This is a genomic window from Streptomyces sp. NBC_01450, from assembly GCF_036227505.1.
Lineage (GTDB): Bacteria > Actinomycetota > Actinomycetes > Streptomycetales > Streptomycetaceae > Streptomyces.
The window spans coordinates 1,652,316-2,351,338 of the sequence record NZ_CP109481.1 but is presented as its reverse complement, the minus strand read 5'-3'; the positions used below and the strand labels follow the sequence as shown (position 1 = coordinate 2,351,338).

The 699,023-nt window shown below is 69.6% G+C and carries 558 protein-coding genes, 1 tRNA gene and 65 pseudogenes (1 of these 624 only partly in view); 308 read left to right on the top strand and 316 right to left on the bottom strand.

The genetic code is table 11. The features are described 5' to 3' along the window. Window positions 1-447 precede the first annotated feature (447 nt). The 19 genes from OG568_RS59415 to OG568_RS59325 all read left to right on the top strand — a co-directional run bounded on the left by OG568_RS59415 (window position 448) and on the right by OG568_RS59325 (window position 23,834). Window positions 448-1,011: a hypothetical protein gene (locus OG568_RS59415; protein ID WP_329536221.1), complete on the top strand. Its 564-nt coding sequence runs from the start codon at window positions 448-450 to the stop codon at window positions 1,009-1,011. Further along, window positions 1,008-3,662: a DEAD/DEAH box helicase gene (locus OG568_RS59410; protein WP_329536220.1), complete on the top strand. Its 2,655-nt coding sequence runs from the start codon at window positions 1,008-1,010 to the stop codon at window positions 3,660-3,662. Before OG568_RS59415 ends, OG568_RS59410 begins: the two co-directional genes overlap by 4 nt. 231 nt (window positions 3,663-3,893) lie before the next feature. Continuing rightward, window positions 3,894-4,550, top strand: coding sequence for a TnsA-like heteromeric transposase endonuclease subunit (locus OG568_RS59405; RefSeq protein WP_329536219.1), 657 nt, complete (start codon window positions 3,894-3,896; stop codon window positions 4,548-4,550). Between the two features lie 29 nt (window positions 4,551-4,579). Next, window positions 4,580-5,695 carry a hypothetical protein gene (locus tag OG568_RS59400; RefSeq protein ID WP_329536218.1) on the top strand — a complete coding sequence of 372 codons (1,116 nt, stop codon included), beginning with the start codon at window positions 4,580-4,582 and terminating at the stop codon, window positions 5,693-5,695. A 53-nt stretch (window positions 5,696-5,748) separates the two neighbouring features. Next, window positions 5,749-6,923, top strand: a protein-coding gene (locus OG568_RS59395; protein WP_266421100.1) for an IS3 family transposase whose coding sequence is annotated in 2 segments (ribosomal slippage) — window positions 5,749-6,016 and window positions 6,016-6,923 — 1,176 coding nt in all. Because the reading frame shifts where the segments join, the coding sequence is not laid out codon by codon here. Window positions 6,924-7,240: 317 nt separating this feature from the next. Beyond that, window positions 7,241-8,011, top strand: a complete 771-nt coding sequence (locus OG568_RS59390) for an SDR family NAD(P)-dependent oxidoreductase (protein WP_329538324.1) — start codon at window positions 7,241-7,243, stop codon at window positions 8,009-8,011. 1,843 nt (window positions 8,012-9,854) lie between these two features. Continuing rightward, window positions 9,855-10,553: a nuclear transport factor 2 family protein gene (locus OG568_RS59385; RefSeq protein ID WP_329538228.1), complete on the top strand. Its 699-nt coding sequence runs from the start codon at window positions 9,855-9,857 to the stop codon at window positions 10,551-10,553. Between the two features lies 1 nt (window position 10,554). Then, window positions 10,555-11,286, top strand: coding sequence for a nuclear transport factor 2 family protein (locus OG568_RS59380; RefSeq protein WP_329538227.1), 732 nt, complete (start codon window positions 10,555-10,557; stop codon window positions 11,284-11,286). An 11-nt stretch (window positions 11,287-11,297) separates the two neighbouring features. Further along, on the top strand, window positions 11,298-11,975 hold the full coding sequence (locus tag OG568_RS59375; protein WP_329538226.1) for a nuclear transport factor 2 family protein: 678 nt from the start codon (window positions 11,298-11,300) through the stop codon (window positions 11,973-11,975). 26 nt (window positions 11,976-12,001) lie between these two features. Then, window positions 12,002-12,724, top strand: coding sequence for a nuclear transport factor 2 family protein (locus tag OG568_RS59370; RefSeq protein WP_329538225.1), 723 nt, complete (start codon window positions 12,002-12,004; stop codon window positions 12,722-12,724). 426 nt (window positions 12,725-13,150) lie between these two features. Continuing rightward, a complete protein-coding gene (locus OG568_RS59365; RefSeq protein ID WP_329538224.1) occupies window positions 13,151-15,034 on the top strand; it encodes a 2-oxoacid:acceptor oxidoreductase subunit alpha in 1,884 nt (627 codons plus the stop codon). Further along, window positions 15,031-16,125, top strand: coding sequence for a 2-oxoacid:ferredoxin oxidoreductase subunit beta (locus tag OG568_RS59360; RefSeq protein WP_329538223.1), 1,095 nt, complete (start codon window positions 15,031-15,033; stop codon window positions 16,123-16,125). The genes OG568_RS59365 and OG568_RS59360 overlap by 4 nt, the downstream gene beginning before the upstream one ends. After that, window positions 16,122-16,442 carry a ferredoxin gene (gene fdxA / locus OG568_RS59355; RefSeq protein ID WP_329538222.1) on the top strand — a complete coding sequence of 107 codons (321 nt, stop codon included), beginning with the start codon at window positions 16,122-16,124 and terminating at the stop codon, window positions 16,440-16,442. The genes OG568_RS59360 and fdxA overlap by 4 nt, the downstream gene beginning before the upstream one ends. A gap of 464 nt (window positions 16,443-16,906) precedes the next feature. Next, window positions 16,907-18,295: an ABC transporter substrate-binding protein gene (locus tag OG568_RS59350; protein ID WP_329538221.1), complete on the top strand. Its 1,389-nt coding sequence runs from the start codon at window positions 16,907-16,909 to the stop codon at window positions 18,293-18,295. A 2-nt stretch (window positions 18,296-18,297) separates the two neighbouring features. Continuing rightward, complete coding sequence (locus OG568_RS59345; RefSeq protein ID WP_329538323.1) at window positions 18,298-19,239, top strand: ABC transporter permease; 942 nt, start codon at window positions 18,298-18,300, stop codon at window positions 19,237-19,239. Then, on the top strand, window positions 19,236-20,978 hold the full coding sequence (locus OG568_RS59340; RefSeq protein ID WP_329538220.1) for a dipeptide/oligopeptide/nickel ABC transporter permease/ATP-binding protein: 1,743 nt from the start codon (window positions 19,236-19,238) through the stop codon (window positions 20,976-20,978). The genes OG568_RS59345 and OG568_RS59340 overlap by 4 nt, the downstream gene beginning before the upstream one ends. After that, on the top strand, window positions 20,975-21,976 hold the full coding sequence (locus OG568_RS59335) for an ABC transporter ATP-binding protein (RefSeq protein ID WP_329538219.1): 1,002 nt from the start codon (window positions 20,975-20,977) through the stop codon (window positions 21,974-21,976). Before OG568_RS59340 ends, OG568_RS59335 begins: the two co-directional genes overlap by 4 nt. After that, on the top strand, window positions 21,973-22,377 hold the full coding sequence (locus OG568_RS59330) for a hypothetical protein (protein ID WP_329538218.1): 405 nt from the start codon (window positions 21,973-21,975) through the stop codon (window positions 22,375-22,377). Before OG568_RS59335 ends, OG568_RS59330 begins: the two co-directional genes overlap by 4 nt. Further along, a complete protein-coding gene (locus OG568_RS59325; RefSeq protein ID WP_329538217.1) occupies window positions 22,374-23,834 on the top strand; it encodes an FAD-dependent oxidoreductase in 1,461 nt (486 codons plus the stop codon). The genes OG568_RS59330 and OG568_RS59325 overlap by 4 nt, the downstream gene beginning before the upstream one ends. A 345-nt stretch (window positions 23,835-24,179) precedes the next feature. Here the strand turns inward: OG568_RS59325 and OG568_RS59320 are convergent, their stop codons facing one another. From OG568_RS59320 to OG568_RS59300, 5 genes are all read right to left on the bottom strand, one after another. After that, window positions 24,180-24,629, bottom strand: a complete 450-nt coding sequence (locus tag OG568_RS59320; RefSeq protein WP_329538216.1) for a hypothetical protein — start codon at window positions 24,627-24,629, stop codon at window positions 24,180-24,182. Further along, window positions 24,613-26,058, bottom strand: coding sequence for a hypothetical protein (locus OG568_RS59315; protein ID WP_329538215.1), 1,446 nt, complete (start codon window positions 26,056-26,058; stop codon window positions 24,613-24,615). The genes OG568_RS59320 and OG568_RS59315 overlap by 17 nt, the downstream gene beginning before the upstream one ends. Before the next feature lie 685 nt (window positions 26,059-26,743). Next, window positions 26,744-28,495, bottom strand: a complete 1,752-nt coding sequence (locus tag OG568_RS59310; RefSeq protein WP_329538214.1) for a hypothetical protein — start codon at window positions 28,493-28,495, stop codon at window positions 26,744-26,746. Continuing rightward, window positions 28,495-29,055, bottom strand: a complete 561-nt coding sequence (locus tag OG568_RS59305) for a hypothetical protein (RefSeq protein WP_329538213.1) — start codon at window positions 29,053-29,055, stop codon at window positions 28,495-28,497. Before OG568_RS59305 ends, OG568_RS59310 begins: the two co-directional genes overlap by 1 nt. Further along, window positions 29,006-29,923: a hypothetical protein gene (locus tag OG568_RS59300; RefSeq protein ID WP_329538212.1), complete on the bottom strand. Its 918-nt coding sequence runs from the start codon at window positions 29,921-29,923 to the stop codon at window positions 29,006-29,008. Before OG568_RS59300 ends, OG568_RS59305 begins: the two co-directional genes overlap by 50 nt. 109 nt (window positions 29,924-30,032) lie before the next feature. Between OG568_RS59300 and OG568_RS59295 the strand changes: the two are divergent. The 7 genes and pseudogenes from OG568_RS59295 to OG568_RS59265 form a co-directional block, all read left to right on the top strand. Continuing rightward, window positions 30,033-30,767: pseudogene (locus OG568_RS59295) on the top strand (helix-hairpin-helix domain-containing protein); the annotation flags it as partial. A 235-nt stretch (window positions 30,768-31,002) separates the two neighbouring features. Next, on the top strand, window positions 31,003-32,073 hold the full coding sequence (locus tag OG568_RS59290) for an integrase (protein WP_329538211.1): 1,071 nt from the start codon (window positions 31,003-31,005) through the stop codon (window positions 32,071-32,073). 242 nt (window positions 32,074-32,315) lie between these two features. Continuing rightward, a pseudogene (locus tag OG568_RS59285) lies at window positions 32,316-34,082 on the top strand (tyrosine-type recombinase/integrase); the annotation flags it as partial. Between the two features lie 589 nt (window positions 34,083-34,671). After that, on the top strand, window positions 34,672-35,238 hold the full coding sequence (locus OG568_RS59280; RefSeq protein WP_329538210.1) for a DUF6262 family protein: 567 nt from the start codon (window positions 34,672-34,674) through the stop codon (window positions 35,236-35,238). A 104-nt stretch (window positions 35,239-35,342) separates the two neighbouring features. After that, window positions 35,343-35,732, top strand: a complete 390-nt coding sequence (locus OG568_RS59275; RefSeq protein WP_328349752.1) for a VOC family protein — start codon at window positions 35,343-35,345, stop codon at window positions 35,730-35,732. 48 nt (window positions 35,733-35,780) lie between these two features. Further along, window positions 35,781-36,068: pseudogene (locus tag OG568_RS59270) on the top strand (DNA polymerase III subunit alpha); the annotation flags it as partial. Between the two features lie 5 nt (window positions 36,069-36,073). Continuing rightward, entirely contained in the window at window positions 36,074-37,135 is a 1,062-nt protein-coding gene (locus OG568_RS59265; protein WP_329538209.1) for a DNA polymerase Y family protein, read from the top strand. Between the two features lie 225 nt (window positions 37,136-37,360). Here the strand turns inward: OG568_RS59265 and OG568_RS59260 are convergent, their stop codons facing one another. The 5 genes from OG568_RS59260 to OG568_RS59240 all read right to left on the bottom strand — a co-directional run bounded on the left by OG568_RS59260 (window position 37,361) and on the right by OG568_RS59240 (window position 40,997). Next, complete coding sequence (locus OG568_RS59260; protein ID WP_329538208.1) at window positions 37,361-37,537, bottom strand: hypothetical protein; 177 nt, start codon at window positions 37,535-37,537, stop codon at window positions 37,361-37,363. A gap of 158 nt (window positions 37,538-37,695) precedes the next feature. Beyond that, window positions 37,696-38,577, bottom strand: coding sequence for a recombinase family protein (locus tag OG568_RS59255; protein WP_329538207.1), 882 nt, complete (start codon window positions 38,575-38,577; stop codon window positions 37,696-37,698). Between the two features lie 421 nt (window positions 38,578-38,998). Then, window positions 38,999-39,439 (bottom strand): SRPBCC domain-containing protein, encoded by a 441-nt coding sequence (locus tag OG568_RS59250; RefSeq protein ID WP_329538206.1) that lies wholly within the window; start codon window positions 39,437-39,439, stop codon window positions 38,999-39,001. 117 nt (window positions 39,440-39,556) lie between these two features. Then, complete coding sequence (locus OG568_RS59245) at window positions 39,557-40,168, bottom strand: TetR-like C-terminal domain-containing protein (protein ID WP_329538205.1); 612 nt, start codon at window positions 40,166-40,168, stop codon at window positions 39,557-39,559. Further along, the gene (locus OG568_RS59240; RefSeq protein WP_329538204.1) at window positions 40,161-40,997 is read right to left on the bottom strand and encodes an alpha/beta fold hydrolase; all 837 of its coding nucleotides are present in this window, start codon (window positions 40,995-40,997) and stop codon (window positions 40,161-40,163) included. The genes OG568_RS59245 and OG568_RS59240 overlap by 8 nt, the downstream gene beginning before the upstream one ends. 358 nt (window positions 40,998-41,355) lie before the next feature. Between OG568_RS59240 and OG568_RS59235 the strand changes: the two genes are divergently transcribed. From OG568_RS59235 to OG568_RS59220, 4 genes and pseudogenes are all read left to right on the top strand, one after another. Continuing rightward, complete coding sequence (locus tag OG568_RS59235; protein ID WP_329538203.1) at window positions 41,356-41,535, top strand: hypothetical protein; 180 nt, start codon at window positions 41,356-41,358, stop codon at window positions 41,533-41,535. A 47-nt stretch (window positions 41,536-41,582) separates the two neighbouring features. After that, window positions 41,583-41,870 (top strand): annotated as a pseudogene (locus OG568_RS59230) (transposase); the annotation flags it as partial. A 649-nt stretch (window positions 41,871-42,519) separates the two neighbouring features. Continuing rightward, window positions 42,520-43,956, top strand: a complete 1,437-nt coding sequence (ltrA, locus tag OG568_RS59225) for a group II intron reverse transcriptase/maturase (protein ID WP_329531056.1) — start codon at window positions 42,520-42,522, stop codon at window positions 43,954-43,956. A gap of 30 nt (window positions 43,957-43,986) precedes the next feature. Beyond that, a complete protein-coding gene (locus OG568_RS59220) occupies window positions 43,987-45,042 on the top strand; it encodes an IS3 family transposase (protein WP_329538202.1) in 1,056 nt (351 codons plus the stop codon). 35 nt (window positions 45,043-45,077) lie between these two features. On the opposite strand, the gene OG568_RS59215 is transcribed toward OG568_RS59220, so the two are convergent. Beyond that, window positions 45,078-46,451: an IS701 family transposase gene (locus tag OG568_RS59215; protein ID WP_329538201.1), complete on the bottom strand. Its 1,374-nt coding sequence runs from the start codon at window positions 46,449-46,451 to the stop codon at window positions 45,078-45,080. A 205-nt stretch (window positions 46,452-46,656) separates the two neighbouring features. Beyond that, entirely contained in the window at window positions 46,657-48,309 is a 1,653-nt protein-coding gene (locus OG568_RS59210) for an IS1182 family transposase (RefSeq protein WP_329534780.1), read from the bottom strand. 349 nt (window positions 48,310-48,658) lie between these two features. Between OG568_RS59210 and OG568_RS59205 the strand changes: the two genes are divergently transcribed. The 5 genes from OG568_RS59205 (at window position 48,659) to OG568_RS59185 (ending at window position 53,669) form a co-directional block, all read left to right on the top strand. Further along, window positions 48,659-49,549, top strand: coding sequence for a glycoside hydrolase family 125 protein (locus OG568_RS59205; RefSeq protein ID WP_329538322.1), 891 nt, complete (start codon window positions 48,659-48,661; stop codon window positions 49,547-49,549). A gap of 46 nt (window positions 49,550-49,595) precedes the next feature. Then, a complete protein-coding gene (locus OG568_RS59200; protein ID WP_266637142.1) occupies window positions 49,596-50,366 on the top strand; it encodes a response regulator transcription factor in 771 nt (256 codons plus the stop codon). Next, complete coding sequence (locus OG568_RS59195) at window positions 50,353-52,428, top strand: sensor histidine kinase (protein WP_329538200.1); 2,076 nt, start codon at window positions 50,353-50,355, stop codon at window positions 52,426-52,428. Before OG568_RS59200 ends, OG568_RS59195 begins: the two co-directional genes overlap by 14 nt. 123 nt (window positions 52,429-52,551) lie before the next feature. After that, window positions 52,552-52,944, top strand: coding sequence for a hypothetical protein (locus OG568_RS59190; protein ID WP_266592076.1), 393 nt, complete (start codon window positions 52,552-52,554; stop codon window positions 52,942-52,944). Between the two features lie 101 nt (window positions 52,945-53,045). Then, window positions 53,046-53,669 (top strand): class F sortase, encoded by a 624-nt coding sequence (locus OG568_RS59185; protein WP_079072870.1) that lies wholly within the window; start codon window positions 53,046-53,048, stop codon window positions 53,667-53,669. A 96-nt stretch (window positions 53,670-53,765) separates the two neighbouring features. Here the strand turns inward: OG568_RS59185 and OG568_RS59180 are convergent, their stop codons facing one another. Next, the gene (locus tag OG568_RS59180; RefSeq protein ID WP_329538321.1) at window positions 53,766-54,602 is read right to left on the bottom strand and encodes a hypothetical protein; all 837 of its coding nucleotides are present in this window, start codon (window positions 54,600-54,602) and stop codon (window positions 53,766-53,768) included. A 26-nt stretch (window positions 54,603-54,628) separates the two neighbouring features. Between OG568_RS59180 and OG568_RS59175 the strand changes: the two genes are divergently transcribed. Then, window positions 54,629-54,871 carry an ArsR/SmtB family transcription factor gene (locus OG568_RS59175; RefSeq protein WP_329538320.1) on the top strand — a complete coding sequence of 81 codons (243 nt, stop codon included), beginning with the start codon at window positions 54,629-54,631 and terminating at the stop codon, window positions 54,869-54,871. A 432-nt stretch (window positions 54,872-55,303) separates the two neighbouring features. Here the strand turns inward: OG568_RS59175 and OG568_RS59170 are convergent, their stop codons facing one another. Next, window positions 55,304-56,026, bottom strand: a complete 723-nt coding sequence (locus OG568_RS59170) for an IS6 family transposase (RefSeq protein ID WP_329538276.1) — start codon at window positions 56,024-56,026, stop codon at window positions 55,304-55,306. Between the two features lie 169 nt (window positions 56,027-56,195). Here OG568_RS59170 and OG568_RS59165 point away from each other — a divergent pair, with 169 nt between their 5' ends. Together OG568_RS59165 and OG568_RS59160 are read left to right on the top strand one after the other, a co-directional pair. Then, window positions 56,196-56,420, top strand: a complete 225-nt coding sequence (locus tag OG568_RS59165; protein ID WP_329538199.1) for a hypothetical protein — start codon at window positions 56,196-56,198, stop codon at window positions 56,418-56,420. 239 nt (window positions 56,421-56,659) lie between these two features. Then, window positions 56,660-56,842: pseudogene (locus OG568_RS59160) on the top strand (transposase); the annotation flags it as partial. A gap of 179 nt (window positions 56,843-57,021) precedes the next feature. Here the strand turns inward: OG568_RS59160 and OG568_RS59155 are convergent. Then, window positions 57,022-57,387: a YybH family protein gene (locus OG568_RS59155; RefSeq protein WP_329538198.1), complete on the bottom strand. Its 366-nt coding sequence runs from the start codon at window positions 57,385-57,387 to the stop codon at window positions 57,022-57,024. 99 nt (window positions 57,388-57,486) lie between these two features. On the opposite strand from OG568_RS59155, the gene OG568_RS59150 reads away from it, so the two are divergent. Then, a complete protein-coding gene (locus OG568_RS59150) occupies window positions 57,487-58,377 on the top strand; it encodes a LysR family transcriptional regulator (RefSeq protein ID WP_329538197.1) in 891 nt (296 codons plus the stop codon). Between the two features lie 86 nt (window positions 58,378-58,463). Here the strand turns inward: OG568_RS59150 and OG568_RS59145 are convergent, their stop codons facing one another. After that, window positions 58,464-58,994 carry a DUF6262 family protein gene (locus tag OG568_RS59145; RefSeq protein WP_329538196.1) on the bottom strand — a complete coding sequence of 177 codons (531 nt, stop codon included), beginning with the start codon at window positions 58,992-58,994 and terminating at the stop codon, window positions 58,464-58,466. A gap of 403 nt (window positions 58,995-59,397) precedes the next feature. On the opposite strand from OG568_RS59145, the gene OG568_RS59140 reads away from it, so the two are divergent. Continuing rightward, the gene (locus tag OG568_RS59140) at window positions 59,398-59,568 is read left to right on the top strand and encodes a hypothetical protein (protein WP_329538345.1); all 171 of its coding nucleotides are present in this window, start codon (window positions 59,398-59,400) and stop codon (window positions 59,566-59,568) included. Window positions 59,569-59,739: 171 nt separating this feature from the next. On the opposite strand, the pseudogene OG568_RS59135 reads toward OG568_RS59140, so the two are convergent. Beyond that, window positions 59,740-60,366: pseudogene (locus OG568_RS59135) on the bottom strand (IclR family transcriptional regulator); the annotation flags it as partial. A gap of 136 nt (window positions 60,367-60,502) precedes the next feature. Here OG568_RS59135 and OG568_RS59130 point away from each other — a divergent pair. Then, window positions 60,503-61,696 carry an FAD-dependent monooxygenase gene (locus tag OG568_RS59130; protein WP_329538195.1) on the top strand — a complete coding sequence of 398 codons (1,194 nt, stop codon included), beginning with the start codon at window positions 60,503-60,505 and terminating at the stop codon, window positions 61,694-61,696. Between the two features lie 32 nt (window positions 61,697-61,728). On the opposite strand, the pseudogene OG568_RS59125 reads toward OG568_RS59130, so the two are convergent. The 4 genes and pseudogenes from OG568_RS59125 to OG568_RS59110 form a co-directional block, all read right to left on the bottom strand. Further along, a pseudogene (locus tag OG568_RS59125) lies at window positions 61,729-62,559 on the bottom strand (RNA-guided endonuclease InsQ/TnpB family protein); the annotation flags it as partial. A gap of 62 nt (window positions 62,560-62,621) precedes the next feature. After that, window positions 62,622-62,909, bottom strand: coding sequence for a hypothetical protein (locus tag OG568_RS59120; RefSeq protein ID WP_329538194.1), 288 nt, complete (start codon window positions 62,907-62,909; stop codon window positions 62,622-62,624). Next, the gene (locus OG568_RS59115) at window positions 62,910-64,157 is read right to left on the bottom strand and encodes a DUF3500 domain-containing protein (RefSeq protein WP_329538193.1); all 1,248 of its coding nucleotides are present in this window, start codon (window positions 64,155-64,157) and stop codon (window positions 62,910-62,912) included. A 22-nt stretch (window positions 64,158-64,179) separates the two neighbouring features. Beyond that, window positions 64,180-64,875, bottom strand: a complete 696-nt coding sequence (locus OG568_RS59110) for a FadR/GntR family transcriptional regulator (protein WP_329538192.1) — start codon at window positions 64,873-64,875, stop codon at window positions 64,180-64,182. Window positions 64,876-64,956: 81 nt separating this feature from the next. Here OG568_RS59110 and OG568_RS59105 point away from each other — a divergent pair, with 81 nt between their 5' ends. Then, window positions 64,957-65,844 (top strand): fumarylacetoacetate hydrolase family protein, encoded by an 888-nt coding sequence (locus OG568_RS59105; protein ID WP_329538191.1) that lies wholly within the window; start codon window positions 64,957-64,959, stop codon window positions 65,842-65,844. A gap of 21 nt (window positions 65,845-65,865) precedes the next feature. After that, window positions 65,866-66,603: a TetR/AcrR family transcriptional regulator gene (locus OG568_RS59100; RefSeq protein WP_329538190.1), complete on the top strand. Its 738-nt coding sequence runs from the start codon at window positions 65,866-65,868 to the stop codon at window positions 66,601-66,603. A 37-nt stretch (window positions 66,604-66,640) separates the two neighbouring features. On the opposite strand, the gene OG568_RS59095 is transcribed toward OG568_RS59100, so the two are convergent. The 3 genes from OG568_RS59095 to OG568_RS59085 are packed head-to-tail and all read right to left on the bottom strand — an operon-like array spanning window position 66,641 to window position 69,316. Next, window positions 66,641-67,066 carry a nuclear transport factor 2 family protein gene (locus OG568_RS59095; RefSeq protein ID WP_329538189.1) on the bottom strand — a complete coding sequence of 142 codons (426 nt, stop codon included), beginning with the start codon at window positions 67,064-67,066 and terminating at the stop codon, window positions 66,641-66,643. Further along, window positions 67,063-68,025, bottom strand: a complete 963-nt coding sequence (locus OG568_RS59090; RefSeq protein WP_329538188.1) for a PDR/VanB family oxidoreductase — start codon at window positions 68,023-68,025, stop codon at window positions 67,063-67,065. The genes OG568_RS59095 and OG568_RS59090 overlap by 4 nt, the downstream gene beginning before the upstream one ends. Window positions 68,026-68,032: 7 nt before the next feature. After that, the gene (locus tag OG568_RS59085; RefSeq protein WP_329538187.1) at window positions 68,033-69,316 is read right to left on the bottom strand and encodes a Rieske 2Fe-2S domain-containing protein; all 1,284 of its coding nucleotides are present in this window, start codon (window positions 69,314-69,316) and stop codon (window positions 68,033-68,035) included. A gap of 455 nt (window positions 69,317-69,771) precedes the next feature. Between OG568_RS59085 and OG568_RS59080 the strand changes: the two genes are divergently transcribed. The 8 genes from OG568_RS59080 (at window position 69,772) to OG568_RS59045 (ending at window position 76,964) form a co-directional block, all read left to right on the top strand. Beyond that, window positions 69,772-71,442 (top strand): GMC family oxidoreductase, encoded by a 1,671-nt coding sequence (locus OG568_RS59080; RefSeq protein WP_329538186.1) that lies wholly within the window; start codon window positions 69,772-69,774, stop codon window positions 71,440-71,442. Then, entirely contained in the window at window positions 71,439-71,861 is a 423-nt protein-coding gene (locus tag OG568_RS59075) for a GlcG/HbpS family heme-binding protein (protein ID WP_329538185.1), read from the top strand. The genes OG568_RS59080 and OG568_RS59075 overlap by 4 nt, the downstream gene beginning before the upstream one ends. 41 nt (window positions 71,862-71,902) lie before the next feature. Next, a complete protein-coding gene (locus OG568_RS59070) occupies window positions 71,903-72,982 on the top strand; it encodes an amidohydrolase family protein (RefSeq protein ID WP_329538184.1) in 1,080 nt (359 codons plus the stop codon). Then, window positions 72,979-73,386 (top strand): metal-sulfur cluster assembly factor, encoded by a 408-nt coding sequence (locus tag OG568_RS59065; RefSeq protein WP_329538183.1) that lies wholly within the window; start codon window positions 72,979-72,981, stop codon window positions 73,384-73,386. The genes OG568_RS59070 and OG568_RS59065 overlap by 4 nt, the downstream gene beginning before the upstream one ends. Continuing rightward, on the top strand, window positions 73,376-74,401 hold the full coding sequence (locus OG568_RS59060) for an alpha/beta hydrolase (RefSeq protein ID WP_329538182.1): 1,026 nt from the start codon (window positions 73,376-73,378) through the stop codon (window positions 74,399-74,401). The genes OG568_RS59065 and OG568_RS59060 overlap by 11 nt, the downstream gene beginning before the upstream one ends. Continuing rightward, on the top strand, window positions 74,394-74,840 hold the full coding sequence (locus OG568_RS59055) for a DoxX family membrane protein (RefSeq protein WP_329538181.1): 447 nt from the start codon (window positions 74,394-74,396) through the stop codon (window positions 74,838-74,840). The genes OG568_RS59060 and OG568_RS59055 overlap by 8 nt, the downstream gene beginning before the upstream one ends. A gap of 82 nt (window positions 74,841-74,922) precedes the next feature. After that, window positions 74,923-75,822 carry a dioxygenase family protein gene (locus tag OG568_RS59050; RefSeq protein ID WP_329538180.1) on the top strand — a complete coding sequence of 300 codons (900 nt, stop codon included), beginning with the start codon at window positions 74,923-74,925 and terminating at the stop codon, window positions 75,820-75,822. 65 nt (window positions 75,823-75,887) lie between these two features. Then, a complete protein-coding gene (locus tag OG568_RS59045; RefSeq protein WP_329538179.1) occupies window positions 75,888-76,964 on the top strand; it encodes a maleylacetate reductase in 1,077 nt (358 codons plus the stop codon). A 266-nt stretch (window positions 76,965-77,230) separates the two neighbouring features. Here the strand turns inward: OG568_RS59045 and OG568_RS59040 are convergent, their stop codons facing one another. From OG568_RS59040 to OG568_RS59020, 5 genes are all read right to left on the bottom strand, one after another. Further along, complete coding sequence (locus OG568_RS59040) at window positions 77,231-77,863, bottom strand: MBL fold metallo-hydrolase (RefSeq protein ID WP_329538178.1); 633 nt, start codon at window positions 77,861-77,863, stop codon at window positions 77,231-77,233. Then, window positions 77,860-78,945, bottom strand: coding sequence for an S-(hydroxymethyl)mycothiol dehydrogenase (locus OG568_RS59035; protein WP_329538177.1), 1,086 nt, complete (start codon window positions 78,943-78,945; stop codon window positions 77,860-77,862). Before OG568_RS59035 ends, OG568_RS59040 begins: the two co-directional genes overlap by 4 nt. Before the next feature lie 53 nt (window positions 78,946-78,998). Then, window positions 78,999-80,213: a cytochrome P450 gene (locus tag OG568_RS59030; protein WP_329538176.1), complete on the bottom strand. Its 1,215-nt coding sequence runs from the start codon at window positions 80,211-80,213 to the stop codon at window positions 78,999-79,001. Window positions 80,214-80,260: 47 nt separating this feature from the next. Next, window positions 80,261-81,187, bottom strand: a complete 927-nt coding sequence (locus OG568_RS59025; RefSeq protein ID WP_443077990.1) for a PDR/VanB family oxidoreductase — start codon at window positions 81,185-81,187, stop codon at window positions 80,261-80,263. 217 nt (window positions 81,188-81,404) lie between these two features. Beyond that, window positions 81,405-82,211, bottom strand: coding sequence for an IclR family transcriptional regulator (locus OG568_RS59020; RefSeq protein WP_329538174.1), 807 nt, complete (start codon window positions 82,209-82,211; stop codon window positions 81,405-81,407). A 192-nt stretch (window positions 82,212-82,403) separates the two neighbouring features. On the opposite strand from OG568_RS59020, the pseudogene OG568_RS59015 reads away from it, so the two are divergent. Next, a pseudogene (locus tag OG568_RS59015) lies at window positions 82,404-82,693 on the top strand (DDE-type integrase/transposase/recombinase); the annotation flags it as partial. Between the two features lie 266 nt (window positions 82,694-82,959). Here OG568_RS59015 and OG568_RS59010 read toward each other — a convergent pair. Further along, window positions 82,960-83,544 (bottom strand): PadR family transcriptional regulator, encoded by a 585-nt coding sequence (locus OG568_RS59010; RefSeq protein ID WP_329538173.1) that lies wholly within the window; start codon window positions 83,542-83,544, stop codon window positions 82,960-82,962. Between the two features lie 69 nt (window positions 83,545-83,613). Here OG568_RS59010 and OG568_RS59005 point away from each other — a divergent pair, with 69 nt between their 5' ends. Both OG568_RS59005 and OG568_RS59000 read left to right on the top strand, forming a co-directional pair. Next, complete coding sequence (locus OG568_RS59005) at window positions 83,614-84,312, top strand: ABC transporter ATP-binding protein (protein ID WP_329538172.1); 699 nt, start codon at window positions 83,614-83,616, stop codon at window positions 84,310-84,312. Window positions 84,313-84,317: 5 nt separating this feature from the next. Continuing rightward, entirely contained in the window at window positions 84,318-87,131 is a 2,814-nt protein-coding gene (locus OG568_RS59000) for an FtsX-like permease family protein (RefSeq protein WP_329538319.1), read from the top strand. A gap of 111 nt (window positions 87,132-87,242) precedes the next feature. Here OG568_RS59000 and OG568_RS58995 read toward each other — a convergent pair. Then, window positions 87,243-87,724, bottom strand: a pseudogene (locus tag OG568_RS58995) (transposase); the annotation flags it as partial. 472 nt (window positions 87,725-88,196) lie between these two features. Further along, window positions 88,197-88,319 (bottom strand): hypothetical protein, encoded by a 123-nt coding sequence (locus OG568_RS58990; RefSeq protein WP_329538171.1) that lies wholly within the window; start codon window positions 88,317-88,319, stop codon window positions 88,197-88,199. A 464-nt stretch (window positions 88,320-88,783) separates the two neighbouring features. On the opposite strand from OG568_RS58990, the gene OG568_RS58985 reads away from it, so the two are divergent. The 3 genes from OG568_RS58985 to OG568_RS58975 are packed head-to-tail and all read left to right on the top strand — an operon-like array spanning window position 88,784 to window position 92,957. Beyond that, the gene (locus OG568_RS58985) at window positions 88,784-89,242 is read left to right on the top strand and encodes a DUF2690 domain-containing protein (RefSeq protein ID WP_329538170.1); all 459 of its coding nucleotides are present in this window, start codon (window positions 88,784-88,786) and stop codon (window positions 89,240-89,242) included. Window positions 89,243-89,250: 8 nt separating this feature from the next. Beyond that, window positions 89,251-92,274, top strand: coding sequence for a hypothetical protein (locus tag OG568_RS58980; RefSeq protein ID WP_329538169.1), 3,024 nt, complete (start codon window positions 89,251-89,253; stop codon window positions 92,272-92,274). Continuing rightward, window positions 92,247-92,957, top strand: a complete 711-nt coding sequence (locus OG568_RS58975) for a hypothetical protein (protein ID WP_329538167.1) — start codon at window positions 92,247-92,249, stop codon at window positions 92,955-92,957. The genes OG568_RS58980 and OG568_RS58975 overlap by 28 nt, the downstream gene beginning before the upstream one ends. A 337-nt stretch (window positions 92,958-93,294) precedes the next feature. On the opposite strand, the pseudogene OG568_RS58970 reads toward OG568_RS58975, so the two are convergent. Both OG568_RS58970 and OG568_RS58965 read right to left on the bottom strand, forming a co-directional pair. Then, window positions 93,295-93,957: pseudogene (locus tag OG568_RS58970) on the bottom strand (IS110 family transposase); the annotation flags it as partial. Between the two features lie 223 nt (window positions 93,958-94,180). After that, window positions 94,181-95,488, bottom strand: coding sequence for an alpha/beta hydrolase (locus OG568_RS58965; RefSeq protein WP_329538165.1), 1,308 nt, complete (start codon window positions 95,486-95,488; stop codon window positions 94,181-94,183). A gap of 53 nt (window positions 95,489-95,541) precedes the next feature. Here OG568_RS58965 and OG568_RS58960 point away from each other — a divergent pair, with 53 nt between their 5' ends. The 5 genes and pseudogenes from OG568_RS58960 to OG568_RS58940 all read left to right on the top strand — a co-directional run. Further along, the gene (locus tag OG568_RS58960; RefSeq protein ID WP_329538164.1) at window positions 95,542-96,090 is read left to right on the top strand and encodes a helix-turn-helix domain-containing protein; all 549 of its coding nucleotides are present in this window, start codon (window positions 95,542-95,544) and stop codon (window positions 96,088-96,090) included. Between the two features lie 80 nt (window positions 96,091-96,170). After that, window positions 96,171-96,394 (top strand): annotated as a pseudogene (locus tag OG568_RS58955) (aminoglycoside phosphotransferase); the annotation flags it as partial. Between the two features lie 142 nt (window positions 96,395-96,536). After that, complete coding sequence (locus tag OG568_RS58950; RefSeq protein WP_329538163.1) at window positions 96,537-96,953, top strand: hypothetical protein; 417 nt, start codon at window positions 96,537-96,539, stop codon at window positions 96,951-96,953. 59 nt (window positions 96,954-97,012) lie between these two features. After that, on the top strand, window positions 97,013-97,501 hold the full coding sequence (locus OG568_RS58945; RefSeq protein WP_329538162.1) for a hypothetical protein: 489 nt from the start codon (window positions 97,013-97,015) through the stop codon (window positions 97,499-97,501). 21 nt (window positions 97,502-97,522) lie between these two features. After that, window positions 97,523-98,124, top strand: a pseudogene (locus OG568_RS58940) (IS5 family transposase); the annotation flags it as partial. Between the two features lie 143 nt (window positions 98,125-98,267). Here the strand turns inward: OG568_RS58940 and OG568_RS58935 are convergent. Further along, window positions 98,268-98,660, bottom strand: coding sequence for a GntR family transcriptional regulator (locus OG568_RS58935; protein WP_266592301.1), 393 nt, complete (start codon window positions 98,658-98,660; stop codon window positions 98,268-98,270). Window positions 98,661-98,662: 2 nt separating this feature from the next. After that, a complete protein-coding gene (locus OG568_RS58930; protein ID WP_329538161.1) occupies window positions 98,663-99,607 on the bottom strand; it encodes a DUF1648 domain-containing protein in 945 nt (314 codons plus the stop codon). A gap of 312 nt (window positions 99,608-99,919) precedes the next feature. On the opposite strand from OG568_RS58930, the gene OG568_RS58925 reads away from it, so the two are divergent. Further along, window positions 99,920-100,069, top strand: coding sequence for a hypothetical protein (locus tag OG568_RS58925; RefSeq protein WP_329538344.1), 150 nt, complete (start codon window positions 99,920-99,922; stop codon window positions 100,067-100,069). Window positions 100,070-100,091: 22 nt separating this feature from the next. On the opposite strand, the gene OG568_RS58920 is transcribed toward OG568_RS58925, so the two are convergent. Next, complete coding sequence (locus OG568_RS58920; protein ID WP_329538160.1) at window positions 100,092-101,027, bottom strand: LysR family transcriptional regulator; 936 nt, start codon at window positions 101,025-101,027, stop codon at window positions 100,092-100,094. A 140-nt stretch (window positions 101,028-101,167) separates the two neighbouring features. Here OG568_RS58920 and OG568_RS58915 point away from each other — a divergent pair, with 140 nt between their 5' ends. The 3 genes from OG568_RS58915 to OG568_RS58905 all read left to right on the top strand — a co-directional run bounded on the left by OG568_RS58915 (window position 101,168) and on the right by OG568_RS58905 (window position 104,171). Further along, window positions 101,168-102,412, top strand: coding sequence for an MFS transporter (locus OG568_RS58915; protein WP_329538159.1), 1,245 nt, complete (start codon window positions 101,168-101,170; stop codon window positions 102,410-102,412). 100 nt (window positions 102,413-102,512) lie between these two features. Continuing rightward, the gene (locus OG568_RS58910) at window positions 102,513-103,112 is read left to right on the top strand and encodes a cysteine hydrolase family protein (RefSeq protein WP_329538158.1); all 600 of its coding nucleotides are present in this window, start codon (window positions 102,513-102,515) and stop codon (window positions 103,110-103,112) included. A gap of 651 nt (window positions 103,113-103,763) precedes the next feature. Beyond that, window positions 103,764-104,171 (top strand): hypothetical protein, encoded by a 408-nt coding sequence (locus OG568_RS58905; protein WP_329536432.1) that lies wholly within the window; start codon window positions 103,764-103,766, stop codon window positions 104,169-104,171. Window positions 104,172-104,198: 27 nt separating this feature from the next. Here OG568_RS58905 and OG568_RS58900 read toward each other — a convergent pair whose 3' ends face one another. Together OG568_RS58900 and OG568_RS58895 are read right to left on the bottom strand one after the other, a co-directional pair. Then, window positions 104,199-105,410 carry an IS110 family transposase gene (locus OG568_RS58900; RefSeq protein ID WP_329533076.1) on the bottom strand — a complete coding sequence of 404 codons (1,212 nt, stop codon included), beginning with the start codon at window positions 105,408-105,410 and terminating at the stop codon, window positions 104,199-104,201. Window positions 105,411-106,344: 934 nt separating this feature from the next. After that, window positions 106,345-106,881: a 2'-5' RNA ligase family protein gene (locus tag OG568_RS58895; RefSeq protein WP_329538157.1), complete on the bottom strand. Its 537-nt coding sequence runs from the start codon at window positions 106,879-106,881 to the stop codon at window positions 106,345-106,347. Between the two features lie 128 nt (window positions 106,882-107,009). Here OG568_RS58895 and OG568_RS58890 point away from each other — a divergent pair, with 128 nt between their 5' ends. The 3 genes from OG568_RS58890 to OG568_RS58880 all read left to right on the top strand — a co-directional run bounded on the left by OG568_RS58890 (window position 107,010) and on the right by OG568_RS58880 (window position 109,223). Beyond that, a complete protein-coding gene (locus OG568_RS58890) occupies window positions 107,010-107,453 on the top strand; it encodes a YrdB family protein (protein WP_329538156.1) in 444 nt (147 codons plus the stop codon). 395 nt (window positions 107,454-107,848) lie between these two features. Beyond that, on the top strand, window positions 107,849-108,271 hold the full coding sequence (locus tag OG568_RS58885; RefSeq protein WP_329538155.1) for a hypothetical protein: 423 nt from the start codon (window positions 107,849-107,851) through the stop codon (window positions 108,269-108,271). A gap of 466 nt (window positions 108,272-108,737) precedes the next feature. Continuing rightward, window positions 108,738-109,223, top strand: a complete 486-nt coding sequence (locus OG568_RS58880) for a hypothetical protein (protein ID WP_329538154.1) — start codon at window positions 108,738-108,740, stop codon at window positions 109,221-109,223. A gap of 132 nt (window positions 109,224-109,355) precedes the next feature. Here OG568_RS58880 and OG568_RS58875 read toward each other — a convergent pair whose 3' ends face one another. Further along, a complete protein-coding gene (locus OG568_RS58875) occupies window positions 109,356-110,441 on the bottom strand; it encodes a helix-turn-helix domain-containing protein (RefSeq protein ID WP_329538153.1) in 1,086 nt (361 codons plus the stop codon). A 99-nt stretch (window positions 110,442-110,540) separates the two neighbouring features. Here OG568_RS58875 and OG568_RS58870 point away from each other — a divergent pair, with 99 nt between their 5' ends. Beyond that, window positions 110,541-111,782, top strand: a complete 1,242-nt coding sequence (locus OG568_RS58870; RefSeq protein ID WP_329538152.1) for an MFS transporter — start codon at window positions 110,541-110,543, stop codon at window positions 111,780-111,782. Here OG568_RS58870 and OG568_RS58865 read toward each other — a convergent pair. Continuing rightward, a pseudogene (locus tag OG568_RS58865) lies at window positions 111,748-112,428 on the bottom strand (site-specific integrase); the annotation flags it as partial. The gene OG568_RS58870 and the pseudogene OG568_RS58865 overlap by 35 nt on opposite strands. Before the next feature lie 555 nt (window positions 112,429-112,983). Here OG568_RS58865 and OG568_RS58860 point away from each other — a divergent pair. From OG568_RS58860 to OG568_RS58850, 3 genes are all read left to right on the top strand, one after another. After that, window positions 112,984-113,502: a hypothetical protein gene (locus OG568_RS58860; protein ID WP_329538151.1), complete on the top strand. Its 519-nt coding sequence runs from the start codon at window positions 112,984-112,986 to the stop codon at window positions 113,500-113,502. A 507-nt stretch (window positions 113,503-114,009) separates the two neighbouring features. Beyond that, window positions 114,010-114,531, top strand: coding sequence for a MarR family winged helix-turn-helix transcriptional regulator (locus OG568_RS58855; protein ID WP_329538150.1), 522 nt, complete (start codon window positions 114,010-114,012; stop codon window positions 114,529-114,531). 151 nt (window positions 114,532-114,682) lie between these two features. Beyond that, a complete protein-coding gene (locus OG568_RS58850) occupies window positions 114,683-115,501 on the top strand; it encodes an SDR family NAD(P)-dependent oxidoreductase (RefSeq protein ID WP_329538149.1) in 819 nt (272 codons plus the stop codon). A 307-nt stretch (window positions 115,502-115,808) separates the two neighbouring features. Here the strand turns inward: OG568_RS58850 and OG568_RS62035 are convergent. The 3 genes and pseudogenes from OG568_RS62035 to OG568_RS58835 all read right to left on the bottom strand — a co-directional run. Further along, window positions 115,809-116,003, bottom strand: a pseudogene (locus tag OG568_RS62035) (aldo/keto reductase); the annotation flags it as partial. An 81-nt stretch (window positions 116,004-116,084) separates the two neighbouring features. Continuing rightward, the gene (locus tag OG568_RS58840; protein ID WP_329538317.1) at window positions 116,085-116,813 is read right to left on the bottom strand and encodes an MBL fold metallo-hydrolase; all 729 of its coding nucleotides are present in this window, start codon (window positions 116,811-116,813) and stop codon (window positions 116,085-116,087) included. Window positions 116,814-116,976: 163 nt separating this feature from the next. After that, window positions 116,977-118,152, bottom strand: a pseudogene (locus OG568_RS58835) (carboxylesterase family protein). A gap of 307 nt (window positions 118,153-118,459) precedes the next feature. Between OG568_RS58835 and OG568_RS58830 the strand changes: the two are divergent. The 5 genes and pseudogenes from OG568_RS58830 to OG568_RS58810 all read left to right on the top strand — a co-directional run bounded on the left by OG568_RS58830 (window position 118,460) and on the right by OG568_RS58810 (window position 121,508). Continuing rightward, a complete protein-coding gene (locus tag OG568_RS58830) occupies window positions 118,460-119,086 on the top strand; it encodes a TetR/AcrR family transcriptional regulator (protein ID WP_443077962.1) in 627 nt (208 codons plus the stop codon). A gap of 24 nt (window positions 119,087-119,110) precedes the next feature. After that, window positions 119,111-119,782 carry an enoyl-CoA hydratase-related protein gene (locus OG568_RS58825; protein ID WP_329538147.1) on the top strand — a complete coding sequence of 224 codons (672 nt, stop codon included), beginning with the start codon at window positions 119,111-119,113 and terminating at the stop codon, window positions 119,780-119,782. Window positions 119,783-119,932: 150 nt separating this feature from the next. After that, a pseudogene (locus OG568_RS58820) lies at window positions 119,933-120,065 on the top strand (PaaI family thioesterase); the annotation flags it as partial. A 110-nt stretch (window positions 120,066-120,175) separates the two neighbouring features. Then, window positions 120,176-121,189: a zinc-dependent alcohol dehydrogenase gene (locus tag OG568_RS58815; protein WP_329538146.1), complete on the top strand. Its 1,014-nt coding sequence runs from the start codon at window positions 120,176-120,178 to the stop codon at window positions 121,187-121,189. Window positions 121,190-121,208: 19 nt separating this feature from the next. Continuing rightward, window positions 121,209-121,508: an EthD family reductase gene (locus OG568_RS58810; protein ID WP_329538145.1), complete on the top strand. Its 300-nt coding sequence runs from the start codon at window positions 121,209-121,211 to the stop codon at window positions 121,506-121,508. Between the two features lie 181 nt (window positions 121,509-121,689). Here OG568_RS58810 and OG568_RS58805 read toward each other — a convergent pair whose 3' ends face one another. Next, on the bottom strand, window positions 121,690-122,061 hold the full coding sequence (locus OG568_RS58805) for a hypothetical protein (RefSeq protein WP_329538144.1): 372 nt from the start codon (window positions 122,059-122,061) through the stop codon (window positions 121,690-121,692). 100 nt (window positions 122,062-122,161) lie between these two features. On the opposite strand from OG568_RS58805, the gene OG568_RS58800 reads away from it, so the two are divergent. The 4 genes and pseudogenes from OG568_RS58800 to OG568_RS58785 all read left to right on the top strand — a co-directional run bounded on the left by OG568_RS58800 (window position 122,162) and on the right by OG568_RS58785 (window position 128,771). Further along, window positions 122,162-123,886: an aldehyde dehydrogenase family protein gene (locus OG568_RS58800; protein WP_329538142.1), complete on the top strand. Its 1,725-nt coding sequence runs from the start codon at window positions 122,162-122,164 to the stop codon at window positions 123,884-123,886. A 35-nt stretch (window positions 123,887-123,921) separates the two neighbouring features. Next, window positions 123,922-125,508, top strand: a complete 1,587-nt coding sequence (locus OG568_RS58795) for an AMP-binding protein (RefSeq protein WP_329538141.1) — start codon at window positions 123,922-123,924, stop codon at window positions 125,506-125,508. Between the two features lie 492 nt (window positions 125,509-126,000). Next, window positions 126,001-126,611: pseudogene (locus OG568_RS58790) on the top strand (CbrC family protein). Between the two features lie 342 nt (window positions 126,612-126,953). Next, a complete protein-coding gene (locus OG568_RS58785; protein WP_329538140.1) occupies window positions 126,954-128,771 on the top strand; it encodes an OmpL47-type beta-barrel domain-containing protein in 1,818 nt (605 codons plus the stop codon). Between the two features lie 535 nt (window positions 128,772-129,306). Here the strand turns inward: OG568_RS58785 and OG568_RS58775 are convergent. The 3 genes and pseudogenes from OG568_RS58775 to OG568_RS58765 form a co-directional block, all read right to left on the bottom strand. Next, a pseudogene (locus OG568_RS58775) lies at window positions 129,307-129,747 on the bottom strand (transposase family protein); the annotation flags it as partial. A 53-nt stretch (window positions 129,748-129,800) separates the two neighbouring features. Further along, window positions 129,801-130,817, bottom strand: a complete 1,017-nt coding sequence (locus OG568_RS58770) for a hypothetical protein (RefSeq protein WP_329538139.1) — start codon at window positions 130,815-130,817, stop codon at window positions 129,801-129,803. 35 nt (window positions 130,818-130,852) lie between these two features. Then, entirely contained in the window at window positions 130,853-131,689 is an 837-nt protein-coding gene (locus tag OG568_RS58765; protein WP_329538138.1) for an oxidoreductase, read from the bottom strand. A gap of 146 nt (window positions 131,690-131,835) precedes the next feature. Here OG568_RS58765 and OG568_RS58760 point away from each other — a divergent pair, with 146 nt between their 5' ends. Continuing rightward, entirely contained in the window at window positions 131,836-132,507 is a 672-nt protein-coding gene (locus OG568_RS58760; RefSeq protein ID WP_329538136.1) for a TetR/AcrR family transcriptional regulator, read from the top strand. An 81-nt stretch (window positions 132,508-132,588) separates the two neighbouring features. Here OG568_RS58760 and OG568_RS58755 read toward each other — a convergent pair whose 3' ends face one another. From OG568_RS58755 to OG568_RS58735, 5 genes are all read right to left on the bottom strand, one after another. Beyond that, entirely contained in the window at window positions 132,589-133,023 is a 435-nt protein-coding gene (locus OG568_RS58755; protein WP_329538134.1) for a hypothetical protein, read from the bottom strand. Window positions 133,024-133,025: 2 nt separating this feature from the next. Then, the gene (locus OG568_RS58750) at window positions 133,026-133,586 is read right to left on the bottom strand and encodes a hypothetical protein (protein WP_329538133.1); all 561 of its coding nucleotides are present in this window, start codon (window positions 133,584-133,586) and stop codon (window positions 133,026-133,028) included. Continuing rightward, window positions 133,583-133,762, bottom strand: a complete 180-nt coding sequence (locus tag OG568_RS58745; RefSeq protein ID WP_329538132.1) for a hypothetical protein — start codon at window positions 133,760-133,762, stop codon at window positions 133,583-133,585. The genes OG568_RS58750 and OG568_RS58745 overlap by 4 nt, the downstream gene beginning before the upstream one ends. A gap of 102 nt (window positions 133,763-133,864) precedes the next feature. Then, a complete protein-coding gene (locus OG568_RS58740) occupies window positions 133,865-134,161 on the bottom strand; it encodes a hypothetical protein (RefSeq protein ID WP_329538131.1) in 297 nt (98 codons plus the stop codon). Between the two features lie 339 nt (window positions 134,162-134,500). Beyond that, window positions 134,501-135,382 carry a serine/threonine-protein kinase gene (locus OG568_RS58735; RefSeq protein WP_329538130.1) on the bottom strand — a complete coding sequence of 294 codons (882 nt, stop codon included), beginning with the start codon at window positions 135,380-135,382 and terminating at the stop codon, window positions 134,501-134,503. Between the two features lie 164 nt (window positions 135,383-135,546). Between OG568_RS58735 and OG568_RS58730 the strand changes: the two genes are divergently transcribed. Together OG568_RS58730 and OG568_RS58725 are read left to right on the top strand one after the other, a co-directional pair. After that, window positions 135,547-135,885 carry a thioredoxin family protein gene (locus OG568_RS58730; protein ID WP_329538129.1) on the top strand — a complete coding sequence of 113 codons (339 nt, stop codon included), beginning with the start codon at window positions 135,547-135,549 and terminating at the stop codon, window positions 135,883-135,885. A gap of 47 nt (window positions 135,886-135,932) precedes the next feature. Continuing rightward, window positions 135,933-136,262 carry a hypothetical protein gene (locus OG568_RS58725; RefSeq protein ID WP_329538128.1) on the top strand — a complete coding sequence of 110 codons (330 nt, stop codon included), beginning with the start codon at window positions 135,933-135,935 and terminating at the stop codon, window positions 136,260-136,262. Here the strand turns inward: OG568_RS58725 and OG568_RS58720 are convergent. The 4 genes from OG568_RS58720 to OG568_RS58705 all read right to left on the bottom strand — a co-directional run bounded on the left by OG568_RS58720 (window position 136,187) and on the right by OG568_RS58705 (window position 140,129). Continuing rightward, a complete protein-coding gene (locus tag OG568_RS58720; RefSeq protein WP_329538127.1) occupies window positions 136,187-137,035 on the bottom strand; it encodes a class I SAM-dependent methyltransferase in 849 nt (282 codons plus the stop codon). The genes OG568_RS58725 and OG568_RS58720 overlap by 76 nt on opposite strands. A gap of 168 nt (window positions 137,036-137,203) precedes the next feature. Further along, window positions 137,204-137,401: a hypothetical protein gene (locus OG568_RS58715; protein ID WP_329538126.1), complete on the bottom strand. Its 198-nt coding sequence runs from the start codon at window positions 137,399-137,401 to the stop codon at window positions 137,204-137,206. A gap of 270 nt (window positions 137,402-137,671) precedes the next feature. Continuing rightward, window positions 137,672-138,127 (bottom strand): hypothetical protein, encoded by a 456-nt coding sequence (locus tag OG568_RS58710; protein ID WP_329538125.1) that lies wholly within the window; start codon window positions 138,125-138,127, stop codon window positions 137,672-137,674. A gap of 1,654 nt (window positions 138,128-139,781) precedes the next feature. Beyond that, complete coding sequence (locus OG568_RS58705; RefSeq protein WP_329538123.1) at window positions 139,782-140,129, bottom strand: hypothetical protein; 348 nt, start codon at window positions 140,127-140,129, stop codon at window positions 139,782-139,784. 287 nt (window positions 140,130-140,416) lie between these two features. On the opposite strand from OG568_RS58705, the pseudogene OG568_RS62030 reads away from it, so the two are divergent. Continuing rightward, window positions 140,417-141,218 (top strand): annotated as a pseudogene (locus tag OG568_RS62030) (IS5 family transposase). A gap of 587 nt (window positions 141,219-141,805) precedes the next feature. After that, window positions 141,806-143,563, top strand: coding sequence for a group II intron reverse transcriptase/maturase (gene ltrA, locus OG568_RS58690; RefSeq protein ID WP_329538122.1), 1,758 nt, complete (start codon window positions 141,806-141,808; stop codon window positions 143,561-143,563). Window positions 143,564-143,741: 178 nt separating this feature from the next. On the opposite strand, the gene OG568_RS58685 is transcribed toward ltrA (OG568_RS58690), so the two are convergent. Next, window positions 143,742-144,443, bottom strand: coding sequence for an alpha/beta hydrolase (locus OG568_RS58685; protein ID WP_329538121.1), 702 nt, complete (start codon window positions 144,441-144,443; stop codon window positions 143,742-143,744). A 136-nt stretch (window positions 144,444-144,579) separates the two neighbouring features. Continuing rightward, on the bottom strand, window positions 144,580-144,942 hold the full coding sequence (locus OG568_RS58680; protein WP_329538120.1) for a winged helix-turn-helix transcriptional regulator: 363 nt from the start codon (window positions 144,940-144,942) through the stop codon (window positions 144,580-144,582). 96 nt (window positions 144,943-145,038) lie between these two features. On the opposite strand from OG568_RS58680, the gene OG568_RS58675 reads away from it, so the two are divergent. Together OG568_RS58675 and OG568_RS58670 are read left to right on the top strand one after the other, a co-directional pair. Beyond that, on the top strand, window positions 145,039-145,920 hold the full coding sequence (locus OG568_RS58675) for an NAD(P)-dependent oxidoreductase (protein WP_329538118.1): 882 nt from the start codon (window positions 145,039-145,041) through the stop codon (window positions 145,918-145,920). 365 nt (window positions 145,921-146,285) lie between these two features. After that, window positions 146,286-146,843: a GNAT family N-acetyltransferase gene (locus tag OG568_RS58670; RefSeq protein ID WP_329538117.1), complete on the top strand. Its 558-nt coding sequence runs from the start codon at window positions 146,286-146,288 to the stop codon at window positions 146,841-146,843. 500 nt (window positions 146,844-147,343) lie between these two features. Here the strand turns inward: OG568_RS58670 and OG568_RS58665 are convergent, their stop codons facing one another. From OG568_RS58665 to OG568_RS58645, 5 genes and pseudogenes are all read right to left on the bottom strand, one after another. Beyond that, window positions 147,344-148,120 (bottom strand): G1 family glutamic endopeptidase, encoded by a 777-nt coding sequence (locus OG568_RS58665; RefSeq protein WP_329538115.1) that lies wholly within the window; start codon window positions 148,118-148,120, stop codon window positions 147,344-147,346. Between the two features lie 700 nt (window positions 148,121-148,820). Beyond that, window positions 148,821-148,976: a hypothetical protein gene (locus OG568_RS58660; RefSeq protein WP_329538114.1), complete on the bottom strand. Its 156-nt coding sequence runs from the start codon at window positions 148,974-148,976 to the stop codon at window positions 148,821-148,823. Next, a complete protein-coding gene (locus tag OG568_RS58655) occupies window positions 148,973-149,140 on the bottom strand; it encodes a hypothetical protein (RefSeq protein WP_329538113.1) in 168 nt (55 codons plus the stop codon). The genes OG568_RS58660 and OG568_RS58655 overlap by 4 nt, the downstream gene beginning before the upstream one ends. 164 nt (window positions 149,141-149,304) lie before the next feature. Continuing rightward, window positions 149,305-150,310 (bottom strand): annotated as a pseudogene (locus tag OG568_RS58650) (IS481 family transposase). 71 nt (window positions 150,311-150,381) lie between these two features. Continuing rightward, complete coding sequence (locus tag OG568_RS58645) at window positions 150,382-150,747, bottom strand: VOC family protein (protein WP_329538112.1); 366 nt, start codon at window positions 150,745-150,747, stop codon at window positions 150,382-150,384. Window positions 150,748-150,839: 92 nt separating this feature from the next. Between OG568_RS58645 and OG568_RS58640 the strand changes: the two genes are divergently transcribed. From OG568_RS58640 to OG568_RS58590, 10 genes and pseudogenes are all read left to right on the top strand, one after another. Then, window positions 150,840-151,604 carry a helix-turn-helix transcriptional regulator gene (locus OG568_RS58640; RefSeq protein ID WP_329538111.1) on the top strand — a complete coding sequence of 255 codons (765 nt, stop codon included), beginning with the start codon at window positions 150,840-150,842 and terminating at the stop codon, window positions 151,602-151,604. Window positions 151,605-151,684: 80 nt separating this feature from the next. Further along, complete coding sequence (gene istA / locus OG568_RS58635) at window positions 151,685-152,965, top strand: IS21 family transposase (RefSeq protein ID WP_329533422.1); 1,281 nt, start codon at window positions 151,685-151,687, stop codon at window positions 152,963-152,965. Beyond that, window positions 152,965-153,783 carry an IS21-like element helper ATPase IstB gene (gene istB, locus OG568_RS58630; RefSeq protein ID WP_329533421.1) on the top strand — a complete coding sequence of 273 codons (819 nt, stop codon included), beginning with the start codon at window positions 152,965-152,967 and terminating at the stop codon, window positions 153,781-153,783. Before istA ends, istB begins: the two co-directional genes overlap by 1 nt. Window positions 153,784-154,193: 410 nt before the next feature. Further along, window positions 154,194-154,643 (top strand): transposase family protein, encoded by a 450-nt coding sequence (locus tag OG568_RS58625; protein ID WP_443077989.1) that lies wholly within the window; start codon window positions 154,194-154,196, stop codon window positions 154,641-154,643. After that, window positions 154,574-155,338: an ISAs1 family transposase gene (locus tag OG568_RS58620; RefSeq protein ID WP_329538314.1), complete on the top strand. Its 765-nt coding sequence runs from the start codon at window positions 154,574-154,576 to the stop codon at window positions 155,336-155,338. Before OG568_RS58625 ends, OG568_RS58620 begins: the two co-directional genes overlap by 70 nt. 184 nt (window positions 155,339-155,522) lie before the next feature. After that, on the top strand, window positions 155,523-156,026 hold the full coding sequence (locus tag OG568_RS58615; RefSeq protein ID WP_329538109.1) for a hypothetical protein: 504 nt from the start codon (window positions 155,523-155,525) through the stop codon (window positions 156,024-156,026). A gap of 1,106 nt (window positions 156,027-157,132) precedes the next feature. Then, a complete protein-coding gene (locus tag OG568_RS58605) occupies window positions 157,133-157,897 on the top strand; it encodes a transposase family protein (RefSeq protein WP_329538108.1) in 765 nt (254 codons plus the stop codon). Window positions 157,898-157,966: 69 nt separating this feature from the next. After that, window positions 157,967-158,212, top strand: a complete 246-nt coding sequence (locus tag OG568_RS58600; RefSeq protein WP_329538107.1) for a DUF2283 domain-containing protein — start codon at window positions 157,967-157,969, stop codon at window positions 158,210-158,212. A gap of 89 nt (window positions 158,213-158,301) precedes the next feature. Continuing rightward, a tRNA-Met gene (locus tag OG568_RS58595) sits at window positions 158,302-158,375 on the top strand. A gap of 366 nt (window positions 158,376-158,741) precedes the next feature. Next, window positions 158,742-158,978: pseudogene (locus OG568_RS58590) on the top strand (sigma factor); the annotation flags it as partial. Window positions 158,979-159,010: 32 nt separating this feature from the next. On the opposite strand, the gene OG568_RS58585 reads toward OG568_RS58590, so the two are convergent. The 3 genes from OG568_RS58585 to OG568_RS58575 all read right to left on the bottom strand — a co-directional run bounded on the left by OG568_RS58585 (window position 159,011) and on the right by OG568_RS58575 (window position 160,698). Further along, on the bottom strand, window positions 159,011-159,181 hold the full coding sequence (locus tag OG568_RS58585; protein WP_329538343.1) for a hypothetical protein: 171 nt from the start codon (window positions 159,179-159,181) through the stop codon (window positions 159,011-159,013). A gap of 62 nt (window positions 159,182-159,243) precedes the next feature. After that, window positions 159,244-159,990, bottom strand: coding sequence for a phosphotransferase family protein (locus OG568_RS58580; protein ID WP_329538106.1), 747 nt, complete (start codon window positions 159,988-159,990; stop codon window positions 159,244-159,246). A 255-nt stretch (window positions 159,991-160,245) separates the two neighbouring features. Beyond that, window positions 160,246-160,698: a MarR family winged helix-turn-helix transcriptional regulator gene (locus OG568_RS58575; RefSeq protein ID WP_329538105.1), complete on the bottom strand. Its 453-nt coding sequence runs from the start codon at window positions 160,696-160,698 to the stop codon at window positions 160,246-160,248. Between the two features lie 61 nt (window positions 160,699-160,759). Here OG568_RS58575 and OG568_RS58570 point away from each other — a divergent pair, with 61 nt between their 5' ends. From OG568_RS58570 to OG568_RS58560, 3 genes and pseudogenes are all read left to right on the top strand, one after another. Further along, on the top strand, window positions 160,760-161,128 hold the full coding sequence (locus OG568_RS58570) for a VOC family protein (RefSeq protein WP_329538104.1): 369 nt from the start codon (window positions 160,760-160,762) through the stop codon (window positions 161,126-161,128). A gap of 60 nt (window positions 161,129-161,188) precedes the next feature. Beyond that, window positions 161,189-161,599, top strand: a pseudogene (locus tag OG568_RS58565) (ISL3 family transposase); the annotation flags it as partial. A 68-nt stretch (window positions 161,600-161,667) separates the two neighbouring features. Further along, a protein-coding gene (locus tag OG568_RS58560) for an IS3 family transposase (RefSeq protein WP_266421100.1) occupies window positions 161,668-162,842 on the top strand; the annotation gives its coding sequence in 2 pieces (ribosomal slippage) (window positions 161,668-161,935 and window positions 161,935-162,842; 1,176 coding nt in all). 715 nt (window positions 162,843-163,557) lie between these two features. Here OG568_RS58560 and OG568_RS58555 read toward each other — a convergent pair. Continuing rightward, window positions 163,558-163,788, bottom strand: a pseudogene (locus tag OG568_RS58555) (hypothetical protein); the annotation flags it as partial. A gap of 14 nt (window positions 163,789-163,802) precedes the next feature. Then, the gene (locus OG568_RS58550; RefSeq protein WP_329374810.1) at window positions 163,803-164,120 is read right to left on the bottom strand and encodes a PadR family transcriptional regulator; all 318 of its coding nucleotides are present in this window, start codon (window positions 164,118-164,120) and stop codon (window positions 163,803-163,805) included. Window positions 164,121-164,452: 332 nt separating this feature from the next. Here OG568_RS58550 and OG568_RS58545 point away from each other — a divergent pair, with 332 nt between their 5' ends. Continuing rightward, window positions 164,453-165,076 (top strand): histidine phosphatase family protein, encoded by a 624-nt coding sequence (locus OG568_RS58545; protein WP_329538103.1) that lies wholly within the window; start codon window positions 164,453-164,455, stop codon window positions 165,074-165,076. A 209-nt stretch (window positions 165,077-165,285) separates the two neighbouring features. Then, window positions 165,286-165,891 (top strand): annotated as a pseudogene (locus OG568_RS58540) (recombinase family protein); the annotation flags it as partial. Between the two features lie 118 nt (window positions 165,892-166,009). Here the strand turns inward: OG568_RS58540 and OG568_RS58535 are convergent. The 4 genes from OG568_RS58535 to OG568_RS58520 form a co-directional block, all read right to left on the bottom strand. Beyond that, window positions 166,010-166,903 (bottom strand): IS982 family transposase, encoded by an 894-nt coding sequence (locus OG568_RS58535; protein ID WP_329532835.1) that lies wholly within the window; start codon window positions 166,901-166,903, stop codon window positions 166,010-166,012. A 63-nt stretch (window positions 166,904-166,966) separates the two neighbouring features. Next, a complete protein-coding gene (locus tag OG568_RS58530) occupies window positions 166,967-167,797 on the bottom strand; it encodes an oxidoreductase (RefSeq protein ID WP_329538102.1) in 831 nt (276 codons plus the stop codon). A gap of 15 nt (window positions 167,798-167,812) precedes the next feature. Then, entirely contained in the window at window positions 167,813-168,688 is an 876-nt protein-coding gene (locus tag OG568_RS58525; RefSeq protein ID WP_329538101.1) for an NmrA family NAD(P)-binding protein, read from the bottom strand. A 158-nt stretch (window positions 168,689-168,846) separates the two neighbouring features. Then, window positions 168,847-170,268, bottom strand: coding sequence for an MFS transporter (locus OG568_RS58520; protein WP_329538100.1), 1,422 nt, complete (start codon window positions 170,266-170,268; stop codon window positions 168,847-168,849). 109 nt (window positions 170,269-170,377) lie between these two features. Between OG568_RS58520 and OG568_RS58515 the strand changes: the two genes are divergently transcribed. Further along, a complete protein-coding gene (locus OG568_RS58515) occupies window positions 170,378-171,004 on the top strand; it encodes a TetR/AcrR family transcriptional regulator (RefSeq protein ID WP_266592373.1) in 627 nt (208 codons plus the stop codon). Window positions 171,005-171,041: 37 nt separating this feature from the next. Here OG568_RS58515 and OG568_RS58510 read toward each other — a convergent pair whose 3' ends face one another. After that, complete coding sequence (locus tag OG568_RS58510; RefSeq protein WP_329538099.1) at window positions 171,042-171,683, bottom strand: TetR/AcrR family transcriptional regulator; 642 nt, start codon at window positions 171,681-171,683, stop codon at window positions 171,042-171,044. 127 nt (window positions 171,684-171,810) lie between these two features. On the opposite strand from OG568_RS58510, the gene OG568_RS58505 reads away from it, so the two are divergent. Continuing rightward, window positions 171,811-173,436 carry a succinic semialdehyde dehydrogenase gene (locus OG568_RS58505; RefSeq protein WP_329538098.1) on the top strand — a complete coding sequence of 542 codons (1,626 nt, stop codon included), beginning with the start codon at window positions 171,811-171,813 and terminating at the stop codon, window positions 173,434-173,436. Further along, a complete protein-coding gene (locus tag OG568_RS58500; protein WP_329538097.1) occupies window positions 173,436-173,999 on the top strand; it encodes a hypothetical protein in 564 nt (187 codons plus the stop codon). The genes OG568_RS58505 and OG568_RS58500 overlap by 1 nt, the downstream gene beginning before the upstream one ends. 28 nt (window positions 174,000-174,027) lie before the next feature. On the opposite strand, the gene OG568_RS58495 is transcribed toward OG568_RS58500, so the two are convergent. Together OG568_RS58495 and OG568_RS58490 are read right to left on the bottom strand one after the other, a co-directional pair. After that, window positions 174,028-174,624, bottom strand: coding sequence for a carbonic anhydrase (locus OG568_RS58495; RefSeq protein ID WP_266592381.1), 597 nt, complete (start codon window positions 174,622-174,624; stop codon window positions 174,028-174,030). A gap of 103 nt (window positions 174,625-174,727) precedes the next feature. Next, window positions 174,728-175,396, bottom strand: a complete 669-nt coding sequence (locus OG568_RS58490; protein WP_329538096.1) for an HD domain-containing protein — start codon at window positions 175,394-175,396, stop codon at window positions 174,728-174,730. Window positions 175,397-175,469: 73 nt separating this feature from the next. On the opposite strand from OG568_RS58490, the gene OG568_RS58485 reads away from it, so the two are divergent. From OG568_RS58485 to OG568_RS58465, 5 genes are all read left to right on the top strand, one after another. Further along, on the top strand, window positions 175,470-176,426 hold the full coding sequence (locus OG568_RS58485; protein ID WP_329538095.1) for a GlxA family transcriptional regulator: 957 nt from the start codon (window positions 175,470-175,472) through the stop codon (window positions 176,424-176,426). A 265-nt stretch (window positions 176,427-176,691) separates the two neighbouring features. Continuing rightward, on the top strand, window positions 176,692-178,029 hold the full coding sequence (locus OG568_RS58480) for an MFS transporter (protein WP_266592387.1): 1,338 nt from the start codon (window positions 176,692-176,694) through the stop codon (window positions 178,027-178,029). After that, a complete protein-coding gene (locus tag OG568_RS58475; protein ID WP_329538094.1) occupies window positions 178,026-179,591 on the top strand; it encodes an MFS transporter in 1,566 nt (521 codons plus the stop codon). The genes OG568_RS58480 and OG568_RS58475 overlap by 4 nt, the downstream gene beginning before the upstream one ends. A 247-nt stretch (window positions 179,592-179,838) precedes the next feature. Next, window positions 179,839-180,324, top strand: a complete 486-nt coding sequence (locus OG568_RS58470; RefSeq protein ID WP_329538093.1) for a DUF2269 family protein — start codon at window positions 179,839-179,841, stop codon at window positions 180,322-180,324. 477 nt (window positions 180,325-180,801) lie between these two features. Further along, window positions 180,802-181,269 (top strand): nuclear transport factor 2 family protein, encoded by a 468-nt coding sequence (locus OG568_RS58465; RefSeq protein WP_266435134.1) that lies wholly within the window; start codon window positions 180,802-180,804, stop codon window positions 181,267-181,269. Between the two features lie 90 nt (window positions 181,270-181,359). Here OG568_RS58465 and pdxR read toward each other — a convergent pair whose 3' ends face one another. Continuing rightward, window positions 181,360-182,817 carry a MocR-like pyridoxine biosynthesis transcription factor PdxR gene (gene pdxR / locus OG568_RS58460; RefSeq protein WP_329538092.1) on the bottom strand — a complete coding sequence of 486 codons (1,458 nt, stop codon included), beginning with the start codon at window positions 182,815-182,817 and terminating at the stop codon, window positions 181,360-181,362. Between the two features lie 49 nt (window positions 182,818-182,866). Here pdxR and OG568_RS58455 point away from each other — a divergent pair, with 49 nt between their 5' ends. Further along, on the top strand, window positions 182,867-183,805 hold the full coding sequence (locus OG568_RS58455; RefSeq protein ID WP_443077988.1) for an aldo/keto reductase: 939 nt from the start codon (window positions 182,867-182,869) through the stop codon (window positions 183,803-183,805). A gap of 324 nt (window positions 183,806-184,129) precedes the next feature. Here the strand turns inward: OG568_RS58455 and OG568_RS58450 are convergent, their stop codons facing one another. Together OG568_RS58450 and OG568_RS58445 are read right to left on the bottom strand one after the other, a co-directional pair. Next, window positions 184,130-184,363, bottom strand: a complete 234-nt coding sequence (locus tag OG568_RS58450) for a hypothetical protein (RefSeq protein WP_266592403.1) — start codon at window positions 184,361-184,363, stop codon at window positions 184,130-184,132. Between the two features lie 61 nt (window positions 184,364-184,424). Further along, complete coding sequence (locus tag OG568_RS58445) at window positions 184,425-185,579, bottom strand: inorganic phosphate transporter (RefSeq protein WP_329538090.1); 1,155 nt, start codon at window positions 185,577-185,579, stop codon at window positions 184,425-184,427. Window positions 185,580-185,832: 253 nt separating this feature from the next. Here OG568_RS58445 and OG568_RS58440 point away from each other — a divergent pair. After that, a pseudogene (locus OG568_RS58440) lies at window positions 185,833-185,946 on the top strand (NUDIX hydrolase); the annotation flags it as partial. Here the strand turns inward: OG568_RS58440 and OG568_RS58435 are convergent. Then, window positions 185,918-186,925, bottom strand: coding sequence for a LysR family transcriptional regulator (locus OG568_RS58435; protein WP_329538089.1), 1,008 nt, complete (start codon window positions 186,923-186,925; stop codon window positions 185,918-185,920). The pseudogene OG568_RS58440 and the gene OG568_RS58435 sit on opposite strands and share 29 nt — an antisense overlap. 95 nt (window positions 186,926-187,020) lie before the next feature. On the opposite strand from OG568_RS58435, the gene OG568_RS58430 reads away from it, so the two are divergent. Further along, complete coding sequence (locus OG568_RS58430; protein WP_329538088.1) at window positions 187,021-188,190, top strand: nuclear transport factor 2 family protein; 1,170 nt, start codon at window positions 187,021-187,023, stop codon at window positions 188,188-188,190. A gap of 90 nt (window positions 188,191-188,280) precedes the next feature. Here OG568_RS58430 and OG568_RS58425 read toward each other — a convergent pair whose 3' ends face one another. Together OG568_RS58425 and OG568_RS58420 are read right to left on the bottom strand one after the other, a co-directional pair. Next, a complete protein-coding gene (locus OG568_RS58425) occupies window positions 188,281-188,850 on the bottom strand; it encodes an SUKH-4 family immunity protein (RefSeq protein WP_329538087.1) in 570 nt (189 codons plus the stop codon). Between the two features lie 80 nt (window positions 188,851-188,930). Further along, the gene (locus tag OG568_RS58420) at window positions 188,931-189,182 is read right to left on the bottom strand and encodes a hypothetical protein (protein WP_329538086.1); all 252 of its coding nucleotides are present in this window, start codon (window positions 189,180-189,182) and stop codon (window positions 188,931-188,933) included. A 143-nt stretch (window positions 189,183-189,325) separates the two neighbouring features. Here OG568_RS58420 and OG568_RS58415 point away from each other — a divergent pair, with 143 nt between their 5' ends. Further along, the gene (locus tag OG568_RS58415; protein WP_329538085.1) at window positions 189,326-189,556 is read left to right on the top strand and encodes an e9imm peptide; all 231 of its coding nucleotides are present in this window, start codon (window positions 189,326-189,328) and stop codon (window positions 189,554-189,556) included. A gap of 124 nt (window positions 189,557-189,680) precedes the next feature. Here OG568_RS58415 and OG568_RS58410 read toward each other — a convergent pair whose 3' ends face one another. The 3 genes and pseudogenes from OG568_RS58410 to OG568_RS58395 form a co-directional block, all read right to left on the bottom strand. Then, window positions 189,681-189,923 (bottom strand): hypothetical protein, encoded by a 243-nt coding sequence (locus OG568_RS58410; protein ID WP_329538342.1) that lies wholly within the window; start codon window positions 189,921-189,923, stop codon window positions 189,681-189,683. A 67-nt stretch (window positions 189,924-189,990) separates the two neighbouring features. Then, a pseudogene (locus OG568_RS58405) lies at window positions 189,991-190,383 on the bottom strand (LacI family DNA-binding transcriptional regulator); the annotation flags it as partial. A 534-nt stretch (window positions 190,384-190,917) separates the two neighbouring features. Beyond that, complete coding sequence (locus OG568_RS58395) at window positions 190,918-191,496, bottom strand: TetR/AcrR family transcriptional regulator (RefSeq protein ID WP_329538084.1); 579 nt, start codon at window positions 191,494-191,496, stop codon at window positions 190,918-190,920. A gap of 206 nt (window positions 191,497-191,702) precedes the next feature. On the opposite strand from OG568_RS58395, the gene OG568_RS58390 reads away from it, so the two are divergent. Then, window positions 191,703-192,662, top strand: a complete 960-nt coding sequence (locus tag OG568_RS58390) for an NAD(P)H-quinone oxidoreductase (RefSeq protein WP_329538082.1) — start codon at window positions 191,703-191,705, stop codon at window positions 192,660-192,662. 193 nt (window positions 192,663-192,855) lie between these two features. On the opposite strand, the gene OG568_RS58385 is transcribed toward OG568_RS58390, so the two are convergent. Beyond that, window positions 192,856-193,494 (bottom strand): LysE family translocator, encoded by a 639-nt coding sequence (locus tag OG568_RS58385; protein WP_329538081.1) that lies wholly within the window; start codon window positions 193,492-193,494, stop codon window positions 192,856-192,858. A 432-nt stretch (window positions 193,495-193,926) separates the two neighbouring features. After that, window positions 193,927-194,367 carry a VOC family protein gene (locus OG568_RS58380; RefSeq protein WP_329538080.1) on the bottom strand — a complete coding sequence of 147 codons (441 nt, stop codon included), beginning with the start codon at window positions 194,365-194,367 and terminating at the stop codon, window positions 193,927-193,929. An 82-nt stretch (window positions 194,368-194,449) separates the two neighbouring features. Here OG568_RS58380 and OG568_RS62025 point away from each other — a divergent pair, with 82 nt between their 5' ends. Further along, on the top strand, window positions 194,450-195,070 hold the full coding sequence (locus tag OG568_RS62025; RefSeq protein ID WP_443077961.1) for a transposase family protein: 621 nt from the start codon (window positions 194,450-194,452) through the stop codon (window positions 195,068-195,070). A gap of 141 nt (window positions 195,071-195,211) precedes the next feature. Here OG568_RS62025 and OG568_RS58370 read toward each other — a convergent pair whose 3' ends face one another. The 4 genes from OG568_RS58370 to OG568_RS58355 all read right to left on the bottom strand — a co-directional run bounded on the left by OG568_RS58370 (window position 195,212) and on the right by OG568_RS58355 (window position 198,252). Continuing rightward, entirely contained in the window at window positions 195,212-196,198 is a 987-nt protein-coding gene (locus OG568_RS58370; RefSeq protein ID WP_329538079.1) for an aldo/keto reductase, read from the bottom strand. After that, window positions 196,195-197,028, bottom strand: a complete 834-nt coding sequence (locus tag OG568_RS58365; RefSeq protein ID WP_329538078.1) for an amidohydrolase family protein — start codon at window positions 197,026-197,028, stop codon at window positions 196,195-196,197. Before OG568_RS58365 ends, OG568_RS58370 begins: the two co-directional genes overlap by 4 nt. Before the next feature lie 142 nt (window positions 197,029-197,170). Further along, entirely contained in the window at window positions 197,171-197,500 is a 330-nt protein-coding gene (locus OG568_RS58360; protein ID WP_266435048.1) for an L-rhamnose mutarotase, read from the bottom strand. Beyond that, window positions 197,500-198,252, bottom strand: coding sequence for an SDR family NAD(P)-dependent oxidoreductase (locus OG568_RS58355; RefSeq protein ID WP_329538077.1), 753 nt, complete (start codon window positions 198,250-198,252; stop codon window positions 197,500-197,502). The genes OG568_RS58360 and OG568_RS58355 overlap by 1 nt, the downstream gene beginning before the upstream one ends. 410 nt (window positions 198,253-198,662) lie before the next feature. Between OG568_RS58355 and OG568_RS58350 the strand changes: the two genes are divergently transcribed. The 11 genes from OG568_RS58350 (at window position 198,663) to OG568_RS58300 (ending at window position 213,712) form a co-directional block, all read left to right on the top strand. Continuing rightward, window positions 198,663-199,511: a FadR/GntR family transcriptional regulator gene (locus OG568_RS58350; protein WP_329538076.1), complete on the top strand. Its 849-nt coding sequence runs from the start codon at window positions 198,663-198,665 to the stop codon at window positions 199,509-199,511. A 385-nt stretch (window positions 199,512-199,896) separates the two neighbouring features. Next, window positions 199,897-202,914: a discoidin domain-containing protein gene (locus OG568_RS58345; RefSeq protein WP_329538313.1), complete on the top strand. Its 3,018-nt coding sequence runs from the start codon at window positions 199,897-199,899 to the stop codon at window positions 202,912-202,914. A gap of 49 nt (window positions 202,915-202,963) precedes the next feature. After that, window positions 202,964-204,061, top strand: a complete 1,098-nt coding sequence (locus OG568_RS58340) for an enolase C-terminal domain-like protein (protein WP_329538075.1) — start codon at window positions 202,964-202,966, stop codon at window positions 204,059-204,061. Window positions 204,062-204,077: 16 nt separating this feature from the next. Next, window positions 204,078-205,463, top strand: a complete 1,386-nt coding sequence (locus OG568_RS58335) for an ABC transporter substrate-binding protein (protein ID WP_329538074.1) — start codon at window positions 204,078-204,080, stop codon at window positions 205,461-205,463. Beyond that, entirely contained in the window at window positions 205,460-206,392 is a 933-nt protein-coding gene (locus OG568_RS58330) for a carbohydrate ABC transporter permease (protein ID WP_266592457.1), read from the top strand. The genes OG568_RS58335 and OG568_RS58330 overlap by 4 nt, the downstream gene beginning before the upstream one ends. Next, window positions 206,389-207,303, top strand: a complete 915-nt coding sequence (locus tag OG568_RS58325; RefSeq protein ID WP_329538073.1) for a carbohydrate ABC transporter permease — start codon at window positions 206,389-206,391, stop codon at window positions 207,301-207,303. Before OG568_RS58330 ends, OG568_RS58325 begins: the two co-directional genes overlap by 4 nt. Before the next feature lie 55 nt (window positions 207,304-207,358). Beyond that, window positions 207,359-209,053, top strand: coding sequence for a class I mannose-6-phosphate isomerase (locus tag OG568_RS58320; RefSeq protein WP_329538072.1), 1,695 nt, complete (start codon window positions 207,359-207,361; stop codon window positions 209,051-209,053). Further along, window positions 209,050-210,018 carry an ROK family protein gene (locus OG568_RS58315; RefSeq protein ID WP_329538070.1) on the top strand — a complete coding sequence of 323 codons (969 nt, stop codon included), beginning with the start codon at window positions 209,050-209,052 and terminating at the stop codon, window positions 210,016-210,018. Before OG568_RS58320 ends, OG568_RS58315 begins: the two co-directional genes overlap by 4 nt. Window positions 210,019-210,097: 79 nt before the next feature. Continuing rightward, window positions 210,098-210,685, top strand: a complete 588-nt coding sequence (locus OG568_RS58310; RefSeq protein ID WP_329538069.1) for a hemerythrin domain-containing protein — start codon at window positions 210,098-210,100, stop codon at window positions 210,683-210,685. A gap of 463 nt (window positions 210,686-211,148) precedes the next feature. Beyond that, the gene (locus OG568_RS58305) at window positions 211,149-212,315 is read left to right on the top strand and encodes an alanine--tRNA ligase-related protein (RefSeq protein WP_329538068.1); all 1,167 of its coding nucleotides are present in this window, start codon (window positions 211,149-211,151) and stop codon (window positions 212,313-212,315) included. Between the two features lie 50 nt (window positions 212,316-212,365). Next, window positions 212,366-213,712 (top strand): endonuclease domain-containing protein, encoded by a 1,347-nt coding sequence (locus tag OG568_RS58300; RefSeq protein WP_329538067.1) that lies wholly within the window; start codon window positions 212,366-212,368, stop codon window positions 213,710-213,712. Between the two features lie 840 nt (window positions 213,713-214,552). Here OG568_RS58300 and OG568_RS58295 read toward each other — a convergent pair. After that, the gene (locus OG568_RS58295) at window positions 214,553-214,981 is read right to left on the bottom strand and encodes a BP74-related protein (RefSeq protein WP_329538066.1); all 429 of its coding nucleotides are present in this window, start codon (window positions 214,979-214,981) and stop codon (window positions 214,553-214,555) included. 477 nt (window positions 214,982-215,458) lie between these two features. Here OG568_RS58295 and OG568_RS58290 point away from each other — a divergent pair, with 477 nt between their 5' ends. Together OG568_RS58290 and OG568_RS58285 are read left to right on the top strand one after the other, a co-directional pair. Beyond that, entirely contained in the window at window positions 215,459-215,836 is a 378-nt protein-coding gene (locus OG568_RS58290) for a VOC family protein (RefSeq protein ID WP_329538065.1), read from the top strand. A gap of 470 nt (window positions 215,837-216,306) precedes the next feature. After that, a complete protein-coding gene (locus OG568_RS58285; RefSeq protein ID WP_329538064.1) occupies window positions 216,307-217,218 on the top strand; it encodes a glutamate ABC transporter substrate-binding protein in 912 nt (303 codons plus the stop codon). Window positions 217,219-217,303: 85 nt separating this feature from the next. Here OG568_RS58285 and OG568_RS58280 read toward each other — a convergent pair whose 3' ends face one another. The 7 genes from OG568_RS58280 to OG568_RS58255 all read right to left on the bottom strand — a co-directional run bounded on the left by OG568_RS58280 (window position 217,304) and on the right by OG568_RS58255 (window position 232,857). Continuing rightward, a complete protein-coding gene (locus tag OG568_RS58280; protein ID WP_329538063.1) occupies window positions 217,304-218,512 on the bottom strand; it encodes a hypothetical protein in 1,209 nt (402 codons plus the stop codon). Window positions 218,513-218,660: 148 nt separating this feature from the next. Next, window positions 218,661-218,900 (bottom strand): hypothetical protein, encoded by a 240-nt coding sequence (locus tag OG568_RS58275; protein WP_329538062.1) that lies wholly within the window; start codon window positions 218,898-218,900, stop codon window positions 218,661-218,663. A gap of 406 nt (window positions 218,901-219,306) precedes the next feature. Then, a complete protein-coding gene (locus OG568_RS62020) occupies window positions 219,307-219,990 on the bottom strand; it encodes an ACT domain-containing protein (RefSeq protein ID WP_443077987.1) in 684 nt (227 codons plus the stop codon). A gap of 162 nt (window positions 219,991-220,152) precedes the next feature. Beyond that, window positions 220,153-223,227: a non-ribosomal peptide synthetase gene (locus tag OG568_RS58270; protein ID WP_329538061.1), complete on the bottom strand. Its 3,075-nt coding sequence runs from the start codon at window positions 223,225-223,227 to the stop codon at window positions 220,153-220,155. A gap of 255 nt (window positions 223,228-223,482) precedes the next feature. Further along, on the bottom strand, window positions 223,483-224,778 hold the full coding sequence (locus tag OG568_RS58265) for a HAMP domain-containing sensor histidine kinase (RefSeq protein WP_329538060.1): 1,296 nt from the start codon (window positions 224,776-224,778) through the stop codon (window positions 223,483-223,485). Window position 224,779: 1 nt separating this feature from the next. After that, window positions 224,780-225,466: a response regulator transcription factor gene (locus OG568_RS58260; protein WP_329374854.1), complete on the bottom strand. Its 687-nt coding sequence runs from the start codon at window positions 225,464-225,466 to the stop codon at window positions 224,780-224,782. A 467-nt stretch (window positions 225,467-225,933) separates the two neighbouring features. After that, window positions 225,934-232,857 (bottom strand): NHL domain-containing protein, encoded by a 6,924-nt coding sequence (locus OG568_RS58255; RefSeq protein ID WP_329538059.1) that lies wholly within the window; start codon window positions 232,855-232,857, stop codon window positions 225,934-225,936. 783 nt (window positions 232,858-233,640) lie between these two features. Here OG568_RS58255 and OG568_RS58250 point away from each other — a divergent pair. The 6 genes and pseudogenes from OG568_RS58250 to OG568_RS58225 form a co-directional block, all read left to right on the top strand. Then, complete coding sequence (locus OG568_RS58250; protein WP_329538058.1) at window positions 233,641-234,063, top strand: hypothetical protein; 423 nt, start codon at window positions 233,641-233,643, stop codon at window positions 234,061-234,063. 68 nt (window positions 234,064-234,131) lie between these two features. Then, window positions 234,132-234,960: pseudogene (locus OG568_RS58245) on the top strand (Mu transposase C-terminal domain-containing protein). Between the two features lie 30 nt (window positions 234,961-234,990). Beyond that, window positions 234,991-235,799: pseudogene (locus OG568_RS58240) on the top strand (ExeA family protein). 55 nt (window positions 235,800-235,854) lie between these two features. After that, on the top strand, window positions 235,855-236,505 hold the full coding sequence (locus tag OG568_RS58235) for an SMI1/KNR4 family protein (protein ID WP_329538057.1): 651 nt from the start codon (window positions 235,855-235,857) through the stop codon (window positions 236,503-236,505). An 87-nt stretch (window positions 236,506-236,592) separates the two neighbouring features. Beyond that, window positions 236,593-237,522, top strand: a complete 930-nt coding sequence (locus tag OG568_RS58230) for an LLM class flavin-dependent oxidoreductase (protein ID WP_329538312.1) — start codon at window positions 236,593-236,595, stop codon at window positions 237,520-237,522. 190 nt (window positions 237,523-237,712) lie between these two features. Continuing rightward, window positions 237,713-237,975: pseudogene (locus OG568_RS58225) on the top strand (NF041680 family putative transposase); the annotation flags it as partial. Between the two features lie 23 nt (window positions 237,976-237,998). Here the strand turns inward: OG568_RS58225 and OG568_RS58220 are convergent. Then, window positions 237,999-238,505 (bottom strand): hypothetical protein, encoded by a 507-nt coding sequence (locus tag OG568_RS58220; RefSeq protein ID WP_329538056.1) that lies wholly within the window; start codon window positions 238,503-238,505, stop codon window positions 237,999-238,001. Window positions 238,506-239,187: 682 nt separating this feature from the next. On the opposite strand from OG568_RS58220, the gene OG568_RS58215 reads away from it, so the two are divergent. Beyond that, window positions 239,188-239,460, top strand: coding sequence for a hypothetical protein (locus OG568_RS58215; RefSeq protein ID WP_329538055.1), 273 nt, complete (start codon window positions 239,188-239,190; stop codon window positions 239,458-239,460). A gap of 81 nt (window positions 239,461-239,541) precedes the next feature. Here OG568_RS58215 and OG568_RS58210 read toward each other — a convergent pair whose 3' ends face one another. Beyond that, the gene (locus OG568_RS58210; protein WP_329538054.1) at window positions 239,542-240,252 is read right to left on the bottom strand and encodes a transposase; all 711 of its coding nucleotides are present in this window, start codon (window positions 240,250-240,252) and stop codon (window positions 239,542-239,544) included. Between the two features lie 170 nt (window positions 240,253-240,422). On the opposite strand from OG568_RS58210, the gene OG568_RS58205 reads away from it, so the two are divergent. Further along, entirely contained in the window at window positions 240,423-240,842 is a 420-nt protein-coding gene (locus tag OG568_RS58205) for a ribosomal maturation YjgA family protein (RefSeq protein WP_329538053.1), read from the top strand. 28 nt (window positions 240,843-240,870) lie between these two features. Further along, window positions 240,871-241,128: a hypothetical protein gene (locus tag OG568_RS58200; RefSeq protein ID WP_329538052.1), complete on the top strand. Its 258-nt coding sequence runs from the start codon at window positions 240,871-240,873 to the stop codon at window positions 241,126-241,128. A gap of 50 nt (window positions 241,129-241,178) precedes the next feature. Here the strand turns inward: OG568_RS58200 and OG568_RS58195 are convergent, their stop codons facing one another. Both OG568_RS58195 and OG568_RS58190 read right to left on the bottom strand, forming a co-directional pair. Next, window positions 241,179-241,748 (bottom strand): TIGR03086 family metal-binding protein, encoded by a 570-nt coding sequence (locus tag OG568_RS58195; protein WP_329538051.1) that lies wholly within the window; start codon window positions 241,746-241,748, stop codon window positions 241,179-241,181. 421 nt (window positions 241,749-242,169) lie between these two features. After that, entirely contained in the window at window positions 242,170-242,571 is a 402-nt protein-coding gene (locus OG568_RS58190) for a hypothetical protein (protein ID WP_329538049.1), read from the bottom strand. Here OG568_RS58190 and OG568_RS58185 point away from each other — a divergent pair, their 5' ends adjacent. Further along, on the top strand, window positions 242,572-242,970 hold the full coding sequence (locus OG568_RS58185; protein ID WP_329538048.1) for a hypothetical protein: 399 nt from the start codon (window positions 242,572-242,574) through the stop codon (window positions 242,968-242,970). Window positions 242,971-243,272: 302 nt separating this feature from the next. Here OG568_RS58185 and OG568_RS58180 read toward each other — a convergent pair whose 3' ends face one another. From OG568_RS58180 to OG568_RS58140, 9 genes and pseudogenes are all read right to left on the bottom strand, one after another. After that, on the bottom strand, window positions 243,273-244,280 hold the full coding sequence (locus OG568_RS58180; protein ID WP_329538047.1) for a terpene synthase family protein: 1,008 nt from the start codon (window positions 244,278-244,280) through the stop codon (window positions 243,273-243,275). Window positions 244,281-244,505: 225 nt separating this feature from the next. Next, complete coding sequence (locus OG568_RS58175; protein WP_329538046.1) at window positions 244,506-244,640, bottom strand: hypothetical protein; 135 nt, start codon at window positions 244,638-244,640, stop codon at window positions 244,506-244,508. A 460-nt stretch (window positions 244,641-245,100) separates the two neighbouring features. Continuing rightward, a pseudogene (locus tag OG568_RS58170) lies at window positions 245,101-245,328 on the bottom strand (DDE-type integrase/transposase/recombinase); the annotation flags it as partial. Window positions 245,329-245,401: 73 nt separating this feature from the next. Further along, complete coding sequence (locus tag OG568_RS58165; protein ID WP_329538045.1) at window positions 245,402-246,175, bottom strand: hypothetical protein; 774 nt, start codon at window positions 246,173-246,175, stop codon at window positions 245,402-245,404. Between the two features lie 43 nt (window positions 246,176-246,218). Next, window positions 246,219-247,325, bottom strand: a complete 1,107-nt coding sequence (locus OG568_RS58160) for a hypothetical protein (protein WP_329538044.1) — start codon at window positions 247,323-247,325, stop codon at window positions 246,219-246,221. Window positions 247,326-247,633: 308 nt separating this feature from the next. After that, window positions 247,634-248,050 (bottom strand): hypothetical protein, encoded by a 417-nt coding sequence (locus tag OG568_RS58155; protein ID WP_443077960.1) that lies wholly within the window; start codon window positions 248,048-248,050, stop codon window positions 247,634-247,636. A 7-nt stretch (window positions 248,051-248,057) separates the two neighbouring features. After that, complete coding sequence (locus OG568_RS58150; RefSeq protein WP_329538043.1) at window positions 248,058-248,447, bottom strand: hypothetical protein; 390 nt, start codon at window positions 248,445-248,447, stop codon at window positions 248,058-248,060. Window positions 248,448-248,620: 173 nt separating this feature from the next. Further along, window positions 248,621-251,956, bottom strand: coding sequence for a hypothetical protein (locus OG568_RS58145; RefSeq protein ID WP_329538042.1), 3,336 nt, complete (start codon window positions 251,954-251,956; stop codon window positions 248,621-248,623). A gap of 129 nt (window positions 251,957-252,085) precedes the next feature. After that, window positions 252,086-254,308, bottom strand: coding sequence for a trypsin-like serine protease (locus OG568_RS58140; RefSeq protein WP_329538041.1), 2,223 nt, complete (start codon window positions 254,306-254,308; stop codon window positions 252,086-252,088). Window positions 254,309-254,499: 191 nt separating this feature from the next. On the opposite strand from OG568_RS58140, the gene OG568_RS58135 reads away from it, so the two are divergent. Then, window positions 254,500-254,991: a hypothetical protein gene (locus tag OG568_RS58135; RefSeq protein WP_329538341.1), complete on the top strand. Its 492-nt coding sequence runs from the start codon at window positions 254,500-254,502 to the stop codon at window positions 254,989-254,991. Window positions 254,992-255,076: 85 nt separating this feature from the next. Here the strand turns inward: OG568_RS58135 and OG568_RS58130 are convergent, their stop codons facing one another. The 8 genes from OG568_RS58130 to OG568_RS58095 form a co-directional block, all read right to left on the bottom strand. Continuing rightward, window positions 255,077-256,696: a carbamoyltransferase C-terminal domain-containing protein gene (locus OG568_RS58130; protein WP_266592494.1), complete on the bottom strand. Its 1,620-nt coding sequence runs from the start codon at window positions 256,694-256,696 to the stop codon at window positions 255,077-255,079. A gap of 300 nt (window positions 256,697-256,996) precedes the next feature. Then, window positions 256,997-258,286: an ATP-grasp domain-containing protein gene (locus tag OG568_RS58125; RefSeq protein WP_329538040.1), complete on the bottom strand. Its 1,290-nt coding sequence runs from the start codon at window positions 258,284-258,286 to the stop codon at window positions 256,997-256,999. Then, the gene (locus OG568_RS58120; RefSeq protein WP_266592497.1) at window positions 258,283-258,822 is read right to left on the bottom strand and encodes a flavin reductase family protein; all 540 of its coding nucleotides are present in this window, start codon (window positions 258,820-258,822) and stop codon (window positions 258,283-258,285) included. Before OG568_RS58120 ends, OG568_RS58125 begins: the two co-directional genes overlap by 4 nt. Then, complete coding sequence (locus OG568_RS58115; protein ID WP_329538039.1) at window positions 258,819-259,586, bottom strand: thioesterase II family protein; 768 nt, start codon at window positions 259,584-259,586, stop codon at window positions 258,819-258,821. Before OG568_RS58115 ends, OG568_RS58120 begins: the two co-directional genes overlap by 4 nt. Continuing rightward, window positions 259,583-280,921 (bottom strand): SDR family NAD(P)-dependent oxidoreductase, encoded by a 21,339-nt coding sequence (locus OG568_RS58110; RefSeq protein ID WP_329538038.1) that lies wholly within the window; start codon window positions 280,919-280,921, stop codon window positions 259,583-259,585. The genes OG568_RS58115 and OG568_RS58110 overlap by 4 nt, the downstream gene beginning before the upstream one ends. Beyond that, complete coding sequence (asnB, locus tag OG568_RS58105) at window positions 280,918-282,909, bottom strand: asparagine synthase (glutamine-hydrolyzing) (protein ID WP_329538036.1); 1,992 nt, start codon at window positions 282,907-282,909, stop codon at window positions 280,918-280,920. Before asnB ends, OG568_RS58110 begins: the two co-directional genes overlap by 4 nt. Window positions 282,910-282,924: 15 nt before the next feature. Beyond that, entirely contained in the window at window positions 282,925-283,176 is a 252-nt protein-coding gene (locus OG568_RS58100; RefSeq protein ID WP_266592503.1) for an acyl carrier protein, read from the bottom strand. Window positions 283,177-283,179: 3 nt separating this feature from the next. Then, on the bottom strand, window positions 283,180-284,058 hold the full coding sequence (locus tag OG568_RS58095; protein ID WP_329538035.1) for an acyltransferase domain-containing protein: 879 nt from the start codon (window positions 284,056-284,058) through the stop codon (window positions 283,180-283,182). A gap of 1,110 nt (window positions 284,059-285,168) precedes the next feature. Here OG568_RS58095 and OG568_RS58090 point away from each other — a divergent pair. The 4 genes from OG568_RS58090 to OG568_RS58075 all read left to right on the top strand — a co-directional run bounded on the left by OG568_RS58090 (window position 285,169) and on the right by OG568_RS58075 (window position 289,081). Next, entirely contained in the window at window positions 285,169-285,747 is a 579-nt protein-coding gene (locus OG568_RS58090) for a carbamoyltransferase N-terminal domain-containing protein (protein WP_329538034.1), read from the top strand. 2 nt (window positions 285,748-285,749) lie between these two features. Continuing rightward, complete coding sequence (locus OG568_RS58085; protein ID WP_443077959.1) at window positions 285,750-287,081, top strand: MFS transporter; 1,332 nt, start codon at window positions 285,750-285,752, stop codon at window positions 287,079-287,081. A 90-nt stretch (window positions 287,082-287,171) separates the two neighbouring features. Further along, a complete protein-coding gene (locus OG568_RS58080; protein ID WP_266592511.1) occupies window positions 287,172-288,305 on the top strand; it encodes an LLM class flavin-dependent oxidoreductase in 1,134 nt (377 codons plus the stop codon). After that, window positions 288,302-289,081 carry a 4'-phosphopantetheinyl transferase family protein gene (locus OG568_RS58075; RefSeq protein WP_329538032.1) on the top strand — a complete coding sequence of 260 codons (780 nt, stop codon included), beginning with the start codon at window positions 288,302-288,304 and terminating at the stop codon, window positions 289,079-289,081. Before OG568_RS58080 ends, OG568_RS58075 begins: the two co-directional genes overlap by 4 nt. Before the next feature lie 240 nt (window positions 289,082-289,321). Here the strand turns inward: OG568_RS58075 and OG568_RS58070 are convergent, their stop codons facing one another. Further along, a complete protein-coding gene (locus OG568_RS58070) occupies window positions 289,322-292,999 on the bottom strand; it encodes a S8 family serine peptidase (protein ID WP_329538031.1) in 3,678 nt (1,225 codons plus the stop codon). Window positions 293,000-293,518: 519 nt separating this feature from the next. Between OG568_RS58070 and OG568_RS62015 the strand changes: the two are divergent. Then, window positions 293,519-293,632: pseudogene (locus tag OG568_RS62015) on the top strand (IS630 family transposase); the annotation flags it as partial. Window positions 293,633-293,714: 82 nt separating this feature from the next. Beyond that, a pseudogene (locus OG568_RS62010) lies at window positions 293,715-293,849 on the top strand (IS110 family transposase); the annotation flags it as partial. Window positions 293,850-293,985: 136 nt separating this feature from the next. Here the strand turns inward: OG568_RS62010 and OG568_RS58065 are convergent. Beyond that, window positions 293,986-295,716, bottom strand: a complete 1,731-nt coding sequence (locus OG568_RS58065; protein WP_329538030.1) for an FAD-binding protein — start codon at window positions 295,714-295,716, stop codon at window positions 293,986-293,988. 312 nt (window positions 295,717-296,028) lie between these two features. Between OG568_RS58065 and OG568_RS58060 the strand changes: the two genes are divergently transcribed. Both OG568_RS58060 and OG568_RS58055 read left to right on the top strand, forming a co-directional pair. Then, entirely contained in the window at window positions 296,029-298,836 is a 2,808-nt protein-coding gene (locus OG568_RS58060) for a helix-turn-helix transcriptional regulator (RefSeq protein ID WP_329538029.1), read from the top strand. Window positions 298,837-298,992: 156 nt separating this feature from the next. Further along, entirely contained in the window at window positions 298,993-299,685 is a 693-nt protein-coding gene (locus OG568_RS58055) for a sigma factor (RefSeq protein ID WP_329538028.1), read from the top strand. Window positions 299,686-299,941: 256 nt separating this feature from the next. On the opposite strand, the gene OG568_RS58050 is transcribed toward OG568_RS58055, so the two are convergent. Next, window positions 299,942-300,292 (bottom strand): hypothetical protein, encoded by a 351-nt coding sequence (locus OG568_RS58050; protein WP_329538027.1) that lies wholly within the window; start codon window positions 300,290-300,292, stop codon window positions 299,942-299,944. Between the two features lie 584 nt (window positions 300,293-300,876). Here OG568_RS58050 and OG568_RS58045 point away from each other — a divergent pair. After that, entirely contained in the window at window positions 300,877-301,425 is a 549-nt protein-coding gene (locus OG568_RS58045) for a GNAT family N-acetyltransferase (protein ID WP_329538026.1), read from the top strand. Here the strand turns inward: OG568_RS58045 and OG568_RS58040 are convergent. The 5 genes from OG568_RS58040 to OG568_RS58020 form a co-directional block, all read right to left on the bottom strand. Continuing rightward, the gene (locus tag OG568_RS58040) at window positions 301,371-301,769 is read right to left on the bottom strand and encodes a hypothetical protein (protein ID WP_329538025.1); all 399 of its coding nucleotides are present in this window, start codon (window positions 301,767-301,769) and stop codon (window positions 301,371-301,373) included. The two genes, OG568_RS58045 and OG568_RS58040, sit on opposite strands and share 55 nt — an antisense overlap. A gap of 289 nt (window positions 301,770-302,058) precedes the next feature. Further along, window positions 302,059-303,048 carry a GNAT family N-acetyltransferase gene (locus OG568_RS58035; RefSeq protein WP_329538024.1) on the bottom strand — a complete coding sequence of 330 codons (990 nt, stop codon included), beginning with the start codon at window positions 303,046-303,048 and terminating at the stop codon, window positions 302,059-302,061. Window positions 303,049-303,369: 321 nt separating this feature from the next. Next, window positions 303,370-303,996: a hypothetical protein gene (locus OG568_RS58030; protein WP_329538023.1), complete on the bottom strand. Its 627-nt coding sequence runs from the start codon at window positions 303,994-303,996 to the stop codon at window positions 303,370-303,372. Then, window positions 303,966-304,244 carry a hypothetical protein gene (locus tag OG568_RS58025; RefSeq protein WP_329538022.1) on the bottom strand — a complete coding sequence of 93 codons (279 nt, stop codon included), beginning with the start codon at window positions 304,242-304,244 and terminating at the stop codon, window positions 303,966-303,968. Before OG568_RS58025 ends, OG568_RS58030 begins: the two co-directional genes overlap by 31 nt. Before the next feature lie 35 nt (window positions 304,245-304,279). Continuing rightward, entirely contained in the window at window positions 304,280-304,489 is a 210-nt protein-coding gene (locus OG568_RS58020; RefSeq protein ID WP_329538021.1) for a hypothetical protein, read from the bottom strand. Between the two features lie 58 nt (window positions 304,490-304,547). On the opposite strand from OG568_RS58020, the gene OG568_RS58015 reads away from it, so the two are divergent. Continuing rightward, a complete protein-coding gene (locus OG568_RS58015) occupies window positions 304,548-305,102 on the top strand; it encodes a hypothetical protein (RefSeq protein WP_329538020.1) in 555 nt (184 codons plus the stop codon). A 105-nt stretch (window positions 305,103-305,207) separates the two neighbouring features. Then, window positions 305,208-305,621, top strand: a complete 414-nt coding sequence (locus tag OG568_RS58010) for a VOC family protein (RefSeq protein WP_329538019.1) — start codon at window positions 305,208-305,210, stop codon at window positions 305,619-305,621. Between the two features lie 153 nt (window positions 305,622-305,774). Here OG568_RS58010 and OG568_RS58005 read toward each other — a convergent pair whose 3' ends face one another. After that, window positions 305,775-306,224 (bottom strand): carboxymuconolactone decarboxylase family protein, encoded by a 450-nt coding sequence (locus OG568_RS58005; protein ID WP_329538018.1) that lies wholly within the window; start codon window positions 306,222-306,224, stop codon window positions 305,775-305,777. A 94-nt stretch (window positions 306,225-306,318) separates the two neighbouring features. Here OG568_RS58005 and OG568_RS58000 point away from each other — a divergent pair, with 94 nt between their 5' ends. Continuing rightward, window positions 306,319-307,197 carry a sigma-70 family RNA polymerase sigma factor gene (locus tag OG568_RS58000; protein WP_329538017.1) on the top strand — a complete coding sequence of 293 codons (879 nt, stop codon included), beginning with the start codon at window positions 306,319-306,321 and terminating at the stop codon, window positions 307,195-307,197. Window positions 307,198-307,258: 61 nt separating this feature from the next. Here the strand turns inward: OG568_RS58000 and OG568_RS57995 are convergent. Next, window positions 307,259-307,514 (bottom strand): annotated as a pseudogene (locus OG568_RS57995) (transposase); the annotation flags it as partial. A gap of 347 nt (window positions 307,515-307,861) precedes the next feature. Here OG568_RS57995 and OG568_RS57990 point away from each other — a divergent pair. Next, window positions 307,862-309,349: an oxidoreductase gene (locus OG568_RS57990; RefSeq protein ID WP_329538016.1), complete on the top strand. Its 1,488-nt coding sequence runs from the start codon at window positions 307,862-307,864 to the stop codon at window positions 309,347-309,349. 137 nt (window positions 309,350-309,486) lie between these two features. Beyond that, on the top strand, window positions 309,487-309,951 hold the full coding sequence (locus OG568_RS57985; RefSeq protein ID WP_329538015.1) for a hypothetical protein: 465 nt from the start codon (window positions 309,487-309,489) through the stop codon (window positions 309,949-309,951). 84 nt (window positions 309,952-310,035) lie between these two features. Here the strand turns inward: OG568_RS57985 and OG568_RS57980 are convergent, their stop codons facing one another. From OG568_RS57980 to OG568_RS57970, 3 genes are all read right to left on the bottom strand, one after another. After that, window positions 310,036-310,284, bottom strand: coding sequence for a DUF6461 domain-containing protein (locus tag OG568_RS57980; protein WP_329538014.1), 249 nt, complete (start codon window positions 310,282-310,284; stop codon window positions 310,036-310,038). 301 nt (window positions 310,285-310,585) lie between these two features. Further along, a complete protein-coding gene (locus OG568_RS57975) occupies window positions 310,586-311,464 on the bottom strand; it encodes a carotenoid biosynthesis protein (protein ID WP_329538013.1) in 879 nt (292 codons plus the stop codon). Window positions 311,465-311,683: 219 nt separating this feature from the next. Next, entirely contained in the window at window positions 311,684-311,875 is a 192-nt protein-coding gene (locus OG568_RS57970; RefSeq protein WP_329538011.1) for a hypothetical protein, read from the bottom strand. Window positions 311,876-313,169: 1,294 nt separating this feature from the next. On the opposite strand from OG568_RS57970, the pseudogene OG568_RS57965 reads away from it, so the two are divergent. After that, a pseudogene (locus OG568_RS57965) lies at window positions 313,170-313,455 on the top strand (transposase); the annotation flags it as partial. A gap of 27 nt (window positions 313,456-313,482) precedes the next feature. Here the strand turns inward: OG568_RS57965 and OG568_RS57960 are convergent. Next, window positions 313,483-314,352, bottom strand: a complete 870-nt coding sequence (locus OG568_RS57960; RefSeq protein WP_329538010.1) for an NmrA/HSCARG family protein — start codon at window positions 314,350-314,352, stop codon at window positions 313,483-313,485. Between the two features lie 55 nt (window positions 314,353-314,407). On the opposite strand from OG568_RS57960, the gene OG568_RS57955 reads away from it, so the two are divergent. Further along, a complete protein-coding gene (locus OG568_RS57955; protein WP_329538009.1) occupies window positions 314,408-314,857 on the top strand; it encodes a MarR family winged helix-turn-helix transcriptional regulator in 450 nt (149 codons plus the stop codon). Window positions 314,858-315,535: 678 nt separating this feature from the next. Here OG568_RS57955 and OG568_RS57950 read toward each other — a convergent pair. Then, a complete protein-coding gene (locus OG568_RS57950) occupies window positions 315,536-316,423 on the bottom strand; it encodes a TetR/AcrR family transcriptional regulator (RefSeq protein ID WP_329538008.1) in 888 nt (295 codons plus the stop codon). 29 nt (window positions 316,424-316,452) lie between these two features. Then, on the bottom strand, window positions 316,453-317,280 hold the full coding sequence (locus tag OG568_RS57945; protein ID WP_329538007.1) for a flavin monoamine oxidase family protein: 828 nt from the start codon (window positions 317,278-317,280) through the stop codon (window positions 316,453-316,455). A 68-nt stretch (window positions 317,281-317,348) separates the two neighbouring features. On the opposite strand from OG568_RS57945, the gene OG568_RS57940 reads away from it, so the two are divergent. Then, complete coding sequence (locus tag OG568_RS57940; protein WP_329538006.1) at window positions 317,349-318,329, top strand: threonine ammonia-lyase; 981 nt, start codon at window positions 317,349-317,351, stop codon at window positions 318,327-318,329. A gap of 81 nt (window positions 318,330-318,410) precedes the next feature. Further along, window positions 318,411-318,977 (top strand): hypothetical protein, encoded by a 567-nt coding sequence (locus OG568_RS57935; protein ID WP_329538005.1) that lies wholly within the window; start codon window positions 318,411-318,413, stop codon window positions 318,975-318,977. On the opposite strand, the pseudogene OG568_RS57930 reads toward OG568_RS57935, so the two are convergent. After that, window positions 318,978-319,358: pseudogene (locus OG568_RS57930) on the bottom strand (transposase); the annotation flags it as partial. A 122-nt stretch (window positions 319,359-319,480) separates the two neighbouring features. Here OG568_RS57930 and OG568_RS57925 point away from each other — a divergent pair. Beyond that, complete coding sequence (locus tag OG568_RS57925; protein WP_329529911.1) at window positions 319,481-321,118, top strand: transposase domain-containing protein; 1,638 nt, start codon at window positions 319,481-319,483, stop codon at window positions 321,116-321,118. A 60-nt stretch (window positions 321,119-321,178) separates the two neighbouring features. Here the strand turns inward: OG568_RS57925 and OG568_RS57920 are convergent. Together OG568_RS57920 and OG568_RS57915 are read right to left on the bottom strand one after the other, a co-directional pair. Beyond that, window positions 321,179-322,395, bottom strand: a protein-coding gene (locus tag OG568_RS57920; protein ID WP_329536675.1) for an IS3 family transposase whose coding sequence is annotated in 2 segments (ribosomal slippage) — window positions 321,179-322,080 and window positions 322,080-322,395 — 1,218 coding nt in all. Because the reading frame shifts where the segments join, the coding sequence is not laid out codon by codon here. A 70-nt stretch (window positions 322,396-322,465) separates the two neighbouring features. Beyond that, a pseudogene (locus OG568_RS57915) lies at window positions 322,466-322,911 on the bottom strand (IS5 family transposase); the annotation flags it as partial. Between OG568_RS57915 and OG568_RS57910 the strand changes: the two are divergent. From OG568_RS57910 to OG568_RS57895, 4 genes and pseudogenes are all read left to right on the top strand, one after another. Continuing rightward, window positions 322,902-323,306, top strand: a pseudogene (locus OG568_RS57910) (transposase); the annotation flags it as partial. The pseudogenes OG568_RS57915 and OG568_RS57910 overlap by 10 nt on opposite strands. A 1-nt stretch (window position 323,307) precedes the next feature. Beyond that, window positions 323,308-323,454, top strand: a pseudogene (locus OG568_RS57905) (GNAT family N-acetyltransferase); the annotation flags it as partial. Between the two features lie 431 nt (window positions 323,455-323,885). Further along, window positions 323,886-325,232, top strand: coding sequence for a HEAT repeat domain-containing protein (locus OG568_RS57900; protein WP_329538004.1), 1,347 nt, complete (start codon window positions 323,886-323,888; stop codon window positions 325,230-325,232). Between the two features lie 122 nt (window positions 325,233-325,354). Then, window positions 325,355-326,875, top strand: a complete 1,521-nt coding sequence (locus tag OG568_RS57895; RefSeq protein ID WP_329538003.1) for a hypothetical protein — start codon at window positions 325,355-325,357, stop codon at window positions 326,873-326,875. A gap of 110 nt (window positions 326,876-326,985) precedes the next feature. Here the strand turns inward: OG568_RS57895 and OG568_RS57890 are convergent, their stop codons facing one another. Continuing rightward, window positions 326,986-327,174 carry a hypothetical protein gene (locus tag OG568_RS57890; RefSeq protein ID WP_329538002.1) on the bottom strand — a complete coding sequence of 63 codons (189 nt, stop codon included), beginning with the start codon at window positions 327,172-327,174 and terminating at the stop codon, window positions 326,986-326,988. A 24-nt stretch (window positions 327,175-327,198) separates the two neighbouring features. Further along, window positions 327,199-327,542 (bottom strand): annotated as a pseudogene (locus OG568_RS57885) (transposase); the annotation flags it as partial. 138 nt (window positions 327,543-327,680) lie between these two features. On the opposite strand from OG568_RS57885, the gene OG568_RS57880 reads away from it, so the two are divergent. Further along, the gene (locus tag OG568_RS57880; RefSeq protein WP_329538001.1) at window positions 327,681-327,974 is read left to right on the top strand and encodes a hypothetical protein; all 294 of its coding nucleotides are present in this window, start codon (window positions 327,681-327,683) and stop codon (window positions 327,972-327,974) included. Between the two features lie 40 nt (window positions 327,975-328,014). On the opposite strand, the pseudogene OG568_RS57875 reads toward OG568_RS57880, so the two are convergent. The 6 genes and pseudogenes from OG568_RS57875 to OG568_RS57850 all read right to left on the bottom strand — a co-directional run. Next, window positions 328,015-328,149: pseudogene (locus OG568_RS57875) on the bottom strand (IS701 family transposase); the annotation flags it as partial. A gap of 35 nt (window positions 328,150-328,184) precedes the next feature. Next, the gene (locus OG568_RS57870) at window positions 328,185-328,685 is read right to left on the bottom strand and encodes a GNAT family N-acetyltransferase (protein ID WP_329538000.1); all 501 of its coding nucleotides are present in this window, start codon (window positions 328,683-328,685) and stop codon (window positions 328,185-328,187) included. A gap of 181 nt (window positions 328,686-328,866) precedes the next feature. After that, window positions 328,867-329,235 (bottom strand): hypothetical protein, encoded by a 369-nt coding sequence (locus OG568_RS57865; protein WP_329537999.1) that lies wholly within the window; start codon window positions 329,233-329,235, stop codon window positions 328,867-328,869. 228 nt (window positions 329,236-329,463) lie between these two features. Beyond that, entirely contained in the window at window positions 329,464-331,236 is a 1,773-nt protein-coding gene (locus OG568_RS57860) for a reverse transcriptase/maturase family protein (protein WP_329536214.1), read from the bottom strand. Window positions 331,237-331,688: 452 nt separating this feature from the next. Then, window positions 331,689-333,473: a reverse transcriptase/maturase family protein gene (locus tag OG568_RS57855; protein WP_329536215.1), complete on the bottom strand. Its 1,785-nt coding sequence runs from the start codon at window positions 333,471-333,473 to the stop codon at window positions 331,689-331,691. A gap of 1,086 nt (window positions 333,474-334,559) precedes the next feature. Next, window positions 334,560-337,820, bottom strand: a complete 3,261-nt coding sequence (locus OG568_RS57850; RefSeq protein ID WP_329537998.1) for a Tat pathway signal protein — start codon at window positions 337,818-337,820, stop codon at window positions 334,560-334,562. Window positions 337,821-338,346: 526 nt separating this feature from the next. Here OG568_RS57850 and OG568_RS57845 point away from each other — a divergent pair. The 4 genes from OG568_RS57845 to OG568_RS57830 all read left to right on the top strand — a co-directional run bounded on the left by OG568_RS57845 (window position 338,347) and on the right by OG568_RS57830 (window position 345,878). After that, entirely contained in the window at window positions 338,347-339,312 is a 966-nt protein-coding gene (locus tag OG568_RS57845) for a hypothetical protein (protein ID WP_329537997.1), read from the top strand. Between the two features lie 245 nt (window positions 339,313-339,557). Beyond that, window positions 339,558-341,393: a hypothetical protein gene (locus OG568_RS57840; RefSeq protein WP_329537996.1), complete on the top strand. Its 1,836-nt coding sequence runs from the start codon at window positions 339,558-339,560 to the stop codon at window positions 341,391-341,393. Next, window positions 341,390-342,376, top strand: a complete 987-nt coding sequence (locus OG568_RS57835) for an AAA family ATPase (protein ID WP_329537995.1) — start codon at window positions 341,390-341,392, stop codon at window positions 342,374-342,376. Before OG568_RS57840 ends, OG568_RS57835 begins: the two co-directional genes overlap by 4 nt. Next, complete coding sequence (locus OG568_RS57830; protein WP_329537994.1) at window positions 342,369-345,878, top strand: SAV_2336 N-terminal domain-related protein; 3,510 nt, start codon at window positions 342,369-342,371, stop codon at window positions 345,876-345,878. The genes OG568_RS57835 and OG568_RS57830 overlap by 8 nt, the downstream gene beginning before the upstream one ends. Window positions 345,879-346,005: 127 nt before the next feature. On the opposite strand, the gene OG568_RS57825 is transcribed toward OG568_RS57830, so the two are convergent. Next, complete coding sequence (locus tag OG568_RS57825; protein WP_266592592.1) at window positions 346,006-346,710, bottom strand: response regulator; 705 nt, start codon at window positions 346,708-346,710, stop codon at window positions 346,006-346,008. Next, complete coding sequence (locus OG568_RS57820; RefSeq protein WP_329537993.1) at window positions 346,707-347,999, bottom strand: sensor histidine kinase; 1,293 nt, start codon at window positions 347,997-347,999, stop codon at window positions 346,707-346,709. The genes OG568_RS57825 and OG568_RS57820 overlap by 4 nt, the downstream gene beginning before the upstream one ends. Before the next feature lie 132 nt (window positions 348,000-348,131). On the opposite strand from OG568_RS57820, the gene OG568_RS57815 reads away from it, so the two are divergent. Together OG568_RS57815 and OG568_RS57810 are read left to right on the top strand one after the other, a co-directional pair. Continuing rightward, complete coding sequence (locus OG568_RS57815) at window positions 348,132-348,698, top strand: class I SAM-dependent methyltransferase (RefSeq protein WP_329537992.1); 567 nt, start codon at window positions 348,132-348,134, stop codon at window positions 348,696-348,698. 212 nt (window positions 348,699-348,910) lie between these two features. Continuing rightward, window positions 348,911-349,165: a hypothetical protein gene (locus OG568_RS57810; RefSeq protein WP_329537991.1), complete on the top strand. Its 255-nt coding sequence runs from the start codon at window positions 348,911-348,913 to the stop codon at window positions 349,163-349,165. Here the strand turns inward: OG568_RS57810 and OG568_RS57805 are convergent. Then, window positions 349,147-349,599: a hypothetical protein gene (locus OG568_RS57805; protein WP_329537990.1), complete on the bottom strand. Its 453-nt coding sequence runs from the start codon at window positions 349,597-349,599 to the stop codon at window positions 349,147-349,149. The two genes, OG568_RS57810 and OG568_RS57805, sit on opposite strands and share 19 nt — an antisense overlap. Window positions 349,600-349,633: 34 nt before the next feature. On the opposite strand from OG568_RS57805, the gene OG568_RS57800 reads away from it, so the two are divergent. From OG568_RS57800 to OG568_RS57780, 5 genes are all read left to right on the top strand, one after another. Next, window positions 349,634-349,828, top strand: a complete 195-nt coding sequence (locus OG568_RS57800; protein WP_329537989.1) for a hypothetical protein — start codon at window positions 349,634-349,636, stop codon at window positions 349,826-349,828. A gap of 109 nt (window positions 349,829-349,937) precedes the next feature. Then, window positions 349,938-350,276: a hypothetical protein gene (locus OG568_RS57795; RefSeq protein ID WP_329537988.1), complete on the top strand. Its 339-nt coding sequence runs from the start codon at window positions 349,938-349,940 to the stop codon at window positions 350,274-350,276. 33 nt (window positions 350,277-350,309) lie between these two features. Beyond that, window positions 350,310-350,708, top strand: coding sequence for a DUF6153 family protein (locus OG568_RS57790; RefSeq protein ID WP_329537987.1), 399 nt, complete (start codon window positions 350,310-350,312; stop codon window positions 350,706-350,708). An 85-nt stretch (window positions 350,709-350,793) separates the two neighbouring features. After that, window positions 350,794-351,447 (top strand): DUF305 domain-containing protein, encoded by a 654-nt coding sequence (locus OG568_RS57785; protein ID WP_329537986.1) that lies wholly within the window; start codon window positions 350,794-350,796, stop codon window positions 351,445-351,447. Between the two features lie 46 nt (window positions 351,448-351,493). Further along, the gene (locus tag OG568_RS57780) at window positions 351,494-351,940 is read left to right on the top strand and encodes a class I SAM-dependent methyltransferase (RefSeq protein WP_329538311.1); all 447 of its coding nucleotides are present in this window, start codon (window positions 351,494-351,496) and stop codon (window positions 351,938-351,940) included. On the opposite strand, the gene OG568_RS57775 is transcribed toward OG568_RS57780, so the two are convergent. Next, entirely contained in the window at window positions 351,855-353,282 is a 1,428-nt protein-coding gene (locus tag OG568_RS57775; RefSeq protein ID WP_329537985.1) for a DHA2 family efflux MFS transporter permease subunit, read from the bottom strand. The two genes, OG568_RS57780 and OG568_RS57775, sit on opposite strands and share 86 nt — an antisense overlap. Before the next feature lie 274 nt (window positions 353,283-353,556). Here OG568_RS57775 and OG568_RS57770 point away from each other — a divergent pair, with 274 nt between their 5' ends. Continuing rightward, window positions 353,557-354,219 carry a TetR/AcrR family transcriptional regulator gene (locus OG568_RS57770; protein WP_329537984.1) on the top strand — a complete coding sequence of 221 codons (663 nt, stop codon included), beginning with the start codon at window positions 353,557-353,559 and terminating at the stop codon, window positions 354,217-354,219. A gap of 214 nt (window positions 354,220-354,433) precedes the next feature. Here OG568_RS57770 and OG568_RS57765 read toward each other — a convergent pair whose 3' ends face one another. Continuing rightward, window positions 354,434-355,084 carry a class I SAM-dependent DNA methyltransferase gene (locus tag OG568_RS57765; protein WP_329537983.1) on the bottom strand — a complete coding sequence of 217 codons (651 nt, stop codon included), beginning with the start codon at window positions 355,082-355,084 and terminating at the stop codon, window positions 354,434-354,436. A 336-nt stretch (window positions 355,085-355,420) separates the two neighbouring features. Next, window positions 355,421-355,858: a cupin domain-containing protein gene (locus OG568_RS57760; protein ID WP_329537982.1), complete on the bottom strand. Its 438-nt coding sequence runs from the start codon at window positions 355,856-355,858 to the stop codon at window positions 355,421-355,423. Between the two features lie 378 nt (window positions 355,859-356,236). On the opposite strand from OG568_RS57760, the pseudogene OG568_RS57755 reads away from it, so the two are divergent. Further along, window positions 356,237-356,419: pseudogene (locus OG568_RS57755) on the top strand (IS630 family transposase); the annotation flags it as partial. Window positions 356,420-357,025: 606 nt separating this feature from the next. Here the strand turns inward: OG568_RS57755 and OG568_RS57750 are convergent. After that, window positions 357,026-357,850 (bottom strand): alpha/beta fold hydrolase, encoded by an 825-nt coding sequence (locus tag OG568_RS57750; RefSeq protein ID WP_329537981.1) that lies wholly within the window; start codon window positions 357,848-357,850, stop codon window positions 357,026-357,028. 89 nt (window positions 357,851-357,939) lie between these two features. Beyond that, window positions 357,940-358,605, bottom strand: a complete 666-nt coding sequence (locus OG568_RS57745) for a DUF4097 family beta strand repeat-containing protein (protein WP_329538310.1) — start codon at window positions 358,603-358,605, stop codon at window positions 357,940-357,942. A 238-nt stretch (window positions 358,606-358,843) separates the two neighbouring features. On the opposite strand from OG568_RS57745, the gene OG568_RS57740 reads away from it, so the two are divergent. Next, window positions 358,844-359,599 carry a GbsR/MarR family transcriptional regulator gene (locus tag OG568_RS57740; protein ID WP_329537980.1) on the top strand — a complete coding sequence of 252 codons (756 nt, stop codon included), beginning with the start codon at window positions 358,844-358,846 and terminating at the stop codon, window positions 359,597-359,599. Between the two features lie 122 nt (window positions 359,600-359,721). Here the strand turns inward: OG568_RS57740 and OG568_RS57735 are convergent, their stop codons facing one another. From OG568_RS57735 to OG568_RS57715, 5 genes are all read right to left on the bottom strand, one after another. Further along, window positions 359,722-359,847 carry a hypothetical protein gene (locus OG568_RS57735; RefSeq protein ID WP_329537979.1) on the bottom strand — a complete coding sequence of 42 codons (126 nt, stop codon included), beginning with the start codon at window positions 359,845-359,847 and terminating at the stop codon, window positions 359,722-359,724. Between the two features lie 312 nt (window positions 359,848-360,159). Then, window positions 360,160-360,531, bottom strand: coding sequence for a toxin Doc (locus OG568_RS57730; RefSeq protein WP_443077958.1), 372 nt, complete (start codon window positions 360,529-360,531; stop codon window positions 360,160-360,162). A gap of 2 nt (window positions 360,532-360,533) precedes the next feature. Then, a complete protein-coding gene (locus OG568_RS57725; protein WP_329537978.1) occupies window positions 360,534-360,785 on the bottom strand; it encodes a YlcI/YnfO family protein in 252 nt (83 codons plus the stop codon). Between the two features lie 585 nt (window positions 360,786-361,370). Next, on the bottom strand, window positions 361,371-361,799 hold the full coding sequence (locus OG568_RS57720; RefSeq protein WP_329537977.1) for a VOC family protein: 429 nt from the start codon (window positions 361,797-361,799) through the stop codon (window positions 361,371-361,373). 312 nt (window positions 361,800-362,111) lie between these two features. Then, window positions 362,112-362,522, bottom strand: a complete 411-nt coding sequence (locus OG568_RS57715; protein ID WP_329537976.1) for a hypothetical protein — start codon at window positions 362,520-362,522, stop codon at window positions 362,112-362,114. 152 nt (window positions 362,523-362,674) lie between these two features. Here OG568_RS57715 and OG568_RS57710 point away from each other — a divergent pair, with 152 nt between their 5' ends. The 5 genes and pseudogenes from OG568_RS57710 (at window position 362,675) to OG568_RS57685 (ending at window position 365,192) form a co-directional block, all read left to right on the top strand. Continuing rightward, entirely contained in the window at window positions 362,675-362,809 is a 135-nt protein-coding gene (locus OG568_RS57710; RefSeq protein ID WP_329537975.1) for a hypothetical protein, read from the top strand. A gap of 119 nt (window positions 362,810-362,928) precedes the next feature. Continuing rightward, a complete protein-coding gene (locus OG568_RS57705; RefSeq protein WP_329537974.1) occupies window positions 362,929-363,330 on the top strand; it encodes a hypothetical protein in 402 nt (133 codons plus the stop codon). A gap of 49 nt (window positions 363,331-363,379) precedes the next feature. After that, window positions 363,380-363,493: pseudogene (locus OG568_RS57700) on the top strand (IS630 family transposase); the annotation flags it as partial. 300 nt (window positions 363,494-363,793) lie between these two features. Further along, window positions 363,794-364,429, top strand: a complete 636-nt coding sequence (locus OG568_RS57695) for a hypothetical protein (RefSeq protein WP_329537973.1) — start codon at window positions 363,794-363,796, stop codon at window positions 364,427-364,429. A gap of 298 nt (window positions 364,430-364,727) precedes the next feature. Further along, a complete protein-coding gene (locus OG568_RS57685) occupies window positions 364,728-365,192 on the top strand; it encodes a hypothetical protein (protein WP_329537972.1) in 465 nt (154 codons plus the stop codon). A 648-nt stretch (window positions 365,193-365,840) separates the two neighbouring features. Here the strand turns inward: OG568_RS57685 and OG568_RS57680 are convergent. The 9 genes and pseudogenes from OG568_RS57680 to OG568_RS57640 form a co-directional block, all read right to left on the bottom strand. Beyond that, the gene (locus OG568_RS57680) at window positions 365,841-366,509 is read right to left on the bottom strand and encodes a dihydrofolate reductase family protein (RefSeq protein WP_329537971.1); all 669 of its coding nucleotides are present in this window, start codon (window positions 366,507-366,509) and stop codon (window positions 365,841-365,843) included. After that, window positions 366,509-367,015: an SRPBCC family protein gene (locus OG568_RS57675; RefSeq protein ID WP_329537970.1), complete on the bottom strand. Its 507-nt coding sequence runs from the start codon at window positions 367,013-367,015 to the stop codon at window positions 366,509-366,511. The genes OG568_RS57680 and OG568_RS57675 overlap by 1 nt, the downstream gene beginning before the upstream one ends. A 3-nt stretch (window positions 367,016-367,018) precedes the next feature. Next, entirely contained in the window at window positions 367,019-367,360 is a 342-nt protein-coding gene (locus OG568_RS57670; RefSeq protein ID WP_329537969.1) for an ArsR/SmtB family transcription factor, read from the bottom strand. Window positions 367,361-367,549: 189 nt separating this feature from the next. After that, window positions 367,550-367,777, bottom strand: a pseudogene (locus tag OG568_RS57665) (IS30 family transposase); the annotation flags it as partial. A gap of 84 nt (window positions 367,778-367,861) precedes the next feature. After that, window positions 367,862-368,272: a GNAT family N-acetyltransferase gene (locus OG568_RS57660; RefSeq protein WP_329537968.1), complete on the bottom strand. Its 411-nt coding sequence runs from the start codon at window positions 368,270-368,272 to the stop codon at window positions 367,862-367,864. A gap of 43 nt (window positions 368,273-368,315) precedes the next feature. Next, window positions 368,316-369,173, bottom strand: a complete 858-nt coding sequence (locus OG568_RS57655; RefSeq protein WP_329537967.1) for an LPXTG cell wall anchor domain-containing protein — start codon at window positions 369,171-369,173, stop codon at window positions 368,316-368,318. A 1,104-nt stretch (window positions 369,174-370,277) separates the two neighbouring features. Continuing rightward, window positions 370,278-370,502, bottom strand: coding sequence for a hypothetical protein (locus tag OG568_RS57650; RefSeq protein ID WP_329537966.1), 225 nt, complete (start codon window positions 370,500-370,502; stop codon window positions 370,278-370,280). A gap of 806 nt (window positions 370,503-371,308) precedes the next feature. Next, window positions 371,309-371,830, bottom strand: coding sequence for a hypothetical protein (locus tag OG568_RS57645; RefSeq protein ID WP_329537965.1), 522 nt, complete (start codon window positions 371,828-371,830; stop codon window positions 371,309-371,311). Between the two features lie 36 nt (window positions 371,831-371,866). Beyond that, window positions 371,867-372,022, bottom strand: coding sequence for a hypothetical protein (locus tag OG568_RS57640; RefSeq protein ID WP_329537964.1), 156 nt, complete (start codon window positions 372,020-372,022; stop codon window positions 371,867-371,869). A gap of 263 nt (window positions 372,023-372,285) precedes the next feature. On the opposite strand from OG568_RS57640, the gene OG568_RS57635 reads away from it, so the two are divergent. The 3 genes and pseudogenes from OG568_RS57635 (at window position 372,286) to OG568_RS57625 (ending at window position 374,639) form a co-directional block, all read left to right on the top strand. After that, window positions 372,286-372,456 (top strand): hypothetical protein, encoded by a 171-nt coding sequence (locus OG568_RS57635; RefSeq protein ID WP_329537963.1) that lies wholly within the window; start codon window positions 372,286-372,288, stop codon window positions 372,454-372,456. 285 nt (window positions 372,457-372,741) lie between these two features. Continuing rightward, entirely contained in the window at window positions 372,742-373,089 is a 348-nt protein-coding gene (locus OG568_RS57630) for a hypothetical protein (protein ID WP_329537962.1), read from the top strand. 141 nt (window positions 373,090-373,230) lie between these two features. Continuing rightward, window positions 373,231-374,639, top strand: a pseudogene (locus OG568_RS57625) (IS701 family transposase). 154 nt (window positions 374,640-374,793) lie between these two features. On the opposite strand, the gene OG568_RS57620 reads toward OG568_RS57625, so the two are convergent. After that, complete coding sequence (locus OG568_RS57620; protein WP_329537960.1) at window positions 374,794-375,459, bottom strand: hypothetical protein; 666 nt, start codon at window positions 375,457-375,459, stop codon at window positions 374,794-374,796. Between the two features lie 213 nt (window positions 375,460-375,672). Beyond that, window positions 375,673-376,224, bottom strand: coding sequence for a polymorphic toxin-type HINT domain-containing protein (locus OG568_RS57615; protein WP_329537959.1), 552 nt, complete (start codon window positions 376,222-376,224; stop codon window positions 375,673-375,675). A 22-nt stretch (window positions 376,225-376,246) separates the two neighbouring features. Here OG568_RS57615 and OG568_RS57610 point away from each other — a divergent pair. Together OG568_RS57610 and OG568_RS57605 are read left to right on the top strand one after the other, a co-directional pair. Beyond that, window positions 376,247-376,444: pseudogene (locus OG568_RS57610) on the top strand (IS5 family transposase); the annotation flags it as partial. A 59-nt stretch (window positions 376,445-376,503) separates the two neighbouring features. Continuing rightward, window positions 376,504-376,848, top strand: a complete 345-nt coding sequence (locus OG568_RS57605; RefSeq protein ID WP_266436001.1) for a hypothetical protein — start codon at window positions 376,504-376,506, stop codon at window positions 376,846-376,848. A gap of 10 nt (window positions 376,849-376,858) precedes the next feature. Here OG568_RS57605 and OG568_RS57600 read toward each other — a convergent pair whose 3' ends face one another. From OG568_RS57600 to OG568_RS57585, 3 genes and pseudogenes are all read right to left on the bottom strand, one after another. Then, a complete protein-coding gene (locus tag OG568_RS57600; protein ID WP_329537958.1) occupies window positions 376,859-377,404 on the bottom strand; it encodes a hypothetical protein in 546 nt (181 codons plus the stop codon). Between the two features lie 924 nt (window positions 377,405-378,328). Then, window positions 378,329-378,475: pseudogene (locus OG568_RS57590) on the bottom strand (group II intron reverse transcriptase/maturase); the annotation flags it as partial. Window positions 378,476-378,747: 272 nt separating this feature from the next. Then, window positions 378,748-379,026 carry a hypothetical protein gene (locus OG568_RS57585; RefSeq protein WP_329537956.1) on the bottom strand — a complete coding sequence of 93 codons (279 nt, stop codon included), beginning with the start codon at window positions 379,024-379,026 and terminating at the stop codon, window positions 378,748-378,750. Window positions 379,027-379,402: 376 nt separating this feature from the next. On the opposite strand from OG568_RS57585, the gene OG568_RS57580 reads away from it, so the two are divergent. Further along, window positions 379,403-383,158, top strand: a complete 3,756-nt coding sequence (locus OG568_RS57580) for an nSTAND1 domain-containing NTPase (protein ID WP_329537955.1) — start codon at window positions 379,403-379,405, stop codon at window positions 383,156-383,158. A gap of 108 nt (window positions 383,159-383,266) precedes the next feature. Further along, window positions 383,267-383,459 (top strand): annotated as a pseudogene (locus OG568_RS62005) (IS701 family transposase); the annotation flags it as partial. 32 nt (window positions 383,460-383,491) lie between these two features. Here OG568_RS62005 and dnaE read toward each other — a convergent pair. The 4 genes from dnaE to OG568_RS57560 form a co-directional block, all read right to left on the bottom strand. After that, the gene (gene dnaE, locus OG568_RS57575) at window positions 383,492-387,085 is read right to left on the bottom strand and encodes a DNA polymerase III subunit alpha (RefSeq protein WP_329537954.1); all 3,594 of its coding nucleotides are present in this window, start codon (window positions 387,083-387,085) and stop codon (window positions 383,492-383,494) included. A 575-nt stretch (window positions 387,086-387,660) separates the two neighbouring features. Beyond that, window positions 387,661-388,218: a telomere-protecting terminal protein Tpg gene (gene tpg / locus OG568_RS57570; protein WP_329537953.1), complete on the bottom strand. Its 558-nt coding sequence runs from the start codon at window positions 388,216-388,218 to the stop codon at window positions 387,661-387,663. A 6-nt stretch (window positions 388,219-388,224) separates the two neighbouring features. Beyond that, on the bottom strand, window positions 388,225-390,504 hold the full coding sequence (gene tap / locus OG568_RS57565) for a telomere-associated protein Tap (RefSeq protein ID WP_329537952.1): 2,280 nt from the start codon (window positions 390,502-390,504) through the stop codon (window positions 388,225-388,227). A gap of 206 nt (window positions 390,505-390,710) precedes the next feature. Continuing rightward, window positions 390,711-392,216, bottom strand: a complete 1,506-nt coding sequence (locus OG568_RS57560) for an MFS transporter (protein WP_329537950.1) — start codon at window positions 392,214-392,216, stop codon at window positions 390,711-390,713. Between the two features lie 222 nt (window positions 392,217-392,438). Here OG568_RS57560 and OG568_RS57555 point away from each other — a divergent pair, with 222 nt between their 5' ends. Genes OG568_RS57555 through OG568_RS57515 form a run of 9 tightly spaced genes read left to right on the top strand, consistent with a single transcriptional unit; the run spans window position 392,439 to window position 409,838 of the window. Continuing rightward, entirely contained in the window at window positions 392,439-399,551 is a 7,113-nt protein-coding gene (locus tag OG568_RS57555; protein ID WP_329537948.1) for a non-ribosomal peptide synthetase, read from the top strand. After that, the gene (locus OG568_RS57550) at window positions 399,548-401,248 is read left to right on the top strand and encodes a thioester reductase domain-containing protein (protein ID WP_329537947.1); all 1,701 of its coding nucleotides are present in this window, start codon (window positions 399,548-399,550) and stop codon (window positions 401,246-401,248) included. Before OG568_RS57555 ends, OG568_RS57550 begins: the two co-directional genes overlap by 4 nt. Further along, window positions 401,245-403,002, top strand: a complete 1,758-nt coding sequence (locus tag OG568_RS57545; protein ID WP_329537946.1) for a fatty acyl-AMP ligase — start codon at window positions 401,245-401,247, stop codon at window positions 403,000-403,002. The genes OG568_RS57550 and OG568_RS57545 overlap by 4 nt, the downstream gene beginning before the upstream one ends. Continuing rightward, a complete protein-coding gene (locus tag OG568_RS57540) occupies window positions 402,999-404,705 on the top strand; it encodes an acyl-CoA dehydrogenase (RefSeq protein WP_329537945.1) in 1,707 nt (568 codons plus the stop codon). The genes OG568_RS57545 and OG568_RS57540 overlap by 4 nt, the downstream gene beginning before the upstream one ends. After that, a complete protein-coding gene (locus OG568_RS57535) occupies window positions 404,702-406,435 on the top strand; it encodes an acyl-CoA dehydrogenase (protein ID WP_329537944.1) in 1,734 nt (577 codons plus the stop codon). Before OG568_RS57540 ends, OG568_RS57535 begins: the two co-directional genes overlap by 4 nt. Before the next feature lie 60 nt (window positions 406,436-406,495). Beyond that, a complete protein-coding gene (locus OG568_RS57530) occupies window positions 406,496-406,771 on the top strand; it encodes an acyl carrier protein (RefSeq protein ID WP_329537943.1) in 276 nt (91 codons plus the stop codon). 12 nt (window positions 406,772-406,783) lie between these two features. Beyond that, the gene (locus OG568_RS57525) at window positions 406,784-407,971 is read left to right on the top strand and encodes a cytochrome P450 (RefSeq protein ID WP_329537942.1); all 1,188 of its coding nucleotides are present in this window, start codon (window positions 406,784-406,786) and stop codon (window positions 407,969-407,971) included. A 59-nt stretch (window positions 407,972-408,030) separates the two neighbouring features. Beyond that, window positions 408,031-409,284, top strand: a complete 1,254-nt coding sequence (locus tag OG568_RS57520; RefSeq protein WP_329537941.1) for a cytochrome P450 family protein — start codon at window positions 408,031-408,033, stop codon at window positions 409,282-409,284. Window positions 409,285-409,295: 11 nt separating this feature from the next. Further along, window positions 409,296-409,838: an NADPH-dependent FMN reductase gene (locus OG568_RS57515; RefSeq protein WP_266592683.1), complete on the top strand. Its 543-nt coding sequence runs from the start codon at window positions 409,296-409,298 to the stop codon at window positions 409,836-409,838. A gap of 21 nt (window positions 409,839-409,859) precedes the next feature. On the opposite strand, the gene OG568_RS57510 is transcribed toward OG568_RS57515, so the two are convergent. Beyond that, window positions 409,860-413,768: an amino acid adenylation domain-containing protein gene (locus OG568_RS57510; protein WP_329537940.1), complete on the bottom strand. Its 3,909-nt coding sequence runs from the start codon at window positions 413,766-413,768 to the stop codon at window positions 409,860-409,862. A gap of 238 nt (window positions 413,769-414,006) precedes the next feature. Here OG568_RS57510 and OG568_RS57505 point away from each other — a divergent pair, with 238 nt between their 5' ends. From OG568_RS57505 to OG568_RS57485, 5 genes are read left to right on the top strand one after another with little or no spacing between them, the layout of a single operon-like run. Then, window positions 414,007-414,957 (top strand): PLP-dependent cysteine synthase family protein, encoded by a 951-nt coding sequence (locus OG568_RS57505; protein ID WP_329537939.1) that lies wholly within the window; start codon window positions 414,007-414,009, stop codon window positions 414,955-414,957. 5 nt (window positions 414,958-414,962) lie between these two features. Beyond that, window positions 414,963-416,279: an ATP-grasp domain-containing protein gene (locus OG568_RS57500; protein WP_329537938.1), complete on the top strand. Its 1,317-nt coding sequence runs from the start codon at window positions 414,963-414,965 to the stop codon at window positions 416,277-416,279. After that, window positions 416,276-417,568, top strand: coding sequence for an ATP-grasp domain-containing protein (locus OG568_RS57495; RefSeq protein WP_329537937.1), 1,293 nt, complete (start codon window positions 416,276-416,278; stop codon window positions 417,566-417,568). The genes OG568_RS57500 and OG568_RS57495 overlap by 4 nt, the downstream gene beginning before the upstream one ends. Continuing rightward, on the top strand, window positions 417,565-418,860 hold the full coding sequence (locus OG568_RS57490) for an MFS transporter (protein ID WP_329537936.1): 1,296 nt from the start codon (window positions 417,565-417,567) through the stop codon (window positions 418,858-418,860). Before OG568_RS57495 ends, OG568_RS57490 begins: the two co-directional genes overlap by 4 nt. Window positions 418,861-418,898: 38 nt before the next feature. Continuing rightward, on the top strand, window positions 418,899-419,567 hold the full coding sequence (locus OG568_RS57485) for a TRM11 family SAM-dependent methyltransferase (RefSeq protein WP_329537934.1): 669 nt from the start codon (window positions 418,899-418,901) through the stop codon (window positions 419,565-419,567). Window positions 419,568-419,581: 14 nt separating this feature from the next. Here the strand turns inward: OG568_RS57485 and OG568_RS57480 are convergent, their stop codons facing one another. Both OG568_RS57480 and OG568_RS57475 read right to left on the bottom strand, forming a co-directional pair. Next, window positions 419,582-421,048, bottom strand: coding sequence for a multicopper oxidase domain-containing protein (locus OG568_RS57480; RefSeq protein ID WP_329537933.1), 1,467 nt, complete (start codon window positions 421,046-421,048; stop codon window positions 419,582-419,584). Between the two features lie 44 nt (window positions 421,049-421,092). Further along, entirely contained in the window at window positions 421,093-421,581 is a 489-nt protein-coding gene (locus OG568_RS57475; RefSeq protein WP_329537932.1) for a PhzA/PhzB family protein, read from the bottom strand. Between the two features lie 238 nt (window positions 421,582-421,819). Between OG568_RS57475 and OG568_RS57470 the strand changes: the two genes are divergently transcribed. Then, the gene (locus OG568_RS57470) at window positions 421,820-422,869 is read left to right on the top strand and encodes a methyltransferase (RefSeq protein ID WP_329537931.1); all 1,050 of its coding nucleotides are present in this window, start codon (window positions 421,820-421,822) and stop codon (window positions 422,867-422,869) included. Between the two features lie 9 nt (window positions 422,870-422,878). Here OG568_RS57470 and phzG read toward each other — a convergent pair whose 3' ends face one another. The 28 genes from phzG to OG568_RS57330 form a co-directional block, all read right to left on the bottom strand. Next, window positions 422,879-423,565 (bottom strand): phenazine biosynthesis FMN-dependent oxidase PhzG, encoded by a 687-nt coding sequence (gene phzG, locus OG568_RS57465; RefSeq protein WP_329537930.1) that lies wholly within the window; start codon window positions 423,563-423,565, stop codon window positions 422,879-422,881. Then, window positions 423,558-424,397: a PhzF family phenazine biosynthesis isomerase gene (locus tag OG568_RS57460; RefSeq protein WP_329537929.1), complete on the bottom strand. Its 840-nt coding sequence runs from the start codon at window positions 424,395-424,397 to the stop codon at window positions 423,558-423,560. Before OG568_RS57460 ends, phzG begins: the two co-directional genes overlap by 8 nt. 184 nt (window positions 424,398-424,581) lie before the next feature. After that, window positions 424,582-426,480: an anthranilate synthase family protein gene (locus tag OG568_RS57455; RefSeq protein WP_329537928.1), complete on the bottom strand. Its 1,899-nt coding sequence runs from the start codon at window positions 426,478-426,480 to the stop codon at window positions 424,582-424,584. Next, window positions 426,477-427,100 (bottom strand): isochorismatase family protein, encoded by a 624-nt coding sequence (locus tag OG568_RS57450; RefSeq protein ID WP_329537927.1) that lies wholly within the window; start codon window positions 427,098-427,100, stop codon window positions 426,477-426,479. Before OG568_RS57450 ends, OG568_RS57455 begins: the two co-directional genes overlap by 4 nt. A 59-nt stretch (window positions 427,101-427,159) precedes the next feature. Continuing rightward, window positions 427,160-428,335: a 3-deoxy-7-phosphoheptulonate synthase gene (locus OG568_RS57445; RefSeq protein ID WP_329537926.1), complete on the bottom strand. Its 1,176-nt coding sequence runs from the start codon at window positions 428,333-428,335 to the stop codon at window positions 427,160-427,162. Between the two features lie 7 nt (window positions 428,336-428,342). Next, a complete protein-coding gene (locus OG568_RS57440; RefSeq protein ID WP_329537925.1) occupies window positions 428,343-429,494 on the bottom strand; it encodes a ScyD/ScyE family protein in 1,152 nt (383 codons plus the stop codon). A gap of 36 nt (window positions 429,495-429,530) precedes the next feature. Then, a complete protein-coding gene (locus tag OG568_RS57435; protein WP_329537924.1) occupies window positions 429,531-430,220 on the bottom strand; it encodes a sigma factor-like helix-turn-helix DNA-binding protein in 690 nt (229 codons plus the stop codon). A gap of 30 nt (window positions 430,221-430,250) precedes the next feature. After that, window positions 430,251-430,535: a hypothetical protein gene (locus OG568_RS57430; protein WP_329537923.1), complete on the bottom strand. Its 285-nt coding sequence runs from the start codon at window positions 430,533-430,535 to the stop codon at window positions 430,251-430,253. A gap of 38 nt (window positions 430,536-430,573) precedes the next feature. After that, entirely contained in the window at window positions 430,574-431,857 is a 1,284-nt protein-coding gene (locus OG568_RS57425) for a cytochrome P450 (RefSeq protein ID WP_329537921.1), read from the bottom strand. Between the two features lie 13 nt (window positions 431,858-431,870). Continuing rightward, the gene (locus OG568_RS57420) at window positions 431,871-432,788 is read right to left on the bottom strand and encodes an aromatic prenyltransferase (protein ID WP_329537920.1); all 918 of its coding nucleotides are present in this window, start codon (window positions 432,786-432,788) and stop codon (window positions 431,871-431,873) included. Window positions 432,789-432,856: 68 nt separating this feature from the next. Further along, window positions 432,857-434,254 carry an adenosylhomocysteinase gene (ahcY, locus tag OG568_RS57415; protein ID WP_329537919.1) on the bottom strand — a complete coding sequence of 466 codons (1,398 nt, stop codon included), beginning with the start codon at window positions 434,252-434,254 and terminating at the stop codon, window positions 432,857-432,859. Further along, complete coding sequence (gene metF / locus OG568_RS57410; protein ID WP_329537918.1) at window positions 434,244-435,110, bottom strand: methylenetetrahydrofolate reductase [NAD(P)H]; 867 nt, start codon at window positions 435,108-435,110, stop codon at window positions 434,244-434,246. The genes ahcY and metF overlap by 11 nt, the downstream gene beginning before the upstream one ends. Further along, window positions 435,107-438,571, bottom strand: coding sequence for a methionine synthase (metH, locus tag OG568_RS57405; RefSeq protein ID WP_329537917.1), 3,465 nt, complete (start codon window positions 438,569-438,571; stop codon window positions 435,107-435,109). The genes metF and metH overlap by 4 nt, the downstream gene beginning before the upstream one ends. Continuing rightward, on the bottom strand, window positions 438,568-439,551 hold the full coding sequence (locus OG568_RS57400; protein ID WP_329537916.1) for a carbohydrate kinase family protein: 984 nt from the start codon (window positions 439,549-439,551) through the stop codon (window positions 438,568-438,570). The genes metH and OG568_RS57400 overlap by 4 nt, the downstream gene beginning before the upstream one ends. Before the next feature lie 172 nt (window positions 439,552-439,723). Then, entirely contained in the window at window positions 439,724-440,950 is a 1,227-nt protein-coding gene (gene metK, locus OG568_RS57395) for a methionine adenosyltransferase (protein WP_329537915.1), read from the bottom strand. Between the two features lie 51 nt (window positions 440,951-441,001). Beyond that, on the bottom strand, window positions 441,002-442,075 hold the full coding sequence (locus OG568_RS57390) for a methyltransferase (RefSeq protein WP_329537914.1): 1,074 nt from the start codon (window positions 442,073-442,075) through the stop codon (window positions 441,002-441,004). Between the two features lie 54 nt (window positions 442,076-442,129). Next, window positions 442,130-443,707: a class I adenylate-forming enzyme family protein gene (locus tag OG568_RS57385; protein ID WP_329537913.1), complete on the bottom strand. Its 1,578-nt coding sequence runs from the start codon at window positions 443,705-443,707 to the stop codon at window positions 442,130-442,132. Between the two features lie 20 nt (window positions 443,708-443,727). Continuing rightward, window positions 443,728-444,102 (bottom strand): DoxX family protein, encoded by a 375-nt coding sequence (locus tag OG568_RS57380; RefSeq protein WP_329537912.1) that lies wholly within the window; start codon window positions 444,100-444,102, stop codon window positions 443,728-443,730. A gap of 123 nt (window positions 444,103-444,225) precedes the next feature. Next, complete coding sequence (gene wrbA / locus OG568_RS57375) at window positions 444,226-444,837, bottom strand: NAD(P)H:quinone oxidoreductase (RefSeq protein ID WP_266592711.1); 612 nt, start codon at window positions 444,835-444,837, stop codon at window positions 444,226-444,228. 39 nt (window positions 444,838-444,876) lie between these two features. Continuing rightward, complete coding sequence (locus OG568_RS57370; RefSeq protein WP_329537911.1) at window positions 444,877-445,779, bottom strand: aromatic prenyltransferase; 903 nt, start codon at window positions 445,777-445,779, stop codon at window positions 444,877-444,879. Window positions 445,780-445,830: 51 nt separating this feature from the next. Further along, window positions 445,831-447,306 carry an FAD-dependent monooxygenase gene (locus OG568_RS57365; protein WP_329537910.1) on the bottom strand — a complete coding sequence of 492 codons (1,476 nt, stop codon included), beginning with the start codon at window positions 447,304-447,306 and terminating at the stop codon, window positions 445,831-445,833. Between the two features lie 106 nt (window positions 447,307-447,412). Further along, a complete protein-coding gene (locus tag OG568_RS57360; protein WP_329537909.1) occupies window positions 447,413-448,618 on the bottom strand; it encodes an acyltransferase family protein in 1,206 nt (401 codons plus the stop codon). Window positions 448,619-448,805: 187 nt separating this feature from the next. Beyond that, complete coding sequence (locus OG568_RS57355) at window positions 448,806-449,285, bottom strand: TetR/AcrR family transcriptional regulator (protein WP_329537907.1); 480 nt, start codon at window positions 449,283-449,285, stop codon at window positions 448,806-448,808. Between the two features lie 134 nt (window positions 449,286-449,419). Then, window positions 449,420-450,334: an aromatic prenyltransferase gene (locus OG568_RS57350; RefSeq protein WP_329537906.1), complete on the bottom strand. Its 915-nt coding sequence runs from the start codon at window positions 450,332-450,334 to the stop codon at window positions 449,420-449,422. A 53-nt stretch (window positions 450,335-450,387) separates the two neighbouring features. After that, window positions 450,388-451,383: a class I SAM-dependent methyltransferase gene (locus tag OG568_RS57345; RefSeq protein ID WP_329537905.1), complete on the bottom strand. Its 996-nt coding sequence runs from the start codon at window positions 451,381-451,383 to the stop codon at window positions 450,388-450,390. Further along, window positions 451,380-452,540 (bottom strand): DegT/DnrJ/EryC1/StrS family aminotransferase, encoded by a 1,161-nt coding sequence (locus OG568_RS57340; RefSeq protein WP_329537904.1) that lies wholly within the window; start codon window positions 452,538-452,540, stop codon window positions 451,380-451,382. Before OG568_RS57340 ends, OG568_RS57345 begins: the two co-directional genes overlap by 4 nt. Before the next feature lie 2 nt (window positions 452,541-452,542). Continuing rightward, window positions 452,543-453,109, bottom strand: a complete 567-nt coding sequence (locus tag OG568_RS57335; protein ID WP_329537903.1) for a cupin domain-containing protein — start codon at window positions 453,107-453,109, stop codon at window positions 452,543-452,545. Between the two features lie 40 nt (window positions 453,110-453,149). Next, window positions 453,150-454,166 carry a type III polyketide synthase gene (locus OG568_RS57330; RefSeq protein WP_323187047.1) on the bottom strand — a complete coding sequence of 339 codons (1,017 nt, stop codon included), beginning with the start codon at window positions 454,164-454,166 and terminating at the stop codon, window positions 453,150-453,152. Window positions 454,167-454,728: 562 nt separating this feature from the next. Between OG568_RS57330 and OG568_RS57325 the strand changes: the two genes are divergently transcribed. Next, complete coding sequence (locus tag OG568_RS57325) at window positions 454,729-456,048, top strand: multidrug effflux MFS transporter (RefSeq protein WP_329537902.1); 1,320 nt, start codon at window positions 454,729-454,731, stop codon at window positions 456,046-456,048. Between the two features lie 277 nt (window positions 456,049-456,325). Here OG568_RS57325 and pcaB read toward each other — a convergent pair whose 3' ends face one another. Together pcaB and OG568_RS57315 are read right to left on the bottom strand one after the other, a co-directional pair. Further along, window positions 456,326-457,792: a 3-carboxy-cis,cis-muconate cycloisomerase gene (pcaB, locus tag OG568_RS57320; protein WP_329537901.1), complete on the bottom strand. Its 1,467-nt coding sequence runs from the start codon at window positions 457,790-457,792 to the stop codon at window positions 456,326-456,328. Then, window positions 457,789-459,828 (bottom strand): FAD/NAD(P)-binding protein, encoded by a 2,040-nt coding sequence (locus OG568_RS57315; RefSeq protein ID WP_329538308.1) that lies wholly within the window; start codon window positions 459,826-459,828, stop codon window positions 457,789-457,791. Before OG568_RS57315 ends, pcaB begins: the two co-directional genes overlap by 4 nt. A gap of 335 nt (window positions 459,829-460,163) precedes the next feature. Between OG568_RS57315 and OG568_RS57310 the strand changes: the two genes are divergently transcribed. The 9 genes from OG568_RS57310 to OG568_RS57270 all read left to right on the top strand — a co-directional run bounded on the left by OG568_RS57310 (window position 460,164) and on the right by OG568_RS57270 (window position 468,718). Continuing rightward, window positions 460,164-460,799, top strand: a complete 636-nt coding sequence (locus OG568_RS57310; RefSeq protein WP_329537900.1) for a hypothetical protein — start codon at window positions 460,164-460,166, stop codon at window positions 460,797-460,799. After that, on the top strand, window positions 460,796-460,981 hold the full coding sequence (locus OG568_RS57305; RefSeq protein ID WP_266592726.1) for a hypothetical protein: 186 nt from the start codon (window positions 460,796-460,798) through the stop codon (window positions 460,979-460,981). The genes OG568_RS57310 and OG568_RS57305 overlap by 4 nt, the downstream gene beginning before the upstream one ends. 102 nt (window positions 460,982-461,083) lie before the next feature. Further along, entirely contained in the window at window positions 461,084-462,112 is a 1,029-nt protein-coding gene (gene mvk, locus OG568_RS57300; protein ID WP_329537898.1) for a mevalonate kinase, read from the top strand. Further along, window positions 462,109-463,161 (top strand): diphosphomevalonate decarboxylase, encoded by a 1,053-nt coding sequence (gene mvaD, locus OG568_RS57295; RefSeq protein WP_329537897.1) that lies wholly within the window; start codon window positions 462,109-462,111, stop codon window positions 463,159-463,161. The genes mvk and mvaD overlap by 4 nt, the downstream gene beginning before the upstream one ends. Then, complete coding sequence (locus OG568_RS57290) at window positions 463,161-464,285, top strand: phosphomevalonate kinase (protein ID WP_329537896.1); 1,125 nt, start codon at window positions 463,161-463,163, stop codon at window positions 464,283-464,285. Before mvaD ends, OG568_RS57290 begins: the two co-directional genes overlap by 1 nt. Further along, window positions 464,282-465,373: a type 2 isopentenyl-diphosphate Delta-isomerase gene (fni, locus tag OG568_RS57285; protein ID WP_329537895.1), complete on the top strand. Its 1,092-nt coding sequence runs from the start codon at window positions 464,282-464,284 to the stop codon at window positions 465,371-465,373. The genes OG568_RS57290 and fni overlap by 4 nt, the downstream gene beginning before the upstream one ends. Continuing rightward, complete coding sequence (locus OG568_RS57280) at window positions 465,370-466,431, top strand: hydroxymethylglutaryl-CoA reductase (protein WP_266592736.1); 1,062 nt, start codon at window positions 465,370-465,372, stop codon at window positions 466,429-466,431. The genes fni and OG568_RS57280 overlap by 4 nt, the downstream gene beginning before the upstream one ends. Window positions 466,432-466,434: 3 nt before the next feature. Next, window positions 466,435-467,604: a hydroxymethylglutaryl-CoA synthase gene (locus OG568_RS57275; protein WP_329537894.1), complete on the top strand. Its 1,170-nt coding sequence runs from the start codon at window positions 466,435-466,437 to the stop codon at window positions 467,602-467,604. 136 nt (window positions 467,605-467,740) lie between these two features. After that, complete coding sequence (locus tag OG568_RS57270) at window positions 467,741-468,718, top strand: 3-oxoacyl-ACP synthase III family protein (protein ID WP_329537893.1); 978 nt, start codon at window positions 467,741-467,743, stop codon at window positions 468,716-468,718. A gap of 18 nt (window positions 468,719-468,736) precedes the next feature. Here the strand turns inward: OG568_RS57270 and OG568_RS57265 are convergent, their stop codons facing one another. The 11 genes from OG568_RS57265 to OG568_RS57215 form a co-directional block, all read right to left on the bottom strand. Next, window positions 468,737-469,048 carry a DUF6059 family protein gene (locus OG568_RS57265; RefSeq protein WP_329537892.1) on the bottom strand — a complete coding sequence of 104 codons (312 nt, stop codon included), beginning with the start codon at window positions 469,046-469,048 and terminating at the stop codon, window positions 468,737-468,739. Between the two features lie 113 nt (window positions 469,049-469,161). Further along, complete coding sequence (locus OG568_RS57260) at window positions 469,162-472,491, bottom strand: condensation domain-containing protein (RefSeq protein WP_329537891.1); 3,330 nt, start codon at window positions 472,489-472,491, stop codon at window positions 469,162-469,164. A gap of 238 nt (window positions 472,492-472,729) precedes the next feature. Further along, window positions 472,730-473,683, bottom strand: a complete 954-nt coding sequence (locus OG568_RS57255) for an aromatase/cyclase (protein WP_329537890.1) — start codon at window positions 473,681-473,683, stop codon at window positions 472,730-472,732. A gap of 83 nt (window positions 473,684-473,766) precedes the next feature. Continuing rightward, window positions 473,767-474,420, bottom strand: a complete 654-nt coding sequence (locus tag OG568_RS57250) for a thioesterase II family protein (RefSeq protein WP_329537889.1) — start codon at window positions 474,418-474,420, stop codon at window positions 473,767-473,769. Between the two features lie 97 nt (window positions 474,421-474,517). Next, window positions 474,518-475,339, bottom strand: a complete 822-nt coding sequence (locus OG568_RS57245; protein ID WP_266592745.1) for an AfsR/SARP family transcriptional regulator — start codon at window positions 475,337-475,339, stop codon at window positions 474,518-474,520. Window positions 475,340-475,595: 256 nt separating this feature from the next. Next, entirely contained in the window at window positions 475,596-476,432 is an 837-nt protein-coding gene (locus OG568_RS57240) for an AfsR/SARP family transcriptional regulator (RefSeq protein ID WP_329537888.1), read from the bottom strand. Between the two features lie 310 nt (window positions 476,433-476,742). Further along, the gene (locus OG568_RS57235; RefSeq protein ID WP_329537887.1) at window positions 476,743-477,375 is read right to left on the bottom strand and encodes a ScbR family autoregulator-binding transcription factor; all 633 of its coding nucleotides are present in this window, start codon (window positions 477,373-477,375) and stop codon (window positions 476,743-476,745) included. A 73-nt stretch (window positions 477,376-477,448) separates the two neighbouring features. After that, window positions 477,449-479,041 (bottom strand): acyl-CoA carboxylase subunit beta, encoded by a 1,593-nt coding sequence (locus OG568_RS57230; RefSeq protein WP_329537886.1) that lies wholly within the window; start codon window positions 479,039-479,041, stop codon window positions 477,449-477,451. A gap of 142 nt (window positions 479,042-479,183) precedes the next feature. Continuing rightward, window positions 479,184-479,387 carry an acyl-CoA carboxylase epsilon subunit gene (locus tag OG568_RS57225; protein ID WP_266592753.1) on the bottom strand — a complete coding sequence of 68 codons (204 nt, stop codon included), beginning with the start codon at window positions 479,385-479,387 and terminating at the stop codon, window positions 479,184-479,186. Between the two features lie 137 nt (window positions 479,388-479,524). Then, window positions 479,525-480,748 carry a cytochrome P450 family protein gene (locus OG568_RS57220; RefSeq protein ID WP_329537885.1) on the bottom strand — a complete coding sequence of 408 codons (1,224 nt, stop codon included), beginning with the start codon at window positions 480,746-480,748 and terminating at the stop codon, window positions 479,525-479,527. A 109-nt stretch (window positions 480,749-480,857) separates the two neighbouring features. Continuing rightward, complete coding sequence (locus OG568_RS57215; protein ID WP_266592757.1) at window positions 480,858-481,550, bottom strand: ScbR family autoregulator-binding transcription factor; 693 nt, start codon at window positions 481,548-481,550, stop codon at window positions 480,858-480,860. A 378-nt stretch (window positions 481,551-481,928) separates the two neighbouring features. Here OG568_RS57215 and OG568_RS57210 point away from each other — a divergent pair, with 378 nt between their 5' ends. Beyond that, on the top strand, window positions 481,929-483,884 hold the full coding sequence (locus tag OG568_RS57210) for an acyl-CoA dehydrogenase family protein (protein WP_329537884.1): 1,956 nt from the start codon (window positions 481,929-481,931) through the stop codon (window positions 483,882-483,884). Between the two features lie 331 nt (window positions 483,885-484,215). On the opposite strand, the gene OG568_RS57205 is transcribed toward OG568_RS57210, so the two are convergent. The 3 genes from OG568_RS57205 to OG568_RS57195 all read right to left on the bottom strand — a co-directional run bounded on the left by OG568_RS57205 (window position 484,216) and on the right by OG568_RS57195 (window position 486,362). After that, window positions 484,216-484,410, bottom strand: coding sequence for a ferredoxin (locus OG568_RS57205; RefSeq protein ID WP_266592761.1), 195 nt, complete (start codon window positions 484,408-484,410; stop codon window positions 484,216-484,218). 9 nt (window positions 484,411-484,419) lie between these two features. After that, window positions 484,420-485,628, bottom strand: coding sequence for a cytochrome P450 (locus tag OG568_RS57200; protein ID WP_329537883.1), 1,209 nt, complete (start codon window positions 485,626-485,628; stop codon window positions 484,420-484,422). A gap of 257 nt (window positions 485,629-485,885) precedes the next feature. Continuing rightward, window positions 485,886-486,362, bottom strand: a complete 477-nt coding sequence (locus tag OG568_RS57195) for a carboxymuconolactone decarboxylase family protein (protein ID WP_329537882.1) — start codon at window positions 486,360-486,362, stop codon at window positions 485,886-485,888. 225 nt (window positions 486,363-486,587) lie between these two features. On the opposite strand from OG568_RS57195, the gene OG568_RS57190 reads away from it, so the two are divergent. The 8 genes and pseudogenes from OG568_RS57190 to OG568_RS57155 all read left to right on the top strand — a co-directional run bounded on the left by OG568_RS57190 (window position 486,588) and on the right by OG568_RS57155 (window position 494,635). After that, a complete protein-coding gene (locus OG568_RS57190) occupies window positions 486,588-487,622 on the top strand; it encodes a ParB/RepB/Spo0J family partition protein (RefSeq protein ID WP_329537881.1) in 1,035 nt (344 codons plus the stop codon). Between the two features lie 54 nt (window positions 487,623-487,676). Then, window positions 487,677-488,831 carry an inositol-3-phosphate synthase gene (locus OG568_RS57185; RefSeq protein ID WP_329537880.1) on the top strand — a complete coding sequence of 385 codons (1,155 nt, stop codon included), beginning with the start codon at window positions 487,677-487,679 and terminating at the stop codon, window positions 488,829-488,831. Next, window positions 488,828-489,727, top strand: a complete 900-nt coding sequence (locus OG568_RS57180) for an SCO3242 family prenyltransferase (RefSeq protein WP_329537879.1) — start codon at window positions 488,828-488,830, stop codon at window positions 489,725-489,727. Before OG568_RS57185 ends, OG568_RS57180 begins: the two co-directional genes overlap by 4 nt. Beyond that, window positions 489,724-490,560, top strand: a pseudogene (locus tag OG568_RS57175) (sugar phosphate isomerase/epimerase family protein); the annotation flags it as partial. The gene OG568_RS57180 and the pseudogene OG568_RS57175, both read left to right, overlap by 4 nt. Next, window positions 490,534-491,235: an EboA domain-containing protein gene (locus OG568_RS57170; protein WP_329538307.1), complete on the top strand. Its 702-nt coding sequence runs from the start codon at window positions 490,534-490,536 to the stop codon at window positions 491,233-491,235. The pseudogene OG568_RS57175 and the gene OG568_RS57170, both read left to right, overlap by 27 nt. Beyond that, complete coding sequence (locus OG568_RS57165; RefSeq protein WP_266592773.1) at window positions 491,235-492,083, top strand: TatD family hydrolase; 849 nt, start codon at window positions 491,235-491,237, stop codon at window positions 492,081-492,083. The genes OG568_RS57170 and OG568_RS57165 overlap by 1 nt, the downstream gene beginning before the upstream one ends. Window positions 492,084-492,086: 3 nt before the next feature. After that, complete coding sequence (gene eboE, locus OG568_RS57160) at window positions 492,087-493,256, top strand: metabolite traffic protein EboE (protein WP_329537878.1); 1,170 nt, start codon at window positions 492,087-492,089, stop codon at window positions 493,254-493,256. Beyond that, on the top strand, window positions 493,253-494,635 hold the full coding sequence (locus tag OG568_RS57155; protein WP_329537877.1) for a nucleotide pyrophosphatase/phosphodiesterase family protein: 1,383 nt from the start codon (window positions 493,253-493,255) through the stop codon (window positions 494,633-494,635). Before eboE ends, OG568_RS57155 begins: the two co-directional genes overlap by 4 nt. On the opposite strand, the gene OG568_RS57150 is transcribed toward OG568_RS57155, so the two are convergent. The 4 genes from OG568_RS57150 to OG568_RS57135 all read right to left on the bottom strand — a co-directional run bounded on the left by OG568_RS57150 (window position 494,628) and on the right by OG568_RS57135 (window position 497,961). Then, window positions 494,628-495,152 carry a nuclear transport factor 2 family protein gene (locus OG568_RS57150; protein ID WP_329537876.1) on the bottom strand — a complete coding sequence of 175 codons (525 nt, stop codon included), beginning with the start codon at window positions 495,150-495,152 and terminating at the stop codon, window positions 494,628-494,630. The two genes, OG568_RS57155 and OG568_RS57150, sit on opposite strands and share 8 nt — an antisense overlap. 129 nt (window positions 495,153-495,281) lie before the next feature. Continuing rightward, complete coding sequence (locus OG568_RS57145) at window positions 495,282-496,148, bottom strand: RNA polymerase sigma-70 factor (RefSeq protein ID WP_266592781.1); 867 nt, start codon at window positions 496,146-496,148, stop codon at window positions 495,282-495,284. Window positions 496,149-496,176: 28 nt separating this feature from the next. Then, window positions 496,177-496,746, bottom strand: a complete 570-nt coding sequence (locus OG568_RS57140; RefSeq protein ID WP_329537875.1) for a carboxymuconolactone decarboxylase family protein — start codon at window positions 496,744-496,746, stop codon at window positions 496,177-496,179. A 144-nt stretch (window positions 496,747-496,890) separates the two neighbouring features. Continuing rightward, window positions 496,891-497,961 carry a ScyD/ScyE family protein gene (locus OG568_RS57135; RefSeq protein ID WP_329537874.1) on the bottom strand — a complete coding sequence of 357 codons (1,071 nt, stop codon included), beginning with the start codon at window positions 497,959-497,961 and terminating at the stop codon, window positions 496,891-496,893. A 678-nt stretch (window positions 497,962-498,639) separates the two neighbouring features. On the opposite strand from OG568_RS57135, the gene OG568_RS57130 reads away from it, so the two are divergent. The 6 genes from OG568_RS57130 to OG568_RS57105 are packed head-to-tail and all read left to right on the top strand — an operon-like array spanning window position 498,640 to window position 507,533. After that, window positions 498,640-499,494 carry a 3-hydroxyacyl-CoA dehydrogenase family protein gene (locus OG568_RS57130; protein ID WP_266592787.1) on the top strand — a complete coding sequence of 285 codons (855 nt, stop codon included), beginning with the start codon at window positions 498,640-498,642 and terminating at the stop codon, window positions 499,492-499,494. Next, window positions 499,491-499,760: an acyl carrier protein gene (locus OG568_RS57125; protein ID WP_266592789.1), complete on the top strand. Its 270-nt coding sequence runs from the start codon at window positions 499,491-499,493 to the stop codon at window positions 499,758-499,760. The genes OG568_RS57130 and OG568_RS57125 overlap by 4 nt, the downstream gene beginning before the upstream one ends. Continuing rightward, on the top strand, window positions 499,753-500,871 hold the full coding sequence (locus tag OG568_RS57120) for an acyl-CoA dehydrogenase family protein (protein WP_329537872.1): 1,119 nt from the start codon (window positions 499,753-499,755) through the stop codon (window positions 500,869-500,871). Before OG568_RS57125 ends, OG568_RS57120 begins: the two co-directional genes overlap by 8 nt. Next, window positions 500,868-501,944 (top strand): HAD-IIIC family phosphatase, encoded by a 1,077-nt coding sequence (locus OG568_RS57115; RefSeq protein ID WP_329537871.1) that lies wholly within the window; start codon window positions 500,868-500,870, stop codon window positions 501,942-501,944. The genes OG568_RS57120 and OG568_RS57115 overlap by 4 nt, the downstream gene beginning before the upstream one ends. A 1-nt stretch (window position 501,945) precedes the next feature. Continuing rightward, window positions 501,946-502,644 carry an O-methyltransferase gene (locus OG568_RS57110; protein WP_329537870.1) on the top strand — a complete coding sequence of 233 codons (699 nt, stop codon included), beginning with the start codon at window positions 501,946-501,948 and terminating at the stop codon, window positions 502,642-502,644. Continuing rightward, window positions 502,641-507,533, top strand: coding sequence for a type I polyketide synthase (locus OG568_RS57105; protein ID WP_329537869.1), 4,893 nt, complete (start codon window positions 502,641-502,643; stop codon window positions 507,531-507,533). The genes OG568_RS57110 and OG568_RS57105 overlap by 4 nt, the downstream gene beginning before the upstream one ends. An 88-nt stretch (window positions 507,534-507,621) precedes the next feature. On the opposite strand, the gene OG568_RS57100 is transcribed toward OG568_RS57105, so the two are convergent. After that, entirely contained in the window at window positions 507,622-509,130 is a 1,509-nt protein-coding gene (locus OG568_RS57100) for an MFS transporter (RefSeq protein ID WP_329537868.1), read from the bottom strand. A 187-nt stretch (window positions 509,131-509,317) separates the two neighbouring features. Here OG568_RS57100 and OG568_RS57095 point away from each other — a divergent pair, with 187 nt between their 5' ends. Further along, a complete protein-coding gene (locus tag OG568_RS57095) occupies window positions 509,318-509,980 on the top strand; it encodes a TetR/AcrR family transcriptional regulator (protein WP_329537867.1) in 663 nt (220 codons plus the stop codon). Here the strand turns inward: OG568_RS57095 and OG568_RS57090 are convergent. Genes OG568_RS57090 through OG568_RS57060 form a run of 7 tightly spaced genes read right to left on the bottom strand, consistent with a single transcriptional unit; the run spans window position 509,894 to window position 546,876 of the window. Continuing rightward, the gene (locus tag OG568_RS57090) at window positions 509,894-510,643 is read right to left on the bottom strand and encodes a thioesterase II family protein (protein WP_329537866.1); all 750 of its coding nucleotides are present in this window, start codon (window positions 510,641-510,643) and stop codon (window positions 509,894-509,896) included. The two genes, OG568_RS57095 and OG568_RS57090, sit on opposite strands and share 87 nt — an antisense overlap. A gap of 13 nt (window positions 510,644-510,656) precedes the next feature. Continuing rightward, on the bottom strand, window positions 510,657-513,914 hold the full coding sequence (locus OG568_RS57085) for a type I polyketide synthase (protein ID WP_329537864.1): 3,258 nt from the start codon (window positions 513,912-513,914) through the stop codon (window positions 510,657-510,659). A 34-nt stretch (window positions 513,915-513,948) separates the two neighbouring features. Beyond that, complete coding sequence (locus tag OG568_RS57080; protein WP_329537863.1) at window positions 513,949-519,438, bottom strand: type I polyketide synthase; 5,490 nt, start codon at window positions 519,436-519,438, stop codon at window positions 513,949-513,951. 43 nt (window positions 519,439-519,481) lie between these two features. After that, on the bottom strand, window positions 519,482-525,871 hold the full coding sequence (locus OG568_RS57075) for a type I polyketide synthase (protein ID WP_329537862.1): 6,390 nt from the start codon (window positions 525,869-525,871) through the stop codon (window positions 519,482-519,484). A 30-nt stretch (window positions 525,872-525,901) separates the two neighbouring features. Continuing rightward, window positions 525,902-536,521: a type I polyketide synthase gene (locus OG568_RS57070; protein ID WP_329537861.1), complete on the bottom strand. Its 10,620-nt coding sequence runs from the start codon at window positions 536,519-536,521 to the stop codon at window positions 525,902-525,904. Window positions 536,522-536,551: 30 nt separating this feature from the next. Beyond that, a complete protein-coding gene (locus OG568_RS57065; RefSeq protein WP_329537860.1) occupies window positions 536,552-546,025 on the bottom strand; it encodes a type I polyketide synthase in 9,474 nt (3,157 codons plus the stop codon). A gap of 20 nt (window positions 546,026-546,045) precedes the next feature. Beyond that, window positions 546,046-546,876: a hypothetical protein gene (locus OG568_RS57060; RefSeq protein WP_329537858.1), complete on the bottom strand. Its 831-nt coding sequence runs from the start codon at window positions 546,874-546,876 to the stop codon at window positions 546,046-546,048. Window positions 546,877-547,098: 222 nt separating this feature from the next. Between OG568_RS57060 and OG568_RS57055 the strand changes: the two genes are divergently transcribed. The 3 genes from OG568_RS57055 to OG568_RS57045 all read left to right on the top strand — a co-directional run bounded on the left by OG568_RS57055 (window position 547,099) and on the right by OG568_RS57045 (window position 554,200). Continuing rightward, window positions 547,099-550,254: a non-ribosomal peptide synthetase gene (locus OG568_RS57055; RefSeq protein WP_329537857.1), complete on the top strand. Its 3,156-nt coding sequence runs from the start codon at window positions 547,099-547,101 to the stop codon at window positions 550,252-550,254. Between the two features lie 37 nt (window positions 550,255-550,291). Next, complete coding sequence (locus OG568_RS57050; RefSeq protein WP_329537856.1) at window positions 550,292-551,173, top strand: FG-GAP repeat domain-containing protein; 882 nt, start codon at window positions 550,292-550,294, stop codon at window positions 551,171-551,173. Between the two features lie 180 nt (window positions 551,174-551,353). After that, window positions 551,354-554,200 carry a helix-turn-helix transcriptional regulator gene (locus OG568_RS57045; RefSeq protein WP_329537855.1) on the top strand — a complete coding sequence of 949 codons (2,847 nt, stop codon included), beginning with the start codon at window positions 551,354-551,356 and terminating at the stop codon, window positions 554,198-554,200. A gap of 25 nt (window positions 554,201-554,225) precedes the next feature. On the opposite strand, the gene OG568_RS57040 is transcribed toward OG568_RS57045, so the two are convergent. The 9 genes from OG568_RS57040 to OG568_RS57000 form a co-directional block, all read right to left on the bottom strand. Next, the gene (locus tag OG568_RS57040; protein ID WP_329537854.1) at window positions 554,226-554,876 is read right to left on the bottom strand and encodes a 4'-phosphopantetheinyl transferase family protein; all 651 of its coding nucleotides are present in this window, start codon (window positions 554,874-554,876) and stop codon (window positions 554,226-554,228) included. Next, on the bottom strand, window positions 554,870-555,739 hold the full coding sequence (locus OG568_RS57035) for a metallophosphoesterase family protein (protein WP_329537853.1): 870 nt from the start codon (window positions 555,737-555,739) through the stop codon (window positions 554,870-554,872). Before OG568_RS57035 ends, OG568_RS57040 begins: the two co-directional genes overlap by 7 nt. Before the next feature lie 223 nt (window positions 555,740-555,962). Continuing rightward, on the bottom strand, window positions 555,963-556,364 hold the full coding sequence (locus OG568_RS57030) for a DUF6009 family protein (protein WP_329537852.1): 402 nt from the start codon (window positions 556,362-556,364) through the stop codon (window positions 555,963-555,965). Continuing rightward, window positions 556,361-557,860: a DNA primase family protein gene (locus tag OG568_RS57025; RefSeq protein ID WP_329537851.1), complete on the bottom strand. Its 1,500-nt coding sequence runs from the start codon at window positions 557,858-557,860 to the stop codon at window positions 556,361-556,363. The genes OG568_RS57030 and OG568_RS57025 overlap by 4 nt, the downstream gene beginning before the upstream one ends. After that, complete coding sequence (locus OG568_RS57020) at window positions 557,857-558,969, bottom strand: bifunctional DNA primase/polymerase (RefSeq protein ID WP_329537850.1); 1,113 nt, start codon at window positions 558,967-558,969, stop codon at window positions 557,857-557,859. The genes OG568_RS57025 and OG568_RS57020 overlap by 4 nt, the downstream gene beginning before the upstream one ends. A gap of 650 nt (window positions 558,970-559,619) precedes the next feature. Continuing rightward, window positions 559,620-560,003, bottom strand: a complete 384-nt coding sequence (locus tag OG568_RS57015) for a DUF6009 family protein (RefSeq protein WP_266434275.1) — start codon at window positions 560,001-560,003, stop codon at window positions 559,620-559,622. Between the two features lie 187 nt (window positions 560,004-560,190). Further along, a complete protein-coding gene (locus tag OG568_RS57010; protein ID WP_266592823.1) occupies window positions 560,191-561,720 on the bottom strand; it encodes a DNA primase family protein in 1,530 nt (509 codons plus the stop codon). Then, window positions 561,717-562,736: a bifunctional DNA primase/polymerase gene (locus tag OG568_RS57005; RefSeq protein ID WP_329537849.1), complete on the bottom strand. Its 1,020-nt coding sequence runs from the start codon at window positions 562,734-562,736 to the stop codon at window positions 561,717-561,719. The genes OG568_RS57010 and OG568_RS57005 overlap by 4 nt, the downstream gene beginning before the upstream one ends. A gap of 835 nt (window positions 562,737-563,571) precedes the next feature. Then, window positions 563,572-563,706, bottom strand: coding sequence for a hypothetical protein (locus OG568_RS57000; RefSeq protein ID WP_256258606.1), 135 nt, complete (start codon window positions 563,704-563,706; stop codon window positions 563,572-563,574). Window positions 563,707-563,847: 141 nt separating this feature from the next. Between OG568_RS57000 and OG568_RS56995 the strand changes: the two genes are divergently transcribed. The 3 genes from OG568_RS56995 to OG568_RS56985 all read left to right on the top strand — a co-directional run bounded on the left by OG568_RS56995 (window position 563,848) and on the right by OG568_RS56985 (window position 566,173). Continuing rightward, complete coding sequence (locus tag OG568_RS56995) at window positions 563,848-564,426, top strand: RNA polymerase sigma factor (RefSeq protein WP_266434286.1); 579 nt, start codon at window positions 563,848-563,850, stop codon at window positions 564,424-564,426. Between the two features lie 128 nt (window positions 564,427-564,554). Beyond that, window positions 564,555-564,773: a hypothetical protein gene (locus OG568_RS56990; protein ID WP_329537848.1), complete on the top strand. Its 219-nt coding sequence runs from the start codon at window positions 564,555-564,557 to the stop codon at window positions 564,771-564,773. Between the two features lie 590 nt (window positions 564,774-565,363). Continuing rightward, the gene (locus OG568_RS56985) at window positions 565,364-566,173 is read left to right on the top strand and encodes a hypothetical protein (protein WP_329537847.1); all 810 of its coding nucleotides are present in this window, start codon (window positions 565,364-565,366) and stop codon (window positions 566,171-566,173) included. A 105-nt stretch (window positions 566,174-566,278) separates the two neighbouring features. Here OG568_RS56985 and OG568_RS56980 read toward each other — a convergent pair whose 3' ends face one another. Further along, window positions 566,279-567,463 (bottom strand): serine hydrolase domain-containing protein, encoded by a 1,185-nt coding sequence (locus OG568_RS56980; RefSeq protein ID WP_329537846.1) that lies wholly within the window; start codon window positions 567,461-567,463, stop codon window positions 566,279-566,281. Window positions 567,464-568,084: 621 nt separating this feature from the next. Between OG568_RS56980 and OG568_RS56975 the strand changes: the two genes are divergently transcribed. From OG568_RS56975 to OG568_RS56960, 4 genes are all read left to right on the top strand, one after another. Continuing rightward, window positions 568,085-568,288: a hypothetical protein gene (locus OG568_RS56975; protein WP_329537845.1), complete on the top strand. Its 204-nt coding sequence runs from the start codon at window positions 568,085-568,087 to the stop codon at window positions 568,286-568,288. A 248-nt stretch (window positions 568,289-568,536) separates the two neighbouring features. Further along, window positions 568,537-568,752 carry a DUF6183 family protein gene (locus tag OG568_RS56970; protein WP_329537844.1) on the top strand — a complete coding sequence of 72 codons (216 nt, stop codon included), beginning with the start codon at window positions 568,537-568,539 and terminating at the stop codon, window positions 568,750-568,752. A 357-nt stretch (window positions 568,753-569,109) separates the two neighbouring features. Beyond that, a complete protein-coding gene (locus OG568_RS56965; RefSeq protein WP_329537843.1) occupies window positions 569,110-570,348 on the top strand; it encodes a ParA family protein in 1,239 nt (412 codons plus the stop codon). After that, window positions 570,345-571,457 carry a ParB/RepB/Spo0J family partition protein gene (locus OG568_RS56960; protein ID WP_329537842.1) on the top strand — a complete coding sequence of 371 codons (1,113 nt, stop codon included), beginning with the start codon at window positions 570,345-570,347 and terminating at the stop codon, window positions 571,455-571,457. The genes OG568_RS56965 and OG568_RS56960 overlap by 4 nt, the downstream gene beginning before the upstream one ends. Before the next feature lie 195 nt (window positions 571,458-571,652). Here OG568_RS56960 and OG568_RS56955 read toward each other — a convergent pair whose 3' ends face one another. Next, window positions 571,653-572,726: an alkene reductase gene (locus OG568_RS56955; protein ID WP_329537841.1), complete on the bottom strand. Its 1,074-nt coding sequence runs from the start codon at window positions 572,724-572,726 to the stop codon at window positions 571,653-571,655. Between the two features lie 117 nt (window positions 572,727-572,843). Between OG568_RS56955 and OG568_RS56950 the strand changes: the two genes are divergently transcribed. The 5 genes from OG568_RS56950 (at window position 572,844) to OG568_RS56930 (ending at window position 577,188) form a co-directional block, all read left to right on the top strand. Continuing rightward, window positions 572,844-573,221 carry a MerR family transcriptional regulator gene (locus OG568_RS56950; protein WP_329537840.1) on the top strand — a complete coding sequence of 126 codons (378 nt, stop codon included), beginning with the start codon at window positions 572,844-572,846 and terminating at the stop codon, window positions 573,219-573,221. A 521-nt stretch (window positions 573,222-573,742) separates the two neighbouring features. Next, the gene (locus tag OG568_RS56945) at window positions 573,743-574,816 is read left to right on the top strand and encodes a sodium-dependent transporter (protein ID WP_329537839.1); all 1,074 of its coding nucleotides are present in this window, start codon (window positions 573,743-573,745) and stop codon (window positions 574,814-574,816) included. A 260-nt stretch (window positions 574,817-575,076) separates the two neighbouring features. After that, window positions 575,077-575,355 (top strand): hypothetical protein, encoded by a 279-nt coding sequence (locus tag OG568_RS56940; RefSeq protein WP_329537838.1) that lies wholly within the window; start codon window positions 575,077-575,079, stop codon window positions 575,353-575,355. Window positions 575,356-576,033: 678 nt separating this feature from the next. After that, the gene (locus OG568_RS56935) at window positions 576,034-576,723 is read left to right on the top strand and encodes a hypothetical protein (RefSeq protein WP_329537837.1); all 690 of its coding nucleotides are present in this window, start codon (window positions 576,034-576,036) and stop codon (window positions 576,721-576,723) included. Between the two features lie 48 nt (window positions 576,724-576,771). Next, the gene (locus OG568_RS56930) at window positions 576,772-577,188 is read left to right on the top strand and encodes a hypothetical protein (RefSeq protein WP_266434308.1); all 417 of its coding nucleotides are present in this window, start codon (window positions 576,772-576,774) and stop codon (window positions 577,186-577,188) included. 1,128 nt (window positions 577,189-578,316) lie between these two features. Here OG568_RS56930 and OG568_RS56925 read toward each other — a convergent pair. Continuing rightward, the gene (locus OG568_RS56925; RefSeq protein WP_329537836.1) at window positions 578,317-578,904 is read right to left on the bottom strand and encodes a TetR/AcrR family transcriptional regulator; all 588 of its coding nucleotides are present in this window, start codon (window positions 578,902-578,904) and stop codon (window positions 578,317-578,319) included. 664 nt (window positions 578,905-579,568) lie between these two features. Between OG568_RS56925 and OG568_RS56920 the strand changes: the two genes are divergently transcribed. The 4 genes from OG568_RS56920 to OG568_RS56905 are packed head-to-tail and all read left to right on the top strand — an operon-like array spanning window position 579,569 to window position 583,751. Then, entirely contained in the window at window positions 579,569-580,084 is a 516-nt protein-coding gene (locus OG568_RS56920; protein ID WP_266434711.1) for a (2Fe-2S)-binding protein, read from the top strand. Further along, on the top strand, window positions 580,071-581,063 hold the full coding sequence (locus OG568_RS56915) for an FAD binding domain-containing protein (protein ID WP_329537835.1): 993 nt from the start codon (window positions 580,071-580,073) through the stop codon (window positions 581,061-581,063). The genes OG568_RS56920 and OG568_RS56915 overlap by 14 nt, the downstream gene beginning before the upstream one ends. Further along, complete coding sequence (locus OG568_RS56910) at window positions 581,060-583,270, top strand: xanthine dehydrogenase family protein molybdopterin-binding subunit (protein WP_329537834.1); 2,211 nt, start codon at window positions 581,060-581,062, stop codon at window positions 583,268-583,270. The genes OG568_RS56915 and OG568_RS56910 overlap by 4 nt, the downstream gene beginning before the upstream one ends. Before the next feature lie 25 nt (window positions 583,271-583,295). Further along, entirely contained in the window at window positions 583,296-583,751 is a 456-nt protein-coding gene (locus OG568_RS56905; RefSeq protein ID WP_329537833.1) for a lipocalin-like domain-containing protein, read from the top strand. A gap of 1,108 nt (window positions 583,752-584,859) precedes the next feature. On the opposite strand, the gene OG568_RS56900 is transcribed toward OG568_RS56905, so the two are convergent. Next, window positions 584,860-585,450, bottom strand: coding sequence for a hypothetical protein (locus tag OG568_RS56900; protein WP_329537832.1), 591 nt, complete (start codon window positions 585,448-585,450; stop codon window positions 584,860-584,862). 659 nt (window positions 585,451-586,109) lie between these two features. Then, a complete protein-coding gene (locus OG568_RS56895) occupies window positions 586,110-586,667 on the bottom strand; it encodes a TetR/AcrR family transcriptional regulator (protein WP_329537831.1) in 558 nt (185 codons plus the stop codon). Between the two features lie 443 nt (window positions 586,668-587,110). On the opposite strand from OG568_RS56895, the gene OG568_RS56890 reads away from it, so the two are divergent. Further along, on the top strand, window positions 587,111-588,928 hold the full coding sequence (locus tag OG568_RS56890; RefSeq protein ID WP_329537830.1) for a PIG-L family deacetylase: 1,818 nt from the start codon (window positions 587,111-587,113) through the stop codon (window positions 588,926-588,928). 228 nt (window positions 588,929-589,156) lie between these two features. Here OG568_RS56890 and OG568_RS56885 read toward each other — a convergent pair whose 3' ends face one another. Genes OG568_RS56885 through OG568_RS56875 form a run of 3 tightly spaced genes read right to left on the bottom strand, consistent with a single transcriptional unit; the run spans window position 589,157 to window position 591,957 of the window. Beyond that, window positions 589,157-589,873: an NADPH-dependent F420 reductase gene (locus tag OG568_RS56885; protein ID WP_329537829.1), complete on the bottom strand. Its 717-nt coding sequence runs from the start codon at window positions 589,871-589,873 to the stop codon at window positions 589,157-589,159. A 19-nt stretch (window positions 589,874-589,892) separates the two neighbouring features. Further along, window positions 589,893-590,924 carry an LLM class flavin-dependent oxidoreductase gene (locus OG568_RS56880; RefSeq protein ID WP_329537828.1) on the bottom strand — a complete coding sequence of 344 codons (1,032 nt, stop codon included), beginning with the start codon at window positions 590,922-590,924 and terminating at the stop codon, window positions 589,893-589,895. Continuing rightward, on the bottom strand, window positions 590,917-591,957 hold the full coding sequence (locus OG568_RS56875; protein ID WP_329537827.1) for an LLM class flavin-dependent oxidoreductase: 1,041 nt from the start codon (window positions 591,955-591,957) through the stop codon (window positions 590,917-590,919). The genes OG568_RS56880 and OG568_RS56875 overlap by 8 nt, the downstream gene beginning before the upstream one ends. A gap of 191 nt (window positions 591,958-592,148) precedes the next feature. Between OG568_RS56875 and OG568_RS56870 the strand changes: the two genes are divergently transcribed. Next, window positions 592,149-592,781: a hypothetical protein gene (locus OG568_RS56870; RefSeq protein ID WP_329537826.1), complete on the top strand. Its 633-nt coding sequence runs from the start codon at window positions 592,149-592,151 to the stop codon at window positions 592,779-592,781. 84 nt (window positions 592,782-592,865) lie between these two features. After that, a complete protein-coding gene (locus OG568_RS56865) occupies window positions 592,866-593,549 on the top strand; it encodes a DedA family protein (RefSeq protein WP_329537825.1) in 684 nt (227 codons plus the stop codon). A gap of 138 nt (window positions 593,550-593,687) precedes the next feature. Here OG568_RS56865 and OG568_RS56860 read toward each other — a convergent pair whose 3' ends face one another. From OG568_RS56860 to OG568_RS56825, 8 genes are all read right to left on the bottom strand, one after another. Beyond that, window positions 593,688-595,139, bottom strand: coding sequence for a dihydrolipoyl dehydrogenase family protein (locus OG568_RS56860; RefSeq protein WP_329537824.1), 1,452 nt, complete (start codon window positions 595,137-595,139; stop codon window positions 593,688-593,690). Window positions 595,140-595,236: 97 nt separating this feature from the next. Next, window positions 595,237-595,680 (bottom strand): VOC family protein, encoded by a 444-nt coding sequence (locus OG568_RS56855; protein WP_266434739.1) that lies wholly within the window; start codon window positions 595,678-595,680, stop codon window positions 595,237-595,239. A 338-nt stretch (window positions 595,681-596,018) separates the two neighbouring features. Further along, window positions 596,019-596,399 carry a hypothetical protein gene (locus tag OG568_RS56850; protein ID WP_329537823.1) on the bottom strand — a complete coding sequence of 127 codons (381 nt, stop codon included), beginning with the start codon at window positions 596,397-596,399 and terminating at the stop codon, window positions 596,019-596,021. 106 nt (window positions 596,400-596,505) lie between these two features. Further along, complete coding sequence (locus tag OG568_RS56845) at window positions 596,506-597,102, bottom strand: TetR/AcrR family transcriptional regulator (RefSeq protein WP_266593241.1); 597 nt, start codon at window positions 597,100-597,102, stop codon at window positions 596,506-596,508. Between the two features lie 50 nt (window positions 597,103-597,152). Then, entirely contained in the window at window positions 597,153-598,508 is a 1,356-nt protein-coding gene (locus tag OG568_RS56840; RefSeq protein WP_329537822.1) for an MFS transporter, read from the bottom strand. Window positions 598,509-598,768: 260 nt separating this feature from the next. After that, entirely contained in the window at window positions 598,769-599,383 is a 615-nt protein-coding gene (locus OG568_RS56835) for an FMN reductase (RefSeq protein WP_329537821.1), read from the bottom strand. Next, window positions 599,380-600,486 (bottom strand): CE1758 family FMN-dependent luciferase-like monooxygenase, encoded by a 1,107-nt coding sequence (locus OG568_RS56830; RefSeq protein ID WP_329537820.1) that lies wholly within the window; start codon window positions 600,484-600,486, stop codon window positions 599,380-599,382. The genes OG568_RS56835 and OG568_RS56830 overlap by 4 nt, the downstream gene beginning before the upstream one ends. A gap of 631 nt (window positions 600,487-601,117) precedes the next feature. Next, window positions 601,118-601,585, bottom strand: coding sequence for a MarR family winged helix-turn-helix transcriptional regulator (locus OG568_RS56825; RefSeq protein WP_266434753.1), 468 nt, complete (start codon window positions 601,583-601,585; stop codon window positions 601,118-601,120). A gap of 173 nt (window positions 601,586-601,758) precedes the next feature. Between OG568_RS56825 and OG568_RS56820 the strand changes: the two genes are divergently transcribed. From OG568_RS56820 to OG568_RS56800, 5 genes are all read left to right on the top strand, one after another. After that, window positions 601,759-602,319 (top strand): NADPH-dependent FMN reductase, encoded by a 561-nt coding sequence (locus OG568_RS56820; RefSeq protein WP_266434755.1) that lies wholly within the window; start codon window positions 601,759-601,761, stop codon window positions 602,317-602,319. A 194-nt stretch (window positions 602,320-602,513) separates the two neighbouring features. Beyond that, the gene (locus OG568_RS56815) at window positions 602,514-602,906 is read left to right on the top strand and encodes a MarR family winged helix-turn-helix transcriptional regulator (protein ID WP_329537819.1); all 393 of its coding nucleotides are present in this window, start codon (window positions 602,514-602,516) and stop codon (window positions 602,904-602,906) included. A 4-nt stretch (window positions 602,907-602,910) separates the two neighbouring features. Beyond that, window positions 602,911-603,084 (top strand): DoxX family protein, encoded by a 174-nt coding sequence (locus tag OG568_RS56810; RefSeq protein ID WP_329537818.1) that lies wholly within the window; start codon window positions 602,911-602,913, stop codon window positions 603,082-603,084. 1 nt (window position 603,085) lies between these two features. After that, window positions 603,086-603,577, top strand: a complete 492-nt coding sequence (locus OG568_RS56805) for an alpha/beta fold hydrolase (RefSeq protein WP_329537817.1) — start codon at window positions 603,086-603,088, stop codon at window positions 603,575-603,577. Between the two features lie 312 nt (window positions 603,578-603,889). Continuing rightward, window positions 603,890-604,528, top strand: coding sequence for an isochorismatase family cysteine hydrolase (locus OG568_RS56800; protein WP_329538306.1), 639 nt, complete (start codon window positions 603,890-603,892; stop codon window positions 604,526-604,528). A gap of 373 nt (window positions 604,529-604,901) precedes the next feature. Here the strand turns inward: OG568_RS56800 and OG568_RS56795 are convergent. From OG568_RS56795 to OG568_RS56765, 7 genes and pseudogenes are all read right to left on the bottom strand, one after another. Next, window positions 604,902-606,644, bottom strand: a pseudogene (locus OG568_RS56795) (dolichyl-phosphate-mannose--protein mannosyltransferase). Next, window positions 606,616-607,437 (bottom strand): membrane protein YczE, encoded by an 822-nt coding sequence (yczE, locus tag OG568_RS56790; RefSeq protein ID WP_329537816.1) that lies wholly within the window; start codon window positions 607,435-607,437, stop codon window positions 606,616-606,618. Before yczE ends, OG568_RS56795 begins: the two are co-directional and overlap by 29 nt. A gap of 32 nt (window positions 607,438-607,469) precedes the next feature. Next, window positions 607,470-607,736 (bottom strand): annotated as a pseudogene (locus tag OG568_RS56785) (MFS transporter); the annotation flags it as partial. A 156-nt stretch (window positions 607,737-607,892) separates the two neighbouring features. Continuing rightward, a complete protein-coding gene (locus OG568_RS56780) occupies window positions 607,893-608,255 on the bottom strand; it encodes an NUDIX hydrolase (RefSeq protein WP_329537815.1) in 363 nt (120 codons plus the stop codon). A gap of 48 nt (window positions 608,256-608,303) precedes the next feature. Then, window positions 608,304-608,933 carry an HAD-IA family hydrolase gene (locus OG568_RS56775; protein WP_329537814.1) on the bottom strand — a complete coding sequence of 210 codons (630 nt, stop codon included), beginning with the start codon at window positions 608,931-608,933 and terminating at the stop codon, window positions 608,304-608,306. 201 nt (window positions 608,934-609,134) lie between these two features. After that, window positions 609,135-609,524: a hypothetical protein gene (locus OG568_RS56770; protein ID WP_329537813.1), complete on the bottom strand. Its 390-nt coding sequence runs from the start codon at window positions 609,522-609,524 to the stop codon at window positions 609,135-609,137. 136 nt (window positions 609,525-609,660) lie between these two features. Next, window positions 609,661-610,209, bottom strand: coding sequence for an ester cyclase (locus OG568_RS56765; RefSeq protein ID WP_329537812.1), 549 nt, complete (start codon window positions 610,207-610,209; stop codon window positions 609,661-609,663). A 168-nt stretch (window positions 610,210-610,377) separates the two neighbouring features. Here OG568_RS56765 and OG568_RS56760 point away from each other — a divergent pair, with 168 nt between their 5' ends. Further along, entirely contained in the window at window positions 610,378-610,989 is a 612-nt protein-coding gene (locus tag OG568_RS56760) for a TetR/AcrR family transcriptional regulator (RefSeq protein WP_329537811.1), read from the top strand. 127 nt (window positions 610,990-611,116) lie between these two features. Here OG568_RS56760 and OG568_RS56755 read toward each other — a convergent pair whose 3' ends face one another. Further along, window positions 611,117-611,704 (bottom strand): TetR/AcrR family transcriptional regulator, encoded by a 588-nt coding sequence (locus OG568_RS56755; RefSeq protein ID WP_329537810.1) that lies wholly within the window; start codon window positions 611,702-611,704, stop codon window positions 611,117-611,119. A gap of 174 nt (window positions 611,705-611,878) precedes the next feature. Between OG568_RS56755 and OG568_RS56750 the strand changes: the two genes are divergently transcribed. The 4 genes from OG568_RS56750 (at window position 611,879) to OG568_RS56735 (ending at window position 616,043) form a co-directional block, all read left to right on the top strand. Further along, entirely contained in the window at window positions 611,879-612,508 is a 630-nt protein-coding gene (locus OG568_RS56750; protein ID WP_329537809.1) for an isochorismatase family cysteine hydrolase, read from the top strand. After that, a complete protein-coding gene (locus OG568_RS56745) occupies window positions 612,505-614,088 on the top strand; it encodes an aldehyde dehydrogenase (NADP(+)) (RefSeq protein ID WP_329537808.1) in 1,584 nt (527 codons plus the stop codon). Before OG568_RS56750 ends, OG568_RS56745 begins: the two co-directional genes overlap by 4 nt. A gap of 109 nt (window positions 614,089-614,197) precedes the next feature. Continuing rightward, window positions 614,198-614,683 carry a lipocalin-like domain-containing protein gene (locus OG568_RS56740; protein WP_329537807.1) on the top strand — a complete coding sequence of 162 codons (486 nt, stop codon included), beginning with the start codon at window positions 614,198-614,200 and terminating at the stop codon, window positions 614,681-614,683. Window positions 614,684-614,828: 145 nt separating this feature from the next. Then, window positions 614,829-616,043 (top strand): MFS transporter, encoded by a 1,215-nt coding sequence (locus tag OG568_RS56735; RefSeq protein ID WP_329537805.1) that lies wholly within the window; start codon window positions 614,829-614,831, stop codon window positions 616,041-616,043. Between the two features lie 326 nt (window positions 616,044-616,369). On the opposite strand, the gene OG568_RS56730 is transcribed toward OG568_RS56735, so the two are convergent. After that, entirely contained in the window at window positions 616,370-616,663 is a 294-nt protein-coding gene (locus OG568_RS56730; RefSeq protein ID WP_266593281.1) for a muconolactone Delta-isomerase family protein, read from the bottom strand. Window positions 616,664-617,011: 348 nt separating this feature from the next. Continuing rightward, entirely contained in the window at window positions 617,012-617,623 is a 612-nt protein-coding gene (wrbA, locus tag OG568_RS56725; RefSeq protein WP_329537804.1) for an NAD(P)H:quinone oxidoreductase, read from the bottom strand. Window positions 617,624-617,746: 123 nt separating this feature from the next. Here wrbA (OG568_RS56725) and OG568_RS56720 point away from each other — a divergent pair, with 123 nt between their 5' ends. Continuing rightward, window positions 617,747-617,869 carry a hypothetical protein gene (locus OG568_RS56720; protein ID WP_329537802.1) on the top strand — a complete coding sequence of 41 codons (123 nt, stop codon included), beginning with the start codon at window positions 617,747-617,749 and terminating at the stop codon, window positions 617,867-617,869. An 18-nt stretch (window positions 617,870-617,887) separates the two neighbouring features. On the opposite strand, the gene OG568_RS56715 is transcribed toward OG568_RS56720, so the two are convergent. The 4 genes and pseudogenes from OG568_RS56715 to OG568_RS56700 all read right to left on the bottom strand — a co-directional run. Next, complete coding sequence (locus OG568_RS56715) at window positions 617,888-618,343, bottom strand: MarR family winged helix-turn-helix transcriptional regulator (RefSeq protein ID WP_266434795.1); 456 nt, start codon at window positions 618,341-618,343, stop codon at window positions 617,888-617,890. A 235-nt stretch (window positions 618,344-618,578) separates the two neighbouring features. Beyond that, window positions 618,579-619,130, bottom strand: coding sequence for a hypothetical protein (locus OG568_RS56710; RefSeq protein ID WP_329537801.1), 552 nt, complete (start codon window positions 619,128-619,130; stop codon window positions 618,579-618,581). A 598-nt stretch (window positions 619,131-619,728) separates the two neighbouring features. Further along, a complete protein-coding gene (locus OG568_RS56705) occupies window positions 619,729-620,745 on the bottom strand; it encodes an alcohol dehydrogenase catalytic domain-containing protein (RefSeq protein ID WP_329537800.1) in 1,017 nt (338 codons plus the stop codon). 163 nt (window positions 620,746-620,908) lie between these two features. After that, a pseudogene (locus OG568_RS56700) lies at window positions 620,909-621,267 on the bottom strand (NAD(P)-dependent oxidoreductase); the annotation flags it as partial. Between the two features lie 200 nt (window positions 621,268-621,467). On the opposite strand from OG568_RS56700, the gene OG568_RS56695 reads away from it, so the two are divergent. Further along, entirely contained in the window at window positions 621,468-622,046 is a 579-nt protein-coding gene (locus tag OG568_RS56695) for a TetR/AcrR family transcriptional regulator (RefSeq protein WP_329537799.1), read from the top strand. Window positions 622,047-622,344: 298 nt separating this feature from the next. On the opposite strand, the pseudogene OG568_RS56690 reads toward OG568_RS56695, so the two are convergent. Beyond that, a pseudogene (locus tag OG568_RS56690) lies at window positions 622,345-622,971 on the bottom strand (Bax inhibitor-1/YccA family protein); the annotation flags it as partial. Then, a pseudogene (locus OG568_RS56685) lies at window positions 622,965-623,689 on the bottom strand (ISAzo13-like element transposase-related protein); the annotation flags it as partial. The pseudogenes OG568_RS56690 and OG568_RS56685, both read right to left, overlap by 7 nt. Before the next feature lie 584 nt (window positions 623,690-624,273). Here OG568_RS56685 and ltrA (OG568_RS56680) point away from each other — a divergent pair. Beyond that, window positions 624,274-625,536, top strand: a complete 1,263-nt coding sequence (gene ltrA, locus OG568_RS56680; protein WP_329537798.1) for a group II intron reverse transcriptase/maturase — start codon at window positions 624,274-624,276, stop codon at window positions 625,534-625,536. Between the two features lie 86 nt (window positions 625,537-625,622). On the opposite strand, the pseudogene OG568_RS56675 reads toward ltrA (OG568_RS56680), so the two are convergent. Then, window positions 625,623-626,588, bottom strand: a pseudogene (locus OG568_RS56675) (ISAzo13 family transposase); the annotation flags it as partial. Continuing rightward, a complete protein-coding gene (locus OG568_RS56670) occupies window positions 626,585-626,851 on the bottom strand; it encodes a hypothetical protein (protein ID WP_329537797.1) in 267 nt (88 codons plus the stop codon). The pseudogene OG568_RS56675 and the gene OG568_RS56670, both read right to left, overlap by 4 nt. Before the next feature lie 1,807 nt (window positions 626,852-628,658). On the opposite strand from OG568_RS56670, the gene OG568_RS56665 reads away from it, so the two are divergent. After that, window positions 628,659-630,611, top strand: a complete 1,953-nt coding sequence (locus OG568_RS56665) for a LamG-like jellyroll fold domain-containing protein (protein ID WP_329537796.1) — start codon at window positions 628,659-628,661, stop codon at window positions 630,609-630,611. 91 nt (window positions 630,612-630,702) lie between these two features. Here the strand turns inward: OG568_RS56665 and OG568_RS56660 are convergent, their stop codons facing one another. From OG568_RS56660 to OG568_RS56655, 3 genes and pseudogenes are all read right to left on the bottom strand, one after another. Next, window positions 630,703-632,025 carry an epoxide hydrolase family protein gene (locus OG568_RS56660; protein WP_329537795.1) on the bottom strand — a complete coding sequence of 441 codons (1,323 nt, stop codon included), beginning with the start codon at window positions 632,023-632,025 and terminating at the stop codon, window positions 630,703-630,705. Window positions 632,026-632,741: 716 nt separating this feature from the next. Further along, a pseudogene (locus tag OG568_RS62000) lies at window positions 632,742-632,855 on the bottom strand (IS630 family transposase); the annotation flags it as partial. 37 nt (window positions 632,856-632,892) lie between these two features. Next, window positions 632,893-633,312, bottom strand: a pseudogene (locus OG568_RS56655) (lysophospholipid acyltransferase family protein); the annotation flags it as partial. A 368-nt stretch (window positions 633,313-633,680) separates the two neighbouring features. Here OG568_RS56655 and OG568_RS56650 point away from each other — a divergent pair. After that, entirely contained in the window at window positions 633,681-634,661 is a 981-nt protein-coding gene (locus OG568_RS56650) for a D-cysteine desulfhydrase family protein (protein WP_329537794.1), read from the top strand. Between the two features lie 206 nt (window positions 634,662-634,867). Here OG568_RS56650 and OG568_RS56645 read toward each other — a convergent pair whose 3' ends face one another. Next, the gene (locus tag OG568_RS56645; protein WP_329538305.1) at window positions 634,868-635,182 is read right to left on the bottom strand and encodes a GDSL-type esterase/lipase family protein; all 315 of its coding nucleotides are present in this window, start codon (window positions 635,180-635,182) and stop codon (window positions 634,868-634,870) included. A 42-nt stretch (window positions 635,183-635,224) separates the two neighbouring features. Here OG568_RS56645 and OG568_RS56640 point away from each other — a divergent pair. After that, window positions 635,225-636,141 (top strand): annotated as a pseudogene (locus tag OG568_RS56640) (sensor histidine kinase); the annotation flags it as partial. A gap of 222 nt (window positions 636,142-636,363) precedes the next feature. Here OG568_RS56640 and OG568_RS56635 read toward each other — a convergent pair. Beyond that, window positions 636,364-637,383, bottom strand: coding sequence for an aldo/keto reductase (locus OG568_RS56635; RefSeq protein WP_329537793.1), 1,020 nt, complete (start codon window positions 637,381-637,383; stop codon window positions 636,364-636,366). A gap of 82 nt (window positions 637,384-637,465) precedes the next feature. Continuing rightward, window positions 637,466-638,362, bottom strand: coding sequence for a helix-turn-helix transcriptional regulator (locus tag OG568_RS56630; RefSeq protein ID WP_329537792.1), 897 nt, complete (start codon window positions 638,360-638,362; stop codon window positions 637,466-637,468). 351 nt (window positions 638,363-638,713) lie between these two features. Between OG568_RS56630 and OG568_RS56625 the strand changes: the two genes are divergently transcribed. The 4 genes from OG568_RS56625 to OG568_RS56610 all read left to right on the top strand — a co-directional run bounded on the left by OG568_RS56625 (window position 638,714) and on the right by OG568_RS56610 (window position 642,928). Next, window positions 638,714-640,087, top strand: coding sequence for an MFS transporter (locus tag OG568_RS56625; RefSeq protein WP_443077986.1), 1,374 nt, complete (start codon window positions 638,714-638,716; stop codon window positions 640,085-640,087). After that, window positions 640,087-640,971: an aldo/keto reductase gene (locus tag OG568_RS56620; protein ID WP_329537790.1), complete on the top strand. Its 885-nt coding sequence runs from the start codon at window positions 640,087-640,089 to the stop codon at window positions 640,969-640,971. Before OG568_RS56625 ends, OG568_RS56620 begins: the two co-directional genes overlap by 1 nt. A 30-nt stretch (window positions 640,972-641,001) precedes the next feature. Beyond that, on the top strand, window positions 641,002-642,072 hold the full coding sequence (locus tag OG568_RS56615; RefSeq protein ID WP_329537789.1) for an NAD(P)-dependent alcohol dehydrogenase: 1,071 nt from the start codon (window positions 641,002-641,004) through the stop codon (window positions 642,070-642,072). Between the two features lie 67 nt (window positions 642,073-642,139). Further along, on the top strand, window positions 642,140-642,928 hold the full coding sequence (locus OG568_RS56610) for an SDR family oxidoreductase (RefSeq protein WP_329537788.1): 789 nt from the start codon (window positions 642,140-642,142) through the stop codon (window positions 642,926-642,928). Window positions 642,929-643,084: 156 nt separating this feature from the next. On the opposite strand, the gene OG568_RS56605 is transcribed toward OG568_RS56610, so the two are convergent. Beyond that, complete coding sequence (locus tag OG568_RS56605) at window positions 643,085-644,968, bottom strand: hypothetical protein (protein ID WP_329537787.1); 1,884 nt, start codon at window positions 644,966-644,968, stop codon at window positions 643,085-643,087. Between the two features lie 343 nt (window positions 644,969-645,311). On the opposite strand from OG568_RS56605, the gene OG568_RS56600 reads away from it, so the two are divergent. After that, window positions 645,312-645,875 carry an HIT family protein gene (locus OG568_RS56600; RefSeq protein WP_329537786.1) on the top strand — a complete coding sequence of 188 codons (564 nt, stop codon included), beginning with the start codon at window positions 645,312-645,314 and terminating at the stop codon, window positions 645,873-645,875. Window positions 645,876-646,035: 160 nt separating this feature from the next. After that, entirely contained in the window at window positions 646,036-647,142 is a 1,107-nt protein-coding gene (locus tag OG568_RS56595) for a hypothetical protein (RefSeq protein WP_329537785.1), read from the top strand. 53 nt (window positions 647,143-647,195) lie between these two features. Here OG568_RS56595 and OG568_RS56590 read toward each other — a convergent pair whose 3' ends face one another. Next, window positions 647,196-647,633, bottom strand: coding sequence for a hypothetical protein (locus tag OG568_RS56590; protein ID WP_329537784.1), 438 nt, complete (start codon window positions 647,631-647,633; stop codon window positions 647,196-647,198). Between the two features lie 295 nt (window positions 647,634-647,928). After that, window positions 647,929-648,762, bottom strand: coding sequence for a hypothetical protein (locus tag OG568_RS56585; RefSeq protein ID WP_329537782.1), 834 nt, complete (start codon window positions 648,760-648,762; stop codon window positions 647,929-647,931). 165 nt (window positions 648,763-648,927) lie between these two features. Here OG568_RS56585 and OG568_RS56580 point away from each other — a divergent pair, with 165 nt between their 5' ends. Continuing rightward, the gene (locus OG568_RS56580; RefSeq protein WP_329537781.1) at window positions 648,928-649,071 is read left to right on the top strand and encodes a hypothetical protein; all 144 of its coding nucleotides are present in this window, start codon (window positions 648,928-648,930) and stop codon (window positions 649,069-649,071) included. Here the strand turns inward: OG568_RS56580 and OG568_RS56575 are convergent. After that, window positions 649,045-649,353, bottom strand: a complete 309-nt coding sequence (locus tag OG568_RS56575) for a hypothetical protein (protein WP_329537780.1) — start codon at window positions 649,351-649,353, stop codon at window positions 649,045-649,047. The genes OG568_RS56580 and OG568_RS56575 overlap by 27 nt on opposite strands. A gap of 81 nt (window positions 649,354-649,434) precedes the next feature. Between OG568_RS56575 and OG568_RS61995 the strand changes: the two are divergent. The 4 genes and pseudogenes from OG568_RS61995 to OG568_RS56560 form a co-directional block, all read left to right on the top strand. After that, window positions 649,435-649,623, top strand: a pseudogene (locus tag OG568_RS61995) (hypothetical protein); the annotation flags it as partial. Between the two features lie 181 nt (window positions 649,624-649,804). Next, window positions 649,805-651,493: pseudogene (gene murJ / locus OG568_RS56570) on the top strand (murein biosynthesis integral membrane protein MurJ). 487 nt (window positions 651,494-651,980) lie between these two features. Next, window positions 651,981-652,130 carry a hypothetical protein gene (locus tag OG568_RS56565; RefSeq protein WP_329537779.1) on the top strand — a complete coding sequence of 50 codons (150 nt, stop codon included), beginning with the start codon at window positions 651,981-651,983 and terminating at the stop codon, window positions 652,128-652,130. Window positions 652,131-652,575: 445 nt separating this feature from the next. Continuing rightward, window positions 652,576-653,268, top strand: a complete 693-nt coding sequence (locus tag OG568_RS56560; RefSeq protein WP_329537778.1) for a DUF4232 domain-containing protein — start codon at window positions 652,576-652,578, stop codon at window positions 653,266-653,268. A gap of 21 nt (window positions 653,269-653,289) precedes the next feature. Here the strand turns inward: OG568_RS56560 and OG568_RS56555 are convergent, their stop codons facing one another. Further along, a complete protein-coding gene (locus OG568_RS56555; protein WP_329537777.1) occupies window positions 653,290-653,676 on the bottom strand; it encodes a hypothetical protein in 387 nt (128 codons plus the stop codon). 101 nt (window positions 653,677-653,777) lie between these two features. On the opposite strand from OG568_RS56555, the gene OG568_RS56550 reads away from it, so the two are divergent. From OG568_RS56550 to OG568_RS56530, 5 genes are all read left to right on the top strand, one after another. Further along, window positions 653,778-654,074 carry a hypothetical protein gene (locus OG568_RS56550; protein ID WP_266593335.1) on the top strand — a complete coding sequence of 99 codons (297 nt, stop codon included), beginning with the start codon at window positions 653,778-653,780 and terminating at the stop codon, window positions 654,072-654,074. A gap of 337 nt (window positions 654,075-654,411) precedes the next feature. Further along, the gene (locus tag OG568_RS56545; protein WP_329538304.1) at window positions 654,412-654,954 is read left to right on the top strand and encodes a PadR family transcriptional regulator; all 543 of its coding nucleotides are present in this window, start codon (window positions 654,412-654,414) and stop codon (window positions 654,952-654,954) included. Then, a complete protein-coding gene (locus OG568_RS56540; protein ID WP_329537776.1) occupies window positions 654,951-655,793 on the top strand; it encodes an ABC transporter ATP-binding protein in 843 nt (280 codons plus the stop codon). The genes OG568_RS56545 and OG568_RS56540 overlap by 4 nt, the downstream gene beginning before the upstream one ends. A 2-nt stretch (window positions 655,794-655,795) precedes the next feature. Continuing rightward, on the top strand, window positions 655,796-657,568 hold the full coding sequence (locus tag OG568_RS56535) for an FtsX-like permease family protein (protein ID WP_329537775.1): 1,773 nt from the start codon (window positions 655,796-655,798) through the stop codon (window positions 657,566-657,568). 87 nt (window positions 657,569-657,655) lie between these two features. Then, window positions 657,656-658,501 carry an inositol monophosphatase family protein gene (locus OG568_RS56530; RefSeq protein WP_329537774.1) on the top strand — a complete coding sequence of 282 codons (846 nt, stop codon included), beginning with the start codon at window positions 657,656-657,658 and terminating at the stop codon, window positions 658,499-658,501. A gap of 234 nt (window positions 658,502-658,735) precedes the next feature. On the opposite strand, the gene OG568_RS56525 is transcribed toward OG568_RS56530, so the two are convergent. Then, a complete protein-coding gene (locus OG568_RS56525; RefSeq protein WP_329537773.1) occupies window positions 658,736-659,191 on the bottom strand; it encodes a MarR family winged helix-turn-helix transcriptional regulator in 456 nt (151 codons plus the stop codon). Window positions 659,192-659,316: 125 nt separating this feature from the next. Between OG568_RS56525 and OG568_RS56520 the strand changes: the two genes are divergently transcribed. Further along, window positions 659,317-660,180 carry an NAD(P)H-binding protein gene (locus OG568_RS56520; RefSeq protein WP_329537772.1) on the top strand — a complete coding sequence of 288 codons (864 nt, stop codon included), beginning with the start codon at window positions 659,317-659,319 and terminating at the stop codon, window positions 660,178-660,180. A gap of 703 nt (window positions 660,181-660,883) precedes the next feature. Then, window positions 660,884-661,867, top strand: a complete 984-nt coding sequence (locus OG568_RS56515; RefSeq protein ID WP_329537771.1) for a hypothetical protein — start codon at window positions 660,884-660,886, stop codon at window positions 661,865-661,867. A gap of 416 nt (window positions 661,868-662,283) precedes the next feature. Here the strand turns inward: OG568_RS56515 and OG568_RS56510 are convergent, their stop codons facing one another. The 3 genes from OG568_RS56510 to OG568_RS56500 form a co-directional block, all read right to left on the bottom strand. Then, the gene (locus OG568_RS56510) at window positions 662,284-663,729 is read right to left on the bottom strand and encodes a hypothetical protein (RefSeq protein ID WP_329537770.1); all 1,446 of its coding nucleotides are present in this window, start codon (window positions 663,727-663,729) and stop codon (window positions 662,284-662,286) included. Between the two features lie 309 nt (window positions 663,730-664,038). Then, window positions 664,039-664,668 (bottom strand): MurR/RpiR family transcriptional regulator, encoded by a 630-nt coding sequence (locus OG568_RS56505; RefSeq protein ID WP_329537769.1) that lies wholly within the window; start codon window positions 664,666-664,668, stop codon window positions 664,039-664,041. Window positions 664,669-664,863: 195 nt separating this feature from the next. After that, window positions 664,864-665,559, bottom strand: coding sequence for a TetR/AcrR family transcriptional regulator (locus OG568_RS56500; RefSeq protein WP_329537768.1), 696 nt, complete (start codon window positions 665,557-665,559; stop codon window positions 664,864-664,866). Between the two features lie 262 nt (window positions 665,560-665,821). On the opposite strand from OG568_RS56500, the gene OG568_RS56495 reads away from it, so the two are divergent. Together OG568_RS56495 and OG568_RS56490 are read left to right on the top strand one after the other, a co-directional pair. Next, window positions 665,822-666,205 (top strand): hypothetical protein, encoded by a 384-nt coding sequence (locus OG568_RS56495; protein WP_329537767.1) that lies wholly within the window; start codon window positions 665,822-665,824, stop codon window positions 666,203-666,205. 156 nt (window positions 666,206-666,361) lie between these two features. Next, window positions 666,362-666,931, top strand: a complete 570-nt coding sequence (locus tag OG568_RS56490; protein WP_329537766.1) for a HEAT repeat domain-containing protein — start codon at window positions 666,362-666,364, stop codon at window positions 666,929-666,931. 98 nt (window positions 666,932-667,029) lie between these two features. On the opposite strand, the gene OG568_RS56485 is transcribed toward OG568_RS56490, so the two are convergent. The 3 genes from OG568_RS56485 to OG568_RS56475 all read right to left on the bottom strand — a co-directional run bounded on the left by OG568_RS56485 (window position 667,030) and on the right by OG568_RS56475 (window position 668,249). Next, a complete protein-coding gene (locus tag OG568_RS56485; protein ID WP_329537765.1) occupies window positions 667,030-667,269 on the bottom strand; it encodes a hypothetical protein in 240 nt (79 codons plus the stop codon). 265 nt (window positions 667,270-667,534) lie between these two features. Continuing rightward, on the bottom strand, window positions 667,535-667,765 hold the full coding sequence (locus OG568_RS56480; RefSeq protein WP_329537763.1) for a hypothetical protein: 231 nt from the start codon (window positions 667,763-667,765) through the stop codon (window positions 667,535-667,537). A gap of 223 nt (window positions 667,766-667,988) precedes the next feature. After that, the gene (locus tag OG568_RS56475) at window positions 667,989-668,249 is read right to left on the bottom strand and encodes a hypothetical protein (RefSeq protein WP_329537762.1); all 261 of its coding nucleotides are present in this window, start codon (window positions 668,247-668,249) and stop codon (window positions 667,989-667,991) included. Between the two features lie 73 nt (window positions 668,250-668,322). On the opposite strand from OG568_RS56475, the pseudogene OG568_RS56470 reads away from it, so the two are divergent. Next, a pseudogene (locus tag OG568_RS56470) lies at window positions 668,323-669,004 on the top strand (tectonin domain-containing protein). 571 nt (window positions 669,005-669,575) lie between these two features. Here the strand turns inward: OG568_RS56470 and OG568_RS56465 are convergent. Next, on the bottom strand, window positions 669,576-670,499 hold the full coding sequence (locus tag OG568_RS56465; protein WP_329537761.1) for an RNA polymerase sigma-70 factor: 924 nt from the start codon (window positions 670,497-670,499) through the stop codon (window positions 669,576-669,578). Window positions 670,500-670,676: 177 nt separating this feature from the next. After that, on the bottom strand, window positions 670,677-671,150 hold the full coding sequence (locus tag OG568_RS56460) for a carboxymuconolactone decarboxylase family protein (RefSeq protein WP_329537760.1): 474 nt from the start codon (window positions 671,148-671,150) through the stop codon (window positions 670,677-670,679). Between the two features lie 171 nt (window positions 671,151-671,321). On the opposite strand from OG568_RS56460, the gene OG568_RS56455 reads away from it, so the two are divergent. Both OG568_RS56455 and OG568_RS56450 read left to right on the top strand, forming a co-directional pair. Beyond that, window positions 671,322-671,705: a DoxX family protein gene (locus OG568_RS56455; RefSeq protein WP_329537759.1), complete on the top strand. Its 384-nt coding sequence runs from the start codon at window positions 671,322-671,324 to the stop codon at window positions 671,703-671,705. Window positions 671,706-671,844: 139 nt separating this feature from the next. Continuing rightward, window positions 671,845-672,147: pseudogene (locus tag OG568_RS56450) on the top strand (DDE-type integrase/transposase/recombinase); the annotation flags it as partial. A 127-nt stretch (window positions 672,148-672,274) separates the two neighbouring features. Here the strand turns inward: OG568_RS56450 and OG568_RS56445 are convergent. Continuing rightward, window positions 672,275-672,838, bottom strand: a complete 564-nt coding sequence (locus tag OG568_RS56445; RefSeq protein WP_329537758.1) for a hypothetical protein — start codon at window positions 672,836-672,838, stop codon at window positions 672,275-672,277. 456 nt (window positions 672,839-673,294) lie between these two features. Here OG568_RS56445 and OG568_RS56435 point away from each other — a divergent pair. Beyond that, window positions 673,295-673,514, top strand: a pseudogene (locus OG568_RS56435) (hypothetical protein); the annotation flags it as partial. Window positions 673,515-673,547: 33 nt separating this feature from the next. On the opposite strand, the gene OG568_RS56430 reads toward OG568_RS56435, so the two are convergent. Further along, entirely contained in the window at window positions 673,548-673,898 is a 351-nt protein-coding gene (locus OG568_RS56430; protein ID WP_329537757.1) for a hypothetical protein, read from the bottom strand. 261 nt (window positions 673,899-674,159) lie between these two features. Continuing rightward, window positions 674,160-674,570 (bottom strand): RidA family protein, encoded by a 411-nt coding sequence (locus tag OG568_RS56425; protein ID WP_329537756.1) that lies wholly within the window; start codon window positions 674,568-674,570, stop codon window positions 674,160-674,162. A 184-nt stretch (window positions 674,571-674,754) separates the two neighbouring features. On the opposite strand from OG568_RS56425, the pseudogene OG568_RS56420 reads away from it, so the two are divergent. From OG568_RS56420 to OG568_RS56410, 3 genes and pseudogenes are all read left to right on the top strand, one after another. After that, window positions 674,755-674,991 (top strand): annotated as a pseudogene (locus tag OG568_RS56420) (IS982 family transposase); the annotation flags it as partial. Window positions 674,992-675,191: 200 nt separating this feature from the next. Continuing rightward, window positions 675,192-676,049 (top strand): acyl-CoA thioester hydrolase/BAAT C-terminal domain-containing protein, encoded by an 858-nt coding sequence (locus OG568_RS56415; RefSeq protein ID WP_329537755.1) that lies wholly within the window; start codon window positions 675,192-675,194, stop codon window positions 676,047-676,049. A 215-nt stretch (window positions 676,050-676,264) separates the two neighbouring features. Next, window positions 676,265-676,771, top strand: a complete 507-nt coding sequence (locus tag OG568_RS56410; RefSeq protein WP_329537754.1) for a hypothetical protein — start codon at window positions 676,265-676,267, stop codon at window positions 676,769-676,771. A 153-nt stretch (window positions 676,772-676,924) separates the two neighbouring features. Here OG568_RS56410 and OG568_RS56405 read toward each other — a convergent pair whose 3' ends face one another. Beyond that, complete coding sequence (locus OG568_RS56405; RefSeq protein WP_329537753.1) at window positions 676,925-677,257, bottom strand: hypothetical protein; 333 nt, start codon at window positions 677,255-677,257, stop codon at window positions 676,925-676,927. A gap of 350 nt (window positions 677,258-677,607) precedes the next feature. Further along, window positions 677,608-678,333: a dienelactone hydrolase gene (locus OG568_RS56400; protein WP_329537752.1), complete on the bottom strand. Its 726-nt coding sequence runs from the start codon at window positions 678,331-678,333 to the stop codon at window positions 677,608-677,610. Here OG568_RS56400 and OG568_RS56395 point away from each other — a divergent pair. Next, a complete protein-coding gene (locus tag OG568_RS56395) occupies window positions 678,298-678,798 on the top strand; it encodes a helix-turn-helix domain-containing protein (RefSeq protein ID WP_329537751.1) in 501 nt (166 codons plus the stop codon). The genes OG568_RS56400 and OG568_RS56395 overlap by 36 nt on opposite strands. A gap of 137 nt (window positions 678,799-678,935) precedes the next feature. Next, a pseudogene (locus OG568_RS56390) lies at window positions 678,936-679,115 on the top strand (IS110 family transposase); the annotation flags it as partial. Between the two features lie 67 nt (window positions 679,116-679,182). Here OG568_RS56390 and OG568_RS56385 read toward each other — a convergent pair. The 3 genes and pseudogenes from OG568_RS56385 to OG568_RS61990 all read right to left on the bottom strand — a co-directional run. Next, window positions 679,183-680,076: a dihydrodipicolinate synthase family protein gene (locus tag OG568_RS56385; protein ID WP_329537750.1), complete on the bottom strand. Its 894-nt coding sequence runs from the start codon at window positions 680,074-680,076 to the stop codon at window positions 679,183-679,185. A gap of 35 nt (window positions 680,077-680,111) precedes the next feature. Beyond that, window positions 680,112-681,431 (bottom strand): aminotransferase class I/II-fold pyridoxal phosphate-dependent enzyme, encoded by a 1,320-nt coding sequence (locus OG568_RS56380; RefSeq protein WP_329537749.1) that lies wholly within the window; start codon window positions 681,429-681,431, stop codon window positions 680,112-680,114. A 122-nt stretch (window positions 681,432-681,553) separates the two neighbouring features. Next, window positions 681,554-682,066, bottom strand: a pseudogene (locus tag OG568_RS61990) (SDR family NAD(P)-dependent oxidoreductase); the annotation flags it as partial. Between the two features lie 109 nt (window positions 682,067-682,175). Here OG568_RS61990 and OG568_RS56370 point away from each other — a divergent pair. Beyond that, complete coding sequence (locus tag OG568_RS56370; RefSeq protein WP_329537747.1) at window positions 682,176-682,589, top strand: winged helix-turn-helix transcriptional regulator; 414 nt, start codon at window positions 682,176-682,178, stop codon at window positions 682,587-682,589. Between the two features lie 350 nt (window positions 682,590-682,939). Here the strand turns inward: OG568_RS56370 and OG568_RS56365 are convergent, their stop codons facing one another. After that, entirely contained in the window at window positions 682,940-684,286 is a 1,347-nt protein-coding gene (locus tag OG568_RS56365) for a sialidase family protein (RefSeq protein WP_329537746.1), read from the bottom strand. Window positions 684,287-684,872: 586 nt separating this feature from the next. Between OG568_RS56365 and OG568_RS56360 the strand changes: the two genes are divergently transcribed. The 3 genes from OG568_RS56360 (at window position 684,873) to OG568_RS56350 (ending at window position 689,087) form a co-directional block, all read left to right on the top strand. Further along, on the top strand, window positions 684,873-687,083 hold the full coding sequence (locus OG568_RS56360) for an MMPL family transporter (RefSeq protein WP_329537745.1): 2,211 nt from the start codon (window positions 684,873-684,875) through the stop codon (window positions 687,081-687,083). Between the two features lie 110 nt (window positions 687,084-687,193). Then, window positions 687,194-688,375 (top strand): sensor histidine kinase, encoded by a 1,182-nt coding sequence (locus tag OG568_RS56355; RefSeq protein WP_329537744.1) that lies wholly within the window; start codon window positions 687,194-687,196, stop codon window positions 688,373-688,375. A gap of 52 nt (window positions 688,376-688,427) precedes the next feature. Then, window positions 688,428-689,087, top strand: a complete 660-nt coding sequence (locus OG568_RS56350; protein WP_329537743.1) for a response regulator transcription factor — start codon at window positions 688,428-688,430, stop codon at window positions 689,085-689,087. A gap of 44 nt (window positions 689,088-689,131) precedes the next feature. Here OG568_RS56350 and OG568_RS56345 read toward each other — a convergent pair whose 3' ends face one another. Further along, on the bottom strand, window positions 689,132-689,527 hold the full coding sequence (locus OG568_RS56345) for a carboxymuconolactone decarboxylase family protein (RefSeq protein ID WP_329537742.1): 396 nt from the start codon (window positions 689,525-689,527) through the stop codon (window positions 689,132-689,134). Window positions 689,528-689,703: 176 nt separating this feature from the next. Between OG568_RS56345 and OG568_RS56340 the strand changes: the two genes are divergently transcribed. Beyond that, on the top strand, window positions 689,704-690,606 hold the full coding sequence (locus OG568_RS56340) for an NAD(P)-dependent oxidoreductase (protein WP_329537741.1): 903 nt from the start codon (window positions 689,704-689,706) through the stop codon (window positions 690,604-690,606). A 346-nt stretch (window positions 690,607-690,952) separates the two neighbouring features. Continuing rightward, window positions 690,953-691,486 (top strand): DinB/UmuC family translesion DNA polymerase, encoded by a 534-nt coding sequence (locus OG568_RS61985; protein WP_443077985.1) that lies wholly within the window; start codon window positions 690,953-690,955, stop codon window positions 691,484-691,486. Window positions 691,487-691,548: 62 nt separating this feature from the next. Here the strand turns inward: OG568_RS61985 and OG568_RS56335 are convergent, their stop codons facing one another. After that, a complete protein-coding gene (locus tag OG568_RS56335; protein ID WP_329537740.1) occupies window positions 691,549-691,989 on the bottom strand; it encodes a nuclear transport factor 2 family protein in 441 nt (146 codons plus the stop codon). Window positions 691,990-691,991: 2 nt separating this feature from the next. Next, window positions 691,992-692,846 carry an NmrA family NAD(P)-binding protein gene (locus tag OG568_RS56330; protein WP_329537739.1) on the bottom strand — a complete coding sequence of 285 codons (855 nt, stop codon included), beginning with the start codon at window positions 692,844-692,846 and terminating at the stop codon, window positions 691,992-691,994. Between the two features lie 112 nt (window positions 692,847-692,958). On the opposite strand from OG568_RS56330, the gene OG568_RS56325 reads away from it, so the two are divergent. Next, entirely contained in the window at window positions 692,959-693,903 is a 945-nt protein-coding gene (locus OG568_RS56325; protein ID WP_329537738.1) for an AraC family transcriptional regulator, read from the top strand. Window positions 693,904-694,044: 141 nt separating this feature from the next. On the opposite strand, the gene OG568_RS56320 is transcribed toward OG568_RS56325, so the two are convergent. The 3 genes from OG568_RS56320 to OG568_RS56305 form a co-directional block, all read right to left on the bottom strand. Then, window positions 694,045-694,359, bottom strand: a complete 315-nt coding sequence (locus OG568_RS56320; protein WP_329537737.1) for a hypothetical protein — start codon at window positions 694,357-694,359, stop codon at window positions 694,045-694,047. Further along, window positions 694,347-694,745: a hypothetical protein gene (locus OG568_RS56315; RefSeq protein ID WP_329537735.1), complete on the bottom strand. Its 399-nt coding sequence runs from the start codon at window positions 694,743-694,745 to the stop codon at window positions 694,347-694,349. The genes OG568_RS56320 and OG568_RS56315 overlap by 13 nt, the downstream gene beginning before the upstream one ends. 462 nt (window positions 694,746-695,207) lie before the next feature. After that, complete coding sequence (locus OG568_RS56305) at window positions 695,208-695,900, bottom strand: TetR/AcrR family transcriptional regulator (RefSeq protein WP_329537734.1); 693 nt, start codon at window positions 695,898-695,900, stop codon at window positions 695,208-695,210. A 53-nt stretch (window positions 695,901-695,953) separates the two neighbouring features. Here OG568_RS56305 and OG568_RS56300 point away from each other — a divergent pair, with 53 nt between their 5' ends. Next, window positions 695,954-697,072, top strand: coding sequence for an FAD-dependent oxidoreductase (locus OG568_RS56300; protein ID WP_329537733.1), 1,119 nt, complete (start codon window positions 695,954-695,956; stop codon window positions 697,070-697,072). 195 nt (window positions 697,073-697,267) lie between these two features. Here OG568_RS56300 and OG568_RS56295 read toward each other — a convergent pair whose 3' ends face one another. Beyond that, window positions 697,268-699,023, bottom strand: the 3' end of a protein-coding gene (locus tag OG568_RS56295; protein WP_329537732.1) for an nSTAND1 domain-containing NTPase. Its footprint extends 1,922 nt past the window's final position; only the last 1,756 of its 3,678 coding nucleotides appear in the window; its start codon lies off the right edge, out of view; its stop codon occupies window positions 697,268-697,270.

Below are 699,023 nucleotides of genomic sequence, written 5' to 3'. Positions count from 1 at the left end.
TACCACATCGCTGCGCGATGTGCAAGCGAAGGCACCCGCTTCGCGAGTGCCGGCGGTTCGCTTCGCTCACCGCGCCCGGCTTCGCCGGGGTAACTCCCTCCGCTTCGCTTCGGGAGTTGAGGGAGGCCGGCCGCTTCGCGTCCGGCGGGCCGCGCTGCGCGCTGCCCGAGATTGACGGTGTGCCAGGTGCGACTATTCGCGTTTCCGTATGGGAGTTGGGGAGTGCTTCGCACTCCTGGGGCGGGTCCGCTGCGCTCCCCCGCCCTGGCGGCTCTTCAGGCTGCGCCTTACGGGCCGTTAGCCCGCTGCCGCGGGCTGGGCTGGCTACCGGGGTGGTGGGTCGCTCGTTCGTGTTCTGGTTTCCGTGTAACACATCATCGATGTGATGCAGCATGTAGAGTTGGTGGAAACAAGAGACACACTCTGGCAGCGAGGGGAGCCGGGCTCATGTCGGTCTACGAATATCTTCCGGCTGAAATAGCCCGGCTCGGTGTGACGAGAAAGGCCGCCGGGCTCGTCCTCGGCCAGGTGCACACGCATGCGTGGCTCTCCCGGGAGCGCGAGGAACGTGCACGCGAAGGACCGGCAGAGATCCTCAACTTGAGTGAGCTGCTGATCGCCATGTGGGAGCGCGTTGAATGGGAGCGGATCGCCCACGTGATGACGGAGCAGCAGATGCCTGTCTACGTACCGGGGCAGGATCCGCGTGTAGGCCGTCGTGAGGAGCAGCGGATGCAGCGTGTGGCCCTTGACGTGGCCGCTGCAGAGCAACACGGCGGGGCACCGGCCGAGATGCTGCGTCATCGGGTCTACCGGATCGTCGCCCAGCGGGCCGACCCTCCGGGCGGAGGCGAACCACGGCTCACCGTCCACATGATGGCCTCTTCCCTCAGTGAAGCCGCCCACCGGGCCTGGACCGTCTATGGACGGCCGGGCCGCCTCTACCAGCAGGGCACATACCGGATTGCCTCGGTCGAGCAGGTCCTTCCCGAACCCGGAGAATTGCTGTGATCCAGCTTCGAGAACACCAGATGGACGCGAATACGCGTATCCGCAAGTGGGTGGGATTCCCTGCAAGACCATCTATTCCCTCGGAGGAATCGCGCGCCACGGTTGTGTCCGCCACCGGCTCCGGGAAGACGATCACTGCCGCTACGGCCGCGCTGGAATGCTTCCGGGGCGGGCGGGTCCTCGTCATGGTCCCCACCCTGGATCTTCTGGTGCAGACCGCGCAGGCGTGGCGCCGGGTCGGCCACAACTCGCCCATGGTCGCCGTGTGCTCGCTGGAAAAGGACGACGTCCTGGAGCAGCTCGGGGTCCGTACGACCACGAACGCAATCCAGCTCGCCCTGTGGGCGGGGAACGGGCCGGTGGTCGTGTTCGCCACGTACGCCTCCCTCGTGGACCGTGAGGACATCGACGCACCGATGGGCCAGCGGAAGGTGCGCGGGCCGCTGGAGGCCGCCCTGGCGGGCGGGGAGCGGTTGTACGGACAGTCGATGGACGGCTTCGACCTCGCCGTCCTGGACGAAGCCCACGGACTCGCCGGGGACACCGGCCGGCCCTGGGCAGCCATCCACGACAACACCCGGATCCCCGCAGACTTCCGGCTCTACCTCACCGCCACCCCGCGCATCCTCGCCTCCCCCCGCCCGCAGAAGGGCGCGGACGGCCAGGAGTTGGAGATCGCCTCCATGGCCAGCGACCCGGACGGGACGTACGGCGAGTGGATCTACGAGCTCGGGCTGTCCGAGGCGATCGAGCGGAGCATCCTCGCCGGCTTCGAGATCGACGTGCTGGAGATCCGCGACCCCTCTCCCGTGCGGGGGCTGTCGGAGGAGGCGCTGCGGGGCCGGCGCCTGGCACTGCTGCAGACCGCCCTCCTCGAGCACGCCGCACGCCACAACCTGCGTACGGTCATGACGTTCCACCAGCGGGTGGAGGAGGCCGCCGCGTTCGCGGAGAAACTACCGGAGACGGCCGCAGAGCTGTACGTGACCGAGACGTCCGACAAGGCCCTGGCCGACGCAGACGCGCTGCCGAAGTCGTCGATCGACGCGGAGCTCTACGAACTCGAGGCCGGCCGCCACGTACCCCCGGACCGGGTATGGTCGGCGTGGCTGTGCGGCGACCACCTCGTCGCCGAACGGCGCGAGGTGCTACGGCAGTTCGCAGGCGGCATCGACGCGGCGGGCCGGCGAGTACACCGCGCCTTCCTCGCCAGCGTTCGCGTTCTCGGTGAAGGCGTCGACATCGTCGGCGAGCGGGGAGTCGAGGCCATCTGCTTCGCCGACACCCGCGGCTCCCAGGTCGAGATCGTCCAGAACATCGGCCGCGCTCTGCGGCCGAACCCGGACGGCACGACCAAGGTGGCCCGCATCATCGTGCCCGTCTTCCTGGAACCCGGCGAGGACCCCGACGACATGGTCGCGTCCTCCTCGTTCCGCCCTCTTGTAGCCGTCCTCCAGGGCCTGCGCTCACACTCGGAACGCCTCGTCGAGCAGCTCGCCTCGCGGGCACTGACCAGGCAGCCGCGGACCAAGCTGCACCACCTCATCCGTGACGAGGACGGGCAGATCATCAGCGCCGGCGGGACAGGCAGCAAGGACCAGGAGCAGGACGACACCCAGGGCGCGGTGGAGTCCGCACTGCTGCACTTCTCCGCCCCCCGCGACGCGGCGACCATCGCCGCCTTCCTACGCACACGGGTGTACCGGCCCGAATCACTGGTCTGGCTCGAGGGCTACCAAGCCCTCCTCCGCTGGCGGAAGAAACACCACATCACCGGCCTGCACGCCGTTCCCTACGACACCCAGACCGAAGTCGGCGTCACAAAATCCTTTCCACTGGGACGCTGGATCCACCAACAGCGGAAAGCCCTCCGCGCCGGCGAACTCGACGACCACCGCAAAGAACTCCTCGACGCCGAAGAGGCCGGCATGGTGTGGGAACCCGGCGACGAAGCCTGGGAAAACAAACTCGCCGCGCTGCGCAGCTACCACCGCGCTCACGGCCATCTCGCCCCGAGGCAGGACGCCGTGTGGGGCGAGAGCGACACCGAAGGCCTCGTACCCGTCGGCCAGCACATCGCCAACCTCCGCCGCAAAAGCGGCCTCGGGAAGGATCCCGAGCGCGCCGCGGCGCGGGCCGCGCAGCTGACCGCCATCGACCCCGACTGGGACTGCCCGTGGCCGCTCGACTGGCAACGCCACTACCGCGTCCTCGCCGACCTCGCCGCGGACGAGCCCGGCGGGGCCCTGCCCGCCATCGAGCCGGGCGTGCTGTTCGAGGGCGACGACCTGGGGCGGTGGATCCAGCGGCAGGCGAGTTCCTGGGCAGAGCTGTCGCAGGAGCAGCAGCGGAGACTGTCCGCGCTAGGCATGATGCCCGCCGAACGGCCCACATCGGGCCCGGCCGCCAAGGGCGCGGCGAAGGCGTCAGCAGCCTTCCAACTCGGCCTAACCGCCCTCGCGCAGTACATCACTCGCGAAGGAAGAACCGTCGTGGGAAGAGCACATGTTGAAGAGCTTCCGGACGGCACGATGATCAAGCTGGGTGTGTTTCTGAGCAATCAGAAGGCCAGGCGTGACCGGCTTGATGCGGAACAACGGGCCGCCCTCGCCGAGCTGGGCTACGCCTGGGCTGCAGAGCCCCAGGTGTAGATGACGGTTCGTCCGCGGTTTGGGGCGTCTGACAGCACCGGCTGGGAGCCTGGTGCTCTGGCAGCTTTTGTTGATCGGCCACGTTACGCCCGATACCGGATGGGCCGATAAGCCGTTTAGTTCTGTGTGCACGGTGCGGGGTGGGACGGAGCGAGGGCGGGGTGGCCCGATGTCGAGTCGGTGGATGTGCTGTTCCAGGCTGTGGGCAGGACAGCGGAGTGTTCCAGGTGGTTGGCGGCCGCCTCCGAGGTGGTCTTCGAACGCTGTCCGTCGCTGAAGCCGTTCCCAGTCCGCAAAGGCAAGCGGCTGGCGCCGGGATGGTGGTGGTCGGCCACCACCGGACGGCTGGTGCACTACGGGTCCGCAGCGATGCGGCTGCACGTGATGCTGCTCGACCGTGACCCGCGCGTGGGCGGCCTGGCCGCCCGGCCGCTGGAACTGCGGTGGCGTGAGCCGGGTGGGGTGCGTGCGCATGCTCCTCAGCTCATGCTCCGGCTGGCCGATGGCCAGGGGGTGCTGGCCGACTGCACGGCCAGGCCTGAGCTTTCGCAGCGTCAGCGCTCCCTCGCGGCGGTGGTAGGAGAGATCTGTGCGGCGGCGGGCTGGCGCTACTGGGTGCTCGGGCCAGTCGACCCGGTGTACCGCCGCAACGTGGCCTGGCTGGCCGGGTACCGGCATCCGCGGAACCACGGTGGACCGCAGCTGGCCGCCGCGCTGCAGGAGGCGTTCGCCGAGCCGGCGCCGCTGCGGGAGGGCGTACGCGGGATCGGGGACCCGATGCTGGTGCTTCCCTCGCTGTTCCATGCCTTGTGGGCGGGACGGCTTACGGCGGAACTCGGTGCGGCGATGCATGAGCGGACGCTGGTGTGGGCGCAGGCGGCAAAGTGAGGGCAAGCAGCGGGGTGCATGGCGGGCCGGTGGTGGAGCTGGGGTGCCGGGTGCGGTTCGAGGGGCGTACCTGGACGGTGGCGGCCATTACTGGCGGTCAGGTACGGCTGGCTGCCGAGGACGGTGAAGTAGCGGCGCTGCTGTTCGCCGATGCGGGGTTCGAAGTCCTGGATGCGCCAGGGGTGTCCAGGGTGCCGCCGCTGGGTCTGCTGGAGTCGTTGCCCGATGCAGTGCGGGAGCGGGCGCTGGCGTGGGAGCGGCATGTGCAGGAGGTGGAAACGGGGCGGCCGGGTGGATGCAGCGCGGCGGGCCCGCCGCGGGCGGAGTACGACCCGCAGGCGCGGACGTTGGCGCAGCGGGAGGAGGCGAAGGCGGCCGAGCTTTCGGCGGCGGGGATGCCGACCAGCGCGGTCACGGTACGGCGGATGCGGGCCCGTTACCGCCGGGAGGGGGTGTGGGGTCTGGTGGACCACCGGGCCTCACGGCCGCGGACGGCGCTGGGGCGTGCGGATGAGCGGGTGGTGGCTGCCATGCAGGAGGTGCTGGAGGCCGGGCGGGAGCGCTCCAGCGGGACGCTGGGGCGGCTGCGGGTGTACACCGAGCGGCTGCTGGCCGAGCGGTACGGGGAAGGGGTGGTACCGCTGCCCTCGAGCGCGACGTTCAACCGGCTGGTGCACGCCCTCGCCGACGGGCGGCGACTGCTGGGCAGTGCGCGGGAGCGCCGGTGGCGTTCGGCCCGGCCGGCTCCCCCGTTCGTGCCGACGACGGTGATGATGCCGGGGGAGCTGGTGATGATGGACAGCACCCTGCTGGATGCCTTCGTGGTACTGGACGACGGGGTCGTGGAACGTCCCGAGCTGACCATCGCGCTGGATGTGGCCACCCGCACCATCTGCGCGGCCGTGCTGCGCCCGAAGGGAACCCGCAGTGTCGATGCGACACAGTTGCTGGCGCAGATGATGGTGCCGGCGCCAATGCGGCCCGGCTGGCCCGAGGCGCTGGCGATGGAAGCGTCGGTGATTCCCTACGAGCGGCTGCTGAGCGTGGACGCCCGGTTGGAAGGGGCCGCGGCGCGGCCGGTGATCACCCCGCAGACCGTCGTGGTCGACCAGGGCAAGGTGTTCGTCTCGGGCGTTACCCCTTGACCGTGGACACCCTGATCATTGGATCGTGAAGATCCGAAGGACAGGAGTTCCCGTTGGGGACGTCGAAGTACTCGCCTGAGTTCCGGGCCGATGCCGTCGCGTTGTACCGCTCCAGCCCGGGCCGGACGTACGCGTCGGTGGCCAAGGATCTTGGGGTGAACCACGAGACGCTCCGCACCTGGGTGCGGGATGCCGAGCAGGCCGCCGTGCCCGGCGCGGTGGAGGCCAGCGAGTTGGAGAAGGAGAACAAGCGGCTGCGGGCCCAGGTGAAGGAGCTCGAGCTGGAACGCGAGATCCTGCGGAGGGCCGCGAAGTATTTTGCGGGCGAGACCAGCTGGTGAGCCGTTTCCAGTTCGTTGCCGACCACCATGACGCCTTCGGCGTGAAGCGGCTGTGCCGGATCCTGGGGCTCTCCCGTTCCGGGTTTTACCGGCACCTGGCCGGCTTGGATGCGCGGGCCGGGCGGGCGCGTGCGGACGCCGAACTTGCCGGGCGGATCACGTCGATCCACACCGAGTCCGACGGCACCTACGGGGCTCCGCGCGTCACCGCCGAGCTCCAGGGCGCCGGGCTGCGGATCAATCACAAGCGGGTGGAACGCGTCATGCGGAAGTTCGGCATCGTCGGGCTGCACCTGCGCAAGAAGGTCCGCACCACGGTCCCCGCAGCCGACGCCATCCCGGTGCCGGACCTGATCCAGCGGGACTTCACCGCCTCTGGGCCGAACAAGAAGTACGTCGGCGACATAACCTACCTCCCGGTCGGCGACGGCCAATTTCTTTATCTGGCAACGGTGTTGGACCTGCACTCCAAGCGTCTGGTGGGCTGGTCGATCGCCGACCACATGCGGACCGAACTGGTCACCGACGCCCTCAAGGCCGCCGCCGGCGCGCGGGGAGGGAACCTGCGCGGAGCGATCTTCCACAGCGACAACGGAGCCCAGTACGCCTCCAAGGAGTTCGCCCAGGTCTGCAAGGACCTCGGCGTGATCCGATCACGCGGGGCCGTCGGCACCAGCGCGGACAACGCCGCCGCGGAGTCGTTCAACGCCAGCATGAAAAGGGAGACTCTCAAGGGCGCGAAACGCTGGCCCGGAGCTCGCGCCGCCCGCCTTGCGGTCTTCCGCTGGGTCACCCGCTACAACACCTGGCGACGGCACTCAGCCCTCGGTCAGCAGAGCCCGATCAACTACGAACAGCGATCAACTACGCTGACCACCGCCGCATAACAACCGGTGTCCACGATCAAGGGTGAAGGCCCGTGCCGCCGGAACTCTATCCTGTGCAGACATGACATGTCGTTCTTGGAGGGAGAGCGGGTAGCGGCGGTGCACGCACGAAATTGCTGTTCTTCCGTCTCCAGTTGTGGGCCTGTTCGTTGAGGCAGAGGGGTTGCGGCCCAGACGGCGGGACGGCTGCCGCGGTCATACCAGCCATCTGAAGGGGCGATGTCCCTCGACGGCACGGATCCTTGTTCTCGCCAATGCAGCGTACCTACGCTTCGAGTACCGCACTCCGGCGGCATGGAACAAGGGATCTGGCAATCATGGGTCGACTGTCCGGAAAAATCGCCTTCATCAGCGGAACAGGGGCCGGAATTGGGCGGGCTGCTGCCCAGGTATTTGCCGCGGAAGGGGCATCCGTATTCGGCTGTGACATCGATGCCGATGCTGCGGCGGAAACGCTTGAACTGGTGGAGAAGGCCGAGGGAGTAATGAAGTCTCTCGCCCCCGTCGACCTGTCGACCGAGGACGGTGCCCGGGAGTGGATCGAGGCCGGCATAGCGGCCTTCGGCGGTATCGACATCCTTTACAACAATGCCTCCGCGCTGCGGAACGGGCCGTTCGAGACGATGCCCGCCGAGGACTGGTACTTCACCATCAAGAACGAGCTCGACATCCCCTACTTCTGTACGCAGGCGGCCTGGCCGCACCTGATCGCCCGGGGCGGCGGTGCCGTCCTCAACGTCGCGTCGGTCGCCGCCGTGCGCGGCGCTCCGTTCATGCCGATGGTGCCGCACGGTGCCGCCAAGGGCGGGGTGTTGGCGATGAGCAAGCACCTGTGCGCGGCCGGCGCCCCGCACCACATCCGCGTCAACACCGTCGCACCCGGCATGATCCACACCTCCGCGACCGCGCCCTTCCTCGATGACCCGAACGGGCCGAAGGCTCAACTGGAGGCGCGTATCCCGGTGGGTCGGGTGGGACAGCCGGAGGACATCGCGAGGGTCGCAGCCTTCCTCTGCTCCGACGAGGCGGCGTTCATCAACGGCGCCAACCTCATGGTCGACGGCGGCGACAGCGCGATGGCCGGCTGACCGGCGGCATGCCCCGTCGAACGCCGCGAGTGCGCGCTGATCACGCCGGAGTCAACGGCCGCGATCAGCGCGCACGGGATTCGCTGATCGCCGCCCTCACCAAGGAATTCGGCGGGCGGCACGCGCGGCGCAGACAGGCGTGACGGCTTCGGCGAACCATCTTCGTAGGGTGGCTGGCAGGCTGACGCGCGCCAGAACGTTGGCAAGGAACTGCCGGTCGCCGTTGCTCTTTGCGGGGAGCAGGGGCTGGGGGCGGCGCTGTACCGGCGGGCATCGAAGCCGACCCGACCCTTGAGCCGGGTCAGGTCAGCGGCCAGGTCGGCCCCCCGCCGACCACGATCACGCTGGTACCGGCCGCGTTGCACACCGGGTGAGCACGAACCAGTCCGGGTGCCGACCGACCGCAGCGGGCCGCACGCCGCGTGTCGACACTGTCCGCGCCGTCAGGAGCGAAGGGACGGCGCCGTAGGTCGCGAGCACGGCACCGATCGAGGCCATGGTCGCCAGGCACCCGGTGCCGCCTCACTGGCAGTGCGCCCGTCCGGGGCGACGCGAAGCGCCCGAACTCGCCGAACGGTTCGTACATGTTGCGGTGCAACGAGTCGCCTCCACCAGCCCGTCGCCAGTGGTGTGCGACAGCCGCAGGCACAGCACATCCTGACGGTCGGCTGCCGCGTTCCCCGCCGGTTCGGCGAGCGCGGCACGCAGGGCGGTGCCCGCCTGGCAGCACCGACCGCGAAAGGCTTGCGCAGCAGTCAGGGCAGCCGGTCGCGGCACCGTGCGCACACGTGCCCGACGCCTCGTTCCCCGGGTAGGCGAGCGGCGCTTACGCGCCACGTTGACAATGAGTTCCGCGCGCCATGCCGGAGTCGTGTCGGAGGGCTGCTGTGATACCGCTTGCCACACGGCTTGCGGGCGGTCAACGTGTTTGTCGACAGGGTAGAGGATCAGGAGATCCGGCTGAGTGCCGTCGCGCGGACTCACCTCGAAGCCGACGCAGAGTCGCCACGGGGTCGGGTCATGAGTGCGGTCCTGCCCCATTCCCGCAGGTCGCACAAGGGGTCGTACGGCACATATTCATGTCGCATGCCATCCATGTTGCGACGCGATTTCCGATCGCTTCCGGCCACGCACGGCGCTCGCTATTGTGAGGACCCCGGAGCCGCCTATGCCGCCCCGCTCGCACCGGCCTCGCTGCCGGTTCCGTGAGCGGGGTCCCCAGAGCTGAAGGAACACCGCATGACCACCATCACGTCCGAGCTGGGCCGCTGCGGCGGCATGCTCGCTGTGGGGTGCGTGCCGGTCCGGTCCGATGGCATGCGGCGGCCCGTTTCCTTGCCCCACGGTCGCCGCCATGACACGGGACCGTCCATGAGCGCTCTCGGCGGCTCGATGCCCACGCCGACTGGCTGCAAGAAGGCTTCCACGGTGATGCACACGGGCCGGCCGTGCCGCCCGGCCCACGCGGCGCCCAGCGCCCGTACGTTGCTGAGAAACGGATCCCGCCCGGGGCCGCTCCGCGGCTTCGTGCGTCACGCCTGACACGGCATCACCGCACCGTTCACCGCCGTCACCCCGGCACCGCCTTCTCCGGCGACGATTCGCGGCACCCGCGCATCCGCCGAGACACGTGTTCCGGCTGTTTCCCGCCGGTGAGCGGGGCTGGGGCGGCACCGGTGACCGGGCTGGTGACAAGCCGTCGGCGAGCTGCCCCGCGATACCCATCAACACCCGTCCCGAGCAGTGCTGTGCGCCCGCCTCCCCAGGGCGCTCACTTCCCACCACCACAGCTGCGACCACGACGGTTCCGACCACGACCTCCGACCACAAGGGATGAGCAGAGTTGGACGACCACGACACCGTCACACCCGATCTGGAGAGGCAACTCCAGCGACTGGAGGACGTCCAGGCGATTCACAACCTCATGGGCCGACGCGCGTACCTGCACTCGGCCGGCCTCAACGACCGCGAACTCCTGGAGTGCTGGGCGACGGACGCCCCCGGCGTCTCCTTCGAGGCCGAGGACTGGGGTGTGTGGGACGGCTGGGACCACATCTGGAACGCCTACGTGGAGAAGAACCCCTTCCCCGCCGGCACCCCTGGCCTGCTCATCGAGCACGCCCTGACGACGCCCGTCATCGAGGTGGCCGGTGACGGCCTGACCGCGAAAGGGGTTTGGATCTCCCCGGGGCACGAGACCTTCCCGCTGCCGGACAGCCTTCCCGCCGCCCACTGGTCATGGGGCCGCTACGGCGTCGACTTCCTCAAGGAGGGCGGCGTCTGGCGGATCTGGCACCTGCACGTCTACACCACCTTCCGCACGCCGTACGACCAGGACTGGGTCGACTCATCGGTCAACCGCCCCGCCCATTTCCCGAAAGAGGGAGAGGTCGTTCCCGGCATGCCGGTGGTGGACCGGGCGGTGACCTTCAACCAGCCGTACACGCTCGGCGCGGTCCCCGCCCTGCAGCCCCCGCCGCCCGAACCGTACGGGACCTGGCAGGAGACCACCCGCTACACCGACCCGCCGAAGGAGGCTTGAGGTGACGACGTCGACCGGAACCCCGACGACCCTGACCAGGGCACAGCGACTGCACCGGATCAGGGCAGTGCACGAGATCCACAACCTCATCGGCCGCCACGCCTTCTTCAACGCGGCCGGCCACTACGACGACCTCATCGACACCTTCGCCCGCCATACCCCCGGCGTGTCGGTCGAGCTGGCCGACTGGGGCGTGTACGAGGGGCTGGACGGCGCCCGCGCCGCGCTGGTCGGGCCGCTGCTGGAGATGGCCCGCCGCAACGGGAAGGGCATGCGAGCCCAGTACCCGGAGCTGGACATCCAGGATGACCGCGCGGGGATGCTGCTGGAGAGCGCGTTCACGACCCCGGTCATCCAGGTCGCCGAGGACGGCGGCTCGGCCCGCGGCGTGTGGATGGTGATGGCCGCGCAGACGGGCTTCAACCCCGACGCGGGAGGGCCCGAGGCCGGCTGGGCGTGGGTGCACTACGCCGTCGACTTCGTCTACGAGGAGGACGGGGAGGACGGCGCCTGGCGGATCCTGCGTCTGCGGGTCGTGCCGCGCTTCCGTACCGCCTACGGCGTCAGCTGGGTCGAGAGCTCGCTGCGCGAGCAGGCGCCGCCACCGCTGACCACGACGTCCGACCGGCCGCCCACCGCCACCCTCAACGACTACTCCGTCACCCGCATGGCGACGTACGACCCCGTCCCCCCGGAGCCGTACCGCACCCTCGACGACCTCCCGCCCCTGTAAAGGACCGCCACATGGCACAGGACCAGGACGACTTCGACAGGCGACTGCGACGCCTGGAGGACATCCACGAAATCAACAACCTCATGGGCATGCACGAGTACCTGCACGCCGCGGGGCGCAACGGCGAGGAGTTCGAGAAGCTCTTCGCCAAGGACGCACCCGGACTGACCTTCGAGCCCGAGGACTGGGGCGTCTTCGAGGGCGCGGAGACCGTCAAGGGCTGCTACGTCGACGGCGCCCCGCCGGAGATGCCGGGGCTCATGACCGAGCACGCCGCTACCACCCCCGTGATCGAGATCGCCGAGGACGGCCTGACCGCCAAGGGCGTGTGGATCTCACCCGGACACGAGACCTTCCCCAGGCCGGACGGCCCGCCCATCGCCCACTGGTCGTGGGGCCGCTACGGCATCGACTTCGTCAAGGAGGGCGGCGCGTGGAAGTTCTGGCACTTCCACATCTACACCACCTTCCGTACCCCCTACGACCAGGACTGGGTCGAGTCCTCGGTCCACCGGCCGCCCTACTTCCCCGAACCCGGGCAGCTCATGGAGGGCATGACGCCCCCGTCGCGTCCGGTCACCTTCAATCAGCCCTACCAGGTCGACACGGCCCAGGAGATGGCGCCGGTCCCGCCCGTGCCGTACCGGACGTTCGACGAGACCTGGTCCTACACCGATCAGCCCGCCTGACCCTTCGCCTCGACGAGGAGCCGTACATGAGCGACACCGCGGAACCGACCACCGAGCAGAAGCTCCAGAAGGTCCTGGACATCCACGAGGTCCAGAACGTGATGAGCCGGCACGCCTACTACCACGGGCTCGGCAAGAACGCCGAGGAGCTGGAGGCGATCTGGGTCAAGGAGACCCCGGATCCCACCTTCGCGCAGAACCAGGGCTACTTCGTCGGATACGAGTCCATCAACTACTACTACGGCGAGTTGTGTCGCTTGATGCAGCGGGCCAACCTCAAGCTGCTCCGCCAGCACTACCCCGAGCTTGACGACTCGGACGACAACCTGGGCGCCGGAACTCTGATCATGCACCCGCTGACCACGTCGATCATCGAGATCGCCGACGACGGGAAGACGGCCAAGGGCATGTGGTACTCCCCGGGCCAGGTCACCGAGATCATGCCGCCCGACCACAGGCCCGTCGCGCACTGGATCTGGGAGAGGTACGGCGTCGACTTCGTCCGCGAGAACGGCGTCTGGAAGATCTGGCACATGCACGTCTACACGGACTTCTTCACGCCGGTCGGCGAGAGCTGGGCGGACCTGACCGCTGACGCGCCGATGGGCGTCGGCGGCCCCCCGGTCGAAATGCCGCGCCCGGACATCGAGGAAGAGACCTACAAGGTCTACAGCCACACCCAGCTGCCGCAGGACCTGCCGCGTATGCCCGAGCCCTACCAGACCTTCAGCGAGACCTTCAGCTACTGACAGCACGCCAGGCGCCGGCACCAACCGATTGACAACGAACTGAGATGTAGCCATGCCTCATCCGGAATTCCTGCGACTTCAACCGACCTCATTTCGCAAAACGGGAAGTGGAGGGTCTGGCGCCCGAATGTCGTCGGAATCCCCGACGAACGCGGGCCGGTCCGCCACCGGCACGCCGGTGGTTGCACGCCTGACCGGTTCTGCTTCAACGAGCCGGCGCCGCGGGACCCACATCGCACCTTCGATGAGGTGTCCGGCGCCTGCTGACCGCCCGCCGCCCCGGACGCTGCGTCTTGGACGGCCGTCCACAGGACGGCATTCCGTCCTGCCCCCTGTTCCCGAGCCCTGGAGGGCTTTCGTGTCCCATCTGCTTGCTACGCGGAACCGGCGTGCCCCGCTCGCCTGCAGCGGGCCAGGAGGACAGCTATGACCTCGCGCATCACCTCCGAAACCGTCCCGCGGCCGCCCGTGCCCTTGGAGCGCGTTGTCATCCGCTTCGCCGGCGACTCCGGTGACGGCATGCAACTCGCGGGTGACCGACTGTCCGCTGACAGCGCCGCATTCGGCAACGACCTGGCGACCCGCCCGGACTTCCCTGCCGAGATCCGCGCCCCTCAGGGCACGGTGCCGGGTGTCTCCTCGTTCCAGGTGCACTTCGCCGACTACGACATCCTCACCCCCGGCGACCGCCCCGACGTGCTCGTCGCGATGAACCCGGCGGCCCTCAAGGCCAACGCCGCCGACCTGCCGCCGGGCGCGACCGTGATCGTCAACACCGACGAGTTCACCCGCCGCAACCTGCAGCGCGCGAACTATGCGACGTCACCGCTGGAGGATGCAACCCTGAGCGGGCACGTCGTCCACCAGGTGCCCATGAGCAGCCTGACGCGTGCCGCGCTCGCCGACAGCGGCTTGTCCCGCAAGGACGCGGAGCGGGCGAAGAACATGTTCGCCCTCGGCCTGATCGCCTGGATGTACGGCCGCCCCACCGCCGGCACGGAGACCTTCCTGCGACGGAAGTTCGCCGACCGCCCGGAGGTGGCCGAGGCCAACGTCACCGCCTTCCGGACGGGCTGGAACTACGGCGAGACCACGGAGGCGTTCGCCACCACGTACGAGATCGCCCCCGCCAATCTGCCGCCCGGCACGTATCGGCAGATCACCGGCAACACCGCGCTCGCCATCGGACTGACTGCTGCCGGGCAGCGCGCGGGCCTTCCCGTGCTGCTCGGCAGCTACCCGATCACCCCCGCCTCCGACATCCTCCACGAACTCGCCCGCCACAAGGAGTTCGGCGTCCTCACCCTCCAGGCGGAGGACGAGATCGCCGGGATCGGCGCCGCCCTCGGCGCGGCCTTCGGCGGGGCGCTAGGGGTCACCTCCACCTCCGGGCCGGGTCTCGCCCTGAAGAGCGAGATCCTCGGTCTGGCGGTGATGACCGAGCTGCCGCTGATCGTGATCGACGTCCAGCGCGGCGGCCCGTCCACGGGGCTGCCCACCAAGACCGAGCAGTCCGACCTGTTGCAGGCCATGCACGGCCGCAATGGTGAGGCCCCGCTGCCGGTCATCGCTCCGCGCTCGCCCGGTGACTGCTTCGACGCCGCCCTGGAGGCGGCCCGGATCTCGCTCACCTACCGCACCCCGGTCCTGCTCCTGTCGGACGGAGCGCTGGCGAACGGCTCCGAACCGTGGCTGATCCCGGAGCCCGACGATCTGCCGGACCTGCGCGTGGAATTCGCGACCGGGCCCAACGCCCCGGACGGTTCGGAGGCGTTCTGGCCGTATCTGCGCGATCAGACCACCCTCGCCCGACCGTGGGCGATCCCGGGCACGCCAGGACTGGAGCATCGCATCGGCGGCCTGGAGAAGTCCGACGGTCCGGGAACGATCTCCTACGACTCGGCCAACCACGAGCGCATGGTCCACCTGCGTCAGGCGAAGGTCGACGGCATAGATGTGCCCGACGTCGAGGTCGAGGACCCCGACGGGCGGGCGGACGTGCTGGTGCTCGGCTGGGGTTCGACATACGGGCCGATCGGTGCGGCCTGCCGCCGGGTGAGGGCCCGCGGACTGCCCGTGGCCCAGACCCATCTGCGGCATCTGCGGCCCTTCCCGGGCAATCTCGGCGCGGTTCTGCGTGCCTACCGGCAGGTGGTGGTGCCCGAGATGAACCTCGGCCAACTCGCCGGGCTCCTGCGCGCCGCGTACGGAGTGGACGTGGTCAGCCGTTCGAAGGTCACCGGCCAGCCCTTCGGAGCCGAGGAGCTCGCCGATGTCTTCGTATCCGTGATCAAAGGAGAATCGGCATGACCACGAAGGAGCTCGGCATGCCCGGCATGCCCGGCATGCACGGTCTGGACGGCGTGCCCCTGGCCGACGGGCCGCAGTCAGCCAAGGACTACCGTTCGGACCAGGAAGTCCGGTGGTGCCCCGGCTGCGGGGACTATGCCGTCCTGGCTGCGGTCCAGTCCTTCCTGCCCGATCTCGGACTGCGCCGGGAGAACATCGTCTTCATCTCGGGCATCGGTTGCTCGTCCCGCTTCCCGTATTACCTCGACACCTACGGAATCCACTCCGTGCACGGACGCGCCCCCACACTCGCCACCGGCCTCGCCGTCACCCGCCCGGATCTCAGTGTTTGGGTGGTCACCGGTGACGGTGACGCGCTGTCCATCGGGGGAAACCACCTCATCCACGCCCTGCGGCGCAACGTCAACCTGAAGATCCTGCTCTTCAACAACCGGATCTACGGACTGACCAAGGGTCAGTACTCTCCCACCTCGGAACCCGGGAAGGTCACCAAGTCGACCCCACTGGGCTCGGTTGACCACCCTTTCAACCCGGTCTCGCTCGCGCTCGGCGCGGAGGCGACCTTCGTGGCCCGAGCCCTGGACTCCGACCGCGCTCAGCTCACCGAGGTGCTAAGTGCGGCGGCCGAGCACAGAGGGACGGCCTTGGTCGAGATCTACCAGAACTGCCCGGTCTTCAACGACGGCGCCTTCGAGGCTGTGAAGGATCCCGGGGAGCGCGTCCAACGGGTCATCCCACTCCGCGACGGGGAGCCGGTGCGCTTCGGGGCCGCGGGAGAGTACGGCGTCACGCGCGACCTCCGCACCGGCGGACTGCGTGTGGCCCCGGTCGCCGAGACGGGCGAGGACGCTTTGGTCGTGCACGACGCTGCGGCCGGCGACCCCACGCAGGCGTTCGCCCTGTCCCGGCTGGACAGCGGAGACCACGGCCCGGTCGTGCCCGTCGGGGTATTCCGGGCGGCTCAGCGACCCACTTACGACGACCTGGTACGGCAGCAGGCAGTTAGGAGCGGAGGCGGCGGCACTCTGCGGGACCTGCTGCGAGGCCGCGATGCCTGGACCGTGGAACCGAATCGGAGGAATGCCCCATGACGTACGTCATCGCACAACCCTGCGTGGACGTGAAGGACCGGGCGTGCGTGGAGGAATGCCCCGTAGATTGCATCTACGAGGGTGAGCGCATGCTCTACATCCACCCGGACGAATGCGTCGACTGCGGCGCCTGCGAACCAGTGTGCCCGGTCGAGGCGATCTTCTATGCCGAGGACGTGCCGCCGGAGTGGGCGGCCTTCACCGACGCCGGCGAGGCCTTCTTCACTGCCCTCGGCTCCCCCGGAGGCGCCTCCGCGGCCGGTCCGATATCGGCGGACGCTCCGCTCGTCGCCGAGTTTCCAGCGGCCGCCCATTGACCGTCAGTGAATCCCGTTTCTCCGAGAATCCAGAAGCACGGGCATCACATTAGGCGATCAATTCATGATCAATTCCCTTGGGCTGCTCGCTCGGGAAACGGAGAGACGGACCGGTAAGCACATCAATTAGAAGGCGGGGTGACCTACGGAGGTCCGGGATTCTCGCGTGATGGTTTTTCCCGGAGGTCGAACGGTCGCTGCCCATCGTCTCCATGAATGGCAGCCATCAATACGAAGCCGATGCGGGTGTGTTCTCACCGTGTCGCACGGAGTGTTGAATTCGAGGCCACCACATATCTCATTCAGTCAGCGTCGACGTTGAGGAGTACAGGGTGTTGAGGCGTACAGCGTTGTCACTTATCGGGTCATCCGTCCTGGTGGCCGCCACCGGCTGTGCCGGATCGGGCACGGCGAAGTCCGGACAGAAGACCTTCACGATGTCCGCGTTTCCGACCGGAAACTCGATGGACCCATGGAAGACGCAGCTGAGCCAGTACGTGGCAGCCGCAACGTACGACACGCTCACCCATATCGACGCCGACGGCACCGTGGTCCCGTGGCTCGCCACCTCATGGGATTATAGCGACGCCACGACCTTGGTGATGGAGCTGCGTACCGATGTGGTCTTCACCGATGGCACGAGCTTCGACGCGGCGGCTGTCAAGGCCAATATCGAGTACGCCAAGTCGGCCACCCCGTCGAACGTGGCGGCGCAGCCCTACCTCTCATACATCCAGTCGGTCGACGTGGTGTCCAAGAGCAAGGTGCGCTTCAACCTGAGGGCTCCCCAGCCCGACCTGCCCTACGGGTTCTCCCAGCAGGCCGGCTGGATGCTGAGTCCCACCGCGCTCAAGAACCCCAAGACGCTCGCCGACACACCGGTCGGGTCCGGTCCCTACGTCCTCGACAAGAGCGGCACGACGACGAACAAGACCTACGCGTTCACCCGGAACAAGAGCTACTGGGCGGCGGCCAAGTGGTCGCGCTTCGACAAGCTGGTGGTGCAGTTGATCACCGACCCCACCGCATCCAACAACGCGGCGCGCAGCGGCCAGCTCGACTACACGATCGTGTCGGCGGGAACGGAAATCAACGGGTGGAAGATCGCCCAGGGCTCCGCATCCGCCTTCTTCGGCTTCACGATCTTCGACACCTCCGGCGAGATCAGCAAGCCGCTGGGTGATGCGCGCGTCCGGCAGGCCATGAACTACGCGGTCGACAGAAATGCGATCCTCAAGTCAGTGCTCGACGGTCAAGGGGTCACCAACGCCTCGACGCCGTTCGGCCCGGACAGCCTCGGCTACAGCCGGAACATCGACAGCTACTACACCTACGACGTCGCCAAGGCCAAGCGGCTCCTGCGCCAGGCCGGCTACCCGAACGGGTTCTCGGTCAAGGTGCTGAACAACCCGCAGTGGGACCAGATGGCCCAGGCTCTCGCCGGCTATCTCCGCAAGGTCGGCATCGACGTGCAGCTCAGCAACCACGGTGACGACTTCGTGCAGCAGGTCAACTCCGGCAAGTGGGCGATGGCCACGGGTCTCCTGTCGGTGACCGGGCTCCCCTACAGCGACTTCACCTTCACGATGACGAAGAGTTCCTCGATGAACCCGCTCGGCAACAGCAACCCGAAGGTGAGTGCCATGCTGGCCAAGGCCGTGGCAGCCAGTGGAGCCGAGCAGAAGCAGTTGTATGCACAGCTGGCCGAGTACGCCGCGGAGCAGGCGTGGTACGTGATCCCGGCGCTGAGCAGCCAGTTGCACGCCTACAACCCGCAAGTCGTCAAGGTGGTCGAGCCCGCCAGGGCCGGTGCACCGATGCTGTACCACCTGCGGCCGGTCGGAGCTGAGTGACCATGCTCCGACTGTGCTTGCGGCGGCTGGCGTCTGTGGTGCCCATCATGGCGATCGTCGCTACGTTGACGTTTCTGCTGGTTCAGCTCGTTCCTGGGGACCCGGCGTCGTTCCTGCTCGGTTCGGGTGCCACGGCGGACGAGGTGGCCCGGCTCAGGTCCTCGATGGGGCTGGACCGGCCGGCACTCGTCCAGTACGGCGACTGGCTCGGCGGCCTGTTCCACGGCGACCTGGGCGTGTCGCTGGTGTCGAATCAGAAGGTGGCCGCCTCCCTGGGCAGCGCGGTGCCGGTAACGGTGTCGGTCGCCCTGCTCGCCACGGTGTTCACTCTTCTGATCGGCGTCACCCTCGGGACGGTCGCGGCCGTGCGGGGCGGCCTGGTGGACCGTGCGGTCATGTGGGGGGCCAGCATCGGCATGGCGGTTCCGAGCTTCTGGCTCGCGGGCCTGCTCGTGTTCGTCTTCGCCATCCGGCTTCCGGTGCTTCCAGCCACCGGGTACGTGGCTTTCACCGTCTCACCGGGGCAATGGCTGTCGCATCTGATCCTGCCGATGGTCGCCGTGGGGCTGGCGGGGGTGGGACCGGTGGCGTTCCAGACGCGCGTGGGCGTTGTCGAGCAGCTCTCACGCGACTACGTTCGCACGCTTGCGGCCAATGGGCTGTCCCGCAGAAGGATCGTGTGCAGGCACGTGCTGCGCAACGCCAGCGGCCCGGTGGCGACCGTGGCCAGTCTCGGATTCGTGTTCGCGCTCGGCGGGGTCATGGTGATCGAGGCGATCTTCAACCTGCCCGGCGTGGGCACGCTGATGCTCAGCGCGATCCGCCAGCATGATCTTCCGATCGTGCAGGGCGCGGTGTTGGCGTTCAGCCTCATCATCGTCGCCGTCAACCTGCTGTCCGATGTGGTGGCCGCGGCCCTCAACCCAAGGATCCGGTTCTCATGACCTCGTCCATCACAGCCCTGCGCAGGGCGCTCGCCCGCCCGGCGGTCTGGGTGAGCCTTATCTGGCTGATCGGGATCAGTGTGGCGTGCGCGATGGCATCGGTGCTCGCGCCCATCGACCCACTGGAGCAGGACCTGTCCAACAGCTTCAGCGGGCCCGGCGCGCGGCACTGGCTGGGCTCGGACGAGCTCGGTCGCGACATCTTCTCGCGGCTGCTGCACGGCGGAGGCGGACTGCTGCTGACCGCGCTCATCCCGGTGGGTGTCTCCTTGCTGCTCGCCGTACCCGGCGGGCTGCTCGCGGGCTATCTGTCGGGGTGGGTCGACACCGCCTCCACCTTCGTCGTCGACATCCTGTTCGCGCTGCCGGGTCTGGTGGTGGTGCTGGCCATCGCCGCGGTGACCGACAACAACCTGATCGTGATGGCCATCTCCTTCGGTGTGTTGACCAGCGGCGCCGTCTTCCGGGTGGTGCGCACCTCAACGGCCGCCGCACGCGAACTGCCGTACGTCGACGCCGCGCTGGTCTCCCGGCTGTCACGTCCGCGGATCCTGGCCCGGCACATCCTGCCCAACGTCACCGGTCCCCTCATCGCCCAGGCGGTCGTGCAGTACAGCGGCACGTTCCTGTTTCTCACCTCCCTGTCCTTCCTCGGCCTCGGCTTTTCACCGGAGACCCCGAGCTGGGGTCAGATGACCCTGGACGCCGCAAACAACCTGGATCAGCACCCGTGGCTGATGGTGCCGGTCGGCTTCGCCCTGACCGCGACCGTGCTGGCCCTCAATCTGGTCGGCAACGCCCTGCTGGAGGCGGTGAGCGGACACCGGCGTCCCTCGCAACTGCCTGACCCGCGACGGCCGGTGCCGGATGTGCCCGCGGACGGGGTGGCCCCGCCCGGGCCGGCGTCGGCGTCGGCGTCGGACGCGGTGCTGACGGTCGATCGGCTTCACGTGTGCTACCCGGGACAGGACGGCAGCGAGCGAGCCGTGGTCCGGGACGTCAGCTTCCAGCTGCAGCGCGGAGAGGTGTTCGGCCTGGTCGGCGAGTCCGGATCCGGAAAGACAACGACCGCGCTGTCCATCCTCGGGCTGGTGTCACAGCCCGGGCGGGTCACCTCCGGCCGCGTGCTGCTCCAGGGTGAGGACCTGCTCCGACTGAACGAGGCGCAACTGCGCAAGGTCCGCGGATCCCGGATCGGCCTTGTCGCCCAGGAGCCCATGGCCGCGCTCGACCCGTCCTTCACCGTCGGCTCGCAACTGGACGAGATGATCTGCCTGCATCGGCGCGTCCGTCGGCGGGAGGCCCGGCAGATCGCGCTGGATCTGCTGGCCCGCGTCGGCATGCCCGATCCGGCCGCGGTCGCCGGCCGCTATCCGCACCAGCTCTCCGGGGGCATCGCACAGCGCGTGGCGATCGCGCTCGCCCTCAGCGGCGAGCCCGACGTCCTGGTCGCCGACGAACCCACCGCGGCGCTCGACGTCACCGTCCAGGCAGAAATCATCGATCTCCTGCTGCACCTGCGGGAGGAGTCCTCACTGACGCTTCTGTTGGTCACACACGATCTGGGTGTGGTCGCCGACATCTGCGACCGGGTCGCGGTCATGTCGGACGGACGTCTGATCGAGGAGGGCACCACGGAGGCGGTGCTGCTGTCGCCCGCCCAGGAATACACCCGCACGCTGGTCGCGGCAACACCCCGGCTTCCGGTCGAGGCAGGCCAGGAAAGGAGCTGGGGATGAGTACACCCCTGCTGGACGTCAAGGATCTCGGTGTGGAGTACAGGAGCGGGTGGCGCTCCAGTCCCACCAAGGCGGTCGACGACGTGAGCCTCACGGTCGGCCACGGGGAAATCGTGGGCCTGGTGGGCGAGTCGGGCTCGGGCAAGTCGACGGTGGGCAGGGCGATTCTCGGCCTGATGGCCCCGGCGCGGGGCACCATCCACCTGGGCGGCCAGGACATCACCCACCAGCGGGCCGCCGAACGGCGGGATCTGTCCACCGGGCTCCAGGTCGTCTTCCAGGACCCCTACGCCTCGCTCAATCCGGCACGCACCATCGGCAGGACGCTGAGTGAACCCCTCGAAGTCCACGGCAAGTTCAGTGCCGCGGACGCCCGAACGCGGATCGGGGAACTGCTGAACCGGGTCGGCCTGCCCGCCGACGCGATCGACCGCTACCCGAGCGCGTTCTCCGGCGGCCAGCGTCAGCGCATCGCCATCGCCAGGGCGATCTCCACCGACCCGGCGCTTGTCATCTGCGACGAACCGACCAGCGCCCTCGACGTGATCACCCAGGCACGGATGCTCGACCTGATGAGCGACCTCAGCCGCGAGCGGGGGACAGCGATGTTGTTCATCGCGCACAACCTCGCGGTGGTCGCAGCCATCGCCCAACGAGTGGTTGTGCTCTACCGCGGGCGCGTCATGGAGACCGGAACCACACAGGACGTCCTGTGCCGGCCGTTGCACCCCTACACCCAGGCGTTGATCGCCAGCTCTCCCGTGGCCGACCCGCTCCGCCAACGCAAACGGCGGGCAGCCCGCCAGCAGGCCGATCCGGTCGCCGGCGGTGAGGGGACAGGAACCGCACCACAAGGCTGTCCCTTCGCACCACGCTGCCCGCACGCCACGTCAACGTGCCGGATCCAGCGTCCGGCCGTCACCCTCGTCGACGGTCGGTCGGTCGCCTGCCACCTCTTCACGGCTGACACCCCCACACCTGAGGGAGCGACCGCATGAGCGATATGACCATGGAACGCCGCGTCCAGCGGTTGGCGGACATCCTGGCCGTCACCAAGCCGATGAGCCGCGTGGCGTACCCGCATTCCGCGGGCATGACCGCCCGTGAGATCGAGGAGTCCTGGGTGAAGGTGACGCCGGGCATCACCTTCGAGGCCGAGAACCGGGTCGAGTCGTCGATCGATCGCCTGGGCCATTTCCTGAAACTCGGCGAGACGGCGCCGGGTGTGCACCGTCCGGATCGCGAGGTGACCTTCAGTCAGTCCTACGCAGTGAGCGTGGCGCCCGCACTGCAACCCGAGCCGCCGAAACCGTACGACAGCTTCTATGAGTCGACCAGCTACCCCGACAAGCCCGCGCGCGTGGAGCGCGTGGTCAACAACGAGAGTGAGGACCAGTGAGCGAGCTCAGCGGCGCACTGACGGCGGACCTGGTGGTGATCGGGGCCGGTGGTGCCGGCCTGCCGGCAGCGATCACCGCACAGGAGCATGGTCTGGAACGGGTCGTGGTGCTGGAAAAGCGCCCGCTCGTGGGCGGCAACGCCGGTATGTCCGGCGGGTTCCTGTTCTCGGTGCAGAGCAGGTCCCAGCGTGAGGCCGGCCTCGGGAACTCGCCCGACGCCGTCTTCCGGGACACGATGGCGTACCACCATTACGACGGCGTGGATCCCCGGCTTGTCCGGCTGTGGGTGGACGAGGCCGACGAGACGGTGAACTGGCTGGAGGACCGCGGTATCGGCTACCGGCCCATGACGGGAGTCGACCTGGGCGTGGAGCCCAGCGGATGGTCCAACCACCCTGGCAGCTTCCAGCGGGTGATGGAGGAGCTCAGCCAGCGCTTCACCGCCAAGGGCGGCCAGATTCTCACCAGGGCCGCAGCGGCCGAGATCATCGGCTCGCCGGAGATCGGGGTGAGCGCGGTGGTGGCCGACACCAAGGACGGCAGGATCACGATCGAGACCCCGCGGGTCGTGCTCGCCACCGGGGGCTTCACCGGAAACGTCGACCTGCTGCACGAGAAATTCCCCGGTGTCTACGACGAGGACGTCTACTGGACCGACACCAAGCGATTGGCCGGTGACGGAATCGCCCTCGCCGGCGCGGTCGGGGCCGACACAGGCGGCCGTTCGTTCCTCATCAAGGAGAACTGCTACAGCTTCAAGACCAAGAAGAACAAGCCGAACCGCGCGGGCATGGAGCCTCGTTGCCTGTGGGTGAACGCACACGGCGACCGGTTCCTCGACGAATCGAGCGGCAGGGTCAACGCCACCACCAACGCGCTGATCGTCCAGCCCGGCATGGCAGGGTTCGCACTGTTCGACGACGACTTGGTGCAGTACGTCATCGACCAGCCGGACCCGTTCGCCGGAGAGGCGCGTCCCGGCGAGGAAGATCCGGGCACCTGGATCGCCGGGGGCTACCGCACCACGCTGCGTGACACTCTGGCCGATCCGGCCAACAAGGAGTGGTGCGTCTCGGCCGATGACTGGTCGGAGATCGCGCGCTGGATCGGTGCCGACCCGGAGGTGCTGAGCGCCACCGTGCAGGAATACAACGGCTATTGCGACGCCGGGCGTGACGCGCTGTGGGCAAAAGCCCCCGAGCACCTGGTCCCGCTGCGCAAGCCGCCGTTCTACGCACTGCGGTTCCGGCCACTCATGATCGACACCGCCGGGCCGCTGCGCATCGACCAGAACCTGCGGGTGCTCGACCCGCAATCCCGCCCCATCCCCGGACTGTACGGGGCCGGCTCGGTCGTCGGCGGCTGGATCGGCTTGGACGAGCACCGGTTCGGCACTCCGCTGTCCTGGGCGATCAGTTCGGGTCGTATCGCCGGGATTCACGCCGCCACGGGGTGACGGGGAGCAGACCTGTCTACTTCTTCGTAGATCCCGGTTCAAGTTCGTGGCCTCCAGGGCCGGTAGAACTCTTCGCCGGCGTTGATCCGCCTCCCCCCTGACTTCCAGTTGGTCGGCAGGGGGAGTGTCGGAAATGAGGCTTGAGCGAGGGAAACGTCGAGAACGCGGCCGGGGGTGCGGGGTGCCCACGCGGCCGCGTTGTGGCTGGTCATGACGGGTTTGCGGCGGTGATCCTCGGCGGCGGCGTGATGCCGCAGTCGCGGTAGGAGGTGGCCTGCTCGCTGTTGAGCGGGGTGGTCGGCGACGACTGGGCACGAGTCTGCCGATCGACGTGCTGACCACGCACTACCCGGTTGGTTCGGGGGACGGCTGCGGGCTGCGGAGGTGCGTGATCTCTTCGTGCTGGGCGGCGAGCCGGGATAGCGCGAGCTTCTTGAACGCGGTCAGCTCTTCGATGGCCTTATCCCTGTCGGCGACGCGGTCCTTCAGCTCGGCGTTCTGGTCCTTCAGACGCTCGATCTGTGCGTCTCTGGGGTCTGGCACCTCCCCGGCCTCCCGGAGAGCCTTCAGGCGGCGTACGAACTCGTCGCCGAGGTGCTGGTAGGGCCCTTCCCGAACGCTGCCGTCACGGTCCTTCTTCGGGTAGAAGCCGGTGCGGGTCACTCCGGCCTCTGCTGCGAGGGTCTTGAGGTCGCATCGGCCGCCGGGTGGGAGTTCGCCGCGAAGGAGCCGGTCCATGGCGGCCCGGATCGCTTCCTCGTTGCGGGTCCGGTCGGTGTCACTGATCCTGCCCATGCGCTCCTCCAGGAGTGGTGGCCAGGGCCGCGTCGATGGCGGCGACGACGTGGTCGGCCCGCTCGGCCTCGGCCGTGAGTCGCGACTTCTCGGCCTTCTGGGACCGGCCGATCTTGGCGATGAAGACCCTGCTGCTGGCTGCGGCCGACGCCCAGACGGGCCGGTGACAGGGGTGGTGGGTGGCCTGCGGACATCGGGCGGAGTCACACATCCCGGCCAGAGGACGGCTGCGGTCTTTGGTCTGGCCGAGCTTGAGGCAGAGGGCCTTGTCCGGGTCGATGAACCAGCAGTAATTCGCGATGCCCAGGTGCAGGGTGCCGGCTCGCTGGGACAGCAGGTTGATCACTTCCTGGTCGCTGTGCTTGATCTGCGGGGCGATGGTGTCCTGGAGGAGTTCGTTCTCGACGGACTTGAAGAAGCTCACGAGGTCACGGGCACCCGGGCCGGCTGGCTGGCGGCCTGCCTGGAAGTCGCGGAAGGCCTGCAGGGTCAGGGTGAGGTTGCGGTTGTGTTCTGACTCGCCGACCTCGGCGAGGAACTTGGCCTGTGCTCCGCCGGGCCGATTCGCGTAACCCTCGGTGGTGACCACGGACAGGTGCTTGAGCTGGATCTTCGCGGCCAGCAGCCCGCCGCGGCGGTGGGCGATCTCGACGGCCAGGGTGCGTCGCAGGATTCGCAGGTTGAGCGGATCATGCGGAATTGGAGCGAGGCCGAGACGGGCCCCTTCTTCGCCGTTGACCCACTCCCGGAACCGTTCGTAGCGGCCATGGAAGACGAGGGTTTGTGGAAACAGGTGGGACGCATCGGGACCGGTGAGTTGCCGGGCGACGCCGGCCGCCTCGTATGCCTCGGCGGCGACGACCCATTCGTCCCAGACACCCCCGAGCTTCTTTCCCTTGATCAGCTTGCTCTTGAGGCGGTGCCGGACCCGGCGGGGCCCGATCTTGTCGGGCGGCTGTTGGCAGTCCTGGGGCAGTTCGACGAGTTCGCTGTGACGCATACCGCTGAGCGCCGAGATGGCGATCATGCAAGCTGTGCGGACGATCCCGATCAGCGCCTTCACGTCCGCGGCGAACAGCGGCAGAGTCCAGGGGACCTGCCCGTCGCCGTCCGCGCGGTCGATGACAGCGGCGTGACGCCCCCAGAGGGGGGCCACCCCGACCTGGGCGAGGGTCTGCTCGAGCAGGGAGAGGATGGGCTCCCAGCGTCCGCCGGGTTCCACCCAGTGACGGCGGGGATCCGATCCGCCCGTCCGGCTCTCCCTGACCAGGGCCTTGAGGCTGACGCGGAACAACCGGTCGGCCGGGTCCCACCCCTTTGTGATCTTGTAGTCCAAGGTGTCTGGAGCCGTCTGGACCAGGGGTTCACCGGTCCTCGCGTGCTGCTGCAGCTTCTCGACCAGGGCTGCTTCCCGCTCGGCCAGTGGCATCGCCGGAACCTTGGGGCTGGCCCGGTGCCGGTCGACGTCAGCTCGGCCCGGGCCGGCTGGGTCTTGTTCTCTGTGTTCCCTTCGGTCCGGACCGCCGTCGTCGCGCGGGGACGAAAGCCGTCCCGATAGCGGTCGATGCTGAACAGCTCGCCGTAGTAGGCAAGTTCGCGCGGGACGAGTTCGGCCATCATGCGGGTGTCGTCACTCGCGTCCCGCAGGAAACTCCCGTCCCGGTCGTAGATCGTTGAGCGGTGCTGCAGGAACCGGCCACAGTGTCTCTGGGTCACCTCGCTCAGGGAGGTGACGCCCTGCTTGGTGAGCCAGTTCATCCAGCTGGTCAGCCATCCCAGCCGCTGATGGCAGGTGGTCAGGGTCTTGGGCAGGCGAGAGGCGTCCGGAAGGACACGGACCTGTTCGTGTTCCGGCGCCATCAGCGCCAGCACGTACTCCTTCGCGACCGTCCACCACCGCGGGTTGCGGATCTTGGTGAAGTCCAGGATCCGCCGGGACGGGCTGAAAAACCGGGGAATCCCGTCCACCACGGTCAGGTCCCAGACATTCTGCTCGAAGACGGGGCTGTGACAGCCGAGCCGGACGGGAAGACGGATCACTTCGCAGACGGCCGCGCCGGCGAACACTGACCCGCCAGGCCGACCGGCCCTCTCGGCTCGTTCAGCGAGAACGGTCACTGGGTCAACTCCTCTGGTCGGAGTGGGAGTTCGCTGTCCGTGTCGGCGACCTGACCTGCGGCATCCTGCAGTGCCGCCGCGGTGAAGTACTTGGACTGCGGGCTGAGGAGGTCGTCCAGACGCTGGGCATAAGGACCGAAGATCGCCATGAAGGCCGCGGCGGGAGTCTGCTGCCACTGCCGGGCGAAGAACGCCCTCAGCCGCATGAGGTTGGACAGGTGACGTGGGGCGAACAGGGCCAAGGGGCAGATCAGACAGACCCATGGCCTCGCCGGGCAGGGCTTTCCCGGTGGCCCGTGCAGCCCCGACAGCTGATCGCCGCAAGCGGCAGCGAACACGTCGCGCTCGCCGCCGATCAGCTCGGTCAGGGCAGCGTCGTCGAGGCCGAGCCGGGCCGCCTCGGCCGGGAACCCTTCGAGGAAGGCGGCCAGATCGTCATCGTCTTTGATCACCAGCGGGTTCTGGCTCCGGCGGATCAGGTCGCTCTGCGCGGACTCGATGATCGACTCGGTGGCCGCCTTCTGCGTCGGTGTCTGGTGGGCCACGTAGTGGGACCCCTCGACCGCCGGGGTGTGGTTCGGGTCGATCGTCGCGCGGGAGGTGCTCTGCCAGATGCGCCGGTCCTTCGATGCCTCGAAGGTGGTGCGGATGCGCGGGCTGTGGACCAGGAACGGCTTGCCTTCGGCGTCGACCAGGCCGTTGCGTTCGTACCAGTTCGACTCGTCGGGCTTCGGGAACCGGCCCGCCGACCACTTGTAGGTGCCGGTCGGGTTGAACCGCAGCCAGAGGCGGCCCTTCAGATCGGCGGGGGCGAACTGCCGCAGCACCGAGGAGTGTTCGAGCCAGCGTTCCAGCAGGCGAACCGCCGAGCGGGACAGCGTCAGGCTCTCCTTGGCGGTGCGGCCCTTGATGTAGTCGACCAGGGCCGTCTTGTCTCCGGCCCAGTCGATGTCACCGAGTCCCAGGCCGGCGATGCCGTCGGCCACGATGCCCGTGCGGGTGCCGAACAGGATGCGGTAGGCGAAGACGATGCCCGGCCTGGGGAAGAGCGCGGCCACCGCCTCGTTGCCGGCACCGGGATAGATCTTCGTGAGCTGGCGGACTGCGGCGTACTGGCCGCGGACCCGCCGCGGCAGGGTGCCCTCCGGTCCGCGATGCCGAAGCATCCACTGGATGTTCTCCCGGCTCCAGCCCCCAACCGCGACGTCCTGGCCCCGCTCGGCTTCCTTCAGGGCGGCCCTGAACGCTGTGTAGGCCCTGCCTGTGATCCCCTCGCAGACCGAGATCAGATTCGCCCACTCCCGTTCGCTGTAGGGCACCAGGGGGCGGCGGTCCTCCGCGGTGCGGGCATGGAAGTTGCGGCCGTCCACAAAGCGGCGGACGTCCGCCGGGAACACGCCCTCCAGGTCGTCCAGCCGCCGAAGCAGGAGGCGGATGGGCGACTCGTGACGCCCCTGCTTCAAGGCCACCAGGGCCCTGGCCAGCAAGGGCCGTGACAGGTCCTCGGCCGTCCCGGCGAACCCGTATTCGTCCAGATCCCTCAGGAAGAACCGGATGCTGACCAGGTAGCCCCGCACTGAGTCCGGCGAGTCCAGATCACCGTGCGGCTTGACCAGGTCAGCCAGGGCCCTCATCAGCTGGCTCGCCAGCTGGGGCAGCCGGGCTTCGTTCAAGAAGCACTCTGCCCGCCGGGCATCCATGAACACGCAGGACACCCCGAGCGGCTCGGCGATCACGCTGCCCGGCATCAGACCAGCACCCCGGCGTCCTCGTCCTCGAACTCGGCGTCTGCCTCCCGCTGTGCCGCCTCCTGATCCAGCAGGCCCCAGCGGCGTCCGGTGTCCTCGTAGATCTCGCGGAAGATCCGCATCATGTCCAGTCGCCGGAGATATTTTTCCGTGGTCAGAGACGAGGAATGTCCGAGCAAATCTCGCAGGACCAGCAGCGGCTCCGTCGTCGTCAGGTAGTGGGCCAGGGCATCATCCGCGTCCCTACCCGCCGCCGACAGCCGTGCGGCCTGCTCGTAGTAGCCGGCCACCAGCCTTTCCATGGTGGCCATGGCCATCGTGTGCCGGCATCGGTGCGGATGAACATGCGGAAACCGCGGCTCGTAGCGTTCGGCGATCCGGCGGCTGGTCCGCTCGAACACACTCGACCAGGCGGTGAACGGGCCGCCGTCGGACCGGACGGCCAGCAGCATCGACCCGCCGTCCGGTGCCACCAGGCGTCGCCGCTGGGCCGACTTCAGCGAACTCCACTTAATCCACTTGCCGTTGACCCGGCCGCCCTGACCGTCCGTCTCGGTCACGAACAGCGGCTCGCCCCACCGCCTCGGCGGCCGCCATGCAGATCCCTCGCAGGCCAGCATCCGCTCCAGAGAGATGTAGGCGTGAACGCGGGCCAGCGAGGTGTAGCTCACCCACGTCACCCGGAACTTGCTGCCCTTGGTGATCGACTCCGGGACGGGGAACGGGATCGGCATGAGCCTGGAGGCGAGTTCCTGAGGACAGCACCATGTCGACCACTGAGGAGTTGCGGGCCACGTTCCGCCCGCGGAACCGCTTCGGGCTGTCGTCCTCGCTGCCGTCCGGCCTCAGCCCGGCCAGGGCGTTCACGAACATGGAGGCGAACTCGTCCTCCAGGTACTTGATGGTGACGTGGGCATGCGGGATCCGCCGCCTCGCCTGGTTCACCATGATCTGGCGGACGGTCTCCGCGTAGACCACCGCCGCCTGCTGATAGGTGAAGGGCACGGACGTGGCGTACGACTCGTCGACCGCCCACCGGTAGAACATTCCCAGCACGCTCATGTGCTGGTTCCAGGTGACCGCCCCGAGTCGCTGCTTGAGATCTCCGCTGGAGCGGTCCACCGCGTACGTGCTGAGCAGGGCCTTCAGCCGGTCTCGAGTGTCGAAGATCTCCACCCCATGCAGTTGGGCGGAGACGAACCAGTCCCGCAGGATCCGCGCGTACGTACCCCATGACGAGGGTGCCGGGCAGTTCTCCGTCGGCCGCAGGCGAAGCCACTCGTTCGCAGCCGCGGTCGCCCGCAGCCCGTTCTCATCCTCGAAGAGCAGGTCGTCATCGACGAGGAAGGCCATCCCTTCGGGGATCACCGGCTTCGTCGGCAGTCCCCAGGACTCCCAGCCTTCACTTGAGTAGAACGCGACCTCCATGCCCACCGACCGTACGGACGGGACACAGCGCGGACTACCCGACAAGTGCGTTCGAAGGGTCGCTCGATCCGCCTTACGAGACACGACAGTTAAGCGTGAACAACCCAGCCGGGTCATCGTCGCCGACGCCCGCCGCCACGGCGTTCCCATCCTGCCCGTCGACGTCAACCGCTCCCGGCCCGGGCACAGCGTCGAACAGACCCCACAAGGATGGGGCGTCCGGCTCGCCTTCGCCACCATCAAGGACATCACCGCGGCCGAGACCGCCCGCCTCGCGGCCGGCCAGCCCTACACGAACCTGCAGGACCTGTGGCAGCGGGCCCGACCCTCGCTGCCGCTCGCGCAGCGCCTAATCCGCATCGGCGCCCTCGACGAGCTCGCGGCAGAATTGACCCGCCGCGACCTGCTGCTGCAGGCAGCCGAACTACACCGGCAGTACCGCAACCGCGCCGCCACCGACGGGCAGCTGCCGCTGGGCGGAGAGCTCGTGACCGCCGGGCCGAGCGGTCTGCCGGAGATGACCAGCCGCGACAAACTCAGCGCCGAACTCGACACCCTCTCCATCGACGTGAGCCAGCATCTGATGGAGCACCACCACCGGCTGCTGCGCGAGCTCGGCGCCACCGACGCCGCCCACCTCCGCAGCATGATCCCCGGGCAGCCGGTCCTGGTCGCTGGAGTACGGGCCTCCACCCAGACCCCGCCGATCCCGTCCGGAAAGCGGGTCATCTTCGTGACGCTGGAGGACGACTCAGGCCTGGTCGACATCGCCTTCTTCGAAGACTCCCACGAGGCCTGCGCGCACACCGTGTTCCACAGCGGGCTGCTGCTGGTGCGCTTTACCGACCACTTCTCTCTTGCCCGGGTCACTCGTTGGAGGGGTCTTCGGGGCCCTCGTGTTCCTGTTTACCGGTCGAGGAAAGCCTCTTCGCGATGTGCGTATGAGGGGGGAGTGGCCGGTGCGAACTGGGTTGGTCCTGGGAGACATTCGCGTCCAGGCGATGAAGCGGGCGGGCGGCGGCTTGTCGTACACGATCGTCTGGCCGGACTGCTCAGTCGATCAGGAAGCGGACGGCTATTTGCGTACGCACGAGGGCAGCGGATCGCAGAAGACGTACGCGTACTACCTCGTTGATCACCTGCGATGGCGGGTCCGCGAGGGACTCACCACAGAGACGATCAAGCTGCTCGATCTGCACCGGTACATGGGGGCGGTGGGCGCCCAGGTCCCGATGCCCTGGGGGCAGCCGTGGAGGCTGCCCCCGAAGAATCCGTATGGCTCCTCCGCTCTCGGGACTGCGGCCGCCTGCCTGAAGGGCTTCTACCTCCATCAATGCGTCACCAGGGATGTGAATCCCGAGCTGCGGGACGCGCTGGCGGCCCAGAGGCTGCCGACCCAGGCCGATCGCAGCCGGGCCTTCTTGGGGCACGTGAAGACCGCGATGCCGGCGAACCCGTTGGCCCCGAAGCGGGGCACCAGGCGGCGACACCCGAAGATGCTGCCCGAAGGCGCTAGGCCGGAGCTGCTGGACGTGGTGAACACCGCCCGGGACGAGATGGTGGTGACCTGGCTGTCCGACACGAGCCTGCGCATCGGCGGGCTGACCGGCCTGCACCTGGTGGATCTGCACCTGCGAGACGACGCTCCCTGCGGCGACTGCAAGAGCCCTCACCTGCACGTCTGCCATCGATGGGGCAATCCCAACCGGGCAGCCGCGAAGATCAAACCAGACTGGAAGCTCGTCGACGGAGTCATCACCGAGGGCGAGATCTACCGGGTCAGCCCGGCCATGATCAGCAGCTACTTCAAGTACATGACGACGGAGTACGCGAAGTACGCCGGCGGACACGGCATGCTCCTCATCCAGCTGGCCGGACCGAACCGCGGCGAGCCGTGGACGACGGACGCCGCTCGGGGGATGCTGCGCCGGGCCGGGCGCCGGGCCCAGCTGGCGGGCCGCATCACACCCAAGGCGTTTCGCCACCAGTTCACCAACGACATCATGGACGTCACCGGCGGCGATCCCCTGGTGGCGAAGGCGGCCGGGAACTGGGCCTCAGCCAAGATGGTCGACGAGGTCTACGGCCATCCCGACCTCCACTCACCCGAGTTCGAGGGCGCCCTGCAGGCCGTCTGGGGTGAGGAATGACGACGCCCGCCCGGCTGCTGCCGGTGGTCGTCACCGGGGCGTCCTCAACCCGCACGGTCTCCGACCGGCTCGAGATCCTCCAGGCCCTGATCGCGGCACCGTCGTTCTAGCCCCTCTTTCGCGAGGACGTCATCCAGATCCCACCGGATCATCCGGTCTGGGGCTGGAGATGCCGCGTCACCGACTGCGCCCGCGGCCGCGAGAGCTGGGGGGACTTCTGCGACACCCACCACGACGAGTGGATGGCCTGGCGGCGAGACGGGGGCGACGCCGTCCGCTTTCTGGAACAGGCGCGTCCACTGCCGTCGCGGGGATGGCGGCGACCCCCGCAGTGCCTCATCTGCCCCCATCTTCCGGGCCGCTGCGGCACTCAGCTGTGTTTCATGCACAACGACCGCTGGTTCAGCTGGCGCGAACAGCGGCGCAAGAGAGGACTGCCCGCCGAGTTCGACGCCTACCTGGCCACACAGGAGCCGTTTCCCGACTTCGGTGTCTGCAGCGTCGTCGCCTGCCCGGACGCGGCGGATCATCCGGTGGGCCTCTGCACACCTCACCGCTCTCTCTACCGGCGAGAAGGCCGTCCCGGAGATGCGCAGACGCCGCGGAAGTACGGACGCTATCTGGCGATGAACCCACCGGTCATCCCGGTGACCTATCAGGACGAGAAGGGATTTCGCCGCTGGTGCCGCGAGACCGACCCACTGGTCCGCATGGACGGCAAGCTGACCCTGCTCGGCCTGCGCCCGTTGGTGAAGGCCGAGATCAAGTGGGCGATGGTCCACCACCACCGGGACATCGTCGAGGGAGGGCACTGGCCTATCAACGCGCTCCAGCACCTGGCCACCAAGTGCCGTCACCAAGCGGTGAACTCCCTGGCCGACCTCGCTGTCGGCAACGATCCCAGGAACCGCCTGCGGCAGATCACCCACCAGATGCTGCGGCACCTGAGGCTCGTCTACTTCAGCCGGCGGGACACCAAGGACGCCGGATTCCTCGAGACCGATCACTACGGCATCCGCCTGACCAACTACGGCAGCCACTTCGATCTCTCCGGTGTCTCCCAGCGGTGGCTCCGCGATCTGCTCTGGGACTGGATGGACGCCCGGCTTACGACCGATCCGCCCCGCAGCCACACACCGCTCGTGGTCAGTCGCAAGGGCTGCGTCGAGCTCAGCGCCTACCTCGAAGCGGCGGCCCCCGAGGGTGGCCACGACCCGACCCTGCTGACGTCGGACCACATGGTCGACTTCGTGGCCGACCAACGGCGCAGAGCCCGGCACGGACTGCCCTCCCTGGGCGGTCACACGTCCTCCCGGGCCGGCCCGCCGGAGCCTGCCACCGTCACCAAGGGCACCGTCACCGACACGTTCAACGGGGCCCGCAGGGTCCTGCGAGCCGCGATGGACCGCGGCACGACCCACGACATTGGCTTGGACCGGGCCTTCATCGTCGTTCTGCCCTACGGCCGCGGCAGCAGCGGCCGCCGCCGCCCGTTCCCCGACTCGGTGGCCCGCGCTCTGGCGAACGAGCAGAACCTGCAAGGCCCCGCCGAGTCCGATGCCGACGACCGCGGGCTCCGGGGCATCTGGGAAGCACTCGTCTTCACGGGACGCCGTTGCGGCGAAGTCCTCAACGCCCGACTGGAGTGCATTGACCGCCTCAACAAGATCCCGCTGTTCTGGCACGACCAGACCAAGGTCGGCAATCTCGACGAGGCCATCCGCATCCCCGAGCGTCTCTACCAGGTCATCGAACGCCGCCAGCAGACGACGATCGCTCGATTCACCCAGCGGCATGGACGCCCGCCAACCGACCGTGAACGCCGGGAAATCGCCCTGTTCCCCCGGCGAACCGCCAACCGCGCCTTCCTGAAGGGAGTCAGCTACACCTGGTTCCACCAGGCATTCCGCTCCTGGCTGACCGGCCTCGACATCGGTCATGCCGTCCCGCACCAGACCCGGCACACTCTGGCCACCAACCTGCTCAAGCACGGCGCGAACCTCACCCACGTCAAGCGCTACTTGGGCCAGGTCTCCGAGAAGATGGCCGAGCACTACACCCACATCGCCAACACCGACCCGCGGATGAACGACGCCCTCAACGCCGTCTGGGTCCACGGCCCTGGCTCGCCCGAACCGGGCCTCCCCCTCTCCACCGGCAAGCCGATGACCCGCGCAGAGGCAGAGGCCCTGGCCATCGACCTCAGCCGCCGATCGACTCCGGCCGAAGGCGGCTTCTGCACCTACCAGCCCGTCGTCAACGGCGACAACTGCCCCTACAACCTCGACTGCCACAACTGCGACAGTTCGTCCTCTCCGGCGCCGACCTCGTCTACTGGCACCGCAAGCGCGAACAGTGGCATGCCCGAGCAGAACGCGCCCCCGACAGCGCCACCGCCGACTACCTTCACGACCTCTTCGAACCCACTGCCAGAGCCATCGCGGGCCTCGAGAAGGCCCTGGAAGCCGTCGGCCTCCTCGAGGAGGCCCTCGCCCTCGACCTGCGTCGGCCCCAGGACTACTTCGGCCGCGTCTGGTCCACCGCATTCCGAGCCCAGGAACTGGCCCACCGCGAAGAAGAACAAGACGGGGAGGCCGCATGAAACCCTCCGCACCCGCGGCCGCGATCGCGGCCCGCAAGCGGCAGGCCGAGCAGAAGCTCGCCCAGATCCAGAAGGCCATCGGCCAGCTCCGCCGAGAACGCGGGCGGCTGACCGTCCGGTCGATCGCCGAACGCGCCGGAGTGTCCGCCACCTTCTGCTACGAGAACTTCGACGCCCGAAGCCTCGTGAAGAGCGCCATCGCCGACAGCCGCAGTCGCCACGACCAGGCGGCGGCCGACGAGCACGAACGGATCGAAGCCACTTGGCGTGAGCGAGCCCTGAACGCCGAGGCCGAACTGAGCCGAGCTCAGAAGGAAATCCTCACGCAGCGTCAGCACATCGGCGAACTCATGGGCCAGATCCGCGACTGCGGTCAGATGGTCTCCGGCGAGTCCGTCCAGGTGCTCGTCACAGAGAAGAGCACTCTCCAACGGCGAGTCCAGCAGCTCACCCAAGAGCACCGCAAACTCCAGGAACGACTCGAAGGAGCCCGATCCAACCTCCGCTTCGCCGACAAGCGCATCGCCGATCTTGAAGCACAAATTCTCGAGCATGACCGGTGATGACCTTCGAACCAGGGGTTTCAGAGGATGCCTGAGCCTGAGTTCTCGTCAGGTCCTGCAGAAAATGGATCGTCAAGGGGAGCCCAGCCTCCTACCGTTCCGCCATGCAGATCGTTGTGACGCTGGACTGTGTCGATATCGAGGCCCAAGCGAACTTCTGGCTCGGCGCGCTCGCCCCGCTGGACTACTGCCGCGGTTTCCACGGACCTCCCTACCTGAGCCTGGTCGGGCCCGCTCCTGCACCAACCCTTCTCCTGCAGCACGTCCCCGAACCAAAGCAAGGCAAGAACCGCATGCATCTTGACCTCGACTTTGGCACCGCAGACCTGACGTCCGAGGTCAACCGCCTCGAACAGCTAGGCGCTGCGAGGCTCTCTGAAGAACTCAACGAACACGGCTTCCGCTGGATCGTCGTTGCCGACCCGGAGGGCAACGAGTTCTGCGTATTCAATCCCCCGAAATCGCTTCGTCACGGACGCCTACGCAACACATAACTCCAGGTCAGAACCAATACGGACACTTCGAGGCTCGGTAAACTGGACGGCACCGTCGAGGCCCGCGGACCGCGCCGCACCGTCGTCGGCGCAATGGCCTGGGACCTGGAAGAAGTCGCCGCGGCCCGCCGCGACCTGGGCCCGCAGGCCGCGCTGGACCTGCTCGGCCGCACCGCCCCCGCTCCGACCCCGGCGCAGCCCGCCGCGCCGCAGCGGACTCTGGCCGACGGCACCGCCGGGGCACGCCTCCACCCGTATGCAGACCTCCAGCCCGCCGGCACCCGCTCGGCGGACCTGAGCCGTCTAGGCCACCGCAGTCAGGGAAGCGCAGGGTGACCACCATGGGTCAACAGACCGTCCTCCACATCCGGTTCGACCTACCGCCCGGCCACGACCCCGCACTCCTGGAGCGGCTGCGCCGCCTCCTTGAAGACTTCACGCCGTGCGTGCAGATGCTGGAGCCGGACAGCGCCGTGCTGGACCTCACCGGAAGCTTGCGGTTCTGGCAGCGGGACGCCCGCGGCATCACCGAACTCATTCAGTTGCGCGCGCTCGCCCTGTACGGGGTGCGCAGCGGGGCGGGGGCCGCCCCTAACCGGATGCTCGCCGCTATGGCCTGCGCGCTCACCCCGCCTGGCCGGCGCACCGTCATCGACGACTCCCCCGAGGCGATCACCGCGTTCCTGCGACCGCGTCCGGTCCGGCAGTTGCCCGGGGTGGGCGCGAAGGCGGCCGCGACGCTCGCGGAGTACGGCCTCCACACTGTTGGGGACGTCGCCGACGTCCCCCAGCTCACGCTGCAGCGCCTGCTCGGTGCCCGTGCCGGACGGACCCTTCACGAGCGAGCCCAGGGCCGCGACACCACGATCGTCGACCCCACTCCGACGCCGGCGAGTATCAGCACCGAGCACCGCTTCGCCCGGGATGAACTCGACCCGGCCCAGCACCGGCGTGCCCTGCTCGCCCTGGCCGACGATCTCGGTGCCCGCCTCCGTGGCTCCGGCCAGGTCGCGACAGGTTTGACCTGCACCGTCCACTACGCCGACTCCAGTGCCACCCGCCGCAGCCGCACTCTGCCCGAAGCCACCCTCCGCACAGTGCTCCTGGCCCGCACGGCGTACGCGGTGTACGACTCCCTCGGTCTCCAGCGCGCCCGGGTCCGCAGCATCGCGCTGCGCGCCGACGCCCTTCAGCCCGCCGACCGGGCCACCCGGCAGCTCACCCTCGACGCGAGCGACGACAAACCCCTCGAGATCGAAGCCGTCGCGGACCGCGCCCGGGCCCGGTACGGGCACCAGGTGATCTACCCCGCCGCTCTCGCCATCAGCTCACCTCCCCCGTCAGCCCGACAGTGGAACCGCGGCGGTCGTCCAGAGGATGCGCACGGACGTCGCGCGACATGAGCGCTACAGCGGCAGGCGACGGTGGGCACCCCTGCCGAGGAGCGCTGATGATTCAGGACGGATATCGGGACCTGCGCGTCCCGGACGACGGCGGACGGCCGGCACGCGAGGAAGTAGCCCGGCTGATCTGTCTCTGCGACGCGATCACGGACGGCCGCCGCACCGCGCGGACTACCTCCCGGGTCGCCGGCAACGTGCTCGAAGCCCTCACCCGGCGCGGGCTCCTCAGGACAGCGGCAACTGACCGAGTGGCCGGCCGCGGTCGGCCTGCGCCTCCAGCAGAGCTGCCACGTCCGGCTCCCTCGTGAAGACGGGGCCGTCCCAGTACGCCGGGACCACCACGGGCGTGAGGCACACCTCGGTGCCGTGGGCGCGCGCGGTGTCGAAGAGGGTCTGCAGCATCTGCAGTCCCGCCAGGTCGAGTGCCCCGCGGCGGGCATGCCACGTCTGGGTCTCAGGGACGTACGAGGCGATCGGGCGGAGCCTGCCGAGTTGCTCCTGCCATTGAGGGGTCCCAGTAGTTCTCGCCGAAAAAACAACGCTAAGGACTGAGTCGCAGGTCAGGCTGTGGGCTCCAGAGGGGCCGTGGCTGTCTGCTCGTCATGTTCGTGCAGCATGCGCATGACGGTGGCGGGTGAGGGGTGTTGTCCCTTCTTCGTGCCTGTGGTGATGACGAGCCGCTTGGCGATGTCGCGCAGGCTCATCTCCTTCTCGTCGCGCAAGTGGAGGGCCATGGAGAGCATGTCGGGGTCGGTGACGCCGGCGCCTCCGATGGTCTTGCCGCGTTTGCGGGCGGATTCGTGGCCTTCGAGAGTGCGGTCGCGGATGTACTCGCGCTCCATACCGGACATGGCGGCCAGCACGGTGAAGACGATGCCGGAGGGGTCGTGCGAGCCCTTCAGCTCTCCGGTGAGGAACTCCAGGCCGACGTCGCCGGCCTTCAGTTCCTCGGCGAGCATGGCGAGTTCGATGCCGCGGCCGAGCCGTTTGTGTTCGTGGACGACGAGGGTGACGGCGACGCCGGAGGATCGGATCTCCCCGGCGAGCCTGACAGCGGCCTCCAGCTCGGGGCGCCGGGTGGCGCGGGTGGAGATCTTCTCCGAGAAGACCCGGGTGACCCCGGTCTCGGCGAGGGAGTCGAGCTGTGCGTCCAGGGACTGCCGGGCCGTCGAGGCGCGGGCGTACCCGAGTCGGACGTGTCCGATGGGCTCGGCGCCGGCGCTCGCGGGCCGGGGCAGCTCGGTCCAGACCGAGCCCGGTTTGCGTACGGCGGGTGTCGGCACACCGAGCACCTTCGCGAGTTGGGGCACGAGGCGGAAGCGGGCGGTGTGGTACTGGATGGCCACCTTGCCCTTGCCGGTCCGGCACGGCGAGCCCGCCGGGGCGGCGCAGGTGGACATCGGGCAGGCGTGCGATTCCACGCGCTTGAAGTCGTCGTTCACGGTCCCGACCGTTTCATGGGGTCGTTTCAGACGTCCAGTCGTTTGCAACAACTCATGAAACGCGATCGCCCCAGGTGGACCGCCGGGTGTCGGGGTGTTTCACGAGCGGTCACCTATGAAACAACCGCAGTGTCTGGGTTGTCGTCTCTTCGAGTCGGCGGACGTCCTCGCCACCGCCTACGACACCGGTTCGCGCCTGTGACGTACTGGCCGCTGGTGTGTGGCACGTTTCACTCGTATTCCGGTCCCACCCCCAGCACGGTCACCGAATCCGGGACCACGTTCAGTTGAGCCCTTGAGCGAGTCACCCGCCTGGGCGGTGTGGCGGGCCGGTTTCACCGCAGAGATCAGCAGGATGAGCGCTGGGGCAGGGAATCGCGGCGGCCATCCCGACCCCGCGACCACCCTGGCCACCGGCACCTCACGCACCCGGCCCGAGCTCGGTGCGGACTTCCACCCGCTGCTTGAGGCCGGTGTTGAACGCGGCGTACCCGTCTTTTTTGGGTGTTCTGAGGAAGGGCCGGATCAGGGTGACCAGGGCTCCGGAGAATTCCTCGTGGTTGGTCAGGCGGGTGGTGCCGTCGTGGTTGAGGGAAAGGACGAAGGAGTGCTGGCCGTGGAACAGCTGCTTGATGCCGAGCGTGCCGACCCACCGCAGTTCCTGGCCGGGTGTCGCGACGGTGACCGTGGGCCTGAAGGTCATGCCCGGCATGCGCATCGTGAGCCGGCTTCCCACTTGAGCGGTTCCCTCGGCTGCGGAGAAGGTGCTCCACTCTCCGTAGGCGGCGAAGTCGGTGAGGACGTCCCACACCGCTTGCGGGGTGGCGTCGATGTCAATAACGGCGGTGAGGACTGGCTTCATGGTGGTTTCCACTTCTGGCTGGTGCGGGACGGAGGGGCGGGGGTTCGGCGAGCGGGTCTACCGGTGGCCGGTGGGGCCGGGGACTGGCGTGGAGCGCAGTCCACGGCGGTCAGAGCGTCACGCCGGCGCGGCCCTGCGGGAGAGGGCGCTGTTGGTGCTGGTGGCCGTGGTCTCCTGCAGGCCGTGGTCGATGAAGTCGATCATCCAGGTGAAGCTGTCGTCGATGTCGGTGGCGAACTGGAACCCGCCGGCTGCTTCCAGGGATGCGTATCCGTGCAGGACGGTGCGCAGCATCCGCAGCGCGTGGATCTGCTGGTCGGGGTCGATCCGGTAGCCGTGCAGCATGGCCGCCCAGGAGTCGACCACCCGGTTGAGGGCGTCGATGAGGGGGTCGTCGGGTCCGGTCGGGCGGGCTGCGTTGGCTGCGGCGTATCGGCCGTGGTGGTCCTTGACGAACGTCCGCATCGCCTGTGCGCCGCGGGCCAGGGCTTCGGTGCCGGCCCGGCCCTGGATGGCGTCGCGGATGGCGTCGGCGCACTGGTTCATGGCCAGGATGGCGATCCGGTGGGCGAGGTCGGTCTGGCCGGTGACGTGCTTGTACAGCGAGGGGGTCCTGACCCCGAGCCGTTCGGCGACCAGGCCCATGCCGAGCTGGTCGAACCCGACCTCGTCGACCAAGGCGGCGGCGGCTTCGGTGACCGTCGCGGCGGTGAGTCCAGCCCTAGGCACCGGCAGCCGCCTTGGCCAGGAATGGCAGGGCCAGCGCGAGGACCTGGTCGGGGGTCTGGGCGTGCGGGTAGTGGCCGGCGCCGTCGATCACGGCCAGCTCGCCGCGGCCGGCGGGCAGGTCGGCGATGATCTTCGCTCCTTCGGCGCGGGGGTCGGCCCAGTCGGGGTCCAGGCTGCCTTCGACGATCAGGACCGGGCAGGTGACGTGGGCGAGCTGGGTGCCGGCGTCGGTGGGCTTGGACTTGCACATGTCCTGCAGGGCCTTCATCCGGCCGGGCTCACTCAGCGTGGCCTCAATGCGGGCCAGTTCGCTGTTCCAGTCGGCGGGCTTGGCCGGGTAGGCCACGTCGAGGTACTTCTTCCAGTCCGCCAGGCGTCCCCGGACGATGACCTGCGCCATCCGCGTGTACCCGGTCCGGAAGCGCTTGACCCGAATCAGCCCGCCCAGGTCGACTGGCTGCGCACGGGTGAACGGAGCCAGCTCGATCACTCCGCTGATCACGTCGGGCGCAGTGGCGGCCGCGATGGTCGCGGCGCCGCCGCTGATCGACTGCCCGATGATCACGGCCGGGCCGCCGAGGTGACGCACGACGGCGACCAGATCTCCGGCGATGTCGGTGCGGCTGTAACCGTCCCAGCCGAGGCTGGACTCACCGCACCCGCGGATGTCGACGTTCGCGACCCGGTAACCGGCGGCCACCAGGCCGGGAACGAGGAAGCGGTAGGAGTGCCGGCTGTCGCCGATACCGTGCGCCAGCACGACCAGGGGACCTTCCCCGGTCACGTCGAAGGCGATGGTGTTCCTGCCGATTCTCAGGTGCTCAGGCATGCCGTCCTCCACCGAAATAGCTAATGTGATTAGCCATAGGCTAGCTATATTAGCTACGAAGGTCAACACCACACCCCGCCTCGCTCGATCGGGGGCCGGGCATCGGGAACGAAGAGTCCCCGCCGAACGCCTTCGGGCCTGGCTTCCCAGCGGGACTGCTGGTTCCCCTCTCCAGCCGACGTGGTGGTCGGTCCGCCAGCCCTGGCTCTGCACTCCTCGCTATGTGACACAGAATTCGTATTGCCTGTCACGCTGGCCTCCGGGACTGGGAAGACGCCCAGCTCGCCGCCTTGCCGGGCCGGACCCGGCTCGGCAACGTTGTGTGCCACATCAGCGCGGGAGGCTCCTCACGACGGTCGTGCCGTTCCCCATCCCGCCCGCCGAGACCACTGGCGGCGAGACCGTCGAGGCCGCCGTCGACCGCTACCTCGACTCCGTCCAGACCAAGACCACCCGCGACAGCTACGGCGAGACTCTCGCCCGGCTGACCACGCTCGCCGGGGACCGGCCCGCAGCCGCGCTGGTGCCTGAGGACTGAAGCGCCCCGGTTCGAATGGAGACTCGATTTCGTGAAAGGATCGAGTCATGGCACGACCTTCCCGTTACCCGCTTGAGCTCCGCCGTCGTGCGGTGCGCATGGTCGCCGAGGTAGGCGACGACTACCCGAACGAGACGGCCGCCCTGCAGGCGGTGGCCGAGAAGCTCGGCATCGGCTCGCGCGAGACGCTGCGGAACTGGGTGAAGCAGCACGCGATCGACGCGGGGACACGTCCGGGGACGACGACGGAGGAGTCCGCCCAGCTCAAGGCGTTGAAGAAGGAGAACGCCGAACTGAAGCGGGCCAACGAGATCCTGAAGGCCGCGGCGAGTTTCTTCGCGGCCGAGCTGTGCGCCACGAGGCGCGATGTTGATCGAGAGGTGGTGAAAGGCCACTTCCGTCAGGTCGTCGTAGCGGCCTGATCGAAGCTTGGGGGCAGCCTGATCCGGGGAACGCCGGTGAGGGTGGCAAGCGGCCCCGACGAAGGCGGGACGTGCCGGAACTACCAGACGGTGCGGGTCTGTTCAGCGAGGTCAGAAGGTGTAGCGAGAGCGAACCAGTGGTTGAAGCTCCGTAACAGCGAAGCCGGGTCAAATCTGGTGGATATGGGCCGGTGTGCAGTGCGTGGAACTCTGCTTTGCGGCGGGGGCCCAACTCCGAAGCCGTGTAGCTCTGACGGTGGGGAGGCCACGTTGAAGGTCTGCGGCGTAAGCGTGGCGATGCTGCCGGAGTAGAGCTGGGCGCCTCCCTGACCGATCGATCACATGGTGAACGTGGGAACCATCCGCGGTCGCCCTCCCGCCGGGCAGCCGGTCCGGTGGTGGGCAGGTCCGTTGCCGATTGAGGGCCGTGGGATGGGGCGGAGGCCCCGTAGTAGTCGCGGGCGTGACGACCCGCCGTGGAGGCCGTGAAAGACGGCCGCAGGGCGAAGGGGGCCAGCAAGTCAGCAGTTGAGGTTGCTGGAAGGCCGGGAGGTTTTCGCTGGTGAATACCGACGAACTGGAGCGCGCCTTATTTATGGCGGAGCGACGGGTACTGAATATCCAGACCAAGCTGCACCGTTGGGCCCGTGATGATTCTCATCGCAGGTTCGACGACCTCTACAACCTTGTTGCCGATCCCGGTTTCCTTCTGGTGGCCTGGGATCGGGTGCGGGGTAACAAGGGTGCCCGCACGGCCGGAGTGGACGGTCGCACGGCCCGTTCCGTCGAGGCCGGGCAGGGCGTCGAGGAGTTTCTCGACGAACTGCGGTCGCATGTGAAGGACCGTAGTTTCCGCCCGCTTCCAGTGCTGGAACGCATGATCCCGAAGGCCGGCGGGAAACTGCGCCGCTTGGGGATCGCGACCATCACCGACCGGGTGGTCCAGGCATCCTTGAAGCTGGTGTTGGAGCCAATTTTCGAGGCGGATTTCCTCTCGTGCTCCTACGGGTTTCGCCCGAATCGCCGGGCTCATGACGCGGTAGCCGAGGTGCACTATCTAGCTTCGCGGCCACGCAACTATGAGTGGATCGTGGAGGGTGACATCACGGCCTGCTTCGACGAAATTTCACATTCGGCCCTGATGGACCGGGTGCGGCGTCGAGTCGGAGACAAACGCGTCCTGGATCTGGTTAAGGCTTTCCTCAAGGCGGGCATCCTCGGTGAGGATCGTCTGCTGCGGGAGACGACTGCCGGAACCCCACAAGGGTCGATTCTCTCGCCCTTGCTCAGCAATGTGGCTCTTTCAGTCCTGGACGAGTACATCGCTCAGGCGCCGGGAGGCCCTGCTGCTGGGCAGCGGGAACGGAACAGACGGCACCGTCACGGTCTTCCCACCTATCGCCTTGTGCGGTATGCGGACGACTGGTGCCTGATGGTGTTCGGCTCCCGAACGGATGCCGAAGTTCTGCGTGAGGAGATCACAGAGGTCTTGTCCTTGATGGGCTTGCGCCTGTCTCCGGAGAAGACCCTGATCACCCATATCGAGGAAGGGCTGGATTTTCTCGGGTGGCACCTCCAGCGCCACCGCAAGAGAGGCACCAGCCAGCGCTACGTCTATACCTATCCCGCGAAGAGGGCCGTTCAGGCTGTGAAGCGGAAGGTCAAGATGCTGTGCCGAGAGGTCGAAGTGAACCAGCCGCTGGACGACCTGCTGCGTCGGATGAATATGGCGTTGCGGGGCTGGTGTGCTTACTTCCGGCCCGGGGTGTCCTCCGCGACTTTCGCCTATCTGAGCTACTACACGTGGCAGACGGTATGGCGATGGATGCGGCGCAAACATCGCCGGTCCACCTGGAAGGATCTCCGCAACCGCTATTGCGGCGGCGGATGGTGGCCCGCCAGTGAGAACAGAGAGCTGTTCGACCCCGAGAAGGTAGGAACGACCCGCTACCGATATCGAGGTTCTATTATTCCAGCTCCCTGGCCCATCGCGGGATGAGGATGTCCAACACGCGGTCCATTTCGGGGCTTGTGGAGAGCCCGGTGCATTGAGAGGTGCCCGCCGGGTTCGGGAAGCGGTCCGGGGAAACGGTCCGGTCGAAAGGCCGGAACCGCGCCCCGGGCCGACTTTCACCGACCGGCCACACACACGCTCGTAGCGTTCATCGACGAGCACCGGGACCGCTTCGGCGGCGTCGAGCCGATCTGCAGGACGCTCACCGAGCACGACTGCAAGATCGCCCCTTCCACCTACTACGCCCACCACAAACGTCGGAGCACGCCGTCGGCCAGGACCGTGCGGGATGCCGAACTGAAGAAACAGATCAGCGAGGTCTTCGAGGCCAACTACCACGTCTACGGGGCGAGGAAGATCTGGCGTGAGCTGAACCGGCAGGGCCGCCGCGTGGCCCGCTGCACCGTCGAACGCCTGATGCGCGAACTCGGCATCGCTGGGGCGGTCCGTGGTAAACGCGTGATCACCACGCTGCCCGGCGGGCAGGCCGAACGGGCGCCGGACCTGCTGGACCGCGACTTCGTCGCTGCCGCCCCGAACCGCTGCCGGGTCGCGGACTTCACCCACGTGAAGACCTGGGCCGGTGTCGTCTACGTCGCCTTCGTCGTGGACACGTTCTCCCGCCGGATCGTCGGCTGGTCCGCGGCCACCGTGAAGGAAACGGTCTTCGTCCTGGACGCCCTTGAGATGGCCGTGTGGCAACGTGACCGCGACCAACACCCAGTTCAGCCAGGCGAGTTGATCCACCACTCGGATGCCGGGTCGCAATATACGAGTTTCCGGCTCGCCGAGCATCTGGACGCCGCCGGCATCGCCGCCTCGATCGGATCGGTCGGCGACGCCTACGACAATGCCCTGATGGAGAGCACGATCGGCCTGTACAAGACCGAGCTGATCAAGCCCCAACGGCCCTGGAAGTCGCTCTCCCAGGTCGAGTTGGCCACCGCAGAGTGGGTCGACTGGTACAACCACCGCCGACTCCACGGTGAGATAGGGCACGTTCCGCCCGTCGAGTACGAAGCCAACCACTACATGGAATCCACGAAACCCCAGGTCACAACCATAATCTGAGATCTCTATCGAACCCGGGGCGATTCAGTTGTAGTTCAGGGCGAGTTCGCGAGCCCGGCGTCTGCGATGATGCCCGTTGGCGTCGGCCTGGTGATGTCGTCGCCAGCGTGACCACCACAGTCCGTGGGCGGCCCGACCGTGCTCGGGTGGGGGCGGCGGGTGGATGAGCGTAAGGAGCTTGCGGATCTCGGCGGCGGTGTAGGGGATGAGCTGTTCGGGGCTGATGATGTCCTCGTGCTCCCCCCTTTGGGCTCCTCATCAGGCTCGTCACCGCTGAGGGCTTCCCGGAGCGGTGCGGGGGCGTCGGCGTCGTCTGTGGCGGCCTGTACCGCCAGGAATGCGGCGGCCAGCATCGACAGGGTGATGTGCCGGTACCAGCCGTGCCAGTGGCGCACCTCGTAGTCGGCCAGCCCGCACTGATGCTTGCCGAGTTTGATCGCGTCTTCCACCCGCCAGCGCGCGCCGGCGACGTGGGCCAGGTGTTCCGGCGGGGTGCCGGACGGGCCCCAAGCCAGGTAGTAGTCGAGGTCGTCGGGCGTTTCGGGGCGGCGTCGGGCGATCATCCATCGGCTCGGCCAGGGCTGCCCCCGCACCGCGCTGCCCACGGGCTCCTCCGGGTCGGCGATCCGGCGGACCCACCACTGCCACCAGCGGGAGCCGGTCTGGCTCGGGCCGGCTTCGATCAGCTGCCACTCGCTGTCGTCCGCGGCGGCGGCCAGTTTGTCGATACGCCGCCAGCCCGGTCGGGGCAGCACTGTTTGGGCGCTGGAGACGTTGACCACGTACGGCAGTTGGCGGCTCTCGGCGAAGGAGCGGAAGCCGCCGTCACGGCCGTAGACCTCGTCGGCGGCCAGCCAGGTGTTCTCCGCAAGCTCGGGGAGAATCCGGTCGATCATCTTCTCGGCGAGGCGGGGTTTGGTGGCGAAGCCGACGGTCTCGGGCACCTGCGCAGCCGCGCACCGCTCGCGATCGCCTGTCCAGACTTGCGGCAGGTAGATCTCCCGGTCGACCAGGGTTGCCCCGCGGGTGGTGGCCCAGGCGGCGAACACCCCGATCTGGCAAGGAAAGACGCCGCCGAGTGAGCCGGTGAACTGCCGGGCCACGCCGACGGAAGTCTTGCCCTTCTTGGCGAACCCGGTCTCATCGATGACCAGCACCCCGCCCGCGCTGTCGGCCAGCCCGTCCAGCGCATACCGGCGGACGCCGTCGCGCAGCTCATCGACGTCCCACTTCGCCCGGTCCAGTAAGTGCTGCTGCCCGTCGGGGCGCCGCCAGCCGGCGTACTCGGCCAGCTGCCAGCCATTCTTGCGGGAGACCGGGCCCAACAGCCCGCGCACACACGCCTTCGCCCGCCGCCGCAGATCCGCCCGGGGAAAGACGTCGCCGACCTGCTGCAGCAACTCCTCCAACTCAGCATCACACTCGGCTACTTGTGCCACATCGCCGGACCAGTCGTCCATAACAGGGAGTTACCCTGTGAACCTGATCGCCGAACTACAACTGAAGGGCTAGCCTGTACGCAGCGGCCACGAACGGCCTACACGAACGGCTGAGGGCCCCGCCCCCGTACGGGATGCTGTTGGTTAATTCGGGCCTGGTTGCTTCGCCCCGTCGTTATGCGGCGGGGCGGAGTGCTGTCAGGGGGCTGGTGCGGGTGCGGGCTCTTGGTGTGCCGGTGAGCCAGGCATTGATGCGGATGAGGTTGACGGCGGCGCCGGTGAGCTGGTGCTGGAGACTGGTCTTCGCCAGGCCGCGGTAGCGGGTTCTGCGCAGGCCGCAGGCGTTCACTGCTTGGGAGATGGTGCCTTCAACGCCGGCACGGATCTTATAGCGGTCCTTCCACCCGTCGGTCGCCTGGAGCTTTCGCGCCTGCTGGAGTGCTTCATATTCGTCGCGGGGTCGGAGGTTGATCTCCCGCCGCCGAGGCTTGGCGGAGTTGACGCATTCCCGCAGCTGGGGACAGGTGCCGCAGTCGGCCGGAGAGAACCGGACCCGGATGGTCGGCAGTCCCTCCTCGGAGTTGCGCTGGGCCCATTGCGTACTGACAACGCCGTTCGGGCAGGTCACGTGCTGGTTGTCCCAGTCGATGGTGAACGCGTCCTGGCCGAAGGCGGCATCGCCGCGGGCGTGCGGCACGGTCACCGCTTTCAGCGGTCCGTGCAGGTCGACCCGATGGTCACGGCCGGCCGTCACCAAGGCGCCACCGTTGGCATAGCCGGTATCCACCCAGTGCTCGCCCGGCAGCAGATCCCGCCGGGCGAGTTCTGCGTGGACCGGGGCGGCCATCCGGTCGTCAGAGACACTGCCCAGGGTGGTCACCACGCCCGTGACCAGATGCGGGGTGTCGTCCTCACACGTCTCGGTGAGGTGGACCTTGTAACCGTCCCAGTTGATGTCGCGCTTTCCGCCGGTGCGAACTTCCAGGTCATAGGGGGTCACCAGGCGCATCAGGCCCGGTGGCCGGTCTTTTGGGTCCCGGCGGGCCACCTCCCCGTCAACCAGGTGGAAGTACTGCACCCACACCTGCCGCAGCACCTCGACTTCCGGCAGTTCCCGCAGGCCCGGTGGCGCGTCCTGGGCCCAGACGTTCCGCAGCAGGTGCATGCCGTCGTCGCCGACCCGCCGATACGTCTGGTCCCGGCGAGACCGGTCCTTGGGGAAACGGGAGTCCTCGGCCCGGGTGGCGTAGTGCTTGAACCATTCCGGCCGGGCGCACGCGCTCAGCCGGCCCGGCTCGGCCAGAGCTACGGCATTCAGCGCGGAGCGCAGGGTTTCCGCGACCAGTTCCAGCTGGTTCAGCTCGCGCACCGCGGACAGCACGTGGGTGGAGTCGGTCCGTGCCCGGCCCCGGGCGGTGATCAGTCCCTGTCGCCGGGCGGCCGCCAGGACCGTGTCCAGGATCTCCCGGCCGCCGTCGGCTCCGACGAGCCGGTCCCGGAACTCCGAGAGCACCGAGTAGTCGAATCCGGCATCGGCCAACTCCAGCCCGAGCGCGTACTTCCAGTCGATACGAGCCCTCACCGCCTCCGCGGCCTGCCGGTCGGTCAGCGCCTCCACGAACTGCAACACCAGCACCATCGCCAGTCGCCCCGGTGACCAAGCCGGTTTCCCCCGCGCAGGAAACAGGCCGGCGAACTGCTCGTCGCTGAACAACGACCCCAGTTCGTCCCGCACCCGGATCGCCAGGCTCCCTTTTGGGAACGCGGCCCGCGCCACCCGCACCGTCTCCGCCGGGATCTCCCCAGACCCCTTCGGCTGCATCGACATCCGCACCCACCCCATACGACAACGTCGGCCTTCAAGACCACAACCGGGTCTTGAAGGCCGACGTCACGCACAGGCCCGAATTAACCAACAGCATCCCCCTGACGGGGGCGGGGCCTTTGCCATCCCCAAAGGGTCTGCGGTGCTCACCACTTCGACGCCCGCGGCTGGGCTCGGCCGTCTCCCCTACCCTCGTTCCCAGGCCCTCATGGAGGCCCTCATGGGAACGCCATGGGAACGGAAGGCCATGTAAGGATGAGGAAGGACCAGACAGGGCGGGAAGGCCGAACTTCGCTGACCAGTAGGAACAGTGAATCCCGGGGAGGATCAACACAGACAGGGACAGTAAGGCATCTGGCGGGCCACCGGCAGCCTCGGCCATCTCACCGCCGACGACCGCTTCGTCCGCGCCGCCCGCCGCATCATCGCCCTGTGGCGGGTCGAGCAGGACCACGAGAACCGCTCACCGTACGAGTTCCGGCGCCTCGGCGACGACGCGTTCGACTCGCTGCCGCGCGGCGGCCGGGGCGCGCCGGTCGCGCCCACCGGCATGACCTGGTCCGGCTTCCGCCCCAGCGACGACCGCTGCCACCACGGCTACCTGGTCCCGTCCAACGCCATGGCGGCCGTCGCGCTGAGCGGTCTCGCCGAGCTGGCGACGGCGATCGGTGACCCCGGCCTCGCCGCCGACGCCACGGCCCTCTCGGCCGAGATCGCCACCGGGGTGCGTACGCACGGGGTGACCGCAGGGGCAGACCCGACGGTGTACGCGTACGAAGTCGACGGTCTCGGCGTGCAGTTGCTGATGGACGACGCCAACATCCCGAGCCTCCTCTCGCTGCCCTACCTGGGCTGGTGCGACCCGGGCGAACAGCTCTACCTGCGCACCCGCGAGTTCGTCCTCAGCGACGCCAACCCCTACTACTACGCGGGCAGTTCGGCGTCCGGCATCGGCAGCCCGCACACCCCGCCCGACCACATCTGGCCGCTCTCCCTGACCATGCAGGCGCTGACCAGCGACGACGAGGCCGAGCGGACCCGCCTCGCGGAGCTGCTGCTGCGCACCGACGGGGGCACCGGCTCCATGCACGAGAGCTTCCACGTCGACGACTCCGCGACCTTCACCCGCCCCTGGTTCGGGTGGGGCGACGCCCTCTTCGCCGAGCTGCTCCTCGACCTCACGGGACGCTCGACGGCAGCCCTGCACCCTCGCCTGTCCACCACCGAACCGCCCTCACGGTAAGGACACTTCCGACCTCCCGGCGCCGGCGGTCGCTACGATCTGCGGCGTGTGCGCAAACATTGTGGTCGCCGAAGACGACGCGAAGCAGGCCGAACTGGTGCGCCGCTACCTGGAGCACGAGGGTCACGCCGTCACGGTCGTCGAGGACGGCCGGACGGCTCTCGAGACGGTCCGGCACCAGGAACCCGACCTGGTCGTCCTCGACGTGATGATGCCCGGGGCCGACGGTCTCGACGTCGTACGGATCCTGCGCGCCGAACGCCGGGAGGTGCCGGTGCTGATGCTGACGGCCCGCAGCACCGAAGACGATCTGCTGCTCGGCCTCGACCTCGGCGCCGACGACTACATGACCAAGCCGTTCAGTCCGCGTGAACTCACCGCCCGGGTAAGGACGTTGCTTCGCCGCAACCGGCGCGGCCCCGACCCGGCTCCGGCGACCGTACCCGCCCCCGCTCCCGCCTCGGAGCCCGAAGCGGCCCCGGACGACGAAGTGTTGACGGTCGGCGCGCTCAGGGTCGATCCCTCGCGGCACGAGGTGTCGGTCGCCGGGACGCCCGTCGAGTGCACGCCCGGTGAGTTCCGTATCCTCGCGGCGATGGCGGCCGAGCCCGGCCGGGTCTTCACCAGGGCACGGCTCCTGGACGAGCTGCACGGCTTCGACAAGTACATCAGCGGCCGGACCATCGACGTGCACGTCATGAACCTGCGCAAGAAGATCGAGCGCGCCCCACGACGGCCGGCCCGCCTCATCACCGTCTTCGGCGTCGGCTACAAACTCACGGACCCCGCGAAGAACGTGCGCCATGCGTCGTCCTGACAGGGGAGGTGCGGCGGGGGCCGCCCGGCTGCCGCTGCGCAAGAGCCTGGCGGGGCGGCTGTTGACCGTGACGGCGCTGGTGGCCTCGTGCTCGGTCGCCGCGACCGCCTGGCTGGCCGTGCAGACGACCTCCGTCGCGATCCGCCAGGAGCAGGGGCAGAACCTCAAGTCCGACGCGAAGATCTACAACACCCTCCTCGGCTACGCGGCCACCCACCCCGACTGGGACGGCGTCGACACCACCGTGCGAGATCTGGCCCTGGAGTCCGGGCGCCGGATCGTGCTCACCACGCCGGGCCGACGCCCGTTGGTGGACTCGGCCGACTCGCGCTCAGCGGGCGGCGGTTCGTCCGACGATCTGCTCGCTCAGCAGGCCTCGGCGGTCGTGGATCCACGCTCCGTCGACACCGTGCTGGTGCCCGACGCGGCCAAGGCCGGCGCCGACCGCGTCGATCCACGGGCCGTGGGGCCCTTCCGGCTGCCCGCGAAGGAACACGACGCACTGCGGAAGGCCGCCGCCGGGAGGGTGGAGTGCCTCAGCCAGATGGGTATCGCCGCCGACGTCGTCGAGAGCCCGGGCGGACGGCCCCGCGTCCAGTTCGTGAGCGACGAGACCGAGGGGGGGACCGACAGCGTCACCGACCGTGACATGGAGGCCAAGTGCTTTGCGTCCTACCCGGTCGGTCCCACCGCGACCGAGCGGAAGGCCCTGAGCGCCCTCAACCAACTGGCTGACGCCTGTCTGAAACGACAGGGTCGCACCGCCGTGAAACTGAACCTGGACCTGTCCTGGGACCGGAGTTACGCATACGGGCGGGACGACGCGGTCTCCGGCGCCGAGGACGGCCTCAGCGATCGGGAGGCAAAGGCCCTGGCCGCCAAGAAGGCGGAGGACGCCGCGACGGCCGAACGCAAAGCGGCTTCCGGCGGCGCACTCGACTACGCCCCCGCCGAGATCCGCGACAGCGCGTACGACCGGGCCGTGGCCAACTGTGTCGAAAGCGCCCGCCGGGAACAGCTCACGGGCTATGTCGCCGAGCCCGCACTCCTGTTCATCGACGGCCCCGGTGCCGCCGGCGTGCCTGGCTTCGACCTCTCCCGCGCCAACACCGCACGCATCGCCGGTGTCACCGCCCTGGTCCTCGCCCTCACCGTCGGCGCCTCGGTGCTCGCCGGAGCCAGGCTCGTACGCCCGTTGCACGCGCTCACCGGCGCCGCCCAGCGCATGCGGGAGGGCCTGGACGCGACGCCGGTGCCCGTGCCCGTCGTCTCCGACAATGAGATCGGACGGCTGACGGCGGCCTTCAACGACATGGCCGCGCACCGGGCCCGCCTGGAGGAGCAGCGCAAGGTGATGGTCAGCGATGTCGCCCATGAGCTGCGAACGCCGCTGAGCAACATCCGGGGCTGGCTGGAGGCGGCCCACGACGGACTGGCCGTGCCGGACCCCGCGTTCGTCTCCTCGCTCCTGGAGGAGGCGGTGCAGCTCCAGCACCTCATCAACGACCTCCAGGACCTGGGCGCGGCCGACGCGGGCGCCCTGCGGCTGCACCGGAAGCCGGTACGGATCGACGAGCTGCTCGGCCAGGTCGCCGCCGCGCACCAGGGGTTGGCCGAGACGGCGGGCGTCACCCTCACGGTCCTGACACCGCCGCCGGGCACCCCTCACCCACCGCTCCTCGACGCCGACCCCGTACGGCTGCGGCAGACCGTCAGCAACCTGCTCTCCAACGCGGTGCGCCACACCCCGGCCGGCGGCACGGTGACCCTGCGCCGGTACGTCACCGACCCGGGGGACGAGCTCGCCGTGGAGGTGTCCGACACCGGCAGTGGCATTCCGGCGCGCGACCTCCCGTACGTGTTCGACCGTTTCTGGCGGGCGGAGAAGTCCCGCAATCGCAGCACCGGCGGCAGCGGCCTCGGCCTGGCGATCGTCCTCAAGCTCGCCGAGGCCCACGGCGGCACGGTGGACGTGGCGAGCACGGAGGGGGAGGGGGCCACCTTCACCCTGCGGCTGCCGACAGCCGAGTCACGGAAGCCGGAGGGCCCCGGTCGACCCTGATGGGATGACGACAGCGCTCTGACAGTTTCATCACAAGTGGCCGTCAGGGTGAAGCCATGCCCGGAACCTGGTGCGGATCGGCAACCAGGAACGACCAAGCCGGGCTGGAACTGGAGCCCTCACATGTCCCGCCGTCTCACCCTGCGCCCGCTGCGTATCGCTGTCCTGACCGGCGTCGCGGCCGGCGCGCTGCTCGTCCCGGCCACCGCGGCCTTCGCCACCGGCCCGACTCCGACGCCGGGCGCGACCGCCTCGACCCCGGCCGACAAGGAGGCCCTGGCGAAGAAGAAGGCCGAGGACGCCAGGACGCTCAAGGAGGCCGAGGCCCGGAAGGCCGCCGAAGCCCAGAAGGCCGGAGGCAAGGACTACCCGCGTGGCGGTGTCGCCGCGGGCGAGGCCCCCGCCCAGGACGACAACACCGGCACGCTCATCGGTTCGGCCACCGGCGCGCTGCTGCTCGCGGGCGCCGGCACCTACGTACTGCGCCGCCGCACCACCGCCCGCCGCGAAGGCTGACCCGGCAGCACGACCTCTCGTACGAAACGGTGGCGCCGCCCTTCACCAGGCGGCGCCCTGTGCGTTCCGGCGAACCCTCGCACCCTGTTCTGGAGCCCGAGTTGCCCCCTGCACACCGTCCGGCCCTGTCCCGGGCCCGCCTCGCGACCCTCACCCTGTTGACCCTCGTCACCCTGCTCACCGGCTGTTCGTCCGGCCCCGACCCGACGGTCCGGGTCGCCCCCACCGCCCCCGCCGCCGCGTCGGGCGCTCCGAAGTCCGAGCGGCCTGCGGCCGACGCTCCGGCGGCCCCTGCCGAGGTGGCCGTTCCCTCCGTGGGGATCACCAGTTCGCTGATGGAGTTGGGCCTCAACACGGACCGGACGGTCCAGGTCCCGCCGGCCGAGGAGGGGATGACCGCGGGCTGGTACACGGGCGGTGCGGTGCCCGGTGAGATCGGCGCGGCCGTCATCATCGGCCACAACGACACCCGCTTCGGCGAGGCCGTCTTCCACGACCTGAAGAAGATCAAGGAGGGTGCGGACATCACCGTCACCGACAAGACGGGAAAAGCCCTCCACTTCACCGTCACGGCCACGGAGAGCGTCGCCAAGAACGCCTTCCCGACGGAGAAGGTCTACGGGCCGACCCAGGAACGTGCTCTACGGCTCATCACGTGCGACGGCGACTTCGACGCGCAGGGGCACCCTGTCGACAACCTCATCGTGTACGCGACAGCGAGCTGAGGGCCGTACCTGACAGCCTCATAGCGCACCCTGTTCACCAGGGGAAACGGGGTGTGTGGCTCATAGCAGGAGTCGGGGTGAGGTAAGCGGCGGCGGTCAGAGGACGGTGCCGTGCAGGGCGCGGCGGTCCCCGGACATCGCGTAGCGGCGGGCGGCGAGGCCGTGTTCGAGGGGCTCGCCGATCTGCTCGCACAGCAGCGCCATGACGCCGGTCGCCGCCTCGGTGTCGGACAGGTAGGCCGGCGCGACTTCGAGCATCAGCTCGCCGATCGCGTGCGCGCTGGCGGAGAGGTCGTCGGTGAGCTGGCGCCCCGCGGCGACTACGGGATCCGCCGATGGATCGACGGGTGGCGGAGGCGGGGCGATGCGGACGTCGCGGACGGCCTGGCGGACCACCGCGCGCACCGTCGGCTCATCGAGGGCCTGGAGGCCGCTGTGGGCGAGCGCGGCGAGGCGCCGGGTGATCAGCTCCGCGACGACGTCCGTGCGGCCGGAGACGGCGATCAGGGCGCGCTGGGACAGTCCGTAGTCGAGCGCAGCCGCGGCCGGGTCGGTGTCTCGCGTGCGAAACGTCTCGGTGCCGGCGGCGACGGTCCCGTGAATCGCGGCCAGGGCGCGGGCGACGTCCAGGAGCCGGTACGCCTGCGCGCGACTGATGCCGAACTCCGTCTCGCAGTACGCCTCCCAGCTCGGGTGACCGAGGGGTGTCCAGACGCGGGCGGCGTGCGCGTCCCGGACCCGGATGGCGAGCACCGCCACGGAGCGCCGGACGTCGTCCATCGCCTCGCGCAGCCCGGCCGTCACCTCCCGGGCCTGCGCGGCGTTGAGCGGCGGCCGCGCCGGTTCGGCGACGTCGCCCTGGTCGTGGTCGTGCTCGCCCATGCCTCCATCGTCCTGCGCGCCGGCGGGCCGGTCCAGGGCGTACGGATCCATCACCTAGCCAATGCTGCTCCTTATACCTGACAGCCTCTCTGACCGCGCTGCTGGGCCGGACGCGCGCCGCAGTCCTCCATGCCATCGCCACGCATCCCGGATGCAACACGGCCGAACTCGCTGCTGTTCTGGGCATCGGCCCCTCCGGCGCCAGCCAGCACGCCACCGTCCTACGACAGGCCGGACTGGTCACCACTCTCCGGCACCGCAACAGCGCGGTGCACACCCCCACCAGCACCGGGCTCAGCCTCCTCATGCTGCACAATTGAAGACCGCCGCAGGCCCCAACAAGAGGGTGCCACCCTGCGAAGGTGGCGGCAGAAGCACCCCGACGCAACTTTCGCAGGACAGCGCGGCAGCATGCCTGGACAGCGCAGCTGGGATCGAAAACACGCTCTAACAACTCGACTGCTGCGAGCGGGAGTTGAAGCATCCATGGGCTCGGTCGGGGACAGCTACGAGGTGAGTCGGCGGCGGGAATCTCACCCACCGCCGCTCTCAGAACCGTGCGTGAACCTCGCGACTCACACGGCTCCCATTGTTGAACCAGTAGGCAACGCGCCGTGCTTCCAGTGAGCAAACATGCCCGGGAATGCTGAGGCGATCTCAGCCAACCTCCTCCGGGGCGTTGTCACGTTGTTGGGTATGTGGGTGCCTGATGGCGTGTCGGGGCGTGGTGGGGCCCGGGTGCCGGCCTGTGGTCAGGCCATGGTGGGCCGGCTGGCAGCGCCGGTGATCTGGTCCCAGATGGCGAAGCGGATGGTCATTTCGGCTCGGTGTTGGGATGCGGTCATCAGGTGGCGGTGGGGTCGGAAGTGGGGTGAGATGCCGCTGAATGCGGACAGGAACTGCTGAGCCGCGCCGACGGAGCGGAAGCCCTTCATCGCGCGTTCGCGTTGCCTGGTGGGCTGGTGGGAGTTCTCGGCCCGGTTGTTCAGTCCCTTATGGGAGCGGTGCTCCACCGAGTGCATGACCTCGCGGTGGGCCGCGCCGTAGGAACGCAGCTTGTCGGTGACGATCACCCTCGGCACCGCCCGGGTCTTCTTCATCAGACGACGGAAGAACCGTCTGGCCGCCGCCTTGTCCCGCCGGTTCTGTACGAGGATGTCGAGCACGTTGCCGTCCTGGTCGACGGCCCGCCACAGGTACTTTCGTACCCCGTTGATCTTGATGAACACCTCGTCCAGATGCCACTTGTCGCCGGGCCGGGTACGGCGGCGGCGCAGTCCGTTCGCGTAGGCCTGGCCGAACTTGGCGCACCAGCGGCGGATCGTTTCGTGGGAGACGATCACGCCGCGCTGGAGCATCAGCTCCTCGACCTCGCGGTAGGACAGAGGGAAGCGGAAATACAGCCACACGCAGTGGGAGATCACCTCGACCGGGTACCGGTGACCCTTGTACGCCGACGGCACAGGCGACACCAGCGATCCCCTCCCAGCATGATCAACACAGAGATCATCCCACCCAGTCAGCCAACGTGACAGTGCCTGCCTCAGTGCACAGCTCTTCGCCCACCATGACCGACCACTACCGTCCCTAACCCATGGGGGACTACGGGCCGGGGCCGCCCCGACCAACAGCACCACGGTCACCGTGCACGACACCCTCACCTGCACCCGTAGCGAGGTCTTCCCCGCCGGGAGCAGCTACCCTCCCATCACTCTGAAGGTCGACGTCTCCTGCAGGGCCCACGCCCAGGTGACGAACACCGCAACGGCCACCGGGGGCGGCGACACCACCACCCGCACCGCCACCGACCCCACCAAGATCAAGCGCCACGAGCACGACGAGCGCTGCGAGCGTCACGACCACTGGTAACCCAACCGGACTGTGCCAACGGCGGGGCGCGTCCACCAGGACAGCCCTGCCGTCAAGCACGCGCTGCTGATCAGTAGCGGGAGCTCCGCGAGCGCCAAGGCCGACAGTGGTAGGAAACAGTCACACAGATCGTCCACCGGTCGGCCCACCAACCAAGACCACTACAGCCCTGGACGGGCGGACCGGTTCGGAAACAGGCACGCCTGGGCGCACTCGGCTCGGGACGGTATGCCCAGGTCATGATCGAGCGACGTCCGTATCCGAGTGATCTGTCCGATGCCCGCTGGGAGTTGATCGAGCCGGTTCTGAGGGCCTGGCGCTTCGAGCGTCGCGGCCGGGCCCTGGACTTCGGACGTCCGCCCGGGCATGAACTGCGCGAGATCATGAACGCGATCCTCTATGTGGACCGCACCGGGGTGCAGTAGCGCTACCTGCCGCACGATTTCCCGCACTGGGAGACGCCGACCGCAGGAGCTTGGAAACCGGCTGTGAACTGCGACGATTCATAGGCTACTTGTCCGTGACGGTGTGTTGGGGCCCTGTGGCAGCTCGTCCGGGTGGTCTCGTGGGACGGCCCCTCCGCCGGGACGGTGGACGGGGTTCAGCGGGTGGGTGGGACGAATTCAGGCTGGTCGAGCAGGCGCAACCAGCTTCCGTCAGGCTGGCGCCGGACGACCTGCGCCCGGGCGCCAGCCCCGTCCTTCGGCGGGGTCGAGGTGAGGGCGATATCGCCGCTGACCAGCGTCGGCAGCGGTTGTTCCGGTTCGAAGCGGGGGCGATTGGCCAGCACCTTCTCCCAGAGCACACGGATCGCCTCTCGGCCCAGCGTCTGGTCGCCGGGCGGGTAGGCCATCACCGCATCCTCTTCGTAGAGGGCGGCGACCCCGGCCGCGTCACCGGCGTTGGATCGTTCGATGAACAAGCGGGTGATGTCTTCGGGCCGCATGGCCTTCTCATATCCCGGCATGAGTTCCTCCTGACGTCGGGCTTCAGTGCTTTCCCAGCGTGGTCGCCCACCGATCAGAAGTCCAACAGATGGATCTACTGAGAACTAGAATCTGTAGTCATGGATCTGAGGCAGCTGGAATATTTCGTCGCAGTCGCGGAAGAGCAGAACTTCACTCGTGCAGCCGAGCGGGTGCACATCAGCCAGTCCGGCGTCAGCGCCCAGATCCGCCAGCTGGAACGTGAACTGGGTGCCGAGCTGTTTGACCGGTCAGCGCGCGCCGTCACCCTTACTGTTGCGGGAAAAGCCGCGCTCGAACACGCCCGCGCCACGCTCGCCGCGGCTGGGGCGGTCGGCCAGGCAGTGAGTGAGGTGACCGACCTGATCAAGGGTCGGCTCGCGGTCGGGATGGTCATCGGCTGTACCGTCACACCGTTGTTCGACGCTCTCGCCGCATTCCATCGGGCGCATCCTGGTGTGGAGATCTCGCTGCTGGAGGACAACTCCGACCGGCTTGTCGAGCGGGCGCGGGCCGGCACCATCGACCTGGCTCTCGTCGGGACCGCGACGGCCACTCCCGATGGGCTGGACGCGATGACGATCATCAGCGAGCGACTCGTCGTAGGAGTTCCCGCTGGACACCCCTTGGCGAAACTGCGGCGGGTCACCCTGCGCGACGTTGTCGCCCACCCGATCGTGTGCATGCCACCTGGCACGGGTCTGCGCACAGTATTCGACCATGCCTGCGCCGCACAGGGCCTCCAACCCACGATCGCGCTGCAAGCCGGCGCAGCGGAGGCCATTGCCCACCTCGCTGCCCGCGGACTCGCCGTCGCTGTCCTCAGCGACTCAATGGCCGCGAGCCATCGCGACTTGCTCACCGCCCGCGTCATCGACGATGTCGAGGCACCCGCCGTGCTGGCCCTGATCTGGAAGAGCACGCACAGCCCCGCGGTGCGTGAGTTGCTCGTGCACTGTCGGCAGGCATTCATCAAACGCGACCCCGGGTAGCAGGAAAGCCCTTCAGCATCCGATGCGGGTTTGGCTTACTTGGGCTGCGCCGGCAGACGGGCTGTGGAGTGGTCAGCGGGACAGGATCACATGGTTGATCCCGGATCTGCGATTCGGCCTTCGAGGTCGGCGACGCCGCGGTCTTGGAAGCGGAGGTTGGAGCGGGCGGCCTCGAGCCGCTCGTCGAAAGTGCGGTCGTCGGCCGTGAGCTGACGGACTCGCTGCTTGAAGGTGGTGTTCTCAGTGGTGATCCGCAGGATGGCCTCCTCGGTCCACTCGACTTCCAAGTCACGGAACTGGCACAGGAGTTCCCGGATGCGGGCGCGCTGAGTGAGGATCTCGGCATGGGCGGCCTCGAGGGCGTCCTCGGCGTTCAGTGCGCGCTCGCGCCACGCCGCTTCACGTTCGCTGTCCTGCTCGGCGAGCGTCTGGGTGCGGCGTTCGCCGGCCTCAGCCATGGCGGTGGTGACAGCCGCTCTCACCTCGGGGTTGTCGTAAAGGAAGGTGCGCGAGACGTCCGCCCGGCGGGGTACCGCCGCAACGGTGACCTGTGCCTTCTCCCGCCGAAGGCGACCAATGCTCTCGTGAATCCGCCCTCCGGTGAAAGGTGCCTCCACGTCGCGTTGATGGCACGAAGTACGCGAAGGGGGTCCCGGCGATCGAGTTCATGGGCGGCAGGACGTACCAGAACCACGGGGCTCCAGGACGCTGAGGTGATGGGCTGGTGACGGACAACGCAGCGGCCACGATGGGTACCGCGCTCCCTGGCACGCGCTGGCGGGGACGGCGCCGTGCCGAGGCCATAGAAGGAAAGATCGTGGGGGCGATGCTGCGGTGGATGCAACGCGGCATCGCTCTGAGGGCGATGAGCAGGGAGGCGATCGGCGGGGAGGCGATCCGCGGGGAGGCCGGTGTCAGCAAAGCCACTCCCTGTCGGCGTTGGCCCAGCAAGGATGCGTTGCTGCTGCACCTACTGGAACGCCTTGGGGCTGAGACCGAGGAAGGGACGGATCTCACCAAGTGCCGCCGCGGGACGGTCTGTTCCGCGTCCTGGAGAGCATCCGGCACACCTACCTCAGCGAACACTCCGACACCAACCTCGGCGTCCTGACCGCGGAGATCCGCACGCTGCCCGAGCTCAACGCCGTTTTCCTCCGTGCGGTCATCGGCCCACGCCGACCACCAGCCTGAATATCCAGGCCTCAGGGAAGCCGGCCTATCGGACTCCGGCCGAGGGATGCCAGCCCAGCCTGCGAGACACGGCCAGACCGGAGCGATGACCGCCGGCCGTATAGCCCGGAGATCGACCGACCCGGCGCCCACAACGACCGACAGGGCTGCGACCACCTCACCATCGGCGTTCAGGATCCGGGTGGCCACCGAGTCAACCCCAAGCGTCGTCTCCTCACGGACGACAGCCACACCGGTCTCGCGGCACTCCGCCAGCATCGTCCACAGCCGCGCCGGATCGGTGACGGTGCGCTCGGTGTACGCCGGCAGGCCCTGCGCAACGACCTGCTCCACCAACTCGGGGCCGGCGTGCGCGAGCAGCACCTTGCCCACGCCGGAGCAGTGCAGCGGCAGCCTCCCGCCGAGCCTCGACATCACGTCGACCGCCTTGCCCGCCGACAGCCGCTCGACGAGAACCGCTTCGGTGCCCTCCAGTACCGCGAGCTGTACGTGCTGGCGCAGTGCGGTGTGCAGGTCGTCCATGAACGGGAGTGCGGCGGTGCGCAGCGGGACACTCAGCGGTGCCAGCGTGCCCAGCTGCCACAGCTGGATGCCCACGGTGAACCCGCCGTCCGGTGCCCGGTCCAGCAGCCCGGCCTCGACGAGTTCCAGCGCCAGTCGGCGCACTGTGGCATGGGGCAACCCGGTCTCTCGGGTCAGGTCGGCAAGGGTGAGCCGGGACCGGCCGGGCCGGAACGCGAAGAGAACGTCGAACAGCCGTGAACTCACGCTGCGACCGGGCTGACCGGAACGGGGCATCAGACCTCAGCTCCTCGTGGCGGCCGCCGAAAGAGGGTGTCCATTGAATGAACATAGACGTTCTCGGCGGTCATGGAGGCCGGTGAGAATCGAGTTCTTACCAGGACGTTCGCCTTCGAGGCAGAGGAGTGGCTCCATGCCCGACCTTGTGCACGGCCCGCGGATCGCCATCATCGGGGGTGGCATCGGAGGTCTGGCCGCCGGCGCCTTCCTGCGCCGCGCGGGGCTGACCGCCACCGTCTACGAGCAGGCTCCCGCACTCGCCGAGGTCGGCGCCGGACTCGTCGTGGCCCCCAATGCCGTACGGCTGCTGCGTCGGCTCGATGTCATCGAGCGGTTCCTGCGCCGGGCGGTGCCGCTGGACTGGGGCTGGGAGTTCCGTCGCTGGGCGGACGGGGGCGTGCTCTCGGTGGAGAGGCTGAGCGGTGTGTGCGAGCGGCTCTACGGCGAGCGCACTTATGCCGTTCACCGGGCGGATCTGCTTGGCACCGTCAGGAGTGCCGTGCCCCATGAATGGATACGGCTGGGCGCACGGTGCACGTCGGTCGAGCCGCGCCCGGACGGCGCGCTGCTGCGCTTCGCCGACGGCAGCCAGGTCGAGGCCGATGTCGTCATCGGCGCCGACGGCGTGCACTCCGTCGTGCGTGGCGCGGTGGCCGAACCCGCCCCGCCGGAGTACTCCGGCATCTGTGCCTTCCGCACCGTCGTGCCCACCCATGCCGCGCCCGAGTTCGCGCTTCGCCCTGCTCAGACCCTCTGGCTGGGGCCCGGACGGCACTTCGTTCACTATCCGATCGCCGACGGGAGCGCCGTCAACATCGTGGCCTTCGCGCCCGCCGGGGACTTCACCGACGAGTCCTGGAGCACGACGGCCACGATCGAGGAGTTCCATGCCGAGTTCGCCGGCTGGGATCCGCGGGTGACGGACCTCATCACCTCCGGCGGGGTTCCCGGCCGCTGGGCACTGCTGGACCGGGCACCCCTACGGCACTGGAGCCGGGGCCGGATCACGCTGCTCGGGGACGCCGCGCACCCCATGTTCCCCTTCTTCGCCCAGGGTGCGGCCCAGTCCATCGAGGACGCGGCCGTGCTCGCTCACTGTCTGGCCGCGTCCGCGGACGACCCCGAACAGGCGCTGAAGCGGTACGAGTCGGCACGCATCGAACGCACCACACGCCTTCAGCAGGTCAGCCGCGCCCGCCGGGACATCAACCACCTGCCCGACGGACCCGACCAGCAGGCCCGGGACGCGACACTCGCCGCAGCCGACCCCCTGGTGAGCAACGGCTGGATCTACGGCTACGACGCCGAGGAAGCACTCACCTCTTGAATCCTCCCCCTCGTGAACGAGAGGGATTTGGCTCAGGCCGCATCCCGGAGCAGCGCTCCGGGAGGTCTTGTGCCTTCGGCACCAGCCGGGTTGAGACCAGCCCGGACGAGCATCACGCGGGCGGAGTTCTTGTCCCTGGGGGAAACGGCTTGGCACGCGGTGCAGGTGTAGGTACGTTCCGACAGCGGGAGTGCGTGCTTGGTTCTCGCTCCGCACTGTGCGCAGTCCATGGTGGTGTGCGCGGGATGCACCAGGCGGACGTCCCGCCCGTGCTGACGTCCCATCTCGGTCAGGGCCTTCTTGGTGGCGCCGATCGCGGCGTCGGCCGCCTTGCGCGCCATGCTGGTCTTGGCCAGGAACTTCGGGCGGAAGTCCTCCACCGCGATCGCGTCATGGTCGCGGACGACCTTCTTCGCCCACTTGCGGCCGGTGTCCTGCCGCTGCCGGGCGGTCTTCTTGTACGTCTTCGCGCGCGGCTTCTTGGCCTCGCGGTAGCCGTTCGAGCCGGGCTGCCCCTTGGCGGGTCCGCGGCGGGCCATCATCCGGTCGTACCGCGACAGTTTCGCCTGGGCTTTGCGGCCGTGCTCGGCGTGGGGCAGGTCGTGGGCGTCGCTCGCGGTGGTGAGGGTCTCCTTCACGCCCCAGTCGACACCGATCACCGCACCCGTCTCGGGCAACGGCTGGATTTCGGCAGGGACGACGAACGAGGCGTACCAGTGACCGACGCTGTCCCGGTACACCCGCACCGAGGAGGGATCGGCGGGCAGGTCGCGGGACCACACGACCCTCAGCACGATGTCGCCCGCGAGGTACAGGAGACCGTCTTTCAGCCGGAAGCCGCGCTTGGTGTAGTTCAGACTCGGGTCGGCGCCCGGCACCACCTCCTCGCGGGCTTCGACGGTCGCCACGCGTTTCGTGCCGCCGCTCATGCCGACCGCCGTGTCATCGCGGTGCGCTCCAGGCGGGCCAGGAGCAGGGGGACACGGCGGGCGAGGATGTCCTCGCGCCGCTTCTCGTACGACGCCCGGGCGTCTTCGTGGAACCGTGCGTGCGTCTCCAGTTGGGCACGCGCCGCCTCCGGACTCGCCCATTCGAAGGAGGCCGCCTTGAGACGCTGGGGGTCCCGCTCGCGCCGTGGTTCCTCGACCTCGTCCACCCGGGACCGAAGCCGATCCCGGCCGGTCAACGCCTGCGCCGAGCGTGGATCCTGCATTCAGACGGACCGGTGTTCCTGCCAGGCGCGTACGTAGGCGCGGCCGTAGTCGTTCCCGTGAGGAGTCCGCAGCACGGTGTGGATGTGGAACGGTTTCGGGGTGTCGTAGTCGAGGAAGACGCCGCAGTGGTGGTCGAGTTCGGCGATGAGCACCGGCGACTGGACCCGGTAGTAGAAGACGTCGTCGGACCCGTGCCCGCCGATCCAGCTGAACCAGGTCTCGTCGAGGTGGTCGCGGACCTCGCGCATCCGGGCCGCGCGGGGGCCGTCGGGCAACAGTGACACGAACGACTCGGCCATCTCCAGGAGGATCGCCCGGCCCTGCTCGGGCATGTCCGCGGCTCGCAAGCCCTCGACCGGGATCACCCGATTGTCCTGGAAGGCGCCGGCGAGGTGCCGCTCGTCTCCGGGGTGGACACGGCCAGGAGGCATCTCGGGATCGACCATGCGCCGGTACACGGTGGCGGTGGCCCGTAGATCCGCCGGCAGCGCGGCCATCAGGTCCGTGCCGAGCCGGATCCGATCGGTGAACGCCGGCGTGCCCGCGCGGGGGCCCTCGTCGATCTCGTTGGGTTCGGCACCGAGGAAGACAGGACTGAGAACCATGCGCCCCTCGACGACGAGGCAGTTGACCGCGCAGTGGTGGCCGAACAACTGCCAGCCCCACGGCGCCACGAGGTCGGGGCTCCCGTAGAGCGCGACGTTGTAGCTGAACTCGTTGAGAATGCTCTCCAGGCCGACGACCTTGCCGAGGAAGCCGTTGATCAGCATCATGTCGTGCACCAGGCGGAAGCCGTCGGGGCTCAGCGACGCCTCGACCAGTGCAAGGGCCTTCCGTCGGACCTCGGGTGGCTGGAACTCCAGGCGGATGCCGGTGTCGAACTGGAGGAACTCCGGATTGGACCAGGTCTGCCACTCGCTCGCGTCCACCGGGTGGCTCAGCTCGGCGCGGCCGTCCTCGTCGAGCGCAGCCATCAGTTCCCGCGCCGCGGCGACCATGCCGGCGACGGGAGCCTCCTCGCCGGGGCGGGCGGGCTCCCAGGTATGCACCTCGGGCCGCGGCGCGCCGTCCTCGGTCACTCCACGGAACTCGGCGAGCTGCAAGGGTTTCCAGCCGCGGATCAGTCCGCCGGTGAAGGGGTCCGCCTTGGCCGCCTCACGGTACTCGTAGGCGTCCAGACCCCTGATCGCGGCGAGACGCGGCGAGTTCTGCGGGTAGAGGTACTTGCGGTACTCGGCCGGCGGCATGGCGGCTCCCGTGTCCGTGCGTTCAGTCGGTGTGGTTGTGGCGTGCGACGGCGGCGCGGACGGCGGCCTCGTCCCCGGCGGCGATCGCCTCGACCAGGTCGACGTGGATCCGCAGCCGCCTCGCGCGGTAGGCGTCGGCGTCCCGGTCGGCGGTGCGCGCGGTGGATGCCGTGAGGTGGCCGAGCGTGCCGAGATAGACCGCGCGGGCCATCACGTTCGGACACAACTGCGCGATGCGCTCGTGCAGCGCCCAGTTGGCCCGCATGAAGGCGTCCCAGTCCGGCGCGGCCGCCATGTCGTCGAGGCATGCCCGTAGGGCCGGGATGTCATCCTCGCCCGCGCACCGGGCGGCGCCGACATCGATCAGCTCCTCCAGGTGGTTGCGCAGCTCGATGGCGTCCGCGACCGTGCCGGGTTCTCCCCCGACGCTGAGCAGGGTGTGGCGCAGCCGGACCACGGGGGTCTGGTCAGCGACGAACAGTCCGCCGCCGCGGCCCGGGCGAATCACGAGCACGCCGCGGTCACGCAGGAGCCGGATGGCCTCGCTGACGGTGGCGCGCGCCAGGCCGGACTCCTGCCGGATCTCCTCGATGGTGCCGACCGGCGAGCCGGGGCTCAGTCCGCGCATGCGCCCCTCAAGGGCTGCGGCGAGTTGCTCGGCTCGCGTGGTGCCAGGGGCGTTCAGGCCGGCCAGCAGGGCTCTTCTCTCAGCGACCATGACATCATTCAACCATAAAGGTTGTAACGTTTATAGTGGTTGCCCTCGTACAAGGTGTCGTCTCTGAGCTGAGGAGTCCGGATGCGGATCGTGGGAGTGGAGTACGACGGCGAGGTGCACGTGGCGAACCTGTCCCCCGACGGCACGGGTGTCACGGTGGTGGCCGGACTGCGGGAGTTCTGGAACGACCCCGAAGGATCTCTGGCCCGCCCCCCGGCCGGCGGGACGCTGCCGGTGGGTGAGGCGCGCCTGGTTCCGCCTGTGCTGCCGGAGGCGCAGGTGCTGTGCGTCGGGCTGAACTACATCGAACACGCCGCCGAAGGGTCCTACCGGGACCAGGAACTGCCCGAGCACCCCACGCTGTTCGCACGGTGGACGCGGTCGCTGACAGTCGGCGGCGCCGACATACCCGTGCCCTCCACCGAAGACGGTCTGGACTGGGAGGGCGAGATCGTGGCCTGGGTGGGCCGGACGCTGGTGGACGCCGATCCCGGCGAGGCGCTCGCGGCGGTGGTCGGCTACTCGACGTTCAACGACGTCACCGCGCGACGCGCGCAGAAGCTGACCTCGCAGTGGACCCTCGGGAAGAACGCCGACGGTTCCGGCCCGCTCGGCCCCATGGTGCCGACCGCCGAGGTCGGAGACCTGCGCGACGGGCTACGGGTCCGGACCCGGGTCAACGGCGTGACCGTCCAGGACGGCTCCACCAGCGACATGGTCCACCACGTGGGAGAGACGTTGGCCCATGTCTCGCGCACCCTCACGTTGCACCCCGGTGACCTGCTGGCAACCGGCACCCCCGCCGGTGTCGGCTATGCCCGTACACCGCCCTGGCTGCTGCGGCCCGGCGACGTGGTGGAGGTCGAGGTCGAGCGTCTCGGGGTTCTGCGCAACACCGTCGTCGGGAACGAGCACCGACGGAGTCCCCTTTCCCGGACTGCGGAGAGGGTTGTTGGCCGAGCCAACTAGCCCGCCGGTAAGGTCGTTCCTGTGGCAGCGGAGGAGACGACATCAGGGAAGTCGGCAGCACCGTCCGGCAAGCAGCAGCGCCGGAGGCGCCCCGACGATCCCGGTCGTCGACGGGATCCGGTGGGCACCCGACGAGCCATCCTCGCCGCGGCCGGCGAGGAGTTCGGCGCCCACGGGTTCGACGGGGCGCGGGTGGTCCGTATCGCGGAGGCGGCCGGTGTCAGCCATCAGCTGATCACCTACTACTTCGGGGGCAAGCGCGGGCTTTACGAGGCGTTGAGCGAGCGGTGGCTGGGGACGGCCCTGCCGGTCAGTCAGGACCCGACCTTTGCCGCGGCCGTACGGCGCTATGTCCACATGGCCCATGAGGACCCTGGCTGGGTCCGCACGTTGACACGCGAAGAGCCCGGCTCACGCCCGCCCGCCGAGGACGAGCGGGCTGCCGAGCTGTTCAAGAGCATCGAGGAACTCCGCGAGCGGCAGGCACGGGGAGAGTTCCGCGCCGACCTCGATGTCGGCGCGGTGTCCCTCGCCTTCTTCGCCGCCTCGATCGCCCCGGTGGCCCTGCCCTGGATCGCGCGCGAGTTCACCCGCCAGGACCCCTTGTCGCAGGAGTTCATCGACCACTACGCCGAGCAGGTGGCCCGGATCATCTCCGCACTCGCCGAAGCCACGGCGGACGGGGCGACGGTGGACGACACATCGGGGGACAGCGCACCAGCGGACGACGCATCAGAGGACGGCGAGCCCGAGGAATGACGGCGTCCGTGCTCCCGCATGCCGGAAGCACGGACGCTCAGCCCGGCGGGAGTCGCCGGGCCAGCTGCATGTGCGCCAGCTGCCAGCCGCCCGAAGCGGCCTCCACCCAGACCCGGCTGACGGCGGCCTGGATGACGAAGGGGGTCAGCTCGGGCACGAAGGCGACGCGCATCTCCTGCAGGCAGCTGACCACGGCCGAGCCGCCGAATTCCTGGACCGTCACGTCGTAGGTGTCCACCTGACTGGTCCGGCCCAGGCGTCCGGCGTACCGCAGCCAGTCGTCCGCGCCGTGGATGTGGCCGACCGCCGAGTGCACGACGACGCAGTCGGGGTGCAGCAGCGCGCGAATGGCCTGCTCCGGGTCGGGGAGTGTCTGTGCCGCGAGCCAGGCGGTCTCGGCCTCCTCGACCGTGGCCGGGGCGGGGGCGGGGCGGGCTGTCGCCGCCGTGGATGAGGTGGTCACAGTTCCAGCTCCAGGAGGGGGGACCGGGACCGCGACGAGCACGGGGTGAACAGGCCCTCCGCGCGCTCGTCGTCGGTCAGGACGTCGTCTCGGTGATCGGGTTCGCCGGCGCGCACCCGTACGACGCACTCACCGCAGATGCCCTGTCCGCAGGAGTTGGGTGCGTCGACTCCGTTCGCCAGCAGGACGTCGAGGACGCTCTGCTTCTCGGGGACGTGGTACTCCGCTCCTGTCGAGGACAGCCGTACCGTGAACGCGTCGTCTCCTCCGCCGTCGGGCTCGGTGGCGGGCGCCGAGGCGCTGAAGCGCTCTTTGTGCAGAGCGGACGCGGGCCATCCCAGCTCGGCCGCCCGCCCGAGCACGTGGTCCATGAACCCGCCCGGGCCGCAGACGTACACCGCGGCGTCGGGCTCGGCTTCCCCCACGTCGCGCCCGAGGTCGAGGCGTTGCTCCGGGGCCTGGTCGTCGAAGTAGAGGGTGACCCGCGGATGGCGCTCCAGTTCGGGGACGAACGCGGCATCCGTCCGGCTGCGGGCGCAGTAGTGCAGGTGGTAGTCGCCGCCGGTGGCGTCGAGCGTCTGTGCCATCGACAGCAACGGGGTGATGCCGATGCCGCCCGCGAGGAGCACGTACCGACGCGCGGGCGTCAGGCCGAAGCGGTTGCGCGGCGCGGCGATGCGGAGCGTGTCGCCCTCGGCGAGGGCGTGCATCGCTCGGGAACCGCCGCGCGAGGCGGGATCGTGCAGAACCGCGAGCCGGTACTGCTTGCGGATGCCCGGAGGTCCGCACAGGGAGTACTGCCGGATCAGTCCCGCCTCGCCGATCTGTACGTCGATGTGGGAGCCGGCCTCGTACTCCCACAGCTCGTCTCCGTCGGCCCGGGCGAGGTCGAAGACCGCGATTCTCGGCGTGGCGTCGTGCCGGGCCACGACGACCGCGTCCGTCCAGGTGGTGCTCACGCCTTGGTCACGCCCCTGCCGGACTCGGGGTGTCGTCCCCCGGCTCCCGCCGGATGACGGCGCCGGATTCGACGTGTCGCACCGGTTCTCCGGGCGCGCCGACGCCGAGCGGGTTCCGGCCGGCCTCGACGTCGTCGATCATCGTGCGCAGCATGCGCCGGAGCATGACGACGCCACGGTCGGACGGGGCCAGGGTCTCCTCCGAGTGCTGGGTGATGTCGCCCTGCGAGCTCTGGGCCTCGTAGTCGCCGGGGAAGCGCCGGCGCTCCTCGTCGCTGAGGAGCCAGCCGTCCTTGCCGTTCTGCTTGATGCCGAAGACGAAGGACTTGAGCCGCTCGGGGTCGGCGGAGCGGATCGAGAAGACCAGCCGGTGGTGCGTGTCGTCGGCCGGGACGACCCAGATGAGCATGTCGTGCCGGGCGTCGGGGGTCACCCGGACGAAGTCGGGGAGGCAGATGATGTTCGGCAGCTGGAGCTCCACCGACCAGTCGATGTCCACCAGTTCCCCGTCGGGACCCTTCTTGTCCTGGTAGCGCTGGAGGTACTTCACGCCGTGGTCGGTCCGGTGATAGGTGATGCGCTCCGCGACGGTGGAGGCGTCATAGAAGTTCTCGGGGAAGCCAGTGGTGCCGGTCCCCTGGAACTGGAACCCGCTGTGCGTGGAGTGGAGCCACGACGCGTGCACCGGGTCGACCGCGTTCTCGAACAGCTGGAGCCAGTTGAAGTCCTGCTCCAGGCCGATGACCTCGGCGCCGGGTACCAGCCAGCTGCTGAAGTAGGTCTCCCCCTCTTCCAGGGGCTCCAGGCTGTCGAAGCGCGGCAGCGGGGGCTTGAGCTCGGGCGGGCCCATGTAGACGAAGACCAGGCCGTACCGCTCCTCCACCGGATACCACGGCTGGCGCGCGAGGTGGCGGCGGCCTCCACCGCCGACCTCACAGGCCTGTTCCAGACAGTGACCCCGCACGTCGAACTTCCACCCGTGGTAGCAACAGCGGATGCCGTCCTCCTCGATGCGGCCGTAGAAGAGGCTGCTGCCGCGGTGCGCGCATCGCTCGAAGACGACGCCGGGGCGGCCCTGACCGTCCCGGAAGACGATCAGGTTCTCGCCCAGGAGGCGGGCGCGGTGCGGAACGTCGCTGGTGAGGGCGGTGGAGCTGGCGATCGGCTGCCAATAGCGCCGCAACGCCTCGCCCATGGGCGTGCCCGGCCCGACCTCGGTCAGGCGGGCGTCGTGAGAGGAGGGCTTACGCCCGTAGCCGGTTCCCGTGTCGGTCACGGTGGTGTCGGTCATGCTGAACCATCTCCTCGGCATTGAGGCAGTGGGGACGCGTGGATGAGTGCCACCGGGGGTTCGGATGGCCGCGCGAGCCTGTGACGAGGCTCCGTCGTGCTCCCGTCCGGCGGGCACGCACGAGCGTGCGGCGGTCCTTCTTCCACGGCTCTGGCAGACGCCGCAGGCGGTGCGGCCCACGTGGCGCTTCTAGCCGTTTTACGGCTCTGATGAAAAACTGTCAACGCCACTGACCTGCTTTGATGAAATACTTGCAGAAGTCTGTCGCATCGACGAGAGCCCTGTTACGTTGTGCCTGCGCCGAGGCGACGAGCCGCTCAGGGACGTTCTGCCGCCTCGCGATCACATCTGAGAACGCGCCGCGAGCGACCGCCTTCCCGCGCCTCCCCGCGCCCCGCCTGCCCCGCGCGTTCGTTCAAGGCCTCGAAGGAGACGATGATGTCTGGACCTTCCGCATGAGCGCCGGGCACGGCACCGAGTACGACTACGTCGTCGTCGGTGCCGGTACGGCCGGCTGCGTCCTCGCCGCGCGCCTGTCCGCCGACACCGGGACACGCGTGCTGCTGATCGAGGCCGGCCCGCCCACCGATCGCAGCCTGCTCGTGCGGCTGCCCCTCGGTGTCGGGCTGCTGTCGGGCCGCAAGGACATCAGCTGGGGATACGAGACGGAGCCCGAGCCGGGACTCAACGGCAGGCGCATCCCGGTCCCCCGTGGCCGACTGGTCGGCGGGACCGGTTCGATCAACGGCTCGACCCACGTCCGCGCGCACCGCCTCGACTACGACGACTGGATCAAGTCCGGTGCCACCGGCTGGGGTTGGGACGACCTGCTGCCGTACTTCCGACGCTCGGAGAACAGCTGGCGCGGAGACACCGAGCACCACGGCGGGTACGGACCCGTCACCGTGTCGACCGTTACCGGAAGAGGTCCGTTCGGCAGGAGTCTGGACCGTGCCGCCCGCTCACTGGGCATCGAGTTTCCCGACGACACCCAGAGCGGCGACCCCACCGGCGCCGGCCAGAACGAGACCGCGATCCGCCGTGGCCGACGCCACAGCACCGCGGCCGCCTACCTGCGCCCCGCGATGCGGCGACGGCCGAATCTCACTCTGCTCACCGGGGTGCTGGTGGACACGCTCGTGATGGATCGGGGACACGCGACCGGTGTTCGTGTCGTGGAAAGCGGACGGAGCCGCGTGATCCGGGCGGCCCGCGAGGTCGTGGTCTGTGGCGGCACGTACAACTCGCCGCAGCTGCTGATGCGTTCGGGCATCGGCCCGGCTGACCACCTGCGTGAGCACGGCATCGACACAGTGGCGGACCTGCCCGGAGTCGGCGCCAACCTGCAGGAGCATCCGGCGGCGCCCGTGCTCTTCGACGTCAAGGATCCGGTGACCTTCCACGAGCACCTGCGCGCCGACCGTGCGGCGCTCGGCGCGATCCGCTGGTTCTTCACCGGCACCGGTCCGCTGGCCCAGATGCCGGAGTTCCTGTCCGCCTACGTCCGTACCCGCACCGACCTTGACCGTCCCGACGGGTTCCTCGGCATCCTGGCCGGCGGTTTCGGCGCCCGGCCCTGGTTCCCCGGCGTGCGACCGCTGAAGGACCGCCACTGCGTGGCCCTCAACGCCGTCGCGACCCCCCGCAGCCGCGGCGAGGTCCGGCTGGGTTCCGCCGACCCGACCGCCGCTCCGCGCATCAGGTTCAACCTCCTCACCGAGCCGGAGGACGTCGCCGCCCTGCGGGAGACCGTGCGCACCACGCTGGCCATCCTGCGCAGTCCCGAGGTCGCCCCGATGATCGGGGCGGAACTCGCGCCGGGTCCCGACGTGCGCACCGACCAGGACTTCGAGCGCTATCTGCGGGAGAGCGGCTACTCCGCCAACCACGCCTGCGGCACCTGTGCCATCGGCACTTCCGAGAACGCCGTCGTCGACCCCGACCTGCGGGTGCGCGGCATCACCGGACTGCGCGTCGTCGACGCCTCAGTGCTGCCGAGCGTGCCCGGAGCGAACATCAACGCCACCGTCATCGCCGTCGCCGAGAAGGCGTCGGACCTGATCCGCGGGGTCCCGGCCGGCTCCGGTGCCACCGTCACCCCGCTCCATGAGAGGAACGCAGGATGAGGGAGCCCCTGACCTACGCCATCGCGCACGGGGCGGCCGAGGCCACGCTGGAGGCGGCCCGGGCCGAGGGCGTGCGCATCTGCGTAGTGGTCGTCAACCGCAGCGGCATCACCAAGGTGTTGCTCAGCGACGACGGGGTCGGCCCCATCGGGGTCGAGACCGCGCGCCGCAAGGCCTACACCGCCGCCGTCTCCGGCATGCCGACCTCGACGTTCGCCGCCTTCGCCGCATCCCCCGCGATGGCCCTCGCGCCGGTGCACCTGGTCGACGCCCACCTCCTCCCGGTACCAGGAGGAGTGCCCCTCACCGTGGACGACGGTGAGGTCATCGGCGCCGTCGGCGTCGGCGGAGCCGACGGCGAGACCGACGAACGGCTCGCGTCCCACGCCCTGGAGGCACTGAAGGACCTGCTCGCCTGAGAGCGCCCGGCACCACCCGTGACATTCAAAGGAGAACGACAGTGATCGAGGACTTCCTCGTCGTCGAGGGCGTGGCCCACAACTACAACTTCCGGCCCGAAAACTGCGTCAACCCGCACATCGGCGCGGCCATCGGCGAGCACCTCTATGCCCTTCACAAGCGGGTCGGCGGACCCGAGTACACCCTCGAACGCTCCACCTACATGCAGGGGGCGGGCGCGGACATCATCGGCCGGTCCCTGCTGGCGGAGAGCCAGACCGACGTGATCGCCTACCACGAGACCCCCATCTACGGGCACTTCCGTGACGGCGGCTCGGCGCTGAGCTACGGCCTGGAGATGCGCGAGAAGTGGCCGGAGCGCGTGCTGATCTACGGTGCGGTGTCCCCGCTGCGTCCCGGGGCGCTGGACCGGGTGGACGAGTTGGTGGAGAAGCACCGGGTCAACGCCCTCAAGCTGTATCCGATCGACGTCGTCGAGGGCCGGGCGACCGCGCTGGACATGGGTGACCCGGAGATCTGCTTCCCGCTGTTCGAGCGGGCCCGGCAGCGCGGTCTGAAAGTCGTGGCCATCCACAAGGCCCTCCCGGTCGGGCCCGGCCCGACCTCCGCCCTCGGGCTGGCCGACGTCGAGGCCGCCGCGCTGGCCTTCCCCGATCTCACCTTCGAGGTCGTCCACGGCGGCATGGCCTTCGTCGAGGAGACGGCCCTCCAGCTGGAGTCCTTCCGCAACATCTGGGTCAACCTGGAGGCGACGTCGTTCCTCGCGGTCTACGCGCCGCGGCGCTTCGCCCAGGCGATGGGCGCCTTCCTCGCGGCCGGTGGCGGCGACCGGATCGTCTGGGCGACCGGGTGCGACGCCGTTCACCCCCGGCCGGCGATCGAGGCGTTCTGGAACTTCGAGATGCCCCGTGACCTGGTCGAGGAGTACGGACTGCCGGAGCTCACCAAGGAGGTCAAGGCCGACATCCTCGGGCGCAACTTCCTGCGGATGCACGACATCGACGAGCAGGACCTCCGCGACCGCATCCGCGGCGACGAGTTCGACACCACCGAACTGCGGCAGCCGTGGGGCGGGCGCGTCGCCCCGGTGGAGGACGACACACTGGCGGGTGCCCGATGACGATCACGGAAGCCACGGTCCGCGCGACGCTGAACGAGATCCTCGATCCGTGCAGCATCACCGCGGGAGTGCCCGCCGGTCTCGACGACATGGGGCTCCTCACCGACATCCGCATCCAGGACGACATCGAAGTCGACGGCGGCGGCCGACGCGTCGCGGTCACCGTCGGGGTGACCGAGCCCAGCTGTGTGCTGATCGGCTCCTTCGCGAACGAAGCCCACACCCGGCTCGCGGCTCTGCCCGGGGTGTCAGCGGTCGACGTGACACTGGCCGACGACTTCGACTGGACCCCGGACCGGCTCGCACCGCACTATCAGCGGCGGCTCGCCGAGCACCGCGCACAGGTGCGTCGCGCTCTCCCTCTCCTGGCCGTGACCGCGACGGGACCAGCCCGTGAACGGTGAGACCGCACAGCAGCCGGACACCTCCGACCTCACGGCCGTGCTGGCGAACAACGCCGACGTCATGGGCCGCTTCATGGAAGGGCTCAGCCAGGCACCGCGCCCGCCCGAGAGGCTCGACCCGGCTCCCGTCCGGGTGATGCGCGATCTCGTGTTCAGCAGGCCGTCGGACGGCGCGACCGACCAGGCGGACCTGCGCATGGACCTGTACCTGCCGCAGTCCGGACCGGCTCCGGCACCCGTGATCGTATGGCTTCCGGGAGGCGGCTGGCGTACCCAACAACGAGGCCATGGACCACAGTTGACCCGCCTCTTCGCCGAACGCGGTTACGCCATTGCCGACATCGAGTACCGGTCCTCCGAGGTCTCTCCCTGGCCGGCCCAACTCCACGACGTCCTCGCGGCGTTGCACTACCTGCGCGGCATCGCGGACACCTCTGGCCTGGACCCGGCGTCGATCGGGTTGTGGGGCAGCTCCGCCGGAGCGCACCTGGCACTGCTCGCGGCCTTCGCGGCCGACACCGACGGCTCCCCCGCGGCGCCCGGTGTACGAGCCGTGGTGGCGGGCTATCCCCCCACGGATCTGCTGACCCTCACCGACGACGCCCTGCCCGGTGGAGTACTGGGCGTGGATCCCACCGATCCTGCCTGGGGCCTCCTGGGCGGGCGCCCGTCGGACCGGGCCGCCACCGCCGTCGAGGCCAGCCCGGCCCGGCAGGCCCACCCGCGCGTTCCGCCCGTGCTCCTGCTGCACGGCGACGCCGACCTCCTCATCGGCCCGGCGCAGAGCCGTCGGCTCCACGACGCCCTGGTCACGGTGGGCGCCGAGTCCCATCTGCTGCTGGTCCACGGCGCCGACCACGGCTTCCTCAACACCGGCGACTGGGAACTGCACCCCATGACAGCCACGGTGCTGTCCTCCCGCACCCCGGACGTCGAACGTTCCCTGCTGCTGACCCCCGCACTGATCGAGCGCTTCTTCGACCGCCATCTGCGAACGGATCCATGGCATGCCTGACACACCACCGCGCTTGGACGACGTGGGCCGGGCCCTCTCCCGCCTCGCGCTGGCCGCCGTCTTCGTCTCCGGGGGCCGCCACGTCTGGCAGCACCCGGACGGCCCCGCGCAGGGAGCGGAGACCTTCCTCGAGCGGTGCCGGCGTTCGGTACCCCTCCTGGACCGGTTCACGGACCGCCAATTGGTCCGCGTCAACGCAGCCGTCCACGTCACCGCCGGAGCCGGGCTGGCGGCCGGCCTCGCCCCCGCGGCCTGCGCGACGGCGCTCGCCGGCTCGCTGGTGCCCACGACACTCGCCGCCTTCCCCTTCTGGACCCAGCCCGACGGCCCGCAACGCCTCCGCCAGCAGGGCGACTTCCTCAAGAACCTCGCCCTCGCCGGGGGGCTGCTCGCGGTCATCGTCAACGACGGGCGACGAACCGGGCGCACCTCCAGGTAGCCGGCCCCGCCTCCCGGACCCCATGACGTCCTCACGCCAGGAACAGCGCACCCACCATGCCGACAACAGGAGGAATCTCAGCATGGCAACCACCACACCCGCAGTGTCGGACCCGCAGCACCAGATCGAGGACGAGTTGGTCCAGACGGTGCTCGCCTCGTTCAAGGACACGCCGGACCCCCGGCTCAAGGAACTGATGCGGTCCCTGGTGCGACACCTGCACGCATTCATCCGTGAGGTCCGACTGACCGAAGCGGAATGGCAACAGGCCATCGACTTCCTGACCGCGGCCGGCCATATCACCACCGACCGCCGCCAGGAGTTCGTGCTGCTGTCCGACGTCCTCGGCGCGTCCATGCAGACGATCAACGTCAACCACGAGGCCACCGCGGGCGCCACCGAGGCGACGGTGGTCGGCCCGTTCTTCGTGGAGGACTCCCCCGAGATCCCCCTGGGCGGCGACATGGCCGCAGGCGCCCCGGGGGAACCCTGCTGGGTCGAGGGCACCGTCACCGACACCGAAGGCAACCCCGCTCCCGGCGCACGCCTCGAAGTGTGGGAAGCCGGCGAGGACGGCCTCTACGACGTGCAGTACGACGACGGCCACCTGGCCGGCCGGGCGCACCTGTACACCGACGACCAGGGCGGCTACGCCTTCTGGGGCCTCACCCCCACGCCGTACCCCATCCCCCATGACGGACCGGTGGGAGCCCTGCTCGACAAGACCGGCCGCTCGCCCCTGCGCGCCTCCCATCTGCACTTCATGGCCACCGCACCCGGCCTGCACACCCTGATCACCCACATCTTCGTCGAGGGCGACAGCCTGCTGAGCTCCGACGCCGTGTTCGGCGTCAAAGATTCCCTCGTCAAGCGATTCGAACGGCAGCCGGCCGGCACGCCGACCCCGGACGGGCGCGGCCTGTCCGGACAGAGCTGGTCCCGCGTACGGTTCGACATCATGCTTCCCCCGCAGCGGATATGAGACGGCTTCCTTCCATGCCCGGCGGTTCCCCTCACGAACAGCACGAACAGAAGGACAGGACTCACATGCGATTCGAGCATGAAACCCTGGCGCAGCGCGTCTGTTTCACACCCGGCGAAGCACCGGCGACGGTGCGCGCCGAGGTGCAGCGGCTGGGCGGCTCACGGGTGATGGTGATCGCGGCGGCAACCGAGGCCGATCTGGCCGAGAGGGTCACCGCCGAGGTGCCGGTCGTTCTCCGCCACGACGAGGTGGTGATGCACGTCCCGGTCGAGTCGGCCGAGCGGGCGCGCGCCGCGGCGGCCGCGCACGAGGTGGATCTCCTGGTCAGTGTCGGCGGGGGCTCGACGACCGGCCTCGCGAAGGCGATCGCGCTGACCAGCGCGATCCCCATCGTGGCCGTCCCCACGACGTACGCGGGGTCGGAGGCCACCAGCGTCTGGGGGCTGACCGAGGGAGCACACAAGACCACGGGAGTGGACGCGCGCGTCCTGCCCCGTTCGGTGGTGTACGACGCCACGCTGACGCTGTCGTTGCCGGTGGCGATGAGTGTCGCGTCGGGACTGAACGCACTCGCCCACTGTGTGGACTCCATGTGGGCACCGCGCACCGATCCCGTCGACCAGGCGCTGGCCGGAGAGGGCATCCGCGCGTTGGCGGCCGGACTGCCGGCCGTGGTGGCCGACCCGGCCGGACTCGACGGCCGCGAGCGGGTGCTGTACGGGGCTTACCTGTCGGCAGTGGCGTTCTCTTCAGCGGGTTCGGGGCTGCATCACAAGATCTGTCATGTACTGGGGGGCACGTACGACCTACCGCACGCCCAGACGCATGCGGTCGTGTTGCCGTATGTGCTGGCATTCAACGCCCCCGCCGCACCGGATGCCGAGCGCCGCATCGCGGAGGCGTTCGGCTCCGCGTCTGCGGTTGAGGGCCTGCAAGGTCTGCGGGATGCGGTGAATGCGCCGAGGGCGCTGCGCGACCACGGGTTCGACGAGGCCGACATCGACGATGCCGTGGACGCGATCCTCGAAGTGGTTCCGGCGAACAACCCGCGCCCGGTGACCTCCCACGGCCTGCGGGGGCTGCTGCGAGCCGCGTGGCAGGGTACGGACCCGCTGACGACGGTCGGCGAGGAGCGCTGAGGAACAGGCGGCGCCGTGCTGACGCGGGCGGCGCAACTGGTGGCGCACACAATGCGTCTGACCGCTTTCATGCCGGTCTCGGACATCCCAGCCATCTCCTGCGTGGAGATGCCCGAGATCGCGGGCGAACCGGTCACGCCGCCCGTTCGGGACAGCACCGCCTCGTGGACTTCATGACAACACCCTGGTGGCCCTGAGCCATGCTCAAAGCCTCACTGAACTGCGAGGGTCTCGCCGTCCGGGTAAGGCCGAGGGTTCCGCCGGCCTCAGTAGCCCCGGTCGATCCACTCTTCGAGATGCGGAGCCTCGGTGCCGATGGTGGTCGACTCTCCGTGGCCGGTGCGGACCACCGTCTCGGGCGGCAGGACCAGCAGACGGTCGCGGATGGAACGGACGATGGTCGGGAAGTGGGAGTACGACCGGCCCGTGGCCCCCGGCCCACCGGCGAACAAGGTGTCACCGGTGAAGACGGTGCCCAGTTCCGGGGCGTGCAGGGAGATCGCTCCCGGCGTGTGGCCAGGGGTGTGCAGCGCGGTCAGTTCGACACCGGCCACGCTGATCCGGCGCAGGTCGGACAGGTAGCCGTCGGGGTTCCGGTCCGGGTGGGTGTGCTTCCACAACAGCCGGTCGTCGAGGTGGATCAGGATCGGTGCGCCGGTCGCGTCGGCCAGCGCGGGAGCGGCGTCTATATGGTCGTCGTGGCCGTGGGTGCACACGATGGCCACGAGTCGGCGGTCGCCGACGGCAGCGTCGATGGCCTCGGCGTCGTGAGCGGCGTCGATGACGATCACCTCCTCGTCGTCGCCCACGATCCACACGTTGTTCTCGACGTCCCAGGTGCCGCCGTCGAGACTGAAGGTGCCGGACGTGACCAGGTGCTCGATGCGGGCGGCCGTCACAGGATGACCACGGAGCGGAGCACGTCGCCCTTGTGCATCCGGGCGAAGGCGTCCTCGATCCCGTCCAGGGCAATCGTCTCGCTGACGAACGCGTCGAGGTCCAGACGGCCCTGGAGGTACAGGTCGATCAGCAGGGGGAAGTCGCGCGAGGGCAGGCAGTCGCCGTACCAGGACGACTTCAGCGCGCCACCGCGGCCGAAGACGTCCAGCAGCGGCAGTTCGAACTTCATCTCCGGCGTGGGCACGCCGACGAGGACGACCGTCCCGGCCAGGTCGCGGGCGTAGAAGGCCTGCCGGTAGGTCTCGGGGCGACCGATGGCCTCGATGACGACGTCGGCGCCGAAGCCGCCGGTCAGCTCGCGGATCGCCTCGACGGGGTCGGTCTCACGGGAGTTGACCGTGTGCGTGGCACCCAGCGATGCGGCCGTGGCGAGCTTGCGGTCGTCGATGTCCACGGCGATGATCTTCGCCGCTCCGGCCAGATGGGACCCGGCGATGGCAGCGTCGCCGACACCGCCGCAGCCGATGACGGCGACCGAGTCGCCGCGGCCGACGTTGCCGGTGTTGATGGCGGCGCCGATGCCGGCCATCACGCCACAGCCCAGCAGCCCCGCGGCGGCCGGTGACGCGGCCGGGTCGACCTTGGTGCACTGCCCGGCCGCGACCAAGGTTTTCTCGGCGAAGGCGCCGATACCCAAGGCAGGGGACAGCTCGGTCCCGTCGGTGAGGGCCATCTTCTGCCGCGCGTTGTGGGTGTTGAAGCAGTACCAGGGTCGGCCGCGCAGACAGGCCCGGCACTGCCCGCACACGGCACGCCAGTTGAGGATCACGAAGTCGCCGGGCGCCACGTCCGTGACACCGTCGCCGACCGACTCCACGACCCCGGACGCCTCATGGCCGAGCAGGAAGGGGAACTCGTCGTTGATACCGCCCTCACGGTAGTGAAGGTCGGTGTGACACACCCCGCATGCCTGGATCCGCACCACCGCCTCCCCCGGGCCGGGGTCGGGGATGACGATCGTCTCGATGCCGACCGGTTCGCCCTTGGCCCGCGCGACGACGCCTCGTACCTGCTGGGACATGGCTGGGTTCCCTCACTTTCCGCAGAGATGGGCAGAGATGATGCGACGGCTGATCACGCAGCCGGCTGGACGCGCAGGGGCAGGGACGCCCACGAGCGCAGGGTGTTGTTGGGGTGGCGGTGCGGTGTGCCGGCGAGTTCGATCCGCTCGACGCGGCGGGCCAGGGCGGTCAGCAGCGCCTCGGCCTCCAGACGGGCCACGTGCTGGCCGATGCACTGGTGCAGGCCCATGCCGAAGCCGACGTGGCCGGAGGGGTCGCGGGTGAGGTCGAAGCGGTCGGGGTCGCTCCACCGGTCCGGGTCTCGGTTGGCGGCGCCGAGGAACATGAGGATCTTCGTGCCCTTGGGGATGATCGTGCCCGCGATGGTGACGTCGGTGGTGGCGGTACGGAAGAAGGTCTGCACCGGTGACTGCCAGCGGACCGCCTCGTCGAACGCGGCACGCGCCAACTCCGGTCGCACCCTCAGCCGTTGCCACTCCTCGGGGTGGGTGGCGAAGGCGTACAGGCAGGCCGCCAGGCCGTGCACGGTGGTGTCGACACCGGCGGTGAGCAGGGAACGCACCACCAAAGGCGCCTGTTCGTACGTCAGATCGCCACGGTCGGCGGCGGCCCAGATCTGCGCGCCGAAGCCGTCCTCGCTCAGCGCCTCCCGGGTGCACTGGGCGTTCACCCATGCCGACAGCTCGGCCACCCGATGCGTGTCTGCCGCGACGAGGTCGTTGCGCGGGCCGAAGGCGTTGAAGGCCATGTTGCCGTAGGGCAGGAGGTTCTCCCGGCCGTCGGAGCCAAGACCCACCGCGTCCGGGAAGGCCCGCAGCGGGAACGCCTCCGCCACCGCCGTGAAGGCATCGAACTCGGCCCCGTCGGCGAGGACTTGGCCGACGAGTTCCTCGGCCACCGCGGCCCACGTCGTGCGCAGGCGGCGCAGGGCGGGCGGGGCAAGGATCTCGCGCAGGATCCGGCGCGGGGCGTCGTGGCGGGGCGGGTCGGCCTCCAGCAGCAGGCTCGGCGGGCGCCAGGGCGTCTCGTGGCGGAAGTTGGCCAGGCCCACACCCGCGCCCGACTCGAAGTGCTGCCAGTCCACCAGAGCGGCGTGCACCTGCTCGTAACGGGCCAGCGCGTGGACGTCGTAGCGCGGCAGGTACACGACCGGACCGGCCTCGCGCAGGGCCTGGTGCAGCGGTTCGGGGTCCAGGAGGACCTCGTGGGCGAACGGGTCGGCGTCACTGACGGGCGGCTCGACAGCACGCTCCAGTGCCTCGGTCATCGCGGCTCCTTGGGGAAGTGAAGAGGTGCTCGGAGATCGAAGAAGTTTCAGAGGTCGAGGACGAGGCGGTCGCCGCAGGAGCGGGACACGCACAGGAACATGCAGTCGTTCGCCGCGCGTTCGTGGTCGGCCAGCACCGAGTCGCGATGGTCCGGCTGCCCCTCCAGTACCGGCGTCAGACAGGTTCCGCAGGTGCCCTGTTCGCAGGAGGACAGCACATCCGCGCCGACGCGGCGCACCGCCTCCAGCACCGAGACCTCCGGGGTGACGGTGACGGTGCGTCCCATGCGCCGCAGCTCGACCTCGAAGGGCTCCTCCCGTGTCGGCGCGGTCCGCGCGGCGGCGGTGAAGCGCTCGACCCGCAGGACGTACGGCGGCCAGGCGGCGCACGCGGCTTCGACGGCGGCGAGCAGCGGGGCGGGGCCGCAGCAGTACACCTTGGTGTCGGGTCGCGGTGTGCCCAGCCAGGCCGCGAGGTCCAGCAGCCCGAGTTCGTCCTGCGGGACGACGTGCACCCGTTCCCCGTGGGCCTCCGTCAGTTCCTCGTGGAAGGCCATCGACGCCCGGGTCCGGCCGCCGTACAGCAACTGCCAGTCGACGCCGAGCAGTTCGGCCTGGTGGACCATGGGCAGCAGGGGGGTGATGCCGATGCCGCCCGCGATGAAGAGGTACTTCTCCGAGGGCACGAGGGGGAAGTGGTTTCGCGGGCCGCCGACCCCGACTCGGTCTCCCGGCCGCAGCCGGTCGTGCACCTGGGCGGATCCTCCCCCACTCTCGGATTCGCTCGAGCGGGGGGACCCCCATCGGCCCGCGGGCTCCCTCAGCACGGCGACCCGGTAGGTGTGCGCGTCCCATCGGTCGCCGCACAGCGAGTACTGCCGAGTCGTCCCGTCCGGCAGTACCAGGTCGATGTGGGAACCCGGCGTCCAGTCCGGCAGCCGGGCACCGTCCGGGTGCGCGAGGGTGAGTGACATGACGCCCTCGGCCACCGGCTCCTTGGCGGTGACCGTCAGGGTCGCCGCGTTCCTCTGCGCCAACTGTCCCGTCCCGACACCGGACTTGGTGTCCACAACCGCGCTGGTTCCGACCACGTCGTCGCCTCCCGTCCTTGGGTTGAAGGCAGGATGCGCGGTGACGACGGACGGTCGCGACGGCATTCTCAATCAGTGAGAGACGAAGTTCCGACGACTGTCATCGGGCCGTCGCACTGCCGTCCCGTGATCCACCCGGACTCCGAGGATGTGTCGGGGCGTCCGGTGCCCCCAGCGCACGGGAGACACCGCGTGCCGCGGTCCGCACCACCGGCACGACGGACATGGCCCCGGCCTCGTTGGGGACGATCACCGCCAGCGCGGCCACCACCTCACCATGTGCGTCGCGCACCGGTGCCGCGATCCCCAGGGCGTCCGGGTGGACGTACCCCGGGCAGTACGCGTATCCCCGCAGGCGCACCTCTGCCAGCACGGCCCGCAGCCGCGCGGGGGTGGCGGGAGTGTCTGGGGTGTAGCGCTGCAGGGGCGCGTCGAGTACCCGCCGACGCAGCTCGGCGGGGCCGTGGGCGAGGAGGAGCAGACCGCTGGAGGAGGCGTGCAGGGGAAGGCGGCCCGCGATGCGGGTGTAGTTGATGACGCCCCCGGGTGCCGTGAGCCGCTCCAGGAACAGCACCTCGTCACCGTCGAGCACGCCGAGCTGCACGTGATGACCGACGACGTCGTGGACGCCCTCCATGAACGGCATGGCCGCGTCCCGCAGCGACAGCGTGGGCGATGCTCGTGTCGCCAGCTCCCACATGCGCATGCCGACACGGACGCGGCGGTCGGCGTCCCGCGTCAGGAACCCGTACGAGACCAGCTCGGCCACCAGCCGCGACGCGGTCGCCACGTGCAGCCCCGTACGGCGGGAGATCTCCGAGACGGTCAGGGCCGACTCCTCCGGCGTGAACGCCTCGAAGATCCGTACCACTCTCGCCAGAACCGACTCACCGTGCTGTGTCCTCACCTCGCCATCATCGGATTCCTTTCAGCCACGTCAAGCCCACAATCACCCTGGTGGCGGGCCCCGTGCACGCCCTGTACGCCCTGGAGCAGTCCGACGGGCGGTCGCGGACCTGGGTGAAGCCCGGCGGGCCGCTGACGTACGCGAGGGAACGGTGGCGGCGTCGACGAGGTGGCGTACGGCCGGCGCGGAAGGGTGCCGAGGGTGGTCGTCACCGACAAGCTGCGCTCCTGCGGCGCGGCCCACCGCGAGGGCATACCCTCGGTGGAGTACCGCTCCCACAAAGGGGCTGAACAACCGGGCCGAACAGTCATCAGCCCACGCGGCAGCGTGAACGCGCGATGAAGGGCTTCCGCAGTACCGGCGGGGCCCAGCGGTTCCTGTCCGCATTCAGCGGCATCTCACCCCGCTTCCGGCCCCGCCGCCACCTGATGACCGCCCCCGATCATCGAGCCGAAATGACCGTCCGCTTCACGATCCGATAGCACATCACCAGCGCCGCCGGCCAGACCACCACAGGCTGAGCAGCGGGTCGGAACCTGGCCGCACCACGCCTCGACGCACCGTCAGACATCCACACACCTGACAACGTGACAACGCCACGAGCGGCGCCCAGCCACCTGCCCGGCCGGACACACCGTCAACCTCCGTCGGCCACAGCCCAACGGCGTCACCGCCTGAGGCCGGGGTGTACTCACCCCGAAACCCACCGATGACCGGGCAAGGTTTTCCGTGATGTGATCTCCTAACCTCAACCGAGTTGCTCAGCCGCCTGATCGGGCACGTCGGCCCGTGTCGCCGCGCGGGCGCTCCCCTCGCCGAGCGGAGCGAGCCGCTCGGCCGCACCCTCGACCAGTTGCAGATCGGCCTTGGTGTGGGCGATGGCCGCGTCGATCAGGAGGGCCACCAGGGGGGCGCCGGTGTGGGAACGTCGCAGCCGGGTCAGGCCGGCGAGTTCGGCCAGGTAGGACCGGCTTTGCGCCGCGATGAAGGCGTCCAGGGCGTCGGGGCCGAGGGACGAGGCGCCGACCAGCTTGAGGAACAACTCGTCGCGGAACCCGCCCGTGCGCACCCACGCGCTGGTCGCCCATTCCTGCAACTCGTCCTGTCCGGACGCCGTGAGGCTGTACAGCGTCTTGTCGGGCCGGTCCGACTGTGCCACCTGTGATCTGGTGACGAAGCTGTCCCGGACCAGTCGGTCCAGAATCTGGTAGAGGTGGCCGATGTTGAGCCCGCCCCACTGTGGGCCGATGGTCTCCTCGAAGCGCCCTTTGAGCTCGTACCCGTGGCTGGGTCCCTCGGTCAGCAACGCGAGCACGGCGTGATGCAGTGGCATTTTGCACCTCCCCTGGATTGTGACAATGTACCGCTGCATTGCCACAATGTAGGAAAGGCGGAAGGCGCTATGGGTGTACGACTGCGGGGGGTGACCCGCCGGTATCCGGGCCTGACCGCCCTGGACGCCGTCGACTTGGAGATAGCGGACGGGGAAGCCGTCGCGGTCACCGGCCCGTCGGGCTCGGGGAAGTCCACCGTGCTGCACCTGCTCGGCGGCATGGACCGGCCGGACGAGGGCGTGGTGGAGGTCGACGGCAAAGAGCTGACGTCGCGTCAGTTAGATGCGCACCGCCGCCGGGTGGGGTTCGTCTTCCAGCGTTTTCACCTGCTGCCCGCACTGACCGTGCTGGACAACGTGCTCGCGCCGGTGCTGCCCCGCCGGGTGGACTTCGACCGGCGCGCCCGCGCACTGGAGCTGCTGGAGGCGGTCGGCCTCGCGGCACGCGCCGACGCGCTGCCCTCCGAGCTCTCCGGCGGTCAACAGCAACGAGTGGCGATCTCCCGGGCGTTGATCAACCGGCCGGGGCTGCTGCTGGCGGACGAACCGACCGGCAACCTCGACAGCGCGACCGGGCGGGAGATCATCGATCTGCTGCTGTCGCTGCGCGAGCGGTACGGGATGACGATGCTGCTCACCACCCATGATCCGGAGGTCGCGGTGGCCTGTGACCGGATCGTACGGCTGCACGACGGCCGGATCGTGTCCGACGAGCAAGTGGCGCCCGCCTCCGACGTGTTCGACCGGCTCGGAGGCCTGCGTCCGTGATCGCCATGATCTTCTCCCAGCTGTGGCGGCGTCGTTCGCGTGCGCTCGCCCTCGCCGCGGGCATCCTCGTCGCCGCCACCAGCTTCACCCTGCTCACCTCGACCGTGACCACCAGCCAGGCGCGGACCACCGGGATCGTCGAGGACAGCTCCCGTTCCGCCTACGACATCCTGGTCCGCCCGGCCGGCAGCCAGACTGCCGTCGAGCGGGACCGCGGTCTGGTCGAGCCCAACTTCCTGTCGGGGATCTTCGGCGGCATCACCCTCGGCCAGTACCGGCACATCAAGTCCCTCGCCGGTATCGAGACCGCCGCTCCGGTCGCCAACATCGGCTATCTGATGGTCGAGGGCACGGTCCCGGTCGATGTGTCGGCGTTCCGGGACAGCAAGGTCCCCCGCCAACTCCTGCGCCTCACCCCGAAGGTGAAAGCCGGGCTGGGCAGCTACCCGGCCGCCGACCAGTACGTCTACCTGACCCGCGAGCCGATCGTCACGGACGCGACATGGGGAGACGACAACCCCTGGCCGGACCTGCAGCAGGAGAAGGTGAACGGCCGGAGGTACTCGGTCTGCTGGTTCTACAACATGGACAAGAGCGGGTTGAAGACCGACTTCCTGGGCGAGAAGCTGCCCCAGCCCATGTTCGACTGGAACGACGACCCGAAGTCGGTGTTCTCCCTCGACCCCCGCTCGAACATGACCTGCGTACCGGGGGACGGGAAGGCCACGGCCGAGGTACCGGTCAAGTTCCCGGTGCTGCTGTCGGCGATCGACCCGGCGGCGGAGGACGAACTCGTGGGCCTGAGCGACACGGTCACCTCGGGCCGGACGCTCACCGCACGGGACCGGCCCGTCTGGGCCCCGGACCCATGGGAGGACCCGAAGTCGGAGGAATCGGAGCGGGGCCACCATTACCAGGTCCCGGTCGTGCTCAGCAGCCGCGCCCTGACCGCCGGCACCCTGAGTGCCACCGTCAAGCGCCTGGACGTCGGCGATCCGGGGGCGCTGCCTGCCAAGTTGAGCAGCCCAAAAGCCCACGACTTCGTCAACGGCCTGCAGGGCACCACCGTCGGCACCGTGACCGCCGACCTCGCAACCGGTTTCCGGTCCATCACCGACGCCGGCGCCTGGTTCGAAACGTTGAACTACTGGACGGTCGGCCCGGTCCGCTACCGCAGCACCGAGGACGGCCTGGCCGTGCGGACCCGGCCCGCCCAGCCACCCGGCATCTGGCAGTACAACAGCAACACGCCGGACATGTACGTCCCCGAAGAAAACGCGGGCACCCAGTTCCGGACGGTCACCGGGCATGCCGCCACCGTGTGCGGTTCGTTCAAGATCTGCGACCGTCAGGACTCCGGACGCGCCCCGGACCCGCTGGTCCGCGTCGTCGGCCGCTACGACCCCACCAAGCTGCGCGGCTTCTCCGCACTCTCCCGAGTCCCGCTGGAGACCTACCAGCCGCCGCAGGTCACCGGCGCGGACGCGGCCGGCCGGGCCGCCCTCAACGACCGGCCGCTGCGGCCCGACCGTAACCTCGGCGGCTACCTCAGCCCGCCGCCCACCATGCTCACCACGATCGACTCGATCTCGGCACTCACCCACAGCCGCAGAAAGCCCACGGCGCAGGACACGGCACCGGTCAGTGCCATCCGCATCCGCGTCGAGGGCGTCACCGGCGTCGACCCCACCTCCCGGGCCCGGGTCAACTCCGTCGCCGGCCAGATCCGCGCCGCCTACCCGAAGCTGCAGGTCGACGTCACCGTCGGCAGTTCACCCGCGCCGCAGACCATCGTGCTGCCCTCGGACATCAAGGTCACCGAACGCTGGGTCGCCAAGGGCGTGGCCCTGCGGATCCTGCGGGCCGTGGACACCAAGAGTGCGGTGCTGTTCGTCCTGGTCCTGGTGGTCTGCGGACTCTTCCTCGGGCAGGCCGCCCTGGCCTCCGTACGATCGCGCCGCACCGAGATCGGCGCACTGCGCTGCATGGGGTGGAGCACACCGGAGGTCCTGCGTCTGATACTCGGCGAACTGGCAGTGATCGGCCTCGGCGCGGGTGCGCTGGGCGCCCTCATCGCCTACGGGCTGGGCGCCCTGCTCGGGCTGCCCGGATCGGCGGAGAAGGCTGCCCTGGTCCTGCCCGTCGCGCTGCTGCTCGCGCTGACCGCGGGCCTGCTGCCCGCCTGGCGGGCGACCCGGCTGGGGCCGTTGGACGCGGTCACCCCGCCGGTGACACCCGCCCGGCGGGCGGTTGCCGTCCGCTCGGTCACCGGCCTCGCGCTGCGCAACCTGCTGCGCACTCCCGGCCGCACCGTGCTCGGCGCGGCCGGCCTGGCACTCGGGGTGGCTGCCTTCACCGTGCTGCTGTGCCTCACCCTCGCCTTCCGCGGCGAGGTGGCCGGCTCACTCCTGGGCAACGCCGTCGTCGCGCAGGCACGCACCGCCGACTATGTGAGCGTCGCCCTGTCACTGCTGCTCGGCGCGGCCGGGGCGGTGGACGTCCTGGTCCTGTCGCAACGCGAGCGAGCGGCCGACCTCGCCGTGCTGAACGCCACCGGCTGGTCGCACCGCGAGATCGCCCGGCTCACCCTCTACGAGGGTGCCGGCCTCGCCCTTCTGGGCGGCCTGGCCGGCGCCGTCGTCGGCCTGACCACGGTCCTGGCGATCGGTCAGGGAATCCTGGCAGGACGGCTGTCGACGGTCATCGGCGCCGCACTGCTGGCAACCCTCGCCGCGGTCGGCCTGGTGTGCGGGGTCCTCTCCGTACCGATCCGGGCCATGTCCCGCATCGCCCCGGCCCACCTGCTGGCGAGGGACTGAGGCAGCCCCCGGAACGGGACGCGGACGCGTCGCCGCTGCACGTCCCGTTCCGGGCAGCCGTTCTGTCTCTGCGCACCCTCATGGCAGCACGTGGCCCGGCGGGGCCCCGAACAAGTTGCGCCGGACGGCTGCGTGCCAGTCACCGCGTTCGTCACGGCGGCGGCGGTAGTGGGCCTTGGCGCCGGGTGACCCGTTCGTAGCCGCGAAGGCCCACAGGTATCCGGCGTGGTCAAACCGGTCGTTCTTCACCCAGCGGCGCGTAGCACTCGCCTTCTTGCCGGAGGCGCGCGTGATGGGCGAGGAGCCGACGTACGCCTTCAGTCCGCGGGCGTCGGCGAAGCGGGTGCGGTCGTCTCCGATCTCGGCCAGGACCCGGGCGGCAAGCTGGATGCCGAGGCCGGGGAAGCTCAGCAGGATCTCGGCATCCGGGTCTGAGGGAACGCTTCTTCCACCGCTTCGGCGAGCTGGTCGGCTGCGGTGCAGGCGGCCTCCGGCCGGGGCAGGAGAGCGAGCGTCTGCTTCCCGAACGCTTCCTCGACAAGAGGCGGCTGGTGGGCCTGGTCGGCGCGCAGGATGCCGCGGGAGGTCTCGATCGCGACCGGAATCGGGTGCTCCTCGCTGTCGCCGTGCTCGGCGAGCAGTTCCGGCAGCAGCCGGTAGCCAGTGCTTTCCGCCCGGTCGATTCCGCAATAGATCAAGGGGATTCGTTCCCAGTCCTCGGTGTTTGTACTGCTCACGAGCACATGCGGGCCACGCGTCGCACTAATCCCAGGCATCGACCGCTGCGCGGCGAACACCCCAGGCACCAGGAGGGTGCTCGGAGCGTCCCTAACAGGGGATTAGTTCCTCAGGTGCGCGAAGCCGTGCTCGACCGGGGGCGCACGGCGTCAGCAGGGAGCTGTCCGCGTCCGTAGCGGGCGGACTGAGGAGCCGAGGATGACGCGGCGACCTGCACCACAAGGACCGCCCGGTCGTCACCGCGGTCGACCGAGCGCGCCCGCACGCGACCCAACGCCTCGGTGATCTCCCGGTCGGAGGACTGGTCCTGAGAGTCCTGACCGGGCGTCAGGGATCGGCGGTGCTGCCGCTGCTCGCGGCCGAGGCCGGGCCGTCGCTCAGCAGGGCGGCGATCGTGGTCGCTGCCGCCACCGGGCAGAGGGATCTTCGTGCTCCACGTCTCGTTCTCACGGATTCTCCACGCCTTGATGGGACAACCGAGTTTCTGCCAGCAAAGCCGAGCGATGTGCACTTCTGTCGCAAATCCACCCGATCCCCTCGGTGGGTCCGTGCTGGCCAACTGTCGCCCTGTTCAGCGGTGTTGGCCGATGAGAAAAGTGACCACCGGGTTCCATGCTGAAGTGAGGCTTGACGACCTCTTGGGTGAATCTTGGTTGGTGTTGTTGAATCTTGAGGGTAATTCTGTGACGGTCGCGTGATCGATGCACCGGTCCACGACAGCGAGACGGTGGGGGCGTCGCGCACCGCATGGCCTTGCGGTGAATCCGCCTCCCCTGCACGGAGTTTGCCCGTATTCACCTTTGAAAAGGACGGTCATGCCTCGCTTGCTCCCGAAAACTCCTCGGCTCTCGAAAAGAAGACGTTGGGCAGGCGGCGCGACAGCCGCACTTCTCTTAGCCGGTGCTCTCCAGGGGGTGTCCGCCCCGCAGGCATCGGCCGCCCCGAGCTGCTGGCGTGACACCTGCTCGGGTCTCGACCCCGTCGACGCGGGCTGCGACGCGGACGCCGAGATCCTCCAGCAGGTGGACGAGCCGGACGACTCTGTCGAGGTGAAACTCGTCTGGTCTCCGGACTGCCAGGCCGTGTGGATGAAGGTCTCCTACGACCCTCAGGCCTCCGTCAAGGACGTGTACGGATCGTTGTGGACCACTGACCAGTTCACCGGCGGCATCGAATGGGCCAGTACGACCGGCCTGGTCACGAGCACTCGACTGAGCGCCTACACGCCCATGCGCAACTGGAAGGACACCACCACCAAGGCCTGCTGGAACGACCAGGGCGACCGCTTCGACCCGTTCCCGCTCCACTACGAGCAGAACGGCAACGACGCGAGCCTCGGGCCCCTGCACGGTCTCTGCACGGATTGGATGTGAGGGCACCCATGTACCGATCGCGGTTGTTCCGCTCGCGGATCAGAAGACCCCGCCTGTCCGGCCCGGTCCTGGCCCTGGGCGTCCTCGCCGGCTCCCTCGCCGCAGTCCCCGCGGCGACGACCATCACCCCCGCGCAGGCCGCGCCCGCCTCCGGCAAGCTCTTCTCCGATCCCGGCAAGGCCCTCGGCTCCCACTACACGGACTCCACTGACATCGATGTCCAGGCCACGGGCGACTCCGGCGGACTGCACATCCTCACGGCCAAGGAGAGCGACGGCTTCACGTTCCGGGAGATCGCCCGCCTGGGCAACGGAGAGCTGTCCGACGTAGGACCGTGGACCGGCTACGTCTGCACCACCGGCTCCGGCCGGTACGCGGCCGCCGTATACGCGCCCTCCGCATGGACCAACGAACCCGGCGCCACCGCCCGCGGCGCCTTCGCCGCCGTCATCCGCCTCTCCGACGGCAAGGTCACCGAGGTCGCCGACGGCGTGCAGCTCGCCTACTTCAGCCCCGGCTGCGGAGACGGCGACCGCGTGATGTTCACCTCCAGCTCCGCCACGGACACCGATCTCGGCGACACGACCCTCATCGAGGCCGACGCCGCCACGGGCCAGGTCAGCAGCGAGCGGAAGATCGCGGGCCAGCTCACCCACGTCGTGCCGACCGTCCACGGCGACTACGGTGTCCTGGGCGGCAAGGTGGTCACGCTGACCGGCAGCGGCAAGAAGCTGAAGGCCACGGTCAAGGCGAAGGTACCGGGCCCTCTGTTCGCGCTTACGGCGTCGGCGAACGGAGCCGTCGACATCGGGACCGTCCAGAACGGCAAGAGCGTCGTGACCCGCTGGCAGGGCGGGGCACTGACCCGACTCGGCGCCGGCACGGAGGGCGAGGTCAAGCTCTTCCCGGCGAAGGGCGGTGACATCGTCGCGGGTGACGTGGCGGGCATCGACACCACGCACGCCCCCGGCCTCGTCCGCCGCGCCTTCGACGGCCGCCCCACGGGCGTCTCCCGAGAGGGCCACCTGGTGACCACCTCGGTGTTCTCGGAGCAGATGAAGGGCGTCACCAGCAAGCTGGGCTCCCCCTCGGACGAGGGCGCCGGCCTGATCACGGTGAAGGCGACCGCGGCCGAGACGGGCACGGCAGCCACGACCGCGGTGGACGCGAGTCAGCAGCTACCCACGGGTGCGGACACGACCTCGCTGGAACCGGCCGCGTACACCGCGGCGGTCACCACTACAGGCGACGACGTGGACCCGCTCACCTGCGGCGAAAGCGGCGCGGAATCCCAGTGCCTGACCTCCGGCGGAGCCGACGTGTACGGGCCTGTCCTCTCCATGGAGACGCCCTGCACAGTCGAGCGCAACGACCCCGAGCGCCAAGCCCTCCAGCCCAGCGCGAACATGGTCGAGTGGGCCGTGGACCAGGCCGTGCACGGTGACCTCACCACCACCCGCCCGGCGAACTGGCACGACACGGGCCTGCCCGCCTTCAGCCCCCAGGGCCTGTTCCCCAAGGCGGGCCTGACCGACGGCGACAGCGTCCCCGCCCAGGTCATGCTCGGCATCCTCGCCCAGGAGTCCAACTTCAAGCAGGCGTCCTGGCATTCGATCTACGGCGACTCGGGCAACGTCCTGCAGGCCGACTGGTTCGGCAACGGCGCGAGCATCCACTACTACCCGGACCGCAGCAAGGCCGACTGTGGATACGGCATCGGTCAGGTGACCACCGGCATGTCAGAGACCAAGCCCGACCCGTACGACACCCTTCACGCCGGCGCGATCGCCACCGACTACGCCTCCAACATCTCGGCCGGACTCCGCATCCTCACCGAGAAGTGGAACCAGCTGAAGGCCCTCGGGATGAACGTCAACAATGGCAACTCCAAGTACATCGAGAACTGGTACATGGCCCTGTGGGGCTACAACTCCGGTGTCTACACGGATCCGGCGGAGAAGACCGGCCTCGGCTTCCTCAACAACCCGGCCAACTCCGTCTACCCGGCCGACCGCGCCGCCTTCCTCCGCTTCGACTACGCCGACGCCTCCCACCCGGCCGACTGGCCGTACCAGGAGAAGGTCCTGGGCTGGGCCGAGGTACCGCAACAGACGTGGAACGCCGAACCGTCGTACTCGAAGCCCAACATGCCCCTGGCCAACGTCATGCTCAACACCCCCACCAGCTACGACCTGTTCTGCGACCCGAGCGTCAACGCCTGCACCCCCGGCGCGGCCGCCCCCTGCCCGACCTTGGACGAGCAGTGCCGCTGGACCCAGAGCGTCACCTGGATCACCGGCCAGCAGGACGGCAACTCATCGACGGAGAACCTGGCTTACAGCCTGGGCTCGGGTGAACCGGCACTGGAGAGCAAATACGACCACGGACCGTGCATCGACTACCCGAACGACGACGAGACAGCCCTCATCGTCGACGACCTGGGCGAGCACGAGAACACCTACGGCTGCCAGGACATCGTGGGCGCCGCCGACGGCAAGTTCACGCTCCAGACCGGCGACAACATCACCATGCAGCGCGACGACGCGACCTGGCGTGCCACCCCGTACATCGCACAGATCGACATCCACCAGCTCGGCGCCGGCTACGACAACCACATCTACTTCACCCACAGTTACCCCGCGGGCGACATCTTCCACAAGGCCACCGGCCGCTGGGAACTCAACCAGGCCCGCCTGCCCGCCGGCGACCAGCCCGGCAAGCGGTACGACGTGTTCGCCCACCTGCCCAGCCACGGCGGCGAAGCGATCGTGAGGTACAACTTCATCCCCGGCGACAACACCGAGGGGGCCGAGGCAGACTACTGCCGCATCAACCAAGGAACCCGCAGCAACGGCAGCGACACCTGGTTCGATTTCGGCACCTTCACCTTCTGGAAGGGCGGCCGCATCGAGGCCGACAACCTACACGACCCGGGAACCGGAGACGCCGACGTCGCCTTCGACGCGATCGCCTTCGTCCCGCACAACAGCAAGGTCACCACGGCATGCGCACTGAACGACAGCGGTACGTGAGGGGAAGGGGCAAGGGGGTGGTGCTGGTGCTGACTGCGTTGGTGACGGCCCTGACGCTCACCGCCTGCACCAAGCACGATCGGCAGGATCCCCCGGTGGTCGTGGGCGCCGAGGACAAACCGTCCCCGACGAAGCCGAGCCCCACCCCCTCCTTCACACCACCGTCGGCTGCCACCTTGCCCACCCACGCGATCCCGGCCGACGAGATGCCGAGGTTGGGCGAGGCGACGGCCATGGCCAAGGGCTATACGGGCAAGGCGTTCCTGGACGACCTCTCGAAGGCATGGGGCATCACCCTCGGAGACCCGAAGGAGGAAGAGTTCCCCGGCGGCCGCAAGAAGACAGTGATCACAGGCGACAACGGCAAGGGCCTGTCCCTGCTCCTGACGGTCACCAAGGCCGACGAGCTCGTTCTCCTGGACTGCATCGCCGAGAACGGCAACACCCACACCACCACCTTCCTCCGCGCCTGCGCCACGGTCGACGCCCCGGGCACCGACCCGGACAAGGCGACCACTTGGTTCGACCAGGCCAAGAAGGAGACCGACACCCTGTACGCGAAGAAGAAGGAGGCCACCGTCAGCGGCATCCTCACCACCGGAAAACTCGTCATGTTCGTGAACAGACTGACCGACTCCGAGCACCTGAAGATCTTCGGCGGCGGAACCGCGGATAACTCCTGACCCGCCCCGCCCCCGGCCCCCGTCCGCATCAGCGGCCGGGGGCCGACCCCCACCGATGAGCACTGTTCATCGTGAAGTTGCAGGTCACGGAGGAGTCAGGGGTCGGTTCCGGGCGGCCTTGTAACCGGTGATCGCCGCCGGATCGGTGTCCGGGCCGCTGTCGTCGAGGCCGACGAACCCCAGGTCGGCAATCGCACCGAGGCCAGCCGCCCGCAGGTGGGCGGTGAGCTTGTCGTGATGCCCCTATTGCTGGATTCCTCAAAGGAAGTACACATAGCGGCGGCGTAAACGCCTGGTGGGCGGTGCGGGTCTGCCCCAGATCCAGGGTCGGGCGCCGACCGGTGAACGCCTCCTCCAGCTCGGCGAGTTTGGCGCGCAGGCGGCGGGCGCACTGGGCCAGCGCCTTGGGGTCGCGCTCGCCGGCGATCAGCGCGGCGAGCATGTTCCGCCCGGAGGGGCCGAAGATGTCGGTGGCCACCGCGGTGACCTTGATCTGGGCGTCCTCCAGAAGCTTCTCCACGCGCTGCTTCTCGCTGGTGCGTGCGGCCACCAGGTCGGTGCGGTAGTGGGTCAGGTCCCGCAGCGCGCGGATCTCGCGTGGCAGGACGAAGCTGGGGCGGATCATCTGCCGTTCAGCGATCTTGGCCAGCCGGACCGCGTCGAGCTTGTCCGTCTTGGGCCTGCCCGGCAGATGCTTGACGTCCCTGGCGTTGACCAGCCATACCTCGAAGCCGACGGCCTCCAGGAGGTAGAACGCGGGCCGCCAGTAGTCGGACGTGGCATCCATGACCACCCGGGTCACCCCCAGACAGCGCAGGTGGCCGCACGTGCCCAGCAGGGAACGGGTCATGGTCGGGTAGGCCGCGACGTCCTGCATGCGTCGCCCCGGGGACCCTTCACGGGGCACCCGGGTGCAGCACACGACCTCGGCCTTGCCGATGTCCAGCGCGGCAACCCGCTCGATGATCTCCTCGGTGTCCTGCGTCTCTTCCAGCACCACTGCCCTCCCTCAACTCCCGGGCGGCTGCCGCCTGTGGGAGCCAAAGGGCTGGTGGAGGAATCTCATCCGCGTGCTCGAAGCGACACTGAAGGCGCCCGATGACTGGCTCCCCGCGCCCGGCTCGGTTACGACCTCGAAGGTCACAGACAAGACGGCGTCGACAGGCAGCAACCACACCCGTTTTCCGCCCGGAACGGGCGTCGCCGCAGGGGATCCGACGGGCTCAGGTGATCTGGTTCGCCTGGGGCGTTTCCGCCCGCTTGCTGGGTTCGCGCTGAAGCTGGCCGTCCAGCCATGCGGCGACATCCGTGATGACCGCCGCGTCGACGTGCTGAGGTGCCGTGTACCCGGCGGGCGTCGACGGTCCGGTCCCTGGGAAGAAGAGGTGGTCGTCGGTTTCGTGGATCTGGATGGTGACGTCCGGACGCCCGGTCAGTCCCTCTCGCCAGAGGGACAAGTCGTGCTCGACGGTGACCTGATAGTCGCGGCCGCCCTGGAGGATCAGCAGCGGCTTGTCCAGGCGGGCGGCGGTGGCGACCGGGTCATAGGAGCGCAGGTCCAGCCAGTACGAGGCAGGAAGGCCGAAGGGCAGTTCCTCCCGGGGTGTACGGGGTGACAGGGCGGTCTCGACGGTCGCGGCCTGTCGGGTGATCTCCGCAAGGACCGCCTCGGAGTGCGGGCCGGGGTCGAGGGCGGCGAGGTGGCCCACGACCCGGACGGCCGCCCGGTGCATGGGCTCGGCGTCACCCGCCAGGACCACGACGCCCGCGACGGACGGCTCGGTCTCGGCGACCCGTGGGGCGACCTTGCCCCCCATGCTGTGCCCGGCGACGAACACCCGGCTGGAATCGACGCACGCCTCCTCCTGGAGCAGACGCACGGCGGCGACGGCATAGGGCAGGTACTCGCGTGTCATCGTGAAATCGTCCGCGGCAGCCACCTCCGCCGCGTGTGTGAAGGTCACCTTGTCGTAGCGCAGCACCGCCACGCCGCGGCTGGCCAGACCCCAGGCGATGTCCTTCAGGGGCTTGTTGGAACCGCTGGTCGCGTCCCGGTCGAAGGGACCTCCGCCGCTCAGAAGCACGACCCCGGGCCATGGGCCGTCGCCGCGCGGAACGGTGACGGTGCCGGCCACTGAGAGAGCGCCGACTCCGACCGTGACGTCGTGCTCCTCGAAGGTATCCGGATCCGCGTAGGAAGGCACCGTCCACGGTTCGCAGACAGGGGGCGCGAGGCGCAGCCCGTTCAGCAGGCCGGCGGAGTCGACCGACATCACGGCGGTGAACTGTCCCCGCTCGCAGACCACGGGAACGCTGACACGGATCAGGTCCGGCCGCAGGCTCTCGCTCAACGGTTCACCGAGGCCCGTGACCGGACCGGTTCCCGCGGTCTCGGCGAGCCAGGCTGCCTGAAGGGTCTGGGCGCTCAGCGCAGCACGCAACGGCGGGGCGAACAGTGCGGCGATCTCCCTGAATCGGCCATCGCGGGCCCACTCGACCACCAGCACGGCGGTTTCCTCCGCAGTCTGCATCCCCCCACCTTTCTTAGATTTGAGAAAGGTAGCATGCGTGAGAAAGTGGGGTGATGGACACCTTGGAACTCCTGGCGCATCCTGTCCGCCTCCGCGTGGTCCACGCACTGCGCGGCGGGCGAGCCCTGACCACCGGCCAGTTGTGCGCTCTGATCCCGGACGTGTCCAAGGCGACCGTCTACCGGCACGTCGACCTTCTCGCAGCGGGCGGCATCCTCGACATCGCCGACGAACGGCGAGTGCGGGGCGCCGTCGAACGCCGCTACCGGCTACGGCAGGAACGCGCGGGCGTCGACACGGAAACCGCGCGCGCACTCACCCCGCAGCACCACGAACGGGCATTCGCTGCCGCCATGGCCGCCTTGGTCGCGGAGTTCGGCGCTTACCTGGAGCGCGAAGGCAGTGACCCCGTGGACGACCTCGTCGGCTATCGGCAGCACGCGATCTGGCTCAACAAGGACGAGCTCGTAGCACTGATCAGCGCGATGCAAGCCGCCATCGCGCCCCTCCTCGCCAACGAACCCTCGCGGGAACGCACCCGCTACCTCCTCAGCCCCATTCTCTTCCCCGCCGAACAGGCCGAACAGCAGGACCCGCTGTAGCCGACACCCCCCGCTCAGCGGCTCACCCCAACCGCCCGCCAAGGAGGGACACCACCGCTCGCGGTGAACCAGATCTTAGGACGCTCTCTGGCGTGATCGACTTCGGTGCCCTGTTCGCCGGCGATCCGGCGTGGGACCTCGCGGCCGCGTGGGTCATCCTTCCTGCGGGCTGGCTGCTCTGAAAAGCCTGTTCCTCATGTTGATGGGCCAGAACGGAGATCGGGGCCTTCCTGGCTGCAAGCCGACATGGGGACCCGTCGGCCGGGCAGCGCTTGATCGTGTTCTGATAGGCGGTTTGGTGTAGGCACGGAGCGACGATCCTCCTCCGACAATCTCGGCGCGCAGCTGGACAACAGCGGCCTTCAGACAGCGGGCCGTCGTCGTACGCCTGGCTGACCTACACCCATCTCTCAGGCCGCGACCGCGCAGAGAAACTGAACCAGGGAATGCAGCAGATCCATTCCCGCGAGGCGGTCGCCTCCGGTGCCGCCGCCGGCGGCGAGCCCTGGCAGTACTACGACCTCGGCCACGCCTGGTGCACCTACACCTTCTTCGAACAGTGCCAGCACCGAATGGCCTGCGCGCGCTGCGACTTCTACAACCCGAAGGAATCCAGCAAGGGCCGACTGCCGGAGGCGAAAGACAACCTGCAGAAGATGCTGGCCAATATCCCGCTCACCGACGATGAACGCGCCGCCGTCGACAACGGGCAGACCGCCCTCGACAAGCTCCTCGACCAACTCGCCGACAGTCCTACCCCCGCAGGGCCGTCGCCCAGCCAGATCGGCGCCCCCGCGACACTGCTGCCGGTCATCGACCTCACCACCCGCACCCGATCGTGCCGACCTGGGGAGCCGTGCTGAGGACCCCTCGAACATTATCCAGATGTGGGACAGCACGAGAAGATGCCAGAGTCACCGTCGTGACCTTGATGAACGTGCTCGTCGACTTCGCCCGGACCGGCCGTATCGGCCCGCTTCACTGCGGCATGCCCCTGACCCAGGCCGAGGATCTCCTGGGGCCAGGACGCCCGCACCCCGCCATCCGGATGAGACCAGACATCGACGGCTACCCCTACTCCTGGAACGGCCTGGAGCTGTCCATCACCCAGCGCCTTGTAAGCGGAATCTCGATCAGTCTCCGGCCGGGATCGACAACCAAGTTGCCGCCCCTGGTCTTGCCAGACTCAGAGTCCTACCCGTCCACAGTGCTCCGAGAAGACCTGATCGCCGGCCTTGACGCAGTCGACTGCCGCCACGACATCAACGGCCGCCTCACGTTCGGAGAGCAGTCCAGCATCATTTCCCAACCCGCCAACGTCTGCGCGGTGTTCTTCACACCTGGCCGTAACGACCACGTGCCCCATCGTGGACGCCTCTACCTCGGCGTGATCCACAAGCACACCGCTTGACGTCTCTGATTCCACAGAACGCCCCGGTGCACCTGCTACGGCTTCATGGCCCGCTGGGTCGCCGCCGGTGTGATCGGCCAGATCCGCGACCAGCTCCGCAAGCGCATCCGACGCGAGATGGGCCGGGCCCCGGGCGCGGTCGCCACCGTCATCGACTCCCAGTCGGTGAAGGCCGCGGAGACGGTCGGTAAGGACTCACGCGGCTACGACGGCGCGAAGAAAATCAACGGCCGCAAGCGCCACCTGGTCGTGGACACCAAGGGCCTGCCGTTGTTCGTCATGGTCACCCCGGCCGATATGACCGACCGCGACGCGGCCGAGGAAGTCCTGTTCCGGCCGCGCTGACGTACCCGGAAACTACCGTCGTCTGGGCCGACTCCAGCTATGCCGGACAGCTCGTAACCTGGGCGAAGAAGCACCTGAACCTGACCCTCAAGACCGTCAGCCGGCCGCCGAACACACCAGGATTCGTCATCCTGCCCCGCCGCTGGGTGGTCGAGCGGTCGCTCGCTTGGATCATGCACGCCCGCCGCCATGCCCGCGACAACGAACGACTCGTCCAGCACTCGGAGTCACTGCTCACTTGGGCCGCGATCACGCTCGTGACCTGGCGCATCACCCGCAGGCAGTCCCGCCGGACAGGGCAGCCCACATTCTGCGAGGGCGACAGGTACTGACGGTCGCCCGGACCACCGACACCCAGCTCTCACAGCGTTCCCGGCCCCTCGACTCTCCAACGGGAGGCAGAAACCCAAGCCGGAGGCGTTCAGTCTCCAGGGGCCGGTGGCGTGGTGACGAGTTCGCTGGCCAGGCAGTTGTTGACCATGGCCAGGAGCTCCTGGTCCGTGAGACCGAGCTCGCGCGCCTGGGTAATGAGGCCGTGCACGGCCTCGGTGAGCCGGGCCTGGTCCGCGACGCCGGGCGCCGCGGTGATCACCGCGCCCCGGCCACGGCGTAGCTCGATCAAGCCCTCGTCACGCAGTCGCTGGTAACCGCGCAGAACCGTGTGCACGTTGACGCCCAGCGACTCGGCGACCTGGCGGGCAGGCGGCAGTCGCTCACCGGGGGCCGCCGTGCCGTTGGCGATTGCCCCCCGTACACAGGCGGCGATCTGCTCGCCCAGCGGCACGGGAGAGCCGGAAAGCACCCGAAACAGCATCCCTACTCACGCTCCACGTGACGATTGACCAAGCCGTTGAGCAGCGCGGCCGCGGTAGTCGAGTCGTCGACGGTGACGACGTATTCGCGTTTCCCCACCGTGCGGACCGAGAGCGCCTCCCCCGAACGCAACACCACGCCCCGTCGGTTCGGGCGTATCCGATAGCCCCAGCCGCCGAAGTCCCCCATGGCGTTGACCTGGATGCTGCTGGCACTGACGATGCTGCCGAGCGGCAGGGCCAGCCGGGGCCTGGGCAAGACCGTCGAGGCAACCATGAGTCCGCGCCGGTCGACGGTAACCCGGACACCGGCGAACAGTGCGCAGGTCATGCCAAGGACGAGCGACAGCAGTCCTGCCTGCCACGGACCGAACGCCACGAAGAACAGCCCGCTGAGCGTGACGGCGCCGGCCGGTAACAGCAGTGCGCGGGAGATCATGGTGCGGCTCCAGACCGCGGCCTCGCCCTCGGCCAGCGGCAGCGAGGGGGTCGGTGGCGCGGGCGCGGGGCGCGGCCCGGCGCTCATCAACCACCAGGCCAGCGCGCCGGTAGCCACGCCCGCGAGCAGCAGCACGGCCACATGCCACATCGGCAGTTGCACATCAGCCGGGTCCTGGACGTCCGTGTTGACAAGGACGGTGAGGATCAGCGCATAGCCGAGCGTGACGGCAGTGCCAGCGCCGACCGCCACGGTCAGCCTCGACCCCGAACTCTCCTTGGAGACCAGGGTCAGGACGGTGAACAGCAGTCCAAGACCAAGGAGCAGACCACCGCCGAACCACAGTGCGGCGGTCCGGCTCATGAAGCCGTCAGCCCCGCCATCCCCCGAGAAATGGGTGGCGATCCTCCCGGGCAGCCGGTCGTAGCTTGCCAGAAAGATACCGATGTAGGCGGCAGTAGCGATGCCGAACGGAACGGCCGTCAGGGCGCACCTGCGGGTGGCGGTCATCTGACTCCCTCACATCATTGTTCTCATTCAAGTAGAACAATGACACTCTACCTTCAACAGAGAGTTCGGAAACAGGCGCCGAGAGGTCGTTTTCACCTTCGTTGCTCTGGTATCGGCTACCTTGCGAGTCGTGGGGATTCGATGCCGGTGAGGCGGTCGGTGCGGTGGAGGCCCGAGAGTTGGACGGTGTGACGCCTGGGGTGGGATGCGGCTTGCGCCTGTCTCATTCCTGGACGCCCTGGTCCAGGCCGTGCTTCCACGACTGAAGACGCACGCCTGGGCGCACTCGGCTCGGCACGGTATGCCCAGGTCATGACCGAGAGACGTCCGTATCCGAGTGATCCGTCCGATGCCCGCTGGGACTTGATCGAGCCGGCCCTGAGGGCCTGGCGCCTCACCGGCGAAGCCACCATCTCCTGGCGCGACCCGACATCACCGGATCAAATCCGCATCACGGGATGAAGCAACGGGAGACAACGACCTCTCAGCGCGGAATCACCCAGCCCGGCCTCCAGGTCCCGGCGGCATCGTGGTCAGCCGCTGTGGCGGCGAGGTGGGCGCGGAGGGTGGCCAGCGCCGGGTGGGGGTTGTCGCGGTGCCAGAGGAGCGCGTGCGGGTAGACGGGTGTTGGGTCGGTCACCGGGATGCGGCGCAGGCCGTGGCCGGCGGGCCAGACCAGGCGGGTCTGCGCGGTCGTGAAGGTGGCCAGGGTCGGGGTGTCGGCGACGGTGTCGAGGAGCGCGTCGGAGCCGAAGTTGGGGCCGGTTGCCTCGATGGTGAGGCCGAACTCGGCGACGAGGGCGTCGTAGTAGGCGGCCCACTCGGTTCCGGGAACGATGCCAGGCATCCAGATCCGGTGGCCTGCGAGCTGGGCGACGGTCACCGACCGGGCGCGGGCCAGCGCGTGGGCGGGTCCAGTGAGGAGCTGGTGCGGCTCGTCGAGCACCCGGACGGACTCGATGTCCTCGGGGAGGGGCCGGCCGGGCATGGCGACGGCACGGAAGGAGGCGTCGATCGCACCGGACCGGATGGCGGCGACGGCCGTCTCGACGTCGAACAGCATCACCACGTCGAGGTCGATCTCGGGGTGCGCGTGGTGGAAGGCGCGCATCAAGCCCGATGGCGCGACGCGCGAGGCGATCACGTCGACGCGCAGCGGACGGCGGCCGGTGCGCACGGAGGCGACCGCGCGTTCCTCGACGCGCAGCAGCTCGCGCGCGTGGGGCAGGAACGCCTGCCCGTCGATGGTCGGCTCGGCACCGCGCGGCGTGCGGGTGAACAGCCGCACGCCGAGATCGCGCTCCAGCCCAGCCATGCGCTTGGAGACAGCCTGCTGGGTGATCGACAGGTCGGCGGCGGCTTTCTGGAACTGGCCCGCTTCCGCGACGGCGACGAAGGTACGTACTGCTTCGAGATCCACGCCGACCCACCTTAGTGAACAACGGATGGTTGTGGATATCTTGCATGACAGTTGTTTGACCTGCTGTTCTCCAGCCCGCTTAGCTCTCACAGATCAACGTCGGTTTGTTCTTGTGGTTCGCCAAGGGGAGCGCGCTGAGCATGATGGGCAGGAGACCGTTGGGCCGGCAGTTCGGCTGGCTGTGGGCGGCATACGCGGTGAGCGCGTACGGGTCCGGGCTGGGATTCGGGGCATTGCCGCTGATCGCCGTGCTGGTGTTGCATGCCGGCCCCGCTGAGGTGTCCGCGCTGTCCGCGGTGGGGCCTGCGGCGGGCGCGCTGATCGCGGTGCCACTCGCGCCGTGGGTGGAGTTCAGGCGCAAGCGCCCAGTCATGATCATGATGGACCTGACCCGGTTTGCGGCCATGGCGACGATCCCGGTCGCCTACGCCTTCGGTCGGCTGAGTTTCGTCCAGCTGCTTGTGATCTCGGCCGTGGTCGCCGCAGCCAAGATCGCGTTCAACGCGGCCAGCGGCGCCTACCTCAAGGCCCTCGTCCGGCCGGATGACCTGCTCGTCGCCAACGCGCGGTTCGAGTCCACGAACTGGAGCTCCATCGCGGTCGGGCCACCGCTGGGCGGGGCGGCGATCGGTCTGTTCGGGCCGGTCACCACCGTGGTGGCCGACGCGCTCAGCTACCTGTTCTCCGCGCTGGGCATCACCGCGATTCGCGGCCGAGAAGAAGCGCCGCGAACAACCGATAAGAGCTCGGTCCGGGCGGGCGCAGTGCTTGACGGCTGGCGACACATCCGGCGCCATCCCGGTTTGCGGGCGCTCTACCTCAACCAAATGCTCGTCGGCGGTCTGATCATGGCCACCGAGCCACTGCTGGCCGTGCTACTCCTGCGCCAGCTCGGGTTCCCACCTTGGCAGTACGGCCTCGCCTTCGCCGCCCCCTGCGTCGGCGGCCTCATCGGCTCCCGGCTGGCCCGCCGTGTCGTGGCCCGCTTCGGCCGGCACTGGGTCTTCCGGACCGTCGGCACCCTGCGCGCCATCTGGCTGATCGGCCTGGCCTTCGTCCGTCCCGGCATCGTCGGCCTCGTCACCGTGATGGCCGTCGAACTGGCGATCATCATCAACATGAGCCTGTACACCCCGGTGCTCGCCACCTACCGGCTCGAACACACCCCCAAACATCTCGTCGCACGCACCCTGTCGGCCTGGTCGATCGGCCAGCAGGCATCCATCGCCATCCTCACCGCGCTCGCCGGGCTGCTCGCCGACGTCACCAGCCCACGCACCGCTCTCACCGTCGCGGGACTGCTCATCCTGACCACCCCGCTCCTGCTTCCCCGCGACGACCACACGCCGCAGCACGAGCCGGAACTGGCTCGTAGCCACTCATGACACACCGCAACTCGCCGCTGAAGCCCCGCAGGCCGCAGCTGGTCCGCCGATACGCGTCCGCCTCGACCGGGCGCACACCACCAGCCAGGAGAACACTCACGTGAGCGCTGCCCCCGCACTTGACCCCGCGCACACCGCACTTCTCGTCATGGACTACCAACCCGCGATCCTGGCCGTTCTGCCCGAAGACGGAAACCGCGAAGCCCTGCTCGATCGCATGGAAGGGGCCATCGCCGACGTTCGCACAAACGGCGGCACCATCGCCTACGTACGCGTCGGCTTCACCGACGCCGACTGGGATGCGATCCCGGCCGCCAACAAGTCCTTCGCCCCGCTGGCCCAACACCGCGTCATGCACCGCGAGGACCCTGCCACCGCCATCCACGAGCGCCTGGCTCCCCAGGACGGCGACATCACCGTGCGCAAAATCCGCTACGGCGGTATGTCCACCACCGACCTCGACCAGCAACTGCGCGAGCGCGGCATCACCACTTTGGTCGTCTCCGGCATCAGCACCAGCGGCGCCGTCCTGTCCACCGTCATCGACGCGGCTGACCGCGACTACCAGCTCTACGTCCTGTCCGACGGCGTCGCCGACCCGGACACCGAAGTCCACAACGTCCTGCTCCACAAAGTCTTCCCCTCACGGGCCCACATCATCGACACCGCTGAGCTGCACGCCCTGCTCCGGACTGACTGACCCGAACCACGAGCCGATCCCACCTGCGGTCGCCGCACCCACCCGTGCGGCGGCCCACCCGCACCCCCGTGCCGGACCAGCAGCAGCCCGGAGCTCCCACCAGCCGCCTACCGCACCCACCGCCACGCTCTCCGCCGGCGTGCTGACTCCCGGCACCCTACGAGCCGGTGCCCAGTGCAAACGTCACCGCACGGCTCAGCGGCGACGGGCTGCCCTGGAGTCCGCGTTCACCGCCCTCCAACTGACCACACCGTTCACGCTGTGTCCGTCGACCACCGACACCTATCAGCCGGGCATGCGGGGGTAGCTGAAGTGCAAGCCGTACGAGACGACCGAAACCATCGTCGGCGCGGTCACCGGAAGTATGGCCGCACCCCGTGCTCTGGTGCTGGGCAGGTACGACACCGACGGGCGCCTACAGTACATGGGGCGCACCGCTACCCTGAGCGCGCCGGCCGGGGTCTCACTCGCTCTCCTGCTCTCCCGGCCGGGACCGAACACCCCTGGACCGGCTGGACGTTCTCCGCCGGACCCGTCAGATCGACGACATGCTGGGGGGGTGCCTCTATGTTCTTCGTCAAGCGTCTGGGCAGCCTCTGCCCGGGGTTCGATCTTCTCTGTGGGGCGTGAGACTGTCTGGTCGTGCCAGAGATGACGAGTGGGTTGGAGGCAGCCTTGGCTGAGGCGTCGTCTCCTTCGTGGACCCAGCGTGTTCGTGCCGGGCGTGACCTTGCTTCCTTCGCTGATGTTTCTGAGGCTGCGGAAGCGTTGGTGGGGCTGCTGCTGGACGTCGAGGACACGGCGGTGACCCGGCAGACGGCAGAGGCTTTGACCCGGGTGGGGACGGTGGCCGCCATAAGGCTTATCGCTCTCGCGGTTGCCGAGGCTGACGACAACCAGGCCGAGTGGCTGCAGACCGGGGTGCATGACGCGCTCGTGGGACCGGGCGGTGTGCCGGACGTCGCAGCGGCCTGCGGGAAGCTCGCCCGGGACCCGGAAGAAGCTGTCCGTCGGGGGGCCGCAGATATCTCGGCATGGGCAGACGACCCATGGTGTTGATCTGCGTCAGCCTTCCTGTGGACTGGTTCATGCAGCCGTCGCCTGGGGGACGCGGGGTTCGTAGAAGGTGCCGTCGCGGAGCATGGCGAACAGGACGCTGATGCGTTGGCGGGCGAGGCGGAGGAGGGCTTGGGTGTGGGTCTTTCCGCGGGCCCGGCATCGGTCGTAGTAGGTGCGGGAGGCGGGATCGGCGTTCATGCAGGCGAAGGCGGAGAGGAACATGGCGCGTTTGAGCTGCCGGTTTCCGCCTCGTGGTGCGTGTTCGCCGTGGATCGAGGTGCCCGACGACTTCGTGGTCGGGGCAAGTCCGGCGTAGGAGGCGAGGTGGGCTGCGGTGGGGAAGCTGGTGCCGTCGCCGACGGTGACCAGCAGGACGGCGGCGGTCCTGACGCCGACGCCGGGCATCGATGTCAGGACCGGGGAAAGAGGGTGTGCCTCCAGCAGGGCGTTGATCTGGGCTTCCAGGGCCCGGCGTTGTTCGTGGACCGCGGCGAGCGAGCGGGCCAGGGAGGGCACGACGATGTCGAGGGTGCCGGTCCCCGGGACCACGACGGTCTGTTCGTCCAACGCGTCGAAGACGTCGTCGATCAGCCGGGCGGCCATGCGCGGGGCCTTGGGCCGGATGAGCTCGACGAGCCTGCGGCGGCCGGCTTTGCGCAGGGCGGTCGGGGAGCCGTAGCGCTCCAGCAGCCAGGTGACGGCCTGGTGGTCCAGACGCGGGCCCAGGACGCGTTCCAGCGACGGGTGGAACTGGGTGAGCAGGCCGCGTATCCGGTTGGAAGTGCGGGTGGCCTCGGCGGCAAGGTCCTGGTCGAAGCCCACGAGCACGGTCAGTTCGGCGGTGATCTCGTCGGTGAGTTCCAGCGAGCGCAGGGTGTGCGGCAGGGTGCGGGCGGCGTCCGCGATGACCGCGGCATCCTTCGCGTCGGTCTTGGCCTCGCCCGGGTAGAGGTCGGCGATCCGGCGCATGGCCAGTCCGGGCAGGTAGGCGACCTTGCAGCCCGCGTCCCGGGCCACGGTGAGCGGGAGGGCGCCGATGGAGGCGGGCTGGTCCACGATCACCAGGACGGTGCCGAACTTGGCCTTGAGCTTGTCGAAGACGGCCCGCAGCTTCGGCTCGCTGTTGGGCAGCTGCTTGTCGAGGACCTTCTTCCCGGCCGGGGTGAGCCCGTGGCCGTGATGAGCACTCTTGCCGACGTCCAGGCCGAGGAACACGCCCACGTCTTCGGGGTCGAACATCGCGCCCTTCCCAGGGTGTTGAACGTGCCGGCCTCGGCGGTGGTGTCGTACGCGCGCATCCACGTTATGCAGACCTGCCGCCCGCGAGCTGTCCGGCATTGCGCCGGACCGGGCGGTGGCCGGACCTCTCATCAGCGTCTCCGACGGCACCTCCCAGGCCCGGCGACACCACCCCCCAGGTCATGCCTTCGACAGGGGGCAAAAGTCATACCGGGCCCGGAGGCCAGCGGCCCTCTTGCAGGACCGCGAAAAACATAACGGGGGTGAACGGCAGCGTGAGGAGCGAGCGAGAGCCGCTGCGTGGAGAGCTGCAACGGGAGAGGCCCGAGGCGTGGACTGTCCGTTACGCCCCGTCCCTGGCCGACGCCTTGATCGTGAAGCTCGACGAGGACCTCGCCATCAGAACTCCTCTCCGAGAAGACGCGGGCTGAGACGCACACGCCCAGGCGCCGTCGTGTCGGTCTGGCATGTGTTTCATGAGACACATCAAAGTCTGGAGAACGACGGCCACAGGACCGTGCTGTGGCGGACCGAGGACGGTGTCCGGCTGCAGTCCCGTACCGGCCGCGACGTCACCGCGCTCTGGATGGACCTGGCCGTGGCCGCCATGCGCCTGCCTCCCGGCGTGATCCTGGACGGCGTGGCGGTCGTGTATCTCGCCGACGACGACGGCAGCGCGCAAATCAGCTTCGAGGCGGCGCAGTTCCGCGCGTTCTCCGGGCCGTGCCGGGCCCGGGAGCTCGCCGCTCGGCACCCCGCGACGTACGTGGCCTTCGACGCCCTGGCCCCACCCTGCGGCGGACTTCCCCGACCTTCGCCCGCGCCCGTACGTGGAGCGCCGCCAAGCCTTCCTGGACGTGCTCGCCCGCGTCGGCCCGCCGATCGAGCCAGTGTGGTCGACCACCTACCAAGGCCCAGCAGACCAACAGAGGGATCACCGGAGCGCGAACGACGCTCGCTGCTGCCACCTTGTTCCGTCGTGAACCATCAGATCGACCGACGACACACGGCCAGTGACGGGAAGCCGGCTACGAAGGTCGGCCTCGGCCTCCTCCAGCACGGCATCGTCTTGCCCCTGGGCGATGGTCAGATGCGGGACGACCTCGTCGAACTGCCCGCCGAACGGCGGGGTCTCCGGCCACCGGTCCGCGATCGCCTCGGTGAGCCGACGGAACGGGATGTCCGGTTCGGGGACGAGATACAAGATCCCCGGGAATCGCCCGCAGTGCTCGAACCGGGCCTCGAAGGACCGGTGACGCCCGATCACTTCTCCGATGGCAGCGCAAGCACCGTCGTCGATGCGGCTCTCGTCGAGAAACGGGAAGAGGACGGTGACATGGGCCGGAACACCCGCACGGGCTGAGGGGTCCAGCCGGTCACGCCACGCTCGAACAGCAGGTTCCGCCTCGGGGACCCTCACGATGAGTCCCGACCGCCCTGCCTGAAACTCACCGGAGTCATCGCCTGCCATCGCACATATGTATCAGCAGGCCCAGAGCGACAGCGACCCGATCACGATCGAGTGATGGCGCGCGTTGAAAGCTCAGGGCTCTGTCCGCAGTTCCGTGATTGCCGCGCCTACGCTCTGACCGCGGTGTCATGCTGGGACACGGAGCAGCGGGAGGGAACATCGCGGAGGGCAGTGGTGGTGCAGCCGGGCTCGATGCGCGGCCCTGGTATGCCGCGAATGAAGCCGTGGCGTTCCTGCTGGAACTTGCCGCGCTGGGCTTTCTGGGCTGGTGGGGATTCGGTGCGGGGCATGAGGGTGCCCTCCGGATCCTGCTCGGCGTGGGCACACCCCTGTCAGCCGTCGTGGTCTGGGGGCTGTTCGCGGCACCCCGGGCGCGGTGGCGACCGCGGCTCGTGCTCGTCCTGGTGGTGAAGGCGCTGGTGCTCGGCGGTGGCGCCGCCGCTCTGTACGGAGTGGGGCACCCCGTCGTGGCAGGCGCCATGGCGGTCATGACGGCCGCCAATATCACGGTCGCCGAGACTTTCCGCATCCCCCTGTCGACCGGCACCGAATCGACTGCACAGACCGGGTAGGCGCGACTGACAACCAGGACCGGTTCACGCAACTGCGGCCAGAACCTTGAAGCGATTACCCCCCTGCTCGGGGGGACCCCACCCCTGCTCGGTGAATCTCCCCACCCGAAGTGCGCCCAACCTGCGGACGGATGCCCCACGGGAAACCCCGCCCAACAGCCGGCCAGGCCCAGGGGTGGACTGCTGGTCCGGGATGGCCGAAGCCAACGCGCGGCATCGCCGCAGGCGCGCCCTTGATCGGTCGGCGGAGTCCGCGCACTCCATGAGGCGTGACGGCTTCGCCGGGTACGGGCAGACTGAGGTCAACACAGGGAGGATGCATAGATTCCGAAGAGCCGATGTACCGGTTCCGGCGCGATGTCACGCGGCCGGGAGGACCCCCGAGCCATCTGGACGTGACAGGGGTGAACGTTCTGGCCCAGGCCGCCGGCATAGCGAGCTGGTGGATCCGCAAGGGCATCGCCGACCGCGTCGAGGTACTCCACGGGCAACGCCTGGTCCTTGCCCTCTCACGGTTCGACGTCCAGGTGCTCGATGATCCACGCGGGCCGAACACCTACCAGGTCCGAACGGTGGACCATCAGCACACGTTGATGGGTCTCGGTCATGCGGCCCAGCTGCGGGACGCGTTGATCGTCGCCGACGAGCAGTTGCTGTCCCGGAGTACGTCGGCTGCGGTGGAGATTCGCAGAGGCCGGTCCACCGTTGCGCTTGTGACCCGGGCGGACCTGGGCCGGGTGTTCGTCAAGCCTTCGCCCGGACTCCGCCCCCGCAAACGTGTGGGGGACGCCGACGCTGGATCAGCAGCTCCTCCGTGACCGTCACGACTTGCACGCCCCAACCCAGAGACTTCCCACTCAGTTGAACGCCGGAGCGAGTTGGCTCTATCGGTGAGTGCTGACACCGGTTGTCGATCGCTGGTGACACCGCCTGGCCCTCGGCGTCTGCGCACGCGACTTCGGCACCCCCTGCGTCCACGAACACGCCTGCATCCGCTGCCCCGTCCTGCGACCCGATCCCGAGCAGCTGCCCCGGCTGGAGGAGATCCACGCGAACCTGCTCGACCGGCTCCGGGAGGCCGAGGAACAGGGCCGGCTCGGCGAGGTCGCCGTAATCGAGGCCGGCCTCGCCGCCGAGCAGAAACTCGCCGCCATGCGCGACATCCCGGCCCGGCACCCTACCGTTCACCTCGGCGTGCCCGATTTCCGTGGCGTCGTCGCGCGCATCGACTCCGAGCAGCGAAACGAGGATGCGAAGCAGCAGCCCTGAGGACTACAACAAAGCATGACCGTCTTCCTCTGTTCCAAGTGCGGCACCGCGATCACGCCGGAGTTGGCCGAGCTTGCTGCCGTCCCTGACGTCTTCGACGACGAGCGTGACCGGGACAAGGAGTCACGCCGGGCACCTTCCACCGTTCCGCGGGGCGGCTACGTGATCGATCCCGAGCCCTGGGGACCTCCCTACGTCGTGCAGGACGATCAGGAGGACCCGAAGCCGGCTCAGTCGCGCGGACCTGTGGTCTGCCGGGAAGAAGGCTTCGTCATCTCGACGGGCAGCCGACAGACAGTGCTGCTGCACCCCGCCGACGCCGTCGGCCTTCAGCCACTGCCCAACTGGGAGAACAGCAACGGGTGCTGCGGACCGACAGGCGACGAGGGGCTCAACCGGGCCTGCCCCTGCGGTGCCCCAGTCGCGACCCTCGTGGCCGACTGCTTCGGGCCCTACGAACTGCACCTCGACCCCGTCCAGACCTACGCGTTCTCCCAGTAGGACCGCGAAGCGCACGGGGACGACGCGACCGACACGCCTGGCCCGCACGGCCGGACACGATGCCCCTGAGGGTATGGGTCGGACGATGTTGCGAAGGCGGCGGTCGCCCGTGTTCTGGCAGACCGAAGCTACTCAGCGCAGTACGGCCGCCAGCAGGTCGGCCCCCAGCGCCGTCAGATCGGGCAGATTGAGGGTGTAACGGACGTAACGACCGTGCCGCCGGGCCGTGAGCAGGCCCGCGCGGCGCAGGACAGCGAGGTGGCGGGAAACCTCCGGGGGTGAGAGTTCCCAGGCGTGGGCCAGCTCACCGGTGGTGTGCGGGCCGCGGGCCAGGGTGCGCAGCAGCCGCAGCCGTACCGGATGCGCGAGTGCCTCCAGCCGTAGCGTGACCGTTTCCAGCGATACCGGCTCCGATGGACTCGCCTCGGCCACGGGGTACTGCACCACCGGCTGCCATCCGGGCGCATAGACCGCCACCAGGTGCGGGCGGCCGAAGACGCTGGGGAGGAAGGTGACCCCGGTACCGCGCGCGGCGGTCGCATTGTCCTGCAACTTGTCCACGATGATGCAGTCGCCGTCCGGCGCCAGGGTCACGGCGCCGGAGACCGACGCGAGCGCCGCCCCGATGCCCTGGCGCTTCAGCAGGTCGTTCTTCAGGCGCAGGTCGGTGGCGAGTTGCACGGCGACGCCCGTCCAGGCGGCGTCGAAGAAGGCCTCGGCGCACTGTTCGAGGGTGTCACGCACCCGTGCCCGCACGGCGGCCGGGTCCGAGAGCAGCCGTTCCGCGAAGGCCTCTTGGAGCGCGCCGCGGGCCTGGGCCCGGTCCAGGGCCCGTTCGCGCGCCGTCGCGTCGGCGAGCGGCGACGGCGCGGCGAAGTGGACCCGGTTGCTGCCGCACGTGGTGATGAGCGCGGCGGTCACATAGGTTTCGTCGTCGATCCGGTCTACATCGTCCAACTCCTCGGCGAGGGTCGGCCGGGGACGAGCGGGGACCAGGAAGTCGGCTCGTGAGGAACGCCAGAGGAACTCCGCTTCCCTGAGCCGCTCGGCCAGCTCCGGCCGCAGCCCAGCCCAGACGTCCCCGGCCCAGCCGGCGAGCTGCGGGTGATGCGCGGGTTCGGCCAGCACGTGCAGCATCGCGGTCAGTTCGGCCAGCGGGGAGGCAGCGAACCGCAGTCGCCCGGACGGCAGGCCGTCGATGTCGATCCTCAACGTCATCCCCTCATCATCGCTGGTCGGATGGCCGACGAACGCGTCGATTGACGGTGTCCGTCAACCGACATGGTCGGCCCGGTGGCCGAACGCACCGTTGACGCCATGGCAACCACCACCAAGCTCCAGCCGCGCGCCCTCGTCCGTGCCTCCGGAGGCCCCCGCTATGCCGTCGCCCTGGCCGTGGACGCGCTCGGCACCGGCCTGCTGCGGCCCTTTCTGCTGCTCTACGGGATGACCGTGCTGAGGCTGTCCGCGTCGGTCACCGGCATCGCCATGACGGTCGGCGTCGTCGTGGGTCTGGTGTGCATGCCCGCTGTCGGCCGATGGCTGGACCGGGGCGCACGCAGCACGGTCGTGGCAGCGTCGATGCTCGTGCGGGTGCTGGGCGTGGCGCTGCTGCTGGCCGCCCCGGCGGGGCACGTCTGGCTGTTCGCGACGGCGGCACTCTTCCTCGGCATCGGCAACCAGGCATGGCCGGCCGCCCATGCAGCCCTCGTGGCCACGGTCGCCCACGGCCGCGAACGCGACGCCGCTCTCGCGGCAGGCCGCGCCCTGCGCAACGCCGGCCTGGGCGCGGGTGCCCTCCTCGCCACCGCGTGCCTGGCGGGCGGCACCACCGCATTGCAGGCGCTGGCAGCCGTCACCGGGCTCGCCTATCTCGCTGCGGCGGCCTTGGCATGGTCGGTCCACCTGCACACGCATCCGGCCGCTACCCCGGCCATGGACAGGGCCGACTGGCCCGCACCTCGGATGCGCGCGCTGCTGGCCGCCAACGTGGTCTACGCCTTCTGCCTCAACATCACCGAAATCGCGCTCCCCCTGGTCCTGGTGACACAGTTGCACGTATCCCCGGTGTGGTCGTCAGCCATCTTCGTGGCGAACACGGTGCTGGTGGTCACCCTCCAGGTGCCAGTCACCGTCCTGATGTCCCGCTTCTCCCGGCGGACCGTGCTGGCTCTTGCCGGCGTGGTAGTCGCCGCGTCCTACCTCGGCTTCCTCGCGGCCACCTCACTGGGACACGGCTGGAGTGCCCCGGCCGTCGCCACGGTGTCCGTGGTCTGCACCATCGGCGAGATCATCTATGCCGGCAGCGCCACCGCGCTCGTCACCACCCTCGCCCCGGCCCCTGTCCTGGGACGCGCCCTCGCCCGCTTCCAGCTCTCCACGGGCTTCGGCCTCGCCGTCTCCCCGGCGGTCGTCACCGCTCTCGCCTCCCACGGCTCGGCCGCCCTCTGGGGCAGCCTCGCCGCTGCGACGCTCCTCTCCGCCACCGCCGTTGCCACCGAGAAGGATCAAGGAACGCTGCCCAGCGGTCGCTGCCGCCCGGCACGAGCAGGCTCGTGAGCTCGGCGATCGCCTCGGGGGACGGCTTGAAGTAGCGGCGGACGTTCTCCGGCTTCTTGTGGCGGGACTTCGCCATCAGCATCAACAGCGAGGCGCCCAGTTCGCCGAGTTGGGGCAGGGCGGAGTGGCGGTACTCGTGCAGGTCCCAGCCCGTGCCCGGTCCGCGCAGGGCCGTGTGCTCGTCGAGCAGGGCGCGGGCCTGCCCGTAGGAGAGACGAGCCAGGCCGGTGACCGGGCACACGTCGCGGGGGCTGACGACCTTGCCCGGCCCCGGGCGGCGGTGGGTGACGAACACCGGCCCGCGGGTGCGGCCTTTCAGCAGACGGGGCAGCGGCCGAGCGGTACCGGCATCCCAGTACACGGGCTCCAGCACGTAGTCCTCGCGAGCCCGGCCCCGGCGGCGGGCTTTGGTCGGGGCGCCCTTCGCCTCGACCGGGCAACGGCGCCCGGCGAAGTCCAGATCCTCGATGGTGACGCCGAGGATTTCCTCCGCCCGCCCGGCTGTCTCATACAGCATCCGCCACAGCGTCTTCTCCCGTAGGTGCACCTCGCGCCGCGCGATCAGCCGGTCGATCGCCATCTTCGAGCGGGCCGGGGTCTCGGAGCCCGGCACAGCCAGCCGCTTCGCCCAGGCCGGGACCGTCGGCCGCCGCCCGCACGGTCAACGCCTTCCCGGTCGGCAACTGCGCGACGGTGGGCGCCTCTTCCCCCTTGCCGCAGATAACAGGGCCGCTTTACGTAGCGGTCGGAGGACGTCACCGCAGGTGACGGATCAAGCTACCGCAGGTATTGGGGTGTTATCCGTGGGAGGGCTTCAGACGGGTCCGCCCGCCGACGACAGAAGTGTTCCCTGCGTGTTCCCCTTCGGGTCAGTCGCACTGACCGGCTTGGCGTGCGGGTGGTGGGTTGAGCTGGAGTTGCTCCGGTCACTTTGCTCGTCCGGACCCACCCCGAAGCAGTGCAGTTTCCATGACCACATAGGCTTCACGCTTCGTACCGGTTCCTCCGCTACTTCTTCACACCTCTCAGGAGAACGATCTCCGTGTCCCACCGGAAACACGTCGCCGCACTCAGCATGGCTGTCACGGCCGCGACTCTCGGTGCCTGCAGCAGCACCGGCTCCACGCCCGCGGCTGCAAAACCCGCCGCTGCGCACAGCTCGGCGGCTTCCAGTCCGGTATCCGCCTCCCCGACTCCGCGGATGGCGCTCCTCACGAAGCCGCTGCTCACGTCCGCTCTGCTGCCCCTGTCGCAGATGCCGGCCGGATGGTCAACCGATAACAGCAGCACCAGCAGCGGCGACAAAACCTTCTGCGACTACCGCCAGCCGCACAAAGCGCAGGTGCAGGTCTTCCGAACCTTCCAGAAGGGCGGCGGGCTCACCGCCACGGTGGCCTCCGTGGGCCTTCGGCAGTACGCGAGCGCGAGCGATGCCGCCGAGTCGTTCGCCGCGATGGAGAAGGCACTCGAGTCCTGCCACAAAGAGACCTACCAGGGATCAGTGCTGAAGTACTCGCCGATGAGCGTGGACAAGCTCGGGGACAGTTCCCTGGGCGTGCGCATCGACAGCGACGGCACCACGGCACTGCAGCAGTTCACCCTCGACGGCCCCACCCTCATCAACGTGGGCACTGGCGGGCTGGCGGACGCAGAAGCCGACACGGCCATCAAGCTTCTGCGCGATCAAGTTGACCGGTACGAGGCCGCGGCCCGCCAGTAAGGCGGCCACGCAACTCGCCATCCGGACACTACTGCGACACAGCGTGTCGCCGCACGACGGCCTCCGATAACCGCTGGCCGACACACCCGGACCAACGACCGACTGATCCAAACGAAACCGCCTAGCTGTTCTACCCACGGAACCTTGTCCCCGCCGCGCCGCAACGGGGACCAGGCACTGGAAGGGGTGCGGGCCGAAGCGGCCCAGGTGACGGTGGCCGCCGCTGCCGGCAGGACGACGTTGATGGTGATCATCTGGAACTCCTTGCGGCGCCCATGGGTGATGGCCGCACCGGCCGTCAGAGCCGCGAGTCCGGTTGCAGCCATCGGGACCAGGATCCCGCGACGCCGACGAGCGGTGGGGGGATCAGCCCGAAAGCGGCGAGGACTTCGACTGCGCCGATGAGCCTGGCAGGTTCGGCACCGAAGTCCATGTGGCGCTCAATCACTTCAAGCTAAGAGTAAATTGCTTGCCCATCTTACTTCAAGCTTGGAGTATGCTGGGGGCGTGGAAGAGGAACGGGAGACCGCTGATCCGCGCTGGCTCGATGCCGACCACCAGCAGCAGTGGTACGCATTCGCCTATGTACTGACCCAGCTGCCGGCCGCACTGGAGGCGCGGATGCAGCGGGACGCGGGCATCGCACAGTTCGACTACGTGGTGATGTCCTCGCTGTCGATGGCGCCGGAACGCACCCTGCGGATGAGCGATCTGGCCCAGTACGCCGGAAGCACGCTCTCCCGGCTGTCCAACGTGGTGATCCGGCTGGAGAAGCGCGGCTGGATGCGGCGACACCCCGACCCCGCGGACGGTCGCGCCACCCTGGCCACCCTCACCGACGACGGCATGGACAAGGTTGTCGCCGCAGCCCCCGGCCATGTCGACGCGGTGCGTCAGCTGATCTTCGACCCGCTGACCAAAGCGCAGCAGCGTCAGCTCGGTGCCATCTCCCAGCGCATGCTCGCCGCCCTCCAAGCACCGTGGCCCGCCGACTGGCCCGGCACCACCCCGTCGGCCGACCGGGACTGACCCCCACATACCTGGGCCCTGCACACCAGTCGCGACCAGGCCGAGCACTTCATCGGCGCCTGACCTCAGCGCACCGAGGACGGGAGGCCCACAGCCGCGATGCCACCGGCCGACGGCCGCCCGTCTTCTCCCTCTTCTCTCCCGGAGCATCATGAAGACCGTCCTCATCGCCGGCGGCAACAGCGGCATCGGCCTCCAGGCCGCCCGCAGCCTCCTGGCCCACGGCCACCGGCTCGTCCTGCTGGGCCGTGACTCTCGCAAGGGCGAGGCCGCTCTCGCCTCCTTCGGCACCGCCGCCGACCGGGCCTCCTTCCTCGCCGCCGACCTGTCCACCCACGGCGGTGTCCGCGACGCCGCCCATCGCGTCCTCGCCCAGCACGACCGCATCGACGTCCTCGTCCACACCACCGGCGTGTTCACCTTCGAGGAGAGCCGCACGGCCGACGGGCTCCACCCGTTCTTCGCGGTCAACTACCTCAGCCGCTACCACCTCACCCAGCTCCTCCTGCCCGCCCTGCGCCAGGCCGGACGGCCGGTCGTACTCATGATGACCGCCGCGATCCCACCGACCGACGAGACCGACTTCGCCCGGTTCCCCGAGTTCACCCCCTTCGCCTTCAGCCGCGACCGCAAGCCGATCCAGCTCGCCAACCACCACTACGCCGCCCATCTCACCCGCGCTGAACCCGGCCTCGCCGCCGGCGTCATCAACGCGGGCTCCGCCAAGACCGACATCATGCGCATCGCCCCCTGGTACATGCGGGCCGGCATGAAGATCCTCGGACCGCTCGTCCTCGACTCCGTCGACACCTCCGCACACAACGTCGTCGAAGCCGTCCAGCACGACGACTGGCACACCCCCGACTACTGGGCCAAGCCGGGCCGCTTCGAACAGCGCACCCCGATCGCCCTGGACGCCATGACCACCCAGCACCTCATGGACGCCTCCCGCAATCTCACCGGCGCCTGACGCCTCACCCTCAAGCCCGAACTCTCGCGCTCACGGCTCTCAACAGGCCGATCCGCGCGCAGATCCAAGCGGCGAAGACATATCGGTCCGTACTCCTTGACGGCTCCGCCGCCGAGACTCTCCTCCGGCACCGTCATGATGTCGCTTCGAAGTGAAAGTCTCACTTTCCCGGGACTACTCCCAAGACGAAATGGACCCCCGACGTCTTATCTTCGCCGGGGGTCCATCTCATTTACCGACGAGGACAATCCGGTCGTCTGCTCCCTCTTCCAAGTCCGCCGGCGGCGACGGGTGCCCAGGAGATGACGTCGATGCGGTGGAGCTGGAAGAGGTCGATGTGGTCCAGGCCGAGGCGTCGCAGGCTCATCTCTGCCTGCTGGCACAGGTATTCGGGGCGGCCCTACGGGGGCCATGCCTTCATGCCGAGCTGGACCGGGCCCCCTCGTTCACCGCGGACCGTGTCAGATCCGTTGCGGGTCAGGCCGGGCTTGGTGGCGATCATTGTCCGGCTGCGTGGGCCGTCGGCGCGGTCATGGTGCGGGGTCCTTCCTGAGGGGTGCTGCGGATGTGTATGCGTGGCTGGTCAGGACAGGCCGAACATCAACCACGCCTGCTTGGCGGCGAAGTCGGGGTAGAGGGTGTGCATGGCGTCGAACAACTCACGGTCGGTGGACGCCTTTTCCTGGAGGCTCCCGAAGTCGGTGAGGTAGCGCCTCGTCGTCTCGATGCACTCGGAGGTGTCCGGGGCGCCGGGCTTCTTGTGACCGGCCACGGCCGTCTTCGGGTTCAGCGCCGCCAGCCGGTCCAGCGCCGCGATCCAGTTCTCGCGGATCTTGGGGGTGGTCTCGGCGACGTACGCGTGGCACTGGTTGTACAAGACGTCACCACCGACCACGAGGTCGATCGACGGGACGTACAAGGAGGTGCTGTTCTTGCCGTCGGTGTGGCCCTGCTCGATGATCCGCAGCTCGTGGCCCTCCAAGGTGAAGGTCTCGTCCTCGTAGGGCTCCGGCAGCGTGAGCGTGGTCGGCATCTGCCCCGGGAACCACTTACGGAAGGCCGGCAGCGCCTTTTCGTGCTCTCGTGCCAGCTCGACCGAGCCCGGTGTCGCGATGGCGCGGGCCTCGGGGTAGCGCCGGAGCAGCACGCTGAGGCCGCCGAAGTGGTCGAGGTGGCCATGGGTGATGTAGATCGTGGTCAGGTTGCGGTGGTGCAGGGCGACCCAGTCGGCCAGTGCCTCGGCCTCGGGGACGATGGTGAGCGGGTCGACCAGGACGGCATCGCGCTCGCCGTAGATCAGGGTCGAGGTCATCGGATCCCAGGCCGTCGGCGCTCCGAAGGGCCGGGGCCGTTCTGCCACCAGTGGCTTCTCCGGGGCGGTGAAGACGTTGACGTTGAGCTGAGTGGGCATGTGACTCGGTTGCTCTCTGTCGTACGGATGTAGGTGATCTGTGGATGGGAGGTGGTCGGGGCCGTCAGCCCGGCAGCGGCAGTGGCGGGAGACCGTGGCCCGGCCACAATTCCCTCGACACCTCTTCCGGGCACTGCCTGACCCCGGCTTCGCGTCGAGTTCCTGCACCGGCCGCCGTCGTGTGTCGTACGCCGGCCGGCCCGGGTCTCCCGTCCTCGCGAACGCCGTCCACGCCGTACGGAAGCGGGACGACAGCTCCGTCGCCTCGGGCGTGACCGCCGCGTCGGCGAGCGCCAGGCGCCCGAAGTCGGCCTCGAACGTGCCGAACAGCAGCGGGACGTCCAGGCCGTGGCAGGCGCCGAAGACTCCGCCCTTCCCGGGCCCCGGCCAGGTCGGCTCGTGGACGAACGCCCGGCCGCCGCCCTGAACTTCTGCCTCGGCCAGGTGCAGGGACGGCATGCGCAACAGCCAGTCCGAGGAGACGCGTTCGATCAGCTCGTCCGGTCCGGCGTCGGGGTATGCCGCGCGACAGGCGAGCTTCCCCGCCCCGCCGGGGGGAGCTCTGCGCGATCGTCCGGTGGAACAGGCCCCGCGCGCTCGGCATCGCCGGCAGGGCCGCCACCGATCCCGCGCCCGCCGACTCGCCGAACACGGTGACCGTGCTTGGGTCGCCGCCGAACGCTGCGATGTTGTCCCGTACCCACTCCAGCGCGGCCACCTGGTCGAGCGGACCCCGGTTGGCGGGCGCGCCCTCGATGCGGGTGAACCCCTCTGTACCCGCGCGGTAGTTGAAGGTGACCATGACTCCATCGCCGTCGCGGGCGATGTGCTGTGCGTCGTAGCCAGGGCTGTCGGCCTGGCCGAGCTTATACGCGCCGCCGTAGATCCACACCATCAGCGGGCGCCCGGCGGCCGGATCCGGATCGGGAGTCCAGACGTTCACCGTGAGCCAGTCGTCGCCCGTCGCCGCGTCCGGGACGTCGAAGATGCCTCTGAATCCGAACTCCTGCGGAGGCGGCGGCCCGAGGCGTAAGCGTCGCGGACGCCTTCCCATGGCTCGGGCGCGCGAGGTGCCTGGAAGCGGGCGTCCCCCACCGGCGGCGCGGTGAACCGTATGCCGCGGAACAGCCAGGCGGTGCTCCAGGCGGCCACGCACGGCACCAGCAGTGGTGCGCACCACGAGCCGCCGCTCTCTGGCGCCCGTCGAGCCCGGGGTCTCGGCGGGATCGGCTGTGGTCATCGTTCACTCCTCTGCGGCCCGTACGGGAGGACTCCTCTGCGTACCGAGTCGCATGGGCGGGGATCGGAAGGCTTCGCTGCCGACTTCGCGGCGGGCCCCGGCTGTTCCGGCACAGACGCCGGACCAGGAGGAGCGCACGAACCCCCTTGCATGTTCTATGTCATTCACCATAGATTAGCTTCGGCGAGTCCGCCTACGTGGGCAGCCCCCCATCTCCACGGCGAGGAAGACGGACCAGCATGGACGAACGTTGGATATCCGCGGCCGGTCCCATCTCCGGCTACGCGGGGCGTACTGAGGTGGTGTCATGAGCCCTCGTAAGAGCGACAGTCGCGAGCGGATGGTCAGCAGTACCGCGGCCCTGCTGCGCGAGTACGGCGCGAGCGCGACCAGCATCGACCGGGTGCTGGCCCACAGCGGCGCCCCGCGCGGCTCGGTCTACCACCACTTCCCCGGCGGGCGGACGCAGCTGGTCGAAGAGGCGGTGGAGCTGGCCGGCGACTTCATGGCCGGCGTGATCGAGGCCGCCATGCAGGCCGACGATCCGGTGGCAGCCATCGACACGTTCTTCACCATGTGGCGCGACCAACTCGTGAAGAGCCGCTTCCGGGCCGGCTGCCCGATCGTGGCGGTGGCCGTGGAGACCAACGACGAAGCCCCCCACCTCGCCCGCTCCGCAGGCGCGGTCTTCGCCGGCTGGCAGGAGGCGTTGACGGCCATGTTGCGGCGTCACGGCCTGACCGAGGACCGAAGCCGCCGGCTTGCCGCCCTCGTCGTCGCCGCGGAGGAAGGAGCGGTGGTCATGTGCCGGGCCCAGCAGAGCAGCGCCCCGATCGAGGCGGTCGCCACCGAGATCCACGACCTGCTGGTCCATGCACTGAGCAACCGCCCCGATGCCGACCCCGCTCCCAGCCGTACGACCCACATCCACTGACGCGTATCGCCTCAAGGAGCCGCCATGCCCACCCTCGACCGCCAGGACAACGTCTTCGTCCTCGACCTCGGCGACGGCGAGAACCGCTTCCACCCCGACTGGATCACTTCCGTAGGCGCTGCCCTGGACGAGGTGGAGAAGAGCGACAGCCCACGGGCACTCGTCACCGCCGCCACGGGCAAGTTCTACTCCAACGGCCTGGACCTGGAATGGCTGTCCGGACACGCCGACCAGTGGCAGGACTACGTCGTCTCCGTCCAGCAGCTCTACGCGCGCCTGCTGTCCCTGCCGGTGATCACCGTGGCCGCAGTGCAGGGCCACGCCTTCGCGGCCGGGGCGATGCTCTCCCTCGCACACGACTTCCGGGTGATGCGTGCCGACCGCGGCTTCTGGTGCCTGCCCGAAGTGGACATCAACATCCCCTTCACCCCCGGCATGGCCGCCCTGGTCCAGGCACGCCTTGCGCCGCAGACCGCTCACGAGGCCATGCTCACCGGCCGCCGTTACGGCGGCGCCGACGCCGAGGCCGTCGGCATCATTGACCGCGCGGTCACCGAGGACGCCGTCCGCGCCACGGCCGCGGAGATCGCCCAGGCGCAGGCGGCCAAGGCCGGCGACACCCTCGGCACCATCAAGGCCCGCATGTACGCCCAAGTCCTGATCACCCTGCGCGGCACCACCAACCCGCTGGGTTGACCAGGCAGTTGGCAGAGCGGGCCCGTGGCTTCGAAGGGCTCCGCCCCGTACGGCCTTCAGCCCTCATTTGCGCCCGCTGACCTGACGACGCCCGCCGTCGAAGCGGCTTGACTGGTGCGCGCCAGCAGCTATACGCACACGGTCCCGATGTCCGGGAACAGGCTGACGGCCGTTGGGAAGATCATCCACGCTGGTCGCCGCACCGCGACCGCAGGGAGAAGTACGCGACGAGCAGGGCCGGCTTGTCGCTCATGGCACGACAACCTGCCTGATGCATCGATGAGCGTTGGCATCAACCCCGCGGAGACAGGCCTTCGTTCACCAACCCGGGGCCCCGGACCGACATGCGTCGGTTCCCAGTCCCGCCTGACCGAGTCCTGAGGAGGGCTACCCATGCAGAGATTCGAGTTCGTCAAAAAGCGCGAGCTGCGATACGTCGACGTTCCGATGCCGGTGCTTGAGTCCGACGACGACGCGATCGTCCAGCCGGTCGTCTCGACGACCTGCGACCTGGACCGCTTCATGATCGCGGGTCTGGCCCCGTTCGAGGGCCCGTTCGCCCTCGGACACGAGACCGTGGCCAAGGTCCTCGAGGTCGGCGACAACGTCTCGCATGTGAAGCCCGGTCAACTGGTCGTCCCCGCCTGGCATGTCGCGTGCGGCACCTGCGCCTCGTGTGCATCCGCTCGCCCCACCGGTTGTACGAACGTTCCGCGGAACGCGATGTTCGGCCTGCCCACCGGCGGTGACTACGGCGGCTTCTTCTCCGAAGCGGTCCGCATCCCCTTTGCCGGCTACGCATTGGCGCCGCTGCCCGAGGGTGTCAGCGCGCGTGCGGCGGCGTCGGTGGGCGACAACCTCTCCGACACCTACGGCGCGGTCGCCCCGGCGCTGCGCAATGCGCCGGGCGCCGACGTCCTGGTCATCGGAGGAACCGGCTCGGTCGGAGTCTTCGCTGTCACCTTCGCCAAGGCACTCGGTGCGTCCTCGGTCTCCTACGTCGACGCCTTCGACCCCGAGTGCGTTGAACTTGCCCGCCGACTGGGCGCCGAGATCCTCGACGAAGCGCCCCGTGGCCGCGAGTTCCAAGTGACGTTCGACGCGTCCGGCCGTCCCGACGGGCTACATGCAGCCCTCAACGCGGTCGCCCCGAACGGCACTTGTCACAGTTTCGGCATCTACTGGCAGGACGTCGCCGTGCCCGCGCTCTCGATGTACATGCAGGGCGTGACGTTCACGACGGGCCGGCCCAACGTCGGTCCGAACATCCCCGACGTACTCGCCCTCATCGCCGACGGCACCGTTGACCCTCTCCCGGTGTTCTCCGACGTCGTGAGCTTCGACGACGCCCCGACCGCCCTGGCCCAAGGCCTGCGCAAGCCCCTCGTCGTCCGCGACGGCTACTAAACCGAACAAGGAGAAACCCATGAACCGCATCGTCGTCGAGTACTTCGGCCCCGCCGACCCCGACGCCTTCGACGCCCGCTACCGCGACGAGCACGTCGCGCTGGTGAGGGCCATCCCTGGCCTCGTCGACTTCCACCTCTCCCACCCACACGGGCTCAGCGGCGTGACGCCGTATCTGGTGGCCGAGATGTCGTTCGCCGACGAGGACGCCGTGGCTACCGCACTGCAGTCCGCTGAGTTGGCGGAGGCCGGAAAGCACGCGGCAGGGTTCGAGGTCGCTTCGACCGCCCTGTACACCTCCTCTCCACGGCAGCCCTGAAACCGGCCGACAGCCGGGGTGGACGGTCAGCGCGGACCACCACGTGCCTCCGCATCCATCCCGGCGGCATCCGCTTCGAAAAGGCCCCAGACCCACGGATCGAGAAGCCCGCGGATGCGATCGTGCGGGTCGTCCGGTCCTGCATCCGCGGTTCTGACCCGTGGCCCTATCGCGGAATCGATCAGCCCGCCACCGGCTCGACCATCGGCACAAGTGCGTCGGAGAAGCGTCGGCTGCCACCCTCTGGGTTGCCGCCATGTCCGCGTAGACGCTGTTCCACGACCACTGCATCGAGTTCATTCCGGCGACGGTCTCGGGCATCGCCGCGCGCCGCAATTGCTGTCGCCTGCGCGGCAATGCCCGCGCCGCTCGTCATCTTCGTCGCCGACAAGGACACCGGCGTCGCCAACTCGATCAGCAGCATCATGCGAACCATGGGCGGAGCGGTTGGCACAGCCATCGTCATCACGATCCTCGCGGGCTCGGCGCAGATCGCCTTCTTGCCGGCGGCGTTCCTCGCATCGATGGCTTCCGGGGTATTCGGGCGACGCACGAAGTCAGCCCGCCCAGACCAGACAGGTCGGCCATTGCCACGCCAACCAGCCTCCGATTTGTCAACGCCGCCGCGTCAACGCGACCAAGGAGAATCAGAGATGAGCACGACCCAGACGCACCCTGTCGACGACGAGATCACCAAGGAAGTTCGGGCGAACCTCGACAGAGCGATCGCGGACCTCACCGTGGGAGCAGACTCCTGGTCGAGGCTCGGCCTGGACCAACGGGCCACCCTGATCACGGAAACACAGGCGTCGATCGCGCGGCACGCGAACGACTGGGTCGCGGCCGCGATCGCGGCCAAGGGAACCCACGAGGGCTCGATGGAGGGGGAGGAGTGGATCTCCGGGCCGTACGCGTCGCTGGCCGGCTTCGGTCGCGTCGCACACAGCCTGACCCTGATGGCAAAGGGCGAGTCGCCGCTGAGCGGCGTGAAGGCCCAGTCGGCACCCGGCGGCCGGATCCGGTTCAAAGTGCTGCCGTCGAGCCTGCTCGAATACACCCTCTTCCACGGCTTCACAGGCGAGGTCTGGCTCAAGCCGGGCGTTCCGGAGGATCAGGCACGAGGAGAGGCCGGTCTCGGAGCGCTGCGCGTCGGAGAGAACGGTGGCGTCGGGCTGGTGCTCGGCGCCGGCAACATCGCCTCGATCGGGCCGCTGGACGTGCTCTACGAACTCGTCGCCTTCAACCGGGCATCCGTGCTCAAACTGAACCCGACGTTCGCAGGACTCACCGAGGCCTACAGCGCGGCGTTCAAGCCGCTGATCGACGCGAACCTGCTGCGGATCGTCAACGGCGCGGCGAAGGTGGGCGGTTATCTCACCCAGCACCCCGGCATCGCGCATGTGCACATCACCGGTTCGGCCGTGACCCACGACGCGATCGTGTGGGGTACCGGCGCCACCGCCTCGGCGAACCGCGAAGCCGGCACACCCGTCCTGGACAAGCCGATCAGCTCCGAGCTCGGGGGCGTCTCGCCGACGATCATCATCCCCGGCAAATGGAGCAAGGCCGACCTCAAGTTCCAGGCCGAGCAGATCGCCACCCAGCGACTGCAGAACTCCGGCCACAACTGCATCGCGACCCAGACGCTGATCCTGTCCGCGGAGTGGAAGCAGAAGGAAGAGTTCCTCGCCGAGCTGCGCCGCGTCTTCGACCGCCTGCCCCGACGCGAGCCGTGGTACCCCGGCTCCGACCGCAAGATGGACGCCGCCCGCAGTTCCTACCCCCAAGCCGAGGACCACTCCGGCCGCCTGCTGATCGAGGTGTCCGAAGCCACGAGCAGAGACCTCTTCGCGACCGAGTACTTCTCACCCGTGCTCGGCCACACCGCTCTCGCCGGCACGGGCGCGGAGTTCTTCCAGGCCGCGGTGGAGTTCGCCAACACCGAACTGGACGGCACCCTCGGCGCGAGCATCGCCGTAGCCCCGAAGGACAAGCGCGCGATCAAGGACTTCGACGAAATCCTCGCCGGACTCCGCTACGGCTCCATCGGAGTCAACGCGTGGAGCGCGGTGGCGTTCCTGGGCGCCCCCTTCACCTGGGGCGCGTTCCCCGGCAACACCTTGGAGCAGGTGGGCTCCGGCATCGGGGTCGTCCACAACGCTCACCTCATCGACAACACCGAACGCTCGGTCATCTACGGCCCCTTCCGCACCTTCCCGCGCTCGGTTCTGCACGGCGAGAACTCGTTGTTCCCGCGACCGCCGTGGTTCGTGACGGCCAGGACAGCCCACCGCAGTGGAGCCAAGTTGTCCGCGTTCGCGGCGAAGCCCAGCTGGCTCAAGCTTCCCGGAATCTTCGCCGACGCATTCCGCGGCTGACTCTCTGCATCCCACAACCTGCGAAGGAGCACTCCGTGACCAGCATCAAGAGCACGTATCCCGACGTGGCGATTCCGGCGACCAGCGTCTATGACTACATATTCGGCTCGCTGAGCGAGACCGATCTCGGTCGGGTGGCGGTCGTCTACGGTGACCGCACGCTGACCTACGGCGAGCTCAGACAGGCGGTGGACCGGTTCGCGGGCGCTCTCGCCGCTCGCGGGGTCGCGCCGGGCGACGTCGTGGCACTGCACGCGCCGAACAGTTCCGGTTTCGCGATCGCCTTTCACGGGATCCTGCGCGCCGGGGCCACCGCGACGGCGCTCAACGCGATGTACGCCCCGCACGAGATCGCGGGCCAGCTGCGCGATTCCGGCGCGTCGACGTACGTCACGGTCTCGTCGCTCCTGCCGGGCGCGCTCGCGGGCGCCCAGGAGGCGGGTCTCGGCCAGGACGCGTTCATCGTGCTGGACCCGACCGAGGGCTACCCGTCGTTGCCCGACCTGCTCGGCCAGGACGCGGCCGCACCCGACATCGCCGTCGACCCGGCCACCCACCTCGCGGTGCTGCCGTACTCGTCGGGCACGACCGGCCTGGCCAAGGGCGTCATGCTCACCCACACCAACCTCGTCGCCAACATCGCTCAGTGCGAGCCGATGCTGGAGGTGACCGAGCGCGACACGGTGCTCGCGGTGCTGCCGTTCTTCCACATCTACGGCATGAACGTCCTGCTGAACCTGACCCTCAGAGCACGCGGCACGCTGGTCACCATGTCCCGGTTCGACTTGGCGGAATTCCTGACCCAGATCGAGGAAAACCGCTGCACCTTCCTCTATATCGCCCCGCCGGTAGCGGTTGCCCTGGCCAAGCACCCGATGGTCGATCAGTACGACCTGTCGAGCCTTCGGATGGTGGTCAGCGGCGCCGCACCGCTGGATGAGGCACTTGGCAACCGTCTGATGACGCGACTGGGCGTCCGACTGATGCAGGGCTTCGGCATGACCGAACTCAGCCCCGTCTCGCATCTCACCCCACTCGACGATCCGGACATGTCCGTCGGCTCGATCGGTGTGGCCGTCCCCAACCTCGAGTTCAAGGCCGTCGACCCGGCGACCGGCCAGGACGTCGCCTGGACACCAGGTCGGCGCAGCTCCGCCGGCGAGATGCTCGTGCGCGGCCCGAACGTCATGCAGGGCTACCTCGGCAACCCCGAAGCAACCGCGGCCACCATCGATCCGGACGGGTTCCTGCACACCGGGGACATCATCGAGATCGGTGCCAAGGGCGAGGTCTACGTGGTCGACCGGCTCAAGGAACTCATCAAGTACAAGGGCTACCAAGTCCCGCCGGCCGAACTCGAAGCTGTGCTGCTGACCCATCCCTCGATCGCGGACGTGGCGGTCGTGGCGCATCCCGACGAGGAAGGCGGCGAAATTCCCCGTGCGTTTGTCGTCCTCCAGGACGGCGCCGGCCCGACCGCAAACGAGATCATGTCGTACGTCGCCGAACGGGTTGCCCCGCACAAGAAGGTCCGGATCGTCGATTTCATCGACGCCATCCCGAAATCGGTGTCAGGAAAGATCCTTCGCAAGGACCTCAAGGGACGCCCGGCAACCGCCTGAGACGCCCCTCGATCGTGTGCGGCCGCCGCTGATAGTGACAGCGGTCCGGGCAAGCCTCCCGGCGTGATCGACGAGCGTGCAGTTGAGTCGGAAGGCCGCACAGCCGGACTCGCCGAGCGGCAGCACGGCCCTGCTTTTCCTCAAATCGGGCGAGCCACGCGCCAAAGGAAAAGCAGGGCACCCACCCTGCCGAGCGATCCACCGGGCTGACCCGCCCCAGAGGTCACCAGCAAAGAGGCCCTGAACCTGAACACAAAGACTTGACAGGGAACACGCCTGTGCCATCGTGCTGACCTTCCGGAGGCACAGTGGCGATCCGCCCGTAGCGGGCGATCGCGTCGCCCAGCGGGGTCGCCCGCCCGTCCCGCGACAGCATCCGGATCACGTCGTACGCGCGCACCGCGCCGGTGTGTACGGGCGAGGACCAAGCGGGCGGCGTGGCAGCGGCGTTCACGTATCCGCCCGACCAGCTTCCTGGGCCCCCTAGGGTCGGTGTGCCCTTGGAGACCACCGGGGCCCGGCATCGTCTGTGGGTGGGTCAGCGATCCTGCGAGGCGTACGAGTGTGGAGTGCCGCCTTGTTCCAACGTGTTGTGACGGCCTGCCGGCCGCTGCGCATTGCGCCGTTCCGGCGGCGCGTCACCGCGCGAGTTCCGAGACGTGCGCGTGCTGCAACCGCAGCACAGGATGGATCTACACCGCGACCTTCTACACGACCCAAGATGTCAGCGGGAGTTTGTGCCCCTGGTGCATCGCCGACGGCAGCGCCGCTGAACAATTCGAAGGCGAATTCACCGACGCATACGGGCTCGACGACTCAGCGAGGAGACCCTCGAGCAGGTCACCCGCCGCACCCCTGGCTTCCACGCCTGGCAGGATCCGTACTGGCTTGTCCACTGCAATGACGCGGCCGCCTTCATCGGCGAGGTCGGATCCACCGGACTGGCGGCCCACCCCGAGGCACTCGACCCGCTCCGACTCGACCTGCGTATGGCAGGGAGCCAGGGCCATCCAGTTCAAAGGCGAGTACGAGATGGTGTGAGGACCACTTCCGTGCGCGTAGCGCTGGCCCCCTCCGGGTCGGCCGGCTCATGGCATGCCTGATGCCAGCCCTGACCGGTAAGGGAACCGCGCGGGCCGTATGATTTCGCCTCGCTCATCCGCCCCTCACACGAACGCTCGGGGAGGAGGAGGGAGGCCACCTCCGACCGCTGAGGCCCAGCGGGACGCGACGACGTGACGGGCTGCAACATCCGGGGGGATCATTGCCGGAGACCGGCAATGCACGGACGGCCAGCGGAGTGACACCGCGTCGCGTCACGCGAGGCAGACACTGAGCGTTACCCTACCGTCGCCGCCATGAACACACAGCGTCATGTCGATGCTGCCGGGAGACGAGCCGGCAGCACAGGCCTGTCTCGCCCCGGCAGGCTCACGATCCTGGGCATGCTGACCCTGGTACTGGTCACTCTGGCGGCAGCCGGCACACCGGCCGCTGCCGCGCTGCGCTCGGGTTCCCTGTTGACCGTGCGGTTCACCAACAACAGCGACCGCGATCTGACCCTGGGCCCGTTCCGCTACAACGGGTGCCCCACCACCCTGCCGGAACGCATCAACGCGGGCACCACCGTCAGTTGGACCCTCGACGCGTGCAACGATCCTCGCGGCAACGTGGGGACCGTGGCTTTCAACATCTACCGGGAGTCCGGGCAGGTGAACATCGGGTGGGACTCCCCCCTGCTCGGTTCGGCCGGGTACACCGCGTCCGTACCGTCCGGCTATGTGATCAGTCACAGCGGCGGTCAGGGCTTCGACCCGACCGTCGACTTCACCTTCGACTGCAACTCCAAGACCTGCGACGGGATCCCCGACAGCTGGAAGCAGAACGGCATCTACATCAACCCGGCCGACGGCAGCGCCCACACCCAGCCCGGGCCCGGCCGGAAGTTCATCAACCTGCCGGCGATGGGGGCCAGCGTCGACAAGCCGGACGTCTTCGTCCAGGTCGACTGGATGGCGGACAAGGACCACAGCCACGCCCTCTCGCCCGAGGCGATCAAGCGGGTGGTCGACGCCTTCGCGAACTCGCCCTACAACCGCCACTCGCCCAGCACCGGCATCAACCTGCACGTGGACGCAGGACCGGACAGCATCCTCGACTTCGCGGCCGAAACGAAGTGGGGAGACCTGAGCACGGCCCGGAAACTCACGGAGACGAAGAACCTGGGAACCTCGGTCAACGGTCTCTACCAGTGGGATGCGTTCAACAAGATCAAGACGGAGACCGGAGGCTTCAAGAGCACCGGTCGGGCGCCGATCTTCCACTACGCCATCTCGGCACACAACCTGGAGTCCGGCAGCGCCTCCAGCGGCATCGCCCCCACCCCGGGAAGTGACCTCATCGTCAGCCTGGGCAGCTTCGCCAATCAGGTGGGCACCGTCTCCGAGCAGGCCGGCACGTTCATGCACGAGTTGGGCCACAATCTCAACCTGGAGCACGGCGGGAACAACAACGTCAACCACAAGCCGCAGTACTTCAGCGTGATGAACTACGCGTACCAGATGGGCCTCACCTCCGGGTCCACCACGGGAAGCATGGATCTCTCCCACCAGAACACCGCACTCGACGAGAACAGCCTCTACGAAACGTCCTATCCGACCAGCAGCGGGAACCACGACCTGAAGCACTACTGCGCGAACCCGGGAGGAGGCGGCGCCTACGTCACCGTTCCCTCGGCGGACGAGCAGGTCGACTGGAACTGCGACGGCCAGATCAGCCAAAGGCCGGTCAGCTACGACGTCAACGGCGACGGCCAGCGCACTCCGCTCACCGGCTGGGACGACTGGAGCAACCTGCTGCTGCGCGTCGGCTCCATCGGTACCAACGCCTCGGGCAGCATGCCGGCGCCGACGGTGGAGAGCGAGATGACCCCGGCCGACGAGGCGATGAACGAACCGCTGGACACCACGCCACCGGTCACCAAGGCCACGACGACCCCGCGCCCCGACAGGCACGGCGTCCACCACTCGAATGTCACCGTCACCCTGACCGCCACGGACGACCTGTCCGGTGTGGCGAGGACCGAGTACAACCTCGACGGCAGGGGCTGGAAGCAGTACTCCTCACGGATCAAGGTGCGCGGCGACGGCAAGCACCGACTGCTGTTCCGCTCGATCGACCACGCGCAGAACCATGAGCGCGCGAAGTCCCTCAGCATCCGTATCAAGGGCGGCTCGCACGGGCACAGGGACGGGGACTCCTGACTCTGAAATCCGACTCCTGATCCGAAACACCGTGACGGCCCCCGGTTCGCCCGGCGGGCCGTTCGGCTTTCGTCGGCCGGATCCCTTGAGGAGCCCTTACAGGAACGAGTTGATCTCGTCCGTCTCGTCCTGGTGTGGCCGGGACATGGATTTCACCGGAGCCGCCCTCGACGGCGGAGATTTCAGCGACGCATGGTTCGCCGGCGGTACGGTCACCTTCGACAACGCGACGTTCTCCCATGGACACCCTGGCAATGGATCTTGATGGTCCAGGGGAGGGATGTCCAGGTGGGATGAAGGTCTCCGTATCCGGAGGAGTTCAGGAAGGACTCGGTCGCGCTCTGTCGCGCCGCGGGCGGCAAGCGCACATACGCGGCGGTGGTGGCAGACCTCGGCATCACCACCGAGTCGCTGCGGACGTGGTCCGCAAGGAAATCGCGCCCCAGGCACTGCCCGAGCGCCGCGAGTCCGGCGGGAGTCCGGCTGGGGAACTGGCCCGGTTGCGGGCGGAGAAGGAGTGGCAGCCGGAGCGTGAGAGGTTGCGCGGGAGCCGCCAGGACTTGAGGGGGGCGATGGCCTGTTCGACCAGTGCCCGGATCTTCGCGTGGGACCGGTTGACGGCCTGCTGACCGGCGGAGAGATTGTCCCCTCGGCCGCGGTGAGGAAGACGGACCGTGCCGCCTGCGCCCTGGTAGCCCTTGTCTGCCCGGCAGTTGATGCCGACCTCGGTGAAGGCGTCGATGATGCCGTGCTCACGTGCGGCCCGGACGTCATGGACGGCGCCGGCCAGCGCCGGTGAGACCCAGCGGAGACGGCCCTTCGGGCCGGCTATCACCCGCACGTTCATGCCGTGCCTCTTGTGTTTGCCGGAGCAGAAGGGGCGGTTGGCGACGATCCGGTCGATCGGCAGCGGGGTTCCGTCCAGGATCAGGTACGCCTTCGTCGATGCGGCCAGTGCTGCTGCGGCGAGTGTGGGGCGAGGGCGGCCGGGAGTTCGACGGTGGCGTGAGGGAGGCCGGCCCGGCGGGGTCATGTGGTGTGGGTTCGCCGTGTGATCCGCACGAGGTGTTCGGTCTGGGCGTCGACGGACTGGGGTCCGTTGCCGGTCAGCAGATTGTGCTCGTTGTCCCAGACGACTTTGACGGCGGCGGGGTTCAGGGTGAGGCCGACGTCGTACCCGGCCGCGTCCAGGGCGACGTCGACATAGTAGGGCAGGCGGGTGGCTTCGCCGGGCACCTTGGGGTACTGCATTTCCAGCATCATTCGCTCGCCGTAGCGGGGGACCGTGGTGATCCGTGCACCCTTGAACAGGTGCTGTTCATCGGTGGTGACGGCGCCTTCGTCATCGACGCGGTAGCGGGCGGAGGTCAGCGCGACGGGTGCGTGACAGATGAGGGAGATCGGCACGGCACTCTCCCGGAGGGTGTGCAACAGCTCGCCCATCCACGGGTTGTCGTGGAAGTCGACCATCGGCGCGTGTCCGCCGGGCATGTGGACGAACGCGAGGCCGTCGAGGGAGAAGTCGTTGGCCGGGTCGCGGTGCCGGCGGATCAGTTCGGGGATCGAGTGGTAGCGGCGCTGTGGCAGGGATTCGAAGCTCGCGACGACGTCGTCCCTGATGGAGGCGGCCTCACGGTCGGTTCTGGGCAGGGCCTGGGAGACCGGGATACGTCCGAGGTGCCGCCGCGCAAGGGCCAGTTCGGCGTTACGGCGTTCCAGCAGGGCGGGGTTCTTGGCGCGCATCGACTGGGGGCTGGAGTGCTTCGCCGCGCTCTGGATGGTGGTGCGAGCGGTGGCACTGCCCAGGTTGCCGGCCGCGTGGAAGTTGAGGGCGAGGCCGTTGATGTCGAGCTGGGGCGGGTTGCCGTCGGGAGTGGCGAGGATGAAGTCGTAGTCGTTCTCGAACGCGGCCATGACCGCGGCGAGTTCGACCAGGAAGAAGCCGGTGGGGATCCCTGGGTGGCCGGCCGGTCTGCTCAGCGGCAGAGTCCGGGCGGAGGACAGGACGAACAGGGCTTGGGGGCGGGGCTCGACGGGACTGGACACCAGAGGGCCTTTCCTTGTGCTGACGGGGCTGGGAGTCAGGCCGGTACGCCGGAGCCGCGCTTGATGAGGGCGTCGAAGGCACGGGCGGGCAGGAGCCGGCTGAGCAGGATCAGCGGGCCGGCGCCGAAGCCGACGCGGTAGCGGATGCGCGGGCGGCGGGCCGTGGCGGCCTTGGTCACCGCGTCCGCGATCACGGAAGGGGGAGAGGTCATCCGGGCCCCCTCCCGGGAGCTGCTTTCCAGGGACTTCGCCATGGCCCCGGCCTGCTCGGCGTAGGGGCCGTGACCGGAGACGGCGCGCAGCTTGTCGGCCGCGATGGCGCCCCACTCGGTGTGGATCGAGCCGGGCTCGATGAGGACGACATTGACGTCGAACCGCTTCAGTTCGAGCCGGAGCGCGTCGCTGAGTCCTTCCACGGCGAACTTGCTGGCGTGGTACCAGACCCCCATCGGGGTGGCGAAGCGCCCGCCCATGGAGCTGATGTTGACGATCGTGCCGCTGCGCCGGCTGCGCATGTGGGGCAGTACGAGCTGGGTGAGGTGGGCCAGGCCGAAGAGGTTGACGTCGATCTGGGCACGGGCCTCGTCCAGGGGTACGTCCTCCAGAGCTCCGTAGGAGCCGTAGCCGGCGTTGTTGACCAGGACGTCGATACGCCCCTCGTCCTCGATGATCCTGTCGATCGCGGACTTCGCCGAGGTGCTGTCGGTGACGTCCAGGGGCAGTGTGCGCACGCCCGCGGCGGTGAGCGCGTCCATGCGGTCGACCCGCCGCGCGGCGCCGTAGACGATGAATCCCGCCTTCAGTAACCGGAGTGCGGTGGACTCACCGATACCGGAGGAGGCCCCTGTGACCAGTGCGACCTTGTTCGACATGAGAGTTCCTTCGTTCGTGGCAGGCCCGGTGTGCGGGCCGTCGGCCGGGTGGGCTTCGCGTTGCCACAAACATAAGAGACCGGCGGTCTGAACACAAGAGGACGGCGGTCTCTAATCAAGAGACTGCCAGTCTGTAGACTTCGGACATGACCACGTTCCAGCGGGCGAGGAGTGAGGAACAGCGCCTGGCGCGAAGGCAGACCATCCTGCAGACCGCCGCGGCGATGCTCGCCGAGATGCCGGTCTCCGCGATGAGCCTCAATGAGCTGAGCCGCCGTGTCGGGCTCGCCAAGTCCAACGTGCTGCGCTACTTCGAAACACGTGAAGCCGTGCTGCTCGACCTGCTCGACCAGAGCGCCCGTGACTTCCTGACAGAAGCGGGCGAACAACTTCGCTCACTGGTGGACGCGCGCGACCCTCTGGACGTCAGGACCGAAGCCGTGGCATCCGGGCTGGCCGCGTCCTTCGCTGCCCGGCCGATGCTGTGTGAACTGCTCAGTGCGCAGGCCGGCGTACTGGAGCACAACATCTCCATCGAGGTCGCGACCCGATACAAGGAAGGCGCCCGCGACAGCCTTCTCGGACTGGCCGAGCTGCTGCGGCGCCTCTTTCCCGAGCTCGACCAACAGCGTTCCGAACAGGGCGCCAACCTGATCATCGTCTTGATCTGCGGCCTGTGGACCCACACACACCCCGCGCCCGCGGTGCGCGCCGTCTATGACGCCGACCCGAGCTTCGCGTTCATGGACTCGAACTTCCCGGACGCCCTGCATCAGGCGTTGTACATACTGCTCACGGGTCTCCTCGTCCGTAGCTGACACACTCCGCCCCGTCCGGTGTCCGCTCGCGCCGACTTGCCCGACCTGGACGCCGGCAAGAGCGGCTTACGCAGGGCGCTGTCACGTTGACTGACCGGGTGGGATGATCTTCGGGTTGATCACGCTGGGAGGGGTCGTCGGTGGGGAGCACGTTGCCGTCGTACAGGGGGACCGGTAACGCGAACGGACTGCGCCGCCGCCGGCCCCGCCGCGGCTGCGGTCGTACTCGCCGGCGTGCTGTCGACCCCGGGAGCCGCGGCTGTTGCACAAGAACTCCGTGACAACGGGGCGGGCGCCGTCACGGTCACGGAGTTCGTCGTGGCCGAACCGGAAGACTTCGTATCCACAGAACTTCAGGTCGCGGTCGCCAGCCATCGCGGTCGCGTACTTCGCGCTGTCGGGTTCAGCCTCGGCATTACGGGTGTAGTGCTGCATGCCGTCGACCTCCAGCACGACACGTCGGTTTCCGGGCAGCAGCACGAGAAAGTCCATGCGCAGGTTCTGCAGAGCGCGCACGCCTAGTTGTTGTGGTAGAGCCAGAACAGGTTCTTCTGTCCCTCGGACTTGGCCGGCAGGGAGGCTCGCATGCGGCCGTAGAGGGACCGGTTCGCCTGCTCGGGATCGCTGCTCTCCCGGGTCTCCTGCCACCAGGTGAGCAGGTCACACCGGAGCAGGCCGTTCTTGCCGACCGGGCGGTCGTAGATCAGGACCTGGTCGGCGCGTTCCGCGATCTCGATGTCGTTGTCGAGGGCACTGGTGAAGCGGATGTCGGGCTTGCCCAAGGTGGCGAAGGTGAGATTCCGAGGCCGCCGGCGCGCCCCGCGACCAACCTGGACGAGCTGGACGAGCTGGAACAGGGGGTAGCCGTCGTCTTCCCCTTCCAGACGCAGCTGCGCGTCGACGGGCTGCAGATGTCGGTTGGCCGGCTCGACGAATCGGTGCTGGGCCTGCTCGTCAGGAAGGGCGGCGGGGGACGCCAGGCCCTCGAGAAAGTGCCCGAAGCGGGAGTCCGGGGCTTCGAACGCGCGGAGCTGTTCGACGAGGTACTTGGTAGTCCAGTCCTCCTGGAACCTGATCACGTGGCGTGCGATGTCGTCTCGCAGGGTTCGAGCAGCAGGGTCCCAGGCGCTGCGCAGGTCGTCGCCCAGGTCCATACCCTGTCCAGCAGTGCCAGGAAGCGGTCCGGGTAGTTGAGGTGATCGGACAGGTCGAATTCCTTGGCCAGTTCACGCCGCGCACGGCCGGGATTCCTCACCTGAGGCCGTGCTGCCCACAGCACGTCCTGCAGCGGGTTGCGCTCCCCCCGTTACCTTCTTCGTGGTCCTGCAATGGGGTCTCCGGCCTTCGGGACGGTGTGTCAGTAGACGGTGCCGCACTGGTAGCCGGGGGCGTTCATCAGCAGCACGGCGTCACGCGAGGTGCCGTTGCCGCTGCCGCTGCCGGTCCAGGCCACGCAGTACAGGACACCTGGGTCTCCGCCGGTGGACGGCTCGGAGATGATGTTGATCGTCTGCAGGGTGGGCGGGCCGCCGCACAGGCTGTCAATGTCCTTGACGTAGGACGCGGATCCGACGGCGCAGATGTCCTTCTTGGGCTCGCAGCCCGCCGGGCCCTTGGGCATTTTGTAGGTGCCCGGCAGGCACGTGGCGGACACGGGCGCCGCCGGGGTCTTCTCCTCTTGGCCGGCTTCCGGGGTGCCTGTTGGCCGGCTTCCGGGGTGCCTGCTGCCGGGGAGGCGGTCACCGCTCCCGAACGTTCGCCGGGGGAGGCCGTGGCGGAGGCCGTCGTGGCCGCCCCGGCCCGCGTGCTGCCCCGCTGCCCGTCTTGGTTCTGTTCCACGATCAGGTAGGCGCCGGCGGCGGCCACGACGAACCCGGTGACGGCGGCCGCGGCAACGAGCCAGGTGCGGCGGCGGGCGACCCGGCGCCGGGCCAGGGTCCAGGTCGGGTCGTCCTCGGCGGCCGGCAGGCCTTCCCATCCGGCCATCACCAAGTCACCCACCAGGGTCGGCGCCTCGGCCCCCGGCTGCAGGACCTGGGTGGTCTGGGCGGCGAGAAGCACCGTGCACCGCCCGGCCAGCGGGGCGGCCGTGGGCCGCTCCTGCGGTGTCTTGGCCAGCGCGGACGTCACCAGGGTCAGGAGGTCGTCGGGGATCCCGGCAATGTCGGGGTCGCCGGACATCACCCGAACCGCGACCGCGTCCGGTGCGCCGGTGCGCCGGTGCGCCGGTGCCGAAGGGCAGCCGTCCGGTGGCGGCGTAGGCGACCAGTGCTCCCCAAGCGAAGACGTCCCCGGTCGGCCCCACAGCGCCGGTGCGGTAGCCCTCGGGGCTGATCCAGCCCGCGGTGCCGGTCATCACGCCGGTCCGGGTAACCGAGGTGCCGTCCAGGGCGTGGGCGATGCCGAAGTCCAGTACCCGCGGCCCGTCCGGCGCCAGGATGACGTTCCCCGGCTTCACATCGCGGTGCACCACCCCGGCTGCGTGGACGGCCGCCAGCGCGGCCGCGGTGCCGACCGCCAGCGCGTACAGCCGGGCCCCGGACAGCGGGCCGTGCGCGGCGATGTGCGCGCCGAGCGTGAGGCCGGGCACGTACGGGGTGGCCAGCCAGGGAACGGCCGTGCCGGGGTCCGCAGCGAGCAGCGCCACCAGACAGGGCCCCGTGACCCGCCGGGACACCTCGACTTCCCGCTTGAACCGGGCCCGGAACTCCTCGTCGCCGGCCTGCGCCGGGTGGACGACCTTGACCGCCACCCGCCGCCCGCCGGGATCCAGGGCCGCATGGACCGTTCCCATGCCGCCCGAACCCAGTCGGCCGATGAGCCGGTAGGGGCCGGTCCGGCCCGGATCACCAGGCCGCGCAGGATGAACACGCATGGACAACAACGCCCCCCACAGGCCGAACACCCCAACCGCGCAGGTCGGAACCGCAACTCTCTCACGCGCCCATCAATCAGCCAGACGACCGACCGGACTCAGCCTGCCCCACCGCGCGGGGGAAGATGGGGATGCAATGACGGAACGCGAGGACTGGAGCTTCCATGGCGAAGCGGGTTCACCAACCCCGTGAGGACGCGGAGTTCGATTTCATCCTCGGGATGAGCGGAGTCCCGGTCCTCGCATACTTCACCGGGACATGGCCCAAGGCAATCGAGCCCTGCCGGGCGATGGACCTCGTCGTGGGTGACATCGCAGACGAGTACACGGGCCGCCTGACGGCCGTCCGCACCGACATGACGCGCTGTCCGTCCGCGACCAAGCGATACGGGATCACCGGAGCCCCGTCCTACGTCCTGCTGAAGGAGGGAGAGGTGGTGGCCCACGGCACGGGGCCTATGACCATCGCCGACGTACGGGAGTTCCTGGACGGCCACCTCTGAGCGGTCGCCACGGCACTGCGGCCGCCGCGTCCCTCACGCAAGCCGTAGTGCGCGGGCTGCGGGCGTCGGTGGTGGAGCAGACGCGCGCGGCCGGGCTCACGGTGGAGTACATCGACGAGCGGCCGGACCAACCGGCGTTCGCCGACGTCGGCAGCGACGTCACGATCCACGCCCGACGGCCTGAGGTCGTCGCCGAGACCAACGTCCGGCACCAGAACGCCCGGTACCTGCCCGACGTCGTCTTGCCCGACATCGTCTTGCCCGACCGGCTCCGCGCGACAGTAGACCCGGTCGAGACGCTCTACCGGCGGACCGCCGAGATCAGTCCGCCGGGCCGCTCCTCGCTCTGCGGCGGGGTGCTGATCGGGCGGCCGTAGGCAGCAGCGCGCTCGCGCAGGGTGTGGCTGCCGGCCTCCCAGCCGTGCCCGGCCAGCCAGCCCACCGGGTCGTCGGGCATCTCCGAAACCCACATGGACGCCGCCGATCCCGGCACGGCGTCCGCGCCGAAGCGCTCGATCACGCCGCGCGAGCCCAATGTCAGCCCCATCCGACTGCCTGCCGCCGACTGCGCGCTGATCCGGGCCAGCAGCAGCTCCACCGCGTCCTCGGGCAGATAGATCAGCAGTCCTTCGGCGATCCACACGGTCGGCACCGCCGGGTCGTGCCCTGCGGCGGCCAGCGCGCCTGGCCAGTCCTCACGCAGATCCACCGCGACGGTGATCCGCTCACAGCGTGCGACGGCCCGCTCCTGGCGCAGCACCGAAGCCTTGAAGTCCAGTGGCGCGGCGGTGTCGACCTCGAACAGGCGGGTGCCCTCGGGCCAGTCCATCCGGAAGGCCCGGCTGTCCATGCCGGCGCCGAGCAGCACGACCTGTCGGACCCCGGACGCGGAGGCCTGCCGCAACAGGTCATCGAGGAACTTCGTCCTGATGACGATGGAGAACGCCACGCCCAGTCGGCGGCGTCGCGCGGCCTCGTCACCGGGCGGCGGCGAGGAGGGCCACAGGCCGCCGGCGGTGGCGAAGGCCTGTGCCAGTGGGTCGCGGAACAGCGCGTTCTCCCGCTCGGTCTCCAGCGCCCGCACCCTGGCCACCCCCACCGCCGTGGCCCACACTCCCGACGGCTGCACCCGCTCCTGCTCATCAGTCACCACGCCAGCCTAGAGGATCGATTCCAAGGGGCCGATGAGTGGAGCCAGGTTCAAAGGAGATCGGACACGCGGCGCCGGACACTTGCAACTGCCTCTGCGTGCACGGTGATCAGCGGTAACGCGGGCTCTTCAGGGCTGGTGCTCACACGCGGCTTCCCATCTGGTGTGTCACCTGAGTTCAACGGAGTAGCTGCTGCCAGAGAATTCCCATCCGTCTGTGCCTTCGCCGATGTCGGCGACGATGACGTCGTCGATGAAGTGGTCCTCGAAGTCTTCGTCGCGCAGGTCACCGGCCAGCCAGAGCGCTTCGATGTCGCTCCAGTCGCCGCGGCTTCCGTCGATCCGCAGGGGGGATCCGACAGCCACTTGAAGAGGGTGTCGAGTTTGACGTCGAGCCCGGCGCTCTCGGGGGCCTCGTAGCCGCGTCTGGTGCCGGTGAACCGGCTGAGCTGGGTGTGCCAGTGCTTGGCGCTGTAGGAGGACAGCCGGTGGACGATCTGTGTGACCGTTTCCTTCCGCTGATGAACCACTGTCGGCTTTGGCGCTCGCGGAGCTCCCGCTACTGATCAGCAGCGCGTGCTTGACGGCAGGGCTGTCGTGGTGGACGCGCCCCGCCGTTGGCACAGTCCGGTTGGGTTACCAGTGGTCGTGACGCTCGCAGCGCTCGTCGTGCTCGTGGCGCTTGATCTTGGTGAGGTCGGTGGCGGTGCGGGTGGTGGTGTCGCCGCCCCCGGTGGCCGTTGCGGTGTTCGTCACCTGGGCGTGGGCCCTGCAGGAGACGTCGACCTTCAGAGTGATGGGAGGGTAGCTGCTCCCGGCGGGGAGGACGTCGCTACGGGTGCAGGTGAGGGTGTTCAGGGTGCAGTTCCATCCCGTGCCGAGGATGCTGTCGGCGCTGAGCCAGGCGGGGAGGGCGTCGTGCACGGTGACCGTGGTGTTGTTGGTCGGGGCGGCCCCGGCCGCGTTGCCCACGGTGATGGTGTAGGTGCCATCCCACCCCTGGGTGAAGTGCCTGGTGTGGGTCTTGGTGATGGTCAAAGACGGGACCGTGTAGGAGATGATCACCTGGCCGTTGTGGTTCGCCGTCCCCATCGTCGAAAGCGCATAGGACGTGCCGGTACCCGTGGGGGTGGCGAAGCTGCTGCCCCCACCACCACCGCCCCCGCCCCCGCCCGCCGAGGTGCCCCTGTTGTTGACGGCGCCGCTGCCGCCGCCCCCGCCGGCGAAGTACCCACCCCCACCGCCCCCACCGGACCCGGTTCTGGTGGCGGCGCAGCCACCGCCGATGCTGCCCCCGGTGCCGCCGGTACCGACCGTGGCACCGGCGAACCCGCCCCCCGGCCCACCGTTCGTGACGCCACAAGACAAGACGGTACAGGCGGCCCCGCTGGCACCCCCGGTACTGGTGCTGGTGCTGCCACCGCCCCCACCCTGCCCCGACGAAGCCCCAGGGCCGGTGGCACTTCCCGCGGTACCGCCGGTGCCATCCGCCGTCGTGCCGTTGCCCCCGTTCCCCCCGTCGAGCCGGCTCCGGTGCCGCCGGCAGCGCCGCCGCCCCCGGCGACCACCAGCAAGGAGCCGCCCGCACTGACGCTGGACGTCCCACCCCCACCCGGACCCTCCGCCTGAGAACCACTGACCACGACGCCCCCGCCTGGGGCACCGCCGTTGAACCCGCCGGCACCCCCCGCCCCGGTGCCATTGCAGCCTTTGCCGCCGGTCCCGCCGACGTTGATGGTGAACGTTGTCGGGGCGGTGGTTTGCGGGAGGGTGGTCACCACCCGCGCCCCCGACCCGCCCGTCCCCGTGACGGAACAGGGGGTACCTGTGCTGTCGGCGCCGCCGGCTCCGTCCGCGGTGATCGTCACCACCGCCGCCGCCGGAACCGTCAAGGTCTGCGGAGCGCCGGTGAAGGTGAAGGTCTGCGACGGATCAGCCCTCTGCGTCCGCGCTGGTACGGCCCCCACCGGCGCGGCGGCCACTGGTGGAGCCGTGGCCGCCAGCAGCGCCATACCGGACAGCAGCGCGCATCCCACCGATACCACCCCCGCGCCGCGCTCCCCACGCCGTCCACCCGAGCCGACAGGATCGGACGCAACGACGGCACGAACCGGGGTCGTCCCACCGACCAGGACCCTGTTGAACACGGCCACGGGCCGCTGACAGCTGACCGATACCACGGCAGATCGCCCTGTCCACGAGTATGAGCGCTCATTCGCGGGTTCGCCTCTCCTCATATCAAAGCGCCCCGCACCCCCCGAGCGACAAGACACAAGCGCCACAGGACACCTGACAGAAAATCATGACAAACCACATTAAATATCCCGATCAGATCGCTTCGCGGTAGCGAGGTAATGAGAAACCTCGTGTCTCGCAGCGCCCTGCGCGACCTGGTGAGAAGGATGATTCGCATCATCGGCCGGTCTCCGCCGTGCATGGGCGAATGCCTGACGAACCAGGTGTGGGCGTGGGAAAACTGAGGCGGCAGACCATTTCCTGGGTCTCGCCCGGTGGAGCGGAGGGCCATCCCGCCGACGGACGGAATGTCGTACAGCTGCCGTCCGACTGGCCGCCGAAGCCGGGGGCACCTGGGGCCGATATCCCCCGGCGACCGCACACGGTACATCAGCCCCACCATCACCGCGGCTTCTGCACCGGCAGGGGCCCGGCGGACCCTGTCCGAGGGGACGGCCCCGGGCTGCCCGGACCGTATGCGCCGGGACCACGCTGCCCTGTGTTTCTTGTTTCAGAACAAACTTGCACGAGACAATACGAAATGGCGGAGCGTCAGCGACTTGGCTGCGGGCGCGTAAGAGCGAGGGAGGACCGGCATGTCGCAGGGGCGGAAGATCACGGTCATCCTGCTGGCGGCGATCGGCGTCGTCTCCACACCATTGATCTGGCTGCTGGACAGCCCCGACACGGGACAGCTGGCCGGAGCTTCTATCCAGGCCGCCGTCGGCATCGCCACACTTTGGAAAACGCCGCCCTCCCACTCGCTTTCTGGCGAGGTATGGCTGGAGATCCCGCCACAGCTGCCAACGAACTGGAACTGGTCATCGAGGACATGCTTCGAGTCCTCGGCCCTGCCCACCCGGACACCCTCCAAGCTCGACAAGACCTCCTCCGCTGGAGGGAAGAGGCGGGAGAGGACGGTTCGGCCGTCGGGTAACCATCGTTCGCGAAATGCAAAAATCAACACGGCGTTCTACCGGCGGCCGCCGCGGGGTGCTGGTAGGCGCGCAGTCCGGGGGCGCCGGGTGGCGCGGGCTTGCGCGTCGGGATGCCAGTGGCCGGTGAGTGCGGCGAGGAACTCCGCGGTGGTGTCGCCACGGCCACAACGGCCATTGCTGACCGGCAGGAACGGCTCAAGCCACTCCCATTCCGCATCCGTCAGATCGCCTCGCCCCATACCCCGAACAACGACAGCTGATCGACGGCATACGCTTCCGGGTCCGCACCGGCCTCCCGTGGCGCGGCATGCCCGAGGAGTACGGGCCATGGGGCCGGGCGTACGACCTGTTGCGCCGCCGGCAGCGCAATGGCACCTGGCAGCGCATCTTCACCCAGCTCCAGGCTCAGGCCGAGGCGGAAGACCTGATCGCCTGGGACCTCAACATCGACTCCACCATCTGCCGGGCCCACCAGCACGCCCCCGGAGCGCGGAAAAGGGGGACCTGCAGAAGGAGCCGTCCGGCGGCGTCGCCACCGAGCCCGACGACCACGGCATCGGGCGCCCGCGCGGCGGCCTGACCACCAAGCTGCACCTGGCCGTCGAGCAGGGACAGAAGCCCATGTCCATCGTGATCACCGCCGGACAACGCCGGCGCCTCATCGCAGTTCGAGGTCGTCCTGACGCGTCAGGGTGCCCCAGCCGGGACCGGGCAGACCGCGTACCAGGCCAAGGCGGGTGCGCTCCGACAAGGCGTACGCCTCCCGAAAGTACCGCACCTACTTGCGCAGACGTGGGATTCGCCGCACGATCCCGGACAAGGCCGAGCAGGCCCGAAACCGCAGGAAACGCGGCTCCCGCGGGGGCCGTCCACCAAAGTTCGACCCGGAGGACTACAAGGCTCGGCACGCGGTCGAGTGCGGCATCAACCGCCTAAAGGTGCGACACGAAGTCGCACACGTTAAGTGGGAAAGCCACGAAGGGAGCGAAAGCGTGCTGACCCCAGATTAGTGTCTGCAATCCGTTCCCGCGCTCACATGCGTCGCTGGTAACAGCGAGGTGTGAAGCTGAGTGTTCAAGCCCAAGGGTTCCCTGGCCATCGGGGAACAACAGGCGAGGGAAAGGCTGGACGGGTGAACAGTGTGAACCCCTGCTGATGTCTCGTAAGGTTGAAGCCGCCCGATGGTTCGTAATCAGCGGCTACAGAACCCGGCGTTGGAACACGCCAGGCGACTCCCGAGGACTTTAGATCGGGAGGAGGACACCGCCGGTTCCGGGATAGAGGGGGCACCCACCCCAGCTGCAACTTACGTGTGTGGAACGTGGAAACCCCGTTGGAGTCCGGGCTCTGGCCCGGTAAGCCAACCGCAAGGAAGGCCCAACTCTCCAGCGGGAACAGGATGGCCCAAGAAGCGAACGCCGGTCGACCGAAAGGTCGGAGGAAAACCCTGGAGTCCTTCAACCCAGGCTATAACTCGCCGGATACAGGTCTGAATGACCTGACCCGAAAGGGTGCCCACGTGGGCCGGGTGAGCCTTTGAACCATCCCGAGTAACGACGCCAGAACCTTCCGGACAAGTTAGATGCAAAGGAGGAACATGCGACAGACAGCCCCTGCTGCCGGCCGCACCTCCGGAGTGAACGGACCGCAGGGCGACCCACTGGACTGGCACAGCATCGACTGGGCCAGCACTGAGGGAAACGTACGGCGCCTGAGACAACGGATCTTCAAGGCGACACAGGAAGGGGACCTCAAGAAGGTCCGCAATCTGCAAAAGCTCATGTTGCGGAGCCGCAGTAACACGCTCGTGAGTGTGAAACGAGTGACACAGCAGAGCAAGGGCCGCAAGACGGCAGGCATCGACAGGGAACGGGCACTCACCCCCCAGGCGCGTGCCCGCATGGCGGTCGATATTGGCCAGCAAACCCAACCCTGGAGAGCCAAGCCCGTCAAGCGGGTCTATATCCCGAAGAGCAATGGAAAGCAACGCCCGCTCGGTATCCCGGTCATGCGCGACCGAGTAATCCAGGCACGCGTGAAGAATGCGCTGGAACCTGAGTGGGAAGCCCGGTTCGAATCACGCTCCTACGGATTCCGGCCAGGCCGCGGATGCCACGACGCCATCCAGGCGATCTTCAGCACCGCGAAGGGCAAGGCGGCCAAGCGTCAGTGGGTACTCGACGCCGACCTGGCCGCAGCGTTCGACCGCATCGACCACGACCACCTGCTCGACGGTGTCGGCGGCTTCCCCGCCAGGGAACTCGTCCGCCAGTGGCTGAAGGCGGGAGTGGTCGACAACGGACGCTTCACTCGCACCGACGAGGGAACACCTCAAGGCGGAGTGATCAGCCCCCTGTTGCTCAACATTGCACTCCACGGAATGGAGGAATCCGCAGACGTCCGGTTCGCAACCCGCAAAGGAAAGGTGATGTGGGCCGCGAAAGGGACGCCCATTCTGGTGCGTTACGCCGACGACTTTGCCGTGTTCTGCACGAGCAAGGAAGAGGCTGAGACGGTCAAGTCGCGACTGGGCATCTGGCTTGAACCCCGAGGGCTTCGCTTCAACGAAGAGAAGACACGAATCCTCCATCTATCGGAAGGATTCGACTTCCTCGGCTTCAATGTCCGCCGCCATGGCGACAGCCTGATCATTACGCCCAGCAAGGATGCGGTGAAGAGAATCCGGAATCGACTGCGCTCCGAGATGCAGGCTCTCCTCGGGCAGAACATCACAGTCGTACTGCGCAGACTTTCCCCTATCGTCAGGGGCTGGTCTGGGTACTACCGGACGGTGGTATCCAGCAAGACGTTCTCAGCGCTGGATAGTTACGTTTGGACGCTCACCTACAAATGGGCCAAACGCACCCACCCGAAGAAGTCGAAGCACTGGATCGTCAGCAAGTACTTCGGCAGACTCAACCGGTCCAAGAACAACAACTGGGTCTTCGGTGACCGCACCACAGGTGCACACCTTCCCAAGTTCGCCTGGACCAACATCAGACGGCACCAGCTTGTCAAGGGAAAGTCCTCACCTGACGATCCCACGCTCGGTGACTACTGGAGCCAACGCCGCAAGACGCGCACACCCCCACCGATGGACAGAATCAGCCTGACTCTGGCAGCCCGCCAGAAAGGACTTTGTCCGCTCTGTGGTCAGGCGCTCATCGTCGGCGCGGAATATGAGCCAGAAAGCCCACGCGAGTGGATTGACTGGTTCGACGCGATGAAGAAGCGGTTGCACAAACACCACTTCACCTACCGGCGAGACGGTGGATCTGATGAAGTCAAGAATCTTCGACTCGTGCACTCCGAATGCCATCAGCAACTTCATGCACGCGATGGCACCACCAAATAGCAGATCCTGTGAAGCGTTTGGGCTTGCTTGAGCCGTGGTGCTTGGAAACAGGCATGCCCGGTTCTGAGGGGGCCGGGTCATGGCAACATGACCCGGCTACCCGACCGCCACCGCGTCGTGGCCACGAGATACGACAACCTCGCGGTCCGCTACGAGGCGACCGTCCTCATCGCCGCCATCAACGAGTCGATGTGATGCCCCCGATAGCCCCGTCCGGTGTGTTGGAGGCATCGAGAAGCTTCTGCACCAAGTCGATGACCAGCTCCGGTCGTCCGACAAACGGAGAATGACCTGTCTGCCATTCCTGCACGGAGCCGCAGCGCGCGGCCATGATCCGTTGGAGACCCGGGTCGATAGCTCGATCCTCCGCGCAGACGACGTAGGCGGAAGGAATATGTTTCCAGCTTTGTCGTTCCGGGACGCCCCGCCCGCAGCCAGCCCCCTGGGCCCGTAGCAGTCCCGCTGCCCAAGCGGCCAGGTGCTCAGGGCAGTCTGCGTACAGCGCGTCCACGGCCCGGCTTGGCTGAAGCCGCGTAGAGCCATCCGACTGCGACTCGATCGCGGACTGCAACTGGGGCGACGAGCCGCCCAAACTCGCCGCACTCTCATGCGCATCCGGTACGAAGGCCGCCAGATACACCAGACGCCCGACTCCGCGCAGACCGGTGATTACCGATCCCCCGTAGGAGTGGCCCAGAACCAGGGGAGGCTCCGCCAGCGCGTCAACCGCGGCCTGCACTGCCGCCGTGTCCGCAGTCAAGGAGCCCCGATGCAGTTCGGGAGTAACCACGTCCACACCTGCCGTTCGCAGGCCCTCAGCAACCTGGATGAAGTGCTCAGGTTGGTGATACAGGCCGTGAACCAAAACCGCGCTCGCCACTTGGTCCGCCTCCCCAGGTCGACCGCCGAGGGTGCGATCCTGGACCGCTGAGCCTTGCCGGTGATCCACTTCCGATACACGCTGGACCAGGTGTCAGCACCCCGCCAACATCACCACCAGAGTCACGGTATTGACCCTAGTCCGCCTTCTCCTCTAGCCGTCGAATGGTCGGCCGCTCGCGGCCCCAGGCGGCCAGCGGCTGGAGTGCGTCATTGAGGCGCATGCCGTCCTCGGTCAGCGAGTACTCGACGCGGGGCGGCACCTCGTCGTAGGAGACGCGGTGCACGACGCCGTCCGCTTCCAGCTCACGTAGGTGAGAGGCCAGCACCTTCTCGGTGATCCCCGGAAGCAGTCGACGCAGCTCGCCGAAGCGACGGTGGGGATGCTCGTGGAGCGCCCAGAGGATCAGCACCTTCCACTTGCCGCCGATCACCTCCATCGCGGTGTCGATCCCGCAGACGTGTCCGTCTGGTGTGCCCGGCCGGTTAAGCGTCGTCATGCCCCACCCTTCTGACGTGTTCGCTCACCCCGAGGTAACCACCCACTACCAAGTGCGTACTTGATCACCTCCGGACCTGCGACCAGCCTAATCGGCATGGCACAGAACCCTCTTGAGAAGACTCCCGTCACGATGCTGGGCCTCGGCGCGATGGGCACCGCGCTGACCCGCACCTGGCTTGCCGCCGGCCACCCACTCACCGTCTGGAACCGCACCCCAACCCGCGCCGCAGCGCTCGCCACCGAGGGCGCATGGGTCGCGGACACCGCCGCTGAGGCGGTCGCAGCGAACACCCTGATCGTCCTTTGTCTGTTGGACGACACCTCGGTCGATGAGGTGCTGGCCGGCACCGACCTGGCCGACAGGGACCTGGTCAACCTGACCACCACCACCCCCGCCCAGGCCCGCGCCCGCGCCGAGTGGGCCGGCGAGCGCGGCGCCCGCTACCTGGACGGCGGGATCATGGCCGTCCCTCCGATGATCGGCGTCCCGGAAACCGGCGGTTACGTCTTCTACAGCGGCTCGCGGGAGCTGTTCGAGCGGCACCAGGAGACCCTGAGCATCCCGGCCGGCACTACCTACGTCGGCGAGGACGCGGGCTTCGCGGCCCTGCACGACGTGGCCCTTCTCAGCGCCATGTACGGGATGTTCGCCGGGGCCGCACACGCCTTCGCCCTGATCCGCAAGGAGGACATAGACCCCGCGGCGCTCGCCCCGCTGCTCGCCGACTGGCTCGTCGCGATGGCCCCGGCAGTTCACCAGACCGCCGATCAGTTGCGGAGCGGCGACTACACCAAGGGCGTCGTCTCCAACCTCGCCATGCAGGTGGCTGGCACGCCTACTTTCCTGAGCACCGCCGAGCAGCAGGGTGTCAGCCCGGAACTGCTCAGCCCGTACTTCGAGCTGTTGCGCCGCCGCCTGGCCGAGGGCAGCGGTGAAGAGGACCTGACGGGAGTGATCGACCTGCTGGTGAACTGACCAGCCACTTGCCGCCACAGAAGCGACCCTGCTGATCACAGTCCTCAACGAGAGGCTGTGACCAGCACTTTCACAGCACGCCCTAGTTGGCCATCGGCAGTGCCAGTAGGCCATCCGCGCGCCATTCGGACAATCGGACACTGCGGCTTGGTTTCGGCTTCCCCACTTTCCTTTCCCCTCGCCGGCGGCCTCTGCCGCTGCGCTGTGGGGCTCCGTCCCGCCCTGTTCCGGAGCGCAGGCTGGTGGGGGCGAGACGACTGGCCACCAGACCTGTCTCGGCAAAGGTGAACCACGGCATGGCTGTACCCTGCGGCCGCGGCGAAACCCGGTGGAGTTTCCCAGTCGGTGTCACCGAGGATCGCGTCATGCGTGTCTTCCTGGAAACTGACCGGCTCGTGCTGCGGCCGTTCACCCGCGACGATGTCGACCGCCTCCTCGCGCTCGACAATGACCCCGACGTCATGCGCTTCATCGACGGCGGTCGGCCCACGAGCCGCGAAGCGATCCTCGAACGGATCCTGCCGCGACTTCTGCACAACCACCCGTGCTTCGGAACCCGCGGATACCGGGCAGCCCAGGAGAAGGACACCGAGGTGTTCCTGGGCTGGTTCGAATTCCGGCCGCTGAACGAAGACAAGCCGGCCGTGGTCGAACTCGGCTACCGGCTCAACAAGGCCGCCTGGGGCCGCGGCTATGCCACGGAGGGAGCACGCGCCCTCATCGACAAGGGCTTCACACAGTTCGGGGTGGAGCGGGTGACCGCGAACACCATGGCGGTCAACCGGGCGTCACGACGCGTGATGGAGAAGTCCGGACTGTCCTTCCTCCGGAACTACACCGGGGACTGGCCGGAGGTGATTCCTGGTTCCGAACACGGCGAGGTCGAGTACGAACTCACTCGGGCGGAGTGGGAGCGGCGCTGAACGAGACAGATCAGCGCATGGCCAAGGTGGACTGAGTAGGTCGCCGCGATGCTGGTGCCGCCGCAGCCGCCCGCGGGCTCGATCGGCGTTTCGAGGACCACCTCAAAAGCTCGAGCGCCATTTCCGGGCGAGCCGCCCTCTCAGAACTCGCCGGCAATCTCTCGTGGACGGGCAGTGGCGCGGTAGCCGTTGCACTGCGTCGGCGGTGGATCGTCCAGACCAGGCCGCCCCTCGTCGCCTGATGGTGTGGGTGCGGGGCGGAATCCGCCGATCCGCGGCCGGTGGTCTGCTGGTGTGGCGGGGCGAGGGAACTCGGTCAGGAGGCCTCGGGCGGTGCGACCGCTCCGTGCCGTCGCACCAGCCGGTGCCGGAAGCCCTTCGGCAGTGTGCCCAAGTAACCTGCCGTACGCGCACACCCCCCCCCGTGTACGCGTCGGAGTCCATGGCGCCGACCGCGTTCGGTAGATGAACATCCTCAGGTGAGAGCGGGCTGGGCAAGGTCAGTACCGAGGTGCGTACAGGTTGCCCGACTGCGGGTACGGGCTGCCCGACTGCGGGTACGGGCTGCCCGACTGCGGGTACGGGTTACCCGACTGCGGGTACGGGTTACCCGACTGCGGGTACGGGTTACCCGACTGCGGGTACGGGTTACCCGACTGCGGGTACGGGTTACCCGACTGCGGGTACGAGCTGCCCGACTGTATGGTGAACGAGCCGTTGAGCAGCGGCCCCGGCGTATAGCCGCCACTGGGCAGCGCCTGCGGCGCCATGGCATCCATGGACCCTCCGTCCACGGTGACTTGGGTGAAACGCACGCTGTCGAATTCCGGATAGGCCTGGTTGGGCGACTCGATCACCGCCTCCGCGCTGACATTTTTTGCTTGAAGCGTCTTTTTGACGTGCTCGGTCCAACCCTTGGTGTTGTTGGTCAGGGCCAGCGAGTAGCCACCCGCGCCATCGGAGGTGACCGACGCGGTCATGCTGTCCCCCTCGGAGACCGGATCCTGCCAGTACACCGGTGGGGCCGGATACATCTCGTACCAAGCGGTTCTCACCGGAGAGCCGCTGGAGCAGTCGGTCTGCACCCCAGCTTGCTCCACCGTGTGTGAGCCCCAGCCGTCCAGCCCGACCCAGGGGGCGAACATGTCGTTCTTGGAATGGCAGACGACATGCGGCTCCGTCCACGAGCCGGTGACTTTGGTGAAGCTGCCCTGGGTCACGTAGCCGGCCCAGTTCGAGCCGCCTGACTGCTGCTGGGCCGTGGGGTCGAACCGCACAGTCGGCATCGCGGTGGCTGCGGAGGCCGCCGGGGAAAGAGCTGTCGCGGCGAGAACCAGCCCTGCTGCCGCGAATGCGGCCGGGGTGCGCCGTGTGGTGCCTGCGCTGCCTATTCGCATAACGATGACCGGTCTCCTTGCGAGATGTGGAACTCAAGTCGGGTGAGAGGGGACCGTCCCTGCGGACGGTCTACGGGCACTGGTGGTGGCAATGCCGTCCGGAAGACGTCGTGCTGCGGACCTACGTGACACGAACACGCCGCAGGGGCGACGAGTTGCCGACGATCCCTTGGCTCGTCGCGCGGCGTCGTGGGCTCCGGCCCGGCGACGACTTGCTCGGATATTTCATCCCACTGGTAGCGATGACAAGTGTTTTGTGATGGTCGTCACCACGTCGCTTCGTCACAATGCCGACGGAGAGTCGGAGGGCGTTTTGGGAGATTTAGCACCGTTTCAATACGTTGCGACCACCCGCAAAAGCCGTCATTTCGGACATCAAGGCTGGCAAGTCCGGACCCTTAATGCCCAGAGCGCCACTTGCAGTCGCGCCGGGCAATACCTGCAGGTCGACCGCACCTCCACATGCCCCAATCGCAGTAAATATGCAGGAAAACTCTTAACTAGCTCTCTTGGGATAGTTAGCCTGCTAATGCCCGCTTTAGGGTGATTCTCGGGGCAGGGGTGCTGGCCGCGGCGCCGACTACTGCTTCCTGGCGAAGTTGCCGGTGTCGGCTTCGGTGAGGATGCCGAGTTTGACCAGGCGCTTCAGCTTGGCCCAGGCGCCTTCGGTGAGCTTCGGCAGCAGGTCGTGGCCGAAGGCCTGGCTGACGTCCTTGGCTCGCAGGGGGCCGGTCACCTCGTTGAAGACAGCGAAGATGCGCGGGTAGTCCGGGTGTACTCGGGCAGCTCCGGCGGGGATGCGGGGAGCCGGTCGGCGAGGCCGATGACGGTCTTGTGGGTGATCGCGAGGTGCTCGAGGTGTGTCCCGGCCTCACGCAGCCGGGTCTGCAGGCCGTCCATCCGCGCGCGACGATCATCGGCCAGTGGACGCGAGAAACGGACGAGGTGGTGCGGTGCTCGTAGTCACGGGCCAGGCGCCGGTGCAGTATCAGGATCCCGTACGCCTGCTCAGCCCTCCGCCGGTTCGGTTGCGGCAGGAATCCCCGGTGCCCAGGGTGCGTGGCCTAGGTGTATGAGGGCTCGACGTTGGTGACGCTCTCGCGGAGGCGTGCTGCTGGCGGCTTTCCGGCGGCAGCACTATGCGGCCGGTGGTAGTTGTAGTGGATGTTCCACACTGTGATCGCGGCTGACCGGGCGTCCTGGCTGGTGAACTCGCGGGCGTAGAGGACTTCCTCGGCCATGATGCGCTGGTAGCGCTCCACCTTCCCGTTGTGCCGAGGTGTGTATGGTTTGGTTCTCTGATGCCGGGTGCCTTGCCCGACGATGCGGGCGAAGTCGCCGGAGCGGTAGCAAGCGCCATTGTCGGTGACGACCCGGTGGATGTGGTTTATGCCGTGGGCGGCGAACCAGACCTTCGCCCGGGCGAGGAAAACAAGCAGCCGTCACGCCCTTCTCATCGCCCAGCGGTTGTGTGTAGGCGAGCCGTGAGAAACCATCGACGACGGAGTGCGGGTAGACGTAGCCACGCTTCGCCCCGGCCGACTTCGCCCGACTAGCGACCTTGGCCTGATCGCTGTCCTGGCCGTGGATCCGCCACCCGCCGCCATCAGGGATCCGGCCGACCTTCTTCACATCCAGGTGCACCATGTGTCCGGGCCAGCGGGCGATGGTCTTCCCCAGCTTCCGGTTGTTCTCACCGCCTGGGTCGATGAAGCGGCGTTCGCCGAGGCCGAGCCGGGTCAGGTGTCGGCTGACAGTTCGCCGGTTGATCACAAAACCGATACTCACAAGTTCGTCGGAGATCCGTTGCGCGGACCACTTGTGCTCGCGGCGCCAGGACTCGATCTGCTCGATGACCCATGCTGGAGTCGCGTTCGGACTCCGGTGCGGACTCGACGGCCGGTCTTGCAATCCCGCATCACCGTGTAGCCGCCAGCGATTTACCCACTTGCCGGCGCATGCGCGAGAGATGCCCATCTCAGCGGCGACGTGGGCGATGGGACGTGTCTGGCACCGCTTCACGAGCTGCCTACGGCCCTCGACGCTCAGGGGCGCATTCGCGTGGGGCACTCGTCGTCCTCTCGAAGTCAGACGACGGCAGGCGCGACACCCATCGTGCGCGCCTGCCGCATTGCGGCCTTTCAGTCCTGCGGTGCGACGCGGATACGGTTCCCGTCAGGATCGGCTGCGAGGAAGGTCAGCCCGAACCCCGCATCATGAGGCTCGCGCAGGATCGTGACCCCCTTGGAATTCCACTGCTTAAAGGTCGCGTTGAGCTCGTCGGGTCCACCGTCGATGGCCAGGCAAACCTCACTGGTGCGCGGGACGTCCGGTGACAGATCCTCGAACTGGCCAGACCACAGAGCGAGGTCAGCGCCTGGCCCGAGGTCGAATGTGATGTATCCCGAAGTCTCGAACGAGGGGCTCATGCCGAGGAGGTCGCCGTAGAAACGAGCTGCGGCGGGCGCGTCGTTCACGTAGACGATGGACACGACGGATGTGGTCATGGTTGTTCCTTCTCACAGGTCGTAGGTACGCATCCACCAGCCTGACCGGGATATGCGCCGCATCGTGTCGCAATTCCTGAAAAAATTGGTGTGTGACCCCAGATCGCTTCTTCACCCTGATGCTGCTCCTCAAATCGAGGGATGCCGTGACCACACAGGAACTTGCCTCAGCGCTCGGAGTGTCCCTTCGAACCATCACCCGAGACCTGAACTGGCTCCGCGACGCCGGTCTGCCGGTGACCGCACACCGGGGCCGCCTCGGAGGCGTGACCATGCTGCCCGGGTCCGGGCTCGACCTCACGCGACTCACACCGGGCGAGCGTGATCATCTGTCGCTCACCGGGCTGGATGAGAAGCAACGTGCGGAGCTCAACGCATCGGTCGAAAGCCAGCGCGCGCTCTCCAAGATCGTCGCTACACAGCCACGTCGAGTTCATGAGCTCTTGCCGCTCACCGACGTAGTGCACGTGGACAGCCGTCCCTGGCGTCAGGCACGAGCTTCCGGCACGACTCCGGCTTCGCTGATCGGCGCAGTGCGGCGAGGTCGCCGGCTACGGATCGAGTACGACAGCCCACGCGAGTCATGCCCACGCGACCTGGTCGTGGATCCCTACGGGCTGTTCGCCAAGGCCGGCATCTGGTACCTCGTCGCCGACTGTGCCCGAGTGCCACGGATGTACCGACTCGAACGGATCACGACGTGGAAAGAAGTCGATCAGCCACGACGGATCCGCGAGAGCCAGACCCTGGCCACCGTCGCTGCAGCGCTCATTGATCAGTGGGAGCACAACCACGCGATAGAGGTCAGCGCCACCATCGACCAGACCCAGATCGTGTCGGCGACGGGTGAATCGTGACCCTCTGACGGCGGATCAAAACTGACCCACTTCGTGGTCTTCTGACCAACCTGATCTTGATCGAAGGTCAGGAGAAGAGGGTGATTTCCGTGGAGGACTGGGCAGAGATCCGCAGGCTGCACCGGGCCGAGCAGATGCCGATCCGGGCGATCGCCCGGCAGCTGGGCATCTCGAAGAACACCGTGAAGCGGGCCCTGGCCACCAACCGGCCACCGCTCTACTCCCGGCCGGCGAAGGGTTCGGCGGTCGACACGGTCGAGCCGCAGATCCGGGAGCTTTTGAAGCAGACTCCGACGATGCCCGCGACGGTGATCGCCGAGCGGATCGGCTGGGACCGTGGCATGACCGTCCTCAAGGAACGCGTACGCGAGCTGCGGCCCGCCTATCTGCCCGTCGATCCGGTCTCACGCACCACCTATCAGCCCGGCGAGCTGGCCCAGTGCGACCTGTGGTTCCCACCCGTCGACATCCCGCTCGGATACGGGCAGTCCGGCCGTCCTCCAGTGCTCGTGATGGTCTCGGGATACTCGCGGATCATCGCCGCACGGATGCTGCCCACCCGCACCACCGGCGACCTGATCGACGGCCACTGGAAGCTGCTGACCGGCTGGAACGCGGTCCCGCGGATGCTGGTCTGGGACAACGAGGCCGGCATCGGCCGCGGCAAGGTGACCGGCGACTTCGCCGCATTCGCGGGCCTGCTCGCCACCCGGATCTACCTCTGCCGGCCCCGTGATCCAGAAGCGAAAGGGCTGGTGGAGCGGGCCAACGGTTACCTGGAGACGAGCTTCCTGCCGGGCCGCACCTTCACCGGGCCCGACGACTTCACCACCCAGCTGACCGCCTGGCTGGCCATCGCCAACCGGCGCCAGCACCGCACCCTGGGCGCCCGCCCCGTCGACCGGTGGGAAGCCGACCGGGCCCAGATGCTCACGCTGCCGCCGGTCGACCCGCCGCGCTGGTGGCGTTTCGCCACCCGCATCGGCCGCGACCACTACATCCGCGTCGACACCTGCGACTACTCCGTGCACCCCCTGGCCATCGGCAAGAAAGTCCAGGTCCGCACCGACACCGACGAGGTCGTCGTGACCCTCGCCCCCGGCGGGGCGGAAGTCGCCCGCCATCCACGGTGCTGGGCCAAGCAGCAGACCATCACCGACCCGGTCCATGCCCGCGCCGCCGCCGTTCTGCGCGGCGACTACCGCCACCACCAAGCCTCCCAGGCCCAGGCCGCCCGCCGGCACAACGCCGCCACCGCCAGTGATCTCGTCGAGGTCGAACAACGCCAACTCGACTCCTATGACCGCATGTTCACCCTCATCGAGGGCGGCGGCCAAGCCGATGATCCGGAGGTCTCCTGATGCCCACCACCAAGACCGCCGCCGCGGCGGCGGGGCCCAGGACCGGCCGTCAGACCGCCGCCGACCTGTCCTTCCTGGCCCGGGCGATGAAGGCCCCGGCCCTGCTGGACGCCGCCGAACGCCTGGCCGAACGCGCCCTGAAGGAGACCTGGACCCACACCGAGTTCCTCGTCGCCTGCCTCCAGCGGGAGGTCTCCGCCCGCGAGTCCCACGGCGGCGAGGCCCGCATCCGCACCGCCCGCTTCCCCGCGATCAAGACGATCGAGGAACTCGACATCACCCATCTGCGCGGCATAACGCGCCAACAGCTCGCCCATCTGGGCACGTTGGACTTCATCGCCGCGAAGGACAACGCTGTTTTTCTGGGACCGCCGGGAACCGGGAAGACACACCTGGCGATCGGACTCGCGGTCCGCGCCTGCCAGGCCGGCCACCGGGTCGCGTTCGCCACCGCCGCCGAATGGGTCGACCGCCTGGCCGCCGCCCACCACGCCGGACACCTCCAGACCGAGCTCACCAAACTGTCCCGCTATCCGCTGATCGTGGTCGACGAGGTCGGCTACATCCCCTTCGAAGCCGAGGCCGCGAACCTGTTCTTCCAGCTGGTCTCGAACCGATACGAGAGAGCGAGTGTGATCGTCACGAGCAACAAACCCTTCGGACGCTGGGGCGAGGTCTTCGGCGACGAGACCGTGGCCGCCGCCATGATCGACCGCCTCGTCCACCACGCCGAGGTCCACTCCCTCAAAGGCGACTCCTACCGCATGCGAGGACGCCAACTCGGACGCGTCCCCACCGCCACACACGACACCGACTGAACACCGGCAACCAGACCCGGTGGGTCAGAACTCGACCGCCCACACCGGGTCAGGATTCAGCCGCCGCCGACAGATCGAGCGAGCGCAACGGATCTTTGGCCTACGACTCGTCCCGGACGACCATGAAGAATCCGCCACTGGCCGCAAGGTAACGATCCGCTTCCTGCATCTGGAGGACGTGCGAGCACTACTGCCGTTCGGGAGCGCCATCACTGTGCACGGCCCCACCGAAGCCAGGGCTCACCTCCGCGACCTGGCCACCAATCTTGCCCACCACTATGCGCCGTCACCAACGTCCTGACCCGCAACACCTAGGCCCCACTCTGCCTCGCCAGGCGTCGGGCCGACGGCCTCTTCGCCATGCTCCGCGACGGCACCTTCTACGAACCCCAGCCACCCACCACAATCACCTGACCGGCAGCTCAGCGAAGAGCACGACTCGATCAGTCTCGACATCGAAGCCAAGCACCGGATGCCCGCGGTCGCCCGAGAGGCTGGCCACGCTGGCCGATCCGCGGTGCCGGCGCGGGAAGCGTCACCCCTTCGTGGCAGTACTGCTGACTGCCTGTTCCGCCGTGGTATGGGGGGCGAAGAGCTTCGCGGCGATCAGCGAGTGGGCGGCTAACGCGCCGCAGGACGTCCTGGCTCGACTCGGCGCCCGTACCGCGACTCCCCTGGCCGTACGCGTCCCGCCCAGTGGCGCGACTGTCCGCCGGGTCATCAACAACACCTGCCCCGGCGGCCTGGCTGACCTCCTCGGACACGACCCGGCCGGCGCCGCCCCCTCGCCCTGGACGGCAAGAGCGTCCGCGGCTCCCGCCGGGGCACCACCCCGGCCGCGCACCTGCTGGCCGCGATGACCGACACCGGGATGACCGTCACCCAACTCCGGGCCCCACAGAAGACCAACGAAATCACCTGCTTCGCCGCTCTACTGGACCCCTTTGACCTGGCGGGTGTCACAGTGACCGGCGATGCACTGCACACCCAGCGAGGCCATGCCCGTTTCCTCGTCGAGACCAAGAAGGCGCACTACGCCTTCACCGTGAAGCGGAACCAGAAGAACCTCCACGGGCAGATGCGAAGCCTGCCCTGGCCGCAGACGACTGCGAAGTACTACGACCGCACCGAGGGGCACGGCCGCAAGGAGACCAGGGTCGTGCAGGTGCTGACTGCCACCGGCCTCGGCATCGACTTCCCCCACGCCGCCCAGGTCGTCCGCCACCGCACCGACACCCGGACCGGCAGGCAGAGCCGGGAAACGGTTTACGTGGTCACCGACCTGACCAGCCGCCAGGCGTCCCCGGAACGCCTCGCGACGATCTTGAGGGCGCACTGGGTGATCGAAAACAGGCTTCACTTCGTTCGTGACACCGCCTTCCGTGAAGACGCCTCCAAGCTCCGCATCGGACACGGGCCGGAGAACATGGCCACCCTCCGCAGCTTCGCCCTGAACCGGCTCCGCGCGGTCGGCCACGCCAACGTCGCCGCCGGACTCCGTACGACGGCCGTCCGCCCCTACGAACGACCGCTGGCCCTCCTCGGCCTCAACTGACCTGCACCGAACCATGATCAAGAGACTTCGCAATCACCCTGCGCGGCAAAACCGTCGAAAAGTGCGTCGACGGATTCCATTTTTGACTCATTCCTTACGAACTCCGGGCTGCCAGTGCCCTGGTTGCGGCGGAATCGGGGCAGTACTGTCCGTATCCCAAGGAGGGGACCACATAGGGGGATTCATGTCTTTTCCGACCGACGAAACGCAGGACCCTCGCGAACAAGAATTGGTCGACGGTCATTCCGTCATGGCGAAGGAAGCGCTCCGCTCTCTGACCGCCAGGACCCTGGAGATCGCCCAGAAAGCCGACCCGGAGAACGTGCCCGAGCAGGTCAAGGAGTCTCTCGCGGCGAAGGAGCAGTCCGAGTATCCCGTCTGGATAGGGATGGGCGGGATCTTCGAGGTCACTCTTGACGCCAATTTCACGGACCTGCCCTATACCTTCCACGGAGTCTCCGGAGGTATAGCCCTGGGTGGGGGCTTCACCTGGGGAACCGCATGGTTCAACTACCCGATCGACCGCATCATCGGGTGGGACGCGCGATTCCAGGCGAGTTTCATGCCCGGGGTGGCGACGATCAACTACTGGGGCATGCGCGGTGAAGTCATCGGCTCGATGATCGCCGGCGGACTCACCATCGGCGTCGGCGTCGTAGGCGGCCAGGGTACTTTCCTCCGGCGATAGACGACAGCGATCCGCCGCACGACCCGGGCGGCCGCGGCGTACGGCACCCCCGCCACCGCGGCCGCCCTCGCGACTGCGGCACAGCATCCGCAGGGCCGCGCTGGCCCTCCTCGGCCTCAACTGACCTGGCCACCCCGCACGGCACTCCGGCCGCCGGTACCGCCACGTCCAGCAGGCGGGCGCCCAGGATCGTCTGAAAGGTCCACTCGCGCCGGTACTCGCCGCGAACCTGCGCACAGCGGGCCAGGGCCTGCTCGTCGGAGAACGCGAGGATGAAGCGGATGCCGCCCAAGTCCGCGGTCAGGAGGCCGCGTTCGCCGTCCGGGCCGGGCCCGTCCTCGAGCGGTACCAGGACCGCCGTACGCCGGAACTCACCCAGCAGTGCCTCGAACTCACGCCGACGCGCGGCCACTTCAGGGTCATCGAGAGTGGGCTCCGGAGCGCTCAACCCGCTTACCATCTGGCGCGGGCTCCGGCGTGGCCGGCTCCAGATGCTCTTGCGAAGACCCCCGCACCGGCGCCGATTCGCCGGGCTGGTCCGTCATCATCTCTGCGTAGTCCGCAAGGCGTGACCTTGGAATCTGCTGCGGCTCGTCTGCCGCACCCCCGTGCTCAGGCATGCGGTCCATCATCACAACTGCACATGGCGTGCCACCACAGCACGCGTATCACCCCTGTGACAGCGGGACGTGTGCCCGGCCGCCCGCCAGCGCTCGTACAGCACCTCCAGCACCGACAACGCCCTCTCCCAACTCCTCATCCCACTCCCCCGCGTTGTGTGCCGCGCCCGTACACGTTCGCCGACCGTGGACGTCAATGCCGGCCTGGGCAGGCCAAGGCGAGGAAGGCCAGCCCATCAGGGGAATCCGTCCGCCGCTCGGCGCGCTCTCGGTAAGGCGACGGAATCACGGCCTAGCGGCCAGTGAGGGGGCCGGAGGAAGTGGCAGCCGCGACCGCCGACACCTCGCGGCGGGCAGGCAATCATGGAGGCTTTTCCAACCTGATTGTGTAGTACGTCGGTTGGCTGAGGGCGGCGTTGAGGAAATGGTGAAGCTCCTGGTAGATGGGTTGTCGACCAAGATCAACCTGTCCGCCCGGAGCTTCACGTGCTTGTCTACCCATCGGGGATCGATCTGTCCAACCCGACCCTGCGTTACCTGTCCGACCTGCTGAGAGCCCGGCGTCGTGAGCGCGGCACGCGCTGGCGCCGCCTGACCGCGGGCCGACAGGCTCTGCTCGCGCGGGCCCATCTGCGCTGCGGGCACACGTACACCCAGCTCGCGGCTGGCATCGGGATCGGGCTGGCCACCGTCTACCGGTACATCGCCGAGGCGGTTGAGGTCCTGGCCGCCCTCGCCCCCACCCTCCAGCAGGCCATGACCGTCGCCGCCAACAAGGCATTCGTGATCCTGGACGGCACCCTGCCGCACACAGACCGCATTGCCGCCGATCGCCCCCACTACTCTGGCGAGCACAAGTGCCACGGCACGAACGTCCAGGTCATCGCCGACGCGTTCGGGCGCCTGCTCTGGGCCTCACCTGCCCTGCCGGGTGCCGTCCACGACATCAAGGCCGCACGCACCCACGGCATCATCGAAGCGCTCACCCAAGCCGGCATCCGGACGTGGGCAGACAAGGGATATCAGGGAGCTCGGGGGACGATCCGGGTGCCTTACCGGGGCTGCTGGAGCACGCTCCCAGCCGGGAAGCGGGCGGTGAACTCCTCCCACGCCAGGATCCGAGCCGTCGGAGAGCAGGCCGACGCCACCTTGAAGAGTTGGCGGCTCCTGCGCAAACTCCGTTGCAGCACCACCCGCATCACCGACATCGTCAAGGCCGTCCCGGCCTTGCACCTTGCCACGGCAGCCTGAGGTCGCTGTGGCCGGAAGCATGGACAAGGACAGCGCCACCATCAACGACAGCAAGGGAGACCGCTCACCGTGACAGACGTCAGAGTCACCTACGACAAGACCGTGAACGCAGCGTACGTATACCTCACCGAACCGCAGGCCCACGTGAAGTCCGCGCGCATGTATCCCTGCGATCCAGTGGACGTCGACGGCATGATCAACCTCGACTTCGACGAGCAGGGCCGCCTCATCGGCATCGAGGTATTGGCGGCCAGTTCAAAACTGCCCGAGTACCTGCTCCAGTCCGCGGAGCGACTGGACACCGAAGGTGCATGACCAGTCGAGCACCACGCTCGCGGCGAGCAGGTTGGAAAAGGCTCATGGTCTCGAGGCCCGAATAATTGGCGTAGGGTAGAGGAATCCGACGCGGGGTGGAGCAGCTCGGTAGCTCGCTGGGCTCATAACCCAGAGGTCGCAGGTTCAAATCCTGTCCCCGCTACTGAAACCTGAGGGGCCAGCACATGGTGCTGGCCCCTCAGGCGTGTCCAGCCCCGCGGAGAGCTGACGACGCTGCCGTCAATTTGCCAGCGCTACCGGCGCCGGGGTCGGATGCCCTCGGCGTCCAAGACGGCGGCGATTTCGCGGTAGGACAGTTCGTCCTCGTCCCGGAGCTGGCGGGCGCGGGTCGTACCGGCTTGCACCGTCTCCTCCTCGGTCAGTTCGTTCTTGTGGGCCTGCCAGCCGTACGGCGGGGTGCCGTAGACGTATCGGCCCTTCTCCTTTTATGTGACGCAGGTCTCAAAGAAGTGGTGCAGCAGAAAGGGCCACTCCACGCTTAAAGGGGGGACAGGCAGGGAGGAGCAGTGTGGCTCTGGCAGCCAAATGGAATTCACTGCTTTCCGAGGCGAGTCGAACCAGCCGACCCAGCCGGCATGGCAGGTCCGATTCGACGTCGGCCGGACTGGACCCAGGGGAGGATTTCCAGTCCTTCGTCACGGCCCACTCGGGGGCGTTGTTCCGAGGGGCCCTGGCCCTGACCGGAAGCCGCGAGGCCGCCGAGGATCTGGTCCAGGAAACCCTGGAGCGCACCTTCCGCCGTTGGCGCACCATCGCCGACATGGACGCTCCGGACGCTTATGTGCGGCGGGCCAGGCGGACCGCACCGTCATGCTTGTCCACCAGGACCAGAGCCAGGGCCGCCAGGAAACGGCCTTTGTCGTGCAGGGTGGTGTCGTCGGCGAGGCGGGCCAGGTGGGCCGCACCGTCACGCTGGTAATTCCGGACCAGATCGCGGGCCGCCCGCACGCGGACGGGATGGCCTGCTCGATGCGTCAGGACGCATTCGTAGCAGTCGGGCCCGCGCAGCCTCACATCCGGGATCTCAGCACGTCGACCTCGCAGCCCGGCGCGAACGGGTCGAAGCCGTGCTCGCTCAGCCAGCGAACCACCAGCAGGCTTCGCAACGACCACCACGCGTGGATCACGTCGAGGTCGATGTCGGTGCCATAGCCGGCGATGACGTCGTCGAGGTGCTCCTCGTGTCCGAGCGTGAAGGTGGCGAGGTCGTACAGGGCATCACCCTGGCCCGCCTCGGACCAGTCGATGATGCCGGTGACCTCGTCGCCGTCGACGAAGACGTGCGCGATCTGCAGGTCGCCGTGCGTGAACGCCGGAGTCCACGGCCGGAGAGCGGCCTCGGCGACCTGGCGGTTGCGGGTGACCAGGTCAGCGGGCAGGACACCGTTCGTCACGAGCAACTCGCACTCGTCGTCGAGTTCCGCCGCCAGCGCGACGATACTCCGGCCGGCCCGGCCCGGCAGGGGCGGCAGAGGCGCTTCGTGCAGCTCCCGGATGGCGGCGCCCGCCGCGGCCCACGCCGCCGGCGACCCGGTCGACGGCCCGCCGAGGCGCCCAAGCGTCGTCCCCGGGAGCGCGGCCATCGCGAGCACCGGCGGCTTGCGCCACAGGACCTCCGGGGTCGGCACCGGCGCGAGGGACATCGCCTCGACCTCGACGTCGATGCGCGCCTGATCGGCGTCCACCTTCAGGAACACGTCGCCGACGCGCAGAGTTGCGCGCTCGGAATGGGCGACGACGACTTCGACCTCATCCATGGGCGACCAGTATCCCGGGGATGATTGCCGACGTCGCCGGGTTCATCGCGTGCGATTACGCGGCTGACCGCGTCCCGCTACCCGGCGGCCTCGTGCACGACACCGACCTCTGACCAGGTCAAGCCCACCACTTTTGTGGCTCATCGCAGAAGAGGGTGTAGTCGAGGTCTGTCGGTTTTCGAGGTCGTCGGCACGGATTTTCACGCTCGGCTGCACTCCTGTCCGGGCGCGACAAGACGTGCGCCGGGGAACGAGCTATGCACCGTCATTGCCATCGCGCAGGGAATGGATCATGCTCTGCAGGATCCGGAACGCGCCTGACTGCTCGCTCTCGGTCATACCGGCCAGCATTCTGACCTCGACGGACCGGACCGCTACGGTCGCCTTCTCGAGGCTCTGTCGGCCGCGAGGCGTGAGCTGCGCGGGAAGAACCTTACCGACGGGTGCCTCTGCAGGCCTGGTCACGTAGCCCTCGCGTTCCAGGGCCTGGAGCAGCACGTTCATCGACTGCCGTGTCACGAACGCGCCCCGCGCCAGCTCGGAGTTCGACAAGCCCGGTCGTTGAGCCAGCAGCTCGAGGCAGGAGTAGTGCGTCACGCTCATCCCGAGCGGCCGCAGCACCTCCTCCATGGCTACGCGCAGGACGCTCGACGCCTCTTTCAGCAGATAGCCCAGTGACGTCTCCAGGTCGACACCGTCTTGATTCATGTCAGCATTCTGACATAGGTTGCCTGTGTCAGAAAGCTGACACGAAAGAAGGAGCATCACCATGCCCGCCATCGGCCCCGACTTCATCTCGCTCCAAGCGCGCGACCTCGACGCTTCGCAGGCGTTCTACGAGCGGTACCTCGGCCTCGTCCGCTCGCAGGCCGGACCTCCGCACGCCGTCGTCTTCGAGACGAAGCCGATCGCGTTCGCACTCCGCGACGTCGTTCCCGGCACCGATCTCGCATCCGTTGCCCAGCCCGGCATCGGTGCCGCGATCTGGCTCCACGCCACAGACGTCCAGGCCATTCACGATGCTCTCGTCGCCGACGGTCACACCATCGTCTCCGCACCGATCGACGGCCCCTTCGGTCGGACATTCACCTTCGCCGACCCCGACGGCTACCAGGTCACTCTCCACGACCGCGCCTGATCGGCCAAACGCCACCGGACGATCACCGATCCCCGAAGACCGTGGTTGCGCCCTGGGCTCGTGCGTGACGCTACCTTCCGCCCTGCTGACCTGACGACGTCCTGCCGGCTAGACCTCTGCTTGGAAGTGGTCGGCCAACAGCTGCATCCCGACCACGCGTTGTTGCACTGTCGAGTGGTCGATCCTGATGACTGGTGCCATGCCTGCGGCTGTCTTGGGGTGCCGCGCGACAGCGTGCTGCGCCGACTGGCGCACGTCCCGCTCGGCTGGCGGGCAACGATCCTGCAGGTCCACATCCGCCGCTCCCGCTGTTCGGGCTGCGGGCAGGTCTGGCGCCAAGACACGACCGCGGCCGCCGCGCCGAGGGCGAAACTCTCGACACAGGCGGTGATGTGGGCGTTGAAGAGTGTCGTCATCGACCGGATGTCGATCGCCCGGATCGCCGCCGGGCTCGGAGTGTCCTGGCACACGGGCGTTACCCCTTGACCGTGGACACCCTGATCATTGGATCGTGAAGATCCGAAGGACAGGAGTTCCCGTTGGGGACGTCGAAGTACTCGCCTGAGTTCCGGGCCGATGCCGTCGCGTTGTACCGCTCCAGCCCGGGCCGGACGTACGCGTCGGTGGCCAAGGATCTTGGGGTGAACCACGAGACGCTCCGCACCTGGGTGCGGGATGCCGAGCAGGCCGCCGTGCCCGGCGCGGTGGAGGCCAGCGAGTTGGAGAAGGAGAACAAGCGGCTGCGGGCCCAGGTGAAGGAGCTCGAGCTGGAACGCGAGATCCTGCGGAGGGCCGCGAAGTATTTTGCGGGCGAGACCAGCTGGTGAGCCGTTTCCAGTTCGTTGCCGACCACCATGACGCCTTCGGCGTGAAGCGGCTGTGCCGGATCCTGGGGCTCTCCCGTTCCGGGTTTTACCGGCACCTGGCCGGCTTGGATGCGCGGGCCGGGCGGGCGCGTGCGGACGCCGAACTTGCCGGGCGGATCACGTCGATCCACACCGAGTCCGACGGCACCTACGGGGCTCCGCGCGTCACCGCCGAGCTCCAGGGCGCCGGGCTGCGGATCAATCACAAGCGGGTGGAACGCGTCATGCGGAAGTTCGGCATCGTCGGGCTGCACCTGCGCAAGAAGGTCCGCACCACGGTCCCCGCAGCCGACGCCATCCCGGTGCCGGACCTGATCCAGCGGGACTTCACCGCCTCTGGGCCGAACAAGAAGTACGTCGGCGACATAACCTACCTCCCGGTCGGCGACGGCCAATTTCTTTATCTGGCAACGGTGTTGGACCTGCACTCCAAGCGTCTGGTGGGCTGGTCGATCGCCGACCACATGCGGACCGAACTGGTCACCGACGCCCTCAAGGCCGCCGCCGGCGCGCGGGGAGGGAACCTGCGCGGAGCGATCTTCCACAGCGACAACGGAGCCCAGTACGCCTCCAAGGAGTTCGCCCAGGTCTGCAAGGACCTCGGCGTGATCCGATCACGCGGGGCCGTCGGCACCAGCGCGGACAACGCCGCCGCGGAGTCGTTCAACGCCAGCATGAAAAGGGAGACTCTCAAGGGCGCGAAACGCTGGCCCGGAGCTCGCGCCGCCCGCCTTGCGGTCTTCCGCTGGGTCACCCGCTACAACACCTGGCGACGGCACTCAGCCCTCGGTCAGCAGAGCCCGATCAACTACGAACAGCGATCAACTACGCTGACCACCGCCGCATAACAACCGGTGTCCACGATCAAGGGTGAAGGCCCCACCGTCAACGACGCCGTCCTGGCGACCGGCCACCAGCTGCCGATCGCCGACCCGACCCGCTTCGACGGTGTCCAAGTCCTGGGCGTGGATGAGCACGTGTGGCGCCACACCACACGGGCTCTGACCAGGCCGGATAAGGTTATCGGCAAGGGCAGGTCTGCCGCTTCACGGCGAATTGCTAGCGGTTTGTGGAGTCGCCGCGCGTCGAGGCGAGTTCGATGCCGCGAATTCTGCGGAGCCAGCTGACAAACAGCTTGAGCGCGATTCCGCACCCGGCACACCAGCCCCACCCCTCGGTCAGGAGGGCGTGCACACCGTCCTCGTACTGGATGTACACCACCTGCGCGCCGACCGCCAGCGCGATGGACCCGTGCGTGCGCGACTCCGTCGACAACAGCCAGTCCACAGGCATCCACAGTGGAGCAGCGACGTCGTGGAGGCGCATCCGCAGCGCCGCCCAGAGGAAGCCGAAGGCGTAGCGCGTCCTGCGGCGCGAAGAGAGGACGATGCCGTTCCCAGGATCGCCGGCAAGGACCGCGGCCCACTCCTCACGGAGGTTTGCCCTACGACCTCCGGCAACAAAGGAGGCGAGATCCAGAGTCCGATGGGCAGCCCTGCCGCCTGAGTGAACCGTTCTCCCCGGGTTCTCACGCTCCTCTCGCTCGCGCAGCGCCCGCGAGCCATGGCGCACGGCGGTGAACAGCAGACCGGTCGCGGCGAGCAGGATCGTGACCGCCGTTACCGCGCCAAACACCCAGCCGGTGGTGAGGAGGGTCTGGGCGAACGCCGGCTCGGGGGTGAGTATCTTCAGGAAGAAGCCGACGAGCAGCAAAATCGCTGCCAGTGTGCCGGACAGTACCGGCGCCAGCACGGCGACAACAGCCAGCGCCCCGGCGCCGGAGCCCTCAGCGCGCCGCTCATCTGTGGTCACGCCGTGCCCCTTTCGGATGCTGGTCGCAGTCCGAAAAGACGAGGCTTCCGCTCCCTGGCCCGGTGGGCTGCCTGCTGGCCGGCAGCAGTGAGTTCGTAGTAGTACCGCTTCGGCCTACCCGGGTGCTCACCGGTCTCCTCATACCGGGACGCCCACCCAGCGTCGACCAGGCGCTCAAGGATGGGATAAACAGTCCCGGACCCGAGATCGGCTTCCTCGCAGATCTTCAGCCCCCAGGCGGGATCGTCGGCAGTGGACGCCAGCAACACCTTGATCACCTCAAGCGTCGGGCGCGTAAGACGAATTGATGCCATGTCACGAGTGAAGCACCGCGCCGACCATATGTCGAGTACGACATTCGGTTGGCTCGGGCTCCCCCGGACGCCATGCTGTGTGCGGACAGGCCAGTGATGGCGCGTACCGCATCGAGCCCGTGCTTGTTGAGGAGCTCAAAAAGGCCCTCGCCATTGCCGACGCCCCACCTGACCCGCTTCGTCGGCAGGAAACAGCCGACGGGGGTTAGGAGTTGCCTTCAAGTGTCACGCCCACATCTTGAAGCCCGACCCCAGCCGCTCGTGGAACCGGCCCGCGCCGGTCGGCGTCCCTCCATGAGTCCGTAAGATCGACTTCACCGAAGGACGCGTCCATGACCGGTATGGCTGCCCGCTACCTGTATCTCACCCGCCATGGCGAGGCATCGTCGGACGAAAGTGAACTGACGGATGCGGGCCGCCACCAGGCCGCCTTACTGGGGGAACGGCTCCGTGGGGTTCCGCTGGCGGCAATCCACCACGGGCCTCTCGCCCGTGCTGAACAGACCGCCCGGCTGATCGCTGAACGGCTCGACGGCGTTCCCCACCGTCGCTCCGAAGCTGCTGGCGACTACCTCCCCTACCTGCCGACACGCGAAGAGCTGCCGCCGGAGGCAGCCGACACCTGGCTCAAGTTCCTGGACCAGTTCACGGCTGAGGAACGCGAGCAGGGCCCCGGGCTCGCGGCGGCGGCGCTCGCAGACTTCACCGGACCTGTCGTCGGCGACGAACCGCGCCACGAGCTTGTCGTCACCCACAACTTCCTCGTCGGCTGGCTCGTTCGAGCCGCCCTCGACGCGCCGAAGTGGCGCTGGCTGGGCATTAACCATGCCAACGCGGCCCTGACCGTCATCCGCTACGCACCCGACCGCCCCCCGGCGGTCCTCCTCTTCAACGACACCGGCCACCTCCCCACCGAGCTGCGCTGGACCGGCTTCCCGCCAGAGCTCCACGTCTGAGGCCCGTGGGCGAGATCGATGTTGATCCATCGGAGGGAGCAGCTGATCCTGTCGGCAAACGCGTTTGCCGACAGGAGCTGCATGCATCCAATGAACCCGGACTATCCAGGGCGCCGGGGCGACGCCGATCCAATCAGATCCGATGGTGATTGATGACAGGGTTTGGCGACAGATAGGGTCCGACCCCTCCGCATGGAACGGGCCCTTCGGTGGCGAACCTGGTCTACAAACGGATCTCGACCGACCAGCAGTCGACTGCCCGGCAGAACCTCGTCCTGGCCGTGGCCGGGATCGAGGACCCAGTCGTCTTCGAGGAGCAGGCCGGCACCTCCAGCCGCCTCCACCCGCTCCAGCGCCCGAAGTTCAGCGAGCTGCTGACATACGCACGGCCGGGCGACACCGCGCACATCTGCGAGATGTTCCGCCTCGTGCGCGGCACCCAGCACATCCTCGACGTGCTCGACGTCCTGCATCGCGATCGTCTCGCCCGACGCATCCGCGACGGCGCGTTCTCCGCGATGGACCTCACCGCCCGCCACCCGCACATCGGAGAGCTGTTGTCCACCATGAAGTTCATGGTGCAGACCCTCGCCGCCACCGGCGAACTCCAGCGCGACCTTCAGCGCGAGCTGACCTACGACGGGCTGCGGGCCGCCGAGGCCAAGGGCAGCAAGGGCGGCCGCCGCCCTGCCATCCCACCCGGGAACACCGACGCCGTCCGCACGGCGTACCCGGACGGTCGGTCCATCGCCGCCCTGGCCCGCGAACACGGCGTCAGCCGCGGCGCCATCCGCACGGCCGTCGCCGACCTCATGAACGTCCTTCGGGTCATGGGTGGTCGAAGTGCGGCCGAAGTTCCTGAGTGGTTTCGGACCGTGGTGGCGAAGAAGGTTGATTCAGAGGCGTTGTTCTAGACGAGTCATTCCGATGTGGTCAGTGGTCATAAGCGATCAAGGATCGTATGACGGGCTGGCCGGTCTTGTGGTTGTGCCAGATCGCGGCGGCCATCGCGAGGATGCGTTGGGCGACGCGGACGGCGACACCTTCGAAGGTCCGTCCACCGTGCCGTTCCAGGTCGAGCTGGCCTTTGAGGGTGTCGTTGACCGACTCGATCAGCTGCCGCACCGACTTCAGGAGGCTCTCGCCCCTGCGCTTCTTCTCGCGCTTGAAAGAAGGACGCAGCAACTCCGCGCCCCGGAAGGCCAGATCGGCCTCGAACTCCTTGGAGGCGAAGCCTTTGTCTGCGATCACCAGCAGGCTCGGCCGGTCCGTGGACAGGTGCGGTTCGCGGTCCAGCATCGCCGACAGCACCTCCCGCTCATCCAGTTTCGGGTTCGCCAGTGCCCACAGGATGGGCATCCCGGTCGGGGTGCATACCAGGAACAGGCGCAGGCCCCAGAAGAACCGGGAGTGCGAGGCGCAGTACCCGTATCCGGCCCAGCCGGCCATGTCCGACCGCTTCACCGTCGGACGCGAGCGGCCGCACTCCACCGGTGTGGAGTCGATGATCCAGTGGTTGTCGAACCAGAAGTCCGTATCGACGGCCAGCAGTCGTATTGCCCTCTTGACCAGTGGCAACGCTGCCCGCAGCCGCTTGTTCCAGCCCGGCTGCCTGGGCACGTACGGGAACATCGCTCCCAGTCGGGAGTCCACGAACCGCAGCCAGCGCGACTCCGAGGTGTAGCCCAGCAGCGCCTGGGCGACGGCAAGGGTGACCAGCTCAGAATCCGTCAGCTGCGGCGGTCGGCCAAGCCATCGGCTACCTCCGATCTCGTCGTCGATCTTCACGTACAGTGCGGTCAGCAGGGCGTCTAGGTTGTTCGTCACACAACGATCTTGGACGCCCTGTCTGCGTTCCCAGACACACCGTCAGCATTCGGAATGACTCGTCTAGTCGTGATCGGTGGCGAGGGCGACGTGCCGCCAGGCGTCCATCTCTTTGCGGAAGGTGTCCAGTTTGGCGTCGAAGGCTTGCAGGGTGTCGGCTCCGAGCGGGAGGCGCAGGGGCGGCTCGGGGGCGGCGGCGATCTCGATGATGGCGCGCGCGGCCTTGGCGGGGTCGCCGGGCTGGGCGTGGTTCAGGCTCGCGGCGGCCGCACGCATCGCGCCGACGGTGGGCGCGTAGTCTTCGATGATGTCGGGGCCGGTGTGCAGGTTGGCGGGGTCGAGGAAGCCGGTGCGGAAGAAGCCCGGTTCCACCAGCGTCACGTGGATGCCCAGGGGGGCCAGTTCGATGCGGAGGGTCTCGGTGAAGCCTTCGACGGCGAACTTCGTGGAGGCGTAGATGCCCCAGCCCGGCGCGGTGGCGAAGCCCACGATGGAGCTGATGTTGATCACGTGCCCGGCGCGCTGGCGGCGCAGTACCGGCAGTGCGGCGCGCTGGACGGCGAGCGGGCCGAACACGTTGGTCTCGTACACCGCGCGGACCGCGGCGTCGTCGGACTCTTCGACGGCGGCGAGCAGCCCGGTGCCGGCGTTGTTGACCAGGACGTCGATCCGGTCGAACCGCTCGACCGCCGCGTCGACGGCCGCCTGGATGCTCTGCGGGTCGGTCACGTCCAGCGCTACGGTGAGCAGCGCGTCGCCGGCGTCGGGGAACTGCGCGCGGACGGTTTGGGTGTTCCTGGCCGTCGCGACCACCTGGTGGCCTGCTGCGAGGGCGGCTCGGGTGATCTCCAGGCCGAAGCCCCGGGACGATCCCGTGATGAACCAAACGCTCATTGTCTTCTCCAGTGTTCAGACGGTGCGCAGGTCGAAGGCCGCGCGGTTTTGGGAGATGAAACCCTCGACGTCGAGGGGGTCGCTGCCGCCGATCGTCTTCACGAGGTCGTTGGTGCCGGCGAAGACGCCGTTGCGGTAGTCGACGGCCACGGCGAGCAGGTGCTGGATCAGGTGGTCCGGCGCGCCGCGTCCGCGCAGGATGGCGGCGAATTCGTCGAGTTCGATGGGAACGTAGGTGACTTCGCGGTCCAGCGCCCGCGACATCTTCTCGGCGATCTCGTAGTGGTTGAGTTCCTCGGCTCCGTACAGCGGGTAGATCTGGCCGGCGTGCGGGGCGGGGTTTTCCAGGATGGCCGCGATCACCTTCGCCTGGTCGCTTTCCGCGATGGGGGCGTGGCGTCCGTCGGCGAACGGCAGGCGCAGTTCGCCGGTTCCGTCGGCCCAGGTGTCGATCAGCCACTGGGCGAAGAAGGTCGGGCGGATGTGGGTGACGGGGACCGGGGCGTGGTCCAGGACGCGTTCGGCGACCCAGTGGTGGCGTGCCGCGTTGCTGGCGGTGTTGCGGCGGGCGGAGATCTGCGACATGTTCACGATCGCCTGGACCCCGTTCTCCTCCGCGGCCTGGGCCACGTTCACGGTGGCGTCCATCAGGCCGGGGCGGATCGGATAGGTGAAGTACAGGGCGTCGATCCCCTTGGTCGCCGCGGCCAACGAGTCCAGGTCGAGGACGTCGCCTTCCACGACGTCCGCTCCGAGGGAGGCGAGCCGCTCGGCGCGCCCGTCGAGGCCGCGGACGAGTGCGCGGACGTGGTGCCCGCGCTGGAGCAGGAGTTCGGTGGTGTGGCCGCCGGTCTTGCCGGTGGCTCCGATCACGAGGAGGTTGCGTTCCATGACGGTGATCTCCGTTTCTTGAGAGGGCGCTGGTGAGACTTCCAGCGTCGGTCCTTCGAGCGGGTGCCGCTGAAGATGAGTGAGGCGGTGCGATGCCCGTCCAACAGGAGGCTGTGACTGTTTGCGGGCTCGGTCGCCGAGTGGCTGCGGCGGTGTGGTCAGGGTGTGTGGCGGGGCCGGAGGGCGAGCAGCGCGGTGGCCGCGGCGATTGCGGCGCCGGCCTGGACGGACCAGGCATGGTTGAAGGCAGTGGTGGTGGCCTGGGGGGTGAGGGCGACGAGGAGGGCCACGCCCACGGCGCTGCCGATCTGTCGGCTCATGTTCAGTACGGCGCTGCCGGTGGTGGCGCGTTCGGGTGCGAGGGTGCCGGCGGCGGCGAACAGCGGCGCCTGGGACAGACCGCCGGCCAGGCCGACCAGGATCAGGCCCGGGAACATGCCGCCCCAGTAGTCGGGGGTGGTGTGCACGGTCGCGATCCAGTAGGCGGCGGCGAGTGCCATGGCCAGCGTGCCGGTCACGGCGGGGGCGGTGCGTCCGAAGCGGCTCTGGATGGGTCCGGCGTTCATGGCGAAGGCGATCGAGGCCAGGGGCGCCGGGGCGATGCAGACCCCTGCGCGCAGTGGGCTGAAGTGCCAGACCTCCTGCATGAACAGGGCGGTGCTGAGCAGGACGATGGCGAAGCCGGCGGAGAACAGGAACAGGGCCACAGTGGCGGCGGTGAACTGCCTGCCGGCGAAGAGCTGCTTCTCGATCACCGGTGCCTTGGCGCGCAGGGTGCGTTCGACGGTCGCGGCAGCGGCCAGGGCGGCTGCGGCGAACAGGGCCACGGTGCGCAGGTCCGTCCAGCCCCACCCTGGCCCCTGGACGGTGGCGAGCACCAGCAGGCTCACGGTCAGCAGCAGTGCGAGGGCGGAAGCGGCGTCCGGTACAGCGGCACCCTTGGGCCGGCGCACCTCGGGCAGCAGCAACGCGCCGACGACGAGGGTGGCGATGCCGACGGGAACGTTGATCAGGAAGATCCACCGCCAGTCGAGGGTGACGAGCAGTCCGCCGACGGGCGGGCCCGCCGAGGCCGCGATCGCGCCCACGCCCGCCCACAGACCCACCACCAGGGTGTGCTGGCGCTTGGGGAAGCTCGGGTAGAGCAGACCCAGCGAGGTCGGCACGATCATCGCCGCGCCGACGGCCTGGACGGCCCGGGTACCGACCAGCACCCCGAGGCTCGGCGCGGCGGCCGCGACGGCGGAGGTGAGGGTGAAGAGAGCCACTCCGGACAGCAGCATCTTCTTACGTCCCCAGTGGTCCGCGATCCGGCCCGCGGGCACGAGCACGGCGGCGAAGACGATCGCATAGGCCGACAGCACCCACGACACGCTCGCGATACCCGGGCCCGGGAACGACTGCCCGATCCCGTCGAGAGCGACGTTGACGACGAAGAAGTCGAGCTGCGCCATGAAGGCGACGGCACCGAGCACCGCCATGATGCTCCAGCGGCGCGGGTGCCCTGCCTCGCCGACGGCCGGAGCGGGGCCGGTGTGCGACGGCGTAGCGACCGCCTGCGGTGCAGCCTGTGTGGACATCCCGTCCGCCTCTCTTGAGAATGGGCTTGGCAACCCTTTTTCGACCTGCCTCCAGGAGACATCTCAGAGAATGGGTTGTCAAGCCCCTTTTTGCAGTAAGGTGGTCGGCATGACCACCACCAGCGAAGCGTCGGGTCAGAAGCTGACCGCCAAGGGGCTGGCCACCCGTGAACGCATCGTCAGGGCGGCCGCCGAGCTGATCTACGAACATGGCGCGCAGAACACCAGCAACGAGCAGGTCCGGGAGGCCGCCGGGGTCAGCGGCTCGCAACTGACACGCCACTTCCCCACCAAGGAATCCCTGGTGCGCGCGGTGCTCGCCTGGCAGGCCGACAGCATCGTCGCCCGCCACCAGGCACCCGAGCTGGGCGAGCTGGACAGCTTCGCCGCCCTGCACCGGTGGGCCGACTCCTACATCGCCTCGCAGGACATGCTGCGCGGCGGGTGCACGTTCGGCTCCCTGGCCGCCGAGGTCGTCAAGAACGAGCCCTCCCACCGGGACGCGGTGGCCGACGGCTTCGAACGATGGCAGGAACTGTTCAGGCGCGGCCTGAGCAAGATGCGCGAGCGCGGCGAACTGCGGCCGGAGGCCGACCCGGCCGCGCTCGCCCACCTGCTCACCGCCGCGTTCCAGGGCGGAGCACTGCTGGACCAGGCGGCCGGCGAGTCGACACCCCTGCGTGATGCGCTGTACGGGGCTCTCGGCTACATCGAGTCATTCGCCGCGGAACGCTGACCGCACCGCGCAGCGCGGACCTTCGAGCGAGCAGCGCTCAGGAAGCGCCTGAGGCGGCTGGGCGGGGTGTCCGCTGGGACCGGGCTCGTGCCGTGAGGGGGAGTCCCGCGAAAGCTTGATCGCCGACGCGCTCCAGCGCGGCCGTGTCGAGCCCGCCCCTGGCCAGCACCTCCATGCCCCGGTTGATCGCCATGAGCAGCTGGCTGACTTCGTGGGCGTCCGCCTCGATGTCGAGGTCGCCATGCCGCTGCGCGGCCTGAACACACTCGATCAGGGAACCCTCGATTTTCCCGAGGGCTTGCTTGACGCGGGCGGTGGCCTGCGGATCGTGGTCGGCTCCCTCGACGACGAAGCCGGTCACCATGCAGCCGAGCCCGTCGGGGTCGTCGTGCACGAATCGCGCCGACTTGACGAGGTATGCGCGCAGCCGTTCCAGCGCGGTGTCATCGGGGCCGTCGAGTACGGCCGCCCAGGCGGTCTCGGTGCGGTCGCAGTACGCCTCCAGCGTCCGCAGGTACAGCTGGCTCTTGTCGCCGAAGGCGGCGTAGAGGCTGCCGCGGCCCAGCCCGCCGGCCTTGGCGATGTCGTCCACGCTGGTACCGGCGTATCCGGTACGGCGGAACTGTCGCTCGACGGCCTGTACGACCTTGTCCTTGTCGAATCCTGGTGGGCGCCCCATGGCCGCCAGCCTACAGGCAGCACAACCATTCTTGACATTCCGTTCCACAAGTTCATACGGTTCCTGACGGAGCGGTCCAGAATCCTGGGGTCGTTGTCCGCGGCATCCCGCGAATCCCGCAGAACGGATGAGACGTATGTCCTTGCACGGCGGAATCAACGACCTCGCTACCGGTGACGGCAACCCCGTTGCGGCACGAAGCAGCCGGACGGCGACCGACGTAGTCACCTCTGACCTGGTGCTTCGCCTCACGCGAGGGGTGGAGGGCAGCGGCCGTACCGTGAGTTGCACCCCCATGACGGGCGAGATCGTCGCGGAACTGCCCGAGTCGACACCCCACGATGTGGAGGTGGCGTTCAGCAGGGCCCGGAAGGCCCAGCGGGAATGGGCGTCGCTTTCGGTGCGAAGGCGTGCGGCGGTACTGCTCCGGTTTCACGACATCCTCCTGGACAAACAGGCCGAGGCGATGGACCTGATCCAGGTGGAGACAGGAAAGGCCCGGCTGCACGCACACGAGGAAGTGCAGGGAGTAGCCGTGGTGGCCCGGCACTACGGGCGCAAGGCCCCCGCGTACCTCCGGCCGCGGCGCCACCTCGGCGCGTATCCCCTGCTCACGAAAGTCACCGAGTGGCACCACCCGCGAGGCGTGGTCGGGCAGATCGTCCCCTGGAACTACCCCCTCGAACTCTCCCTGGCGGACGCGCTGCCCGCGCTCGTCGCCGGCAACGCCGTGGTGACGAAACCGGACACGCAGAGCGCCCTGACACCGCTGTGGGCGCGCCGACAGCTCATCGAGGCAGGGCTGCCGGCCGACGTCTGGCAGATCGTCATCGGCGACGGCCGGGGCGTCGGATCCGCCGTAGTGGATCAGGCCGACTACGTCTCGTTCACCGGCTCTGTTCGCACCGGCCGGGAAGTCGCGACCCGCGCGGCGACCCGTCTGGTCGGCGCCTCACTCGAACTGGGCGGCAAGAACGCCCTGCTCGTGCTGGCCGACGCGGACCTGGACAAGGCGGCCGACGGCGCGGTGCGCACGAGCTTCACCTCGGCCGGCCAGTTGTGCCTGTCGACCGAGCGGATCTTCGTCCACTCCTCGGTCGCACCCGCGTTCTTGGAGCGATTCGTCCAACGCACCAAAGCACTCACCCTCGGCACATCGCTGAGCTACGGGGTCGGCATGGGTTCACTGGCGGGCCGACGCCAACTGGAAACAGTGTCCCGGCATGTCGATCAAGCCGTCGCCGAGGGGGCCACCGTCCTCACCGGGGGCAAGCCGCGCCCTGACATCGGCCCCTTCTTCTATGAGCCCACCGTTCTGGACGGCGTGGAGCCCACGATGGCCGTCCATGCGGAGGAGACGTTCGGACCGGTCGTATCGGTGTACCGATTCACCGACGAGGACGAGGCGATCGAGCGAGTGAACGCCACGCCGTACGGCCTCAACTCCAGTGTGTGGACGAAAAACACACGGCGCGGCGAACGCATCGCGGCCCGTCTGCAGAGCGGCACCGTGAACATCAACGAGGGCTACACATCCGCCCATGGCAGCGTCCGGTCCCCGATGGGCGGCATGAAGGACTCCGGACTCGGCCGTCGGCACGGCCTCGAAGGCATCCTCAGCTATACGGAGTCGCAGACCGTCGCCACGCAGCGGATACTTCCGCTGGCCCCGTCGATGGGCATGGACGATCAGCAGTACGCGGCTTTCATCAGCATGAGCCTCCGTGTCATGAAGGCACTGAGGCTCCGCTGATGACCGAACCGAGCCGCGCGGAGGCGCTCGCGCGCCGTCATCGGCACGCCTGGCTGCTCGCCACCCTCACCGAACTGATCGGCGACTGCGCACAGGCCGCGGGTGAGGTGTACAGGCCGGTCGCCGAGGCCCCTCCCCCACAGACCGACGTCCCCGTGAACCTCGGGCCGCTTGTCGGTCTCCGCCGGTCCGCCGGTACCCGGGTGGATGCGGCACGTGCTCAGGACGCCGCGCGATGCGCCACAGCCGAGACGGAAGGGGTATCGGCCCGGGCGGACGGCGTGCCGGCGGACGTCGGCGCCGACTTCCTCACCGACCTGCTGGACGATCCGGCACAGGCCGTAAAGCGGGCCCGGAAACTGGCGAATACAGGCCGGTTCACCGTGGATCAGATCCTTGACGAGGCAACCGATTCGGCCGTGCTGTCCGGACTGCTCTCGCTCCACGAAGCACAGCGGCAGTCCGACCCGAGCACGGCGGCGGCCAGGTGCCTGGCCGCCGCCGGGCACTTCGCCTTGGCCGTCTCCGTGGTCTTGGTCCACGTACCGGCGGCCACGCCCTGAGGAAGTGAAGCGACTCGGGTACGGCGGACTATCGCGCAACCTCGGCGGGAACGTCGCGGACGATCTCCGTCAGCTCGCCGGAATCGATGTCGTAGAAGAGGCCGTAGATCTCAACGTGCTCCGGGGTTCCCGGGCTGTTGCGGATCAGGCTCACGTCGTAGTTGAGCGACTTCTCGAAGTCGGTGATGGCGATGCCGTCCCAGTCGTACAACGACGAGATGTCGGAGTGCTGCTCATCTTTCCACGCAGCGGTGATTCCCTCCGCCGTGAAGGAGGTGGCTCCGCAGAAGGAGTGGTGTACGACGACGACTCGCTCGAGTCCGAAAAGGTGTTGGGAGACCGTGATCGAGCGAAGAGCGTCCGCGGCGCGACCGCCCCCGACGATCAGGGGGAACACCGTCGCTGTGGAGCCGATCCTCCTGCCGGTCTCGTCGAGGAGAAGTGCGCCGGGGTAGACCTCGTCGCCGAAGTGGTCGGCCACCGCTTGCGCGGCCCCGGCTGCCCGGGGGTCGAAGCAGTACATGACGATCGTCCTGACGGGAATCGAACCGGTGACGATCTCCCGAGCCAGCGCTTCATCGAAACCCGGCTGCGCTCGGAACGTGAACTCCGCAAAATCGGACACTGCTTGACTCCGCTTCTCATGGTTGACTCCCCGGCTTTCTCGGGAAGCCAGGAACGTTTCAGACAAGGAATGGGGATGTGGCACCGGCGGTGAGGGCTCTTCGCTACTCCCCCCACGGTCCGCCGGCCACGCCCCGCTCCATGGTGGTGATGCCGTCGGCTGCCCGCTCCTGCGCGAGGTGGAAGGCGAGCGCGTAGGGAGGCGCCGCTGTCTCGGAGCGGGCACCGTGGGCAAGGACTTCCTCGGCCAGATGGTGGGCCATCCGAAGCCGCGGATACGCGGCATGGATCTGACTCTGCTCCGCGGCCACGAGGTCGGCGTTCTTGCCGAAGTCGACCCAGATGCCTTCGTAGGTCAGGTGGGTCAGCAGCCCCATGCGTTCGGGGATCTGCGGAGTGGTGTGCAGAGCGATGGCCTCCCAGACCTTGTCGACATCCCCCGCCGGGGCGCCGAGACCGGTCAGCAGAGCGGCGGCGAGATCGGCGCTCTCGATCTCGAACCGGTGCAGGCCCGGTGCGTCCGGCCCGGTGCCCAGGTCGTGCAACACGTTGGCGGCGAAGAGGAGTTCCTCGTTGTAGTCCGCGTCGTTCAGAACCCCCTGGTGGGCGGCGAACAGGCGGGACCAGTAGAAGCCCCGGACGCAGTGGTTCAGCACGGACGGATGCACCGCGGCGCGGGCTGCGGCGAGGCTCGCCTCGACCAGCGGCCCGGAAGGGAGAGCGAGTACACCCTCGTGCAGCCTGGTCGAGAGGGTGGGGGGTGTGTTGGTCATGATGTGACGCTACGAGAGCGGATCGCGTGCGAAAAGTGGCACGGGTGCCATGCAGCGCTACTGTCGTGCCACTATGACGAACAGACATCATGTCGCCGTGCTCGTGCTGCCCGGTGTGCTCGCGCTCGAATTCGGCGCGGCGACGCAGATCTTCTCGACGGACCCGTACTACGAGCTGACCGTGTGCGCCGACAACGGGCCCGGACCCGTGCCTGTGTCCGGCTTCGTGATCACTGTCGCAGCCGGCCTCGAAGCACTGGAAGGCGCCGACACGGTGATCGTCCCGGGTTACGACGACATCGACACGATCCATTCACCGGGACTCCTGACGGCGCTGCGGGCGGCTCACGCCCGGGGCGCCCGGCTCGTCTCCATCTGCACCGGGGTCTTCGCCCTCGCCGCGGCCGGACTGCTCGACGGGCGCCCCGCCACCACGCATTGGCGGCATGCCGAGCAACTGCGGCGGCGCTACCCGCACGTCGATGTGCTGCCCAACCAGCTCTACGTCGACGACGGCGACATCCTCACGTCCGCCGGCGTGACGGCGGGGATCGACCTGTGTCTGCACCTGATCCGCACCGACCTGGGTGCGGCGGCGGCGAACACGCGCGCCCGAGACCTCGTCGCGCCGCCACGGCGACGGGGAGGCCAGGCCCAGTTCATCGAACAGTTCCGCCCCGAAGCCAGCGGAGACGAGCTCGCCCCCCTGCGGGAGTGGATGCTCGACAACCTCGCGGCCACGTTCACCGTGGACGACCTCGCGGAGCACGCCCATATGTCGCGGCGGACCTTCATCCGCCGCTTCCGTGAGGAAACCGGCACCACGCCGATGGCCTGGCTGACCGACGCACGCATCGACCGGGCACGCGAACTGCTGGAGGCGGGCTCCTTGCCCGTCGAGCAGGTCGGCCGCCTCACCGGCTTCGGCGCCCCCGCTTCCCTGCGGGCCGCCTTCCACCGGCATCTCGGCACCTCCCCCCAGGAGTACCGGACCCTGTTCCGCCACAAGGAGGAGCCGCCGCAGACCTGATGGTGCGCCCGCCAGTGCCCGGCGGGCCCCCATGGGCCGGTTCGAAGGCCACCCGAGCATTCTTGACATGTCGTTCCAGAACTCCATAGGGTTCTTGACAAGGCGGTCCAGAACTCCGCCGCCAGTCGCTCTCGACACCCCTCGAAGCCCACGGAACGGAAAGAGACGCATGTCTTCGCAAGATCAGATGGCCCCTCCGCTAGCACAGAGGGGAGGCGAAGGATCCTCAAACACCCGTCCGGCTCTCATCCTTGCTGTGCTGGCCATGGCGAGTTTCCTCGGCCAACTCGACGTATGGATCACCAACGTCGGCCTGCCGAACATCGGGCAGGGCCTGGGCTCGACCTCTCTGTCGGACCTGAGCTGGGTGCTGAATGGCTACGCAATCGTCTTCGCCGCCCTTCTCGTCCCTGCCGGACGGCTCGCCGACCGCTTCGGACGCAAGAACGGCTTCCTTCTCGGCATGGCTGTCTTCGTAGCAGCGAGCCTCGGGGCCGCTCTGGCCGACGACGTATGGGTGCTGGTCGTCTTCCGCGCCGTCCAGGCGGTGGGCGCCGCCCTGCTGACCCCCGCCAGCCTCGGCCTGGTCCTGACGAGCGCCCCCGCCGACAAGGTGGAGCGGTACGTCAAGATCTGGTTCACCGCAGGCTCACTGTCCGGGGTATGCGGACCGATCTTCGGCGGACTGCTGGTCCAGATCTCCTGGCGGTGGCTGTTCCTGGTGAACATTCCCGTCGGGCTGCTCGCCATCGTGATGGCCGCCCGGCTCGTGGCCAACGCCAAGCACGAACAAGACGCCCGCATCCCCGACATGCTCGGCGGCGTCCTGCTGATCGTCATGGTCGGCGCCCTGGCTCTCGGCGTGGTCAAGGCGCCCGACTGGGGCTGGTCGGACACCCGCGTCATCATGTCTCTGGTGGTGGCAGTGGTCGGGCTTGCCGCGTTCCTGCTCCGCTCGTCACGCCACCAGGTGCCCGTGGTCGACCTTTCCCTCTTCCGTGACCGGATCTTCGCCTCGGGGAACCTCGCCGGCATGCTGCAAGTGGCCGCGTTCGGCAGCCTCCTGCTGTCGACGATCCTCTGGCTGCAGACGCACTGGCACTACTCCGCCATCAAGACCGGATGCGCCAGCCTTCCCGGCCCGATCGGCTTCGCGGTGGCCGCCACTGCCAGTGAAACCCTCCAGCGCCGGTTCCGGATCCCGGCCGGTGTCATCGCGGCGGTCGGCAGTGCGATCGCCTCTGCCGGCATCCTTCTCTTCGCCGTTCTGCTGCACAACGACCCGAACTACGCTTCCGGAGTCCTCCCGTGCTGGCTGCTCTTCGGGTTCGGCGCCGGGCTGGCGCTCCCGACCGTCGTCTCTTCCGCGACGGTCGGCCTGCGCCCCGAGCAGGCCGCTACCGGCAGCGCCGTCGTGACCATGTCGACCCAGATCGGATCGGTCGTCGGCATCAGCATCCTGGTCGCCATGCTCGGCACCGCCTCCGGTGGGGCCTCTCTGGACACCTACCGTCACGCATGGCTGGTCACGATGGCCCTCATGGCCGCCGCGGCCGTGGTGTCGCTGGGCGTCTCGCAGAAAAGGCCGGTGGCAGTGCGATGACGGCGTCCGTTCCGGCCCAGGCTTCCCGCGCCGCGGACTCCACCGGCGGGCGGGCCCGCTGGCTCGGCCTCCTGGTGGTCTGCCTCGGCGTCATGATGGCCTTCGTCGACGTCACCTCCACCATCTCGGCCCTGGGCGACATACAGAGCGACCTGCACGTCACCGCGAGCACGCTGGTATGGATCACCAGCGCGTACAGCCTCGCTGTCGTGAGTTTCGTGATGTCCGCCGGGACCTTCGGCGACCTCGTGGGGCGTCGGCGCGTGTTCAGCCTGGGTGCCGCCGTCTTCCTGACCGGCAGCGTGGTCGCTGTCTTCGCCGACAGCGCCGGCATGCTCATCACCGCACAGGCGATCGCGGGCCTCGGCGGGGCAGCCGTGCTGCCGACGAGCCTCGCGATCGTCAGTGCCACTTTCACCGACCCGCACGAGCGCACCGCCGCGATCGGCATCTGGGCCGCGTGCTCCGGAGTGGGCCTGGCCGTCGGCCCGATCCTCGCCGGAGCCCTGCTCGAACACTTCTCCTGGCACGCCGTCTACATCGCCAACATCGTCATCGCAGGCGCGGCCCTCCTCCTGGCCCCGGTCTTCGTGGCCGAGTCCAAGCACCCGACGCGCAAGTCCGATCTCGCGGGCCTTGTCCTGGGCACGGTGATGACGGCCTCGGCCACTTACGCGATCATTCAGGGCGGGTCCACGGGATACACCAAGGCGCCGATCATCACCATGTACGTGGTCTTCGCGGTATCCCTGTTCCTGTTCGTGCGGGTGGAACTCCGTCACCCCGACCCCATGCTGGACCTGAGGCTCTTTCGGAGCGCCTCCTTCTCGGCCGTGATGGGCGTGGCCGCTGTCAGCGTCTTCGGACTGGTCGGTGTCGCCCTGCTCAGCGTGCTCTACATGGAACGCGTGGGACAGACCAGCCCCGTCGACGTCGGCGTACGCCTGCTACCACTGTTCGGAACGTTCCTCCTGGTCACCGTGGTATCCGCCCGGGTGCTGGTGCACCGGGTCGGCCTCACCCCCTTGATCACCGCGGGTCTGGTCCTCATCGGAGCCGGTTCCCTTGCGCTGTCCGCGACCGATACGTCGGGAGGTTACGGAGCGATGTGGCCCGGGCTGCTCATCGCGGGCATCGGCGCGGGCCTGCTGACGGCGCCTTCGACGGCTGCCGCGGTCAACAGTGTCCCGCCTCAGCAGCAGGGCATGGCGGCGGCAGCGGTGAACATGGCTCGTCAGCTGGGAACCGTGCTCGGCCCCAGTGTGCTGGGAACGATCGTCACCAGCCGCTTCCCCCGGAACCTGCACGACCGTCTCGTCGAGGCGGACATCCCCTCGCCGCGGGCGGACAAGATCGTGGAGGGTGTGTCACACGGCAGCGGCGCGACACACCTCCCCGCATCCCTCGCTCGCGTGGTGGGAACGGAGGTACCGAGGGCGTTCACCGACGCCGTGCACCTGGGCAACGTCATAGGCGGAGTCGTACTGATCGTCATGGCCGTGCCTGCGGCGCTGTTCGTCCGCCAGAAGGTTCACAGTCCCCCGACATCCACCGAAGCGTGAGCGATACGTCGACGGGACGGTGTGCGGCGCCCACCGGGCTTCTGGCCGCACAACGTCCCCTCGGGTAGCCGGTGTTGACCGCTGAGCATAGCCATCGACACCGGCACCGCCCACGAGCCGAGCACCGGTCGAAAGGACGGCCGGACCTCCGGGCGACGCCGCGATCAGCCGTCGGTCCGGTTCGAGTCAGACTGAAACCGCGCGCCTGACCCCCGCGTCAGCGCGCGCGTGAAAGAGAGAAACCGGCATGGCCAAATTCCTGCTCAGCGTCCACGTGCTGGGGGCGATCCTGCTCATCGGACCGGTCACCATTGCGGCGAGCTTGTTCCCGCGCTTTGCGCGCCAGGCACTGGGCGACGGACCCGAGCAGGAATCGGCCGAGGGCCCGGTCCGGCTGCTGCACCGGATCTGCCGGGTCTACGCCGTGGCCGGCGTCTCCGTCCCGGCCTTCGGTGTCGGCACCGCTCAGGTGATGGGTGTGATGGGCAGTGCCTGGCTCATAGCCTCCATGGCTCTGACCGTGGTAGCCGCAATCCTGCTCGGCATCGCGGTACTCGGCACCCAGGACGACGTGGTCACCCACCTCGACAAACCCGAACGGACTCCGGCCTCCGCGGAGTCCCTCATCGCCCGGCTGCCCCGCCTGTCGATGATCACCGGCCTGTTCGCCCTCGCGTGGTTGATCGTGGTGGTCCTGATGATCGTCCGCCCCGGCTCGACGACAGGCGCATGACGGCTCACTGAAGAAACTCCGCCAGCAGGACTTCACCGGGCTGGTCCAGCCGCGCACCGACGTCGGCCCTCTGGTCTCGAGCACGGCGAGCCCGACCACGCTTCCTATGGTTGCCGCGCACGGTTCGTGCAAAGCCCGATCTGGTAGACCATGACGACGCGCATCTCGGCCCCCGTGACCGGCGAGATCACCTTGGCCGTCGCCGTCAGTATGCAGTCGCCGCACCATTTGGGGCCCGGTCGCAGGGCTCTTTCAGATCCCGGGTCCTGGGTCAGTGGGCCAGTGCCCGGATCCGCGTGTGCGTATGTCGATTCCGCCGACAAAGTCAGCATCCAGAACCGACGTGTCCTCCCAAGCCAGTGTGGTAAACGGCCTCTAACCTTAAAGGAGGTAGCGGTCTGGCCGATAACACATGCCTGGCCCGCGCTATGCCTTTCATGGGCGACCCGCAGATCCCATCATCCGGGAGGAACAGTCATGACCACACGTCCACCCGTGCCACCGTTCACGCGGGAGACGGCGATCGAGAAGGTCCGGCTGGCAGAGGACGCCTGGAACTCACGCGATCCTGAGAAGGTGTCGCTGGGCTACTCGGTGGATTCGCGCTGGCGCAACCGCGCGGAGTTTGTCAACGGACGCGAAGAGATCGTCGCCTTCCTGACCCGCAAGTGGCACCGCGAGCTGGACTACCGACTCATCAAGGAGTTGTGGGCGTACACCGATAACCGGATCGCGGTGAGGTTCGCCTACGAATGCCACGACGACTCCGGCCAGTGGTACCGCTCTTACGGCAACGAGAATTGGGACTTCGGCGAGGACGGCCTGATGAAGGTCCGTCTCGCCTGCATCAACGATCTCCCGATCGCCGAATCCGACCGTAAATACCACTGGCCGCTAGGCAGGCGTCCCGACGACCACCCCGGCCTGAGCGATCTCGGGTTCTGACATCCCGCATCCTCGCCCTCCCCGAGGAGCGGTCGCACCGTCTCTTCCTACAGGACCTGGGACAGCTCGATGCCGGGCATGAACCCCGCGTCAGCGATCGTCATGACTCAGCTGTGCTGTACGTGTTGGTGGCGAGGCCGTCGGTGAACGCAACGCTTCGCGCAGGAGCGCGACGGCCGGAGGGATCTCCGTGTCGCTGATGTTGCCGTACCCGAGGACGAGCGCGGGTTTCGCCGACCGATGCGCGCGATAGTCGTCGAGGTCCGCCAGGCGTAGCCCGGCGGCGGCCGCGGCCTGGACCGCCCCGCGGGTGTCGGTGCCGTCCGGTAGGTGGAGCAGGATGTGCAGCCCGGCGGCGGTGCCGGCGACCCGGCCCTCCGGTACCTGGGCGCCGAGCGTCCGGACCAGCAGGTCGCGGCGGGATCGGAACCGCCGCCGCGCCGCGCGCAGATGGGCGTCGTACCATCCGCGGTCGATGAAGGTGGCGAGCGCGAGTTGGTCCAGCACCGGTGGCGCGGCGGCGACGAGGTTCGCTGCCCGGAGCACCGGGGCCATCGCGACAGGCGCGACCAGCCAGCCCAGGCCGAGGGCCGGCGAGAGCGTCTTGCTGACCGAGCCGAGGAGGAAGACCCGGCTCGGATCCATCCCCTGCATGACGGCGACCGGGTGGTGGTCGTAGCGGAACTCGGCGTCGTAGTCGTCTTCGATGACGAAACCGTCCACCTCGCGGGCCCAGCGCACCAGACGTGCCCGGCGTGCCGCGGACAGCACCGTGCCGGTGGGAAACTGGTGTGCCGCGCCGACGACGACGGCGCGGGCCGGCGTACGCGCGAGGTCGTCGACGTGGAGGCCCTCGTGGTCCACGGGCACCGGGTGCACGCGTAGGCCGGCGCTCGTTGCGGCGTCCCGCAGCCGCCCCCAGCCCGGGTGTTCCACGGCCAGGTCGGCAATCCCCTCGGCGCGCAGCGCCCGGCACGTGCGGACCAGACCGTCGGTGACACCCGCGCACACGGACACGGACACGGCGTGCGCGTCCGCGCCGCGCGAGCGCCGCAGGTACTGCGCGACGGTGGTACGCAGCACCGCGTGCCCGGCGGGGTCGGGCAGGCCGAGGTCGTAGTGGACGGCCGAGCCGGTGACCGCCCGGACGGCGTCCGCCCAGCGGCGGCGGGGAAACGCCCGCAGGTCGGGCAGACCGGGCGCGAGGTCGTACCGGATCGGTGGCCGTGCCGGTGCGGGGTGCGCGCGAGGCCGCGGCGGTGCGGTGTCCGGTGACCACGAGACACGTGTGGCGGAACCCACCCGGGCGGAGAGGTAACCCTCCGCGATGAGTTGCCCGTACGCCTCCGTCACGACCCAACGGGAGCAGCCGAGTTCCTCCGCGAGCGCTCGGCTCGGTGGCACGGCTGCGCCCTCCGCCAGCCGGCCGTCCCGGATCGCGGTGCGCAGCGCGTGAGCCAGGCGATCGTGCAGGCGACGCCCTCCGCCATCCGGAGGACCGACATCCAGCAGCGTCGCCCATGCGAGATTGGTCTGGGAAACAGCCACGGGATTGGAGCGTACCGCCGATCCGAATCCGCCTAGCGTGAGGGACATGATGGAGAACCTGGCCCTTGGGGCCATGCTGTTCGGCACGGCTCAGGACGAGCGCCGATCCTTCGAGCTCCTGGACCGTTTCGTGGACGCCGGAGGCGTCTGGATCGACACCGCGAACTGCTACGCGTTCTGGGACGATCCGACCGGCTTCGGCGGGCAGAGCGAGACGTTGCTGGGGCGCTGGCTGGCAAGCCGCCCGGGCGTCCGTGACCGCGTCAGGATCAGCACCAAGGTGGGCTGCGAGCCGACCGTGGCCGGACGATTCCCGGAGACGGCCGAGGGCCTCTCGGCCGGGGCCGTGAAGAGCGGGATCAAGGGCAGTCTGCGACGACTGGGTACGGACCACGTCGAGCTGTACTGGGCCCACAAACCCGATCCGGCCACACCGCTGGACGAGACGGTCGTCGCCTTCGACGAGCTCGTGTCCGCGGGTACGGTCGGCCGCATCGGCTGCTCCAACTACCCCGTCTGGCAGATCGAGCGGGCACGGCAGATCGCGCGGGCCCACGGCAGTGCCGGCTTCACCGCGGTGCAGCAGCACCACACGTACCTGCAACCGCGCCCCGCGACCCGGCCTACCGTGGTGCACCGGTTCGGTGCGGTCACCGACGAGGTGTTCCACTACCTGGAGCACCACCCGGACATGGCTCTGTGGGCGTACACGCCGCTGCTGAGCGGCCGCTACACCCGCGCGGACAAGCCTCTGCCCGTGGAGTACGACCACCCCGGCACCGCCCGCCGCCTCGCGGTGCTCGACAAGATCGCCGCCGAGACCGGTACGAACCGCAACCGGGTGGTCTTGGCGTGGCTGACCGGAGGGAACCCGGCTGCGACGCCGATCGTCGGCGTCAGCACGGTCGAGCAGCTGGATGAGGCGGTCGCGGGAGTGTCACTGGCGTTGACCGCCGATCAGCGCGAACGCCTGGACTCCGCGGTGTGACCTGCGAGACGAGTTGATGCGAGGAACTGTTGTGACGGTTCTGGTGACCGGTGGGCGTGGGCATGTCGCGCGGGCGGTGGCTGACTGGCTGCTGGCTGTCGGGCAGTAGGTGCGGGTGGCGAGTCGCAGGCCGGGGGAGGCGGTGCTGCCGGCCGGGGTGGGGTCCTAGCGATGCGCGGATCCCGGACGTTGGGACAGGGCCTGGTGGGCAGGGCTTCGGCGTAGTCGTGTGAGGCCCGGTTCGTGGTGATCCGCTGGCTCCGCGGCGCTCCCGGAACGCGGCCGCGTCCGCAGGCGGGTCTCATCCCCGCTGTCGCGTCGGGATCACCGATGGAATTGGGGAACGATGAGGTAGATCCCGTAGAGCACCGCGGCGGCACACGCCACGAAGCACGTTCCGGCAGCCGCGAGCGGGGCTCTTCCGGCCTCGCCGTGCTCGCGTGCGGTGTCCCGCTGGGACAGCGCGACCACACCGAAAGCAAAGACAACGACGACAGCAAGTGCTGCCCCCGCTCCCACTACGACCACCTGGCCGAGTGCGCTCCAATGCAGGTTCATCCCGACCCGCCTTCCTCTCGCTGACAGCTCTGCGCTGTACCGGTTCGGCGCTGCCGACAGGTCACCGCCCGGTGCTCCCGCCCGTCTGCACCGCGAGACCGGCCGGCACCGTCTTGGCCTCGTTGACGTTGCGTGCGGTGACCGGATTGCGTTGGGCCAGTACGACGATGACCGCGGCGACGGCGAGTGCGCACAGGGACACCACGGCGATGCCGAGGTTCCCGCCCTGCGTGACCCCCACGGCGGCGACCGCGCCGACAAGACCCGCCGACGGCAGGGTGACCAGCCAGGCGACCGCCATACGCCCGGCCGTTCCCCACCGCACCTTGGCCAGCCGCTTGCCGACCCCGGCCCCGATGATGGCGCCCGAGCACACCTGGGTGGTGGACAGGGCGAAGCCGAAGTGCGCCGAGGCGAGGATGACGGTGGCCGAGGATGTCTCGGCAGCGAAGCCCTGAGGGGATTCGATGTCGGTCAGACCCTTACCCATCGTCCGGATGATCCGCCAGCCGCCCAGATAGGTGCCCAGGCCGATCGCGACCCCGGCAGTGATGATCACCCACAGCGGCGGCCCGGAGCCGGAAGAAAGAGCGCCGGCGGAGATCAGGGTGAGGGTGATCACTCCCATCGTCTTCTGCGCGTCGTTCGTACCGTGCGCGAGGGAAACCAGCGAAGCCGAGGCCGTCTGACCGAGCCGGAAACCGCGCGTCACCCTGCCCTTGCGTGCGCGCGTGGTGATCCGGTAGGCCGCGTAGGTGGCCATCAGCGCGGCCGTACCGGCGACGAACGGCGACACGAACGCAGGAATGATGATCTTCTCGATCACTTCGGAAAAGTTGATGGCGGAGCCCCCCGCCCCGACCCACACGGCACCGATCAATCCCCCGAACAGGGCGTGCGAAGACGAAGAGGGCAGACCGACCAGCCAGGTCAGCAGGTTCCACAGGATGGCGCCCACCAGACCCGCGAAGATCATGGATGGCGTCACCAGAGCGTCGTTCACGATGCCGTTCGAGATGGTCCTCGCCACTTCAGTGGACAGGAATGCACCGGCGATGTTCAGCACGGCACTGATCAGGACCGCGACCTTGGGCCGCAGTGCCTTGGTCGCGATGGACGTGGCCATCGCGTTCGCCGTGTCGTGAAAGCCATTCGTGAAGTCGAATGCCAACGCCGCAACGATGACTGCCACCACAATGAACGAGATGTGGTCCATACGCCTGAGTTAAACAGGAGAGCTCACTACGAGCGACCTGGCCCACCAGCCCCGCGCGTCCCGGCGCACCAAGGTGTCCCGACCGACCGTAAGCATTGTCGACGCCGCAGCTCTGGTCGCTCCACCCCGCTGGAGTGCCGCGGCTGTCTGGACAGGGCAATCACGTTCCCGAGTCACGGCTGAGCCGGCAGATCAGCACGAACCAGACGCTCCCCGACTACGCCGAAGCCCTGGCCCGGTGGGGAGGTGGGGGATGAGTTTCCGGCTGACGGCGTACGCCGTGTGCAGCAAGGACGGGCGGGTGCTGCTCGCGCGTCACGTACCACCGAAGGGCGAGACTAAATGGACTCTTCCGGGCGGCAGAGTTTGTCGTGGGGTGTTTCCGTGATGCCGTCGTGAAGTGCCGGCGCAGCAGCGTGGGCGCCCGTCTCGGTCGGCGGGTGAGCGGCTTGGGCCGGACGGACCGAGGCGAAGGCTGTGGCGAGCTGGTCGAGCAGGGACGCTGCGGAGGGATGGGGGTCCCGGCGTGGTGTGATCGTGTAGACGCCGCGGGTCGGGGGATCGACGAGGCCCACTGTGGTGACGTCGGTCCGCAGCGCGCACGTCAGCACCCCGGGTATCAGCGCGATGGCGTGGCCGGTTGCGACCAGGGCCAGCTTGCCGAGCAGATCGGCCGCGGTCAGGTCGATGCGGGCGCTGAATCCGGCACGGGCAGCGTGCTGGCGCAGGAGTGCCGCCGAGCCGTCGTTGTCCTCGGCCCAGATCTGGTGGGCCAGCGTCTGCATGTGTACCGGGCCGCGTCCGGCCTGCGGATGGTCGACGGGCAGTACGACGACCATGTGGTCGATGCCGAGGAACCGTCGGTCGATCCGCGGGTCATGGGGCAGCCCTGGTGGTGCGTCGGTGACGACAGCGATGTCGAGATCGCCGGCGATCACGCGGTTGTGCAGTTGTTCGCTCAGGCCGGGCAGCAGGCTCCACCGGAGGGATCCGACTCGCTCCAGCAGGCTCCGGATGGCTTCGGGGACGATCCCTGCGGCCAGAGAGGGTGTCGCACCGACCGCCAGCGGCCGATCGAACGCCCCGTCACGAACGTCTCGCGCGGCGCGAACGGCGCGGTCGGCCTCGTTGAGCGTGGCCAGGGCGTGGCGCCTGAACACCTCGCCGGCAGGCGTCGGACGCACACCGCGCGCATGGCGCTCCATCAGAGCCACTCCGAGCTGCCGCTCCAGCCCCGCTATCTGCCGGGAGACGGCCGACTGCGTGTGATTGAGCTCCGCGGCCGCCGCCGACAGTGACCCGAGTCGGCACACGGTCACGAAGGTTTGCCACACGGTCAGTTCCATGGCGCCAGTATGACCAGCCGGTATGCGAGTACCGCAGGGCTGTCCTGCGAAATCTGCGCTTGTCGCAGCCATCGCTGTGCACCAATCTGGCGCGCATGACCACACCGCACACGATCGCTGTCCTCGGCTTGGGGCGCATGGGCGACGCCCTCGCGACACGGCTCGTTGCCCAGGACTGGGACGTCGTCGGCTGGACACGCTCCGGGCGCACATCAGGCGCCGTCAAGACGACCGGCGATCCGAACGACGCTGTGGCGCAGGCCGACCTCGTGCTCCTGGCGTTGTTCGACGGCCCGGCCTGCCAGCAGGTCCTCGACGACGTCCGTGACTCGCTGCGAACGGACACGATCGTGCTGAACACCAGCACCATCGCCCCCGCCGAAGCGTCGAAGCTGGCCCGGCAACTCGGCCCGTCCTACATCCACGCGCCCGTACTCGGCTCCGTGCCGGCCGCCGCCGTCGGCGCCCTGCAGATTCTTGCCGCCGCCGACCAAGACACGCTCGATCGAGCGCGACCGGCTCTGGAGACGCTGGGCACCGTGCGGCGCGTCGACGACGCCTCCACCGCCGCCGCGCTCAAGCTGATCGCCAACAACAGCCTCGCCGGCGCCGTCCTCGCGCTGCGCGACTCACTGCGGCAAGCCGACGCCCTCGGCCTGCCCCGTGCCCAGGTGCTTGACGTCCTCGAACTCGGCCAGCTCGGCGGGCTCGTGACCCGCAAACGACCCTTCCTCGCCGGCCGGCCGGCCGCTGTCACGGCCGAATTCACGATCGGCGCACTGGCCAAGGACATGGCTCTGCTGGCCGCCGCGTCGAACACCCCCCTGCGCAGCGCAGCCAACCTGGCCGACACCCCTGCCGCCCCTGAGGCCGACATCGCCGTTGCCGCCACGGCCCCCGCCGTGGAGGACGCCGTGCTCGAACCGCTCCGCGCCTACATCCGCGGACACGCCACCAGCGACCCCACCCACTTCCGCGACGCGTTCCTGCCCACCGCCCACATCGAGGGAATCCGGGACGGCGCATTCGTCTCGTGGCCCCTGGACGAGTACTGCGCTCTCTTCCACGGCCGGCCGGCTCCGGACGAACCGACCCGCTCCCGCCGCATCGACGCTATCGACGTCCACGGCACCGTCGCGACCGCGACCATGACGCTCTGGCACGGCGCGGACACATTCACCGACATCTTCCTGCTGGTCCGCGTCGACGACAGTTGGCGCATCGCCAACAAGGCTTATCACCGGCACTCCTCAGTGGACCGGTAGGCCCGCATGTTGAGGTGTCGCGTATGGCTCGGGTGCCGCTGCTCGGTATCGCTGTGAGTGACGAGGACAGGCCCACCGATGGTGATCTGTCTAGTAAAGCCAGCGGTCGAGGAGCTCAGGCCAGATGAATCCGGTGTAGCCGTCGAAGGCAGCTGGATCGATCTTCTTCAGCTCCTCGGCAAGGCGGGCAAGCTCAGCGAGAGTTCTCTCTTCGTCCTCTTCGGACAAGTACTCCTCCTCGGGCCCGCCCGGCTCGCTGAGGAGCTCTGACTTGGTGACGTGTCGGCCGTAGTGGTGCAGTGTGCGTAGCCACAGTTCGATGGACGAATTGGCGAACCATGCATCCCCAGGAGGCATGACGTAGTAGACGGCCCCGGTCTCTGGAGCGACGCCGAACGATGACGGCTGTTCGGTCGGCATGCCGCCGCCGTAGTCGAAGGTGAGGCGGTAGAGATTGCTGCCAGAGGCGGTCTCGAGGACCGGTTCCGTCTCGCCCTGACACACGACATGTTTGATCAAAGGCGCGACGGCAGGAACGCCGACTTCGACCAGGAGCACCTTCGTCTTTTCGGGTATCCGCCAGCCGGAGACGACCTCGGGGTCTGCTCTGGTGACATTCTCCGTCCCGGCCCATGCGACAAGCTGGTCAAAGGTCACCATCGAGAGTTCTCCTCCTCAGTCGGTCTGTGACGGACCTTATCGGGCCAGTTGACAGCTGGTTGGCGCTGCGCAAGGGCCCCTCAGCGGTCGCCCGGGGCGTATCGGTTCCAGGCGCCGCCAGCTTTGGTGACCAGGCGGGTGGTGGTCTTGTCGTGATAGCCGAGTGCCTTCGCGATGACGGGGGCCGGGGCTTGGAGGACGAGCCGGCGGACTGCGGAGGTCCTGCCGCGCTGTGGAGGGAGGCCGTTCTCGCGCAGATGCCATCTCCCCCACCCGGTCCTCGGCAAGTGGCATTGCTCGATACGGAGATGGATGACCTCTGCGGGCTGCAAGTACCCCTTCTCAACAGCGGTGTTGAGAGCCTCGTTGAACGCAGCCCTCTTGCGCCGTGCTGCCTTTGCCGCAGACGCCTTGTCGTCCAGGAGCTGTCCGGGCGCTCACGCGTCCCGCTAGGGTGACTCGGTGGAGGGACTCGATGAGTGCTGTGGAGATGAGCCGCGCGGAGGCGGTCGCGCTCGTGCAGCGGATCATGCAAGCGGACTACGCCTCGGACGACGAGGTAGACGGCTGGCTGGACAGGCTCGACAGAGCCCTGGCATGCCCGTCCGGTCATGTCAGCGATTTGATCTTCTGGCCGCCGGAGCGGGAGCTTTCGGCTGATGAAGTAGTCGATCAGGCCCTGGCGTATCGGCCGATCGCTTTGTGAGGTCGGACTCAACTCCGAAGCCAGATAAGCAGAGCCGCGATGGTTGCAGTGCTGAGGAAGATGTAGCCGCGCTTGTCATGGCGGGTGGCCACGGCCCGGGACTGGTCGGTCTGTTGGTCGTTCGTTAGACGGTGTCGCGCTTCTTGTACCGCTCTTCGTCGAAGCCGGGTGGCCTTCCGCCGCGTGAGCCTTCGCGTAGCCGGGCGGCCTGGCTGTCGGTCTTCTCCGGGATCGTGTGCCGGATGCCTCGGCGCGGCGGGCATTCGCGGCACGGGCCGTTGCTGTATCCCTTGTCGGCCGCGATGCTGTCGGGCTTCGTACGGGGCCGGCCGGGACCGACCAGCGGAACGCGGATCTTTGGCGGCACCGTCTGGAACTGGGTGCAGTCCGCCCGCTGCCCCAGCGTGACGACCAGGGACAGTGGGCGACACCGTGGCGCCGTCGACGTGGCCGCCGCCCAGGAAGTTTCCGACGCGCGGATAGTCGTCCGGCTCCTCGATGAACAGAAGCACCGGCTGCGCTCCTTGTTGGACGAGTTCGTGCCGGATGCCTCGCAGGTGGCAGTCGAAGTACGGGTCCACGAAGAGCCGGTTCTGCGGTTCGGTGACCACGACGGCGACGGCGTTGTTGCGGCGGGTGACCAGGCTTCGGGCGGCTTGGTTGGGTACGTAGCCGAGTTCGGCCACGGCCTGTCGGATGCGTTCGGCGACCGCGGCCCGCACTCTGGGCTCGCCATTGATCACACGAGACACCGTGGACTTCGACACCCCTGCCCGGCGCGCTACGTCCTCGGGTGTGGGGCGCTGTCCGTTCGACCGTTCCGTCAACGCCTTCTCCGATTCGCGCAGTTCCTCGGGCGCTGGACACGTTAGCCGTCGACCGCCGGCATCAGCAGGTGAATTCGGCCCGGTGCCAGTCCTGTTCGGCCAAGCCGGCCCGGGTGCCCGATGCAGAGAGGACAGTGCCGTTCTCTGCGTCGGCCTCGCAGACCGACCGGTGCACGCTCGTCGACGAGTCCTGAATCGTGCAGGTCGACCCGGAGCTGCTCGGGGATGCCGGCTTGGCGGATGAGCCGGCAACAGCGGGGCCACTGGCGAACACCGCCTAGCACGATCACATCATCGCGGACCCGCAGCAGGCCGAGGCGTTCTCGCTCAGAGCAGGCGAACTTGGCGACCGCCACCTTGCCGCTCCACTCGAGGGCCTGGGCCAAAGAGCTTGTACGGCTTCGCCGCGCCTACAGCGGTGGCGGCCATGCCTTCACGCGACCCTCCTTCCGGGGTCGCTGGCGTCTTCCGAGGTGGTCACCCGGGCCGTCGCGTGCCGCCGTGGTCGTTGTCGGTCGCGGTGTTCGCAGTGGCCTACGGGCGGCACATGCTGGTGACCGCGCCCCGTACCAGTTCGTCGATCTGCTGGAGATCGCCGTCGCGGGGAAGCTTCCCGTACAGAACCAGCGAAGCGAGGCCATGGACCAGCGACCACCACCCTGCCACGCGTGCTTCAGAGGGCTCCTGGGGGACGTCTGCGCCGACCCGGTGGGAGATGACGGCATAGGCCGCGTCCCCAGCGGCCCTCACCTCTGGGTGGGAGGGGGTGCAAGGTCTGCAGAACATGAGCCGGAACAGGGCGGGGTGGTCCAGGGCGTAGCGTACGTACGCCTGGGCCAGGGCAACGATTTCCTGCCCTGCGGTCGCTGCCTGTTCCGCGGTGAGGAGGCTTCTGCGCAGTTCGTGGAAGCCGTGCGCCGCGAGGGCTGCGAGCAGGGCTTCCTTGTCCGGGTAGTGCCGGTACGGCGCATTGGATGACACGCCGGCGCGACGGGCGACTGCGCGCAGCGAAACGGCGGCCTCATCGCTCTCCTCCAGCAAGTCCAGGGCAGCACGCAGGCACGCAGCCCGCAGATCACCGTGGTGGTAGCGGCCACTGCTCAATGTTGACACTGCGCACTTCTGTCCTCTAGTGTGTGCAGCGTACACATTTGGGCTTTCTGGCGAGCCATTCCAAGGCCGAATCTCAGCCCTCGCGCTCTGACGTCACTGTGTGGCGCGAGCGTCCAGCCTGCCGAACTATTGGCAAGGGCACGTTGCCAACACATTCCTCGGGCGCGGGCGGGAGCCCATCATCTCAGCCGTGTGAACGGAGTGTCATGAAGGCAATATCGATCAAGGAACCGGGTGGTCCTGAGGTTCTGGAATGGATCGAGGCCGAGGACCCGTTGCCCGCGGCCGGCGAAGTCGTCGTCGATGTGGCGGCCAGCGCGGTGAACCGGGCGGACGTCGCGCAGCGGATGGGCCGGTACCCGGTGCCGCCAGGGGCGTCGCCGCATCCGGGGCTGGAGGTCTCGGGCCGCATCAGCGCCGTCGGCGAGGGCGTGACCGGCTGGCAGGTAGGCGACGAGGTCTGCGCGCTGCTGGCGGGAGGCGGCTATGCACAGAAGGTCGCTGTCCCCGCAGGACAGTTGCTCACGGTACCCAAGGGGATCGGCCTGGTCGAGGCGGCCGCCTTGCCCGAAGCAGTCACCACGGTCTGGTCCAACATCGTCATGACCGGGAAGCTGAAAGAGGGCGAGACGTTTCTCATGCACGGCGGAGCCGGAGGCGTCGGCACCATGGCGATCCAGATCGCCAAGGCAATCGGCGCTCGCGTCGTCACCACCGTCGGAGGCCCCGAGAAGGCCGCCCGAGCACGTGAATTGGGCGCCGACCTGGCGATCGACCACCGTAAACAAGACTTCACCGAGCACGGCCCCTACGACGTGATCCTCGATGTCATCGGCGGCCAGTACCTTGAACGAAACGTCCGGTCTCTGGCTACCGACGGACGCCTGGTTGTCATCGGCCTGCAGGACGGCCTGGAAGGGCAACTCAACCTCGGCGAGCTGGTATTCAAGCGGGCATCAATACACGGCACCACCTTGCGCGCCCGTCCCGTGACGCAGAAGGCCGCCATCGTGGCCGAAGTGCAGAAAGAGGTCTGGCCGCTGATCGAGAACGGCGCCGTGCAACTGGTCATCGACCAGATCGTGCCGATGGCCGAGGCCGCCGAAGCACATCGACTCCTGGACCTTGGCCAGCACATCGGCAAGATCTTGCTGGTGAACGGGTAGTGCCGGCGTCCGGTATCGGCGCTCGTGTCGCTGGGGCGTGGGAGGGGGGGGCAGAGGGGTCGAAATGTCGAGACACCGCAGTCGGCGAAGCCGAGGCGTCCAGGTCCTCGCCAGTGACGGCCCTGAACTCTGCGCCGGGCTTGCGCATCGCCGGGTACCGTCGGGACGTCGTCAGCCAGCTTGAGCTGCGTTGTCACACGTCATTCCCGGTGAGAGCCAGACGGACGCCGAGGCCGACCATCACCGTCCCGGACACTGCGCCCACCGCGGACAGGCGGCGGGGCGACCCGCGGAACCAGTCACGCGCTGTCCCGGCGAGGAGCCCCCAGACCGAGTCCGAAACCAGAGCGACAGCGGCGCAGACGATGCCGAGGAGCAGGAGTTGCAGCGTCACGTGCCCTGCCGAGCGGTCGACGAACTGGGGCAGCACGGCCGAGAAGATCAGGAAGCCCTTCGGATTGCTCACTCCGACAACGAAACCCTGCCGAACGATGCGCCGCACGTTCGTGGGTGGCCGCTGCTGCGCGTCCGTGACGGCCAGTTCCCCGCGATGCCGCCACGTCTGGACGCCGAGATAGACCAGATACAGCGCGCCTGCGAACTTCAGCACCGAGAACACCACGATCGACCGCGCGACCACGGATCCCAACCCGAAGGCCACCAACACGGCCTGGACCAGCACCCCGCCGTTGTTGCCCACCGCCGTGGCCAGCGCCGCCCGACGCCCCAGCGCCACCCCGCGCCCGACCACGAACACCACGCTCGGCCCCGGAACAGCGATCAGCACAGCGACCACGGCGAGGAAAGCCCAGAAGTGCCCGATACCCAACATGCCGTCAGTCTAGGAGCGTGGGTGACGACTCGGTAGGCGGTAGCGCGGGATCGGCCGTGACATGACTACGGCCGCGCAGATTGAGTGGATTGAGACGTCCTCCTCGGCCCGCGCGGCCTTCGGGTTGAGAAGGCCCGGCTGTCAGGGCCGACGCCTCGTCGCCCGACCCCGTACGACACGACGAGCGGCGCCCCGCGGCCGCGGTTCCGGCCGGCGTCCTGGGCCCGGGCCGTGCGCCTGCGTTGTCGGGCGCCCTCGTCGACGCCGGGGCTGGACCCACGCCAACGCAGTCGCTCGCCGCGCGAGCCACTCGTCCAGCTCACACGGCCGCCCGCGGAATCCCCAGGCTCGTACAGCAGCCTGCACCGCCCCTATCGCGGATGCGTCATCGCGATGCTGACCCGTCGACATGCTCCGCGCGGCAGGCCCCCGTCAGCCGATCTGTTCGGCTAGGGCGACGATGACGCCTGCGGGGCCGCGGAGGTTGCAGAGCCGGTAGATGTTCTCGTACTGCGCTACCTCGCCGAGGAGTTCGGCGCCATGGGCGCGCAGGCGGGCGATGGTGTCGTCGATGTCGTCGACGGCGAACATGACGCGATGCAGGCCCAGCGTGTTGGGCGGAGGGTTCCGCGGCTCGGCGTCGGATACCGCGGGGGCGTGGTACTTGGTCAGCTCCAGCTTGCTGTGGCCGTCCGGGGTCCGCATCATCGCGATGTCGCTCCGGACGCCGTCGAGTCCGACGGTGCGGTCCGCATAAAGGCCTTCGATCTGCGCCTTGCCTTCCAGCTCCATGCCGAGCTCGGTGAAGAAGGCGACAGCCGCGTCCAGATCGTCGACGACGATGGCGACGTTGTCCATCCGCAGAATAGTCATGTCTCTGAGCCTAATGACTCGATACGCGGTAGCGCGGGGTCGGCCGTGACATGACGACGGCCGCACAGGTTGAGTCGACCGGGTGCTGATCACCCTGGTCTGCCTGCGGCCGCAGTTGCCGCACGCGGCGCTGGCCGAGCTGTACGGAGTGACCCGGCCCACCGTTACCCGTGCAATCCACGAGATCTCTCCTCTGCTGGCCGGGCGTGGCTTTGCCGTCCCGCAGCGGCCCGGTGCGCGGCTGCATACCCTGGCCGACGTCTTCGCCTGTGCCGAGGCCGAGGGAGTCGACCTGCGCGTCGACGGAACCGAAGTGCAAGTCCGCCGTCCCCGGGCCGACCGGCCGGGCCGCATGCACGACCGGACCGCCGTGCGCACCGAGGGCATCGCCGAGCAGCTCCGCCTGCACCCGAAGGTGAAAGCCGAGGCCGACGAGGGCTACCGAGGACTGGCCTACGAGTCCTTCGACCAGGTCAGCGCGGTGCCGGCCGGGGCCCGTTCCTACCTGGCCATCGGCCAGTGGGCACGCACCGCCCGGCAGGATGCCCTCACCCGCCTGGGCATTCACCCCCGCGGCCCGCTCGGCATCCGGCGCCCGCCTCGCCGCCCCTCGCCCTCGTACCGTGCGACGACGGACAGATCATCGGCGATCGCGGCAGTCACGACCGCACGCAGCGCGGCGGTCGCCTCCTCCCACCTCTGAAGGCATCCGCGTAGGCATACGTTTCTCCTGTCTCGGCCACATCGGGCACCTCACCGTAACGGGCGACCGCCGACGACGGGGAGAGGGGATATCTCCATGCGCGGCGTCACATGTGTGCGGGTCATGGTGTGTCAGCCGCTGTTACGAGGGCGGGTCTTCTGCCGCCTGTGCGGCCGCCGTGTCGAGGTCCAGCCATGCTTCCTCGGTCAGATCGGTGACGGCCCAGCGGGCAGCGGACACGACCTCCTCAGGGGTACGGAAACCTGCGACCACGCAGGCCACGCTGGGGTCGCGCAGCGGAAACCGCAGGGCGGCGTGAGGGAGTGCGGTGCCGTGTCGACCGGACACCCCGGCAAGGAGCCGAGCACGACGCAGTGCCGATTCCGAGGCGGGGCCGTAGTCGAACGTGGCGTCACTCGCGGGGTGAGGACGGCTGAGCAGACCGGAGTTGAACGGGGCGGCGGCCACCACCGCGACCCCACGTTCGGCGCACGCGTCCAGCAAGGGGCGAGCGGTGCGGTCGAGAAGGGTCCACCGCCCGGCCACCATCACGGCGTCGACCTCCGCCTCCGCGACGATGCGCAGCAGCGGGGCGACCGCGTTCATGCCGACACCGACGGCACCGACGACACCTTGGTCGCGCAGAGCCATCAGCGTGGGCAGGGCATGGTCGAGGGCAGCGTCCAGGTGATCGTCGGGATCATGGACGTAGACGATGTCCACATGGTCCAGTCGCAGGCGATTCAGGCTGCCTTCCAGACTTCGCAGTACACCGTCCCGTGAGTAGTCGGGGCGGCGGACCAGCGTGTCGGGTACGGCGAAGCCTCCTGCCGTCAGGTCGGATCCGGTGGGTGCCGGGTGGGGTTCCAGCAGTCGGCCGACCTTGGTGGAGAGGGTGAACTCCGACCGTGGACGGTGAGCGAGGGCATCGCCGAGCCGCCGTTCGGACAGTCCGAGGCCGTAGTGCGGGGCGGTGTCGTAGTAGCGCACTCCCACGTTCCAGGCGGCCTCGAGGGTGGCCTGTGCCTGGCGGTCGTCGATCGGGCTGTAGAGATTGCCGATAGGGGCGGCACCGAATCCCAGCGTGCTGACACGGACGCTCGTACGACCGAGCGGGCGGGCCTTCACGAGGGGATTCCATACCAGCGCGCGGCCGTTGTCCCGAAGACCGCCCCCCGTTCGTCGGCGCTGAGCTCCTCGGTGAGTGATTCGGCGACAGCCACCACCTCGTCGTACTCGGCGGCGAGCAGGCAGACCGGCCAGTCCGAACCGTACATGAGGCGGTCCGGTCCCATCGTCGCGAACAGTACGTCCGCGTAGGGGCGCAGAGCCGCGGCCGGGGCCCCGCCGGTCCGGGTGACCAGGCCGGACAGCTTCACCGCCACATTCGGGCACTCGGCCAGATCGGTCAGCTGCGCGGTCCAGGAGACGAGTCCGTCCGGGCTCACGACTGGATTGCCTGCGTGATCCAGCACGAACCGGACGTCGGGCAACTCGCGCACGGCCCGCACCGCGGAGGGCAATTGGTCGGGGCGGACGAGAAGGTCGTAGACGAGGCCCGCTGCCGCGACCGACGTGATGCCGCGGCGGACCTCGGGGCGCGCCGGCCACTGTGGGTCGGCCTCGTCCTGGATGCCGTGCCGGATACCGACGAGCGCGGATCCGCCGGGTTGCTCCCGCAGTTCCGCGAGGCGGTCGGCGACGCCGGGTTCGGTCAGGTCGGTCCAGCCCACGACCGCCCGCACCTGCGGGTCCGTACACGTCAGGGCCAGCAGTTCCGGTGTCTCCTCCGGCACGGCGATGGTCTGTACGACGACGGTGGCGTCGATCGCGTTCCGCTCGAGCGCCGGCCTCAGTTCAGCGGCGGTGAAGGTCCGGCGCAGCGCAGGCACGTCGCTGGTCCACGGCTGATCGCGAACTGACAGATCCCACAGGTGGTGATGAGCATCGATACGCACGGTTCGGTCCTTGAGCGTCGAGAAGGACTGGCGAGGGAAAGGCGCACGCACCCGCTGTGAGGAGCGCGGCGCGGGAGCGCCCTCCTCGCAGCGGCTGGAGCGTGAGGTGCGGCCCGCGGACGGCTACGGCGTACGTGGGCTCTCAGTCAAGGTGGAAGATCTCCTCCGCGGGGGCCCACCACTGTCCCTCGGCCGCGGTGTCCAGGGGCCGTTGGCACGGGTCCGTCAGCGCCCACCACTCGCGCGAGACCGGGTCGGCGGCGATCGCCGCGGTGTCAGCGGCGTAGTCGGTGCCCGTGTACTCGAGGTAGCTGAACAGCAGGCCGTCCCGCAGGAAAATGGAGTAGTTACCGATGTTGGCACGCCTGAGGGCTGCCAGGACGTCCGGCCACGCGGCGGAGTGGAGTGCGCGGTACTCCGCCTCCTTCTCCGGACGCAGCCGAATCACGGTAGCGAAGCGCTGTACTTTCATCAGCCCTCCTTCCGCAGCCGCAAGCCGTCCATACCGCCGTCCACGGCCAGGGCGGTGCCCGTGGTGGATGCGGCGCCGGGCGAAGCCAGATAGGCGACCGCTGCGGCGACCTCGTCAGCACTGACCAGACGGCCGTGCGGCTGCCGGGCGGCCAGCGCCGCGTGCTCCGCCGCCGGGTCGTCCGCCCGGTCGAGGATCCGGTTGACCCACGGTGTGTCGGCGGTGCCGGGACTGACGGCGTTGACCCGGATTCCCTCGGGAAGCAGGTCGGCGGCCATCGCCCGGGTCAGGGAGAGCACCGCGCCCTTGCTGGCCGAGTACAGCGCGCGCTGCGGCAGGCCGGCTGCCGCAGCGATCGAGCTGATGTTGACGATCGCCGCGTGGGCCGATGCGCGCAGTGACGGCAGTGCGGCCCGGGTGACCCGCACAAGCCCGAGGACGTTGATGTCCAGAACCTGGTGCCATTCGTCGTCGGTGTTGTCCTCGATACCGCCCTGCGCACCGATCCCGGCACTGTTGACCAGGACGTCCAGCCCGCCGAGGGCTGAGACGGCCTGCTCCACGGCTGTCACGACCGAGGGATCGTCGCCGATGTCGGCCCGGACGTGGACGGCGAAGCCCTCAGGCGCGGCTTCGGCCCGATCGAGCACGGCGACGCGCGCTCCCTGCGCGGCGAGCAGCCGGGCGCTGGCCAGGCCGATGCCCGAGGCGCCGCCGGTGACCAGGGCAGTGAGTCCGTCGAACGTACCCATGTCAGGCCTGCCCGGATGTCTGGCGCTGGTGGCCGCCGTCGCCGATTCCCACTTCCACGATGTCTCCTTCGTACAGGTAGCGTTCATCGGTCAGCCAAGTACCGGATCAGTCGTGCACCCCGATCGTCCGGTCAGAGGTGCCCTTGTCCCACTGGGCGTCGCGTGCGGGGGCCGCCCGGCATCGCGTACCGCATGAGGAAGGATCTGCTTCATCTGGCAGGCAGGACCTTAAGGATGGGATCCATTCTGCGCAACACCCTGACAGGCGTGCGTAGTTTCTGCCATTTTGATGGGGGCTCAGCAGGCCTTCCACCTAAGATCCGTCCGATCACTTCCCAACGCGCGGCGGCAGTGTCATATTGGCGCGTCAATGAATCAGATTAATCCGTGGTGCAAGAGGGGGGTTCGCCTTGGGCGACTCAACGCAGGCTTCCGACAAGCCAGATGATGCGACGTCACATCCCTACCGTCCGGGGTATGAACTGGTTGCGGAACAACTGCTGAACTACATCGCCCAGGAGAACCTGCGCCCCGGCGACCGCCTCCCCACCGAACAGGGCCTGGCCCAGATCCTGGGAGCATCCCGCAACGTCACCCGGGAGGCCGTGAAGGTCTTGGCCGCCATCGGCCGGCTCAATGTGCGGCGAGGCGCCGGTATCTTCGTCGCCGCCTCGGTCGGCGGGCTGCTGGACGACGAACTCTCGCACTTCCGGCCGACCAGCATGGAAGACGTCCGCATGCTCCTGGACTACCGCAAGGTGATCGAGTCGGAGACAGCACGCCGTGCCGCCTCCCTCGCCACCCCGATCGAGGTCCGGGCCATACGGGAGAGCGCGGAAAGCACCCTCACAGCGGCCACGCTGAACGACGTGGACACCTTCGCCAAGGCTGATGCGGCCTTCCACGACGCGGTGGGCGCCGCCTCGCACAACGTGTTCCTGAGGTCGAGTGTGGCCGGTGTGAGGCGCTTGGCATCCCAGTCCGACGTGCTGCTCTTCCACGGTGACGTGCCCGGATCGCTGGAAGTCGCCGCGAATCAGCATGTGGCCATAGCGGAGGCGGTCGCCGCGGGGGCGGCCGATCTCGCCGAGCGGCTGATGGTGGAACACATCGCCACCACGCAGAGCCAGTTCGAGAAGAAGATTCGCGACCGGCTGTTCAGTCCCGGCGCTCACGCGGCCGCTGAGGCACCTCCGGGGCCTTCGAGGAGCGGCAGCACCGGGACTCCACCGCCGTCCGCGGAGGCACCAGCCTCGTAAACCGGCCGGCCCCACATGTGCCGCAGCACAGCGGTCGAGCCGCCCAACGCCCTGGAAGTCCCGGTGGACGACCGGTACTCCCAGGTATCAACCTCCCTCAGGCGATTGGATACGTGTGTCTCATCCGTCTGCGCGCAGGGGCGCCTTCGCGCCGCTGCGAAGAAGTTTCACGGCCGCCTTCTCGGTGGCCGCGGTGGCAGCCCTGCTGACTGCCGTGCCGGCCCAGGCAGCTCCCCGGTCGCCGGACCTCGATGTCTATGTCTCTCCAACCGGCCGGGACGTGGGCTCAGGTAGTGCCGCACACCCTTTCAGGACGTTCGAACACGCGCGGGACTACGTACGCGACGTCAAGCAGAACGCCAAAGGCGACATCCATGTCCGGCTCATGTCCGGTACCTACCGGCTCAGCCGTACGTTCGCCCTGACCGCCCGGGACTCCGGCCGCGACGGACACGAGATCGTCTACGAGGCCGCCCCCGGCGCACAGCCGGTGATCAGCGGAGGCGAGCGGATCACCGGCTGGGTTCCGGCCGACGGAGCAGGACGGGTCTACAAAGCCAAGGTGGGCGACATCGACACCCGCCAACTCTATGTGGACGGCGAATTGGAGACCCGGGCGCGCAGCGCCAAGAACCCCTCCGGCTTCAGCAAGACGTCCACCGGCTACGCCTTCACCGACCCCGGCCTCAACACCTACAAGCGTCCCTCGGACCTGGAGGTCGTCAGCTCCTGGGGCTGGAAGCTGATGCGCTGCCCCGTGCAGTCGATCGCCGACAACAAGATGACCATGCAGCAGCCCTGCTGGCACAACGCCCATCTCCAGCAGGGCCAGGAGATCCAGAACCCGACCTGGCTGGAGAACGCCCGCGAACTGCTGGACACGCCCGGTGAGTGGTACCTGGACAAGGGCGAGGGCGAGATCTACTACATGCCCAAAGCCGACCAGAACCTGTCCACCGCGACCGTCACCGTGCCGCTCGTGCAGGACCTGGTGGACATCAACGGCACCAGGACCGACCCGGTCAGCGACGTGTCCTTCCGCGGCATCACCTTCTCCTACTCCACCTGGCTCGCGCCCAGTTCCTCCGAGGGCCTCATCGAGGGCCAGGCCGGGTTCCGGATGGTCGGCAACGACCCCGACTTCGACGCGACCCGCCTGAAGTGGCAGAAGACGCCCGGCACCGTCAACGTCAACTACGGCCACGGCATCGGCTTCGAGGGCAACACCTTCACCCATCTCGGCGCGGTCGGGCTCAACCTGAACACCGGTACCCAGGGCTCCGACATCACGGGCAACGTCTTCCGCCAGATCGCCGCCACCGGCATCCAGATCGGCGGGGTCGCGGTGATCGACGCTCACCCCGACGACCCCCGGGACATCACCAAGGACACCACGGTCGACAACAACGTGGTCACCAAGGTCGCCGACCAGTACAACGGCTCCATCGGCATCCTGGCCGGCTACACCGACCACACCGTGATCACCCACAACAAGGTCTACGACCTGCCCTACACCGGCATCTCCGTCGGCTGGGGCTGGGGCCTCACCGACCAGGGCGGCAACAGCAACTACCCGGGAAATCTGGGCGTACCGGTCTGGGACACCCCCACGACCAGCCGCGACACCAAGGTCACGGACAACGAGATCTACGACATCATGAAGTCGCAGGCCGACGGCGGTGCCATCTACACACTCAGCACCGACCCCGGCGGCGTGGTGTCCGGCAACTACATCCACGGCATACCGTCGCCCGCCTACGGCGCGATCTACCACGACGAAGGCAGCCGGTACTGGACGAACACCGGCAACGCCCTGTGCGACGTCGCCTACCAGTGGCTGTTCCTCAACCACGGCATGGACATCGACGCCACCGGCAACTTCACCACCCAGCCCGCCTACTCCGCCCAGGCCAACAGCACGGGCAGCACCATCAGCGGCAACACCACCGTGGGCTCCTGCGGCCAACTGCCGGCTTCCGTGGTCAACAACGCAGGCCTCCAGCCGAGTTACCGCCACCTCGACCCGGGCCCCGACGTCTCGGACCACCAGGCGCCCAGCACGCCCGGCACTCCGACCGCGGTCGCCGCTTTCCCGACGGTGGCAGACCTCACCTGGACGGCAGCCACCGACGACACCGCGGTCACGGGCTACTCCGTCTACCGCGACGGCACGCTGATCAGCGCCACCGGCAAGACCTCGGTGCGCCTTTCGGGCCTGACCGCCGGGAAGACGTACACCTTCCAGATCACCGCACGTGACGCCGCCGGCAACGAGTCCGAGCCCAGCCAGGCGCTGAAGGTCACCATGCCCTCCGGCACGGACCTCGCCCTCAAGAAGCCCCTCACCGCCTCGTCGTACTCGGAGGACAACACCCCCCAGAAGGCGGTGGACGGTGACCTGTCCACGCGCTGGGCACAGGGCCTCGGCCTGCCCGACCCGTCCTGGATCCAGGTCGACCTCGGCGCCTCGTACGACGTGAACGGCGCGATCACGACCTTCGAGAAGGCCAGCGGCTACAAGTACCGCATCGAGGTGTCACCCGACGAGGTCCACTGGAAGACACTCGCGGACCACACCGCCGCGAACACCACGGCGGCGACCGACTACGCCCACACCGACGATCCGGTCGCCGGCCGCTTCGTCCGGCTGACCGTCACCGGATCCAGCTGGAACGGCGGCAGCATCTACGACTTCCAGGTCTACGGCACTCCCCGGACCGTCACGGACCACACGGCCCCCACGGCACCCGGACAGCCCACGGTCAAGCCGCTGCTGCCCGGCCTCGTGGACGTCAGCTGGCCCGCGGCCACCGATGACACCGGCGTGACCAGCTACGTCGTCTACCAGGACGGCAAGCGGATCGGTGTCACCGACGCCACCACCCTGCGGGTCTCCGGCCTGACCGCCGACACGGAATACTCCTTCACCGTCGTGGCACGCGACGAGGCGCTCAACGCCTCCGACCCCAGCGAGGCGGCTGTCGTCACCACGCCGGCCGACCACGACCTGGCCCTGAACAAGCAGGTCACCGCCTCGTCGACGTACTCCAACGACTACGCGCCCGAGAAGGCGGTGGACGGGGATCTCGCCACCCGCTGGGCACAGGGCTCGGGCCTGCCCGACCCGTCCTGGATCCAGGTCGACCTCGGCAAGGACACCGGCGTCTCCAGCGTGGTGACCACCTTCGAGAAGTCCGGCGGCTACAAGTACCGCCTGGAGTACTCCACCGACGGCACGACCTGGTCGATGTTCGAGGACCACACCTCCGCCGCCACCTCGTCGTCGGCCGTCTACTCCTTCGCCGACAAACCCGTCACCGCACGCTACCTGCGCCTGACCGTCACCGGTTCCAGCGGGAACGGCGGCAGCGTCTACGCGCTCCAGGCGTACGGCGGCTTCTGAGCACTCCGCCTCCGAGCCGACACCTTTCCCACAGAAAACGAAAGCCAGGATGAAAATCACCCATGTCGAAGTACACCGGATCGATGTTCCGGCAGCCAGTCCGCCCTTCCGCTGGCGCGACGGGCTGAGCGGAAGCGCTCCGGCGGGCGACGGCGCAGTCCTGCACATCGGGACGGACGAGGGAGCCGAGGGAGTGGCGGTGTTCGCGCGTCCGGGCGCCTACGCCACCCTTCGGGACCTGGTGGACCTGGTCTTTCGTGCGGAGTTGGTCGGAGCCGACCCGTTCCAGCGGGAATGGTTGTGGCACCGGGTGTGGGAGCTGGACCGTATCCACGAACTCCCGCTCCCCACCTTGGGCCTCATCGACATCGCCCTGTGGGACCTGGCCGGCCGCTACCACGGCCAGCCGGTCTGGCGCCTGCTCGGCGGCTTCCGGGAAGCCATCCCCGCCTACGCCTCCACCTCGACGTTCTCCAGCGTCGCGGAGTTCCTCGACGTGGCGGACCAGTGCCTGGCCCTGGGATATCGCGGTATCAAACTGCACGCCTGGGGCGACGCCCGCCGTGACGCGGAACTGTGCCTGGCGCTGCGCGACCACGTCGGTCCCGACGTCCCTCTCATGTACGACGGATCAGCGGGCTTCGACCTGCCCGACGCGATCCGGCTGGGGCGGGCACTCTCCGAGGCCGACTATCTCTGGTACGAGGAGCCGATCCGCGAATTCAGCATCTCGGCCTATCAGAAGCTCGCCGAGACCGTGGACGTACCGCTTCTGGTGGCCGAGACCTCCGACGGTGCGCACATGAACGCGGCGGACTTCATCCGGGCCGGTGCCGCCACCTTCGGTGTTCGGGCCGGCACCACTCTCCGGGGCGGTATCACCGGCGCCATGCGCACCGCGCATCTCGCCGACGCCTACCGTCTGCGGGCCGAGGTGCACGGTTCGGACATCCCCAACCACCACCTGTGCATGGCCATCTCCAACACCACCTACTACGAGTCCCTGGTGACCTCGGTGAACGTTGTCCGTGAGCGCCACGTGGACGACCAGGGCCTGGTGCACGCCCCCACGGGGCCCGGCATAGCCCTTCCTCTCGATTTCGGCTACGGCAACGAGCTCCTGCCGTTCGTCGAGCAGCAGCACTGAACAGAAAGGCAAGACAATGGGGTCTTCCAGATCTCCGAGAACCGGCCGACGTCACTCCCTGCTCCGCACGGCGGCCGTCACGCTGTCACTGGCCACCACGGCCGCCCTGGCAGGCTGTGCCAGCGCCGACACCTCCACCCATTCCTCCTCCGGGCAGTCGGCGTTCAAGCCGGCCGCGCAGAAGGAGGGTTCACAGATAACGGTGTGGGCCGACTCGACCAGACTGCCGTCGGTGCAGGCGTACCAGAAGTCGCACCCCGACGCGAAGATGAAGATCGTCACGTACGACGGCGGAGCCGACGGATCGGCGTATCTGCAGTCGAAGGTGCAGCTGTTCGACCGGACCGGCAGCGGGTGGCCGGACGTGGTGTTCGGCACGCCGACCGACGTGACCTGGGCGTCGAAGGCCACCAAGCCCGGCGCGCAGCCGTTCGCCGCACCCCTGGACGAGAAGCTCGTACCGAAGAGCACCCTGGACGGGTTCGCCAAGGGATCGCTGACGCCCTGTCAATTCAACGGCCACACCTACTGCATGCGCAATGACATCGCGCAAGTCCTCCTGTGGTACAACAAGCCCCTCATGGACAAGTGGGGATACAAGGTTCCCACCACCTGGCAGGAGTACGAAGCCCTCGGCAAGCAGGTCGCCAAGGACCATCCGGGCTATCTGGTCGGCTCGGTCGGCGACACCAACTCCCATGAGTCGTACTTCTGGTCGGGGCAGTGCCCCGCGTTCAGCCTGGTGAAGCCCGACACGCTGCGCACCGACCTGCAGGACCCGAAGTGCACCCGGATGGCGAAGCTGCTGGACAACCTGATCAGCGCCAAGGCCATCGCCACGCAGGGCTTCTTCAGCCAGGGATTCGCCAAGACCAGCGGCAGCAAGGTCCTGATGGCCTACGGCCCTTCCTGGTACGGCCAGTACCTCTTCAAGGCCGGCTTCAAGACCCCGGCCAAGCAGATCGCCGCGGCGCCCCCTCTGACATGGAAGGGAGAGAGCACGACCGCCACGGGCAACGTCGGCGGCGGCGTGTGGATGGTGTCCTCGCACAGCGCCAACCTCAAGGCGTCCACGGACCTGGTCACCTGGCTGACCACCTCCGACGAGAACCAGGCCACCGCGCCCACCTATCCGGCCTACACCCAGGCCGCGAAGGCCTGGCTGGCCAACCCGGCCAACAGGAACTACTTCGCCAATGATGTGAGCGAGCCGTTCGAGCAGGCCGCGAACGAGGTGTGGACCGGCTGGTCGAACACCAAGTTCTCGGACTCCACCGCCTGGTCCAGCGTCGTCCTGCCGGCTCTGACCTCCGGAAAGAGCCTGACCGACACGCTGCCGGCCTGGCAGCAGGAGATCGCCAACGAGGCCAAGACCCAGGGCTACAAGGTGGTCGATCAGTGACCTTGCTGGAGACCGAGCGCGTCGCCGTCTCCCCCTTGCGCCGCGGCACCACGCCGCGGCGCAAGGGCCGCGGTCGCGCGGGATACTTCTTCGTCGCCGGCTACGCGCTGCTGCTGCTCGCGTTCGGCGTCTTCCCCACCGGGTACGCGTTCTACCTCGCGTTCACCAATGACCGAGGCCAGTTCACCGGGCTCAACCAGTTCGTGAAGGTCATCCAGGACTACCGCTTCGCCCCGGCCTTCACCCACATGCTGATCTACCTGGTCATGTGGCTGGTGACCCTCGTCGTCCTGGTCGTACTGACCGCTGTGGTGCTGCGCAGCCGCGTGCGCCCGGGCACATCGGCGCTCTTCCGCTTCCTCTACTACATCCCTGGCGCCCTCGCCGGAGTGGCGAGCGTGCTGGTCTGGCTGTTCATGCTGGACCCCGCCCTCAGCCCGGTGTCCTGGCTGCTCACCAGCATGGGGTTGAAGACGTTCGCCGCCGTCCTGGCGCCCGGCAACCTGCCGCTGATCCTCATGTTGATCGCCTTCTGGACCGGTGCCGGAGGCTGGATGGTCGTGATGTACGGGGCTTTGAACAACATCCCCGACGAGGTGCTGGAAGCGGCCCGCATGGACGGCGCGGGCCCGTGGCGCACCGCCTGGCACATCCAGATCCCGATGATCCGGCAGTGGATCGTCTACATGACGATCATGGCTTTCGCGACGGGCACCCAGTTGTTCGTGGAGCCCCAGCTTCTCCAGACCGCCAGCCTCGGCCGGGTGAGTCCCACCTGGTCGCCGAACCAGCTCGCCTACGTCTACGCCTTTCAGCAGGGCGACTTCAACGGCGCCGCCGCCATCTCCGTCGTCCTCCTTGCCGTGGGCCTCCTCGCCGCCGGGCTGCTGGTCGCTCGCTCGAACCTGTTCAAGTTGGATGAGAAATGACACAGACCGCTCTCTTCCTGACGGCCGTGAGGCGGCGTATCCGTCCTTCCAGGACCCTCCCCTTCCTGGTCGTAGGACTCCTCCTGGCCTTCCTGCTGGTGTTCTTCGTACTGCCGGTGATCTGGCTGCTGCTGGCCCCGTCGAAGACCGCCGGCGAAGTGGTGCGGGACAACCCCCTGTCCTTCGGCTCGTTCCATCAGATCGGCACGGCCTGGCGGCACCTGTTCGCCTTCCAGGACGGCGCCATGGTGAGGTGGCTGCGTAACTCGGCCGTCTACTCGGGCGGTTCGCTGATCCTGACGCTGGCCGTCAGTGTTCCGGCCGGCTACGCGCTGGCGCTGACGAACTTCCGGGGACGCAAGACGCTCCTCGTGATCACCCTGGTCACCATGATCATGCCGCAGGCCACCCTGGTGCTGCCGGTCTTCCTGGAACTCAACCGCTTCCACCTGATCGGCACCGTCTGGTCGGTGATACTCCCGTTCTCCTTCTACCCGTTCGGCGTGTACCTGGTGTACATCTACTTCGGGAGCAGCCTCCCCAGGGACCTGCTGTCCGCCGCGCGGATCGACGGCTGCACGGAGTGGCAGCTCTTCTCCCGCATCGCGCTCCCGCTCGCCAAGCCCGTGATCGGACTGGTCGCGTTCTTCAGCTTCGTCGGCAACTGGAACAACTTCTTCCTGCCGTATCTCGTCCTGCCGAACAGCGAGCAGTTCCCCGTCCAGGTGGGCCTGAACCAACTGCTGACCTCGACGCCGTCCTTCAACCCCGTCGCCGGCGCCGGACTGAACGTCACCATCCCCGAACTCGCCCTGGCCATCATCATCGCCATCCTGCCCGTGCTGGTGCTCTTCGTCTTCTCGCAGCGCACTCTGGTGTCCGGGATGCTCGCCGGAGCGAGCAAGGAATGAGCGCCTCCGTGACGCCTTCCCTCTTCACCCACCCCCTGTCCGCAAAGGAGACCGTGTGTACCGGCTCGATCCGCGCTACGCCCCCGCCCCGCAGGCCGTCCTCCACACGGGATGGCAGGCAGTGGCCTCCCAACTCCCCGACGGCCCCGCGGTGGTGGCCATCGACGGGCCCCCGTCCGTCGACTGGTCCCTCCTCGTCGATCGCCTCGCACATGAGCTGACCGGGCGCGGTACCCCCGTCACCCTGCTCGACATACGGAGCCACTACGCACGGCCGGCGCTCGTCAGGAGCCGCACCGAACGGCCGGCAGACGCCGACGACCCCTACTTCCGCGGGCTCGCCGACAATCCCCTCAACGACCTCTTCGAGACCCTCCCGGTATCCGCACCGCCGAAGGAAGGGCTGCTCCTCGTCCACGGGCCCGGCGCCGCCCTCGTGGAGCACGACCTGCTCTGGTACGCCGATGTGCCCAAGCGATACGCGGAGGCCGCCGTCGGCGCGGGCGAGCCGGGCGCCAACCTCGGTCTGCCGGGCGAGAAGCCCGACTTCAGACGGCTGTTCTACGTCGACTGGCCGATGATCGACCAGCACCGGGACTCGCTCGCACGCCGCCTCGACGCCTGGCTCGACATGCAGAGCCCCGACCACCCGGCGTGGCTCGACGGAGCAGGCCTGCGCGCCACGTACGCCGCTCTGGCCCGCCAGCCCGTCCGCACCCGCCCGTACTTCAACTCCACGCCCTGGGGCGGCCATTGGGCACAGCGCGAGCTCGGCTTCAACCCCGACGCCGACAACACCGCGCTCGGCTACGAACTGATCGCGCCCGAGGCCGGCATCCTCATCGGCACCGGACCTCAGGCCCAGGCCGAGGTGCCGTTCCAACTCATGTGCGTGCTGGAACCGGACGACGTGTTGGGGGCACAGGTGCATGCCCGCTTCGGCACGTCCTTCCCGATCCGCTTCGACTACCTGGACACCGTCGGCGGCGGCAGCCTCTCCGTGCACTGCCACCCGAAGGAGTCGTACATGCGGGAACGTTTCGGCTGGGACTACACCCAGCACGAGACGTACTACCTGACCCTCGGCAGCACCGACACCAAGGTGTTCCTCGGCCTGCGCGAGGATGCCGACGTCGACGTCTTCCGCAAGGAGGTGGAGCGGGCCGTCACCGACGGAGTCCCCATGGACCCCGAGGACCACGTCCTGGCCTTCCCCGCCGAGCAGGGCCGGCTGTTCATGATCCCGGCGGGCACCCCGCACGCCAGCGGCGCGGGCAACCTCGTGCTGGAGATCAGCGCCACCCCCTACCTGTACAGCCTGAGGTTCTACGACTGGCTGCGACCCGGTGCCGACGGCAATCCGCGCCCTCTGCCCTACGAGCACGGGTTCGCCAACCTGGAGACCGGACGACGCGGTGCGGCCGTCGCCCGCGACCTGGTGCAAGAGCCCCGCACCCTGCGCGAGGGCACCGGTTGGCGGGAGGAGGTCATCGGCGCGCTGGCCGAGATGTTCTATGAGGTCAGGAGGTTCGTGCTCGACGCCGACGCCGAGGCGGCCGACGACACGCAAGGACGGTTCCACATCCTGAACGTGGTGGAAGGGGAAGGCGTCACGGTGCACACGGCGGCCGGAGACCGGCACGAACTCGCCTACGCGGAGACGCTCACCGTGCCGGCCGCGGTCGGCCGCTACACCCTGCGAGCGGCCGCTGGCGGCCCGGTGCGTGTCGTGAAGGCGTTGGTCCGTTGATTCCGGTCCTGGAGATCGGCGGCACCCATGTCACCGCGGCGCTCGTCGACCTGCGCGACGGGCGTATCACCAGCCGTACGCGCAAGCCGCTCGACGCGGACGGCGCTGCCGACGACATCCTCGGCTGCGTACGACACTGCGCCGACGGGCTGTCGGTACCTCCAGGTGCGCGGTGGGGCGTGGCGGTGCCCGGGCCGTTCGACTACGCACGGGGGGTCGCCCTCTTCAAGGGCGTGGGCAAGTTCGACGCCCTGTACGGGATGGACGTGCGAGCAGCACTCCTCGACGGACTGCGACAGCGTCCCGGCGACGTCGTGTTCCTCAATGACGCCCACGCCTTCCTGACCGGCGAGTGGTCCGCGGGTACCGTCCGCGGGCACCGCCGCGCCGTGGGCATCACGCTCGGCACCGGTGTCGGCTCGGCGTTTCTCGCCGACGGCCACATCTGCGACAACGGTCCCGGCGTACCACCCGAGGGGCGGATGGACCTCACCGAGATCGGTGGCCGGCCGCTGGAGGACACCGTCTCACGCCGGGCGATCCTCTCCCGCTACGGCGACCCCACCGCCGATGTGCACGACATCGCCGGACGAGCCAGGGCGGGGGAGGAACGGGCCCAGCGGGTGCTGGACGACGTCTTCACCGCACTGGGCGTCGTGCTGGGCCCGCGCCTGGTGGACTTCGGCGCGACCGCCCTGGTCGTCGGAGGCTCCATAGCCCGCTCCTGGGACCTCGTCGCCCCCGCTTTGTCCACCGGTCTCGTGACCGGAGGCTGGACGCCGGACGACCCACATGCCGACGCGGATTCACCAGCTCCCGGAGCCCCGAAGTGCTCCGTAGGAGACGCGCTACCTGGTCCGGGTCACTCCTTGGCGGGCGGCGCACGGCGTACTCGTGCGATGAAGCCTGCCGGCCCCGCGGGGGACGCCGCACTGGTGGGCGCGGCCCGCGCGACGGTGGCGTGAGACCGACGAAGCTGACGCATTTCCACTTCGCCGAGGCCGCGATGAAGTCTCCTCGGCGGAACCCCGAAGACTGGGTGTCATGACTTCGAGCAACACTTCCGGCTCCACCATCCACCCCTACACCCGTGAGATGGCGATGATCCACCAGGTGTTCCGCCGAGAGTCGCGCCTGCTGGTCGAACTCGTCCAGGACGTGCGCCCCGCCGACACCGCCCGATCCCGGATCCTCGCCGAACACTGGCGGCTGTACTCCATCGGCCTGCACGCCCACCACACCGGCGAGGACGAGATGCTGTGGCCGGTGTTGCTGCCCCACCTGGACCTCGATGCCGAGCAAGTCCTGGCGATGGAGGCGCAGCACCGCGAGCTCACCGAGGGGATCGCCGAGGTCCAGGGGCTCATGGACCGGTGGCAGGCACAGGCCCTGCCCGGGTGCTGTGGAAGCTTCTCGGACAGCGGCAGTACCGCCGCGAGACCGACCGGATCCGCGGTCGGCGCACGACCGCTTGACGTGCCCTCACTGTCCGGCCGCCCGCCCCCCGCTTCTTCGACGCCCAGACCGCCGGCGCCACCGACGAACAGCTCCAGGCCGTCGTCGGCGAAGGCCTGCAGGAGATCTACTTCCGTGACCGCGGACGACGCGCCGACGGTCCACACGTCGAGTTGACCGGCATCGACAACATCGAACTCGGCTTCGAACGAGGGTGGAGAGATGGCTCCATCGCGCATCAAGTGTGGCTGAGCGCTCGAGTTGGCACCTGATCGCTTCAGTTGGCGCTTCTGAGCATCAGAGGTGGCGAGGCGGCTTGAGCCGCCGTCGCGTTCCCGGCCGCGCCTGCCTGGCGGGACCCGCCACGGGCCAGGACGTTCTGGCGGAAAATTCGTGTGCAGCGAAGGCCTGGGCGCGTTAGGGTCGCCCGTATGAACGTCACCGGCCGAAGCATCATCGCGACCGCGCGAGCGACCAGCTCGCCGGTTGCCGCCGCCTGACCTTCCCCCTTTCCCACCGGCGACCGGAAACGGCCCGTCGGTGGTTCCGTGGCGTTCTTGGCTTCTTGCCCCGGATGTGACGACCAGCGCGGTCCCGTTATCCGGTGCCTCCCCCGCTGTGACGCGAAGGAGCCACCCTCATGAACACAGAGAAGATTGTCCGCACGTTCGTCGAGTACTTCGAGGAGCGTGATCACCGCCGGATCACCGGCTCGACGCTGCTGCCACCCCCTGGCGACTCGGTGCTGTTCACCACCTCCGGCATGCATCCGCTCACCCCGTATCTGGAGGGGCGCCCCCATCCACTGGGCCGGCGGCTGGTCAATGTGCAGCGCTGTCTGCGCACCACGGACCTGGAGGAGGTCGGCGATGCCACCCATCTGACTGTCTTCGAGATGCTCGGCACCTGGTCGCTGGGCGACTACGAGGGCTCGCTGAGTCTCGACTGGGGGTACAGACTGCTCACAGATGGACTGGGTGTCGATCCGGGCCTGCTGCATGCCACCGTCTACGGCGGTGACGACCAGACCGGGCCAGACACTGCTTCCCTGCAGTTGTGGCAGGACCGCGGCGTTCCCGTGGAGCTCACCGTGGAGGACAACTGGTGGTCCAACGGACCGGTCGGCCCGTGCGGCCCCGACTCAGAGATCTTTCTGTGGAGCGGTGATACCCCACCCCAGTCGACGCCCACCCGCGACGACCGCTGGGTGGAGGTGTGGAACCACGTGATGATGCGCCATCGTCGACTCGAGGACGGCTCCCTCGTACCGCTCCCCCAACGCAACATCGACACTGGGCTCGGCCTGGAGCGGCTGGCCTCTCTGCTGCAGGGCAAGTCGTCAGTGTTCGAGTGCGACGTCTTCGACCCCTGGCGCCGTCTCGTGCCGGCCCTGTGGCCACTGGACGAACCGTCGCTGCGCCTGGTCTACGACCACCTGCGCTCAGCCATCGTGGTACTCGGCGACGGGGTGCGCCCGGCCAACACTGGACGAGGTTACGTGCTCCGCCGCCTGGTGCGACGGGTGCTCACCGTTCTGTGGCGGGACGATCCGTCGCGCGGTCTCGGAGACCTGCCGGACGAGTTGGTCTCGCATACCCTGGACCGCTTCCGGCAGGAAGTGGATCCCAGCGACGTGCGCCGACTGCTGCTCGATGAGGAGCGCCGGTTCAGTCGGCTCCTGGAACGCGGTCGGCAGGTGCTTGCCCGATCCCGGTTCCAAGGCCCGCTGAGGGATGAGGACTTCCACTACCTCCACGACACCCACGGTCTGCCTCGTGATCTGGTCATGAGCCTGCGGCAAGAGTGATGGCGGGGGGAAGGACTCTGTTGCTCGATGCAGGCCGTTAGCCTGTCGGTATGTCAGAGCGTGTCATGCCCGGTCGCACGGACGGCCTGATCACCCTGGGTGCCGCGGACGCTCTGTGGGTCGACTTGACGGCCGACAGTGCTGTGCCGACGGCTTCTGGGGCATTCACCTGCTCTCCTGCCCATGCCCGGATGGGGTACGTCCTGCTCGGCGGCCATGTCGTGGCGACGGTGAGGGCGAGCGGCGGTCAGTGGAGTGTTCCGGAGGCTCGGGTGCGCCGGGCGGCCGCGGAACTGAACGCGGTGGGAATGGACCGGCAGGACCTGGTCCGCATCGGTCCGTTTCGTGGGGCGCCGACGCAGGAGTACGACGAGGAGACGCCGCTGCGTTGGCGCCGGCGCATCACGTGGGAACTGCAGGAGCCGGGCGGCCCCGCGCGGGAGGCAGCACGACGTGAAGTCGGCCGGCCGTACCATCTGGCGGGGATCGACTGGCGACAGATACTCGTGGAGCAGACCCGCGACGGGACGCAGCGGACGTGGTGGCTGCCGCGCGCTGTGGTCAGGCTGCTGGATGCGGCCGAGCACACCGAAACGCAGTGGGTGCAAGCCGCACGGACCCGCCAGGCAGGCGCAGCCGTCACCGAGCCGCCCTCCTCCCCCCGGCAGGCCCGAGACGCCGACGGTCGGCAGCCGACGAGCCCCGAGGGCCCCACCGCCTCACTGCGCCCGTACAACGCAGAGCTGCAAGGCCAACTGTACTCGGTGCTCAGCAGGAAGCCCGGTACCTCCCGCCGGGTGGCTGCGTGGGCGTGCGCCGTCTGCCGCACTGCGCCCGCCACAGTCCTCGACCACTGCCACGAACACGGCTACGTCCGCGCCCCCCTCTGCCAGTCCTGCAACACACTGGAACGCCCCGACCACCTCTACAGCAACGACATCCGCGTGGCGAACCGCTACACACGCCTCTTCCACACCGACACCGACGACTGGCTCCGCCACTGGCACCGCTGCCCCGGCTGCCGCGCACGCACCACCCTGCCCCTGCCGCACCTCGCCGCATGGACCGCCCACACAGCCTGCCGATCACTGCGCCCGACCCACCGCGCTCCCCGCGGGCGCAAGCCCTGCGGTGTCCTGCGCGTGTCCTGGACGGGCAGTCACCAGGCGCCCCGTTCCTGCCTGTTCACGGTCGCCGTCGACTTCTGCCCCTCCGGCGAGCACCGTGTCCTGGCGCGAGTCCCCTACCGTGAAGCCGCCGAGCGGTTTCGCATCTGGCTGGCCGAGACGGCCCCCGCCGTGGCCGCCGCGGCCGGTCCTGACCGCTTGGACGACCTCCCTGCCCAGTTCCGGCCAGTCATCGTGGACACCAGCGGCGAGGGCCCCGCACTGTTCTGAGCGAGCACCGGGAGACCTGACACCCCCACGTCACCTCGCAGCTGCCGGCCCCGACACGGTCACCCCGCACGCCCCAGCGAAATGCCCGGCAGAGTTACCCCGGACCCTGCTGCGCCATTGCAGGACGTGGCCGGTGATGCGACGGGAGGCGCTCCTTGAGGCCCAGGCGCCCGGTCGCGCGGGCCGGATTCCGGCACCCGCTTTGATCGGCTGAAGAACGGCGCAGCAGAGTCGAACGAACTCGGCCCCACGCCGAAGCTGGACTCCCAACCACACGCGAGTACCGCTCTGTTCAGGTCCAGGAAGCCGCGAACCCACGCGCTTCCAACCGATCCAAAGCCGACAAGGACCCCAGCGACTCGATGCCCCCTATGCCGGCTACTGGTGTCAGTGCCTCACCGACTGGGTCGCCGACAAAACCCGCTACCACCTCACCGTCGACCCCACCGAACAAACCGCCCTCGCCGAAGGCCTGGCCCACTGCCCCGACCAGCCCATCCACGTCACCCTCGCCCGCTAGCCTCCCGGGCCAGGCTGCACAGCGGCCAGGCGCCGCCTTGGCGTGGCCGCCCGGCAGGAGGTCATCCTGCTCAGCCCGGGACGGTTTGTGAAGGGCGCCGTATTCACGGGCGAAGCGGTTGGACGGGCGCCCCTCCCATGTGGCGCCCGTCCGCAGGCCGGCGCCATACAGGAGGGGCCACCCCATTGCCCGCCAACATCAGGGTCGTGGCGTTCGCCAGGAAGTCCACCCGGACAAGGGAGCCGGCCGACCGGCGGTTGAGCGTCGGATCAAGCCCCCCTGACAGCATTACCGTTCGCAGCTGGGGGTGTGGAACGGGGTTAGCGAGGGGTGACTTCTGCGGTGAGGCGGCCGGTCCAGGGGCACCAGTAGAGGCCGGGGAGGAAGGCGCCGCCGGCTTCGTCCAGGTGGTCCTCGACGTAGGGGATGGTGGCGTCGCAGACCTCGATGGCCGCGTCGGCGAAGCTGATGGTGTCCGGGTTGTAGTGGAAGTCCCACTGGGGGTTGTAGCTGGCCGCGTGCTTGATGATGCGGCCGATGACGACCTTGGGTTCCCCGCTCCTGACGATGTCACGGGCTTCCTTGATGACTTCTGACCTGGTGATCTCGATGACGAAGTTGTGGCCGGTGATGTCCCGCATGTTGAAGTACGCGGCGTCGCCGGCGGCTCCGGCCTGTCCGCTCTGCCCCATGGTCAGAGCGAGCAGGGTGACCGCGAAGGCACCGATCCGGGTGGTGATACGTCGCATGAGGGCAGCTCCGTGCCTGGGGGGTCGTGACACTCACGACCATGCAATAACGCAACGTAGTCGAATGCATACGTCAAGTAAACGATCACGCTCGAAGCCCGCCTTTCAAGATCCTCGACAGCATCGGCACTCACCGAGGTTCCCCGCTCGCTTGAGGACTTGATCAAGTGAGGCGAGGAGCAGCCCCGGTCGTTTTCAAGGCTCTGTCCGCGGTTCTCTGAACTGGCCTGGCCGTCAAGATCTGAGTGGTCGTACGGGCCAGGGATGTCCATCTGGTGAGCTGCCGTCGCGAGTCGCGACGAAACGGCCGAACTCCTCTTCCTCCTCGTCAGTGTCAAAGGGAGGGAACTCGACCAGGTCGAAGAACGTCTCGTGACCCGCCGGCAGATCATGTAAGTGGTCGGTTTCTCGCTCAGCCGTAGGCAGCCGTCTCTAGGGTGTGCATCAGGGAAGTCCACTGATCGTCCCGGAGGCGTCATGCCCTTGCAGATGAAGTTGAGCGCGATAACCCTCGACTGCCCTGATCTACTGGCTTTGGCGGCGTTTTATCAGAAGGCCACCGGTCTGGAACTCCATCCCAAGTCGAACGCCGACTTCGCCGGTCTCGACTGTGAGGACGAGGTCTTCATCGGCTTTCAACGGGTCGATGGCTACAGGGCTCCGCGCTGGCCTGAACAGACCGTTCCTCAGCAGCTTCACATGTGCTTCAAGGTCGAGCAGGACTTGGATCAGGTCGAAGCCCAGTTGCTGGAGCTGGGTGCGAGCAAACCGGATCACCAGCCTCATGGGGCCAGGGCACGCGTTCTCACCGATCCGGTTGGGCACCCCTTTTGCATCGTCGAGAAGGCTGATTGAGGAGTTCACGACGCCTGTGGGCCCAAGTCATGCATGCCTACGGTAGGGCGGGACTACATGTCGCGAGGACAGCCAGTTGGCCGCGCATACCTGGTGTTCTGCGCGACGGAGGGAACCGCGAGTCGTCGTGAACGCGTCACCGCCGACGAGTACGTGCGGGGCCAGGGCGCCGGACGGCGTCTTCGGATGGGTTCCCAGGGCTGCGGGGCAGTGTGAAGGAACTTCGGGGAAGTGGAGAAGAGGGACAGCTGCCCGGCGGGGCATCGGCGGCGGACACCGAGCAGGACGCCGGAGCGTCGGCCGCAGGGCCCTCGGGGATGTCGTCGGATGCCGCGGGGACCGGGTGTCCACCACCGCCCGCTGCTCGGCGGTGTGGGGGTGCACGCGGGCAAGGGGTGCCTGGCCGGGCCCCGTTCCGCCACCGGCTCCTTCCCGCGGTCGTGGCGTCGCTGGCCGCGATGACGCTGACGGTGTCCTGCACAGACTCGTCCACCCCGCACCGTCGTTCACCCGCCGGGCAGCACGCGCCTGCCGACAGCGCGTCCGCGGGCACACGAGCCGGGACCGGCGAGGACTGCGATCGGCTGCGGTCACTGAAGCCCCCGGACGGCATGCCGGAACCGGGCGGCCGGATGCCGAGCGGTACGGCGATGGAGCGGATCGTCGCACGCGGTCGGCTGATCGTGGGAGTGGACCAGAACACCTATCTCTTCGGCTATCGCGACTCCGTCACCGGACAGCTGAACGGGCTCGACATCGACCTGGTGCGGGAGATCTCCCGCGCCTTGTTCGGGCGGCCGGACCGGGTGCAGTTCAAGACCGTGCCGTCCTCGCGGCGCATCGAGATACTGGAACGCGGCGAGGTCGACCTGGTCGCCCACTCCATGACGATCACCTGCGAGCGCATGGAGCGGGTGCTGTTCAGCAGCGACTACCTCGATTCCGGCCAGCGCGTCCTCGTCCCCGACACCTCCCCGGTGAAGAACCTGGCTGATCTCGCCGGGCAGAAGGTGTGCACGGCCCAGGGCACCACCTCACTGGACGAGTTGCGCCGCGCCCGCCCGAAAGTGCGGCCGGTGACCGTCGCCGACTGGACCGACTGCCTCGTACTGCTGCAACAGGGCGCCGTGGCCGCCGTGTCGACCACCGACAACGTCCTCGCCGGACTGAGCGCCCAGGACCCCACCACCCGCATCACCGGCCCCCGGTTCACCTACGAGCCGCACGGAATCGCCCTCGCGAAGAAGACGCCGGAGCTCGTCCGCTTCGTCAACGGCGTGCTCGCTCGCCTGCGCGCCTCGGGCAAGCTCCGCGCCCTGCACGAACGGTGGTTGGGCAGGTACGGGGATTTCTACCCGCCTGCGCCCCGCTACCGCGAGTGACACCGCCCGAGGCCGCCGCGGCAGGTCGACAGCCGTCTCCCAAGGCGGCCGGCGGCCGACAGCGATCACACGCGGTCGTCAGCGGTCAGAGGTCCCTGATGCCGTCGTCACCTTTGCCGGCTCCGCGCCGGCCGCCGGTCCCGACCCGGATCCGCCAGCCGCGCCCGTCACGGGGCGCGTCGATCACCACCAGCATTCCGGGAAGCAGTTCCAGCCTCTCGCGTCGGAGTCGGCCCGGCAGGCCGCCCATGGCGAGGACCCATTTCTGCCAGAAGAGCTTGGGGGTCAGGGTGCGGACCGAGACCATGCCGGACCACTTGTGCCACGACCGGCTGACGACCCGTGCGGTGGCGGGCGGCCCCGTGTAGCGGAGCACCTCCCCGGCCGTGCCGCTGATCTCCTGGTCGAAGGTGCGCAGTTCGTCGAGTGGGGTGACGTGCAGTTCCCAGCCCCCGTCACCCGTGGTCTGGAGCAGCGTAGGCCCGGGGCCGATTCCGATGATGCCACCGCCCTCGGACGGGCTGCCGGAATCGGCGAACAAGGTCACCTTGTATTCGCGTGACTCGATGCGGAGATCCACCCTGGAGTGGTGCTCCGCATCCTGCGCGCGCCGCAGCGTGAGCGCGCCCGGCACCCCCGTATGGACGAGGACTTCCGCGCCGGTCCCGGTCGTGGTGGTCTCCACCGGGCGAGCCGCGGACAGTGGCAGTATCCGCAGCAGCCACTCGCAGTTGTCGGCCTTGCTGACCTCGACCCGGCCGGTCGCCGACCAGATGGGTGGCGTGTCGTGGTCGAACAGGAACCTGGCACGGTCGATGTCGCCCACGGACCAGTGGACCTGGTCGCCGACGTCCGTGCGCAGCCTGAGGTACGGGCGAGCGGGGCGAACGCAGACGATCTTGGTGAACTCAAGGATCGCTGCTCCCCGCGGGTCCGGCCTGGCGATCTCGACCGTCTGGTTCCCGATCCCCCGGCGGCAGAAGACTCCCCCGTCCTCGACCTCGTCCTGCTCCAGCGGGGTGACGGAGATCGACCACCGCTCGGCCTCGTCGATGCGCAATCGCTGCGGTCCCGACAGGCCCACCTGGTACTCCCAGGTCCGCATCTCCGCCGTACGGCAGTGCTCGGCCTCGAAGTCCCGGACCAGTGGGGTGTCGTCGGCACCGACCAGGGTGAACCTTCGCCAGTGGGCGCGGTGGACCACGGTGGCCCAGCCCTGCGGTCCCCGGTAGTCGAGTACCGATGGTCCCGTGCCCTCGGCGGCCTCGGTGAACGTGCGCACGTCGGCTGTCATCGCATCGCTCTCCCCGATGTGTCGTACCGCAGGCTAACCGGCGACCACCTTGATCTGAACATGGCGTCGGTGGTCGTGCCGCGGACATCGGCCGACCGGACGGGCCTGACCCGATCCCCTGGCAGGGGCCGACAGGACGCCGACGGAACTACGTGCCAGCGATGAGCAGGCGGTATCCGTAGTCCATGCTCTGCTGACCCAGCAGGTCGAAGTGGCGGTGATGCCAGGCGCCGAAGTCGAGGTCGGCGCGGAGCCGCGCGATCGCCGCATCAACGGCAGAGGGCGGTTGCTGGGCGAAGGTGGAGCCGACCTGCGGGAGTACTACCGGCCCGACGACCGTTTCGCTCCGGACACCAACTCGGCCCGGATCGCTCTGGCCCAAGACCATGCGGCCGAACAGCTTCCTGCTGACGCGCGTGGTTGAGGTCGCCGTGCACGTCGCCTCCTTGGCCGAGTGGGCTCGGACCGTCCTGGCCGACCCGGACACGGTCGTTCTCGACACCGAGACGACAGGCCTGGATCGGAGGCCCGCATCGTCGACCTTGGCATCCAGAAGGTTTCCGGCGCGACGACCACGTCCGTGACGCGCCGTCCTGCGGGGACGTCCTCCCGCAGCGTTCACTCGGGCCTGTGGGGCTGGTACTGGGCTACTTCCCGGAGGGCTGCGAACCGGCCCGCGCCGCAGCCGATCCAGCTCCGAGATCCACGCATCGGGCACCCTCAGGAACCTGCTTTCGAACAAACCAGAAGGGTTCCTGACCCCTCGTGGTGGCAGAGCAGCTCCGTGTTCCTGGTCATGACCGCAGGGCCAGTCGGCTGCTGCGTCGCGGGACCGCTGGTTCCGGCGTGTGGGTGAGGAACGCCTTGTGCAGCGCGCGAACGGTGTCGGCAAGGAGAGCGTGATGGCATACGACGGTGATCCGCGTGTCCGCCACCGTCAGGAGGATGAAGGGGATCCCGGCGCGTTCCATGGCTCTGCGCAGTGTCGCGACAGTTTCAGGGTGGGCGCGCAGACCGGACCCCACGAGTGATGCGGTGGCGGTGCACCCGTCATGGGCCCGATGGTGATCTTCGGCTCCGCCGCGGCACTGGTGGAATACGCCGCCTGGCGGTACGGCTTCAGGTGGGCCCTGGTGGCAGCGGCAGTGGCCGGTCCGCTGGTTCCCCTGGCCACCTGCCTCTTCGCCCTCGTGGTCAAACGCGCCGTGATGCCCGCGGCGCGCGCCGGGATCCACCCGGAATACAGCGCCTTCGGGGTGCGCAAGTGGATCAGCGACGGACTGATGCTCATCAGCCTGACCATGACCCAGGCCCTGTACTCCACCCTCTATCTCGTGCCGTTCCTGCGGGCGATGGGCGCACGGACGGGCCGGTGGGCCGAGGTCGCCACCGTGAACTTCGTCGACCCCGACATGCTCATGGTCGGGGAGGGCAGCTTCCTGGCCGACATCAGTGTCGTCGGCCCAGCGGTCTTCCATCGGGGCCGTATCGCCCTGGCTCCGGCGCAGATCGGGCGGCAGAGCTTCGTCGGCAACGGGGCGCTGGTGCCCGGCTCCTGCCGGCTCGGCGACAAGAGCCTCCTCGGGGTGCACTCACTCGCGCCGACCAGGCCCATGGACCCGGAGACGACCTGGCTCGGTTCACCGGCGATCTTCCTGCCTCGCCGCGAGGTCAGTCGGACCTTCCCCGCGAGACTGACCTACGCACCGAGTCGCGGCCTTGTCGCGGCGCGTCTGGCCATCGAATACTTCCGCGTCACCCTGCCGGCGACGGTGAGCACCCTGGGCGTCCTCGGCGTCCTGTTCGCCGCACTGCGCCTGGTGGGTTCCCTTCCGCCCGCGGTGGTGGCGCTGCTCGGCCCCGCCCTGCTGCTGGGCGCCGGCCTCGGCTGCACACTGGCCGCCGTCGCGGTCAAGTGGGCGGTCGTGGGCCGGTACCGGCCGCGCGTGGAGCCGCTGTGGAGCGTCTGGGTGCGCCGTACGGAACTGGTCACCGGCCTGTACGAGAACCTCGTCGTGCCTGTCATGGTGAGCCTGCTCACGGGCACGCCAGGGTGTGTCGTCGGCCCGGGCTTCCAGGTCCCGCAGCAGAACCGGCGCGGTGTCCTGCCGGGTGGCGGGGGAGCCTGCCCAGTGCTCTCCGGGCGGCACGACGCAGTCCTCCGGCACGAGCGACTGCTCGCCCACACTGGCGCCGTCGCCGATCACTGCTCCCGGCAGCACCACGCTGTTGGCTCCTACGAAGCACCCCGCCCCGATCCGGACCGTCCCCAGGCGAAGCCGGCCGGCTTCGACGGTGTACGTCTGCAGCCGGGCCCCGTAGCCGATGCTCGTCCCCGCCCCGATGCGCAGCAGTGACGGCGGCGCCAGTATCGCCTGCAGGTGGCAGTGGCCACCGATGCGTGCGCCGAGCAGACGCAGGCAGGGGGCGAGCAGCGGAGAACCTGCCAGCAGACGCAGCGGGGTGAGCGCGAGAAGCTTGCTCTGCATCCAGAACCGCCAGTAGGTCACGCCCCAGAGCGGGTACAGCCCCGGGCGTGCTCCGGCCATCAGCAGCCGGGCGGCCGGCAGCGGCAGTACCAGCAGGGTGATCACGAGCCATCCGAGCTCCAGCACCGTGAACGCCGGCACGGGCAACCGGACGAGGTGGTCGAGGACTCCGGCCGTGGACTGCGGCATCCGGAGGTGCCCGGAACGGAACAGCCGGTAGAACAGGACGGTCATGGCGAGTCCGGGCAGAAGCAGCCACGCGTACAGCCCGGCGAGCTGTGCCGCGCCGCAGGCCATCACCCGGGCGGTGGAGTGGTGCAGAGGTGCCAAAGGCGCGTCGGCGGCGGTCGGCGGTCCGGCCTGCGGCTGCGTGGCGCGGGTCTCGATGAAGGCTGCCAGGCCTCTGAGGGTGGAATGGGCGTACAAGTCGCTCATGGCCACGTCCCGCAGAAGGGGATCCTGCCTCATCCGCGAGACCACGCGGGCAGCGGTCATGGAGTGTCCGCCCAGGTCGCAGAAGAAGTCCTCCTCCGCCGAGATCCCGTCGCAGCCGAGCGCGTCGGCCCACCATGTGGCCAGCCGCCGTTCCAGCGGTGTCGCAGGGGCGACGTGCGGTCGCGAGCGCCGGGCCAGCGGGGGCGAGACCGGGGCGGGGAGCGCGGCGCGGTCGACCTTGTCCGCGGCCAGCAGGGGGAATGAGGGAAGTACTTCCACGTGCGCGGGCACCATGTAACCCGGCAGTCTGCCCTGCAACCGGACCCGTAGGCGCTCCCGCAGGTCCTCCGGCGAGAGAGCGTCCGCTGCTGTGGCGAGGGTGATGTAGCCGACGAGGTCCTGAGCGGACCCGCCGCGCTCCAGTGGCGTGACGACCGCGTTCTCCACCGCCTCGTCCTCGCGCAGCATTTCCTCGATCTCCGCCAGTTCGATGCGATAGCCGCGGATCTTCACCTGCGTGTCGACCCGGCCCAGGTACTCGATCTCGTCCGTCGTGGTGCGTCGTCCGCGATCCCCGGTGCGATAGACCCGTGGGGCGGCCGCGCGGTCGCGGGCTACCGGGTTGGGGATGAACCGCTCCGCGGTCAGGTCGGGCCGGTTGACGTATCCGATCGCCACGCCCGGGCCTCCGATGCAGATTTCCCCGGGCTCCCCTGCCGGAACGGTGCGCAACGACTCGTCCAGGATGTAGAGGCGGTACGTGGGCAGCGGGGTGCCGATGGTGACCGGCCGGTCCGGCACCGGTTCGCTGCAGGTGGCCGTCACCGTCGTCTCGGTCGGGCCGTACGCGTTGAGGATCCGCACCCCCGGGCGCCACCAACGGCGCACCAGGTCGGCGGGGCAGGCCTCGCCGCTCAGGAGCAGAGTGCGCAGCCGGGGCAGCTCCGGCTCAAGGGTGGCCAACAGCGTGGGCACGCAGCACAGCACGGTGACCTCGCGCTCCGCCAGGAACGCGGTGAGGTCGGGCCCCGCGATCCGCGCTCCCGACGGGCCCGCGACCAGCGTCGCCCCCGCGATCCATGCCGGCCAGATCTCCTCCAGCGCGAAGTCGAACGCGATCGACAGACCCTGAAAGACCCTGTCCTCACCGGTCACGCGGTAGACCGGCGTCGCCACCCGCAGGAAGTTCACGATGCTCGCGTGTGAGACCGCCACTCCCTTGGGCCGTCCGGTGGTGCCGGAGGTGTAGATGACGTAGCAGGGAGAAGAGGGTGCGATCTCGACACCGGGCCGGCCCTCCGGCAGTGCGGCCAGCCGATCCCCCAGGCGGTCCATCTCCAGCACCGCACACGGCAGGCCCAGGGTTCGACCGGACATCGATGAGGACGTGACGAAGTCGCGCAGCCCCGCGTCCTCGGCGATGAACTCCAGCCGGTCGGCCGGGAACGACGGATCCAGGGGCACATAGCTCGCCCCCGACTTGATCACTCCGAGCAGCGCCGCATAGGCGTCGAGCGACCGGTCGAGCAGAATGCCGACATGATCGCGCGGCCCCACCCCCCGCGCCATGAGCAACCAGGCCAACCGGTTCGCCTGCCGATCGAGTGCGACGTAGGAGAGGCGGTCCGCGCCGCACTCCACGGCGGTGCGCTCCGGGTTCATGTCGCACGCGCGCTCGAAGCACTCGTTCAGGAGCCTCGCATCGGGCCGGATACGCCTACTTGCCTCTGATGGCTCTTCCGATGCGGCACAGCCCTCGTCGAGCAGTGGCCGCTTCGTCCGCCCTGTCATCGCCACCGTCTCCCTCTGCGCCGGAATCGGGCCCCGGTCGGTGTCCGGCAGGACCGCGCCCCGGCGATCCGTGATCCCGGGACTCACTCCGGCGACACCCATCACGCTAGGGAGCACGTGGTTAGCGTCTGCTGCGGGGAAGGTTAGGCCGCGGTTAAAGCCTGGGTATTCGACCGTCGGCACGTCGATATCGGCGAGGTCGCAATGACCGACAGGCGCCGCCGCCCCTGCGGAAGTGCCTCCGGTGAGCTCAGGTCAGACCCTGGGCTCCGCGGGTTCGGCTGGGGGGACGAGCCAGGTGAAGCAGGGACACGGGGCCCGGCGGGAGACGAACAGCCGCCCCCCTTCAGCCTCCACCAGAGACCGGGCGAGGGTCAGCCCGATGCCGTGCTCCTCGCCCGCGGGGCGCCGGGCGAACACGTCCTGGGCTTCGGGCAGCCCCGGGCCCTGGTCCTCGACATCGACGGCCAGAACCTCGCCGGCGTCTCTGGCTCGCACCGTTACCTCTCCCCGGCCGTGAGCCGCGGCGTTGGCGATCAGGACGTCGAGCACCTGAGAGGCGGCTTGCCGGGAACCCACGGCAGGCGGCAGGTCGTCCTCGACCACCACCCGCAGCAGACGGCCCGCCGCCGCGAGATCGTCCTGCCATCGCCCTCGGGCTTCGGCGAGAAGAGCTGTCACATCGAGCGACGTACGCTCCGGCACGTCGCGTGCCAGGGCCAGCAGGTCATCCACCGTCGTCGCCATATGGTCCAGCGACTCCAGCGCCGCGCGCATCGCCGCGTACGGGTCGGAGGGCGGCCAGACAGCGAGCTCGCTCTCCAACTCCAGGCGCGTTCGGGCCACCGCGGTGCGCAGCTGGTGGGATGCGTCGGCGCTGAAGGCCCGCTCCCGCTGCAGCGTACGGTCAAGCCGCTCGGCGGCACGGTTCAAGGCGGTGGCGACCTCGTCGGCCTCCGACAGCCCGCTGGGGGCGGCCCGTGCGGTGAGATCGCCGCCCTCCAGTCGCCGCGCGGTCCCCGCCAACGACTCGAACGGCTGCGCCAGTCTCTTGCTGGACCGAAAGGACACCAGGGCCGCAGCGCCGACAGCCAGGGTCCCAAGTACCCCCATCGCCAGCCAGGTGAACGCCGCCCGACGCCACGCCCACGCGCCACTGCGACTGACCCGCACCGCACCGCGCACGCGCTCGGCGGACCCCACCGGGACCGTCACGACCAGGTCCCCGCCGACCTGGAGGGACTGCGCGGAGCCCGCCAGGGCGGCCCGTACCACGGCATCACCGCTCATCGGCCCCGAACCGGTCACCAGACGCGCCCTGGTGTCGTACACCGCCAACCGCGTGCCGGGCCGCAGCCGTGGCAACTCCCGCGGGTCGAACCGCGACACCACCGTGGGCAGCGTCAGCGCGGCGCGGTCGGCAGCCCGTTCCAGCTCACGGATCTCGTCCTGGCGGTACAGACGCAGCACAGCCACGGCCAGCGGCACGGCGAACAGCAGCAGCGCGCACAGGACGGCGACGACCGTGGCCCGCAGGATGCGGCGACGCACCTCAGACGTCCGGTGGGGGTTCGAGCCGGTACCCGAAGTGCCGCAGCGTGGTGATGTCCACGAAGTCGCCCAGCTTGCGACGCAGCGCCGCGACGTGCACGTCCAGGGTCTTGGTCGAGCCGAACCAGTTCTCGTCCCACACCCGGCTCATCAACTCCTCCCTGCTCACCGCCTGCCCCGGCACCGCCGCCAGTACAGCCAGCAGGTCGAACTCCTTCGGCCGAAGCTCCACCTCGCCCACGGGCGTCAGACACCGCCGCGCCGCACGGTCGATCACCAGTCGCCCGTGTCCGAGAGGTGCCGTGCCCGCGGTGTCGCCTCCGTCCGCCGCCCGCCGCAGATGCGCCGTCACCCGTGCCAGGAGCTCAGCGAGCCGGAACGGCTTGGTCAGGTAATCGTCCGCGCCTGACTCCAGTGCCTGGATGACATCAAGTTCTCCGGTACGGGCCGTCAGCACCACCAGCACCGCGCCGGGCAGCCGGTCCCGCAGCCGCTGGCACAGCTCGAAGCCGTCCACGTCCGGAAGCCCCAGGTCCAGCAACACCAGGTCGACACCGCCGGCGGCGGCCCTCGCCAGAGCGGCCGCGCCGTCATGGCACCAGTCGGGGTCATGACCGACGTTGCGCAGCGAGGCCGCGAGCTTGGGTCCGATGGAGGCGTCGTCCTCCACGATCACGATCCGCGCCACACCATGAACGCTAACCACCCGGTCAGCCATCGACCACTTGCGACTCGCGTTTGCCGACATCGCGAACCCCAGAGAGACCGCGCCCAAGCCGCCGACCATTTCCACGCGGGTGTGACGCCGGCTGATTCCACTGGCCTGCGCGCCTCAGACGCGATCGCCTACCACTGAGTTCGCCGACTCCTTCGGAACGACGCCCAGAGTGCTCCGCTCGCGTCGCCCGATGGGGAACTGGACGTCACCTGACCCTCCTCCGCCCGGAGGTCGTCGAGGCCTGCGCTGACCTTCTGGGCGCGGACCGGTTCGACGACGCAATCTTGTCGAACTGTTCGCCGGGGCGATCGGACTGTTCAAAGGTGACCGCTCGCACAAGGACCGGCCGCTGCTACCGTGCCGCTCGCGTTCGGTACTGCTTCCCCTGCCCGACCCTGAGTGTGGTTTCACGCTCATACCTGAGTTTGCCGCCCGAGCTACCACTTCCTGCTCTTGATCCTCTGTTCGAGCTCTTTGATCAGATTGCGCATCCATTCCGGGCGGGTGTCCGGATCCGGGAAATCCTTGTCGTACTCTTCGATGATGTCCTCGGGGTTGTATTTACTCGGCGCCCGTTTACGCCCCGAGCTCTTCTCCTCTTCTCGCCCGGGCTCGCAGACGTCTTCGCCGACATCGTCGCTGGCGTCGCTTCCCTGCTCATCGGAGCGCACAGCCGCTGGACGATTGCTCAACCAGGTATCCAGGCGGGCCAGTCCGTAGCCGGCAACGAACCCGAGACCGAACGCTCCACTGCACAGGGCGATCGCGGTGAGAGCCTCCGCGCTCAGAAGCGTGCCCGCCGCGCTCGCGCCGAACACGCTGAACCCTGGCACCTGCTCAATGACTTCGGTGACGCTCCCGGTCCGGTCGAGCCTGTTGACCGGGTCGTTGCCCGCGTACCGGTAGAGGTTGATGTCTCCGGATGCGAACAGTGCCGGATCAGGTGTTGTCCAGCGGCCGGCATCCGGGTCGTAATCCCGCGCGCCGAAACGGACCAGGCCACCGACGGGGTCCCAGAGGCCGCCGCAGAAGCCAAACGGCTGGAATCCGGGACTGGAATCCTGGATAACCTTGCCGAACTCGTCGTATTCCAGTTGTTGGGCGATCACCCCGGTCTCGGCATCTACGACGAGGCGAACACTGCCCAGGTGGTCACAGAGAATGCGGTAAGCGCGGCCATCGCGCACCATGGCGAGCGGCGTGCGCCCCCGGTGGCCATAGTGGAAACGGCTGACGACTTTGTGACCGGCATCAACCTCGGCGACTAGCGCTTGCCCGTCGTACAGGTATCCACGGTCCGCGACGCCATTGACGATCCTGCGTACCCGGCGTCCCCAGCCGTCGCTCAGATACTCGACCACTTGGTCAGTGCGTTCCACCCGGGTCAGGGCGCCCAGCTCGTCATAGTTGTAGCGCACCGCTCCGCTGGGGCCGGTCGTCGAAGCGAGGTCACCGGCTGGGGTGTACTGGTAGGTGTCGTCGCCGACGCTGACCAATCGGTCACGTTGGTCATACTGGCTGACCAGCGGCTCTGTTCCGTTGATGCGGCGGGCTGTGCGGTTGCCCTGCGCGTCGTAGGTATACGTGATGGTCACGGCACCGTTCCTGGTGACGCGGGTGAGTTGTCCGAGCACGTCGTAGCCGTACTGGGTGACCGTGTTGACGCCTGCAGCGGTCTCGTCGACCTCGACGATGCGACCGACCGCGTCACGGTGCCAAGTCACTGCATACAGTTCCGTCCCAGCGTGACTGGCCCGGTAGGTGGCCAGCATTCCGAACACGTCGTAGCCGTGCTCGTCGTGCACGTCGGCGAGGCTGACCTTCGTCACCCGGCCGGTGTTCGGGTCCCGGGTGACCCGGATGGGGCCGTTGGCCTCGATGTCGCCGTCGATGTCGCGGTCCACCATGACGGGGATCTCGTCGTTGACAGCGGTGGACTGAATCAACAGCCTGTCGTCGTAGCTGCGGCGCACCGTTCCGACTACCGCGCCCGAGTATTCCTCGCCGATCAGCAGGCTGCCGTCGTATCGGTAGCTGATGCTCAATCCTTGCGGAGTGTGTGCCCGGATCAGCTGGCCGGTCACAGAGTGGTACTCGAAGTCGTATCGGCCGGCTTCCACGGTCACCGTCGCCAGCCGGCCGCCCTCGTCGTATGTGCGGCTGGCCGTCCGTCCGTCACCCTTGCCCCCCTCAGTGAGTTGACCGTGGGTGTCCCACTCCCAGACGGTGTTGGCCGCCGCTCCCCCGCCCGATGGCGGCAAGTATCGTGACACTTGTCCCAGCGCGGTGTATTCGAAGCGGTGCGTGGCCCCGCTCGGTGTCTTCAGCGCCACCAGCCTGCCGGCGGGATCGCGGGTCAGCTGGACGGCGCTGCCGTCGGCGCGAACGATCCCGGTCGCCCGGCCCGCCTCGTCATAACTCAGTGTGGTGATGGCGCCGTCCGGGGTGCTGATACGGCTGAGTCGGCCGCCGTCGTTGTAGTCGAAGCGAGTGATGCGCACCTGGGCCCCGCCCCGCTCGGTGCGCGTGGACAGGCGGCCCCGGTCGTCGTAGGCCAGGGTCACGCCTGCGCGACCTGCGGTCCTCGTTTCGGCAGGACGCCCTGCGGCATCGAGGACCAGTTGCTGCTGCAGGCCGCTGGGGGACGTTGCGGTCACGGTGGTGCCTGTCCGCGGTTGGCCCGTGACGTCGAATGTCGTGATGTAGATGCGGCCGTCAAGGGTAGTGCGTTGGGTCAGACGCGTCAGGCTGAGCGGGTTGCCTGGGTCGGCCAGGTCTGCGGTCTGTTCAGTGGTGGTGATCTTGCATAGGCCGGCGGGTGTGGTGACGGTGCTCTCGGCTAAGAAGGGTGCTTGCATGCTCCATCGCGGGTTTGGGCCTGTCTTCCCGGTGTAGACAGTGCCGTCGGCAGTGGTGGTCGTGCGGCTGCCGTCGGGGGCTGCCGTGGTGACGGTGTCGTGCTCGCCGCAGCAGTGGGCGGTTCGGTGTGTGATTCCGGAAGGGAGGCGCTCTTCGGTGAAGCTGGATTCTCGTCCTTCGGTGGTGAGCGCCGTGACCGCATGAGTTGAATTGGTGCGCTTCGCGGCAAGGGTGGTGGTGCCACCTGCAGGGTTGGTGTCACTGTGCAGGCGTCCGTCGGCCTCATAGGTGTAGGTGTGCTGGTGGCCGAGGGGGTTGGCAAGGGTGGCGAGGAGTCCACCGGGGTGGTAGCGGAGCGTTGTTGCGGCGTTGGTGGGGTCGGTGACGTCGGTGAGGTATCCGTCGGCGTTCAGGGTGAGTTGGGTGTGGTGACCGCTGGGGCCGGTGATGGCGGTAGGGCGGCCCTCGGTGTCGCGAGTGATGGTGACGGTGTTGTGCTCTGCTGGAGCCCCGTGGACGACGCTGGTGAGGCGATCGCGGTCGTCGTAGTGGAACGTCATGAGGGGTGCGCCGGTGTAGGCGTTGAGTGTGCGGGTGTGGCGTCGGCGGGCGTCGAAGACGTAGATCTGGTGGCCGTCGGTGGAGGGCAGGGCGATTTCGCCTGCAGTGAATCCGGGGTAGGGCGAGGCAATTTTGCGGATGCGGCAGGTGAGGGCGTCGCTGATGTAGAGGGCGCCGTCCGGGGCGAGTGCGATGTGCTCGGGGTCGTTGAGTTGGGCGGTGGTGGCGCGTTGGCCGTCTCCTTCGGTTCCGCGCTGTCCGGTGCCGGCGATGGTGGAGATGGTGCCATCGGGGGTGATGGCACGGATGGATGCGTGGCTTCGGTCGGTGATGTAGAGGGTGCCGTCGGGGTTGAGGGCGAGGCTGAAGGCGCTGAGTTGGGCTTGGTTGGCTGGTCCTCCGTCGCCGTGGATGCCTGGCCAGGTTCCAGCGAGTGTGGTGATGGTGCCGTCTGGGGTGATGCGGCGGATGCGGCTTTGTCGATGATCGGCTACGAGCAGGCTGCCGTCGGGGGTCGCGATCATGTTGAAGGGGTCGAGTGTGGATTCGGTGGCGGGCACGTTGTCGCGGAAGGTGTCTCCGTCTCCGGCGAAGACGGATAGGTGGCTGTCCGGGCCGATGCGGAAGATGCGGCGTCCGGTTTCGGCGATGTAGAGGGCGCCGTCGGGGCCAAGGGTGAGGCCGTGGAGCGGTTGGACGGTGATGCCTTCCAGGACGGCGAGGGTGGTGATGATGCCGTCGGGGCCGACCTTCCGCAGACGTCGGTCGGAGACAATGTAGAGGGTGTTGTCGTGGGCTATGGCGATGCCGGTGGGCTGGCCGACGCGTGCGGCGGTTGCCGGGCCTCCATCACCCAGGGCTTGGGGCGGTCCGGGGGCACCGGCCACGGTGGTGATGGTGCCATCGGGGTCGATCTTGCGGACACGGTTGTTGGAAGTGTCGGAGAAGTAGAGTGTCCCGTCGGCGGCGACAGCCATGCCGCGCACGGTGATGCCGATGCGGGCTTCGGTGGCCGGGCCTCCGTCTCCGTTGTCTCCTGCCTGTCCGGTACCGGCGATGGTGGTGATGACGGGGCTGAGGGGCTCCGCACGGCGTTGGCGGCCGTCACCCAGGTAGAGAGTCTGGGTGACGGGGTCGTAGGCGTGGTGCAGGTTGAGTGACCAGCCTCCGAAGCCGGCCTCGCGAGGTGTGGTCCAGGCTCCGATGGTGGTGGTGTAGGTCTGGGTCAGGGTGATTTCCTGGCGAGTGGCGTCAGTGATGGGTCGACGGCCACTGCGGCCCCCGCTGGAGGTTCCGGCACTGGCTACGAGGCCAAAGGCCCGCTCGAATACTGCCGGGCTGGTGTAGACGGCTTCGTAGACGTATCCGATGGTGATGGTGACCGGGCGGGCTCCCTGTGCGGGGCGCCCTGCGGCGTCTTTGCCGTCCCAGCGGAAGGTGTGGGTCAGCGAGGGTCCCGGTGGGAAAGTCTGGTGGAAGCGGCGGCCTTCAACTCTCACGCTCAGTTCCACGCGGCGCAGCGACTTGGGGGGCTGCTCGGGGGTGAGGGGTATGTGCAACTGGTAGGCCGGGGTGAAGCCTTGGGCGCGGGCGCTGCTGTAGCAGAGGCTCAGACCGGTGCCGGCGAGGGCGATGCGTTCGAGAAGCAGTTGGTTGTCGACGTCGATGATGGAGCCGCGGACGTGGCAGCCTTCATTGGTCACGGGGTCCGTCTGAGCGAGCGGACTGGACGGGAACGTGGCCTCGCGATCTTTGGGAAGTGCGCACCAGTTGAGGTCTTGGGGGCAGAAGTGAGCGAGGGGGACACGCCAGAGTTGCTGTCCCGGCGAGTAGGTGGCGGCGAGGAGGGTGCGTTCGGCCTCGGTGATGCCGAGGGCCGCGAGCGCGTCGGCGGGATCGGGCTGTCCGTCGCCCGTGATGTCGAGGTCGACGGTGCCGCCAGTGGTCGCCAGGAAGGCCAGGACGAGGCCGTTGGGTTCGGCAGTCCAGTGCGTGGCGTGGGGGTCGTAACTGCCCAGAGGGACTGGCCCGCCGACGGGGAAGCCCAGGAAGTTCTCCACGTACAGAACGACGGGCTGGCTGAAGCGGACCGTGCGGGCGCCGGCTTGGGCGGCTTCGTCGGCCTTGCAGGAGACGGCGTAGGTGTAGGCGGATGCGGGGGGTAGGTCGGCGGGCATCGCTTCCGGGCCGGTGTCGCCGACGGTGAATTCGGTGATGCGGATGTGGGCGTGTTCGAGCGGTTGGCTGGTGCCGTCGGACAGGTCCATCTCCGCGGTGGTTCCGGCGGGGATGAAGAGGGTGGCGCGGCGGGTGCCGTCGTGGTCGGTGACGGTGCCGGCGCGGATGAGTTGGGCCGGACTGTGAGAGGTGAGGTCGACAGCGGTGGCGGCGGGGTCGGTGCGGGTGAGGACGACGTCGGGCAGGCTGAGGTAGTCCTGCCAGGGCACGGTCACGGAACGCTGGGCCCGGAGGTGCCCGTCCTTGGTGTAGTTGAGGACGAGTTGGGTGCCGCCGTTGACGGCCAGGTCGAAGTGGCCGTCGGCGCGGGTGAGGGTCTGACCGTATTCGGGGCGGTCGTGGATGGTGACGGTGGTGCCGGGCAGGGCGCTGCCGGTCGGGGTGCTGACGCGGCCGCGCAGGACAGCGACACGGTGAGGGGCGAAGGTGCCGGGGTCCACGCCGGTCTGGATGGGGTTGGGGCCGGTGTAGAGGAAGGCGGTGGCCTCGGCCAGGGGGGTGATGGTGGTGGTGGGCAGGGGCGGCGCGACATCGGCGGGGTCGGGCGGGAGGAGTGGGCCCGACAACGTCAGTTGCGCGGGTGTGCTGGTGTTGCCGGCCGGGTCGCGGGCCACAAGGGTGATGGAGTCACCGGCGATGGCAGGAAGCGTGAGAGTGAAGGCGCCCTCAGCGTCGACTTGGGTCTCGGCCCTGTCGCCAGTGCGGGTGTTGGCGGCATCGACGACTGCTGCGGGCTCGACTGCCGCGGCCGCGCCCGTGACATGCGCCTGGCCCGTGTCGTCGAGGTCAGCGGTGACCAGCGTGAGGTCGGGGGGTGCTGGTGCGGTGGGGTCATAAAGGACCGAGAGCGTTTGGCGGGCCTGTGCGCCGGTCGCTCTGGCCGTGCCGTTGAAGGTCAGCCTGTTGGGACCCTCGGCGAGGGCGACCTGGGCGGTGAAGTGATGGTCGGCATCGATTTCGACGCCCTCGTCGTCGAGCGTGAGGCGGCAGGGTTCGCTGACACGGCCGGTGACGGTCAGCTGCGGCTGATTGGTGACCTTGCCGGATGCTGGGATGTCGATGGTCAAGGTGAGTGGGGCTGCGGTGCTGCGTAGCCGGGCGCAGAAGGTGGGGCCGACATTGCGGCGGTCGCGTCGCCGGCCTGTGGTGCGGGATTCGTCCAGCAGGCGGTGGCCGGCGTGGTCGGCGGTGAAGTAGATGTCGGCGCTGCCGTCCTCGCGTGAGACTCCGGGAATCGGGGTGCGGCGCATGGAATCGGCCGGGTAGTCGATGCGGAACCAGCCGTCGGTGTCCGTGCTGCCATGGCCGAGGGGGTCGTCCTGGACCAGGTCGGCGTCGAAAGCGGCCACCCGCACCCCGGTCAGCGGGGTGGTGCCGTCGCGGGCGCTGAGCCGGCCGACGATGACGAAGGCACCGAGGTGCTGGCGGATCTGGGCCCAGGCGGGCGCCGGGATGGCGTAGTGCCAGTCGCACGCCTGGATGCCACGGCTGCCGGGCCGCCAGGTGGGGGTGAAGGCCAGCAGGGTGCACTCGACCGTGGGCGGCTCCTTGCCGCCCTGCTCCGGGCCGGTGACGCGAATGCCTACCTCGAGCGGGCCGCCCTCGTAGGCGCTGCCTCTGGGGGGCAGTTCGGCGGTGAATCGGCCCTCGTGATCGATGGCAGCGTCCGCGAGCCAGCGGGCCTCACGTGCGGTGGTCTGCACCTTCGACAAGACAGTGACCGCCTGTTTGGCGCCTGGTCGGGCAGTGAAGACACGCAAGGTGGCCCCGGCCGGTATCTCCCGGCATTCCAGGCCCAGTAACGCCTCGATCCGCCCGCTCAACCGGTAGCCCACAGCGCTCCCCCTCCGCCGAGATGGCATGCCTACGGGGCAGCCTCCCGTCGTACGCACCGCGGCCGCAACGCGTCAAAAGACGTAGGCGGGCGCACACCCAGCAGCACGCGCTCCCCCACGTCAGCCCGTGAACCTCACACGCCGCTCCGCATCCACAATGCCTCCCTCAAGGTCCTCAGAGGTACCGGCAACCACGTCGCAGAGAGAGCGTCAGGTGGCAGACCGTTCAGGGAACGAGCCAGCAAACGCATCCGGTCGTATCAGCGTGTCCCGTCTGTTAGACGTCATTGAAAATGCCTACGAGTGCGACAGTTTGGGCAGCTTGGTGCCGACATGATCGGTAAGCGTGCCTGCCGACGAAGAGGCGCAGATTTGGGGCGGCACCTTGCCGACGAAGGGCATGCGAGAGGCCTCTCCCGGTATCTCTTGGGCGAGCGCCGGGAGGACCGTGCAGCGCGCGGAGGCGCTGTGCTCACGGTAGAGGCTGACCCGGCGCGGGTCGATATTCGGCTGGTGCAGGGCGAGTTGGTATGCCCGAGATGTGCGGGCGTCTTGCGGCCGTGGGGGTGAGCACGTTCGCGTGTACTGCGTGACGCCTCGGGTGGGCCGGTGGTGGTGCGTCCTCGGCGGGCGAGGTGTGTGGGCTGCGGCATGTCGCATGTGCTCCTTCCGGTGATTGCGCTGGTCAGGCGGGCGGATCTGGCCGGGGTGATCGGGTCGGCTCTGGCCGCGAAGGCAGCGGGGGCGGGAGCTCGGGTGATCGCTGAGCGGCTGGGCCGTCCGGTCGTGACGGTTCGTGGGTGGCTGCGCAGGTTCGCTTCCCGGGCGGAGTGGGTCCGGCGGTTCTTCACGGTGGTGCTGGTGGATGCCGGTGTTGACCCGGCTGTTCCGGGGCCGGCCCGCACGGTCTTCGCCGACGCGGTCAGCGCGGTCGTCGGAGCGTGGTGGTCGGTCGCGTCCCGGTGGCCGCGGGTCGGCGAGGTGTCGCCCTGGCTGGTGGCCTGCGCGGTCTCCGGCGGGATACTGCTGGCGCCGTCCTGGCCCTCGGAAACGATCAACACCAGTCGACTCTGACGCCACGCCGACACCGCCTGTCACCGTCACGCGTGTGTGTTCACGCTGCGTGAGAGGGCTGGTGCCAGATGCCAGGTCAGGAAGACCAGACACGGCTGGAGCGAGCTCAGGCGATCGGCCTGTTCCGCCACATGCTGATCAGAGAGGCGGCCGACCCGACGCTGTCCCGACGCCAGCGCGGCACGCTGGTACGGGAGTTGGCAGCCATGACTCATATCGACCCGGACGGACGGCCGGTGCGGATCACCCGGTGGACCCTGGACCGGTGGATCTACGAGTGGCGCCGGACCGGGTTCGAGGCCCTGGTGCCCTCGCCGCGCCAGTCCCGGCCCCGCACGCCGCACGCCGCGGGAAATCCTGGACCTGGCAGCGTCGCTGAAGAAGGAGAACCCGTCACGGTCGGCAGCGCAAATCCGCCGGATCATCGGAGCTCAGCGCTCCGAGACGGGAGCCGCCCCGCTGGCCCGCTGGATGAACGGCCACCCGCTGACCGTCCCCAACCCCGCCGACCTCACGGAAGCCTTTCGCTGGTCAGAACATCGCACCGTGTCCAAGACCGCACTGGTCTCCCTGCACGGCAACCGCTACCAGGTCGACCCGTTGCTCGTCGGCCAGCGCGTCGAGCTGGTCTTCGGCCCCTTCGACCTGTCCTTCCTGCGAGTCAGCGCGAACGGCCAAGACGCCGGGACCGCACTGCCCTTCCAGGTCAGCCGCCACTCCCACCCCAAGGCCCGGCCCGAGACTCCCGCCGAGGAGCCCCGGCCGACCACCGGCATCGACTACCTCGGCCTGATCGACACCGCCCACAAGGCCGAGCTCGCCGACAAGGTCAACTACGCAGCCCTGGGCGAGCCGATGCCGCCCACCGTCGACCTCACCGACCTGACCGGCGAATGACCCAGAGCGCCAACTCCACAGAGGACCAGAGTGATTGACAAACTCCAGGCCCACTACGGCTTCACCCGCATGCCCTTCGGCCGCGACCTCGCCCCCGGCATGCTGCACCGCCACGCGTCCCACAACGAGGCTGTCGCTCGCATCACCTGGTGCATCTCGGAACGCTCCATCGGCGTGGTCACCGGAGAGGTCGGCGCGGACAAGACCGTCTCCGTCCGCACGGTCCTGCACGGCATCGACCCGTCGAAACACACCGTGATCTACCTGCCCAACCCCATGATCGGCGTCCGCGGCATCCACGAGGCCATCGTCACCGCCTTCGGCCAGCAGCCCTCCCACCTCGGCTCCCACCTCACCGCCCAGACCGGCCTGACCCTGGCCGCCGAACGCGAAGAACGCGGCCGCACTCCCGTCCTCGTCCTGGACGAAGCCCACCTGCTCAACTACGAACAGCTCGAAGCCATCCGGATGCTGACCAACACCGCCATGGACCAGGACTCGCCGCTGTCCTGCCTGCTGGTCGGCCAGCCGACCCTGCGGCGGACCATGAAACTCGCCGTCCTGGCCGCGCTCGAACAGCGGACCGCCCTGCGCTACACGATGCCCGGCAGGACCTCGGCCGAGACCGCCAGCTACATCAAGCACCACCTCGGCCTGGCCGGCGCAGCGACCAGCTCTTCACCGACGACGCCGTGACCCTCATCCACACCACATCGCGCGGCTTCCCCCGCGCGGTCAACAACCTCTGCCTGCAATCCCTCGTCGCCACCTTCGCCGCCGGCAAGTCCCTCGTCGACGAGAAAGCCGCCCAGTCCGCCGTCACCGAAGTCCTCGACTGACATTCCACACCCTCGAAACTCGATGTCGGTGGCGCCGGATACCTTGCATCAGACTATGCACACCACTGGAGGGGACATGCCGTCTCAAGGAACAGTTCTCGCCGCACTCACGGTGGTAATGCCGCCACATGACGGGGCCGATGAGCAGGTGGACTGGGATGCGATCCGACGGGCTTGGGGAGTCGGCTTCCCCTCCGACTACATCGCCTTCATGAGCACGTACGGAGCCGGCGGCATCGACGGCGCGCTGAGCGTCGTGACCCCCGAAGCGAGCACGCAGCCGGCCGACAGCCCTGACCTCGGGGGCATGGCGGCCGAGACAGCCAACATGCGGCACATGTGGGAGTCCGAAGGAGGACCGGACGAGGTCGATGGCGGACCTGATTCTGTCGTCGCTTGGGGCGTCAGCTGCGGAGCCGACATCCTCGGCTGGCTCACCGTTGACCACGACCCCAACAAGTGGCCCGTTGTCGTGTGGGAACGGCACGGCTGGCCCCACTGGAAAATCTACGACTGCGGAATGGCGGAGTTCCTTCGGCGCCTGTTCACCAAGGGCTTCGACGAGTGCCCACTCAGCGACCTCTCCCTCTGGGGAGAGCCCTCTCCGCACTTCGTCCACTGGCGCGAGGAACGACGACGGTGGGAGTCCGGCGTCGACCCCTACACAGGCGAACCCGACCCATACTTCGGCATGAAGTTCGACTGATTGAGCCTCGGCACCTTGTCGACGACCGCGACACCTCGCCCACAATCGCCCCACTGGGACCACCCCAGTGGGGCGATCTTGTTCTCGGTGATCGGCACCTTCAGTGCCGGACCCGTCGGCATTTTCAGCGTCAGCCAACACGGATACGACGCACTGCTGGCGGCCGACCACCCAGGCACCACGGCCTCCCCCTTCGTCGCGCTGGTCGCCGCCGCGGCGGTCACCGAGCGCATCGGAGTTGGCTCCTACGTCTCCCAGGCGGGCGTCCGCGAACCGCTGCTGCTCGCGTCGGACGTCGCCACCCTGGACCTGGTCTCCAACGGACGCGCGCGTTTGGCACTGGGCGCCGGCCACACCCCGGCTGAGTGGGACATGCTCGGTGCGGAACGGCCCGACGTCGCGGGGCGTGTCCGGCGTTTCCAGGCTGTGGCCGAGGCCTGCCGCGCGCTCCTGGCAGGCGAGACGGTCACCATCGTTGGCCCCGAGGTACGGACCTGTCAGGCCCGGCTCACTACCCCGCGTCCGGTCCAGCACCGGGTGCCCTTCACGTTCGGGGGCGGCAACACCGCCATACTTCGCTGGGCCGGGGCGCACGCGGACGTCGTGGGGCTGAGCGGGCTGGGACGCACTCTGCCGGACGGATACATGCACGAGGTGCGCTGGAACGGCGCGGGCATCGACCGACAGGTCGATCTCATCGAGCAGGGAGCCTCGGGCCGGGTCCACGCCCCGGCTCGCGAAGCGTTCGTCCAGATGGTGGAAGTCGCCGATGACGCCGAGAGTACGGCACTCGAGATTGCCCGGCGGCTTCACTGCGACGCGGCCGAGGTGCTCGCCTCTCCTTACGCGTGGATCGGCACGGTGGAGGAGATCAGAGCCGCGATGGCCGACCATGAGCGTCGCTGGGGAATTACCGGCTATGCCGTACGCGAGGCGCATTTGGACGCGGTCGACCAAGTACGCGCGCACCTGTCGCAATTCCCAGAGCGTGCTGCGATCGCTACCGGGCGAAACTAACTGGTGATCACCTCGAACTGCTTGTCTTCATCGGCGATCGTCGCGAAGATCTTGTGGACGGGCCGTGAAGCTCCCCTCCCGGGGCCGGCGCCTGGCTACCACCCCTTCTCCCGCATGGGCTCGATCTCCAACGCGCAGTCCTCGAGCAGGAATTGCCCCTGGGACTGCTGCTCGACGACCTGCCGCAGCTCGCCGCCCCTGGGAACGGCCGGCTCTGCCGAACAAACTCACCCCGGCCCGGGTGAGACGGGGTTCCGGAACCTCCGCATGAAGTGCCCGTTGCCAGCCCGTGCACCCAAACCCACCAAGCCAGGCCCCGGCCCCCCGCCCGGCGCGAAACACCGCAGACGGGCCACTGTTCAGGAAGTCGGCCGGGCCCTGAAAACCGGCGAAGCATACTCACGCCCCAGCCATCACAAGAAGTGCACCAAGCCCAGACGTGTCACGGGATGAGCGACAAGCTCAGTGTTCCTGGGTCAAGTGCGGAGCAGTGAGGCGTGGATGCGGGCGATGGCCCGCAGCACCTCGTCGCGGTTCTTGGCTTGCTGCATCCATGCGGGCAGGCGGGCCACCACGGTCATCCTCCGGCCGTGGTCGTGCCAGGGGATTCCTTCACGTAGCGACGCCTGCACGAATCGTCTGATCAGGTCGAGGTGTTCCAGGTTGTAGGCCCATACCCACCCGTGCCGGGTCTCCGTCTGCAGCCACAGACGGACGTCGAAGTACGGATCTGTGGCCGGCTCGTACCGGTCCCGGTGCAAGGCCACACATCCACGGCTCCATTCCTTCGCCATCCCGCAGCTCCGGCAGACAAGACGCCTTGGTGCGAAGAGGCCCGGGTCGTGCACTCCGGCCGGGTCTGGTGCCGTCCCGACGTGCGCGACCTTCTCGCAGCCGGGGCAGCGCACGAGGACAGACGCGAGGAAGTCGTACTTCGTGCTGCGTGGGTCCCGGAACCGATGGTGTGTGGAGATCGGACTCATCGGACCAGTATGCGAGCCATGCACCGAAGGCTCCTACGGGTTAAATCTCAAGCAGAGCACGGCGGTGTCGCCCGCAGCCGGCAGCACGCAGTGAACGAAGCCCGCGCCGTACTCGAGCAGGAGCAGGATGCGTGCTACAGCGCTGCGCCCTGACGCAGCGTCTGCCGGACTTCCTTCCCTGCCTGCCTGGTCCGCCGGGCTTGTCGGGCGCGGAGGCCCCACCGACGCGCCACACGAGATGCGACCGCCCGCCCCCTCGCCCCGCTCGGTCACCTGCCGACCGCCCCACCACACACCCCTACATATCCATGCGGGCCGGTAGAGGAGAGGGAAGAGGGTTGTCGCGGCGCGTGGTTGGGGCTGGTAAAGGGGCCTGACCTGTACAAACCGTGAGCAAGCCGCTCTGCCTGCCGGTAGGGGGCCTGGTAGGGGGGAGCGGGTAGGGGCGCTCGTAGGGAGATTGGCGGCTTGCCCGTGGGGCTCGTCCTGTACCCGGCGTGGTCCAGGCGGTCAGGCCTCGATGTAGGCAACGACCACGACGGTTATCTTTGGTTCTCGACCTCGCTGCAGCCCGGATCAGCCTCCGCCGCGTGATCCTCAACTGAAGCTCTGCACGATGATGGGTCGCGTGAGCGGAACTGATGAGCCTGGGGCTGTCGTAGCCCGGTTGTGGCAGGAACACATGCGCGCGCCCTTCCCCGCCGGATTGCGCGGTGCGGATCGGGCAGACATCGACATGGTGATGCTCGACGCCGACATCGCCGGGTGCGTGTCCAGCTGGCTAAACAGCGGCGGTTCCCTCGATGCAGCGCGCCACAGGGGCCTGCGCAATCGGATTGCACACCTCGACCAGATCCTGCCGTTGCTCAACGAAGCAGACGATCCCCCTTACTGGCAGCGCCTGCACCGGCTAGCTCAACTCGTATCGGAAACCGGTCCTCAACCCACCAAATAGAACGGCGTCTTGGCCGCCCCATGACCCGCGTACCGCTTCGGATTGGCTTCACAGCCTGTGAGCTGTGGCCTTGCCGGACGATCAGCTGGGTCGGTGGTACTCATTGATCAGTCCGACGACGGCTTGCCGGCGTTCGGTCCGGGCTGGTGGCAGTGGGATGACGTTGGCATCGTCCAGCGGCGCGAGTTGGCCCCGGCCTTGATGCGGCCGATGCCGGTCGAAGTGGCGTGCGTAGTCGTTGAGGATCTTCTCGGCGTGGGGATCGCAGTGGGGAGAGCGCGGAGGGATTTTGGTGACGTTGATGCCCTCGCTGACGAAGACGGCATCGAAGACGGCCGTGAACTTCGCGTCCCGGTCGCGGACCAGGTGCGTGAACTCACCGGTGTTTTCGCCGAGTTGCCAGAGCAGGTGGCGGGCGTGCTGGGTGGCCCAGGCTGCGGTGGAGTGTGCGGTGACCCCGGGGATGTCGATGGTGCGGGTGCGGACCTCCATGACGAACAGCGCGTACAGCCGCTGCAGGCTGACGGTGTCGACGTGGAAGAGACCGGTGGCGAGCAGGCTGTGGGTCTGGGCCTTGAGGAAGGCGGCCCGTTCGCCGCGCGCTGGAGGCCGGTGCGGGGCTGGGCCGAGGCCGGCGGCACGCAGGGTGCGGCGGACGGTGGCCGGGCTGGCCTTGTGCCCGAGGCGGCAAAGTTCGCCGTGGACGCGCCGGAAGCCCCATCGTGGATTCTCGGCGCCGAGCCGGACGGTCAGGTCGCGAGCGTCGTACCAGGTCACAGGCTGCGCAGCCATTCTGAAGCGGTACGGTCAAGGGGCCCGTCGGCTCTCGTGCTCGGGCTGATGGTGGCCATGGCCTGCCTGGCTCTCTGCCACCGTATCCATCCCCGGCCCAAGCGTCGGCGCTCGCGCGAGCACGACGAGAGCGGCTGGGCCCCGACGCGGCCGGATGAGAGGGTGTCCGCATGACAGATCCACTGGTGACCGGCGGCGGCCCGGTGCGCACCCGCCTCATGGCGGCCGGGGCGGCCGTGCTGACGGTTGCCGTGGGGCTTGGGGCCAGGGCCGGGATGGAAGGAGACATCGCCAAGTACGCCGGGGACGCGCTCTACACCACCCTCGTCTACGCCCTTGTCGTCCTGGCCGCGCCCCGGGCGAAGCCCCTGACGGCTGCCGGCATCGCGCTGGGGATCAGCTGGGCGGTCGAGTTCCTCCAGCTCAGCGGAGTGCCCGCGGAGCTGTCCCGGCGGAGTGTCGTCGCCCGCCTCGTTCTGGGCTCCACTTTCCACACGCCCGACCTGTTCTGGTACGCCGTCGGAGCCGCGCTCGGCTGGTTCGTCCACGCCACGACTCACCGTCAGACACCCACGCGCCCAACAACGTGACAGCGCCCCGAAGACCCCCAACCGACACGTGCTCATCAACGCCAAGACCGCCCTGGGGACCGGGCCCGTCAGTGCCGAATACCTCAAGCGGCACCTCCTGCACCGGGGCGTCTGCCTCGAACGCAGCCGCGGCGACCGGCTACTGCACGAAGCTCTGACCGTCGGCGCCGACCCGCTGTACCTCGCCCTGGTCTTCAACCTGTCCCACACCACCGCGAGCCGCTACGCGACCATCGCCCAGAGGTTGCTGGACGACCAGATCGAGCGGGGCGCCGGGAACGAATGAGTATCCTGCCAATCAGGCGCTCGGGGGCGGTCAGTTGTCATCGATCGGTGTCACAGCTGCGGTGGGACCGGTCGGCCGAGAAACGCGGCCAGCCGATCGATGGCCGGAGCGGTCTCCTCGACGGCTTGCGGCTCGGCGAATCGTCCCGTTCGGGACTGAGCGGAGAATTGGACCTGAACGAACGCCAGGCTCTGCTCGGCGAGGTCTTCGGGCAGCAGGGCAGGGATTCCGGTGGCCTGGGCGAGGTCCCATCCGTGAGCGAGCAGATCGTACAGGCGGATCTGCAAGCGCTCGGCGCCCGTGGCACTCCCCAAGGGTCCGCGATAACTCCGCTCGAGTACCCCGGGACGGGCGAAGGCGGCCTGCAGCGAAGCGCTGGAGGCCAGGTAGGCTCCGACCGGGTCGTCACCGAGGGGGTCTGCTCCGCGCTCGGGCATCGGGCCACCCTCGATCATGGCTGTGAACACCAGGTCCATGCCGACCAGATGGCGGACCACCTCGCGCACGTTCCATTCCGTGCACGGCGTCGGCGCCTTCCATTGCTCGGGGCGGACCTCGGCGATCAGGTCGCCGACGGTTTTGGATGCACGTGCGAGATCTTCAACAGAAACGGTAGTCATCCGGGGAGACTACGGCGCCATCTGCCCGGCTGCCCACGGGTTTCGCGTCGGTGCGGAAGCCCTGTCGAACCGAGATACCGCGTGATCGTTCGGCGTCGATGAGCGGCACCTTGCGCGGGCACCTCCTCCGCCCACCAAAATCAGCGACGAGGAACCCACCACACTTCCGAACACGCCTACAGCGTGAGCTGGTGCTCGCAGTCGCGTGGAGGAGCTGCGGTAGGAGGCCGGCCGTATCCAGGCCGAACTGGCCGTGGCCGAGCGGGAATGACAGGAGTGGGCCATCGCCCGCTCGCGGGTCGGCGAAGTGCTGGCCCCGGCGGACGAGACCGGGCAGGACCACGCCGCCTGCCGAGGAGCTCCGTAGGCATCTACGAGAGATATCCCCCGAAGCATGCGGCGGCAGAAGTGCCGGAGGGGTTCAGGCCTTCTCGGCGATGTGTTTGCCGAGGTCGAGTTCGATGCCCTGGGGCTGTTGCAGGCCGCGTGTGAAGAGGCTGCGCCGGTGGTCCGCGGTCTCCGGACGTCCTGCCGTGCGCCGGAAGGCGGCCAGGGCGGCTGCGTAGTCTTCCGCCGGAATCGCCGTGGCCGCGTCGACGAACTTCTTCGTGCCGGAGAGCGCGGCCTTGTCGAAGCCTGCGATGCGGTGGGCGAAGGTGTCGACGAAGTCGTCCAGTTCGCCTTCGGGCAGAAGGCGGTTGACGTAGCCGTACTCGGCTGCGAGTTGGGCGGGGAAGCGTCGCCTCCCAGCACGATAGGGGGGCGCCAGATGGCGTTCGGAAGCAGCATCGTCATGGATCAGCCGAGAACGATGTTCGCCCACGTGCTGAGTGTGCAGGGGGTCACGGTGATGGTCACCAATCACCGGGTCCAGCCGCTTCCCATGCGGCCCGAGGAAGGCAGCGGCACGGGCAGAATCGTCTGCGAGGCATGCGGCGAGCAGTTCCTGGTCACCATCCACAGCCGCACCCGCACCACCGCCAAGCGAGTCCGCTACTTCGTCCTCGGCCTCATCGGCCTGGCCCTCGCCGCCTTACTGCTCTGGCTGACCTTCGACGTCGCCATGCAGCCGGACGGCCCGGACCTCGACATGGACCCGGACATTGCCTCCTGGTACGGATACACCGGCATAGCCGGCATCCTTACTCCCCTTGTTCGGGCTGGGCTACCTCATCAACGCCCGCAAGTACGACGGCGTCGGCAAACTCCGCCGCATCGGTGAGGACGGCACCACGTCCATCCGCACCGCAGGGCACAAACTGCTGCCGAGCAAGTAGGAACACACACCGCCGCCCAACGGAGAAGTTTCCGACGCCCAGGGGACCCGCGAGCTGAGGCACCGTGGTAAGCGCCGTGAATGAACTTGGGGCGGTCCGCGACCTCCAGAGCTCGTGGTGCTGAAGTCCGGTCGACTATGGAGACGGGTGACGTCCGGGAGCCGTACAGGCTGGCTGATGCCAGTGGTCGGGGACTCAGAGGCATGCCATGGACCGAGTCAAAGTCGTGGTGCGAGCGCCAGCGGTGCTAACCAGGGAGGATCTCGTCGAAGTATCCGGGTCCGGTGCTGGGCAGGACCTGAGGTGCGGTGGAGTAGCGCCGGGTTTGGGTCTGCCAGGCGTGGTAGCCGCTCATCCAGGCTGTCATCACCTCGACGTAGGTGTCGACGGCGGCCAGGTCCCGGTCGGGGAGCCCGAGCTGTGCGCACATGGCCGGCACCTGCGGGGCGAGTTCCTGGAAGCGGGCGCAGCGTTCTTCGACTTCGAGGCGGGCGGCGGCGATGGCTTCGTCGCGAGCGCAGTGCCGGGTGCCCTCGATGACGAGGACGAGGTTGTCCATGTCGCCGCGTGCTTCCTCCTTTTCGAGGGAGTACACGTCGTTGCACATCAGGGTGACGTCGATGGCTGCCTGGCGCATGATCCGCAGTTGCGGGCTGTGGAAGGCCGCGGCGGGGACGGTGATGCCGGCCGCTTTCTCACCGAGGGAGAGGGGCAGTTCGGCGCCGGCGATGCCGCGTCGGACCTGTAGGTAGGTCTGCATGTCGCCGGGGGTGCCGCGGAGCCGGTTGATCGCCTCATGGGCCTGGGTGGCGAAGTAGTACTCCCACTCGTGCGCGGTACGCGCCACCCAGCCAGGATGTGCGCCCTCGGTGCTACGGGCCCACACATCGGCGAACGCCGCCGAGCACGCGTCTGAGCCGGGCTCGGGGGCAGCGCCGTGGACGATGTCGATCAGCTTCCGGCACACGCCCGCGGCCCGGGCGGGATCCCGGCCGAGCGGGCCGTCGAACTGGTCGTCGAACACGAAGAAGAACGCCATCGCGTCCGCGCACAAATCCAGGGCCGGTCCCTGGGCGTAGGGAAAGCCGTAGGCGGCCAGCCCTGGCATGTCCCACGACGCATACCACTCCAGAGACGCGCCCTCGCCCACCAGACCCAGGCGCTGAACCCACGCCAGATTGCGCCGCTGCGCACCCTCACGATCGGGGCTGAGAGACAGGGAGAACGGCAGATCGAAGTCAATGTCCTGCGGCACATGTCCTCCCTGAGACAACAGGTCACAGCCCGGTTGGATCCGTATGTCGCGGGCGTGGAACTCCCACGATCTCGCGGTACACGGGACATCCCCGATCCGACCGTCGGCCAGTTGGTGGCTGATAGCCGTCATGGTTGCCCGGGTCCGGTTCTCACAGCCTGCATGCGACGTGTGGGCGCCCGGCCAGGTGCCTGGCCAGGCGCCCTGTCGAGCTTGCTGCGCTGCCTACTTGACTTCGAGGAGCCAGCCGACGGGTGCGTTGTCCACGAAGTCGCCGGCGGACTTCTTCTCCCGGCCGACGCTGATCTTCTGTGCGCCGGGCGGCAGTTGCTGAGCGACGCGGCCATTCGCCGCGACCACGTCGATGTGCTTGACCCAGACCCACGTGGTGCGTCATGGACGGCCACCCGCAGCTTCACGTCCGCCCGGTCCGAGCCGAAGCTGATCCAGGAGTCACCCCAGACGCCGCTCTGATTGGCCGCTGGGGTGGCGAGGAGGAGGACGTGCTTGTAGTGGATGAGGAAGACCGTCCTGGGCTCCACTCCAGTATTCGCTCGCGTTCCGGAGGCCGGGTTGCGCCCTCAGATACCGCATGGCGGCACTCCATGACGCCGTCACGAAAAGCCCAGCACAGGCGCGTGAACAGTCATGCCGCACCCCCCGCGCCTCAACCAAGCCTGCACCTACCCGCGCCCGTATCCTCATGACGGCGCTGTCACGTTGTTGGACCCGTGCGTGTCTGGCGGTGCGTCGGGGCGTGGTTGGGCCCGGTTCGGGGCCTGTGCTCAGATCGTGGTGGCCAGGCCGACGGCGCCGGTGATCTGTTCGGCTGGTGGCTGTTCTCCGCCCGATTGTTCAGGTACTTCGACTGCCGGTGCTCGACGCAGGGCACGACCTCACGGTGGGCGGCGCCGCAGGAGCGAAGCCTGTCGGTGCCGACCACCCGCGGCATCGCACCTGTCTTCTTCATCAGGCGACGGAAGAAGCGCCTGGCTGCGGCCTTGTCGCGCCGGTTCTGCACAAGGACGTCGAGCACGTGGCCGTCCTGGAAGCTGAGCGGAAAGCGGTGATACAGCCACACACCGTGGGAGATGACCTCGACCGGGTACCGGTGCCCCCGGTCAGCTGAAGATCGCCAGAGGGCGGACTTCCAGGACTGCGTCCGTGGACCTCCAACTGCGGACCTTCCCGAGACAGAGGGCGAAGAAGGGGCCGGAGTCCGGCTCCACTTCCTCCTCCGAGCGCAGGCCCGCAGTGCGGCACGACATCCGAACACGTGCGGTTGTGGTCGGGCCGTAGGGAGCCGTGAAAACAGTCCGGGTCTCGGACGAGGCAGCGTCGTCCCTTTCGAAGTCGCCTACGAGGAGGACGAACCCGCCGGCTGTCACGCTGAGGCAGGCCGGCTCGTTCCGGGGACCCTCGGAACGAGCCTTTGCCAGCGCCGCGTTGCGGCGTACGGTGCCGCGCCGCAGGTTGGCGTGGATGATGGCATTGCTGCGTTCCAGGCCGTCGACGATGACGCCGATCACGGATATCGCTTCGGCTACCTCGATGTAGTTGGTGACGACCTCACGGCTGCGCTCATAGTCGGCGCTCGGGTGGATGAATGACGGCACGATCATTTGGAGTCTGGAGGTCAAACTGGTCCTGGTTCGCTGCTCGACCTCCTTGCGGAGCGCCGTGGTGTACCGATTCATCTGGTACACGTCCATAATTTTCCGGTCGTCGAGGTAGATGCATGTGCTGTCGCCCACCAGCCGCTCCGATGGGCGCCTGCGCCGCCGGGCGCCGTTAAGCATGGCCAGCAGCACCACCAAGGTTGCGGCAGTCGCCAGCCAAACGACCATCCAACGCCAGTTGAGGTCCCACCACAGACGGTCGTTGAAGACGGGCATGCGGTCACCCTCTCGGTTCCTGTTGGTCCTGGTCCGACATCGTCTACGGGCACTTTTTGATGGTTGCGATCATCTGTTCCAGCACCTGCCAGTCGGGCATTCTCGCCACCGTCTGCTCGCGACTGGAGGGCTGCGGAGCTGGGATGCCTTGGCCGTTCAGATACTCGGCCAGCGCGTCGTCACTGCCGGAAGGGACGAGCTGGTAGCCAAGTTGTGTCTCACGGCGGCGCAGCTCGGGGTCGGTCTCCAGCAGCTCGCCGAGCCGGTCGGCCTTGTGGTTCAGGGCGATGAAGTGCGGCTCCGACATCATCGGGAACCTCGGATAGAGCAGCACCCGCTCGGTGTCCACCGTCCCGTGAGCCGCACGGTACTCGGCCTGGTAGGCGAGGTACTGGTGCTCGTAGAGGACTGCGATCGGGTCTCGGTTAATGCCGTTGCGGTCGACGTAGTACGTGTACAGGCTGTCGCTGGCGCTGCCCAGGCTGAGCAGGAGCGACGAAATGCTGCGGGCCAGCACGCGAGCCGACTTGCTTTCAATGGGCGGAGCGTTGTGGTTCTCGGTGAAGGCGACCAGACCCAGGTAGCTGTCCGCCGAGTTGGACTGGCAGATGTCGGAGGTTTGGGCGGCCACGAGGCTGTGGTTGTCGAATCCGTATTTGCCGATCTGAAGGTCGTGCCAGCTGAGGTGCTGCTGAGTCAGACTCAGGAACTTGTCCATGTCGAGGGTGTAGTAGAGCGCCTGTTCGCCGCCTGAGGCGCCCTGGGGGTAGGCCACGTCCCGGTCATGCAGGGTTTCCGCGTACTCACGGAAACTGGCCAGGACCAATGGGCTGACGAAGGGGTGGAAATTTCTGCTGTACTCTTTGGCCTCCTCCCGTGCGTCGATGATCTGGTCGGCAGCAGACTTACCGGAGGGGAAGACGAAGTCGAGGCCATTCAGGCTGCCGGTCGCCACCTCGCGAGATCCTGCAGTGGAGGCTTCCACTCGCAGCCCGTGCCTCCGCAGGATCCTAGTGACCTGCGGGTCCTCAAAGAAGTCGCTGATGGACGCCAGACGGCCCCTGAGGGTGGTGACCTGTTCGAAGGGCAGCAGCAGGTGCCCGGTCATCGTCAGCCATACGGTCCCCGTCACCGTCAGGGCCATGGCCACGGCCAGCGCCAGCGGACGTAGGACTCGCGGCCATAAGGAGCGAGGAGGCCGTACGACGGCCAGCAACGGTTCAGCCGTTGTCGAGACCGGAGCCGGATCGGTTGGCGGAGCTGGGTCGTCCACTCATCCCCCTCGAAGCCGACGCGTGTGCACGAGCACCAGAGGTTGCCGCCACAGGGTGTACTGGGAGCGGCTATCACGCAAGAGCATTGTGAATACGGGGTCGGATTACCGCGATCAGTCGCTGATCGCACCCTCGCGTGCCGCCCCTTCTTCGTTGGGTGCAGATCCCATGAGGGTTCTGGCGATCACGCCGCTGGTAGAAGCGTGCCCCGGTATCGGGCCTGATGGTTGCGCGTGAACTCCTGTGTCACGTGCCAGGCCCAGTAGCTGTCGAAGTCGCCGTTGCTGCGCAGAGCACGGAGTTTCAGGACGGCTTCGGCGCCGGAAAGGCCCCAGCGAGCTCCGGTGCTGTCGAGGCGGTCAGTGGCCAAGTGGCGGCACGCCCCCTCGATGATCCCGGTGGCGATCGGGGAGCCTCCGGCGAGCGCGGTGTCATAGCGCAGGTAAGTGGCCTTGTTCTTCAGGTAGCCGACGGCGTCGTCGATGCCCTTGCGCGAGCCGGGCCTGAGCCCGACGGCGTCGGCCGCGACGCTGATCGAGGCCGCAGCCTGCTCGGAGCCTCCAGCCAGGATGGTACGGGCGTGCCCGGCGATCCAGGCCAAGGCCGTGTCAGGTCGCGAGAACGAATGCCAAGAGGCACATGACGCCGACCGCGACATACATGACCACCTGATATCGCACGGGGTAGGCGTAGGTGTCCCGCTTGACTCCTCGACGCCATTCGTCGCCGTATTCGAGGAACAGTTTCCTGGGTGGAATCAGGCCTGCCGCGAGGCCGATCCACACGAAGGAATACATGACCAACATCTGCCGGGAATTCCAGTGCGCGGGCTGGACGGCGCCTACCGCGATCATGCCGAGACAGCAGCCGAGGGAGACCACGAGAACGAACAGCGTCAGTTTGCGGACCTTCATCCACCTGTCCACGACGAAGCAGAGGACGAACGTGGCGAACGCCGCGATGAGCAACAGGTAGACGAGGGGAAGCTGCGCGAGCACGGCGGTCCTTTCCGCGGCACCCGGGGGCCGCCGGCAGGTAGCCGCCGACCCCCGGTGCGAGACCCGCATCCTATCGATTCGAATCAGATCAGATCAGATCAGATCAGAACGGAACGGATCTCGGATCGGATCAGAACAGGGACCCCAGTACGCCGGTGACCGGCGAGATGATGTCATGGCCGAACTGGCTGACCTTCGTCACGACGGTGGAGCCGCCCGCAGCACCGATCCACTTGGACTGGCCGAAGGTGAGCAGGCCCAGAGCGGCGCTGCCGAGAGACGACTTGAACTCGCTGCTCGACACTCCGTAGCCGATTCCGGTGAACAGCACGTTCAGTCCGGAGAACGCCAGGGAGGTGTACGCGAAGCCGGACGCGAGGGCCTCGATGAACGGCACGGCGGGTGGGAAGAAGAAACCGGCCGCCAGGCCGACGAGGCCGGTGAAGGCGGAGGCGAAGCCGAAGCCGATACTGAGCCAGTTGGTGGCGTTCGCCAGCCATCTGGCGTCCTCCTTCCACCAGGGAAGACCGCCCTTGACGGTGTCGTTGTCGGTGGTGTCGGCCGGGTTCGTACCGGCTTCCTTCGACTCGCGGGCCTCCTCGGCCGCCCGCTTGGCGGCCGCCGCGATCTCCGCCTGGCGCTTGGCCGAGGCGATCTGGTGCGCCTGGCTCGCCGCGGCCGCTGCCGTCTGCGCGTCCTGGCCCGCCTGGATGGCGGAGGCGCGGGCCGAACCGGCCGACGCCTGGGCCGAGTTGGCGGAGGCCACCGCGCGGCGGGCGGCGTCCACGGCGCGGTTGGCGGAGTAGTTCGCCGAGCGCGGCGGCCGAACGCGCGGTGCTGGCCGCCGCCTTGACCTTGTCGGCCGAGGCCTGCGCGTCCTTGGCCGATTGGTCGGCCGCGTCCGCGTTCGCGTCCGCCTGGGTGGCCGCGGTAGCGGCCTGCGTGGCCGACGCGTTCGCCTTGTCCGACCACTGCTGTGCCTCGGCAGCGGCGTTGCGTGCGGTCGCCGCCGCCTGCTGCGCACGGGCGGCGCTCTCCTGGGCACGGTGCGCGATCTTCGCGGCCGCGGCGATCGCGCCCTGGATGCCGGCGATGTGGGCGGCGGAGTCGTAGTCGAGCTGTGCGGTCCGGTATTGCGCCGAGGCGATGAAGTTGCGGCGCATCCACGCCGGCCCCTCCATCGCGGCCTGGGCGTGGGCCTGCGTGTACGGGCCCGCGTTCGCGATGAGGGTGGCGGTGGCGACCGCGTCGTCCTCCTGCTGCGCCGCCTCGTACGTGACACCGAGGAACTCGTAGAGCGCCTCGGCGGTGCCGGCGTCCAGCGCCGCGTTCGCCGCCTTCTTCACCGCGCTGCCGGGGTTGTTGGCCAGGACCCTGGCGACCGCGACGCGGTTGTCCGTCGCGGCGGCTTCGATGACGCTGTCGGCGAGGAACCGGGTGGCGGCGTCCGCGGCGTCGCTCGCCAGCGCCGCGGTCGCGGCGTCCGCGACGTCCGGGGTGGCGATCTGGGCCAGGTAGAGGACGGTCTCCCGGTCGTCCTGTCCCTGTGCAAGCTGCCGGTCGGTGTCGATCCAGCCATGCACGTCGGCGTCCGTGCCGCACAAGGCGAACCGGGCAGCCTCGCACGACCAGGAGCCCTGGGAGTTCATCAGGGCGATGGCCGCCTTGCGTCCGAGGGTGGCGGCCAGGCCCGTGTCACCCGCCGTCAGCACCGCTTCGGCCTGGGCGACGAGGTCCTTCGTCGCCTGCTCGGCCTGCTCGTCCTGGGTGCGCTTCTCGGCGCGTTCCGCCCGTTCTTGCGCCTCGATCTGCGCTAGCAGGCCGGTCTCCTCCATCGCCTGCTTCATGTCCTCGTCGAGGCGCTGCCACTCGGCCTCCCGCGCCGCCTTCTCCACCGCTATCGCCTGGGTGACGGCGTCGGTGGCGGTGTTCGCCGCCTCGGTGGCCGAGTTGGCGAACGCGGTGGACTTGTTGGCGTAGTCGATGGCCTTGCCCGCGTTCTCGAACGCCCACTCGGCAGCAGTCGCGGCGTTGTCCGCGTGGTCGGCCGCGCTGTTCGCGGCGTCGCGCGCGGTGCGGGCGGCGGCCGCTGACGCATTCGCCAACGTCTGTGCCGTGCCGGCCGCGTTGGTGGCGATCGTGGCGTTGGTGCTCGCGATCTGCGCCTGCCGTTTGGCCTCCGCGGCCTCCGCCTGCGCCTTGCCGGCGGAGGCCGCGGCCGCGGCGGAGGCGTTCGCGGCGGCGGCGGCGTTACGGGCCGCCCCGGCGGCGGCGGCCCCGGCGTTCGCGGCCGCCGCCGAGGAAGTGGCGGCCGCGTCGGCGGCCTTCGCCGCGCTACGGGCCTTGGCCGCGGCATTACTGGCGGCGACGGCGGCATCCTTGCAGGCTGCTGCCTTGGTGGCGTCCTTGGACGCGGCGATGGCCGCGTTGTACGCCGTGGCGGCGGCGGATCCGGCGTTGGCCGCGGCCTGGCTCGCGGCGGTGGCGGCATAGGCGGCGCGACGGGACGCCTGGACGGCGGCGTGGGAGGCCCTGATGGCGACCCGGGCCGAGTCGGCCGCGCCCGTCGCGGCCTCGGCCGCCTTGCGGGCCGCCTTGCCGGACTTGATCACGTCGTCCTGGGCCGCCTGGGCCTCCGCCGCGGCGGTCTCCGCCGCCTGCTTGGCCTTCTCGGCGGCTTCCACAGCACGGGCGGAGGCCTCCTCGGCCTCCTTTGTCTGTGCGTCGGCCTTCTTGCCCTCGCGTTCGACGACCGCGACGAGTTCCTCGATCGTCGCGGACTCCTGGTCGCGGGCGCGGGCGATGTGCTGGCCGGTGTCGAGGAACCACTCGACGTCGGCCTCGGTCCCGTCCAGCGCCCGGGAAGCGTATTTCTGCACCTCCGGACCGGCCAGCACCAGGAGCTTGGCCACCTCGACGCGCATGTCCTCCAGGCGGCCGGTGTATTGGTCCTCGGTGAGGAACTGCTCCAGGGCAGCCTGCGTGCCCGCGCTCAGGGCGGCGTTGCCGTAGCGGCGTACGCCCTTGTCACCCACGGCCATCACGGTCGCGGTGGCGACGCTCAGGTCTTCCACGAGGGCGGTCTTGAAGCCGCTCGCGAGGTACTCGGCGATGGAGGCGTCACCGCCCTCCAGCGCCGCGGCGGCCTCGCGCCGGGTGCCCTTCCCGCCGCCGGCGAGGGAGGTGAGGATGGCGACACGGTTGTCCTCCGCCGTGGCTTTGGGGAGGTCGACCGTCAGGAAGGTCTGGACGTCGGTGTCGGAGCCGATCAGTACCGTTTCCGCCGCGGCGCGGACGGCCTTGCCGCCCAGCAGCCACGCCTTGACGGCCTTCGCCCGGTCGGTGTCGGGCAGGTTGAACGGGTCACCTTCGTCGAGGTCGTCCGGCGGAGCGGTGGTGGCGGCTTCGGCAGGGGCTGAACTGAGAACGAGGCTGGAGGTGGCGGCGACGGCTGTCGTGGCCGCGAGGGCGCCGAGTACGCGCCGTCTGCTCCAGTAGGTCGTGTTCAAAGCTGTCCTCCGGGATCGGGGCCCGGCGGTGTGACGCACGGATGGCGGCACACCGCCGGGCGGAGTGTGGGTCAGCCGCGCCTTGTCCGACGCGCGAGTTCAACGCATCGGCGGCGCCGGACCCGCGGGTCAGCTGATCGCCATGCCGAAGGCCTTGCCCGTCAGGGGGAGGCCGTTCAGACCGGGCTGATACGTCGTCACCGTGGCGCCCGTGCCGCCCATGGCGTTCGACCACGGCAGGCCGTGCACGGCGCCGCGCTCGGAGGGGCCGTTCGGCATGCCGATCCACAGATGGGTGGGCGTGGCGTACAGGTAGGTCCCCACGAGCTGCGACGCGCCCGGAGTGCCGGGAAGGCCGCGCTCGTTGCCCGCCTGGATCCAGTGGTCGGAGTCACCCGGCGCGCCCAGCAGCGAGAACGTCTGCACGATGCCCGCGTCGGTGGCCGTGTCGATGTCCTTGCCGGGGACGCCGACCGCCAGCAACATGGTCGAGGCCGTGCCCGTGGCATTCGGTGCGGTGTTCGCGACGGCGACCGACGTGCCGAAGCCGTCACCGGCCGCGGAAGCCCCGTTCACTCCGTCGACGCCCTGGTGGACGGTGGCCAGTTGGGTCACCGTGCCGGCCGCGGTCACCCGGAGGGTGAGCACCTGCCCCGCGCCTGCGTAGGAGGTCGTGCCGACCCACAGGGTCTCGCCGGGCGAGCCGACGGCGATGATCGAGTCGGTGGCGGCGGTGGCGCCGGACGGACGGTACGCGACCGTCGACACCGACGCACCGAACAGGTCCTCGGGTTCGGCCGCGTTGCTGATGCCGTCGCTGTCCTGGTCGATGCTCGCCACGGCGGTGGGGACGCCTGCCGCGTTCAGCGTGTGCTTCAGGATCGTCACCATGCCGGCGTTCGCGGCGGTGCCGACGGTCTCGCCCGGGGAGCCGATCGTGATGTTGTTGGCGTCGCCCGCGACGGAGGCACCGAATCGGTCGCCGGCCTCGATGACGCCCACCACGCCCGACGAGTCCTGGTGGATCTTCACGTTGGTGGTACCGCGCAGGTAGAAGACCTGGCCCGCGTCCACGTAGCCCTTGAGGTTCTGGCCGGGCACGCCGATCAGCAGATACGGCTCACCGGCGGCGGTCTTGCCGGCGGCCACCGCGGCGCCCATCTGGTCGTCGGCCTCCGAGACCGCGGCCAGGATGTCCCCCGTGCCGGTGCCCTGCACCAGGTTGAGCGCGGCCTTGCCCTTGCCCAGGCCGTCGGGGGAGCCGTAGAGGACGGTCACCATGCCGGCGTTCGCCACGGTGCCGATGTCCTCGGAGGGGGTGCCGACGACCAGGTCGGTGTAGCCGTCCTCGTCGTAGTCGACCGAGGCGAGCGCCTGGCCGAACCCGTCGCCCGCCTCGGCCGCGTCCGGTACGTAGTCGAGGTCCTGATGCAGCGTCTCGCTGCCCTTGCCGCCGCCGTAGACGACCTTCACCAGGCCGGCCTCGGACTGGCCGTTCACCGACGCCTTGGGATCGCCGACGGCGGTGTCCTCGATGCCGTCGCCGTTGAAGTCGTCCACGCGCGTCGCGGCGATCTGAGCGGCGACCCGGGTGGCGATGCCGCCGGTACGGGTCTCGGCGGTGTCGATGCCGAAGCAACCCCCCCGCCAGGAGCGGCTGTTGATGCCGACGAGCCGGGCCTGGCCGCCTGTCACACGGACCTCGGGGCCGCCGGTGTCGCCGGCGCAGATGGACACGCCGTCCTTGCCGGCGACGGTGGCGGTGGTGGAGTCGGAGGCGTCCACGGAGAACGCGCCGGTGTGCAGCGCGAGCGGCGCCCATTCGTCCTTGGTGCGACCGTATCCGGCGACGCGCAGTTCCTCGCCCGTGACGGGCGAGGTGGTGGCCATGACGGCCGGGGTGGCGGTGGTGACCGGGCGGGAGAGGCGGGCCAGGACGAGGTCGCGATCGGTGCGCGGGACCAACTGGACCACGTTGCGGACCACGCCGTCGGTGGTGGTCAGGTCGGTGCGTCCGATGGTCGCGGTCGTCGCGAGCTTCGGTGCGCCGGCGGGTACGTCGAGGCCGGCGGCGGGGTCGTCGACGAAGCAACTGGCCGCGGTGAGCAGCCATTCGGTGTCGACGAGGACGCCGGAGCAGGCGCGGGTGCCGTCGCCGATGTCCAGACGTGCGGTCCCAGCTGATGTTCTCCCAGTGGTCGACGAGTTCGGGATCGCCCTCGCTCCACCGGACCCGTAGCGGGATGGGATCGTGCACCCGGGAAAGCCGTTCCTCCCGGTCGTACATCGTGCGCGGCCTCCCGGCCAGCTGCGTTGCGGCGATCTCTGGTTGACGCTCGGAGAACACGCCACGCCGGCCCCGGCGTGCCCGCGCGTGGGCGACGCCGAGACACGCGGCCACGACCAGCAGACAGACCGCGACCATCCAAGCGGGGCCGGGGCGGCGTCGGCCGGGGTCCGACACGATCAGCGGCAGCGGCGAGGGCCAGGAACACCACCGCCACGAGCCGCAGCGGCCGCTGGACCTGGGGGCCCTCCGGGCGATGGACATGGAAGTGCACGCCGCCGTGGATCGCGCCGGTCTGGATCAGGTTCTCGACGTAACCGCCGTCCATGCGGTTGACGACCGTATGAGGGGCACGCCCGAAACGGCGCGCAAACCACTGCCCCCTCATGAGCTCTATCGTGCCATCGCGTCGATCAACTCACGCTGCCTTTGCACGTCTCCATCAGGTGGGCACGGTTCAGTCCTGGAGGATCTCCTCGGCGATGAAGTCATCCAGGTCGGCGAGCGCAGCGGCGCTCTCTGTCGACCGGGTCCGTCAGGCCGCAGTGACCGCGAGGACCGGACCCCCGCCGGTACAGCCTCCCGACAGGCAAACTCTGAACGAAGGGCTCCGCAAGGATGGCTGGAGCTTGACAGCGGTGAGCTTGCCGCGCTTCGAATCGACCTGAACAGCCGCCCACGCAAGACGCTCGGCTGGGAAACCCCGGCCGAGCGCCTGCCTAAGCTGCTCGCCACCACACAGCAGTGATCATGTGTTGCGACGACCACTGAAATTCGCCCGCGTGTGTCGTCCGCTGCGGCGCACCGGCCTTGGCACGTATGAACACACGTCCCTACGCACCGGGCCGGACGAGGTGGTCGCCGAGGACCATGAAGTCCAGCCCGATGCCGAGGAAGGTGCGTACCGCGTCCGCGGAAGAGTCGACGACGGGCTCGTTGCGGCCGTTGAACGAGGTGTTGACCAGCACCGGTGGCATTCCGGCCGTTCGCAGCCCGTGCAGCAGGCTTTCGACGACCGGGGCCTGCCCCGGCACGATCACCTGCGGGCGTGTGGTTCCGTCGACCGGGTGTGTCGCCGCCGGCATGACCTCGCGGGCGTGGCTGGAGACGACCGCGCTGCCCACCATGTAGCGCTCGCGCAGTCCCTGGCTTGGCCACAGCGCCGGGGCGTAGTCCGCCAGCGTAACGGGGGCCAGCGGGCGCCACTGCTCACGGTTCTTGAGCGTGTTGATGCGGTTGCGGACGTCGGCCGGATGGGGGATGGCCACGATCGACCGGTGTCCCAGAGCCCGCGGCCCGATCTCCGCCCGGCCCTGGGCCACCGAACCGATGGCGCCGTCGAGGAGCAACTCGATGACGGCATCCGGGGAGAACTCGGTGACGACGAAGCCCGCACGGCGAAGATCGTCCAACTGCTGGCCGGCGACGGACAGATCGGTGCCGAGATACGGCGACTCCAGCACCCCCTTGTGCTTGGGCGGGCAGATCGACCATGCGGCGCCGACCGAGACGCCCGCGTCGTGGGGGAAGGGAGGCACGTATACCGGTTCGGGGAGCTTGCCGTTGGCCACGCAGTTGAGTGCTACGCCGCCGGCCAGGCAGATCTCCTGGGTGCCGGCTTGATAGACCGTCTCGGCGTGGAAGGCCCGGTAGGCCTCCTCCACGGTGCGCTGCGCGCTGGCGGCGATGCGCACGGCCACCGGGTCCTGGTCCAGGTGCTCCGTCGTGGCGGTCACCGAGCCAAAACGGTCGGAGAAGTAATTCTTCCACTCCTTGACCAGGACATCGGAGTCCACATCGGAGGGAACGTCCAGGGGCGGCTTGCTCTGCCAGGTGCCGTCGCCGATCAGGTCGCCCATGGGGATGAGCGTGCTGTCGCCGCCGACGCCGTACGGGGCCAGGCCCATGGTCTTGCCCGCGCCGAATCGTCCGAAGCCCAGCAAGTCGGAAGCGGCCTCGTACATCAGGCCGATCGAGTAGCCGCGCGCCCACTGCCGTTTGAGGGTGAGACCCGAACTCCGGTCGCCCGCGTAGATGGAGGCGGACTCGAGCTCGCCGCTTCCGTCGACGACCAGGACGCCGGCCCGCTCGAAGCCCGAGGCGTAGAAGGACGACAGGGCGTGAGCCAGGTGGTGCTCGACGAAGACGAATTCCGGACCGTCCTCCCCCGCGGCTTCGGGGCCGAACAGTTCGGCGTACATGTCGGCTCGCTCGGCGTCCTCCCAGGTGCGGAAGCGCCGCATGTCCCAGCCCATGGCCACTGTGTCGAGGTCACGCCAGGTGAGGCCGGCGGTCGCCAGGCAGTACCGGGCGGCGTTGACGGGGAATCGTCCCGGCGCGTGCTTGAGCCGGATGAACCGCTCTTCCTCGGCCAGCGCCACGATCCGGCCGTCTCCGTCGATCAGTGCGGCCGAGCTGTCGTGCAACTTCCAGTTGATACCGAGAACCCACATGCGTGGTGCCCCCTTCGTCAAGCAGTACGGATGGTTTGTCATGGCGCGACGGCCGACGAGGAGCCCTCTGCCCGGTTCGTCTCGCCGGGGGACACCGGAAGCGCTCACCCGATGCGCGAGCGGAGATCCGGAGTTCTCCAACGACCGTTCTGGTACTTCCGCGAAGGACGCCCGGGGGCCCACGGCTGCGTCGGCGCCGGCGGCGAGGGTCCGCCCGATCCGTGTCCGCCGCGCGACGCCGGTCGGCCACCCCGGCCGACGGCCCGCACAACGGCCGCTCACGGCCGGCCGGGAAACCCGTCACGGGGTGTCCGGCTCGACATCGATCGAGTACACGTCGCTGATGACGCTCAGGTCCCGCTTGACGGAAGCGGTGTTGGCACCGGTCAGGATGAACCTGCCGGATGCCACCGCCAGTCCCAGTTCGTGGTTGAGCAACTGGTCAATGTCGGGGGTCTCGGAGAAGACGACAGAGCTCGGTATCCGGTCGAGGCCGTGAACGCGCCTGACCCGGCAGCGGTCCTTCTCGGACAGGGCGCTGTAGATCCAGCCGGAGGCGCCAGGGCGGTCGGTGCCCGGTTCGAGGTGGGTCGCGGGTGTCTCGATCGCGGAGGGCAGGTCCATGCACGACGCGATCGACTCCTGCACCAGGTCGACGCCGTAGACGGTCTTCAGGTGCCGGCTGATGTACTCCCCTCCGAAGCGGTTGGCGATCTCCAGGAACACCAGGTCGCCGCTCGGGGTGAGGAACAGCTCCAGGTGGAAGGAGCCGTCCCGCAGCCCCAGCGCCGCCAGGACACGGTCGGTGAAGTCCGCGATTCGCCGGACCAGGGCTGAGTCGTCGATGGTGACGGACGCCAGCGGTCCCACGCCGCTGTTCTGGAAGGTGAAACAGGATCCGAGGAAATATTCGGCGGCGCTGAGGAAGAGGACGCGTCCGTCCCGGACGATGCCGTCGACATGGCACACCGTTCCCTCGATGAACTCCTCCACCTCGTAGCCGTCCTGGATTCCCTCGGCGTCGGCGTACTGCAGCAGGTCCGCGCCTCGGTCGAAGAGCCTGACGCCGATGCTGGCGGCCTGCCGCGTGGGTTTGAGGACGACCTTGCCGGGAAGCTCGGACACGATGGCGGTCAGCTCCGCCGCGGTGGTGGCCGCTCCGACCGGCCAGAACCGGGGTACTGGCACGACCTCGCGCAGCGTCTGTTTCATGAGGATTTTGTCGCGGAAGCGAAGCGCGGTCGCGACATCGACGCCGGGGACCGCGAAGTGCTCCCGCAGGCGTGCGGCGGGCAGTGTCGTGTACTCGAACAGGCCCACCACGGCAACGGGGGGGCCGAAGTCCTCCGAGAAGCCCTTCACCAGGTCGATCATCTGATCCACCACCTGGTCGTAGCCCTCCACACCCAGCCCGTCCGGCAGGTTCAGAACGCCGACCCGGGCGAACCGGTCGAGCAGGGACTTCGATATGCGTCCAGCGGCGTAGCTGTCCACCAGCAACGTGATGTCGTAGTTGTCGACGTCGAGTGTGTCCACGTCCAGGAAGTGATCGTCGAAGGCGACATGAACGACATGCCGGTGGTCCGTCATATTGATTCCTTAGAGGGTGAAGGAGGCGCTTCGACGTCGCCGACCAGGTCCGGGAGACGGTGGAAGTCGCCGTCGTGGTAAATCAACGGCCGCCCGCTGTTGAGGGAGCCGGCGTCGAGTGCCTCGGCGACGACGATGCGGTGGCTCGCCACGGATATACGCGCGGAGACCCTGCAGACGAGTCGTGCCAGGACACCGTCCAGAAGGGGGACACCGCCCGGGCCCGCTCGCCAGATGGTGGGTGGAGCGAAGCGGTCCGCGCCGCTGCGGGCGAAGGTGGCGCCCAGTTCACGCTGATGGTCGGCCAGCACGTGTACGCCTACGTACTGCGCCTCCGCGATGACTGGCCAGCAGGAATTCGATGTGGCGATGCCGAAGGAGAGCATCGGGGGTTCCAGGCAGACGGAGCTGAGCGAGGTGGCGGTGAAGCCCACCGGGTGTCCGCCGCGTGCCGTGATCACGGCGACGCCGGCAGCGTGCTGCCTGAACACCGAGCGCAGCGTCTGCGCGGAGACCGTGTGCTCCGGGCGGCTCACGGCGTGCCTCCGGTGACACTGGCGCGGATCACGTCCGCGATCTCGTCGGCGCGGCTGTCCAGGTAGAAGTGCCCGCCTTGGAAGACCCGCAGGGTGAAGCCCAGGGCGGTGTGCTCGAACCAGACCGCGGCCTCTGCGACCGTGGCCTGGGGGTCGTTCCTGCCGACCAGGCAGATGACGGGGACGTGCAAGGGCGGACCCGGAGCGTACGCGTATGTCTCCACGGCCCGGTAGTCGCTTCGCAGCGTCGGCAGGATCATGGCCAGCACTTGTTCGTCCTCGAGCACCTGTCTGTGCGTGCCGTCCAGTGTCCGGAGTTCCTCGACGATGCGGGCGTCGTCGAGGAGATGCATCGGGCGGCTCGTGGGACGCCTGGTCGAAGGGGCCCGGCGACCGGAGACGAACAGAGCCAGGGGAGCGTCTCCTTGGCGTTCGAGCCGACGGGCCACCTCGTAGGCGACCAGGGCGCCCATGCTGTGCCCGAACAGGATCGTCGGGCGCGGTCCGGCGGCACGCAGCTCGTCGGCGACGAAGCCGGCGAGGCGCGTGATGTCTTCGACGGGCGGTTCCGCGCGCCGGTCCTGCCGTCCCGGGTACTGGACGGCGAGCACCTCCATGGACGGGTGCAGCGTGCGCGACAGCTTGAAGTAGTAGGACGCCGCCCCTCCGGCGTGGGGGAAGCAGACGAGCCTCGGCCCCTCGGCGGGTGCGGGGTGGAATCGCCTCAGCCACAGTGCCGCCGAGGCGGCCGTCATGCCTGTCATGCGTGCTTGTCCCCTTCGCGCGGTTCCGCTTCGTCGGCGGGCAGGTCCGCGGACATGCCCGGGGCGGCCGGATCCGGGCCGGTGGCGCGGCGCCACGGGCGGCTGCCGATCCGGAAATCCGCCTCGCGGGCCACGTGTTCGACGACGCGGCCCAGTTCGTCCGCCATGGCCTGGGCCGTGGACTCCTCGAAGGCGTTCGCGTCGTACTTCAGGAACACCTTGTAGCCGTCGGGCCCCCGGTAGATCTCGACGGTCACCGGCATCTCGCCGGAGTCCGGCAGGTCGTCGAAGGGCCGCAGGTCGAGCGGACCCTGCAGCGCCCCGTCCGCCCCGGTGAACAGTGACGCCCCCTCGAAGTTCTGGAAGATCAGGTTGGTTTCGACCAGAGGTGGTGTCCCACTGCCTTCCTCCTGGGCGAGTGCCCGCTCGATCTCCAAAGCGGGATAGGACCCGTGGTCGATGCCCCGGACGACCGCCCGGCCGACCCGGCCCAGGAGCGTGCTGAACTGCTCCCCGTCGGACAAGGTGGAGCGGATCGGAAGGCAGTTGACGAACTGGCCGACCACGTCCTTGAACCGCTCCTCGTAGCGGCCGGCGGTCGGGAAGCCGACGACCAGGTCCGACTGACCGGTGAGGGAGTGCAGGAAGACGGTGTACGTGGCGAGGAACAGCGTGGCCACGCTGGTCTGGTGGGCGCGGGCCCGGGCGGCGAAGGCCTCCGTGACCTCCGAGGTGAGCCGGGCCAGGACGACGTCGGTGCGGGGCGCCAGCGCGGCGGTGTCCTTCCGGTCGCGGGGCAGGGCGAGTTCGTCGCGCGGTCCGCGCAGTTCCGCGAGCCAGTAGTCGCGGTGCCGGCGGGCCTTCGGGTTCTCCAGCAGCGCGGTCTCCCAGGCGACGAAGTCGGCGTAGGTGACGCTTTCCTGATGCGTCCTCAAGCTCGCACCCATTTCGACGGCCTCGCCGTAGGCGTTCTTCAGGGAGCGCACCAGGACCGCCGCGGACGTGCCGTCCATGACGATGTGGTGCACCGTGACGAGCAGCAGTTGCCGCGGGTCCCCGGTGCCGGTGTCCAGGGTGACGAGGTGGGCCCGGGCGAGGGGTCCGCCCGCCAGGTCGAACGGCTGGTCGGCCAACTCCTTGATGCGGGCCAGCTGTTCGTCACGCGCGGTCGCGGTGACGCGGGTCCTGGAGAACGTCATGGCGCGGTCGCGGTCGATGTCCATGTGCGGCACACCGTCCGTCTCGCGGAAGACCGCGCCGAGGACCGGGTGGCGCCGCGACTGCGCACGGCACGCCTCCTCCAGCGCGTCCGCGTCGAAGGCGCCGTGGATCTCGAACAGCAGCGGGATGTTGTAGGTGGCGGCGTCCGGGTGGCGCCGGTGCCCCCGCCACAGCCTGCTCTGGCTGCGCGAGAGTTCCCAGCGTTCGGTGGTCTCCGCCTCGCTGCCGGGCGCATCCTCGGCCTGGGGGCCGGCCTCTTCCCGCGTCGCCGGCCGGGTGGCTGCCACGAGCGCGTCCACCGCGTCGGGCCGCTCGGCCAGGAAGTGCCCCACCAGCCCGTCGACGGACTCGACCTCGAACAGCAGCGTCGAGGAGACGTCGTCGCCGAGATCGGCACGGATCGCCTGGGTCAACTGGAGGACGAGCAGCGAGTCCAGCCCGTACGACGTCAGGGGCACGGCGGGGTCGATCCGCTCTGCGGGCACGCCCAGAACCGTCGCCGCCGACTCCCGCAGATGGTCCGTCAGCGCCTCGCCCGCGTCGGCACCGGTCGGGCCCGGCTCCGGCTCATGAACCCGTTCCGGCGGGGACCCCGGCTCCGGAACGGTCACGGACGACGGAAGGGTCGCGGACGAAGGGAGGGTCGCGGACGAAGGAGCGTCCGGGACGACGGGGGTCGCCTGCCGGCCCGGGGCGAGCTGGCGCGTGGTTCCGTCGCTCTCGGCCGCGATGATCTGCTGGCCGAGGGCGTCTGCCTGCGGCAGCACGGACAGGACGGTCCGGAAGCCCTCGCCGTGCAGGACGTCGCGCCAGCCCTCGGGGGACAGCGCCGGCGATCCGGGGAGGCGCAGCCCGGTGTCCGTCGACAGCCACCAGCCTTCCAGCAGGCCGAAGGTGAGGTGGCTGAAGACGTCGAAGCGCGACAGCTCGTTCAGCACCAGCCAACCGCCCCCGCGCAGCGCCGCTTTGGCGTTGCGCAGCGTGTTGCGGATGTCGGCGGTGGCGTGCAGGACGTTCGCGGCGACGACGATGTCGTAGCCGCCCTCCTCGATGCCCTGGCCTGCCAGCGGCCGCTCGACGTCGAACAGCGCGCAGTCGAGATAGGGCACATGGGGTCCGTGGACCCGGCGCGCGTTGTTCAGGAACGCTTTGGACAGGTCGGTGTACAGGTAGGTGTCGATGCTGTCCTGGTGGGGCCGCAGCGCCCGGAACAGGCCGGTGCTGGTGCCGCCGGTGCCGGCACCGATCTCCAGGACTCGGATCCGCGCACCGGGATCCTGGCGCAGCCGCTCGGTCACCAGGGCGACGACGGTGTCCTGGACGGCGTGGTTGAACGCGTCCGCCACCGGGGTGTCGCGGTAGCAGCCCTCGACGAGTTCGAAGGAGCCGCGCGGGAACATGACGTCGGTCGGCCGCCTGAAGCCGGTCAGGATGTCGGGCAGCGCGCGGAGCGTGGCGTCGACGAGCTCCAGCTCCGCCTTGAGGCCCGGGTCCGCGGACCACGCCTGCCGGCGCTCGTCCCACTCGGTGAGGAGAGCGTGCAGGGGCGATGCGGAGTCCGGAATCACCCGCAGGGCCTGGCGCAGCCAGGGCAGGTACCGCTCCTGGATGCCCGCCCGCCGCAGGCGCGCCTCGACGTCGACGTCGGACTCGGTCTGGGCGGGGGCGTCCTCCACCTCGGTGAGCGCGCCCAGTTCCACGAGGTGGGCCCGCAGGAGCCGCCCGAGCAGGGGGTCGCGTTCCTCCGCTCGCCAGGCGGCGACGGCACGCAGCACATCCCGCTCCTCGCCCGGGGTCTCGCGCGTGGTGAGCGCGTGCGCGGGCACCCGCGCGGCGGTCCCGGCGCGCATGGCCGTCCGCACCGACGGCTCGACGCCGGTCAGCGCGTCGACCGTGGTCAGCTTGACGAACCCGAGCTGGTCGTAGGGGCCGCCGAGCAGCACGTCGAGGGCGTCCATCGCCTCGGGCGCCTCGATGGAGACCAGTCCCGCACGCTCCATGCGCCGGCGGTAGTAGTCGGAGGAGACGCTGCCCTGGCTGCCCCACCAGCCCCAGTTCATGACCTTGACGGGGCAGTTCCAGTGGTGGTCGAGGAGGCGGGCCCAGGCGTCGAGGAAGACGCTGCCGGCCGCGTAGTTGCCCTGTCCAGCCGTCGTCGCGAAGGACTGGACGGAGGAGAAGAACAGCGCGAAGTCCAGTTCCTCGCCGTCGAGGACGCGTGCCGTCGTGACGGCGGCGTCCACCTTGGCGGACAGGCTCGCGAGCAGGGTCTCCTCGTCCATCCCGGCGAAGCTCTGGTCGCGCAGCACGAGGGCCGCGTGCACGACGCCGTGGATCCGGGGGAACGCGGACCTGATCCGGTCGAAGGCGTCCCGCAGGGAGGCCTCGTCCGTGGCGTCGGCTCGCATGTAGCGGACGGAGCCCCGGCCGCGCACGGAGTCCATCCGGGCCCTGACCGCCGCGTCCTCGGGGCTACGGCCGATCCAGACCACGTGGGCGCCGAAGCGCTCCACGACGTGCCGTGTCCACGCGGTGCCGAGGCCTCCGGCGCCGCCGACGACGACGTAGATGCCGCCCTCGCGGTAGGGGGCGCCGGCCGTTGCCGCGACTTCGCAGGGGGCCCAGCGGCGGGTCAGCCACTGGCCGGAGCGGTGGACCCAGGAGTCCGTCCGGGCGTGCGTCGGCAGCGCCATGAGGTCGGCCGGCCACGGTTCGTCGCCGAGGTCGACCCGCCGCACGGACCAGTTGGTGTACTCCTGCGCGAGCGAGCCGAACAGGCCGTGCAGTCCTGCGTGTGCCGGCCGCGGGCGCTCGTTCGGGTGGGTGGCCAGGGCGTGCCGGGTGACCAGGGTGAGGCCGAGCGGCCTGCTGTCGTGGTCGGTGCGCAGCAGACCCTTGATCATGCGGAAGGCCGCGACGGCGCCGTCCGTCTGGGCGGCGACGAGACGGTCCGCGTCGGTCGGTTCCGTCTCCGTGTCCGGCGCGATCCACACCAGATGGTCGATCGGCGCGGACGCGCGCAGGGTGTCGGCCACGTCGTCGGCGGACGCGGTGGCGGGCAGATGCCAGGTCGTGCCGCGCGGGAACCGCCGTGCGAGACGGTCCCGCTGCCTGGTGTCGCCGCCCACGACGAGCACGTGGTCGTCGTCGCCGGGAAGGGCGCCGGTGAGGGCGTGCGGGGGCAGGACGTCCCAGATCGGCGCGAACAGCGACGGCGGCGGCGTCGCGATTCGGCGGGCGGTGTAGCCGGTCATGCGGACGCACACCTCCCCCGAGTCGTCGACCAGGTCGATGTGCAGACGGCTGAGCGCGTTCTCCGCGCCCGGCGCGTCCGCCGTGCGGACGACGGCCCACATGGACGAGGGGCACGGCGCGAAGGCGTCGAGCTGTTCGAGCGCGAAGGGCACGGACGTGCCCTCGGGCATGCCGTCGCCCGCCAGGAGGAGGGCCACCGAGGACTGGATGGCCGAGTCCAGAAGCGAGGGGTGCAGTACGAAGGGCCGCTCGGGCGTCGGCGCGGCGTCCGGGACGCGGAGTTCGGCCACCACCAGGCCCGGACCGGTGTGCGCCTCGCGGATGGCGCGGAGCGCCGGGCCGTGGTCGATGCCGCGGGCCACGAGCGCGGCGTGGATCCGCTCGCCGCTCACCGTGGTCCGGCAGCCGGCGCGTAGCTCCGACAGCGAGATGCGGGGCGGGCGCGGCGCGTCGGACCGGGAGAGGCGTCCCTCGCAGTAGACCGCGGCCTCCTCGTTCGTCGAACGGAACTCGAAGGCGACGCCGCCGGACGCGGGGCGCAGCAGCAGTTCGACGTCGGCCGGAACGCCGTCCGGCGCGGTGTCGTCGGCCACAACGGGCCGCACCCAGGTGACGTTGCGCAGACGCACCGTGTCGGCCGGGGAGACGCCGAGGAGGTCGGCGGCCGCGGAGCGGGCCATCTCCAGGTAGACCGCGCCGGGCAGGACGTGCCGTCCCTGGACGACGTGGTCGTCCAGGAAGCTCCGGGTCTCGGCGAACGTGACGCGGGTGTGCGAGGGGCCGCTCACGGCGGGGGCCGGGGTCTCGGCGGGGAGGGCCGCGCCGCCCCAGTGGCCGACCCGGGCGAAGGGGTAGGTGGGCAGGGGCACGCGGCGGTACGCGCCGGCCGTGAACGCCTCCTCGTATGCGAGGTCCGCGCCGTTGGCGAACAGGTCGGCCAGCGACTCCAGTTCGGCGCGCAGGGTGTGGGGGTCGATGGCGGGGTCGGCGCACCGGCGCAGGGTCTCGCGGCCGAGGTCGGCCGTGTCCCGCTCGCGGTCCGCTCCGGCGTCACCGGTGACGGCGCGGGGTCCGGCGGTCCCGGCCGCCAGCACGCGGACCAGGTCGTCGTGGTCGCGTACGACGCATGCGAACCGGTACCGGAAGTGTTCCCGTCCGGCGGTCAGGGTGTAGGAGAGGTCACCGAGGCCCTGTTCCGGGTGGCTGCGGCAGTGCGCGGCCAGCCGCTCCACCTGCTCGCCGAGTTGTTCGCGGGAGTGGGCGGACAGCACGACGAGGTGGGCCGCGCGGTGCGGCAGCGCGGCGCGGACCCGCTCCGGCGCCTCTTCGAGGACCACGTGGGCGTTGGTCCCGCTGGCGCCGAACGCGCTGACCGTGCCGAGGCGCGGCACCCCGGCGGGGCTGTGCCAGGGCTGGGTGCGGGTATTGACGTAGAAGGGGCTGTCCTCCAGGGCGATCGCCCCGTTGGCCTCCTCGAAGTGGAGCGACGCGGGGATCCGGCGGTGCCGCAGCGCCAGGAGCACCTTGAGCACTCCGGCGACACCGGCCGCGAACTGGGTGTGGCCCAGGTTGGTCTTGACCGAGCCGAGGGCGCAGTAGCCCGAGTCGTCGGTGCCCTCGCGGAAGGCGCGGGTCAGGGCGCCGAACTCGATGGGGTCGCCGAGCTTCGTGCCGGTGCCGTGCGCCTCGGCCAGGCCGATGCGCCGGACGTCCACGCCGAAGGTGTCGTACACGTCGCGCAGCAGGCGTTCCTGCGACAGGGAGCTGGGCGCGGTCAGTCCGTTCGTGGCGCCGTCGTGGTTCACGCCCGAGCCGCGGATGACGCCGTGGATGTGGTCGCCGTCGGCGAGGGCGTCGTCGAGGCGCTTGAGGACCACGACGCCGACCCCCTCACCCGGCACGAAACCGTCCGCGCGGTGGTCGAAGGTGTGGCAGCGGCCGGAGGGCGAGAGCATTCCGGCGCGTCCGGCCAGCCCGTACAGGCGCGGTGTCGACTGGACGAACACCCCGCCGGCCAGGGCCATCGTCGTCTCGCCCGACCACAGGTCCTTGCAGGCCAGGTCGATGGCGACGAGAGAGCTGGAGCAGGAGGTGTCGACCGCCAGGGCGGGTCCCCTGAGGTTGAGGAAGTAGGAGACACGGCCCGGGATGACGGAGCCCATGGTGCCCCACAGTCCCTGCACGGGGGCGGACTCGCCCTCGCCGCCCGGGTAGTCACCGGCCCAGCAGCCGACGTAGACGCCGCAGCGCCGTTCGTTCATGGCGCGGGCCGGGTATCCCGCGTCCTCCAGGGCCTTCCAGGTCTCCTCCATGAACAGCCGCTGCTGCGGGTCCATGCCGCGCGCCTCGACGCCGGAGACGTTGAAGAACAGCGAGTCGAACTCGTCGACGTGGTCGAGGAATCCACCGCGCAGCGCGCCCGTCGCATCCGCGTCGCCGGCGGTGTCCCAGCGGGTCGTGGTGGTTATCAGGTCGTCGCCCGCGGCGAGGTGCGCCCACAGTTCGTCGAGGTTGCGCGAACCGGCGAACCGGCCGCTCATCCCGATGACGGCGATGAGCGGACGCGCCTCGGCGCCGCTGCCCGCCTCCCGTCCGGTCGCGGGTCGTGCCGTCGCGAACGGTTCCGGCTCCGACGCCGGGGACGCGGCGGCCGGGGGTTCGGGTCGTACGGCGGGCCGGGCGATTCCGATGTCGTCGCGATGCGCCGCCAGCAGGTGCGCGGCGAGGCGGCGCACGGTGCTGTGGTCGAACAGGACGCCCGTGTCGAGGTCGAGCGAGAGCTCCTCGCCGAGTTCATGGGCCACGCGGACGGCGAGGATGGAGTCCAGCCCGTAGTCGGCGAAGGCGGCGGTGGCGACGATGTCCTCCTCCGGCATGGCCATCGCCCGCGCCAGCACGGCACGGACGATGCGCGGCACCTCCACGTCGAGCGACTCGCCCGACCGCGCCGACGCGTCCTCGACGGACACGGCCGGGGCGGGGGTGGACGGGGCAGCCGGGGCCGGGGTGGACGCGGCGGCCGGGGTGAAGGAGGCAGCCGGGGCCGGGGTGACCGTGGCGGACGGGCCGGGCCGGGCGGACTCCCGCGCGATGCCCGCCGACTCCCCCGCGCGACCGGCCGGAGCGACGGGTGCGAGGTCGGCGATCCAGTACCGCTCGCGGGCGAACGGGTAGGTGGGCAGGGCGACACGGCGGCGCCCGGCACCGGCGTGCAGCGGCTCCCAGTCGATCTCCAGGCCCTGGACCCATACGGCGGCGAGTTTGGAGAGCTTCCCGCCCCGCGCCCAGCGCTCGACCAGCAGCTCGCGTACGTCCTCGTCGGCCAGCTCGGCGATCAGGCCCGCGCCGGCGGCCGCCGGGCTGCCCCGGTGCACACCGGTGGCCGCGGCGGCGCCCTCGGTCAGGAAGCCGCTCAGCGCCTCGCGCAGGCCGGCCGTCGAGGTGACGACGAGCGCGAGCCGCTCGCGCAAGGCCTCACGGCCGGTCTGCAGGGTGAAGGCGAGGTCGGCGAGGTCGACGTCGGCGCGGGCGACGAACTCGGCCAACTTCGCTGCGGAGGCGTTCAGTTGCTCGGACGTGCGCGCCGAGAGGACGACGAGGTGCTCGGTGCCGACGCCGGAGGACTGGGCCATGCGGGGTTCGTGCTCCTCGGTCTGCGGGGACGAGTACTCCTCGACGATCACGTGGGCGTTGGAGCCGCCCGCTCCGAAGGAGGAGACGGCGGCGAGCCGCGGCCGACCCTCGGCGGGCCAGGGCGCCGCCTCCTGCTGGACGAAGAACGGCGTCCGCTCGAATGCGATGTTCGGGTTGAGGTCCTCGGCGTGCAGGCTGGGCGCGAACTGCCGGTGACGAAGCTGGAGGACCGCCTTGGTGAGACCGGCGATGCCGGCCGCCGCTTCCAGGTGTCCGACGGCGGACTTCGCCGAGCCGATCGCGCAGAACTGCCGCTCGGCGGTGTCCTGTTCGAAGGCGGTCGTCAGTCCCTGGATCTCGACGGGGTCGCCCAGTTCGGTGCCGGTGCCGTGCGCCTCGACGTACCCGATGTCGCGCGCTGAGACCCCGGCGCGGTCCAGGGCGTCGCGAATCAGTTCCGCCTGGGCGCCGGAGCGCGGCACGGTGTAGCCGTTGGATCGTCCGCCGTGGTTGACGCTGGTGGCGCGGATGACCGCGAGGATGCGGTCGCCGTCGGCCTCGGCGCGGGACAGGGGCTTCAGCAGGACGCAGCCCACTCCCTCGCCGGGGACGAACCCGTGGCCGCCGCTGCCGAAACTGCGGCAGTGGCTGTCCTGCGACAGCATGCCCGAGCGGCAGAGTTCGACGTAGTCCAGGGGGTGGAGGTACAGGTTGACGCCTCCGGCGACGGCCACGTCGCAGGCACCCTGGTAGAGGTGCTCGCACGCCTCGTGCACGGCGGTCAGGGACGCCGAGCACATCGTGTCAATGGTCATGCTGGGGCCGTTGAGGTCCAGCAGGTACGAGGTCCGGGCGCTCAGGGACGCGAACGACAGCGCGGGGACGACCGTCTCGCCGGAGGGCAGCCGGGCGGCGCCGTGGCGGGCGTGGCCGCTCTTGGTGACGCCGGCGAAAACCCCGACCCGTCCGTGGTGACGCCGGCGCAGCGACTCGCGGGTGTAACCGGCGTCCTCCATCACCTCCCACGAGGCCTGGACGAAGAGCCGCTCCTGTGGGTCCATGGCGTAGGCGTCGCGGGGGGCGATCTGGAAGAAGAGCGGGTCGAACGAGGCGAAGTCGTCGAGGAATCCGCCCCACTTGCTGTAACTCATGCCGTTCGCCTGGGCCTTGCGGCGATCGGGCTCGTAGAAGCCCTCGAGCGGCCAGCGGTCGGCGGGGATCTCGCCGACGCAGTCCCGGCCGTCCCTGAGGTTGGCCCAGAACGCGTCGAGGTTCCCCGCCTTCGGGTAGCGCCCGCTCATGCCGATGACGGCGATGGGCTCGCGCACACGCGCGGCGGCGTCCTCGGTGACGCGGGGCGCCGGTTCGCGGACGGCCGTCACGGCGCGGTCCGGGGCCGGGCGTGCCACGCCGGCGGCGGGGGCCGCGGCGGGCTCCGGCGCGGCCGACGGCTTTTCGGCGGCGAGCCGTTCGGCGACGGCCCGCAGGGTGGGCAGGTCGTAGAAGAGGGTCCGGGGCACGTCTCCGAAGGCGAGGGCGAGTTCCCTGTTCAGCTGGATGACCATGATCGAGTCGAGACCGGCCGAGCCGAGCGGCTGGTCGACGTCGACGTCGCGCGCGGGCGTCTTCGTGACCTGGGAGAAGATCCGCACGAGGCGGCGCAGGCTCTCGGCGGAGCCGGGCCGTACGGCGGCGGACACCTCCGGCCGGCCGGCCGGCGGGGCGGCGGCGTTGCGCGTGCCGGGACCGGTGCTGCTGCCCGTACCGGTGCCGGTGCCGGAAGCGGTCACCGAGACGGCGGCGGCGAACCCGCTTCCCTGGTGCACGTCGGCGGCACCAAGTGCGGCGGCGGTCTCGGCAAGGCGGCCGTGGTGGACCCACACCCGGTCCTCGCCCAGCCGCCAGGCGGCGGTGAGCGCGGCGATCCCGTCCGCCGAGGACATCGGGGTCAGCCCCCGGCTCTCCCACAAGCGGGCCAGCGCCTCGGGCGACAGCGGCATGCCGCCGTCCTCCCAGAGCGGCCAGGCGACGGACAGGGTGCGTCCCGAGCGTTCACCCGCGGCGACACGCATGGTGCGCAGCGCCGCGAACTCGTCGAGGAACGCGTTGGCGGTGGCGTAGTCGGACTGTCCCGGGTTGCCCGTGACCGCCGCCCCCGAGGAGAAGGCGATCAGGAAGTCCAGCGGCGCCCGCCCGATCGCGCGGTCGAGGTTGACCAGGGCGTCGGACTTGGGCGCGAGGACGTCCTCCCACTCCTGGCCGGTCTTGGCGGTCAGCGGCGCGTCGTGGATCACGCCGGCCGCGTGGAACACGCCGTCGATCCGACCGAGTTCACGGCGGACGTCCGCCACCAGATGGCGGGTCTCCTCCCAACGGGAGACGTCGGCGGTCTCGTACCGGGCGACGGCTCCGGCGGCGCGCAGGCCGGTCACGAGCGCCTCGGTGCGGGCGTCGCCCGGCGACCGCCCCACCAGGACGACGGTGGGCCGCACGGCCTCCTTCGCGATCCAGCGGGCCACGGCGGAGCCGACGCCTCCGGCACCCCCGGTGATCAGGTAGACGCCGCCGGGGCGCAGCATGCCGGCGTCGCCGTGCGGCGGTGCCGGGACCGGTTCCCAGGAGCGTGTCAGGCGCCTCCCGTCGCGGTGGAGCACGACGTCGTCACCGCTCGCGCGGGACTCGGCATCGAGGACGTCCCCAAGGACGGCCGGGGCCGGGAATTCGTCGAACCCGACGACCTGGCAGGTGAGATGGGGGTGTTCGAGCGCGGCGGTCCGCATCAGCCCGGTCAGGGCGAGGGCGACGGCGCGCGCGCCGTCGGCCGGGACGACCGCCTGCACGAGCGTGCCGCCGGGGCGTTCGTCGGCCGCCGCGTCGCGGATGGCCTCCAGGTACTGCCAGCTCACGTCGCGGAACCAGCTGTCCAGACGCTCCTTGGACGAAGAGACGGTCACGCACCGTACGCCGGGGGCCTGTTCCAACGCGGCACGCGCGCCGTCGGCGGCCTCGGGCAGGATGACGACGCGGCGCACCGCTTCGGCCGGGCCGCTGGTGGACGCCTCGGCGGGACGCGGGGTCCACCGGGGCACCCGCAGGACGGTTCCGACGGCCGGGGCCGCCGGAACCGCACCGTCGGCGCCGCTCGCGCGGCCGCGCGGCGGGTGGCCGGGGATCCAGAACCGGTCCCGCGCGAAGGGGTAGGTGGGCAGGTGCGCGCGGCGCGGCGTACGCGCCCCGTACAGCCCTCGCCAGTCGGGTTCGGATCCGCTCGTCCACCGCTGGAGGACTTCGCGCAGCCCGGCGCCCGCGACCGGCTCGCCGGTCGTCCCGCGACGGCGCGGACCGGCTCCGGTACGGGCCGCGGTCCCCCGGAGCCCCTTGTCGCCGGCCTGGCCCGAGGCGACGAACTCCTGCAATGCCGCGAGGAGTTCGCCGCTCGAGTCGACCACCCAGCCGACGCGTTCCGGCAGGGCCTCCCGGCCCGTCTGCAGGGTCCAGGCGAGGGAGGCGAGCGGGACGGGCGCGCGGCGTGTGTCGCGCAGCCGGTCCAGCAGGTTGCCCGCGACCTCGCGCAGCCGCTCCTCGGAGCGGGCGGAGAGCGGGACGAGGACCGCCCCGGCGTCGGCGTCGGACGAGATGGCGTCGGCCGGGTCAGTGTCCTGGCTGGTGTCCGGGTTGGTGTCCGGGCCGGTGTACTCCTCCACCACGACATGGCAGTTGGCGCCGCCGAAGCCGAAGCTGCTGACGCCCGCGCGCCGGGGGGCCGGCGTGCCGTCGCGGCCGGTGGGCCGGGGCCACGCCTCGTTCTCGCGCACGAGACGGAACGGGCCGTCGTCCAGCTCGATGTGCGGATTGACCTCACGGCAGTGGAGCGTGCCGGGCAGGACGCCGTGTTCCATGGCGAGCAGGACCTTCAGCAGGCCCGCGATGCCCGCGGCGGCCTCCAGGTGGCCGATGTTCGTCTTGACGGACCCGAGGCCGCAGGCGCCCCGGCCGGCCGCGCCGAGCCGCCGGAAGGCGGAGCGCAGTGCCCGGACCTCGACGGGGTCGCCGAGGGCGGTCCCGGTGCCGTGGGTCTCGATGTAGCCGATGGTGTCCGGGTCGGTGTCGCCCACGGCCGCGGCCACGACCTCGGCCTGGGCGTCGGCGTTGGGGGCGGTCAGCGAGTGCGCGCGGCCGCCGTGGTTCTCCGCGCTGCCGAGCAGCACGCCGAGGACGTCGTCGCCGTCGCGTTCGGCGGCGGCCAGGGGCTTGAGGACGACGGCGCCGACGCCCTCGCCCCGCACGTACCCGTTCGCGTCGTCGGAGAAGGTCCGGCACCGTCCGTCGGGGCTGAGCATGCCCGCCCGGTGGGCGCTGACGAAGGTGTCCGTGCTGAGCAGCAGGTTCACCCCGCCCGCGACGGCCATGGAGCAGGCGCCCGACCGGATGGCCTCGAGCGCGCGGTGCAGGGCGACGAGCGAGCTGGAGCACGCCGTGTCGACCGGCTCGCTCGGCCCCCGCACGTCCAGCGTGAAGGAGACACGGTTGGCGAGCATGGAGTGGGCGTTGCCCGTGGCGGTGAAGGCGTCCGGTGCGACGCCGTACCCGGTGAGGAGGGTCGCGTAGTCGGTGCCCGAGACGCCCAGGAACACACCGGTGTCGGCCGGCAGCTCGGCGGGCCGGTGCGCGCTGTCCTCCAGGGCGCTCCAGACGGTCTCCAGGGCGAGCCGGTGCTGGGGGTCCAGCAGTTCGGCCTCGCGCGGGTAGATGCCGAAGAAGCCCGCGTCGAACGCGTCCACGTCGTCCAGGACCCCCGCGTGCGCCGGGAAGTCGGCCTCCTCCACGACACGGGCGTACGTCTCGTCGTACCGGTCCGCCGGGAACTCGGTGACCGAGTCCACGCCGCCGACGAGGTTGGCCCAGTAGGCGTCGAGGTCGCGGGCGCCGGGGAAGCGGCCGGCCGCGCCCACGATCGCGACGGGCATCGGCGCGCCGGAGCCGTCGGGGGGCGTGGCAGCCGGGGCGGGATCGCCTGCCAGGGACGCCCCGCGCGGGGCGAGGGCGTCGGGGTTGCCGGGGACGTCGGCCTTCGGGACGGCCGGCTCCGGGGCGACCGGCTGCGGCGCGACCGGTCCGGCGGCCGCCTCGGAGGTCGGCGCAGGGAGGCTCGCGCCGCCGAGTCGGGACGGTGCCGTGGAAGGCGTGGCCGGGCGGGCCGTCGCGCGGGCCGCGTCCGGCGCGGGCGACGACGGGTGGGCAGACGGGATCCGGTCCCCGAACTCCGCCACCAGGTGCCGCGCCAGCGCGTCGAGCGTGTCGAGGTCGAAGAAGAGGGCCGGGCTGACCCGCACGCCGAAGCGCTCCCCCACCTGCTTGGCGAGGGTGACGAGCGAGATGGAGTCGAACCCGAACGCGTAGAACCCGGTGGTGGGTTCGATCTCGTCCGCCTCGAAGCCCAGGATCCCGGCGGCGATCACGCGCAGCTCACCGGCGACGAACGCCACGGCCGCCGCCCCGTCGGAACCGGCCCCAGGGCCGGACTCGGGGTCGGTCAGGGTCTCCGCCTTGGGGTCCGTCGGGGTCTTTGTCTCGGGGCCGGTCCGGGTCTCCACCTCGGGGGCGCTGCTGTTCCGGCTCGCGAATCCGGTGCCACCGTTGATGCCGGTGCCGACCGCCTCGGCGGTGTCCGGCACCCGCGCGCTCATCGAGATCCGCCCGACGGCGGAGGCCAGGGCGTGGGCGGCCGGGACGGCACGCCGGGTGGGCCGGAGCGCGTCGGACTCGGCGTCCTCGTCGCCCCACCACACGTCGGTCAGTTCGCCGACGAGCCGCCCGGAGCCGTCCAGGAGCAGGACCCGGCCGCCGAGTCCCACCGTGCCGGGAACGAGGTCGAGCACGATCCGTTCCACGTCAGCGATACCGTCGGCCGTCACCCCCACCTCGTCGATCCGGCGTGGCACCAGCCGTGCCCAAGCCGCGAGTCCGGCCCGCTTGGCGAGAAGCTGCGCGCCATGCGCGACGGCGGCCAGGACCGCCGGCTCGACGGAGACGTTCCGCTTGACGTGGTTCTGCTGGAAGTCGGGCGCGCTCACGTCGAGCACCAGGCGCCCGTCGCGCAGCACGCGTGCCACGCGTACGCCGTCGAACATCGGCGGGTGCTCGATGCCTCCCTCGGCCAGCTCCGCGAGGAACCGCTCCTGGGTGAGCACCTCGACGGCATCGCGGGCGAGTTCGCCGTCGCCCGGCGCGCGCTCGTCCCGCCGCGGCCGCGCGTGGGGGCCGTCTGCGGCGTGCGCGGTGAACGCGGCGAGCGGGGTGCGGGTGCCGGAGGCGTCCTCGGTGAACACGGTGCCGAAGCCGGTGCCGTCGGCGGCGTCGAAGGTCGTGACGAGCCGCGCCACCTTGGCCCAGTCGGCCCGGCCCACCGTGCGCAGGTCGCGGATCCGCGCCCCGGTCGCGAACCCGGAGACACACGCGCAGGCCAGGGCCGCGTCGAGGACGAACGTGGGGACGACGGCACGCTGCTTGTCGCGCACTTGGCCGTAGTCCAGCAGGTCGTCGAGCCGGACGTCGACGGCGTAGCGCAAGCCGTCCACGTCGGACTCGTTGCGCCCGAGGAAAGGGTGCAACGCGTCCCGGAAGACCATTGGCGCGATGACCGAGGGGGCGGACGGGTCCTCCTCCACCCAGCAACCGACCTGGGCGAAGGGGTAGGCGGGTAGCGGCAGGCGGCGGAGCCGGCGGCCCGCGTCGAGCACGCTCCAGTCGGCCTTGCGGCCGCCCGTCCACGCGAGGCCGGTCTCCCGGACCGCCGCGGCTCCCGGGCCGGTCCCGGCAAGCGCGCGCTCCGCGTCCCGGTCGCCCGCGAGGTAGCGGTCGACGGCCTCGACGACACCCCGGCGGTCGGCGGCCATGAAGGCCCAGCGGCGCGGGAGTTCGTTCTTGCCGACACGGAGGGTGAAGGCTACGGAGGCCAGGTCGGCGTCCTCGCGCGTGACGAGGAACTCGCGGAAGCGGACCAGGGAGGTCTCCAGGGCATCGTCGGTCATCGCCGAGAAGACGAACAGCTCGTGTCGTCCGTCGTGCCGGGGCACCGGGGCCGGGGTGTACTCCTCCAGGACGAGGTGCGAGTTCATCCCGCCGGCGCCGATGGAGGTGACCCCGGCGCGCCGGGGATGCTCGACCGGTGTTCCTTCGACGGTCGTGACGGGCCTCGGCCAGTCGGCGAGCCGGCGCTGCACATGGAAGGGGGTGCTGTCGAAGGGGATGTCCCGGTTGAGCTCGTCGCTGTGCAGCGACGGCGCGATCTTGCCCTCGCGCAGCTGGAGGACGACCTTGGCGATGCCGAGCACACCGGCGGCGGCGAGGAGATGCCCCATGTTGGACTTGACCGAGCCCAGGGCGCAGAACCCGGTGTCCTGCGTGGATCTACGGAATGCGTCGTTCAACGCCTTGACCTCGATGGGGTCGCCGAGTGAGGTCCCCGAGCCGTGTCCCTCGACATAGCTGATGGTGCGGGCGTCCACGCCCGCGTCGTCCAGTGCCTTCTCCACCGCGCGGGCCTGGAGGGCGACGCTGGGCACGGTGAAGCCGTTGCGCGGCCCCGCGTTGGTGATCGCCGTCCCCTTGACGACGGCGTGGACGTGGTCGCCGTCCCGCTCCGCGTCGGCCAGGGTCTTGAGGACCACCACACCGGCTCCCTCGCCGAGGATGGTGCCGTCGACTCCGACGCCGTAGCTGCGGATGACGTCGGACGTGGCCGTCGTGAAGTGCTCCTGGGACGACGTGATCAGGTTGTACGGGTGCAGCAGGAGGTTCACCCCGCCCGCGACGACCATCCGGCACTCGCCGGCGCGCAGCATCTGCACCGCCTGGTGCACGCACGTCGAGGACGTCGAGCACATGGTGTCCACGAAGAGCGAGGGGCCGGTGAGCCCGTAGAAGTACGACAGCATGTTGGGCATCGTGGCGTTGTAGCTGCCGCTCTGCGGGGCACCGCGGACCAGGCTGTTCTGGAACCCGTACAGCCCGTAGTGGTTGCTCATGGTGCCGGCCAGCACCCCGACGTCCCCCTGGTACTGCCGCTGGATCTGCTCGCGGGAGTACCCGGCGTCCTCCAGGGCCTCCACGCCGAGCTGGAGGAAGAGGCGGACCTCGGGCGACATCTGCTCGGCGTCCCGCTTGGAGACACGGAAGTAGCGGGGGTCGAACTTGTCGATGTCGCGCAGGAAGGTGCCCGTGCGGATGACGCTCTTGCCGAGCTTGGCGCGGTCGCGGCTGTAGATGGCGTCGTGGTCCCAGCGTTCGCGCGGGACCTCCTCGAAGGAGTGCCGTCCCTCGCTCAGCAGCTCCCACAGCTCGTCCATGGTCGCGGCGCCGGGATAACGCCCGGAGATGCCGACGATCGCGATGTCGTGACGGTCGTCGGGCGCGGAGGGACGCTCCGTCACGGCGAGCGAGGCGGCGGTGACGGCGACCGGCGCGGCGGTGACGGCGGGGCCGTCCTGCGGCGCCGCCTCGTCGCGTGCCACGCCCTCGGACGCCACGGAGACAGACGGTACGGAGACAGACGCGACGGACACGGCCGGTACGACCTCGGCCGGCGCGGAAGCGGCCGGCAGGGACGAATCCCCGTCGGCGAACGGCCCCAAGTCGCCCCGCTCGCCCCGCTCGTGGGACGCGCCGGTGCCGTCGGCCGTCTCCTCCCGCGCGTCCTGCGTGCCGAGCACCTCGCGCAGCTTCTCCCGGTGGGCGTCGACGAAGTATCCGGTCACCTCCTCGACGTTCAGGTACTCGAAGAAGACGGTCTTCGGCAGCGGGCCGAACAGCTGTTCCAGGCGGGCGGTCATGTCGAGGATGGCGAGGGATTCGATGCCGTACTCGACCAGGTGGACGGTGGGGTCGATGTCGTCCGGGTCGTGCTGCAGCACCTCTCCCAGAAGCCGCGTCACCAGCGCGGCCGTCGCGGAGCGGAGCGCGGCGGGCGGGAGGTGTCCGTCGCCGGGGATGGCCGCGGGGAGCGGGCCGGAGCCGTCGGCGCAGTCCCCGGTGTCCGCCCGGACGGCGGCGGGCCGGGAGGGGGGTGTGTCCGCGAGGGTCGCGTCCTCGCCGAAGGCGACCACGACATGGCCGGCTTCGTGGGCCATCGCGTGGCCGAGCGCGCGGACGCCCGCCTCCGTCGGCAGCGGCTCCCAGCCGTGCCCCTCGCGCATGGCGGCGCGGGTCAGATCGTCGACGCGCATGCCGCCGTCGGCCCAGAGCGGCCAGCTGACGGCGAGTGTCGCGCCGGTGCGCTCCCCCGCCTCGACGAGTGCCCGTCGATGCCCGGCGAACGCGTCCAGGAAGGCGTTGGCCGCCGCGTAGTCAGCCTGTCCGGGGTTGCCGAACACACCGGCGACCGAGGAGAACAGGACGAAGAAGTCGAGGTCGAGGTCGCGGGTCGCAGCGTCGATGTGCAGCGTGCCGGGCACCTTGGGGCCGAGGACGGTGTGCAGGTCTTCGTGCTCCTTGCGCAGGACGTAGCCGTCGCGCAGGACGCCGGCGGCGTGGACGACGCCGTCCAGCGAGTCGTGCGTCTCCGTGATGGCGCGCACCGCGCGCTCCACGTCCTCAGCGACGGTGACGTCGACGGGCAGGTAGTGCGCGTCGACGCCCTCCGCGCGCAGGGAGCGGAGCGCGGCCTCGGTGTCCGGGCCGGACGGCGCGCGGCCGCTGAGCACCACGGTGACGCGGTCGCGCCGGGCGAAGTAGCGGGCGACGTGGCGTCCGAGCCCGCCCAGACCGCCGGTCACCCAGTACACGCCGTCGTCTCTCAGCGGGGGCGCCTCGGGGCCCCGGACCTCGGCGGCCCCGGCCGTGCGGCGGACGTGGCGCGATCCGTCGGCGGCGCGGCGGACCTCGGCGTCGGGACGGTCGTCAGCGGCCTCCTCGCGCAGGATGCGCCGCAGGTCCTCAGCGTCGGCCTTGTCCAGTCCGGCCACCCGGACGACGCGTCCGCGCACCGCCGGGTTCTCCAGGGCGACGGTCCGGAACAGGCCGGTGAGCGGGGCGTGGAAGTGCCGCGGCAGGCGGTCGTCGACGAGGACGACGAAGCGGTGATCCTGCCGGGGGCGCCCGGCGAGTACGGCCTTCACCGCGTCGAGGACGGTGTCGGTGACGTCCCGGACGCCGTCGGCGACCCGGTCGCGCGCGATCTGGGGCAGGCGGACGAACGGGGTGGGCGCGCCGACGGCGCGCCGGGCCCCCGCCAGGTAGGCGTGCACGACGATGCGGGGGTCGCTCGCGACGTCCCCGGCGAGCGGGGCCTCCACCCACGCGGTGGTCGCCGTGAGGACGGGCCGCGTCTCGGGAGCGGCGGGCCGCGCGGAGGCGGTCCGCTGGACGAGGCCGCGGACCCGGGCGGCGACCCGGCCCTCGCCGTCGGTCAGGTCGATGTCGAACTTGTCCACCATGCCCCTGCTCTCCGCGCGCCTGACCCAGGCCCATGTCTCGGCCGGAGACGGACCGGCGATCTCGATCTGTTCCAGGACGAACGGCATGACGGGGCCCCGCGGCGCTTCGGACGCCCCGGCCGTCATGAGCGCGACCGACGCCTGGAACGCGGCGTCGAGCACGCTGGGGGGCAGAACGAGGCCGTCGCCGGCCGCCGTGCTCGTGTCGTCGGGCGCGGCGATCCGCGCGAGAACGCCGTGCTCGCCAATCCGCAGCTCCCGGAGGGCCCGCATGGCGGGCCCGTAGCGCAGGCCCTGCCGGCGCAGGCTCGCGTACACCTCGGCCACCGGCACCGGTGCGGAGGCGGCCGCCAGCGCGTCGAGGCCGACGGCGGCCGGCTCCTCGGAGCGGGGGCGCACCTCGGCCGTGCCCTGACTGTGCACGAGGGCGAGAGTGCCGTCGGCCGCGCCGTCCTGGCGTACCCGGAAGGCGATCGTGCCGTGCTCGCCCGGGGTCAACTCCACGTGGACGTCGACGGGTTCGTCTCCGACGGTGAGCGGCCGCAGCCAGGTCACGTCGCGCAGGACCACGGTGACCGGGTCCGCGGAGCCGTCGCGCTCGACGGCGCGTTCGACCGCCGCGCGGACCATCTCCACGTACGCGGCGGCGGGCATGACCCGGTCGCCGTCGACCCGGTGCGCGTCGAGAAAGGGCTCGGCGCCGGTGAAGGTGGAGGTGAAGCGCAGGCCGGACAGCGTCGAGGTGTTGCGGTGCAGCAGCGGGTGCCGGCCGGCCGGGGCGGTGACGGCGACCGGCGCGGGCCACTCCGGGGCCACGGCGGCGGACACCACGCGCCGGTTTCCGGCCGAGTCGGCCGGCACGGTGCGCCGGTCCCCGGACCCGGCGGTGACGGCCGCCTCGGCGCGCGGCTCGACGTCGGCCACGCCACGCCCGTCCTCGGGTGCGGCGGCGGCCGGGCGGCTCCGGTCCTCGGGTACTGCGTACCAGTGCGGCACGCGCTCGAAGGGGTAGCCGGGGAGCCGGACGCGGCGGGCCGCGGGGTAGGCCGCGCTCGCGCGCACCGCCTGCCAGTCGACGTCCTCGCCACGCACCCAGTCCCGTGCCGCGGTGAGGTGGCCGGTGGGGTCCTCGGCGGGGGCGGGCTGCTCCGTCCGGACGTCGTAGGGGGACGGTGTGCCGTCGAGGAAGTCCTCCAGCGCCCGGAGCAGTTCGGCCGTTGCGGTGACGGCGAAGGCGCGCCGGACCCGCAGGGGTTCGCGGCCGGTCTGGAGGGTGTGGGCGATGTCGGCCGTCGCCGGGCGGGGCCCGGGCAGGGCGGCGGCGTCGGTGCCGGCGGCCGTGAGGTGGTCGAGCAGCTCCCGCGCCACGGCGCGCAGCCGCTCGTCGCTGCGGGCCGAGAGGGGAATCACCTGGAGGCGTCCGTCGTCCGCGGCGGCCGGCTCGTCGCCGCCGGTGTACTCCTCCAGCAGGCAGTGCGCGTTGGCGCCGCCGAAGCCGAAGGAGCTGACGCCGGCGCGGCGCGGCGGCACTGCGCCGTCTGCGGCGGCGGGGGCCTGCCAGGGCTGGGTGTCGCGCACGACGTAGAACGGGCTGTCGTCGAAGTCGATGAGGCGGCTGGGCCGGGTGAAGTTGACGGTCGCGGGCAGCGTCCGGGTGGTGAGGGCGCCGATCACCTTGACGATGCCGGCGACACCGGCGGCGGCCTCCAGGTGGCCGATGTTGGTCTTCACCGAGCCGATGCCGCAGGAGTCCGGAAGGGGCCGGGTACCCTCGGCGGCGTGCATCCGCTCGAACGCCCGCTTGAGGCCGAGCACTTCGATGGGGTCGCCGACCGGTGTGCCGGGCCCGTGGGCCTCGATGTAGCCGACGCTGCCGACGGGGACGCCCGCGCGGGTGTAGACGCCCTCGATGAGGTCGGCCTGGGCGGCGGGGTTGGTGACGGTGAGGGAGTTGGTGCGGCCGCCGTGGTTGGTGCCGGTGCCCTTGATGACGGCGTGGACCAGGTCCCCGTCCTCGACGGCGCGGGCCAGCGGCTTGAGCAGGAGGACGGCGCCGCCCTCGCCGCGGACGAACCCGTCGGCGCCTTTGTCGAAGGCGTGCGAGCGGCCGGTCGGTGAGAGCATGCCCGCCTGGCTGAAGGCGACGAACAGCTTCGGCGACCAGGCGAGGTTGACACCGCCGGCCAGGGCCATGCCGCACTCTCCGGCACGGAGGGCGGCGACGGCCTGGTGGACGGAGACGAGGGAGCTGGCGCAGGCTGTGTCGTTGGCGACACTCGGGCCGCGGAAGTCGAAGTGGTACGAGACCCGGTTCGCGACGACGGCGAAGTCGGTGCCGGTGGGCAGGTAGGCGTCGATCTTCGCCCTGTCCCGCTCCATCAGCTCGGCGTAGTCGGAGTGGGAGACGCCCATGAACACGCCGGTGTCCGAGCCGGCCAGGGCGCTCGCGCGGTACCCGGCGTCCTCGACGGCCCGCCAGGCCAGTTCCAGGGTGAGCCGCTGCTGGGGGTCCATGGTGGACGCCTCGCGCGGCGAGATGCCGAAGAAGGCGGCGTCGAAGCACTCGGCGTCGTCGATGAATCCGCCCCAGACGCTGCGCGTCTTCTCGGCTCCCCCGCGCGGGTCGCCGAACCAGCGCTCCTTGGACCAACGGTCCTCGGGGACCTCGGAGATGAGGGAGTGCCCGGCGGTGAGGTGGCCGACGAGGCCGGAGAGCGTGTCGGATCCGGGGAAGCGCAGGGCGAGACCGATGACAGCGATGTCAAAGGACGTGTGGGCGGACGGGTGGCTCATCGGGCGGCCTCCGCGGGGACGGCGCCGAGCCGGTGGTCGACGACGGTGCGCAGGTTCATCCGGCCGGCCGCCGCGTCCATGGGACGGGCGTGCTCGCCGAGGACGTACTGGCGGTTGAGGATCACGGTCGACAGGAGGTACACGAAGGCCTGGTCCTCCTTGGTGCTGATTTCCTCGACCGGGGTCCGCATGATCTTCGAGACGAGCTTTCCGGCGAAGGCGGGGTTCACGCAGTCGATCCGGCGCAGCTCGTTCTCGGAGAGCACCAGTTCCAGGCAGTCGGGCCGCTCGTCCTTGAACACGGCGCTTCCCGGGGCTCGGTAGGGCTGTTTGGGCCGGCTGACCGTCCACTGCGGGAGGTCGGCGGCGAACGCCTTCTTCAGGATGGCCTTCTCGTCCGATCCGTCGTCGTAGCGCAGGTTCACGGAAGCGGCGGCGCGGACGACGGCGGGGTCGAGGAACGGACAGCGGTTCTCGACGCTGTGGGCGAGGCTCGAGCGTTCTCCCTGGGTGGCCAGGAGATAACCCGACAGCAGCGTCTTGTACTCGATCCACTGCGCTTTCTGCACGGCGCTCAACGCGTCATATCCGGGGGTCGTGCGCACCAGTTCACGCATGGGCTCCAGCGGGTCGCCGGGGTCCTTGAGCAGACGGGTGGCGAACATTCCGTTCTGATAGCGCAGTTCGTGGGAGAACAGGCCGGGTGTGCGCTCGGTGCTGAACTGCTGGAACAGCCCGAGGAGATGGGCCTTGCGGGCGGATCCGAAGTGCGCGAGTTCCGGGTGCAGGGTGCTGAGCCGGCGGACCCGCTCGTCCTCCGACAGGGTGTTCCAGGAGTCGCGGAGCATCGTCTCTCGGAACAGCGAGTAGCCGAGGAAGGCCTCGTCGGCCCCCTCGCCGCTGAGCACGGTCTTGATCCCGGAGTCGCGGACGTGCCGGGACAGCAGGTACATCGGGACGAACGACGTCCTGAAGGCGGGCACTTCGGCGTGCCACACGGCGTCGGCGAAGGAGCCGGCGATGTCGCGGTGGGAGATGTTCAGGGAGGAATGCAGGGTGCCGAGGTGGGAGGCCACCAGTTGCTGGCTGCTCGACTCGTCGTAGGTCTTGTCCTGGAACTCGACGGAGAACGTGCGGACCTGGTGCGACGACTGCTCGGTGGCGAGCTTGGTGACGATGGACGAGTCGAGGCCGCCGCTGAGGTAGACGCCGACCTCGACGTCGCTGCGCAGGCGCAGTTCGACGCTCCGGCGGAGTGTCTCCCGCACGAAGGCCACGGCGTCGCGCTCGTCGCCGTCGAACGCGGGCGCGTCGACGCGCAGTTCCTCGTACTGCGTTACGGTGTGCCGGCCGTTCTCGACCGTCAGGAGGCCGCCCATGGGTACCTGGCGGATCCCCTGGAAGGGGGTGCGGTCCGGCAGCGGGGCCCAAAGGGCGTACACCGAGGCGAGTTCCCGGGGGTCGAACGCGAAACGGAAGCCGGGGACGGCGGTGAACGCCTTCATCTCCGAGGCGAAGAGGAGGGCGCGGTCGTGCTCCGTGTAGAAGAGCGGCCGTTTGCCGTACCGGTCGCGGGCCAGGACGAGGGTCTTGGTCGCGCTGTCCCGGATGGCAAGGGCGAAGGCGCCGTTGAAGCGCTCCAGGCACGCGGGACCCCACTGGATCCACGCCTGGAGCACGACCTCGGTGTCCGACTTGGTGCGGAAGGGCCGCCCCAGCCGGGTGAGTTCCTCGCGGAGTTCCACGTGGTTGTACAGCTCGCCGTTGAAGCAGATCCAGTACCGCCCGGCGGGGTCGGACATCGGTTGCGCGCCCGACGCCTGGTCGATGATCGCCAGACGGACCGTTCCCATGGCCACGCCGTCGTCCAGGTAATAGCCGGCCTCGTCGGGCCCTCTGTGATGGATCGACGACAGCATCGAGGTGATGCGTCCGGGGATATCCTCATCCGGAAGGCGCGACGAGACGAAGCCAGCTATTCCACACACGCAGAATTCCCCTACCTAAGCCTTCGCGTCGATCTTCTCGGCCACGAAGGCGTCGATCGTCGCAAGCGAGACGAAAACGTTCGCGAGTATCTCGTCCGACGCGATCTTCACGTCGAACTCGGTCTCCAGGTAATCCATGAGCTGGAGATATCCGAAGGAATCCATGACGCCGGCCTTGAAGAGATCGGTGTCGGGAGTGACGTCCTCGCCGAAATCGACCAGGAACCGGTCCTCCATGTACTCCCTGATCTTCTCTGTTCTTTGCATGTCCTACTCTCCGCTCCTGTCACGCCCTGCCATGACGGTGGCCGAGCGAATGTGCTCCACCATGCGTGTGAGGTCTTTGCCGCCGACCTCCTGGTACTCCAGGGGGCCGTCGAGCGACATGAGGTACCGGATACTGTCGGCCCACCGCACGGGCCGGACAAGCTGCTCGGCCAGCGGTTCCCTCAGGGCACCGCTCTCGTGCGGACGGGCCGTCACGTTCGAGATGACGGGAACGCGCGGTTCATGGAAGGCGAATCCCTCCAGGAATGCCGCGAACTCCCGCCGCGCCGGCTCCATGTACCGGGAATGGAACGCGCCGCCGACCCGCAGCGGGACGAAGCGCACTCCCCTGTTCCGCAGCGTTTCGTGGGCCGCGCCGAGAACCGGCCCGGACGCCGCGACGACGAGTTGCGCGTCGGTGTTGAAAGCGGCGATGTCGACGCCTTCCACACCTTCTTCGGCGAACATCCGCGCCAGCCGGTCCTCGGAGGTGTTCATCACGGCGGTCATGCCGCCGCCGACCACCCCGGCCATCAGCTCGGCGCGTCTTCGCACGATCCCGAGTCCGGTCTCCAGGTCGAAGACACCCGCCGCGAGCAGCGCGTTGTACTCGCCGAGGCTGTGTCCGAGGAAGTGGTCCGCGGCCCGCTCTTCGCGGCGCTCCCGTTCGAACAGATGCAGCGCGTTCACGAAGAACAGGGCCGGCTGGGTGTACGCGGTGTCCGCGAGTAGGCCGTCGGGGTCGTCCCGGCAGAGGGCGGCGAGGTCGTATCCCAACAGCTCGGACGCGAACCGCGTCAGTCCCGGGTAGCGCGGGAAGACGTCCTGCCCCATGCCGCGGAACTGCGAGCCCTGCCCGGGAATCATCACTGCTAACGGCATGAGTTCCCCATCCATGTGTTCTGTCCCGAAGGCGCGCCGCCGCCTTCAGGCGTTCCGGAGCGAACCCGCGCCCGCCCGCGCGTCGACGGCCGGTGTCGCCGCGGGGGCGATCGGCCGACAGTGCCGTGGAGGGTCACGCCTGCGGGGAAATGAACCGAGGCGATGAGGGGTGGGAAATGTCCCGGACGTTTTCGAGGGATTTATCGAGACGAGCGAGGGTGCGACCAGTCGTCCGTTTCGTGGGTGAGCCACGGAAACCACAAAAGGGTGCATCGGTTCCGTACTCCGACCCCTCTCGTTCGGTTCCCGCATTGCACTTCCGGAGGTGGGCGTTTACTGAGCGACCGCTTATCCGCTCCGTCCCCGCACTCACCTGGGATGCGTTTCCAGCGCAGCGAACCATAGGGCTCCTAGAACCGTCAACTACTTCCGATAGTTGACGCTCCGGTAACAACTCGGCCCGACACACCGACTCCAGGAAGTCTTTGTGGACAGGCAACCGACCGGGCCCGATCCCCGTCGGGGCAGCGTGACACGTCGGCCGGATACTCCTTTTTTCTTGGCCGGAAAGTGAAGGTTTGGATGCCGTGTCGACGGGATTCGACCAGGAATACGGCAGAACGTAACAGCCCTCACGCGAAGGTGGCATCGATTGCCCCCATCGGCCTACTCAGGGGCGAATGTCCGGTCGGTCCGACAAAAGGGACCGGCACGAAAATGGCGCTACGCATGAAAACGGGCGCGAGACGGCCAGGTGTCGCGGCGGACCGCCTCGACACCCGGAGAGAGAGTTCCGGCCAAACAGGGGGGCGGCGCGGCCGTTCCCCTTTGCCCCGACCAGGGGCGATACGTATCTGAGACCATGATCACATTGCTTGCGCCGGGCGTAGATGGTGGCCAACATGTGGAACGCGTCCAGTAGTTCACGCAACACCTTGAGTGCCGCCAGGCGCCCCGATGCCGCCGACGTTCCGCGTTCCCCCTTTCCTGCAACGGGTGTCAGTGACCGCCGCCAGGCTCAGACCCACCGGGGTTTCCCCTCCTCTTCGTCGGTGCGGGCGCCCGCTCGGAAGCCGCACCGCCCCCAACGACAACGAAAGCGCGACAGGCATGTGGGTACTTGGCGTTAACTGCAAACTTCACGACAGCTCCGCCGCGCTGGTGGACGGCGAGGGCCGCATCTGGGCAATGGCGGAGGAGGAGCGCTTCACCCGGGTCAAGCACGCCGAGGGCACCTTCCCCGCTCACACCGCCCGATTCCCTCTGGATACCGCCGGCATCACCTGGCGTGACATCGATGTCGTCGCCATGGGCTGGGACATGCCGCGCTTTCGCACATGGCACGACTCCGAGCGCCAGGAGATGTACGCCGCTCTCTTAGACCCGGAGACCGCCTCCGGCAAGGGCCCGGAACTGGTCTTCGCCGAGCACCACTTGGCCCACGCGCTCTCGGCGTTCCACGCCTCCGGCTTCGACAAGGCCGGTGTCCTGGTCGTTGACGGCAGCGGCGAGTTCGAGTCCGCGTCCATTGCTGAACGCCGACCCCGTGGGCATCCGCCTCGCGCCGGTGGTGGACACCGCGGCCGACGCCGTACGGACCTTCCGGAGCATAGGGCTGGACTTCCTCGTGCTCGGAAGCCACCTGGTCGAGACGGGCAAGTAGTCGCCGCGCGGGACACGGAACAGTGAGGGTGACTCGATTGGCCACGAGTACGGGCCGGCGCGGACACAGTGAAGACGACCGGGTTCCGCGTCCGCGGCTGCTCGCCCGACTCTTCGGCGGGTTCGACGTCCTGCGGGAGCGCAACTTCCGCAGGTTCGTCACCGGCCAGGTGCTGTCCCTGGTCGGGACCTGGATGCAGCGGGTCGCGCAGGACTGGCTGGTGCTGGAGCTGTCCGGCAAGGACCCGGTTGCGCTGGGCGTCGCGACGGGGCTGCAGTTCCTGCCGATCGTCTTTCTGTCCCTGTGGGCGGGCGTGCTGGCGGACCGCGTCGACGTGCGCCGGGCCCTGATCGGCCTGCAGACCCTGATGGGCTTGTGCGCGCTGGCACTGGGCCTGCTCGACGTCAGCGGGTCGGTGCGGCTGTGGCACGTCTACTTGCTGTGTCTGGTCCTTGGCTGCCTGTCCGCGCTGGACGCCCCGATCTTCGAGAAGTTCGTGGTGGAGATGGTGGGCAAGGAGGGCATCGCCAAGGCTGTCGCGCTCAACTCCATGACGTTCAACGTGGCCCGCGTCGTCGGCCCCGCCCTCGCCGGCTGGGCCATCGCCTGGCACGGCACGGGCCCGGTCTTCCTCGCGAACGCCGTGAGTTTCGCCGCCGTGGTCGTCGGCCTGCTCTCGACCGACCCAGCCACCCTGCACCACCGGCAGCCGGTGGCGCGCACACCGGGGCTGCTGCGGGCGGGACTGCGCTATGCCTGGGGTGACCCGGACCTGGTGCTGCTGCTGACCCTCACTCTGGTCGTCGGGGTGTGCGCGAGCTTTGGCACCGCCGTCGCCACCGCCGCCGCGAAGGTGTTCGGCTCGGGGGCCGGTTCCTTCGGGCTGCTGTCGACGATGCTGGCGCTGGGCATGCTGGCCGGCTCCGTCTTCTCGACGCTGCGCGGCGGTTCGGCCCCGTCCCGTCCGCGCGCTCTGGTCACCGGGTCCGCCGCGGCGCTGGGCGCGCTGGAGCTGGCTGTGGGGCTGATGCCGAACGTGTGGCTGTTCGGTCTGCTGCTGATCGGGGCCGGCGCGGCGGCGACCGTCTTCGTGGTCACCGCCCACAGCACCGTGCAGATGTCGGTGAGCGAGGACGTGCGGGGGCGCGTGATGGGGTTGTTCATGCTGGTCCTGCTCGGCGGCACCCCCCTCGGCGGGCCGCTGACCGGCTGGCTGGCCGACGTCCTCGGCGGTCGGGCGCCGTTCGTCCTCGGAGGCGCCGCGATCCTGCTCACCGCCGGCGGCGTCGCCGCCGCGTTCCACCGGCGGGGCGAGCGTCCGCCCGTGATGGCCCCCGCCCTGGAGACGTCCGAATCCTGACGCACGACCGTGGGCGGCGCTCCCCGCGCCGCCCACGACGAAAAACGACCGGCGGTCCCCACAGCGGGGCCGCCTAAGGAGAATCACACCATGCCTGTGAGCTTCGTAGGCTCTGCCATGACCAACGACGGTTCGGAGACCCGCGCGCGGTCCGGCGCGATGTTCGACAAGGACTACACGCTGCGGCTGGCCCAGGCGCACGAGGAGTCCGGCTGGGACCGCATGCTGATCGCGTACCGCTCCAACTGGCCGGACCCCGCCCAGGTCGCCGCGTACCTCGCCGCGCACACCGACCACCTCGAGTTCCTCGTGGCCCACCGGCCCAACGTGTCCTACCCGACGTTCGCGGCCACCACCTACGCCACCTTCGACCACCTCACGAACGGCCGGCTGACCCTGCACTTCATCAGCGGGGGCTTCGACGACGACCAGCAGCGCGAGGGCGACTTCCTGAAGAAGGACGAGCGGTACGCTCGCACCCGCGAGTACATGCAGATCGTCAAGAAGGCGTGGACGTCACACGAACCCTTCGACTACGAGGGCGAGCACTACCGCTTCACCGACTTCGTCAGCGACGTCTTCCCCGCACAGCAGCCCCGGCCCGCGCTGTCGTTCGGCGGGTCATCCGCCGCGGCCTACGCGGTCGGCGGCGCGGAGGCGGACATCTACGGCCTCTGGGCGGAGTCCCTCGCCGGCACCGCCGAGCAGATCGCCTCTGTGCGGGCGGCGGCCCGCGCCGCCGGACGCACCGACATGCCCCGGCTGCACTGCGCGTTCCGCCCGATCCTCGGCGCCACCGAGGAACAGGCCTGGGAGAAGGCCCACCGGGTCGTCGACCTGATTCACGCGCGCAAGCAGGGGCTCAGCAAGAGCCAGGACATCGCCTCCTGGCGCCTGCGTCAGATGGCCGAGAAGGGCGAGCGCTACGACCGCGCCCTCTGGACCGGGACGGTGGCCGCCACCGGCGGCGGCGGTCCCGTCGCGGCGCTGGTCGGCACGCCCGAGACGGTGGCGGCCGCGCTGCTCGACTACGTCGACCTCGGCGTGGAGATCATCGCGGCTCACGGCTACGACTACCTGGAGGACGCGGTCGAGTTCGGCCGCGAGGTGATCCCGATCGTGCGCGAGGAGGTCGCGAAGCGGGACGCCGAGCGGGGAACGCTCGCGGATGCGGCGACAGACGGACGGGCCGGCGCGTCCGGCACCGGGGCGGTCGGCGCTTGAGTCCGTCCCTCGGCACCGGCGGGGAGGCTGAGGACGCGCCGCCCCTCTCCCCGCCGGCCCGAGCTCCTGGATCCCTGTGCGCCACGACGCGCCGGGAGGAGCCGGATCCGGACCAGACGCTGCTGTCGGCGCTCCTGCCGCCCGGTGTCCGCACGGCCGAGGAGTTCGGCGACCCGGAGGGCGGTTTCCTCTTCCCCGAGGAGGAGGCGTGGATCGCCAAGGCGGTCGAGAAGCGGCGGCGGGAATTCACCTCGGCGCGGATGTGCGCACGCCGGGCCCTCGCGGCGCTCGGATGTCCGGCGGTGCCGCTGGTCCCCGGCCGGCGTGGGGCACCCGCGTGGCCAGCAAGCTTCGTAGGCTCGATGACCCACTGCGCCGGCTACCGGGCGGCCGCGGTGGCGTGCAGGGGCGACGTCGTCTCCCTCGGCGTCGACGCCGAACCGCACGAGCCCGTCCCCGAAGGCATCGTCGCCATGGTGGCCCTGCCGGAGGAGCAACGTATGCTCGCCGACCTGGCCCGCCATGATTCGACGGTCCACTGGGACCGGCTGCTGTTCAGCGCCAAGGAGTCGGTCTACAAGACCTGGTTCCCGCTCGTCGGCAGTTGGCTCGGCTTCGACGACGCCGTGATCGACATCGACCCGGACGGCGGCGTCCTGCGGGCGCGGCTGCTGCGCGAGGGCCGCGACCGCGAGGGCAGACAACTACGCGAACTGCACGGCCGCTGGCGGGTCGGGCGGGGGCTCATCCTGACAGCCGTCGTCCACCGGCCGTAGGGCCTGCGGCCGGGGATGCGGATCAGCGAACGGCCGGCCGAGGCCGCCGACCGGGCGATGCCAGCCGCACAACTGACGCCATGTGAAGGTTCCGTCCCGGTCTTCGCGGACCGGGACGGAACCTCTTGTTCGCGTGCGGAGCGGCGTCGTCGGCCCGCCCGTCGAGCGACACCGGCCACCGACCGCAACTCCCGGCCCTGCGGACCGTCGTGCTGCAAGCGTGGTCCGTGGCGGACGGGGCTACTTCAGGCCGAAGGCCCGGACCACCGTCTGGCTGACGCTGTTGCCCCGGGAGTCCCGGGCCGTGGTGCGCAGCGTCGCGAAGCGGGCCCTGGACGGGGCGTCCAGCCGGCCCCTCCAGTCGCCGCCGCTGTGGCGCAGGCCGACCGGGTGCCAGGTGGTTGCGTCGTCGTAGGAGACCTCCACGGTGACCGTGCCGATGGTGCCCGCCCCGGTGGCGCGTGCCAGCTGAGACGGGGTGACGGACAGTTCGGTGTGCCGGTGTGCCCGGCCGGACAGGTCGGTCGGCACGCCGTAGTCCAGCTGGATCAGCGGCAGCGGCAGCTGAGTTGTGTAGTCGGTGAAGGCGGAGGTGAACCCCCACTCCGTGTGCGTGCGGGGCGAGTACGGCCGGCCGGGGATCTTCCGGGTGCCGTCCACGACAAGTCGGTACGGCAGCGGATCGGGGGTCACGCCCGAGGCGCCGATGGAATTGCCCTGGCCGAGCAGCTTGTCGCCCTGGTACAGCGAGATGTCCACGGCCGCGTCAACGTCGTAGCTGGCGCCGGTGTGCCCGCGGGCGTCGCCCCAGGCGGGCATGTCGTAGACGGCGAGGATGTCACCGACCCGGGAGGGGGCGGTGACCAGGGCGCTGTCGCTGAGCAGCCGCGGGTGCTGGACCGGCGCGAACCAGGTTTCCTCGGTGGTGCTGCCCGGCCGGTACGAGACCGACGCACCGATCTCGGTGAGGTCCGGAACCGATTCCTCGCTGACCCACCGCACACCGGGCTCGGCGGTGACCCAGGCCGTGTACTTCCCCTGGGCGTCGACCGGGGTGACGGCGACAGACATCGGCCGGCCGGTGTCGACCGACACGTCGTAGCGGATGTCCAGCGCCTGACCGGCCCTGGTGTCGCGGACGTCCTCGTCGATCCGGGCGAGGTCGCCGGGGCCCGGCCGGTAGGTCAGCGCCGCGGGGACAGCTCCGTGATGGTGCTGCACCAGGTCGTAGAGGTACTGGGGGTAGGGGTGGGAGACCGTCCTCAGTGCCGCCGTGCCGCGCTGGATCCGGCGTATGAGCAGCGCACCCTGGTCGGCGTCGAGGGAGGCGACCGGCAGTGCGGCGGCGTCCTCCGGCGGGAGGTCGGCCCAGGCGTCGAGCCGTCCGTAGCCGTCGTTCACGATCAGCAGCAGCCTGGCGCCGGCCTTGGCGGCAGCGGCGGCCTGGTCGGTGGCGGCCACGGTGTCATTGCGGCGCACCACCGCGATCCTGTTCCGCAGGTGGAGCCGGGCGAAGTCCGTGGCGGCGCCGTCGCCGGCGTAGACCGCCCCGTAGACAGCCGTTCCCTGCGGCAGCGGCGGCGAGTAGCTCTGGATCTGCGCGTCGCCGTACGACGTCCCCGCGAAGTCGAGCGTCAGCGGCGGCTGCACCTGGCGCCAGCGGGTGGTGAAGGTGTAGGAGCCCTGGGTCACCTTGGGCGAGGGAGTAGCCCACAGGCTGTCGTAGCGGGCCTCCAGCTGGTAGCTGTCGGTGAAGGGGACCAGCTTGCCGTAGGACCGGTACTGGTCCACCTGCATCGAGCTGTTCGTGGTGCGCTGCGGGGTGCGGGCGCTGACCTTGCGCAGGTCGGCGGCGTCGAACACGACCGTCCGGTCGGTGTCCAGGTCGACCTGGGGTGCGCTGAGGACCGCGCGGCCGAGCGAGTGCGAAGCCTCGATGCCCGGCACATCGGCGTACATCCAGGCGGAGTACGTGCTCGCGGGCAGGCTGAGGTCCAGGTTGCCGGACCCGTCGATCTCGTAGATCTTGGGCATGGTGTTGTGGGCACTGTCCTTCAGCACCAGGGTTCCCGAAAGCCCCCCGCCCTGCCGGTCCTTGGCCTTGATCGTGAGTTCGACCCGTCGGCTCTGCTTGGTGACGCCGACGGGCGTGTGCGTGCGCAGCACACCGTCGGGGCCGGTGGCGGTGAGCACGGCACTGTAACCGGCGTCGTCGGCCGCCGCGTCCAGGTGGCTCATCACCCCCACCGTGCTGGTGCCCCGCGCGGGCACGGTCACCTGAGAGGTCGTCAGCGTGAACAGACCGGCCGGTACACCCGGGGTGTTCAGAGCCAGGTCCAGAGTGACCGGCTGCGACCCGGTGTTGGTGTAGGTCACGTCCTTGCGGACCGTCTGGCCCGCCGGGTAAGGCCAGTGGACGGAGGCGAAGGCGGTCCCGGTGGCGAACACCGTGCCGTTCACTGCGGCGGCGACGTCGAGCCGGCCGCTCCCACCCGCGTACGGGCTGTACTGGGCGGTGGTTTTGGTGGTGCTGACCAAGGCGTCCTTGAGCTGCTGTCCGCTCCAGCCGGGGTGTGCGTGGGCGAGCAGGACGGCGGCACCGGCGACATGAGGCGTCGCCATGGAGGTGCCGCTCATGGTGAGGTAGGAGCCGGTCCCTTCCGGGGAGTACTGCGAGCGGGCCGCGAGCACGTCGACGCCGGGCGCGGTGAGTTCGGGCTTGAGGGCGTTGTCGCCCAGGCGCGGGCCTCGGCTGGAGAAGGAAGCGAGTCGGTCCGAGCTGTCCACCGCGCCGACCGTCAGCGCCGCGTCCGCCGTTCCGGGCGAGTCCAAGCTGTACGGAGCCGGGCCGGAGTTGCCGGCGGCTACGACGAACAGCGCCCCGGTCTCCGCGCTCAGGCTGTCCACTGCCTGGCTCAACGGGTCGGGGCCGTCGGTCGGGTCGGCACCCAGGCTCATGCTGACGATCTTGGCGTGCTGGTCGCGGGCGGCCCACTCCATCCCGGCCACGATCCAGGAGTCCTGTCCGCTGCCGTCGTTGTCGAGCACCTTGCCGATGTGCAGCGAGGCGCCGGGGGCCACACCCTTCTCCTTGCCGCCCGAGGCGGCCCCGGTGCCGGCGATGGTCGAGGCGACATGGGTGCCGTGGCCGTGCCGGTCGGTGACGTCCTCACCGGGCACGAAGCTGGCCGTGGCGGCGATCCGGTCCGTGAAGTCCGGGTGGGCGGCGTCGATGCCCGTGTCCAGGACCGCCACGTCCACGCCCTGGCCGGTGTCCCCGCCCTGCCATACCTGGGGAGCGCCGATCTGCGCCGTGGTGTCGGACAGGGCGGCCTTGGCCTTGCCGTCCAGCCAGACCTTGGCGATCCCGTCCGCCAGGGCGGGGGCGGTCCGGGCGGTACGAGCGGACTCGGACCCGCCGCCGGTGACGGATGCCCAGAAGTCGGCCGCACGGGCATGGCTCTGGGACAGCGCCGCACCGCGGATGCTGCTCAGGGCGAGCGTCTGGTGCGCACCGGCCGGCACAGCCGTCTTGCGCGAGCGCACGGCGGTGTCGGTGTACGTGACGATCAGCGGCAGGTGGTCGCTGTGCACGTCGTCATAGCCGTCCGCGAGGAGCTCGGTGACGTCGAAGAGGCGCTCGTCGAGCACGCCCGACGCGAGGAACGGCAGGGCCGAGTCGGGATACGCATACGTGTCCTTGCCGACCGTCATGACATGGGCAGCCACCGGGCCACCGCCGGGGCCGCGGACGGTCGCGGCGACTTGCCCGTCGCCGGTGTGCGTCACCGTGACCTTGTCACCCGTGATCAGGGTGACCGTATGCGGCCCTCCAGTAGGGGCGTCCGTCGGTGCAGGCAGGACGTCGGCAGCGGTCGGCTTGGCTGCCGACGCGGCGTCAGCCGGTGCGGAAGTCACCGACGTCAGCACAGCGAGCGCGGCACCGAGGACTGCGAGCCCTGGTCGCCGGGAGCGGGGAAGAGGCAACTGAAGGTCCTTCTTTCCAGGCGTCGGCGCATACGAACGTTCCGAACGGCACCGATGCGTGATCATTACCTCCCCGCCCCACCCGGGTCTCCCTGGGTGGGGCGGGCGTTTTCGGGAGGGGGCGCCTCAGTAGGCGCCGGCGCCCTCGCGGCCTACGACGGCCGGGTGCGATCTCTCGGGAGCCCTCCTCCTGAGCGGACACACCAGCATTGCCGCCGGCCTCCGCCACTACGCCCGCGATGTCACCCGACCGCAAGGATCAGCCATGAGCGCGGAACCACTGTTCAACTGACCGCCACCTCGACCGAGTTGTGACACTGTCTGCCCAACATGTTTGTGTAGATCATGTGAACGCGCCCCGACGGGTGGGTCGCTGGGCGGTGCGGGGGCGGAGACGGGTGACGTGATGTCGTGGCTGACAGGCGGTGGTTGTCGCGGTAGGTCGGTTCCCTGAGGTATGCGCAAGGTGGTGGGCTGACCGCGGAACGACGGGCGTTTCACGTGCGAATCCGCATGCAGGCAGCCGAGTTGTCTGCCCAGGGGTACGACAATGCCGCGGTCGCGGTGGCGCACCACGCCGTCACTCCCGGCGACCTCCGCTGCGCGCTGCTCTCCGGCCGCCCGCTGGTCGAGCCGTTCCTGCAGCAGACGCCTGGTCAAGCGCCGAGGCCACGGGAAGGCACTGGTGGCAGTCGCCCGCTCGATGCTCGTCGTCGTCTGGCACCTACTCAGCGATGCCGACGCCCGTTTCCGCGACCTCGGCGCCGACTACCACCTCCGTGTCTGCGTAACCTGCAAGCGAGGGTGAGCATTTCGGGTTACATCACCTGCTTGCGACCCCCGCTGGACAGCCTCGCCGACCTGGCCGACACCGTGGTGGCCGGTGACGCCATGCCTCCCGCGCCGAGGACCTTCTCCTACTCGAGCGGCTTGCCGTCGGCCGAGTCGTCGTGCATCAACTCAGCGATGTCGGTGGGGATGGGAGGGACGGGCTCGCGGCGCACCCCGGTCTCTGGCGACCACACCAGGTTGACTTTCAGGTCCGGGTTGAGATCGGGGTAGTCGGAACGGATGTGACAGCCTCGTGTCTCCCGCCGCTCCAACGCGCACTCGAGTGTCGCTCGAGCGGCGAGAACGGAGGACCTGAGGTTGAAGGCGTACGCAAGGTCCTGGAAGCCGCCGATGTCGACGTGCACGCCCACGTCCACCATTCGGGTCTCGATCTCGTCGAGTTTGGCGAGCCCTGCGGCGAGCCCGGCCTCGTCTCGCACGACGCCGGCGTGCTCCGTCATCAGGTGGCGCACCGACCGTTGCAGCGCGCGGACGTTCTGGTCGCCCTCAGCAGTCAGAAGCCGGTTCACGTCCGCCCGTGCGGCGAGAATCGCTCCTAGCGACCGTTGCTGGCCGGTGAGTTTGGCCGAGTACTCCGTCGCGGCCCGGCCGGCGATCTGACCGTAGACGAGTAGTTCGATCAGCGAGTTTCCCTCCAGCCGGTTCGCGCCGTGCAGACCACTGGCGGCTTCCCCGATCGCGAAGAGCCCGTTGATATCGGTGCTGTGGTCCTCAGGCCGGACCCAGACACCGCCCATGGAGTAGTAGGCAGTCGGTGCGACCTCGATCGGGTCGCGGGTGACATCGACCGTCTGCAGGTCCAACAGGGTCTGGTGCACCCGCGACAGCCGCGCCAGGACCATCTCACGCGGCAGGTGGGACAGGTCGAGCCACACGCCGCCGGCTTGGGTTCCGCGCCCCTCCTTGATCTCGGTGTAGCAGGCCCGCGCGACCCTGTCCCGGCCGGAGCGTTCCATTCGCTCGGGTTCGTAGCGCATCATGAACCGCTCACCGAGGTTGTTGAGCAGGATCCCGCCCTCGCCGCGTGCGGCCTCGCTGAGAAGCGTGCCGGCCGCGTTCTCCGGCTTGATCAGCCCGGACGGGTGGAACTGCACCATTTCGGTGTCACGCAACCGGGCACCGGCCTCGGCGGCGAGGCGGAAGGAGTCACCGGTGTTCTCGTCGCGACGCGAGGACGCCCGCCGCCAGATGCGAGTGTGCCCTCCTGTCGCGAGGATCACGGCGTCGGCATGCACGAGGTAGCGCGAGCCGTCGACGATGTCGAATCCATAGGCACCGAACACCGTCCCGTCGTCGACCAGCAGTCGGGTGACGTACAGGCTCGACAGGACGGGGATGGAGAGCTGGTTCGCGCGTTCGCTGAGCACTCGTTGCATCTCCAGGCCGGTGTGGTCGCCGGCGAACGCGGTGCGTCGGTACGTGTGGGCGCCGAAGTAGCGCTGGGCGATCCGGCCGTCGTCCTGGCGGTCGAAACGCATGCCGTAGCGCTCCAAGTCGTAGATTCCTTGAGCGGCGTTGCGGGTCACCGCCAGCACGGTGCGTGGGTCGGCCAGCAAGCAGCTCTCCTGCAACGTGTCGGCCGCATGCTGCTCCCATGTGTCGGCGGGGTCGGTGGTGGCCAGCGCCGCGTTGACACCACCGGATGCCATGAAGGGGTGGGTGTCGGCAGCCGGGCGTTTGCCCACTGCGATGACCGCGACACCGGCCTCGGCGACTTCGATGGCTGCTCGAAGGCCTGACCTGCCGGTTCCCACCACGAGGACGGACGTGGCGAGTTGGCGCTCGAGCGATGACATGAGACCTCCTGTGACGGCGGACGGACGATAGGCAGTGCTCGACCGGATAGCGGCTCAGTTTGTGACAATCCCTGAGCATTTCTCGGTGTGGAGTCCGTCACAGCCATTGAGATATCGGGCTGTCTGCGTGATGTGTGGCGACTAGTGGCTTTAAGTGTTCACCCTGCCCTGTTTTGTCGCATAAGGAGTCATTCGTCTCGCGCCTTAAGTAGTCCGGCATAGAGGGAGGGAGCCGTCCCAGGTATCGTTTCAGCCATCGTCCCGACAACCGTCCTGGGAGCCGTTCCAGGAGTTCTCTAGGAGCCGCGCTGCATGGTCGCCAGCCCGCTTCCCGACCTGGTTGGCCGGCATCGCGAGTGCGCGGCGCTCGACGACCTGCTGGTCGGCCTGCGTGAAGGTGGGTCCCGAGTACGGGTGATCCGTGGCGAAGCAGGCATCGGGAAGTCGGCGCTGCTGGAGTATGTGGCCGCCCAGGCGTCACGGGTGACGGTGACCCGGGCGCGAGGCATCGAGGCCGACATGGAGTTGCCCTACGCGAGCCTGCACCAGCTGTGTGCGCCGTTCCTGGCCGAGGTCGAAGCGTTGCCGGGACCCCAGCGCGATGCCCTCCGCGTGGCGTTCGGGATGGCGGCCGGAGACCCGCCCGACCGCTTCCTGGTCGGCCTCGCCGTGCTGACTCTGCTCACCCGGGCCTCAGAGACCCGACCGGTGCTCGTCGTGGTCGACGACGCCCAGTGGCTGGACCAGGTGTCCTTGCAGACACTGGAGTTCATGGCTCGGCGACTGCTCGCCGAGGCAGTCGCGATGGTGTTCGCGGTACGCGACCCTGAGGGGCAGGACGCACTCGCCGGTCTGCCGGAGATGCGGATCGGCGGTCTCGATGCCGCCGCGGCCGGAGAACTCCTCGAGGCCGCCGTCGGCGGACGGCTGGAGAAGCGGATCCGGGACCGGTTCGTGGCCGAGATGCAGGGCAACCCACTCGCGCTGCTCGAGTTCTCCCGCGGCCGTAGCGCCGCCGAGCTGGTATACGGCTTGGACTCGAGTTCCCCAAGTGTCCAAGGGACGGTGTCGAGCCGCGTCGAACGGGACTTCGCCAGTCGGCTCGGTTCGCTGCCCGCGCCGACCCGGACGCTGCTGCTGATCGCCGCGGCGGAACCGGTCGGTGACGCGCGCCTGCTGGTCCGCGCAGCCGCCTCGCTGGAGATCACTCCCGATGCCGCACCGGCCAAGGCGGCCGGCCTGATCGAGTTCGGTGAGTCCATTCGGTTTCGACACCCGCTGGTCCGTTCGGCGGTCTACCACCAAGCTGCCCCCGAAGAACGCCGAGCGGTGCACCGGGCGCTGGCCGCGGCCACGGACCCGGTCCTGGATCCCGACCGGCGCGCCTGGCATGCCGCGCAGGCCGTCGACGGGCCGGACGAGGAGGTCGCCGCGGGGCTGGAACAGGCCGCCGGCCGAGCGCGGCAGCGCGGCGGCATGGCCGCCGAGGCGGTACTTCTGGAGCGCGCAGCCGAGGTGACGCCAGACCCCTGGCAGCGGGGGCGCCGAGCTCTCGCGGCTGCCGAGGCGCACTTCTCGGCCGCCTCGCCCGACCGCGCCACGGGGCTGGCGACGCTGGCCGAACTGTGTCCCCTCAGCCCCTTGGACCGCGCCCGCTTGGCGCGCCTGCGTGCCAGGATCCTCTTCGCCCGCAGCCGCAACGACGAGGCGCCACCTCTGCTCCTCGATGCCGCCGCACAGTTTGCCGCCGCCGGGTCGCCACTGGCACGGGAGACCTACCTCGAGGCGATCAGCGCGACCATCTTCGCAGGCCGGGTCCACGGTCCAACAGGCGCCCGCGCCGCGGCGATCGCGGCCCGCGGGTCCGGGGCACCCCCCTCGGGCTCCGAGGCCGCCGACCTGCTCCTGGACGGTGTGGCCACGCTCCTCACAGGCGATTACGAGACCGGTGGAGCGGCGCTGCGCCGCGCGCTGAAGCCTCTTGTGCACGAGGACGTCGACACCCGGGAGGCGACGATGCGTTGGCTTCTCCTGGCCCCGGTCGCACTGGAGGCGTTCATTCACCACGCCTGGGACCTGACCGCGTGGGACATGCTCGCGACTCGTGCGGTGCGCCTGGCTCGTGACATCGGAGCGCTCGGCGCGCTGCCACCGGCGCTGGTCTACGCAGGCGGGGTACACATCCACACCGGCGACTTCGCCGAGGCGGCCCGGATGATGGACGAAGCCGACGCGCTCGCCGCCGCGACGGGCCACGCCCCGCACAAATACGCGACGCTTGTCCTGGCTGGGTGGCGAGGCGACGAGGACGCTGCCATCAGCCTCATCGAAGACGCCAAGGCGACCGCCTCACTACACGGCGAGGTGGGCCTCCTGGGCGTCTCGGGCTACGTCCAAGGCGTGCTGTTCAACGGCCTGGCACGCTACGACCAGGCCCTCGTGGCCGCTCGCTCGGGCATCGAGCACGACGGGTTCAACTTCACCGGCCTGTCGCTGGTCGAACACATCGAGGCCGCGACCCGGTGCGACGAGCTCGACCAGGCCCGCGCCTCGCTTGCCCGGCTCGTCGAACTCACCCGCGCCGCCGATACCGGATGGGCCCGTGGCGTCACCGCACGCAGCCAAGCTCTCCTCACCGACGGTGACGAGGCCGATGATCTGTACCGGATCGCGCTCGAGGAGCTCGGCCGCGACCGCGTGGTCGTGGCCGTGGAGGTGGCACGCACCCACCTGCTGTACGGCGAGTGGCTGCGCCGGAACCGCCGCCGTTCGCTGGCCCGAGAGCACCTTCGCACGGCCTACGAGATGTTCGACGGAATGCGGGCCAACGCGTTCGCCGAGCGAGCTCGCCGCGAGCTGCTCGCCACTGGCGAGCGCGTCCGGGCGCGGGAAACCGAGCCGGCGAGCGCCCTGACCCCACAGGAGTCGCAGATCGCGACTCTCGCCGCCCGCGGTATGACGAACCCGAAGATCGGTGCGGAGCTGTTCATCAGCCCACACACCGTGGAGTGGCACCTGCGGAAGGTGTACACGAAGCTCGGGATCAGCTCACGTCGCGCGCTGCCGGGTGCCCTCGCGATCGCCCCGACCACGGATACCAAGGGCGCGGGCACGGCGTAATCCGGCTGAGAGCCGGTGCGGGGGGAGGGTGCGGGGGGAAACCCCGGGGGTCCCTACGGACTCGACCACGTACTTCCAGGGCGCGGTGAGCGGTGCCGCGGACCGAGGGTGGAGCCATCGCCCTCGATGGGCGCCGTCCACAAAGAGGAGTCCCCGATGTCCGCGCCCAGCCTGGAGATGACAACGCCGGCCGAAGCCCCGGTCGCCCCGTCGGCCGAGGCCGACCTGGACCGCGCCCTCGACATCTTCCTGGCCCATCGGACACGACTGTTCCGCATCGCCTACCAGGTTCTCGGCGACGTCTCGGGAGCCGAAGACGTGGTCCAGGAGATATGGCTGCGCTGGCAGCTCACCCACCGCCCGAGGATCGAGAATCCGGAGGCGTTTCTGACCACGGCCACGACCCGTCTGGCGATCAACGTCATCCAGTCCGCGCGACACCGCCGCGAAACCCCGGCCGAGCCGCAGTTGGCCGACCTGGTCGACCGGGCCTCCCAGGATCCCGTGCTGCGTGCCGAGCAAGCCGTGGCGATCGAGGAGGCCCTGGCCCTGCTCATGGCAAGGCTGACGCCGGATGGGCTGGCCGCCTACGTGCTGCGGAAGGGCTTCGACTTCGCCTATGCCGATCTTGCGGGGTTGCTGCGGATCAGCGTCCCGAACGCACGGGTACTGGTCCACCGCGCGCAGGCCCGCCTCGCGGGTGACCGCGAGCGGCCGGTCCCCGCTGAGTCACACCGTCGCCTCGTCGCCGCGTTCCGGACCGCGGCCGGCACTGGTGACCTCAAAGGCCTCACGCAGTTGCTCGCCCCCAAGGGCCGTGCGCACCGCTTGCCGTCGCTGACCCCTTGATCGTCTCGACCGGGACCGTGTCCGTGTCCGAACACGGAGGACCTTAAAGTTCCCGGCATTGGATCATGGCTTATTGATCGTTTCAGCATGAGGTTCGGAGTCGTCTCAAGCAGATGACGCTGCGGGCGAGTTGGAGTAGGCCGAGGTGGAGATCGACCCGGTTGACGAGGTGCGCGTCGTCCGTTCGTCCCCGTTCCGGTGAGCAAGTTCCCCCTCTGACCGTCAGGTCAGCGTCAGAGGTAAGTCTGGTGCGCGGTCAGCAAGCTTCGCGAGCTCTGTTGCGGCGTATGACGAGGCGGCCGAGGACAAAAATCGCCTTCGCCAGGATCACTGCCAGGACGGTTCCGACGACCCAGTGCCTCCACGGACCAGACACCAGCAGAAGTCCACCCAACCCCAGGTGGACGGCCACGACCAACGCGATGACGGCTATGAGGCCGAGCTTCGCGCCGCGTCGTCGACGGGGCACGGCTTTCTCCGCCGGAGCGAGAGCAGCGGTGGCGGGATCATCGGCGGCTTCGGCCTGTTGCCGGGTCACCTGCAGTGCATCGCGCTCGCTGATCTTCTTCGGCGACGGCGGAGTCGTAGTGGAGTATTCGGTGCTCACGATGAGGAACCTCAACTTCTAAGATGGTTAATGCTTGTCTATGACGACAATGCGGTGCGCTGATCTGTGACAGCCAGATCAGCTGGATCAGCCTGTCAAAGCGGCCCTCACCTGCCCGAACGGCATCACCAGCCCACCCTCGAAACCCACCCTGGTCGACGGACGTCCCCGGCTGTCCGTCCTCTTCCCCCGCAAGGCATGCCGGGGATGCGAGGACCGCGTGAAGTACACCGGCAACGCCGATGGCAAAGGACGCCACATCCTCCTACTGCCCGAGACGGCGGGGCGGATAGCCGGGGTCTCCCCGGTGCTTCTCCCAGAAGAATTCCAGCGGGTGGGCGGCTGGGTGGCGGGCTGCGAAGTCGTGCCAGTCGTGGAAGTCCCGGGCGGCCTCGGCGGCCCCAGGCCGACGGGCGGCGTCGAAGTCCAGGAGCCCTCGGGGGCCGCCGTCGCAGGTGCCGGCGCAACCCGCCCCATTGGACCGAGTCCTACGGTTGGACCGAGTCCGACGGTCCGGGAAGCGGTTGATCTTTGTTCCGGAGTCTGAGGCCTCCGCCCGGCGGGCGTGCGATAAGTTGCCCGCCATGACTGAGCTTGGACCTGTCGCCTGGCCGCCCGCCCCGATCAGAACCGAGCGGCTGGTGCTCCGCGAGTCCGAGGCTCGGGACCGTGCGGCGTTCATCGAGTTGTTCGCCTCACCGGAGGTGCATACCTACCTCGGTGGCCCTCGACCGCGTGGTGAGCTCGAGCGCACGACGCCTGAAATACCTGGGCGGCGCCCTGGCTTTTTCGTGATCGATCTCGACGGAGCGATGATCGGCATGGTCAAGCTCGATCGGCACCACGCGGAGAGTCCGGGGCGCGTCCGTCCGGATGTCGGGGAGGCCGAGCTCGGCTACCTGTTCCTGCCAGAGGCGTGGGGACGCGGGTACGGCGCCGAAGCATGCGCGGCGGCACTCCACTGGTTCGCCGGCGCGCTTCCCGGCAAGCCGGTGGTGCTGCGCACCCAGACCGCCAACGAGCGCTCGATGCGCCTCGCGGCAAAGCTGGGGTTCACCGAGGTGGAGCGGTACGAGGACTATGGCGCCGAGCAGTGGTTCGGCGTGTGGTCCTCGGTCACGCCGTCCGGTTGAGCTCGTGCTCGACAGCGCGGGTCCACGAGGCCACCGATCGGTCGTCGGTCTTCGAGCGGCTGCGACGACGGCTGTTCTGGTTTCCAGCGGCGGGGCAGGACGACGAAGCCCTTGACACCTTCGGGCCGAAAGACGATGCGCAGGGTGAGCCAGACGCGTTCACGGGCCGAGTCGACGAGTTCGCCGGCGTAGCCGCGGTCGGCCCCGACCTGGGTGATCTGCGGCTGGGTCAGACGCAGCCGCCAGAACACATCGCGGGCGGCATCGCGGACCTGGACGTCGGCGGGCGTCACCGTGATCATCACGGGTAGGCCGAGCGTCTCGTCAGCCGCCGTGATCGGCACGGCGGCCGACTTCTTGCGGAGATCCGCATGACGCACCTGGTGCCGACCCGCAGGCCCCTGCCCCGTACGTAGAGCTCGCCTTCGCCCACGTCCTGGCGGTGCACACGAATCGCAACGTCGAAGCCGCCGGTGCTGCCCTCGTCGACAGTGCCCGCCGGCACGAGCCGGGTCATCGCCCACACCATCACCCAGTTCGCCGGGAGCGTCATCCCGCAGGAGGGCAAGGACATCACCGGCGAGCTGGAGGCGATGCGCACCGTCAGGCTGCTGCGGAGTTACCTCTGTCAGATCAGACGGCGATCGGCTTGCGGTAGCGGACGTACTCGTTCTGGCGCCGAAACCCTGCGCTTTCGTAGAGGTCGTAGGATCGGTGCGGATTCGCGGTCCCGGTGTACAACCGGGCGGTCTTCGCACCGTGCTCGCGAAGACATCGCACCCCGTCCAGCAGCAGGGCCCGCCCAAGACCCAGACGCCTTGACTCTGCCCGGACGCTCAGTTCTTCGACTTCGCCCACAGTTGGGTCGTGCCGACGGATGGAGCACAGGGCGACCCCGACCATGCTTTCCCCATCCCAAGCAGCCCGCCAGCAGGTCGGGTCGGCAGTGGCGAGGAAGCTCTCGAACGTCCACCTCTGGGTAAAGGCGGCATCCGCATACGAATCGACGACCGTCATCCAGGCCGCGCGGTAGTTGCTCGGATCGACCGCACCGATTCGGATGCCGGCCGGCAACGGCTCGGGGAGTTGTCGGAGATCGGCCAGTTCCAGCTCTACCAGGCTGAAGACACGCCGGTATCCAGTTTCGAGCAGCAGCGCCGTTGCCTCCTGTTCGGAGGCCATGGCATTCGCGCCGATCACGGCCGTCTGTGCGGTTCCGTGCTGCTGCACGAGCTGGCGGATTCGGGTCTCTGCCCAGTTGAGCATGGCCGAGCCGATGCCGTGGCCGCGGTGCTTGGGCAGCAGGTAGCCGCGGTGCAGGTACAGCCACGTTCCGTCCCGCTCCTGCCACCACCTGATCGTCGAGTAGCCGACGACGCCACCGTTGTGCTCCACCAAGACCTGGTTGTGGGATGGGTCGTCGAGCTCGGCGGAGGCTTCGGCGATCTCGGCTGCCGTCGGGATTCCTTCCACAACCGAGCGGGCGTCGGTCCGATCCCGCCGCGCGCAGCCCAGCCGCACAGTGGCCATCGCGTCATGGTCGTCGTGGCTGCGATACGGCCGGAAGACGTAGCCAGGCAACCGTTCCCACGGTGCAAGGCCGCTGCCACTGTTCACGTCCACATCAAGCCCCCCCGCTACGTCGGATATGCGGTGTCATCGATCACGGAAGCGTAGGCCGTGCTGATCAGACCGCAGAACTCGTTTTCCGCAGCATGACCGTTCGCGGGGACTTGGCGGACGAGGCATGGAACCGGCTGCAGCCGTTGTTGCCGATGGTGCGCCGTCACGTGTCCGGTCGGCGCGCGTGGTGCGCATCGTGCTGCGAATCCCGCACGCGGACCAGATCGTTCGAGCCGCGTTCGGTGAATGCGACGTATCGGGGCGCCGATTCGCCGTGTCCCCGAGGCGACACGGCGAATCGTCAATGCGCACCGGATGCGGTCACGGAGCCGCGCTGGGGCTCCGGCGGGATCCCGGCTGGTGCGCACTCTGCTCGTCCTGCGAGTGCGCACGTGGTGCGCCATCGGCCTCCTGGTGCGCAGCGCGGTGACGTCGACGGGCCCGGCCTTCTTCCGTACGGGCTCCTCCTTCTGCTGGCCGAAGAGGAACAGCTGCTCGGGCAGCGCGCGGCCTGCCGGTGCGCGAAGCCGTCGTACGGGTACGGGTCACGGCTCGCGCGGCGAGCGAGGCGTCGACGATCCACTCGTCCAGGCCCGGCTCGCGCAGGCGGCCGCGCAGTACCAGGGCGAGGTGGCGGCGGGCTTCGGCGAGCAGGTGGCGGCGGTGGAAGAAGCCGTCGCGGTGCATGACCCACGCGATGGCGGCGACGTCGACTGCCGCCAGGCCGACGTCGACCACGGCGGCGGCCCGGGCCCGGATCGCCCGGGCCGCGACGCGGTTCAGGGCGTCGCGGGTCCGCCCCGTCACGACTGGGCCGAACTTCAGGTTCCCTTCGTCGCCCGTGGCGGTGACGTACTCGTGCTCCAGCTCCGCGCGGCAGGTCTCGATCTGGGAGCCCCGCTGCGCGGTCCACGCGATCAGCCCGTGCGGGACGCCGGCGACTTCCATGACCGGGGGGGGCGGCTGGGTGTGATGGTGCACGGCTCGGAGGCCAGCCCCAGCGCCTCGCACATCTCAGCCATGACGAGCTCGTTGTAGAGCGCGGACGCGGCGACCGTGTTCTCGAACAGGACGTCGGAGTGGACCGTGCCGGAGGCCGGCACGAACCGAACGTAGTGGAAGACGACGCCCGGCTCGCCGAGTTGGGGCAGCTCCTCCTCGACCGCCTGGTTGGCCCACGGCAGCAGTACCCCCAACGTGCCGCGCCGCCGGTCTCGGTGCGGCCTCCGGCTCAGCGGGCACGGCGGGTGCCGTAGATGACGCGCGGGACGTGCCCGGTGACGGTGATGTCGGCCGGGGTGCCCACCGGAACAGTAGCGCCGCGCTTGATGATCTGAATCGCGTAGGAGCCCAGGCGGCGGAACCAGGTGCCCTGCTCAGCGACGAAGTAGGCGTGCACGCCGGGGATCGGCGCCCGCGTCGAGCACGCCTTCGCCCGCACGATCGCTGCAGCTACGCTTCCACGGCGCAGCCGATGTTCAGCGAGACCGGGGGAGATCGTGAACCGACCAGTGCTGTTCCTCGACGTGGACGGCCCACTCAACCCCTATGCGGCCAAGCCGGAAAAGCGCCCTGATGGCTACATCACACTCAGAGTGCCCCAGGACAGCGGAACTTCAGACGAACACAGAGGACTCTCGGCCCGGCGGCGCCCCCTGCGGGTCTGGCTCAACCCGGAGCACGGACGATCCCTGCTCCAGCTCGGCTACGAGCTGTGCTGGGCCACCACATGGATGGACGACGCCAACCGGTGGATCGCCCCGGTGCTCGGCCTTCCCGAACTCCCCTTCGTGGACTTCGGCGACGCACTGCTCCAGTACCGGCCCGACGGGGTCCACTGGAAGACCGGTCCCCTGGTGGACTACGCCAACGGCCGTCCCTTCGCCTGGGTGGACGACGAACAGAGCGATCTGGACCAGGCATACGTGACCGCCCACCACCGCGGGCCTGGGCTTCTGCACCACGTCAACCCGCGAATCGGTCTGCGCGAGGACGACTTCCGCGCGCTCGCCGACTTCGCCCGATCCCTGGACACTCCACCAGCCGCCAGCTGAGCACGTCACCAGTGCTTCAGAGTGCGTCGCTGAACTCCGGCGAGGCTCTCTCAAAGATCGCGATCGACCCGGAATCGGCGTCAGAACTGGGCTAGAAAGGTCGGTATGGAACTCACCCAGATACGCCTGATGGTGTCCGACTTCCCGGCCGTCTACCGCTTCTACCGGGACGTGCTCGGGCTCAAGCCGCAGTTCGAGGCCGAGAGCGGCCCGTACGCCAAGCTCAGCCCCGACACCGGACACGCCGCGATCGCGCTGCAGGACCGGGCGCAGATGGCCGGCGTGCTGGGGCGGTTGGGGACGGGGCCGGAGGGATATCGCGCGCTGGTGGTGCTGCGGGTGGACGACCTGGACGCCGCCCACGCCGAGCTCACCTCGCGGGGGGCGAAGTTCACCAGGGACCCGGGCCCGATGAACGAGCGGATACGGGTCGCGTATCTGGAGGACCCGGAAGGGAATCTGATCGAGCTTCAGGAATGGCTGGCGCCGCGCGAGCAGGCTGGTAGCGCACCGGCGTAATAGGTGCAGCGGCGGTGTCCGTGACGAATAGTCAAGACCTGTGGATCGGGGTGCCTGTCATGAATGCCACAGACCCCGGAGTTTCGGTCTGTGGGGGCGTCATCCCTTGACGTTCGGAAGGCCCGGCCTCCGGGGGATGACGCCCCGCCCGGCTCACCAGGTCTTGCCGGCCTGCTCCCGGACCGTCCGGTTGATCCGGTTGAAGAAGTTGGTCATCGCGATCTCCAGGGTGATCGCGCCCAGTTGCTCCTCGCTGAAGTGGTCGGCGGCGGCGTCCCAGATCTCGTCGGTGACGCCCGGTGCGCCGTCCTGGAGCCGGGTGGCGGCCTCGGTCAGGGCGAGGGCAGCCCGCTCCTCCTCGGTGTAGAAGGGCGTCTCGCGCCACGCGACCACGTTGTGCAGCCGCTCGTCTGTCTCACCGGCCTGCTTCGCCGACTGGATCGTGGCGAAGACGCACGGGCTGCAGCCGTTGATCTGGCTGACACGCAGATGGACCAGCGACAGTAGGTGCTTGTCTACGCCCCCGGCGTGAATCGCCTTGTAGAGGTGCTGGATTGCTGTGATCACGTCGAGACTGGCCGGGCTCTTCACACGTGCTTCCATCGGTCTTGCTCCTTCATCGGTGGTTCGTCGGTTACCTGCGCCCCTCCGGGCCCGTCATCACCCGTGACGGAGCAGAGCCGAGGAAGGTAACAACATGTCCGACACCAGCCCGACGGACCTGATGGCCGAGACGTTCGAGGCCCAGCGCGACCGGCTGCACGCGGTCGCCCACCGCATGCTCGGGTCGCACGCCGACGCCGAGGACGTGGTCCAGGAGGCCTGGCTGCGGCTCTCCCGCCAGGACACGGCGACCATCCACAACCTCGCCGGCTGGCTGACCACGGTGGTCGGCCGGATCAGCCTCGATGTCCTGCGATCGCGCCAGGCCCGCCCGGAGGCGCCCTACGACGACGGTCTCTACGGGCTCGTGGTGACGCTCGACGACAGTCCTGCTCCCGAGGACGACGCGGTGCTCGCCGACTCGGTCGGGCTCGCGCTCCTCGTCGTTCTGGAGTCACTCGGGCCGAGCGAGCGGCTGGCGTTCGTACTGCACGACCTGTTCGCGGTCCCGTTCGACGAGATCGGCCAGATCCTCGGCAAGTCCACCGCCGCCACCAAGATGCTCGCCAGCCGCGCCCGCAGGAAGCTGCGGACGATTGAGCGACCGACCGGCGTCGGACGGGAGCAGCGAGAGGTGGTCCAGGCCTTCCTGGCAGCGGCTCGCCGCGGCGACTTCGAGGAGTTGCTGCGGGTACTCGACCCCGAGGTGAGACTGGCCGTCGACACCCCGTCCGGCATGGTCGTCACCCTCGGCGCCACCCAGGTCGCAGCCGGCGCGCAACTGTCCGCCGGCGCAGCCACACAGGGGCGGACGGTGCTCGTCAACGGCCTCCCAGGGCTCATTTCCTGGCGCGAGGACGGCACCCCGCTCTCGGTCCTCGCGTTCACCGTCGTCGACGGCCGGATCACCGACATCACGATCGTGATCGACCCGGCCAAGCTCGCGCTGATGGACCTGCCGGATCCGGCGTGAGTCCCTGCCGAGGCAGTCGCCGCCAAGCTGCCAAGGTCTGTGGATCACTGACCTTTCAGGCTGCGTTCACGGCTCGCCAGCGGGCCTGGGCGGACTCGACGAGCTTGAACACCATCGCCAGGGCGGCGGCTCGGGAGCCGGCCCCTTGGTGACCTTCGTTCATAGCCTGACCGTCGCGAAGGTCGACTCGATGGGGTTCGTGGTCCGCGGGTGGATCCAGTGCTCGGCGGGAAGTCGTAGAACGCCAGCAGCTCGACCTCGTCATCAACGATCTTCTTGACGGCCTTGGGGAACTTCGCGCCGTACTGCTTGGCGAACGGCGAACGCCGAGGAACTGCTCGAGCGTGGGCATGAAGTCGCCGGACGACAGGCCGTGGAGGTACGTCTCGCTGGTCTGACAGCGCTCTTCGCCGTGGACGCCTTGCCCACTTGCTGGGCCCTCCTCGAACTGGTCCTTCTCATGAGGAAACAGGGGCCCTTGCTGTCCTGTCTCGAAGGATCTGGTTCGCGGCTGTGTCGGCGACGTGCGGCGACCAGATGAGTTGAGATGCTGGGTCGGGGAGTGTCTCAGCTGGTGTGGCCCGACAGATACGGATGCGCTCGCGGTCTCAGCCGATGTGGTCACGGCGCCGCCATCCGGGACTGTGCTGTCTACGCTGTATCGATGCTGCCGTACGAAGAACTGACCCCGCCCGAGCGAGAGTTGTGGGACGCCTTCCCCCAAGGCCGCCAGGTGGACCTGCGCGCGGGCACGCCGAGCGAAGACGATCCGGCCGGAGGGGCGGACTGGGGGCCCGAACGCACGCTTCGGGCGGCCGTCGTGACGGCTTTGGCGCGGGGAGGAAACGCAGCGCCACCGGGGGCGGTCACCGCCTTGCGGGTGGCCGGCGCGCGGATCACCGGTCATCTCGATCTCGCTGGAGCGGAGATCGGCCACGTGTTGTGGTTTGAGGACTGCTGGTTCGAGGAGGGGCCGAGCCTCTATGGAGCGGCCACCCGGACGATCGGGATCATCGGCAGCCGGGCGCCCGGCATGGACGCCACGTTGGCCCGGATAGAGGGCACCCTCAATCTGCAGCGATCGGTTCTCCACGGCACGGTTTCACTCATGAGAGCTCGGATCGCAGGCGAGTTGAAACTGAGCAAGGCGACGTTGTCGGCCTCGGACGGTTGGGCGTTGTTCGCCGGCGGCCTTGTCATGGAAGGCGGCGTGTTCTGCCGCAGAGGATTCACCGCACACGGCGGGATACGGCTGCTGGGAGCACACCTGCCGGGCGGCCTGTTCATGGAGGGAGCCCGACTGGACAACCCCGATGGTCCGGCGCTCCTCGCGGACAACGCCGTGGCCTCTACGCTGGTCTTCTCCGAGGGGTTCACCGCACAGGGAGCCGTATGCCTGCGGGGCGCGCAGATATCGGATCAGCTCACCTTTGACGGCGCCATCCTGAACGGCGAGGACGTGGCCCTGGACTGCTCGCGGATGCAGGCAGGCGATGTCCACTTCACACCCGCCGCACCACCCTCCGGCGCTGTGGACCTCCGGGGAGCCCAGGTCACAGCCCTTCACGACGGCGAGGGTGTCTGGCCGCGCATCGTACGGCTACAAGGATTCAGCTACGCCTCCATCCAGTCCAGGGACGGTCTACGAGGGTACGACGCAACACGCCGCGTGGAGTGGATCCGGCGCGAGCCCGGCTACGCCCCACAGCCGTACGAGCAGCTGGCGAGCTGGTACCGGCAGGTCGGCCATGAGGACGACGCCCGCAGAGTGCTTCTGGCCAAGCAGCGTCACCGCCGCAGCACCCTGCATCCGGCCGGGCGGGTGTGGGGGCACCTGCTCGATGCCCTGGTCGGGTACGGCTACCGCCCCTGGCTGGCCGGAGTGTGGATCATGGCTCTGACCATCCTCGGCACCGTTGTCTTCGGCGCGCACTCGCCGAAACAGTCCCAGCCCGGCCAAGGCCCACCGTTCAGCGCCCTCGTCTATACCCTCGACCTGCTGATCCCCATCGGCGGCCTCGGCCAGCGCACCGCCTGGTACTGGCCGGGAGGCAGCATCGCGCAATGGCTGTCCTACGCTCTGATCGCGGCGGGTTGGCTGCTGACGACGGCAGTCGTCGCGGGCGTGACCCGGTCACTGAACAAGAGCTGACAACCTCCACCGACACCCTCAACAGGTCCGCCGGACGACTTCCCGGCCTCCCGCGGCGGCGCCTTCACAGAAGCGTCATGACAGAGGCTGCCGTGGTAGCCATTCCTTGCTCCCGCTATCTGCCCTATCGTCACGACATGTCATGGCTCCCCCTCTTCGGGACCGTTGTCGGAGCAGCCATCGCGCTCAGCTCCGCCCTCCTGGTTGAGCGCCGCCGCGAGCGCAGGCAGGACCATCTCGATCGCCGCGTGACCAAGCAGGACCTGTACGCGCGCTACCTCGCGGCTCATGCCCATATGCGCGCGCAGTTGCGCATCCTCGCTGCTACCTCCGGCCTGTCGGACGAAGAGCGCGCGAATCGGGCCCGCACGGCCTACACCAGCTGCTTTGCCCCGCGTTACGAGCTTGAGGTGTTGGCCCCTCAGTCGGTGCTGTCCCCAGCGCAGGAGTTGGACGGGCACGCGCGAATTTTGCGAGACGTCCTCATCGAGGGTACGAACATCCAGGCCCAGGGCACCGAAGCCATGAACGAGTACTTGGACTCCATGAGGCTCGTACGCGCTGCGATGAGGGCCGACTTGGGTGTGAACGACAGCCCTTGACGGCTGTCGGAAGCCCGTCTCCCTCTTGGTGGCCCCACCGCGATTCACCGGCAACTGTCGACGTTCACGCCACAGACGCCCCGGTCAAAGTTCGGCGAGGTCGATCGATCCCCGGTGGAACGGGGTCGCGCTGCCGCAGACGAAGGTGGTGTCCCGTAGGAGTTCCGGCGTGATGCGCACGCCCGTCAGGTGCTCGGCGAGGGCGAATGCCGCTCCCGTGGCCAAGGGTTCCGCGGTACCGGAGGTCTCGTCCCAGAACTGGAAGCCGCTGTGGTGCATGGCGTCCAGGAGTTCGTCAGGGGTTGTCCTCGTATAGCTACGGCGAACGGACATGTAGCGCTGTGTGACTGCTGTGGTCGTCGTTCCCCCTCCTCCCTGCTTGCGTCGGTGACGCCCCAGCAGTGGGGCGTCGTGGCCCAATGCGACGGAAAGCCGTGGTCCCCGGAGCAGGACACCACCTGCCCGGGGGCCACGGGCCGTTCACCGGCACATGGTTGATACAAGCCGCAGTCGCCGACCGGCTCTGCCACGACCGAGCACCGTCGCGGCGGAAAGGGGACTCACCGCATTCGCCGGAAAACACCGTGCACGGCCGCCGGAAAGCCGACCGGCGGCTGTTCTGCGTCAGTCGGAATCAGCGCCGCAGGGCCAGGTCGTTGCGAGCCAGCTTGACCGCGGCAAGAAACGCAGCGAACACCGTGCCGAACAGGTTGATCGTCATCATCGTCTCGTTGATCGCATGCCCGCTCCAGCTGACCGAGGCCCCATCCTTGACCATGTCACCGGAGGCGCCGATGAAGTAGGGAACCGAGCTCAGCCCCAGCGCCCCGTAGAAGAGCACGTTCTGCGCCAACACCCCCCGCCCCTCGGTCCGCACCGACGCCGACACCGAGGTCGACGCCGGCTGACGCTTCACCAAATACAGCGCGAAGATCTGGAAGAAGACATAGGTGACAAACCACCAGCCCAAGTAGTTGGTGTACGGCACCCCGAACACCCCGCCCCCACGTTCCCAGACCCAGATCCGCTTCACTGTGGAGGCGATCGAGTCATTGCCGAGGTCGAACATGGTCATCAGTGCCGCGGCCAGCATCGGCAGCGCCACCACCTCGACCCGGCCGGCGACCGACCCGGACGAGCCGCCCAGACGGCTGTCCGCCTCGTCGAGCAAGGTGTTGGCCACCTGCCAGCAGATGTAGCCCAGACCGAAGTAGATCGGTCCGATATAGATGGGCACATGAATCAGCTGCGGATGGCCCGTGTAGTGGTAGTGGCCGAACGGGAACCCGGTGGAAATGCTGAGGTTCTCGAAGAAGTTGCTCACCACCAGGGTCTCGATCAGAAAGAACAGCAGCGTCCGCCACCCGTACCTCCGCACCCCGTGGATCAGCGCGAACGGGACCGACAGCAGCAGAATCGGCAGTGTGACCGCTGTCCCGGCCAGCGGAATGGTGACGCCGACGAGAGCGGCGGCGGCTGCCAGCAGCCAGAGGACGCGGTTCCATGCGTTCATTTTGATTCTCCTGTGATGGTGAGTTCAGCTTCCGCTGCCCCCCGCAGCCGCCGAAGCAGCCAAGTGCCGAGCAGGACGTGCGGAAGCATGGCGCCGAGCAGTACGGCGACCTCGGCCGGACGGTGGTGGCGGACGGTGGTGGCGGACGGTGGTGGCGGCGGCCAGGACCACTCCAACCGCCGCCGCGCACAGTGCCAGGGTGTGGTGGAAGCGCCCCGCCTAGGAGTGCGGCCAGTCGGCGGGGTCCGCGGGTTCGGGTGCGTCGGGGACGGCACGGCGGTACCCGGTGAACACTCGGGACGCCCAGGCACTGGTGGAATGGCGGCCGTAGAGCACCAGCAGCTCCTCCTCAGCCGCGTCCATCGGCCGGGCAGCCGCCGAGTCGCGGTACCTGACGCCCAGCCAGGTCATCCACAGCACCGGCAACTACGCTCACCAGTGAAAACCGGTCGCGCCGGCGCCGGGCGCGTTGAAGGTACGTACCGACATCAGCCTCCCGGCTCTCGATGCGCTTCACCAGAGCCTGCCGAGAATCGGTCTGGTTCTCAGACGCCGTCATCTCAGCCAATTCATCCTCCCCGGAGCCGTCGCCCCGACGTTTGCCAGCGGCCCCCGAAGCCCTCGACCGTGTCATCGGAACCGGTCAGAAGCTGGTGCAGACGGATCCGCTCGACGAACTCGGGACGCGGATCGACCACGGTCACCGGCACACCATCGCGCCGAGCCAGACTGCCGGTCCACCGTCACGCCCCCGTACCCGCCGCCAGCAACCACCGCGCTCAGCGTTCCCGCTCATCATCTCTCCCCATGTCGTGGACTCGGTATCAAGACACCAGCCACCCCTCTGCCGTAACAGCCCGCAGATGAGACGCAGCACACACCGGACGCAACGGAACGCCGTCCCTTTCCTCGGACGGCAGTTGGGCATGAGTGCTCAGACGGTCATCAGAAGCCACCGCCGACAGGCCACAGGGCGGCCTGCTTGAGGCCACCGCCGTCGCGGGCGGAGCTGAACGAGCTGGATGAAGGCCGACGGCTCGCCCGGCACGCGAGCCCGCTCACGACACCGCAGCTCAACTCGCCTTCCGTCTATGGCTGTCGGCCTGCGCCCGGTCTCATGTCAATCGGAAAGGTTCGCCGACGTCGCGTCAGTGTGAGAAGCCGTTGTCGTACCGATCAAGGGACTTGCTGATCGAACAGATGTCTCGATCGGGTGTCGCTGAGGGTCTCGTGCAGAGAGGCAGGGCATCTCGGTCACCGTGCCGGACGTCCACTCCGGCATGGAACGCGAGTACATCCGCGACCACACCTCGAAGACCACGAGGCAGCCCACAATCGTGGTGGGCGCGGGCCCGGTCGGCCTACTGCTCGCCGGGGACCTTGGCCGAAGCCGGCCGGGCAGTGACCGTGCCGAAATGTCGGCCGGACACGGAAGCGAAGACCAGCCGGGCGTTGATGGTGTGCGCCCGGACACTGGAACAACTGGACATTCGCCAGGTGGCAGAGCATCTCCGGACGACAGGTGGGCGGCTGACGAGTATGGAGCTGATTCCTCTTGAAGTTGCTGGTCACGAGGCTGGTACGGGTTGGGTATGGGCTGCTGGTGCTGGTCGGTGGTGTGTTCGCCAGCAAGTGATCGTCTGCCGTGGGCCGGTCTGCCGGAACCGCGCGTCCTGGCCGTCGTCGACACAAGGAGCTGGCGGAGAAACGCTCGCTCACCCGGGACCACCGCGGCGAGATGGAGCGTTCACGTCAGTTCACGATTGCCACTGCCGTCCCCGTCTCCTTCTGTGATCCGGCCAGCCCCTGGCAGCGCGGCTCGAACGAGAACACGAATGGCCTGCTGCGGCAGTACTTTCTCAAGAGCACCGACCTGTCCGTCCGCACCCCTGAGCACCTGGCCGCCGTCGCCGCCGAACTCAACGGCCGCACGCGAAGCGCTCGGCTGGGAAACCCCGGCCGAGCGCCTGCACAGACTGCTCACGGCCTGAGTCCGGCTATGTGCCGACCGCGTGGACTCAACTGACCGGCCATGCCCGCTTGGCCGCCCAGGTGCCGAAGCGCTGCCAGCCGATCTCCGGGAAGTCACGCCGCAGCGCGTCCACGTCCACATCGAGGCCGACCTCGGTGAAGTAGCGGAACATCGCGGCGAGATCGGCCGAGAACGCCTCGACGTGGGCGATCGGCAGCCGCTCGAAGACGATCGGCCGGCCGCACACGCCGGTCAGGGCTTCCGCGATCTCCAGGCAGGTCAGCTCGTCGGAGGCGATGTCGATGCGCCGGCCCGCGAATTCCTCCGGCCGCGCAAGAACATGGGCCGCGAAGGCGCCGATGTCCCGCGCGGGAATCAGCGTCAGCGGCCGGTCGGCCGGCATCGGCAGCACGAACCGGCCTTCGCGCAGGCCCTCGAGCGACCACTCGACCGTGTAGTTGTCCATGAACGCGGCCGGGCCGAGGATCGTCCACGGCACGCCCAGCCCGCGTAGGTGCCGCTCGATGCGGTACTTGCTGTCGAAGTGCGGGATGCCCGTGCCGCGGTCGGCGTGCGCGGCCGAGGTGAACACGATGTGCCCGACCCCGCGGGCGGCCTCCAGCAGGTCGATGCCCTGCCGGACTTCGCTCTCCGGGTCGGAGCCGAATGGCGTGGACATCGCGAACAATCCGTCGGCGCCCTTCAGGGCGGCCTCCAGCGACTTGCTGTCGTCGAAGTCGGCCGCGTGCACCTCGGCGCCGAGGATCTTCAGCGCGTGTGCGGCGGCCGAGTGGGGAGTGCGGGTCAGGGCCCGGACCTGGAAGCCCTGATCGAGCAGCGAGCGGACGGCCGCGCCGCCTTGGGCGCCGGTCGCTCCGGCGACGGCCACCACGGGCCGGTATGATTCCTGCGTCATGCGGTTACCGTACGGCACAGTTACTGCGTTACGCAGATATTTAGCGAGGGTGTGCATGCTGATGGACGATCTCCAGCTGGAGTCCCGCCGCTACCTGGCCTCCTACGTCATGTTCAACCAGGCGGTCGCGGACCATCTCAAGCTGCACCCCACCGACGTCCAGTGCCTCAACCTGCTGACCGTCGAGCCCGGCCCGTTCACCACCGGCCGGATCGCCGAACTCACCGGCCTGACCAGCGGATCGGCGACCCGGCTGGTCGACCGTCTCGAGAAGGCCGGCTACGTGGTCCGGCACCGCGACAAGACCGACCGCCGCCGGGTCCGGGTGGAGCCTGTCCCGGAGGCGATGCGGGATCTCATGGAACTGTGGTCCGAGTTGGGCGAGGGATGGCGGGCGATGTTCGCCGACTACACCGAGGACGAGCGCGCCCTGCTGTACCGGCACATGCGGCGCACGGTTGAACTCTCCCGGCGACAGATCGCCCGCCTGCGCGGCGAGGAATGACGGCCGCCCACGCACAACGCTCGGCCGACGAACCCCGGCCGAGCGCCTGCATGAACTGCTCGCGGCCTGACGAGTCGAAGACCCGGACGACCGACTCCATCGCCGCAAGACGGCGGACACGGGGCGGGATCGGGACCGCCGCGACGTACCTCTGCCGGACAGCCCACCCATAGAACTGATCGACTAGAGGCGTTTCTGTTCCACGGTGCCGTCAGATTCGTCTGAAGGACGTAAGAGTTGAGCGCGACGTCGTATCCGGTTTACGTGTCCTTCGACGACCCCGGAGCTCCAGGGCCGGGTCAGGCCGGCGGTCACCGCGTCGAGGTCCTGACGGAGGAAGCCTGCGAAGCCCTTCACGGGCTTCGGTGCCTCCTGCTCGGCCTGCCGGATCCACTCCAGCAGCAGCTATCCGCGCCGGTGACGGACGAGACCGGCAGCGTTCGCAGCGGGTCGCGAGGCCGGCAGCACTTCGCCGTCGTCCGGTTCGAAGTCTCCCGCGAAGGCGCCCTCGCATCTGGCCGGCGGCAGCATCCCGGGCTCGGTGCCACGTCCGGTGTGAACCGGTTCCCAAGGCCACGACGGCCGCCGTGCCCGACGGCATACGCAGGGTGCCCGCCAACCGCTGAGGCCGGCATCGGGGAGACAGGCGGCACTTCGGAGGCTCGGGCAGCAGGTGTCTCAAGGGGGCGGCGAAGGTCGATCAGCCAGGTCGAGGTGCGGTTCGAAGGCCCGCAGCAAGAGCGAGCGCATGCGGTCCGGATGCATCTCGGTCGAGTTGGCGAGGATCTGGATCGCCAGGCCGTCGACCATCGCCGTGAACCGGTCGGCGAGTGCTTCGATGTCCGCCTCCGGTGCCAGGCCCTCGGACCGGCACTCGTGCAGCAGGTCCACCACGACCCGGTACCAGCCCGAGTAGATCCGCCGCTGCGCGGGCCGCAACCGGGGTTCGAGCATCGCCTGGTTCCAGAACTGGATCCACACCGACCATTCGTCGATGTCGTCGTCGGCGAGCGGCAGTTGCACCTCGATCAGGCGGCGCAGCTTGCCACGCGCGGAACTCGCCCGGCCGAACTCCTCGTCGAGCCGGGTGCGGAACCGCTGGGCGTAGTACTCGAGCGCGGCGTGCAGCGCGGCTTCCTTGCTGGGGAAGTGGTAGTGCACCGTCGCCGTACTGGTCCCGCAGTAGCGGGCGATGTCCGAGACGCGCACGTTGTGATAGCCGCGGCGAGCGATGAGTACGGTCGCGGCCTCGAGGATCTGGTCCCGCCGCTCCTGCGCCGTCACCGGCTGCGCCCGGTCCCGCCCGTTCTCGGGCGGGAGAACGGGCTCCGGGCCGGTGCCCTCGACCAGATAGGCCGTGGACACCCCACAGGCCTTCGCGATGGCGGCGACTTCCTCGTCGCGCAGCCGCCGTGTCCCGCGCAACGCCTTGGACAGGGCGGTCGGGTCCATTCCGATCCGGTGGGCGAGTTCCCGCTGGGACAGGGCGGCCGCCCGGATCGCCGTCCGTACGCGTCCCGGCAGATCGGCGGCCGCTGCGACCGGCCGCTCTTCGATGCTGGTCATAACCCGGCCAGTATGTCAGGCAAGGCGGTTCACCCCTGTTGCCGATCGGCCGCCAGCGCGCTGATCACCTCGGCCGCGACCCGCTCGCCCGACGAGATCGCCCCGTCGATGTAGCCGTTCCACACCGAGGCGGTCTCGGACCCTGCCCAGTGGACGAGTCCGGACGGTTCCCGCCACCCGTCCCTCCCGTAGCGGGTCCAGCCGCCCGGGGTCACGAAACACTCGTAGCCCCCGATGGTCCAGCTCGCCCGCGGCCAGATCTTCTCGGCATAATCGATCGGCTGCCCCGCTCGGATTCCGGCCACCGCGGTCAGTGCGGCCAGCACCTCGCGGCGACGCCCGGTGTCGGTCGCGGCGGCCCAGCGGTCGAGCCGGTCGCCGTAGACGAACGCGACGAGCACTCCGCGCGAGGCGTCCTCGGGGGAGTTGTCGAAGACCACGCCGACCGGGCTCTCGCCGTACAGCGTCGCGATCCCGGAGCGTCCCTCCGAGCGCCAGAAGGGTTCCTCGTAGACGGCGTGCACCTTCGCGACCCGCCCCATCGGCGAGTGGCGCACCCAGCCACGCCGCCCGGGGGGCAGAACCGGGTCGAACGCGATCCGCTCGACCGCTGCCGGGGGCACGGTGACCACGGCTCGCCTCGCGCGGACGACGGTGTGGCCGGTGGCCGCCTCGACCCCGTGCGCGGTCTGCCGGATCGACAGCACCGGGTCCCCCAGCCGGATCCTTCCGTCCAGCGACTTCGCGAGCGCTCGGGCCACTGCGTCCGCCCCGTCGGAGAACCGGGCGTCCTGTGCGCACCCGCGGGTTTCCATCAGCTGTTCGTACCCGCCGCCCGAAGCCAGGTAGAACAGCACGTGGACCGACCTACAACTCCTGACAGTTGCTCATGGAACCAGCGCCGGTGGCGCTACGCTGCTGTGTCGTGCAGCAGACGCGTCTCGACACTGCTCGGATCCGGGCGGCTCGCCGGGTAATCGACCCGGTCTTTCTCGACACTCCGCTGTACCGCTGCGAGGCGCTGGAGCCCGACCTCGGGTGCACGGTGAGCATCAAGCTTGAAACGGCGAACCCGGTCCGCAGCTTCAAGGCTCGCGGCACCGAGGTAGTCGCGAGCCTGCTCGCCGACAATGCCTCGCGAGCCGTGGTGTGCGCGAGCGCGGGCAACCTTGGCCAAGCCCTCGCGTGGTCCGGTCGCGGCCGGGGGCTCGACGTCACAGTCGTGGCATCCCGCTTCGCGACTCGGGCCAAGCTTGATCGCATCCGCGCGTTGGACGCCGGGTTGGAGCTGGTGGACGGCGACCACGAGATGGCTCGCGAGCGGGCGGCGGCCATCGCGCGGTACGACGGCATCCGGCTGGTCGAAGACAGCCTGGACATCGAGACCTGCGAGGGCGCCGCGACCATCGGCCTGGAACTGGTGGACAACGCGTCGTCGTTCGACACCATCCTGATTGCTCTCGGCGGCGGGGCGCTGGCCACCGGCGTGGGTCATGTCGTGAAGGCATTGGCACCCGAAGTCGAGGTGATCTGCGTCCAGCCGCTGGGCGCGCCGGCGATGACACACTCGTGGCACAGGCGACGTGTCGTCACCACCGACTCGACCGACACCATCGCTGACGGCGTCGCCGGCCGGCGTCCCATCCCGACCGTCCTAGAGGACCTCCTCCTGGTCGTTGACGACGCCATCCTGGTCCAGGAGGCGTCGATCATCGCCGGTATGCGGATGCTCCTCGACCACGCCGGCCTCGTCGTCGAACCGTCGGCCGCGCTCGGCATCGCGGCGATCCTCGAAGACCGTGACCGCTTCGCCGGCCGACACGTCGTCACCATCGTGTGCGGCAACAACGTCGACTTAGACGCCTACCACCGCTGGGTCGGTGCGGTCCCCATCCACGGGTCTTGACAATCGCTCTCTGCAGCCCGCGGGCAGAGGAGTTCGATCAGGCTGCCGTAGTCTTCGTGGCCATGTTCAAGTGGTGACGTGTTGCCGGACAACGAGCGGCAGCGGTGGACGCTGGATCCGTTCGTGAGCGTGGGCCCGCTGAGTTTCGGCATGTGCCCCGACGAGGTATCGCAGGCTCTGAGTGACGTCACGGCGGAACCCCAGAGGCACACGCGTGGTTGGTCCGCGGCCGAGACTGTCTCCAGAGTCAGGGATGGCGTCTATCAGAAGTTCGGTCTGAAGCTCTACGACCGGCAGGAACGGCTGGCCGGCGTTGTGGTCGATGCACTACGCGGGCCTCAAGTCTTCGCTGAGGGCATGGCTCCGGTAGGGCGCGTACCTTCGGTGTTGGAGCAGTGGATGATCGAGCGAGCCGAGACCCGCGAGCCCTGTACGGAGCTCAGCTACCTGGACGCAGGTGTACCCGGCTCTGACACTCTGGGCGTCGTGATCGATGTTCAGCGAGCGGGTGACCACCTGCTCGCGCGGCCGGTGTTCATACCCCCGAAGCGATGGACGACCTTCCCCACTTCCTCCCCGCGAGCGCATGGTCGCGTTGCTGAACACCCGGCCTCGATGGAAGCGGCCATCGCCTCTGGTCGCGAATGATCACGACTTGAGCCAGAGGCGGATCGAGGCCACAGTGACGATGCCGTGAAAGACGTAGGCGCGCTTGTCGTGGCGAGTGGCCACCGCTCGTGCGTACTTGAGCTTGTTGATGGTCAGCTCGACCTCGTTGCGTCGCTTGTACATGTCCTTGTCGAAGCCTGCCGGCCGGCCTCCTCGGCTTCCCCGACGGTGGTGGTTGGCCCGCTGGTCCTTGGGCTCGGGGATGGTGTGCTTGATTTGCCGTCGGCGCAGGTAGCGGCGATTGCGGCGGGAGCTGTACGCCTTATCGCCGCCGAGGTGATCGGGGCGCGTGCGCGGATGGCCGCCCCCGGAACGCTTGGCCCGGATGCGCTCCAGGACTGGGATGAGGGGGCCTTCCCCAAGGCCGGGTAGTTAGGGTTTTCGCAGGTCACGCAAGGGGAGTTGGCGAGTTTCCGACGTAGAGCAACGGGGCTCGTTGGTACAGGCAGTCGTCCAAGACAGCTTGTCCCGAAGGAGCTCCGTTGCTCGATCATTGTGTCCTGCCGCCGCCGTTGGCGACTATCACCCGAACGGTCACGGTGGCTGCGGGCCGGTTCGCGCCCGGTCATCTGGGGGAACTGACGGCGATCGTGCCGTTCGAGCTCGTCGACGCGGTCCTGTCGGAGACGAGGACGGTGCAGCGGCGGCTGCGTGATCTGCCCTCGCGGGTGGGGGTCTACTTTCTGCTCGTGATGTGCTTGTTCCCCGAGGTCGGCTACCGGCTCGTCTGGGACAAGCTGACGGCCGGCCTGTCCGGGATTCCTGTGGTCTGCCCGACCGCGAAGGCGTTACGTGACCTGCGCCGGCGACTCGGCAGCGCGCCGGTTCGGGCGTTGTTCGACGTACTGGCCGGGCCGTTGGCAAGGCCGACGACGCCGGGAGTGCGGTTCGGGCCCTACCGGACGGTGTCATTCGACGGCTGCAGTTCGCAGAGGGTCTTCGACTCCGATCGGAACCGGGCCTGGCTGGGGAGAACGTCTCATCACGGCTATCCGACGCTGGAGTTGATGACGCTGGTCGAGACCGGCACCCGGGCCCTGATCGGTGCGGTGTTCGGCCCGACGGCCGAGGGCGAGACGAGCTACGCCGGCCGCCTGCTGCACCTTCTGAGGCCGGACATGCTGGTGCTCTGGGACAAGGGGTTCGACGGCAACGCCTTCCTCTCCGCCGTCACCACCACCGGCGCCCAGTTCCTCGGACGGCTCCGCAGCAACCGGCGCACACCGGCTCTCACCCGTCTCGTCGACGGCTCCTATCTGTCAGTCATCGGCACCGTGCGGGTGCGGGTCATCGATGCGCAGATCACCGTGACCTGCACCGACGGCACTGTCTTCACCGGCTCCTACCGGTTGGCCACCACCCTGACGGACGCCCGCCGCTTCCCGGCGGCCGTGTTGGTGGATCTCTACCATCAGCGGTGGGAGCACGAATCGGCGTATTACGCGCTCCGCCACACGATCATGAACGGCCGCCTTTTGCGCTCGGGTGACCCCATCGGCATCGAGCAGGAGATGTGGTCGCTCCTCACGCTCTACCAGGCACTGCGGACCGTTATGGTCGACGCCGCCGAGTCCGTCCCCGGCACAGACCCCGACCGCTGCGGCTTCACTATCGCCCTCCAAGCCGCCCGTGATCAGGTCATCCAGGCCGCCGACGTCGTCACCACGACCGTCGAACCGGTCGGTCTCATCGGACGCCGGATCCTGTCAGGCCTGCTCCCACCCCGGCGGCAGCGGGTGAGTACCCGCAAGGTCAAAGCACCGACCTCCCGCTACAACGGGCGATGCGACAACGACGGCCGGCCCGATGCCAGCCGCACCGTCACCGACCTCGACGTCACCATCCTCGAACCCTCCGATCCGCTGCCCGCACTGCCGACCGCCTCCCGGGATGATCGGCACACCGCCCCCGGCAAGCGACGCCGACACCGAATCCTGACCCTGCTTGAGGAAGACCCCACCCGCCTCTGGCAACCCCGCGACATCGCGGCTCACTTCGGCGACGTCACCCTGGAAACCATGTACAGACAACTGAACCGCTGGGCCACCAGCGGACTCATCCACAAGCTCGGCCCCGGCCTCTACGCCGCCACAGCATGGTCACCAACTCCCCTTGCGTGACCTGCGAAAACCCTAACTACCCGGCCTTGGGGCCTTCCCCCGAAGCGTGGACACCATTTGCTATGCGGCAGCGGTCAGCGTAACTGATCGCTGTTCGAAGGCGATCGGGCTGATGTAGCCAAGCCCCGAGTGCCTGCGTCTGGTGTTGTAGCGGGTGACCCACCGGAACACCGCGAGGCGGGCCTCACGCGCCCCTGACCAGCGTTTCTTTCCTTGGAGGGTCTCTCTTTTCAGGGTTGCGTTGAAGCTCTCCGCGGCGGCGTTGTCCGCGCTGGTGCCGACCGCTCCGCGCGAGCGGATCACGCCGAGCCGGCTGCACACCTTCGCGAACTCCTTCGACGCGTACTGCGCCCCGTTGTCACTGTGGAAAATCGCCCCGCCGAGGCTGCCGCCCCGGGTGCGGGCGGCGGCTTCGAGCGCGTCGGTGACCAGCCCGGTGCGCATGTGGTCGGCGATCGACCAGCCCGCGAGCCGCCTGGAATGCAGGTCCAACACCGTTGCCAGATAGAGGAACTGGCCATCTCCGACGGGCAGATACGTGATGTCGCCGACGTATTTGGCGTTCGGCTCGCTTGCGGTGAAGTCCCGCCGCAGCAGGTCCGGCACCGGGGCCGCTTCCGGCTCGGGGATCGTGGTGCGGACCTTCTTGCGCAGGTGCACGCCCTGGACGCCGATGCGGCGCATCACCCGCTCGACGCGCTTGTGGTTGACCTCGATCCCGGCGGCCTTCAGTTCGGCCGTGATGCGCGGGATGCCGTAGGTGCCGTCGGACTCCTTGTGGATCTCCCGGATCCGCCTCGCGAGGCGGGCGTCCTCCCGAGCTCGCGCCAGGCGGGCCGGGGCGGCCTTCAGCCACCGGTAGAACCCGGACCGGGAGACCTCCAGGACCCGGCACAGCCGCTTGACGCCGAACGCGCCGCGATGATCATCAACGAACTGGAAACGGCTCACCAGTTGGTCTCGCCGGCGAAATACTTCGCGGCCCTCCGCAGGATCTCCCGTTCGGTTTCCAGCTCCCTGATCCGGGCCCTGAGCTGCTTGTTCTCTTCTTTCAGCACATCGTCGGAGGCTACCTCGGCAGTCTGTGCCGCCCGTGGCGAGCCGCTGGTGCCCGCCGCGTGGCCCTTGCGGGCCCGCTCGGCCCGCACCCAGTTCCGCAGCGTCTCCCGGCTGATCCCCAGGTCCTTGCCGACGCCCTCGAACGTGTTCTTCGGGTCCGACAGGTACAGCGCGACAGCGTCCGCCTTGAACTCCGCCGAATACACCTTCATCACCATGCGTGACATCTCTTCCTCTGGACCCTCAAGGTCCAGTGTCCAAGGTGTCCACGCTCAGGGGGAAAGGCCCGAGCTGCGGGCTGTCGCCCCACTGGCCGGGAGTGATCAGCAGGGCCAGCGGGCGAAGGCCGCCCTCTCCGGCGAGGTGGATCTTGGAGGTCAGGCCGCCGCGGGAGCGTCCGAGTCCCTCGTCGGCGCGACGCTACCGCGGGTTCGATCGCCGCTTCGGGATCCGTGGTGCCTTGCGTGGTGCTCCGGCCGCGTACTGGTGAGCCCGGCATGAGGCGGAGTCCACACTCACCATGCTTCAGTCGGTCCGCCCCTGCCCGTCGGCCTCGGTCAGAACCGTCCGGAGGTCCGGTCCCAGGTGCCGTCCGCTGACCAGCGGCGATGGCGCTCATAGACCGTCTTCCAGCTGTCGAACCGCTCCGCTAGGTCCTGCCACGGGACGCCGGTGCGGACCCGGAACCGGATCCCGTTGATCACCATGCGGTGGTCGCCCCAACGCCCGCCTCGGCGGGGACGGTAACCGTCAGGCGCTGGCGCACTTCATCACCTCCGGCCCGTGGGATCCAGCGCATGTGCGGGCCCGGCTGACCTGGACGATGCACAAGGCGATCGGTCCAGAAGCGTTGATCATCGATGACACCGGCTTCCTCAAGGACGGGGACGCATCGGCCTGTGTGTCCAGGCAGTGCACCGGCACCGCAGGCAAGGTCACCAACTGTCAGGTGGGAGTGTCGCTGCACCTGACGCGCGAGTGGGCCTCGACGGCGGTGAGCCGGCGGCTGCTCGTGCCCGCTTCGTGGGATCCCGCCTCTGCCCAGGCTGATGCGGTCAAGGTCGCCCGCCGCGGCCGCTGCGGCATCCCGGCGCAGGCGGGGCATGTGGAGAAGTGGCAGTTGGCCCTGGTTGTGCCACTCGGTGGCCAACCCTGCATCCTGCCGAGTGGCAGACAAGGCCGGCCACCGCCTCGAAGGCACCATGCGCAGCGCGCTGCTGCACGCCGACGGATGGCACGACCAGCATCTGCACGCCCTGGTCCAGGGCGACATCTGATCCTGCGACGGTCGATCAGACCACCGTCGGGAGCGGCCGTCCGCCCCAGCGGATGTCCTTCTCGCTGCGGACGTGGGCGCGCCAGGCGTCGACGTCCTTGGCACGTACGAGCCGGCCCGCCGCGTGAGTTCGTTCCGTACGGCTTCGTCGCCCTCGCGGGGTTCGGTCTGCTCCAGTGCGCCGAGCTCGCGCAGTGCCTGGAGCTCACCGGCGCGGGCGGCGATCCGGGCGGCTACGCGCAGCTCGGCTTCTCGGGCGACGGCGGCCGCGGTCATCCCCCTCGCCCGGCGGCGCACCACGCGTCGGCCGACGCGGACGGGATCGACCGGCGTGCTCAGGCCGCAACGCCCTGCCCGAGCCGTTGTGTCGTGTGGGATGATCGGCCGCATGATCGAAGCTCCAGCACGGAAGGGCGGCCTCCGCCCCGCCCGATGACGTGGCCGGACGAGGCCGTGGCCGACGGCACCACCACGACACCCGCCCACCCTTCCCGTATCGCGCTCTTCGAGACGATACGCGCCGACCGCACCGGCCCCGTCGCCACCCGGCTGCTCCGGCTCGCCCACGCCGACACCCCCTTCGTGCGCCGAGAGGCCTTGGACCTCCTCCATGGCCTGGCCCGCGAACGGCCCTGGCCCGAGGCCATCAACGCCGCAGTGGCCCGGCTCAGTGACCCCGACGAGGAGGTACGGCGCCGGGCCGCGTGCCTCTTCGGCTACCTCGGGCAGCCCGGCCTGGTTCTCGCGGCCCTCGGCGAACTCGCCGATCCTGTCGTGCGCACCATCCTCGCCAGGGCGCTCGGCCCGACCGCCGCCCACCTGACGGATGCTGACCTCGCGTCGGTCCGCTTCCTCGCCCACCTGGAGACGCTGCGGGCAGCGCCACCCACGCGATGGCGCTCCCTGGACACCGCACTCCTCGACGACGTCCGGGAGGCCGCTCACCACCTGGAGGACATCGGGCACATCTGGGGCCAAGCCCTGTACGGACTGAGGCGCGAGCACGACACGTACGCCCTCGTGGCCCGCCTCCTCGCCGACCCCGCCACCCGGGACATCGGCGCCGACCTGGCCCGCGAGGCGTGCCACGACTGGCGGATGGCCCCGGTCAGGCTGCTGCCCCTGCTCGTCCAGCACCGCGGCCAGAGGGTCACCCCGGCTCTTGGTACGGCCCTCACGACAGCCTCGATCTCCGAGGCGGCGATGCGGACGCACGGAGTTCTCCTCGCCGAAGTCCCCTTCACGCCGTCCCCGAGGGCCCGCCGGATCCCGTCCACCACGACGGCGTACGACAGCGCATCCGCCGCCGCGCTCCTCGCCGCCAAGCCTGTGGGCATCGCCCGCCTCGCTCACGCCTCCGAGATCTTCGAGGCCCTGCTGGACGCCGGCCCGCTGACCTTCCGACAGGCGGCCCAGATGTACAACCTGACCTTCCTTCGCACCGGCCGCTCGCAGGCGGAGTGCGCCCCGCTGTGGCTGCGGCACGCCGGTCCTTCCGCACTGTCCCGGCTGCTCGCCCTCATGACACCGCACCTGGCCGACTACGCGGTCGGCGAGTACTACCTGACAGGTCTCGCCCGGATGGGCGGCCACGCGCGCCCCGCGCTGCCGGCCGTGACGGCGCTGATCGACAGGCGTACCCGCATCCCCGTCAACGACTCCACCCGCGACGCCGAGATGAGACTGGACGAAAGCCTTCTGGCCGCCGCTCTCAGCACCCGCCGCGCGATCCTCGCGGACGCCGTTGCGCCGCCTCCTGCCCCGCCGTCTCCCCCATAGCCGCCAACTCAAGTCCTTCACCCGCCAAGTACGGCGCTCGGGACGTGCCCGGGTGTCGCCAACAACCCGGTGAGGCCGAAAATCGCGAGCCATTCGGTCACAGCCCAGGCAGGATGCCCTCTGTGAACCATGTCCTGTGCGGGCTGGCTGCCAATGCCGCCCTGCCGTCCGAGCTGGTCGACCGGCTGATCGAGGTCGCGGACGCTGACATCGCCGCGGACCTCGCTCGTCGCGCGGACCTCAGCCATGCGCAGGCCGTTGCCCTGGCATCGCGCGTCGAGGAGAGCGCTGCATGGCTTGCGTACGAGGGTCGGCTCACCACCGCCGACATCGATCCCGCGGCACAGCCGCACGCCGCCCTCGCCTTGCTCTGCGAGCGTGTTGACAGCCCGCAATGGGCGCGCCTCTTCGCGACAGATCCAGTCTTCGAGCGCCGGGAGAAGCTGGCTGCCTGTTCCGGTCTCCCGTCCGATGTGGTGGAGACGCTCGCCGCGGACGCGGACGTACGGGTCGTCGCGGAGCTCGCGTTGTGGACTACGCCTGGAGTCGCCGCCAGGCTCGCGGGGCATCCGCATGCCGAGGTCCGCTGCGCGGCAGCGGCCAACCAGGCGACGCCCCCACCCCTGCTGGCGGCACTGCTCACCAGCGAGGGCCTGCCCCCGGCGCTACGATGCCTGGTCTGCGACCGCGAAGAGACGCCGTTCGTACACGACCCGCAATGCCCGCGAAACGAATGCGATCTGCTGCCGGGTGACTCCTGCGACGGCACCCACGAGTCCACCGTGCACGACACACAGCACAGGGCACTGCAGAACCCGGCCACACCCACCGACGCCGTCGTCCGCTTCGTCAATCACCCTTCGCCGCTGCTTCGCTGGGCACTCGCCGCTCGCTCCGATCTGCCGTCGGAGGTATACGGACAGCTCGCCATGGACCCCCACGCTGGTGTCCGAGCCGACCTCGCCGGGAATCCCGCGATCGGGGACGCTCTGATCCGAGCGCTGGCCGGCGACCGTGGCCACGATGTGCAGCGCAGCCTCGCCCACAATCCGCGCGTGCCGCTCGACGTGCTGATCCGCCTGGCCGGCACCACCAAGATCGGCGCAACCCTGCTGCCGCGGATTGCCGCCGCTTCTCCCGCCGAGGTTGCGGAGCTGGCCCAGTCGCCGGAGTCGGCCGCGCGGATGCTCGTGGCTCAACGACGCGATCTGCCGACCGGAATCCGCGATGCGCTGGCCACCGACCCCGACGCGAAAGTGGTCAAGTCCATCGCTTCGCATCCAGGCCTTTCCGAAGCGCAGTTGCGTGCCATGGTCGACCGGCACGGAGTCCGTGTCATCGCCAAGGTGGCGGCCAACCCGGACGCGACTCCGGCACTGCTGGAGGACCTGACCCGGCACGAACCCCCGGTACGGAAGGCGTTCCGCGAGGTCGCCCGGCACCGCAACGCGACGGGCCCGGCGCTGCACAACTGCTTGGCAGACAAGCAGGCGCGGCCCCTGGCCGCCGGCCATCCGGCCCTTCCCCCGCAAGTCATCGCGGAGCTGCTCACCGACCCCGACTGGCGGGTGGTGGAAGCCGCAGCCGCCAACCCGTCGCTGCCGCTCGCCGTGATGTCGGATCTGGTGCCCCAGCAGCTGTAATCGCTCTGCTCGCCAGATGAAACGCACAGCCCCGCCAGTTCAACTGCTCACCCGCCAACTGAAGCACTCAGCCACAATACGGTTCATAGCAGGCCCTGAATTCGACCGTGTCAGAACTCGAAATCTATCGACTGGACGTGCGTGAAATCTGCGACCAGGCTCGGGCAGCGACTGCCCCAATCCATGAAATACGACTCTGCGATGGCCTCCGCGACGATCGGACGCAGGTCTTCGTCCATCGTGCCGGCCTCCTGTAAAGGCTGTCCCGCAATGATCAACTGACTCGACATGGTCAGCATCGAGGATGCCCACCTTGGGTCGGTCTATCCGGCGAGCGCGAGATTGTGCGGTCGGGCCATGCCGAGCATGGCGTGATGAACGCCGTCGCCCTTCAATCGGCAGTCGCGGAGGATCTTCCAGCTCTTCATGCGGGCGAAGGTGTGCTCGACGCGGAAGCGGACCTTGCGGTGTGAGCGGTTGTGCTCCTCTTTCCAGGCCGGGAGTTCGGCCTGGCCTGGTTCACGGCGGCGCGGGATCACACCAGGCCAGTGCCCCGGTAGCCGCCGTCAGCGATCACCGTGGTGTCGCCGACGACGACCTTGGCTCCGGACAACTCCCATGCCTTGCAGTCGTTGCGGTTGCCAGGTAGAGGCCGGCCAAGTGCGACGGCGGTCACCAGCTTGCCGAAGCAGCGCGGGCTCAGCCCGGTGAACGGGCCTATCCAGGGCGGCTGTGACGCCGTGATCACACCAGCCACGAGAAGATCGTCTCACCGCGCTACGAACTGCCCGAGAGGGAGGCACACATGGAGACAGGCTTGGTCGGTCGTCTGGAAGAGGCGGCGAATCGTTTCGTGATCCCCCTGCGCATGAACGAGGGGTTCGATGAGCAGGCGCTCCTTCAGCTACAGGAGGAGATCGATCGCTGCGGGACGGCGTGGAGGGAAGGAACCCACGTACCGAAGCGTGCGGCGTTGATTCTCGCCGAACTCTTTCCAGCGATCGAGGCTTGCGCCTGGCTGTACGAAGGGAACATGCGCCAGCGGATCCAGGAGGCGGGAGCGATGGTGTCTGAGGCGGTGACCGCTGCTCTGGACTGAGCGCCTTCCTGTAGGCCCCAGCGCAAAGGGGCGCGAGCCCCGGAGTGGCTTCCCCGGCCCACTCGGCGATGCTCCAGCAGTTCTTGCACGGCAGGTCCGACAGCATCCCCAGCACCAAGTCCCTCACCCGACGCCGAGGTTCGACCCGTGCGAACCGGACCGCTATCCGGCCCATGAGAACCTCGAACGCCTCCTGCCAGCAGGCAGGGTCTACGGCTGGAGCACCAGATCGTGCTGATACCAGGTGCCCGGCTTACCGCCGAGGTCGGTGGGGTCTGCCGGGCCAACCGGGACGAACCCGGCCTTGGTCAGCACCCTCTGGGACGCGGCATTGTTACGGGAGGTGGCCGCCCGCAGTGTGCCCAGCCCGTGCCGCACCACCGCCAGCCGGCACAGCTCCCGGACGGCAGCGGTCGCCACGCCGCGGCCGGCGACGTGCTGTGCGACCCGGTAGCCGAGTCTGGCAATGCCGTCCTCCAAGTCGTACAGGTTGAACCTGCCGAGTACCGAGCCGTCCTCGGCGACGAGCACGTAGAAGGCGCAGATGCCGGCCTCCTGCTCGGCCAGCGAGGCGTTGTACCGGTCGGCGAACTGGTCGAAGAACTCGTCACCGCGGTCGGAGACCGAGGCAGCGAAGTAGGCGCGGTTCGCCAGCTCGAAGGCCAGGACCGCCGGGGCATGGCCGGCATGCAGCCGCTTCAGCTCGGGCACCGCCCGACTCTACCCGGATGATGCGTTGAGGCCACCTGAGTTTCCGCCAGCGGCAGACAGCCCCCGAGACCAGGGCACATAACGACCTACGGCTGGAGCATTTGCCTCCTTGCCATCTACGAGTGCAGCGGGTGGGCACCTTGGTGGCACCCGAGGGCTTCGGCGTAGGTCCGGTTCCTGGTCAGGTGAGTCCCAGGAGGGCGAGCGGGCGCCGTGCGTCGCGGGCGTTGTAGCGCAGACCGGCCGCGACGTTTGCGACGCCGCTCAGCCGCAGGACTCCGATCGCGAGGTTGCGCCAAGTGGCCGTCGAGCGGGGTCCGTTGCCGGTCCGAAGCTGCGAGGCGTCCTCGGCAAAGGTAGTGACCCTCACGTGGTGCAGGGCTTCCACCCTCCAGTAGTCACGCACGAATGATGCCAGTTGCCCGGGCGTCGCCTGCTCAGCGCTGAGGCTGGTGACGGCGTAGACGGTCTTGGTCGTGGTCTTGCCGGTATTGCGGTCGGTGTGACGACGTTTGGTCTGCGCTGCCTGGCGCGCGCCGGGGAAGGCCAAGTTGTTTACGGTGGCCACCTTGATGCGGCGGCTCTCGGATCGTCCGTGGCCGCTGCCCCGAGTGCGTCCCTGGAGCGGAACCTGTTTCCAGGGCAGGAACTTGAGCTGCTTGCGCAGCTTCTTCGTAGAGTCAGCCGCGCGGCGCGGTGCCCTCGGTGGGGTCGTTTCCGCGCGGCTGCTCCCCGAACCGGACGTGCGAGTTTCCCCGCATCCGGCTCTCCAGTGGTGCTACTGAGCGATCGGCTGCTGATGGATCTCGCCGTGGCAGCGGTCGCAGACGATCAGGGTCTTCCGTCGTCTGGTCCGCATGGCCTCGACCCATCGGGGTGCGGCAGTGGAGCTGTATCGGTTGAGGTCGGTGAGTCGCCTGACGTGGTGGACGGTGATCCCGTCATGCGACGCGCAGAGCTCGCAGATTCCGGCGGTCAGCCGGTCGATTAGCCGGCGGCCCTTCTTCGTCGGCCACGCCCCGTCGATGATCGGTCGGGCGTGTTTGCGCCGACGGAGAGGGATGCCACCGAACCTGGCGGTGAACACCTTGCCCGCTGGAGTGCGCTGGACCGCTTCGAAGCACCGTCGTTTCCCGAAGGGGGTCTCGATGGTGGTTTTGTAGCGTTCACGCATGATCCAGGGAGGGCGGCGGTGCTTGGCCGCCAGGGTCGAGAGCATCGACCGTTCCATGTACTGGCGGAGCTTGTTCAGCCAGTTGATGTTCCCTGCCATCTGGAAGTACTGGACGTAGCCGCGGTATTCCATCCCGAACGTGGCGACGATGTTGTGGTCGCTGGTTCGGATCAGGTCGTTGCGGATCAGGGGTTTGCCCTGTCCGCGCTGGTAGACCCGGCATCTGGCGTTGACGGTCTCCGGCGGGATGCCGAGGGCGATCGCTCCGTTGAGGACGCGTTTCCCCTGGGCTCGCCAGGTGTCATTGTGCTTGGTCCAAATGTCGTAACCGAGGAACCGCGCCTTGTGGGTACGGGCATGGGTGATCAGGGTCTTCTCCCGAGACAGCCGGAGCTTGAGCTCGTCGCGCAGGAACGCGGCGAGTCTTTCCTTGATCTCCTCGGCTTCAGCCTTCGGACCGACGAACCCCAGCAGGTGATCGTCGGCATACCGGAGGTATCGAAGCCGCCGGTAGCCGGGATCGTTTACGTCCCCGCTCGGGATCGACTGCTGGATCTTGCGCAGGGACCGCACCTTGGCCCGGTCTCCCTTGCGTCTCCAGTAACCGATCGTCGCGGTGACGTTCACGTGTTCCCGGTTGCGGCGGCGGACGGCACCCCGGGTGAAGGCCGGTGCCAGCTCCTTTTCCACGAACTTGTCGAGACGGTCGAGGTAGATGTTGGACAGGATCGGCGAGACCACTCCTCCTTGTGGTGCACCGGAGTAGGTGGCATGCCAGATCCAGTCCTCCATATATCCCGCCCGCAGCATGTCCGAGACCAGGGTCAGGAAGCGTCCGTCATGGATGCGTTCGGCCAGGATCGCGAGCATGACCTCGTGGTCGAGACTGCCGAAGCAGTCGGCGATGTCGCCCTCGATGAGCCAGGTGGTGCCCGTCCATGTCGAGGCGATCTCATCGAGCGCGGTGTGGCAGCCCCGGCCAGGGCGGAAACCGTGCGACCTGGACGAGAACTGCGGTTCGTAGTACGCCTCCAGCAGGAGACGCACCACCTCCCCGACCAGTTTGTCCGTCCAGGTCGGCAGCCCCAGGGGCCGCAGACTTCCGTTCTTCTTCGGGATGTGCACCCTCCGGACCGGGGAGAACCGGTAACGCTCGGCCTTCAACAGGTCGATGATCTCCCGAATTCGTCCCAGGCTCATCCCGTCGGGTGTCTTCCCGTCGACCCCGGGCGTCATCGCTCCGCCGTTGGCGTAGATGCGTCCGTAGGCCATCAGGAACAGCTGTTCGCTGAACAGCTGCCGATACAACCGTTCCAGAGACAGACCGCGTCTGCCCCTGTCGCTCAGGACACCGAGCACTGTGTCAGCGCTCTGCATTTCGCATACCTCCCCGGTGTCGCCGGTGTCCGTACCACCTGTGCCCCTTCGCCCTGCGAGCGGCTTTCCCGCTCTCCTCGGCCGGGCGTGACTCCGGCGACTACTACGGGCACTCCGTCACCGCCAGCCGTACTGGGACGGTGATCCCACGTTCGTCTCTGACACACGTTCAGCGCGGCCCAGGCGCCCCATTCATCTCCTTCAATGCCCTCGCTGGGCATCGCTCCCGCCGCGAAGGTTGACCAGGGCGAACCAGTACGTCCCCGGTCACGACGGGCACCGGTTTCAGGTGCCGTTCCGGTCGCAGTAAATTGCTGCCTCTGGAGATTGGGGTTCAGGCAGTCAAGCGCAGGGTAGGCCGCGCGGCGAGGTATCTGGAGTTCAGACCCTTTTCCACGCGACCCCCCACCGAACCGGACGTGCCCCGTTAAAGGCATCCGGCTCTCCAGTGACTACTCCGTGGGTTTCGCGACTTGCGAGTCAGTATGGATATCGTCGTGACAGTTCTGGCAGACCACAAGGGACTTGCGGCGCCGCTTCGCCATGATTGATGCCCACGCCGGCCTGTCCGGCTGACCGAGCTTGTCGAGATCCGAGAGTTTTCGGATGTGGTGAACTTGAACCTTCCCCGACCGCTCACAGATCTCGCACCTCCCCGCAAGGAGTCTGGTGACCAATTCCTTGGGACCAACTGCTCGATCTGGTTTACGGTCTTCGAGGACCGCTGTCTTCTGCCACCGAAGTGGTATGCCACCGTACCGTGCTACCAGTGGTTTCCTGCCACCACTGCGTTCAACGGTCGCTTCGAAGCACGTGCGCAACCCGTATGGAGTTTCGACCTTGGCCTTATACTTGGCCGCCGTCTTCGATACGGTCGAGCGGTGCTTGCCCGCAAGCGTCTTTAGCAGCGATGTCTCCATGACCCAGTTCAGCCGATTCAGCCGATAGACGTCACTGGCCAACAGGTAGTACTGTGCCAACCCGCGATATTCGGCCCCGAAGATAGAGACGATGGTGTAATCGTCCATGTTCATCAAAGGGGTCCTGCGTGCGGGTTTCCCGCGTTTCATATAGGAGGCACATTTAGCCTTGATCACCGCGACTGGCACCCGCAACTTGACGGTCGCGTTGCTTGACCGTTGGCCATTGCTGATCGCCTTGTCGTTCTGCTGAACGGTGATCTCGTAACCGAGGAATCTTGCCGCGCCGGTTCTGGCGTGAGTGATCAATGTTTTCTCCTCGGACAGCTCCAGTTTGAGTTCGTCACGCAGGAACTGCCCGAGGCGTTGCTTGATCTCCTCGGCTTCGGCTTTCGGTCCGGTGAAACCGAGCAAGGTGTCGTCGGCGTACCGCACATAGCGCAACCGCCGGTAGCGAGGATCGTTGAGATCCTTGCTCGGCATACTGCGTAGCTCTTTACGTAGCGATCGCGCCTCGGCACGGTCACCACGCACCCGAGCTAGCGTGAGTGCTTTCTGAACCTTACGATAGGCGGGATTCTTAACTCGTTCCGCCCCTCGGTCATATTCGGGTATCAGAACCTTTTCGACAAAGTTGTCCAACCGGTGCAGATAAATGTTGGAGAGCGTGGGAGAGAGAACACCGCCTTGTGGTGCCCCGGAGAGCGTGGCGTTCCATACCCAGTCCTCCAAGTATCCGGCCTGAAGCATGTTGCGCAATAGCCGCAGAAACCGGCGATCGTGGACTTTCTCAGATAACGTCGAGAGCATGACCTCATGGTCAAGCGACCCGAAGCAGTCGGAGATATCGCCCTCAATCAGCCAGGTCGTACCCGTCCAGGTATTAGCCACCTCGCGCAGCGCGGTGTGGCAGCCCCGACGGGCACGGAACCCATGGGACCGATCGGAAAACTGGGGGTCATAATATGCCTCCAATAGGAGACGCATCACCTCTCCAACCAGCTTATCCGTCCAGCCAGGCAATCCGAGGGGTCTGAGTTTCCCGTTTTTCTTCGGGATCATGACTCTCTTGACCGGACTGAATCGATAGCGCTCGTGGCGCATCGCATCGATAATGCGCTCGATCTTGTCCAGCGACATGCCGTCCACGGTATCTGCCGAGACTCCAGGCGTCATCGCTCCCTTGTTGGAGTAGATACGCCCGTAAGCCATGAGATACAGCTGCGGATTGAACATCTGTCGGTACAGTTCATTACATGGCAGGCCGTGCCTGCCGCGTTCACGGAGGACACCCAGCACTGTTTCGGCGCTCTGCAATTTCGCATACCTCCCAGGTCTTCGAGTGTCCGATCACCTGACCCCCTTCGCCCTCATTCCGGCTTTCCCGGACTTCATGACCGGTCGTTACTCCGGCGACTACTATGGGGTCTCCGTCACCATAGGATTCGCATCCCTTAGGTGATCCCGCGTTCATCTCTGTCGTACGTACTAACGCAACTTAGGTGCCCCACTCATCTCCTTGAATGCCCTCACTGGGCATCGCTCCACGTTCCGGAGGTTGCAACGGCCGCGAAAGAAATGCCGATGCAGGACGTGGCGCCGGTTCCAGACGTCTTTCCGGCGGATGGATATTTGCATCTCCTGGAGATTGGGATTCAGGCAGTCTAGCTTTCACCGTATTGCGTGAATCGCTCGGCGCACTGCTCCTAACGTCTGGACACAGTCGCCGATTTCCTGGCATGCTCTTGTCCCTCTCACCCTTTCAGGCTGAGGTAAGCCATTCGATTCAAGAACGTTCCTCCGAGTCCTTCCCGGCTGAGCCGGGGATACAACAGAGCGCCTCGCGGCGCAATTTCGCCATACCGCGCGGGTCCCCCGGCGCACCGCCCCAGGCACCTGGGCCCGGTCGCCGGTTTCCTGGCATGCTGTGGTCCCCTTCACCTTTCGGATCCAGGTCAGCCATCGGACCCAGCAGACCTCCCTTCGAGTCTGTCCCGCCTTCAGCGGGGATGTGTCAAAGCGCCTCGTGGCGCACTGGTTCCCCTTGACGATCACGAAGTCATCGACGCGATCGCCCGGACGTTCCAGGCTGGATCGACTTCTGTGCCATGAGGCAGGCCTTTGGGCACGTCCTGGCGGAGGTGGGGCTGTTGTAGGACGAGGGCGGCCCCGTCCGCTCAGGCTTTCGTCCCCGGGGTGTCTGTCGGGCAGTCCTGCTCCGGCGGCAGATGGTGGCCAGCGCTCTTCAGGGACCTGGGTCCGCTGGGCCGTCCGGGGGGGGAGGCGACCGAACGTCCTGTGCCGCGTGTCAGCTTTACGGTTCGGGAAGCCGGCCGGGCTTGACCGGGACGAAGAAAGAAGGGGGGCAGCACCGGGATGCCGGGCTGCTCCCCTTCCGGTGCATCAACCTCGACGGCTCACTTCACGACCGCCTTCGTCGCCTTGCTTACCGCCGAACCGTCGTTGTGACCAGTGCGGTGCGCGATCACCTTCACGGTGATCTTCTTGCTCCGCTGTGCCGACTTCAGCACCAGCGAGGACTTGGTTGCCCCGCTGATCGCCTTGCCATTCGCGTACCACTGGTACGCATACGACGTCGGACTGGTGCTCCACGTCCCCTTGGACGCCTTCAGCGTCTTTCCGATCTTCGCGGTCCCGCTGATCACCGGTGGCTTGGTCGACTTGGGCGCGTCTCCCCTCGCGACGGTCACCGCCGCCGAGGGTCTCCGACCCGCTCTGCCAGCCGCTCCGGAGCACCGTGACGGTCACGGTGAGCTTCTTGCCGAGCACCGGCGCCGGGATCGTGTACGTCGACGCGGTCGCACCGGAGATCGCCTGCCCGTCGGCCTTCCACTCGTATGTGTATGAGGACGGGGCCGCCGACCAACTGCCCGGCGCCGCCGTGACCTTGGCTCCTACCTTGGCCATACCCGTCACCTTGGGCGCGGCGGTGTTCGTCAGCTGGGGCTGGGTCACGGTGAACGTGCCGCGCGGGTACTCGCAGCAGCGGGTGAACACGCTGACGTTCCAGGTGCCGGCGGCTGTGCCCGTCAGGTCGACGGTCGCCGTCACCGACCGGTTGTCGGCGGCGACCGAGTCCGTGGTGGCGGTCAGGGTCCTGCCGCTCTGCGTCAACCGGACCTCGGTGTCCGGGCCGAGTGCCGTGCCGGTCACGGTCAGCTTGACCTTGCTCCCCGCCACTCCGGTCGAGGGGCTCACCGCGGTGACACTCACCTTGTCCGGGCCGCAGAGCGTTGAGGAACAGGTCAGCTTGGCGCTGTAGGAGGTGCTGGACGCCTTCTCGGGCAGGCTGAGCAGGAACAGGCTCGGGCTCGCCGCCGAGGACGAGCCCCCGGCCGAGCACTGGGTGCCCGATGTCGACAGCGAACAGCCGTTGGTCCAGCCGCTGTTGTAGAGGGCCGCAACCGCCGTCGTGGCGGCGCCGGTGGTGTCCGTGATCTCCAGGCCGAAGCGGTCGAATCCGGCTGTCGGCAGCACCGCGCACACCGCGCTGTGCTGCTCGTCGAGCGTGCCGGTGACCGGCCCGTAGCCGTAGGACACCGACGGCACCTTGGTGCACTCAGGTGCCGGGCCGTTGGCGGTCGCGATGCGCAGAGCGTCCAGGTGGTAGTCGGGCGCGGCCTTCAGGGTGGCCGGAGTCTGCACGAGGACCTGGTGGGTTGTGGATCCTGTGACCGCACAGGAGCGGTTACTGAAGGAGCACTCGGCGCCGCCGTCACCGTCGAACACTGCCAGGTTGGCGGTGCCCAGCGCGTCCCGCACGTTGACGTGTACGACGTCGCCGGCCGCGTCGGTGGTGACCTGGTGGCAGGTCAGGGTGCCGGGTTCACCGTACGGCGCGGACAGGGACGGGCCGCCGACCTTGGCCGCGGTAGTCCTCGCGCAGCCCGCCGAGGAGGCGGTCGCGGTCACGTCACGCCGGGTCAGCGTGTACGTGGCAGCCTGGTTGCGGCCGGTGACCAGCACGGTGTGGGCCCGGCCTGGGGTCAGGCCGCAGGCGGTCCAGCCGTTGGTGGTGGCGGTGCGGTCGCAGATCTTCTTGCCCGTGGCGTCCAGCACCGAGAACCTCGCCGGTACGCCGCCGGAGGTGGCGATCAGCTGGAAGACCTCTGCGCCGGTGTGCGCGTCGGCCGGGATGCTCAGGCACTGCGAGAAGACGCCGTCACCGGTGGTCAGCGTGGCCTTCGCGCCGTCGGCGGCAAAGCTTCCGGCGGGCAGCACCGGGCAGTCGTTCGCCTCGTCGGTGCGGTGGAAGGCGATCGTGTAGGGGCCCGTGGCGTCATCGCCGGTGTCCTCGGTGTGCACCAGCGCCCGATAGGGAGCCGTACCGGTCAGCGCGCAGTCGCCGGCGGCCAGTTCGGTCGCGTTGCACTGAGCGGTGCCGTCCGCGTCGAAGACCTCCACGTCGACGTCCACGCCGGAGCCGGCGGTCGGGGTGAGCGCGGCGATCCGGGCGCCCTGAGGCGCGTCCAGCTTCAGGCAGTCGTACTGTCCGACTGTGCTCAACTCGCCCTGGTACAGGCCTGTTCCGATGGCCACGCATCCGGTGTCGTAGGTGCGGTCGAGGACGATCAGGTCGTCCTTGAAGTCGTGGAAGGGGTAGGTGTCGTCGAGGGCCGCAGTGTAGGTGCCTGCGGCCGGCAGCCGGCAGGGGTCGGATGCCCGGCAGGCGATCTTCCCGGCAGCGTCGTACACGAGGACGGGGCTCGCGGATTGGCCGTCGGTATTGTGGACCAGATGGGGTCCGGCCTTGTCGACGGTGAAGGCGAAGCAGGGGTTGGCCTGGAAGTCCAGGTCCTCGAGCGTCCCGAAGGGGCGCACGGAGGCGCTCCGGCAGCCCTGCGGGTCACTCAACGAGCGCACCTTGACCGCGTACTCGGCAGGGTATCCGCTGCCCGCGTCGGTGACCTGGGAGATCACCCGGTAGGGGCCCTCGCCAGGCAGCACGCAGCTGCGGGTGTCCTCGTTGTCCTCCGTGACGCGCGGACAGATCCGGGTCCCGCTCGCGTCCGTGATCCACGCGACCGTGCCGCCGTAGACCTTGGTGCCGCTGGTGAGCCGGACACGCTCGCCGGGCTTGCCTTCGAACGCCTGGCAGTCGACCTCCAGCGAACTGGCCGAGGTCCGGCTCACCGTGGGCTGGTCCCAGGCGGTGCCGGCCGACTCGAAGCAACCTTGGGTGGCCGCGGCGAGCGGGACGACGGTGACGGAGGTGTTCTCCGGGTCCGCCCAACCGCTGTTGACGACCTTGAGGGTGTAGCTGCCGGGCGCGGGCACCTGGCAGCGGCCGCTCTCAAGGAACCGCTCGTCGTAGCAGTCGAGCTCGGTGCCGTCTTCGGCGTACATCTGTGTGTAGGCGTTGGCGCTGTCCTTCAGTGACACCAGGTACAGGCCCGCCGCCGGGGCCGTCACGGTGAAGCAGGCGCTGTCTTGGGGCGGGACGGCCGCCGTGCCGACGGCGGCCCCGGGGTCGCCGAAGGACGCGAGCGTGAGCGGTGCGCACTCCGCGTCGGCTGCGACGGCGGGGCTCGCCCCGGTCAGGGTCAGTAACGAGGCGAACAGCGAGAGGAGAACGGCGAGGACAGCCGCGGCAGCGGCCGGCCGCCCCCGTCTCGCACGCGGACAGGAGTCGACGTCGGGCAATGGATCCCCCCTGGATCATGGGTAGTTGTAGCCGATGGTCGCACGGGGGTATGACAACGCGCTGGTCGCGGATCTCTTCGAGCGTGCTCCACAGGCGGCGGGGTCCGCCCTGGTGGACCGTCGGCGACTGGCGCGGGCCGTCCGTGCCGGCCCGGGCCCAGGAGCCGTCGGGGTGCGCCATCCAGACAGTGCGCCCGCCGCCGTCGCGTCGTCGGGTGCGGTGCTCGATGACGGGCGCCGTCAGTTGGAGCATCGAGCGCACCGCCCAGGAATCCGGTACGTACAGCAGCGGGTACCGGCTGGTGGACACGTCGTCGCCGTCGCTCTCAGACCGCGGAAGGCTGTGGGAAGCAGGGCCCCGCCGGGGTGGCCTCGTCTGCTGAGAGGGGTCGCGGCACGGTAGAGAGTCAGCCTTGTGACGCCGTATCACACCTTCTTGAGGTTATTGGCACAAAGATGAGGTTCGGCTGCCTTGCGATCCCAGATACATCAGAATGTTCCTCTGCCCAGTAAAGAGGGGGGCGTCATGGCCACGGGGAAGCCTCAACTGTTGTTCGTGCACGGCATCGGCGGCCTTCGGCACACCGCCACTGACCGCCGCAGGTGGCTGGAAGCACTGGCCGCCGGAGCCCGGGACGCGGAGATGGCCGATGCGATCTCCGCATTGACACAGAGCTGGCTGGCGGATGTCACGTTCGCCGACTACAGCGATCTGTTCGACCGCCGGGGAGCCCAGGGCGAGGCAGCCGGGGAACTCGACGGGCAGGACGTCTCCTTCCTCGTAGAGCTACTTGACTCGATGCTGGAGGAGCTCGCCGAACAGTTCCCGCTCGAGAGCAGTCCCCAGGACGCCCGGGTCATCCGTGACGCACGTTTCCAGCTCGACGCCGCGATCCAGGGGCGACAGGCCCAAGGCGCAGGAGACATCGGCCGTCGGCTGGTGGGCGTCACGACGACCATGCTCCGCCTCCCGGGGGTACGTCAGGCGGCGCAGTGGATGAACGGCTGGGCAGTTCTGTCCCAACTCGCCCAGGTCGGCCGTTACTTGGACCGCCGCGCCGGGAAGGCGGAGCTGGGTGCGGCCATCCGTGCGCGGGTGCTCGGGGTCCTGGACCCTGCGCGGCCCCTCGTGGTGGTCTCGCACAGCCTGGGCACGGTCGTCGCCTACGAGGCGCTGCACGAGTACGAGGGAGCGGTGTCCCTCTGGGTCACCCTGGGTTCCCCTCTGGCTCTGGGGGCGGTGGTTCTGGACCGTCTGGTGCCGACCCCGGCGTCCTGCCCGGCGCGCGTCGCCTCCTGGCTCAACTTCTGGGACCGCGACGACATCGTGGTGGGCCGGCCGTATCTGGCCGACTGGATCCGCCCGAGCAGGAGCGGTGTCAAGGCCGTGACAGAGCGCGTTGACTCCCGCGGGCTGTGGACGCACACCGCTACGAAGTACCTGGAGCACGGGACTGTGGCCCGCCCGGTGATCGAGGCCCTCCGGCCGTGACCGCCACCATGAACCCGCCGCGCAACGTGCTCGTCGTGGGTGCACAGTGTGAAGGCGGCGCGAGGTTGGAAGGGCTGGAGGACGCCGCCCGTGCCCTCCATGCAGTCCTGGTGGATCCGAAGCTGGGGGGCTGCGTGGACCGCGGTGAGGACTCCCTGCTGATCGGCACCGGCCTGGGCAGGAATCAAGTCCATGACGCCGTGAAGCGGGCCGCGCAGGTCGCACAGCGTGACGGCGGCCCCCTTGTGCTCGCGCTGCTCGGTCACGGGGAGGGCGCTGAAGGCGCTCCGCTGTATTTCGTCACCTCGGGCAGGAAGAACGCGCCGTCGCTCTCCAACGTGAACGTGCCCTCCTTGCTTGGCGACGCCCTCAACCACCCTGGTCTGACCGGTCTGATCGCGATTGTCGACACCTGCCTCTCAGGCGGTGCGGTACCAGGCACTCCGGTGATCACCGCCGGACGGCAGGAAGGCAATGTGCGTTTCTCCCTCCTCTTTGCGGCCAGCGCGAAGGAGCAGGCGTTCGACATGCGGCTGAGCACGGACCTCACCCGTCTGATCGAGGAGGGTCTGCCCGGCGCCGGGGACTTCCTGAAGGTTGACGACGACTTGATGGAGCAGCTCCGTGAGCGGATCCATGGTCAGCAGCCGGGGCGGAACATCTTCGACGGAGGCCCGTATTTCGGTGATGCCCTCTGGCTGGCAAGGAATCGCGCCGCCTTCCTCGACCGCACTCTCGGATCAATCGCCGGCAAGGCGGTACGGGACGCCGTCCGCCGGATCGACACCAACCTGCGGTTGTCCACAGAAAACGAGCTTGCCGCATGGCTGGAGGCGAACCAGCAGACGGCAACCGGAGGCGCTCGGGCCGCCGTCCATCGGCTGCGCGAAGTGCTGGCCGAGCTGGAAGCCGGCCGCAGGACGCTGAACATCGTCAACAAGGTGTTCGGCCCGGACCTGACCGAAGACAACCTGCGGCTGGCCGGCATGCTGGCAGGCCTTCCTCTGCCCTTCGTGCAGCATGAACCACCCCGGACCCTGCGGGATGCCGTCGAATACGCGGCTCATCATGGGGGCACCGCACAGGGCCAGCACCGCGCCCTGGCTCACCTGGTTGCGGCCATGGCCCATGTGACCGGACACGGAGACCAACTGCCTGAGGATGTCATCACCTGGGCGCAGGACCTCGAGCTCACCGCCACGGTCAACAGTCGTCTGCGCGAGCTGAACCACCAACCCTACGGTGAATGGGCCCCACGGCTGGTCCTGGTGCTTGCCGACGACGGAGGCGAAAGCATCGTCCGCGTGGACGCCTGGCTGCTCTTCGGCCGAGCCGTGCTCGGCAACCAACGCTTCCCTTGCGGTCCCGGAGACGAGAGTCTCAAGACGGCCCTGGCCAAAGCCGTCGCCTGGGCGGCCCCATGGGCGAACATGGCGGGGAAGAAGTTGCAGCACATCGATGTCGCCGCGCCCACCCTGGTACTGCTCGACTGCCCCCCGGAAGAACAAGTCGTCCGCAGGCAGAAGCTGGGTGTCAACTACACCGTCACAACCCGCTGGTCCGGCCTGCTGACGCCCCCTCCCGACGCCACGGTCGACGACATGCTCCAGGTGGGCGAACAACTGCTGGTCTCCCTGAACGACATCAACTGCTCCGGACCCAAGTGGCTCCATGTGGAACAGCTGGCGACCGTTGACCAACTGCAGGAGCATCTGAGCAACCACGGCTTCGGACAGCAGGTATGGGCGCTTACCTCCCTGCCGGAGACACACTGGGACTTCGCGGCGCAGGAGCTCCTCGAGCACACACCCGCACTGGTCTGGCCACGGCACAAGAACGTCAGCGATGAGCAGGTCATCAAAGCATCGGTGGGGAAGCACTGGCAGGTTCTGCCACAGCAGATCGCGCACGCCTACCAGCAGCATCTGAGTGGAGCCGGCCAGAGCCACGATGATGATCTCGGCCCTTTGGCCACCGTGCGAGCCGCCTGGCATGACAAGGACTGGCAGGCGTTCTGCCGGAGACGGGCCAGGGCGGTCGTGAGAGCACCAGACGAGATGACGTCCAAGGAGCGAGCATGAGCTGGACCCCCTACTACAGGGGCACGGGTGTCCCCCCGAAGAACCGCACCGAGGTCAGGAGACTGCCGGCCCCGCCCCCGTGGCGCGCCCCCGTACGGCAGCAGGAGACTGACTCGCGCAAGGACCCCGCCACCACCTACCGTCCGGTCACCGGCCTTGTCGACGCGGTGAATGCCGCCCTACATCTTCGTCGCCCCCTGCTGCTGACTGGTCGCGCGGGCTCTGGGAAGTCCACCGTCATCCGTCAGATCGCAGCCGAGCAAGTCCTGGGCGAGGTACTCCACTGGCACATCACCTCCCGCAGCACCCTCGCCGACGCGCTCTACCGCTACGACGCTCTCGGCCGCATTCACGCCCACAACCTGCGCACCCTGGACGGCAAGGCCCGGCCACATGGCGACGACCGCGAGGACGACATCGGCGAATTCATCCAGCTCGGCCCCCTGGGCACCGCGCTCCTCCCCGGCGACCGACCCCGCGCACTACTGATCGACGAGATCGACAAGAGTGACCTCGACCTGCCGAGCGACCTCCTCGATGTCCTGGAGCGCGGCGGTTTCGAGATCCCCGAACTGGCCAGACATCCCAAGCCCGACATCCAGGCCCGCACCGCCGACAAAGACGGGAAGCACACCATCGAGCACGGCCGGGTTCAGTGCACCGAGTTCCCGGTCATCGTGCTGACAAGCAACGGCGAACGCGACTTCCCCGCACCCTTCCTGCGCCGCTGCATCCGCTTCGAGATGCCGCCGCTCTCCGAGGAAACACTCACCGATATCATCGCCGCCCATCTCGGTGATATCGAGGACAGCGCCACCACCACCGTTGTGCAGAACTTCCTCAACAAACTGAACGCCGGCGAGTACGTCGCGATCGACCAGCTCCTGAACGCCGTCTACCTTCTGCGTGGCGACCGTGTCCCGGACCCCGACCAGCGGCAGAGCCTGGAGGACATGCTGTTGCAGGGGCTGGGGCGTGGCTGAGGACGCCGCTGCCCTTCTGGCGCGGCTCGCTCGGGCGGGCGGCGGTGACATCGACGTCAAGGAGCTCCTCGACGCAGTCCTCCTCGCCTCTGCCTGGGCCCACTCCGACAAGGGTCATGGCAGCCCGTCTCCCCATACCGCGGACGCAGCAGCGCGACTCGAGGAACAAGGCCAGGCCGACACCGCCGCTCCCACAGAAGGCACCCGGGCACGGGGAAGCGGCGACGCGACGGACACCGCCCATGAGCCTGTCGCCTCAGTGTGGCTCGAGGACGAGGCCGGTGCTCGCACCGTTCCCGGCAGACGAGTGAATATCGGCCGCGCCACCGCGCTCCCCAACGCCCTCGACATCGGCCGTGCGCTGCGCCCGCTGCGCCGCCCCTGGGTCTCCGGCGTCCGACGGCGTCTGGACATCGACGCCACTGTCGAGCACTACACCCGTACCGGGATGCTCGTCCCCCGGCTCACTCCTGAGCCGGAACCATGGCTGGAGGTGATCGTCGTCCTGGACCGCGGCACCGCCATGGCAGTCTGGGACGAGACCGTTCGCGCCCTCACCAAGACGCTGCGTGCCCTGGCCGCCTTCCGTGACGTCCGCGTCTGGCACCTCGATCACCCGCCCGGCGACACCCCTGTCCTGCACGATCACCACGGCGGTGCCCTTCCCATGCACCCCGACGCCGCTCACCACACCCAGCCGGCGCGCCGCCTCCTCCTCGTGGTCACCGACTGCGCGGCACCGGCCTGGCGACAGGACGCCCTATGGCGGACACTTCACACCTGGGGCCGCACCGCCCCGGTCGCCCTCATCAACCCGCTGCCCAAGCGGCTCTGGCAGCGCTCCGGTCTCGACCTCCCCCACACCACTGCGGCGGCGACCGTCCCCGCCTCGCCCGGCAGCCTCCTCTCCTACCGCCGCCCGCGACTCCTGCGTGAAACCCAGGACACGAAACCCTGGCAAGCGCTGCCTGTCCTGCAATTCGACCCTGCCCAAATCCTCGCGTGGGCCCGCACCCTGATGCGCACCGACCCGTCCGGCTGCGAAGCTGTCCTCGTACCCGCCACCGGCCGGCCACCACTGCGTCGCCAGCATCCCGGCCCGGTCGTCCAGCCCGACGTGGCACCCACCGACGACCAGGTACGCGCCCATGCCGAGGCATTCACGGACGACCGTGAGTCCTCCGCCGTCCGCCTCGCCATCGCGGCGTCCCCGCTCGATTCCTTCACCATCCCCGTCCTCGACGTGCTGCGCGAACGCCTCGTCCCAGATGCCACCCTCGCCGACACCTCCGAGTTCCTCACCGCCGGCCTCCTCACCGCCACACGCCGCACATCGGCCGACACGATCTATTACTTCCACCCCGCGGCAGCCGCCCACCTGGCCACCCTGCTCACCCGCGACCAACTCTGGGACACCCACTTCGCCCTCAGCGACCATCTCGCCGCCCACCTCCAAGCCCCCCACGGCATCCCGGTAACCCTCCACTCTCCCCACGCCGATGACACCGTGCCGACCGGCATCCGCCCCATCGCCTACGCGGCGGCCACGACGGCGCGGCTGCTGGGAGTCGAGCCAACGGACCATCTGCCCGAGACCGGACGCCGCCGCGCGGCCGAGCGACCAGCTGGATCGTCGAGCAAGCCACAGCGCGGCACTGCCCCGACCACTCCCAGGGTGCCGGAGAACAGCGACCAAGCAACGAAGCCGGAACTGGTCAGACCACTGACACCGGCGCCCCGGACGGACCCGGACGCGCCGCCCGCCGGTCTGCTCCTGCCGCCCGCCCGGGGTGGCCCCACCCCGGGCGCGCCGCTCGACAGGGAGGGCCGGCGGAGCCTCATCGAGGCGCTGCTCCGCTCCCCGGTGGGGCGCACCCAAGACACTTACGCCCTCTGGCTCGACACCGTGCGCCTCATGATCAGGCCGGTCGAACTCAGCCCGTCGCGTGACGACGCCCCGCTCAGGACCCGCATCATCTCGCTCATCAACTTCGCCATGTCCCAACCGACTCCGCAGGTCATGAGCACCCTCGCCGACGCCCTGGAGGAACTCGGCAGCGAACCGGCCATCGCCGACGTACGACAGCTGGTCGACCGGGCCGTGGACGCCTGGAACCACGAGACGCTGACGGAGACGGCAAGCGGACAGGACCGGCAGCGGGCACGGGTGAACGACGACGCTCTGGAACTCGGCGAAGCGCGCTACGAGTCGGTGATCAGCATCGACGCCAGGGGTTCCGGCGCGTACGACGACGTCGACGCGCAGCGTATGCGTGCCCGGATCTACCGGGTCCTGGAGACGGCGTTCACCCGAGCCGAGGTGGCGCGGGACGCCGTGTACATGGAGGATCGCGGCGACGGCGTGCTGCTGACGGTCGCGGGCCGGGTCGCGGCGAGCCGACTGCTCGGCCGATGGCTGGTCGAGGTGCACGAGACGCTGCGGAACGAGAACCGCGTCCTGCGCGTACCGGAGAGGCTGCGGATCGGCATGCACGTCGGGCCGGTGCGGCACGACCACCGAGGCATCAGTGGACGCGCCGTCGACCTCGCCTGCCGACTGGCCGACTCCGCCGTCGCCCGGCGACTGCTCGATGCCGAGGGGGCCAACCTCGTGCTCGTGACCTCTCAGTCCCTGTACGAGGACGTGGTCCGAACCGGGGGCAGGTTCATCGAGCCGGTGCACTACTCCTCGGCCCGGCTGCAGCTCAAGGAGGGCGAGGTCACCGCATGGTTCCACCTGCCCGGGCGGCCCGCTCCGGCGATCCCCGACGCCACACCGCCCTCAACCTCTCGTGTGACGCCCACCGACAGCCCCACCACGGTGCATGGAGGAACGCGCGCAGGGAGACAGAGATTCGACGATGTCCAGCTCGACCTCATCGCGAGGATAGTACGGGTGCTCGAGGAGCCTGCCGGTGGCCTACTGGAGCCCGGCGGACGCTACTTGTGGCGGCGGTTCATCGAGGAGGCGGTGCACGGGCTACCGCAGGAGTTTTCCGTGCCGCATCACGAGTTCCTGAACGTGGTGAGCACGTGTGCCCGGCAGGACGGGGCACTGGAGGAGCTGGCCCGCGCCACCGCGCTGGTCGCACCCGCCCTGGGCAGGAATCTGCAACCGTTGCTGGATGAATGGCGGGCGCACGACTTCTACGCCGGGCGTGACTGGGGTTTGCTGCGCAGGCAGCTCCAGATCCGGCTTCCCGAACTGGCCACCCTGGTCTCCCGGTCGACGGGCGGCCGGGTGGCCCTTCCCTCCTATTGCGAGACTGCGTGGCAGGCATTCGTGTACCTCACCGACGTCAACTCCACCGTCGGTCACCTGCCACCGAGCATGGTCCTGCTCGAACACCTCGCGCACTGCCCTGAACTCGCCCCCGCAATGGATGAGATGAGGGCCTGGAACGACCACTTCGCCGCGGAGTGGGGGCTGTCCGGCGGAGTGGTAGGTAGTGAGGGGCTGTGGGCCCTGCGCAGGCGGCTGGAGCTGAAACGACGATCCTGACCGTCAGGGACTCCACATGCCAGGAGCCGCGACAACAGCCATCAAGGGACAGGATCTGAGACGGAGGCGCCGCGACCCCACCCCGCGATCAGGGATCCGGTCCACCCTGCGGGAAATCCGTCGCTGTTCAGTCCCCGACCCGTACCAGCCCGCTCTCGTAGGCGAAGATCACCGCGTGGATGCGGTCCCGGAGGCCCAGTTTGGTCAGGATGCGGCCGAGGTGGGTCTTGACGGTCGTCTCCCCGACGAAGAGGCTGCCGGCGATCTCGCCGTTGGCCAGTCCCCGGGCGACCAGGGCGAGGACTTCCCGTTCCCGCTCGGTGAGAGCCGCCAGGCGGCTGCGCTGGGCGGGCACGGACGCGGGGGCGTGCAGAACGAAGCGTTCGACCAGGCGTCGGGTGAGCGAGGGCGCCACCATGACCTCGCCCCGCAGCACCGCACGGACGGTCACCAGGATCTCCTCGGCGGGGGCGTCCTTGACGAGGAAGCCGTTCGCGCCGGCACGCAGGGCGGCGTAGGCGTACTCGTCGAGGTCAAAGGTGGTGACGACGAGGATCCGGGGCCCATGGGGCTGCGCGCAGAGGTGTTCGGTCGCGGCGAGTCCGTCCAGACCGGGCATGCGTACGTCCATCAGGACGAGGTCCGGCTCCAGGGCGGCCACGCCCGCGATCGCCGCGTCGCCGTCGGCGGCCTCGCCCACCACGGTGAGATCGGGCTGGCTGTCGACGACCATGCGCAGCCCTATCCGGACCAGCTCCTGGTCGTCGCAGATCAGCACACGGGACCGTGACGGAGTGGGAGTTGGGGTCGGGGCCGGGGTCGGGTCGGTCATGGGGTCGCCGTGGTGGGCTCGGGCTCGGTGGGGCGCAGGGTGGCGGCGACCCGGTAGCCGCCGTCGGGTGTGGGCCCGGCGTCGACACTCCCGCCGTACAGGGCGGTGCGTTCGCGCATGCCGGTGAGTCCGCGGCCGGAGGAGAGCAGCGGGGCGGGGCGCGCTGCGGCGGCTTCCCCTCCGGCTCCGGCCGAGTTCTCCACCCGGACACGGACCAGCCGCCCGGGACCAGGGGTACCGGTGTCGACCCGTACGTGGATCGTGGCGTCCGGCGGCGCGTGCTTGACGACGTTGGTGAGCGCCTCCTGCACGATGCGGTACGTCTGCACGGTGAGATCCGCAGGAAGGCCGCCCCGCTCTCCGCGGAGGTCCAGCCGGGCGCGTGTGCCGCTCGTGTTGAGGCGTTGGACCAGCCGCCGCAGATCGGCCGAGAGCGACTCGGTGGCCCCCACGGGATCGCGACCAGAGCTGGATTCGGGGTCGGGGTCGGGGCCGTCGGCCGAGGCGTCCGCGACGGGAGTACGCAGCACCTCCAGCAGCCGGCGCAGTTCACCCAGGGCCTCACGGCCGGTCGCGCTGATGACGCCAAGGGTGCGGTCGACGACGGCGGGGTCGACATGCCGCATCAGCCTGCCGCCCTCGGCGTTCAGCACCATCACGCTCATACTGTGCGCGAGGACATCGTGGATCTCGCGGGCGATGCGCGCCCGCTCCTCGGCGACGGCGACCTTGGCCAGGGCGAGGCGCTCCGACTCGGCGAGCGCGGCCCGCCGCTCGAACTCGGCGATGTAGGCGCGCCGGGCACGGACGTACTCGCCGAACACCCAGGCCCCGGCCAGCAAGAGCCCCACCGCGAGCGGGGTGAGCCAGGCACCGCGAGCGCCCGGACCCAAGGATTCCCGCTGCCACGAGGGAATCCACAGCAGTACGCAGACGGCGGCACAGACCACCGTCGCCGCCGCGGCGCGGCGCAGGCCACGCACCGTGAGGGTGGCCAGGACCGCGGCCAGGGCGACGGCGCCGCGCCCCGGTTCCTGTCCCCAGACCTGTCCGAGATACTGCGCCCAGAACGCCGCCGTCACCAGGGCCGCGACGAGCACCGGCCGACGGCGGCGCCAGAGCAGAGGCAGCACCAGGGCCACGTACACGCCCGCCTGTACCCAGACCGGCCGCCATCCCGGCTCCGGGCGGATCACCGGGGGCACGGCCACCAGCACGACCAGCAGGAGGTCCGTCAGCCACGGGTGGCCGCGCCGCAGGCGGGGCAGGGTCTCGATCAGCCGATGCACCGCCTCACGCTACGGCCGGGGCCCCCTGCCCCGCATCGTCCTGGGGGGCGTCATGGGGTCCTACCGCGGTCGTACACGCTCCGGCCGGGGATACGACGTGCGGCTCCCCGGGGCACTTCCAGCATGGCCGCCATGTCAATCACCACCGAGTTCCTCAGACGGCCCCTCATGACCGGTGCGGTGGCGGCCAGTTCACCGCAGCTGGCGCACGCGATGACCGAAGGCATCGGTCTGGAGCGGGCCCGGATCGTTGTCGAACTCGGCCCGGGAACCGGGGTGTTCACCGACGCGATCCTTGCCCGGCTCGCGCCCGACGCACGGCTCGTCGCCGTCGAGCTCAACCCGGTGCTCGCGGCGCGGCTGTCGGCCACCCGGCGCGACACACGGCTGACCGTGGTAGCGGGCTCGGCCGCCGAGCTGGCCGCCGCGGTGGGCGAACCGGTCGACGCGGTGGTCTCCGGGCTGCCGTGGACGGTCATGCCGCGGGAACGGCGCGGGCAGATCCTGGACGCCGTGACCGAAGTCCTCGCGCCTGGCGGCCGGTTCACCACCTTCGCGTATCTGCACGCGGCCTGGACTCCTCCCGCCCGTCACTTCACCGCCGAACTGGCGTGCCGTTTCGACCGGTTGGAGCGCTCGGCCGTGGTGTGGGGCAACCTCCCGCCCGCCTTCGTGCACCGGGCCACCCAGAACCCATGACCATGAGCATGAGCAGGCCGGTGGTGGACCACTTTCCCCGCCCGGCAGCCCACTCCGCAGCCGTTGATGACCGGGATCGCCAGTGCTCCGCACGGCCCTGGAGCGCAGCAGCAAGGCCACGGTCGCGAAGTGAACCCACGTCAGCCCGACATCGCCCCCGACATCGCCGCGCTGCTCACCGACCAGACTGGGACAACGGGGTGCCCCATTGGGTGGTCGCTGGCATCGCTGCGACGAGGCTGAGGTGGTCGTTGAAGCGCGGCCTGACGACCATCGGCCTCGATGAGACCGTTGAGATCCTGGCTCAGCACCGCGACGAGCAGTTGCGCACCGGCATCATCGACGCAGCAGACCGGTCGTGGCACTTCACGCTGTACCTCAACGCCACCGGGACCGAGCTCTTGGCGTGCGGCGGCGTCAAACGCGAGCCTCCTTCGAAGGTGGACGCTCAGAAGCTCCAGGTGTAGAGGCCGCCACCCGTGTTCACCGCAGACGCCGCAAGACGGGCAACTCCCCGCAGGACCGCCAGTAGATCATCGTCGGTCATGTCGTCCCCGTCCTCGGACCGGAGCCGCGTGGTCCAGCGGCCTGCGAGCTTTTCGAGTTCGGCGGAGTTCGCGCTGGCCAGCGCCCGGGTCAGCCGCTTCGGCAGAGCGAACACCTCAACGCCATCGTTCAAGGGGGCGGTGACCCACTCCGGCCACGCCCACCCAAGGAGCTGCTCAAGCGGCGGGACCTCGGCCGAAGGCTCCTCGAAGTACATGTCCCACTCGGCGATGGCACTGTCCGGCTCAATAAAACGGCAGGTCACAGACTCAAAGGCGTCACCAGGTCCCCGCAGGCGCGTCGCAGCGGCGGCCTCGTCGTCGGGGGCGAGGAAGAACACTATGTCGTGGGCCATCTGAGCATGATGGCAGCCCGCCGAACTGACGCGGGTGAAGCCACGTGACAGCCATCTCGACCAGTCGCAGGACCCCGCCGTCCTTGGCGGCGGCCACTGCGTCGACGATCTTCGGGCTGCTGATTTACTCGACCGTGACGTGGTCCTCGGCGCCACGGCCGCCCAAGGCGTCAGCCCCAACGGCCTGAGACGCCTCGGCCAGCTCATCGACGCCTCCAGTGGCCGGTAACGACCAACCTCCACACCAGCGCGGGGAACCGGCCACGGGCTCGTGTCACTCTGCCCGCAGTGCCGACGGCTGGCCGCAAAATTCACGCACCGGCTCGCCGTCTACGCCGTTGCCCGATTCCGGCTCGGGTAAGACGGGCCCGGCGCTGTGGGGTCGCCCTCCGAGTCTCGCCAGCTCTGCGGCTGCCGTCGCGGGATACGTCGTCGAGTTCGCCTTCGGCGGCCTGGGACTGATCCCCGATCAGGCCGACGCCAAGATCCCCGAGGAAGGGATTACCTGGAACTGCACGACCTGGCTCAACATCGCGTTCCTGCCGCTGGCCGCGAGTCTGCTCGTACGGTTCTTGCGCGCCGGCGGCCCAGCGACGCTGCGGATAATGGGCGGCTCGCCCTATCGTGCTGAACACGAGCACGGCGGCGACCGTATGTACAACGGACACCATCACTGAACCGATGTCTCACGCCTATCCGGGAAGAGCCCGATGACGAGCCCGCAGCAGCACCCTCCGCGACCGCCTGTCGGGCGGTGGCGAGCGCTGCTCGTGCTCGGGCTGTTGGCAGGGCTGCTCGGCATGCACGCCCTGGCTCCCGGCGGTGGCCTCCACAAACACGAACGCGCCGAGCGGCAGTACATGACGGCGACGGTCAGCGCCCCTCATGACTGCTCCGGAGACGGCCACTGCGGCGGAGGCCACCTCCAGCACGCCGACTCGACCTGCCTGTCAGGTGCAGTGACCGACGGGCCGACATTGCCTGCCCTCGTTCCCGAGCCGGTAGCCGTACCGGTACGTGCCGACACCATGTGCTCGTACGCGGCTCCGGCCCCGGACGGCGCCCGCGCCCCACCGTCCCTGGCGGAACTCCAACTCCTGCGGATCTAGACACCGCGCGCCACCGCGCCCACTGCTCGGCGACGCGGTGCGCCTCGGCACATCCAGATCCCTTTCCCACAGCAGGAGTTCCCGCATGCGCAACACCCGTACCCTCACCCGCCGCGCCGCTCTCACGGCTACGGCCGTCACCGCCGTTCTCGTCCTCGCCGCCTGCGGCAACGACAGCGACAGCGCGAGCAGCAAACACCAGGGCCACAGCTCCGCGTCCTCGTCCGCGAGCGCCGACGCCACCACCGCAGCGCACAACGCCCAGGACGTCTCCTTCGCGCAGGGCATGATCCCGCACCACCAGCAGGCCCTGGAAATGGCGAAGCTCGCCGCCGACCGAGCCTCGTCCGCCGAGGTGAAGGACCTCGCCGCGCGCATCGAGAAGGCCCAGGACCCGGAGATCCAGACCATGAGCGGCTGGCTCAAGTCCTGGGGCAAGGACGTAACGACGTCCGACAGCTCGATGGAGTCGATGCCCGGCATGGAGCACTCAGCGCACTCCGACATGCCCGGAATGATGGACAGCAAAGACATGGACGAGCTGGAGAAGGCGTCCGGCGCGGACTTCGACACCATGTTCCTGACCATGATGATCGAGCACCACAAGGGCGCCATAGAGATGGCCACCACCGAGAAGGACAAGGGCAAGTACGGTCCCGCCACGTCCATGTCCGACGGCATCATCACCGCGCAGACCGCCGAGATCACCGAGATGAACAAGCTCCTCGGCAAGAACTGACTCCCCCGGGGGAGGGTGCCGGTGCGGGCACCGGCACCCTCCCCCACTGCTCCGACGACTCGGCGCGGGGCACGGCCGGGGCGCCCAGTTCTTCGCCCGCAAGGGTTTCACCGTGCACGCCACCGACTTCAGTGCCACCGCCCCGGAGCAACTCACCGCAGCCGTCCGGGAATCCGGCCTCGCCGACCGGATCACGACCACCGTCCACGACGTACGCGACCCGCTGCCGGCGCCCGACGCCTCCGTGGACGCCGTGTTCGCCTTCTTCGACGAGGCCCTCTTGAAGAGCTACGCCCAGGGCTGGAAGATGCACCGCGTCGACGCCTTCGAGGAGGGCGGACTTCCGCGTCGGCTGTGGCGGATCACCCAGGCCAACCGTTGGCCGCGACGCTGGTTCGGCAGTCACCTCAGTGCGCGTGCGGGCCGCCGGTCGTCTGCGGCTTGCTGTGCGGTACGAGGGCGAGGGCGATCACCGCACTCGCCGCGGCGGTGATCGCGCTGAGGGTGAAGGCGCTGGTGAAACCGTCGGCCGCCCCGTGTTCGATGCCGGACGCGGCGACGGTGGACAGCACGGCGACGCCGATCGAACCGCCCACTTCGTGGAAGGTGTTGACGACCCCGGAAGCAAGTCCCGCCTCCTCCGGGGCGACCAGGGCGAGCGCGGTGGTGATGGCGGTGACGAAGACGACGCCGATGCCGAACGAGGCGATGACAAGGCCGGGCATCAGCCGGGCGTACACGCTGCCGTCCGCGGGGAGCCGGACCAGCGGCATCGTTCCGGCCGCCGTGACCACCAAGCCGGCCACCGCGGTCGTACGGCTGCCGATCCGGCCGACCAGCTGCGACCCCAGGTGGGCGCCGATACCCGTGGCCACGGCGACCGGCAGGAAGACGAGACCGGTGGCGAGCGGGCTGTAGCCGCGCCGCTGCTGGAGGTAGACCGAGCCGAGGAAGAAGAACCCGATGAGCAGCGCGGTGGCCACGAGCATCAGGAACGCTCCGGCCAGCACCGGGCGCCGGGTGAACATGCGCAGGTCCATCAACGGAGCCCGGCTCACGCGCTCGACGGCGGCGAACGCCGCGTACAGGACGAGGGCGCCGACCAGCGATAGGACGGCCGTCGTGCCGGCCCATCCCGCATCACCCGCCCGTACCAGGCCATAGATGAGTGAGGCGGTGCCTGCGGTGACGAGCACGGCGCCGGGCAGGTCGAGCCGGGCGGGCTGCGGAAGGCGGCGCGGGAGCAGTGCGGGCAGGGCCGCCAGCGCGACGACGCCGACGGGGACGTTGACGAAGAACACCCACTGCCAGCCGGGCCCGTCGGTCAGGGCGCCGCCGAGCAGGACGCCCGCGGCCGATCCGGTGCCGCCGAGCGCCGCCCACACGCCAAGGGCCTTGTTCCGCTCGGCACCGTGGAAGCTGGTGGTGACGATCGAGAGGGCCGACGGTGACAGCAAGGCGGCGCCGATGCCCTGCAGGGCGCGTCCGCTCATCAGCGTGGGAGCGCCTGTGGCAAGGCCGGTGACGAGCGAGGCGGCCGTGAACAACGCCAGTCCGGCGAGCACGGTGCGGTGGGCGCCCAGCACGTCGGCCAGGCGGCCGCCGAGCAGCATCAGCCCGCCGAAGCACAGGGTGTAGGCGGTGATGACCCAGGTGAGGGCCTCGCGGCCGAGGTGGAGGTCGGCGGCCATGTCGGGCAGGGCGACGTTCACGACCGTGACGTCCAGGATGAGCATGAACTGGGCCACGCAAAGCAGCGCCAGCATCAGCCAGCGGCGGGGCGCGGGCGGCGCGGAGGCGTGCTCCGCGTGGAGGGTGGAGCGGGCGTGGCTCATGACGACTCCTCGGTCCGGAGAGGCGGTGGGTGTACGCCGCTTGCCGGCGCGGTCACGCCGGCAAGCGGGGCGAGCAAATGAGCGCTACGGCGACGCCCAGTGCGGTGTAGGCACGAGGCGGATCCCTCCCCCGGCAGCGTGGAGAACCCATGGCGAGGACACGCGGGCAGGCTCACGCCACGGCAAGCAGCTCTCTGCGGCCACTTGAACTGAACTGTACGGCTCAGTTCATATGAACTCAACCGTTCAGTTCAGATGTGGGTAGACTGCCGTCATGAGCTCCACGAACGCCGCAGTCGCCAAGCAGCCACCCGCCGGGCCGCGCGCCGAGGCCAAGCGACGGGCCATCGTCACGGCTGCTCGCGAGCTGTTCCTGCGCGAGGGCTTCGAGGTGAGCGTGGACGCGATCGCCAGCGCGGCGGGCGTGTCCAAGGTGACCGTCTACAACCACTTCGGCAGCAAGGAAGCCCTGTTCATCGGGGTCATCAAGGACTCACTCGACGCCCCGCTCGGAGGCGCACTGGTCACCGCAATCGACGGCCTGGCCGACGCCGACGACCTGCGAGAAGCCCTCGCCGCCGCGGCCCACGCCTGGGTCCGCGGCACCCGCACCAACCCTGACGTCCTCGCCCTGCGCAACGTCGTCAGCCGCGAACTGCACCGCTTCCCCGAACTCGGCGCCGCCTGGCAGCAGGCGGGACCGGAACGCCACCACCCCGCCGTGGCCGACGCGTTGCGACGCCTGGTGGACCAGGGCCGGCTCGACATCCCGGACATCGAGGTGGCCATCCTCCAGCTGTACTCGCTTCTGCTCTACCCGCACCTGGTGTTCAGCGCCTACGGCACGACCATCGACGACGACCTCACCGAACGCCTGATCGCCGGCGGCGTCGACATGTTCCTCGGCCACTACACGCCACGCCTCACCAAGCCGTAGTCGCCTCGCGCAACCGGCAGCGCCGCCTTCTCACCTCGGCGACCGGCTGACGGGAAGGCCCTCAACTGCCGTCGCCGCCGGGACGAGCCCGGACCGCATCGGGCAGTAGCTCAGAATCCGCAGGAGTACGCTCCGCCACGGAGACCGTCCTCGTCGAGCGCTGTGCACTACGCACCACCGCGCATTGCCGCGTCGACGGACGCCGTCGGCGCGGTCACACCCGGCGGCGCAGGACGGCCCAGCCGCCCCAGCCCGCCTGGGCCTCGACGGCGTGCCACTGTCCGGGCAGCGCGGCGGCGACGTCGTCGGCGGGCCAATACTGCGGCCCGTCCTCGCCGAGCTGGTTGATCCACAACAGCACGCCGTCGGGGGCCAGGACTCGAGCGATCTCTGCGGGGAACAGGAGCATGTCGATCGCCGCGATGACCGCAACCTGGGCGTCGGCCGCGGGCAGAGCACTGGCGTCGGCCCGCACTCGCAACGGTGAGCGGCCGACGGCCTGACGGAGCATCTGCTCCGCCAGATCCACGCTGATCACCCACTCGAAGGCGCTGTCGAGCAGCGGGGTGAACAGGCCGGTGCCCGATCCGAGTTCCAGGCAGGTTCCGTCAGGGAAGGGGCCACCGCGGTCCAGGGCGTCGCGCAGCGGATCGTCACGTCCGGTGGCGCGGCTCGTGTCCCACTCCGCGGCCAGCTCGTCGAACTGACCGGCGATGAAACGGGCGGTGCCGGCGTCCCAGGCGCGGCGACCTGCCGCCAGGTCGCGGGCGAAGGCACGGAAGACCTCGGCCATCCCCGTCGGCGGAAGGGGTTTGCCGCCCGGGCTCGGCCAGATGCGGGGCAACGTCGCAGTCACGGCAGACACGACGCATATTCCAGCAGCGCAGCGGCGTAGGGCGGATCAGCTCTGGGGTGGACAGCCCAGCGCGGCCGAGGCGGCAGCTCGCTCAACGGACGTGATCAGCGACGGTTTAACGTGCCGCTGCAGCGGCATCCGCGGCAAGGTGTAGCCACCGGTGGGCTGTCCCAGATCACGGATGGGCCGGGCGTCGCTGACGAACCATCCGTCTTCGCCGGCGCGGCATGTCCGGTCGATCTCTTGTGCGGGTTCGTGAGATCGATGACGGTGAAGGCCGAGGTTGCTGCAAAGCCCGACCTTGGATCGGTGTTCCGGACTCCGCACTCTTGTCGATCTCGCGGGTCAGCCTTCAGAGGGACGCGGGGCGCGCAGGTGCGCCCGTTCCTTCAGCTCCTCCTCGTCGACCGGCGTGAGCATCGGCTGACCCGGCGCGCACACCATGGTCACCACGAACTTGGTCGGTGCGTCCGACAGGGCGTTGCCGTCCTGGTAGTGGATCACGTCACCGCCTGGCTCCCAGAACGTCCCACCGGACTCGACCACACGCTCTGGCTCACCCTCGAGCTCGAACCGGAGCGCGCCCTCCATCACGTAGCCGAACGACGGGCCCGAGTGGCGATGCGGAGGGAGCCCGGGGTGACCGGGAGGCCACTCGACGAGGATGGTCATTCCCGAACCACCTTCGGGAAAGAAGGGCGGAGTGACTTCCTGCAGCAACTTGACTTCGGGCGGCAAGGAGACCTCGTGGGCGCTCCCGTGCTCTGGGTTCTTCGCTGACATGAACCACACCTCCATAAGCCTGCCCGGAATGGACGATCTTGCGTCGGCCACCGCATTCCGGACCGGTGTACCGACCCACTCGTTCGGCGGTGACCAAGTTCGCCGGTTCCCGGCTCACACAACTCGCTTCGCGATGAGGACAAGCCACAGCCCGCATCCATGACAGGCCCTGTGCCTTCCGTCTCGCCCAACCGGTCTCGACACCACCCTGCCTCCCGTCGGCGGCCGCCACAATCCGGGAGCCAGTGGCATCGAGAGCGCATCGCGCCATGTCATCGGCGGGCATCCAGCGCCGTATCAAGCAGCGTCTGCCCTGTTGTGATCTGACGCGCCGCTCGGGTGCCGACGCAGGCGGTGCGTCACCATGGGTCTGTCCGGGTGACAGAACATGTACGGGTTCGTGAGATCGATGACGATGAAGGCCGGAGATTGCTGCGGATCATCCGCACAGGCACCGGCTCGGTCGTGACGTGGCGGCGGGCCCAGATGGTGCTGCTGTCAGCACTGCGCATGGCCGTGGCGGAGATCGCCGAGGTGACGTTCACCAGCGCGGTCCGGGTGGGTCGCTGACCGTTCAGTACGGCTACCGGTTCACAGTTCCCGACCGCTGCACCCTCGTCCGTGAAGAGCCCTATTCGGTGTCTGAGCCAGTCATGCCCAGGCAAGGTCGGCTTACGGTGCGGCGAATGACTGGATTGCGACGCCGAGCCAGTCAGCGGACAGGTTGGCCAGAAGTAGCGGGGCGAGATGGACGAGAGCTTCGGGACGCTGACGGCAAGGCTTCAGCGAACACGGTTGGCCCGGTTCGGGACGCCGGGGACGGCCGGCATGAGACCACACGTGGCGGCTTGAGGTGGGCTTGTCCCCAACGACCGGTAGCTGTTCGCTGTGGAACCAGTCCAACGTGTGGCCAGGCCACGCGGTCCGGTATTGGCAGCAGTCCACGCGCGGGCTTCAGCCGGGGTCATGATGTCGAGCCGCATGTGGGGCCCCGAACGGACCGTTCACCGACGTCGATTTCCGACGCGAGTTGCCGACACTGCCCACCTGCGGGTTCGTGATCACGGTGTCGAGTGTCGGCAGACGGTCGTTTGCCGACACTCGAGTCTCACCGTGACACTGGCGACGGCCGCTGCCTGACTGATCGTCACTGCGCCGGTCGTGTCTTCAGCGCCGGCCGCGGTCGAGGGCGGCGACCTCGCGTACGGCCTCGGCGACGGCCGGGGCGTCCTTCTTGAGAATCGCATCGTGATTGCTGGCGACCTTCGCGCTGATCTTGATGTTCGCGTTGCGGGCGACCACTCCATCGAGGCTGGCTCGGATCCGCTCCTGCTCGTCACCCTTGCTTCCGAGGGACGCCCCCGAAGCGACCACATAGCGCGCCGGGACGGTGATGTCGTCCAGCACCGGGCCCAGCTCGCGCGCGAGCCTGCCGAGCTCGATGTTGCTGTCCGCCATCTGTTCGGCATTCATCCGCGGGGTCAGGCCCGTCGGGCGCAGCAGCGGCAGGAACCAGCTCATCCGCCGAAACGTCTTCCGGATCCGCTGCTCCATGGCCTCGTCCAGCCAGTCGTACGGCTGCGCGCCCTCGACCAGGACCGCGCCCAGGGTGCGGTCCGGATTGCGGCTGGCCCAGTGCGCTGCGACGAACGCCCCGTAGGACCAGCCCACCACCAGCGCCCGGTCCACCCCCCGAGCCGCGAGGACGGCATCGACATCCCGGACGGCGGCCTCGAAGGAGTAGTCCGCGGAACGCTTCGATTTCCTGCCGCGAGCCCGCTCGTCGTAGGTGATGTGCCGCCACCCCGTCCCCAGTTCGGCGATGACCCGCTGCCAGTACCCCTGAGTGGCGAACTGACCATTGAGGTAGATCACAGGGATGCCGGGACCGCCGGTGTCGGTGACGGCCAGGGCCGTATCGTCGACCGGCACCATGCCGGTCCACTGCGAACCGGTCTTCGATCCGGTCGAGGAAGTGCTGTTCTTCGTCATGTGTTTCCCCCTGGTCGCGTGAGAGCGTCTTGTCCTGCTTCTCCAGGCCCTGCAACGTGGCCCGGCCGGATGGTCCTGGTCCTGCTCGTTCAGAGGCTGCGGGCGGTGATGTCGCCGCGGGAGGTGGTGGCGCGGATGTCGAGTTCGGCGGTGCCGTCGTTCTTGAGGGCGTTGCTGACGCGGCCGTGGTCGGTGCCGGCGTCCAGGGCGGCCGAGACACCGGCGGCAGCGGCGACCGAGATGTCGCCGGACTGGGTGCGGAGCACGACCGTGCCACCCACGGCCTCGGCGATCCGGATGTCACCCCTCGCGGTGCTGATCTCCGCGGAGCCGCCCAGCCGGCCGACCTCGACGTCGCCGTCGACCGCGGTGAGGCGGACGCTCGCGGCCTCGTCGATCTTGATCTGGCGGTACGCGCCTTCGAAGACGACGTCACCGAGGCGCCCGACGCCGCGGAGTTCGGCGCTGGCGGCCCTGGCCTCGACGCGGGAGCCGGCGGGCAGCTGGACGGTGACCTCCAGGGATCCGGAGGGGCCGAAGAGCTGCTTGTCGGCGGCCTTGGCCGAGATCCGCAGGACGCCGTCGGCGTAGGCGACTTCCGTCTGCTCAGCGGCCTTGATGTCGCGGCTCTTGGAAGGGTCGGCGGGCAGGACCTCGACCGTGGTGTCGGCGCGGTCTGCCGCGATGAACTGGACGCGTCCGGCGGGGATGTCCAGGACGGCGGAGATCGGGGCGGGGGTGTCGAACTTCTGCATCATGCTCTCCCGTGCTGACTCGTTGTTTCTGATGCCGGAAACGCTACGTTGCCTTTCTGAATCTGACAACGCTCTAGTTGCGCAATATCGACAGTCATGCAGGTAGAGGCCGAGAAACTGTTGCAATGGCCTTGAGAATAATGCAACGGCAAACGCTCTGATCATTGCAATGAATGAGAGGTGAACGCTATAGTGGGCGGATCGGGGACCGCCCCGAAGGATCACCAAGGAGATCGCGATGCCGGGAGGCAGACTCACCCAGCAGGAACGCCAGCAGATCGCGCTGGGGCTGGCCGACAGCCTCCCCTACGCCGAGATCGCCCGACGCCTCGACCGTCCGACCTCGACGATCACGCGTGAGGTGATGCGCAACGGCGGTCCCACCACCTACCGCGCCGACCTGGCCCACCGAGCCACCGAACGCCGCGCCCACCGGCGCAAGCACACCCCGCCCCGAGGGCAGGGGGCGCCGGCGCAGGGCCACGGGCGCGACGACGAGGCCGTGTTGGAGTACGAGGAGGCGTTCACCACCCTCCTGATGCAACAGGGCCTGCCCAAGATGACAGCTCGAGTGCTGACCTGCCTCTTTATCGCCGACGCGGGTAGCCTCACCGCGTCCGAACTCGTCCAGCGCCTCCAGGTCAGCGCGGCGTCCGTCTCCAAGGCGATCGCGTTCCTCGAAGATCAGGGCCTCGTCCGCCGGGAACGCGACGAACGCCGCCGCGAGCGCTACTTCGTCGACGACGACGTCTGGTACCAGTCGACGATCGCCAGCGCCCGCGGCATCGCCCAGGTCGCCGAGATCGCACGGCAGGGCGTCGGTATCCTCGGCCGCGCCAGCCCGGCCGCCGCCCGCCTGGAGAACATCGCCCGCTTCAGCGACTTCATCAGCGAGAGCATCCTCCGCGCCGCGGAGCAGGTCCGCGAAGTCCTCTACACGAAGCCCGAAACGAAGCCAGGTGACACCACCACACCAGGTTCGGATCGCGGATAGACAGCCGTCTTGATGGTCACAGCCAGTGATGCCCACCCCGGCCCCTTCAACCTGAACCGACCCCATCGCGCGCCCACCAGGCAGCCTCGTTCATGCAGGGGCCGGTGAGGTCGGCACGTCCCTCATCGCAGCTCCATGGCTGACCTGGTGGCGTCATCTGCCGAGATACGGGGGCGGGGCACGGCCACGTCCGGCCCCAGGTCGAGCCGGGCGTCCATGTCCGGACGGAAGGTGCCGTAGGGGTTCACGTTCCACAGGGAGTTCCACCGAGACTTCCGCAGAGAAGCGACAGCCCGTCGGCGGTACGGGTCACGGCGCCGGGCCACCCGGGCAGGTCCTCGCAGTGCGCGGGGCACGGCGGCAGGCGGTTCGCCATGTTCGGCTGAGCCGCACGTACAGCCCCTCCGCAACGGCCTGGGCAGGCCGGCCTTCACGTGTCATCGCTCTCCGGAACAAGGCGGCACCCCACCACCCCAAGGCAGCGCCGTGCAGCGAAAAGCAGCAGCGCCCCAGACCAAGCCGGACCAAGGAAGTCCGAGGCGCTGCACGCCGGGGCGCGTTCAGATCCGCCAAGAGCGGATGCGGTCAGCTGCGTCGTACCCGTCGGCGCGGCCGGCGTCGATGTCGCGGGCAAGGTCGATCAGCGCGCCGTACGGCGGGTCGACGGTCTCGCCCGCGGCGTCCATGTACCCCGTGACGATCGCGGCGCCGTACAAGGCGTTGCGTGCCGGGAGGGGGCGCAGCCGGATGATGGCATGCATCAGGGCCGCCGCGCGCCAGGCGTTGTCCACCGCGACGCCGACCTGGGGGGTGTTGACCCGGTGGCGGGCGACGGCGGCCACCAGGTTGGAGAAGTCGTGGACCGAGGGGTACTTGGGCAGCACCTCCGCCTGGCGCTCAAGCAGCCAGCGGATGTCGATGTGCAGCTCCATGGTCAGGCGGCAGCCCGTCCGGAGGCGTCCTGCCGTGCGGGAGCGTCGTCGGGGAACGCCGCGTCGAACGCGGCCGCGTTGTCGGCGACGAACGCGCGGAAGACGTCAGCGGCGCTGTCCAGGCGGGGGTCGCGGACCGCGTTGCGCGCGGCCTCGGTGATGAGCGCGGTGACCGTGGTGCCCTCGGCCTCGGCCCGCTCCTGCAGCTGCGCGTGGAGTTCCTCGGGGACCCGGATCGTCACTGACTTCGACATGTTCCGACCGTACAGCATGGTGTACAGCACGGGGAGGAGTATGGCGGAACCGGACCCGGACGAGGACGTCCTCCCGCATCGCGCCTCGGGCGCCAAGGGCACAGCCGATCAGTGACACGGGTCGGCCCGGCTGCCTGGGAAAACACGGGAGTGAGGACACAGACCGGCGCCGACGACACAGGCCCCGCACCCACCTGGACCCAGGCACCCGGCCCCGCGTGCGCGGCGCGGATCCACCCAGGAAAACGCCGGACCCAGGAGGGGAGCACCCTGGAGGCATCCGCACCGAGGACATCAGGGCGGGGCAGACCTACCGCTGCGAGGTGCCGTTCGAGCTCCCGCTCCGGCGGCACCGGCCGGAGCCGGCGGGCAACTCCTGGTGGACCCTGAGCCGGCTGCGGGGCACGTACTTCCCTCCGTCCGTCACCGACGCCGACACTGAAGCCCGTACCGCCCAGGGCCTGCGGATGGCCGTCGGCACCCGCATCACGGTGGAGCTCACCGTCGCGTCTCAGCTGATCTGGTCCCGGACGCACGGTTGCCCGGTGCCGTCTCAGTTGATCTGGGAGGGCACGTTCGCGGCTCTCAGTCGATACAGAACTCGTTGCCCTCGATGTCCTGCATCGGGATGCACGAATCATTGCCGTCATACAGCGTTCGCACGTGTACCGCGCCGAGCGGGACAAGTCGCGCGCATTCGGCCTCAAGTGCGGCGAGGCGCTCTTCACCCACGAGTCCGGTGCCGACCCGCACATCAAGATGCAGCCGGTTCTTGACGGCCTTCCCTTCGGGGACGCGCTGGAAGTACAGGCGCGGGCCCACACCTGAGGGATCAATGCAGGCGAACCACGAATCCCGCTGCTCAGGTGGCTGCGAGGACTTGAAATCGTCCCAAGTGGCAAACCCCTCCGGGGGCGGCGGTATGACGTACCCCAACACCTCGCACCAGAAACGAGCGAGGCGCTCAGGTTCTGCGCAGTCGAAGGTGACTTGGAACTGCTTGATCGATGCCATTGGTCCACCATATTGGCGCGTGCTGCTCACTGAGACCCCGGGGTTTCATCGCCGTGCGGGTCGAGGTCTCGCGTGACATGAGTAGCGCCAACGGACCAGATCGCCTGTGACGACGAGCGAATCGGACCAGATCACCTGCTCAAGTCAGTCCGCCCAGGTCGGCCGCCTGCCATCGATTGGGTTCGTTGAGAACGGACACTCACCGAGGACCAGGCCGAAGCCGCCGGTGTCCCGTCTCAACGGAGTTCGACCAGTCTCATCAAGTTCGATCGGGGTGTGGTGGGTCGGTGCGAGGGGGGATCGGATCACCCCCTACGGGCCTTCGGGGCCGGCGTCCCCGGCTTGCGCGGCGGCCGCCGCCTCCAGCAGGGGCCAGCCGTCGACCTCCGTCGGCTGCCGCGCCCCCGGCTGCCACCCGCGGGCCGACGCCGCGTCGAGCAGGGCCCGGACAGCGCCCGGTTCGTGCAGGTTCAGGGAGCCTCCCCGGACGTACCCCACATCCCCGGAGCCCATGGGGAACCCGCCCACGTACCGGCCCGGGCCCTCGGCGAAGACGATGCGCAGCGGGCCGCCGGTGCCGCCTGGCTGCGGGTACAGCGTGAGGGTCTCGCGGCAGTCCGCGGACCGGCCGCCGTCCAGCACGCGGTGGCTGTGGCGAAGCGTCCACAGATACGCGAGCCCGTCGACGATCAGTCGGCGGGGCTTCTTCGAACGGCGGGGCACGGAGCCGAGGGTACGCGGCCTGATCCACGAGACACCCCCTCAGACCTCGATGAGACGAACAGGACGGTCGTCAGACTTCGGTGAGACCGGTCAACGTCCGATGAGACAGGACAGTCGGCCTGCCGCCCGGCCACGGCTATCAGGTCACCGGCATGCTGCTCGATGCCGACGGCGAACCCGTGAAGCTCCCCCGCATCCCCGCGCTCACCGTTCCGGTCCACTGGCTGCACCACATGGACACTCCCGTCTCCGCCGGCCACCACGACGCCTCGGTCCAGGGCGGCTGACCTGTTCCCAAGCCGGTCGGCCTTCGGTGAGACACACCCCGGACTGGTAGTTGTCCACACGCCCACACCCGGTCGCAGGAAAGGACTTGCGGTGGCCGGTACCCACGTAGGGTGCTCGGATGTTCAATCGACTTGAGGTCAGTGCGTCGCCACCGGGCCCCCGTTGGGCTGCGCAGTTGCAGTTCCGGATCGACGGCGAGGAAGTGGTGGCGGAGGCGGTTGGAGAGGGAGGCCGCGGCCCGCTTGCGGAGGAGGCGCTGCCCGCCGACGGTCACGGCTCCCTCTGGGCGACCGGCGAGGGGCGACGTGTAGTGATGGGCGAGCCTGAGTGCACGGGCGGATGCTGTGGCTACCTGTCCGTGTTCGTGCAGCGCCACGGCGGGATGGTGGAGTGGTCCGACTGGCAGGTGCCCATGGACAAGGTGCGGCCCCCAGCGTTTTGTTTTGACGCCGATCAGTACGACGCCGAACTGACCCGAGCGCTGACAGACCTGCGGTGTCAGGTCTACAGGAGTGATTGACGCGCCGCCGGACGTGGAGTCGGTGGCGCGTGACCGTCAGGCTGTGCGGGTGGCTGAACGGCTACGCGTCCGTGAGATCGATGACGACGAGGGTCGGCGGTTGCTGCGGACTGTCCGCCGCGGCACGGGGTCGGTGGTGACCTGGCGCCGGGCCCGGATGGTGCCACACCCGCCTGAAGCTCAAGCGGCTGACCGAGCGCGGAATCCTGGCCGAGACCGAACAGGGCTTGTTCACCCAGCCGCAGCCGTAGCAGTAGCCGCCCAGTGACGCCACGGCAGGCCCGTTTGCCCCTCCCTGAAGGGAGAAGCGAACATCAACTCACGTACCACCTGCCGAGCTGACGACACGGCTCAGCGCGACGCGCGGCCAGTGCCCGCCGTGCCACGGGGAGTTCGTTGTAGCGCGGCACAAAAACCGTCCAGGGCAGGGCAATTGACGGAAAGCGGTGTTCTACTGCATTACATGCGCCTTACGGACGATACGCGGGACACGCTGTTCATGGGTGCGGTCGTCGGAGGGGGCGGGTCGGTGCTCCTCCTCGTCTTCGAGTTGTTCTGGCGATTTCCGTGGCAGCTGATAGTGCCCCTCGTCGCCGGCATGGTCGTATTCGGGGTTTTGCTCGCCGCCATGTCGCTGGGCGACGAACAGCGAGACGCGGACCGGCGGGAGAGCAGCCGCGTGAGCCTGCTCGCCTGGGCGTGCCTCAACGGGGGGCGTTGCGAGACCGACCCGGCGGCGTTCACCACCGACGGGGAAGGGTGGGAGCTGCCGGCCAGCCCCCTCTTTCGCGGCGCACTGCTGGCCGTGGGCCACCGGGAGGGCGTCGAGGTGGGCATCGCTTGCGCCATGAGCGAGGACCCCAAGGCGGAATCCGTTTGGTACATGACGGTCCTGGTCCGCCTCCGCGAGGAGCATTCGCCTGCACGGGTGCAATACCGGAAAATACACCGACTGGGCCTGCCGCCGGACGTGGAGTCGGTGGCGATGGCCGGCCGGGGACTGTGCGTGCGATACGCGGGCTGGCCGGAGGATTTTGTGGCGCTGAACAGGCAGGTCGACGCAGTCGTTCGGCTGGCGGCGAGCCTGCAGGAGGCATGACGCGGACGCAGACTCGTCCACTGTCTCGGCTCCGGCTCCCCTCCATAAACGTTGCTCGCCTGACCTGCAAAGTCCGCAAGCCCCTCAACGGACACTGGCAGCCGGTGCGGCCCTGGTCGGGGAGCGTGTCGACGATCTCCCGCATCTCGTACCGGCCCTGGTGACCGCTGGCCGAGGGGTGTGCGGCAGATTGCGCCGATGACGAGCGGCCCTGGCCGGTGAGAAACTGTCGTAGACATGCCGTAGCGTCACGTCAGCGGTGTCGGCAGGTGGTTTTGTGAAGGCAGGGTTAGCCGGCGTGCTCGTCGCCGCCTCGCTGCAGGACTCGTCAGCGTCGACAGCGCGCGGTGTCGTGACCTTGGCGCTGTTCGTGGTGGGCCTGGTGGTGATGGTCTCGGGATTCATCATCGGTGAGGACTCCGCGGATGGTGATCGCGCGTGGCTGCTGTGGCTATGGTGTGGGCTGTTGATGATCGGGGCGGCGATCGCGCTCGTCTCCCTCGTCGTTGCCTTCTGGTACGTGGTCGTCTGCGCCGGGGGTGCCCTGATCCTTGCGGTCCCGCGGGGGCTGGTCCTGCTGATGGAACCTGCCTTCGAACGTGCCGGAGACAGTCCGTTGCCCTACGGCCTCAGCCGGGTCGGCGTTGGCGTCATCTGCCTTGCCGGGGCCGTCGTCAGTGCCGTGAAGGGTCACCCCTGGCTGGCGCCGCGGGGCCTACGCAGATTCCGCAACGATCCGGCGACGCCCGGATTGGCCAGGTAGACGCGGTCCCCGAACGGGCTCACCGCGATAGCGCGAGGAGCCTCCTTCAGCATCATCGGCGGCGAGTTGATCCGCACCGGCGCCCCCTAACGGCACGAGTCCGGGCCCGAATCCTTCCGTCGCCGCGTCGGTAGTGCCGGAACCCGGGCGCGGGCAGTTGGGTGGAGGGTACGCGCTTCAGGCGATCGCAGCGTGACCGGATCGGGGGTCACGGCCACTGAGCACCGAATGGAACTCCGGACCCGTCGAAAGCGCAGTACACCGGATCATTCAGTGCTGAAGCGGCAAACGTTCGGCGTGCCGGATTCCCGCTCCTCCGAAAGCGCGTTCTCCTGGCGTGGCGCTCGGCAGTCGCCCCACACAACTTGGGCCAGACCCCCAATCACTTGCCACAAACAAGGGTGCGGCCCCTCTCTACGCCTTCGCGCCCGCCCAGGCCCTGAGCGCGGCACGGCGCGCTGCCGAGGAGGAAGGCCAAGACCAGGTCGTCCTCGCCCAGTTCGAAGACGGCCAGTTGGTGTGGAAGTTCTACCCCGTCAGAGGGGTGCCCGAGTCGCCCAACGCGAGGCCGGAACGGCCATCGGTGCCCGACCAGCAGACGACCCCACCGTTGGGGCCACCGTCGGTCTGACTGGGCGTTTGACGCGGCTACCGTGGGTGCACGGCGTAGGTCAGGTGCGTCACCCGCGACGACGGCTCCGAACGGACCGGCTCCAGCGCGACCCTGGACGCGTCCACGCCATCGAACAGGCGGGTGCCGGCGCCGAAAAGCACCGGTGACAGCGTGATCGAGAACTCGTCGACCAGGCCGGCGTTCAGGTACTCCAGGATCGTCGCGCCGCCGCCGGCGATGCGGACGTCGCGATCGCCGGCGGCCTCACGGGCCTGGTCGAGGGCGTGCTCGATGCCGTCGTCGACGAAGTGGAACGTGGTGCCGCCGGGCCGCTCCCACGGGTCACGCTTGGTGTGCGTCACGACGAAGACCGGGGTGTGGAAGGGCGCCTCCTCCGGCCATGACTGCTCGCCGAGGTCGAACATGCGCCTGCCCATGACGCTCGCGCCGGTGCGCTCGAACGTCTCCCGCGCGACGTCGTTGTCGCGGCCCTCCTCGCCGCCCTCGCCCAACTTCAGGTTCTCCCGGAAGAACCGCAGCGGGAACACCCACTGCTGCAACTCCGTCCACTGCGTCATCCAGCGCTGAACGTCCGGGTCGTCCTGCTTGCCGGGCGCGAAGAGCTCGTGTTCAACGGGCACGGACTCGGGCGCGATGAAGCCGTCCAGCGACATCGACACGCTGAAGAACACCTTCCTGGCCATCAGCCCTCCGCCCCCTTCCGCGCGAGGTGGGTGACGTAGTCCGCCAGGCTGCTCAGGGTCTGTCGGCCGCCCTCGATCGCGTGGCACTTCTCGACCGCCTCGTCGCGCAGTTCCTTGGTGGGGAACACCGTGCGCATCACGATCCGGGTCGCCGTGCCGTCCGGCGCGAAGGTCAGGACCGACTCGAAGGCGTTCGGGTCGTCGCGGGACTCACCGTGCAGCAGCTCGATCCGCTCCGGCGGGACGATCCGCAGCCAGCGGATCCACTCGGAGTAGTCGGTCCCGTCCGGCCCGTGCAGTACGAAGTCCCACTCCCCGCCCTCGCGGAACTCGAAGGACCGCGTGGTGGTGGTGAACCCCTCCGGACCCCACCACCGCGACAGGTGCCGGACCTCGGTGAACACCTCGAACACCAGCTCCCGCGGGGCGTCGATGAACCGGGAGACCACGATCTCCCGGTCGGCCGTCGCCGGCTCCCCCCGCGCTTCTTGTCTTGCCCCTGCCATCGGTCATTCCTCCTGCCGTGTCTGCTTGAGGTCCTGCACGTAGGTGTCCAGCCGGTCGAAACTCTCGTTCCAGAACCGCTCGAATCCGCCGGTCCACTCGTGGACCGGCCGCAGCCCGCGGGCGTCCAGGCCGTAGAGGCGCTGCTTGCCCGCCCCGCGGACCCGCACCAGCCCCACCTCCCGGAGCACCCTCAGGTGCTTGGACGCCCCCGGCTGGCTCATCCCCAGCTCCTGGGCCAGGTCGGTCACCGGCCGCTCACCCGCCCGCAGCAGCGCCAGGATCTCCCGGCGCTGCGGCTCCGCTATCGCGTTGAAGACGTCCGACGTCGTCGCTGCTCGTGCCATGGCAGCTATCGTATTCCCATATCGGAATACGTCAAGGCGGTTGGGAATCGGGGCAGTCCTGTCGGATGACGATTGTTTTGTCGTCACCTGAAGGTGTGTGGGGGCTGCGGCATCCCAGCCGGTCGGTGGGCTCGGGTGTGCTGGGCTGAACGTCGTGAGCGAGCGCAAGCCCTACAAGACCGACCTGTCCGACGAGGGCGCCACAGGTCGCTGAGCCGGAGGCGCCCCCTTCGTCCTGCCGGACGGGGTACGGCCATTTCGCCACCGCTTGCCGGTGCGGTAGTTGATCCCGACGATCCGGCACGCTTCGTAACTGGTCAGACCCTGGTCCATGAGCCGGAAGTACTCCTCCCGCTCACGGAGCAACTCCTCACGGCCTTGCGCCACCGTCCGCACCTTGCGGATCCCGAACTCCATCGCACCCCTTGAATCCATCGCACCCCTTGAACCGGGGTGTTGCGACGACTCCTGGAACCCAGGCTGCTGCGCCGGTGGGGGGCCTCACGGGTGCGTGCGGTGGTCAGCCGCGTTGGATGCTGCTCGGGTGAAGACGACGCGGAGTCGGCCGGGCCCGTCGTAGTCCTCCACGGCCTGCGCCGCGAAGCCGACGCTGCGGTGGAAGACGACGGAGACGTGGTGGGTCACCGACGTGACGGCCTTGAGGCGGACCGCGCCCTGTCGCCGTGCCGCCTCGGTGAACGCCTCGGTGAACGCCTCGTACAGACGGTGCCCCAGGCCGGTGCCGCGGGTGTCGTCGCGGGCCGCCTGCGCGACCAGACACGTGGAGCCGAACTCTCGCACGATGACCGGCTGGTGCAGCGCACGCAGGTCGCGCTCCCCCCAGTAGCGGGCGTGGTCGTCCAGGACCCGGTGGAGGTCGCCGACATCGGCCGTCACGATCTCGAACGGCATGCTCCGATCCTCGCGGACGCCCATGGCCACCGGGCCGCGCTGGTCAGCCCCTGCGGCGGCGGGCGAACAGCACCGCTCCGACGCCGAGCACGGCGAGGGCCCCGGCGGCCGCGGCGAGGGGGACGGTGGCGTTCGAGGTGCCGGTCTCGGCCATCTGCCCGTCGGTGTCCGACGGCGCGGCGGGCGGAGCGGACGTGGTGGCCGGCGGCGACGTCGGGGCGGCCGTTGCCACGTCCGTCGGTGAGGGCGTCGAGGTCGACGCGGTGGCGCTCGGCGTCGGCTTCGCGGTGGTGGGCTCCGGGGTCGGGCTGGTGGCTGTCCGCTGGATCCGGAAGGTGTCGTTGCCGTGGGCGACGCCCGCGCAGGCGACTTCCTTGCCGGTGTCCGGGAAGCGGTAAACGTCCGCGAAGGCGCCCGTGAAGTCGAACTCGGAGCCACCGAGCGTCTTCGGTACATCCTTGACGACGCGCACGCGCAGCTCGTACGTCCTCGTCTCGCCGGACTTCAACGCAGGCGCGTCGATCCTGCCGGAGCCATCCAGCGGCAGCCACCCGCCGTCCGCGGTCCGTGCCTCCACCTTCACGAAGTCGCTCATGTCGGCCAGCTCCGGGTCATCGGTCTCGAGCCAGGGGTCAACACTCGCCACGACCGCCGGCAGGTCCCGCTTGCCGACGTTCGTCACGGAGGCCCGGGCCGGCTGCCAGTCGCCGCCCGCCATCAGCACGGTGGCCGCCACGTCGACCGAGGCCGTCACCTCGTCCTGCTCGTAGCCGCCGTAGGCGGTCGACACATCGGTGCACTTGGGCAGGGACCCAGGGTCCTCCGCCGCACGGGCTGCGGGCGAGCCGGCGAACAGGGCGGCGGAGGCGGCGGCCGCGATCACGGCCGGACGGAACTTCATGGAAGGGGTCCTCACGGTGTGGGTGGAAGCATCGGGACGTTGCCTGCCGTACACCGTTCAGACATCCCACAAGTGCCCCGGGTTGTACGCCCACGGTTTCCTGGCCCGTTCCTCATCGGACCCCAACTCTGGCTGAAAGCCTGAATTTTGGTCCCGCCTGGGCCGCTACCGCTGTTCGGACGAAGTCGTCCATGCCCAACACGTTTGGAAAGCGTGTTGGGGGCAGCCCCTCACGAGTTCGAATCTCGTATCCTCCGCCAGTGCCTCACCGGGCACGAGCTTTGACAGCTGATGACCCTCATTAAGGTCCTCGTATGACGGAGACAGACGGGACACAACGCACGCCCAGGTAGGTCGAGGAACTCGAAACGGCCCATGAGTAGAAACCTGGGTACGAAGGCCCCCGGTCAGAACATGCCTCCGGCGGGGGCGCTCAGGCTCCGAGATGGCGGGGGCGCCGTTCGCGAGTGCCGGCCGCATAGTGGCGTGCGGGATGGGAGCTGGGGCGAGTGGTGGGTGAGGGAGGGAATCAGCGGCACCGCCCGCGCGATACGGTGCAGCCCCACGAGAGGACGACCATGCAAAACCCTGATCGAAGCGGCCTCATGGGCTGGGCCAAACGAGCTGCCATTCTGGTCTTGGTCGTCCTGTTCGCCGTTGACGCCATCGACCGCGCACGCCACGGAAGGCCCCTCGTGGGGATGTCCTGGGTGCTTCTGCTGATCTTGATGGAACCGGGTACGACGATCTGGCGTAAATGCCGGATCCGTTATAGCCGCAAGGAGCCGGCCACCCTTGAGCCGCCCGTGGCCAGCGGCAGCGCTGTACAGCAGCGAAGTACGGCAACCGATGCGATCGGAGCCGACCCTCCTCAGCCCCAGACGACCAATTGACGTGCCCGACAGACCCCTAGCTACTGACCGTCGCGCCTATAGATTCGCATCGAGCGTCGCACAGGTCGGCCGGCGACTTGACTCGACCAGTCAGGCTTCGCCGACCGCGTGGTCTCGTGACAGCAGGGACCCACGGAGGACGTCAGCGAGTGTGCCGAACACCCGCACGTCACCACTTCAGGTCAGCCCCCACCCTTTTTCGCGATCTCCGTTACTTGTCCGCTCGGTAGAGCTTGATGTCCTTGTTGACGAACAAGTGGACGTAGCCGCACCGCCAGCAGATCAGGCCCGTGGCGTTCTCGTCGGCCCATGCCAACTTCATGAACTCCATGCCGGCGCTGTTGAGCAGGACACGCCGCTCCCGGAACAAATCCCCTTGGCAGACCTGGCAGTTGAGCCAGGCCTCCCCCAGTGCTGCACGTACCGGCTTCGCCATCCCGTGAACTCCCCCGTTCTTGCCTAGTGGTCGGAACCGAGACTACGGGGCAGTGCGAGCCGCCCACAGCCCGCGTGAGCGCGCAACGGGGTCGTCTGCACGGGTCTCGCCATCTGGCGGCCAAGAGTGCGGCAGAGGTGCACACGTGCCCTCTGCGTGCCCGGTCGAACAGCAACCAGCGGGGAGCAGCGGGGATCCTCGGCGAGTTCCCCGAGAACCCGCAGCTCAGCGTCTCGCCAGCTCAGCCCTCATCCGGTTACGCGATCTTCCAAACTGGTGCTCTACGGCACTGCTGGACCACAGACCAAAGCCGTTCCGCCCGTGCAGTAGCCTTCCCATGGAGGGGTGCCATGTCCGCGTGGATCATGTTGGGTTCCGGCTGCGTTTTCGTCATTCTGGGCGTGTTGACCTTGAACGGCCGGGGAACCGCGGCGTATGCGCCGTCACCCAGGGCTGGTTGGGGTTGGATAGCGATGGCCGGTGGGCCCGTCCTGGACGGAGGACCCAAACTCCTCGGCCTCTCTTCCGGAGCGGCGATGGATCTTTCCACCGTAGCTCTGGGGCTTGTCGTGCTCGGTGCGGTGCTTCTGGTCCGGGGCGGAGCATTCGCCAGGGCTCGTCGTGCCGGCGACGGCGACTGAGCGCCGCTCCCAGCCTCACTCCTAAAGCGGTTGGCCAGCGGCAACCCGTGCCCTCCGGGTACCGGGTAGGTGGGACCTGGGCGGCGACGTTCGGCCAAGCCATCAAGGCTCCGCCGACCTCTCGGACCCGCACCCGAGGTGGCCCGGATTCTTGGATGGCAGGGATCAGTTCCACAGCACGTCAACCGCGGCACGGAGCCTCCCGCGCCAGGCGAGTGCTCGAAAATCAGCCCGCAGAAGCGTGCGCGACCACAGCCAGGCATGACGGCGGCTGCTTCCTGAAATGTCACCACTGCACGCAGCCGCTAGCACGCCAACCACCGGGATACCCATGATCATCACCAGCACCGGCAGGATGCCGCCCTCTACGCTGACCACAACCTCGCCGAGGAAAAGCGTTCCGGCGACCACTCCCGCCAGAAGCCGACGGATCAGCCCATGCGAGGTCAGCCAGCCGGGCGCGAGTGCCAATGTCGCGCCGACTACCAGACCCAGCGCCGCACCCACGAGCAGACTGCCACCCATGAGGATCACTTCCGAGAGGAGAGCCGAAGGCACACCGTGCCCGTGCCTCAGCGCCAACGCGACCATCACGGCAGCCGTCCAAACGACGCCCCAGCCCAGCGCGCAGACCCCTCCGACAACCAGGCCGAACCGCAGACCTCGCGTCAGTACGTCACACTTCACCGAACCCCCCTCACGTCGCCGTGCCGGCATGATGCTCTACATGGCCGCGCGAGGGTCGAGGGGGTCGGGGTCGACGGTCGGGGTCTGACACCAGCGGTTGACACCAACGGCGGCGAACAGCGGCGGTCGCAGCCGCACTTTTGCGGACCAGCGATAGAGGTGGATGGTGAGTTGTTCAAGGTTCCCACCCACGGTGATTGACCTGATAAAGATGAGGCCATAGATCAAATCCTGTGCTCGACGCGGGGTGCCGACCGCAACCGATGGACGGCGCCCCGCTGGCTTGCATCAGTGGTTGAGGCTCGACCGACCTTGCCGGATGCAGCAAGCCACATGACATGGCGATCAAGGTTTGCCACATGGTTTGGGCAGGTGCGGAGCTTCCCCCTGGGAGACCTCGTGACCTACGATCACGCCCTAGATCACCAGGAAGTCATCGCAGCCAGGGGGGCATCATGGACTTCTTTATCGGCATCCTTCTGATCATTTTTGTGGCACCGCTGGTCGGGATCATCGGCCGGTGGATCGAGAACGCTGGTCGCGAAGGCTTGGGCAAAGCACTCTCTATCGGTGGATACCTGCTGGTGCTCGGAATCGCCGGATGGTTGATCATCCGTAGCTTCTGACTTCAAGTGGCAACCTCCTGGCGCGGATGCGCGCGGTACAGCACTGAAGTACAGCAACCACAACCATCGTCCGTGCCCGGCAGTGCTCTTCAAAGGCGCAAGGCGAACCTGTATGACCGTTCTTGACTGATCCACATAGAGCTACGGATCAGAAGGTCCAGCCGAGGTCTAGCCGTCACAGCCGTTGGCCCGCCTGCGCCCAGAACCGGGGGCCGGTGGGCGCCAGCAGTCACCGATGCCGCCCGCTACTTCCCTTCGTCGACGCCGGGACCGATCATGAGGTTCATGGTGTCAAGCATCGTCGTTCAGTACACCGATCTCCTACGGACCAGCGAGTACGACCTCTGGCGCAGGTTGCGAGAGCTGTTGAAGGGCCAGGGACTCGACCCAGACCGGACGGTTGTCGTCGATCTCCTGCAAGAGGCCCCAGACCACGAGGACGGGCAGGTCATCTCCGCCGACGGCAGAGTCTTCAAGTTCAGTCTCTTCTACGACCAGGCATCCGAGGACGGCGCCCAGAGCGCGGTGCTTCACGGCTGGACCGATATCACTGACCGCTGGCGGACCGGATCGCGGGCTGCTCTCACTGCGGGCGCCTTCGCATGGATGGCCCAGCTCGAAGGGCGAGGTTGATCTACAGCGCGAGCGAAGAGGTTGGCCCCCCGCTGTGTGTCTACCGGTAGTTCGTTAAATCCGGCGGTGGTGTGGGTTGACGGCAGGTCGGGTTGGTCGTAGGCCGGTGGTAGGAGTCAACTGCCTTGCTGGGGGCTGCATATGACCGCTCGCCGTCCGTGTCCGCCTGTGCCGGGGCCGTTGGAGGAGTATGCGGCCCGGTTCGACGACCTCTTCTTCAGCCTGGCACAGCGGCGGGGTTTCGTGAGTACCTGACCGGGTTGCTGGCGCCGCGGGAGCGGAACAAGACGATCACCTGTCTGGCAGGGGCGGAGCCGGTGACGGGTGCGGGGATGCCGGGGGTGCAGCGGCTGCAGTTCTTCCTGTCCGAGTCCCCCTGGGAGGCCGAGCAGGTCAACGACCGGCGGCTCGAGCTGTTGCGCGAACAGTCGGCGACGGCTCCGCACCACGGTGGGGTCCTCGTGATCGACGATTCCGGTGACCGCAAGGACGGCACGGCGACCGCGCATGTCGGCCGGCAGTGGCTGGGCCGGCTGGGCAAGACGGACAACGGCATCGTCACGGTGACCACGGTGTGGACCGACGGCCGCGTGTACTACCCGCTGCACGCGACTCCCTACACCCCTGCCCGTCACTTCGCCCGCGGCCGGTCCGACCCGGCCTTCCGCACGAAACCGCAGCTGGCCGCAGCCCTCGCGGCCCGCGGGAAGGAGGCGGGCTTCGGCTGCCGGGCGGTGGTCACCGACTGCGCCTACTCCGTCAGTGACGACTGGTACCTCGCACTGCGCGAGGCCGGCCTGGCCTACGTGGTCGCGCTCAAGCCGCACCGCGGCACCTGGGCCCCGGCCCACCAGCCACACACCCCTATCGAAGCTGCCCACGTCCTGACCTGGAAGGATGCCAAGCGTCCGGGCGACTGGACACCCGTGGAGCGTCACTTCCGCGACGGGCACACCGAAACCTGGTGGGCCGCCGATGCCCGCCTGGGCGGCTACGGACCCGACTCACCCTGCCGGCTGGTCGTGGCCACCACCGACCCGGCCGGCCTGCCGGAGAAGGCCACCTGGTACCTGGCCACCAACCTGCCCCACCCCGACGCCCCCCACGCCCCCACCAGCCCTCACCCGCCGGCCGACCTCGCCGAGATCGTCCGCCTCTACGGACTGCGGCCGTGGATCGAGCAGAGCTACAAACAGGTCAAGGACGAACTCGGCTGGGCCGACGTCCAAGTCCGCACCGACCACGCCATCCGCCGCCACCAGACCCTGGTCAACTGCGCCTTCTCCTTCTGCTGGGACCAGTGGTTCGCCCCACCCGGACCCCTGGATGACACCGCGCCGGACCCCTGCCCCGACGAGGGGGCAGAGAGGGGGACCGACCTTGTCCCACCGGCCCCAACTGCCTTGCTGGCCCAGGGCCTTACGCGCCATCCGTTCCTGGCTCACGCCCGCCATCACCATCAACCGATGGTGGCGAGCCTGGACGGACACAGACCCACCCCCCGACCTTCAGGCCCTGATCGACGCGGTCACCACCGGACACGGCATTGACCTCTACCGCCGGATTTAACGAACTACCGGTAACAACGTCCGTTCATCGCCCAGACGTGCCCTCTGAAGCCGCTCTGTGCTCCCACGCGGGCACGTGCAAAGAAACCCCGCCAGGAATTACCTGGCGGGGTTCGACCTCATCGATCTGTCGAGATCACTCTTCGTTCAAGGCAGCTCGCAGGTAGGCGATCAGATCACCGGCCGGCACCTCGACCCAGCTGGCCCCTGGCACCCCTACGCGCATGACCTCATAGAGTTCCCCGTTCACCTCGTCCACCAGAACCTGACGGCTCCTTCCGTCCATCGCATCCACGCACAGGCGCACGGCACCGTGCGAGATGGTCGGGAACATGTCCCGCAGTACCTCATCCGCACGGAGGCGGCGCAGGAGGTTCCATTGGCGCCGGTTGAAGTCGGACGACAGGAGTTCAGCCCACTGCGAAGAGGTGGGCTCTCCGCGTTCGAGCGCCCCGACGAATTCGTCGAGCTCCATGAACTCGAATCTCTCCTCCAGCTCGTCGAGCGGTATGCCTTCCCGCCATGCGGCGACCGCTTCCACAAGCAATCCAAGATCCCCCGTGGAGCCGATCTCCCAGTCGAACCCGGGAATGCCGACACTCAACCGGAAAAGGCGTTCCTCGGTCGCAGGATCGACCGACAGGAAACCCCTCGCCGTTTGGATGCTGACGACGTCGACGGCCCACGGTCCCAGCCCGGTGTCGCACCCGCGCAGCTGTGCTGCCTCTCGCATGGCTGGCCCAAGGCCACCCGAAGCAGTCACGTCCGGGTACAGGTCTTTCCGGTGGGCGTCCATATTCATCGGATTCCTTAACAGTGGTGACAGTACCCGAATTTGCCCCCGTCTACGGGCTTAAGTTTCCCCAACTTTGACAGATCCGGCATATCCGTCGGCTTGAACTGCATGGTGCCATCGGAACGCGGATAATAGAACTTTACCGAAATCCACGCACGTTGACCATTGGCAACGGCTCTCGCGATCAAGGACATCTCGTAGTCTGTGGAATGGCCGGCTTCACCAGCCAGCAGGCCGCGCTTGGCAGCGTCCATGAAGTCTCCGAATCGTTCCAGTCCCGTCATGTTGACGTGCAGCTCCACGTTCGGGTCGGCGATGGCCTTCCTCGCCAGCGGAGCGAAATCCTGCGCGCGCGATGGAGAAGGTGGTGAACTTGTTCTCGGGAAGCCGAGCCCACGCGTCGAGCGCCCCATCTCTCTGCCACCCCAAGGCGACCTTGCAGTTGTGAACAAGGATCGGGGTGGCGCCCGCGAGCACGAAGAACGTGTGCAGGTCGTCGACGGTGAGGTCGTAGACCGTACGGGGAGTCAGGCCCGAGCGGTCGAGGAGGGCGGTCACCGGGTGGACGGAGCCGTCCGATGTGCGCAGCCGGTCGCCGACGTGCAGGTCGGAAACCAGCGTCCACCCGCGGTCCACCACATAGAACTTGTGGCCGGCGGTGCTGGCCAGCTTCCCCCCGTCGGCAACGGTGATGTCCACCAGCCGCTGGGTGTCGTGCTTGAAGGTGTCGGTCACCTGCCGCGTCTGTAGCCGGCCGGTGGCCGGATCCATGGCCGTGAGGCGGTCCCCCAAACGTAGTGACGACATGCGCGGCTTCGTGGTCCTGCCCAAGCGGTGGATCGTCGAGCGGTTCTTCGCCCACCTGATGCAAAGTCGCCGCCTGGTGCGCGCCTTCGAGCGCTGCACCGCCAGCGCCGAGGCAATGGTCTACTGGTCGATGACCCTGCTCATGACCCGCCGCCTTGCCCGGCCACACCCCTCACGCGTGTGAACCGGTCCGTCGCCGGGGCTCTTGGCCCAGGCCAGGTGGGCACCTGAGATCATTCGCACATGAGCTACGACCTGGCCGTGTGGGACGGAAAGCTGCCACCCGGCGACGAAGCCGGCGCGGTCTTCGACGAGCTTTACGAGCGCTACCTCGATTCTGACGACGAGATCGCCGAGCTCTCGCCGCGCATCGAGACCTATGTCGAGGCCCTCGTCGAGCGGTATCCAGATGATGTCGCCGGCAGCCCCTGGGCGTCACCGCCCGTCATGGGCGAGGCCTCGGGCCCGATCGTCTATCTGCTCATGTCCTACAGCAGGGCGGAGGAAGTCTCCGAGTATGCGGCTGCCCTGGCACGCGAGCACGGGCTCGTCTGCTACGACCCCCAGGGAGAAACCCTGCGGGTCTGACGGTCGCCGTTCACAATGCCCCGCCTTGTCCGGCCACGCCCCGCGAGAGCGAGAACCGACCTGGCACCGGCTCGACCAGCCACCCCCGGGCCACCATCCGCTTCGCCTTCGACCGCAACGCTTCCACCTCTGACGGCACCACCTCCAGGCCGAAGCAGACGGCCATCTCCTGGCAGGAAAGCGGACCTTGACCAAGTCGGTGGCGGTCGGCGAGGACGCGCAGGATGCGTTGGTAGTCCACCGACAGCGCCGACCGAGCCAGCCCCGCACGCCACATCGGCACCACCGACTTCGACTTCGCCGGTTCCGAAGCCCCGGCGGGCACCGGCTGTTCACCGCCATCCGGCAGGTCCACAGCGACATCAGGACCGGCGACGTCACCCTCGCCTGGGGCCAGTACCTCGCCGACACGCGAGCAGGCGATGACCCACTCGTTCCAATCGCGCTCGGCCACGGACAGCTCGGCCTGGATCCGATCGGCCTCCTCCCGCAGTTCGTCCACACGACGGCGAGCGGCGCACTCGCGCTGTTCCAGCAGTCCCACGACCGACGGCATTCCTGACCTCCACTGGAGCGACGACACAACAGGTCACCATTGCAACGGAACCGCCGCCCCTATGCCTGACCAGCGAAAATGCAGTCCCCAAGCTCGGAAAGACAACGGCTTCTAATGCTGACATCAACGGCTAGGAACAGCCGCAGCTACCAGCGCCCCCCTGGCCCCAGTGCACGCAGGATGGGCCCACCGTGCCAGTGATGGATCGAACTCCTACAGCGGGTGTCACAGGTTCGAATTCTGCCGGGGGGCACAGAGAGAAGGGCCAGCTCAGGAGGGTTTCCCTCCCAGGCTGGCCCTTCACCGTTTCCGGCGCCGTGCCACACGCGTGGCACGTCCGGGTGAAGTCCTTGTCGACCTTGCCCGAGGGGTCTCCCCCGCCGTCGCGGATGGCGAGGGCCCGATCACGGTCGCCGGTCATGTGCTGATAGAGCAGCGCGGCCCGCGAGCTGCTGTGGCCCATCCGCGTCATCAGCTCCCGGGTGCTGGCCCCAGGGGCCGCAGCGAGCTACGGCCCTGAGTAGAGACCTGGACACGCGGACCCTGGCGTCCAGGTCGTTCGTACAGTGGCGCGCTCCACCTGGACGCCCTGAACCACGCCCGCTCCACAGTGTGTGGGTCGACGACAGACGGGATGGGAGCTGGGGTGAGCGGTGGGTGAGGGAAGGATCAGCGGTGCCGCGGTGTGCGGTCAGCCAAGTCGACCAACCAGAAGCCGAACAACTCGACAACAACGGCGGACGCCTTCACCGCCAAGCCAAGGTGTGGCGTGTTGGTCAAAAGGTCGCCACTCAGATAGGCGATGAGTGCGGCAGCCAGGATCAGCTGTGCCCAACCGAACAGAACCGGGCGGCGGACGCTGCTACGGAACCACGCCGGCACCCAGCCCCGAACAAGGGTGGCCACTCCCCCGACGAGCAGCGCTAGCTTGTAGAGGTTGCCCTTCAGCTCCGCCTCGAACTGCTCGATCGACTCGCCGTCGACGCCGGCCGCTCTCCCGTTCGCCCTGACCCTGAGATACGCCTCCCAGACGACATGCTTTGAGATCTCGAACGGCTTCGGCCCACTCATCCGGCTCCTCCCGGCACCGCCCGTTGACCGCCAAGCAGGCCAGGATGATCCGTCCCCTTCGCTCCATCCGCGTTACTGGGATCGACGATCGAGAGCTCGACGTCTCACCGCCTACCGTGCACGAGCTCGTCAGGTATGCCTGGGCGGCTGGGACGCCGCATGCTTGCAGCAGGACGACCGTTCCCTTGAGACCGCGCAGTAGCTCGGGATGCTGTCGGCTGAGCTGGTTGCCGCATGCGCAGTGCCGTCCAGACGCCCAGGCCGTCACGGCCTTACGAATCCAGGTTCACCCAGAGGTGATAGTTGCTGGTGGTGCTGCTCTTCTGGCAGTACCAGTCGGAGTAGACGCCAGCCCTCCCGACTGACCTGCATGCGGCCTCGGTTCGGAAGGTACCCATGTCGGTGTACACCCTCGCCTCAGAGGATGCGGATGCCGCCTGCGCGGTGGCGACAGTACCACCGGCGCTGGTCTCCGCCTGAGCGGTCGCGGTGCCGCCCACCAGCATGGTGACTCCCAGAGCGATACCGGTGAACAACAGTCGTGCTCGCATACGTATTCTCCTTCGTTGCATGACGGATACCAGTCAATCTCCCCTTTTTCAGGGAGATGTTCTGTGTTGCGAGGTATTTGCGGATCGGTATCTGGCGAAAATCTGCATGGCGGATACCGATCCCACTCGCCCCAACCGAGCCTCGTGACCGTCCAGCAGTCCATCGCCGGCCGGCTTCCCGGGGCTCGCAATATCGAGTTCAGCGGGCGGCGCATTGTTTGGCATGGCTGGTCAGGCGGCCAAACAATGGCCGGACGCGACCTTTCAGGGCTTGCGACGGGTCCATAGCTTCTCTGGTCGGTGGTGCGGGGCGACTGACGGGAGTTGAGACGTGGCGGGGCGTCGTGAGGTGCCGGTAGACCCTGGGGCGGGTCCGGTGCAGCGATTCGCTTTCGAGTTACGCAAACTCCGCGCCGAGGCGGGCGGGACCACCTACCGGGAGATGGCGCAGCGGGCCGGGTACTCGATCACGACGCTGTCGCAGGCAGCCGGCGGCGAGCAGTTGCCCACACTGGCGGTGGTGCTGGCCTACGTCGCGGCGTGCGGGGGCGATGCGGTGGAGTGGGAGGCCCGGTGGAAGCAGGTCGTGGACGAGGCCGCCGCCGCGGGCTCGGAGGAAGGCGAGGGGGAGGGTGCGGAGCCTCCGTACAAGGGGCTGGCGCGGTTCAGGACCGGGGACCGGGACCGCTTCTTCGGCCGCGACAGACTCACGGCCGACCTGCTGGAGCTGGTGCGCCGCCAGCGGTTCGCGGCCCTGTTCGGCCCTTCCGGCAGCGGCAAGTCGTCCCTGCTGCGCGCCGGCCTGATTCCCGCCCTCCAGCACACGTCGGAAGGGGATCTTCGACCGGCCGGGATCCGGATCCTGACCCCCGGGGAGCATCCGGCGCGAAAGCACGGCCGACTCCTGGGGAGCCCAGCGGACACCGGCCCGGGCCACGGCGGCGCGGGCGCGGACACGTTCGTGATCGTCGACCAGTTCGAGGAAGTCTTCACCCTCTGCCAGGATCCCGCCGAGCGTTCCCGCTTCATCGGCCTGCTGCTGGCCGCCCGTCGGCCCGAGAACCGGTTACGTGTCCTCATCGCCGTACGGGCCGACTTCTATGACCGCTGCGCCCAACTCCCGGCCCTCGCTGACGCGTTGGGCAACGCCCACCTGCTGGCCGGCCCCATGAACGCGGCGGAACTGCGCGAAGCGGTCGTCAAGCCCGCCACTGCGGCCGGACTGACCGTCGAACGTGCTCTGACCGCCCGGCTGGTCGAAGAGGTCACCGGCGCGCCGGGCGGGCTGCCGCTGCTGTCGCACGTGCTGCTGGAGACCTGGCGCCGCCGCCGCGGCAAGACACTCACCATGACCGGCTACGAAGCAGCCGGCGGCCTCGTCGGCGCCATCGCCAAAACCGCCGAAGAGATCCATGGCCGCTTCACCGACGATCAGGCGGCGACCGCACGACGTCTGCTGCTGCGTCTGGTCACCCCCGGCGACGGCACCCCTGACACCCGAAGACCCGCCCAGCACGCGGAACTGCAGGACGTCGGCGGGCAGCAAACCGCCCAGGTCCTGGAGGCACTCACCCGCGCACGGCTGCTCACCCAGGACGACGACACCGTCGACCTCGCCCACGAAGCCCTGCTCACCGCCTGGCCCCGGCTACGCAACTGGATCGAACACGACCGCGAACGCCTGCGCGCCCACCGCAAACTCACCGAAGCCGCCCACGCCTGGGAGGAACTGGGCCACGATGCAGGCGCTTTGTACCGCGGCAGCCGCCTCGCCACCGTCCAAGAACACTTCGGCCCCGAGCCGTGCGCCGACCTCACCGCGCTCGAGAACGCCTTTCTCACCACCAGCCTCCAGGCCCACGACAGCGAACAGCGCGCTGCCGCCCGCGCCACCCGACGCCTGCGCGCACTGACCGCATCCCTGTCCATCCTGCTGGTCCTGGCAGTCACCGCGAGCCTGATCGCCTGGCAGCAGAGCCGGACCAGCGACCAGCAACGGCGCAGCGCCGACACCGCACGGCAGGTCGCCCTGTCCCGCCAGCTCGCCGCACAGTCCGCCGCCCTCATCACCACCAACTCCGACCTGGCCTCCCTGCTGGCCGTCCAGGCCTACCGAACCAGCCCGACCACCCAGGCCACAGAAAGCCTTTACGCTGCCGCAGCCATGCCTCTGAAGCACCGGCTCACCGGCCAGCGCGGCGCAGCAGTGACCTCGGTAGCATTCAGCCCCGACGGCCGCACCCTGGCCACCACCGGGGACAGTGAGGAGCGACTGTGGCTGTGGGACGCGCACACCGGCCGCCTCCGCAGAAGCTTCGGTTGGCCAGGCAGGCAGAACGACGCTGCTGCCCTGGTGACGTTCACCCCGGACGGACGGACTCTCACCACCGCCAGCAGCCTGGGACATGGGGTGGATCTGTGGAACGTGGCTACCGGCCACACTCGCAAGAATCTCCTGGCGGATCCCGAAACTTCGGTCTCCCAGGATCCCGAGGCCACTACGGAGGCGTTGAGTCCAAACGGGCGTATCCTTGCGGTCGCCAGCCAGGATGGCACGCTACGACTGTGGGACACGGCCACCGGCCGCCTGCGAAGGTCGCTGGCCACACCCTCCGGGACCGCTGCGGGCGTGACCTCTCTGGCCTTCAGTCCCGACGGACGCACCCTGGCCACCGGCGGCGACGACCGCACCATACGCCTGTGGGACACCGGCACCGGCCGCCCACGGGCTACCCTCCCACCGCTCAGCGGCATCGTGACCTCGGTCGCGTTCAACACGGACGGCCGCATCCTGGCGGCCGGCGGCCAGGATGGCACGCTGCGACTGTGGGACACGGCCACCGGCCGCCTGCGGAGAGCTCTGGCCACAGGCTCCGACGCGGCAGGCTCCGAGGCCACCGTCAGATTGACCTCCCTGGCCTTCAGTCCCGACGGACGCACCCTGGCCACCGGCGGCGACGACCGCACCATACGCCTGTGGGACACCAGCACCGGCCGCCTCACGAAGAGCCTGGCCGGCCATGCCCACGGCGTGCGCTCCGTGGCCTTCAGCCCGGACGGAAGCATGCTGGCCACCGGCGATGAGGACGGCAACGTGCGGCTGTGGGGCATGACCGCCGGCGCGTCCCGGTCTGTTCTCGGCGGCCCCCTCATGAAAGCGGACGTGATGGCGTTCAGCCCGGACGGAAGCGAACTGGCCACCACCAGTACCGGTATCAAACCGGTGCGGGTGTGGGATACAGCAGCGGGCCGCCTCCGCGAGAGCCTGGGCCCGGGCACCGTTTCATTGGTCACCTCGGTGGCCTTCGGCCCGGACGGGCGCACCCTGGCCACCGCCAACAGCTCAGGGTTCGGAGCGGACGTGTGGGACACGGGGGTCGGCCGCCTGCGGGTGAGCCTGGGCAAGGACGCAGTTCCCTCCGTCACCTCGGTGGCGTTCAGCCCGGACGGGCACACCGTGGCCATGGGCAGCACCGCCATCGGAGTGCAACTGTGGAACACAGGCACCGGAAGGGTCCTCAGGAGCCTGGCTGGCGATACCGCCGCGGTCACCTCGGTGGCGTTCAGCCCGGACGGGCACACCCTCGCGGTCGGCGGGGAAGACGGTTCGGTGCGGCTGTGGGATCCGGGCACGGGCCGCGCGCGCGAGAGCCTGGCCGGGAACAACAGTGCAGTGACCTCGGTGATGTTCAGCCCGGACGGGCGCACACTGGCCGCCGGCGGCAGCAAGGACCGCACCATACAGGTGTGGGACACAGCCACCGGCCACCACCGCGCAAGCCTGCCCGGATACACCGGCGAGGCGGGATCGATGGCCTTCAGCCCGGACAGCCGCATCCTGGCCGTCGGCGCCATCGACGGCACGGTGCGACTCTGGGACACGGCCGCCGGCAGCGCCCTGGCCACACTCACCGGGCACACGAGCACTGTGCTCGCGCTGGTGTTCAGCGCAGACGGCCGCACCCTGCTCACCGGCAGCGCCGACCAGACCCTTCGCAGGTGGGATGTGGCCCTGCCCGTGCCCGCTGCGGCAATCGACCAGATCTGCCAGGCCATCGGCCGCGACCTCACCGCAAATGAACGCTCAACCTACCTACCGGACCAGCCACCTCACACCACGTGCCAGGCGTGAGCCTGGAGCCTGGCGGATGACCGGTTCTGGCGATGGTTTGTTGACGGCGGGTTCGTGCGGGAGCAGGCCGTGAGGTGAAGGCGTCAACTTCGGCCTGGGGAGCCTGAGATGACGGAGCGACTGCCGTGTCCGCCCGCGCCCGGTCCGCTGGAAGAGTACGCCGCTCGCTTCGATGATCCCTTCGGCACGCTGGCCCGGCGACGCGGGGTTCCGTGAGTACCTGGCCGGGCTGCTGCTGCCCCGCGATCGCAGCAAGACGCTGGCCTGCCTGGCCGGCGCCGAACCGGTGGCCGGTGCCCAAGTCGTGCGGCTCGCCTGTACTGGCTTCCTCGCTCATGCCACCCCTTGCCACGCCTCCGGGCCAAAGGATCCCTTGATGTCTGAGGCGATGGTCGCGGCGTTCACCAGCGAGGGAAGCTGGTAGACGATGGTTTTCAGCGGGCCGCGCACCGCGAGTTGAACGGGATTCTGGCCGGGGTGGGCACCCATGATGCGTTTGAGTTCGTTGATGCACGGCTCGTTGATGCGGTGATAGGGCAGCCGAAGCTGGACGGGGGCCGCGCCGTCGCGTTCGACGGAGGTCACGTCGAGGACCTGCAGTTCCTGCCCGAAGATGCTGATGGCGCCGTCGCGGTCGTTGACGCGGCCTTGCACGGTGATGACGCTGTCCTCCACCAGGGCGGCGGCGACCATCTGGTAGGTGGCGGGGAAGAAGAGGACCTCGATCGTCCCGTCACGGTCGGCGAGGTTGACGATGGCCCAGGCGTTGCCTTGTTTGGTCATCTTGGGCTGGACGCTGGTGATCAGGCCGGAGAGGCGGACCACGCCTTCGGTGCGCCCTGACGCCAGCAGGTCCACGATGGTGGTGTCGCGGTTGTTGGACAGGATGTGTTCGGTGCCGTCCAGCGGGTGCGCGGAGACGTACATGCCGAGCATCTCGCGTTCGATGGACAGCAGTTGTTTGCGGGGCCATTCGTCGTCGCTGACCGGCACGTCCAGGCTGAAGCTGTCGTCGCCGGCTGCGTCGCCGAGGCCGGCGAAGAGATCGTCCTGTCCGTAGGCGGCTGCCTTCTTGAGCGGGACGACTGCGTCGATGGCGCTCTCGTGGGCGGCGGACAGTCCCTTGCGGGTGTGTCCGAGGGAGTCGAAGGCGCCGGATCTGATGAGGGATTCCACGGCCCGCTTGTTCAGCGCGGGCAGGTCGACCTTGTCGAGGAAGTCTGAGAACGAAGTGAACTTCCCTTTGGACTTGCGGGCCGCGATGATCGATTCGATGACGTTGTCGCCCACGTTGCGCACGGACAGCAGTCCGAAGCGGACGTCGTCGCCCACGGCCGCGAACTCGGCGAGCGACTCGTTCACATCCGGCGCGAGGACGGTGACGCCGAGCTTGCGGGCATCGGCGAGGTAGATGCCGGCCTTGTCCTTGTCGTCACCGACAGAGGTGAGCAGGGCCGCCATGTACTCGGCCGGGTAGTTGGCCTTGAGGTAGGCGGTCCAGTAGGAGACGAGTCCGTAGCCCGCGGTGTGGGACTTGTTGAACGCGTAGCCGGAGAACGGGAGCATGACGTCCCAGATCGCCTTGATGGACTCTTCCGAGTAGTCGTTGTCGGCCATGCCGTCGTGGAACTTCTGCCACTCGGCGGCCAGCACCTCGGGCTTCTTCTTGCCCATCGCGCGGCGCAGCATGTCGGCGCCACCGAGCGTGTAGCCGGCCAGGGTCCGGGCGATGGCCATGATCTGCTCTTGGAAGATGAGCAGGTGGTGGGTGGAGCCCAGGATCGGGTCCAGGACTTCCTTCAGCTCGGGATGGATCGGGTCCGGGTCCTGCTTGCCGTTCTGCCGCAGCGCGTAGTTGGTGTGCGCGTTGGCGGCCATCGGGCCGGGCCGGTACAGGGCGAGGGCGGCCGCGATGTCTTCGAAGCGGGAGGGCTCCATCAGCTTCAGCAGCGCGCGCATGCCGCCGCCGTCGAGCTGGAACACGCCGAACGTGTCGCCGCGGCCGAGAAGCTCGAAGGTCTTCTTGTCATCCAGCGGGATCACGGTGACGCTGGTGTCGCCGTTGCCCGGGTCGACGGTGGCCAGCTTGACGCCGCGGTTGTCGCGGATGTTCGTCAGCGCGTGGTCGATCACGCCCAGGTTGCGCAGGCCCAGGAAGTCCATCTTGACCAGCCCCATGTTTTCGCAGCTGGGGTAGTCAAAGCCGGTGATCTTGACGCCGTCCTTGGCGCGCATGTGCAGCGGGATGCGCTCGGTCAGCTTCGTCTTGGACAGGATGACCGCGGCCGCGTGCACACCGGTGCCGCGGGTCAGGCCTTCGACACCCTTGGCGGTGTCGATGACCTTCTTCACCTCCGGCTCGTTCTCGTACATCGTCCGGATTTCGCCGGCCTCGCCGTAGCGCGGGTGCGCGGAGTCGAAGATGCCGTCCAGCGGGATCGACTTGCCCATGATGTCCGGCGGGAGCGCCTTGGTGATGCGCTCGCCGTGCTGGAAGGGGTAGCCGAGGATGCGGGACGAGTCCTTGATCGCGTTCTTGGCTTTGATCTTGCCGAAGGTGTTGACCATGGCGGTGTACTCGTCGCCGTACTTCTCGGTGACGTAGCGGACCATGGCGTCGCGCTGGCGGTCGTCGAAGTCGAGGTCGACATCGGGCGGGTTGATGCGCTCAGGGTTCAAGAAGCGTTCGAAGAGCAGGCCGTGCTCGAGCGGGCACAGCTCGGTGATGCGGGTCGCGTACGCGACGATCGAGCCGGTGGCCGACCCGCGGCCGGGCCCGACCGGGATTCCGTTGTCGCGGGCGTGGCGGCAGATGTCGGCGACCACGAGGAAGTAGGAGGAGAAGCCCATGGGGCCGATGACCGTCATCTCGGTCTCGAAGCGCTCCATGACCTCGGCCGGGATCGGGTCGCCGTAGCGCATGGCCAGGCCCTTGAGGCATTCCTTGCGCAGCCAGGACTCCTGCGTCTCCCCCTCCGGCACGTCCGGGTACTGCGGCATCTCGTCGACGTTCTCGAAGACGGAGTCGTAGGACTCGATGCGCTCGGCGATCAGGAGGGTGTTGTCGCAGGCCTCCGGCAGCTCCGCAAACAGCTCCCGCATCTCGGCGGCGGTCTTGAGGTAATAGCCGCTGCCCTGGAACCGGAACCGCTTGGGGTCGTCCTTGTTCTTGCCCACCCCGATGCACAGCAGGTTGTCATGCGCGTCGGCCTGGTCCTCGTGCACATAGTGTGCGTCGTTCGTGGCCAGCAGCGGAATGTTCAGATCCTTGGCCAGCCGCAACAGCCCGTCGCGGACGTCCTTCTCGATGGACAGCCCATGGTCCATCAGCTCCAGGAAGTAACTCTCCTTGCCGAAGATGTCCTGGTAGGCGGCAGCGACTTCACGGGCCTCGTCGTACTGGTTCAGCCGCAGCCGCGTCTGGATCGCCCCGGACGGGCAGCCCGTCGTGGCGATGATGCCGCCCGCGTGCTCGCTGATCAGCTCCATGTCCATCCGCGGCTTGCCGGCGGGGAACTGACCGGTGTAACTGGCCTCGGTGGACAGGTAGAAGAGGTTCTTCAGGCCCTGGACGTTCTGCGCCCACATCGTCATGTGCGTGAACCGGCCACCGCCGGAGACGTCCTTCGAGCCCTCGCCGTCGTCCGACATGGCCCGCTGGCCGCCCGGACCCCAGAACTCCTGCTTGCGGTTCCGGCGCGAGGACGGCGCGACGTAGGCCTCGATCCCGATGATCGGCTTGACGCCGTCGACACCCTTGGACACCTGATGGAACTCGTACGCACCGAACATGTTGCCGTGGTCGCTCATGGCGACGGCCGGCATGCCCTGACGCTCGACTTCGGCGAACATCGGCTTGAGCTTCTGCGCGCCGTCGAGCATCGAATATTCGGTGTGATTGTGCAGGTGAACAAAGGAATCCGTCACTGGGAGGGCACCTCCGGAGCAGTCGCGGGAAGGACTTCACCCTAGCCCCCGAACGATGATCGGATCCGGCCCTGAAACGACCTCAACGCCGTCTCGGCCAAGCCCTTCCCGGGTGACCTCGCACTCTTGCGGAACGAAGTCGAAACGCTTCTCGGCGTGGCGGCTCGTCGCGTGTCGACGGCGATCTTCAGAAGCCCGACACAGCCCGGAACGCCTCAGCCAGTGAGCGTTGCGAGGGTGCCGCCGACATCTCACGAGAGTGGCTGATTTCAGCCGTCCTGCCAGATCTTTCCAGGTATCTGTAATCAGGCGGGGTGCATGCCCGATCTGCGTGCCTGCGAACGCTCCACCTGCGTTCCCGGACAGGGCGTAGCGCTGAGCCGACCACAAGGACTCCCGCACCACCCAGCGGCGCGGCGATACCCCAAGGGGCGCATTCCGTCACCGGACAGGCAGCCTGGATGCAGCATGACGCCCCAGGTCCGCCGTCCGAGCCCGGGGCGTCGGTCACTCGCCGCCCTTCTCGAGCGGCCAGGCGCCGACCGTCCCGCCCCACTCGCGTGTTCGGGGCGCGCCTACAGGTCGAAGTCGAGGTGCTGGATGTCGGTGAAGCGGACCTCCTCCAGGCTGCCTGCGCGGCGGCCGCCGTCCTGGAAGTACACCTCCTTGAGCGCTTCGGCGGCGATCTCCCGCAGGCGGTCGTCGCCGGCGCCCTGTTCCTGGGCGTCGAAGAGGCGGGCGGCGTAGCGGGGCGGCAGTGCGACGGTCAGGTGCCGGATGCGGTCCTGGTCCGTGGACCCGATCGGCGCGGTGTAGCCGAGGCGGGCGCGGGTGTCGATGATGATGCCGCCGGTGGTCGCCGCCTTCTCGCGGGCCTTCGCCCGGATCTGCGGCTGCCACCGCTTCTTCACCTCGCTCTCCAGCCGGGCGGCGAGGTCCGGACGTGGCTTCTTGATCTGGTTCTTCACGTACCGCTCGACGGTGCGCTGGGAGATCCGCAGCAACTGGGCGACCGCCTTGGTGCCCTTGAGCTGTTTGACCAGATACCGCATCTGCGCGCCCGCGCTCTTGGGCGCCGGACGGGTGAACGCCTTCTGCACCGCGGCTTCCAGGCCGTCCCCGAACACACTCATGCCTGCCTACTCCCCGCTGTCGGCGTTGGTGACGGTGCCGTCCTTGATGTACCGGGCGAGGTTGAGCTCGGGGGCGTCGAACTGCTCGCGGACGCCCTCGCCCCACAGCACGCTCTGGGTGCCCTCCCACTTGACCAGGCCCGGGTTCACTCCCAGCTTGAAGCCGCCCGGCAGCGGCTTGCCGTCCCGGTAGGGCAGGAAGTCCAGCGGGCTCTCGCCGTCGGCCGCGTACACGACGCAGTCGGAGAGGATCGCCACCGGGTACTGGCCGGTGAACGCCGCGTGCTTGAGCAGCTTCCGGTGGAGGTTGATCCGTGTGCGGGAGATGACCGCCGCACGAATGTCCGGCCGCCAGGTGGGCCGGGACAGCGCCCGCCACGGCTCGCCGGGCTTCCAGCCTTCGCCCCGGGGCCGCTCGCGCAGCTTGCCCAAGCCGCCCTTGACCGTCGCCTTGACCGCGGACACCACGATCGCCAGCTCCGGGTCACGGTTGCGGTAGCCGTCCATCGCCACCAGGAATTCGGCCGGGGAAAGGTCCGCGTCGACTCCGAGGTCGGCCATCGTGGCGAGGTAGGCGTCGCGCAGCCGGTTGTACCAGGCGTCCAGGTAGCGGCCGTTGTCGTAGCGCACCCACGCCTCGACCGGCGCGACGTCGTACCCGAGCTCCAGCGCGTACGCCACGGTGGGCGTCGCGTACCAGGCCGGTCCCGTCGGGCGCTCGCCCTTCGGCGTGAACGGGCTCGGCAGCAGGCTGCCGTCCAGCTCCACCCACTCCTTGCCGACCTTCACGCGGGACAGGTCGACGTGGGACAGGTCGACCAGCCACGAGCCGGGCAGCTTCGGGTCGAACACCGGGTTCTTGACCTGCGTCGGCTCACCGAGGCCGACGGTCAGGCCGTTGGCTCCGGCAGCGAAGGCCATGTTCACGTCGATGCCCACCAAGTGCCGCTTGGTGCATTCGGCGTCGGTGAGCGGGCGCGCCCAGTCGTACGCCTCCTCGAACAGCTTCTCGCCGGGGCCGCGGACGTGGAAGCGAGGCAGGTCCTTGAGCACCGGGTGCCCGTCCGGGGCTTCGCACGGCGCGCAGTCCACCGGGTGCTCGCCCAGGGAGCCCGGCGTCTTGACGTCCGCTTTCCGGAACGCGCCGGTGGCTTCGTCGCGCACGGCGTGGGTCGGCGGGTGCAGGGCGGTCATGAGTTCCAGGCCGGTCACGGCGGTGGAGCCGCGCGGCGTCATCACCCGGGACGCGTACACGCCCAGGAGCCGGGCGAGTTCGGCCGGCGGGAGCTGCCCGGCCTCGCCCCAGTGGCGGGTGTCGAGCGCGTTCCAGGACGGGATGCACAGCTGGACGCAGGCCCGCTCCGAGCCCTGCGCCGGACGGTAGATCCGCGCCCACGGCCCGAACCCGCGCTTCGTCAACTTCCAGTCCGCGCGGACCAGCTGCTTGATGACCTTGTGGCCCTCCGGGATCCGCCCGGCGAGCCGCTCTTCCTCCGTGAGGGCGACCGGCAGGCCGTAGCGCTCCAGCGCGGCCTCGGTGAGTACGAGCAGCGGGTCGGCGTCCTTGCCCGGGCCGGACAGCTTCGGCTGCCCGAGCCTGGCCTCCTTGAGGGTCCAGTCGACCAGCGCCGGGATCGACTTGGCGGGCACGTCCAGAACCAGGCCGCCCACACAGTACGCGAGGACCTGGCCGTCTTCGACGTCGACCACGGCGAGCGGGCCGTTCTCGAAGCGCGGGTCGACGCCTGCCGGAGTGTTCGCCGGGGCCGCCTTCTTCACGCCCGGGCGGCGCGATGTCGCCGACGGCCTGACGGCGCGCACCGGAGGGGACGCGGCGGCCGGAGCCGCGGTCTTGGCGGGGCGGGGCCGGGTGTTCTCTTCAGCTGGCAGGGCCGCAGCCTCGGGCGCCGGATGTGTGGACACAGCCCGCGCCTCCGCCGGGGCGGGGACGCCGGTGGACGTCTCACGCACCGCCGTGTCCCGCACGGGCACGGCCGCGTCGGGAACCGTCGGGAAGCGCGCCGCCAGGCCGTCCAGGAGCCGGGCGTAGGCGGCTCGCTTCGGAGGTCGGGGTTCGCTGCGGCCGGTCTCCCAGTTGCCGACGGATTCCCGCCGGGCATCCAGTGCCTTGGCGATCTGCCCCTGGCTGAGACCTGCGGCTTCCCGTAGACGCTTGCGCTCCGCCGGGGGCGGCAGGGGGTCCTGGGCGACCTGTTCCAGCAGTGCGTCGACCGCGCCGAAAAGCGCCTCTTCCTCGTTGGGCACAGCGCTCACCTCCGCACCCATGCTACCTCAATCACTCATTGATTCCCCCTCGATTTAACGTCGATCGCTCACCCGGCACCTCCAGCACCGACAGCGCCCTCTCCCAGTTCCTCGTCCCGCTCCCCCAGCGTGTGCCCATGCACGCGTGCGTGAAAATAGTCGCTGGTGACCGTCATCGATCTACGGACGGGTGTGTCCGCGGCACGGTGCACGGTGCAGCGGGGGCCTCAGCTCCCGGTCGGACCCGCGGCCGCCTTGCGCAGCGGCGGCACGAACGCCAGGGCCAGCAGCGACAGGAGCAGGTTGAGGACCAGCGTCACGGTGAACGCGTGGGCGTATGCGTGCGGGGACGAGGCGGCGTCGAGCGTGCTGAAGTAGAGCAGGCCGACCAGCGCGATCCCGAGGGACATGCCGAACTGCCCCACCGTCTCCAGTACTCCGGCGGCACTGCCCGCCTCCTGCGGCGGCACATCGGCCAGCGCGGCGCCCAGCAGGGGGCTCACCCCCAGGCCCTGGCCCACGCCGATGACGACGAGGGCGGGAATCAGGAGCGGGCCGGTGAGGTCGTCGCCCGCGGCGAGCGAGGTCAGCAACAACAGCAGATAGCCCAGGGCGTTGAGTCCGTAGCCCGCGGTCAGCGCATGCAGTCCGAGCCGGGCGGACACCCTCGGCACGACCAGGGAGACCGTGGTGAAGGCGACTGCCAGCGGGGCGAAGAGAAGGCCGGCCTGCAGGGCCGAGTAGCCGAGGCCGCTCTGCAGCTGGACGGCGAGCACGAAGAACAGTCCGGCGTTCGAGGCGAAGAAGGCGAGGAAGACCGCGTTGCCCGAGCGGTAGCCGCGCAGCCGCAGCAGCCCGGGGGCGACGAGTGGCTGGCCGCCGTCCGCGGCCAGTTTGCGTTCCCACAGGCCGAACACGGCGAAGAACGGCACCGACAGGCCCATCAGGGCGAAGCACCACCAGGGCCAGTCGGCGGTGCGTCCTTCGGCGAGCGGGAAGGACAGCAGGAGCAGTGCGAGGGTGAGCAGGCCCACGCCGGGCACATCGAGGCGGGGGCGGGCGCGGCGGCCGGCCTCGACGCCGGGCATGGTGGCCGCGGCGCCGGCGATGACCACCAGGCCCAGCGGCACGTTGACCAGGAAGATGGGACGCCAGCCCCATCCGAACAGATCCGCCCGGACCAGGACACCGCCGATCAACTGGCCGGTGATGGCGGCCAGTCCGATGGTGACGCCGAAGAGCGCGAGGGCGCGCTCGCGCCGTGCCCCCTCGAAGGTGGTCTGGATGACGGAGAGGATCTGCGGGAAGAACAGGGCGGCGGAGAGGCCCTGGACACATCGGAAGGCGATCAGCGATCCCATGCCGGGTGCGCTGCCGCAGGCGAGCGAGGCGGCGGTGAACAGTCCCAGACCGGCCAGGAACATCCGTTTGTGGCCGACGATGTCGCCGAGCCGGCCGCCGGTCACCAGGAAGAGCCCGTACACCAGGATGTAGCCGCCGACGGTCATCTCCACCGCCGACACCGACGCGTCGAGGTCGCTGCGCAGGGACGGGACGGCGACGTTGACGATGTACGAGTCCATCATCGCCATGAAGGTCGCCGCCATGGCCACCAGGAGCACGCCGCGCCGCCGCGCCGCGGGCGGCGGCGCCAGGGCAGCCGCGGCGGGCGCCGGTGAGGCCGCGCCGGGGTCGGTGGCCACGGACACGGACACGGACCGCTCGTCCTGCATCGCTGGTCCTGCTCTCCTCGAAGGGGACGGCCGAGCACCTCGCGTGACGACGCTAGCCCACCGGAGCAAAGGCATTCCCATGGATCGGGCCGGGCACAGCGGACCTCCAGGCGGTCTCGAGCACGGCTCCTGCGAGCCTCAGGGCGGCTTTGACACATTCGGGATGCCCGCGGGGGAACCGGCGGGCTCGGGTCAGGGCCTCGGACAGGAGAGTCGCGCGGTATGCCACACACCAAGCCGGACACACGCCTGCCTCTGACGTCGGCCCAGCGGGGGATCTGGACGGCGCAGATGATGGATCCGGGCAACCCCCGCTACCACTGCGCGAGTTACCTGGAGATCCGCGGCCACGTCGACGCCGCCCTGCTCGGCCGTGCGGTGTGTACGGCACTGGAGGAGGCCGAGACCCTGCGGGTACGGTTCGAGCTCCTCGAGGGCCCGGACGACGGGGACGCGCCGGTGCAGGTCGTCACCGAAGGGGCCGATGGCTGCCTGGAGTTCCTCGACGTCTCGGATGCCGCTGAACCGCGTACGACGGCTGTCGACTGGATGCGCGCGGACCTGTCGCGGCCGGTGGAACTGACCCGTGGTCCGCTGGTGCGGCACGTCCTGATCCGGGAGTCCGCGAACAGCACGCTGCTGTACCTGCGTTACCACCACATCCTCATGGACGGGCTCGGCCAGAGCATCCATCTGCGGCGCGTCGCCGAGCTCTACACGGCCTACGCGGCCCGGACAGATCCCGCGGCCTCACGCACCCTGTCGCTGCGCGACCTGGTCGACGCGGACCTCGCCTACGCCGAATCCGCGGCACACCGGCGCGACCGCGCGTACTGGCGCGAGCGGTTCAGGCAGTGCCCCGAGCCGGTGAGCCTCGGGCAGCGCACCACGGCGCAGGCCCGCGGGCTGCTGCGGCACACCACCGACCTGCCCGAGGCGGACGTCGCCCGGCTGCGGACCGTGGCCGACGAACTGGGGGTCCGCACGTCCGCGGTCCTCGTCGCGGCCGTGGCCGCGTACCAGTGCCGGATCACCTCGGCTCCCCGTACCCTGCTGCGGATCCCGCTGCCCGCCCGCCCCTTCGCGGCAGCGGTGACGACGCCGGCGATGTGGGCCAACGAGGTGCCGGTGCCGTTCGAGGCGCCACGCACCGACACCTTCGCGGAACTGGTCGCGCGGACCGCGGGCGAGCTCGGCCGTACGCTGCGCCACCAGCGCCTGCGCGGGGAGGAACTGTGGCGCGAGGTGCTCCGGGACGGTCCGCGGGGCCGCCCGGGCGGCACGACGGTCAATGTCGTGACCTTCGACTCCGACCTGGTCTTCGCGGGTCTGCCGAGCATCGCGCACCATGTGTCCTCCGGGCCTGTGGACGATCTCCAGCTGGACTTCTTCTGCGACCCCCGCACCACACGCGTGCGGCTGAACGTCGACGCCAACCCGCAGTGCCACGACGTCGGCGCACCGGCCACGCACAGTCGGCGGCTGCTGGCCCTGCTGCGCCACGCCCTCCGCGAGCCCCGTCTCACCCTGGGCGGCCTCACGGTGATGGACGACGCCGAGCGGGCCCACGTGCTCGCCCGGTCCGCACCCCGGGTCCGCGACTACGACCTCGGCACGCCGCTGAGCGGCCTGGTCGAGGCGCAGGCCGCGCGCACCCCCGACGCGGTGGCCGCCGAGGTGTCCGGCGCGTCCTTGACGTACGGCGAACTCGTCGGCCGGGCCCGTCGGCTCGCGGCCCTCCTCGGCGAGCGGGGCGTGGCCCGGGGAAGTGTCGTCGGTGTGTGCCAGGAGCGCTCCCTGGACCTGGTGGTCTCCCTGCTGGGTGTGCTCATGTCGGGCGCCGCGTATCTGCCGCTGGACCCCGAACTGCCCGCCGCGCGGCTCGAATTCCAGGTCGCGGACGCCGGGGTGCGGACCGTGCTGAGCTGCTCGCGGCTGGCCGACCGGGTGCGGGGGACGGAGGCCGAGGTCGTCGCGGTCGACGAGGTGCTGCCCCTGCGGCCCGCGGCCGCGCCGGGCGCACTGCCCGACGTCCGGCCCACCGACATCGCGTACGTGATCTACACCTCGGGTTCCACCGGCGCGCCCAAGGGTGTGGCCGTGCCACACCGCGGAGTGGTCAACCGGCTGTTGTGGATGCAGGAGGAGTACCGGCTCACGGCCGCGGACCGCGTCCTGCAGAAGACGCCGTTCACCTTCGACGTGTCGGTGTGGGAGTTCTTCTGGCCGCTGATCGCCGGGGCCCGGCTGCATCTGGCGGCGCCGGGCGCCCACCGCGATCCGCGCGCGCTGGCCGCGGCGATGCGGGAACACCGGGTGAGCACCGCGCACTTCGTGCCGCCCATGCTCGACCTGTTCCTCGCGGAGGACACGTCGGCGAAGCTGCCGGACCTGCGCCGAGTGCTCTGCAGCGGCGAAGCACTGCGGCCCGAGACGGTGGCGTCGTTCCTGGCCCGGTACGGGAGCGGGGACGAGGCACCCGCGCTGTTCAACCTCTACGGACCCACCGAGGCGTCGATCGACGTCACGCACTGGCGGTGCGGCACCCGCGACACCCTCGGCCCCGTCCCCATCGGCCGCGCCGTCGCCAACACCAGCCTGTACGTGCTCGAGCCGGGCGGCGAACTGCTGCCCCACGGGGCCGTCGGCGAGCTGTACATCGGCGGCGTCCAGGTCGCGGCCGGCTATCTGGGGCGGCCGGAGCAGACCGCCGAGAAGTTCGTCCCCGACCCGTTCGGGCCGGAAGGTGGCGTGCTCTACCGGACGGGCGACCTCGCGGTGCTGCGCGCGGACGGGGTCCTGGAGTACCGCGGCCGCATCGACCACCAGGTGAAGCTGCACGGCTTCCGCATCGAGCCGGGCGAGATCGAGTCGGCGCTGCTCGCCCTCGACGGGGTCGAGGCCGCCGTCGTGACCGCGCCCCGGCTCGGCGACGGCGGGCGCCGCCTCCTCGCTCACGTCGTGGCCCCCCAGGTCACGCCAGAGGAGCTGACACAGGCCCTTGCCGCGCGCCTGCCCGCGTACATGGTGCCGTCGGCCGTCGTACCGCTGGAGGCGCTGCCCCTGTTGCCGAACGGCAAGGTGGACCGCCACTCCCTGCCCGCCCCCGCCGCGGATCCGCTGCCGTCTCCCGGCGGGGAACCCGGTATCGCGGACGCGGTGGAACAGCTGGTGCACAATGCCTTCGCCGAAGCCCTGGACGTGGCCGGCGTCGACCCCGACGTGTCGTTCTTCGCGCTCGGCGGCGACTCCCTCACGAGCATCCGCATGCGGACCCGCCTCGAACGCTGTGGTCGCACCTTCACCCTCCAGGACCTGTACGACGCCCCGACGGTACGGGCGCTCGCCCCGCACACCCGGCCCCACACGCCCGGGCGGGCGCACCCCGGCCCGTTCTCGCTGCTGTCGGACGCCGACCGGGCGCTGCTGCCGCCGGGGCTCGACGACGCGTATCCGCTGAGCTCGATGCAGTCGGGCATGGTGTTCCACGCGGCGTACGAGGAGGCCTCATCCGTCTATCGCGTGGTGACCAGCATCCGCATCCAACTCCCTTGTGACGCCGCCGTGTTGCGCGCGGCCCTGGACGGCACCGTCCGCCGCCACCCGACTCTGCGCAGCTCCGTCCACCTGACGGGCTACAGCGAGCCGCTGCAGCTGGTGCACCGGGACGCGCGGGTGCCGCTCGACGTGGACGAGTCACTGCGCGGCGCGAACCCGGAGGAACAAGACCGGCGGCTGCGCGCCTGGGCCGGGTCCGCGAAGCAGCACGACTTCGACCTCACGAAGGCCCCGCTGCTGGCCTGCACCGCCCACCCTCTCGACGACGGCGCGTTCCAGCTGTCCGTGGTCGAACACCATGTCGCGCTCGACGGGTGGAGCGACGCCGCCATGCTCGACGAGATCGTGGAGCGCTACCGGGCCGCGCTCGGCGGCGAGGACCTGTGGCTGCCCGAAGTGCGCTCCACCTTCCGGGACTTCGTCGCCGCCGAACGCGAGGCCGTCGCGGACGAGGAGCATCGCGCCTTTTGGGCACAGGAGTTGGCGGGCGTCGAGGCCGCGCCGCTGCCCGTGCGGGAGGCGCGGCGGACGGCGCGGGCCCGGCCCCGGCGGTTCGACGTGAGTCTCGACGGGGCGACGGGGGCCAGGATCATAGCGGCCGCGCGGGCCGCCGCGCTGCCGCCCAAGTCGCTGCTGGCCGCCGCTCACGCGGTGGTCCTGGGCAGTGTGACGCCCGCGGCCGAGATCCTGACCGGGGTCGTCACCCACGGCCGCATGGAGGAGGACGGCGGCGACCAGGCCATCGGGGTCTTCCTCAACACGCTGCCGCTGCGGCTGCCGGCCGCGCGCGGCGCATCGTGGATTCAGCTGGCCGGGCAGGTGCACGCCCACGAGCGGCGCACTGCGGCGCATCGCCGCTATCCGTACGCGCAGATCCTGCGCGAGCACCAGGGTCTGTCCCTGGACTCGTACGTCAACTTCATGGACTTCCACCAGCAGTGGGGGGCCGGCCACCTGGTCCACAGCGGCTTCGGTGTCGCCGAGACGAACTACCCGCTGGCGGCGAACTTCCTCGTCGACCCGGCCGGCGGGCGCCTCGCCCTGTGGCTGGACTGCGATCTGTCCGTTCTCGAGGAGGAGTTCTGCGGGCGGCTCGCCGGCTACTACCAGCGGGCCCTGACCGCCCTCGCCGCCGATGTGCACGCCCCGCCCCCGGACGACCTGCGCGGCGCGGCGGAGCTGAGCTGCCAGCGCGCGTGGAACGACACGACCGTCCCCTACGACGATCAGGCCACGGTCGACCGGCTGATCTCCCGCCGGATCGAGGCGTCGCCGGGGGCCGTGGCCCTCCATGACGGGAGCGAACCCCTTGGCTACGGGGAGCTGGACGCGCGGGCCAACCGGCTCGCCCGGCAGCTGCGCTCGCTCGGCGTGGGGCGCGGCAGCCGTGTCGGGGTGAGTGTGCGCCGCTCGGCCGCGCTCGTGGTGAGCCTGCTCGCCGTCGTGCGCAGCGGTGCCGCGTACGTCCCGATGGACCCGGATTTCCCCGCGGAGCGGCTGCGTCACATCGCCGAGGACGCCGTCCTGGACTGCCTGGTGGTGGGCCCGGGCGGCCCCGAGGGGCTGCCGGCGCGCGCCGTGGTCCGCCTCGCCGAGGACGCGGACGCGATCGCCGCGCACTGCGCCGAGCCGCTCGAGGAGGTGGCCGGCCCGAACGACCCGGTGTACGTCATCTACACCTCCGGGTCCACCGGCCGTCCCAAGGGCACGGTGGTGCTCCACCGCAACGTGGTGAACTTCTTCGTCGGCATGGACCGTGCCGTCGGCCTGAGCGCCGACGACGTGGTGCTGGCGCTCACCAGCGTCTCCTTCGACATCTCCGTCCTGGAACTGCTGTGGCCGTTGAGCCGTGGCGCGTCGGTCGTGGTGGGCGGTGAGCGGATGATCGAACGGCTCACCCCCGCGGACGGCGAGGGCTGCCTCACCGATCTCGTGGCACGGCACGGTGTCACCCTGCTGCAGGCGACCCCGTCGTTCCTGGCGGCGGTGGCCGCGCAGCCCCAGGCCCTGAAGTGCCTGCGTCCGCTGCGCGCGCTGCTGGTGGGCGGCGAGGTGTTCCCCTCCGGCCTGGCCCGGCGGCTGCTGGCCGCGCTGCCGTCGGTACGGGTGTGCAACATGTACGGGCCGACCGAGACCACGATCTGGTCCACGGTCCACGAACTCGACCGGGACCGCGACCCGCACGCGGCGGCGCTGCCGATCGGCCGCCCCCTCGCCAATACCACGGTGCACATCGTGGCGGACGACGGACGGCACGTGCCGATCGGTGTCGCCGGCGAGCTGTGGATAGGCGGGGACGGGGTGGCCGCCGGCTATCACGAGCAGGCCGAGCTGACGGCGCAGCGGTTCGTCGCCGGGCCCGGTGGCCGCGTCTACCGGACCGGGGACCGGGTGCGCCGACGGGCCGACGGCGCGCTGGAGTTCCTCGGCCGCGTCGACCGGCAGGTGAAGATTCTCGGGCACCGGATCGAGCCCGACGAGGTGGAGAGCGTCCTGTCCCGGCACCCGGAGGTCGCCGCCGTCGCGGTCGTCGCCGCTGAACGCTTCGACGGCACCGCCGAACTCGTCTCCTACGTCGCCCCCGTCTCCCCGGGAGCGAGCGACACACAGACCCTGTCGCACCTGGAGCGCTGGCGCGACGTGTGGGAGGGGGCGTACGTGCCGGACGACGGGGTCGCCGGCGACTTCGACGGCTGGCTGAGCAGCTACACCCAACGGCCCCTGCCCGAGGCGGAGATGGACGAGTGGCTCGCGCGCACCCTGGAGCGGATCCGCGCGACCGGCCCGCGCAGGGTGGTCGACGTCGGGGTCGGCGTCGGCCTGTACCTGCGCGAACTCGCCCCGGGCGCGGCGTCGTACCTGGGCATCGACCTGTCCGCCACGGCCCTGTCCAGGGCCGCCGCGCAGGTGGGCGCAGGCGGCAGGCTGCCCGACCACATCACGCTGCGCCAGGGCGACGCCACGCTCCTGGCGAAGCTGCCCGACGGCAGTGCCGATCTGGTCCTGTTCAACTCCGTGGTGCAGTACTTCCCGAGCTCCGGGTATCTGCGCCGCGTGCTCACCGACGCGCTGCGGGTGGCGGGGCCGGCCGGTGCCGTCTTCATCGGCGACGTACGCGACCTCGCCCTGCTGCCGGCCTTCCACGCCGACACGCAGGTGCGCCGCTCCCCCGCCCTCAGCCCGGCCCGGGAGGTGGCGGCGGCCGCCGCACGGGCCCTGGCGGAGGAGCGGGAACTGTGCCTGAGTACCGGCTTCTTCACCGAGTTCGCCGCGGCGACGGGCACCGGCGTACGCATCGAGCTCAAGCGGGGCCACAGCACGAACGAACTCACCCGGTTCCGCTGGGACGTGACGCTGTACGGCCCGCACCACGCACAGCGCCCGGGCCCCGGCGCCGAGGGCGTGGAGCTGGCCTGGAGCCAGATCGGCGACGAGGCGAAACTGGCCGAACTCCTCACCGGCACCGGCCCCGACCGGGCGCTGACCGTCACCGGGCTACCGGACCGACGGCTGCTGCGGCCGCTGACGGCCCTGACGGCGCTCGGCGGCGGGGCAGGCGGGGACCTCACCGCCTGGGACGTGGAGCGGTCCCTGTGGGAGGCGAACGCGGACGCCACGGTCCATCCGGAGGACATCGCGTCGCTGGCCGCCGCGCACGGGCGCGTGGTGCGCCTGTGTCCCCCGCCGCCGGACCGCGTGGGTGAGTTCGACGCGGTCTTCGAGCCCGCATCCGCCGTATCGGTCCCGTCCGAGCACCGGGAGCATCCAGCGCCATGAACGCATCCCTCCCCAAGACGTCCAACGCACCCCTGACACAGGCGGCGTGGGCCGAACTCCGTGCCCGGCTGCGGGACTTCGCCGCACGGGAGCTGCCCGACGCGATGATTCCGTCCCGGTTCGTCGTGCTGCCCGAGCTGCCCCGGCTGCCCAACGGGAAGGTGGACCGCTCCCGGCTGCCCGCGGTCACCGGCGAGGAGACGGCGGCGACCGCGTACGTCGCGCCGTCGACGCCCCAGCAGACGCAGATCGCCGGCGTGTGGGCGGACGTCCTCGGCATCGGCCGGGTCGGTGTCAAGGACAACTTCTTCGAGCTGGGCGGCGATTCCCTCACGGCGGCGCAGATGGCGGCGCGCCTGCGGGAGGCCACCGGCGTGCGGCTCGGGGTGCGCGAGCTGTTCGACCACCCGACGGTGGAGGGGCTCGCCCGCCGCCTGTCCGCCCGCGTCCCCGCGGCGGCCGTGGGCGGCACCGGGCACGCCCGGTCGCTCGCGGCCCGCGAACTGGCCGCCGAGGCCGTGCTCCCGGCGGACATCGCCCCGCAGCCGGGCGCGCTCCCCGCCGCCCCCGCCCCCTACCGCAGCATCCTGGTGACCGGCGGGACCGGCTACACCGGCGCCTTCTTGATCCGCGAACTGCTCGACCGCTCCAAGGCCCGCCTGTACGTCCTGGTCCGCGCCGAGAGCCCGCGCCACGCCGAGCGACGTGTGCGGCGGGCGATGGAGTCGTACGGGGTGTGGCGCGCGGGCGACGAGCGGCGGATCACCGGGGTGCCGGGCGACCTCGGCCGGCCCTACCTCGCGCTGGACCGCCCGACGTATCTGCGACTCGCCCGGGACGTGGAGATGATCGTCCACAACGGGGCCTGGTCCAGCTACGCGCTGCCGTACCGCCGCCTGAAACCGGTCAACGTGCTGGGGACGCGGGAGGTGCTGCGGCTCGCCGGCCGGCACCGCGTCAAGCCGGTGCACTACATCTCCTCGCTCGCCGTCTATCCGGGCCGCCCCGGGGACCACCGTTGGGCGGAGGACGCGGCGACCGACCCGCACGGCGTGGTCGGCGGCTACCGGCAGACCAAGTGGGTCGGCGACCGGATGATGGCGCAGGCCCACGAGCGCGGGCTGCCCACGTGCGTGTACCGGCCCGGTCAGATCACCGGCGCCCAGACCACCGGGGCCTGCGCCACCGACACCTTCCTCAACGCGACGCTGAAGGGCTGTATTCAGCTCGGGGCCGCCCTGTCGTTCGATGTCTTCCTGGAGATGACGCCGGTCGACTACTGCGCCGCCGCGGTGGCCCACACGGCGCTCGGCGGCGCGTGGCACGGCACCGCCTTCAACCTGCCGGGCGCACAGCCCCTGGCCTGGGACCGGCTGGTCGACCTGCTGGCCGGGTGCGGATACCCGCTGCGCAGACTCCCCTACGCCCGCTGGTACGCCGAGCTGGCCGCGGCCGCCGAGCGGGGCGAGGACAACGAACTGGTCCGGTTCCTGCCGCTGTTCGGGCCCGAGCTGCCCGCCGACGACCTCGGCTACCGGGGCAGCAGGCCCGTCTTCGACACCGCCAATCTGCGAGCGGCGCTCGCGGGTTCGGGCATCGCGTGCGCGGCACCGGAGCGCGAACTGATCGGCCGCTACCTCGACTACTTCGAGGTCCACCGCTTCCTGCCCCCGCGTGCGGAGAGGAACGTCCCGTGACCCTCAAGAGCCTGCCGCAGGAGCGCAGCGCCCTGCACCTGCTGCGCCGCCGGGCCGCCGAGCGCCCCGGCCGCGTCGCCGTCACCTTCGTACACGACCCGGACGCGCCGGACGGCGCCCGCGCCCTCACCTACGCCCAACTGGACGCCGAGGCCCGCCGGGTGGCCGCCGGGCTGCAGCGGACCTGCCGCCCCGGCGACCGCGTGCTGCTGCTGCACCCGCCGGGCCTGCCGTTCGTCACGGCGTTCCTCGGCTGCCTGTACGCCGGCGTGGTCGCGGTGCCCTCGCCCATGCCGGGCCAGTTCCAGTACCAGCAGCGCAGGGTCACCCGCATCGCCCAGGACGCGCGGGTGCGCCTCGCCCTGACCGACACGGGCCAGCTGGCCGAGGTGCGGCAGTGGATCGCGGCCGAGGCGCTCGCGCTGCCCGCCGAGGCGAGCGACGCCGACGGCTTCGGCGACACCGACCGGTGGCACGACCCCGGGCCGTGCGCCACGGATCTCGCCCTGCTGCAGTACACCTCCGGGTCGACCGGCGACCCCAAGGGCGTCATGGTCGACCACGGCAATCTGCTGCACAACGCGGAGAGTCTGCGCCGCTCGCTGGGCCTGACGCAGGACACCGGCTTCGGCGGCTGGATACCGCTGTACCACGACATGGGGCTGATGGGACAGCTGCTGCCCAGCCTGTTCCTGGGCAGCAGCTGCACGCTGATGTCACCGATGGCGTTCCTCAAGCGCCCGCACCAGTGGCTCGCGCTGATCGACACGTACGACGTCGGCTACTCGGCCGCTCCCGACTTCGCGTACGACCTGTGTGTGCGCCGGGTCACCGACGCGCAGCTGGCCCGACTCGACCTGTCGCGCTGGCGGTTCGCCGCCAACGGGTCCGAGCCGATCCAGGCGTCCACGCTGCGTGCGTTCGCCGAGCGGTTCGCCCCGGCCGGTTTCCGCGCGACCTCCCTCGCGCCCTGCTACGGCATGGCCGAGGCCACCGTCTTCGTCTCGGGCCGCGCCTCGCGGCCGCCGCGTATCGCACCGGTCGACCCCGCGGCCCTGGAGAAGCACGTCCTGGAGGATCCGCGCCCGGGCAGGCCCGCGCGGGAGCTGGTGGGCTGCGGCGACGTGCCCGACCTCGACGTGCGCATCGTCGACCCGACGGGCGGCCGGGTGCTGGCGCCGGGCACGACCGGCGAGATCTGGCTGCGCGGCCCCAGCGTGGCCCGGGGCTACTGGAAGCGGCGGGCGGCGACCACGCAGACGTTCGGGGCGTACACCGCCGACGGCGAGGGGCCGTTCCTGCGCACGGGCGACCTCGGCGGTTTCCTGGACGGCGAGCTCCACGTGACCGGCCGCATCAAGGACCTGCTGATCGTGCACGGCCGCAACCTGTATCCGCAGGACATCGAGCACGAAATGCGCCTGCGACATGCCCCGTTGGCGTCGCTGGCCGGCGCCACGTTCACCGTCGCCGTGCCGCGCGAGAAGGTGGTGGTGACGCACGAGATCCGTGGCCGTTTCGATGTCGGGCAGCTGCAGGAGCTGACCGTGCGGATACGCGCCACGCTCTCGCGCCAGTTCGGGGTGCGCGCGGCCGGTGTGGTCTTGCTGCGCCCGGGCGCGGTCCGCAGGACGACGAGCGGCAAGGTGCAGCGCTCCGAGATGCGCGCTCTGTTCCTCGACGGTGCCCTCACCCCGGTGTACGAGGACCTGGACCCGGCGATCCGGGCGGCGCGGGCGAAGGCGGCGGCATGACCCGGGGGTCGCCGGGTCTGGCCCAGGTGCTGGACGCCGCGCTGGACGCTGCCGCCGGGGCGGGCGGTCCGTTCTCGCCCGCCCGCAGCGCCCGCCTCGACGCCCTGGAGGAGTTTCCCGCCGAGGAGTGCGCACTGCTGGACGCCTGCGGGATCGCGCGCGCGTACGTCCCCGCGGAGCTGGGCGGTGCACCGGGCGGACTGCCCGAACTGGTCGCGTCCCTGCGTACGGTGGCGCGCCGCGATCTGACGGTCGCGGTCGCGCACGGCAAGACGTTCCTGGGCGCGGTGTGCACCTGGATCGCGGGGGACCAGGAGCAGCGCGCCACGCTCGCCCGGCAGGTGCGCGACGAGGGCACGGTGGTCTCCTGGGGCCTGACCGAACCGGGGCGCGGCAGCGACCTGCTGGCCGGGCAGCTGGCGGCGCGGCCGATGCCGGGCGGCGGTTGGCGGCTGTCCGGGGTCAAGTGGCCCGTCAACAACGCCACGCGGGGGCGCCTCATCTGCGTACTGGCCCGTACGTCGCCCGAGGGGGGACCCCGGGGCTTCAGCCTGTTCCTGGTCGACAAGGACCGGCTGCCGGCGGGCAGTTGGCAGCCGTTGCCCAAGGAGCCCACCCACGGCATCCGTGGCGCCGACATCAGCGGGATCCGCTTCGAGGGGGCGCCGGTGCCGAACGCCGCGCTGATCGGCCGGGTCGGTGACGGTGTGGAGACCGTGCTGCGGGCCCTGCAGCTGACCCGGACCGTCTGCGCCTCACTGTCGCTGGGCGCGGGCGACCATGCGCTGCGCCTGGCCTACGCGTTCGCGCGGCAACGCCGCCTGTACGGCGCCACGTTGATCACCCTGCCGCTCGCGCGCCGGGTGCTCGGGCGGGCCGCCGCCTCCCTGGAGCTCGCCCGGGCGGCCTCGCTGGTCGGGGCACGGGCCGCGCACTGTCTGCCCGGCGAGATGAGCGTGGTCTCGGCCCTCGTCAAGGCCGGGGTGCCCCATGTGGTCCAGCAGACCATCGACGAGCTGGCCGAACTCATGGGCGCCCGCGGCTTCCTGGTGAACGGCCACGCCGACGGGATGTTCCAGAAGCTCGAGCGCGACCACCGCGTCGTCGCCGTCTTCGACGGCAGCACGGCGGTGAACCGGGCGGCCCTCGCGGCGCAGTTCCCGACCCTGGCACGGCTGCAGCGCACCGGTGCGCACGACGTGCCCGCACTGGCCGCACTGCGCGGGACGCGAGGCGCGGGGCGGCTGCCCGCCCTGGACCCCGCGGCGCTGCGCCTGACCAGCCGCCGGGGATGCAGTGTGGTGCAGGGGCTGCCGGCGGCGGTGGACCGGCTGGCCCGGCTCGCCCGCGACGGCCTGGTGCCCTCGCGCGCGCACCTCCTGGCACGCGCGGTCCACGAGGAGGCCACCGCCGTCGCCGAGGCCATGGCGGCACTGCCGCCCGCGTCCCGCGCCACACCGGCCGCGGCCTTCGACGTGGCCCGCCGCTACGAGCTGTGCTTCGCGGCTGCGTCGGCCGTCCAGCTGCTGATCCCGCCCGCCCGGGACGCGGCGCGGGCGGTGTGGCTGATGGCCGCGCTGGAGCGTGCGCTCGAGCTCCTGCGGCCCGGCCACGAGGCCCCCGACGACGCCTATGAACCGCTGCTGGTCCCCGCGGCTGCGCCCCCGCCCGCCCGGCGCGACGAGGAGGTCCCGGTCCGATGAGTACGGTCGCACCGGCGCGGACCCCCGGTCTGCCGGGCACGGAGGTCGCGGCGCTGGAGGAACTGTTCGGCCTGGCGGCGCACCCGGCGAATCCGGTGGGCAGCGCGGCCGTGGTCGACGCCGACGAGCGGGGCGAACTGCTCGCACCCGGGGTCGAGCTCCTGGACGTGTTCGGGCTCAACGCGCACTTCGTGCCGGCGGCGCTGGGCGGCCGGTTCACCGGGCTCGAGACCCTGGTGGACGTCCTGCGCACGGTGTACCGGCGCGACCCCTGCCTGGGGCTCGGCTACGGGGCGGGCTCCTTCATGGCCGGCGCCAACGTCTGGACGGCGGGCAGTACCGCGCAGCAGACCTGGCTGGCCGCCCGGCTCCTCGACGGCGGGCCCGCGGCCTGTGCCTACCACGAGCTGGAGCACGGAGGCGACCTGTCCCGCGCCGGGCTCACCGCCCTGCCCGGCGCCGACGGCCGGCTGCGGCTGAACGGGCGCAAGGAGGTGGTGGCCAATCTGCGCCGGGCCCGCACGACGGTGCTGTTCGCCCGCACGGACGCGGCCCCCGGCAGCCGCAGCCACTCCCAGCTCCTGCTCGACACCGAAGCGTGGGACCCACGGCGGGTGCGGCACCTGGAGCGGTTCACGACCGCGGGGATGCGGGGAGTGCCGCTCGGCGGGGCCGAGTTCACCGACTGCGCCGTACCGCACGACAGCGTCGTGGGATACCCCGGGCACGGTGTCGAGACGGCTCTGCGGTCCTTCCAGCTGACGCGGATCGCCCTGCCCGGCATGACGGTCGGGCTGCTCGACACGGCGCTGCGCACCGCGCTGCGCGGCGCCCGCGGACGCCGGCTCTACGGCGCGGCGGCCACGGATCTGCCGCTGTCGCGGAGCATCCTCGCGGAGGCCTTCGCCGACCTGTTGCTGGCGGACATGTTCGTCACCGTGGCCGCCCGCTCGGCGCACACCGCGACAGCCCGGGCCGGGGTGTACGCGGCGGCGGTCAAGGCCCTCGTACCGAAGGTCCTGATGGGGGCGGTCTACCGGCTCTCGGAGCTGCTCGGCTCGCAGTTCTATCTGCGTGGCGGGCCGCAGGCGCTGTTCCAGAAGCTGCTGCGCGATGTGCAGCCGACGGCCTTCGGGCACGCCTCCCGGGTGTCGTGCCTGTCGGCGCTGCTGCCCCAACTGCCGTTGACGGCGCGCCGCGGCTGGGCGGACGGCGAGGCCGCGGAGCTGGACGCGCGGACCTTCACCCCTGGCGAGCCGCTGCCCCCGCTCGCGTTCGCGGACCTGGCCGTGACGGCCGGCGGGCGCGACCCGCTGGCCCGCTCGCTGCTCTCCGGGGCGGCCCGGGCGAGCGCGGACGACGAGTTGCGGGATGCGTCCCGCACCTGGTGCGCCGAACTCGGCGCCCTGGCCGAGGCCACCGCGTCGCTGGGCCGGGCGCCGCTCGGACCCTCCGCCGGGCCGGGCGCCTTCGCTCTCGCCGCCCGCTGGACGGGAGTGCTCGCCGCGTCGGCCTGCCTGAACCTGTGGTGGCACCGGCCGTCCGACGGGGGCGAGGCGGTGCCCGGGCCGCTCGCGGTGCGGGCCTGTCTGCACCGCCTGGGAGCGCACATGGACCACCATCGCGACCCGCTGCCCGCGGCGCTCGCCGAACCGCTGTACGCCGAACTCGTCCGGCGCCTGGACGCCGGGCTCACCTTCGACCTCGGCTGCCGCCCCACCGGGGCCTGACCACGGCCGCCCGACCAGGAACACCCCACCACCACGCCCCACCAAGAACAGGAGAACCCCATGTCGGAACTCGCTCAGCCGTCGGTGTCGGTGACGCCGGACGAGGTGCGCACGTACCTGTGCGCGTGCGTGGCCGCCCAGGCCCAGCTGCCCGCCGAACAGATCAGGACCGACGTGCCGCTGTCGGAGTACGGCCTCGACTCGGTGTACGCCCTCACCCTGTGCGCCGACATCGAGGACCACTACGGCATGGAGATCGACAGCACCGTCATGTGGGACCATCCGCGCCTCGACTCCCTCGCCGAGGCCCTGGCCGGGCTGTTGGCCCCGCGCTGAGGGGCCGCCGCGATGACCGCCACCCTGCCCGAGTTCCCCATGCCCCGCAGCCACCCGCTCGACCCGCCGCCCCGCTACCGGGAACTGAGCGGCGAGCGGCCCGTGTTCAAGGTGCGCACGCCCCGCGGCGACGCCTGGGTGGTCACCCGGCACGAGGACGTACGCGCGGTGCTCACCGACCGCGCCTTCAGCTCCGACCCGCGCACCCCCGGCTTTCCCACCTACGTCACGGGTGACGTGCCGCCGCCGCCCGGCTTCTTCATGCAGGCGGACGCGCCCGATCACGGACGGCTGCGCCGCACCGTGACCCGGGAGTTCCTCATCGGCCGCATGGACGCCCTGCGCCCCACGATGCGGAGCATCCTGGACCGCCTGGTCGACGAGATGACGGCGGACGGCCGCCGATCGGCCGATCTGGTACGGCAGTTCGCGCTGCCCATGGCGGCCATGACGATCTGCGAGATCCTGGGCGTGCCCTTCGAGGACCACGTCGTGTTCGTCTCGCTCACCGACACCGTCCTGGACCGCACCAGTCCCCCCGAGCAGGCCGAGCGGGCCGCGGGCGAACTGATGGGGTACTTCGACCGCCTGGTGTCGGCCAAGGAGCGACACCCCTCGTCCGACCTGTTCGGACGCATGGTCACCCGGTCCGCCGACGGAGGCCTCCGCCACGACGAACTGGTGGGCATGGCCGCCCTGTTGCTGCTGGCCGGGTACGACACCATGGCGCAGATGATCGGCCTCGGCGCGGCCACCCTCTTCGAGAACCCGGGCCAGCTGGCCGAGTTGCGGCGCGACGCCACCCTGTGGCCGGGCGCGGTGGAGGAGCTGCTGCGCTATCTGTCCATCAACCACGCGGGGCTGCCCCGCGCCGCCGTGCGGGACGTCGTGGTCGGCGGCCGGCCGATCCGGGCCGGGGACGGCGTTCTGGTGATGCTGAACGCCGCCAATCGCGACCAGAGCGTCTTCGACGATGCCGACACCTTCGACATCCACCGCACGCACAACCGGCACGTCGCCTTCGGGCACGGATTCCACAAGTGCGTCGGGTCCACGCTCGCCCGCGTCGAGCTGACCGAGACCTTCCGCGGTCTGTTCGAACGGCTCCCGGGGCTGCGCCCGTCGACGCCCGTCGAGCACCTCCCCTTCCGCCACGACATGGTGCTCTACGGCGTACGGGAGCTCCCCGTCACCTGGTGAACGCCCCCCGCCCGCCGCCCCTCTGCACGAAGGATCCCGCCGTAAACGCCGTGAACGCCGTGAACCCCGCACCTCGGGTGAACGTATGCCCCGCACACACCGCACCCGCCCTGTTCGACGCGGTGTTCGTCGCCGACCCGTATCCGGCGTACGCCGCCCTGCGAGAGGAGGGACGGGTACGCCGGGTCACGCTGCCGGGCGGCGTCGAGGCCTGGCTGATGACCCGGTACGACGACTGCCGCCGCGCGTTCCTCGACACCACGTCCTTCTCCAAGGACATGGCCGGCTCCTGGACGGCCTTCCAGGAGCAGCGCGTCCCCCTCACCGGGGACGTGGTGATCGGCATGGGCGACTCCATGCTGGTGTCGGACCCACCGCGCCACACCCGCCTGCGCGCGCTGGTGGCCAAGGGCTTCACCCCGCGCCGCATCGAGGCCCTGGCCCCCGCCGTCGAGCAGGCCGCGGCCAGGCTCCTGGACGGTCTGCTCTCCCGCACGGGCGAGCTCGCCGGACGGGCGGACCTGACGGCGGAGTTCGCCGCCCTGCTGCCGATGGAGATCATCCGGCAGATGCTGGACGTGCCCGCCGAGGACGGGGAGCGGCTGCGCCGCGCGGTCGAGGCGGTGATGAGCAACGACGAGGAGAGCCGGGAGGCGGCCATGGCCGCCTTCCACGAAGTCCACGGATATCTGGCCGAGTTGGTGCGGCGCAAACGCGTGGAGGGCGGCGACGACCTCACCGTCGCCCTGATCGAGGCGCGCGACAGCCGTGACCGGCTCAGCGAGCAGGAGCTGGTGTCGATGCTCGCCCTGCTGCTGTCGGCCGGTCACGAGACGACCGTGAACCTGTTGGGCAGCAGTGTGCTGGCCCTGCTGCGCCATCCCGGCCAACTGGCCCTGCTGCGGCGGGAACCCGAGCGCTGGCCGGACGCGATCGAGGAGGTGCTGCGCTGGGACGGGCCCGTCCAGAACGCGCTCTGGCGCTTCACCCGTGTCCCGGTGCAGGTCGGGGAGGTCACCATCCCCGCCGGGGAGGCCGTGGCGCTGAGTGTGGCGGCGGCGGACCGTGACGCGGAGCGGTTCTTCGATCCCGAGACGTTCGACATCACGCGCGGCGAGCGCGCGCACCTGGCCTTCGGACACGGAATCCACCACTGCCTCGGGGCGCCCCTGGCGCGGCTCGAGGCGCGGATCGCGGTACCGCTCGTCTTCGCGCGACTGCCCGCTCTGGCCCTGGCGGGCGAACCCGCCTACCGTCCCTCGACGGTGTCGCGCGCCCTGTCGTCCCTGCCCGTCACCTTCGTCGCACCTTAGGCTGGATCACCATGGAAATACTGGCACTGTGCGGAAGTCTGCGTTCCGGCTCGTTGAACGCCTCTGTCCTGCGTTCGGCCGCCGATCTGTGCGAACCGTCGTGGAAGCTGACGGTGGAGCCGGATCTGGGGCGGCTGCCGTTCTTCAACGCGGATGTGGAGCAGCACGCCCTGCCGCAGGTGGTGGCCCGGCTGCGGGCCCGCGTCGGCGCCGTCGACGGCCTGCTGATCTCCACCCCCGAGTACGCGCACGGCACCTCGGGGATGCTGAAGAACGCACTGGAGTGGCTGGTCGGCGGCGGCGAGACGGCCGGGCTTCCGGTGGCCCTGATGAGCGCCTCGCCGGCCATCACCGGGGGTAACCGTGCGCAGGCCTGGCTGACCGAGACGCTGACCGTCATGGGGGCCGACGTGCTCGAGTCCGGCTTGAAGATCCCTCAGGCGACGCGCAAGGTGCACGACGGCCGCGTCACGGACGAGGCCACCCTCGCCGCGATCAAGGAGTTGCTCGGCCGCCTCGCCCTGGCGGCCGAGGCCCGGCGCGCCGCGGCGTGAGCGGTGGCCGGCGACGGTGCGTCAGCGCACCCGCGCCGGCGTGTGCCGGGCCACGACCTTCGCGAGTTCGTCCACCCCCGGATCGCGGAGCATGCCGTAGTGGTCCGTGTCCAGGCGGACGAAGGCCGGGGCCTGGGCCGTCGGGTCGACCGGGGCCGGTCCGCGTTCGAGGAACGACACCTCGTCGCCGCGCGCCGTCACCACGGTGACGGGTGCGGCCGGCCGGTGCGGCCCGGGCTGCCAGCCGTACGTCGTGCACGCCACCGCGATGACGCGCCGCACCGTCGCCGCGTCCAGCGCGGGCAGCGACCGGGTGACGAAGCGGGCGAAGCTCTCCTGGTCCCGTGTCTCGCGCAGGCACGCGGCGGTCAGGGCGCCCGAGGTGGTCCCCGCGAAGACGGACAGCAGGATCGTGCGGAACGTGTCGTCGGTGAAGTCCGCGCGCGCGGCCGTCCACGACGGCGGCCCCGGCAGCCGCGGCGAGCCGGGCGCGAGCAGCAGCAGGTGCTCCACCCGCTGCCCGGCCTGCTCCAGCTGCCAGGCCGCTTCATAGGCGACGCGCGCCCCGAAGGAGTAACCCCACAGCGTGTAGGGGCCGTCGGGGCGCAGCCGGCGGATGGCCGCGACATCGGCGGCGGCCATCTCCGACAGGGAGGTGAAGGGGGATTCGCCCGCGTTGAGGCCGTGGGCCTGCACGCCGTGCACGGGCCGCGGTGAGCCGCCGGCCGACGCACAGCGCTCGGCCACCAGGCGCAGGTTCATCGGCGAGCCCCCGAGCCCGGGCCAGCAGAAGACGGGCGGCCCGTCGCCCTCGGCGCTCAGCGGCACCAGGCGCGGGGAGGAGCGTCTGCCGTCCGCCCCTTCGACGTACAGCGCGAGCTTCTCCACCGTCGCCGCCTCGAAGAAGACCTGGACCGGCACGGTGACGCCGAACTCGCGGTTGATCCGGTTGACCAGGGTCACGGCGATCAGCGAGTTGCCCCCACAGGCGAAGAAGTCGTCCTGGACGGAGAGGACCTCGCGCCTCAGCGCCGATTTCCACAGCTCCCACAAGCGCTTTTGGGTCCGGGTCCGGGGAGGTACCAGCGGCCGGTCGTCCGCGGCGACGGCGGCATCGGCGTGGGCCGTCAGGGCGCGGGTGTCGAGCTTGCCGTTGGCGGTGTGGGGCAGGCGGTCCATGACCAGCATCCGGTGGGGCACCATGAACTCGGGCAGGAGGCGCAGCAGATCGTCCTTGATCAGCTCGGCGGGCCCCTTCATGTGGACGGTGTCCTCGTTCATCCCCTCGTGGGCGATCTGCTCCTCGCTGACCCTGCCGCCCACGCTGAAGTAGGAGGGTCCGGTGGGCAGCCCGTGGCGCGCCAGGAGCGCGTCGATCCGCCGGGCGGCCGGCAGGTCGTGTCCGGTGCGGGAGCTGTAGCCCGCCGACATCAGCCCCAGGCGGCCGGTGTTCGCCTGCAGATGGTGCAGGAACCGGCCGAGGTCGATGTACTGGCGCCAGCCCTCGCCGGTGCGGCTGACGGCCGTGATCCCGAAACTCGCCTGCTGGTAGGTCTGTTGGTTGATGGCGATGACGTGCCGTTTGAGCACGATCTCGTCCGTGAGGTACCGCAGCCGTCCCTCGGCACAGTGGTACAGCCCGCTGCGCAGGCCCATGTCGCTGCCGGGGTGGATCTGCACGTAGACGTCCACGTCGGCGAAGTGGTCGGGCGGGGCGTACGGGGCGAGCACGTAGGAGCCGAGGTAGTGGTCCTCGGGCGGACAGTCGAGCAGACGCCGGTCGTCCGGGTCGAAGGGGGCGGCGCGCAGGCTCAGGCCGTGGGCGGGCAGGATCTCGTCGAACAGGCCGAGCATGTGCCCGGCCTCGATCTCGAGGACCTCGCGGATGTTGTTCTTGTAGACCGGCTCCACCGCCTGGTCGCGGCCCAGGAAGTGCAGGCGCAGGCCGGGGGGTGCGACGCGCTCGCGGGCGTCGGCGACCCGGATCAGCCGGTGCTGATGCGGGTGGTGGTAGTACACGCCCGGCGCCAGTGAGGCGATGTCGCCGGTGGTCTCCAGGAGGAGCTGGGTCGCGTACAGCGAGCCCGGGGAGGCGTAGGCGTACTTCGGCAGCAGCCGCTCGTCGCTGCGGTAGGGACCGAACTCCCGTAGTAGGACGCCGAGTTCGTCCAGAGTGAGTTCCTTCGGCTCGCGCGCTTCGGCGGCCCGGGCGCGCCGGGCGAGCGCGTTCAGGATGTCCTGCGGCGCGGGGCTCGCGCCGTCGTAGGAGCGGTACGTCTTGCGCGCGAAGGCGCGGGCCCGCTGGGGCGCCGACTCCCCCGCGCCGGGCAGGTCCACGGCCGGGCGGCCGCGCAGGGCCGCCTCCTCGCGCACGCCCGCGTGGGACAGCTGGGCCCTGACCTGGAGGCGGGAGGCCTTGGACAGGTGGTGCGAGGCGGTGCGCCCCTGGTCCATCAGCGCGGCCTCGCGCGGGCTGAGTTCGAGGCAGGCGACCAGATTCTGGGATCCGGTGCGCGGGTCGTCGCGGACCAGGACCGCCGCGTTCTTCACCCAGTCGTGGGCCTCGATGGCCAGGCGCACCTCCTCCAGTTCGATACGGAAGCCGCGCAGCTTGACCTGGTTGTCGACGCGGCCGGCGAACTGGAGGGTGCCGTCCGTGTTCCAGGAGGCGAGGTCGCCGGTGCGGTACAGCCGGTCGTGGGGTGCCGCGTCGCCGAAGGGGCTCGTCACGAACCGCTCGCCGGTCAGGTCGGGCCGGCCCAGATATCCGCGGGCCAGCTGGATGCCGCTGAGCCACAGTTCGCCGGTGCGGCCGGGCTCCAGGGGGCGCATCTCGCCGTCCAGGACGTGGGCGCGCAGGCCCGTCACCGGTGTGCCGATGGGCACGGACTGCGGGCCCTCGCCCGCACCGGCCGGCTGTGGGGCTGCCGCCAGGGACCGGGCGGTGACGGTGAACGCCGAGGCGTTGATGGTGCATTCCGTGGGTCCGTACAGGTTGGTCAGGGTGCAGTGCGGCAAGGTCTGCAGACACTGCCGGGCCAAGGCGCGCGACAGTGCCTCTCCCCCGCTGAAGATCTGGGTCAGGGACGTGCACCCGGCCATGTCGTCGCTGTCGAGGAGCGCCTTGAGGAGGGTGGGTACGCACTGCAGGGTGGTGACCCGGTGCGCGACGACGGTATCGATGAGCCGGGCCGTGTCGCGGTGGATGCCGGGCTCCCCGATCACCACCCTGGCCCCGCACGCGGGGGCGAGGATCTCCCACTGGGCGGCGTCGAAGCTGACCGGTGTCTTGTGCAGCACGACCTTGTCGCCGCCGAGGCCCTGGTGGTCACGGAGCCACTCCATCTGATGGGCGGCGGCACGGTGTTCGATCATCACACCCTTCGGCGTGCCCGAACTTCCTGAGGTGTAGATGACGTAGGCGAGGGAGTCGGGGCGCGGGCCCGCGGCCGGCCCCCCGGCCACCGCCGCCACCGATGCCGCCGCCGCGTCAGGGTGCCGCGCGTCCTGTTCGACGTCCTGCGGTGTGACCACGGTGACGTGAGGCGGCGCGAGTGCCGCCAGACGCCCGGCCAGTTCGAGCCGGGTGAACACGACGCGGATCCCCGAGTCCTCGATCATGTGGCGCAGCCGCTCGTCCGGGTAGTCCGGGGAGAGCGGAAGGTAGGCGCCGCCCGAGTGGAGGATCCCCCACACGCCGGCCATCAGCTCCACCGAGGCGTCGAGAAAGACACCCACCCGGTCCTCTCGCCGCACGCCCCGGCGCCGCAGGCAGGCGGCGGTCTCGCGGGCGGCGTGGCCGAGTTCTCGGTACGTCAGTGTCCGGTTCCCGCAGACGACCGCGGTCGCGTGCGGGCGGGCCCGGACCTGCTCCGCCAGCAGGTCGGTCAGGCATTTTCCATCGGTTTCCCGGTCTATGGCCGCAGCCATGAAACCTCCCTGGCTCAAATCCCGGTAGCTACGCCCAGGTGGCTGGAACCAGAGGTTGTCCGGAACGGCTCGGGTGCCGTTCAAGGCGCGGTGGAGCACCCCCGGAGCCTCGAGACTCACTCGAAGAGTGCTGGTGTCACGGTCAACTCACCTTGCACGCAAGGGAGTTGTCCTCCTACCTTGCCAGCGAGACCGGTGTGCCGCCGAGGCGGGAACCAGAGCGGAAGAAGCCATCGCCATGCCCTACGCCCCTGACGGCGTCGTAGCCGAGTCCTTCGAGGACCTGGTCGGCAACACCCCGATGCTGCGACTGCGGCTCGCGGGGATCCCTGCCGATGCCCAGGTCCTGGCCAAGCTGGAATACGCCAACCCGCTGTCCAGCGTCAAGGACCGGGCGGCCCTGTACATGGTGCGCGCGGCCGAGGAGGCCGGACTGCTGTCGCCGGGGACCACGGTGATCGAGTCCACCTCGGGCAACACCGGGATCGCGCTCGCCTCGCTGGCGGCCGCGCGCGGCTACCGCTGCGTCATCGTGCTGCCCGCCAACGCCTCGAACGAGCGGGTGCTGACGCTGCGCATGCTGGGCGCCGACGTCGAGTTCACCGACCCCGACACCGGCTTCACCGGCTGCATCGAGCGCGCCGAGAAGCTGCACGCCGAGATCCCCGGCTCGTGGTACGCCCGCCAGCACGAGAACCCGGCCAACGTCCACGCCCACTACGAGACCACGGGCCCGGAGATCTGGCGGGCCGCCGGCGGTTCGGTCGACTACCTGGTGTGCGGCGTCGGCACGGGCGGCACCCTCACCGGCTGCGCCCGGGCGCTGCGTGAGCACAACCCTGACCTGAGGGTCGTCGCGGTCGAGCCGGCCGGTTCGCCGCTGCTGTCCGGCGGCGCGCCGGGACCGCACCGCATACCGGGCCTGAACGGCGGCTTCACCAGTCCCGTCACCGACGTGGCCCTCATCGACGAGGTGATCGTCGTCGACGACGAGGACGCCGCCGCCACGACCCGCGCCATCGCCGCCACGACCGGCCTGCTGGTCGGTGTGTCCGCGGGCGCGGCCGCGTACGGCTGTGTCGAACTCGCCCGCCGCCACGACCTGTCCGGCGCGAGTGTCGCGACGGTCTTCCCCGACAGCGGAGAGCGCTATCTGACCTGGTGGCCGCAGGCCGGTCAAGGGAGCTGAAGCCGATGAACCCCACACACACGGTGCTGCTCGTCGGCGCCACCGACGAGACCGTCGTCAAGGCCGTGGCCCTGGGCCTGCGCGTCCTGCTGCTGCAGCACCCCACCAAGGTCAGCGACGAGCAGCGGCGCCTCGCCGAAGCGGTCGAGGTCGTCGACTACACCCGGTGGGACCTTCTCAAGCCGCTCGTCCAGCGGCTTCGGACCGGCCCCGGCTTCGACCTGGCGCTCTCGCTGACCGAGCCGGGCCTGGAGAACGCGGCGCGGGTCAACGACCTGTTCGGTCTCGGCGGCACCTCCCACGCGGTCACGCTGCGCTTTCGCGACAAGGAGGTGATGCGCCGTCACCTCGCCGCACACGATCCGGCCGGCGCCGTGCGAGCGGCGCCGCTGCGCGAGCGCGCCGACCTGGCCGCGTTCGGCGCCCGCGTCGGCTACCCGTTCATCGTCAAGCCGACCGACGCGACGGCGAGCATCGGCGTGCAGCGCGTGGCCGGCGCCGAGGACATCGAGCGGGTGTGGCACGCGGTCCAGGCCCTGGTCGGCACCAGGACCGACCGGGTCTCCACCCTGTTCGTCCTGCGGGACTTCCTCATGGAGGAGTACGTGGACGGGCCGGAGTTCAGCATCGAGTCGTTCAGCTTCGCGGGCCGCCACGTCGTCGTGGCGATCACCGAGAAGTTCACGGACCCCGCGCACTTCGCCGAGCTCGGTCACGCGGTGCCCGCCCGCCTCGACGAGGCGGCCGAGGAGTCCGTGCGCACCGCGGTGAGCCGCTTCCTCGACGTGATGGGGATGCGGGACGGCGTCTGCCACACCGAGATCCGCCTCGGCCCGCACGGCCCGCGCGTCATCGAGAGCCACAACCGGGTGGCCGGCGACGCCATCCCCGAACTCGTCGAGGCGGCCTACGGCATCGACCTGATGACCCTCGCGCTCGCCTGGCCGTTCCGCCTGGCCGGCGAACTGCCCGAGCGGCCCCGCGCGCACGCGGGCGCGAGCGTCCGCACGCTGGTCGGCGACGCGGGCACGGTGCGGGCGGTGGAGGGTGTCGCCGAGGCGAAGGAGCTGGCCGACGTCATCGACGTACGCATCAGCGCGAAGCCGGGCGCCGCGGTGCGGCCCGTGCGCGACAACTGGGACCGGCTCGGTCTGGTGGCCGTGACCGGGGCCGACACCGCGGCCGCCGTGGCCCGCGGGGCGCGGCTCGTGCGGGACGTGGTCCACGTCCGGCTGACCCTGCCGGACGGCACTCCGGCACTGGCCCGCGTGGCCACCGCCGCCGGCACCGAGAGCCCCGAGAACGCCGAGGTCCCCGTATGAGCGTCCTGATCCTGCACCGCAATCCGTTGCGGCCGTTCCCCTATCTCGACTGGCTGGCGGGGCACGACGGGGACGTCGTGGTGCTGGCCGCGCGCGAGAAGATCGAGCCGGCCTGCGAGCAACTGCCCGACTCGGACCTGGGGTTCACCCGCTTCGAGCTGTTCGACGACTTCGACGACCCGGCGGTCGACGCACGCGCCCTGGAGCTGGCGCAGAAGTTCGCCACAACGCACGTCGTCGCCCTGCACGAGGCCGATGTGCTGCGCGCCGCGGCGCTGCGCGAACACCTCGGGCTTGCCGGCGCGTGGACGGCGGACGTGGAGCCCTACCGCGACAAGGTGTTGATGAAGGCCCTGGCGCAGGCGGCGGGGATCGAGGTCGCCGTGCACACGCTGGCACGCACCGCCGGCGAGGCACGGCGGTTCGCCGCCGCGCACGGATTCCCGCTCGTCCTCAAGGAACGCAGCGGCTACAACTCGATCGGGCTGCGCATCTGCCGGGACCGGGCGGACTTCAACCACGCCCTCGTACGGACGTACCCGGCCGGCAGACGCGACGACGTACTGCTGGAGAAGTTCGTGCCGGGCCGCATGTGCCACGTCGACGGCTATGTGGCCGACGGCGAGGTCGCGGCGGCCTGGCCGTCCCAGTACCAGTACGACCTGGCGTCCTTCGGCTCCGACCCGGGGCCGCGGGTGGACCTCACCCTCGACGTGGACGACCCGCTCACGCCCCGGCTGCTCGCGCTGGCCCGGCAGGTGCTGGGGGCGCTGTCCGGCCACGGCTCGCGGCTGCGGGACCACGCCTTCCACATGGAGATCTTCCACACCCCCGACGACCGGCTCGTCCTGTGCGAGGTCGCCTGCAGGTCGGGCGGCGCGAAGATCCGCGAGGTCTTCCTCACCCTGTTCGGCGTCCACCTCGGCGCGTACGTGACGCAGGTGGAGGCGGGCCTGCCGGCGCGGGGGGCCGCGCCCGCGCCCGACGGCTCGCCGCCCCGGCCGCGCCAGATGTCCGGCCAGGTCCTCACGATGAAGCGCCCCGGCCTCGTGCGCCGTCTGCCGAAGGCGCCCGACGACGACTGGGTGCGCGGCTTCTGGCTGTTCGCCGAGGAGGGCCAGGTCATCGCGCCGGCCGCCGGATCCGCGGACTTCCTGACGGCCGCGGTGGGTTCGGCGCCCACGCGCGAGGAGTGCGAACGCAGACTGCGCGAGCTCGGCGCCCGTATCACGGCGGACACCGAGATCGTGCCCCCGCACGACAGCGACGGCCGGGAGGCGAACGCGTGAAGAGGCGCTCGATCAAGAACTCGGTCAAAGCGAAGTACATGCTGGGCATGGTGGTCGACGCCATCGGCAGCGGCATGTATCTGCCCCTGTCCCTGCTGTACTTCCATCACGTCACCGGCCTGTCCCTGACCCGGGTCGGCGCCATCATGACGACGGCCGCGGTGATCAGCCTGGTCAGCAATCCCGTCGCGGGCGTGCTCATCGACCGGTTCGGCGCCCGCACCGTGGTCGTGGGCGGATATCTGCTGCGCGCCGCCGGGTTCTGCGTGTACCCGCTGGTCGACGACGGCGGCGTCATGTTCGCGGCGGTCCTCGTGGTCGCGTTCGGCGACATGGCGTACCCGCCGTCCATCCAGTCGTTCGTCGCGGAGATCGTGCGGGGGCGCGAACGGGACGAGCTGCTGGCCGCCCAACGCAGCCTGCGCAACGCCGGGCTCGGGGCGGGCGGCCTGCTGGCGGGCGCGGTCCTGGCCCTGGACAGCGACACGGCGTACCACGTGATCGTCCTCGGCGCGGCCGCCGGCTATCTCGCGGCCGCCGCGTGCATGCGCTCCATCCCGACCGCCCGCGACGGCGCACCGGCGGGCCCGCGGACCACCCGCGCGGGCGGCTACCGGCTGGTGGTCCGCAACCGTCCGTTCCTGGCGCTGAGCCTGCTCAACATCCCGACGGCCTTCGGCTACATGGTCCTGTCGGTGAGCCTGCCGGTGTACCTCACCCAGGAGCTGGACGCGGCGGACTCGCTGGTCGGCGTCCTGTACGCGGTGAACACCGCCGGGATCGCCCTGCTGCAGATCCCGGTGACCCGGGCCCTCGTCCGCTTCCGGCGCACCCGCGCGGTGTCCGCGGGCGCCGGGATCTTCGCCCTGTCCTTCCTGGTGTACGCCGCACTGAGCACCCTGTCGGACCACACCGTGCTGCTCGTCGGGGTGTTCGGCGCGACCGCCCTGTTCACCGTCGGTGAGCTGCTGCACGGGGCCACGGCGTCGGCCCTGGTGGCGGGCGCGGCCCCCGAGGAGACCCGCGGCCGGCACATGGCGGTGTACCAGCTGTCCTGGGCGGTGCCCATCGCGCTGGCGCCCGCGGTGCTGACCGCCCTGCTGTCGGTGTCGGCGACCGGCATGTGGCTGCTGCTGGCCGCCGGAGTGACGGTCTCGGCCGTCGGCGCCCTCGCCCTGGAGCGCCGGCTGCCCGAGGCAGCGGTACACCCGCTGGTCCCCAAGGAGCCGGAGACCGCGAAGCCGTCCGGCGAGCCGCTTCGCGAGGAGCGCGACGAAGGACTGGTCCGGTGACGGACCAGCAACCGAGCGATGGATGACGGAGGTTGGCCGTGGGTGTCAAGAGCTGGTGGACGGTGCCGGCGGAGGAGCCTGAGCACGCCCTGCCCGCCGCGGCCGGGCAGGCCGGTCTGGTCAGTCAGTTGCGGCCGCTGGTACGGGAGTTGAGCGAGCCGGGTGAACTGGTCCTGGACCCGTTCGCCGGCTGGGGCACCACGCTGGTGGCCTGCTCGGTGGAGGGCCGGCGCGGCATCGGGTTCGAGGTGAACCCGGAGCGAGCGCAGCAGGCGCGCCGGCGCCTGGCGGCGTATCCGGGTCAGGAGATGCTGTGCGGTGACGCCCGCAAGCTGCCGCTCGAGCCGGACTCGGTGGACCTGGTCCTGTGCGACCTGCCGTACTTCGGCACCGGCCTGGACACGGACTCGGCCGACCCCGGCCAGCTGTACGCCCTGCGCGAGTACGACGTCTATCTCAGCGCGCTGGACGAGGCGTTCACGCGGATCGCGCAGGTGATGCGGGCCGGCGCGCACGCGGTGATCGCCGTACAGAACCGCCGGATCGACGGGGCGTTCGTCCCCCTGGCCTGGGACGCCGGGCGGGTCCTCGCCCGCCATCTGACCCTCGGCGACGAACGCATCCATCTCTACGACCGACCGGTGGGCGGCGACGACCCCATGGCGTCCAACCGCGCGCACGAATACCTGCTGATGGCCACGAAGTAGCCGCCGTCCGAACGTCAGCCGATCTTCATCGTCGCCATCATGCCCATCGCCGAGTGGTCGAGCATGTGGCAGTGGTACACGAACTCCCCGGCATAGGTGTCGAAGGTCGCCTGGAGCCTGACCGTCTCCCCGGGCTGGAGCACCACCGTGTCCTTCAGGCCCGACTCGGCGGGCCCGGCCGCGGCCCCGCCCCGCTCGAGCACCCGGAACTGCACCAGGTGCATATGGAAGTTGTGCGCGGCCTTCGTGTTGGCGTTGGTGACCGTCCACACCTCGCTGGCGCCGTGCCGGATCACCGCGTCGACGCGCTCGGGATCGTAGACCTTGTCGTCCATGTACGCCTGCGCGTCCGGGCGGCCGTCCTCGTCCATGCGCAGCACCACGGTGCGACTGTTCGTGGGTGCGGGCAGCGGCGCCAGGGTGCGCAGCACGGACGGCACGGAGCTCGGGTCCTCGGCGGTGCGTGTCACGTCGAAGCGCATCACCTGGCCGACCTGCTCGACGGGGCCGCGGCCCGCGGTGTTGTGCAGGACGAGCCGGGTGCCGACCGGGTAGCGCGAGAAGTCGATGACGACGTCCGCGCGTTCGCCCGAGGACAGGTAGACGGACTTGGTGGTGTTCGGGCTCGGCAGCAGTCCGCCGTCCGAGCCGATCTGGATCAGGTCGCCGCCGTCCGCGAGACGCAGTTCGAAGAAGCGCATGTTGGAGGTGTTGGCGAAGCGCAGCCGGTACTTGCGGGCGGCGACCTCGAAGTACGGGTAGGGCGCGCCGTTGACCAGAAGGGTGTTGCGGTTGCGGTCGCCCATCGCGTACAGGAGCTCGCCGCTCGCGTCGAAGTCCACGTCGCGCAGCGCGATCAGCACGTCGTACCGGCCCCGGGGCAGCGGCAGGGCGTCCTCGGTGGTGTCACCGAGGAGGTAACTGCCGTGCAGGCCTCGGTAGACGTTCTCCGACTCCACGTGGTGGGCGTGGTCGTGGTACCAGAGCGAGGCGTGCGGCTGCTTGTTGGGGTAGTGGTACACACGTCTGTCGCCGGGGGCGATGGTGTCCATCGGGCCGCCGTCGCTGTCCTGCGCCACCGAGGCGCCGTGCAGATGGCGGGAGATCGGCACGTCCAGACCGTTGTGCTGGACGAGGACGACGGGGCGGTTCCTGCGCGCCCTGATCGTCGCGCCGGGGAACAGGCCGTCGTAGGTGAGCAGTTCGGTCCGGATGCCGGGCAGGATCTCCTTGGTGATCTTGCGGGTGGTGCTCTCGTACGTGTCCACGCCTCCGGCGGTGGAGACCGGCCGGGCCACCGGTATCAGGGGCATGGGCACCTTGAACAGCTCGACGGCCGGGGCCGCGGTGCTGGTCGTCGGCGCCGGGGTGTCCGCGGCCTCGGCGCCACGGGCGGCGATCAGGGGCAGCAGCGCGGCCCCGGTGACGGACGTGGAGGCGACGGCGATTCCTGCGCCGAGCACACTGCGTCTGGTGGCCAAGGTGTCCTCCTTGGGGGAGGCATGGGCCGTTCCCCCCGGTCGGTTCAGGTGGGTATGCCCTCGCGCTTGATCTCCGGTACGGGGATGCCGAGCGCGCGCAGTTGCTCGAAGGGGTTCATGAACTCGCGGTTCTGCACGATCTTTCCGTCGTCGAGCGCGAAGGAGTGCAGGAAGTGGTTCTCGTAGTAGCCCTCGGGATAGCCCTCGAAGCGGATCTTTCCGTGGCCGTCGCACTCGACCCAGAAGAAGTTCGGGTCCTGCGTCTCGAAGATCTGGATGTTGTACCACTCCCAGTCCGGGAAGCACTCCAGCGACCAGACGCCGTGCTCGGCCAGACGGTCACGGCCCTTGATGACGAGGGGCGCCCCGGTGTCGTTGGTCCACAGGCCGCCGCTGCCGTGCTCGACGAAGAGCTCGTGCCGGTGCAGACGGGCCGGACCCGTCGTGTCCGCCAGGTACTTCTCGACGGTGGCGCGGTTCCTGCGGCGCAGTGCGGCGGCGTCGGTGAAGCCCTGCGGTGCTGCCTCGGCCATGGGGTCCCCCTGCGGCGTGATGGAGCGCGAAGGCGCGCGAGCGCGGCGGTCGGTCCTCATCCTCGTCGCTGCCGCTCGGAGCCTGCTCGACGCCCGCTCGGGCCCCGCGCCACGGGCCCGAGCGGGACTCGAGCCGGATGCCAGGGGACGTGGGGAGCCTGGGAGGTACGTTGCCGGGCCGTTGTGCTCGCTCCACGCGCCCACGCGCCTCGCGGGGCCGAGAAAGGAGACCTTGCCGATGGTTGGCGTTCGCCCCGAGGCCACCGAGGTCTCGCAGCCCTCCAGCACCGCGCAGGTGACGGACGAGCTGCTCGAACTCTCCCTGGGATACCTGTACTCGGCGGCCCTGCACAGCGCCGCGCGCTTCGCCCTCGCCGACCAGCTGGCGGCCGGCCCGCGCACGGCCGACGAGCTCGCCGAGGCCGCGGGGCTCAACGGCCCGCATCTGTACCGGCTCTTGCGGTTCCTGGCGACCAAGGGCGTCTTCCGTGAGGACGACGGGGGCCGCTTCCACCTCACCCCGCTCGCCGAGCCGCTGCGCACGGACAGCGAGCACTCGCTGCGCGACTATGTCTTAGTGCGCGGCGAGCCGGTCTTCTGGCAGTCCGCGGCCCAGCTCCACGAGGGGGTGCGCACCGGCACCACCGCCTTCGAGAACGTGTACGGCGTCCCCTTCTACGACCACATCGCCGCCGACCCGGACCTGAGCCGGGCGTTCAACTCCAGCATGGCCGCGTTCTCCGAGGCGCTCAGCAACGGTGTCGTCGAGGCCTTCGACTTCGGCGGCTTCACGACCGCCGTCGACGTGGGCGGCGGGCGCGGCGGTCTGCTGCGGGCGGTGCTGCGCGGCAACCCGCACATGACGGGCACGCTGGTCGACCTGGAGTCGGTGGTGGCCGACCACGTCCTCGACGTCCCGGAGCTGACCGGGCGCTGGAAGGCCGAGGCCGGGGACTTCTTCGTCTCCCTCCCGGCCGGCGCCGACCTCTACCTCCTCAAGCACGTCCTGGCCAGCTGGCCGGACGAGGACTGCGTGCGCATCCTGCGCACGTGCCGCCGGGCCATGCCCGCGCACGGCCGGCTCCTGGTCGTCAACGCCCTGATCCCGGCGGGCAACGAGCCGCACGCGGGCAAGACCGGCGACGTGCTGATGATGACGGTCCTCAACGGCCGGGGCCGCACCCGTGCCGAGTACGAGACGCTGCTCGCGGCGGCCGGGTTCGCGGTCACCCGCGTGCTGGACACCTCCTCGCACGCGTCGGTCGTCGAGGCGGTCGTGGCCCCCTGACAGCCCGCCTCACGGCTGGAGCCTGGTGCTGCGCCAGCCGTGAGACGTGCGGTCGTAGCGCAGCCGCTCGTGCAGCCGCTCGGTGCCGTTGGCCCAGAACTCCACGGTGTCGGGCAGGAGTTCATAGGCAGCGAAACGCTCGGGACGCGGCAGCGGCCGCGCCGGCTCGGCCAGTTCACGGGCCTCGGCGCGCAGCTGGGCGACATGGTCGAGGCCGTCCAGCGGCCGGCTCTGCCGGGAGGCGGTGCTCATGGCGTGGGTGAACACCGGCCGCGCCAGCCACCGGGCCTGCGCCTCGGCGTCGGACATCCGCCGCACGGGGCCCGCCAGGGTGATCTGCCGGCTGGTCTCGCGCCAGTACAGGACGCCGGACGCCCAAGGGTTCTCGGCCAGTTCGCGGCCCTTGCGGCTGTCGGCATGGGTGAGGAAGACGAGCCCGGTGTCCGTCACCGAGGTGACGGACACGATGCGCGAGGAGGAGCGGCCGCGGGTGTCGGCGGTGGCCAGGGCCAGGGCGCGCGGCTCGCGCACGCCCAGGGCGTCGCACTCCCGAAGCCAGGAGGCCAGCAGGCCGAGGGGTTCGGCGGGCGGCGCGAGGAACTCGGGGAAGTCCACCTCGACGGTGCCGGTGAGCGACTCGGAGCGGCCACGGCCGTGGGTGCCCGCGGCCGTGTTCGACAGGGACGGGTCAGACATGAAGCAGCCCTTCGACGGAGATGACACCACTGCCCGAGACCTCGACGGAGTCGACCCGGTCGCCCTCGCCCTGGACGAGCGCGCCCATGGGTGAGGGCCGGCCGATCTCGACGCCCTGGGTGATCTCGATGCGCTGCCCGTACGTGCCGAGGCCGTGCCGGGCGAGGTGGATGGCGATGGGCCCGGCGGCGGAGCCGGTGGCGGCGTCCTCCACGACTCCGTACGCGGGCGAGAACATGCGGTTGCGCCAGGAAGTGCCCGCCCCCGCGAAGCAGTTGGCTGCCATGTCGGGGAACCGGGACAGCGCCCGGTGGTCGGGTTCCAGCCTCGAGAGGGTCTCGACGCTGTCGAGGCCGACGAGGACGTGCCGCGGGCCGTTGCGGTAGATCTCCACCGGCACGCTCACGGTGTCGACGCCCAGCGCCGCCAGCAGTTCGCCGGTCCGGTCGAAGGGTTCCCACACGGGCACCGGCTGGCGCATCCGGGCCGCGACGACCTTTCCGTCCACCCGTTCCAACTCGAAGGGGACGGTGCCCATGGCGGTCCCGATGCGCAGCCGGCCGGCGTCGGTGCGGGTGCCCAGGGCGATGGCGGTACCGAGCAACGGGTGTCCCGCGAAGGGGAGTTCGTTGACCGGGGTGAAGATCCGCACGTGCGCGTCGTCGCCGGCGGTGCGGGGCGTGAGCACGAAGGTGCTCTCGGAGAGGTTCATCTCCCGTGCGATGCGCTGCATCTGGTCAGCGCTGAGGTCGTCGCTGTCGAGGAACACGGCGACCGGGTTGCCGGTCAGGGGTTCTCGCGCGAACGCGTCGACGACGACGTAGGTATGCATCGGCTCTCTCGCTCGTCATGGCTCGTAGGAGGGGGTGGCCCCTGCCCGCCGTGCCGGACGCCGGTCGGGTGTCCGGTACGGCGGCAGGGTCGGTGCGCACCGTTGCGGACACCGGTCGGGTGCCGTCGGCGGCAGCGGCCGGGCCGGCGCTCGGGATGGGCGCGGGCCCGGCGGCTCATGGGGCTCAGACCGCGGCCGGTGTCCCTGCCGGGGCGAGCAGGCCGGCCAGACCCGTGGCCAGGATGCGGGGGCCGTCTCGAGTGAGCACGGACTCCGGATGGAACTGCAGGGACGCGAAGCCGGGGCCGCGCAGGGCGTGCACCTCGCCGGTGGCCGGGTCGCGGCTCACCCGGACCGGGCCCACGCCGTGGGCGACGAACTCGTCGTGCGCGCCGTGCAGCGCGAAGGTGTTGTAGAAGCCGACCTGTTCGGCGGCGCCGAACAGGTCGATCCACCGGTGCACCCCCTGGTGGGGCACGGCCCTGCGGCGCAGCGGCAGACCGAGCCGTAGCCCGAGGACCTGATGGCTCAGGCACACGGCGAGGAACGGGCGGTGTTCGCGCAGCAGCGTGTCCACCGCCGTGTGCAGATGCCGCATCTTGGGGTGGGCGGTCAGCCGGGGATCGCCCGGCCCGGGGCCCATGACGACCAGGTCGTGATCGTCGAAGGCGTACGGTTCGTCGAACCGGCGGACCGTCACCCGCAGTCCGAGGGAGCGCAGTTGCCGGTCCAGCATGTGTGTGAAGGTGTCCTCCGCGTCCACCACCAGGGCGCTGCGCCCGGCCAGTTGGGGCAGGTCCGGGACGCCGGCCGCGGCGTCGTCCAGCCAGAAGCCGGCCAGGGCGTCGTTGCGCCGCGCGAGGGCCCGGCGCACGCTCGGGTGTGCCGCGAAGCGCCGCGGTCCGTCGCCGCCCAGGGCGGCGACGAGTCCCGCCGCCTTGGCGCGGGTCTCCGCGGCTTCGCAGGCGGGGTCGGAGTGCCGCACGATCGTGGCCCCCACGCCGATGCCGACGCGGCCCCGGGCGGAGATGTCCGCCATGCGGATGAGGATCGCGGAGTCCATGACGCGGCCGCCGTCCGCGTCCCTGCCCATGAGCGCGGCGGCCCCGCTGTAGTAGCCGCGGCCGCCCGGCTCGTACCGGTGGATGGTCCGGCAGGCGCTCTCCAGAGGGCTTCCCGTGACGGTGGGCGCGAACATCGTCGCGCGCAGGATGTCCCGCACGTCGCGGTCGGTGCGGCCCTCGATGAAGTACTCGGTGTGCGCGACCTTGGCCATTTCCTTCAGGTAGGGGCCCACGACGCGTGCGCCGGTGTCGCAGATCCGCGTCATCATCTTGAGTTCCTCGTCGAGGACCATGTACAGCTCGTCGGTCTCCTTCTGGTCGGCGAGGAAGTCCAGTACGCCCTCGAGCTCGGGGCCGCCGGCGGGGTAGCGGTACGTCCCGCTGATGGGGTTCATGACGGCCGTGCCGCCCTCGATGCTGACGTGCCGTTCGGGTGAGGCGCCGACCAGGGTGCGGGTGCCTGTGTGGATCAGGAACGTCCAGTGGGCGCCCGACTCCCCTTCCACCAGGCGGCGGAAGAGCGCCGGGGCGCTGTGCGGGCCGTAGTCCGTGATGTCGGCGACGAAGGTGCGCTTGATGACGAAGTTGGCGCCCTCCCCCATGCCGATCATCTCCTTGACGATGCGGCGCACCACGTCCTCGTACGCCGCGTCGTCGACGTCGAAGGCGCCGCCCTCCAGCGTGGTCGGGGCGAGCGGAATGCGCGTCAACGCCTCGGCGAGCGGGAGCTGTTGCTGCCCGGTGACGGTCATCGCGACCAGCGGTGTCCCGTCGTCGGCGCAGGTGAAACCGCGCTCGGTGAGCTGCCGGTAGGGGACGACGGCGAGGACCTCGTGGTGCGCGCCCGCGCCGGGGGGCGCGGCCGGGGACAGCGGGATGTCGGCCAGCGTCGCGGGCAGGGACACCGTACCGGTGAGGACCTCGATGACGTCGGGTCCGGTGGCGCCGGGCCGGTGCAGCAGGGCGAACGCCTCCGGGCGGCCGCTCAGCGCCGCGTCCAGGAGGTCGCCGGCCGTCATGCGAACACCGCCTTGGCGGTGGTGACGAGGGCGCAGAGTTCGGCGGCCCGGGTCAGCGCCGAGCGGTGGTCGTCCTGCGAGAAGTCGGCCGTGGCGTCCGCGACGAAGAACGGCTGGATGTCGTGGGCGAAGGCGTCGACGGCGGTGGCCAGCACGCCGATGTGGGCGTAGACGCCGCACAGCACGAGCTGGTCGCGGCCCTCGGCCCGCATCCGCTGAAGCAGGTCGGTCCTGAAGAACGCGCTGTAGCGCCACTTGGTGAGCAGCCAGTCGCCGTCGGCCGGTGCGAGGGCCTCGACGACCTCGCGGTCCTCGGGCGCGGGCCGCATGCCCGGACCCCAGAAGTCCTTGAGCAGGCCGCGCTGTTCGTCGCTCATGCCGCCCGGCTGGGCGGTGTAGGCGACCGGGACGCCGAGCGCGGCGCAGCGCTCGCGCAGCTGCGCCGCGCCGCGGACCAGGTCCTGGCGCAGGCTGTCGGGCAGCGGCTCGAGGAAGTACCGCTGCATGTCGTGCAGGAGGAGGACGGACCGGCCGGGTTCGGCGGTCCAGGTCACCCGGGGCGCGGGCAGGTCGCCTTCGCAGGGCAGCGGGTACGGGACGATGGGGGGTATGCCGGTCATGGCTCCAGTTCCTTGGCGTGAGGTCCTCGGCTTGAGGCCCTTGGCTTGAGGCCCTTGGCTCAGGCGGGCCAGGACGAGACCACCGACACGGCCTGCCCGGGGTTGAGACGGGGATCGCAGTGCGAGGTGTAGCGCTCGCCGACCGCGTCGAGTGCGGCCGCGGTGCCGGCGCACTCCGTGACGTCGTCGGGCGCGGTCTCCAGGTGCAGTCCCCCGGCGGCGCCCCCGGCGGCGCGGACGGCCGCCACGAAGCGGGAGACCTCGAGCGAGACGGTCGACACGAGCCGTGTCTTGTGGCCGCCGGGTGCGGTGACGGTGTTGCCGTGCATGGGGTCGGTGAGCCACACGACGGGATGGCCGGCGCCGCGGACGGCGTCGACCAGGCGCGGCAGCCGGTCGGTGACGGCGTCGGCGCCCATGCGGGCGATGAGGGTGAGACGCCCCGGGTCGCGCCACGGGTCGAGCCGCTCGCACAGGGCGAGCAGTTCACCGGGCTCCATGGTGGGGCCCACTTTGCACGCGACCGGGTTGCTCACCTGGGCCAGCAGCGTCACGTGGGCGCCGTCGACCTGGCGGGTGCGTTCGCCGATCCAGGGCCAGTGGGTCGAGCCGAGGAACAGCCGGCCGCCCTCGTCGGTGCGCAGCATGGGGATCTCGTAGTCCAGGAGCAGGGCCTCATGGCTGGTCCACACCGGGGCCTGGCCGACATCGGGGCCCGCGCCACGCTCCCGCCAGCCCAGGTGTCCGACGATGTCGCTGGCGGCCATGTACCCGGTGAGGATGCGCAGCGGGTCGGGGCGCCTGCTCTCCCGGTCCGGTGCGGGGCTGTTGATCATGTGGCCCCGGAAGGTGGGCAGTTCGACACCGCCGACGGCTTCGGTGGGCCGGGAGCGGGGCTTGGCGAACTGTCCGGCGATGCGTCCGGCGCGTACGACGGGCTTGCCGGTGAGCAGGCCGAGCGTCCCGGCCAGCAGGTCGAGCAGGGCGGCCTTGCGGGTCACCTGTTCGCGGGTGCACTCCCCCGGGTCCTCGGCGCAGTCCCCGGACTGGACCACCAGGGCTTCGCCGAGCGCCACGTGGCCGAGCAGGGACCGCAGGGTGGCCGCGTCGTGGGAGCGTACGAGAGCGGGGCGCGCGGCGAGTTCCTCCCTCACCCCGGCCAGTTGCAGGCGGTCGCTCCACTCGGGCTGCTGGCACGCGCCGCGCAGGCGAATCTGCCGTATGACGTCTTCCATGGCGGTGCTACCGGCGGGCGGGGAACTTCAAGAGCTCTCCGTCGGTGCTCAGTGTGTGGTTGGTGACGTAGATGTCGCCGCCTCGGCCGACGGCGAGGCCGGCCGGCTCCTTGAGCAGGCCGCCGGTGTCGATCGTGGTGAGGGCGCCCGTCCTGGGGTCGACGCGGGTCAGGGAGCCGGGCCCCGAGTCGGCCGGCGGGGATCCGCTCCTGCTGCCGTAGGACAGGGCGATCAGATTGCCGCGCGGGTCCAGGTCGAGGTCGGTGACGTCGGTCAGGCCGGTGGCGAGGACGGTCGGCGTGCTGCCGGGCACATAGCGCCAGATACGGCTGAGTCCTTGGATCATGCCGCCCATGTCGGCGAGGTAGAACGCCCCGTCCCGGCCGCGCACGATCCCGGTCGGCACCGCCTGCACCCGGCCTGCCGGGGTCGCCGCCCGGACGTCCGAAGCGGCGGTGGGCAGCGTGTTGTTGGGGAAGACGAACTCGGTCGTCGTGGTGCCGTCGGGGTGGACCCGGATCAGGTCGTTGGCGGCGGCGTCGGTGACCAGGAAGTCCTTGCCGTCCCTGACGAAGTGGTGCGGGTTGGAGAAGACCTCGTTGTTGCCGTCGACCGAGTCGGGGTCGTAGCGGCCCTCGTGCTCGGCCAGGTCGCCGAGGACCCTGCCGCCTGCCGTGCTGAGGGTGCCGAACGCCTCGCCGCCCGCGCCGAGCGCGGCCCGGATCCCGGGGGTGCCGTTCAGGCCGTAGACCACACGGTAGGTGCCGCCGCCCGCGGCCTCGGCCTGGATCGCCCCGTTGACCGCGGTGGTGCCGTCGCCGCGCACGCCCATCTCGGAGGGCAGACCGGTCACCACGCGGGCCCGCGTTCGGCCCTTGACCCGGTACACGGAGCCGCTGAAGCCGAAGCACCGGGTGCCCGGCGTCGTGCAGGGGGTGTCCGGGCCGCTGCCGGCCTCCGCGACCAGGAGCGAGCCGTCGGCCTGGAACTGGACGTCGCGCGGGTTGTGCAGGCCGCTCACCACCACCACGGCCGTCGGCGCGTGCCCACGCGCCGCGGCCCGGGGCTCGGCCTGGCCCGGGACCGCGGTCGCTGTGAGGCCGCCGACGATCGCGGCGACCGCCGCGGCCCGCGCCCAGGATGTGCTTGCACCAGGCATGACTCTCCTCGTTCCGTTCAATGAAGTGGCCGCCCCTCAGGCGGAGTCGATCGTGGGGTTGCTCCCCAGCCGGATCGTGCGGACCTGTCCGTCGGCGATGTCGAGCAGCACCACGGCATGGAGGTCCTGGCCGTTGCGGTCGCGGAAGACGGCTCTGGGGCGGCCGTCGACGCGGTGGTGTTCCAGGGTGATGCCGATGCGGCTCAGCGGCGGGACGATCGCGACGAGCGCCCGGGCCACGTTCTCGGCGCCGTCGATGTGCCGGGGCCACCGCGCGGCCGCGGCACCGTCCTCGCCCACCGGGCACAGGGCGTCGGCCAGTTGACGGCACGCCGCCTCCGTGCACCCCAGGGCCGAGGCGATCTGGGGGAAGCCGCAGCCGAGAACCTCCCGCAGCACGAAGACCGCGCGCTCGAGCGGGGACAGTTCCTCGATGAGCATCAGGACCGCTGTCAGCAACGGGTCCTCGCCCTGCGCCCGTTGCCGTGGTGGTGCGTGTTCGTGCGGCGGCCGCCGCTCACCGGCCGCCGTCAGAATGTCGATCGACATCCGGGTGACCGCGGCCACGAGGAACCCTCTGGCGGTCGCGGGCTGCGCCGGGGAGTTCTCCCAGCGCAGCCCGGCCTCGCGCACCACGTCTCGTGCCTCGTGCACGTCACCCAGCATCCGGTGGGCGATCGCGGACAGCAGCGGCCGCAGTTCTTCGAACTCCTCGGCCCGACTCACACGTACTCCTCCTTGAGCGAGGCTCCGCCCTCACGCCGCCACGCCGAGATCCTGTGCGGCCCGCTGCTCGGCGGCGTACACCGCGAGGAAGACGGCGAGGCCGCGCACGCCGTCGCCGCCGGGAACGAGCGCGGTGAAGGGGACGGTGTGTCCGAACCCCGCCGACAGCGTGCGGTGGGTGCGCAGGGCGGCGGCCGTCAGATCGCCGGCCCGCCCTCGGCCGGGGTCCGGGCCCACGCCCGCCATGGAAAGGGCCTCGCGCCGGGCGCGGGAGACGAGGTCGGCGGGGCGCGGCGTCGCGGTCGGGGTCGGCATGGCAGTACTCCTTCTCTGTGTCGGTGCGGTACGGCGGTTCAGCGCGGCCGGGGGACCATGAGCAGGCGGCGGGGGTGCAGGGTGGTCTCCGGGGCCTTGCGGATCCGGCTGCCGGGCGCGAGGCTCAGCTGCCACTCCTGGATCACCGCGCCGAGGACGACGTCGAGTTCCTTCCAGGCGAAGGACTCCCCGATGCACCCCTTCGCTCCCACCCCGAAGGGAATGAAGGAGGAGTCGCCGGCGGCCGGGCGCAGCGACAGCCAGCGGTCCGGATCGAACCGGTAGGGGTCCGGATAGCGCTCGGGGTTGCGGTGCAGCAGGTACGAACTGAACAGCACGTGCGTGCCCGCGGGCAGCGCGTTCTCGCCCAGGGTGACGTCCGTGAGGGTCCTGCGGCAGGTGATCCACACGGGCGGGTAGAGCCGCAGCACCTCGGTGAGGAACCGGACGGTGTAGCCGGCCGGGCAGTGGCCGCCGCCGTGCACGGCGCTCGCGCCGCCGTCCCCCGCCATGTCCTTGAGGACCTTCTCCTCGATCAGGGGTTCCTGGGACAGCACGTACAGGGCCCAGGACAGCACGGACGCCGTGGTGACCGTGCCCGCGGCCAGCATCATGACCGCCTCGTCGCAGACCTGGTCCAGCGTCAGGGCGGGGGCGGCGTCCGTCCGCAGGTCCGGCAGGAGGGCCGACAGGTAGCCGGCCGCGGGCCGCGCGGATCCCATCTGTTCGACCAGGGTCGCGGCGAGCTCCCCGCGGAAGTCCTCGCGTGCCCGCAGCAGCCGGCCGGCCGCCTGCCGGCGCTCCGCGCGTGCGGCGGCCTTCCCGTACAGCGGCTTTCTGATCATTTCCCACGACAGGCGGGCGAGGCGTTCGGTGAGCGCGGCCGACCGCTTCGGCGGCAAGCCATGCAGAAGCGTGCGCAGGGCGACCGCGCCGGCCGTCCGGCACATCTCGACCTGGATGTCCACGGTCTGTCCCGTGCGCCACGAACTCACCGTGCCGTGGGCGATCTCCCGCATGACGGGCGCGTAGTCGTCGACCGTCGCCGACCGCAGGTACGGGTGGGCGAGGCGGCGGTAGTAGCGGTGCACCGACTCGTCCTCGGCGAGGATTCCGGCGCGGCTCAGATTCCTTGCCTTCTGGAAGAGTTCGCCCTTGCCGTAGTCCTTGCTGTCGTTGAGCAGGATCCGCCGCACCAGGGCGGGGTCGGTGACGAAGAGGGCGTCGGCGCCGTCCACGCTCACGCCGCGGACCGCGGGCCCGCGCAGGAGGCGCTGCATCCGGCCGAACCGGAATTCCGGGTATGTGGTTGTCGCGTTCATCGGTCCGCCGCCGCTACGCGCAGGACGTGGCGGCGCTGTCGGCCGACGGCATGAGGTCCAGCCGGCTGCGCGTGCGGAACCGGAAGTAGGACTGGAGCTTGTAGTACTCCTCGCCGCTCGACGTCATGGCCGCGTAGACCATCTTGGGATCGTCGGCGCCGTAGGGAAAGTCGCGGACGAACTGTTCGATCTTCGGGCCGAGCCGGGCGGGCAGGGACAGCGGGTCCTGGGTCCTCACGCCGAAGGCGATGCGCTCGATCCGCTCGGACTCCCAGTTCAGGGTGGTGTAGATGCCGAACGCCTTCGCGCAGAACCGCAGCATCTGCTCGCTGGGCCGCGGGATCCCGAGGTCGCGATGCATCGCCAGGACGGCCTGCGGGTCCCGGAACTCGTCCGGGATCCCGGTGACGTAGAGGTTGACCGTCCTGCTGCGGTAGTCGATCCCGATGACGTCCACGCGGTCGTCGAGGCCCCGGTCGGCGAAGAATCCGACGTTCGCCGCCAGGCTGGAGGGCATCGACGGGATGCCGACGAGCTTGTTCAGGCTCTGGTAGTCGTCGCCGGGGAAGTACACCCAGATCTTCCGGAAGCCGCCGACGACCCCGAAGTCGATGCCGTAGCTGTCGATGGAGCAGCGCTGCCGGATGTCCGCGAGCAGGGTGTCCACCGCATGGCCGGTCGCCGCCAGGAGGCCGTGCGAGCGGGCGCGGGCGTACGGGTCGATGTCATGGGGGAGGGTGAAGCGGCAGTCGAACTCCCCTTCGTGGCGCGCGTTGGTCGCGACCCGGCAGGCGATGACGGCGTGCGGGAGCGCGTCCTCGTACGCGGCCAGGACGGGCAGGACCGTGTCGCGCGAGCACGCCACGCCCAGCAGCCCCGCCGACTCCTCGACGCGCGCGTACAGATCGGCCAGGTGCGCGGTTCCCGACATGCTTCCTCCACGCGTCGTTCTCGTCGTCGGTGTGAACAGGGGCTGGTGGTACGGGGCCGCGGCGGCGCTCAGTAGCGGTAGTGGTCCGGCTTGTAGGGGCCCTCGACCTCGACGCCGATGTACGAGGCCTGCTCCGGGCGCAGCTCGGTGAGCTTGACGCCGAGCGAGTCCAGGTGGAGACGCGCGACCTTCTCGTCCAGGTACTTGGGCAGCACGTACACGTCGGTCGGGTACTCGGTCTGCTTGGTGAACAGCTCGATCTGCGCCAGCGTCTGGTCCGCGAAACTGTTGGACATCACGAACGACGGGTGGCCGGTCGCGTTGCCCAGGTTCAGCAGACGGCCCTCGGACAGCACGATGATGACCTTGCCGTCCGGGAACGTCCACGTGTGGACCTGCGGCTTGACCTCGTCCTTCACAATGCCGTCGATCTTCGCCAGACCGGCCATGTCGATCTCGTTGTCGAAGTGACCGATGTTCCCGACGATCGCCTGGTGCTTCATCCTGGCCATGTCGCCCGCCATGATGATGTCCTTGTTGCCGGTCGTCGTGACGAAGATGTCCGCCGTGTCGACGACCTCGTCGAGCGTCGTGACCTGGTATCCGTCCATCGCCGCCTGCAGCGCGCAGATCGGGTCGATCTCCGTCACGATCACCCGGGCACCCTGCCCGCGCAGCGACTCCGCACAGCCCTTGCCCACATCGCCGTAACCGCACACGACCGCGGTCTTGCCGCCGATCAGGACGTCGGTGGCGCGGTTGATGCCATCGACCAGCGAGTGGCGGCAGCCGTACTTGTTGTCGAACTTCGACTTCGTCACCGCGTCGTTCACATTGATCGCGGGGAACAGTAGCGAGCCCTCGCGCTGCATCTCGTACAGACGGTGCACACCCGTCGTCGTCTCCTCCGTCACACCGCGGATCTCCGAGGCGAGAGCGGACCAGTCGAGCGTGCTGTTCTCCAACAGGGCGCGGACCACGACGAGTTCCTCGCTGTCGGCCTCGGGAAGCCTGCCCGACTTCTGGCGTTCGACGCCCAGGTGCACGAGGAGGGTGGCGTCACCGCCGTCGTCCAGGATCATGTTCGGGCCCGCGTGGCCGGGCCAGGTGAGAGCCTGTTCGGTGCACCACCAGTACTCCTCGAGCGTCTCGCCCTTCCAGGCGAAGACCGGGATCCCGGCGGCGGCGATCGCGGCGGCCGCGTGGTCCTGGGTGGAGAAGATGTTGCAGGAGACCCAGCGGACCTCGGCGCCCAGGGCGATGAGGGTCTCGATGAGGACGGCCGTCTGGACCGTCATGTGCAGGGAGCCGGTGATCCGGGCGCCGGCCAGCGGCTGGGCGGCGGCGTACTCCTCGCGGATCGACATCAGACCGGGCATCTCGTGCTCGGCGAGCGTGATCTCCTTGCGGCCGAACTCGGCCAGGGACAGGTCGGCGACCTTGAAATCTGCGGTCTCAGCAGGCATTGAGGATCCTTGTGTTCGAGGAGGCCAGTACGTTGCGGTGGATGTCCAGGGCCGCGGTGGACCTGTTGAGGGTGATGTAGTGCAGTCCGGGGGCGCCCTCCGCGAGGAGGCTGTCGGCCATGGCGGTGGCGTACTCGACACCGATGCGGTGGCCGGCGGCCGCGTCGCCGCGGGCCGTGTGCAGACGGGCCGCGAGACCGGTGGGGAAGGCGGCGTCGGACAGTTCGGCGAAGCGGGCGATCTGCCGGTGGTCGGTGGCGGGCATGATCTCCGGGATGATCGGGATGTCGCAGCCGGCGGCCGCGACCCGGTCGCGCAGCCGCAGGTAGTCCCCCACCCGGAAGAACATCTGCGTGATCGCGTAGTCGGCGCCCGCCCTGCACTTGGCGACGAAGTGGCGGATGTCCTCGTCCCAGTCCCCCGAGCGCGGATGCCGCTCGGGGAAGGCGGCCACCCCGATTCTGAAGTCGCCCAGCGAGCGGACCAGTTCGACGAGTTCGTACGCATACCGCAAGCCCCGCGGGTGCGGCGTCCAGGGACCCTTCGGATCGCCCGGCGGGTCCCCGCGCAGGACCAGGACGTCCCGGATGCCCGCGTCCGCGTACTGCCCGATGATGTGGCGCAGTTCGGCCACCGAGTGGCCGACGGCGGTCAGATGGGCGACGGGGCGCAGTGTCGTCTCGGCGGCGATCCGCCGGGTGACGGCCACCGTCCGGTCCCGCGACGAGCCGCCCGCACCGTAGGTGACGGACACGAAGTCGGGCCGGAGCGGTTCGATGCGCCGGATCGCCTTCCACAGCGTGTCCTCGCCCCTGGCCGTCTTCGGCGGGAAGAACTCGAAGGAGAAAGTCGTCACGAGCGGCCTCCCGCGTTGAAGTAGTTGGCCTCGGGGTGGTGCAGGACGATCGCGTCGGTGGACTGCTCGGGGTGGAGCTGGAACTCCTCGCTGAGGTGGACGCCGATCCGCTCGGGCCGCAGCAGCTCGGCGATCTTGGCGCGGTCCTCCAGGTTCGGGCAGGCGGGGTAGCCGAGCGAATAGCGGCAGCCCTGGTACTCGGTGCGCAGCATCCCGTCGAGGTGCGCCGGGTCGTCGGCGGCGATGCCGAGTTCGCCGCGGACGCGGGCGTGCCAGTACTCGGCGAGCGCCTCGGCCAACTGCACGGACAGGCCGTGCAGTTCGAGGTAGTCGCGGTAGGAGTCGGACGCGAACAGCTCGGCGGTGGCCTCACCGATCTTCGAACCGACGGTGACGACCTGCAGGCCGACGACGTCGACCTCGCCGGACTCCTCCGGGCGGAAGAAGTCGGCCAGGCACAGGTGCCGGCCGCGGCGCTGGCGCGGGAAGGTGAAGCGGGTCCGCTCGTTGCCCCGCTCGTCCAGGACGATCAGGTCGTCGCCCTTGGACACACAGGGGAAGTAGCCGTGGACCACGGCCGCTTCGAGCAGGTTCTTGGTGTGCAGCTCGTCCAGCCAGCCGCGCAGCCGCGGGCGGCCCTCGCTCTCCAGCGTGTCGCCCTTGAGACCCCACTGGCCCTTGAACAGGGCGGCCTCGTCGAGCCAGGACGCGTACTCCTTGAGCTGGATGCCCTTGACGACGCGGGTGCCCCAGAACGGCGGAGCCGGGACCGGGTTGTCGACCGCGACGTCCGACCGGCCGACGTCCTGCGGCGCTTCGAGCACCACCTCCCGCTTCGGGACCCGGCGTCGCTTCAGCTCGGGCAGGGTCGCGCCGGGCACCCCGCGCTTGACCGCGATCAGGGCGTCCATCAGGCGCAGGCCCTCGAACGCGTCCCGGGCGTAGCGCACTTCGCCCTCGTAGATCTCGTGCAGATCCTGCTCGACATACGCGCGGGTGAGCGCGGCACCGCCGAGGATCACCGGGTAGTCGGCCGCCAGCTTGCGCTGGTTGAGCTCCTCCAGGTTCTCCTTCATGATCACCGTGGACTTGACCAGCAGACCCGACATGCCGATCACATCCGCGCGATGCTCGGCGGCGGCCTCCAGGATCGCGGAGACCGGCTGCTTGATGCCCAGATTGACCACGTTGTAGCCGTTGTTCGACAGGATGATGTCGACCAGGTTCTTGCCGATGTCATGGACGTCACCACGCACCGTGGCCAGCACGATGGTGCCCTTGCCCTGCGCGTCCGACTTCTCCATGTGCGGCTCCAGATGGGCGACCGCGTTCTTCATCACCTCGGCGGACTGCAGCACGAACGGCAACTGCATCTGCCCGGACCCGAACAGCTCACCGACGACCTTCATCCCCTCCAGCAGGGTGTCGTTGACGATGTCCAGGGCAGGGCGCGCGGTCAGGGCCTCGTCGAGATCGGCCTCCAGGCCGTTCTTCTCACCGTCGATGATGCGCCGCTCGAGCCGCTCCTCCAGCGGCAGCGCCGCCAACTCCTCGGCCCTGCCGGCCTTCAACGACTTCGCCGTGGCACCCTCGAACAGCTCCATCAGCCTCTGCAGCGGGTCATAGCCCTCACGCCGCCGGTCATAGATCAGGTCGAGGGCCGTGGTCACCTGCTCCTCGTCGAACCGCGCGATCGGCAGGATCTTCGACGCGTGCACGATCGCCGAGTCCAGCCCCGCCTTCACACACTCGTCCAGGAAAACCGAGTTGAGCACGATCCGGGCGGCCGGGTTCAGACCGAAGGAAATGTTCGACAACCCCAGTGTGGTCTGCACGTCCGGGTGGCGCCGCTTCAGCTCCCGGATCGCCTCGATCGTGGCGATCCCGTCACCCCGCGACTCCTCCTGCCCCGTGCAGATCGTGAACGTCAGGGTGTCGATGAGGAGGTCCGACTCGTGGATACCCCAGTTGGCCGTCAGGTCCTCGATCAGCCGCTCGGCGATCTCCACCTTCTTCCGCGGGGTGCGGGCCTGACCCTCCTCGTCGATGGTCAGCGCGATCAACGCCGCCCCGTGCTCCCGCGCCAGCCGGGTGACCTTCGCGAACCGCGACTCGGGCCCGTCCCCGTCCTCGTAGTTGACCGAGTTGATGACCGCACGCCCGCCCAGCTTCTCCAACCCCGCCCGGATGACCGGGACCTCGGTCGAGTCCAGCACGATCGGCAGCGTCGAAGCCGTGGCGAAACGCCCCGCCAGCTCCGCCATGTCCGCCACACCGTCACGGCCCACGTAGTCGACACACAGATCGAGCATGTGCGCGCCCTCACGGATCTGGTCCCGGGCCATCTCCACACAGTCGTCCCAGCGGCCCTCCAGCATGGCCTCGCGGAACTTCTTCGACCCGTTCGCGTTCGTCCGCTCCCCGATCGCCATGTACGCCGTGTCCTGCCGGAACGGCACGTGCGTGTACAGGGAAGCGGCGCCGGGCTCCGGGCTCGGGTCCCGTCGGGTCGGGGTCAGGCCCTCCATCCGTTCCACCAGGCGGCGCAGATGCTCCGGGGTCGTACCGCAGCAGCCGCCGACCAGCGACATGCCGAAGTCGCGCACGAACGTCTCCTGCGCGTCCGCCAGGCCCTCCGGGCCGAGCGGGAAGTGCGCCCCGTCCTTGGTCAGTACGGGCAGGCCCGCGTTCGGCATGCACAGCAGGGGGATCCGGGAGTGGCGGGCCAGATGACGCAGGTGCTCACTCATCTCGGCGGGACCGGTCGAGCAGTTGAGGCCGATCATGTCGATGCCCAGCGGCTCCAGGGCGGTGAGCGCCGCGCCGATCTCCGAGCCGACCAGCATCACGCCGGTCGTCTCGAAGGCCAGCGACACCAGCAGCGGCAGGTCCGCGCCGCTCGCGTCCAGGGCGCGGCGGGCGCCGAGCACGGCCGACTTGGTCTGCAGCAGGTCCTGCGAGGTCTCCACGATCAGCGCGTCCGCGCCGCCGGCGATCAGACCTTCCGCGTTGCGCTGGTAGCCGTCGCGGATCACGGTGTACGGGACATGGCCGAGCGTGGGCAGTTTCGTCCCCGGCCCCATCGAGCCGAGGACCCAGCGCTGGCGCCCTGTCGACGCGGTGAACTCGTCGGCGACCTCGCGGGCGATGCGGGCACCGGACTCGGACAGTTCGACGATGCGGTCCGCGATGTCGTACTCGGCGAGCGCCGTGGCGTTCGCGCCGAACGTGTTGGTCTCGACCAGGTCCACGCCCGCGTCCAGGTAGGCGCGGTGCACGGACGCGACGATGTCGGGGCGGGTGGCGTTGAGGACCTCGTTGCAGCCCTCCAGCTGCTGGAAGTCCTCCAGCGTGGGGTCCTGCTCCTGCAGCATCGTGCCCATCGCGCCGTCGGCCACCACGACACGGGTCGCGAGCGCTTCGCGCAGCGCGGCGGCCCGGAGGTGCTGCGGCGCGCTCATGCCACACCCGCAAGGCGCGGCTCGATGGTGCGGGCGGCCTCATGACCGTACGCGGCGTCGATACGGGCGATCAGCTCCGCCGGCAGGAGTTTGTACTCCTGCGTGCCCACCGACTCCAGGACGGTGGCGGCCAGGGCGCAGCCGAGCTGGGCCGCCTGCTCGTGCGGCCACTGCCACGCGTGACCGGCGAGGAAACCGGCGCGGAAGGCGTCGCCGGCGCCCGTGGGGTCGGCGATGGTGTCGGTGGCCACGGCCGGTACGACGAGGCGGGGCTCACCGCGGGCGGCCAGCGACACCCCGTCCGCGCCCAGCGTGGTGATCCAGGTGCCGACCCGCTCGAGGAGGTCCTGTTCGCTCCAGCCGGTACGCTCCCGCAGCAGCGCGGCCTCGTACTCGTTGGTGAACAACCACCGTGCCCCGCCGACCAGTTGACGGGCCTGCTCGCGGTCGAGCCGGGCCAGCTGCTGGGACGGGTCGGCGGCGACGGGGATGCCGAGCCGGTGGGCCGTGGTGGTGTGCCGCAGCATGGCCCCGGGGTCGTCGGCCCCCACCAGGACGAGCCCGGGCCGGCCGACGCGGGCGGCGATCGCCGCGAGGTCGATACGGGGGGCCTCGGCCATGGCTCCGGCGTAGAAGGTGGCGATCTGGTTCTGGTCCGTGTCGGTGGTGCACACGAAGCGGGCAGTGTGCAGGGTCTCGCTGACCCGGACACCGGAGGTGTCGACACCGCCCGCCCGCAGCCAGGTGTCGTACTCGGCGAAGTCCAGGCCCGCCGCGCCGATCAGCAGCGGCTGGTGGCCGAGCAGGCCGAGGCCGAAGGCGATGTTGGCGGCGACGCCGCCGCGGCGCACCTCGAGCCCGTCGGCGAGGAAGGACAGGGAGACCCGCTCCAGCTGTTCCTTGATCAGCTGCTCGGCGAACCGCCCGGGAAACACCATCAGATGGTCGGTCGCTATCGATCCGGTCACGGCCAGACGCACGGGAGTACTCCTTGGACCTCGGGGAACCTCGGGCGGAACGTTCTTACCGACAACAGGCCGCCGGCGGGCTCGGCCGGCGGACGAAGAGCGGGGAGCGACGGGACGGGGGGATGATGACCGTCGCTCCCCGCTGGCTCGGGGCCGGCTCCGGGGTCTGCCGGGCGCCGCGCGGTCAGGCCGCGTCCACCGCCGCGCGCAGGGCCTTCGCGCGGTCGGTGCGCTCCCAGGTGAAGTCCGGCAGCTCGCGGCCGAAATGGCCGTACGCGGCGGTCTGGGCGTAGATCGGGCGCAGCAGGTCCAGGTCGCGGATGATCGCGGCCGGGCGCAGGTCGAAGACCGCGGCGACGGCGTCCTCGATCCGCTCCACGGAGACCGTGTGGGTGCCGAAGGTCTCCACGAACAGACCGACCGGCTCGGCCTTGCCGATGGCGTAGGCGACCTGGACCTCGCAACGTGCGGCGAGACCCGCGGCGACCACGTTCTTGGCGACCCAGCGCATCGCGTACGCGGCGCTGCGGTCCACCTTCGAGGGGTCCTTGCCCGAGAAGGCGCCGCCGCCGTGCCGGGCGTAGCCGCCGTACGTGTCGATGATGATCTTGCGGCCGGTCAGGCCCGCGTCGCCCATCGGGCCGCCGATCTCGAAGCGGCCGGTCGGGTTGACCAGCAGACGGTAGTCGTCCGTCTCCAGCTTGATCCCGTCGTCGGCGAGCTGCCGAAGGACGTACTCGACGACGTGCTCGCGGATGTCGGGGGTGAGCAGCGAGTCCAGGTCGATGTCGCTCGCGTGCTGCGAGGAGACCACGACGGTGTCCAGGCGGACGGGGCGGTCGCCCAGGTACTCGATGGTGACCTGGGTCTTGCCGTCGGGCCGCAGATACGGGACGGTGCCGTCCTTGCGGACCTCGGTCAGCCGCCGCGACAGGCGGTGGGCCAGCTCGATCGGCAGCGGCATCAGCGTGGGCGTCTCGTCGCAGGCGTAACCGAACATCAGGCCCTGGTCGCCCGCGCCCTGCTTGTCGAGCTCGTCCCCCTCGGCTTCGCAGGAGGCACCCTCGACGCGCTTCTCGTACGCCGTGTCGACGCCCTGCGCGATGTCCGGGGACTGCGCGCCGATGGACACCGAGACACCGCAGGACGCCCCGTCGAAGCCCTTGGCCGACGAGTCGTAGCCGATGTCGACGACCTTCTCCCGCACCAGCGTCGCCACATCGGCGTACGCGTCGGTCGTCACCTCCCCGGCGATGTGCACCTGGCCGGTGGTGATGAGGGTCTCGACCGCGACGCGCGAGGTGGGATCCTGGCGCAGCAGCGCGTCGAGGATCGTGTCGCTGATCTGGTCGGCGATCTTGTCGGGGTGTCCTTCGGTCACGGATTCCGAGGTGAACAGACGGCGGGACATGGCTCTCCAGGGCTGTGGGTGGGCGGGCAGGTGGAGTCCGAGCTCGGCCGATCACGCAATCTTCGTCGCGGACAGAATGGCCTGTACGGGGATGACATCCGGCGGAATCTCGCTCGAGTCCTTGGTCAGCGCCCTGGTCACCTTGAACCCGGCCTCCTCCAGCCAGCTCTGATAGGTCGACAGTTTCTGCGGGCCGCCCTGCCCCATGGCGGCACCGATGAAGAAGGCCGGGAAGAAGTCGACGTTGTAGTTGTCGGCGTCCTTGATGTCCTCGGGGTACACCGGCACGAGGATGTGCACCTCGCCCCCGGCGTCGAGCGACTTGTGGACGCCCTTGAGGATGGTGAGGACGTCGGCCTTGTCGAACATGTCCAGGAAGTGCTTGATCAGGGCGACGTCGAAGCCCTGGGGGATCTCGTCGAAGACGTTGCCGCCGATGAAGGACAGATGCTCCTGAAGGCCCTCGGCCTTGAAGTTGGCGAGCGCCTGCGTCTCCTTGTGCGGCAGGTCGAAGGTGGTGACCTTCAGGCCGGGGGACGCCTTGTGGCGGTAGGTGTGGATCGCGCCGAGGCCGGTGTTGCCGGCGACGTCGAGGACCTGGCTGCCCGCGGGGATGTCGACGTTGGCGAAGAACCACGGGTCGATGTTGGCGGTGACGGTGTTCATCAGGGTCAGCCAGGAGTCGTTGAGATCCTGGTGGTCGTCCACCGCGTCGTAGAGGGTGCCCTCGGCGCCGTAGAGCTCCTTCAGGCCGACGATCGTGCCGGTTCGGACGCTCTCGGTGAGGTAGAACAGCTGCCGCAGCGCCGTCACCTTGATGAGGTTCATGTAGGACAGGGCACGCTTCAGATCGCTCTCGGCGACATGGGCGAGGGCGTCGAGCCGGTATCCCCCGGTGGTCTCGTCCTGGGCGATGAAACCCTCTTTGACCAGCAGGAAGAGGAGCTGCTCCACGGCGTCGGGCCGGGCGGCGCCGACGGCCTCGGCGAGCTGCTCGGCGGTCAGGTCCGGGGTGGCCCGGAGCTTGTCGACGATGCCCAGCTCGAACACGGACACCAGGGTCATGAACCGCGAGGGGCCCACCATGTATTCGCGCAGCCGGGCGAGGGTGGCCTGTGTCGTCATTGCAGTGATCCCCTTCGAAAACGAGTGAGCCGCGGGAAGGTACGCCGGCTTGGGCTAGCCCAGCTGTTGCTTGAAGCGGTGGGTCAGTGCGCCCCGCTGCACCTTCAAGGTGGCGGTGCGGGGCAGTTCGGCCTGGGGGATCTGGACCGGGTCGGCCAGCTGGGGGAAGTCGGCGGCGGCGGCCCGCCAGCGCTCCGGGTCCAGCGGCTCGTCGTCGACGGTGCAGATCACCGGGACCGGCTCCGAGCCGGGGCCCTGGACCACGACCAGCTCGCTCAGCTCGTCGAGCCGGCTCAGCACGACGTCCTCGACCTCCAGGGAGCTGCGCACCCCGGGGATCATGTCGACCTCCCGGTCGAGCATGTGCAGGCAGCCGAACCGGGTGCGGTATCCGACGTCGCCGGTCCGCCACCAGTCGCCGTCGCGGTTGGTGTCGTAGCGCTCCTGCTCGGCGAAGTACGTCTTGGCCAGCCCGTCCCACGCGACCTCGATGAAGCCCGGGTGCCGCTCGGAGGGGGTGCTGCCGTCCCGGCTGACCACGCGGACCTTCGCGGCGCCCCTGGGCATGGCCCAGCCGACGCAGCGGCCGTTCGCCTTGTGGACGGAGCGGCGGAAGTAGGCGCGGCCCACGGCCGGGCCGACCTCGCTCTGCCCGTAGATCTGGAAGAACAGGGCCCCGCGCCGCCCGGAGGCCTTCAGCAGCCTGCTCATCGTGCGCGGATGGATCGCGTCGAAGGTGCTGCTGAAGACCTTCACCGACGCGAACGGGCGCCGCGCGTCGTCGGCGAGCTCCTCCCACTCCATCAGCGAGTTGGGCAGCGCCTCGACGAACGCCGGCCTGTGCCGCAGGAACTGCTCCGCGACGGCCTCGGGGTCCGGCTCCCGCAGGAGCAGGATCGGGAACTCCTTGGCGAGCGCCAGGGACATCGCCGCGACCATCCGGGAGTGCACGAAGGGGATGTGGATCGCGACGGTCTCCTTCTTGCGCATCAAGGAGAGCAGCCGCCACTGCGGTATGAGGCGCACACCCTGCGTGCGGGGCGTGTGCACCACGAGCTTGGGAATCCCGGTGGTGCCGGAGGTGTGAGTGATCACGGCGGCCTCGTCGATGGGCCTGAGCACCGGCTCGACGCGCGGTGCGCCCGCGAGATCGGCGAGTGAGAGGGCCCCCGGCCGCTCGCCGCTCGCGGTGATCACCCGCCGGGTGAGCTCCGTCAGCGGCACCCCGGCGAGGACGTCGAGCTTGGCGCCGTCGGTGAGCAGGGTCGGCCGGCCGACCCGCTCGAGCAGGACCCCCACGGTCGTGGCGTCCAGGGCCGGCGACAGGTTCACCACGACCGCGCCGATACGCGACACCGCGGCGGCGAGCATCCAGTGGTCGGCGTTCGCGGTCTTGTAGAGCACGACGTGCTCGTCGGGCCGGACGCCGGCCGCCCACAGCCGGGCCGCCAGATCGTCCACGTGGTCGGCGTACTGCGCCACCGTCAGACGCCGGCCCGCCTCGGGGAAGACGTCCAGGTCGTGGTCGAGCGTGATCGGGGTCGACGGGTTCACCGCCGCGGCCATCGCCGGCAGCAGGCCGATGTGCAGACCGCGCCGCTGTATCGATGCGTAGACCGTGGAGCCCTTCATCGCACTGTCTCCCTTGCCGGTCAGAAGGAGTAGGGACCGAAGCGGCCCCACACCACGAAGCCCGCCACGGCGAGCAGGAACACGTTCACCACGATCGCCTGGGCCTCCTGGCGACGCAGATGCGTGAAGGCCGCTCCGATCATCAGAAGCACCAGGCCGACGGCGGCCAGCGGCACCAGAACCGGTACAACGTCGAGCGCGCCGGGCAGGATCAGCCCCACCCCGGCGAGCACCTCGAGGGCCCCGATGGCCTTGACGGGCCCGGAGCCGAAGTCGTCGACCCAGCCGAAGCCGGCGGCGGCCAGCTTCTCCGTCGGCTGGGCGACCTTCATGGCGCCGCCGGCCAGGCACGCTGCGCCCAGCACTACCGCGACGATCCACAGTGCGATGTTCACGAGAGTTCTCCTTGGGAGTTCGGGGTGTGACGGCGGCGGTGTGAAGGCGGCGGGTGCGACGGCGGCCCCGGGCGCCGTGCCCGGGGCCGCCGTCGCGCCGTGGCCGGCCGATCCGGCCGCTGCTCAGGCGGCCGCGCGGCCGGCCTTGAGCGCCGCCGCCGTCTCGACGACGCGCCGGGCCTGGTGACGGGCCGACTCCAGGGTGTCCTCGCCGGGTGCGCCCACGGCGGCGACGTGCGAAGTCCCGTACGGATTGCCGGTCTTGAACTGGATCGGGTCGGTGTAGCCGGGGGGCACGATGATCCCGCCCCAGTGGTAGAACGTGTTGGACAGCGCCAGGATCGTCGACTCCTGTCCGCCGTGGGCGGTGTTGGAGGCGGCGAAGGCCGAGCACACCTTGCCCGCGAGCCGGCCCTGCGCCCACAGCGGACCGGTCGTCTCCAGGAACGCCCGCAGCTGGCTGGCCGGGTTGCCGAAGCGGGTCGGCGTGCCGAGCAGTACGGCGTCGGCCCAGGCAAGGTCCTCCAGGGCGGCCTCGGTGATGTCGGCGCTGTCCTGGATGTGCTGGGCCCAGGCCGGGTTGGAGTTGATCGCCTCCGGCGGGGCCAGTTCGCGGACCTTGCGCAGCCGCACGGTGGCGCCGGCCTTCTGGGCGCCCTCGGCGGCGGCCTGCGCCAGGGCGTGCACGCTGCCGGTCGCGCTGTAGTAGATGACGGCGACGTTCACGGGTTCCATATTCCGTTTCCCTCTCTCACTGACTGCCCGGCGCTGCCGTCATCCGTTGTCGGAGACCAGCAGGATGTTCTCCACCCGCGACTGCCACTTGTAGTACGACTGGAGCTTGTGGTACTCGCCCTTGGGCAACGACGTGATCGCGTACACGAACTGGCGGTCGTCGGTGCTGTAGGGCGCCTCGTTCACGTAGTGCTCGATCTTCGGTTCGATGCGCACGGGCAGCGTCGTCGGATCCGGCGTCATGGCCGCGATGGTGATCCGCTCGACGTTCGGCGAGTCCCAGGTCAAGGTGGCGTAGATGCCGAACGCCTGCTCGCCGAGGCGCAGCAGTCGCTCGCTCGGCGCGGCCAGCCCCGCGTCCCGCAGGATCGAGCGGATGCCGTCGGCCTGGAAGGTCTGCTCGGGGGCCGCGCCGAAGTACAGGTTCACCGACCTGTTCGGGTAGTCGATCCCCACCAGGCTGACCCGGTCGGCCAGTTGGTACCGGGTGAAGAAGTCGAGGTTGCCTGCCACGCTGGGCGGCAGCGACTCGAGACGGACCAGATCGGACAGCGACTGGAGGTCGTCGGTCGGGAAGAAGGACCAGGTCTTCTTGAAGCCGCCGACGACCCCGAAGTCGATTCCGCTGCTCGCGATGGGGAATTCGCGGTGCAGTTCCCCGAGCAGGCTCCCGACGGGATGGTCGGTCTTCGCGCTCAGGCCGCTCTCGAGAGCGACCGCGTACGGGTCCATGTCCTTGGGCAGCAGGGTGAAACGGCAGTCGAAGTCACCGTCGTTGCGCTCGCCGGTGGCCACCCGGAAGGCCACCACGGCCTCGGCAAGCACGTCCCCGTACGCGGTCAGGATCGGCCAGACCGTCTCCCGCGAGCAGGTCACGTCCACCAGCCGGGCGGATTCCTCGATGACCGAGTAGAGACCTGCCAGCTCACGTTTGTTCGACATACATCCCCACGTTCGGTTGATGGGCGTGGTTGTGACGGGCCGTGAGGGCGGCTACGCGTGGTCCTGAGCGCCGAACCAGCGCTCGAGGGCGGTCGTCAGACCGGCGAGGTCGTCGCCGGCCCAGGCGATGTATCCGTCGGGGCGGACCAGCAGCGCGGCGATCTTGTCGAAGGCCCCGCCGGCGGGCAGCGTGCCGGTGACGGTGGTGACCCGGTCCTGCCGGCCGGCCGCGGCCGACCGCAGCTCGGCCGAGTCGGAGAGGTCGAGCAGCACACCGAGCGCCGGGTGCAGCAGTTCGGGGGTGGCGACCGGGCCGCTCGCGGTGTCGAGCGTGCGGGCGGGCAGCCGGCGGCCGACGAGGGGGTGGCCGTCCGGTTCGATGTCGTAGCGGATGTCGACGTGGCTGACCATGCCGGCCAGGTGGCGCTTCACCTCGTCGAGGGCGATCAGCTCGGCGTACAGGTCGCGCAGTCCCTGCGACTCGTCGCCGCCGAAGATGGACATGGCCTGTGCCCGGGTGTTGGCCAGCAGCCGCGCGCCCACCGGGTGGCGCTCGCCGTGGTAGGTGTCCAGCAGGCCCTCGGGGGCCCGGCCGCGGACGGTGGCGGCGAGCTTCCAGCCCAGATTGACCGCGTCCTGCACACCGGCGCTCATGCCCTGGCCGCCGACCGGCAGGTGGATGTGGGCGGCGTCGCCGGCGAGCAGCACCCGGCCCTTGCGGTACTCGGCCGCCTGGCGGGTGGCGTCGGTGAAGGAGCTCACCCACAGGGGCTTGCCGGCCGAGATGTCCTCGCCGGTCACGCGCAGCCACGCCTCGGCGACCTCCGCGTACTGAGGGGTCTCGTTGTGGTTGTCCACCGGGGCGTCGTACTCGGTCATGATGACGCGGTCGATCTCGCCGCCCGGGAAGACCTGCACCAGGCCGAGCGGGAGCCGCTCGCCGAAGGGGCGCGGGCGCACCCCGGAGCCGGCCACGTCGGCCAGGTGCATCACCTGGGTCCCGGATGTGCCGGGGAAGTCGATGCCCGCGGCCTTGCGCACCGCGCTGTGCGCACCGTCGGCGCCGACCACGTACAGGGCGCGCAGTTCCTCGCGCGTCCCGTCGGGGGCGGTCACGGTGACCGTGACGCCGTCCTCGTCCTGATCGAGGGCGGTCAGTTCGCGGCCGCGGCGGATGTCGGCGCCCAGTTCGCCGGCCCACGCCTCGAGGACCGCCTCCGACTGGGACTGCGGGATGCCGCGGGCGCCGAAGTTGGCGTCCTCCAGGACGGTGTAGTCGAAGGGGATCCCGCCGAAGTGCCCCATCGGCATGGTCTCGACGGTGCCGAAGCGGGGCAGGAGACCCCGCTGCTCGAACGACTCCAGGGCGCGGGTGGTGAAGCCGAGGGCACGCGACTGGCCGGTCGGCTGCTCGAGGGCCTCGGCGACGATGACGTCCGCACCGCCCAGACGCAGTTCCCCGGCCAGCATCAGGCCGGTGGGGCCGCCCCCGACGACGATGACGTCGGTGTCCAACTTCCTGGCCATGTCAGTCCTTTCCTCGCGCGCGCCGACGCGTGGTCACGTTGTGGTGATGGGATGCGATGTGCGGGTTTTGACGATCTGTCGGATGTGCTCGGGGCGTGCGGGCCGCTCAGGCGACCCCGGTGACCGCGGCGGCTTCGGGGCCGCGGGTCGCGACCGGTGCGGTCCGCTTCCTGCTGCGGCTGAAGCGGCGCATGATCGGCAGCTCGACGAAGCGGTACAGCAGCCAGCCGGCCAGCAGGTTCGCCAGGAAGAGCACCAGCAGCATCCCCAGGGCGGGGAGCACACCGTAGGTGTGGGCGCCCCACACCTTGGGACGGCCGTAGAACATGACCACGCCCTGGGTGAGGTAGAAGGCGAAGGAGACATTGCCCAGGTAGACCATGGGCCGACTGGCGAGCCAGCCGCCCTCGCCGCGCAGGTCACGCGCGGCCGTGGCACAGACGAGCACGGCGAACGGGATGATCGTGCCGACGTAGAACTTGTACGGGTAGGGCAGGGCGAACGAGAGCCAGTACCCGGCGGCGAAGAGGACCATCGAGGCCGGCATGCCGATGTTGCGCGGCCACAGGCCCGCGGCGACGATCCGGGCCAGAACCATGCCGAGCATGAACTCGAACAGGCGGGCGGGCGGGAAGCCGTAGCTGAACCAGAGCTGGTTCATCCACAGGTCGTACGTCGGCACCCGGACGCCACCGGAGACGAACACCTGGGTCACCACCGGCACGCCGACGACACCGGCCACCATCGCACCGGCCCACAGCCACAGCCTGCTCTCCTTGATCCGTCGCACCAGGACGAGGAGCAGCGGGAACAGCGCGTAGGCGAACACCTCGACACACAGCGACCAGGCCGGGAGGTTGACGCTGGAGATCACCTCGGGCTTGTTGCTCCAGGTGTGCACCAGGAAGAGGTTCGGCAGCCAGGCGCGCGTCGGCTCGGAGGAGGCGAACAGCCACATCGCCACGACGAAGACCACGATGTGGTTGGGGTAGACCTTCAGGGCACGCCGCCGCCAGATCGCCGTGGTCCGCTCCCCCGGTGCCGTCGACCAGGTCAGGACGAAGCCGCTGAGCACGAAGAAGAAGGACACCATGACGAATCCGGGCTCGAAGAAGTGGGCCAGCCCCTTCGCGAGGTCCTGGTCGGCGAAGAAGCTGAGCGGCGCGTCCGGCCGGTTGGGACCGGAGAGCATCGAGGCATGGGCGAGGAACACGAATACGGCCGCCAGCCACCGCAGGCCGGTGAGCGAAGGCAGCGCGGCCGGGCGCTGCGGTGGACCGCCGGCGGTCGATGCGGCGGTTCGGTCTGCCATGGGCTTACTGCCTTTCAGTCACGTATGCGATCGGCTGGGTGGTCGACGTGCGATGAACTCACGAAATACGTCGCGGGGCGCTTCAGCTGCGCTCCCTTGCACAGCGGTTGAGCATGTGCGTGGGATGCGTGAAATACGGGTCCCGCATCGGGGAAAGGGCTCGGTCCCGACTTCCGGAAAAGGCTGACTAGCCGACCAGATAACGCTGGATGGTCGGAGCGAGAAGCTCGACGAGTTCGTCCGCCGACGCCGAGGAAATCGGTTCGAGCCGGAGAATGTAGCGCAGGATGACCATGCCCCAGACCTGCGCCTGTGCCGCATTGATGTTCAGCGGCGGCACCTTGAGGATCTCCGCCACTTCGTTGATGTCGAGGGTCTGCGACAAACCGAGCGCTTTCCCCAACTGGCTGAAGATCTGGGAGGATTGGGCGGACATGAAGGCGCGCATCTTCTCCGCGCCCGCCTCGTCGGTGATCGCGGCCGTCAGGTCCGCGAGCAGCTGCGGCCTGACCTCGGGGTTCTCCCACTGTTTCAGGGAGGCCGACAGCAGGCCCGCGGCCAGCTGCTCGCGCTGCCCGGAGATCGACTCCGCCCCGGCCTGGGCCAGCGCGTCCCCGAGGGCATTGAGGGCGCTCGGACCTTCTGCGGTCGTGGTGACTTCGGGCATGATTCCCTCCGATGGTCGGCAGGAGATTTCCGTGAACGACGAACCCCGGGACTGCAATCGTCGCTCATCCCCTCTAGAGGCCCGCTGGAGTTCGGCTGCGTCCTCGCATTACCCGGATCACCGACGAGCGGGGATCACACCTCTTGCCCGGTGAGGTTCCGCAACAATGTCCGCATCAGGGGCGAAACGCGGGTGTAGGGGCCGAGGTTCAAGTAGGCCCCGTCGGGGGTCCACTTGCAGGCGGCGATGACAATGGGATCACCGCCATAGGTGCGCCGGGCACCCCGTACGAACTTCTCGATCTCCGGCTCGATACGCACCGGAAGTGCCGTGGGATCCCAGTCACGGACCGGTGCAGGGGCGTAGCAGATTCGCTTCACCTGCGCGGAGTCCCAGCTGAGGGTGACATACACCCGGAACGATTTCCGGGCGAACTCCAGGAGTTCTCCATCGGGCCGGGGCAGACCGAGCTCGCGCTGCAGCGACAGGATGTTCTCCGCTTCGCCGAATTCCGCGGGGAGCCCGGCGAAGTACAGATTGACCGTCCGGCGCCGGTAGTCGATCCCGATCATCGCGGCCTGGTGCAGGTGGTGGCGCGCGAAGAGATCGGCGTTCTCGGCCACGGCGCGCGGCATGGACGGCAGGGCGGCGAGCCGCTCCACCGTGAGCGGATCGAACGGGAAGTGCGCGTAGATCTTGCTGAAGCCCGCGACCACCCCGCCGTCGATGAAGTACTCGCTGACCGGTACCTGCTCCCGGATGTCCGAGAGCAGGGTGGCCGCCGGGTGGTCCGTGCGCGCGACGAAGCCGTGCTCCACGGCGGTGGCGTAGGGGTCGGGGCCCTGGGTGGGCACGGTGATGGTGTAGTCGAGCTCGGCCGGGGGGTGTTCGCCCGTCGACACGCTCAGCACGATCCCGGCGTCGGCGAGAGCGTCGCCGTAGGCGGTCAGGATCGGCACGATCTTCTCGCGTGCACAGGGCGCCCCCACCCGCTGGGCCGATTCCTCGATGGCCGAGTAGACGTCCTCGACCTCGGTGGCTTGGGACACGGGTCCTCCAAATACCTGTCGGTTGCCGCCTGTGGCGGCGAAGGGCCGTCCCGTTACCGGGCGACGACCAGGGTGGCGGGCGGTGCGGAGTGGAACGAGACGTCCCCGAAGCCGGCCTTGAGCAGCCAGTCGCGGTACTCGGAGCGCCGCCAGGTCCCGCCCTGGTTGGACTTGAGCAGCATCTCCGAGGCGAACAGCAGCGGGAACGCGGGGCCGCCGCGGTCGTCGTCGACGACGTAGTCGCAGACCACGAGGGCGCCGCCGGGCTTGAGGGCCCGGCGCAGCCGCGTGAAGACCTCGGTGTTCTCCTCGGGTCCCTCCTGGTGGGCGATGTGGGAGTAGAGCGCGACGTCGTAGAGCCCCTCACCGAAGTCGGTGGAGTGGAAGTCGCCGTCGATGCAGGTGAACCGGTCGGCCAGGCCCCGCTCCTCGAGGAGCCGGCGGGCGATCTTGTTGATCGGCTCCCAGTCGAGCTGGGTCGAACGGGCCTGCGCGTTGGCCTCCAGCCACAGGGCCGAGTAGATGCCCGAGCCGCCGCCCACGTCGAGGATCGACACCTCCCCCGCCTCGGGCAGCCTCAGCACCTGCGCGGCGAGCGTCGCCGCGGGGACCGACTGCGCGGCGATGGCCGGGACGACCAGCGCCCAGTGCGGGTTGTCGGCGACCTCCGTCGTCGGATCCGTCACGGGCCCGCCGGTGCGGACCACTTCGGGCAGGGCGGCCAGGCTGCCCATATGGGTCAGCTTCAGCTGGGCGAAGCTGCTCAGGCACGCGGGCTTGCCCTCGACCAGATACGCGGATGCCTCCGCGGTGTTGCGGTACCTGCCGTCGTGCAGCTCGACCAGGCCCACGCTGACGAGCCCGTCGAGGAGCGTCTGCGCGCCCCGTTCGGAGATCTCCGCGCGGGTGGCGAGCAGGCCGGGGGTGTCGGCGCCGTTCTCGAGATGGGTGAACACCGCGTGGCCGGCGGCCGCACCGACGATGCCGGTGGCCCAGTAGCCGTTGATGAGCCGCAGGACGGTGTCCGGGGTCGGCTGGTTGTTGGTCATGCTGCCCTTCCTGGGGCCCGGGTGGACGCCGAGTTGGCCCGCAGCGCGGTACGCACCGCGGCCACGACCCGCTCGACCTGGTGCGCCGTCAGCTCGGCGTGCATGGGAATCGCGAGATTGCGCTGGAAGAGGTCCGCCGAGGCGGGGCATGTCTGCCGCGAGTCGAACACGGGCTGCAGATGGGTCGCCCAGGTCCCGTGCCCGCAGCCGATGCCCTGCGCACGCAGGTCGGTGGCGACCCCCGCACGGTCCACGCCCGGATCCAGCGTCACCACGTAGGACTGCCAGGCGTGGGTGCGGTCCGACGGCACGTGCGGCACCGTGAGGAGTTCCTCGTCGGCGAAGAGTTCGGCGTACTGCGCCGCCACGACACTGCGGCGTTCCAACAGCTCGCCGATCCGGTCCAGTTGGACCTGCAGGATGGCCGCGGCGATGTCGGACAGTTTGAAGTTGTAGCCGATCTCGGTGAACTGCGGGATCGGCAGCCCGACGACCTGTGCCTGATCGAAGATGCTGCCGATGCCGAAGGACGACCGCAGCCGGGCGTCCGCCGCGATCGCCGGGTCGGTGGCGATCAGGGCGCCGCCCTCCCCGCTGGTGGCTCCCTTGCGTCCGTGGAAGGACAGACAGGCCACCTCGGCCAGCGTGCCCGCCTCGCGGCCCCGGTACGTCGCGCCCACCGCGCAGGCGGCGTCCTCGACGAGGAACAGCCCGTGGCGGTCCGCGATCGCCTGCAGCCGCGTGTAGTCGGCGGGCAGACCGACGGTGTCGACGGCGATGATGCCCACGGTGCGCGGGCCGACCAGCGCGGCGACCGCCTGCGGGTCCACGGTGCCGGTGTCGGCGCGGACGTCGGCGAACACCGGGGTCGCACCGACGTAGCGCACCGCGTGGGCCGGGGCCGGGAACGTGTAGTCGGCGACGATCACCTCGTCGCCCGGTTTGACGCCGAACGCGAGCATGGCGAGGTGGAGCGCGGCGCCGCAGTTGCTCACCGCGACCGCCCCGCCGGCGTTGTAGCGCTGCTTCAGCTGGGCCTCGAGGGCCTTGCCCCTCGGGCCCTGGCCGGCCGGCCAGCCCGAGGCGAACACCTCGGCGACGGCCGCCAGTTCCCGCTCGCCCAGGCTCGCGTGAACCAGGGTTATCTCATCGGTCATTGTCACGCCTCCGCACTCGCACGCGCCGCCGTGGACGGGGAATCGTCGAGCACCGGCGGTTCGAAGCGCATCGGCGTGAGCTGACTGACGTCGTAGCGCCGGCGCATCTCCTCCACGGCCTCGGGGTCCACCGCCTTGCCCGTCGACCAGATTTCCGCGATCTCCTCGAAGTAGTGCTCGTGCTCGGGAGACGGGTAGCTCTGGAACAGCATGGTCGTCGGCCGGTCGGTGGGGTTCCTGAACGCGTGCGGCGTTCCCGGCGGAACGAACATGCAGCCGCCCGCCCCGACCCGGACCACCCGCTCACCGTCGGCTGACTCCCAGTGGTGCCAGGTGTCGTGCGTACGCTCCCTCGGCTCGAAGCACAGGATCTCCAGCTCGCCCTCGAGCACGTAGAAGAACTCCTGCGACTCGTTGTGGACGTGCGCACCGACATCGAATCCGGGCGGGACGACCACTTCGAAGATGGATATCGAGGAGCCCTGCTCCTTGGTCGCCTTGAAGGTCACTTCCTGCGCCTTGGTCACCAGCTTTCGCCCCTGGCCGGCGGGAGTAATGAGGTTGCTCATGCCATTCGCTTCCTTTGTCCGTACGAAATCCCGCGCGGGCTCAGTCGACGAGCTGCGGTGTGTCCACGGCCCAGCGGCCCAGTGCCATCTCCGCGGTGATGCCGGGACCGAATCCCGCGATCAGACCGGTGGCGTCGGGGGCCGGGGCGTCCTCCTCGAACAGCCTGCGTGCGGCGTCCAGGACGACGGCGCTGGCGATGTTGCCGTACTCGCTCAGCGTCGCCCAGCTGTGGCGGAACACCTTGCGGTCGACCTCGAGGAACTTGGCGAGGTCGTCCAGGATCCGGGGGCCGCCCGCGTGCACGATGTAGAAGTCGAGGTTGCCGGCGTCCCAGCTGTGGTCCTTGGCGAACTCGCGCAGCACCGGGGCCAGCGGCTCCATCGTCCCCGGCACCCGGCGGTCGAGCTGGAAGTGGAAGCCGGTGTCGCGCACGGCGTAGGAGATCCAGTCCTCGGTGTTCGGGATGAGGTAGGAGGCGTTGCGCTCCAGCTCGATGCCGACACCGCCGACGCCGCGCACCACGGCGGCCGCGACCGCGTCGCCGAACAGGCCGTCGGACAACAGGGATCCGATGTCGTCCGCGTCGGGCTGGTAGCACAGCGAGCACAGTTCGCACGACACGATCAGGACGTTGCTGCCCGGGTGGGCCGCGCAGAAGTCCTGCGCGCGGTTGATGGCCGCGCCGCCCGCCGCGCAGCCCAGCTGGGCGATGGGGATCTGCCGGGTGTCGGAGCGCAGCCCGAGCTTGTTGATGAGCCACGCGGTGAGCGAGGGCATGGAGAAGCCCGTGCACGACACGTAGATGATCGCGTCGATGTCACGCACCATCACATCGGCGTTCCTCAGGGCCTGCTCGATGACCTCGGGGCACCGCTTCCTGGACTCGAGCTCGTAGATGCGGTTGCGTTCCGTCAGGCCCGGGTGGTGGAGCGTCGTCTCGATGGGCTGGACGATATGCCGCTTCTGGACACCCGTGTTCCGAATCAGCCGCAGCGCCAGCGGCAGTTGCGGCTTTCCACCATGGACTCTTTCGGCGAACGCCAGAGTCTCTTCCATCGTGATGACGTTCTCCGGCACACTCACCGCGGGCTTGCATAGCCTTGGCATACCTGGGGTCCACTTTCTCTAGAGTCTGCCTTCCGCACGTACGTGAGCGATCCGCGCACAGGTGCAGAAGCCGACCTGGCCGGTACGGCGGACGGACGTGGTGTCGCCGACCCCGTGCGAGGGCGTCGGCGCATGCGAAAGCCCCCCGCCACGCAAAGGAACGCGGACGACGGCGGGGGATGGCGAAGGGAGGGTGGATCGCGAGGGGGATCTGTGCCGCGTCGGGCACGGAAGCGGTCTGATCGGACGATGCGTCCGGACCGTCAGATGAAGCGCCTCATCGCCTGCCGCTCATCAACTTTTGGGCAGGGGTGGCGTGTTGAAATAGTGACATGCCTGTCGCCGCCGCGCCAAGAGCAGCCGAAAGTGACGTGGGTCACGCGACGGTGGCGGCGCGGTGCGCAACCCCGGCCCAGTCGTTCCCCACTGGTTCTGTAGGGCTCTGCTGCCACCATCGGTCGGCAGACGCAGTAGCCCCGAGCGAAGCTGTACGACTGGACACGGAGGCGGCATGTCTCAGCGCATCGAGGAATCCGGCGCCGGCAGCGGGCAGCCCCCAGGGCCGCGGCCACCAGCGCGGGCAGGACACGATGCGCTCGACACGGCAAACGGGCTGCGCCGCACGGGGCTCCTGGTCACACTCATCCTCGGCGGGCTCGCCGCGGTGCCGCCGCTGTCGATGGACATGTATCTGCCGGCCCTGCCGGAGGTCACCCACTCACTCAACACCTCCGCCACGACCGGTCAGTTGACGATCAGCGCCTGCCTCACCGGTATGGCGCTCGGGCAGCTCGTGGTCGGTCCGATGAGCGACAGGTGGGGGCGGCGCAGGCCGCTCCTTGTCGGCCTGGTCGTCTATGTCTTGGCCGCCACGATGTGTGCTGTCGCACCGAGCGCCGAACTGCTCATCGCGCTACGGCTGTTGCAGGGTCTTTCGGGCTCGGCCGGCATCGTCATCGCGCGCGCGGTGGTGCGCGATCTGTACGACGGCATGCAGATGGCCCGCTTCTTCTCGACGCTGCTGCTGATATCCAGCGTCGCCCCGATCATCGCGCCCGTCCTGGGCGGGCAGGTGCTGCACTTCACCAACTGGCGGGGCATCTTCCTGCTGCTCGCCGCGATCGGCGTCGCGCTCACAGCGCTGGTGTGGCGCCGGCTGCCCGAGACCCTCGACCCTCAGCGGCGGCAGAGCGGCGGGGTGCGCGGGGCTCTGTGGATCATGCGCGGGCTCTTCGCCGACCGGGTCTTCACCGGGTACATGCTGGTCAACGGCTTCGCGTACGGCGCGCTGTTCTCGTACATCGCCGCCTCGCCGTTCGTGATCCAGGAGATCTACGGGGCGTCCCCGCAGATGTTCTCCCTGCTCTTCGGCCTCAACTCGCTCGGCCTGATGGTGGTCGGCCAGATCAACGGCAAGATCCTCGTCGGCCGGGTCCGCCTGGACAAGGCACTCGGGTGCGGGCTCACCGTGATCGCCCTCGCCGGGACGGTGCTGATGGCGGTGACGGGCGGCCTCTTCGGGGACGTGGGAGCGACTCCGGTCGCCGTCTGCCTCTTCGTCATGATCTCCGCACTGGGCCTGGTCCTGCCCAACACCAACGCACTCGCCATGATGCGCACCCCGCACGCCGCCGGGTCCGCCTCCGCGCTGGTGGGCATGTCCTGCTTCGTCATGGGGGCGATCGCCTCGTCGCTCGTGGGGATCGCGGGCAAGGACACGGCGGTGCCCATGGCCGCGGTCCAACTGGGCAGCGCGCTGACGGCGATCGTCTGCTTCCTGGGGGTGTGCCGACCCTGGCGGAGCGAACCGGCGCAGGAGGCGGAGCACTGAGCGAGGCGACGGGCGGCGCGCGCAGGCCGCCTTCGGCGCACACTCCGAGGAGTGGCGGCATGGGCGGCCGTCCCCTGCTCACCCATGCCGCCCTGCCTGGCCCGGCCCTCTGCGCCGTGCCACCGGGGCAGTGCAGTTCCTGATCCCGCCCCCGCCTCTTCGCGGGGCGGGCGCGGCGTACGTGACCCGCTCGTAGAGCCATCGGCGCAACCGATGGCTCAGCAACGGCCTGTACGCCTGTGGGGCAAGCGGCCCGTGCCGCGCGACGGATGAGACGCTAAGGCGCACGGCACGCCCCGGCAACGGTGCTCGAGGCGATGCCCTGCCGGGGCTCGACCGCTCCTCGAGCCCCGGGCGACGAACCGGCGAGCGCCCGGTCGACCAGCGGGCCCGCGACGCCGGTGTATCCGGCGGGTTCGAGCAGGGCGGCCACCTCCTCGCCGCTCAACACACCCTTCAGTTGCGGGTGTTCGGCCAGTACCTCGCGCAGGGGCCGACCGGATTCGGTGGCGCCGAGCGAGGCCTCGGTGAGCAGCACCTTGGCGACCGCCTTGCCCAGGCGCGGCGCCAGGACCGCCGAGACCCGCTCGGAGACGAGCTGCCCCCCGGTCGCCTCGAGGTTGGCGCGCATCCGGTCGGCGTGGACGATCAGTCCACGGGCGAGTTCGACGGCCGTGTGCGCGGCGCCGCCGGTGAGCCGCAGGCATTCGCGCAGCGGCTGCCACTCGGCGTGCCACACCCCGGCCGAGCGTTCGTCCTCGGCGCTCAAGCACTGGTACAACACGGCGGCCAGAGCGGGGACTTGGAGGGCGGCCGAGCGGATCAGGGTCGCGAGCACGGGGTTGCGCTTGTGCGGCATCGCCGAGGAGGCGCCCCGTCCCGCCACCGCGGGCTCGGCGGCCTCGGCCACCTCGGTGCGTACGAGCACCAGCACGTCCGCCGCGATCTTGCCGAGGGCACCGGCCGTGTGCGCGAGCCCGGCCGCCAGGTCGGCGATCGGGGTGCGCAGGGCGTGCCAGGGCAGCACGGGCACGGCCAGCCCGGTCTCGGCGGCGAAGGCGGCGCCGAGCTCTTCGAGGACGACGGCGGGATCGGCGCCCTCGCCCGCGTACTGCAGATAGCCGGCCAGTGTCCCCGCGGCGCCACCGAGCGCCACCGGAAGCCCGTCGCGGGCGGTGCGCTCCAGACGCTCGGCCGCGTCCAGAACCAGCTCGCGCCAGCCGGCCGCCTTGAGCCCGAACGTGGTGGGCACGGCGTGCAGGGCGAGGGTGCGGCCCGCCATCACCGTGTCCCGGTGGGCGGCGGCGAGCTCCCCGAGGGCGGCGGCCACCTCCCGCAGATCGGCGACGATCAGGCGCAGCGTCCGCGCGGCCACCAGCATGGCGCCGGTGTCGAAGACGTCCTGGCTGGTCGAGCCGCGGTGCACGAACTCCGCCGCCTGCGGGGAGCGTTCGGCGACCACCGCGGTCAGCGCCTTGACCAGGCCCACGACCGGATTCGCGGTCTCCCGCGCGGCCAGCGCCAACTCCCGTACGTCCAGCAGTTCGGCGCGCGCCGCGGCCGTGATGGCCTCGGCCGCGGCGGCGGGCACCGTACCGCAGCGGGCCTGGGCCCGGGCCAGCCCCGCCTCCGCGTCGAGCATCGCCTGCAGCCAGGCGCCGTCGCCCACGGCGGCCTCGGCGGGGGTGCCTGCCCTGACCGGGGAGAGCAGCCCCGCGTCCAGGTGGGCGGGAAAGCCGGTCATACGCCTGCCTTTCCACTCGGGTCCGAGAGCGTGAGGGAGCCGATACGGCTCGCCCACCTGGCGGCCGACTCGGCTGATACGGAGGGAAGATCGGGCAGAGCGCGGACCGCGGCCGCGATGGCGTCGGAGTCCTCGAGGGTGACGGAGCCGACGCCGGGTCTGATGCCGGCCGCGGTGACCCAGTGCACGGACTCGGTGGGCACCCCGAAGGCAAAGCGCCGCGGATGCGGTACACCCTGGGCGTCGATGAGGTGAAAGGGCCGCTCGGTCACCGCGAGGCCACCGGTCTCGTACGGGATGCCGTCCGCGCCGGGGATGCGGTAGGCACGGCACTGTCCGGTGCGCAGCAGCTGGCCCATCAGCGGATCCGCCGTGCGCCGCAGATCGATCTCGGGCAGCCGGGCCTCGATGAGCGCCGTGGCCCGCACCCGTACGTCCCCGATCGCGCTCGACGTACCGGTGAAGCAGGGGCCGAGCGCGTCGCAGGCCTCGGCGGTGACGCGCAGGCCCGGTCCGGTCACGTCGAGGACGCCCGCCTCGATGAGCGCGGCCATCTCCTCGATGCGCGATGCCGGGGGACCGATGGACAGATAGGCGTTGAGCGGCGTGTACCAGTGGTCGAGGTCGTCGCGATGGGAAGCGGCGGTGAGCCCGGCGTGGTCGACGGCGAGCCGCAGCTCGTTGCGCAGGTCGCGCAGGACGTCGAGGGCGGCCTTGACCGGCCCGCCGACGTTGCCCTGGCGGGCCAGGCGGACGTCGTCGTCGAGGTGGCCGCGCAGCCAGCTGCGGAAGGTGGCCTGGTCGCGCAGGACACGGGTGCCGTACGGGCGGGCGACGCGCTCCCAGTCCCAGCGCTCGGCGGCCTCGATCCCGGTGGCGTCCAGGAGCCGGTCCTCGTCGTCGCCCGGCTCGGCGTGCAAATAGTTCTCGGTGAATTCCTCGACGGTCTCCGGGAGTTCGCCGCGCGCCGCGAGCAGGGTCGCGTAGTAGACACCGCACACCTCCTTGGAGATGAGCGGCCACAGGTCGGCGGCGAAGTCGATGGCGCCCCGGTGCGGCTGCCTCGCGCGCAGCCGCGCGATGTATCCGGTGGTCAGCAGCCGGGGAAGGTAGCGGCCGTACGCGCCCTTCTGGTTCTCGCCACGCCCCTGGTAGGGCACGCCGCGCCGGGATCCGGCGTGCAGGCGCGGCTCGCGGCCCGAGGGCCGGTAGACGAGCCGGCCGTCGACGCGGGTGAAGACGCCGCCGCGGCCATGGGTGAACAGGGCCAGGTAGTCGAAGAAGTTGAGCCCGAGCCCGCGCACCAGCACATCCTCGTCGGGCCCGATGTCCGACAGGTCGACGTCGGCCGGATTGGCGGGCGGCAGATACGTCAGCCCGTGCCGGGCCGCGAATTCTGTCAACTCCCGCTCTGTCTCGGTGAGTTGTGCCTGCACATGTCCCTGGGCCAGGACGACCGCGCTCAGGCCGGTCAGCCGGGTGCCGTCCTCGAGCACGACGGTCTGCGACCGTGGCCCCCCGCTTTTGCCGCCTTCCAGGGCGACGGCCCGCAGCGGGTGCGTGCGCACCGTCACATGCGCCGGGGCATCCGCGACAACCTGCTGGAACACCCAGGTCAGATAGCAGCCGTAGAGCGCGCGGGTGGGATAGCTGTCGGGCCCCAGGCGGCGCACCTCGGCGAGGATCTCCGCGTCGTGCGCGGCCCCGGAGCCGGGCTCGAGCGCCCCTGCCTCCAGCGCCTTGGCCCACTGGTACAGGCTCGGCCCCTCGGCCAGCGGCCCCTCGATGCGCACACTGGCGTCGGTGTAGACCGTGACCTGGGACGAGACGGTGTTCATCAGCAGATGGCGGGACTGCGTGGGCCGCCACACCCGTCCCGAACCGGGTGGGTCCGGGTCGACGACATGCACCGTGACCGCCTCCCAGCGGGGGGACTTGCGCTCCTGCGCACAGAGCCGTTCCAGGACGGACAGGCCCCGGGGACCGGCGCCGACCAGACACACCTCCAGCTGTGGGACCGGGTCGTTCGAGGACAACTGAACGGCCGCCGCCAGGGGCAGCCCTGCGGTGAGTGCGACGCCCAGCGGACGTTCGCCTCCGTGCGTTCCAGACACAGCGCCTCCTTGTCGCCGTAACCGTCGACGCAGGCGCTCAATCAGGGCTCGGATTCGACTGGAAGTCGGCTCGAGGAAATTCACCGAGCGATTCCCGAACGGGGCTTGAGAGGGACTCCACCGCTCGTCCGTAGGTTCTCCTCGGACGTACCCCGACACGCCGCTCAGGAGGAGATCTCCCGGACTCGCCGGAATGCGCCGGCAGGTCGGGAACGGACAGCGGAATTCCCCTGCGGATCTGAAATGAAGGAGACTCGATGCAGGTTCACTCATGCCCCAGATGCCACACCGAGGGAATCCGCACCTCCGCCGATCCCCTCCTGTGTGCCGGCTGTGTCAGACAGGTCGAGCGTCAGCTGCGCGCTCTGCCGTATCTGCACCAGGAATGCCTGAACCACGTATCGCCGACGTCCCGGCGAACGAACCCGACCAAGGTCTCCGGAAGCCGCAGGAACGACTTCCTCGACATCTCCGTGCTCGACAGCCGGCACAACATTCTCGCGGTGCTCGAATCATGGTCCGAGATCGTCCTGGAGCAGCTCGGCTGCGCGGCACCGGAGCGCACCGTGCCGCACCTGGCGCGCTTCCTGATCCGCCATCTCACCTGGCTCACGGCGCAGCCCCCGGCCGCCGAGTTCGCGGACGAGATCGAGAGCCTCGCCGGCGAACTGCGCCGCATCGTCGACCCCGACCCCGGCAACCTCCAGGCACTCATCCGAAAGTGCGTCGTGGGGGGCTGCAACGGGACGATCAGTGCTTCCCCGCAGCACCAAAAGAGCAGGAACTCGCCGGACAGCAGCGTCAGTTGCTCGGCCGGACATTCCTGGAAGATGCACGAGCTGCTCCTTCTGGGGCGGCTCATGGAGCGGCAGCGAAAGGGCGTCAGCGCATGATCAAGCCACCCCGTCACCGGCTCGTTCCCACGAATGTGGCGGCACTCGCCGTGGGAGTGAAGGAAGCGACCATCCGAAAGTGGGTGAGCCGCGGAAAGATCACCCGGTACGGCACACCCGGATGCCGCTCGGAGTTCGACATCGAGGAACTCACACAGATCGCTCTGCGGCGTCGGCTCTGACGTGTCCTGAATCTCCGCAGGAGAGCGCGCCGGGAAAAGGGCGCGCGCTCCTTCATGACGATCGCGGCCTCGATGCGCAAACGACAAGGGGAGCTGAGTACGTTGACTCTACCGGCCTCAGTGGAGGGGGCACCGGGAACAACGGGAGCGACGGAAGTCCCGGGCACACACCCGGCCGGCGGCGCGGTCGGCATCGGCCGCGCTCACGCGAAGGCCATCGTGCTCGGCGAGCACGCGGTCGTCTACGGCGCTCCGGCCATCGCTCTTCCGGTGCCACAGCTCACGGTCACGGCGCGGGCCGGCTGGTCCTCGCACTCCGGCGACGACGGGGGCGACCTCTCGTTCACCATGTCGGGGTCCGCGTCGCGGGCGGTCGTGACCCAGGCCTCCCACAGCCTGCGCCGGCTCGTCGGCGCGTTCAAGGAGCGGATGGGGGTGCACGACGGGCCGCCCCTGGAAGTGGGTCTTGACGGTGCGATCCCGCCCGGCCGCGGCCTTGGCTCGAGCGCGGCGAACTCGCGCGCCGTGGTGATGGCCCTCGCCGGGCTGTTCGGACGTGAACTGACCGAGGACATGGCGTTCGACCTGGTGCAGACGGCCGAGAACATGACGCACGGCCGGGCCAGCGGCGTCGACGCCATGACCGTGGGCGCCTCGGCCCCGCTGCTGTTCCAGGCGGGCCGGGCCCGCCGGCCGGCCATCGGCTGCGACGACGTGTTCATCGTCGCGGACAGTGGCACCGCGGGCAGCACCAAGGAGGCGGTCGAGCTGCTGCGCGCGGGATTCGGGCAGCGGGCCGGTGCGCAGGAGGCGTTCGTCCAGCGGGCGACCCGCCTCGTCGACCAGGCCGGCCGAGCCCTCGCCGAGGGACGGCCCGCGGAGCTGGGCGCACGGCTGACGGACTATCACGAACTGCTGCACGACGCCGGTCTGAGCACCGACCGCATCGACACGCTGGTGCGGGCCGCACTCGCGGCGGGCAGCCACGGCGCCAAGATCACCGGTGGCGGCCTGGGCGGCTGTGTCCTCGCGCTGGCCTCACCGCAGGCGGCCGGCCGGGTCACTCAGCAGTTGCTCGAGGCCGGCGCCGTGCGGACCTGGGCCGTACCGCTCAGGGGCCGGCAGCCATGAGCGGCGAACTCCTGGTCCCCGGGCAGCGGCCGGGCGAGCGGGCCGCGGCCGGCGGTGCCACCGCCGTCGCGCACCCGAACATCGCGCTGATCAAGTACTGGGGCAAGCGCGACGAGCGGCTGTTCCTGCCCTGGACCGACAGCCTGTCGATGACCCTGGACATCTTCCCCACGACGACCCGGGTCCGGCTCGACGCCGCGGCCGAGCGGGACGCGGTCACGCTCAACGGCGCGCCCGCGCACGGGGAGGCGCTGCGCCGCGTCACCGCGTTCCTCGACCTCGTACGGGAGCGGGCGGGGCTGCGGCAGCGGGCCGTCGTGGAGAGCGAGAACACCGTCCCCACCGGGGCGGGTCTGGCGTCCTCCGCGAGCGGATTCGCCGCCCTCGCCGTCGCCGCGGCCGCCGCGTACGGGCTCGGCCTGGACGCCACCGGTCTGTCCCGCCTGGCCCGGCGCGGATCGGGGTCCGCGTCGCGCTCCGTCTTCGGCGGCTTCGCCGTCTGGCACGCGGGCGACGCCTCGGGCACGGACGCCGAGGCCGATCTCGGTTCCTACGCCGAGCCGGTACCCACCGCGGAGTTGGACCCGGCGCTGGTCGTCGCGGTCCTCGACGCGGGCCCCAAGGAGGTGTCCAGCCGTACGGCCATGCGCCGCACCGTCGACACCTCCCCGCTGTACCGGCCGTGGGCCCGCTCCAGCGGCGAGGACCTGACCGGGATGCGGGCCGCGCTGCTGCGCGGCGACCTCGCGGCGGTGGGAGAGATCGCGGAGCGCAACGCGCTCGGTATGCACGCCACCATGCTGGCCGCGCGCCCCGCGGTGCGCTATCTGTCGCCGGCCACGCTGACGGTGCTCGACAGCGTGCTGCAGCTCCGGCGCGACGGGGTGGCGGCCTACGCGACCATGGACGCCGGGCCGAACGTGAAAGTCCTGTGCGCCCGCGCGGACGCGCAGCGGGTGGCCGGCCTCGTGCGCGCCGCCGCCCCTGGGCGCGCCGTGCACATCGCCGGCCCCGGGCCGGGCGCCCGCCTGACCGGCGAGGGCGAGTGATGAGCTCCTCGCCCCGTCGGCCGGCCGTGGTCCGGCGCGCGCCGGGCAAGCTGTTCGTCGCCGGCGAGTACGCGGTCGTGGACAGCGGCAACCCGGCGATCCTGGTGGCCGTCGACCGGTATGTCACCGTCACCGTGTCCGGCTCTCACACGCCCGGCGTCGTGATCTCCTCCGACCTCGCCACGCACCCGGTGCGCCGCCGCTGGCACGAGGGCCGGCTCACCGCGGACGGCGCCCAGGGCGGCGGCCGTCCGCGCGGCGGGCCGGTGCACGTGCTCTCGGCCGTCGAGACCGTGGCCGGTCTGCTGGCCGAACGCGGCCTGCCCGTACCGGAGTTGGAGCTCTCGGTTGTCAGCACACTGCACGAGGACGGCCGCAAGTTCGGCCTGGGTTCGAGCGGTGCGGTGACCGTGGCGAGCGTCGCGGCCGTGGCGGCGTACTGCGGCCTTGAGCTGTCGCGCGCGGACGTGTACCGCCTCGCCCTGCTCGCCACCGCCCGGATCGACCCCAAGGGCTCCGGCGGCGATCTCGCCGCCAGCACCTGGGGCGGCTGGCTCCTCTACTCGGCGCCCGACCGCGGCTTCGTGCTCGACCTGGCCCGCGAACGGGGAATCGAGGCGGCGCTGCGCGCGCCCTGGCCGGGGTTCGCCGTCCGCCCGCTGCCCTCGCCCGCCGGCCTGAGCCTTCAGGTCGGCTGGACCGGAAATCCGGCCTCCACCGCCTCCCTCGTGTCCGACCTGCACCGGCGGACCTGGCGGGGCACCGCCTCGCACCGGCGGTTCGTGGCAACCACCACCGACGTCGTGCACGCCGTGACCGGTGCGCTCGAGTCCGGTGACGGCCCGGGTCTGCTGCACCAGATCCGGCGCGCACGCCTGGAGTTGGCCCGCCTGGACGACGAGGTCGGCCTCGGTGTCTTCACCGACGAACTGCGCGCGCTGTGCGACGCCGCCGAGGGCGCGGGCGGCGCGGCCAAGCCGTCGGGCGCGGGAGGCGGCGACTGCGGCATCGCCCTGCTGGACGCCGCAGCGCCGCAGGACATCTCGTACGTACGCCAACGGTGGGCCGCGGCCGGGGTGCTGCCCCTGCCCGTCCGTGTCGCCCTGGAAGGGATCCAGCAATGAGCGCTCAGCGCAAGGACGACCACGTCCGGCTCGCCATGGAGCAGCAGCACGCGCACAGCGGCCGCAACCAGTTCGACGAGGTGTCGTTCGTCCACCACGCCCTGGCCGGCATCGACCGGCCGGACGTGTCCTTGGCCACGAACTTCGCCGGGATCGCCTGGCAGGCGCCGCTCTACATCAACGCGATGACCGGCGGCAGCGCCAAGACCGGTGCCATCAACCGGGATCTGGCGATCGCCGCGCGGGAGACCGAGGTGGCCATCGCGTCGGGCTCCATGCACGCCTACTTCAAGGACCCCTCGTGCGCCGACACGTTCCGCGTGCTGCGCCGGGAGAACCCGGACGGGTTCGTGATGGCGAACGTCAACGCGACGGCCTCGGTCGACAACGCGCGGCGCGCCGTCGACCTGCTGCGCGCCGACGCCCTGCAGATCCACCTCAACACGGCGCAGGAGACTCCCATGCCGGAGGGCGACCGCTCCTTCGGGTCCTGGGGTCCGCAGATCGGGAAGATCGTGGCAGCGGTCGACGTCCCGGTGATCGTCAAGGAGGTCGGCAACGGGCTGAGCAGGCAGACCGTCCTGGCGCTGCGGGACCTCGGGGTGGCGGCGGCCGACCTCAGCGGCCGCGGCGGCACCGACTTCGCCCGCATCGAGAACGGCCGGCGCGAACGGGCCGACTACGCCTTCCTGCACGACTGGGGGCAGTCCACCGCCGCCTGCCTGCTGGACGCGCAGGGCGTCGGCCTGCCCGTGCTCGCCTCCGGCGGTGTCCGCGACCCGCTCGACGTCGCCCGCGCACTCGCGCTCGGCGCCCGGGCCGTCGGATCGTCCGGGGGCTTCCTGCGCACCCTGCTGGACGGCGGTGTGCCGGCTCTGGTCGCGCGGATGACGACCTGGCTCGACCAACTGGCGGCGCTGCAGACCATGCTCGGCGCGCTCACCCCCGCCGACCTCACGCACTGCGACCTGCTGATCCAGGGCACCCTCCGTTCCTTCTGCGCCGACCGGGGCATCGACACACGTCGTCTCGCCCAGCGCTCCAGCTCCGGCGACGCCCTCCACGAGATGACGGGAAGCACACGATGACTGAAGCACATGCGATAGCCGGGGTCCCGATGAAGTGGGTGGGCCCCCTGCGCGTATCGGGAAACGTCGCCCTGGCCGAGACCCATGTACCGCTGGCCACCTACGAGTCGCCGCTGTGGCCGTCGGTGGGACGCGGTGCGAAGGTCTCCATGCTGGCCGAGCAGGGCATCGTCGCCACCCTGGTCGACGAGCGGATGACGCGTTCGGTGCTCGTCGAGGCGACGGACGCGGGCACCGCGCACGCGGCCGCGCGGACCATCCAGGCGCGGATCGACGAGCTGCGCGGTGTGGTGCGCGGCTGCAGCCGGTTCGCCGAACTGATCGGGATACGGCACGAGATCAACGCCAACCTGCTGTTCATCCGGTTCGAGTTCAGCACCGGCGACGCCTCCGGCCACAACATGGCGACGCTCGCCTCCGACGCGCTCCTCGGTCATCTGCTGCAGACCGTGCCGGGCATCTCCTACGGATCGATCTCGGGCAACTACTGCACGGACAAGAAGGCCACCGCGATCAACGGCATCCTCGGCCGCGGCAAGAACGTGGTCACCGAGCTGCTGGTGCCGCGCGACGTGGTCGACAACGTCCTGCACACGACGGCCGCCAAGGTCGTCCAGCTGAATCTGCGCAAGAACCTGCTGGGAACCCTGCTCGCCGGCGGCATCCGCTCAGCCAACGCCCACTACGCGAACATGCTGCTCGCCTTCTACCTGGCCACCGGCCAGGACGCGGCCAACATCGTGGAGGGCTCCCAGGGCGTCACGATGGCCGAGGACCGCGACGGCGACCTGTACTTCTCCTGCACGCTGCCGAACCTGATCGTGGGCACGGTCGGCAACGGCAAGGGTCTGCCCTTCGTGGAGACCAATCTGACCCGGCTCGGCTGCCGGGCCGACCGTGCACCCGGTGAGAACGCGCGCCGGCTCGCCGTCATCGCGGCGGCGACCGTGCTGTGCGGTGAACTCTCGCTGCTCGCGGCCCAGACCAACCCGGGTGAGCTCATGCGCGCGCACGTCCAACTGGAACGCGACAACACGACCGCAAAGGTTGGTGCATAGGCCATGCCTCTCTCCATCGGAATACACGATCTGTCGTTCGCGACAACCGAGTTCGTCCTGCCGCACACGGCACTCGCCGGCCACAACGGCACCGAGATCGGCAAATACCATGTGGGCATCGGCCAGGAGTCGATGAGTGTCCCCGCGGCCGACGAGGACATCGTGACCCTGGGCGCGGCGGCCGCCGCGCCGGTCGTCGCCCGGCACGGCAGCGACCTGATCCGCACGGTCGTGTTCGCGACGGAGTCGTCGATCGACCAGGCCAAGTCGGCGGGTGTGTACGTTCATTCGCTGCTGGGGCTGCAGTCGGCGACCCGGGTCGTCGAGCTGAAGCAGGCCTGCTACGGGGCGACGGCGGCCCTGCAGTTCGCCATCGGCCTGGTGCGCCGCGACCCCGGGCAGCAGGTCCTCGTCATCGCGAGCGACGTCTCCAAGTACGACCTCGACAGCCCGGGCGAGGCGACCCAGGGCGCGGCGGCGGTGGCCATCCTGGTCTCGGCGGACCCCGCCCTGGTCCGGGTCGAGGACCCCTCCGGGCTCTTCACCGCCGACGTCATGGACTTCTGGCGGCCCAACTACCGTGACACCGCGCTGGTCGACGGGCAGGAGTCGATCGCCGCGTATCTGCAGGCGGTCGAGGGCGTCTGGAAGGACTACACGGAGCAGGGCGGCCACACGCTCGAGAACTTCGCCGCGTTCTGCTACCACCAGCCGTTCACGAAGATGGCCTACAAGGCGCACCGCCACCTGCTGAACTACTGCGGGCACGACGCCGACAAGGACGACATCGCCCGCGCCATCGGTCAGACCACGGCCTACAACACCGTGGTCGGCAACAGCTACACCGCGTCGATGTACCTCGGCCTCGCCGCGCTGCTCGACCAGGCGGACGACCTGTCCGGGCGGCCCGTCGGCTTCCTCAGCTACGGCTCCGGCAGTGTCGCCGAGTTCTTCGCCGGGACCGTGGTCGCCGGGTACCAGGAGCACCTGCGCACGAAGGCGCACCTCGAGGCGATCGACCGGCGCCGGCCGGTCGACTACGCGGGCTACCGCGCCCTGCACGAGCGCGCGTTCCCGACGGACGGCGGCGACCACTCCACCCCGGCGCAGACGACCGGGCCCTTCCGGCTGGCCGGGATCAGCGGCCACAAGCGCATCTACCAGGCGCGCTAGGGCCTCTCCGGCGTGTGGGACCTGTGGGCAGCCGCTCTGGGCTGCCCACCTTCGAGGGCCGCCGGGACCGCACACCGGCGAGCCCCGGCACAGCACGGCACAGCGCATTCCAACCACGTGAGGGGAGGGCAGCCGCATGACCGACGTCAGGATCATCGGCACGGGTGCCTATGTACCGGACCGGATCGTCTCCAACGACGAAGTCGGTGCGGCGGCGGGAGTCGACGACGCCTGGATCACCCGCAAGACCGCCATCCGGGAGCGGCGCTGGGCCGCCCCCGGCCAGGCCACCTCGGACCTGGCCACGGCGGCGGCACGGGCCGCGCTGAAGTCGGCCGGCATCACCGCCGAGCAGTTGTCCGTGATCGCGGTCGCCACGTCCACGCCGGACCGGCCCCAGCCGCCCACGGCAGCGTACGTACAGCACCGTCTCGGTGCGCCCGGCACCGCGGCGTTCGACGTCAACGCGGTGTGCTCCGGCACGGTGTTCGCGCTCTCCGCGGTCGGCGGTGTCCTGGAACACCGGGGCGGTCACGCGCTGATCATCGGCGCGGACGTGTACTCGCGCATCCTGGACCCGGCCGACCGCAAGACGGTCGTCCTGTTCGGGGACGGCGCCGGTGCGATCGTCCTCGGCACGACGGGCCGTGGCCCGCGCGTGCGCCATGTCGCGCTGCACACGTTCGGCGAGCTCTCGGACCTGATCCAGGTGCCCGCGGGCGGCAGCCGGCTGCCCGTCGACGCCACCGGGCTCGACGCCGGGCTGCAGTACTTCGCGATGGACGGGCGCGCGGTGCGCCACTTCGTCGTCGAGCAACTGCCGCACCTGGTCAAGGGGTTCCTGCACGAGGCAGGCGTCGGCCCCGAGGACATCAGCCACTTCATCCCGCACCAGGCCAACGGCGTCATGCTCGACGAGGTGGTCGAGGACCTGGCCATGCCCCGCGCCACCATGCACCGGACGCTGACGCACTACGGCAACACGGGCGCAGCCTCCATCCCGATCACCCTGGACGCGGCCGCCCGCGCGGGCGCCTTCCGCCCGGGCCAGCTGCTGCTGCTCGCCGGCTTCGGCGGCGGCATGGCGGCGAGTTTCGCGCTGGTCGAGTGGTGAGCCGGCCCGCCGCGGTCGTCAACGGCCGTCAGGAGTACGCCGTACGGCGCCGTGGGCGGGCCACAGCTCCCGGTCGAGGCGGCGTTCCCGCGCGGTGAGCGGAAGGTCGAAGCGCAGCCGCTCCGGATGTCCGGGCGGCGGTCCGCAGGGCTGCGCCCCGTACGACGCGAACGGATCGTAGGGCTGCGGGCCCGACAGAGGGGCGACCACCGCGTAATAGTGCACCAAAGGGCCGCTCTGCACGGCTCCCATGACCACCAGGGACTGCCAGAGCGGACGCAGACAGCGGGCCGCCAGTACCCTGCGACCACTACGCAACAACCGTCTCATGTCCGCCCTTTCGCCAGTTCACTCGCGTCTGCCTGCACAGATTGGCAAGATCCACTCGTGAGGCGGTCGAGGACGATCACCCGGCCGCCGGAGGCGGCGCCGGTGGCGGCGGGTCAGCTCGGCTGCCCGCAAGCGGCCGCCAGGGCCCGGGACAGACCATGGGCCCGATGCCACTCGTCGACGGCCGCACCGGCGAGCACCACCCGGGGCGGCCGGCCGCCGGCCGCCGCGATGCGCCGGGCGAGGTCGCAGGCGAGCACACCGGCCCCGGAGAACCCGCCCAGCAGCAGGGACCGGCCGGTGCCGAGCGCGGCCCGGGCGGCCTCGGCGCCGTCGGCACCGGTGGCAAGCACCAGCAGCTCCTGCGGGCCCGGATAGGTGTGGGCCACCAGGTCGTAGCAGCTCACGGGCGCGCCCGGCGGCGGGATCAGACAGATCGTGCCCGCCCCCTCCTCGCGCGCCGCACGCAGCGTCACCAGCGGGGCGGCGCGGCCCGCGCGGCCGGCTTCGGGAGCCTCGGCCATGTGCGGTACGGCGGTGCCCTCGAGCAGGGCGAGGGCCTCGGCCACCGTCGTGGACTCGCCCGCTGTCAACGGGAGTTCGCACAACAGCAGGGCGCACTGTGCCAGCAGCTCGGCCGCCGCCTCCTCACCGAGCAGGGCCCGGTCGTGCACCCCCGTGAGGACCAGGGCGCCCGATCTGTCGTGATGGGCGAGCAGCCCGATGGGCAGCACGGAGCGGGCGGGCAGCGTGCCGGGGAACTCGGCCTGGATGCCATGGGCGGCCAGTTCGTCCGCCAGGCCTTCCACCGGATGCGGCGGGTCCTCGAACACCAGGACCGTGTCGGCGGGATCGACGGGATCGGCTCCCGCGCCGCCGACCCAGTCGCGGATCCACTCCGCGGGCACCCACTCGTAGGCGGCCATGTCCAGGGCACGGTCGCGCAGCTGCCGCAGCAGCCGCGGCACCGAGTCCGCCGGGTCCACCTCGACGGTCATCGGCAGCGGATTGCGCAGCGGGCCCGGCATCCGGGCCGCGCCGTCCAGCGGAATGCCACGCCCCGACACGGTCACCGCGAAACAGACCGGGGCCGGTCCCTTCACGTCACAGGCCCGGTACAGGAGCATCGCCCACACGGCCTGCAGCACGCTGCTCTCGGCGGTGCCCCAGATGCCCGCCCAGTGCACGAGCCGGGCGGTGTCCACGGGGTCGAGGCTGAGGCGGGCGCGGCCGATGCCGGTCATGCCCGTGGGCCCGGCGGGCCGGCCGGGCCGGGACGCCGCGCCGTCGGGCGAGGGCAGGCGCCGCCAGAACCCGCGGGCGGGCTCCAGGTCCTGGGCCGCGATCCAGGCGGTGTAGTCGCGCAGGTCGGGGCGGCGCTCGCCGCCCGGCAGGGTGCCGCCTGTCAGGTAGGCACGGTAGAACTCGCGCAGCAGCAGGTGCGCACTCCAGTTGTCGAGCAGGGCCCGGTGGTAGGTGAGCAGGATCCGCGTGGGGGCGACGCGGCCGGCGGACGCGGCCGCCTCCGTCTCGAGGAGGGTCAGGCGCAGCGCTCCGGGGCGGCGCAGGTCGAAGCCGCGCAGCCGGTCACGCTCCAGGAACGGGGACCAGCCGCCGTCGCCGCCGACCTGGCGGGTGATCTCGGGCACCACCCGCTCGTGCAGCACGAGCAGCGGTTCGCCGGTGCCGGTGAACGCGGTGCGCAGCACCGTCTCGCAGTCGAACACCGACTGCCAGGCCGCCGCGAAACGTGCGGCGTCGAGGGGGCCGTGCCACACCCACACCAGTTGCTCGACATGGCGGCCGGTGCCGGGATCCGCGTCGCCGCCCGTGTACAGGGCCGCCTGCTGGGCGGTGGGCCGGAAGACGGCGCCGGCCGGCGCTGCGGGCAGCTCGGCCAGCTCCTCCAGCAGGTCACGCAGCAGCCGCTCGAGGTCGCGGACCCGGGCGTCGGTGAGCCCGTCACCGCCGAGCCGCGCATCGGCGACCCAGTCGAGACCGATGTGCAGCCTGCCGCCGACGACCCGAGCTTGTACCTCGAGGGGATGGCCGGGCCTGGTGGGGGCGCCGCCGTCCACGGTCTCGGCACGGGCGGGCTGCGGCTCCCCCGCGCCGTGCAGGATCAGACAGGCCTGGGCGGGGGGCAGTTCGCCCAGCGCATGGCGCAGCAGCGGGTCGGGGCTCCACTCGCGGCAGGCCCCGAAGCCCGCGCCGCCCGCGGCCCGCCCCGCGCAGGCCGCGAGCGCACCGGCCAGGGCGTCCAGTTGGTCCAGGGGGTCGGGCCCGGGACCCGGGGCGAGGTGCACCGGATAGGGATCGGTGAGCCTGCCCACCTGGCGCCGCAGGCCCTGGCGGCCCGGCCGAGGGTCGCCCCAGACGTCGAAGTCGACCTCGTCGCAGCCGTACCAGCGGGCGAGTGCCAGGGCGAACACCCCGGTCAGCACCTGTCCCGCGGTCAGCACGAGCCGCCGGGCCAGGCCCCGGGTGATCCGCTCGGTCGCCCCCTCGGCCAGCACGAAGGCACTGCGCCGCACGGCGCCGGGCGCGGTCTGCCGCGGGCCGGCCGCCTGCGCCCTGTGCGCGGCCACGCCGCCCCAGTGCCGTCCCTCGTCGGCGTCGCGGGCCAGCTCCCGCAGTTCGGCGACCCAGTCGGCCAGGCCGTCGGGCACCCGGCGCGGCCGGGCCGGGGCTCCGGCGGCGGCCGCGCCGAGGGCGGCCGTCAGATCGTCGAGCAGGATGCGCCAGGACGCGGCATCCACGGCGAGCTCGTGGACGACCAGCGCGAGCCGGTCGCCGCGCGGCCCGCCGGGCCGGCGGTCCCGGGCGAGCAGGGCCCGCAGCTGAACGCCGGTGCGCGCATCGAGGGTGCGGCCGGTGCGGGCCAGGGCCTTCGCGAAGGAAGCCTCGTCGGTGAACTCCCCTTCCACCAGCGGATCCGGGCCCGCGTCACCGGACGCGGCCGCCCCGGTCAGCCAGGCGCCGTTGCCGTCGAGGCGGGAACGCAACTGGGGGTGGGCGGCGACGACGGCCCGCAGCGCCTCCCGCAGCACGCCCGCCTCCAGCGGGGCCTCCGGCTCGATGACCACGGCCTCGTAACGCTGCTCGCCCTCGGGCGCGCGGGCCGCGTACTGGGCGGCGGTCAGCGGGCGCCGGGCGACGGGCGGCTCGGTGAGCAGGTCGGCGACGCAGCCGGAGACGCGGGCACCGGACGCGCCTCGCGTCGCGGACAGCCGCAGCGTGTGGTGGTCGGGGCCGTGCCGAACCAACCGGTAGCGCACGGCGGTTCGGCCCGGATCGCCGGCGGTGAGCTCGCCCAGGATCTTCTCCAGGGCCACGGCGTCGAGCGGACCGTGCAGTTCGAGGGGCCACGGGGTCGGATAGGGAGCGGACCCGGGTTCGACGACCACACAGATCGATGCGTTCGGGGAGCGGTGAACAGTCATGATGTCCGGGGTTTTGCGGTCCGCTGCGCGCGGCCGGCCCCCCTCCTCGCTCCTCTCTGTCCGCTGCGCTGAAAGTGCCTCTCTTCCCTGGCGGCCCCTGATCTGTCCGAATCGACAAGGGTCGGATTTGAACGCTAGTGCCCCGGCGCGGCGGCGTCCGATTTCCCGAGCGGGTGTGCAGCGGTGTCCGAGCGACGCCCGAGCGCGGGCGGCGCGCGGGCCCCGGCGGCCCCTGCCGTCACAGCATGCGCACGGCGCTCTCCGCGTGCTGCTTGGCGAGAGCGAGCAGGGCCCGGCTGGCGCCGGAGAGCGTACGGCGCACCTGCCGGCGGGCGTCGGCCAGGCCCGTGCGTCCGCCCGGCCCGGCGGCGCTGTTCTCCTCGCGCAGCACGACGCGGTGCTGCACGCTCACACTCACGCCCGTCTCGTCCGGGACGACGGACCATTCGCCGACGTGGGCCGCCAGCGGGGCTGCGGGCACCGTCTCCTTGTAGACGATGCGGCCCGCGTGCGGGAAGCAGATCCGCACCGACTCCGTGGTCTGCTCGCCGTGCTCGGTGCGTGTGCGCAGGGTCAGGTGCTGCACTCCGGGTGCGTCCTCGGTGAGATCGGCCCGGGTGACGTGGGGCACCCACTCGGGCCAGTCCGCGGCCCGGTAGAGGAAGTCGTAGATCAGCTCCGGCGGGCCGTTGACGCGCAGGGACTCCTCGAAGGTCAGCGCCAGTTCGTCCAGCCGCGTCCACTGCTCGGCCCGGGCCTTGAGGTCGGCGATATGGATACGGCAGTTGCGGTCGGCGGCCTGGCGCGCCCACGCCAGATCGTCGGGCCGGTCGTCGACGACGCCGAGGTCGTAGCGCAGCTGCGCCCGGCTGGCGCGCGGTCCCTCGGCGCATACGCTCAAGGATCCGGTCATGGAGTTCAGCGGGGCGGCGGGCTGCTCGTGCCGGTAGTCGATGCGGCGCTCCACCGGATCCAACCGACGGCGCATCACGCAGGATTCCAACCGGCCGTCCATAAGGGACCACATGCGCAGCCGCTCGTGTTCACCGTCGAATTCCAGGCGCTCCACATGGATGTTCTCGGAGAAGAACAGCGGCCAGTTCTCCGCGTCGGCGATCAGTGTGTAGACCACCCCCGCCGGCGCGGCCACCCGCACGTCGTGTGTCGTCCAGTCCGCATGCTCAGCAGACATCTGCACACCTTTCTCTTCGCACCGCGCCACTGGGGCTCGAAGCGGAATCCGGACGGCGGGAATTCAGGGGCACACACCGGGGCTCAGACGACCGGCGCGGGCCGGCGGGCGAGGCGGCCGGTGATCCGGCAGGCCCGTCCCAGAAGCCGGGGCAGTTCGCGACCGCGTACAAAGAAGTGCCGGCCCGGGACGGTACGCAGCCAGGTGGGCCCCTCGGTCCATCGACACCAGCCGTCGGCGATCGCGGGTGGCGCCAGCGCGTTGCCCTCGGAGGCGACGGCGAGCAGCGCAGTGGCGAGCGGGCCGGCCGTCAGCGGCTCGCGGACCGCTTCCTGCACGGACCGGGCGAGCACCAGGTCGGTGTGGAGCACCGGCAGCGCGGTCCGCAGCCAGATGTCCGCGTCCTCGTGCGGCGGCGGCCAGGCGCCGACGGCCAGCAGCGCGGGGCCGGGCAGGCCCGCCTCGTGCAGGGCGCGCGTCACGGCGAGGGCGACCATCGCCCCGAGGCCGTGCCCGTACAGGACGAACGGGCCCCGCCGCGGGCCGGTGAGGCCGGGCAGCAGGTCGGCGAGCAGCGCCTCGTGCGTGCGCACCCGGGGCTCGGACCGGCGCCGGCCGTGGCCCGGCAGGGGCACCTGGACCGGCTCCACCCCGGCGCCGACGTTCGCCGCCCAGTGGTCGAAGGTTTCACCGGAGTGCGCGAAACAGTAGAGCCGCACCGGCGGTTCGTCCGACATGGCGTCCTCCTCTCCTGCGCCTCTGGTCGAACGGGAGGGCAGAGTTCGAGGATCGCCTGAACTCCTCGAGCGGCGCTCGAGACCGAACGGAGCTCTCTCAGGCCGCGTACCGGTCGAAGGTGGAGCCGCGCCGCGGGCCGGCCACCACGTCGAGTTCGGGATCGACCGAGAGGATGGCCTGGTGCAGGCGCTGCAGTTGCGGCGAGGGCTCCACGCCCAGGTCCTCCGTCAGCCGCCGCCACATCTTGCGGTAGACCTCCAGGGCGGCGGCCTGCCGTCCGGACCGGTACAGGGCCACCATCGCCTGCGCGTGCAGGCCTTCGTGCTGGGGGTGACGGGCGATCAGGTCCGCGAGTTCGGCGAGCAGTTCGGCGTGCCGCCCGAGCCGCAGGTCCGCGTCGATCCGTCGCTCGACGGTCACCAGACGGGACTCCTCGAGGCGCATGACCTCTATTTCCAGGACCGGTCCGAGCCGTACGTCCACCAGCGCGGTCCCCTGCCACAGCGCGAGAGCCTGCCGGAAGCACTGGGCGGCCGTCTCGTCGCCGCCCTCCTCGAAGGCCTCCTGGCCCGCGGAGACCAGGCGCTCATAGGCGTGTACGTCGACCGAATCCGACGGGATCTGCAGCAGATAGCCCCCGTGCCGGGTGGCCAGCACGTCCTTCGCGTCCCCCGGCGCATCCGGCCCCATCGCGGTGCCGAGGCAGCGGCGCAGTTGCATGATGTACGTCTGCAGCGTGGTCATCGCGCTCTGCGGGAGTTCCGTACCCCAGATCTCCTCCATCAGCGTGGCCACCGGCAGCACACGGTTCGGATATAACGCGAGCAGAGCAAGTACCTGCCGGGGTTTCCCGGCAGTCGGGACGATGGACCCGCCGTTCACGGTGGCACACAGCGGACCCAGAACCCGAATCTCCATGGTTTCCTCCGTTCGTCGCGGGCTCTCCCTTGTGGCGGAAAGTCGTCGGCGAATTGGCAGGCTAGCCGTACCCGCTTCCGAAGTACCGTTTTCTTCAGCGGAGTTCGAGCAAACCTCGAAGGCCGGACCACCAGGGCAAGGTGCATGGACAAAGATCGATCGGTCATGCGCGCCGGTCCCGTTCGGGGTTCCCGCTCGAAAGTCAGTCGGTCAGCGCCGGCATTTCCCTCGCACGCGCATGGTGGATTCCTCGTTCTCAGTTGCTGCGCACCAGCCGCTCGCCACCGCCGTTCGAGGCGGGGTCGAGCGCGCTGTCGGGGCTGGCCATGAGGATCAGGCGCTGGACCCTGCGCAGGTCGGTGGACGGCTCAAGTCCCAACTCTCGTACGAGAGTCGTGCGCACCCGCTGATACGCCGCCAGCGCCTCGCTGCGCCGCCCCGAGCGGTACAGGGCCAGCATGTACTGGCCGTGCAGATTCTCGTGCGTCGGGTAGCGGTTGACGAGGACGGTCAGTTCGGCGAGCAGGTCGCGGTGTCGGCCGAGGCGCAGGTCCGCCTCGATGCGCTGGTCGAGGGCGCACAGCCGGGTCTCGTCGAGGCGCTTGGCCTCCATCTGCAGCACCTCGCCGAGCTGTACGTCGGCGAAGGCGGGGCCGGTCCACAGCTCGAGCCCCTTCCTCAACTGCCGTACCGCACCCTGGAAGTCACCCGCGTCGATCGCCCGGTAGCCCACGCCCGCGAGCCGCTCGAACTCCCTGACGTCGCTGGTGCCGTCGCCGCTGTCGAGGAGATAGCCCCCCGGCAGGGTGGCCAGGACGTTCTTGGCCGTGCGCCGCTTCCCCTCTTCGGGCCGGCCCTGCTCCAGGGCGGCCGTGATGAGTTCGCGCAGCTGGAGTACGTAGGTCTGCAGGGTGGTCCGGGCGCTGCGCGGCGGCACACTGCCCCACAGCTCCTCGGTCAGCGCTGCGACGGAGACCACTTGATCGGCGTGGAGGGCCAGCAGGGCGAGAACCTGCCGCGGCTTCGGCGCGGTGGGCGTGATGGAGACGCCGTTCTCCCTGACGTCCAGAGTGCCCAGTAGCTCGATGTTCACGCGCTCTCCCTTATCTCATGTCCTCGAGTACTCCGGGGATTTCATGGCCGTCAACAGATGCGGTCCAGCTTGCACCAGAGTAAAAACAGCACGACCGGTCTGTCAACACCAAACCGCGCATGCTGTTTTATCTACTTGCGCGAGAGGGGTCAGAGTTGCGAGAAGGCGTCAACCTACCGCCAATGCAGGGAAGTTGCAGTGAACCCAGAGTCTTCCTGCACGCCATCTCGAGCGCCGAAGCCAAGACGGATCCGCCGAGTTCTGATCGATTAACAAACCGTTTGGTCTTCTTTTGGCTCGTCGGCGTACGTCAGAGTGCGGCCGTGGGCGGGCGCGAACCCGCGCACATCAGCGCCTCCAGGCTCTGCCGATCGACGAGGCGCGGCAGCAGGATCTCCCAGAAGCGGGTGATGTTCTGCCGGGAGAGCCAGCTGGCGTCCGAGCCGCCGAGCACCTCGAAGCCCGTGGTCGCGGCGACGATGACGCCGGCGCCGTCCGTCCACGACACCCCCTCGGCGAGGGTGCCGCTGCGTTCGGCCCTGCGCAGCGCGTCCTCGACCCAGTGCTGCCACTGCCGGCGCAGCGGGGACTCCGTGCGGCGGGCGATGTCGGCGGCGAGCTCGAAGCCGCTTCGCACCACGATGTCCTGGGCCAGAATGCCCATCAGCTCGTGGGTGGCATCCACCACCCGCTGCAGGAAGTTGCTCTGCGAGGCCCACGCCACCTCGGTGATCCGACGCAGCGTCTCGGCGGCCTCCGCCTCGACCGCTTCGGCGAGCATCCGCTTGTTGGCGAAGTGAAAGTGCAGGGCACCGTTGCTGACACCGGCCCGTTTGCTGATGGTACTGAGCGACGCATGGACGAAGCCCTCCTCCGCGAACACCTCGGCCGCGGCCTGGATCAACGCCCGCCGGGTTCGAGCGGCTCGTTCCTGCTTGACCATGCTGCCTCCTGGGGACGTGCGGACGCCGAGAGCCAGGAGGACAGCGACGTCACAAACCATTTGCCTAGTGCAGTTATTGCGGGGGGTTGCCGTGCTTGCGGGACGGCAGGTCCGCGTGCTTGGTACGCAGCATCGCCAGGGAGCGGATGAGCACCTCGCGGGTCCGAGCAGGGTCGATCACGTCGTCGACCAGGCCGCGCTCGGCCGCGTAATAGGGGTGCATCAGCTCGGCCTTGTACTCCTTGACCATGCGTGCCCGCATGGCCTCGGGGTCGGCGGCCTCGGCGATCTGCCGGCGGAAGATCACGTTGGCGGCGCCCTCGGCACCCATCACGGCGATCTCGTTGGTCGGCCAGGCATACGTGAGATCCGCGCCGATCGACTGTGAGTCCATGACGATGTAGGCGCCACCATAGGCCTTGCGCAGGATCAGAGAGATCCGCGGCACGGTGGCGTTGCAGTACGCGTACAGCAGCTTTGCTCCATGGCGGATGATCCCGCCGTGCTCCTGGTCGACACCGGGCAGGAAGCCCGGCACGTCGAGCAGCGTGACGATCGGGATGTTGAAGGCGTCGCACATCTGGACGAAGCGCGCGGCCTTCTCCGAGGCCTGGATGTCCAGCACACCCGCGAGGGACTGCGGCTGGTTGGCGACGATGCCGACGACCTGGCCGTCCAGGCGGGCCAGGGCGCAGATGATGTTGCGCGCCCAGCGCTCGTGGACCTCGAGATACTCGCCGCCGTCGACCAGTTCCCCGACCACACTGGCCATGTCGTAGGGGCGGCTGCCGTCCACGGGTACCAGGTCGAGCAGGACGTCGCCGCGGCGGTCCACCGGATCGTCACAGCGTACGCGCGGCGCGCTCTCCCGGTTGTTCTGCGGGAGCAGCGACAGGAGGTAGCGGACCTCCGCGATGCAGGTCTCCTCGTCGTCGTACGCGAAGTGCGCGACGCCCGACGTCTCGGCGTGCACGTCCGCGCCGCCGAGCCCGTTCTGCGTGATCTCCTCACCGGTGACCGCCTTGACGACGTCGGGGCCGGTGATGAACATCTGCGAGGTCTCGCGGACCATGAACACGAAGTCCGTCAGAGCGGGCGAGTAGGCCGCGCCGCCCGCACACGGACCCAGCATCACCGAGATCTGCGGGATCACCCCGGACGCCTTGGTGTTGCGCTGGAAGATGCCGCCGTATCCGGCGAGGGCGGAGACGCCCTCCTGGATACGGGCGCCCGCGCCGTCGTTCAGGGAGACCAGCGGCGCGCCCGCCGCGATGGCCATGTCCATGATCTTGTGGATCTTCGTGGCGTGGGCCTCGCCCAGCGCGCCGCCGAAGATACGGAAGTCGTGTGCGTAGACGAAGACCGTGCGGCCCTCGACCGTGCCCCAGCCGGTGATGACACCGTCGGTGTACGGCTTCTTGACCTCCAGGCCGAAGCCCACCGCCCGGTGCCGGCGCAGTTGCTCGACCTCGTTGAACGATCCCTCGTCCAGGAGCAGTTCGATGCGCTCACGCGCGGTCAGCTTGCCCTTGGCGTGCTGTGCCTCGGTCGCTCTCTCGCTCGGGCCGGCTTCGGCCCGAGCCCGGATCTCGCGCAGCTCGGCGATGCGGCCGCCGATGGGGGTTGGTTCGACCTCGACCGAATCTGAGGCAGTCGTCGCCACCATGACAGGTCCCTTCCTAGGGCCTGGCCGAGTCGCCTCGGGGCCCCACAGAGAGATTATAAAACCGCGCATGCGGTTTGTAAATTGACGATGCATCTACCCTGCTCTCCCGTCGGCACCTCCCCCGGCCGGGAGCCCGACAAGGTCACTGCCAACTGTCCGGAGCCCGGTAGCCGACACCGCCGCGCCACCAGTGCGTGTCCGTGACAGGGCGGGCCTCGTCACCGTCCTCGTGTGCGGCACTGTCGCGCAGGGCGAGCAACACCAACGTCAGCGCGGCCAGTTCCTCCTCATGGGCCTCTCCCCGCTCCACGCGGATCACGGCCCGGGTACTCTCACTGCGGCTCATCACACCCCTCCTTCAGCTTGCCGTCACGGTCTCCGAGACGGCTCGACGCCTGCTGCCGTCCCGCTCGAGCACCGACGGAGAACGGAAAGTCCCCGCGGCCCAAAGGCCGCGGGGACTGCGTGCCTTGAAGGTGCGCTCTACCCGAGCAGCACCGGAAGCTCGCTGTGTCCGTTGACGATGAACGACTCGATGGGTTCGAGCCGATCGGAGGCGATCGCCAGGGACACGTCGGGGAATCGCTCGAACAGCGCCCGCAGCGCGACGGCCGCCTCCACCCGGGCCAGCGGTGCCCCCATGCAGTAGTGCGGCCCGTGGCCGAAGGCGAGATTGTCACGGCGCTCCGCACGCAGCAGGTCGTACTCCGCCACGTCCTCGCCATAGGTCCCCGGATCGAGGACGGCCGCGGCGAAGGACACGATGATCGCGTCCCCCTTCTTGATGACGACGTCGTCCAGCTCGATGTCGTCCACGGCGTAGCGCAGCGGCATGTAGGAAGCGGGGGCCCGGGTGCCCAGCGTCTCGGTGACCACCGTGTCCCAGTCCACGCGGCCGGCGGTCACGTGCGCCAACTGCTCGGGATGGATGAGCAGTTCGGCGATCGCATTGCCGATGAAGGTGGTCAGCGTCTCGAGACCGGCCGCGAGCAGCAGCTGCAGCGTGTCGACGAGCTCCTGTTCGGTGAGCTCATCGCCCTGGTCCCGGATCTGCAGCAGCGCGGAGGTCAGGTCGTCCCCCGGCTGCTCGCGCTTGGCGGTGACCAGGCGCGTCAGCACCCCCTTGATGGCGGCCATCGCCCCGGCCATCTCCTCGGCCGTGGCAGCGGAGCTGAAGCCGACGTCCATCGCCGCACCCAGAAGCTTCTCGGCCTCCTGGCTCAGACCGATCAGCCCGCAGATCACCCGCATCGGCAGCAGCTGCGCGTACTGCGCCCGCAGATCCACGACCTGGCCGGCGGGGACCGCGGCCAGCTCGTCCAGGAGCTCATCGGTGAGCTCCTCTATCCGGGGCCGTAACGCCTCTATCCGGCGCGCGGTGAACGCGCCCGAGACCAGTCGGCGCAGCCTCGCACGCCGCTCACCGTACGCCGTGAGCATGTTCTCCAGGGCCACCCAGGGAAACAGCGGCCAGTCCGGGGTGATCTGACCCTGCGCGAACAGCGGCCAGTGCTGCCGCGCGTCCTTCGACACCCGCGGGTCGAGGAGGAGTTGCTTGATGTACTGCGGCCGCACGACGGCCCATGCGGCGATGCCGCCCGGAAGGGTCACCTGAGCCGCGGCGCCCTGCTCGCGCAGTGCGGCGGCCTCCCCCGCCTGATCGCGCCCCTGCGCATCCAGCGCGTAGGGGCACGTGATGGATCCCATTCATGCACTCCATTTCGGTTGGCCTTGCATGACGCGCACCAACTCGCATGCGCTCGAGGGGACTTGCCTTGCTCCCGGTGCGGCGCCCTACCGCCGGGAGGCCGTTCGCTCACGCCGTTCCGGCGGCCTCGAGACCCTTCTCCTCCTGCAGGCGCAAGGCCTTGCGCAGAGCCTGCTTCCCCCGCTCGGGATCGAAGTCCATCTGCACGAGCACACCCGGAACACTGATGGCCGGCAGTACGTACCGGTACAGGTCGCACACCCGCTTCGGCAGGTCGTCCCGGCCGGTCATGATGTTGGAGAGGACCTGCACCCCGGTGAAGCCGCCGACGAACAGCTTCCCGACGGCATGCAGGTCGACATTGGGCAGCAGTTCGCCGCGCTCCTTGGCTTTCTCCAGAACCGCCACGATGTGCTCTTCCCACGCGCCCATGGGAGTCCTGCGGTCCAGCCCGTCCTTGGGGGAACCCTGGTCCACGGTGAGCCGCACGGCGCCCCGCACGATCGGATTGCCGGTGTCCCGCCGCAACAGGTAGGCCAGGAGCAGCGATTCGTCCAGCGACTGCTGCAGGACCAGTTCGTGCTCCGGCGCCTCGGGCAGGGCGCGGACCTGCTCGAGCAGCACGCCCTGGGCCAGCTCCTCCTTCGAGGCGAAGTGGAAGTACAGGGCGCCCTTGGTCAGGCCCGCCCGCTTCAGGACCTCGGAGATGGTCGCGGCCTCGTAGCCGAGTTCGTCGAAAACCTCGGCGGCGGCCGTCAGGATCGCCTGCCGTGTCCGGACCGCCCGCTCCTGCTGTACCACAACCCACCTCCACGTTCCTTGATCCACCGGCCAGGAAAAAACCGGCACGTCGGATCTTAAAGTGTGCGACCCCCATTACGGAATGCCCGATTCCGGCCAATCACCTCGCCGGATCGCCAGTACTACCCTCCCCGGGCTCCCTACAATAAAACCTGACGGCCGGTTTCTCAATCATCCCGACCGGCGCCTCCTCCAGGCCGCCCAGCACCCCTGCGGACCTGCAACTTCGGCTACCTGTAGGGCAATTGATCCACTATGAGCTTAGGTCAACTGTTCCCAAAGAGCCTTGAAAAAGAAACCGGTTAGTACGTACTTTGCGTGCGTCTCACTCTGCCGTGACACAAACCTGACTCGTCGTCCTTCCAAGTGGAGATCGCTATGAACCTGCTGATGCAACCGCTGCAGGCTCCTGGCACCATCGGAGCAGCAGATGCGCACCGCCTCACGGAGCCGGCCCTCCGTGAGTTGACGTACATCCTGTTCGACCGCGACGACCGGGGCCGGCTGCACGGCGTCTGGCGCGACCTCATCGCGCACGAGAGCTTCCACCACCAGCCCGGACTCTCCGCACAGGAGCGCACCACCCTGTCCTACGCCCGGCTCCAACAGATCAACGCCGCGCTCGACGATCCCCGTGAACTGACCCTCGACTTAAGGCAGTTGGCTGGCCTGCACGAATGGACGGGCTTCCTCGACGGTGGGCTGTGCACGTTGGAGAGCATCCACTACAACCTGTTCCTGGGCAGCCTGCTCGACCACCAGGCCCCCACCGGCCGCCGGGATCTGACCGACTACACCTCCATGCGCCGCACAGGAACGTTCCTGTGCACCGAACTGGAGCACGGCAACGACGCCGCACTGCTGGAGACCACGGCCACATACGACAGCGCCACCGGAGGGTTCGTCCTGCACACGCCGAACCCCGGCGCCCAGAAGTTCATGCCCAACACCAGCACGACCGGCGGTCCCAAGAGCGCCCTGGTGGCCGCGCGTCTGGTGACGGACGGCCAGGACCAGGGGGTCTGCCTGTTCCTGACCCCGCTCAGCGACGAGTTCGGTCATCTCCCCGGAATCCACGTACGCCGTCTGCCCGCCCGGCCCGGCACCCCGGTCGATCACTGTGTCACCGCCTTCGACCAGGTACGGCTGCCGCGCGAGGCCCTGCTGGAAGGCCCGCACGGACGCCTCGACGCAAACGGCACGCTCGTCAGCGGCCTCGGCAATCCGCGCAGGCGGTTTCTGCAGACGATCAGCCGCGTCACCACCGGCAAGCTGTGCATGAGCGCGGGCACGCTCGGCATGGCGCGAGCCGCCCTCGCCATCGCCGTACGCCACTCCCACTCCCGGCTCATCGCCGGGGCCAAGGCCGGCCTGCGCATACCGATAGCGAATCACCGCAGCCACCACAGCAGACTCCTGGGCTCCCTCGCCACGGCCTACGCCATGACCTTCCTGCACCGCAGTGTGGTCGACCGCTGGATGGACCACGCCCCCGAGGACCGGGAGGAGACCGAGCGCCTGGTCGCCATCTCCAAGGGCTGGATCACCTGGCAGGCCCGCGCGATCGCCATCGAGTGCCGCGAACGGTGCGGGGCCCACGGGCTCTTCTCGCACAACGGGCTGTCCGACCTGACCTCGAACATCGAGGGCGGGATCACCGCCGAGGGCGACAACCTCGTCATCTGGGTGAAGGCCGCCTCCGAGATGGTCTTCGGGCACGTCGTGGACCGCACCGGTCACGACCCGGACGCGGCCGAGGAACGGTCGCTGGACGACCTGTCGTACCTGCGCGAGCTGTACGCACACGTCGAGGCCATCTGGCAGGACCGGGCCCGTGCGGCGATGCGCCAGGGCCGCCGGGGCGATCCGCTGGCCCGCTGGAACTCCGCCTCCGCGAGCGGCCTCGAGATGGTCGCGGCACACGCCCGGCTGCAGGCCGCGGACGCCTTCCTCGCCGCGATCGAGTCCGCGGCGGAGCCGAGGGCGCGCCTACTGCTGGAGGACCTGTGCCGACTCTTCCTGCTGCAGGAGCTCAGCCGGCACACCGGCGACCTGCTCAGCGAAGGACGGCTGACGCCCGGTCATGTCCGCGGGCTGCCGGCCGCCGTCGACAGGATCATCGGGAACCTCGCCCCCCATCTCGCCCTGCTCGCCGAGGCGTTCGACCTGCCGGAGGAGTACCTCAAGAGCGTCCCCATCGCCCAGGGGCGGCACGCGGTGGGTCTCGACGAGTTCCTCAGTCGCGACACCGACCACGATGTCTGGGCCCCGCAGGCCTCCCCCGACCCCGGGCCCGGGGAACACGAGCACAGCCCCGTGCCCACGCTCTCCTAGAACCTGCCCGGGGCTACCCCCGGCCGAAGGCCGGGGAAGGGGCCCGTCGCCGGGCCGCACCGTCGCGGGACGACGGTGCGGCCCGGTCCTGCGGCCTTCGGCCCAGGGTGCCTGCCCCAGTGCCGCGACAGGCAACGTTCGCCACGTCGCGGTACTAGGCCCTGTCGTCAAATTCCCGTCTGCCCTGCGACGCCATGCACGCACTCTCGCCGCACCGGGCACAGACCCGAGTACATCCAGTACGAGGGTCTGTGCCCGGCACGCCGAGAGCACGCACCTGACGCCGCCGGGCCCGCCCTCTGGGCGGACGACGGGAATTTGACGACAGGGCCTAGGCCTCTTCGACCGCGATGGCCTGCACAGGGCACGCCCGCACCGCCTCGCGCACCAGTGGCTCTCCCGCGCTGTCCTCCCGCCCGGGCAGGACCTCACTCAGGCCGTCGTCGTCCTGCGTGAAGACGCCGGGGACGGTGAGCGCGCACATGCCCGCTCCCATGCAGCGGTCCTTGTCGACCTGAATCCGCACGCTCATCTCCTACCATCTGACCGGGAGTTGGATCATTCCCTGGAGTGTGGTGCCCGGCTTGAAGGGGATCTCCGACACGGGCGCCGCGAGCTTCAGACCGGGCAGCCGGTCGAACAGGGTGCGCAGCGCGATCTCGATCTCCGCGCGGGCCAGGTTCTGTCCCAGGCACTGGTGAATGCCGAAGCCGAAGGCGAGATGGTGGCGGTCCTCGCGGTGCCAGTCCAGCTCGTCGGCCGCGTCGTGCAGAGCGGGGTCGCGGTTGATCAGGGACGTCGACATCATGACGCCGTCGTCCGCGCGTATCGTGTGGCCCGCGTACTCGATGTCCTGCGTCGCCACCCGCATCCCGCCCTCGGCGACCGAGAGGAAGCGCAGCAGTTCCTCGACGGCCGCGGGCATCAGGTCCGGGTTCGCGCGCAGTTCGGCGAGGTGCTCGGGGTGCTCGATCAGCGTGAACGCGCCGAGGGAGATCATGTTGGTGGTGGTCTCGTGCCCCGCGACGACCAGCAGCGCCGCCAGCGCCATCAACTCGTCACGCCGGATGACCCCTTGGGCGTACGGCTCGTGGATCAGCTCGTCGAGCAGCGCATCACCGGGCTCGCGCTGCTTGCGCTCGATCAACGCGCTCAGATAGGCGTCGAGTTGCTCCCCGGCCCGCTGGGTGTCCTCGACGGTCGGGCCGGCAAGGAGTCGGCGCGACTGCTCCTCGAAGAACTCGTGGTCGTCGTAGGGCACACCGAGCATGAGGCACATCACCTGGGACGACACGGGCAGCGCGAACGCGCTCACCAGCTCGGCCGGCGGCCCCTGGGCGATGATGTCGTCCACGAGCCGGTCGACAATCTCCTGAATGCGCGGGCGCAGGGCGGAGATGCGTTTGGCCGTGAAGGTGGGGATCACCGTCCGGCGCAGCGCCTTGTGCTCGGGGTCGTCCATGCCGAGCAGCGAGAGGCGGCGGCCGCGGACGCGGTTCTTGAAGCCCTCCGTCGGCGACGGGAACGCCTCGTTGTCCTGGTCCGCGGACAGGCGCGGGTCGCTGAGCAGGTCGCGGGCTGCGGTGAACCCGGTGACGAGCCACACGGCGCGGTCGTCGTAGAGCCTGACCCGGGTCAGCGGCCGGGCCGCGCGCAGCGGGTCGTAGCCGGCCGGCGGGTGGTACGGGCACGTACGGTCCTGAGGGAAGGGGACCAGTGGCTGCACCGCAGCTTCTTCCGTCATGGATGCCTCGCATCTGTAGCGACAGGTGAACCTGATCAGACGGCTCGCTGACGGCCTGGCCCGTGGGCAGAGCGCATGCGACCGGCGTCACCATAGACACGGGAGCCGGCCGCCGCACACGGTGTGCAACCTCGGAGATTCCGCGATTGCACACCGCCGAGGACACCGGATACCGGGATCCAGCAGGCAGCTTCGCGACCTGGCCGCCGCGCTGGGCGGACGCGCGTCCACCGGGCTTCCACGACGACTCGAGGCGATCAGTCGAAATCGCCGGGCTGGTAGTCGCCGCCGGGCGTGCGGTTGATGACGCCGAAGCGGTTGGAGGAGTTGATGAAGGAGATGAAGCACACCAGGGCCGACAGCTGCTCCTCGTCGTAGTACTTGGTGGCCTCGGTCCAGGCCTCGTCCGTGATGCCGCCGGCGCCGTCGGAGATCCGGGTGCCCTGCTCCGTCAGCTCCAGCGCGGCGCGCTCGGCGTCGGTGAAGACATTGGACTCGCGCCAGGCCGCGACCAGGTTGACCCGCGTCGCGGACTCCCCCGCGTGCGCGAGGTCCTTGGAATGCGCGTCCGTGCAGTAACCGCATCCGTTGATCTGGCTCGCGCGCAGCATCACCAGGTCCTGGGTCGACTTCGGCAGCGACGACTCCTTGATGAGCACGCGGCTCGCCGAGGCGAAGTACTTCAGGGCCTTGGCGACGACGGGGCTGCCGAAGAGGTTCAGGCGGGGTTCCATGACGATCTCCTCTGGTCGTGGTCGGTGCGTACATCCCTGAAGACACCGCGCATCGGCGGGCTGTGACATGGATGCGCATGACGGGCGGCCGCCAACCCCGCCCTTGAGAGGGACTCCAGCCGGATTCGAGACCGGCTAGCGGCGCGTTGACACTGTTCGGCAAGACCGCCTCCAATGTCGCTCGGAAACGGATCCGCCGTTGCAGACGCTGTCAGGAGGTGCACGTTGTCTCTGGCCGAGCAGATGACGTACCCGGCCGGCGATCCCGACGGGATCGCGTCGTCGGCCCTGTGGATCGAATCGCACCCGGTCACCCGCGTACGCATCGACTCGCTCCTCCTGGACGACTCCCCCCGGCTGTCCGGTCAGGACCAGGCCCATGTACGCGTGCTCGCCGAGGCCGGTGACCGCCTGCCGCCCATCACCGTGCACCGTCCCACCCTGCGCGTCATCGACGGTGTCCACCGGGTCCGTGCGGCCCAGGCCAACGGGTGCCGCGAGATCCCGGCGCGGCTGCTCGACTGCGACCGGGCCGCCGCCTTCGTGCTGGCCGTGCAGGCCAACGTCACCCACGGCCTGCCGCTGTCACGCACCGACCGCACGGCTGCGGCGGCCCGCATCGTCGCGGCCTTCCCGCAGTGGTCCGACCGCGCGGTCGCGGCGGCCGTGGGGATCTCCGACAAGACGGTCTCCCGCCTGCGTACGCGGGCGGCCACCGGGCGGGCGGCGCAGACCGGCACCCGGCTCGGCCGGGACGGCCGGGTGCGGCCCCTCGACAGCGGCCGGCGCCGCCGCCGCGCCGCCGCGCTCCTGCTCGAGGCGCCCGACGCGGGACTGCGTGAGGTGGCCCGCGCCACCGGGCTCTCCCCGGCCACGGTGCGCGACGTGCGGCGCCGGGTCGACCGGGGCGAGGACCCCGTGCCCGGCCGCTACCGCGACGCCCGGCCCGCCTCCCCCGCCCCCGCCGACCCGGACCGCCGACGTCCGCCCGCCGCGCCCGCCCGCGGTGAGCGCGAGGCCGCCCCGGTGGACCGGCACAAACTGCTCGCCAAGCTCAACGAGGACCCCTCGCTGCGGCTCAACGAAGCCGGCCGGCGCGCCCTGCGCTGGCTGCACCACTACTCCGTCACCGGCCAGGACATCGAGACGCTCGCCCACGGGCTGCCCTGCCACTGGGCCCCCGAGGTCGCCGACCTGGCCCGCAGCTGCGCGGCCGCCTGGAGCGAACTGGCCGGACGGCTCCAGGAACGCGCCCAGTAGCGCCCCCGCGCACCGCCCCGCTCGTCAGAACCGACGCACCTCAGGAGGCCTTCCGTGTCCGAGCAAGCCGAGACACCCGGTATCCCCGCCAGAGCAGACAGCGGTGGGGGCACCGGCGTCTGGTTCATCGGAGCCCGCGGCTCCGTCGCCACCACCGCGGTCGCCGGCTGCGCCGCGCTCGCCGCGGGCCTGCACGGGCCGACGGGCATGGTCACCGAGTCGCAGGCGTTCGCCGCCGCCTCGCTGCCCGCCCTGTCCGGACTCGTCTTCGGCGGCCACGACACGATCGACTGGCCGCTGCCCAAGCGCGCCGAGGCACTCGCCGCGCAGGGCGTCCTGCCGTACGGGCTCGTAGGAGCAGTGCACCGTGAACTCGCCGCAGCCGACCGGGAGATACGCACCGGCGGACCGCTGGCCGGCGACACGCGCGGCGACGAGGAGCTGATCTCGGCGTTCGCCGCGGACATCGAGGACTTCACCCGGCGCGCGGGCCTCGCCCGGACCGTCGTCGTGAACGTCGCCTCCACCGAACCCGCCCCGGCCGAGGGAGCGGACCGGCTGCCGGCGAGTTCGCTGTACGCGGCGGCCGCCCTGCGCGCGGGCTGCGCGTACGTCAACTTCACGCCGTCCACCGGGATACGTCACCCGGCCCTCGCCGAAGCGGCCGCGGCGGCCGGGGTGCCGTACGCGGGCCGGGACGGCAAGACCGGGCAGACCCTGCTGCGCGCGGTCCTCGCGCCCATGTTCCGCCAGCGCGCCCTGGACGTACGGGCCTGGTCCGGCACCAATCTGCTCGGCGGCGGCGACGGCGCGGCGCTCGCCGACTCCGCGGCCGCCGCGGCGAAGAACGCGGGCAAGAACCGGGTCCTTCAGGACAACCTCGGCGCGCTGCCGGAGGGCGAGGTGCACATCGACGACGTGCCGGCGCTCGGCGAGTGGAAGACCGCCTGGGACCATGTCGCCTTCGAGGGTTTCCTCGGCTCGCGGATGATCCTGCAGACCATCTGGCAGGGCTGCGACTCGGCGCTGGCCGCGCCCCTCGTGCTCGACCTGGCCCGGCTCGCCGCCCGCGCCCACGAGGCGGGCATCACCGGGAGCCTTCCCGGGCTCGGCTTCTACTTCAAGGACCCCGACGGCACCACCGCGGCCCTCGCCGAGCAGTACGACGAGCTCCTCGCGTTCGCCGCGACGCTGGGGGAGTCCCGGTGAGCACCCCCCGTGACTGGGCCGAACTCCTGCGTGTCTCGGCCCTGTTCACCGTCCCCGGCGACGCGCTCGCCGGTGCCGCCGCGAGCGGCGTGCGCCCCGGGGCCCGTACCGCCCTGGTGACCGGTGCCTCGCTGTGCCTGTACGAGGCGGGCATGGCGCTCAACGACTGGGCCGACCGGGCCGAGGACGCCGTCGAGCGCCCGCACCGCCCCCTGCCCTCGGGCCGGATCGCCCCCGCCCAGGCACTGGCGGCGGCGGCCGGTCTGACCGTCGCCGGGCTGGGCCTCGCGCTGGCCGCGGGCCGCCCCGCCGCGCTGACCGCGACCGCCCTCGCCGGCACCGTGTGGGCGTACGACCTGCGCCTGAAGCACACCCCCGCGGGCCCGGCCGCGATGGCCGCGGCCCGCAGCCTCGACCTCCTCCTCGGGGCGGTGGCAAGCACCAACTCCCGTACAGCAGAAGGAAGTTCGATCCGGGTGGTGCGCCGGGCCCTGTGGCCCGCCGCCGCGCTCGGCGCGCACACCTACGCGCTCACCCGGGTCTCCCGGGGCGAGACCCGGGGCGGCTCGTCGGGCGCACCGCTGGCCGCGCTCGGCGCGACGACCGCGCTCGGCGCGCTGACCGGCGCCAAGCGGCGCGCGGACGAAGCGCCCCACGCGTACGCCAGGGCCGCCCTCGCCGGCGCCTACGTGGCGACGGCCGCGGGCCCGTATCTGCACGCCGCGCTCAACCCGTCGCCGCCGCTGACCCAGAAGGCCGTCGGCGGCGGCATCCGCGCGATGATCCCGCTCCAGGCGGCCCTCGCGGCCCGCTCCGGCGCGCTCGCCTCCGCCGCGCTGCTCACCGGACTCGTCCCCGTGGCCCGCCGGCTGGCCAGGAAGGTGAGCCCCACATGAGCATCCGCCTCGGCTACGGCACCAACGGCCTGACCGATCTGCGGCTCGAGGACGCCCTCGGTGTCCTGGCCGAACTCGGCTATGACGGGGTCGGCCTGACCCTCGACCACATGCACCTCGACCCGTTCGGCCCCGATCTCGCCGGCCGGGTCGCCCGTATCGCCGCACGGCTGGACAGACTGGGCCTGTCCGTCACCGTCGAGACCGGCGCCCGCTATGTGCTCGACCCGCGCCGCAAGCACGCCCCGAGCCTGCTCGAACCGGAGCCCGAGGCCCGGGCGGCACGGACCGAGCTGCTGGTCACCGCGGTGCGGGTGGCCGCTGACCTCGGCGCGCACGCGGTGCACTGCTTCAGCGGCGTACGCTCCGTCGTCACCGGCGAGAGCGCCGCCTGGCAACTGCTCGGCGACTCCCTGGGCCCCGTCCTCGACGCCGCCGCGCAGGCCGGTGTGCCGCTCGCGCTCGAGCCGGAGCCCGGTCATCTCGTCCAGTCGCTGGCCGACTTCCACCGGCTGCGCGCCCTGCTGGGCGACCACCCGCAGCTCGGCCTCACCCTCGACATCGGCCACTGCCAGTGCCTGGAGCCGCTGCCGCCGGCCGAGTGTGTGAGAGCCGCCGGTCCCTGGCTGCGGCACGTGCAGATCGAGGACATGCGGCGCGGTGTGCACGAGCATCTGCCCTTCGGGGACGGTGAGATCGACTTCCCGCCGGTGCTGGCCGCGCTCGACGCCACCGGGTACCAGGGCCTCACCGTGGTCGAGCTGCCCCGCCACTCGCACGCCGGGCCCGAACTGGCCCGCTCCTCCATGGAGTTCCTGCGCGCGCAGCTCCCGGGCGCCGCCCGGCACCCGTCGCCGCGCTCGCGGCCCCGTCCGCGTAGGGAGACCCGGATGCCGATCACGCGTGAGGAACTGCCGGCCCGCCTCGGCCTGAGGGGCGCCGCCTGGATCGAGGACGCGCTCGCCGAGGCGCACAAGGCCGCGCACCGTGCGCCGGACTCGCCGCGCCGGGGTGTGCCGAAGTGGGAACTGCGCTTCGCGGCGGCCGGCCGCGAGTGCGGCTCGCCGGAGGCGACGGAGGCGGCCCGGGTGCTCCTGCTGCGCACGGCCCGCCCCGACGCGGCCGCGGTGAGACGGCTCTACGAGCGGGGCACCGGCGCCGAGCGTCGCGCCGTCCTGCTGGCCCTGCCGCATCTGCGGCTCCCCCCGCGGGAGGGGGTGGCGCTGGTCGAGGACGCGCTGCGCGCCAACGACACCGGGCTCGTCGCCGCCGCCGTCGGACCCTTCGCCACGGCGCATCTGGACGCCCACGCCTGGCGCCACGCCGTCCTGAAGTGCCTGTTCACCGGGGTGCCCCTGGCCGCCGTCGCGGGGCTCGCGGACCGGGCCCGCGGGGACCGCGAACTCGCCCGCATGCTGGGTGACTTCGCCGCGGAGCGCACCGCCGCGGGGCGAGCCGTCCCCGAGGACCTCAGCCACGTACTCGCCCTGACCGCCAAGGAAGTCTGATGCGCATCTTCGACCCGCACATCCACATGACCTCGCGCACCACCGACGACTACGAGGCGATGTACACGGCCGGGGTGCGCGCACTGGTCGAGCCCGCCTTCTGGCTCGGCCAGCCGCGCACCTCGCCGCAGAGCTTCCTGGACTACTTCGACGCGCTCCTCGGCTGGGAGCCGTTCCGGGCCGCGCAGTACGGGATCGCGCACCACTGCACGATCGCCCTCAACCCGAAGGAGGCGAACGACCCGCGCTGCACCCCGGTCCTGGACGAACTGTCGCGCTATCTGGTCAAGGACGGCGTCGTCGCAGTCGGCGAGATCGGCTACGACTCGATGACGCCCGCCGAGGACACGGCGCTCGCCGCGCAGCTCGAACTCGCCGCGGAGCACGGGCTGCCCGCGCTGGTGCACACCCCGCACCGCGACAAGCTGGTGGGTCTGCGCCGCACCCTCGACGTGGTCGCCGAGTCGAAGCTGCCGGTCGATCAGGTCCTGGTCGACCACCTCAACGAGACCACGGTCAAGGAGGCCAGAGCGGCCGGCGCCTGGCTCGGCTTCTCCGTCTACCCGGACACCAAGATGGACGAGCACCGCATGGTCGCCGTCCTGAAGGAGTACGGGCCCGAGCGGGTCCTGGTCAACTCGGCCGCGGACTGGGGCAGGAGCGATCCGCTCAAGACCCGCAAGGTCGGCGAGGCTATGCTCGCCGCCGGCTTCGACGAGGACGATGTGGACCGGGTGCTGTGGCGCAACCCCGTCGCGTTCTACGGACTCAGCGGCCGGCTCGCCCTGGAGCTCGCGAAGCCCGCGTCGCTGCACGAGGGCAACTCCATACTGCGCGGGGGCGAATGAGCCGTGCGCCTGACCCACCCCGACGGCTCGACCGTGCACCTCGCGTACTGCACCAACGTCCATCCGGCCGAGACCCTCGACGGTGTCGTCGCCCAGCTCGCCGAGCACTGCGAACCGGTCCGCCGGCGCCTGGGCACCGACCGTCTGGGCGTCGGACTGTGGCTGGCCCGTGACGCGGTGCGCGCCCTGAACGCCGACCCCGCCGCGCCGCGCCGCCTGCGCACCGAGCTGGACCGGCGCGGCCTCGAGGTCGTCACGCTCAACGGCTTTCCCTACGAGGGCTTCGGCGCCGAAGTGGTCAAGTACCGGGTGTACCGGCCCGACTGGACCGATCCGGAGCGTCTGGAGTACACCAGCGACCTGGCCCGTCTGCTGGCCCGGCTGCTGCCGCCGGACGTCACCGAGGGCACCGTCTCCACCCTGCCGCTGGCCTGGCGCACCGGCTTCGACGAGGCGGCCGCCGACGCGGCGCACCGGGCACTGAGCGAACTGGCCCGCCGCCTGGACCACGTGGAGCAGGAATCGGGCCGCTCGATCCGGATCGCCCTGGAGCCGGAGCCCGGTTGCGCGGTGGAGACCACCGCCGACGCGCTCGCCCCGCTCGCCGCCCTGCCCGGCCACCGCATCGGCCTGTGCCTGGACACCTGCCATCTCGCGACCGCCTTCGAGGATCCCGCGCGGGCGCTCGCCGCCCTCGATCGGGCGGGCATCCCCGTGCCCAAGGTGCAGCTGTCGGCGGCCCTGCATGCCGGCAACCCGCAAGACCCCGCGGTCCGTTCGGCGCTCGCCGCCTTCGACGAACCGCGCTTCCTGCACCAGACCCGGGCCCGCGCGGGCGGCGTCCTGCACGGCACCGACGATCTCGGTCAGGCGCTGGCGGGCGACGCCCTGCCGGACACCGTGCCCTGGCGCTCCCACTTCCACGTCCCCCTGCACGCCCCGCCCGCCCCGCCGCTGACCTCCACCCTCGACGTGCTGCGCGAGGCGCTCGACGTGCTGGTCGGCGGGCCGACGGCACGCAGCACCCACTTCGAGGTCGAGACCTACACGTGGCAGGCCCTGCCGCCCGCGGCACGTCCGGCCACCAACGCCGAGCTCGCCGACGGCATCGCCGCCGAACTCCGGCTCGCCCGCGACCTGTTGACCGACCTCGGACTCAAGGAGCAGCAGTGACCACGGCCCCGACTCCCCTGCTCGTCCTCGACGTGGTGGGCCTGACCCCCGCGCTCCTGGAACACATGCCGCGCCTGCGGGAACTCGGCGGCGCCGGCTCGCGCGCCGGGCTCGGTACGGTGCTGCCGGCCGTCACCTGCGCCGCCCAGTCGACGTTCCTGACCGGCACCCTGCCCGCCGAGCACGGCATCGTCGGCAACGGCTGGTACTTCCGCGAACTCGGCGAGGTGCTGCTGTGGCGCCAGCACAACGGGCTCGTCGAGGGCGACCGGCTCTGGGACGCGGCCCGCCGCCTGCACCCCGGCTACACCGTCGCCAACGTCTGCTGGTGGTACGCGATGGGCGCGGACACCGACTTCACGGTGACCCCCCGCCCGGTCTACTACGCCGACGGCCGCAAGGAGCCCGACTGCTACACGCGGCCGCCCGAGCTGCACGACGAACTCCACGCCGCACTCGGCACGTTCCCGCTGTTCCACTTCTGGGGTCCGGGCGCCGACCTCGTCTCCAGCCAGTGGATCATCGACGCGACCCGGCACCTCAACCGCACCCGGCATCCCGACCTGACGCTGTGCTACGTACCGCATCTCGACTACGACCTGCAGCGCTTCGGCCCCAAGGACCCGCGCTCGCTCAGGGCCGCCGCCGACCTCGACGCGGCGCTCGCCCCGCTGCTCGATGACGCGGAGGCCGAGGGACGCACCGTGGTCGCCCTGTCCGAGTACGGCATCACCGACGTCAGCCGGCCCGTCGACCTCAACCGGGTACTGCGCCGCGCCGGTTACCTCGAGGTGCACACCCAGGACGGTATGGAGTACCTGGACCCCATGGCCTCCCGCGCCTTCGCGGTCGCCGACCACCAGCTCGCGCACGTGTACGTACGGCGGCCCGAGGACGTCGCCGGCGTGCGGGAGGCGCTGGAGGGGGTCGCCGGGGTCGCCGAACTCCTGGGTGAGACGGGCAAGAAGGAGCACGGCCTGGACCACCCGCGCTCCGGTGAGCTGGTGGCGCTCGCCGAGCCGGACTCCTGGTTCACGTACTACTACTGGCTCGACGACGCCCGCGCCCCTGACTTCGCGCAGCTCGTCGAGATCCACCGCAAGCCCGGGTACGACCCCGCCGAGCTGTTCATGGATCCGCTCGACCCGTACGTGAAGGTGAGGGCGGCGGGTGCGGTGGCCCGCAAGAAGCTGGGCCTGCGCTACCGGATGGCCGTGGTCCCGCTGGATCCGGCCCCGGTGCGCGGCAGCCACGGCAGGCTGCCCGAGCGGCCCGAGGACGGGCCGGTGCTGCTGTGCTCGCGCCCCGGCGAGGTGAGCGGGACGCTCGCCGCCACGGAGGTCAAGTCGCTGCTGCTGCGGCTCGCCGGGCTCACGTGAGGTTGTCGAGAGCGCTGCGGAGCGTGTCGATGCGCCAGATCCCGTCCGTCTCACGGCGCAGGTGGAAGCGGTAGGCCCCGGAGATGGCCAGCGAGGAGGCGGCGTCCTGGATGCGCAGCTGGATCATGTAGGCGTGCGCCGTGGCCTCGTCGCCGGACAGGTCGATCACCTGGTTGGTGAACATGTGGCGCCGCTGGTCGCCCTGTTGGGGCCAGAGCGCGGCCTCCGCCGCCGCGATGGTCTCCGCGCCCCGGTGCAGCGGAGTCTCGATCTCCCCCATGACCGTGGCACGCCAGGTGGCGTCGGCGGTGAAGCACTCGGCGAGGGCGGCCTGGTCGCGCTCGTCGTAGGCCCAGCCGTAGCGGGCGATGCGCTCGGCGATCAGCAGGCGGTCCAGGGCCGGACCGCCGTGCTCACCGCCCGGGGAGCGCGGCGGGGTGAGGGCGACCAGTCCCGCGGCGGTGGCCCAGCCGGGGGCGGGGCGGGCGGTGGTGGCGGCCTCGGTGATGGTGTCCATGACTCTCCCTGTCTCTGAGGTCTGTGAGGTCTCGCTGGGCATTTCCTGTCCCGTAAAAGGATCGGTCCGGGCGGTCTGCACCGCCCGGACCACTCGGGACGCCTGCCGAAGCGCCCCGAGAACCCCCGGCTACCTGGCCAGTTGGGCCAGTTCGTCCAGGCGCGTCAGCTTGTGCGGGTTGCGCACCACATAGATCCGCGTGACGCGGCCGTCCTCGACCTCGAGGCTCACCGCGGCCGGCTCGCCGTCGAACTCGATACGGCCCGCGGGGGCGCCGTTGAGCCACACGGTCCTCGTCTCGAGCGCCTCGACCACCCGCTTCGCCCGGGCGAGCACCGGCGCCACCTCGGCGGCACCATGGATCGGCACCAGGGCGGCGGACACGACCCCGCCGCCATCGGCGATCATGACCACGTCGGGGGCCATGACCTCCATCAGGTCCTGCAGTTTCCCGGTGCGCAGCGCGGTCAGGAACCGCTCCACCACGACCTGTTGTTCCGAGCGGCTCACCTGCATCCGCGGCCGGCGGGCCGCCACGTGCTCGCGGGCACGCCGCGCGATCTGCCGCACCGCGGCCGCCGACTTGCCGACGGCCTCGGTGATCTCCCCGTACGGCATGTCGAAGACCTCACGGAGCACGAACACGGCCCGCTCGGTGGGTGCGAGCGTCTCGAGCACGGTCAGCATCGCGATCGAGACGCTCTCCGCGAGTTCTACGTCCTCGGCCACGTCGGGGCTGGTCAGCAGCGGCTCCGGGAGCCACTCCCCCACGTAGTCCTCGCGGCTGCGCGATAATGTCCGCAGCCGGTTGAGGGACTGGCGGGTGACGGCCCGTACGAGATACGCCCGTGGCTCGCGCACCTGGTTGCGGTCGACGTCGGCCCAGCGCAGCCAGGTCTCCTGCAGCACGTCCTCGGCGTCGGCCGCGGAGCCGAGCATCTCGTACGCGACGGTGAACAGCAGGTTGCGGTGGACGACGAACGGATCTTCGGTCATGGCGTCATGAGTCACACCGATCATGTTGTCAGGCAGCACCCGACGTCTGAGGGCGCTTGGCCAACGGGATCTGGCACGCCTCGGAGTAACCCTGCGACGTGATCCCGTGCGCGGTGTTGACCCGGGTCGACAGGTTGGCGAAGCCGACGAACACGGTGAGCTCGACCAGGCCCGCCGGGCCGAGCTGCTTGAGCAGGCTCGCCGACAGCTCGTCGGTGACGGTCGGCGGGGTGTTCGTCATGGCCTCGGAGTACTCCATCACCTCGCGCTCCAGCGGGGTGAACGCGTCGGAGTCACGCCAGTTGGGCACCTGGCTGGCCTTCTCCAGGTCGAGGTTCTGGTTCAGTGCGGCGAAGTAGTTGATGTCCAGGCACCAACTGCAGCCGACCTGGGCCGCCACGGCCATGTGCGCGAACGTCTTGAGGCCCTCGTCGACCGCGTCCCACGCAGCGGCCTTCGCCGAGAACTCCAGGTTGGAGGTGGCGACGGCGGGGTTGTTGAAAACCACCTCGACGGGCTCGGGTACGGAGCCGAGCTGCTTGACCAGAGCCTCCTTCATCTCGACGGGAAGCTCGGCCTTGGGGATACGCGGTGCCATGGTGTTCTCCTTTTTCAGGGGCCTTGCGGCCTGTTTGGCATGAAGACACCGCCGGGCGCACGAGTGTGACAACCATCCGTGCGCCGACGGAACGCCCGCCTGACCGGCGGCGGGCGTGGCGTGCTTCGTGGCTGGTGAACCCGGTCAGGTGGCCGGGAACTTCAGCAGCTCGCCGTCGGTGGTGCTCAGCGTGTTGCTGGTGACGTAGATGTCACCCTTCGCGTTGACGGCCAGGCCCGTGGGCTCCGTCAGCGGGGTGTCGGTCGCGATCGGGGTGGTGGCGCCCGTGTGTGCGTTGATCCGGGTCAGCGTGCCCGGGCCCGGGTCGGTCGAGGGGCCGGAGCCGTACGACAGGGCGATCAGGTCGCCGCCCGGGGCCACCGCGAGGTCGATGACGTCCGTCAGGCCGGTGGCGAAGACGGTCGGCGTGCTGCCGGGGACATAGCGCCAGATGCGGCTGAGGCCCTGGTACATGCCACTCATGTCGGCGATGTAGAACGCGCCGTCGCGGCCGCGCACGACGCCGGTCGGCACCGCCTGCAGGGCGGCGTTGTCGGTCGGCCGCGTGTTGGTGGGGAAGGCGAAGACGGTCTCGGTGCTGCCGTCGGAGTGGATCCGGATCAGGTCGTTGGCACCGGCGTCGGTGGCCAGGAAGTCCCGGCCGTCCTTGGCGAAGCCCCAGGGGTTGGAGAAGACCTCGGTGGTCCCGGGGTTCCCGGCGTCGGGGTTGTGCTCGAGCTCGTGCACGGCCAGGTCGCCCAGCACCTTGCCGTCGGTGGTGCTCAGGGTGCCGAGCGGACCGCTGCCCGCGCCGAGCGCCTCACGGTCCGAGGGCAGACCGCTCAGGCCGTAACTGATGCGGTACGTGCCGTCGCCCGCGGCCTCGGCCTGGACCGGCCCGCCGATGCGGGTGAGCACGCTGGTGCCGTAGTTCTGGTTGATCTGCTCGGAGGGCAGACCGGTGACCACACGGCCCTTCTTGGAGCCCGCGACCCGGTAGAGGGATCCGCTGAAACCGAGGCACCGGTTGCGTCCGACTTCCGCCGGCGGCGGGCACGGGGTGGCCGGGCCGCTGCCCGCCTCCACGACCAGGACCGATCCGTCGGCCTGGATCTGGACGTCGCGCGGGTTGTGCAGACCGTTCGCCACGACCACGGCACTCGCCGTGGCGGACGCGGCCTGGCTCGGTATCGCAGTCGCCGTGACGGTGCTCACGACTGCCATCGCCAAAAAGGCCCCCGCCCAAGACTTTCTTGCACCAGACATGACTCTCCTCAATGTGGCCCGCCCCCGCCGTCAGGGGTGAATGCAATCGGCACGATAGACGCGGGAGTTGGCCGCATCGCAGTGTGCAACATCGGAGATTCCGCGCTTGCACACCGGTCGCACAGAGAGAAATCGGGGCCCTGTGGGCCTGTACGCAGGTGAGGACTGAGCCCGAACCCAAGAAATCCGCAGGTGGCTCTGAAAGTCCCGTAGAGCAGCGCTCTAGCAACTCTCCACCCCTGCTCAGGCGTTCAGGGCTGGGCACCCGCCTCCTGGTACTCCGGCTGGACTTCGCGCAGCTCGCCGTCGGCCGCGGGGCCGCCTTGAACCCGCGCGCCGGCATGCCGCCCGGTGGGCGCGGCCGGAAGGCTTGCCACAGTTGACGACCCGCCCTTTCAAGGCGCCTTCCGCAGCGCCGCTGACCTGCGGGAACGTGAAATTCCGGGTGGAGTACTAGGGGATTCGTAGGGGGGGTAGGGGCTGGTTTCCACGTCAACGAATCGCGAGGATCGCAAACGATCGTGGCACTTTCTCATTCAGCACCGATTCGCTCAAGGGCGATGTGGTAATTCCCGTCGTCTTTCCGCGCGGTCGGACGGGTACCTCGACAAACGCTGCGGAGGCTCGGTGGAAGGCATTCGACTTTCTGTGCTCGGTGCCGGTGTCATGGGCACCGGCGTGACCACATTGGCGCTGGGGCACGGAGTTCCGGTCCTGCTGGTCGACGTCGACCAGGCCAGGCTCGACGAGGCACAGGCCAGGATTCGGCAACAACTGCGCATGGCCCAGATGATGGGCGAACTGCCCCAGGGGCACACGCCCGGCCGGCTCACCACGAGCGTGACGCTCGACGAAGTGGCCGGCAGCACCGCCGTGATCGAGGCGGTCACCGAACTCGCCGACGTCAAGGCCAAGGTGCTCGCCGAGGTGTCCGGCCTGGTGGAGCCCGGCACGGTGCTGGTGACCAACACCTCGTCGTTCCCCATCGACGAGATGGCCGATGCGGTGGCGCACCCGCAGGATCTGATCGGCACCCACTTCATGAATCCGGCCTACCTCATCAAGACGGTGGAGGTCATCCGGGGCCGGCGCACCAGTGACGCCACGCTCGCCGGAGTGCGCGGCGTGCTCACCGCGCTCGGCAAGGAGCCGGTGGTCGTCAACGACGCCCCGGGCTTCGTGACGAGCCGCGTCCTGCATCCCATGATCAATGACGCCGCCCGTGTCGTGCAGGAGGGCACGGCGAGCGCCGAAGCGGTCGACGCGCTCATGCAGGGCTGCCTCGGTCACCGTACGGGGCCGCTGCGCACCGCCGACCTGATCGGGATCGACAACCTCGTCGACTCCCTGTGGGTGCTGCACGAGCGCACCGGGGACGAGGGGTGCCGTCCCTGCGATCTGCTCCTCGAAAAGGCACGGACCGGCCACCACGGCCGCAAGAGCGGTCGCGGTTTCTACGAGTACGGAGAACCCCTGTCATGACTACCTCGTCCAACGCCGTCACGGTCGAAGAATCCATTCAGGCCTTTCTGCAAGAAAGGACGAAGAGGTCGTGGGAGCCCGACATCGACCTCTTCGCCACCGGCGGAGTCTCCTCCCTGTTCGCCATGGAACTCGTGGTGCATCTGGAGAAGACCTTCGCGATCACCATCGCCGGACCCGACCTCATGATCGACAACTTCCGTACGGTGCGCACGATGACCGCTCTGGTCAGTCGGCTGCGGGGAGCGGGCGGCAGCGATGAGTGATACAGCCGATCTCACGGACGAACTGTCCAAGACCGTCACCGACCTCGTCGGCGACCAGGCCGGCGCATGGGACCGGGCCGGGCTGCTCCCCGACGATCTGCTCAGGAAGTGCAGCGCCTCCGGCGTGCTGTGCGCCGAGGTGCCGCGCGAGTACGGCGGGCACGGCCTGAGCAGTTCGGCGGGCGGCGAGTTCACCGCCCACGTGGGCAGCCTGTGCAGTTCCCTGCGCAGCGTCATGACCTCGCAGGGCATGGCGGCCTGGAGCATTCAGCGCCTGGGCACCGCGAGCCAGCGCAGCGCCCTGCTGCCCCGGCTGACCAGCGGTGAACTGGCCGCCGTCGCGTTCAGCGAACCGGACGCGGGCAGCGACCTGAACGGCATCACCACGACGATCCGCGCCGAGGGCGAGCACGTCGTCATCGACGGCCGCAAGAAGTGGATCACCGTGGGCCGTTACGCGGATCTCCTCGTCGTGTTCGGCCGGTACGGGGACGGAGCCGCCGCCGTCGTCGTCCCCCGCGACACCCCCGGTGTCCGCGTCGAACCGGTGGCCGACCCGCTCGGCTGCCGGGCGGCGGGCCACGCGAACATCGAGTTCCGCGCGGCCAGGGTCCCGGCCGACCATGTCCTGGGCGGTCCTGGCCAGTCCCTGCCGATGCTGGTGACGGCGGCTTTGACGTACGGCCGGATCTCGGTGGCCTGGGGGTGCGTCGGCATCCTGCGCGCCTGTCTGCGGGCCGCCGCGCGACACACCACCTCCCGGCGTCAGTTCGGCCGGAAGCTGGCCGAACACCAGCTGGTGGCAGGGCACTTGGCGGATCTGGTGGTGGCCGAGCAGATTGCCACGCAGGCCTGTGCCGAGGCGAGCCGGGCCCGCGACGAAGGGGCGCCCGAGATGTTCGTCAAGGCCGTGGCCGCCAAGCACATCGGCGCCACGCACGCCGCACGGGCGTCCGCGACGACCGTACAGCTGCTGGCGTCCGCGGGCGCCGAGGACGGCGCGGTGGCCGCGCGCGCGTACCGGGACGCGAAGCTGATGGAGATCATCGAAGGCACCAACGAGATATGCCAGTTGATCCTGGCCGACCATGCAGTGGCGGAGTGGGCATGACGACCTTGGTGAAGTGCCTGGTCTGGGACCTGGACAACACGTTGTGGAACGGCACGCTGCTGGAGGACGGCGAGGTCGCACCGCTGCCCGGCGTCCTGGAGACCGTACGGGAGCTGGACTCCCGCGGCATCCTTCAGTCGGTGTCGAGCAAGAACGATCACGACCTGGCGTGGCGGCGGCTCGAGGAGCTGGGCGTCGCCGAGTACTTCGTCCTGCCGATGATCGGCTGGGGGCCCAAGTCGCAGTCGGTCAAGGAGATCGCCGAGCGGCTGAACTTCGCGCTCGGCACCATCGCGTTCATCGACGACCAGCCCGCCGAACGCGCGGAGGTCACCTTCCATCTGCCGGACGTGCGCTGCTACGACGCCTCGCAGGCGGACGAACTGACGGCGCTGCCCGAGTTCAGTCCCGAGCGGGTGACGGTCGACTCGCGCCGGCGCCGGCTGATGTACCGGGCGGGGTTCGAAAGGGATGCGCGGCGGGCCGAGTTCACCGGCCCGGACGAGGAGTTCCTGCGCTCGCTCGACCTCGTCATGCGCATCGGCCGGGCGGGCGAGGAGGAGCTGTCCAGGGTCGAGGAACTGACCCTGCGCACCAGCCAGATGAACGCCACCGGCGTCCACTACTCCGACGCGGCACTGCGCGCCCTGCTCGCCGACGACGACCACGAAGTGCTGGTGACCACGCTCACCGACCGTTTCGGTCCGCACGGCGCGGTCGGCATCATCCTGCTGGAGAAGCACCCCGCCGTCTGGCGCCTGAAGCTGCTCGCCACGTCGTGCCGGGTGGTCTCCTTCGGGGCCGGCACGGTCCTGCTCAACTGGCTGGAGAGCGAGGCCGCACGCGCCGGTGTCCATCTGACCGCGGATTTCCGCAGGACCGACCGCAACCGGATGATGGAGATCGCCTACCGGTTCGCCGGATTCACCAGCGAGACCTGCGGCTGCACGCAGGACGTGCCCTTCGCGGCGGACGGTGAGGGCATCCAGCGACTGCACCTCAAACCCACCGACAAGGGTGCGCCCACCACCCTGCGGCTCGTCGCACCGGACCTCGTGGCAAAAGGAGCCTGACATGGCCCAGCAGCTCGAGAGCACCCCCGCGCTCCTTGAGTACGTACGACGCAGTTCGCTGCGTGAGGACGACATCCTGCGCCGGCTGCGCGCGGAGACCTCCGGGCTCCCCGCGGCGCTGGCCCTGCAGGTCACGCCGGAGCAGGGCCAGTTCCTGGCCCTGCTCGTGGGTCTGACCGGGGCGAGCCGGGTGCTCGACATCGGCACCTTCACCGGCTACAGCAGTCTGTCGATGGCTCGGGCGCTGCCGCCGCACGGCCGCCTCGTGACCATGGACATCAGCGAGAAGTGGCCGAGCATCGGCGCCCCGTTCTGGCGTGAGGCGCATGTGGCCGACCGTATCGACCTGCGGGTCGGCGACGCCCGGGAGACCCTGGCCAAGCTCCGGGCCGAGGAGGGGCCCGAGAGCTTCGACCTCGCCTTCGTGGACGCGGACAAGGCCCAGTACGCGGCGTACTACGAGGCGGCCCTGGACCTGCTGCGCCCGGGCGGACTGATCGTGCTGGACAACACGCTCTTCTTCGGGCGGGTGATCGACCCCGCGGCGCAGGACGCGGACACGGTCGCCATCCGTGAGCTGAACCAGGCCCTGCTGGACGACGACCGGGTGGATCTGTCACTGCTCCCGCTGTTCGACGGCATCACCCTCGCCCGCAAGAGGTCCGGCGCGGGCGGCCCGAGTGAGGAGGACCGGCCATGACCGCCGCCGAGGAGAAGCTGCGCGACTATCTGAAGCGGGCGACGGCGGATCTGCGCCGCACCCGCTCCGAGCTCGAGGCGGTGGAGGCCAGGGAGAGCGAGCCCATCGCGATCGTCTCCATGTCCTGCCGCTTTCCGGGCGGTGTCAGCTCGCCGGAGGATCTCTGGCAGCTGCTGGAGGACGGCACCGACGCGATCTCCGCCTTCCCGGCCGACCGCGGCTGGGACCTGGCGGGTCTGTACGACCCGGACGCGTCGGCGTCCGGCAGGAGTTATGTGCGCGAGGGCGGGTTCCTCGACGACGCCGGCGCGTTCGACGCCGCGTTCTTCGGGGTGTCCCCGCGCGAGGCGGGTGCGATGGACCCGCAGCAGCGCCTGCTCCTGGAGGCGTCCTGGGAGGCGATCGAGCGGGCCGGCATCGACCCGTACGCGCTGAAGGGCACGCGGACCGGCGTCTATTTCGGTGTCATCGCGCAGGAGTACGGTCCACGTCTGTACGAGGCGGCACCGGACGTCGAGGGGCACCGGGCCACGGGCAACGCGGCCAGTGTGGCCTCGGGCCGGGTCTCCTACTTCCTGGGGCTCGAGGGCCCGGCCATGACGATCGACACGGCGTGCTCGTCGTCACTGGTGTCCCTGCATCTGGCCGCTCAGGCGCTGCGCCGCGGCGAGTGCACGATGGCGCTGGTCGGCGGCGTGACGGTGATGTCCTCGCCCGGCTGCTTCGTCGAGCTGAGCCGGCAGCGGGTGCTCTCCACCAGTGCCAGGTGCAAGTCGTTCTCCGCGGACGCCGACGGCACGAACTCGAGCGAGGGCATCGGTGTCCTGCTGGTCGAGCGGCTGTCGGTGGCGCGTGAGCTCGGGCATCCCGTCGTGGCCGTCCTGCGCGGCTCGGCCGCCAATCAGGACGGCGCCAGCAACGGGCTGAGCGCACCGAGCGGCCCGGCGCAGCAGCGGGTGATCCGGCAGGCGCTGGACAGCGCCCGGCTCACCGCGGACCAGGTCGACGCCGTCGACGCGCACGGTACGGGCACCTCGCTGGGCGATCCCATCGAGGCGCAGGCCCTGCTGGCGACGTACGGGCAGGGGCGCCCCGCGGACCGGCCGCTGTGGCTGGGTTCGCTGAAGTCGAACATCGGGCACACCCAGGCGGCGGCCGGGGTCGGCTCGGTGATCAAGATGGTGCTGGCCCTGCGGCACGGTGTGCTGCCCCGAACGCTGCATGTGACGGAGCCGACCGGGCACGTCGACTGGTCCTCGGGCGGGGTGCGGCTGCTGACCGATCCCGTGCCCTGGCCGGCCGGTGACCGGGTGCGCCGGGCCGGGGTCTCCTCGTTCGGCATCAGCGGTACGAACGCGCACGTGATCCTGGAGGAGGCGCCGCCCGAGCCGGTGCGGACCGAGGAGCCCCGCGCCGCGGTGGACGGGGCCGCCGCCCGCGGGCGGCACGTCCCGGTGGCGCTGTCCGGCACCGACGCGGCCGCGCTACGGGTTCAGGCCGTGCGCTGGCGGGATCATCTGGCCGGACGTCCTGACCTGGGTCCGGCCGCTCTCGCACTCCCCTCGACGACGACCCGTGCGGCCCTCGACCACCGCGCCGTCGTCGTGGCGGGCGACCGGGACGAGCTGATGGCAGGGCTCGACGCGCTGGCCGAGGACCGTCCACTGCCCTGCCTCGCGACGGGCAGCGTCGCCACGAGCGGCGCTCCCGTCTTCGTCTTCCCCGGCCAGGGGGCGCAGTGGCCCCGCATGGGCGCGGAACTCCTGGGGCAGTCCGAGACGTTCCGGGCCTCGGTGCTCGAGTGCGACCAGGCCCTGTCCGCCTTCCTCGACTGGTCCGTCCTGGACGTCCTCACCGAGGCCGAGGGCGCGCCCTCGATGGACCGGGTGGACGTGGCCCAGCCGGTGCTGTTCACGGTGATCGTGTCGCTGGCCCGGCTGTGGCGCTCCTACGGTGTGGAGCCCGCCGCCGTGGTGGGGCATTCGCAGGGCGAGGTCGCCGCCGCCCATGTGGCGGGCGGGCTCAGCCTGGAGGACGCCGCCCGGGTCGTCGCCGTACGCAGCAAGCTGTGGCGGCGGCTGGCCGGGCAGGGCGCGATGCTGTCGGTGATGGCGCCGGCCGAGCAGGTGCGTGCCTGGATCGAGCCCTGGAGCGAGAGCATCGGCGTGGCCGCGGTGAACGGTCCCGCGACCGTCACGGTGTCCGGGGACCCCGGGGCGCTGGCCGAACTGGGGGCGAAGCTGTCGGCGGAGGGTGCGCGCCGGTGGCAGATCCCCGGTGCGGACGTCGCCGGTCACTCGCCCCAGGTGGACCCCTTCGAGCGGGAGCTGCTCGAGGAGCTGGCGCCGATCAGCCCCCGGCCACTGACCGTCCCCTTCTACTCGACCGTGCGCGGCGGCCTGTTGGAGACGGAGCGGGTCGATGCCGCGTACTGGTACGAGAACATCCGCCGGCCGGTGGAGTTCGAGCGCACGGTGCGCTCGCTGCTGGACGCGGGGCACCGGACGTTCATCGAGGTCAGTCCGCATCCGGTGCTGACGAACTCGGTACGGGAGACCGCCGAGGACGCGGACGCGGAGGTCGTCGTCGTGGACACCTTGCGGCGCGCCGCGGGCGGCTGGGACCGGTTCCTGCTGTCCGTGGCGCAGGCCCATGTCCACGGGGTGTCCCCCGACTGGCGCACGGTGCACGAGGGACACCAGGACGCAGACGGCGGACACGTCGAGCTGCCCACCTACGGTTTCCAGCGGCGGCGGCACTGGGTCGAGCCGCCGTCGCATCGTGCGCCGGAGGGCGACGCCTCGTTCTGGACGGCGGTGGACCGCGCCGACCTGCCGGTCCTGTCCCGGGCCCTGGGGCTCGACGAAAGCGCCCTGGACACGGTCGTACCGGCGCTGCGGTCCTGGCGGGAGCGACAGCAGGAGGACTCGGTCGTCGACTCGTGGCGTTACCGGGTGACCTGGCGTCCCGCCGCGGCACAGACCGCACCCCCGCGCCTGTCCGGCGTGTGGCCGCTGGTGGTCCCGCTGGGCTACGAGGAGGACGCGCTGACGCTGATCGCCGAGCGGGCGCTGACCGCACACGGTGCGCGGCCCGTCCGGATCGTGGTGGACTCGGCCGCCGTCGAGCGGGGCGGTGTGCTGCCCGACGGCGCGGAGTCGGCGGCCGGTGTGCTGTCGCTGCTCGCCCTCGACAAGCGTCCCTACGGCCGGGTGCCGGGAGTGTCCGCGGGGCTCGCGGCGACCGCGGCCCTGGTGCAGGAGCTGGGCGATATGAAAGTCACGGCGCCGCTGTGGTGCCTGACGTTCGGTGCGATGAGCGCCGACGGGCCCGGCGGGTCCGGCCCGTCCGAGGGGCCGGCCGCGCCGGCGCAGGCCCAGGTCTGGGGTCTGGGCCGGGTCGTCGGCCTGGAGCATCCGGACCGGTGGGGTGGTCTGATCGATGTCGCGGGACCGGTCACCGAGGAGACCGGGCGACGGCTGGCCGAGGCGCTGGGCGGAGGTGAGGACCAGGTGGCGGTGTGCCCCTCGGGCACGTTCGTGCGACGCCTTGTCAGGGCACCGCTGGCCGGGCGCACGCCGGGCAGGCCGTGGCGTGCGCGCGGTATCGCGCTGATCACCGGGGGCACCGGCGCGCTCGGCGGCCATGTGGCCCGCAGGCTCGTCGCCGACGGGGCCGAGCATGTGGTGCTGACCAGTCGCCGGGGCCCTGGCACACCGTCCGCGCAGGCGCTGTGCGCCGAACTCGAGGCGCTCGGCGCGCGGGTGACGGTCGCCGCCTGCGACGTGGCCGACCGCGCGGCGGTGGCGGACCTGGTGTCCGGGCTCACCGCCGACGGCTCGGTGGTGCGCACCGTGGTGCACGCCGCGGGAGTGGGCGAGTGGAGCCCACTGTCCGAGGCCGACGTGAGCACCTGGTCCGATGTCGTCGCCGCCAAGGTGGCGGGCGCCGTCAACCTGGCCGAACTGGTCGACGGGGCCGGGCTCGACGCGTTCGTGCTGTTCTCGTCGATCTCGGCGACCTGGGGCAGCGGCAATCAGGCGGGCTACGCGGCGGCGAACAGCTTCCTCGACTCCTGGGCCGAGCGGCTGCGGGCCCAGGGCCTGCCGGCCACCTCGGTGGCGTGGGGCGCCTGGGCCGGGGAGGGCATGGCCGCCGACGACTCCTTCGAGGAGCACTTCCGGCGCCGCGGACTCCTCGAGATGTCCCCGGAGTTGGCGCTGACCGCGCTGTGGCAGGCGGTCGAGCACCAGGAGACGTCGCTGACCGTCAGCAACATGGACTGGTCGCTGTTCGTGCCCGGCTTCACCATGGCTCGTGCGCGTCCGCTGATCGAGGACATCGACGAGGTCCGGCTGGTGCTGGAAGCAGACAACGCGGCCGACAGCGACGACACCTCCCTGCGTACCGAGCTGGCGGGGCTGTCCTCGGCCGCCCGGGAACGCAGGCTCCTGGAGCTCGTACGGGTGCAGGCGGCGGCCACGCTGGGGCACGCGGGCCCGGAGGGGATCGCACCGGGGCAGGCGTTCAAGGACCTCGGCTTCGACTCGCTCACCGCGGTGGAGCTGCGCAACCGGCTGCGCCGGATCAGCGGGCTGCGGCTGCCCACGACCCTGGTCTTCGACCATCCCACGTCCAGGGCGGTGGCCCGGTTCCTGCACACGGAGCTGTTCGGCGCGGACGACACCGGCGGGCCGGACGAGGAGATCCGCACCCTGCTGGCGGCCATTCCACGGGAGCGGCTGGAGAGTTCGAACCTCCTCGAGCAGTTGCGCAGGCTCGCACAGGGCCGGGGCACGGCGCCCGCGGAATCGGTGCCGGGCACGTCCGGCTTCGAGTCCATGGACGCCGACGAGCTGATCGAGATGGCGTTGCGCACCGCTGACTGACCGGGTCGCGGTGCGGCAACAAGGACAGTGCCCGGCCGGGTTCTCCCGGCCGGGCACTGTGCTGTCGCGCTGAGGTCCACCCACGGTCCTACTTCTTGGCCAGGGCGTCGGCGGGTTCGGCCGACGCATTGGGGGCCGCGGGCTTGCGGGGGTCGGCGTTGATGAAGACCGCCACCAGCAGCGCGGTGCCCAGCATGATGCCCAACGCCCAGGTCGCGGCGACGGAGTAGCCGTGGACGGTGGCGTCGCGCAGGGTGCTGCCGCCGTGGTGGTCGGCCAGGTAGGTGGCGGTGGCGCTGGCCGCGATCGTGTTGAGCAGCGCGGTGCCGATCGAAGCGCCCACCTGCTGGGCGGTGTTGACGGTCGCGGAGGCGACGCCGCCGTCCTGCGGGTCGACTCCGCTGGTGGCCACCGCCACGGTCGGCACGAACAGGGTGCCGATGCCGAGCCCGAGCAGCATCTCGGCCGGCAGGATCACCGCGGCGTAGGAGCTGTCGGGGGTGAGCTGGGTGAGGATGGCGAGCGAGGCGGCCGCCGCGAGCAGTCCGGGCACGATCAGCAGCCGGGGCGGCAGCTTGGGCAGCAGCCGGCTGGAGATCTGGGTCGCGCCGGTGACGTTCATCGCGACCAGCGGGAGCAGTGCCACGCCGGTCTTGACCGCGGAGTAGCCCATCACGGTCTGGAGCTGGTAGGTGAGGAACAGGAACACGCCGAACAGGCCCAGCGTGGCCAGGGCGACGGTGCCGAACGCCATGCCCCGGTTGCGGTCGGTCACGATCCGCAGCGGGAGCAGCGGGCTGCGCAGCCGGGCCTGCAGGACCACGAACACGATGAGCAGGATGGCGGCCAGGCCCAGCGAGACACCGACCCGGTCGGCGCCCCAGCCGCGCTCGCCGGCCTCGGAGAACCCGTAGACCAGGGCCGCGATACCGCCACAGCCGGTGACGGCGCCGAAGACGTCCATCTTCGCGTCCGCCCTGCCGGGCGGGTCGGGCAGCGTGGAGATCGCGCCGAACGTGGCGAGTACGGCGATCGGGATGTTGACGTACATGCACCAGCGCCAGTCCAGGTAACTGGTGATCAGGCCGCCGCCGACCAGGCCGAGTCCGCCGCCCGCGGTCAGTACGGCGGTGTAGATGCCGATGGCCTTGGCGCGCTCCGCCTGCTCGGGGAACATCGCCACCAGCAGCGCCAGGGTCGAGGGGGCGAGCAGGGCCGCGAACACGCCCTGCCCGGCGCGTGCGCCGATCAGCATCCAGCCGGACTGGGCCATACCGCCGATGCCCGACACGATCGCGAATCCGATGACGCCGGTGACGAGTGTGCGCTTGCGGCCCATGCGGTCGGCGATGCGGCCGCCGAGCAGCAGCAGTCCGCCGAAGGCCAGGGTGTACGCCGTCACCACCCACTGCCGGTTCGCGTCGGACATGCCGAGGTCCTGCTGCGCGGAGGGCAGCGCGATGGTCACGATCGTCGTGTCCAGGGTGATCATTAACTGGGAGAGTGCGATGGCTGCCAGCCCCCACCACCGGCGGGCATGCAGCCGGGCGGGGTCGACAGCCGCCGCGCCCCCCGCTGCGTTGTCGGTCTTGGTCATCGCGGAAAGACACCTTCTCGGGATCGGGGGGCCGGAACCCCACATTCATTACCTGTCGGCAGGTAAAGTTGAAGACATCGACAACGTAGCCCATTGCCTGCCGATCGGCAAGTAATGAAGTGAGACGCATCCTCGGCGACGCCGAACCGTAGGCTTTGGGCGCAATGAGGGCGAAGGAAGGACTTCCATGGCTGGCCGACGTACCGATACGCGTGAGCGCGCACAGCGCGTCGCGCTTCAGCTCTTCGCCGAGTACGGCTACGAGGGCACGTCGCTGCGCATGATCGCGGAGAAGCTGAACATCACGAAGGCCGCCCTCTACTACCACTACAAGTCCAAGGAAGAGATCCTCGCCGCCGTCCTCGGCGACTTCTCGACCTCGGTCGCCGAGCTCATCGACTGGGGCAAGCAGCAGCCCGAGGGACCCGGGACCCGGCGTGAACTGCTGCGCCGGTACGCCGATCTGACGGCGAACGGCATCACGGCCGCGGCCCGGCTGCTGCAGGAGAACGAACCCTCGCTGCAGGAGCAACCGCTCGCGGCCGAGGTGCGCGGGCACATCATCACGCTCTTCGATCTGCTGACAGGTCCGGGCGTGCTGACCGGCGGCGTGAGCGACCCCGCCGCCTCCTTGCGGGTACGCCTCGCCATCGCCGCCCTGCACATGGCGGGTGACGAGGCCGAGCGCTCGGAGGGCGGCGGGGACGAGCTGATCAGCGCGGCACTGAACATCGCCTGCTCCCTGATCGATCCGCCGGTGGGGTCAGCACCCGAGCACGCCCCTGACCACGTCGGCGACCTCGGCGGTGTGCTCGCCGAGGAAGAAGTGCCCGCCGCCGAACACCCGTAGGTCGAAGGCGGTGTCGGCCACGTCGGACCAGGCGCGGGCCTGGTCCAGGCTCACCCTGCGGTCGTTGTCGCCGGTCAGTGCGACGACCGGGCAGGTCAGCGCGGGACCCGGCTGGTAGCGGTAGCCCTCCAGCGCTTCGTAGTCGCTGCGGATCGCCGGCATGACCATGCCCAGCAGCTCCTCGTCCTCGAAGAGCCGCGCGTCCGTCCCGTGCAGCAACTCGAGTTCGGCGAGCAGGGAGTGGTCGTCCAGTGCGGCGATGCCGGTGCCCGGAGCGCAGGTGGGCGCCCGGCGGCCGGACGCCAGCAGGCCCCGCGGCACGATGCCCTTGGCCTCCATGCGCCGGGCCACCTCGAAGGCGACGGTCGCGCCCATGCTGTGCCCGAGCAGCGCCAACGGCCGGTCGGTCCACGGCAGCAGCGCCTCCAGCGACTGTTCCACCAGTTCCGTCATGTCGTTCACGCAGGGTTCCCGGTACCGGTCCTGACGGCCGGGGTACTGGATCGCGATCACCTCGACCTGCGGGGTGAGCTCCTCCGCGAGCGGGAAGAAGAAGGTCGCGGAGCCGCCGGCATGCGGGAGGCAGACCAGCCGGACCGAGGCCTGCGGCGCTTCTCGGAAGCGCCGGATCCAGGGCGACTGCTGCACGGTGTTCGTCGTCACGAGGTGCTCCTTGTCAGGCGGCGAGCGCGTCGCACAGGAAGGTCGCGACGTCGTGGGTGGAGGGGTAGTCGTAGACCAGGGTCGGCGGCACCGAGATACCGGTGATCGCGCCCAGCTGGTTGCGCAGTTCGACGGCCATGAGCGAGGAGAAGCCGAGGTCGAGGAGTTCCGCCTGTGTGTCGAGGTCCTCGGCCCCGGGCAGCGCGAGGACGGCGGCGGCCTCGGACCGCACGATGTCGAGCACGATGCCGTGCCACTCCTCGTCCGGCGCGTTCGCGAGCCGTTCCTTCAGCAGGGCCGCGGGGTCCGCCGTGTCCTGCGGCGCACCGGGTGTCCCGGTCGCCTCGAGGGACGGCGCCGCAGCCGACTCGGCCGCCAGGGCGGTGACGATGTCCGCGAGCGAGGACTCGGCGGAAAGGTGCAGTGCGGCGGCCGCGGCGGTGGCATCGCCCACGCGCGCCGCCGCCCAGAAGGCCTCCGCCGTCTCGCCGACGACCGAGGTGGCGGCGACCTCGTCGAGCCAGTACGGCTGGTGCTGGAAGGCGTAGGTGGGCAGTTCGGCGGTGGCCCGGCTGTCGATCAGGGTGTTCCAGTCGATGTCGGTGCCGTTCGCCCACAGTTCACCGAGTCCGGCCAGCAGGGCCGCCGTGTCGGTGCGGTCGCGGCGCTGCAACGCCACCAGCCGCACGCCCTCACCCGCCGAAGGCTCGGCCATCGGGGTCAGCACCGCGTCAGGCCCCACCTCAATGGTGCCCGTCACGCCTTCACCCGCCAGGGCACGCACCGCGTCCGCGAACCGGACCGGCGAACGCACCTGCCGCACCCAATAGGACGGGTCGGTGAAGTCCTCATCCGCCTGACCTGACACCGTCGACACGATCGGAATCCGCGGCTCGGCGAACGACAACCCGGCCACCACCGCGGCGAAGTCGTCCAGCATCGGCTCCATCAACGGCGAATGGAACGCATGACTGACCCGCAACCGCTTCGTCTTGCACCCCTGCCCGGCCAGCACAGCGGCGACCTCCTCCACCACCCCCTCCACACCCGAAATCACCGTCGCCCCCGGCCCGTTCACCGCAGCGACCGACACCTCACCCTCACGCCCCACCAACAACGGCAGCACATCCGCCTCCGCCGCCCGCACCGCCACCATCGCCCCACCCACCGGCAACGCCTGCATCAACCGACCCCGCGCCGCCACCAGCACACACGCATCCGCCAACGACAACACCCCCGCCACATGCGCCGCCGCGATCTCCCCCACCGAATGCCCCACCAGCACATCCACCCGCACCCCGGCCCGCTCCAACAACCGGAACAAAGCCACCTCGAACACAAACAGACCCGCCTGCGTACACACCGTCCGATCCAGCAGACCACCCACCCCATCAACACCCACGCCATCAACACCCGCGCCGGCGAACATCACCTCCCGCACCGACACTTCCAACAACCCGTCCAACACCGCACACGACTCATCCACCGACCCCGCGAACACCGGAAACGCCTCATACAACTCCCGGCCCATCCCAGCCCGCTGAGCACCCTGACCCGAAAACAGCGCGGCTATGGCGCCCTGCGGACGCACCGCGCCCTGGACCAGGTTCGTGGCCTTCTTCTGGTCGGTCAGGGCCGTCAGTCCGGCCAGGAGTTCATCCGGCTTCCTGCCCCACACCACCGCGCGGCGCTCGAAGGCGGTACGTGTCGTGTCCAGCGCCCGGCCCACTGCGGCGGGCTCCAGCTCTGGGCGTGCGTCCACGAAATCAGCCAGCCGACCCGCCTGGGCGCGCATCGCCGCCTCAGTCCGGCCCGACACCACCCACGGCACCAACCCCGACCGCTCCCCCACCTCAGCCTCAGCAGCCTCGGGGACTTCGGGGGCTTCGGGGGCCTCCTCCAAGATCACGTGCGCGTTGGTGCCACTGATACCGAACGACGACACCGCCGCCCGCCGCGGCCGGTCCACCCGCGGCCACGACCGCGCCTCGGTCAACAACTCCACCGCACCCGAAGACCAGTCCACCTTCGACGACGGCGCATCCACATGCAGCGTCCGCGGCAACACCCCATACCGCAACGCCTGCACCATCTTGATGATCCCGCCCACACCCGCGGCAGCCTGCGCATGCCCGATATTCGACTTCAACGACCCCAGCCACAACGGCCGATCCACATCCCGGCCCTGCCCATACGTCGCCAACAACGCCTGCGCCTCGATCGGATCACCCAACGCGGTGCCGGTGCCGTGCGCCTCCACAGCGTCCACCTCGGCACCCGACACACCCGCATCCGCCCACGCCTGCCGGATCACCCGCTGCTGCGAGGGACCGTTCGGCGCCGTCAGGCCACTGGAGGCGCCGTCCTGATTCACCGCGGAGCCGCGGACCACCGCCAGCACCCGATGACCGAGCCGCCGCGCCTCCGAGAGCCGCTCCAGCACCAGGACACCCACACCCTCGGCCCAGCCCGTGCCGTCGGCCGCCTCCGCGAACGCCTTGCACCGACCGTCCACGGCCAGCCCCCGCTGACGGCTGAACTCGACGAAGGCGATCGGGCTCGCCATCACCGTCACGCCGCCGGCCAGCGCCATGGTGCATTCCCCACGGCGCAGGGCCTGGGCGGCGAGGTGCAGGGCCACCAGCGACGAGGAGCACGCCGTGTCCACCGTGACCGCCGGACCCTCAAGGCCCAGCGTGTACGCGACCCGGCCCGACGCCATGCTGGGCGCGCTGCCGTTGGCCAGGTGTCCTTCGAAGCCGTCCGGGGCGGGATTCAGGCGAGTGCCGTAGTCGTTGTACATGACGCCCAGGTACGCGCCCGTCGGGCTGCCCCGCAGCGAGTCGGGCAGGACTCCGGCGCTCTCCAGGGCCTCCCACGACGTCTCGAGCAGCAGCCTCTGCTGCGGGTCCATCGCCAGCGCCTCACGCGGCGAGATCCCGAAGAAGCCCGGGTCGAAGTGGTGGGCCCGGTGCAGGAAGCCGCCCCGGGTGGACGTCGTCCTGCCGACGGCGTCCGGGTCGGGGTCGTAGAGCTCGGACGGGTTCCAGCCGCGCTCCTCGGGGAAGTCCGAGACGGCGTCGACGCCATCGTCGACGAGGTGCCACAACTCCTCCGGGGACGCGACGCCTCCGGGGTAGCGGCACGCCATGCCGACGATGGCGATCGGTTCGCGCCGCTCCTCCTCGAGTTGGTCGATACGGCGCTTCGCCTCACGCAGGTCGAGCGTGGCGCGCTTGAGGTAGTCGATCAGTTTCCGGTCATCAGCCATGGGTTCCCCGCCAAGTAGGTCAGCGAGCCGGGACTCAGAATTGTCCGAGCTCGTCGTCGAGTAGTTCGAGCAGCTCGTCCGCGCTCGCGTCCGCCACGTCCTGGTGGTCGAGGGCGTCACCGGAGCCGGGATTCCACTCGGCCCACAGCGCGCGCAGCCGGGCCACGACATGGCCCCGGTCCGTCTCACTGGGAGTGGCGGACGCGAGCAGCAGCGCCAGCGAGTCGATACCGGCGTGGACGTCCTGCATCCCGTCGATGGAGTCCGGGCCCAGCTCCGCGTCCAGGTACCGGGCGAGAGCGAGCGGGCTCGGGTAGTCGAAGATCAGGGTGGCGGGCAGCCGCAGCCCCGTCACCTCGCCGAGACGGTTGCGCAGTTCCATGGCGGTCAGCGAGTCGAATCCGAGGTCCAGGAATCCGCGGCCCGGCTCCACGGCTGCCGGGGTGTGCCCGAGCACCGTCGCGACGTGTTCGGTCACGAGGATCAGCAGCGCGTCGGACCGCTCGTCCCCCGACAGGTTCTTGAGCCGTGCCTGGACCGCATCGGGTCCGGGGCCCGCGGCGCGCTTCGGTGCCGGGGCCAGGGCCCGCAGCACACTCGGGAACGACGCCGAGCCGGCCGTCTCCCGCAGCCGCCGCAGATCGAGCCGGGCCGGTACCAGGACGGGCTCGGAGCGCTGCAGGGCGGCGTCGAACAGCGCGCAGCCCTCGGCCGGCGCGAGGGGCAGCATGCCCGACCTGGTCAGTCGCTGCACATCGGTCTGCGAGAGGCCGCCGGTCATGCCACCGTCCTGCTCCCACCAGCCCCAGGCCAGCGAGGTGGCGGGCAGACCGGCCGCGCGCCGCTCGCGGGCGAGTGCGTCGAGAACGGCGTTCGCGGCGGCGTAGTTGCCCTGTCCTCCGCCGCCCAGTACACCGGCCGCGGACGAGAAGAGAACGAACGCCGAGAGCGGACGGTCCTGCGTCAGCTCGTGCAGATGCAGTGCGCCGTCGGCCTTGGCCCGCAGCACGCTGTCGATCCGGTCGGCGGTCAGGGACGTGAAGCCGCAGTCGTCCACGACGCCCGCCGTGTGCACCACGGCCGTCAGGTCCGGTACGCCGTCAAGGAGCCGGGCCAGGGCGGCACGGTCCGAGACGTCGCAGGCGGCCAGGGTCACCTCGGCGCCGAGCGCCGTCAGTTCGTCCCTCAACTCGGGTGCTCCGTCGGCCTGTTCGCCGCCCCGGCTGACAAGCAGCAGTTTTCGCACGCCGTGCGTGGCCACCAGGTGACGGGCGAACAGGGCGCCGAGCGATCCGGTGCCGCCGGTGATCAGGGTCGTTCCGTCCGGATCGTAGGAGACGGAGTCCGGTTCCGGTGTGTGCGCGGGGGCCCGGACCAGGCGCGGCACCAGGGCCTCGGCATCACGCACCGCGGACCACGGCTCCCCGCTGCCGAGCGCCTCGCGCAGCGCGCCGGCGAGGACCCGGGGCGGCGCCCCGGCCCCGTCGTGGCCGTGCGCCTCCAGCACCGTGAAGCGTCCCGGGTGCTCCTGCTGGGCCGAGCGCAACAGCGCGCAGACCGCGGCCTGTCGCGGTCCGTCCCCGCACAGCACGGCCGCCAGCGTCGCGGAGCCGAGCCGCTCCTCGGCGAGGAACTCCTGGGCCAGGGCCAGCGTGTCCCCCAGCAGAGAGCTGATCGCGCCCGCCGTGTTCAGGACGACCGTGACCACGTCGGGCACCGGGTCGCCGGAGCGCAGTGCCGTGCGAAGGCTGTCCAGGTCGGGATAGGTGCGGGCCCGCTCGCCCAGGTGTTCGGCGAGCGGGTCGTCGTCGAGCACCGCCCACTCTCGTTCGGGCGCCGTGGTACCGCTGTGCGGTGCGGGGATCCAGTCCAGCCGGTAGAGGGAGTCGAGCCGCGGGCCCGCGAGGTGGTCCAGGGTCACGGCGCGCAGGGCGAGCGATTCGACGGACCCCAGCGGTGTCCCGGAGCCGTCGGCCAGGTCCACGGCTACGGCGTTGTCCCGGGCGGAGGTGAAGCGGGCGCGCAGCTCTGTCGCACCCCCGCCGTTCAGCTCCACGCCGCTCCATACGAACGGCAGGCCTTCCCGGCCCTCGAGCGCCCCGAGGCCCGCGGGCCGCAGCGCCGCGTCGAGCAGTGCGGGATGGAGGCCGAACTCGCCCGCCGTGCCGTGCAGTTCGTCGGGCAGCCCGGCCTCCACATACAGCTCGGCGCCCTTGCGCCAGGCCGCGCGCAGGCCCTGGAAGGCGGGCCCGTAGGAGAATCCGCTGTCCGACAGGCGGTCCTGGAGTTCGTCGAGGTCTACCGGGACCGCTCCGGTGGGGGGCCAGACCCTCAGATCGGGTGCCGCGGCCGCCCCGCTGCCCGAGGCGGGACGCAGCCGGCCCGAAGCGTGCCGGGTCCAGGGGTCCTCGCCGCCGGCCTGGGCGTGAACGGTGACCCGGTACTCGGAGTCGACCGCGCATTGGATCCGGACCTCGCCGGATTCGGGTATCGCCAGCGGGACCTCGAGGGTCAACTCCTCGACCCGGTCCGCGCCGCAGTGTTCGCCGGCGGCCCTGACCAGTTCCAGGAACGCGGTTCCCGGCACGACCGCCGTACCCGACGCCGCGTGATCGGCGAGCCAGGGCTGCGCGCCCGATCCGAGCGTCGCGGTGAACGTCCAACCCTGGCCGGTCGCCAATGGGACGACCGCGCCGAGCAGGGGGTGCTCGAGGGCTGTCAGTCCGGCCTCGGCCACCCCCTTGGCGGAGTTGCGGGGCACGTACCAGTAGCGCTGGTGCTGGAAGGCGTAGGTGGGGAGTTCGGCGGTGGCCCGGCTGTCGATCAGTGCGGTCCAGTCGATGTCGGTGCCGTTCGCCCACAGTTCACCGAGTCCGGCCAGCAGAGCCGCCGTGTCGGTGCGGTCGCGGCGCTGCAACGCCACCAGCCGCACGCCCTCACCCGCCGAAGGCTCGGCCATCGGCGTCAGCACCGCATCCGGACCCACCTCAATGGTGCCCGTCACCCCTTCACCCGCCAGGGCACGCACCGCGTCCGCGAACCGGACCGGCGAACGCACCTGCCGCACCCAATAGGACGGATCCGTCCACTGAGTACCGACCTCACCACTCACCGTCGACACGATCGGAATCCGCGGCTCGGCGAACGACAACCCAGCCACCACCTCGGCGAAGTCGTCCAGCATCGGCTCCATCAACGGCGAGTGGAACGCATGACTGACCCGCAACCGCTTCGTCTTGCACCCCTGCCCGGCCAGCACAGCGGCGACCTCCTCCACCACCCCCTCCACACCCGAAATCACCGTCGCCCCCGGCCCGTTCACCGCAGCGACCGACACCTCACCCTCACGCCCCACCAACAACGGCAGCACATCCGCCTCCGCCGCCCGCACCGCCACCATCGCCCCACCCACCGGCAACGCCTGCATCAACCGACCCCGCGCCGCCACCAGCACACACGCATCCGCCAACGACAACACCCCCGCCACATGCGCCGCCGCGATCTCCCCCACCGAATGCCCCACCAGCACATCCACCCGCACCCCAGCCCGCTCCAACAACCGGAACAAAGCCACCTCGAACACAAACAGACCCGCCTGCGTAAACACCGTCCGATCCAGCAGACCACCCACCACACCAACACCCGCAGCATCAGCACCCACGCCATCAACACCCGCGCCGGCGAACATCACCTCCCGCACCGACAACCCCAACAACCCGTCCAACACCGCACACGACTCATCCACCGACCCCGCGAACACCGGAAACGCCTCATACAACTCCCGGCCCATCCCAGCCCGCTGAGCACCCTGACCCGAGAACAACACCGCCCACGACGAGCCGGTGTCCTGACCGGCTGTCACACCCCGGACCAGTCCGGGCGCGGGCACACCGTCCGCCAACTGCTCGAGTCCCCGCAGGAGGGAGGGGCGGTCGTCGCCGAGCACCACGGCCCGGTGTTCGAGGTGGGCACGCCCCGCAGCCAGCGTGGACGCCACCGCAGCGGGCTCCAGCTCTGGGCGTGCGTCCACGAACTCAGCCAGCCGGCCCGCCTGGGCGCGCAACGCGGCCTCGGTCCGGCCGGTCACGACCCACGGCACCAGCCCCGGCCGCTCCCCCGCCTCGGCCTCGGGGGTTTCGGGGGCCTGCTCCAGGATGACGTGCGCGTTGGTGCCACTGATACCGAACGACGACACCGCCGCCCGCCGCGGCCGCTCCACCCGCGGCCACGACCGCGCCTCGGTCAACAACTCCACCGCACCCGAAGACCAGTCCACCTTCGACGACGGCGCATCCACATGCAGCGTCCGCGGCAACACCCCATACCGCAACGCCTGCACCATCTTGATGATCCCGCCCACACCCGCGGCAGCCTGCGCATGCCCGATATTCGACTTCAACGACCCCAGCCACAACGGCTCGTCGGAAGCGTGCTGCTGCCCGTAGGTGTCCAGCAGGGCCTGTGCCTCGATCGGATCACCCAGCGCGGTGCCGGTACCGTGCGCCTCCACAGCGTCGACCTCGGCACCCGACACACCCGCATCCGCCCACGCCTGCCGGATCACCCGCTGCTGCGAGGGACCGTTCGGCGCCGTCAGACCGTTGCTCGCACCGTCCTGATTCACCGCCGAGCCACGCACCACCGCCAGCACCCGATGCCCTTGGCGCCGCGCCTCCGAGAGCCGCTCCAGCACCAGGACACCCACGCCCTCGGCCCAGCCGGCTCCATCGGCGGCGTCCGCGAACGCCTTGCACCGGCCGTCCGCGGCCATCCCGCGCTGACGGCTGAACTCGACGAAGGCGATCGGGCTCGCCATCACCGTCGCCCCGCCGGCCAGCGCCCGGTCGCACTCACCCCGGCGCAGCGCCTGCACCGCGAGATGCAGGGCCACCAGCGACGAGGAGCACGCCGTGTCCACCGACACGGCCGGACCCTCGAGACCCAGCGTGTACGAGATACGCCCGGACAGCACGGAGGGGGCGAGGCCGGTGATCAGATAACCGCGCATGCTCTCGGCGACGTCGTTGTCGCGCGAGCCGTAGTCCGTCGCCTGGCCGCCGACGTAGACGCCGGTGCGGTCGCCCCGCAACGACGACGGATCGACACCCGCCGACTCCAGCGCCTCCCACGACGTCTCGAGCAGCAGCCTCTGCTGCGGGTCCATCGCCAGCGCCTCACGCGGCGAGATCCCGAAGAACTCCGCGTCGAAATCCCCCGCCGTGTGCAGGAACCCGCCGACGTCCACGTAACTCGTGCCGGGGGTCCGGCCGGTGGGGTCGTAGAGGGAATCGACGTTCCAGCCACGGTCCGCGGGGAACTCGCCGACCGCGTCCCGGCCCTGGGCCACCAGATCCCACAGGGCGTCCGGGGTGTCCACCCCGCCGGGGAACCGGCACGCCATACCGACGATCGCGACCGGCTCGTGCGCGGCCTCGGCCAGCTGCTGGTTCTCCAGGCGCAGCCGCTCGTTCTCCTTCAGCGAGGAGCGCAGTGCCGCAACGACCCGCTCTGTCGAAGCTGTCATGATTCCGTCCTTATGGGATGAGGGGTGGCGGGGCGCCGCTGCGTCAGAGGCGGAGTTCGCTGTCGAGGATGTCGAACAGCTCGTCGTCGGTGGCGGACTGGACATCGCCTTGTGCACCGGCTGCCGCGACCGCCTGCCACTTGCGCAGCAGGCCCTGCAGCCGCTCGACGGCGTCGGCGTCCAGCGCGTCGTCGAGCGCGACGCCGTCCAACGCGTCGAGAGCGTCGAGCGCCTCGATGGCCTCGTGCGCCGCCGGCTGCTCGGCGGGTTCGTCCGCGAACAGCTGGGAGAGCAGTTCCGCGCTCAGGGCCTCGGCCGTGGGGTGGTCGAAGACCATGGTCGCGGGGAGCCGAAGCCCGACGGCCGCGTTGAGCCGGTTGCGCAGTTCCACGCCGGTCAGCGAGTCGAACCCGAGGTCCTTGAAGCTCTGTTCGCCGGAGAGCGCCGCCGCCGAGGAGTGCCCGAGGACGGCGGCGGCCTCGCCCCGCACCAGGTCGAGCAGCAGGCGTCCGCGTTCCCCGGCGGGTGCCCGGTCCAGGCGGGCGCGCAGCGAGGCGCGGTCCGTCGTGTCGGCGGCAGGCCCCGCGCTGCGCCGGACGGGCGTCCGGACGAGCCCACGCAGCAGGGACGACACCTGCTCCGGGTCGGCCCGCGCCGGGTCGACGGGGATCGCCACGGCGACGGACCGCGGGGTGCGCAGTGCCGCGTCGAAGAGGGCGAGCCCGTCGTCGGAGGTGAGCGGAGTCAGGCCGGCGCGGCTCATCCGTCGCAGGTCCGCGTCCTCCAAGTGGCCGGTCATGCCGCTGCGTTCGGCCCACAGTCCCCACACCACCGACGTGGCGGGCAGTCCCTGCCGGGCGCGCTGCTGCGCCAGGGCGTCCAGATACGCGTTGGCGGCGGCGTAGTTGCTCTGTCCGGGGCCGCCGAGGGTGCCCGCGGCCGAGGAGAACAGCATGAACGCCGACAGGTCGGCCCCGCGCGTCAGTTCGTGCAGATGCTGTGCCGCCTCGGCCTTCGGCCGCAGCACCCGGTCGATGCGGCCGGGTGTCATCGTGTCGAGCAGACCGTCGTCGAGCGCTCCGGCCGCGTGCACGACCGCGGTGAGCGGGGTACGGGCGCGGGCCAGGCAGGCGGCCAGTTCCTCGCGGTCGGCGACGTCGCAGGCGACGATCGTCACCTCGGCGCCCAACTCCTCAAGTTCGGCGTGCAGTTCGGCCGCACCGGCGGTGTCCGGGCCGCGCCGACCGGTCAGCAGCAGGTGCCGTACGCCGTGTTCGACGACCAGGTGCCTGGCCACGAGCGCGCCCAGCGTGCCGAGGCCGCCGGTGATCAGCACGGTGCCCTCGGGGTCCAGCGGCGCCGGCACGGTCAGCACGACCTTGCCGATGTTGCGGCCGTGTCCGAGGAAGCGGAACGCCTCCGGTGCCTGACGAATGTCCCAGCAGGTCAGCGGGGACGGTCGCAGCACCCCGTCGGCGAAGAGCCGGGCCACGTCGGCGAGGATCTCCCCGATGCGCTCCGGGCTCGGCTCGGCGATGTCGAAGGCCTGGTAGTGCACGCCGGGGTGCTGTGCGGCCACCTCGTCGGCGTCCCGGACGTCGGTCTTGCCCATCTCGATGAACCGTCCGCCGCGGGGCAGCAGCCGCAGCGAGGCGTCCACGAATTCCCGGGCCAGCGAGTTGAGCACGACGTCCACGCCCCGGCCGTCGGCGGCGCGCATGAGGTGCTGTTCGAAGTCGAGGTCCCGGGAGGAGGCGATCCGCTCCGGAGCAAGACCCAGGTCCCGCAGCGCCTGCCACTTGCCCTCGCTCGCGGTGCCGTAGACCTCCGCGCCCCAGTGCCTGGCGAGCTGGACGGCGGCCATGCCGACGCCGCCCGCGGCGGTGTGCACCAGCAGCGACTGGCCGGCGTCGAGGCCGGCCAGGTCCTTCAGCCCGTAGTAGGCGGTGAGGTACACGACGGGAATCGCCGCGGCCTGGGCGAAGTCGAGCCCGGCCGGTATCGCGGTGAGCATCCGGTGGTCGGCCACGGTCACCGGTCCACTGCCGGTGCCGGAGAACAGGCCCATCACCCGGTCGCCCGGGGCGAACGCGGTGACACCGGGTCCGGCCTCGAGAATCACGCCGGACCCCTCGCCGCCCGCCAGGCCCTCGATGGCGGGCACCATGCCGAGCGTCATGAGGACGTGCCGGAAGTTGAGCCCGACCGCGCGGACGGCGATCCGCACCTGTCCGGGGGCGAGCGGGGCGCCCGCCTCGGGGTTCGGTACGAGCGCCAGGTTCTCGAAGGTCTGACGGCCGGCGAAGTCGAGCCGCCACGCCCCTTCCTGGCCGGCCGGCACCTCCAGGTCCGTGGTGGCGGCGCCGCGGGCCAGGCGCGGCGCCAGAACGGTGCCCGCCCGCAGCGCGAGCTGCGGCTCGCCGGTCGCCAGGGCGGCGGGCACCAGCTCGAGGGAGTCCTCGTCACTGGTCAGCAGCGTGAAGCGGCCCGGGTGTTCGGACTGCGCGGAACGCACCATGCCCCAGGTCGGGGCGTGGGCCGGATCCTCCGCGGGACCGACGAGCAGCACCAGTCGGACATCGCCGAAGCGCTCGTCGGCGAGCCAGGCCTGCAACAGGGCGAGCGTGCGGCACGCCGCCTCGCGGGGCTCGGGGGACGGCTCGGTGAGGTCCGCGACGACGGTGGTCGCGTCCTGCGGTACGGCGGCCAGGTCCAGGTAGTGGGGTGTGCCCGCCAGCACCGGTCGCGACCCGAGAACCGCCAGGGCCCGCGGTGCCGCGGGCGCGTCGGCGACCGGGACGGGGGTCCACTCCACGCGCAGGAGTGCGTCGCCGCCGCGCCCGGTGTCCAGCTGCCGCGGGTCGACCGTGCGCAGCACGAGTTCCTCGACGGAGCCGACCGTGCCTTCGGCGTCGGCCAGTTCGACGGCGTAGCTGTCCGCTCCGCGCGGGGTGATCCGCACCCGCAGCGAGGTGGCCGCGGTGGCCCGCAGCCGCACGCCGTTCCAGGAGAACGGCAGCCGCAGCCCCGCGCCGTCCTGCACCGCGATGACGTGCAGGGCGGCGTCGAGGAGGGCGGGGTGCAGCAGGTACGACGCGGCGTCGGCGCGCTGCGACGCGTCCAGGGCGACTTCGGCGAGGAGTTCCTCGCCGCGCCGCCACGCGCCGAGCAGTCCGCGGAACGCGGGCCCGTAGTGGTAGCCGCGCTCGGCCAGTGCGTCGTAGAAGCCCGTGACGTCGACGGGCTCCGCGCCCGGCGGCGGCCATGCCGCGGGCTGTACGGGCCCGTCGTCGAGGGCGGGGGCGGACGGCGCGAGGACCGCGGAGGCGTGGTGGGTCCACCCCGGGGCGTCGTCGGGGCGCGCGTACAGCTCCAGACGGCGGGTCAGGTCCTCCTCAGGTTGCGTGACACGCAGTTGCAGCTGGAGGCCGCCGCCTTCGGGCAGCACCAGAGGTGCGCGCAGGGTGACCTCGTCCACGGTGTCGCAGGAGACCTGCGCACCGGCCGCCAGCGCCATCTCCACGACGGCGGTACCGGGCACGACGGGCCGCCCGGCCACCTGGTGGTCGGGCAGCCAGGACTGCGCCCGCGCCGACAGCCGTCCGGTGAGCACGAGTTCACCGCCCGCGGCCGCGGGCACCGAGGCCCCCAGCAGCGGGTGGTCCAGCGGGGAGACACCGAGCGAGCCGGCGTCCGCGACGGCCGGGTCGGGGGCGTCCAGCCAGTGGCGCTCCCGCTGGAAGGCGTATGTCGGCAGCGCGATCCGGGACACTCCCGCGTAACCCCACTCCACCTTCACGCCGTAGGCGTGCGCCTGGGCCAGGGAGGTGAGGAACCGGCGCGGTCCGCCGTCCTGGCGCCGCAGGGTCTCCAGGACGGCGGCGTCCGCTCCGGCCTCGGCGGCGGTGTCCTGCAGGGCGATGGTCAGGCCGGGGTGCGGGCTGGACTCGACGAACGTGCGGTAGCCCTGCTCGAGCAGGGTCCGGGTGGCCGTCTCCAGGAGGACCGTGCCGCGCAGATTGCGGTACCAGTAGTCGGCGTCGAGGCCGGCGGTGTCCAGCGGGCCGCCGGTGACGGTCGAGCAGAAGGTGACCGGGGCGCGGCGCGGGGCCACGTCCGCCAGTTCGGCCAGGAGCTGCTCGCGGATCTCCTCGACGTGTGCCGAGTGCGAGGCGTAGTCCACCGGGATGGTGCGGGTGCGCACCCCGTCGGCGCGGCAGTGGGTCTCGAGCTCGCTCAGCGCGGCCGGGTCCCCGGAGACCACGGACGCCTGGGGGCCGTTGACGGCCGCGAGCCACAGGCGTCCCTGCCAGCGTTCCAGCAGGGGGCCCAGGTCCCCGGCGGACAGGGCCACCGACAGCATGCCGCCCTTGCCGGCGAGCGCGATCAGCGCCTTGGAGCGCAGCGCCACCACCTTCGCCGCGTCCTCGAGGGTCAGCGCTCCGGCGACGCATGCCGCGGCGATCTCGCCCTGACTGTGCCCGATGACGGCGGCGGGCCGCACCCCGTGGCTCTGCCACAGCTCCGCCAGAGACACCATGACCGCGAACAGGGCGGGCTGGACCATGTCCACGCGGGTGAGCCAGTCGCTGTCCGCGCCGCGTACGACCTCCAGCAGGTCCCAGTCGGTGTACGGCGCGAGCGCCCGGGCGCACTCGGTCATGCGCCGCGCGAACACCGATGAGGTGTCGAGGAGTTCGGCCGCCATACCGTGCCACTGCGAACCCTGTCCGGGAAAGACGAACGCCACCTTCCCCTGCCGGGTGCGGCCCCGCACGACGCCGGCGGCCGTCGCGTCATCGGCCAGCGCGGCGAGGCCGGTGAGGAACTCCTCGCGACTGGTGCCGACGACGGCCGCCCGGTGTTCGAAGGACGAGCGGGTCGTGGCCAGCGCGTGACCGATCTCGGCCGGGCTCGCCGTCTCCTCGCGCTCCACCAGCACGGCGAGGCGGCGGGCCTGCTCGCGCAGCGCGTCCGCACTCCTGGCCGACAGCAGCCACGGCTCCGTGCCCGCCAGGCCCGGCGTGCGCAGGACGTCCTGCGCCTGGTCGGGCTCGGCCGGGGCGGCCGGCGGCTCCTCCAGGATGACGTGCGCGTTCGTACCGCTGATGCCGAACGAGGACACGGCGGCCCGGCGCGGACGTTCGGTACGGGGCCAGGGCTGCGGCCGCGTCAGCAGTTCCACTCGCCCGGCGTTCCAGTCGACCTCGGAGGTCGGCCGGTCCACGTGCAGGGTTCGCGGCAGGGCCTCGTGGCGCAGTGCCTGGACCATCTTGATGATGCCGCCGACGCCCGCCGCGGCCTGGGTGTGACCGATGTTGGACTTCAGCGAACCCAGCCACAGCGGGCGGTCCCGGTCGGCGCCGTACGTCGCCAGGAGCGCTTCGACCTCGATCGGGTCGCCGAGCCGGGTGCCGGTGCCGTGCGCCTCGACCGCGTCGACGCCGTCGGGGCCGATGGCCGCGTCCTGCAAAGCCTGCCGGATGACGCGTTGCTGGGCCGCCCCGTTGGGCGCGGTGAGCCGGCTGCTGGCGCCGTCCTGGTTGACCGCCGAGCCGCGGATCACGGCCAGCACGCGGTGTCCGTTGCGCTGGGCGTCGGACAGCTTCTCCAGGACGAGCAGACCGGCGCCCTCGGCCCAGCCGGTGCCGTCCGCGTCGGCGGAGAACGCCTTGCAGCGGCCGTCCGCGGCCAGGGCCCGCTGCCTGCTGAACTCCACGAAGGTGGTGGGGGTCGACATGACGGTCACGCCGCCCGCGAGCGCCATGGTGCATTCGCCGCGGCGCAGCGCCTGGGCGGCGAGGTGCACCGCGACGAGCGACGACGAACAGGCGGTGTCCAGGGTGACCGCGGGTCCTTCGAGGCCGAAGGTGTACGCGATGCGTCCCGAGGCGATGCTGGGTGCGCTGCCGTTGCCGATGTAGCCCTCGACGTCCGCCGGCATGGTGTGCATCCGGGACCCGTAGTCGTTGTACATGACGCCGACGAACACGCCCGTGCGGGTGCCCTTGACCGAAGTCGTGGCAAGGCCCGCCCGCTCGAACGCCTCCCAGGACAGCTCGAGCAGCAGGCGCTGCTGCGGGTCGGTGGTCAGCGCCTCCCGCGGTGAGATGCCGAAGGCCGCGGCGTCGAACTCGTCGGCGTCGTGCAGGAATCCACCGTTGCGGGCGTACGTGCGTCCCGGTTTTTCGGGGTCGGGGTCGTACAGCGCCTCGACGTCCCAGCCGCGGCCCGCGGGGAACTCGGAGACCGCGTCGGTGCCGGAGTCGAGCAGCTGCCAGAGTCCTTCGGGGTCGCGCACGCCGCCGGGGTATCGGCAGGACATGGCTACCACCGCGACGGGTTCGGTCATCTGCTGCAACCGCTGCCGGGTCTGGTGGAGATCCGTGGTGACGCGGTTGAGGTAGCTGCGGAGCTTTTCTTCGTTGGCCATGAAGTCCGCCCTCCAACGGCGGTGCGGAAGTCAGGAGATTCCGAGCTCGTTGTCGATGAAGTCGAAGATCTCGTCGTCGGTGGCGGTGTCGACCCGGTCCGCGACGCCCGGTGCGGCCAGCCGGTCGAGGACACCGCGCAGCCGCTCGGCGAGCGAGGCGCGCTCCTCGGGGTCCAGGCCGGACGCACCGGCTTCGAGGCGGTCGAGTTCCGCGAACCGGTCGGGGACGGCGGGGGCGAGTTCGGCCGTGAGGCGTTCGGCCAGGTCGGCCGGGGTCGGGTGGTCGAAGAGCATGGCCGTCGGCAGTCGCAGCCCGGTGGCCTCGGCCAGCCGGTTGCGCAGCTCGACCGCGGTCAGCGAGTCGAACCCCATGTCCAGGAAGCCGCGTTCGGGGTCGACGGCATGGCCGCCGGCCAGCCCCAGGGTGACTGCCGCCCGGGTGCGCACCAGGTCCAGGAGCAGATCGGTGCGCTCTTGCGGGGCGGCCGCCGCGAGGCGCTCCGCGAAGCCCTGCGCCGCGGCGAGGCCGGTGCCGGGCGCGGGCCTGCGGCGCACGGGGGCCAGTTCGCGCAGCAGCACCGGGATGTCCTGGGCCGGGACGCGCAGGTGTGCCGGTACCAGCGCGGCGCTCTCGCCTCGCCACGCCAGGTCGAACAGGTGCAGCGCCTCCGCGGTGGACATCGGGGCGACTCCGTGGCGGGCGAGGCGGGCGCGGTCGGAATGCTGCAGTGCGCCGGCCATGCCGGTATCGGTGTCCCACAGGCCCCAGGCGAGGGACACCGCGGGCAGTCCGCCGGCCCGTCGCCGCACGGCGAGTGCGTCCAGGAAGGCATTGGCGGCCGCGTAGTTGGCCTGGCCGGGGGTGCCGAGGACGCCCGCGGCGGAGGAGAACAGCACGAACGCGGACAGGTCGCTGTCCCGGGTCAGTTCGTGCAGGTGGAGCGCCGCGTCCGCCTTGGCCCGCAGCACCGTGTCCACCTGCTCCGAGGTCAGCGCCGCGAGGACGCCGTCGGAGGTGACTCCGGCCGCGTGGACGACGGCGGTCAGGTCGGGGATGCCGCGCAGCAGGTCCGCCAGCGCCTCCCGGTCGGCCGCGTCGCAGGCCACCAGGTCCACCTCCGCGCCCAGTGCGGTGAGCTCCTCGACCAGTCCCGGGGCGGTGCCCCGCCGGCTGGTGAGCAGCAGCTTGCGTACGCCGTGGGCGGTGACGAGGTGCCGGGCGAGCAGGGTGCCGAGCGCTCCGGTGGCACCGGTGAGCAGTACCGTCCCGTCGACCGGGGCGGGTGCGGTGTTCGCGGTGGCCTCGGCGGCCGGTCCGGCCGCCCGGGTCAGTCGCGGGACACGCACGGTGCCGGCCCGCAGCGCCGACTGCGGTTCGTCCAGGGCGAGTACGCCCGGCAGGACGCGGCCGGAGGCCTCGGTGCCGTCGGTGTCCGCGAGGACGAAACGCCCGGGGTGTTCGGTCTGTGCCGAGCGGAGCAGGCCCCAGACCGCGGCGTGCGCCGGGTCGGACAGTTCCTCGCCGCCGTCGGCCGCCACCGCCGCCCGGGTCAGCACCAGCAGCCGGGAGGCGGCGAGGCGCTCGTCGGCCAGCCAGTCCTGGGCGATGCCGAGAACCGTGTTGACCGCGGTGTGCACGGCTGCCGCGTCGGCCCCGGACGGGGTGAGCGGCAGCACCGCCACGTCGGGCGCCGAAGTGCCCGAGTCGAGAGCGGTCCGCAGCGCGTCCAGACCGGCGTACCGGGGCAGTTCGAGCCCTTCCGTGTCGCCCAGCGCGATCCACCGGCCGGTGCCGGACACCGGTACGGGTTCGGGCAGTTGGTTCCACCGGACCTCGTACAGCGATCGCGACCGCATCGCGCGCAGTGTGTCCGGCGACGGGGCGCGCAGGTGGAGGGAGTCGATGGTCAGCACGGGCTGCCCGGACGTGTCCGCGACCCGTACCGAGATCCGGTCCGTGTCCTGCGGGGTCAGGTGCACCCGCGCGGCGATGCCGTCGCCGTGCCGGACGACGCCGCCGAACTCGAACGGAAGTCGCGGGTCCGGTCCCTCCTCGCGCATCGGCAACTTGGCGCTGTGCAGGGCCGCGTCGAGCAGCGGCGGGTAGATCCCGTACGCCGCGGCGGCCGCTTCCTGCTCCGGGTCGAGGGCCAGCTCCGCGTACAGCTCCTCGCCGAGGAGCCAGGCACGGCGTACGCCCTGGAAGGCGGGGCCGTACTCGAATCCGTGGGCGGCGAACCAGTCGTAGACACCGTCCACCGGGAGTTCCGCGGCATCGGCGGGCGGCCACTGGGAGAGCGGCGCCGCGGCGGGGGCCGGGCCCGCGCCCAGGGTGCCGCGCGCGTGCCGGGTCCACGGTTCGTCGTCGCTGTTCCGGGCGTGGACCCGGATCTCCCGGTCGCCGCTCTCGGCGGGTGCGTCGACGGTGATCTGCACCGCCACCGTGCTGTCGACGGGCAGCAACAGGGGGGTTTCCAAGGTCAGTTCACGCAGTACGTCGCAGCCGACCTGTGCCCCGGCGTACAGCGCCAGGTCGAGCCATGCGGCGCCGGGCAGCAGTGCCGTACCGGCGATGACGTGCTCGCGCAGCCAGCCGTGCCGGTGCGGGGAAAGGGATCCGGTGAGCACCACGGCATCGGAGTCCGCCAGGGGTATGCCCATGGTGAGCAGGGGGTGGTCCGCGGCGAGGAGCCCGGCCGTGGAACGGACCGTGGATTCGGGCGTGTCGAGCCAGTAGCGCTGGTGTTGGAAGGCGTAGGTGGGGAGTTCGGCGGTGGCCCGGCTGTCGATCAGTGCGGTCCAGTCGATGTCGGTGCCGTTCGCCCACAGTTCGCCGAGTCCGGCCAGCAGGGCCGCCGTGTCGGTGCGGTCGCGGCGCTGCAACGCCACCAGCCGCACGCCCTCACCCGCCGAAGGCTCGGCCATCGGCGTCAGCACCGCATCCGGACCCACCTCAATGGTGCCCGTCACCCCTTCAGCCGCCAGGGCACGCACCGCGTCCGCGAACCGGACCGGCGAACGCACCTGCCGCACCCAATAGGACGGATCCGTCCACTGAGTACCGACCTCACCACTCACCGTCGACACGATCGGAATCCGCGGCTCGGCGAACGACAACCCGGCCACGACCTCGGCGAAGTCGTCCAGCATCGGCTCCATCAACGGCGAGTGGAACGCATGACTGACCCGCAACCGCTTCGTCTTGCACCCCTGCCCGGCCAGCACAGCGGCGACCTCCTCCACCACCCCCTCCACACCCGAAATCACCGTCGCCCCCGGCCCGTTCACCGCAGCGACCGACACCTCACCCTCACGCCCCACCAACAACGGCAGCACATCCGCCTCCGCCGCCCGCACCGCCACCATCGCCCCACCCACCGGCAACGCCTGCATCAACCGACCCCGCGCCGCCACCAGCACACACGCATCCGCCAACGACAACACCCCCGCCACATGCGCCGCCGCGATCTCCCCCACCGAATGCCCCACCAGCACATCCACCCGCACCCCGGCCCGCTCCAACAACCGGAACAAAGCCACCTCGAACACAAACAAACCCGCCTGCGTACACACCGTCCGATCCAGCAGACCACCCACCCCATCAGCACCCACGCCATCAACACCCGCAGCATCAGCACCCGCAGCATCAACACCCGCGCCGGCGAACATCACCTCCCGCACCGACAACCCCAACAACCCGTCCAACACCGCACACGACTCATCCACCGACCCCGCGAACACCGGAAACGCCTCATACAACTCCCGGCCCATCCCAGCCCGCTGAGCACCCTGACCCGAAAACAGCGCGGCCGTCCTGGTGGACTGCCGGGCCCGTGCGTGGACGAGGCCGGTGTCCGTACGTCCCTCCGCCAGTGCGGTCAGAGCGGTGAGGTGGTCCTGCAAGGTGTCGCCCCAGACCACGGCGCGGTGTTCGAGGTGGGCACGCCCCGTCGCGAGCGTGGACGCCACCGCAGCGGGCTCCAGCTCTGGGCGTGCGTCCACGAACTCAGCCAGCCGACCCGCCTGGGCGCGCAACGCCGCTTCAGTCCGGCCCGACACCACCCACGGCACCAGCCCCGACCGCTCCCCCACCTCGACCTCAGCAGCCTCGGGGACTTCGGGGGCTTCCTCCAAGATCACGTGCGCGTTCGTCCCACTGATACCGAACGACGACACCGCCGCCCGCCGCGGCCGGTCCACCCGCGGCCACGACCGCGCCTCGGTCAACAACTCCACCGCACCCGAAGACCAGTCCACCTTCGACGACGGCGCATCCACATGCAGCGTCCGCGGCAACACCCCATACCGCAACGCCTGCACCATCTTGATGATCCCGCCCACACCCGCGGCAGCCTGCGCATGCCCGATATTCGACTTCAACGACCCCAGCCACAACGGCCGATCCACATCCCGGCCCTGCCCATACGTCGCCAACAACGCCTGCGCCTCGATCGGATCACCCAACGCGGTACCGGTACCGTGCGCCTCCACGACATCCACCTCGGCACCCGAAACACCCGCATCCGCCCACGCCTGCCGGATCACCCGCTGCTGCGAAGGACCATTCGGCGCCGTCAGACCGTTGCTCGCACCGTCCTGATTCACCGCCGAGCCACGCACGACCGCCAGCACCCGATGGCCTTGGCGCCGCGCCTCCGAGAGCCGCTCCAGCACCAGGACACCCACACCCTCGGCCCAGCCCGTGCCGTCGGCCGCCTCCGCGAACGCCTTGCACCGGCCGTCCACGGCCAGCCCCCGCTGACGGCTGAACTCGATCAATGTCTTCGGTGTGCTCATCACGGTCACGCCGCCTGCCAGCGCCCGGTCGCACTCACCCCGGCGCAGGGCCTGGGCGGCGAGGTGCAGGGCCACCAGCGACGAGGAGCACGCCGTGTCCACCGTGACCGCCGGACCCTCAAGACCCAGCGTGTACGCGACCCGGCCCGAGATGACGCTTCCGCTGGTGCCGACGCCCAGGAAACCCTCGATGTCGGGGGTGGCGGCGTTCAGGCCGGCCGCGTAGTCGGGTGCCATCGAGCCGACGTAGACGCCGGTGCGGTGGCCCCGCAACGACGACGGATCGACACCCGCCGACTCCAGCGCCTCCCACGACGTCTCGAGCAGCAGCCGCTGCTGCGGATCCATCGCCAGCGCCTCACGCGGCGAGATCCCGAAGAACTCCGCGTCGAAATCCCCCGCCGTGTGCAGAAACCCGCCCGCATCGGCGTAGAAGCTTCCCGGACGCTCGCCCTCGGGGTCGTAGCGGTGTTCCAGGTCCCAGCCGCGGTCCGCCGGCATCGGGCCGAGTGCTTCGGCGCCCACGGCCACCAGGTCCCACAGCGCGTCCGGGGAGTCGGCGCCGCCCGGGAAGCGGCAGCTCATGCCGACGACGGCGATCGGCTCGGACTGGTCGGACCGCGCGGCAAACGGCGCGGCCGGCCGGGTCTCGGACACGGCGGCCGAGCCCAGCAGCTCGGTCTCCAGCAGGCCCGCCACCGCGGCGGCCGTGGGGTGGTCGAAGAGCAGAGTCGCGGGCAGCCGCAGACCGGTGACGCCGTTGAGCCGGTTGCGCAGGTCCACCGACATCAGGGAGTCGAAGCCCATCTCCTTGAACGCGCGGGTGGGTTCGACCCGTTCGGCCGCTCCGTGGCCCAGGGTGACGGCGGTGTGCAGCCGGGTCAGTTCGACCAGTTCCGCGCGCCGGTCCTCGGGCGGGAGCGCGGCCAGCCGTTCTCGCAGTCCCCCGGGCGCGTTGCGGGCGAGGGCCGCCGCGGCGCGGCGGGCCGGGATGCGGACCAGGCTGCGCAGCACCGGTGGTACGCCGACGTCGGCGGCGCCCGCGGCGATCGCCGCGAGGTCCAGCGAGACGGGCACCGCCAGGGCGCGGTCCAGGGCGCATGCGGCGTCGAACAGGCGCAGTCCTTCCTCGGTAGCGAGCGGCACGATGCCGCCGCGGCGCATCCGGCTCAGGTCGGCGTCGCCCAAGTGGCCGCTCATTCCGCTGCCTTCGGCCCACAGGCCCCAGGCGAGCGACACGGCAGGCAGACCGCGCTCGCGGCGGTGCTCGGCCAGCGCGTCGAGGAAGGCGTTCGCGGCGGCGTAGTTGCCCTGTCCGGCGTTGCCGAGGGTGGCGGCCGCCGACGAGAAGAAAACGAAGGCGGACAGGTCCATGTCCTGGGTCAGTTCGTGCAGGTTCCACGCCGCGTCCGCCTTGGGCCGCAGCACGGTGTCGAGCCGGTCATCGGTGAGCGAGGTGAGCAGAGCGTCGTCCACGACGCCCGCGGCGTGCACCACGGCCGTCAGCGGATGTGCGGCGTCGACTCCCCGCAGGGTCGCGGCGAGTGCGTCGCGGTCCGCGGCGTCGCAGGCGACGACGCGGACGTCGACTCCCGCGCTCTGCAGGTCCGTGACCAGGGCCCGCGCCGCGGCCGAGTCCGGCCCGCTGCGGCTGGTCAGCAGCAGGTGGCGTACGCCGTGCCGGTCGACCAGGTGGCGGGCGAGCAGTCCGCCCAGTGTTCCGGTGCCGCCGGTGATCAGCACGGTGCCCGCAGGGTCGAGCCCGAGGTCGCCCTCCACGGCCCGCGCCCGGGTCAGCCGGTCCACGGTGAGCTGCCCCTGCTCGAGGCGGAAGTCCGTGAGGTCCTCGGCGAGGGCCGCGGCCAGGGCGGCGCGGGAGGCGTCGTGGCCGTCCCGCTCGCCGAGGGTGAAGCGGCCGGGGTGCTCGGTCTGCGCGCTGCGCACCAGGCCGCGTACCGCCGCGTGCGACAGGTCGTGCGACCGCGTCAGGACGACCAGCCGGGAGGCGGCGGTGCGTTCGTCGTCGAGCCATGCCTGCAGCAGGCCGAGCACATGTCCGGTCGCCGTCCGGGCCGCGGCGACCGGGTCCGGTCCCGCCGCCGGCACGCTCGCCACGACGAGCGCGGGCAGCTCGGTGTCCACCGCGTCGGTGAGGGCCGCGAGGCCGGCGTGGACGGTGGCGCCGGTGAGCCCGTCGACCGGTTCGCCGAGCACCGCCCACCGGGCCGGGTCCGGTGCGGTGGCGGGCAGCGTCGCCGCGTGCCGGTCGACCTGGAACAGGGAGTCGAGGCGGCGGGCCAGCTGCGCCGCTTCGACCGGACGCAGGGTCAGGGAGTCGGCGCTCAGTACGGGTTGGCCCTCGCTGTCCAGGGCGAGCACCGAGACGCTGTCACCGGACGCCGGTGTCAGGTGGACGCGCAGGGCTTTGGCGCCCGTCGAATGCAGGGTGACCCCGTTCCAGGAGAACGGCAGCCGGATATTGCCCTCGTCGAGCAGCAGTGCGTGCAGGGCGGCGTCGCTGAGGGCCGGGTGGAGGCCGTACTCCGCCTCGCCGTCACGGCCGTCGGCGGACTGCGGCAGCGCGACCTCGGCGAACAGTTCGTCGCCGCTGCGCCAGGCGGAGGTCAGTCCCTGGAACGCGGGGCCGTAGCCGTATCCGACCTGTTCGAGACGCTCGTAGAAGCCGGTCAGGTCGACCGGGCGGGCGCCGCTCGGCGGCCACTGCTGTGCCGCCGCCGTGGGGGCGGGTGCCGCCGTGGGGGCGAGGAACCCGGAGGCGTGCCGAGTCCAGGGCGCCTCACCCGACCGGGAGTGGACGCTCACTTCGCGCCTGCCGTCCTCGCCCGCCTCCCCGACCGCCATCTGCACCTGTACGGCGCTGTCGTCCGGCAGGACCAGGGGCTCGTGCAGGGTCAGTTCGTCGATCCGGTCGCAGCCGACGGTGCGGCCCGCGCACAGCGCCAGCTCCACGAACGCGGTGCCGGGCAGCAGCGCGGTGTCCCACACGGCGTGCTCCGCGAGCCAGCCGGTCGCGGTGAGCCGGCCGGTGAGCACCGTGCCGCCGTCGGCGGCGAGTTCGACGACCGCGCTCAGCAGCGGGTGGCCCGCGGCGGCGATGCCGAGCTGCGCGGGGTCGCCGCCGCTGTCGCGTTCGTCGAGCCAGTAGTGCTCGCGCTGGAACGGGTACGTCGGCAGGTCGAGGGGGGCCGTGGCGGCGGGCCACAGGACCGGGGCGCCGTGGGTGAACGCCTGGGCCAGCGACTGCTGGAACCGGTCCGGTCCACCGTGGTCGCGGCGCAGGGAGCCGACAGCGACAGCGGTGTGCCGCGCGTCGTCGGCGGTGTCCTGGACGGCCATCGTCAGCACGGGGTGCGGGCTGCACTCGACGAACATGCGGTGCCCGGCGTCCAGCAGGGCGCGCACGGTCGGCTCGAACCGGACGGTGCTGCGCAGGTTGCGGTACCAGTAGGCGGCGTCGAGTTCGGTGACGCCAGCGGCCTCGCCGTCGACCGTCGAGTGGAACGGCACCCGGGCAGGGCCCGGCCGGATCGGTGCCAGGACCTGGAGCAGGTCCTCGCGCAGTGTCTCCATCTGCGCGGAGTGCGACGCGTAGTCCACCGCGATGCGGCGGGCGGAGATGTCGTCGGCGGCGCAGGCGTCGAGAAGTTCCCGCAGGGCGTCGGCGGCGCCCGCGACCACCACGGAGGCGGGTCCGTTGACCGCCGCGACGGACAGGGCGCCGTCCCAGGGGGCGATCAACTCCCGTACGCGGTCGGCCGGCAGGGGTATGGAGGCCATGCCGCCGTCGCCGGCGATCCGGGCGATCGCCTGGCTGCGCAGCGCGGCCACGCGTGCGGCGTCCTCGAGGGAGAGGATCCCGGCGACGCAGGCGGCGGCGATCTCACCCTGCGAGTGCCCCACCACGGCCGCCGGCTGTACGCCGGAGGACTCCCACAGCCGGGCCAGCGAGACCATGACGGCGAACAGCGCGGGCTGCACCACGTCGACCCGGTCCAGCGAGGCGGCGCCCGGCTCGCCTCGCACCACCGCGTGCAGGTCCCAGTCCACATGGGGTGCGAGGGCCTGCGCGCACTCTGCCATCCGCTCGGCGAACACGGGGGACGAGTCCAGCAGGGCGGCGGCCATGCCCACCCATTGGGAGCCCTGGCCGGGGAAGACGAACACCGGCCGCGGGTCGGCGGCGGCGACCCCCCGTACGATGGCCGCGTGCTCGCGGCCCTCGGCCAGGGCGCGCAGCGCGTCCAGGTCACCGGCCGGGACGACGGCGCGGTGCTCGAAGGCGGTCCGCGACCCGGTCAGCGACAGGCCGACGTCGACGGGGTCGAGTCCGGTCACATGCGGCAGGAGCTGTCCGGCCTGGGCGCGCAGCGCGGCCTCGGTCCGGCCGGTCACGACCCACGGCACCAGCCCCGGCCGCTCCCCCACCTCGACCTCAGCAGCCTCGGACGCTTCGGGGGCCTGCTCCAGGATGACGTGCGCGTTGGTGCCACTGATACCGAACGACGACACCGCCGCCCGCCGCGGCCGCTCCACCCGCGGCCACGACCGCGCCTCGGTCAACAGCTCCACGGCGCCCGAAGACCAGTCCACCTTCGACGACGGCGCATCCACATGCAGCGTCCGCGGCAACACCCCATACCGCAACGCCTGCACCATCTTGATGATCCCGCCCACACCCGCGGCAGCCTGCGCATGCCCGATATTCGACTTCAACGACCCCAGCCACAACGGCTCGTCGGAAGCGTGCTGCTGCCCGTAGGTGTCCAGCAGGGCCTGCGCCTCGATCGGATCACCCAACGCCGTACCGGTACCGTGCGCCTCCACAGCGTCGACCTCGGCACCCGACACACCCGCATCCGCCCACGCCTGCCGGATCACCCGCTGCTGCGAGGGACCGTTCGGCGCCGTCAGACCGTTGCTCGCACCGTCCTGATTCACCGCCGAGCCACGCACCACCGCCAGCACCCGATGCCCTTGCCGCTGCGCCTCCGAGAGCCGCTCCAGCACCAGAATGCCCGCGCCCTCGGCCCAGCCCGTGCCGTCGGCCGCCTCCGCGAACGCCTTGCACCGCCCGTCCACGGCCAGCCCCCGCTGACGGCTGAACTCCAGGAACATGCCGGGGCTCGCCATCACCGTCGCCCCGCCGGCCAGCGCCCGGTCGCACTCACCCCGGCGCAGCGCCTGCACCGCGAGATGCAGGGCCACCAGCGACGAGGAGCACGCCGTGTCCACCGACACGGCCGGACCCTCGAGACCCAGCGTGTACGAGATACGCCCGGAGGCGACGCTGGAGTGCTTGCCCGTGAGCAGGTGGCCCTCGAAGCCCGCGGGCGCGCGGTGCAGCGGACCCGCGTAGTCCTGGGCGAAGGCCCCGACGAACACGCCGGTCAGGCTGGACCGCAGGGAGTCGGGGAGGATGCCGGCGCCTTCCAGCGCCTCCCACGACGTCTCGAGCAGCAGCCGCTGCTGCGGATCCATCGCCAGCGCCTCACGCGGTGAGATCCCGAAGAACTCCGCGTCGAAGTCCCCGGCGCCGTACAGGAATCCGCCATGCTTGGTGTACGTCGTGCCGCGGCGTTCCGGGTCCTGGTGGTACAGCCCCTCCAGGTCCCAGCCGCGGTCCGTGGGGAACTCTCCGACCGCGTCCCGGCCCTGCGCCACCAGATCCCACAGGGCGTCCGGGGTGTCCACCCCGCCGGGGAACCGGCACGCCATACCGACGATCGCGACCGGCTCGGGGTGCTCAAGGGCGTGCAGCCGCTCCCGGGTCTTCTGCAGATCGACGGTGACGCGCCGCAGGTACTCGACCAGTTGCTGCTCGTCGTTTGCCACGTGTGCCAACCCCTCGGAATGTGTGCGGACTCAAGCGAGTTCCTGGTCGATGAAACTGAGCAGCTCGCCGACCGAGGCCGTCTCCAGATGCGCGGTGTCGCCGCCCTCGCGGCCGGGGCGGGCCATCCGCGCCGCCAGGGCCTTCAGACGCGTCTCGATCTCGGCCCGCAGCTCCTCGCCGTCGGGCACATCTGCCAGCGCCGTCTCCAGCCGCTCCAGCTCCGCCAGACCCGCGGGCGGCGCCTCGGCGGGCGCCAGTTCGGCCTGTAGGAGCCGGGCGACACGCGCCGGCGTCGGGTGGTCGAAGAGCAGCGCGGGGGCGAGCCGCAGGCCCGTCGCCGCGATCAGCCGGTTGCGCAGTTCGACGGAGGTGAGGGAGTCGTAGCCCAGGTCCCGGAACGGCAGGTCCACGTCGACCGTGGCCGCGCCGCCGCGGCCCAGGACCACGGCCGTGTGCTCCCGCACCAGATCCACAACGGCCCGCTCCCGCTCCGTCTGCGGCAGTTCGGCGAGCCGTCGGCGCAGGTCCGGCGCGGCGGCGATGGCCTGCTGCGGTGCCGCGACGGGCACCAGGGACCGCAGCACGACGGGCGCGCCCTCCCCCTGGGCCCGGATAGCGGCCAGGTCCCAGCCGGTCGGCACCAGGGACGGCTCGTCGAGTGCGAGCGCCGCGTCGAGCAGCGCGAGGCCGTCCGGTGTGCTCAGCGGCACCAGGCCCGAGCGCTTCATCCGCGCCCGGTCGGCCTGGCCGAGCGCCGAGCCGCCCATGCCGTCCTCGCTCTGCCACCAGCCCCAGGCCAGCGACACCGCCGCGAGTCCGCGGGCCCGGCGCTGCTGGGCCAGAGCGTCCAAGTAGGCGTTCGCGGCGGCGTAGTTGGCCTGGCCGGGGCCGCCGAGGATGCCCATCACCGAGGAGAAGAGAACGAACGCGCTCAGGTCCCGGTCCGCGGTGAGCTCGTGCAGGTTCTTCGCGGCCAGCGCCTTGGGGCGCAGCACCCGGTCCAGGCGCTCGGGGGTCAGATCGGCGACCACCCCGTCGTCCAGGACGCCTGCCGCGTGCACGACCGCGGTCAGCTCCACGCCGTCGAGGACCCCGGCGAGCGCGTCCCGGTCGGCGGCGTCGCAGGCCACGAGGTCCACGTGCGCGCCGAGGCCGACGAGTTCCGCGACGAACTCGGCGGCTGCGGGGGCCTCGACGCCGCGCCGACTGGTCAACAGCAGCCGTCGTACGCCGTGTTCGACGACCAGATGGCGGGCGGTGGCCCGGCCGAGCGCCCCGGTGGCGCCCGTGATCAGCACGGTGCCGTTCCTGTCGTGCGTGCCGTCGGGGAAGGGTGCCGCCGGCATCGTGAGGACCACTTTGCCGATGTGCCGGGCCTGGCTCATGTACCGGAAGGCGTCCGCGGCACGCCGTACGTCCCACACGGTCACCGGCAGCGGGCGGAGCGCGCCCCGCGCGAAGAGGTCCATCAGCTCGGCGAACATCGCGGCGATGCGCTCCGGCGCCACCTCGAGCAGATCGAACGCCTGGTAGCCGACGCCGGGATAGGCCTTCGCAACGGCGTCCGCGTCACGGATGTCCGTCTTGCCCATCTCCACGAACCGGCCGCCCGGGCCGAGGAGGCGCAGGGACGCGTCCACGAACTCACCGGCCAGCGAGTCGAGCACGACGTCCACCCCCGGGGCGAACCGCTGCTCGAACTCCAGGGTCCGCGAGGAGGACAGCTGGTCCTGCCTCAGTCCCAGCTCCCGCAGCGCCGCCCACTTGCCCGTCCCCGCCGTGGCCCGCACCTCGGCGCCCAGATGCCGGGCGAGCTGGACGGCGGCCATCCCCACCCCGCCCGCGGCGGCGTGGATCAGCACCTTCTCCCCGGCGCGCAGCCCCGCCAGCTCGTTCAGGGCGTAGTACGCCGTGAGGAACACCAGCGGTGTCGCGGCGGCCTGCGCGTCGCTCCACCCGTCGGGTACGGGGGCCAGCATGCGGTGGTCGGCCACCGCGGTGGGACCGAAGGCGCCGGTGAACATGCCCATCACCCGGTCGCCCGGCGCGAGTCCGGTGACCTCGGCACCGACCTCGGTGACCACGCCCGCGCCTTCCTGGCCGAGCAGTCCGGCCTCCCCCGGATACATGCCGAGGGTGCTGAGCACGTCGCGGAAGTTCACCCCCGCGGCGCGGACGGCGATCCGTACCTGGTGCGGGGCGAGCGGCTCGGACACCTCCGGGCAGGGCAGCAGCGCCAGCGCGTCGAGAGTGCCCCGCCGGGGTGCCGAAAGGCGCCAGGCGTCCGTCCCCGCGGGCGGGAGGAGACCGGTCGGGCGGGTCAGTCGCGGTACGCGCGCGCCGCCACGGCGCAGGGCCAGCTGTGGCTCCCCGGAGGCGAGGGCCGCTGCGAGCACGGCGTACGACTCCTGCGTACCGTCCACGTCCACCAGCGCGAACCGGCCCGGATGTTCGGACTGCGCGGAGCGCACCAGGCCCCACACGGCGGCCGCGTCGGGGTCGGCCGCCTCGCCGGGCTCGGTGGCGACGGCGCCGCGGGTCACCACGACGAGGCGTGCCTCGTCCCCGGGCACCACGCCGAGCCAGCCCTGCACCAGGGTCAGCGCCTCCTGTGCCTGTGCGGCGACGCCCACGGCGACATCGGCGGGGAACGCCACCGGCTTCGTCCCCGCGGCCGTGAGCGCTGCGCCGAGTGCGTCGACGGCGGCCGCGCGGTCCCCGGCGGCCGAGGCGCCCTCGGCGGCGAACAGGGCAGCCTCCATCAACGGGCTTTCCGTCAGGGGAAGTTCGGGCCAGTCGATCCGGTTCAGCGCGTCGTGCGCCGTGCCGCGCAGCTGGCCTGCGGTAACCGGGCGCAGGACCAGTTCGTCGATCGTGGCGACCGTGCGTCCCTCGCCGAAGACGGTGACGGCGACCGTGTGCGCTCCGGTGCGCCGCAGCCGTACCCGCACCGTGTCCGGGCACGGCGTGTGCTGCGTGACACCGGTGAAGGAGAACGGCATCAGCGCGCCGCCGCTCTCGGCCGCGAGGTGCGCGACACCCGCGTGCAGCGCGGCATCGAGCACCGCGGGATGCAGGCCGACCGACTGCGCCGGTGCCTCCCGGGGCAGACTCACGTCCGCGAACACGTCGTCGCCGCTGCGCCAGGCCGCGCGCATCCCGCGAAACGCCGGGCCGTACCCGTAGCCGAGCCGGTCGAGCCGCTCGTACAGCTCGTCCACCGGCGTCGCCTCGGCGTCGGCCGGCGGCCACTGCCCCAGCCAGGCGTCGGCGGCGTCCTCGGACACGCTCTCGAGCGACCCGTCGGCGTGCCGGATCCACGGCATGTCCGCCCGCAGCCGCGAGCACAGCGTCAGCGGGCGGCGGCCGTCCTGTTCGGCGCCCACCACCAACTGCACCGTGACCGCCTCTGACTCGGGCAGCGTCAACGGGGCGTACACGGTCAGTTCACCGACGCGCGGGAGGCCCAGGTACTGTCCGGCGTGCAGCGCGAGGTCGACCATCGCGGCGCCGGGCAGCACCACCGAGCCGTGCACCGCGTGGTCCTTGAGCCAGGGCTGGGCGCGCCGGGACAGGCTCGCGGTGAAGAGCACCTCCGAGGAGAGGGCGGACTCCACCGCCGCCCCCAGCAGCGGATGTTCCGTCGTGGTGAGCCCGAGCCCCGCGGCGTTCGCCGCGGCCCGCGCGGGCGCCAGCCAGTACCGCCGACGCTGCAACGCGGTCGCCGGAAGATCCACGCGCCGGGCCCCGGCGAACCGTGCCGCCCAGTCCACGGCGACCCCTCGGGTGTGGGCCCGGCCCAGCGCCGCGGCCAGCGTCGCGCTCTCGTCGCGGTCGGCGCGCAGGGCCGGGACGAAGGCGGCGTCGCCCTCCTCGGCGAGGCAGGCGTCGCCCATCGCGGACAGTACGCCGTCCGGTCCGGCCTCCAGGAAGGTGCGGACGCCCTCGGCGTACAGCCTGCGTACCGCGTCGTGGAAGCGGACGGGGGCCCGTACCTGGGTCACCCAGTAGTCGGCGTCGAACTCCGTCCGCGGTTCACCGGTGACCGTGGAGACCAGCGGGATACGCGCCTTGTCGTACCGCAGGGTCCTCGCGACGGCGCGGAAGTCCTCCAGCATGCCGTCCATGAGGGGCGAGTGGAACGCGTGGCTGACCCGCAGCCGCTTGGTCCTGCGCCCCTGGCTCCGCAGCTCCTCGGCGACGGCGGCCACCACCTCGTCCGTGCCGGAGACCACGGTCGCCCGGGGGCCGTTGAGTCCCGCGATCGAGACGTCTTTCTCGCGCCCGGCCAGCAAAGGCGCCACCTCCGCCTCGCTCGCCTCCAGCGCCACCATCGCACCGCCCTCGGGCAGCGCCTGCATCAGCTTGCCCCGGGCCGCGGTCAGCGCGCACGCGTCGGCGAGCGACAGCACGCCTGCCGCGTGCGCTGCGGCGATCTCGCCGATCGAGTGCCCGGCGACGAGGCCGGGGCGCAGCCCCCAGTGCTCGAGCAGCCGGAACAGGGCCGTCTCGACGGCGAACAGCGCGGTCTGGGTGTACGCCGTCCGGTCCAGCAGCGGCCGGCCGTCCGGGCCGCTCTCGCCGTCGAAGACGACGGCGCGCATCGGCCGGTCCAGATGCGGGTCCAGTTGTGCCCAGACCTCTTCCAGGGCCTGCGCGAACACCGGGTGGCTGCCCGCCAGTTCGCGCCCCATCGCCAGGCGCTGGGCGCCCTGGCCGGTGAACAGCAGGGCGAGCGGCCCCGCCGTCCCCCGGACCACGCCCTGGGCCAGGCCGGGCACGGACGCGCCCTCGGCCAGGGCCCGCAGCCGCTCGAGCACCTGCGCGTCGAGCCGGTCGTGCGCCCCGTGCACCAAGGCGGCCCGGTGATCGTGCTGGGTCCGGGTGACGGCGAGCGAGAGTGCCACGTCGGCGGGGTGCAACTCAGGCTGCCTGACAAGGAGTTCGTGCAGTCGTCCGGCCTGGGCGGCCACCGCTTCGGGGGACTTGCCCGACAGCAGCCAGGGCACCGGCCCGAGCGGGTGCCGGGCGGGCTGCTCGGGGGCGCCGGGCGCCTGCTCCACGATGAGGTGCGCGTTGGTGCCGCTGATGCCGAAGGACGACACGGCGGCCCGGCGCGGCCGGCCGGTCCGCGGCCACGCGACCTGCTCGGTCAGCAGCGCTATGCCGCCCGACGACCAGTCGACGTGCGGGGTCGGCTCGTCGACGTGCAGGGTGCGCGGCAGGACGCCGTGCCGCATGGCCAGCACCATCTTGATCACACCGCCGACTCCGGCCGCGGCCTGGCTGTGGCCGATGTTCGACTTCAACGAGCCGAGCAGCAGGGGCCGGTCGGGGGTGTGCCCGCGTCCGTAGGTGGCGAGCAGCGCGCCCGCCTCGATCGGGTCGCCGAGGGCGGTGCCGGTGCCGTGCGCCTCGACGGCGTCCACATGGTCGGCACTCAGGCGTGCGGCGGTCAGCGTCTGGCGGATCACGCGTTCCTGGGAGGGGCCGTTGGGCGCGCTCAGGCCGTTGCTGGCGCCGTCCTGGTTGACGGCGCTGCCACGGATCACGGCAAGCACCGGGTGGCCGAGCCGCGTCGCGTCGGAGAGCCGCTCCAGCAGGAGCATGCCGACGCCCTCGGCCCAGGCGGTGCCGTTCGCCGCGGATGAGAACGCTTTGCAGCGGCCGTCCGGCGCGAGGCCGCGCTGCCTGCTGAACTCGACGAACATGCCCGGATTGGCCATGACCGTCACACCGCCGGCCAGGGCCATCGTGCACTCGCCCTGCCGCAGTGCCTGCGCCGCGAGGTGCAGGGCGACCAGCGACGAGGAGCAGGCCGTGTCGACCGTGACGGCGGCGCCGCGCAGGCCCAGCGTGTAGGCCACCCGGCCGGAGGCGACGCTCGGGGTGTTGCCGGTCAGGAGGTAGCCGTCGGCACCCTCGACCGGTTCGTGCAGTCGCGGTCCGTAGTCCTGCGCCATGGCGCCGACGAACACCCCGGTGCGGCTGTCGCGCAGCGACACCGGGTCGAGGCCGGCCCGCTCGACGGCCTCCCAGGAGGTCTCCAGGAGCAGCCGCTGCTGCGGGTCCATGGCGAGCGCCTCGCGCGGCGAGATGCCGAAGAACTCCGGGTCGAAGCGGTCGGGATGGTCCAGGAACCCGCCCTTGGCGAGATAGGTGCGTCCCGGCCGGTCCGGGTCGGGATCGTAGAGCTCCTCGAGGTTCCAGCCGCGGTCGGTGGGGAAGTCGCCGATCGCGTCCACGCCCTGGGTGACCAACTGCCACAGGTCCTCGGGCGATTCCACCCCGCCCGGGTAGCGGCAGCTCATCGCGACGATCGCGATCGGGTCGTCGCCGTGCGCGGACCGCGTGCTCTCCTGGTCGGCGCGATCGGCACCGTCGGGGTCCGTCCGCCGCCCCGCCGAGCGCAGGTGGGCGATCAGCGCCTCGGGCGAGGGGTAGTCGTAGACGAGCGACGCGGGCAGGTCCAGGCCCGTCGCGGCGCACAGCGAGGTACGGAACTCGACCGCGGTGTGCGAGTCGAATCCCAGGTCCTTGAAGGTGCGGCCGAGATCGACCGCGCCGGAGGTGACATGGCCGAGCGCGACGGCCACCTGGGTGCCGACCAGCTCGCGCAGCAGCAGGTCCTGTTCGGTCTCGCTCAGTGCGGCCAGCCGGGCGGGCAGCGCGGCGGCCGCGGTGTCCGAGGGCGCGCCGGTCTGCGGAGCGGGGGTCTCCGAGACCGGCGCGCCAGAGGGCCGTCCGGTCGCCGGGGCGAGGGGACGGCCGGCCTGGGGCAGCGTGTCCAGCCAGTGGCGCTCACGCTGGAAGGCATAGGTCGGCAGCGCCGTGCGCCGCGGCTCGTGGGCGGCGAACGCGGGGCCGAAGTCGACGTCGGCGCCGTGTACATGGAGTCCGGCGAGGGCGGTGAGGAACGTGCGGGCCTCGGGCCTGCCGTCGCGCAGCGCGGGCACCAGGGCGGCCGGGTGGTCCTGCGTGCCGCTGCCGAGGCCCTCGCGGACCATCGGGATCAGCACGGCGTCGGGCCCCAGCTCCAGCCAGCGCGTGACGCCCCGCTCGATGAGCGTGCGCACCCCGTCGGCGAACCGGACGGCGCCGCGCACATGGCGCACCCAGTACTGAGGTGAGCACAGCCGCTCGCCCGCGATCTCCCCGGTGAGGTTGGAGACGACCGGGATCCGGGGCGCACGGTAGGTGAGGCCCTGCGCGAGGTCCCCGAACTCCTGGAGCATGCCGTCCATGTGCGCCGAGTGGAACGCGTGGCTGGTGCGCAGCTCCTTGGTCCTGCGGCCGCGTTCACGCCAGTGACGGGCCAGTGCGTGCACGGCGTCGCGGTCGCCGGAGACGACGACGGCGGCGGGCCCGTTGACGGCCGCGATACCGGCCTGCGCCGCATACGCGTCCAGGGACGCGGCGACCTCCTCCTCGCCGGCCTCGACGGCGACCATGGCGCCGCCGGCGGGGGCGTCCTGCATGAGGCGCCCGCGGGCCGCCACCAGCGAGCAGGCGTCGGCCAGATCGAGGACACCCGAGGCGTGGGCGGCCGCCAGCTCGCCGACCGAGTGGCCGATGAGCACGTCGGGGACGACGCCGAACTCGTCGGCCGCCAGCCGGTACAGGGCGCTCTCCAGGGCGAACAGTGCCGGCTGTGTGTAGCGGGTCTGGTCGAGGGCCGCGGCCCGCGCCGTGCCGGGTGCGGCGAACAGGATGTCGCGCAGGGGCAGTTCGAGGTGCGGGGCGAAGTGCTCGCACACCTCGTCGAGGGCGTCGGCGAACGCCGGGTGGGCCGCGTACAGTTCGCGTCCCATGCCGGGGCGCTGGCTGCCCTGCCCGCTGAAGAGGAACGCGGTCGAGCCCGCGGGGGCGACCCTGCCCGTGACGGTGTGGGCGGCGGCCGTGCCCTCGGCGACGGCCCGCAGCCCCAGGTCGAACTCCGCCGCCTCCTCGGCCAGGACCACGGCCCGGTGCTCGAACACGGACCTGCCGGTGAACAGCGAGTGCCCCACGTCCGCCGGGCGCCGGTTCGGGTCGGTGGCCACGAAGTCCCGCAGCCGGGCCGCCTGGTCGCGCAGCGCCGCCTCGCTGCGGCCGGACACCAGCCACGGCACCGGGCCGGACGGCGTCGCGGCGTGGGGCGTGGTGGCGCTGCCCGTTGCGACGGTGGCGGAGCCGGGCTCCGGCAGGTCGGACAGGACGAGGTGGCAGTTGGTGCCGCCCATGCCGAAGGAGCTGACGCCCGCCAGCAGCGGCTTGTCCGGGTGGGGCCAGGGCCCGAGCCGGTCGTGGACGCGCAGGTTCAGTTCGCCGAAGGGGATCCTCGGGTTGGGCGTACGGAAGTTGAGGCTGGGCGGGATCCTGCGGTGGCGGATGCTCAGCGCGGTCTTGAGGAGTCCGACGATGCCCGCCGCGCCCTCCAGATGCCCCACGTTGGTCTTCGCCGAGCCCACGAGCAGCGGGTCGTCGCCGGTGCGCGGCGTGCCGAGCACCCGGCCGAGCGCGGCCGCCTCGAGCGGGTCGCCGACCTTGGTCCCGGTGCCGTGCAGTTCCACGTACTGCACGTCGGCGGGGTTCACCCTGGCACGTTCGTACGCCGTGCGCAGCACCTGCGCCTGGGTGTGCTGTCCGGGCACGGTGAGCCCGTCGGTGGCGCCGTCGTTGTTCACCGCGCCACCGAGGATGACGCAGTACACGGGGTCGCCGTCGGCGAGCGCGCGCTCGAGCGGCTTGAGGACCACGAGACCGCCGCCCTCGCCCCGGACGTAGCCGTTGGCCCGCGCGTCGAAGGTGAAGCAGCGGCCGTCGGGGGACAGCCCCCCGAAGCGGGCCATGCCCACGGCGCTGTCCGGTACGAGATTGAGGTTCACCCCGCCGGCGAGCGCGACCTCGGACTCCCCGCCGCGCAGGCTCTCGCAGGCGAGCTGGACCGCGACGAGGGAGGACGACTGGGCCGTGTCGACGGTCATGCTGGGGCCGTGCAGCCCCAGGGCGTACGAGACACGGTTCGCGATGATGCCGCGGTGCAGCCCGGTGACGGTGTGCGGGCCGGCGTTCCCGATGCCCTCGCGGTGCTGCAGGGTCGCGTAGTCGTCCCAGATGGCGCCGACGAAGACACCGGTGCGGCTGCCGCTCAGGGCGCCCGGCACGATGCCGCCGTCCTCCAGGGCCTCCCAGGCCAGTTCGAGCACGAGGCGCTGCTGCGGGTCCATCGCCGCGGCCTCCCGGGGCGAGATCCCGAAGAAGCCGGCGTCGAACGTGTCGACGCGGTCGAGGAACGCGCCGAAGCGGGCGTTGACCGCGGCCGGCTCCCGCCGGGAGACCTCCGCGTGTTCCCATCGGTCGGCGGGCACCTCGGCCACGGCGTCGGCGCCGCTGCGCAACAGGTCCCAGAAGTCAGCCGGTCCGGGCGCCTTGGGCAGCCGGCAGGACAGTCCGACGACCGCCACGGCGCCGCCGGTGCGGAGGGGTCGGGGTGCGGCGACGGAGTCTCGTGTACTCGGCATGGCGGTCTGCGTCTCCCGGACTATGTGTGGAGCAGGTCGGAAACAGTGGCCGCGATCTCCTTGTCGGCCAGCATGGTCGCGTGCTCGACGTCGAACGTGAGCTCCCGGCCGACGGAGACCTGGTCGGCGCCCACGCCTGCGGCCCGGATCCCGTTGAGGCCGCTCGCGGGGCTGGAGGAGCTGATGGCCGTCGCGGACCGCCACCGCTCGAAGGGGTCCAGGTCCCCGGCGGCGGCGAGATAGCCCATGAAGGAGCCGAAGGCGTCGAAGAGTTCCTCGCGCCGGGTGTGGTCGAGCCCCGCGCGGGTGAAGGCGGGCTCACCGACCTCCCGCACCAGCCGGGTCAGCCCCTGCTTGAGCGGTCCGACCTGCGGAGTCTGTTCGTAGCAGCGGCGCCCCGCGTCCCGCGCCGCCTCGATGTCCTCGGCGGGCAGCACGGACGACATGAACCCGACGATCTTCTGGAACTGCCACAGCAGGGTCTGAGCGACCGTGATCTCGGGGTCGAAGAGGAGCAGCAGCGGCTCACTGCCCTGCAGTTCGGCGATACGCTCCGCGAGCGTGGCGGCGAATACCGAACCCGCGCAGTACCCCATCACCGCGCGTACCTCCGGGCGCTCCTGCGCCACTTTCCGCGCCCAGTGGTCTATGTACTCCTTCCCCGACCATTCGGCAGCCGCTTCGACGGCCGGGGGAATGGATTCCCAAATGGTCAGGTCTGTCGTGAGGTTGGCGACCAGATCCGAAAAGCGCGCCTCCGGCCTGCCTGTCGTGTCAAAATCCACGGCAAGCACGACCGCGCCCGAATCTCCGCTGTCCGCCAACACTTTCCACTCGCCGGACTCACCCATCGAAACTCCTCGGTCGAGAAAACATTGGCCCCGACTTGGGAGCGTAGAGGGGGCCGTCGGACGGGTGCGAGGCTTCCGATCCCCTATCCATCCCCTATCGTTCACGGCCCAGGTGGCAAGGGGCGAGGTCCGCCGCATTAGGGGTACTGGCCACCTCGTGTTCCTCCTACGCTCGGGCGCAGTCGTCCCCACCGTCGCAGCAGCCCGCATCTGGAGGATTCCGTGAACCGTACGGCGAATATTGCGCCGCATTCGGCCTCGTGGCCAGAGCGCGAGCTCACCCTGGCCGGCCGAAAGGAAGAAGCTCTCTGGCTTCTCGAGCGGCTGGCTCCCGAGAGTGCGCCCAACAACCTTCCACTCGCCTTTCAAGTGGACGGCAGGCTCAGCATTTCCGCGCTGCAGGAAGCATTCACCGTCCTCCTGCGACGCCATGAAGTCCTGCGCACCGTCTATTTCACCGCCGGCGCCGATCTGACGAAGACCGTGCTGAGTCCCGAGGACTTCAGGGTGGACATCGAGGAAGTCGACGACTTCGCTCCCGCTCCGGATCGGCTGACGGATTCTCTGACACCTTTTGTCGCCCGTCAGTTCACCTTCGACGGACGCCCCCTCGTACGGGCCGTGCTGCTTCGCCATCCCGACGGGGACGTCCTGTGCTTCGTGTTCCACCACCTCGTCTACGACACGATCTCGGGCACCGTCTTCCTCGAGGAGCTCACCTCCGCCTACGAGAGCACGGTCCAGGGGCAGGCGCCGGACGCCGGCCTGCTCGTGCCGGTCGGCATCCTCCAGGAGGACGTACCGAGCGAGGAGAGCGTCGAGTTCTGGCGGCAGCGGATGGCCGGCTTCGACCCGCAGACGCTCGAACTGCGGGTCGGGACACCCGAGGTGACGGAGCCGACGCTGGTCGGCGCCCAGGTCACCCACACGCTGTCGCCCGAGGCGGCAGCGGTCGTCAAGCGGCTCCAGAAGGAGCTGCGCGCTCCCGAGGCGGTCGTCCTGCTGGCCGCCTATTTCCTGCTGCTCGCCACGCACGGCGCGGGCCCCGACATCACCGTCGGATCACCGGTGAACGTCCGGCCCCCCGAGGCGCAACGGGCCATCGGCTACCACGTCAACGTCCTGCCGCTGCGGGTCCAGGTGGACCAGAGCGAGAGCTTCCGGTCGCTGGTGCGCACCACCCGGGACACGTTCTTCGACGCGCTCGTGCACTCCCAGGTGCCGGTGGACAGCATCTCGGGCCTGGTGCCGCGCGCGAACTCCTCGTGGCGGGGCACCCTGTTCCGACATCTGTTCAACTACGTGCCGAACTTCGGGATGCCCGACTTCGACATCGCCGGTCTGCGGGCCAGGCCGCTGGTGGCGCGCAACGGCTTCAGCAAGTTCGACCTCGAGTTCTTCGTGATGTCGTCCGAGGGCGGCCTGCGCCTCATCGCCGTGCACGACGCCACCGTGCTCGCCCGTGACGACGTCAGCGCACTGCTGCACCGGTACGAGGCCCTCCTGCTGTCGTTCACCGAGAGCGGCTCGGCGACGGAGGTGCCGACCGGGGAGCTGAAGGTCTGGGGCGAGCGGGACCACGAGGTCGTCACGGCGGCCAACGCGACGAGCGCCCCGCTGGATCCAGCGAGCGTGCTGGAGGCGGTGCACGGGCACGCGAGCACGGCGCCGCGGCGGGTGGCGGTGCAGCACGGACCCCGCGCCGTGACCTACCGTCAGATCTGGGACGCGGCCGAGGCCACCTGCGAACTCCTGCGGGAATCAGGCGTGTCGGCGGGAGACGTCGTCGCCGTCGCCGCGGCCCGCAGTCCCGAACTCGTGGCCGCGGTCCTCGGCATCTGGCTGGCGGGCGGCGCCTATCTGCCGGTGGACCCGGAGCATCCGGCCGAGCGCGTGTCCTATCTGCTGTCCGACTCGGGGGCCGCGGTGCTGCTCAGCGACCCCGGGTTCGACAAGCCGGCCGGAAGCGACATGGCGGCTCTGCGGCTGGTCCCGGTGGACGGGCCCGAGCCCCAGGGGTCCGTGGGCGGGCTGCGCCGCCGGCCCGCGCCCGACGACGCGGCCTATCTGATCTACACCTCCGGTTCGACGGGGCGTTCCAAGGGCGCGCTGATCACCCACGCCGGACTCGCCAATGTCGCGGCCCACTTCACCGAGCAGCTGGGCGCGAGCACCGACGACGCGATGCTGTGGATGACGACCTTCGCCTTCGACATGGCGGGCATCGAGCTGCACGTTCCGCTGTACTCGGGCGGCCGTATCGTGATCGCGCCGGACGAGGCACGGACCCGGGGCGAGGTGCTGCGCGAGCTCATCGACCGCTACGAGCCCGGCATCCTCGAGGCCACGCCCACCACGTGGCGTCTGGTCCTGGACCAGGTCGCCGACCGGCTCGCGGGCCGCCGGATCATCTGCGGGGGCGAGCCCGTCCCGGTGTCGCTGGCCCGCAGCCTCGTGCGGACCGGCTGCCAGGTGCACCACGCCTACGGGCCCACCGAGACCACCATCTGGTCGACGTCCTGCGTCGTGCCCGACGATCTCGGTGATCGCCTGGACGTAGGCCGTCCGATCCGCAACACCCAGGTGATGGTGCTCGACACGAACGGTCGTGAACTGCCCGTCGGCGTACGGGGCGAGGTGTGCATCGGCGGCCGCGGGGTGGCCCTCGGCTACCACGACCGGCCCGAGCTGACCGCCGACCGGTTCCGGGAGCACCCCGTGTACGGCCGCTACTACCGGACCGGGGACCTGGGCCAGTGGCGTGCGGACGGCAGTCTCGAACTGCTCGGCCGGGCCGACCGGCAGATCAAGCTGCGCGGCAACCGGATCGAGCTGGGCGAGGTCGAGGCGGTCGTGCTCAGCCATCCGCAGGTGCGCGCCGCCGCCGCGCTCGTGATCGGCGATCTCAGTGCGGACGCCCGGCTCGTGGCGTTCGTCGAGACGACCGGCGAGGCGGACATCACCGGCGAGCTGTGGGAGCACGCGCGGGCCACCCTGCCGCGGTCGGCGATCCCCCAGGACTTCCTCGTCGTGGACGCACTGCCCACCAACGCCAACCAGAAGGTCGACTACATCGCCCTGGCCCGCCTCGCCGGCGAACGCGCGCCCGGGCGGGGCACCGCCGGGGCCGAGCCGGAGCCGGCCGACGAGGTCGTGCGCGAACTCCTCGCCCTGTGGCGCCGGTTGCTCGACCGCGACGACGTGACGGCGACGACGAACTTCTTCACGCACGGCGGTCACTCGCTGCTGGGCGCGCAGCTGCTGCAGCACGTCGAGCAGTCCCTGGACGTCACGGTGAAACTGGCGGACCTGTTCTCCGCCCCGACCCCGGCCGGCCTGGCCGAGCACATCCGCAGCGTGCGCGGCGGCGCGCAGTGACGCCGCCGTGGGCACCGACAACGTGAGGAACCCCGTCATGGAACCCGTCACCGAAGAGGTCATCGCTCCCCCGGTCCACCGGTCGGGCTCGTTCTGCGGCAACGGAAGGCTGGACATCCTGGCCCGCGATCCCGGCACATCCGAGCTGTTCGTCTTTCCCCATCAGGGCGACTGGGACGGCCCGAAGACCTTCGGGGACCCCGTCAAGGTCGGCGAGGGCTTCGACAACGTGCTCTGGCTCGGCGCCGGCGACTTCACCGGCAACGGATACGCGGACGTCGTCGTCATCTCCAAGGACGAGCAGGCCCTGGTCTATCTCAACCAGGGCGGCCTGAACGGCATGGACACGTTCGCCGCCCCGCTGCGCTTCGGCGGGAAGCTGCCCGAGGTCACCTACGACACCATCGCGCTGGGCGACCTGACCGGCGACGGCCGGGTCGACATCGTCGGCCGCCTGCAGGGCACCGGTGAGGTGCACCGCATCATCAACCGCAGTGCGGCCGGCGGCGAGGAGATGTTCGCCCCGCCGCTCCCCTTCGCCGTACTCGACGAGACGGACATCCCGGTGGGCCTGGCGGACGTCACCGGGAGCGGGTACGAGGACCTCCTGGTCCTGCACGCGAGCGGCGAGCTCTCGGCGTACGAGGTCTACGCGCACGGCCGGGGCGAAGAGGGCGAGCCGGTGCGTGAGGGCGTCTGGCACGCGCTGGGCACCGGGTGGGACCTGGAGACGAACCGGGTCCTCACCATCACCGACATCGACGGGGACGGGCATCCCGACCTGCTGGGTCTGCGGCACGACGGAACCCTGGTGGTCCACCGGCACAGCGGCGCCTTCGACGCCGACGCCCCCGGCGCCACCTTCCTGCCGCCGCGGTCCCTCGGTGACGGCTGGGGCAGGTTCGACATCATCAGCTGACCGAGACACCGGTGCCCGGTGGCGTCCCCCACGCCGCCGGGCACCGGCATGTCAAGACCGGGGCAATGCCCAGATAAAGCAATATAAAAATTTACTTGCCCATTCCTTTACCTCCAGTACTTCACCCTGCTCGAGGACCGCTTGAGGCAGCGGCCTACCGGCCTTGACATCAACCAAACCGTGTCGAACAGTTACGCGCATAATCTAGGCACGCCCAGGCGTTTCACTCACAGGGGGACCCAGGCAGTGAAACTGGTGGAACGGGAACTGCATCTCAGCTCACTAAAAAGCATGTTCGCGAATTCCATTGGCGGGGACAGCAGAGTGGCTGTCCTGACCGGACCGGTGGCCAGCGGGAAGAGCGCATTGGCACAGGCGCTCGTCGAGCACGCGCATGACCTCGGCGCTCTGGTTCTCCAGGCCCGATGCTCACCTTCCGAGGAGCGGCTGCGGCTCGAGACCGTACGACAACTCGTCGACACGGTGCCGAAACCGAACAGCGTGATCGAAATTCCGCTCGGCCCCTCCTACAGTTCGGATAACTCCGCACAGAAATCGACACCGCACCGGCCATTGAATCCCGGACAGCTCACGGCACGCGATTTCTGCGACTCGCTGCTCGAACTGGCCGGTGAACTTCCCGTGCTCGTGGTCGTGGACGACTTCGAATACGCCGACGAGACATCGGTCGAATATCTCTCGTATGCCGTGCGTCGTATACGTAACTCGAGAATCATGGTCGTGATCGGCATCGGGAGCGGATCAGGGCCCGACACCCTGCGCCGCACCGCCGAACTGCTGCGCAACCCCCACTGCTGCCCCATACGGCTGCGGACCCTCTCCCGGGCCGCCGTGCGCGAGCTCCTCGTCTCACGGCTCGGCACCCAGGTCGGCAAGCTGCTGGTCGACGAGTACTACACGACCAGCGGGGGAAATCCGCTGCTCCTGCACGCGCTGATCGACGACCTGACCTCCTCCGCCCAGAATCTGCAGCGTCCCGAGGACCTGGAACTGGTCGCGGCGGAGAACTACGGGCAGGCGGTGGTCACGTGCCTGTACCGCAGCGCGCCGAGCCTGACCCGGGCCGCGACCGTCCTCGCGGTCCTGGGCGGGGCCTGCTCCCCCGAACTCGTCGAGCACCTGCTGGACCGCGAGTTCACCTCGTGCGACCAGGCCGTCCAACGGCTCACCGCGTCGGGCATGACCACGCCGGACGGCCGGTTCCGCCACCCGGTCGCCCGCGAGGCGGTACTCGCCGGCATCGACGGCGCCACCCGCACGGAGCTGAATCTGCGTGCCGCGCTGTGGCTCTATCAGAGGGCCGAGCCCGCGCTGGAGATCGCCTGCCATCTGCTCGCGGCCGGCCGGGCGAACGAGCGGTGGCAGATCACCGTCCTGCGCGAGGCCGCGGACGAGGCACTGCTGCGCCAGGACACGAAGCTGGCGATCTCCTGCCTGGAACTGGCCCATGCCGAATGCACCGACGAGGCCCTGCGCACGGAGCTGACCATAGAGCTGGCCGAAGTGACCTGGCGCGACAGTCCGTCCGTCGCCATGCGCCGGATGCTGCCGCTCCAGGCGCAGTTACGCGACCGCGCGCTCGACCACCGGCACTCCCTGGCACTGGCCAAGACCCTGCTGCGCAGCGGCCGTTTCGACGCGGCGGAGGATGTGCTCGCCCGGCTCGAACCGTCCCGCAGCGCACGCACATCGACCGACCTGTACATCTTCGACAAGTGGCTCGAGACGTCCTATCCCGAGTTCGGGCAGCGTTTCCGCGGCGGCCCGGACACCCTGCCCTCCCTCGTGCCGACCACGCTGCCCACGGACACCGAGGCGTATCTGCACGCCATCGAGATGCTCGCCACGGTCCTGCGCTCGGACGCCCGGGACGAGGTCATCACCGTGGCCGAGGAGACACTGCGCGACTACTCGGTCAACGACCGGACGATGGAGGCGGCCAGCACGCTCATCGCCGCGCTGTTCTACGCGGACCGCACCGACAGCGTGGCCGTGGAGTGCGAGCGCATCCTCGCCGAGGCCACCAAGCGCGGGGCCCCGGCCTGGGAGGCGGTGCTCTCCAGCCTCAAGGCCCAGATCGCCTTCCGGCAGGGGGACATGACGGCCACCGTGCAACTGGCGCGCCGCTCGCTGTCGGCCATGTCACCCCAGAGCTGGGGGGTCGGAATCGGCGTACCGCTGGGCAGTCTCCTCATGGGCGCCGCCGTGGCCGCCGACCACGCCACGGCCGAGGAGGCGCTCCGTCACGAAGTGCCCGAAGCGGTCTTCGAGACGCGGTTCGGCATCCACTACCGCCATGCCCGCGGTACGTACTACCTGGTCACCGGTCGGCCTCAGATGGCGCTGCGGGAACTGCTGACCTGCGGCGACCTCATGACGCAGTGGCAGATGGACGTGCCCAGCTTCGTGCCCTGGCGGCTGGACGCGGCCCAGGCGTATCTGCACCTCGGCCGGCACGCGGAGGCAGCGCAGCTGATCAACGAGCAGATGCGTACACAGAAGACGCTGAGCAGCAGGATCACCGGCATGGTGCTGCGACTGCGGGCGGCCATGGAACCGGCGGAGCGCCGGGGCATCCTGCTGCAGGACGCCGTGAAGCTCCTCGCCTCGACCGGGGACCGGCTCGAACTCGCCCGGGCCCTGGCGGACCAGACACAGGCCCACGCCGCCGCCGGCGACATGGTGGCCGCCGAGGAGAGCGAGCGGCAGGCCCTCGACCTGATCGAGGATTGCGGTGCCGGGGCACTGCGGAACCTGCTGCAGCGCCCGGGGGCGGCCGAGTACGGGCCGGACGTGAACCGGCGCGACAGCCTGCTGCTGTCGGCCGCCGAGCGCCGGGTGGCGGCGCTGGTGGCACGCGGCTACACCAACCGACAGGTGGCACGGCATCTGTACATCACCAACAGCACCGTCGAGCAGCACATGACGCGCGTCTACCGCAAACTCAACGTCGCCCGCCGCAGGGACCTGCCCCAGTGGCTCGCCGACCTCGACGACGGGCCGTGACGCCCCGGCCCGCCGCGAACGACGGTCACGGCCGGTCCGGGCCCCGGGGCACGGCGACCGTCGTGACGATGAGCCCCTGCCCGATCAGCCAGCGGCCCGAGAGCCGGTCGGGCAGCGAGGGCGCGACGGCAGTCGTCAGCAGGGCCGTGAAGGTGCCGGACGGCTCGAAGCGGAGCTCCGCGTCCTCGAACCCGAGCCGTGCCCCGGTGTACGGGTACCACGCCTTGTAGACGGACTCCTTGGCGCTGAAGAGGAGCCGGCCCCAGTGCACGTGGGGCGGCGCGGACCGTATCCAGGCCTGTTCGGCGGGGAGCGCGATGGCCCCCAGGACGCCGTCGGGCAGGGGCGCGTGCGGTTCGGCGTCGATGCCGAGCATCATCAGCTCACCGGCGTGCGTGAGGGCCGCTGCCCGGTAGCCGTCGCAGTGGGTGAGGCTGCCGACCACGCCGTCGGGCCACTGCGGGGCGCCGTACCGGTCGGGCAGCACCGGCACCGGCGCCAGCCCGAGGCCGCTCAGGGCGCGGCGGGCACAGTGGCGGACCGTCGTGAACTCGTCGCGGCGCTTGGTCACGGCGTCACGGATCAGGGCGGCCTCGGCCGGATACAGCTCCGCGTCCGGGGGGTCACCGAACGACTCGACGACGGCGACGGCGTCCGGCAGCAGCCGGCTCAGCAACTCGTCCTCCCGCGCGCCGCCATGGCACCGGAGAGGATGCGCCGCGGTGGCACCGTGCGGCGGTGCCCGGGTCTTTGCCACTCCCGCGGGTAGCCGACCGACACCTCCTCGAAGGGCACACCGTCGTACACGGTGGACCGGGGAATGTGCAGATGCCCGTAGACCATGGCGGCGACCGGGAACCGCCGGTGCCAGTCGGCGGTGCGTCGCGTGCCGCACCACAGGGCGAACTCGGGGTGGTACAGCACCCGCGTCGGCTCACGCACGAGCGGATAGTGGTTGACCAGCACCAGGGGCTGCTGCGGATCCAGCGCTGCCAGCCGCGCCTCGGTCTGCCCCACCCGGGCCTCGCACCAGGCCTGCCGGCTCTCGTAGGGGTCGGGGTGCAGGAAGAACTCGTCGGAGCAGACCACCCCCTTGTCGTACGCGTCCGCGAGCGCCGCCTCCCGGCTGCTGCCGGCGGCGGTACGGAACGTGTAGTCGTACAGCAGGAAGAGCGGTGCCACGGTCACGGGTCCGTGCGGGCCCGGCCAGACGGGGTAGGGGTCCTCGGGCGTCACCACGCCCAGGCTCCGGCACAGCCGCACCAGGTGCTCATAGCGCTCGACGCCGCGCAGTTGCAGCGGGTCGGAGCGCGGCGTCCACAACTCGTGGTTGCCGGGCGCCCAGACGACCTTGGCGAAGCGCGCGGCGAGGGTGCTCAGCGCCCAGGCGATGTCGTCGGACATCTCACCGACGTCTCCCGCGACCAGGAGCCAGTCGTCGTCGGTCTCGGGCCGCAGCGCGGCGACGATCTCGCGGTTCTCCGCGTAGGCCACGTGCAGGTCGCTGATGGCAAGGAGACTTCCCGCTGTCCGCCGCACCGGTTCGTCCTCTCGTCGTCCGCGCAGCCAGCGTGCCGGACCGACGAGGGGGGTGGTAGCCCCTACCGCCCCCTAGTGCCGCGGCAGGCAACGTTCGCCCCGTCGCGGCGTCCGGCACGCCCTCTCGCCGCACCGGACGCCGCTCCTTGACGGGCAAACGTTGCCTGCCGCGGCACTAGCCACATGCGGTGTCCTCGCCGAGCACCTCCCGCACCTGCCGCCGCTACAGCGGCGGCGCGATCCCCAGCTCCCGCGTCGCCGAGGGCGACAGCCCGCCCTCCGACCGCTCGGTCTTGCGCCCCTTGCTGCCCGGCGCGAGCGTACGCGGGTCGACGGCCTCGGCGGGCACCCCGGTCGCGTACAGGCCCTCGGGTGCGGTGTCGCGGTCGTGCGGAAGCAGCCAGAACACCCGGCGGCGGAAGGTGCCCGAGGAGCGGGACGGCTTGGCGCCGGGTCCCAGCAGCGCGTAGCCGACCATGCGGCCGTCACGGTGGTAGGCGGGCCGGCCGCGGCGGGTCGGCAGCCGGTCCAGGCTCTGGCGTACGTAGTCGAGCGTGCTGATGTCCTCGAGCCAGACCAAGTCGGACTCGTGGACGAGCTCGTTCTCGGCGATGAGGGCGCTCATGCTGTCTCCTCGTCGGCGACCAGTCCGATGCCCGGGTAGTACTTACGCTGGTTGGACAGGATCATCTCCTTGGGCGACGCCAGTCCCACCACTTCGCGGACCCGGGTCGCGAAGGCGCGTGACGAGATGGCCGGGGCCCCCTCATTCTGGCACCACGCCTTATAGGCCGCGTAGAGCTGCGTCTGTTCCGCCCTGAGATCGCCCTCCAGCCGGCAGGATTCGCCGAGGAATCTTCCCGTGTGGTCCTCGGTCTCCGCGTAGGCCGTGGTGGCGATCCGGACACGTTCCGGCCCGGTGAGGATCTTGTCTCCGCTCAGATAGCGACGGGCGCCGAGGATCAGCCAGTTGAGGATCCCGTCGCCCTCCTCGGTGACGAGGATGTCCGCCAGGTTGTCGATCTTGCGGTCGTCAGGGACGACCCGCTCGAACGGAATCAGCCGCATGCGCCGCCAGAACGCGAAGCCGCCGGTGCCGACTTCGGGCCGGTGGTTGCCCAGCAGCCAGAGCTTGTGAGTGGGTTCGAAGCTGAAGAAGTCCTGACGCATACGGCGCGCCTTGATCCGGTCGCCGCCGGTCAGCAGCTTCACGCGGGCCTCGTCGAACCGGTCCCCCGGCTTGACCTCGCTGCACACGATGACGCGTCGGCCGTGCAGTTCGGCCAGGTCGGTCGGATGCCCCTCATAGGGACGGGCCATCAGGAACCCGGGCGGCGCGGCATCGGCATAGTCTCCCACCAGCTTCATCAGGACATCCAGCAGCACCGACTTGCCGTTGCGGCCGGAGCCGAACAGGAACGGCATGACCTGTGCGCCGACGTCGCCGGTGATGGAGTACCCCAGCAGCAGGTGCAGGAAGTCGATCATCTCCGCGCCCTTGGGCCCGTCGCCGAAGGTGTCGGCGAGGAACCGGTCCCAGCGCGGGGTGGGCATCGACCGGGGGGCCGCGGTGGTGGAGCGGGAGTGGAAGTCCTTGGTCGGGTCGGGCGTGCGGATCAGTCCGGTGCGCAGGTCGACGATGCCGGCCGGCGTGCACAGCGCGTACGGATCGGCGTCCAGACGTGCCGCGTGGAGCACCATGCCGGGCGCGGATCTGGCCTGGGCGAGCATCGCGTTCATGCCGCTGGTGCTGAGCGCGCGGCGGCGGTGCTGCTGCAGCGCGGCGGGCGTGAACACGCCACGCGGGTCGGTGCTCGCCAGGGACTCCGCCAGGTCTCCGGCAGCCCACATCACGGTGTCGTCCTCGTCGACCTGCCAGCGGGTGCTGTCCCAGCGGAACCAGCCGAGCCCGGGCACGTGCCGGTAGTCGTTGGAGTAGAGCTTGACGAACAGTTTGGCGTTGCCGCGGTCGCTGAGGGTGTCGGGCAACAGCCCGTCGGCGGTGGCCTCCCCCGCTTTGGACGCTCCCTGGTCCTGGCGGGGGCGCGGCACGGACTGGGCGAGGATCTGCGCGGCGACGGCCTGGGCGTCGAAGAGGGTGCCGTCGTGGCCGAAGGTCATATTCGGCCTCCCGGGGACAACGGACGCAGTCGGCCGGCGCCCAGGCCACTGCGGATGATGGCCCCGTAGCGCCGCTCCTGCCCGGGGCGGGCGTGCTCGGCCGACTCCGTCAGGACCCGTTCCGCCTCGTCCGCCGACAGGTGCCCGGCGGCCACAAGACCCCCGGCGGTGTAGGCGGCGCGGTTCAGCTTCTCGGAGAACGCCGCGCCTTCGGGTACGGCGGCGCAGTCGGCCACTTCGGCGAGCAGCGTGGCCAGGGCCCGGCCGACGGCACCACGACCGCCTCCCGCGGCGATGACGGCCTGCCGGGCGCGGGGCGGCACCGGCCGGGGCGTGGGCACGTGCGCGGGCGGCAGGTGGCCGGTGCGCTCCAGCTCCCGGGCGAGCCAGGCCGGCAGCGGAGCGGGCTCACGTACGGCACCCACGGGCTCGTACGGCCCGGCCTCGGTCAGTGTGCCCGGGGCGACGATGTACCCACCGCATGCTCGTACGTCGACCTGCCAGGCCAGCGCACGGGTGCCGCTCGACCCGGTGGAACACTGCCACTGCTGCCCATGAGGGGCCCGGTACCACACGTGAAGGCCCCCGGACGGGGTGCGTACGCGCAGGGTCGTCTCGTCATCGGCGGGACTGGTGGCGCCCCGCAGGGCGGCCAGCAGACCGATCGTGTGGAACCCATCGGCAAGTCCGGTCAGGTCGACTCCGTCGGCGATCCCGATGCCGGGCAGCAACCGGTTCCGGTCGGGCAACTGCCTCTCGTGGGCGTCGACGTCGATGATCACCAGACCTGCGGGGCCGCAGGCGACTCCCACACCGAGGCCCGGGTGCGCACCCCACCACTGCTCGATCCTGGTCGAGTCCAGCGTCGCGGCACGGAATCCATGGCACCAGCGGCCCGCGGCGGGGCAGCCGCATGCCACGTAAGTGTGCCCGGCTTCCCGGCAGGACGCACAGTTGCCTGCCGGCGTCTTGCGGCCCGGGGCAAGGGGATGAACCGGCCAGCCCCGACCGGCGCACCATCGGGCGGTCGCCAGTGAACGTGGAATGCCTGACGGCCGGGCACCCGTCTCGCGTGAGTCGCTGCATAAAAAAGGCAGCTCAGAAGCCATGCGCATCCCCCATCAGCGACCCAAGCGACTGAACGACTGGAACAGACTAGCGAAACGGAGGTGGCAGAACGAGGCACCCGAAGGAACTGAGCCAGAACACGTCAGCAGGGATGCGAGCGACTCACGAAGCGGCCCAGCGACCGGGTTTGCTTGCGTCGCTTCCTCAAGCACTCAGCGTAGAAGCAGGTCAGAGCCCCTGAGTGGGGCCGGGCAGCGACTGAAGCGACTCATGGTCCCCATATATCGCTCCCAGGCGCCCACACAGAGCACATCCCACTCCCCCATATATCCGTACGCTGAGTCGCTTCAGTCGCTGACTGGCCTTGAACACCCACTCCGACCTGTGGTTTTGTCCCGGCAGTCAAGAGCGACCGACCGCGCGTCCCGTCACTGTCTCCCAGTCGCTGCCGCAGGCCGCGCGCTCCGCGAAAGCACCCACGCCCGGATCCACGCCAGCGACTCAAGCGACTCTCCAGCGGAACTTCCCCGGCCGGTCTGAGCGCTACTGGACAGCGACTCAAGCGACTCTCCAGCCATGCTCTGGGGACACTCGGCCGGACGTCCTGACGACCTCGCCTCAGTGACGCGGCCTGACGACCTCGCCTCAGTGACATGGCGAGAAAAGTCCGGCGCCAGGAGTGGAGGCCGGTCTAGGAGTGGGAGCCTGTTATGGCTGCCGGTCCTCTTTGCGAGCGCGGGGTCTTCTCGCCCACCTTCCTGACCTCGATAGTGCGCGGGTCCACGGCTTCGCCGGGGGCGCCTTCTTGGTAGAGGCCTTCGGGTTGGGCGTCGCGGTCGTGCGGGAGGAGGAAAAAGACGCGGCGGCGGTACAGGCCGCTGTCCGGGTCGGCTTCGGCGTGGTCGTCGAGTTCGGCGTAGCCGACCATGCGGCCGTCGCGGGCGTAGCGGGGTTTGTTGCGGCGGCGGGGGGTTTTGTCCAGGGCCTGGCGGACGTAGTCGAGCTTGTCGGGGTCTTCCAGCCACACGACGTGTGCCTCGTGGGTGAGATCGCCCTCGGTCAGTAGCGAGCTCATAGCTGGTTGCCCTCCTTGGTGTGCCAGGTCGGACGACGGTCCGCCTCGTGGTGTGGTGTGCCGCCTGTTGGTGAGTCTGCCCCAGCGACTTCATGGTAGGGCGGGCCGGTGGGAGCGGGTAGGGGCATCCGGGTGCCCTGACGCGCGCGGCTGTGGCGCGGTTCGCTGTGATGGTGCGGGGGTTGGTTCATGAGGGTGTGTCCAGCAGGGCCAGGCCGGGGTAGTACTTGCGGCCGTTCGATTTGATCATGTCGGCGGGTGAGGCGAGCCCGACTTCCTGCCGCACGCGGGTGGCAAACGCGCGGGTGCCGGCGGGGCGGATGCCTTCGCCGCTGCTGCACCAGGAGGCGTAGGCGGTGTAGAGGAGGCCTTGTTCGACGCGCAGGTCGGGCTGGGCCTCGAGGTCGCGGCTGCAGCATTCGGTGAGGAAGCGGCCGATGTGGTCTTCGGTGTTGGCGTACGCGGTGGTGGCGATGCGAACGCGGTCGGGGCCTTCGAGGTTGTCGCGGGTGGTGAGGTAGCGGCGGGCGCCCTCGATGAGCCACTGCAGGATGCCAGGGCCTTCGTCGCGGACGAGTTCGAAGGCCAGGTTGTCGATCTTGCGGTGGTCGGGGACGGTGCGTTCGAAGGGCAGCAGGCGGATGCGGCGCCAGAACGCGAAGCCGCCGGTGGACACTTCGGGGCGGTGGTTGCCGAGTAGCCACAGGTGGTGGGTGGGGCTGAAGGAGAAGTAATCCTGCCGCATACGGCGGGCTTTGATCTTGTCTCCGCCGGTCAGGAGCCGGACGCGGGCTTCGTCGAACTTGTCGTTGGGCTTGAGTTCGCTGCAGACGATGAGGCGGCGGCCGTGGAGTTCGGTGAGTTCGGTGGAGTGCTCGGAGAACGCGCCGCGGTCCATGAGGAAGCCGGGCGGGGCCGCGTCGGCGTAGTCGCCCAGGATCTGGATCATGGTGTCGAGGAGGACGCTCTTGCCGTTCTTGCCGTGGCCGTGGAGGAAGGGCAGGACCTGTGCGCCGACGTCGCCGGTGATGGAGTAGCCGAGCAGCAGGTGCAGGAAGTCGATCATTTCCTGGCCTTCGGCGTCGTCGCCGAAGGTGTCGTGCAGGAAGCGGTGCCAGCGCGGGGTCCCGGTCTGCTGGGGGGCGACGCTGGTCGCGCGGGAGTGGAAGTCGCGAGTGGGGTCGGGCTTGCGCAGCAGGCCGGTGTTCAGGTCGACGACACCGGCGGGAGTGCACAGGGCGTAGGGGTCGCCGTCGAGGGTGTCGGGGTCGACGGAGAGGTCTGGGGAGGCCTTGGCCTGGGTGAGGAGCGCCTTCATCCCGGTGGTGGACAGGGTGCGCTTCTTGTGGTGGTGGAGCTCGCGGTCGCTGAAGAGTCCGTTGGGGTCGGTGTCGGGCATGTCCTCGGCCATCTCTCCGGCGGCCCACAGGGCGGCTTTCTCGCCGCCGGTGCGCTTCCAGCGGTAGCCGTCCCAGGAGAACCAGCCCAGGCCTTCGACATGGCGGAACTGATCGCGGTAGAGCTTGACGAACAGCTTGGCGTTGCCGCGGTCGGTGAGCGTGCCGGGCAAGGGGGCCGGCTGCGCCCAGGACGGGGTGGCCGGGGAGGCGTTGGCCTGGGCGGGTAGGGCCGCAGGCGGAGAGGATGCCTGTTCGAGGTCCAGCATCTGCTGAGCGGCGGCGGTGGCGTCGAAGCGCGGGGTTTCGGCGCTGCTCATGAACGTCCTTCGAGGTGGAGCGGGCGGGCGGACCCGGCGGCGAGGGCGTCGTCGACGATGCGTTCGTTGCGGGCACTCTGCCAAGGCCGCGCGGCTTCGGCAGCCTGGAGTAGCAGGGTCCGCGCGGTGTGTTCGTCGAGATGCCCGGCTGCCGTGAGTCCTCCGGCGGTGTAGGCGGCCTTGTTGAGCTTCTCCGTGAAGGCCGCGCCTTCACGCGTGGCCGCGCACTCGGCGACGTCGAGGAGCAAGGGGTCCAGGACCCGGTACCCGTCGGCAGCGGTTCGGGGACGGCGGGTGCGGGCGACCTTGGGTCGGGGACGGACCGTTGGGCGCTGGATCACGTGGCCGGTCCTCACGAGTTCTTCGCCGAGCCATTCGGGCAAGGGCGCGGGCAGTCGGGTCGGCCCTTCACGCAGATACGTCCCCTGGGTGGTGCGGGTGGTGGGCGCGACGATGTAGCCGCCGTCGGCCCGTACGTCGACCTGCCACGCCAGGGCGACCTTGGAGCTGGATCCGGTCGAGCAGCGGAACCGGGTGGCTGGGTGGGGGTTTCGGTACCAGACGTGCAGGCCACCGGACGGGGTGCGCACGCGCAGGGTGCTGGCGTCGTCGGCGGGGCTGGGCTGCCGACGCAGTGCCGCCAGCAGCGCGAGGGTGTCGAAGCCGGACGCCAGCCCCTGCAGGTCGACGGAGTCGTGGATGGCGATGCCGGGCAGAAGGCGGTTGCGGTCAGGGACCGGCGCAGAGTGCGCGTCGATATCGATGACGATCAGGTCGGCTCCCCCGCAGGCGACGCCGACGCCCCAGGACGCGGTACCGGACCACCAGGCGTCGATGCGCGCGGCATTGGTCGTCGCGGCGTGGAAACCATGGCACGGGCGCCCGGCGGGAAGACAGGCGCAGTCAGCCGGCTGGTGGTGCTGGTCCTTGCAGGCTGCACAGTTCCCTGCGGGCGTCTTGCGGCCCGGCGCAAGCGGATGGACAGGCCAGCCCTGCTCGGCACACCACCGCGCCACGGCATGCGGTGCTGCAGGCCTCGCAAGGCCTGCTGGCACTCTCCTCGCGCTGGGGCCGAGCACGTGTCTGTCCTTCTTCGAAGTTCTCGTCCCTTCGGTCCCTGTCAGGCCCGGCCAGTGCGGTGACCACGTGCCGGGGTGAGGGACTCAAGGGACTGTAGGGACTGTGTTTCGGAAGAGAGTCTAGGACCCAAGACTGACAGCGGGAGGCAGCTCCCCCGCGTGGCGGCTTATCAGCCTTCCAGTCCCTACGGTCCCTTGAGTCGCCTCGCGACAGAAGCTATGAGAGCAATGCCCGAATTGTGAGTGACTGGAGGGGCCGTAATTCGCACAACCAGCTGTGACGCGCCCTTCCAGGCGCCAGGGACTGGAGCCCGAGTGCGGGCGTGAACCACGCCGGACTTACCACCGGACAGGGCCTCCAGGCGGCTTGCCGGCGGCCCGCCACGGGCCGACAGGGACGGAGCCGCCTCCCGCAGCCCTTTGGTCCCTCGCTTCAGTCCCTGAGCATTCTCGCAGGTCAGAGGGCCAATGACCTACTCGCAAGGGACTGTAGGGACTGAAATCCCCAATTATCAGCTAGCTAGCTACCTGTAGCTACCTGTAGAGGAACAGATGCGCCCGCGCGTACCCGCACACAGGACTGGCTCATAATTACAAACTTGAGTCCCTTGAGTCCCTGAACCAGGCCTCATACCCGTTTGACCTGCACTTTTTCCAGGGACTGAAGGGCAGGGACTGAAAGGGACTGAAGAGCCAGGGACTGAAGAGGACACGGCCAGCGTCGTAGCATCCCGTGCCGACAGCCAGGCGGACGTCGGGCAGGCCCATGGTCCTACTTCAGGAACGCCAGGAGCAGGGTCACGACGATGACGCCCACGCCGATCGCAGTGCCGAGTTCGGGATTGCGGTATGCGGCGTAGACGGCCAGTGCGCCGAGTGCCAGAGCAAGCGCGGTTCGAGTGTCCATGCCTGTCAGGACGGCCGTGCTGCGGGATTTTTTGCGCCGTCAACCTCGCGGCGGATGAAAGAAGTTGGCCGCTTGTGCGTCCTACTACCAACCAACCTCTGCGGGGTCCATCCCCGCCTGAGTCCGGTGGAAGGACGGCCCATGGCAACCAACTCAGGAGGAGCGGGTCCCGCGCGGCCACGAGACCGGCTGTCCCGTGAAAAGGAGGCGAAGCTGAGCGAGGTACTGAAGGAGGTCCATCCGCGGCTTCTGGCGGTGGTGATGCGGATGACGCGTGACTACCACCTGGCCCACGACGTCACCCAGGAAGCCTGTCTCGCGGTGATCCAGGAATTTCGCAGGGGCACCGTGTTCAAGAAGCCGGTCATCGTATTCGCGACGGTCGTGGCCCGCAACAAGTTCCTCTCGGAACTGGGACGGATGCGCGCCCAGCTGGAACGGCCCTCGGACGAGCTCCCGGAGGGCGGCAGGCCATGGCCGGACACCACCGCTCCGTACGACATCACCTCGGGCTTGGAATACCTCGAGCTGCTGGCCGCGGTGAAGGCCGCGATCCGTGACGAGCGGCAGGCGACGGTCTGGGAACTGACCCACGTCTGGGGCCTGAAGGGCATCGAGATCGCAGCGTTGCTGAAGGTCTCGTCCGCGACCGTCTCCAGGGATTTGGAGAAGGCGGAGACCAAGGCCAAGCGCATATCCGAACCGCACGCAGAGCAGTAGCTCGCCTCTCGGGGCCACGGTGGTCGCGAGAGGCGAAACCCGTGGCCCCGACTCGGGACCTACCGCTCCAGACACGAAGGGAGCGCTTCCCACAGACGAAGAATCGAGACACGGAAAAGGGGATGCAAATGGAGCACGAGAAGCACTCCTCTCCTCACGAGAGGATGCTGGCCTACTTGCGGGAGGGAGAGCAGCTCGTCGAGGACTCTCCACACGGGGCCCCTGGCTGGGACGTGGTGTATCGCGCGCTGTCGGAGGCCGCGGACCAGGCCGAAGCAGGCGTCAGCGGGGACGAATCGGCGACACGGAACGAGACCGGACTGCACACCGGCTCGATCGTCTGGTGACGGGCCGCCGATGAAGCCTTTCGGCACCCTCGTCAGCCCACAGCCGAGCCGAACAGCCAGCACCTCGGTCACGGTGCTGTTCATCTCTGCCCGCCTGTCGGGCACGTTCCGCAAGACCGCATGCAGCTGTACGGACGGCACGGGGGCCCGCCCGTAGAGCTGGATCTGCACCGCCTCGGGGGCTGGGCAGGTCACTCACCATCGGTGCGCCCTCCCGCCAAGCACAGATGCTTGGCGGGAGGGCGCACCGCATCATCCGGTCCCATGGACGGAAGCCGCCAGCCGGGAACACGCCCTGGTGGAACGACAGGCGACGTGCTCTGCCGCCAGTACGTGCATGCCGTTCTGGCCCGCGCCTGGAGTGCCATGCCGGCGCTGCCGACGCAGTCAGTCGCTCCGCACTTCAGGCGGAGACGTCATAGGCCTGCCCGCGGTGAAGAGCCAGCCCGTTGTGAGGAGCGATGAGGCCATGGAACGCCGAAAGCCCCAGCAGGCCAACGTCCATGCTCACCCGACCACAGGAGTCGGAAAGTCGTCGCCAAGCGGGATTCACAAAATGTGAATCGGCTCCGGCAGGCACAATCTCAGACATGGCGACGAAACCGCGCAGGGCGCCAAAGCGCACAAGTCCCCTGCTCAGAAGGCCCATCCGGATCGGCACCCTGGACACCGCAGCGATTGTCGGTGAACTGCGGGACCTGCACGAGAAGGCCGAGGATCCCGACATCGGGAGGATGCCCGCAGACGACGAACTGTTCGGCGCACTGCTCTACACCGAGACGCACGCCTCAGCACTTGGCAGGGCGGATGAAGACGCACGACGTGCAGCCGCCCTCAAGAGAGTCCTGCTCTGGGAGTACGTCCGCGAGCAGGCCGAGATCCATCAGATCAAAGCGATCGAAGCGGCCCGGGCCGCCGGTGTCGAGTGGGCCGACTTGGCGCCCCCTCTCGCCGTCGGCGGACCGAGCGCGGCGTACAACAAGTCCAAACGGCTCAAAGCGCTCACGCTCAACGATGATGAGAGCGAAGGCCAACCGGTGCGCCGCACCCCCGAGGCCGTCGTGAAGGCCGAGCGCCGGATCGCGGAGCGTGCTGCCGCTCAGCGTCGTGCTGAAGAGGCCGCGCGGCGGCGGCACGAGCTCTTGCTCCCCGTTGCGCGCCGCCTTCTCGAACACCGCGATGATTTCGTCCCGGACAGCGAAGTCAACGACTGGCTGGACGAAGTCGCCGCTGTTCTTCCCAACTGCCAGACACCGACCCAGAAGGTCAGTCTCGGTACCTACCTCAACGCCACGGTACGAGCTCTTCAGCGAGTCGAGCGGGAAACGGCGCTCCGTGCGGCGAGGACGGAAGACGCTCAGCTGGCCTATGCCGCAGCGGTCGCGGTGTGTTCGGACTGAACCGACTGTGCGGCGGCGCCATGGTCGGCTCCACTCCCCCACCTTGCGGCGAAGGCTGAGCGCGTGCCTCTCGGCAACGGGAGCGCCTCGGCCTGGTCGGTGGTGCTAATGCTCTTGACGAAGAGGGGCAGCGCACAGTGCGTGGTCGATCAGGGCACTGGCCGCGTTCTCCTGGCCCAGGATGTGCTCCGGGGTGTCGCCGCGTGCCTCGGACATGGAGACCACGGCGCTTCGCCTGCCGTCGTCGGTGACGCCGTTGTGGGTGATGTAGCCGCCGTCCCCGCCCTCGTGGCTCCAGTAGGTTCCTCCACAGCTCAGGGGGCGTTCGACCAGACCGAGCCCGTATCGGCCGCCGGGCCACAGCTGTTGGACCTCCGCGCTCACGGGGACGGTCTGCTTCATCTCGGCCAGCTGTCGCGCCGGTAGCAGGCGGCCCGCGAGCAGCGCGCGGAAGAGGCCGTTCTCGTCCCGTGTGGTCGTGACGAACGACAGGATCTCGGAGTCCACCGATATCTGGTCGGTGACGTCCACCACGGAACCGGGTCCGAAGAGCTGGTAGGCCTTGGCGTGCGGCCGGGGCAGGGTGGGCGAGGTGCCCATCCACCGGGTCTGGTCGAGGCCGAGCGGGTGCAGGACGCGGTCTTCGATCTCCTCGTGGGCGGGGTGACCGGTGGCCTTCTGGATGATCATGCCGAGCAGGACGTAGCCGGTGTTGGAGTACTCCCAGCCCTCGCCGGGCGGGAAGTCCGGCGCGTGGGCCATGGCGCGGGCAACCAGCCGCTCGGGGCCGTAGACGTCGTACCGCTGCTGGTAGTACTCCTCCGGCGTGGTGTATCCGGGCAGGTCGTCGTGGATGCCGCTGGTGTGCTGGAGCAGTTGGCGGATGGTGATCCGGCTGCCGTCGTTGCCGTTGCCTCGCACCACTCCCGGCAGCCAGTGGTCGACCGTGTCGGCCACGGACAGCCTGCCCTCGGCCTCCAGTTGGAGGACCACCGTGGCGACCAGCGTCTTGGACGTACTGGCCATGCGGAAGTAGCCGTCAGAAGGGACCGGGCGGCCGGTGTTCAGGTCGGCGGCGCCGCTGGTGGCGACCGACTGCCGACCGTCAGGCGCGATCACGCGGGCCTGCACACCGCTGATACCGAGGGCGTGGATCGCCTCGGTGTCCTGGCGCAACCGCTCGACGGGAGAGGGACCGGCGGGCTGGGCGACGGCGGTGGCCACCTCGGCGGCGAGCAGCGTGGCGACACCCAGTGCTACGGCGAGGTGCCTTCGCAGAGTCGAAGTCATGGCCGAACGCTAGATTCGCCCCCCAGCGGGGCGCGATCCGGCCTCCCCCAGGATCGGGAGGGGGGATATCCCCAGCGCGGGCCGCCACGCCTCTGGCATGTCGCCGAGCGCGATGGCCAGGGTGACGATTGGAAGCCGTCCCACTCAGCTCGGTGAGACTCATCCAGGCTCAGCGAGACGGGACAGACGCAGCCACCGTGCTCCAGAAGTAGTGAGACTCCCCCAGGTCCGCGGAGACACCACACCACCGCTTGTGGACTGCTGGGGAAAGGGCCGAGTACCGGCCGAGCCCTATTACGGCGTAATAGCTCGACGTCAGCACGTCGTCCGAGTCGGTGCGCGGCCGCAGCGGCAACCTGGCAGAAGCACTTCCGTAGTGCGTCGGACGATCCTCGCGCCCGGCACTCCGGAGGACGCCTCGGACCCGACAGCTCCCTTCTCCTCTGCGTCCGCTGCATCGAACGTCAAGGGCGCCAGTTATTACGGCGTAATAGTTCGCGAGGCGCACGAGGGCGACACACGCCGCTGCGCTGTCTTCCGGCTGACCGGTACCGGGAGCCGCCCGGCCAAGCGCTCGCCGGCCCGGCCGACCAAGGCCACTCAACTCTGCTGGCCCTGGTCATGGCGCTGCCGGACCCGTTCGCGGCGACGCCCCGGGTGCTCGGGCTCGACGAGTTCGCCCTGCGCAAGGAGCACAACAGCTGCGGCCCCGTACTGGTCGATTGCGAGACCTGTGCCCCGGTCGACCTACTGCCCGAGCGGGAGGCAGTCACCTTCGCCGCCTGGCTCACCCCGAGCACCCGGCATGGAGCTCATTTGCCGTGACCGCGGCGGCTGTCACGCCGCTTGACTGAGTCGGCGTTCAGCCGTCGTCGAGACGCGCCGCTCGGACCGCTTGGGGAAGGGCACGGGTACCGTCCGAGCCCTATTACGGCGTAATAGCTCGACGCCAGTCTTGGACAGCCGCGACAGCGATGCCTTCGCCGGAACACACCCTGCGCGGAGCGGCTCCTCTATTACGCCGTAATAGTTGTGCCCCGCGGCGGCTGCTCGTCCCGCTGCGGAACCGCCCCGTGTTCACCCCCGGCGTGAGCGCGGAAGAGGTGGAGCGCCAGGTGCGGCAGAGCACATGGTTCCGCCTCGAGGCCTATGCGGACTGGTTCCACAACGACATCGACGCCGACTACGGCATAGCGGCCCTCTCCCCCGACTGCCGCCGGATTGCCGTGCCGGCGGCGACGGACACCGACTGGACTCCGGCTGACGAAGCCACGAGCGTCGGTTGCTGAGGGTGCCTCAGGGGGAGTGGCGGGGGAGAACTGCCCGGGAATCGCGGCAAGCGGGGCGGGGCCGAACGAGGGCGGAGCACTGCGGAGGCCGGAGGAAGACCCGCCCGCGCCCGGGGGATCCGTCCATGTGCCGGAGATCTCCGCGTGAGCCAGCGCCAGCGCCAGCGCGGCTTCGCCGGACCCGGTGAGACGGAGCAAAAGGGTCAGTTGGGGTCCACCGGCCCACTACCAGACGTCTCGTCGGCTATTACGGCGTAATAGCCGAGCGGGCTCCCGCGGGCGGCTCAGTCATAACAAGTCTGCCTAACTAACGTGTCGATGACACGAACGATCAAGAACGTTAGTAAGGTGTCCACCATGACCTCGCCAGCCACCTCCAGCGACCGCGAGAAGGTCGTCTCCAAACTGCCGGGATGGCTCCGGCAGGACCTCAAAATCAGAGCCGCCCAGCGCGGCATCGAAATCCAGGCCGCCGTCGAACAGGGCATCAGCGACTGGTGCAACTTGGCATCAGCACCGGCCGGCGTCGACACTGCGGGCGCCGATTCCTTCTCTACCTTCCTCCCCGAAGGCCAGTGGGAGGAATTTCGCAGCGTCGTCGCCGACCGCCGCGTCTCCCTCATCCAAGGCCTCGCCCAGTCCGTGAAGCTGTGGCTCGACTCCAACCCGGCCCCGGACATCGAACGCCCCGCGATCACACGCCGCATCATCGTCTGCAACCAGAAGGGTGGCGTCGGCAAGACCGCCATCACCGCAGGCACCGGCGAAGCCCTGGCCGAAGACCCCGGCACCCTGCACCGCGTCCGCATCGCCAAACAACTCGCCGCCGCCGCAGGCGAGAACACCGACAGCCCTCTCGACGTCGAAGACCTTCCCGGCCTCGGGCTGCGCGTCCTGCTCGTCGACTTCGACCCGCAGTGCCACCTCACCAACCAACTGGGTGCCGCGCCGCTGCCGATGAACGGTGACAGCCTCACCAACCACATGGCCGGCGACCCCAAGGGCGACCTGCGCGACCTCATCGTCTCCATCGACGACGAGAACTTCGGCGATCGCCTCCACCTCCTGCCCGCCTGCAACGACGCGTTCCTGCTCGACGTACGCCTGTCCGCGGTACGCGCCCGGGAAGCCGCCCTCGAGCGGGCACTTGCCCCGCTCGAAGCCGACTACGACGTCATCCTCGTCGACTGCCCGCCCAGCCTCGGGCTCAGCATGGACGCCGCCGCCTACTACGGCCGCCGCCGCGCCGACGAAAAGCCCGGCCAGTCCGGCGCCCTGATCGTCGTGCAGGCCGAGGACAGCTCAGCCGACGCCTATGAACTCCTCACCAACCAGATCGACGACCTCCGCGGCGACCTGCAGATCGACATCGACTACCTCGGCATCGTCGTCAATCTCTACGACGGCCGCCGCGGCTACATCGCCACCTCCTCCCTCCAGGGATGGGTCGACATAAAGGATCCGCGGGTCGTCGGACTCATCGGAGACCTCAAGGAACAGAAGGAGGCCGTCCGCATGAAGCAGCCCCTGCTGTCCTACGCCCCCAAATCACAGCAGGCGATCGGCATGCGCGCGCTGGCCAGGGAGATCTCATGAGCAAGGCCGACCAACTCGGCGCCGGACGCTTCGGCGGCGGCCAGGCCCGAGGCGTCAGCGCGCGCCGACAGGCCGTTGCCGCCGCCACCGGCGTACCCACCGAAGGCATCGCCGCGCCGACTGAACTCCCGGTCCACCGCATCAGCCTCAACCCGGACAACCCCCGCTCCAGCCTCGGAGACCTCACCGACCTCGCAGGCAGCCTCAAGACGCACGGGCAGAAAGTGGCCATCACGGTCATGAACCGTGACGCCTACACCAAGGTCAACCCGGTCGACGAAGATGACCTCGAGCCGGACACCACCCACGTCGTCATCGACGGCAGTAGCCGGCTCGCGGCCGCCCGAGAAGCCGGCCTTGCCACCATCAAGGTGATGGTCAGCGACGACCAGGGCACCACAGTCGACGAACTCCTCGAGTCAGCGCTGGTCGCCAACATCCACCGCCAGGACCTCGAGGAACTGGACGAGGCCCGAGCCCTGGAACGTCTGCTGGCCATCCACGGCACCCAGACCGCCCTGGCCAAGCGCCTGCACCGCTCCCAGGGCTGGGTGTCGCAGCGCCTCGCCCTGCTCACCCTCACCCCCGAACTCCAAGCACGCATCGGCCAGGAACCCATCGACCTGCTGCGCGCCGTGGGTAAGAAGCCTGCTGAACAACAACAGTCGGCCCTGGAAGAGCTCAAGGAGCGGCGAGCCGGCGAGGGCGCCGAGAGGGCAGATCAGAAGCGGAAGAAGGCGGAGCCGCAGGAGCAGGCGGCCGACACCGACACTCGGCCCTCTGCGACCGCCGCCGCCTATTACGACGTAATAGAGGAGCCGGAGACGCAGGAGGACAGCCCGGATCCGGAGGTGTCTTCGTCGGGGGAGCGGACCGGGAAGTCCGCGGAGACTGTGCCCGAACCGCGCACCAACGACAGCCCGGCTGTCGCGGAGCAGCCGGATACCGGAAGCCGTAAGCCGCCCCGACTGCCTTATGAGGACGGGGTCTTCCTCGCCCACCACCTGATCCGCAAGATGAGCCCCACCGAGTTCCAGAAGATGCTGGCGCTGTTGAACGGGTACCACGACCAGTTGGCCGCATCCAACGGCGCTGATGCGGCTCTCTGACCGGGAAGGACCGTCGGGTCCCCTGCCACATTGAGGCAGGGGACCCGATCCTTCTTCAGGCGCAGCCGGCGGTCCCGATCACCCACCGCATCTATTACGGCGTAATAGCGGTCCACCTTGGAGAGCGGTGCGAACCAGCGACATGCCCGTGCTGTCCCGCCTCGCTCGATTTCGCTCGTTCGCCGCGGCTCGGAATCAACCCGCGTACTGGTGGGCCGAGTAGGTCAGGTAGCCCGCGTCACCACCCTGGTAATACGTGGCCTCGTCGACGGGGGCGATCGGAAGTCCGCCCCGCAGCCGCTCGACCAGGTCGGGGTTGGCGAGGAAGGCGCGGCCGAAGCTGATGAGATCGGCGCCCAGATCGAGCCAGTGGTCGGCGTCGTCCCGGCTGGTCTGCTTCGGTCCCATCGGAAGGACGGGGTTCATGATGAGGGCGCCCGGCCACGCTCGTCGCAGGGCGACGAGCACTTCTTCGTCGGCAGTGGCCTCGAGGTGCACATAGGCCAGCCCGAGGGGGGCCAGTTCGGCCAGTAGCGCGGTGTAGAGCTCCCGGACGTCGGTCTCCTGAACTCCCCAGAAGGTCCCGCCCGGTGAGAAGCGGATGCCGGTCCTGTCCCCGCCGACGGCCTCGACGGTGGCGGCGACGGCCTCGACGGCGAACCTGATCCGGTTGGCGATCGGGCCTCCGTAGCGGTCCGTGCGCAGGTTGGCGTTGGACGAGAGGAACTGCGAGATCAGGTAGCCGTTGGCGCCGTGGAGTTCCACACCGTCGAAGCCCGCGTCGACGGCACGGCGTGCGGCATCGCCGTACGACCGCGCATGCTCGGGCACTTCGGCGGTGTCCAGCGCGCGCGGCGTCGGAGCGGGCTGGAGTCCGGTCGGGGTGAACACGTCGCCGACGGCGGGGACGGCTGAGGGCCCGACCGGCTGCAGGCCGGTGGTGTCGGAATGGGAGACCCGGCCGCCGTGCATGAGCTGAGCGAAGATCCGGCCGCCGTTGGCGTGGACGGCGGCGGTCACGGGGCGCCATGCCTCGACCTGCTCATCGGTGTGCAGTCCCGGTGTACCGGGGTTGGACTGCCCGATCGCGCTCGGCTGCACCCCCTCGCTCACTATCAGCCCGGCTGTGGCCCGCTGGGCATAGTAGGTCGCCATCGACGACGTCGCCAGGCCACCGGCGGCGGCCCGCACCCGGGTCATCGGGGCCATGACCATCCGGTTGGGCAGCATGAGGCCGCCGAGCCGGTAGCTGGTGAAGAGGGTCGTCATGTCAGGACTCCTTCGCGCTCCGCCGTGCCCGCACCTCGGGCACGGCGGCTACGCTAAAACCTCACACTGACGTCAGAGGCAAGGGTCTGTGACGCAGAACTCAGCGGGGGAGGCTCTGTGAGGATCGGGGAGCTCGCGTCACGCGCCGGAGTCAGCGTCCGGTCCGTGCGCTACTACGAGGAGCAGGGGCTGCTCACCAGTACCCGTAGCCCGAGCGGGCAGCGGCACTACACGGAGAACGAGGTCGAACGGGTGGCATTCATCCAGCGGTTGTACGCCGCCGGCCTGTCCAGCCGCACCATCACCGAGCTGCTGCCCTGCGTCGACGCGCCCAGCGAGGAAAACTCCGACTCTGCGCTGGAGCGGATGGCAATGGAGCGCGAGCGGCTCTCCACACACATCGCCGACCTCGTGCGGACCAGGGACACGCTCGACGGGCTGATGGCCACGGCCCGGGCGCACCGCGAACAGCTGGGAAAGGCTGCGGTCGGCTGACTGGGGGAGGGGCGCGTAGGCCGGCACTGGTTCCTTTGGGAAGCACGCAGCCACAGAGGTTGCCGGGCGAGAGCGGGCCCGACCTGTAGGTCAGACCGGGCCGCACCCGTATGCGGTTACGAGCGGCCGGGCCGCCGCGTCCCGATCGCTTCGGCGACGTCCTCGGACAGGCTCTCGTACGACAGGCCGACGCCTGCCGCCCGGGCCAGCGAGCGGCCCTGTACCCGCGTCCGAAGTCGCCGCAGCGCCGTCGCCGAACGTGGCAGTACCCCGGAGGCAAGCCGAACCCGCCGTGGCAGCCCGCGCGCTACCGCAAGCGACGCCAGTCCCGTCCGAGGGGGAGGGGCGCGAGGTAGCCGATCGCGGCGTACCGGGTGCCTGAACGCATCCTGACTGCCGCGCGGTACGACTCGCCTCACCGGTCCCGCACCAGCAGCATGGCGCCATGCACACCTGCGCACACCTTCTTCGCATAGCGGCATTCCGTCCCGCCCCCGCCCCCGCGACGGAAGTAGACCGCCTTGCATACCCCGATCACCACCACCCGGCCCACTGACCGCGCGACCGCCTGGCTACGGCGCCGGCTGGGCCGCGCGGTCGTCTTGTCCTACGTCGGCGCCCTGCTCCTGCCCGGGCCCGGACTATGGCTGCGCCAGGCACACACCCTGCCGCTCGGTACGCCGTTCCGCCTGCCGCTGTCCAGCACCCCGTTCCTGCTCTCGCTGGTGCTGTTCTCGGTCGGGCTCCAGGTTCCCGTCCGTGCGCTGGGCCGGGTGCTGCGGCGCCCGAGTGCCCTGCTGGCGGGGCTCGTGCTGCACCTGGCGATCCCGCTGCTGGTCATCCCGTTCGTCGCGTTCCTGCTGCACTGGTCGCCCGACGCCGATGGCGGCAGCGGCCTGGTCACCGCGATGATCCTGATCGTGGCGATGCCCGTAGCGGCAGGGGCCACGGTGTGGACCGGCAAAGGCGACGGCGACCAGCCGACGATGGTGGGGCTCGTGCTCGCCTCCACCCTCCTGAGCCCCCTCACCGTCCCGCTGGTGATCCGGCTCCTGACGCCGCTGCTCAGCGGCGGCTACGCGCGGTCGTTGGCCGTGAGCGATCACAGCGTCCGCGGCGGCTTTACCCTCGTCGGCGTGGTCCTGCCCTGCGCGGCGGGCATCCTCTTTCGGCTCGCTCTGCCTCCGTCATGGCTGAGCCGCGTGCTGGGTGTCGTCGTGCCGGTAGCCCTGGCCGGCTCACTCGTCCTGACGTACGTCAACGCCAGCGGCGCCCTGGGGTCTTTCCTCACCCGCCCGAGGCCCCTACTGTTCGGTGCGGCACTGGCCGTGGCGGCACTGGTCTGCCTGCTCTCATTCGTACTGGGCCGCTGCGCTGCCCGCCTGTTGCGGCTGGAGCCGCCCGCCGCCTCGTCGCTCACGCTCGCCTGCGGAATGAACAACAGCAGCGCCGGCGCCGTGCTGATCACCGCCACGCTCCCCGACAAACCACACCTGCTCCTGCCGGTCCTCGCCTACGGCCTGCTGCAGAAAACGGCCGCGAACCGGGTCGTACGGGCACGGCCTCGGCACCAGGCAGGCACTGCGAGTTCTTGAACTGCCTATTCCACGTGATAGTTGACACACAACCAGCTCGATGACGGCGTTTCGTTCGTAGGTTCTTCGGAAGCGTCGGCAAAGATCGGGGGTGGGGATCCTGTTGAGCACTCTCGGCACGCGCGTCCCAACGGTCCAGCGCAGCGCGGTTGTGAAGATCTGTGTGTCGCGGGTGCGGGTGTCGGTCCAGATCGGATGGATCGCCGCGCTCGCGGCGGCCACGCCGTGGTAGTTGCCGAGCCAGCGGATGCTGCCCGGTGTTGACGTGGCGTCAGCCCCCCGCAAGCACTGCGCAATACGGCCCGGCGGGCTTCGAAGAGTTCTTCCGCCACTACGAGCCGATGGTGCGTCGGCATCTCATCTGGCAGGAGGCCGAACCCGGCATCCTGGATGACGCCGCCCAACTGACCATGGTCAGCGCCTTCCGGTACTGGGACCGCGTCGGCCATCGATCGCGACCTCATCACCACCTGCGATCACGTCAGGTGGAGGTACCGAGGAATCAGAACGGCTGCGGCAACTGCGTAGTGACGGCCTGAAACGCAGATGGCGTGGTTGAGATGAGTGGGTGGTGCCGGTGGCCTCCGTTCCTGAGTCCGTATGTGATCCGCCGTGGTGGTTGGCTTTCGTGGGTCGCTGTCCATGATGGGGTTGTATAGGGTTGTACGAGGTATTCGATGCAGTTATGGGATATTTACAGGCTCAAGGCTGTGATGCGGGGCTGGGCCCAGGAGCTGGGCAAGGGGGCTGTACTTGTGGGCTCTTTAATAAGAAGCGTCAGCGAAATTAGGCCTCTGACCTGCGCTTTTAGACTGTAGTCAGTGCTCTGGGGGGCACATTTCCGACCTCGGAATGTCAACCTGGCGCGCACATTCGGGCTTGGAAATCAACTACTGCTTGATTTCTGAGTCCCCTGGTGGTGGAGAGGAACGTCGCAGGTCAGGGCGTTGTGCAGGGTGGGGCCGAGGGGGGTCCAAGGGCGGTGTCGGAAGGCCTCAGGCACATGAAATGTGCTGCCATTGCGGCACTGGAAATCAAGTACTGCTTGAGTTCTTGGGCCTGGGCGCCCTGAAGATCCATGCCCAGTTGATTTTTGGAGCGCGCCCGGCACGGGTGGTGTCCGCAGAGGGCTCGTCGGCACGCCGACGCAGCAAAAGACAAGCTCTAGTTGATTTTTGGGCTAGTCTCAGGATCGCCTGAGTAATGAAGGAGGTCCTGTGACATCTGATCCACCAACACCCCGGAGCCCACGACCACGAGTTGTCCCCAGCGGAGCATCTGAGGACCTCGGCTTCGACGACCTGTTGCAGGTTCTGGGCGAGCAGCTTGGCCAAAGCACCCCGAGCACCGACCCACGCGACCGTCGCAGGCTCAAGAACGTCACCTTCGAGTACGAGCCTGACCACCGGGCCGTGCACGACATGGCGGGCGATGCCGGCTACAGCCTGGCGAGCAACTGGTTCACGCAGCTCCTGGCACAGCTGGCCGTCGCCAATTCCATCACCAAGTCCCAGCTCTGCGTGTTCCTGTACGTCGCCGGCGGCCAGGAGCGGGGCACTGGAGTCGCCCAGTACACCCAGCAGGAGATCACCGACGGCCTCAACAGGCTCGCCGAGAAAAAGGACGGCAAGCGCATCACCCGCTCCACGGTGAACCGCGCCGTCCGGGCCCTGGTCGGCTACAAGTGGGTCGAGCAGCTCGGCAACGGCGTCATCCAGCTGAACGTGAAACTCTGGTTCCATGGGAACAGCACCGCCCAGCACGCCGTCCTCGAACAGATCGCCGCCCAGCACGACCGCGACCCGGAGGCCTTCCCCAACGCCATCGGACCCGACCTGCACCAGGAGGAGCTGGACCTCGGTTTCACCCAGCAGACGAACTACAACAGAGGAAAACGCACCGGGTGATACACATCCACCAACCAACCCGCTGCACACGACGAGAAAGGGATACCGATGGCTGAGGTGCTGTCTCCGGTCGTCTCCGAGCGCATCTGGGCGCTCCCGATCTCCGGATCCTCGGTGAAGTTCCTCAACTACCTTCTCTACCGGTCAAACTTCGGCGGCCACCTGCCCATAAAGCAGAAGGACATGGCCAGGGAATACCGCGTCACCCCCCAGGCCATCAGCAACCTCATCGCCCCGCTGTGCGACCTCAACATCGTGCTGCGCCCGAAGAACGAGGACGGCGGCAAGGGCAACTCCTACCGGCTGCACCCCCTCGCAGCCAAGTACGAGAGTCCCGAGGCCATGGAGACCTCATTCCGGCAGGCCATCGTGAACATCAAGGCCGGCGAGCTGCCCAACCTCAAGCTGCCCGCCTACGCCTCAGTGCCTCCCGCGGAAGGACGCCCCAACCTGCAGGTGGCCTGACAGCACAAATACAGGGGCCCCGCCGATGCATCGGCGGGGCCCCTGTGCCTGAGTAAGAGGTACTGCTTGCACTATACCCAGGCTCGGCCCCGATCATCATCTCGAAGTGCTCCTTCTAGGTCACGCATGGACGTGCGTCGCGCTCTGGCCCAGGCACTCGTCACAGTCCTGCCCTTCCGCCAGGCCGACGGTCTCGCGCTGATCGCCGCTCACTGTTTCACGCGGTCCTGCTGTTCATCATGTCCCGCCCGGCCGAGCACGCGGAGCCGGAAGCAAGGGAGACCTTCGGACTCCACGAGCTCGTCGTCTAGATGTCTAGATGTCTAGATGTCTCGACTGGCCCGCCCGTTGCCTCGAGTGAGCTATCGGGACGCAGACACTCACCGGGGCCTGGATCTGCTCCTCGACGGCCTACGCGTCCCTGCTGCGGTCGGGGCCGGTGTGCGAGCAGCTCACTGTGACCGCTGAAACGGGCTCAGCACAGCGGCCTCTGGCCAATTGGAGCGCCATACCCAGAGAAAGGCCCTGAGCGGAGAATCGTTCCTGACGAAGAAAATGATGGACCGTCAGATATAGATTCATGGACAGCGTGGGCTGTCGCCGACCCATGATGTGCTGCCGCGTGAATCAACGGCCGATTGCGACCCCGCGACTGAGCCGATCGGCTCCCGGCGACGGCCCACATGACGTGTGCGGTCCTCGGCCCGAACCTCCGTCGACGGCCCGGCGGACACGACCATGGACGGACCCGGGCACCCGGCGCACCGCCCCCGCCGTGGAAGCCCCCGGCCGCACCGGACCGGTGGCGCCACGGCACCGTTGCCGGAAAGCCCACGCTCACCGCACCGGACGGCACCGTCCACGACCTGGTCCTGCCGCGCGGCGACGGCAACGGCTTCTGGGCGGCGCCCAGTGGCGGAGCGAGGCCGGAATCCAGGAAAGCGGTCAGCCGGCCCTCAGAGACCCGGTCCGCAAGCTGGTCGAGGGGTTCCCGCTCCCGCAGTCGGCCAGCCTGGACCGCGGCGCACCTTCACACATGAGAGCTGAGCACGGCTGGTTCGGGCCCCTGGGCTGGCGCAGGCTGGTGGTGGAGAGTGGCTGGGCGTGGGAGCGGGCCTGCGGGTGTGGTCAGGTGAGGGTCGGTGAGGCCTGTGGTCCGCGTTGCTTCAGGCGCTTGGCGACGGTCTGCAGTAGTTCGTCGGAGAGGTTGTTGTCGGCGACGGCCCGGGAGATGAGCAGGGCGCCGACGAGTGCGCTGAGGGTGAGCATGGCTTCGGCGCGGGTGTCGTCGGAGTCGTCGAGGCCTTCGATGAGTTCCAGGTAGGCGTGGACCTGTTGCTCGTAGGCGTCCTTGAAGTCTGAGTCGTTGCGTCCTGCGGAGGCGCCGAGGGAGACGAGTGCGCAGCCGGTGGCCGGTGCGTCCCGGTGTCGTTTGGTGAGGTAGGCGTCGATGAGGCCGGCGCGTGCGTCCTGCTCGTTCTTGTTCGCGGCGCGTTCCATTTTTGCTGTGCCCTCGGCCAGTGCGACGGCTGCGGCCTGGGCGATCAGGTCGTCGCGTGAGGCGAAGTGCTTGTAGAAGCCGCCGTGGGTGAGTCCGGCCTCGTTCATCAGTTCCGCGATGCCGAGGCGGGTGACGCCTTCGGTGCGGACCTTGCGTGAAGCGAGTTGCAGGACGCGTGCGCGGGTCGCCGCCTTCTCTGCCTGTGAGTGGCCCATGTCCGTGCCTGCCTTCCGGGGGGCGGCGTTGTGGGGACGCCGCGCAACTGGATGACATTCATCATACACCCACGTCCGATATGGGGCGGAAAGCTGCTTGGGTTTGACTTTCAGGATGATGGGCGCGATCTAACATGTGGATGGTGGCAGTCATTTGGATTGGAGTGGAAACCGTGCCCCGCCCATGACCTCCGCCGCACATCCGTCCTGCTGGTCGACCCCTTCAACGACCTCCTGTCCGAGGGCGGCAAGATCTGGCCCCGGCACGGAACTGCCCGGTGCGAGCTTCCTGAGCCTGCGGGTGCACGTCTCCGATACACGGGGCGACACCGTCCAGCAGATTGTGGTCCGCGCGGTCGGACTGCGCTGTTCCGAAGCCGCCCCGCTCACTCAACGTGCCCCTCCACCAGGGACGCGGAAAACGGCCACGGCCGGGCGCCGCCGGGCGCGGAAGGTGAAGAAGCCGCCACTTGCCGGGCCCGCCACAGTGCCGGACATCGATCGTGCGGATGCGGTGGGCCGTCGGGACTCCTACGGTGGAACAAGATTGGCGGGTCACCGCATGCCGTGGTATGAGCGCAGGGGGGTGGGGGGAGTGCGCCCGCCGCGTCGTGTGCCGTGACCCGTGGAACAGGCGATGGGGGGCGCCGGAGACCGAGGTGTCATGACAATGCGGGCAAAGCCCGGCGCGACACGGGCCGTTCCCCAGGCGGAGTTCACCCTGCGGGTCAACAACACGGAGTACCCCCTGCGCGTGGACGCACGTGTCACCCTGCTCGACGCGCTGCGCGACCGGCTGGGTCTGACCGGCACGAAGAAGGGCTGCGACCAGGGCACCTGCGGTGCTTGTACGGTCCACGTCGAGGGCAAGCGCGTGCTGTCGTGCCTCATGCTCGCCGCACAATGCGACGGCCGGGACGTGACGACCATCGAAGGCGTCGGCACCGACGAGCAGCTCCACACGGTGCAGGAGGCGTTCCTGCGGCATGACGGCTTCCAGTGCGGTTACTGCACGCCGGGGCAGATCATGTCCGCGCTCGGCCTGCTGTCCGAGGGCAGGACCGGTACGCCCGAGGAGATCCGCGAGTACATGAGCGGGAACATCTGCCGCTGCGGCGCCTACGAGAACATCGTGGCCGCGATCCGGGAAGCGGCCGGTGATCACGATGAGACCCTTTGAGTACGTGCAGGCCCGTGAGGTGTCCGCGGCCCTGGCCGAGGCGGAGGCGCACGACGAGGCCGACTTCCTCGCCGGAGGCACCACCGAGCTGGACCTGATGAAGGACGGCGTACTGCGGCCCAGCCACCTCATCGACATCACCCGGCTGCCGCTGCGCGGTATGGAGGAGCGCCAGGGCACGCTGGTCGTCGGGGCGCTGGTCACGATGGAGGAGCTGGCGGCCGAGCCCGTGGTGGTACGCCGCCTGCCCTTCGTGAGGGAGGCGCTGCTGCGCAGTGCCTCGGTCCAGCTGCGCAACATGGCCACGATCGGCGGCAACCTGCTGCAGCGCGCCCGCTGCCGGTACTTCCGCGATCCGACGGTCCCGGCGTGCAACAAACGCGAGCGGGGCACGGGGTGCGCCGCCATCACCGGCTCGCACCGAACGCACGCGGTGCTGGGCACCAGCACGCACTGCATCGCCACGCACGCCTCCGATGTCGCGGTCGCGTTGATCGCGATGGACGCGGTCGTGCACATCGCGGGCGCGCACGGCCGCCGCGAGATCCCGTTGAGCGGCTTCTACCGGATCCCGGGCGACACCCCGGACGTGGAGAACGAGCTGCGCCGGGGAGAACTCATCACCGCCGTGGAGATACCGCTGCTGCCGGAGGGCGCCCGGTCGGACTACCTGAAGGTGCGCGACCGGACGAGCTACGAGTTCGCCCTGGCCTCCGCCGCGGTGGCCGTGGTGCTCGGAGACGACGACGTCATCCGGTGGGCTCGGGTGAGTCTGGGCGGCGTGGCGACGGTGCCCTGGCGCGCCCTGGAGGCGGAAGTGGTGCTGACCGGCAGCCGCGCGGGCGGCGAGGTGTTCGCCGCTGCCGCCAGAGCGGCCCTGGCCGGGGCCGTACCCCTTCCGCAGAACGCCTTCAAGGTGGAACTGGCCCAGCGCACGCTCGTACGCACACTGCGCACCGTCACGGGAGTCACCTCATGACGACGATCTCACGCCCCCGGCTGCTCGGGCCCGGCGTCAACCGTGTCGACGGTCCGCTCAAGGTGGCCGGCAAAGCCTCGTACCCCGGCGACTTCGCCTATCCCGGCATGGCGCACGCGGTCCTCGTGCGCAGCACGGTGGGCTCCGGGCGGATCACCGAGATCGACACTACGCAGGCCGAAGGTGCCCCCGGAGTCGTGTGCGTGCTCACCCACCTCAACGCCGGACACCTCGAACGGGGACCCACGACGCCCCTGGGCGTGTCCCCGCCCGCCCCCCTCCAGGACGACGTGATCCTGCACTACGGCCAGCACGTCGCGGTGGTGGTGGCGGACACCTTCGAGGAGGCCACCGAGGCGGCCGGCCTCGTCCGTGTCGACTACGCGGCGCAACCGGCCCTGCTCGAACTGGAGGACCCCCGCGCCGAACTGCGGACGAACCCCTGGAAGCGGGACGCCGCGTGGGGGGACGCGGCAGGGGCGCTGGCCGCCGCCGAAGTACAGCTGGACGAGACCTACTTCACGGTGGACAACACCAACAACCCGATGGGCCTCCTCACCACCGTCGCCCGCTGGGAGGGGGACACCCTCCTGATCAACAACTCGACCCAGTGGGCCTCCCTGGAGAGCACCTCGCTGGCGGCGACCTTCGGCATCCCCGAGGAGTCCGTCCACGTCATGGCGCCCTACGTCGGGGGAGGATTCGGAGCCGGACTGCGGGTCTGGCCGCATGTCATCCTGGCCGCGCTTGCCGCCCGGGTGACCGAGCGCCCGGTCAAACTCGCCCTGACCCGGCCGCAGATGTTCACCGCCTGTGGCCACCGGCCCAAGGGTCGGCAGCGGATACGGCTCGGCGCGACACGCGACGGCCGCCTCGTGGCCATCGACCACGAGGCACTCACCGCCGCCGCCATGGACGACGACAACTTCGAGCCCACCGCGACCGTGTCCGCCACGTCCTACGCCTGCCCGAACGTCGCCACCCACGACACGCAGGCCCGCCTCAACATCCCCGTCCCGAACTCCATGCGCGGTCCGGGAGCGTCGACGGGCAACTACGCGCTGGAATGCGCGATGGACGAGCTCGCGTACAAGCTCGGCATGGACCCGCTGGAACTGCGCCTGCGCAACGACGCCGACCCGCACCCCCCGTCGGGCATGCCGTGGTCCAGCCGCGCACACCGGGAATGCCTCGAACGCGGCGCCGAGCTCTTCGGCTGGTCCCGGCGTAATCCCGAGCCGCGCTCGATGCGCGAGGCCGGGATGCTCGTCGGGTACGGGCTGGCGGCGGTCGGCTACCCGTGGTTCCGCGCCCGCTGCCTGGCACGGGTCACGATCCGCCGCGACGGCACCGCGTACGTGTGCAGCGCGGGAACGGAGATCGGCAACGGCGCGTACACCGTCTTCGTCCAGCTGTCGGCCGAACTGCTGGGCCTGGACCCCGAGCAGGTCACCGTGGGGCTCGGCGAGTCCACCATGCCCCTGGCCCCCCAGACGGGCGGATCCGGACTCACGAGCGCGATCGGCAGCGCGATCTACGAAGCCTGCCGGAAAATCATCGGCGAGGTCCTGGACCTGGTGGCCGACGACGACACCGACTCCCCGCTGTACGGCTGCACGATCGACGACGTCGAGGCCGTCGGCGGAGGCATCCGGCGGCGCGACGACCCGGTCCGGTTCGAGTCGTACCGGGACATCCTCGCCCGGCATCACAGGCCCGACCTGACGGCCGAGGGCGAGAGCGTTCCCGCCACGCCGCAGGAGCTGGGCATGGCACCGGCCGGAGCGTTCGGCGCGAAGTACGTCGAGGTGCGCGTGGACCCGGACCTGGGCCGCATCCGCGTCGCCCGGGCCGTCTCCGTCATCGACGGCGGACGTATTCTCAACGAGAAGACCGCGCGCAGCCAGATCATCGGCGGGACCGTCGGCGGGATCGGCATGGCCCTCTTCGAGGAGACGGCCAGCGACGCCGGAACCGGACGCATCGCCAACGCCACCCTCGGCGACTACATCGTGCCGGTCAACGCCGACATCCCCGACATGCAGATCGAGTTCGTCGGCTCCTGGGACCGCGCCAACCCGATCGGCACCAAGGGCATCGGAGAGATCGGCCTGGTCGGTCTGGCACCCGCCATCGCCAACGGGATCTTCCACGCGACCGGCCGCCGTATCCGCTCCCTGCCCATCACCATGGACCAACTGCTGTGAAGCGGTGGAAGGAAGCGGCGGATCCATGACCCCCGACGAACTGCGTGCCGCCCTCATCGGAACCTGGCGCCTGGTCTCCTACGAGGCCACCTCCGTGGACGACGGGGAGGTGGTGCGACCCTACGGTGAACACCCGCTCGGCCTCATCATGTACACCGCCGACGGGTACATGTCCGACCAGATCACGACCCCGGACCGGCCGCTGTTCGTGGAGCAGCGGCAGGAGTACGGAAGTCCCGAGGAACTGGCCGAAGCAGCCCGTCACTACCTTGCGTACACCGGCTCCTTCCGCGTGCCGGACGGCGACACCGTCGTGCACGAGGTCGCCTTGTGCCTGTATCCGAACTGGATGGGCGACGGGCAGACCAGGGTGGCACGGCTGGACGGAAAGACGCTGCAACTGGCACCGCCGGCACCGCTGAGCGTCCAAGGCAAACCCCGCACGGGCGTCCTGACCTGGGAACGCGCGGAGCCGCACTGACCTGTCGCGGAGACGTCGAAGGTCCCGCCCATTGATACAAGGGGCGGGACCTTCGGCAGAGCGGACGAAGTCCGCCCCTGCGGGCGACGCCACGCGAACACCGACTAGTCACGGCGGGACACAGGAAGCCGGTCGTCGGCATCAGCGCAGCAGACACCTGCCTGATTCAGCGACGGTCGTACGGAGCGGGTATGGCCCGGACGCGCACCACCGCGCGACGGTGTGCGCAAACGGTGGTCCGGCTCCGGATGCCCCGCGGCGGGTGTCAGCTTCGCTCGGCACAGACACTGTCCTTGTCACGTCTGTTTGGTTGATCACTTCAGAAACCCGGGACCGCAGGCAGGGACCGAAGGGACTCTATGCGGGAGCAGAGTGCAGGTGACAACTTCACGAGGTATCTGGCCTGGTCATGTATGTCGTTCTCCCCGGCGGGCACGGCCTGTCAGGGGCGCGGGAAGCGCAAGGTATGTGGTGGCCAGAGGCGTGATCAAGGGCCCGTCCGGGCACAGGTGTGAACCTTTTGGTGCCCTGGCCGCGTCTTTGAGGTGTGAGCATGGCAAGCACGAAGACGCCGCTCGGCGCCGACGAGGCGCGGGCGACACGCGAGCGACAAGTGCCCGGAGACGGGCGACGCTGTCGACGTTCGACGTGACGCCGCGCAAAAACCTCGCCTGTCAGTCGTGGGGGCGGACGGCGGGATGGGGCCCGGCAGATGCGCCGGGCCCCTGGTGCGCTTTCAGCGGGTGACCACGGCCGGGTGCCCCGGCGCGGTGGCCACCGCGCTGTCTCAGAACTCCGAACGGTGCCAGACGTGACGGAACAACCGCCTGCGTGTGCAGGGGAGTCGCAGCGGCGCGTTCGTCCTCCTCAAGGACGGGGCCAAGGACCAGGTCGTACCGCCGACCGGGCGGGCGATCGACTTCGAGCAGATCCAGAGGTGCGCCAGGACCATGCACAGCGAAAATGGCACAAAGGGAGGCGGGCGAGGGTCGTTCGCTGTCCACTCTTTCGCGCTCCGACCACGGAGGAAGCAGCGATAGCGATGTGCCCCGCCCGGTTCGGCTGGCGGGACACACCTTGCGTACACGCGGAAGCCGACCATGTCCGGTCAGTCGGCATCCTCGGTCGTGCTGGAGGTGTCTGGCTGCGCGAGGGTGTACATCACCGATCGCTGCTGCTTGTGACGCTGGACGCGGCCCTTGGCGACCAGAGACTCGATGGTGTTCCGCACGACCTGGGGTGTCGGATTCCGGTCCGGGTGCTTTGCCAGCAGCTCGTCCCACAGCTCCTTCGCAAGGCGGGGCTCCGTGTGCCCCCCGAGCAGGCTCAGCAGGATGTCTCCGAGCAGAGGCTGGCGCGACTTACCCTTCGCGCCGGACTGCGTCGGGCGCGTGCGCCGGGTCGTCGGCGAGGAAGACCGCCGGGATGTTCTTCCGGACGGGATGGAAGTGTCTTCACGTGCCTGCGTTCCACTCCCGAGCACGTTTCCGCTCCGCGCCTGCTCAGGCCGCGGCGACGGGTCCGGCAAACCCTCGTACCGCTCGGCGAGGGTCAGAATGTCAACCAGGAGGGCTTCCTCCTGCTTCAACATCGTGATTTGGTCCGCCAGTTCCTGTTGTCGACGGCGATTCTCCTCAAGATCCGACGCGGCTTGCTCGCTGTACCGCGATCGGAGTGTGGCGGCTGATTGGCTGGTCACAACCGTTCACTCCCTCTCATCAATGACGCGTCGCATGCTATCCAGGCGTGTGCAAGAGACATACAGCCCCCTACTGGACAGTAGCCTGATCATATGGCGACGGTGATCGGCGAGGTGCTCCCACGTGGTCGGAAGTCATGTCCAGTGTCGGACTTCCTGCCCAGGGCAGGAAGTGTGCGGACGCCAGGAGCGGACACGGTTCGGTTGTGAGTGCATGTGCGCCTTCCGGCGCGCATGGTGACGCCAGTCCGGCGTCACAAGTGCGGCAGTTTTCGGTCACCTGCCTCTGTTTACAGTGCGCGGGCGGGGGCCGCTTCCGGCCTCCGTTCGTAGGGACGGAGAACCAGGACGGCTCAGAAGACGATGGTTACGCCCCCCCACGGAGACATCTTGTTCGGACCTGCTCGGGCTCATCATGAGGGAGTACCGGACGGGCTGGTTGACCGGCGCGGCAGGCGTCACCCGCACATGACCGCGGAGCAGGCCACCAGCAGCACGCTCACGAACGGGTGACGCCTGCCGCGCCGGTCACGTGCGGGGCCCGGTCGAGAACGAACGATTGCCCAACCGCCTATGTTATTCGCAGGATCAAGTAAAATTGCATTTTAATTCCCCCGTCAAGGAAGTGGGTGCAGGGTCCGAGATCTGTGTCTCGCGCTTCACCTCAGGCGCTCGGCGACGGTCTGCAGCAGTTCGTCGGAGAAGTTCTGGTCGGTGACGGCCCGGGACATGAGCACGGCGCCGACGAGTGCGCTGAGGGTGAGCATGGCCTCGGCGCGGGCGTCCTCGGAGTCGTCGTCCAGGCCCGCGATGAGCTCCAGGTACGTTCGGACCTGCTTCTCGTAGGCCTCTTTGAAGTCCTGGCCGCCGCGTCCCGCGGAGGCGCCGAGCGAGACGAGCGCGCAGCCGGTGTCGGGCGTGTCGCGATGCTGCTTTGCGAGGTAGGCGTCGATCAGGCCGGCGCGGGGGTTCTGCTCGTTCTTCCGTGCGGATCTCTGCATCTTGATGGTGCCCTCGGTCAGTGCGAGGGCTGCGGCCTGGGCGATCAGGTCGTCGCGTGAGGCGAAGTGCTTGTAGAAGCCGCCGTGGGTGAGTCCGGCCTCGTTCATCAGCTCCGCGATGCCGAGGCGGGTGACGCCTTCGGTGCGGACCTTGCGTGAAGCGAGTTGCAGGACGCGTGCGTGGGTCGCCGCCTTCTCTGCCTGCGAGTGGCCCATGTCCGTGCCTGCCTTCCGTGGGGCGGTTTCGTGGGGATCGCCGCACTACTGGATGATGCCCATCATACACTTGCGGCCTGTGTGGGAGCTTTACGGCCCTTGGGTTTGACTTTCAGGATGATGGACGGAATCTAACGTGTGGATGGTGACATTCATCCAGAGCGGAGTCGAATCCGTGCCCCCGCCGCACGGCCGTCCTGCTGCTCGACCCCTTCAACGACCTCCTGTCCGAGGGCGGCAAGATCTGGCCGAGAGGGTCTGTTCCCCGCATCCGAAGTCCGATTCCGGACCGGACTTCGGATGCGGTCTTGACGGTTGGAGAACGGCCTGTCGGCCAGGGTGCCTTGCCCGTCCGGTGCAGGATTGGCAACCGAAGAACGCGTCCGACACCGCCCGGCCGACGCGTCTGTCATACGTCACCGCAACGTAGGAGCGTTCTTGCCTTGGCCGACGTCCGACGCCGAACCGTCTTGTCCACCGTGCTGACCGGACTCACCTCCGTGGGACTCTCCGCGGGTGTCGCCGACGCCGCGGACGGACACACGGCTCCCCGCCCCCACGACCCCGCCCACAATGACGTGCTCTTCGTGGGGGCACATCCCGACGACGAGATGCTCAGTTTCGCGACCCTGGGACAGTGGCGCGAACGCCACGGGTGGAGCACGGGCGTGCTCACCGTGACCCGAGGTGAAGGAGGCGGAAACGCGGTGGGCCTGGAGGAAGGCCCCGCTCTCGGCTTGATCCGGGAGACCGAGGAGCGCGCCGCCACCGCCCGCGCCGGCATCCGCAACATCTTCTACCTCGACAAGCCGGACTTCTGGTACACGCTGTCGGCGCCGTTGACCGCCGGTATCTGGAACGAGCCGGACACCCTCGAACGTGTCGTCCGGCTGATCCGCGAGACGACCCCGCACACCGTGATCACGATGGATCCCCGGCCGTTCAACCAGCACGGCGGGCACCAACTGGCGGCACGGATGGCCATCGAGGCCTTCCGGACGGCGGGCGATCCGCACGCCTTCCCCCACCAGATGACCCGCGAAGGGCTCACGGCCTGGCAGCCCCGGCGGCTGCTGGCCCAGAACTACCGCTTCGACGGCCTTCTCGGACCGTCGGCGGCCGAGCAGCGCCGCACGGACCCCGACACCGGTCTTCCGGTTCTCGGGGTGTGGTCCGGCGTGCCCTCCCGCGCGCACCGTACGACCTGGGCGCAGGTCAAAAGGGACGCCGCTCGTCACTACGCCACCCAGGGATGGGCCGCGCTCCCTCCCGTGGTGCCGACCGATCCCAACGCGCTCGGATCGGAGTGGTTCAGCGTGCTGGCCGAGGACGGGCGGACGCTGGAGGCGCCGGTGCGCGAGCAGTCCGGACTGCTCCCGCTGTACGCGGAGTTCCGTGACTGGGCACACCGGGTCGGCATGCCGTGGCTGGCGAACAACGCCCAGCCGCTCTACCCGGACCGACCGTCGACGACGATTCCGGTGGTGCACGCGGCGCCGGTGCTCAACGGCCTGGAAGGCGAAGGGGAGTACCCGGGCCCCGAACTGCCGCTGCGCCACTGGCAGGGCGATGAATCCTCGGCCGCCGGCTGCTCGGCGACGGTGAAGCTGTCCCGCCACGGCGATGACCTGTATGCCCTGGTGCGCGTCCTGGACGAGCGCAAGGGAGCCGCGCTCGCCCAGGACGACCTCAAGAGGCACTGGCGTACCGACTCCGTCGAGATCGCCCTGGACCCGCGAGGGACCGCGGACGACACCTCCGTGACGTTCAAGACGGGCATTCTCCCGTTCACGGCCGCGGATGGCGGCCCGGTGGCCGAGCGCGACGCGGACAACCGGCAGGGGCCGACGGAGAAGACGGCACCGGGCATGCGCTGCGTCAGCACGGTGACCGATCCCTACCAGGGCTACAGCGTCGAGGTGAAGATCCCGCTCAGCGAGCTTCCGGCCGCGGCCGACCCCGAACGGTTCGCGATGAACGTCCTCGTGTACGACTCCGACACCGACGACCGGACCGGACAGACCCGGCTGGCCTGGTCGCCGTACGGCAGCGCCCAGGCCGACCCCTACGTCTGGGGCCGGGCTCGGCTCGAGGGCCACCAGCCGCCCGCGGGCCGGCCCACCACGCCGGCCCGACCGGACATCCCCACCGAGGCGGCCCGCGGTGAGGACTCCCCGGCCACCCTGCGCCAGGCCCGCCGTACGGGTGTCCCGATCGCGGGCGGAGCGCGCACGCCGAGGGTGAGAGGCCGATCGTGGTGAGTGCTCGGACGCCTCGGAGCGGCCCGAGCGGTCACCGGCCCGCCCCATAGGAGCCCCGCGTGTACGGGCCCTCGAACACGACGGACAGCCGATGCCCTGGCCGAGGCCGGCCCCGAGGGGCTGTGGTGTCTGGTCGACGGGCGACTGACCAGCCCGGAGCAGACGCCCGCGGCGCGCCCCCAAGCGGCCAAGTCCTGGTCCTGGAGGACCCGTTGGCGGAAAGGGTTCCTATGCCGCTTCCGCCGGCGGGATCACGGCGGCGGCGCGGGCCTGGCCTACCATGCGTCCGCGCTCCGACGCGGGGAAGCGGTCGACCATGGCGCGCAGTTCGCGGGCACCGACGTCCGCCCCGAAGGGTTCGGTGCCTGGTTCGAGGCGTACGCCTTCGGCCAGCGGGCCGACGATGACGGGATCGAAGCCGAGGGCGTTCACGAGGTGGGCGGCCGTGGCCCGGTCGGACGGGTTGTTCCCGGCGACGGCGATCGCCTTGCGGTCGGGCGCGCCGGCGGGCCGGGCCTCGTCCTCGAGGTCGTGGTAGCCCATGTGATTGAAGGCCTTGACCACACGGGACCTCGGCAGGAACGCCTGGACGATCTCGCTGGTGGAGGTGCGCGGATCGGTGAGGTCGTCGCGTACCCCGTCGACCTCCCACCAGTAGTTCATGGCGTCGACGACCAGTTTGCCGTGCAGTTCCTCGACCGGGATCCTGCGGTACTTGCCCAGGGGAAGCGCCAGGATCACCATGTCGGCCGAAGCCGCCGCCTCAGCGGCGGTGACCGGGATCGCGCCGGGTGCCAGGACCTCGACGGTGAGTGAGATGTCCTCGGGCGCCCCTGACCCGGCGATCAGCACGCGAAGGCCTGCCGACAGGGCCAGCCGCGCCAGGACGGTGCCCACTTTTCCGGCACCCAGGATGCCTATGGTGCGGATGTCGTGTGCGTCCATTGCGTTTCCTTTCACGATGTCAGCCGGCCAGGATGTCCCGGACCATGGGGATCACCTTCGTGCCGTAGAGCTCGACCGCACGCAGGCGGGCGCTGACCGGCTGCGGGCCCGCGGTGTACAGGAGGTCGAACCTGCCGACGCCGAGGCCGCTCACCGCGTCGGCGATCCTGCGTGCCACCGTCTCCGGTGAGCCGATGTACAAGGAGCCGTGCTCGATCTCGGCTTCGAACTCCTCCCGACGTACCGGTGCCCAGCCTCGCAGCGCGCCGATGCGGTCGCGCATGAGCCGGTAGCCGGGCCAGAACACCTCCCGGGCCTCTTCGTCGGTGTCGGCGACGAACCCGGGAGAGTGCATGCCCACTGGATGCGCCGTGGTGCCGAACTGCGCCGCCGCGCGCCGGTAGAGGTCCGTGTAGGGCACGAAGCGTTCGAAGGAGCCGCCGATGACGGCGAGCATGAGCGGAAGGCCGTAGCGGGCGGTGCGGATGACCGACTGCGGTGAGCCGCCGACTCCGACCCAGGTGGTCAGCCGCCCCGATTCGGTGGTCGGGAAGACCTCGGTGTTCTCCAGAGGGGCCCGCATGGTGCCCGACCAGGTGACGGGCTTTTCCTCCAGCAGCCTCGCGAACAGCTCGATCTTCTCCTCGAACAACGTGTCGTAGTCGCTCAGGTCGTATCCGAACAGCGGGAAGGACTCGGTGAACGAGCCACGTCCGAGGATGACCTCGGCCCGCCCGCCGGAGAGGGCGTCGACGGTCGCGAAGCGCTGGAACACCCGCACGGGGTCGTCGGAGCTGAGCACGGTCACACCGGAGGACAGGCGGATGCGCTCGGTGCGTGTGGCGATGCCGGCGAGCACGGTCTCCGGGGACGACACCGAGTACTCGGGACGGTGGTGCTCGCCCAGTGCGATGACGTCGACGCCGATGTCGTCCGCGAGGACGGCTTCGGCGACGACCTGCCGTATCGCCCTCGCGTGGGAGACCGGGGCGCCCGAGTCGTCCCGGGGAACGTCCCCGAACGTGTCCAGGCCGAAAACGATGTCATCCATGGGTGGACTCCTTGGTGAGCAGTTCCCTGACCCGCGGGGCGACTTCGCGGCCCATCAGCTCGATCGTGCGGGCCCGGGCCCGGCGAGGCAGGTGCATGATGTCGTACTTGAGGTCGAAGCGGCTCAGGTGCAGGTCGCGGGCCATCTGGGCGATCTTCTGGGCGACGGTCTCCGGGGAGCCGACGAACAGCGCGCCGTGGTCGATCTCCGCCTCGTACCGTTCGCGGGTCGGCTTGTAGAAGCCCCGCTCCTCGGCGACCTGGGCCACGACCGGCTGCCAGTACTCCCACCAGGTCTCGGCCGCCTCCTCGTCGGTGTCGGCGACGAGGCCCAGAGAGTGCTGGCCGATCGGCTGCGGCTCGTGCCCGGCCTGTTGCAGTGCCTTGCGGAAGAGGGTGACGAGACCCGCGAAGCGCTGTGGGCGTCCGCCGATGATGGCCATCATCATGGGCAGTCCGTATCGGGCGGCACGGATCACGGAGTGCGGGCTGCCGCCCACGCCGATCCAGGTGGGGATCCCGCCGTGGCGCATCCGGGGGCGCGGCCGCTGTTCGACGAGCGGTGCCCGGAACGCGCCGGACCACGTCACCGTCTCCTCCCGCTGCAGGCGCATGAAGAGGTCGAGCTTCTCCTCGAACAGCTCCTCGTAGTCGGCGAGGTCGTAGCCGAACAGAGGGAAGGATTCCGTGGCCGATGCCCGGCCGAGGACGAGCTGGGCCCGGCCGTTCGACACGGCGTCCAGGGTGGAGAAGTCGTGGTACAGCCGCACGGGGTCATTGGTGCTCAGGACGGTCACCGACGTTCCGAGACGGATGTGTTCGGTGGCGGTGGCGATGGCCGAGAGCAGCACGGGAGCGGCACTGTCGACGTGGCCCGGCCGGTAGTGCTCGCCGATGCTGAAGACGTCCAGTCCGCAGGACTCGGCGAGGGCGGCCTCCTCGACGAGGAGGCGAACGGTCTCGGCGTCGCCGAGCGTGCGGCCGTCGTCCGTGGCGACCTCCCCGAACGAGTTGAGGCCTATTTCGAAGGTCATGGTCTCCTCCACCTGTGATCCCGCAGGATGCCGGTCACCTCGAAGTCATTGATTGACGCAACAAGTATCTTTATGCATGCTTGATGTGTCAATCAGTGGACGTCCGGGGGCTGCTCTGTGACCCATCCCCTATCTGGCGCGTCAACCATAATTCACATACTTAATTGATCAACTAAGTGAGGTGACCCGTCGTGGCCCACGCCACGCAGCTGCCGCATGCCGCCGTCCTGGCGTCCGGCAGGCCGTCAGACAGCCGTCCACGCGCCACCCGGCAGACCCGGCAGACACGGCAGGCGATCGTCCGCACTGCCCTGCGGCATACGGCGACGGGTGCGGCGGCGCTCGCGATGCTTCACGCGGCCCTGCTCGGCGTCTCTTCCGGTGCCGACCCTTATCCCGACCTCGCCTGGACGGACACGACACAGGTGATGTCATCCGTCTACACCCTGGCCCCCTGGCCCCTGACGGCACTGATCCTGCTCTGGCTGGCGCAGCAGCGGCCGGCGGTCTACACGCACGCCGCCCTCGCGCTGCTGCTGTCCAGCGCGGCCGGGCTGCTGTACACCTGGTCGGTACCGCTGGAACACCTGCCGGCGCACGAGAGTTCGCTCTTTCGCGAGTACCTGGCGATGCCCGGTGCGCTCACGGGCTGGTACCTGTTGACGGCCTCGGCCGCGGTCACCGCCATCTCGTCGGTGCGCACACGTATTGCCGTCATGGTGACCGCGGCATGCGGTGTGACGACGTCGGTGCTGACATCCCCTCACCCCGCTCCGCAGGTGTACTGGGCGCGGTCGCACCGCTCTTGGCCGGGTTCGCCGTAGGAGTCTTCGCGCGCAAGGACCTGGTACGCCGGCGCCCCGCGGATGTCTGGGAGCCGGAGGGACAGGTCGGGACGCTGCGGCCGCGTGCCCAAGACCCCGGCGCCGGCCAGGTCGCACCGTCCGGCCGAACGGCAGGGACGCCGGTCCACCCCGCCCACGTCCGCACCCCCGATTCCGCGCCGTTGGGGCGGGCTGACGGCCATGCACCTCAACGGTGTGATCGAGGCGGCCGGCTGGTGGTCGTACGCCGTGGTGTTCGTCCTGACGGCCAGTGAGACCAGCGCCTTCATCGGGCTGCTGGTGCCCGGCGAGACGGCCATCCTCCTCGCCGCCGCGGTCGCCGGCCGGGGCGAACTGAACGCCTTCCTCCTCACGGCCGTCGTGGTGGCCGGAGCCGTCACCGGTGACGGCCTCGGCTACGCACTGGGCCGCCGGTGCGCGCGCCGCTTCGGCCTGCCACGGACGCCGGGAGCCTCAACCGGCCACCGCACCGCACGTGCCCGCGCCTTCCTCGCCCACCACGGCGGAGCCACGGTCATCACGAGCAAGTTCATCGGCTTCGCGCGGACCTTCGTGCCCTATGCCGCCGGGCGCCCGCTCGGCGACGGCCGAGAGCAGGACGACGTGGCGGACTCCCTGGGCGCGGGCCGCCTCCAGCAGGGGGACGGAGCTCGCCTGGGCGTAGAGGAAGAGGCTCGTAGCCCCGGCGAACTGGGCCGCGGGGTCCTCCGGCCGGAACCGCACCACCTCGGCCTCCTCCGGGAGTGAGGCCCGCTCGGGGTCCCGAGTCAGGGCACGGCCGACGTTGCCGGTCGCGCCGGTCACCACGATCACGTTTGCTGCCTCCGGAAGGCTTGGTCGATCGCTTCTGGCGACCCGAGCCCAAAGGTCATGTGTTGTGACATGTCACTGCGCTCTGCTGTCCCGGTAGGTCTCCAGGAGCCTCAGCCAGACCTCGCTGATGGTGGGGAAGGCGGGGACCGCGTGCCAGAGCCGATCCAGGGGCACCTCGCCGGCGACGGCGATCGTGGCCGAGTGGAGGAGTTCTCCGACTCCGGGTCCGGCGAAGGTGACGCCGGCCACGGTGCCGCGGTCGGTGTCGACCAGCATCCGGGCCCGACCGCGGTAGTCCTTGGCGTACTGCTGTGCGCCCGCCAGCCGGCCGATCTCGTAGTCGACCACCTCGACCCGGCGTCCGGTTCGCCGCGCCTCGTGCGTGGTGAGGCCGACGGAGGCCACTTCGGGGGTGGTGAAGACGACCTGCGGCACGGCGGCGTGGTCGGCCGTCGCGGCGTGCGCGCCCCAGCGGGCGTCGTCGAGCGGGGTTCCTGTGGCGCGGGCGGCGATGGCCGCGCCGGTGATCCGGGCCTGGTACTTGCCCTGGTGGGTCATCAGGGCCCGCTGGTTGACATCGCCGACGGCGTAGAGCCAGCCGTCGGCCACGGCGGTCACCCTGCACGTGTCGTCCACCGTGAGCCAGCCGCCCGGGGTGAGACCGACGCTCTCCAGGCCGACGTCCGTGGTGCGCGGCGCGCGGCCGGTGGCGAACAGGATCTCGTCCGCGGCCAGTTCCTCTCCGTCGGCCAGGGTGATCCGTACTTCGTCGTCCGCGCCGCCCACGCGCTTCACGGCGGTGACCTCGGTGCCCAGCCGGATGTCGACGCCTGCCTCGCGCAGCCCGTCGGCGATCAGTTCACCGGCGAACGGTTCCATCCTCGTCAGCAGGCCGGCGCCGCGGACCAGCAGGGTCACCTGGGAGCCGAGTGCCTGCCAGGCGGTGGCCAGTTCGACCGCGACCACGCCCGCGCCCACCACGGCGAGACGGCCCGGTACGCGGTCGGCGCCGGTGGCCTCGCGGTTGGTCCACGGCCGTACGGTGTCGAGGCCGGGTATGTCGGGCAGGGCCGTGCCGGTACCTGTGCACACTGCGACGGCGTGCCGGGCGCTCAGCCGGACGGTGCCTCCGTCCGGGGTCCGCACCGACACCTGCCGTGGGCCGGTGAGCCGGCCGTGACCGCGTACGAGGTCGACGGAGACCGAGTCGAGCCAGTCGACCTGGTCCTCGTCCTTCCAGTAGGCGGCCATCCGGTCGCGGTGCGCGAGGACCGCGTCCACGTCCAGCGGTCCTCGCACGGCGGCGGCCAGTCCCGCGACGCGGCGCGCGTCGGCGCGGGCCACCACCGGCCGCAGCAGCGCCTTGCTCGGTTCGCAGGCCCAGAACGAGCATTCGCCACCGAGCAGTTCGCGTTCCACGATCACGGTGCTGAGCCCGGCGGCACGGGCCCGGTCGGCCACGTTCTCGCCGACCGGTCCCGCGCCTATGACGACCACGTCGTAGGCGCGGACGGACTCGTTCATCATTGCTCCTGTTGTTCGAAAGGGGCTCCGGCCGCCGCGCGAAGGCGTCGGCCGGAGCCCGCGTGTCCTCAGCCGTGTCCGGTCGACGGACGCGCTGTCACCGGCCGGGGAGCCGGGTCGTGATCTCCTGCAGCACCCACCCGTTGCCGTCCGGGTCGCTGAACGCGGCGAACGAGCTGTAGCTGGCGCGCTCCGGGTGCGGGCCGCTGACGCGTCCCTCTTCCGTGCCGCGGTGGAACACGCCGCCCTCGTCGTGGAAGATCTCGCTCATCTCGATGCCCCGGTCGACGAGTTCGGCGTGCGCCGCCTCGATGTCCGAGACGGCGAGGTGCAGGCCCTGTACCGACCCTGGTGCGGCCGTGGTGACGCCGGTGCCGAAGAGGATCGAGCACTGCGATCCGGGGGGCGTCAGATGCACCACGCGGTAGCTGTCGTCGGCGACGTAGTCGACATCGAGACGGAAACCCGCCTTCTCGTAGAAGGCCTTGGCCCGGTCGACGTCGGAGACGGGCAGCACCACAACTTCGAGTTTCAGATCCATGTTCGCTTCTTCTGTTCGCAGACGGGAGGTTTCGCGAGGTGTGCGTCACCGGTTGAACCGGTGAGATCATGACACCGTCTTGCGTAACCGGTCAAGGGGGTGATGCAAGGGGTCGCTCGATCGGCCGACGTAACTGGCGGTGACGCAGGCCGACGAGGGCCACACGGGAGGTGATGGTCAGGGTTGCGTCGGGTGGCGGCATTTGACGAAGGGTCATGCGAGCGCCCACTCGGAGCGTGACCCGCCCCCGGCTTGGCTTTCCCATCGCTTGCGAGGTGCGTCGGCGACCTCCGTTCCGCGAGGCGCTGACTCTGGGCCCGATCGTCGACGCGGTACGGCTAGCCGTGCGCAGCCGCGCCGACCTGGCGGACCTCGAACTGTCGGCACTGGCAGGCACGTTGCGGCCGCGTTTCCCCGAGTGGGCGGACGAGGTGACGCTGGAGCGCACTCTCGGCGGCGGCCACGGTGGAACTCGTCTCGTCGATGTCTACGGCGGAGACGCGCGGCGGACCGAGGCCGTCGCCGCCCTGCGCGCCGTCCTGGAGACGGACCGGCTCGGCTCGCCCGATCGCGCCGCGGTGTCTGGCCGGCTGGGACGGGTGCTCTTCGGTCTCGGCGACCAATTTGCCGCAGCCGCCGAGCTCGAGCTCGCGGCACCCGACCTCGGCGAGGACACGTACGTGCACGGTCGGCGCGCAGCTGAAGTCGGCGATGCGCACGTACGTAGTGAGCTCCCGGACAGCGCCGGCCGTGATCGTCAGTCAGGCGGACGGCGACTGAGGCGCCCTTGCCCCCCGGGCGTGTTGCCGGCCGGGGGAGGGGCTCTTACGGAGTGCTCGTGCCTGCCGTCAGTGGTGCCGCGTCGAGCAGGACGGCCGCGGCGGTCCGGGCGGTCGTGGCGGCGGAAGGGTCACGGTCCATCCGCGCCGACTGCCCCGCACCGTCGTACAGCAGGTGGAGCTGCCGGGCCAGCGCCTCGGGGGCGGCGTAGCCGGACGCCGTGGCCAGTTCTGTGAACAGGCCGCGGAGCCAGAGACGGTAGGTGTCGGCGACCTGGCGGATCGAGCTGTCCTCGGCCGTCTCGGCGGTGGCCCGCACGAAGGCACAGCCGTTGTACCCGGGGTCGGTGATCGCCTCGCCCAGGGCGTCGAAGACGCCGAGCAACTGCTCGCGCGGGGTGCGGAAGCGGGTCAGGGCCGTGGTGATCCGGTCCCTCATCCGCACGTAGCGCAGCTCCAGGTAGGCGCAGACGAGGCCTTCCTTGCTTCCGAAGGTGTTGTAGAGGGACGCCTTGGCCACTCCGGCGTGCTCGATCACACGGTCGATGCCGACGGTCTGCACGCCTTCACCGTAGAAGAGCTCGTTGGCCGCTTCGAGCAGCCGTTCGCGTGCGGACGGCTTGGTCGCGGTTCTGGTCGCCATGGCCACACCCTTTCAGACAGACCTGTTCATTCTAACGCCGGAAAGCTCCGTCACACCTCTGAGACCTGAGCCACAGGGGCTGCCTCGGAGGGGACGTTCTCCGCGCGCACCACCGACATCCGCCGCGCCGGTTCGACCCGGTGGCCGCGGAGCAGCAGCCCGGTCAGGGCCGCGAGAGCCAGCACGATGACGGCGATGCCGTACTCCCTGGACGTCTGGATCAGTCCACCGCCGTGCACGACCAGGACGCCGGCGATCACGGCCGGCACGCCCAGGCCCATGTAGCACACGACATACAGCAGGGAGAGGACTCCGGCCCGCTCGTGCGGCTCCACCTGCGGAATGACCAGCCGAATGCCGCCCTGGAACCCGCTTCCGAAACCGACGCCGGAGATCGCGCCGCCCACGAAGAAGCCGATCACGGAGAGCGTGCCGCCGGTGCCCGAGCCGATGGACACCAGGGTGATCGTCACGCCGACGACCAGTGTGCCGACGCTGATGAGCATCATGGTCCGGGTCCCGGCGCTGCGCAGGACCACGACGGCGAGGCCGGCGCAGCCCGCGATGACGAACAGGGGCAGCCCGCCCCACACCACGGAGGTGGAGTGCACCAGGGTCCGGGTGATGGCCGGGCCGAGTGCGCCGTACAGGCCGGCCAGCGACCACACCGCGAAGATCACAGGTGCGGCGATGGCCACCGACGCGCGGGCCGACCTGGGCAGCTTGAACTCGGGAACCATGCTGGCCAGCGCGCCCGGCTTGCGGGTCACCGTTTCGTTCAGGGCGAGCACGCCCAGCGCCTGCACCACGAAGACACCGAGGAGCACGGCATAGACGAGATGAGTGGGGGCCGGCAGGTACTGCACGATCAGTCCGGAGGCGAAGGCGCCGCTCGCGGTTCCCAGCGTGGGGGCGAAGGAGTTCAGGAAGCTGCCCTTGCGCGCGTCGATGTCGAGCATTCCGGCGCCGAGAGCACCGACCGCCGCGCCGGTGCTCAGCCCTTGCAGTACGCGGCCGACCAGCAACGTGCCCACGTCACCGGCGGTGATGAACACGACCATCCCCAGTACCTGCACGAGCAGGGCCATCAGGAGGACGGGGCGTCGGCCCACCTGGTCGGAGATCCTGCCGAAGACCAGGAGTGCGGCCAGTACGGCCACCGCGTAGGTGCCGAAGACGATGGTGATGGTGATGGGGGAGAAGCCCCAGTGCTGCTGGTAGATCGCGTAAAGAGGGGTCGGAGCGCTGGACGACGCCAGCAGCGATATGAGGATCGATGCCAGCAGGCCTATGGAGGCCTTGGGCCCCAGGCTCAGGGCCCGGCGCCGCGGCGCTGCGTGCGCGGGAGACGACTTGACCGGGGCACCCGGTGAGGCGGGCTGACGCGAGGTGGATGCGCGGCTCATGGGTCACTTTCCGAGTAGGGCGAAGCGGGACCCTCATACTAGACAGACCTGTCTGACTAGTATGAGATCGGAGAGCGTGAGGTGTGTCGCACCAGCCCCATATGTGCGGACTGTCGCTGTGTGCCGCGGGAGCGGAGCAGGGTTCGGCGAGCCGTCACGTCACGGCGGGGCCCGCCGCAGGCACGGCACTCGGCACAGTCGGCGCACCGCTCACGTCGCGCACCGCTCACGCCGGATCCACGCCTGCGGGCCCCTCCGGCTCACTTGCCGCCCAGCAGTTGCTCGAACGGCACGTGGTCGCGATAGGGATCCGCAGGCCCGGACGGCTCACTGCGGGATGTCGCGACGGCGAGTTCCCGGGCCGCTCGCGCCACGCGCTTCAGGAGCGCTCCCTGGGAGTCGCCTCCACTGCCCCAGTCCTCCGTCGCGGCGTAGACCGCGGTGGGCACGGTCATCGCGTGCAGGTGGGTGAACATCGGCCGCAGCGCGTGTTCCAGCACGAGCGAATGCCGCCCGGTGCCGCCGGTGGCCGCGATCAGCACGGGCTTGTCCGTCAGGACGGTGTCGTCGAGGCAGTCGAAGAACAGCTTGAACAGACCGCTGTAGGACGCGTTGAAGGTCGGCGTCACGGCGATCAGGCCGTCGGCCTTCGCGACGGAGTCGAACACACCTTGCAGTTCCGGTGACGGGTAGCCCGCCATCAGATGGTTGACCAGATCGTGAGCGTGGTCTCTCGCCTCTACGACGACGATCTCGACCTGCGAGCCGAGTCGCTCAAGCTCGGAGCGGGCGGCGTCCGTGAGCCGGTCGGCGAGCAGACGAGTGGAGGACGGCAGCCTCAGCCCCGTCGAGACGACGGCGACGGTGCGCTTCATCGCGGGCCTTCTTCCGGCCGCGCGGCCTTCTCCTGAGCAGCCGTGGTGAGAGAGGCATGTGTAGGGGCGTCCGGAACGTGGGCCGGGCGGCCCACCGCGAACTCCTTGCGCAGAACGGGCACGATGTCGCCCAGCAACTCGATCTGCTCAAGGACGGTTTCGCGCGGAACGCCGATGCCGTCCACGTTGAACAGTTGACGCTGGTAGGCGCCACCCGCGTGCTCGCGATACGCGAGCACCCGCTCGATCACCTCTTGCGGACTGCCGACCACCACCGCGGTGCGGGCCATGGTCTCCTCCAGGGACGGACCGTTCCCGTACGCCGAGGAGGCGTCGAAGTAGGTGCGGAACTCCCGGACGGCGTCCTGCGAGTTCTTCCGCACGAACAGGTGCGCGGCCAGGCCGACGACGGCCTGGTCGGCGCGGCCGTGCCCGTAGTGCTCGAAGCGGCTGCGGTAGAGGTCGATCAGTTGCCGGACGTGCTCCTTGGGCCAGAACAGGTTGTTGTGGAAGAAGCCGTCACCGTAGTAGGCGGCCTGTTCGGCGATCTCCGGGCTGCGGATGGAGGCGTGCCAGACGAACGGCGGTGTGCCGTCCAGCGGACGCGGGGTGGAGGTGAAGCCCTGCAACGGTGTGCGGAACCTGCCCTCCCAGTCGACGACGTCCTCGCGCCACAGCCGGCGCAGCAGGGCGTAGTTCTCCACCGCCAGTGCGATGCCGTCGCGGATGTCCTGTCCGAACCAGGGGTAGACCGGGCCGGTGTTGCCCCGGCCCATCATCAAGTCGACCCGGCCGTCGGCGAGATGCTGGAGCATCGCGTAGTCCTCGGCGATCTTCACCGGGTCGTTGGTGGTGATCAGCGTGGTCGACGTGGACAGCAGGATCCTCTTCGTCCGCGCCGCGATGTGTCCGAGCAGCGTGGTGGGGGAGGAGGTGACGAACGGGCGGTTGTGGTGCTCGCCGGTCGCGAAGACGTCCAGACCGACGTCGTCGGCGAGCTTCGCGTATTCCACGAGTGCCTTGAGCCGGTCGTGTTCCGTGGGCGTCCGTCCGGACAGCGGGTCGCGTCCCACGTCTCCTACGCCGAAAATTCCGAATTGCATCCTGATACGTCCTGTGTGTTGTGTCGATGGCGCCGTCGGTGGTTGCCGCCGACGGCGGGGCAGAGGGGTTCTCGGCGTGCGGAGGGGCTGGGTGATCAGCTGAGACGCGAGTCGGAGGAGGCTCTCAGAGATCCTGCGCGCGCTCAGGCCGCAGTGTCTTCTCGCGCAGGATCAGTGTTTCGAGGGCCGCCAGGTCGTCGGCGACATGATGCTCCCAGCCGAGGTCCGCGTTCTTGTCCCGGGCGGACGCGCGGGCCGTCCTGCGGTGACGGCCGTGCCCCGCGGAGTCGCGTTCGGGTGCGCAGCCGTCCTCGTCGGGACGCCCGCCCCGGTGCCGCCCTGCCCGTACGGTCGTCGGCGCTGTCGGGCAGAGCGAGGCCGGTCCGCACGTCGGTGATGGTGAGAGTCATGTCTTTCCTTCCCCAGGGTCGATGGTGTGCCGACTCGCGAAATCGGAGAACGGCCGCGCGGCACACGACACTTGGGTGAACAACCGAGTCAATTGCTACGCGCAGCAAATATATATTTGATTCGGGAGCGGCATACGTGTCAAGGCCTTGTACTGTGGGTCACACCTCGGAAGGGGAAGTGGATACGGGTCGGCATGACTCCGGCGGCCGTGTGCGGCGGGTCAGGTGGCGACGTTGCGCAGGGCTGCCGCGAGCTTCTTGAGGTCCAGTTCCTTGAGGTGGTCGAGGAAGTGCCGTCGGATCGCGTCCAGATTGGTGGGCCAGGCCTCTTCCAGGCGGGCCAGGCCGGCGTCGGTCAGTGTGGCGTGCCAGCTGCGGCCGTCCGTCTCGCACCGCAGCCGCTCGATGAAGCCCTCGTTCTCCAGTCGTTGCACGATGCGGGTCGTACCGCTGAGCGACATCTCGATGGCGCCGGCGAGCTCGTGCATGCGCAGCTGCCGGTCGGGCGCCTCCGACAGGTACATCAGGGTCAGGTACTCCGTGTTGGACAACTGCTGCTCTCGCTGCATCTGGGCGTCGATGGCGCGCGGCAGGGCGTAGAGGACGGAGGGGAGGGCGCGTACAACGGCCTCTTCTTCGGCGGTAAGCGGTTGTAGCGCGTCCGCAGGCGGGGTGGACTTCGGTGTCATGGGGGCGTACCTCACGTGTGTGCGGTGGAAAGCACCTCTGCCGGCCGAGTGCTTATTTGACGGAACAACCTCTTGTGCTATGTTGCTTGTCGAGTCAAGTATATCGCGAACCGGTTGCCAGGGCCACAACTACGCCCGGAACGGACGCGGCTCATTTCCACGAAGGGTTCAGCGTGACCAAGATCGGAATCATCCTCGGCAGCACCCGTCCGGGACGCAATGGGGAGGCTGTCGCCCGTTGGGTGTTCGACATCGCCTCGAAGCGGACCGACGCGGAGTTCGAGCTGGTCGACCTCCTCGACTACAAGCTTCCGCACCTCGACGAGGCGCTGCCGCCGTCGCTCGGCCAGTACTCCCAGCCGCACACGCAGGAGTGGGCGAGCAAGATCGCCTCGTTCGACGGCTTCGTCATGGTGACGCCCGAGTACAACCACTCGACGTCCGGCGCCCTGAAGAACGCCATCGACTACCTGTACGCGGAGTGGAACAACAAGGCAGTCGCCTTCGTCGGCTACGGCGGCCTGGGCGGCGCCCGCGCGGTGGAGCACCTGCGCCTGATCGCGGGTGAACTGCAGATGGCGGACGTGCGTTCGCAGGTCTCGCTGTCGCTCTTCCACGACTTCGAGAACTTCAGCGTGTTCAAGCCCGGCGACTTCCAGCTGGAGGCGCTGAACACCACGCTGGACCAGGTGCTGGCCTGGAGCAAGGCGCTCGCCCCGCTGCGTGCCGCGTAACGGACGCACCTGCTCGTAAGGAAACGGCGGCGGCCCGGCGGAGAGGTCTGGCCGCCGTCGTTCCCACGTGACGAAACCGACTGTCACGGCGAGTTCCGTGGCCGGTGAGATCATGCCGCTCTCACACGAGCACCGTTCGACTCTCACCCCAGCAAGCTTGGCGGGATACTTTGTCGGGCAATCACCATGAACTCGTGTCGACCGACGCGCGGCAGCCGGATCCCACCGAACCGGGACAGCAACCCCTCACCGCGGACGAAGACGCCGTGGTGCGGTCGCTCGGTCGCGTCATCTACACCCTGCCCCGTGCCGTCGACGCCGACATGATGCGGGAGCAGCGGCTTTCCCTGATCGAATATCTGGCTCTGGTGTACCTCTCCGAGGCTCCGGGCCGGCAGCTGCGCATGGGCGATCTCGCCGTCGCGGTCGAGATGACCGGCAGTGGTATGACGCGCCTGGCGGACCGGCTGGAAAAAGAGGGTCTCGTCCAGCGGGTCAGGTCGGAGCAGGACGCCCGGGGCTGGAACGCCGTCCTCACGGACGCGGGCCTCGACGGCGGGCGCGCCGAAAGCGCAGTTCAAGGGTGACGTCGTGGACGGGCTCGTCGCGAAAGGGCTCAGCTCCGCGCTGGTCCGCTTCATCGGCCTCGTCGAGGTGGCCGCGGCGGCGGGGCTGGTGGCCGGCATCTGGTGGCAGCCGCTGGGCATCGCGGCCGCCGTCGGGATGGCCGTCCTGCTCCTCGTGTGGCGATCGGCTACCACGTGAAGTGGGGCGACTGCCCGAGGCAGCGGGGTTCGTGCTCTTCGGCACTCCGCCCGTCGGCGGGCCCGACGACGTCGGCGAAGCGTTCCTGCCGAACCCCGCCATGGGCGTGGGTTTCACCGCCGAAGTCGACGCGGAAGCGGCCCAGTCGTACGCCGCGAGTTTCCTGGCGCCCGGATCGACCCTGCCCACGGAGGACCTCGTCGCCGACATACTCGCCACCGACGGCGCGGCGCGCACCGGCATCCTGGCGGGCATCGAAGCGGGTACGTTCGCCGACGAGATCCGCGTGGTGGCCGAGCTGACGCGGCCCGTCGCGGTACTGCACGGCGAGGGCGAGCAGCTGATCAGCCTCGACTATGTGGAGGGACTCACCATGCCGACGCTCTGGCGCGGCGCCGTGCAGATCCTGCCGGGGGTGGGGCACGCACCGCACCTGGAGGCGCCGAAGGCCTTCGCGGAGATGCTCACCCGGTTCATCGCCGACCTGGGCTGACGCACCCGTACCGCTGTCTGGGGACGGTACCGCCCCCGGGACAACGAGATCACGACCGAGATGCAGTCGCATCGGGAGCGTGAGAGCGTGGGGGTGACAACTGTGGAACCCGTGCCCATCCTCCGGCGGCCGGCTGTGGGCCGGGTGACGAGGGCGACGGCGGCCGCCGACACCGAGTGATGCGCAGACGATGGAGCGGCGCTTCCCTGAAGCGAGCACGCCTCGCGGGCGGTGATCGCCGAGAGGCGGCGGGGTGTTCCGGCGAGGGCATGCCGATACGCCGGGAGTTCGCAAGTGAAGAACCGAGGTGCGATGAACGCCCAGGATGTGACATATCCGCCCGAAAGTACCGCCCTGCTGATCATCGATCCGTACAACGACTTCCTGTCGGACGGCGGAAAGATATGGCCGCAGGTCAAAGAGGTCGCAGAGGAGATCGAACTTCTCGACCACATGCGGGCGGTGCTCGCAGCCGCCCGCGAACAGGGTTTCCACGTGTTCATCGTGCCTCACCACCAGACGGCGCCGGGAGACTACGAGACGTGGGATCACCTGTCCCCGACCCAGCAGCACGTCGTCGAGCGACAGACCTTCGCGGTCGGCAGCTGGGGCGCCGAGTGGCATCCGGACTTCGTGCCGCGGGAGAACGAGCTGGTCATGCGCCAGCACTGGGCGTCGAGCGGCTTCGCCAACACGGACCTGGACATGATGCTGAAGCAGCACGGTGTCCAGAAGGTCGTGATCATCGGCATGAAGGCCAACACGTGCGTCGACACCACCGCCCGTTTCGGGCAGGAGCTGGGGTACCACGTGACGCTCATCCGCGATGCCATCGGCGCCTTCTCGTGGGACGAGATGAGGGCGACGTTCGACATCAACGGCCCCGCCTACGCCCACGCGATCTTCACCACGGATGAGTTTCTGAAGGCCCTTCAGAAGACCGCCGCGTAGGCCGACGGAACCGTACGACAAGGCGCTGGCCGCCGCGGCGCTCGCCGCGACGGGCCGCTGGTCCCGGCGAGCGAGGGCTCCCGCCGGTGGCGAGAGCCCTCAGTCCTCAGTGATTCGTCGGTGTGGTCCGGCCCTCATGCCGCCGGCGGCCGCACCTACTTCGTCAGACAGGCGTTGACGAAATGCGATGACGTTCACTCGTACCGATGTGGAGACACCGCCGCTCCATGAGCCGGCCGATCCTGCCGTGCGCCTCCGGCCAGGTCTGTGAGGCACGGAAGATGTTCTGCCCGGCTTCGCGGGAGTTCGAGCCAGTTGCCGCTGATCTTCCCGTTCGGGCAGGTGACGGTGCGGCGGACGAAGTCGATGGCGCCTAGACCCAAGTGTCCAGCCACATACGCGACTGCCAGTCGTCGATCGGGATCGTCGTGCCGGTGTAGAGGGGCCAGAAGTAGATGAAGTTCCAGGCGATGAGCAGCACAAGCACGCCCGCCGCCACCGCGCCCCGTGTGCGGCGTCTGCCGCCCGCCCCCGGCGGCCCCAGCAGCGCGCCCAGCATCATCGCCACGGCCAGGCACAGGTACGGCACGAAGGCGACCGCGTAGAAGGAGAAGATCGTGCGGTCCTGGTACAGGAACCAGGGCAGATAACCGGCAGCTACCGCGCACAGGACGGCGCCGGCGCGCCAGTCGCGGCGCAGCGCCCACCGGTAGAGCAGATACACAAGTGCGCAGCATGCCGTCCACCACAGGAGCGGTGTGCCCAGTGCGAGGATCGCCTGCGAGCAGTCGGCCGTCGCGTGGCACCCGTCCTGCCCCGGTTTCGGCGACTGGTAGTGGAACAGCACAGGGCGGCCGAGGATCAGCCAGCTCCATGGGTTGGACTCGTAGCGGTGCCAAGTGTGGAGCCCCACATTGAACTGGTACACCCCGTACTCGTAGTGCCACAGGCTGCGGAGCGGAGCCGGGATCCACGACCAGGTGCCACCGCGGCCGTCTGCCCAGTGCCGTCCGTAGCCGTTGTCGGACAGGAACCAGCCTGTCCACGTCGTCAGATAGGTCACCACGGCGACCGGGACGACGGACAGCAGCGACCAGCCGAGGTCCTTGCGTAGCACTGCCCGGTACGGGCGGCGGGCCCCCGCCACGCGGCGGGAGCCGACGTCCCACAGCAGGGTGAGGACCACGAAGAAGACGAGGAAGTACAGGCCGTTCCACTTGGTCGAGGCCGCCAGTCCCAGGAAGAGGCCGGCTGCGAGCCGCCATGGACGCGATCCCATCCCGGCGCGGTCGCCTGTGACTTGATCCGGGCGCGCGTGGCCGTCCTCGCCCACCGGGAGGGCTGCCGCGAGCCGGGCCCGTGCGTTGTCCCGGTCGAGCAGCAGGCATCCGAACGCCGCCAGTACGAAGAACATGACGATGATGTCCAGGAGAGCGGAGCGGCTCATCACCATGTGCAGACCGTCCACCGCCATCAGCGCGCCGGCCAGGCAGCCCAGTGCCGTCGACCGGAACAGGCGGCGGCCTATTCGGCACAGCATCAGCACCGACAGCGTGCCCAGGACCGCAGTCATGAAGCGCCAGCCGAACGGGTTGAGGCCGAACATCCCCTCGCCGAGGGCGATCACCCACTTGCCCGTCGGCGGGTGGGCGAGGAAGGACCCGGTGTCGGAGAGCGGGATCACCTGAGGGTGCGCCAGGACCTGTGGGTCGGCGATCTTGCGGTCCGGTCAGGTGCCCTCGTAGCCGAGTTGCAGCAGCGACCAGGCGTCCTTGGCGTAGTAGGTCTCGTCGAAGACGAGGTCCCGCGGTTGCCCGAGGTGCCAGAAGCGGATCGCTCCGGCTAGGACGGCGATGAGTACCGGCCCCAGCCAGTCCATCACCCTCGCGACGCGGTGTGCCAGTGCCGGATTGATGCGTGTGAGCTCCCAGAGGCGGGTTGACGGCTTGGGAAAGGGCGGAACCAGGCGCTCGAGGATGTCGGTACGGGGGCGTCCGACGTATCCGAACAGGCGTAGCCGGTCCTGCCAGTTACCGGGCGCCGCAGTCGGACGACTGCTGTCGAGGACATGGGAACGCTGCGTGCTGCTACTCGTCACCGGGTGATCCTTGCGCATGGCGGCCGAGTTCTGGCCGCGGGGGGCGGCGCAGGACAGTCCTGTACTGCCGGGCGTCGCGCTGTGCGACCCCCGCCCGGACGGTTCGCTCGCGTTGAGCGTCGTTGCCGCGGTAAGCGAACCTGGGCAGCAAGAACTGGGTGATGGCGCCGACGGTGAGTGCGTACAGCACGGTGCCGATACCCACGCTTCCCCCCAGTAGCCAGCCCGCCGCGAGCACGATGATCTCGATCAGGGTGCGGATGAGCCGTATGGAGCGCGTGGTTATGCCGGACACTCCGGTCATCAGTCCGTCGCGGGGGCCGGGTCCGAAGCGCGCGCCGACGTACACAGCGATGGAAAATCCATTGAGGAGGACACCCCCGACCAACAGGCCGGCCCGGGCCGGGAGTCCGAGGTGCTCGGGGATGAGTGAGAGGCCGAGATCCGATGAGTATGCCAGGACGATGATGTTGGCGATGGTGCCGAGTTTCGGTCTCTGTTTGAGGGGGATCCACAGCAGGAGCACGAGAACTCCGACGACGGCGCTGATGGTGCCGAAGCTCAGGGACGTGTGCTGCTCCAGCCCCTCGTAGAGAACGCTCCAGGGGTTGACGCCCAGCGAGGCCCGGACCATGACCGAGAGGCTGAATCCGTACAGGGCGAGCCCGATGAGCAGTTGGGGAAGGCGTCTCAGCGGCTGCTCACGGAGGGGGACGTAGGCGAGGAGTGGCGCGGGAAGGTGCGGTGCCGGAGCGGCTTCGGTGGGATGTTCCGGAGCGCGGTCATGGGGGAGCGGAGCATCAGCGCTCACGGACGGAACTCCAGCGCGGCGACGACGGCCTGCAGGACGAACGGCGCCGGTCCGCCCGTCGTGCCCGACACCGTCCAACTGCTCTCGCTCGTCGTCACCCCGAAGTCACGGGAGGCGAGCGGTAGCAGGGCCTGCGTGGAGTAGTAGAGGAGCGCGAAGGTCGCGACTTTGACGAGGAAGAGGGCGAGGCTCATCCGGCGGTCGCCGGCGCCGCCCGGAGGCAGACGGGAAGCGGCGGCGAACAGGGCGGTGGCATTGGCGCCCGTGGTGGTGGACGCACCGGTATCGAGAGCTGGCATGCCTCGAACGTATGGACCCTTAAACCCATCCGTCCAATGAACAAAGTCTCTCTGATCGTTCCTGTGGTGCATCAGCAGAGCTCAGAGGGGCTGCGTCACCTTTCGATGACACGAGATGAGTGATGCGGCGGACATCGACACGCTGCTCGCGCCCCGTCATGAGTACTTCGCGGCGTGGCCCGGACCGAGCACCTGACGACTCAGGCCGACGACGTCGGGTGGCCCGCGACTCGTCCAGCGTCCACCAGCGGCGGTCCGGATGTTCTCGGTCTGCGTGGCGCGGGCCGGGCCAACGTCGGCAGCCGTCAGGCGGACGGGGAAGTACCGTTCGATCTGGCAGACCTCGCGTCCGCCGACGGCGTGGTTCTGGCTGCGCTCCGCGAGCTGGGCGCCCAGCTTGACGTCCTTCTCGTCGACGCCGAGTTCTCCGTGCAGTTCGCGGTGTGCGGCGGCCTTGTAGGTCTCGTCTCTCCAGCGAGCCCCCGGGTGTCGCCCAGAAACCTTCTCTGCACCCGTCAAGCCACCCAGCACACCAGTGACCTTCGGATCGCGCTGACCGGTTGCCGTCTAGACCTCTTCGGTCAGGGACACCCCGAGCAGGTCCTCAAGCTGGGAAATCGTCTGCCGGGGTGCCTTCGCGTGGAGCGTCGCGAAGCCGAGATCGGCCGCTGCCGGGAGGTAATCAGCGGTGTCGTCGACGAAGACACACTGCTCGGCGGGCAGTTCCAGAAGCTTCAGCGCGGCCAGGAAAATCTCCGGGTCAGGCTTGCGCATTCCGTGGTGCTCGGAGATCACCACGGCGTCATACAGCGCGTCGAGGTCGTATCCGTCGTAGAGGTTCCAGGGCGCGAGTCCGACGGAGTTGGACAGGATGCCGACCTTGATCCCTGCTCGTCGTGCCGCGGCAGCCGCGTTGATCATCAGCGGTTCGGGGCGCAGGTCGGCGAAGATCCTGCCCATCAGGTTGTGCGGAGCGACCCCGAGTCGCGCCGCCGCGGCCTCGTTCCACTGGTCCTGGGTGATCGTGCCGCGCTCCAGCTCATGGGTGCGCCGGGTCCCTTCCTCGTCCAGGTACAGCGCTGTGATGCACGCGCCCTCGGCCAGTCCCTCGCGCTGTTCGAAATTGAGCACGGCGGGCAGCAGTGGTGTGGTGAGCACCCCGCCGAAGTCGAGGACGAGGCCTGCGTGGTGGGACATGCGGAAACTCCAACAGCGATGAGGTTGATGTGTCGATCTGGGAAAGCAGGCCGAGCCGCGGCACGAACCGTGCCCGGTGTCGGCGAGGCGAAAGCACGGATACGGTCAGTGGCGTCGAACGGATTCCCCAAGGGAAACCCACGGCCTGTGACCGTCATCCGTGCCGTTCGTCGTGCGATCTCCGACGCCGGGCGTGGGCGGCTATGCCTGGGCGGGTTCTCCGCCGCCGAGGAGGCCGGCCTCGGTGAACGTCTTCACGAGGTGGTGGTGGTCGGCGACCCGGGTGAGCTGAAGCAGTTCGGTCTCGGCGGTCATGTAGGGCCGGTGGCCGGGCTTGATGTAGAACGCGTCCCCGGCCTTGAGGAACTCTTCGCTGCCGTCCGAGTACTTGACGCGGACTTCACCGCGGAAGAGGTAACCCCAGTGCTCGACGGGGCAGGCGCGGTCGGGGAACGCGGTGAGGAGGTCGTCCATGCTGTAGCCGTCCACGCAGGTCTCGAAGGCGTAGTGCATGTCGCCCAGTTCCGCCCACTTTCCCGTGTATCCCGGGGTCTCGACGGTGGCCGGCGCGTCGTTCTTATTGATGTGCATGTGTCTCGGCTTTCCTGCTGGGGATCAGTGGTCTTCTTCGTGATCGGTGGCGCGGATCGGTGAGCCGTGTAGCTCTTCGGGCGGCGATGACGATCCGGAGTGATCCGGGGCGCAGGCGGTCGCGCCCCGGTTTTCCCTACAGTTGGGCGGCTGCCGCGGCCGCCTGTGCGCTCACGTGGGTGGCGGCGCGTGTGGCCCGTCCGGTCAGGCGCCAGGAGATCATGCGCAGCATGCCGGAGGGGGCCGGGGGGAACACGCCGAGCTGGCCGAGCATGGTGATGTCGTCGCGTACCGCTTCGTGTGTGACGACCTTGCCGTCGCGCAGGCCGAGCACATGTATCTGCTCGAAGTCGATCTCGCGTCCGGTGGGAGGCACGGCCTGGTCGAGCGCGCCGTCCTTGAAGCGGATGAAGGCCCCGGTGTGCCGGCCTTGCATGCGAAGCCGCACCCAGACCTGGTCGCTGTCGTACACGACTCCCAGGACGGCGAAACGCAGGTCGCTGAAAGCGGAGCGCATCCAGGCGCTCGAGGCGAGGACTCCGGCGGGCCCGGGAGTTGAGCAGGCCGTCGGTGAGACCGCGGCCTCGCGGTTGTGGAAGTCCTCGTGGACCACCTCGACGGCCAGTGCGGGATCTCCTGTCTCAAGGATGCGGAAGAGGCCGCGGCCCAGTTCCGAAGTGTCCATTGCCATGGTGGTGATGCCTTTCGCGGGCGATGTCATTCGGTGCTGTGACCGTCCGGGAACCGGGGGTCCGGCTACGGCCGACGCCGACGCCGACCTCGGCACGAGACCGGGCACAGCATTATTGGAGTAGTAGCATACCTAATGAATACACGCTGCTGGCATCGTTCTATGCCGCCGGGACGTCCCTATGTGTCCCCGTTGCGTGAGCAGGGCGCGACCCGTACTCGAGAGCTGATCCTTCGTCATGCCACGGAGCTGTTCGCGGAACGCGGGTACGGACGTGTGACCGTGGCCGACATCGCCTCGGCCGCCGGGGTCGCGTCGAAGACCGTGTTCTCGAGCGTCGGCAGCAAGAACGACATCCTGAACAGGATCATCGACCAGGGCGTGGTCGCCTCCGGCTACGAGCAGGCGACACAGGGCGTGCTCGCCCTGCGAATGCCGGAGAGGGTCCTCGAAGCGCTGGCACACGGAACGCGTCTGGGCAACCAGAGCCAGTTCGCTGTGCACGAGGCGATCCACAAGGCACTGCCGGTCCATGAGGACGGGGAGGCTCTGTTGGAGCGCGCGACCGCCCCCTACCGGGACGCGCTGCGTGCCGTCGCCCGTCATCTGCACACGCTGGATCCGGCGCCCCCGTGTCCGGTCGAGGAGACGGTCGATCTGCTGTGGTACTGGTTCGGGCCCCTGGGCTGGCGGACGTTGGTGGTGGAGAGTGGCCGGACGTGGGAGCGGGCCGAGGGCGTCTTGTGCCGGATCGGTGTTGCCGTAGTCCTCTGACACCGGCTCGTCTCGCTGGAGCATGTGCGGTTCGCGTAACGAGGTGGCGGTCGGGTGCGGTCGCTGAGCTGGGCTGGGCGAGGCGGGAGCGAACGGGTCGGGCTGGTGCTCGGGCCTGCGGGTGTGGTCAGGCGAGGGTCGGTGAGGCCTGTGGCCCGCGCTGCTTCAGGCGTTCGGCGACGGTCTGCAGTAGTTCGTCGGAGAGGTTGTTGTCGGCGACGGCCCGGGACATGAGCAGGGCGCCGACGAGTGCGCTGAGGGTGAGCATGGCTTCGGCGCGGGTGTCGTCGGAGTCGTCGAGGCCTTCGATGAGTTCCAGGTAGGCGTGGACCTGTTGCTCGTAGGCGTCCTTGAAGTCTGAGTCGTTGCGTCCTGCGGAGGCGCCGAGGGAGACGAGTGCGCAGCCGGTGGCCGGTGCGTCCCGGTGTCGTTTGGTGAGGTAGGCGTTGATGAGGCCGGCGCGTGCGTCCTGCTCGTTCTTGTTCGCGGCGCGTTCCATTTTTGCTGTGCCCTCGGCCAGTGCGACGGCTGCGGCCTGGGCGATCAGGTCGTCGCGTGAGGCGAAGTGCTTGTAGAAGCCGCCGTGGGTGAGTCCGGCCTCGTTCATCAGTTCCGCGATGCCGAGGCGGGTGACGCCTTCGGTGCGGACTTTGCGTGAAGCGAGTTGCAGGACGCGTGCGCGGGTCGCCGCCTTCTCTGCCTGTGAGTGGCCCATGTCCGTGCCTGCCTTCCGGGGGGCGGCGTTGTGGGGACGCCGCGCAACTGGATGATGTTCATCATACTCCCGGGTGGCACAGAGGCAGCTCGAGTGCTGATTATTTGACTTTCAGGATGATGGCCATAATCTAGTAACTGCATGTTAGTCATCATCCAGATCGGAGCAGGAACCGTGTCCCAGACCTATGACCCCCGCCATACGGCCGTTTTGCTGGTCGATCCCTACAACGACTTTCTGTCCGAGGGCGGCAAGATCTGGCCGCTCCTGGAGCCCATGGCAAAGGAGGTCGGTCTGCTGGACAACCTGCGTTCCGTGGTCGCCGCGGCACGCCGGGCCGACGCTCGCGTGATCTTCGTTCCGCATCGGCGCTGGGAGCAGGGCGACTACGAGAGCTGGGATCATCCCAATCCGACCCAGCGCGCCATCATGGAGCGGCACAGCTTCGCCCGTGGCACCTGGGGCGGGGAGTTCCACCCCGACTTTCAGCCGCAGCCCGGCGACGTCGTCGTTCATGAGCACTGGGCGCAGAGCGGGTTCGCCAACACCGACCTGGACTTCCAGCTCAAGCAGCACGGCGTCACCCATGTGGTGATCGTCGGTCTGCTCGCGAACACCTGCATCGAGTCCACCGGCCGGTTCGCCATGGAGCTCGGGTACCACGTGACGCTGGTCCGCGACGCGACCGCGGCCTTCCTCCCCGAAATGATGCACGCCGCTCACGAGCTGAACGGCCCCACCTACGCCCACGCCATCGTCACCACGAACGAGCTCACCGCCGCGATCGAAGGAGCACACGCATGAGCAAAGAACTGACCGGAGAGCTGCTGATCGGAGCGGCCCGCGTGCCCGCCGCCGCAGGAACGATGAAGGCGCTCGATCCGTCGACCGGAGAGCTCATCGAGCCCGAGTTCGCCTTCGGCGGCGCCGCCGAGGTCGACCGTGCGCTGCGCCTCGCCGACGAGGCCTTCGACAGCTACAGCCACACCGGTCTGGCCGAGCGGGCCGCGTTCCTGGACCTCATCGCGGACAAGCTCGAGGCGGTCAAGGACGAACTCGCCGCACGTACCGCCCTGGAGACCGGCCTGCCCCTCGCGCAGTTCGAGGGCGAGGCACTCCGCACCGCCGCCGTGTTCCGCAAGTTCGCCATCGTTGTCCGTCAGGGCCGCTTCCTCCAGGCGGCCATCGACCCCGCCCAGCCGGACCGCCCGCCCGCGCCGCGCATGGATCACCGGCTGCAGAAGGTGGCCCTGGGCCCCGTGGTGATCTTCGGCGCCAGCAACTTCCCGATCTCCTACTCCGTGGCGGGCGGCGACACCGCCTCGGCCCTAGCGGCCGGCTGCCCCGTCGTCGTCAAGGCCCACAACGCACACCCCGGCGCGTCCGAGATCCAGGGCCGTGTCATCCAGCAGGCCGTCGCCGAGGCGGGACTGCACGAAGGCGTCTTCTCCCTCGTCCGGGGCGCCGGCAACGAGATCGGTGAAGCGCTGGTGGACCATCCCCTGGTCCGGGCGGTCACCTTCACCGGCTCCGAGGCCGGCGGCATGGCCCTCTACCGCCGAGCCCAGCAGCGCCCCGACCCCATCCCGGTGTTCACCGAGATGACCAGCGTCAATCCGACCTTCGTCCTGCCCGCCGCCCTGGCGGCCCGCGGCGCCGAGATCGGCGCCGGCCTCATCCAGCGCGCCATGTACAACGTCGGACAGGCCTGCCTGAAGCCCGCCATCCTCCTCGCCGTCGACGGACCCGGCTTCCAGGAACTGCGTGACGCGGCGACGGCCGAGGTGGAGAAGGCGGCCGCACGCACCATGCTCACCCCCTCCATCCACGACTCCTACACCCGCAACGTGCGGCGGCTGGAGGACAACGGCGCCGGCCTGATCGGCGCAGGATCCGCCCCGGTCGGCGCAGGGGACGGCCAGTCCCTGCTGTACGAGGTCACCGGTGAACGACTGCTGGCCGAACCCGCCCTGCGCGAGGAAGTCTTCGGCCCCGCCATCCTGCTGGTCAGGCTGACTGGCCCAGATCAACTGCTCGAAGTGGCCCGCGCCTTCCGCGGACAGCTCTCGGCCACCCTGCACGCCGAGGCCGCCGACCGCGCCGCCGCCGAACAGCTCCTGCCGATCCTGGAACGCCGCACCGGCCGCATCGTGTTCAACGCCTTCTCGATCCCGCAGGAGGTCTCCTACGCCTCCACCCACGGCGGCCCGTTCCCCGCCACCTCCGACAGCCGCTTCACCTCCGTGGGCATGGGCGCCATCGAGCGGTTCCTACGTCCGGTCACCTACCAGAACTTCCCCGACGAACTCCTGCCGCAGCCACTGCGCGCAGCGAACCCGCTGCACCTGTGGCGGCTCGTCGACGGCGAGCTCAGCCGGCGCTGACCGCTGCCACCGGCCCCGTTCGCCCTCCCGAACGGGGCCGGTTCGCTCTCCCGGAACGACCGGAACAACTGGAACAACCGGAACGACCGGAACGAAAGGAGTCCCTTCCATGACCACCACAGACCACACCGCCGCGCGCTATGAACGCGAGGCCCGCGAAGAGATCCGTAGAAGGCTGCTCGGCGCATGGCAACTCGTGTCCTACACCGCCACGAGCACCGACGGGAAGGTCGTCCACCCCCTCGGCCCCACCCCGCACGGCCTGATCGTCTACACCCCGCAGGGATACATGTCCGCCCAGCTGGGGCGCGGCGACCGCCCACCCATGAGATCGGCACGTCTCGAGGACGCGGCGGCCGATGAACTGGCCCAGGCGGCGGCCGGCTACGTCGCCTACGGCGGGCCGTTCGAGGTCGTCGATCCCACAACCGTCGAACACCGCGTCACCACCAGCCTCTTCCCGAACTGGATCGGACGCTCCCAGGTCCGGACGGTGACCTTCGAAGGCGCGCTCCTCAAACTCGGCGTCGCCACCCCCACCCGACTGTGGGGCGCGGAACGTACAGCCGAACTCACCTGGAGCAGGCCGGCCTGACCGCGGCCCGCGACCGCCGCCTCTTCTCGCGAAGTGGGCCCTGCACATCGTTCCGCAGAGTTGACGTGACAGCCGCTGTCGCGTCCTGTCGACGCGATCGCGCCTCCGCCCATCACAACCCGTGCTGCACGCACATAAGGACCCCATGACCAGCGCAGCCACCCGCGCGGACGTCAAGCGGGGAACCATCCCCGTCTTCGCCACCGCGACTGCGATCACCGTCTCCAACATCTATTTCACCCAGCCGCTCCTCGACGAGATCGCCCGGGGCTTCGGGATAGCACCTTCCGCTGCCGGGCTGGTGGCCACGACAGGACAGATCGGCTATGCGCTGGGCATCATCGCCATCGTCCCGCTTGCTGACACCGTTCGGCTTCGCCGGTTGTCCATCCTTCTGCTGGCCGTCACTGCCACCGCCCTCCTCGCGGGCGCTTTCGCCCCCTCGGTCGCTCTGCTGAGCATGGCCACCCTCATACTCTCTGCCAGCACCGTGCTGCCACAGGTCATCATGCCGACCGTCGTCTCCATGGCGACTCCCGGCAATGCCGGTCGCGTCCTGGGAGCGGTGGGGACGGGGCTCACCATGGGCGCCCTGCTCTCGCGCACCGCCGCCGGCCTCATTGCCGAGGCCACAGGCACCTGGCGGGCAGGATTCGTCATCGCTGCCCTGGTCACCGGAGCCCTGCTCCTGGTCCTTCCGCGCTACATGCCGGACGACCGGCCGACCCCGACCGGAGCTTCGGAGAGCTACCTCCATCTGCTGGCGTCGCTCCCCAAGCTGATCGCCGAACACGCTTCCTTGCGTCTGTCGGCCGCACTGGGAGCGACGGTCTTCGCGGCCTTCTCCGCCTTCTGGTCGGCACTCGCCTTCCACCTCACCGCGGCCCCGATCTCACTGGGCCCCGCGGTGATCGGACTCTTCGGTCTGTTCAGCGTGCCCGGCGCCCTGGCCGCCCGTTACTCGGGGCGCCTCACTGACCGATGGGGCACGCGCAACGTCAACGTCCTGTCCCTCACGTCGGCGCTGCTCGCCTTCGCGCTGTTCGGGTTCGCCGGCCAGTCACTCATCGCCCTCGCTGTGGGCTGCAACCTTCTCGGCTACGGGACGACCAGCGGTCAGATAGCCAACCAGGCGCGTATCTTCGCCGCACCCCCGCGATCAGAGCTCGGCTCAACACCGTATACATCTTCGCGGTCTTCGCCGGAGGCGCCGTCGGATCCGCAGTCGCAGGGGTGCTGTTCTCTGCCTTGGGGTGGGCCGGTGTGGTGTTCAGCGGACTCGGCTTCCTGGTGCTCGCGGGCGTCGTCCTGGTGGGCTACGCCCTGCGCGCCCCCTGCGCAGCCGGCTGGACGACCGTAGCCGCCGACACCTTTGAGACGCATGCGGAGGACGACGGTCGCGTCGGCGACACCAGCAGCCGACGGTAGAGCGCGCGGCCGGATCTCCGTACACGGTAAGCCGCGACGGCACCGAGATCCGGGTCCGTCGCCCGGCCCACCCCACCGCCAGGCCGTTGACCAGGAGAAATGCAGAAGTCCTGCTGGAGTACCACCGGTGGTTTGGTTCCAGAGCACCTCTGCGGGCCTGGTGCGCCGAATCGCTGGGCAAGGCATGGACTTCCGCCTCAGTGTGGCGGTCGTGATCGGCGCACCGTGCCGTGGCAGTGAGGTGCCGTGCCAGAAGACTCAGTCGGTCAGGCCCGGATCGTTGGGGTGCGACTGCAGGGCAGTGATCACCGCGGTCATCCAAGGCCACAGGGGCAGGCTTCCCAGGACCTTCGCACGCAGCTCCGCCTCGTCGTCGGCGCACCATATGCCGATGCTGCGAAGCTCCCCGACCGGGCGCCATAGCCGGAACAAGTGACCTTCGGCGGCGAGCTCCTTGGCCCGCACGGCTTCGGCGGCGCGGCGCCGGTCGACCTCTCCTTGGTCGGTCCCCTCGGGCACGCTGGTGGTCAGCTCGACCAGGAACTCCTTCATGGTCTCTTCCTCTCTCGTTCCTTCGGGGGGCGCAGGGCTTCGCGACCGTCTGTGAGGAACCCCTGCGATGCCGGAAGAGTCGGTCTCTGTCTCGGCTCAATGCAAACAGGTCGGCGCGTCGTCGCCAGACGGCGAGTTGGGGCCGCATGCCCGGCGCGGTGAAGATGAAGCTCGCACGCGCCGGGCCCCGAGTGGTGCCGCCGGTTCAGGGCTCAGAGACCCGTCTCCACTGATGCTTCAGGGAAGGCGCGGGGACCATTGGCCGGCGGATCCATGTATGTGTCGGACGCTGCAGTTGGTGCGGTCCGTCGGCGACCGCCGGGGTGGTGCCGACAGGTTTGCGTGTGGTCAGGCAGCAGCCTTGAGCGCAGTGGCTATCTTGACGACGCGCTGAGCCTGGATGCCGGCAGCGGTGCGCGTGACGTCGTCCACGGGGTTGCCGCCCTGGGCGTCGACGTGGGAGGTGCCGTACGGGTTGCCGTCGACGAACTTGTGCGGGTCGGTGAAGCCAGGGGTAACGGTGATGCCGCCGAAGTGGTGCACCGAGTTGTAGAGCGCGAGGAGGGTCGACTCCTGGCCGGCATGAGCCGTGGCGGTGGAGACGAACCCGCTGTAGACCTTGTCGGCGAGCTTGCCCTCCGCCCACAGGCCGCCGAGGGTGTCGATGAACTGCTTGAGCTGGGAGGAGACGTTACCGAAGCGGGTCGGTGTGCCGAAGACAACGGCGTCGGCCCACTCGATGTCCTCGGGGGTGGCCTCGGGGATCCCGGCGGTGGCCGCGTGATTGGCGGCCCAGGCCGGGTTGGAGTCGATGGCGGCCTGAGGAGCGAGCTCAGCGACCTTCAGAAGACGGACCTCGGCGCCGGCCTTGACGCCTGCGTCGTGGAGCTCCTTGGCGATCTCCGTGATCGTGCCGGTGGACGAGTAGTAGACGATGGCGAGCTTGACGGGAGTGGCCATGGGGGCGCTCATTTCATGAGGGGCTTCGGATGAAGCTGATATAGTCGACCGGTCGTCTAGTTTAGATTAGTCGTCGAGACTGACGGCCGGACTCAATGAGGAGGCTACATAACATCCAGGTAGATGACAACCAGCATCCTGGCGAGCGGAGCTGTCCGGCGGTGGGTGAACGGTTTCACCGCCGTGGCGTCGCGCGTCCGTGACGAGACAACCGTCATGCCGACGGCGGCGCAGGTTGCCCAATGACTCCGGGGCGGCCCGGCGTCAGCAGGGCGCTATGCGCTCCAGCACCTTCGCGGCAGCGGCGATGTCACAGCCGTCCAGGTGCGAGAAGACGTGGCGCCGGACACTCGCGAGGTTGGTGGGCCAGACCTGCTTCAGCTGGGTCCATCCGGCGCTGGTGAGTACGGCGAGCCACGCCCGCCCGTCGTCGGGCGCCTTCTCCCGCAGGACCAGCGACTGCGACTCGAGCCGGTTGACCACTCGGGTCATGCCGCTCAGCGACAGCCCGCACATATTTGCGAGCTCACTCATTCGCATCTGGTGGTGCTGCGCCTCGGAGAGGTGCACCAATACCATGTACTCAACGCTGGAAATCGAGTGTTCTTCCAGCATGTCCGCGTCGACGACCCGCGGCAAAAGCGTCATTACTCTGCCCAGCGCCCGCAGGAAGGCCTCCTCGTCTGGATCGAGGGGCTCGATATTCTTCACGTCTGCCATGCGGCACAGTGTAAGTGGCGCTCCACAGACGAAGGCGACGACCGTACGGGCCGTTGGTCGGCTTCCTTCCATGCGGAGATATCCGGGACCCGGATAGATATACGTTTCTCGGATCATCGAATACGTATCACGTCACGCATACGGACACGAGCATCTGCATAGGAAAGTCGCCGAGGCCCGTACCCGTGTGCCCCGCCCAGGCATCCAGCCCGGCAGGGCACATCGGCCGGCCGGGCTACTGAGGCTGATCCGCCGGCGCCTTCGCCAGGGTGTACGTCACCGAGTGGTGCTGCCGGTGCCGCTCGACGCGCCCCTTGGCGACCAGCGACTCGAGGGTGTTCCGCACGACCTGGGGTGTCGGAGTCCGGTCCGGATGTTTCTGTAGGAACTCCTTGCGTACTTCCTTGGCCAGGCGCGGCTCGTCATGGCCGGCGAGCAGGGTCAGCAACATGTCTCCGAGCAGAGGCCGACGCGACTTCCCCTTCGCGCCGGACTTCGCCGTGCCGCTGGTCGTGCGGGTGGCCCTGCGTGCGGAGGCGGCGTCGGACACCCGCCGTACCCGTTGCGGCACGGGTCCTTCCTGGGCCTGCTCGGGCAGCCGCAGTGGGTCGGACAAACCCTCGTAGCGCTCGGCGAGCGTCAGGATCTCCTGAAGGAGAGCTTCCTCTTCTTTCAACATCCTGAGCTGTTCGGCGAGTTGAAGCTGTCGATGGCGATTTCGCTCAAGATCCGACACGGCCTGTTCCACGTACCGTGATCGGAGCGTGGCGGCTGGTTGGCTGGTCACAACCGTTCACTCCCTTACCCAATGGCGCTGCGCCGTGCATGGTATCGAGGTACTCACGACTGTGCAGATGTGCGGCATTACCCGAGGCGGCCGGCCGTCGACGTGTCGGCCGAAAGAGGCATCTACGCCCCCGCCGGAAGCACATGAAAATGCGAGGTCGGAATTCGGGCTCGTAACCAGTGTGCCGGGTGTGATCGGTGTGAGACATGCCGGGCGGCGCGCGGCCCGGAGCGACGTGACGCGCGACGCACGTGTACCTCTTCCGGCGCTCGTCCACCGCACCGGCCCGGCGTCACACGTGCGGCAGCTTTCGGGCACTTGTCTCTGTCTACAGTGCGCAGGCGGAGGCTGCTTCGGGCCTCTGTTTGCTGTGACGGAGAACCGCACAGCCGTAGGGAGGTGGTGGGAGGTACCTACAACGATCCGTTCTCGGAGGCCGACCCGATCGAGGCGGTACACCATGCGATGGTGGTGAAGCCGCGCAAGCTCCGCGCGGGGTTCCCGACGGAGACGGCCGCCTGACCGGCACGGCTCGCGTACTCGATGGCCAGGGCCGGTGCCGGGGCGGGGGTGTTCCGCCCCGGCACCACCGGGTGGCTCAGGCCGCCGTGTCGAGCACGACGCGGAAACGGGCCTTGCCGGAGAGCATGCGCTCGTAGGCTTCCGGCGCCTTGGTGAAGGGCATGACTTCGAGGCTGGGGCGGATGTCGTGGGCGAGGCTGAAGGCGAGGTTGTCCTCGTTCTGGATGGAGGAACCGGTCAGGCTGCCGAGGATGGAGTGGGTGCCGAAGATCAGGTCGGGGGTGGCGACGGTCAGTGGGTCGGGTGCGGCACCGACGACGACGAGTCTGCCGCCCGGTGCGAGGCCGCGGACCAGCGGGTTCATGGAGGATCCGCTGGAGGCGGTGGCGACGATGAGGGAGGCGCCGCCCAGGGCGCTGAGTGCGGCCGCGGGGTCGGTGTTGGTGCTGTCGATGTATTCGTGGGCGCCCAGTTGCCGTGCGTACGCCTCCTTCTCCTCGCCCCGGGCTATGGCGGCGACCCGGTATCCGAGGCTGCGCGCGTACTGGAGGGCGAGGTGTCCCAAGCCGCCGATGCCCTGCACGGCGACCAGGGCGCCGGCTCGGGTGGGTCCCTGCTGGAGGGCGATGAAGGTGGTCAGTCCGGCGCACAGCAGTGGAGCGGCGTCGATGGCCGAAAGGCCCTTGGGGATGCGCACGAGGCCGCTGGCCCGGGCGTAGACCACCTCCGCGTATCCGCCGTCGATGGTGGTTCCGGTCTGTTCCTGGTTGAGGCAGTTGACGAAGTCGCCGCGGCGGCACGGCTCGCACTCCCAGCACTGGCCGTTCAGGAAGCCGACGCCGACGCGGTCACCGGGCTGCCAGGTGGTGACGCCGGCCCCGACGGCGTCGATGACGCCGACGATCTCATGCCCGGGAACGAGGGGGCGTGAGGGGTCGCTGCGCAGGCCTTCCACGGCCAGCACGTCGGTGTGGCAGACGCCGCAGGCCTCCACGCGCAGACGCACCTGGCCGGGTGCGGGATCGGTCAGCTCGCGCTCGACCAGCTGCAGGTTATGGACACCAGTGGCCTCGAAGGCCCGGTATGTGGACATGACTGCTCCTGAGTGTGGTGCTGCCCGGGAGGGCAGGGCTGGGTGCCGACCAGCGGTTCCGTGGCACACCGCGGTAGCGCGGTGCAGTTCAAAATGACCGGTCGTCTTAAAACACTAGCCCATCTCCCGTCCTCTGGTGCACCTCGTGCGTGGCGAAGCCGCCTCAGCCTGCGGCGGGGACGGCCAGTACGGCGTTGTGCGGCGCCTGACCGCGGGCGAGGCGGTTCATGCCTGGCGAGCATGCGTTGACCCGCAGCAGGAACGCGGTGGTGAACGCGCCGGCATGGGGGCTGATGAGCACGCCCGGCGCGGCCCACAGCGGATGTTCCCTGGGCGGGGGCTCGGGGTGGTCACGTCCAGGGCCGCGTGAAGCCGGCCGCCTTCTACTTACGCGAGCAGTGCCTCGGTGTTCACCACCGCACCAGGTGCCACATTGGCCAACAGGGTGCCGTCCTTCATGGTCTTCAAGAAGTCCACGTCCACCAGATGGCGCGTCCTCTCGGTGAGCGGCACCGAGATGACCTTCGAGGCGCCGGGTGAGGAGAAGGACCTCAGGACCCTTGTGCGACTTCCCGACTATAATATGGTCGGTCATCTTGATTGAGCGGCCCCCAGCCTCCACGACTCGCACGTTGCAGACCCACTGGCCGCGCACGTATCTGCGGAGCCGTGTCCGGGCGTCTCGTCAGGCGCCCGGAGATGTTCGACAGAAGGTGGGAATGATGGGACGAGCCTCCAAGCGGGAGGAGATCGCGCAGGCGGCCTTCCGGCAGTTCCACGCGCAGGGCTTCAATGCCACGGGCATCAGCGACATCGTCAAGGCCGCGGGTGTTCCCAAGGGTTCGTTCTACAACCACTTCTCCAGCAAGGAGGAGAGCGCCCTGGAGGCACTGGACCGGTACGGGGCCTCCCTGCGCTTCGAGATGTTCACGGCGCCGGGTCGTCCCCCGCTGGAGAGGCTCCGGGCGCACTTCGAGTTCCTGAGCAAGGACACGGTGGAGAACGGGTTCGTCCGTGGATGCCTGGTGGGCAACTTCGGCGCGGAGGTCGCCGACCACAACGAGGAGATCCGGGCCGCGGTCAAGCAGGGGTTCGACCGATGGGCGGTGCAGATCCGGCAGGTCCTCGCCGAGGCCCAGGAGGCGGGTGACGTGGACGAGGATCTCGACACCGAGGCCACCGCGCTGTTCATCCTCAGCGCGTGGGAGGGGACGCTGATCGCGGCACGCGCCGACAAGTCGGCTGCGGCCGTGGACGCGTTCTTCCGTACGGTTTTCGACGTGGTGCTGCGCCCGCACTGACCGTCCCGCCCGATGGCCGTCCTCCGGTGGCGGCACCCGCCACCGTTGCCGCGCAACCGGGCTTCATTTGCGAGTGGTTGACCCGGTACGTCCCTGGTGGCGCACTGGGTCCGCTTCTTCGAATGTGCGACCGCGACCTCGATGAACATCCGGGGGAGGGTCTCCACGCATCACAACTCCGTGAGCATCGACAACAGCGGCGTGAAGGGTTTCGGCTGGTCGAAGAGCCTCGGTCCCGAGCGCCGTCGCCCGGGACCTTCACCCGCGGGGGCTCACACACCGGGTGACTTCGGGCGGATCAGGTGTCGTCCCGCAGAATGGTGAGTACGCGAAGGGCCTCCAGGTAGATCCAGACCAGGGTCGCGGTGAGGCCGAAGGCCGCCAGCCAGGACTCCTCGCGCGGCGCGCCGTAGGCGATCGCGTCCTCGACCTGCTTGAAGTCCAGGGCGAGGAAGCACGCGCCGAGAAGGACGCCGGCGACGCCGAAGACGACCCCGAGTCCGCCGCTGCCGAGTCCGAGGCCGTTGCCCGCGCCGAGGGCGGAGAGCAGGAGATCCACGGCCGTCAGCAGGAGGAAGCCAGTGGCGGAGGCGAGCACGAAGCCGAAGAACCTTCGGGTGACACGTATCCAGCGCATCCGGTACGCGATCAGCACACCCGCGAACACGGCGAAGGTGCCGAGGACCGCCTGGACTATGACGCCGGGTGCGACGTATGTCGACGTCGTGTCGGAGATGACGCCGAGGAAGACACCTTCGAACGCCGCGTAACCGAGGATCAGGGCCGGGGACGGTGTGCGCTTGAACGTCTGGACGAGCGAGAGGACGAAGGCGGTGAGGGCGGCGGTGACGGCGATCCCGTAGGAGCGGCCGAGCGCGTCCTGGTCGACGGGCAGCAGCACCCATGACAGTGCCGCTGTCAGGACCGGGCCCGTATTTCAATAACTGTCAGCGACGGGTTTCCGCGGGGGTTGTTCGGGCGTGTAGCTGTTCCAATGTGCGGGCGGGCGATCCGGGTATCGGCGTGACGAGGATCCGGTGCAGGTCCAGGAGCCGTTTTGCGTCCTGGTACTGGATGGACAGGTTGGTGCGGTTGACGCCCAGTAGTTGGGCCAGGAACGTCATGGTCACCGCTCTGCGGCGGCGCAGGATGGCTGCCAGGAGCCGGTGGGTGTGGTCCACACTGCTGGTCTGTGGGTGGCGGTAGCTGCGCGGGCGGTGGAAGCGTCGCTGGAATGCTGCCTCGGCCAAGGCGTCCCAGAAAGGCTCCGAGACCGCCACTAAATGCTCGAAGGCGGTTCGTGACATGCCGGTCAGGGCCGGATCGGTGAGCATCGCGGTCAGGGCCGGGTCGGTCCGGTGTGTCGTTGTCGGCGCGTCTGGCGCTCGCGGTGGAACGGGAGACAGTGTGTAGTTCCAGTCGCCGTGGAAGGTGTTGGGTGTGATCGGAAGGGTGTGGAACTCGGCGGGTGTGACGCTGATGCCGAGGTCGTAGTTGCCTGTGTCCAGTTCGGCCCCGATGGTCAGGCCGGTCTTGGTTGTTGTGGCGGCGATGGTCTCGAGGACGACCTGGTAGCTGGTCAGCGGCCGCCCCCGCCAGTTCGCGGTGATATGACAGAACATCCGGTGCTCTATCTTGTTCCAGTGTGTCCTGAATGCAGAGGGGAATTCGATGTAGGACGAGTTACTCGAAGCAGTGCTGCGTGACCGATGAAGGATTGGCCCTTCGAAGTCGCCCTGCGGGGGGAGACTTCAAACCGCCTCATGCCGCGTTAGCCGAAGACTGTCGTGGTGAGCGATGAGGAAAAGGCGTCCAAGAGGCGTCAGGTGGGGATCAGGGAGACGAACGCAAGTGAATCGTTGCTGACGTGTCGAAAAGATTCCGACGACATCAAAACCGGGGAGCTTGGAACCGTCCCGGGATAAGCCTGGCGGGAGCCCGTCGACTGGCCAGGCGGTGTCCGGCATGGAGACGACGTGAACCTGATCTGCTGCGGTCATGTGGAACTGGAGAAGGCGCGTACCGATACAGCCCGTCCTGGTAGGGGCGCGCGAGAGGGAGCACCCCGAGCGGTTGTGCCGTGAAGGGGCCGAGTACCGATGCGGGACGCGCCGGCGGACCGGCTCGTAGTAGTGGAGAAGCCCCTATAACGGGGGTGGAGCGAAGGGGCCGGGTCGTCCGTGACTGAGTTGATCGCATCAACCGGACGGTGTCCGGGAGGAGTTCGGTGAGCCAGTTGAAGTCGCAGGCCAAGCCGTTTGAGATTTCTAAGTGGGAAGTCAAGGAAGCATGGGAGGAAGTCAGGGCTAACAAGGGGGCACCGGGAGTGGACGGACAGAGCATCGCCGACTTCGAGAAAGACCTGAAGAACAACCTCTACAAGGTCTGGAACCGGATGTCGTCGGGCTCCTACTTTCCTCCGCCGGTGCGTGCGGTGGCCATTCCCAAGCCACATGGAGGCGGCGAGAGAACCCTCGGGATTCCCGCCGTCGCTGATCGTGTGGCTCAGGCCGTCGTGGCCCGGCATCTGGTGCGGAGGGTGGATCCTATTTTCCATCCGGACAGCTTCGGATACCGGCCCGGACGGTCCGCCTTGGACGCCGTGGAGAAGTGTCGGGAACGCAGCTGGAAACGGGACTGGGTTGTCGAGTTCGACATCTCCCAGTTCTTCGACAGTGTGCCCTGGGACCTCCTGGTCAAGGCGGTGGTAGCGCACACCGACGCCGTTTGGGTGAAGCTGTATGTGCGGAGGTGGCTTGCTGCCCCGCTCAAGATGCCCGACGGCACCCTGCTGGAACGGAAGTGCGGGACGCCACAAGGAGCCCCGGTTTCTCCCGTTTTGGCGAACCTGTTCCTGCACTACGCGTTCGACGTCTGGATGGCCCGGGAGTTCCCTGCTGTCTCGTTCGAACGCTATGCGGACGATGCGGTCGTGCACTGCGTCACCGAGCGCCAGGCCCACCAAGTGCTGGCCGCGCTCTCGGACAGGATGGCCGAGGTCGGGCTGTGTCTGCACCCGGCCAAGACCCGGATCGTGTACTGCCGGGACGGATTGCGGCGCGGCTCGTACGAGCACACGTCTTTCACGTTCCTGGGGTTCACGCTCCAACAGCGCCAGATGCGGGACAAGAACGGCCGCATCAGATGGTCGTTCCGTCCCGCGGTCAGCAGGGACGCCCTCAAACGACTCGGCGAGGAGGTCCGCTCCTGGCGGCTTCACCGGCGGGTCAACCTCACCGTGGAAGAACTCGCGCAGCGGATCAATCCGATCGTCGCGGGCTGGATGCAGTACTACGGCCGGTTCTATCGATCGGCCTTGTATCCAATTCTGATGCGCATCAACGCCTACCTGGTGCGCTGGCTACGCAACAAGTACAGACGGTTTCGCGCGATGAGGAAGGCCATCGCGGCCTTCCAGAGGGCAGCCAAGCGCCGCCCGGGGATGTTCGCGCAGTGGAGATGGATCAGTTCCCCCTCCTTGGCCTGGTGATCAGGACGACAAGAGCCGTATGACGAGAGATCGTCACGTACGGATCTGTGGGAGCCGGAGGGTGTGACTCCCTCCGGCTACCCGACCTTCGAAGTCCCCGGCGGTAGGTGACAGACCGTGATCTCCAGGCCGGTCTCTCGTGCGAAGGCGGCAAGGTTGCTTTTCCAGGTCCAGCGCCGGGGGTCGTTGGAGCCGCCGGAGTCGGCGGTGATCAGGAGCCTGCCGGCATTCGGGTGGTCCGCCTGTCCGCGGTGCTGCCACCAGCGTCGGATGGACTCCACCGCGAACTGGGCGGTGTCGTGGTCGGTGCCGACGTTGACCCATCCGGTGTTGTTGGCGATGTCGTAGATCCCGTAGGGGATCGCCATGGGCTGGTCGTTGGTGGTGAACGTGTGGCAGTCCACCTTGATCGCGTTCTTGCCCGGCCGCCAGGTGCGACCGGGCCGGTCCCGGTTGCCGAGCCATTCCTTGGCCTTGGTGTCGACGCTGATCACCGGCTGGGCGTCGTTGAGGAACTCGGCGGCGGTGGCATTGAGGTGGGTGAACTGGGCATCGCGGTCCGGATGCCTGATGCCCTCCGTCGTCTTCGCGGTTCCCTGCAGGCTGTAGCCCAGGGTGTGCAGCAGGTGTCCGACGGTTGAAGCGCTGATCGGGTGGCCCTGTGTGGTGAGGGCCGAGGCCAGGGCCCGTAACGACAGCGTGGTCCACCGCAACGGGGAGACGGGATCGCCTCGGGTGTGCGGCTCGATCAGCGACTCCAGCGCGGGCAGCAGACCAGGGTCGGTGACTGTCAGCCGCTTGCGGCCCGCACCTGGAGCCCGGACCCGCAGGGTCGGTGAGGAGCAACCGGCCAACTCGGCCATACCTCGCGCGATGGTTGCAGTGCTGGTGCCGGAGGCGGCGGCGACCCGGACGATCCCGCCGCGGCCGAGGGCCGTCGCCTCACTGGCCAGGTACAACCGACGGCGGCGCTCATCGAAGTGCGGCAGGATCTGATCGAACTTGGCCCGCAGAGCACGAGCGGCAACGCGGCCTGACAGACACGGGGTCATATCTCAGACTCCCACCAACACCCCTCTGCCGAGCACTTATTGAAATACGGGCCCACCACGGTCCCGAGCGTTGCCGCGGTGCGGACGATCACGTCGTCCATCGTCATCGTCATCGGCATCGTCATCCGGACGGTCGGGGATTCCTTGAGCAGGCTCGAACCACCTACTCCGGCGTACGGGTTGACGAGGTGATCGCCCGCGGAACCGGCGCCGGCCGGACGGTCGAAGCCCCGGCGGGAGAAGATCGGATTGCTGCTCTTCACGTGATTCGTTCCTCTCAGTCCGCTGCGGGTCACAGGCGGAACCGTCTCGGGAAGTCGTAACCATTCTGACCGGTGACGACAGCGAGGGCAAGCATAGATCACCCCTCGGAGAGGTGACGGCAATCTCACCTCGTACGGCTCCGGTGCGCATTGGCTCCGCTCGCCGGGCCACGGCGAGATACGCGAGGTGACCCTGCCGGAGCCCAGCGAGGGCGACGTGGTGGTGCGTGCGCTGTGGTCCGGCGGGAGCCGGGGGGACCGAGACGCTCTGCGTGCGCAACATCCGCGGCGCGTTGTACAAAACGCTCGGCGGATTCGCCGGCAGCGGACCAGGGTCGAACTCGCCCTACAGGAACTGAGCTTCTTCTCCACCGAGGTGAGCGTTCTCGGTGTCTGTCCCGCGCACGCGTACCGGCTGGACGGACGACTGAGCTGAGCGCCGGCGGTGAGCCGGATCACGCCACTGGCCTGGGGCGTCGCGGAATGCCGCGCCGCCAGGGCCGGTTATCCGGTCACCGCGCCGGTTCCGGGTCGGCAGCCCGGTTCCCGGCGCTGGCCGGCGCGGCGGTGCAGAAGACCGATGTACCGATGGGAAGTGCCGTGAAGCGATCTGAGCCCGGGGACACCCTTGCTCGCCTGCGCCGTGTTCGCCTGCCCGGAACCGTCCGGGCCTGTCCGGCACAGCCGCGCCCACGGCGGACGTCATCGGCAGTGGTGTCCGTCAAACGGGCGCCGTCTGGTGATCACGAATGCCCAGCAGGGCGAGGCAGCTCGGCCAGAGCACGCTGAGGTGCGCGCGTTCCCGTCCGGCTGTCGCGTCGGCGGGAACAGGGGGAGGGGGCCCGGTGCCGGAGCCGCACCGGGTCCCCGACACCACCGTCGCGAACCCCGTCGAATGGCTCGCGTGCGCACGGAGCGGCCGAGCCGGACTCCCTACCCCTGCCCGCAGTTCGTCGCCGACCTCATGACGATGAAGGGCGTCGTCGCACGCTCGGACGGTCGTACGCCATCGCGGGTGTCCTGGGGGTACACGTATCCAGTGCGAGGGGTAGGCCAGCCCAAACGCAGCGGCACAGATGAAGCCGTACCACCGGTCCGCGCGATGGTGTCGTCCGCCAGGACGCCAGTCGAGCGAGACGTCCGTTCCACCACGGCCGCTCGGCCGGTGGATCCCGTCGGTCATTACGGCGTAATGACCGGTGCTGTGCCTGAGTGGGGTGCCCGCCGGGCCGCGCCGGAGGGTGGTTTGTGCGTGAAAAAGAGTATGGGACGCTTTTGTATCGTACTCTCCGGTCTCCTCCACAGGGCGGCGTGCCGGCGTCAACGCCTCGTCGATCTCACCAGGTTGTTGTATTCGCGTCTGAGGAGCTTCGCCGCCTGACACGGTCTGCCGTGGGTCCGGCAGGTCCAGCAGGCTTTGACATGCGCCTCGTGGGTGAGCCGTACCTGTTCCATCAGCTCGCTCTCCGTTGGCATGTTGCGCTCTTCTTCCTGTGATGGGGGTCGCGCAGACACTCGTGGTCGGCGCCGCCGGGTGTGAATACATGCCTTACGAGGTGAAGGCGAGATACGTATTTCGTGGGGGATTCGTGGCGGCGTGTGCCACACAGTGGAGGGCTTGATCGGCGCGCCGATCTGGTTCGTCCACCGTCCATTCACCGGGAGATCGGTCCCCGGTCGCGACTTGACCTGTGTGTTCAGTCCCGGACAGACACTTGATCGCCGTTTGTCATCTCGTGTCTGCCCGGGTCGACGTGCTTCTGTCTAGCGTCATTGTTGCTTGGACAATCAATCTGAAAGAGTTCCCATGTGTAACAACGGTGACAACCCGACTCAAGAACCGGCTGGGCACAGTCGGCGAGGGTTTCTGCGCAACACGGCACTGGCCGGTGCGGGGGCGGCGGTCGTCGGGACCGGGGCGTCCGTGATCGGTGCGTCGCCCGCCTTCGCCGCGGACGCCACCAAGACCGCCGGGGTCGGCAAGTGGAATCCGGATCCGACCTCGCTCCAGTTCACCGTCGCGGTCATGCCGGACACTCAGTTCCTGTACTGGGGCAGCCAGGACAGCGTCAACCGGACGCCGCAGGAGGAGTCGTTCCGCTACATCATCAACAACAGCGCGAACCCCGACAGCAACATCGTGTTCATGGCGCACCTCGGTGACATGACACAGGACGCCGACCCGTCGTCGTTCGAGCAGGTCGACAAGGCGTTCGCCCTGCTGGACGCGCACGGTGCCGCGTACAGCGTGGTGGCCGGCAACCACGATCTGAGCGGCGACGACACCCGCGGCGACACGACGTACCTGCAGACCATGGGCCCGCGCCGGTTCAAGCACTCGAAGACGTTCGCCGGATCGGATGCGACCGGCTACAACACCGCGCACATCTTCCAGGCCGCCGGGCGTTCCTGGCTGCTGCTGGCCCTGGACTGGCGGACCACCGACCAGGGCTTCGCCTGGGCCGACGAGGTCATCAAGGCCCACCCGAAGATGCCGGTGATCATCACGACGCACGACATGGTCTGGTCGACGTACGATGACAACGTTTTCCCTTACGAGTCCGGTGACCCGGAGGACAACGCCGGGCTCTCCGACCACGGCCAGACGGTCTGGGACAAGCTGGTCGACGACAACGACCAGGTCTTCCTGACCATCAACGGCCACTACTGGCCGCCCGGGCGTACCACCAAGAAGAACGCCGCCGGCAACGACGTGCACCTGCACATCGCGAACTACCAGAACCGCTACTTCGGCGGTGGCGGCATGATCCGGCTGTACCACTTCGACCTGGTCCGCAACACGATCGACGTCGAGACGATCAACCCGTGGATCCTGGCCCAGGCCCCGGAGTCCCGCAACGAGTTGGCGGCCGAGCTCGCCCGGGTCAGCGGTCCGGTCGACAACTTCTCGGTGCCGATCGACTTCAAGGAGCGGTTCTCCGGGTTCGACCCTGTTCCGGTGCGGCCGGCCAGGCCCGCGGCACGGGAGCTGGTGAAGGGCACGCTGGCGTACTGGCGCTTCGACGGGCAGGGCGCTGCAGGCACGGCGCTCACCGAGGGCCAGCGGATCCGCGACCTGTCGGGCAAGGGCAACGACCTGACGGTGGTGAGCGTGCCGGGCAGCGCGGCCGATGCGCTGACCTGGTCCGCCGACCACCACCCCGACCAGCCCGGCCATGCCAGCCTCCAGTTCGTCGGCGGCCGGAACCCGGTCCACGGTGCGTATCTGACCACCGGGGCGGCGGCACCGCTGAACTCCGAGACGTTCAGGACCGGGTACACGATCGAGACGTTCGTCAGGATGCCGCTGGACTGGGATGCGGGTAAGAACGGCAACGCGTCGTTCCTCAGCCGCCGTGGCTCGGCCGGGGCCGCCGGCAAGCATGGCAAGAACACCGACCCGCACGAGCCGCTGGCCCAGTTCGCCATCACGAACAACGGCCGCGAGCCGCAGTTCAACCACTACCCGGTGAACGACACCTACCCGACGACCAACTGGGGTCACGGCCTGGTGGAGCTCAAGTGGTGGCACCTGGCCGTGGTCAACGACGGCCGCTTCACGAGGCTTTACGTAGAGGGCGCCCCGGTCGTCGACAACCCGAAGCGGCCGTCGGTCGGCCTCACCTCGCTCGGGCTGCCCTGGCTGGTGGGCGGCCACGAGTACGCGGGCGCCATCGACGTCGTCTTCCACGGCAACGTCGGTGACATCCGGATCGTGAACCGTCCCCTGCCCAAGGACGAGTTCCTGACCGCCAAGTAGGGCACTGCCTCCCGGCTCCGGCCCAGCGACCGGAGCCGGGAGGCCCGTCTCGGGCCGGACATGGCGGCGCGACCAGAACGCCGCGGGCCGCTTACTTTCCCGCGGTCTTCCGCGGACGCAGTGTCGAGAACGCGGCCCGGAGTTCCTCCGTGAAGATGCCCGGGACTTCCCAGGCCGCGAAGTGGCCGCCGCTGCGGGCCTTGTGGTAGTAGGAGAGGTTGTGGTAAGCGCGTGACGCCCAGCTGCGCGGGGCCTGGTAGATCTCGCCCGGGAACACCGAGATGGCGGCCGGGAGGGACACCGAGACGGCGTTGAAGTTGTTGGCGTTGTTCTCCCAGTAGAGACGCGACGAGGAGACCGCGGTGTTCGTCACCCAGTACAGGGTGATGTCGTTGAGCATCTCGTCCTTGGTCAGTACGCGCTGGGGGTGGCCGCCGCTGTACGTCCACGCCGCGAACTTGTCGTACATCCAGGCGGCCAGGCCGGCGGGCGAGTCCGTGAGCCCGTATCCCTCGGTCTGCGGCCGGGTGACCATCATCGCCGAGTAGCCGGAACCGGTCTTGTAGAAGGTGGCGAGCTTGTTGTACGCGGCCCTCTCGTCGGGGTCGAGACCGGCCGGCGCCGGATAGCCGCAGGCGAGCTTCTGCGCGATGTCCGGGGGGACGGTGGCCGGGAAGTTGACGTGGATTCCGAGCAGTCCCGGGGGCTTCTGTACGGCCATCTTGTCCGAGATCACGGCGCCCCAGTCGCCGCCCTGGGAGACGTAGTGGTCGTATCCCAGGCGATCCATCAATACCGCCCAGGCGCGCGCGATACGGTCGGGGTTCCACCCGGTGGTCGTCGGCCGCTCCGAGAAGCCGTAGCCGGGCATCGACGGGATGACGAGGTGGAAGGCGTCCTCGGCGCGGCCTCCGTGGGCCGTGGGGTCGCTGAGCGGTCCGATGACCTTCAGGAACTCCAGGATGGAGCCGGGCCAGCCGTGGGTCAGGATGATGGGCAGGGCGTTCGCGTGGCGGGAGCGGACGTGGATGAAATGTATGTCCAGTCCGTCGATCTCGGTCATGTACTGCGGCAGGGAGTTGAGTGTCTCCTCGATGTTCCGCCAGTTGTACTTCGTTCCCCAGTACTGGGTGAGTTCCTTCATCGTGGCGAGTTGGACGCCCTGGGACTGGTCGTTGACCGTCTCACGGTCGGGCCAGCGTGTCGCCATGATCCGGCGGCGTAGATCCGTCAGGTCCCGCTCCGGAACGTTCACGCGGAAGGGGCGGATGCTCTGCCTCTCACTCGCCGCGGCCGGCTTGGCCGAGTCGTCCCAGGCGCGCAGTCCAAGAGCCCCGGTGGCCGCTACGGACACCGCGGCGGCCGACGTGGAGAGGAACTTCCGACGGGAGTACGAGCGGAGCAGTTCGGGCATGACGGATCTCCCTGCAGTCATTCCTGGGGCCGGAGTCGCGGAGGGTGGGGAGGGAGCGCTTCCTCAACGAGCTTTCTACTCATGGGCGCGAACTGGATTCCGCGCGCACCGAGTTGCTGCACTGCAGGTGAACCGTGCCAAGCTCGGCGTTCCGCTTGGAATCGCGTGGCACCGAGGCGCTCGTGCGACACAACAGGCTCATTACTATCTGTAACGGTAAATCTCTCTCTGTGAGCACGCAACTCGGGCGGCGGCGCAGCGCGTCGAGCGCAAGAGGGTCATGTGGCGTCCGTGGGCAGCCCCTGGCGACTGGCTCGGGTCGGCAGAAGCGCGCGGGCGACCCGCCCGCTGGAGCCGGAACGAGTCGCCCGTGCATCCCGTCACTCCACCCAAGAGCAACGGGGGTCTTTGCACGCTTGGCGACGGCCCTGTCTCTGACGAGAGAGGAGCCAGGACCGTCGGAGGTCGCACCGGCGGGCACGTGTCACTGCGGTGCAGGACCCCTTTGTTCACAAGACGTGGGGGGCCTCCTCCGAGGTTCACGCGTACTGTCGCCGACCGGGCGCTCAGGCGGATGGGGTGGCGGTCGTCTCACGTGTGAACCATGTCCTCCTCGGAGGTGTGTGGTCCGTATGTATGTGTCGAACGCCGGACGGGCACGCCCTTGACCGCGGAGGCTGCGCCCGGGCTGGCAGACCGTCCTTACCCACGGATTAGGAGACGTGGAACTTCCCGCCGCTCGTGGCCGTCCTCGCCGCGGTGCACACCTGGAACGCCGCCCGGCCGAGCGCGGCCGGACCCCGCTCGAGATATGCGGCGAGTTTCTCCAGGACGGCCGTGAGCTGCGCGGGTGTCGTGTCCCGCCGGTCAGGCGGTCCGCGCCTGGACGTTGTCCGGGTTCGCCGGTGTCCGTCGTGCAACCGGGACCGTCCGCGCGGGGAGCCCTCGTATCTCGCTCAACAGGGACGTGATCGCGGCCATGATCTCCTCCGTGGCTTCCCGCCACACCTCCGCAGTCGGCTCCCTGCCTTCGAAGCGGGACAGGTCCACGGGTGGTCCCACCAGCAGTTGATGCGTCTTGCGGGGGAATACCCTGCCCATCTCTCCGTACGGCGGCAACAGAAGGTTGGCGCCCCACTGGGCAACGGGGATCACCGGGCACCCGGTCTCCAGCGCAACCCGTGCGATGCCGGTCCTGCCGCTCATGGGCCACATCTCCGGATCGCGAGTGAGCGTACCCTCCGGGTACCCGCCCAGTCCCGTCTGAACAGCAGCCACATGATGGCGCGCGCGATCGCGGCCAGCGTCCGGTAGGTGATTCCTGTCTTGCGGCGCGGCATACGTTTCCTAACGTGGGACATGTAATGGGGGAGGGTATCTCTGTATATCGCCCGGCGATGAACCGAAACTGGGATATGTGCCTCTTGGCATGAGGTGACGTATATCCACCACGACCTGGCCTCCATCCCATGTCGCCGGGAGGCCGTCGCGCGCGGAGGGGCACCCTACGACGAGCTTCGTGCGGGTGTACGTCAGCTGCCCCTGTCCGGGAAGTAGAGTGACGGCCGTGTTCGTCCTGTAATCGTCCAGCACGTCGTGTCCCTTTCCGTATTTCTTGCGCCGCATTGCGGATGAGTGTCTTCGTTGGAGAATTCATGAGCGCCAAGCATTCCCTCTCGACGTGGCTCACACCGATGGAGCCCATGCCTCGCCTGGCGGTCGCGCTCGGCCTGAACGGTGACGAACTCTGGGTCAAGCGGGACGACCTGATCGGGCTCGGCGGAGGGGGAAACAAGGTACGCAAGCTGGAATGGACGGTCGGAGACGCCCTCGCCACCGGGGCGGACACGCTGGTCACGACAGGTGCGGCGCAGAGCAATCATGCCCGTCTGACGGCGGCTGCCGGTGCCCGCCTGGGGATGAACGTGGTCCTGGTGTTTCCCGGGACGGCTGACAGCGCGGCGGGCGGCTCCGGAAACCTTGTGCTCGACAGCCTTTTCGGGGCCAGTGTCTTCTGGTCGGGTGAGACGGACCCCGCCACCATGGGCGCTGTCGCCGAGGATGTGTGCGAACAGCTCCGTAAGCGCGGTGCGCGTCCCTACCTGATTCCTTTCGGCGGATCGAGCCCTCTGGGCGCGCGAGGATATGTCGAAGCCGGTGATGAAATCCGCATGCAGGTGCCCGATGTGGAGCACGTTGTCGTGGCGCTCGGTTCCGGTGGGACCATGGCCGGTCTCATCGGCGCCCTCGGCGAGGAACGCGTGCTCGGCGTCGACTGCGGGGCGGTGACGGAACCGGCCGATGTCGTCGCCGCGCTGTCCACCCAGGTGACCGGTCGCAACGTCACGGCCGCATCGCTGCGCATCCGTCTCGACCAGGTCGGCCCCGGATACGGAGTGCTGCACGAGCCGGTCATGGAAGCCATGAGTACGACGGCACGAGCGGAGGGCATCGTCCTGGACCCCACATACAGCGGGCGGGCCATGGCGGGCCTGATGGCCGCCGTACGCGAGGGCGAGATCCGTCCGAACCAACGCACCGTGTTCCTCCACACGGGCGGCCTTCCCGGTCTCTTCGGGCATGCACAGACGGTGCAGCGCAGTGTGGCCGCGTTGAACTCGATCACCTTCCGCTGACCTTCACGAGCAGTGCCCTCCAGCTCCGCGGCACTTGGGCCGGCCGCCGCCGACGCGGCAGGACTGGTCGGCTCCCGCTGCGGCAGTGGCTACGGTTCCGCCCGATCGGCTGGCCTTGCGTCGGCCGGTGGACGTCGCTTCGCCGGCCCGGGTCGGCGGCTGCCGGCGCGGCGGGTCGCCCCGGGGCGACAATGCGAGACGGCTGCCTACCTCAGCAGGGACAGGTCGACGGCGTTCGCCAGCGCCTGCATGCCGGCTTCGTTCGGGTGGAGGTGATCTCCGGAATCGTAGGCGGGCTGAGGGCTGAGGGCTGTGGGTTCGGCCGGGTCGGCGACGGCCTTCTCGAAGTCGACGACACCGTCGAAGGCCCCGCTGGTCCGGATCCAGGTGTTGACCGCCCGGCGTATGGCTTCGGCAGAGTCGCTGTAGTAGCCGGCGCCCTTGTCGGGAAGCATGGTGCCGCCGATGATGCGGACGTCGGCGGCATGGGCCTGCTGAATCAGATGTCGGTAGCCGTTGATCAGATCCTGCGCGGTCAGCGGGGCACCATCGGGACCCGCGTTGTTGCCGATGTCGTTCTGGGCAACCCGAGCGGACAGCCCGCCGGCTTCGACCTCTCCCGCGCCAACAAAGCCAAGATCATCGGCGTCGCGGCACTGGTTCTCGCCGTCACCATCGCCATGACCACCGTCGTCGCGATCCGTCTCGTCCGACCCCTGCGAGCCCTCACCGCCGCGGCCCGGCAGCCACCGCAGGAGCACGCGCGTGTCGCCGTCACCACCAAGGACGAGACCGGTTACCTGGCCGCCGCCTTCAACGACCTCACCGCGCGTCGCGAAGAGCTGGAAGCCCAGCGCAAGGTCATGGTCAGCGATATCGCCCACGAGCTGCGGACCCCGCTGACCAATATCCGCGGCTGGCTGGAAGTCACCCGTGACGGGCTGCTGGACCTGGATCCAAACCTCATCGCCTCCCCCTGCACGACGAGGCACTGCTCCTGCAGCACATCATCGACGATCTGCGCGACCTCGCCGCAGCCGACGCCGGCACCCTGAAACTGCACCGCGAACCGGTACGCGTGGACGAACTCGTCGTCCAGGTGGTGTCGGCCCACAGAGCCCGCGCCGAAAGCTCCGGCATCCGCCTGCACGCGCACACCGACCCCGGCCTCTGGCTGGACGCCGACCCGGTGAGGATGAGCCAGGCCCTGGGCAACCTCATCTCCAACGCACTCCGGCACACCCCCGCGGACGGCACGGTCACGGTCACCGCCTGGCCCGCCGACGACCTGCCCCATGTCTTCGAACGTTTCTGGCGGGCCGAGAAGTCCCGCAGCAGACACACCGGCGGCAGCGGACTGGGCCTGTCCATCGTCCGCCAGTTGGTCGAGGGACACGGCGGAACCGTCACCGCCGACAACCGGCCCGGCAACGGAGCGGTGTACACCATCTGGCTCCCCCACGCCCGGCAACCCGACGGCCCAACGGAATGGAACGTGCGGGATGCCCGGGATGCGCGCCCGCGGGCGGACCAGGCGCACCATCCGCCTCAGCGGTGGCGGCAGCCGCTGGGGGCCGCCTGGCCCGAGCCGCATTGACGTGTTCAAGATCCGGGGCCAAGGCCCCGGCCCATCGTCGCCTAGTCTGCACGCGGGTGCTGGGACGACAGACGCGGTCGAGGGGAATCCCGAATCCCAGAGGCGTCAGCGGCGTCGCTGGTCGGCGCGCAGTTCGAAGTCGCCGTAGCTGTTGTCGACCGGGTTGACCGTGACGCCGGGCGCGACGATCTCGTCGATGGCGTCGAGCACGTCGGACGACAGCGTGACGTCGGCGGCGGGCAGGAACGCCTCCAACTGGTCCATGGTCCGCGGTCCGATGATCGCCGCCGTGACGCCGGGGTGGTGGATGACGAAGGCGACGGCCAGCTCGATCAGTGTGAGACCCGCCTTCTCCGCCAGGAGCGCGAGCTGTTCGACGGCGTCGAGCTTGCGCTGGTTGGCGGGGGTGCTCATGTCGAAGCGGGCCTGGGGGCGTGCCGCGGAGGCGGGGCCCTCGATGGCGTTCTTGCGGTAGCGGCCCGACAGCCAGCCACCGGAGAGCGGGCTGTAGGTGAGGGTGCCCATGCCATGGCGGCGCACGGTGGGCAGCACGTCCTCCTCTATGCCGCGGACCAGGATCGAGTACGGCGGCTGCTCGGTCACGAACCGCTCCAGGTGGCGCTCCCGCGAGACCCACTGGGCCTCGACGATCTGGGAGCCGGAGTAGGACGAGGAGCCGATGTAGCGGATCTTGCCCTGGTGTACGAGGTCGGAGAGGGCGCCGAGGGTCTCGGCGACGTCCGTGTCGGGGCTGGGGCGGTGGACCTGGTAGAGGTCGATGTAGTCGGTGTCGAGCCGGCGCAGGGAGTTCTCGACCTCGCGAATGATCCAGCGCCGTGAGCCGCCCCGCTGGTTGGGGTCGTCCTGGTCCATCGGCATGAAGAACTTGGTCGCCAGGAACACGTCCTCGCGGCGGCCCTTGAGGGCCTTGCCGACGATCTCCTCCGAGACGCCGGCGGAGTACACGTCCGCGGTGTCGACGAAGTTGATGCCCGCGTCCAGGGCACGGTGGATGATCCGGATCGAGTCGGCCTCGTCCTCGTTGCCCCAGGGGCCGAACATCATCGCGCCCAGGCAGAGCGGGCTGACCTGGACGCCGGTGCGGCCGAGCGGTCGGTACTGCATGAAGTGGTTCTCCTTGGATGTACTCAGTGAATGTGCTCAGTGGACGTGCTCAGCGGATGAGCTCAGTCGTCATCAGTTGTCATCAGTCGTTCGCGGTCGGGACGACGGTCCCGGCGCTCGCCCAACTGGCGAGGAGGCCCAGAGCCTCCGCCGCCGGGGAGTCCGGTTCGGGCGTGTAGAAGTTGAGGCGAAGGCCGGGATCGGCCGGCAACTCCATCGCCTCGTAGGGGAGTGCGAGATCGCCGACCAGCGGGTGGTGCAGGTTCTTCACTCCGGAGCGGTGGAACTTCACGTCGTGGCGGGCCCACCGGCGGGCGAAGTCGCCGCTCTTGGTCGTCAGCTCCCCGATCAGATCGGTCAGTGCCTTGTCGTGGGGCGCCCGGCCCGTCTCGATGCGCAGGAACGCGACCGCGTCGTCGGCCCCCTTGTCCCAGTCGACCCAGAAGTCCTTGCTCGCGGGGTCCAGGAACAGGAAGCGGGCGCTGTTGACCGGGCCGCGCTGGGCGAACAGCGGCGAGTCGAAGAGGGGTGCGTACAGTGCACGGCCCAGCGTGTTCGCGGCCAGGATGTCGAAGCGCGCGTTGCGCACGTACGCCGGAACGTCGGTCATCGAGTCGAGCAGGCGCACGATCGTGGGCCGCACCCGGGACGCGGTCACCGCGGGGCGCCGGCCCGACGGTGTCGCCGCCCGGGCCAGGTCGTAGAGGTGGGTGCGTTCGGCCTCGTCCAGCTGCAGTGCGTGCGCGAGGGATTCCAGTACCGAATCCGAGGCGCCGGAGAGGTTCCCGCGCTCGAGGCGGACGTAGTAGTCGACGCTCATACCCGCGAGCAACGCGACCTCCTCCCGGCGCAGGCCCGCAACGCGGCGGTTGCCACCGTAGACCGGCAGTCCGGCCTGCTCAGGGGTGATCCGCGCGCGCCGGGTGCTCAGGAACTCGCGGACCTCGGCGGCTACGCTCTTCTTGTCTCTGTCTGCCATCGTCCCGATCCCTGAAATCGCTCCGCCGCCGGTGACCACATCCCGGGTGGACGGTCCCGCCTCGAACTTCACCGTAGGCCGGTCCGCGAGGACCTGCGAGGTACTGGCAGTACCTGGAAGACCAGTGACTCCCACCCATGCGCCCACGCGGGGTTGTCTTGAAGGGAACCGAGAGGCCGGGGTCAAAAACCGGTCCCTCGCCCTGAAGCGACAGCGAAGGACACCACCGTGGGCGCAGCACTCGAGTACGACGGGACCGGCGACGTACGTGTCGGGCACGTCGCCGACCCGGTCCGCAAGGAATCCGCGGCGCCCACCGCGGTGGGTGAGCCTGAGGCTCCGGTCCGGGCGATGCTGATCCTCGCGATCATCTGCGTCAGCTACTTCATGGTCATCCTGGACAACTCGATCGTGTTCACCGGGCTGCCGCAGATCCGGGCCGACATGGGCTTCTCCGAGACCGGCCTGTCCTGGATCACCAACGCCTACGTCCTGGTCTTCGGCGGACTTCTGCTGCTGGGCGCCCGGGCCGGTGACCTGTTCGGACACCGCCGGGTGTTCCTGTTCTCCCTGGTCGTCTTCTCGCTGACCTCGCTCCTGGTCGGGGCCGCACAGACCCAGTGGTGGCTGATCGGCGCCCGGGCACTGCAGGGCGTGGGAGCCGCGGTCCTGGCTCCCTCCGCTCTGTCGCTGCTGACGCGCAGCTTCGCCGAAGGCCGGGCCCGTAACCGGGCGATGGCCGCTTACAGTGCGGTGGCCGGTCTCGGAGCCGCGTTCGGCCTGGTCGTGGGCGGACTGGTCGCCGACCTGGTCTCGTGGCGGGCCGGGTTCTTCCTGAACGTGCCGGTCGGTATCGCGATGGTGGTGCTGGCCGTGCGGTTCCTGCCGGAGACCGCGCGCCGACGTGGCCGCTTCGACGTCGCCGGGGCACTCCTTGCGACGCTGGGCTCCACCGCGCTGGTCTTCGGCATCGTGGACGCGTCCGACATCGGCTGGACCGCCCCGGCCACCCTGATACCCCTGGTGGCGGGCGTGGTGATGCTGGCGCTGTTCGTCCGGGTGGAGCGGCGGGCCGCGCAGCCGATCGTGCCTCTGCGGCTGTTCGCGAGCCGGGAGCGCAGCGGCGCCTACGTCACCCGGATGCTCTACATGGGCGCGATGATGGGCTTCTTCTTTTTCACCGCGCAGTTCCTGCAGAGCGTCTACCACTGGACGCCGCTGCAGGCCGGCCTCGCCTTCCTGCCGATGACGCTGGTCAACTTCGTCTTCGCCGTCCAGGTGCCGCGCCTGCTGGAGCGGGCGAGCAGGCCACTGATACTCGCCACCGGGGTCGCCCTGACCATGGTGGGCATGGTGTGGCTCAGCCGCCTCGACCCGCACACCCCCTACCTGACCGGAGTGGCGCTGCCGATGGTGCTCATCGGCGCCGGCCAGGGTCTGGCCCTGGCCCCGCTGACCTCCAGCGGCGTCGACGGCGTCGCCCCCGTGGACGCGGGCGCCGCGTCGGGCCTGGTCAACACCGTGCACCAGATCGGCAGCGCACTGAGTCTCAGCATTCTGACCGCCGTGGCCGCCACCGTCTCCACGGGCCACGGGGCCACCGACATCGCGGCCCGCTCCGGCGCCGCCCTGACCGGTTCCGCCGTCCTGCTCGCGCTGGCGGTCGTGGCCGTCCTCATCCTCATCGTGCCCGCCCGGGCCACCCGCACCGAAAGGTTCCTGTGATGCAGACCCTCACCCTCAACAACGGCGTCGAGATGCCCGCCCTCGGACTCGGCGTCTTCCAGACCCCGCCGGACGAGACCCGGGCCGCCGTCACGGCCGCGCTCGACCTCGGCTACCGGCACATCGACACCGCCGCCGCCTACGGCAACGAACGCGAGGTCGGCCAGGCCCTCCGCGACTCCGGGGTAGCCCGGGAGCAGATCTTCATCGAGACGAAGATCTGGATCAGCGACTACGGCTACGACGAGACCCTGCACGGCTTCGACAAGAGCGCCGCCAAACTGGGCGTGGACCGGATCGACCTGCTCATCCTCCACCAGGCCCTCCCGTCGGACTTCGACAAGACCCTCGCCGCCTACCGCGCCCTGGAGAAGCTCCTGGCCGACGGCAGGGTCCGGGCGATCGGCGTCAGCAACTTCATGGTCGACCACCTGACCGCACTGCTCGACGCCACCACCGTCGTCCCCGCCGTCAACCAGTTGGAGATCCACCCCTACTTCCAGCAGCGCGCCGTCCTCGACTTCGACGACCAGCACCACATCCTCAACCAGGCGTGGTCGCCCATCGGCGGCATCACCTTCTACCCGGGATACGGCGAGCACCGCCGCAGCGTCCTGGAAGACCCGGCCGTCACCGCGATCGCCGAGACGCACGGCAAGAGCCCCGCCCAGGTGCTGCTGCGCTGGGGCATCCAGCACGGCCGTTCGGTGATCCCCAAGTCGACCAAGCGCCACCGCATCGCCGAGAACATCGACGTCTTCGACTTCGCCCTCACCGCGGACGAGCTGAAGGCCCTCGACGCCCTGGAGACCGGCCGGCGAGGCGGCCCCGAGCCGGAGAACATCACCCTCGCCGCCTACGGGCGCGCCATCCCCGAAGCCTGAAACCCCCTCCGAACACCTGAAGGAACCACCGTGCCCACCACCGTCAACGCGTTCGGCGCCCACGAAGCAGGCGAGCCGCTCGCTCCCGTCACCATCGAGCGCCGTGACGTCGGGCCGCACGACGTCAAGCTCGACATCCTGTTCTGCGGCATCTGCCACTCCGACATCAACTTCGTCGACGGCGCGTTCGGCCCGCTGCCCATCAGCCCGCTCGTTCCCGGCCACGAGATCGTCGGCCGGGTCACCGAGATCGGCCCCGAGGTCACCCGCCACCAGGTCGGCGATCTGGTCGGCATCGGCTGCATGGTCAACTCCTGCCGCGAGTGCGAGAACTGCCAGGCAGGCCAGGAACAGTACTGCCTCAACGGCCACACCCTGGTCTTCGGCAACCCCGACCCCGCCGAGCCCGGCGCCCACACCCAGGGCGGCTACTCCGAGGCGATCGTCGCCCCCGAGGACTTCGTACTGCGCGTACCGGAGAGCCTCGACCCGGCCGCCGCCGCTCCGCTGCTGTGCGCCGGCATCACCGTCTACTCCCCGCTCAAGCGGTTCGGTGCCCGGCCGGGCGCCAGGGTCGCGGTCGTCGGCCTCGGCGGCCTGGGCCACCTCGGCGTGAAGATGGCCAAGGCCATGGGCGCCGACGTGACCGTCCTGTCCCAGTCCGGCAGCAAGCGCGAGGCCGCCACGGCCCTCGGCGCCGACCACTACGCCGTGACCGGCGACGGCTCGGCGTTCACCGAGCTGGCCGGCACCTTCGACATCATCCTCAACACCGTCAGCGCGCCCGTATCCCTTGCCGACCACCTCGGGATGTTGCGTCTGCACGGCACCATGGTGAACGTCGGCGTGACGACCGAGCCGATGCCGATGGACGTCTTCACCTTGTGCCAGAACGGCCGGTCCTACGTGGGATCGCTGTTCGGCGGCATCGCCGAAACCCAGGAGATGCTCGACTTCGCGGCCGAGCACGGCGTGAGCGCCGACATCGAACTGATCGGCGCGCAGGACATCAACACCGCCTACAAGCGGATCCTCGCCTCCGACGTCCGCTACCGGTTCGTGGTCGACGGCTCGACCTTCGCCGAACCGAGGGAGGCATGACGCGCCGCCCACGTGGGACCGACGGCAGGGGCGCCCGTCACGCCCACCCCCTTGCAAGGAAAGAAACATGGCAACACAACCCCTGACCGTGCTGGTGGTCGGCGCCACCGGCAGCATCGGACGGCTCGTCGTAGCCGAGGCGATCGCTCGCGGGCACACCGTCCGGGCCCTCGTGCGTGACCACGCGAAGGGCACCCAGGTGCTTCCCGCTGACGCCGAACTCGTCGTCGGCGACGTCACACGACCCGAAACCCTGCCCGAGGCGGTGGCCGGAGCCGACGCGATCGTGCTGGCCCTCGGCTCCTTCGGCACAGGCGACTCCGCACCGGAGACGGTCGACTACGCGGGCGTACGCAACGTCCTGACCGCCCTGGACGGACAGCGGCCCCGCGTGGCGCTGATGACCTCCATCGGCGTCACCGGCCGCGGCAGCGCGTACGGCCACCTGCTGGAGTGGAAGCGCCGCTCGGAACGGCTCGTGCGGGCCGGCGGCCTCACGTACACCATCGTGCGGCCGGGCTGGTTCGACATGAACGGACCCGACGAGCAGCGCTTGGTGTTCCTCCAGGGGGACCGCCGCCGTTCCGGCGGCCCCGCCGACGGCGTGGTCGCCCGTGCCCAGATCGCACGGGTGCTGGTGGCGGCCCTCACCGCTCCAGAGGCGGCCGGCCGCACCTTCGAGTTGGTGGCCCAGCAGGGCGGAGCGCCCGGCGACCTGGCACCGCTGTTCGCGGCGCTGGCCCCGGACATCCCCGGCCACCTGGACGCGGTCCGGGACGAGGCCAACATGCCGTTCGACGCCGAGCCGCAGCGGGTCCGCGACGACCTCGACGCCCGGACCCGCACCGCATCCTGACGACGGCCCGAGGCCGCCACATACCCGGCGGGCCGACCGCGCGGCCGGCCCGCCGAGGCGGAGCTCCTGGCGGCGCGCGGTCACGTGGCCGCAAGGGTGAAGGGCGTCCCGGAGGTTCCCGGGGCGCCCTTCGTGGTGGTCGTCAGAAAAGGCTGATCAGCGCACGTCCACGTAGTCGTGGTAGCTCTCGGCGTCCACGTAGGAGCCGGACGCGAGGTAGACCCCGGCCCAGGTGCCGTCCTGCTTCGCGGTGAAGCGGGCGGTGAAGTGGCCGTGCGAGTCGGCCTTGACGGAGCCCAACGCCGTCCAGGACTTCTTGCCCTTGGCCTGGAAGAGGATGTAGACGCGCTGCTTGCCGAACGCCACCCACTTCGTGCCGCTCAGCCGCTGCAAGGTGCCGGTGGTGGTCACGGTGTGGCCCTTGCGCACCGGCTCGGGGCCGGCGTTGAAGCCGGTGATCCGGGTGGCGGTGCGGTTGAAGTGCACGGAGTTGGAGTAGCCGGACTGGTAGTCCGACGACCCCGCCGAGTACAGCCGCCAGTAGCCCTTCGGCACCGACACGTATCCGGCGAGGTTGAAGGTGCCGTCGGACTTCGTGGTGAACCAGCCGAGCGACTTCCAGCCGGTCTTGCCGTCGGCCGACTGCTGGAGGTACAGCTTCCGGTTCGGCGGCACCTTGCCGTTGCTGGCGCTCATGCTGCCCTGGATGTGCAGGTCGGAGTACTCGTCGATCCAGCTCGAACAGAAGCAGATGTTCGTCCGGTTGATGACGTCGACCTTGAACTGCGCGTGCGAGGCGGTCAGATACGGGTCGGCCAGGTAGCTGTCGCGGCTGGTCTCGACCGTGTACGTACTGTCGTCGTAAGGGATGTACGGGTCGGTGAGCGTGAAGCGCCCTCCGGTACTGCTGGTCGCCGTGGCGTAGTAGCCCATGTCGAGCGCGACGCCCTTGGCCGGGCGCCAGGTGCCGTCGTACAGGTACTCCACGACTCCGGACGAGGACGCCTTGGCGCCGAACTTGATCCGCGCGCTGGAGTGATCCAGCCGAATCCGGCTCGGGCTGACCACGACCGGCAGGGTCTTGCTGTCGACGAGCACATAGGTGTTCGTGCCGTCGGGGTTGGCGATCCAGAAGGAGAGGGAGACCGGCACGGACGTGGCGTTCAGGCCGTTCAACTTCGGTTTCACGTCGATCGCGTAGCTGCCGTCGGCGGCGGTGACGGCGCTGTCGCCGTACTCGGCCGTCACACTCAGCTCCTTGCCGGCCAGCGGCGAGGTGTCGCCGGTGATCGGGTCGAAGAGCGAGATGCGGCCGCTGAGCGTGACGTGCGTGTGCTCCACGTCCAGCACGGCGGGGCTGATGCTGCGGTCGGCGAAGACCGGCTTCGGCTCGACGTCCACGGTGGTGGCGTGCGCCGCCGAGGTGCTGTCGCCGTCGCTGTCCTGGGCGCTGACCGTCACGTCGTAGCTGCCGTACGAAGGCAGGTGCGACATGCGCGGCGAGCGCCAGACGCCGTCCTGCGGCGTGCCGGAGACGAGCGTGAAGCCGGTGACTGCAACGGTCGCCGGGTGCGCGCCGTGCAGCCCGGTCAGGTCGGCGGACACCTCGGTGATCGCCGAGTCGGAGGAGACGGCGACCGTCAGGAAGCCGGCGTCGGAAGGGTCGGAGCCGACGTTGCCGAACACCGGAGCGCCGGTGCCGTCGGCAGGCGCGCTGCCGCTCGGGTCGGGCGTAGGGTCGCCGGAGGGCGGGTCGGACGGGGTCGGGTCGGACGGGGTCGGATCGGCGGGGGTCGGGGTGTCCGACGGTTCGCCGATGGGCGGGTTGGACGGGGTCGGGGTGTCCGAAGGGGTGCCGGACGAGGCGCTGGTGGGCGTGTCCGTCGACGTCGGATCGGCCGTCGGGTTCGTGGTCGCGGTGGCCGCCGGGTCCTGCCCGGACGTGCCGCCGTCGGCTCCGTACGCCAGCGCCGGCGCGGCGAGGAGCGCGGCGCCCAGTGCGGCGGACACGGCCGCCGACACCAAAGAGCGTGTTCTCACTGCTGGATTCCCCCCACGGGAATGGCGCGGCCGCACTGTCCCAGATATCCGGAGGCCGACCGCGCTCTTTGTACGGTTGCTGTGAACATCACGCAACGCATCGGACTCTAGTGCCTGCCCCCGACACGGGAGCAAGGGGGTTTACGGAACGGGCCGAGGACATCAACTGACCCTGCCCGCAGAGCTGTTAAGAATCCTGCCCAGAGCGGTCCGCCGGTGTCAGGGCGACCAGATGACGACCGCTCATGCCCAGTCGGGCGGTGCGTCCGGTACGTAGCCGGAATCTCCGCCACATGGGTTCTGGCTCAAGTGCTGTGAAACTCGCAGGCCGTGACCGAGATCCATGGCCGGGCCCAAACTCTGTGGGGGTCCCGTCCAGCATGTGGCATGGTCTGATCCCATGGGGTGCACCTTCTGTCGGCTCATCCGTGAAGACACCGGACGCTGGGTCGCTCGCGGGCCCATGGCCTGTGCCTTCGCTCCGCTGAACCCGCTCGCGCCAGGACGCACTCTGGTGATTCCGACATCGCACTACGCGGACCTCTTCGACGCTTCGTCCGACGTGCTGGCCGGAACAATGGCGCTGGTCAAGCAAGTCGCCGTGGCGATGCGGACCGGCCTGAACGCCTCAGGCGTGAACATCCTGAGCGCCAGCGGCCCGGGATCGGAACAGTCAGTACCCCACCTGCACTTCCACGTCGTTCCGCGGTGGGTGGACGACGGAATCTCGACCTGGCCGACCGGGCGGTCGGAGCACCACTTCAGTGGCGATCCCGTCGCGGAGCTTGCGGACGCCCTGGCGTCCGGACAGCACCACACAGAACTTGAGCCAGAGCCCGAGAAGGGACAGCAGATGTTCGCCACTTCGGCGGGCGCCACAGCAACCGAAGCTTCGAACACCGAGTGAGCCGCCCACCGCCGTCAGAGACGGGCGGCTGGAACTCTCCCGCGCTGCGTTGACGCTGCACGACTGTGTCAGGTGCCGTTCCCGTGACGGACGAGAAAACACGTTGGCTGGCTGCCGCCGAGCTGCGACGATGCAGCTGTTTCCCATGCGGAGGGGGCCTTTGTTCGTTTTCGTCTGTGCGAGGTGCGATGCCGCGCTGACCGTTCCCTTGTCCCAGGTCTCCCTGCCGGCCCACGCCCGTCAGAAATACGGGAACGGGGCCCAGCTCCCGGTGCTCATGGAGTCAGGGACGTTTGCCGTGGACCCGGACCCCTGGGGACGGCCGTGGCGGATGTGGGACGAGATCGATCCGGGCGAGGCGGAGGCACGCGGCATCTACGCGCCGGTCTACGCCCTGTCCGACAGCACGCCCGGGGCGAGTGTCGTCGCGCCCGGTGATATCCGCGGAACCCGGCTGATCCCCGAGAAGCGCGGCGGTGCCTGCTGTGGCCTCGACGGGGCCGACGGGCCCAACATGGCCTGCGAGGCGTGCGACCTGCCGGTGGCGACCAGGGTCGATGACTGCTCGCTCTGGCAGGCAGTGCGGCTCAGCTCAGATGCCGTGCGCCACGTCCTCGTTGACGGGCTCCACGCTGCGCCCCTCTCCTGGGCGGAGCTGGCAGACAAGGGGGAGAAAACGCCTCCGTTCGAGCCGATCGCCACATGGGGAGGACGGCTCGGGTCGAGCCACTACTGGTCGTGGAGTCCGCAATGGGAGGCGGCAGCCGGCCAGGCGCTCGCCCACCTACTGGCGGCCTCCGAAGGGCAGCCGGTGAAGGTCCCGGGCGGTCTGACCGCGGACGTGTTCCAACGCGCGCTCGACGCCCTGCTGCCCGCGGGCCCGCCAACGCGGCGCGCCGTCCTGGCTGGACCTGGACGGCCCGCTCCCGACGCTGGCGTCGACATCCTCCTCGTACCGGTCCATCCGCAGACAGGTCAGACCTGGACCCCGGTCGGCCCGGCTGTATCGGCGTACCCGGTGCCGCTGCCGCTGGGGGTGTGGCTGTGGTTGGCCTCTCCCCAGCCGTACTTGCCGGTTCCCGCGTCGGGCGGCATACCCCAGGACGTCCTCCGCGACGACCCGCTCCCGCCGTGCCCCAACTACCTGTTCCGGGCCGACCGGGGAACGTTCCAGCACACTTTGGTCCGGATACCAGCCGTTCGCAGCCCGTGGATGCGCACGATCCTCGAGAGCCTCACGCAGGACAGGTCGGCCGACCTCTTCTAGGGCCTTCTAGGGCCTTCTAGGGCCTGATTCAACAGCGCGCTTCGAGTGAGCGGTCAGTCGGCAGCAAGGATGTGGGCAAGACTCACAGCGGGGCATCCGAGTAGCGCTGTCAGCGCGTGGCGCTGGCGCTCGGTCAAAGAGGCAACGAAGATCACTGCGTCAGCGTTGGCCTGCTCGCAGGCCTGAGCTACCTCACGGACCTTTCCGTAGCTCAGCAGCGTCCGCGAGGAATAGGGCAGGCCCATCTTTTGGGCCCCGCCGTCCGAGACACCTCGTCGTTGCACGATCTGCCCGACGACGCGAGCGCCGCGCGCTGCCAGTTCTGCGGCTGCCGACGCCATGAGCGTCACGAAGTCCTTCTCTTTCGCGGAGAAGTAGCCAACCACCACGACATCAGCCCCCGCGACAGTGAGCTGTGATGCCTGACGCCGGGCCGGCTCCGGCGGCACACGGCGAGCCAGGCGCCGGTCACGCCTTCGGGGTTGATGCATGCGCCACAGGCTAGATGCCCGGTGAGCCGCAGCGATACGCGTTTTCCCAACTCGACCGCGTGCCGCTCGCGGTAGTCGGCCGTGGCGAACTTCGGCGGACGGCCGCCACACGCGCCCAGCTTCTTCCGGTTGCGGATCTGGTCCGCCTCCTCCGGAATCGTGCAGCGGATCCCCGTCTGCACAGGCAGTCCCGGTTCACTCGGGACCCGTATGCCCTGTCGGCCCGCATCGGCCCGCATCGGCTCGCACCCGGTCCGGTCGTCAGCGTGGCCTACCGACGCTCGCGCGCGGCCCCCTAGCCGAGTTTCCGCAGCACCTCGGCGATGGTGGCCCGGTACGTCCGCAGCGCCTGCAGCCCGGCGGCGTAGCGGTCGCGGTGCCGTGTGATGTCCACGGCCTGCTTCTGCGCCCGTGCCGCGTGCCAGAGTTCGGCCGTATGGTGGCGGCGCTTGCAGGTGACGTCCGCGACGGCGGTCGCCCGCTCCCGCTGCGTATGCCGGGTGTTGCCGTCACCGCCCCGCTGCCAGGCGGTGTCCGTGTATGCCGCGACGGGGTCGGGATAGCGCGTGAATCCTTGTTCTGCCACACAGCGGGACCACGCATCCAACGCCGCGCGGAGGCGTGGGTCGCGCTTGACCGCCTTGTCGACCTCTATCGCCCGTGTGCTTGCGTAGAGCCAGTCCCGCTTGAGGTCGATGCCGTGCATCAGCCGCCGGCTCGCCTCGGCGCTGCAGGCGGGGAAGTCCGCATACTCGGCGTTGGTCATCCGGCGGCCCTTCGGCCGGAGAGCCAGGGGCTTTTCCGGGTCCCAGCCGTAGCCCCAGCGGCGGGCGGCGGCGAGATCCAGGACGCCGTAGTCGGTGCTGACTGCGGTGGCGACGACGGTATTGCCGGGGTAGCGGGGGTCGAGCGGGAAGTCCGGGTGGCCGCGCTTCGCCATGCACTGCCGGATCAGCAACGCCGATGCCCGCTGCGATCGTTGGTAGTCCTGCGGCGTGTAGTCGTAGCGGTCGGCCGGGAGGGGGCCGAGGTCCGACGCCGTGCGGATGACCTCCGGGCGTTCTGGACCGGCGGCACAGATCGCAGCCAGCACCACCACGGCACCCAGCCGCCACCCCCGACTCGTCATGCGAAGGGATGGTAGCGGGCGGCGTGCAGCGGTCGGCCGTGGCCCCCAGCGACTCATCCCCGCACGCCAAGGCTCCAGGCGACAGAAAGCTCGATCAGGCGATACCTATCGAGACCTGTCGAGCAACTCTCCCGGTCGACGTATGACCGACGTACCGTGATCTCGATGGCGTACGACATCAGGTACGAGTTCTTCGACAAGAACGGCAAGGCCGTCGGCTCGGTGGTGGGCGTCTCCTCCGCCCGCCCTTCGACCGCTTGGACGGAATTCGTGGCGTACGCGTCAGCCGGCCGGCATCACGCCCAGTAGCAGCAGGAGCGTCACCGGCAGAAGTGTGATCATCAGTGCCGCTCCACTCGCCGCGATGCGGAACGTTCTGAACGAGCGGCGGTGGGGCAGGGCCCAGGCCACGGCGAACAGTGCGAGGGTCCAGTAGAGAACCGCCCCGTATTGGCCCATGCCTGCGTGCGCCCGGATCGCGCTGTACTCCAGGGCGAGGACCGGCAGGCCGAGCGCGGATGCCACCAGGGGGACCCTCCACCAGGTCGCGTGGTCTGCTCGGCGCTGAGGCGCGGCGTTCTGCGTCGTCATGAGAGCCACTTCATCAGCGCCGCCCGCCACGGGCATCGGGGCGCGTACTCATGTGCGAGGCGCGTTCCGTCGGAGTAGGGAGCGCACTACGGGCGGATCGCCAAGTCCCTGCACATCCTGCGCCTGGCCGACGAGCCCGGCTACCGCCGTCTACACGCGGTACACCGACGCCGCGGTACGCGGTACACGGACGCCGCGGTGAACCAGCTGCGCGCGGACGGCTTCGACGTCCGCGACGAGGACGTGGCCCGCCTCTCACCGTTTGTACGGCGGCAGCGATCCGGACGCCGGCGACCAGTGACGACACCCCCGGCCTGACGCACCTGCGTCCTGCATGACCCCACGGCCCGGAGTTTCCATTCGCCGCGGTGCATCGACTGGGGACTGCGGGCCGACCGGAGAGCCCGGGGGAGTATCCATGATGGTGATCTCTACGCCGTAGATTGGGCACATGGTGGAGGGGACGCAGGGCGCGGCGAGAACGCGGTTACTGGGGAAACAGAAGCGAGGGCGGCACGCCGCTACGAAACCTGACGCGGCAAAGGGCGGGCTGATGCGCTCGTCCATGCTGATGGCGTCGGGAACGGTGGTCTCCCGGGCGACGGGGCTGCTGAGAACGGTCTTACAGGCCGGGGCGCTCGGGACGGGACTGCTGGCCACGACGTACAACCAGGCCAACGTGGTGCCGGCGAGCCTGTACTTCCTGCTCATCGGCGGCGCGCTGAACTCCGTACTGGTACCGCAGTTGGTGAGGGCCAGGATGGAGCAGCCGGATGGTGGACGTGCCTTCGAGCAGCGTCTGGTCACCCTCACGATGTCCGTGCTGGGAATCGGCACGCTGCTGGCCGTTTGGGCGGCGCCGCAGATCATCAGCCTCTATCAGAGCGACTCACCGGCCAACCACGAAGCGTTTCAGCTGACGGTGGTCTTCGCGCGGTTCCTGCTCCCGCAAATCTTCTTCTACGGGCTGTTCAGCATCCTGGGCCAAGTGCTCAACGCCCGGAACAAGTTCGGCGCGATGATGTGGACCCTTGTCCTCAACAACATCGTCTTGATCTCCATGTTCGGCGTGTACCTCGGCATGATGACCGTGCCGGACTCGGTCCAGGACATCACGCAGACCCAGGTCACTCTGCTCGGCGCGGGCACCACGCTCGCCCTGGCGATCCAGGCTCTTGCCCTGATCCCCTTCGCCAGGGCCGCCGGCTTCCGTTTCCGCCCACGTTTCGACTGGCGCGGCACAGGCCTGGGCAAGAGCGTCAGCGCAGCCCGCTGGACCCTGCTGTTCGTCCTGACCAACCTCGTGGCCAGCACGGTGGTGACCCGCTACGCCTCCGCCGCAGACACGGCATTGCCCAAGGGCGGCGTCGGCTTTTCCGCCTATACCTACGCGCAGACCATCTGGTCGCTGCCGCAGTCGGTCATCAGTGTCTCGCTGGTCACCGCTCTGCTCCCGCGGATGAGCCGGGCCGTCGCCGAACACCGTCTGGACGACATGCGCGGTGACCTCTCCCGGGCCCTGCGGATCAGCGGCGTCGTCATCGTTCCCGCCGCCTTCTTCTTCGTGGCCCTCGGCCCGCAAATGGCGCAGGTGATCTTCGCTCACGGAGCAGCCGATCCGGCGTCCATCGTGCCGCTGGGCCAGATGCTCCAGGCTTTCGGACTCGGCCTGATCCCCTTCTCGGCGCAGTACATGCTGCTGCGCGGCTTCTACGCCTTCGAGGACACCCGGACCCCGTTCTGGATGGCCGTGTGGATCAGCACGGCAAACATCACCCTGGCCACCGCCTGCCATCTGCTGATGCCTCCGCGGTGGGCCATCACCGGCCTGGCCGGCGCCTACGCCGCCTCATACGCCGTCGGCCTGCTCATCACCGCGCTGCTGTTGCGACGGCGCCTCGAAGGCCGGCTGGACGGCAAGAGACTGTGCCGCACCTACGGCAAGCTGACGGCCTCGGCCCTCGCGGCGGGAATGTTGGGCTGGTTCGTGGCCCGCTCATCCTCCACCACCGTCACGTCGACCACCTGGGCACCCGTGCTGGGCCTCGCTGCATGAGGCCTCGCGATGCTCATGGTGTTCGTGCTGCTCGCACGCATCTTGAAGATCAGCGAGCTGCGGAGCCTGCCGGGCCTGGGGTGAACGCCCGGTCTCGACCGCGTCGCAGCGGCCGGTCATCGGCGGCTGTCACCGGGTGCCAGCAGACTGGTGACCTGGCGAGGCCGGTGTCCGGGCACACGTCCCGGGGACTGACGACCTAGGCTCGATTCTCGTTCCCGTCGTGCGGCGACGGTCGGCTGTCTCGATCACCGCCGGGTGGGTCACGGCCCGCGGCGCGGCCCGGATCAGCCGTGTCTGTTCGGTGAGCGTCCGCCGCACTTCCGGTCCGACTTCGTGCTCGAACCAGCACACTGCCAGCCTCCCGCTTCGAAGAACTGACCCCGACCGTCTGTCGTTTAGCCAACCAGGAGAACTTCATTCCCGCCGGCCGCCGCCAGCACGGAGGAGTCCGGGGAGAACGCGGGATCGGGTTCCGGATGCCCAGCGGAGACCCGATCGTCACCAGGGCCCGCACCTGGTGGCCGGGCCGGGTGCGCAGGGACTCATAGGTGAGGGCGGAGCCCAGCGAGTGCGCGACGACGACCTGAGTGTCCTCGCCGATCTGGTCGACCACGCGGGCCTGTGCCTTCGCGCGGAGGTCGGGGTCGGTGAGGTGGCGGTGGACCTGCTTCAGGTCGAACACCATCGCCCGCAGCGCGAGTCCGGCAATGAACCGTGACCCCGACAGGGCCCGCAACGCAGCCTGCACCGAGCGCGGAGTCGACACCAGAGTCTCGGCGCCGGGCGGAACCACTGCCGGATCACTCGCGTACCGGGCGGTGCGGCCGGGCGGCTGCTCCCGTGAGCGAGCGGAGCGGGATGAGGAGGGCAGGCGATCGGTTGTGGTCGGTCGGGTTACGGGTCTGTCCCAACGGGCGGCGGCTGCGAACAGGTGCGCGACGGTGGCCGGAACCGCCGTCCCGGCTGGCCGGCGGCGCGTCCCGGCGCTGTCTGCCCGGTGATGGCGCGCGTTGTGCCCGCCTGTGCGTGTAACAGGGATGTCTTATGAGGTGACCGTATGGAACGGTCCACCCGGCCGGGCCGGTCCTGTTGGTCGGAAACGCTCGCTCGTACCGACCCGTATCGAGCGGCCGACACTGCCAACCGATCCTGAGGAAGAAACGATGCGCGTTCACAAGCTCACCTTCGCCGCCCTGGCCGTCGCCGCCGGTCTCTCGCTCACGGCCTGCCAGAACGACGACGCCGGCACGGGACAGAGCGACCCGTCGTCCACGTCCACCGGGTCGTCCGGGGCCACCGCGTCGCCCTCGGGCGGCGGTTCGGACTCGGGCAGTTCGGACCAGGGCGGCGCGAAGGCCTCCGCCGGGACGAGCTCCGCAACGAGCTCCGGCGGGACGGGTACGACTGCCGGGACCGGCTCCAACGCGAACTCCAAGGTCGGCAAGTGCCGCACCGACGACCTGAAGATCACGGCGCAGAACGGCACCATCGACGGCGACCCTGACGGCACCGTCGTGGTCACCCTGACGAACCACAGCGGCCGGGACTGCACGATCTCCGGGTACGCGGGCGTCGACCTGAAGACCAGCGCGGGATCGCTGTCCGCGAAGCGCACCGGCCAGCAGGCAGGCTCGGCCGTCCTCAAGAACGGGAAGTCGACGTACTTCCCCGTCAACTACCCGTTCAACAAGTCGGGCGGCTCCGGCGTCCGCGTCACCGGGCTGGTGGTGACTCCGCCGGACGAGACGAAGTCGGTCACCCTCAACTGGCCCGGCGCCGCCACGCTGCCCGTCACGGACGGCTCCGGCTCCCCGGTGAAGGTCGGCCCGGTCGGAAGCGCCGGTCAGGGCGGCTGACGCGCACGCCACCAGGGGCGTTCAGCGCTCTGTGTCGTGCCTGGCAGGCGCATCAATCGAGTCGTTCCTCAAGACCCGCATGGACGACTGAGCAGGCGGCGCCGTGCAGGCCGCCGTCGACGTCCCCAAGGGGATCGGCACCATCACCTCGAATGCCACCGAGGTCGCGCTCCCGGTGAAGGGCATCTGGAAGAACCCCGCGATCGGCAACTCCCGCCGGACGTCACCCTCGCCCGCCGCCGCGCAGAAGCCCGCGCAGCGCGACGGCGGCACGAGGCGCGGGAAGAAGCGGAAGCCGAACAGGCCGCGCGGGAGGCCGGCGGCTGGCTCGGACGCTGGCCTACCCGACCGGGCAAGCCGTGCCGCCGGCAACGCGGGCAGCGCCACGGTGGTCCTGGGCAGCGCCACGGTGGTCCTGGGCAGAACCGCGCTGTCAGTCAGTGGCCGAGCCACGACCGCCGGAACCGCCTACGAGTATCAATGTCGGTGGCGGCTGGAAGGCTGGTCGGATGAACGGAGACGAGCAGTTGCTGCGCGGCCGGGTCTACGGCCACGACCACGACGACCCCGACCCAGGACCCCTCCCGCACCAGACCTACGCCGCGCTCGTAGGCGGGCCGTTGGACGGGCTGTTGCTGGACATCACCGGCTGGCGGCCGGAGGAAGTCGACGAGGGCGCCGCCCTGCCCACGGAGTTGTCGCGGTGGCCCGGTGGCCGCGCCCTGTACGACCCGCACCGAGATGAACCGCGCACGCCCGGCCCTGGTGTGGTGTGCCGCTTCTACTACTCCGGCGACACGCCCTGACCGCCGCCCCGACCATCACCCCGACCACGGCGGGTCAAGCGCGCCGGCCTACCTGGCCGGCCGCCCGCGCGCCCGGCGTTCCTCGAGGAAGCCCTCCGGGAGGGCGTCTTCTTCGCGGGCTTGGCCGGCACCGCGGGCGCATCCGTGTCCAGCCGGACGGGAGGCGGGACCACGGCGGCCGGGTCGCGGATTATCCGTAGTTGCGGAGTTGGGCCGCCGGGTGGCCGATCTCGGGGAGTCGGCGCGCCCTCCCCACCCCGGATGGGGTTCAGGGCCGGATTGACGTTCCTATTGGCTAACCGCTATCTATATGTGCGTCACAGAGGAGGGCGGTCTGTTGCAGGACGTGGTGCTGGCGCTGCTGATCAAGGAGCCGTCGCACGGGTACGACCTGCGCATGCGGTTGGCGGCGGCCCTCGGACCGCTGGGGGAGACGCTGAACGCGGGTCAGGTCTACGTCACGCTCACCCGGCTGGAGAAGGCGGGGCTGGTCGTCCTGGAGCGTGAGGACGCGCCGGTGCGCGGCCCGCGGCGCAAGGTGTACGCGCCGACCGCGGCCGGGCAGGAACGGGTGGCCGCGTGGATGGCCGAGAGCGCCGGGCCCAGAGCGGACGTGGCGGAGTTCCACCTGAAGCTGGTGGCCGCCGCCGAGTCGGGTCTTGCCGATCCGCTCGTACTCGCGGACACGCGACGCCGGGAGCTGATGCGCAACCTCGCCGAGGCCCAGCACGCCGCCCTCGCTCACGACACGAACTCGGAGGCCGGACTACTCCTGGAGGGCATCGCGCTCCGGTTGCAGGCCGATCTGCGCTGGCTGGAGGCGTGCGAGCGGACCTGGTCCGCCCGCGCCCCACGTGGGAGAGGCGGAAGGATCGGATGACGAGGGACGTGCCGCGGGTCAGGGGCCGGTCACGGCGGAGGGGTGCGGACGACAGCCCGGGCGCCGGGCCGGTCGGCCGCCACCCCGGTGATGCGGACGGGCCGCTGCTGCGGGCGGTCGGCCTGTCGCGGGTGTACGGGGAGGACGAGAGCCTGGTACGGGCCGTCGACGGGGTCGACCTCGACGTGCCGGCCGGGCAGACGCTCGCGGTGACCGGGCCCAGCGGCTGCGGCAAGTCCACGTTGCTGCAGCTCCTCGGCGGTCTTGACCGGCCCAGCGACGGCGAGGTGTGGCTCGGCGGGCAGCGCATCGACCACCTCGGCGAGCGGGCGCTGGCCAGGCTGCGGCGGCGGGGCGTCGGCTTCGTCTTCCAGGATTTTCACCTGATGGACGAGCTGACCGCGGCGGAGAACGTCGAGCTGCCCGCGCTGCTCACCGGCGCCTCACCGCGCACCGCCCGCCATTGTGCCGCGGGGATCCTGGACCGGGTCGGGCTCGCCGACCGGGCCCGGCATCTGCCCTCGGAGCTCTCCGGTGGGCAGCGGCAGCGGGTCGCCATCGCCCGTGCCCTGGTCAACGAGCCACTGGTTGTCCTCGCGGACGAACCCACCGGAAACCTCGACAGCGCCGCGACGCACGACGTCCTCCGCCTCTTCGGCGAACTGCGCGCCGCCGGCCAGACCCTCGTCGTGGTCACCCATGACGAGCGCGTCGCCGCCACCGCGGACCGTGTCGTCTCCCTGCGCGACGGGGCGTTGGCCGACGACACCCGCCTGGACAGCGACGGCGGCCACGGCGACACCACACGGCTCGGTGCGCTGCTGAGCTGGGAGGAGTGACCGTGGGACGCTTGCTGCTGATAGGGCGCCTGATCGTGCGCGACTTGCGCCGCCGTCCCGGCGAGGCCGTCATGTTCCTGATCGCCGTCACCACCGCCACCGCCGCCCTGTCCCTCGGTCTGGCGACCGACAACACCGTGGCCACCGCCTACGCGAAGACCCGCGCGGCCACCGCCGGCCCCGACGTGATGGTCTCGACGACGGACCCGGACCCCTCCGGCATCGCTGCGCGCCTCGCCAAGGCACCCGGCGTGACCGCGCTCGGTGGCCCGTTCTTCGCGTTCGACACCACCATCCGGGCGAACGGCCGTTCCGCGCACTCCGCGGTCGAAGGGCGCGGCGGCTCACGGTCCGCCGTGGACCGACCGCTGGTGACCGCCGGCGGCTGGGTGCGCCCCGGCGGTGCGGTGATCGAGCGCGGCTTCGCGCAGTCACTCGGCGTGCAAGTCGGTGACCGCATCACCGTCGGCGGGCACGGCTACCCGGTCGTCGGGACCGCGGTCAGCGCGGCCACCTCGGTGTATCCCTGGGGCGACCCGGCGCAGGTCGGGCCGTCCGATGCCGGCGGCATGGTCTGGCTCACCACCGCCGACGCCCACGCGGCGGCGGGCGACGCGCCCGTGGTCCACCTGATCCACCTGAAGCTGTCCGACCCTGCCGCGACCGACGCCTTCGGCACATCCGCGGCCGCCCAGGCCATCGGGGCCGACGGCCGGCTCAGCTACCACTACTGGCAGGACGTCCTCCAGACGGACATGGCCATGATCCGGTTCACCCGGCCCACGCTGGTCATCGGCGGCTGGCTGCTCGCCGTCGCCGCGATCGTCACCCTCGCCGCACTCACCGCCCTACGGGCTGCCCGCGACCAGCGGCGTGCCGGACTGCTCAAGGCCGTCGGCGCGGGCCCCGGCACCGTCACCGCCGTACTGCTGACGCAGTACCTGCTGCTGACCGTCCTGGCCACCGCGCTCGGACTGGCCGCCGGGACGGTGGCGGCACCCGAACTGGCCGATCCCAGTGCCGGGCTGCTCAACACCGTCAGCCCCCCGGGCACCGACGCCGTCGTCGGCACGGTCTTCCTCGCCGTCGTGGTCGCCCTCGCCGGTACGCTCGGCCCCGTCCTGCGCGCCGCCCGTGCCAGCACCGTCCATGCCCTGGCCGACCCGGCGCACCTGCTCACGCACCGCCCGCGGCTGAACGCCATGACGGCCTACCTGCCCACGTCGCTGCTGCTCGGCGTAAGACTGCTCGCCCGTCGGCCCGGCCGCGCCGCCCTGGCCTCCGCCGGCACGGCCGCCACCACCATCATGGTCACCGCGGTGCTCACCTGGCACACCGAGTTGAACGCGGCCCCCGACTTCGTGCGGTTCGGCCCCATCGAAGTGCGGACCGACCAGACCGGCCAGGTGCTGCTCGCCGTCACGCTCGCGCTCGGCGCACTGTCCACGCTCAACACCGTGCTTCTCGGCTGGAGCACCGCCGTGCAGGCCCGGCGCGCCCTGACCATCGCGCGTGCCCTCGGCGCCACTCCCGGCCAGGCCATCTCGGCGCTCTGCGTCGCACAACTGCTGTCCGCCGTGCCCGGATTGGCGGCGGGTATCCCGACCGGGCTCGGCCTGTACTGGCTGTTCGGCGACACGGTCACGCCCCCGGCGTCGTGGCTGCTCACCACCGCACTCGTCATCCTGACGGCAGTCGGAGCGCTGACCGCCCTGCCGGCGTGGGCTCACACCCGCCACCCCGCCGGGCGCGCCCTCAACACCGAACCCGTCTGACGGACCCGTTCACATGGGCCGCCGACCCGGTGTGCGACCGTCAGTGCTCATGCACCTTGGTGCCGGAGATCGTGACAGGCTCACCGGATGGATCACACATTCGGCGTTCCGCCCGCTGACCGAGAGCTCCTCGACTTCGCTGTCGGCTTGGCCACGCGTGCCGGGCAGGTGTCCGCGCAGGGCTTCTTCGGGGAGTGGGGAAGCCGCCGCAAGGAAGACGGCAGCGAGGTCACCGAGATCGACCTCGCGGTCGAGGACCTGGTCAGGAACGAGCTGGGCCGCCATATGCCGCAGGACGGCATCTACGGCGAAGAGAGGGGCTCGACCGCCGGGGTGTCAGGGAGACGATGGATCATCGATCCCATCAACGGCACCACGTCGTTCACCCGCCGGTGGCCACTGTTCTCGAACGACATCGCGTACGAGGACGAGTACGGTCCCGCTGTCGGGGTGATCAACATGCCCATGAGCCGACAGATGGTCGCAGCCGGGCGAGGCCTCGGCTGTTGGGTGCTGACGGGGGAGAACCCGGACCTGAAATCGGGCCACCGCGCCAGGGTCACCGAGCGGACCAGCACACGCGGAGCAAGGACCCAGGCGCTGAACCCGGCCGGCTGGCCGGAGGAACTCCTCACCGCTCTCCATCGTCAGGTCTTCCTGATGGCGTCGATGGGCTGCATCGTGGATCTCGTCACCGGCCGTGCGGACGCCGTGGTGATCGCCGGTCCGCCGATGGGGTACCAGGACGTGGCTCCCCTGCCGGTCATCGTGTCGGAGGCGGGGGGCCGGGTGACCGACCTGGGCGGCGGGTCCGTGCTGGAAGGCGACATGACGGTGCTGGCCACCAACGGCCTGCTCCACGAGGCGATCCTGGACCTGGTCGAAGGCCTGCCGCGCAGCCGCGACCTGTACGCCCTCGACGACGGCGTGTAGCAAGACAGAGCGCCGACGCTGAAGTTGATTCTGAAAGAGCCAGTAAGTGGTCGGCTCTGAAAGTCCTTCGAGGGTTGACGTGAGCCAGATTGCCTGTGGGGTTCTCCGCGATGGCGAGGCAGCGGCGGCCGGTCGCGCAGCCCAAGGCGTCCTCGGGGGATCAAGGAAGTCCTCGGCGGGCAGGGCGCCGTCTTCGTGCGTGTCCGATCCCGCGGGACAGGAGGTATGGAAGTGTCAGGTGATGGCCGAGTCGCCGTGATCGATGGGTTCGCTCAGTAGCTCGCTCGCCGCCCGGTGGACCTTCGCCAGGGCGTTCAAGAGGGATTTGCGTTCGGCCTCGGTGAGATCCGCGGTGACCTTCTCCTCGATCAACTGCCGTTCCGCCTCGACCGGTTTCTGCAGCGCACGCCCGGCGTCGGTGAGCCAGAGCCGGACGAGGCGGTTGTCCCGGTCGTCGCGGCGACGGGTGAGCAGACCGGCCGCGGTCATCCGGTCGGCCATCTTGACGACGGTGGGCGTCGTGACGTTGAGCGCGGTGGCGACTTCGCCGGGCGTGCTGCCGTCCCGGTCCCACAGCACGGCCAGCAGGTAGTTCTGTCCGACGTGCAGCCCATGGCGTCGCATGGCCGCGTCGGCCAGGGCCCGGAGCGCCTTCGACGTCCTGCCGTGCAGGTCCAGGAACTCTGACATCGCGGCCTTTCGGTGACGTTCGGGAGCAGCGGCCCGAGCCACAACGAAGTCGATTGACGGCTAATCATTCACCGGCTAACGTCCGTCCGAACTCGCTAGACGGCAAACGACTTTGGGGAGCCCTGATGATACTTGTCACCGGAGCCACCGGGAACATCGGCCGAGAACTCACCCGCGAACTCGACGCGGAGGGCGCGACGTTACGTCTTCTCGTCCGCGACCCCGCCCGGGCCGCACGGCTGCCCGAACGCGCCGAGCGCGTCGTCGGCGACCTGGGGGACCCAGCGACACTGGCTCCCGCCTTCGACGGCGTCGACCAACTCTTCCTGCTCACACAGGGCATCGGCACCGACTACACGGCCGCCGCCGTCACCGCCGCCGAGGCCGCCGGAGTGCACCACATCGTGCACCTGTCCTCCTTCCATGTCACCTTCGACCCGATACCCGCCATGGGCCGCTGGCACCACGAGCGCGAGAAGATCATCCGCGCCTCCGGCATAGCCGCCACCTTCCTGCGGCCCGGCGGCTTCATGACCAACGCCCTCGGCTGGCTGCCCACCATCCGCGAGGGAAACTACGTTCTCGACCCGGTCGGCCCGGGCCGCTACGCGCCGATCGACCCCGCGGACATCGCCGCGGTGGCCGCCCTCGCCCTGACCGAGGCCGGTCACCAGGACAAGGAGTACGTCCTCACCGGCGACGAGATGTTCACCGTCACCGAGCAGGTCCGGATCATCTCCGAGACGATCGCCCGTGACATCGAGGTCCGGGAAACGGCCACACCGGCCGAGGCCGTACGCTTCCGCTTCCCCAACGGAGCCCCCCAGGCACTTGCCGACGCCATCACGGAGGGCATCACCCTCATGCGCGCCGACACCGTCGGGCTCCGCACGGACACTGTGGAGCGGCTCCTCGGGCGCAGGCCGCGGACTTTCGCCGACTGGTGCGCGCGTCACGCCGAAGCGTTCCGACAGCCTGAAACCGTCTGAACGTACAGACGCCCCCTCTCTCTTCTGCTGACCGGCCCGCCCGCCATGCCGGCCCGCGCCGCCCGCCCGCCCGATAAGCCTGGCTGTCTCCGAGCGCGCACGGTTGAAGAAGACGGCCGACGGCCACAACACTGAGCACCGGTTGCGAATACGCGTGTCGAGGCGCCTCCACCTAGTCCTGTGACGACGCCCGGGTTGGGGCGATGGGCGAGCAGAATCGCGGGCAGGTCGGCGGCCGTGACCACGCCTTGGCCGGCGAGGTCGGCGAGCTGCCCACGTCGGCCTGTTCCAGGAGCCGCGAGCGCAACGCGGCGACGGCCACTCACCGGTCCGGAACGGGGCAGTACTCCGGCAGGTGCTGCCGGAGGCCGCTGTCGGCGGGCGGTCTGGAGGATGAACAGGGCTGCTGGCACGATGAGATGAGGCGAAACGGGCTGGGGGTGCGGCGTTGCGCAGTGCCGGGTCACCAAGCGGGGACCGGCGGCGGATCCAGACAGCGGTCCTGGGGGCGACGGATTCCCAGGAACCTCTCGTCCTGCCGCTGGAAGCAATCGAGTTCGACGCGTTCCGCAGACACTACGAGGGGCAGACCTACTGGTGCGGAAGCTGGTTGGACGGTTGCGGCCGACAGCTGACGACGAAGCCATACGTGGACACTCTCTGAACTACGGCTTTGGCGGGGTGGGTCTACGATGCGGCGTTCTTGCGCTTCGTCCTGGAGCGCGAGTCGGTTGGGAGGGCCGTCGTGGAGGTCGTGCTCGGTTATGTGCTGGGTGTCGCCAGCGTCTTGCTCATCCTGCTCGTCGTCCGCGCGCGGCGGACCGCGTCGCCGCCGGAGCTGTCAGCCGTCGTCCAAGGCGGGCGCGAAAGCAAGCGGGATCGGAGGATCGCGGAACTGGCGGAGGTCGTCACCGAGTTGGGCGAGGAGATCGCCCAGCTCACGTTCGATCCAGCCGCGCCGGAGGTACGGCCGGAGTCGCTGACCGACTACCGGCGGGCGCTCGATTCCTACGGCAACGCCAGGGACGCGCTCAACGGCCGTGACCTCGAGCGGGTGCGACAGGAACTGACCTACGCCAGGAACGCCCTGGTCCGGCTCGACGCCCGCGCACACGGGCTGCCCGTGCCCATCGACGTCTCGCGCGCCGCCCGCGACCGCGGCGAGGCGAGCCCGCACCCGTTCCAGATGGAACGGTTCTCCTATTCGGGGAGCAACGAGCAGACCTATCTGATCCCGATCGACTGGCCCGAGCCGGGCCGGGCAGCGATCATGGAGGTGGCCAGGAACGGTACCGGATTCACTCAATTTGGCTCCGCGCTTGTTCCAGCGGAGGAGGCCAATCCGAAGACCGTCGACAGCCACCTGCTGGGGGCAGCGGGGGCGCTCGCCTCTACCTCGCCACAGTCCCGGACAGTTACGACGCTCCCACGCACCTGCGGATCGCTCCGTACGACCTGCGACCCGGCACCGGGTCATGGACGGTCCGTCTGCGTCCGCTCAGCGAGGCAGTGGAACTGCTGCGCGAGTACCAGGGAACCGGCTCGGAGGTGCTCGTCCATCGGTCGAACACGCCGGCCGTTCTTGGCATCCACATCGACACCCCGCGTTCGTGGGAGGTCAAGTACCGCTGTCTCAAGAAGCACCGCCGCCGCGAGTGGTGCAAATTCAGCAGACTTGAAACCCTGATCTATAACTTTTCCGACGAGAACCTCCGAAGCGCCCGGTTCTGTGGGCACGGATTGATCATCGTCAAGGCCGACGCGTCCGCTCGGTGGTCGGTGTCCGTCACGACCGAGCGGCCCACGGACAGTCTGCCGTCCGATCTTCGCAAGCGGACCGGGACCTGAACCGCGGCGAGCCGCGGCTCTCACGCGCCGATGCATCGGCGTGCGTCCTCTGGCAGAGTGCGAGGCTGGTCACCGTGTGTCGTTGCCGCGTGCGTAGCGGCTCCAGCGGCCGTGATTACGGCCGGCGGCCGTGATGACCACGCGGTGGTTGTCGAATCTCATGTCGTCGCTCCTGCTTCGTGGATCGGATGTCGCGGTGAAGTGCGGCGGCGACGGTGAAGGCTCCTCGGCTGGTTCCGTCATGCTTGGCGGGCGTCAGCGCAGTTTCGCGGCGATCTGGTCGGGATGGGCTACGAGGTCGAGCAGGTAGAGGAAGGCGAGCTCAGCGATTCCCCGAGGGAGTGAGCCGTTGTGAGAGAGCAGGAGAGCCTTCTCCCACTTTTCCATGGTGAGGAATGAGTGGGCGCTGTTGCGGTCCCGTTGCAGGTAGAGGGAGGTGGCTTGGTCCCAGGTCGTGTTCATGGGGCCCTTCTTTCCAGGAAGGCCGGCAAGACCGGTGGGGGTGTAGTAGGTGCCGGTCGGGGTGAAGCCGTCCTTCACCTTGTCGAGGGCGTCGACGGCCCGTTGACAGATGGGCAGAGCGACGGCCGCGATGTCCGGAGGCAGGTCCTGCCGGAGGTTCTGCAGGGTCCGGGCGGCGCGGGAGGGGGTCACCAGCGTGTCGAAGCCGCCGTGACGCATGCCTTCCAGGGTGTCGAGTGCGTCGTATGCCGCCCTGAGCTGGGCCGTTTCGTGGTACTCGGTGTCGGCGAGGGTCTCGGCGACGTCGCGAAAGAGCCGTTCGATGCTGGCCAGGTACTGCCAGTGCTTGACCGGGCTGTAGACGTTGGACGGTCGGTCGGCGAAGTTGACCGGGTCGGTGGCCAACGCCAGAATCTTGTTGACCTGGGTGGTCCACCAGGTGAAGAAGGCCATGGTCTGCTCGGCGGTGGCGGTGGGAGGGTTCTGGCCTCCGCGCTGGCGCGGCCCGTCGAGCCGGTCGGTAGGTGGCCTGACGGTGTCGATGAGCTGGTCGGTGGGGAATGTGAGCCCGGCGACAGGTTGGCCGAACAGCCACACAGCCGCGCCACGAGCCCGGGAGGCAGGCACGCCGGCGACGTAGGGCGCCAGGGCCAGCAGCGCGGGCGCGGTGAACAACTCGGCCGTAAAGATGCCGCCTGTCGTCAGTGCACGACCTGCGGGAAGGCTGTCACCGGACAGCTGGGCGGGCGCCAGTTCAGCGGTGATCAGGAGCTTGGCGAGGTTGTAGCGGACGGAGAGTTCACTGGCCACATCTACGACCAGCAACTCGGACCGCGGCAACCGCTTTCCTGCCTCGGAGAAGAACGTCTCCATGACGTCGGGCAGTTGCGCCGTGGGCGTATGAAGGAAGCCGAGCTGGAACCGTGCGACTTCGGAGGCAAGGGTGTCCTTGTCCCGCAGCCGTTTCAACTCCTCAGTCGCAAAGCCGCTGCTGGACGCGGTGAGGTGTGATGCCTGTTCGGGCAAGGTCCCGAGGAAGTCGTACTGGCTCTCGCGGATGTGGCGAGCGGTCAGGAGGGTCGGCTGCTGCTTGCGGTAGGACTCAGCGGTACGCACCCGCCAGTGGCCGCTCTCATCCCGGATCTCCCAGCCGGCCATGCCGGCGATCTCGCTTCGGCGGCCCGCCAATTCGGCCGGCCGCTGCACAACTATCCACTGGTGGGGAATCGCACTTGTCACGCACCTCATGATGGCCCTTTCGGCGACTGCCCTGCAGCCAACCGCTCTGCCTGACGATCTCCTCCCGCGCGAGGGCGCCGAGGGGGCCTTCAGCGGCGTCATGCACCAGTTCGGCTCACCGTGTTCCTGTTCCTCTTCCTGTACCTGTACCTGGGAGACACGAGCAACAGTCGATTGCGCCCGCGGCGGCCGGTTCGTCGGCGATGTGATGCTGCCGGCCGCAGGACGATGGATGATGGGTGGGCGGGACCCGGGCTGATCCCCGAGCCGGCCCGGGTGCCCGTAGGACGTCCCTTCCCTGCGGCGCGCTTACCCCATGCCCAGATGTCGGTTTCCAGGGCCTGGATGTTCTTGTGTGCGCCGCGGCGGATCGTCTGGCAGGCGCCAGATGTTGATGGTGATCAGGCAGTCGCCCGGTTCCAGGCGGGCGATGTGGACGGCCTGGCTGGTGGCGGAGCCGAGGGCGAGCTGGATGTCGTGGCCGGCGATGGTACCGAGGTAGCTCAGGATGTGGGCGGGGCCGGCTCCGCTGCCGGAGCTGATGACGAGGGTGCGGCGGGCCGCCTTGACGGCCCGGGCCGTGGCGCGGATGGCGGCGAGGTTGTCCGGGGTGGCCAGAGCGGTGATGCTGGTGGCGTCCTGACACAGCATCTGGGCCGCGGGGTCGGCGGCCGGGCTCGCGGACAGCTCACCCGAGGAGACGGAGGCGAGGTAGCGGGCCCGGAGCTCCTCGCGCAGCTGGGGCCAGCCGTCGAAACCGAGGTGCTGGGCGGTGCGGACCACGGTGGAGACGATGACGCCCGCGCGTTCGGCGACTTCGCGGGCCGAGGCGTAGCTGGCGAACTGCGGCGCACGGACCAGGACGTGGGCGACACGTTCGGCCTGGGGGCCGAGCGCCCCGCGGGTGGTGCGGCCGGCCAGCCACGCCTCGATGCTCACTGCCGCACACGCCCCAGCAGCACATGGGAGGCCCGCAACCTGCCTGCCAACGCCCGCTGTCTGCTGCGCGTCCGGGACGCCACCGCGGACAGCATGGCGCCGAGCCGCCTGGTGCTGCGTGCCTGCTCGGCAGGCTGGAGGGCGCCGGTCCGGTGTGACGCGCAGCTGTTGTCCGCGGCCTCGTCTCCCGTGTGGTCAGGACTGCTCGCGGCAGTCCTCTTCGGTGCACTCGAGAGTGACGAGGGTCTGGTCGACCTGCTGGCTGGTCAGAGGAGGCTCGGGCAGTTCCTGGGCGCACTCGGTGCGGAAGGCGCTGAGCATCAGGTGGAGGTGGCGGCGCCAGGCTTGGGGGGCGATGGTGCGTGTGGCCTGGATGATCCCGGCCTGGGACCAGATCACGAAGGCGATGTCCTGCGCGGTGACGTCGCCGCGCAGGACGCCCTGTTCCTGGGCGTTGCGCAAGATCTGGACGCAGAGTTCCTTGGTGCGTTCGTACATCTCGCGGCCGGCCACGTGAAGGGGCAGCCGTGCCGAGATCAGGTCGTTGAAGGCGCGGTCGCAGGCCTGCAGCTTGCAGAGTTTCTCCAGGTAGCGGCAGAACCCCTCCCAGGCGTCGTCCATGGCCGCGGCTTCTTCCGCGGTGGTGAGCAGTTCCGTGTACTTCGCGTTGAAGAGTGTTTCGACCAGGTCGAGCCGGGTGGGGAAGTGGCGGTAGAGCGTGCCGATCGCGACGCCGGCCTCGCGGGCGACGCCCTCCAGGGACGCCCCGAGGCCCTGCTCGGAGAAGGCCGTGCGGGCGGCGGCCACGATCGCGTCCCGGTTGCGCTGTGCGTCACGGCGCAGGGGTTTCGCCTGTGTCTCCATCGAGGACGGGGCGTGGTGGGGGCTCATGGCTCGAGCGTAACATGAGGCCCCCCTCGAATTCAGTTGTTGTCATGTTTCCGATCGCAATCTCGACCCTCTGACGTGCTGTGATGAGCCTCACCGCAAACATGAGGCACCCCTCGGGTATGGTGGCAGAGCCGAACGTGAGGCACCCCTCCGGATGACCTTGCGGCAAGCCGACTGACCCGGGATTTCCGGATCTCGGTTCACATAGAAGCGGCGGCCGCCAGTTCGGCGAAACCGCGGCAGTCTCGCAAGGGAAATGACCATGAACAGCATGACCAAGCGCGTCTCGATCGCACTCGCCTCCACGGCACTGGCCGGCGGAGCCCTTCTCGGAGCCGGCGGCTCGGCGTCGGCAGCCACGACTTCGGTGCCCGTGCAGCACACGCAGTACGTGTCCGCCACCTCCGCGACCAGCAGCGAGCAAGTCGGCCGCCACACGGACGACGCCCGCCACGCCGACCACCGTGGGCAGGACACTGTGCGCTACGTACGGGCTGCGGACCACGTGGGCGAAGCGGCCTCGTGGCGCGGCGTCAGCGCCGCCCGCTGGTACAAGGACCAGGTCGACGAAGCGGCCTCGTGGCACGAGGTCAGCGCCGCCCGCTGGTATGCGGACCAGGTCGTGTGGTCCCTGAACCACAGCTGACGCGGCCCGAGCAGCCCCACTCCGGAACGCCGGCGCCTGCCGGCGGCGACCGGAGCACGGGACGCGATCCGGTCGCTGACCACCGCCACCGACGCGCACGTACGGCCTGCCGCCCTCGCCGCGCTGTGGGCCGTCGGCGGTGACCTGAGCGAGGTCATGCCGCTCCTGCTCGACCTCCTCGACGACCGCATCACTTTCCGGATCAGTGACGCGGCTGATCTGCTCGGAGAGATAGGGCCGCCCGCCTCCGTCGCCCTGCCGCGCCTGCGCGGCCTCCTGACGCACGACTACGAATGGGTTCGGGTGCACTGCGCGGCCGCGCTCTGGGAGATCGGCGGCCAGGCCGAGGCACCGGCCGTCGTGGACGCCCTGCTGCAGGCCATGGCCAAGAACTCCGCGACGGCCAACCATGTCGTGGCCTGCCTGGACCGCATGGGCCCCTCGCGGCACCGGCCCTGCCCCTGCTCCGCGAGCAACTGGCTCAGCCCCGACGCGGCGGCAGGTTCCAGAGCATCGACCACGACGAGCAACTCCAGCGGGTCGGCCGTACCCTCATCGCCCGGCTCGATCCTCCAGCGCCGGCGACACCCACCCCGCGCACCCCCTGAGGCTGCGCCACCCCTCCGCTCGCGAGGCGGGTTCACCAACGGGATCAAGCGGTGGCGGCTGTATCTGACGCAGGGGCAGATGGGTCCGTGGCGTACGGGTTGTGGCTGCACCGGATGACCGGCTCGGCTGCGAAAGCCAACCGCTTCGCCCGCGAGTACGGCGTCGTACACACCCCGGAGCGGCGGCGCGGGGCGGTGCAGCCGGTCTGCGGTCGTCTACCCCGCTTGGAGCGGGTCGGAGGGATTCGACACCGTGTCCTCCGTGCGGCCGGCGCCGAGGGATCGTCGTGGGCTCGGCAGCGCTGCGGGGTGGGCTCCGAGGACTCCACGGGCTCGCAACTCGCCGAGGTCTGGCAGGCGGACGCCGGGCAGTGCGTCGAGAAGGTCGGCCTGGGTGGCGCGGATGTTCTGCGCGGGAGCCTCGGGGCCGATGCCAAGAGTGCGGCGGCTGGTCACGATGATCATCGTAAGGGCGGCCCTCGGCCGGAGGATAGCGGGAAGCCTGGCGCCGTACGGTGGGCACGGCGCCAGGCTCGCTTGAGCAACGAGCCGACCGGTAGGCGGTTACGGCCCCTTCCGCCCCGCCGGGGATCGGCAAGGCCGAGGCCGGCCAGGGTGGTTGGCACTCCTGGTTCCTCCCCATACGCGGCGATCCGCTCGCGGTGGGCGCGCAGCAGTGCACTCTGCCGCTCGGCGGCAGGCTGCCGGCTGGTGCCGCGCGTCACGACTGCGCCTTTGCCCGGGCGAGTTCCTTCAGCGCCATTCGGGCCGCCGGGGTTCCGGCCGCGGTCTGCCAGTACGGGTGTCCGGCGATGCGCCGGGACAGCTCCTGCAGGCGTCGCCGGTGAGCGGCGGTGCCGTGGGCGGGCGAGGTGTCGGCGAGCTCCTGGTACGTGGCGTACCAGGCGGTCTGAGCCTCCACGAGTTCTCTGGGGAAGGCGTTGGCATCCATGCCAATAATTAGATCTCATGTTCGATTTCTGAGGCAAAGGTGGAGTGCCTGTGAGGCGCGCCCCCAGGTAGGCGCGGTGTTCTGCCTGCGCATCATCGTGGTCGTTGCCTGTGGTGGTGGGGGAGTGGGGCCGGCGCCTTGCATGCGACCCCCCGCTGCCCCTGCCGGGGCTTTTTCGCTGTGTGGCATGGACCGCATCGAGGACCGTCTCACCGCCAGGCCGTCAGGGCCGCGTCATCCCGACGGCCGCCGCCTGCGGTTGATTCCCGGCGGCCGGCGGCACGCCGCGCACGGCATCCCTGCTTGCCCGCCGCGTCCTGGCCGCCCTGATACCGGAGACGTTCACAAGAAGCGGTGCCTCCATGTGGGTTACGGCGCTTTTGGTCTTCGGGAACTGGCAAAGGCTGCCTGGGTGCCGTGTGTTCTGGGGGCGGGGCCGCATCAAAACATCGATTTCCAGATGTTTTAAGAAGTCAATCACCATATGAGGCAGTTTGGGCGACCCAGTCGCACCGCATGTACCGGGTGCAAGGTACGACACGAAAAGGGGCACAAGCGTGGCTGACTGGAAGCAGATCTCTGGTGGTCTCACGACGATCTCGGTGGGGTCGCGGACTCATGTGTGGGGGGTGAACTCGTCGGGGCAGATCTACCGGTACACCGGTCACGACGCGAACCCGTGGATCGGTATCCCGGGCAAGGCGGTCGACATCGGTGTGGCCGCCGATGGGACGGTGTGGCACGATCTTCCGTTACACCGGGGACCAGGGCTCCACGGACTGGGTGGGCGTCGCCGGCGGCCTGACCCGCATCTCGGTGGGGTCGCGGACCCACGTGTGGGGCGTCAACTCCCTGGGGCAGATCTACCGGTACACCGGTCACGACGCGAACCCGTGGATCGGTATCCCGGGCAAGGCGGTCGACATCGGTGTGGCCGCTGACGGGACGGTGTGGCACGTCAACTCCGGGGGCGGGATCTTCCGTTACACCGGGGACCAGGGCTCCACGGACTGGGTGCCGGTCTCGGGCGGCCTGTCCCGTATCTCCGTCGGCTCCCGGACGAACGTCTGGGGCGTCAACTCCTCCGACCAGATCTACCGCTACACCGGCCACGACGCCAACCCCTGGACCGGCATCCCCGGCGGCGCGGTCGACGTCGGCGCCGCCGCCGACGGCACCGTCTGGGTCGTCAACTCCGGGGGCGGCATCTTCCGCTACACCGGAGACCAGCCGAGCTGACCCTCCTGAGCAAGGCCGTGCGGGGTCCCGGTCCGCAGCGACCGGGCCCCCGCACGGCCAGCGCGGTGACGGCGAACTTCGACTTCCTCATCGCAGAGAGGAACGCTGGGTCCTCCGGCCGGATCAGGACCTGGTGGAGCAGCAAGGCGGCCCGCCCACGAGTTCAGCGCCGCCTGACGTCCCAGCGGCGGCAGCGGCCGGGTGTCCGACGTACCGGGTGATGGTGCGACGCGCCGGTCAGGGGGCGAGCACCCTGTCGCAGTCGGCGGCGGGGGAGCGGCTGTCGACCCTGCCGGTCGTGCCGGCCTACGTGTGGGCGTGCGGCGGCGATGAGGCGGAGTGGGAGGCTCGGTGGGCGTGAGGCGGACGCAGAAGTGGTGGCCGAGCCGCGCGCCGAGGGTGAGGGCGCCGTGCGGCCTCACCGGGGACTGGCCCGCTTCGAACCACGCGACGCCGACTCTGTCGATGTATTCGTGGGCGCCCAGCTGCCGTGCGTACGCCTCCTTCTCGCCGAGCCGCCGACCCAACCGACCACCGGGGCCCGGCCTCGGCCGGTCCTGCCTTCGGGAGGTCACTGCGTCCGCTTACGGGTCTGCTTCACTTCCTGGTCTACGGCCCAGGCGTCGGCGACCGGGCCGAGGTGGCCGAGCTTGTCGGGGTTGATGACCGCGCGGATGGTCTGGATCTGCCCGTCGAGCAGGTCGAGGGCGAGGACGTGGAGGACCTTGTCGTCGCGGTCGCGGAAGAGCGCGCCCGGCTGGCCGTTGACCTCGCGCGGTTCGAACGTGATGTCGACCCTGGCCATCAGCGGGTAGACCGTGGCGAGCAGTCGGGCCACGCTCTCGGCGCCGACGACGGCCCTGGCCAGTTGCGGGGCCTTGCCGCCACCGTCCCCGATGAGCTGGACGTCGGCGGACAGCAGACTCTGCAGACCGTCCACGTTCCCCTGCGCCAGGGCCTCGAAGAACCGCCTCGCCAACTCCTGCCGCTCCTGGAGGTCCGCTTCGAACCGCGGCCGTCCCTCGTTCATATGGCGGCGCGCCCGCACGAGCAGCTGCCGGCACGCCGCCTCCGAGCGCCCCACCGCGCTGGCGATCTCGTCGAAGCCGAAGGCGAACACCTCCCGCAGCACGAACACCGACCGCTCCAGCGGGCTGAGCCGCTCCAGGAGCAGCAGCGCCGCCATCGACACCGAGTCGGCCAGCTCCGCCGCGCGAGCCGGGTCCTCGTACGGATCGTCCAGCAGCGGCTCGGGCAGCCACGTTCCGACGTATTCCTCCCGCCGCACCCGGGCGGAGCGCAGCACGTCGATCGCGATCCGGGTCACCGTGGCCGACAGGAACGCCTTGGCCGACACGGGCCGGGTGGTCGAGGCGTCGTAGCGGAGCCATGTCTCCTGCACCACGTCCTCCGCCTCGCCCACGCTGCCCAGGATCCGGTACGCGATCGAGAACAGCAGCGGCCGCAGCTCCTCGAACTCCTCGACCTTGCCCACGCCGTCTCCCCCTTGCGGTCTGCGTGCCTGGCCGGACCCGCGTCGGCGAGGCATCCTCAGAAGATCATCCGATGTGTGAGCGGAGCGGACAACGCTCGCACCGCGACCGCCCTGCCCGCCTTGATCACCGCACCCTGGCCCCGGCATGCCTGACCTGGGCCAGGGTGCGGTGGCGGTTCAGTGGAACTGGCCGACCTGGTAGTCGCCGGCCGGCTGCTGCGTGATGATGTTCAGCCGGTTCACCGTGTTCATGAACGAGACCAGCAGCACGAGGGCCGTGAGCTGCTCGCCGTCGTAGTGCTGGACGGCACGCGCCCACACCTCGTCGCTGACCCCGGTGGCCGCGTCCGCGACCCGGGTCCCCTGCTCCGCCAGCGCGAGCGCGGCGCGCTCGGCCTCAGTGAAGACCGTCGCTTCCCGCCAGGCCGCGATCAAGTTCAGCCGCACCGGGCTCTCGCCTTCCGCGGCGGCTTCCTTGGTGTGCATGTCGATGCAGACCGCGCAGCCGTTGATCTGGCTCACGCGCAGCGCCACCAGCTCCTGCGTCGTGGCTGGCAGCGGCGATTCCTTCAGCTCCCGGCCGACCGACATGAAGTACTTGAGGGCCTTGCCGGCGGTCGAGCCGACAGAGTAGTTCAGTCGCGCGTCCATCGTGTGCTCCTCCACATTCGTCGATGCCTTCACCCCCGAGACGAGTCGGCCCTCACGCCTGTGACACGGCGCGGTGTGACCCACGTCTCCCCGCTGTCTGGATTCGGGCGTGTCACAGGCCGAGTCGCTGCCTCGTCTCGGGTGCGGAAGTCCTCGATCAGGGAGTTGATGATGAACGTCGCACTGTGGATCATCGCCGGAGTGCTCGCCACGGTCTGCCTGGTGGGCAGCTCCAAGATGTTCGTGCCGCAGGAGAAGATGGCTGCGATGGGTTCCTCCGCGCAGTGGGTCCTGGACTTCACCCCCAGCGCCCTCAAGGCCATCGGCGCCGTCGAGTTGCTGCCTGCGGCCGGCCTGATTCTGCCTGCGGTGCTCGACATCGCGCCGGTGCTGGTGCCGCTGGCAGCCACCGGACTCGTTCTGCTGTTCGCCTGCGCGGTCACTATGCGTCTGCGCCGTGGCGAGAGGGCCACGATCGTCGGCGACCTGATCTACCTCGCCCTGGCCGCCTTCGTCGCATGGGGCCGTTTCGGCCCCGAGTCCTTCACCGGCTGACCACCGGCGCAGATACATCGGTGCTTGTGCCCTTCACCTGGACCAGGACTCGGGTGGAGTCGCGTTTCGCGAGGAGGCCGGCGAACCGGAAGTTCGTCACCAGCCCCCTGTTGAGGTTGATCATGCTGGGAGGGGATCGACCGTCCGGCGGTGGTGTGGGAAGTTCGGGCAGGCATACGCTGACAGACTGCGCCGCCGTCCACGGCCCGGCGACAAGTGGCATGCGGACGAGGTGTTCATCAAGATCAACGGGGTGCAGAAGTACCTGTGGCGGGCGGTCGGCCAGGACGAAATGGCGCTGGACATCCTCGTACGGAACCGCCGGGACAAGGCCGCGGCCAGACGGTTCTTCCGTCACGACCAGGCCCGGCCTGCTGACGTGCACCTCGTTGATCGGGTCCATGTACGCCACTACGCCCGGGCACCCCGGGAGGTTCCGCCGCTGCGGTGTCTTCACCCGACCGAGTGCGGGCGATCAGGGGCTGGCACCGGACCAGTCCCAACGGCTCCGGTCGTACATCGCCCAGCCGTCGGTCCCGAACCGCCCGAGCTCTCCACACCGTGCGCTCTCACTCCGCGGACTCGACGGGGTGCTGGGCGACGGGATGCTGCGCCGTCATGCGTCGGCAGTGCGCCCGCGCCTCGTCAAGCCCTTCGTGCTCACCGAGGTCGGCGCCGTCCCCGCCGTCCAGGAGCAGATCCCCTACGGCAACGAGGGCGGACCAGTAGACGGAGGGGTCGCCGGTGGCCCTGACCTGGTTTCCCTTGGCCAGGGAGAGGTAGGCCCGGGCCAACTCTCCGGTCCGAAGCCACCGGTGCAGACTGTTGCCGAGCCCGCTGCGGATACCGCCCATGGCACCTGCCGCTCTGCCGAGCAGGTCACGGATCTCCTGCTCGCGCGCGTCGAGCTGCCGGTCGACGACGAAGACGTGAGACAGGTCTAGGAAGAGGGCGAGCTCCTCTTCCTCCTCCGGTCCGAGATCGGCGAAGAGGGGCTCCGCGTCGCGCACCCGCCTCTCCGCCTCTTCGCGCGCGATGCCCAGGCCGAGGCAGGTCGCCACCGCGGCGGCCCGGGGACCACCGCCCTGCCGCACCAGCTCCTTGAACACGCTCGCTTCCGACGACAACTCCACCCCGTACCCTCCTCGGCTCTCTCCCGTGAACGTCTCCATACCGGATCGCGTTTCCGACGTCGGCAGATGTCCATCTACTCCTGGTGCCTCTCAGCCCCTCTCGGCCAGGCAGCCGAGCCGGCGGATTCCCCTGCCCTGCGGCGTGGATCCTGGCGAGGAGTGTCAAGACGTCGGCGCGTCCAACCGTCCGGTCAGAAGCGGTTGTTCAGCCAGTCATCGCCTCGGTGATTCTGCCGGACGGTCTGCGCAGCGACCCGGGGTTGACGGCGGCGTAGGAGGTGCAGGCGTTCAAAGCAGTGGTCAAGGCCCAGCTGCTGCCCCGGGTCCACGTGGCGTCGTCCACGCCGAGCGCGGCCCGGAAGGCCGGGCGGCCTCCACTGCCTTGCTCGCGACGGCGGCAGCACCGTAAACCCCGCGCCGCTCAAGCCGGGCGGTCAGTCGCTTCTCGCCTGTCCAGGCCGCCGCCCCCTGGCCCTGCTGATCACCCCGGGCCAGAGGAGCGACGCCCCGCAACTCATCGCCGTCATGGAACGTATCCGCGTCGGCCGCCTCGGTGGCAGGCGTCCCCGCACCCGACCGGACCATCAATGCACTGAAAAACTTCCGGGCCGTGGCCACGAGTTACGTCAAGCGCGCGTACGACTTCCACCGGACCGTCACCGTTGCCGCGATCTGACGGTGGCTCAAGATGTGATCGGACGGGCGGAATTCAGAGCCACCGCTGTGCCGCCTCGACGCTGTCCCCGCCACTGGTGTTGAACGCAACGGCGGCCTGGGGCGCATGGCGACGGATCAGGTTCACGATCTGCTCGAAGAGCGGAAGCAGTTGCTCGGTCTTGCGGATCCCGGCTCCAACGACCACGACATCCCACGGGTGCTCGGTCAGCGACGCGACGAGGGTGGACTCGGCCGATCCATCGAACACGACCAGCGTCATGGCCGCGTCGATGCCGTGCTCGCCAAACCGGGCCAGCTCCGCATCAAGAGCCGCGCGAAGAGCCTCCCTGTCGACGCCGGGTATCGCCAGCGGGTCGTAACCAACAACAAGTGCAGAAGACATGAGGGCAACCTACCGGGCCCTGCCTGAGCATGATCCGCCAGACAGGTCCTAGTCGGCCCAAGTCGGCCCTAGGTGATTGATTCCAAGGGATCGCCTGCGCGCGTGTCTTCGACGCTGAAGCCAGTCGTTGCGTCGTTCAACCCAGTCGACTGGCGGTTCAGGTAATGAGGCGAGGGGCGGCAACGGTCACAGAGGCAGCTGATCGTTGCCAGGCTCCTTCCGGCGCACGGCCGTGCTCGGCCGCCCCGGCATCAACGGGTCTCAAGCATCGAGTACGGCGGCGACGGCCTCGATCTCGACAAGCTGGTCCTTGTAGCCGAGCACGGTGACGCCCATCAAAGTGCTGGGGACGTCGTGATCGCCAAACGAGTCCCGGACCACTTCCCAGGCAGCCACCAGGTCCGCCCGCAGGGTCGACGCGACGAGGACCCTTGTACTGACGACGTCCTGGAGTGATGCGCCGGAGGCTGTGAGAGCAGTCTGCATGTTCTCGATGGCTTTCGCTGCCTGGCCCGCGTAATCCCCGATCGCTGCCGTGGAGCCGTCATCGTTCAGCGGACACGCCCCAGCGAGGAAGATCAGGCGTGACTCGGCGGGCGCCGTGGCCGCGTAGGCGTACTCGGCGACGTCGGAGAGGGAGGCGGAGCGGATCAAGGTGACGGCACGAGCCACGGTCGGCGGATCCTTTCACGGCGGACATGGAACATGGAACTCAGACATCCTGCCAACGCCCTGGTCGCTCCCGCCTCCCCTTTTCTTCGCCAACCCACCACGCAATGACTGCCAGCGGGGGCCGGCCGTGAGGCGAGGCGAGGCGAGGCGAGGCGAGGCGAGAGAGCCCACCCAAAGTCGTGCTGTGACACCAGACTTGGACTCCCTCGCCACCGCTCTGTATGCATGGACCGATGACCTGTTGAAGCAGTCGCCGCAGCTGGCTCCCTACCGGCCGGAGATTGGAATCGAGCCCCAGCTCAGCGATGCGGAGCTGGTCACGCTTTCGGTGATGCAGGCCTTACTCGGCTTCACCTCCGAGCGCAGGGGGATCAGGTATGCCCGTTCCCACCTGCGGCATCTGTTCCCGTACCTGCCCCAGCCTCAGCCTCCAACTGGCCCCGTTCCGTGGACGGTTGGTGAAGATCAGGCGATGTGGGACGGCTCCGCAGGGCGAGTTCATTTGGGACCACGGGATTGACACCGCCGGTGGCTGTGCGGGGCGGGTGCGGTCGTTCCCCGAGGAATGGCAACGCCGATTAGGCTGCCCTGACAGGTTGAGGCGGACCGACGGGGGACCACGTGGATGTCACTGAGCGCGAGCTGACCGACCCGTGCGAAGGCGTACTGGTCGCTCCCGCCCGCGGCGGTGACATCGGTGTCCTGGTCCTGGCGGGATCCAGCGGGCGCGTCGAACGGGAGAGGGCACGCATCCTTGCCCAGCACGGCATGACGGCCGCGTCGATCCGCTGGTTCGGCGGGCCGGGGCAGTCCCCGGGGATCTGCGAGATCCCCCTGGAGACCTTCACCGACGCCGTCGACTTCCTCCGGTTGAACGGGGCACGACGCATCGGCATTCTGGGCACTTCCAAGGGGGCTGAGGCCGCGCTGCTCACCGCAGTGCACGATCCGCGCGTGGATGTTGTCGTCGCGATGTCGCCCACGTCCCGGGTCTGGTGCAACGTCGGACCCGGGCGCGACGGAGCCCACCGCCCTTATCGATCGTCCTGGACGTGGCGAGAGCAGGCGGTGCCTTTCGTCCCGCTGGACGATTCCTGGACTCCCGCAGAGGCGGACGGTGGGCCGGTCGCCATCCGCGGGTGGTACGAACTCAGCGAGCGGACGTTTGCTGATCTGCTCCCTTTGGCGGAGATCCCCGTGGACACGGCGCGGGCCGATCTGCTGCTGGTCGCAGGCGGCGACGATGCGATGTGGCCGTCTCTTCCCTTCGCCGAACAACTGGCACGACGACGGCGCTCAGTCGGGGCCACGGTGCGTCTGATCACCCGCCAAGATGCCGGCCACCGCCCACGATTTCCCGGCGAGAGCCCGGCGTCGGCATCCCCAGGCTTCCAGTACGGAGGCACGCCCGAAGCTGACGCACTCTTGGGGACAGTCGCCTGGCCCCACGTCCTCGACGCGCTCCGCAGCGGGAGCTGACTCTCCCTCCGGTTGATCACGCCCGAAGCTCGGAGAGGCTCTCTTACTGCGTCCCGTTGGTCTTGTTTGCCCTGGTCCGGGCCAAGTGGTAACACGCTGTTGTCTTTCCGTGCTTGAGGGCTGCGTTTCTGCTGGTCAGGGATAGGGGCTGCGGTTTCGTGGGAGTGGTCGGCTGTCGTGTCGCTGCTTCTGTGGGGGCGGAGAGGCCGTCGGTCGTGGGGCTGTTGGAACAGCGCGAGCTCGCCGGTCGCCGCCGCGTGGATGAGTTGCCGGAGGAAGTCGACCGCATTCAGGCCGAGTTGGTTGTGGCCGAGGAGGAATGGGAGGAGTGGGCGGTCGCCCGCTCGCGGGTCGGCGAGGTCCTGGCTCTCACGGTCGGGACCGGGCAGGACCACGCTCCGGCCGTGCCGACACCTTCCGAGGCGACGACCGTAAAGCCGAAGTCGCAGGTGCCCATGTGGAGTGAGGGGCTGGTCTTCTCGGCGCTGTGGGTGGACTACCAGCGCATCCTCAAGGCCCTAACGGACCGCCACCGCCTCGGACAAGGACCCTTGACCTGCCAGGAGATGGCCGACTTGTTCGGCCTGGACGCGGTGCCGGCGAGGGTGGAGGCACTGCGGTCCAAAGCGAAGCGCCTGATCTTGTGCGGCCGGCTGGCCGAAGCGGCGCCGGGCCGGTCCACCCTCGCTTCGGGCGTGAGCGGGTCAGGCGGCGGCTCATGAGCGGAACTCGGGCCAGTGCAGGCGCTGGCGGGTCAGTTTCCGGGTGAGGGTTCCCCGGTCGGCTGGACCCGCGGCAGGGGTGAACACCCCGCGCTCGCGGACCAGTCAGCCGCGGGCCCGCAGCGCATACGCACGATGGCGCACCCTCTCCACCTAGTTCAACCGCGTCGCGTCCCGGCCCAGCACCCGGGTCAGCTCCTGCGCGGAGATCGGCTCCGACGCCACCAGCACCGCTTCGAACACCTGCCGGTAGACCCCGGCCAGCGCCCCAACGCCCATCCCGGCCCGCCAGATCGGCTGGCGCGGGTCATAGCCCTCCCGCAGCACCGGAGGCGCCGGTGCGGGAGCCGACCCACCGTCCGGCACCACCAAGACAGCCGCGTCCTGCACGCACTGCTCGGCCTCCCGCAGCACCTCCAGCCAGGACTCCAGCTCCTCCCAGGCCCGCGCCTCACGGACCTCCAGCAACGCGATCACCGACGGCAACGGCCACCTCCCGCATCGAACCAACCACCCCCTGGCAGCCCGCCGCCGGCCACCCCGACACCGCCACCACCCGAAAGCCGCTGGTCATCGAGCTACAGAACGGTTCACCACCACGCTCCGACACAAGGGAAGATCGACTGTCACGGGACAAGTGCGGCGCGGACGTGGTTCCAGTCGCGCTGGGTCTCGATGTCCTGTGCCACTGATTGAGCGTGTGTCATCGAAATCTGAGTGGCCTGTGTCACTCGTGGTCGCCGAGGGGCGGTCACGAGTGCCCCAGGTCGACGACCAGATCGCATCGGGAATCGGCGGCGCTCTGTCACATCGCCAGGTGCCGGAGTGCCAAGGGCTCATTCAGCCCACATCCCGAGCCGCTCGGCCAGGAAGGCGATGATCTCGTTCCGGGCCTGCATGGTGGGGTGACCGTCCTGGTCGACGAGGTGTGCCGTGACGACGCTGTGGGCGCAACCGACGACGTCACGGAAGAAGGGCGGAGGGTTCGTGTTCGCCGTCTCGGCTTTGAGTACGCGGCCGTCGAATGCGTCCCCGAGCAGCGCTCGGTAAGCCGCGAACCGCTGACCAGTGCACCACCTGTCGTTGTCGAAGCGGTAGGCGAGAACCTTCAATCCCTCTCGCGCTACGCGTTCAGCCACGGCAGCAGCGTCTTCGTCGCTGATCTCCAGACCGCCGGGATCGTCCAGCGGAAGCGACGGATGGTTGACCACTGGTGCGATGACAGCCGGTTCGAGCGCCATGGTCAAGGCGAAGTTGCCGGTAAAACACAGACCGACGGCGCCGACGCCAGGCCCGCCACGCTCGGCGTGCGCCAGGCGGACGAGGCCGCGCAGCCATGTGACGACGGGGCTGGTGCCGCCACCGGCGAAGGCTCGGAACTCGGCGCTGACGCAGGCGCGTCGAACGACGGTCTCGCGTGCCTCTTCGCGGATCGGTTCGCCCGCCGGTACGCCGACGTGCGCCTCCGCCCGGAGAGCTTGGTCGTGACCGACCGGGGGGTGACGACCACAGCGGCCTTCAGTGCCATGTACGACTTCGCCCTGCAGTTCATCCGCGAGCACGACGGCCCCCGCGTCGCCCGTAGCACCGCGCGTATCGCGCTTGTTGATGATGCGCGTTCCACGCAGGCTCCCTATGTCGACCCGGGGCTCATACCCACTGTGGGCAGGGAGTTCTCGCTCAGCGTCAAGCGGTGGCTCGACCAGAACCTCAGTGCTCGCTATGACCTGCCCACCCTCGCCCAGGAGTTCCACGTAAGCACGAGAACCATGCTCCGCCGCTTCGGCGACGAAGCCGGCGAGACGCCACTCGCGTACCTGCTGACGGTCCGGGTGCGTCGAGCCAGACACCTGCTGGAGACGACCGACAGGACCGTCGCGAGCATCGCCGCCGACGTCGGGTACGGCGACCCTGGGGCGTTCAGCGGCATCTTTGCCAGACATACGGGCCAGCGGCCGAGGGAGTACCGCGCGATATTCCATCGTCGCTGCGACCACCACGGGACAACCCGACGAACGGAGACTTGAGACCCGCCCGCGACGGCAACAGGCCCCCTCAAAGCCGGGCCAGAGCGCAGGCCTCCGCGAGCCCACAACCCCTACCCCTGGCACACCAGCACCCCGGCTGGTCAAACTTCCCTACGTTGTCTGCGGGACCGGTTGAGACGGGCCGCCGCATGGACCTGGTCGCCGACCGCACCCGCACCGTCAACCGGCTCCGCGCCCAACTCACCGGCATCTTCCCCGGCCTGGAGCGCGCACTCGACCTCACCAACACCGGCCCGCTCATCTTGCTGACCGGTTGCCAAACGCCGGCTGCCCTCCGCCGGATCGGCCGCAAGAGACGCGAAGGCGGGGCTTGCCGCGTCCTCGGCGTGCCTGCTGTGTGCTGCCGGCTCATGGCCCTCGTACTCAGGAGGTGAGCGCGAGGGCGTCCAGCACGGCGACGACCTCCCGGCGGGCGGTCTCGTCCAGCCCTCGCAAAGGACGCGGCAGGTTCGGTTCTCCCGTCAGGCCGAGGTGGGAGGCGGCGGCGGACATGACGCGCAGGCCGCCGTAGCGGCGGAACAGGGCCCACAGCGATTCGAGTCCTTCGGACAGGTCCGCCGCTGGGCCGGCGTGGCCGGCCTGGGCAGCACGGGTGAGGGCGAGGGCGGTCCGCGGGAAGGTGCCGCCGATGACCGAGTACCAGGCGTCGCACCCGGCGTTCAGGCCGCGCGCAGCCGTCCAGTCGCCGCTCACCCCGATGGTGACAGTGTCGGGGATCAGCGCGCGCAGCGCGTCGATACGGAGCTCGGCCTCTCGCGGGTCGTCGGGCACGCCGGGGATCTTTATCGAGCCGACGTTCGGCAACTGCGCGATGCGGCCGTGCAGTTCGTCGGTGAAGTGCACGTGCGTCGTGCGAGGGTTGTCGTACACGCACAGCGGCACGGAAAGCTCACGCGTGACGTCCTCGTACAGGCCGAACACCTCTTCCTCGGTGAGCGGCTGGTACGTCATCGGGGCGAGCAGCACTCCGGAGGCGCCCGCCTTCTGAGCGTCCTCGGCCAACTCCTGCACGTGCGAGGTACGCAGCGCGCCGATACTGATGATGACGGGCACTCCGTCGGCGGCCTCAACCGCGATCTTCGCGGCGCGGGCGCGCTGCTCTCGGGTGAGGTAGGCGTAGCCGCCGGTGGAGCCGAGCGCGCCGATGGAGTCCACGCCGGCGGCGGCGAGGCGGGCGACGAGCGCTGCGTACGCCGCTTCGTCGATGCCCTGCTCGCTGGTGGGTGTGAGGGGGAAGGCGCTCAGGCCGCGGAACATGATGGCTCCTTGAGTGGGTGGGAAATTCGTGATGGTCAGTTGGCCGCCGAGCGCAGTTCCGCGACGACCGCGGCGAGTTCGGCGGCGAAGGCCTCGGCCTGCGGCTCGGTGATGGTGGAGGCGGTGACCCGGATCGCGCCCTGGTGAGCGGCCGGATCCGGCGCGAAGAGGTGACCTGGCCGCACCGCCCAGCCCCGCTGTGCCAGGGCCGCGACCGCGGCCCGTCCGTCAACATCGAGTTCGACCCATACGTTCAGCCCGTCGGGCCGGTGCGGGACTTCGATGCCGTGGGCGTGCAGCCGCTCGACGAGCAGGCCGCTGCGCCGTGCGTAGACCTCGCGGGCCCGTTCATGGAGTTCGTGGACGCGGGGATCGAGCAGGAGTTCACGGGTGATGTGTTGGAGCAGGCGGCTGACCCATGTCGTGCCGGCGCTCAACCGCGCTTCCAAGCGCGCGGTGGTCTCGGCATCGGCGGCGACGAGGGCGAGACGCAGATCCGGTCCGAGGAACTTGGACACGGACCGCACCAACGCCCAGCGTGAACTGCTCGGTGGTGTGACCCGGTGGTACGGCCGCGCGGAGACCGCCGAGAAGTGGTCGTCCTCGATCACGAGAACCTGGGGGTGCTCCGCGAGGATCGCCCGCAGGTCGGCTGCCCGTTCCTCGGTGAGACTCGCACCGGTCGGGTTGTGGGCACGGGGCGTGCAGACGACCACGCGGGCGCCGGCCGCCAGCGCGGCCCGCAGAGCGTCGGGGCGCAGGCCGGCGCCGTCGACCCCGACGGGTGCCGTGCGGTAGCCGTTCAGTCGCAGGGTGCCGATGCTCGCCAGGAAGCAGGGGTCCTCGATCGCCACCAGATCCCCGCGGGTGAGGTGAGCATTCAAAAGCCGCTCGGTGGCATCCACCGCTCCATGCGTCACCAGCGTGCGGAACGAATGATCGATGTCCTCGGCGAAGTTGGCACAGGCCCATGCGTCCAGCCCGGCGTCGATGGCGGGCACGCCGTACAGCGGCTGGCTGTAGTCTCCGCGCTGGGCGGCAGCCAGGATGTCGGGCAACAGCCTCGGGTCGGGGTTGCCACTGGCCAGGTCGATGCAGTCGCCACCGCCACCGACGCCTTCGCGCGCGAGCTGCGGTACCGCCGCGACCACCGTGCCGCCGCGGCCTCGCGTCTCGGCCACTCCCGCCTCGACAAGCCGCCGGTACGCAAGGGCAACCGTATTCCGGTTGACCCCCAGCTCAGCCGCGAGCGCGCGCACCGGGGGCAGACTCGACTGCGGCGCCAGCTCGCCCGAAGCGACCTGGTCTCGCACACTCCCCGCGATCTCGGCAGCGGTGGTGCCCCTGATGCGCACGCGTGATCAGCTCCGCCGGCCGGGTCACCCTCACCCGAGCTGGGCACGATCGGCAGGCCGATGGAGAGATGGCCCACATAGATGCCCTCGTCGGCGAGATCGACGTGCAGGCCACGGGCCCAGGACCGCAGCCCGGCCAGCGCGATGCCGGAGTTGCTCATCCCCGGGATGGTGCGGATGGCAGTGGTACCCGTGGTGAACAGCAGAGCACCGTCGCGGGCCTCGCGCATCCCCGGCAGGACGGCGGCGGCCGCCGTGAGGGCACCGCCGACGAGCATGTCGAACATCGGACGCACGGACTCCGGCGTGGTCTCTGCGGCGGCCGTGAACCCCAGCGCCTTCAGGTCGGGCACCTGCCCGGCCACGTTGGGGAAGGTGGGGGCCGGGCTGTAGGAGAGGACGCCGATCCGCCCCAGTTCTTCGGCGGCCACCTCCAGAGCGCCGGTCAGGGTCTTCGCATCGGTGACGTCGGCGGGGTAGGCGCGGGCGATGGTCCCTTCAGCGGCCAGGTCGTCGGCAAGGCCGCGCAGCTTCTCGGCATTGCGGGAAATCAGGGCGACGGGGTGCCCGGCGCTGCCGAAGCGGCGGGCGATCGCACGGCCCAGGCCGGGACCGGCACCAACGACGGCGACCATGGGCTTTGTGGACTTCATGGACGGAGACATGCTGCTCTACCTCGATGCTTACGATGAGTACGTAGCCCCACCGTAGGGATGTACCGAGGACCTCACAAAAGGCACTTGAATGTTCGCAGAGCACACCACTGATCCTGTTGATCCTGACGCCGCCGCGTCCGTTCCGCACCCGTGCGAGACCTGGCCCGACAACGGTCGCGGATTCCGCGACACCCTCGACCGGATCGGTGACAAATGGTCCGTCCTCGTCATCGGCATCCTCAGCCAGGGCCCCTTGCGGTTCGGCACCCTGCACCATCGGGTCCCCGGCGTCTCCCAGCGCATGCTCACGCTCACCCTGCGCCACCTGGAACGCGACGGCATCGTCACGCGCACCGCCTACGCCGAGGTACCCCCGCGCGTCGAGTACGAGTTGACCGCTCTCGGCGAGAGCCTGCGCGGGGTGGTCCACGCGCTCGCCCAGTGGGTCACCGACCACCACGGCGAGATCGAGACCGCGCGCCACGATTACGACATGCACTGACGGCCCTGGTGCTGCGGAACCTCGAAGGCGCAGACACGGCTGGAGCTGTTCAGGTGGCTGTCGTACTACAACCGGCGCCGCCGCCAATCACCTGTGTTGCCACGCTCGATGTCCCCCGCCAGGTCGTGGACTACCTCGCCCGTCAGCTGGCCGTACACCGCCGCCGGATCGGCACTCCGCGCGGCTCGCGGGCGCTCGGGCCGTTCCGGCAGGCCGTGCTGCCGGTGCTTCGGGGTAGCGGGCCAGTGCTCTCTCCTTGGTGCCCCCTGGGGGCGGCACGAATCGGGCGGGGCTTCCGGGCCCCGCCCGATTCGTCCCCGGCGGCTGGAAGGGGCCGGGGTGTCAGAGTGTCAGGGGCGGCGTCCGCCGTGGTAGGCGCTCAGGGGGACGCGGCCGAGGATGGCGTCGAGTTCGCCGTTGCGGCCGTCGGCCCAGCTGACGTAGGCGTACTTCTTGTCGAGGGTGATGGTCGACCAGCGGTCTCCGGGCGGGCCGTTGACGCCGGCGGGTTCGGTGGTCCTGTTGACCTGGAGGCGGTCGCTGAAGGTGCGGCCGTGGTCGAAGGAGACCACCGAGTAGACGTTGAGCTCGGTGGTGCGCCACATGACGCCGAGCTGTCCGTCGGGGCCGAAGTCGAACCAGGGTCGCTGTGCGTCGGGTGCGGCGATGGTGGCGGGGCCGGTCCAGGACTTGCCGGCGTCGTCGGTGACGTACACCTCCAGGTTCGAGTCGCGGGGGACCATGACGGCGAACCGGCCCTTGTGGGTGGGGTCGGCGGACACCCAGGGGACGGGGTCGGCGGCGGCGCCCAGGGCCGGCACCGGTACGAGGGAGCCGGTGCCGTTGAGGACGGGGGTGCCGTCGCTGTCGGTGACCGGGAGGGTCCGCCAGCTCCTGCCGTCGTTGCGGGTGGTGTAGAAGGTGACCTTGCCGTCGTCGCCCTGGCTCGCGGAGGCCAGGATCCCTCCGTGGACGGCGATCTCACGGCCGGGGTAGCCGCAGGACGGGGGCAGGTCGGGGGTGATCACGACACAGGGCTGAGGACCGGGGATCGTCGACGGGTCCGACCATGTCTCGCCCTTGTCGCTGCTGACCGAGATGGCGCTGGGGTACTCGAAGGCCGTGTGGGAGGCGACCGCGTACACCTTGCCGGTCGCCTGGTCGACACGGAGCTTGGGTGCACCGCCCAGGACCAGCGGTGTCCGCACCGGGCCTGTCCACGTCCGTCCGCCGTCGACGGACTTGGAGACCACGTTGTGGTTGGTGTACGTCGTGTAGCGGTCGGGGCCGATCTGGTTGTTGGAGATGTAGAAGACCCCGTCGGCGTCGGTCGTGACTTCCGGTTCGCCGCACTGGGGGCGGTCGCCCATCGGCCAGGACGACTGGTTCCAGGTCTTGCCCCGGTCGAAGGAGAAGGCCACGAAGCACGCGCCGACGGGCTCGAGGCCGGGACTGTCGGGGAAGACGGTCGAGGTGAAGACCAGGTTGTTCGGGTTCTTGGGGTTGACTGCGAGGACCGACTGTCCCTCCCGGGTGTCGGGGAGGTTGGTGACGTCGGTCTCCAGGATCTTTTCGTTCGCCGGGTGATGCGCGGGGGTGGAGTCCGTCTCGGCGAGGGCGGCGGGGGCGCCGGCCAGCAGGATGAGCGCGGACAGTGTGGCGGCGGTTCTCGCTCTCGTTAAGGCGGTGAGCGGCATGCTGGGCAGTCCTCTCGGATGTTGCGGCGGGTGAAGGCCCGGTCCCCGGCGGCGCCTTCGGTGAGGGGCGAGCCGGTACCTGATCTGTGGCGCACGCAGTCGCTGCGTCGGCCGGGCGGTGAAGCCCTCAGAGAGTGGCAGCCCGTCCAAGGGCACGGCGTCGGACGGGTGCAGGCCCGCGTGTACTGCCTGAGTACGACGGGCGCTACTGCGCATGGACGAGAACGGCCCGTCGGCCCGGCCCGCGGACGTGCACACCGGTCGGGCTGGTGTTTTTTTGTCCTGTGGCCGGCTGGTGGCCCACGTGGGCGGTCGAGCGACGGCGTTCTCCCGCGCCCCGGCGCGGGTGGCGGCTCGTGGGCCCGTCCGGCCTCCTCGAAGAAAGCCCGGTGGCGGGTCCACTTCTCGCAGCGGACTGGCATGCAGCCCACTCGCCCCCGGTGGCTACCGCCTGTCCGGCGGTACTGCCGATTCAGTAGGTGGGGTCGGCGATCTCAGTAGGAGCTGTCGGCGTCGGCACGACGACGGCCGGGGCTCCGGCTTCGCAGGATGGGTGAGTTCCCGATCTGATGTGGAGATCCGCTCCGTGGCTGTTTTTCTCTACCGCATGGGCCGTACGGCCTTCCGGCGGCGCTGGTACGTCGCCCTGCTCTGGGTGGTGCTGCTCGGTGCCCTCGGTTTCGCCTCGACCCAGGCGGCCTCGCCTCCCGAAGACACCGGCTCCATGCCGGGAATCGAGTCACAGCGCGCCTACGACCTGCTGCAGAAGCGGTTCCCGGGCGCCTCGCAGAGCCCGAACCAGGCGACGGCGCGCATCGTCTTCGTCGCACCGAGCGGGGAGAAGCTGACCTCCTCCACCAACCGGGCGGTCATCGAGAAGCTGGTCGGCGAGGCAGCCGAGAGCAGCCAGGTCCAGGCCGCCGTGGACCCCTTCCGCGCCGGCACGGTGAACAAGGCCGCCTCCACGGCGTATGCGACGGTCACCTACAAGGCCGCGTCCAAAGACCTCACCGACGCCACCAAGAACAACCTCCAGAAGGCTGTCGACGAAGCCCGGCACGCCGGGCTGACCGTGGACGTGGGCGGGCCGGTCCTCGCCGACGACGCTGCCGCCGGCGGGTCCGGTGAGCTGATCGGCATCGTCATCGCGGCCATCGTCCTGCTGGTGACCTTCGGTTCCCTCGCCGCGGCCGGGCTGCCGCTGCTGACCGCCGTACTCGGGGTGGGCATCAGCACCGTGTCGATCATGGCGCTCGGCTCGACGCTCGGGCTGTCGACCACGAGCAGCAGCCTCGCCTCCATGCTGGGCCTGGCCGTCGGCATCGACTACGCCCTGTTCGTCGTCTCCCGCTACCGCGAGGAACGCGGCCACGGGTACAGCCCGCAGGAGGCCGCCGGCCGCGCCGTGGGCACCGCCGGCTCAGCGGTGGTCTTCGCCGGCCTGACCGTCGTCATCGCCCTGGCCGGACTGTCCGTGGTCGGCGTGCCGACGCTCACCAAGATGGGCCTGTCCGCCGCCGGAGCCGTCGTCGTCGCCGTCCTGATCGCCCTCACCCTCGTACCCGCCCTGCTGGGCATCCTGCCGAACGCGGTCCTGCCCCGCCGTATCCGCAAGGGCCGCGACACCGGTGCCCGTACCGGGGACAACGCGGGTACCCGGTGGGCACGGTTCGTGCGGCGCCGGCCGGTGCCGGTGCTGCTCGCCTCGGTCATCGGCCTGGGAATCGTGGCGCTGCCGGTCCTCGACCTGCAACTCGGCATGCCCGGCGACGAGTCCAAGTCCACCGCGACCACCGAACGACGGGCCTACGACGAACTCGCCGACGGCTTCGGCCCCGGCTTCAACGGCCCCTTCACCGTCGTGGTGGACGCCAAGGGCGCGAAGTACCCCAAGAGCGCCGCGACGAGCGTGGCCAAGACGATCTCCGCGACGAAGGGCGTCGTCTCCGTCACCGCGCCCGTCTTCAACCCTGCGGGCAACACCGCGATCTTCACGGCCACCGCCTCCACCGCACCCACCGACGAGAAGACCAAGGACCTGGTCCGCGCCATCCGCGCCGAACGGCCGGAGGCGACAGCCGAGTCCGGCGCGACCTTCCTCGTCTCGGGCACCACGGCGATCAACATCGACGTCGCCGACAAGATGCAGAGCGCCCTGGTGCCCTATCTGGCGGTCGTGGTCGGGCTGGCCTTCCTCCTGCTGCTGGTCATCTTCCGGTCCGTGCTGGTGCCGCTCAAGGCCGCCTTCGGGTTCCTGCTGTCCGTGCTGTCCGCGCTCGGCGCGGTGGTGGCGGTCTTCCAATGGGGCTGGCTCGCCGACCTGATCGGCCTGCAGCAGACCGGCCCGGTGATGAGCACCATGCCGATCATGATGGTGGGCATCGTCTTCGGCCTGGCCATGGACTACGAGGTGTTCCTCGTCTCCCGGATGCGCGAGGCCTACACCCACGGCGAGCGCCCCGCCGAGGCCATCGTCACCGGCTTCCGGCACAGCTCCCGGGTCGTGGTCGCCGCCGCACTCATCATGATCGCCGTGTTCTCCGGCTTCGTCGGCGCCGGCCTCGCCCTGATCAAGATGATCGGATTCAGCCTGGCCGTCGCCGTCCTCTTCGACGCCCTCGTCGTGCGGATGGCGCTGGTCCCCGCGGTCATGGCCCTGCTGGGCGAGCGGGCCTGGTGGCTTCCGGCCCGGCTCGCCCGGTGGCTGCCCCGCGTCGACATCGAGGGCGAGTCCCTGAGCCGTACGCCCGCCGCCGAGGCGGAACCCGCACCGGTCGCGGAAGCGGCACACCGTTGATCCAGGCTCTACGAGGCCGGGGCGGCCTCCGGCATGGCGGCCGCCCCGCCTCACCGATCACGGTCATTTGGCAGGATGGCTCCACGTCCAACTCGCCGGAGCAAGCGTCGATGACCACCCGCTGGCAGCACTTTTCCCGCCGACACCACCGTCTCCTCGACACGGTGCTCGTCGTGGTGCTGTTCGTCCTGTCCGGGCCGGTGGCGTACTACAGCAGCAAGTCCTACGCCGACGGTCTCAGCTGGTGGTCCTCCCTGCCGCTCGCAGCGGTGGCCTCCGTCGCCGTGCTGTGGCGGCGCCGTCACCCGTACGGGGTCGTACTCGTCACCGCCGTGTGCGCCGGTGCCGCCGGCGGGGTGGGCTATCTCCTCACCCCGATGCTCCTGGCCCCTGTCCTGGTCGCCTTGTACGGGATCGCCGCCCGTGGCGCGCCCCGGACGGTCTACCGCTTCTGCCTCCCGGTGACGGCGATGATCGTGCTGTCCACCGTCTTCGGTGACCGCGCCGGCCGCCCCTGGCCGCTGGCCACCGTCAATCCCGTCCTGTGCCTGCTGCTGCCGGTGGCCCTGGGATCCGCCGCCCGCCTGCGCAACGCCTACCTCGAAGCGGTAGAGACCCGTGCCGCATACGCCGAACGGACCCGCGAGGAAGAGGCCAGGCACCGGGTGGCGGAAGAACGGGTCCGCATCGCCCGTGAACTCCACGACGTCGTCGCCCACCACCTCGCCCTGGCCAACGCCCAGGCCGGCACCCTCACCTTCCTCGCCCGGACCAGCCCCCAGAAGGTCGCCCCCATGGTGAACCAGCTCGCCGCCACCACCTCCTCGGCGCTGCGCGAACTCAAGGCCACCGTCGGCCTGCTGCGCCAGCCCGACGACCCCGACTTCCTGGAGCCGGCCCCCGGCCTGGCCCAACTCCCGCACCTGATCGAGTCGTTCACATCGACCGGCCTCGATGTCCAGGTCGTCACCGAGGGCAAGGCGCAGCAGCTCTCACCCGGTGTGGATCTCAGCGCGTACCGCATCGTGCAGGAGGCCCTCACCAACATCACCAAGCACGCCCCCGGCGGCACCGCACACGTCCGGCTCGGCTACGGGCACGAACGGCTGACGATCACGGTCGCCAACACGCCCGGACGGCACTCCGCCGCACCCTCCCGCACCCCCGATGGCGACGGCTTCGGACTCATCGGCATGCGTGAGCGCGCGCACTCGGCCGGAGGCAGCTTCACCGCCGGACGTCAGTCGGACGGGGGCTTCACCGTCACCGCCGACCTGCCCATCCTGCCCTGACCCGGCCACCCCATCCGCGAACCCGGCCACCCCATCCGCGAAGACAGGCCCGATGACAATCCGCATCCTCCTCGCCGACGACCAGCAGCTCCTGCGCATGACCTTCCGCATCCTCATCGGCGAGGTCCCCGACATGGAGGTCGTCGGCGAGGCGGCCGACGGCGCCGAAGCGGTCGCGCTCACCCGCCGCCATCACCCCGACATCGTCCTGATGGACATCCGCATGCCGGGCACCGACGGACTCGCCGCCACCACCGAGATCTGCGCCGACCCCGCCCTGGCCACCACCCGCATCCTCATCCTGACCACGTTCGAGACCGACGAGTACGTGGCCCAGGCCCTGCGCGCGGGTGCCAGCGGCTTCCTCGGCAAGGACGTCTCCGCCCAGGCCCTCGTCGACGGAATCCGCACCGTGGCCGGCGGCGAAGCACTCCTGTCACCGAAAGCCACCCAGACCCTGATCACCCGATTCCTCACCACTCCGGTCCCCGTCGCGGTCCCACCGCCCGAACTCGCGGCCCTGACCGGCCGGGAGCGTGAAGTCATGATCGAGGCAGCGCAGGGCAAGTCCAACGCCGAGATCGCGAGCGAGCTCTTCCTCAGCCCCCTGACCGTACGCACCCACATCCACCGCGCCATGACCAAACTCAACGCCCGCGACCGCGCCCAACTCGTCGTCATCGCCTACCAGAGCGGACTGGTCCGGCCCTGACCGACGCCGGCCCTCACGGAGGTCCGCGGGCCGGAGCACCCCGGCTACCCGGCTTCCTCCTTCTCGTGGTCCGCGATGGCGTCCTCGATGCCCCGGTCCACGGCGGTCGCGTTGCCCCAGCCCGTGTAGTACGCGAGTTGCAGGACCCCTTCGCGCAGTTCGTCGCGGGTCAGTTCGCCGTTGCGCAGCGCGCCGAGGGCCTGGATGCGGACGAGGTCCGCCCGCCCCAGCGCGGCGGTCGCGCCGATCACCAGCAGCCTGCGGTCCCGGACCGGGAGACCCGGCCGGGACCAGACGTCGCCGAAGAGATGCTCCACCGTCTCCCGGTGGTACGGCTGGCCGCGCTCGACCGGGTAGTACGTGGCGGAGAAGCCCTCCCCGTACACGTCGTCCATGACTTCCCTGCCACGGCTCCAGCGGTCATCCTCGTCCGTCGCCATCCGATCTCACCTTCGCTCCCCGGGCCCCGGGCCTGCTCCGGAGGGCCGACGCCCCGGAAGCTAGCCGACGGACGACACGGCATCCCAGTCCGTGTCCCGCTCACAGGGACAGCCGATCCGGCCACCGGCCCGGGCCGACTAACGTCGCCCTCCACCACGGGCGAAGGAGGACGACGTTGCCGGCACGGTCGCATGCAGCACAGAGGGACACCGTCACCGCGGGCGTGATCGGGCTGGGGATGATCGGCGGTGGCGTGGCACGGAACATCGCCGCCGCGGGCCTGCCCCTGACTGTCTACGACATCCGTCCCGACGCCGCCGACGGGCTCGACGGCGTGGCCGCGCCCCTCGGCTCCCCCGCCGACGTCGCGCGTGCCAGTGACGTCGTGCTGATCTCGGTCGTCGACGCCGGGCAGGTCCGGGAGGTCCTGGACGGCGAGGGCGGACTGCTCGGCGCCGGCAAGCCCGGACTCGTCGTGCTGTTGCTGTCCACGGTGGCGCTCTCGGCCGTACGGGAGTTCGCCGCGCTGTGCGCCGGGCAGGGGGCGACGCTGCTGGACGCCGGGGTGACGCAGGCGGGCGACGGGCTGCTCGTCTCCATGGTCGGCGGGCCCACCGACGTCGTCGAACGGGTACGGCCCGTGCTGGACGCCTTCTCCAAGGCCGTCGTGCACTGCGGCCCGGTCGGCTCCGGCATGGTCACCAAGATCGCCCGCAATGTCGTGACGTACGCGAGCTGGGCGGTGGTACGCGAGGCGACGGGCATGGCCGTCCGGGCCGGTGTCGATCCCGAGCGGCTGATCGAGGTGCTGGACAAGGCCGAAACGGGTGGCACCTCCCCGCTGTTCCTGCTCCGGGACCATCTCGACACGCAGGGCGTCATCCGGCGCCAGGCGGCCTACATCGAGGCGCTCGCGCAGAAGGACCTGTCCGCGGCCCAGGAGTTGGGGCGGGAGATCGGCCTCGCCACCCCGGTCGTGGACACGGTACGGCCCTGGATGTCCGCCGTGCTCGAAGGAAAGTACGAAGGCACCGCCACGGGGAGCACACACCGCAAGACCGGGGGCCACGACTCATGAGGAGCGTGGCCTGCCGCCTTCTTGCGCTCCGGATGACCAGGCCGCCCCCGCCGCGACGAGCTCTACCACCGGCCAGTGAGCAGAGTTCCGTCGGGCGTATCGGCGTGGACGGAAGGGCCGGGCCAAGGTGCCCGGTCCGGGGGCGAAGAATCCTGGCCAGAGGCACGCGGGCGTCGTCCCTGCACATGCGAGTGAAAGACACTAGGTGAACCGCCTCCGCTTGAGACATCGGGCTCTGCCTTAAGAAGGGTGTGCTGCGCTATCAGGGCGTGGATGCGCGGCGGCCGGGGGAGGTGCGGCGGGTGCGGACCATCTCCCGGCCGGGCGTCGACGCCGGTCCGCGGCTCTGGGGCTGGCCGCGGAGCTCGGGGCCCGGCTGCGGTCGTGTGAGCAGGCGGCGCGCTTGGTCACCGTGGTGGTGCGGATGGCCGACCGGACGGACCTGTCGAAGGCTCGTACGCTGGGTGCTCCTTCAGGCCATACGGACGATCTTCGCCGCGCCGTGTATGGCGTCCTGGACGGCTTCGGCCTGCAACGTGCCCGGACACGGCGTCTCACTCTGGTCGCGGAGCCCGTGGACGGAGGGCGGGCGCACACCCAGCTGACGCTAGTGCCGCGGCAGGCAACGTTCGCCCCGTCGCGACGCCCGGCACGCACTCTCGCCGCACCAGCCGAAAGCCCAAGTACGTCCAGTACGAGGACTTCCGGCCGGCACGCCGAGAGCACGCACCGGACGCCGCTCCTTGACGGGCAAACGTTGCCTGCCGCGGCACTAGACGGCGCCCGCGAGGCACGGCTACGCGTTGAGCCGGTCATCGACCGGCTCAACGACCGTTACGTGCCGGGGACGGTGGGACCTGCCGCAGCCCTCGCCGGGTGAGCCGACTCCACCCATGGGGCGGCGGCACGCGTGGGTAATTCGGCAGGCCGTGGTTCGCCCCGTCAGCGTGGCTCTGCCGGCCAGCCGAGGGCTTGGAAGTTGGCGATGGGGTCGAGGTAGTCGCGCCAGTGCGTCACCTGGCGGTCCTTGATGGTGATCACGGAGACGAAGTGGTTGTCGTAGGCGCGTTGAGTGTGGACCGACTGCCCGTGGACGGCGTACTCCAGGACGACCACGGACTTGCCGGTGTCGTGGTGGACTGCCAGCTCGTCCGCGCCGGCCAGGACCATCGCGTCGCCGTACCCGCGGTACAGGTCGGCGACCGCGTGCCGTCCCTCGACTCGGCGAGGGTAGCCGGGGACGGAGACCACGTACTCGACCACGACGTCCTCGGCCAGGAGGTCGAAGAAGTGCGTCCCGTCGACCAGGCCCGCCAGGCCCTCCTGGATGATCCGGAAGAACGGGTCCAGGGCCGCGAAATCCTCAAGGTTCTCGATGGACATGGTCACACGGCCGCCGTTGCAGTCCAGGCGTGGGCGTTGCGCCGCGCGAACTCGCGGAAGGTGGTCGGCTTCTGGCCGGTGACCTTCTCGATGTCGTCGTTGGGCGTGGAGCCGTGGCCGGTGATGATGGTGCCGGTCAGCCACCGGAGCATCACCGCGTAGTCGGCGGGCACGATTCCGGCGGCGACGGCGCCGCCGATCCATGCCTCGGGGTCGAGGTCCTGATGCGTGACGGGCTGTCCGGTCACGGCGGTGATGATGTCGGCGACTTCAGCGACCGTGAGGGCCTGTGGACCGGTGGGTGCGTACAAGGCGCCGTCGTGGACCTCGGGGACGAGCAGGGTCTCGGCCGCGACGGCGGCGATGTCGGCCGCGTCCACGAAGGCTTCCGTGCCGCTGCCGGTGGGGACCGTGATCGCCTCGTTGATGACGGGCAGGTGGGCGGCGGCGAAGTTCTGCATCACCCAGGCCGGGCGCACGACGGAGTGGGTGATGGCTGCCCGGGCGGTCAGGTCGGCTTCGACGGCCTTGATGTCGATCTGCGGCGGTACGTCGTCGGCGCCGTAGGTGCTCAGGTAGGTGACGTGGCGTACGCCGGCGGCTTCGGCGAGGTCGAGGAAGGCCGCGACCTGGTCGGCGTACGAGACCCGCATGACGGGCGTGACGAGGTAGAGGCTGTCGACGCCGCGCAGGGCGTCGGCGTGGGTGGCCGGGTCGTCCCAGTCGAACGGCACGTCGGCGCCGTGACGGGCCGCGGTGCGGGCGTTCCGGCCGCGCTCGAGGAGCCTCTTCGCCAGGAGTGAGCCGGTGCGGCCGGTGCCGCCGAGAACGAGGGTGGTCTGCTGTGCTTCAGTCATGGCTTCATCCTGAGAGAGGCCATAGGAGCGGATCAATGTGTGAATCGCTCGGTCTTTTATGTCAAACGCTCTGATCGTTGCCCACGGCGATCGCTCTGCTGATAATGGTCGTATGGACCTACTGCGTGATCACCTTGCGCGGGCTCGCGCCGGCGGCGCGGTGTTCGCCCGGACGGTCGCCGAGCCCCCGTGGGGTCTGCGGCTGGCCGGCACGATCCAGCTGTCCGTGCACACCGTCGTCCGGGGCCGGGGATGGCTGTGGTTCGTCGCCGACGACCCGGGGCGCGCGGTGGAACTCGTGCCCGGGGAGGTAACCCTCGTACGCGGCGGCACCGACCACTACATCGGCCACGAGCCCGGCACCGACTGCCTCGAACCTGAGGAGTTCAGGGCCCGGCACGCCACCGACGGGGAGCCGGACAGCCCCGGGGCGACCGTGTTCCTCTGCGGCGCATACCGGTTCTCCGGGGACATCGGCAACGGGCTGCTCGAAGCCCTGCCGCAGGTCCTGACCCTGCAAGCGGCTGTCGGCGATCCGCTGAGGGACGTGATCGCCCTGCTCTCCCACGAGCTCGCTAACCCCGAACCGGGCCAACCCACCGTGCTCGACCGGCTCCTCGACGTCCTCCTGGTACTTGCCATCCGCAGCGACTTCCGCCGCAGCCCGAACGCACCTCGCTGGTACCGCGCCTTGGCCGACCCCCGTCTGAGCGCCGCGCTCCAGGCCATGCACGAGGACGCAGGCCACCCCTGGTCCGTCCCCGAACTCGCCGCGATCAGCGGCCTGTCCCGGGCCGCCTTCGCACGCACCTTCCACGTTGCGCTCGGCCAGACCCCCATGCAGTACCTGACAGACTGGCGCATGGCTCTCGCACGCGACCATCTGCGCACGGGCGAACTCGGCATGGCGGGCATCGCCCGGAGCGTCGGCTACAGCTCGCCCTATGCATTCGCAGCCGCCTTCCGCCGCCATCACGGCGAACCACCCGGTGCCTGGCGGCAACGAGAGGTGGCGCGCGGCAGGGAACTCCAGCCAAACAGCCCCCACATCCACTGAGACCCAGAAGCCTCTCCTCGCGACAGCCTGGGGGCCTATGTGCCAAGACACAGTCCACCTCCTACAGTGCTGGTGCTCGTGCTGCTCAGGACGTGATCGGGTCGGGCTGGCTGCGGTGCGGGTGCGCGGCGTGGATGTACTTCATGGCGGTGCGGGGAGAGAGGCGGATGAGGTGGAGGGGGTCGTCGGTGTGCTGGGCCTCGTTGAGGATGCGGTCCACGCGCAGGCGGTCGGCCCGGTGGCGGTATGGGCGGTGACCAGCAGGTAGGGGCTGGTGGTGGCGTGCCAGCGTCGGTGGCGTTCGGCCAGCCACTGCCGTGCCAGGCGGTAGGTGAGTTCGTCCAGATAGACGGTGTGGAGGGGCTTGCCGGTGCGGCGCACGAGGAGGGTGGCGCGGCTGTGGTCGAGGTCGTCCAACAGTAGATGGCGCTGGTCGTGGGTGCTCAGGGCGTGCACGGCGGCGAGCATGAAGCTGAGCCGGTCGCGGGCGTGGGGGAGGTGCGGCCGGCGTCCCAGTTGCGGCTCTTGATGTGGGCGACGAACCCGTTCAGCGGGATCCGGGCGGCTGGGGTCAGGGCTGGGAGGTGTCGTTCGTCCAGGCGGGTCCAGTCGCGCGGCAGGTGGAAGAGCTCCAGCTGGCCAGGCAGTGCGAGATGTCCGGAAACAGGGCGGGCGGCCCGCGAGGCGCGGATGGCTTCACGGCGCTTGCGCTGGAGACGGCGGCGCCCATAGAGGCCGCCTTCCCTGCTGCGCGGAGCAAGGGGCCCGCCGAACCTGAGCTGGTCGCCGCCATCCAGATGGATGCCGTCGAGGTCGTAGTCGGTCTCCGCGACTGTGAGCACGCAGCGCCGACAGTGGTCGTCGCGCAACGGCAGCAGCCGGCCGCACCGGTGACACGGGGCGGGCTGGCGGCCAGCGCCCCAGTTCAGGCAGGGCGCGCACCGCTGGTCCCGCTCATTTGTCCAGGCCAGGCACTCGCGACAGCTGCCCAGGCCGGCGGACACCAGGAGGGCACCAGCCGCGGCCGCGGCGGCGCGAGCAGCCCTGACGACCGTGTCCGCGTGTCTGAGATCTTCGCCCACACCCGGCCCGCCTCATAGGCCGATCGCAGTGACAGCGGGCGTTGACGCCGCAGTAGGAATCGCTGGTCGCGCTTGCCTCAGCCTTGTGACTGGTGGTGGGCTTGGTGACGCGGACGATGGCACGGAGTGCATGCCGTCCGCGACCGAATGGGTGGGGCGGAGTTCGATGTTCGTGAAGCCGGCGGCTTCGAGGCTCTGGCGGTATTCGGCGAGAGCTGAGTGTCACGCCGACGGCCTGGTGAGTTTGGCGGCCACGGCGTCGAGGACCCAGTCCAGGCCGGTCGCGAAGGATGTAGCGGCGTCCACGTCCGTGCCGTCGTACACGGCCTTGGCCAGCGCCGGGAAGCGGCCCGTGGCCAACATGCTCGTCACATGCGGGCCGGAGGCGCGCTGCCAGTCGCGCTTGGACAGGCCCGTGGCGCGCTCGGCCCGCAGGTTCGCGATCTCGCGTCTGATCGCGCCAGTGAAGTAGGCGCTGACGGTCTCCACGGCGCGCATGACGGTGTCGACGTCGGCGAGACCGTCGAGGGCGGCCAGCTTGGCCTCGGTCACGGCGAGGCCGTTCGGGCCCAGGGTCGGGCGGCCGCCGAGCAGGTCGGCCAGCCATTCGTGACGGAGAGCGGCCTGCCTGGTGCGATGGGCGAGGGCGCGCAGCGCCTCCCGCCAGTCACCGGGCTGCTCCTCGGGGAGAATCTCGGCCTGGACCTCGTCCACCATGAGGTCGAACAGCTCCTCCTTGGTGGAGATGTATCCGTACAGCCGCATCGGACCGGCGTTCAGCCGGGCGGCGACCTTGCGCAACGACACCGCCTCCAGCCCGCCCTCGTCGGCCAGCGCGATGGCGGCGGCGACGATCCGCTCCCGGTCGAGCGGCACGGGGCGAGGCGGCGGCTCCGGCCGGTCCCACACAGTCATGATCTCACCGTTCCGTTGCGTTGCATCGCCATGGGGAAATACAGTGTATCGGTATGAGACATCGTATCGCCGTGGTCGGGAGCGGCCCTGCCGGCCTTACCTTCGCCCGTGTCCTGCACCGCCATGGCTACCCCGTCGCCGTCCTCGAACGCGATCCCTCCCCCGACGCCCGCCCCCCGGGCGGCGCGCTGGACCTGCAGGAAGGGCTGGGCCAGCTCGCGCTGGACAAGGCGGGGCTGCTGGCGGATTTCGAGGCGCTGTCTCGCCCCGAGGGGCAGGCCATGCGCATCCTTGACGTGGACGGGACCGTCCTGCGCGAGTGGCGACCCCGTCCAGATGACCGGGCCAATCCCGAGATCGACCGCAGGCAACTCCGTGACCTGCTGCTCGGCCCTCTCGACGTCCAGTGGGGTCGGGGCGTGACGCAGGTGGTGCCGGGGACCCGGGATGGCGTACTGGTCGATTTCGCGGACGGTCGACAGGAAACGTTCGACCTCGTGGTCGGCGCGGACGGCGCCTGGTCCCGGATCCGCCCGGCAGTCTCGTCGGTGACGCCGCACTACACCGGCGTCACCTCGGTCGAGACCTCCCTCGACGACGTCGACACCCGCCACCCTGACCTCGCCCGGTTGATCGGCGACGGTTCCGTGGCTGTGTACGGCGTGAACCGAAGCCTCGTCGCCCAGCGCAACAGCGGCGGCCACGTCAAGGTGTACACCAAATTCCGCGCGCCGCTGGACTGGCACACACACCTGGACCTGGCTGACGTCGAGGCCGTGCGATCGGGCCTGTTGGCTCTGTTCGACGGCTGGGCCGATCCCGTCCTCGACCTCCTCCGCCACGGCACCGCTTTCGTCCACCGCCCCTTCTACGTCCTGCCCGTGTCCCACACCTGGACCCACGTCGTCGGGGTGACGCTACTGGGCGACGCCGCCCATCTGATGCCCCCATTGGGGGCGGGCGCGAACCTCGCGATGCTGGAAGGCGCCGAACTCGCCGAGTCCATCGCCACCGGCCCTGGAGATCTGGACGAGGCCGTCCGCGCCTTCGAGGAACAGATGTGGGCACGGGCCGGCAGGTGGGCGAAGATCACGACGGCCGGTCTGGAACGCCTCGTGAGCCCGAACCCCGCCGAAGCCCTCGCCGTCTTCGACCAAGTCCAGCCATCCTGACTGCCAAGCGCGAGAGCACCGGCACTGGGAAGGATGTCGCTGTGCCCAAGTCTTGTCCCGAGGAGTTCCGCGGGGACGTCGTGCGGGTGGCGAGGAGCCGCGGCCCGGGCGTGACGCTGGAGCAGGTGGCCGCCGACTTCGGCGTCCACGGGGTGACGCTCGGATGGGTGGGCGGCGGCGCAGCGGGGGTGGTGTTCAGTTCGCGCACGTGGTGTGGGGTGGTTGGTCGGGCATGTAGACCGACCGTTCCTGGGGGGTGAGGTCGCGGCCGATGGCGCGGCAGATCTTGCGGATCGCGGCGGCGGGGCTGGGGGTGGCGTCCCACACGCGGATGCTCTGGTCCGGGCTGGCGGTGGTGAGCGTGTGCCCGTCCGGGCTGAACGCCACTGCGAGCACGGTGTTGGTGTGTCCTGAGAGTGTTGCCAGCGTGCCGCCGGTGGCCGTCTCCCATAGGCGCAGGGTGTGATCGTCTCCTCCGGCGGCCAGGATGCGGCCATCGGGGCTGAACGCCAATGAGCCTGCCTCTCCCGTGTATCCGGTCAGGCTCGCGCGTATGTGGCCGGAGGTGGCATCCCACAGACGCACTGCGTGATCGTCCCCTCCCGTCGCCAGGGTGCGTCCGTCGGGGCTGAACGCCACCGAGTCCACCGGGGCGGTGTGTCCGGCGAGGCTCTTGAGGAGGCGGCCACTTAGTACGTCCCACAGTCGCACGGTGCGGTCCGAGCCCCCGGTGGCGAGGGTGTGCCCGTCCGGGCTGAACGCCATCGCGTTCACGTCGCCGTTGAATCCCGGAAAACGTCTTCGGATGTGGCCGGTGGTGGTGTTCCACAGTTCCACCCCACGAGCAGTACTGCCGGTGGCCAGGGTGCGTCCGTCCGGGCCGAACGCCAAAGAGCGCACGGTGTCGGTAAACCCGGGGAGGGTTCCTTGGATGTGGCCGGTGGTGGTGTTCCACAGTTCCACCCCGTGATCAACACCGCCGGTGGCCAGGGTGCGCCCGTCCGGACCGAACGCTAGGGCGTCGATGTCACCACTGTGTCGGGCCAGGCGCCCGCGGACGTGTCCGGTGGCCGCATCCCACAACCGGACTCCTTGATCAGCGACAGCGCGGGTAGCAAGCGTGCGCCCGTCCGGGCTGAACGCCATGGCGTCCGCCTGCTCAAGGTGTCCGGAGAGGACCTTTTGGGACTGGTCCGCTGCCACGTCCCACAACCGCACGGTGCCATCCTTGCCTCCGGTCGCCAGGCTGTGCCCGTCCGCACTGAATGCCAGTGAGATCACCGCAGCGGTATGTCCGGCCAGGCTTCTGCGCAGACGGCCGGATCCGACGTCCCACAGCCCGACGGAGCGATCCTGGCCGGCGGTGGCGAGAGTCCGGCCGTTCGGGCTGAAAGCCAGCGAGCCCACCTGGGAGGTGTCTCCGAGCAGACCTCTGCGGAGACGGCCGGTGGCTGTGTTCCACAGTTCCACACCGTGACCACCAATGCCGGTGGCCAGGGTGTCCCCGTCCGGGCTGAACGCCATTGCGTCAACCGCCCCTGTGGCCTGCTGGGGAAAACTTCTTAGGAGGCGGCCGGTGTCCGTGTTCCACAATGTGATGCCGCGGTCGACGCTGCCGGTGGCGAGACTCCGGCCGTCCGGGCTGAAAGCCAGCGAGACCAACTGGGCGGCATGCAGGGGAAGGCTTCTTCGGAGGTGGCCGGTGGCGGTGTTCCACAGATCCACGCCGTGGTCGAGGCTGCTCATGGCCAGGGTGCGTCCGTCGGGGCTGAACGCCAGCGGCACTGTGTCAGCAGTTCGTTCGGCCAAGCCCCTGCGGACGCGGCCGCTGGTCACATCCCACAACTGCATTCCCTGATCGGTGCTGCTGCCCATGGCCAGGGTGCGCCCGTCCGGACTGAACACTGCGGCAACCGGATCATTCCCTTCTGGCAGGCTTCTGCGCAGACGG

Excerpts from the sequence above, each read along its gene's own strand:
- OG568_RS59415 (WP_329536221.1), top strand. The coding sequence starts at position 448 with ATGTCGGTCTACGAATATCTTCCGGCTGAAATAGCCCGGCTCGGTGTG.
- OG568_RS59390 (WP_329538324.1), top strand. The coding sequence starts at position 7,241 with ATGGGTCGACTGTCCGGAAAAATCGCCTTCATCAGCGGAACAGGGGCC.
- OG568_RS59375 (WP_329538226.1), top strand. The coding sequence starts at position 11,298 with ATGGCACAGGACCAGGACGACTTCGACAGGCGACTGCGACGCCTGGAG.
- OG568_RS59370 (WP_329538225.1), top strand. The coding sequence starts at position 12,002 with ATGAGCGACACCGCGGAACCGACCACCGAGCAGAAGCTCCAGAAGGTC.
- OG568_RS59365 (WP_329538224.1), top strand. The coding sequence starts at position 13,151 with ATGACCTCGCGCATCACCTCCGAAACCGTCCCGCGGCCGCCCGTGCCC.
- OG568_RS59360 (WP_329538223.1), top strand. The coding sequence starts at position 15,031 with ATGACCACGAAGGAGCTCGGCATGCCCGGCATGCCCGGCATGCACGGT.
- fdxA (WP_329538222.1), top strand. The coding sequence starts at position 16,122 with ATGACGTACGTCATCGCACAACCCTGCGTGGACGTGAAGGACCGGGCG.
- OG568_RS59350 (WP_329538221.1), top strand. The coding sequence starts at position 16,907 with ATGGACCCATGGAAGACGCAGCTGAGCCAGTACGTGGCAGCCGCAACG.
- OG568_RS59345 (WP_329538323.1), top strand. The coding sequence starts at position 18,298 with ATGCTCCGACTGTGCTTGCGGCGGCTGGCGTCTGTGGTGCCCATCATG.
- OG568_RS59340 (WP_329538220.1), top strand. The coding sequence starts at position 19,236 with ATGACCTCGTCCATCACAGCCCTGCGCAGGGCGCTCGCCCGCCCGGCG.
- OG568_RS59335 (WP_329538219.1), top strand. The coding sequence starts at position 20,975 with ATGAGTACACCCCTGCTGGACGTCAAGGATCTCGGTGTGGAGTACAGG.
- OG568_RS59330 (WP_329538218.1), top strand. The coding sequence starts at position 21,973 with ATGAGCGATATGACCATGGAACGCCGCGTCCAGCGGTTGGCGGACATC.
- OG568_RS59320 (WP_329538216.1), bottom strand. The coding sequence starts at position 24,629 with ATGGGCAGGATCAGTGACACCGACCGGACCCGCAACGAGGAAGCGATC.
- OG568_RS59315 (WP_329538215.1), bottom strand. The coding sequence starts at position 26,058 with ATGCCACTGGCCGAGCGGGAAGCAGCCCTGGTCGAGAAGCTGCAGCAG.
- OG568_RS59310 (WP_329538214.1), bottom strand. The coding sequence starts at position 28,495 with ATGCCGGGCAGCGTGATCGCCGAGCCGCTCGGGGTGTCCTGCGTGTTC.
- OG568_RS59300 (WP_329538212.1), bottom strand. The coding sequence starts at position 29,923 with ATGGAGGTCGCGTTCTACTCAAGTGAAGGCTGGGAGTCCTGGGGACTG.
- OG568_RS59280 (WP_329538210.1), top strand. The coding sequence starts at position 34,672 with ATGAAACCCTCCGCACCCGCGGCCGCGATCGCGGCCCGCAAGCGGCAG.
- OG568_RS59275 (WP_328349752.1), top strand. The coding sequence starts at position 35,343 with ATGCAGATCGTTGTGACGCTGGACTGTGTCGATATCGAGGCCCAAGCG.
- OG568_RS59265 (WP_329538209.1), top strand. The coding sequence starts at position 36,074 with ATGGGTCAACAGACCGTCCTCCACATCCGGTTCGACCTACCGCCCGGC.
- OG568_RS59260 (WP_329538208.1), bottom strand. The coding sequence starts at position 37,537 with ATGCTGCAGACCCTCTTCGACACCGCGCGCGCCCACGGCACCGAGGTG.
- OG568_RS59250 (WP_329538206.1), bottom strand. The coding sequence starts at position 39,439 with ATGAAGCCAGTCCTCACCGCCGTTATTGACATCGACGCCACCCCGCAA.
- OG568_RS59240 (WP_329538204.1), bottom strand. The coding sequence starts at position 40,997 with ATGCCTGAGCACCTGAGAATCGGCAGGAACACCATCGCCTTCGACGTG.
- OG568_RS59210 (WP_329534780.1), bottom strand. The coding sequence starts at position 48,309 with ATGTCGATGCAGCCGAAGGGGTCTGGGGAGATCCCGGCGGAGACGGTG.
- OG568_RS59195 (WP_329538200.1), top strand. The coding sequence starts at position 50,353 with ATGCGTCGTCCTGACAGGGGAGGTGCGGCGGGGGCCGCCCGGCTGCCG.
- OG568_RS59190 (WP_266592076.1), top strand. The coding sequence starts at position 52,552 with ATGTCCCGCCGTCTCACCCTGCGCCCGCTGCGTATCGCTGTCCTGACC.
- OG568_RS59180 (WP_329538321.1), bottom strand. The coding sequence starts at position 54,602 with ATGGATCCGTACGCCCTGGACCGGCCCGCCGGCGCGCAGGACGATGGA.
- OG568_RS59155 (WP_329538198.1), bottom strand. The coding sequence starts at position 57,387 with ATGCCGGGATATGAGAAGGCCATGCGGCCCGAAGACATCACCCGCTTG.
- OG568_RS59150 (WP_329538197.1), top strand. The coding sequence starts at position 57,487 with ATGGATCTGAGGCAGCTGGAATATTTCGTCGCAGTCGCGGAAGAGCAG.
- OG568_RS59130 (WP_329538195.1), top strand. The coding sequence starts at position 60,503 with ATGCCCGACCTTGTGCACGGCCCGCGGATCGCCATCATCGGGGGTGGC.
- OG568_RS59120 (WP_329538194.1), bottom strand. The coding sequence starts at position 62,909 with ATGCAGGATCCACGCTCGGCGCAGGCGTTGACCGGCCGGGATCGGCTT.
- OG568_RS59115 (WP_329538193.1), bottom strand. The coding sequence starts at position 64,157 with ATGCCGCCGGCCGAGTACCGCAAGTACCTCTACCCGCAGAACTCGCCG.
- OG568_RS59110 (WP_329538192.1), bottom strand. The coding sequence starts at position 64,875 with ATGGTCGCTGAGAGAAGAGCCCTGCTGGCCGGCCTGAACGCCCCTGGC.
- OG568_RS59105 (WP_329538191.1), top strand. The coding sequence starts at position 64,957 with ATGCGGATCGTGGGAGTGGAGTACGACGGCGAGGTGCACGTGGCGAAC.
- OG568_RS59085 (WP_329538187.1), bottom strand. The coding sequence starts at position 69,316 with ATGACCGACACCACCGTGACCGACACGGGAACCGGCTACGGGCGTAAG.
- OG568_RS59080 (WP_329538186.1), top strand. The coding sequence starts at position 69,772 with ATGAGCGCCGGGCACGGCACCGAGTACGACTACGTCGTCGTCGGTGCC.
- OG568_RS59075 (WP_329538185.1), top strand. The coding sequence starts at position 71,439 with ATGAGGGAGCCCCTGACCTACGCCATCGCGCACGGGGCGGCCGAGGCC.
- OG568_RS59065 (WP_329538183.1), top strand. The coding sequence starts at position 72,979 with ATGACGATCACGGAAGCCACGGTCCGCGCGACGCTGAACGAGATCCTC.
- OG568_RS59055 (WP_329538181.1), top strand. The coding sequence starts at position 74,394 with ATGCCTGACACACCACCGCGCTTGGACGACGTGGGCCGGGCCCTCTCC.
- OG568_RS59050 (WP_329538180.1), top strand. The coding sequence starts at position 74,923 with ATGGCAACCACCACACCCGCAGTGTCGGACCCGCAGCACCAGATCGAG.
- OG568_RS59045 (WP_329538179.1), top strand. The coding sequence starts at position 75,888 with ATGCGATTCGAGCATGAAACCCTGGCGCAGCGCGTCTGTTTCACACCC.
- OG568_RS59035 (WP_329538177.1), bottom strand. The coding sequence starts at position 78,945 with ATGTCCCAGCAGGTACGAGGCGTCGTCGCGCGGGCCAAGGGCGAACCG.
- OG568_RS59030 (WP_329538176.1), bottom strand. The coding sequence starts at position 80,213 with ATGACCGAGGCACTGGAGCGTGCTGTCGAGCCGCCCGTCAGTGACGCC.
- OG568_RS59025 (WP_443077990.1), bottom strand. The coding sequence starts at position 81,187 with ATGTCACTCACCCTCGCGCACCCGGACGGTGCCCGGCTGCCGGACTGG.
- OG568_RS59010 (WP_329538173.1), bottom strand. The coding sequence starts at position 83,544 with ATGCCACTGCATCACGCCGTGCTCGCGTTGCTGACCGAGGGACCCAGC.
- OG568_RS59005 (WP_329538172.1), top strand. The coding sequence starts at position 83,614 with ATGGGTGTACGACTGCGGGGGGTGACCCGCCGGTATCCGGGCCTGACC.
- OG568_RS59000 (WP_329538319.1), top strand. The coding sequence starts at position 84,318 with ATGATCTTCTCCCAGCTGTGGCGGCGTCGTTCGCGTGCGCTCGCCCTC.
- OG568_RS58980 (WP_329538169.1), top strand. The coding sequence starts at position 89,251 with ATGTACCGATCGCGGTTGTTCCGCTCGCGGATCAGAAGACCCCGCCTG.
- OG568_RS58975 (WP_329538167.1), top strand. The coding sequence starts at position 92,247 with ATGCGCACTGAACGACAGCGGTACGTGAGGGGAAGGGGCAAGGGGGTG.
- OG568_RS58965 (WP_329538165.1), bottom strand. The coding sequence starts at position 95,488 with ATGCAGACTGCGGAGGAAACCGCCGTGCTGGTGGTCGAGTGGGCCCGC.
- OG568_RS58960 (WP_329538164.1), top strand. The coding sequence starts at position 95,542 with ATGGACACCTTGGAACTCCTGGCGCATCCTGTCCGCCTCCGCGTGGTC.
- OG568_RS58950 (WP_329538163.1), top strand. The coding sequence starts at position 96,537 with ATGCAGCAGATCCATTCCCGCGAGGCGGTCGCCTCCGGTGCCGCCGCC.
- OG568_RS58935 (WP_266592301.1), bottom strand. The coding sequence starts at position 98,660 with ATGCTGTTTCGGGTGCTTTCCGGCTCTCCCGTGCCGCTGGGCGAGCAG.
- OG568_RS58930 (WP_329538161.1), bottom strand. The coding sequence starts at position 99,607 with ATGACCGCCACCCGCAGGTGCGCCCTGACGGCCGTTCCGTTCGGCATC.
- OG568_RS58925 (WP_329538344.1), top strand. The coding sequence starts at position 99,920 with ATGACCGAGAGACGTCCGTATCCGAGTGATCCGTCCGATGCCCGCTGG.
- OG568_RS58915 (WP_329538159.1), top strand. The coding sequence starts at position 101,168 with ATGATGGGCAGGAGACCGTTGGGCCGGCAGTTCGGCTGGCTGTGGGCG.
- OG568_RS58905 (WP_329536432.1), top strand. The coding sequence starts at position 103,764 with ATGACGAGTGGGTTGGAGGCAGCCTTGGCTGAGGCGTCGTCTCCTTCG.
- OG568_RS58900 (WP_329533076.1), bottom strand. The coding sequence starts at position 105,410 with ATGTTCGACCCCGAAGACGTGGGCGTGTTCCTCGGCCTGGACGTCGGC.
- OG568_RS58895 (WP_329538157.1), bottom strand. The coding sequence starts at position 106,881 with ATGGCAGGCGATGACTCCGGTGAGTTTCAGGCAGGGCGGTCGGGACTC.
- OG568_RS58890 (WP_329538156.1), top strand. The coding sequence starts at position 107,010 with ATGCTGGGACACGGAGCAGCGGGAGGGAACATCGCGGAGGGCAGTGGT.
- OG568_RS58880 (WP_329538154.1), top strand. The coding sequence starts at position 108,738 with ATGACCGTCTTCCTCTGTTCCAAGTGCGGCACCGCGATCACGCCGGAG.
- OG568_RS58875 (WP_329538153.1), bottom strand. The coding sequence starts at position 110,441 with ATGACGTTGAGGATCGACATCGACGGCCTGCCGTCCGGGCGACTGCGG.
- OG568_RS58870 (WP_329538152.1), top strand. The coding sequence starts at position 110,541 with ATGGCAACCACCACCAAGCTCCAGCCGCGCGCCCTCGTCCGTGCCTCC.
- OG568_RS58860 (WP_329538151.1), top strand. The coding sequence starts at position 112,984 with ATGGCGCTCCTCACGAAGCCGCTGCTCACGTCCGCTCTGCTGCCCCTG.
- OG568_RS58850 (WP_329538149.1), top strand. The coding sequence starts at position 114,683 with ATGAAGACCGTCCTCATCGCCGGCGGCAACAGCGGCATCGGCCTCCAG.
- OG568_RS58840 (WP_329538317.1), bottom strand. The coding sequence starts at position 116,813 with ATGACCTCGACCCTGATCTACGGCGAGCGCGATGCCGTCCTGGTCGAC.
- OG568_RS58830 (WP_443077962.1), top strand. The coding sequence starts at position 118,460 with ATGAGCCCTCGTAAGAGCGACAGTCGCGAGCGGATGGTCAGCAGTACC.
- OG568_RS58825 (WP_329538147.1), top strand. The coding sequence starts at position 119,111 with ATGCCCACCCTCGACCGCCAGGACAACGTCTTCGTCCTCGACCTCGGC.
- OG568_RS58815 (WP_329538146.1), top strand. The coding sequence starts at position 120,176 with ATGCAGAGATTCGAGTTCGTCAAAAAGCGCGAGCTGCGATACGTCGAC.
- OG568_RS58810 (WP_329538145.1), top strand. The coding sequence starts at position 121,209 with ATGAACCGCATCGTCGTCGAGTACTTCGGCCCCGCCGACCCCGACGCC.
- OG568_RS58800 (WP_329538142.1), top strand. The coding sequence starts at position 122,162 with ATGAGCACGACCCAGACGCACCCTGTCGACGACGAGATCACCAAGGAA.
- OG568_RS58785 (WP_329538140.1), top strand. The coding sequence starts at position 126,954 with ATGCTGACCCTGGTACTGGTCACTCTGGCGGCAGCCGGCACACCGGCC.
- OG568_RS58765 (WP_329538138.1), bottom strand. The coding sequence starts at position 131,689 with ATGTCGAACAAGGTCGCACTGGTCACAGGGGCCTCCTCCGGTATCGGT.
- OG568_RS58760 (WP_329538136.1), top strand. The coding sequence starts at position 131,836 with ATGACCACGTTCCAGCGGGCGAGGAGTGAGGAACAGCGCCTGGCGCGA.
- OG568_RS58735 (WP_329538130.1), bottom strand. The coding sequence starts at position 135,382 with ATGCGTGTTCATCCTGCGCGGCCTGGTGATCCGGGCCGGACCGGCCCC.
- OG568_RS58730 (WP_329538129.1), top strand. The coding sequence starts at position 135,547 with ATGGCGAAGCGGGTTCACCAACCCCGTGAGGACGCGGAGTTCGATTTC.
- OG568_RS58710 (WP_329538125.1), bottom strand. The coding sequence starts at position 138,127 with ATGGGGACGGCGAACCACAACGGCCAGGTGATCATCTCCTACACGGTC.
- ltrA (WP_329538122.1), top strand. The coding sequence starts at position 141,806 with ATGCGACAGACAGCCCCTGCTGCCGGCCGCACCTCCGGAGTGAACGGA.
- OG568_RS58680 (WP_329538120.1), bottom strand. The coding sequence starts at position 144,942 with ATGACGACGCTTAACCGGCCGGGCACACCAGACGGACACGTCTGCGGG.
- OG568_RS58675 (WP_329538118.1), top strand. The coding sequence starts at position 145,039 with ATGGCACAGAACCCTCTTGAGAAGACTCCCGTCACGATGCTGGGCCTC.
- OG568_RS58670 (WP_329538117.1), top strand. The coding sequence starts at position 146,286 with ATGCGTGTCTTCCTGGAAACTGACCGGCTCGTGCTGCGGCCGTTCACC.
- OG568_RS58655 (WP_329538113.1), bottom strand. The coding sequence starts at position 149,140 with ATGGACGGCCTGCAGACCCGGCTGCGTGAGGCCGGGACACACCTCGAG.
- OG568_RS58645 (WP_329538112.1), bottom strand. The coding sequence starts at position 150,747 with ATGACCACATCCGTCGTGTCCATCGTCTACGTGAACGACGCGCCCGCC.
- istB (WP_329533421.1), top strand. The coding sequence starts at position 152,965 with ATGCCCACCACCAAGACCGCCGCCGCGGCGGCGGGGCCCAGGACCGGC.
- OG568_RS58615 (WP_329538109.1), top strand. The coding sequence starts at position 155,523 with ATGTCTTTTCCGACCGACGAAACGCAGGACCCTCGCGAACAAGAATTG.
- OG568_RS58580 (WP_329538106.1), bottom strand. The coding sequence starts at position 159,990 with ATGGATGAGGTCGAAGTCGTCGTCGCCCATTCCGAGCGCGCAACTCTG.
- OG568_RS58575 (WP_329538105.1), bottom strand. The coding sequence starts at position 160,698 with ATGAATCAAGACGGTGTCGACCTGGAGACGTCACTGGGCTATCTGCTG.
- OG568_RS58570 (WP_329538104.1), top strand. The coding sequence starts at position 160,760 with ATGCCCGCCATCGGCCCCGACTTCATCTCGCTCCAAGCGCGCGACCTC.
- OG568_RS58550 (WP_329374810.1), bottom strand. The coding sequence starts at position 164,120 with ATGGCATCAATTCGTCTTACGCGCCCGACGCTTGAGGTGATCAAGGTG.
- OG568_RS58545 (WP_329538103.1), top strand. The coding sequence starts at position 164,453 with ATGACCGGTATGGCTGCCCGCTACCTGTATCTCACCCGCCATGGCGAG.
- OG568_RS58530 (WP_329538102.1), bottom strand. The coding sequence starts at position 167,797 with ATGAGCGTTTGGTTCATCACGGGATCGTCCCGGGGCTTCGGCCTGGAG.
- OG568_RS58525 (WP_329538101.1), bottom strand. The coding sequence starts at position 168,688 with ATGGAACGCAACCTCCTCGTGATCGGAGCCACCGGCAAGACCGGCGGC.
- OG568_RS58520 (WP_329538100.1), bottom strand. The coding sequence starts at position 170,268 with ATGTCCACACAGGCTGCACCGCAGGCGGTCGCTACGCCGTCGCACACC.
- OG568_RS58515 (WP_266592373.1), top strand. The coding sequence starts at position 170,378 with ATGACCACCACCAGCGAAGCGTCGGGTCAGAAGCTGACCGCCAAGGGG.
- OG568_RS58510 (WP_329538099.1), bottom strand. The coding sequence starts at position 171,683 with ATGGGGCGCCCACCAGGATTCGACAAGGACAAGGTCGTACAGGCCGTC.
- OG568_RS58505 (WP_329538098.1), top strand. The coding sequence starts at position 171,811 with ATGAGACGTATGTCCTTGCACGGCGGAATCAACGACCTCGCTACCGGT.
- OG568_RS58500 (WP_329538097.1), top strand. The coding sequence starts at position 173,436 with ATGACCGAACCGAGCCGCGCGGAGGCGCTCGCGCGCCGTCATCGGCAC.
- OG568_RS58490 (WP_329538096.1), bottom strand. The coding sequence starts at position 175,396 with ATGACCAACACACCCCCCACCCTCTCGACCAGGCTGCACGAGGGTGTA.
- OG568_RS58485 (WP_329538095.1), top strand. The coding sequence starts at position 175,470 with ATGACGAACAGACATCATGTCGCCGTGCTCGTGCTGCCCGGTGTGCTC.
- OG568_RS58480 (WP_266592387.1), top strand. The coding sequence starts at position 176,692 with ATGGCGAGTTTCCTCGGCCAACTCGACGTATGGATCACCAACGTCGGC.
- OG568_RS58475 (WP_329538094.1), top strand. The coding sequence starts at position 178,026 with ATGACGGCGTCCGTTCCGGCCCAGGCTTCCCGCGCCGCGGACTCCACC.
- OG568_RS58470 (WP_329538093.1), top strand. The coding sequence starts at position 179,839 with ATGGCCAAATTCCTGCTCAGCGTCCACGTGCTGGGGGCGATCCTGCTC.
- OG568_RS58465 (WP_266435134.1), top strand. The coding sequence starts at position 180,802 with ATGACCACACGTCCACCCGTGCCACCGTTCACGCGGGAGACGGCGATC.
- OG568_RS58455 (WP_443077988.1), top strand. The coding sequence starts at position 182,867 with ATGGAGAACCTGGCCCTTGGGGCCATGCTGTTCGGCACGGCTCAGGAC.
- OG568_RS58450 (WP_266592403.1), bottom strand. The coding sequence starts at position 184,363 with ATGAACCTGCATTGGAGCGCACTCGGCCAGGTGGTCGTAGTGGGAGCG.
- OG568_RS58445 (WP_329538090.1), bottom strand. The coding sequence starts at position 185,579 with ATGGACCACATCTCGTTCATTGTGGTGGCAGTCATCGTTGCGGCGTTG.
- OG568_RS58435 (WP_329538089.1), bottom strand. The coding sequence starts at position 186,925 with ATGGAACTGACCGTGTGGCAAACCTTCGTGACCGTGTGCCGACTCGGG.
- OG568_RS58430 (WP_329538088.1), top strand. The coding sequence starts at position 187,021 with ATGACCACACCGCACACGATCGCTGTCCTCGGCTTGGGGCGCATGGGC.
- OG568_RS58425 (WP_329538087.1), bottom strand. The coding sequence starts at position 188,850 with ATGGTGACCTTTGACCAGCTTGTCGCATGGGCCGGGACGGAGAATGTC.
- OG568_RS58415 (WP_329538085.1), top strand. The coding sequence starts at position 189,326 with ATGAGTGCTGTGGAGATGAGCCGCGCGGAGGCGGTCGCGCTCGTGCAG.
- OG568_RS58390 (WP_329538082.1), top strand. The coding sequence starts at position 191,703 with ATGAAGGCAATATCGATCAAGGAACCGGGTGGTCCTGAGGTTCTGGAA.
- OG568_RS58385 (WP_329538081.1), bottom strand. The coding sequence starts at position 193,494 with ATGTTGGGTATCGGGCACTTCTGGGCTTTCCTCGCCGTGGTCGCTGTG.
- OG568_RS58380 (WP_329538080.1), bottom strand. The coding sequence starts at position 194,367 with ATGACTATTCTGCGGATGGACAACGTCGCCATCGTCGTCGACGATCTG.
- OG568_RS58360 (WP_266435048.1), bottom strand. The coding sequence starts at position 197,500 with ATGAAAGTACAGCGCTTCGCTACCGTGATTCGGCTGCGTCCGGAGAAG.
- OG568_RS58355 (WP_329538077.1), bottom strand. The coding sequence starts at position 198,252 with ATGGGTACGTTCGACGGACTCACTGCCCTGGTCACCGGCGGCGCCTCG.
- OG568_RS58345 (WP_329538313.1), top strand. The coding sequence starts at position 199,897 with ATGTCCGGTACCTACCGGCTCAGCCGTACGTTCGCCCTGACCGCCCGG.
- OG568_RS58340 (WP_329538075.1), top strand. The coding sequence starts at position 202,964 with ATGAAAATCACCCATGTCGAAGTACACCGGATCGATGTTCCGGCAGCC.
- OG568_RS58335 (WP_329538074.1), top strand. The coding sequence starts at position 204,078 with ATGGGGTCTTCCAGATCTCCGAGAACCGGCCGACGTCACTCCCTGCTC.
- OG568_RS58325 (WP_329538073.1), top strand. The coding sequence starts at position 206,389 with ATGACACAGACCGCTCTCTTCCTGACGGCCGTGAGGCGGCGTATCCGT.
- OG568_RS58310 (WP_329538069.1), top strand. The coding sequence starts at position 210,098 with ATGACTTCGAGCAACACTTCCGGCTCCACCATCCACCCCTACACCCGT.
- OG568_RS58305 (WP_329538068.1), top strand. The coding sequence starts at position 211,149 with ATGAACACAGAGAAGATTGTCCGCACGTTCGTCGAGTACTTCGAGGAG.
- OG568_RS58300 (WP_329538067.1), top strand. The coding sequence starts at position 212,366 with ATGTCAGAGCGTGTCATGCCCGGTCGCACGGACGGCCTGATCACCCTG.
- OG568_RS58295 (WP_329538066.1), bottom strand. The coding sequence starts at position 214,981 with ATGCGACGTATCACCACCCGGATCGGTGCCTTCGCGGTCACCCTGCTC.
- OG568_RS58290 (WP_329538065.1), top strand. The coding sequence starts at position 215,459 with ATGCCCTTGCAGATGAAGTTGAGCGCGATAACCCTCGACTGCCCTGAT.
- OG568_RS58280 (WP_329538063.1), bottom strand. The coding sequence starts at position 218,512 with ATGACAGCCGACGTGCGCACGTTCACCGAGGCCGCCGAGGGCACGGGA.
- OG568_RS58275 (WP_329538062.1), bottom strand. The coding sequence starts at position 218,900 with ATGGTCTTGGGCCAGAGCGATCCGGGCCGAGTTGGTGTCCGGAGCGAA.
- OG568_RS62020 (WP_443077987.1), bottom strand. The coding sequence starts at position 219,990 with ATGGAAGACCGCTGGGCCGACGACACTGATGTCGGCCAGGAAGCTGCC.
- OG568_RS58270 (WP_329538061.1), bottom strand. The coding sequence starts at position 223,227 with ATGACAGGGCGGACGAAGCGGCCACTGCTCGACGAGGGCTGTGCCGCA.
- OG568_RS58250 (WP_329538058.1), top strand. The coding sequence starts at position 233,641 with ATGTCGCATGTGCTCCTTCCGGTGATTGCGCTGGTCAGGCGGGCGGAT.
- OG568_RS58235 (WP_329538057.1), top strand. The coding sequence starts at position 235,855 with ATGCACACCACTGGAGGGGACATGCCGTCTCAAGGAACAGTTCTCGCC.
- OG568_RS58220 (WP_329538056.1), bottom strand. The coding sequence starts at position 238,505 with ATGAGTCCGATCTCCACACACCATCGGTTCCGGGACCCACGCAGCACG.
- OG568_RS58215 (WP_329538055.1), top strand. The coding sequence starts at position 239,188 with ATGCGCGCGCCCTTCCCCGCCGGATTGCGCGGTGCGGATCGGGCAGAC.
- OG568_RS58210 (WP_329538054.1), bottom strand. The coding sequence starts at position 240,252 with ATGGCTGCGCAGCCTGTGACCTGGTACGACGCTCGCGACCTGACCGTC.
- OG568_RS58205 (WP_329538053.1), top strand. The coding sequence starts at position 240,423 with ATGACAGATCCACTGGTGACCGGCGGCGGCCCGGTGCGCACCCGCCTC.
- OG568_RS58195 (WP_329538051.1), bottom strand. The coding sequence starts at position 241,748 with ATGACTACCGTTTCTGTTGAAGATCTCGCACGTGCATCCAAAACCGTC.
- OG568_RS58165 (WP_329538045.1), bottom strand. The coding sequence starts at position 246,175 with ATGCCCGTCTTCAACGACCGTCTGTGGTGGGACCTCAACTGGCGTTGG.
- OG568_RS58135 (WP_329538341.1), top strand. The coding sequence starts at position 254,500 with ATGGACATGGAAGTGCACGCCGCCGTGGATCGCGCCGGTCTGGATCAG.
- OG568_RS58130 (WP_266592494.1), bottom strand. The coding sequence starts at position 256,696 with ATGTGGGTTCTCGGTATCAACTGGAAGTTGCACGACAGCTCGGCCGCA.
- OG568_RS58125 (WP_329538040.1), bottom strand. The coding sequence starts at position 258,286 with ATGACGGACCACCGGCATGTCGTTCATGTCGCCTTCGACGATCACTTC.
- OG568_RS58115 (WP_329538039.1), bottom strand. The coding sequence starts at position 259,586 with ATGACAGGCATGACGGCCGCCTCGGCGGCACTGTGGCTGAGGCGATTC.
- OG568_RS58110 (WP_329538038.1), bottom strand. The coding sequence starts at position 280,921 with ATGAGCCACCCGTCCGCCCACACGTCCTTTGACATCGCTGTCATCGGT.
- OG568_RS58100 (WP_266592503.1), bottom strand. The coding sequence starts at position 283,176 with ATGCAAAGAACAGAGAAGATCAGGGAGTACATGGAGGACCGGTTCCTG.
- OG568_RS58095 (WP_329538035.1), bottom strand. The coding sequence starts at position 284,058 with ATGCCGTTAGCAGTGATGATTCCCGGGCAGGGCTCGCAGTTCCGCGGC.
- OG568_RS58090 (WP_329538034.1), top strand. The coding sequence starts at position 285,169 with ATGTGGGTACTTGGCGTTAACTGCAAACTTCACGACAGCTCCGCCGCG.
- OG568_RS58080 (WP_266592511.1), top strand. The coding sequence starts at position 287,172 with ATGCCTGTGAGCTTCGTAGGCTCTGCCATGACCAACGACGGTTCGGAG.
- OG568_RS58065 (WP_329538030.1), bottom strand. The coding sequence starts at position 295,716 with ATGTCATCGCTCGAGCGCCAACTCGCCACGTCCGTCCTCGTGGTGGGA.
- OG568_RS58060 (WP_329538029.1), top strand. The coding sequence starts at position 296,029 with ATGGTCGCCAGCCCGCTTCCCGACCTGGTTGGCCGGCATCGCGAGTGC.
- OG568_RS58055 (WP_329538028.1), top strand. The coding sequence starts at position 298,993 with ATGTCCGCGCCCAGCCTGGAGATGACAACGCCGGCCGAAGCCCCGGTC.
- OG568_RS58045 (WP_329538026.1), top strand. The coding sequence starts at position 300,877 with ATGACTGAGCTTGGACCTGTCGCCTGGCCGCCCGCCCCGATCAGAACC.
- OG568_RS58030 (WP_329538023.1), bottom strand. The coding sequence starts at position 303,996 with ATGGAAGTCGCCGGCGTCCCGCACGGGCTGATCGCGTGGACCGCGCAG.
- OG568_RS58010 (WP_329538019.1), top strand. The coding sequence starts at position 305,208 with ATGGAACTCACCCAGATACGCCTGATGGTGTCCGACTTCCCGGCCGTC.
- OG568_RS58005 (WP_329538018.1), bottom strand. The coding sequence starts at position 306,224 with ATGGAAGCACGTGTGAAGAGCCCGGCCAGTCTCGACGTGATCACAGCA.
- OG568_RS58000 (WP_329538017.1), top strand. The coding sequence starts at position 306,319 with ATGTCCGACACCAGCCCGACGGACCTGATGGCCGAGACGTTCGAGGCC.
- OG568_RS57990 (WP_329538016.1), top strand. The coding sequence starts at position 307,862 with ATGCTGCCGTACGAAGAACTGACCCCGCCCGAGCGAGAGTTGTGGGAC.
- OG568_RS57985 (WP_329538015.1), top strand. The coding sequence starts at position 309,487 with ATGTCATGGCTCCCCCTCTTCGGGACCGTTGTCGGAGCAGCCATCGCG.
- OG568_RS57980 (WP_329538014.1), bottom strand. The coding sequence starts at position 310,284 with ATGTCCGTTCGCCGTAGCTATACGAGGACAACCCCTGACGAACTCCTG.
- OG568_RS57975 (WP_329538013.1), bottom strand. The coding sequence starts at position 311,464 with ATGAACGCATGGAACCGCGTCCTCTGGCTGCTGGCAGCCGCCGCCGCT.
- OG568_RS57970 (WP_329538011.1), bottom strand. The coding sequence starts at position 311,875 with ATGACCTGGCTGGGCGTCAGGTACCGCGACTCGGCGGCTGCCCGGCCG.
- OG568_RS57960 (WP_329538010.1), bottom strand. The coding sequence starts at position 314,352 with ATGACGCAGGAATCATACCGGCCCGTGGTGGCCGTCGCCGGAGCGACC.
- OG568_RS57955 (WP_329538009.1), top strand. The coding sequence starts at position 314,408 with ATGCTGATGGACGATCTCCAGCTGGAGTCCCGCCGCTACCTGGCCTCC.
- OG568_RS57950 (WP_329538008.1), bottom strand. The coding sequence starts at position 316,423 with ATGACCAGCATCGAAGAGCGGCCGGTCGCAGCGGCCGCCGATCTGCCG.
- OG568_RS57900 (WP_329538004.1), top strand. The coding sequence starts at position 323,886 with ATGACGTGGCCGGACGAGGCCGTGGCCGACGGCACCACCACGACACCC.
- OG568_RS57890 (WP_329538002.1), bottom strand. The coding sequence starts at position 327,174 with ATGCTGACCATGTCGAGTCAGTTGATCATTGCGGGACAGCCTTTACAG.
- OG568_RS57880 (WP_329538001.1), top strand. The coding sequence starts at position 327,681 with ATGGAGACAGGCTTGGTCGGTCGTCTGGAAGAGGCGGCGAATCGTTTC.
- OG568_RS57860 (WP_329536214.1), bottom strand. The coding sequence starts at position 331,236 with ATGCAGAGCGCTGACACAGTGCTCGGTGTCCTGAGCGACAGGGGCAGA.
- OG568_RS57845 (WP_329537997.1), top strand. The coding sequence starts at position 338,347 with ATGGCCACGGGGAAGCCTCAACTGTTGTTCGTGCACGGCATCGGCGGC.
- OG568_RS57835 (WP_329537995.1), top strand. The coding sequence starts at position 341,390 with ATGAGCTGGACCCCCTACTACAGGGGCACGGGTGTCCCCCCGAAGAAC.
- OG568_RS57825 (WP_266592592.1), bottom strand. The coding sequence starts at position 346,710 with ATGACCGACCCGACCCCGGCCCCGACCCCAACTCCCACTCCGTCACGG.
- OG568_RS57815 (WP_329537992.1), top strand. The coding sequence starts at position 348,132 with ATGTCAATCACCACCGAGTTCCTCAGACGGCCCCTCATGACCGGTGCG.
- OG568_RS57805 (WP_329537990.1), bottom strand. The coding sequence starts at position 349,599 with ATGGCCCACGACATAGTGTTCTTCCTCGCCCCCGACGACGAGGCCGCC.
- OG568_RS57790 (WP_329537987.1), top strand. The coding sequence starts at position 350,310 with ATGACGAGCCCGCAGCAGCACCCTCCGCGACCGCCTGTCGGGCGGTGG.
- OG568_RS57785 (WP_329537986.1), top strand. The coding sequence starts at position 350,794 with ATGCGCAACACCCGTACCCTCACCCGCCGCGCCGCTCTCACGGCTACG.
- OG568_RS57775 (WP_329537985.1), bottom strand. The coding sequence starts at position 353,282 with ATGAGCCACGCCCGCTCCACCCTCCACGCGGAGCACGCCTCCGCGCCG.
- OG568_RS57770 (WP_329537984.1), top strand. The coding sequence starts at position 353,557 with ATGAGCTCCACGAACGCCGCAGTCGCCAAGCAGCCACCCGCCGGGCCG.
- OG568_RS57760 (WP_329537982.1), bottom strand. The coding sequence starts at position 355,858 with ATGTCAGCGAAGAACCCAGAGCACGGGAGCGCCCACGAGGTCTCCTTG.
- OG568_RS57750 (WP_329537981.1), bottom strand. The coding sequence starts at position 357,850 with ATGACGAAGAACAGCACTTCCTCGACCGGATCGAAGACCGGTTCGCAG.
- OG568_RS57745 (WP_329538310.1), bottom strand. The coding sequence starts at position 358,605 with ATGCAGAAGTTCGACACCCCCGCCCCGATCTCCGCCGTCCTGGACATC.
- OG568_RS57740 (WP_329537980.1), top strand. The coding sequence starts at position 358,844 with ATGCCGGGAGGCAGACTCACCCAGCAGGAACGCCAGCAGATCGCGCTG.
- OG568_RS57730 (WP_443077958.1), bottom strand. The coding sequence starts at position 360,531 with ATGGAGCTGCACATCGACATCCGCTGGCTGCTTGAGCGCCAGGCGGAG.
- OG568_RS57725 (WP_329537978.1), bottom strand. The coding sequence starts at position 360,785 with ATGTCGAAGTCAGTGACGATCCGGGTCCCCGAGGAACTCCACGCGCAG.
- OG568_RS57720 (WP_329537977.1), bottom strand. The coding sequence starts at position 361,799 with ATGGCATCGATCAAGCAGTTCCAAGTCACCTTCGACTGCGCAGAACCT.
- OG568_RS57710 (WP_329537975.1), top strand. The coding sequence starts at position 362,675 with ATGCTGCTCGATGCCGACGGCGAACCCGTGAAGCTCCCCCGCATCCCC.
- OG568_RS57705 (WP_329537974.1), top strand. The coding sequence starts at position 362,929 with ATGTTCAATCGACTTGAGGTCAGTGCGTCGCCACCGGGCCCCCGTTGG.
- OG568_RS57695 (WP_329537973.1), top strand. The coding sequence starts at position 363,794 with ATGCGCCTTACGGACGATACGCGGGACACGCTGTTCATGGGTGCGGTC.
- OG568_RS57680 (WP_329537971.1), bottom strand. The coding sequence starts at position 366,509 with ATGGCCAGGAAGGTGTTCTTCAGCGTGTCGATGTCGCTGGACGGCTTC.
- OG568_RS57675 (WP_329537970.1), bottom strand. The coding sequence starts at position 367,015 with ATGGCAGGGGCAAGACAAGAAGCGCGGGGGGAGCCGGCGACGGCCGAC.
- OG568_RS57670 (WP_329537969.1), bottom strand. The coding sequence starts at position 367,360 with ATGGCACGAGCAGCGACGACGTCGGACGTCTTCAACGCGATAGCGGAG.
- OG568_RS57660 (WP_329537968.1), bottom strand. The coding sequence starts at position 368,272 with ATGCCGTTCGAGATCGTGACGGCCGATGTCGGCGACCTCCACCGGGTC.
- OG568_RS57655 (WP_329537967.1), bottom strand. The coding sequence starts at position 369,173 with ATGAAGTTCCGTCCGGCCGTGATCGCGGCCGCCGCCTCCGCCGCCCTG.
- OG568_RS57650 (WP_329537966.1), bottom strand. The coding sequence starts at position 370,502 with ATGGCGAAGCCGGTACGTGCAGCACTGGGGGAGGCCTGGCTCAACTGC.
- OG568_RS57635 (WP_329537963.1), top strand. The coding sequence starts at position 372,286 with ATGGACTTCTTTATCGGCATCCTTCTGATCATTTTTGTGGCACCGCTG.
- OG568_RS57630 (WP_329537962.1), top strand. The coding sequence starts at position 372,742 with ATGGTGTCAAGCATCGTCGTTCAGTACACCGATCTCCTACGGACCAGC.
- OG568_RS57620 (WP_329537960.1), bottom strand. The coding sequence starts at position 375,459 with ATGAATATGGACGCCCACCGGAAAGACCTGTACCCGGACGTGACTGCT.
- OG568_RS57615 (WP_329537959.1), bottom strand. The coding sequence starts at position 376,224 with ATGGATCCGGCCACCGGCCGGCTACAGACGCGGCAGGTGACCGACACC.
- OG568_RS57605 (WP_266436001.1), top strand. The coding sequence starts at position 376,504 with ATGAGCTACGACCTGGCCGTGTGGGACGGAAAGCTGCCACCCGGCGAC.
- OG568_RS57600 (WP_329537958.1), bottom strand. The coding sequence starts at position 377,404 with ATGCCGTCGGTCGTGGGACTGCTGGAACAGCGCGAGTGCGCCGCTCGC.
- OG568_RS57585 (WP_329537956.1), bottom strand. The coding sequence starts at position 379,026 with ATGCGAGCACGACTGTTGTTCACCGGTATCGCTCTGGGAGTCACCATG.
- tpg (WP_329537953.1), bottom strand. The coding sequence starts at position 388,218 with ATGAGTGTGTTCGGGGACGGCCTGGAAGCCGCGGTGCAGAAGGCGTTC.
- tap (WP_329537952.1), bottom strand. The coding sequence starts at position 390,504 with ATGGGTGCGGAGGTGAGCGCTGTGCCCAACGAGGAAGAGGCGCTTTTC.
- OG568_RS57560 (WP_329537950.1), bottom strand. The coding sequence starts at position 392,216 with ATGCAGGACGAGCGGTCCGTGTCCGTGTCCGTGGCCACCGACCCCGGC.
- OG568_RS57555 (WP_329537948.1), top strand. The coding sequence starts at position 392,439 with ATGCCACACACCAAGCCGGACACACGCCTGCCTCTGACGTCGGCCCAG.
- OG568_RS57550 (WP_329537947.1), top strand. The coding sequence starts at position 399,548 with ATGAACGCATCCCTCCCCAAGACGTCCAACGCACCCCTGACACAGGCG.
- OG568_RS57540 (WP_329537945.1), top strand. The coding sequence starts at position 402,999 with ATGACCCGGGGGTCGCCGGGTCTGGCCCAGGTGCTGGACGCCGCGCTG.
- OG568_RS57535 (WP_329537944.1), top strand. The coding sequence starts at position 404,702 with ATGAGTACGGTCGCACCGGCGCGGACCCCCGGTCTGCCGGGCACGGAG.
- OG568_RS57530 (WP_329537943.1), top strand. The coding sequence starts at position 406,496 with ATGTCGGAACTCGCTCAGCCGTCGGTGTCGGTGACGCCGGACGAGGTG.
- OG568_RS57525 (WP_329537942.1), top strand. The coding sequence starts at position 406,784 with ATGACCGCCACCCTGCCCGAGTTCCCCATGCCCCGCAGCCACCCGCTC.
- OG568_RS57515 (WP_266592683.1), top strand. The coding sequence starts at position 409,296 with ATGGAAATACTGGCACTGTGCGGAAGTCTGCGTTCCGGCTCGTTGAAC.
- OG568_RS57510 (WP_329537940.1), bottom strand. The coding sequence starts at position 413,768 with ATGGCTGCGGCCATAGACCGGGAAACCGATGGAAAATGCCTGACCGAC.
- OG568_RS57505 (WP_329537939.1), top strand. The coding sequence starts at position 414,007 with ATGCCCTACGCCCCTGACGGCGTCGTAGCCGAGTCCTTCGAGGACCTG.
- OG568_RS57500 (WP_329537938.1), top strand. The coding sequence starts at position 414,963 with ATGAACCCCACACACACGGTGCTGCTCGTCGGCGCCACCGACGAGACC.
- OG568_RS57495 (WP_329537937.1), top strand. The coding sequence starts at position 416,276 with ATGAGCGTCCTGATCCTGCACCGCAATCCGTTGCGGCCGTTCCCCTAT.
- OG568_RS57475 (WP_329537932.1), bottom strand. The coding sequence starts at position 421,581 with ATGGCCGAGGCAGCACCGCAGGGCTTCACCGACGCCGCCGCACTGCGC.
- OG568_RS57470 (WP_329537931.1), top strand. The coding sequence starts at position 421,820 with ATGGTTGGCGTTCGCCCCGAGGCCACCGAGGTCTCGCAGCCCTCCAGC.
- phzG (WP_329537930.1), bottom strand. The coding sequence starts at position 423,565 with ATGTCTGACCCGTCCCTGTCGAACACGGCCGCGGGCACCCACGGCCGT.
- OG568_RS57460 (WP_329537929.1), bottom strand. The coding sequence starts at position 424,397 with ATGCATACCTACGTCGTCGTCGACGCGTTCGCGCGAGAACCCCTGACC.
- OG568_RS57455 (WP_329537928.1), bottom strand. The coding sequence starts at position 426,480 with ATGACGGCCGGCGACCTCCTGGACGCGGCGCTGAGCGGCCGCCCGGAG.
- OG568_RS57450 (WP_329537927.1), bottom strand. The coding sequence starts at position 427,100 with ATGACCGGCATACCCCCCATCGTCCCGTACCCGCTGCCCTGCGAAGGC.
- OG568_RS57445 (WP_329537926.1), bottom strand. The coding sequence starts at position 428,335 with ATGGAAGACGTCATACGGCAGATTCGCCTGCGCGGCGCGTGCCAGCAG.
- OG568_RS57440 (WP_329537925.1), bottom strand. The coding sequence starts at position 429,494 with ATGCCTGGTGCAAGCACATCCTGGGCGCGGGCCGCGGCGGTCGCCGCG.
- OG568_RS57430 (WP_329537923.1), bottom strand. The coding sequence starts at position 430,535 with ATGCCGACCCCGACCGCGACGCCGCGCCCCGCCGACCTCGTCTCCCGC.
- OG568_RS57425 (WP_329537921.1), bottom strand. The coding sequence starts at position 431,857 with ATGAACGCGACAACCACATACCCGGAATTCCGGTTCGGCCGGATGCAG.
- OG568_RS57420 (WP_329537920.1), bottom strand. The coding sequence starts at position 432,788 with ATGTCGGGAACCGCGCACCTGGCCGATCTGTACGCGCGCGTCGAGGAG.
- ahcY (WP_329537919.1), bottom strand. The coding sequence starts at position 434,254 with ATGCCTGCTGAGACCGCAGATTTCAAGGTCGCCGACCTGTCCCTGGCC.
- metH (WP_329537917.1), bottom strand. The coding sequence starts at position 438,571 with ATGAGCGCGCCGCAGCACCTCCGGGCCGCCGCGCTGCGCGAAGCGCTC.
- metK (WP_329537915.1), bottom strand. The coding sequence starts at position 440,950 with ATGTCCCGCCGTCTGTTCACCTCGGAATCCGTGACCGAAGGACACCCC.
- OG568_RS57390 (WP_329537914.1), bottom strand. The coding sequence starts at position 442,075 with ATGACGACACAGGCCACCCTCGCCCGGCTGCGCGAATACATGGTGGGC.
- OG568_RS57385 (WP_329537913.1), bottom strand. The coding sequence starts at position 443,707 with ATGAAGGGCTCCACGGTCTACGCATCGATACAGCGGCGCGGTCTGCAC.
- wrbA (WP_266592711.1), bottom strand. The coding sequence starts at position 444,837 with ATGGAACCCGTGAACGTCGCCGTCATCTACTACAGCGCGACCGGCAGC.
- OG568_RS57370 (WP_329537911.1), bottom strand. The coding sequence starts at position 445,779 with ATGTCGAACAAACGTGAGCTGGCAGGTCTCTACTCGGTCATCGAGGAA.
- OG568_RS57365 (WP_329537910.1), bottom strand. The coding sequence starts at position 447,306 with ATGGCCAGGAAGTTGGACACCGACGTCATCGTCGTCGGGGGCGGCCCC.
- OG568_RS57360 (WP_329537909.1), bottom strand. The coding sequence starts at position 448,618 with ATGGCAGACCGAACCGCCGCATCGACCGCCGGCGGTCCACCGCAGCGC.
- OG568_RS57355 (WP_329537907.1), bottom strand. The coding sequence starts at position 449,285 with ATGCCCGAAGTCACCACGACCGCAGAAGGTCCGAGCGCCCTCAATGCC.
- OG568_RS57345 (WP_329537905.1), bottom strand. The coding sequence starts at position 451,383 with ATGACCAACAACCAGCCGACCCCGGACACCGTCCTGCGGCTCATCAAC.
- OG568_RS57340 (WP_329537904.1), bottom strand. The coding sequence starts at position 452,540 with ATGACCGATGAGATAACCCTGGTTCACGCGAGCCTGGGCGAGCGGGAA.
- OG568_RS57335 (WP_329537903.1), bottom strand. The coding sequence starts at position 453,109 with ATGAGCAACCTCATTACTCCCGCCGGCCAGGGGCGAAAGCTGGTGACC.
- OG568_RS57330 (WP_323187047.1), bottom strand. The coding sequence starts at position 454,166 with ATGGAAGAGACTCTGGCGTTCGCCGAAAGAGTCCATGGTGGAAAGCCG.
- OG568_RS57325 (WP_329537902.1), top strand. The coding sequence starts at position 454,729 with ATGTCTCAGCGCATCGAGGAATCCGGCGCCGGCAGCGGGCAGCCCCCA.
- pcaB (WP_329537901.1), bottom strand. The coding sequence starts at position 457,792 with ATGACCGGCTTTCCCGCCCACCTGGACGCGGGGCTGCTCTCCCCGGTC.
- OG568_RS57310 (WP_329537900.1), top strand. The coding sequence starts at position 460,164 with ATGCAGGTTCACTCATGCCCCAGATGCCACACCGAGGGAATCCGCACC.
- OG568_RS57305 (WP_266592726.1), top strand. The coding sequence starts at position 460,796 with ATGATCAAGCCACCCCGTCACCGGCTCGTTCCCACGAATGTGGCGGCA.
- mvaD (WP_329537897.1), top strand. The coding sequence starts at position 462,109 with ATGAGCGGCGAACTCCTGGTCCCCGGGCAGCGGCCGGGCGAGCGGGCC.
- OG568_RS57290 (WP_329537896.1), top strand. The coding sequence starts at position 463,161 with ATGAGCTCCTCGCCCCGTCGGCCGGCCGTGGTCCGGCGCGCGCCGGGC.
- fni (WP_329537895.1), top strand. The coding sequence starts at position 464,282 with ATGAGCGCTCAGCGCAAGGACGACCACGTCCGGCTCGCCATGGAGCAG.
- OG568_RS57280 (WP_266592736.1), top strand. The coding sequence starts at position 465,370 with ATGACTGAAGCACATGCGATAGCCGGGGTCCCGATGAAGTGGGTGGGC.
- OG568_RS57275 (WP_329537894.1), top strand. The coding sequence starts at position 466,435 with ATGCCTCTCTCCATCGGAATACACGATCTGTCGTTCGCGACAACCGAG.
- OG568_RS57270 (WP_329537893.1), top strand. The coding sequence starts at position 467,741 with ATGACCGACGTCAGGATCATCGGCACGGGTGCCTATGTACCGGACCGG.
- OG568_RS57265 (WP_329537892.1), bottom strand. The coding sequence starts at position 469,048 with ATGAGACGGTTGTTGCGTAGTGGTCGCAGGGTACTGGCGGCCCGCTGT.
- OG568_RS57260 (WP_329537891.1), bottom strand. The coding sequence starts at position 472,491 with ATGACTGTTCACCGCTCCCCGAACGCATCGATCTGTGTGGTCGTCGAA.
- OG568_RS57255 (WP_329537890.1), bottom strand. The coding sequence starts at position 473,683 with ATGTCTGCTGAGCATGCGGACTGGACGACACACGACGTGCGGGTGGCC.
- OG568_RS57250 (WP_329537889.1), bottom strand. The coding sequence starts at position 474,420 with ATGTCGGACGAACCGCCGGTGCGGCTCTACTGTTTCGCGCACTCCGGT.
- OG568_RS57245 (WP_266592745.1), bottom strand. The coding sequence starts at position 475,339 with ATGGAGATTCGGGTTCTGGGTCCGCTGTGTGCCACCGTGAACGGCGGG.
- OG568_RS57235 (WP_329537887.1), bottom strand. The coding sequence starts at position 477,375 with ATGGTCAAGCAGGAACGAGCCGCTCGAACCCGGCGGGCGTTGATCCAG.
- OG568_RS57230 (WP_329537886.1), bottom strand. The coding sequence starts at position 479,041 with ATGGTGGCGACGACTGCCTCAGATTCGGTCGAGGTCGAACCAACCCCC.
- OG568_RS57225 (WP_266592753.1), bottom strand. The coding sequence starts at position 479,387 with ATGAGCCGCAGTGAGAGTACCCGGGCCGTGATCCGCGTGGAGCGGGGA.
- OG568_RS57220 (WP_329537885.1), bottom strand. The coding sequence starts at position 480,748 with ATGGGATCCATCACGTGCCCCTACGCGCTGGATGCGCAGGGGCGCGAT.
- OG568_RS57210 (WP_329537884.1), top strand. The coding sequence starts at position 481,929 with ATGAACCTGCTGATGCAACCGCTGCAGGCTCCTGGCACCATCGGAGCA.
- OG568_RS57200 (WP_329537883.1), bottom strand. The coding sequence starts at position 485,628 with ATGACGGAAGAAGCTGCGGTGCAGCCACTGGTCCCCTTCCCTCAGGAC.
- OG568_RS57195 (WP_329537882.1), bottom strand. The coding sequence starts at position 486,362 with ATGGAACCCCGCCTGAACCTCTTCGGCAGCCCCGTCGTCGCCAAGGCC.
- OG568_RS57170 (WP_329538307.1), top strand. The coding sequence starts at position 490,534 with ATGGAGTTCCTGCGCGCGCAGCTCCCGGGCGCCGCCCGGCACCCGTCG.
- OG568_RS57165 (WP_266592773.1), top strand. The coding sequence starts at position 491,235 with ATGCGCATCTTCGACCCGCACATCCACATGACCTCGCGCACCACCGAC.
- OG568_RS57150 (WP_329537876.1), bottom strand. The coding sequence starts at position 495,152 with ATGGACACCATCACCGAGGCCGCCACCACCGCCCGCCCCGCCCCCGGC.
- OG568_RS57145 (WP_266592781.1), bottom strand. The coding sequence starts at position 496,148 with ATGACCGAAGATCCGTTCGTCGTCCACCGCAACCTGCTGTTCACCGTC.
- OG568_RS57140 (WP_329537875.1), bottom strand. The coding sequence starts at position 496,746 with ATGGCACCGCGTATCCCCAAGGCCGAGCTTCCCGTCGAGATGAAGGAG.
- OG568_RS57125 (WP_266592789.1), top strand. The coding sequence starts at position 499,491 with ATGACTACCTCGTCCAACGCCGTCACGGTCGAAGAATCCATTCAGGCC.
- OG568_RS57120 (WP_329537872.1), top strand. The coding sequence starts at position 499,753 with ATGAGTGATACAGCCGATCTCACGGACGAACTGTCCAAGACCGTCACC.
- OG568_RS57115 (WP_329537871.1), top strand. The coding sequence starts at position 500,868 with ATGACGACCTTGGTGAAGTGCCTGGTCTGGGACCTGGACAACACGTTG.
- OG568_RS57110 (WP_329537870.1), top strand. The coding sequence starts at position 501,946 with ATGGCCCAGCAGCTCGAGAGCACCCCCGCGCTCCTTGAGTACGTACGA.
- OG568_RS57105 (WP_329537869.1), top strand. The coding sequence starts at position 502,641 with ATGACCGCCGCCGAGGAGAAGCTGCGCGACTATCTGAAGCGGGCGACG.
- OG568_RS57100 (WP_329537868.1), bottom strand. The coding sequence starts at position 509,130 with ATGACCAAGACCGACAACGCAGCGGGGGGCGCGGCGGCTGTCGACCCC.
- OG568_RS57095 (WP_329537867.1), top strand. The coding sequence starts at position 509,318 with ATGGCTGGCCGACGTACCGATACGCGTGAGCGCGCACAGCGCGTCGCG.
- OG568_RS57085 (WP_329537864.1), bottom strand. The coding sequence starts at position 513,914 with ATGGCTGATGACCGGAAACTGATCGACTACCTCAAGCGCGCCACGCTC.
- OG568_RS57080 (WP_329537863.1), bottom strand. The coding sequence starts at position 519,438 with ATGACAGCTTCGACAGAGCGGGTCGTTGCGGCACTGCGCTCCTCGCTG.
- OG568_RS57075 (WP_329537862.1), bottom strand. The coding sequence starts at position 525,871 with ATGGCCAACGAAGAAAAGCTCCGCAGCTACCTCAACCGCGTCACCACG.
- OG568_RS57065 (WP_329537860.1), bottom strand. The coding sequence starts at position 546,025 with ATGCCGAGTACACGAGACTCCGTCGCCGCACCCCGACCCCTCCGCACC.
- OG568_RS57060 (WP_329537858.1), bottom strand. The coding sequence starts at position 546,876 with ATGGGTGAGTCCGGCGAGTGGAAAGTGTTGGCGGACAGCGGAGATTCG.
- OG568_RS57050 (WP_329537856.1), top strand. The coding sequence starts at position 550,292 with ATGGAACCCGTCACCGAAGAGGTCATCGCTCCCCCGGTCCACCGGTCG.
- OG568_RS57030 (WP_329537852.1), bottom strand. The coding sequence starts at position 556,364 with ATGAGCGCCCTCATCGCCGAGAACGAGCTCGTCCACGAGTCCGACTTG.
- OG568_RS57025 (WP_329537851.1), bottom strand. The coding sequence starts at position 557,860 with ATGACCTTCGGCCACGACGGCACCCTCTTCGACGCCCAGGCCGTCGCC.
- OG568_RS57020 (WP_329537850.1), bottom strand. The coding sequence starts at position 558,969 with ATGGCTTCTGAGCTGCCTTTTTTATGCAGCGACTCACGCGAGACGGGT.
- OG568_RS57015 (WP_266434275.1), bottom strand. The coding sequence starts at position 560,003 with ATGAGCTCGCTACTGACCGAGGGCGATCTCACCCACGAGGCACACGTC.
- OG568_RS57010 (WP_266592823.1), bottom strand. The coding sequence starts at position 561,720 with ATGAGCAGCGCCGAAACCCCGCGCTTCGACGCCACCGCCGCCGCTCAG.
- OG568_RS57000 (WP_256258606.1), bottom strand. The coding sequence starts at position 563,706 with ATGGACACTCGAACCGCGCTTGCTCTGGCACTCGGCGCACTGGCCGTC.
- OG568_RS56995 (WP_266434286.1), top strand. The coding sequence starts at position 563,848 with ATGGCAACCAACTCAGGAGGAGCGGGTCCCGCGCGGCCACGAGACCGG.
- OG568_RS56990 (WP_329537848.1), top strand. The coding sequence starts at position 564,555 with ATGGAGCACGAGAAGCACTCCTCTCCTCACGAGAGGATGCTGGCCTAC.
- OG568_RS56985 (WP_329537847.1), top strand. The coding sequence starts at position 565,364 with ATGGCGACGAAACCGCGCAGGGCGCCAAAGCGCACAAGTCCCCTGCTC.
- OG568_RS56980 (WP_329537846.1), bottom strand. The coding sequence starts at position 567,463 with ATGACTTCGACTCTGCGAAGGCACCTCGCCGTAGCACTGGGTGTCGCC.
- OG568_RS56975 (WP_329537845.1), top strand. The coding sequence starts at position 568,085 with ATGGCGCTGCCGGACCCGTTCGCGGCGACGCCCCGGGTGCTCGGGCTC.
- OG568_RS56965 (WP_329537843.1), top strand. The coding sequence starts at position 569,110 with ATGACCTCGCCAGCCACCTCCAGCGACCGCGAGAAGGTCGTCTCCAAA.
- OG568_RS56960 (WP_329537842.1), top strand. The coding sequence starts at position 570,345 with ATGAGCAAGGCCGACCAACTCGGCGCCGGACGCTTCGGCGGCGGCCAG.
- OG568_RS56955 (WP_329537841.1), bottom strand. The coding sequence starts at position 572,726 with ATGACGACCCTCTTCACCAGCTACCGGCTCGGCGGCCTCATGCTGCCC.
- OG568_RS56930 (WP_266434308.1), top strand. The coding sequence starts at position 576,772 with ATGGCTGAGGTGCTGTCTCCGGTCGTCTCCGAGCGCATCTGGGCGCTC.
- OG568_RS56925 (WP_329537836.1), bottom strand. The coding sequence starts at position 578,904 with ATGGGCCACTCACAGGCAGAGAAGGCGGCGACCCGCGCACGCGTCCTG.
- OG568_RS56920 (WP_266434711.1), top strand. The coding sequence starts at position 579,569 with ATGACAATGCGGGCAAAGCCCGGCGCGACACGGGCCGTTCCCCAGGCG.
- OG568_RS56915 (WP_329537835.1), top strand. The coding sequence starts at position 580,071 with ATGAGACCCTTTGAGTACGTGCAGGCCCGTGAGGTGTCCGCGGCCCTG.
- OG568_RS56910 (WP_329537834.1), top strand. The coding sequence starts at position 581,060 with ATGACGACGATCTCACGCCCCCGGCTGCTCGGGCCCGGCGTCAACCGT.
- OG568_RS56905 (WP_329537833.1), top strand. The coding sequence starts at position 583,296 with ATGACCCCCGACGAACTGCGTGCCGCCCTCATCGGAACCTGGCGCCTG.
- OG568_RS56895 (WP_329537831.1), bottom strand. The coding sequence starts at position 586,667 with ATGGGCCACTCGCAGGCAGAGAAGGCGGCGACCCACGCACGCGTCCTG.
- OG568_RS56885 (WP_329537829.1), bottom strand. The coding sequence starts at position 589,873 with ATGGACGCACACGACATCCGCACCATAGGCATCCTGGGTGCCGGAAAA.
- OG568_RS56880 (WP_329537828.1), bottom strand. The coding sequence starts at position 590,924 with ATGGATGACATCGTTTTCGGCCTGGACACGTTCGGGGACGTTCCCCGG.
- OG568_RS56875 (WP_329537827.1), bottom strand. The coding sequence starts at position 591,957 with ATGACCTTCGAAATAGGCCTCAACTCGTTCGGGGAGGTCGCCACGGAC.
- OG568_RS56860 (WP_329537824.1), bottom strand. The coding sequence starts at position 595,139 with ATGAACGAGTCCGTCCGCGCCTACGACGTGGTCGTCATAGGCGCGGGA.
- OG568_RS56855 (WP_266434739.1), bottom strand. The coding sequence starts at position 595,680 with ATGGATCTGAAACTCGAAGTTGTGGTGCTGCCCGTCTCCGACGTCGAC.
- OG568_RS56845 (WP_266593241.1), bottom strand. The coding sequence starts at position 597,102 with ATGGCGACCAGAACCGCGACCAAGCCGTCCGCACGCGAACGGCTGCTC.
- OG568_RS56840 (WP_329537822.1), bottom strand. The coding sequence starts at position 598,508 with ATGAGCCGCGCATCCACCTCGCGTCAGCCCGCCTCACCGGGTGCCCCG.
- OG568_RS56835 (WP_329537821.1), bottom strand. The coding sequence starts at position 599,383 with ATGAAGCGCACCGTCGCCGTCGTCTCGACGGGGCTGAGGCTGCCGTCC.
- OG568_RS56830 (WP_329537820.1), bottom strand. The coding sequence starts at position 600,486 with ATGCAATTCGGAATTTTCGGCGTAGGAGACGTGGGACGCGACCCGCTG.
- OG568_RS56825 (WP_266434753.1), bottom strand. The coding sequence starts at position 601,585 with ATGACACCGAAGTCCACCCCGCCTGCGGACGCGCTACAACCGCTTACC.
- OG568_RS56800 (WP_329538306.1), top strand. The coding sequence starts at position 603,890 with ATGAACGCCCAGGATGTGACATATCCGCCCGAAAGTACCGCCCTGCTG.
- OG568_RS56775 (WP_329537814.1), bottom strand. The coding sequence starts at position 608,933 with ATGTCCCACCACGCAGGCCTCGTCCTCGACTTCGGCGGGGTGCTCACC.
- OG568_RS56770 (WP_329537813.1), bottom strand. The coding sequence starts at position 609,524 with ATGCACATCAATAAGAACGACGCGCCGGCCACCGTCGAGACCCCGGGA.
- OG568_RS56765 (WP_329537812.1), bottom strand. The coding sequence starts at position 610,209 with ATGGACACTTCGGAACTGGGCCGCGGCCTCTTCCGCATCCTTGAGACA.
- OG568_RS56760 (WP_329537811.1), top strand. The coding sequence starts at position 610,378 with ATGCCGCCGGGACGTCCCTATGTGTCCCCGTTGCGTGAGCAGGGCGCG.
- OG568_RS56755 (WP_329537810.1), bottom strand. The coding sequence starts at position 611,704 with ATGGGCCACTCACAGGCAGAGAAGGCGGCGACCCGCGCACGCGTCCTG.
- OG568_RS56745 (WP_329537808.1), top strand. The coding sequence starts at position 612,505 with ATGAGCAAAGAACTGACCGGAGAGCTGCTGATCGGAGCGGCCCGCGTG.
- OG568_RS56740 (WP_329537807.1), top strand. The coding sequence starts at position 614,198 with ATGACCACCACAGACCACACCGCCGCGCGCTATGAACGCGAGGCCCGC.
- OG568_RS56735 (WP_329537805.1), top strand. The coding sequence starts at position 614,829 with ATGACCAGCGCAGCCACCCGCGCGGACGTCAAGCGGGGAACCATCCCC.
- OG568_RS56730 (WP_266593281.1), bottom strand. The coding sequence starts at position 616,663 with ATGAAGGAGTTCCTGGTCGAGCTGACCACCAGCGTGCCCGAGGGGACC.
- wrbA (WP_329537804.1), bottom strand. The coding sequence starts at position 617,623 with ATGGCCACTCCCGTCAAGCTCGCCATCGTCTACTACTCGTCCACCGGC.
- OG568_RS56720 (WP_329537802.1), top strand. The coding sequence starts at position 617,747 with ATGACAACCAGCATCCTGGCGAGCGGAGCTGTCCGGCGGTGGGTGAAC.
- OG568_RS56715 (WP_266434795.1), bottom strand. The coding sequence starts at position 618,343 with ATGGCAGACGTGAAGAATATCGAGCCCCTCGATCCAGACGAGGAGGCC.
- OG568_RS56705 (WP_329537800.1), bottom strand. The coding sequence starts at position 620,745 with ATGTCCACATACCGGGCCTTCGAGGCCACTGGTGTCCATAACCTGCAG.
- OG568_RS56695 (WP_329537799.1), top strand. The coding sequence starts at position 621,468 with ATGGGACGAGCCTCCAAGCGGGAGGAGATCGCGCAGGCGGCCTTCCGG.
- OG568_RS56665 (WP_329537796.1), top strand. The coding sequence starts at position 628,659 with ATGTGTAACAACGGTGACAACCCGACTCAAGAACCGGCTGGGCACAGT.
- OG568_RS56660 (WP_329537795.1), bottom strand. The coding sequence starts at position 632,025 with ATGCCCGAACTGCTCCGCTCGTACTCCCGTCGGAAGTTCCTCTCCACG.
- OG568_RS56650 (WP_329537794.1), top strand. The coding sequence starts at position 633,681 with ATGAGCGCCAAGCATTCCCTCTCGACGTGGCTCACACCGATGGAGCCC.
- OG568_RS56635 (WP_329537793.1), bottom strand. The coding sequence starts at position 637,383 with ATGCAGTACCGACCGCTCGGCCGCACCGGCGTCCAGGTCAGCCCGCTC.
- OG568_RS56630 (WP_329537792.1), bottom strand. The coding sequence starts at position 638,362 with ATGGCAGACAGAGACAAGAAGAGCGTAGCCGCCGAGGTCCGCGAGTTC.
- OG568_RS56625 (WP_443077986.1), top strand. The coding sequence starts at position 638,714 with ATGCTGATCCTCGCGATCATCTGCGTCAGCTACTTCATGGTCATCCTG.
- OG568_RS56620 (WP_329537790.1), top strand. The coding sequence starts at position 640,087 with ATGCAGACCCTCACCCTCAACAACGGCGTCGAGATGCCCGCCCTCGGA.
- OG568_RS56610 (WP_329537788.1), top strand. The coding sequence starts at position 642,140 with ATGGCAACACAACCCCTGACCGTGCTGGTGGTCGGCGCCACCGGCAGC.
- OG568_RS56600 (WP_329537786.1), top strand. The coding sequence starts at position 645,312 with ATGGCCGGGCCCAAACTCTGTGGGGGTCCCGTCCAGCATGTGGCATGG.
- OG568_RS56590 (WP_329537784.1), bottom strand. The coding sequence starts at position 647,633 with ATGCATCAACCCCGAAGGCGTGACCGGCGCCTGGCTCGCCGTGTGCCG.
- OG568_RS56585 (WP_329537782.1), bottom strand. The coding sequence starts at position 648,762 with ATGACGAGTCGGGGGTGGCGGCTGGGTGCCGTGGTGGTGCTGGCTGCG.
- OG568_RS56580 (WP_329537781.1), top strand. The coding sequence starts at position 648,928 with ATGGCGTACGACATCAGGTACGAGTTCTTCGACAAGAACGGCAAGGCC.
- OG568_RS56575 (WP_329537780.1), bottom strand. The coding sequence starts at position 649,353 with ATGACGACGCAGAACGCCGCGCCTCAGCGCCGAGCAGACCACGCGACC.
- OG568_RS56560 (WP_329537778.1), top strand. The coding sequence starts at position 652,576 with ATGCGCGTTCACAAGCTCACCTTCGCCGCCCTGGCCGTCGCCGCCGGT.
- OG568_RS56550 (WP_266593335.1), top strand. The coding sequence starts at position 653,778 with ATGAACGGAGACGAGCAGTTGCTGCGCGGCCGGGTCTACGGCCACGAC.
- OG568_RS56540 (WP_329537776.1), top strand. The coding sequence starts at position 654,951 with ATGACGAGGGACGTGCCGCGGGTCAGGGGCCGGTCACGGCGGAGGGGT.
- OG568_RS56530 (WP_329537774.1), top strand. The coding sequence starts at position 657,656 with ATGGATCACACATTCGGCGTTCCGCCCGCTGACCGAGAGCTCCTCGAC.
- OG568_RS56525 (WP_329537773.1), bottom strand. The coding sequence starts at position 659,191 with ATGTCAGAGTTCCTGGACCTGCACGGCAGGACGTCGAAGGCGCTCCGG.
- OG568_RS56520 (WP_329537772.1), top strand. The coding sequence starts at position 659,317 with ATGATACTTGTCACCGGAGCCACCGGGAACATCGGCCGAGAACTCACC.
- OG568_RS56500 (WP_329537768.1), bottom strand. The coding sequence starts at position 665,559 with ATGAGCCCCCACCACGCCCCGTCCTCGATGGAGACACAGGCGAAACCC.
- OG568_RS56495 (WP_329537767.1), top strand. The coding sequence starts at position 665,822 with ATGAACAGCATGACCAAGCGCGTCTCGATCGCACTCGCCTCCACGGCA.
- OG568_RS56490 (WP_329537766.1), top strand. The coding sequence starts at position 666,362 with ATGCCGCTCCTGCTCGACCTCCTCGACGACCGCATCACTTTCCGGATC.
- OG568_RS56480 (WP_329537763.1), bottom strand. The coding sequence starts at position 667,765 with ATGGATGCCAACGCCTTCCCCAGAGAACTCGTGGAGGCTCAGACCGCC.
- OG568_RS56475 (WP_329537762.1), bottom strand. The coding sequence starts at position 668,249 with ATGGTGATTGACTTCTTAAAACATCTGGAAATCGATGTTTTGATGCGG.
- OG568_RS56460 (WP_329537760.1), bottom strand. The coding sequence starts at position 671,150 with ATGGACGCGCGACTGAACTACTCTGTCGGCTCGACCGCCGGCAAGGCC.
- OG568_RS56455 (WP_329537759.1), top strand. The coding sequence starts at position 671,322 with ATGAACGTCGCACTGTGGATCATCGCCGGAGTGCTCGCCACGGTCTGC.
- OG568_RS56430 (WP_329537757.1), bottom strand. The coding sequence starts at position 673,898 with ATGTCTTCTGCACTTGTTGTTGGTTACGACCCGCTGGCGATACCCGGC.
- OG568_RS56395 (WP_329537751.1), top strand. The coding sequence starts at position 678,298 with ATGTACGACTTCGCCCTGCAGTTCATCCGCGAGCACGACGGCCCCCGC.
- OG568_RS56385 (WP_329537750.1), bottom strand. The coding sequence starts at position 680,076 with ATGTTCCGCGGCCTGAGCGCCTTCCCCCTCACACCCACCAGCGAGCAG.
- OG568_RS56370 (WP_329537747.1), top strand. The coding sequence starts at position 682,176 with ATGTTCGCAGAGCACACCACTGATCCTGTTGATCCTGACGCCGCCGCG.
- OG568_RS56365 (WP_329537746.1), bottom strand. The coding sequence starts at position 684,286 with ATGCCGCTCACCGCCTTAACGAGAGCGAGAACCGCCGCCACACTGTCC.
- OG568_RS56355 (WP_329537744.1), top strand. The coding sequence starts at position 687,194 with ATGACCACCCGCTGGCAGCACTTTTCCCGCCGACACCACCGTCTCCTC.
- OG568_RS56350 (WP_329537743.1), top strand. The coding sequence starts at position 688,428 with ATGACAATCCGCATCCTCCTCGCCGACGACCAGCAGCTCCTGCGCATG.
- OG568_RS56345 (WP_329537742.1), bottom strand. The coding sequence starts at position 689,527 with ATGGCGACGGACGAGGATGACCGCTGGAGCCGTGGCAGGGAAGTCATG.
- OG568_RS56335 (WP_329537740.1), bottom strand. The coding sequence starts at position 691,989 with ATGTCCATCGAGAACCTTGAGGATTTCGCGGCCCTGGACCCGTTCTTC.
- OG568_RS56330 (WP_329537739.1), bottom strand. The coding sequence starts at position 692,846 with ATGACTGAAGCACAGCAGACCACCCTCGTTCTCGGCGGCACCGGCCGC.
- OG568_RS56325 (WP_329537738.1), top strand. The coding sequence starts at position 692,959 with ATGGACCTACTGCGTGATCACCTTGCGCGGGCTCGCGCCGGCGGCGCG.
- OG568_RS56305 (WP_329537734.1), bottom strand. The coding sequence starts at position 695,900 with ATGACTGTGTGGGACCGGCCGGAGCCGCCGCCTCGCCCCGTGCCGCTC.
- OG568_RS56300 (WP_329537733.1), top strand. The coding sequence starts at position 695,954 with ATGAGACATCGTATCGCCGTGGTCGGGAGCGGCCCTGCCGGCCTTACC.